Consider the following 922,746-nt stretch of genomic DNA (forward strand, 5'->3'; position numbering starts at 1 on the left):
TGCGATCAAATACGTAGCAGACGGCGAAGAAGGCAAGAAGTATCTGGATGCGCTGAAGCTTCCGGGTGCGCAGCTGGAGATCGTGCCGGCCTACAACTTGGATACGCCGAAGCCTTATTCCGACTTTAAACAATGGAACTTCCTTGTCGTGAACAAAAATTCGAAGCATCCGGAGAAAGTGCTTGCGCTGTCCGACTGGTTATCCGTGAAAGAGAATCATGACCTGCTTGAGCTTGGTATTGAAGGAAATCATTGGAAAGCCGTCGGCGACGATCAGTACGAAATCGTAGAAGGTAGCGGCTATTCTTTCCCCGGATATGTGCTGACTTGGAGACCGACGCTTGTTCGGACTTCCGTTACCATGATGCCGGATGATAAGAAATGGTTCGATTATGCGCGTGATGCAAACAACTTTACGGCATCTCCTTATGATGGTTTTGTAGCCAACACAGATTCCATTAAGACCGAGCTTGCCAAAGCGACACCGATCGAAACCGATATTCTGAAGCCGCTCGGACTCGGCGTGCTGGATTCCTCGAAAGGATTTGCATCTGCCGTCGATGCGGCCAAAGAAGCAGGAGGACAAGTCATCGTTGACGAATTGAATAAGCAATATGCAGCGTTTACAGCAGGGAAGTAAGGGGAGCCAGTAGGGAAGGCGGGGCATTGTCCCGCCTTTTCTGTTTACAAGCAGTATAAGGTGGACAGTCGTTCCATCTAGCACAAGAACTCTCGAGAGGGGCTTGTTAAATGAGCAGTCGTATATCGCTTAGCGGCAGTGAATGGACAGTGACCGGATGGAATCGCAACCAGTGGAAGCTTGGCATGAGCATGGAGCTGGGCTTTAGCATCAATCCGATGCTCCCGGCCATAAAGGCTAAGGTTCCAGGGGCAGTGCAAAGTGATTTAATCGCGTCTGGCTGGCTGCCCGATCCAAACGAAGGCTTGCGCAGTATGGAGCAGGAGTGGGTGAACCATCGGGATTGGGTGTATGAGCGAAGGTTCGAGGTGCCGGATGGCTGGATGCAGGACCGCTGCGAATTGGTGTTTGAAGGATTGGATTATAGGGGACTCATCTATCTAAACGGCGAGGAAATTGCAGAATTTGAAGGGATGTTTCTTCCGGTAACGATCGATGTTGCGGCTAAGCTGCGTGTAGGGGCGGGAAATGAGAACAGGCTTCAGCTTGTATTCCTGCCGAGTCCTGAGGTGGATGGGCAGATCGGATACTCGAATGAGATCAGCAAGGTGAAGTCTCGCTTCAATTACGGCTGGGACTGGTGCCCGCGCATCGTGCCTGTTGGGATATGGAAGGATGTAAGTTTGCGGACTTACTCTGCGCTGAAGCTGATTGATTGCTATCCGAAGGCTGTTCCGGCCGAGGATGGCGACGGCGGTACGGTGTTGTATAGTGTGGAAGCTGAGATTTGGCGGCCCGGAAGCTACATGCTGGCTTATGAATTAGTCGATGCAGAGGGCGATATCGTAATTAGGGAAAAGAATACCTGTGAGCTCCGTCGCGGCGGAATACATCGAATAGAGCATGAAATGTCCCTTGAAGCTGTTCGCCGCTGGTGGCCTAATGGCTATGGGGATCAGCCGCTCTATCAGGCGAGAGTCACCGTTTATGATGCGGAGGATCGAGTATGTGCCGCAGATGGGAAGACGGTTGCTTTTCGCACGCTTCGGTTTGTTCAGAACGAGGACTCCCCTACGGATGCACTGCCTTATACGCTGCTGGTGAACGGTATGCGGGTATTCTTGAATGGCGTGAACTGGGTGCCGATTTCACCGTACTTCGGCGGCGTAACGAGCGAAGATTATGCGCATTACCTGGGTCGTTTTAAGGCGATGAACGTAAATGTACTCCGCGTATGGGGCGGCGCGATTACGGAGAAGGAAGATTTCTATGCGTACTGTGACCGGAATGGGCTGCTCGTCTGGCAGGAGTTTCTGCAGTCCTCAAGCGGGCTGAATAATTGTCCGCCGGATAATGCTGCTTTTCTGAAAGAACTGGCGCGCGTGTCGCGGGCGGCCGTCTTCGAGAAGCGCTCGCATCCAAGTCTGATGGCATGGTGCGGCGGCAATGAGCTGATGTGGGAGAATTTCTCTCCGGTCGATGAGAGACATGGGAATATTGCGATGCTGAAGAAGCTGGTAGAAGAGCTGGATCCCGGTCGTCCGTTCTTCCCGTCTAGTGCGTCCGGCCCGAGATTCGGCGCAACCGAAGAGGAGTTCGGCAAAGGGCTTCATCATGATGTTCATGGTCCGTGGTTGTATCTGGGAGAGGAGAATCACTACCGATTCTTTAATCACAATGACAGCTTGGTGCAGACGGAGACAGGAACGCCGGGAACCTCAAGGGTGGAGCGGATTCGCGGGTTAGCTGATCGCATGTCCCCATGGCCGCCGACGAAGGAGAACGCCTATTGGCTGCATCGCGGCGCATGGTGGATTCAGTGGGAGCAGCTCTCCGATATGTTTGGTCCTTGGGACAAGGAGCGGGATGAGCTGGAGCAGTACTGTCAGGCTAGCCGGTATTTGCAGCTGGAATCGCTGCGGTACATGGCGGAGGCGACACGTAGGAGAGAGCCCAGATCCTCGGGCTTCATTATTTGGATGGGCAATGAACCGTTCGCAAATAATTCCAATACCTCCATGCTTGAATATGACGGGATGCCAAAGCCGGTTTACTATGCAATGAAGAAAGTGTTTGGCGGCTTGCATGTATCTGCGCAGTATGATTGCCTTTCATACCGTGCTGGCGAATCGTTTGGCGGCGAGATTTTCCTGCATGCGGATCGTGCGGATCAGCAGTCGGTGCCATTTGCAGTGGAAGCACAACTGGTGCGGGCAGACGGACCGGTACTTGAGAGCCAACGCTTCTTGGTTTCAGTCGGGCGTGTGAACGATTATATTGGCAAGCTGGAATGGCAAGTAGAGGATGTGCCGGGTTCTGTGCTGATCTTGCGTTTGGCTGTATGCGACGAGCATAATCAGCAGATTGCAACGAATGAGTACCTGTTTACCGTGAACGCTGCTTGTCCGCTTGAGCCGCTCAGGAGACTGCCTTCGGCAGATGTTCGCGTTCGTCAAGGCGACCTTCCGGAACAGCTCATTTTGGTCAATCGCTCAGAGTTTGCCGCAGTTGGCGTGTATTTGATTCAGCGGGATGCCGGACAGCTTATTCATCTGGATCGCAATTATTTGACTTTGCTTCCGGGGGAACAACTTACCGTTACTTCGATGAATGGTCCGGTGACGCCGGAGCAGTTCTATGTAGAGGGAATGAATTTGGGTTGACGACGAATTTATGCGGAATGAACAAGGATGGCCCTGGGTCATCCTTGTTTGCTGTCTCTTAGGATTCAATCATCCCCGCATCTCGGACGTTGATGACGACGTTAACTTTGACGGGAACTGTAGGATAGACGGTTTTCCAATCGAGACGTTTCCAAGCTTCATATGGCATGCTGTTTCGCACGGCGATGCCGAAACCTAAACTGTCGGTGCCAAGCGATTGCAGCCGGTTAACGATGATCTGTAATTCTTCATGCAATGCCTTCGACATATCTTGCTCCAGCTGCGTGAAGGGGGTATCTTTGTCCAAATGCTGTTTGCCTTCATATTCGAGGATAACGCCGCTAACTCGGACGTTTACCGTAACCTCGTGCGAGGAACCGACTTTATTAACGGAGATCGAGCGTTTCGTAATCAATTGAGAGAGCATGGCCCTTTCTTGTATGCCCGTTACGCTATTGGAAAATTTAATGAGCAGCTCACCGTTCTTCACGTTTCTGAGCAGCACGAAGAACGGGACAGCCTCGTCGGAAGCCATCTTTCCCTTATAGCTATCTCCACTAAACAGTGCGATCCCATCAATTTCTACATAGTCTTTCTCCTGTGCAATGAGCGGCAGGATCGGATCGATGCCGTCATCGTAATAATCGCGCACAAATTCGTATAGGCCGCCGGGAGGCACTTCGTTTATTTTACTTTTCTGCTCGACGAGAGCGCTGATATGATCGCTAATCGAGGGGATGCCAGGGTATGGATAAGTTAGTAAATGAACAGAGTTCCCATTTGCAACGACGATACGGATCTTCTCACCAACCGAATAATCCCGACGATAGGAATCCAAGTATGTCCATATGCCGGTTGCAGCTAGTTCATTGCCGAAAATCAAGTTTTGCAGTTGGCCGGAGACGAGTATTTGGCTTGTTTTCAGTGAAAGCTTGCGGCGTGCTTCCTTTGTAGACTCCGATTCTGTTTGCAAATTGGTTACTTGTATCTGTCCCCCGAGGCCAATACGGGGTATTGCAATGGCAACCGAGATTTTGTGACCTTTCGAATTGCCATCCTCTTGTTTCACCGCATCGATAGCAGCGCTGGTTACCATTCCCAAGTCCTCAAGCTTTTGTTCTTTGATACATCCGGTTAACAGGAGGAGCAGAAGCAATATAAAACCTCGTTTATACATGTTTTCGACGCCCCTTACAATGATGAATATATAGGAGTACAAGCAGCAATGCCGGCAGAAGGAACGCGACCCCGATTTCTGTAATTCCCATATAGTGAAGCAATCGTTCTGTTTTCTGTAAATCACCGCGATTCCACGTCACGGAAATCGCAGCGAGAAGTGCAAATGCCAGATAAGGAATAAGTCTTTTCTTTGCACTTGCCACCATGGTTTTGACCAGTTCAATTGCCGCCCAAAGATACATGGTCGTAATAATAAGTGCCCGCAGCAAAAAGAGATTGAAGATGAAATCATCGACGCGCTGCACGAACGGGAAGCGGATAAACGATAATGTATTTAAGGACGGATAGGCAAGCTGTTTCAACTGTTCAAAGCTATAGAAGCTGAAGGTCAGGAGGGCAATAAAACAATAAACCAGCGTCACAACTAGGTTTCCGATTTGAAAACCAGTCATTAAGCGGGTCTTTTTGCCTGAATAGGGAAACAGCAATAGACTTAATTCATAGCCTAGAAATGCAAAATAGATGTTGAGTATACCCCGTAAGGTAAGCCCCGCATCTTTGAACATATAAGGTGTGAAGCGAGCAAAGCTGAATTGATTGAGTAACGTTTCTGGTACCAAAATAAGCTGCCAGAACACACAAACAAAGAAAATCACGGAAGCCGTGGCGATACCGATGATGCCTTTGCTAAGCATCAATAGAACTAGAGCTCCGAGCAGGATGTATAAGTAGAGAGGGTTTATCGTCGGAAACGACGTGGAACGCAAGATAAGTAAATACTGCTTGCTGATCAGGACGCCTAACACGGTCCATTGCAGGGTAAGCAAACTGAAGAGCGGAACCGCAATGCCGGAAGGCAGTACGCGTCTTGCGATCTTATAAATACTGACACCTTTGCCGTACCGATAGACTAAAGCAATCAGCCATAGATTTAGGGATGCGATCGCACCGAATCCGAACAGGGCCAGCCACCCATTATAGCCAAATTCTTCGGCGAGAAGGCGCGGCATTTCGAACGAAATAATGCCGTACTGCAACGTAATGGCCAGGATAATGACTTGAGAAAAGGTTAGTTTCGCATTCATATGGAACTCCTAGCTTAAGGGCGATTTGACGTGCTTTCTGGCTTTATCTATCCATTGCACCGGCGCGCGTACGATTATATCGAGCCAATTGCCGGGGGACATGTACGCACCGGCACCGCCGAAGGCATTTTTACCGGACAGCTGGATGACGAACAATGCGAGCCCGATAACGAATCCGAAGTTGCCAAGCAAACCGGCCAGTACGATGATGCCAAACCGAAACAGCCGAATCGCCGAGCTCATGGAATAGCTCGGAATGACGAAGGAGGCAATTGCGGAAATCGAAACGGAAATAATGAGAATGTTGCTTGTTATCCCTGCTTGTACGGCAGCTTGGCCAATGACGATTCCTCCGACGGTACCGATGGTTGTCCCGACCTTGGTTGGCAGACGGGCTCCTGCTTCTCGCAGCAGCTCGATGGTGAATTCCATAATAATGGCTTCCATTAAAGGCGTAAACGGAACCTTGTTACGAGACTCCATCAAGTTATTTAGCAGCGAAGGGGGAATCATCTCGTAGTGATAGGTGACAACAGTAACGTAGAACGCCGTAAAGCCCAGCGTAATAAACAATGCGATATACCGCAGAAGCCGTATAGCGGAAGAGACAAGCCAAGACATATAGTAATCGTCCGTTGAGGAGAAAAATTCATAGAAGGTAGCCGGTGCGCTGAATGCGACCTGGCTTCCGTCCAGCAGGCCGACTAATTTGCCTTTAGCAAGCTTACTTACAGCTACGTCCGGACGTACGGTTGTTAGAAACTGCGGGAAAACCGTGAAAGGTCTTGGATCCAAATATTGCGTGAGCGTATTCGTATCAAGTACGGTATCGGTATGAATGCCGCGCAGTTTCGCGCACATCAGCTGCACATCATCGGGATCGGCTGCGCCTTCGAGATAGAGCAGCGACATTGTGGAGCCGGACTTGCTACCGAGCTTGAAGGAGAGCGATTTTAACCGAGCGTCTTGCAGTCGTCTGCGGATAAGGGATAAATTGGTGCTTAGCGATTCCGTGAACGAATCCTGCGGTCCGCTGATGACGGTTTCTGTATCCGATGACGTAATAGAGCGGGTATCCGGCGAATAAGAGTCGTACAAGTAAGCTAGCCCGCCGTAGTAAATGGCAACTTGCCCGCCAAGTATGCCTTGCGTTACCTGCTCCGAAGTAGCGGCTTGAACATATTGGCTTTGCGTAAGCTTCTCTTTGATTACAGCTTCGTGGTTGTCAACTGCACCGAACGGTTCCAGCACATCTTTGCGCAGTTGTTCTTTTCCCGTCAGATGAGCGAAATAAATCAGATCTATGGCATGAAGGGGAAACTTCTGATGCACGAGGTCCGCACAATGATCGAGCGCTTGAAGCGTACGACTAAGCAGTTCCGGTTCCGTTTTCTTCCCAGCATCCTTCACAACGAATTCCACACTTTCTTCGTATCCTATAATGGCTTCGCTTTAGTATGAAGATCGGCTGGGATTTTTATGCAAATAGAAGGGTCAGCACTGTATTAGGTAGGATTAGCTGCAACGGTTCGTTGGCTGATTATAGCCGCTTCGTGGTAGACTAGGATAAAACGGGTAAATGAAGGAGTCTCTTCAGCATGAAAATCATGAAATACATCCTTTCCGTTATTATTCTGGCAGCTTGTGCTGCAGTGGGCGTCATCTATGCGTCTTCCTCGTCCTCCCAGCCCGCTACCGTGAAGGATATCGAAGCGGAATGGGCTTTTACGCAGGATGGCGGACAGCCGGATCAACTGCTTATAGGCGTGATCAATGACGCAGAAACCTCTCTTGATATCGCGATCTACAGCTTGACGAAACCGGACATCGTCGATGCGATCAAGAAGGCTAAGAAACGCGGAGTTAACGTTCGGATCATCACCGACAAGACGCAGTCAGGCGGCAAAGCACAGAAGGAAGCGCTCAAGCTGCTCGGCAGCGCGGGCATTCCGATGAAGGTCAACAAGCACAGCGGGTTGATGCATTTGAAAATGACGATTGCCGATGGCGCAATAGCGACGACAGGTTCGTTCAATTATTCGAAATCGGCAAGCACCGACAACGATGAAGTGCTGATGGTGCTTCGAAACAGCGAGGTTGCACAGTCCTTCGCAGCGCAATTTCAAGAGATGTGGGAGGACACGGGTGGGTTTCAAGCGATAACGCCGATTATCGCGGAGGATGCACTTGAAGTTACATCTCCGTTAGACGAAGCAGAGAATTCCGCCGTTACTCAAGATGCAAAATCAGCATCAGACAAGACCGTTGTTTATCGGAGCTGCGCTGCCGTCAAGGAAGCCGGCAAAGCCCCGCTGCGCAAAGGCGATCCCGGCTACAGTACGAAGCTTGACGGAGATCGCGACGGCATTGCTTGTGAGAAATAGATCGGAGAGAGCCCGCCTCGTTGCGGGCTTTTTTGATGCTTTTTTCCTCGACATAACTCGACAATATTTATGCTTTCGCTTAGAGGATTTGCCCGAACGAATGTCGAATAAATGCTAAAAGAAGGATAAATATGTTTACGACTTACAGCTGGGGAGTTGACTGCCAATGAGAACCATTCTTCACAAAAGAATCAAGCTCCATATGTTAAACAGCAGACTCCGTATGCTAGGTGTCGTTTTCGTACTCATCGTTGGTGTTTTCTGTACAGCTATCTTCTCCTACTTCGAGCAGGATCATCAAGAACGCGATATTCATAATCAATTGGAACAAACGATTCGACTGCAGCAGCAGTATATTGATAAATGGATGTCCGACCGCATGTCGGAAATGAGTATGATCGCCAGCCTGTCTGCTGTGAAGAAATGGGAGCTTACTGAAATTGCTTCTGTTCTTAACTTATCCCAGAGCAAACATGCAGAATTTAAAGCGATGGGTTTGATCGATAATGAAGGCTACAGCGCTTTATCGAAGAGTGATTTGAATGTGAAGGACCGTCCTTATTTTATCGCAGCACAGCAAGGCCAAGAGTCCATATCAGATGTGATTGTATCAAGGAAGGATGGCAAGCGGATCATCGTGTTCGCTGCTCCTGTACTAGACGCGAATCAACAGTTCATTGGCGTTGTCGCGGGTACGGTTGATCTCACGACAATCGAGCATTTAATGAAGCAATTCGTGTACGGCAAGAGTGGACAAACCTATCTGGTCGATTCGGATGATCAATTAATTACGGGCGCAGGCGCAGGAACGGTTGAATTCGATTCGAAGGCGATTGATTCTGCCATCGTAGACAGGGCAAAGACGAGCAGCAAGTCCAAGTCAGCTTATACGAACTACCGTGGTGAAACCGTCTATGGTGCGTACACTTATGCGAATAACGGCAGATGGCTGGTAATTGGTGAAGCGGCCAAGGCAGATGTATTTGCTTCGCTCTATACCGAACTCAAATATACGAGTCTATTTATTCTAATCGCGATGGCGGCAGCGGTGTTCATCATGTTTCGAACGGCCAGGAAGATTACAGATCCGCTGAACCATTTGCTAACAGGCGTGAAACAGATCAAAGAAGGCGGATACCATTACCGCATCGAACCGGAAGTATTCAGAAACGCAACGCTGGAGTTTCAGCAGCTGTGCAAATTGTATAACTCCATGTCGGATACGATTTTGGAACAGATCGGGGCTCTCAGTACGGAACGAAACTTTGTCTCTTCGATCATCGAGACGGCTGCTTCTCTTGTTGTCGTCATCGATCCGGATGGTCATATCATTCGGTTTAATCAAAGCTGTGAACAAATTACAGGTCATGACTCTCAAGAGGTTCAGGGGCGTTCGATCTTTGATTTTCTGGTTCCGATTGAAGAACAGTCGGCTGTCCGCGTGCATTTCTATAACCTGATAAGTGCGAACGGGAAGATTCGTCATGAGAATCATTGGCGGACACGGACCGGAGAGCTTCGGCTGATTGCTTGGTCCAATACGATTCTGAAAGGGCAGCAGGGCGAGCGTGATTCGATTATAAGCATCGGCATTGATGTTACGGAGCAGCGTTCGGTTGAGCAGGCAATGATTGAGAATGAAGAACGGATTCGATTGCTGGTCGGGTCGATGGACGAAGTGGTGTCTACCTTTGATAGGGAGTTGAAGCTCACGGGCATATACGGCAGATCGATGGATTCGATTATCCATGATCCGCATGCATTCTATTCCGGCAAAACCATTCATGAGCTGCTCAATGCCGACAACGCATGTCTCCATGAAGAAGCTCAGCAGAAAGCGCTGCTTGAGAGACACACCGTGCTCGACTGGTCGATCAGCTCGCCAACAGGTTCTACCTATCATCAAACCTCGTACTCGCCTTTACGTGATAACGGCGGCCAGGTGAAAGGTGTCGTCTCCGTCAGCCGAGAAGTTACGCAGCTGAAGCTAGCAGAAGAAGCGTTCAAGGTGACTCAGACCCGCTTGAATAATATTTTGGAAAGTATTACAGATGCTTTTATAGCACTGAACAATGACTGGACGTTTTCTTACGTTAATAGTGAAGCTGAGCGAATTCTTGGCAAGAATCGCGAGAACATTATGGGCAGACTGCTGTGGGACTGTTTCCCTAAGATCATCGGAACTGCCATATTCAGCTCGTATCGCGAAGCGATGGAGAAGCAGCAGCCCATCTTTACGGAGGAATATCTTCCGTTCTTGCAAGCGTGGTATGGGGTGCATATTTATCCGTCTAAGGATGGACTCTCTATCTACTTCCAGAATGTGACCCAGCGTAAAGAACTCGAGCATGCGGCAAAAGAGAGCGAATCGCGACTAAGCACCATTATCGAAACCGTCCCGAATGCGATTGTCGTCGTGGATGGATCCGGTCAAATTACGATGGCCAACCAGATGGCTGAGGATATTTTCGGACTAGATAAAGATGCGATACTCAGTCGGACTTACGCGGATGATGCTTGGGTGTTGTACGACTATAGCGGAAATCTGATGCCGAAGGTGGATTATCCGGTTGCACATGTGTTTCGCACGGGGCAAGTCGTATCCAATTCCGAATTCGTGTATAAACGGGCCGACGAGTCCACGGTCATCGTATCCTGTAATGCTGCGCCGGTTCTGGACAGTCGCGGGCAGATTACAAGCGTGCTGGTTTCGTTGTCGGATATCACCAGCCGAATTGCCGTGGAATCCAAGCTTCAACTGGCTAACGAGGAGCTGAAGAAGCTGTCTTCCATGGATGGGTTGACAGGCGTGTACAACCGCAGATATTTCAATGAGCAGCTGCGTGTGGAGTGGGAGAAACATGTGGTTGATCGAGCGCCATTGTCGCTCATTATGCTGGATATCGATTTCTTCAAAAGCTACAATGACACTTACGGTCATCAAGGCGGCGATATGTGCCTCAAGACAGTCGCATCCGAAATTCGGGATGCGCTCCTGATACCGGATTCCTTCATCGCTCGTTACGGCGGCGAAGAGTTCGGCATTGTGCTTCCGAATACAACGAAACAAGAGGCGGCCGAATTGGCGGAGCTCGTGAGGGTACGCGTGGAGAATAACCGCATCCCTCACAGCAAGTCGACCGTGAGCAGTTATCTGACAATCAGTTTGGGAGCAGCGACGTTGATCCCAACTTTCGAACAAGATCAAGAGATGCTTGTGGCCTACGCCGACAAATGCCTCTACGAAGCGAAGAAGACACGTAACCGCGTCGCGGTTTATGAACAATTGGAAGCATCCATGTCTGAAGGATGATCGGTTGAACAAAGAAAGCCCGGGTTCGGGCTTTTTTTGTTTTCTGAAGGGGGCGGCAGGTGGTATAGCTGTTACGAGTTATGGGGTGCATCAGACTACGACGGACCAGGTTTTGCAACAGATTTCGAGCGCTTCGGAAGCTAAATGAAGCATAACATCCCTAGGTCGTATTGGTTTGGTCAACTGAAGCGCAAACCGAAGTACATCCTTTTCGTCGGCTGGGAGTAACTCCGGTGAATTCGGACGAATCAAGTAAGGTCCGATGACCAGCTGCAGCAGCATACGGCAGACATCTGGACGTTTCTGTACATCGTCGAATGAAAAGTGGATCATTTTCCAGCCCATTCCTGTGAGATAAGTATCTCGATTGAGAGAATAGCTGAAACTATCCCGATCCATATCTTTAATATGACTTTGATAACCGTCGCATTCTAAGCCAAAACGTCCGTAAGGCGGGAGGAACGCGAAGTCAAGAAACTGAGACTTGCGGTTCCAATCATGAATTTCATATTCCGGATGCAAGTGATCGAAGCTGCCGAAGAGCGGCCACCAAACATTTTGCAGCAATAGTTTTTCCGCATATTGATGCCCTCTTAATAATCTCCCTCTACGCTCACCAGATCGTCTGGACAGATGTCGTTCCAGAAACAGTGCATGCTCTTCTTCAAAGTCTGGCATGTTAACCACCTATTCCTTTCTATTTCCATAATAAAATAAAAAAAGAACGCCCCATCGCCGCACTCGGCTAAATAGGACGTTCTTCGTCTAGGGAAATTATAGCACATGACAGCTGGCAAGAGGAATGAGTGATTTAATACAGTCATTGTCTCTCGCAAGCAGTCTCGCAAGCAGTCAAAAGTTGCAGTTTCTGCAACACTTAGCTCACCGTGAAGGAGTTTCGAAGCGAATGTTGTAAAAAATGCAACAATAATAATGGAATGTAACCTCTAGAGGGGAATAGATAGAAAAATGTTGTATTTTCTGCAACCAATAGTAGTTTTCAGCTACTTTAGCGTATTATTGTTGCAGTTTATGCAACAATCTGAGGTTGATGCGAAAGCTGGTGCCCCGAGCTCGCATAATCACAACTCGCGGTTCTTATACGCTCGTGGATTCATACCATACCGTTTGCGAAATTGGCCGGCGAAGTGGTTGTAGTTCTGGAAGCCGACATCGAGCGCGACTTCGGAGGCTTGACGGTCGGTATGCTCCAACAGGAGGGCAGCCTGGCGGATGCGCATGTCGTTAAGTGAGTCAACGATGGATGACCCTGTGGATTCCTTATATAAGTGGGACAATCGTGATGGCGATAGACCGACTGCCCGAGCTAGCTCATCGATTCGAATGGGATCCTGCATACGCGAGGAGAGCAAATGTTGGATCTCATCTATACGGGGATCCACTTTCTTGGATAACCGCTGAGCCAGCAGCAGCAGGATTTCGCGCATCGTACTCTCGCATAATTCGTTCCAGTACAAGCTGCGCTCGATGGAATCGGAGATCAGCCGATTGAATGCTTGATGGATGCGAGTCCTTGCCACGTTGCTATCGATCGCATGAATAAGCAGCCTCTCGCTTGGGAGCAGACTAGTCTCCATGAACCGCGGCGTGAAATGTGCCCATACGAAATTCCAGTTGCTTCCTTTACGCGTGCCATATTGGTGCGGTACACCGGGATGCATCAAAGTAACATCGCCCGTCTGGCAGAATCGTTCCTCTCCATCAATCAGAAAATAACCTTCGCCTGCAATCGTATAGGTGATGAGCCAATCCCCCATCCCTTCCGACCGTTTAATGGAGTAGTTGTCAGGCTGTTGAAAATGGTTGGCGATAACCATATTTCCGCCTTGTTCCCTGATGTAGGAAGGCAATTCGGGTCCCTTTGTGCTCATGTCCGGCTCACTCCTCTGACACTCATTATAGCAGGATAGTAGGAATTATTAGCAACATTCTTACTTCTGCATAACCGCAAAATTCTCTACAATTAAGATACAGTGATGGACTGTCATCATCTACTTATTAGGGGGAAGAAGAATGTCAGAAGCTTTGCGAGTTCTCACGCCGGAACAAAAGCAGCAATTCGATAAGGAAGGTTATCTCATTGTGAAGGGGTTGTTCGCGCCTTCACATCTTTCTGAAATTGTAGAGACCTTCGATACCATGAGTCACGAGACGATTCCGGGTTATTTTGAGCCTAACCTTGAGCCGAATGTTACCGATCCGCTGCAGCGTTTTCCGCGTGTCATGCATCCGCATCGTTACAACGATACAGCGATGAAATATATGCTTCATCAACCGGTTATGGAAGTGCTGGCAGATCTATACGGCGAAGAGGCGTATGCAGCACAAAGTATGTTTTACTACAAGCCGCCGGGCTCCAGAGGCCAGGCGCTTCATCAAGATAATTTCTATTTGCAGGTCGAACCCGGCAACTGCATTGCCGCATGGACGGCAGTCGATGATGCCTATGAAGACAATGGCGGCCTGCTAGTTGTTCCGAAGACGCATGCACATGAAATTTCATGTCCGGATCAGGCGGATACGAATGAATCCTTTACGACCCACTACGTGAAACCGCCCAAAGACGGTGTTGTCATGCCGGTCATCATGGAGAAGGGCGACGTGCTATTCTTTAACGGCAATTTGATCCACGGCTCCTATCGGAACAAGACGAAGGACCAGTTCCGTCGTGCATTCATTTGCCATTATGCGAATTCTTCCGCAAGCCGGATTAATGTGCATTACAACCCGCTCTATAAAGCAGATGGAACGAAGGTCGAGCTGGAAGGAAATCCGGATGGCGGTCCGTGCGGCGTGGAAATGGGAGAATTTACGTATCATTAAATGAGCTGATAATGCGAGCCGCAGCACCGGATGGTGATGCGGCTTGTATGGATTGCCGAAGATATGCATAGTTTATCGGTGAAGATGCGAAGCGGATGGATGGCGAACCGAGCGATAATAGATCCATAGATCATATCGCTAAGGAGGCATTACAATGTCCAATATCGCAAACGGTCGATTGACACAAGCAGAAGTGGATTTTTACAATACAAATGGGTACTCGCTGTATAAGAACCAAGTATTCGGTGCGGAGAAACAAGCAGAATTATCCGCTATCTTCGAAGAACAATGGGAGCTGGTAGGACGTCGTCTGAACAGTGAGCTCGACACGCCGCATTTCCGCGACGAGCGTCTCTTGAAGTTTCTGCTAAGTGATGAAGTGCTTGATTTGGTAGAACCTATCCTTGGACCGAACATCGGTCTGTGGTCGAGTCACTTTATCTGTAAGGAGCCGCTTATCGGCAAACAGACACCTTGGCATGAAGATTCCGCGTATTGGAAAGGCCGTCTGAGCCGCTATGACAAAATCGCTACCGTATGGCTCGCGATTGACCGCAGCTGGAAAGAGAATGGCTGCATGCGCGTTATTCCGGGTACACACAGCAACGGTTTCTCCGATTACGAAGACATCGATACCGATGACAGCATCTTCACAACGCAGATCAAGAACATTGACGAATCCAAAGCCGTTTACTTCGAGCTTGAGCCGGGACAATGCTCGATTCACGATTCGCGGATCATTCACGGCGCAACACCGAATCCAAGCCCGTTCCGCCGTTGCGGATACACCATGCGTTACTTCTCGACCGAAGCTCGCGTCATTCCGGAGAAGAACCCGAACTTCAAGATTTGGCTTGCTCGCGGCAAAGATATCGCAGGAAGCGACTTCGTTAACGTATAATACGGATAACGGTTTAAATACCATACGAACAACAACAACAGGCGAAAGGTAGAGTGGGATGACCGTCTATAAAGGCCCAGAACGATTATTAAACGACAGTTATATGACTTTGTCTGCTCCCTTCCGCCTCTTCAAGCATTCCATTGACGGATTGATCGATACGCATTGGCATGAGTTTTTTGAAATGGGCTTTGTCGTATCGGGAAGCGGTACGCATGTGCTGAATGGCGTGCCTACTCGGCTTACGAGAGGCTCGGCTTTCCTACTGACCCCAGCGGATTTTCACAGCTTAAAGTCCGATCCGGGAGAGACACTCCAGCTGTACGATTTTATTTTCAAAGAACAATTCATCCGTGAACCGCTCTTCGAGCTGTTGTTCGGTCCGAATACGGAGCATACGTACTGGTATGTCGGTGAAGAAATTGATGCGATTGAGCGGGAGTATGAACGCATTTGGGATGAGACGCTGAACTGGCAAGCGGGCAGCGATTTGCTGATTCAAGGCAGCGTAGAGCGCTTGCTCATTGACCTGTCACGCAAATGCAAAGGAACTCAGCCGACGCAGACTGCTACGCCTGACCCTATGCAGCCGGTTCAATCATCCGTGCGCAAAGCGCTGATTTATATCCAGCATCATTTCCGCGAGGCTATCCCGCTCGAGGAAGTGGCGTCCTATTGCGGATTGTCCGCTAATTATTTTAGCGAATGCTTCCGTAAAGGGACAGGCTCCACTTTCCAAAGCTACGTTCAGGAGCTAAGGCTGCAATTTGCCAAGTCGCTGCTTAAGACCACACAGCTGCCTGTCACGGAAATTTGCTTCGCTTCCGGCTTTAATACGCTGCCGCATTTTGAACGTGCCTTTAAGAAACGGTTCAGCTTGCCGCCAAGACTATTCCGGAAACAATAATATAATAGCTCGGTATCACCCGGTCCGGCTCTCGCCCCCCAGCAGAGCTTGGCCGGTTTTTTGCAATTATCGGAAGTTAGTGGCAACTAGAGTGAAATCGCTATTTGCGCGTGGAATCGGTATACTGATAGAAATGGGTTAAAGAGAATCATAGAACGATGAAATCGTGGAGAAGCTCCATGCGGGGGAGGCATTATGGCAGTCAGATTGACCATTATTTTATCCATATTTCTAGGCTTGCAGGTTTACATTGGATGGCATTTGCAGTTATTTATTTCAGTAGCAGGCGGGAATGTACCGGGGGGGTTGTTTTGGCCGGTATTTGGTATTATCGCATTCTCTTATATCCTCGCGAGGCTGCTTCGCAAAGCGTTACCCGGATTTATGGGAGAAGGTCTGAAATGGATCGGTTCCTATTGGATTGCAGTGATGCAATACAGTGTTCAGTTGCTCCCCTTCGCCGATTTGGCTGCATGGGGACTTCGCGCAGCTTCATTCTCGAATAGAGATTCGATTCTCATAACCGGTGGGGCAGTGATTGTGATTGTTTTGGTCATTCTGGCAGTGGGCTCTTTCCACGCATGGAGTCCGATTGTTCGGCGTTATGAGGTTACAATTCCGAAGGAGGCAGGGAATGGACAACCGCTTCATATTGCTGTTGCTTCGGACCTTCATCTCGGGTCGACAGTACGCGGAAGGCATTTGCAGCGTCTTGTGGATCAAGCGAATGCGCTAAAGCCGGATATTATGCTGCTGCCCGGCGATGTGCTGGATGATGCTGTAGAGCCGTTCGTTAAACATAAATATGGACGCAAACTGGCGGAAATCAAAACCCGATACGGCATATTCGCTATTCTGGGCAATCATGAGAATTATGGCGGCGGCGTGCCCGTCTATGTCAAAGAAATGAAGGATGTTGGCATCCCGGTGCTGCTTGATGAAGCGCAGCTCATTGACAATCGATTCTACCTTATCGGGCGCAAGGATAAATCCGATCATAATCGAAAGCCTGTGGCAGAGCTGATAGAGGGATTGGATCACGCATTGCCGGTTATTGTTATGGATCATCAGCCAAGCTCAATCGGTGATCTAGCCAAAACAGGAGTAGTAGACCTCTCTGTGCATGGACATACGCATCGTGGTCAGATGGCACCGAACCATTTGGTGACCAGACGGATTTTTGAGCTGGATTACGGTTATTTGCTTAAAGGTCAGCTGCATGCATTTGTTTCTTCGGGTTTCGGAACGTGGGGGCCGCCAATTCGAATTGGCAGTCGGAGCGAGATTTTATCGATCAAGGTGAATTTCGAGAGTCCCGGCAATGACAACAAATAGCTGTTGGTTGAGGCTCAAATGCGGCGTATAATCGAGATATAATCTATGAATCCGAGGAGCCAGCCATCTATGGAACTTGAACTCATAACGCCGATGCCGGCGCCTCCAGCGAGAGAGAGCTTCTTGAAGAGACTTGCGAGTTGGCTGCTGGATCGGGCTAAACATACCTTTTCTTATGACACTACAATTTGGCGGTACGCGCTAGTTGGCGTTTGGATCGTTTGCAGTACATTGCTTATTATTGCAGCACTCGGGATGCCGACAGGGATTGGCGTCCTCTTCGACTGCGTGCTTATCGTACTGCTCGGCGTCATCGTTATAGGCGCAGCAGGTGTGATAGGCGCTTATTTGCTGACACTTTGCTATGTACCGGTTCCGCGACTGACGCTGGCCGTGTTCGCGGCTACGGGTACGATCATGTATAAGATCTGTGATGAAGCGGATATCGGGGATCCGTTATCCATTATTATGAGTGTCAGCTTTGCCTTGATCGGCGTGTTAGGCGGACTGTTTATCGGTATGCTTGCAAGCCGCCGGATCGCGGTGCTGGTGAAAGTAACGTTGGTTATTGCCATTACGCTGGCCGGATTGACCTTCGATAAGTGGCCGATGAATGTACAGTCTGCTGCACTGCCTGTAACTGCCTTGCCAGCTGACGATTCAGGTTCACCTAATGCCGGATTAGAACTGCTGCAGGCCGACAATCCGGCGGAGACCGGACTTTACCGTGTCCGTAGTTTCACCTATGGCAGCGGGAATGATACACATCGCGACGAATTCGGCTCAGGCGTTGATCTGACATCGCAATCCGTAGATGCATCCCCATATATCAAACGCTGGAATTGGCTGCGCCATTTCTTCTGGGGATTCGATCAGCAAGAGCTGCCCCTGAATGGCCGCGTATGGATGCCTGAGGAGAAGGGGAATTATCCGCTCGTACTCATCGTTCACGGTAATCATCTGATGGAGCAATTCTCGGATGGCGGATATGAATATCTCGGTGAAATGCTTGCGAGCAGAGGATTTATCGCAGTCTCGGTTGATGAGAATTTTCTGAATTACTCCTTCTGGGGCAATATTCCAAACAATGATATGAAGGTTCGGGCATGGATTCTGCTCAAGCACCTGCAGCAAATTGCGACGTTTAGCGAGCAGAAGGATAATCCGTTCTATCAAGCGGTTAACTTGCAGCAAGTGGCGCTAATCGGACATTCCAGGGGCGGACAGGCCGTTGCCATGGCGGCTGACCGCAACAAGTGGTTTAAGGATGATAAAACGTTGGCCAGCATGAAGAACATCAACATTCAGGCCGTTGTTGGCGTAGCGCCGACAGATACGAATGTGGATAAGATGAAGGCTGAGTTGAAGGATAAATATTATCTGTCCCTGCAGGGAGCGAGTGACGGTGACGTGGACACCTTTAACGGCGAACGACAATATATTCGAACATCGTTCTCTCCTGGTTCGGATCGCTTCAAGGCGACGCTCTATATCGGGGAGGCAAACCACAGCCGGTTTAATACGGACTGGGGAACGATGGACGACAGCCTGCCCGGCGGCCTGCTGCTGCGCAGAAGCGGGATGATTCCGGCAGAAGATCAGCGAGAAATCGCCAAAGTCTATATTAGCTCTTTTCTGGAAGCAGCGCTGTATGGGAAGAAGGAATATGAGCCGCTGTTCAGCGATTATCGCACAGGATTAGAGTGGCTTCCGCAAGCGACGTATATCAATCGATACGAAGACAGCAGCTTCTTACCGCTCGCTCGAATGGATGAAGACTATGACAAGTCCAAGATGAGCGGTGGAGTGAAGGCCAAAGCGGACAATCTGCAGTGGTCCGAAGAAGGGGCAGAGGATCGAGACGGTAATAAGAAAGGCTCCCGCGGCGTCGTGCTTCAGTGGAAAGAAGAGGACGGAAGCTTTACGCTTGAGCTGCCGGATACAGTCGGGGAGCAGGTCGGTGAAGCGGGTGAGGACAAGCAGCTTATCTTCTCCATGACGAATCTGGAGCAAGACTTGACGGATGGAGATGAAGGTCTCGATATCCCGCTTCCTGACATCGATGTCGAGCTGAAGAGCGAGGATGGCGCAACGGTTCGCCTGCCGCTGGATGAATTCAAGCCGTTTACACCGCTGCCTTATACGATATTTACGCGGTTTCCTTGGCTCGAGAAGACGATTAAGAACGGCAAATACAAAGTGCCTACCGAAGCGGTATTTCAGACGTACAATTTGCCATTCGAACGCTTCGAGGAAGCGAATCCGGATTTCGACCCTGAGGAGCTGACGCAAGTTACTTTCTATTTCACGAGCGATCAAGGGAAAGTGATGATGGATGATATCGGGATCAGCGATGAAGTGTCGGTTGAGTAAGGAAAAGGTCATCCCGTACATCTACTGGGTGACCTCAGGCTGTCGAGATAGTCTCGACAGCCACTTCTTCGTCGATACAACATGAACAAAAAACTTTAACGGTTGTCAGCGTGGCTATTTCATGAAAATGAGCCCCTTAGAACGGCTAACGGTTGTGACAGACGCTATCTGCAGTAAAATGGTCGATTCCTAGTGGAAAACGTGCAAATAAGTTCGCTGGCAACCGTTAGAAAAAATAATGGGTAGATTAATGCCGATTAACCACTCTCACAACCGTTAAAGTTGGAATGCGGCAAAGCATGTGCGTCATCGCTCGCGAAAGTACGGAACATAAAGCAGATTGCCCCTCGCCCCTCGTGACAACAAAAGGTCACCCAGTACCTACCGGGTGACCTTTTGTTATCTAACCCTAATCCTAAGAGCTAAAACCAATCTGATCCACCTGGTAGTACGCATTCCAAATCGAAGTAGAATTGGCGCTGTACCAGATTTTGATTTTGTCGATGCTGCCTTTGTATGCCCAGCCGCTGAGATCCATCGAATACTTGTTCCAAGTATCGGGCGTCATTGTCGCTTTCCCTTCTATAATGTTGCCGCCGCTGTAAATCCGAACGGTCACATTATACTGCGTGGCCCCTGGGCAAGCTCCATATGAATCTAAAGCAAATTGGAACTTAGGTGTGCTCGTCACATTGATAGGCGAAGAGAACACTTTCGTGATGCCTTTCTCTGCCCGAGCTCCGCCTTCACCATCGCCGGTCGTCGCGTTGTTGAGGTTAATCTCGAAAGCTTTTGAACCGCTAAACGGAGTACCCGGGCTGTTGGCGAAGCTGGATACGGTTGCCGCCGATTGTGAATATTCGGAGATGGCCCAGCCATCGGCAGAGGATTCGAAGGTAGACACGTTAGCAGTCGGCGTGATTGAACCCACAGACGAGAGCGTACCGACTGCAGGAGGCGTCCGATCGGCCAGCAAGGAGGCGTTGTAGCCCGGGATAACAGTAGCCCAGTCCGTAATGCCGATAATCGCTTTTGCAAAATCGGTTACCGTCGCAGAATCACTCGTATCGATCTTCTGGAACACATTGTAGATGTACTTCTGATCCTTCGGCGCATATAACACCGATTTGGCCGTATCTCGTGTCCATAATCCGAGGTTCAAGCCGCCTTCGCCGCCATGGTCGACATGGCGATGCAGAATGAAGGAGTCGATGCCGCCAAGGAATTTCGCTTTGTAGTAGGAGTAGGCGTAAGCGGCAGCTTGCGTTTTCTGATCCGCCAATGAGTTGCTGAGGGAGTGGAAGCCTTGCTCGGACAAAATAATTCTCCGCTTATTCCCGCCATACAAATAGTTCGCCGCTCCGATGTAATTGGTCAACACTTGCAGGTTCTTGAAGTTGATTCGAACGGAGTCTGAACTGTTCGTCACGCTCGTATCGTTCCAGATCGTCGGATCGAACAAATCCTCCGGATAAGGATGGTACGCGATATTCCAAGGGATGTTCCCCTCCGCAGTAATTCGTTTATTGAATTCATCCATGATCCCTTTGCCTTTGTAAGTGCGAAGTGCATCAGATCCAACGCTTCCGTTCCAGAAATGATCGAGGGAGATGTAGGTTCTGGCATTGGAATAGTACTTCTTCACTGCAGTCTCCGCAATACGATAAGCCCGGGCGTACTGCTCTACGAAGTCTTGCAGCTGCTTGTTGCCCATGTCGTACCAATAGGCTTGGGAGTTAACTTCGTTCCCGACGATATAGTTAACAGCTCTGCCGTATAACTCGTCACTTCTGGTATATCGGCTCGCGAGGAACTCGGCGCCTGCTTTCCAATATCGGACGCCATCCGCATTGGTCGTATTGATTGCCGCGACAGTGCCGCCGGCATAATCGGGATGAAGGAGCTTCGAGTTAATCGTCCCCGCTGCGTTGTACATGATGAGAATGAGGCTGACGATGACATCATCATCCGACAATGTCTTGATGTCATGGTCAAGCCCATTAATGTAAGATTGCTTGAAATAATAAGTAGTGCCGTCCATCACGAACGGAATGGCACCTGTTGCGTTGTCTAGGAACAGCTCGTTAAAAGACACGTTCAGTGCCGCATGGCTGATGCCAAGCTTCTGCGCGTCATCGACCGTTTGCACCTGCAGTCCTTTGATCGAGCTTGCCGTTGGAAAAGCAAAGGTGTTGACGGAGGCTGTCTGCTGCGTGACATAAGTAGGACTGGCTACGAGTTTCTTGGTGGTGTGGTTGATGACGACGAACTTGGAGTAGGCTTTGTCGCGGGAGGAGGCATATCGTGCGGTGGAAAGTGAAAAGCTGGCAACCCCGCCGCTTGGCGTTACGGTTTGTGTGGCATCAGCCGTGTAAGTTGTATTGATATTGTATTGTTCGTAGGTCTGGAGCTCGATGAGGTCAAGTTGAACGGAGGAAGCGGTGTTGTAGGTTCCGGCAGCTGTGATCTGCGTAGAACTAGCGGATAGTGAACTTATGGAGCCCGGATAAGCAGCAGGGTAAGCAGAGAAGCCGATATTATCCAGCTGATGTTTGCCGGTCCAAGCGGATGTGTAGGTTACAGAGCGGTAGGCAACTTCGATTTTCGAAATGCTCGTTCGATAGGCCCAATCACTGAGGTCGACGCTGAGCTCATTCCAGGTGTCACCGGCGATGGCTTGCGTGGAGACTAAGGTTTGAGTGCCGCTAGTGAACGTAATCCTTACTTCAAACTGAGTATGCGATGGATTAATGCCGTAGGTGTTGAAAGCGCCGTGGAAGTACGGAGTTGCGGATACGTTGATGGCAGGGGAGAAGTTCTTGTAGGTCGATCGCCACGTCGTTCCCGCTGCGGATGCGGTTGTCAGCTCGCCCATACGGTTGCCGCCGTATGGTGTTTGCGGACCATTCAGGCTGCTTGTTACATTCGATAACCCGGTGACGTTACTGCCCCATTGCCAGCCATCGGTCCCGGATTCGAAGCTTCCGATATCCGTCTGCAGCACGGCCGCCTCGGCCGTCTTGGGACCCGGAATGAACGGAATAAGAACCGCCAAGCAAGTCATCCAAATCATCCAACGTTTAACTCTCTTCATAATTAACCTCCTTTATAGGTATACTTACATATACTAATATATACTTTAAAGGAGGGGTTTTCAATGATGAATTCAACGATTTGAAGAGTTTATTCAAGATATAACGAAGGTTTGATAAAAGTATACTTTGGCGATAATCGACGGTTTTTCGCAGCATCCAGCAGCAAATGTTGATTTGCGCAAGTCTCGAGAGCCGTTGGTTGGCCTTTCCCACATGAATAAAGTCTAACGGTTGTCAGGGTGGCTATTTCATGAGAATCAGCCTGTTTGAAACTCTAACGGTTGTGGCAGACGTTATTTGCAGCAAATGGGGCGGTTCCTAGTGGAAAACGTTCAATAAGCTCAGTGGCAACCGTTAGAAATGAAAATGGATGAATTTATGCTAAATAAGCGCTGTCACAACCGTAAGCATCGGCAATGCGACAAACGCATGCGCTCAACGAGGAGGAACAGCACATTATCCGTTCCGGAAGCCCAAAAAGCCGACGCTGTAACCAACGTCGGCTTCTCGCGCGCACGGTCGCCATGTTACTATGGCAAACTCTAATCCTGTTTCCTCACGGACCGCCGCACAATTAGCTCCGCCGGCAGCATGACCCGCTTCCACGGTGGCGCACTGCTGCGCTCTTGAATACGCTCAATAAGCATCTGCATCCCAAGAAAACCGAATTGATAAGCTTGCTGCGCAGCCACGGTGATGAACGGATCCATTTCGGAGTTCAATCCGAAATCATCGAAGCAGACAACCGATATATCCTCCGGTATGCGCAGTCCCCTGGCGCGCAGCAGCCGAATGAGGACGACTGCAAGGACATTGTTGCCCGCCATAATGGCAGTGGGCATCGATTCACCGGCCTTACTGTCTATCCATTGCCCCATGGCCTCGACATCCAGATGCGGTCCGAAGGTTGTTTCATGGACATCCTGTTCGCGCAGCGTCAGATCGTTCAGCTTTATCGCTTCTTGAAAACCTTGCAACCGGAGCCGAGCGCTCGAGATGGAAGGGGAACCGTTCACGAGTGCGATACGACGATGACCTTGCTCCACCAGATGTTCTACCAACGAACGGGCTCCATCCCTGCTGTCGCCGAGCACGATATCGCAGGCGATGCCGGGAACCTCGCGATCTAGAAGAACGAACGGCACATTGTGCTTGCGCAGCTGCTCCAAGTGAGGGAGCGATGGATCGCCTGTCGGCGCAAGTAATGCCCCATCTACCCGTGTTGTCAGAATGGTGTTGATATAGTCCCCTTCCTTATCCATGCTCTCGTCGCTGTTGCCAAACAGCAGGCGGTAACCGTGTTTGCGCGCAGCATCTTCTGCGCCGCGTGCGAGCGTCGTATAGAAGGGGTTCATAATATCCGTTATGAGCAGAAACAAGATGCGGGTTTGTTGCAATACGAGGCTTCTCGCCATTTGATTAGGCACATACCCCAGCTCTTCCATCACCTTCTTCACCTTCAAACGGGTTTTCTCGCTGATCTTGCCAGTGTTATTGATAACTCTCGAAACAGTCATCGCCGACACATTCGCTTGTGCCGCAATATCATAGATTGTAACCATGCTGGACGTACTCCTTATCGACAAATCATGCACTAATAGTATACAAGAAACGGATTGACAGCAAGCGGTTTCATTGTTATTTTTATGTTATCGGTAACATTATTTATCATTCATGGACAATGGAGGGGTTAGCTGTGGCAGATATCCGCACTCGATTTGAATCCTCATTTCCCAAGATCGGGATTAGACCCGCAATTGACGGCAGACGCAAAGGGATCCGCGAGTCGCTTGAAGAGCAAACGATGGAGATGGCGAGATCGGTAGCAAGACTATTCTCGGAGAATCTGCGCTACCCGAACGGGGAACCGGTGGAATGCGTAATTGCAGATACATGTATCGGCGGTGTGGCGGAAGCTGCGGCTTGCGGCACCAAGTTTGCACGTGAGAATGTCGGGGTTTCCATCACGGTAACACCTTGCTGGTGTTATGGCACGGAAACCATCGATTTGGACCCCTCGATTCCGAAAGCGGTTTGGGGCTTTAATGGGACAGAGCGTCCAGGTGCGGTATATCTCGCAGCCGTGTTGTCCGGTTACGCACAGAAAGGACTCCCCGCGTTCGGCATTTACGGCAATGAAGTGCAAGATACCGGCGATACCTCGATTCCTTCAGATGTACGCGATAAATTGCTCGGATTTGCGCGTGCAGGACTTGTAGTTGCTTACATGAAAGGAAAGACCTATCTGTCGATGGGCTCGGTTTCCATGGGGATTGCAGGCTCCATCGTCAACGATGCGTTCTTCCAGGAATATCTCGGCATGCGTACCGACTATGTGGATATGACAGAGTTTGTCCGCCGCATGGAGCAAGGCATCTATGATCCTGCCGAATACGAGCAAGCGCTGGAATGGGTGAAGAAGAACTGCGTGGAAGGCCCGGACAACAATCCGGATTCCATCCGAACTACCCGTGAACAGAAGGATAAGGATTGGGAAACGGTTGTCAAAATGACGCAGATTACCCGTGACCTCATGGTCGGCAATCCGCGCCTCGATGAGCTCGGGTATGGCGAGGAAGCGCTTGGACATAATGCGATTGTTTCAGGATTCCAAGGGCAGCGGGCGTGGACGGACCACTTCCCGAATGGTGATTTCATGGAGGCAATCCTGAATTCCTCCTTCGACTGGAACGGCATCAGGGCACCTTACATCGTCGCTACAGAGAATGACAGCTTGAACGGCGCAGTGATGCTGTTCGGAACCCTCCTCACGAATACGGCTCAAATCTTCGCCGATGTGCGTACATTCTGGAGTCCGGATTCCGTTGAACGCGTGACAGGCCACCGTCTGGAAGGCCATGCCGAGAACGGCATTCTGCATCTGATTAATTCCGGACCGGCAACGCTTGACGGTACGGGGCAGCAAGAACGAGGCGGCAAGCCGGTGATGAAGCCTTTCTGGGAAATCAGCGAGGAGGAAGCACAGCGCTGCTTGGATGCAACCTCATGGCGTCCGGCTTCCTTGGAATACTTCAGAGGCGGCGGCTATTCGTCGGATTATTTGACTCGCGGCGGCATGCCGATGACGATGTCCCGCATCAATCTGGTGAAGGGGATCGGACCGGTTCTCCAAATCGCCGAAGGATATTCCGTAGACCTGCCTGAGCATGTGCATGATACGCTCGACAAACGGACGGACCCGACGTGGCCGACAACTTGGTTTGCACCATCCTTGACAGGCAAAGGCGCGTTCCGCAGCGTTTACGACGTGATGGACAACTGGGGCGCAAACCATGGCTCTATCAGCTATGGCCATATCGGCGCGGACCTGATTACACTTGCTTCCATGCTCCGTATTCCGGTCAATATGCACAATGTGCCTGAAGAGAACATATTCCGTCCGCGCGCTTGGTCGCTGTTTGGTACGGACAATCCGGAGAGCGCGGACTACCGTGCTTGCAACAATTTCGGAGCGCTATACAAATAAGACATCCACTACCCTACCTTAGGAGGATCACTCATGCTACACGGAATCCCTAACATCATCTCACCTGAATTGCTCAAGATCTTAATGGAAATGGGACACGGCGACGAAATCGTCATCGGGGACGGCAACTACCCTGCAGCCAGCAACGCACAGCGCTTGGTACGCTGTGACGGCCATAATGTGCCGGAAGTGCTGAACGCTATTCTGCAGTTGTTCCCGCTCGATCAATACGTCGAGAAGCCGGTGACGCTCATGCAGGTGGTGCCGGGCGACAAAGCGGAAACGCCGATCTGGGGTACCTTCGAAACCATCATTCGTGAGCGCACAGGTAAAAGCGAGACGTTCGAAATGATCGAACGCTTCGAGTTCTACGATCGCGCGCGCAAAGCCTATGCGATCGTTGCTACAAGCGAAAGTGCCTTATATGCCAATCTCATTCTCAAGAAAGGCGTTATCGCCTAGCTTGCCTGAACCAACCGATCGCCCCGATGTTTAATCGGCGGCGGTCGGTTTTTTTGTGCGCAATTTGGTAAAACTATGCCGAAATGGAAGGAGGCTCCGATACCACATGAAGGAGAAATCACTCGGCTTCTGGCCGGTATTCATGATGCTGACCTTATCGGTCGGGCTTTCATCTCATGTTATCCTGCTGCCTACGGTGCTTGAAGTTTCCAGCAGGGATGCATGGATGTGCGGCATTATCGCTTTCGTTGTTCTCGTACCATGGGCAACGGTTTTCATTACCGGAACGATGAAGCGAACCAAACAAATTAATTTACGGAAATGGCTGCGAACGCGATTATCCCCATTCGGAGCGTGGGTACTTATTTCGCCCGTTATTCTCCTTCTCCTGCATACCAGTTTTCAATCGTTTCTTCAAACGACCTCTTGGACTTCCTCCACGTATTTACCGGAAACGCCGCAGCTTGTCGTGATGATTTGTTTCATGACACTCATTGGTTTTGCGGTTTGGAACGGATTGCGAGCCATTGCCTACATGTCGTGCTTGCTGCTGCCGGGAGTCGTCATTCTGGGCGATTTTGTCATGAGCGTCAATATGCCGAACAAGAACTATGCGCTCCTGCTTCCGATGGTGGAGAAGGGGTGGGGTGCTCCGCTGCACGGAGCCGTTTACGCCGCCAGCTGCTTGATGGAACTGTTCATGCTGTTGTTTCTTCAACATTTCTTCAGCGGCGTCATGAAGAATTGGCAGCTGCTCCTGCAGCTTGGCTTTATTATGCTGCTCATGCTTGGTCCCTCTATAGGTGCCATTACCGAGTTTGGCCCTGAAGAAGCAGATAAACTGCTTTACCCCGCATTCGCGCAGTGGAGGCTTGTATCTATAGGGAAGTATGTCGAGCATGTGGATTTCTTCGCGATTTATCAGTGGATTTCCGGGGCATTCGTACGGATCTCGCTTGGTATGGCACTTGTAATAGAGTTAATCCCGCTGCGTAAGCCGAAGGCTCGGTTGACCTTCATAGTAACGTTAATTTTGATCTATATCGTGCTCGGCAAAATCCTCTTAGGACATTTAAACGCCGCACAGTCGATCATCCAGCTTACTTTTATCATGGATATTGGCATTGCTGTATTCGTGACCACGGGGTTATGGTTGTTATCGTTCAAAGGAGTTCCTAAGGAGGGCGGCCTTGATGAAAACCCAAAACAACCAGCTGAAGCAGGAGCGGCAAATAACCTCTGAATGGCTGGTTGAGGCAATCAGCAGCTGCGGAGATGTGGAAATCCACCATTTGCAGCGCGAGCTGGGCATGACCGGGGAGCCCGAACATTTTACAATGATGTATTCCGGCGGGTTGATTGATACTCATCTTTTGCAGGACCTGCTGGGCTCAGACGGAAGCCGCCTGCAATTAGATCCGGAGAAGAGCCCGCTAATCATGAAATTAGAACCGGGCCCGGAGGGAATGAAGCTGTTCGATCGTTTGTTCTCCGGACACGTGATTATTTGGAAGCAGGAAAGCGGACAATTCTATGCCATCAATTGTTCGCATCAGCCTGGACGAAGCCCGGAAGAGTCCACGCTGGAATTGTCGGTGAAGGGACCACGCGATGGGTTCGTCGAAGAGATCGTAACTAATTTGGCACTGATTCGCAAACGACTGCGCACACCGAAGATGCATGTAGAGTGGTTCACCATAGGAACGGAGACGCAGACGAAAATTTGTTTGCTATCCATGCAAGGCGTCACTTCGCAGAGCGTCATTAATGAGGCCAGAACGAGATTGAAGGGAATTCATATCGCCGCCTTGCATGGAGCCGGAGAGCTGGAAGATATTATCTCAGACCGATCCATCGCGCTCGTGCCGCTTATCGAATACGTAGGCAGACCGGACTTCGTCGTCCAGTCCTTGATGAACGGACGCGTGGCTATTCTTGTGGATGGCAGCCCGGCAGCATTGATCGCCCCGGTTAATGTTTCCTTATTGGTCAAATCCCCGGAGGATGCGTATCAGCCGTTCTACTTCGTCGCCTTTGAAAGAACATTGCGATTTATCAGCTTTTTCATAGCCGGCACGCTTCCCGGCTTCTGGCTGGGATTGCTTGCCTTCAATAATGATCAAATACCGTTTGCGCTGCTTGCCACGGTAACGATGTCCAGAATTGGATTGCCTCTCAGTCCGCAGATGGAGTTGATTATGATGATGCTGATGTTTGAAATGTTCCGTGAAGCCGGTGTACGACTGCCGAGGGCGGTCGGTCAGACGGTTACGGTTGTTGGAGGGCTCATTGTGGGTGATGCTGCCATACGAGCTGGTTTAACGTCACCAACCATGCTGGTCATTACAGCTGTAACGGCCGTTTCGACGTTTACGCTCGTAAACCAATCACTGAACGGGTCAGTCACCGTCATTCGTTTTTATATCATTGTGGCCTCCGCGTTTCTGGGGCTGTTCGGTTTCTTTATTTCGCTGTTTTCGGTGATGCTCTATTATTGCACGCTGGAGTCGTTTGGGATGCCGTTCATGAAGCCGATTGCCCCTTTCCAGTTTAAGAAGATGCTCTCCGCGATCTGGCAGTTGCCTTGGAAATACCGCGCCAAGCGAAATCTGCCATGACTAGGCTAAGCAAGGCGCTGCTGCAGTTGCTGTCAACGCTGTTGCTGACCTGCATGCTGAGCGGTTGCGGAGACACGACCGATCTAAGCGCGCAAGCTTTTGTCACGGCAATGGGAATTGATTATCAGGATGGGCAGTATGTGGTACATGTGCAAACGCTGGACTTCTCTTCGATAGCAAAGTCAGAGAGTCCCAAATCCATGAAGCCTTCCGTTTGGGTAGGAGTTGGCCGCGGGAAGAGTGTCCACACCGCAACCAATCAAATTGCCATATCAACGCAAAGCACGCTTAATTTCGAGCAAGTGAAAGTCGTTATCGTTCGTGAACCGGCGATGGTTAAGATGAATGAGATCTTGGATGCCGTGAATCGCGTTCGCGTCACCAGATATACCTCATGGATCTTTGGAACGCGAGGCGACATGATGGAATTGCTGACCTCGAGTGCTTTCTTTAATCTGTCTCAGTTGTACAGCCTTATGTACAGTCCTCAGACTCAGGCGAAACAGAGCAGTTCCGTGCCTCCGGTTACGATGCAGACTTTCGTTGCGGATTATAACGAGAAGGCGGTTACGGCACTGCTGCCCAGCATCGGTGTGACGCAGGATACTTGGCACGAGAATGCTAAACCGATAACCGTGCAGGAGCTCGATGGCGTGTTTGCGTTCAAAGGCAAGAAGAAGCCGCTCTACTTGCCCTTAAAGCAATCGTTAGGTGTTCGGTGGTCGAGTAATAGTTTTAAACGAGCCATTTATGCGGTGCAGAACAAAGGGGATGGCACTGACGTCGTTACGATCAGGAAAATGAAAGTGAAGAAAAAAGTAAAGATGATGAATGGGCGACCGACGTTCGAGCTGCAGGTAAAAGCAAAAGGTGAATTGAGTGAAATGGGCAATTCGCTGTCGATTCCGCAGCTTGAAGGACAGATTCGCGAGATCATCCGGGCTGAGATTAAGCAGACTTATTTGGCCGGAGTTAAACAAGGCGCAGACCTGCTGAATTTAGAGGAGGTGCTGTATCGGTACCATCTCCGTCAGTGGAAGAAGACAGCGTCAGCCGAGAGTTGGCATCCAGGCGAGGCAGATCTCAAGGTGAGTGTAGCTTTCAAAATCGTGCATGCAGGCGTTTTTGAGATGAAGTAGGCGTAAGGGGGGAGTTAGAATCCTACATTCATCCATATGACGGCTAAAAGCATCCATGTAGTACGGGATCATAAGGCCCTATACTGGTAGACGACTACGGTTTAGTCGTTTCGAACGAACTCTAAGGAGAGTCGTTTATTCCATATTGGGGAGAGCTGCATATGTCGATTATTTTCAATTCCGCTACCAATCTCTTTCACCTTCAGACCCGCTCCATGAGTTATATTTTCCAAGCGTTGGAAGGATTCCCGACACATCTCTATTGGGGTCGCAAGCTCAATAATCCGGATGCTTCGCGCCTATTGCAGCGCATGGAACGGTGTTCGTTTAGTCCGAATCCAATTCCGGAGGATCGTACAATTTCACTCGATACACTACCGCAGGAATATCCCTTCTATGGTTCAAGCGATCTGAGAAACCCGGCCTACGCGGTGCAGCTTGCCAACGGGACAACCGTAACGGAGCTGCTCTATGTCTCGCATCGCATCGTAAACGGCAAACCGGCGCTTGAAGGTCTGCCTGCTGTTTACGCGGAATCGGCTGATGAAGCACAGACGCTGATCGTCACATTGGCGGACAAGCTTGCAGGGCTTACGGTAGCGCTATCCTATACGGTCTTTGAAGCGTTTGATGCGGTCATACGCTCGGCTCGTATTGTGAATGACAGCCAATCTGTAATGCAGTTGACCAGAGCGCTGAGTGTTAGCGTCGATCTGCCGCATGATGGATTCGAGCTTCTGCAGCTCTCCGGCACTTGGGCACGTGAGCGTTATATTCATAAACGCGCGCTGACGCCCGGCGTTCAGGCTATCGAGAGCCGCCGCGGATCAAGCAGCCATGCCAACAATCCGTTCTTCGCGCTTCTTGGCGAAGGGGCGACCGAGGATCAGGGGGACGTGTATGGTTTCAGTCTGGTTTACAGCGGCAGCTTCACGGCTGGCGTCGAGGTGGATCAATACCACACGGCACGCGCTTATATGGGGATTAATCCGTTCGATTTCTCCTGGCGGCTCGAGCCGGGCGAAGCGTTCCAGACACCGGAGGCTGTTATGGTCTTCTCCTCGGCCGGACTTGGCACGATGTCCCACACGTATCACGAGTTGTACCGTACGCGGCTGTGCCGCGGTGCTTTCCGCGATGCGATAAGACCTATCCTGGTCAACAATTGGGAAGCAACGTACTTTAAGTTTAATGCCGACAAGATCGAATCCATTGCGAAAGCAGGCAGCGAGCTCGGACTTGAACTGTTCGTGCTGGATGACGGCTGGTTTGGCAAGCGCGATAGTGACAATTGTTCGCTCGGAGATTGGATCGTCGATCCGAAGAAGCTTCCGCAGGGCTTGGAAGATTTGGCTGAGCGGGTACGCAGCCACGGTCTGCAATTCGGTCTGTGGTTTGAGCCGGAGATGGTCTCGCCGGACAGCGATCTTTATCGTGCGCATCCTGACTGGTGTTTGCACGTGCCTGGGCGTCGCCGCTCTGAGGGAAGAAAGCAGCTCATTCTCGATCTCTCACGCGCGGATGTTCAAGCTTACATTATTGAGGCAATCGGCTCGATCCTGAAGAGCGCGCCGATTACGTATGTGAAATGGGATATGAACCGCAATATGTCGGAGATCGGCTCGGCGTTGCTGCCGGCGGAACGCCAGCGTGAAACGGCACACCGTTACATGCTTGGGCTGTATAACGTACTGGAACAAATTACGACCGCATTCCCGCATGTTTTGTTCGAGAGCTGCTCCGGCGGTGGAGGCCGCTTCGATCCCGGGATGCTGTACTATATGCCGCAAATATGGACAAGCGACAACTCCGATGCGATCAGCAGGCTGAAGATTCAATACGGCACCAGCATCGTTTACCCGATCAGCTCGATGGGCGCCCACGTATCGGCATCTCCTAATCATCAGGTTGGCCGTGTAACACCGCTGAAGACGCGCGGGGATGTGGCGATGTCCGGCAATTTCGGCTATGAGCTTGATTTGACTGCATTTACGGAAGCGGAGAAGGAAGAGGTCAAACGCCAAGTTGAGCTGGTGAAGGAAGTTCGTGAGCTGGTGCAATACGGTACCTTCTACAGGCTGCTAAGCCCATTTGAGGGCAATGAGACGGCTTGGATGTTCGTGTCGCCGGATCAGCGGGAAGTGCTGGTCGTCCATGTTGTCGAGCTTAATGAGCCGAACGCGCCGCTTAGCAGACTGAAGCTCAAAGGACTGCGCAGTGACTATAGCTATGAATGGATCGGAACGGACGAGGTGGTAGGCGGCGACGAGCTGATGTATGCCGGTGTAGCCAAATCCATCCCGCATAGCGATTATTTCAGCACGGTCTATCGATTCGCGGCACGAGAATAGATTCCATGAAGATCTACTGCTATCCTCCAAAACATATACAAACGATATACGTTTCTAGGGCTATTTGACGGACAACCTCATATTCTCCTGCATATGATAGATTTGTAAGCGCAATACGAAGGGAGAGTGAGGTTGTGCCGCATACGATCGTCTGCACCATCACAGCTTTGTTTGGATCACTTGTAACCTTCTCTTTCGGAATGTGGCCGGAATCCTTAACGCTCCTTCTCGTTGCGATGGGAACGGATTATATCACAGGTATAACGGCTGCTATTAAGGAGAAGAAACTAAACAGTTCCATAGGTTCATGGGGGATTGCCAGAAAAGGCATTATGCTTGTTGTCATACTGCTGGCGCACCGCATTGACATCTTACTGGAGCTTAGCAGCATTGCAATGGGCGGAGCCATATACTTCTATTTGGCGAATGAACTAATTTCGATTACCGAAAATCTAGGAAGAATCGGCGTTCCCATGCCGGACCGCCTTCGTCAACTTATAGAAGTGCTCAAGAACAAAAAGTAAAGTATAGCTCGCTTGTTTTGAGGCCATCCTGTTTGGGATGGTCTTTTTTTTCTTATCCGAACACCGCCTACACGTCTTGCAACTTCAAATTGCACTTGTTATAATGAGAACAAATGTTCTTATGCGCAGTGCTTGGAGGGGTCAGTATGGCTGTAGATATGGCGGGGTCTTCAACGCCCGTTCAGATCGGCAAGGAGCTGGAATTAGTGAAACGCTACGTGCTGCTTGGTATCGTGAATCAAATTCTCGACCATGATATTCGAATCATTGGCGCGACTGCTACGAAGCTGCCGAGGCTTTACGAATCGATGATTAGAGGGCTCCAAGATCGGGTGCTGCTTGAGCTGGCTGCCATGCGCAGACAGTTTCGGGACAGCGGCATCGGCGTTGACAAGGAGAAGCGGAGCACGGCAGGACTCTGTGCAGAATACAGCTGCATGGGCTACCGGCATTCGTTCTCTATGCCATGGACCTTCGTGAAGGCTGAATCCGAGCGGCTGCTGAAGAGCTACTTGACGAGGTGACGTTCATCATTTTGTCAAAAAGCCGAAAAAAGTTTATTTACAGAAGCGGTTTAAGGTTGAGAAGAACGGACGATCTTATGTAATATAGGGAGTAGACATTTGATGAAAAGGGGAGCAAGAAGCAATGCATAAGTGGATTATGTTCATCGTTTTCGCAGCAGCTTCGGTTTTGGGCGTATACTTGCTGACGACTCAGCTTCCGGGTAAGCCGGTTGACGAGGCAGCGTCATTGCCGCCGGGCGTTACATTATTGAAAGTGGAAGCCTCATCTGACTTCGTATTCGACAAAGAAGAGTACAAAGTTAAAGCAGGCGATAAAGTAAAACTCAAATTGATCAATAAGAGCGGCGTGCACGGTCTTGCCATTCCTGATCTGGGTATTGATCTTCAAGGCGACAAGATGGAGCAAGAAGTGGTATTCGATAAACCGGGTAAATACGAGATGCACTGTGCCGTTGCTTGCGGAACAGGCCATCTAGAGATGAAGTCCGTTCTAATCGTTGAATAACAAGCAAAAAGGAGCCCGCAAACGGCTCCTTTTTTATCATTATCACTCCATTAGTCATACGAGCGGCGACGGCCTCTGCGGCTTCTGGCAACCGCGTAATCGCAGATGAAGCCGAGCAGTGCCCAGCTGGCAATCGTTAGCACATACATCAAGTACACATTGACCTCATGAATGTCCACGATCATGTCTGTAATCCAAGCCGGAACGCTGAACATGAAGAACACCAGATTATGTGGATCGTAGCCTGTCGAGTTATAAAGGCATAAAGCGACGCCGATAAGCGTTGCGACAATCGTTACCGGATAGCGCATGCGTTGAATCTCCTTTACTGGAAGATTGACCTTGGGTTATTATGTGACAAAAGGATGTTCAGCATCCAACAAACATTGTCGAAGGAGCGAACTTATTATGATAACGCATATCGTATTGTTCAAATTGAAGGACGGCAGCCCGGAGAGCGTTGCGCGCACCGTTCAAGTGCTTAAGAATATGGAAGGCAAGATCGATGAGCTGCTATCCATTGAAGTAGGGACTGACGTTCTGCACTCGGAACGTTCGTATGACATCGCGCTGATTACGAAATTCGAATCCATGGACACGCTGGCGGCTTATCAGGTTCATCCGGTACATAAAGAAGTTATTGCGCATATAACGGAGGTTCGCGAAGCATCCGTATCTGTAGATTTCGAGAGCTAAGAAAAGGGTAAAGGGCGATTTAAATCATGGGTGACGTATTTGAAATGATGACTTACCTGATCGTCGTGATCATCAGTGCGATTGTCATGACGGTCTGGCTGAAACGCAAAGCACGCAAGAACAAGAGGTAATAACGGAACAGGGGTTTTGCAGGTATGTATTATGTAAACCGCGAGCAGCTGGCTGTGCGGCTGTCCGTCATCCCGGAAGTCACAATTGCGCTAACGCAGCTTGAGAAGAATTGGGATGGCAGCTTGCTGCAAGGTCTTGCTCAGGAGCGTGCATTGCATTTGGCGATCGAAACTGTCACAGATATAGGAAGCTATCTGATTGACGGATTTATTATGCGCGATGCGAGCAGCTATGAAGACATTGTTGCGATTATTGAAGGAGAGCGCGTGTATCCGGCAGAGCTGCAGGAAACGCTGCTTGAGCTTGTTCGGCTGCGCAAACCGCTCGTTCAAGATTATTTTGAATGGAACCGGGCCGAGCTTCATCCCTTAACGACGCAGCTGCCGGCAACGTTAATCGCATTTAAATCCGCTGTTGAAGCGTACCTCGTCCAAGAGCTGGGCAGCTAGCTGCCGGAGGCTGTTGTCGATTTACGAATCAGCGAAAATGCGTTACAATGACGACATTAGAACGCGCTGTAGTGCCGAAGGTGGTGAGGGAATGAAACAGGATGGAACTCCGACGAATATGCAGAAGGAGCCGCTATTCAGGCTGGAAGGTTCCACAAGGCAGACCGTGCTCACGCTGCTCAAGACCAATGGACAGATGAATGCCGGTGAGCTCGCGAAGCATCTGCAAATTACGGAAATGGCTGTGCGACGCCATCTTGGCACGCTTGAGCGGGACGGTCTTATTGCGCCGACCATTGTGCGTCAGGCAATGGGGCGACCGACCCATATGTTCAGCCTAACGGAGCAAGCGGAGCTGTTATTCCCGAAGAACTACCATGTTCTCGCACTGGACTTGCTGGAAGAGCTGGAGGATGATCCGGAGACGGCCATTATCGTTGACCGGTTGTTTGAAGGCCGTAAACGCAAGCTGATCGAACGCTATGCTTATCGCATGGATGGGAAGTCGCTGGAGGAGAAAGTAACCGAGCTTGCTTCGATCCAGAACGAGGGCGGTTACATGGTATCACTCGAGAACGACGAGAACGGACTTGTGATGCACGAATACAATTGTCCCATTGCACAGGTGGCCAATCGCTATCAGCAGGCCTGCCAATGTGAGCTGTCATTATTTCAACAGCTGCTTGGAACGGACGTGGAACGAACGGAATGCTTGGCTAAAGGCGGCGGCAAGTGCAGCTACCGAATTGCAGGTTTATAAGCATAAAGAGGTATTAGGAGATGGTCCTAATGCCTCTTTTTTTTGCGAGTGTTGTGTCAAAACAAGCCCATGCTGGGTATTATGTCAGTAAGTAAATGGGCAATAGCCCGCAAGGCAGTACGTTAGGAGGTGTCCGCTCATGGATCGAATATGGCTTGAGGGAGCAGCGGTTGCTGCTTTCATCGCATTGGTAATTGGGATTTTGCTCTGGCTGCGATCAGCGGATCGCAAGCTGGGGAAGCTAATTCAAACAGCTGAAGCGATGGAGCAGTATACGCAGCATGCGGCAGCTCAGGTGACTGCGCTGATGGATCCGGTGACCGCAACTGTCAGAACCGTGCAGAAGCAGCTGGACGGCATGTCCAAAGTGGCAGAAGCAACGAAACGAATTGGCGATGCAGCGAATCAATTGTCTTTTACCGTGAACCGCGTTTCCACAGACCTGAACGAAACGGTTGAACGACATGCTGCAAGGTCAGGCGAGAAAGTGAAGCATGGTATCACAGAAGCGCTTGATTGGGCTGAGGTCAGTTATGCGGTGTGGCAGTTTTGGCAGAACAAACGGAAAGATAGCCGATCCTCTGCATGCTCGAGCTATAACCAAGGGCAGGATACTACTAACTAATTATACAGTCGCTATGCTGCTGCGCGAACCAAAGCAGCGCAAGCCGCTGTACCAAAGGAGTGTATTGAAGATGGCAAAAGTCAGTGGAAAGAAAAGTTTCTTAGTTGGTGCGATTGCAGGTGGCGTAATCGGTTCCGTAACCGCTCTGTTGCTTGCACCTAAATCAGGCCGTGAACTTCGTAAAGATATCGCAGACGGAACACAGGTTGTTACCGAGAATACCGTTCGTATTGCCGGCCAAGTAGGCGAATCGTCAACCCGTATCGCGAAACAAGTGGGCAGCGGCGTAACGGTAGCTGCAAGCAAAGCGAAAGAAACAGCAAGCACTGTTCTGGACAATGTTCGCAGCTGGCGCCAAGCCGGCAAAGAAGAAGTAGAAGAAGTGATGGATGACGCCGGCGAGCTCGTGCACGAAGCAGGAGAAGCGGTTCAAGATAAAGTGGAAGAACTGACTCAAGAGAGCAAAGAAGAGCTTCAAACGATCAGTTAATCAATCGCATTACATTGTGAATGAACAAAAAGGCTTCGCTGCATGAGTTATGCGCGAAGCCTTTTTGTTGCCTGCATCCTATTTGAAATTTCGAGCATGCAGCCGGTACTCGGACGGCGAGTAACCGAATGTTTTGCGGAACTGCTTGGAGAAATAGAGAGCATCCGTGTAGCCGACAGAAGAAGCGACATGGTCGATCGACAGGTGATACTGGCCATTGAGCAGCTCCTTCGCTCGCTCCATCCGTACCTTGAGCAGAAATTGCATCGGTGACACGCCTGTCACTTGCTTGAACATCTTGGATAAATGCGTGCGATGATAGCCTAAGCTTCGCGATAAATCCTCGATCGAAATTTGCTGTGCATATTGATAAGACAGCCACCGAACCGCCTGTTTAATCTGCCTGTCAATGTCTGAAACGATAGCAATGGAATTAAAGGCCAGATTGCCTGCATTCAATAGTCCAAGCTCCTTCAGGAAGATGCGCAGCAGCCCGTTTGCTTCCAAATCGGCGAGTTCGGGAAACGGAGTGGACTCCAGCGTACCTCGAATTTTGCGATATAGCGCTGCAAGCGGACGAACATCGTCCGTATGAACGATGGGTCGTGATGGGGAGAAACCAAGCGTCAGCAGCAGATGCTCAGAGATATGTCCTTTGAAGGCAACCCACATATAATGCCAGGGTTCTTTCTCATCGGCTCTATAGGTAAACAGCTCATCCGGAAAAATAATAAAGGTATCGCCTTTCACGCACGAATAGCGGACCCCGTTGATTTCGAAGGTTCCACGGCCCGATAGCACGGTGTGCACGAGGTAATAGTTATGAACGGCTGGTCCAATGAAATGACCGGCAACCGGCTTGCCTTCCCCGCTGAAGAGCAGCGACAATTCACCTTGAGCCGGCTGAGTATTGTTGTAGTCTGTAAATTTATGATGATCTAATGTGCGGTGCAGGCTAGACTGCTTGTTGCCTGTATTCGGCATTTTTAAGGCCCCAATCCTCATCAATTCAGTAGGATAATTGTAGATCAAAAAACTACAAATGTACATATAAAACATGCTTTTTTTCCTACTCAATCCGCTATTCCCTGCACTATAGTAGAGAATAGAAGAAGACATTAATCCGCTTACATGGCGGACCATTTTCAAGGAGGATACAATGCCGAAAATTACTTTTATTGGTGCAGGAAGCACTGTGTTTGCAAAAAACGTACTGGGTGATGTATTGCACACACCAGCACTCCAAGGATTCGAAATCGCATTGTTTGACATTAACCTAGAACGCTTGTCCGACTCCGAAACGATGCTCAATCATATCAAGAATACGTGCGGAAGCACTTCCACTATTAAAGCGTACACGGATCGCAAGGAAGCACTTCGCGGTGCCAAATATGTCGTAAATGCCATTCAAGTTGGCGGCTACGATCCTTGTACGATTACAGACTTCGAAATTCCGAAGAAATACGGCTTGCGTCAAACGATCGCGGACACTGTAGGCATCGGCGGTATTTTCCGTAACCTGCGTACAATTCCGGTAATGCTGGATTTTGCTAAGGATATGCAAGAAGTATGTCCGGACGCGTTGTTCCTGAACTACACGAATCCGATGGCGGTACTGACCAACGTGATGAACACGTACGGCGGCATCAATACGGTAGGTCTCTGCCATAGCGTTCAAGTTTGCGTAGATCACCTCTTCGATAACCTCGGCATGGATATGACGGGCGTAAAGTCCAAAATCGCCGGTATCAACCACATGGCTTGGCTGCTTGAAGTATCCAAGGACGGCGTAGACCTGTATCCGGAAATCAAGCGCCGCGCTCGCGAGAAACAGAACGAGAAGCACTGGGATATGGTGCGTTTCGAAATGATGCTCAACTTCGGTTACTACATTACCGAATCGTCCGAGCACAACGCCGAGTACCACCCGTACTTCATCAAGCGCAATTATCCGGAGCTGATCGAGCGCTTCAATATTCCACTCGATGAGTACCCGCGCCGCTGCATCGAGCAAATCGGCAACTGGAAGAAGCTGAAGGAAGAGCTGGTAAGCAATCCGGAGCTGAAGCATAAACGTACGCATGAGTATGCATCGTACATCTTCGAAGCGATCGAAACGAACGTTCCGTTCAAAATCGGCGGTAACGTCATGAATACAGGCCTGATCACCAACTTGCCGAAAGAAGCTTGCGTAGAAGTTTCCTGCCTCGTTGACCGCAATGGCGTAACGCCGACATTCGTTGGCGATCTGCCGCCGCAATGCGCTGCGCTTAACCGCACGAATATCAATACGCAGCTGCTCACAATCGAAGCTGCAATGACAGGCAAACGCGAGCATATCTACCATGCTGCGATGCTTGATCCGCACACAAGTGCAGAGCTGTCGATGGATGATATCAAAGCAATGTGCGATGACCTGATCGTAGCGCATGGCGACTGGCTTCCAGCTTACAAATAAGTCGAAACCATAGATAAAGCCGCTCCGGCTGCTCGAGCAGATTTAGATGCTCTGGCAGTTGGGACGGCTTTTTCTTCTTTTTCCGGAAGCGCGCCAAGCATGTTGAGGTTTGTTGAACCTTGTCTGGAATTGCGCTAAGATGTAGGTACCTTTTCTTCATCGTATTCATATTCTATTGAAGTCCAGCCAAAACGTTCAAGAAAGCGGTGTGTCTGTGCAACAACCGATCGCAATATTGGATTCTGGTGTAGGCGGTTTGACAGTCGTCAAAGAAGTCATGCGCCAGCTTCCCCGGGAAAAAATCATGTATTTCGGCGATACCGCTCGTACTCCGTACGGTCCGCGGCCAGCTGAAGAGGTGACTCGGTTTACTAGGCAAATCGTTGATTATTTAATCCAATATCGCCCGAAAATGATTGTTATCGCCTGTAACACGGCAACGGCAGTCGCGCTTGAAGATATCCGCTCCCGTGTCGCGATTCCGGTAGTCGGTGTGATTTATCCCGGCGCTCGCGCGGCGAACGGTCGTACGCAAACAGGGATTGTCGGTGTCATCGGTACGGAAGGGACGATTCGCAGCAGCGCCTACGAACTTGCGCTGAAGCAGCTATCTCCGAACATTGAAGTCATCAGCCTCGCTTGTCCGCGTTTTGTTCCGCTTGTCGAACAGGGTAATTTTCGCTCGAAGGAAACACAAGAAGTGGTGGAATCGTCACTGGCTCCGCTGAAGAAACGCGATATTGACACGTTAATCTTAGGGTGTACCCACTACCCCTATTTATCGGATACGATCGCTTCCGTAATGGGCAGTGATGTGACACTCATCAATTCGGCAGATGAAACCGCTCGCGAAATCAGCACGATTCTGCATGACCGCAATCGTTTGACGCGTGATGGTAATATTCCCGTGCATCAATTCTTCTGCAGCGGAGACCCGCGCATGTTTAGGAAGATTGCCCAACAATGGTTAGGTGAGCAAATCGAACTAACGCCTGTCGTGTGGCAGGTGCCCAATATCGTATAGATGTTCCGTGAGCAAACCGGAGCCGCCTCCCTCAGTCGTATATGACAGGGGTGGCTCTTTTCTGTGTTTTGGCATGCGGGGCAGCGAAGCGGCATAGCATGTGACTAGACCTATTCAGAGGTGATCACATGCTGCATCCTTATGTTGTTCAGACCGGTGATACGCTGCTGCGAATTGCCCGCAGCTTCAGCATTAATCCTGAAGCTCTGTTAGCCGCCAATCCGCGGCTTCTTGCCGGCGAACGATTGAAGCCGGGGCTGCTGCTTGCTGTACCCGCACAGCCAACCTTTACTTATCGGGTAAACGCTGGCGATACGCTGCTGCGTATTGCAGCTCTTTTTGCTGTTTCCACACATGCACTGATTGCGGTGAACAGTCATATCGATCTCACCCAGTTACAGCTGGGCCAGCTCATTTGCATTCCGGTCGGGGGTTCCGGTCGCATCGTAAATGGAAGCGCTGAGTATGGCGCGAGGGAGCTGATGACAGATATCGAACTGCTTCAGGACAGCTATCCGTTTCTGCTGTGCAGACGAATCGGGCAGAGCGTTATGGGCAAACCGATTACCGCGCTCAGTCTCGGGGAAGGACCGTCCAAAGTGCATATCAATGCAGGCATGCATGCTAACGAATGGATTACAACGCCACTGTTAATGACATTCGCGGAGGATTTGGCACAGGCGGCAGCGACTGGGACTCGGATTTGCGGCGCTGATATTAGGTCGTTGTTGCGTAAGGTGACACTGTGGCTCGTGCCGCTGGTTAATCCCGATGGGGCAGAGCTCGTCCAAGAAGGCATGAGTGAGGAACATCCCTTTTACCATGAGCTGCTGGACTGGAATAACGGTTCAACAAGGTTCTCAAAGTGGAAGGCGAACATCCGCGGCGTAGATTTGAATGATCAATTCCCGGCTTTCTGGGATGTTGAAGCAGAGCGGCGCGACGTGGCAGGTCCCGGTCCGCGGGATTACCCGGGGCTCAAGCCGTTATCGGAGCCGGAGGCACAGGCGCTTGCTGCTTTTACCGAGGAGGAGCAATTTGACCTTGTCGTTGCGCTGCATACGCAGGGACAGGAGATTTATTGGAACTACCGCGGCTATGAACCGCCGGAATCGGAGCTGATTGCTGCGAAACTAGCCAAAGCCAGCGGCTATAAAGCGGTGAAGCTGTCAGGAAGCGACGCCGGGTATAAGGATTGGTTTATCCAGGACTACCGGAAGCCGGGTTATACCGTGGAGGTCGGATATGGGGTTAATCCTTTGCCGATATCATCGTTTCACGAGCTGTACGACGAGATAAAACCACTGCTCCTGACTGCTTTGGAGGCGGTCATTCCGGATATGCTATAATAGACGGAAGAAGGAGGCGGTTCCCATGAGGAAATTGCTTTCGCTCCGCCACTGGCGGACGGTGTTTGTCCGAATCTACCGCTTGCTGATCGCAAGGGAAGTTCGGCTGATGGACAAGCTGCTCTATGTTATTCCGGTACTGCTGTACTGGGTAATGCCGGATGTGTTGCCATTTCTGCCTATCGATGATATCGCGGTAACGATGATTGCCGCTGAATGGTACACGCGCTATATGGAACGCAAATACAGCAATCGATTGAGATAGCGGTTGAACAATGCTCCTCGTTTCTTTACAATAGGAGAGATGAAGAAAGAAGGAACGCCGGATATCCATGTTACGGCTGCATCCATAAATAAGGAGATGAATCGACGATGAATTGCAAAATTACCCGTAACGCTGCGAAAGTGCTTCGCGAAGAAGTGGACAACCCTGAGAACGAAGGCAAGTTTTTGCGTATTTTCATTACGCAATCGCACGGTGATCATGCCCACTACGGTATGAAGATGGACGATGCTACGGACAATGACGAAATCATTGAGACAGATAAAGATATCAAGGTTGTTCTGGAGAAAGGTGTAGAACTGCTGGATGGTGTCAGAATCGATTACTTCTATGTACCTCAAGAGGGCTTCATGATTTCCAACCCGACTAAAGGCAACCACGGCGACCATTAATTCGTAAACGGTTAGGGAGAGAAACATGGCTAACGATATTCTGATTTGCGATAAATGCAAACATATGCGTACGAAATCCATGCTGCCGAAACTCGAGCAGATGGCACCTGGCACGGAAATCAAAGTCGCGTGTAAATCTTACTGCGGACCATGCTCGAGATTTGCTTTCGTCTTCATTAACGGCCGCTATATTACGGCGCCGACCGAGGATGAAGTCATCGAGAAGGCACGCAAATATGTAAAGAAATAAAGTGGAGAACCCCCGGAAGGCTTCGATGTGAAGCTTGCCGGGGGTTCTTCTTGCGATTGCGCTGGTTATCGATCGAACATCGACTTGACAAGGTCATGCTCGATCACGAGATCCGATGCTTCAAGCTCAAGCCGACCGGCCGCTGCTCCTGCGGTGCAGGCGGTAGGGTCAGTGACCTCTTCGCCTGTAGAGAAGGCGTAGCACTTGCTGTGCTGAGGCAGCCCGTCCTCAGCCGGCAGATAGAGGACGGCTCCGTCCGTGAATGCTCCGTTTCGGAACACAATCCGTTTCTGATGCTGCTGCTTATCAGGCTGCGCAGTAATAAGCGGTGTTCCGATCATCGTTTGGTCAGCGCTGGAGATTCCGAGAAGATGGAGCACCGTTGGCGTAATATCCACCTGCCCGCCTACCTGCTCGTACGTACCGGCCCTCTCGTCATTGGGCAAATGCATGACGAAAGGAATTCCTTTCAGAATCCGGAATTGTTCGGTCTCGTTTAAAGGATGACCGAGGAAAGCTTCGAAGGGCTCCCGTTCCCGGATGGAATTATCGTGGTCGCCGTAGAACATGAAGAGCGATTGATCCCATAATCCGGTTGCCTTGAGCTCTTCAACCAAGCTGCCAATCGCAGCATCCACATAATGAACCGCCTCCAGATAATCGCCGAACATGGTGTTCTTGAAGGCGCCGACATCCAGGTTCTGCGCGGATTTCGGCAGTTGGTAGGGATGATGGCTGGAGAGCGAAATGAGGAAGGAGTAGAAAGGCTGCTTCTCGTTCACCATTCGATCGACGGATTGTTTAAAGAAGGATTTGTCTCCTAAGGACCATCCGATAGGCTCATCGATGTGGTACGAATTCTTGCTAAAGAAGGTATCGTATCCTAAGCGGTCGTACATCATATTGCGGTTCCAGAAGCCTCCGTCATAAGCGTGAAAGACGTTGGTGGTATAGCCATGGTCTTTCAACGTTTGCGGCATGCTGTCGTAGTCATGCTGTGCATAACGGATGAAGACGGAGCCGGAAGGCAGCGGCTGCAGCGACACGTTGGCAGCCAGATCGGCATCCGAGGTGCGTCCTTGTGCGGTTTGGTGATAGAAATTGCTGAAGTAGATGGATGATCCGATCAGCTTATTGATGTTCGGCGTGACCTCGACGCCATTAATCCGCTGGTTAATGACGAAGCTTTGAAAAGCTTCCAGTTGAAGCAGGATGACATTCTTCCCTTTGTATTTGCCGAACAGAGCATCGGATTCGAGCGCTTTGCGCTGTGCTGCACGAGTTTCAAACCATTGTTTCGCTTGGGCGATTTGCTCGGGAGTGACAGTGCTGTCTTGAAACCAGTGCTCATTCGCATACCGATACAGATCATAGCCATGGAAGCCGAGGACGCCGGTCACATTGTAGAGGGATAGATTCCACCAATTGCCCGTGAATAGCTCGGCTGCCCAGGTTTGTTTGGCATTATGCACCGGCACATAGACGAGCGTGAAGCCCATAATGAACAAGGCAATTCCGGCGGTCAAACGAAGAATGGCGATTCTGAGCCGTTTCGGCTTAAGGTAAGACATCTGTACGCGGGTTCTTCGGTTTCTGCTGCGTATCCGGAAGATAGTGAACACGGCAAGTGGAAGCAACAGCAGCCAGTCGGCAAAAAACCACAGGTCTACGACGTTCAGCAGGGAACCGATGCTTTCCCCCAGCGCTCCAACCTGTCCGGCCTGCAAGAGCACCGGTACCGAGATGAGATCCTGAAAGTAGCGGAAGTAGATAAGATCGGCGTAGACGATGACTGTCAGGATGATGTTTAGCATAATGAGCGCGATTCTTCTTCCTTGTGGCGGCAGCCATAAGGTCCAGAAGGAGATTAAGGCCAGTGTTCCGGCTGCGGTCATCCAATCATCACGGTTCATAGCCATGTTCGGCACATGGATAAGCCGGTCGAACAACATGGCCTTAACGAGCATGAGTCCGATGAAGAGCAGCGGCTCCAGCGCGAGAAGGAGGGGAATAGCATAAAACGACGTCCGTTGCCGGCGCCGTTTTATGCTTCGAGAAGGTATAGGCATCGATCAAGTTTTCCTTTCGCAGCAGCTTACGATTTGGAAGGGCTGTCCGTTTTGTTGCGCGGAGGGAGCGGTCCAAAATACTGATAATACGTACATTCAATGCGGCCGTTGAACAGCTTCCGTTTCTTGTCCGCTTTGCGGCCGATCGTATCTTCAAACGTGCGAGACTGCGTTAATGCGAACATCGACCAAGTCGGGATATAGAGGGAGCTTAGTCCGAGCTGTCTGATCGCTTTCTCTGCTTCATCCTCGTCGCCAAGTCTTGTTCCATAAGGCGGGTTAGTGATGATGCAGCCGTAGTCGCCTTCCGGCTTCACACGGGAAACCGCCATTTGCTGCAGCTTTATTTCCTTCGCGAAGCCGGCTTTCTTCACGGCAGCCTCAGCGATTTCGAGTGCGCGCGGGTCGAGGTCGGAGCCCGTAATGTGAAGCGGGACGTTATCCTTCACGGAATCGAATGCTTCCTCGCGTGCTTGCTCCCAGAGCTCCTCAGGGATGATAGACCAGCCTTCGCTGTTAAATGTGCGACGAAGTCCCGGTGCGATGTTCCAGCCGATCATCGCGGCTTCAATCGGAATCGTGCCGGATCCGCAGAACGGATCATACAGCGGTCGTTCAGGGCGCCATCTGCTGAGGAGTATCATTGCTGCTGCCATCGTTTCTTTGAGCGGCGCTTCCGTTACCAGCTTGCGGTAACCGCGCTTATGCAACCCGGGGCCGGTCGTATCCAGTGTCAGCATCGCCACGTCATTCAGCAGCCAGACTTCGATGACATAACGCTGTCCGTTGTCCTCGTGGAACCACTCTGTGCCATAGACAGACTTCATTTTCTCCACGATTGCTTTCTTCACGATACTTTGGCAGGCGGGCACGCTGGTCAGCTGTGACTTATGCGAGCGCCCTTCCACCGGAAATTCAGCATCCTCGGGAATCCAATCCGGCCAATTGACCGCTTTGGTGCCTTCGAATAATTCTTCAAACGTTCTGGCGGGAAACTCCGCCATCTTGATCAATACGCGATCAGAGGTGCGGAGCCATAGATTGGCGCGGCAAATATCAGCCAGACCACCCGTAAAAATAACGCGTCCGTTCTCCACTCTCTGATCGGTGTAGCCAAGATCCATCAATTCGCGTGCGACGACTGCCTCAAGCCCCATAGGAGCCGTTGCAATCAACTGCAGTTTGTCCATTCGTGTATCACTCCGCCTAAGCATCATATAAGGAAACTTATACTTTCTTATCTTTCATAAAAATCATACAATCAAGTATAGGTCATCCAAGGGATTAATTACAAACATTACATTCTTTATTATGGAGAGGAGCAGGAAACGATGTCGACGGAACAGTACGTAGAACGGCTGCTTGGGGAAGATGCGGATTTGGCTCGGGTGCATCAGACGATCCAGCAATTAGGTATGCCGGAGATTTCGATTGCAGCCGGTTATGGTCGTCTGCTTACGATGTTAGTGCGCATGTCCGGTGCGAAGAATGTACTTGAGATCGGCGCGCTTGGCGGTTACAGCGGGATTTGCCTTGCAAGAGGCTTAACCGATGGCGGACGATTGACTTCGCTTGAGCTGCTGCAGAACTATGCGGATGTAGCGCGCGGTAGCTTGGAAGCAGCAGGTCTTGGCGATCGCGTGGAATACCGAGTCGGAGACGCAAAGGAGAGTTTGGCTGTGCTCGCAGAAGAAGGCCGCAAATTTGACTTCTTCTTCATCGACGCGGACAAAGAGAGCTACCCGCTCTATCTGGAGTGGGCGATCAAGCTCGCGAACCCTGGCGCGGTGATCACGGGAGACAACGCGCTGCTGCACGGAAGAACGATTGATCCCGAGAAGAACGGTCCATCGGTTCTCGCGATGCGCGAGTTCAATGAATCGATGGTCAGCGACGAGCGGCTCATTGGCACGCTGCTGCCGGCGTACGACGGCCTCGCTGTTGCGGTTGTGAAGTAAACTTGTTGAAGCAGCTGAGCATGAAGATGCTCAGCTGCTTTTTTTTTTAGTGCGGGGATGCTCTAACGAACCGTAGAGGTCTTATGAGCTCGAAATTCGAGGCATCGAGAATCTAACGAACCGTAGAGGTCTTATTGTGGGAAATTCGGCTCCAAACCCTCCCACAACCGTAGAATAAGACCTCCGTGGTTCGTTAGAATTTTATGAGAGCTATTTTGGATCAAATAAGCCCCGTACGGTTCGTTAGAGTTTCGCGGTAAGCAGACGGGGAGATAAACCTGCGTGATAATGACGGGCGCGACTACCGCTTTGCTTCACTAGGTATCGCTCGCTTGGATACAAGTGTCTGCCTGACCCAGACGGCATTGATCACAAACAGCGCCGAAGAGATGAGAAACACGCCGCGTATTCCCGTCCAGCCCGAGATGATGCCGCCGACGATCGGGCCAATCATGTTGCCGAGCGACAGCATGCTGCTGTTAATGCTGAACGCGCGGCTTTCCATGCCATCCGGGGTAAACCGGCGGACGAGCGAATTGACCGATGGAATGAGCCCGCCTAAGAAGCAGCCTTGCAGCAATCGGAACAGCAGGAGCTGCCACACCGAATCGGCAAAAGCCTGCGGAATGAACATCATCGCCGCTCCGATCAGCGAGATGCCGAGTATGCGCTCTTGGCCAATTCGGTCACTCAGCCTTCCAAGTAAAGGCGAGGCGACCATGTTAGAAAGGCCAGCCGCGGAGCCGACGAATCCGGCCCAGAATGCCAGATTCACGACTGTACCGTGCAAATCCTGCACATAGAGCGGCATGAGAGGCATCGGTCCGATAATCGCGAACTGCAGCAGGAACGTAACGGCGAAGAGCGACATCAGCTGCGGCACGCGTGAGAGCCGGCGGAAGCCGTCCATGACCGACAGGTTCGGACGGGCGGCCGCTTCCTGTCGATTGAAGCTCTCTCGAACGATGAAATAAGCCAATAGGGAAGCTAAGAACAGCAAGCTTCCGGTTAAATAGAATATCGGTCGATACCCGACGGCATCCGCGAGCAATCCGCCGATGAACGGCCCCAGAATGCTGCCCGCAATTCCGCCGGACTGCAGCGTCCCCATTGCGAAGCCCATCCGTTCCTTGGGCGTCGAAACCGAGATGAGCGAGACAGCCGCCGGATTGAAGCCGGAGATGGTGCCATTGACCATTCGCAGCAGCAGCAAATGCCATGGGGATGTGGCAAAGCCCATCAGGATCATAACGATGGCCATGCCGAAGCCGGAACGGAGCAGCATCATTTTGCGCCCGTAGCGGTCTGATAGTTTTCCCCACAACGGTTGAAAGAGGAAGGCGGTCACGAAGTTGCCCGCAAAAATCACGCCGGCCCATGTCGCGATTTCATGCTTATTGGTTAATCCAATGCGTTCCGACTGCAAATAAAGCGACATAAAAGGGATAATCATCGTCATTCCGCCCATGACGAGAAATTGACCGAACCAGAGGACGGCCAGATTTTTCTTCCACTGTTCCATTTCGATTCTCCAATCACAAGACTCAGATTTGACACGCTGTAAACATCGTAACGACAGTATAACATAGCCGAAACCTAACATTGTCATATGTTTGTCAATGATAGCAGGGGACGGGCGGTTGTTACACTTGGGCAAAAAGGGCATAATGGAAACGTAGGGAAAACGATAGAAATGGGGAACTTCAATGAGCTACAACGACCTATTCCTCCGCGCGTGCAGAGGAGAACAAGTCGATCGCTTACCCGTCTGGTATATGCGACAAGCGGGACGTTACGATCCCGATTACCGTAAAATAAAAGAAAATTACTCGCTGCTCGAAATTTGCAAGAGACCGGAATTGGCTGCAGAGGTTACGATGATGCCAATAAAGAAACTCGGTGTGGATGCAGCGATCTTGTATTCCGATATTATGAATCCGGTCGCGTCGATCGGCATCGATTTTGACATTGTGGCTAATGTTGGCCCGGTCATAGCGAATCCGATCCGCTCGGCAGCGGATGTTGCTAAGCTTAAGCCGATCGATGTGGAAGGCGATTTGTCCCACGTATTAGAGACGATTCGCATCTTGGACCGCGAGCTTGATGTACCGCTTATTACGTTCGCGGGTGCACCATTTACGATTGCAAGCTACTTGATTGAAGGCCGTCCATCGAAGTCGTACATTCGAACAAAGTCGCTGATGTACTCAGAACCGGCAGTTTGGTTCCAACTGATGGATAAACTAGGTGACATGGTTATTGCTTATCTTCGGGCGCATGTAAACGCAGGCGGCAAGGCGTTCCAACTGTTCGACAGCTGGGTTGGCGCGCTTGCTCCGCATGATTTCAAGACGTTTGTATTGCCGACCATTGAACGGATTTTCAGCGAGCTTTCGGACCTGCCGCAGCCAAAAATTTATTTCCCGGGCGTAGCGTCCGGCGAGCTGCTTCCTACCCTAAAGAATGTTAAAGCTGATGTCATCGGCTTAGACTGGCGCGTGCCGATTGCAGAAGGTCGTCGTAGACTTGGCGGTTCTTTCGCTGTACAAGGGAATCTTGATCCGTATGTACTCACCGCACCAATGGAAGTCATCAAAGAACATGCGAAAGCCATCATTGACGAAGGCATCAAGCAGCCGGGTTTTGTATTCAACCTAGGTCACGGCTTGTTCCCGGAAGCATCACTCGACAAGCTGCGTGAGCTTACCGAGTTTGTTCATGATTACTCCGCTGAAGCAATGAAGGCGTTAGGCGGTAAGCAGGAGGAGCTTCTCCATGGCTAAAGGTAAAATTGGCGTACTTGTTATGTCTTACGGAACGCCGGAGAGCATGGACGGGATTGAAGAATATTACACGCATATCCGCAGAGGTCATGCGCCGACACCGGAACAGTTGGCTGAACTGAGCAGCCGTTACGAAGCAATTGTCGGCGGCGTGTTCCCGCTGCGTGAGAATACAAACCGTCAAGTGGCAGGCCTGCAGGCCGCTCTTGACGCTGCAGCACCAGGCCGCTATAGCTGCTATCAAGGCTTGAAGCATGCTCGCCCTTATATCGAAGACGGCGTTTCGGCAATGGCTGCAGATGGCATTAAGCATGCGGTAGGCATTGTGCTGGCGCCGCACTACTCCACGATGAGCGTCGGCAGTTATATGAAACGTGCGCAAGAGAAGGCGGAAGAGCTGGGCATTCAATTTGCAACGGTAGAAAGCTATCATACGCATCCGAAGCTGGTTGAAGCGCTCGTGACGCGCGTTAAAGCGGCACGTGAAGCCCTTCAAGACGCTCAGCCTGTACAAGTACTCTTCAGCGCGCACAGTTTGCCGGTCAAAATTCGCGAGATGGATGATCCTTACGAGCAGCAGCTGCTAGAGACATCCAAACTTGTAGCGGATGGAGCGGGTGTAACGGACTGGCAGTTTACATGGCAGAGCGCGGGCCGTACCCGTGAGCCGTGGCTTGGGCCGGACATCCTCGAAACGATGAAGGAAACCGCGGCGGCTGGCTATAAAGGCGTGCTGGTTGCTCCGATCGGTTTCGTATCCGAGCATTTGGAAGTGCTGTATGATGTTGATATTGAAGCGCAAGCAGAAGCCCGCGAACTCGGCATTAAACTGCAGCGTATCGAGATGCTGGGCACAGATCCGCTCTATATGGAAACATTGGCCGATTCCGTTCAAGACGCAGCAAGAGCGGAATTCGTTTAGCAGATAGCGTTACTACAGAGGAGATGACTCGCATGCGGGGGAACGGTAAGCTTGATCGCTTCGTCGTTATCGGAGGCGGTATCAGCGGACTCAGCTCCGCTTTTTATTTGCTCAAGGAAGCGAAGCAGCGCGGCCGGGAAGCGGTCATTACGCTCGTGGATCCATCGGAGAGAATCGGCGGCAAAATCAACACGCTTCGGCGTGACGGCTTCGTTATTGAGCGCGGTCCGGATTCCTTCCTGGCACGCAAGACGCCGATTATTGATTTGGCCTATGATCTTGGCATCGAGCATGAATTGACCGGCACCAACCCGGCTGCCAAGAAAACATATATCCTTCATCATGGCAAGCTGCATGCGATGCCTCCGGGTCTCGTACTTGGAATACCAACGGAAATTGCACCTTTTGCCAAGACGAGCCTGCTGACATGGAAAGGCAAGCTTCGCGCCGCGATGGATTTCATACTGCCGGCAAGCAAAGAAACAGGCGACGAATCCATCGGAGACTTCCTGTCTCGTCGATTGGGAAGCGAAGTCATGGAGCGGGTTGCGGAGCCGCTGCTCGCGGGTATTTATGCCGGAGAGCTGCGGAATTTGAGCCTGGCGGCGACATTTCCTCAGTTTCGAGATGCTGAACGTAAGCATGGCAGCTTGATTAGAGGGATGCGCGCCAATAAGCGGAAGGCTGCTTCAGCAGCGCCAAGTGTGAGCAGAGTGCCTGCAGCCGTCAAGAACAGCATGTTCCTGACGTTTAAAGGCGGTCTAACCACGATGCTGGAAGCGCTGGATTCTGCCCTGTCCAATGTGGAGCGGCGAATGGGACGGAAGGCAGTCGCTTTCCGCCAAAATGATCCCGATGAGTATGGTGAAGATTCAGCGCCGTATGAAGTACTGCTGAGCGACGGTGAGATTCTGGAGGCAGATGGCATCGTAATTACAGCGCCTGCTTATGATGCCGCAGATTTACTGGAGCCGCACATGAACGTTGATGCGCTTCGTGACATTCGTTACGTATCGGTAGCTAACGTCGTCATGGCTTTCGATAAAGCCTCGCTAGGCGTGAATTTTGATGGATCAGGGTTCGTCGTCCCTCGTTCAGAGGGAACTACGATTACAGCTTGTACATGGACATCGGCCAAATGGCTGCATTCCAGCCCAAGCAATAAAGTGCTGCTGCGCTGCTATGTCGGTCGCGCCGGCGATGAAGCGGTTGTTGATTTACCGGACGATGTCCTAAGAGAAGCCGTTCGGAGCGACATTCGACTGGTGATGGGGATCACGGCAGAGCCGCTGTTCACTGAAATTACCCGCCTGCATCGTTCCATGCCGCAATATCCGGTCGGCCATCTTCAGAAGACCGCGCAGCTTCGTACGAAGCTGCGTGCAGAGATGCCCGGTGTATGGTTAACCGGTGCTGCATTCGATGGTGTCGGGCTGCCGGACTGCATCCGCCAAGGGAAGGAAGCCGCCTCCGGCGTCTATAAGTCGCTGCTCGGCGAGTATAAATAAGTCACGCCGAATACGGCTTGACGATCTTAAGCAAACGTCTAAATAAGAGAGAGTGTCGACATTGTCGGCACTCTCTTTTTGTACGCTTCGATACAGGCTTCGGATTAATTTGGGAAAAGAGGAAATGATAAGCACAACTATCGTTAAGGTGTGAAGCGTACGATGCGTCAAAGAAAGCTCTCGGTTTTACAAGTCGTTCTTCTCCTTCTTACTACCACAGTGATAACGAATCAAAATATTATCGTTCCGCTGCTTCTGGACTCTGCCGGAAGAGATGCGTGGTTTAGCGTCCTTTTGGCCTTTGTCCCGGGTATTCTCTTGTTAGGCGTAATGAAACATATTATGACTACGACCGGACAAGAAGCCATCATTCCGTGGGTAAAACGTAAATTCGGTGCTTTCGCGAGTACACTTCTGGGTTTGATCCTTTTCCTTTATTTATTCTCGAGTTGTGTCATTGCATTAAAGGATACGACCAATTGGGTTGATGTGACGTTTCTGCCGGAGACGCCGGGTTTCGTAATCGCCGCCGCATTGACCGTCATATGTTTTTTTGCCGCTTATGCCGGACTTTGGTCCATCACGGTTTGCGCTGGTATTTTGCTGCCATTTGTCTTTGTATTCGAAGGCTTCATGGTCACCGCGAATATTCAATTCAAAAATTTTCATTATATTACGCCGATGTTGGCGAACGGATTTTCGCCCCTATCAGATGGACTTATTTATTCAACCAATGGGGTTCTTGAGATCCTGCTTCTCCTCTTGATTCAGCAGCACTTAAAGGAGAAGGTGCGCTATAGCTCATTAATGATTCTGTTGATTATCACCGTTGGCATGATCCTCGGTCCTCTGCTGGAATCCATCGTGGATTTCGGACCCGCTGAAGCATCCAGACAGCGATTTCCTACCTTTGAACAGTGGGGTCTAGTCACCTTGGGCAAAAATGTCGCTCATTTAGATTTCTTATCGATCTTCGAATGGCTAAGCGGCTCTTTTATCCGAATCTCCTTATGTATGTATGTGATGGTTGAGCTCCTTCAACTGAAGAAGTCTGCCATTCGCAAACTGATCCTTTATATCATTACGATCATTATGTTCATCGTTCCGCTGCTGCCGATAAGCGATGCATTGTTCGTATGGTTTTTGCGTGAGTTCTATTATTCAGTGTTATTGCTCCTTATTGTGGGCGTTTTGTCGATATTGTTCCTGTTCTCGATAATCGTACGCGTGAAGGAAAGGGTGAGTCCGAGTTAATGACGGCTGTTCCAGACCACAAATCTATCGAAGAAACATTACGAGCATTGTTCAATCGAAGCTCGGATGTCATCTTCCAGCGTGTTCGTTTATTGAGCGAAGATGTAAGTTGGGAAGTGCTGTTGATTCACTGCGAGGGGTTATCGGACAGCAAACGGATCGATCAAATCGTGATGCCGCAGCTTGAGAAGCTAACGGCGGATCAAGTGAAAGAAGGCAAGATCGGAAACTTATCCTTCCAGCCACTGGAAAATAACGCGCAGGCCATTGTTGATGCAGTATTCTCGGGCAAACTCCTGCTATTGTTCGATACCAACAGCTCCTTATTTATGCTTGATATCTCCAATCCTCCTCAGCGCCAGCCGGAGGAATCCAATACGGAAGTATCGGTAAAAGGTCCGAGGGACGGTTTCACGGAACAGATTTCTACGAATATCGCCCTTATCCGTAAACGGCTTCGTACGGAATCGTTGTGCTGCGAGAGTTATGTGATTGGCCGAAGGTCTCGGACGAAGGTGGCACTTCTCTATGAAGACGATATTATGAATCCGGCTATTATTGAGATGGCGCGCCAGCGGATACAACGCATAGATGTGGATGCGCTGGTCAGCAGCGAGGAGCTTGCCGAGGCGATTTCGGATTCGCCATTTGGCTTGTTCCCCTTGGTCGATTATATCGGACGTCCGGATTTTGCGGTGGAGGCATTGCTGCGGGGAAGATTCATCGTCATCGTGGATGGCACACCAATGGTATTAATTGCTCCGACTACGCTGTCATCGCTGCTTAAGACGCCTGAAGATATTCATGCCTCCTATCTATATGTAGCCTTCGAATCTCTGCTGAGGTATATAGGACTGTTCTTGGGAATTTTTGTTCCCGGTTTTTATATAGCACTGACTACGTTTCACATGGATCAAATCCCGATTACGACCTTGGCAAGCGTAATCAACGTTCGAAGAGGCCTGCCGATTCCGGCGCCTTTGGAAGCTTTCCTCATGCAAATCACGTTTGAATTGTTTCGCGAAGCGGGCATCAGACTTCCGAAAGGGGTCGGACAAACGGTAACCGTCGTGGGAGGACTGTTTATCGGACAAGCTGCTATCGAGGCAGGCTTGACCTCTCCGGCTATGCTGGTCGTTACCGCGATGTCGATGGTCGCTACCTATACATTAGTCAATCAATCGCTTGGCGGGCTCGTTACAGCGCTGCGATTATTTGTTTTAGGTTGCGCTGCATTTTTGGGCATGTATGGTTTTTTTCTGGGGATGTTCGCGATTCTTTTGTATCTATCAACGCTCGAATCCTTTGGCGTCCCGTATTTGGCACCTATGTCGCCGCCAGTATTTAAAGATTTGCTTATGGCTGTCATGACCAAACCGAGAGTGCTTAACCGCACAAGGCCCCTCATTTACAGGACTGGAGACCGCGTTAGAAAGGAGAAAAGAAATTGAACAGATTGGTCGGAGTTCTGTGTATGACCCTATGTGCCGGTATAATGCTTACAGGATGTTGGGATGTGAAGACGATCTCCGACTATAATTTCGTAACCGCACTCGGTATTGATTATGCGGACGGCAAATATAAGATTTACACGGAATTAATGGATTTCGGTTCGATTAGCAATCAAGATGAGGGCGGAGATGGCGGGAGTGAACGGGCGACGGTCTGGGTAGGCAGGAGTGAAGGAGAGACGCTGTATGCAGCGATAAATGAATTATATAAAACGGGGCAGCAAAGCTTGTACTGGGATCATTTGATGGCGATTGTTTTAAGCAAGCGCGTGCTGCAGAAAGACATTAACCGATTTATTGATTCCATTCCCCGCTTTCCGCAGATCCGGTATAATTCATGGATTTTCGGGACGAATGAGTCTATTGATGAGGTATTTAAGCATTCCACTTTTTTTAACTTTTCTCCCATCTCCAATCTATTACACAATCCATTGGTGCTTCATAAGCAATTGTCGGTTATCGCACCGATTCGCCTCAATAAAGTGTTGGCCAACTTAGGGGAGCCCGGAGAAACGGATCTTATTCCTACATTAAGCATGGATACGAAGGGTTGGGAGGATAAAGATAAGCCGCAGCCTGTATTATTCATGAACGGTGCATTTGCATTAAATAACGGCAAAGCGCAGCATAGCTTCACCGAAAAACAATTAAATGGCGTGAAGTGGATCCAGCCGCAGATGAAACGAGCCGTTATCCCCGTGGTACGGAATCATAAATCATTCGGAATGGTGACGCTATTCAATCCGAAGAAGAAAATCCATATTACCGTTGAGGCCGATAAACCGGTATTTGTGATGGATTTGATGTTTACGGGTATTATAGAGGAAATATTGGATGATTCACCGGTCGAGCTCATTAGGGAAAACGCCGAAATGGGAATACGTAACGAAGTGCTAAACACCTTTAAGATCGGGATCGCAAAACATGTAGATCTGTATGGCTTGGAGCAACTCTTATATCGGAATAAAAATAAAGAGTGGAAAAGGCTTAGAGCATCGGGTGTCAATAGAGAACTGATGTTGACGGAGGATTCATTGAAGAGGGTGAACGTTCACGTGAATATTCTCCATTCCGGAATGAATGACATGAAGCCGCATTAGAATGACAGGGTAAAAGAAGAAGTTTACAGCATCACCGATTATGGTCGGTGCGCGGTAAGCTTCTTCTTTCTTTGTGCGGTATCGGGTGCGCTTAATCGATCGGGGGTCCGACTCTCCCCTCACGCTCCGCCTGCTTTCGGTGAGCGACACGGCTGCTTGCTGCAGCGGCTATTGCACCCACGATATCATCGAGGAACGTGTGGCACTGTGCATCTTCTTTATCGTTCAGATGCTTCAGTATGCCTGGCTTTAATTTATCGACGTAACCGAAATTCGTAAATCCGATACTTCCGTAAACGTTCACGATGGACAGGGCGAGAATTTCATCACACCCGTAGAGGCCCTCGTCATTTTCTATCATTTCTTGAAGCGGCGACAGCAGCTTGCCTTCCTCAGCAAGCAGATCCAGCTGGATGCCGGTCAAGATGGCGTTCTGTACCTCGCGCTTCGTTAGCACAGCTTCTACATACATTTCGCATTCCTGCATCGTGAGCTCCGGATAATAATCCTTCTGCAGAAACAGAACCAGCTCTGCGATTTGCGGCACCTCGACACCGCGTTTAGTGAGCCATTCCCGCGTCGCTTCTGCGATTTTCGTACTATTTAGGCGGTAATCACTGGACTTCGTCATCGCTACACCCCTTGTCTCAAAATGGTGGACAAAACTGGTCTAATTGATTTGGAGGGCTCGTATATATAGTACTACAAAAGCAGAACTTGTACCAAAGCAATCGAATTATTCAAATAGGGAGGAAAATGAACAATGACTTACAATCGACTGTTTCGCCGGGCTGCGCTCGCGGGAGTGCTTGCTTTGCCCATTTTGACGACCGGCTGCGGATTATTCTCACAGCCTGCCAGTGAATCGATCGATCCACCGCAAAACAGCACTCAAAACGTGGACGCCGACATTAATCCCGGACAAACTGTAACCGAGGGCGATCAATCGCAGATGACGCTGTACCTGAAGGACCGCAACGGCTTGCTGGCACCGGTCACGGTATTGGCAACGCTCGGCCCGGATGAGAAGCTGGGTCAGAAGGCGCTTGAGATGATGGTGGAAGGCGGCGCGTACGAAAGCGAAATTCCGGATGGTTTCGAAGCAGTGCTGCCGAAAGGGACAACTGTGAAGGGGCTGAGTCTCGTTCCGGATCAGAAGCTTGCCGTTGTTGACTTCTCCAAATCGTTTACCGATTACAATGTATCGGACGAGCGTAAGATCGTCGAAGCGATTACTTGGACGCTGACAAGCCTAGAAGGCGTGCAGAATGTCGAAATCGATCTAGAGGGGCAGAAGCTGAGCGAAATGCCGCAGGATGGATTGCCGATCGACGATCAGTTGACTCGCGCGGTGGGTATTAACCTTGAAGCAGCCGATAATGTGGACTACAGCCAATCGACGCCGGTTACGATCTACTTCTCCGCAATAACACCGGATAACGTGCAATACTATGTCCCTGTAACAAGACTCGTGACGCGCTCGAACAACAAAGCGAAAACAGCAATCGAGCAGTTAATCAGCGGCCCGCTTAACGATCTGCCTCTGAAGGCCGTTATGACGCCGGATGTACTGGTCAAGAATGTCACGAAGAAGAATGATGTCGTGACCGTCGAGCTGCAGGATGACAGCTACCAGCAAGGTCAGCAAGAGCCGGCCGAAATGCTGCAGGCCGTCGTACTCGCTCTGACCGAGAATACGGGAATGAGTAAGGTTCAGATCAAGCTCAATGGCAAAACAGACTTCGTGGATACGAACAACCAGACCTACAGCGAGCCGGTCAGCCGACCTGAGCATGTGAACGCCTTTAAATCGTAATCAAGCTGCTTGATTAGAAGACCTGCCGTGATGCGCCAATGGCGTGCGCGGCAGGTCTTTTTGTTTTGAAGCGGGAGTATGCCTGGGGATCTACATGGGAGCGAAGTAGGAGGGGGCGGCGGATGAAGCGTACCAGGAGGTCTACATGGGAGCGAAATCGGCGAAGTGAGCTTATGTAGCGTACCAGGAGGTCTACATGGGAGCGAATTCGGCGAAATGAGCCAAAGTAGCGTACCAGGAGGTCTACATGGGAGCGAGATGTGTAGCACTACGAACTACACATGCGGCGTCATCGCCGAATTCTCGCAGATGTGTGGCACTACGAACTACACATGCGGCGTCATCGCCGAATTCTCGCAGATGTGTGGCATACGAACCACACATGCGGCGTCATCGCCTTATTTCCGCAGATGTGTAGCTCTACGAGCCACACATCTTGGGCAAGTATACAACATTTACAAATTGGGTATTATAATAAAAATAGTACCTTGACAGTCAAGGTAGTGTGCTGTATGATGTGAATATGAGAGGTGATCAAATGAGCGAGAACAAAATTACATCAGATCTCCTGCGGGGACATACAGATACGATGATTTTACGGCTCTTGTCCGAATCGGATCGTTATGGGTACGAAATCGTCAAGCTGATTGCCGAGCGTTCAGGCGGCGAATATGAATTGAAAGAAGCGACGATGTACTCCAGTGTCCGGAGGCTTGAGACGGACGGCGATATCGAGTGGTACTGGGGCGATGAATCGCAAGGTGGAAGACGCAAATATTTTCGAATTACCGAGAAGGGTAAAGACACCTACGTTCACAACAAAAGCAATTGGCAGTATGCGCAGCGCGTACTAGAAAACTTATTATAAGGAGAGATGATCTATGAATTCGAAATTAACGAGCTACCTAAACGGTGTATTTACACCCTATGAAGGCGTGAAGAGCGTCGGTGAATTAAAGGCTGATCTGCACGCTGATCTACAAGAACGGTATAACGAGCTTAGAGCAGAAGGGAAAGACGAAGAAACGGCATACAAGTTGACGATTGAGAGCATTGGCGACATCGAGCAAACGATTCTGGAAGTTTCCAACCTCTCCCGCTCGCTCGAACGGCAGCTGCTGACGAACTTTAGCGCGAGCAATCTGGTTGACAGCGATTTTGCAGGCGTTACGGCGCGTAAAGGACAATTTAATGCCAGCGCGTTACGCGGCTCCGACTTTGCAGGAGCAGACTTGACCGGCAGCACGTTTAAGAGCAGCGACGTACGCGAAGCTAATTTTGACGGCGCGAATCTAACCGACTGCAACTTCTCTACGCTTGACCTTACGAATGCAAGCTTCAATAAGTCGATTCTTGTACGAACCAACTTCAGCAAGTCCGGACTGGACGGCGTCAAATTCACCGGAGTTAGAATGATCGATGTCACGTTATCGATGGCCGATCTCAGGAAAACAGTTTTTGAAGGCTGCGTATTTGATGGGGTTGATTTCAAGTACACGGATATGAGCAGGATGCGTTTTGACGGGCAAACGTTTATCGGTGTTAAGTTTGACAAAGGGGCATTAACGGAAACGTCCTTCAGAGGTGCTACATTCAAAAATGTTTCATTCCAGCCGGGGTTTGTTCTCACGAATAAGTACTATAAAATGATCAAAACCATCTGCTTTGACGGTGCAACGATGGATAAGCTAACCTTCGCTGCGCTCAAAGGAATGGGAGCCGATTTGTCCAAAGTTTCGGTTAACTAAGGAGGGGAATTGGATGCAAAACCATGCCATCCAGGTAAAGGGACTGCAGAAATCTTATAAGCAGCTTCAAGTTCTGAAAGGCGTTGATTTCGCGGTGGAGAAGGGCAGTATCTTTGCGCTGCTCGGTTCCAACGGCGCAGGCAAAACAACAGTTGTCAAAATCCTCACTACGCTGCTTAAACAAGACAGCGGGACCGCCACCATAAACGGCCACGATGTTGGCTCCAAACCTGACCATGTGCGGCAGGCAATCAGTCTAACCGGGCAATTCGCAGCGGTAGACGAAATATTGACCGGAAGAGAAAACATAATTATGATCGCCAAGCTAAGGTACCTCCCGAATCCGCGTCAGGTAGCGGAAGATTTGCTCAAGCGCTTCGGCTTAACGGAGGCAGCCGACCGCAAAGTGTCCACGTATTCGGGCGGCATGCGCCGCAGACTTGACATTTCCTTGAGCCTTGTGGGGAAACCTCAAATCATCTTTCTTGACGAGCCGACTACGGGGCTTGACCCTGAGGCGCGCATCGAGGTTTGGAAAATTGTGAAGGATCTTGCAAACAGCGGAACTACTGTATTCCTCACTACGCAGTATTTGGAGGAAGCGGAACAGCTTGCTGATCAAATCGCCATTTTGCATGAAGGTAAAATTATCGCCAGCGGAACGCTAGCGGAGCTGAAGAGACTGTTCCCGTCGGCGAAAGTGGAGTACGTGGAGAAACAGCCCTCATTGGAAGAGATCTTTCTGAACATTATCGGTAATAAGGAGGGAGCATAAATGGAAACGGTAAAGAAACATTTCTTCAGCGATCTGAGCGTGATGCTGGGACGCTCCATGCGCCATATTTCTCGCAGTTTGGACACCATCATATCCGTCACGATCACACCGATTGCACTCATGCTGTTATTCGTCTACGTGTTTGGCGGTGCGATTCAAACCGGAGCCGATAATTATGTCAATTACCTGCTGCCCGGCATTCTGCTCATCGCGATTGCAAGCGGGATAGCCTACACGTCTTACCGCCTGTTTATTGATGTACAGCGAGGTATATTCGAGCGGTTTCACTCCATGCCGATTTCGCGTTCTACTCTGCTTTGGGGTCATGTTTTAACTTCGTTGGTATCCAACGCCATATCGCTTGTAGTCATCGTCCTCGTAGCATTAATCATGGGCTTTCGTTCCTCGGCCGGGATACTCGACTGGCTTGCCGTAGCCGGCATACTAGCACTGTTTACGCTAGCCTTAACTTGGGTCGCAGCCATTGCCGGACTATCCGCTAAATCGGTAGATGGTGCCAGCGCCTTCTCCTACCCGATCATCTTCCTGCCATTCATCAGTTCCGCATTCGTGCCGACAGAAACGATGCCCAAAGCCGTTCGCGTGTTTGCCGAGAACCAACCCGTAACCTCGATCGTATCGGCCATTCGCGCTTTGTTATCCGGACAGCCGGTAGGGAATGACATCTGGACCGCGCTTGCATGGTGCGTTGGCATTCTGCTCGTCGCCTACTTCTTTGCGATGAAGGTGTATAGAAGCCGGTTTTAAATCGGTTGAATCACAATCATCTGATGAACATAAGCTGCCGGCACCTACCGGCAGCTTATTCTGTTTTGTGAACTCATTCTGTATGCCTCCGGATGATCTGTTCCGGGGACGGGTGCTTTTCGAGCGCCATTTTGGTAAAATGGGTTAGATTGCGCTTGCGCCAAGAGATGGCACATGAAATTGCTGCAGAAAGATGGAGGCTATACATAATGAGAATAGATGGACGTCAGGCAAACGAGCTGCGGCCGGTTACAATTACGATGAATCCTAATAAATATGCTGAGGGCTCCGTGCTGATTGAATTCGGCGATACGAAAGTGCTCTGCACGGCTTCGATCGAAGAACGCGTTCCGCCATTCATGAAAGGACAAGGCAAAGGGTGGATCAACGCGGAATATTCCATGCTGCCCCGCGCCACACAAGTCCGAAATCAACGTGAATCGGCTAGAGGGAAGCTGACGGGCCGCACGATGGAAATCCAGCGTTTGATCGGCCGCGCACTGCGTTCGGTTGTCGATTTACATGCGCTTGGTGAGCGTACGATTACGCTGGATTGCGATGTTCTTCAAGCAGATGGCGGTACACGTACAACGTCGATCACAGGGGCGTTCGTAGCTCTGGCGCTGGCTGTACATAAGATAAACAGCAATCATGAGTTTGCCAAATACCCGCTGACCGATTATCTTGCATCGGTTAGTGTGGGCGTGATCGGCGATCGCACGCTGCTTGACCTTAATTATGAAGAGGATTCCAAAGCAAAGGTAGACATGAATGTGGTCATGACCGGAGCGGGTAAATTCGTCGAAGTGCAAGGAACAGGCGAGGAGTCCCCGTTCTCGCGTGAGGAGTTGAACGAGCTTCTGGCTAGCGCTGAAGAAGGGATCGCGAGCTTGATTGCCAAACAGCGTGATGCGCTTGGTTTAATGGGCAGTCGGATCGGAAATCCCAAAGCATGAAGCAGGGCGATACAGTAGTCGTAGCGACCAGAAATGCCGGTAAGGTGCGTGAGTTTGCTCATGCTTTCGGCAAGCTTGGCATGCAGGTCGTCAGCATGTTCGATTACCCGAATCTGCCGGATGTGGTAGAGGACGGAGCGACGTTCGCGGAGAATGCACGCAAGAAAGCGAAGACGGTTGCCGAAGCGCTGGGACTGCCCGTGCTTGCCGACGATTCCGGTCTTCAAGTAGCGCGGCTTGGCGGTGAACCCGGTGTATACTCCGCACGGTATTCCGGCGAAGGTGCGACAGATGCTCGCAATAACGAGAAGCTCTTGCGGGAGCTGGCTCGCATCACAGCCGATGATTCGAGACTTGAGCGGCTTGCGGATGGAACGACGCTGCTAAGCGAAGCGAATTTCATTTGCACGTTGGCCTTATATGATCCGGCCACAGAGACCTTTATTGAAAGTGAAGGCTTGGTTAACGGATCTATTATGGACCGTCCCAGAGGGAATGGCGGCTTTGGGTATGATCCATTGTTTTATTTGAAATCGCAATCCAAAGGCATGGCGGAGCTGACGACAGAAGAGAAGCAGGCAATCAGCCACCGCGGCACTGCACTCGCTGAACTGCTGAAGAAGATTGCAGCAGTGAGCGAATAGCAGCGGCGAGACCTATCATTCACGGCTTAAAGAGTTCGCAAATTTGCGAACTCTTTTTTTTTATTGGCTTTTATCAGGTAAGAGGTAAATTATCTTTCTTTGCAGAATAACTGATTAAACTTCTGAGGCGTGTACGGGAACCTTATTCACGGTTAAAGGGGGATCGGGTTATGTCCATTCAAGAAGAGCTGCCTCCGGCAGTATCCCGGAGCATTGAACAGCTGGAGCGTCATTATTTTGTAGGCAGAAAACACGAGATCCGATTATTCCGCAGAAGATTGAAGGAGAGATCGCCGAAAGGCCGCATTTTGAATGTCCACGGAACAGGCGGCGCGGGCAAAAGCTTCCTTCTCGCTGAATATCGCCGGCTTGCTGAACGAGCAGATGCCAGGTTCGTCCTTATGGACTGCCGCACGATGCCGCGAAACCCCGGTGAATTCTGTCTCTACCTGCACCGTCTGATCGAGCCGAGTTCACGGAAAGCGCGCCGACGTTCGACGGATCCGAGTCTGCAGAAGGACAACTGCATGAAGGCGATCAGGGAGGCGGCGGCCAAGCAGAAGCTGATTCTCGCATTCGACACCTTCGAGGAGATCGGCGAGCTGGAACATTGGATGCGCGAATTTATCGCCGGTACGGATCCGGCGGTGCTCGTTATTATTTCCGGTCGATTCCCATTACGCGGTGAGTGGCAGTCTTCACCGGCTTGGAATCAATTGATTGAAAGGCTTCCGATCACAGAGCTGAATTACGAAGACATTCGCAACTACCTCAAACGGTTAGATCATGAGCTGCAGGAAGAGGCGATTCATTACATCTGGTCCATGTCGAAGGGGCATCCGTTGACGCTTTCCCTGCTTGCATCTGCTCTTCATTCGAGTCGGCAGCAGCAGACGAATTTTGTGGATGAGGATGTTTTCGACCAGGTTGTAGATATTTGGCTCAAGGAAGTGCCGGATTCCCCGATGAGGGAGCTGGTTGAAGCCGTAGCGGTGCTGCGTCATTTCAATCAGGATCTGATTACGTTCGCACTGCAGCGTGAGGTGTCGGCTTCGCAGTTTAAAGCCTTAATAAATTACTCCTTCGTGCAGCGATCGGGGCATGGCTGGCTGCTCCATGATTTGCTTCGTGATGCCATACATAGACAGATGCGACTGCGCGCTCCCGATTATTGCGACAGGCTCTGGAAGAGATGCATTCGCTACTACTATCAAACACTTAAGCGATCCAACGATCCTCTAACAAGGGAAACCGAAGATTGGTTTTATTACCTCGGCGATCAGCTCATCCGATCGTTGTTCTACCATCAGCCTTCTTCTTATAGTTTGGAAGAGCTGAGCCCTGCCAATTGGACAGATGCAGTAACTTATATGGAGAATCGCTATATCACGGCCAAGACGACCAAGATATCGCTCCTGCATCCGGAAACCCGAGAGAAGACGGAGTTTCTGCTCACCAAGCAGCACAGTCTTTACGGACTCAAGCATATTCATTTGGAAGAACTGTATCAGCTTGACCCTTCTATCGTGAAGCTTGTTCGCAAAGCTAACGGTACAATAATCGGCTTGACCGCTATCGTTCCAATCAACTCGCAAACCCTCGATTATTTATGTACCAAGCCGCTTTCAGCCGCATTTTTCTCCGGACTTCCCGAGAGTTCTCTTCGCAAATTAAGAGTCGAATCCCCATTCATGGCAGGCTACTTCGTCAAGACGCTGGATGCTTATGATTACGCTGATCCTGTCATGATGCAAGCCTCAGGACTTATTCTCATCAATCATTTAATCTCATCGGGTTATGTAGTGGCATCACCGCCTCCACTGCCGATTTCCAGGGCGATCTTCGAGAGCTTGGGCTGCGAGCGAGATACGGAGCCGGTCATCCATCATGATTATGATGAGGATGCGCCTGCACCGGTGTTTGTTGTCGACTTGCGAGGACATAAACGGCAGGCCTACTTAGATCGCATGGCCGCATTATCCGGCATTTCAGATCGATCGACGGAAGAAACGATTGATGTAAACCTGCTGACGAGCCGGGAGAAGGAAGTGCTGTCTCTGCTTATGGACGGCCGATCTAATCTTGAAATAGCAGCGAAGCTGTACCTCAGCGAGACGACGGTGAAGAAACATCTCTCCCATATTTACGAGAAGCTTGAGGTCAGGAACCGTAAACAGCTGATGAGCAAGGCGGGCCGTATGATTTCCACTTAGAGGTTGCCGCTGTTGCCGCATATACTACCTTCGGACAATATCCTTCCACTTACAATCCCATATAAAATGATGGTGAATATGGCATTTATTTTATGGATGGTTCGGGGAGGGAATGGAATGAAGAAGAAGAAACTCGTGGCGCTGCTGGCAGCCACAGCGATGTTTTCTGCAGCAGGAGGCGCATACGCCACAACGAATGTGACCACGATCAAAGCGGTGCTGAACGGGGATCTGAAGTTTTCGAAGGATGGTGGAAACTGGCGGCCGACAGATGAGAATGGAAACCAAGCGCTGCCCATTACATACAAGGGCACTACGTATTTGCCTCTTCGTGTGCTGGCGAACAGCTTCCAGCTTCCCGTTAAGTATGATCCGAAATCCAAAACGATCCAAATCGGATCATCTGTTCCGGGTTTGACGTTCTATTCCTCGCAGGTCAAGACGCAGCATGATGGCGCGGAGTTCATTGATGTGATCGACAAGAATCAGCTCGTATTCGGCGGCCAAACGTATAAAGGTGCATTTGCATTCCGAAGCAGCTATAGTCCGAGCTTTAATGTGAAGATGGATTTTGGTTCGATGTACAATAAACTGCATTTGATGCTGGTCGGCAAAGATGATCTGACGGTCAGAGTTTATAACAGCAAGAAGCAGCAGCTCACAGAAGATATCCATCTTGTGAAGGACCAGGTTACGGAAGTGGATATTGATTTGCAAGGCAGCGATGGCATCATGGTCTACGGCTTCGGAGGCAATGTTAATCAGATCATTGGACCCTTCATATACATCTTAAAAGACAGCTATGTGTCCAACGGCAAATAGCGTGCAGTGGGATGAGGAGTGGTGGATGTGATGGTATTTCGGTTTTCTTTTGGCAAGAGGCTGGCTTTCTTGATTTTGTCTGTGATGCTTGTGTTTGTTGTGATTCCTCCTTCTCGTGCACATGCAACTGTGAAGGTGCTTGCGTTTGAACTCGAGACAAGTGGATTGCCCTATTTGCTCGCTGGAGAAAAGGTGTTTTTTAGTTTCGGTGATGACCGGGCGCTCGGTACCAGTCTGGAATATGCCAAAATTTCTTACTCAGCGGACAACGGGCTGAATTGGAAACCTGTTCTGGATCTGGACGTAGATGACCCCGGATTCGGGACGTATGGCACCTTTAGCTTGCCGGAGGAACCAGGTCTTACTTCGGCTCAAATCATGTTAGAAACGTATTACTCTCCGCTGATCGGCTCGAACAGTTACAACCGAGACATATTAGGTCCCTTTAAGATCAGGCAGGCTGGCGGGATTAGCGATTTCACAGCGATTTCGCATACGAATGGTTCTGTTACCTTGTCCTGGTCGGATAACACAAACATGGAGTCGTATTATCAGATCAAACGCGTCGGAGGAAAAGGGAAGGAGAAAATCTTCTATGTCCGCGATACGATGGATCGTACCGGCAACTTGACGTATGTGGATAAAGAGACGAGCTCGGATACGGTGTATGTCTATTCCGTTCTGCCGGTCATCGACCAATTCGAGCTTCCCGATTTCTTGAAGCCCGGCGATAAAAGCCTTATTGTGAAAACAAAAAAATTCACGGTGGGGTTGCTCCTGGATGACGACTTAATTACAGGCTCACTCAACCCGAACATTAAACTTCCTGACATTACTATAGGAGGAGGCGGAACGACGACACCGACGCCGCCGGCGATACCTGCTGACCCGGGACCGCCAGTAACGCCGACTTCGCCTCCGACAGAAGAGATGCTGGAGAAACTCGCGTCAGGTGCCAGCGAGTGGGCGAAACACGATGTGAAAGATGCGATTAAGCTCAATTTGACAACGGACGCCGTGTTAAGTCGGTACAAGGATCCGATTACGCGCGAGGAATTCGCAAGCATTGCCGTGAAGCTGTACGAATCCTTGAGCGGTAAGAAAGCGGACCCGATTAGCCCGAATCCGTTCACCGATACGACGAACGAGGATGTGCTGAAGGCGAACAAAATGGGCATCGTATTTGGCTCGACGTTAACGGAGTTCTCGCCGCATGCGACGATTACGAGGCAGGAAATGTGCGTGATGCTCCTTAGGGCGATTAAAGCGGCTAAACCCTCCGGCAAATACGATACCAGTGTCAAAACGACATTCGCAGACGAGGGCAAAATTGCAGCCTGGGCCAAAAACTCCGTGCACTTCGCAGCTAATGCAGGCGTTATGGGAGGCGTAGGCGGCGGGCGCATCGATCCCCTTGGCAAGACAACAAGGGAGCAGGCGATTATCTTAATCAGGCGCGCGTATTTGGCGTTTAGTAAGAGCTGATTGTCGGATACATCAGGTCAGGTGATGATAGACCGTCTATTACCGAGTTTCGGTAAGGGCGGTCTATTGGCATGTCCAATAGGAAGAGCATAATGAAAGGCTGTCTCAAAAGTCGAATTGCAACCTTTGGAGACAGCCTCATATTTAGATGATTAGCGAATGACCACTTTGTATTCCCTCAGCCACATATCTAATTGCAGCAGGTAAGCGAACAGCTGCGGTCCGGACATTAACTGACCGAACCATGGCAAGTTGCTGCTTGCTGCTTCGGATTCGGCAAGCTCGCGGATCTTCTTCACATTAATGAGCTGCAGCAGCGGGGAGGTGCCTTCATGAATGATCTCCAGTACCTGCTTGCGCACCGCATTGAGGTAGTTCGGGTTATGCGTTTTCGGATAAGGACTTTTCTTCCGATAGAGCACATCATGAGGCAATACGCCTTCCAGCGCCATGCGGAGAATCCCTTTCTCCCGGTCTCCCGCAGTTTTGATCTCCCATGGAATGTTGTATACATACTCCACGAGTCTGTGATCGCAATAGGGGACGCGTACCTCAAGGCCAACTGCCATACTCATCCGGTCTTTACGGTCAAGTAATGTCGGCATGAACCTTGTAATGTTCAAATACGACATCTGACGCATTTTGCGAGCTGCGGCATCTTCGCCGGCTAGATGAGGCACCTCGGCAATCGCATCCGAATAACGGTCTCCAAGATATTCTAGCGGCCTAATCCAAGCAGCGACGTCCTGCGAGAGCAGATCGGCACGCATGCCTGCTGCAAGCGACCAAGGGAACGTGCCGGCATTCAGCGCTTCTTCGCGGTGGAACCATGGATAACCGCCGAAGATTTCATCCGCCGCTTCACCGGATATCGCAACGGTCGCTTCCTTCTTGATTTCGCGGCAGAAGAGCAGCAGGGACGAGTCGACATCCGCCATCCCCGGCATATCACGGGCGTGCATGGCTTCACGCAATGACGCAACAAGCTCAGGCGTATCAAAAACCATCGAATGATGAATCGTGCCCAGATGATTGGTCATCCGTTCGATCCAAGGCGCATCGGCATTCGGCTGGAACGCATGGGCTTTAAAATGTTTATCGTTATCTACGTAATCGACGGAGAAGGTATGAACGACACCTTGCCCCGTTTCATTGTAGTAATTAACCGCAAGTGATGTAAGTGCACTGGAGTCCAATCCGCCTGAGAGCAGCGTACACAGCGGTACATCGGAGACCAGCTGACGTTCCACCGTATCTTTGAGCAGATCACCGACTGTTTTGGCCGTCTCCTGCACCGTTTCGGTATGAGGCTTGCTTTCTAATTTCCAATAAGTACGGACACTTAACCCGGAGCGGTTATAGATGGCGCAGTGTCCCGGCAGCAGCTCACCGAGATCCCGGTAAACGCCGACCCCCGGCGTACGCGCAGGTCCGACGATGAAGATTTCGGCCAAACCTTCCGGTCCAACCTCCGGTTTGACGGAAGGATGTGCGAGCAGCGCCTTCGGCTCCGATCCGAATACGAATCGTCCAAGCTGTTTCGCATAGAAGAACGGTTTGACACCAAGTCTGTCTCTGGCGATGAACAGCTGCTGTTCCTTGGAATCCCATAAGGCAAAAGCAAAGATACCGTTAAACTTCTCTACGCATGATGGGCCCCATTCCATGTAGGCAACGAGCAATACCTCCGTGTCGCAAGTTGTTGTAAACCGTCTGCCCCGGCTTTCGAGCTCGCGCTTCAGCTCCGGTGCATTATACAGCTCTCCGTTATAAACAAGAACATACGCATCGTCATCAGACGTACGAACCATCGGTTGCGCACCGTTCGCAGGATCGATAACGGATAGTCTCCGGTGGCCTAGCGCACAATGCGGCGAGATCCAGGTTCCCGATGCATCCGGGCCGCGGTTAGCCAGCGTTCCGGTCATTTTCTCGAGGGTAACGGATTGTTTAGTCAGGTCATCGGTCCAGTCGATCCAGCCCGTGAATCCACACATGGTGCTCATTCCTTTCTCTTAGAGCTTCAAACAGCGATACTATGATGGTTATGCGAAAAATATGGATAAAATGTCTGTCCGTGGGGGGATGCTAGAGCAATGAAGGAGGGTGCTTTCGATATGGTCAATGATCACGATGAGTCATTTTACGCACGCAAACCTTATTATGTGTCCGTACAGGCAGGCTCAATATTAGAGGATCCAGAAGCAACTGCGTTTGAGTTTGCCATCACCGCAAATGAAGAAGAATTAAACCGTTTGCAAGAGTTGTTTGAAGAATATGCGACTATGGATGAAGCGCAAGTCGGTGAATATGCCGCCACGCCGTTTAGTTCGGCGAGTGATAAGCAAATGAATGCAGGTGTCGATGAGATTCTTCTCGATGTCTACCGGCTATTATATGAGCTGGGCACGGCAGAGACGAAGAATCATATTGCCACGATGGGGTTGTTTCCAGAGGGGAGTCTGAGATGATCGTGACGGATGCACGCGTTAGACGCGCGGTGAGAAGCGAAGGGAATCCCAGCTGTGAAGTTGAAGTTCATACCGATGACGCGGGCACGCCTGAACTGCTCGCTTATTTTGGAGCTTCGCGAGATAACGATTACGATATGATCGCGGTCGTGAAGAACGATGCCAAGACGGAAATCGATTGGTACGACAACAATATGCATAACGCCTTTACCAACGTCACGGACGAGTTGTTCGACACGCCGACGATGAAGACGGATTGGGGGGAGCGGGAGTCGTTCAAGGAACAGGTGCTGTCGTTCCCGGGGATTCGAGCGGAAATCGGAAGATTAGTGGACTGGTCTTAATGCTGCTGCGCTGTAAAATGCTGCCTCTTTCACATGTACCCATGGTACAATGTAAGCATAATTGACAAACCATATCATGTAGTCCAAGTGAGTGAGGGAGGCGAGGCAGCCTTATGGGAACCACCTTGGTACGAAATGCAACCATTGTCACCATGAATAAACAGGACGAAATTATAGTTGGCGATGTACTGTTCAAAGACGATGTCATTGTCGCTGTAGGCGGTCAGATTACGAGCGGCTATGATGCTGCCGCGACGACGGTCGTTGAAGCCAAAGGAAGGCTGCTGCTGCCGGGTTTCGTACAAACGCATATTCATTTGTGTCAGACGTTATTTCGCGGCCGTGCAGACGATATGGCGCTCATGGACTGGCTTCGGACGAGGGTTTGGCCGCTTGAAGCGGCGCATGACGAGGAATCGGTTTATTACTCCGCGATGCTTGGCATCGGAGAATTATTGCGCAGCGGCACAACGACGATACTCGATATGGAGACGGTGAGCCATACCGATTTTGCTTTCCAGGCTATCGCAAGCAGCGGAATTCGTGCGATCTCGGGTAAAGTGATGATGGATGCAGGCGGTGATGTGCCGCTTGGTTTGCAGGAAGATACGAAACGTTCGGTTGAAGAGAGCACGGCACTGCTCGAGAAATGGCATGGCTATGACAATGGCCGAATCGGATACGCCTACTGCCCGCGTTTCGTTGTCTCCTGTTCGGAAGAGCTGCTGAAAGAGGTGCGGGATTTATCGTTCCACTATCAGGTGCTCGTCCACACGCATGCGGCAGAGAATCGCGAAGAAATCGAGTTGGTTATGCGCCAGCGCGGTATGCGCAACATCGTGTATTTGGATCATATCGGGCTGACTTCGCCGCGACTTGTCCTTGCACATTGTATTTGGCTGGACGATGAGGAGAAGGATATTCTCAGACGCACCGGAACGAAAATGACCCATTGCCCAGGCTCCAATCTTAAGCTGTCATCCGGGATCGCCCCGGTACCTGAACTATTGGAGCAGGGGATTGGCATGGGGATTGGTGCCGATGGCGCACCTTGCAACAATACGCTGGATATGTTTCAGGAGATGCGCTTAACGGCGCTGCTGCATAAGGTGCGTTGCGGCCCTGAGTCTATGAATGCACGAACGGTGCTGCGTATGGCAACAATGGGCGGGGCCGAGGCGCTTGGACTTGATCATCTGATCGGCAGTATTGAACCAGGCAAGAAAGCAGATCTCGTGCTGCTGGATTTGAATGATTATCATACCTTTCCATCCTATGATGCGGACCCGTATTCACGAATCGTCTATGCGGCTTCAAGGGGCAACGTGTCCGATGTGTGGGTGGACGGCAAGATGGTTGTGGAGCGTGGCAAAGTAAGAACAATCGATAAACGAACGGTGCTCCGCGAAGCGGACCGATCCATAGCGCGACTGTTGAAACGAATTTGAGCGAAGTAAAGGCCGACCACTGAGTTAACTCGAGAGAGATAACTTAGCGGTCGGCCTTTGTTTGTAGTGATATCGCTTATCCGTTCACAATCTCCCCGCCATTCACGTGGAGAACTTGTCCGCTCATGTACGAGGAGTCCTCGCAAGCGAGATAGACGTAGGCAGGTGCGAGCTCTTCAGGTTGTCCCGCACGTTTCATGGGTGTGTCGGAACCGAACTTGGCAACGGTCTTCTCATCGAACGTCGATGGAATGAGCGGCGTCCATATTGGCCCCGGTGCTACGGCGTTAACGCGAATGCCTTGAGCTGCGAGATTCATCGCGAGGGAGCGAGTGAAAGCAACCTGAGCTCCTTTGGTGGAGGAGTAGTCCAGCAAATTCGCGCTGCCATGATAAGCCGTGATCGAAGTTGTGTTAATGATGGTCGCGCCTTGGGATAGATGCGGCAAAGCGGCTTGAGTCAGATAGAACATGCCGAAAACATTGGTTTTGAACGTTCGTTCAAGCTGTTGCGGCGTAATGAGCTCCAGCGAATCCTTCGGGTGTTGTTCTGCGGCATTGTTCACGACAATATCAAGGGCTCCCAATTGCGAGGTCGTATCATAGATGACCTTCTTGCAAAACTCGGGATCCCCGATATCACCGGCGATGGCCAAGCATTTCCGACCTAATCCTTGGATTAATCGTTGTATTTCAGTGGCGTCGCCGTCTTCGTCCAAATAGACAATCGAAATATCTGCGCCTTCCTTGGCATACATGAGCGCGACGGCTCGGCCGATCCCGCTGTCTCCTCCGGTAATTACGGCAACCTTACCCGATAGTTTACCTGCCGCCTTATAGGCGGGTGCTTCAAACTGCGGGCGAGGGGTCATCTCGCTTTCAAGCCCGGGCTGTCGATTCTGATGCTGCGGCGGGAATGACGTTGGTCTTTGTGAAGCTTGCTGGTTGGATGTCATATCGTATAAACCACTCCTTTCCAAGGAGTAGTCTGCGTCATTACAGCAGCGTTGATTCGGCTTTCTGCTTGCCTGCCGAGACATCCAGCAAGTAATCGGTGAATTGATGCAGCTGATGCAGCAGCACACCGTTCTGCTGATCCAGCAGTTTAACCGCGTTTCCGCTGACAAGGCCTTCGCGGGATAACATCGCCGTTTGCTTCAAGTACAGCGCGCCGCCATCTGGGAAGACGCCGAATGTGCCGAGTGGAAGCTGGATGTTGAGGATGCTAATCGCTTTGAGCAGCTCCATCTCATGTTCTTTCGACGTTTGAGAAGCCAGCACGGCGAACGATTGGAAGAGATACACGCCTTCCTGATTCAGCTCCTGCAAGCCCGGCAGGAAGCTCATCTCTAAGTCGATGGTTGCTTCGCGTTCACCGATCTCGGTAAAACGGATGATGAGGGACGTGTAAGGCGCTTCATCCGTGGGTTCCATTAATTGGGAAGCGATATCAATATTCTCGTAGAAACGAAGCGTTCTCTTCAAGTAATCGATACTGATCACGTCTTCTTGCAAGGACATGCGGTTCAGTCTCCTTTGTTAGGTGTGCAGTTTCTTTGCAATCATTTCTTTTGTCGGTTTCTGTTTGGGGCTGTCAACTTTGAGCCCGATGCTCTCGATAATGGCTTTGCTGTCCGCATCGTCGCCGCGTACACCGGATTCGAACAGCATGCCTGCCAGATCCGTCACGATCTGGGCATAACACTGACCTACGCTGTTAAAGCCTTTCTCTTCAATGAGCTGCTGCCTGACTTTATCTTTGCCTGTTTTCTCGTTCTCAGGCTTCTTCATCGCTTCATCGACCTTAAGGACACGATCGACGAACGCTTCTTTCCGTTTGTATTTCTTATAAAATTTCACGATCGCCGCAACGCCGCCAAGAATCGCAGCAAGTGCGATCAGGATCGGGCCGGCAGGGGAGGCCGCTGCGATTAAGAGAGCAGCGCCGCCTGCGACCATAAGCGCTCCTTTGACGGCAGTCGCTTTGTTCTTGTCTTTGTTCATTTCCTGCGTCGAACCGCCAAGGTTCGCTGCATGTCCGAGATCTGTGGCGCGCGCATCGCTGCCTTCCTTCATCTTGTCTTCCATCTCATGCAGGCTCTTGGCATTCTTCTTATTCTCTCTGTAGCCGGCTACACCGCTGACCATATAGGCCGCGCCGCCGACAATGCCTGCCGCGCCGGCAGCGACGGTTGCTCCGGCGTTGAGCCCCATGCCCGCAACGGTACGTACACTGTTCACGGTACCTGCGCTGAAACGGGCCAGATCGGCCGCACCTGCGCCGCCTTCGCCTACGACTTGCTGTGCTTTGCCGGTATTGCTTAACGATTCGTCGTAGTTTTCAGTGGCATTGTAGATTTGCGAGATCGAAGCGAGTCCGCTAAGCGCTCCTGCCGCAGGAGCGATGCCTTCCGCAACGGGCAATGCAGCCTTCGCTCCCAGTCCTGCGCTAATGGTAGCGGAACCTCCCGCGCCGCCGGTAGAAGCGGAAGTGCCTATTGCGGCATATCCGAGATAATCTTTGTCCGTGTCCGCATTGTAGTTTTTCGTATCGGTTTTGTTGGCATCTCTGGCGAACACTGAAAATTTATCCCAATCGACCGATTTACTAATGATACCTGTGACCATCGTTTTCTTGACGGTATCGAGGTCGACGAAACGTTTGCTGGCGCCGTTCATCGCCCGAATCGCAGACATTTTCTGTTCCGGTGTCAGGGCGTCGAAGTATGCGAAAAGAGCAGATTTCTTCTCTTTGGTAGACTGTTCTTTCAGCCAGCTGTATACCTCACTGTACCCTGCTTTCCCCCTTAAATTGGCAGGAATAGGCGGTGGAGTGAAGGCTGCCGGAGCGGCAGCCGCAGCTAGACCTGACGGAGCGGCAGGGGCTGGCGGAGCCGCCGGTGCGCTTGCCGTTACAGCCGGAGCAGAAACCGGAGCAGCGGCTGCCTCTTGCGCTTGCTGCTCCGGTGCGGCAGCGGCAGGTGCTTGGGAAGGAGCCTGCGTTGCCGGAACGGTAGAAGATGCCGGACTGTTCACGCGGTCAGGTCTTCCCATCCGAGCCGCACCGGTTTGACGCATTATTGTACCTTTACCTGATTGCATCATCTGCAGCACAGCTTGATTACCGGATGCGCGCTGCATCTGCAGCAGCTTTCCGGGTTCCGATTCGTTTTCCCGGCTGCCCGCTGACGAGGGGGATGTTTTGCTGCTCTGCTCGGCACTATCACGCTGAATGGGTGAAGCAGTTTTACGCGTATGGCGATTTGAATCGGCAAATGAGCTCATTTCGACAGCCTCCGACATTGAAAGTCATTATTCGCTAGAATGATAGACTAATAGTACCACATTTTGAGAGAAATCATGGGAATAATTGCGATAAGCGTTCGTGGCTTTGTTACTAATTCAAGAGGTGCCGAGCTGGCCGGAGACGAATTGAAATCAAAAAAGCCTCCCGGAAATGTGCCGAAGCACAAATCATCAGGAGGCTGTCAGTGTTGATGTAGTGTCTGAAACGCTTGGTTAAATGGCGTCCCAGGAGGGATTCGAACCCCCGACAACACGCTTAGAAGGCGTGTGCTCTATCCAACTGAGCTACTGGGACACGTAAGAAGTAGTATATCACGGAGTGTTCCGGTAGTGCAACTACTTTTTTTGAAAAGGTTGTTCTGCATTATGTTATAAGCGGGTGAAGGGAATCGAACCCTCGCCTCAAGCTTGGGAAGCTGGCGTTCTGCCATTGAACTACACCCGCACAGAAAAAACAAAGTAGACAAATAATAGCACAGGCTAAAATGGAAATCAACAGCTGAGAGTGATATAATCAAACTCTAACTGTACATAATACGCATTTCTGCAGGCAGTTTGATTGATAAGGCGGTGATTCTATTACAACCTCGGACCCCTCGCAGGGTGATAACAGAGAGAACGTATATTTGTTTCCGAATATGCTGGATCAATATCAGAACCAACTGACGCGCATGCTTGAATCCGAACAATATGGAGAAGCTAAAGGACTGCTTCGTTTCTTGCTGAATTGCCAGGGCGAAGAGAAGCGTCACTACGAAGAATGGACCAATTTATTATCATGGCTTGATGTTGCTTTTCCGGGCTATGGTGACTCGAACGACAGCATACATACAGACTCATCCGAACCGGAAGGCGATGAGGAGTCGCTTCGCCAAGGAGCACTGAGTTCCGTTGAACACGATGAAGCTTACGTGCAGCAGGTGCTTTATATTATGCAGCATCATCCCGTTGCCGATCAGCAAATTTTGGCACTGGAGCGGGCTGCTTATATCAAACATCCAAGTGTCGACGAAGCCATCATCACATGGCTGACGAGAACGGATTTGCATCCTGCCTTGCAATTCAAGGCGCTGCAATCGTTGAAGAAGCGCGGTGTAACCGGAGCAATCAGGCTGGATCGACTTGGGGAGCAGGTGGATCTCGAGATCGAAGCGACTCCGCTTTCGATGGATGATTTTCCGCAAGTGGTTACAAGGGTCGTTGAACGGGTAGAATCGGTAACAGAAGTACAGGAAGCCACGCTGCCCCATTTTGCACGAGAGTTGTGGAAAGAATGCTTGCAATGCTTGTATGGCACGACGGCATACAGTCGGCTGTTATCTGATGACGATGAGACCGTAGATTGTTATTCTGCTGCACTCCATCAAGTGCTTGAGTTGTCACTTTATGGCAGAGCAGATGACGACGATGTGCGGGAAACTTACGGGATTACGGATGCTCTTCGGTTCCGTTATGAGCAGGCTTGCAGGTCGTTACGGCAGATCGCGCAATTAAAATTGGACGGTGATGGCGGCTAGTCTTGATATTAACGCAAATCTTGATTATAATAGAATGGTTTATTACGGGTAAGATCTGACGCAGAAGCGTTATTTAATTTGGAGGGGAAAGCATAACATGACAGCAACTTGGGAAAAAATAGACAAGAATCTTGTCTCCATCAACGTAGAGGTTGAGGCAGGACAAGTTAATGAAGCGATCGACAAGGCATTTAAGAAGGTCGTTCAGAAGGTAAACGTACCTGGATTCCGTAAAGGTAAAGTACCACGGGGTATGTTTGAGAAGCGTTTCGGCGTTGAAAGCTTGTATCAAGACGCGATCGACATTTTGCTTCCTGACACGTATGCAGCGGCACTGAAAGAAACTGGTGTCATTCCGGTTGATCGTCCTGACATCGATGTTCAGCAATTTGCGAAAGACCAATCGTTCAAGTATGTTGCGAAAGTAACAGTTAAGCCTGAAGTTGAGCTTGGCGAGTACAAAGGCATCGAAATTCCTTCCGCTGAAGCAGTCGTTTCGGAAGAAGAAATCACAGCTGAATTGACTCGTTTGCAACAACGCCACGCTGAATTGAACGTGATCGAAGAAGGCGCAGCTGAGAACGGCGATACTGCAGTAATCGACTTTGACGGTTATGTTGACGGTGTAGCATTCGAAGGCGGCAAGAGCGAGCGTCATTCCCTTGAGCTTGGTTCAGGCGCATTCATTCCCGGCTTTGAAGATCAAGTTATCGGCATGGCAACTGGCGACTTCAAGGATATCGAAATTACATTCCCTGAGGAATACCATGCAGAACACCTTGCTGGCAAGCCTGCAGTATTCAAAGTGAAACTTCACGAAATCAAACGTAAGAGCCTTCCGGCGCTTGACGATGAGTTCGCGAAAGACGTAAGCGAGTTCGATACTCTTGAAGAGTACAAGCAAGACCTGGCAGCGAAACTTGCTGACAGAAAAGCAAAGGAAAACGAAGCAGCTCGTGAAACAGCTGTCGTTGAGAAAGCAGCTGACGCTGCAGTAATTGAAATTCCTGAATCCATGATCGATTCCGAAACTTCGTTCATGCTTCGCGATTTCGAGAACCGTCTTCGTTCGCAAGGCATGAACTTGGATCTGTACTACCAGTTCTCCGGCCAAGACGAAGCAGCTCTTCGCACTCAAATGCACGCTGACGCGATCAAACGCGTTCGCAACAACCTTGTTCTTGAGCAAATCGCGAAGAACGAAGGCATCACCGTAGGTGAAGAAGATCTGAACGAAGAGCTTGAGAAACTTTCGAAGCAATACAGCCGTACGGTTGAAGAGCTTCGTTCGATTTTCACAGCTAACGGCAACTTGGAAAACATCCAAGAGGATCTTGTTCTACGCAAAACAATCAAGTTCTTGCTTGACAACAGCACAACAGCTCCAGTAGTTGCATAAGAAATGAAACGATAAGGCACGTATTTACGTGCCTTATTTTATCCTCATCACCGCCCCACGGCAGGTGGTAGGAAACCGAAACATACATATGTATTTACCCGTATCGTATAATGTAATAGTCAGAAAAATGACATTACAACTTGAACATGTTAAAATAAGAACGGATTAGAAGAAACAGCTTTCGGCGTTAACCGCTGGCGAGGTGATTTCTTCAAAAAGTCGATTACGAAAGAAGGTTGATCGCATGAATCTGGTGCCTATGGTCGTTGAACAAACGAATCGGGGAGAACGTTCTTACGACATCTACTCCCGCTTATTGAAGGATCGGATTATTTTTCTGGGAAGTGCGATCGACGACGATGTTGCCAACGCCGTCATTGCGCAGCTGCTTTTCCTTGCAGCCGATGACCCGGAGAAGGACATTCATCTGTACATTAACTCGCCCGGCGGTTCAGTTACCGCTGGTATGGGTATTTATGATACGATGCAGTTTATCAAGCCGGACGTATCTACGATCTGCGTAGGCTTGGCTGCCAGCATGGGTTCGCTTCTGCTTACGGCAGGGGCTAAAGGCAAGCGTTTCTCACTGCCAAACAGTGAAGTGATGATTCACCAGCCTCTTGGAGGCGTGCGTGGTCAAGCTTCGGATATTAAGATTCACGCAGATTGGATTCTGAAGACCAAACAGAAGCTTAACCAAATTTTAGTGGATCGTACAGGTCAGCCTTATGACAGAATCGACCGCGATACGGATCGTGACTATTTCATGAGTGCTGAAGAGGCGTTGAACTACGGTCTGATCGATAAGGTCGTAACATCTCTGTAGTTTGCGCGAATCAACAAGAAGGGGTGAAAACTCATGTTCAAATTTAACGACGAGAAGGGCCAGTTGAAATGTTCGTTCTGCGGCAAATCGCAAGATCAAGTGCGCAAGCTCGTAGCCGGACCTGGCGTCTATATATGCGATGAATGTATCGAACTATGCACGGAGATCGTTGAAGAAGAGCTCGGTCACGAAGAAGAGCTGGATCTGAAAGATATTCCGAAGCCGCGCGATATTCGCAACATTCTGGATCAATACGTTATTGGTCAGGAACAAGCGAAGAAGTCGCTTTCCGTAGCGGTATACAACCACTACAAACGCGTCAACTCGCAGAATAAACTTGAAGATGTAGAACTGCAGAAGAGTAACATTCTGCTTGTTGGTCCTACAGGCTCAGGCAAAACACTGCTTGCTCAAACGATGGCCAAAATTTTGAACGTTCCGTTCGCAATCGCGGATGCGACTTCCCTTACGGAAGCCGGCTATGTCGGTGAAGACGTTGAGAATATTTTGCTCAAATTGATTCAAGCAGCAGATTACGATGTAGAGAAAGCCGAACGCGGCATCATCTATATCGATGAAATTGATAAAGTAGCGCGCAAATCCGAGAATCCGTCGATTACACGCGACGTTTCCGGTGAAGGCGTACAGCAAGCGCTCCTCAAGATTCTTGAAGGCACAGTTGCTTCCGTACCACCGCAAGGCGGCCGTAAGCATCCGCACCAAGAATTTATTCAAATCGATACCACGAACATCTTGTTCATTTGCGGCGGAGCATTTGACGGCCTTGAGTCGTTGATCAAACGCCGGATTGGCAAGAAAGTTATCGGATTTAACGCTGCCGGAGACGGTCAGAAGGATCTGAAACCGGGTGAATATTTGTCGATGGTACTTCCGGAAGACTTGCTCAAATTCGGTCTCATTCCGGAGTTTGTCGGCCGTTTGCCTGTCATCTCGACACTAGAGCCGCTTGACGAAGGCGCGCTTGTCCGTATCCTCTCCGAGCCGAAGAATGCGCTCGTGAAGCAGTATCAGAAGCTGCTTGAGATGGACAATGTGAAGCTTGAGTTCGAAGCTGCGGCACTTGATGCCATCGCGAAAGAAGCGATTAAGCGTAATACAGGTGCACGGGGATTAAGGGCGATTATTGAAGGGCTGATGCTCGACGTGATGTACGAAGTACCTTCACGTGACGATGTAAGCAGCTGCCTGATCACAGAGAAGGTCGTTCAAGACCGGATCATGCCGGAGCTTGTTTCCAAGAAGGGCAAGAAGAAGGAAGAAAGCGCCTGATCCAATAAATAACACCTCAAATGCTTCCACCCCTGCGGCGCGGCAACACGAACCGCAGGGGTGGACTTTGACGTTCATGGGAGAGGTTACCTGATGTATTTGCGCAAAGATACAGTGCCGGTCAAAGTCGGTCCGTTGACAATTGGCGGAAGTGATGAAGTAATTATTCAAAGTATGTGCACAACCAAAACAGCGGATGTTGAAGCAACCGTTGCCGAAATCCTGCGTCTTGAAGAAGCAGGCTGTCAGGTTGTCCGGGTTACCGTCAACAACAAGGAAGCTGCCGAGGCAATCAAAGAAATCAAGAAAAGAATTCATATTCCGCTTGTCGCAGATATTCACTTCGACTACCGCCTTGCACTTGCGGCGATTGAGAATGGCGTAGATAAAGTCCGGATCAATCCGGGCAATATCGGGCGCCGCGAGAAAGTAGAAGCCGTCGTAAAGGCATGTAAAGAGAAGAATATTCCCATTCGAATCGGTGTAAATGCCGGCTCTTTGGAGAACCACTTGCTTGAGAAATATGGTTATCCAACTCCGGAAGCTATGGTGGAGAGCGCACTTTTTCATATCGGAATTCTTGAAGAATTGGATTTCCACGACATTATCGTATCGCTTAAAGCTTCTGATGTGCCGATGGCGATTGAAGCCTACCGCATGGCAGCTGAAGTGATCCGTTATCCGCTTCACCTCGGTATTACGGAAGCCGGAACGCTTCATACAGGGACGATTAAGAGTTCGGCCGGGATTGGTGCGCTGCTTGCTATGGGCATTGGTAATACCGTTCGGATCAGTCTTAGCGCGGACCCGGTAGAAGAAGTGAAAGTGGCGCGTGAATTGCTGAAGACCTTCGGTCTGATTACGAATGCTGCGACACTTGTTTCTTGCCCGACATGTGGAAGACTGGATATCGACTTGTTCTCTATAGCCAATGAGGTGGAGGACTACATCAGCAAAATCAAGGTGCCAATCAAGGTTTCCGTTCTTGGCTGCGCAGTTAACGGTCCGGGTGAAGCGCGTGAGGCGGATATCGGGATTGCAGGCGCGAGAGGCGAAGGCATGCTCTTCCGTTACGGAGAGATGATTCGCAAAGTGCCTGAGGCAGATCTGCTCTCAGAGCTGAAGAAGGAAATTGACGAGATTGTGCGCGTATTTGAAGAGACAGGCGAAATTCCGGGACGTAAGCATCAGCCCGGACCCCATGTAACCACATAGGAAAGCCATTCAAACTTTACGTATTCATAGCGATTATTCCATCCGGCCGGGGGCAATACTGAACAGTATGAGCCCCGTAAAGCCGGATTTTTTTGTTTGAAGAAAAACGGCATAAGCCGTTTCTTTTCTTTTCAGCCTGAGAAGGATCGAAACCGCACGCGCCGCTAGTCTTCTTAAGAGAGGAGTAATTGCTATGAGTTTAAGTTTGATTTTGATGTTGATCCAGGTGTTTTTCGCTATCGTGATTGGTCTGTACTTCTGGAATTTGCTGCGCAATCAGAAAACGAATCGAACGGCTGTCGACCGGGAGTCCCGTAAAGAAATGGATAAATTGCGCAAGCTGCGCTCCGTTTCGCTAACGAAGCCGCTGTCCGAGAAAACACGCCCGCAAACGATTAATGATATTGTGGGGCAACGGGACGGTCTGAGAGCGCTCAAAGCGGCGTTGTGCAGTGCGAACCCGCAGCATGTCATTATTTACGGCCCTCCGGGTGTTGGTAAAACCGCTGCCGCACGGGTTGTACTGGAGGAAGCGAAGAAGAACCCGACCTCGCCGTTCTTGCAGGATGCGAAATTTACGGAGATCGATGCCACAACGGCTCGTTTCGACGAGCGCGGAATTGCGGATCCGCTCATTGGATCTGTGCATGATCCGATCTATCAAGGGGCAGGCGCAATGGGGGTCGCAGGTATTCCTCAGCCGAAGCCCGGGGCCGTAACCAAGGCGCATGGCGGGATGCTGTTTATTGATGAAATAGGTGAATTGCATCCGATTCAGATGAATAAGTTGTTAAAAGTACTGGAAGATCGCAAGGTGTATCTCGAAAGTGCTTATTACAACTCAGAGGATAACAATATCCCGATGTATATCCATGATATCTTCCAAAATGGTTTGCCCGCTGATTTCCGGCTTGTAGGCGCTACGACGCGTTCACCGCAGGAGCTGCCTCCGGCGCTTCGCTCACGCTGCATGGAGATTTATTTCCGCCCGCTGCTTCCGGATGAAATATCGCAAATTGCAGTAAATGCGCTGAAGAAGATCGGCTTGCCGCCTTCTCAAGAAGCCATTGATGTTGTAACGCGTTATGCAACGAATGGCCGCGAAGCCGTGAACGTGATCCAACTTGCCGCTGGACTTGCGCTTTCGGAGAAACGCGATACGATTTCGGCCTCTGATATTGAATGGGTCGTCAATAGCAGTCAAATTCCGCCGCGTCCTGACCGCAAAGTGCCGTCAGCGCCACAAGTCGGCTTCGTGAACGGACTGGCCGTATACGGACCGAATATGGGAACGCTGCTTGAGATCGAGGTAAGCGCAATTGGAGCAAGAGCCGGCAAAGGTGTGTATACCATCACAGGTGTTGTAGACGAGGAAGAACTGGGCGGCGGAAGCAGCAGAACGCTCAGACGCAAAAGCATGGCCAAAGGCTCCATCGAGAACGTGCTTACTGTACTTAGAAGAATGGGCATGAAACCGGAAAATTACGATTTACACATTAACTTCCCCGGTGGGACGCCGATTGACGGGCCGTCTGCCGGTGTTGCAATGGCAACAGCAATTGCATCTGCCATTAAAGGGGAGCCCATCAGCAATAAGCTTGCTATGACCGGTGAGGTGGGTATTCACGGAAATGTGAAGCCTGTCGGCGGCGTGCTTGCCAAAGTAGAGGCGGCCTTCCAAGCCGGGGCAGATACCGTATTGATCCCGAGAGAGAACTGGCAGGCGATCTTCGCTGATTTGCAAGGTGTGCAGGTTATTCCTGTCGAGCATGTGGATGAGGTATTCCGCCACGTGTTTGGCGCAGAAGATACCCAAATGCAGTCTGCTTCTCAGGCACCTGCAGCCGACGTATTTATCGCAACCGGACTGCCCTATTTGCAGGCGGATTCCGTTGAGTGATAAAATGGATGAAAGCCCTAAGACTTAAGGCCGAGGGAATCGGTTACGAAAGATCTGTGAGGAAGCTTCAAAGACGGAGGTGCTGGAATGGGACCTGCTAAATGGAAAGGTCGTCGTATGCCCCTGCTGCCGCTTCGGGGGCTGCTTGTATACCCCAGCATGGTGCTGCATCTGGATGTAGGCAGGGAGAAATCAGTGCGAGCCCTGGATCGCGCAATGCTGGACGACCATATGATTTTGCTATGTTCGCAATCGGAAGTGAATATTGAAGAGCCGTCGCAGGAAGACATCTACCGGGTCGGCACGGCTGCAAGAGTCAGACAGATGCTCAAGCTGCCAAACGGTACAATCCGCGTACTGGTGGAAGGCGTTGTCCGTGCCGAAATTGTAGATTATTTGCCGAATGATGACTACTACGAGGTCACGATTAAAGAGCTGCCGGAGGCGGAATCGACAGATCCGGAGATTGATGCACTCATGCGGACGGTACTCAACCAGTTCGAGCATTACATCAATTTGTCGAAGAAAGTGACGCCGGAGACGCTGGCGGCTGTCTCGGATATTGATGAGCCGGGCAGACTTGCCGACGTGATTTCCAGCCATCTGTCGCTCAAGATCAAGGATAAGCAAGATATTCTTGAAACGATTGATGTGCGGGATCGGCTCGAGCGCCTGCTCGATATTTTGAATAACGAGCGAGAAGTGCTGGAGCTGGAACGCAAGATCAGTCAGCGTGTGAAGAAGCAGATGGAGAAAACACAGAAGGAATACTATTTGCGCGAGCAAATGAAAGCCATCCAGAAGGAGCTCGGCGAGAAAGAAGGCCGTGCAGGCGAAGTGGAAGAGCTTCGTGCTCAGATGGCGGACTCCGGTATTCCGGATAAAGTGAAAGAGAAGGTCGAGAAGGAAATCGACCGTCTGGAGAAGATGCCATCGACTTCTGCCGAAGGCGGTGTCATCCGCAATTATATTGATTGGCTCCTTTCCTTACCTTGGAACAAGCTGACGGAAGATGATCTGAACGTGGCGAAAGCGGAAGGGATCCTCAACGAGGATCATTACGGACTCGAGAAGCCGAAGGAACGTGTGCTGGAATACTTAGCGGTACAGCAGCTCGTGAAGAAGCTGAAAGGCCCGATTCTCTGCTTGGTTGGCCCTCCGGGTGTTGGTAAAACCTCCATGGCTCGGTCTATCGCGAAGTCGCTTGGCAGACAGTTCGTACGTATTTCGCTTGGCGGCGTACGCGACGAAGCTGAAATTCGCGGTCATCGCCGTACATACGTAGGCGCGATGCCGGGCCGTATCATTCAAGGCATGAAGTCGGCGGGATCGCTCAATCCGGTGTTCTTGCTAGATGAAATCGATAAGATGGCAATGGATTTCCGCGGCGATCCTGCTTCGGCACTGCTTGAAGTACTTGATCCCGAACAGAACAATACGTTCAGCGATCATTTTATCGAAGTGCCGTTCGATCTCTCCAATGTCATGTTCGTGACGACGGCCAATGCGATTCACAACATTCCAAGGCCCTTGCTCGATCGGATGGAAGTGCTGTACATTCCCGGCTACACGGAGCTTGAGAAGCTGCAAATTGCCAATCGTTATCTGCTTCCGAAGCAGAAACGGGAGCATGGCTTACTTGAAGAGCAAGTGGATCTCGGAGAAGACGGCTTGCTTCAAATCATTCGCGAGTACACAAGAGAATCCGGTGTGCGTAATCTGGAGCAGCAAATTGCGGCGATGTGCCGGAAAGCTGCGAAAGCCATCGTGACGGATGAGAATGTAACTCCGATTGTAGTCGACTCTGCGAGGATAAAAGAGTGGCTCGGACCGTCCAAGTTCCGGTACGGTATGGCCGAGGTCGAGAATCAGATCGGCGCCGTTACAGGCCTTGCTTGGACCGAGGTTGGCGGCGATACGCTCGTAATTGAGGTAACGGTGCTGCCGGGCAGTGGGAAGCTCACACTGACTGGTAAGCTCGGCGATGTCATGAAGGAATCTGCGCAGGCAGCCTTCAGCTATACGCGTTCCCGTGCGAATGAGTTCGGTATTGACCCGCAATTCCATGAGAAGAATGATATCCATATCCATATTCCTGAAGGTGCGATTCCGAAGGACGGACCGTCTGCAGGCATTACGATGGCGACGGCACTTATTTCTGCTCTAACCAATCGTCAGGTGGATAAAGAAGTAGCGATGACCGGAGAGATAACGCTTCGCGGCCGCGTTCTGCCGATTGGCGGTCTCAAGGAGAAATCGCTCGCAGCGCACCGGGCGGGCATCAAGAAGGTGCTGATTCCCAAAGACAATGAGCGTGACTTGCGTGACATACCAGACAGCGTCAGAGCCGATTTGGAGTTCGTTCCGGTCAGTTCGATGGATGAGGTTATCAAACACGCGCTCGTGAAGGTGGAGGCAGCAGCACCGGTACAGACGCATTAAGAAAGCAGGTTGCTTAAACGTGAAGATTATGAATGTAGAATTTGTTATATCCGCCGTAAGGCCGGATCAATATCCAGTAGATGCCTTGCCAGAGTTCGCTCTGGCAGGGCGTTCTAATGTCGGCAAATCATCACTCATCAACAAGATGATTATGCGCAAAGGGTTAGCCAGAACGAGCTCGCAGCCGGGCAAGACGCAGCAGCTAAACTATTACCGCGTGAACAACGAAGTGTATTTGGTCGATTTCCCCGGCTACGGCTATGCCAAAGTATCGAAAGTACAGCGTGCACAGTTCGGCACGATGATTGAAACCTTCCTCAGCGACCGCGAGCCGCTGCATATGGTTTTCCTTATTGTCGATATCCGTCACGAGCCATCCGTAGATGACTGCCTGATGTACGACTGGCTGAAGCATTATGAAATTCCGGTTTGCGTCGTGACAACGAAGGCGGATAAGATTCCGAAGAGCAAGTGGGACAAGCACGTGAAGATGGTGAAGAAGAAGCTGGGCTTCCAGACGGGAGATTACCATGTTCTCTTCTCTTCCGAGACAGGTCTCGGCCGCGATGAGCTTTGGGCAATCATAAATCAATCGATAGCGGAAACAAGCGAAGAAGCGGAAGAAACGGAAGAAGTTTCAATCGAAAAGTGAGGATAACGTATAAAAGCAACGACTCTTCGTAAAATCTCCTTGATTATTCAGAAATATGCGTGAATATCGCGAATGGGCGGCAGGAATAAACCGCTTCGATCGGGTATAATATAGGTAAGCAACTGATTTACAAACGCGTTACTTTATAGAATTGAGGAGATTTTTATGGCTCAGCGGATAGCCACGGAGTATGTCAATGCTTCTCTGCAATTAACGGCTGAAGAGATGGCGGGATTTGTCCGGTTTTTTGAAGACCAGCATATTAAGCAGCAGGTGCGGGTACTGGAGAACGGCAATCACGAGATGGTTCTCGAGGACGACGCAGGACGAGAAGAAGTCCGCCTTACTTTCGAACGTAAGCAAGATTTGTACGTATGCGCACTTTCGTGCCGTATCGTACATCCGAGACTTACGAACGCAATGCGCAAAGCGGTATCGCTGTTCCGCGGAGATGCAGTCGTCAATCGCATTTATCCACATTATACGATGATCTATCATTATGCTGAAGGAACTGTTCGCAAAATTGTCGAAATCAAGAACAATGAGTCGAGAGTGATCTTTGAATTCAAAGATACGATCGGTCAGCTTGAAGCGACTTTCCGCGTGAACGATATCGAGAACGAAATTGAAATCGTGCAAGGCGCGATTAATCAATTGCTCGATTTACGCAACCAATGCAGTGATCGCGGGCAAATATCGCTTATCGATCAACGTCTGGCACAGCATGCAAGAGCGCTGTTCTTGATGGAGGCGTAAGCAAAACCGTAGAGAATCATTCTTCTAAAGCCGCTCATATGCGGCTTTTTTTATTTGTGTTAAATTTGTAGAGGGCCATCACCAGCTCATCAATTCGCACATACGTTGTTTACTGGAGTTTACAGCATGTTGTCAACTTAATTCTGCCCAAAAAAAACTGTTGCATTTCTGAGCGATAGATGTTATTTTTATTTTCGTTGCAATGAATAGGAACCAGGATTCACTCAGGACATGGTAATGTTGCGAGAGGAAAGTCCCTCGGGCAGTGAATGACGTAGGTCCTAGCGGATGAAATTACAAAACATTTTATTCCTAGGAAGGGGGAACCGAGAGATGGAATACTCAACTTTCGGAAGACACGTTGCTGTTGACACTTGGGGTGTGGATTTTGACCTGCTCAACAACGCGGAATTTTTACAAGCCCAAATGGTAGAGGCTGCGGAAGCATGCGGCGCTACAGTACTCTCAGTTCAAGCGAAACAATTTGAGCCACAAGGCGCAACAGTGCTCGTACTGCTGTCAGAAAGTCATCTTTCCATTCACACGTATCCTGAGAGAGGCTTCGCTGCTCTTGATTGCTATACATGTGGAGAAACAGTCGATCCGCAATTGGCGATTGACTACATGATGTCTGTTTTGAAACCAAAAGTAACACATGCTAAGAAGCTAGTTCGCGGTATGGGTGAATTGCAAGTCGTGGAAGCGGATATGAAGCAAGTTGAACTTGTGTAGCATTTTCATATGACTAAAGAGGGGCCATGGAGAAATCCGTGGTCTTTTTTGATGCTATAAACCAAGCCGCGCGTTTTCAAACAATTTTCATATTTGCAGGGGTACATCATGACTAACTGTGCTATACTAAATGATGAAAAAATGATTAGTGAAGGGCAGGTGAACGCGCATGCACATTATAGTCGTCGGTCTTAATTATCGCACAGCACCGGTTGAAGTGAGGGAAGGTTTTACATTTTCCGAACGAGATCTGCCTGAGGCACTTGAGCAGTTGAAGCAAACGAAGAGCATTATGGAAGGTGTCATTGTTGCGACCTGTAACCGCACTGAATTGTATGCTGTTGTTGACCGTCCGACGTTGTGCGGACATTATATACGCAGTTTCATGGAGAAATGGTTTAATACGCCGAGACAGCAGTTTACCTCGGATCTATATATGTATGAGGATGAGAAGGCGATTGACCATCTGTTCCGTGTCACTTGTGGACTAGATTCTATGGTCATTGGCGAGACGCAGATTCTGGGTCAAGTCAAGAATGCATTCCTACTTGCGCAGCAGCAGAAAACTACAGGCACCTTGTTTAATACGATATTTAAACAAGCTGTAACGCTTGCGAAGAAGGCACATTCGGATACAGCTATCGGTGAAGCCGCGGTTTCAGTCAGCTACGCAGCTGTAGAGCTGGGTAAACGGATCTTCGGACAATTTAACGGCAAGACGGTCATGATCGTCGGCGCCGGCAAGATGAGTGAATTAACCGCTAAGCATTTGTACGCGAACGGTGTGGAACGGGTGTTTGTCGTCAATCGGACCTATGACCGTGCCGTGCAGCTGGCAGATAAATTTAACGGAACTCCGCTGTCAATGGCAGATGCGATTTCACGTTTGCATGAAGCGGATATCGTTATCAGCTCGACCGGTTCAGATGGCTATGTACTTGGTCGTGAGCAGGTTGCAGCAGCCATGCAGAAACGTAAATCCCGTCCGCTCTTTATGATTGATATTGCCGTGCCGCGTGATCTTGATCCTGCTATCGCATCGGTTAAGAACGTGTTCCTGTACGATATCGATGATCTGGAAGGCATCGTGGAAAGCAACATGGACCAGCGCCGTACGGAGGCTGCTAAGATTGAAACGATGATTGCATCTGAGCTGGATGTGTACCGCGGATGGTACAAAACATTAGGCGTTGCACCGCTGATTCGTGCGCTGCAGGATAAAGCGACTGACATCCATGCGGAAACGATGGACAGCTTGGCGAACAAGCTCCCTGATTTAAGCGAGCGCGAGCTTAAAGTCATCCACAAGCTGACGAAGAGCATCGTCAACCAAATGATGCATGATCCGATTCTGCGCATTAAAGAAATGGCAGGAGAGAAGCATGCTGACGAGGCAATGGATATGTTCGTGAAACTATTCGCCTTGGAAGACACGCTTGAACAAACGAAGAACAACGCAGAGCAGCGTAATCCGGCTGGGGTTAAAGAAGTCCCATCGAGCGGAGATGCAAAGCCGGTACTTAAAGGTACAATTGCGGCAATTACTACCTAGAATTCTGCGAATAAGCAGGATTCTAGGTTACCAGATAACTTGTTCAAAGTTTGCGGAGGCCATCTATGGTTACACAAAATTGGTTTTATGATGGAATGCTGTATATCTATGCCCTGAGCCTTCTGTTTTACTTCTCTGATTTCGTTGATCGAAATCGGCAAGCGAAACAAGTGGGAACAGGGCTGCTTATTTTCGTCTGGGTGCTGCAAACAGGCTTTATCGTGAATCGCATCATCTCGCATCTGGACATGACCAACATCTCGTTGTTTGAATATTTGCTCGTTTTCTCTTGGCTGCTTATCACGGTTTCACTTGTGATGAGCCGTTTTTTTAGGATGGAGTTTATCGTCTTCTTCGTGAATGTGATCGGGTTCGCAGTACTAACCGTCAATTTGTTCGGCATCGGCTCAGGCGCATCCCTGGAGAGATGGGAATTGGCGCAGAACATGCTGGTCGTTCATATCATTCTGATGATCCTGGCGTATGCGGCGCTGACAATCAGCGGTATTTTCTCAGGGATGTATATGTTCCTGTTTGCTCGTCTCAAAGGCAAGCAGTGGACTAAGAGCATGCAGAGAATGCCGAGTTTGGATGTAGCGGATCGCTTCATGTTCAGGGCTGCTCTGATCGGCACGCCGCTGCTGACCTTATCGCTCGCTGTGGCTGTCACTTCGATTCTCGTAGAAGGCCGCTATGGACTTTTACTTGATTTGAAGGTTATTTCATCTTTTATAGCTTTGTCGATTTACATCTGGAATTTGTTAGGACACCGCTGGTTTGACGGTTCAGGCTGGAAGTTCGCACGGCTGAATTTGATCAGCTACGGCGTCATGCTGCTCAATGTATTGATGAATCAAGCGTCTAATTTTCACGGCTGGTCTTAAGGGGAGCCAAGGAGTTGGTTGCAATCGAGAAGACCTATTATCCAATGATGGTGAATCTTCAGGGAAAGCGCTGTGTCGTGGTTGGAGGCGGCTCCGTTGCCGAACGTAAAGTGCAAGGACTGCTGAATGGAGGAGCGGATCGTGTAGAGGTCATTGCATCCGCTGCTTCATCTGCGCTTCAAGAGCTTGCCGGTGCAGGGTCTATCCAGCTAGTGCAAAGGGAATACAGGGAAGGGGATCTCCCAGGAGCGATGCTTGTTATTGCTGCGACGAACTATCGTCAGGTGAATAAAGAAATCGCAGCTTTAGGGGACCGACTCGGTATATTCGTAAATGTTGCCGATCTTGGCGAAGAAGGCAGCTTCGTTACACCATCAACTGTAAGACGCGGTGAATTGCTCTTAGCTGTAACGACAGGTGGGGCGAGCCCTGCTCTGGCAGCAATAATGAAGCGGCGGCTTGCCAAGCAATTTAACGCATGTTTAGGAGATTACGTCGAAGGGCTTCGATTGCTGCGAGCGCGAGTGCTGTCGAGCGGCTTGAACCCGGAGCTTAGAACTACTCTATTGCGACTGGCTGCAGAAGAGGTTGCACAACAAGCAGAACGAACCGATGGACGAGTTACCTATACAGAGAATCAGATCGACGAATGGATGAGCAGGCTGCTTCAAGCGGCTGAGAGGAGCAAATAATGATGTCCCACAACTATGAAGAACCCCGTGTCATTGTAGTCGGTACACGGCAGAGCGCACTTGCTTTGACGCAAACCGGTCAAGTTATAGATCAGCTTAAAGCACTTAGTGAGCAGCATGGACTGCCGTTTACGTTCGAAATTCGCAAAATCTTGACCAAGGGCGATCGTATTCTGGATGTGACCTTATCCAAGGTCGGCGGGAAAGGTCTGTTCGTTAAAGAGATCGAGCAGGCATTGTTTGATAAAGAGATTGATTTAGCCGTACATAGTATGAAGGATATGCCCTATGAGCTCCCGGAGGGATTAATGAATGGCGCGGTTCCTAAGCGGGTTGACCCGAGGGATTGTATCATTACGTCGAATGGTTATACATTCTCGGACTTGCCTAAAGGGGCAAAGGTTGGGACAAGCAGCCTGCGTCGTTCAAGCCAGCTGAAGAACGCTCGTCCGGATCTGCAGATCGAATCCATTCGGGGCAATATTGATTCCAGAATCAAGAAGCTGGAGAGCGAAGGTTTCGACGCGATCGTACTGGCAGCAGCAGGGCTTCACCGTATGAGCTGGGAGGAGAAAATCTCATCCTATCTGCCAGAAGATCTGTGCGTGCCTGCCGTCGGTCAAGGTGCCCTTGGCATCGAATGCAGAACGGATGATGCAGAGGTTCGTCACCTGCTGTCCCTTCTTAATGATCCGCTCACAGCACTTACCGTATCCGCAGAACGCAGTTTCCTCGGAGCTCTTAACGGAGGCTGTCAGATTCCGATTGGAGCACATGCCACAATTGTGGAGACAGCTGAGAATGGTGAAACTTGTCTGCTCGAGCTGACGGGAATTGTCGGTTCTCCGGATGGCGGTATTTTGCTCAAAGAAACGTTACGTGGACAAGATCCGGTAGCATTGGGATTACAAACTGCAGAAGCACTCAAAGCAAGAGGAGCAGATCGTATTTTAGCAGAAGTAAGGGGATGAACGTTTTGCTGAAGGGGAAGAGCAAAGGGAAAGTCTACTTGGTTGGTGCCGGACCCGGCGATCCAAAGCTGATTACACTGCGTGGAAAAGAATGCATAAGCAAATGCGATGTCGTTGTTTATGATCGCCTGGCCAGTCCGAGACTGCTTCGGTATTTAAAGCCGGGGGCTGAGAAAGTATACGTGGGAAAGCTGCCGGATCGGCACACCATGAAACAAGAAGACATTAATCAGCTGCTTGTGGATCTGGCGCTCGAGGGTAAGATCGTGACCCGTCTGAAAGGCGGCGATCCCACTATCTTCGGACGTGTCGGTGAAGAGGCTGAGTTGCTGTATCACAATAACGTCGAGTTCGAAATCGTGCCAGGCATCACCTCAGCCATTGCGGTACCGGCTTATGCGGGAATCCCTGTGACCCATCGTGATTTGGCGTCCTCCTTATCGATTATTACCGGGCACGAAAGTCCGGATAAGCTCGATCAATCCATCCATTGGGACAAAGTTACTCTTGCTACGGGGACACTTGTTTTCTTGATGGGAGTTGCGAAGATCGGGTATATAGCAGAACAGCTTATCAAGAATGGCAAGCCTGCAGAGACTCCTGTTGCTCTGATTCGCTGGGGAACAAGGGTAGAGCAAAGAACGGTTACGGGCACGCTGGAAACGATTGAGGAAATCGTCAAAGCGGCCAACTTCCAGCCTCCGGCAGTCATTGTCGTCGGTGATGTGGTCAAACAGCGAGAAAAGCTGCAGTGGTATGAACGTAAGCCGCTGTTTGGAACGCGTGTACTGATTACAAGGGCAAGAGCGCAAAGCAGCGATTTGGCGGAACAGATTGAGGAGCTCGGCGGTGAGCCATGCGAGTTCCCTGTCATTGAGACTCGTGAGCCTACGGAAACAGCTATTGTGGACACGGTTCACAACGCACTGAATGAAGCAGAGCAATTCGACTGGATTATGTTTACGAGTGTGAATGGTGTAGACTATTTCTTCAACTGGTTAAGCAAGCTGCGTATTGATATCAGACGGTTCCACAAGGCACGTATCGCCGCTGTTGGACCTAAGACAGCCGAAGCGCTGGAGAAACGCGGATTATTCGTTGATGTGCTGCCTGTGAAGTTCCAGGCCGATGATTTATTGGATAGCTTGTCGGAACACTTAGTAGCCGGTCAACGCGTACTGCTGCCAAGAGGTGACCTCGCGCGTGAAGTTCTTCCGCGAGAGCTGAAGGCAAAGGGGTTAACTCCTGTTGAAATCGATGTTTATGAAACGGTACTGGCGGATAACCAGGATGAAGAGACGCTTGAGCTGCTTCAGAAACGAAGCGTTCATGTCATTACGTTTGCCAGCTCCTCTACCGTTACCAACCTATTCGAAGTATTGCGTCGCATGGGGGTCGATGATCCTCTTGAGCTGTTGCAAGGAATAGATATCGCCTGCATCGGCCCGGTTACGGCGAAGACGGCTGAAGAAGCCGGACTGAAAGTTACCATACAGCCGCAGGATGCAACCATTGACGGACTTATTGATGCTATAGCCGAGTCGCGGCTTGTGCATCGCAATTAAGAAGGAGGCTTTCCGATTATGGCATTTCCAATTACAAGAAACCGCAGACTGCGCTCATCAGGCGCACTGCGATCGCTGGTGCGCGAAACGCATTTGTCAGTAGACGACTTCATATATCCGTTATTTGTTACACATGGCACTGGTGTGAAGGAAGAGATTTCTTCGATGCCGGGCGTTTATCATCTGTCCCTTGACCTGCTCCGGCAGGAAGTGGCTGCGGTCGTTGAATCAGGCGTCAAAGCCGTGCTGCTCTTCGGCGTTCCGGATTCGAAAGATGCTGTCGGTTCCTCCGCGTACGATCCGAACGGGATCGTTCAACAAGCAACCAGAGCCATTAAAGAATGGGCACCTCAGCTTCTGGTTGTAGCAGATACGTGTTTGTGCCAATTCACGGACCACGGCCATTGCGGCATGATTCATCATGATGCCCATACCGGCAATGCTTTTATTGACAATGATTCTTCGCTGGAGTTGTTAGTGAAAACAGCCGTTTCCCAAGCACAAGCAGGTGCAGATATTATCGCGCCATCCAACATGATGGACGGATTTGTCGGAGCGATTCGCGAAGGATTGGATGCGGCGGGCTACGATATGGTGCCGATTATGTCCTACTCGGTTAAATATGCTTCGGCTTTCTACGGGCCGTTCCGTGAAGCTGCTCATTCCACTCCGCAATTCGGTGACCGCAAGACGTATCAAATGGACCCGGCAAACGCGCGTGAAGCGCTGCGTGAGGCTGAGGCGGACATTATCGAAGGGGCAGACTTCCTTATGGTGAAGCCTGCGCTTGCCTACATGGATGTCATTCGGATGCTGAAAGAGCATTTTGACCTGCCGATTGCAGCGTACAACGTGAGTGCTGAATATTCCATGGTTAAAGCGGCTGCGGCGAACGGTTGGATCGATGAGCGTGCAGTTGTTCTCGAGACATTAACAGGTATGAAGCGCGCAGGTGCCGATCTGATCATTACTTACCATGCTTTGGATGCAGCACGCTGGCTGCGGGGCGAAGCGTAAGCCATATAAAAAGCCTGAACGGTGTTAACCGTTCAGGCGAGCCAAGTCGAGCTTGTATTCGTTTAGGCCAAACGTTAATATTCTGCGATCCTCAAGGTCTCTAAGCACTTGAGAAAGTGCCAGCTTGGCTACACCGGCCATTTGAGCGAGTTCATCGTAGTTGAGCGGCATTTTGATCGTGATGATGTTTCCTGCTCGTGTGCCATGTCGATTAGCCATCAGAATGACATTCTTCAGCACGCGAGTCCGCGAATCCACAAAGGTAAGATCGTAGACATGCTGATTGGTGTCACGCAGTCTGCGGCAAAGCTCCGTCATAATATGGCGCGTAATCTCGAATTGCTCGCGAAGCAGGGCATGAAAGTCATTGGCGGAGATCACAAGCAGTGTCGAGCCTTCCAGCGTTTGAGCAGATGCTGAGCGGGGACGACCGTCGAGCAGCGACAGCTCGCCGAAGCTTTGACCCGATTGAATCAGCGATAATACTTTCTCGTCACCGGAAGAACTGCGCGTATAAATCTTAATGGAGCCTTTAAGCAAAATATAAAAGGCTGCCCCAGGATCTTTCTCTTGAAAGAGCACAGTGTTAGGCGTGAATGTTTGTTTTTGAGCAATCAACAGTATTCGCTGCAGCTGATCTTCGTTTAAATTTTCAAATAGCTGTACTTGCTTAAGCAAATCAATCACTATGACCAGCCTCTCCCTCTGAACTGCACAACAGTTATAACCTGATAATCTCTTAGCAGTTTACCATACGAAAGTCACATTTTAACAGGCAGGTGCGAGAAATGAGCGAAAAGAATCATATTAGAGCGGATGAACGCTCCAAAGAAGCTTTTGCACGCGCGAAAAAAGTCATTCCGGGCGGCGTGAACTCTCCGGTTCGGGCCTTCAAGTCCGTCGGCTTAAATCCGGTCTATATGGACCGTGGCGAAGGCTACAGAGTCTATGATATCGACGGAAACAGCTATATCGATTATGTAGCATCTTGGGGACCGCTTATTATGGGTCATGCCCATCCGGACGTAATCGAAGCCATTAAGAAAACGGCTGAGAAAGGCACCAGCTTCGGCGCTCCGACTGAAATCGAGACGTTAATGGCGGAGCTCGTCTGCGAGCGTGTACCATCCGTAGAAATCGTACGTATGGTCAATTCCGGTACAGAAGCGACAATGAGTGCGCTTCGCTTGGCTCGCGGTTACACGAAACGCAGCAAAATCCTGAAATTCGAAGGCTCCTATCACGGACATGCCGACAGCTTGCTAATTAAAGCAGGTTCAGGCGTAGCGACGCTTGGCTTGCCCGACAGCCCCGGCGTACCGGAGAGCGTAGCTTCTCATACGCTAACGGTACCTTACAACGACCTTGCTTCAGTGAAACTGGCATTTGAAAGCTTCGGCGAAGAGATTGCTTGCATCATCGTTGAGCCGGTTGCCGGCAATATGGGCGTTGTTCCTCCGCTTCCCGGCTTCCTGCAAGGGCTGCGCGAGGTTACCGAGCAGTACGGCAGCCTGCTGATCTTCGACGAGGTTATGACCGGCTTCCGCGTTCACATGAACTGTGCACAAGGCTTATACGGCATAACGCCGGATCTCACTTGCCTTGGCAAAGTAATCGGCGGAGGCTTGCCGGTAGGCGCATACGGCGGTAAACGCGAGATTATGGAAATGATGGCGCCAAGCGGTCCGATCTATCAAGCAGGAACGCTCTCCGGCAATCCGCTTGCGATGGCGGCGGGCTTCACAACGCTTAGTCTACTGACTCCGCAAACCTATGAGCACATGGAGCGGATGGCGGTTCGTTTGCAGCGCGGCTTTGAAGCCAACGCAGCGAAACACGGTATTCCAAGCACGATTAACCGCGTCGGATCGATGGTTTGTCCGTTCTTTACAGAGCAGCATGTCATCAATTACGATACGGCCAAGACTTCTGATCTGGAGCGCTTTAAAGTTTATTTTGCAGCCATGCTGGATCTTGGCATCAGCATTGCACCTTCGCAATTTGAAGGGATGTTCGTCTCCGGCATTCACGATGAAGCAGCCATTGATGCGACCATTGCGGCGCATGATGAGGCGTTTCGTCGCTTGTAATAAGCGTATTGTAGGAGCTGAGCTATAATGGGACAATCGATGAGCTATGAACGCAGCGGGGAGTGGCTGAAGCTGCCTTCGGAAACGCTGGCAAGCTTCGCTGCTTCCACGCAAGCTGTTCGAGTAATAGAGGCCGGGAGCCATCCGCATCATGTGCGGCAGTGGCTGCTGGCCCTTGGTTTATTTCCGGAGAAATGGCTGAACCGGCTGTTCTCTGTTGGCGGCATTCAGATGGAGGGGAGCAGCATTCTGCTGCGCACCTTTATTGCTGCGGATGCAGGCAGTGATGCGATCTTCCGTATGCTCTCGCAAGGAGATGCAGCATCAAGTGCTTCTCTTCATGCCGGCGTGCTCTTCTATGATGATTGGTGCCTTGTGATGGATAAGCCTGCTGGGATGCCCGTACATCCTTCTGCACCGGGTCAGCGGGGAACGCTGGACGAAGAGGCGGCGCGCACAGGACAGCTTCGCGGGGATGGTTTGCCTGCCAAGCATATCCATCGACTGGACGATGATACGGCAGGTCCGGTTCTTTACGCGAGAAATGAGTTGGCCCAGCTGCGGCTGGACGAGGCGATGCGAGAGAAAACCATCGGCAGGCAATATGTTGCTTTGGTGCAAGGCGTATTGAAACGGAATCGGGGCATCATTAACGAGCCGATAGGCAAAGATCGTCATCATAATGGACGTCGGAGAGTTTCGCCGGGTGGTGAGCACGCGATTACTCATTATGAAACCATTGAAGCATACAAAGGCTCTTCACTTGTCCGAGTATGGCTGGAAACCGGGCGGACGCATCAAATTCGCGTACATATGAGTCATCTGGGACATCCGCTTGTTGGGGATACGCTCTATGGCGGCTCAGACAGCAAGCTTCGTCATCAGGCTCTTCGAGGAGAACAGCTGACATTTCGACATCCCTGGACGAATGAGGAGACGGTTTTGTCCGCAACCGAGCCGGATTGGTTTACGGAGGTCCGCGAGCGGTACGCTTCTCTGTGAAAATCGTAGTCATGCCTACCCACCCCTTGCCATATAGATAAATAGGGAAGAAAGCTGTAACCAAGCTTCTTGACAAGGGGAAAGGAGGACGACAAGCGTGCCCAGTCCGTCTAGTGGTTTGCGATTTGACATCTATGAACGTGTGCATTTGCCCGAAGAGGTAGCGGCGATCGATGAGCTTGACGAGATCGAGCTTGTGCCGAGAATCGGGATTGTTCAGCAAGACGAGCAGGTTTTATTAAAAGGCCATTTGCTCCTTACAGGCGTTTATCGCGCACAGAATGAGCCTTTAGCCGAACAATCTCTGGAGCATTGGATTCCTGTCGAAATTACGCTGCCTTTGAATCGTATTCATCGATTGGATGACATTTCCGTTGAGATCGATAACTTTGACGTGGATTTGCTCTCCACTCGAACACTCAACATTACGGGGGTTCTCTCGTTATTAGGCATCGAAATCGAGCAATCAGAGCCCGCCGAATCCTGGCAGCGTGAAGAACCCATTACAGTCGTTCATTCTAGGGAAACCGAGGAAGCGCCGCGATTCACACAATATGATTACGAGCAGCAGCGTTTAGCGGCAGAATATGAACGGCAAGCCGTAGAGGAAGCAGCTCTGCGCGAGGCGGCCGAGAACGAGGCCATCGCAGCAAGAGCATCGGCTTGGGCGAGGGAGCAGGAGAGACAGGAAGCGCTGAATCGTGAAGCTCATGCTGCCTTATTTCAAGTTCCGATCGCCGAGCCTACTGTGTATGAACCGAGCCAGATAGCGGTCAATGCCGGTGCGTCTGAACAGCAGGAGGCTTTCATTCCTGCTGCAGCTGCTGAGCGTGATCCCCAGGTTCGCCCGCAAGCACAAGAAGTCCAGCAGTACGGCGACGTCTCTGTTTCTGAGGCAGAAGCCTCCCGCAAGGAGATGCGCGTCGCACTCGCAAGCAAGCAAGCCGAGGATGAGGCCGAGCAGCAGTCTGCCGGCGGAGTCGGGTTCAGGGCGCTGCTGCAATCGAGCCGCAGAGAACAGGAAGCCAGAGCCGCTGCCGAGCAAGTTGCAGAAGCGAAGGCTGCGGAAGCCCGCAAATCGAGCGGTGACGAGATAGAGTGGAAGAACTTGTTCTATGGAAGAGCAAGCGATGAACAATCGTTCCGGAAGCTGCGTATCTGCATCGTACAGCGAGAAGAGACGCTTGATGCCATAGCAGGACGCTACCAGCTGCAAGCCCGTGAGATCGCGCTTTACAACCGACTCTCTGATCAAAGCGTCAGTGAGGGACAGGTGCTCTATATTCCATAGTCCAACATGATGACGCAGGACTCGATCGTTATTCTTAATTGAGAAGCCCCTTTAGGAATGACCTTACACGGTCCCTGGAGGGGCTTTTTGCCAGTTGTGGATAGCTCGAATTAGGCCGCTATCCTGCTGGGATTGACGTATACAAATAATAACGTGTATGATAGAAAAAATAGGGTAATACTTTTATTATAATGAACGTTGATGGGGAAGATTGGCAGGAATACCTTCAGAGAGCAGAACCGCTGCGCTGAGAGGTTCTGTAGGATATGAACTGCGATTTGTCGCCCCGGAGTTGCTGGATGAGCGGAGTGTATTTTCTTCGTAAGTACCGGCCGGCTGCAGCCGTTATCTGTTTAAAGTTGTCGAGCCAGCTGCGTCATGCACGGTTCGGAACAAAGGTGGTACCGCGGAAGCTAAACCTTTCGTCCTTTGAATTAAGGGCGAGAGGTTTATTTTTTTTCGTTAATTAGGCGTATTAGAATCCTTAAATGGATTAGAAATACAGTGGAGGTAGGATAAGCTGATGACACAAAAACAAGCAACGACTGAAATGCCGACAACGTACGATCCGAAGACGGCAGAAGCGAAATGGTATCCTTATTGGATGGAAGGCAAGTTTTTTGAAGCGGGCAAGCGCCCTTCGGCAGAGCCGTATACAATCGTGATTCCGCCGCCAAACGTAACAGGCATGCTTCATATCGGTCATGCGCTCGATTTTACGCTGCAGGATATTCTGATTCGTACGAAAAGGATGCAGGGCTATGATGCGCTATGGCTTCCGGGCAGTGACCATGCCGGTATCGCTACTCAAACGAAAGTAGAACAGAAGCTGCGCGAGGAAGGTCAATCTCGTTATGACCTTGGTCGCGAGAAGTTTCTCGAGAAGGTATGGGATTGGAAGGCGCTTTATAACGAAACCATTCGCGAGCAATGGGCCAAAATGGGATTCTCTCTCGATTATTCGCGCGAGCGTTTCACACTGGACGAAGGTTTGTCGCAGGCGGTACGTGAAGTATTCGTTCGCCTCTACGAGAAGGGCCTTATTTACCGCGGTAAGAAAATCATTAACTGGGATCCGGCTGCCCGTACGGCGCTATCGGATATCGAGGTTGAGCATAAAGAAGTAAACGGTCATCTGTACCACCTGCAATACCCATTGAAGAACGGTTCCGGCTTCATTACGGTTGCTACAACGCGTCCGGAGACGATGCTTGGCGATACAGCGGTTGCGGTACATCCGGAGGATGAGCGCTATAAGCACCTGATCGGTGAAATGATTGTTCTGCCGATTATCGGCAGAGAAATTCCGATCATTGCGGATGAATACGTTGAGAAAGAGTTTGGTTCCGGCGCGGTTAAGATTACGCCGGCTCACGATCCGAATGACTTTGAAGTAGGTCTGCGTCACGACCTGCCGCAAATCGTTGTGATGGATGAGAGCGGTACGATGAATGCCGAAGCAGGTCCTTATAATGGAATGGACCGTGCAGATTGCCGCAAGAAGATCGTGGCCGATATGCAGGAGAGTGGCGTTTGCATCAAAATCGAAGATCACGTGCACCAAGTCGGACACAGCGAGCGCAGCGGCGCCGTAGTGGAGCCTTACTTGTCGACACAATGGTTTGTTGACATGAAGCCGCTAGCGGAAGCTGCGATTAACGCGCAGCAGTCCGGTAAAGGCGTAAACTTCGTTCCGGATCGCTTCGAGAAAATTTACCTGCAATGGATCGAGAACGTACGCGACTGGTGTATTTCCCGCCAGCTGTGGTGGGGTCACCGCATTCCGGCTTGGTACTGCGACTCCTGCGGCGCCATGCATGTTGCCCGTGAAGATCAAAGCGCATGCTCCGCTTGCGGAAACGAATCGCTTCGTCAAGACGAGGACGTACTCGATACGTGGTTCAGCTCAGCGTTATGGCCATTCTCGACGTTAGGCTGGCCGGAGGAAACGAATGATCTGAAACGTTTCTACCCAACAGACGTACTGGTTACTGGCTATGACATTATCTACTTCTGGGTTGCTCGTATGATCTTTACCGCGCTTGAGTTTACAGACGAAATTCCGTTTAAAGACGTATTGATGCACGGCCTTGTTCGCGATGAGAACGGGAAGAAGATGTCGAAGTCCCTTGGTAATGGCGTTGATCCTCTTGATGTCATTGAGAAATACGGCGCGGATGCGATGCGTTATATGATTTCGACCAGCAGCACGCCGGGACAGGATTTGCGTTTCCGCTGGGAACGTGTTGAGCAAGCGCGTAACTTCGCGAACAAGATCTGGAACGCGTCCCGTTTTGCGCTTATGAACCTAGAAGGCGTAACAGCCGCGGATATTGATATTAACGTGAAGCTTGGCACAGCAGACCGCTGGATTCTGCACCGTCTGAATGCAGCAGTTGCTGATGTTACTCGCTTGATTGACAGCTATGATTTCGGCGAAACCGGCCGTGTCCTCTATAACTTCATTTGGGATGATCTCTGCGACTGGTACATTGAGTTCGCGAAGCTGAACCTGAATGGTCAAGATGCACATGCCAAACGCGCGACGCAATCGGTGCTTGCTTACGTGCTTGATCGCACGCAGCGCCTGATTCATCCGTTCATGCCGTTTATCAGCGAGGAAATATGGCAACACTTGCCGCATGAAGGCGAGACCATTACACTTGCGCAGTGGCCGGTATACGATAAAGCGCTTGAAGCGCCTGAGGCAGTTGCCGAGATGGAGCTGCTTATGGATATGATCCGTGCGGTTCGGAATATCCGTGCCGAGGTTAATGTCCCTATGAGCAAGAAGGTCGAGCTTCAAATCAAACCGTCCAGTGAGAGCGAAGCGGCGATCCTGGCCCGTAATGAAGAGTTCATTATTCGTTTCTGCGGCACGTCGAAGCTAACCATTAGCCTAGAACTGGCTGCACCGGATAAAGCAATGACGGCGATCGTGACCGGAGCCCAAATGTATCTGCCGCTGGCAGGCCTAATTGATATCGAGCAAGAAATTGCCCGTCTTGAGAAAGAAATTGCTCACTTGACTAATGAAGTGGAGCGGGTAGAGAAGAAGCTCGGCAATGAAGGTTTCGTTGCGAAAGCTCCTGCTAAGGTGATCGAGGAAGAGCGTGCCAAAATGGCTGATTATGCGGAAAAACGTGATATGGTGAAAGCGCGGATTGCCGAGCTCAGAGGCTAATTCGGACCGCCGGGAAGAAGGAATAGAACGATGACAGAACAACAGAAGATTACTACTGAGTCGGATACGGCGGCATCGGCATCACTCAGCAGCTATGAAGAAGCAAGAAACTGGATCGAAGGACTCGTTGCCTTCGGTATCCGCCCAGGTATGGAGAGAATCGAGAAGCTGATGGAGCTTTCGGGTCATCCGGAGCGTCGACTCAAATTTATTCATGTCGCCGGGACGAACGGCAAAGGCTCTGTCTGCGCCTATTTAACAAGCGTCCTGATTCGCTGCGGGTATGATGTGGGGACGTTCACGTCCCCTTATATCACGAAATTCACGAATCGCTTCCAGTACAATGGAACAGATATTCCGGAAGAAACACTGTTGCTGCTCGCCAACAGGCTGAAGCCTTTGGTTGAAGAGATCGCAGCGACAGAGCTCGGTTCGCCATCGATGTTTGAAGTCTCGACCGCACTGGCGATTCTGTACTACGGAACCGTATCCTATCCGGACTTTGTCGTGTGGGAGACGGGTCTTGGCGGCCGCTTGGACGTGACGAACATCGTAACTCCGCTAGTTTCGGTTATTACAAATGTCGGTCATGACCATATGGACATACTCGGCGATACGATTGAGGCTGTGACAAGAGAGAAGGCCGGCATTATTAAAGCCGGAGTTCCAGTCGTTAGTGCAGTCAGCCAGCCGGAAGCAGCAGCGATCATTACGGACACGGCTAAAGCGAAGAACAGCTCTCTCTATATGCTTGGAGATAGGTTCACGATTGAGCCGCTTCATGTGGAGGAGAATGAACAAACCTTCCGTTTTGAAGGCATGTTCCGTTCGATTGAGCCGCTTACGATTACGCTGAACGGTGTACATCAGCAGTCGAATGCCGCTGTTGCGGTCATGACGCTTGAAGTAATGAGACAATACTACGCGCTCATGCTGGAAGATGAAGATCTAAGAGAAGGGCTTCGCACAGCCGCATGGCCCGGACGGCTTGAAATGATCGGTACATCGCCGCGGCTTCTAATCGATGGTGCACATAATCCGGAAGGTGCGCAAATGCTTGCGGAATCTCTTAAAAGTACGTACCGGTATGATAAACTTCACCTTATGATGGGTATGCTCGCGAACAAGAATCATCGTGACACATTGCGGCATATACTACCTCTAGTGGATACGCTTGTCGTGACCGAGCCGGATTTTCGCAAAGCATTGCCGGCGCAAGAGCTGGCAGCGCTTGTTCAGGAATTACGGGAGACAATCGGCCGTTCCTTCGAACTCATCATCGAACCGAATTGGAAGCTTGCACTTGAGCGGCTGCAATCGCTCTCGAATGCGGATGATTTGGCAGTCGTTACAGGAACACTCTATCTGATTGCCGATGTCCGCTCCCAATTGCTCTATAATAAGGATTCTGAAAAAGGTTGGTGAACCGTCTTTGAATACGGCAGAACACGTACATTTCATCGGAATTGGCGGTTACGGCATGAGCGCAATCGCGCGCGTTATGCTGGAGATGGGCTATAAAGTGACCGGCTCTGATGTTGCTCGGCAAGAACTTACAGAGAAGCTTGCTGCCAATGGAGCCCGCATTTACATCGGTCATGAGCCGGAGCATGTCAAAGGAGCGGATCTGGTCGTTTATTCGACGGCGCTGTCTCGCGACAATGTGGAACGCAGAGCGGCTGAAGAGCTGAACATTCCGATTTTGCACCGCGCTCAGATGCTTGCAAGATTGATGAATAACGGCAAAGGCGTTGCAGTTGCTGGGGCACATGGCAAAACGACGACATCTTCTATGATCGCGCTGGTCATGGAGAACTGCAAACTCGATCCCACGTACATCATCGGGGGCGAGATCGTCAATGTCGGCACAAATGCTAAAGCAGGCAAAGGCGAGTATGTCGTGGCGGAAGCAGATGAGAGTGACGGGTCGTTCTTGCAGTACCATCCCACAATCGCAATCGTAACGAACATTGAACCGGATCATCTCGAAAACTATGACGGTGATTTCAATAAATTGAAAGCGGCTTACGTGCAGTTTCTAAGCCAAGTGAAGGATGGCGGAAGCGCAATTGTATGCGCGGACGACACGAACATGCAAGTGATGCTCCCAGAGCTGATCGCTGGCCCGCTAGGCATTGAAGGTGTGCTGACGTACGGCATCGACCATGAGGCAATCTACCGCGCTCAGAATATCACCCTGGGCGATCGCAAAGCATCCTTCGATATGACACGTCATGGCGAACTGCTCGGTCGAATCGAGCTGTCTGTTCCGGGGCGTCATAATGTTTACAATGCGATGGCTACAGTCATTACTTGTCTGGAAGCCGGTGTTTCTTTCGAAGCTATTGCGGAGGCTATTGTTGATTTCCGCGGGGCGAAACGCAGATTCCAAGTGCTAGGCGAAGTGAATGACATTCTGGTCATTGACGATTACGCGCATCATCCGACGGAGATTGAGGCTACAATCAGTGCAGCCAAGTCAACCGGCAAACGAATTATCGCTGTTTTTCAGCCGCAGCGTTACACGAGAACCTTCTTCTTGCTTGATCAGTTCAGCCGTGCTTTCACGGAGGCGGATGAGGTGCTGATCACGGACATTTATTCTCCGGCCGGGGAGCAGCAGATCGAAGGCGTAAACTCGAAGAAACTCGTAGAGCTTATCATTAAGAATAGCAATGCCAACACAACCTACTATCCTACGAAGGATGAAGTGCTGGCTGTTCTGACTGAGCAAGTGCAGCCGGGTGATCTCGTGATTACGATGGGTGCAGGCGATATTTGGAAGGTAGCGGATTCGCTTGCGAAGACGCTGCGGGCCAGAGCATAATAGAAATGCAGAACCCCCACTTGAATGAAAGTGGGGGTTCTTTATGTGCGGGTTTGTTTACGATCTATGTTAAAACGACGACCGCCCCTCCTATTCTTCAGCATCTTTTCCTTGCAGCTTCTTTAAATAATCGTCTAATTGATCGAATCTCTCTTCCCATGTACGGCGAAAGGAACTTAACCAATCGTCGAGCTCCCGGAGAGGTTTCGTCCCGAGCTTATAGATCCGCTTGTTGGCGACGGGTTGAACCTCGACGAGGCCGGCATCCAAGAGGACGCGCAAATGCTTGGACACTTGCGGCTGATGTAGGCCAAGACGTTCGGCAATTTCACCAACTGTTTGCGGTCCGTCACGCAAGAGCTCGACGATACGTAACCGATTAGGCTCGGCAAGAGCACTCATAGTGGAATTCATAAACTGAATATACCTTAAGAGGAATATACCGGTCAAGGAATGCAAACCATCTGAAATTGTGCCTTGGCGAGAGGGGGTCATATTCCTCTTAACTTTTTCATAGACTCTTACTAGAGTATGTGGACAAGGAGAGAATGCGATGAGTGCAAAAGGACGCATTACGTACCGATTCGATCGGCAGAGCGGAGCACGAGAAGAACAGAAACCGGAACAGAAGCAGGAATTGAGGAATTCCGCGAATGTCATCCCTTTCTTCCAAGAGGAAATGAAATTCACGTCCGAAATAGGATCATGGAACAGCCCTTTTCAAAATGATGCTCATGCCTTAGAGCAGCTTATTCGCGATGCAGACGGTCAGAAAACACGGAAGCCGACCCCGAACGAGCCGGTAAGGGCGATGAAGAATGATAATCCATTATATGATGCTGCGCAGGAGCAGCTGCCACCGCATATCGAACAGTCAGAAGCGATTCTGCTTGGCGATGAATATGAGGAGCCGCGGAAACGGGTCCAAGCAAATCCGAATGTGATTGATATGTATCCGATTCTAGGTGAGGAAGTGGAAGAGTCCGAACGTCGACGGAGTGAGCTGCAAACGCATGCCCGCACCTCGTTCGGCTCCTATATGGGCGGCTCGAATCAAAGGCCAACCAAGGGGCCGTCATGGTTTAAAGTGTTTGCTTCTGTAACAGGGGCGATCGCGACAGGCGCGCTGTTCGGATACTTTGTGTTGGCGTTGTTCACGGGGAACGGTTCGTTTGGATCGGATAGCTCCGTCAATCAGCCGGGTGCTTCCGTAAGCGGGGCCATTACTGACGGGGCAGGAACAACCGATAATCCAAGCGGCAGCCCTGCATCAGGCGGCAAGGTCAATGAATCATCCTCTTCAGGTGCTGCGAATAGCAGCGGCGCAGTCGATGACGGAAATGGCTCAACAGCAGCACAGTCGATGATCAAAGTAAACATTCCGGAGAGTTCCTATTATATGCTTCAATACGGTGTATTCAGCAACAAAGAAGGACTGAATGCCGCGGTGGATGAGCTTGCCGCTAAAGGGTTGGCAGCTGCGCCTCTTACAACTCAAGAGGACTATCGGGTCTACGTAGGAATGTCGCCTGATCGTGACGAAGCGCAAATGCTTGGACATTTACTGACGAATATGGACGTATATGTCAAGCAAATCGATCTTCCTGCGGTGAGCAGCATCGCTTTCAAAGGCGAGGCTTCTGCAGTGGAAGGTTTCTTCGAGCAAACGAGCGAGCTGATCGCAAGCTTAGATCGCCTTACGGTAGAACGGCTAAGCGGCACAACGAACGAAGCGGGAGACTGGAAAGAGCTGCACCAGCAGTGGATCAATTCGGCTAATGCGCTTGCAGCGGGATTAACCGATAAAGTAAACAAGTCGTCGCTTCAGAAATTGACACAATTGATTAACTCGGCTGCTGTGGCTGCTGAGGAATATACGAAGAAACCATCGGATGCTTACCTATGGGATATGCAGGCTTCTTTGATGAAAGCTGTGTTTGCGGAGAAAGCCTGGTTTGAATCGATGGATGCATTGTAAAGCGTTCCCGTGGCGCGTATAATAAAGTATACGTGTCAAAATATGGCGAGGGACGTTGGAAGATGAAGAAAAACTTCTGGGTTTTGCTGCTTTTCATACTGATTGGACTGCTCACGGGCGCACTTGTCTCCCGCTGGTTGTCTCAGGTGCCGGGACTGGCTTTCCTAACCAAAACGTCACCTGTCGTATGGTCACCGGCTGCGGATTTACTCGTTCTGAGCTATTCGTTTACGCTGCGGATTGAGATTAGTCTCCTAAGCATTATTGGACTGATCGCCGCAATATGGATCTACCGCAAGCTATAGGGAACCGACACAATGCGTTAAGGAGCGCTGCATCCATGAGAGTACCCCTTCCTACAAGTTCATCGCACGTTCGCCGGCTTGTGCTGGCTTCATCATCTCCTCGCCGGCGGGAATTGGTCGCAGCTCTTGACCTTTCCTTGCCGGTTCTCATTTTGTCAAGCGATACCGATGAAAGTACCCCAACACATTGGCTGCCGGCTCAAATTGTCGAGCAGCTTGGCCTGCGTAAAGCACGTGCATCTGCAGAGATGCTGCAAGATGAAGATGCTTCCCATTCACTCGTAATCGGCGCGGATACCATCGTCGTACTGGATGGACAAGTTCTGGGTAAGCCAGTGGACGAGCATGATGCGATCCGTATGCTGACCGAGCTGCAGGGCAAGGAGCATGAAGTTTATACAGGAATTGCTCTTGTTGAAACGTCTTCAGGAAGAGAGCTGGTTCATCATCGCGTGACGCGGGTAATGATGAAATCTATGAATAATGATCAAATCAAACGTTATGTCGCATCCGGCGAGCCCATGGACAAGGCCGGCAGTTATGGTATACAGGGACTTGGCGCAACACTTGTTGACCGCATCGACGGCTGCTATTTTAACGTGGTAGGACTTTCTCTATCTCTGCTGTCGGACATGCTGGCTGAATTTCAGATCGAGGTTATTTGACCGAGCATAGCAGACCACGGGAGGCAGGGAACAGAAGATGGAATCGCAACGAGAACCCTACGTACTGAAGGATATTCCAACCACGGAGAGGCCAAGAGAGCGGATGATGACCGCTGGGGCTGAAGCATTGAGCCATGCAGAGCTGCTCGCGATCTTAATACGTACCGGCACCAAGCGGGAATCCGCTGTCCTGCTCGCATCCCGTATCCTCGGTCAATGCGGCAGTCTGCGCGGACTTGTTGATATGAGTGTTGCCGAGATGACCAAGATTCGCGGAATCGGCCCAGCGAAGGCCGTTCAGCTGCGGGCGGGCATCGAGCTTGGCCGCCGCATTGCCAGAAGCCAGCACGGAGAGCTGCCGACCATTCGAAAGCCTGCAGATGCGGCAAGCCTCCTAATGGAGGAGCTTCGCTATCTGAAACAGGAACATTTCATCTGTTTGTTTTTAAATACCAAGAATCAGGTTATTTTAAAAGAAACGTTGTCGATCGGAACACTGAATGCGACACTGGTGCATCCGCGGGAAGTATTTCGGGCCGCGATTAAATGCAGCAGTGCCGCTCTCATTTGTATACATAACCATCCTAGCGGCGATCCCACGCCAAGCTCGGAAGACATAGCGCTGACACAGCGCCTCATAGAAGCCGGAGAGCTTGTCGGAATTGATGTACTCGATCATTTGGTAATAGGTGACAATCGCTTTATAAGTTTGAAGGAGCAAGGTCACATGTAATATAATAAGAAGTATTGTCTTAAGAAAGAAAGGAAGATTAAACATGTTTGGTGGATTCACAAAAGATTTAGGTATTGACCTTGGTACAGCGAATACGCTGGTATATGTGAAAGGCAAAGGCATCGTAGTAAGAGAGCCTTCCGTAGTTGCTATACGTACAGATACGAAAACAATTGAAGCTGTAGGTGAACATGCCAAGAAGATGATTGGCCGTACACCCGGCAATATTCGCGCGATTCGTCCGATGAAGGACGGCGTTATTGCGGACTTTGAAACAACTTCAACGATGATTAAATATTTCATCCGACAAGCACAGAAGCAGCGTTCCCTGTTTCCTCGTCATCCGAACGTCATGGTGTGTGTACCGTCAGGCATTACAGCGGTAGAACAACGTGCGGTTAAAGACGCGACGGTTCAAGCAGGCGCCCGCGAAGCGTTCACGATCGAAGAGCCGTTCGCAGCAGCTATTGGTGCTGATCTTCCGGTATGGGAGCCGACCGGCAGTATGGTCGTTGATATCGGCGGCGGTACGACAGAGGTAGCCGTTATTTCGCTCGGCGGTATCGTAACCAGCCGTTCGATCCGTATCGCAGGTGACGAGATGGACGAAGCCATTATGCAATACATTAAGCGTATGTACAATTTAATGATCGGTGAGCGTACAGCGGAGCAACTCAAAATGGAGATCGGCTCTGCACTGTCCTTGGACCGTCAGGAAACGATTGAAATTCGCGGCCGTGACCTCGTGTCCGGTTTGCCTAAGACATTGCCGATCTCGTCGGAGGAAATTTGCGATGCGCTGTCCGATACGGTTAATGCCATTGTCGATGCAGTTAAGGTTACGCTTGAGAAATGTCCGCCGGAATTGTCTGCGGATATTATGGACCGCGGCATCGTACTGACAGGCGGCGGCGCGCTGCTGAAGAACCTGGACAAGCTGCTTTCCCGCGAAACGGGTATGCCTGTCATCGTGGCAGAGAATCCGCTGGATTGTGTTGCAATCGGTACCGGCCGCGCGCTGGACAATATTGAGCTGTTCAAAACACGTGGAGGCCCGGTTTCTCGTTCCAAGCGATAAGATCCGGAAGCTTCTTGGGGAAAACGGATACGCGACGCTGATTGGTTTGAACGAGCCTTCGGGTCGTTAGGCAATCAGCGCAAAATGGGCGGGTGAAGAGAAGTTGTTTAATTGGATGCGTAATAAGCGGATGTTTGTATTAATGATCGTGTTTATCTTATTCGTTGCTGTCATGGGCTTCTCCATCGGCGATCGGAAGAAGCTGACATGGCCGGAAAACTTCTCGCTCGATTCCACGGCATTCGTGCAGGAATGGCTGTACCGACCAGCCGGTTATGTGGCTGAGCTGTTCAAGGATCTATCCAACCTGCACGCGATTTACAAGGAGAACGAGGAGCTCCGCATTGCAGCCGCTGCCTATGCAAGAGACAGCATTAAGTACAATTTTGTTGAAGCCAAGAACAAAGAGCTGCAGGAAATGCTGAACTTTACGGAGCGCCAGAAGCAGCTGTATAACTATAAATATTTGATCGCCCAGGTAGTTGCCGTTGGCAACGATCCTTACTCGGAAACGATCCGCATTAATTTGGGCTCCAAAGACGGCATCAAGATAAACATGGTTGTCGTTACGGACAAGGGTCTTGTCGGCCTTGTCAACCGCGTAGATCCGTTCTTCTCCTCGGTAATGCCGATTACGAAGTTAAGTGAGACTTCACCGGATACGAAGGCCATCGCCGCTACGGTGCTTGGCAAAGAGAAAGATTCTTTCGGGATTGTGGATAACTATCATTCGGACACAGGCAAGTTGTCGATGTCCAAAATATCCGAGCATGATCCGCTTACTAAAGGCGATACCATCATTACTTCCGGCCAAGGCAATGTATTCCCGCGAGGGATGGTTATCGGTACGGTCGATTCCAGCCAAGTCGGTGACTTCGGTTTGACTTACACGGCAACCATTACGCCGGCAGCGGATTTTGACCATTTGACGGAAGTATTTGTCGTACAATTGCCAGAGACTGGAGAGAACGCAGAATGAGTATGCAGCGTATCGTTGCCGTCATTCTGCTGTTCTTCCTTGTCGAAGGTACATGGTTCTACTGGCTGCTGCCTGATAGCATGGTCGGACGGATCATTCCTCATTTCACGCTAGCGTTTGTACTCTTTGCCGGTATGTATCGAGGCAGACATACGGCGCTTATCCTTGGATTGGCGTTTGGACTCCTGCAGGATTTAGCCTTCTATGGTCGGATTCTCGGGGTTCACTCATTCTCTATGGGACTGGTTGGTTACATGACCGGTTTTCTTCTGGAGCGCAAAAGAAGCACCTTGCTGATGGCGCTGCTCATGATCTGCATGTCCACACTTGCCTACGATACCATTGTCTATTTCATCTATCGTGTGTTCCGATTGACGGATCAGACGTTTGAATGGGCAGTTTCCCATCACATCGTTCCGAGCGTTTTTCTTCAAATCCTATTTGCGTTAGTGATTTATGTGCCCGCAAGGCGATGGTTTGAACGAACCGGCAGCAATGCCAAGTCGGAAGAAGAAGAAGAATAGCGAAAGTCAGGCAGGAAAATACGCATCCGTGAAAGAATCGTATAGAGAAGGGGTGAAGACGAGCGTGGCCGAGAAGCAGCATATAACGATCAAAGGCGTCAAGGACGGGTTGATTTTCCTTCTTGACGACACATGTGATTTTTCCGCATTGCTGGATGAGCTGCAATTTAAATTGGAAAAGTCGCACCAACAGCTGCTGACAGGTCCCATTGTTCACGTTCAAGTGAAGCTCGGCACCCGGCAAGTGAATGAGGAAGACAAGGAACAAATTCGAACAGCCATTCGGAATCAGGGCAATTTGCTTGTGCAGTCCATTGAAAGTGAACCTAAGCCGGAGCCGATTGTAGAAGACGGAAACAATTTAAAGGTATTGACGGGAATAATTCGATCAGGCCAGACACTTGAGCATGACGGGAACCTGCTGTTGATGGGGGATTTGAACCCGGGCGGCTCTCTTCTTTGCACGGGTGATATTTATGTGCTTGGCGCTCTTCGAGGCTTGGCGCATGCCGGCTGCAAAGGGAAAGAAGATTCGATTATCGCGGCATCGCTCTTAAGGCCGACACAGCTTCGGATCAGTGAAGTAATCAGTCGACCGCCGGATGAATGGATGACCGGTGATGCAACGATGGAATTTGCGTACTTAAGCGAAGGCGTCATGAAAATCGACAAAATGACACAGCTGCAGCGGCTGCGAAAGCTGCCGGTCGTGTTTAGAGCCTAGCTGTCGCAGCGATAGCGGGGAAATTATTTTGCAGCAGGTCTGTATAGAAGCAGTACCAATGGCTGGAGCGGGGAGAGTTGAGTCATGGGAGAAGCGATCGTAATCACATCGGGTAAAGGCGGCGTTGGCAAGACGACGACCTCAGCTAATATTGGAACGGCGCTTGCATTATTGGGGAAAAAGGTTTGCATGGTCGACACCGACATCGGCCTGCGCAATTTAGATGTCGTCATGGGGCTGGAGAACCGGATTATTTATGACTTGATCGATGTAGCGGAAGGACGCTGCCGTCTGAATCAAGCACTTGTGAAGGATAAACGGTTCGAGGAGCTCTATATGCTTCCGGCTGCCCAGACGAAGGATAAATCAGATGTGACACCGGAACAAGTTCGCGATATGATTCTAGAACTGAAGAAAGACTTTGATTTTGTCATCATCGATTGCCCTGCGGGCATCGAGCAAGGCTTCCGTAACGCAGTGGCAGGTGCTGACCGTGCTATCGTTGTGACTACCCCGGAGAATGCGGCTGTTCGCGATGCTGACCGTGTTATTGGTTTGCTGGAGCAGATTCATGTGCCTGCAAGACTGGTCATCAACCGCATTCGTGCTAACATGGTACGCAGCGGAGAGATGCTCGACATCGATGAAATCTGCCAGGTGCTCGCTATCGATTTGCTGGGTATCGTACCGGACGACGAGAAGGTTATTCGCTCGGCGAATGCTGGCGAACCTACCGTGATGGATCCTTCCTCGCGTGCCGCGATTGCTTACCGGAATATTTCGCGCCGCATGCTAGGCGATATGGTACCGCTGATGCCGCTTGAAGAAAAATCAGGCGTCATTAAACGGTTCCGCAAGTTTCTTGGAATAGGATGATTGCTAGGTGCTGAACAAACTGAAGAAGGTTGACCTTGGCATGCTGATCATTCTGCTTGCATTCATGGTAGTCAGTACGATGCTGGTACATAGCGCGACTTACGGGAATCCTGATTACGCTAATTACGACGTGAAAACGGTCATATTTTACGGTTTGGGATTTTTCGTAGCGTTGGTAGCCACTTTGTTCGATTACCGGGTGTTACTCAAAGCATGGATGTTTCTTTACGGCCTGGGGATTGTATTGCTTGTCGTAGTTTACTTCACTGCCGTTGAAATTAACGGTGCCAAGAGCTGGTTCGAGCTGCCCGGCGGGCTCCAGTTTCAGCCTGCTGAGATGGTGAAGATCATTCTGATCATAACCGTCGCCTACCTCATGGGCAGAAGGAATGGCGATGCGCTTCGGGTCCGTCAGGACTTGCTCGTCATTGCGTTCTTTTCTTTTGTCCCCTTCGCTCTTGTCATGATTCAACCGGATCTGGGTAATGCCATCATCTATCTCGTTATCGTCCTTGGCATGCTGTGGATCGGGAATGTTAAATATACGCATGTTCTGCTTGGTCTGGGCATTACAGTAGGTTCGCTTATTCTATTCATGTTTCTGTTCAACACGTATAACAAGCAAATCCACGACTATTTGCAAGATCATCAGAAGACGCACTGGTACGAACGCATTAACGGATTCATAAATCCCGAAACAGCCTCCGAGAAAGAAGTCTACCAAGCCCAGAAGGCGAAGATAGCGATCGGCTCAGGGGGATTAACGGGCGATGGTTATATGAAAGGCGAGTCGAAGAACCGCAAGTTTATTCCTTATCCGTATTCGGATGCGATCTTTGTCGTTATCGGTGAGGAATTCGGGTTTCAAGGAGCCGCCGTCGTGCTTATGCTCTATTTCTTATTGATCTACCGCATGATTATCATTGCATTTCAGTGTTATGACTTGAAGGGCTCCTTCATCGTAATCGGTATTGTCTCGATGTACGTCTTTCAAGTCTTCCAGAACATTGGCATGATGATCGGGCTTATGCCGATAACGGGGATTACGCTGCCATTCATCAGCTATGGCGGTACCTCATTGCTGCTCAATATGCTTTGTATCGGTCTTGTATTCAGCGTCAAGGCGCATCAAGAGAAATACGAAATGGCCACTTAGCCGTCCAAGCAATCCGCTTGGCGGCTTTTTGCTGTTTACAGAGGTGTTACAACATAACTAGTCCCACATGCTCATATATATTAGCGATTAGAGATGGAGGGATTAGTATGGATACGAGAAAAAGTATCCGCGAGCGCAGACAAGAGCGTATCCGCCGGATCATGGAACATAACAACAATACACTTCCGCTAAAGCAGGCCATGCAGCAGCCTCAAGCTCAATTGTTACCTTTGCCATCCCCAACTGAAATGCCCAATCCCTCAGCGAAGACAGCTAACTCTCCACGTACTCAGCGTGATATGGAAGATGACCCGGAGCGTTTGTGGAAAGCGAATCCGAATCCGTGGGAAAGCGCGGGTTGGCGGATTGCGCCACTGCCAAGCAAAGATGTGAAGGCGAGTAAGCAAGGCGGGCCGGAATCGCCGCCACCGCGTGATTATCGATTCATCGTCAGAGGACTGTTCATCCAAACCGCGATTGCCGGTGCTTTATTCATCATTGTATTTGCTCTCTTCAAGCTGGATGTGCCTGCTGCCAAACAAGGTCAGCAAGTGGTAACGTCCGCGCTAACGGATGAAATGAACTTCGATGCTGCTGCGAAATTGTACAAGGATTGGTTTGCCGGTGCACCGTCCTTCATTCCCTTGTTCGGCGACCATCGCGGTGAGGAGTCCGAACTAGCTGAAGGCGCTGTTGATCTCCCGATCGTGTCTCCCCTTCAGTCCGGGACCGTGGTCAGAACGTTTGCGGAAACACTAAGCGGGATCGAACTGGCCGGTGAGCCAGGTCAAGAGATCGTTGCAGCGGAGACGGGCCGGGTGCTCGTCGTATCCAATGATGATGAATTGGGTGAAACGGTTGTTGTGCAGCATGCCAACGACCGAGTATCGATCTACGGTCATCTGGGCTTGGTGCGGGTAGCCGTGAACGATTGGATTGAAGCTGGGAAAACGATAGGTAAGCTGCCGGTAGCGGAGGAAGGCCAGCAAAGCCTGTTGTATTTCGCTGTTAAGGATAAAGGCCAGTACGTCGACCCGGCGGACGTCGTACCGATTGATTAAACTTGCCGGTATCCGCTGGTCCGTTCATCCGCTCTTCGTGCTGGTCATGCTCGCCTCCGTTGTGACCGGTTATTTTGTTGAACTGCTGACTTTATTCGCGATTGTTCTGGTTCACGAGCTCGGTCACGTCATGATGGCAAAAGGATTCGGCTGGAGAATACGAGAAGTGAAGCTGCTGCCGTTTGGAGGCGTAGCGGAGGTCGAAGAGGGCAGCGGCGTACCGGCTAAAGAAGAAGCCATCGTCGCAATTGCCGGGCCGCTCCAAAATGTATGGATGGCTGCCGTTGCCTGGCTATTAGGCCAGCTCGGGATATGGAGCCATGAATGGGCGGACTATGTGTGGCAAGCTAACGTCATGATTGGATTATTTAATTTGCTGCCGATTCTGCCGCTGGATGGCGGGAAGCTGATGCAAGCGGCGCTTAGCCGCGCGCTTACTTTCTATGGGACGCTTGTCTGGGGTGGACGAATCAGCTTGCTCTTTAGCGTCTTGATGCTGCTTTATGCCTTTGTCCCAGCCCTGGTGGAGAGAAATGCCGTCCATATTCATATGAATTTGTTCGCGGTCGGGTTGTTTCTGCTGCTTACAAATTGGACAGCCTATCGGAATATCCCCTATTTGTTTCTGCGGTTCTTAACGACAAGAGCGATGGCATCGTCGCGAATAGTGGCCAAAGGGGTATGGGCGCTGCCCATTATTATTCCGAAGGGATATACGGTTCAAAGCACATTACAGCTGTTCAAACGGGACAGCTATCATCTAATCGTCATTATGGAAGAAAAAGGAGATGTCCTCGGTGTAGTGCCGGAGCAGCGAATTGTGAACGGATTTCTTGCCGACGGGAAGGCTGACCGTGCAGTCTTGGAGCTTTTCATGTAATATAAGTATCAGTGAAGACCGACTGGACAGGAGGTCGCAAGATGAGAAGAATGCTGGTACACAAGCAGAAGGATTGGCTGCAAATTGCCGTAGTGGACAATAACCGTCTATACGAATTTTATATGGAAAAAAACGAAGACGCCGGTCAATTAGTGGGCAGCGTCTACAAAGGCAAGGTCATTAATGTGCTTCCCGGCATGCAGGCCGCTTTCGTTGATATTGGGCTGACGAAGAACGCATTTCTGTATATTGACGATGTGCTGCACCCGCACCTGGAAAGGCAGAGTAAGGAAAAGCCGCAAATTAATCAATTGCTTACAGCCGGACAAGAGCTGATTGTTCAAGTGATGAAGGAGCCGCTCGGCGGTAAAGGAGCCCGTGTCACGACGCATTATTCGCTGCCTGGCAGATTTCTGGTTTATATGCCTGCTGCCGATTACATAGGCGTCTCTAAGAAAGTAATTGGTGAAGCGGAGCGTGCCCGAATGCGCGGCATCGGCGAGCAGATCCGATTGCCCGGCGAGGGCGTCATTATGCGCACCGCAGCGATCGGCGAGTGCAGTGATTCGCTTCAGCATGATGTGCAGTTCTTGCGGGAGCTGTGGCAAGGCATCGAAGCGCGAGGCAAGTCATCATCCGCGCCGGCACTGCTCCATCGCGAAGCGGATCTAGTTCATCGACTGGTGCGTGATCTGCTCACTGTGGAGATGGACGAGCTGTGGATCGATGATCGTACAGCCTATCTCCAAACCGAGGCGCTTATGAAGCAAATGGCACCGGCCATGCTGCCAAGGCTGAGGCATTTTGAGAAGCAGGGTCAAGCAGGGCTGTTTCAACATTACCGCATCAATGAGCAGCTGCATGAAGCGTTCGAACGGCGTGTTCGCTTAGGCTGCGGCGGGGATTTGGTCTGGGATCAAACGGAAGCACTGACGGTAATCGACGTAAACACCGGTAAATTCGTTGGAACGAGCAATTTGGAAGACACCGTATTCCGCACGAATCTGGAAGCGGCGGAGCAGATTGCCCGCTTGCTGCGGATCCGCGATGTCGGCGGCATCATCATCGTGGATTTTATCGACATGGAGAAAGAAGAGCATCGGGACGAAGTGATGCAGCTGCTTGAGCGGCTTGTTCGCGCAGATCGAACCAAATGCCAGGTTGTCGGCTGGACAAGGCTTGGTTTGCTCGAAATTACGCGCAAGAAGGTCCGGGAGCAAACAACATCGCCAATCCTATAGATGACCTAATCTTCATCTCTTCATCTTCGCAGCAGTCATAATTCGTACATGTGAATGATTTAATAAAAAGTAATTGCCATTGGGCATTTGGATGTGCTATTATGTTATGGTGTCTGCAGAGGATAACTGATCTGCAGTCAAATACCGCGCAGAACAGGTTTCTAAGCTCGACCTTCTGAGGTCGGCACCTGCATCAGGCGAGTCTTCGATATAAGGAGGTGCAACATATGTTTGCGATTATTGAAACTGGTGGAAAACAGTACAAGGTTCAAGAGGGCGACGTTCTATTTCTTGAGAAGCTGAATGCTTTTGAAGGTGAAGAGGTAACGTTTGACCGCGTCTTGGCTGTATCTAAAGGCGACGAGCTAGTAACTGGCGCTCCGGTTGTTTCCGGCGCTACTGTAACAGCTAAAGTCGAAAAACACGGCAGAGGTCAAAAAATCATCGTTTATAAATACAAAGCGAAGAAAAACTACCGCCGTAAGCAAGGTCACCGTCAGCCGTACTCCAAAGTAACGATTGGCAAAATCCAAGCTTAAGAGGTTAAATTATGATTACGGTCACCATTGAACGGCAATCCGCCGTTAATAAACGGATCGTAGCGTTTGCAATAGAAGGACATGCCAAGTTTGCGAAGCCGGGCAAAGATATTGTCTGTGCTGGTGTATCGGCCGTCTCGGTCGGTACAGTGAACGCGATTGAGGAGTTGGCGGGACTAGCTCTCCCTGCTTCCATGAAGAGCGGCTGGCTCCGATCAGATATTCCGGTAACGAAAGATGCCAGCTCTAACGAGAAGGCGCAGCTGCTGCTGGAAGGTATGATCGTTATGCTGAATTCGATTGCAGCCTCGTACGGGAAGTATGTTGATATTCGTCAACAATTTCGGGAATAAAGGAGGGAACATCCATGTTGAAACTGAATCTTCAGCTTTTCGCTTCGAAGAAAGGTGTAGGTTCCACGAAGAACGGACGTGACAGCCAATCCAAACGTCTTGGCGCTAAACGCGCTGACGGTCAAACGGTAACTGCTGGCAGCATTCTAGTTCGTCAACGCGGAACGAAAGTTCACCCGGGCAACAATGTTGGCATCGGTAAAGACGACACGCTATTCGCGAAAGTGGAAGGCGTTGTGAAATATGAGCGTTGGGGACGCGATCGTAAGAAAGTCAGCGTTTACCCAGTTACACTTGCTCCGGTAGCGGCAGCAGAATAGTGAAAGATCCCTGGTCTGCATGCAGACCGGGGTTTTCTTTTTTTATGAACAAAGCGATATGCAAAGATGATCTTTCTACTTTCTCGTGATATACTGTTTAAGGCTAGGAAAGAACAGGAAAGTAGGCTCGGCTCATGAATCGCATCGGAATGACCAAACATTTTGCGGCTGCATCCCTTTTGGCTCCTGCTGCTGCTGTTTTCATTTGGCCGGCGGAACTCTGGCTGCTGGCTGTGTTTATAGTCTGGCTGGTCTTTGTAGCTGTATTCTGGGTTCATACGGAACGCAGGGAACAAGAATTGCGTATGGCTAGGGCTGCTTCTGCGATGCAGCAAGCATCCATTCGAACGCTTAATCATCATCGCCATGATTGGATGAATGATTTGCAGGTCATATACGGATACATTCGAATGGGTAAAGCGGATAAGACCGTTCAGTACGTGGAACAGATAAGAGAACGGATGTTAACGGAGAGCAAGATCGCGAAGCTCGGAATTCCGTCGCTTGTCTTGTTTATACAGTCGTTTCGCACGATATCGCACTCATTGGTAATTGATGTGGAGATTGACGGTGATGTGAATTTGGCGGAGCTGCCTCTTGACGGTGAGCTTGCTGCGGAATCGATCGTCGGCATTATCAATGCCTATCGATTCGCCATCAGACCCGGCACAGGTGATGCTGATCGGCTCATCGTACGGATTTCGCGGGACGAGCAGCAGCTAAGTGTATCTTTCCACTGTGAAGGAATCATTAAAGAGATGGATGATTGGAAGATGAAATGCAAGCGGGCGCTTGATAATTCACCGCTTAAGCTGGCGGAGAACGGCCTGCAATCAGCAAGTGTCATGCTGCAAGCGCAGCTTGGGAAATAAACGGAGGCTAGGACATGTTTGTCGACAAAGCAAAGATATTCGTAAAAGGCGGCGACGGAGGAAACGGAATCGTTTCGTATCGCCGGGAGAAATACGTACCGAACGGCGGACCGGCCGGCGGTGACGGAGGAAGAGGCGGCGACGTTATTTTCCGCGTGGATGAAGGGCTTCGTACCCTGATGGATTTCCGCTACCAGCGGCATTTTAAAGGCGAAAAAGGCGAGCGCGGCAAAGTGAAATCGATGCACGGCGCTAACGCGGAGCATATGGTTGTACGTATCCCGCCGGGAACGGTCATCATCGATGATGAATCCGGAGGGATCATTGCGGATATGACGCAGCACGGCTCGGAGATTATTGTAGCCAAAGGCGGACGCGGTGGACGCGGCAATTGCCGTTTCGCTACTGCAGCCAATCCGGCTCCGGATTTCTGCGAGAACGGTGAGGAAGGTCAAGAGCGCACGATTACGCTCGAGCTTAAAGTCATGGCGGATATTGGCCTTGTCGGCTTCCCGAGCGTAGGGAAATCGACGCTGTTGTCCGTTGTATCGGCTGCAACACCGAAGATTGGTGCCTATCACTTTACAACGCTCTCGCCTAATCTTGGCGTAGTTGCTGTTGGTGACGGACGCAGCTTCGTTATGGCGGATCTTCCGGGTCTCATCGAAGGCGCAAGTGAAGGCGTCGGTCTAGGCCATGATTTTCTGCGGCATGTTGAACGTACAAGAATTATTTTGCACATTCTCGACATGTCGGGGTCAGAGGGGCGCGATCCTTTCGACGACTGGGTGAAAATCAACCAAGAACTCGAGATGTACAATCCGATCCTGGCAGAACGCCCGCAAATTATCGTGGCGAACAAGATGGATATGCCGGATGCAGAGGAGCAGCTTGCATTGTTCCGCGAACAGCTTGAAGCAAGCGGCGATGCCGAGAAGCATCAACTGGTTGCGATGTCCTCGCTCACGAAGCAAGGGGTTCAAGAACTGCTGTATAAGGCTGCCGATTTGCTGGCAACCGTTCCGGATACCCGCTTGATCGAGGAAGTGAAGGATGTAGCGGAGCGTAAAGTGTACACGCTGGAGCAAGAAGAAGATCGTTCCTTCAAAGTGGGCAAGGAAAACGAAGGTTTCTTCGTGGAAAGTGCCACGATCGAGAAGTTCATGAAGCGTGTTAACCTCAACAATTCCTACGATGCGATTATGCGATTTGCTCGGACGATGCGTAAGATGGGCGTTGACGCGGAGCTGCGTAAGATCGGTGCCAAGGACGGCGATATCGTCCGTATCGGCGATTATTCGTTCGAGTTCTTCGAGGGCAGCGATTTCTCCTATCATGAATAAGTAATGTAAACTGCTGCGGCGGTGTCTGTGCACAAAGGTGCAGACATGCTGCAGCAGTTTTTTGTTCATTCTAAGGTTAAAATAGGTATAATGAGAATGTTGTGTTTATCGATTGCCTATTGCCGCTTTCGTCATTATTCGATATAATGTCCTCTATGGAAGAACAAATGTCTCTTGAGGGAGGACGGCAAGTGGAGGAACGATATTTTGTCGTCCGTGAGGACATGTTGCCGGAAGCGATCGTGAAGACGATCCAAGTGAAAGAGATGCTCCGGCGCGGCGAAGCCGCCACCGTTCATGAAGCGACGGAACGGGTGGGCTTAAGTCGAAGCGCCTTCTACAAATATAAAGACGGCGTCTATACCCAGAATCAATTGAAACGGGAAGCGATCGTAACCATTTCCATGGATCTCGACCATCGGTCCGGCGTCCTCTCGAAAGTGCTTGGCCTTGTAGCCGGCACGGAAGGAAATGTACTTACGATTCACCAAACCATCCCGCTGCAAGGACTTGCCAATGTCATTATTTCCGTTGATACTTCCATGATGAACGGAGCGCTGTCTGAGTTGATCGACGGCATCCGCAAGCATGACGGTGTACGCAAAGCAGCGATCATTGGGCAAGGATAGAGAATTTGAGAGTTGAATTGGAGGATATCAGAATAATGAAGCCGATCAGAGTAGGTTTGCTAGGGCTGGGAACAGTCGGTACAGGCGTGGTGCGCATCGTAGAAGGACATCAATCCGATTTGGAAAGCCAAGTGGGTTCCCCGATCGTCATTGAGAAAGTACTCGTGCAAAATAAAAATAAAGACCGTTCCATCAGCGTTTCTCCGGAGAAGCTGACAGAGGACGTTTGGGAAATCATCTATAATCCGGATATCGACGTTATCGTTGAAGTGATGGGCGGCATTGAATTAACGAAGAACTATATTCTTGAAGCATTGTCCCGCGGCAAACATATCGTGACAGCGAACAAAGATCTGATGGCCTTGCACGGACCGGAGATTTTGGCTAAAGCCCAAGAGAATGGCTGTGACGTGATGTATGAGGCGAGTGTTGCCGGCGGTATCCCCATCATTCGTACACTTGTAGAGGGCTTCTCGTCCGACCGCATTACGAAGATTATGGGTATCGTAAACGGTACTACGAACTATATCCTGACGAAAATGAGCAAAGAAGGCGCAGCTTACGGCGATGTGCTGAAGGAAGCGCAGGATCTTGGTTACGCCGAGTCCGATCCGACATCGGATGTTGAAGGTTTGGATGCTGCTCGTAAAATGACGATCCTTGCGACACTAGGCTTCCGCGCTAACGTAGCACTGGAAGATGTGGATGTTAAGGGTATTTCCTCGATCACAAAGGAAGATATTCTCTACGCGAAGCGCCTCGGCTATGAAGTAAAGCTGCTTGGTATCGCCGAGCGCCAGGACGACTATATCAGTGTCAGCGTGCAACCAACGATGGTCAAGCTAACTCACCCGATCGCATCTGTTAACGGCGTATTCAATGCTGTTTATGTATATGGCGAAGCAGTAGGCGAAACGATGTTCTACGGAGCAGGCGCAGGTGAGCTGCCGACGGCCACTTCCGTAGTAGCGGATCTTGTCGCTGTCGTGAAGAACCTGAAGCTTGGCGTGAACGGCAAACAAGAGAAGCTCGCTTATAAAGTGAAGAAACTCAAAACCGACGAGCAGATCGCTTCGAAATATTTTATGCTGCTCCATGTGGATGACCGTGCAGGTGTTCTTGCCCGCATTACGCAAGCTTTTGCCGAGTACGAAGTGAGCCTCGAGTCTGTGCTTCAACAGCCTAACCCGAGCATCCCGGAAGCGGAAATCATCATCATTACGCATGATGCCAACAAAGCAGCTGCGAAGAAAGTGCTTCAAGCACTGGAAGGCATGGAAGTCGTGAAAGCTATTAAGAGTGTGTACCGCGTAGAAGGCTAAATATTATTTCACATAAAGGAGTCCTATTTCCCATGAGATATCTAGGCTTGCTCGAGACGTATAAAGAATTTCTACCAGTCAACGAAAACACACCGATGCTGACACTACAAGAAGGCAACACGCCTCTTGTACGCGCAGAGAACTTGTCCAAGGAGCTTGGCTTGAACCTGTTCTTCAAATATGAAGGCTTGAACCCGACCGGCTCCTTCAAAGACCGCGGCATGGTTATGGCGGTTGCGAAGGCAATGGAAGAAGGAAGCACAACTATTATGTGTGCGTCTACAGGCAACACTTCGGCAGCGGCAGCTGCTTATGCAGCACGTGGTGGTCTGAACTGTATCGTTCTTATCCCTAATAACAATATCGCGCTTGGCAAGCTGGCTCAGGCGATTATCTACGGCGCCAAAGTTATCGCAATCAACGGCAACTTCGACCGCGCGCTCGAAATTGTTCGCGAAATTACGGCAAAGCACCCGATTACACTCGTGAATTCTGTTAATCCTTATCGGATTGAAGGCCAGAAGACAGCTGCATTTGAAGTAGTGGACCAGCTGGGCGGCGTAGCGCCTGACTACTTGGCGATTCCGGTTGGAAACGCGGGCAATATCTCGGCGTACTGGAAAGGCTTCAAGGAGCTTCACGCACATGGTAAAATCTCTTCGCTGCCGAAGATGGTCGGCTTCGAAGCAGAAGGCGCAATGGCAATCGTGAAGGGCGAGCCTATTGCTGAGCCTGAAACAATCGCAACTGCGATTCGTATCGGTAACCCTGCAAGCTGGAAAACAGCTGTAGCTGCCGCTGAAGAATCCCAAGGCCAAATTAACTACGTGACAGATGAAGAGATTCTGGATGCGTACAAGCTGATTGCACGCCGCGAAGGTATCTTTGCAGAACCTGCATCTGCAGCATCGATTGCCGGTGTTCTTAAGCTGAAGCGCGAAGGCGCGTTTAAAGGCGGCGAAACGGTAGTTTGCGTATTGACAGGCCACGGCTTGAAGGATCCTAACATCGCCATTAAGAGTGTACAAGCCGAGCCTATCGTCGTAGAAGACAACGAAGAAGCGGTTATGAACGCGATCCGTCAGCTTGAGGGTGCGGCAAAATGATGAACCGCCGGGTAATGGTAAAGGTCCCGGCCAGCACGGCGAATCTCGGTCCGGGTTTTGACACACTGGGAATGGCGTTGTCGCTCTTTATTTGGATTGAGATGTCGATTCCCGGTGAGAGTGTCACGTCATTTGATCTGCATGGCGAAGGGACGGAAGGGATTCCGACCGATAAATCTAATTTAATCTATACCGTAGCGCAGCAGGTATTCGAGGCTTCAGGCGTCCAAGTACCGGACCTGCACGTCTCGATGTACAGCGATATTCCGCTGACGCGCGGACTAGGGAGCAGCGCATCCGCTATTATCGCCGCTCTGGTTGCCGCCAATGCGCTGATCGGAAGCCCGCTTAGCGAGGACAGGCTGTTCCAGATGGCCAGCGAGCTTGAGGGCCATCCGGATAATGTCAGTGCTTCGCTGTTCGGCGGCATCGTCGTTTCGGCTTGGGACGGCCAGCGTGCGGAGAAGGTCCGGATCGAGCCGCATGCCGATCTGGAGGTGCTTGTTGCTATCCCGTCGTTCGAGCTGTCAACGGAGAAAGCAAGGCATGCGCTGCCGACGCAAATCTCGATGAAGGATGCCGTCTTCAACGTGGGATGCAGCTCGTTGCTGGTCGCGGCACTGGCAAGCGGCAGCTTGGAGCTGATTCGGTTTGCGATGCGCGATCGGCTTCATCAGCCATACCGCGCTCCGATGGTGCCGGGCATGACAGAAATCTTAGAGCAAGCACCGGATCGCGGTGCGCTTGGTGTCGCCTTAAGCGGGGCGGGACCGACGCTTCTGACGCTTGTTGACCGGAACAGTCCGCGCAAGGCGGAGCTGGAAGCTTTTCTCGGTGCAACCCTTGGTAAACATGGTATTCAAGCACAGACGATGTGGCTGAAGCCATGTGCGGGAGGTCCGGAGATCACGGTGAGCAGCAAGCAGCAGGAGCAATCATTCATGGAACGGATTAAAGGAGAAGTCAGGGCATGATTAGCGTAGCATGTTTGACAAAAGGCTCAACGTCTGACGAAGCAGCACGGTACTTATTAAACGGTCATGGTGCCGATATTCACTATTCCTATCATCGTATGATTGCGGATGTGTTTCTTTCCACCGCGGAAGGCAAGACAACCTACTCTATAATCCCAATTGAGAATACAATCGACGGTTCGGTTGGTCTGCATACCGATTGGATCGTAGATGAAGTAAACCTGCCGATTCAAGCGGAGTGGGTGTATCCCTCCATCCAGAACTTGATTGGCAATGCGCAAGAGCTGGCTGTCGACGGCGAGCTTGCCTATGACAGAATCGTTAAGGTTCTCAGTCATCCGGTTGCGATGGCGCAGTGTACCCAATATCTGAAGAAACATATCCCGCATGCAGAGCTTGAGCATGTCGGCAGTACTTCGGAAGCTGTGCGTATTGTGCGTGATAATCCCGGACGCGGCTGGGCAGCTATCGGACAAGTGTCGGCGGCAGCTGATAATGAACTCGCCGTACTGGAGACAGCGGTAACTGACCATGACAACAACTTCACTCGGTTCTTGTTGGTAGGGACTGAGCCGTTTACACTTCGTGACTCACAGACCCATAAGACGAGTATCCTCATTACGATGCCGGAGGATTATCCGGGTGCGCTGCATCAGGTGCTCTCTGCGTTCTCTTGGCGCCGAATCAATCTTTCGCGGATTGAATCCCGTCCGACGAAGAAGCAGCTCGGCAATTATTATTTCTTGATCGACATCGAAATGTCGCTGGATACGGTACTGCTGCCGTCTGCAATTGCTGAAATCGAAGCGATTGGCTGTCAGGTCCGAGTGCTGGGGAGTTATCCGAGTTTCAAATATACAGCCTCCGAATAGCTGTGATCCGTCCTGAAAGTTAAAGCTCTGCCTCTTGTAATGGAGGTAGGGCTTTAACTTTTTTTTGTAAGGATGGGTGACACTCGCCTATCTCATGCATAGGATGTAGGGATTGATAACGGGCGTTTACCACGTCTGCCCAAGGCGTACAAACGTGACAGGAGGTTTTTGACGGGTGAAAATTCATATTGTCAAAAAAGGCGATACACTATACCTCATTGCCCAGAAGTATAATGTTTCGCAGGAAGAAATCATTAAACTGAATCCTGCTATCACCAATCCGGATATGATTGACATCGGAATGAAGATCAAAGTACCTGCTTCTCAAACGGGAAATATGGACTTTATGCACCAGCATGTTGTACAGCAGGGTGATACATTGTGGAAGCTCTCCAAGGCATGGGGAATCCCGCTCAGTGACATGATTAAAGCTAATCCGCAGCTGAAGAATCCAAACGTGCTGCTGACAGGCGAAGTCGTAAATATACCTAAGCCAGGCGCATCACATCCTATGCATGAGACGCATATGCAAAGTGGCAACGAGAACTCAGGAGCAGGGCATCATCCGCTTCACCCTTCATCGGTGATGCAAGGCGTTCAAGGCTTGATGGGCAAAATGTCGACTGCGCCTTCGTTACTCGGCGGTAAGAAAGCGACGGGCCAAAAACCGAGCACAATGCCGGTTCCAACGCCTATGCCGGTACCGGAGCAAATCGCGCCGACACCGATGCCGGAGCCGGCTCCAATGCCGATGCCATTACCGGAAATCATGCCTGTAGCAGAGAAGAAATATCCGGTATACAATTCCTATGAGCAGCATGTTGATTTATTCAAACAATACGGCGTGCCGGCTACTGAGGTAATGTCGCTATATGATATGCCGAAAATGCCGGAAGCGGTATCTCCGGCGTCAATGGGCGGCGGCTATGGGCAGCCGACAGCCGTATCTCCGGCGTCGATAGGAAGCGGCTACGGCTATCCGTCAGCGGTATCTCCTTCATCGATGGGAGGCGGCTATGGCTATCCGTCAGCGGTATCCCCTGCATCGATGGGAGGCGGCTATGGGCAGCCGTCAGCGGTATCCCCTGCATCGATGGGAGGCGGCTATGGGCAGCCGTCGGCGGTATCCCCTGCATCGATGGGAGGCGGCTATGGCTATCCATCTGCTGTTAGTCCTGCAGAAGACATGGAGTGGTGTCCGCCGGTAACATTGCCATGGGGAGCACCAAGCAACGGTTGGGGTCCTCAGGCAGTATCCCCTGCTGAGATGGGTCCGCAAGGCGGCTATGGTTACCACGATCCGTCGATGGTTTCCCCGGCTAACATGGGTCCGCAAGGCGGCTACGGCTACTATGATCCGTCGATGGTCTCTCCTGCTGAAATGGGTCCGCAAGGCGGCTATGGTTACCACGATCCGTCGATGGTATCCCCGGCTAACATGGGTCCGCAAGGCGGCTACGGCTACCACGATCCGTCGATGGTATCCCCGGCTAACGTGGGTCCGCAAGGCGGCTACGGCTACCACGATCCGTCGATGGTATCCCCGGCTAACATGGGTCCGCAAGGCGGCTACGGCTACTATGATCCGTCGATGGTCTCTCCGGCTAACATGGGTCCGCAAGGCGGCTACGGCTACTATGATCCGTCAATGGTCTCTCCGGCTAATATGGGTCCGCAAGGCGGTTACGGTTACATGGGCGGCGGTCAAATGGCGCCTGTCGTAGCCGGAGCTTCAACAGGCAAAAAAAATTGCAACTGCGGCTGCCATGAGAAACGTGAGGATGAAGCGGACCAGTTTGAGGAAGAGAATGCTCTGAGTGCAGCCCCGAGCAAATCAGCCCCTCCGCGTAAAACAGCCAAAAAGGTTGTCGTTCGCCAAACACGCACAGTAAAACCAAAACGCCGCGGAAGTTTACCGTGGATTAATCGTTAATTGCTAGTTGGAAATAACCCCGGCTATCCTTCTTTGCATGGATTTCATGCATGCGAGGATGCCGGGGTTATTTTTGTGCATAATTCTCCAACAGAGGTGAGAGACTAACAAAAAAGGTAAAAAGGGGAGTTCCCGATGATGGAATTCAGCCTCTGGAAGAAAATCAAAAAAAGGTTGCTGCGGAATCGACGGCCAATGTGGCAATTAGGCTGCCTGCTTGCCGTGACTTTCGTATCGCTTACAAGCATTCAATCTGTACAAGCTATGCCGCAGATGAATCCACCTTCCACCGGAGCAGGAACAAGAAGCGTTATCGAAGTGCTGGCATCACCTTCAGAGCAGGTGACCGTCAAGCTTCACCGTATTTTCTTATGCGGTGAGGAGATGAGTACGCTGGGGCAGATGACATCGAAAGAAACGCTTCGTTTACTCAAGGAGCATCCGGAATGGACGGCTGTGCTTGATACAGAGTCAGCTGTCGTAATGGAGCAGCGAATTGATGACCTGTCGGAATCCTGCAAGCATAACGGCTATATCAGTATGGATAAGGCAGGCAACTTAACGTTATTCGACGGCTCGCCGAAGAAAGAAAAGGTGCTGAGGACCTTTTTCCAACTGGATGTCAACTACATGGAGAGCAGTTTGCCGAAGGAACGGATCGAGGAGCTCGTGAACGGGATTCGGATCACCGACAAAGACGAGTATAACAGTGTGTTGTCCACATTCAGTGATTATGCCGTCGATCGGTCCGAGAAAGTCATGAAACGAGACTTCTAGCCGGTCGGTTCCTACCAGCCCAGCTTCATATTCGAATCGCAGAGAGACGGACGCACGCAGCGTTCGTCTTTTATTTTGTTAAGGAGGAGCGTACCCAAAAGACAAAACGCGTGTTCTCATCGTGCCTATCATTTGCTATAATAGATGGAAGCCAATTTTTGATCATACTATTTTTTGGCATGGGGAGAGAAGAGGCTTGCGTGTTTTAGGGATTGATCCAGGGATTGCAATCGTTGGATTTGGTTTCATTGACAAAATCGGGAGTAAACTCGTTCCCGTCCAATACGGCTGTATTCAAACCGAAGCGCATACCCCTCAAGAGGAGCGGCTCAAGCAGGTCTACGAATCTACTTGTGCGCTGATGGATCGCTATAAACCGGATACCGTCGCCGTAGAGAAGCTGTTTTTCAATAAAAACGTGACGACGGCTTTTTCAGTTGGTCAAGCACGTGGTGTTATGATTTTGGCAGCGGCTCAGCGGGGTTTGCCTGTAACGGAATATACACCTTTGCAGGTGAAGCAGGCGGTTGTCGGGTATGGTAAAGCGGAGAAGCGTCAGGTGCAGGAGATGGTACGCATGTTCCTGAAGCTGAGCGCAATACCTAAGCCGGATGACGTTGCCGATGCGCTTGCGGTGGCCATTTGCCACGCCCATTCTTCCGTTCTGACGGATAAAATAAACGGGGTGAACCGGTAATGATCGATTATGTACGAGGACGCGTCGTCCATTTGGATACAGAGTTTGTTGTCGTAGATGTACGAGATATCGGCTATCGGGTGTTTACGCCGAATCCGTACGCTTTTGCCAAGAGTGATGAAGCTGTGACGATTTATACGCATCATCATGTTCGGGAAGACGCGACGCTGCTCTTTGGTTTCGCAACCCGCGAGGAACAGGCGATGTTCCGCAAGCTTCTTGAAGTGTCAGGTATTGGACCGCGCGTCGCGCTGGGAATTCTGGCAGGCGGCAAACCGGAGACGATTGCGGCTGCAATCCAGCAGGAGAATTTAACGTTTCTGACCAAGCTGCCAGGCATCGGCAAGAAGACGGCGCAGCGGATGGTTCTGGACTTGAAGGATAAGCTTGATGCTATTCCGGGCGGCTTCAGCTTCGCAGCGGCAGGAATTGTACTGGACGATGGAGCTGACAACGGAACCTTGTTCGGCGGCAATACGAACTGGAAGGAAGCGCGCGAAGCCCTTACAACGCTCGGATATACGGCGGCTGAGTTGGATCGCGCATGGCAGGGCATGAAGGATGCTACGCCAGAGGATGAATCTGTGGATGCACTGATGAAACGGGCGCTGCAGCAATTGTTTAAAGGCTAGCAGAGAGGGGTAAGCGTGAATGGACGATCGGATTATTTCCGCCAACCTCATGATGGAAGATCAAGCGGTGGAGCTGAGTTTACGCCCTCGCTATTTGGCCGAGTACATCGGTCAAACTCAAGTGAAAGAGAATCTGAAAGTATTCATTGAGGCGGCAAAGCTGCGCAAAGAAGCGCTCGATCATGTATTGCTCTACGGTCCTCCGGGACTTGGCAAAACAACGTTATCGAATATCATCGCCAACGAGCTTGGTGTTAATTTACGAACCACGAGCGGTCCTGCGATTGAGCGGCCAGGCGATCTCGCCGCGCTTCTTACGAATTTGCAGGAAGGCGATGTTCTGTTTATTGATGAAATTCACCGTCTTCATCGCACGGTGGAGGAAGTGCTTTATCCGGCAATGGAGGATTTTGCGCTCGACATTATGATCGGCAAAGGCCCTAGTGCGCGCTCGGTTCGATTGGAGCTGCCGCCGTTCACGCTGATTGGCGCTACGACGCGAGCGGGTTTATTGTCCGCGCCGCTGCGTGACCGCTTCGGAGTAGTGAGCCGGCTGGAGTTCTACACGGTGGATGAGCTTGCCTTTATCGTGACTCGGGCAGCCGAAATTCTCGGCGTAAGCGTTATTGGAGAAGCGGCGCAAGAAATTGCCATGCGCTCCCGCGGGACGCCGCGGATTGCGAACCGACTGCTGAAGCGGGTTCGGGATTTTGCGCAAGTGCGCAATGACGGCATTGTTACACATGACCTGGCCCAGTCGGCGCTTGGTCTGATTCAAGTGGATCCGCTTGGTCTTGACAGCATCGATCACAAAATGCTCCGTGCCATGATTTCCATCTATCGCGGCGGTCCTGTCGGGCTCGATACGATAGCGGCAACGATCGGTGAAGAAAGTCAAACGATTGAAGATGTTTACGAGCCCTATTTGATGCAGATCGGTTTCCTCCAGCGCACGCCGCGCGGTCGTATGGTAACGCCGCTTGCCTACCGGCATTTAGGCCTTCCTGTGCCGCAGCAGCCCGGCGCTGACGCCGATCAAGGTGAGGGAGGCAGCTCCGTATAATGGCCAAGAAAGAACGCAGTACGGATGAGAGCAAACGTGAGAAGCTTATTGTCTTGTATGATGGTACCTGCAACTTATGTCTGGGCAGTGTTCGTAAGTTGAAGGAGCTGCAGTCGTCAGCCGTGCTGCGATTCATTCCGGTTCAGTCGTTAGACGAAACCTACGAAACAATTCCGGGTCTGGCATCGTTAAATACAGAGACATTGCTAACGAAGATGCATGTCGTTGAAGCAGATGGGACGCTGCATGCGGGAGCCGCTGGCGTCATTCGAATTATGCGGACGGTCAGAGGCCTAAGGTGGCTGGCTTGGCTGTACCGTGTTCCAGGTCTGGGACTCGCTGCAGATGGAATCTACCGAGTGATTGCCGCGAAACGTTATGACTGGTTCGGCCGGACCGATGACAGCTGTCATGAAGGAGTCTGTGCGTTACCCAAAAAAGATTAATGGTAAGGGGGAATGGATGTTTTGCCGATGAAAGGCATAAACGTCGTTCATGCGAACGAGTCCATAGAGCCGGCAGTGAAGCGATCAAGGCTGCCGAAGACGATGCGAACATTTACGCTGCTGTTGACCGGAGTTGTAGGCCTCTCGGTTTGGACATCTGTGCCATCAAGCGGTGCGGCGGTGCCTAAACTCGATAATATTCGTGTAGCTATCTTCCTGAATACAAGTAAGTACAAGCTCGATACGGCTGCAGCCACTTTCAGCTCTGCTGCTGCGCTGCAAGTAGGCGTTCGTCAGCCTTCCGGCGTTGTCCCGATGTTTCAGACGGCAAACGGCGAAACGGCCAGATTTACGCTGGACGACTACAAGCCATTACTGCTTGAGACAACCGATTATATGACGGCACTGGCCGCCTATAAACGGCTCAAGGCAATGGGGGCAGCAGGTTTCATGACAGCAGCCAGCGACTCTCGCGGTAAGGTTTATCAAATCGAAGAAGGTTCTTATGCCACTGCTGCAGAAGCGAAAGCTGCCGGCGACCGGTGGTTGAAGGATGCAACGCTGGCTGGTTATGCCGGCAAATCAAGTAAAGCAGAGCTGATCGGTCCGCTTCATTTGGATACCGGTTTGGTCTATGCCTCCAAGGATGAAGCTCTGAAAGCAGCGCAGTCTCTCGGCGCAAGCGGAGTAGAGGCTTATGCCGCTATGAAACAGACCGGAATGGATGCAGGCGTGTTTACCGTCGTGGTCGGCTCAGAGAGCGATCAGACGGCGCTTGGTCAGGTTAAAGCCCAGGCGCAGAAGGTGAATGGTGCTTTGTCGCTGCAGCAGACGGATGCGACCTCCGCTTATTTTGTTATTCGGGATGATTATACGACGGCTGATTCTGCTTCCAAACCGCCGGTTTCGCTTTATTCAGTGCCAACTACCGGAGCGAAACTATGGCTTTCGACTTCCGCTCCTTCAGGGATTAAGCTGATGGAACGTTATAATCGGAGCTATCGCGGGCAGTTTGAAGTAAGCGGATTAAACAACAAGCTTGCTGTCATTAATGAATTACCATTCGAGCAGTATCTGTATGCGGTCGTCGGCGCAGAGATGCCGTCATCTTGGCCCGCGGAAGCATTGAAGTCGCAGGCGGTTGCGGCACGTACATATGCAATCTATCAGGGATTTGGGTTTCAAGTTGCGCATGTGGTAGATACAACGCTCAGTCAAGCCTACGGAGGCCTCGGTTCCGAGAAGCCGTCCACGATTGCAGCAGTAGATGCGACTAACGGCGAAGTGGCCATGTTCAACGGCAAGGTCATCGAGGCTGTATTCTCTTCAAGTGCCGGCGGCGTTACAGCCGATTCTAGTGAGATATGGGGCAATAGCATCACTTATTTGAAGAGTGCGCAGAGTCCGGATTCCTCCTCAGAGAAAGGGCTTTTTCAGTGGTACCGGATCGCCCTTTCGAATGGATCAGTAGGCTACATGCGTGAGGATTTGCTGGATGTTACCGACCAGAAATCAAAGGTCGGACAACCTCTTCTGCGCGTGAATACCGATGGAGCGAAGCTGCGTCCAATACCGCTTATTCAAGACAATGTGCCTGTCGTGGATCAGGCTAACCGCGGAACGATGGCTGTCCAATTGGAGAAAGTGCCGCAATCCAATGAGATGTCATGGGTACGAGGCACGTATACGGCTGCAGAGATACTGGCATTCACGAACGGTAAGCTGCAGAAACCTATCTCAGGCAAGATCGCGACGCTGGAAGTCAGTCAGAGCGGTCCGTCGGGGCGTCCTACTGAGCTGTTAGTGAATGGACAGAAGATGCAGGTCAAATATCCGGATGTTTATCGCGCTGCATTCGGAGGATTGCCAAGTACCTTGTTCCAAATCGATGAAACAGCCAGAATGACCATAGCAGGCGGAGATCAAGCCGTACGTGAACGTCCGACTATATCCGATAATGGTACGATGTATCTCATCGGTGGAGATGGACAAACGCAAGAATTGAAAGATCGCAATGTCTTCATCCTGAATGGCGATGGCAAAGTGCGAGCGGCAACGAAAGATCCCGGTTTCCGATTCGTCGGTTCCGGCAATGGACATGGCGTAGGCTTGTCTCAATACGGAGCGCGCGGGTTGGCAGAGCTTGGGTATGACTATAAATATATAATGCAATACTATTACAAAGACGTGACGATCGTTAAGGAATGAGAACCAGTCGATGAATGTAAATGAATTTGATTTTGAATTACCGGAGTATCTGATTGCACAAACTCCGCTTACAGACCGCACGTCCTCCCGGCTGTTGACGCTTAATCGCGAGTCGGGCGCAGTGGAGCATCATACGTTTACGAAGCTGGCCGAGCTGCTTCAGCCGGGAGACACCTTAATCCTCAACGACACTCGTGTCATGCCGGCACGATTGATGGGGATTAAGTCCGATACAGGCGCTAAAGTCGAGCTGCTGCTGCTCAAGCAGCTCGAAGGGGATCGATGGGATACGCTGGCGAAGCCCGGCAAACGGTTAAAGGTTGGCGCTCAGCTTTCTTTCGGTGATGATGGTATCGGTCAGCCGCTGCTGCGAGCAACCGTGGTAGGGGAAGGTGAAATGGGCGGTCGCGAGATCGAGTTTCATTATGAAGGGATCTTCCCTGAGCTGCTGGATCGACTCGGAGAAATGCCTTTGCCGCCTTATATTAAAGAACGTCTTGGCGATCGCGAGCGTTATCAAACCGTGTATGCCAAGCATGAAGGATCAGCTGCGGCACCTACAGCTGGATTGCATTTTACAAGACCGTTTCTCGATCAGTTGATGGCTAAAGGCGTACATATCGGATATATTACGCTTCATGTCGGCCTTGGTACGTTCAGGCCGATGTCAGTGGATACAATCGAGGAGCACACCATGCACTCGGAATATTACGAATTAAGCGAAGAAACAGCAGCCATGCTTCGCTCCGCGAAGGAACGAGGCGGCAGAATTGTTGCCGTTGGCACAACATCTGCACGAACTCTTGAAACCGTTGCGGCTCGGTTTACGTATGAGGGTATACAGGCTTGCAGCGGCTGGACAGATATTTTTATTTTCCCAGGCTACGAGTTCAAGCTGGTTAATGCGCTGCTCACGAATTTTCACCTGCCGAAGTCAACGCTGGTGATGCTCGTCAGTGCATTAGCCGGACGGACGGCAGTTATGAATGCGTACAAGGAAGCGATTGAACAAGAATATCGGTTCTTCAGTTTCGGAGACGCAATGTTTATTTACTAGGACAGAAAGAGGAAGTGCACGAGTGGCAATCACATATGAGTTAATTAAGACTTGCAAGCAATCAGGGGCGCGTCTCGGACGCGTACATACGCCTCACGGAATTATCGAAACACCTGCATTCATGCCGGTAGGCACGCAAGCTACGGTCAAGACGATCAGCCCGGAAGAGCTGAAGACGATGGATGCTCATATTATTCTGAGCAACACCTATCATCTGTTTATCCGGCCCGGACATGAAATCGTCCGCAAAGCAGGCGGTCTGCATAAATTCATGAATTGGGATCGCCCGATTCTGACGGACAGCGGCGGATTCCAAGTATTCAGCTTAAGCAACATGCGTAAGATCAAAGAAGAAGGCGTAGAATTCCGCAGTCATCTCAGCGGCGACAAACTGTTCTTGTCTCCGGAAGTGGCGATGGAAATCCAAAATGCGCTCGGCTCGGACATTATGATGGCATTCGATGAATGTGCGCCATACCCAGCCGACTATGATTATGTCAAGAAATCGTTGGAGCGTACTACTCGCTGGGCAGAGCGTTGTTTGGCTGCTCATGCTCGTCCGCAGGATCAAGGATTGTTCGCGATTGTGCAAGGCGGCATGTACGAAGACTTGCGCCGTCAGAGCGCGGCAGAGTTGACTTCCATGGATTTCCCGGGGTATGCTATTGGAGGATTAAGCGTCGGAGAACCGAAGAATCTCATGTACAATGTACTTGATTGTACGGTTCCGCTGCTGCCATCTTACAAACCCCGCTACTTAATGGGCGTAGGTTCGCCTGATGCCCTGCTCGAAGGCTCTATTCGCGGAATCGATATGTTCGATTGCGTGCTGCCTACTCGAATTGCTCGTAACGGTACAACGATGACGAGCTCCGGTCGACTGGTGATTCGCAATGCGAAATTTACCGAGGACTTCGGTCCGCTGGATCCGGAATGCAGCTGCTATACCTGTACGAATTACTCCCGTGCGTACTTGCGTCACCTGATCAAGGCTGACGAGACGTTCGGAATTCGATTGACTACCATTCACAATTTGCACTTCCTTCTAGAGATGATGCGGGGCGTGAGACAAGCAATCATGGAAGACAGATTACTTGACTTCCGTGATGACTTCTTCAATAAGTACGGCTTGCACGAGAACAATAAAGGATTTTAAGGAAAGGGGTGAACTAATATGGGATCAGCAGCATCTTTACTCCCGTTTGTACTTATGTTTGCGGTATTTTATTTCCTTCTGATTCGTCCGCAGCAGCGTAAATCCAAGCAACGCAACTCGATGCTCGGCTCGCTGAAGAAAGGCGATAAAATCGTAACGATCGGCGGTATGCACGGAACGATCATGGAAATCTCGGATGATGTCGTTGTCCTTCGTGTCAACGATGCAACGAAGATTACATTCGACCGCAGCGCGATTAACACGATTACAACAAGCGCCGCAGTATCTGCAGCACCATCTGCGCCTGTAGTAGAGAAGAAAGAAGATCAAGCAGAGAATATTAAAGCTTAATCCAACTAGTAAAAAGAAGTCGGAACGAATGTGGACGAAGAGTCCTATTCGTTTCGGCTTCTTTTTGTTAGCTTCATGGCATAAGTCGGAACTCGCTCATAATTTCCAGCATTTGCGCGCATAATGAACGTACATGCCAGGCGCCGATGGAGGTGGAGAATAATGGGCAATTGGATGGAGATCACGTGGCGGACGTTAATGGCTGTTGTCTTCTTGCTCTTGATGACGAAGCTGCTAGGGAAACGCCAAGTTACCGAGTTGTCCGTATTTGAATATATTACAGGCATCACTATAGGTAACTTGGCGGGGTATATTTCATTGGATACGGATGAGAAATGGTACTTAGGTTTCTTGTCTTTAGGTGTCTGGGTATCGGTGTCACTCGGCATCGAGATGCTACAATTAAAGAGCAAGAGAGTCCGAAACTGGATTGACGGGACTCCGACCGTATTGATTCAGAAGGGTAAAATACTAGAGAAGAACTTAAAGAAAGAGCGCCTGACAACCGATGAACTGTTGCAGCAGCTTCGAATGAAAGATATATTCAAAGCGGCTGACGTCGAGTTTGCGATCATGGAGGCGAGCGGGGCGATTAATGTGCTCCTCAAGACTGAGAATTTACCAGTTACCCCGAAGCAGCTCGGCATTAAAGTGACACCTGAGCGAGAGCCGATCGCAGTCATCATGGATGGTGTCGTGCTGGTGGATCCACTTCAAGTGAGAGGGTTTAACGAGGCTTGGTTGGTCAAAGAGCTCAAGAAATCGGATCTTCGCGTTCAGGATGTGTTTCTGGCTCAATTGGATGATTTCGGGACGCTGACAATCGATCTGTACGATGACAAGGTCAAGCAGCCTAAGAGCCAGCATCAAGCGACACTGCTTGCGGCATTGAAGAAATGTGAAGCGGACATGGAGATGTACGGGCTGCTGTCGGCAGACGAAACCGAGAAACAGAAGTATGCTGCCTGCTCCAAGCAGCTCCAGCATTTAATTGACGAGGTCAGGCCGCTTATTTATCAATAAACAAGAAGAGACCGCCGGTTCAGAACATCATGAACCGGCGGTCTCTATTTTGTTTATTTTGCATCCTCGCGCAAATAAGTAATATTCGCCGGGGTAATGGAACCATTGCGGCGACCACGGCGGAGCGATAGGTTCATCGCACTTAGACGCATGCCCATCGTGGAAGCAAATGTAGCAAGCACCAGTCCACCACACATGTCAATCAACCAGTGAATCCCCAGATAGAAGATCGCAAAGATAATGATTACGGCACAGATGCAGCAGAACCATGCCCATCGTCTGATGCCGGAGCGTACGGCCAATATCGCGAGCGTAACCGATATCGACGTATGCAAGCTTGGGAAGCAGTTATCAAGGCCCGATAATGCACGATACTGATTCTCGAAATCCGGGAATACGTTCAACATGAGGAATGAAACGTTCGTCGGATCATGATACCAGACCTCGTTGACCGGCAAGAACAAGTAGAACGGGATCGCGACTAAGTAGTTAATCATAATCGCGTAACATAGAGCATAAAACATTCGTTTGTTTTTGCTGCGTTTGGAATAAATTCCGATGGATGCAATAAGCATCGCTTGAAAGACAACCACATACATGAAAGCCAGAAAAACAGTCAAATAACGATTCGCAAACATATGTTGAAGATTGGCGACGAAGTTTCCTTCGATCGATTGGAAGAACGTTGCGAAATCATAAGTATAGGTCATATGATGTTCGATGCGCATCTCAAGCTTGTTGATGAACAGAATCAACATTAAAGCGCCGAAATGCAGCATATATTTGCGGTTTAGTACCATCTCTCTGAGAAACAATCCACCAACCTTGAACGGGTTCGTTGCAGCTCCATACCAGATCAGAAGCGTCACCGTAATGGCCGAATAGATCGCGACCGTCGTCATGTTGTCAAACAAAGTCATGATACGTTATTTCCTCCTAAAAGCACCTTCATTATTTCAGCTCGATCTAGTATATCACAAACTATACCTAAGTGAGACCATTTCCAAAAGTGTTCACAAACGGGACAAGCTGTCAGGACCGTTTGGTGTTCACGCCAATCATGCCTCCAAATGCGCCGCAAAGCAAGGTTTCGATGAGCATTGTGAACGTTCTGCCACTAATGCCGGTGTTTGTAGAAAGAAAGCTGACAAGCAGAATCAACAGGCCGTAGGCGATGCCGAGCATGCCGCCGTAATACCATCCGCGCATCCCGGATCTTCTGCCGGATACGAAACCGCCTGCAAGTGATGAGCAGCCATGCACGATCAAACTGTAAAGCGGCAGCTGCGTTTCCTGCATGCTCCCCCACCTCAACATTGTTGAGAGCAGAATAGCCCCTAATGCAAGCCAAATGGATGCATACAAAATGCCAGCGAGCATCGGTGAAGCCATGTGTACCTTAGGAACATTTTTCATGGCGTTGATTGGTTTCATATCGCTATCCCTCCAATTATTTGCGCTCGTGTTCACGATTATTACAAGATATGGTCAAGCTGATCAGAATAGTACAAGTTGGCCATTAGCAGCAGGCATTCCGCGTGATTACCAAATATTCGAACATCGTCATTTCGTATGATGTACTTTGCATCAGGTGACAATAGTTGTACTTTGTGCTGGCATGAATCACTACAGCCGGCAGCGATAAAACAGCCAGATGCGAATGCGGGGCAGTACCAACCAACCTCGCACAACATCCAAGGAGGGCGGCTCATGTGGAATACTTGACACTGATGTTCCGGACGCTTCTCATCTACTTTATCGTGTTTCTCATTATGCGGCTTATGGGGAAGAGGGAAATCGGCAAGCTGTCTGTTTTTGACCTGGTCATTTCCGTCATGATTGCCGAGATTGCCGTATTCGTTATTGAGGATACGCAGCGTCCGCTACTGGATGGAATATTACCAATGGTGTTTCTGCTCGTCATTCAGATTGTCATTGCCGTCATTTCGTTGAAAAACCGGAAGCTGCGCATCTTGTTCGATGGTGAACCGGTTGTACTCGTGGAGCGCGGCAAGCTCAATCGTGAAGCGATGCGAAAGCAACGATATAATTTAGATGATTTGATGCTGCAGTTTAGGGAGAACAAAACGAATATCGCTGACGTCGAGTTTGCCATATTGGAGACGACGGGCAAACTATCCATTATTCAGAAGGATCGGCATGAGCATCGCCAACCGGGGGCATCAGGTGAACATGGCGGGCAAGGACAAGGACAAGGACAAGGGAATGATTCCCATTTCCCCAAGCCGTTTCCTAAAAATTACCGATTTGAAACGCTGCCCGTTCCACTCATCATGGATGGCGAAATTCAGAAAACGAATTTGGAGCAGCTCGGCAAAGACCGTTTCTGGTTGAATAATCAGCTGCGGCAGCGCGGAGTTACTGATGTGAAGCAAGTATTCTTACTCACGATTGATCATCGTGGCAAAATCTTTCTCGATGCAAGGCGGGGGAGAAATCCACATAAGTAAACGACAAACACCGGCTTGTACAAGCCGGTGTTTTATTAGGATTTGAACCATCTGCCGAGAAGGGGAATGCGCTCCGCGTCATAGCGGTCAATAATGCGCATCATTACCATTAGAATGAGATAGACGATGATGCCGGCTGTGCAGGCTGCAAACAAGTTATGCCACAAGGCAGGCAATGCTTGCAGGTTCATCACCCATAACGAAGCAGCACCCATGATGCACATTGCGGCTCCGACTTTAAGGAAATCAAGTACGTTCATGCTGAAACCTACGGAGCGAACAACGGCGATCCAGTGCAATGCCGTGACAAGTACGATATTGACATTGATAGCAATGATGGCTCCGTAGATCCCAAGGGACGGATCAGATGCCAGCTCAACAATGAGTACCAGCTTTACAACGGCCCCGATAAAGGTGTTCATGAGAGCGGTAGTAGGTTTATCGAGAGCCTGCAGCGCTGCTTGAAGAGGAGCCTGTAAGTAAATGAATAAGCCGACAGGGGCCAACCATTGCAGCATGGGGGCGATCTCAACATGATTATAGAGGATACGGCACAGCGGCTCCGCGAACAGAAGCATCACCACTACGAACGGAGCTCCTGTAACAAGGGAGAGGCGCATGGATTGATGGAGACGTTTATGGATCGTTGCGCGGTCACCTTTGGCAGCCGCTTCTGAGAGTGAAGGAACAAGTGAAACGGCAAGGGAGTAAGTGAGTGCTGTGGGAAGAAGCAGGATAGGGACGATCATCCCTTGCAGTGCGCCATATTGTGAAGTTGCCATTCCGACAGCGATCCCTGCCGCGAGCAAAGCTCGTGCAGTCAAAATGGATTCCATTAGATAAGATAAGGATCCGATCATTCGGCTGCCTGTTACCGGTACAGAGAGACTGATCAATCGTCGCATGACCGGGACACGACGTTTATGAAACGGGATGTGGAATTGAGGTTTGACAGAAGCATGCGTAGTATCCAGTGATGAGAGCTCAGCTACAGGATTCTCTCTAATAATAGCGAGCTTCGCTCGTTTACGATCACTCGCATATTGCCAGAGCAGCACAACAAGCCCTCCGATTTCACCCACGACCACGCCGAGCATCGCTCCTGCCGCTCCCCATGCTAGTCCATATGGCAGCAGCCACTTCGCGAATAACAGGGCAAATACAATGCGAATCACGGTCTCGAGCGTCTGCGAAAGTGCAGTTGGAATCATGTTTTGCTTCCCTTGAAAATAACCCCGATATACCGAGGAGATCCCAATGATGAGCAGAAGCGGAGTCATCATGAGGAAGGTCTGATAAACGCGCGGATCAGTCATCAGCCGCGTCGTAATCCATGGCGTGAGCCAAACAAATAAGCCGGTAAGCAGGAGTGACAGCAGCACCGTAAGTGCCATCGCTGAACGGAATATCTGTTTAACCCGCTTAGAATCGCCCTTGGATTCCGCTTCAGCTATCCATTTGGCAACGGCCAATGGAATTCCGCCGGTAATCAAGGTGAGCAGGACGATCAGAAACGGGTAACCGAGCTGGTACAAACCTACTCCCTCAGCACCGATAATGCGGGGAAGCGCAATACGCGGTACAAAGGCTAGGATTCGATTCACAATGCCTGCAAGCAGCAGAATTAATGCGCCTTTAATAAAAGATTGCTTGGTCACAGTCGGTTCCTCTCCCTTTACGTTCGATCCCTTTCCTTCACTTCCCTTACCAGCAAGACCTGTCCTGTTCTATCCTTATGCTTATGCGCAGCATGTCCGAATCCATGTCATTTTTTCAAATGCGGTTACGAGAAGCAGGAAAGCGGTAAGCGGGCAGCGAATGAATATAGGATAAAGGGCATAGTAACGTGAGGAGGTCGTGAGTATGACGGGCGAATTAGTACCATTAACGAATGAAGAATGGATCGCGACCATCGAACATTTATGTGATAGCAAAGCTGAAGAATTTCGTTTGATCGGCTACGAGCATGTAACTGGGAATGATATATGGCAGTGTGTGAAGGACCGGTATACCAAAACAGGCGAACCGGCCATGCATCAGGTCGTCAACGATATTTTGTCGCTGAAAGTGACAAAATTTATGAACTTTTTGACGGTAAGTGCCTATAAAGGGACCCATTTTTAACGAGTGGGCTCTTTTTTTTGACTCGTTTTTGAGGCATCGCTATAATAGGAATGTTGACACAAGAGAATTTAAGGGGGAACTGAGGGTATTATGAATCGTCTGTTAGCATTCGTACTCATCGTCGTGCTATCTGCCGGCGTAGTAGCGGGAACAAGCTCTTGGCTTTTCAACGACGTGAAACTAGGACTTGATTTGAAAGGCGGATTTGAAATCCTGTATGAAGCTCAGCCTATTGAGGCTGGCGGTAAAGTGACGAAGGAGTCTCTGATTGAGACGGCCAAGAGCCTTGAGGCACGTGCCAATGCAACAGGTGTAGCAGAGCCGGAAGTCACGACAGAAGGCAGCAATCGGATTCGCGTCAAGATTGCCGGAGTTTCTGACGAGAACAAAGTAAGGGATGTCCTCAAGAAACCTGCAGAACTGACATTCCGCAGTGCGCGCGGATGCGCCGCTGATAAAGGATACTGTAGAGTCGAGCTTACAGGCATCGACTTCAAACAGAACGGAGCTTCCGTTCATCAAACGAACCTGAATGCTTATGAAATTGCAATTAAGCTGAAGAGCGCTAGTAAGTTCGCTGAAGTAACACGCGAAATTGCTAAGCTGAGCCCGAACAACCAGCTCGCCATCTATTTGGATGAGACGGAGTTGTCTGCGCCAAATGTTGCGGCTGAAATTAACCAAAACGAAGCGGTTATTACGGGTAATTACACGCGTGAAGAAGCGAATGACCTTAAAAATACAATCAACTTAGGTGCGTTGCCGCTTAAGCTGACCGAGAAATACACACAAAGTGTCGGTGCTACACTAGGTAAATTGTCCCTGAAAGAGACGGTTGTTGCCGGTGCTATCGGTACTGTGCTGATTTTGCTCTTCATGATGTTGTTCTATCGGTTGCCTGGCCTTATTGCGAGCTTCTGTATCATCGTATACATTTGGCTCCTATTGCTCGGCTTCAACTTGATTGATGCCACGCTGACATTGCCGGGTATCGCAGCCTTCATTCTCGGAATCGGGATGGCGGTTGACGCCAATATCATTATGGCGGAGCGGATTAAAGAAGAAATGCGCAGCGGCAAGAGCATTCTGTCTTCACAGAAAGCAGGCTCCAAACATTCGTTCCGCACCATTATCGATGCGCATGTTACGACTACAATCGCTGCACTCGTGCTATTCTTTATCGGTGTAGGTTCCGTTAAAGGTTTTGCGGTAATCCTGCTTCTAAGTATCATCATCAGTGTATTGACGAACGTGTTCTTCTCTCGCCTGCTCCTTACTTTGATTATCCGCAGCGGCATTGTGAAGAAGAAATCTTACTTCGGTGTCAAGGAGAGTGAAGTACGTGCGCTTTAGTGGATTTGCAGAGATTTCGGATCGTAAGTTCGATTTCGTGAAGAAGGCTCGATACTTCTTCATTTTCTCGATTATTATTACAGTCCTTGGTGTCATCACGCTTGGCATCCATGGCTTGAATTATGGCGTCGACTTCCGTGCCGGCTCCAGCGTTGATATTGCCGTGAAGAAGGATTTGACGGGTCAGAAAGAAGAGATTGAGAAGTATCTAAAGGAAAATGAATTTGGTGAGCCTGGTTTAACGGTCGGTACAAGCCGTGTCACGCTTCGTTTCGACGATGTACTGACAGATGCGAAGGAGAAGGCGTTGAAGGCAGGCTTTGCCGAGAAATTCGACAAGGATGCTTCCGCCGAGGTGAATACGGTAGACGTTGAAATCGCCAAAGAGCTTCAGACGAATGCGCTGTATGCGATCCTCGTAGCAAGTATCGGGATTGTTATCTATGTCAGTATTCGGTTTGAGTGGCGGTTCGCGATTGCAGCGATCGTAGCTTTGCTGCATGATGCCTTTATCGTAATCAGCTTGTTCTCGATTTTTAAGCTCGAAGTGAATCTCCCATTCATCGTGGCGATCTTGACCATCATCGGTTACTCCATCAACGATACGATCGTAATATTTGACCGGATTCGAGAGAATCTGCGGTTCGCTAAACTCAAGAATGCAGCGGATATCGCCAAGCTGGTGAATGAGAGTATCTGGCAGACGTTGACGCGTTCCATTAATACGGTTATGACCGTAGTCGTGGCTGCGCTTTGCCTGCTTATCTTCGGCAGCGAGTCTATCAGACTGTTCTCACTGGCAATCTTGTTTGGTCTAATAAGCGGAGCGTATTCGTCCATCTTTATTGCGAGTCAGCTGTGGCTTGTCATGAAGAAGAAACAAAAACCAAAAGCAGCAGTCAAGTCTCCGGCTGCATCGTAGTATGATAAGTAGAGGGTGACCGAACCAGGCTCATCCACGTGCACACAACCTAAGCGAGTATGCTTGAACAGGAGGCGTCCATGACAGCGACCCAACGTTATGCCAAAGCCGAGTCTGCCGCATGGACCGGACTTATAGGTAACGTCTGTATAGCAGTAATTAAAGGCGGAATCGGCATGTTGGCAGGCAGCAAAGCGTTAATGGCTGATGCTTGCCGCTCCGCTTCGGATGCAGCGGCCTCATTCGTCTCCTTAACAGGTGTTCGTCGATGCAGGCAGCTGGGATCACCACATGCGCCTGTGCCGGCTACCAGAGGGCGAACGGAGGCAGCTACCGGCGTATTGGCATCCATTCTGCTTATGATTCTAGGTCTGGAAATTGGCATCTCGGCCATCAAATCCATCGCAGACGGTGTTGACGAAGCACCAGGCTGGCTGGCAGTCCTTGTCGTATTTCTTGCATTTATTCTGAAAGAGGTTCGCTTCCCAATCAAGGAACGGGGAGCGGACTTATATGCTTCACTTGCGGCGCTTGTAGGAACAGGCGGTGCGATGCTGGGCAAGCCGCTTGGCATGCCTGTTATGTATTACCTGGATCCGGCGGCATCGCTCATCATCGTAGTAATTGTATTCTCCAGCGGGTACCGAGTCGCTTCCGCTTCCGTCATGCGCAGTCGATTCCTGGAAGTCGAGCCGGCAGATATGTCGGAGCTTAAGGCAGTTGTGCTTCGTATGGAAGGCGTAATCGGTGTCGAGGTGCTTCGCGCCAGAGAGCATGGTCATTACGCGGTTGCTGATGTGGTCATCAGCGTCAATCCACGCATTTCGGTGCTGGAAGGCAATGAGATCGCGAAACGCGTGAAATACTTTCTGATGAAGCGGTTCAGTCATATGACGGAAGTTACCGTACATGTAGAACCGTATGATCCGGGATATCCGTACAAAACAAATCATGATCCAAGTCAGGAACAACTACCGACGCTACTGCAATAGCAGCAGCGTTGATTTTTTTTGAGAAAAGAGGTGTCAGCCAATTGATGCAATCCAAAACACGCTGGAGTCTCGCTTCGTTTGATTTGGAGGGAGAGGCGCGTGCAGCCGGTTTAGCACGCAGCTTGTCCCTTTCTCCGCTTGTCGCGAGACTGCTGGTTCAGCGCGGCTACGACCGGGTTGAATCAGCGCGTCAGTTTTTGAACGGGGGCATCGAATGTCTGCATGATCCTTTTCTGCTAAAGGGCATGAATGAAGCCGTTACGCGAATACGAGCGGCTGTCCAGCGCGGCGAACGGGTGCGGATTTATGGCGATTATGATTGTGATGGCGTCTCGTCGACCACACTCATGTCCTACCTCTTCACGCGGCTGGAACTGAATTTCGATTATTATATTCCCCACCGAACGTTGGAGGGGTATGGACTCAATAAAGCTGCGCTTCGCGCCGCTGCCGATATCGGCATTACACTTATCGTGACCGTCGATACCGGTATTAGTGCAGTAGAAGAAATTGCCTATGCGAATGAGCTTGGGATTGATATTGTGGTCACCGACCACCATGAGCCGCCGCATCAGCTTCCGGAAGCCTACGCAATCGTTAACCCGAAGCAGGAGGATTGCGGATATCCGTTCAAAGGACTGGCTGGTGTCGGAGTTGCGTTTAAACTTGCGCAGGCGCTGCTGGACGAGCCACCGATTGAATGGACAGATGTAGTCGCGCTCGGCACAATTGCCGACCTTATGCCGCTTAAGGATGAGAATCGCGTACTTGTCAGACTGGGTCTGGAGCAGCTTCGTCAAACCGAGAAACCGGGCTTCCGAGCACTGGCCGAGGTCGGAGGCATCGAGCTGGCATCACTGGTATCGTCGAATGTGGCATTTGGGATGGCGCCGCGGATCAATGCAGCGGGCAGACTAGAGCATGCACAGCAGGCTGTGGCACTGCTTACCTCAACCGATCATGAATCCGCAGCAGCGAGTGCAATCAGCTTGGATGCGTTAAACCGTCAAAGGCAGCTCATTGTAGAGACGATCGTGCAAGAAGCGCAGGAAATGTGGACGGCTAAATGTAAAGCTGCCGCAGAAGCAGGCGTTCCGGAGCCTTCTGTTATCGTGCTTGCAAGTGAAGGTTGGAACGTTGGTGTTGTCGGCATCGTAGCATCCAAGTTTATTGAAAAATACTATAAACCGACACTGATTCTCGGAATCGACACCGTGACGGGCAAAAGCAAAGGCTCTGCTCGTTCCATTGAAGGCTATGATCTGCATGCGGCATTAACCGAATGTGATGCATTGCTGGATCATTACGGGGGCCATCAAGCTGCGGCCGGGATGACCTTGCACCGTGACAACCTGGAAGCCTTTGAAGCGCAGCTCGGTGCTCTTGCTGACAGCTGGCTAACGGAGGAAGACTGGATTCCCAAAACAATGATCGACCTGAGCTGCAAAATGGAAGATGCAACATTGCGCGTTAGAGAGCAACTCGCTCACTTGGAACCATTCGGTATCGGCAATGAAGCACCGAAGCTGCTTCTCACAGGCGTTACACTTGCCGATCGCAAAGCGATGGGGAAAGAGAGCAAGCATTTGAAGCTGTCGATCAGCGGACAAGGTAAAATGCTCGATGCGATCTGCTTCGGCAGCGGGCATCTCACTGAGCATCTCTCGCATGGCGCTTCCATCGAGCTGGTTGGGGAGCTTTCGGTTAACGAGTGGAACGGTCAGCGAAAAGCGCAGTTTATGGTGAACGATTTGCGAGTACCGCATATTCAAATCTTCGATAAACGTGGGGATGCCGGCAGTGAATCGCTTTCTTCACTTAAGAAACAACTTGCTGCAGGCAGTTACAGAGTACCGATTGTACTGGTTCCAAGTGAAGCTTGGCTCGAAGCTGCGGCTCAAACTTCGCAGGAAGCAAGGGCAGATGTCTCATTCATGACTTATGATGCATTTGTGCAGCAGCAGAAGATCTCATGCTCTCACTTATTCGTATTTGGCCGTCCTCCATCCGCTGAGAAACTATCTTATGTCCTTGCAGCTTGTGAAGGCCTGGAAGCCGTCCATCTTCATTACGACACAAACCTTGCAAGGCCGTCGTTCCCAACCCGGGAGCAGTTCGGAGACATGTATAAATTGTTGCGTCGTGAATGCCCGCTTGATGAAGAGGGCATAAGTAAACAATTGGTAACTAAGCTAAGCGGAACCGGTGAATCGACGATTACGTTCATGTTGAAGGTGTTTACGGAATTGGAATTTATTCACACGGAAGAGGGGCAAGTAAAGCTTAGCCCTGTCACGGTTAAGAGAGAGCTATCGCATTCGGCGGAATATCGCGATGCGCAGCGTGCTGCAGAATGGAACGAAATCATCAGCGCACCGATTAAACGGTTGACCGATTGGATTATCAAAGAAGTTCAGAACTCATTATTACACCTAAATGAAGGAGTCGTTATTTCATGAATTACAAAGACTACATCCGCATCATTCAAGACTACCCACAGCCGGGAATCCGCTTCAAGGACATCACAACACTGACCAACAACGGACCTGTCTACGCACATGCAATTGATGCTATTCGTCAAGCAGTGGCCGACAAACAAATCGATTTGGTTGCTGGACCGGAAGCCCGCGGTTTCATCATCGGTGCGCCACTCGCTGTAACACTTGGAGCTGGTTTTGTCCCCATTCGTAAGAGCGGCAAGCTGCCGGGCGAAGTAATCGAAGCCAGCTACGATTTGGAGTACGGCAATGACAAACTTGCCATTCACACGGATGCGATCAAACCGGGTCAACGCGTGCTGATCGCAGACGACCTTCTTGCTACAGGCGGTACGATTGCAACTACGATCAACCTTATTCGCCAGCTAGGCGGCGAAGTGGTCGGAGCCGCATTCTTGATTGAGCTCGGTTACCTAGATGGCCGCAAGAAGCTTGATGGAATCGACATTTTCTCACTAATGAAGTATTAATCGCTGCTGCACACCATGGCGCCGGACTCGGAAGGGGAATCCTTCTGTGGTCCGGCGTTCTCTATACCTGCCTATATGGCTGCATAGCGAGAGGTTGACGGAAAGGCTTTGAAACAGGCATAATAATAGGAAAACTCGGGCGTCATCACTTTAATTGATTTGGGAAGCAAAACGCGAGGCAGCGTGCTTTTCCGGAAAGGGACATTCATGGGCATAGAGCAGTTACTCGACAAAGCATCGACCTATATGAAGGAGCAAGATTTGACACGGATTAAAGAAGCGTACGAATTTGCCGATCAAGCTCATCACGGGCAGGTGCGTAAATCGGGAGAGCCGTATATTTTACACCCTGTCGCCGTAGCTGAAATTCTCGTCAACATGCAGATGGACGTGTTGTCGATTATCGCTGCGCTCCTTCATGACGTCGTTGAAGACACAACTGTCCCGCTTGAAGAGGTCAGAACCCGTTTCGGTGAAGCTTGCGCGGCTGTCGTAGACGGACTCACGAAGCTGGAGAAGATTCAATTCCGCTCCAAGGAAGAGCAACAGAACGAGAATTACCGCAAGATGTTCGTTGCGATGGCACAGGACATGCGGGTTATCCTCATCAAGCTGGCTGACCGGCTTCATAATATGCGGACGCTGAAATATCAATCCGAGGAAGCGCAGCGGCGTATCGCGTACGAGACGCTGGAAATTTTCTGTCCGATCGCTCACCGGCTAGGGATCTCGGCCATCAAGTGGGAGATGGAGGATATTGCGCTTCGTTATTTGAATCCGCAGCAATACTATCGCATCGCCAATCTCATGAAGAAGAAACGTGCGGAGCGGGAGCAATACATCGCAGATGTCATTACCCGAATCACGGAGAAGCTTGAGGATATGGGGATCGAAGGCGACATTTCCGGTCGTCCGAAGCATCTATACAGCATTTATAAGAAGATGACCGCACGCAGCAAGCAGTTCACAGAAATTTACGATCTGCTGGCGATTCGGATCATCGTTGACAATATTAAAGACTGTTACGCAACGCTTGGTATCATTCATACGTTATGGAAACCGATGCCCGGCCGTTTCAAAGATTATATTGCGATGCCCAAGGCGAACATGTACCAGTCCCTCCATACGACGGTCATCGGACCTACCGGTGAGCCGACAGAAGTGCAGATTCGGACATGGGATATGCATCGTACGTCTGAATTCGGGATCGCTGCCCACTGGGCATACAAAGAAGGCGGCGTCGTACCAGGTGGTTCGTTCGAGGAGAAAATGACCTTGTTCCGCGAAATCATCGAGCTTCAGCATGAAGCCAGCGATGCTTCCGAATTTGTCGAATCGCTGAAGATGGACTTTTTCTCTGATCTTGTATTTGTGTTTACGCCCAAAGGGGAAGTATTCGAGCTCCCGGCTGGCGCGGTGCCGCTTGATTTTGCCTACAGAATTCATACCGAGGTTGGGAATCGTACCATCGGCTCCAAGGTTAACGGCCGAATCGTTCCGCTCGATTATAAGCTGAAGACCGGCGATATCGTTGAGATCTTGACCTCGAAGCATTCGTACGGCCCAAGCCAGGACTGGATCAAGATTGCACAATCGTCTCATGCGCGCAGCAAAATCAAGCAGTGGTTTAAGAAAGAAAGACGCGAAGAGAACGTTGTAAAAGGCCGTGACAACATTGAGCGCGAGCTCAAACGTCTGGGTCTTGAAGCGTCGAGCTTCATGTCTGATTCACAGCTGCAGGAAGCGGCTTATAAATTTACGTTTAACGATATCGACGATATGCTGTCTGCTGTTGGATTTGGCGGGATTACCGCTGCACAGATCGTGACGAAGCTGACAGAGAAAATGCGCAAGGAAGCCGAAGAGGCGAATCAGATCGAGCTTACGAACGAGATGAAGGAGATGAAATCCTCTCCGTCGCTTCGCAAAACCCGTCCGACGCATGGCGTGTCTGTCAAAGGGGTAGACAATCTGCTTGTCCGGTTCGCACGCTGTTGTAACCCGGTACCGGGCGATGCCATTGTCGGTTACATTACACGCGGACGCGGTGTATCGGTCCATCGTTTGGATTGTTTGAATGTGAGCCCAAATGCGGATGGTGAAGAGGCTGCTCGCGTAATCGAGGTGGATTGGGAACAATCCGTTGAGGCGAACTACAGCGTTGATATCGAAATTACCGGTCATGATCGTCCGGGATTGCTCAACGAAGTGCTGCAAGCCGTGTCGGAGAGCAAAACGAATATTTCCGCCGTCTCCGGACGTTCGGACAAGAACAAACTCGCCATGATCCATATGACGGTTCTGATTCGTAATATCGAGCATTTACAGTCCGTGGTGGAACGTATTAAACGGGTGAAAGATATTTATTCCGTGCAGCGGATTATGCAATAACAGAAGCTATTGATCTTGTTTCAGCAGGGAGAGTTCGTTCGGTTATGAAAGTAGTTGTTCAACGCAGCAAACAGGCGTCCGTTACCGTAGATGGGGAAACGGTCGGTTCGATCGATATGGGATTGATGCTGCTCGTAGGCATTACCCATGAGGATGATGAATCCGATATCCGCTGGATGGCGGAGAAGATTGCGGGCTTACGTATATTTGAGGACGAAGAAGGTAAAATGAATCATTCCGTCAAAGACGTAGGCGGGGCGATTCTTTCGGTATCGCAGTTTACTCTATATGGCGACTGCCGAAAGGGTAGACGACCGAATTTCATGGCTGCTGCACGACCGGAACAAGCAGAAGCTCTATATGACGCATTCAATAAGCAGCTCCAATTAGGTGGACTAGCTGTGGAAACCGGCAAATTTGGTGCGATGATGGATGTCGCATTGACCAACTGGGGACCGGTTACCTTGATTATTGACAGTAAAGCTTAAGCCAAGACTCTCTTGGTTGGAGTGTTAGAATAGGTTCGAACGGGAACACTAGCCTTAGAAGTGCACAGCTCTATTCGTGCACGACAACGGTGGAGGGATTCTCGTTATGCATCAGTCTCGCAAGGAGCAGAGTGTCGAACGGATTTCGCGGAGGCTGCTTCATGCGGATCGCCGCGAAGCGCTGATTTTCGCAGAAATGGAAGAAAATATTGAAGCATCCGCTGACTTTGGCGGCTTCGCTGCAACGCCTAGGCGTTCTCCGGTTGGCGAGCATATGTAGCTGAACAGGAAGGACGGGCCGCTTCCTTGTCGAAGCGCCCCGTCCTTTGCTGTCCGAAATGGAAAGAAACATAAGAAATCGCTTTATTTTTTGTAACTAAACTGTAATGTGTTTAAAATGATTCTCTAACAAAGCTGGGCTATAATGAACCTCGACCCCCTTTTTTGAATATATTACTTTGATGGACCTACAACTTGTTTGTAGGTCCTTTTTCTTTTGCTGGGCTGGCTGACCCCCTAAATCCCCCTAGAAGGGGGACCCCAAGGGACCCGTCCCTCTGGACACCCGGAATTGGAATAACGTCGGAGTTACAGAGTACCGCTCGCGAGTATCAATTGGTGCGCAGGATCGCTTTCGTCCCATACGGGACACGCTTAACTTTTGGCGGGGTTTATCGACCTGGTGTCCCTCACGGGACCATCATAACGTTGCCGCCTCAGAGGCGCATGTGATCAGGTATGTGCTTAGGCTCGCTTTCGTCCCATACGGGACACGCTTTACTTTCGGCGCGGAAGGGACGGGATGGTTACCAGGTGCTCGCGGCTTTGCCAATCGCACGGTAACCTGGAGGCCCGCTCGTAGCCCGCGGGGAAGTTAGTTTTGGTCACTGCGTGACCTAACAGCGAAGAGCAGGATCGAGACGGCCGCTATCGCGACCTTAGAGCAAGATCGTGTGCGAAAAGCGAAGAGCAGGTATGCAGCGGCGTGGAGTGGGCATAATGGAGTGGAAATGATTGTGTGTTAATCTATTGACACATGGTGATGTGAACGATACAATAAAGGTTATATTATGTCGATCCGTTGAAGGGACCGATTCGTTCTACCCGCACCGATTCAGAGAGGGATTCCATGGCTGGAAGAATCCTTGGCGTGCTTGAGCGGACAGACTTCCCAGAGGACATGCGGTGAACCTGCAGGCTATATGCTTGCTCATTAGCTGTATTGCGTAGTCGGGCGTTAACCGATTGAAGCGAATCAATTGCATTGATTCGGAATGTGGGTGGTACCACGGTAGCTTTGTATCTAACAAGCTCTCGTCCCTTTGCCTTTTTTGAGGCGGAGGACGAGGGCTTTTTTTGATGATTATCCTGGATAGCATCACTTTTTAGGGGGAATGGACATGGGCTTTCAGAAGCCTCCGGGCACGCAGGACTTTTTGCCGGGCTCGGTAGAGAAATGGCAGTTTGTCGAGAGCAAAGCGCGTGAGATTTGCCGTCGCTTTAACTTCCGTGAGATCCGCACGCCAATGTTTGAAATGACGGAGCTGTATAAGCGCGGTGTCGGTGAAACGACGGATATCGTGGAGAAAGAAATGTACACGTTCACCGACCGTGGTAATCGCAGTCTAACGCTGCGTCCGGAAGGTACGGCAGGCGCTGTTCGTGCGTATGTCGAGAACAAGCTGTATGGCGAGCCTGACCTGACGAAGCTGTATTATATCGGGCCAATGTTCCGTTATGAGCGTCAGCAAGCAGGGCGTTACCGTCAGTTTCACCAATTCGGCATCGAAGCGCTTGGTGCTGTAGATGCTGCGCTGGATGCGGAAGTCATTGCACTGGGTTATACCTTCTACGCCGAAGTGGGATTGAAGGACGTTCGCGTTGAAATCAATTCCGTAGGTACACCGGCTGTTCGTGCAGTATTCCGCGAGAAGCTGCTTGGTTTCTTAGAGCCAATGCGCGAGATCCTGTGTAAGGATTGCCAATCGCGTATGGATCGTAACCCGCTGCGCGTGCTGGATTGCAAGACAGATCAGCATCGTTTTGAAGAAGCGCCTTCCATTCTGGATAGCCTGGACGAGGAGTGCCGCACGCACTTCGAAGCGCTGCAAACGCATCTGACGGGAATGAATATTCCGTACTACATCAATCCGCGTCTTGTGCGCGGTCTTGATTATTACACGCACACGGCATTTGAGTACAAAGCTGAAGGTATCGGAGCTATCGATACCATTGGCGGCGGCGGCCGGTACAACGGCCTTGTAGCCGATATCGGCGGACCGGATCAACCGGGCGTTGGCCTTGGGCTTGGTCTGGAGCGTACGGTTATGCTGCTTGACAGTCAAGGCGTACAGCTCGATAACCTGCATCAGGTTGATGTGTACATGGTAGGACTTGGCGAGGCGGCTGATCGCGAAGTGACGCGTCTGCTGCACGGTCTGAGAATGCGCGGCATCTCAGCGGAGCGGGATTATCAAGGTCGTAAAATGAAGGCGCAAATGAAGTCTGCTGACCGCCTTCAAGTTCGTTTCACAGCCATTCTCGGCGACGACGAACTGGGCCGCGGTGAAATCATGCTGAAGAACATGACGACCGGCGAACAGCAATCGGTTGCGCTTGATCAGCTTGCTGATGAAATTTTGAAATAAGGCATTGCCCTATAATCCCATTATAAAAGGAGCCTCTAACCTATCATGATGTTGAAAACTCATTCTTGTGGAACACTGACGAAAGCGGAAGTAGGACAAACGGTTACATTGAACGGCTGGGTACAACGCCGCCGCGACCTTGGCGGAGTATTGTTTATCGACCTGCGCGACCGTACCGGTATCGTACAAATCGTATTCAACCCTGATTTCTCGGGCGACGCACTTGCAATTGCAGACCGTGCTCGTAATGAATTCGTGCTTGCCGTTCGCGGCCAAGTGGTCGAACGTGATGCCGAGACGGTAAACAAAAACATCTCGACAGGTGAAATTGAAATCCGCGTGACGGAAATCGAAATCATGAATGCTGCGAAGACGCCTCCGTTCCCAATCGAGGATGGTGTTGAAGTCGATGAGTCGCTTCGTCTGAAATATCGTTACCTGGACCTGCGTCGCCCTGAAATGCAGAAGACGCTTCTTCTTCGCTCCAAAGCGGCAAAAGTGTTCCGCGACTACTTGGACGGTCAAGGCTTTATCGACGTTGAAACACCGATCTTGACGAAGAGCACACCGGAAGGCGCACGTGACTACTTGGTTCCAAGCCGTGTTCATCCGGGCGAATTCTTCGCGCTGCCGCAATCGCCGCAAATTTTCAAACAGCTTCTTATGGTTAGTGGCCTAGAGCGCTACTACCAAATCGCGCGCTGCTTCCGCGATGAGGATCTTCGTGCAGACCGTCAGCCGGAGTTCACGCAAGTCGACATCGAGACTTCCTTCTTGTCGCAGGATCAACTGCTGAACCTGATGGAAGAGCTTGTCGTTAAATTGTTCCGTGAAACCGTTGGCGTTGAAATTCCTACGCCATTCCAACGTATTACGCATGCAGATGCGATGAACAAATACGGCTCCGATAAGCCAGACCTGCGTTTTGGCATGGAGATGGAAGACATTACAGATATCGTAGCCAGCAGTGACGTGAAAGTATTTGCATCCGTCAGCGCAAGCGGCGGCGTCGTTAAGGTGCTGAACGCGAAGGGCTGTGCAAGCTGGAGCCGTAAAGAGCTTGATGATCTGCAACCGTTCGCAGCGCGTTACGGCGGTAAGGGTTTGGCTTGGGTGACAGTGAAGGAAGGCGAATGGCGCGGTCCGATCGTGAAATTCTTCAAGCCTGAAGAAATCGCGGCGATGACGGAGCGTCTTGGCGTAGAAGAAGGCGATTTGCTGCTGTTCTCTGCGGACAAGAAGAAAGTCGTTGCGGATGTACTGGGCAATCTGCGTCTGAAGATCGGTAAACAGCTTGGTTTGATCGATGAGTCCAAATTCAAGCTGGAGTGGGTTGTTGACTTCCCGCTGCTCGGCTACGATGAAGAAGCGAAACGTTATGTAGCGGAACACCATCCGTTCACACGTCCAAACGAAGAAGATCTACCGCTGTTCGAAACAGATCCGGGCGCTATCCGCGCACAAGCATACGACCTTGTTCTTAACGGCTACGAGGTTGGCGGCGGTTCGATGCGGATCTACAAACGTGACGTTCAAGAGCTTATGTTCAAAGCACTTGGCTTCTCCCTTGAAGAGGCGCATGAGAAATTTGGCTTCCTGCTCGATGCTTTCGATTACGGAACGCCTCCGCACGGCGGCTTTGCATTCGGATTTGACCGCCTTGTGATGCTGCTGGCCGGACGCACGAATCTTCGTGAAACGATCGCGTTCCCTAAAACAGCAAGTGCAACAGACCTGCTCAGCGATGCGCCATCCGAAGTGGACATCTCTCAGCTGCAACAGTTGCATATCCGTACCATTCAAAAGCCTGCAAAACAGCCTGAGGCTGCAGCAGCCGGTGCTTCCGCACAGCAAACTAACTAATCCAACAACCGGCTTTCGTCCGCGTGTAGCGGCGAGAGCCGGATTCTTTATGTTTATAGAGCAGGAACAAATTTAAGCCAAGAGGTGTATTTCCATTATGCTGCACCAATTTTCACGAACGGAGCTCGCCATCGGTCCAGAAGGTCTGGAGCTGATGAAGGGCAGCACGGTTGCGGTGCTCGGTATCGGCGGTGTCGGTGCGATTGCCGCAGAAGCACTTGCACGGACAGGCGTTGGCCGCATTATACTCATCGACAAAGATGTGGTGGATATTACGAACATTAACCGCCAGGTTCATGCGCTCACAACGACGGTCGGCCAGCCCAAAGCAGACCTCATGCGCGATCGCATTAAGCTGATCAATCCGGAATGCGATGCCATTTCGCTGCGGATGTTTTACACGGAAGAAACGTATGAGAAGCTTTTCGAATATCCGCTGGATTACGTTGTGGATGCTTCGGATACGATAGCCTACAAGATCCATCTGATCAAACAATGTTTGGAGCGCCAAATCCCGATCATCTCCAGTATGGGGGCAGCGAACAAAATGGATCCGACTAGGTTCCAGGTAGCGGATATTTCCAAAACCTCGATGGATCCGATTGCACGCGTCGTTCGCCAGAAATTGCGCAAAGATGGCATCAAGAAGGGCGTTAAGGTTGTATTCTCGACGGAAGAGCCGATGAAGCCCCGTGAGGATGTCACGCAGCGTATCGTGCCTGAGAATGCGCCTGAAATTCGCAAGGCACAGCAGCCGCCGGCCAGCAATGCTTTTGTCCCTCCGGTTGCGGGACTAATTATGGTGAGTGTAGTGGTGAAAGACTTGCTCGCTAAAGGAGGTATTTCCTAGATGAATGCGGAACTCGTTAACAAATTACGTCTATCGCTCGATATGCGCATTGCGGTACTGGAAGCGCCTGCTCCTTCTTATGAGGAAGAGCTGGGTGTTGAGGATCACGAGGCTTTTGATGAAATGGACAGCGGTACCTATGATTTTGTCATGCTGTTCGCAAAGGACATTGCAAGCTTGAATGAACATGCACCTAAGGCGCTTAAAGCGGTCAAGAAAGAAGGTCTACTCTGGATTTGCTACCCGAAAGGAACGGCCAAAATTCGGACAGACATTAACCGCGACCGCGGCTGGAAAGTCGTCAAGGAAGAAGGCTGGGAAGGCGTATCACTTGTGTCTGTCGATGAGACTTGGTCAGCTATGCGCTTCCGTCCTGTAGGTATGGTGCAAACCTCAGCGAGAGCTAGCCGTGCTGCTGATATCGGCCGTACGACGACTACTGCAGTGAAAGAACTGGTTATTCCGGATGACGTCACGGAAGCACTTGCGACAAAGCCTGAAGCAGCAGCGTTCTTCGCAGAGCTTGCTCCTTCGCATCGCAAAGAGTACATTCGCTGGATCAATGAAGCAAAGCAAGAAGTGACACGTACGAAACGCATTAATGAAATGGCGGAAAAGCTGGAAAAACAGTTGAAACGCCCATCGGATAAATAATAATCAGAAGCCCGAATCTGCAGGTAGATCCTGAAGATTCGGGCTTTTTTTGCGCGGAGTTTTGTCCTAGTCAACAAAAGTTGCCTTTGACAAACTTTTTTGTATGTGTACAATGTAATTAGGCAACAACAGTTTCAGTCCTGCATATGTGTAAGTGATATACGACATATTAGTGTTTACATGAGGTGAGAACAATGAGTGAACAATCGACTCCGCTGGCAGCTGAGAAAGGCTGGCGAAATCAAAGAACGTCGAATACACTTCCTGAAGTGTACCGTTCCATGAAGATTCCGAAGAACGGTTCGTGGTTTCGCAAATTTCTAGCTTTTGCCGGACCGGGCTACCTCGTAGCCGTCGGCTACATGGATCCGGGCAATTGGGCGACCGACCTAGCGGGCGGCTCAAAGTTCGGCTATACGCTCTTATCCGTCATTTTATTATCCAATCTAATGGCGATTCTGCTTCAAGCACTTGCCGGGAAGCTTGGCATCGTCACAGGACGCGACCTGGCGCAAGCGTGTAAGGACCATTACAGCAAACCTGTCGCAATGTCGCTTTGGGTGCTCTGTGAGCTTGCAATAGCTGCTTGTGATCTTGCAGAGGTTATCGGAACTGCGATCGCTCTGAATTTATTGTTTGGCATACCGCTTATAGCAGGGGTCATAATAACGGTACTGGATGTACTGCTCATACTACTGCTGCAGAATAAGGGTTTCCGATATATAGAAGCGCTTGTAATCGTGCTGATCGTCACCATCGGCGGCTGTTTCCTGGTTGAAATCTTCTGGTCGCAGCCACAAGTCGGCGAAGTCATGAAGGGTTTTATTCCAAGCTCGGAGATTGTAACGAACCCAGCGATGCTCTACATCGCGATTGGCATACTAGGCGCGACAGTCATGCCGCATAACCTGTACTTGCACTCATCTATCGTACAGACGCGTCAATTCGAACAGACGGAGCTTGGTAAACGCCAAGCGATTAAATATTCGACTTGGGATTCCACAATTGCATTATTCTTCGCATTATTCATTAATGCAGCTATTCTCATTATTGCTGCGGCTAGCTTCTATGCGGCAGGTCATACCGAGATCGCGGAGATTGGCGAAGCTTATCACCTGCTGGCACCGATGCTGGGAACAACGGCGGCAAGTGTATTGTTCGGGGTAGCGCTGCTCGCAGCCGGCCAGAATTCCACCTTGACCGGCACGCTCGCAGGTCAGATCGTCATGGAAGGTTTTCTGAACATTCGACTGGCTCCATGGCTGAGACGATTGATTACGCGGCTCATTGCAATCATCCCGGCCGTTATCGTAACTTGGCTGTACGGTGCAAGCGGAACAGCGCAGCTGCTTATTCTGAGTCAAGTCATCTTGTCGCTGCAGCTCTCATTTGCGGTCATCCCACTTGTTAAATTCACAAGCGACAAACAGAAGATGGGTAAGTTTGCTAACCCGCTTTGGCTCAAAATACTCGCGTGGTTTGTTGCCATCGTCATTGCCGGATTGAACATCTATTTGCTCTTCCAGACGTTTTTTGGCTAATCATCGCTAACCGATTCAGAAGACCTTCTCCGTACAGGGGAAGGTCTTCTTGCGTATAACAGCTGCGCACCTTGATAGCGAACGTTTGTGCTAGTGTGCTATGATAGGCAGGAAAGGAATGGGTGAGCGATGGATTTATTTACCTATCAGAATGAGGAACAAGCACCGCGAGCGAAGCTGCTTGCAGATCGTATGCGCCCTCAAACGATTGAAGAATATATAGGCCAGTCCGATATTGTCGGACCCGGCAAGCTGCTTCGACGCGCGATTGAAGCGGATCAAATTACATCCATTCTGCTGTATGGCCCCCCAGGCTGCGGCAAAACGACCCTGGCACATATCATTTCGAAACGCACGCAAGGGGAGTTTGTGAAGCTGAATGCCGTGGATGCGTCCGTCAAAGACGTACGGGAAGTAATCGAGCAGGCAAGGATCACCAAGTCGATGTATGGCCGCAAAACAATACTGTTCTTAGACGAGGTGCATCGCTTCAACTCGGCAAGACAGGACGCGCTGCTGCCGGCAGTGGAGCAGGGGATCATTATCTTCATAGGGGCTACTACGGAGAATCCATTTCATTATGTGAATGGAGCGCTCCTATCTCGATCAACGCTGTTTCAGCTGGAATCGCTGACGCGCGAGGATGCACTCACTGCAATGCGCCGTGCACTGGCAGACCGAGATCGTGGACTTGGATTCATGGATTTAACTGTCGAGGATGAAGCACTGCAGCACATGGCCTCGATGGCAGGCGGAGATATTCGCCGCGCGCTGAATGCGCTTGAGCTGGCAGCCGTGACGACGCCGTCTCAACCGGATGGCTCGGTTATTGTAACGTTGGCAGTGGCGGAGGAGTCCATCCGTAAGCCGATCATTCGCGCAGATGAATCGACACAATACGACGTCTTGTCTGCTTTCCATAAGAGTGTTCGGGGATCCAGCGATGCTGCTTTATTCTGGTTTCTGTATGCGGTCGAGAAGCTGGGCATGGATCCGATGACATTCATACGGCGGCTGATCGTGGCTTGCAGCGAGGATATCGGGCTTGCGAATCCGCAGGCGATGGTTCAAGCGGTGACGGCCATGGATGCGTATCATAAGATTGGCTGGCCGGAAGCGAAATACAATATTACACAGGCGATTCTGTTTGCTGTGGAAAGTCCGAAGTCCAATGCCGCGGCTGTCGCGATCGGTAACGCGATGAATGCTATCGAGCAGCTTGGAGCAGCCGAAGTACCGCATCACTTGAGAGACACACACTACAGCGGTGCTGCACGTCTTGGGCATGTTGGTTATAAGTATCCGCATGATTACCCTGGCCACTATGTGAAACAGGTGTATTTGCCTGAACGGATAGCGAAGAAAACGTTCTACCATGCCACCAATCAGGGGATGGAGGACAAGATTCGACAAAATCAGGAGCGGCGGAAATGACCAAAATAACAGCTGAATCCTCAAAAACGTAAGCAGGAGCTAGAAAATAGCGCATAAAGGCCGACCTTTATGGAATAAACATAACTAGAACCGCGAATACGGGCCAGAAGGTGGGATGACGGCATTTGACGTAAAGTTGCTTCATCGACTACTCTAGTATTATAACGTTTCTTTATAATTTTAAGTCCCAGAAGGAGGTGCACCTGTTCGTCGCAATTGCGGCAAACAGGGAATCGTTGAGTAGTGACCCGTTACCCATATTTTTGAACTTACTTTTAATCGTTTTTCTCGTTTTTTTGAATGGTTTTTTCGTAGCTGCGGAATTTGCCATGGTGAAAGTAAGAAGCAGCCGGATTGATTCACTGGCGCTGGACGGCAATCGCCGTGCCCATTTTGCATCCAGACTAACTAGTAATTTGGATGCGTATCTATCGGCCTGTCAGCTTGGAATTACGTTGGCATCACTTGGTCTTGGTTGGGTCGGTGAGCCTGCCATTGCAGCGATGCTTGAGCCTTTGTTGGAGAAGTTCCATTTTAGCCCAGTGGCCATTCATACGGTTGCCTTTATTATTGCATTTACAATCATTACGGTGTTACACATTGTACTTGGAGAATTGGCCCCCAAAACGTTTGCGATTCGCAAAGCTGAGACGGTAACATTATGGACGGCTATGCCGCTCATAGGTTTTCACAAAATCATGTATCCGTTTATCTATCTGCTTAATGGTACAGCCAACTGGTTGCTTAAGCGCGTTGGTATTGAGCCTGCGGCAGAACATGAATCCGCCCACACCGAAGAAGAAATTCGCATCCTGATGAAAGAAAGTCATAAATCCGGACTAATTGATAATACGGAGCTAACGCTTGTCGATAATATATTTGATTTTGCCGAAACCCATGCGCGGGAGATTATGATTCCACGTACCGAAATGATATGCTTATATGCCAATCTGTCGTTCGACGAGAACCAGGCCATTGCGCTTAAAGAAATGCATACTCGTTATCCGGTTTGCGACGGCGACAAGGACAATATCATCGGATTTGTCCACATTAAAGACTTACTTAAAGTAACACATCAAGGCTTGCCGGATATTCGCACGATTACACGTCCAATGACTACAGTGCCTGATTCCATGCAAATCAGCAACCTGCTTAAGCTGATGCAGAAGAAGAAGACCCAAATCGCCATTCTTATCGATGAATATGGCGGAACGTCCGGACTTGTAACGCTTGAGGATATCATGGAAGAAATCGTCGGTGAAATTCAGGATGAATTTGATGAAGAACGCCCCGATATCGAGCCAAGAGATGACCAATCCCATTCGATCAACGGCATGATGCTGATTGAAGAGGTAAACAGCTACTTCGGATTGGAAATCGAAAGCGACGATTACGATACGATCGGCGGCTGGTTCTACGCACAAATCGAGAATCCTCCGTCTAAAGGCCAACGTGTCGTGCATCCGGACGGCTTTGAGTTTGTGATTGAGGAGACCGACCACTTACGGATATCCAGAATCATCATCCGCAAGCAAGGAAGCCGAATCGAAGAAGAAAGTATCGAATTGCAAGCAGAAACCGGCTAACCGCCATTATACGCATAATAGGCTGCCCCAAAAGTGCAAGATGACTTTGGGGCAGCTTTTGTTTGATTTCATAAAAAAGAAGCATCTCCGAAATCAACAGATCGGAGATGCTTCTTCATGTAGATGCGAACTTATTTATTCACGATATCAATTGTACCGCCGCCCAGACATACATCACCGTCGTAGAAGACTACGGCTTGCCCAGGAGTAATAGCTTTCTGCGGTTTCTCGAACATAACATCGCCAGTTGTGCCATCTTCGCGCAGCGTCAATGTGACGGCTTGGTCTGCTTGTCTGTAGCGGAACTTCGCCGTAACCGTAAGTGAGCCTTCCGGTTTAAGCGGTGAAATCCAATTGATTCCGGTTGCGGTCAAGCTTGTGGAATACAAGCTTGCATGCTGATCGCCTTGCACGACATACAGAATGTTTTCTTTGAGATCTTTGTCAGCGACGAACCACGGCTCGCCATTGCCGGAGCCGCCGATGCCAAGCCCTTGCCGCTGCCCAAGTGTGTAATACATTAGTCCATCGTGACGGCCTTTCGTTTCACCTGATTCAATGTCAATCATCGGACCGGGCTGAGCAGGAAGGTAGCCGCTCAAGAATTCCTTGAAATTGCGTTCACCGATAAAGCAGACGCCTGTGCTGTCTTTCTTCTTAGCCGTATGAAGACCGAATTCTTCGGCAATTCTTCTAACCTCCGGCTTCGGAAGATGACCGATGGGGAACATCGCTTTGGCCAGCTGATCCTGACGAAGCGCGTGCAGGAAGTAGGTCTGGTCTTTATTGGAGTCTACTCCTCTGAGCAGTTTAGCTTCTCCGTCAGCTGTCCGCTCCAAGCGAGCATAATGGCCGGTAGCCAAATAATCAGCGCCAAGTTCCATCGCTTTCTGTAGGAAGTCGCCGAATTTGATCTCGCGGTTGCACATGACATCCGGATTTGGCGTACGACCATTACGGTATTCATCGAGGAAATAAGCAAACACCTTATCGAAATAAGCTTTCTCGAAATTTACCGTATAATAAGGAATGCCGATTTGGTCACAGACGCGGCGAACATCTTCCGCATCTTCTTCAGCCGTGCAATGGCCGAACTCGTCGGTATCATCCCAGTTTTTCATGAAAATGCCTATGACATCATAACCCTGCTGTTTGAGCAGCAATGCGGTAACGGACGAATCCACACCGCCGGACATGCCAACAACGACTCGAATAGAAGAATTGCTCATCTTAATACCACCGCCTTGATAGTTCAAAGTCGCTTGCGGAGGATCATTTCCACCGTGCGACCGATTCAATTCATCTATTGTAGCATAGATTGCGTATGATTTTCATGAAAGTGTCATCGTTTTTTCAACAAATTCTGTTTCCATTATGTTAACATAGATATGATATGGGAATACCATGAATTGTAATCCATGATCGCTCCAGCATTTAAAATAAGATACAGTTTAGCCCGGGAAGAGGTGTCGTAGTTGAAAATTTCAACCAAAGGCCGGTACGGTCTAACCATTATGATGGAGCTCGCAGGTAAGTTCGGAGAAGGTCCAACATCATTGAAGAGCATCGCAGAGCGGAATCATCTATCAGAGCATTACCTCGAGCAGCTTATTGCACCGCTACGCAATGCGGGTCTGGTTAAGAGTATTCGCGGCGCTTACGGCGGTTACATTTTGTCGAAGGAACCGCAGGAAATCACGTCAGGTGATGTCATTCGTATCCTGGAAGGGCCGATTTCTCCTGTCGATTTCACGGAAGAGGATGACCCGGCCAAGCGGAATTTGTGGCTCAGAATTCGTGACAGCATTGCTGAAGTGCTTGATTCGACAACGCTCGCTGATCTCGTAACGTATAAAGAAGAGGAGCCTCAGGACTCCTACATGTTCTATATTTAAGGATGATTGTATAATGGATCGAATTTACTATGATCATGCAGCAACTTCACCTATGCATCCCGAAGCAGCGAAAGCGATGCTTGAGGTTATGACCGGTACTCCCGGCAATGCTTCAAGTACGCATAGTTTCGGTCGTGCGGCAAGGCAGCTCGTGAACCGTTCGCGCGATATCATTGCGCACGGGATCGGCTGCACGGCCGCTGAGCTGGTCTTTACCGGCGGTGGAACAGAAAGTGACAATACAGCGCTCATTGGCGCTGCCAGAGCTGCCCGCAAACAAGGCAAGTCCCATATCATTACGTCCGCAACGGAACATCAAGCGGTGCTCCAATCCTGCAAGGCGTTACAGCGCGAAGGATTTCGCGTGACGATTCTGCCGGTAGATGAGCATGGCCTAGTGAGTGTGTCGGATGTAGAACAAGCGATCGAAGCTGATACGGCGCTTATTAGCGTCATGTATGTCAACAATGAGACCGGTACGATTCAACCGATTGCACAGATCGGTGAACTCGCCCGGTCTCGTGGTGTGCTTGTACATGTTGATGCCGTACAAGCGTTAGGCATCATTCCTATCGATTTGCGTAAGCTTCCGGTTGACCTCATGAGCTTCTCGGCTCACAAGATTAACGGTCCGCAAGGCATTGGTGCTTTATATATCCGTAAAGGCACGACTGTGGAACCGCTCCTAAGCGGTGGCTCGCAAGAGCGCAAACGGCGCGCAGGGACCGAAAACATCGCCGGCATTGTCGGATTCGGCAAAGCGTTTGAACTTTCTGTGAATTCGATGTTAGAACGGAAACTTTTCTTGGACAAACTTCGTTATACTTGGATAGAGCGGTTGCGTGAGATTACAGGTGCAGATCGACTTATCGTCAACGGCCATGCCGAACACTATGCTCCTCATATTCTGAATGTGAGCTTTGTAGGAATAAGCACAGAGTCGATGTTGATGAATCTGGATTTGGCCGGGATAGCGGCATCCGGAGGGTCTGCTTGTACATCAGGAGCCATCGAACCCTCGTATGTGCTTATAGCGATGAATGTTTCGGAAGAAAGACAAGCTTCCGCTGTACGTTTCAGCTTTGGTTTGGGAAATACTATGGAGGAACTCGAACTGGCCGCCAAGAAAGTTGCAACTTTTATGGAGCGCGTTCGTACTAATGCCTAGGAGGCTCTGCCATCGATGTTGCGTTTACAGCATTTGATTGGTCTTCCTGTCATCGAAATGAGTGCCGGCAAGCAAGTCGGACATGTGAAGGATGCATGGTTTGATGAGCATTGGCAGCTTGGCGGAATCATATTGGACGCCGGCAGACGGTTTCTGACTGCGATGAAATCAGTGATCTGGAAGGAAGTAATGGTTTGCGGTGAGGATGCGGTCATTATTATGAATGAAGCGTCCGTCCGGAAGACCAAACAAGCCGAAATTCAGCGCTCTTTTCATACCGGATCGATCCGATTGAAGGATTTACCCGTCATTACGGTGGATGGAGAACAACTTGGTCGTGTATCTGATGTTTATTTTGACGAGATACAGGGTACACAAATAGTAGGATATGAGCTGACTGACGGATTTATCGCGGATATTATGGAAGGGCGCAAGTGGCTTCCTGCTCCACGGCAAGCTGATGAGGTTATGCTTGGTGAAAATGTAATCATAGTACCGGCCGGAAGTGAGGCTTTCCTCTCACCGGTCGCAGTTTCTGAGTCGGATATAGGGAGAAATGTATGATGAAATGCCCAAATTGTAGTTCGAAGGATATCGGAAAGATCGGATCACACCAGTATTACTGCTGGGGCTGCTTCATTGAATTGACAGTTAACGGTGACAAGATGTCGGTCTATCAAGTAGAAGAAGACGGTACATTAAGCTCACTGGATGATCTGTTTTTTGAAGACGAAATGCCGCAGGTTCATGCAAACTAAGCGGAGTAAAAGAGGCGACCTTGCCCAAGGTCGCCTCTTTTATGTTTTCAGGCGTAGCGGAATAAACGGAAGGATGAATTGAACAACTTGTACATATACTGACAGTAAAGGGTATCGCGAGTCGAGGGGGAGTGAAGCCGTGGAACGGTTTACGAACAACCGTCTGTTTACATGGCTTGTCTATCTCATTTTGGGATTGACGGCTCTATATCTATTGCTGCTGATAAAACCGATCATCATCCACATTTACGTTTTTTTGCGTGCTGTTCTGGCACCGTTTCTGATTGCGATGATCATATCGTATGTGCTCAATCCGATAGTCAGCCTTCTGAATGAACGCAAAGTGCCTCGTACGATTGCGGTACTGCTTATATATGCTGTTTTCTGCGCGTCGCTTACGGTTGTGCTTGTGAACGCCATTCCGATGTTTATGGATCAGCTCAAGGAACTGAATCGGCATATGCCGGATATCACGATGCAGGCGCGGAGTATGGTCAACGACCTGAACAACTCCTCCTTTCTCCCGGAGAGCATCCGATCAGGAATAGAGAAGTCGCTGTATAAGCTGGAGAAGCAGGGATCTGATGCGATTTTTGCTTTCATCAACAATATCGGTGAAATGATTAATGTGATTTTTATCGCGTTTATTATCCCGTTTCTGGCGTTCTACATCTTAAAGGATTTCGAGGTGTTTGAACGGACGCTGCTTACCTATGTGCCTAAACCACATCGGAAGCATGCGGTTCGATTGCTCAAGGATATCGATCATGCGCTTGGCAGCTATATACGGGGACAATTTCTCGTTTGTGTCATTGTCGGTACACTGGCTTATGTCGGCTATTTGATCATCGGCATTCCGTATCCGCTTCTTCTGGCAAGCGTTGTTGCGGTTACGAACATTATTCCCTATCTTGGACCGTTCTTCGGCGCAGCACCTGCGCTTATCGTGGCTTCTACTGTGTCGATCAAAATGATGCTGCTCGTGGCAATCGTGAACACCCTCTGCCAAATTCTCGAGGGGAACATCATCTCGCCGCAGGTGGTGGGAAGAACGCTGCATATGCATCCGTTATCGATCATTTTCGCCCTGTTGGTTGGCGGGGAGCTGGCGGGTATCGTCGGGATGATATTGGCTGTGCCGATCTTTGCCGCGGTGAAGGTCATCGTGCAGCATATCTTCGCGTATTATGTTAGGCGAAAGACGATTTGACAGACCATGCCAATAGTCGCTATACTTATGACAATTACGCCTGACTATCAATAAAAACGTTGATGAAACCGTAGTAGGTCATAGACCGCCAAGCAGAGAAAGAATTCCTTCGCGTATGCCGATTGGGCCCGCGTTGGCTGAGAGAATTCTAGGGGTGAAGGATGACTGAAGGCTGGTTTCGGAGTGTGAATGAACTTCACCGGATCAGACCCGTTAACGTCTGTCTAAGGAGATCGTTTATGCTGCTCATTCTTGGCGGCTAGGGCGATAACCAGGGTGGTACCGCGAATGATTCGTCCCTGTTTTTTGGGGGCGTTTTTTTGTTTTTATTCTATAATTGGAGGCTGAACCGTGATGAAAGCAAGTGAAATCCGTTCCAAGTGGCTTGCATTTTTTGAGAGCAAAGGGCACAAGATTGAGCCCAGCGCTTCATTAGTTCCTCATAATGACCCTTCCTTGCTATGGATTAATGCAGGGATGGCACCGCTGAAGTCCTATTTTGACGGTCGCGTTATTCCGGACAATCCGCGGATTACGAACTCACAGAAGTGTATCCGTACGAATGATATTGAGAATGTCGGCAAAACGCGTCGTCACCAAACGATGTTTGAAATGCTGGGCAACTTCTCGATTGGCGATTACTTCAAAGAAGAAGCAATCACGTGGGCATGGGAGTTTCTGACCAGTAAAGAGTGGATCGGTTTCGATCCGGAGCGACTTTCCGTCACGGTTTACCCTGAAGATGAAGAAGCGTTCCGTTTCTGGAATGAGAAAATCGGTCTTCCGGAGAAGCGCATTTATCGTCTGCAAGATAACTTCTGGGACATCGGCGAAGGCCCTTGCGGTCCTTGTACCGAGATTTTCTATGACCGAGGCGAAGCTTTCGGCGATCTGAATGATCCGGAATGCTGGCCAGGCGGAGAAAACGAACGTTTCCTGGAAGTATGGAACCTTGTATTTTCGCAATATAATCATAATAAAGACGGCAGCTATACTCCGCTTCCGAATAAAAACATCGATACAGGCGCAGGTCTGGAGCGAATCACGTCGATTCTGCAAAACGTAGACTCCAACTTCGATACGGATCTGTTCCGTCCGATCATCGACAGGACCAGTCAAATCGCAAACGTAACGTACCATACGAATGCGGATACGGACATCGCCCTGAAAGTCATTGCCGATCATATCCGTACAGTAGCGTTCGCTGTTGGCGATGGCGTAATGCCTTCAAATGAAGGACGCGGTTATGTCATCCGCCGTTTGCTTCGCCGCGCAGTGCGCTACGGCAAAACACTCGGTGTGGATCGTCCGTTCCTGCATGATCTGGTGAAAGTAGTTGGCGACATTATGGGCGGCCACTATCCGGAGGTTGTCGAGAAACGCGAGTTTATCGAGAAGGTGATCCGTACAGAGGAAGAACGTTTCCACGAAACGCTTTCTGACGGATTGGCACTGCTGGGTGAGCTTGTGAAGACGGCAAAGGCCGGCGGTCAAACGCTGATCAGCGGTCCAGATGCGTTCAAGCTTTACGATACGTACGGCTTCCCGTTCGATCTGACGGAAGACTATGCCGCTGAACACGGCATGACTGTGGACCGTGACGGCTTCGATGCATCGATGGAAGAGCAGCGTACACGCGCACGTGCAGCTCGTCAGGACACCGGCGGCATGAATGTGCAAGGCGGACCGCTTGCTGACTTCACTGTGAAATCGGAATTTGTGGGCTATCAGGATCTGACGCTCGAAGGCGCTAAGGTGATTGCGATCGTGAGTGGCGATGCTCTTGTGAATTCAGCTGTTGAAGGCAGCCAAGTGCTTGTTATCTTGGATCGTACAACGTTCTACGCAGAGAGCGGCGGTCAAGTAGGCGATAGCGGTACGATTACGGGCCAAGGCTTCACGCTTACAGTCGAGAATGTCACCAAAGCTCCTCATGGACAGTCGGTGCATCATGCAGTTGTAGCAAGCGGTACCGTATCTGTCGGTGATCAGGTTCAAGCGGCTGTTTCGACGCAAACGCGCGAGGATACGATCAAGAACCATACGGCAACGCATTTGCTGCACCGTGCGCTCAAAGATGTGCTCGGCGAGCATGTTAATCAAGCGGGTTCCCTAGTAGAACCGGATCGTCTTCGTTTTGACTTCTCGCATTTTGGCAGCATCAGCCAAGAGGAGCTTACGGAGATCGAACGCCGCGTCAATCAACAGATTTGGCTGGGCACGACGCTCCAAATCGATTACAAATCGCTTGCCGAGGCGAAAGAGATGGGCGCTATGGCACTATTCGGCGAGAAATACGGCGATGTCGTGCGTGTCGTTCGCGTAGGGGAGTACAGCCTTGAGTTATGTGGAGGCTGCCATGTTACAAGCACCGCGCAAATCGGTTTGTTCAAGCTGGTGAGCGAGAGCGGTATTGGTTCAGGCGTACGTCGTATTGAGGCTGTAACAGGCCGTAATGCATACCTGTACATGGAGAGTCAGCTTGATCTGTTGAAGCAAGCAGCTGCGCAGTTGAAGACAAACCTCGCAGATGTGCCTAAACGCATCGAAGCGCTGCACGGTCAAGTGAAAGAGCTGACGCGCGACAATGAGTCGCTGCAAAGCAAGCTGAGCCGTATCGAAGCGGGTTCCTTGGAATCAAAGGCAAAGGTAGTAGGCGACGTCACGCTGCTTGCTGCAGAAGTTAATGCTCCTTCGATGGATGCGCTCCGCGGTATCGTGGATGAGCTCAAAACGAAGCTGGGCAATGCGGTAATCGTGCTTGGCGCTGTTGCAGAAGACAAGGTAAACCTTGTTGTGGCTGTTTCGCCAGAGCTCGTGAAGAAGGGCTTCCATGCCGGCAAAATCATTAAAGAAGCAGCCGCGGCGTGCGGCGGCGGCGGCGGCGGACGGCCGGATATGGCCCAAGCCGGAGGAAAAGATCCTTCTAAATTGGGTGAAGCGCTCCAAATTGCCGAAGAACTGGTTCTATCACAATCAAGTGTGATATGATAAGAGTATTAAACGGCTGTTAAGCGGCTTGGAAAGTGAGGTGCTGGCGATGAATTCGATGGACAAGACAATGAAATTCGACGTGAAGGCGGAAGGGCTTCAAGCTTCCTCGAGGGAAATTATGCTGTCTGTATACGATGCGCTGCTCGAGAAGGACTATAACCCGATTAACCAGATCGTGGGTTATCTATTGTCCGGAGATCCCGCATACATTCCACGGCATAACAATGCTAGAAGTTTAATTCGCAGGAAAGAGCGAGACGAGCTAATTGAAGAACTGGTCCGTTCCTACCTGAGTCAGCACAGCAAATAATTACCTTCAAGGAAATGAGGCAATCTGTCGTATGCGTCTTATGGGATTGGATTACGGTGACCGCAGAATCGGCGTTGCCGTCAGTGATGCATTCCGCTGGACCGCGCAAGGTTTAGGCGTCGTTGAGAAACGCCGCGATAACAGCGAAGACGAAGCCATTGCCAAGCTTATGGTTGAACACGAAGTATCCGAGATTGTAGTCGGTTTACCGAAGAACATGAATGGCACCATCGGGCCGCGTGGCGAAATTTGCATCGCATTCGCACAACATTTACAGCAAAAGCTAAATGTACCCGTACACCTTTGGGACGAACGACTAACGACGGTTGCCGCAGAGCGTACATTGCTCGAGGCTGACGTTAGCCGTAAGAAGCGAAAGTTAGTGGTGGACAAAATGGCGGCAGCGCTAATTTTGCAAAATTATCTCGATTCTAAAACGAAAAGGTGAGGGTAACGATGACAAAGGACGACATGCAGTTTGAAGAGCCGGAAATCATCTACATTCCGGATGAAGACGGCAACGAAGAAGAATTCGAGGTAGTCATGAAGTTCGAGGTAGACGGCTCTGATCAGAAATATATGATGGTGGTTCCGCTCAACGTGGATTCCGAAGACGAGCAAGATGAAGACTCCGATGAAGTCTACGCTTTCCGTTATGAAGAAGACGGCGATGATTTGAAACTGTATACCATTGAGGATGAAGAAGAGTGGAACATGGTGGAAGAAACCTTTAACACACTTCTTGCCGAAATCGACGATAACGACTAGGACTCGTGAATCTGTTGGATTCATATGATGTCCATAGTCGAAGGGAGAGCTTAAAGCGTGTCTGAAATAAAACGTATTTCCGTCCTGAAGGACATCTACGGTACGGAAGTGGATCTCATTGGAGAAGAAGGCGCTACGGAACCATTCCAAATTATCGCCGAATTCCAAATGGGAGACCAATCCTATGCCGGTTTGCAATCGCATGACATGCAGAAAGAAGACGAAATCGCATTCTTCCGCATAACATTCAAGGATGGCGCCGAGCCGGAGCTGGAATCCATTGAAAGCGATGAAGAGTGGGAGCTTGTTTCTGAAGCTTATGACGATTTGTTGTTCGAAGGCGAAGATCAGCCTTAACATGCACCTCTAGCTTTAAACAGGGCGGCAAGAGCCCGGTTTTACTTATAGGAGTTCGGAAGGGGCGGCGCCGGGTCGCCCTTTTTCCGCGCTGATATAGAAATGGAGGATAGGTCGCTTGAGAAGAGCAGAGCATCAGAATTCAGAAGATTTGCCGAATGAGGGAGCCATGCGGCCCTCCGGACCAAGACGCGGACGCATTACATTCTGGGTTATTGTGTCGATACTCAGCTTAATGCTTATTACTGCGGGAAGTCTTTATCTCTACATATGGAATGGCTTGCGGCCTGCTTCGTCAGGCGATGTTGTTCAAGTAGAGCTGAAGAAAGGGACATCTCCATTTCGATTTGCTGAAGTGCTCGAAGATCAAGGGGTTATTCGCAATGCATTTATTTTTAAATATTACTTGCGCTACAAGAACGAAGGACCGCGTTTTCAAGCCGGTGTGTACGAGCTGTCACCGGGGATGGATAAGGATTCCATTATTGCAAAATTAAATGCCGGAGAGACGTTAAAGGAAGAAACCATGCGTTTCACGATACCGGAAGGGTTTACGGTTGAGCAAATAGCGGAAACACTAGATAAAGCAGGTTATGCGAAGAAAGCGGATTTCATGGCGCTTGCAGATAAGGATCAAGTGTGGAGCGACGTGGATGCAGTGAAGAATATTCCGAAGAATCCTGACCTTCGTCATCGTTTAGAAGGATATTTATTCCCGGACACGTATGAGCTTGCGACTGCAAGCAAACCGGAGGATATCATTAAACGTCTGCTTCAAGAGCTGGATCATAAGCTGGACACGCTTCCCGAGAATTGGGAGGATTCGCTTGCAGCTAATAAGATTGATTTTCATGGTATGATGACCATCGCTTCGCTCGTCGAGCGTGAGGTTGTCGTGGATGAAGAACGTCCAATCGTTGCAGGCATTATCTACAACCGACTGAAGAAAGGCATGCCGCTTCAAATTGATGCGACCGTGCAATATTTGCTTGATAAACAGAAAGAACGGCTGCTTGTTGACGATTTGCAAGTGGACAGCCCTTACAATACGTACAAAGTTAATGGTCTCCCTCCTGGGCCAATCGCATCTCCGAGCTTGAAATCGATCGAAGCTGCGCTTTTCCCGAAAGAGACGGAATACTATTTCTATGTGACGAAGAAAGATGGCAGCCACGAGCATCTGTTTGCGGAAACGCTCAAGGAGCATAACCGTAACATCGAGAAGAGCAATCAAACGGCTGGACAATAGGAGGATTTACAATGGCAACAAAACCGGAGCTGCTCGTTGATGCGGGTTCTCTTGCTGATATGAAGCGGCTCATTGCTGCGGGTGCGGATGCATTCCTTCTGGGTGAATCCCGTTACGGCATGCGCTTGCCGGGTGAATTTGACCTGGCACTTATGGCGGAAGCAGTAAAGCTTGCCCATTCCCATCAAGTTTCCGTATATGCAGCAGTCAATAACTTAATGGATAATGAAACCGTCGACGCTTTGCCGGGCTACATTCGTAGTTTGGCTGAAGCGGGTGTAGACGGCTTAGTGTTCGGCGATCCAGCAGTTTTGATGGTTGCGCGCGTTGAAGCGCCAAACATGAAGCTGCACTGGAACGCGGAGATGACTTCGACGAACTATGCGACAGCGAATTATTGGGGACGACGCGGCGCAACAAGGTTCGTTCTGGCACGTGAGCTTAATATGGATCAAGTTATCGATGTGAAAACCAATACGACGCTTGAAGTACAGGTACAGGTGCATGGTTTAACGAACATTTATCATTCCAAGCGTCCGCTTGTTCAAAATTATTTCCAGCATCAGACGAAGGATGGAGAAACAAAGGAGGTTCCGGTTCACGGCAAGCGGGAAGATGGCTTGTATTTAGTGGAAACGGAGCGGCCGGATGAACGTTTCCCGATCTATGAGGATGCTGGCGGGACCCATATTATGAGCTCTGATGATCTATGCATGATTGAGAACTTACATGAGCTAATGGAAGTTAATATCGATAGCTTTCGGATTGAAGGGCTGTTAAAATCAATGGAGTACAATGAAACGGTCGTTAAAGCGTATCGTGCTGCAATTGATGCCTATTGCGAGGATCCGGAAGGTTATGCCTTCAACGAAGAATGGTTGGATAGCATTGTGAATGTACAGGATCCGTCCCGTGAGCTTTCGTACGGATTTTTCTATAAGGAACAAGTATATTAATTGTCACCTAAAGAAGTTGTGGAGGTGAAGCAGGTGACCACAAAAACATCCCCCCGCTTTACGGGGAAAAGAAATCGTCTAGATAAACCGGAGCTGCTTGCCCCGGCAGGTAATTTGGAGAAACTAAAGTTTGCGGTCCATTATGGCGCAGATGCGGTCTATATTGGCGGGCAGAAGTACGGCCTTCGTTCCAATGCCGATAACTTCACTTTTGCTGAGATGAAGGAAGGCGTGGAGTTCGCGGAACGTTATGGCGCCAAAGTGTTTGTTGCAACCAACATTTATGCCCATAATGAAGATATTGGCGGCCTGGAAGAGTACTTGCGTGAGCTCGAAGCAGCCGGAATTGCTGCGATTATTGCTGCTGATCCGATCATTATCGAGACGGCGCAACGGGTAGCTCCTAAGCTCGAGGTTCACTTGAGCACGCAGCAGTCGACACTGAATTGGCAGGCTGTACAGTTCTGGAAAGAAGAGGGATTGCCGCGTGTCGTGTTAGGCCGCGAGACGAGCCTCGAAGAAATTTCGCAAATTAAAGCACATGTCGATATTGAGATTGAAGCGTTCATTCATGGCGCAATGTGTTCTTCCTTCTCAGGTCGCTGCGTGCTTTCGAACCATTTCACGGACCGGGATTCGAACCGCGGCGGCTGCTGCCAGTCGTGCCGCTGGAAGTATGATATCTACGAAGATGACCTGCAAATGGTCGGTCCTGAAGCGGATAAATTTACGATGGGCTCCAAAGACTTATGTATGATCGAGCACATTCCGGACCTAATCGAGGTTGGCGTAGACAGCTTCAAGATTGAAGGCCGGATGAAGAGCTTGCATTACGTAGCAACAGTCGTCAATGCTTATCGTCAAGCGATTGATTCCTATATGGCGGATCCGGACAATTATGAGCTGAAACAAGTGTGGCAGGATGACATTCAGAAGGCGGCTAACCGTCCGGTTAATACGGGGTTCTTCTACGATACTCCGGGTCCTGAGGACCATATCTACGGGCCGGAAGATAAAGCAGCTCCCTATGATTTTGCCGGTGTTGTCATCTCTTATGATGAGACAACCGGACTTGCTGTTGTTCAGCAGCGGAATCATTTCAAGCCGGGTCAAGTCGTGGAATTTTTCGGACCTAACGGTACCTTCTTCACACAAACTGTCGGCGAAATCATGGACGAGAGCGGTAATGTACTGGATGCCGCAAGACATCCGCTGCAGCACATTGTACTGAAGACGGAGCATCCGGTGAAAGCGATGGATATGATGCGTAAACGTATTCGTTAATAAGCAATTGGACCCAAATAATCCTAATCGAGCGATCGATTGGGATTATTTTTTTTGAGAAAATATTCCCTAATTCCCTAACATTACGGTGATGTTAAGCCGATATTAAGCTTATTGCGTGTATTTTGTCGATAAATGGATTAGCGTGACGTAGGCATTTAGCATCTAGTGTAAGTCAACAGACACATACCCACACAAACGCACCAGCTCCACACACGGAAATTATCCTCAGATTAGGTGGTGTCATGAAGTGAAATTGAAGTTGAACTCGAAGAAAGATAAGCTGAAAACGCAAACAGAAGGTGAAGGTAGCGGGGCGAATGTGAAAGCCTTATATTCTTCCTCCATAAATGGGATCAAGAATGTCAAGCTGACGAATCCGATAAAGTCAGTCGGTCTCATGTTATTCCTAATTATCTTCAGCGCGATTCTTGTCTGCGTACTTGTAGTCGGATTATTCTCCTACTCGACCTCCAAGAGCATCATTAAGAAGAAAGTTGCGGATTCCAGCGCGGTGGCGATTGCACAATCCAAAGGCAAGCTTGATTTGATGTTTAAGAACTATGAGGCTCTATCCATGCAAATTCTGCTCGACAAGACGGTTCAAGATAATCTGATGAAATACGATCAAACGACAGACGATTATGAGCGTTTCGATGTAATGAAGAAGTTAAGTGACTCCATTCAATCCTACATACTCGGCAACTCTACCATTGTCGGAGCTGCAATTATCCCGATGAGCGGTGATTCGGCATCTGTAACTGTCGGATCTTCAAGCATCAGTACGGAAGATGCAAAGGATACGGCGTGGATGAAGACGATCGCAGACGGCGGCGGTAAGTTGATGTGGCTGCCCGCTCAAGTGAAAGGCTACAGCGGCAGTGCATCGGAGCCAACGATTGCGATGGGCCGCGTTATGAAGAACACGGTAACGAATGAAGGCAAATTCATTATGATCGTTGAGATCTATTTGAAAGAGTTCTCCAAGCAGCTTGAAGATCTGAAGCTCGGAGACAATAGCGATATTACGATTGTTGATAACGCGAATAATTTAGTTTTCACCAAAGATCTGGCACTAATCGGGAAACCATCCCCGATTACGCTATCTTCCAAAGAGAAGTCAGGATCAACAACAGAGACAATTGCAGGCGGTGAAGAAGTTCTTGCCATCTACAACCAATTCTCAACGGTGGATTGGAAGCTGGTCGGATCGGTTCCGGTAGATGAGCTTGTAAAGGACGCGAAGCAAATCCGCAATGCAACTTATATTATTGCAGGGATTGCAGCGTTGCTGGCAATCGGCATCGGATTGCTCGTCATTCGCATGGTTGCCTTGCCGCTTGTTAGCTTGCGCAATCTGATGAACGAAGGCGAACGCGGCAACTTGACTGTACGTTCGACGATTAATAAGAAAGACGAGATCGGTCAACTGGCGCAAAGCTTCAACCAGATGATGACGCAAATTACCGTACTCGTCGCCCAAACGAATCAATCTGCGCAGGACGTGCTGGCAACAGCCGGCGAGCTGTCCGACGCTTCGAAGAAAACTGCCGTATCTGCGCGTGAAATCGCAGTTGCTACGGAAGAGATCGCTAACGGCGCTACGAGCCTTGCGATGGAAGCGGAGAAAGGCAGCGACCTTACTTCTGAGATCAGCCAACAGATGCAGCAGGTTATGAATGCAAATCAAGATATGGGCCAAGCAGCCAGCGAAGTAGAGAAAGCCAGCCGCCAAGGTACGGCCTATATGAACAGCTTGATCGAGAAAACAGGAATGACAGAAGAAATGACACGTTCAATGGTAGAGAAGGTTGATCGTCTCAAAGAAAGCACGCGTTCGATTCGTAAAATTCTAGATGTACTCAATAATATGACGAAACAAACGAACATTTTGTCTCTGAATGCAACAATTGAGGCTGCTCGTGCAGGTGCGGCTGGTAAAGGTTTCATGGTTGTGGCGGATGAAATTCGTAAATTGGCGGATCAATCCCGTCAGTCCATCGATGTCGTTGGTCAGATTACTGAGACCATCCAGAAGGAAATCGACGAAACCGTTCACGTCTTGTCTGATGCTTATCCGATTTTCCAAGAGCAAATTCAATCGGTTAAAGAAGCAAATCAAATCTTCTTGACCGTTCAAGGTCAAATGGGCGATTTCGTTGGCAGCTTAAGCTCGGTTACGGATTCCATCAGCATGCTGGAGCGTTCGCAAGTGGTCCTCTCCGAAGCGATGGGTAATGTCAGTGCAGTAGCCGAAGAGTCATCCGCTACTTCCGAGGAAGTGGCATCGCTGAGCAATGAGCAAAACAGCATTAGCGAAGGGCTTGTTCGACTGTCCGATAAACTTGAGACGGTATCAACGGGGCTCAAAGAAACGCTTAGTCGTTTCCGTACGTAAGGAAAGAGCAAAGGCTGACATCATGGATGTCAGCCTTTTACATGGGCATAACAAGAAAGAGGCGGGGATGCATCCCCGCCTCTTTACGATTTCAACCTGTTATTAATCTCGGCTTTGCGTAAAGATCATAATGTACTTGACCAGCTCAAGCAATGAAATCAATGCTGCCGCCACGTACGTCAATGCTGCAGCATTAAGGACTTTCGCTACCCCGCGTTCTTCTTCGTTCGTAATGAAACCTTCGGAGATCATGATTTCACGAGCACGACTACTTGCATTAAACTCTACAGGCAGTGTAACGAGCTGGAAGGCAACCGCACAAGAGAAGAACAAGATGCCAATTCCAATCAATCCAGTGGCTTGAAACAGAAAACCGGCGATTAACAAGAAAGGCGCCACACCGGAGGCGAAGTTAACGACTGGGAAAATTTTGTGGCGCAGCGTCAGCATCGGGTAATGCACACTATGCTGAATCGCATGGCCGACCTCGTGACAGGCTACAGAAACCGCTGAGATTGAATTCTCGTAGTAAACCGGCTCTGACAACCTTACAATGCGGTGAATCGGGTCGTAATGGTCAGAAAGCGTTCCTGGAACCGGTTCAACCGGTACATCATGTAGTCCATTGCGATCGAGCATCATCCTAGCGGCTTGATAACCAGTAAGACCGCTGTTGATCGGAACCTCTGACCAGCGATTAAATGTACCGCGAACTCTGAATTGTGCCCATAACGATAATAGGAAGGCGATGATGATTAGAAAATCCATTGGGTGAAAAAACATAATAGTTCCCTCCATTAGTGTTGAAATCCTACATTAAGCCGCCTTTGTTAATGAGTAGCATTAAGGCTTCAACGCATGCAGCTGTTTGGGGCGCAAGCCGTTTAAACACCTGCTTGGCCTGCTGAGGCTTCAATTGGTTTAGGACTGGTTCAATCTCCTGTACTTCGCGTTGCAGCTGTTCTAGATGAAGCTGGAGATCCATCAGCCTGCCTGACACTTGATCCTCAGTAGAAACTTTGCGCCAGCCTGCCAAATTAGCCTTGATTTCATCGAGCGTATATTTGTCTTTCTTCAACTGTACTATACGTTTGAGCCGATTCAAGGTTTCATCGCTATAGAGACGATAATTTTTGGCTGATCGCCGTTCGGGTTCGATCAGACCCATTGATGTGTAGAAATCGATTGTACGTGGACTTACGCCGGCTAACTTCGATAATTCACCAATCCGGTGCAGCGCATGGTCGGACAATGGAATCACCTCTCTCTTTAAACGGGTATAGGCGTTATTCTTCTAGTACCTATGATACAGAATCTATAACCATACAGTCAAACGTAATGCTTTGACGAAATATGTAAGTATAAAACCTAACATGAGACTTAGCTACTAGAAAGGAATTTCGTAATTTATAGGAAGAGTGTGACATAGAATAGGATAGAAAAACGTTCAAAACGCGAAGGATGAAGCGGTAAAAAGGCCGTTTCGGTGTTAAAATTGTGAAAAAACTTAACATTCGAATCGTTCGAAGAAGCGAATGTTAGATTTTTTTCGAGAAAATGAAAAAACTGTATTGTCAAAAGTGGTACTTCTGACTATAATGACATTAAGTCTTTCCTAGCATGTCAAGAAACATTACATTAGGGAGTGGTCGTAGTGGTCAAAAAGTTGATTTTGTCTTTAGGTGCTCTTATGTTGTTATTTCCAGCAATGGCTTTCGCAGACGACCCGTCTGCAGGAACACTGAACATGGGGTTGAACTCGATTTGGGTTCTAGTCGCAGCAGTGTTGGTAATCTTGATGCAAGGTGGATTTATTCTTCTTGAATCCGGTTCGACACGCATGAAGAATGCCGGGCATATTGCCGGTAAAACAATCTTCACATTGGGACTTTGTACCTTGGTTTACTGGGCTGTAGGTTATGCTTTTGCTTTCGGTGCAGATAACGCTGAGAATTCAATCAGTAAATTTATCGGATGGGGCAGCTACTTATTCGCTCCTGCAGTATCGGCAGCAGAAGGCGAAGCACTTCCTTCGACAATCTTCTTCGTATTCCAATTAGCTTTCGCAGCAGTATCACTTTCCATCGCATGGGGCGGTTTCGCAGAACGCGCTAAGCTATCTGCATACCTCGTCTTTACCGTATTGTTTACAGCACTTATCTATCCTGTTATTTCCCACTGGATCTGGAGCCCAACTGGCTGGTTGTTCGCTGAAGGCGCGCAAGACTATGCCGGCTCCACAGTTGTTCATTTAACCGGTGCTCTTGCAGCCTTTGCGGCAACCGTACTTCTGAAGCCGCGTATCGGCCGCTTCAATAAAGACGGCTCGGCAAATGAAATTCTAGGTCATAACCAAGTATTTGGAGCTTTGTCCGTACTTATACTATGGGTTGGCTGGTTCGGCTTTAACGCAGGTAGTGCTCTTGGTGTAGGCGACGGGTTCTTCGGTTACGTTGCATTCAACACGCAACTCGGCGCAGCGGGCGGCGCAGTAGCAGCACTTCTGATCTCCTGGCTTGTAAACGGCAAAGCAGATATCCCTACAACGTTGAATGGTGCTCTTGCCGGTCTTGTTGCTATCACTGCAAGCTGTGCGTTCGTAGATCCTTGGGCAGCTGTAGTAATCGGTTTACTTGCAGGCGTACTCGTATTCTTCAGCGCTAAGTTCTTCGAGAAAATCAAAGTCGACGATCCAATCTATGCACTTTCTGTTCACGGTGCAGCAGGGGTTTGGGGTACATTGGCGAATGGTATCTTTGCAACAGATGAACTGGCAACGAAGCTTAACGTTGGTAAAGGCGGTATTATCGACACAGGCAACTGGCATCAAATGTGGGTACAGCTTGAATCCGTACTCGTTTGCGGCGGCTACGTCCTCCTCGTTTCCTTCGTATTGCTTGGAATCATGAAAGTAGTTATGGGTCTTCGCGTTACGGAAGAGCAAGAGATTATCGGTCTTGACCTTTCCGAGCATGGTACTTTCGGTTACCCGGAGCAAATGAAAAAAGCACAACAAAACATGTAAGCAGCAAAAGCAGCCTTAAAAAGTTGTTCGATATACTGACATAGGGGTGAGCACAGCATGAGCGATCCGGTTCGTGCGAAGCTGCTTACACGCATCGGGACTACCGATGATGTGGTGACGCTGCGCGGCTTGCGGGATCAAATCCACGAGCGAATGGAAGCTCTGCATATGAAGCAGCCGATTGAACAATTTAATACGGATCTGAATGAGGTACATGATGCGTTAATTCGTCGGGCGATCTCATTATCAGAAGCGCAAATGGCACGGCTGGGGCACGGTTCCCCACCCGTGCCATACGCGTATTTATTGTTCGGCAGCGGAGGCAGGGCGGAACAAACGCTGTCAAGCGACCAAGACAGCGGCATGATTTACGACGATCCGGAGGAAGAGTCGAAGCGTGAGCGAGTAACGGCTTATTTTCATATCTTCGCCGAAACGATTGTCGATATGCTTCAGAAGCTCGGTTATCCGCCATGTGAAGGAGAGGTAATCAGCTCTAATCCGATCTGGTGCCAATCACTCTCGCAGTGGAAAGCGAAGTTAGACGGTTGGTTTGATGATCCGGATTGGGAGTGTGTCAGGTATCTTCTCATCATTGCTGACAGCCGAATCATTTATGGTCAGAACCAGCTGCTTACAGCGATGAAGGATCATTATTATTCCGATATGTTAAATCACCGTGTTATCGTTCATCACATGCTTAATAATACGATGCGTCATAAGGTGTTGATAGGCGTATTCGGTCAGCTGCTTAAAGAACAATACGGCACAGACGCCGGCAGCTTGGATCTGAAATACGGTGCTTATATCCCAATGGTGAATGCGATGCGATTGTTAAGCATTCAAGCAGGCGTACGAGAAACGTCGACACTTGCGCGGATAAACCGGTTGCGTCAACTAGCCGTCTTAACCGAAGAAGACTGTGTCATGTATTCCGGAATATTTCGTTTGTTCATGCGTCTTCGGCTGATGAGTACGGAGAAACGGGAAGATGGGCTTTACACGAACAATGGGAAGCTGCCGCAAGTGAAGCTGACAAAGGAATTAATCGATGAGCTGAAATCCGGACTCAAGGGAGTTAAGAAGCTGCAACGCTTCGTTCATAAGCAGACGGCGGGTAGGCTCTAGGGCAGCGGAGGGAGAACCATGAAGGAGCAAAAAAGTGTAGGCAGGATGTGGCATTTATACAAAATGGGCGGAATTACACCGGCGATTGCTTCGATGATGGGCGCTCAAAACGCACAGCAAATGGCCTTTATCCGTTCGATGTCAAAGGAGCAGCGCAAGGAATCGATTATGGATCAGCCGCTGCAAGATATGGAGGTCGTTGTCTTTGATCTGGAGACGACCGGATTCTATCCGACGAACGGGGATGAGATCCTATCGGTTGGCGCTGTGCTCGTGAAAGGAGATCAGCTTGTAGAAGGCGGAACATTCTACAGCTTGGTTAATCCTAAACGAAAAGTGCCCAAGCATATCACGGAGTTAACCGGAATTACGAATGAAATGGCCCAGGATGCGCCGGATTTGATGCAGGTGCTTCATGATTTCATGGAATTCGTCGGTAAAAGATTGCTAATCGCGCACGCCAGCGGTCATGACAAGCAGTTTCTGAATGCGGCGCTATGGCGCACTTCGAAAGTCAATCTGACGCATCGCGTGCTTGATACGATGCTGGTCGCGAAATGGCTGGAGCCCAATCGGCTCACGTATAACTTAGACGATATGCTGACATTAAGCGGGATTGAGATCACGCAGCGACATCATGCGCTGGAGGATTCCCTTATGACAGCGAAGCTGTGGGTACATTATTTGCAGCAAATGCATAATCGAAATGTAATTACGCTTGAGGACTTATATGCTTATCTTAGTCAGCATTAATGGGGTGAAGCGGCCGTTCTCTGCCCAATAGGGCTGGATGAGCGGCTTGTCCACCTGTTGAAGCGAAACAATCCAATAGTTTATGCCCGATTCCGTCGCGTGGAGACCATTCCAATCTGCAGTGCTTGGAATCGGCATGGACGATGGATGGGAGTGAAAGTAGCCGACAAGCGATTGTCGGTTTTTTTGCATGCTGAAATAGGCTTGAATCCACTCCTCGGGATCGAATGCGAACCGATTGAGCGGCTGTTGCGATCGATTACGTATGGCCTGGATACCTGTTACGGTTACTTCAGGCTGCTGTGCTTGCCTGGATGTGTCGGTGCCGGTCAGTATCCCGCATGCCTCTTCTGGAAATGCTCTGAGGCAGATTTCCACGAGGGATTGATAGGCATCGGATGTAATTGTCACTTTGTTCATATTCACAATGCCTCTTTCGTTTCGAAGGTCATTGTTCCATTATACTACGCATCACCAGCTGTCTTCGGGGGATGAACAAAGAAAATAATAATGAGCAAGGCACCAAATGAGAGAACCGCGACAACACTGTACAACAGTGTATCGGAACGTTTGGCCATCCAGCCGAATAAAGGAGGTCCGAAGGCGACACCGAAGAAACGCAAGCTGCTGTAGAGGGAGGTGACCATACCCCGATGCTCGCGATCTACGGAGCCGGTAATGAGCGTATTCAGGCAGGGAAGCAATAGTCCGGTGCCGGCGCTGCTGAGCGCTGCGAAGCCGATTAACGCATACACACTGTTGTGGATGAAAGCAGCCGCAGCCAATGCCAAGCCCATCACGGATAAGCCGATGATCATGAGCCGGCGCATGAGTGCGCCGTTGTTTTTGATTTTGCGTCCGGTCAAGTAAGCTGTAATAACTAGGAATAGGAGCGGGATCGCGAGAACGCCCCCCTTAGCTACACCGTCAATATTGTAAGGAGCTTCTTCAAGGACATCAGATAACCGGAACAGGACTCCGAACAGAATAAAGAGCCCCAGTGAACCGGAAACGAATGCGGAGATGAGCCAGCGCCCCTTCTCCTTGAAGACCTTTGCGATGCCCGCAATATACTGCTTAACCGGTGTTTTCTCTTTATTTTCTTTGGGCGGTTCTTTGATTAAGAACATCATGGCGAAGAATGACCCTGCACAGAATAATGGAAAGGCAAACAAAGGGGCATACCAAGCCATTAAGGCGAGCAGCGAACCGATGATCGGGCTTACGACCTTACCTGCGCCGTTCGAAGCTTCTATGAGCCCTAATGCTTCACTTTCACTGCCGTCCTTGTACATGTCACCTACAAGTGCCATTGCGATTGGGGAAGTGCCGGCAGCACCGATTCCTTGAAGCGCGCGTGCCGCAATAAGCAGCCAATAGGCATGCATAACTGCTCCGATGCCTGCCACTATCCCTGCTATTCCATAGAGAGCGAGAGAAGGCAGAATGACGGCTTTACGCGTGAAACGATCCGATAAGTATCCGGAGATCGGGATGATGAGGCCGGCTGCCACCGAAAACAACGTAATGACAAGACTTGCTTGAAATCCTGAAATGCCAAGCTCCTTCTCCATATCCGGCAAGATCGGGACGAGCATGGAGTTGCCTAATACGAGGACGAGCGGGACAGTTGCGAGCGCGCAGTATTGCAGCCATTTGCCCTTGCCCTGTTCACCTTGATCAGCCTTATTCTTGCTGCCGCCGCTCGAACCGCTTGTGCGCAGCTTGCCTGGGTTCCTTGCGGCCCATCCGGATTTAGTTGCTTGTTTCATTAGAACAGCTCCCATGGCGAAATTGTGTCATCTCGACGGTAATGTTCCCACGAACTTGAGCATCCATTCCCAAGCGTGGTAACATGTAGGGAGGTTGTCCGAAACAGATATTGCATAGAAGAAAGAAGGCGCAAGGATGAAACGTTCGATCGTGCTGATCGTCATCGTGCTGGTATTGGCCGGTGCCGCAGTCTACCAAAATAGAGGAAAACATAACGAAGCGCTTGCCGCTTCCAGCGACATGCTGCCCAAGCCGGGCTATACGGCCCCCACACTTGAGCTTCCTGACTTAACAGATCAGGCAACACCTATCGGCGGTAAACGCGAGAAACTGCTTATGGTGAATTTCTGGGCTTCGTGGTGCTGGCCTTGCGAGATGGAGGCGCCTGATATGCAGGCACTTTCGGAGAAGTATGGCGATAAGCTGGAGCTCTACGGCATTAATGCAACAAGCTTGGATAAAGAGCGTCAGGCAAGAGAGTTTGTCACGGAGCAGAAGCTTAAATTCCCCATTCTGATGGATCGGGACGGCAAAGCGACTGACTTGTACAAAGTGAACACATTCCCTACGACCCTCTTGATTGACAGCAACGGAATTGTGAGAGAGCGGATAGGCGGGGTTATTTCCAAGAGCAAGTGGGAAGCGATTATCGACAAATGGATTGATGTTCAAGAAGAGCAGCATACAGGCACATAACTACTACCGCAGCGTAAAATAAAGAACGCCGTATCCGCCAATTATGGCGGATACGGCGTTCTTGCCGTTTAGTGATTAACCAATCCGAACTGTTCGCGAGGCTCATCCATGGCATTATCGATCTTGGACATATTGAGCAGTGCATAACGGATGCTGTCGACCAGCGCTTCCCAGCTCGCTTCAATTACGTTGTTCGAGACGCCGACCGTGTTCCAAGTATTCTTGAAGTCGGTGGATTCCATTAAGACACGGACTTTAGCAGCCGTTGCGTCCTTCTCATCGATGACCCGAACTTTATAGTCGGAGAGGTGGAAGTCGTTTATGCTTGGGTAGAACTGCTCCAGTGATTTGCGAAGCGCATTGTTAAGTGCATTAACCGGACCATTGCCCTCAGCCGCCATGTAGACGGTTTGATCGTCAACTTTCACTTTTACGATCGCTTCGGCATTCATTCCGTTGCCGTTTGTTTTCTCCACGATCATTTTGAGAGATTCCAGTTTGAAAATTTCTTTCATTTCGCCAAAGGCATCACGCAGCAGCAGCTCGAGCGATGCATCGGCACCTTCGAATTGGTAGCCTTGATGCTCAAGGTCTTTGATTCGTTCCATGATTTCTTTGGTCTTGTCGTTATTGGCGTTAATATCAAGTCCGAGCTCTTGAGCCTTGGAGATGATATTGCTTTGACCGGCAAGTTCAGAGACGAGTACACGCTGCTTATTGCCAACCAGTTCAGGGCGAATATGCTCGTACGTCTTAGAGTCTTTCATGATCGCGGAAACGTGAATGCCGCCTTTATGTGCGAAAGCAGCGTTACCGACGTAAGGCTGTGCAACAGGCATGTGAACATTCGCGATCTCGCTAATGTAGCGGGCTGTTTTCGTAAGGGACTGAAGTTGATCATCACTCACGCAGCGATAATTCATTTTGATTTGAAGATTCGGGATGATCGAGCACAGATTCGCGTTGCCGCAGCGTTCGCCATAACCGTTGATTGTTCCTTGCACCTGACGGGCACCAGCCTGTACAGCAGCTAAAGTGTTAGCTACGGCAAGCTCGCAGTCGTTGTGCGTATGAATACCGATCGGAGCGTTAAGCTCCATTCGGATGCGTGTAACGATATCATGTACTTCGGATGGCAATGTGCCGCCGTTCGTGTCGCAAAGCACGATCCAATCCGCGCCTGCATCTTGCGCTTTGCGCAGTACGGAGAGTGCATACTCAGGGTTATGCTTGTACCCATCGAAGAAATGCTCCGCATCGAAGATGGCTTCAACGTCATTGCGTTTAAGGAAGGCAAAGGAATCGTAAATCATTGCCAGGTTCTCTTCAAGCGTCGTCTGCAGAGCGGTATGTACATGGAAATCCCATGACTTGCCGACCAGCGTAGCAGCAGGAACACCGGACTCAACAATTCGCAGCAGGCTGCTATCTTGCTCTGCCAAAGAATTCTTGCGCCTTGTGCTGCCGAAAGCGGTGATCTTAGCACCCAGCTTCAAATGCTTGACACGTTGAAAGAACTCGATATCCTTGCTGTTGCTGCCTGGATTTCCGCCTTCAATATAATGAACGCCAAGTAAATCAAGCTTCTGGGCAATTTTTATTTTGTCGTCTGCGGAGAGGCTGATTCCTTCGCCTTGCGTGCCATCTCTCAGCGTAGTGTCGAAAATGGAGATTGTGTTTGCCATTATTTTCAGAAGCCCCCTTCACTACTAATCCTATGCGTAGTCATAATTTTTTATTATAGCATTACTTGTCCAGTGCGTAAATGTTCGGTTGCGGTCACCGAAAAGCCGCGAGTTGACTGGCTCTATCGGCAATTGTATGCTGAGGTTAGAAGCAAATTTAGCGGAATAGGAGGAAGTCAGTAATGTCCACGGATCATCAGAAACCGGCTGCCAAGAACCGTATTATTTTGCACCTAGACATGAATGCATTCTATTGCTCGGTACATGAAGCGGAAGAACCGCATCTATATAAAGGAAAGCCTACAGCAGTCGCCGGCAGTGTGGAGCTGCGCAAAGGCATTATTGTCACTTCTTCCTATGCGGCCCGCAAGCAAGGGGTGAAGACGGGGATGACGGTTCGCGAAGGCATGCGCCGCTGCCCGGATTTGATTCTCATTCGCCCTGATTTTGATCTGTACCGCACTTATTCGCGCGGGTTTATGTCGATCGCCAGGCAATATACGCCTTTAGTTGAAGCGATGTCCATCGATGAATGCTATATGGATATTACAGGTTCCTCCGCATTCGGAGAACCGCTGGAAATTGCGCATGCCATTCAGGATCGAATCCGTAATGAATGGAATCTTCCATGCTCGGTTGGTGTAGCGCCGAATAAGCTGCTGGCCAAGATGGCCTCCGATATGCAGAAGCCTAACGGGTTCACCGTGCTGCGTATTCGCGACGTTCCGAAGCTGTTGTGGGATAAACCCTGTGACTCGCTGTTCGGTATCGGCAGGAAGACGGCAGACAAACTATTGAAACTGAATATACGCACAATCGGGCAACTGGCGGAAGCCGATGAAGTCATGCTGACGAAGCATTTTGGCGTACTCGGTGCATGGATGAAGTCCGCTTCGTATGGGTATGATCATGCACAGGTTAATGCAGCCAGAGAACGAAACAAATCGGTCGGTCATACGACGACACTGCCCAAGGATGTGAAGGAACGCACGGAAGTGCATCGTATCCTGCTGAATTTGGCGGATCAAACCGGGCGCAGAATGCGCCATCAGAAGATGATGGCATCCACCGTTCAGATCGTCATCCGCAGACCGGATATGACCACTGTAAGCAGATCGATTACGCTTCCTGTACCGACAGATTCCGCTGCAGATATTCATAAAGAAGCTTGTAAACTATTCGATAAACATTGGCCGCTAGGCGAGCCTGTCAGACTACTGGGAATTACACTGCAGAATCTATCTTTGCAGGATGAAACGGCCGTTCAGCTAGACTTGTTCGAATTTGAAGAACAGCCTCGCAAGGCTGCTTTAACAAAGGCTATGGATATGCTTCGCGATAAGTTTGGCGAGGATGCCGTACTGACAGCAGGCATGCTTGGAGACGATCCTTCGGCATTAATTCGTAACAAACGAATTAGAGGGACATCCTTGCAAACTGACGAGCATATGTTATATAGTGATGAGTGAGGGTTGTTCGCTAAAAAACCACACAATCGTAAGTTTCTTGGCTTACAATTAATAGGAGGGAATACGATGTCGAAGTTTACTTGGGTTGAAAAAGATACGTGCATTGCTTGCGGAGCATGCGGGGCAACGGCACCGGACATTTACGACTACGACGATGAAGGTCTAGCAGAGGTTATTTTCGGCAGCGACGGTAACCACGGCAACACAGAAATCCCATCGGATTTATATGATGATTTGCAAGACGCGGCAGACGGCTGCCCGACGGATTCCATCAAAATCGCAGACACAGCTTTTAACAACTAATTCTGCTAAATATGAACGAAGAATAATCCCATTTCTTGTTTCGACAAGAGGTGGGATTTTTCTTGTTGTTTCGACATGTTTATATTGCCATATCTTCTGAAAGTGAACTAGAATAGAAGGAAGATTACTAGGAAAAATTTACTGATTTTTGCGGAACTAGGGGGAAAATATGCTTAGGCGAAAGTGGTTGATAACAACAGCCGTAGGGCTGCTGATCTGTTTGTTCTGGTCGTTTCTAAGCAGTTTGGGAACAGGCGGCACACTGGGGCAGGTAGAGTCCGTTTTGCAAGATAAGATCATGCAGAAAGCAGATGCGGATCGTGCGCCGAATGTGAACATCAAGCTTATCAAAATCGACCAAGCCTCGCTCGACAATTTAGGACAATTTCCATGGGATCGCGGACTCTATGCACAGCTAATCTCGATGTTAGCTGAAGCGGGTGCCAAAGCAATCGCGCTGGACGTCGTGCTGGCCGAGCCGGGGAATGATCCGGAGAGCGACAAGCTTATGGCGGAGACGATGAAGAAGTACCCCAATGTCATTTTACCTGTCGTATTTAACTTCAAGGCCAGACAAGATGAGGCCGGTGAGCTTGAGACGGAATCGATTTCCTATCCTGCCGAAACGATCGGAGCAGGGGCTGATCAATTAGGACATATCAATGTCCTGCAGGATAAAGACAGTACAGTTCGTAAGCTTACGATCGGTTTGAAGGATGATCAAGGTCATGTGATTCCGGCGTTCAGTGTAAAGTTGGCTAATTATTTGCTGGATCAAGAGCATCAGATCGTATGGAATGAGGACAAGAAAGAATGGTATCGCGGGGAGCAGCGAATTCCGGCGGACAGTCGCAACCAGATCGCCACGGAATTCTACACGGAGCCTCGTGAAGAGATGAGCCTTGCAACAGGGTATGATTCGCAATCCTTCTTCGATGTGCTGTCAGGCAATATTCCAGCTGATTACTATCAAGGTGATGTTGTTCTGATCGGACCATTCGCAGCCGGCTTGCAGGACGAATACTTTACTCCGCTCAGCACGACGCTGAAGATGTACGGGGTTGAGATTCACGCGAACATGATTCAATCGCTGGTTGCCGGTAAATTCTCGACGAAAGCAAGTCCGGTTGTGAACTACGTATTAATCATTCTGCTGACGCTCCTTTCAACACTATTGTTTGAACGGTTTACCGGTGGCAAGGCGTTTGCGGTATATGGATTGCTTGCAGTTGTGCTTATATTGGCATGGATCGAGCTCTATCAGCTGAAATCCTTATTTATTACGTTTACATACCCGTTCTTGGCCTTAACAACGGTCTTTATATGGTCCGTCGTCAATCATTATGTTGCGGAACGAAGAGAACGCAGCCGAGTCACGAATATTTTCGGCCGATTCGTACCGCGAACGGTCGTGGATGAAATGCTCGCATCCGGTGAGGAAGTGACCGTAGGCGGTCAACGCCGCGACATCAGCGTTATATTCGTCGACATTCGCGGATTTACCCCAATGTCGGAGAAGTTGGAGCCGGAGCAGGTCATTCAAGTGCTCAATGAATACTTGGATATATGCACGAAGGCCGTGTTCAACTGGAACGGTACGTTAGATAAGTTTATCGGAGACGGTGTTATGGCCATCTTCGGCGCACCGATTTCGCAACCGAACCATCCTGAGCTCGCTGTTCGTGCGGCACTGGAGATGAAGCGCCAATCGGCCGAGCTCGAGGAACGATGTCTGCGTGAGATCGGTGTTCCCGTTCGTTTCGGCGTCGGTGTAAACAGCGGCCCTGCTGTCGTCGGCAATATCGGCTCTCAGATGCTGCGACTTGACTATACGGCGATAGGGGACACCGTGAATCTGGCGGCGCGACTGGAAGCCAACGCGAAGCCGGGGCAAATTCTGATCAGTGAAGAAACACTCGCTCGGGTGAAAGGGAAGTTCATTACGCAATCCATAGGCGAAGTGAAAGTGAAGGGGAAAGAGCTGCCTGTCCTAGTTACGGAAGTGTTAGGCGAGGCTGATGAACATTCCGAATTGGTTACGACGAATAATGAAGCGATCATGAATGATCAGCTGAAAGGGAGAGTAGGAACATGATCAGCACCAACTACCGCAGGCTGCTCACGATGTTATGCTTGCTGCTCGCGCTCGGGCCGGCATCACTTTTTGCAGGTGCCGGTAAGGCTTCAGCTCAAGTGATGCGCGTAGCCATCGTAAATTCGATGAAAGGTACCGTTACGGTACTTAAATCAGGCGGAGCCAAGCCATTCGCGGCGTTCAAAAACATGAGCTTAAATGAAGGCGACCAAATTGCCACAAGTAATGATGGAAACGTGGTACTCCAGCTGGCGAGCGATGAGGCAGATAAGGATAGCGTTACGATCGGTCCAAGCTCGCAAGTTACATTTACGAAGCTCAAGGAATCCAGTGGCACCAAAACCAAAATGAGTGTGTGGGCGGGCTCGTTGTGGGTGAAAGTGAAATCCGTATCCAATGCGAATGATCAATTTGAAGTGGAAACGCCAACCTCGATCATGGGTGTGCGCGGAACGCAGTTCTTTGTCGGCGTCAATCCGAGAACGGGTTTGACGAGCGTGTTCTTGGCAGCAGGTGTTATTGAGGCGATTACAGGCGGAATTCGACTTGAGGCAGATGGAGAGACGGAGCAAGATGATACCGTCACCTTGTATCCGACTCAGCAGCTTGATGAAGCAAACACTGCGGACGGAGAAGGGCTGATGACATCCGTTTCGATTATGGATATTACAAACTTCATTAATAATGCTTATCCGGACATTATCAAAGCCATCCTTGAGGACGCAGCTAATATTCGCAAGGAGCAAGATGAAATGCTGAAGAAAGCCGAAGACAGTCTAAATGGTCCGGCGAGCAAGGATAATTTCGGGGGAACGATTAAATCAGCTGAGGATCTCCAGGCTGCGACCGATAATCTGACGAACTTGTTGTCGATTATGGCTCGTGAAGCGGTGAATCTGAAGAAGGTCGATTCGTCTGTGATCGATCAGATCAATAAAGATGCCAAAGAGAAGCTGCTGGACCTCGACACTGCCGCAGAGCTGAAGCTCTCTGAAGCGGATAAGCTGAAGCAGAAAACAGCAGAAGAGCTCAAGGAGAAGCAGAAGAAGCTCGGCGAAGCCAAAGAGAAGCAGCTTCAGGAACAGAAGGAAAAACTAGCTGAGGCCGTAAAGAAGGCAAAGGAGCAACAGGCGAAGATAGCCGAAGAGAATCGGAAGGCATTGGACGAGCTTACCAAGAAGCTGGAGCTGCTCTACTTCGAGAAGCTGACTAAGGCCGAGCAGGATAAGTTTAATGCAAGCCGCGGAGAGATCGAGAAAGCGCCGATTAAAGAGGATAACAAAGGCAGCAATAACAGCGGTATTCCAACAACAACAAATGCGCTTGCCAGCTTGAAATTCAGTCAAGCTGCATACGCTACCTCGCCGCTTATTGTTTCGGGTTCTAACGGAGCAGTCGATCTCGAACTTGAGTTTAGCGGTTTTAGCGATTCTCGCAAAATCAAAGGGTATCAGATTGAGATCCAATTTGATTCTTTAGCTGCAACTTTCAATACGAGCAGCTTTGATGGTGGTTCAACTTCGCTGAACTACCGTTCCGGTGGAGGCGGCTTCGTAGTAGAGCCTGAAGGACAGCAAGTATCAGGCGCAAATAGTGTAGACGACTTCCGGATCCTGGAAGGCGAAACCAGCAATACGTTAGTTTATACGGTGGCGAAATTCTCAGGCGATTCGGTTCAAATCATTAATGCCACATCGGTGTTGAAGCTGCCGTTCCTGGTCAGAGCGATACTGCCTGCTAATGAAGAGATTGGCCCAGATACAATGGCAACGCCGGTTCATTTCCGGATCAAGTCCATTACCGCTGTTGATGCAGCCGGTGTTCCGGTGGCAACGGTTAAAGGGCCGGAGTTAACGCTCCAAGTTAAACCCGCCAATAATTAACGTAAGGGGAAAAGCATCTCATGATCAATAAACAGAATACCGCTGCGCTAACGCTTGCCGCGGCAGTGCTGCTTGGTTCATTCAGCGGCAGCGTAAATGCTGCTTCGTCCACGGCTGATACCGTGCTTAGTAATAAACCGCTTTATGAGGTGTATACGGCAGCCGGCACGGGTGCTTCTGAATTGACAAATGGCAAATCCGCCGCTGCAGCATTTCGTGAACCGACCTCACTGCTATACGATTCCGGCGCAGATGCCTTTCTGATTGCAGATTCCCGTAATCAGAATTTGCGTGTTGTGACACCATCGCAGACTGCAACAGCAGCTGGGATATACATCGGAGATGATGAGCTTCACTCACCGATTGGAAGCTTGCTTGATGGTTCCGCGGCAGAAGCTGCATTTAATCGTCCCTCCGGTTTGGCTGAAGATGCGAGCGGTGCCGTGTATGTTGCAGATGCCGAGAACCATGCAATCCGCAAAATTACGAATGAAGGCAAAGTAATAACGATTGCAGGGAATGGAGTTATGGGTTTGGCTGATGGGAATGGTGAAGCAGCTCGCTTCTATCATCCATTGGATGTAGCCGTTACGGGCGATGGTGTCATTTATGTAGCAGATACACTGAATCATGTCATTCGTCAAATTAAAGCAGGTAAAGTGACGACATTGAACGCGGCTTCGGCACGTATTGTCGAGTATTTCCCCGGCGTAGTTGAAGGAGTCGGGGATTATGCGGACGGTCCGCTCAGTAAGGCTAAGTTCAATGAACCGAGCGGCCTTGCTTTAGATGCGAAAGGCAATTTATACGTAAGTGATACAGGCAATAATCGCATTCGTTATATTGATTTCAAAACGCAGACGGTTACAACGGTTGCAGGTGGCATAACGGGTACCGCTGTCAACTATGAAGCCAATGCCCCCTATTCATTAGGCGGGTATGCGGATGGAAAGGCAGCGAGTGCGAAGTTTCAAACACCTCGTGGTTTGACCGTTACGCCTGAGGGCGGCGTGCTTATCGCGGACTCGCTTAATCATGTTATCCGTTATTTGAATCATGGTGTGGTCACAACGGTTGCGGGTACGCCTGGCGAAGAGGGCAGAACCAGCGGAATTGCGGGAAGTGCGACGCTTAATCGGCCGACCGATGTGGTTTGGATGGGACAAGGCGCATTCGCAATTGCCGATGCTGGAAGCAACACGGTAAGAGTTGTGGTACCCTATGCGGTTCCGGAGCAAGTGAAGGCAGATGGAAGCATCCATTTGCTCTATCATCAGAACGTGCTGGACGCCGATGTGGCGCCGATCATCAAGGCTGGAACAACGTTCGTACCGCTTCGAGTGTTAACGGAGAAGCTTGGTTTCAAAGTGAAATATGCAGGCGGGTCGGCTGTTCTGGAGCTTAATGGTGTCAGCTATACGGTGAAGAGCGGTTCAGCTCAAATCATGAAGAAGCGTTCAAGCGGAGCAGCTGAAACATTGACCCTTCGCTCGGCAACATTCACGTCTGACAGCAGATTATTCTTGCCGGTCCGCTTCTTCGCGGAGGAGCTTGGACTTGATGTACAATGGTTATCCGATGCTCAGGCGGTACTGCTGCGTGATAAGAAGTTCTAGGGTAGTTACATTAAAATTTTCACAAAAAAGCTGTGCGGTGCAAACCGTACAGCTTTTTTTGCCGATATAGTAGCTACAACAGTTTGAATAACCGGAGGTTCAGTTTCATGTTCGAGGATCAGAATGATAAATCCTATTTGAAGCGCTACGTACAGAACCATCCAACTAACCGAATGGCGTGGTATCTACTAGGCAAACAATATATGGAAGAAGGCAAGGACAAGAAGGCCAACTACTGTTTTCTGCAGTCGGGCAGCGTGTATGAAGCCTATGAACGCAAGCAGCATGAGCTGGCTCATGATCCGAGCGTTATCCTGGAGCAGTGGAACAAGAAACGAAGGAATAGGCGGCTCTTGTTCCGCATCTCCGTTGCTTCCGTCCTTTTTCTTGGGATTGTACTGGCAGCACCTTTCGGCATGGCTAAAGATGAGGCAGAACAAGATCGCGGCAATGACCATGTAAATCAGGCGGCAACTACTGAGAAGGGGCTCAATGTTTCCTTCATTAAACCAGCAGGGCAGAAAACATTGGGAAATGCACTGGGTACTCTATTATCCGGCGAAGGAAGTACCTCGCAAGCAGGATTAGCGGTTATGCTGCTGCAGGACGGGAAATGGCGCAAATGGACCGGGAAGACGCGGATATTGGCTGAGGCGAAGCGGGACGGGAAAGCTGATGCTGCAGCAGTTCGACTCCTGGACGGTCAAACCTGCGATTGTCAGCCGGGAAATGCATCCGCAGCCTACAAAGCTTACGGCGAGTGGAGCCGTGAGCAAGAAATGCGCTGGACGCTGGCGAGTGCGATTACACACTATCACGAACGAACGAAATCTTGGCCTTCCGGCATGGATGATCTGACCCGCTCTTATCCGAATAATGTCCTGTCCGGAACATCACCGCAGATGAAGAAGCTATTCCCTGGGCTGCTGCAGGCAGCGAAGGAACGATCGGCCGATAAACCCGCAAGTGATGGGGCGAATTCAAGTGGAGGAAAAGCAGGAAGTGGAAGCTCCAATTCCACTTCGGCCTCGCAATCCGCGTCTTCAAGTTCCTCTGAGACGCGACTCTCCGATGAACCATTATCCATTATTGTAGATAAGGACAGTCATCAGCTTGCCGTCGTCTCCGGCGATGTTATTGTACGCAGCTATACAGTGGGTCTAGGTGGGAAGAAGACACCATCAGGTCAGTTCTTCATCAGCGAGAAAGTGAAAAATCCGAATGGTCGCGATGACAGCGAATTTGGCAGTCGGGGCATGACGCTCTCCAATACCCTTTATGCGATTCATGGTACGGATGAACCGGAAAGTATCGGGAAGGATGAGTCGCATGGCTGCGTGCGGATGAACAAGAAGGATCTGGAGGAGCTATATGATCTGGTACCGCTCGGAACTAAAGTAGAAATAAAAAGCGATGTTCTTCCCGGCGCTGCGACTCCGGCTGCTGAGCGTTTCCGCTTGAAGCCGGTGCAGGACGAGACGAACACCGCTGTTGTTTATCGCTGGTTAACCTAGTTATTATCAAGAATTAGCAGTACAGCCATCACGATGACGACAACACTGAAAATTGATCCAATCCAAACGAGCGCCTTCTTATTGATTTGTTCTTTAGGCTTGCTCTTCATAATGGGAGGTCTTTTCTTGGCTTGGCTCACGCGGATCAACCTTTCTTTTACTTTAAATGGGTTTGTACCTATATTGTAATCGTTTTCTTGCCCAGATACAACTACTCCACCGCTTGTAAATAAGAGGCTTGCACGCAGGAAAGCCGCGGCAGGCTCTTTCTTTTTCCCTTCTAACACGTTAAACTGTTCGGTAGAGCTAACACGAAGAACGGAGTGAGTTACGTTGTTGTATTCAAAATTGGCCAAGCCTTATTTCTTCCGAATGGACCCCGAGAAAGCCCATCATATGGTCATTGATGGCCTTCATACCGCAAGCCGTGTACCGGGAATACCGGCACTGATGCGTGGGATGTACGGTGTACCGGAAGCAAAGGAGCTTGAAGTCGATCTGTTTGGCCTGCATTTTGCCCATCCGATTGGACTAGCTGCAGGACTGGATAAGAATGCAAAGGCTGTCGATATGTTTGCCAATATCGGCTTCGGATTTGCAGAGGTAGGAACCGTAACACCCAAAGGGCAGATCGGCAATGATCTCCCGCGTTTGTTCCGGCTGCCTTCCGATGAAGCGCTGATTAACCGAATGGGCTTCAATAATGAAGGTGCAGCTGCGATGGCAGCAAGATTGGCACTGGATACGAACAGACGGATACCGATAGCCGTTAACATTGGCAAGAACAAAACAACACCGAATGAACTGGCTCACGAGGATTACCGTGCTTGCTTGCAAGCCTTATATACATATGGCGACTTCTTTGTCGTCAACATCAGTTCGCCGAACACTCCGGATTTACGGGCACTGCAGCATGGCGATGAATTGCGACTTCTATTATCGACCGTAATGGAAGAAATGGCTGCTCAAGCGAAGAAGAACGGCGGTACTCGCAAGGCGGTTCTGGTCAAAATAGCGCCGGATATGACGGACGAGCAGCTCGGCTATACAGTCGATACGATTAAAGCGAGCGGCGTGAACGGCATTATCGCTACAAATACGACAATTAGCCGCGATGGCCTGCAGCATTCGAATGCTAAGGAAACCGGCGGCCTAAGCGGCAAGCCGTTGAAGGACCGATCGACGGAGGTTATTCGCGAAGTATATCGACAAACCGGCGGCAAACTGCCTATTATTGGTTCAGGCGGCATCTTTACTGCTGCAGATGCATACGATAAAATTCGCGCAGGTGCAAGTCTTGTTGAAATCTATACGGCACTCATTTATCGAGGGCCGGAATTGCTGCGTGAACTTGCGGACGGGCTAAAGGATGCCTTGCGCCGAGATGGATTTAAATCAATTAATGAAGCAGTAGGAGCAGATCATCGGTCTTAGACAGGAGGCGGCCGGATGGACGGTAGAGACTGGGGACTTTTTTTGCAGCCTTACGAGCAAGCGGTAGAAGAATTAAAGGTGAAGCTGAAGACGCTGCGCACCGAACTGAAGAACAGGGAAGCTTATTCGCCGATTGAGTTTGTAACCGGTCGGGTTAAACGAATCTCCAGCATATTGGAGAAGGCGAAGCGGTTGTCGGTGCCAATGGAGAATATCGATACGGGTATTGAAGATATAGCGGGGATCCGCATTATGTGCCAATTCGTCGATGATATTCATCGTGTAGCGTCATTTATTCGGTTACGCAAAGATTTGAAGCTTGTTTATGAGAAGGATTATGTTACGAATTTCAAAGACAGCGGTTATCGAAGCTACCATATGATTGTGGAGTACCCGGTTCAAACGGCAATCGGGCTCAAGCATGTACTGGCTGAGATTCAAATACGGACGCTGGCTATGAATTTCTGGGCGACGATTGAACACTCGCTCAATTATAAATATAAAGAGAGCTTGCCGGATGAAGTGCGCGATCGTCTGAAGAAAGCTGCTGAAGCGGCATCTGTGCTGGATACGGAAATGTCGAGCATTCACAAAGAAATTCTTAACGCTCAGCGGGAGTTTGAAGAGAAATCGAATATGGTATCAAGCGTGCTTAGCGACATTCAGGAGCTCTATTTCTTCCATCGTGTTCGTGAAGCCGTGCAGTTCCAGCTGCGGTTTAACGAGCTGTGGGAGCAGGAAGACGCCTACGGTATCCGGATGCTGTCTGATGAAATTCGTACAGCGATCAATCGGGCGAAGAAAGGCGGCACGAACTAAGTGGGAACGGATCATACGTATGATGAGCGGTTCGTACACTTTGTCGTGTTGTTTAATGTAGACGAGGATTATTTTGAATGCCATGAAGTGATGGAGGAACTGTGGCTCGAGGAGGGCCGCAATGTCCTCTATCAAGGGCTTCTGCAGGCGGCAGTTGGTCTGCACCACTTCCGCAATGACAATTTCTCCGGCGCGGTAAAGCTGTTCACGCAGGCGGAGAATAAGCTTGTCCATTATCCGGACGAGCTGATGGGATTGGACTTAAAGCAGCTTCGGGCTGATATCGCAACCAGTTTGGAACCGCTTCGTACGTGGCTGGAGCAGGGGACTGCGTCTTCCGGCGAGTCACCGCCTGCCTTTTCTCCTTTCCGCCTCGTTGTGCTCGATGCTCAGCTGCGTGAACTTACGAAAGCGCTTGCGGAAATTCCGATTGAAAATCGTCTTCATGGAGAGGATTAATAAATGATTGATGTTCAAGGGTTAACGAAGGTGTACCGCGTTCACGTCAGGCAGCCCGGCTTTGCTGCATCTCTTCGAAGCTTGTGGCACAGGGAATATCGTGAGGTGCGTGCGGTTGACGGAATCGATTTTCATATCCCGGAGGGACAAATTGTTGGTTTTCTTGGGCCGAACGGGGCGGGCAAAACAACGACAATGAAGCTGCTAACAGGTCTTCTGCATCCCACTTCGGGTCAGATCAAAGTAGGCGGCTTTATTCCGTTTCAGCAGCAAAATGCGTTTAAGAAACGAGTGAGCCTCGTTATGGGGCAGAAAAGTCAGCTAATCTGGGATATTCCGGCTTCTGAGACATTTCTGATTCACAAGGAAGTCTACGACATTGCACCTGCAGATTACCGCCGGCGGATTGATTATTTTACGGAAATGCTCGATCTATCGGCGGTGATTGATAAGCCTGTACGGCAGCTGTCACTCGGGGAGAGAATGAAGTGCGAGTTAGTCGCTGCCTTGCTGCATCGGCCTGATCTGGTGTTTCTCGACGAGCCGACGATCGGACTTGATGTGAATATGCAGGAAGCGATGCGCAGGTTCATCGCTTCGTATAACCGCGAATATAAAGCAACGATTCTACTGACCAGCCACTATATGGCAGACGTCTCTGCGTTATGCGAGCGGGTGCTGGTCATTAACCACGGCAAGCTGCTCTATGATGGGGCGATTAGCAAGCTCATCGATCGGTTCTCGCCTTATAAACGGATTGCTCTCGTATTAGGTGATCCGGTAGCGGCTGAAACGGTTGAGGCGGCGGTACATAGCGGCGGTGGAAGGCTAGTATCGTATGCGTACCCGCAGCTCGAAGTGGAAGCGCCGCGAGAGGATGTAACCGGCTTATCCGCTAAGCTGCTCACCTCGCTGCCGGTTGTCGACTTGACGATCGAGGATCCTTCCCTGGAATCGGTCATCGGGATGGCCTATGCCAAAGCTGAAGACCCGCAGCGGCAGGAGCAGGTTCATCTGCCAAAGGAGATTGGTGTATGATGCTTGCGGCAGGGGCTTTCTGGCGTAAGTATGCGGTCGTCTTCAAGGCGGATTGGGCAATTATGATGGCCTATCGCAGTGAGAGTTTGATCTGGATGTTCGGTGCGTTCGTACAGCCGCTCGTAAGCTTGGCGGTATGGACATCACTTAGCGGCAGCGGCTCCATTGCCGGGTACCGGGCATCCGATTATGTGCTCTATTTCTGCGCGGTGCTGGTCGTAGACCGTCTCACGCGATCATGGGATGTCTACGAACTGGATAATGATATCCGGCAAGGCACATTCTCCGGCAAGTTGCTTCGGCCTTTTCATCCGATTCATTGGAGTATAAATGGGAATCTCGTTTACAAAGTATTTTTCGCGGCACTCATGATCCCGTCCTGGCTTGTTCTTGCCCTATTCGTTCCTTCGATGCGTACGACAGTGGGACTTGGGACGTTCGGTCTGGTGCTGCTAGCCATTGCGCTTTCATCGGCATTGCGGTTTCTGATCGGATATATGTTCGGCTTGCTCGCGTTCTGGAGCAATCGAGCAACGGCGGTATATGCCTTATATGAAGGCGTTCATCTGTTTCTATCCGGCCGAATCGCACCTCTGTCCATGTTTCCGGATTGGGTTGCTTATGCGGCCAAATACTTACCTTTTTATGTAACGGTGGCGTTCCCAGTCGATTTGCTTACAGGTCGATTGCAAGGTGAGCCGCAGCAAATCATAGTTGGATTTGCACAGCAGCTAGGCTGGCTCCTCGCATTGCTGCTCTTGTTCCGTGTCATGTGGCGGCAAGGACTTAAACGATACGGCGCGTCGGGAGGATGATGGGGACATGAGGCGAGCTTATCGATTGTTTCGGACATTCTTCCACGCGTGTCTGGCAGAAGAATTTGAGTATCGGGCTAATTTCGCGGCAAACCTAGGCTCCACCTTGTTCTCGCTCGCGATGTCGATACTGACGGTCATATTATTCTTCTACCGTTCGCCTTCGCTTGGGGGTTGGTCCTTTGATGAGGTGCTTGCACTTCTTGGCGTATTCAATGCGCTGCATGGCTTCGTGGAGCTGTTTCTACAGCCGAATATGTCGCGTCTGGTCGCGCATATTCGTCAAGGAACGCTCGACTTCGTCTTGCTGAAGCCTGTAGACAGCCAATTCTTCGTCAGCTTCAGGCATCTCGTGCTGTGGCGTTTCGCCGATATTGGTTTAGGTCTTGGATTGACCGGCTACGCCGTGTGGCGGGTAATGGGTCTTCCCAGCATTGGTGGTGTAGTGATGTTTGGTTTGTTGTTCATAGCGTCTCTTGTCATTATTTATGCACTCTGGACTGGCATGATGGTGATGTCCTTCTGGGCGGTTAAGGTCGATAATTTGGCGTTCTTGTTCGGTTCGTTATTCGAAACATCACGTTATCCAGTCAGCGTTTATAAAGGCGCGCTTCGATTGGCACTCTTGTATGTCATGCCAATCGGACTCGTGACGACGGTTCCGGCTGAGGCATTGATCGGTCGTTTCGATGCCTCACACGCAATTGGCGCGCTGCTGTTGGCAATGGTGTTTCTACTGGCAGCTCGCATGTTATGGAAGCGGGCTTTAAGGGCTTATACGAGCGCCAGCAGTTAAGGTGTATAACTTGAGAATAGTCTCCGTTTGCGGCTGATAGCCGGCGGGGACTATTTTGTTTTGTTCGGAAGCAATGTGGCAGGTATTGGTCAAGCTAGCGGCTTTATTATACAATGGGTGAAGATAAAGCATGTTGGAGGCGTAAAGGGAATGGCGAAACGGATGCGGCTGGATAAGCTGCTGGCTAATATGGGATTTGGAACGCGCAGTGAAATTAGACGAGCTGTGAAGCTTGGCAGAGTGACCGTGGATGGTGCGGTGGTGAAAGATTTTGGCTTGCAGCTTGACCCGGAGGCAGCGGTAGTTCGTTTCGATGATGAAGAAGTCATCTATCGCGAGACGATTTATGTCATGCTGCATAAACCACAAGGAGTCGTATCTGCAACCGAGGACACGCGTGACCGTACCGTTATCGATTTACTGGATCCCGATGATCGGGTTTTGCAGCCTTTTCCGGTAGGACGGCTTGATAAGGATACAGAGGGATTGCTGCTGCTGACAAACGATGGGAAGCTGGCACATGATCTGTTATCCCCTAAGAAGCATGTACCGAAGCTATATGAGGCACTAGTACACGGTGACGTGGATGCGCGTGATCAAGCGGCGTTCGCTGCCGGCGTGACGCTTGACGATGGTTATGAGACAATGCCGGCTGAGCTTGTCATCGGTGAGAAGGAAACGAAGGAAGACGGTGTATACAGCCGGATTACGCTGACTATTCATGAGGGGAAATTTCATCAGGTCAAGCGGATGTTCGAAGCCGTCGGCAAGAAGGTGGTCTATCTTCGGCGCAATGCGATGGGACCGCTGCAGCTCGATCCTGAATTGCCTCTTGGCTCCTATCGTCTGCTTACAGAAGAAGAATTATTGCAGCTGCAATCCGTCCATAAGAAGGCGGATGCATCAGAAGAATAACAAAGACAAAGAGAGGCTGACAACAGGATGGGAAAGATCAACTACGATATTATCGCACTGGATGTTGATGGAACGCTGTTAACGGACAATCATGTACTGACGCCTGCCGTGAGAGAGGCGGTTAGAGAAGCTCACGCGCGAGGCGCAGAAATCGTCTTATGCACAGGCAGGGGGCCGGCTAATGCGCTGCCTGTATTGGATGCACTTGGATTATCGGGTACGATGATTACTCATAATGGTGCTGCGACCATTGACGCGGCGCAGCGTAAAGTGCTGCATCAGTATAGCATTGACGCGTCTGAAGTCGCTCGGTTCCGCGATTATAGCTTGCAAGGCGGCCATCATTTTGACATTAATACCGCGTTTGATATGTTGGTCGAAGGAGTAAGCCCGGAGGCGGCGGAGATGTACCGAAAGTACGAAGCCAAGCCGGTCATGCGCGATCCGAAAGAACCGTTGCCGGATGGACTCGTTAAATTCACATTGTTCGGCGGCATCGAAGATCTCAATCTCATCGAGGCGGAATGGAATGGCTGGGAGCATGGGCTGCAGCATATCCGCAGCGGTGACTATTTCATTGATGTTCAGCACAAAGAAGCGAGCAAAGGAACGGCGCTGCGGAAGCTGGCCGAAGTGCGTGGTGTCGATCCAAGCCGGGTTATGGCAATTGGGAACTATTTCAACGATGTGGGCATGCTGAAGTTTGCGGGACTCGGCGTTGCGGTTGCCAATTCACCTGATGGTGTAAAGGAAGCGGCGGATGTCGTTACTTTATCGAACGAAGAAGATGGCGTTGCCGCAGCATTGCAAACGTATGCGTTCGTATAACATGAAAAACCGTCGAAGGGGTTAAGCCCTTCGACGGTTTTTGCATAACAGATTGTGGCTATATTCCTACAGGATTAGTACATAAACCCGCGGGATACGATGACCAGCAGTATGAAAAGTACCAGGATTACGCCAGCAGAAGTAAAACCTCCGTGCATACCGGACATGCAATTTCCTCCCTTAAAGGTGATTTCCGTTGCCAAATGTTGCAACTTGTGGTTGGTTTTCTTGGCACTCGGTATACAGTATTGTATGAAATCTAAGGCACAGCGATTGGACAGATGCCCGCGTTCTCTCACAATTGGGCATTTGCCGTAGGTAGAATGTCTTTGGTTTAAGACAGCCATACCAGAGACAGATGAAGGCGTTATAATGCCTATAGACGTTTGCGGAATGGTCAAGTATGCTAGGAAAATCAGGTAATAAGTGGGAATGGGAGAAAAAGGTTTAGCTACTAAGAATGAGGAGTGAACATACGATTTGAATACGATTCGTACAGAAAAGCAAGCCGATTATGGAGCAGTACGGCAGGTGAATCTAGAAGCCTTCGACCAGAGGGAATATGAAGCGAAGCTTGTGGAACGAATTCGACTGTCGGAATCGTTTATCGATTCCTTATCCCTAGTTGCCAAATCTGCGCAGGGTATTATTGGCCATGCATTATTCAGTAAAGCTTACATTGTTGTCGGTGATACGAACCATGAAGTCATCGTGCTAGCGCCGATCGCGGTTCTGCCCGCGTTTCAGAAGCAAGGTGTTGGTAAGAAACTGATCGAAGAGGGCTTAACACGCTGCCGTGAGCTTGGATACCCAGGTGTGCTTCTTATTGGACATCCGGAATATTACCCTCGTTTCGGGTTTCGGCCTGCAAGTACTTTCGGACTTGTGCTCAAGCAATTTGAAGTATCGGATGAAGTGTATATGGCAGTAGAATTAACCTATGGAGCATTACAGGTATTACAAGGTGGAGAATTGAGATATCCTGATGCTTTCTTCGAAAACTAGCAGCAACCCGGTATTCATAAACGAGGTGACTTCGCAGTGGTAACTGTAGAGACGGAAGTGCTTATCGACGCACCAATTGAGGTGTGTTTTGACTTAGCGAGAGATATCGATGTACATACCCGTACCGTATGGCAGCATACGAAGGAGAAAGCAGTCGCGGGTGTAACCAGCGGTCCGATCGGGCTAAACGAGACGGTCACCTTCGAAGCTACTCACTTCTTTGTGAGACAGCGTTTGACATCGAAGATTACGGAATTTCGAGCTCCGTATTACTTTGTGGACGAGACGCAGCGCGGCGCTTTCAAGTATTTGCGTCATGAGCATATGCTTGAATCCCAAGAAGGCAAGACGCTTATGAAAGATAGACTAACCTTTGCCGCTCCGCTTGGTCCGCTCGGCTGGGCAGTGGAACGACTCGTATTGAAACGATACATGCGTCGATTCTTGGAGGATCGGAATCTTCAGGTGAAACGTATTGCAGAAGAGCGCAAGGGGTGAACAAAATGAACTTCACGTCCGGATTTGCTGATAACGAAGGTGTACGCATTCATTATTATGATTCAATCAACCAAGCAGACCCGGATTCTGAGCCCCTGCTAATTTGCCCGGGCCTATCGGAAACGGCAGAAGAATATGCGGATTTACTCGCATTTCTGCTGCCCAGACGATGTGTTGTCCTCTCGTTCAGAGGAAGGGGAAATAGCGATACGCCGGAGAGCGGCTATCATTTAGATGAGCATGTGAGTGATATCGAAGCTGTCATACATAAGCTTGATATACAGAAATTCCATCTGTTCGGTCATTCGAGAGGTGTCTCTTATGTGCTTGGCTACGCTGCCGCTCAGAATGAACACCATATTCGTTCATTACTATTAAGCGACTATCCACCGGAGCATCGTCAAATGCCAAGCGGCTGGGCCGACGACTATATCCATAATTATTTGATCCCGTTTCAGCGAACTTCGAATATACGAACAGAAGCGGTGCTGGGCATTCAACGCGAATCCAAGTCTGTCTCCCTCGACTCTCCATCTTTATTGCCGGCACTCATTTTGCGAGGGAAATTAGAAGGATCGCTCATTAACGATTCAGATTTGCAGCGCTATCATGACAAGTTCCAGCATCTTAAAGTCGAGGGATTTCTTCGCTCGGGCCATGATCTTATGGGTACCGAGAGGGACGGTTGTTACTTGGCGATTCGTGGTTTTGTGGATGCACTAGATGCAGTAAAGGGGTAAAATAGGATGCTTACGATTAGATTCGGTAACCGTGGTGACTTGGATGAAGCTGTGAGCTGGGATCGCCATACGCCAGCGCATATCCTGTCATGGAAGCTTGATCACGAGGATATTATTATGGCAGAGCAGTTGAATGGATGTGTAGGCTACATGAAGCTGGAGCATCTATGGTCACAGTTTCCCTATATCGGTTTAATTAAAGTAAAAGAGGAGCTGCGCGGCAATGGAATCGGCATGCAAATGCTCCAATTCGCGCAAGCCCATCTCAAGCAGCAGGGAGCGGCGAAGCTTTATAGCTCTTCGCAAGCCGATGAACCCGCACCGCAAATGTGGCATCGCAAAATGGGCTTTACGGAATGCGGCATTCTGAGCGGCATCAATGATGGCGGCGTTGGCGAACTCTTTTTTGTGAAGGAGCTCTAACGACGGTGAGGGTTATGGAGGCGGTAATGTGAACGTTATTATAGTCATTTTACTCATTTTCATTGTTATCTTGTTAATTGAAATGAATAGCAAACTGCCGAAACGTCCGAAACGTGACCCGGGACAAGAAGTCTTGAAACGGGATCTGCGAGCAAGGAGAAAGCAAGAGCAAGAGGACCATAAATTATAGAGGTGATCCTATGGGCACAGCTTATTCATCCATTCTTCCCGAGCATGCCGAGTTTATCGCGAATCAGAAAATGTTCTTTGTCGGCACTGCCGCCACTGAAGGGCATGTGAATCTATCGCCCAAAGGTCATGATGCCTTTCGCATTTTGTCGCCTAATCAAGTGGCTTATTTGGACTTAACGGGAAGCGGGAACGAGACGAGTGCGCATCTGACGGCTACCGGCCGAATCACCTTTATGTTCGTAGCTTTTGAAGGAAAGCCGCTTATTCTAAGGTTATATGGCACGGGACGTGTTGTTCTTCCAAGCTCCCCGGAGTGGGAGGAGGCATCAGCGCCGTTCCAGCTCTATCCGGGCTATAGGCAAATTATCGTGGCCGATATTGATATTGTGAAAACATCGTGCGGCTTCAGCATTCCGTATTATTCCTATGAAGGCGAACGGGATTTGCTTCTTAAATGGGCGGTCAACCAAGGAGAAGAGAAGCTGGTGCAGTATCGCGCCAACAAGAACAGTACCAGCATGGATGGCTATTTGACACCGATAGGGGTGGAGCTCTCGGCAGATGAAGAGTGATAACAGGAGTATCCAAAGCGATAGTCAGCTACAAGATGAAGTCAGATTGGTTGATGCTGCGCTCGCGGAACAATTGAAGCTGATTTTGCGCGGGAACGAATCCTTGATGCGTGATCTTCAGCTCGTTTCGAGCTTGCAGCTTCCTCAAAGTTACATTGCAGCAGGTTACCTGCGTAATTTGGTTTGGGATTATCTGCATGAATATCCTTATCGGGCGACACATGACGATATTGATGTCGTCTACTTTGATCCAGAGCATCTCGATGAAGAGAAGGATCGCGAAATCGAGCGCCAATTAGTGAGCAGCACCGGTAATCCGAAATGGTCGGTCAAGAACCAAGCCAGAATGCATATTCGCAATGGTATTGAACCATATCTCTCAACTGAGGACGCGCTCATGCGCTGGCCGGAAACGGTCACTTCTATTGGCGCACAGCTGAATAATCGCGGTCAATTGGAGCTGTGCTGCCCGAATGGTTTATCCGATCTATTCAAGATGCAGGTGAGGCGAAGTCCCTATTTTGAAGATCATGCCTATTACTTGGAGCGTATTGAGCGGAAAGCATGGCGCACGCTATGGCCGAAGATAATCGTTGTAGATTGAGATAAATGGGAATCGGATGCTCAGAAGGTATGATTTTCGGTTACAATAAGAATAACTTTTAATATATACATCCAGATAGATACAGGGGTCTTACCAAATGAGCATGGTGATGAAAGGGATTATGATCGGATTATCGATTGCGGCTCCGGTTGGACCAATCGGCATCTTGTGCATGAAGAGAACGATTAATCAAGGGCGCCTGTATGGTGCGGTTGCCGGCTTGGGAGCGGCGACAGCCGATGGCATTTATGGGCTGATTGCTGCTTTCGGATTCGATGCGATTACTAGCGGGTTAGTCGCGCAGCAGATGTGGATTCGATTGATTGGCGGGTTATTTCTCTGTTATTTGGGGTATCAATCCTTACGAGCAAGTGCGGCGGATGCCAATGTGGAACCGCGAATGAGTCGCAATGCTACGGCTGCTTACATCACGACCTTCTTGCTAACCATTACGAATCCAATGACGATTTTGTCGTTCCTTGGAATTTTTGCAGGGCTCAACATCATGCAGTCTTCAACCGCGGACTCAGTAACACTTGTACTCGGGGTGTTTGCGGGCTCCATGCTTTGGTGGTTGTTGTTAAGTGCGATGATCGGCGCTATCAGACAAACGTTGAATGCTCGCGGGATGCGTGTGATTAATCGAATCTCGGCATTCATTCTACTGGCATTCGGGGTATATTCACTTTATCAGGTGTTCTCGTCGTAAGATTACGACACTTTCCATGTAAGCGAACAAAGCAACCCGAGGGATGATGGACGAATGAACAAACGAACTGTAACACTGCGGACTAAACACCTTATGCTGCGGATGATTGACGAATCCGACATGACGAAGGTCTATGATTTTGTCATGCGGAATAAAGAAGCGCTGATCCCGTGGGAACCAGCCAGAAGTGACGAATACTATACAATGGAGTTTCAGCAACAGCTTGTACAAAGCGATATGCAAAGCATTCATAACGGACAAAGCGTAAAGTTCTGGATATGCTTGAATGATCAGCCGCATGGGAATCTCATCGGGACCGTCACGCTTAACAATATCGTCAGAGGGGCATTCCAATCCTGTCACCTAGGGTATCGGATGGACATTGCGGAACGCAGTAAGGGGTATATGAAAGAAGCGCTGGCCCATACGATTTCGTATGCATGGGAAGAGTTGAATTTACACCGCATCGAGGCGAACATTATGCCGCGCAATGCCGCTTCTCTCAAAGTAGTGGAACAGCTTGGTTTCAAGCATGAAGGGCTGGCGAAGGATTACCTCCGAATAAACGGGGAATGGGAGGACCATATTCATATGGTGCTGCTTAATCCTTACTGGGAGGAGCAATAACGGTTGTGCGAGAATGCAACTTAAGGGCATTCCAGTTGCAGCGGATTTCATGGTAAAATAGATTGCGTGTCTAAGTTGGATATATAGGAAGCGAAGGTATCGTAGAAATGCTCTCACTGATGAAATCTATGCATGAACATATAGCACGCGAGCTTGCGGTTCTGAACTCTAATCCGTATTTTAATGTCATTTCCAAAGATAAAGAACAGCTGACGGTTGAAGACATTGCTGCTGAGTTGAAGGATGCCGAAGATGTCGGGGCTGAGCGATATATCATTCGCGAGCAAGGAAACGATATTGGTATTCTTGAGTTTCTCATGAACAACCCTAAGGATTCCTGCACGTGGATCGGCTTGCTAGTTATTCATGGATCATACCAAGGGCGCGGTTATGGGAATGCAGCACTGGCTCTATTCGATTCCATTATGCGCGAACGCGGCGTGACTTCACACAGGCTGGGTGTATTGGCTTCGAATGCGGCGGCTCATGCTTTCTGGCAGCGTAATGGCTGCATACAAGTCAAACCTGCAGTGCTGCCTGATGGTAAAGACATTATGATTTATGAACGAACCGTCGATTGAGATGGATAACCAAGAAATTAGAAGACGGGAGCACACATGACATGTACAGAACGGCGACGCTTTGCTTGCTGCTAAGCTTTCTTCTGCTGCTTAGTGCCTGTACAGCCAAAGACGAACCTGATAATGATCAAGGCCCGGTTACCGGAGAACCAATCGACTATCAAGAGACCGGCGCCAATCGCGTCATGAACGCCTATGAGGAATCGATGGTCGAAGCTATCAATAAGAATCGGTTTTCCTTGGTGGAAGGATTGCTGGACCCGGCCGGACCCCTCTATAAACAGCAAGAAAGTCTGGTAAGGCGACTAAGCGATAAGAATATTAAAGAAAAGCTCATTCGTTATCAAATTAAGAATATCCAGAAGATCAACGGTGAATTCAAGTTTTATATTATCGAGAAAATAGGCATCTACTATTCGGATGGCCGCTCCTCTATTAATGAGTACAATTGGATCTACACGGTCACTGAGAACATAAGCAATAAGTCGTACAAGGTTTACAGTATAGAACGATGGGAATAGAGTGCCATTCATTAGGCGGGCAGGCGACGGCTCCAACCGAGCGGTATGCCTGCCTTCCTTGCAACTAAATACGAATGAACCTACGAGGTGCAACTATCATGAGAGAACTAGCGTTTGAGAATTATACGGACCAATATTTGGAACAAGTGCGCAGGACGTACAATTATTTTGTGGAACATACAACGGTTTCGTTCGATATGCTTCCTTATTCTTCGGAGCAGATGAAACAGTTGATCGAGCCGACGGCTGATATCTACCGTTCTTATATCGTGAAACTGAATGGGCAATACGCCGGTTATGCTCTGCTCACGCAGCATAAGAAGCGACCGGCATTTCATGTAACCGCGGATGTAACGATCTATCTTGATCCGGATTATACCGGTAAAGGGATTGGCCGAGAAGCAATGGCGTTTATTGAAAGTGTTGCGAGGGAGTTGAAATTCCATTCCTTGGTAGCCCTGATCTGTACCGAGAATGACAGCAGTATGGCGTTGTTTAAGAAGTTAGGCTACGAGCAAGTCGCGTGTTATAAAGAAATTGCTTACAAATTCGACCGCTGGCTCGACTTGGCGTCCTTCCAGAAGATATTGAGATAACTCGTGTCTTGAAAATGATAGATATAGGCGGGATGTTGTATGATACTTGGCAATCGAATGAGCATCGCAGGCAGGCTGGTGTTTATAGCCGCTATCCTCTTAATAGCCGCGGGCTGCAGCGACAGATCAAAGCAGCTGGAGCTCCAGGTGGCTTCACAACAGAAGCAGCTTTCGGAATTGCAGGAATCAAACAACAAGCTCGCTGCCCGGCTGAAGGAGTCGGAAGGTGAAATTGCAGCGTTAGCGAAGGAGAAGGATCAGCTATCCGCGCAGACGAAGGAACTTACCGCGCAAGCAGAACGGCTTACCGATGAAGGTGAACAAGCAGCTTTGGTTGATAAGAGAATTCCAGCTGACGCCGTTGCGGTTCTATTCGATTTCATACATACGGTTCAATTAAAGCCGGAAGCAACAGATAAAGTATGGGGCGATTATTTTGCCGATCGCGTGAGAACCATGTGGTTTATCGAAACCATCCTATCACAACCGGAGCTCTCGTATACCAAGCTAATGTTTCAAGGAGAGACGATCTACAAGAAGCCGGGCAAAACAAATCGCATCATCATTGTGAATGCGATCAAGGCAGATGAACGAGTTCACGCCTACGTCCTGTCGAATGTGAATCAAGCCGGTTGGAAGATTGACGATGTCGATTAATGGGACGGATCTTAGGGTGAAGAAGCTGATTGGCCTTATAACTCTACTCTATTTATTGCTGCTCTTGTATTGGATGTTTATCGGCTTTGGCCGTTCAGGAACTCCGTGGTCCGGCTACCGCTACAATCTTGTTCCGATGCGTACAATAAGACTGTATTTCGATCATGCGGACTGTTTTACGCCTACCCACTGGCTCGTTAATATCGTAGGCAATGTGGCGGTGTTTGTCCCATTCGGACTTTCCATACCGTATTTATACCGTGTTCGAATTTTACGGTTAACATTGCTCAGCATCGCAGCGTTGTTCATACTTGAGCTGCTGCAGCTGCTTCTTCATCGAGGAAGCTTCGACATTGACGATATTCTGTTAAATACGGTAGGAGTGCTTGTCGGGGCGGGATTCTACAGCATGATTCGAAGGCGGGTGAATTAGCCGTGTATAAAGCGATTTTGTTCGATTTGGACCAAACCCTTCTGGACTATAACACCAGCGAATTCGAGTCGATGCAGAACACGATCATGCATCATCGGCTCTCTGAGCTTGCCGGATTTGAATGGGAACGATTCTGCAGTTTGTATGCTTCGATTAATTGGACGTATTGGATCGAGCGCATGGAGCGAAAACTTCATATCTCGCAAGTGCTGACCTATTCCTTTCGCGATACGCTCGTGCAAATGGGTCATGACGACACCATGTCGATAGATTTGGCTCAGACGTATTGGGAGTTCTTCTGCTCCAACTGTCACCTCATGGATGGAACGGTAGAACTGCTCTCCACGCTGCACGGCCGTTATCCGCTCGGTGTCATTTCTAACGGAGTTGGCGAAGCGCAGCGAAGACGGCTGCTTGCAGGCGGCCTCGCGCACTTCTTTGACCATCTGTTCATCTCGGATGAAGTGGAATGCCGTAAGCCGGAGCGGCAAATATTTGATCTGGCCATTGAAGCGCTTGGTGTGAACCGGCAGCAGGTGCTGTTTGTCGGTGATTCATTAACCGATGATTACATAGGCGCGCAGAATGCTGGCATCGATTTCTGTTACTTCAATCCCGCAAGAGGATCAGTGGATAAGGAGATCCGACCGACTTTTACCATTCATTCCTTATCTGAGCTGAATGCGCTATTAGCAGTACCAAACGAGTAGTAGAGAGAGAGGAAGAGGACAGTCATGAAATTCAGACCTTGTATTGATTTGCATCATGGCAAAGTAAAACAAATCGTCGGAGAAACGCTCGGAGCAAGCAATAAGCAGGTTGTCGAGAACTTTGTATCCGAGCATGATTCGGACTATTATGCAGCGATGTTTAAACGCGATAAGCTGACCGGCGGTCATGTAATTATGCTTGGCGGCGGCAACGAGGAAGAGGCTGTATCCGCATTGCGCGCTTATCCAGGGGGATTGCAGATCGGCGGGGGCATTCATGCTGAGAATGCAGCTCAATACTTGGAAGCAGGGGCTACTCACGTCATCGTGACCTCGTATATATTCCGAGACGGAGAGCTCGATATGAACAATTTACAGCGAATCGTCTCGGAAGTAGGCAAAGAGCGGCTGGTTATTGATTTAAGCTGCAAGAAGCGGGATGACGAATGGTTTGTCGTAACCAATCAGTGGAAGACGTTCAGCGAATTCCGCGTCAATGAAGCGCATCTTCGCGAGCTGGCGGAGTATTGCGACGAATACTTGGTCCATGCGGTAGATGTTGAAGGTAAACGTACAGGTATTTTGGCAGACTTGGCGCAGCAGCTTGCAAGCTGGGTGACCATTCCTACGACGTATGCCGGTGGAGCCAGGTCCTTTGAGGATTTGGAGCTGTTCCGTTCGCTTACTTCGGGCAAGCTTGATATTACAATCGGCAGTGCACTTGATATTTTTGGCGGTAATTTATCGTACGATGAAGTTGTAACCTTCTGCGGGAATCACTCGTAAAAGAGGTATGTTCTTACAAGTGAGGAGAGGGTGATCAAATGGGTTCGATGGATCCTTTTACGGCAGGCGATCGTATGTTCAGCTTTATGAGTATTATTTTTCCGTTGATGTTTCTACTTGTGTTTGGTTTGATCATCTACGGCGTCATTGCCTCTATTCGTCAATCGCAGCGCAATAACAAGCAGCCGATCTTGACCGTTCAAGCGAATATCGTCAATAAACGGACGAATGTGAGAAGCAGTTCAACCCATCATCACAACAACGATGGCATTATCAATCACTCATCCAGCACGAGCACGGACTACTACATTACTTTCCAAGTGGAGAGCGGCGATCGCATGGAGTTCGAAGTGAGCGGCCAAGAATCCGGTTTGCTGGCTGAAGGTGACTCTGGCAGGCTGACCTTTCAAGGTACCCGGTACCTGGGATTTCAACGCTAATACAGGCATGATGTAACGATATCAATTGATTAAGCTCGAACCTCTCATAGGAGGTTCGGGCTTTTTTGGATTCGCGGGTCGCATACTAACACTTTCCAAATAAAATCGCTGTAATATCACACAATTCAAACGACGATTAAGAACTTACCAAATATTTAGGTTCTATAATCAGGATAGTGGTCATTCGAAGGAGGTACGCAATCTTGACACAAAAGAGCATGCGTATAGGTGAACAGTTATGAAGCTGCTGGATTTCTACAAAGACCTGTTTGATGAAGCTACGAGTCGATTTGAACCTGTTTGGCAAGTCGACGAAGATTATACACATGGATTCAGATGGACCAAAGAAAATTACCCGATTCATGAGCAGTTTCGCATTACGGATATGGGGGATGAACCGCCGATTGTCATGTTCTCGGTTGCTTTGCCCGATATGTATGCCGAAACGAATGTGTTTGATGAAGTGTACCGCTACCCGACGCACAATGAGATGTCGATCGTCATCATGAACCAGAAGATTTGGGTCAATGCTTCGTTATGTACAAGTAAGATGGAGCATTCCGTATTGGGTTTTGTGCATCGTGCCAGAAGCGAGATTATGAATATATTTGATTGTGCCATATTGACAGTAGACGTCGCTCATATGAAAGAATCCGAGAGATACATTCCATAATCATCCCATAATAACCAGTAGGAGGTCCAGACGGTGTCGAATTATATCGTAGTAGGGTTGAATGAAGAGAAGTTTGCACTTCCGATCACAGCTATTCAAGAAATCATTAAGGATATGCCAGTTACTGAGATTCCGGCTGCGAGGGCGCATGTCAGAGGGGTCATTAACCTGCGAGGGACGATAGTGCCGGTCATCGGGCTACGATCCAAATTCCGTATGATGGAGAGTGCTCCTTCAGCTGCTTCGAGAATCGTAATCGTGCAAACACCGGATGGGGAACCGGTTGGACTTTATGTTGATCGTGTCGAACAAGTCGCTTTCTTCTCGGAAATATTGCCAACGCCTGACGGTATCGGCGGTGCCAACGCCGGCTATTTATCCGGGATTGGCAAAATCAACGATCAATTGGTCAGCATCCTCCACTTGCCGGCCATCCTAAATACAGGAGGTGGACTAGGATGAATGAATCTTTTGCACTGACTTATTTAGGCGTATTCCTGGATGAATTGGAAGAACAGCTGCAGGTGTTGGATGAGTCGATTCTGGAGCTTGAGAATGGCGGCAATTCACCTGAGACGATTCAAACGATCTTCCGTGCAGCGCATACCTTGAAAGGTTCATCCGCCGCAATGGGCTTCCACTCCATGAAAGAAGTGACGCATAAGGTTGAAAGTGTGTTCGAATTGCTGCGCCAGAATCGCCTTCTGGTCAGCAAGAGGTTAATCAACGTATTATTCCAATGCATCGATTACTTGAAGGCAAAGAAAGAAACGCTGCGCAAAGGAGACTTCAATGATGAACCGATCGAAACACTGGTCGAGCTGCTTGACGGCATTATGAACGACCAGCCTGAAACGGTTCAGGGAGCTCTCGGCAGTATTAACACGGGGAATGAAGTGAAGTCGCAGCTTTTCCAAGGGTGGAGTGAAACTGAAATCGCACTTCGTAACGAGAAACAAAATGAAGGTATACCATCATACGAGGTCAATATCACATTGGCTGAGCATGTGGACATGCCAACCGTGAAAGCGATGGTTATCCTGCGAAATCTCGGGGAACTGGGCGAAGTGCTTGGAACTACCCCGCCAATCGGCATGTGGGAGCAAGAGGATCTGCTGCGCTCGGAACCGATTTATTTCTTGCTTGCAACGCTGTCCTCTGAATCGGATATTATTCGTAAAGTTGAAGAGGCATCTCAAATCTCCGAATTCAGCGTGAAGTCGTTGATGGTAGAAGGTGCACAGGCTGCAATTCCGACGAAGATCGTGAATCAGCCGATTCTTAGTATAGAGCAAACTGCAGCATCTGGCGTATCCTCCACAGGTGATCAGTCGGCAGCCGGAGGCGTACAGTCTGATACCAAGGTGCAGATTCAACATACCGTACGCGTAGATGTCAACCGGTTGGAACATCTGCTCAATCTGGTTGGCGAGCTGATTATCGACAACACACGAATCAGGGAAGTGCGCAGACGGTTCGAGGAACGGTTTAAACAAGAGCCGGAGACTTTGTTATTAGGCGAAATTACGGATCATCTGGGCCGAGTGATCGCTGAGCTGCAAGAAGGCACGATGAAGACAAGAATGATGCCGATCGAGCAATTGTTTAATCGTTTCCCTCGTTTGGTGCGTGACGTAGCGGATCAATCCGGGAAAGAAGTATCGTTTGTCCTAGAAGGAAAAGAAACCGAGCTGGATCGTACATTAATTGAAGAAATCGGCGATCCGCTCATTCATATCATTCGCAATGCGATCGACCATGGCTTGGAAACGCCGGAAATACGAGAGAAGCTCGGCAAGAACCGCAAAGGGAATCTCTTGCTTCGTGCTGGTCATCAAGAGAATGCCATCGTAATCACGCTCGCGGACGACGGTCGCGGGATTGACTTGAATCGAATCAAGCAGAAAGCGATTCAGAAAGGGTTTATTTCCGAAGATGAAGCAGCTCGGCTGTCGGATAAAGAAATTATCAGTCTGATTTTCCACTCAGGCATGTCCACTGCGGAACAAGTGACAGAGCTGTCAGGGCGCGGCGTCGGCATGGATATCGTTCGTACCCATATTGAGAAACTGAACGGTATTATCAATATAGAGACAACACCGGGTGAAGGCACTGTATTTACGATCAAGCTGCCGCTTACCTTAGCAATCTCTCGTTCCTTGCTTGTACAGATGGGCAAACATACATTGGCAATTCCGTTAACGAACGTTGTGGAAACCTTCCGATTAACACCAAGTGATGTGCAGATCGTGAACGGTGAAGAAGTCTGCGTCGTTCGCGGTGAAATCTTGCCGCTCGTTCGTATGCATCGTCGCTTAGGCACCTCTGAGAATGATAGCAATGCCAAAGGGTATGCAGTCATGATTGGTCTGGCTGAGAAGCGGGTTTGCCTCTATGTGGATAAGCTGATTGCCAATCAAGAAATCGTCATGAAATCATTGGGTTCGTATTTAGGACAAGTCGCTTATGTTTCGGGTGCGACGATTCTCGGAGATGGACGAATCGCATTAATTCTCGACATCAATGCCGTCATTCGGGATTCCGGCGCTACGATAAGGAAGAGTGATAGCAGTGAACAGCAGGCTTCCGGCCGCAAGGTAAAACTAGTCACCTTTGATCTGGAGAAAGAGCACTATGCGCTGGATATTAACCGGGCGAAAGAGATCATCAAGGTACCTTCGATCCTTAGAATGGCTAATGCTCCTTCCGAGGTGCTCGGCTTGATGAATTTGCGCGGTGAGCTGTTACCGGTAATAGACATCAAAACTTGCCTGGGTATGTATCCAACTGAGCCTGATCAGCATTCTCGCATCATTATCTTGAACGAGGATGGACGCGATATCGGTATATTGGTTGATCGCGTGAAGGAAGTTCTGCATGTGCGTCATAACCAGATAGAATCAGCACCAAAGGATTTCGCGATGATATCGGAACAATATATTGGCGGCATTTGTAAAACCGATGACCAACTTGTTATCATCTTGAAACTCGATAGAATGCTGAGGTCGAGGGGCTGGGATCTAATCCATGCGTAAATTTTTGGGTCTGATGGAACGACCGGAGAAATACGGTGTATTGGTCGTTGATGATTCTGCCGTAATGCGGCGAATGATCACGATGTTAATTGAGAAAGACCCGAAATTATGGGTCATGGGCACAGCCGCAAACGGACAGGAGGCGCTCGACCAGCTGGTTGAGCTCCAGCCTGACCTAGTGACGATGGATATCGAAATGCCTGTACTGGATGGGCTTACAACCTTGAGTCAATTGATGATCCATTATCCGATCCCTGTCATCATGCTTAGCAGCTATACGGATGAAGGGTCCTCGCCTGCGCTTGCGGCACTTTCGAAAGGTGCCGCAGATTTTTTTCATAAAGATACGCTGTTTCAATTCCCTCACAATGAGCAGGTAGAGGAAGAGTTTCTGCTTCGCTGCCATGCGGCGATTGAGGCGAAACCGTTCTGGAAGAAACTTGAACAGGATGAATTGACGAATCGCGAATTCAAGCTGCTGCTGGAGTTTATGACGGGCTGTCTTGTCGGCGAGAATACGATTCATGAAGAGTTGAACCGTACGATGAGACTGATGAATGGAATTTATGCTTCAGTGACTAAGGTTGATGGACAATTTACGTTCATGGACTTCAAGGGCGAACTGCTGTACCGTTTTGGCAAATCCAGTCAATGCTTTGTCGGGCAGCCGATTGATCGCGTGTTCCAGCCTGAGAATGCCTTGAAACTGAATGAGCAGTTTCAGCGGGCTTGGGATGGGGAGCAATGCATCAGCTTTGAAATGGAATGGAAGAAAGCCTGTTTCCTGCTCGTGTTGCGGCCCTTGCGTGTTAATGGGGTCGTGAAGGAGCTTATCGGCGTTTGTTTCGAAGTGACGGACCAGAAGCGAATGGAAGAGAAGGTTCATTTCCTGCTTAATCATGACCAGCTTACAGGATTGCCTAACCGGAATCAGCTTTATGAAGAAATGGATCGTGTCAATACGCTGTATGACCGTTTTGCCGTGATGTATTTCAATTTCGATCACTTTAAGCTGATCAATGATTCGATTGGCCATCAGAAGAGTAATTCGCTGCTTCAGCTGTTCTCAAGACGTTTGAAGCGGATAACAGATGAGAATACGATGATCATTCGGGCGGGAACCGACGAATTTATTTGCATTATTGGTGATGCCTCCGCGGAAATAACCTATCAGAAGGCTCAGAATTTATTGGATACGATTCATACGCCTGTTATGCTTGACGGTCAAGAGATTCATATGACGGCAAGTATTGGAATCAGCCAATATCCCGGAGATCATAGAGACAAAGAGATGCTCATTCGTTATGCCCATATGGCAATGAATATTGCAAAGGCCGATGGCGGCAACCGTCTTCAATTCTATGAGCCGCGTTTCCATGAACAAATCCATCGCAAAATGGATATTGAGAACCGGCTTCGCAAAGCCATTGAACGCAAGGAGTTCTTGCTGCATTATCAACCTATCCTCAATGGCAGAGATCGCGTTATTACAGGCCTGGAATGTTTGATTCGCTGGCAAAGCCCGGAGCTCGGCCGGGTGTCACCGGCTGAATTCATCCCGATTGCGGAAGAAACCGGACTGATTCATTCAATTGGGGAATGGGTGCTGCTGGAAGCTTGCCGGCAGAATAAACGTTGGCAGGATGACGGTTTGCCTAAAATTCCGATTGCGGTCAACTTATCGACGCGGCAATTTAACGATGGCAAAATCATCGAACGAATTGAGAATATATTGAATGAGACCGGTTTGGAAGCGGAGTATTTGGTAATCGAGATTACAGAGAGCATGACTATGAATAAGTATCATGCCTTGACGCTCTTGCGAAATCTGAAGAAGCTGGGTGTTTCGATTGCGATCGACGATTTCGGAACAGGATACAGCTCCCTTAGCTATCTTAGTGAATTGCCGATCAACAAGCTGAAGATTGACCAATCCTTCGTTAAAGGGATGAACTTGCACAACGTAAATGCCTCTATCGTGAATACCATTATTACAATGGCGGAGAACTTAAATCTGCAGGTTATAGCTGAAGGGGTCGAAACGGAAGAGGAATGCAGGCTGTTGCTCCAATACGGCTGCATGACCATGCAAGGCTATTTGTTTGGTCATCCGATGGAATCCGGAGCTGTATCGGAGCTGCTGGCTACAGAACAGCTTGTATAGCTGCGGAAGATGTATAGATCGAACACGAGAATCCAGTAACAGCAAGTTACTGGATTCTTTGTTTTAAGGAGAACAATAGCGAATTCATCCGGTTACATGATCAGTTTATAGCCGACGCCCCATACAGTCTTAATAATGACGGGCTGCTTCGGGTTCTCTTCGATCTTCTTACGCAGATTCGTCACATGGAAATCAATAGACCGTTCATTGATGAAAGAATCGTATCCGCGAAGGCTATTCACGAGGGCCTCTCTGCTGAAGACTTTCCCGGGAGAGTGGAACATCAGACGCATAATTTCAAATTCGGAGAAAGTGGTTTCGATCATATCACCGTGTATGAGAATATGTCTGCTGTCCATATCCAGGTTAATGCGTTTGGAGGCATCGTTCGGCAGACGCTCATTGTCTGACTCTACCGGCTTAGGGGCGGTCCGGCGCAGCACGGTTTCGATGCGGGCTTTCAATTCCTGCAAACTGAAGGGCTTGCATATGAAATCATCGGCCCCTTCGGTCAACGAATGGATCTTCATAGAAATTTTCGTTTCGCTCGAAATGACGATGATGGGAATAGTCGTAAATTGTCTAAACAAAATACAGGGGTTAGCATCCTGGGTGTCTGGCAGAATCAGATCCAGCACAATGAGATCCGGCGGCTCAGACTGAAGGGAGGCAATTCCACTTGCGGCAGTCGACACCCGCGTCACGTTATAGCCTTCTTCCCTTAAATAAAGAGAGAGCATATCGCCGAAAATGATATCGTCTTCAACAATCAACAAATTCGTCAAACAATAACATCCCCTTGCACTTAAACATAGTCTTGTAATTTTCGGACAGGTTAAGTATCGTTGTAACTATCATTATATAATGTCGAATCGTGTCAGTCTATCTCCTTTCGCGTCGAATAAGAGGAGGGAATTACATGTATCAGGATTTATTGTTTAATTTTACCTTATTGGGACTGTGCGTATTCCTCATTACGCGCTTATATGTCAAACTAAAGTCGGGCTCCCGCTTGCGGCTCATAATCGTCATGGGTATATCTAACGGCTTGGCTGCTATTCTCTTAGGTCAGTTCGGCTATGACATCGGACATGGGATATCAGTCGATCTGAGGACAATTGCTATCTTCATAGCTGCTGAGCTTGGTGGACCGTTCGGAGCGATTATTACTTTTATCTCGATAATGGTGTACCGAGCCATGCATAATGCTATCTACTTTTACCACTTTACGAGTATCGGTTTCTTAATTCTCTTCATCTGCGCCGTTCTGAACCGATTTGTCGCAAATTATTGGGCACGATGGTGTCTGATGATCATATCCCCCCTTCTTTTAATCCTCACTTATAATTTGTTATTTGATGCAATCACGTTTGAATCTGAATTAATTCTCTGGTCTTGTTATGTCTTGTTAGGTGGTGCGCTTGTTGCCGCTTTCTTGCAATATCTACTGAGCTCAGATGCCTATCGGGCGGAGCTTCAAGGGGTCAAAACCGATTTATCCGAAATGCTGACCAACCAGCCCGGATTCTCTTTTAAATTAATACGCGGTAAAAACAGCTTCGTATTCTCCGTCATGGGGGGACAGCTGATGCCGCATATGGCAATGAAGCCATCCGATTTTCTTGGTAAATCGATAGAAGAAGTAACAGCGCTCTCTCAGGAAACAAACCGTTTCCTAGAGGAACGTTATATCGATGCCTGGAAGGGAAGGATGCAAAGTTATGAATTGAGCATAGAAGGCGGGATTTTCATGACACGTCTGTGTCCCGTCTATACCAATGGCGTTGTTACAAGTGTGATTGGCTCGGTCACTGATATTACTGAGCTGAAAGCCGCGCAAGATCGCATCAAGGAGAGTGAGGAGCGTTACAAGGTCATTGTAGAGTGCTCGCAGGATTGCATCGTAAGCTTGACCCCGCAAGGCGAGATTATTTCCATTAATGCAAAAGGCTTGAGCGTATTCGAATGCCAGGAAATGCCGCAGCTCAGCAATGTGCATGAGGTGCTCAACATCGAGGATTGGGCAGGGTGGGACGCGAAGTTTGCAAGCGCGCTCTCCAACTTGCAGGTAGAAGTGTTTGAGGCGACGATCAGAGTGAAAACAGGACAAACGATCGATTATTATGTCACGCTCTCACCGATTATTGGATCTGATCTAACGGTTGTCGGCCTTACGGCGACACTGCATGACCTATCCGCATTAAAGCGAAGACAAGAAGCCGATCAAGCTAATAAAGCAAAAAGCCAAATTATGGCCAAAGTGAGCCATGAAATCCGAACACCACTTAATGGAATCATTGGACTTTCACGATTGCTGCTCAATACGGAGTTGTCGTTCGTACAGAAGGATTACACGGACAAAATCATTTCTTCCTCGCATTTGCTGCTCGGATTGATTAACGATATATTGGATCTTTCCAAGCTCGAAGCGAACAAGATGATGCTGGAGCAAATCTCGTTCAATATGGACGACATGCTTTGTGAAATTACAAATACGCTCAGTGTGTTAATGGACAAGAAGCAAATTGAAATAATACTGGATACCCCAGCTGAGCTTCCTGACCTTGTGCTTGGTGATCCGCTTCGCATGAAGCAGACCCTGCTGAACTTGTGCAGCAATGCGATTAAGTTTACGGAGCTTGGGTATGTTCGCATTCGAGTGGAGCTTGAGAAGCAGACAGACAGTGCGTTGTCACTGCGTTTCCTTGTTGAGGATACCGGAATCGGCCTCTCGGAGGAGCAGATTAGCAGGCTGTTCGAACCGTTCTGGCAGGGCAATTATTTGAATCAGCACGGCGGAACCGGACTCGGCTTGTCGATTGCCTATCAGCTTGTCAGCTTGATGGGCGGTGAGCTGCAAGTTGAGAGTATGTGGGGAATCGGGAGCAAGTTTTCGTTCTCGCTGGAGTTTCCGATCGTGCAAAATTGTAACCCGGACAGCTGGGATCTAACCCTGATCGGCGGACCGCTTCATGTGCTTGTAGTCGAGGACCATGAAGTTGCGCAAGAGAGCTTGAGCCAGATGCTGGAGTCTTTCTCGTGCCTGGTCTCTGCAGCGAACAATTGGAGCAGTATGTTCAAGCAGCTGGAAGAGAAGAATGAGGTGCTTGGACCGGTATCCTGCATCGTTCTGGATATGGAAATTGACGATATGTACGGTCATTATTCTTGGGAAGAGCTAATACGCATTACTAGAAAACGAGGCATACATATCATTACATTATCGACAGCTTATGCGAGAGAAGAGCTGCTTTCGATGATGAAGGACGATTATCCCGATGACATGCTCATTAAGCCGATTAGCCGCAAGGAGCTGTTCCGCACTTTAAATTCGCTGCTGTATCCATCGCTCAAGCATCGATCAGAACTTAGTGATTCATTCATCGTAAAGAGCAAGTCGATCCATTTGCTGCTCGTTGAAGACAATTTCATTAATCAGCAGGTAGCGCGTGAAACACTGCTGATGCATGGATTTCAAGTCACCGTGGCAAGTTCCGGACATGAGGCGCTTGAGCTGCTGGAGACGACTAAGGTGGATCTGGTTCTGATGGATATTTTCATGCCGGAAATGGATGGCGTGGAGACAACGACGCAGATTCGCTGCAATGATGCATTCAAAACGATTCCAATCGTGGCTCTAACGGCTAATGTGCTCAAAGAAGATCATGAGATGTACATGGCGTCAGGTATGAACGAAGTGATACTTAAACCGCTTGATATTAACCAGCTGCTGACCGTCATTCAGAAATGGCTGCCGATGAAGAGTGCTCCTGCGGGAATTCCGCTGGATAAACTACGAGAGCGATTGGATGGCAACACAGCCATCATGAATCATGTGCTGAAGCTGTTTAAGAAGGAGTATGAACATTTTACAGGACATGCCTTAGTAGATTTGGAAGAAGGAAATATTACGAAAGTGAAGCGGGATGTACATACGTTAATCGGAGTTGCGCGCAATTTAATGGCGGATGAGCTTGCACAAGCTGCGGCGCACTTCGAGGAGGTGTTGATCGAAGACACAGCAAACTGCAAAAATCAATTGCTGGAGGTTCAACGCATATTACGCCAGACTTTAGATTCCATTCCTGAGGAAGTACAATGCTAAACAGTCAGTCAACAATAGGGGGTAATTTGGTATGAATATTCGTACGAAGCTGCTTGGGTCTTTTGCAATTGTTATTGTTCTGATGGTCACGCTTGGTTTACTTACTTATACGCATATGACTCACACCAAGTCGGCGTATACAGAGATGCTGCAGGATGGGGATATTCGATATCAGCTCAAATCATTGCAGAATACGATTACCGGAATGTCTAACGATGAGCGTGCCTTCCTATTGTCTAAAGATAAGCAGTTTGAAAGTCAAATCGCGGATAAGTACAAAGCAGTTGAAGCTTTGCTTGCGAAGATTCTCGCTAACCCGACTTTAGATGAAGAGAATAAAGAAGCCATTGAACAAATAAAAGTGATGTTTGAGAAATTCTATCAATCCAGTACGCAATCGTTGACGTTTATGAATGCGGGTAAGAGCAAGGAAGCGCTGGAGCTGCATTTGGGCGATGAACGGTCAGAGCGCAAAGACATTGAGACGATTAATGATGCGCTGCTAGCCAGCATCGATTCTGAGATGGCTGCTGATGTCATTGACCGCGATCAAGAGGAGAAAACTCAAAATCTATGGATGTTGAGTCTATTTGTAGCAACGCTGCTTGCCGCTATTATTCTGGGATTGCTGCTCACTCGCTCCATTACAAGACCGCTTAAAGTAATTAATAACCAGCTCCGTGAAATTGCCGATGGACGCGGCGATTTAAGCCGCGATCTTGAAATTCGCACGCAAGGAGAGCTGGCCGAACTGGCATCATCATTCAATCTCATGATTGCAAATTTAAGATCGATTCTTACCAGAGCAATGGGGACGGCCAAACAAGTGTCATTCTCCTCCGAGCAGCTTAGTGAGAGCGCGGAACAGACCACGCGAGCGACGGAGAATATCGTAGAGGCGACGCAGTTTATTGCCATTCGTGCAGAGCGGGAGCAGGAGCAGCTGGCATCTGCTATCCATGCCATTTCTCGCATGTCCGAGGGTATCGGCAGCGTATCGGCAGCCAATGAGGAAGTAGCCAAGCTTGCATCCGCCGCTTCCGAATCTTCGACGCAGGGGACCCATTCTATTAAAGAAGTGCTTCATGAAATGAAAGATATCCATGAGCATGTACAGGATGCTTCAGGAGTTATTTTATCGCTAGAAAAGCAGTCCCAAGAGATTGGCGGGATAACGAGCATGATCTCTGAAGTGGCTAACCGGACGAATCTGCTCGCGCTTAACGCATCGATAGAAGCGTCGCGTGCCGGGGAGCATGGCAGAGGATTTGCCGTTGTCGCACTGGAGATCCGCAAGCTGGCAGAGCAGTCGAAAGTGTCAGCACAGCAAATTACTGAACTGATCCAAGAGATATTGAGCCGCGTGAATCAGGCTGTTGTGAGCATGAACAATGTATCGAAGAAAGCAAGCAGCGGGCTTATCAAGACAACGCAGGTTAACCGGTTGTTCCAATCGATCGAGATAAGCATTGAAGCTGTATCTACGCGTGTTCAGAATACGTCTGAGACAACAAGCGAACTAGCGGAATCTAGCCGCAGTATTGTTCGCATGGCGGAGACCGTTGCTGCAGCCAGCAACGAGGTAGCAGCGTCCTGTCAGAACAATTCGGCAGCAACTGAGGAGCAGTTGGCTACGATGGAGGAGATTTCATCTGCTTCCTTGGAGCTGACGAAGCTGGCTGACGATCTGCATGCCGTTCTAAACGGATTTAAGCTTAGCTGATGCCCGGCAGAATGGAATAAACGACTGAAAGAGAGCTCTCGTAGAGAGCTCTCTTTCAGTGTAAGATAGAGGCAGAATGGTGACGAAACTGCACGAATGGAGTCGATAAAGCGCGATGAAGCTACAACCTTATACGAGCGGCTTGGAGCATTGGAGCGACGAGCTTCATAAGCTCGACCTCATGATAGCATTCAAGCTGCAATGCAAGATAGAGCTGGAGGGCGATGAGAACCCGCTGGATCCGATGCGAGGGCTGCTCATTACGGATGATGAAGTGCAGCGTTTGCTCCGGACTAATGGCAATGGTGAAGCGGGGATTATTGGGGAGCTGCCGTCGTCACTTGCAGGAATGCAAGACGAAATTACTGTGCTTAGCGAGGTTATAGCTGAACGGCTCCGCTTAGCCGAAGAAACGGCTGATGGCTGGCAGCCTGCTTTAGCGCTGCTTGTGAGGCGCTTTAACCTCAATCGATTCGAGCAAGCAGTTGTCGTTATGGCCCTTGCGCCGGAGTATAGCCGCAAATACGAGAAGCTGTACGGGTATTTGCAGGATGATGTGACAAATAAGCTGCCGACAGTTGATTTGGCACTTCGGCTGTTATGCGACAGTGAATCGGAGCGTTATTCCGCAAGGTCATCCTTCCAAGCGGATCAGCGGCTGCAGCGCTGGCTGCTCATGGCCGATGAGGGCGATGGAATATCAACGCTTGCGCGGCCGCTGCGGCTGGATGGACGTATCGTTTCATTCTTGCTTGAGGCCGAGTCGTGTGATGGCCGGCTTGAGGGGTGGGTCAATCGTTTTGAAGGTGATGTTGACCGCGAAATAGATGGTGGTGGTGAAGTCGCAGAGCTTCAACCGCTTCTTATCGGCGCATCCAAGCAAGGTGAGATGCGCCGCTTTGCGGAGCTGCATCTTGAGGCAGGCAAACCGGCCGTACTGCATTTGTATGGTGCCGGCGGATCAGGGAAGCAATTGCATGCCAAGCATTTGGCTGCCGCATTGAATCGTCCGTTGCTGCTGCTGCAAGGGGATAGCCTGGAAGCCGAGCGCCTCAAGCCGTCCATGGTTCTGCATCAATTGTTTCGTGAGGCGAAGCTGACAGATGCCATTGTCGGCATTGCCGGAGGCGATCACTTCATGGCTCCGGATGGCAAGCTGGCGATGTATCGTACTGTTATCGAGCAATGGATCCGCCGAAGCGGCGGACTGTTGCTGTGGCTTTCGCGGGAACGTGCTCATTACAGCGAATTGCCTGTGCCGAAACAGTCCGTTATCTACCAGGTGGAGCTGACGCCGCCAACGATTGAAGAGCAGCGAATGCTGTGGCGGATCTGGGGAGAGGAAAGCGCTGCAGCATCCGAATCAGCGGAAGCGATGGCGGATAAATTCAGACTCACTCCCGGGCAAATTAATCGTGCTATTCATGAGGCGAAGCGGCTTGCCGAGCATGAAGGTGCGGATTATACGGAAGAGGTGCATTTCGAGCGGGGGGCAGCTGTGCAGTTGAACCATGAACTAGAGAAGAAAGCGAAGAAGCTGAATCCGCGTTATACGTTCGAGGATCTGATCCTCCCGCATGAGCATCTCGATTTGTTGCGACAGGCTTGCAATATGATGAAGTACCGGCGCGATGTATATGGAACATGGGGATTTGACCGGAAGCTGTCCTATGGCAAAGGACTCAGTATGATGTTCGCCGGACCGCCCGGAACAGGTAAGACAATGGCAGCTGAGGTTGCAGCCAATGAACTGCGACTTGAGGCATACAAAATCGATCTCTCTCAAGTGATTAGCAAATATATCGGGGAGACCGAGAAGAACCTGCATGAAATTTTCAAGGAGGCCCAGCGAACGAATGCCATCCTATTCTTCGATGAGTCTGACGCCCTGTTTGGCAAACGATCTGAGGTAAAAGACGCACATGACAAATATGCCAACGTGGAAACCGCCTACCTGCTTCAGAAGATGGAAGAATACGAGGGTGTCTCCATACTGGCAACTAATTTCCAGCAAAACATAGATGATGCTTTCCTTAGAAGAATCAACATAGTCGTTAAGTTTCCGTTTCCGGACGCCGAGCATCGTGAGAAGCTGTGGCGTACGATGTTCCCAGCAGCGACGCCGCTTGCGAGCGATATTGATTTCGCTGCCCTGGCTGCCAGAATCGAGGTCGCAGGCGGAAATATCAAGAATATTGTGCTTACGGCAGCCTTCATGGCGGCGGCTGCAGGTCGCCCCGTCGGCATGCGAGAACTGGTCGCTTCCGCACGACAAGAACTGAAAAAAACAGGGAAAATACTTGTAAACAGTGAGTGGGACAGCTTTTTTTAATAATTGGCAGCAATCTAGCAAATTTCCGTGGTCATCCGACATTTTAAGCGATATAATAGGAAAATAGTTTGGTATATTTTGATGAACTTTGTTGAATATTGACGAATTACATATTGCCTGATTTGGCGGCTACGGAGGGATAGTTATCGGGACTTATTCCGCGATCGCAGATGCCGGTGCGTCACTGCTTAAGCTGCTGCGAGAGAATATGACACCGGAACCTGTAGCACAATCCGAACTGATCGGAATGGCATCGCCTGCAGATAAAGGCGATCTTGTTCTATCGCTCTATCTCTATCGAATTACGGAGAACAGCGAGGCTAGGCGCAACGAAATGCAAGCTCGGGGAAGCGGTATGCTGCAATTTCCTCCTATGGCAGTAGATTTGCACTATATCTTGACTCCTTATTCCAGCGCAGATTTGCAGTCTAGGACGCTTGACGAACATGTCATAATCGGACGTGCCATGCAGGTGCTGCATGATAATGCAATCGTTCGCGGGGGCTACTTGCAAGGGTCGCTGGCAGAAAGCAATGAGGAATTAAGGGTTGTCGTGGAATCGCTTCCCGTAGATATTCTGACAGGGCTTTGGAACTTCGGCGATATGCCTTATAAGATGTCACTGCCGATTCGGGTAGGACCGGTGAACGTGGACTCCACCAGATTGAAATCGACTACACGTGTCGTGGAGCGTCATATCAAGCTCGAAGAGAAAGGGTAAGGAGGGCGTTTCTTTGGGAATACACAAGACGCGCTGCTCTGTAGTGCTTCTGCTGCGGGATGCTTATACAGGTTTGAAGCCTGTTCCTTCTTCTGTTTCGCTTCAAGTGGAAGGCGCTCATTTGACCAAACCGATTGTGAAGATGGGAGAAGGGCTTTGGGTATTTACCGATTTGGTGCGGGATCCGGCAATCATCACGATTAACTCGACGATCTATAGCAAGCAGGTGCTCACGATTAATCTGGCAGAGCTTAATCCGCTTGATCCGATCGTTACGGTCTCTCTGCTTCCCGGACGTTCATATCCACTGCCTCCTGATGCCACTGTATTGACAGGGCGATTGCATAGTGCAGCAGGGAAGTCCCTTGTAGGCATTGCGGTGCGGGCCGCTCTCTGTGACGAGCGCGGCGCGAAGGCCAGACTTACTGCTGATGCATTACCCGGTTCAACCGAAATTGAAACGGCTCCGATACTCGGAAAGGTATCCGAAGGCGATCGTTATGAGATACGCAGCAGAGATGGGCAAGTAATAGAAGAATGTGAAATTGGAGGCTTCGGTGCGGATCGACGTAAAGTTAAGTTATCCAATCCGCTTCAATCCGCCGTCCCCAGAGGAAGCTTGCTGCTGCCGATAATAACCGCAATTTGTGATGCTTCAGGTGAGTTCCGTATCGTGTTTCGTCCTCCGATGGCTAGTTCGACGCTTAAGGTTGAGGTTAGCGTCAACAGTCAACGGCTCAAACATGAGAGCGTACATAACCTTCAAGCAGGACGAAATCCAATTCTAGATCCATTAATTCTTACATAGAGCAACATCTGACCTGTGTGTAGGTTCATTGATGCCGTCCAGTGCCTTAGGTGCGGGGTATCAGTTTATCTTAAATAAAGTAAAGTAAGCGGGAGGGGCATATGGCAGAATATTTGTCGCCTGGAGTGTATGTCGAAGAGTTTGAGAGTGGTGCTCAGCCGCTTGAAGGGGCAAGCACAAGCACGGCCGGATTTATTGGTCTTGCGCAACGCGGTGCCGTGGAAGGCTTGCCGCAGCTCGTAACAAGTATCGCTGAATTCCAGCGGGTGTTCGGCTCTTACTTGTCCGAGAATGCTTTCGGATCGTATCGTTTTCTAGCTTACGCAGTGGATCAGTTCTTTACGAACGGGGGCTCACGTTGTTATGTCATGCGCGTAGCACCTTCGGATGCTAAGCCAGCCAGCAACACTACACCGGAATCGGCAGTTCTTGCGCTTACGGCTAAGAACCCGGGTGCGTGGGGCAATCAGATTCGCGTCGGAATCGTTCCGTCAAGCAAAGCAAAGACACAAATTTATGAAGTGCTCGGTACGCCGGGCGAGTCGAAGCGTTACCGCGTCAAGAACAATGCTGGCTTTAACCCCGGCGATGTTGTTGCATTCGATGACGGCACAGGCAAGCAATACAATCGCATCCTCTCCTCACAAGACAACCTAATCGAGCTTGAGTCACCGCTTTCCGGAGAAGCAGATGTTGTAGACAACCAGCTGCTTCCGACTAAAGTGCTTACGACAAGCGAGTTTACGATTCATATTTTCTCCGGCGACGAAATCGAGACCTTCGAGAAGCTGTCGCTGAACGTATCCGCAGCAAACCATGTAGTCAAAATTCTGGCCCGTTCCGGTATCGTAACGGCGCAAGATTTGAGCCAAGGTACTGCAGGAGAAGCGATAGCGCCTTTCACTGTCATCAGCGGATTGCCTGAAGAAGCGGGCAAATACGACGTAATCTTCGGCGGTGGCAGCGACGGCTCCCTTGCTAATCTTAGCGCAGGCGACTTTATGGGTGAAGACCGTGGTCCTGGTAAGAGAACGGGTATTCAGGCATTCATCGATAACGACGTTGTCAGCATTATGGCTGTACCAGGTGTAACAGATCCTAACGTACAATTGGCACTCGTTGCCCATTGTGAGAATCTTGGCAGCCGCTTTGCCATTCTTGATATCCCGCGTGAGAAAACAAAAGTAGCGGACGTTATGACGCACCGGAATATCTTCGATTCCAGCTATTGTGCGATGTACAATCCTTGGCTGCAGGTGTTTGATCCGCTGGACAAACGCAATATATTCATTCCGCCATCCGGTACGGTTGCGGGGATTTACTCCCGTTCCGATCAGACGCGCGGCGTCCAGAAAGCTCCGGCCAACGAAGTGCTTCGCGGCGTAGTGGGCTTGGAAGTGCAATACAACAAAGGGGAGCAGGACATTCTGAACCCGGCTGGCGTTAACTTGATCCGTCATTTCACAGGTCAAGGCACGCGCGTATGGGGTGCACGCACCTGTTCGTCCAATGGCTTATGGAAATATGTCAACGTACGCCGCTTGTTTATTTTCTTGGAGGAATCCATCAAGAACGGCACGAACTGGGTCGTCTTTGAACCGAACAATGATCAGCTGTGGGCACGTGTACAACGGACAATTGACGCCTTCTTGACACGCGTTTGGCGTGACGGCGCTTTGCTTGGGAACAGTGCATCGGAAGCGTTCTACATTAACATTGGCCGCGAAACGATGACGCAGGATGATATCGACAACGGCCGACTTGTTTGCGTAATCGGTGTCGCACCTGTGAAACCGGCAGAGTTCGTTATATTCCGCATCACTCAGAAAACCGGCTCCGAATAGACGATTGGTTTGCGTGTACGATCCAAAGATCGGACATGCAGCATTCGTCAGTTGACGATTGGTTTGCGTGTACGATCCAAAGATTGGACATGCAGCATTCGTCAGTTATAGCAGTACGGCACTTTGAGTGAGAGCAGTTCAGATCATTTTGATGGAAGGGGATAACCATGCCAGGCGAACGCAATGATCCATACCGCAATTTTAGATTCCGAATTGAAATTGAAGGCATTCAACAAGCCGGCTTCAGCGAAGTATCCGGATTTGAAGCGTCACTTGACGTAATCGAATACCGTGAAGGCAATGAAGTCATCACTCCGCGCAAACTTCCGGGCCTAGCGAAATACGGCAATATTTCTCTTAAATGGGGCTCGACAGATTCCATGGATCTGTACGATTGGATGCAGGAGTGCATCGAAGGAACGATTGAGCGCAAAACCGTAACGATTATCGCCATCGATGAAGAAGGCGGCGACGTTGCTACTTGGCAGGTTATTGAAGCATGGCCGGTGAAATACTCCGCTCCAAGCTTTAACGGTACTGGCGCTGAAGTAGCGATTGAATTCGTGGAATTGGCGCATGAAGGCATGACACGCACAGCATAACAGCAACGCTAATACAGAAGCTTTTTGACGAGAACAAGGGATGGATGCGGGCGTATATAAGCTCCGCTCATCTCTTGTTTTCCGCTTCTGCCTCGTTCATGGTGTATCTTGGTAATTTGCAATTTGATGAAAGATAACGGAGGGAACCAAGCATGGCGTTTCAAACGGAATATGAATTTGAGCTCCCTCGGGGCTACGTAGACGATAATGGCACGCTGCACAAGCGCGGCGTCATTCGGCTTGCTACTGCAGCTGATGAAATTTTACCGATGCGCGATCCGCGCGTTCAACAAAACCCGGGTTACTTGACTGTCATTTTACTTGCTCGCGTCATCACGCGATTAGGTGATTTGAAGCATATTGATACGAAAATTATCGAGCGGCTGTTCACGGCTGATCTCGCTTACTTACAGCATGTATACCGCCAAATCAATGACATGGAAGCACCGAAGGTGCATACCGCTTGCCCGAAATGCGAGCATGATTTTGAGGTGGATGTGGATTTTTTGTCCGTAACGGAAAGCCTTTAACGGGCTATCCGATCGAGAAGTTGTATGAGGAATCTGGTTTTATCGCGTATTACTTTCACTGGCCGCATGATGACATCATGAATATGGAGCATCGGGAGCGGCGGCGATGGTGTGAGGAAATTTCGCGAATTAACCGGAAGCTGAATGACGATTCCGAGAAACCGAACGTATTTGATGTGTTTAAGAAGAGGTGACGATAGCGATTGAGTGCTGCAGCGCATGGAGTTAATGTCGTCGGAGGCGTGTTTCGTTTCTGGGTAGAGCTGGACGGGATTCTTGCAGGCGGTTTCACCGAGGTCAGCGGTTTGGAAGCTGAGGTTGAAATTGAAGAATTTCGCGAAGGCGGTCAGAACGGTTTTGTTCATAAGCTGCCTAAATCGACCCGATTCTCACCTATTATGCTAAGACGAGGCATTACAAGCTCCAGCAGTTTATGGGATTGGTATGCGGGCGTCATGGCAGGCAAAGTGGTTCGCAAGAGCGGTTCCATTATTTTGCAGCATTTGTCGGGTGAAGAGCTTTGTAGATGGAATTTCTTTGATGCCTATCCGGTGAAATGGAGTGGACCTACATTGAATGCATCGCAGAGTGATGTGGCGATTGAAACGTTGGAGCTAGTTCATAACGGGCTGAAGACCATTTATAAGAAGTAAATCGTAATGGAAGAGAGTCAGTGCGTACAGACCGGAAGGGGGCGAGCGAATGAGACGAGGACAACACGGGGGAATAGGGAAGCCGCTGCAATTGCGACAGGACGGGCCAGAGGCAAATCAGGCTTTCGGAGCTTCCATCCGTGATAAGTATCGTTTCGTACGCCGTGACCAGTGGGGACGATTACCGTTAACGCTTCGCGAGTCTGATTCCGGAGGAGAGACCCTTCCTCAATTACCGCCGACGATTCTACAGCAAATTGCTTTGAAACTGCAGCTGCTCATGCCACTCAACGTGCAATGGGAAGCGAAAGAGCGCGAATGGCTGACGCTGGCGCAGAAGATCATCCGCCAGGCTGCTGTGCAAGTTAGGCAGGAGTCTGAGCGAAAGGCGATCGCCAATCATGAAGCGAACGAACGGCTGATTACGGGTTCGATCGGGACAAGATTGGATGTTCGAACACTGGATCGTAGGTCCGAGCGAGTGCGGAAGGAAATCAGCTCCGATGGTGCTGCTGCTGCGAAGGCAGAACAAGTTAAAGCGGAGCGGACGGATGCAGGTAACGCTAAGGGAGCGAAGCAACGGAGCGAGCTGTCCAGGGAGGATGCGGCACGGACGGAGCAATTGAAGCCGGAAGAGGCGCGGGTTAAGTCGCTGCGAGCGGATGAAGCACGGACTGAGCAAGCGCAGGCGGAACTAGCGCGAACGGAGCAGGTGCAGGCAAATCTAGCGCGAACAGAGCAGTCACGTGCGGATGTGATACGGTCTGAGCGGGCGAAGTTGGATGAAGCGCGTTCGGAGCAGGCGCATGCGGATGCGAGACGGACGGAGCAATCACGATCAGAAACGACACCAGTAGAGCGTGCTGGGTCAGCGAAGGTTGAGCTTCAAGGTTCGAATCGAGCAAGAGGTGACGATAGCGTTCGCGTGTTAGCTAATCAGGTTTCGCTAGATCAGGACAATCGCGTAGCTGATTTGTTCGGTGATGTGCTGGACTGGACGGAAACGAAGCGAATGGCAGGCAGACTCCGAGCAATAGCTGCTTCACCGGTAATCGGTCAGCGCCTGGCACAGGAGGATGAAGGGAAGGCAGCTGTTCTATTGCTTCAAATCGGGTCACTGCTAAACCGATATGCCGGAATGCGTATGTCAAATGCGCCTCGAAACATCGTAACAGGAAGCCCGAGTCCTACAATGAAGTCCGAGGATGAATCCGAGGTGAAGGCTGGTAAAGTTCGAGGGCAACTGAATTGGCAGACACAGAAGCCGTTATGGCAGCGTGATGCCAGTGGCATGGTTTGGCGGATGACCTCTATCGGCGAGCACAATCAACAGCCCAATTGGATGGAAGGCGCAGTTCGCGTCTTGCTTGGGCGCATCGGAGATGCAGGATTGCCTTTAGCCGCTGCGCTGGCTGCACGTGATGAGAAAGCGAAGCAAGCACTACCTATCGTGCAAGATCGTCAACAAGCTGCTTCTAGAACTACTCGTTCAGCAGCTATACGACATCAAGATGCGCAACAATCTTCCGAATTACCGCGAGCAGAGAACACGATCGCCAGTCTACCAGCTGGTACTAGACAAGTATCTACGGATACCAACAAGACGGTGCCGAATGAGGGAATAGCCCTTTCAGAAACACTGCAGCGGCGACCGTTAGATTCTACTGCGAAGCGCGAGCAACGATTAAATCGCAAACCGGTAACGATGACACTCCGCAGAAGGTTGGGGGAATCAGTTTCCACCGACACATCCTTGACGGCTGAGAGGCTGTCTATGGTTCGCAGGTCTGTGAAGCAGTTTCATGTGACTCCTATTCAGCAATTGAATAACAATCAAACTGCTGATAGATGGGTTCATCCTGTGCTTGCAATGATACAGCGCAGAAACGCAGCAGGTTTCGATAGTCCTATCGCGCTGCCGCTGTCAGGGAAGAGAATTCAAGTTATTCAAACTGCTTCGGCCAGAACGAATTCGCTAAGAAAGAATTCGCTAAGAACGAATTCAGAACTTCACAACGCAGTTCGTCGAGAGCTTCAGACGGTTCATGGAAAACTTATCGTTTCACAAATGAGAATAATAGCTCCAACGCATATTCTACATCGTGATCGGCCTAGCAATTCCTTCTCGGTCAATCGAGATCATACAGCGTTACCGGCTGCGAAATCCGGGCCACTTGAACAGTTGACATCGAGTAGTGCTTCGACAAACGGTTCCGAAGCTAAACCTTCTAACCAAGTGATTATAGCAAAATCAAGCCGAGTAACTGAATTAGACAGATTGAATCTACCGAACAACAACAAACGACAAATATCCAGCGCTCTTCCTGCCGATGAGACACCTTCCAAACAAACAAACATAGGGCCTTCGGCAAAAGGTGCATTAACGGATGGGGCAAAATGGGGCACGATCCTGTTTGTCAATCGCCTTCGCTTATTAACCGTGACAACTCCAACAACGCCGGGGGGCGTTCGTACGGAACGGATTGTCAATCGTCTATCAGCGAACACTACGAAACCGAAATCATCACATATGGATTCAGCTCTCTCAGAGAAGCAGAACAAAACAAAGAAGTTCGATCGTAGAGACAAACAGCAGGTTGTGGATGCGCCATCCTTAGATTTCACAGGCAATAAGGAAAGTATAAGGGTACCGATTCAACCGAAAGTTGAAGCTCAGAACGATCTCGCAGAATGGGATAAGGTGCTGGAGCGAGCCCGCGGCACACTTGCCGAAAGAGTACGCAAAGCAGGTGATCAGGGATTGATGCTGGTTCAACGGAGCAGTTCTGTTGAAACGACTTCAAGGGATCTTACGCAGCCAGAAGCGAGAAACCAAACTGGCAGCAGTGCAGATAAGACGGAGTTGAAGCCTCCATCAAAGACTAGTAGAACTACTATGAATCAAGTGCAGTTCAATGATGGAAGAGAGATAAAAGCAGCATCTGCAAGGGGATCACTTGTTGAGCGCGCTCGCAACGCCGGAAACAAAAGCTTGGTACTCGTACAGCGTCGTCCTATCACACAGACAGGTGCGAACACAACTGTTATTGCGGCGAAGCAACGGCATTCACATGGCGCTTCAGTTCAACAAAGTCATATTGTTCAACCAATAGGCACTAACCAAGCATCTGTTTCGGAGCATCAAACTAAGGAACAGCAAAGAAGCGACGGACGAACGAATGCTCAAGCAATGCCGACGTCGGATTCGAATCTATCGATTTCAGACCCAGCCCTACCGCTCGTTCAACGACGAGCAATTTCACCGACTGCATCGAATGTAACTGACATAGAATCCCGATCTTTAGGGAGAATCATCTATAGATCCGGTAAGCTGATGCAACAAGCTATCATTAGGGAACAGCCTAACGGATTAAATCAACCCGGTGCAGCGAAATTCGCAGGCAGACTGGTTCAGCGCCGGCAAAGTACTCAACACGGTAAAGCAGATACCGCAGATTATGGAGCCTCACGTTCCATTCTAGTACAGCGCCGTCAAGCAGCGCCGGCTTCGATAGAATCGCATTCAACGGAAGCAGCTGCTGCCAGCAAAGCATCGCAGGTTGTCTATCAATCGAAGACAGTTACGACGCGAAGAGACGGTTCGCAGCCAAGCGGCGATGAGCTGGTACAACGTCGCGCGGCTACGCAATCTGAAGGCGATGGCGCTGCGATAATCCACGGCCGAGCTACATCACCAGCCAGCGCCGGTCGCGCACAGCAAACAATGCCAAACCAATCGGCCTCTTCTGCACCGTTGCAGCGAGCGGTCTTAACAACAACGGGGAGAATGCTTCAGCATCGCATGATTGCTCAAGCACCAAGGGTGATCGGAACGAGGTCAGCCGCGACGTCACGGATTCCGGCTTCAGAGCGGAACGCAGCTTCAACGAACCCGCCAGCGGCTGCCGCGACACTGGCAGTCACTGCAGCAACAGCAGCCAGACAAGCCGGTGTTCTCATTCAGCGACAAACGGCTGCACGAACTGAGACAGCTATGACACCGTTCAAACCTGCTAGTTTACTAGTGAATCATCAAGCAGTGCCGAAGCAAATGATGCCATCGACGCAAGCTCCGTTAACTCAGCGGCAAATGGACTCACAATTTAAGTCTGCGAAACTGCCGGCTCAGCCTACGCTTCATTATGCTGCGAAGCCTACAAATCAGGCGGAGCCGGATTTCACGAGGAGCATCTCTTCGCCGGTGATGCAGCATCATGCTTCCAAGGCTGCGGCCGCAGCCGCGGCAGCCGAAACGGTGAGGCAAAGCGTTGCTGCGATGAAGCCTCCGCCAGCGCCGACCATCGACGTGAAGCAGGTTCAGCAGATGCTGATGAATATGCCGCAGCTGCAGCCGGATGCGATCGCGGATAAAGTGTTTAAAGTTTTCGAGAAGAAAATGAAATTCGAACAGCGAAGAAGTGGTTACTAGCGATAACGGGATAGGAGGAGCGAATGCGGTATGGCACTGAAGAAAGCAAAAATCATCGTCACAAAAGGCACGGGCCAAGAGCAGCTTGAAGTGCTGTTCAATCCCGCCGAATATTCATTGGAATCGGCTAACAATTTTGCATGGCAGACCATACCGGGGCTGCAAACTCCGATTGCCCAATTTATTAGCGGCGAAGCGACTACGCTTAGCATGGACCTGTTCTTCGATACGTACGAGAAAGCAACGGATGTCCGTTTGCTTACGGCAAAGGTATCCAGGCTGCTTGATGTCGATAAAGATTTGCATGCACCTCCGAGCTGCCGATTCGTATGGGGCTCGTTGGATTTTAAAGGCGTAGTAGAACGGGTATCGCAGAAGTTTACGATGTTTCTGGATTCCGGTCTTCCTGTTCGAGCAACGCTGAACGTTACCTTTCGTGCCCTGCAAAGCATGAAGGAGCAGTATCAGAATATTCCGCGCCAGTCCGCTGACCGGACCAAGCAGAAGACGCTGAAGCAAGGGGACCAGCTCTGGATGATCGCTGCCGAGGAGTACGAGGATCCGGGTGAATGGCGGGCCATTGCGGAAGCGAACGGGATCGACAATCCAAGACAGCTGCGAACCGGCCGCAAAATTATCGTTCCGAGGTTGGACTAGCTTATGGCAGACGTAAAGTTTGATAACAGCACCTATCAATTTGACACGCTGGAGCAGAAGTACCGCAATTTTTTTGCGCCTGCTTTTGAGATTGTGATTGATGGCAACAGCATGATTCGGCAAAGTGTAGCCATTTCGTCGGTCAAAGTAAATACGACGGTAAATCAGAAGGCGGACTCCTTTCATTTTACGGTTCAGAACGCATTCGATCCGGTTCGCCGTGAATTTCAATGGATTAACAGCTTCCTGGCAGTCGGCAAGTACGTTGAGATTAAGATGGGCTACACCGATAAGCTGGAAACGGTGTTCTACGGCATTATTACGTCTGTAGATCTGGAGTATCCGTCAGACGGCAATCCGACTGTAAGCGTCTCGGGTATGGATATCTCTTTCCTCATGATGAAGGGCTCCCACTCGAACTCCTGGAAAGAGAAGAAGGACAGCGACGTGGTGAAGGTAATCGGGGCTAAATATGGCGCGAAGCTGTCTGTGGATGCAACGACAGTGATGAGGCCGATCATCGAGCAAATTCGGATGACGGATTATCAGTTTCTGAAACAGCTGGCTAAGTCGAACGATTACGATTTTTTTGTCGTGGGCAAGACGCTGTATTTTCGCGAATCGAAGAACTCCAAGACGCCGGTCATTACGCTCATGTATGGGAAAAACTTGCGCAGCTACTCCACCAGCGTTGATATATCCAATCAGGTGAGCCAAGTGATCGTCAGAGGGTTTGATCCGAAAACGTCCACGGCTATCGAAGCTAATTCCGGTCAAGTCGACATCATTGGTTCGAATTCCCGTACAGGGAAGGACATTATGCGCGCGCTTGCGGACTATACCAAGGAATATGTGTACACCAATGCAACGACGATGCAGGAAGCGCAGGATCTGGCAGATGCGATGATGAATGAACGGGCAATGGATTTGGTCACAGGCTCAGGCGAGAGTATCGGGATTCCGGAAATTCGTGCGGGCCGCTATATCAAACTGGATGGGCTTGGCGCAAAATTCAATCAACCGATGTATCTCACCGAAGTCAGCCACTCCATCTCCGCATCCGGATATACGACAAGCTTTGAGGTAGGGGGAAATGCAATATGAGTAACGGCATGTACGGCGGCGGCTCCGGCGGTTCAGGCGGTATTGAAGGGGTTATGCTTGCAGTCGTCACGAATAATAAGGACCCTGACAAAATCGGCCGCGTGAAGCTCAAATTTCCGCATCGCGAAATTACGCAAGAGACAGACTGGGTGCGCTGCCTTACCTTTATGGGGGGCAAAGACAGAGGAAGCTTGTTCGTTCCCGAAGTAAACGATGAGGTGTTGGTCGCGTTTCATATGGGCGATTTCAATCAGCCGTATGTCATCGGTTCGTTGTGGAACAAGAGCAATCCGGCACCGGCAGGCGATGAGAACAACAATATCCGCAAGATTAAATCGAAAGCGGGACATGAGTTTATTTTCGACGATACGTCCTCCAAAGAGAAAGTAACGCTGCAAACCAAGAAAGGCAGCAAGATCGAATTTACGGACAGCACCGAGGAAATCAAACTGACCGACAAAAGCGGCAAAAACAATCTCACCATCGCGGGAAGCGGCTCGGGAAAGCTGACCTTAACGAGCTCGTCCACCAAGATCGAAATATCCGGCACCGGCGATGTGACGATATCGAGTTCGAAAGAAGTCACGATTAAATCGACGCAGATCAAGATAGAAGCTAGTGCAGCACTGAACCTTAAAGGCGGCGGCACCGTCGATATCAAGTCTGACGGCATCGTCAACATTAAAGGCGCAATGGTCAAAATCAATTAGGCTGCGATAGGCAGAAGAGGGGGAAGGCGGTCATGGCATCATTTCTGGGTAGAGGCTGGAAATTTCCCATCGAAGTCGACTCCACCACGGGACGAATCAAGACGGCCGAGAAAGAAGACGATATCGCGGAGGCCATTCGCATTATACTGTGGACGAATAAAGGGGAGCGTGTCATGCGGCCTGATTTTGGCTGCGGCATTCACGAGTTCGTGTTCGAGACGACGGACGAAACGACGCTGCGATTATTGGAGACAAACATTCAAGAGGCGATCCGAATCTGGGAGCCGCGCGTACATGAGGTCGAGGTTCACGCGGAGCATGACGGTGCTGAAGCCGGCAAGCTGCTGCTCCATATTTCGTATGTCGTCCGGAGCACGAACAATCTATTCAATCAGGTCTACCCTTTCTATTTGGAGGAAGGAACGAAGTAGATGACAAAGGGTGGAGCAGGAGACCATGATGAACAATACCCGAAGCGGGGCAGGCGCGCCGCAGGCAATTGATAAGCGCGATCTGGCTGCTCTTGCCCGCTGGATGAAGGAGACAGCCCCTTTCTATACCCCGGAGTGGCGATTCTCGCCTGAAGACCCGGACCCCGGCACGGCACTATTCTATTTGGCGGCGAACATGCTGCAAGAGAATGCGAAACGGCTTAACCGGACGCCGGAGAAGAACTTTATTGCGTTCCTTAACATGCTGGAAACGAAGCTTCAGTCGGCGCGGCCTGCACGAACCCATGTTGTATTTCGAATTAATGAAGGGGCCACGGAGCCGGTATGGATTCCGCGCGGAACGCAATTAACAGCTCCATCACCAAGCGGTGGCGATGAGCTTCTCTTCGAGAGTGAGCGGGCCATGCTCGTAACGCCGGCTAAACTGACAGATGTCATAAGCATTAGTCCGGCACTAGATGCAATAACGTTATCCGCGGAATCGTATACGGAGAAGCTTGCCGAGGGAAAAGGTGAAGTGCCGCTCTTCCAGGCAGCCTACGGCATGAACCTGCAGGAGCACGCCATCTACTTCCGTGAGGATGACCTGTTCTTAGCGACCCATCCTGCGACAATCCGTGTGAATCTGTTCCATTCCGCGAAGAAGTATAAACAGCCTCAGCTGGCTGCTGCTATGGCAGATACGGAGCTGCTGGAATGGACGTATCATTCCGAAGGCGAATGGGTTCCTTTTGACGAAATTACGAGTGCGGGAAACACGGTTTCCTTACATAAAACAGTGGTTCGACCGATCGATCCGGTGGAAATCGGCGGCGTCGAAGGCCGTTATATCCGCTGCAGGCTGAAAGTGATGGATGCGAGCGCTAATCCGCTTCTGGCTCAAGACTTGGAGCTGGATCAGTTGTCGTTAACATCAGCCTTCGACCCGAACCAAGGTGTTGACGGCATTCCGCCAACGATGCTCATTCATAATGATATGGAGCTGAGCCATGACGGATTTTATCCGTTCGGTGAGCATTTTGCGCCGTATTCGACCTTTTATATCAGCAGTGAGGAAGCATTGTGCAAACGGGATGGCAGGCTTGATCTAAGCTTCAGGATGAAAACATTGCCGAGTGCCCTGCGCACGGCGCCGGACCCAGAAATTCGTTGGCGCATGATTATGCGTCGTACGGAGCTGGAGAAGAAGGATCCGCCGAAAATTCGGATTCAGCGTGTCCTATGGGAGTATTGGAACGGCAGCGGATGGGTACGAATTCCCGGAAGCGAACGTTATGAGAGCTTGTTTAGCGAGCTGCCCGAGCATGAAGACCTGAACTGCAACGTTTCCCTGCATTGCCCTCAGGATTTAGAGCAAACCTTCGTCAATGCACAGTTTGACTATTGGATTCGTGTACGTGTCGTCGCGATGGACAACATGTACGCACCGGAAATGATTTATGTCACGCCGTGGATGGATGAATTGAAGCTCCGATACCATTACGAGGACCGCACTTTCCCGGCAGCATCCGCTATCGTGTTCAATAATGCGGCAATGAGAGAAGTGACGAGAGAAGCAAGCGGCGGCGGCAAGCCGTTTCGGCCATTTGACCCCATTGATTGCAGCTATCCTGCTGTTATATTCGGATTTGATTCGCCTCCGCTAAAAGGGCCGATTACCATGCAGGTTTCGCTGCAGCCATCGAAGTGGGACGCTTCGAAGCGGCCATGGATCGAGTGGGAGGCGCTCGTTCGCGAAGGTACATCGGTACATTGGAAGCCATTATCCGTCATCGATGAGACGAACGGATTCACAGAAAGCGGACTCGTACAATTTGCAGGCCCGCCGGAGCTCCATCAGACGCTGCTCTATGGCAGAGAACGCTATTGGTTACGTGCTGTCAACCGCGACGGTTGTTATGATTTAGAGGACCAAGCGAAACCTGCTGCAAAGCGGCTGGATATGAACGCCGTTCAAGTGCTGCAGCAGCGAACGATTACCGGAGAAACGCCGGAGCGAACTCGCGGTGTCTATCGATTATCCAGATCGCCGGTCATCGCGGAGGAAGTTTGGGTCGATGAAACCGAGACGATGCCTATGCATGAATTAGAAGAGAAGCTGTCGCTGGTACCTGCTGATATCGAGGTCTTATATGACAGTGAAGGCCAAGTGCAGCGCGTATGGGTTAAATGGAGCGGGGTAGAATCGTTCCTCACTTCATCTGCAATGAATCGTCATTATGTACTCGACGGTTCTGCAGGAACCATTACCTTCGGTGAAGGAATTAGAGGTCGCGCCGTCCCAGGCGGCGGTCCGGACAGTATTCGAGTGAATTACAAAGTGACGGCAGGAGCAGAAGGCAATGTCGGGGCAGGTGAGATTACAGGATTGCTGCAATCCATCGCGTTCATAGCCGGTGCAACCAATCCAAGTGCAGCCGGTGGAGGCTGCCATACAGAGCACCTCGAGGCAGCATTGCTTCGCGGACCGCAGCGACTGAAGCATCAAGGTCGCGCCGTAACGGCTGAGGACTTCGAATGGCTGGCAAGAGAGGCGTATCCGGGGCTCGCTAAAGTGAAATGTCTGCCCAATCGGAACGTTCATCTGGAGCGCAGCCTAGGCTCGATTACATTAGTAGCATTATCGGAGCCGGGCGATTCCGGTTTCGCGCTGTTTCCCGCGTTGAAACGCCAAATCGAAGCATATTTGATCGAACGTGCTGCTAACACGGTTTCTCATCTGCCGTCGGTTCAAGTCATTGCGCCGGCATTTCTATATGTATCTGTTACGGTTTCCGTTACAGTCGAGTCGCTTGACGATGTGCTGCCTACAGAGGCAGCGTGCCAAACAAGACTTGCGCAATTTCTGGATCCAATACGAGGTAAGCTGGACGGACGAGGCTGGGAGATTGGCGAAACCTTGCATGAATCGCTCTTCTATTCCCTGCTTAAATCTGTTCGTGCAATCAAAAATATCGATAAACTCTACATCTCCATGCTGAAGGCGGAAGACGGCACAACCATCGAAATTGATCCGTCCAAGCAATCCATGTACCCGCATGCTTTACTCTGCAGCGGCACGCATACCGTGAAAGTAACAACGAGCTAATACCAGCGTGCCTTTCGGCACCGAACAAGAAAGGAGGTGCACGTCTTGCTGCCGATACCCAATTTAGATGATCGCCGCTTTCAGCAAATCGTAGAGGAAGCGCGTAAAGCAATTCCGAAGTTTATGCCGGAGTGGACGGACGAGAATGCGCATGATCCCGGCATTACGATGATTGAGCTGTTCGCATGGCTAAGCGAAATGCAGCAGTTCTATATCAATCGCGTTCCGGAGCGCAATCAACTTAAGTTTCTGAAGCTGCTCGGCGCAAAGCCGCAGCTGGCACATCGCGCGCATACGCAGGTCAGCTTCCAAGGTGCCGATCGGCCCCTCATGCTGCCGAAGGGCACGAAGCTGCAGGCACAGGATCAACCCTTCGAAACGACAGAAGCGATCCGGCTGCATCCGGCCCGAATAGATCGCATCATCGTTCGAACAGAAAAAGAAGCGAATGATTACACATCTACTAACGACCATGTCGGCGTTTCATTCTATGCTTTTGGCCCTGAAGCTCGTCAAGGCAGCAGACTGTACATCGCCTTTGACCTTGAGCTGATGCCGGGGGACGAGCTGACCATGGCGATTTCGTTATTCGACGATGGGTTGGTTCCGCTTATCCCTGTGGACGACGCAAGCAAGGCAATCGTACCCTCAGCTAAAGTATCGTGGAAGTTTTATGGGAATAACGGTACGCCTCCTGAACTCGCCGGTGCAGAGCACATTCAACAAGACAGTACGATTGGCGCTGCCGGTAGCGGTCCATCCGCGTGGATGCCGCTTGAGCTCATTCACGATGATACGGTTCAGCTCATGTACAATGGGATGATCACGTTCCGTGTACCTCATGGAATGAAACCGGTCATGGTCCATCCGGCTAATGACAGAGGACGTTATTGGTTCTGCTGCACGGTTGAGCAATCGGGCTACGAGAATCCGCCGCGGATCGAACATATTGCCTTCAATACGGTAAAAGCCGTCCAACAATATACATTTAGTGAATTGTTTCATGCTGAGTTAACCGGCGAAGAGAACAATGAAGTGATCGTTTCGTCGTACCTTGCCGCTAACGGCTGCATACGCGTACAATCCCAGCAAGGATTAGGCGGATGGAGCGATTTGTGGGAAACGACAGACTACGAGCTGCACCAGAACATAGAAACAGGTGAAGCGGTGGTCACCTTGATTGCCGGAGCGGGAAGTCCAAGCCCGGCATTTCCACAACAAAATAAGACAACCCTTCGGGTGATCGCCCAGACTGAGGCATTCCGTGAGCAGTGTATCATCGGGCAGAGCAACGGGTTGCCGAGACAGAAGTTAGTTGTCTACGATTATCCGTTGCAGAATAACCGATTTACACTCCAGATCGGGCGGAAGCTTCAAGACGGAAGCTGGCTGTGGGAGGATTGGACCGAAGTGGACAACTTAGACAACTCGACATCCACGGATCGGCATTTCCTGTTCGACGCAGCGGAGCATGAGATTCGATTCGGCGATAATGAGCGCGGAAGTGTTCCGCAAGCATGCGATGAGCCGAATATTTGGGTCATTGCCTGTTTGCTGGGAGGTGGAACTCGCGGCAACGTGAAGCCCCATCTAATTACTGAAATCGTCTCGCTAAATGAGTCAAGCGAGCAGCTTCTCGGAGCGCTTTCCGTAACGAATCATCAGTTTGCTGTAGGGGGAACGGAAGCGGAATCGCTTGAAGCCTGCATCGAACGCGTTCGTAGAGAACTCCATGAGCCGTTTCGGGCCGTTACGGCGGATGATGTCGAGCATATCGTTCGTCATACGCCAGGACTTCGGGTAGCGAGAGTTAAGGCGCTGCCGCTCTACATGAAAGGGCTAAAGGATTATCCGCGTAACCAAGCGCCGGGCCAACTGACCGTAGCGGTTGTGCCATACAGTCCGGCAGTTACGCCGACTCCGAGCATTGGATTTCTGGAGAGCGTGCAACGGCATCTGGATGAGCGAAGATTGATTACGACGGAAGTCCATGTCATTGCACCTGAATATATCGGCATCACGGTACATGCCATTATCGTCGTCGAGCCTCATTTTGTAGATGAAAGCATGCAGATCGTCATGGCGCTTAATAGGCTGTTAAGGCCGCTTGATGGCCGAGACGGTTCGAAAGGGTGGCCTTTTGGCAGAACGGTATACAAAGGAGATTTGTTCGGGCTCATGAATGAGATGAAAGGCGTCGCTTATATTCAGGAATTATGGTTAGACGCTGAAGGACATGGCTGGACCAAAACTTCCGGTGGCGATATCGAGCTTCCTCCATATGGATTGGTGTACTCCGCCGGGCATGAGATCGAACTAATCAGTAGAACGAACCTGTAAGTTGAGTTGCCTCGGAGCAGAGCAGGACATTAGGAAACGTAAGGGGGGAGACGGACTGGAGCAGGGGACGTTATTTTTCTCAATGAATAAGGAAAGTGACTGGGCTTTAAGCGGCAAGGCTAACTTGGAATGGACGGAAGCCGGGCTGCGCATCACGCAAACGCAAAAATACGGCATTCGCAGCACGCTGCATCTGAACGAATTAGACGGCATTCGCGATGTCCACGAGTTCGTTATCGGGCCTTACGGCAGACTTTATGTCCTGGATGGGGCCAGTGACGTGTGGTTATATGACTCGGAATACCATCATCACGAGAAGCTGTTTCCAAGCGGTCATGGACTGTTCGGCATCCGATCGTTGCTCGCAGTCATCGGTGATACGCTTCTTGTGGCGGATCCGGAGCGGCAGCAATGCTCGGCTTATGCAATTGGTAACTCCCAGACGTACTGGAGCTTAAGCGAATGTAACGGAGTCGAGCTCTATCCCATCGCTGCGGCTTCAGATGACCATCACTTCTATGTGGTAACACCGCTTGCGGTCCAGCGGAATCCGGAAGGGGACCTGATCGTTCCGGCAGGCACGGGTATTGGGATCGTGAAGATCGATCGGAACGGACAATGTGCAGGCATTGTAACGGAGGAGAAATGGGTTCTTCCAACGGCCGTGAAGCTGCACTATTTATACAAGCGCTTCTACGTTGCTGTATCCAAGGAGCGAAGCGTTTATGTGTTTGATAGTGAGGCGCATACGCTGCGCGGCTTCTCTCCCGAAGGGGAAATGCTCTCTCGGATGTTTCTTCCCTCCTTGAGATTTGCCGGACTGGCTGTTGATTCGATGAACCAGCTCTACATCGGCGACTCCAGACATATCGCAGATGAGGGGGAAGACGATCGGTTCGTATTGAACCTCGGCGAAACCGGGGAATTCATTACGAAGGTGCCGGGCTCCCGGGGCAAAGCAGACAAGCTGATGTTCGACGCACGCGACCGCATGTATATTCTGAACGCCGAAGAAGGTACGGTTACGGTGCTCGAGCTGCAGCCAAGGACGATGGAACGAATGGAAACCGGCGCTCTCGAAGGAATCTGTCTCACAACTGCACTAGACAGCACGGAAGCAGAAACCGTTTGGCACAAAATGGTGCTGGATGCTGACATCCCGGATGAAACGCAGCTGCGAATCTCGTACTTCTGCTCGGATCAGAAGCAGATGATCATCGGCGGCAGGTTTATGGCGATGGATGATTTCATACGTGATGAGAACCGTGACATGCTGGAGAAATCGCGAACGCTGGAGCCGTTCTGGTCGGCACCGGTAACCAATCCGAAGGACGCACTGTTCTTCGATGCCAAAGGCCGGTATATGTGGCTCAAGATCGAATGGATTGGCAGCGAGCGTAAAACGCCGTGCCTCTCCAAGCTGAGAGTTGTGTTTCCTCGCACCACCTATCTGAGTCATCTGCCAGCTGTCTATCAAGAGGATCCGACCGGTTTTACGGAACGATTCCTAGCTTTGTTCGGCACGATGTTCGATAGTATCGAGACGCAGGTTCAAGATATTCCGCGTCACTTGGACAGCGAGCTGACGGAAGGACCGTATTTGAAATGGCTGGGCAGCTGGCTTGGCATCGAGGTGGATGAGCATTGGAGCGATGAGCAGATACGCCGATTCATTCGCGAGGCGCCGCAGCTGTATCGGTACAGAGGTACCCGCCGAGGCATTGAGAAGATGGTCGAGATCTACACAGGCAGCAAGCCGTACATAGTGGAATATTTTCAATATCGCATGATGCGGGAATCCGCGGAGCTCCGCGAGCTGACCGATTTACTATACGGCATGCATCCTTGCAGCTTCTCCGTCCTCGTCACGACGGAGCAGGCGAATACAGAGAAACAGCGGCTCATGCTGGAGCGAATGCTGAATGAACATAAACCGGCGTTTACGGACGCGCATCTGATTGTGCTTCAGCCGTGGATGTACCTTGATATGCATACGTATCTGGAAGTCAATACCCTGTTATCGGAGCCGTCGCTGCTGCGAATCGATCCGAACCGTTCGATGCCAAGCGATACGATCATCGTCGATGTCGACCGCGATAGACGGCTTGATCTGCATACCCGCTTAGGCTTGGATTCAGAGATGGAATAGAGCTTGAACAGACGAATGATCCTCGACTATTTTATTAGGAGCTGATGGAGTGAAAAAAAGCAGATATTACCCGTTTGAACGGAATCGTTATTTCTATGGGAAACTGCTGACGGTTCGGGATTTCGAATCCGAGCAAAAATATGTCGGCGACAAACGCCGTCTGCTGAATCGGCTTCTTGTTGGAAGCGGGGTCGTGTCCGGCATGCATGTTGTGGCGGTGGACGACAAATCCATTACCGTGGAGATGGGCGTGGCAATCGATTATGCCGGCCGCGAAATCGTTATTCCGTCGCCGACGACGCTGAAGCTGTCGATGATCGAAGGATTCACGAACAACGAGTATAAGAAGAATGTCTATCTCTACGCGGCTTATGATGAGAAAGGGAAAGAACCGGTACATGCGATTGCTAACTCTGCGGTTCGTTCCGAGGATGTCAGCGAATATAATCGCGTATTGGAGAGCTACCGTTTGTTCATCAAGGAGGAGGCGCCGGATCCTGCATCCTTCGAGCATGTTCGTCTATCTGAGGTCATTGCGCCAATCTATCAGGATGGACAAGTTCGCATCTATCAGCGAATGTCAAAGTATGCCGGGCAGGAAGCGGTAGTCGATGTAACGCTTGTTGTTGAGAAAACGCTGCAAACACCGCGTATTTCGCTTGAGTATCAAGTGGAAGCGGACGGCTTGACGCCGGTTGGACTGGAGAACGGTTTGGTATCGTTCTCGGAGCCGGGTGACGGACAGGAAACCGAATATACATACACGTATTCCGTGAAAGCAGCAAATTGGGCGAATGGGCGTAAAGCCTCGCTTCGTATCGATAGCCAGAGCATCGTCCTCAATATTGGCGACCTGCGCGTTCCGATTGACAGTAACCCGGCACATGAAGTTGAGATTATTAGTGAACCGGTGGTTGAGCGGATGATGCGTGACTATTTTGACCGTACGCTTGATCAAGCGATTGACGGTGTTGCTGAGCAAAGCATCTGTTTGGCGAAGATCAGCTTGCTTCAGATGGGGCCGACTTATATGATCGAGGGCGTCGAGCGTGTGCCTTTTGGCGAATATGTGTATAATCCATCTTTGCTGCAGCGTGTCGGGGCGTTTGGCACGAAAGACCAACTGTCCAAGTTCTTCACTTCTTCGGAAGCGTTCACCGTGCCGTTCGGACAAGAACCACGGCTGGATGTGGACTATAATCCGGAGCGGAGCGAGTTCTCCTTCAAGCTTGGCGTTCCACAGCCGCAGCATTTGCAAGATGAGATGGCTACCGGTACGGTAACGGTGGAACTGGAGCCGAACGCCAAGAGCGGTCTGTATTTCTTCTCTCGCGGACAGAAGAACTATGTTACAGGCGAGATCGAGAGCGGGCTCGGCGAAGGTCAGCTCTATGTGATGGTCGGCCTCGAGGATAAGGATGTTAATATTACATCTGATCTGCTGCAAGCAAGCGACCAAGTGTACTATGGATCTTCCGATGTGTTCAAAGGAAGCGAATTCGAGTCGCAGCTGCCTAACGTTACATTCGGAACAGTAGTGTATCCGAGCAAAGGGACGTTCCGCATCGGGATGAAGCTGGGTCAAGCAACAGAAGCTTCGGCGATCAAGCTGCGCTGGTGGGCGTTCAAGAAGCTGCCGGGAACGGAATCGGCTGTTGTAGTCGAATCGGCAGCGACAACTGCTGCGAAGGTGATTCAATCGGGGATGAAAGAAGCGGCAGCATCGACGGATAAATAGGTTGGCCTGCTGATACCATCTGGATTTAGCTGCATTACTTAATAATCTTCGGTAAAAGAAAAAAGGCGGTGCAGAGATTAAACGCTGCGCCGCCTTTTTCTATTCGGTTACAAGCATCGATTTCGTGACACTAAGTCGAACAGGTACTTTCTCTGTTTTAAAATAAGTAAAAGTGAGGTAGAAGTCGCCAAGCGGATAAACGACGATGGATTTGTCGGAATCGATGGTTTCTTTAGAGCCTGCAATCTTCAACGCTTGGACCTGTTTTAGAAGTTCGGCAATAATGAACTTGTTCCAGAGGTTAACTTCGGCTACATAGGCCTCTTCGGGATTCGCTTCGTCCGGCTCGAGCATGAACGACAGCTGGTAAGCGGCATAGGTCATTAACGAAGGACCTGCAGGTACAGCAGCATCGCCGGCAGGAAGCGCTTCATCCACGGTCGGCTGCTCGTCAGCAGGAGGCTCTACATTAGAAGCTTTTTCTGCGGTAGTTTTCTCCGTGGTCGTCGACTTCGCGGCGGATGCTGTCTTCACCGGCTTCGATTTATCGTCCTCAGCAGCAGCCTTCGCGCTCTCATCATTCTTCTTCGTATCGCCGGTGCCAACTGCGTCTTTAGCATCACTTGCAGAAGGAGTACCTGTTGCTTCTTTATTGTCGCTTGCCTTCGAATCAGCACCAGCACCAGCATCTGATCCATCAGCACTACCTGCACTGGAATCACCGCCAACTGCGCTTGCGCCAAGCTCGCCTTCAGCAGCACCGGCACCGTCATCAGGTGGGGTTTCTTCTTCTACAGCAGGTTCCAACACCGCATCTTCAGCGACTTCACTAACAGCTGCTTCCGGCGGAGCATCAGCTTCGCCGAGTACATCCTGCAGCTTCTTACGTGTGAGGCTGATGAAACCGGCTAGGTTGATTTGGCCGCCTTGGAAGAATCCCTTGTATACCGTATTGCCATCAGTATCATTGAGCGCACCAACGCCGTCATAACGACCGTTCTTATATTTACCGGCATAGAGCACGGTTCCCGTTGCAATATCGAATGATTGTCCGTCTCCATGCTTCACGCCGCTGCTGAAACCGCCGGTGTAAGCGACCGTTCCTTTCTCGGTGAACAAGGACCCAATTCCATTGTATAAGCCGAGCTGGAAGGACCCTTTATATTTCACGACCCCATTCGGATAATATTCAGTGCCTTCTCCGGATAGTGCGCCGTTCTTAAATTCGCCTTCAACCTGCACGGTTTGGTCCGGACGCATCAGTTTCCCGGCCCCTTCGTATACATTGTTAGCCCAATTGCCGTCATAGACGACAGCGCCTTCGGTATCGTACGATTTGCCAACGCCTCCATAAGCCCCCTGCAGGAACCCGCCCGCATACAGCATGCCGCCAAGCTCGTTGTAGAGTGTACCGTTGCCCTCGAACTTACCGCCGACAAAGTCACCTTCATAATGCGTCTTTCCATCGCCGAAGAACAGAGTCCCGGGACCGCCATATTGGTCAAGTGCAAATGTTCCACGGTAGAGCAGTTTGCCGTCTTGATCGAACAGTTCACCCATACCGTTCTTGAGCCCTTTGGCAAAGTCGCCTTGATAGAGCAGCTTGCCGTCCTTGCTATACAGCTTGCCGGTACCTTCATATAATCCGGCAGCGATTCCGCCCTCGTAAAGCAGCGAACCATCGGCATTAACGATCTTGGCCGTGCCTGTGAAGGAGGCCAAGCTTGCTGCTGTCGCTTCGATCTTAGGCGTGCGTGCAAGCAGCTTGTTCAGTATCTTCGGAGGCTTGATGAAGCCGAAATAGAATATTACCAGTCCGACAAGAACAAGGATGACTACAAGCTTCTTCGCGATGTAGAAGCGGCCGAACGGAATATAATTTTTGACCGATTGTTCCGCCGGATTGAGGATGGATTTGACCCATTTACCTAGGAATACGAGCAGAAACTTAGGCAGCTGCTTCGCATACTTCATGGGGATCATGAACAGTTTCTTGAATGGTTTAATAAAAGGTTTGAGGAATTGCTCCAGCATCTTCATTAGGGCACCTGAATTGTGAACTGACCGGGCACTGTAATTTGAATCATGCCGCCCCAGTTGCACAGACATTTGGATGAATTGTTCAATGCCGGCATATTCGCGATTAAGACAGTCGGAGAGCCAGGCGCCCAAGGGGCTGCCGTGACCGGGATGCAGGGCATAGGCGTCAACGCGCCAAGCGCCGCAGCAGTAGCTGTCGCGACCTGCGGATTCGCCAGCGAGCTGCACATTCCGAAAGGCATAATATTGACCATTGGCTTATTGTCCATAATGTTGGCAATCGGCATCGCCGTCATAACCCGATTCGCGGGCAAGACATTGAGTGCGCTAGGTGCTACACCAAATGAGCACTGCAGCATAGCGCCTTGACAAACAAGCTGACCCATAAACGTTCCCCTTTGTCTGATAGACTTTCAATCATGTCTTCTGCACTATATTCTCTCTAGTTAATAGTACTATAAAGCATTTCAAAGCTTCAATAATAGATGTCGGTTTTTGGCGAAAATATGCAGTTTTTTGATGTCTCCGAACGCACTTTGTAGTAGTATGGTAATAAATCGCTATTTTTCTCTCTGAAAGGGAGCGTCCCACAGATGAACCTGCAAAGGCCAAGTAAATCCTCGAACAGAAGAAGCTATCCCCGTTTATGGTTGACTATACTTTTATGCTGTTTGATAGGATTATCGGTTTACTTGTTTCTGCACCGAAACGAGCTCACTCAGAATCCAACGAAGGATGCGACTGCACTTTCGAATTTATCGGCGATTGCGGCGGGAACCGGTGGCGATGTCTATGTCATTAGTGACGCGAAGCAGCAAATTCAAGCCATTGATCGTGACGGAAAGCTTAAGTACCGAATTAAACAATCGAGTAATAATCGCAGTAACTTCAGCGAATTGGCAGTCGACGATCAGGGCCGAGTTTATACCATCAATACGGTACTCGATCAATACGGCTTGTATGTAGAATCAGAGGAAATCGTGCGCTATACCGCAGAGGGCAAGTTCGATAAACAGCTCTTCGTGTGGAAGGGCGATCAGACAAGCAAACGAATCGGACAGCTTAGAGCACTCCAAATTAAAGCCAATCTATTAACCTTTTACATAAGCAAATCGAATGAAGTTCAGCAGAAGCAGCTTTCACTTGATAACGGGAAATGGGCTCAGCCTTTTGCTTTCAAGCTGCCGCCGAACCGTTTCCTCTCCGAGGTGTATGGAACGGAACCAGGCTCGATTTACTTCACCACCAAGCGAGGCGCAATCTACCAAGTAGCAGCGGATGGAACGAGCAAGTCGCTCTACCCGGTTGCAGGCATGGAGAAGACACGCAAGAACTTCCCGGAGCGTCTGAAGCTGGACGGCAATGGGAATATCCTCTTCATCGATCGTTCCATTAACGCGCTGACGAAGCTTACGCCAAACACAGCGAATCCGATCACGTTGCTGCTGGAAGAACCAGCACTAGCCGCCGCAGCTCCGGAAGCAGAGAGTTTGGAAATCGCAGATTATACGCTGCACGCGGATGGGAGCAGTGAGCTGCTGCTGGCAGACCGTATGATGAAACAGAGCAGCAACGGGGCAGTAACGCCGTCCTTTGCTCAGCTTCATTACAGCAATCAAGAACGAACCCAGCAATGGCTTGTCTGGGGGGCTGCGGCAGCGGGCATTCTCCTGCTTGTAGCATCGGCACGTCTCGTATACATCCATATCATGCGTCGTCGCATTTCGTTCTTCCTCAAGCAAATGGTAGCTTTTGTACCCCTTGTTACGATCTCGATGGTGCTGCTGTCCAATTCGATCTACGACGGCTTCTCCGGCAAAATGGAAGAGGAAATGAAGCGGGAGCTGTCCGTGCTCGCGCAGAGCGGCAAGTACATCATTGATGGCGACCGATTAGAGAAGCTGACCTCACCGAATGATTTCATGAACGCTGACTATCAAGAGATTAAAGAGCGGATGAATGTGCTTTTCCAGCATGATAACAGCATTGACCGCAGAGGGTTATACAGCACGGTATACAAATACGAGAATGGCAAGCTCTATATCATTGCGGATGATGACGATGGCGTTAATATGTTTAAGCCTTTTCCGTTATCGGAGGACAACCTTCCGGTCGTAGAGCAGGGACAGGTAATAAGCGGCAGCTGGGTAGATGCGAATGGGCAATGGACCTATGCGATCGCTCCCGTGTACAACTCGAAGGGCGAGATTGTCGGTATTTATGAGACAGGCCGCGATCTGAACGTCCTGCGAGCGGAGAATGCGACGATTAACCAAACGATTTTCAAAAATATCACGATCATCACGGTGCTCATCCTATTCGTGTTCATGCTATCGTCCTACTTCCTGCTAGCGTCCTTAAGGAAGCTGCGCAAGAGTGTTACAGATATCACGAATGGCAATTGGGACGCAGAAGTCCATATTCGCTCACGCGATGAGGTGGCTGACCTCGGTGAGCAGTTTAATCTCATGGTACGCCATATTCGTCAATATATCAGCGACATTACCGCATTCAGCGAGGCATCTTTCCGCTTCGTGCCACAGCAGGTATTTAAGTATTTGGGTAAAAGAGGCATTCTCGATGTGCATCTCGGTGATCAGGTTCAACAGAACATGGTTGTCATGGTGACCAAGCTTAGACAATTCTATGAAATGTCCAAGGGGCTCACGCCCAAAGAGAATTTCAATTTCATGAACTCCTTCTTAAGTCGATTTGGACCACTGGTACGCAAGGAGAACGGTCTAATCAGTAACTATCTGGGTGCCGGTTTCATGACCTTGTTCCCGAGTCGAACAGAAGATGCTATTAAAGCGGCGATTGCCATTCGTAAAGAATTACTCGTCTATAACGGTCACAGAGCCAAAGTGAATTATATTCCGGTCGAAATTGGGATTGCGATTCATAAAGGGCCGCTCATGCTCGGGATCATCGGCGAAGAGACGAAGATGGAGAGCAATGTCATTTCGGACGATGTGACGCTGACCTCGCGTTTGGAGGAGCTTTCCGAGACGCTGGGTGTTTCCATTCTTGTGACGCGATCCGCCTTGGAGTCGATGGAAGCGCCGGAACGGTTCCAATTCCGCTGGCTGGGACGCGTTCATATCGAAGGCAATCAAGATCCGATCGAGCTTTACGATGTTTATGAAGGCGATACGGAGGCACTGCGCTCTGGTAAGGACAAGACAAAGAAGCTGTTCGAGCGAGGCATTCAGCTTTACCAAGAAGGCCGCTTCTTCGACGCACGGGAAACCTTCGTTGAAGTAATCAAGTGGAACCGACTCGACAAAACAGCCAAGCTGTACTTCTATCTATGCGATGAGTATTTCCAAAGGGGCACTGCTGTCGATTGGAACGGCACGTTAGCCGTTTCATAAGGCAAAGGGAGGATTAACGAATGATGCGACAAACGATCTTTCAGGTGCGACCGCTCAAGCTGGAAGCAGAAGCAAGGGGAATCAGCTCGTTCTTTCTGTCGGATGACTCATTCGACGATGACAACCACACGCCCGGTGAAATCCAGCATTATCTGACCAACCCGCTCAATGCGCTGACATCGGATTATGAATACCGTTTTGTTCAAAATGAGCAGAACGACATCATTGGCGTTATCGGGTATTTGCAAAATGAACAACAGACCGGCGGGTACTACTTGGATTATCTCGTTGTCCATAAGAAGTACCGCAATCATGGCATCGCGTCTCTCCTGCTGACCGACATGATCGAAGTGCTGCGTTCCAGGGCAGCTCGTTACGTATTGACGTATACATGCGATACGGATGCCTACAAGCCGGTGCGCAGATTGTTTGAGCGTCAAGGGTTTACATTGGCCGGCCGTTGTCCTGATTATTATTTTGAAGGCGAAGACCGGTTAATCTACAGCTTAAAGCTGAGCAGCGTACGTTATGAGGAAATTATCGGATCATGATCACTAACAAATCCAGAAGTAAAATGGTGCTTAAACGATGAATGCAATGATACTACGATGGATCGGCGTCAAATTCGAGGATCGGCGAAAGCTGGCCATGATGGCGCCTGTTTTTTTTCTGTGCGGGATTTCGGAACTGCTGAACTATAACGGATATATGACCTTGTTTAACCAGCGCTTCGGAAGTGAATATTTGCCATATGTGTACGGAGCGGAAGCGGTTATCATGCCGCTTGAGGCTTGGTTTATGTCCTGGCTGACGAATCGTCTTACCAAACCGCAGCTCATGCGCGCGCTCTTTGCCATCATGGGCGTCATTATATGCGTTAATGCGGTCGCATTGCTGCTGTTTAACGGCTTAGATATCAGTCCGAGGGCGTACTATCCGTTTCTCTTCCTTAGTTCTAGCTTCGTTGTAAGGCAACAAACGATTCTGCTCTGGAGTCTCGCGGTAGATCTGTGTCCGACGCAGCAAGCGAAACGGCTGATGCCCGTATTTGTTTCCTCTGCCGCGCTTGGCGGTATTGCTGCAGGGGTGCTTGCACAGGTTGTGAGTAAATGGCTTGGAGCAGACGCTGTCTATATGTTAGCACCGCTGTTTCTTCTTGCTGGCGGAGTGAACTACTGGAAATCTATTGCACACTATCTTGTGCCGCTGACGCTGAAGCAAGAGCGGAGTGTCGCATCAGGTGCTGCAGAAGGCGGATTGTCGTCCGGCGATTATTTCAGACGCTCCTTCACCACGCCTTATTTGCTGGTAGCTATCGGCATTATGACGCTGATGCCAGCCTTGTATTTCTTAATGGAATATATATTTCTGAACGTTACTCGTACGATCTATAAGACGGAATCGGAGTTTGCGTCTTTCTTTGGACTAGTTACAACGCTGCTGTTTACGATTGCCTTGCTGCTCCAGCTGGTCTCGAATCGCTTAATGGCATGGCTTGGACAAAGCAATATGCTGCCTGCGATCGCCATTATATTTACTTGTGGTTTCGTGGCAGCAGCGGCTACCTTCGGCACATCGTTCATTCTCTACTCGTTGTCGATCGGGTATATGTTCCTTTACCTGTTACTCTATTATTTCGCGGAGCCTGCCAATCAGCTGTTCTTCAAGCTGCTGCCGATGCTTCAACGAGATGGATACCGCTATATCGCGCAAGGTGTTGCGGCTTCACTGGGTATTCTGATTGGTGCACTCCTGCAGTCGCTGCATGCTGAGCTTGGGTTTAGTTTAAGGCTGCTTGCCTGGGTTGGAGGAGGCGGGGCTGTACTGCTTGTGCTGCTAACCTACATCGGCAAATCCTTATATATACGCGAACTGATTCGCAGTGTTCAGACGATGTCGGATACGAGGCAGGATCTCGCGCTCGCCTTCGATGAGTATATGCGTGAGAACAAATCGCCGCTTATGCTGGATCAATTGCTGGCGAACAGCAACGACTATGCCCGCGAGGTCGCACTTGGGATGATAGGCCGAACGGGCGACGATACGTATCTTCCGAAGCTGCTGGCACTTGTAGATGATCGCAGCGCTCGTATTCGTATTGCTTCGCTAAGGGCGATGAACCTCGAGCGGGCAGAGCTCCAAGCGCTTGTCAAGGTAGCCTCTTTCCTGGAGGATCCCGACTTTGAGGTAAGAGCTGCCGGCGTCCGTTTACTAGGCAGAGCCGATCATATGCGGCATCAAGCCGTATATTTTGTCAGGCTGAAGTTGCTGGATTCGAGCCCGAAGGTTGTAGCGGAAGCGGTCAAAGCACTCTATTATTTGCAAAATGAGCAAAGTTTCGAAGCCTGTTATGAGGTCATTCAACGGTACTTGAAAGAAGGCGGGGAACAGACCGTCTATATCTGCCGGGTTATTGCCGAGCTGGAAATGTACAGTTTTCTTCCGGATGTCGAGCAGCTGCTTGGCCATACCGACCCTGCTGTCCGGGCTGAAGCCATTGCTTGTATGGGGAAGCTGCGGCATGTCGACGCTATTCCGTGGCTGCTTGAGCAGTTGGAGTGGGCAGAGCCGGCTTTATACGAAGTGACGATAGAAGCTTTCATCGCTATGGGAAGCGGGGCTGTAGTGCCGCTCAAGAATGTCTTGCAGCAAGCACAGCCGAAGGTATGGAGTGCTGCAATCCGCGCGCTTGCTGCCCTTCTGGAAGAAGCAGAATCGCAGTCCGTCTTGTTAGGCGCTGCTCTGGTGAAACTGGATGAACTTTGGAAGAGTCGCGATATTGAGGCGGCCTTGTACACGATGGAGCTGAGCACGAGAGCTGAGTTGGCACGGATGCGATTGACTGAACACAAGGCGTTCCTGCTGGATGGCGTATGGGCCGTCATGGAACGTACCGCTGAAGGTGACGTAGTGAATGCGGTTCGCAGAGCGATTGAAGATGAGGACGAGGAAGTCAGAGAGAGCGGGCTTGAAGCGTTGGCGGAAGGATCGGCGGACAAGCGGTTGACCGTCGCACTGCTCGCTTTGTTCGAAGGCTGGAGCGCTCCACATGCTGACTTGCCTTATGAACAAGCCGTTCAGGTGCTGCGGGCAGCGGCCGGTTTACAGGATATGTGGCTGCAGCTGCTCGCTTCCGATGCGCTGCAACGAGAGGAGAACGGATCATTGAGTGGACAACTGGCGTTAATGGGGATGCTGGACAAAGTCGTATTTCTGAAGCAAGTCCCGTTCTTTAGTGATCTTTCATTGGAGGAGCTTGGTTATATTGCCGGCATTGCGGTGGAAGAACAACATCCGAGCGGTACTCGTTTGGTAGCAAGCGGGGAGGTCAACAACAAGCTGGGCGTAATCGTAGACGGTTCGGTACAGCTGCTCGCATCAGGCAGGAAGAACGGCATCATTGCCGAGCTTGGTCCAAAGGATGTTTTCGGCGAAACCTCGGCCATCGATGCAACGACAGCTACAACGACGGCTCGATCTGCAGGAGAAGTTCGCATCCTGACATTGCTGGGCGATGAAATGGCCAAGCTCATTCGGCTTCATCCGGAAATTGGAATGGGCTTGCTGAAAGCCTCGCTCGCTCGCGTGCGAATGCTTGAGAATATGATCGCTCGATCAGGCTGATTGAGCAGGATATAGAACGGAACGTGAAGGGAACTTGCTGAAGTTCCCTTTTTGTTCGTTATTTATGACATTTGATCATGAGGAACGAGAAAGGTGGTTTACCTTCCATGTTCTTATGCGGCTCTACGATTTCGGAGATTTCTAACCGTCCGACATGTCCGAATTCTTGTTGAATGGAGTCCGCATCATAAAAAAACATTTTCATGCCTTCGACGATTTCGTAATAGTCTTTATCCAGCTGTTTGCCTTTTCCGAACATGGGGGCGTCCTTCGAAATCGCAGTAAAGATCATATAACCGCCGGGCTTTAGCTGATTATAGCAGTCTTGAATAAACTTGGCTCTCTCCTGTTTATTCAATAGGTGAATCAATGCATAGCTGAATATTCCGTCATAGCGCTTGTTATCAAACGGCATCTCGGTTACGGATCCATGAAAAATAGCAATATCGAGCCCTTCCTGTCGTGCCAGATCAATCGCAGTTTGGGAGATTTCAATTCCTGTTACATGAATCCCGTTGTCTATAAAAACCTTGGCGTTTCTACCATAACCGATGCCGGGTATTAATATATCTTTTACCTTGTTCGCAAGGAAAAAGTCTTTGGTTACGATTGCTGAATCTGCAGGCTCAAATCCCCACATTAGTTGATTTTGTACAAAACTTGATTCCCAAATTTCGGTCATATCCAAACTCCTTCACTATGAAAGCTGCCTTCAGGAACAGTATATCCTATGAAATGGGATTGTAGAAATTGGACACTAGAAGCGGATTGTAAAAGACAGGAGAATAAGCATAGCTTTTCAATCTGCAAGCGATTACAATGGTAGGGTGATAATTTTCTGATTATTTATTCCAGGATAAGAGGAGAGGCTGACGAATGGCAGGAAATCGTGCAGTAGTGTATGTAGAATCCGGTAAAGTTGAAGTACGGGATATTTCGTATCCTGATCTGGTTTTGCGTGACGGCCCCGGTGTTAATCCGCTTAATGTCGGCAGAAAATGTGAGCACGGCGTCATCCTTAAAGTAATTACTACTAACATATGCGGAAGTGACCAGCACATGGTGCGCGGTCGTACAACAGCACCGAGCGGTCTCGTGCTGGGTCATGAAATTACGGGTGAAGTAATTGAAGTCGGCCGCGACGTAGAGTTTATCAAGAAGGGCGATCTCGTATCCGTGCCTTTCAATATTGCCTGCGGACGCTGCCGCAACTGTAAAGAACGCAACACTAACGTATGTTCGAACGTGAATCCGGATCGTCCGGGCTCGGCTTACGGCTACGTAGATATGGGCGGCTGGGTTGGCGGCCAATCGGAATACGTTATGGTGCCTTATGCGGACTTCCAATTGCTGAAATTCCCGGACAAAGAGCGCGCTATGGAGAAAATCCTTGATCTGACAATGCTCTCTGACATCTTCCCAACTGGATACCACGGTGCTGTCAGTGCAGGCGTGAAGCCGGGCTCCACGGTTTATATCGCAGGCGCTGGTCCTGTCGGCCTTGCAGCGGCTCACTCCGCACAATTGCTTGGCGCAGCTGTTGTTATCGTGGGCGATCTGAACAGTGAGCGTCTTGCTCAAGCGAGAAGCTTCGGCTGCGAAACGGTCAATTTGCGTGAGCATGCGAATTTGGCTGAACAAATCGATCAAATTCTTGGTTCACCTGAAGTGGATTGCGCCGTTGACTGCGTAGGCTTCGAAGCGCACGGCCACGGTAAATCGCATGGTGAAGCACCGGCAACCGTACTGAACTCCATCATGGAAGTGACGCGTGCCGGCGGTAGACTGGGTATTCCGGGTTTGTATGTAACTGGCGACCCAGGCGCGGTGGATGAGGATGCTAAAATCGGCACGCTCAAAATCCGTTTCGGTCTAGGCTGGGCGAAATCCCATACATTCGTTACAGGTCAAACGCCGGTTATGCAATATAACCGCGATCTGATGACAGCGATTCTTAGCGGCAGAGCACAAATCGCGAAAGCGGTTAACGCGACATTGATCTCGCTCGATCAAGCTCCGGACGCTTACACGGCATTCGATCAAGGTGCTTCCAAGAAGTTTGTTATCGATCCGCACGGCTCTGTCCGTCGTTAATCGAAATTGAATAAGCTGCCTCAGGAGTTGATTGTGACTTTTGAGGCAGCTTTTTGTTTTGCATGGAAGGGATGCGAGCGTGAGAGTAGTGATGGCCTGCAGAATCTAGTGAATCATGACGAAAATTTTTATAGATTATGGTATATTAAGAGAAAAGCGGCTTGTTAGCGGATTCGGGGAGGCAATCTTTCAGTGAGAACTTTCGGTTCAGGCAAATCGATTCGTAAAATGGACAAAAGCACGTACGAGCAAGCTCCGGCCCAACGTGCCAAATCCAATTCGGTGGCTTCTGTGCAGCGTGCGCTGGCTAGTGGAGCGCCGCTTCAGGCATCAGACATGCATACGCTGCAGCGGTCGATCGGGAACTCGGCTGCTAAGCAGCTGACCGCAGGCAGCGGGAAGCCAATCATGGCCAAAATGACGATCAATCAGCCAACCGATGCGTACGAGCTGGAAGCGGATCAAGTCGCGTTTCGCGTGGCCAGCGACTTACAGTCCGATTCGAAGGATAGCGATTCCACTGCACAGCGGACAGAGGAGCAAGGCGAGTCGGAGGAGGAAGAGCTTCAGCTGAAGGCGGACAGCGCCGGGGCGATTCAGCGCGAGGAGCAAGGCGAGTCGGAGGAGGAAGAGCTGCAGCTGAAGGCGGACAGTGCCGGGGCGATTCAGCGCGAGGAGCAAGGCGAGTCGGAGGAAGAAGAGCTGCAGCTGAAGGCGGATAGCGCCGGGGCGATTCAGCGCGAGGAGCAAGGCGAGTCGGAGGAGGAAGAGCTGCAGCTGAAGGCTGACAGCGCCGGAGCGATTCAGCGCGAGGAGCAAGGCGAGTCGGAGGAAGAAGAGCTGCAGCTGAAGCGTGATCCGTTCTCGGTGATTCAGCGAGCAGAGGATGGCGCTCCTGCGGAAGCCAGTCCGGGAGTTGAGGAAACGATCAACGATCTTCGCGGTAAGGGACAGCCATTGCCGGATCGTCTGCGCCAGCAGCTTGAGGATTCTTTCGGAGCTGATTTCAGCAAGGTTTCGATTCACACCGATAATGCGGCGGATGATCTTGCGAAGAAGGTCGGCGCCAGAGCTTTTACAACCGGCAATGACATCTTCTTCCGTCAAGGCGAGTACAAACCGGGTACGGCAAGCGGGCTCCAACTTCTCAGCCATGAGCTTACCCATATCGTCCAACAGAACTAATCGGTTACGAAAGTGTAAAGCAAACTATTCCGCTTAGGAAAGTTTGCTTTTTTCTTGTCATATATCCGTAAGAAAGGCAATAAATAGTTACCAAACAAACCCGTGGACATGGTAAACTGATTACGGGTCAACCTAAAAGCGTCACTACACTTTGTGGGAGGTCATTCGCGATGCATAATTGCACTTTAGTTACGAAACCTGCCTTAAACATGGTCGGAATCAGCTACTGCGGTCCATATTCATCGTTTCCGGATGAAGCGATTCATCTGCAAAGCGAGTTTCTCTCCAGAAAGCATGAAATCGAAGGCGAAGTAAAGACAACCGTGCTGTACAGTCCATATTTCGGCAACGAAGTATTTGCGACGTATTGGGCATGTTTTGAAGTCCCCCATCTGAGTCAAGTGCCGGACGGCATGGTGCAGTTTACAATCCCGCAGCGCACCTACGCCATGGCAGCATGTACAAATAAACGCATCGGTGAAGGCTACGAGCAGCTATCGGCTTGGATGAACGAGGAGAAGCTGTTGAAGAGGGAAAATGCCGTATCCCTTGAAATCTTTTATATTGATGAACACTTGGAGGAGGAGCAGGTCGAACTGCTGATTCCCATTGTAGAACAATAAAGCTTCGTTCAACTGGCTGCCTGCACCGTATAAAGGAGAACTAGAATCAATCATGACAGCAGCCAAATTTTTCACCCACCCGTTAGGCATAATTGGAGCTTCCGTCAGCGCAACTTTGCTCTGGGGAAGCTCTTATCCGTTTATTAAACTGAGTTACGCAAGGCTAGGCATCGAATCGCATGACACGCTGGAACAAATTTTATTCGCAGGCTACCGCTTCACATTGGCAGGTCTGCTTATTCTGGCTTACATGCTGATACGGAAGGAGACGCTTCGTTATCAGCGGGGCAGCGGCGGCATGGTCGCGTCGATTGCGTTGTTCCAAACGGTTCTGCAGTACATTTTCTTCTATGCGGGATTATCGAAGAGCGCAGGCGTCGTAGGTGCAGTCATTGCCGGGACGATTTCATTCTTCCAAATTGCATTAGCGCATTTCCTATATAAAAATGACCGTATCAACGGAACCAAAGGCCTTGGGCTTCTAGTCGGCTTCTTGGGACTTCTTGTGCTGGGCTTATCCAAGCATGACGGAAACGGCGGGCTGCACTTCTCGTTAGGTGAAGTGCTGCTAATTGCGGCAACACTGTTTAATGCGATTGCGAATTTACTTTCCAAACGCGCTGCGGCTTCATATAGCATCCCGTACATTAACGGGTATCAAATGCTCGTCGGAGGGATTGTGCTTACCGTCATCGGAGCATGGCAGTCGGGCTTGGCACCTTTTCGTTTTGACGGAATCGCACTGCTCATGCTTCTTCATCTGGCACTCGTATCTGCGCTGGCATTCATGCTCTGGAATAATGTTATGAAATACAACAGTGTTGGCAGCGTCTCGATGTACCTATTCCTCATTCCTGTATTCGGCGTGCTGCAATCTGCCATGTTCCTTAGCGAACCGCTGTCCGCTGCAGTAATAGGCGCTTTGGCGCTCGTTTCCGCAGGGATTGTCATCGTGAACCGGCGTAAACGCGTAGTGAAGGCGGATCAAGCTTGAATAGGTTTAATGTGTGATGACTCGAACATTATGGCGAAGAGGTGATTATTACGATGTCCATTCCGATTTCGATTATAGATGCTTTTACATCCGTACCATTCCGTGGCAACCCGGCTGCCGTTTGCCTGCTTGCTGAGGCACGTGATGAGCAGTGGATGCAAGACGTGGCTGCGGAGATGAATTTGTCCGAGACTGCGTTCTTGCAGCAGAGAGAGGATGGAAGCTACGATCTCCGTTGGTTTACACCGACGGTAGAAGTGGATCTGTGCGGTCACGCCACGATGGCCAGCGCTCATTTCTTATGGGAGAATAATCATCTCCTACTAGATTGTACAGCCTCCTTCCATACACGCAGCGGTCTGCTCACCGCGGAACGGACAGAGGATGGTATTAGGCTGAATCTCCCATCAGAGCCCGCAGAGCCGATGAAAGCGCCGGAAGAACTCATACAAGGGTTAGGTTTAATTCCAAGGTATGTCGGGAAGAACCGCATGGATTATTTGGTGGAGGTCGACAGCGTCCAAACCGTGCAGACATTAAAGCCTGATTATGCAATGCTGGCAAAGGTAGAAGCAAGAGGGATTATCGTGACGAGCAAAGGAACGGGGAAGCCGGGCGATTATGATTTCGTATCACGCTGTTTCTATCCGGCATCCGGATGCAATGAGGATCCTGTTACCGGTTCGGCTCATTGCGCGCTTGCACCTTATTGGCAGCGACGCTTGCGTCAGTCTGCTTTCATGGCTTATCAGGCATCTCCAAGAGGAGGCGAGCTGTACATCGAGCTCGAGAATGATCGAGTTCTGTTGTCCGGTCAGTCGGTAACCGTAGTGAAGGGGCAGCTTACAGGTCAGTAGGTAGAAATCCCTATCTAGATACAAGCCGCAACTTGTGCTATAATTGCATATTGCAATTGCATAAAGGGGAAGGTGTGGAACGTGACTTACGAGATTCCGAAACATATCGAGCAGTTCGGCGAAGATATTCAGGAGAATCAGCTCCGATATCATAACCGACGGGTGATCGTTTCCAAGGAATTTACATTTGATAGTGCGCATCATTTGCATTTATATGAAGGCAAGTGCAAAAGCCTGCACGGCCATACTTATAAGCTTCAAACGATTATGTCCGGGAAGACCGATCATCGCGGACTGACCATCGATTTTGCCGATATGAAACGGATTGCCAAAGAGCGGGTAATCGATAAGCTCGATCATCGCTATTTGAACGAAGTGCTGCCTCCGATGAATACGACGGCAGAGAATATGGTCGTTTGGATTTATGAGCAAATCCACGATGCGCTTCTGGAGGAAGGGCATTACCCGAATATCCGCATCGAAGAGATTCGCTTATGGGAAACACCGACGAGCTATGCGGCTGTAACACGCGACATGATGGAGGCGGACGAGAATGCCGGATAAGGATACAGCGCCGACTGAGGGGCGCTCCATTCGGCTTCCGATGGTGGAAATTTTCGAAACGGTCGAAGGCGAAGGCACACGTGCCGGGTTTCCGACCGTTTTTGTACGTCTGTTTGGCTGTAATTTGCGCTGTGTTTGGTGCGATACGAAGTACAGCTATCCACCGGCAGAGGCAGAATTTACAATGACGATTGAAGATATTGTGTCCCAAGTGGAGCAGCAATATAAAGCCGAATATATTTGCATGACCGGGGGCGAGCCGCTTCTGTACGGCAGTCGTTCAGCAGCGCTGCTGCAGGCGTTATGTGATATCGAGCGGATTAAAGACGTACATGTGGAAACAAACGGGGCAATTGATCTTGCACCGTTCCTTCGGGATATCCATTCTTCGAAGGCTAGATACATTATGGATTATAAGCTTCCGGATTCGGGGGAGAATGCGGCGATGCTGCATGATAACTTCGCATTGCTGCGGGAGCAGGATGAAGTGAAATTTGTCATTGCAACGGATCGTGACTTTGATGCTGCTGTGCAAACGCTGAAGGAATATCCGACAGCTGCGCTTGCGCTCTTTAGTCCCGTGTGGGAGAGCATGCCTCCGGCTAAGCTGGTGGAGAAGCTGCTCGCTAGCGGACTAACAGGGGTGAAGCTGAACTTACAGCTGCACAAGATCATTTGGGATCCGGCTAAGAGAGGTGTGTAAGGGTTATGAAGAAAGCGGTTATTATTTTGAGCGGCGGTCTGGATAGTACGACTTGCATGGGTTATGCCAAAGAAGCAGGTTACGAACTATACCCGATCACGTTTAACTACGGACAGCGCCATATTATGGAGCTGAACAATGCGCGCGCGGTTGCTGAGTTTTACGATGTAAGCGAACGCTTCAAAATCATTGAGTTAGGTTTCTTGCGTGATTTTGGTGGAAGCGCACTGACGGATGATTCGATCGAAGTGCCGAAGATGGGAGCAGATCCGGTACCCGATGAAGTCGGCGAAATTCCGGTTACATATGTACCGGGACGTAACTTGTTGTTCTTGTCGATTGCTACGTCGTTCGCAGAGAGCGTTGGAGCTGAGGCGATCTATATTGGCGTAAATGCGCTGGATTACAGCGGATACCCGGATTGCCGTCCAGAATTCATCGCGAAGGTGGAAGAGGTTATTGCAATCGCAACTAAAGTAGGTGTGGAAGGCAAGCCGATCTCAATCGAGACGCCTCTTATACATCTAACGAAAGCCGGCATCGTAGCAGAAGGTATGCGTATGGGCGTTCCTTATAACCTGACAACGTCATGCTATAACGGAGAACCAGAGGCATGTGGCGAGTGCGACAGCTGCCGACTGCGTTTGAAGGGTTTTGCCGAAGCCGGAACAACAGATCCAATTCCTTATAAATCCTAATAAAAAGACAGTTCATGCGAGCAGGGAGAATCCTACCGCGTGAACTGTCTTCTTTTATTATGCGAAAATTCCGAGCTGAACAAGGTTAAGCCTGCTGTGAGCTTCGTTTGGCGGTATCATCCGAACTCCGTGTCCGTTGACGCATGGAGGAGTGGAGGGTCACTTTGTTCTTACCGGTCGTCTTCGATTGGTACATCGCTTCATCGGCTTGACTTACAATCTCTGCAATGGATGCGCCTTCTCGACTTGCGCTTACGCCGATGCTGATTGTGACCATCGTCTCTTTCTCTACCCGGCTGCGAATGGTTTCGGCCACGACCTCCGGCTTCACGTTAGGCGCAGCGACCAGACCGAGCAGTTCTTCACCGCCATAGCGGCCGGCCGTACCGATGCTTGCTGTTTCGTCCCTTACTATTTCTGCGACCTGTTTAAGGACGCCGTCGGCTTTATGATGTCCTTGGGTATCATTAAGTTTCTTGAAGTTGTCGATATCACAGAAAATAATCGCGATCCGTTTCGTATCCCGAAGCAGCTGCTCGGCTTTCTTAGTGAAATGGCGACGATTGTACAAGCTCGTTAAGCCGTCCGTAATCGAAGATTGAAAGGTCATCAACAACCGTTCCAGCACCCATTCGAACAAGAGCAGGAAAAGAAGCGAATAATAGATGACAGGGAGCAAGTGGCTCAGAATGACAAGCATCGGGACTTTCCCGTGAAATACATAGCCGTCTGCCAAATCAGACAGCTGATAGATGAAGTAAACGATCAGGCTGGCTGAATAGTTGAAGCGTTGATCGATGCCTCTTAAATTTAGCAAAATGATGAAGTTAAGAATGAGTCCATAAAAGTCAACCGCCAGCAGCTGTGCTTGCGCGGTACTGGTTTCAGGTGAGAGCGAAATCTGGGCACCGGTTACAAGGATCAGCCCGATAAACATGAGCAGGAAAGGCATGCCTTTCAATCTTGTGCTAGGTCCGGTATACAATTTCATGAAAACAAAGTTAATAATAATAAAGGAGAGCAGGCTGACAAATGATTGCGCTAAGTCTGAGTAATAGGAGCTCATTCGACCAGGGAAAGACAGGCCAATGAGTGCGCCGTTCTGGATAATCACAATCGGAAGCACGATTATTAGAATGAAGTAGGTACGGTTGCGTCTGTAACTCTTATAAAGCTTGACTGCCATAAACAGCATGAGAACGAGTATGGTCATTACACAAGCAGATGCAAAAATTTGTCCGGTCGTACCGGCAAGCCACTGAAGAATCGTCATGTTAAGACCACCTAAGAAGAGTGTAAACGCAGGAAGTATGTACGGCGTGAAGGGAACCTAACACTGCACTACAGAAACGTATGTTCTGTTATACTCTATATTCTAAGTAAAAGAGCCATGCAATTCAAGGCTTTTTATTATAACCGCCTCAACTCGGATCCTACTTCCCAACTAAGAAGTGGGTTATTTGGCATCTTTGTATGAATAGATTTACATATTGCCTCCGAGAGGGTATGCTGACATTTGTGCTCATGCAACGTTGTCGTACATGGAAGCATACAATGAAATATGGTAAAGTAGAGAGGCCCAATGAACGTGGATAATTGGCCTTTTACGATAGGTCGTAATCATGCAAGTTTTGATTGAGGAGGCTTTGCACATGAACATTTTGCAGGCATTGTTTTTCCCTCCGGAGCAACCGGGCGGCGTGTCCTCAATGGTTCCTTACATTCAAGAACGATTTAATAAAATCGGCTGGCCGATGGAGTTATTCTCCCTTCCGAAACGGGTTAGGGGCAAAGGCCAAGAGCCAGTTACGTTCGAAACATTCGATATTAGCAACTACGAGGGTAATCCCATTATCGATAAATATTTGCAAACCTACCGCGATTACGTTTGGTGGACGAAGCTGCGCATTCAGAAATCGTATGATCTCATTCATGCTCATCATCCTATTCCGGCGCTGGTGATGAAACAGCTTTACCCGGATACACCGCTAGTCATGACGATTCATTCCAGTTACGAACGTGAGCTGATTCTGAATGGCAAAATCATTGAAGGCGGCATGGAGCATCGTTTCTTAACCTCGATCTACAGGGAGCTTGAGCTGAAAGCGGATCGGATTCTGACGCCTTCCGAAGCATTCCGCAGCTATATGCGGCCTTATGTGAACGATGCCGATCGCATTCAGGTCATTCCGAACGGGTTTGATGAGAAACGGTTTAAACCGATTTCCCATGAGAACGAGGTCGTACAACTGATTACGGTATGTCGCCTTGTTCCTGCAAAAGGGCTGGATATTCTGCTTCATGCCTGTGCCCAGCTGAAAGCGCGCGGACAGAACTTCGTCCTTCATATTATCGGCGATGGACCAAGCAGACTTGAGCTGGAGCAGCTTGCACAGAAGTTAAACTTGTATGATGATATTATCTTCTATGGCTACATGCTGCACCCGGAAGAGTTTATGCCTTTCTTCGATGTCTTCGTACTGCCATCACGAGCGGAAGCATTCGGCTCCGTATTCGCTGAGGCAGCGTTATGCTGGTTGGCTTTGGTCGGTACGAATGTAGGCGGTATTGCCGAGCAGATCGACGATGGAATCAACGGTCTCTTGGTGGAGCCGGAGAATCCGACAGCGCTCGCGAACGCGCTTGAGAAGGTCGTATCCGATCAGGATTTCCGCTACAATATGGCCCGGGCGGCGTGGAATAAAGCGAAACGCGTGTACTCCTTACAGCGGGTAATCGCTCAATTGAAGCAAGTGTATACGGAAATAAATCCGGAAGCGGACAGGGCAGAATAGGGAGTTAGGACATGGGAGTCTCATTTCGATTTATTCATGCTGCGGATTTGCATGTCGATAGTCCTTTTCGCGGATTGACGGAGGTACCTTCCCATGTAAGGGAAGGACTTGGATCCTCGACCTTTCAGGCTGTTCGCCATTTGGTCGAGGCGGCACTGCGCGAAGCAGTTGATTTTGTAGTCATTTCCGGCGATCTCTATGATATGGCCGACAGATCGCTCCGAGCGCAACTATCGTTGCAGCGGGAGTGGCAGAAGCTGCATGCCCAAGGCGTGCGGCTATTTGTTATTCATGGCAATCATGATTCGTTATCAGGCACGCAGGCTAATTTGGAATGGCCATCTTCGGTTCATTTCTTCGGATCGGATACGGTGGAAGCTGTACCCGTATATACCAAGGAAGGCGAATTGGCTGCTCATGTGCATGGGATCTCCTATGGGACACGGGTTGTAACTGCGAATTTGGCATCACGTTACAAGCCTATAGCCGATGGTTCGTATCAAATCGCGCTGCTGCATGGCACGGTGGACGGACATGCCGGGCATGATCCCTATGCACCTTGCAGCTTGGCGGAGCTGATTGGTGCGGGCTTCCACTATTGGGCGCTCGGACATATTCATCAGCGTGCTGTGCTACATAGTTATCCGCATGTCGTATATGCCGGCAATACGCAGGGCAGACATGCCAACGAGACTGGTGCGAAGGGCTGTTATCTCGTAGACGTCAGCGATACCTTGGAGACGAAGCTGCGATTTCTTCCCTTAGACACGATAAGGTGGGAGACTTTGCGTGTATCCATCGCAGGTATTCAGTCCGAGCAGGCATTGCTTCATGCATTGGAACAAGCTGTCGCTTCGGCAGTGGCGAATGGTGAAGGCAGGTCGCTTATGATCAAGCTGCACCTTGAGGGCCGAGGCCCAATGCATCGCTTATTAACGGATGCAGTCGTAATCACGGAACTGCTGGGCGCACTAAGAGAACGAATCGGAGAGTTTGATGCGAGTTTGAACGCCGTGGCCGGCATGCAGTGGAGCTGGCTCCATAGTCTAGAAGCTGCAACAGGAGCAGAATTGGATCTGGATGCTCTGTCCGTAGAAGATAGTTTTACAGGTGAACTGATTCGAAGCAGCAACGCCGCGCAAGTGGACGAGCAAGCGATGCGGCAGCTGCTCGAAGAAGCGCTTCAATCTTTATCGAGCAATGCCAGAATTCGTAAGATGGTACGAGCCATGCAAACAGAACGAGCTGCAGGATGGTTCGAGCAAGCTAGGGAGCTTGCGGCCGGGATGTTGACGGAGGAAACAGATGGACAGATAGAGTCGTTACCCGAGCAAGAAGCAGGACAAGGAGGCGGGCGTAATTGAAGCTTCAAGGACTTCATGTAGAAGGCTTCGGGAAGCTGAGCGACCTTCACTGCAAATTTGATGCACCCGTAACCATAGTTTACGGACATAACGAGGCAGGCAAAAGCACGATGCTCGGATTCGTTCGCGCGATGCTGTTCGGTTTTGCGAATAAAGGCAATCCGGCTGAACGACAGGAGCCGGTTCATGGCGGCAGACATGGCGGCCGATTGTTCTTCGACAATCATGCAGGACAACCTTTTGTGCTGGAGCGTTACAGCAGTGCTGCGGGGAAAGTGAACCTTCGCCGGCTTGACCCGGTGGGAAGCAGCGGGAATGGTGGAATTGAGACACTCACGCAGTCGATGTGGGAGCGTTTGTTTCTGGGCGGCGTCAACGAGCGATTGTTCCGAGAGCTGTTTGCGATCTCATTATCAGAGCTGCAGGCGATCGGAATGCTGGAAGGCGATGAACTGGGCAAGCAGCTGTATCATGCAGGCTGGAATGGCGGCAGTGCGATCGCGAAGACGGAGAAGCTGTTAAATACACAGCTGGATCAATTGTATCGTCCGCGTGGAAGCACGCAGCAAATGAATAAGCTGATTAAGACGCTTGACGAACTCGATGCGCAGCTCCGTCAATCGGAGGATAGTATTGCCGTATTTAATGAGCTGAGCTCATCGCTTGCCGAGATTGAAGGTGATCAGTCTTATGTGGAAGAGCAGCTCCCTTATGTGAAGGAGAAGGAAGCGTTGTTGACAAGAGCGGTTCACTTGCGTCAGAGGTGGATCGATCGGCTTGCGCTGCTGAAAGAGCAAGAGGCTTATGGCGATGCGCCAAGGCTTGTAGCAGATGCGCGCGCGAAGACAGAGGCAATAGCGGCAGAGCTTATTCGTTTGCATGGGGAAAGACAGCACAATAAGGAACTAGCGCAGAGGCAATCGCAGCAATTGGCGTTATTGTCTTACGACGATCAGTTGATCGCAAGTGAACATGAGATTGAAGCCTTGCTGCTGTCAGCAGAGCATATTGCGGCTTCCAGGCAGAGTGCTGCTGAGCTTTCCGCAGAAATGCGCGAACACGAGGAGACGGCTAGCCGACTGATTCATCGTATCTCTCCGAACTGGACCGAAACGGAGCTACGCTCCTTCCCAAATGGAGTCGCAGATCGGGAACAGGCGAGGGTGTTCCGAGCTGCGCTTCAGGACAGCTCGAAAGTTCACGGGCATGCGGAAGCGGAGCTGCGCGCAGCCTCGCAGCTGGCTAAGGAAGCGGCCGCGCAGCTTTCTGAGGTGGATGGGGATATTGGCGTGCGGGCTCGTGGGAATTCGGCAGCAATCGAGCTGCTGCCGGATTCTCCGGAGACTCTTCGGCTTGCTGCACGACAGTTTGAGGAAGCGTGGCATGAACTGGAATTGGCGAAGCTTCGCGCTGCGCATGACGCTGCAACGACGTTGCAGCGTTCCGAAGATGAGCTGAAGCAGCGGTCGAGAGAGGGGCACTCCTCGCAGCTGCGGGTTGGAAGCGGCGCTTATTGGGCAGCCGTAGCGGTTACGGCGGCCGGCGCAGCCGTGCTTGTCGTTGTCGGCGAGCCGGTAGCGGCAGCTGTCGCTGGTGTTGCCGCAGTGGCGCTCGCGGCGCCGGGATTGATGAGGTTTGGTGGGCCGTCAGGCGGCAGCGTATCGCAAGGTAGAGACGGCGGACGCAGCCGAGCAGGACGCAGGCGCGTGCAGGAGGAGTCCTCCTTCGGGAGGAGGGATGCTTCTGACGCGCTGCGTGCCGAAGCGGAGAAGCGCGTTGTTGCTGCGGTGCAGCAGCTTGTCCGCGAGCCTGCGGGTATTCTGGCAGCGCTGCTGGCACGGGAGCAGCACGAAGCTCCTGCGATGCAGCAGGCAGAGCTGTCCGCGGCATGGCGGCAGACCGCCGCTGCAAGAGACGGCCGCGTCTTGGACGCTGCCGGTGGCGCAGCAGGCGCGGCTGCGCCAGTGCTCGCGCGGCTGCGCGCTGCGATCGACGCGCGGCAGGACGAGCTCCGCCTGCGCGCCGGCACCGCTGAGCGCCGCGGAGAACTTGCGCGCCGCCATGCGCGTCTGCGCGCGCAAGAGGACGCCGCCCTCGCCGCGGTGGACCACGCGGCCGAAGCGGCAGCAGCCATCGCGGCCAGATGGCGCGAATGGCTGACCGCGTGCGACCTGCCGGCTTCGCTCACGCCGGAAGCGGCCGCGGAAACCTTCGATCTTGCCGAGCAGGCGCTGCTGCGGCTGCAATCGTATGACCGCGCAGCAGGCAAGGCTGCGCGGCTGCAGGCGGAGGTGGCCGCCTTCGAAGACGCGGTCTTGCAGCTTAGCGCGGCATTCCCCGCGGCGGTCAATCGCGCGCATGGCGACGCGGCCGCGGCCGTCCGGATGCTGCACGCGGAAGCGAGCCGGCATGCGGCGGCAAGCAGCCGCGCCGAGGAGCTGCAAGCGCGGCTCGCGGAGCTGGAGCAGCAGGCTGCGCAGCTGGCCAAGCTCACGCTCGACTTGGAAGCGAAGCAGCAGCAGTGGTTCGCTGCCGCGCGCGTGAGCAATGAACTGGAATGGCTGGAAGCGTTGCAGCGTTCCGAGCGACTGGCGGAAATCGAAGCGGAGCGCTATCGGCTCGATGCGGAGCTTACGGCGGGTTTGACAAGTGGACAGCTCGAACAGCTGGAGACTTGGTATTCCGCTAGCGATGGCAATCAGCTGGCGCAGATGCAAGAGGAAGCGAAGCGCGAGCTTGAGCAGCTGGAGCGGCGCAGAAGCGAGCTGCTCGAGCAGAGCGGACGCAAGCGCCAGCAGCTGGAGCAGCTGCTGCAAAGCAGCGGCAGATCGCGGCTGATTATGGAGCGGGAGCAGGCAACGGCTGCGCTGGAACAGTTGATAGAGCGATATGCGGTAGGGGCGATTAGCATGACGATGATTCGCCGAACCAAACGAGTCATGGAGGAGCAGCGACAGCCGGGCGTACTTCGCGAAGCGTCGCGGATTATGTCAAGGCTATCGCAAGGAAGCTACAAACGGATTTCGATTCCGGAAGGAGAGCAAACGATCTCACTGGAAACGAAAGACGGAAGGCTGGTTGAAAGCAAACTGCTCAGCAGAGGAACTGCTGAGCAGTTATATCTGGCGATGCGACTAGCGCTCGCCGATGAGGCGGCAGCCTCAATGGAACTGCCACTATTGCTTGACGATCCACTCGTTAATTTTGATCTGATCAGGCAGACAGCGGCCGTCGAAGTGCTCGGCGAGCTGGCAGAACGACGCCAAATTGTGCTGTTTACCTGCCATGATCACATGAGAGACTTAGTACGTACCATTCTGCCGCAAGCCCAACTAATTCACTTATCTTAATCAATGAAAGGGCTCGTTGCTCTCCGCTTGCTCTGAACGCGGCTACTCCCCAGCAGGAGGCCGCTGCTTAATCAGCAGCACCAGCCAGCCAAGGCTGATCAACCCAAACAGCGGGTAGAGCGTGGAGAGGAGCGGGCCAAATCCGATTTGGCTCGCTACATAACAGGAGGCTAACGTCAGAATCGTGAGCAGGGTACGGGAGAGTTTGAGTCGTTCCTGCATTTGCAGCGTCAACCCGTACACATCGGCTATCAGAGTCGTGAAGATTTCGGCGAAAATCAAGAAGATATAGATCCACTGAATGCCATGGCCAAGCTGACGCGCGATACCGCCCATCGGAATTGCAAATTGCTGGATACCAGGCATATACACCGATAATGCGATGTGGCCGGCAAGCAGCATGAAGCCGATCCCGATGCCGCCGATCCATGAACCGTAAACGATCGTTTTGCGATCTCGCATTTCTGCGCCAAGCGGAACAAGCACGGCTTGAGCCATAGATAAATTGAAAGCGGCGTAGAGGAATGGAGAGGCCCAGATGGAGATGGGCGAATGATCGCTTGTCAGAAGCAGCCACCGATCCGAGCCCGGCGTTTTGACCGTATCGATGATGATGAGCACCGTGAAGAGCAGCATGACCGGCACGACAATCGCGTTCACGGTCAAGATCGCATTCATCCCTTTGCGCAGCAGGAAGAAGCAGCCGACCATCGTAATCAGCAGGCCGGTTTGATAGGATAAATTCCAGTTTTCCGAGAATATCGCACCGGCACCGGCAAGCATAACGGCACAAACGCCGAATAATACGATGAGCATGAAATGGCTGATCCAGCGGCCGAAACGATCGCCGAACAGCACCTTATTGACGTCCTCATAGGATTTTGCCCTGACGTCGCTTGCAATCAGCATCATTTTGGCACCGAGCCACACAAACATGATCGTGGCCATTAGAATGGTAACGGCACCCAGAACACCAAATCGAGTAAAAAATTGCAAAATCTCTTGTCCGGTTGCAAAACCTGCGCCGACTACCGTACCCATATACGTAAACGCGATTTGCATGATTTTACTCGCTCTTTTCATACGTACACATAACCTGCCTTTCATACAATACCTACTAGTAAAGGTATGTCCAATCAGGGACAGGCATGACTATTATCCTTCTTATAAGAGAAAGCGGTGGATTTACTGTTATGGCTATGGTAGTTGCCATTAGTGTTTTCTCTGCATCCCTCGTACTGATTGTATGGAAGCCAAAAGGAATTCACGAAGCAATCGTCGCCCTTCTCGGCGCCGCATTGTTATTCGTAGCCAGGCTGCTTACGCCGGAGGATGCGGCTTACATATGGGGCTTTGTCTGGAATGCGACCTTCTCCTTAATCGGCATTATGCTGTTTACGGCGCTTCTGGACGCGAATGGATTTTTTCGTTGGGCAGCACTCCATATCGTTCGAACCTTTCATCATAAGCAGCTGCGCCTGTTAATCGGATTATGCGCGCTTGCTGCGGCAATCACCGTGTTCTTCAACAATGACGGCACGATCCTGATTATGATTCCGATTGTGCTGGAAGTAACGGCATTGCTTCAACTGTCTCGCAGGAGCAGTATCGCCTTCCTGCTTGGTGTAGGTTTAATGGCAGACACAGCAAGCGCGCCGCTTATGATGAGCAATTTAACGAATATACTGACCGCGGATTTCTTTGATCTGTCCTTTGGGGAATATGCCAGAACGATGATTCTTCCGGGAATCGTCGCGATCGTGGTGACGATTGCGGTTACGGCAGGCTACTTCGGACGCAGCATTCGAGCAGAAGAAGAGAGGCCGCACGCGCCTGAATCCTTTCCTGATCCAACTTCAGCGATCGGCCATAAAGGGCTGTTCTACTTATCTTGGGTCATCATTGCGGCCATCATGGGCGGCTATCTGGTAGCGGACAAAATCGGAGTTCCGGTTGCGGCGATTGCCTTGACGGGAGCTGCAGTACAGTGGCTTGCAAGTATGGCTGTCGGACAAGGAGACGTGAAAAAGACGCTCCGCGGAGCGCCCTGGCTAATCGTCGTATTCGCCTTGTCGATGAATCTTATCGTCTACAGTATGTATCTTCATGGTGCAGTGAGCTGGTTTCCTCACGCAATCGAACCTTTGACGGAACAAGGACCATTGATCGGCATCCTCGGCTCTGGTGCGCTGTTCTCCTTGCTCAGCGCGGCAGTTAATAATTTGCCGGCTGTGCTCGTATCGTCACTTGCCATCGAACAGATGGCAGGGCCGCATTATTTGCCCTACGCCAGCTTACTCGGTACTTCCGTCGGCGCCAAGCTGACACCGATTGGTTCTCTCGCAACGCTTCTGTGGCTGCAGCTGCTGCGCAAAGGCGGCATCGATATGTCTTGGCGGGAATACGCCAAATACGGACTGCTACTGACCGTACCGATATTGTTGAGTGCACTTCTAACCTTATGGCTTATCTGGTAGTAAGAAAAGCTTCATTGAAAGTACCTTTTTCGTTTGAGGATCAAGGTCCAGTTTCAGCAATGCCCCTGTAGCCTGATAAGCGAGCACGCTTGCGGTATGCGTCGTCGGTTTTCCTAAAGCTGTAGTCACAGCGCTCTCGCTGTCACCTACACGAAGACCGCTCAAGCTGCTCGAGACATTCTTCTCGAAAACTTCTACGAACCGAACTTTCTTATCCGAACCATATCCGACGGAGAACCCGGGATATTCAATAACGGTAATCGTCTCTTTCTCATCCTTAATCGTATAGCTGTCCGTTTGTTTGCCCAGTCGTAGATCCAGAACTGTCTTTGCATCACCAATCGAGATGCCGTGGAGCTTAGGGGCTTTGGGATCCCACTTCGGCTCTTCCTTCACGGCAGCCTGCTTCGTTCCGGCTTTACCTGTGGAGGATTCTGTCTGCGCATCCGCGATTGTTGTGTCTTGAGAAGGGGGCTCTTCGAATAGAGTCTCTTGACCGTCGCCTTTTGAAACATAGGCCTTCTGAGGGCTGTCGGAATGGTCGTCAATGAGTGACCCGGATTGTTCAGCCGTTAACCGGCCTGTATTTGTAGTTTCAAGCCCTGCGACGCCAAGCGAGCAGCTTGAGAGCAGAAGAAGCATCGTGCAGGCAGCGGCGGCATAGGCGATTTGTTTGGTTGTTAAACTCGTTATCGTTCGTGTCATGCGTGTCACACCTCCTAGATGTACGTCTGGTATCCGATCCGTATCGTTGTTAAACAGTTAGACGTCGATAATGGAAAAAAGTTGCAATGATAAGCTGCTGTTTCGTTATATTTTTTGCCGATTAGTTGCGCTGTTGGTGTTCCATATGATACCTTTAACGGAAAAGATTTTTTCTGGTGGAGGGAAAGCGAATGGAACTGCTAAAAGAACGCATACTGCGTGAAGCCTCTATTCTAAATCAAGATGTACTTAAGCTGGATGCCCTGTTAAATCATCAGGTCGACCCGATCCTTACCCAAGAGATGGGTAAAGAATTTGCGCGCTTATATGCGGAAACGCCGATTACGAAAGTCATCACGGTGGAATCATCCGGCATACCGGTTGCTTTTACGACAGCCCTGGCACTTGGGGTGCCGCTCGTATTTGCTCGTCGGAAGAAAACGCTCATCGCTGATCCGGATGCCTACTGCGAACGTGTCCCGTCATTCACGAAAGGCATTGTAACGGACATTATGGTTTCCCGTCAATTTCTGACGCCGGACGATACCGTACTATTCATCGACGATATCATCGCTAACGGCGATGCAGCCCGTGGTCTCATCAAAATTATCGAGCGTTCCGGTGCAACCTTGGCAGGACTTGGCATCGTAGTGGAGAAATCATTCCAAGCGGGAGCACGTACGATTCGTGAACAAGGCATTCGTGTTGAATCGCTGGTGCGTATCGCTTCGCTGGATGGCGGAAAAATTCGTTTCGAATAGGTTCCAGATAAATTCCATGATCATCATCTTTTCGAGTTGAATGAATTGGCTTATAATGATCGTAAGTGACGGATTGGAGGCACAACATATGGGACAATTATCTGCTGATTATTTAGTAACCAAGTTGTCGGAAGCGAAGAACCATTTCGAACGTGCTCTTGATTGCAAGCATACGGATTTTGATGACTTGTATCCTTATATGATTGAGCATCCGCAGTTTTTCTGGTATAAACGGTATGTTGCATGGTCCGAACTCCTTACGATTGTGAAGCTCTCTACCGAGCTTGAGATGGATTGGAAAGAACAGTTCACAGAGAAACAAGCGGAGTATATCACTAGCCGCGTAATGTCGTCTCGGGTTCTTGATGAATGGTACGAAACGAATGATTCGAAGGAACATGTTAGCTGAGCGTAGAAACGAAACAAGTGAATGGAGAGACCTCAATGCTGGCATTCCTTGCCGTATTGAGGTTTTTTTATAGAAATGGAGCGAATGAGAATGATAACAGAAGCACAGCTGGATCAATTTCGTGTAGACGGAACACCGTTGCGCGTAGTAAGAGATGGGATAGAAGCTAATGATGTACTCGGTATTGTCGTCGCATGGGATGCCGATTCCGTCGTCATTCGCAAGCGCAGCCGCAGAGTGGTCAAACTAAGCAGAAGCTATGTCTATGAACCGGTGACGGCGCCTCGAACAGAGCTGTAAATGAGAAAAAGTTGAAACGAAATGCAGGATCATCCGTATTGGTGTAGCAAACGTTACTGGAGGTTATTCGAATGAAATGTCCTGTATGTTCAGATGTTCGTATGCGCGAGATAGAGAAGGACGGCGTTCTAATCGACGTTTGCCCGGACTGTAAAGGGGTTTGGCTGGATCGCGGGGAGCTGGACAAGCTTGTACGCGGTGTCAAAGAAGTTCGCGATGACTACGACCGCCTGGAGCGCAACGTTCAAGTCAACCCTGCTTATCCGCCGAATGAGTCCCATTACGATCAAGATCGTGATCGGCATCGCAGTCAAGGGCAGGATCACAATTATAACACCGGCAAAGGCTACAGTCAGAACGGTTATGACTCGCATGGGTATGATAAACATGGTTATGATAAATACGGCAAGCCACGCAAGAAGAAAACAATGCTTGATGTTTTCGGAGACCTGTTCGAATAAACTATAGTTAGAAATTTTCAACATTAATCCTTCATCTTGACTTCGGCTGATCCGGATGCCATAATTACAAACGTGATTGCGGTTTGTACCGCAGGAACATCTGCCAGATGCGGTCGTGGCGGAATTGGCAGACGCGCTAGATTCAGGTTCTAGTGGTGTAACAGCCGTGGAGGTTCGAGTCCTCTCGACCGCACCAATTATTTAAATCGTAAGGGTTTGGGATGCCTAGCAATGATTAGGCTGACCAGACCCTTTTTTGATTTCGTAAGACCACTTTCTTCCGGTAGAAATAACCGTTGAAGGAAGTGGTTATTTTTGATAGGAAATTCTAGCAAGGTATTGGTTCAAATTGTAAGTTACTAGGAAGCGACAAGAATATATGGGAAATCGAGGAAGATGAGAGTGTGGAACTATCTTTTTGTTTGCTTTACTTTAATATAAATGTCGTGCGGTGAGCTGTAATTTATACGATAATAGAATGAAAAGGCGTGGTAGCGCTAACATAAAAAGGGGAGGGGGGAGGTTGGATGAAGAAGTTTTCAAGCGTGTTTCGAAGCTTCCTAATTTCTTATATCGTCATATTAATTATTCCCAGCATCGCTGGATTCATTTCTTATCGCACCTCCATCTCAGTTACGGAGAAACTGTCTATCCAGAATAATGTGATACAGCTCCAGAAGAGCAAAGAGTTGTTGGAGCGGCGGATGGCCGAGGTTGAAGGCTTCACGAGACAGCTCGCCATCAATCCGGACTTAAGTATCTTGATGAACGAGAAGAGCGCAGGGGACCAAACGAATGTATACGGGATATGGAAAATGCTGCGCAGTGTGCTGACGTTCGGGCAAACCAATGATTTTCTCCAGCAGTTTTATATCTACTTGGGCAACTACAATGTCATCCTGACGCCGGGTTCTGCCTATTTCCGTCCGGAGCATTATTATGATAATTTCCGTTATACAGATCAAACGCTTGCAGAATGGAAGCAAACTGTGCTCGGGAAAACGCATCGCAGCGAAATCATGCCCCTTCGCAAATTTAATAATAAAGGTACGCCGACTGCTGTTGTTACGTACATGCAGTCTTTCCCGCTCGATAGCTTCAGCGGCTCCTCGCCTGCCGTTGCCGTCGTCATTATCGACGAGAAAACGATCGCGAATCTATTAACGGGTATTACAGACAAATACGGCGGATGGACGCAAATCAGCGATGCCAACGGCCAAACGATTGCTTCGACGGGCACCGGTTTGCCAGACATGAACGCGTTGTCCAAGGACGCTAAATTCGATCCGAATCAAACGAGTCAATTCTATGAGGATGATCTCGTCATTACGATTCACTCGGAGACGAACGGCTGGGTTTATCGTTCGGGCATCCCGAGACATGTCTTATTAGAGAACGCGAATCAGATCAAGTTCATGACATGGACGATTACCGGCATTGCATTAGCCGTAGGATTGCTGGTCGGATTATTGCTGGCTTACCGCAACAGCGTGCCGATTCATAAACTGGTGTCGGTTGTGAAGGAACAGTTCGGGAAGGTTGAGACGGCCGAGCGGAATGAATACGATTTTCTGCACGGGAATATCGCAGAAATGATCCGCAGCAGCAATCAGCTGGAGTCTGAGCTGCATCGGCAGCTTCCCCTCATTCGAGATGCCTTCTTGAAACGGTTAATTTCCGGGGAGCTGCAGACGCGGGAGGAGATTTTCGCCGCTGCTTCACAAGCGAATACCGGGATTTATGGTCATTCCGGATATGTGTGCATCCTTCACGTACAAGGCTACAGCGGGATGGACAGTGTTGAGGTACTGAATGAGCTGCATGCTGCGAGACTCATCTTAAAGCAAGCGCTTCTTGATATTGCCGGCTTTATGCTGACAACGGATTGGGGCTCAGACAGAATCGTTATCGTGTTCGCTTCCAAGGAAGCCGAGACCGGTAATGCATTAGGACGCAGCGAGATCGCCTCTCTGCTGGAACAGCTGTCTCGGCAGGCCTTTGCTGAATACCGCATTACATTTGCAGCTGCACTCGGTGATCAATTCGGCTCGGAAACGGAAGTCAGCGTTTCCTATGAACAGGCTAAACAGACCTTGGAGCATGCGCTGCACGCCGATCGCAAAGGTGTCGTGTGGTATGACGAAACGAGCATGGAGAGTGCAACTTACTATTATCCGCTTGAACTCGAGCTTCGTTTGATCGGGACGATCCGGGCAGGGGAAACCGAAGAAGCACGGCGTATCGTCCGCTCCGTGCTCTCACTCAATACCGAGCAGCGCGAGCTGTCAGTTGAGATGTGGCAGCAGCTGGTCGGAGAAGTAAAGGGGACGCTTCTAAAGCTGCTCGATCAGAAGACATTCATGGAATCCGGCATATTCGAGCAGCTGAAGGATCGGATTATTGCCATTCAAGCACACGATAAACGTACCTTCCAGACGGAAATCGAGGATATTGCCGATGCGATGTGCGCAGTAGTCGTCAGCCGCAAGAATGATAGTCATACAAGAACGGTTGAAAGTATTAAAGCTTACATTGGCGAACATTTCTCGGATGCCGAGCTGACATTATACCGCATAGCGGAGCAAGTGGAACGGCCGGAGAAATACATTTCGCAGCTGTTTAAGGAAGTAACAGGCTCCAATCTATCCGATTATTTGGAGCAGGTTCGGATGGAGCATGCCGTGACCTTACTGCGTGAGAATCGGTATACGGTTGATGAAATTTCTTCCCGTGTTGGCTATAACAGCTCTCATTCATTCCGCAGAGCTTTCAAACGCGTTACAGGTGTGTCACCAAGCTCGTACCGGCAGACAGCCGAGGGATGAAAGGAGGATTTGCTTTGAAGACGTTTGCTCAGTCAGCTTGTGCCGCTATTTCACTATGCGCACTCCTCTTAGCACTTCCTGCCTGTGATTATGTGAAGCAGCAGGGCAAGTCCGCAGATAAACCGCTCCGAATCAGTATCTTTGCGCAGCAGGATTCGGATCAGAATTTGAAAACGAATGATTTCTCGCGGTCACTGGAACAAAGGTTTAACGTCTCCTTCGACTGGAGAACGATTCGCTATGAAGGCGCCAAGGAGAAGAGACAAATATCGCTGGCGAGCGGGAATTATCCTGATGCTTATATATTGACGAGCTATATCGATCAATTCACGCAGGCTGATGTACTCCGATACGGCAAACAGGGGCTTTTCTATCCGTTGAATGATTTGATCGATCACTATGCACCGAATATTAAAGCAGCCTTCGACCAAGAGCCTGGCCTTCGCGCGCTCAATACGGCGCCGGACGGAAATATCTATGGGTTGGCCGCATTCAGCGACTGTTTTCATTGCTCCTATCCCTACAAGCTATGGCTAAACGATAAATGGCTGAAGAAGTTGAATCTGAAGATGCCGAAGACGACCGAAGAATTCCGCGTGGTGCTTAGGGCGTTCAAGAACGGCGACCCGAACGGGAATGGATTGGCCGACGAAATTCCGCTCAGCGGATCAACAGAGGATTTCGGTGTGCGCGTGCTTCCCTACTTCATGAACGGGTTTATTTATGACGATGATCGCACCTATGTAGAAGTTGCCGATGGGAAAGTCAGTCTGGCAGCGGATAAGCCTGAGTGGAGGGAGGGTCTGAAATACGTCAAATCCTTATATGATGAAGGCTTAATTGATTTAGGTGCTTTTACGCAAAATGCGGATGCCTATAAGCAGCTCGGCGAGAATGCCGGGGCGCAGATATTGGGAGCGGGGACGGCCATGCATCCGGCTATATTCGTTGACACGGGGCTTGGCAACAAACGCGGCAGCGATTATGTGCCCGTTCCGCCGCTTCAAGGGCCCTATGCTTCTTACGCCGTCTATTATCAGTCCGGCAGCACGCCGGGAGCTAAATTTGCAATTACAGATAAAGCGAGCCCCGAAGAACGCATCGCGCTCATTCGAATCGCTGATTATCTGTATACGCCTGAAGGACAGGCTGATGCGGAAATAGGCAAGGAAGGCCTTGATTGGCGACGGCCGTTCGATGGCGAACAAGCGCTTGACCCTAATATTCCGGCACAGTTCGCTAGCATTGCAGTGAAGGAGTCTGATGCTCACCATAATACGAGATGGAGCGGGATGGGCCATTTCTATATGCCGAAGTCCTACAGAAACAGCTGGGTGCAGGATATGGACATTTATTCGCCAAACGGCTACGAGAGAAGGCTTTATCAAGCAACGGAATTGTATACAGGACATGAACCTAAGGAAGTTTTTCCGATGTGGTCGATTTGGATCGACTCCTCGAATGCAGATGAAGAGAGTCTTCTGCAATCCAATATGAAACACGAGATTGATGAAAGCGCAATGGCGTTCATAACAGGCCAATTAGACCTCGAGAAGGACTGGGATGCCTACGTGAACGGACTACAAGCACTTGGCGCAAGCCGGTACGTTACGATTTTGCAGCAGGCGTACAATAGATGGATTGCACAAGAAAATACGAAATAAGTACTTTATCCGGCCGCGACTGATGCGGTCGGTTTTTTTTTGCGCCTATTTGCAAGGTGCGGCGGCTCAGATGGCCGTTTTATGGGGAAATGTCCCCCTGAATTCGGGAGATCTGTACGGTAAAAGACGAAATTGTACCTTCCTAGAGATGCCGAAAATCACCTATGATCGATCCTGTAGAAAGCGCTGTCACACATCAAGGTTCGATTCATAGGAGGGGATTGTTTTGGAGGCCGCTGGCAAACGTCTCGGCGCAAGAAGGAGTTTCGCAAGACATTGGCAATTGTATCTCGTCGTCACACCGCCGCTTTTATTCTTTATTATTTTCAAATACTATCCGATGCTGAACGCTGTATTAGCCTTCAAAGACTACTACGTAACGAAGGGCATCTGGGGAAGCCCTTGGGTGGGTTTTCACAATTTTAGAATGTTCTTCGAGAACCCGGTGTTCGGTACGATCGTGAAGAATACGCTTACGCTCAGCTTCTATCTGCTGCTTGCCGGATTTCCGGTTCCGATTGTGCTGGCGCTGATGCTAAATGAAATACGCGCTCAGAAGTTTAAGCGATTCGTGCAGCTCGTCACCTTTGCACCGTACTTTATTTCCACAGTCGTCATGGTCTCGATTATTATGCTTTTCTTAGCACCTAGGCTCGGATTTGTAAACGTATTCATGAATCACTTTGGGCTGGAATCGGTTAACTTCCTTGGTAACCCGAACATGTTCACATCCATTTATGTGTGGTCGGATATTTGGCAGACAGCCGGTTATTCCGCCGTCATCTACTTGGCGGCGCTCGCAGGGGTAGATCCAACGTTATACGAAGCTGCCAAAGTGGACGGCGCATCACGCTTCCAGAAAATCTGGAACGTTGATCTGCCGGGCATTCTGCCCACCATCTCGATTATCTTGATCCTGAATGTCGGCAACGTCATGGCAATCGGCTTCGAGAAAGTGTATTTGTTGCAAAATAAACTGAATATCGCCAGCTCAGAGATCATCGCGACATACGTGTATCAAATCGGTTTGCTGAATGCGAATTACAGCTTTGCAACGGCAGTAGGTCTATTTAATTCTGTCATCAATCTAGTCCTGTTGTTTGCAGTAAACGCAATGGCAAGACGGTTTTTGAAATCCAGCATCTGGTAATGAAGAGGTGTTTTCGTGGCTAAGGTAACCAATAAAATCAAAGAATCATCCGGCGATAAGGTGTTTCTAACCGTCGTTTACATCATCCTGGCCCTCGTGCTGGTGGCGGTGCTCTATCCTTTAATCTACATCTTCAGCAGTTCCTTCAGCAGCCCGGCTGCTGTGTCGGCGGGACGTGTCTGGTTATGGCCAGTCGACATATCGCTTAAGGGCTACGAAGCGCTGTTCAAGAATCCGCAAGTGCTGACAGGCTACGGTAACTCCTTGCTGTACACCGCGGCAGGCACATTTATCAGTGTCACACTGACGGTCATGCTGGCCTATCCGCTTTCGCGGTCAACGTTCTTCGGCCGCAACGTCATCATGATGCTCATAACGTTCACGATGCTGTTCAGCGGAGGACTGATTCCGACTTATCTGGTCGTGAAGAGCATGGGCTTGATCGACACGAGATGGGCACTCATCATTCCCAACGCGGTCTGGGTGTGGCAAGTCATCATTGCGAGGTCGTTCTTCCAGCAGTCCATACCGGCTGAGCTGGTGGAAGCAAGCGAAATCGACGGCTGCACGGACATCCGCTTCATTCGCAGTGTGGTGCTGTCCCTGTCCAAGCCCATTATTGCCGTTCTCGTCATCATGTACGCGGTCGGTCAATGGAATGCGTACTTTGATGCCCTTATTTATCTCAAAACTTCAAGTAAGTACCCGCTGCAGCTGATTCTGCGGAGTATCATCATTCAGAACAACAGCGGCAGCTCCAACATGGACGCTATGAAGCAGGTGGAGCGGCAGCAGTTGGCTGAGCTTCTGAAATATTCACTGATTGTAGTAGCCACGCTTCCGGTGCTCATTATTTATCCGTTCGTGCAGCGTTATTTTGTGCAGGGGATGCTGGTCGGGTCGGTTAAGGGCTAAATCAGATGAAGGTATTGAAAGGGGGGATGCCGGTGTAAAGCGCAACTGTTACAAGGCTGTGCTTGATCCTGATGATAGTGGTGAAGGTGAAATAATCCAAGCAGAACAACTAAAAGGGAGCGATTACACGTGTTTAAAAAGAGAATGGTAAGCTTGCTTGCAGTGGTCATGATGACCACGATGGTTATGTCGGCTTGCTCCAAAGACAACGGAAACAGTAATACGGCTTCAAACACCGAACCGACAAATGCCGCATCGACGAATACGAACGAGCCTGCTGAAACAAACACGACTACACCTGCAGAACCGGTCGACATCAAGCTGTTCGCTGTACAGGAGCAGGACATTAACCTGGAAACGAACAAGTTCACGAAATTCGTAGAAGATAAATTCAAGATCAACTTCACCTTCGAAGCCATACCAGGTGATGGCGCTAAAGAGAAACGGCAAATTTCCCTTGCGAGCGGGGACTTCCCGGATGCTTACATGCTGACTGCGTATATCGATCAATTCTCACAAGCGGATCTGATCAAATACGGTAAACAAGGCGTATTGATTCCGTTGAACGATCTGATCGATCAATATGCCCCGAACATTAAAGCAGCTCTGGACACTAACGCGGATTTCAAAGCATTCAGCGTCGCACCGGACGGCAACATCTATGGTCTTCCTGCTTATTCCCAATGTTTCCACTGTTCGTACCCGAACAAAATGTGGCTGAATACGAGCTGGCTGGAGAAGCTGAAGCTTGAAATGCCGAAAACAACGGAAGATTTCAAGAAGGTTTTGGAAGCGTTTAAAAACCAAGATCCTAACGGCAACGGCAAAAAAGACGAAGTACCGCTTAGCGGCTCGACAGAGGATTTCGGTGTTCGCGTCGTTCCTTACTTGATGGATGCATTCGTTTATGACGACGATCGCAACCACTTGTTGATGCAAGACGGTAAAGTCGGCTCTGCTGCAGTAACAAACGAATGGAAACAAGGGTTGACTTACATTAAGTCGTTGTTCGATGAAGGTTTGATCGATCCGGGTGCATTCACGCAAAATGCGGAAGCATTCAAGAAGATCGGCGAAAACGGCGATGCGCAAATTCTCGGCGCAGGCGCAGGTATGCACCCGGCTATTTTCGTAAACATCGATCACGGCAACAAAAACTCCAAAGACTACAACCCGGTTCCGCCGCTTACAGGACCGAACGGCGTTTCGCTGTCTACACATGACGGCGGCGGTGTTTCCCCTGGTGCTAAATTCGCAATCACCAGCAAAGCAAGCAAAGAAGCTCAAGTCGCTCTGATTCAGCTTGTTGATTACATGTTCTCCCCTGAAGGACAAACAAACGGCGCATCCGGTATGAAAGACATTGACTGGAGAGATCCGAAAGACGGCGAGGTTGCACTTGGCGAAGGTGTACAACCGATGGTTGCTCCGATTCCGAAAGCGGAAGGCGAAGCTCCTCGTAACGCAGGTTGGAGCGGTATGGCTCACTTCTACATGCCTAAAGAATACCGTGACAGCTACGTACAAGGCACAGACATCTACGATTCCGCGAACTACGAGCGTCGTCTGTATCAAGCGACACTTCAATACCAAGGTCATGAGCCGAAGGAATTGTTCCCGCTGTGGGCAATCTGGCTTGATCCGACTGAAGTAGACGAAGCTACGATGCTGCAAACGAACATCAAAACGTACATTGATGAGAACGCGCTGCAATTCATCACGGGTCACAAGAGCCTTGACAAGGATTGGGACAGCTACGTGAAAGGGCTTGAAGATTTGAAGCTCAATCGCTACCTGGAAATTTTGCAAAAGGCGTATGATTCCTCCACGTTCAAGAAATAAGCATAGCAAGACAACCGGGCGCATTATCCATGCATAAGCGCCCGGTTTTGTTATGCTAATTATGCAAAAGGAATGAATGATGTGATTCAGGTAAACGGAAATCAATACTGCACAGCTCGCGGGGGCTTGCCGCGTTTCAGGAAGAAACTGGCGTTGCAAGAACCCGTTACGGTTGCTTTTCTCGGCGGTTCGATAACGGAAGGCTATGGAGCTACCGATCCCGATCGTTCCAGCTGGCGAGCGCTAACGGAGCAATATTTGCAAACTGCCTATCCTTCTACGGATTGGACTTTCGTCAATGCCGGGGTTGGGGGAACGAATTCCACTCTTGGCGCACATCGATTGCAATCCCATGTCATGCTGGAGCATGACATTGACCTGCTGTTCATCGAGTTCGCAGTGAATGACAGCCAGCACAGGGAACAAACTCTAGAAGGAAAAGCGGAGACGATCCGGGGCATGGAGGGCATTGTGCTTCAATGTCGCCGATTGTCGCCGCAGACCGATATTGTGTTTCTCTATTCGGCAGACGAGAACAATCTGAGAGAGCAGGATCCGTACGTTATTGCGGCACATGAAGAGGTTGCCGCTCATTACGGTCTGCCATCCGTGTCGTTCTTCGCGAGGGTACGTGATTGGCTGTGGGCAGGCGGAGGGACATGGGAGGAGCTTGCACCGGATCGTACGCATCCGAATGATAACGGGTATGCTTTCTATGCGGATTTATTGCTGGCATTTCTGGAGGATGCTATTGAGACGGATATGGCTGAGGCTTTGACTGAGACTTTGACTGAGATTTCTTCCGGACTTCCGGCGCCTTTGCTTGTCGGCTCATATGAGCACGCTGGGATGCGGGACTTGTCCGCCGTCTACGATAAGAAACTGTTCCAGCCGCAAGGGAGACCGGATAACATGGTCAACTGGCGATATGCTGCCGATCATCTGGCATCAGATGCTCCGGAGGCGGCGTTTAGCTTCGACGTGAACGGACGTGGAGCAGGTTTGCTGCTCATATGCGGGCCGGATTCCGGCATGCTGGAATTTGCGGTCAATGGCGGTCCGTTCCAGCTCGTGAATCCGTTTGATGAGTGGTGCCCGATGTTTTGGCGGCCAGTACCTGTGCAATTGGTGCTGCGTTCGGAGGCGGAATCGATGAGGATTACGGTGCGTAATGCAGCTCAGAAGGATCAACGAAGCACCGGGACATGGCTTCGAGTGCTTGCGCTGCTCGAACATTGATTCTATTGTTAAGATTATATTGACTTCGTATTAGCTAATATGGTATTTTTATAAACGCCGCTTCGGATATATGAAGCGACAACTGCCAGATGCGGTCGTGGCGGAATTGGCAGACGCGCTAGATTCAGGTTCTAGTGGTGTAACAGCCGTGGAGGTTCGAGTCCTCTCGACCGCACCAACTTTTAACGAACAAGGGTTTCGGTAAGCTCAGTTGAGCTTACTGAGCCCTTTTTTTGTTGCCGCAAACAGAATGGAAGATATGCTTTTTCCTATTTTACTAGTTCGAAATCCATCAGATAATCAATTTGCACATACGACTTATATACCATATCCAATTGAACCTTTTGTAAATGGAGTATATCTTTATCGGCGAAACCTGTATATTTATGCCACTTTTTAGTTCTAAAATGTAAAATCTATTAAAAATTTGATAAAAAGATATATTCACTATTTACATTTTTGTAAATTAGACATAAAATGAAAACGCAACCAAATGTCAGGTTATACCTATTTGATATAATCAAGGTATACCTTCAAGTAGAGCATCCGGGGAGGAGGCAATCCATACTTTAGCAGCAGCTTGGCAAGGGTTTAGATGCAAATTCATTTTTCTAACCAAGGGGAGGACAAAACAAAATGCGTAATGGAAACAAACGTAGTTTGATGGTCTCGGCAGCAGCATTGATGGTAGCTTTTTCGGTAGCAGGATGTGGCGCTAACAACAATACGAATAACACAACGAATAACACTGCTTCTGAAGGGGCAGCAAATACAGACACGGCGGCAACGACGAACGAAACCAATGCCACGAACACAGCTGAAACTGCTCCTGTAGAGAGTGCAGGCGATCTTAAAGGCGCAACAATCAAGATTGGTCTATGGTGGGACGGCGCTGACCCGCGTCTGAAGGAAGAGAAAGACCGTGTTCCGGCAGACGACGAGCAAATCGCGTTAATCGAAGCAGCTGAGAAGAAATATAACGGCAAGATCGAATTCGTGAAGTTCGGCGATTACGGCAAATATGTAGAGAACCTGACAACGACTTCGCTTGCAGGCGATCCGTTCGCAGATGTAGTCGTACTTGAGCTGTTCTGGTCATTCCCGGGACTCGTAAACAAGAACTTCATCCTGCCGATCGACGACATGCTGGATATGAGCGACTCCAAGTACATTGCTTGGATGAAGAACGGCGGCAGCTACCAAGGCAAACAATACGGATTCATTGATTCTCCTCCTTCTCCATACGGTATTTTCTATAATAAGAAGCTGGTTCAACAGCTCGGCGTTGAAGATCCATACGAATTGCAGAAGAGCGGCGCTTGGACATGGGATAAATTCCGCGAGCTAGCTAAAGCTGCTACGAAGGACCAAGACGGCGATGGCAAAACAGACGTGTTCGGTTATATCGGGGACATGAAGGTAAGTACGGAGCAATTCGTCTATGGCAATAAAGGCTCCTTCGATAAAGACGAGAGCGGCAACATGAAGTTCTCGATGGACAGCGCAAACTCGATCCAAGGCCTTCAACTAGTAGCGGATATGTACAACGTGGATAAGTCGATCCTGCAGCCAGCTCCGAAGGACGGCAATGACAAAGCGTTTATCGCTGGTAAAAGCGTGATGTATGGCGGCTTTAGCTGGGAACTCGGCGGCTTGAAGGACAACATGAAGGATACAGAGCTTGGTTATGTCTTCTTCCCGAAAGCGCCTAACGCTTCTGATTACACGTCCTTCACACCTTACGGCAACATGTACATGGTTTCCAAATACTCCAAGAACCCTGAAATCGCTATGAAAATCATGGACGAAATCAGCTTGCACGGTAAAAACAAAGAGCTTGCGGTAGAAAGCTGGAAAAACCAATATACGCCGGATGGACTTGATACTCGCACGCAAATGTACGACAAGATCGATTACAGCGGCAGCTACATCGCCATTCCGGATGCAGACAAGCTGGTTGACGGCGTGCTGAAGGATATTACAGAAGGCAAAGTAGCACCTGCTACGGCTGTAGAGAAAATCAAAAATCAGTTTGATGCCGGTATCCAGAAGCTGCAAGCAGATTCGAAGTAACCAGCTCCAATTAGCATATTTCATGTAATTTGAACGGGACACCCTCAAATCGGCTTTGCTTTTAACAGTAAGGCGATTTGGGGGTCCGTTTTTGTGAGGGGAACTATGAGGCGATCCTATATCAAAATGATTTCGATACTCGTTATCTTATCTGCTGTCATCTATTTAGCAGCAACAACGATAGGGGGCAGCTCCGATCGAACGGCTTCCGCCGAAGATCGCCCGCTTGACAGCGCAAGCTTAATGAAGCTGTCATCTTCCTTCAAGAAGGGCAGCTACGATGAGTATTTGTCCAAGTACAAAGACACGCCTGAGCCAGCGTCAGACATCCTGATTGAAGCTGAGAGCTTTAGCAAGTTTTCGGAGATGAACGCTTCTATTGTCGAGAACTACGAAGGTGAACAAGGGAAGATGGTTCTAACGGAAGAAACAGGATCGATTTCATGGTCCGTAGATATCCAGCAAAGTGGTTTGTACCAGATCGATATGAAATATTTCACCGTGAAGGGCAAAGATTCGGACATCGAGAGAGGTCTGAGGATTGACGGGGAAACGCCATTTAATGAAGCGAGAAGTCTTGTCTTCAGTCGAATCTGGAAAGATGAGAAGGCCGTATTTGACCGCGATGATAATGGCAATGATTTGGCGCCGAAGCAGATCGAGGTGCCGACGTGGCAAGAATCGCTGTTTGAAGATGCAAGCGGGTATTATGAGCAGCCGTATCAGTTTTATTTGAGCAAAGGGAAACATGAGCTGACGCTGACCTCCAGTAAAGAACCGCTGGTCATCGATTATCTGAAATTAACCAAGCCGAGTAAGACCATTGCCTACGATGAACTAGAGATACTGTACAAGCAGAATGGCTACAAACCCGTCGAAGGCTCATTTATGAAAATTCAAGGGGAAGCCTCTTCGCTGAAATCAACGCCAATGCTCCTCCCTTACAATGACCGCTCAAGCCCGGCAGTCGAGCCTTTCCACGCATCGAAGCTGCGTAACAATGCGATGGGTGGCTGGACCTGGCGCATGCCGGGACAGTGGATAGAATGGGAAGTCGAAGTTCAGAAGGATGGGTTATATCAAATCGCCTTTAAGAACCGGCAGAACTATTTAACTGCGATGTCGGCACTGCGTACGCTTACGATTGACGGTGTACTTCCGTTTAAGGAAGCCCAAAGAATCGGTTTCGCATACGACCGTAATTGGCAGATGAAGGTGCTGGGCAAGCAGAGCGATAAACCTTACCGATTCTATATGACTGCGGGCAAACACACCATCCGGCTTGAAGTAACACTAGGCGAATTAGCGCCTGTACTGCGGACCGTAGAGAATAGTGTGTTGAACTTGAATGCAATGTATCGAAAGGTGATCAGCTTTACAGGTGTTGTGCCGGATCAGTTCCGCGATTATGCGCTGGACAAGCGTATTCCTGAGATGTCTAAAGTATTCCGCGAGGAAAGCGATCGTCTCTATGCGATTGCCCGCATGATTCAAGGTCCTGACGACGGAGGCAACGACCGTTCAGCCCTATTGAATACATTGGCCTATCAGTTGAAAGACATGGCAGATCGACCGGATACAGTACCTAGCCGAATTGATGCTTTCAAAAGCAATGTCGGGGCATTGGGTACCTGGATGCTGATGATTAATGAACAGCCGGTTGCGATCGATTATTTAATCGTTTCGGAACCCGGCGTGAAGCTCCCGAGTCCGGAAGCGACAACCTTTGCGAAGTTCAAATCAAGCCTTGCATCGTTCGCTGCTTCGTTCTACGAGAACTATGATGATTTCAGCAGTAATGACGCAGGTGATAAAGTCATCACCGTTTGGGTGACATCCGGACGCGACCAAGCGCAAATCCTGAAACGACTGGTTGATGACAACTTTACGCATGACACGGGAATTAAAGTGAACCTGAAGCTGGTTTCCGCGGATATTTTGCTTCCATCCACGGTTGCGGGTAAAGGTCCTGATGTTGCGCTGCAGGTCGGGAACGAAGTCCCGGTCAATTTTGCAACACGTAATGCACTCCAGGATTTGTCCGTATTCTCTGACTTCCAAGAGGTAACCGAACGGTTTAAGAGCAGTGTCATGGTGCCGTACGCGTATAACGAGAAGTATTATGGGCTGCCTGAGCAGCAGACGTTCCCTGTCTTGTTCTACCGGAAAGACATCATTGAAGATGAATTGCATCTGAAGGTGCCGCAAACATGGGACGATGTGTATGCTCTTATTCCGGAGCTGCAGAAGCATAACCTGCAATTCGGTTTACCACAGAGAGGGCTAAACGCGCAAGGCAATGATGTCGTCACGACGGATATCATTACGCTCCCGCCAAGTCCTACGTTTGCGATGCTGCTCTATCAGAATGATGGACAGTTCTATAAGAACAATGACAAGGCCACGGGATTGGACGAAGAAACGGCTATCGAGCAGTTCAAGAAATGGACGGATCTGTACGTGAATTACAAGCTGCCGATCCAGACTGATTTTGCGAACCGATTCCGTACCGGAGAAATGCCAATCGGCATCGTGGACTATACGATGTATAACAAGCTTTCTGTATATGCGCCGGAAATTAAAGGACTGTGGGGATTTGCTCCCGTTCCCGGAGTGAAGAAGCTCGATGGAACGATCCGTCGCGATGTCGGTACGGGAGGCACAGCGGCTGTCATGTTCGAGCATACGAAGGACAAAGAGTCAGCATGGTCCTTTATGAAATGGTGGACCGGCAAAGAGACCCAATTGGCGTTTGGCCGCGAGATGGAGGTTCGTTTAGGGACATCTGCTCGTTATCCGACCGCTAATATTGAAGCGCTGAAGATGCTTTCATGGCCTGTCCAGGATTTAAACACGCTGCTCGAACAAATGGAATGGACGCGGGGAATTCCTGAAGTGCCTGGGGGTTATTTGACCGGCCGGAACATTGATAATGCCTTCCGTCGCGTCGTAGTGCAAGGCGAAGATCCGCGTGAAACGATGGACTTCTACGTTCGATACATGAACGAAGAGATCAACGCCAGAAGAAAAGAATTCAATCTTCCCTATGAGAAGTGAGGGGATTCCCAATTAGTACGATGACGTTTAAGAAACTAAGCCATATCAAGACGGAATTACTCAAGAACAAACATGCCCTTGTCTTGATGGCCCCCTATTTTCTGATTTTCACTGTGTTTACCGTCATACCGGTATTTATGTCAGTCATTCTCAGCTTTACGTATTTCAATATGCTTGAATTTCCGCGTTTTGTAGGCTGGGACAATTATGCGCAGCTATTCGTAGCGGATGATGTGTTTCTCATTGCAGTCAAGAACACGTTCTTATTCGCCTTTATTACGGGTCCGATCAGCTATGTGGCCTGCTTCATATTCGCATGGCTGATTAATGAATTACCGCCTAAGCTGCGTGCAGTGCTGACGCTCATTCTGTACGCCCCATCCATTGCAGGCAATACCTATTTGATTTGGCAAACGCTGTTCTCCAGCGATTCTTACGGTTTCATGAACTCGTTTCTGATGAAGTGGGGCTTCATTCTGGAGCCGATTCAATGGCTGCAGGATCCGCGGTATATGCTTCCGATTCTGATGGCCGTTCAATTGTGGCTCAGCTTGGGCACATCGTTCCTTGCTTTTATCGCCGGTTTGCAGAACGTGGATCGGACCTTGTATGAAGCGGGAGCGATCGACGGAATCCGTAATCGGTGGCAGGAGCTGTGGTTTATTACGCTTCCGGCTATGCGCCCGCAATTGATGTTCGGTGCCGTCATTCAGATTACATCGGCATTTGCGGTAGCTGAAATTTCGATTTATATGATCGGATTCCCGAGTGTGGATTACGCCGCTCATACGATCGTTACGCATTTGGTCGATTATGGAACAATCCGTTTCCAGATGGGCTACGCATCGGCAATCGCGACGATATTGTTTGCGATTATGATGTTAACGAATTTAATTACGCAGAAGCTTCTCAAAAAAGTAGGTGAGTAAGTTCGATGGCATTGAAGTTCCTATTGAGAAAACGGCTTAATCGCTCCTGGTCAGTCGATATTCTGCTCTTTATTCTGCTGGCCGGTGTCGCGGCATTTATGGCGGTTCCGCTCGTGTATACGATAAACAGAGCCTTTATGCCGCTGGACGAAATCTTCGCATTCCCGCCAAGGTTTATCGTTCGGCATCCGGAGATGAAGAACTTCACGGATTTAGTCGGTATCTTCGCCGACTCTTGGGTTCCGTTCTCGCGGTATGTATTTAATACTTTCTTTATCGCGATAACGGGAACAACGGGGCACGTCATTATCGCTTCGGCAGCTGCGTATCCGCTTGCGAAAGTGAAATTCCCTTTCCGCAATGCGCTGTTCAGCCTTGTCGTGATGTCGCTTATGTTCACGCCTTACGTGACCCAGGTGCCGAACTATATGACGATCTCATGGCTTGGGATGATCAATACGTATTGGGCGATCTTGCTCCCGGCCTTTGGTTCCACACTGGGTCTTTACTTAATGAAGCAGTTTATGGAACAGATTCCGGATGCTTTAATTGAGGCTGCGAAGATCGACGGCGCGACGGAATACCGGATATTCTGGCAAATCGTCATGCCGATCGTGAAACCGGCTTGGATGACGCTCATTATCTTCTCGCTACAAAGCTTGTGGACGAACGGATCCGTAACGAGCCACAAATATATTTACAGCGAACAGCTTCGTACGGTGGATGCCGTCTTCGGACAAATTGCGAGCGGGGGAATAGCAAGAACAGGTCCGGTTGCAGCTGTAACGCTGCTCATGATGTCTGTTCCGATTGCGGTATTCATCATCACGCAAAGCAAAGTCATTCAAACGATGTCTACATCGGGGCTGAAAGAGTAAGCAGGGGGGAGCCGGATTTTGACAGCCAAAAGAAGGATCGTAACGTTAATGCTGGTTATGCTCATGCTCGGTATATGCGCTCCTGCGTCCGCTGCCTCATCGGATGGGTATAACTACTCCTACTGGGGAGAAGCGGTGCCGGCGCCGGATCCATACCGCGCTGCTGAAGTCATTTACGGTCCGGATCTGAATATCGGACCGATGGTTTCGCCGCAGGATATGTATATTTCGAGTTCGGGCACTATTTATATTGCAGATACGGGCAACAGCCGTATTCTGGTGCTGGGCAAGAAGCTGGGCGTAGAGCGCGTCATTACCGAATTTGATCATGCAGGCAAGAAAGATACATTCAATCAGCCCGAAGGGGTTTTCGCGGACGCGAAAGGGCATCTCTTCGTGGCAGATACGCAGAATCGGAGAATCATTGAGCTTTCAGCCGATGGCGAGTTTGTGCGTGAGATTAACGAGCCGAAGTCGTCGTTGATTCGTGAGGGGTTTCAATTTACTCCGATTAAACTTGTCGTAGATAAAGCTGAAAGGCTGTACTTAATCAGCCGCGGTTCTTATGAAGGGATCATGGAATTTGATTCGGATGGTGTATTCAGTGGATTTATTGGTACGAATCGAGTGAAATTCAGTCCAATGGATCTGTTCTGGAAGCGTATCTCGACTAAGAAACAACGTGATCAGATGGAGCAGTTTATACCGCTGGAGTTCAACAACATCGCCATTGACGATGACGGGTTTATGTATACGACAACAGTGGAAGAAAACTCGAACAGCCCGATTAAGAAGCTGAATCCGTCCGGTGTCGATATTTTACGGAGCAAAGGTTATTTTCCGCCTAAAGGGGATATCGGCACGATGGAAGTGGGAAGCTTCCCGGGCAGCTCGATCTTCGTCGATGTCACGCAGGATGCCGGCGGCATGTACAGTGCGCTGGATTCGAAGCGCGGACGTATTTTCTCGTATGACAAAGACGGGAATTTACTCTACATGTTCGGCGGATTAGGCGCGGAGCAAGGGAAATTCCGTACCCCTTCGGCCATTGGCTTGCAGGGCGATCGCGTCATCGTACTGGATAAGGATAACAATCGATTAACTGTTTTTGAGCCGACGCGTTATGGAAGTTTGATTCGGGATGCGGTTACTTCGCTCTATAACGGCAAAGTGGAACAATCTACTACCGCGTGGAAGCAAGTGCTGAAGCTAAACAGCAATTTCGAGGTCGCGTACATCGGTATCGGTAAATCACTGCTGAAGCAAGGCGATAACAAAGAAGCGATGACGTATTTCGAGCTTGGCAACAATCGGGAGAACTATTCGGAAGCCTTCAAGCGCTACCGAAAAGAGATCGTCATGGATCGTTTCGGCACCATTGTTGTCAGTATAGCAGCTGCAATCGGAATCATTTATGCCATGATCAAGCTTATGAGAAGAAGGGCTGCGAGCGGCTATTATAAAGAAGTCGGCCCGCTCAAGAACCCATTCTACACCATGCTGCATCCGTTTAACGGCTTCTGGGAGATGAAGTTTGAGAAACAGGGAAGAGTCAAGATTGCAGCCATCATCTTGTTTCTACTCGTGTTGCTCACCATCGTGAAGCGGCAATACAGCGGATTCGTTGTCAATTTCAACAATCCCGCCGAGCTGAACAGCATCAATGAACTGAAATACATCATACTGCCGTTCCTGCTCTGGTGTGTAGCCAACTGGTCGCTCACAACGCTCATGGATGGCGAAGGGAAATTCAAAGAAATAATAATGGCTACCGGGTACTCCTTGATGCCGCTTGTCATTATTTATTTGCCGCAAACGCTGTACAGCAGGTTCATCACGTCTGATGAGAGTTCCTTTTATTATTTGCTGGATACCGTTGCGATTGTTTGGTTCATCGCATTGCTGTTCGTTGGGACGATGACGATTCATCAATACTCGGCTGGTAAAACGGTACTAACGATGCTGCTCACGCTCGTTGTCATCGGGATCATGTTGTTCCTAGGCGTTCTGTTCTTCAGCATGCTGCAGCAGATGATCAGTTTCATTATGTCACTCTATCACGAGCTTTCGTTTAGAGTACGATGATTGCCGAGGAATCTTGTTTATTTGGAGGGGAACGGTTGTGATCAATAGAAAGCATGTCGTCATTGCTGCCCTCTGCGGATGCTTGGCAGCTGGCACTGCCATTATCAATTACGACGACGGGGACAAAGTGGCTAACGGATTGGCGGGAGACGCGTCATCGGCATTGGCATCGGCAACTTCCGGTGGGGGCAAGTCTCTTAAAGGCGAGGTTTCGATTGCCTCTATGGAGCTAGCTTCAGATACGGTGGTGCATACGATTAATACACCGGAAGAGCTGGCTGCACTTAAGCAGATGGAGCAGGTATCGGAGACGGAAACACTTGCTTTGTTCATCAATAAAGAAACAGCAGAGATTGCGGTGAAGGACAAGCGCGATGGCTATGTATGGTTCTCGAATCCAGTCGGTCATCAGAAGGATTCGCTTGCATCACCACTCTATCAATCGGAACTTTCGTCGCAGCTGCTGCTTAAGTATTATAACGAGAAGGGCCAAGTCTATCAATTCAACAGCTATGATGACAGCGTCCTTAAGAAACAGTTCGAGATTACAGCTGCGAAGAACGGCGTAACAATCGTCTACCGGTTCGGCCAAGCTTCCGGCGGCACCGATAACATTCCGACGGTGATCAGCAAAGAACGGTTCCAGAAGCTCATCTTGGACAAGCTGCCGGATGACGATGCACGAAAGCAGGTCACGTATAAGTTCCGTCTCAATCAGGAGAAGCAGGTCTACGAGGTTCGTAATTTGCAGGATAACGTGAAGCAGGAGCTTGCTGGTTATCTGACCCAGGCGGGATATACGAAGAAAGATGCTGCTCAGGATAATCAAGAGAATGGCGCTGAAGTGGAAGCTTCCGATGAACAGGCTGCATTCACGATTCCGGTTACATTCTCCTTGGACGCGAATCAATTCGTTGTCGCCATCGCTGCGAAGGATGTCCGCTACAGTCCGGACTTTCCGCTTGCCTCCGTTCAGGTGCTTAAGCATTTCGGGGCGGCAGATCATAAGAAGCAAGGCTATATTTTCGTTCCGGATGGTTCAGGTGCGTTGATTCAACTGAACAATAAGAAGTTAAGCGCAGAACCTTTCAACATGCCGGTTTATGGTGAGGATGGCACATTTGATGTGAAAGAACGGGTGGTGACCAGCTCGCCGGTGCGCTTGCCTGTGTTTGGCTTAAAGCAGAATGATCATGCTTTGCTGGGTATAATCGAGGATGGGGATGCGTTATCCAGCGTGCTCGCCGATATTAGCGGCAGACATGATAGCTATAATAGTGTCAATTCCGAGTTTCAATTTGTCGCAATGGACTATTATACGCTCAGCTCAGGGACCAAAACGAGCTCCGTTCCCATGTTCCAACAGCAGCCTTATCAAGGTGATCTTCGTATCCGATACAGCTTCCTATCCGGCAGCGCTGCCGATTACGTAGGGATGGCGGGTGTCTATCGGAATTACTTGACCGACAAGTATAAGCTGAAGAAGCTCGAAGAGAAGGCCAATGCGCCTTTCATCCTTGAGGTTGAAGGAGCGTTCCGCAAGAAGAAATCTTTCCTTGGCATCCCTTATACGGCAACGGAATCGTTAACTGCGTATGACGAGGCTGGCTCCATGCTCAAGCTGCTGAAGACGCAGGGAATCGATGATATTGCACTGCGCTATATAGGCTGGTTTAATGATGGCATCCGTCACAGTTCTCCGAAAGATATCGAGCTCGAAGGTGCTCTCGGAGGCAAGAAAGGGCTTCAACGTCTGGTCGATTACACCAAACAGAATGGGATCGATTTGTATCCGGATGTGGCATTCTTAGAGAAATATAAGGGAGCCACCGACAGCGCGGATTTGCTTGATCGCCGCAGTGCAGCCGTCTATAATTACAATCCGGTCATGTACGTGAAGGATAGCGCTTCATTCTCGCATTACAAGTTGTCCCCGAACAAGCTTCCGAATACGGTGGATGCCTTTATGGACGATTATGCGAAGCTTGGTATAAGCGGCTTATCTTTGCGGGATATGGGAAATGAAGTGAATTCTGATTTTGATCCGGATGCATCGGTCGACCGTCAGGCTGCACGGAATACGATCCTGCAGGAAACGGACAAGCTGAAGCAGCAAAGCGGCCAGCTCATGGTAAGCGGAGGCAATGCTTATACGCTTCCATATGCCAACGTCGTCGTAAATGCACCTACATCCAGCAATCGATTAAACATTACCGATGAGGATGTCATGTTCTATCAAATTGCTCTTCATGGTTATGTAGATCTGGCTGGTGCGCCGTTCAATATGGATGAGGTTCAGAATCCGCGCGTTTCGATGCTCAAAGCGCTGGAAACCGGCTCGAACATCTATTACGCCTGGTACTATAACGAAGCATCCGTTGTCAAAGATACCGCATATAACGATCTGTACGCGCTCCATTATGCGGATTGGTTCGATGAAGCAGCCCAATTATACAACGAGGCTAACCCGATATTGAAACAGGTGCGCAATCAGATTATTACCGGTCATCGGACACTTGCCAATCGAGTCGTGGAGACTACTTTCGAGAACGGCATGTCCATTATAGTGAATTACAATCAAACGGCAGTACAGGTGAACGGCATGGAGATCGGCGCCGAAAGCTACCGGTTAGGCGGTGAATGACGATGTTTAAGAAACCAATGACACTAAAACAGAAAAATGCATGGTTCGGTGTTCTGTTTGCATCGCCGCTTATGTTCGGTATGATCCTGCTGTTCATTTTGCCGCTGATTCAGTCGTTTCGTTACAGCTTAAGCTCTCTTGATATGGTCGATGGCGGCTTTGAGGTCACGTATGAAGGCTTTGATAATTATACGAGCCTGTTTACGTCCAATCCGGATTTCCCTCGAACTTTGGCGGAATCGCTCGGGAACATGGTCGTGAACGTTCCGCTCATTCTTATTTTTAGTTTGTTTGCAGCGGTGCTGCTCAATCAGAAGTTTGTCGGCCGTCCATTCGCCAGGGCGATCTTCTTCCTGCCGGTTATTCTGGCTTCCAGCGCAATCGCGAATCTGGATATCAGCAGTTTTGTCGGCGGGGGTGCGATTCCTGCAGGCAATGGAGCAGAAGGGGGATCGAATGCCCTGCAAAGCTTCGAGCTAAGTAAAATGATGATCGAATCCGGCTTATCGCCGGTCATCGTGAATTATATTACCGGGGCGGTAGATCGGATTTATGAGATTATCAGCTCATCCGGTGTGCAAATTCTTATTTTCTTAGCAGGCTTGCAGTCGATTTCTCCGTCCTTGTACGAGGCCTCCAAGATTGAAGGCGCGACAGGGTACGAGAGCTTCTGGAAAATTACGTTCCCGATGGTTACGCCGCTTATTCTAACGAACATGGTCTACTCCATAACGGATACCTTTAGCAGCAACCAGATCAATTTGTTAATATCGGAAACGGCCTTCAAAGTATTCGATTTCGGTCTTAGCGCCGCGATGTCGTGGGTGTTCTTCCTATGCGTCGGCTTGATTCTGGCCGTCTCAGTCGGTCTAATCTCACGCAAAGTGTTCTACTATGACTAAATGGGGAGGTGAGTCTATGAAATCGCCTACAGCTTACGCCGATTTGTTCGTAAGACGTTACAATCCGGTGGAGAAGACGAAAGGATTCGTATGGAGATTGATACGAGCTGTCCTCATACTCGGCTTTTGTTTCGTCATCTTGTTTCCGTTATTCTTGCGAATTTCCATTGCATTTCGCAGCAAGGCCGACATTTACGATCCGACGGTGCTCTGGATTCCAAGGCATTTTACGCTGGATAATTTCAAAATCGCCATGGAATCTGCGCATTACTTGACTTCATTCCTTAATACGCTCTACATCACGTCCAGCACAACCATCATCCAGATGGCTTCCTGTACGCTGGCTGCTTATGCGTTTGCACGACTGAAGTTTAAAGGCAGCGAGATCTTATTCGCGCTTGTCATCTTCACCATTGTGGTGCCGCCGCAAACGATCATGATTCCGCTCTACTTGACGTATCGGTACTTCGATCTATTTGGTCTCATTCACTTGTTTACAGGCAAGAAAGGACTGAATCTAATCGATACCTTCTGGCCGTTTATTATTTCGGCCGGTACGGCAATGGGACTCAAGAACGGGCTCTATATTTATATTTTCCGGCAGTTCTTTAGAGGGATTCCGAAGGAAGTCGAGGAAGCTGCATTGGTTGACGGCGCAGGGGTGCTTCGCACGTTCTCCCGCATCATGCTGCCTAACGCCATTCCAGCCATCGTAACCGTGCTTCTATTCTCATTCGTCTGGCAATGGAATGACAGCTATTACGTCAGTTTATTCCTGAAACAAGTGAAAGTGCTGTCCACGAGCCTCATGGATATGGGGGTTGGCATCAAGGAACCGGACCCTGTCTATACGTCCATGCTTCTTAATACCGGAGTACTATTGACGATCGCGCCTCTTATTGCCATGTATCTGTTTGTACAGCGGTACTTTGTAGAAAGCGTAGAGCGGACGGGGATTACGGGCTAGTCCATAATTCGTATAAAATCTGTTGGATTAGTAAGACAATAATAGATATACTGAAAAAAATAGAACTAATTAGGCTGAGGTGTGAATTCTGTGCTGAGCGATAATAAGCCGTTATACAGTCAAATACTCGGAGTTTTGCGCGAACGCATCTCTCAAGGGGAATATGTTACCGGTCAGCAGCTTCCAACGGAGCTTGAGCTAGCGGAGCAATTCGGCGTTAGCCGCATTACATCCAAACGTGCTTTGATAGAACTCGAAAGAGAAGGCCTGATCTATCGTAGAAGAGGCAGCGGCAGTTTCGTCAAGAAACAAGATGAAGCTCGCCTTGAATCGGAAGTGAGGGAGGCTTCTCCCTCCAGCCGAATCGTTTCCATGATCCTTCCTTTTGTTACCGCTCACAATACGCTTGAGCATATGCAGGGTGCGGCCAAATATGTAGAATCCAAAGGGTATTACCTAAGTATCCATAACAGTGATTGGAGCAGTGAACGAGAGCGAGAGCTGCTGCATTCGCTGCCTAAGAGAGGGACGTCAGGTATTATTCTGTACCCAGTCAGCACGCAAAAGAATTTGGATGTAGTCCACGCGCTTCATCTCAGCGAATATCCGATTGTAACGCTCGACCAATATTACAGCTTGCTGACAATGGGAAGCGCTGTATCGGATAATTATGAAGGTGGTTATCAGGCGGCATCCAAGCTGATTGAACTGGGTCATTCACGTATTGCGTTTATTTCCACGATCGGAATTCAGTATCGCAGTACGGTACGTGACCGCTTCTTCGGTTATAGTAAGGCACTAAGCGACAACGGACTACCGGTGGATATTGAGCTGATCTTGAGCGACTTGCCGCGTGAAGCAGAAGGCGTTCCGGCGACTCGGCGGGAATTCTACAAGGAATTGCTGGGGAAATTGATGAAGCTGCGCGTGACGGCGATTCAAACCGAACATGATATGGTCGCTTACGACTGTATGAAGGCGGCTATTGATCTGGGAATCAAGATCCCGGAGGAGCTGTCGATTGTAGGATTCGATAACAATGAGATGTCGCAGCAAGGCGATATTCCGATCACAACCATCGAACAGAATTACGAGGAAATCGGAAAACGTGCAGCGATGATGATTATCGATCAATTGGAGAACCATGTTATACAACGGGAACGGTCTGTTATTCCGATTAAGTGGGTATCAAGACAGTCCATCGGCCCTGGACCGGACCTGGCCGATTAAGTCCGGGTTGGTTTGGTATTCGCCTTCTTGTGAGCTTCATACTCGCAAGGAGGCTTTTTTGCGTTTAAGTTATACTCTTGTTAAAAGGATATGCCATATGTTATATCTAATATTTACACATTCGGCGTAATAACGGTATAATAAGTATGAAAATGGAAGCTATATTCGAAGAAGATATAACATAAATATAAATGGAGGCAGGATCAATGCATTTCAGCGGAGTACCGGAACCACACATGAAGAAGTATGCACCTGAGCATTACATGTGCCGAAGAGCGACTGAGCCGCTCGTACTGGATGGCAGACTGGATAAACCATTTTGGGCTGATGCGCCGTGGACGGCTGAATTTGTTGATATCGAAGGCGACCTGAGACCGAAGCCTAGCAAACGGACGAAAGTCAAAATGTTATGGGACGATGAGTACTTCTATTTCGGAGCGGAACTGGTGGAAGACCAAATTTGGGCTACGCTGACGGAGAGAGACTCCGTTATTTTCTACGATAACGATTTTGAGATTTTCATTGATCCCGACGGTGATTCGCACCAATACTATGAATTTGAAATCAATGCCCTGAACACAGTGTGGGATTTGCTGTTAGTGAAGCCATACCGTGACGGTGGACCGGCAGTCAACGCATGGGACATCGCCGGACTGAAGACCGCGGTGCACATTGACGGGGAGCTGGGCAATCCACTTGCCGCTAATCGCAGCTGGAGCATTGAAGTCGCCATGCCATGGAAGAGCCTGTTGGAATGCGCTTCCGAGGGGCGTCGTCCAACACCCGGACAATTCTGGCGTGTCAATTTCTCTCGTGTGGAATGGCAGGCTGAGGTGAAAGATGGACGATATGAGAAAGTGATTAATCCTGCAACCGGCAAGTCATACCCCGAAGACAATTGGGTATGGTCGCCGATGGGAATCGTCAATATGCATTACCCGGAATTATGGGGATATGTTGTATTTGCAGGTGAAGGAAGCGACGAACATTTTACACTGCCGCAGGACGAAACGATAAAGTGGCAGCTGCGCAAGCTGTATTATAGTCAGCGCAATCATTTTGCGGAATTCGGCGTGTTTAGCGAGGATCTGGCCATGCTTATGGGTGAGGACACATGGATGATTCAGCCTCAAATCGAAGTGACTTCGCGGCTCTTTCAAATGGCGGCGCCTTCTATGGATGGCAGCTCGACTTTCTATATTCGAGAAGATGGGAAGCTATGGAAGGAGTGAGTCGGCATGTCCTTAACAACAGCAGGTTTTTCGTTGGATGAAGAAACACTAATCACAATAGAGCGCAAGTTCAAGGAGAAGCAGCAGCTGGCAAATGCAAGGAAGAGTGAGCTGTTTAGCGTATTTGAGGAAGAACTGAGCGAAGAAGAGCGTTTAGCGCTGAAGTTTCTATATGCCTATATGCCGCTGAACGACCTGGCTGATTACGAGGGCAGCCTGTTCCTGAGCCATGTCCGCAAGACATTGGAGATTCGGGGGCAGATGCCTTGGGGCCATCGAGTGCCTGACCATCTGTTCCTTCATTTTGTTCTTCCGTATCGCGTGAACAATGAGAATATAGAGGATAGTCGAGGCATTCTGCTAGATGAGCTGTATAGTCGCGTGAAGCATCTATCCATGGAAGATGCGATCTTGGAAACGAATCATTGGTGCTATGAGAAGGCCACGTATGTCGGCAATGATCCGCGCACGGTCTCGCCATTGACACTGATTCGTACCACGTTGGGGCGATGCGGGGAAGAGTCTACGTTAGCTGTTGCGGCGCTGCGCAGCCTTTGCATTCCGGCGAGGCAGTGCTATACCCCGCGCTGGGCACATTCGGATTCAAACCATGCTTGGGTTGAAGCTTGGGCGGATGGCAGCTGGCATTTTATCGGCGCCTGTGAGCCTGAACCGAGGCTTAATGAGGGATGGTTCAGCGCACCGGCTAGAAGGGCGATGCTCATTAATACACGCGTACCTTCGAAATATCCGGGGCCGGAATCGATAACGCTCGCTCATGAATGGTACACGGAAATCAATTTACTGGATGGGTATGCACCAAGCCGCCGTATTGTTGTAAGTATACAGGATAGTGAAGGTCAGCCGGTACGAGGTGCTGTCGTATCGTTCCAAGTCTATAATTTCGCTGAATTTACACCGATCGCCAAACTAACGACGGATGCCCAAGGTGAAGTTTCACTTACGACTGGTTATGGAGATCTTCTCGTTCGTGCCGTGGATGGAGCCAGGTGGGGCGAAAGTAAACTATCGGTGTCCGAGCAGGAATATTATACGATTACAATTGATGAAGATGAGCAGCAAGACGGGATTGTCGAGTTCGATATGGTTCCTCCGCCGGAGCTGCCGGCTGATGAGGCATCAACTGTATCGGAAGAGTTGTTACAACAGCATCGTAATCGTTTGCAGCAAGGCGCAGCGATTCGTAAAAGCTTCGAGGATACGTTCGTTAGTGAGGTGCAGTCGGGCGAGATTGCTGTTGAGCTTGGACTGCCCGTAGAACGGGTATGGGATGTTCTTCGCAAGGCGCGTGGGAACAGTCATGAAATCGCTGCTTTCTTGCAGGAGCAATCGGAAACGTATGGAGAATGGCCGCTGCGTTTGCTTGAGAGCTTAAACGATAAAGATTTGACCGATACGTTCCGCCCCGCACTGATCGATCATTTGGTAAGCTCGCTGCCTTATGCAGACTCATTTGACGAAGAGTTGTTCTCGCGTTATGTGCTGCGTCCGCGTGTTTTGTTCGAGATGATCGGTCCTTATAAGCAGTTTTTTCAAGAAACACTACTCGCCGAGGAAATCGCAGACTATCGGCTGGACCCGACTAAGCTCGTAAGTGATCTGCTTGAGAAATTCGAAGTTGTCGAGGATATGACGTACTATCAGGGATCCGCAATGCCTTCCGGCAGTTATCGTCTATCGAAAGGTGATCGGATATCGCGTGACATTCTGTTCGTGGCAATTTGCCGCAGCATCGGTATTCCGGCGAGGCTTCACCCAAGTGAGCGCAAGCCGCAGTATTGGCTGAATGATGTCTGGCATGATGCTCGTTTCGAACAAGAAAACATAGCCACACCGGCTGCAGCAATCGGTGAGGTGCTTCTGAAGCGTGATCCGGGAGCTCCGGCCGAGGCGGAAGAGGCGGCGTATTTCCGTAACTTCTCGTTCGCCAGATTGGAGAACGGCTGGTATCAATCGTTATTTTATCCGCATGGTCAGACCAATGTGTATGATCAGCCGTTTGAGCTTGAAGCGGGACGTTATCGCATGACAGCCGGTACAAGACAGAAGGACGGCTCCGTGCTGGTTCGAGTGACTTATTTTACGGTATTGGAAAACAAACGTGGTGAGCTGCCACTGTCATTCCGCTATCCGAATCGTGAAGTACCTGTCATTGGGAAAGCTGATCCGGCATGGAGATTCATTCGCCAGAATGGAGACGCTGTTTCACTTGGTGAATTGGCACAGGGCAGAGGTGCAGTGCTGGCATGGATCGAGCCGGAACGAGAGCCCTCCAAGCATTTGCTTCGTGAATTAAAGGAGCTGGCCGGTGCCTATGACGCGCTAGGCATGCCTATTATTATGGCTATAGGTGAAGAAGGATGGACGGCGTCCTTTGACCCGGCTTCCTATGAAGGATTTCCTCTTGCGTTCACTTTCGTTCGTGACCGTGATGTAATCGTTCAGCAGGCAGCTCCGGCATTATTAGATTCAAGTACGGCTTCTCTGCCATTCGTAGTTGTCGTAGACAAAGGCGGCGGCATCCGGTATGTAACTGCGGGCTATAAGCTGGGTATTGGCAGTGAGGTACTTCGAGTAGGGACACAGCTAAACGATAAGAAATGAGGAGGAAATATACGTATGACAGCAACTTCTAACTACTATTCAGTAGGCTATGTCGGCGATTCATGGCTTCCCAAACTATCCCGAGAAAATGCATTAAAGCTAACTCATATCAACATCGCTTTCGCTCATGTTGTCAACGATGAAATCTCCATCGGTCATCTGAAGCATTTGGCCAGTTTGCCAACGATTAAGTCCTATAATTCTGATTTGAAGATTTTGCTGTCCGTTGGTGGATGGAGTGCAGGCGGGTTCTCCGAAGCAGCCTCTACGCCAGCGGGTAGGAAGCGGATGGCAGATACTGCTGTAGCCATTCTGGAGAACTACGCGATCGATGGCATTGATTTGGATTGGGAATACCCCTGTTACGGCGTAGCGGGGATCGCCTCGAGCCCGGCTGACAAAACCAACTTCACGCTGCTCTTGAAAGAGCTTAGAGAAGCGCTGGATCAATTAGGTGCACGAAACAACAGGCATTATATGCTGACCATCGCGGCAGGAGCTGATCAATACTACGTTGACGGAACCGAGATGGACCAAGTTCAGCGCTACTTGGACTATGTGCAATTAATGACCTACGACATGCGCGGCGGGTTCCAGACATTGACCGGCCACCATACGAATTTGTTTGCATCGACAGGTGATTTGTTCCGCATTAGCGTGGAGGCTTCAGTTCGCTTGTTCGTTGCAGCCGGTGTACCTCGGGAGAAGATCGTCATCGGCGCCGCATTCTACTCGCGGATGTGGAAGGACGTGCCGAACATCAATAACGGTTTTCTGCAAATGACCGCAGGAGCTGGCGGTTACGGACCGGATTTCACCCGTTTGGCTAACGACTATATTGAGAAGAATGGGTACACACGCCACTGGGATGATGAAGCGAAAGCTCCATTCCTATACAATGGCAATCAATTTATTTCCTACGAGGATGAAGAATCGCTTCATCACAAATGCCAATTTGTTAAGAATGAAGGACTTCGCGGGGTCATGTTCTGGGAGTACTGCTGCGATACGACGTTCCGGTTGTTGGATGCGATCGACAAAGGATTGGGAAACAATTGTGTAGCGGCAAAATAATCGCGCAGCATAATCATGTTTGACACTGCTATTCTATTCGTGGTAAAGTGTTTTTACTGCTTCAAACGATAGATTGAATCAGGAACTGCCAGATGCGGTCGTGGCGGAATTGGCAGACGCGCTAGATTCAGGTTCTAGTGGTGTAACAGCCGTGGAGGTTCGAGTCCTCTCGACCGCACCAACCTTACAACGATAACCCTTCGATGAAGATCGAAGGGTTTATTTTTTATTAGCCCCAATCACCTGGCTATTCTGACTTTATGTCGGGGGCATTTTTTAATGGCTTCTGAAGTGCGTCCGCAAACCTTCATTTAACTCACCTCACTTCTTTAATGACATGCTGATTTTATCATGCAAGCCAAGGAGAATGATGCATTGGTTATTCTAATCAGTGGCAGCAGCCGCACCGGTAAGACATTAATGGCTCAAACCTTGCTGGAGAACTATCACATTCCGTATCTGTCCATAGACCATCTGAAGATGGGGTTGTATAGAGCGAATCCGGAGTGCGGATTTACGCCTCTTGATAGCACGGAACATATCGGTGAGAAATTATGGCCGATCCTCAAAGGGATCATAATGACGAATATTGAGAACGAGCAGAACCTTATCATTGAGGGATGTTATATCTTACCTGAGTATACCAATGACTTCGAAGAAGAATATGCGGAGAAAATCGTCTCAGTATTTCTTGGTTTCTCGCGAGCGTATATTGAAGCTAGCTTTGTATCTCAAATTTTTTGGCACCAAAATGTAATTGAAGAACGAGGAGAACCCGCAGAAGAAGAGTTCATTGTTGACTACATAAACGAGCAAGACGCGTTTAGAGAGCTATGTCAGGACAGCGGTGCTGCCTACTTTGAAATTAACGAAAACTACGAGAATGAAATCGTCAAAGTTTACGACTATATAGAGTCTCAAATACAATCTATAACTGCCGGTTCCCAATGAACCCGGCAGTTTTTTTATATTCGAATCATGAAACACACACAACTCGTCCACACCAAAGCATTTTTATTTTCATAGAATAGTGTATCTCTTAGGAAAGGAGTTGATTATTCATGGCGAAAATCATTGATTATAACGTAAGTGTACCGGCAGTCGTTACGAATCAAGTGCATATTCCGGTTCCGCAAACACCTGCCAAAACCATATTGGCTGAGCTGGGTATCTTTATCCCGCATGAACACCATAACAATCGCGTTGAGCTGATTGCTACAATCGGTGCATCCGGCACTTTTAGTGTTGTAGATGTCTTGTTCCGCGTTTTCCGCGGCACGCAAGAAATCTTCTATGCCTTGCAAGGCTTTGAGGCAGGATTCGAGCATTATGGCGTGGTATCGTTTCAAGTCATCGACATCAATGTGCCAACCGGCGCGCATGGCTATTCGCTTTATGTGGAAAAGCTTAACGCGGGCGGCCAAGCTGCTGTCATTGGCCCAATCAATCTCAGCGCAACCGTCTATGCGGTTTAAGAAAATAAGTTGAGTATGCTTGAAGGACGAGGTCAACCTCGTCTTTCTTGTTTGGATTACATATATTTCCCATCATTTACAAACAATGAATGTATGTATGGACATTACCTTATGGACAAAGGAGAACTTAAAAGAGATGCATGTTAAAACTGGGCTGGCGGGTAGTATCATCATAGCCGCCGCTGTATTGCTCACTCCAATTACCGGTGCAGCAACAGCCGCTCCCGTAAACGAGAAGCAAGTAGAATTAAAGGGCCATCGTCAGGTAGCGATTGTCATCGATGATTTTGGCAACGGCATGACGGGCACTCCGGAGATGATGGAGCTTCCCGTACATTTTACCGTAGCTGTTATGCCGTTCATGCCAACAACGAAACAGGACGCAGAGTTCGCTTTCAAGAGAGGTGACGATGTTATCGTTCATATGCCGATGGAGCCGGTTCGCGGCAAGCCGGAATGGCTGGGACCTGGCGCTATTACAACAAGCATGAGCGATGCTGAAATTAGCAAACGAGTGGAGGAAGCCATTGCCGCCGTCCCGCATGCAGTGGGCATGAACAATCATATGGGCTCTAAAGTAACGGCGGATGAGCGCGTCATGCGAGCAGTGCTGTCAGTCGTAAAGAAGCACGGGATGTTCTTCTTGGACAGCAGAACAACGTACAAGACGGTGCTCCCAAAGGTGACGGCAGAGCTCGGCGTCCCGCTGTTATCCAATCAAGTTTTCTTAGACGATGTGTATACAACGAATCATATCTCTAAGCAAGTCGGCGTGCTTCGCAAGTACCTGGAGACCAATGACAGCTGCGTCATTATCGGACATGTCGGACCACCGGGTAAACTGACGGCCGCGGTGCTGAAAGACGCAATTCCGCGGCTGCAGTCAACGACCAGCTTCGTGAAGCTATCCGAGATGGTGGTGCCTTCAGCGGAGAAGGATATAATTCCGCACTCCTGATGAAATCGCCTCAGCCAGTTGAAGCTGCTTGCGGGGATCGAGCAGCATGGTCCTGTCGCCTTCGTGGCTTAGAAATCCCATTTCCACGATAACGGCAGGCTGCTTCACGACATTCAGCAAATAAAACGGCGAGCCTACACGGGGGAGTTGGTGCGTATTGTGCTTGCGATTCAGTGCATCCTGGATGCAGAATGCAAGCAGCGCACTTTCTCCCTCGTTTTGATGGAGGACGAGCGGTCCGTGCTCCGTTCTGTCCGGTGCCCAATTGACATGGATGCTGACGAGAATCTTCGTCTGGATTTCTTTGGTGAGCTGGCTGCGCTGAGACAAGTCCCGCCGATGCCGAGAACCGGAAGGATTCCAGCGGTTATCGTCGCTTAGTGCGTAGTCGGCATCGCGATTAAGGATGGCGCGGATGCCGTTAGCGCTTAGGAGCAAGTACAGCTTCTTGGCTACCGCTAAGTTAATATCCTTCTCCAGAATATCTTCATGGTGCGCACCGCCGTCGATTCCACCGTGACCAACATCGATTAGGACTTCCGCAGAAGGAAGCGCACGTTGATAACTTGGCGGTGCTTCTGCTTGCAGATGAGCATCAGCCGCAGGCGCATCCAGCGGATAAGCTGCTGCCAGTTGATTCGTCGAACTTAATGTAAACGAGCAAAGGACAACAGAACAGAACATCAGGAACAATCGAGTCCATACCCGTCGTCCAGAACGGTACTCCAGCATGCTGTACCCAACCTCCAATTCCATAATGGCTATCGTTAGCGTGGCACAGACCAAGGAAACTCATTCATGTTTGAAGTAAATGATTAACGGGGACACTGTAGGTACACTAGAAGGAATCGAAGGAGATGAAGGACATGGCTGTCGAGAAACCCGAAGAATACATTAAATTCATGACTGGCAAAATGATTGAGATCATTGATACGCCGCAGGAAGCTCGGAAGGAAAAGCGCAAAATAGCCAAAGCTACAAGAGAGCCTTGGCTGACACGCTGGTTTGGTATGGGCGGACTTGGTGTCATGCAGCTCATCCGTTCTAAGCCTCGAGAAGAAGGTTAATGACCCATTAATCGAAGAAATGGCCTTCTTGGTTTAGCAGGTCAATCGGGATATATCGGGTACCCGCGGAATCAAAAGCGACAAACAGGCTGTGATTATCCCAGTTATGGTACCCGATTGCCGGATAAACGAACAATACCGTTTCGCGGAACAACTCTGCGGTAAATCGAATTTGATTCCGCTTGTCGAGCAAGTCAGGCAGATGCTTGATTTGCTCCTGGGACAAAGGAGATTTGGTCAGCCATGGCAATCGCTCATAAGGATCGAACACTTGATTGGCTGTAGCGGCATACAGTTTCTTTAGCTGAACTGCAGTCGTCGTCTTCGCCATGCTTAATGCAGGCTTGTCCGCATTCGCGACCAGCGCCTTCGTTTGTTCTTGCCATAGTTGATCGGTAATCGGTAAAGCCTCTCCCGTCCACGCATCCAGATAATACGTTTCCTGATTGGCCGCCACATACTTCCAAACTGCAAGTACAGGCGATACGTAGAGCCGTTCCAAATGGAGCGGTTTTTTTATGGCTTCAGCGAAGGTGGTGAACAAGCCTTGTCGCACCATGGAGCTGTACAACGTATTGGGGTCAAAAGCCGGATGCATGCCGGCGCCGTATTCGCCGAGCACAAACCCGCCTTCCGCAGTTGCATGAACAATCATATAACCAACGGGCAGACGATCCAGCCGAAATGTAACTAACCAACCATGAGTACCTGGTCCAAGGGGGACGATTGCAGCGGTAGCGCGCTTCCAGGATTGAAATTGGGGCTGATCCGACAGTGCGTCCACCCAAGCTTGAACTTGCTGCTCGAGCTTGGATGCATGCTGCTCGCTGGGAGCTATTTTGAACGATAAAGCTGCTACTGAGACCTGTGTGCTTGTCAAGAGGAAAGCGGCTGCTATGGCAAAAATCGATATCCATTTTCGCATCATCTGCATCACCTGCTGCTTCCTGTAGAATGGGAAAGCCGATTCACCGTCATTGTACCTTACCTTCAGTTGAAAAGGATGTAGGAACATGTCAGGAGATTGGGACAAGCTATGTTCTATTTTTGCCGGATAAAGAGAGATCTTGTTAACCAATGCCCTGGAGATAGAAAATCCCGCAGTTAATGGCAGAAGCCGTGACGCGAGGCTCATATTGCCAGCGGATTTCTTCTTGTCTGCGTTCGAACTGTTCGCTGATTAGCTGCTTATTCTCTTCTTCCGCGGAAGCCAGAAGGGGCTCATAATAATGATTGATCGTCGCTAACTCATCTGCCAAACGTTCAGCTGCTGCCTGGGCCCACGAGTAGTCATAGGTGCGAAGCTTGCGTTCCAGTGTTTGTTCTGCGATGGTAGCTGCTTTATTAAGGGATAGCGCGTTTTTGGCGGTATGCACATTAGGCGGCAGCTTCGGGGTCATACGATGAGTCATCAGCCGATCATGAAATTGCTCGATACATTGTCCCGTTGCCAGCGACACGCCGAAGGAATGGATTTCTTCGCGCTTCATATCGCAGGCGAACTCTACTTTCATATTAACCCCAAGCCAAGCGCTGTAAGCAGTGGAGTGTAGAGGGTGGGCGCTTCGTTTCTCCGGTTCTTGGAACAAACATAGGTAGCTGCCGCCGCTGCGAGCTGACTCGAAGAGCTGATTCAATCGGCGGGAGCCATAATACAAATCCTCGCGCGGAACGCGAACATTCGTATTGAGCGTGCCGTGAATATGGCCGAAAGAGCGACTTAATGCCGCATCTGCCGCCGCATTCGCAGCGTTCGGGGCTGGGGGAGGCGGTGCTGCTGCCTGCGCCTGCTCATACTTCTGCTTATCGGTTACGAGCAGCATGGACATCGTTTCCGGATCGGCACCTGTACGGTCGACGAAGCTCCAATAGTAAGGCCGATTCGTCAGGTCACGGTCGGCCCTCGGTGAAAGCTTCACCTGAAAATGGGCAGGTGATTTCTCGTTAATCTGACAGCCCGTCGTCTCTAAATAACGCTGAACAAACTTGTGAATTTGACGTTCATTCATGGTCTCACCTCAATTGTCTGCCCAACGGCGTTCATGACTGCATTGATTGCGCCCATTTCCATAGGCTCCTCTAATTCAACCTCGTCGCGAATGCGGCTGAGTGAATTACCAAGCTCGTCGATTTGCATGCGCAGCTGATCTTGATTGCCGCCAGACTCCAGCATTAATCGGGCAAGGCGCTGTTCAAGCGTTTCGCTCTTCTCGAAACGCTCCAGAATATGATCAAGCTCCCCGATTACAAGCTCGAACAGATTGATTTTCTCATGCAGCAGACTGACGATATGCTCTTCAATGGTGCCGATCGTACAGAGGTTATAGATGCGCACGTCGCTTGTTTGCCCGAGACGATGGACTCGTCCGATCCGTTGTTCGACCCGCATCGGATTCCAAGGCAAATCGAAATTGATCATGTGATGACAGAACTGCAGGTTGATCCCTTCCCCGCCGGCCTCTGTTGCAATCAGCACCTGCGCGCGTCCGCGGAACAGGTCCATCATCCAATCCTTCTTACCGCGGTTCATCCCGCCTCGATAGGGGACAGCAACCATATTATTGGAGCGGAAATATTGCAGCAGATATTCCTGCGTTGCCCGATACTCCGTGAAAATGATTACTTTATCGTTCATCTCGCGAACGAGCTCCATCGTTTTCTCCGCTTTGGTATTGGCGGTGATGCCGCGGATAACCTCGACCAGTTCCCAAATTTTCGCTCGCAGCGGAGAGTCTTCTGCCGTCTTCTTGAACATGTTGACCAGCGTGAGGAACACGGCATCGCGACTGCTGCAAACTTCTCTTTGGAGCGTGACGAGAGAGAGGAGGCTTGACCAATCGCCTTGGCTCTCATCGACCCGATCACGCACAAATTTGGTGACGGCATCATATAGAGCCTGTTCTTCTGTGGAGAGCGAAAGCGGGATATTCTTCACGATTCGTTTGGTGAATTGAATGCCGCCGTCTCCGCGACGATTCCGAATCATGACCGAGGATAACGCTTCATGCAGCTGTTCCTCGTTCTTCGGCAGCCGCTTGTCCACGACGAAATTAGCGGCAAATTCACTCTGGCCGCCTAGTTGTCCCGGCTTGAGCAGCGTAATTAAGTTATATAACTCGTCCAAATCGTTCTGGACAGGAGTAGCCGTAAGCAAGAGGCAGTACTTCTTGCGCAGCAAATTCACGAATTGATAGTTGGTTGTTTTCTTGTTCTTCAGCTTATGCGCTTCGTCGATGATGAGGATATCGTAGTCTTGACCGAGCAGCTTCTCGCGATGGGGCTCTCGCTTCGCCGTATCCATGGAAGCTACGACAACATCATAGGCCCATGAATGGTCCTTCTTCTGCGCCACGGCAGAGATACCGAATTTACTGTTCAACTCACGCACCCATTGCAGGACGAGGGAAGCCGGAACGAGCACAAGAGCGCGCTTTACAAGCCCGCGCACCATATATTCTTTCAGCACTAAGCCGGCTTCGATGGTTTTGCCGAGTCCGACCTCATCGGCGAGAATCGCACGGCCGCTCATCTCATGCAGTACTTTTCGAGCCGTGCTGATTTGATGCGGCATCGGCTCGAAGGAAGGGAGGCTGCGCAAGCATTGCAAATCATCGAAGCTCTCAACCAGCTTCGACTGTTCGGCTTCAATAGCCAATTGGTACATCGTCCACTCGTCCCAAGGACCGTTACGGTCGACGCGTTCTTGCAATTGATGAAGCCATGTGCGATCGAATTGCAAATCTACGCTCGGGTGCAGCTTGCGTTTCACGGCAGAAGCTGAGCCCGGGCTTGAAGCGGGGCCTGAAAGATTTTCTCCGTTTACGGGATCATAGTTCGATTGCATAGGTTGGAGGAGCTCCTTTCTCTGGCCGATCGGAATGCATCGACTGACGGGCATGCAAATGGTTATCCTTCGTAGGTAGTAGTATTTCCTTGCAGCAGCGATTTCATAAGATAAAGCTTGAAAAAGGTCGAAATTTCTGGAAAACATAAAAAAGAGAAGCCATGTAACATGGCTTCTCTCTGCGAGCTGCAAATCAGAATCGTCGACTAGGATTCTTCTTTCGTGATTTTGCCGGGATTGTTAATCTTGTAGGCAACGGGATGTTTCGTTAATTTCTTGGCGACGATCTTGCATTCGAACGTAATCGTATCGCCAACAGCAAGCTCTAGTTTCTTCAGCGTATTGCTATGGCTGGACCAGGCTGCGCCTAATTCTAGGGTCGGCTCTTCAATCGACACTTCCTCGTAGATGACTACCTCGTCATCCGTATCGGAGAAATTGTTCGGAACGGTCGTAAACTCTTTAACCGTTGCTCTCATCTTCACCTTCTCCTCCGGAAGCTCCAGCTTCGGCGCTTTCTCTTTCTTCGCTTTCTTGGCAGCGGGTTTCTCCTCGGACTTCGCTGCTGTCGATTCGGCTGGCGCCTCTTCGATGGCCGAAGCAGCAGCCACCGTAGCCGTAGCCGACTCTATTGGTTGTTCCGACTCCGCTTCAACAGTTGGAGCGATAACTGCAGCAGAAGCATCTTCCGTATCGCTGCCTTCATCTTCAGTTGCTGTCGCTTGTCTTTGTCCGAAGCTTGCCGTTTGCATTTCCTTCAAGTAGGAAGGATGAATGCAGTGCTGCTTGTCGCCCAGCTCAAGGACTGCTGTCATTTTATCGACATAACCAACAATGGAGCAGACGGTATGAACGGCGTTATTTTTGTAGATAAATGTTTTCGATTTGGAGGCTTTCTCGGAGAGCAGGCCCCATTCTTTCAACTTCTGTATTTGCTCTTCTTCATTCTCGAAGGGTGTGTATGTAAGAGGTGCGATCAGTTGTGCCATCTCTTCTCCGCCTTTCTTAGTAAATGCTTGTCTCATTTTAACATTTTTTCAGCTTAGGATGAAGTAAAGAAGAGTTGAATAATTACTCATAAATATGTATATTTATACTAAATTTGATTTGGGAGAGGAGCCGCATGCCTATGAACAAAATGATAGAAGAATTGACACTGAACGCTTGGCCGTCCCTACAGACGGTCGTTTATGACGGATGGCTGCTGCGATTTGCTTATGGGTATACGAAACGATCCAATTCCGTAAGCGCACTATACGCCTGCGATAATCATCAATTAGAAGAACGAATTGCAGCTTGCGAATCGCTGTATAACGAAGCAGGTCAGGATACGATTTTCAAAATAACGCCTTTCGGTCCGCCCGAACTGGATCAAATTCTAGCGCAGCGCGGGTATGCCATTACGGACCCCTCCCGTGTTATGATAATAGAAAGTTTAGCCGACGTGCCGGCACCGGAGCTGCAAGACATCAAGATGGAAGGCTCGCTCAGCGAGACGTGGCTCCATACAATGTGCGAAATGAACCGAATAACAGGTACCAACATACGGATCGCTGCTCAAATCATAACAAGCTCGAAACAGAAGCAAGGTTATTTCACATTAGAGGTAAACGGTGAACCGGTCGCATGTGGATTAGGCGTAATCGAACGAGGGTACATCGGTTTATATGATATTGTAACCGCGGAAGCACAGCGTAATCGAGGGTATGGGGAGCAGTTGATCCGTCATATGCTCCACTTCGCGAGAGAGCAAGGTGCAGCGAAGGGGTATTTGCAAGTCGTCCAGAGCAATGCGTCAGCGAACCGTCTGTACGGGAAACTGAATTATCAAGAGAGTTATCTCTATTGGTATCGAGTGATGAAGCGGTAAGTTTTGTTAAGGTGGGATATAATGTCGATTCAATTGCGCGGGCATCATTTATTATGTTTATTAGGTTTTCGGGGGATGGGGTATTCGGCGGACTTCTCGGCGAATATGACCGTCGTCTATAACAAGCTGCGTGATGAGCCTGATTCACGAGTAGCCATTGTCAAAGGTCCGGATGACTTATGCGCGTGCTTTCCATCCGATGTGGAGCCGCATTGCCATAATGTTTCCGTTGCGAAACACGATGAGCGGATTCTGCAAAAGCTCGGGTTAGACTTTGGCATGGAACTGCTCTGGTCTGACGTTATTGAGCGGGTAAGGTCGAACGTAGTCCCAGAAGATATTAATACGTTGTGTTACACCTGCCAGTGGCGAAGCTACGGTGTCTGCGAAGCAGGAGTTCGGATAATTAAACAAGGGGAGTGGCTCCCGCCGCTTCCGACCCAATAAGACCCACCTAAGACGGTTTTTACACCGTTAGGTGGGTTTTTTCTATGTTAACGGGAGCATCGATAGAAACCGATTGGAGGCTGCGGAGAGCGGGACGCCTCGCAATGTAGCGATACCGATATAACGCTCGGGCAGCGGTGGTTGGAGCGGGATCTCGAACAGCTCACCGGAAGCAATTTCGTGCTCGATATAGTTGCGAATAACGAAGGCAAGCCCGAACCCTCGGATTGCGAATTGCAATAGAAGATCGATACTGCCAAGCTCAAGTTCGGGGTGCAGCTGGATGCCTTGTTCAGCCGCCCATTCGCTGAGGCGGCGTCTTGTGCTGCCTCCGGGCTCTAACATTAACAAGGGATACCGGTAAAGCTCATGTACGTTAAGCGGAGAAGCCGAACCCGCTAAATCCGCGTACTTCTTGCTGCCTACCAAACAATCCTGCTGAGGAAGACTCCGTTTGATATCGATTTTGGCATTGCTTGCCGGCAGATTAATAATGCCGAAATCGATCTTGCCGTCGGTTAACAGATCAATCGTTTCCGGTGTAGTCCGATTAGTGACATGGATACGCACTTGCGGAAATTGGTGATGAAACTGCTCCAAGAAAGGCATCAGATAATGCTTGCATAGCGTATCGCTCGCGCCGATTCGGATTTCTCCGCTTTCCAGGTTATGCATCTCGGCGATACGTTTCTCGCCGGATTCTATGAAGCTGAAGGCTTGCTCGATATAACGAAATAACACCTCGCCTTCCGCTGTCAATACTACGCCTTTAGCAGAGCGGAAGAATAGCTGTCCGCCGAGTGCGCCTTCCAATTGCTTTAAGATATGGCTGACTGCAGGCTGCGTAATATGCAGCTTCTCCGCCGCGCGTGATAGACTGCCTGTCTTGGCTGTCCAATAGAAGCTTCGATACCACTCCGAATTAATAGTCATTAACTCACCTAATATCTGATATAAGTAATATCAATTATTTTGATACATTCACAACCATTATAATCAAATTTGTAAGGAAGGATCAACAATTAGGAGGCGTGGCTCTATGACGGTAACGGCCATTGTAGGTGCAAATTGGGGAGATGAAGGCAAAGGAAAGCTGACGGATGTACTGGCAGCACAGTCTTCCTATGTCGTTCGATTTCAAGGAGGCAGCAACGCAGGTCATACGATCATTAACGGCTATGGGAAGTTTGCTCTACACATGCTGCCATCCGGGGTGTTTTATCCAAACGTGACGAATGTGATTGGTCCGGGTACCGCTGTTGACGTGAATATGCTTATGAGAGAAATCGAAGAGCTGCAAGTGCGCGGTGTGCCGAAGCCGAAAGTGGTCGTTTCGGAGCGGGCGCAGGTTGTGGTGCCGATACATGTCCAATTCGATGGACTCGAGGAAGATCGACTTGGCGAGCGGAGCTTTGGTTCGACCAGACGCGGAATCGCGCCTTTCTATGCGGATAAGTACGCAAAGCTTGGTATTCAAGCAGCAGAGCTGTTCGATAGGGATCGCCTCTATCGACGCTTGGAACAGATGCTCGCAGCGAAGAACGTGACACTGCAGCACTTGTATGGGCAATTGCCTGTGAAAGCCGATGATTATATCTCGGAGCTCATGGCGTATGGGGAGAAGCTTCGCCCTTATTTGGCGGATACGACAAGTCTGCTGCATGAAGCATGGATGAGAGGCGAGTCCATTCTGGTCGAAGGTCAGCTCGGTGCCCTCCGTGATCCCGATCATGGCATTTATCCGTACTCAACTTCCTCTTCTACCTTATCCGGCTTTGCTGCCGTTGGAGCTGGTATTCCTCCCTATGCGATTGGGCATGTCATTGCCGTTACCAAAGCTTACTCCAGCTGCGTTGGCGCCGGACCATTCGTGGCGGAGCTAAGCGGCGATGAAGCACATGAGCTGCGGTTACGAGGCGGAGACGCAGGCGAGTTCGGTGCGACGACCGGCCGTCCGAGACGAGTAGGCTGGTTCGACGCCGTTGCAACAAGGTACGGCTGCATGGTGCAGGGCGCAACTGAGGTTGCGCTTACCAACCTCGATGTGCTCGGTTACTTGGATCAAATTCCGATTTGCACAAGTTATCTGCTTGCGGATGGCAAGAAGATCGAACGGTTTCCCGTTACAGCCCAGCTCGAAGAGGCCAAACCGATCTGGACATCGCTGCCCGGCTGGAAGTGTTCGATATCCGAAGCAAGAACTTTCGACGAGCTGCCGCAAGAAGCGCAGGCCTATGTCCGTTTTGTAGAAGCATCGATAGGTGTTCGCGTGTCGACCGTTTCGGTTGGGCCGCGCAGAGAGCAGTTGATTCATAGATAAGCCAGCAGTTAGTTCGGCAGGCATAAGCCCGACAGAGCCAAGCGGCAGGAATACTCTTGAACGAGTCGAAATAGGTTGAGGATAGACAATGAACCATATGCGAGTAGTCGATTCTCAAATTATTGGCGGGAGTGTGTGTAGCTGTTATGCAGGAATTCACTGTATCGAGCCAGCAGAAAGCGTTCTTCGACACGTTCGGGTATTTGGTATTTCGGGGGTTAATGCAGGATCGTATCATGGAGATTACGGAAGAGTTTGATGCCGTATTTACGAAACACGGGGGAAACTTCAACGGCAAGCCGCATAATTTCAAGAAAACATCCACGATCGTCGCTTTTCTGGGCCACAGCGAGAAGCTGGCTTCGCTGCTTGATGATCCGCGCGTACACATGATTTGTTCCACGCTGCTTGGTGACGACTACAACTATCTGACGAGTGCGGGTAACAAATATGTCGGGGACACGGGCTGGCACTCCGATACTTCGATGGATAAGCGTTGGCCTGGTAATCTCAAGAGCCTCAATGTATCCTTCTACTTAGATCCGGTTACCAAAGAAACAGGTGCGCTGCGCGTCATTCCGGGCAGCCATTATATCGGTGATCAGTTTACCGAACTTCTTAAAGAGCACATTCATAAGGCGGATATGCAGGGACAGTGGGGCGTTGATCGCGCAGACCTGCCGGCTGTGCCGCTCGAGATTAGACCCGGGGACTTGCTGGTCTTCAATAACTATATGAAACATGCTGCTTTTGGCGGCGGGAATAATCGGCGTGTGCTATTGATTAATTTCTCCAGACATTATACGGAAGAGCATATGGCTGAGCTGCATGAGTATGTGAGCACATTCGCCCCTTATTGGGTGGAAGAGCTCCATGGCGAAGCCGTGCTGCGTGGTGCAAGCAGCGAGCGGTTGCGCCATCTGCGCCAAATTCAAGAGAATCAAGCACATTTGCCTGAGCTCGCCAGACAAGCGAAAGCAGCCGCAACCCAGCCATAATCGCTTCAAGCAAAACAGGCTTTTCCGACTTCCTCGGAAGAGCCTGTTTTGTGCTTCCGTACCTTGCGTTTGAATGTCATAAAGTGTAATATCTCCATTATTATGATCGATGGCAGAAGAGGGGAATGAAGAGGGACACATGGAAAGCAAAGCATCCATCGTCGCGATGTGGATCTCTCTGATCAGCAATGTGCTTCTGACTGGTATTAAGCTAATCGTCGGTATATTGTTTCAGAGTCAAGTTCTCATTGCAGACGGTATTCACAATGCCGGCGACGTTATCGCAACGGCTACGGCGTACAGCTCTATGCGCGTCTCGGGCAAACCGCCGGATGAGGATCATCCCTACGGACATGGCAAGGCCGAGGTGCTTGGAGCGGGAATTGTTGCTTTTATCCTCATTGCCGCCGCTTTATATATGGGTTATCATGCCGTACTCACGTTCTTCGAGCCGCCGACAGAAGCGCATCTCATCGCACTTGCAGCCGCAATCGTTTCCTTGATCGCCAAGCAATTTCTATATATGTACACGATGCGCATCGGGAAGGAATCGAAGAGTAAAGCCATGCTCGCTACCGCATACGACCATTTGGCCGATGTCTATGCTTCATTGGCAGCAACGGTTGGGATTGGTCTTGGCTGGTTGGGAGAGAGGATGGACATTAGCTGGCTCAGCTACGGTGATCCCGCGGCAGGGGTGATCGTATCCCTCCTCGTATTGAAGCTGGGTATCGATATGGCGCGAGAGACGGCTGATGTCCTGATGGACAAGAGTCTAAGTCCGGAGAAAATCGAGGATATAACGGAGCATTTGCGCGAAGTTCCTGAAGTGAAACGGATTGATCGATTGCGTGCAAGAGAGCATGGTCATTACGTGCTAGTGGATGCTAGGGTCGCGGTCCTCGGAACGCTTTCCATACAAGAAGGACATGATATTATTAGAACCATCAAGAAGAAATTGATGGACGCCCATCCGGAAGTAGATGAAGTGCTCGTTCATTTAAATCCATGGTATGAGGATGATCACCATTAGCTTGATTCGGTCTGGACGATAGCGTCCAGATCGTTTTTTTATTTTTTATTGCAACCTTTCTGTAGGTAGGCGCGTCTGGAGATCATGTAGGCCTACAACCACTAGAACAGAACGCGAAGGGAGAACGAAATAATGAACAAGAAGAAACTCATCATTGTAGCAACGATTGCGGGGCTACTTGGCACAACAGCAGCAGTAGAAGCATCCGGTTTTATGAAGAAAGTAAATGGATTCCTCCGCGGTGACATTGATGTTACTGTAGACGGTAAAGCAACTTCCTTGGAGCCGGTATTTATTAATGGCCAAGCCTATCTCCCAGCACGCGGCGAAGCGGCAGCGCTTGGTTACGAGCTGCACTATAACGCAAAAACGAAAGTTCTTGAACTTACTTCCAAAAATCAACCGGAGGAAGGCGAGTCGAATTTGATTAATGTGTCCGGCATTATCGAAGATGTTCGTCCTACTCAAGATGGTTCCGTACAGATCAGTGTAGTTGGCAGAGGCCAAAACAACTGGATCGTATTGACTGTCGATAAAGAAACCGTACTTACGAATCAAGAAGGCAAGCCGTTTGCTGCTAAAGATTTGAAAGCAGGCTTCGAGCTTACGGCTGAATACGGCCCAATCGTTGCAATGAGCTACCCAGGTCAATCGCATGCCGTGAAGGTTGTAGTTGGTACTGAACGCTTGGTTAAAGAAGATGTCATTCAATCCGTCGAGAAAACAAGCGAAGGCTGGCAAGTGAAATTCGGCGACGCCAAAGAAACTACACTGGTTCTTAATTCCGGTAAAGAAACAACGATCCGTGATACCGAGCGTCAACCGATTGAATGGTCGGCTTTGAAAGCTGGCATGAAAGTTCGCGCTTACTATGGTCCTGCGATGACGAAGAGCCTTCCGCCAATCAGCCCGCTTCAATTCCTGGTAGTGACAGAGCAATCTGCTGCGCTATCCCCGGCACAAGTAACTGAATATCGTGAGCTTGCTTGGAAACAGCTTTCCGATGATCAGAAGAAACATGTGGTAACGAAGAAAGACGAAGCAGAAGTTACAATCGTACCTGCTTCTGATGCAGCACTCTTCCCACAAGATGACAAGAAGAAAGCATACGAGGATTATGTAGCTAAGAAAGGCAACGTAGTTCTTGTTACTTATAAAACAGACGATGACGCGCTGCTAGGGCCGCTAACACTAGGGTTCAGCTCCGATTCCAAAGAATACTTCGGTAACCGTATTCGTAGATAGTAAGTAATAATGAAGAGGGTTGTTCTGAAGTCGCCGGAAGGTGACGGAGGGACAATCCTCTTTTTTGTCGAATAGAAGAGAGGAAGAACACGGATGAATATCCATTAGGAGGAAGTTACTGCAATGCTGCAACGGATTTGGAAGTACCGGATGCATTATTTACTCGTCATCCCGCCATTACTGCTTTGGTTGATTTTCAAAGGAATTCCATTCTTCATGATGCTGTACGGTTCATTTGTCAATTTTGTCATCTTTAAAGGGTTATACGGCAGCGACTGGGTAGGGTTGGAGAATTTCCGTAACCTGTTTAATCTGCCTGCGTTTACGTCCGTACTAAGCAACACGTTATCGATGAAGCTTGCATATACGGCAGTCGGCGGCATCTTCGCGCTCGGTGCAGCTCTCGCGCTTAGCGGCATAGGGTTCCGCAGGCTTAGAGGCGGATTAACCACCTTGTTCCTGATCCCTTACTTCATTCCATCGGCAATTATCGTCTATATTACGATGCTTACTCTATCGCAGAGCCAGTCTCCGTTCGGTATCCAATCGATGCCGCTCGCACATTCGGAGCTGTTTCCAATGACACTCGTTCTTGTAGAAGTGTTCAAAACCTGCGGCATTCCCATTCTGATCGCTCTTACGGCGATAGGTGCAAGACAAGCGGCAATGGACAACGGAAGCATTCGAGCTCGCAGCAGCTATTTGCACCGCAACGTCATCCCTGCAATGAAGGCTGTTACGGCATTCATGCTTATGCAGCTGGGATCGCTTCTGACGATGGATTCGGAGCTGCAGCGATTGCTGGTCAATCCGCTGGTAATGGAGACAGGGGATACACTGGATAGCTTTGGTTTCCGAACGGTGTTTATGAATGCCGAATACAATCTGGCCGGACCGCTAGCCCTATTTCAGTTTGTCGTTCAATTTAGTTGCTCCCTGCTTGCATACTTTCTCATTAGAGGTCTGTTCGCGCGTGAGTTGTTTCCTTCAGCTAGCGGTGCTGCTGCTATCCAATCAACCGGCAAAGGGAAAAATACCGCCGGCATCCTGATCAGTATCGTACTTTCTTCAGCCGTATTCATCCTGCTGTACTTGCTCTTCATTTATCCATTTATGCATCAATTGTCCGGCTCCGTGCCAGATCATTTGCTAAGTCCTTATCGCTATGTGCTGTATATGGTCATGGACTTGGTTGCGGTCACCGTCTTCATGATCATTACGGCGGCGCTTGCTTTCCCGCTAACCGTCACGGATTTGCCGGGAAGGGGGCTGTATAAGCTCATGCTGCTGGCATTGCTGACTATTAGCAGCTCAACGTTTCATGAATATTTGTTTTATCGGGACTTACATATGAGCAATACGATATTCCCGCTGTTTTTCACGGGGTTCTACTCGATTCTGCCTATCTTCATCTTGAAGAGCATCTTTAACCGTAAATTCGGCAATCGCAGGGAAGAGGCAGCCGCGGCGGGTCGAGGAGAGACATTTATCTTCTTCAACGTTTACATACTTTCCATCTGGAAGCCGCTTCTCGCGCTGGGAGCTCTTCATTTCGTTATGCTGTGGAGCTCGTTCACGCAGGCTTTCGTCCACTTGACGAATCCGCAGACGTTTCCGCCGCTCATGACGTTCGTTAACGCGATGAATGAGATCGGTGATGCGGGACCTGTATATTCGCAGGCTGACCTGCTGCTCGCCGGCGCCATCATATCGCTCCCGTCGTTGTTGATCCTGCTGCTCATGCGCAGATGGCTGACGGGCGAGGTCATGGTGTCGACGATGAAGAATTTGTAGCTTATGCAACGACAAAGGCGCTCCTACCTGCAGCTATTAATCTGCAGGGGAACGCCTTTTGCTGTATTCTACGTATGGAGTGTGCGATATTCCGTCGGGCTTTGCCCGGTTTCTTTGCGAAAGAATTTAGCGAAATGGTTCGTTTCCTTAAAACCGATCTGATCCGCAATTTCCTTGATGCTCTGTGTCGTGCTCGTCAGTAGGATCTTTGCTTTATCCACTCGTTTGCGACTGACGTATTTAAGCGGCGGCACTCCGAAATGCTTCTTGAAATAGGCGATAAAATAATTCGGATGCAAATGAGCCGCCTTCGCCATATCCTCGATGCGCAAATGACCGGCCATATGGCTGTCGATATATTCCTGGATGAACTGAATTCGCTTCAGATCCTCCGAGCGATGCTGCAAAATCGTAATCGGCACATGCTCCAAATACCGCGCAATAATCTCCAGCATAATCGACTTCTCACGCAGCCGTGAGATGACGGAATCGCTTTGCCGCAGGCTGACCAGCAGCTTGAACAAGGCGGTCATTTCTTCTTGATCGGCAATGCCAATGTACAGCGGAACGCCGATCCATTGGAATAAGTCAAAGGGACCGATTGAAGCCGTGAAGTGGCACCAATATTTGAGGAACGGCTTCTTCCCATTAAGAACGGAATAGGATTGTTTCGTGAAAGCAGGCATCAAGCAGATCTCGCCAGGGGATGGCAGCATCTCCTGATTGTCCACCTTCAGCCAGCCTTCTCCTTCCACAATATAATAGAACTTATTATATTCGGGCACGTAGTCCATATCGACCCACTCGGTGGTCACCTGTGTTTTGTGAGCGGTGATGACGTCGATTTGAAGTGCGCGTAAGAGATCGGTTAAGGCGTGATCTGCACGTAATATCGTCATTGGAATTCTCCCGGCTATAAGGCATTTGAATGATTTTCTCTTATCATAGAGCATTTCGAGGGTTCATGAAACCGCAATCTTAGTTTTAGCACCTTCATTCTTATTTCTAGCCATTACATCGGTGGCAGCATCCTCCTATAATCAAGTTGAAGAAGTAATCCTATAGGAGGCTCAACAGAAATGACGACTGCGCAACCCCTTTTGTTGACTGATGAACAAGTCAAATCGTTTATTACAGATGGCTTTCTTATTCTAAAAACAGATTTCCCGCGTGAATTTCACGAGCGTTTAGTAGAGCAGCTCAATAGTATTTATGATACCGAAGGCAACCCGGGCAACAACATTTTGCCGCGGATTCGCGACTTGCAGCGCGTATTTGAGAACCCGGTTATCACCGGGGCGTTGACCAGCGTGCTTGGCCCGAATTATTTGCTCCATACGCACAGACACGGACATTACAACTCCGTACCGAAGCCGGGCGGCTGGCACAAAGACAGCTACTGGGGCTACAACCGGTTGCGCAATCATCACCCATGGTGGGCAATGATTATGTACTTCCCGCAAGATACGCCTATTGAGCTTGGGCCAACAGGTGTTATGCCTGGCACGCAATATCAAGACAGCCGCACCTTTGCTTCGGATGAAACGGCAGAGGAAGCGACTGCAAACGGAGAAGCGGGGACATTTGCGCTGATCCACTATGATATTTGGCATCGTTCGACTCCGAACTTGATCGGCAAGCCGCGCTTCATGCTGAAATTCGAATTCATGCGTACGGAAGCTCCGCAATCGCCGACTTGGGACAATCAAGAGCAGTCCTGGGCTGCTGTTGCAGGAGATGAGAGCAACAATCCGATTGCCGAAGAGGTTTGGAACTGGATGTCCGGCAATACTGCGGCGCTTGCGGGCACGAAGCCAGCTGATGCTGCAGAAATTGCCAGCCTTTCAACTCGTTTGAACGGAAGCGAAGAGCAGGATGCTTTGAATGCCGCCTACGAGCTTGCGACAAGAGGCGAAGCAGGCGTTCAAGCCTTGCTAGGCGCACTTGAGCTGGAGAAGAAAGTATCCCGTATCGCTTCTTACGGATTGTCCGTAGCCGGCGAGGAAGCTGTTGAAGGATTGCTTCAAGCGCTTCGCGCTGAGAATGAAGATGTCGTTAACCATGCCATCTTCGCTTTGTCGGAGCTAAGAGGTTACGCAGATCGAGCTGTTTCTCACGTAGCGGCTCAACTGGATCACCCGTCCGCGAAAATAAGACGCACTGCAGTTGACGCCCTCGGTATGATCAGCGCGAATGCAAAGCTAGTCGTTCCCGCTCTGATCAAAGGCTTGCAGGACGAGGATACGCAAGTTCGCTTCACAGCAGGTCTGTCGCTTGTTCGAATCGGCAAAGACGCTGCAGATGCTGTTCCGGCATTGGCAGAGCAGCTGGCACACGAGAACCGTTATGTCCGCGGCCACGCACTTGAAGCGCTGCGCTATATCGGCACGCCGGAAGCGCATGAAGTGTTGATTCAAGAGCTGTTCAATACACGCTGGTGCTCGGATACAACGCCTGCGAGCACGTTCTAAACACAAATAACAATTGAGAATCCCTCTTCGGAGGGATTTTTTGTTGTCATTCAAATGAACGATAGATATTATCTATCATTTGCATAGAAACAACGATATTGATCTATTATTTTGAATCTCATAGAATGGGGCAACAGGAGCAATAACGGCTTCGGGTGGTAACACTGCAGCTTCGATGGGAGGATAAATAAATGAAACCTATAGAGATCCAGCAATCGACTCATGAATGGATGAATAATCTCACAAAGAACGATAGGGTTACCGGTTCAGAGGCTCTTATCCGAAGTTTACTGCTTGAAGGTGTGGAGTGCGTGTTTGGAATCCCGGGAGGAAGTGTCCTAAACATTTATGACGCTTTTCATGAGATGCCGCAGTTTAAGCATATTTTATCTCGTCATGAACAAGGGGCGATCCATGCTGCAGACGGCTATGCGCGTGCAACGGGTAAAGTTGGGGTTTGTTTTGCAACTTCGGGACCTGGGGCAACTAATCTGGTTACGGGGATTGCTACTGCTAATATGGACTCTGTTCCACTGGTTATTATTACTGGCAACGTCTCGACAGCTCTACTGGGTACGGATGCATTTCAGGAAGCGGATATCACAGGCATTACATTGCCAATCTCGAAGCATAACTATTTAGTTCATGATGTCAATGAACTGCCCAAGGTTATTCATGAGGCCTTCTACATTGCTTCCACTGGACGAAAAGGCCCTGTTGTGATCGATATTCCAAAGGATGTATCCAGTCAAATGATGAACTATCAACATCCGACGACAGATAAGCCTGAGGTCAGGGGATATCGTCCGGACATTCAACCGAATATGACGCAAATCGAGAAGTTGCTTGTCGCAATCGGAGAAGCCGAACGTCCTGTCATTCTGGCCGGCGGCGGCGTTATCTATTCCGATGCAGCCAAGGATTTACTTGAATTTGTCGAGAAAACCCGGATCCCCGTTACGACGACATTGCTTGGTTTAGGCGGATTTCCGAGTGCGCATGAATTATGGATGGGTATGCCCGGCATGCACGGAACTTACACAGCCAATAGAGCGTTACAAAATTGCGATCTTCTCATCAGTATTGGAGCACGTTTTGATGACAGAGTAACGATGAAAACCAGCGGATTTGCTCCTAAGGCGAGAACGATCGCACATATCGATATCGATCCGGCGGAAATTGGAAAAATCGTTGAAACGGCCATTCCTTGTATCGGCGATGTGAAATCCGTACTTCAACAGGCGAATCTTCATCATGCCAAGCCCAGCCAATCAGAAGCATGGCTGTCAGAAATTCAAGCAAACAAAAATAAGTATCCACTTCGTTACACGAATTCCGAAATCACGCTAAAACCACAATTCGTCATTGAAATGATCAGCGAAACGACCAATGGTGAAGCAGTCGTCACAACGGACGTAGGCCAGCATCAAATGTGGGCTGCTCAATTTTATCAGTTTAAGCACCCGCGTTCGTTAATTACCTCAGGTGGACTTGGCACGATGGGCTTTGGTTTACCGTCTGCGATTGGGGCACAGGTAGGTGTCCCGGACCGAGTTGTAGTTTCCGTCAATGGTGACGGCGGGTTTCAGATGTGTGCACAAGAGCTTGCGGTTTGCGCGGCTCATAACATTCCTGTGAAGATCGTCATTCTGAATAATCAGGTCCTCGGGATGATCCGGCAATGGCAAGAAATTATTTATGACAATCGCTTTAGTCATATGGATCTCTCTGGCAGTCCGGATTTCGTGAAATTGGCAGAAGCCTACGGCGTTAAAGGGCTCAGGGCATCCAATCAAGAAGAGGCTCATCGAGTATGGAACGAAGCTTTGGAAACACCGGGACCTGTTCTAATCGATTTTGTTATCAGTCAAGATGAGAATGTCTTTCCGATGGTTACCCCCGGTTCCACGATCGATGACATGATTATGGGGGATGAATCATGAAACGTCACACGATTTCTGTTCTGGTAAACAACCATCCAGGTGTTTTACAGCGAGTTGCCGGATTATTCGGACGCCGAGGCTTCAACATTGACAGTATAACGGTAGGACAATCAGAAGAAGCAGGATTATCTCGTATGATTATTTTGACATCCGGCGATGATAAAATGCTCGACCAAGTGAACAAACAGCTTAATAAACTTATTGATGTTATTCAAATTGATGACTTAACTGCTAATCCGCTGGTTGATCGCGAGCTTGCACTTATCAAAGTAAGCGCACTGTCCAAAGTGAAACCGCAGATTATTAGTATTGTTGAATCCTTTCGTGCTTCGATTGTCGATATTGGAGTAGAGAGTCTAATTGTTCAAGTTGTTGGCGAACAAGATAAAATAGCTTCTTTAATCGAGCTGCTGAAACCGTATGAAATCTTGGAGCTGACCCGTACTGGAGTGACGGCTATGAATCGTGGAGAGTGTAATCACGAGTGATACGAGACAATCAAAGACATGTAGCCTAGATGCGGTACACTACTACCGAATCTAGGCTCTTTTTCTTCCCACAAAGTTTATAGCGATCATGTACAATAGAACTAGATTGTGTGTGAGTGACGTTTATCCATAGCCGGAGGGGAAGAAGATGAGCATTGTAATCGAAGAAGCCACCATAGCTGATATGCAGGCTGCGATGGAAAACGGTGAAATCACATCCAGAGAGTTAGTTCTGATCTACATGGAGCGCATTGCTGATCATGACAAGAATGGCCTCACTATTAATTCTGTGCTTGAGCTGAATCCCGATGCCTTGTTTATCGCGGATGCACTTGACGCCGAGCGAGCGAATCGCGGGGCTAGAGGTCCGCTGCACGGCATTCCGATCCTGCTGAAGGACAACATTAACACCGGTGACAAAATGCACACAAGCGCAGGCTCACTCGCACTTGCAAGCCTCTATGCCGGTGAAGATGCTTTCATTGTAAAGCAGCTTCGTGAAGCGGGGGCAGTCATTCTGGGCAAAGCGAATATGACTGAGTTTGCGAATTTTATGACAGAAGGCATGCCCTCCGGATACAGCTCCCGAGGTGGACAAGTACTAAATGCTTATAATATTTCGACGCCTACCGGTGGATCAAGCTCAGGCTCAGGGGTTGCTGTTTCTTGTAATTTCTGCATGGCGGCAATCGGCACGGAAACATCCGGCTCCATTATTAATCCGGCCAATTTGAGTTCTACCGTTGGCATCAAGCCGACGGTTGGACTTGTTAGCCGCTCAGGTATTCTCCCGCTTTCCAATAGCCAGGACACGGCAGGCCCGATGGCACGAACCGTTACGGATGCTGTTTTGCTGCTCGATGCGTTGGTGCAGGTGGATGAGGCAGATCCGGCCATGGGCAGCAGTTTAGGGAAGCGTCAGACGGACTACGCACAGTTTCTTGAGTTAGGCGGATTGGAAGGGGCTCGCATCGGTGTTCCGCGCGATTATTATTTTGAAGAGTTAACGCCGGAGCAGTTGGACATCTTCGACCAAGCGCTTAGAACGATGCGTGAGCTCGGTGCCGAAATTATTGATCCAGCCAATATTCCGACAGCTAGGGAAATTGCCTATTCCTCAGTCATCTTGAATGAGTTCAAAGGCTCACTTCATGCGTATCTGTCCGCGCTGCCCTCGAACGCACCGGTCCGCTCCTTGGCGGAGATCATCGGGTTCAATGAAGCGCATCCCGAGGAAACGTTGAAATACGGCCAATCCTTACTGCTGCTCGCTGAAAAAAACACTTCCGGCACACTAACGGAGACACAGTATTTAAGGGATCGACTAACGGATCTCCGGCTATGCCAGGTTGAAGGCATCGATGCCGTTATGAGGGAACATCGATTGGACGCCTTGTTGTTCCCGGCGGACTTTGGCTCACGCATAACGGCCCGGGCAGGGTATCCATCCATAATTGTCCCGGCTGGCTACACCTCAGCCGGCGTCCCGTTCGGCGTTACATTCTCAGGCAAGGCTTATAGCGAACCGCGGCTGATTCAATTGGCTTATGCTTATGAGCAGCGCAGCAAGGTGCGAAAGGCGCCTTCATTGAAAAGTTATATATAGGGTTTAGGAGAGGGACTGTCTCAAACGTTCGCAAAGCGACTTTTGAGAAGGTCTCTCTTTGCGTTGTAGCAGATGATGGGGGAGCCGCGCGAAAGAGAGGTACTGGGTACCGCTCATAAGTGAGAAAATGGAGGTTTGGAGCTAAGAGAGGTACTGGGAACCGCACATGAGCGAAGAAAGGTGGAATGGAGCAAATGAGAGGTACCGGGAACCGCACATGAGCGGTAAGTAGCGTACCCAGAGGTCTACATTAGCAGGAAGTCAGGAAAATAGGAGAAAGTAGCGTACCTAGAGGTCTACATTAGCAGGAAGTCTGGAAAATGGGAGAAAGTAGCGTACCTAGAGGTCTACATTAGCTTGTGTAACGCTAGTCTTCATGATGCCAAAAAGGAGCTAAGCGCACCTAAGCCGCTCAGCTCCTTTTCATCAAACAAACTAACTCAAGTTCTGCAGTGTCGGCATGCCGTCCTGCGCGCCGAATACGGTTACGGAATAGGAGGCTGCTTTGACAGCCAGCGGCAGCGTCTGGTCAAGTGGCCAGCCGCTTGCGATGCCGAAGCAGAGCGCTGCATTAAACGAATCTCCGGCACCGGTCGTGTCTACGACTTTCACAATTGGGGCAGCCACGGTGACGATGCCATCAGCAGTGGCGCATGAAATGCCATGTTTACCGCGTGTGACAATCAAGGTTTGGTGCGGATACCGTTTCTGCCAGTCGGTCATTCGTTCGAACAGCTGCTCCTCCGAAGTGATCGACACACCGCAATACAACTCAAACTCAGTCTCGTTCGGCGTAAAATAATCCGCCAGCGCAATTTGCGCTTCCGTAAGCGGAAGGGCAGGGGCCGGGTTCAGAACCGTGCGCACGCCGGCTTCACGTGCAATCCGAAGCGCGGTCTCTACAGCAGGCATCGGGATTTCCAACTGAACGATGAGCATATCCGATTGTTGGATCAGCTCAGCATGCGCCTTGATGCTTTCAGCGCTATTGTGCCCGTTTGCGCCAGGCACGATGACGATGCAATTATCCTCTGACGTGTGCATGATGGTCGCCGTGCCTGTCGAAGCACCTTCAAGCACGGAGATGGCTTCCGTATGCACACCGAAATTCCGCATCCGTTCCATAATTTCCGATCCGAAGGCATCCTCGCCAACGGCACCGATCATCTTAACCTCTGCGCCGAGCCGTGCACAACCGACGGCCTGGTTAGCGCCTTTTCCCCCGGAAATGTAGTGGATTTCATCGCCTTGCACGGTTTCGCCAACCTTCGGCATCCGCTGCATTTTCAGAACGAGGTCCATATTCAAGCTTCCTGCTACCGATATCTTGGGCTGCTTTGCCACAATGGTCATCCTTTCCTGCGAAGCTGATGTAAGCGTTTCTATCATTTCCTGAATATAGCATGTGCTAAATTGAAGCGTCAATGCGTCGTAGTGATATTCAAACAATAAAAAAAACCTTGAGCTTAGCGCTCAAGGTTCTCTTCTATGACTCTATTCTATGATACATTATGTATATATGGTCGGGACGACACGATTTGAACATGCGACCCCCTGGTCCCAAACCAGGTGCTCTACCAAGCTGAGCTACGTCCCGCGGTAAGTGGTGCCGGCGAGAGGATTCGAACCCCCGACCTACTGATTACAAGTCAGTTGCTCTACCAACTGAGCTACACCGGCGCGCGTTTTTACCGAAACACAAGACGTATCTTACCACAGAGAAAATAATTTATGCAAGTCCCATTTTAAAAATTTTTATTAGTCCAATGAATTCGATTCTGCTCATCGATCGTGAAGCCGAACTTGGTGTAGAAATGACGGAGCCTCTCCAGATGCTCCTTATGTTCGGCAGCCTGCATACGTCCCTCGATATGACGAATATTCTCCTCCGCAGCCCGCGTTAATAACTGTTCCATCATTAATGAGCCGTAGCCTTGATTGATTTTCTCCCCCAGAATGCGAATGTATTGGAGATTCCAAGCGCACTGACCTTCAATAGAAGTGATGTACATACTGAGGTCATTCCGATGACGTTTGGTCGCAATACCTGATGCAAACACAATTCTCGCATGGATATCAAAGCCCTTATTCGGGGAGTACAGAATGGCGGAATCGCCTTGCCGCGTTTGCACAATCCGGTGTACGTAACAATTGTCGTTTGAAATGAGCTCCATCTGCCTTTGAATGCAGTTTTCGATCATCATCAGTGACCTCCCGGTTTGGATGAGCATACCTGTATGTACATATTATTGTCCATCCGAATAAGAAATGACAACCAATTGCCATATCGACGAAAGAGGCCGAATAAACTGAACTAAGAAGTAGATTGAGATGGATGAAGGGGTGGGGAAATGAGCGGCGATCAATCGGTATCCGGCACGGAGGAGCTGCTTTCGAAGGATCGGAAGTACGTATGGCATCATATTTCGCCTCATAATGACAACCCGCTGATTTTTGTTTCCGGGGATGGCTGCTGGATAACGGATGCGGAGGGCAAAAGGTATTTCGACGGCATGTCGGGACTCTGGTGCGTGAATGTCGGTCATGGCAGAGAGTCGATTGCGCGGGCTGCTTATGAGCAAATGAAGACGATTGCATACTCGCCTATGATGCAGTCTCATGTTCCGGCAATTGAGCTGGCGGAGAAGATCAACGAATGGCTGGGCAGCGATTATCGTATTTTCTATTCTAATTCCGGCTCGGACGCGAACGAAGTAGCTTTCAAGATTGCTAGGCAGCATTTTCATCAAAATGGGGAGCCGACCCGCCATAAGTTTATTGCCAGGCATCGTGCCTACCACGGAAGCTCCTTCGGTGCTCTAAGCGCAACCGGCCAAGCGCAGCGCAAGCTGAAGTACGAGCCGCTTGGTGCAGGTTTCGAGCATGTGCCGCCGCCATATTGCTATCGCTGCCCGTTTGGACAAACCCAAGGCAGCTGCAAGCTGGAATGTGCAGAAGCGATCGAGGACGCGATTAATTGGGAAGGCGCGGATTCCGTCGCAGGCGTCATTATGGAGCCGGTCATTACCGGTGGCGGCATGATCGTGCCTCCGCCTGAATATTTGCCGAAGGTACGCGAGATTTGTGATAAGTATGGCGTACTGCTCATCATGGATGAGGTCATCTGTGGATTCGGCCGATCGGGTGAGCGATTTGGTCATCACAATTACGGCGTAGTGCCGGACATCGTAACGATGGCGAAAGGACTGACCAGCGGGTATTCACCTCTCTCGGCTACGGCTGTGCGTGCGAGCTTGTACGACAGCTTTAAGACGAAGGAAGCGAACAGCCACTTCCGGCATGTGAATACATTTGGAGGCAATCAAGTATCGTGCGCGGTTGCGCTGGCGAACTTGGCGATTCTGGAAGAGGAACGGTTGGTGGAACGGTCGGCCTATTTGGGGCAAGAGCTCGGTCAGCGCCTTCAAGTCCTGCGAACGCATCCAAACGTCGGCGACATAAGATTGTTCGGCTCAGCATGTGGGATTGAGCTTGTGGAGGATCAAGCGTCGAAGCTCCCGGCAACTGCAGACAAGGTGCTCAGCGTCATCGGAGAATGCAGGCGCCGCGGTTTGCTCGTTGGGAAGAACGGCGACACCGTTCCGGGCTTCAACAACATTATTACGCTCTGCCCGCCGCTTATTACTTCGGATGAAGAGCTTGAATTTATAGCAGGAACCGTAATCGCGGCAATCGGGGCTTTAGCAACTACTCAACCAGCCGGTTGAACAAGAAAGGAGTCGAAGGAGCATGACAGCATCCGGGAGCTTGGCGATCAACAGAGAGAGACTGCATCGCAGAATCGATGAATTGGCACAAATCGGCAAGCTTGGCGATACCGGCGTATGCCGGCTCGCGCTGTCGCAAGAGGATTTGCAAGGCGTGCTGCTAGTCAAACGATGGATGGAAGAAGCCGGTTTGCAGGCACGAATCGACGCTTTCGGCAATTTATTCGGTCGGCTTGAAGGCAACGATTCCGGTAAACCGCTGCTGATGGCCGGTTCGCATATTGACTCGCAGCCCTATGGCGGACGATTCGATGGCGTCATCGGCGTGCTCGGTGCGCTGGAGGCGGTACAGACAATGACGGAGCGAGGTATTGTGCCTGAAATGCCCATCGAAATAGCTGCCTTCTGCGATGAGGAAGGCTGTCGGTTCAACAAGGGTTTGTTCGGTGTCCGGGGCATCACCGGGAAGCTGGAGGAAGGGGAGCTTGAGCGGACTGATGCTGCCGGTGTGACAAGACGCGAAGCATTGCTGGATTTCGGCGGCGACCCGGATGGATTCGAAGCGGCCCGCTATCGTGAAGGGTCAGTAGGGGCATTTCTAGAGCTGCACATAGAGCAGGGACCGGTGCTGGAAGCAATGGGGCGTCCGATCGGCATTGTAAGCGGGATCTCCGGTCCGCTCTGGCTGACGATCGAGATGACGGGTTTTGCGGGACATGCCGGTTCCGTGCCGATGCCGATGCGCAGAGACGCTCTGGTCGGGGCCGCCAGCGTCATTACGGCGCTGAATGCGCTGGCTCGCTCAGAGCCGGGGGCGCCGACAGTCGGGACCGTTGGCGCATTGCGCGTATTCCCGAACTCGCGCAACATCATTCCGGAGAAAGTAACGTTCACGATTGATCTCCGGGATATCGATATGGAGCGCCGTAGAGAGCGGGAGTCGCAGCTGTGGCGGATTCTGGAGGAAACGGCGAGCGAGCATGGTTTGACCTACACGGTGCGCGAAGATACGAACAGTGAAGCGAGATATTGCGCAGAGCGAATCAAGCAAGTGATGCGGGAAGAGGCAGCTCAGCTGCTTGATTACACGCCGCCTGAGCTGATGAGCGGTCCGTTCCATGATTCGCTTGCCATGTCGCATGTATGTGAGTATGGAATGATTTTTGTAAGGTGCAAGGACGGAATTAGCCATAATCCGCTGGAATATTCCACGCCGGAGGATATCGAGCTAGGTGTAGAGCTGCTTTATCGCACGATTGTGCGCATGTCTTCAGTCGATGGGGAAGAGGAAGGGGGATAAGCCTTGTATATTTCGGTTGAAGCGTTAAAGCGAAATTTTGCCGAAGTGAAGGCGGGGATGCGGCCGAAGGAAGCCGTCGAAGAATCCAACCGCTGTCTTTATTGCTACGACGCACCTTGCATACAGGCATGTCCGACAGGCATCAACATTCCCTCTTTCATCAAAAAAATAGCAACCGGCAACCTTACCGGCTCGGCCCGCACCATCATGGACGCCAATCCCGTTGGCGCCAGCTGCTCGCGCGTTTGCCCGACAGAAGAGCTCTGCGAAGGCGCATGCGTGCTGAATCATTCCTCCAAACCGATCCGGATCGGCGACCTGCAGCGTTATGCGACGGACTGGGCCATCAAGAACGAGCAGCAGTTATTCACTGCCGGCGCCCGCAACGGGCGTTCCGTTGCAGTCGTCGGAGGCGGGCCGGCAGGATTGTCTGCTGCGCGGGAGCTGGCCCGGTTCGGATTTGCGGTGACCGTATTTGAAGCAAAGGAGCAGGCAGGCGGGCTAAACACATATGGAATCGTGTCGTTCCGGCTGCCGCAGCCGATTGCTCTGTGGGAGGTCGAGCAAGTGCGCCGGTTAGGCGTCGATATCCGCACAAACACGGCAGTCGGTCGCGACGTCTCTGCTGAGGAGTTGCTCGCCGGATATGATGCGGTGTTACTGTCCGCAGGCATGTCGAAGGTGCCGATGCTGGGCATTCCCGGTGAAGAGCTTGCAGGCGTATATGATGCGATCGAGCTGGTTGAGTTAACCAAAGTATCGCTCACTGCAGAGCTGAGCGGCCGCAATGTCGTAGTCATCGGAGCGGGCAACACCGCAATTGATGCGGCAACCTGCTCCGTGCGAATGGGTGCATCTCGCGTGGAGATCTGTTATCGTCGCTCACAGCAAGAGATGACGGCGTACGAGTTTGAGTACGAGTTTGCCAAGAGCGACGGTGTTGCCTTTCGATGGCTGACTGCGCCGCTTCGCATTATTGGCGATGAGCAGGGTCGTGTGAAGGGGATCGCATGTATTCGCATGAAGCTTGAGGCGTCTGAGGAAGGCGGCAGGGCTCGGCCAGTAGCGATACCAGGCAGTGAGTTCACTATCGAGGCAGATGCGATTGTCAAAGCGATCGGACAGTCCAGACATGCGTCGTTGGTCGATCAGTTTGGCCTCGTGCATAAACGCGGCATCGTGACGGTCGATCCAGCTACCTATTTAACCTCGAACGATCGAATCTATGCGGCAGGCGATATTATTTTCGGCGATGGGCAAGGCGAAGCGATGGTCGTCTCGGCTGCGCAGCAAGGGAAGCTTGCTGCTTATGCGATCTATCGCCGGCTTGTGGCGGACCAGGTCTAAATTCCAAAGAGAGGCAGGGCGATCATATGGCTGATTTGCGCATTAATTTGGCTGGAATCGAATCACCGAATCCGTTCTGGCTTGCTTCCGCTCCGCCTACGAATACCGGCTATCAGGTGCAGCGTGCGTTTGAAGCAGGCTGGGGCGGAGCTGTGTGGAAGACGCTCGGCGATCCCATTATCAACACATCATCTCGGTTTGCCGCCGTTCATTTCAACGGACAACGAGTGGCAGGCTTCAACAATATCGAGCTGATTACGGATCGTCCGCTTGAAGTGAACCTGAAGGAAATCGCAGAGACGAAGAAGCTGTTCCCCGAACGGGCACTGGTCGTATCGCTCATGGTAGAGCCGAAGCGGGATAAATGGCATGAAATCGTTAAGAAGGTGGAGGCCGTCGGCGTCGACGGTCTGGAGCTGAATTTCGGCTGCCCGCATGGCATGGCCGAACGGGGGATGGGCTCAGCGTCTGGTCAGCAGCCTGACTTAGTCGAGAAGCAAACCTACTGGGCGAAGGAAGCGGCACGCACGCCGGTCATCGTGAAACTGACGCCGAATATTACCGATATTACGGCAACGGCGCTAGCTGCCGTTAGAGGCTGTGCGGATGCGATCTCGCTTATTAACACGATAAATTCGCTTGCAGGCGTCGATCTTGACACTTGGAATACGATTCCGCATGTCGGCGGAAAGGGTTCGCATGGCGGATATTGCGGTCCTGCGGTGAAGCCGATCGCGCTGAACATGGTAGCCGAATGCGCAAGGCATCCGCGTATTGATGTACCGATCTCCGGCATTGGCGGCATCTCGGATTGGCGGGATGCGGTCGAGTTTATGCTGATGGGTGCAACCGGCGTGCAGATCTGCACGGCTGCGATGCATCACGGCTTTCGAATCGTCGAGGATATGATTGATGGACTGAACAACTACCTCGACAGCAAAGGAATTGCGAGTGTCGGCGAGCTGACCGGTCGGTCTGTGGAGCGGTACACCGAGTGGGGAAACCTGGATTTGAACTATGCCGTAACGGCGAAGATTGATACCGAAGTATGCATCTCCTGCAACAAATGTTATATCGCTTGCGAGGATACGTCTCATCAATGCATCGACCGATTAACGGATGACGCGGGACGGAGTTACTTGAAGGTGCGGGAAGAGGACTGCGTCGGCTGTAATTTATGCGCGATTGTCTGTCCTGTCGAAGGTGCAATTGCAATGATCGAGCAGCCTGCAACCGGCATTTCCATGTCATGGAATGAGCGTCAGGCGGCGATTGCGATGCTTAAGCAGCAAAAGGAGGCATGAGCAGAATGGCCAAAATTATCACGAATGGGACCATTGTAACCGCCGCAGATATCAGCCGCGCAGATTTGCTAATCGAGAACGGGCTCATAACGGCAATCGGCAGCGACTTGCTTCGGTTAGCGCCTCAGGCGGAGGTTATCGACGCTGCGGGCTGCTATCTGTTTCCCGGCGGGGTTGATCCCCATACTCATCTGGATATGCCTTTCGGCGGTACGATTACAGCGGATGATTTCGAGACCGGCACGATAGCAGCAGCATATGGCGGCACGACGACGATTATCGATTTCTGCCTGACAGACAAAGGGAAGCCGCTCAGCAGCGCGATCCGCAGTTGGCATGAGAAAGCGCAAGCGAAGGCTGTCATTGATTACGGCTTTCATCTCATGATCAGTGAAATTACGGATGAGGTGTTGGAGGAATTGCCTTCCATCATCAACAACGAAGGGATCACCTCGTTCAAAGTGTTTATGGCTTATAAAAACGTCCTTCAAGCCGATGACGGCATTCTGTACCGTACTTTGCTCAGCGCGAAGGAGCACGGTGCCTTGGTTATGGTGCATGCAGAGAATGGCGATGTCATCGACTATTTGATCCGTCAGGCGTTAGCCCAAGGCCATACAGAGCCGATCTATCACGCATTGACGCGCCCTTCCGTGCTGGAGGGGGAGGCGACGGGGCGAGCTGTCCGGTTGACCGGATTAGCGGATTCGCAACTGTACGTCGTGCATGTCACATGTGAGGAAGCGGTAAAGCAAATCGCAGAGGGGCGCCTAGATGGACTGCGTGTGTGGGGGGAGACCTGCCCGCAATATTTGCTGCTCGACGTTTCGTACCTGGAGAAACCGGATTTTGAAGGGGCGAAATACGTCTGGTCGCCTCCGCTCCGCGCGAAGGAGCATCAAGCGGCATTATGGAATGCACTGAAGAACGGGCAGCTGCAGACGGTCGGTTCCGATCAATGTTCCTTTAATTTCAACGGACAGAAGGAGCTTGGCTTAGGCGATTTCAGCAAAATACCAAACGGAGGACCGATCATCGAGGACCGATTCAGCCTGCTGTATTCCGAGGGAGTCGAGAAAGGCAGACTCAGTCTCAATCAGTTCGTTGACATTATAGCGACCAGAGCTGCGAAGCTATTCGGCATCTTCCCTCAGAAAGGGACGCTTGCCGTCGGCAGCGATGCGGACATCGTCATTTTCGATCCTACAGTGAAGCGTGTTATTTCTGCCGAAACGCATCATATGAACGTCGATTACAATCCGTTCGAAGGGGTAGCTGTAACTGGCGTCCCGAATTCTGTTCTTAGCCGCGGGGAGTTTATTATCCGCAATCAGCAGTTTGTTGGCAGTCCGGGAAGCGGGCACTATCTGCGGCGCAATAAGTTCGGAAGCGAGCGCGCGAGCGAGAAAGGGTGAGTCGGCATAATGTCGGAGCACTGCGAATTTCTGGCCGAGAAGGCAGCAATTGACGGATATTTGGAGCAGGGGTATCGCATAGCAGGGGTCATCGAGGATTTAAGCGGCGACAAATTGCTGCTTGCACCGCCTGGAGAGGCTGGGAACGCCAAGCTTACGACGCTCCACCTGCGAAATGCCAATGCGCGAAAATATTGGTCCACGCTCTTACTGAACAATGGATAAGAATAACTTGCGCAGCGTCTCGGATTAATCCGGGACGTTTTCTTATTGTGAATCTTTTGTTCAAGGAATTTATTAACAGACCATCGAATTAATAATCGTACGAAATTTTTGCAATCATGAATAGCTGGAGAAGGTGATCGCAATGGGCAATATCGATAAGAGGAATCGTCTTGATGAGGAAGTTTTCACCTATCGGGTGACGAAGGACAATAAGGTGTTCATATCGTTCAAAGGAAAGCAGGTTACGTCGTTAGCTGGTAAAGAGGCCGACAAGTTCTTGTCCCGAATCAGCGGCCAGGATGTTAAAACCATTCAGCTCGTCATGGCGAAGGTGACGGGTAATTTCAAACATGGCAACGAGAAGGACAGCAAACGAGAGTAGTACCACGTTCTACGCAAGACTGACTGACTCCATAGTTTTGCATACATTTTAAAGCGGTTTCAATAAATACATTCCGGTGCCGAATTGCTTGCTTACAGGTTGGAAAAGCAAAGATTACGATATCTTGGGAGGAACTTGAGATGACAGTAAAGGTGAAAATCGGCGAATGTGAGCTGGAGATGAATGGCCCTTATTTGACGGAGCTGAGGGAATCAAACGATATCCTTGACGATGAGATCAAGCTGCGGGAAAGGCTGAAAGAAGACGGCTATCTGTTCATCAGGGATTTTCATAATCGATCCAAAGTACAGCAGGCAAGGTTGGCCTTCCTGCAGCGAATTCATGAACAAGGGAAGCTGATGCCGGGAATGCCGCTAGAAGACGGGATCATCAATGACAGTAATAAAGCCGCAGGCTTCCAAGGCAGTGAGAATCAACCGCAGGAGCTGCTTGATGTCGTGAACAGCGATTCGACGATGCAGTTCTTCGAACGTTTTCTGGGCGGCGAATGTATCACGTATGATTACAAATGGGTGCGAGCTGTCGAGACAGGCGGATTTACCGGGGCACATTATGACATTGTCTATATGGGACGCGGAACGAAGAACTTATACACGCTATGGACACCGCTTGATGACATTCCTTATGAATTAGGCGGACTGGCCATATTATTGGGCTCCCAGCACTTTGATCGCATTCGGGAAACGTATGGACAGATGGATGTGGATCGAGACCGTGTGGATGGCTGGTTTTCATCTGATCCACTCGAGCTGATTAACAAATATGGCGGACGGTGGGCGACTACGGAGTTTAGGGCTGGGGATGCGATTCTGTTCGGTATGTATACGATGCACGGCTCATTAACGAATCAAACGAACCGTTACCGATTCAGTGCCGATACGAGATATCAGCTCAAGTCGGAGCCGGTTGATGAGCGCTGGATCGGAGCCAAGCCCAAAGGCCATTATGCTTGGCATGCCGGCCCGACGGTCAGCATGGAGGATGCAAGAGCAAAATGGGGCGTATAGAATAAACGGGGGGTCTTTCGTAGTGATAACTGCGAAAGACTCTTTTCTTGTCTTGCGTTCCTATGGTAAATTAGGGGAAGGCTACGAAGGAAGGCGCTTCGCCGCCCCGATTGGCGTAAATGGCAGCAGGGACTGTAGGAAATATAAACTAACGAGAATATTTGTGAAACGAATGAATTCACTTGTCGTATTAGAGAGCATGAACGCATACGAACACCATTTTGAGGAGGAAACGAAACATGTCTGTATTTAAACGATTGCGGGACCTAACGTTATCGAACGTATATTCACTTATTGAGAAAGCTGAAGACCCGATTAAACTGACTGATCAATATATCCGCGATATGCAAGAGGATCTAGAGGATGCGGAGAAAGCTGTTGCATCCCAGATCGCAATTGAGAAACGGTTCAAGCAGTTGTACGAGGAACAAGATGCACTCGTTAAGAAACGCGAAGAGCAGGCACACACAGCCGCTTCCTTGCAGAATATCGAGCTGGCAAGACGTGCGCTGGAAGAGAAGAAAGCAGCTGAGCAGAAGCGTGATGAATACAAAGTCAGCTACGATACGAATAAAGCGTCCGCAGACAATCTTCGCTCCAAGCTGGGCGAAATGCGCGAGCAGCTGACTGAAATGAAGAACAAGCGCGAGACGCTCGTTGCTCGTTACAAAGCAGCGAAAGCACAAGCTGAGATTAACAAGTCGATGGCTGGTTTCAGCTCCGATACGGCAATGTCGGGTTTGAAGCGTATGGAAGAGAAAATGCTGCAAGCTGAAGCCCAAGCCGAAGCAAGCAATGAAATGAACAGCAAAGCCAAGTCGCTGGACGATGAGTTCGAAGCGCTCGGCAAGAATAAAGCCGTTGACGATGAGCTCGCGGCGCTGATGAAGAAATACGAGAACAAAGAATAACAGGTGGAGCTTAATCCGCAAGTGGCTGTTTAGGGAAGAACGTCTGCCGGCCGGAATCACGCACATTGCTTGATTCCAGGCCCTGCGGCGTTTTTTCTTTGCAGATGGGCTGCGGCACAATGGATGACGGAGGAATAATGGAATGACATTAAATGAGATGGTTGCGATTTTCGTTTGGACCGGGGCCGGTGCAGTACTGCTGGTTGTGCTAATGGCGGTCGATTCCTTGTTTACCCGGTATAAGGATTTGGAAGAAATCAAGAAGGGCAACGTAGCGGTGACGAGCCGTTTTGTCATGAAGCTGCTCGCGCAAGCTTATATCCTGTCGCAGTCGATTTCGACTTCGAATCATCTCGGGGAAGCGCTGCTCGTATCCGTCATTTCGTTTGTCATCTTATTGCTCGTGGAGAGTATTGTTGAATTCGTACTTCGCTCCACAACCGGACTTGACTTGAGTGAAGGCACGAAAGACAACAAGCTTTCGCATGCGCTGCTGGCGGGATCGCTCCACGTGGCAGGTGCCTTGATCATCGGTTCGTGTCTGTAATCTTGAACAATAGGGAGTTATCGTCATGAGCTTATTCAAACGAATTAAGAATATAATGGCCAAACCGGAACCGGCGAAGATGGAGAAAAGCGTCCTGACGATTGGTCCCGGGGATGTAGTCGAAGTGTCGCTTGTTACGTACCAGGTCGTTGGCAGGCTGCATAACCGCCAACGTAATCTGATTGTATTAACGCTTCAAGACGGTTCCGCGATCCAATACTTAACCATTGAAGAACGGGAGCGTACCGAGTATGCTTTGTACAATTCCATCGATGGGCGGCTCGATTCCGTTGAGGAAGTACCAACAGAAATCGAATTGGATGACCGTGTGTTCCATTTGGAGGAGCAGTATTCAGGCCTCGTTACCGCATCCGGTAAGACGCCGTTTGTGCAAGGTGGAGAGCAATACGTCTGGCAGTATCAATCTGATGATATGAAGCTGCTGCGTATTGAATGGCAGGATGGCCGATTCATGCTATATGAAGGTGAAGATGTGCTTCCGGCCGATGTTCGCGTTCTCCGCGGCAGTTAGGAGATGATGAGTGGGATGCGCAAAGCCAGTTATTTAATCAAATTATTGCTTGTTGTAACGCTCATTGTTCCTCTTCTTGCCGCTTGCGGCATGAATAAGACGATTGAAGAGAACTATCCGCTGGAGTCCGTCAACGGAAGCGGCAATGAAACGTCTTATGTGTATCGCGCAGCAGGTGTCAGTGTACCTGAAGTAGCGAAGGCGCTCATCGATGAGTCCAAGCCGCAGCAGCAATCGCCTGAGAAAACAGATCATATGTTTCTCGTCTACTCGGACCGAGTTGTCCATCTGCAGCAGGATGCAGCAAAGCCGGAAGATACATTGATCGAAGTGGATTCCAAAGAGTACGTCCGCAATAACTACAGCTCCAGTTTCTTGCAAGGCTATCTGATCGCCAGCATCTTAGGTGATTTATTCGATAACGGTCGTTATGGGAATGGCAATTATCGTGGTTATTCCGACCGAGATAAGTACAAGCCGAAGGGCGGCACTTATCATGCCCCGTCGGTTCAGGAGAAGAAAGCCGTTCCCCCGATGACAGTTAGTCGGACCGGATCGATCTTCAAACGCTCCAAGAACGCCGATACCAGCAAGGTGGGCGAAGGCGGGCTCTTCAACAAAGCTCCCCCCCAATCCGGCAAAATTACGCGCGATTCCGGCGGCAGCAAGAAGTCGAGCAGCTGGCTTACGCCGCGCAAATCCTCGAAACCGAAGACCAGAGTCGGATTCGGCAGAATTTCGAGACGACGATAAACGAAAACGAAGAGACCGGCATAAGCAGACGAAAGTGGAGCTGCTTATCCGGTCTTTTTTTTGCGTATATGGCATGATCTTACTTTAATTCGATTGCGGCATTAGGTATGATGGAGAGATCATAATGGCTGCTTGTAATAGGAAGGGGAACTGGAATGAAACGGTTGCTGTCACCGCTGAATACGGTCGTACTTACTCAATTTCTGAGCGCATTCGCGGATAATTTGAACTTTTTTCTCATCGTGGGCATGGTCAAGCGACAAGGGGTCGCCAATCCGGATATCGCCGTCAATTACATACAGATTGCGTTCCTCTGCGCTTATGTTATACTGGCTCCGGTCGTTGGCGCATTCGCTGATAAGAAGGCCAAATCGAATGTGCTGCTTCTCGGTAATGTACTGAAAGCAATCGGAATTGGGCTGCTGCTTTTCGGTCTACCGCCTGCACTGTGTTATGTGTTCGTCGGGATTGGGGCTGTTGTCTATTCGCCTGGGAAATATGGCATCCTCACGGAGCTTACCACGAATGAGAGCGAGCTGCTGCGGGCAAATGCCAAAGTCGAGGGCTCCACGATTCTGGCGATTCTGCTCGGGACAGTGGCGGGCGGGTTCCTCGCCCAGAATTCGGATCTGCCGGCTGTACTGACATGTATGGCTGTCTATCTGTTGTCGTTGTTCATGACGCTTATGATCCCGGCCAAAGCAGGAAACAGCTCCTTGCGTTACGGCAAAGAAGCCGTTCAATTTCTGCGCGACTTCTCCTTGTTGTTCCGCAATGCGCGTGCTCGGTTTTCCTTAATCGGCACCGGATCGTTCTGGCTTACGGCAGCAGTGCTCCGCATTGCGCTCATTGCTTGGTTGCCGCTTAATCTTGGAATCGAAGATACCGATCAACAGTCGATGATGATTGGCGTTACGGCGATCGGCGTCGTTTGCAGCGCGTTCCTAACACCTAGACTTGTGCCGGCAGGCAGGCTGCACCGAGCATTCTACTATGGTCTCTTTATGGTCGCTTCCGTTATGGTGGCATCGTTAACTTATGTGCTGTGGATGACGATTCTTCTTCTTTTCTTAATCGGCGTCTTCGGCGGTATCTTCGTTATTCCGCTGAATACGATGCTGCAGGAAGAAGGCAAAGCACTGATTGGATCTGGCAAGACAATTGCGGTGCAGAACTTCGTGGAGAATATTCTTACGGTCAGTGGACTTGTCATTTATTTAACGCTCAGCCAAATGGATGTTTCCGTTAACGGCTCCGTCATCGGGATTGGACTGGTGCTGCTCCTCTTTATTCTTTTCCTCGCAACCCAGCTTGGCGGCATTAAAGAAGGCGGAGAATCAGCTCCGTTAAAGCAACGACATGAGCACTAGGCACACTGCAGGGTCTTTCCTTTCCGTGGATTGGAAGGACCCTGCTTATTTACTGGCGGGAAGTCCTACCCAAGTCGAAGTATATAACTTACTGAAGAAGCACCTGCTTCTAGAGAAGCTTAAACCATACACACCGATCCTTGTAGGAACTGTACCGATCGGAATTAACATTGCATGCAGCGACTTGGACATCATCTGTGAAGTGACTGACTTTGATGCCTTTGAAGCTGCGATGAAGGCGGAGTTCGAGCGGCAGCAATGTACGATCGTTCGAAGAATCGTTGCCGGTCTTGAACGCATCAAGGTGAATTTCACGCTTGAGCATTGGCCGATTGAGATATTTGCGCAATCCATTAGGACTAGCGAACAGAACGGTTACCGGCACATGGTTGTTGAGGCACGGATGCTGGCATTGTTCGGCCATGCTTTTCAATCGGAGATCATACGTCTGAAAGAGAATGGTTTCAAAACAGAGCCGGCTTTCGCGAAGGCGCTCGAGCTTGAAGGAGATCCCTATATGAAGCTGCTGGAGCTTGCTGATTGGACAGACGAGCAGCTGCTTGCGTTAATAGTGGCTGACTAAATAAACAATTATCAAGAATCGTAGAATAGATGTATCTCCATAAGCGAATGTCTGTTAGAATATACGGACTCAACACTTTTGCTAGGAGGCCTTACCTTGTCGTCCGAACCGCTGCTCACCTTTCTGTCACCGCCGCTGCCTTACTTTATTGAATCCAACCGCGGCTCTTATGGGCCGGGCGGCGAACATCCTAACCGTCGGAATATCGGCGTTTTCGACTTGCTGTTTGTGCATAGCGGAACGTTATACATTGGCGAAGAATCGAATTCCTGGGCAATCGGTCCAGGACAAATGTTGATCTTAAGACCGGATTTATGGCATTATCCAACGAAACCATGTACAGAAGAAACCGTGTTTGATTGGGTTCATTTTCAAACTGCAGGTCCTTGGGAAGAGTTAAACGATACGAACTGCGGCACACTTCGCGGCGATTATTATTCCTACGCGATCAGACTGCCGAAGACGATGACGTTCTCCTATCCGGATGAAGCGATTTCGCTCTTCAGCAAGCTGCACGATGCGGCTATGGGTACATCGCATGCGGCGTTCTGGCAGCGACAGCAGTGGTTCCTCCATCTGCTGCAGCTATTCGATGAGGGCTGGCGCAGTGATGCGGCTAAAGCTCCGATTGCCGTAGCCGAAGAGGCAGCTGCCTACTTGAAAATGCATTTCCGCACAACCGTAACAAATGCGAAGCTTGGTGATGTGATGGGATTGCATCCGAACTATATTGCGCGCTGCATGGGCGAAGTATTCGATTGCACGCCGCAGCAGTATCTGCTTTCCTATCGGATGGATCAAGCGAAGCTGATGCTTATGAAGACCAATTGGCCGATTTCCAGAATCGCAGATGAAACCGGGTTTAAGCAAACCCCGCATTTCTCGCGTTCCTTCGCCGAGCATGTCGGGATTACGCCGCTTTCCTATCGGAAGCGCTTTACCGGCAGCAGCAGGGATAAACAAACCATGCTTGATATGCGCAATCATGCGCCTGATCGAGAGTAATAGACATGCGGCAGCCTGCCGGTCCTCGCTTGTTCGAGGGTTGGCAGGTTTTTTGGTTGAAGAGTATCAAGTTGTTTAACTTGTGTTTTGCCTGTTTACGAACCTGATATTTTCAATTAAGATAGCCAAAGACGTTTTAGTATTTGTTGCCGGATGAGGGATGGGAACGCATTGGAGAAAATAGAGAAAGCTCGTTTGAATTATGAACACGCCTTTCAGCAGGCTGCTACGCTGGAAGAGAAAAGTCCCGTGAAATTTCTGATTGCACTTTACCGGGGAAACTTCACCAACCTGCTGCTCTCGTTGTTATTTTACATCGTGAAGAGCTCGCCGATTTTTGTACTGCCGATTGTGACGGCCAACATTATCAACATTGTCAGCCAGCCCAGCGCACATTCGGAACGGGAATTATGGTTAAACTTTGCTGTTATCGTAGTTGTTATTTTGCAAAATATCCCGACGCATACTTGGTATGTCTCGTACATGAGCCGCGCCATCAGACATGTCGAAGCCGGCATACGAAGCGCACTTGTCCGCAAGCTGCAGCAGCTCTCGATTACGTATCATCGCGACCTGCAAGCAGGACGGCTTCAGTCGAAGGTGCTGCGGGACGTTGAGGCGGTCGAGCAGCTTTCCAAGCAAGTGATGCTGACGCTGATGCCTGCTCTCATTAATATTATCGTTTCCATTATCATTACGGTGCGCAACAGCTGGTCAGTATCGCTTTTCTTCGTGATGACGATTCCGGCAGCTATTCTGCTCGTGCGGATATTCCGTAAGAAAATCAGCTCGACCAATAAGGAATTCCGTAAAGAAATCGAGAAGATGTCCTCCAAAATGTCCGAGATGGTCGAGATGATTCCGGTCACGCGAGCACATGGCTTGGAAGAAGTGGAGATCGAGCGCATTGACGGGACGCTGCGCAAGCTGCAAGGGAAGGGGCTAAGGCTGGATATCGCCGAGGCGTATTTTGGTGCTTCCAACTGGGTCACGTTCCAGCTGTTCCAGGTGTTCTGCCTGCTGTTCACGGCTTTCCTTGCTTACAAAGGACAGATCGAAGTTGGCAATATCGTGATGTATCAAGGCTTCTTCAGCATGATCTTAGGCTCGGTATCTGCCTTGATTACGACCTACCCAAATATGGCCAAAGGCTTCGAGTCTATCTATTCCATTACGGAAATTCTCAACTCGCCGGAGATTGAACGTAACGATGGGAAGATCAAACTGCGCGAGATTAGCGGTGAGATTGCTTTTGAAGATATTCAGCTTGTTTATCCGGGCTCTGAGCATCATGTCTTGGAGGAAGTGACGCTGACGGTAAGAGCCGGCGAATGTATCGCCTTTGTCGGGGAGTCCGGGGCGGGGAAGTCGACTATTCTTAATCTCGTCACAGGTTTCCTGCAGCCTACAGGCGGCAAGCTGACGATCGACGGAGTGAACATCGATGATATCGATCTTCGGGAATACCGCAAATTCATTTCGGTTGTCCCGCAAACGAATATTCTGTTCTCCGGTACGATCCGCGACAATATCGTGTACGGTTTGCCGGATATTACAGATGAGCAAATTTATACTGCGATTGAAATGGCGAATTTGTCTGAGATGATCAAGCGATTGCCGAGCGGCATCCATACGAAGGTCGGCGAGCATGGCGGCAAGCTGTCCGGCGGGCAGCGTCAGCGGATTGCGATTGCACGGGCACTTATCCGTAATCCGAAAGTCATTATCTTGGATGAAGCAACGTCAGCGCTCGATAATGCGTCGGAATACCATGTGCAGAAAGCGATGCAGGAGCTGATCAAAGGCAGAACCACGTTCATCGTCGCGCATCGCTTGTCCACGATTCGCGATGCCGATCGCATCGTCGTGATGAAGCAGGGCCGAATTGCGGAGATTGGCACATTCGATGAGTTGATTGCGAGCAAAGGGGAATTTTATCATCTGAAGCAGCTTCAGATTTAAACGAAAAAAGCTGTCCCATACCGCATCCATCAAGATGGAACGCGTTCGGGACAGCTTTTTCAATTGCGTTTATTAAAGCGATAGCTCTAGAATTTGACGCACATCTGATTCGTTCAGCTTCTTGAAGTTGCCAAGCGGGCCGAAGCGCACGGCTTCTTTCGCCATTGTGTCAATATTCTCGCGGCCGATGTTGTAGTAAGCAAGTGTTGCAGGTGCGCCGATCCGTGTGAAGAAGGCGCGAGTTGCTTCAATGCCGGCCAGCGCCAGCTCCTCGTCCGACTTGTTGCCGCGTTCAATTCCCCATACGCGCTGCGCGTATTGCGTGAAACGGTCAATCCGCTCATTATATACATATTTCATCCAGTTCGGGAACACAATCGATAGTCCGGCGCCATGCGGAATGTCGTAGATGGCACTGATTTCATGCTCGATGCCATGGGAAGCCCAGTCGTTCTGCGTACCGACACTAATTAATCCGCCGTTTAGCGCCATGGTTCCGCAGAGCATAAGATTCGCGCGTGCTTCGTAATTCTCAGGGTTCTCCATTGCAATCTCCGCGTTCTCGATAACCGTTAACAGGATGGATTCGCACAGACGTTCTTGCAGCGGAGCATTAGGCGTCAGCGTAAAGTACTGCTCGAACACATGAGACATGATATCGACTGATCCGTTTACGGTTTGGTCACGCGGTACCGAGAACGTAAGCGTCGGGTCCAAAATCGAGAAGCGAGGATAGGCATACATGCTGCCAAATGCGCGTTTCTGCTTCGTCTCCCAGTTCGAAATAACGGCATTTCCGTTCATTTCGGAGCCTGTTGCCGATAAAGTCAAGATCGTGCCGATTGGGAGCGCATCGCGAATAACGGCTTTCTGCATAAAGAAATCCCAAACATCTCCATCATAGAGCGCGCCTGCTGCAATCGCTTTGGCTGCATCGAGTACGCTTCCTCCGCCGACAGCAAGCACGAGGTCTACTTTCTCGCTGCGACACAGCTCGATCCCGCGGTTAACGGAAGTTAGACGAGGGTTCGGCTCGATGCCGGACAGTTCCACGACCTTAGCGTCAATGGACTTCAACTGCGTCATGACTTCATCATATAGGCCGGTTTTCTTGATGCTGCCGGATCCATAAACGAGTAGAATCGTCTTGCCGTACGCTTCCGCCAGCTTGCCCAGTTGACTGACCGTACCGCTGCCGAAGACGATTTTCGTTGGGTTCTGAAAAGTAAATGAATTCATGTCGCACCTCCATAAGTTGGTTACACCATGCTTATCTTATCGATAGTGGAGGAGTGAAGTCAAGGCGAGGGAATGACGACCGGCAAACGGTTCGGCTTGACGCCGCGCGAGTATCGGATGAAGAAATATGGTCCTAATTCTCCCAATATATTAAGATATGAACTGTTCCTATCAGAACAGTTTTTATTTATTTTACGCCATTTTTTGACAAAAATTTTTCTTGACAAATCTAACATCTAGATAACAAAGAGTGAAATAGTGGACGAATCAAAATTTTCTGAAAATAGGATGCCAACTTTAAAAAGAGAGTGTATAATGAAATAAAAATCGCGCCTGCGTTAGTAAACATGACAATACCTTTACAAGTAGCTACACTAGGGGAGGTGCATGCCAATTATGGCTAATGCGGCTGCAATCGGTCTATCTTTGCGCGATATATACCTTTTTAACAAAGGAAATTTGTTTCATAGTTACCGAACTTTTGGTGCGCATCCGATTCGCCTCGGCGACGAAACCGGCGTACGATTCACCGTGTGGGCTCCCAATGCCAAGCATGTCCGAATTGTTGGTTCGTTTAACGATTGGAATGGGTACCAACATGAAATGGAGTTATTTGGCGAAACCGGCGTTTGGAGCTTATTTGTACCAAGTATTGGGCCGGGAACGGTATATAAGTATGAAATTCAAACCCTTGACGACGCTCTGCTGCTAAAGTCGGATCCTTATGCGTTTCAATCCGAGCTGCGGCCAAGCACGGCATCCGTTGTTGCTGAAGTATTCCATTTTAACTGGAATGATGGAGACTGGCATCAGCGTAAGCTAGAAGACAGTCCATATCACGAAGCAATGCTCACGTATGAAGTCCACCTTGGTTCATGGCGCAATTGGGGCAAGGAGCTGTTCTGGACCTACGAAGAGATGGCTGGTGCGCTCGTCGATTATGTCGTTGATATGGGTTATACCCATATCGAGCTGCTCCCCATTACGGAGCATCCGCTCGATCAATCTTGGGGGTATCAAGCGACCGGTTATTATGCGCCAACAAGCAGGTATGGGACGCCAGAGCAGCTTATGCATCTTATTGATCGCTGCCATCAGCGCGGCATCGGAGTCATCTTAGACTGGGTTCCCGGTCATTTCTGCAAGGATGATCATGGATTGCGGCAGTTTGACGGGACACCGATCTTCGAAGGAAAGAACTGGAAGCTGGCGGAGAAACCGCTGTGGGGAACACTGGCTTTCGACTTTAGCTGCACGGAAGTGCAAAGTTTTCTCATTTCTAATGCGATCTATTGGATGGACGTATTCCATATCGACGGTCTGCGAGTGGATGCCGTTGCCAGTATGATCGATCTTCATTTTGACAAACCTCCTGAGCTTTACACCTATAACGCATTTGGCGGCACGGAGAATACCGATGCCATCCGTTTTCTGAAACGATTGAACGAAACCGTTTTTCAGTATTTTCCGGATGCCTTAATGATTGCCGAGGACTCTTCTTCTTGGCCAGCCGTTACTTCACCAACTTACATGGGCGGCCTTGGCTTCAATTTCAAATGGAACATGGGTTGGATGAATGACATGCTGCGCTACATGGCGCTTGATCCGAATGATCGCATGCGACACCATAACCTCATCACCTTCTCTCTCGTATATGCATTCTCTGAAAATTTCGTATTGCCGCTTTCACACGACGAGGTCGTGCACGGAAAACATTCGCTCCTGAACAAAATGTCCGGCACCTATGAGCAGAAATTCGCACAGCTCCGCTTATTCTACGGCTATTGGATGACGCATCCGGGCAAGAAGCTGCTCTTTATGGGCGGTGAGTGGGGACAGTTCGACGAATGGAAAGATGCTGAGGCACTTGATTGGCAGCTTCTTGAATATCGTGCTCACGGGAGCATGCACCATTATGTTAAATCCCTTAATCATATATATGGCGAGCAGCCATCGCTTTGGGAGCGGGATTGCGATCCCGGCGGATTTGAATGGATTGACGTCCACAACGCCGCGCAGAGCGTCATCGTCTTCATGCGCCGCGGACATGCGAGTGGCGAGTTCATGATTGTTGTCTGTAATTTCTCCTATCATCACTACTCCGACTATCGAATCGGCGTACCTGAATCCGGTGAATACCGGATCGTTTTACACAGTGAGGCGGCAGCCTTCGGCGGTGTCTTAACGGACATTCCGGAAGTTCTATATAGCAAACCGGCACCATGGCATGGAAGGCCTTGCAACATTTCGCTTGAACTTCCACCGCTATCGATTCAATTGCTGGTACTTGCCAAGGGGTCACTTGACCGCATTGATCGCTAAACCACGCATCACTGATTGACAGCAATCATTACACCTACTGCAGCAAGCCGTTGCAGTAAAGAAGGAGAGTGTGTCCATGGGCAGAAAACGTATGGTGGCCATGCTTCTTGCCGGAGGAGAAGGAAAAAGACTCGGCGTGCTAACGAAAGATGTAGCAAAGCCAGCGGTCCATTTTGGCGGGAAGTACCGAATTATCGATTTTACTTTAAGCAACTGTGCACATTCGGGCATCGACACAATCGGCGTTCTGACGCAATATCAGCCGCTGGTCCTGAACACCTATCTCGGAATCGGCAGTCCATGGGGACTAGACCGACGCGACGGCGGAATGGCAATACTTCCTCCTTATGTCAAGCAAAAAGGCGGTATGTGGTATAAAGGCACCGCGAATGCAATCTATCAAAATATGGGGTTCATCGATCGGTACGACCCCGACTATGTATTAGTGATCTCAGGCGATCATATTTATAAGATGGATTACGAGCTCATGCTGCGAGAGCATGAGGAGCGTGGTGCCGATGTTACGATCGCGTGTATCGAAGTAGGCTGGAAGGAAGCAAGCCGCTTCGGCATTATGCATGTTGACGATGAAGGTGCCATCACTTCGTTTGAAGAGAAACCGAAAGTGCCTACCAGCAATTTGGCATCGATGGGTGTTTATATTTTCTCCTGGCCGGTCTTGCAGCAGTATTTGGTTCGCGATGAAGCGAATCGGTTGTCCGGCAATGACTTCGGCAAAGACATCATTCCGGCTATGCTGCAGGACGGCGTGAAGCTTCAGTCCTACACATTCAACGGATACTGGAAAGATGTCGGTACGCTTGAGAGTTTATGGGAAGCCAATATGGATCTGCTCTCGGAGAAACCGGCGCTTGATCTGAACGACCGCGACTGGCGGATATATTCCGTTAACCCGAATCGACCGGCTCATTATTCTGCGGCTACCGCAGACATCGTAGACTCTCTCATTACGGAGGGCTGCTTGATAGAGGGGCTTGTTCATCGATCGGTACTGTTCCATGGGGTCCAGTCCGGCCTTGACAGTCAAGTGCGCGAATCGGTCATTATGCCGAACGTAAAGATCGGCAAAGGGGCTCGTATCTATCGTGCCATTATTGGCGAAGGAGCCATCATCGGCGACGGGGTCGTGATCGGAAGTCCGGATTCAAGCTCAGTTACGGTTATTGGAAGTGATGAACTCGTTACGGCTACTCATTCGTTGCAGGAGGTAGAGCAGTCATGAACTCCAACATACTAGGTGTCATAAATCTTATCCACGAATCAGATGAACTAGAGTCCTTGACGGCAAGCCGCTGCTTGGCTACTGTTCCGTTCGGAGCGCGCTTCCGGCTTATCGATTTCACACTTTCAAGCATGGTGAATTCAGGGATTACGAAGGTTGGCGTGTTCGCGCAAACCAAATATCGTTCCCTTATCGACCATTTGGGTTCCGGCAAGCATTGGGATCTACATCATCGTCAGAGCGGGTTGTTCATCATGCCACCGGTAACGGATGACGTAAACGAAGTGCGTCGCGGCGATTTGTATCACTTCTATCAGCACCGTGATTACTTTACGCGCTCGTCGCAAGAGTACGTGCTGGTAACACGCAGTCATATGGTCTGCAACGTGGATTATGACGCCATGCTGTCTTCGCATAAAGCTAGCGGCGCGGACATTACGGTCGTTACGAAAGAGCAGACGGAGCTGTTTGGCGGTAAAGCGCGCAAACTGCAAACGGACGAGAAAGGACGCGTCACGGCGATGCAGGATCATTACGGCCGGCTGGAAAGCGATCTGATCTCGATGGAGATGTACTTGATGCGCAAGGAGCTGCTGCTTGAGCTTGTGGATACTTCGCTTGCGCAAGGACAGGATCATCTTGTCCGCCACGCGATTATGTCGCGAGTAAACGATCTCCACATTCAAAGCTACGCGTATGATGGTTATCTTGGCGTCGTAAATACATTGAACAGCTATTACAAAAACAACATGCAGCTTCTTCGTCCTGAGGTGTGGAAGAGCCTGTTCTATGAGCCGGGCCCGATCTACACCAAAGTCAAAGATGAGCCGCCGGCCCGTTATGCAGAAGGGGCGAAGACGTCGAATTCCCTCGTTGCAAACGGATGTATCATCGAAGGAACGGTAATCAACAGCATATTGTTCCGAGGCGTCCATGTACGCAAAGGTGCCGTTGTGCGCAACAGCATCATTATGCAGAACGGTATTATCGGAGAGCATAGCTTCGTGGATCATGTCATCCTCGACAAGGATGTCACCGTGGAACGCAGCCGTGAGCTGCGCGGTGCCGAAGTGTCGCCATTCCTGGCAGTTAAGCGGAAAGTCATCTAAATCCTATTGTTGTCGGCATTCGTTGCAAATCTAGAGAGATAGAAAGTTGAGTAGAGGTGAAACCATACAATGAATGTATTATTCGCTGCTTCTGAAGCGGTGCCGCTCGTGAAGACGGGCGGCCTCGCTGATGTAGCCGGCGCATTGCCGAAAGCACTGCGTTCTAAAGTCGGCGCCGATGTGCGCGTCATTCTGCCCAAGTACGATACGATTCCGGCTGCAATGGCGGAACAGTTCGAGACCATTGCCACCTTTAACGTGCGGCTGGGCTGGCGGGACCAGTACTGCGGCCTGCTCAAGGCCGAAATCGACGGCATTGTCTACTATTTGATCGATAACGAATTTTATTTCAAGCGCGGCGTGCTGTATGGATATGGCGATGATGCGGAGCGGTTCGTATTTTTCTGCTTTGCCGTGATGGAGTCGCTGTATCATATGGACTTCCGGCCTGATATTATTCATTGCCATGATTGGCAAACCGGACTCATTCCGTTCCTGCTCAAAACCAGATACAAACACGACCCGGCATGCCGGGACATCGCTTCTGTGTACACCATCCATAATTTGAGATATCAAGGGGTATTCGGGCGAGAGCTGCTGAAGGATCTGCTTGGTTCCGGGGATGAATTGTTTGGTTCGGAAGGCATTGATTTCTATGGTGCCGGCAACTGCATGATGGGTGGCTTGCGGTATGCGGACAAGCTGACGACGGTAAGCCCTACTTACGCGGAGGAAATCAAGACGGAAGCGTATGGAGAGAAGCTGGAAGGGCTGCTGCGTTACCGCTCAGAGGATTTGGTCGGAATCGTGAACGGCATCGATACGGAACTGTTTGATCCGATGAATGATCCGGCTGTGGATGTTCCTTATCGAGGATCATTACCTCGCAAACGGAAGAACAAGCTTGCGCTTCAGCGTGAGCTGGGCCTGACGGAATCGGAGTCAACGCCGTTAATCGGTATCGTATCCAGACTGGTCGATCAGAAAGGCTTTGATTTAATTGAAGCGGTACTGGAGCAGATCCTGAAGGAAGATGTTCAGTTGGTCGTGCTAGGTTCCGGTGATTGGAACTTCGAGCAAATGTTTCGCCGTGCAGAGCTGAAGAAGCCCGGGCAGGTTACGACTTGGTTTGGGTTTAACGACGGTCTGGCTCGCAGAATCTATGCCGGCAGCGATATGTACTTGATGCCTTCGCAGTTCGAGCCTTGTGGACTTAGCCAGCTTCTGGCGCTGCGTTACCGGTCTGTTCCGATTGTCCGTGAGACTGGCGGTTTGAAGGATACTGTTCAGGCGTTTAACGAGTTTACAAGCGAAGGAAACGGCTTTAGCTTTACTAACTATAACGCGCATGATCTTCTCTTTACGATACGCAGAGCGCTCGAGTTCTATCAAGATGAAGAAGTGTGGCAGCGAATCGTGGCCAATGGTGCCAAAGATGATATCAGCTGGACGCGTTCAGCGAAAGCCTATATGTCGTTATATAGTGCGATTGCGCCTAATCGAAAGGAGAGTCACCAATGGCCCGTCATCTCGTAATTGGCAATGGTAAAATACTGATTAATTTGGACCGAAACAACTACATCCGAGACATCTACTATCCTTTCGTCGGTCAACTGAATCATGTGGGCGGCCAATATTGTCGATTTGGGATATGGGCAGGGGGACAGTTTTCCTGGCTGGAAGATCCGGAATGGAAGTTTGAGCTGTCTTACGTCGAGGACTCACTTGTAACAAATGTCATCGCGCGTAACGAACGTCTCGCTGTGGAGCTGCATATGAATGACGGCATTCATCAGCGGGAATGCATCTACATCAAACGCGTAGTCGTGCGCAATCTAGGTGCAGATCCGCGTGAATTCCGGTTGTTCTTCCATCATGATCTCATGATTGACGGTTCGGAGGTAGGAGACACGGCAGCCTATTATCCGGAGAACCATACGCTTTATCACTATAAACGCTCCTCGTATTTCATGTTCAACGGCTTCTCGGATGAAGGCGGCATCATGCAATATACGACGGGGATTAAACGATTCCAATCCGCAGAAGGAACCTGGCGGGACGCTGAGGACGGAACGCTGATGGGCAACTCTATCGCGCAAGGTTCTGTTGACAGTACGATCAGCTTCCGTACGGTTGTGCCTGCAGGCGGAGAGAAGACAGTCTATTACTGGATGTCGATCGGCAAGAATTTAGAAGAAGTCAAATCTCTTAATCAATATGTTCAAGAGAGCCACCCGGAGAAATTGTTGAGCCGAATCGTGATTTATTGGAAGCATTGGCTCCACCGCGCGGAGAATAATCTGGGTGATCTGAATGAGGAAGCGGCGAACATGTTTCGCTTAAGCTTGCTGCTCGTTCGGACGCAAACCGATGAACGGGGAGCAATCGTAGCAGCGAATGACACGGATATTCTGCAATATAATCGTGACCACTATAGCTATATGTGGCCGCGTGACGGAGCATTGATTGCCGATGCGATGTCTGCTGCAGGATTCCAAAGCGTAATCGCGCCGTTCTTCCAGTTCTGCGCGCAGACGCTCTCACCGGATGGATACTTGTTTCACAAATACAATCCTGATGGAACGGTAGGCTCCAGCTGGCATCCGTATATCGTGCAGGGAAGCCGGCGCTTGCCGATTCAAGAGGACGAAACAGCGTTAGTGCTGTTTGCCCTGTGGAGGGATTACACGCGGCATCAAGTCATCGAGCTGCCCCAGTCGCTTTATAACAATTTGATTCGCAAAGGCGCAGCCTTCTTGAGTCAATATATGGAGCATAGCCTGTCACTTCCGAAGCCTAGCTATGATCTGTGGGAAGAACGTTACGGCATATGGACCTATACCGTTGCTTCCGTTTACGGCGGATTAATGGCGGCGGCCTTCTTTACAGAGCTGTTCGGGGATTACGAACGCAGCGATCATCTTCGCAATACGGCGCAATCCATCAAACACGGGATGATTACCCATCTCTGGGATGAAGAATCTGGCAGATTCGCGCGCGGCTTAATCCAGAAGGATAACCGCTGGGTGAAGGATATGACTTTGGAGAGCAGCTTATTCGGTATCTGGGAATTCGGTGTGCTGCCTGTCGAGGACGAACGCGTAATTAAGACAATGAATGCGATTCGTGATGGACTGACGATCCGTACAAGTGTCGGCGGCGTTGCGCGTTACACGAACGACTATTACTTCCAGCAGTCTGGAGATATCGAGAATGTGCCGGGTAATCCATGGATCATATGCACGCTGTGGATTGCGAACTTCGAGATCGAATCGGCGAAGCAATTAAGCGACCTGGTCCGTCCTCGCGAAACGCTCAACTGGGTAGTCGAACACGCACTATCAAGCGGTGTCCTGCCGGAGCAATTGCATCCGCTTGACGGCAGCCCGCTCTCCGTAGCGCCGCTCACATGGTCTCATGCGACTTATGTGCAGTCGGTTACGCGGTATGCAGAGAAATATGCGGAGCTCTCCGCCAAAGTATAGAACAAATGAAAACAGCAGCTATTACGGCTCATCCGCCGTAATAGCTGCTGTTTCTGATTTCTTACGGATAGGGACTTGAATCTCAAACATGACCTCGCTTGGATTATCGGTAATCGTAATGTCGACTTGCATGATTTGCAGTGCATCGCCTGTTATTTCGTATCCATCCTCTTCAAGCTTGCGGCACAGTGTATCGAGACTTTCGCTGCGATTCCACAGTTCCCCGTAATACCGAATACAAGCGAACGAACCGGCGGGGATGATAATCAAATTCTCCTTCGGAACAGAAGCAGCTCGCTTAGCCACTACGAAGATCGTAGACGGAGACTCGAATCGACGAGCCCCCAAGTCTACCTGTGACAGCAGGACGCCAAGCCTGTTGCTGGCAAGCAACGGAGCCGTTTCCGTGAGTCTGTTCTCCAATCCCAGCACGCCATAACACAGCTCCAGGTTGCTGTTTATCTTCTGATGCAGCGTAAATAGCTTCCGGCGCTCCAGTTGACGTATTGTAACGGCTGGGCTGCCTACCTCGGCAATAACTTCCCTTAGAAAAGCCAGCTTATCTCGGATATTCTCCTCGAGCGCCGTCATTTCTTTCAGCTTATGGACGAGCTCTTCGTGTTTGGCTGCTAAGATATCGGTTGAATTCTTTATATTGCGCTCATTGAAATACTGTTTCACTTCGTTCGTGTTCATTCCAAGCTGACGCAGCTCTTTAATCGTACCAAGAACCTCGTATTGAAAAATCGAATAGTACCTGTAGCCGGTATGGGGATCGACATGCTGAGGCTTAAACAGATCGATTCTGTCGTAATGACGCAGCGTCTCGGCAGAAATTCCGCGCAGCTGCGCCATTTCGCTAATAGATAGCCGTTCTTTCATGGGAAAAACACCTCTCTCACACGATCATGTTATAAAATATAACATTGCGATTGACTTTTGTGTAGCACAAAGGTTTACAATCGCTTTAAGTTAATCGAGTGGAGGGAACAAACCATGAAGAAGCGTGTATTATCGATCATTACGACATGCATGATGGCAGGTTTGCTGCTGAGCAGCTGCGCGAGCAGTAACGGCAGCGGCACGGAGAAATCCAGTGATCCGCTCAAAATCGGCCTGAATCCGTTCCCGACCTATTTTCTCTGGTATGTGGCGCAGGAGAAGGGGTTTTTCGAGAAGCGCGATGTGAATGTGGAGCTCGAATGGTTCCCTAGCTACAGCGACGGTTTGTCGGCACTGAATTCCGGCAATGTAGATGCGAACAGCCAAACCCTCAGTGACACGCTGCCACCGGTTGGCAAAGGCATTAAACTGCAAATTCCGATTATTATTGATTACTCCGACGGTGCAGATGGTTTTGTGGTCGACCCCTCGGTTAAGAGCTTTGAGGATTTGAAAGGGAAGCGAATTGCAACAGAGCTGGGCACGGTGGATCAATTCTTCATGTTGACCGTCCTCAAACAGCACGGTTTATCAGAAAAGGATATTAACTACTTCAATATGGCGATTGCGGACGCTGGCTCATCCTTCCTAGCAGGCAAAATCGACGCCGCTGTCATCTGGGAGCCATTCCTGAGCGAAACGTTAAGCTCGGGAAAGGGGAAGCTGCTCTTTTCTTCGAAAGAGACACCGGGACTCCTGATGGACACCATCGCTTTCCGCGAAAGCATCATCAAGGATCGCCCAGAGGACGTTAAGAACGTCATGGCGGCTTGGTTCGACGCCGTAAGCTTCCTCAAGGACAGTCCGGATGAGGCAATTGCCATTATGGCGAAACATGCAGAGATTACGCCGGAGGAATTTAAGATCTCCCTAGAAGGTGTGAAAGTATATGATTTGAACGATAATGTAGCCGCTCAGAAGGAAGCAGAAGCCTACACCTCCGTGAAATATAACGGCGAGCAGGTCGGTGCCTTTCTGAAGGATCTGAAATTTATCGATGAGTTACCAGATATGAGCAAGCTGTACAATCCAACATTTATCAATCAACTGGCAGACGAGAAATAGGGAGGACTAATAAATGAATATTCTAGTAACCGGCGGTATGGGTTTCTTGGGCTCCAATCTGGTTCCGATGCTGAGAGAGCGCGGCTACCGCGTCGTCAGCTACGATCGCAGAGTGAAGGATAACGGGGGAGATGAATCCCTCACCTATGTACAAGGCGATTTGCTGGATTTGCCTCTTATTCTGGAGACGATCCGCACGTATAAGATCGATCGCATCATTCATACGGCTGCCATCTCCCATCCCGTGACTGCCATCGATATTCCGTATCAGACGGTAATGACCAATGCGGTTGGCACGACGAATATTTTCGAAGCGGCCAGACTGTCCGGCATCAAACGAGTGGTTAACCTGAGCTCCGAATACGCCTACGGCAACAATGCTGAGCTAGGCACAGTGACGGAGGATGTACCGCTTCATCCGAGCGGCGTATACGGTGCTACGAAGGTGTTCACGGAGAAGTTGGCCTACGGCTATCGCAATCTGTATGGCTTAGAAATCCCGTCGTTGCGGCCGGGTTGGCTCTATGGGCCAGGACAGTTTATGCAGTGCTACATGAAGGATCTAATCGTGAATGCCATTAAGGGAGTGCCGACCTACCTGAAAGAAGGCCGCGACTACGGCTTCCAGTATGTGCACGTGAAAGATGTGGCGCAGGCATGCATCTGTGCTATGGAAGCGAAGGACATGAAGAGCTATGTATACAGCATAACGGCTGGCTATAAAACAACGTTCGGCGAGCTGATCGCCTTCGTGAAGGAGCTGTACCCGGACGCCGTGATCGAAGTCGGGGAAGGCCGATTCTCGGAGCTGGATCATTATGGCACCTTCGATATTACGAAAGCGCGCGAAGAAATCGGCTACGAGCCATCGCGGCCATTCTATGATAGTGTGCGCGAATATGCGAGCTGGCTGACGTTTAATCCTTACTAACCAAATTAGAAGAGCGAGGTGCAAGACGATGAAAACAGAGACGAAGGGTGCACCAGCATACAGCCATGCCAAATCGCTGCTCCGCGAAATGAGAGAGAGCTTGAAGGAAGGCATAATCCCAGTAGGTATCTTCAATGACCGCGAGCTGTATGAGCTTGAAATGGAGAAAATTTTTACGAAAAAATGGATCTATGTGGGCCATGAATCGGAAATTCCATCCGCAGGCGATTATGTGCTTCGTTATATCGGCGAAGATCCGTTCATCGTGAACCGTGACGAGTCCGGAGAAATTCGTGTCATGTTGGATGCCTGCGTTCATCGCGGCGTTCGAGTATGCCGGGCGGAGAAAGGGAACGCATCGCATTTTCGCTGTCCCTACCATGGATTTATTTATAAAAACAACGGTAACCTCATCGGAATGCCAGCGCAGCAGCATGCCTACAACGGGCTGAACAAGAAGGATTGGGGCATGCTTGCGGCGCGCTGCGATACGATTCACGGATTGATTTTCGCGTGTCTGGATAAGGAGACGCCGCCGCTTGAGGAATATCTTGCGGACAGCAAGTACTACCTGGATCTGCTGTTCGGGTTGCAGGATGAGGGACTCGAAGTCATTGGCGAACCTCAGCGCTGGATCGTGAATGCGAATTGGAAGGTTGCGGCGGAAAACTTCAGCGGCGACGCGTATCACCTGATCTTCCTGCACCATTCCGCGTATGAAGTGGGTTCATCGCCATTCTCCATGCTGGCGAATATGAACGGCGAGCAGATTCTTGCCGGGAACGGACATTGCGTCGACATTTCGCTCGATAAAACCGAACAGGTCATTGAGATGCCTTACTGGAATTTCCCGCAGGAAATCGTCGATACCTTCCGCTTGGATCGGCTGGAGCCGAAAGGACTTGAGATCGTTCGAGACTCCAAGGAAATGCTCGGTAATATATTTCCAAACAGCTCATTCCTGCTTATGACCGTCACGCCGGAGCGGAATTTGCCCCCTGTGCCGTTCATCAGTATGCGACAGTGGCGTCCGAAGGGCCCGGACCAAATCGAAATTTGGAACTGGTTCCTCATGTTTAAGAATACGCCGCAAGCGTTCAAAGAAGCTTCTTATCGTGCTGGTTCAGCGACATTCAGCTTGGCGGGGATTTTCGAGATGGATGATTCGATGACATGGGAGACGATTACGCAGACGGCAGGCAATCGGTTTGCGAAGAATAATTTGAAGCTCAATTTCCAAATGGGGATGAACGGGATGGGCAAGGCGAAACGAGACGAGGAATGGCCACTCCCGGGCGTCGCCTACTATCCGCGATATGGGGAAGGCAATCAGCGTTATTTCTATGAATCGTACGTGAATACGATGCTTGACGATGAAGATGAAATCTAGCATTAGGGGGAAGGAATGGGCTGTTATGGGGGAAGAAACCGTGATTGTTGAGCGTGGAACCGAGCAGTTGCTGAAGGAGGGAGAGCGTTTCCTGATACACGAGGCAGAGCTGCTGGACAACGGAAACTATGCAGATTGGATGACCCTGCTGACAAGTGATATCCGCTATCAAATTCCGATCAGGCTAACGCGGGAACGTCATGCGCCAAGCCCGTTCAGCGATCAAGCCTTTCATATGAACGAGAATCTGGCATCGATCCAAATGCGTGTGGAGCGGACATTCTCTGACTACAACTGGGCAGAGGATCCGCCGTCTCGGACCAGACATTTTCTGTCGAATTTCCGGTTGGCAGATGTTCGAGAGAGCAGTGAAGGTGCGCTGGAGATGGTCGTCATCAGCAATTTGCTGTTGTTCCGAAGTCGCTTTGACAGCCCGGCATACGATTTAGTGTCAGGTGAGCGTGAAGACACGATTCGGGCTTGCGGCAGCGCAGGGGAGTGGAAGCTGGCGAAACGGTTCGTGCGGCTGGATCATACTACGATGGGAATAAGCAGCTTAGGTATTTTCTTATAGAAGGGGGCGGCAGGATGTCGGCAGAACAAGAGATTCGGATTGCCAATGAGTTTGCCAGCGTGACGGTTCGTAAGATTAGAACGCGCAACGGAGAGCGGCTGGAGATCATATCCAATGGGCTCGGCCTGCAGGTAAGTCTGGATCCATTGTCGCTGGAGAGCTTGACTTGGCAGCATGCGGATATGTATTCTTCATTGCTTCAAACGCCGCTTGAACCGTATCCGTTTAACGCTGAAGTTCCAACGTCTGAAAAATGCGACGGCGAGGAGGAGAGTGAGTCATGTTAACCTATCAATCGGATGGCATTTCTGTTTTTCAAAGTGAGCTCTATCAGACCAACTGCTTTGTCATCGAGACGAAGGATCTAGTCTTGATCGTAGATCCGAATTATTTGCCATCGGAGCTGGCGACCATTCGGAAGCATGTGGATGCAATGAAAGGTAATCGCCCGTTGTATGTGTTCTTTACCCACTCCGATTTTGACCATATCGTCGGTTATGGTTCCTTCACAGATTGCAGCGTTATTGCGGGAACGGCATTCGCTAATCACCCGGACAAAGTGGAGCGGGTATCGGTTGTCGAGCGCTTGGACGATGAATTCTATATCAGCCGTCCATACAGCATTGCATTTCCGCATGTAGATCATGTCATCGAGCAAGATGGCGAACAGCTGGTTATCGGCGAAACCGTTCTGACCTTCCGAACGGCATACGGACATAACGGAGATGGATTGATGTGCCTTGTGGAACCAAACGGGGCACTCATTACGGGTGATTATGTGTCGGACATCGAATTTCCCTTTGTGTTTGACACCTTCGCCACATACCGGAGCACGCTGGAGAAGATTGCAGCTTATGCATGGTCAGTTCCCGGTCTGCTGTTGCTCCCCAGTCATGGCAGTGTGACGGCAGATCAAGATGAAATCTTGCATCGGGCCGAAGTTTCGGAACAATATCTGAGTCTTTGTGAAGAGCAGCTTGAGCTGGGAGAAGGAACGAGCCGATTCGAGACCTTTATGGATCTGCAAGACTATCGGTTCAAAATCGGATTCCGGAAGCGTCATGAAGCGAATATGGAACTGCTTATGAACGAGCAGAGCTTATCGCATAATCTGAAATAATCAGAAAATTATGCGAATGCCTCTTGAACTTTGTTCGGATGGACTCTATAATATGGAACACAGCAACATAGCAGGCGAAGACCAAAGACAGGATTCCCATACGTCAGGCTGCACAGAGAGAGGAGCGATTGCTGCAAGCTCCTTCAGCCCTGAGATGCGGAGTTACCCCTTTGCAGCCGTAACATTGAACCCGTCGATTCTGTGTCGCGGTTGTAAATGGCACCGATTAATCCCCGTTACCGGATGCTAAGAAGGACCCCGCGACTGATCGCGATCGGCTGGGTCGAATTAGGGTGGAACCACGAGTCTGAACGCACTCGTCCCTTGGGACATGTGCGTTTTTTTGCGTTCAATTTATCGAATGGAGGAAGACTCGTGGAAAATGGGATTAAGGTAAAGCTGCCAGACGGTGGTGTAAGGAGCTTTGAAGCAGGGGTTTCGGTAGTTGAAGTGGCACTGGCAATCAGCTCCGCGCTCGGGAAGAATGCGGTGGCAGGCAAGGTAAATGGCAGGGAGGTCGATTTAAGTTATCGGCTGGATGCGGATAGTGAGGTAGAGATCGTTACACTCGATGGTGATGCGGGAGTGGCCATTCTGCGTCACAGCACTGCACATCTGATGGCGCAAGCGATTAAGCGGATTTATGGTAATGAGGCGGTGAAGCTCGGAGTTGGCCCAGTGATCGAAGATGGGTTTTATTACGATGTCGCGATTGAGCGTCCACTCACACCTGCTGATTTGCTTGCCATCGAGAAAGAAATGGAGCGTATCGTACAGCAGAATCTACCGATCGTACGGAGAGTGGTTAGTCGTGCGGATGCGCTGGTATGGTTTGATTCGCAAGGAGAGTCATTGAAAGTGGAATTGATTCGTGGCTTACCGGACTCGGCTGAGATCTCGATCTATGAGCAAGGCGAGTTCTCGGATCTATGCCGCGGACCTCATCTGCCATTCACTGGCCGGATTAAGGCGTTTAAGCTGTTGTCGGTCGCAGGAGCATACTGGCGGGGAGATGCCGAGAATGCCGTGTTACAACGGATTTACGGCACTGCGTTTCCGAAGAAAGCGCAGCTTGACGAGCATCTGAGTATGCTTGAGGAAGCGAAGAAACGGGATCATCGAAAGTTAGGCAAAGAGCTTGGGCTGTTCATGTTCTCGGAAGAAGCGCCAGGCATGCCGTTCTATCTGCCTAAAGGAATGACAATTCGAAATGAGCTGGAGCAGTTCTCCAGGCAGCTGCAGCAGGAGCGCGATTATGACGAGGTGCGGACACCGCTTATGCTCAACCAGCGGCTATGGGAGCAATCGGGGCATTGGGACCATTACAAAGACAATATGTATTTCACTAAAGTCGATGAGACTGCCTTTGCGCTCAAGCCTATGAATTGCCCTGGTCATATGTTGATTTACAAAAACAGCCTGCACTCGTACCGCGAGCTGCCGATTCGGATCTCCGAATTCGGTCAAGTGCATCGCCATGAGTACTCCGGCGCGTTGAACGGCATGATGCGTGTACGGACTTTCTGCCAGGATGACGCCCATCTCTTCGTGAGGCCGGATCAAATCGAAGCCGAGATTGGCCGCGTTATATCGCTTATTGACGACATTTACGCCGTGTTCGGTTTCGAATATCGAATTGAGCTCTCCACTCGGCCGGAGGATTCAATGGGGGAACCGGAGCTGTGGGATCAAGCGGAAGCCGCGCTTGCGCAGGTGCTGGACAATCGCGGAATTGCATATCGCGTGAATGAAGGCGACGGCGCATTCTATGGGCCCAAGATTGATTTCCATATTCTCGATGCGCTGAAGAGAAGCTGGCAGTGCGCGACAATACAGCTTGATTTTCAAATGCCGGAGAAATTCGATCTGTCGTATATCGGGGAGGATGGTCAGAAGCATCGCCCGATCGTCATCCACAGAGCTGTCTATGGATCGATTGACCGGTTCATCGGCATCTTGACTGAGCATTATGCCGGAGCGTTCCCGATTTGGCTGGCGCCGATTCAGGTGAAGGTGATCCCGGTCTCAGGAGCTGATCAAGACTACGCGTATGAGTTGAAACGGAAGCTTGAACAATCCGGTATGCGTGTTGAAGTGGATTATCGCAGCGAGAAGCTGGGCTATAAGATTCGCGAGGCGCAGCTTGAGAAAGTACCGTATATGCTGATTCTTGGTGAAACGGAGCGCCATTCGAATACAGCAGCAGTAAGGCAGCGGGGGCATGGCGACATCGGCTCCATGCGAATAGAAGCCTTGATTGAGCGGTTGTGCGAGGAGATTGCTGCGAAGAAGTAACGCTGATGCAAACTGGCGTTGACAGTGCTTTGTCGTAAGCCTTGAGCCTTACGGAAAATTTAGCTTGACGGAGGATATGCGGGAGGCTAGTCTATTGCTGAACACCAAAGATTGGAAGGTCTCGGCTTATCTCGTGAATGGGGGTATTACGCTGTGAGTTCAATTGATGATGTACAGGAAATCTCGCTTCCCGAGCGGCATTATGTAGGAACGGCGATTACGTCTGTTTTTGCCAATCACGATCCCAAGCGGGTTGAACAGCACTTAAAGTCGTTTATTGCCCGCAGGTTCGAAATCAAGAATCTTGTGGACGCCGGCTCTTATGTTTGTCCATCGTTCGTTTGCGATCAGCTGTTCACATATTTATCCTGCATGGAGGTTCGTTCGCTGCCTGAAGTTCCTGAAGGGATGATCGGGTTTACGATTCCACCCCAGCGTTATGTGTTGGTCCGTGCCTTACAAGGTGATCCTTATGAGCTTCTTCATGCCTATATCAAGGCACAAGGCTTAAGCAACAATAAGCGGGGGATGGCAATGGAGGTTTATCAGATCCATAAGCCGCTATGGCCTTCAGAGGTGGATGTGTACGTACCATTGCTATAGCAAGTTAGGACCTGGCATGGCTGAAACGCACGGATAGCAAAAACCGGTCTTGCCCGAAGGCAAGACCGGTTTTTGGTTATTGGGAGATCGAGATCATAAAAAGCCGCCGCGAAGAACGATTACGAGCAAAATATAAAGTACAAGAATTACGCCTGCACTAGTCCAAAGGCCTGGTCCGCCACCGCAACCGACTCCTGCGCCGCCTACACCTTGCATATATCCCACTGTACATACCTCCTGAGTGGTTAATTTGTGATGTTTCATATCACATTTGTAATATATGCCTTGGAGACGGAATCGATTGGACGTTTGTACGGGGTGCATTCGTAATTACGCATTCGCCCAATGGGGAAAGCAGCGGTTGCGCAGGGTGAACAGCCTTCTACGACAGCAGCCTACCCAACATTAGCAAGGAGAAGCGGGAATAGTGCTGCCCGTTGGCATGGAACGGGCATATTGGCGGATATGTTTGACTCTGGATTCCGCGCGCATCTTCAAACCGTTGCCGATTAGCACGTTTGCCGCGCTGCTGACGGCGATGACTTCGATACAGCCGACGCTGATGGCAGGCTGCAGGTTGGTAGTCCGAATGAACGTAGGTACGTCATCGGACGCGGTTCCAAGCGGGTCCCAGCTCGGTGTCTTACGATCGAATATGGAATACGATTCGAAATAAACTTTGCCTGATTCGGCATGATCAGCCGCTCGTTGTACAGCCAGAGCACGAAGCGAAGCGTTTACTTCTGCTCGATCACCGATTTGCACGACTGATGCATTGCCTACGTTCGTTAAGTACAGTCCGCCTACCTCGGAAACCCGTACAGGGTAGTCCGACATTTCTTCGCTGTAAGCCGTAAGAACGGGGTTGCTTCTCATAATCCCATCTCTTCCAGCTTTTCGATCGTTTCTTTCTTGAACACGTCTGCTTCGCCTTCTGCGCGGCTTGCACCTTGCGGTTCGTCTAGCGGTGCAATCGGGCCGACGATAACCGACTCCGGCGGTGTATCGAACATGGAGATGAGCGTAATCTCCTCGGTATCGCCGATTTGAAGTATCGAGGCGCTCGCTACACCGGTTAATTGGATACTGCCGACAGCGAGCACATGGTTCACTACATGCATCTGCATTTGCATAGAAAGAAGGCTCCTTCTTACTAATTTTGCAATCGGGACAAATAGCTGCGAAGCGCAGCGTGGATGTCACGCGTCGTCTTCCCAATAATCGCCTCTTGGATCTGGGCATCGCTAGGCGCGTGGCTTCCTTCAGGGGATGAACTGCCGCTCTTGGCCTCATGTTCAGCGGCTTGGATATAGAATTGAATTCGGGCACTCATTTGCTTGCGAATATCCTCTATGATCAGCCTGCGGTGATAGGGATCGAGCGAGAGGCCGAGCTCAGCTTCAAGCTCACTGAGCTGCTGAGGTGCATTCTGATCCAAGTATCGATCAATCACTAAGCGGATTTCCGGATAGGGAGAAGTGGGCAATACAGAACCGGGTCCGGGTACGGGGCCGGGACCAACACTCCCGGGTTGTGCCGGGAATACGTTAGGCTTGAGATTGTTCACGGGCGGTTTGTCGGTTACCGACTTATGGCCGGGATCATTGACAACTACCGTGCTGTTCCCATTTGGCATTACAATTTGACCGATTTCTTTGATTTGTTCCTCGTTAGGAGGTGTCAGCCCGATGTTCAATGTACCATCGAGCTTCTCGACCTTTAATTGGTCGAAATGATATTGAATGGTATCGATGTGATAGCTTGGCTTTGATTCTGCGGCATCCAAACGTACATTCAGCGCCTCGAGCTGCTTGCTAAGCCGGTTGATTACAGCCTGCTGCTCGTCGAGCTGACACTGCAGCTTATGAATATGCTGGCTAAACGCGTTCCATAGTTGCCAAGGAGTAGGCGGTGTATTTGCCGGTTGCATACGCTCGTAGGCACCTCCTTGTTAATTCGGATTGGGCAGCGGAACGAAGTTCAGCGGATTCTCCGTGCTGAGCTCTTCGTTAAGCAACGGTGCCGGCTCTGTAAATCCTCCTGAATTGTACATCTGCGAGAGGGAAGAAATCGCTCCAGCCGTCCCAACCTGCAGGACGGAGGAGTTTGCTACGCTGTCTACACGAAGCTGGTGGATCGTAATGGTTTGATGAACCGTAAGCTGCATTAGATGTTCACTCCGTTAGCAACTTCATTATTCGTATTGTCTTGGACATCCGGATCACTGGTGTTCGTCGAACTGACAGCATTGTTCGAGTTGGTCAAACCGCCGGTGAGGAAGGAGCCTGAACCCGCATACGTTTTGGATGAGCTGGACGGAGAGATTTGAACAGAATCACCGAATTGAACGACAGCGCTGGATCCGACACTGATTACTTTAACGAAGCCTACAATAGCGGGCATGATGTCTCACTCTCCCTAGTCTGGTTTTCAGCGAGCATTTGTTACATCGTATGCGGCAAATGCCCAGATGTGAATTTGAAGCACATTCATCCTAACGGATGCGTTAAGACACAATCCGGCAGTAGCGCCTATGGAGCCGCCCGCATAAACTGGATGTTATAACGGCGTTAGGCGGAGGTGCGCTAGTATGTCATCGAAATCAAAGTGGGAAGAACTAGAGGATTGGATGGATGGGCAGCAGCTGCCCAAAGGATTCGATATCTTCCGCCAATCCGATTGGATCGAGAATTACGTCCGCAGTATGATGAACAAAGCATTGCCCGCAGTTTCCTCGGCACTAAATTCTGCTTCATCTAATATTGTAGAAACGAAGAGATATGTGATCGTAACGTATCCGCTCGGAGAATCGGCCGATCTCTCCGAGCTTCGTCTGGTCGTGAAGGAGGATCGCGTGAAGCTAAGCGGCATGGCCGGCAAAAGTGATGAAATCATTAAACTGCCGAAGCTTGTGCTGCCACGCTCCTGTCATGCGGAGTACGATGGCGCAGTGCTCAAGATCAAGCTGCGTAAACGTCCGTCAAGTAAACGTGTACACCATGCAACCATTCATGGGCTGTAAGAGCAGCCCGTTTACCTTATAAATGTCACGAATTTGTTCGAACTTCCTATCTTCCCCTGCTGGCTATACGGCACCGGCTTGGCTATAATGCAAGTAAAGACTTGCATAGGGAGTGTTATTCGTGACTCTGGTTGACGTTAGTGCCATTTCTGCTGCCTTGTTTATAACAGGCGCGGTGTTTATTATGCTGATATTCGGATTGCTGAGCTTCGGTATCGTGAAGATGTTCGAGCAGCGGATTCGCGCGGGCGTTTACAGCTTCGCCGGAGCGGTTGTCAGTGCGGTTTCGTTCGGCGTTATTTTGAAACAATGGTTTGTCTGATCTCGAATTAGTTGGAATAAGGGTACAAAGCAGGCTGTCTCAGCGACTTCATTACGAAGTCTGAGGCAGCCTTTTTGCGCGAAAAAGTTTGTTTGTCCAATTGGGCTCGAAAAGGCGAAAAATAGTCAATAATCCAAGTTGCCAGAACATAAGATGGAGTATAAGATAATCATATGAGAGAATATTCAGAACATTTCGTCAATGAAGCCAAACGGAGGGAGGGATTGCCGATGAACAAAAGTTATGAGGTTGAATACTGCAATTTGGAGCTGCGTTTCGACAGACGGCAAATCCAAAATCTCATTCGGGATTTAATCCAGGAGGGATATTCGCTTTATTGGAGCGAAACGGACGTCTATTTTCTCATCTCGGTACGCAGCGGTCGCAAGCTTGTGAAGCTTCGGTTTCAACGTGTCCGCAATCGTTACAAAATCGTCGGTGATTATCTAATAAAGGATGAGAAGCTGTCGGATTTATTGGAGAAGCTGATTAACGATTCCCGCGGTCATGCAGTTGTCAAACGGTTCAAAGACAGGCAAATTGTCATTGAAAGCATTATGTTTGGTGAAATCATTCGACTTGTGGAGGTGTCCGGCATGGAACATCGCATCATCTATCAGAAGAAACCATTCGTTACGGTAGAGGAAGTCATTCAGGCGTTTCAGTCGAAAAGGGCTGAGGAGCGAGCGTCAGTGCTACGGTATGAGCTTGATTATGAGCTTTCGGTCCTCCATGAAGCGATCACGGAAGGGCGAGAAGCAGACATGTCGCAGTCCAAGGAAAGACTGCAATCCCTTAGAACTGAGATGATACAGCTTGAGCTTTGAAATAACCAAGATTAAAGATAGGTAATAAACCTCCGGGATGCTAGCAAACCGGGGGTTTATTTTGTTTGTGTGGTAATATATAGGGAGGAATCGACAAATTTCTGGTGAAGAAGGTTTTCATTCCTGTTCAAAAGGAGTAAAATATGTGTATTGTATTCGCAAGCGAGGGTTCTTGCTTCGCCGTACTGTACTGTGTCTTTACTATAACAGAGAAAAGGTGTGGAGAATCATAATGTCTAAGCAGCAAATCGGCGTTATCGGTCTTGCCGTAATGGGTAAGAACCTTGCACTTAATATTGAGAGCAGAGGATTTACGGTATCGGTTTATAACCGTTCCCGCGAGAAAACAGACGATCTCTTGAAAGAATCGGCTGGCAAAAACCTTGTTGGTACTTTTACTGTCGAGGAGTTTGTAGCATCCCTTGAAGTACCTCGCAAAATTCTAATTATGGTCCAAGCTGGCGCAGGCACAGATGCAACGATTGATGCCCTCGTTCCGCTTCTGGATCAAGGCGATATTATTATTGACGGCGGCAATGCTTATTTCCCTGATACACAGCGCCGCAGCAAAGCGCTTGAAGCACAAGGTCTTCGTTTCATCGGCACTGGCGTTTCCGGCGGTGAAGAAGGCGCACTGAAAGGACCGTCCATCATGCCAGGCGGTCAAGAGTCTGCCTATAAATTGGTTGAGCCTATTCTTACAGCGATCTCCGCGAAAGTAGGCGGCGACGCTTGCTGCACATATATCGGACCAGACGGTGCCGGCCACTACGTGAAAATGGTGCATAACGGTATCGAGTATGGCGATATGCAATTGATCTGCGAAGCGTATGACTTGCTCAAACGCGTTCTTGGCGTTAGCACAGAAGAGTTGCAATCGATCTTCACGGAATGGAACAAAGGGGAGCTCGACAGCTACCTGATTGAAATTACTGCAGATATTTTCTCCAAATACGATCCGGAAACCAAACAACCTATGGTTGATGTAATCCTTGACTCCGCTGGACAGAAGGGTACCGGTAAATGGACAAGCCAAAGCGCGCTTGATCTTGGTGTGCCGCTATCCATCATTACAGAATCCGTCTTCTCCCGTTTCTTGTCTGCTCTTAAAGACGAGCGCGTAGCGGCAAGCAAATTGTTGAAAGGACCACAATCGGCTCCTTATCAAGGCGACAAAGCTGCTTTCATCGAAGCGGTTCGCAAAGCGTTGTTCGCAAGTAAAATTTGCTCCTACGCACAAGGCTTCGCACAAATGCGCGCAGCTAGCGACGAGTACGGCTGGAACCTGCGTTACGGCGATATCGCGATGATTTTCCGCGGCGGCTGCATCATCCGTGCCGGCTTCCTGCAAAACATCAAAGATGCGTATGATAAAGACGCTGGTTTGACTAACTTGCTTCTTGACGACCACTTCAAAGAAATCGTGGAATCGTACCAAGGCGCATGGCGTGAAGTAATCGCAACTGCGGTAACGCAAGGTATTCCGGTACCGGCATTCTCGAGCGCGCTGTCCTACTATGACAGCTACCGCACAGAACGTCTGCCTGCGAACCTGCTTCAAGCACAGCGCGACTACTTCGGCGCACACACGTTCAAGCGTGTGGACAAAGAAGGCTCATTCCACTTCAATTGGATTCAATCGTAAGACCCGTTATTACATCCTGTAAGCAGCTTCGCAGCCGATCGGACTCTTGACCGCATCCGCTGCGCTGCTGCTTGAGCAGGAATAACGATGCTTCCGCAAAGCTTTGAAATTTTTTTAATAAGAGTGGCTGAGGAAGACTGATTAATTCAGGCGCTTCGTCAGCCATTTTCTTTTTCATATACTCTAGGGTCCACAGCACATCTTCTCGGGAAAGCGGATAATCGGGATTATAGATTCTGGCCACGTGGTACTGGGCGGAGAAGGGCTCGGGGATTGGAGCCATATGGAGGTCACTCCTTTATGGATTTGTGGGCATCAGTACTATCAACTCTACGGAAGAAACCAATTTTTTATACCCGTTAATCTGTAATAATGATATAATCACTGGAAAATGTTTTTTGTTAACGTACAGGTTGGGATGGTGTTTTTCATTGGATAAGGAAAAACTGCTTCATCATGTCGTTCTCATCGGTTTTATGGGAACCGGCAAATCAACGGTCAGCAAGCAGCTGGCAGAGCTTCTGAAATGCGGAACGGCTGACATTGACGCCGAGATCGTCCGTCGAGAAGGTCAGGCGATTGCAGACATTTTCGCAGCGCGAGGCGAGGTGGACTTTCGGCTTGCCGAGACAGCTGCACTCTCAGAGGTACTGGGAAGTTCGGAGCCTCTGGTGATTGCGACTGGCGGAGGTGCTGTTTTGTCGGAGCGCAACCGTTCGATGATGCTTGAAAATAGCTTCGTGGTTGCTTTAACGGCGGACCCCGAACACATCATTGCCCGTGTAAGCGAAGATGCTGCACGTCCGCTGCTTCAAGGCGATGTGCGTGAACGCGTATATAGATTGCTCGAAGACCGGAAACATGCTTATGCTTTTGCACATTTGACGATTGATACGTCGAATCTCAGCGTCAGGCAAGTCGTAGAGCAAATTGAGCACGGCATCAAGATGCGTTTCTAGCACTTACATATAAAGGAGACCGACTAAAGATGGATGTACTCGTAACCCCTACACCGAAGCTGCAAGGCGAGCTTCAAGCGCTATCTTCGAAGAACTATACGACGCGTTACCTGCTTGTTGCCGCTCTTGCAGAGGGCACCAGCACCATTTATTACCCTGCACATAGTGAAGACAGTGATGCTATGCGCCGTTGCATTCGCGATCTTGGCGCAATTATTGAAGAAGATGACGAGAAAATTACGATTACAGGCTTTGGTCGCAATCCCAAGGACGTGAAAGAGCTTGATGTTGGCAATGCAGGAGCTGTGCTTCGTTTCCTCATGGCCATTACGGCCCTTGCACCTGACGTTACGTTCATTAACCGGTACCCGGATTCACTCGGCAAACGTCCTCATGATGATTTGATCGACGCGCTTGGCCAAATCGGAGTGGACGTTCAACATAATAATGGCAGACTGCCGATTACGATTCGCGGCGGCGCAGCCAAAGGCGGCAAAATTCAAGTATCCGGCAATGTGAGCTCGCAGTTCCTTAGCGCATTGCTGTTCTTGACGCCGCTGCTTGAAGAAGACAGTGAAATCGAAGTGCTGCATGACCTTAAATCCAAGGTCGTTGTGGGACAAACCCTTGAAGTTCTTGCGCAAGCAGGCATCGTAATCGAAGCAAGCGAAGACCTGATGCATTATCGCATTGCTGGCGGTCAAAGTTATGAAGCGAAGAAATACATCGTGCAAGGCGACTACCCGGGATCTGCCGCTGTGCTGGCAGCTGCTGCGGTTACGCAATCCGATGTGATCCTGCATCGCTTGGAAGAGAACAGCAAGCAAGGCGAGCGCGCCATCGTTGACGTACTGCGTATGATGGAAGTACCGCTTACGCACGAGAACGGGATCGTACATGTACAAGGGAACGGCAAGCTGAAAGCCGTTGAGTTTGATGGCGATAAAGCGACGGATGCCGTACTTGCCATGGTTGCTGCAGCGGTATTCGCAGAGGGCACTTCCCGTTTCTACGATGTTGAGAACCTGCGCTATAAAGAGTGCGACCGCATAACAGATTACTTGAACGAGCTGCGTAAAGCAGGAGCGAACGTGGAAGAGCGTCAGAGCGAGATTATCGTTCACGGTCGTCCGGAAGGCGTAGAAGGAGGCGTAGAAATTAACGCGCATTATGATCACCGCGTTATTATGGCTCTTACGGTCGTTGGTCTTCGTGCCAAGCAGCCGCTTCGTATTCGTGACGCCCATCATGTGGCAAAGTCCTACCCGATCTTCTTCGATCATTTGAAGGCACTCGGCGCGAATGTCGAATGGATTGAGTAGGAAATTGGCAGTCTAAGCTAAGGCAATGAAATGTTAGAAGGGAAGATATTCACATGGCTCATACCAATCCTTCAAGAGATGAAATCAAGTCGATTCTCGAAGCAAGCTCGGTAATTGCGGTTGTTGGATTATCTGACAAACCGGACCGTACCTCGTATATGGTTTCGGAAGCGATGCAAGCGAAAGGCTACCGCATCATTCCCGTTAACCCGGCAGGGGCGGACACGATTCTCGGTGAGAAGAATTACGCTTCGCTGAAGGAAATTCCGTTTCCGATAGACGTCGTAAACGTCTTCCGTCGCAGCGAGCATACACCTCCTGTTGCGGAAGAAGCAGTCGCAATCGGTGCTAAGACCTTATGGCTGCAGCTGGGAATTGCAAACGATGAAGCGGCGGAAATTGCGGAGCGCGGCGGTTTGCAGGTCATTATGGACCGCTGCATCAAGGTGGAAGACTCCATCTTGCTGCCGCAAGGGAAGTCCAAAGCATAGAAGAGTACGGCTCATAATCGAATGATCGAATGAAGCGGCGGACCACGGGGTCTGCCGTTTTATTTTGACAAAGGCGGTTGCAACCCTTACGATCAGGAGTAGAGGTTTTTTGGGAATGTCGTATTCAAGAGAGGGGGGAACCTATGAACATAATGGGGCATCTGCAGCAGCTTGGCCGTTCATTCATGCTTCCGACGATCGTGCTGCCGGGCGCAGCCATATTCCTAAGTTTGAGTGCATTGCCATGGGAAGCGATGGGACTTCCCAGCATCCATACGCATTTGCAAACCGCAGGGGATACGCTGTTTACGTTTCTGCCCTATTTATTTGCATTTGGCATCGCGATGGGGATGACGAGCAATGCAGGCACGGCAGGATTGGCAGCCATTGCCGGCATGTTTATTTATACCAGCATTATCAATGCAAGTCATTATGAGCTGGAACCGACCGTATTTACAGGTGTAATAATCGGGATCGTGACCAGCATCCTAAACGAACGATTCAAGTCGATAAAGTTTCCGGAATATATCCAATTCTTTGGCGGGCCGCGGTTTATTCCGCTCATTGTGAGTGTGTTCTCAACCCTATGGGCCATCGTCATGGTGCAGATCGCACCTTATATTCATAACGGTTTAATCGAGCTTGGTGAAATTATCGATTCCGGCGGCGGCTTCGGCGTGTTTCTGTTCGGTTTCGTCCTTCGAATTCTGGTAGTATTCGGGCTGCATCATCTGGTCAGCCATGTATTCTGGTTTCAGGTTGGGGGCTATAGTACTCCTGATGGTTCTGTAGTTTTCGGGGATTTGCCCCGTTTCTTCGCAGGGGATCCTACAGCCGGCGGATTTATGGCCGGCTTGTATCCGACGATGATGTTTGCGCTGCCCGCGATCGCGTTTGCGATTATTCATGAGGCGCGTGAGGATTTGAAACCGAAAATTCGCAAAACGTTTACTACCGCGGCGCTTGCTTCTTTTCTAACCGGTGTAACGGAGCCGATTGAGTTCGCGTTTCTGTTTGTAGCGCCTTATCTATTCGTTGTCCATGCGCTTCTCTCAGGCGCGATGATGTGGGTTACATACGAGCTTGGTATCAGACACGGTTTCTCGTTCTCAGCAGGAGCGATCGACTTCCTCATTAATGAGCATCTGGCTACTAGGGGCTGGCTGCTCATCCCGATCGGAATTCTGTTCGGCTTGCTCTATTATTTCTTATTCCGCTGGGCGATTCAGCGCTTCCAAATTCCAACCCCTGGGCGGGAAGAAGGTTCGCAGCTCGACGAGTGGGCAGGGGATATCCCCTATCGCGCACCGCTTATCCTGCAAGCTATCGGCGGCAAAGAAAACATCGTGCAAATGGAAGCTTGTATTACGCGTCTGCGGTTGAAGGTCTCCAGTGATAAGCTGGTTGACATCAATGCGCTCAAACATTTAGGCGCAGCAGGCGTCATTCGGCTTGGCGGGGGCAATGTTCAGATCGTATTCGGTACCTATTCCGAGCTCATACGGGAGGAAATGGACAAGGCGATACGAAGGGATATATCTAGGGTTCTGTTTTGTTCACCTGTTCAAGGGCGAATGATGCCGCTCTCCGAAGTGCCGGATCCGATTTTTGCGGGGAAGCTTGTTGGAGACGGTGTAGCGTTCATGCCGGATAAAGGCGAGCTTGTTTCACCGGTACAAGGGAAAATCATTCATGTGTATCCATCGATGCATGCCATAGGCATTCGCACGCCGGAAGGGCTTGAGGTGCTGCTGCACATTGGCATCGATACCTCCCAGATGAAAGGACATGGCTTCCATGCTGTTGTCCAAGAAGGGGATCAGGTGAAACCGGGCCAACTGCTCATTACCTTTGATATGCAGAAAATACGCAAAGGGAGCAAGTCGCTCGCAACGCCAATGGTCATTACGAACTCCGATTTGGTCAGTTCTTGGAGCTTTGCTCCGTTTAAAGGGGTTAAAAAGGGTCAGGCTTCCGTCATGTCAGTTGTGCTAAAAGAGAGAAGCGGTGGAGGGGAAACAGCGTGATTCAAGGAATTGGAGCATCATCCGGCATAGCAATCGGCAAAGCGTTCGTACTGCCGAACTGGGAATGGGATTTGCCGGAACAAAAAATCGATGTCGCTGATCTGGCGCGCGAGTTTGACCGGTTATACGAAGGCATTCGCACCTCGAAGGTCGAAATCGAGCATTTGAAGGATGAGCTGCGTGAGGTTGTCGGACCAGAGGAAACGAGCATCTTCGATGCCCATTTAGCGATATTGGATGACCCGGTCTTTATGAATGAGATTCAGGGCATCATTCAGCGTCAATATAAAGCTGCGGAAGTGGCAGTGAAAGAAGCCATTGATCATTTTGTGACGATGTTCGATCTATTGGATGATGAATATATGAAAGAACGCGCGCTGGATATCAAGGACGTAGGCAACCGTCTGCTCAAGCATCTGCTTGGCGCACCGGAAATCACGCTGCCTTCCGATACGCAGCCGTTCCTGCTCATCGCCAGAGAACTCTCGCCGTCTCAGCTTGCCCATTTGAACCCGAATCACGTGCTTGGCATCGCAACGCTGGCAGGAAGCACGACCTCGCATTCGTCCATTATGGCTAGGGCGCTTGGCGTTCCGCTCGTTGTCGGTATTGAATCTAAGCTGGAAGAGACGATCCAAACAGGCGACTTGCTAATTATCGATGGAGACCTCGGCATCGTTCATATGCATCCAGAGGAATCGTTAGTCGATCATTATACAGGCATGCAGCTTCGTCAGCGGGAGAAGAAGCAGCAGCTCAAACGGATTGTCAGCGTCAAACCGGTCACGCAGGATGGGAAGGAATTCGAGCTTAGTGCCAATATCAGCTCTCTGAAGGAGCTCGATGTCGCATTAAGCAGCGGAACGAATGGCGTAGGGTTGTTTCGTACGGAATTTCTATATATGGACCGCAACCGTCTTCCGAAGGAAGAAGAGCAGTACGAGGTGTACCGTTCTGTCGCGGAGAAGCTGGATCATAAACCGCTGATCATTCGGACGTTGGATATCGGCGGCGACAAGCAGCTGGATTATTTCGAGCTGCCGGAAGAGAGCAATCCGTTCCTGGGGTATCGGGCCATTCGGATTTGTCTCGATAAGAAGGATTTGTTCAAAACACAATTAAGAGCGATTCTTCGGGCGAGTCACTACGGAAACGTGAAGATCATGTACCCGCTTATCTCTTCTGTTGAAGAGGTTAGAGCTGCAAATGCGCTGCTGGAAGAGTGCAAAGCGGAACTAAAGGCAGAAGGGATCGGCTATGCCGACAATATCGAAGTCGGTATTATGATTGAGCTGCCCGCTGCCGTACTCATTGCGGATATCCTCGCCGAGGAAGTCGATTTCTTCAGCATCGGTACGAACGATTTGGTGCAATTCACACTCGCCGTCGATCGGATGAACGAGCAAATTTCACATCTTTATGAGCCGTATCATCCTGCGGTGCTGCGCATGCTGAAGCTAACCATCGAAGCGGCTAAACGCGCAGGCATTCACGTAGGCGTCTGCGGCGAAATGGCCGGTGATCTCCATGCACTGCCGATCTGGCTCGCACTTGATGTCGACGAGCTGAGCATGTCCGCACATGCGATATTGCCTGTTAAGGAACGGCTGCTCTCCCTGAAGCAGCAGGAATGCCGCGCAATGTTCGAACAGCTTCTCCGCTGCAGAACGAGCGATGAAATTCATAAGCTGCTTGCCGTTTCGCAGGATGCGCCAATTGCTGCTTCGCGCGAACGATCAGCCGTAACGAAGCAAGTGTAAGCTTGAACGTAGAGAAGGGCGGCAACCCTTGGGTTGCCGCCCTTCTTCTGCGCCTTAATTGATTTGGAAATGCTTAAAGCGTCCGTTCTTCTGCCGCATATGACTTAGTTGCCGCGAAGCGCGTCTACGAATGCTTTCGCGTATGGCGGCAGATCCGGCGGACGACGTGACGATACGATGTGGCCGTCTACAACTACCGGCTCATCAATCCATGTTGCGCCTGCATTCTCCATATCATCGCGAATGCCTGGCGTGGATGTTACTTTGCGGCCTTGCAGGATCTTCGCGGAGATCAGCACCCAGCCTGCGTGGCAGATCTGACCGATCGGTTTCTGCGCCGTATCCATTTCTTTCACCAGCTGCAGCACCTTCGGGTAGCGGCGGAGTTTATCCGGCGCCCAGCCTCCGGGGACTAGCAGGCCATCGATCTTGCTGCCGTCGACTTCGTCGAAGGACAGATCAGCCGTGGCCGGAACGCCGTATTTTCCAATATGAGTGCGGCCTTTCTCAGGACCTGCGAACAGGACGGTTGCACCTTCCTCGCGGACACGGTAAACGGGGTACCATAGCTCCAAATCCTCGAACTCGTCGTCGAGCAGGCAAATAATTGTTTTTCCTTGTAAGGACATCTGGTTTCCTCCTTTGGCAGTTACGTAGTGGTTTACGATTACTAGATTCATCAAGCTCTTATCCATTGTAACGAAGGTGATAGTATGAAGCAAACGACGAAGGGATGGCTTCGCTTCCTCCCGGCGGTAATTATTATGGCAACCATTTTTATGCTCTCCTCACGCACGAACGATGAGTTGAATACGTTTCTCCCTTGGTTCCAGGAGCTGTTTCCGCAGATGACCAGTTTCGATTGGGGGCATTTTATCGCTTATTTTGTGCTTGCGTTAACAGTTAGTTATGGATTTGCCCGAAGAGCAGAACGGTGGAGTTTCAAAGTGTTGATCGTGCTCCTATGTGTACTTTATGGCGTTACGGATGAATATCATCAATCGTTTGTGTCCGGAAGAACGCCTGATATCGCGGACATCCAACATGACGCGATCGGCGCTGCGCTTGCCGTCGTTATCGTAGCGCTTCCATTTGTGAATAAACGATGGCGCAGACTGGTTGCGTTATCCGAATGATGCAAAAATTACAACTCGCATAGAAGCAGGACTTTTTTCGCGAATGGTCGAATATCTTTAACGTCGAGCAGCACCTATTGAACTCTTTAAGGTGTTGCTGCTGTTTAAGAGAAGGAGTGGACCACTTTGCAAAAGCGCTGTTCTTGCGGCGACGACATGCCAATGAAGCTGCGTACCGTTATTTATTCGAATAAGGTTGAAATCGATAATGTTCCCATCTACTCCTGCAAGTCATGCAATCGCAGCGAAGTGTTTCCGGAAGTGAAACCGGATTTGACCGGTTTAATCGGCAAACTAGGCGCTCATCCCGTAAAACAGACGTTTCTGTTTAACGAATGGAATGAATGGGCAAATTTGTTAGTAGAGGCTTATCACGAGCGTAAGCTGACCGATCTCGCTATCATGCGGCGCATGACGGAAGAGAGGATCGATATGCTTCTGGATTTGTTTGCTGTGGCGCAAGCCGCGGGCGACGAAGCTTGGACTGCTGAAATACATAAGCGGCTGGCTCAATTGAGCCGTAGCATGCTGCAGTACGGAAGCCGAACCTGAAGGGAGTGAGGGAATGAAACTGCCCCCTCCGATGACAACCGAAGCGCAGTGGGAAGAAGCGTACAACGGTTCTTTCCAACAGCCTTTGCTGGTCTTTAAACATAGTACAAGCTGCTCGATCAGCAGCGGTGCTTATGACGAAGTAGCTAACTGGTTGGAAGATGCGATAACGCTTTCACTCCGGCCTGTCATGGTTTTAGTGCCGGACAATCGTCCGCTTTCAACCCTCATTTCAGAGAAACTTAGCCTCAAACACGAGTCACCACAGCTTATATTAGTGATCAACGGCAAGGTGTCCTGGCATGCATCTCACTGGCGCATTACCTACTCAACATTAGACGAGCATCTCGGTACTCATTGCGAAAAGTAATATTTTGTCGTATCATTACGGTAAAGTAATGCGGCGCGAGATAAAAATTTGAACTAATGGAGAGAAGGACTGTGACGGTAACCATTTATGATGTAGCAAGAGAAGCAGGCGTTTCCATGGCGACAGTGTCGCGGGTTGTCAATAACAATCCAAACGTCAAGCCTCAGACACGGAAGAAAGTATTTGAAGCCATCGAACGTCTTGGCTATCGTCCAAATGCTGTAGCGCGCGGCCTGGCAAGCAAGAAAACAACGACCGTAGGCGTAGTTATTCCGGATATCTCGAATGCAATCTTTGCTGAAGTAGCGCGGGGCATCGAGGATATTGCTAATATGTATCACTACAATATTATTTTGTGTAATGCCGATAAGAAGAAAGATAAAGAGATTCGCGTCATCAACACCTTGCTTGAGAAGCAGGTGGATGGTTTGCTGTTCATGGGCGGCGCTGTAACGGACGAGCATTTGCAGGCGTTCAAGACTGCTAACGTACCGATCGTGCTTTGTGCAACGACGGACGAGAACGGTACGATCCCTTCGGTTGATATCGATCACGAGGGAGCTGCGTTTGATGCGGTTCAAACGCTCATTAAGAGCGGCCATACCCGCATTGCGATGATTTGCGGTACGCTGCAGGATCCATCGAACGGTTATGCCCGTTTCCAAGGCTACAAACGTGCGCTGGAGACAGCAGGTTTGCCTTACGATGAAACACTTGTACGAATCGGCAACTATCGCTACGAATCCGGTGTAGATGCGATGAAATATTTCTTGGAGCTCGAAACCATTCCGACTGCAGTATTCTCCGCTACGGACGAAATGGCAATCGGTGCGATTCACTGCATCCAAGATGCCGGACTTAAAGTGCCGGATCAAATCTCGGTCATCAGCGTGGACAACAGCCGTATGGCGTCCATGGTTAGACCGCAGCTTACTGCTGTCGCTCAACCGATGTATGACATCGGTGCCGTTTCGATGCGCTTGCTGACGAAGCTAATGAAGAAGGAAGCCGTTGAGAACCCTAGAGTTGTGCTTCCGCACGAAATTGTGAACCGTCAGTCGGTAGGGAGTAAATAATGACAGCTTCGTATAACAGAATCGGCATCATGGGTGCCATGGTAGAAGAGATTGATCTGCTGCATAAACATGTCGAGAAGACAAACTCGTTTGTGAAAGCAGGGATTGAATATGTAGAGGGTACGCTGCACGGCCGTAAAGTCGTGTTCTGCAAATCCGGCGTAGGTAAAGTGAATGCCGCTGTATGTACACAACTGCTTATCGATGCAGGTGTTGATTGCGTCTTATTCACAGGAGTTGCAGGTGCTGTTGAGCCTAGTCTGAATGTGGGCGACATTGTCGTTTCGACATCATGCCTTCAGCATGATATGGATGTTACACCGCTCGGATTTGCTCGCGGTCAAATTCCGTTTCAAGATGTATGGGAGTTTCAAGCTGCAGCTGACCTCGTAGAACTTGCGAATGATGCTTGCGAGTCACTATTCCCAGGACGCAGCGTGAAAGGCAAAGTGCTTTCCGGCGATCAATTTATTGCCGATCGTGCTGAAGTGCAGAAGCTGCACGAAGAACTTGGCGGCGCCTGTACGGAGATGGAAGGTGCTTCTCTTGCACAGGTGTGCGTGATGAATAACATCCCGTTTGTTGTCATCCGTTCCATGTCCGACAAAGCAGATGGTTCTGCGCATGTGAATTTTGCAGAATTTACGGTACAAGCTTCGGTTAATTCGCACCGCATTATTGACGAAATGATTCAGCACATGTAAATCGTTCCCTATAGAAAGGCAGTTCCGCATGATGTCCCGCGTACGCACGGGGATGTCACATGGGACTGCCTTTTTGGTTATAACTGCGATAACGCAATCGCTATGGTCGCTTTATTGCGTGCTTCGATTTCTTGTCTGCGTGGCATAGGCTGCCAATCTTTTAAGTGGTCCAGCCAATGCGTGGGCAATGGATCGCTGCTATGCGGAGTCCATTTGTTTAGCCACTCTGCAGGAAGAGGCTCATTCGCGTCAGAATCTCGCAGGAGGGCGGCCAGCGGGTGATCGGACATCTCCAGCCAAACAAGCGCCCACGCCCGTGGAACGACGCGCCAGAGGTCATAGCCGCCGCCTCCGATTGCAATCCATCGACCGGCCGCATAGGTATGCGCTAATTGATGGATAATGGCGGGCATGGCTTGATAGATGCGCATACTGCAGTGAATATGGGAGAGGGGGTCGTAGGCATGAGCATCGCAGCCATGTTGGCTGACGATGACATCCGGTTTGAACACCTCGGCGACTTTGGCAACGGTTTCACTAAAGCAAGCAAGCCAAGACTCGTCTTCTGTATAAGGATCAACAGGAACGTTAACGCTCGTTCCGTAGCCTGCATCGATGCCTCGTTCGTGGACGAAGCCGGTGCCGGGGAAGAGAAACTTCCCGGTCTCATGGATGGAATAGGTGCACACATCGGGATCGGCATAGAAAGTCCATTGCACGCCGTCGCCATGATGGACGTCCGTATCGATATATAAGACGCGTGCGCCATACTGCTTGCGGATATGAGCGATTGCGATCGCTGCATCGTTATAGACGCAGAAGCCTGATCCCCGCTCAGGAAAAGCATGATGAAGCCCGCCCGCCATATGATAGGCGTGATCGGCTTCTCCTCGCATCACAAGGTCAGCAGCAAGGACAGAGCCGCCTACGATTGCGGCAGCAGCTTCATGCATACTCGGAAAGAAAGGCGTGTCCTCCGAGTCCAATCCATACTGAGAGGCTTGTTTGACGGCTTCAGGAGCCGGTGTAACGCGGCTTAGCTCACGTACGGCGTCAATATAGTCCGAGCGATGAACAAGCGCCAGAAGCTCGTCTGATGCTGTCTCAGAATCGATGCAATGTGAGGCTTGAATCGCGTTGACAGATTCTAGTAATTCATGCGTTAGCGTTAAGCGAATCGGGTCGAACGGGTGGTCTTTATTGAATTTATACCGTCCTGCCTCGGGATGATGTATGTACACGGATTTATCCGTCATGATGCGTCCGATCTTCCTTTCCGCCGCTTGCTGCAGCATCACTAATACATAAACCGCTGCCTGAACCGGACACGGTCGAATTGCTCGATTGAGCTGATGGGTACTTCCTTGCCGATTCTGACCATTAAACAATTCGCAGGATGGGCGCATATTTCAGGGTCATCGGTCGCTACCCACTCCATTTCGACGGATTTCATCAGCTTCTCCATCATGGCACGGTATTCCCAGACACTCAGCTTCGTGCCTTCCAGATCCCAGTGCCAATAATATTCTGTCGTATATACGATTACGTTCTCTAGTTGTTCTTGCGAGAATGCGAGCCGAATCATTCGTTTGCCAAGTCCAAGCGAACGATAATCGTCGGAAACTTCCACCGCCCCAAGCTCGATGAGATCGATCATCCCGCCTTCGGACCACCGCTCCAACTCATCCGGATAGTGAAAGGTGACATATCCGACAATAATTTCGCCATCGCGAGCGGCTATAATCCGTCCTTCCGGCAGTTCAGCTATTTCAATGAGTGCTTTCATTTGTTCTTCCGGTCTGCGAAATGCATCCAATTGCGGATGAAGCTTAAGCCGTTTCAGCGCATCTGCGGGCAAGGGTCCTTCCAGGACGATTTCTCGATCCTGATAAGGCAATTGCTGCGCTTGCATCCTTTTGCGATGTTCCAATGATGTGGGCTCCTTTCGCGTGCTATTCTACTTATAACAAAAAAATGACGGGTTGAAAAGCATGGTTGAACTAGGCTCAGCGTGATATAATATGTAAGCGTATTCCTTGGAGGGAGCCGTTACGGAGGCCGACCTCGCTAGAAAATGTTGCACAATGGGCAGGAGGATGATGAAAGAATGACTAATATGCATCAAGAACGGATTCCGGCTACGGCATCCGGCTCCAACATGACAAGCTATGATGAAACATATGGTAACTTTAGTTTTGAACAGCTTGAACAACAGTTTTCATGGTCTGAAACGGGCAAGGTCAATATGGCCTATGAAGCGATCGATCGTCATGTAGCAGCGGGACGAGGCGACAAAGTCGCTCTCTACTATAGCGATAACACTAGAGACGAATCGTATACGTTCCAAGAGCTGTCCAGCCAATCGAACCGTTTTGCTAATGTGCTTCGCGGACTCGGAATCGGGAAAGGCGAGCGGGTATTTATTTTCATGCCGCGTACGCCTGAGTTATATTTCAGTCTTCTTGGCTCCCTTAAAGTCGGTGCGGTTGTCGGCCCATTATTCGAAGCGTTTATGGAAACAGCCGTCAGAGACCGTTTGCTTGACAGCGGTGCAACCGCAATCGTGACGACACCTGCATTGCTCTCGCGAATTCCGCGCAGCGAATTGCCGGATTTGAAGCATGTCATCGTTTACGGTGACGGCGTCGAAGCAGCAGAAGGCATTGTTGATTTTAAAGAAGAGATGGCGAAGGCAGCAGATGAAGCTGAGATGGAATGGCTTGATCGTGAAGATGGCCTTTTGCTTCACTATACATCGGGCTCCACGGGCAAACCTAAAGGTATTTTCCATGTTCATAATGCGATGATTCAGCACTACTTCACAGGAAAAGTTGTATTGGATTTGCAACCGGACGATGTGTATTGGTGCACAGCCGATCCGGGCTGGGTTACAGGAACCTCTTACGGAATATTCGCACCTTGGCTTAACGGTGCTGCCAATGTCATTCGCGGTGGACGTTTCAGCCCGCAGGACTGGTATTCCACAATCCAGAAATACGGCGTTACCGTATGGTACAGCGCTCCAACGGCATTCCGCATGCTCATGGGCGCAGGGGATGATGTCGTTCAGAAATTCGACCTCTCCAGCCTGCGTCATGTCCTTAGTGTCGGTGAGCCGCTTAATCCAGAGGTTGTTCGCTGGGGGCTCAAAGTCTACAACCAGCGGATTCATGATACGTGGTGGATGACGGAAACCGGTGCGCAGCTGATTTGTAACTATCCGAGCATGGATATTAAACCAGGCTCCATGGGTAAACCGATTCCGGGCGTTCAAGCGGCGATTATCGATGACAGCGGAAACGAGCTTCCGCCTTACCGGATGGGTAACCTGGCCATTCGCACACCTTGGCCGTCGATGATGCGCAAGGTTTGGAATAACCCGGCGAAATACGAAGAGTATTTCCGTCTGCAGGGCTGGTACATTTCCGGCGATTCCGCTTATCAAGACGAAGACGGTTACTTCTGGTTCCAAGGTCGTATTGATGATGTTATCAATACAGCAGGTGAGCGAGTAGGGCCATTCGAAGTGGAGAGTAAGCTCGTTGAGCATCCGGCTGTTGCCGAAGCTGGCGTCATTGGTAAGCCGGACCCGATGCGCGGCGAAATCATTAAAGCGTTCGTTGCTCTTCGTGAAGGCTACACCGCCTCTGATGAACTGAAGGCGGATATCGCTAAGTTTGTCAAAGAAGGCTTGTCCGCTCATGCAGCGCCTCGCGAAATCGAATTCAAAGATAAACTGCCGAAGACACGCAGCGGCAAGATTATGCGCCGCGTACTGAAGGCATGGGAGCTCAATCTCCCGACAGGCGACCTGTCAACAATTGAAGACTAAGGCGTTCCATAAACAAAAGCCGCCAAGTGCATCGAATGATGCGCTTGGCGGCTTCTTTCATTATTTGATTCCGACCGGTGTGGAGGTGTTGGATTCGCCAGTCTCATTGACCGCACTGACTTGGAAGTAACCTGTGGTCATTGGAGAAACGTACTCGAATCTGGCCTCTTCCGTTGAGCCGATTTTGCGATATCTGCCATTCTCGGTCGTGCTGTAATAGACATTGTACTGCAGCACTTGCTCAGAAGTGGCATTATCTGACCAGGTTAGCTTAATTCCGATATCGGTGCTTTCAAGCTTCACATTCATCGGGACGGTCGGAGCGGCTAGGCCGCTCTCGCCGGTCGAAGTCCCCGGATCAGGAAGCAGTATGCCGCCGGTATCATCACCTGTACCTTGAACGTCACCTTGATCCGGGAAATCCGGAGTAGGTGGAAGCGGATTGCTGCCGCTGCCGGACGCTACAATGATGCTTGGGGAAGATTCTCTTCCCGCGATATCAACGGAAGTCACGTAATAGCTGAATGTTGCAGAGCCGCTGACGTAATTGACGAAACGACTTTCCTGGCCTGTCATAACCGGGCTACCTGTGTTAGTGAAAGGCCCGTCATTAATAGCGCGGTATAACCGGTAACCGACAATATCTTTCTCAGGTGCCGGAGCAAATACGATACGATATGCATTCGTCTTGCTCACGGTTTCGAGACGCACATTAGATGGAGCAGAAGGGGCCTTACCGTCTTCCACGCGCGGATCGACGATGGATGGGGCATCCTGCCCGGCATCCGGCGGCAAGTACATATCCATCGGTCTGCGGCTTTCTTCAGGAAGCTTAGCTTGTGCAGCTTCAATTTCCTGCATGAGTACATCCAGTGGTTTCTCGCGTTTGACGACCGTGAGTTCCTTAATCATATCTGCAGGTGTTGAAGGCTGCGGGATGTAGTTGACCCCGTTGAACGAGATAACGGCCATTTTGACGAGCGCGTCATCGGCGTCCTTCGGCAGGAATTTGCTGTTGAACCAATCGGTTACCAGCTTACCATTGCTCCGTGTAAGCTCTGTAGGGAGCTTACCGCTAACGCTTGATACCGTTGATTTCACAATACCCGAAGGCATGCTGAACTGCTTGGTAGGGAATAACTCAGGCCGTTCATCCGTCACTTCATTCATAATAAGCGCCCAGATGTTCTTCGCGTGATTTCTGCCGTCTTTCGATAAAGAGTAAGCTTGTTTCTCATAACCGACCCACACGCCAAGGGTGATATCCGGGGTGTAGCCCTCGAACCAAACATCGCCATAGCTTTGCGTGGAGCCTGTTTTACCGACTACTGGGATTTTGCCGTAATTTTTGAACTTCGATGCCACAGCATGGCCGGAGCCGTTCGGATCTGAAATGACTGTTTTTAGCATATCCGTCATGAGGAACGCTGTTTGCTGCGAGAAAACCCGAAGCGGCTTCGCTTCATGCTTATAGACGATATCGCCATTGGCATCGGTAATTTTGCTAATCATGTAAGCATCGTTAAAGACGCCGTCATTCGCGATTGCACCGTATGCATTCGTGAGCTCCTCAACAGAAACACCAATGCTGAGACCTCCGATTACACCGGTTTGCGCATATTCATCTTCCGGTTTAAGGGAAGTAATGCCGAGCTTTCTGGCGAATTTCCAAGCTTCCGGAATGGTCACCACTTGGTTAAACAGCTTAAGAGCCGGAAGGTTCAAGGAGCGGTTTAACGCTTCACGTGCAGTAACAAGACCATAAAACTTCTTATTGAAGTTCATCGGGATGTGGAAGCCTTTCTGTCCATCCTTAAGCACCATTGGCGCATCATCCAGTACGCTGGCAGGTTGAATTAAGCCTTTCTCGATAGCAGGCAAGTAAGCGGCAATCGGCTTCATCGTAGAACCGGGCTGCCTTGTCATCTGAGTGGCATGGTTCATCTGCTCGGTGTAGAAGTCGCGGCCTTCCAGCATCCCCAGGATGGCGCCGGTCTTATGATCGAGCATGACGGCTGCCGTTTGCTCCATGCCTTTCTCTTCGCTGTCCGGGTCGAAATTCTCTGGGTTAGTGCCTACTTTATGTATGGCATTATATACGCGCTTGTCGATTGTCGTGTAGATGTGATATCCACCGCGCAGCAGGCGCTCCCGCGCTTCTTCAATCAGCGGCGCATTTTCTTTCTTGCGGACATCCGCAATTGTCAGGTTAGGGTTCTCCTGCATGAGCAAAATTTCTGCACCCTGACGTTCTGCCTCAAGCATCAAGTAGGGGAAAGTGGAGTACGCTTTCTCCGTAGGCTTGGCTAGCGAGGCTTTAATATCAAAAGCCATTGCTTCATCGTATTGTTCCGCGCTGATTCGAGTTGTTTCAAGCATCCGCTTAAGCACCATATGCTGACGGTCGATCGAAAGGGCGAAGCCGGATTCGTTGAATTTGCCTTTGCTGGTGAAGGCCGTATAGGCCGACGGTCGCTGCGGCAATCCAGCCAAATAGGCAGATTGTGCGATGTTCAGTTGATTCAGATCCGTAATATTGAAGATCCCTTTAGCTGCTGCTTTAATACCATATAGATTATAGCCGCTGTTACCTGTACCAAACTGTACCTTGTTGAGATAAGCAGTCAGAATTTCATCCTTGGTCATAAACCGCTCGAGCCGCATGGAGAGGAAGATTTCCTTTACTTTACGACTGTCTGTCTTGTCCAAGGTGAGAAACACACGTCTGGCGAGCTGTTGTGTGAGCGTACTGCCGCCTGTTTGTGTTTCTTCGTTAAGTACTTTTTGCTTCACGGCGCGTGCAAGGCCATTGAAATCGACGCCGATATGTGAGTAGAAATTGTTGTCCTCCGTTGCAAGGACGGCATTGACGACTTGTGCAGGGATATCAGCTCTCTTAATGAGCCGGCGGTCCTCTTGTGTACGCAATTGACCGACAGGTGTTTGTCCATCATTGAAGTAGACAAAACCGGTTACGGCGTTTTCGTTCATTTTGGTTTCAATATCAGTGCGAGGGCGTACGGGTTCATCCTTGACGAAGGATGCAACGTAACCAGCGACGGTAGCTCCGGCAAACAATCCGATCAATAATCCGAAAATGAATAGCCATTTGAAGGTTACGAGCGTCACGATTCCAAAAGTCCGCCATTTGCTGTATCCTTTTGTTTTCTGTTGACGGTCTTGATTCATAAAATGATTAGCCTCCTCCGATTAACAGTGCTATTATAGCATAAATCGCCATACGGTTTGCAGTGGAGAACGCGTTTTTGTCTAAACTTATGGACAATAAGGATTCTCGTTGACTTTTACTAAACGTGTATGATATAACCTAAAACAAGAAAAGTTCATATTGAAACGTGTTGACAGGCATCAGTAGAGCTGCTGATCGACGATTTCAGAGAGCCGGTGGGTGGTGTGAACCGGTACGCGCTGCAGTTTGAATTACCGCCTCGAGCTGATCGGACGAACGAGGTCTACTTGAGTAATATTAGAGTAGCCCTGCCAGTAGTCTGTTTCCGGATAGAATCCGTTATGAAATGAAGTGAGAGCCGCCAGATTGGCGTCCGCGTCAGTCCAACTGACATCCGGCGCCGGCGACTCTAACGAGGGTGGTACCGCGAGCAAATCCTTCTCGTCCCTTGAGGACAGAAGGATTTTTTGTTATTTCGCGGAGGGAGTCGATCGTAATGGTGAAATGGGAACAACTTACGGCTGAACAGCAGCAGGAAGTAGAAAGACAAATGAACGTCATTCGCCGCGGTGTCGTTGAAATCGTACCGGAGGATGAATTGAAAGCGAAAGTAGTTGGCGCTGTTGCGACGGGCACGCCGCTGAAAGTAAAACTTGGGCTTGATCCTTCTGCACCGGATATTCACATCGGACACACGGTTGTGCTTCACAAGCTAAGACAGTTTCAGCAGCTTGGACATACGGTGCAGCTCATTATCGGTGATTTCACCGGAAGAATCGGGGATCCAACCGGGAAATCAGAGACACGTAAGCAATTGACCGAAGAAGACGTTAAGCGCAATGCGGAGACGTATAAGAAGCAAATTTTCAAGCTGCTTGATCCGGCGCAAACTACCGTTTACTACAACTCGGAGTGGCTGAGTCCGCTGCAATTTGCAGATGTTGTGACTTTGTCGGCGAAAGTAACGGTTGCGCGTATGCTCGAGCGCGATGATTTTACGAAACGCTACCAATCCGGTCAGCCGATCAGTATCCATGAGTTTTTCTACCCACTGATGCAAGGTTATGACTCCGTTGCGCTGGAAAGCGATGTTGAGCTGGGGGGGACGGATCAGAAGTTCAATCTGCTCATGGGTCGCACCCTTCAGAGGGAATATGGCAAGAGCGCACAGGCTGCTATTCTCACACCGCTTCTGGAAGGCTTGGACGGCGTGAACAAAATGAGTAAGAGCCTTGGCAATTACATCGGGATTGATGAGGAGCCGAATCAAATATACGGGAAATCGATGTCGATTCCGGATGAGCTTATGGTCAAATACTATGAGCTTGCAACAGATATGGCAGATGAAGAACTGGAAGCGCTGCGAGTTGGTCTCGAGAAGGGCAGTGTACATCCAAGAGATGCGAAGATGAAGCTTGGTCGCACGCTTGTCCGAATGTACCATGGCGAAGAGGCGGCGGAGGCAGCGGAGCAGCATTTTATCACCGTATTCCAGAAACGTGCTCTCCCTACTGATATTGAAGAAGTGCCGCTTTCAAGTCATGTCCTTGAAGAAGGCTCCATCAGCATCCTCAAGCTGCTTACGACTCTTGGGCTGCAGACATCCTCCAGTGAAGCTAAGAGAAGCGTACAGCAAGGCGCTGTGCGTATCAACGAAGTTAAGCTTGAAGACTGGTCAGCTGCCATAACACCGGAGAACGGTGACATCGTGCAAGTCGGCAAACGGAAAATTGTTAAAATCGTGCTGCAATAGCAGATCATAAAGGCTCACCTGGCGAAGCGATTTGCTGGTGAGCCTTTTCTATATTTCGACAAAGCTTGTCCGTACTGTCGTTGTCCATCGAAACTTATGGAAAGATACTGCGTAATAAATACCGAATGTTCTACTAGAATATGGTTTAATTTATAAATGAAGGGGGGAGTGCTTTGGAGAGTTTATTCATGGGCTGCCTAGTTGGCGGCATTCTTTTCGCGATTGTAAGTGTCGTTCTTGGAGATTGGCTTAGCGCTTCTCTCGACGGGATGCTTGATTTTCTGTCATTGGATGGGTATCCGATCTTGCAGCCGATGGCGATCGTCGGCGGTATTACTGTACTCGGCGGCGCCGGCCTGCTGCTGGATAGACATACTGAGCTGGGCACGGCAATCGTGCTGCTGTTATCGATTCTCTGTGCGGTTGCGTCTGCTATAGGGGTGTATTACTTCTATGTGCGTCCAATGCAGAAGACTGAGAATTCGACCGGGTATTCGATGAAGGAGCTTGCTGGTACGATTGGCGAAGTTTCCGTTCCGATTCCGGCGAAAGGGTATGGGGAAGTATTGATTCGAGTAGGCGCCGGCCTTACCAGTCATATTGCCTCGAGTCATGATGGCGTCTTGATCCCGAATGGTTCACGCGTCGTTGTGATTAACGTTGAAGGACATTCGTTAATTGTTTCACTATTAGAGCTGTAGAATTAACAACCGAGAGGGGATTTTTGCTTGATTCCAGATTACTTAGTCATTCCTGCAGTCGTTGTTGGTGTTCTTATCTTACTCGGTCTCGCATTTTGGGCGCGTTACAAAACGGTTGGGCCGGATAAAGCGATGATTGTTACCGGTACTTTCCTTGGGGGTCGTAATGCGGCCATTGACGAGACCGGACGCCGAATCAAAATCGTACGCGGCGGCGGGGCATTCATTCTTCCCGTATTCCAAAAAGCAGATTTCCTCTCGCTGCTCTCTCATAAGCTGGATGTATCGACGCCTGAAGTATATACCGAGCAAGGTGTTCCGGTCATCTGCGATGGCGTTGCCATTATTAAGATTGGCGGTACAGTAGAAGATGTTGCAACAGCAGCAGAGCAGTTCCTCGGCAAGCCGACGGAATCGCTGAAAGGCGAAGCGCAAGAAGTATTGGAAGGTCATCTTCGTGCCATACTCGGCTCGATGACCGTGGAAGAAGTGTATCGGAACCGCGATAAATTCGCACAAGAGGTACAAGGGATTGCAGCGCTTGATTTGAAGAAAATGGGTCTGCAAATCGTGTCGTTCACCATTAAGGATGTTCGCGACAAGCATGGTTATCTGGACGCGTTAGGTAAGCCGCGTATCGCAGCCGTGAAGCGAGATGCTGACATTGCGGAAGCAGAAGCCGTTCGGGATTCGCGAATTCAGAAGGCGAAAGCGGAAGAAGAAGGGCAGAAGGCTGAGCTGCTTCGAGATACGAATATCGCGGAAGCGTCCAAAGCGAAGGAACTTAAAGTAGCTTCATTCAAGAAAGAGCAGGATTCCGCTAAAGCCGAAGCCGACCAAGCTTACGCGATTCAAGAAGCGAAAGCGAAACAGCAAGTGGTTGAGGAACAAATGCAGGTTGAAATCGTTCGTAAAGAACGTGAGATTGATATCGAAGGCAAAGAAATATTGCGTCGTGAGAAACAGTACGATGCGGAAGTGAAGAAGAAGGCAGATGCTGACCGCTACGCAGTAGAACAGGCGGCTGAAGCGGACAAATCGAAGCGGATGCGTGAAGCAGATGCGGCGCAATACAAGATTGAAGCTGAAGCACGTGCGAATGCGGAGCAGAAGCGACTTGATGGTATGGCAATTGCAGATGCAGAGCGTGCCAAAGGTACTGCTGAGGCCGAGGTTATCCGGCTCCGCGGTTTGGCAGAAGCGGAAGCGAAAGAGAAGCTGGCAAGAGCGTTCGAGCTCTTCGGCGAAGCAGCCGTTCTCGATATCATTGTGAAGATGCTCCCTGAGCTGGCCGGTAAAGTGGCCGATCCGATTCGTGCCATCGACAAGTTGACGATCGTGGATACCGGACATGGAGAAGGCGCGGCACGATTAAGCAACTATGTTACCTCCTTGATGGCAACAGCGCCGGAAATGCTTAAGAGTGTCTCGGGCATCGATCTGAATGCCTTTGTGAGAGGGTTAACAAACAAATCACAGCTTTCATCTGATGCGGGAGTAGCAGCGGTATCATCGCTGCCTGAAGCACTTGTCCAAGAAGTAGCGGCAAAATTGTCCAAACCGAGCGAATAACGGAATAGGTATAAAAAAAGAGCGGTCCGAATATTCGGACCGCTCGATTTATTAACGGCTGTAGAACTCGACGATTTGTTTCTCGTCGATCTCTTGTGGAAGTTCAGCACGCTCAGGAAGACGAAGGAATTTACCTTCAAAAGCGCCATCGTTGAACTCAAGGTAGTTCGGTAGGAAGTTACGTCCTGCCAAAGCTTCTTTGATCGATTTCATTGTACGGCTGCGCTCGCGAAGACCGATAACATCGCCAAGCGAAACTGTGTAAGAAGCGATGTCGACTTTCTTACCGTTTACAGTTACGTGACCGTGGGATACAAGCTGACGAGCTCCTGCACGGGAGTTTGCGAAACCAAGACGGTAAACCAGGTTGTCCAGGCGGCTCTCAAGAAGCGCCATGAAGTTTTCACCGGCAATACCTTTTTGTTTCGAAGCTTTGTCAAACAGGTTACGGAATTGTTTTTCGTTCATACCGTACATGTGACGAAGCTTTTGTTTTTCTTGCAATTGAATACCGTAGCCGCTCATTTTCTTGCGTTGACCCGGACCGTGTTGGCCTGGCGGGAATGCGCGTTTCAATTCTTTACCTGTACCGCTTAGGGAAATGCCGAGGCGACGGCTTAGTTTAAATTTAGGGCCTGTATATCTTGACATGTGTCGTAAAACTCCTTCTTCAAATGGGATGTTTGAAATGGGTGTTTCGCCGAGTGCTGTCTACGCTGCATTGTACAAACAATGAAGTCCTGACAGGTATGTTCAGCCGCAGACCTGTTAGCGACAGTCTCTTGAGGGTGACACAAAACCGTTCCCATGTATTCAACTATAAATATTATATAAGTTGAGCGGTGAATGTCAAGCAAATCGGATTAGAAAAGTGCCAGGGAATTTCATGAATCGCAACATAAATAATTGCTGTATCGCAGGACCTACTTATCTAGTGCCAAAAGTAGTGCATTTCAATAATATTTCAAGTATAGTTGTAGAATGGTAGAGGCAAATTTCTACATGGAAATCGAATATGGAATGAGGTGATGCTGCGGTGAAATCCATCAATTCCGATTGGGTGAAGAATGCAAACAATATGGCCGACATTCGCTTGAATACGCAGCAGCCAATGTCATCCTTTCCTTCAGGTGATATCCATGATAGCAGCGATTCAACAATCATCTCCCTATTCAAGGAAAGCTTCCAACACTGGTTGGAGGAAGCACAGGCAATGCAATCGCCTTTGCTACAGCATGAGCTTGCATTATTTAGTGCTTCCGGACAAGTTATTGCACAACATGGGCAAGTGTCCGAAGAGAATATTTCGGATCGAATTGAGGTTTCGTTACTTGATCGTTCGATTGAACCGCAAAGTATTGCTAGATTAGTGCTCATTATTCGTGACAACTGTGAGGAGCTTCAATCCCTGCTGCATACGACTGCGCTATTGATTCGTCAGATGTTCTATCACCGTTTCGATGTTAGGGTCGTCCGAGATTTGCATAACAGGCAGAAGCTAAGCGAGAAGGAAGCCAGGCATCAAGATACGATGTTTAATGTGGCGAAGAGGCTGCATGATCAAAATGATGTTTCGATGGTACTCCAGGTGTTGCTGCAGGATATGGCTGAGCTGTATCCGCTCGCAGATGTGAATTTGTATTTATCGCAAGACCATGTGAATAACGATCCGCGGGTCAAACCGCTTATGCTTAGGCATAGTACGGAAGATATTTATGCCAGATCGTTTCTTTCCGGGCAGCCGATCGTCAGCTCCGAGGAGAACAACACGAAGGTAGCGATTCCAATGAGCGGCAAACAAGCCGTTTACGGAGTTCTTAGCTTAGTTATGGAAACTGCGCATTGGGAAGATGCCGAGATTCGAGCACTTGTCATGCTTGCAGATACGGCAGGCTCCGCTTTTGAGAATGCCAAGCTCTTCGAGCAATCCAATTTGTTAATCAGCGAATTGCAGCTCATTAATGAGTTAGCGAAACGACTTAATCAATCGCTTCGTCTCAATGAAGTATTCGATTTCGCGATGACGGAGCTGCTCCATATTTTCAAAGCGGATTACTGCCATTTGATTCAATTGACAACTGAAAACCCAAGTTTTCAAATTGCAGCGAGTAATTTGCCTAACGTGGTAGGAGAGAAGTGTTCCACAGATTACGGTTTCTGCGGAATCATTCATAGCACGAAAGAGCCGCTCATCATCTCTGACTACTTGGCCACGCGAGTGGTTGATTCCAATCTAATGGACGAAACAGGCTCCAGATCGCTAATTGCCGCGCCGGTCATGTCCGGTTCAGAGCTATTCGGTGTGATCATGGTCTCGGACAAGAACGCGAACTATTTCTCCTACGAGAACTACAAACTGCTGCAGGTGCTGACCACCCACATCGGTCTGGCGATTTCGAATGCATCCTTGCATGCCGAAGTGAGACGGATGGTCATTACGGATAACTTAACCGGGCTGTACGCCCGAAATTATTTGAACGAGCAGATTCAATATCGCCAGCGGAAAGACCCTTGCGGGTCACTCGTCTTGGTGGATATCGATCATTTCAAGAAAGTGAACGACACTTACGGCCATCTCATCGGAGATAGCATTCTCGTTATCGTGAGTGATGTGATTCGCTCCTGTATTCGTGACAGCGATATCGCTGCGAGATGGGGCGGTGAGGAGCTTGCCGTATATTTGCCGCAAATTAGATCGATGCAAGCTTACCGAATCGCAGAGCGGATCCGCAATATGGTGGAAGAGCATACAGAGCCGAAGGTGACCGTATCCTGCGGATTATCGGAGTGGACGTTCGAGGAAGAGAAAATCAGCGTCGAATCTTTATTTAATCGGGCAGATATGGCATTGTATGAGGCGAAGAAGAATGGGCGTAATCGCATCATGATCGGATAGCAGCATTTTATAGGTGAAACGGCGGCAGCTTTAATGGCTGCCGTTTTTTTGTTGTTTCGTTACATAAAGACACGCGATGCAACAGACGCTAAGTGAGATAGGCAGAACGGGCTGGGCTGGAGGCGAAACGAATGAAAATATTGAAATGGTCGACCTGTTGTTTAATCATGCTTACGGTAATCGGCTGCAATTCAGCAGCAGACAATAAATCGCCGGGAGAGCTGCTTTCCTTATCCGTATCAGGCTTGTCAGGCGTTGACAGGTATGCTTTTACAGGTGATACGGGTATCGGTCTTACCGGCATATCACCGCTAAAGGCGATGACGTTTCAAGGGACGGTTGAGAATCATAACAATGTTAAGGTGAAGGCAAACAATCCGGATTCGCTTGGCAGCTCGATTCATCCCCTTGAGTATCTCAGACAGGTGGAAAACAATGCTCAGTCTACGGAATTAGTGCCCTCAGAATCCGGAAATCGAACCGCGGTATTACGCATTACTTCTAACGAGGCGAAAGCGAAGGAGACATGGGTACAAACACTTCGAGAAGAATTTAGCGTCCTTGAGAAGAAAGTGCCTGCGGCTTCGGCATCCAAGAATACGATGCAGAGCAAACGCGCATCAGAATCTGAAGGCTCGCTTGAGAGAGAGTGGAATGAAGAGCTCAGCCGTTCCAAAGCACAGCTCGAAGCAATGTTGTCCACACTTCGTGTGCAATCCAGCTGTCGAATGATCATCGACCGGAAGAAACTGCTGCCTCTGCAAGTAGAGGAGAAAACGACGCTGCAGTACAAAGCGGAAGGACAGGATCGGAAGGAGTTACGAGTTACAAAGATTGTCTTTACGCGACTGGGAGGCGGCCAATTGTAGCTTCGTGCATCAGCGCTTAATAAATGGTAGGATAGGTAATGAATTTATTAATTGGAGGTTATTAAACAATGCGTGATCCTCGTATGCAGAAGCTTGCAGCAAATTTAGTGGGATACTCCATCGATGTACAACCCGGAGAAAACGTCCTTATCGATATGATTGGATCGGAGCGAGAGCTTGCGAAATGCATCATCGAAGAAGTGGCCAAGAAAGGCGGACGTCCCTTCGTTGAGACCAGTGACCGTTCCGTACTGCGTTCCATGCTGATGAATGCAACGGAAGAGCAAATTAAACTGTGGGCCTCGTTCGACTTGAAGCGGATGGAGGCGATGGATGGTTACATAGCGATTCGTGCAGGTGAGAACATTAACTCCCTAGCCGATGTGCCTAGCGACAAAATGAATCTGTATGAAAAATATTACCGTCATCCGATTCACTCCGAGCAGCGTGTGAAGCATACAAAGTGGGTTGTTCTGCGTTATCCGAACGATTCCATGGCACAATTGGCTAACATGAGCACCGAAGCGTTCGAGGACTTCTATTTTAATGTGTGTAATCTTGATTATGCGAAAATGGATAAGGCGATGGACCCGCTCGAAGAGCTGATGAAGAAAACCGACCGCGTTCGGATCGTCTCCCCCGGAACGGATCTGACGTTCTCGATTAAAGGAATCGGTGCAGAGAAATGTTCCGGTCAGAAGAACATTCCGGATGGTGAAGTGTTCAGCTGTCCGATTCGTGAATCCGTTCAAGGTTCGATCACGTACAACTCGCCATCGGTTTATTCCGGTACTACGTTCGAGAACATTAAATTTACGTTCAAAGATGGCAAAATCGTCGAGGCGACAAGCAATAACACCGAGAAGCTGAATGAGATTCTGGATATGGATGAAGGTGCCCGTTACATCGGCGAATTCAGCCTTGGCTTTAACCCGTACATCCTGCATCCGATGAAAGATATATTGTTCGATGAGAAAATCGCAGGCAGCCTGCACTTTACACCGGGGCAAGCTTACGAGGAAACCGATAACGGCAACCGTTCCGCTGTTCACTGGGATCTTGTCCTTATTCAAAGACCGGAGTACGGAGGCGGGGAAGTGTATTTCGATGATCGTTTGATCCGCAAGGATGGACTTTTTGTCATTCCTGAACTCGAAGGCCTGAATCCGGAGAACTTAAAGTAAAATTACCTTGAAGGAATACAAGAATCGGGTTATGATGAATGAAGCTACCGAAAGTAACTAAATTATGGAGGGATTCCCATGTCCAATAACGCGGCAATCGTAGATATTTCCCAAACGGCTAACAAATTCCAATCGTCCATTGTACTCCAAGCTGAGAATAAATACATTGACGTTAAGAGCATCCTCGGTCTATTCACGACATTGGTCGGCGGACATTCCTATGATCTCCACGTCCACGGTGCTGACGCTGATGAAGCGAAAGCGGCACTGGCAGCAGTATTCGAGAAACATAATCTTAAAGTAAATGTAGTTGAATAGCAGTTCATCATCATCATAAGAAGCGCCTCGCCGAGATATCGGTGAGGCGCTTCTTGTTTTGACCTTGTACATTCCGTTGTTTTCGACTAATATAAAGAATAGATAAATGGATTAGTATCACGCATTAAGGAGGAGTACGATGTCTTCATCCGATGTTCTTATTCATCTGCATCAAAAAGCGCTCAATCTCCTTCACGAGGATGCCACTAAAATCGAAAAGTTGATCGAAGTGCAAATGGAAAATTTGGCGACGAGAAAATGTCCGCTTTATGAAGAAGTATTGGACACTCAAATATACGGCTTTTCCAGAGAAATCGATTTTGCGATTCGTGCAGGACTTGTCGGTGAATCTGTCGGCAAAGAAATCATTAACAAATTAGAAAGAAATTTAGCGCAGCTGTATGAAGCGTTAAACGGGTAGCCGCGATTTATCGCAGCTGCTCTTTTTTTATGGCAACACAAAAGACGCTCCGTCAACTGACGGAGCGTCTTTTGTGTAAGCTAGACGAGGTAGAAGGAAATACCCAGTATGATGTAAACGATCAAGAGCAATGCGCCTTCATACCAATTCGTCTGCCCGTCCTTCGAGATGGACTTGGCAATAAAGACGGACACGGCAATCGCTGTAAGCTCGATTGGCGTGAACACGATATCCATCGTAGGTCCAAACAGCGTACTGACCAGGATCAGAACCGGGGCAACAAACAAGGCGATCTGCAAACTGCTGCCGACTGCAATTTCTACTGCGGCGCCGATTTTGTTCTTCATTGCGAGCATGACGGCTGCACTATGTTCTGCTGCGTTACCTACGATCGCTATCAGGAAGGCACCCACAAACACTTCAGAGAAGCCGAAATCAGCTGTAAACGTATGTAAGGTGCTGACGAGCCATTCGCTGACGAAAGCCGTCATAACGGTCGCTAGGATGAGGAAGAGGACGGACATGTTTTTGGACCAAGCGGCTTCTTCGCCGTGATCAGGTGTCGTTTCTTCGACATCCTCAAGAATGTCCTTATGCGTGATCATGGAGAAAATGAGCCAAAGCACATAAGCGACAATAAGAATAATCGCGATCGTTATGCTGAGGAATTTGGTGTTCTCCACTGAGAAATGCTGATTAGTGATAAAGATAGCAGGAATGGCAAGCGCGATGACAGCCAAGATCATAAGGGAAGAGTTGTGGCTGGCAAGCTGCACGTTGAATTTCTGTTCTTTGTACTTTAAGCCGCCGAGCAGAACGCTGGCACCTAGTACGAGTAGAAGGTTACCGATAATGGAACCGGTGATGCTGGCTTTTACCATATCGAATAGGCCTTCGCGAACAAGGAAGATGGCAATAATCAATTCCGCCGCATTTCCGAAGGTAGCATTCAGAAATCCGCCAAGCCGCTGACCGGCATAGTGAGCGACGCTCTCGGTAGCTTTTCCCAGAAAGCCGGCTACAAACAAGATCGCGACCGCTGAAATAATGAATTCAATGGTCGTGCCGAAATGGGCATAATGACTAATTCCGCTGAGTACAAACAACCCGATAAGCAATGTAAAAAACAATTTCTGGTTCACAGTCAAGGCACCTCGTTCGTCAATTGGTAATATTGGAAATCTGTTAACACTATAGCTGAAAACAGCGAATGTGTAAACTTGGTAATCGACAATATTCTAAGAAGATTGACAATTTTACAGGAAGCGTTTATTCGTTATTCTCGCGTAAAGCCGGAGGAATATTCATCGCGGTTATTTTGCGACTCTGATTAATACGTACACGATTCAGAAACATGCAATCAACAAAGTAATTGCCTTGCTTCGGATGTGCCATTCCATTACAATGGAAACATAAGGTGAACGAGGAGTGAGTGGCATGACAGAAGAACTTCAAACCGGCATCATACGTATATCAGACGACGTGGTCGCCACCATCGCGGGACTGGCTGCACTTGAGACTCCGGGCATTGCTGCTATGTCGGGAGGTATTTCCGAAGGGCTGGCGAAACGCCTAAGCGGGAAGAACGCACAAAAAGGCGTATCGGTCGAAGTCGGCCAGCTGGAAGCCGCGATCGATTTAAGAATTATCGTGAAATACGGTATTCCGATTCAAGAGGTTTGCCGTCAACTGCAGGAGAATGTCCGCGAAACGGTTGCGAACATGACAGGACTTCATGTCGTTGAAGTGAACATCAAGGTTGAAGGTGTTGCCTTCAAGGAAGAAGAAGTCGAGGAGCTTGCGAGGCTGAAATAAGGACTAGGAACAAGAAAGGCATGCCCCACTGGGCATGCCTTTCTTGTTTTATCGACTGCGCTGTAGCGGTGGCTTGTCAGGCTTATTGTACTCTCGTGAGATACTCAGCAGTATACCCATGCTAAGCAACGAAACAATGAGCGATGAGCCTCCATGACTGACAAACGGCAGCGTTACACCTGTTATCGGAATTGCGCCTGTCACACCGCCGATGTTGACGAGTGTCTGAACGGCGAATAAACCGACGATGCCGACCCCCACGATGGTACCATAGCTATCCGGACATCGAACAGCAACGAGTAACCCTCGCCAGAGGAAAAATAAATAGAAGAGCAAGAAGAGCAGACTTCCGATAAAGCCGAATTCTTCGGCGATGATGGAGAAGATAAAGTCGCTGTAAGGATAAGGCAGATATTTGAGCTTCTGTACGCTGTGTCCGAAGCCTGCGCCGGTAATGCCGCCGTGCCCAAGCGCCTGCAGAGAGCGCGATAAGTGAAAGGTGCTGTCCTGTTCATCCGACAACGGGTCCATAAACGCCGTGAAGCGATTGATTCGGTACTGCCAGTCATCATGATCATTCATAATGGAGATACTGGCCCAGGATGCGACAAGAGAACCAATAATAATGCCAGCGAGAAATAATTGCTTCAAGTTCGCTCCGCCGGCAACGATGATAATGATAGAGCATGCACTGATAACGATGCAAGCACCTAAATCGGGCTGCATCATGATGATTAAGCATATGATTCCGATAATGGTGAAAACCGGGAAAAGCCCTTTTTTGAAATCTCTAAACTTCTCGCCTTTCTTGGCAATCAGTGAGCCTAAATAAAGGATGAGACCCAGCTTGACGAATTCGGTAGGCTGAATGCCGATCGGTCCAATATAGAGCCAGCTTTGAGCACCGTTTAATTCTTTGCCGATGAAAGGGACCAGAATGAGCGTAATCATAACGGGGATGAAGTAGAGGATGAAGCCTTTTTTGAATACGGCATAGGGGATGTTCATAACTACGAACATCGAGATCGTACCTAACACGGCCCACATCAGCTGTCGCTTCGTATAATACAAAGCGTCAAAATTCGAAGTCTTCGAAATAACAGCCGTGTTGGAGCTTGCACTGAACACCATAACAAGACCAAAGCCGACTAACAGCAGCGTAAGTACCAGAAGCAAGAAATCCGGCCTGCCGCGCAGGCCGATTGTCTTTGTTTTCGTTGTTTGTGGCTTCATAGCCAGCTAGGCAAGCAATTTCTTCAATTCTTGCAGACGCTGAGTTGCCGCATTCAGAATCGGCTGTGGTACAGGCGATTCATAGTCTAGACCATGCGGGAACGTAGCTCGTCCGATATAAACGGATTCCACTTGCAGCACAGCGTGAGAGGATTCCAGCTTACCTTCAATTGCGCGGACATTGAAGCGCAGGAAGTATTCTTCACGATTTGTGCGGTCTTCCAGCTTCAGATCGTACGTAGCGCGGTAATATTCCCATTGCCAGCGAACAAAGCCGAGCTTCTCCGCTGACTCGTCAAGGTGCGCGAGTTCACTAGTCATGCCGTTCAGGCCTGTATTCTCAATAATCATAGGGTGATCCTCCTTCAAGCTACAGAACAGGTTTTCTTCTTATTCATGATAGTATTTTTCATGGGCCAGTGCAAGCCTAACTCCCGTGGCCGCAAGGCGCAAAAAGTGACATATTTACGAAAAATGTTGCCTGAAATCGCCAAAAAACAAATTTCAGTTCACTCTCTCATTCTGGTACAATAGGGGATAAGTCAATTGTGAGCGAGGGGGTTTGTAAGCGTGAGTATAACAAACAAGATGGAGGCACAGCTGCAAACTGTCTATCCGAATATGGTTCAGTGGCGCAGGTATTTGCATCAGCATCCGGAGATATCTTTTCATGAGAAGGAAACTTCTCGATGGATTGAGCAGCAGCTAGCAGAACTGGGCTGCGAAGTGAAGACGAGAGTCGGCGGTGGTTATGGACTGGTCGCTTCTATTCATGGCGATAAGCCAGGGCCGGTTATCGCACTTCGAACCGATATCGATGCACTACCCATCCAAGACGAGAAACTGACTGAGTACGCTTCGCAAGTACCCGGTGTTATGCATGCATGCGGTCATGACGCGCATACGGCAACGATGCTTGCCATTGCCCGCTTCTATAGTGAAAATAAAGAACATTTTGCAGGAGAGAGAAGATTGATCTTCCAGCCTGCGGAAGAGGTGTCTCCGGGCGGTGCAATGGGGATGATTGCCGGCGGGGCGCTCGAAGGCGTCGATGCGATCTATGGCGTACATCTATGGACACCGCTTCCTTATGGCCTGGCCGCAACGAAACCGGGGCCGTTCATGGCGGCGCCGGATGAAATTTATATCGATATCGCAGGCAAAGGCGGACATGGCGGATTACCGCATGAAACCGTCGATGCCGTGTTGGTCGCATCGGCCATTGTGCAAGCCATTCAGTCGATCGTAAGCCGAAATGTGAACCCGCTTGATCCTGCCGTTGTTTCGATCGGTTCCATTCATGCAGGCTCGACGGCCAATGTCATTGCGGAACGATGCCGGATGACAGGGACAGTACGTACATTCACCGATGAGGTCAGATCGTTTATTCAGGACAGGCTGAGAACGATCGTAACGCAGACTGCGGCAATGTATGGCGCTACAGCAGAGCTGGAGTACCGAGATGGATATCCTCCGGTAGTCAATGATGCGGTAGAAGCAGCGAGATTCTTCAAGGTGGCACCTGAGGTATTTGGCGCCGAAGGCGTACAGGAATCCGCTCTAATTATGGCCGGGGAAGACTTCACCTATTATTTGCGCGAAGTTCCGGGCTGTTTCATGTTTGTAGGCGCTGGGAATGAAGCTTGCGGAGCTACCTATCCGCATCACCATCCGAAGTTTGATTTGGACGAACGCGCTATGCTGAATGCAGCGAAGCTCATGATTGCTATGGCGGAGGATTTTGCGGAACAAGCCTCAGTTTAATTCATAAAAAGTCACCAAACGGCAAACCTATTGTTGAAATCCATGCATACGTCGAACGTGTTCGTGCGATTCATCAAGGAGGGAACTGCAATCGTGACGCGACTAGTAAAGGAATTAATGTCTACCGACTGTGTGACAGCGACACTGCTGGATAATGTTTATGAGCTTGCGGTATTGATGAAGGATCATGATATCGGCTTTGTCCCCATCGTGGATGGGAAGAAATTGATCGGTGTTGTGACGGACCGCGACTTGGTCGTTCGTGGCTACGCCGAGAAACATTCCGGTTCCACAGCAGTAGAAGAGGTGATCACGAAGGATGTCGTGACGATCGATGCCAAGACGACGGTGGATGAAGCGGGCAAGCTGATGGCTTCTCATCAAATTCGCCGTCTGCCGGTAGTCGAGGATGGGAATTTGATCGGAATTGTTGCAATTGGAGACTTAGCGATTCGAGAGATATACGTCGATGAGGCTGGAGATGCGCTCAGCAGCATATCGCAAGAGATGCACAGCGAGCAGCAAACGATCATCCATTAATGTACATGTCAGAAGAAGCGATTTGGCGCGTAACCGCCGAATCGCTTTTTTGCATGCATAATCCTGCCGGAAACTTTCAATACTGAGGGAAGAAACATTAGGCGACATGCATGCCAAATGCGCGAGTCAAGGAGATGATGGGATGTATAAACGCGAGCTTCGCCCCTTATGTGTCCAGGCTGACTTTACGGTGCTTCTTGATGAACGGCATCAGGATGCGGAAGCAGCCAGGGAGCAGCTGAGCCGGTTTGCCGATCTGGTGAAACGGCCCGGACATCTACATACGTACCGGATCACACCGATGTCGCTCTGGAACGCTGCTTCCACAGGGATGACACCTCAGGACATGATTCAAGTACTCGCCGAACATAGCTGCTACGAGATTCCGCTTCAAGTGACAAGCGGGATTCGAAAATTGGCAGATCGATATGGCAAGCTAATGCTGCAGCAAACCGCAGAGGGGGAGCTCCTCCTGCTTGGTGAAGAGGAATTACTGAAGCTGCTTAGCGCCAATAAGACAATCGCTGCATTTCTGCTGCCTGCAGGCAGCGAAGAGAAGAGAGAAGTCCGACTCGAAGCCAGAGGACTGCTTAAGCAGGAACTCATTCGATTAGGCTATCCGGTTATCGACTTAGCGGGATATCGGCATGGTGAAGCGCTCGAATTGGAGATACGGGAGAAAGCCGCGAGCGGCAAATCGTTTCAATTACGCGATTATCAGGAGCGGGCCGTGAATCTCTTCTATCGCGAAGGTCAAGCTGACGGCGGTAGCGGAGTTCTGGTCCTGCCATGCGGCGCGGGCAAGACGATAATCGGTATTGCGGCACTTGCACGACTACGCTGCGACACGTTAATTCTGACGTCGAACGTGACTTCGGTTAACCAATGGAAAGCGGAGCTCATCGATAAAACGACATTAACCGATCAGGAAATCGGAACGTATGCCGCAGCTGCCAAAGAAGTGCGTCCCGTAACCATTGCGACCTATCAAATTCTGACCAGCCGCCGGCGAAAAGGCGATGAATACAACAATATGAGACTGTTTGGGGAGCGGAACTGGGGGCTGATCATCTATGATGAGGTTCATTTGCTCCCGGCACCGGTATTCCGCATGACAGCCGACCTCCAGGCGACGCGGCGTCTGGGCTTGACGGCGACTCTCGTACGTGAGGATGGTCATGAGGAAGATGTTTTCTCGTTAATCGGTCCGAAGCGCTTCGACCTTCCTTGGAAGACGCTGGAGTCTCGTCAATGGATTGCATCGTTAGCTTGCACTGAAATCAGGTTGCCGCTGGCTGATGAGGATGTCGAACGCTATGTTGCGGCTGCTGAGAGGGAGAAAGTGAGAATAGCAGGCGAAAACGCGGACAAAATCAAAGTTGTACGTGAGCTGCTGCAGTTCCATAAAGGGAAGCCGGCGCTCGTTATCGGTCAATATTTGACGCAATTGCATCTTCTTGCCGAGGCGTTAGAAGCGCCTGTCCTAACCGGCGAGCTGCCGCATGAGGAGCGGGCTGCGCTTTATGATGCATTCAAGGCCGGTCAAATTCCGGTGCTTGTCGTCTCTAAGGTGGCGAACTTCGCCGTGGATCTGCCTGATGCCGCGGTGGCGATTCAAGTATCGGGAAGTTATGGCTCACGCCAAGAGGAAGCGCAGCGAATCGGGCGAATTCTCCGTCCGAAACGCGGGGATAACCAAGCCTGGTTCTACACGATTGTTTCCCAGGGAACCAAGGAAACAGACTACGCAAGCAGAAGACAGCTCTTCCTGCTTGAACAAGGCTACCGATATGCACTTAAAGAATGGTCTGATATGGAACCGTTCATGCAATCAAATGGGGAGCAGTCGATTGTGGGTCTTCGGGAGGCCGCGCTGTGAAGGTACAAGAGATCGTGGATCGACTGTCTGGGACGCAAATCGAGGAAATCAAAGCTTGTCCGGTTTGGCGCTTCAATGAGACTCAAACATGGCCGGATGTCATGTCGAGTCGTGCTGGCTCTGAATTAGCATGGTCGGCATTATCGAAGCAGGCTGCGATTGCATTAGAGGTTGTTCTCTGCGCATTTGGTCCGTTGCTGTTTAGCGAGGAGCAGCTGCTCCTCGCTGCTCGTTCAGGCGTAGCGGGATCAGAATTGCGCTGGGGTCTGCTTCAGCTCATGGAAGCCGGAATCGTCTTTGCAGTTCGCAAGGGCTGGGGAGAGAAACAGTTTCTGCTGCCAAGTGATTTGTATCTCACCTGGTACGACGCGATGATCGGCATTCAGCATAAACGCAGGTTCGATATCATGCCTGTCCCGAATGAGATTGATTCGCGGCATATCGTTTCCATGGATGAGAACGGCTATACGCCGCCTCTAAGCCTCCAATGCTTGCATGTAATGGCGGAGCTGGTTAACACCGGCATGAAACGAACATCCAAAGGCGTTCTAACGAAGCGTACGATCTTAAAATGCACGGATCAGCTTGCTGTGGACAGCAGTCATCTGAATGCAATTGCGGAACTATCACTTGCTGCACTGGGAGAACCTTATCCGCTGCAGCTGGCTTTTTTCCTCGATATCGCATATGAAAATCAGTGGCTGTATGAGCTGCAGGGCACTTACGCCATTCAAGAAGACATGTGGAACAGTTGGCTTGGTTGCGATCCATTGCGTCGCGAGACTGAGCTGCTTACACAGATCATCCGAATTTTCTTGGAGAGAAGCCCAGCTGCAGCATCAGGGATCGCTTCGCTTTGCATGCTGCCTTCCCATCGGTGGTTTCGGATCGCGGATCTGGATGCGCAGCACATACTCCGTCAAGATTCCCTCTCAAAGCGTCAGCCTTCAGCTATTACTGCATGGTGCAGTTTGTTATGCGCGTTAGGGTGGATGGAAGCCGCGATCGACGAGCAGGGAAGCCATGTAATTCGTTGGCTCATACCGCCTAACACCTTGATGAATGGTGACGCCTCCTTTGAGGGAAAAGCCGGACAAGAGGGGCTGCTGCAAATTACGCCCGATGGCGATGTCTTTGTTCCCGGTGATTGCTCGTATCATACGATCTGGCAGCTTGAAAGGCTGGTGACGCGGAAACGCACCGACCATATGGCTGTGTATCGACTGGATTCTCGCAGCTTTAAACAAGATCGACTGCTTCAAGCGACCAAGGAAAGGGTAATTGATTTCTTGGAGACCGCGTCAGGGGAAGCGCTGCCTGAAACCGTTCAGGCCATTATAGTCCAAGCATTCACAGCAATTTCTGAGCTTCCAGCGAACAGCACGATCGAACAAGCCATTCCATTGCAATTAAACGAATACATAGAACCACTGCCGCTTATTCAGAATGGCAATGTCGTACAGACTTATGAACTGTTAACCGAAAGACAGCCTCTGAAAGCCATGTTCGTTGGCATTGAGGATGTTCCCTCGATGTGGCTGAAGCAGTTCAGAGCCTATCACAGCTCCACAAGAAGGGAACTGATGGAACTGGCGTTAAGCTGGCGAACTCCGGTTAAACTAAGCTGTGAAGGCGCTGTAAAGCCGTTTGTTCCCGAACGTATCGTGGATGAGGATGGCAGGTGGAGTGTGATGGGACATTTTGTCCTTGAGGAGAGTTATGCTCCCGCTAAACTAATGCCCGAGATGTGGCAGGAAATGATGCTCGTTCTCCCAACGGAAATTGGTAGTTTTTAGCGCCGGGATACAGCCTTCCTCTACCTTTTTCGGTGATTGATATGGTATGATAACAATTAGGCGCAAGCCAAGTGTTCATAAAGGGGCGGATATCATGCAAACAATGCCATTATCAGACCCTATAGAGCTTGAAATGAATGATCATTCCTCGCTTGATATGGGACAGCTGTTATTAAACGCCTACGAAATTGGCGATATGGTAAACCAATCGGTTGAAGTGGCCGAATATGCATATTGGAAGACAGTAGTAGATCAAGATGAGCAGGTACACCAGCTCGTCAAGCAATTCGACAAAGCGAAAGAACAATTTGTCGATTGCGAGCGGTTCGGACGTTTTCATCCGGATTTCAATGCTGCTAAAGATAAAGTGGAAGCGATTCAGCGGCAATTGAATGAGATTGAATGCGTCAGCCGATTCAAGGCTGCCGAGCAGCAGGTGGATGATCTGCTGCACGATATTGCGAAGCAAATCGCAAGCTCGGTTTCGGAGACGATCAAGGTTCCGAGCAATGATCCGCTGCCTAAGGGCGGCGGCAGCTGTGGCAGCGGCGGATCTTGCAGCTGCAGCAGCGGGGGCTGCGGATAAGCAAAGAGAGAGAAACGGGGGAGCTTGCATGTTTTCGGAACGCGTCGGATATATTGTATGGGTCAGTGATCTAAAGGCTGCCCGTTCGCTGGAGAAATACGGCACAGTGCATTACATGTCCCGGAAGATGCACTATGTTGTTATGTACATGAACGCAGATCGCGCTGACGAGGTAGTTCGCAACATGGGGCGCCTGCCGTTCGTGAAGCGGATCGAACGTTCGTACCGCAATGAAATTAAGACCGAATATACACAAGGCGTGCCGGATAAGACACGATTCTATAGTTTGTAAGAATAAGAAGCCCCAACTGTTACTGTAGTTGGGGCTTTTTCCTATATTTTTAACAGACATAAAATTACATTTTTGGGGAGACTTTATTTTAATATTGAAAAATGTGACAGGCATGCTACAATTAAATGGAAAGTACATATAGATCATAAGGCCTACTGCCGGGGAGGAGGGGTGGATCGCAATGAAAGACAAGATGACGGATAGATGGAACACCTACGAATCGTTCCACGTCGTACTTGGAGACAAGAAAGTGGCTGATATCGTCATCACGAACCATGCCAAGAGTCGTTGGTCAGATCGCGTTGAGAGCGCCAAGACCGGCTTTGAAGATATTGCAGACTATATGTGGCAATGCTTGAAACAAGGGAGAATTGAGCCTTACTATCGAAATGAGCAGGATGTGTACCTGATCGATGACGATCTCGTTTTCGTTGCCGAATTTGCGGTACTTGAGAAAGAAACCGATTTGACAGGGAACCCGTTGCACAAGATGATTCTAGTCACGTTTCTCGGTCGAATGTCTGAGACTATTGAACTACGTGACTTGAAGTCCTATTACTCTTGGCTCAGGCATTCCAGAAGAATGACATTAATTAAAAATAGTAGGAAACGGAAATAATATTTCTCAATTATAGAAAAAGCATGAGTGTTCGCACTCATGCTTTTTAATTTGAGCGCGAGTTTTCGCCGCAGTTTCATGTATAATGAGTGGTAACAGAAAGGAAGGGATGCCCTTCATGGCGCTCAATTTTCATCAACTCCATATTTTCTATACCGTTGCAGAACGCGGGAGCTTCTCTGCGGCTGCGCAAGCACTGCATATGACACAGCCCGCCGTAACGATGCAGGTGCAGTCGCTCGAAGATTACTTCGGCACGAAACTCCTTCAACGTTCCACGAAGCGAATCGAATTGACGGAAGCAGGGCGTGCCCTAATGCCTTACGCTCAGCGCAGTATTGATTTGATTCGCGATACGGACGTCCAAATGTCCAAATTTACGACGCAGCTTAAAGGCAGGCTGCAGCTTGGAGCGAGCTTAACGATCGGCGAATATATTTTGCCGCGTCTGCTTGGTCCGTTCGGACAGGAATACCCGCATATCTCCATTAGCATGAAAGTAATGAACACGGCGCAGCTCATGGAAGAGATCGTCAATCACCAGCTGAATTTCGGCTTGATTGAAGCGCCTGTCAATCATCCGGACATGCATATGGAAGCCGTGATGAGCGATGAACTTCAGCTTATCGTTGGCAAGTCGCACCCTCTGGCGACTGCAGAAATCGTCGATCTGGAGGAAGTGATGAGCTTTCCGTTCGTCCTGCGCGAGCAAGGCTCGGGTACTCGTCTCGTCATGGAAGAGCAGCTCAGAGTGAAGAACATGGATCTCTCTGAAATGAAAATTGTCATGGAGCTTGGAAGTACAGGTGCTGTGAAATCCGCCGTGGAAGCAGGGCTTGGCATTTCCTTTGTATCGAGCTCTTCCATTAAACATGAAGTTGCCTTAGGTTTAATCAAGACGATTCCAATTCGGGATGTCCGATTTAAACGGCAATTTTATTCCATTTTCTTGAAGTCGGCGCTGCTGCCGATATCTGCGGTGACCTTTCTCAGCTTCTTGAGAGAAAGAGATTTAAATCAATGGCTGTGATGAGCCAGCGTGCAGATTTGCATACGCATACAACGGCTTCCGACGGCATGCAGCGGCCGGCGGATAATGTTGAGCTGGCCAAGGCTCGCGGCCTTGGTGCGATTGCGATCACAGACCATGACACGGTAGATGGACTGTCAGAAGCGCTTGAAGCGGGAGAGCGGCTTGGAATTACAGTTGTGCCGGGTGTAGAAATAAGTACTGTAGCCGAAGGTCGCGACATACATATACTGGGATATTACATTAACTGGGATACACCCGCTTGGAAAATGAAATTAGCATCGCTTGGCGATACTCGAGATCAGCGAAATCATATGATTATTGCGAAGTTATGTGAACTCGGTCTCTCCATATCGATGGAAGAGGTCATGGAAGCGGCACGTGCGCAAGGGAAGGATAGCGGCTCGATCGGTCGTCCTCATATCGCGGCAGTGCTGGTAGACAAAGCCTATGTGAGCTCTATGCAGGAGGCTTTCGACCGGTACCTCGCGGAAGATGGCGCAGCTTATGTTAATCCGCCAAGGGTGCATCCTTTTGAAGCATTGGAATGGATCCGAGAAGCCGGCGGTACGAGTGTGATCGCACATCCCGGAATTTATGCTAATGACGTGCTCGTAGAGTCGATCATTAAGCAGGGGGCAAAGGGAATCGAGGTCTATCATCCGGATCATTCAGCAGAAGATGAAGAACGCTATCTAAAGCTGGCAGCTCGATATCATTTGATCGTTACCGGAGGTTCCGATTTTCACGGCGAACGCCATGGAGTCGTATTTCACGGCGAGATGGGAAGCAAGACTGCCCCGATGGACGTACTGAGTCAACTCAATCCTTCACGGAGGTAGATGCCATGATTGACGGGCTTTACACAATCAAAGAAGTCTCCTTGCTGACTGGGCTGTCCACACAGCTCATCAGGAAGTGGGAGAAGCGATACGAGGCGGTGAGTCCGCTGCGTATGCCTAACGGCTATCGCGGTTACACGACGCACGATATTGGAATCATTCGTTGGTTGAAATCCCGTGTAGAAGAAGGCAGGCCAATTGGTATGGCGGTTGCTGAGCGGAAGCGGCTTAAGAGCAACTTGGAGGAGTCAAGGGAATTCTTCGACATAAATGCTGAGTTGTACTCGGCAGGTCCGGTCGATATTCTGATGCACTACTTGGAGAAAGTTGATCTGCACGGCGCTGATCAGGTGTATCGACAAGTGAGAGAGCTTCATTCCATGGAACAGCTGCTTTCACAAGTGATTAAGCCAGCGCTGCTTGAGCTCGGCGGACGGTTCGAGCGCGGCGAATTATATGACTGTAAGGAATGCTTCTGCAGTCAATATATCCGTGAAGTTGTCATGACCAGCCGGATTGGCAGGGAATAAGAAAAGGGGTTATCAGAACCATGCCGGCGAGATTGCGGCAGGTGAGATAACCCCTTTATGATTTTCCGGAAGTTTACGCCTTGATATGGGAAGGCAGTTCTTTCAGGCGCTGTTCATCTGGCGTAATGAACAATGTTTTCTGATGATCGTAGATCACGTACCCCGGCTTGGCTCCGCTTGGCTTCTTCACATGGCGAATCAGCGTATAATCGACAGGCACGGAGCTGGAAGACTTGGCTTGGCTGAAATGAGCGGCAAGCATAGCGGCTTCTTCCAGAGTTTGATCATTGAAGCCGGTTCCGCGAATGACGACATGGGAACCCGGGATATCCTTGGTATGCAGCCAAGTGTCATTCGGAGCCGCTGTCTTATTCGTTAAGAAATCATTCTGAGTGTTATTCTTACCCACATAGATGGCCACACCTTCGGATGATGTATAGCATAGCAGCGCCGGCTGCTTCGGTTTCTTCTTCTTCGCACCGCGTTTCTCGCGAGCGCGCATATATCCTTGTTCAGCCAGCTCGTCACGAATTTCATCGATATCTGACAACGAAGCACTTTCGAGCTGCTGAAGCAGCGAGGCCAAGTATTGAATTTCCTCGCGAGTGCGCTGCATCTGTTCGGCAACGATAGTAAGGCTGTTGCGATACTTCGTATATTTCTTGAAATATCGCTGTGCATTCTGAGATGGTGTGAGCTGCGGATCAAGCTGAATCGTGATCATCGGCTGCTCTTCTTCGTAGTAGTTGACGGTTTCTATGAAGCTGTCCCCACGCTTCAAAGTATGCAGATTTGTCGTCAGCAGCTCGCCGAGAATACGGAGATGATCCGCCTCGCTCGCTTCCCGCAGCGTTTCCTCCAGCTTATCCAGCTTCTTCTCATTCTTGTTGCGCTCATTCTGGAGGAACCGGATGAGATCCGAAACACGCTGCTTCACAGTATCTCGAAGCGCTTTATCGCCATAGAAGGCTTCCAGCAAGATGCTTACGGATGCAAATGAAGTCGATTCGCCAGTAATGTGAGTTAGTGCTGTTACGGAGAAAGAAGCTTTGCCATTGCCAGGCAAGGTGACTAGCTGCGGCTCATACCGATGCTCAGCGAATTGCTGCATCATCTCGTGGAATGACGGCCAGAGCAGCCGTGCCATACGCTTCACATCTTCGCTTGAATCATAGACACGATCCGTATTGCTGTTTGCCGCGCGGTAGACAAGCTCCTTGGCAAGCAATGGACTGATCCCGCTAAATGCCGCGACCAGCAGCTTATCCGGCGTCAGCGAGCTTGCCGGAAGCGGCTTAGGCGTTGTACCGAAGTGGATGCTATCCTCGTCAGGAACAGGCGGGTTAAGCAATGAATTTGCCGCAGTAACCAACGAATTGGTGAATCGCTCAGCATCCGTAACAGACAGCGGATCATCTTTCCCTTGTTCAGGCGGCGCTACATAGGTAGTGCCGGGCATGATGACACGGAAGCTGCTGATTGCAGGCGTGACATGATGGATGCCATCATGAATCGTCTCCGAAGCGACATCCAGCAGAATGATATTGCTATGACGCCCCATCAGTTCAATGACGATTCGTTTATAGAACATGTCGCCAAGCTCGTCCCGCTGACGGATATCGAGATGGATAATTCGCTCGTTTCCGACCTGGCGTACCGCTTCAATGACACCGCCTTCGCAATATTTGCGAAGCAGCATGCAGAACATCGGCGCTTCCATCGGATTGATATAAGTCTGCTCGGTCCAGTGGACGCGCGGATAGGTCGGGTTTGCGGATAACAGCAGTTTGCCCTGCGCACCATTGCCTCGAATTTGCAAGACAAGGTCATGTGAAGTGGGCTGATGTATTTTATAAATGCGCGCACCGATTAAGGTTTGCAGGTCATGTGTGACGGCGCGAGTAACGATTCCATCTAATGCCATGATGCTCTTTATCCCCTTTGTTTCTGTTTCATTTCACTATCATGCCATATTCGAGACAAAAACTTAAGTCCCAAGCTGGGATATTTTGCAGTTTGTCCGAATACATTTAGGCCATATAGGCTGTCCGTCAGGCGGCAAGTAACAGGAGGGAGGGCGGGGCATGGAACAAGGTAAGTGGCATCAACTGGAAACAAGCGAGCTTGCTGAGGCGCTTCAAGCTTCTTTGGATACCGGTCTTGCACCAAGTGTAGCAGCGGAACGTTTGCGTGAAGTCGGTCGAAATGAGCTGACGGAGGGGAAGAAGGTTCCTCCGATTATGCTGTTCCTCGGTCAGTTCAAAGATTTTATGGTGCTTGTGCTTATGGGGGCAACATTGATTTCCGGTTTGCTCGGCGAATATTTGGATGCCATCACGATCGTGGCCATTATCGTCATCAATGCGATACTGGGATTCGTGCAAGAATTTCGAGCGGAGAAATCACTGCGTGCACTAAAAGCATTGTCCGCACCGCTGGCCAAGACATTGCGTGGAGGCGAGTCAGTAGTTGTTCCTGCAAGCGAATTAGTACCGGGTGACCTCGTAGAGCTGGAAAGCGGAGATCGTATTCCTGCTGACATTCGCTTCATTGAGGCGAACAGCTGTTATGCGGAGGAGTCTGCGCTGACAGGCGAATCCGTTCCGGTTAACAAGCACTGTGTTGTGATCCGGGAAGAGGAGATTCCGCTTGGAGACATGCGCAACATTGGGTTTATGGGGACGATGATTACCCGCGGAACGGCAAAGGGGATTGTAGTTCGTACCGGTATGAATACCGAGATGGGCAAAATCGCAAACCTCATTCAGCAGACCGAAACCATGGAAACACCGCTGCAGCATCGTCTTGAGCAGCTCGGCAAAATTCTCATCGTTGTTGCACTGGCGTTAACTGTAATGGTGGTAGTTGCAGGTATCTTGCACGGACAACCTGCTTATGAGATGTTTCTTGCGGGAGTCAGTTTGGCTGTAGCCGCAATCCCGGAAGGTCTGCCAGCCATCGTAACCATTGCACTCGCACTTGGTGTTCAGCGAATGATCAAACGCCGAGCCATTGTACGTAAGCTGCCTTCCGTGGAGACACTCGGCTGCGCTTCGGTTATTTGTTCGGACAAGACAGGTACTCTTACGCAGAACAAAATGACCGTGACGAAGCTGTGGATCGGCGGTCAAGGGTTGGATGTTACCGGGGACGGCTACGAGCCGACCGGTTCCTGCTTCGAAGGCGGCAAAGCAGTCGATATTAAGCAGCACCAGCCGCTGCGCAGGCTGCTGCAAATTGCGGCACTGTGCAACAACGCATCCGTTACTCGTATCGATGACGAGCAGGATGCTAAGCGCAAGAAATCCAAGACGACATTCGTTCAAGATGAGTGGGTGCTGAAAGGCGATCCGACAGAAGGGGCATTGACTGTCCTTGCCGGTAAGCTGGGCGTCACCTTGAAGTCGCTTGAAGGACTGTATCAGCGGGTCAAAGAATTTCCGTTTGACTCGGAACGTAAGCGGATGTCCGTGCTCGTCACCCACCAAGGCGGCCGCCTTGTATGTACCAAAGGAGCGCCTGACGTTCTGATGGAGCAATGTTCATATATTCTATGGGACGGTAAAGTCGTTCCGTTTACAGCTACCTTGAAGCAAAAAGTGAACAATGCCAGTGAAGACATGGCGCAATCGGCGCTGCGAGTCTTGGGTTTCGCCTACCGGGATTTAAGATCGCACGACGCAGCCGAAGATGAAGCCGATGTGGAAAATCAATTGATCTTCGTAGGTCTCTCCGGCATGATCGATCCGCCGCGACGTGAAGTTCGCGAATCGATTGCGAACTGCCGCCGTGCCGGAATTAAAACCGTGATGATCACAGGCGATCATCAGCTTACCGCAGAAGCGATCGCGGGTCAGCTTGGCATTATGCCAAGAGGTGGCATCGCGATCAGCGGGCAGCAATTGAACGGGATGAGCGAAGAGCAGCTGGATCGCCTGATCGATAACATCTACGTGTATGCGAGGGTGTCGCCGGAGCATAAGCTTCGTATCGTTAAGGCGCTGCAGCGCAAGGGCCACGTCGTTGCCATGACGGGCGATGGTGTCAACGATGCACCTGCCATTAAAGCGGCGGATATCGGAATTGCGATGGGCATCACCGGAACGGACGTTTCCAAGGAAGCATCGTCGCTTGTGCTAAGCGATGATAATTTCAGCAGCATCGTGGCTGCTATCGAAGAAGGACGCAGCATCTACGAGAATATCCGTAAATTTATCCGCTATTTGCTGGCATCCAACGTAGGCGAGATTTTGACGATGTTCTTGGCCATGATGGCAGGTCTGCCGCTTCCGCTCGTGCCGATTCAAATTCTCTGGGTCAATCTGGTTACAGACGGATTACCGGCGATGGCTCTTGGCGTCGACCAAGCCGAGAAGGATCTCATGCAGCAGAAACCGCGTTCGGCGAAGGAAAGTATATTTGCTCGCAGGCTGGGCTGGAAAATTATTAGTCGAGGCATTCTGATCGGCGTATGTACGCTGGCCGCCTTCTGGGTGACACTCCGAACGGCGCCTAACGATCCGAATAATCTCATTCATGCACAAACCGTAGCTTTTGCCACACTCGTTATGGCACAGCTCATTCATGTATTTGACTGCCGCAGCTCTCGTTCGATCTTCCACCGTAATATTTTGCAAAATAAATACTTGCTGTTCGCGGTGCTGTCGTCTGTTCTGCTGATGCTTGGCGTGCTCTATATTGAAGCGCTGCAGCCGATTTTCAAGACCGTACCACTTGGTTTCCGAGATTGGTGCTTAGTCCTTGTAGCAGCGGGCATTCCGACTTTCATGATGGGGATCGGAAGCGTGCTCGGCACAACCGAGAAGAAGAAAAAATCAAATTGGCCGCTTAGCGGGCCGAAATCAGTGACTAGATAAGGGATGGAAACCGGTGGTTACGCGCTGCCGGTTTCTTTTTGCATGAGATTAACCTTCACCTTAGGTTATAGTTTATAGTAGGTGCAGGAGGCGGAGCATGAAAATCAACGACTTGGCGAAAAGACTGAATATCACACAGCGAGCTATACGATTATACGAATCAAAAGGGCTTCTGAAGCCCGAGCGCGGACAAGAGAACGGCTACCGCTATTACTCGGAGAGTGAAGCGTGGCGATTGCAAACGATCTCGTCCCTGCGTGAGCTCGGACTTAGTATTGAACAGATAAAGGCTCTAATGACGAAGCTGGATCAAGGGGATTCTGCTACCGTTCACCACTATCTCGAATTGCAGCGCATGGCGCTTACCGCTAAGTGGGTGGAGTGGAAATTTGCGATCGGTATGCTTGATGAGCTGATCGCGAGGTTCGAACAGAAGCAACAGTTGGACGTGGAAGATCTGTTTCAATTGACTGGCGAGTTAAAGCAGATTCAGTACAGCCAATCTACTTGGATGGATACGTGGAACTTCGATCAGCTCGCAGCGGTCTATGATCGCTCGGAAGCTATGCTTTCGACAGGAGCTGTATTGTCCCAAGCAGAATATGAAACGGCGCTCGATTTCATTGTACAGTGGGTGTCGCCGAAGTCAGGTGAGCAGGGGCTCGATATCGGAACCGGAACAGGCAATCTTGCAGGCAAACTACTGGCGCTTGGAGCGACCATGTCGGCATTGGACCAATCCAAAGAAATGCTGGCCAAATGCAGAGCAAGATTTCCTTCTATGAGCGCCAAACTTGGGAATGCACTGGCACTCCCGTTCTTGGACAAGCAGTTCACTCTTGTTGTGTCGGCATTCGCGCTGCATCATTTGAATGCTCAACAGCAGCTGCTTGCGCTTGATCAAATGGATCGTGTTCTGGCGCCGGGCGGCAGGATTTGTATTGCAGGTCTGATGTTTGAGGGCGAATGGAGTAGTTCAAGTTTGAGGCCGCCGGATACCACGAGACATCCTACGAATCGGCAGGAGCTGCTTGAGTGGTTTAGGACTCATGACTATATCACCGTTTCGCATGCGGTGAATCTTTGGATTCATGTCGTCTATGCGGTACGCAAACATTGATTTGACCTTCACCTTGCGTCAGCCCTTAAGCTTGCGTGGAAAGCCAATATAGGAGGGAAACGCATGCCAGATCATGATCAAATTTATCAAAGTGAAGCGGAACGTTATGAGCAGTTGGTTTCGTTCGAGGATGTCAATCACAATTTGCTGCATATCATCAAACGAATCGTACCAGCATTAACCGAGGCAGCAGTTCTGGATATCGGTGCAGGAACAGGCCGGTTAACGACGATGCTCGCTCCGATTGTCGCATCCATTACCGCAACCGACGCTTCCGGCGCGATGCTCGAGGTGGCTTCAAGCAAGTTATCGTCTCTTGGATTAACGAATTGGCAGACTGCGGTTGCTCGGCATGATGAGATACCTCTGGGCGATAGTAGTGTTGACCTTGTAACTGCAGGCTGGACCATCTGTTATTCTACGAGCAGTAACGTCGAGGGCTGGAGGTCGAATTTGTCCGTCATCATGGATGAAATCAGAAGGATGATGAAACCCGGCGGTACATGTATCATCTTCGAAAACTTCGGCACCGGCTCTTCGGTTCCGAACCCGCCGGACTTCTTAACGGCCTATTACGCAGCTCTTGAGAACGAATTCGGCTTCGAACACGAGGCGATCCGCACCGATTATCATTTCGAGACTGTCGAGGCTGCCGTCTCCATCACGAACTTCTTCTTCGGCGACTGGCTCAGCACACAAGTGCAGGTAAGCAACAGTCCGGTGGTCGAAGAGTGGACCGGTGTGTGGTGGAAGAGGTTTGAGTAGTTAGGCGTAACAAAAGCCGGATTGTGAGGTGCTAATGTAGCGACTTTGAGTCTGTAGAGAAACCCACGTTCACCATAACGTCGGGTTTCTTTGTAGTTCTTGGTATTGCGTCGGGGCTGTGGTGGTGGTGGCGGTGTGGTGCTTGTTGCGCACGACAGTCGAATTGTAACGGTTGTGACAGTGGCTATTTCGAATAAAATGCCCATTGTTATTGTCTAACGGTTGCCAAAGAGCTTAATTGGGCTTTTTCTAGTCGAAATCAACCCATTTATCGTAAATAGCCACTGTCACACCCTTTAGCATTTGAAAACCCGAATTTTTCCTGAAATAGGCTCGCTGGCAACCGTTAGAATTTACTTAGACTGACTGCCAAGACTCTCTTGCATCCTCGGAGTCGCTTAAAAGAGACTTCTTGTTTCATTTTGTTGCCGCAGGCAACCCGCCATGAAACAGGCGGACCCAAGATTGCCAGGCCGCGCAGAGGCCGCCCGGCAATCCCCTCAAACCAACTTCTCCGCCAAGAACCAGGCGGCCAACAGATTGCCTGGGCAGCGAAGCGGCACACTGGCAATCCCCGCCCTTCCCAGCGCCAAAAGTAAAGCGTGTCCCGAATGGGACGAAAGCGACCCCAGCACGCACCGGATCTAATGCGTCTCTAAGGCGGACCACGTTACGATGGTCCCGTAGGGACATCAGGTAGATAGTAAGCTCCAAAAGTAAAGGCGTGTCCCGAATGGGACGAAAGCGAGGATGAGCACGTATGAACTCGGGAGCGCTTCTCTGATGCACAAACGTTATTCATTTTCCGGGTGTCCAGAGGGCGGGAGTCCTCGGGGTCCCCCTTTCTAAGGGGGATTTAGGGGGATGGCCGTTTAGTACAACAAAGTGATGCAATAATGCAAAGATTAAGGTACACTAAATAAATTATAATGAATCCAGAGATTTCAATCATCGAGTTCGATCGGACAAAGGGAGTGCAAGTAGATGAATTTTACGAAGATGCATGGACTGGGCAATGACTTTATCGTTGTCGAAGGAGAACCGAAATTACCGGATAACGCAGCCGAGCTCGCGGTACAGCTTTGCAATCGCTTTTTCGGCGTTGGTGCCGACGGACTTGTTTATATTTTACCTTCAGAGAATGCCGATTTCCGGATGCGCATCATGAACTCCGACGGCTCCGAAGCAGAGCAATGCGGCAATGCCATTCGCTGCGTAGCGAAATATGTATTCGATAACGGTTTAACAGATAAAGAAACGCTGACCATTGAAACGCTGGGTGCGGGCGTGCAAGAAGTGCAACTGACAGTCGAGAACGGCAAAGCCGTACTGGTACGAGTTAATATGGGACAACCGATTCTCGAAGGGCTGAAAGTGCCGACGACAATCGATGCCAATCCGGTCATTAACCAATCGATCGAAGTGGATGGACGCGAGTTCAAATTTACAGCAGTATCGATGGGCAATCCGCACTGTGTTATCTATGTAGAGGATGCGGTTAACTTTGATCTTGCAGCATGGGGGCCGAAGCTTGAAGTACATCCGATGTTCCCTCGCAAAATCAATGTGGAGTTCGTAACGGTTCGTTCGAAAGACTTCACCGATATGCGGGTATGGGAACGCGGCGCAGGACCTACTCTTGCATGTGGAACCGGAGCATGCGCAACAGTAGTTGCTTCCGTGTTGAACGGGTATACAGATCGCACAGCAACGGTGTCGCTGAAAGGCGGAGACTTGCTGATCGAGTGGAATGAAGAGAACAATTATGTTTATATGACAGGACCGGCGGCAGAAGTATTCCGTGGTACAATCTAAGGAATCACAGGATAGCATGAAGGAGTTTTGAAAATGAAACCGGATTTACGGGAAGCGCTACAAGCGCGCATCTTGACCGGGGACGGCGCGATGGGAACCTATCTCTATGGGATGGGGTTCCCTGTCGGCGTTTCATACGAAGAATTTAATGTCTTGCGTCCAGAGGTCATCGCAGATGTGCACCGTCGTTATTATGAAGCGGGGGCACGGGTCATCGAGACGAATACGTTCTCGGCGAATCTGGCTAGCCTCTCGCATTATGGATTGGATCATGAAGTCGAGGCGATCAATCGAGCGGGTGTTCAGCTTGCGCGTGACGCAGTGGGCAGCGATGCCTATGTAGTCGGAGCTGTCGGTTCGATCCGAGCAGGCAAACGCAAGAATATCGCGGCCATGCAGCTGGAGCAGCTATTTCATCAGCAAATGGATGCGCTTCTGAATGCTGGCGTTGACGGCATTTTGCTAGAGACATTCTATGATCTTGAGGAAGCATTGCTCGCGCTTCGCGTCGCTCGCAAGCTCACGGATGTTCCGGTCATTTGCCAATTTGCGGTGGAGAAAGAAGCGGTTACGCAAGACGGTCATCCGCTTGCCATCGCGTTCAACAACTTGAAGCAAGAAGGCGCAGATGTGGTGGGCTTTAACTGCAGAAGCGGCCCGAACGGCATTATGCGTGCAATCGATTCAATCGTCGGCGATATCGTCTTGCCGCTCTCCATTTTTCCGAATGCGGGAATTCCGGATTATGTGGATGGCAAATATATGTTCTCGGCGACGCCGGAATATTTTGCACAATCGGCTCGCAAATTCGCAGATCGAGGCGCTCGGATTATTGGCGGCTGCTGCGGAACTACACCGGAGCATATCGCGGCTATTGCGAAGTCGCTGGAAGGGTACGCGCCGCAACCGTTTGAGCCTGAGGCTCAGCAACAGAAGCAGCCGGTTCAGCTGGAACGTATCGCCTTGGAACCGGCGCCGCAACCCGTATCGGAACCAACGATCGTGGATTTGGTCAAAGAGCGCCACACGGTAATCGTAGAGCTTGATCCGCCGAGAGACCTCAACATTCAGAAGTTTATGGATGGTGCCAGAGCGCTCAAGGAAATCAAAGCGGATGCCGTGACCATGGCAGACAACTCGCTGGCTGTCACGCGGATGAGCAATATTGCACTCGCGTCGCTCGTTCAGCATCAAGTGGGAATTCGCCCGCTTGTTCACATCGCATGTCGCGATCGTAATTTGATCGGTACACAGTCGCATATGATGGGTCTTGATGCGCTTGGCATCGACCATGTCTTAGCCGTGACCGGCGATCCAGCTCGTTTCGGTGATTTGCCGGATTCCAGCTCCGTTTACGATCTGACTTCATTCGAGATGATCCGTATGATCAATCAGTTGAATGAAGGCATCGCATTCTCGGGCAAAGCGCTCAAGCAGAAAGCGAATTTCATTACAGGCGCTGCCTTTAATCCAAACGTCAAATATCTGGATAAGGCTATTGCGCGTCTCGAGAAGAAAATAGATTCCGGTGCAGATTACATCATGACGCAGCCGGTTTATGATAAAGAGCTGATCGTCCGCATGGCGGAAGCGACGAAACATTTGACCGTCCCGATCTTCATTGGCATCATGCCGCTTGCGAGTGGTCGCAACGCCGAATATTTGCACAATGAGGTTCCTGGTATTCAGCTATCTGATGATGTGCGCAGACGGATGGCCGGTTTGGAAGGCGAAGAAGGACGAGCGGAAGGTGTTCGGATCGCGGAGGAATTACTGGATACCGCATTGGAATATTTCAAAGGCATCTATCTGATCACGCCGTTTATGTTCTATGAGATGACGGTGCAGCTGACAGATTATGTCTGGAGAAAAACGAGTGAAAAAGCGGGTTAAGCCCGTTTCTTCTTGTGTTTATGCAATAACACTTGTTCGTATTGTAAAAATGAATTAGAATAGTCATTGGATGCACTTGCCATGCCGCTTCGGATGCGATAGAATAGGGGACCTGACTATCGCTTCAAATCTTGTAAGCAATCAGCTGGCCGAACGTATGCTCCGGACATTTTTCGTCAAGAATAATGCAATATTCTGTCATCAAACTTAAAGGTTCCGGCAGAAGATTCGACTCCATCATTCTTGCGCTTATCTATACATCGTGTTCAATTGCATGATCATGCACGGGAGATACCGGAGGGGAACAGAAATGGCCATTAAGCTCATTAATATCGGTTTCGGAAATATCGTTTCCGCCAATCGAATTATCTCGATTGTAAGCCCGGAATCGGCGCCGATTAAACGGATTATCCAAGAAGCTCGCGACCGTCATATGCTGATTGATGCTACATATGGACGCCGCACACGCGCTGTTATTATTACGGACAGCGATCACGTTATTCTGTCGGCCGTACAACCGGAGACGGTTGCTCATCGGTTGTCGACTAAGGATGACGATCACGACGAATAGTGACGGGGAGTAATATGAACAGAGGATTGTTAATTGTATTATCCGGCCCATCGGGCGTAGGCAAGGGAACGGTTTGTTCCGAACTTCGGCATAAGCAGAGTGACCTCATTTATTCCGTTTCGGCAACCACACGCTCTCCCCGTCAAGGTGAGATCGACGGCATTAATTATTTTTTTAAATCAAGAGAACAGTTCCAAGACATGATTGCGAAGGATGCCCTTCTGGAGCATGCGGAATATGTCGGTAATTACTACGGCACACCGCGTGATTTTGTTGAGCGTACACTTGCTTCGGGCAAAGATATCATTCTTGAAATTGAAGTGCAAGGCGCGTTAAAAGTAAAAGAGAAGTTTCCGCAAGGTGTCTTTATTTTCTTGGTGCCGCCTTCTCTTGATGTGCTCAAGCAGCGCATTACCGGACGGGGAACTGAGAATGCCGATATTATTGACCATCGCATGTCAGTAGCGGTGGAAGAAATGAATCTTATTCATTATTACGATTATGCAGTCGTGAATGATCAGATTGACGCTGCGTGTCATCGCATACAGAGCATCATCGTAGCAGAGCATTGCCGTCGTGACCGATTTATCGCAGAGCTTGAGGAAGTGAAAGAAGCTTCCGAGAAAGCCTAGCATGAGTGAGGTGAAGGAACGTTGTTATATCCATCGATTGATGAAATGATGAAGAAGGTCGACAGCAAGTATTCCTTGGTTGTCGCTGCATCGCGTCGCGCAAGGATGCTTCGTGACGGAAGCAAAACAGAAATTCGTTCCCCAAGATCCCATAAGTATGTGGGAATTGCCCTCGAAGAAATCTACCAAGATATTCTTGTAGTGGAGAGCACGCTGAACAAGAAGGACTAAGAAATTCATGAAGCACAACGATAACAACCCTAGCGGTTGTTATTTTTTTAACATTTTAGAATGGTTCAATCCATGATGCTACAGCGTAAGAGGAGTGATCATAGGTGCTGAAAGGGAAAACAATTGTACTAGGCATCTCCGGCGGAATCGCAGCCTATAAGGCGGCGACCGTGTGCAGCAGATTGGTGCAAGCAGGTGCGAATGTACGTGTTATCATGACGGAATCGGCAACGAAGTTCATTGCGCCGCTCACCTTGCAAACACTGTCGCGTCATACCGTATATACGGATACGTTTGACGAATTCGATCCGTCGGTTGTCGCGCATATCAATGTGGCGGACAGTGCGGATTTGGTTGTGATCGCGCCGGCCACTGCCAACATATTAGCGAAAATGGCGCATGGCATCGGTGATGACATGCTGAGCACGACGCTTCTGGCCACGACAGCGCCGATTCTTATCGCGCCTGCCATGAACGTCCATATGTACGATCATCCGGCTGTTGCGCATAACATGGCGCTGCTCGCGGAACGCGGAGCACGCTTCGTGGAGCCTGGCACCGGATTACTCGCATGCGGCTATGTTGGCAAAGGTCGTTTGGCGGAGCCGGAAGAAATCGTACAGGCTGTGAAGCAGTGGTTCGAGCAGAGCCAGGATCTAGCGGGTAAGCGAGTAATCGTTACGGCAGGCGGAACCGTGGAACGACTGGATCCTGTGCGTTTCCTAACCAACGACTCTTCCGGCAAAATGGGCTTTGCTCTTGCGAAAGCAGCAGCGAATCGTGGAGCGAACGTCACGCTTATTGCAGCTCGTACAAGCGCAGAGCCTATACAAGGCGTAAACATCGTACATGTTGAGTCTGCCGAGGACATGCTGCAAGCAGTACTGGAACGATATGACACTGCAGATTTGGTGATTAAAGCAGCGGCAGTCGCGGATTATCGGCCCGTTGTACGTGCGAATCGCAAAATCAAGAAAAGCGAAGAGAAGCTCGTCATCGAGCTGGAGCGAACGACTGACATCCTGAAGACGCTTGGCGAGAAGAAGAAGCATCAATTTCTGGTTGGCTTCGCTGCCGAAACCGATCAAGTGGCGCATTATGCAATGGATAAGCTGGTTCGCAAGCATTGCGATCTCATTGTTGCAAACGATGTATCGCAAGAAGGCGCAGGCTTCAACGTCGATACGAATATTGTGCAGCTGTTTGGCGAAGAAGGGCTTGTGGAGGCGATGCCGATGCTTCGCAAACGAGAAGTGGCAGACCGGTTAATGAGCATCATTACACAGCGGATGCAAGCCAAGTCAGCAGCGGCCAAGGGGGCCGCGGAATGATTGCCAAAGTCATCGTAGATGTGCCGAGCCGTGCGACGGATCGGCCTTTTGACTATACGATACCCATGGGACTGCTTGGCTGGGTGGAGATCGGCAGTCGAGTAGGTGTTCCATTCGGAGGACGCGTTCTGCAAGGATTCGTAATAGGGCTCGCTGATTATGCGGATGTAGACGTTAACAAGCTGAAGCCGATTGCCGAACTACTGGATCACATCCCGCCTCTTTCGCCTGATTTGGTCGAGCTGGCACAATGGATCAGCGAGAAGTATTTCTGCCCGCTTACAACTGCACTACAAGTGATGATTCCTGCAGCGCTCAAAGGGAAAGCCGACTCCGTCGTGACGATAACAGAAGAGGAACAGGAGTATACTTGGCTTCAGCCAGGTGTTGGAGAAGCGCCGTGGCTCGCGTTTATACGAGCGAGCGGCGGACCGGTTCGGATGGCGGCTTTACAGGAACGTTTTCCGGAGGATGCAATTGCAATCAAGCAGGCAATTAAGCAAGGGATTTTGACGGAGCAGGTTTCAATTAAGGATCGGTTGTCCGTTCGTAAAGTGCTGACGATCTACCCGCCTGATAACGAAGCGTTGGCTCAAGAAGCGTTACTGAATTATTCTGCTCGCGCCGCCAAACAACAAGAAGTTCTTCGCTATATGCTGGAAAACCGTGAGCCGATTACAATGACTGCGCTTGTTGAGACCTTGTCGACGACATCGAGCACGATCCGCGCAGTTGCAGATAAAGGCTTGATTACGCTCCGCGAAGTCGAACAGCAGCGTGATCCTTACGCAGGACGCAACTTCAAACGGACTGAACCGCTTCCGTTAACGGAAGGACAGCAGGCCGTTTATGAAGAAATCGCGGAAGCGCTGGATGAAGAAGCATCTCGTGTATTTCTGCTCCATGGTGTAACAGGCAGCGGGAAAACAGAAGTGTATCTGCAAACGATCGAGCGCTGCTTACAATACGAGCGGCAGGCTATCGTGCTCGTTCCGGAAATCGCCCTCACACCGCAGATGGTGGAGCGGTTCAAAGGACGTTTCGGCGATTTGGTCGCCGTCTTACATAGCCGCCTATCCAACGGTGAGCGTTACGACGAATGGCGGAAGATTCGCGAAGGTCGCGCCCAAGTTGCGGTCGGGGCAAGATCGGCCGTATTCGCTCCGTTCCAGCGAGTAGGCTTAATTATCATAGACGAAGAACATGAGTCTTCCTATAAACAAGAGGAAAGTCCGAAGTATCATGCGCGAGATGTTGCGGTGAGACGAGCCAGGCAGCATGGCGCTGCTGTCGTACTGGGATCGGCAACGCCTTCACTGGAAAGCTTTGCTGCTGCTTCAAGAATACTCGCAGCAACTTCGGCTTCGGCTTCATCCACTTCAGAAGATGCAGCTAAATCAAGCGGAGCCGCGCTTCTGCCTATGCCGCAGCGGGTCGGCAATCGTCCGATGCCTAAGGTTCATCTCATCGATATGCGAGACGAACTCAAAGCAGGCAATCGCTCCATGTTCAGTCGCCAACTCCATGAAGCGCTTCTTGATCGGCTGGAGAAAGGCGAACAGTCGGTGCTGCTGCTGAATCGGCGCGGCTATTCAACCTTCGTCATGTGCCGCTCATGCGGATATACGGCGCAATGCCCGCACTGCGATATTTCGCTCACCTTCCATCAGAAGTCGCGCGTCATGCGCTGTCACTATTGCGGTCATGCCGAACAAGCGCCTGAGAAATGCCCGACTTGCGAAAGCGAGCATATTCGATTCTTCGGAACAGGCACGCAGCGGGTGGAAGAGGAGCTGGCTAAGCTGTTTCCAGGCATTCGCGTCATTCGGATGGATGTGGATACGACAACCGAGAAAGGCTCGCACGAGAAATGGCTGACTATGTTCGGCGAGCGTAAGGCAGATGTGCTGCTCGGTACTCAAATGGTAGCCAAAGGGCTTGATTTTCCATACGTTACCTTGGTAGGCGTTATTGCCGCAGATACATCACTTCACTTGCCTGATTTCCGCGCTGCGGAGAAAACGTTCCAGCTGTTGACGCAGGTTGCGGGCCGGGCTGGGCGGCATGAGCTGCTTGGCGAAGTCGTCGTGCAGACCTACAATCCGGAGCATTATGCGATCGTTTCGGCCCAGCATCATGATTATGCCGCATTCGTGCAGGAGGAGCTGAAGCATCGACGCTTCATGTCGTACCCGCCGTTCTGCAGGCTTATTGTAGTGACCTTATCGGATGAGCAGCTGGCGCTTCTCATTACGGCAGGAGATAAACTTGCATCCACGCTTCGACAGCTGGCTTACGAGTCCGGTGTGAAAGGCTGGATCGATAGTGACGGCAGCCGTTTTATTGATATATTAGGGCCTGTTGCCTCTCCCATTCCGCGCATGAAAGATCGCTATCGTTTTCAATGTATGATAAAATATCGTGGAAACGTCGGGGCTATCGATCTGTTAAAGCAGGCAATCAGCATGATTTCGGGACCCCAGGGTCAACCGCCGGTGCAGATTAGCGTTGACGTAGATCCGCAAGTGATATTATAAGTAGAATTTTTATTATAGGAGGTCATAAGATGGCTATTCGACTGATTGTTCAAGATCCGGATCCGGTATTGCGCGAGCGCGCGGTAGAGGTAACCAAATTTAATGCGAATTTGCATAAATTGCTCCGCGACATGGCGGAGACGATGTACGACGCAGACGGAGTAGGTCTGGCTGCACCGCAGGTAGGCATTTCCAAACGCGTCATTGTCGTCGATGTTGGCGATGATCATGGTTTGATTGAAATGGTAAACCCTGAGATTATCGAGGCTGAAGGCGAACAGCTCGGACCAGAGGGCTGCCTAAGTATTGCCAAAATCAGCGGTGATGTTAACCGTGCACAACGCATTAAACTAAAAGGGCAGGACCGTAACGGCGTAACGTTTGAGATGGAAGCGGCTGATTTTTTGGCGCGCGCTTTTCAGCATGAGGTCGACCATTTGAATGGCGTACTATTTACGGATATTGCGGTATCGATCTACGATACGGCGAGCCGTCCTCCCCGGAATGAGAGTGAATAGATGCGAATCGTATTTATGGGAACGCCAGCGTTTGCCGTTCCATCTTTAGAGGCTATTCTTGCCGCAGGACATACCGTAGAGCTGGTGGTCACACAGCCTGATCGCCCGAAAGGCCGCAAAAAAACGTTGACGCCGCCTCCGGTTAAGGAAGCGGCTCTTCTTCGCGGCCTTCTAGTTGCACAACCGGAACGTCTGCGCGGATCCGATACCGTACAGCAAATTGCCGAGCTGCAGCCGGACCTTATTGTCACTGCCGCTTACGGACAGATTTTGCCGAAAGCGGTGCTGGAAGTTCCGCGTCTAGGCTGCATTAATGTTCACGGCTCCTTGCTTCCGCGTTATCGCGGCGGTGCTCCGATCCAGCGCTCCATTATCAATGGCGAGAGCGTTACAGGCGTGACCATTATGTATATGGCTGAAGGTTTGGATACAGGTGACATGATCAGTGTAGTCGAGGTGCAGATTGCAGATGATGATACTTCAGGTACGCTGTTCGAGAAGCTAACGGATGCAGGCGCGAAGCTGCTCGCAGAAACATTGCCAGCAATTGAAGCCGGTACAGCGAACCGAATCGTGCAAAATCATGATGAAGCTACATACGCGCCAAACCTGTCTCGGGAGGATGAGCGGATCGACTGGAGCCGCAAGGCAAGTCAGATCTATAATCAGGTTCGCGGCCTATCCCCGATGGCAGGCGGTTTTACGATATGGAATGGTGAGCCGTTTAAGGTATGGGGCTGCCGAGTAGTCACTCACAGCAACAATGAACAAGCGGCGCCCGGAACGGTAACGAAACTGTCTGAAGAAGGCATCCTTGTACAAACAGGCGAGGGGTCACTCTTATTGACGAATATTCAACCTGCTGGGAAGAAAGCGATGGATGCCGTGGAATGGCTGAAAGGTGCCAGACTTGAAGCAGGCACAGTGTTCGGCGGTGGCGAAGAATGAGCGGCGGACCGAACAATCGCAGCAAAGGGACCGGAGGCGCAGCGACCGGGCAAGGCAGGAGCGGTAAGAAACCAAACGGCGCCGCGAGTGGTGTGAAACAGCAGCCAAGGCGCAAAACAGCACGCGAGGTTGCTCTCGATACGCTGGTGAAGGTGGCTGAAGCGGGAGCGTACAGCAACTTGCAGCTCAATCGTGCGCTGCAGGATGCACAACTGTCACGGCAAGATGCCGGTCTTGCAACAGAGCTGGTATATGGCACGATACAACATCAGCGTCTGCTGGATGACAGGCTGAACATTCTCGTAACGAAAGGCTTCAACAAGCTGACGCCTTGGGTACTGGTATTGCTGCGCATGAGCGCATACCAATTGCTTCTGCTTGATCGGATACCGGCGCATGCCGCAGTGAACGAGGCGGTCTCCATTGCGAAGCGCCGAGGTCATAGCGGAATTTCGGGGATGGTTAACGGCGTGCTGCGTAATTTGGAGCGCAGCTTGGCCGAGCTGAAAGAACCTATTGAGCATGCGAATCCGATCAAACGGATCGGAATCACGCATTCGTACCCGGATTGGCTCGTTAAGCGCTGGATCGACAGCTACGGCGAGGCTGTAGCGGAGCAAATTTGCGCATCCGGCAATGAGCCGCCGCACAGCAGCTTGCGCGTGAATCCATTGCGGTTATCTCGTGAGAAAGCTATCAGCCTACTCACAGACAATGGGTTGGACGTTGTTGCTTCGAAGCTTGCTGATGCAGCAGTCATCGTTAACGGAGGCGGTAATCTCGCTCAGTCAGAGGGGTATCAGTCCGGACTATGGACACTCCAAGACGAGAGCTCCATGCTAGTTGCGGAAGTGTGTGCGCCGGCGCCGGGTATGAAAGTGCTGGATTGCTGCGCGGCTCCCGGAGGGAAGACGACGCATCTGGCCGAGCTGATGGAGGATCGTGGGCTAGTGTACGCGAACGACGTTCATCCGCACAAGAAGCAGCTGATTGAAGAGCAAGCCGCGCGCCTCGGTCTGAACGCCATTGAAGCGATTACCGGTGATGCGCTGGAGCTAGCTTCGCGATTCGAGCCGCAGAGCTTTGATCTAGTGCTGCTAGATGCACCTTGCTCAGGTTTCGGTGTGATTAGACGCAAGCCTGAAATCAAATGGACGAAGAGTGAAGCTGATGTTCACGCGATTGCAGACTTGCAGACTAATCTGCTGCAAGTGGCGGCCAAGCTTGTCAAGCCGGGCGGTACGCTGGTCTACAGTACATGTACGATTGAACGTGAAGAGAATGAGGGGCAGATCGAGAAGTTTCTGGCAAGTCAGCCCGATTACAAACTCGATGCTGACTGGTCAGCACATATCCTGCAGCCGCTTAAAGAAGGTCAAGTTATCGATGAGAGCTTTGGCGGCATGGTTCAGCTGCTGCCGCAGCAATTTGGCAGCGACGGATTCTTCATTGCCCGTTTGAAGCGGGTTCACTAAGCAGTTTCAAACCCTCCAAACGCTCATGACAGCATCAAGTGGCCTGTTATGGGCGTTTGTGGTAAAATAATCAGGGGCACTCTTATCAAGAGGGCTCAGCACATATTTTGATAAAAGAAACAGGTGTAAAATCGATGAAACCGTTCATCTACGACTATACGTTAGATCAATTGCAAGATTGGATGAAAGAGAATGGCGAGCCCGCTTTCCGTGGCACGCAGCTGTTTGAGTGGCTTTATGTGAAACGGGTGAACAGTTTTGAAGAGATGAGCAATCTCTCGAAGGGGCTTCGCCAGAAGCTGGAGGAGCAATTTGCATTCGTTACGTTGACTGAGATTACGAAATTCGAATCCAAAGACGGTACGGTGAAGTTCCTCTTCGGTTTGCATGACAATCATGCAATCGAAACGGTAATTATGCGTCACAACTATGGAAACAGCATCTGTGTGACGACGCAGGTCGGTTGCCGAATCGGCTGCACATTCTGTGCATCCACGCTTGGCGGTCTGAAACGTAACCTTACAGCCGGCGAGATCGTGGCGCAAGTGGTCGTGGCACAGCAAATGCTTGATGCGACGAATGAACGTGTATCCAGCATCGTCATCATGGGTTCAGGTGAACCGTTTGAGAACTATGATCCAACAATGACGTTCCTTCGTAACATGATCCATGAGAAAGGGCTGAATATCGGCCAGCGTCACATTACAGTTTCGACAAGCGGCATCGTGCCAAGCATGTATAAATTCGCCGAAGAGAACACGCAGATCAATCTGGCGATTTCCATTCATGCGCCTAACGACAAGCTCCGTTCGAAGCTGATGCCGGTTAACCGCCGCTACCCATTCGAAGAAGTAATGGAAGCTTGCCGCTACTACATTGCGAAGACAGGGCGCCGGATTACGTTTGAGTATGCCTTGATCGGCAGTGTGAATGACCAAAGCGAGCATGCGCAAGAACTGGCAGACGTACTGAAAGGCATGCTTTGCCACGTGAATTTGATTCCGGTCAATCACGTGCCGGAACGTGACTATGTGCGTACCCCGCGCGAGCAGATTTTCGAGTTCCACCGCATTCTGGAGAAGAACAATATCAATGCCACCATCCGCAGAGAACAAGGTCATGACATTGCAGCAGCTTGCGGACAACTACGTGCTAAACATATGGAGTCTACGGCGGGGTGATGAGTTGTGAAGATCGCTTATCGGAGCGATGTTGGGCGTATTCGATCAATTAATGAAGACACGGCTTGGTCGGACTCTTATGAGTTCGGCCTGACCGTGGCAATAGTTGCCGATGGCATGGGCGGTCACAAGGCAGGTGAAGTGGCAAGCCAATTGGCGGTGGATACCTTCCGAGAGGCGCTTCAGAATGTTAATTCTGGGCTGTCTTTGGAGGAGCGTAAGCTGCTGATGAGCCAGGCTATTCTGCAAGCGAACGAAGTTGTTTTTGACATGGCGTCCAACAACGAGCAATTTCATAATATGGGAACAACAATCGTTGCCGCACTTATACAAGACGATAACGGAGTCATCGGTCATATCGGCGACAGCCGGGTTTATAAATGGAGAGAAGGCGTCATGACTCAGCTGACTGAGGATCATACGCTTGTTCAAGAATTGGTTAAATCGGGTCAAATCACGCTTGAAGAAGCGGCGGTCCATCCGAGAAGAAATGTAATTACACGTGCACTCGGCACTGATGAAGAGGTTGAAGTAGATATCATTTGCACTTCCTGGCGAGCCGGAGATTTGCTTATGTTATGCAGCGACGGTCTGACGACAATGGCGAGTACTTCAGCAATTATGGAGACTTTAGGGCAGGATGATCTCACCTTGGATCAAAAAGCAGATCGGCTCGTACAACTGGCGCTGGAAGCCGGCGGAGACGACAATATTACAGTAGTGCTGCTGCATCATGCCGAAGACACAGAGCTCGAGGGGTGATCGACATGATAGGACATGAATTAGGCGGAAGATATGAAATTATTACACGCATCGGCGGAGGCGGCATGGCGCTTGTATATAAAGCCCATGATATCCTGCTCAATCGTCATGTTGCGGTTAAAGTGCTGCGTCAACAATTCGTTCATGATGAAGAATTTATTCGTCGTTTCAGACGCGAGGCGCAATCGGCAGCCTCTCTTTCGCATTCCAATGTCGTAAGCATCTATGATGTCGGACAAGAAGACGATACGCACTACATCGTGATGGAATATGTCGAAGGCAACAATTTAAACGAAATTATTAAAGAACGTGCGCCGTTGCAAACCGAGGAAGCGGTTCGGATTGCGATTCAAATTTGCGATGCACTTGAGCACGCGCATTATAATCAAATCATTCATCGTGACATCAAACCACATAATATACTTATCGGCAAGAATGGCCGCGTGAAAGTAACCGACTTTGGTATTGCGCGCGCGGTAACCTCTTCGACAATTACCCAAACAGGTTCTGTGGTGGGCTCTGTTCATTATTTCTCACCGGAACATGCGAAGGGTGTCGTAACCGGCGAGAAGTCCGACTTGTATTCGCTTGGTATCGTGCTATACCAGATGGTGACTGGGAAGCTGCCTTTCTTGGGTGAAAGCCCGATCAGCGTAGCGCTGAAGCATTTGCAAGAAACATTCGCCGAGCCCAAAACACTGAACCCGTACATACCGCAAAGTGTAGAGAATGTGATTTTGCGAGCGATGCGGAAGAATCCGGCTGAACGTTATGCGTCTGCCAAGGAGATGCTCAGCGATCTGGAAACTTGTTTGCAGCCAGAGCGATTGAAAGAACCGAAGATTACATTCGCAAATTCCGATTTTGACGAGACGCGTGTCATGCCTGCGATTCGCGGCAGCATTGCCGATAAGATGACGGATACGATATCGAGTGTGAGAACCGAACAGAGTGGCGGCACACCGGCTGAGAAAGCGAAGATATCCGCAGATCAGTCGGATCAGGATCGTTGGAATTCGAATGGTCTGGAAGAATTGCCGCGCAAACGCAAATGGGTCAAGCCTGTCGTGACGGTTGCTTCAACCTTGATTATTATTGCTCTTGTTTACTGGGGAGCCATGACTGTTCTGAGTTGGTTTGATATTGAAGAGGTCGATGTGCCGTATGTGGTCAATATGACGGAGACTGAAGCCCGCACAACGCTCGAAGGTGCTGGACTTAAAGTGGAAGAGCCCTCGATTTATACCGATAAAGAAGGGGTTCCGAAGGACGTTGTATACGAGCAGTCGAAACCGAATCAACGGGTGAAGGTAGGCTCATTCATTAAGCTGTACGTCAGCAAAGGGCCGAAACTGGCGACAGCCGGAGATTATGCCGGGAAGTCCTATGAGGATACGGTAGCAGCGCTGGTTGCGCTTGGCGTAGCCCAAGACAGTATTACCAAGGATGAAACTTTCAGTGATGAGACGCCGGGCACTGTATTGGAACAGAGCCCAGAAGTTGGTGCTGAATTTGATCCGAAGACGGTTAAATTTAATTTAACGGTCAGCCAAGGGAAAGAAACATTCCCAATGCCGAATCTGATTAATAAGTCGGAGAAGGATGCGATCGCGCTTCTGAAGTCAAAAGGTCTTAAGATTAACGAGGCCGACATCGTGCGCGAACCAAGCTACAAAGAGAAAGGAACTGTAATCGCACAGTACCCTTTCGATCCTGAGGCTCCGGTATCCGAGGGAGCTGATATTACGCTTACGGTAAGCTCCGGATTACCAGAGGAAGCAATCGAATACACCTTCAATATCGTCATTTCGCCGGCAGTGGCTGGCAAAACGAGCGAGATCCGTATTACATATACGGATGCACGCGGTGAGAATATTGAATGGGGTAAACGGAAAATTAAAGATACGCAGTCCTTCCCGGTTAAGGTCGTGCTTGATCCAAACACGGAAGCGATGGTTACCATTTATCGAGATAATCAATTTACCGATACCTTCTCCAAAACGTATGAAGATGTAAAATCGGGTGAAACTGGAGCGCCGGAAACGGTCCCAGGCACCGAAACGCCGCCTGAAGATCAGCCGGCGCAAACTGAGGAGAATCCTACCGATGGCAATACGACCACAAACGAGACCGACCAATAGCAAGTCCGATCTAACAGGAAGAATTGTCAAAGCATTGAGCGGTTATTATTATGTAAGACCGCTCGATGCTTCCTCCGATGTGGAGCCGATTCAGTGCAGGGCGCGCGGCATCTTCAAGAAACGCGGCGAATCGCCGCTTGTCGGTGATGTCGTTGAATACGAAGAGACGGAGAACGGCGAGGGAGCCGTTAATCGAATCCTGCCGCGCAGCTCAGAGCTGATTCGACCGCCTGTTGTTAATATTGATCTTGCTGTACTGGTTTTCTCGGTGACGGAGCCAGTGCTGAATTTGCAGCTTCTGGATAAGTTTCTTGTTCATATCGAGCATGCCGGCATCCAAGCGGTGCTTTGTCTCAGCAAGCAGGATCTCGCCGAGGATGGCGAGGATTCAGAAGAAGCACGCAGTGCCATGAACGATGTGCTTCGTATCTATCGGCCGATCGGTTATGAGGTGCTTGTGACGAGCTCAAGGCAAGGTGATGGCACTCCGGCACTGGCAGAGCGTCTACAAGGCCATCTGGCGGTGTTCGCCGGTCAATCAGGCGTGGGGAAGTCCTCGCTGCTTAATGCGCTCGTACCGGGCCTCACGCTCGAGACAAACGCAATCAGCAATCGCCTTGGACGTGGTAAACATACTACTCGTCATGTAGAGCTTGTCGATATCGGCGGGGGATATGTTGCGGATACACCTGGGTTTAGTCAACTGGATTTTGCCGAGCTTGGCATTGAAGAATTAGGTACTTGTTTCAGAGAAATGCACGAGCTTTCTTCGGGATGCAAATTCCGAGGCTGTACACATATTCATGAACCTGAATGTGCGGTGCTGGAAGCGCTGGGGCGCGGTGAAATCGCACCTAGCCGCCACAGCAATTACGTGCTGTTCATGGAGGAAATGAAAGAGAAAAAGCGGAGGTACTGAAATGTCTATCATAGCACCATCGATACTGTCGGCTAATTTTGCGACACTTGCAGAAGAAATCAAAGACGTGGAGCGTGCCGGAGCGGATTGGATTCATATTGATGTCATGGACGGCCATTTCGTCCCAACACTAACGTTCGGACCACTAGTCATTAGTGCCGTACGGCCAGCCACTAAGCTTGTTTTTGATGTGCATTTGATGATCGAGCGTCCGGAGCTGCATATCGCCTCTTACGTAGCTGCAGGAGCGGACCGGATTACGATACATGCCGAGGCATGCGTTCATCTGCACCGCGTTATTCACCAAATCAAAGAAGCCGGATTGCCTGTCGGTGTTGCGCTGAATCCGGCAACGCCGATTAACGTGCTGGAGAATGTGCTGGACGATTTGGATATGGTGCTGATTATGACCGTAAACCCGGGCTTCGGGGGGCAGCAGTTCATTCCTCAATCGCTGCAGAAGATCCGTCAGCTGCGAGCACTGCTTGAATCTCGAGGGCTTGGAGACATGCTGATCCAGGTCGATGGCGGCGTTAATGCAACGACTGCTAAGCTTGTCAGAGAAGCAGGCGCTGACGTGTTTGTAGCCGGCAATGCCATATTCACTGAACAGGATCGCGGAGCGGCTATTTCAGCACTGCGTTAGGAGGACTAAAGATGCCCGATTGGTTGAAGAAAGGCCTGCTATGTACGCTCTTTAGTCTTGGCTGCGGACTGATGCTGGCGATATTTCCGAATGTAAAGACCGGCGTCAATTTTCTTTTCTCCATTCTTGCTCTTGTTATTGCAATCTTCTATTTTAAGCGGTTTACATCATTGCGATCGCGGATCGTATTTGGTGTGATGTCGCTGCTGTTCTTTCTTATCTTTACCATAGTGATTGCCGTTGTGCTTTACGCTAGGGCGCATCCAATGACTACTACCTAGCAGCCGGAGGATGACTTCGGGTTTGGAATAGGACGATCATAGATCGCATAGGATGGTTACATGAACGAACGTTCTTGTAGCCTTTTTTATTTGTGTAATTAAGGCTGAGAGGACCGTTACGGATGTTTATTCAGCAGACGAAGAACGTTTTGCTCACGCACACGACGCAAAACTCTTAGGAGGGGTGGAGCATGAAATTTTACACGATCAAGCTGCCGAAGTTTTTGGGTGGCTTCGTGAAGGCGATTCTGAATACGTTCCAGAAGAACTAGCGGCTGTGAATGCTGCCTTGAAGCCAAAACAAAGGAACGGTTCGACATGCAGCATCCTGAGCACAGCGCACAGCAATCGGTCCCTCCTGTGCCTAGACATGCAAAAAAGCACCTGATTGAATCAGGTGCTTTTTGTCCATGGCTTAATGCCGTTATACACGTGTTACTTTGCCGGCTTTGAGAGCACGAGTGCTGACGTAAACGCGTTTTGGTTTACCGTTAACAAGAATTCTAACTTTTTGAACGTTAACGCCCCAAGTGCGGCGAGTTTTGTTGTTAGCGTGCGAAACATGATTGCCTACCCCTGGGCCTTTGCCCGTAATGGCACATTTGCGAGACATGGAATACACCTCCCTTGAAGATTCACTGCAAATAAACAGACTCCAATATAATAACATAACAAATCACATTCATCAAGCATTTCAAGTTTCATACTCTAAGGTATATAAAGCGCTTAAAATGCAGAAAATGGTCGTAAAATGGGCATTGGGCTTCAAAATCGTCATTATTTATAGTACAATGTTGTTTAGTCCATAATAATAACGGTGAAGGAGTGGTTTTCCATGCCCCTGCAGATTAATTCGGATTTAGGCAATGTATTCATAACCGACCATGTTATCTCCGTTCTTGCCGGCTCAGCGGCACTGGATTGTTATGGACTGGTAGGGATGGCTTCAAGAAAGCAGCTGAAAGACGGAATTGCTGAGCTGCTTGGTCGAGATAATTTATCGCGCGGTGTTGAAGTCCACCGAGAGAACGACTACTTACACATTGATCTGTACATCATCGTTAGCTACGGCACAAAAATTTCCGAGGTCGCACATAACATTCAGTCGAAAGTGAAATATGTGATGAACGAGGTCATCGGCGTCAAGGTAGACGTCATCAATATTTTTGTCCAAGGCGTACGGGTATCTCGGTAGGAAGGGGTAATACGTTTGATTAAACGCTTTATTAACGGCTCAGACTTTACAAGTATGGTACTGAGCGGAGCGGAAAGTTTGCAAAGAAATGTTGAGCGCATTAATGCGCTGAATGTGTTCCCGGTTCCGGACGGTGATACCGGGACGAATATGAATTTAACGATGACGTCAGGAAAACGCGAGCTTCAGAGCAAATCCTCCCCAGCAATAGGCAAAGTTGCGGAAGCGCTTTCTAAAGGGTTGCTTATGGGTGCACGCGGGAATTCCGGCGTTATTTTGTCACAGTTATTCAGGGGGTTCGCCAAAAGTATCGTCAACTTGGAGCAAATCGATCCGATTCAGTTTGCTGCTGCACTTCAGAACGGAGTTGACATGGCTTATAAGGCTGTCGTCAAGCCGGTTGAAGGGACGATTCTAACCGTTGCGAAAGACACGGCTAGACATGCGGTGTCGATCGCAAAGCGCACAACAGATATGACAGAGATGATGCGCGAGGTTGTTACCAAATCGAATGAATCGCTAGCACGTACACCTGATTTACTTCCGGTACTTAAACAAGTAGGCGTAGTGGATTCCGGCGGTCAGGGACTTGTTTGTATCTATGAGGGTTTCCTGCGTGCACTAACTGAAAACATGGGCAGTGTGGATGAAAGTCATAATGGTTCGGAAGCAGCATCACCTGAGCTGTTCCCGGCAATGAAGGCCGTGCCTGCACCATCAGTCCCACGTTCTAACCAAGTGCTTTCCAGTGCACAATCTCGCTTGGAAACAGAGAATATTGAATTTTTATACGATATGGAATTTTTCATTAATCGGAAGCTGGCAGGCCGTCAGACGCTGCGCTTCGATGAAGCTTTGTTCAAAGGCATGCTTAGCAGAGATGGAGATTCGATCCTTGTCATTGCGGACGATGAAATCATTAAAGTTCATGTTCATACGCGCAAGCCGGGAGATGTGCTGAACTACGCGCTGCCTTACGGTGAGCTGACTGAAATTCATATTCTTAACATGCGTGAGCAGCATCGTGAGCTTCTTCATGAAGAAGCCTCGCATCTGAACAGCAGCACGACATCCGCCCCTGCAGTTCACGAAGATCCCCTGAAGGAAACGACGATTGTAGAGGAAGCAGCGCTTGGGCTAGCTGTTTCGGAAGTGTTGACAGGCACGCCTGCAGCGTCCATCACAGCGGAATCGGCTCATGAGTGGGCAGCATTCGGCATCATTGCAGTGGCCATGGGCGAAGGGATCGCATCGATCTTCATGGATAACAACGTGGATATCGTGCTTTCCGGCGGACAATCGATGAATCCATCGACAGAGGATTTCGTCAATGCGATTGAATCACTGTCGGCTGAACATATTTATCTGCTGCCGAATAACGGCAATATCATCTTGGCTGCGCAGCAAGCCGCAGAGCTGTGTGAACGAAATGTAACCGTCATACAAACGAAGAATATTCCGCAAGGTCTTGCGGCTGTTCTGGTCTTCAAGGAAGACGGAACTGCTGAAGAGAACACGGAAGCGATGAGCGAGGCTGCGAAGCAAGTACGTTCGGGTCAAGTCACGAATGCTGTACGGAATACTTCGATTGACGGCATTACCATCCATGAAGGCGATTATATCGGCATCTTGGAAAAGTCCATTGTGACCGCTTCCCCAAGCTTGCAAGAAACTTGCCGGGAGCTGCTTGCCAGAATGCTGGAAGACGGCGGCGAGCTTGTTACGATCCTTACAGGAGAGCAAGCAGATGCGGCTGTAACTGCGGAATTCGTACAATGGGCAGCCGATACCTTTGCACATGCCGAGCTCGAAGTACACGAAGGCGGACAACCGCTTTATCCATATCTATTTGCAGTGGAATAGGGGGTGCTGGGATGGGTGCAATCAAGATCATAACGGACAGTACGGCGGATATTCCAAAGCGTGTCCGTGAGCAGCATAATATCGAGATGGTACCGCTTAAGGTGCTCTTCGGCGAGGACACGTATCTCGATGCAGTCACCATCACGAACAATCAATTTTATGAGCGATTGGCCAAAGCGGATCTGCTGCCAACCACTTCACAGCCCTCACCGGTAGAGTTCATGGAAGCCTACGAGCGCGTGCTCGGTACAGGAAAGGACACCTCTATCATCTCCATTCATTTGTCCTCTGCACTAAGCGGCACTTATCAATCGGCGGTTCTGGGCTCTAACTTACTTGAAGTTTCCGGCGATATTACGGTGATCGATTCCAAATCCGCGTCGTATGGCATTGGGATGCTGGCTGTTAAAGCGGCTGAGATGGCCGCTGCGGGTGAAACCAAAGAAGCCATTGTGACCAAAGTGGAAAATATGATTCAAGATCGTCGCATGTATTTCTTGCTGGACACACTCGAGTATTTGCAGAAAGGTGGCCGAATTGGCAAAGCAGCAGCTTTGTTTGGTTCGATCCTCAACATAAAGCCAATCTTGACGATTGACAGCGAAGGCGAAGTAATGGCAGTAGATAAGGTGCGCGGGACGAAGAAAGCGATGCAGCGCATTATCGATCTGTTTAAGAAAGACTTCGGCAATGATCCAATTGAAATGACAGTCGGGTGGACACATAAGAACGAGCTGGCGCTTGAGCTTGCAGCTCTGGCGCAAGGACAGCTGAACATACGCAGCATCAGGCAAACAGAGATCGGTTCTGTTATTGGAACACATGCCGGTCCCGGTGCTGCTGCATTGTTTATTACGCGGGTGTGAGGTAATGGGGATGAAGCTGGATCAAATAACGGTCCGGCAAATGAAAGGCGTGAGTGCTCAGAAAGAATTAGAGCTTCACGCCTTTGGCGTTCATACGATCGCGGATTTGCTGGATTATTTTCCTTTTCGATATGAAGACTATCGCATTCGGAGCTTAGGGGAAACGAAGGATGGGGAGAAAGCGACCGTTGAAGGCAAGATTATGGGCAATCCGCTCTTGCAGCGGCTCGGCCGTGCTAAGACTCGCTTAACCTGTAAAATAGTTATCGACGGCATATTAGTGACGGCCGTGTGGTTTAATCGACATTTTCTACAGGATCAGCTGGTTCCTGGTCGGGATATCGTGCTGACGGGCAAGTGGGAGCAGCAGCGGCTGCAAATTACGGTATCGGAGTCCGAGTTCCCTGATAAAGGCGCTTCGCGCTCAGGCACTCTCCAGTCGGTATACTCCGTTGGCGGCAGTGTGACACAGCCATGGATACGCAAAATCATGGCACAAGCGCTGCTCCAATATGGGACGATGGTGGAAGAGATTCTGCCTGTAGAATTGATGGACAAGCATGGCCTCATGCTGCGCAGAGATGCGGTGAAGCAAATTCATCAGCCCGAGGATATAGCGCAAGGGCAGGCGGCTCGTCGCAGACTCGTCTACGAGGAGCTGTTCTTGTTCCAGTTAAAGCTGCAGGCGTACCGTACGATTAATCGTAAACGAATGGATGGTGTCGCCCATGTGGTTGATGCGGAATCGATACGGGTTTTCGTGCGGACACTGCCCTTTGAGCTGACAGATTCACAGAAGAAGGTTGTTAACGAAATCTTGATTGATATGCGTCATCCCTCCTGTATGAACCGCTTGCTGCAAGGAGATGTTGGATCCGGTAAGACTGTCGTAGCGGCTATCGCGCTGTTTGCCGCCTACAAAGCAGGTCACCAAGGGGCACTAATGGTACCGACGGAGATATTAGCGGAGCAGCACTACCGTTCCTTACAGAAGCTTCTAGGCGGTGTTGGGCTGCAGGTAGCGCTGCTGACAGGCAGCTTGACGGAGAAGAAACGGCGGGATGTACTGGCAGGGCTGCAAATGGGGCTGATTGATGTGATCGTGGGTACGCAGGCGATTATTCAGGAAGGCGTTAATTTCCGCAGTCTGGGTTTAGTTGTAACGGATGAGCAGCACCGATTTGGCGTTAACCAGCGAAGTGTACTGCGCCGCAAAGGGATGAATCCGGATGTACTGACGATGACAGCGACACCGATCCCCAGAACGCTTGCCATTACGGCGTTCGGCGACCTTGATGTATCTACGCTGCGGGAACGTCCGCAGGGTCGTAAGCCGATCCAGACAAATTGGGTGAAGCATAATATGCTGGAACGCGTGCTTGGATTTATTCGGCGTGAGGTGGAGGCAGGGCGTCAGTGTTATTTTATATGCCCGCTCATCGAGGAATCGGAGAAGCTGGATGTGCAGAATGCGATAGATTTGCATATTCAAATCCAGCAAGCATTCCCAGATCTGAAGATAGGCTTGCTGCACGGACGACTCACTACCTCGGACAAAGATGAAGTCATGCGCGCATTCAGCGAGAATGAAGTACATGTGCTTGTAGCAACCACCGTCGTCGAAGTCGGGGTCGACGTGCCGAACGCTACTCTGATGGTCATTATGGATGCGGAGCGGTTTGGCTTGTCCCAGCTCCACCAGCTGCGCGGGCGCGTTGGACGTGGCGGACATCAATCCTACTGTGTCTTAATAGCTGATCCGAAGTCGGAGATCGGTCGTGAACGGATGAAAATCATGACGGAGACGGATGATGGCTTCGAGGTATCGAGACGGGATTTGGAGCTGAGGGGACCCGGGGATTTCTTCGGCACGAAGCAAAGCGGTGTACCGGACTTTAAGCTTGCCGATATGGCGGCCGACTTTGCCGTGCTCGAGGAAGCCAGGGACGATGCGGCCGACATTACGGCAAAGCCGGATTTCTGGACGGAAGCGGCTTATGCCAGAGTACGTGACTTGTTGAAGAAAGATCAACTTTTTCAAGGGGAACTCTTGGACTAGTTTTGAAAGTGGCTGTCTCAGCATATAGTACAACGAATGGCTTTAATAAGCCGACGGAGGTGCTAGCCCTAAGATGAGCTACACGAAATATGGTATCCGGCCTGAGTTGGTCGAGCGTGTGAAATTGAAGATGAAGAATCCGGTCGTGAAGGATCGTATGAAGATGCTGTTAAATGGTGTTTCCAAATATGATTTACAGGATCGCACGAAAGTAAAGAAGCTGGTGAAGACGTCAGCCGGCATCTTGCAAGAGTCCCTTACGGAGCAGCAAGAAGAGCAATTGATTGCATTCATACTTGGTCAGAAAATCGATCCTTCAAACACGATCCACCTTATCAAACTATGGGCTATGTTCCGCTGATCCTTGGATCGGCGGATTTTTTTTGCTCTCATCCAGCGCGTTCAGATGGGAGCGATACACGACGCATCATCATTCGCAACACTGCCGACTGTTTTGCCAACCGGATAGGCCTCAAGCAGCTCAGATGGAAACGGGGAGAGCAGCGCATTAAGCTGCTGTTGATCTTGCATCGAACGGTCAAGCCACATCGCTTCATGCTCTTCATGGAGGATAACCGGCATCCGGTTATGGATTGGAGCCATCAGCTCATTAGGCGTCGTTGTCAGAATGGTACAGGTACTCAGTTTAATCCCATCCGGGGAAATCCAAGTATCATATAACCCGGCCATACTAAAGAGCTTGCGGTCGCGCTTCACAATGCGCATCGGCTGCTTGTCCTTCTCATCCTGTCGCCATTCATAGAAGCCATCGGCCGGTATGATGCAGCGTTTGCGGCGAATAAGCTGCTTGAAGGCAGGTTTCTCCCAGACCGTTTCGGCGCGTGCATTGAGCATTTTGTTGCCAACTTTCGGACTGTCTGCCCAGGAAGGGACAAGCCCCCATTTGAGCTCACCTAGCCGGTTTTGCGTGCCGTCACCAACGATGGCGAATACCATTTGACCAGGGGCAACATTATATTTGGGCTGATGATAAGGCACATTCGTGGAAGAAATCCAATAACGTAACATTAGCTCTTCCAAAGATACTGTAATGGTATAACGTCCACACATCGTCTGCTAACCTCCTGCACCTATTCGTCCTATTCTCTTCAGTATACTACGGGCGGCTAATTGATTGTAGAGAAGCCCATACTAATTGTATACCCGTGGACAAGAAGAAACGGATGTCGCCCCATAAAGAAAGGAGTGGCGAAGCGCATGGAGCATCAAAGCAGCAATAACCATTCTGTAATGAAGCGTATCATACTTGGCTTGCGAAGTTTGCCTGCACGCATTGTTGCTTATGTAGCGGCAAAGCGGCGTGCGAAAGAGGCTTCCTCGAAGTTGGCTCAGCACGCAATTCCAATGGAGCTCAAGCAAGAATTGGTCCGAGAGCTGCGAGTGGGTTGGAAGTTACACGGTGAACAGCGAGCAGAATCGCCTACTGAGCCCTTATCTGAGTTATATAACGAACAGGAACGTGCATGGATTCATCGGATTCGCCATGAGACGGAGATTGCTAATCAGAATAACGTGACTCGCACGGAGGCGTACCGCGCGGTTTATTTTCGCAGTCCTGAGCTGCATTGGGCGCTGCTGGCCCATGTGGTTTCCCGCAATGGCGGCTGGAATATGACTGACTTGCAGGGGGAGCTGCTGCCGCGGCTGCTTGATCGCGCCTATCGCAAGCAGACATTTCTTCTCCTGGAACGTGCGAACGCTATGATTTTTCAAGATGCTTATCCTCAGCTGTTACTTTACGAGGCATCGCGGAAGGAAGGGCGTGAGCTCTTCTCGTTATTGCCTGCCTTTGGCGTGTCAGGTTTCATGCGTCCGGTTTGGTCGCAGTTCTGGCGCCGCAAAGATGCAGCCATTCTGACCACGGCACTAATTGTGAATGAGCAGCATGTCATTGAAGCTCCTCTTGTTCGCAGTACCTACTTCAAGGAGCATGTCTTACGCAAGCCAGCATTCCTATTGCAGACGCCACTCCAAACCAATGCTGTATTTATGCCCTATGGCGCGCCGAACGAAGGAGCTATGAAACTTGCGGGGCTGGTGATTGAGAATTTCCGCAACATCAAGGAGAGAATTGAATTCGGGAAGCGATTGTATGCCATTCTATATGGCGTTCCGGAGGTGCATCGCGGTGTACTGGCATTCGTTCGAGCCGTGCATCATACCGGCTCAAGAGCCGATTATGCGCCGCATTTATTTACGAAGCAATTGCGATCCCAATCGACGAGAAGTTACGTAGAGAAGCTGGATGGCTGTAAACTGAAGCGTAGGGCAAAGAAATTTGCCAGTCCGGAGCTGACTGCAGCCTGGCAGGATGTACCCGTAGAGATAGGCAGCCGTGAAGATTGGTTTCAGGAAACAAGCGAGGTGGAAAGATACTTCGAACAGCTGCCGTTGCCAGAGGTGTTTGTTATTTCCGAAGAGCACTGTCGCGCGATTAATAAGATCGAGTTAGCCGTGCTGGCTGCCCAGCAGCTGAAGTCGAGCTCGGTATCAGACAAAAGGCGATAGAGTTAAGCTGCATGCAGCTTGACTCTATCGCCTTTTTCATCGTGCTGCGAAGACTAACCTTTGCGGTGCAGCAATTCCCAGCGGTACACGTATTCGAACAGAAATTCGAACGCTTCAAGATGGCGTTTCGCTTCAAAAGCGTTCGCGCCCCAAGCGTAAATACCGTGCTTCCGCAGCATGATACCGGGAATGCGTGGATCAAGTCGTTCCGTAACTTCCGGTACGATGCTCGGGATATGCGTGAAGTTGGACACGATCGGGATATCAATATGGGCATCATCTTCCCAAATATTGAATGCTTTTATAAGCTCAACACCGTCAACCGGGATCGATTTACGCTCCCAGAAGAGCTCGGAGACGATGCTGTTATAGACGGAATGGATGTGGAAAATAGCGCCGCAGCCCGTTTGACGGTAGATTTCACAGTGGATCAACGTCTCAGCCGAAGGTTTGAGTCGAGTGGGCTCGCTCGGTTTGCCTGTTTGATCGACGAACAGGAAATCCTCCGGTGTCGACAGCGACTTATCCTTGCCGCTTGCGGTAATGGCAAAGTTGAAATCCTCCGGCGAGTAGTCGCCTACTCGAATCGAAAGATTGCCGCTCGTTCCCGGGAACCAGCCGCGGGAAGCGAAGAGGCTCTTAACTTCAGTTAGTTCTGCAAGCACGCGCTGCTTGTCTTCTAATGCGATCTGTGCAAATGACATCGTTAAGTTGTCGCCTCCTGCAATTTCAATACGTCGATGACGTCGTGGAACGTCTTGAACTCGTGATAGGAAAGTCCGAGCTCTTTGCATTTCTGCGTCAAATGCGAGCGGGCGAATACCACATCAGCAAGCTTCGCTCCTTCAAAATCCGTCACGCTGTCGCCGATAAGAATGCGCTCATATTGACCTTTAGGGAAGCGGCGAATAATTGTTGTTTTGCACATGCCGCAATCTGTCTTGCATTCGCCTTCACAGGGGTGAGGCCATGTAATCTCGATTTGATCGCCTGAGAAATCACTGCCGTTGCAATAGATGTGATTCTCCGGAATGTTAAACTGCGCAAGAAGCGGGTAAACGAAGAAGTCGATGCCGCCGCTCGTGACGTAGAATTCGATATCGTGATCTTTGCAATATTGCAGCAAATCGGCAAAACCGGCACGGATGGCAGCGTTGGAAATGGCATAGTCGACCACTTCTCGTTTCATCGAGGAAGGCAGCAGTTGGAACAACTCGCCAACTCCTTGACGAATCGTCTTGCGTTGTCCGACGATGTCGTTTACGATCGCTTCCCAGCCAGGCGGATTGAAATGTTTGATAATGGCAACGATGTTATCGTTCTCTGTAATGGTGCCGTCAAAATCGCAAAAGATAACGCGCTGCGGGGATCTGGATGACATGTTATTGTTCATGCTCATTATTCCTTGTACCCCCAGCTGTCAATCGCAGCTTGAAGCGCTTCGTTACCGGGCTTCGCAGCTGCTTCAGGCAGTGAGATGCCTGCTCTTGCGGCTTCAATCGCCATGCGGAACGCTTGTCCGCCAGCTGCTGTTCCCATCGGATGTCCGTGGATGCCTCCGCCTGCATTGACGACGACATCGGTGCCGAAGTCGCGCAGAATAAGCGGGACCAGTCCGGGATGGATGCCCGCAGAAGGGACTGGGAAGCTTGGTGCTACCGGCAGGGCCGGGTCGATCAATGCCGCTTGCACGGCCAAGTTCTCTTCGCGCGGCATGACGACAGAGCCGTACGGCGAAGGGAATAGAACAAGATCCGCTCCGGCTAGTCTCATCAGCTTGCCCAGCAGCAAAGGTGCGGCGATGCCGTAGTGCACGGAAGGGTACAAGGCGCCAGCCATTGCAGGGTGAGCCGCAATCGGTACCGAAATTTCCGGATCGCTGCTTAGCTCATGCAACACGTCGTATCCATACGCGAGCACGTTGAACAGAAGTGCATTCGCGCCTGCGCTGATTGCCTTCTTCGCTTGGGAAGCAAGCTTAGAAGTCGGGCCGGTCAAGTTCACGGCATACAGCAGTTTCTGGCCGGTAACCTGTTCAGCTTCACGTGCAGCTTCCATGCATGCTTCTACACGTTTCTCCAGAGGCGTAAGCGGGTTCTCGAATAGGATCTCATCATCCTTGATGAGGTCTACGCCGCCCAGCGCTTGCTGATAGAACTGCTCACGCAGGTTAGGCAGATCATGACCGATAACGGATTTGAAGATACTCATTAATAGTGGACGCTCGTTAGCCCCTAGCAGTTTACGTACACCTTCGATACCGAATTTCGGTCCGGGAAATGCAGAAACAAAGCTGCTTGAGAAATCGAGATCAAGCAGTTTGATTTTGCCATCCATGGACAGCTTTCCGAATACCGTAACGAGCAGGGCAGGGAGGTCACGGCTGAAATTCACATCCGGATAGGCAATGCGCAGATCGGCATAACGCTCTCCCGGAGCGGAGCCTTCATGAACGTCTACGGAGATGACGCGGCCCAGATGTTTCTCCATCTCGGCTTTACGCGCTTCCGGCAGATCCGTCCAGCTTCCGACCGTCAGGCCGACAGCTATTCCTTGTGCTTTCTTATGAAAATCTGCTTTGTCATCGTAACAACGATAAGTTGCTATACATACGGCTTGCTCACTCATGATGTCGCTTTCCTTTCAATCTCTGCTCCCATTTCCGCAGCACGCTCCGCAGCACGTGCAATCGCACTAATGACCGCTTGCGAGAAATGGTTAGCATCTAGTTTCTCAATTGCAGCTTGTGTCGTGCCGTTAGGAGAGGTCACTTTGCGGCGCAGATCAGCCGGGTTCTCCCCAGTAGCTTTCACCATATGTGCGGCTCCTAGTACGGTTTGAACAGTCAGCTCTCGTGCGGCTTCCTCAGTTAAGCCAAGCTGGCTGCCTGCTGCAATCATAGCTTCCATTAGGTAGTACACGTAGGCAGGTCCGCTTCCTGACAACCCTGTAACAACCTCAAGCAGTTGTTCTTCCACAACCGCCGTTAAGCCAACCGCTTGAAACATCGTCTCGGCAAGGTCACGCTGATTGCCCGTAACGGAAGCAGAGAAGCTGACTCCGGTAGCTCCAAGTCCGATCGTGCTCGACGTATTCGGCATTGTACGTACAATCGGCATCGGTTTGCCGAGCAATGTTTCCAACGTGCGAATGGTCATGCCTGCAATAACCGAGATGATTAGTTGACCCGGATGCAGAAGATCTCGCACTTGAAGGATGGCTTCGGCAGCATCCTTCGGTTTCATCATAAGAAATACAATATCTGCTTCCTGCAGCATGACGGATTTCTCCGCTTCCAGAGAGGAAGTATTCACGCCGTACCTAGACGTGAGCTCTTCCATACGTGCGGCGTTTTGCCGATTCATCATGCTGATCTGACCCGGCTCGGTCAGGCCGCGGTCAAGCAGTCCGCGAACCATCGCTTCGGCAATGGAGCCTGCACCATAGAAACACATTTTAAGCGATCCGATTGCGATCGAAACACTAGAAGATGAAAGTAACGTCATGATCGTGAATCCTCCTGTTCTATCCGCGGATTTGTCCGCTGCCGTAAATGCGGAATTTGGTTGATGTCAGTGCGGGCAGACCCATTGGTCCTCTGGCATGGAGCTTCTGCGTACTGATGCCGATTTCGGCACCGTAGCCAAATTCGAAGCCATCCGTAAAACGAGTGGAAGCGTTATGGTAGACCGCAGCCGCATCGATCTGCTGCAAGAACTGATCAGCGTGCTCTTGATTCTCGGTGACGATACATTCCGAATGCATCGTGCCGTATTTGCTAATATGCTGCATGGCTTCATCTATGCCGGAAACGATATGAATATTCATAATGTAATCATTATATTCCGTTGCATAATCCGATTCGGTTACAGCATTAGCCTCAGGGACGATGGCAAGTGTCCGTTCACAACCGCGGAGCTCGACATTAGCTGCAAGGAAGCGGTCAGCCAGTTCACGAAGATGGCGTTCGGCGAAAGCTTCATGGACGAGCAGCGTCTCCATAGAGTTGCATACAGAAGGGCGCTGAACCTTAGCATTGAAGGCGATATCCGACGCCATCGCAGGCTTCGCGCTGTCGTCCAAGTAAGTATGACAAACGCCGGCGCCTGTTTCAATGACGGGAACAGTCGCATTTTCAACAACATTTCGAATTAATGATGCGCCGCCGCGAGGGATCACGACGTCAAGCAGCCCATTTAACTTCAGCATTTCGTCAACGGATGCACGCGATGGGTCCTCAATCAGTTGGAGGGCTTCAGCAGGCATGGAAGTGGAGGCAAGAGCGCCCTGCAGCACTTCGACGATGCGGCGGTTGGATTCCAGCGCAGCAGATCCACCGCGAAGGACGACGGAGTTGCCCGTCTTAAGGCATAGTCCGGCTGCATCGACCGTTACGTTGGGACGAGCTTCATAGATCATTCCGATAACGCCGAGCGGAACAGAGATTTTGTCGACACGCAGTCCGTTAGGACGTTCAAAGGATTCCAAAGTAAGACCTACAGGATCGTTCAGTTGCACGACTTGGCGAAGTCCTTCGGCGATATCTTCGACACGTGCCGATGTAAGCGTCAGTCTGTCAAGCAGCGATTCGCTCGTTCCGTTTGCGCGTCCGCGTTCAATGTCGATTCGGTTCGCTTGAATAATTGAATCTTGATGACGGATCAAGGCATTTGCCATTTCGAGAAGGGCTTCATTCTTCTGATTCGTCGTTAATCGGTTCATAATACCCGCTGCTTGTTTGGCAAGGACCGCTTTCTCCCGTACTTCGCTCATATGGTCTCTCTCCCTCATAAGTCCTGTCGTCTAAGATCTAAGTGTGACCCACTCATCACGGTGGATGACTTCTATTCGAGTTACTTCAACACGTCTGCGAACTTCTTCCGTACTTAAGCCGGCAACGGCTTGCACCTGCCAAGCTGCATAGTTCACGACGCCACGGCCAAGCGATTGCTGCTGTTCATTATACACTTCAACGACATCGCCGGGATGAAAATCACCTTCAATGGTTCGAATGCCGGCAGGCAGCAGGCTTTTGCCGCCTTCGAGCAACGCTCGTTCTGCACCGGGATCGACGAAGATGCGGCCTTGCGGCATGGAATGGAAGCCAAGCCATTGTTTCTTTGTCGTCAGATTGTGCTGGCTCGTTTCGAAATACGTCCCTTTGCCGATTCCGGATACGGCGAGATTCAAATCGCCGGGCTCCACGACACGGCCGATAAATACCGGAACACCGCCGCGCATCGCGATACGTGCTGCTTCAATCTTCGAACGCATCCCGCCGGTTCCGACAGCTGATCCTGCTCCGCCGGCGACGCGCAGAATGTCATCGGAAATTTGCTCGACACGATCGTAACGAACGGCATTCGGGTTCTTGCGCGGATCTTCCGTATACAGGCCATCCATATCGGTCAAAATAATGAGCCGCTTCGCTTTCACAAGATTGCCGACAAGCGCGGATAACGTATCGTTCTCGCTGAACTTCAATTCATCTGTTGCTACGGTGTCGTTCTCGTTCACGATCGGAAGCATGCGCCGGTGGAGCAGCTCTTCAATGGTCATCAGTGCATTCTGAATCCGTTTGCGATTGGAGAAATCCGCTCGAGTAAGCAGAATTTGAGCAACGCCAATGCCGCCATTGTTGCCGTAGGATGCGAAGGCTTCCTGATACGCTTGCATGAGCAGGGCTTGACCGACGGCCGCGGCCGCTTGTTTCTCGTGGACGAGCTTCGGACGGGTATGATAGCCGATTTTCTTGAATCCGGCGGCGATGGCACCGGAGGTGACGAGCAGTACTTGGTAGCCTGCTTCATGGAGGGCAGCGAGCTCATGCGCGAAGAAGGCGATTCGTTCCCGATTAATGCCGCCTTCATCGGAGGTTAAGGAGCTGCTGCCGATTTTGACTACAATGGTATCTGTCATATGTCTCCCCAAACCTTTCCTAGAAAATAAAAAAACTCTCATCCTTGTATATACATTCTTGTATATACAAAGGACGAAAGTTTAACTTCCGCGGTACCACCTTTATTAACGGCTATGTTTGGCATGCCGTTCCGCTTTCTTAGACCTGATAACAGCAGGTCGCTGTCCGACTCATCGCCGGCCGTTCCGGGGAAGGTTTCTGCAGCAATAACGGTAAATTCTCACAGCGAACGAATTTACTCTCTGTCGCATTGCGGAGTGCATACTTGGCCCCATCAAGACGTTAATGGTTTTTAATTAAAGAGAATCATACCATGTTCTGCCTGGTACTGTAAAGCAAAGAAAAGCCCATAAAGACGGGCTTTATGGGCGCAGTGAAAAATATTATTAGATTATTCGAACAGACCCAGTTTGCCGATGCGGTGAATCGCTTCTTGCAGCCGTTCTTCAGAGGCAAGCAGTCCAAGTCGCACATAATTATCACCATGCGTGCCGAACCCGACTCCCGGCGCGAGTACGACATCGGCTTTCTCCAAAACGAGATCAGAGAAGGAAGAGGAGGTATAGCCTTTAGGCACAGGCAGCCAGCAGAAGAAAGAACCGCTTGGCTTCGCAGCCTTCCAGCCAATCTCGTCCATCGCGCCGAATAGGGCGTTTCGTCTGCTCTCATAAGCAGCAGCAAGATCGGTCACGCATTGCTGCGGGCCGGTAAGCGCAGCAGCTGCAGCAGCTTGAATACCGCCGAACAAACTGCAATAGTAATGATCTTGAATGAGATTGATCAATGAAATGATTTCGGGATTACCAAGGGCAAAGCCGACACGCCAGCCGGCCATATTGTAAGTCTTGGACAGCGTATAGAATTCAACGCCGACTTCTTTAGCTCCAGGTGTTTGCAAGAAGCTAACAGGTTGTTTGCCGTCAAACCCAATTGCGCCATAAGCAAAATCACTCGCAACGACGATGCCATGTTTGGCAGCGAATTCCACGGTTTGTTTGTAAAATTCCGGATCAGCTGTTGCCCCGGTCGGATTGTTCGGATAATTGATGAACATAAGTTTCGCTTTATCCGCAATAGCCGGAGATACCGCACTGTAATCCGGTAGAAAAGCATTGTCAGCCGTCAGCGGCATATATTCCATCTTGCCGCCCGCAAGTGCAACCCCGGACCAGTAATCCGGATAGCCGGGATCAGGCACGAGGCAGATATCGCCGGGATTCAGCAAACATTGGCTAATTTCGATCAGACCTGTTTTGCCGCCGAACAAGATGGCAACTTCTTTCTCCGGATCGAGGTCGACGCCATAGTCTTCTTTATACCGCTGTGCAACCGCTTGTTTGAGAAAAGGATATCCGCTGAAAGGCGGATAACGATGATACATCGGGTTCGGAGCTGCCTCTTGAAGTGCGGCTACGATATGAGGCGGTGTAGGCTGATCCGGATTGCCCTGCCCCAAATTGATGACATCGCGGCCTTTGGCTGCTTGCGCGTTGGCTTTGCGGACAAGTCCGGCAAAGAATTGTGCCGGCAAACCGGTCATCCGGTCTGCCGGATTGATTTGAACTGTTTTTATTCCATCCATAGTTATCACTCCACCGTTAATCTAACCCTAAATGTAGCATAATGTTGGAATGAGTGTCGAGCGCCTGGTTTCTTAACGGCGAGGTGGAGTGAACCTTGCGTGTTGCTGGGCAAACCTCTTACAGATCCATCGCTTTGAGGAATGGTTTGATATTGGCTTTGAATTGAAGCAGATACGGCTTGCGGTTCTCGTCGAAAATAAGCAGCAGCTGCGGTTTCTTCGGACAATAGAACAGGAACACATCCTGTGTCATGACCTGCAGTGCTCCTGCTTTCACAGCAGTCGGTTGATCAAGCGGGATACGGAACACATAACCGCATTTGTCTTCTGCCTGCAGTCTTGGCGACATGCCGGTAACGGAATTCAGCCATGACTTCGCGTAACCTTGAAACTCGGCATTGTTCGGGACGCTCTTCACAACCTTGCCCGCAACGACATCGAAAGCCTGCACTGGCCGCTGCGTGGTATCGTGGTCATCCAGTGCCCCGGCGCTGACGACAGCAGGAAGAACCAGAAACAAAAGCAGTGCAAGGGCAGATACAATTTTTGTACTCCATCTTCTCATTTACGCAGTCTCCTTAATCGGTACAGGATGGTTTCCTCCTTACGGTGCCCATCTTGACAGCGAAGCATGAGACGATATGATTAGGTAAAACTGAGCAATTCAGGAGGCAATCGAATGAGTGAGAGGAAATTAAAGCTTGCGATCGTGCAAATGCACGTTGATGCGGGATATCCCGAGGCGAATTTTGCAAGGCTGGAGGAAAGGCTGAACGAAGCCGTTCAAGGCCCGGTTAAGCCTGACTTGATCATGTTCCCGGAGATGTGGAATACCGGTTACGCACTTGAGCAGATCGAACAGATTGCGGATCAAGATGGAGAGCGCACAAAGGCGCTTCTGTCAGCTTTTGCCCGCGAACACCAAGTTCAAATTATTGGAGGTTCCATTGCGGAGAAACGTGATGGCGGCGTTTATAATACGATCTATGCGTTCAATGAGAACGGTGAAGTAGTATCGGACTATTCCAAAATTCATTTGTTCCGTCTCATGGATGAAGAAAAGCATCTGAAAGCAGGGGAGAAGCTCGGAACGCTCGAAGTGGCAGGTTCGGAAGCAGGCATGATGATTTGCTACGACATCCGGTTCCCGGAGCTCGCGCGCAAGCTAGCGCTTGGCGGTGCTAAAGTCTTGTTCGTTCCGGCCCAGTGGCCTAACCCGAGATTGCATCATTGGCGGACCCTGTTAACAGCCAGAGCCATCGAGAATCAAATGTTTGTTATCGCATGCAATCGCTGTGGAACGAGCGGAACGAGTTCATTCTTCGGGCATTCCTTAATCATTGATCCATGGGGCGAAATTGTGGCAGAAGCTGGAGAAGACGAAGTCATCATGAGAGCGGAAATCGATCTGGACCTCGTAGACGCCGTCCGCGCCAAGATTCCGGTATTCGAAGACCGCCGTCCTTCACTTTATTAATGTAGCTTTCATCGTTTCAATAAAAGCCTCGGCCGCTCTCGACAGATAGCGGCCTTTACGGCTTGCAATGACGAGTGTACGGATCGGTGTGGGAGCAGAAAGCGGCAAATAGACAGGCGTTCGCTCATCGTCTCTATCCCTTATCAGCATCTTTGGCACGAATGTGATTCCCATTCCAGCGGCAACGAGAGATTGGATGGTTTCGATATTCGTACTCTCAAATACGATGCGCGGCTCGAAGCCTGCTTGTTCGCACAGCTCCATTACATTTTGCCGGAAGCCCTGGCCTTTCTTCAATACGATAAAAGGTTCGGCACTTAAGTTTTCGATGTGAATCGGTTCATTAATCTTTGCAAGAGGATGATCAGGCGGAACTGCGAGCACGATTTCCTCTTCTATAATTGGAACCCACTCCAGTGACGGCTCGAATAGAGGCAGTGCAAGTAAGCTGAGGTCGGTTTGGCCGCTTGCGGTTAATTGCTCCAGCTTGGATGGTGTATCTTCGACAAGGACAACTTCGATTTCGGGATACCTTTTATTGAAGATAGGCAGCACGGTTGGCAGGACGTGAGAGCCGGTAATGGATAAACTGCCCACAACGAGCTTTCCTTTGCGCATATGAGCAAGGTCGTCGAGTTCCTGTTTCAATTGTTCGATATTGTCCAAAATATTTTGCGCTTTATCAACAAATACCGCGCCTGCATGCGTAAGCTCAACGGAGTTTGTGGTTCGGCGGAATAAGAGCACGCCGATTTCCTTCTCCAGCTTCGACAGCTGCTGGCTGAGCGACGGTTGAGCTATATGCAGTTTCTCCGCTGCGCGCGAGAAATTCTTCTCTTTGGCAATTTGGATGACGTATTGCAGCTGGCGAAATTCCATGATTGACCACTCCAGAACCAAGTTTTTACATGATTTATCTTCATAGGCCGTACCTATTGCTGTTATAGATATTATATCTTAGATCAATGAAGAAAGAAATGTTATGATGGCTACATTGAATTATTGCTACGAGCAAATGAACTTATGAGGTGAATATAATGACGAAAAGAACGATGTTTGAGAAAATTTGGGATAATCACGTCATTCATTCGGATGCAGGTAAACCGAGCGTAATCTATATCGATTTGCAGCTTGTCCATGAAGTAACTTCTCCGCAAGCGTTTGAAGGCCTTCGTATGTCAGGTCGTAAAGTACGCCGTCCGGACCTTACTTTCGCAACGATGGACCACAACGTACCAACGAAAGATCGTTTCAACATTACGGATCCAATTTCGAAGCAGCAAATTGATACACTGACTCAGAACTGTAAGGACTTCGGCGTTACCTTGTTCGACCTCGACAGCATCGACCAAGGTGTCGTTCACGTTATGGGACCAGAGCTTGGCCTGACGCATCCCGGTAAAACAATCGTTTGCGGCGACAGCCATACTTCCACGCACGGCGCTTTCGGAGCTCTTGCTTTCGGTATCGGTACTTCCGAGGTTGAGCATGTTCTTGCAACGCAGTGCTTGCAGCAATCCAAAGCCAAAACAATGGAAATTCGTTACACAGGCAGCCGCAAACCCGGCGTAACCGCTAAAGATATGATTCTTGGCGTTATTGCCAAATACGGTACGGATTTCGGTACCGGTTATGTAATGGAGTTCACGGGCGAAGCTATCCGTACCCTGTCCATGGAAGAGCGTATGACGGTTTGTAACATGTCCATCGAAGCAGGCGCGCGCGCTGGCTTGATCGCTCCTGACGAAACTACTTTCAATTACCTGCGCGGCCGTGAATACGCACCGCAAGGCGAAGCGTTTGATCGTGCAATTGCAGTTTGGGCTGAGCTTGCGACAGATGAAGGCGCTGAGTTCGATACCGTTCTTGAATTCGACGTAGATTCCTTGATCCCGCAAGTAACTTGGGGTACAAGCCCGGGTATGGGTACTGACATTACGAAGAACGTACCGGTACCTGCCGAGCTTCCAACTGAGAACGAGCGTAAAGCAGCTGAGAAAGCACTTGAATATATGGGACTTACTCCTGGTACGCCAATGAGTGAGATCGACATCGACTACGTCTTTATCGGTTCTTGCACCAATGGTCGGATCGAAGATTTGCGCGCCGCTGCTGAAATTGCCAAAGGCTATAAAGTAAGCGACCGCGTTACAGCGATTGTTGTTCCGGGTTCGGGCCGCGTTAAGATCCAGGCTGAGAAAGAAGGCCTTGATGTGATCTTCACTGAAGCAGGCTTCGAATGGCGTGACGCAGGCTGCTCCATGTGTCTTGCGATGAACCCAGACGTTCTGCAACCGGGTCAACGCTGCGCATCGACATCCAACCGTAACTTCGAAGGCCGTCAAGGCCGCGGCGGACGTACACACTTGGTTTCCCCGGCAATGGCCGCAGCTGCTGCGATCATGGGTAAATTCACAGACGTTCGTGACTGGAAAATCAAATCCGAAGTATTGAACTAGTAACACTGCAATTGAATCGCCCAAAATATGGGGATATCGATTGCATTAGCAAGAGAGACGAGAGGAGTTAACGATCATGGAAGAATTTAAACAGCTAACGGGTCTTGTTGCCCCGGTAGATCGTGTTAACGTAGATACAGATGCAATCATTCCTAAACAATTTCTGAAGCGCATTGAGCGCAGCGGTTTCGGCCAGTTCTTGTTCTTCGAATGGCGCTGGGATGAGCAAGGTAACGTAATTGATACGTTCAGCCTTAACCAACCTCGTTACCAAGGTTCGGAAGTTCTGATTTCCCGCGCTAACTTTGGCTGCGGCTCATCCCGTGAGCATGCGCCTTGGGCGATTCTCGATTATGGCTTTAAAGTCGTTATCGCGCCTTCGTTCGCAGATATCTTCTATAACAACTGCTTCAAGAACGGCATTCTTCCAATCCGTTTGAGTGAAGAGCAAGTTGAAGACTTGTTCCAACGCACGACGAAGACGGAAGGCTACAAGCTGAATGTTGACTTGGAAAACAAGACGTTGACAGATGATGCCGGACTGCACATCGACTTCGACCTCGATGAGCACCGCCGCCAATTCCTGCTTCAAGGGCTTGATGATATCGGCCTTACGCTTCAGCACGAAGACAAAATCTCCGCGTACGAAGCAAGCCGCGTCGCATTTTAAATTAAACATGGCCGCCCCAATCATCGTTTGATGATTAGGGCGGCTTTTTTTTGTTGTAGGTCGATTTCGCTGTCAGCGCGGGGCTGAGAGCCGGGAAATGGAACTCTCAGCGGTGAATATTATCTACTTCATACTAGATAGTTACATTTTTCCTGAATACGCAACTTTTTCTGACAAACTGCGTCTAATCATTGTCTACAGTTATCGTCGAATTAAGGCTGCTGAGAGACGAAATAAATCGTTTTAGAGGTGAAGGATGAAGAAGTTTGTGTCCGCTGTGTTGCTGTTGTCGCTCTTGATCTCTTTGTTCCCCAGTCTCGTGGGAGCAGCGGAAGCACCAAAGCTTTATCTGAATGGAAAACAGCTTCAAAGTGCTGCTGAGCCCCGCATTGTTGGCGATTCGACACTCGTTCCAATTCGAACGGTGACGGAAGGGCTTGGTTTTGATGTGGCATGGGAGAAGCCGAATGTAACCATCTCCAACGGCGAAACAAACATGGTTCTGACAATTGGCGGTAAGAATGCCATAGTGAACGACCGGGAAGTCTCTCTAGACGCGCCAGCTCTCAATACAGACGGCTCTACGTTGGTGCCGCTGCGTTTTATCAGTGAGCAATTCGGGTTAAGTGTATATTGGGACAAGCCATCCCGCTCTGTACATCTCTTTCAGCAAACCGTAGTGACTCCGCCGGTTGTAACGCCACCGGTCGTAGATCCGCCAACCGAAACGCCGGACCCGGGAACGGATCCAGGAAACGGTGAAGGGCCGGTCGTAGATCCACCGTCAGATACTTCTGCAAGTCTCAAATCAATCGAGTATAATGGTTTAGGCAGTATTTACCTATCCTATGAAGGCGATTTCAAAGATGTCAAAACAGAGGTGCTGCATAACCCAGAGCGTGTTGTCATCGACCTGCCTTATATGAACTTTAATTCTGCTTTTACGCCTGCCTTCACGCAGCTGAACAGTTCCACAAAGCTTGGCGAATTATTGATCGATTCGCATCCGACACTTCAGAAGGTGCGGTACTCCTATTATTCGGACAAGCCGGATACGGTTAGGGTGGTTCTGGACCTACTAGCGCCTACCAATGTCCAGACCGTCAAAGAAGATCAATCCATTCGTATTGATGTTTTGGAGCAAACCGGTCCACCGCCTGTTACTCCGCCGGTAACGCCGGGGGATAAGGTTTATAAAGTAGTGCTCGATGCAGGTCACGGCGCGAAAGATCCCGGTGCGCTTAGCGTGAACGGACGGCAGGAGAAGGAATACAACCTTGCCATTACGTTAAAGGTAAAAGCGCTTCTTGATCAAGAAGCGAAGATCAAGCCGTATCTTACACGTTCCAACGATACTTTCGTGGAGCTTGATGATCGCGCTGCTTTTGCAAACAATCTAAAAGCTGACCTGTTTATCTCGTTCCATGCAAACAAGACGGAAAGTGCAACGGTTTCGGGCTCAGAGACGTATTACTCACGCGGGGACAGTATCGCTTTGGCGAAGGTCTTGCACAAGTATCTGGTTCAAGGGACAGGCTTCAAGGATCGTGGCGTAAGACAAGCGGATTTCAGAGTAATTAAGAAGACGACGATGCCAGCCGTATTGCTGGAAGCGGGTTATCTCTCTAACAGTGGAGACACTTCCGTACTCTTCAATGATGCGAAACAGAACAAGATTGCTGCGGAAATCGTAGCGGGCATTAAAGAATATTTAAAACTAAGCTAGGAGAATGCCGATGAAACGTCATATTACTACTTCATTATTATCGGTAATCGTTGCAGCCGCACTTATCGTACCGCTTAGCGCTTGCGGCAATCGTGCAGAACCGCTGACGCAAGGCGGAGCGGTTCAAGAACAGCCGGCAGATGGAACTAACAATACTTCGAATGAACAAGATCAGGAACAGGAAACTAATAATGTTCAAACGGAGCCAGCTCAGCCGGATGAACCTGCACTTGTTAAAGAGCAGATAGCCGTTTTCTATACGGACGACGAAATGATGGAGCTCCATGAGCAGAAGTCGGATATCGAGTATGCGGATCCGAAGGACAAGTTGAAAGTGATGTTTACTGCACTCCAGAAGGATGGAGTAAAGGGCGAAGCGTCGTTATGGAAACATGCCGAGCTGCTGAGCGCGAAACAAGACGGAGGAGCCGTCACGCTTGACCTTCATTTGCCTGATGAAGCTAGATTAGGCGCGCCAGGCGAAATGCTTGCTATTCAAGCACTGACACGCACCTATTTCCAGCTGCAGGATGTTACGTCCATCGATCTATTGGTTGATGGTGAAGCAGTCGATAGTTTAATGGGCCATGAAGAAATCGACCATCCCATTACTAAACCATAAGGAGGAGCTCACAGAATATGCCGCAGCAGAAGAAATGGGTTAAAGTGGTTTCATCGATGTTGGTTTTCTCAGTACTTACAGGGTTTTCTGCAGTAGGCGGTTCGTTAGCGTATGCGGACACAGCTTCGACTTCAAGGTTCAGCGATGTACCTGCCGGCCACTGGGCAGAGAAGCATATTGCTAAGCTCGCCACACAAGGGATCGTCAAAGGAACGAACGGGGCTTTCAAACCGGCTGATAACGTGTCGCAGCAGGAAGCGATCGCACTTGCCATCCGTTTTATCGGTAAAGAGCAAGAGGTTAAGGTGGATGATGCCATCGTCTTCCCGGATACGTTTGAGGTCAGCACTTATTTTAAACCCTATATCATTCTTGCTTTTCAAGAAGGTTTGCTAGACCAAAAGGCAGAATTCGAACTTGCAGAAGCGAATCCCAGCTCTGCGTGGGGAACACAGAAAGCAACGCGTGAATGGATTACGAAACTGATCGTGAAAGCGATTGGCAAGCAGAAGGAAGCCGAGGCGCTTGCGAATGATACGATTAGCTTCTCCGATGGAAGCAAGGTAGGGGCGGGTTACAAGGGTTATGTGAATGCTGCCGTATCCTTGCAGTTGATCAAAGGGATTACAGCAGATCGTTTTGATCCCAAAGGGTTCATTACTCGCGCGTCAATTGCTACCATCTTCAGCAGAGCAGAAACGCAATTCCCGGTTACTTACACGGGTCAGCAAACCGCTGTGATGACTAGCATAGATGCAACTTCGGTTCATCTCTTTCAGAATGACAAAGAATCGGCGATTGAGATGACGCCTGATACTTACGTGTACCGCTTCGATTCCGAGAAACCTTCAAAGGTGGCGGATCTTGAAGCAAATACGAAACTGCTCGTGATCTCGAGCGGGAATAAAGCACTTTACGTCGAGCAGCTTGATGCCGCTAAGCAGGTAGAGAAGCTTAAAGGGACCGTGGATCGCGTCCTGGTTAACGATAGTAAGATCTGGGTATGGATCAATGATGAGCCCGTTGCCATCACGTATAACAGCGCAACCGTTGTGACAGATGGAGCCGGTGCAGTCATTAAACCGAGCGCACTTGCGAAAGACAGCGAAGTGGAGATTACGCGCGATACATACAGAACGAAACCACAAGCGCTCTCCATTAAAGTGCAATCGGCACCGATTAACAATAATGCGCAAGGTACAATCAGCGCGGTTGATACGGCTGCGTCAGCTGTAACTGTGAAAGACAGTGTAACCGGAACTGAGTACAAATTTAATGTCTCGCCTCAAGTGGATGTAATCTGGCAGGGACAGATTTTGGACGGCGGATTGTCTCAGCTTCGCGTTGGCGATGCGATTTCGTACGAAGTAAAGAATTCGTTGGTGACCAAAATCACGATTACACAAACGTCGGCTAAGCTAATTCGTGGAGAATTCTATTCTGCGAGCAGTGACGGCAAGACGATCCAGTATGTCAAAAATGCCGGAACTGCGCAAAGCGCCTTGGAAGCGAAGTTCGTATCCATTCTGGTCGATGTAACCATCGATGGTCTGACGGGTACTACCATTGCTGACCTCGTTAAAGGGGATATCCTGGATATCTCGCTGAATTCGAACGATCAGGTTGTTGCGATTAAAGTAGTAAATCGTAATGTAACGTTGATGATTGGCGCAACGGTTCGAAACTATGAAACGGACACGAGGATCTTGGATTTTAAAGATAAAGACGGTAATCCGATGTCGGTTTACTTGACGGATAAAACAAGGATCGATCTAAATGGATCAACTGTTGCTGTTAGTGCTGCAGGATCGCTTCTGGCCAAGAACAGGAAGTTGACGATCGGAGTAACCGATAATAAAGCTGTCCTCATTCAATTCGTATACAAATACAGCGGAACCGTGACAGCCATTAATACAAGCCAAGTTTCGATCACGCAGAGCAACGGAGCTATCATCACATTGCCGCTGGAGCTGCCGAATTCCATTGAAATAGCAGGTAAAACATCTTCTACGATTGCAGATGTCAAAGTAGGCGATACCGTTACAGGACTGTTAAATGCGAATCAAGATAAAGTGATCACGCTGCAGGTGCATACGTCCTTGCAAACGAGCGTATTCGCGGCTGAGGTTGCAGGCAAACGTTTGAAGGTGAAAACAACAGACGGTTCAATCCTGGATTTGAATGCGTCTGCGATGGAGTTTTACAATGAACGCGGCGATAAGGTCACACTGGCTGATCTGAAGTCAGGTCAAACCGGCAATGTTCAATATGTCGGCTCGAGTCCCGTTTCGTTTAAACTTGTTAAAGTCACCTATGGCAAGCTTACGGGAGTAAATACGGGTTCCATGACGATCGTTGATAATACCGGAGTTGTTTCTAGCGTAACGCTAGGCGATTCTTATACCGTTGTGAAGAACGGACTGACAGGCAGCTCGTCTGCAGTTCTTCAAATCGGAGACCGCGTTGAAGTGAAGAAGGATGCTAAAGACCGCGTCGTCGTTACGGTAAACAGCGGTATTAGCAAGAAGTTCTGGAAGTATAACGCTGCTACTGGCGAGCTATCTGTTAAGCGAGCTACTCTTACAGAGCTGAACACGTATACCGTAACGTCGTCTACGAAAATTACCCAAGGCGACCAGCAAATTTCGATCGCTCTATTGAAAGACGGCGATGCGCTTCTGCTGTATTTCTACCAGAACGTATTGGTCGAAATCGCGAAGGTGTAAGCACGGCATGAATGACAGATGTCCCGGTGAAATCTGCCGGGACATTTTTATTTTGCAATTCTGTGAAATCCTGCACAAATTCAGTCATTTAAGGGTCATTTGCGGTTGATTAATGCGACAATATTCGCTACACTTTGAATCGATGGTTCAATTAGGAGTGAGAGATCGGTTGAAGGCGAAAGAGAAAATGGATCATTTTTTGGGTGTGGTCGGTGAGATGTTCCCTGACGCACATTGCGAGCTCCATCACCGCAATCCGTTCGAACTAACGATCGCAGTTCTGTTGTCTGCGCAGTGCACGGATGAAACAGTCAACAAAGTAACGGCGGATTTGTTCCAAAAGTATCAGACACCGGCTGATTATTTGGCTGTTCCATTGGATGAGCTTGAGCACGACATCCGGCGGATTGGACTGTTTCGCAACAAGGCTTTGTTTATCCAGAAACTATGCCGGATGCTCTTAGATGACTATGGCGGAGAAATACCGCAGCAGCATGAGGAACTGACGAAATTGCCTGGCGTAGGCCGAAAAACCGCAAATGTCGTGGTATCCAATGCATTTGGGGTACCGGCAATTGCAGTGGATACGCATGTGGAGCGTGTATCCAAGAGGCTTGGTTTTGCCAAGGCTGATGATAGCGTGCTTGAAGTCGAGAAGAAATTGATGAAGCTGGTTCCGCGAGCATTGTGGACCGAGACGCATCATCGATTGATTTTCTTCGGGCGATACCATTGCAAGGCTCAGAATCCGAATTGTCCGGTTTGTCCGATGCTAGATGAATGCAAAGAAGGCAAACAGCGTATGAAACCTGCTCTAAACCGAAAGGCTAAGTAATAAGACGTTTCACCCAAAACATAATGGATAAGGATGATTCCACATGAAATGCATTTCCGTATACACGAAAGACTTCGCTTTATTCTCTGATATCTATGAGCAAATCATGGAGTCCCCACCGCAAGAAAACGAAGAAATTATCATTGAAGGCGTGACAGTAAGCGGAGCAGGCGACGTACCGGATCAATATATTGAACGTATGAGAGTTAAGCCTGAGTGTGTTGTCATGAAGGAGAAAGAACGCAACATTACGATTCTTCAGCATGGTGAAGTTTTTGAGATTTGTGTGCCTGAAGTACAATTGGTATAACATCTCGTACGTTCAAGTTCGTTTGAACGAGTAGGAAACAGGGAGAGAGAGAAATGAGCCAAACGATTGAAAAAGCTGCTCATTCGCTGGACACCTCGCTTGGAGAAATATCGCCGATCATGGCAGCCGCCGGGGATGCGCAAGACGCAGCGCGGCTGCTTGAACTGCGGGATAAGCTGGGGAACGGTAAGTTGACCGTAGCCTTCTGCGGACATTTCTCAGCGGGGAAATCTACTCTCGTCAATCGGCTTTGCGGCACGCAATTACTGCCGTCAAGTCCGATACCGACGAGCGCGAATGTCGTCAGCATTGTGAACGGGGAAGCGAAAGCGACCATTAAGAAGCTGGTGAACGGGCAAGAGCAAACGATAGAGGTGCCTGTAAACGAAGTCAATGAGTACTGCAAAGACGGCGAAACCGTATTGTCGATTTCCTTGTCCTATCCGATCCCGCGTCTGGGCACGCATACTGTGCTGCTTGACACCCCGGGTATTGATTCCACTGACGACGCGCACCGGATGGCGACCGAATCGGCGCTTCATTTGGCGGACGTCGTTTTTTATGTAATGGACTACAATCACGTGCAATCCGAAATCAATTTCACGTTTGCCAAACAACTCAAGGAGTGGGGCAAGCCGTTATATTTGATCGTGAATCAAATCGATAAGCATCGCGAGAGCGAACTAACTTTTGAAGCGTATAAACAAAGTGTTGACGAGGCGTTCGGGAACTGGCATTTGGAACCGAGCGGGATCGTCTATTTGTCGTTGCGTGAGCCGAATCATCGGCATTCAGAGTGGGCTGCGCTCGAAGGATTGTTCGAATCGCTTGCCGATATTCGGGTGCCGCTGGCACTATGCAGCGTAGATGCGTCCGCTCGTTATGTCGTTCGGATGCATGGGAAAGCGATGGATGAGTTGGCCGAGCCTGAGCGTGAACGTCTGCTTGATGAAGCAGGAGGCGAAGGGGAAGCAGAGCGAGTTCGTGAGGAGATCGCCGGACTTGAGGAGCAGCTGCGCGTTCATGCGGCTGAGGCTGAGAGCTTGCGGGTGAAGACGCGTCTGGATGTGCAAAGCATCCTCGATAATGCGAATATTACGCCGGCGGCAACGCGGGATCTGGCGCAATCCTTTCTGGAGAGCCGCAAGACCGGGTTTAAAGCCGGGCTTCTGTTCGCCGGTGCGAAGACTGCTGCTGAGCAAGAGCGCCGGCTTCAAGCCTTCTTCAATGATTTGGCTGACCTCGTGCAGGCCGGCATCGAATGGCATGTCATCGATCTGCTGAGACGGACGGCAGATCGTTTGGGCTGGCGGGATGAGGCCCTCGAGAAGCAGTTGAAGGATACGTTCGGCGGGTTATTAACGCCTGATCTGTTGATCTCCCTCGTAAACCCAGGGGCTGTCATGGGGAACGAGTATACGATGACATACAGCCGCGAGCTTGCAGCGGCTGCGAAGGGGTTGTTCCGCAAGAGCGCGATGCCTCTCATCGACGCGCTCAGCGACCGCGCAGCAGCGGCGGGCGAAGCGGCCGCTGCGCCGCTGCGCGCGCGGCTTAGCGCGCTCGCGCTGCAAGCCGGCGCGCTAGCGCAGCTGGCCGCGCTGCAGGCGCGCGCGGCCGCGCATCTCGCGCGGCTGGCGGCGCTGCTGCCGCCGGCGCCGCCGCGCCCGGCGCTGCCGAAGCCGGCTGCGCTCGGCAGCGGGGCGCACAGCGCCCCCGGCGCCGTGCCGGCGCCGCCGGCTGCGCCTAGCGCCGGCAGCGGCGCGCCCGCGCCTGCGGCAGCAGCCGCAGGGCACGCTGCCGCAATCAGCGCAACCCCGGAAGCGCCGGCACATCCCGGCGCTTCCCAAGACGCGCTCGCGCCGCAGCGCCAAGCAGCGGAGCGGCTGAGCAAAGCAGCCGCTCTGCTGGCGCCGCATGCGTCGCTCGCCCAGGCCGTGCACGGCATGCGCGAGAAGGCGGAGCGCCTTCGCAGCAGCCGGTTCACGATCGCGCTGTTCGGTGCGTTCAGCGCGGGCAAATCCTCGCTCGCCAACGCCCTGCTCGGCGAGGCAGTGCTGCCCGTGTCGCCGAATCCGACGACGGCTGCGGTCAACCGCATCGTGCCGCCAACCGCGGAGCATCCGCACGGTACGGCTACGGTGCTGATGAAGTCGCGCGAAGCGATGATGGACGATTTGCGTTATTCGCTTAACTTACTGGGTGAAGACGCACAATCGCTAAGCGACGATGCGCTGCTGCAAACCATTCATAAACTAACTCCGGATGCCGTACATGCCGGCGGACGCCCGCATTACAGCTTCTTGAAAGCTGCTGCCAAAGGCTGGGCTGCCCATGAGGCTCACTTAGGCCAGCGTTTGGCTGTAAGCGGCGAGGAATTCCAGCTGTATGTCGCCGAAGAGTCGCGGTCCTGTTTTGTCAGCGAAATCGAGCTGCATCACAGCAATCCGTTGACGGCGCAAGGCATTGTGCTTGTGGATACGCCGGGAGCGGACTCGGTCAATGCAAGGCATACAGGCGTAGCCTTCAATTATATTAAGAACGCGGACGCGATTCTGTTTGTCACCTATTATAATCATGCTTTCTCGCAGGCCGATCGTCAGTTTCTGCTGCAGCTTGGCCGCGTGAAGGATCAATTCGAGCTCGATAAAATGTTCTTCATCGTCAATGCAGCCGATCTGGCGGCGGACGAAGAGGAGCGAGACGGCGTTCTTGCGCATGTGGAACGGAACCTGCAGCAGCACGGTATTCGATTCCCGCGCATGTTCCCGGTCTCCAGCCTTCAGGCTCTGGATGGGAAACGCACGAACAATCAGGCACTGATAGAACAGTCCGGCATTGGCGCGTTTGAAGCCTCTTTCTTAAGCTTCACGAGCGGCGATCTCGGCGCCTTGGCCGTTACGGCGGCGGAGCAAGAGCTTGCTCGCGCCCGCAGCACGATTGCGAACTGGCTCGAAGCGGCATCCGGAGATGCGCTTAGCCGCGAACAGGCAAAGGCTGATATTATCGCGCATACAGCGCGTGCTCGCAGCGTTGTTGATGAACTGAACGAACCCCAGGCGAACGCGAAGCTGCAGCAAGAGCTGAAGGAGCTGCTCTTCTACGTGCTGCAGCGTGTGCAGCTCCGTTTCGGCGACCATTATAACTTCGCGTTCAATCCATCGTCTCTGCAAGACGATGGACGCGATCTGCGTAAAGCGATGTGGACATCCTGGCTGGAGCTGCAGCGTTTGCTGCAGATCGAGCTTGCACAGGAGCTTGAAGCCACTTCGCTTCGTCTGGATAACATGCTGGGCAAACTCGCTGTGAAGAAGTTCACGGAGGTTGCCGCAGAAGCCGGCGCACAGCTTCAAGGCTTCGAAGCGTCCGACTTCAAACCGGTGCAGCCGGAGAGCCCGGAGGCGCAGCCTCCGTGGCAAGCGAAGGAAATCGATGCGAAGCTGCTCTGGAGCAAGTTCAAGTCACCGCGTTATTTCTTCGAAGGCGATGGCAAAGCTGCGCTGCGCAGCGAACTGGAAACCCAGCTGACGGCGCCGATGCAGCGCTGGCTGCAGGCTGCTGAAGAAGCGTGGAGCATCCGCTACACAGAACTTTGGAATCAAGTGATGGTGCATGGTGCGGATACACTCCGCAAGGACTTGGATGCCTTCAGCGAAGGGAAGCTCGCCTCCTTGTCTGATCATGCAGACGTAGAAGAACTGCGCAGTGTTCATACTGCATTGGTTGCCATTTAAATCCATTGCAAGAAGAAAAGAAGCTTATCCAGCGCTCCATTTGAGGCGGATAAGCTTCTTTATTTTGTGAAAATGAAATCATGCAAAAACAGAGGCAAATGTGCAAAAACGGAGCAATATGCGCATGTTGGCAATGATTTACGACGATATCGGAGAATACCCCCCAAACTTTACCCGAGATGGAAGAGGAAGCGAATATTGTCAACTATATGCCCCAGCACTCTGTTTGCCGTACGGAACTCATGCTGTTAATATTCATTCATATTCATAAAAAGATTCATAAAATTGCAACAGGGAGTGGGTTACCCATTGGACGTCTTCAGGCAACTTAAACCGTATTACTGGGTCGAACGCAGAAATTTGTTTGCTTCGATCGCCTTCTTGATCTGCGCTACCGCGCTCGGATTGGTTTATCCTAATTTACTTCGAGTGCTGATCGACAAAGTCATCGTTCCCAAAACATTTGAGTGGGTGCCCGCATTATCGCTCGCTGTCGTCGGGGTCGTTACCTTAAAGGGTGGTCTTCAGTTTCTACACGGACTCTTCGGCGGTCGCCTGGGAAACCGCGTCGCTTTCAGACTTCGTAATGCCTGCTACACGAAATTGCAATCGCTGTCGTTTCAGTATTACGACACAGCCAAAACCGGCGACTTGATGTCGAGGCTGACCGCAGATTTGGAAGCGGTTCGAAATTTCATCGCATTCGGTTTTGCGCAAATTTTCAACATGTTTCTCATGATTATCTTCGGCGCTGCGATGATGTTCTCCATTCACTGGCAGCTCACGCTGATCACGCTTGTGACCATGCCTGTTCTGGTCATTGTGGCACTCCGATTCGAGAAAGTCATTCATCCGGCATTTAGAGAAATGCGCCAAGCCATGAGCCATTTGACAACTGCGGTTCAAGAGAACATCACAGGTGTTCGTACCGTTAAATCATTTGCCCGCGAATCGTTCGAAATGGATAAATTCTCGACACGCAGTGCGGCTTACAAACAAAACCAAATTGCCGCATCCGGCTTGTGGGGAAAGTTCTTCCCTGTCATGGAGCTGCTTGCAAGCGTATGTGCCGTTATTCTGCTTGTTGCCGGCGGTACGCTCGTTATCCGGGGTTCGATTACGCTCGGTGAGATGGTTGCCTTCTTCAGTATGCTCTGGTATATCATCAACCCGATGTGGGCTATGGGCTTCCTGATCAATAACTACACGCAGTCCAAAGCTTCCGGTGAACGGTTGCTGGAGCTGCTCAACGAGTATGTACATGTGAAAGATGCCGAATCTCCGACAATCTTGGACGAGAGCAAAATCGAAGGTCACGTGCAATTTCATAACGTAACATTTAATTATGCGGATAAAGCACCTGCGTTGACCCAGGTGAACATTGATGCGAAACCGGGCATGGTCATTGGGATGCTCGGCGGAACGGGTTCCGGTAAGTCAACGGTCATTCAGCTGCTCATGCGTGCTTATAACATTAAGATGGGCTCCATTACGCTCGATGGCGAAGATATTCGCAACATTTCCATTGAAAGCCTTCGTTCCCAAATCGCGACCGTATTTCAAGAGACGTTCCTCTTCTCTTGCTCGATACGCGACAACATCGCATACGCGATTAAAGATGTCACGATGGATCAAATCATTGAAGCCGCGAAGCTGGCAAAAGCGCATGATTTCATCATGGAGCTTCCCGAAGGGTATGACACGATCGTCGGTGAGCGCGGCATGGGACTCTCAGGCGGTCAGAAACAGCGGATTGCCATTGCTCGGGCGCTGATCAAGAACCCGCGTATACTCATTCTCGACGATGCTACAAGCGCCGTAGACATGGAAACCGAACATGAAATTCAAGCCGGCTTCAGCGAGCTGATGGCGGGTAGAACAACCTTTATTATTGCACATCGAATTTCTTCTCTCCGTCATGCGGATGAAATTCTGGTTTTCGACAATGGTCATGTGGTACAGCGCGGGCAGCATGAGCAATTAGTCGCTGAGGCCGGCCCGTATCAGGACACGTATAACATCCAATATGCAGACCGTCCCAGTACCGCCACAGTCGAATTAGCAGCAGAAAGAAGGGTCGCACAGTGAGTGAGGAGCAGCAGCAACAGAAAGGGCAGCCGCGAGGCAGTCATGAGCGTTTCATCTACAAGGACGACGATGCGATTGAGAAACCGTTCAACTGGTCTCAAATTACCCGTTTGTTCTCTTATATGAAACCGTATCGGAAACAATTATTGCCTGTCATTATCGTCATGATGGTGCTCGGGACGCTCACACGTCTGGCCATTCCCGCGATCATCATCATGGCGATCGATGAAGCGATCCAGCCGAAGGACGGTGGGGATCCAAGTCTCAGCAAGCTCTACATGTACGCGGGGATGATGCTGACCCTCTATATTATTCAATGGGCAGCTAACACGTACCGGATTAAGTACACGAATGTAATCGGCCAGCAAGTCATTTATGATTTGCGTGAGGATCTCTTTAAACACATTCAGAAGCTTTCATTTCGTTTCTTCGATAAACGCCCGGCAGGCTCCGTTCTCGTGCGTATTACGAATGACGTAAATGCGCTGCAGGATTTGTTTACGAACGGCGTAGTCAACTTGTTGATGGATTGCGTGCAGCTCGTCGGGATCGTCATCATTTTGCTGGCATGGAACTTCAAGCTAGGCATTGCCATCATGATTACGGTACCGCTCATGTTCGTTGTTTCCACGGCGCTGCGCAAACGGATTCGTTACGCTTGGCAGGATGTACGGATGAAGCAGTCGCGAATCAATGCGCATTTGAACGAAAGTATTCAAGGCATGCGCGTAACACAAGCGTATACGCAGGAGAAATCCAATTTCAGCTTCTTCACGAACATCAATAACACGAATATTAAAGCCTGGAACAGAGCTTCTGCTCTTAACCAAGCATTCGGCCCGATTATCGAAGTCACATCCGCGATCGGTACGCTGATTCTCTTCTGGTATGGCTCGCATCTCATTCAAGTCGGTGCGATTACGGTCGGGGTGCTGGTTGGTTTTGCCAACTACGTCGGAAACTTCTGGGAGCCGATTAACAGGCTGGGTCAAATGTACGCACAGCTGCTGATCGCCATGGCATCCTCAGAGCGGATCTTCGAGTTTATCGACGAGAAGCCGACCGTCGGCGAGGAAGAGAACGCAGGCGCTTTGCCACGTATCCGCGGAGATGTGTCATTCGACAACATTATCTTCGAATACGAGAAAGGCCGTCCTGCGCTTCGCGGCATTTCACTCGACGTAACAGCCGGGCAAACGATCGCGCTTGTCGGACATACAGGATCAGGCAAGAGTACAATAATGAACCTGCTCTGCCGCTTCTATGATCCGGTGCAAGGCGCCGTACGAGTCGATGGCATCGATATTCGGGGCGTCAGTATTGAGAGCTTGCGTTCGCAGGTTGGGGTCGTGCTGCAGGATACGTTTATTTTCTCCGGTACGATTCGCGAGAATATCCGTTTCGGCCGATTGAACGCCACTGACGATGAAATTGTGAAAGCTGCTACGGCCGTCGATGCTCATGATTTCATCATGAGTTTGCCAGATGGTTATGACACGGAAGTGCAAGAGCGCGGTAACAGCCTATCGATGGGACAACGCCAGCTGCTGTCCTTTGCCAGAGCATTGCTGGCAGATCCACGCGTCTTGATTCTGGATGAAGCGACTGCAAGCATTGATACCGAGACCGAGCTCAAAATTCAAGAGGCGCTCAAGAAACTATTGCAAGGCCGTACTTCCTTCATCGTAGCGCATCGTTTATCCACGATTCGTAATGCGGACCGTATCGTCGTTCTGGATCATGGTCAAATCGTAGAGCAAGGCAGCCATGACGAACTAATTCGTCACAAAGGCACTTATAATGGTTTGATTGAAGCACAGTATCGTTTTTTATCGGCATAATTCTTGATTTTTCGCCAAAGAACCTCCACAATGGAAGAAAACATTTCTTCCAGGAGGTTCTTTTTCTATATGTATGGATCACCGCTTTCATCTACGGCTCGTAAAATTATGCTGCTCGGTTCAGGCGAGCTTGGCAAAGAAGTAATCATCGAAGCACAGCGCCTTGGCGTAGAAACGATCGCTGTCGATCGTTATGAGAACGCTCCGGCGATGCAGGTAGCTCATCGTTCTTATGTCATCGATATGCTGGATCCCGCAGCACTTCGCGCATTGATTGAGAAGGAGAAGCCGGATCTGCTCGTACCGGAGATTGAAGCGATCGCGACTTCCGCTCTGGTGGAGCTGGAGAAGGAAGGCTACCGCGTTATCCCTACCGCACGCGCAGCGCTTCTGACGATGGATCGCGAAGGCATTCGTCGTTTGGCAGCGGAAACACTGAGTCTGCCTACAGCGCCATATCGCTTCGCGGATACGCTGGACGAGCTTAAAGCTGCTGTTGCAGAATTGGGTACGCCTTGCGTCATTAAACCGATTATGAGCTCATCCGGCAAAGGGCAAAGCGTCTGCAAAACAGAAGGGGATGCTGAAGCTTGCTGGAACTATGCAATGGAAGGCGGACGCGCGAAGAAAACGCGTGTCATCGTCGAAGGATTTATCCATTTTGAATCGGAGATTACGCTGTTAACGGTTCGTTCGGCATCGGGCACGTCGTTCTGCGCGCCGATCGGACATGTACAGAAGGACGGCGATTACATCGAGTCCTGGCAGCCGCATGAGATGTCGGCTCAACAAATCGAAGAAGCCGAAGCTATTGCGCGTGCAGTAACCGAGGAGCTTGGCGGCTACGGCATCTACGGCGTCGAGCTGTTCCTAACGAAGGATGGCGTACTGTTCAGCGAGGTTTCACCTCGTCCGCATGACACGGGCATGGTTACGATGGTTACGCAGGATCTCTCCGAATTTGCGCTTCACGCAAGAGCGATTCTGGGGTTCCCGATTCCATCCATCCGTCTACTGACGCCTGGTGCATCGTATACGCTCAAAGCAGATCGCGATTCGGAGCAATTCCAAATCGGCGGTCTTGAGCAAGCGCTGAGTGTACCGAATACGCAGGTTCGTGTGTTTGGCAAACCGGTTACGAAACCGGGCCGCCGCATGGCTGTTGCCCTCAGCTCTGCTGACGACTGCATAAAGGCGCGTGAGTTAGCTAAACAAGCGGCACAATCCCTTACGATCAACTACGAATAAATCGTGCGATAGACACGCCGAGTATGCCGAAACTATTGCCAGCAGATTCCTTCCAAGGGCTGCTGGCAGAGCATACCGGCTTTTTTTGTACCTGCCGCAATTGGAGGAATTTGCAAATTACAGCTGAAAGCATTACTTTAAAAAAGAATATTAATTTACCGTTAAGGGTTCGATATAGGTAGAAGGAGCGTTATTAACATGAGAAGTGCATCTTCCGGCGTGTTATGGACAACGATCGGTATTTCAGCTCTGATCTCGACATTGCTGTTGATCGGCGGGTTTGGCTATGCGGTGAAGGATATGCTGTATCCGCAAGCAGAAGCTTACACAGGGGAGCAGGGGAAGCCGGCGCAGCCGGAGTCAAGCAACCTTGGCAGCAGCAAGGCCATCAACATTACCGCGATTGGCGATTCGCTCACGAAGGGGACGGGCGATGCTACAGGAGAAGGTTATGTCAAGCAAGTCGTAACGCTGCTTAAGAAGAAATATCCGCTGATTCCTGTCAAATTGAACAACAATTTGTCTATAAACGGCTTGAGGGCCGATCAACTCGCGCATTTGCTTAGTACGGACAAGGGGTATCGCTATTCTTTGCAGCAAGCTAATCTCATTGTTTTCACTATCGGAGGAAATGACTTATTCCAAATCGCAAACGGTCAATCAGCCGGTGACGTGACGGGAGATATTAGTCTGGATACGCTGAAGAAGGAGCTGCCCAAAGGCATCGACCGATTGTCGAAAGTGATCAAGCTGCTGCACGAAATCAATCCTAACGCGCAAGTGGTGTACACAGGCCTATATAACCCATTTTATAATATTACGGACCTTAGAGACGGCAGTCTGGAAGTTCAGAAGTGGAACGAGGAAGCCTATTCGATTCTGCACAACTATCCGAACATGACTTTGGTGCCTTCATTCGATATGTTTGAACGGTCCATTGATATTTATCTGTCGAGCGATCATTTTCATCCCAACCACGAAGGCTACGCACAAATTGCGGCACGTATCGTGCAGTCGCTGAAATAGGAGACCTGTCTGATGAGCGTACAAACCATTCCGGAAACAGAAGTCGTCCTCTCCGTTAAAGATGTGAAGAAGCGGATTGGCGGTAAAATGATCATAAAAAACGTCTCTTTTGAAGTGAAAAACGGTGAAATCTTCGGCTTTCTTGGTCCCAACGGATCAGGTAAAACAACTACGATTCGTATGCTTGTCGGACTGATTAAGCAAACCTCAGGCGAGATCCTGATTTGTGGCAGCAATGTGCAGCGTGATCCGGAGAGAGCGCTCAGCCATATCGGCTGTATCGTAGAGAACCCAGAGGTTTACGCCTATATGACCGGCTGGGAGAACTTAGAGCATTTTGCCCGTATGCAGCGTGGGATTGGACAAGAACGCATTGCTGAGGTTGTCGCTATCGTCGGCTTGCAGCAGCGCATTCACGATAAAGTGAAGACGTATTCGCTTGGCATGCGTCAGCGTCTTGGCATTGCACAAGCGCTGCTTGGCAGACCGAAGCTGCTCATCCTGGATGAACCGACGAATGGTCTCGATCCGAAAGGGATTAAAGAGCTTCGTGAGTTTGTTCGTATGCTCGCGGATCAGGGGATGAGCTTGTTTATTTCAAGCCATTTGTTAAGCGAAATTCAGCTGATGTGCGACCGTGTTGCGATTATCAGTCACGGTGAAGTGCTTGCAGTTGGCTCCGTTGACGAGCTTGTGAATCAGACCGGCAGCTATGTCGTCTGGCAATTCGATGATACAGAAGCGGGCAGGAAGCTGCTTGCAGCAGAGACTAATATCCGATTAATTGGTGATGGCGAGCATCGAATCGATGAAAGCATATTGGCAGGATTGAAAGATGCCATCATCACCTCTATGGGGGCTGAATCTATTTCGGCTATTGTTGAGAAAGCCGTACATGCCGGTATTGGCATCGTGTCGGTACAGAAGATCGCGCCAACGCTGGAAGAACTATTTTTGCAAATGACGGAAGGTGAGAGCATTGGATAGACTGCTGCCGCTCATTCAGAATGAGACGCTCAAGATATGGAAGAAGAAGCGTTTCTACGTAGTTGTACTTGTTCTGCTCGTACTCATTCCCATCTTTACCTATGCCCAAATGAAAATTGCGGAAACCAATCGCAAAAACTTCGCCGATTGGCGGAATCAGCTTGTTCAGCAGATCAATGAGTATCAAAATATGCTCTCAAGCGAACGCATTCCGGAAGAGTGGAAGCGTAACCGCCGAATTGCCGTTCAACAGCTTCAGTATTATTTGGATCACGATGTAAATCCTAACTCACCTAACGGTGTAACGTTTACTCGAAGCTTTATGTCGAATGCCGTAACGCTCTTTTATCCACTGCTGGTGCTTGCCATCGCCTCTGACCTCGTGTCCGGCGAACGTTCGACAGGAACCATAAAGATGCTTCTCACAAGACCTGTAAGGCGTTGGAAAATTTTACTGAGCAAGCTCATCGCTTTAACGTTCTATGTTTCATTAACCGTTGTGGTCAGCGCCATTCTCTGTTATCTTATATCAGGCGCGGTATTCGGGTATTCCGGCTGGCAAATACCGGTGTTTACAGGATTTGTCATCCAAGGCTCTACAATGGAGAGCTCGTATGTACATGCCGTTCCACAGTGGCTGTTCGTGCTCATGGAGGGCGGACTGATCTGGGTCTCATCTATGACCGTTGCCATTCTGGCGCTCATGGTATCTGTTCTTGTGCGAAGCACGGCGGCGAGTATCGTGACGATGATGGCGGCTGTCATCGCAGGTACGATCTTGTCGAGTATGTCATCATCATGGGAAAGCGCCAAATATGTTTTCGCGGTCAATTTGCAGCTAACGGATTATTTAGCAGGCTCCCCGCCGCCAATTCAAGGCATGACACTTTCATTTTCCTTGATTATCCTCGCGATTTGGTCGGCAATCGGACTTATCGTTTCATTCGGTGTCTTTACGAAACAGGACATCATGAATTAGAATAGCTTGAAGTGAGCGAATCGGCTTGAATGGAAAAAGAATGCAAGGAAGCGCAATTAATTTTATTAGGAGGACCCTATGACTGAGCAGTTAAATCTTGCGGGCGAAGCGAATTTGGGTGCCGACAGCTATGGTGCAGACGACATCCAGGTGCTGGAAGGGCTGACCGCTGTTCGGAAACGGCCCGGGATGTATATCGGCAGCACGAGCACTTCGGGCTTGCATCACCTTGTCTGGGAAATCGTCGACAACGCGGTTGACGAGCATCTGGCAAAGTTCTGCTCTGCCATCGACGTAACGATCCATAATGATGGGTCGATTACTGTAAAGGACAATGGCCGCGGTATTCCTACCGGCATGCATAAGACCGGTATTCCCACGCCTCAGGTTGTCTTTACGATCTTGCATGCGGGCGGTAAGTTCGGCGGCGGCGGATATAAGAAATCCGGCGGTTTGCATGGCGTTGGCGCATCCGTAACGAATGCGTTGTCGGAGTGGCTTGAAGTGGAAATTTACCGCGATGGTAAAATACATAAGCAGCGCTTCGAGTATTGGATCGATGATGCGGGCAAAGAGCATGTCGGAGAACCCGTAACAGGACTCGTCGTAACCGGGAATACGAATCGTACAGGCACGAAGGTAACTTTTAAGCCGGATTCACGTGTTTTCCACGGTAATATTTCAATTAATTATGATACGCTTTCGGAGCGTCTGCAGGAGATCGCGTTCCTGAACTCCGGGTTGAAGGTAACGGTAAAGGACGATCGCAGCGGCAAACAAGACCAATTTCATTATGAAGGCGGCGCGCGTCAGTTTGTTCAGTTTCTGAATGAAGACAAAACGGTGCTGCATGATGTCGTTCACTTTGCTGGTGAACGTGATGAAATTGAAGTTGAGGTGGCTTTGCAATACAACGACGGCTACACCGAAACATTGGCCTCGTTCGTAAACTCAATCCCAACACGCGGCGGCGGTACGCATGAGACCGGATTCCGAACCGCGTATACACGTGTAATGAACGATTATGCGCGCAAGAACGCAATGATCAAGGAGAAAGATAAGAACCTCGACGGCAATGACCTGCGCGAAGGCATGATGGCGGTCATTAACATCAAAATGTCCGAAGTTGAATTTGTGGGTCAAACGAAGGATCAGCTCGGCAGCTCTTCGGCCAGAAGTGTTGTAGATGCGATCGTCTCTGACAAAATGCAGGTTTTCTTGGAGGAAAATCCGCAAGTTGCGCAAATGCTGTTGAAGAAAGCGGTTCAGGCATCCAGAGCCCGCGAGGCTGCACGTAAAGCGCGTGACGAAATCCGCAGCGGCAAGAAGAAGAGCGAAAGCTCCAATCTTGGCGGCAAGCTGACGCCGGCACAATCGAAGGATGTTACTCGTACGGAGCTGTTTATCGTAGAAGGTGACTCCGCAGGCGGTTCCGCGAAGCAAGGCCGTGACTCCAAGTTTCAAGCGATTCTTCCGCTCAAGGGAAAACCGATGAATCCGGAGAAGGCGAAGCTGCTCGATATTCTTAAAAACGACGAATACAAGGCGGTTATCGCGGCGATCGGCGCAGGCATTGGACCTGAATTCGACGCGGAATCGTGTAATTATAGCAAAATCATCATTATGACGGATGCGGATACGGACGGCGCGCATATTCAAGTGCTGCTCCTGACGTTCTTCTACCGCTATATGAAGCCTTTGATTGACTTGGGCCGCGTCTTTATTGCGCAGCCGCCGCTTTATAAGATTACGCGTAAATCCGGTAAGCTTGAGACCGTTCGGTACGCTTGGTCAGATGAGCAGCTCCAGAATTATTTGAAGGAGTTCGGCAAGAACTTTGAGCTGCAGCGTTATAAAGGACTCGGCGAGATGAACCCCGACCAGTTGTGGGAAACGACGATGAATTCAGAGACGCGTACGCTGCTGCAAGTTCAAATTGAAGATGCAGCTAAGGCGGAACGCCGCGTATCCACGCTCATGGGCGACAAAGTAGATCCGCGTAAACGCTGGATCGTTGAGAATGTTGATTTTACCGAATATGTTGAATAACAGTTGAGGAGAGTTTCGGCATGAGTATCCTGGAACAGTTTTTGCCGGCGTATCTTGAGGAGGTCGTGGGTGACCGCTTCGGGCGCTATTCCAAATACATCATTCAGGACCGCGCCATTCCCGATGTTCGAGACGGATTGAAACCGGTGCAGCGGCGTATTTTGTACGCGATGTATGATGCAGGCAACACGCCTGACAAAGGGTATCGCAAATCGGCCAAGACGGTCGGTGATGTAATGGGTAATTATCATCCGCACGGCGATTCCTCCATCTATGAAGGTATGGTCCGTATGGCACAGCCCTGGAAAATGGGGCATATGCTCATTGATGGCCATGGGAACTGGGGCTCGATCGATGATGACCCGGCGGCAGCAATGCGTTATACCGAAGCACGTCTATCGCCGATTGCGATGGAGCTGCTTCGTGATATCGAGAAACGAACGGTCTTATTCAAAGACAATTTCGATAATACGACGAAAGAGCCGGTTGTGCTGCCATCGCGGTATCCCAACCTGCTCGTTAATGGGGTTAGCGGGATTTCCTCCGGTTTCGCGACGGAAATTCCGCCGCATAATTTGCGTGAAGTGATCGACGCTTGTAATGCCGTAATGGACAACCCGGACATCGAGCTTGCACAGCTGATGGATATTGTGAAGGGTCCCGATTTCCCTACAGGCGGACTCATCATGGGTGAGGACGGTATCCGCGATGCTTACTTGAGCGGGAAGGGCCGGATTTATCACCGCTCCAAATCGATGATCGAAGACATGAAGGGCGGACGCCAACAGATCGTCATTACGGAAATTCCGTATCAGGTCGTCAAGTCGCGCCTTGTTACGGCAATGGAGAACATTCGGATCGAGAAGAAGGTCGAAGGCATCGCCGAGGTTCGTGATGAAAGCGGTCGTAACGGGCTTCGCATTGTCGTCGAGCTGAAGAAGGATGCGGATGCGCAAGGAATATTGGCGTATTTGCTGAAGAAAACAGATCTTCAGGTCGCCTACAACTTCAACATGGTTGCGATTGTGAACAAAACGCCGAAACAGCTCGGTCTGAAGGATATGCTGACCGCGTACATCGCGCATCAGAGAGAAGTGGTAACCGAGCGTTCCAAGTACGAGCTTGAGAAAGCGGAAGACCGCGCACATGTACTGGAAGGTTTGGCGAAGGCGCTTAACCTGCTGGATGAAATCATCGCAACGATTAAAGCGTCCAAGAATCGGCAGGATGCACAGCAGAACTTGGTGGCGAAGTTTACGTTCTCAGAGCGCCAAGCAGATGCGATTCTGACGCTCCAATTATACCGTCTAACGAATCTGGAGATTACTTCGATTGAGAAAGAATTGAAGGATATTCAGAAGAAAATTACGTATTTGCGTTCGATTCTAGACAGCGAGAAGAAGCTGCGCTCTGTAATCAAAGAAGAGCTGATGGAAATTCGCGAGAAATACGGCATCGACCGTCGCTCCGGCATTCAAGGTGAAGTGGAAGAGCTGAAGGTTAACCTTGAGGTAATCGTCGCTGCTGAAGATGTACTGGTTACACTTAGCCAAGACGGTTATATCAAGCGGACTTCGAAGCTATCGTTCACTCGTTCCGGCGGCGAGCTCGGAAGCGCAGGCGTTAAGGAAGGCGACGTTATTCGCACGCTGCTTGATGTGAATACAATTGATCAGCTGCTTCTGTTCACGCGCAAAGGGATGTATTATCAACTGCCTGTCCATCAAATTCCGGAGTTTAAGTGGAAGGATACGGGGACTGCGGTCGTTAACGTCGTGCCGATGCCGAAGGACGACAGCATCATTAGCGTCATTCCTGTGAAGGACTTTGAAGTGCCGGATCGTACGCTGGTCTTCGTCACGAAACGAGGACAAGTGAAACGGACGGAGCTGAAGGAATATAAATCATCGCGTTCCACTGCCATCGCGGCTGTGAAGCTGGCTGATGGTGATGATGTATTGCGTGTTTCGCTCAGCGACAACAGCAAGGAGCTGCTGCTCATTACGAAGAACGGCATGAGTATCCGTTTCCCTGAGAGTGAAGTGAATCCGATGGGCCGCGTAGCTGCCGGTGTTCGAGGCATTACCGTTCGTGATGGCGATGAAATTGTCGCTGCAGAGTGGGTGTCTGGTGACGAAGGCGAAGTGCTTGTCCTCACGGAGCTTGGTTACGGCAAACGTTCCTTGCTGCTTGATTATCCGATTCAAGGTCGAGGCGGCAAAGGCGTCGCAACCTTCGAGTTTAAAGAAGGCGCTCGTGTCCGCTCGAATGGTGTCGGTCTCATCGGCGGTCTTCACTGCAAGGAAGCACGTGACCTGGTGCTGCTATCGGCAGCCGGCACCAATCAGATCGTTTCGACAGAGAAAGCGCCGATTGATGATCGGAAATCGACTGGCCGCGCGGTAACAGCGGTCGATAAGAAGGATGTATTGACGACGTTCTTTGTTCGCGCCGATCTGTAATGCTCAATCAAATGGCTGGTGGGGAGAATCACGTCGCTCCATCATTTCTACAATAAGCTCAAGCACGACCCACAATGGGGCTGGTTCATCAAGCCGATCAACCCATTGTGGGTCTTTTTGTATGCCGATTTGCGATAGTTTACGTACAAGTTCGAGCTTGCGCTCCTCCATAGTGCGGATCACGCTCCATTCCTAATTTCGAGCCGGTACAACAGCCTATACCACCAATGTATGTCTAATCCTGTCAAATGGTTCTCTTTTGTAGCGATTAGTCAGACAAAATATTAACTGCATTAACCTTATATTCGACATTTCGGCATGGTATAATAAGGTATAAGATAAAATCGGACAGAAGGCGGGTGATGGTCATCGTTTCTGCGGAATTTGCCCGGTTGTGGATGAAGATGACGAAGGAATGGAAGTCGCATCTGGAGGAAGAACTGGCTCCCGGATTAACGGAAGGACAATTGAGTGTATTGGAGCTGCTGCTGGTGCATCAACCGATGAAACCCTCGGATTTGCTCGGATACTTGGAAACGACACCCGCTGCTATAACGACGCTGCTTGACCGAATGGAGCGCGGCGGCCTCGTCGTGCGTAACCGTGATGAGAGTGATCGACGTATCGTTTGGGTGACCGTGACCGACAAAGGTCAAGTCGAAGCTGCACGCGGTATCGCCATTCGTGATGCGTACATCAGTGAAGCGCTTGACCGGATCTCGTCCCATAATCAACAGCTGCTGGTTTATCTGCTTGGCAAGGTAGCCAATTCTTAGGTTGTACATATGCGATCAAACAAGCAAGGCCTGAGAGGGCTTCTGCAATAGAAAAAGGCCTGTGCATCAGTATGTTCCGACGTGGAACTGCTGTGTACAGGCCTTTTGATTATGCGGTGCAACATTTTCAATCATACATCAGTTATTAATTGTATCTATTGTAGTTCTTAAACCTTAGTCAAATAGAAAAGTGGCTGTCCCGGAAATTCCGGTTCAGCCACTACTTGAAAGTCTATTGGTTTAGTCCGTCAGTTACCTGGAACGGCTTGCCTGACATGGATTTGAGTCTTTTCATGAGCTGGTTGTACATCTGTTTGAGTGTCGAGTAATCCGCTCCTGAGAGATCCTTAAGCGACTTGGAGGCAATAACCTGCTGCAGCGGAACCACATTATAGTTGGTCACGCCTTTGCTGGTAACCCGGTGCACCCAAGTAGGCAGGGCCTCGACATTCTGAATCGACGTTTTACCTGTGGGACCGTCTTTGTGAATGTTGACTTTGAAGACGACACCATAATCCTTTGAATCGCCGCGTTGATTCGAAATGAAATTACCCATGGAATAAATAATGAGTCCTTTTCTGACGGAGCCGCCGGGTTCAGCCGATTCAACAATCTCATAGGGCTGAACAACATGCGGGTGCGAGCCGGCAATGATGTCGGCACCGGCTGCGATCAGCTTGCGTGCCAGATTCTTCTGAACGTCATTCGGTTGCGTCTGATATTCAATGCCGAAATGCAGCACGACCGTAATGAAGTCAGCGCCGGCCGTGCGCAGCTTCTCGATGTCGCTGATGATCTTCGCTTCATCGATCAAAGATACGGCGTACGGCTGATCTTTGGGTAGTGGAATGCCGTTCGTACCGTATGTGTAAGCGAGCAGCCCCATTGCGATGCCTTTGCGCTTTGCAATAACAATTCGGTCGGCTTCCGCCCGCGAGCGTGCCGTGCCTTTCGTTTCGAAGCCAAGCTCATCCAGCTTCTTAAGCGTCAGTGAGATACCTTTGGCACCGCGATCGAGAGCATGATTGTTAGCTGTCGTAACGGTTGTGAAGCCGGCATACTTGAGCGCATCCCCAAGCTCGGTCGGCGCATTGAAGCGTGGATAACCGGAATAACCGAGCGACTTGCCGGCAATCGGTGTTTCGAGATTGGCTAGTGTCCAATCGCCTTGCTCGAGAATCGGCTTCATCGGCTTAAAGAAATGCTCGAAATTGTATTTCTTCGTTTTCTCGTTATAGGCACCGGGAAGCTGCGGCATATGCATCATAATGTCACCGACGGCGATCCAAAGCGCATCAACCGACTTCTCAGGGGCTGGAGGCGTGCTCTCAGCGTCTTGATTATCAGGTTGGGATAAATTGCCGTCATCATTTGGCGATTGATTAGCGGTATCCCCAGCGTTGTCTGGTGCCTGGTCGGGTTTGGTTTCGGATGCCGGCGGTTCCACTTTCGGAGGAGGCTCCTGCACCGTTTCCGGTTGATTCTCAGGATCAGGCTCCAAGTGCGGACCGCTCCCGCAGCTGCTTAGCAAGAGCAGGGCGAGGACGAGTAGGCTGAGCAGCCCTAATTTGTGTCTATACATAGGCCTACATTCCTTCCAGCGGCAGAATTGAACGTGCCCGGATGAAATCGTCATCGCGAAACCGGCTCCACGGCTCCGTCTTCGGAGGCAAGGCATGAATGGTTAGCCATTCTTTCGTTACGGGATGCGCTACTCCTATGGATGTCGACCATAATGCTATATCTTGTTCGCCTTGAACGGCAGGAGCGCCGTATTTGCGATCATAGACGAGCGGACAGCCGATTTCAGCCATCTGGGCTCTAATCTGATGCGAGCGGCCTGTCAGCAGCTTCACGGCGATAAGAGAGAGTCCGCCTTGTTTGGCGACAACCGCATAATCCAGAATGGCTTCTTTGGACTCCGGAACCTGCTTCTGATGAACGGTCACGATGTTTCTGCCGGCATCTTTACGCAGGTAATGACGCAATCGGCCATTGGCCGCCGCAGGGGAGCCATGAACAACGGCTACATACAGCTTATCGAATGAGCGGCTGCGAACAGACTCTGACAGGCGGGAAGCTGCTTTGGATGTCTTCGCAAACAGCATGGCGCCGCCTACGGGACGATCCAAACGATGTACAAGTCCGACATACACATTGCCCGGTTTCTGATAACGAGCTTTAAGGTCGTCCTTCAGCAGTGTAACCATATCCATTTCGCCCGTTTCATCGGCCTGTGATAACATTCCCGGAGGTTTAATGACGGCAAGCAGATGGTTGTCCTCATACAGCACAGGCAGAAGCGGGGCCGGCACTGTAATTGGGTCATTCCCCATCTTACTTACCCTCCCAACGTCCCAAGATACCGCATGGCAGTGTAAGCCCGGATGCGGAAATAGGGATGCCGATCTCGCCGCAGTGGATGGAGCCGGTATGTTTACGGCCAACCGTCATATGCAGCATATTGTGAAGAACTGTTGGCGACAGTCCTGTGGTATACGAATTCACTAGCACGAACAGAGGATTCTCTGTAAGTATCGTCGTGCAGAACTCAAGAAACGGATAGAGATTCTGCTCCAGCTTCCAGGTTTCGCCGTTTGGTCCGCGTCCGTAGGAAGGCGGATCCATAATGATGGCGTCGTACTTACTGCCGCGGCGCTGCTCGCGCTGCACAAATTTGAATACATCATCGGTTATGTATCGAACAGGAGCTGTGCTGAGACCGGATAGCTCGGCATTTTCCTTGGCCCACTGCACCATTCCTTTAGCGGCATCGACATGGCACACTTCCGCGCCGGCTGCAGCTGCTGCCACAGTAGCTCCGCCTGTATAAGCAAACAAGTTCAGCACGCGGATAGGACGACCGGCTTTACGGATCTTATCCATCATCCAGGTCCAGTTGACAGCCTGCTCCGGGAATAGTCCGGTATGCTTGAAGCTAGTCGGTTTAATATGAAACTTTAGCTCGCCGTACGAGATGGACCAGCGTTCCGGCATTTTCGTGCGGAATTCCCATTCTCCGCCGCCTGAGGAGCTTCGGTGATAGTGGCCATCTGCTGTCTTCCACAATCCGGATTCATTCGCGATCGGCCAAATCACTTGTGGGTCTGGTCTGCGCAGCACGTAACCGCCCCAGCGCTCAAGCTTCTCACCATTGCCGGTATCGAGTAGTTCGTAATCTTTCCATAAATCAGCGTTGTACATGTGTGTTGTAACCTTCCTTGGCGTTGAATTTGTAGCCTACTCCCCGAACGGTGACGATGTAGATCGGGTTAGCAGGGTCGGGCTCGATTTTCTTGCGCAAATTGCTGACATGAACCATTAATGTGCGAGTATCGCCCATACTATCATGTCCCCAAACGATCGTGTACAGATCATCGAGTGCAAAAGCGCGGTTCGGTGTTTTGGCTAAGCGGACAAGAAGCTCGAACTCCTTAGCCGATAGGAAGACTTCTTTGCTGCCCAGATGAACGGTCCGTGCAGGCAAATCAATTCGTAAACCTTCGTATTCCAGCACTTCGCCTACAGCGCGGTCAATCGAATATTGACCGATCACAGATTGGCGGCGCAGGTGTGCTTTAACACGAGCGACAAGCTGACTTGGACTGAAAGGCTTGGTCATATAATCATCGCCGCCTACCGTAAGTCCATGTATAATGTCAGTATCATCGCTCTTACAGCTTATGAACAATATGGGAACGTTGGAAATCGCTCGGATGTGCTTGCACACTTCGAAACCATCCAGATTCTTGAGTGAGATGTCCAGCAGGATCATATCCGGCTTTAGCCCGGCTGCGAGCAGGACGGCATCTTCACCGTTGTCTGTCGTATGTACTTCAAAACCTTCTCGTTCCATATATAAAGTAATCAGCTCGGTAATATCGGCTTCATCGTCAACGACAAGAATTTTGCTACCATTCATCTCCATCTTCCCCCTCTTCCTAGGCTATTATAGCGAATGGAGGGAGGGGTGAGCAATCAACGATTTTCCGGGAGGCTGCTATGATTCGCCGATTATTCCGAACTTTTATCCTCATTTTGTTCCCCATGCTCCTGCTCGCAGGCTGCAGTGCCCCGAGCGGCGGGGAGAATCCTGCTGCGAAGCAAGGTGTGCTAGATCTTAGAAATTGGTCGTTTGACCGTGATGGCGAGCTCCCGTTGACCGGGGAGTGGACGTTCTTCAGCGGGGAACTGCTGACCCCAGAGCTTGCGATAAGAGACAACGGCAAGTATGTAACGGTGCCGCGTTCCTGGAACAGCTATCCGGGAAACAGCGGGATTAAGAATGGACAAGGTTATGCTACATATAAATTATCTGTACTCATCCAACCTACGGATCGCGTGCTGGCTGTACGCGTACCGAATATTTTCAGCAGCTATAGGTTCTGGATCGACGGTAAGCTGCTTGCCGAGCAAGGCATAGTCGGGACTAGCAGAAGCACTTCGAAAGCGCAGCAATTCCCGCGGATTGTATCCTTTCATGCAGATGGCAAGCAGCAGCTTGATTTTGTCGTGCAGGTGTCCAACTTCCAGCATCGCAAAGGGGGCATTTGGGTTCCCTTCAAGATGGGCAACAGCGATGCGCTCGTGGCGAATCAGATGAAAGCATCTGTCCAGGAGATCCTCATTCTGGGCAGTCTATTAATCATCGGGATTTATCACATCGGTCTGTATGCTTTCCGCAGGCAGGAGCAATTTACGATTCATTTTGGCTTGCTATGCTTATTCATTGCCGCAAGAGCAGGCGTAACCGGTGAAAATTATATTTTACAGCTGATTCCGCTCTCCTGGGAGATTGGAATGAAGATCGAATATATCGCATTCTCACTAAGCGCACTAGCCGGTTATTTGTACGTCTACCGGTTATTTCCGATGGACGCCTCCAAGCGCGTCATCCCATTCGTAATCGGGATCGGTACCTCCTTGGTCGGATTCGTGCTGTTCACCCCGGCAATCGTGTACACCAAGCAGATCTCATTGTTTCAAATCTTCGTCGTAGCGGTGAGCATCTATACGTTGATCGTTCTAATTACGGCTAAAGTTCGTAAGCGGATCGGCTCTGCTTTTGTACTTACAGGGGTAGCGGTGTTCGTAGTAACGGTGCTTAATGACATGCTGTTCTACAACGAATGGTTTCTATATGCACAGCTTATACCGCTGGGATTGTTCTTCTTCATGCTGATGCAGTCTTTTATTATTTCAAAAAGATTCTCAAGCGCCATGTATCGAGCAGAGCATGTCTCAAGTGAGCTGAGAGAGCTGAATGCACATTTGGAGGAGCGGATTGAAGAGCGGACGATGGAGCTGAGTGCGGCGAATGAATCGCTGGAGCAAACGAATCGAGTCTTGCATCGATCAGAATCGTCCAGAAGGCATTTGATGACGAATATTTCGCATGATTTGCGCACGCCGATTACCCTTCTGCAAGGGTACTTGGAAGCTTTTCAAGATGGAGTTGTCAAAACGGAGGAGCAGCAGCAGCGCTACTTGCGCATGATGCTTGGGAAGGTCGGCGGACTTAACAGGTTGATTCACGATTTGTTCGAGCTGACGAAGCTGGAGGCTGGACAGACGAGGTTCGACTTTGCGAATGTTCCGCTTGGTCACTGGATTCAACAGCTGCATGATCTTTACGAAATCGATGTCATAAGCAGCGGTATGCGGTTCAGATGCGATTTTCACAGTGCGCACTCCGAGCAGGAGGGACATGCCCATGAAATGGAACAACAGAACCGCATCATGCTGCGCCTGGATTTGCCGAGAATGGATCAAGTGATTGCGAATGTCATTTACAATGCGATCAAACATACGGAGAAGGGGGGCGAGATAGCGCTTTCTTTTTTCTTCGATGAGACAGCAAACCGGACCATCGTAACGGTTAGCGATACAGGCAGCGGAATTGAGGAAGAGCATTTGCCCTTTATTTTCGACCGGTTCTACAAGAAAGAGATTTCCAGGAACTCAGCAGAAGGCGGCAGCGGCTTGGGGCTCGCGATTGCCAAAGAAATTGTTGAAGCACATGGCGGCACAATCGGTGCTGTCAGTACCTTGGATAAAGGGACAATGATCTGGTTCGCGCTGCCTGCAACCCTACGAAGCGTTAGTCAGCTTGCCTGATAACCGCCATCATTCGATCGATGGATTGCTTTCGGCGTTCCTGATCCATGCCGTTTAGAATACGGATAATTTCGATCGCTTCTGGAGTTACAGGCGTTTCCGGTCTTGCAGCCTCTCCGCCGATAATGTAGTCCAGAGTAACGTTAAACAGAATCGCAAGCTTCTTTAACGTTTCGTAGACCGGCTGGCGGTTGTTAATTTCGTAATGACTGTAAGCAGAACGGGTAATGCCAATCTGTCTCGCGACTTCTTCTTGTGAAATATGCTTTCGAAGTCGCAGTTCCCTTAATCGATCTCCCATCGTCATAGTTTCTAGCTCCTTACTCAATCTTCACATCTAGTACTAGTGAAAAAGCTACACTTCGGCCCCACTAATAGTAATTTATGATACAAAGTGTATCAGTGTCAAGTGTTAAGTATAGAATCGTTAATAATTAAGTATTGAAAACCGATCTGAGGGAGCGTACAATGAGGTTGTTGGTGGTTGTACGTACAAGTTATTGGCTGTACATATTCGGATATTTAACTTGAATTAGGCTTAAAGATCTGAATGCGGACTGATATTCTGCTTGATTTTGCTATCATGTTCGTACAAGTTGATTTCATTCAGGATCCTGAGGAGGAGTATTCACGTGATACAAGTTAAACGTTATCAATTCTGGTTTGTTACCGGCAGTCAGCATCTCTACGGTCCGGAAACGCTGCTTGAGGTTGCCGATCATTCCCGCATTATCGCTGAGGGGTTGGATCGCGATGAAGCGATTACTTATGAAGTTGTGTTTAAACCTGTACTGACCACTCCCGAAGAAATTTATAGCTTGTGCGCTGCAGCTAATGCAGATGAGCAATGCGCGGGTCTGATCACATGGATGCATACCTTCTCTCCCGCGAAGATGTGGATCGCCGGTTTATCCGAGCTTCGCAAGCCGCTGCTGCACCTGCACACTCAGTTTAACCGCGATATCCCATGGGATACCATTGATATGGATTTTATGAACTTGAATCAATCCGCGCACGGTGATCGCGAATATGGATTTATCGGTGCTCGAATGGGGATTGCCCGCAAAGTTGTTGTTGGGTATTGGGAAGATACTGAGGTGCGCGGTCGGATCGCCGGCTGGATGCGCACAGCGGTTGCTTTTACAGAAGGCCGTTCCCTCAAAGTAGCACGTTTCGGCGACAACATGCGCCAAGTTGCTGTAACGGAAGGCGACAAAGTAGAAGCTCAAATTAAGTTCGGCTGGTCGATTAACGGCTACGGAATCGGCGATTTGGCAGCGTGCATTGCGCAAGTGACGGAAGAGCAGCTGAACACGCTGACTGACGAATACGAAGCGACATACGAAATTACTCCGGAGACTCGTTCCAACGCCGACAAATGGGAATCGATTCGGGAACAGGCACGCATTGAGCTTGGGATGAAAGCATTCCTGCAAGAGGGCGGCTTCACCGCGTTTACGACAACGTTCGAGGATTTGCACGGTATGAAGCAGCTGCCAGGGCTGGCCGTACAGCGCTTGATGGAGGCAGGTTATGGCTTCGGTGGTGAAGGCGACTGGAAGACGGCAGCACTGACACGCGTAATGAAGACGATTGCGGGCAATAAAGGGACTTCCTTTATGGAGGATTATACCTATCATCTCGAGCCGGGCAATGAACTCATTCTTGGCGCGCATATGCTCGAAATTTGCCCGACGATCGCTGAGGGCAAGCCTCGCCTTGAGGTTCACCCGCTTGGCATAGGCGGCAAAGCTGATCCAGCACGCATGACCTTCAACGGTCGCAGCGGCCAAGCCGTGAATGCATCGCTTATTGATGTCGGCAATCGTTTCCGCCTTATTGTGAACATTGTCGATGCCGTAGCAACGCCGCATGATATGCCGAATCTTCCGGTTGCGCGAGTGTTATGGAAGCCGCAGCCATCGCTTAAAGATTCCGCAGAAGCGTGGATCCGTGCAGGCGGTGCACATCATACGGTCTTCTCGTACGAGGTTACGGCTGAGCAGTTGGTGGACTGGGCAGAGATGACAGGCATTGAGTGTGTCATCATCGACAACTCGACGAATCCGCTGGCTTTCCGCAATGAACTTCGTTTGAATGATATGTACTGGCGTTTGCAGCGTTAATCGAACTTATTGAGCTACTTGGGACTTTCCGTCGCACGATTGCGTGTGAACGGAATAGTCCCTTTTATTGTCGCGAGAGTCATGTGGCAGGCAGTGCGCTGCTTCCAAATTTGCTGCGATAATTCGCAAGCGCGAGGAGCGGCCATACGAGCGGGTAGCTCTCATATTGCGTATAGATATAACCTGGTAAACCTGCCCCGGTTGGATACTTCCGCGGGAGCGAGTCCTCCGAATCCAATGCGCGAAGCAGGAAATCGCATGCTCGCTCCATGGCAGGTGAAGGTTGCACGCTTACCGCGATAAGTGCATCGAGCGCCCATGCGGTTTGCGATAGTGTCGAATAGGAGAGCGGGACGAATCGCTTCACATGATCACTTCGACAAGATTCTCCAAAGCCGCCATCCGGGTGTTGGATCCGAAGTAACCATTCTTCGGCATTGCGAATCTGAGGATGGTTCGGCGACTCGCCGGCAGCGATCAAACCGGTGAGAGCGGCCCAAGTGCCATAGATGTAACAGACGCCCCAGCGGCCGTACCATGAGCCGTCTGTCTGCTGTGCACGATACAGCCAATCTGCAGCTCGGCGGATGAAGTGGCTGTGACTGGTTGTCAGCCCTGTATGCTTGCCCAAATATTCAAGCGTTCTGCCGGTCAGATCCGGCGTAGACGGATCTGTTGCAGCATCCTCTGCTCCGTCTAGCGGCACCCAGCTGATTAAACGACTGTTCACATTTCGCTCGAAAGCAGCCCAGCCACCGTCGGAATTTTGCATGGACAGGAGCCATTGCAGACCGTGTTCACGAGCTTGCCGGTAAGGTGCGGAATGTGCGAGTCCTTCAATTGCGCGCAAAGCTGCAGTGGTGTCATCGAGATCCGGATTCATCGTATTCGATTCGGAGAAGCCCCAGCCTCCGGGCAGCGGATGTTCCACATTCAGCTTCCAGTCGCCAAGCTTGGTATGCTGATGCTTCAATAAATAATTCCCGGCGGATCCAATGCTCGTATGGTTCGTGTTAACGCCTGCATCTTGGAGTGTGTGGCTGATTAATGCGGTATCCCATACGGTTGAGGTCGTGTTCTGCGTCGTTAGAAGGTTAGTATCGTCGCGAATCAGCAGTGATTCGAGCCCTGAAACTGCATTCATAATGAGGGGATGTCGGATGTCGTATTCCAACGCACGCAGCGCATGAATCATAAGAATGGTCGCGCTGGCGTAGCAGTACAACGTGCCGTCCGGCTCAATGCGATTCTGCATATATTGCAGCGCACGAGCCGTGCCTTGCTTGTTAAGGGCTGTAAGCGGCGACAGTCCTGTGATGGAGGGGATTCGCATATTGATATGCTGCTGCCAACTGTTCTGCTGCGCGAGCAGCTGTTGAAGCGACAGATCTCCATGATGGGAGCGAAGAGGTTCGATGTGTGGCAAGGTGAATGCAGGCTTGGCAGAACCGAGCAGCAGCATGGGGGCCATGTGAACACGGGCATAACCGGAGAATTGATAGAAGTGCAGCGGTGCGCTCGGGGGCAGCAGCAGAAGGGAAAGCGGAACCGGGAACCAGCGCGGCCATTCGTATTGACCGACAATCGCGAGCAGGAACTTGGTCAGTAGGCTGTCGATGCGGGAGAGCCCTCCGAGCTCGGAGATCCGATCGCGAGCCTGCTTCATAGGAGAATGGGAAGGTGATAGACCGGCGAATTGTAAGGCAAAATAACACTCTGCCGTCGCGGCGAGATTGCCGCCTTCTTCGTCTGGATATACACGCCAAGCGCCGTCTGCGCCTTGCTTGGCTAATATTCGCTCACATAAGGAAGCGACTAAGGCCGGCTTCTGAATACCTGCACTAGTAAGAAGCATGACTGCAGCAGCGTCAGTGGTTGTTCCACTATCAATAAAACCAAGCCGCCAACTGCCATCTTGGCTTTGTTTGCGGAGCAACAGGTGAACCAGTCGATCAATCCCGCGATTAATACGCTGATCCATGAGAGTCACCTCCATCTGAAACTTGTTCAAAGAATGCAAGCATTTTCGCGTAATCTTGCACGTTCTTAGGAAACAATCGTCAAATAAATGGACAAGAGGCGCTGAACTCTTTATTATGGAAATGAAAATAATTCTCAATGATCGCAATTCGGTTCGTTCGTCATTCGTGTAAAGGTGGTTTATTTGAAGTGGACGTTCATTCTTCCTCACAGTCACAGCAACCGGTCATTCATTCCCGGCCACTCGCTGCCTTGTTTATTCTGATTTTCGGAACTCTTGCACTTGTATTGACTGCGGCCATCTCGATTTGTGTCGGTGCTGCAGACACATCGTTATCGACCGTATGGGATGCGCTCTTTCACTTCAATACGGATTTGACACAACACCAAATCATCAGAGAGCTTCGGATTCCACGCGTGCTCGCAGCTGCGCTGACAGGAGCGGCCTTTGCCGCAGCCGGTGCGATTATGCAGGGAATGACGCGCAACCCGCTGGCAGATTCAGGCTTGCTAGGCATTAATGCAGGCGCAGGGGTTATGCTTGCTGTCTGCTTTGCGTTCTTTCCGGGCATGTCATTCGTGAATCTTATGTTCTTTTCTTTCCTCGGCGCTGCCGCGGCTGCAGGACTTGTGTTTGGGACAGGAGCGTTTGTCAAAGGCGGTCTTACGCCGGTGCGGTTAGTTCTTGCAGGTGCTGCCGTAACGGCATTGCTGCTCGCCATAAGCGACGCTATCGCCATTCATTATCAAGTAGGTCGGGAGCTGGCCTTCTGGCTCGCAGGCGGAATGGCAGGTGTGGAATGGGCGCAAATTCGGATTATTTGGCCTTGGGTGCTCGGCAGCATAATCGTTGCGGTCATGATTTCGCGTTCGATTACACTGTTAAGTCTCGGTGAAGATATTGCAATTGGACTCGGACAACGCACAGGGCTGATTAAGCTAATCGGTACGATTCTGGTGCTAATCCTGGCGGGAGCTTCAGTCAGCGTCGTAGGGGCTGTCGGATTCGTTGGACTCATTATTCCGCATATTGCACGATATTTGGTTGGCGTTGATTACCGCTGGATCATTCCATGCTCTTCCGTTCTGGGGGCGCTGCTGCTCATCGTTGCCGACATCGGTGCCCGGATGTTCAATCCGTATTCCGAAACGCCTCTAGGCGCGCTAATTGCCGTTATTGGAGTTCCGTTCTTCCTCTACTTAGCCATTAATGAAAGGAGGGAGCTGTAATGGATGCCTATACAGTCACTCCTGCAGAGAAGGCGCGGAAGAAGCGGGCTTACACAGTTATGGGATGGATAGGCGGTCTCATTCTCATTATATTCCTTATTAGCATGAGTACGGGCACACTGAGGCTCTCGCCGAGTGAGATGATCCATACTCTATTCGGATCCGGAACGGCTAAACAGGAGCTGATCCTGTATCAGTTCCGTCTGCCTCGGATCGTCATGTCACTGCTGATCGGCGCCGGTTTCGCGGTGTCCGGCTGTATCTTGCAAGGAGTTACGCGAAATGCGCTGGCCGATCCCGGCATCCTCGGCATAAACGCCGGAGCGGGACTGATCGTCATTCTGTATATATCCGTAACACCGATAAACCATGCCATATTTCTGCTGCCTCTTCTTGCTATGATTGGAGCAGGAGCGACAGCAACGCTCATCTATAGTCTCTCTTATCGACGTCATCACGGCATTTCGACCATTCGACTGCTGCTCGTCGGAATCGCGGTAGCTGCCGGAATTTCAGCATTCATGCTCGTACTGACGCTGAAGCTCAATCCCGATCAATTCAAGTTCGTGCAGGTATGGCTGGCAGGCAGCATGCTGGGGATGGATTGGCGTTTCGTCCTGGCGTTATTGCCTTGGATCGTCGTGCTGCTGCCTTTCGTCCATTGCAAGGCGCGTGTGCTGGACGTGCTGAATCTAGGGGATCAAACTGCTTCCGGACTGGGTACTGCACTTAACCGCGAACGGTTGTATCTGTACGGGGCAGCCGTCGCACTGGCCGCTTCCTGCGTAGCGGTTGGCGGTGGAATCGCCTTCGTTGGGTTAATCGGACCTCATCTGGCTCGTAGACTTGTCGGGCCGCAGCATGCCTATTTATTGCCGGCTTCGGCGATTACCGGAGCGTTGCTGCTCATCATTTCAGATACGCTCGCTCGTATGTACGATGTGCCAACCGGAATCGTGGTTGCTATTATCGGGGCGCCGTATTTTCTCTATTTGCTAACAAGGTCAAGATAATGTTATTTCTACCAAGAAGAACAGAGAAGGGGGAGTCAGTTCATTATGCTTAAACGATTTATGTCCTACTATCAGCCTTATAAGAGGCTGTTCTATCTTGATTTCTTCTGCGCCATTTTCGCTGGGTTTCTGGAGCTTGGATTCCCCGTTGCAGTCAATCAATTCGTGGATAAGCTGCTTCCGGGCAAGGATTGGGGGCTTATCACATGGGCATGCATCGCATTGCTCGCGATTTATGCTTTGAATGCACTGCTCAATTACGTCGTTACTTACTGGGGACATATGCTTGGAATAAATATTGAAACGGATATGCGTCGCAAGCTGTTCGATCATATTCAGAAGCTCTCATTTCGATTCTTCGATAACAATAAGACAGGTCACTTAATGTCTCGCCTCACCAATGACTTGATGGAAATCGGCGAGATGGCGCATCACGGGCCGGAAGATTTGTTTATAGCTGTAATGACGCTGGTTGGCGCATTCACGCTTATGATGTTCATCAACTGGAAGCTGGCACTGCTGACGTTTGTCCTTGTGCCGCTTATGATTTGGCTCGCGATCTTCTTCAGCAAGAAGATGACCAAAGCGTTCCATCAGCTCTTCAGCGACATCGCGGACTTTAATGCACGTGTCGAAGATAATGTCGGCGGCATGCGTGTCGTTCAATCCTTCGCGAACGAAGAGTTCGAGAAAGAGCAATTCCAAGTGAACAATCTTCGCTTCCGTCTCACCAAGCTGCTGAGTTATAAGATTATGGCAGCTAACATCTCGATTAGTTATGTGCTGAAGCGTTTCGTTACGCTGTTTGTTATGATTTGCGGGACTTGGTTCGTCATTCAGCAAGAGTTGACGATCGGTGAGTTTGTCGGGTTCTTATTGCTGGCAAACGTGTTTATTGGACCGATTGAGAAAATCAATCAAGTCATCGAGAGTTATCCGAAAGGCTTCGCTGGTTTCAGAAGGTACGTCGAGCTGCTTGAGACCGATCCAGAGGTCGCGGATCGACCTAACGCTATCGTTGTAGAGAACCTGCGCGGCAACATTGCGTTCAAAGATGTCAGCTTCGGCTACGAAAATGAATCTAAAGTGCTCGAGCATATTAACTTAACGATCCAAGAAGGGGAGACGGTAGCGTTCGTCGGACCTTCCGGAGCCGGCAAGACAACGTTATGCAGCTTGCTGCCGCGGTTCTATGATGTTGATGCAGGAGGCATAACGATCGACGGACGCGATATCCGCGATATGAAGCTGAATTCGCTGCGCAAAGGAATCGGCATCGTCCAGCAGGATGTATTCCTGTTCTCGGGTACGATTCGCGATAACATCAAATACGGCAAGATGGACGGGACTGACGCCGAGTTGATGCAAGCTGCGAAGAGAGCACAGCTTGAAGCGTTCATTCTGTCCTTACCGGATGGATTGGACACCATTGTCGGCGAGCGAGGCGTGAAGCTGTCCGGCGGCCAGAAGCAGCGTGTGGCAATTGCGCGGATGTTCCTCAAGAATCCGCCTATTCTTATTCTCGATGAAGCGACTTCAGCGCTGGATACGGAGACGGAGTCCGCGATTCAGCAGTCTCTTGCAGAGCTGTCGCAAGGACGTACGACGCTGGTCATTGCGCATCGTTTGGCTACGATCAAGAATGCTGACCGTATCGTCGTTGTCACGGAGGATGGCGTATCGGAACAGGGCAAGCACGAAGAGCTTCTTGAAGCCGGCGGCCATTACAGCAGACTTCACTATGCACAATTTCAAACGACATAAATGAGCGATGACACTTGAACGGCTGCCCGTAGTTGGAGGCTGTTCAGGTGTTTTTTTGCATCTGCTAATCAGGCACTGTTATAATTGGTATCGGTATTAGGGGAGAGGAATTGCCGAATTACCGATACATAAAGGAGTCGATAACATGAAATCATTCCAACATCGTCTGGAGCAATACGCGGCACTTGCCGTAGAGGTCGGCGTTAACGTTCAGCCCGGTCAGAAGCTCTGTATTATTTCGCAAATCGCAGCAGCTGAGTTCGTCAGAGAAGTGGCGAAACGTGCCTATGAAATAGGAGCAAGCTATGTACATGTCGATTGGAGCGACGAGTTAATTACACGTACGCGCCTGGAGAAATCGCCGGAAGAGGGACTTTCCTATTATCCGGAATGGCATGCGAAGGGACGAGTGGCATTGGCGGAAGAAGGAGCGGCTTTTCTCTGGGTCGTTGCCGAGAACCCGGATCTGCTAAACGGAGTCGATGCTTCACGGATTGGTCTTGCAACCAAATCGCAGCAAGCTGCGCTGCAGCCATTCCGTAAGTTTACGCTTAGCAATGAAGTCTCATGGTCGATCGTCGCTGTACCTACGCTGGAATGGGCGGAGAAGGTATTCCCGGCACTTCCTGCCACGGAGCGCGTCGATGCCCTGTGGGAAGCGATCTTCGCAGCAACGCGGGTGGATGCGGCAGATCCGGTTCAATCTTGGCGCGAGCATGCTGACAATCTGCGCTCCAAGGCAGGCCGGCTGAACGAGCGCAGATACCAAGAACTGCGTTATCGCGGTTCGGCGGGAACCGATGTGACGATCGGACTTCCCGAAGGTCATATTTGGGTTAGCGCAGGGACACGCAACGAACAGGGGACAACCTTTATTCCGAACATGCCAACGGAGGAAGTATTCACTTCGCCGCTGCGAACAAGCGTGAACGGAACGGTAGTCAGCAGCAAGCCGCTTAGCTATAACGGCAATCTGATTGACAACTTCTCGATTACCTTCACGGAAGGACGAATCACGGCCTATCAAGCTGAGGTTGGTTACGAGGCACTCAAAGGGCTGGTTGAAACGGATGAAGGCTCACACTATCTGGGAGAGATTGCGTTGGTACCTTACCGTTCGCCGATTTCGGATACGAACCTGACGTTCTACAACACCTTGTTTGATGAGAATGCAGCCTGTCACTTGGCGATCGGCTTCGCGTTCCCGTTCTGCGTGGAAGGCGGCTTGTCGATGAGCAAGGAGGAGCTTGCCGAGCGCGGCTTGAATCACAGCTTAACGCATGTTGATTTCATGATCGGTACTGAGGATCTGGATATCGACGGCGTTCTACAGGACGGTACTTCGGAACCGCTGTTCCGCAGCGGCAACTGGGCATTCTAGAAGCCCGGATTGCGGATCAAATGATTCGAGTGATACTATTCCAGTCAAACTCTTCAGCTTCTCCCGGCCCCCGCGGCGCTAACGAACCACAGCGGTCTTATTTTGAAGAAATGGACACTTTCAAAATTCTAACGAACCACAGGGGTCTTATTTCGTGAAATTGTGCGGAATGCACGGGTTATGGAGCAAATAAGGCCTGTAGGGTTCGTTAGAATTCCAGAGGGGGGTTTTTGGAACAAATAAGGCCTCTACGGTTCGTTAGAAGTCTAGGGATCAAAAATGCACAGCTGTTGTTCGATTTTCTCACGGTGAAAGTCGCTCCCCGGTCCTAAGCAGGCTCGCGACCAGTAACTTTGCAGCACCTCTAATCATGCTACTCCAATCAACTTCTCCCAGCCTCACTGTTGAAAATATTGCCAGTTATGCAACATTTCAGTGGTTAAAGAGGGCTCGCAAAGTAAATGATGCGCTATTTGCAACATTTTAGCCGCAACAAACTGTTTAGCTGCGATACCCCTGAGAAATGTTGCAGTTTGGTCAACATAAAGCTGTTTTTGCCCTTAAGGAGGGGTAAAATGATGCCTCGTCTGCAACATTTAGCCGACTCAAGCAGATCCACTCTGACAATAACAAAAAGCTGCCTCAAAGTCGCTTAGACTTGAGACAGCTTCGATAAAACTAGCTATAAAACTTCTCGTACAAGCAGAACCCGCTGGGCGAGGTTCCTTTGTACGCGTAGCCTAGACCGCTGTAGAAGGCGTTCAGCTTCTCGTTGTTTGCGATGCAGTCGAGTCGGATGCGATCCTTCCCTGGGAACGATATGCCTTCCTCGGCCCATCGAACAATATCAGCCCCGAGGCCTTGTCCGGCATATTCGCGGTTGATCGCCAAGCGGTGCAGGTAAACGATCGATTCGTGACCTTCCTTGCCCCATAAGCCAAGATCCCAGTCGCCGGGAACTTGCATAAGCAGGACGATGCCGGCCAGAACCTCGCCATCCTTGAAGAGGAACAGTTCCCCTTTGTCGATATGACCGGTTACGTTATGGTGATCGTCGCCGTTCAATAAGGCGCTCCACTGCTTAGAGCCTGTGCTCTTCAGCCAAGTCGCTGTGCCGACGAGCAGCTCCATAACGGCAGGGGCATCGGCTGCCACAGCTTGGGATACTTGAATACGTGCGTTGACTTGATTATTTTTCATGAGGTGTGAGGGCATAGGTCATTCTCCGTTTTATGTTTTTGAACATTATAGCATCCTATGCCTTAAGCGATCAAACGGGAGGGCGTCTGGCGTAGAAATACATACTGAGCGGCCACCAGATGACAGCGAATATGGGATAGATTGCCCAAATATCCTCCGGTGACGTAACGGCATTCAGGATAACGAATAAAGCGCTGGTAAGGAGCGAGGCGCATAAGGCAAACTCAAACCACTTGCGATCGCGGCTGAAGTAAATGGACATCGGCCACCAAATCGCAGCGTAAGCAGGGAAGATGATCCATGGAAACTGAGGCGACAGCAGCAAATTCAGCGCGCCGTACGATATGATGATGCAGAAGCTGCCGATAAGTGCCATCTGAAGTGTAGCCGCGAAGCGGCCGGCATACATGATGATCGGCCACCAAATAATGGCGAAGGCCGGATACAAGAACCACGGATGACCAGGACTTTGTGCAATATTCTCCACGATGAGGTACAAGATAATCAATAAGCTGGTTACGGCCGAGTAGGCTTTGATCCTGCCGGAAGCGGCGAAATACATGGCAATCGGCCATTGAATAATGGCGAAAGCGGGGTGAATAACCCACAGATAGCCGGGGGAAGTCAGATGGTTGACGAGAATAAGAAATGCAATGCTCATCAGACTGCCCATCACGGCAAAAGCGACGCGGGGACTTGTCATCTCACGACCTCCTTATTTCCAGCCGAGCCACTTGTAGAACATGACAAGCGGCCACCAAGCTACACCGAATGTAGGATATACAAACCAAATCGTGCCAGGTGTGTAATACATGTTGATGAACACCATGAGGGCGACGATCAGGCCGCTTCCCCAGAGCGAGAAACCCAAATGCAGTCCATATTGCTTTCGTGCTGAAACGGGGTCTTGGCTGCTCGCGCCGAATTCCAATTTGATATCAGAGATATCGCCGAACTCCACGATGGCTTTATTGATCGCATCTTCCTCGGATTTGCCGCGGCGCATCAAATCATATACTTTTTCCTCTAAATTCTGCGTGATTTCCTCTTGCATCGATTGCTTCTGTTCGCTGTCCGGAATATCAAAAAACCATTCCTCTACATGTGCGCTAATCTTCTTCATCCTACAATCCCTCCATGAAAATATTGACGATCTCTTTGATTTCAATCCATTCCTCAACCGTTTCCTTCAAATAAGCTTTGCCGAGCTTCGTAATCTTGTAATAACGCCGCTTGCTGCCGTGCGATATGTCGCCAACGTACGATTCAATCAGCTCTTTGCGCTCAAGCCTTTGGAATACCGCATACAGTGTGGCTTCCTTGATTTGAAATCGATCCCCGGTCCGCAAACTGATTTCTTTGGAAATCTCGTAGCCATAGCGGTCTTCTTCATAAATCAGCCGCAAAATGATCGCATCGAGATGTCCGCGAATGATATCACTTCGAATCATGTGTGGTCCTCCTGTACAAAAAAAATAGATCTGTCATTTACTCTGCCACATAGTGCTCTATCTGACATAGTTCTATCTGATGGAGTAAATTTATCACAGATTACTCTATGTGTCAAAGTAATAATTATTTGACCTCCATAGCACAGAAAAAAGCGTCCTCTCGGACGCTCTTACATCACTTAGAAATTTAAATAAAGCATACCGAATTATGTGATTAAAGTTACGGTTTAATGAAATAAAAAAATGGTACGATCGGTCTTGCTTTTCTCATTTTGTTGCATGTATGTATCTCAAAATCATGAAGGATAGAAGAAGGTGAAGTTATGGTCGATTTTGAATGGTACAGAAGTTTTATCGCCATTTTTAAACACAATTCGGTTACAGAGGCCGCGAAGACCCGGATTATGACACAGCCGGCGTTAAGCCAGCACCTTGCTTCTCTGGAAGCTGAAGTTGGTGAACCATTGTTCACTCGAACCGCAAGAAAGATCGCTCCTACTGAACGTGGCAAGCAGTTATACTCTCATCTTGTCCCCCTAATCGAAGCTTTAGAGGACAAGACAATGGGATTGAAATTGAATCTGTCTGCAACTATGGAGGTTATTAGGATCGGTTCAACGCATGAGTTGTTCACTGAGAAAATTATATCCCGGTTATCGTTGCCGAAATTAAGCACGATTACGTACTTTGGGCGAAGCCGACCATTTATTGAAGCTTCTCAAAGAAGATCTTGTAGATATTATATTAACCACTAAAAAAAATTTGACACCGGGTATTGAGTATGTACGACTTATGGAGGAAAGCTTTGTCATTGTAGCTCCATTCGAAACAATTGTTCCTGAATTCAAATTCTTGAAGGATATGGAATTATGGCTTTCGGAACAACAATGGATAAGCTATGGACTCGAGCTTCCGATTATTAGCAGGTACTGGAGAGACTTTTTTAAGTCGAGGCCAAGGATTGAACCCGTCCATGTTATCCCGAGTCTACATTTAATCTTAAGAGCTATTGAGGGAGGAGCTGGATTCAGTTTACTCCCGACCTATATGCTCAACCATCACAAATTAGCAGAACCCCGATGGCGAATGCTGTTCGAGCATATGAATGTACGCAACGAATTGTTTATCGGATTCAAATCCAAGCATAAACACGTACTTGTTATTAATGATTTCATCGAGAGAATTAGCGAGGCAACCAATGAGAAAATTTTATGACCACAAATTGTAGAAATTAAATACTTCCTTGTAATTTAGGGATAAAACATACCTAATTCGTAAATGACTATTGCAAATCATACTAATTGAATATTTTTCTTTTGAGAAACACCAACTTATAAAGTAACTAATATCACGGAATATCTACTTTCCATTATGTTATCATTGCTCGAGTAATAATGAAGGAGCTGAGATAGATTGATTCAGTCTGGGTGTTTGTCGCAAATCCTATCCGCATTCCCAAGCATGGCAGACATAACGGAAGAGGATTGGAATCAGGATGGTATTAGTGTCATTCAAATGGAACCGAATGCCATTATAGAAGAGGGGCAATTATTGGATTATATCTATCTGGTATTAGAGGGCACTGTAAGAATGTTTAAAATAAGTTCCAGTGGTCGAGAAATCACATTGTATAGAATTCATGATGGTGAATGTTGTCCTTTGATGATTTCATGTATTTTAGGCGGCACTAAGTTTGAGGCTTCAGCATGCGTAGAGATTCCTGTGGTTTCTCTAAAGATACAAGCGAATATTTTTCGCGAGTGGATGGAGCGTTATTCGATTTTAAGACAGTTTATTTTTCAATTATTAGCCAAACGTATTGTGCTTTTTGGAAGCCTGCTAGACAGCGCGTACTTCAAGTCCGTTCGAGGAAGAGTTGCGGATTTCCTAATCGAGTTGTCTGAGCAAAAAGGTAAAGCTGACAGTTTACAAATTACACATGACTGCTTATCAATAGAATTAGGCACAGTACGTGAGGTAATTAGCCGAACCTTGAAGTCTCTTGAGAGGGAGGATATTATCAAACTATCTCGAGGAAGAATAACGATTTTAAATAGAATGGCGCTCGAAAGTGAATTATAGAACCCTTAAAGGATTGAATGACGAAAAGTAGTTTGATCCATGGAGATTTGCATAGCGTGACCAAATAAAGGAGTAGAGATAAGGGCATGAGCTTGGTATTTTACCGGGTTCAGCTTTTTTTTTGGACAATTTCGGGCTGGTTACAGAAGTGTGAATCCTCAAGTCACTATAAGCATAAACTCAATAAAGTCGCTTACGAGAGGATGTTTATCGTGATGCCATATTCTTCGTGGAATAATCAAATTCCAAATCCGTATCCATTCCTACCACAAGGGCATTATTACAACCCTTATTTTGGAGCTGGACATTTATGGTGGGGTATCCGCAAGATGGAAGAGGAAACTATCTGATACCTGCACGTCAGCAGCTTACTTTTGTACTGGTGCATGGTTCCTGGGCTGACGCGCATTTCTGGGATGGCGTAGCCGCCGTACTGCGAAGTCAAGGACACATTGTTTATACGCCTGAATACGCAGGACATGGAATCAATAGCAATAAAAATGTTACGCATGCGATGATAACAAAATCAGTTGTTGATTATATAAAACAGATGCAATTACAAGATTTTATCCTCGTTGGGCACAGCTTTGGCGGATCCGTTATCCAAAAAGTCGCCGAACAGGTGCCCGAACGGATCAAGCGGTTAGTATTCTGGGATGCTTTCGTATTAAAGGACGGAGAATCTGTGATTGATGAAATTCCACCCGAAACAGTGCAGGGTTTTGAACAACTCAGAGCGATGTCAGCTGACGATACGATTATGCTTCCATTCGATATATTTCGGTCATTGTTTGTAAATACGGCAACAACGGAGGACGCAAAACTCTTTTATACAAGTGTCCTACCGGAGCCCGCTAAACCACTTTTTGAGAAACTGGATCTAAAAACGTTCTATACGCTGCAAATCCCCAAAAGCTATGTATATTTCTATCAGGATAACGTATTGCCGCAAGGGGAAGGTTACGGATGGAATCCCCACATGTCAACACGACTCGGTTTGTTCCGCCTTATCGTTGGTGATGGGGACCACTTTACATATACACGTACAAGACCAGCCTATTTAGCACAAAAAATATTCGAAGCAAGCAGGGATTAATTTCAACGCTCCAGAAACCAGCCGTTTTGAAAAAACGTAGGTTTCTCTACAGTCTGAAACTCTTGTCCAATTGGACAAGAGTTGGTTTATTATGTTTTGTTTTGTTTCAAGCGATTGTATTAGTCATTTTTTAATAGGTAATTCGGACGAACATACATGCGTTTGAAGCCTGCACGAAGATAATTGCAATAAGATTTGAAATTGTTTTCTTCCCCCTCTGCCGGCTGAACGGTCTCAACGGTGAACCCCGTAACGCCAGCCAAGATTGCATCGGTCAATCTTCTATGGATTAGAGCATACTGTGCGCCTCTTCCGCGATGGTCGGATAGCGTTGCATCACAACCCAACCAAGCCCAGCCGTCCTTAATGAACATGGCTCCGCTTGCAACCGGAGTATCTCCGTCGTATGCAGCGTATGCCTTCCAATTAGGCCGTCCTGCCAAAGCGGACATGAAAGGAGCAATCGTTTCCGGTGCGCAGAAACCCATTTGTACTGTCTTGCCAAAGTCTTCCGCATTATCGGCTCCGACGAGCCGGACCTCAAGCGATGTTGGAAGCGGATGTAGTTCTGCAGGCGATCCGTCACGGTAAAACTTTGCCCAGCCATGACCGCTCTTGACAAGTCCTTTGCTCTCCAGCAGATCTTGGAAAGAATCCGGAGAGGCAGTAGGAGCTACTTGAAGCGAGAAACTCGCGATTGCATGCTCCTGCATCCAAGCAATAGCTTCTTCGAGAATCGTCTCCGTAATCGGTTCTTCAATGCCCAAACCAATAACGCGATTAAATTCGGTGATGGGAATCGTTTTATCTGCGATCCCAAGGCTTGTTCCAAAATGAATATACGACAGGTTCGAGCTAGCGGCATAATCTTCAGGAGCGGCAAGGAACATATCGTTCCATGCATCGCGGTCTACGGTTTGAAGGTGAAAGTCGTTTCCATTTCGAAGGATTGTTGACATGGATGTTACGACCGAATCCGAAGATATCAGCCTTGTATTGCTGCTGGCTCTTCTTCACGGATTTTTCAATGGATGTGGTGAGTTGAGAAGACAGAAGTTTATTCAAGAGCTTAATATTATGCGGCTCACTAAAGTCAAGCTTGCTACCGTTCTCGATAAGCTCGCAGTTACTTTGAATAGACACGTGCATATTTATCGTATTTTCTTTAAGTTCAGGTTTGAGACTGTGTTTGGAAGACAGGATTTGTACGCTAACATTGCCATCTCCTTGTGGAACGTACACGGTAAGAAACGAATTCGACATGTTTTTTGTGACCCAGTTCAAAGCACGAGTTTCTTCATCGTTAAAAAAGCCGATTAACTTCAAATTCTTAAATATGCCTACACCAAATAACTTAATGTGCGGTTCCTTCGAAGATGAGGGAGAAGCCCCCTTTGACCCTTGTGTATGAATAACCTGGAATGCCCCCATAACAGGTTCGATTCCCTCAGTGGAAGCAATTGCATTAAAGTTCAAGATTGTCGTTGCCCTGCCTGATGGTTGCTTGTGCAGATTTTGAAATTGATCCGCAGGGATAGATTCAAGCGCTACCGGATAATTAAGAAGTTCCATGGCCTTTACTCCTTTGGCCACGAACACCATGTTTCTCGTCCTCATGTCCACTTCGCGTACATAGCTATCAAAAACTTTTTCCAAACCGTGCCTTGCCATTTCTTCGCCAATGATAATGACTCTCCGATGCGAATAGTAGAGCTTTAAATGGACTTTTTCCTGCAATTTTTGGCGCGCATCGGCAAGGGTTTTTCCTTCTGCAGCGATGACGAAAAAAGACTTTGGATCACCGCTGCTTCCGCTCGATTGCAAAGGCGTCGGAATCGCGATTTGAATGCTTTGCGTCAACGTTCCGTCCTTATTGAAATCCAGTCCGCTTGCAGTAACGATCGCCAAACCTTTCACTTCTCTTCGATCCCAGCATCCGGTAATCACCACCAAACTCGCGATAATCGAAGCGACGATGGCGTTTCTAAGTCTCATGGAGAACCCTCCGACTTGACAGGATCGAATCGATGCATAATAGAACGGTTGGAATCAGGTTTGCGGCAATGAAACTTGCTATAGGGAAGGAATAAAAGTAGAACTGCAAGATCACATCCATCCCAGGTGCTTTTTCCATGATCCATATTGTGCCGATAAAAACAAGCAGAAGCACAGGCAGTGTAATGGCCCGCTGATTCTTAACTTTGCTTATCCGACTAACACAGAGACAAGTAACAAAGAGAAATATGGCTAACTTAAGAAAACCAAAGGAGACCCATATTGGAAAAAAAACAGGGTCGAGCCTTTCTAACACGTCCCCTAAACTGATGTAGCGGATCAGTGCTCCATAAGGAAAAGTAAATTTGGATACGAGCGGGCCTTCAATAAGCGTGCAAATCAGTACGGTCTTGAGCATGAGGATTGTGATGATCATGGTTGAATAAAGGGATGCCTTGCGAGCATGTCGGGGTTGATTCATAAAAGGGATTAAGAATGCAATAAGAATGATCTCGCCTTGCCAACCACTGGGTACAGAAGCCCCTTTTATAATCGGAAGTAGTCCATTTTCTGCGACAGGCAGAAGATTCATACGATCCCAGTCACGAATCGAAATGAAAAAAATGATGAAAGCAATCAAGATCACGATCGGAAAAATAATCTCGCCGCATCGGCCGATGACTCCAATTCCGCACCAAGCAGCAATACCACAAACGATGAAAAGCATAAGTAAAGGTACGACATGTGGAGTTAGTTGGTGGGAAATCACGGCGATGAGATCGGTAATCACTTTTGAAATGGCAGATGTATATACAAAGAGAAAGCAGAAGTAATAGGCTCCAACGAATGCACTGAACCACTTTCCCAAAATGCTTCTGCTGTACTCAATAATCGTCATGTTGGGGTACCTTGCAGCTAGCGTAGTCGAAACGAATACGCACCAAATGCTTGTAATTGGGGCAATCAAAACGGACAACCATGCATCTTGCTTTGCATAATGCGCAGGGAAGGCTGCAATGTTGAATACCTCTGTCCCCAGAACAGCAACGCTAATAATAATGACAAATTGCCACTGTGTGAGCTTCTCTGCTTTAATCATCCGTACCTCCGCGTTCAATTAGTCGTTCTGATTGCTCGAATCGGGCTGTTTTCTCGGTGGAATCCTTAATCGGTTCTGCCCAGCAGCAGTTTCGGGACGCAAGTTCATCTTGAACCATGGTTTCCGGACGAATACATCCTTTAATCCGTCCAGGGATAGCGGTGCGACTGGATAGAGGTACGGTACGCCAAAGGAACGCAACGCAGCCAAGTGGATCATGATCGCGATAATGCCGATCATTAATCCGTAGAAACCCATGAAACCTGCCAGCAATAGCAGAGGGAATCGGAGCAGTCGGAAGGCAAGTCCAAAATTATAACGGGGAATAATGTACGATGCAATTCCTGTCGTAGCCACTACGATAACCACTGGAGCTGATATAAAACCAGCCTGAACAGCAGCTTGTCCGATGACGATACCGCCGACGATGGTGACTGCAGAACCAACGCCTTTGGGAAGCCGTAACCCGGCTTCGCGTAAAGCTTCAAATGTTATTTCCATCAGAAGCGTTTCAATAATGGCAGGGAATGGAGACATCTTTTGCGAAGAAGCAATGCTTAACAGCAGGCTTGTTGGCAGTATGGGATGATCATAACTGACTAACGAAACATATAGGGAAGGTAGAAATAAGGAAACAGCCGTAAATAGGATGCGAAGCCAGCGAAGAGGCGTCGCAGCGATCGATCGTTCATAATAATCTTCGCTTGCTTGCAAGCCAGTCCAGAAGGTCATCGGAACCACCAGAGCGATAGGCGTACCGTCGGTCAAAATGGCTACTTTGCCTTCAAGAAGGCTACCGATTACCACATCGGGTCTCTCGGTGTTCTGAACTTGCGGAAAAGGAGAGTAGGGGGTATCTGTAATAAACTCTTCGATATATCCGGATTCCAACACACCATCGATTTCGATTTGACCAAGACGGTTACGAACATCTTGGAGTAAATCCTCTTTCGCGATATCTTTTAAGTAAGCGATTACGACATCAGTCTGCGAGAGAGTGCCGATCGATAGGGTTTCCATTTTTAAACTGGAGGTCCGAAGTCTAACTCGCAATAATCCTGTGTTGGTTTGCAGACACTCCACGAATCCCTCGCGTGGTCCGCGTATAACCGGCTCAGATTGGGGGTCTTCAATTCCTCTTCTTTCCGACCCTTTCACGGCTACTGCAATACCATAATCCACTTCGTCAAAAAGAAAAACGATGTCGCCTTTCAAGACGCTGTCTTCGATCTCGCATAGGAGTGTTACCTTCTTGGTTTTGCTAACGGGGAGAAAGCTTGCTTGTATGACTTGTTCGATGCCATTCGACTTTACAAGTTCCGGAGAGAGGCTCATGAACTCCTTGAGGATCACATCCTCTAGATGGCTCGTATCGGATAGACCGGAAATGTATAACGCGAGCATTTCGATCTGCATTGGCATTGAAGAGGAATGGAACACGACATCGGAACAATCCTTGAAGATGGCTTTTAGCAATTGCTCATTAATAGAGATGCTAGGCTCTAACGGAATTTTCATTGTATGGTGCTCCTTTTAGCCTCATGATAAAAAAAGAATGTAGAAATGTAATTTGAATAATTTATCCTGAATTATCCTTTTTATGCATATTTAGCATGTTGACAAAAAAACAAAAGCGTCCCAATGGACGCTCTACATCGCTGTTATTTCACTTGTTTACTTAGCCAAACGCTGCTCAGACCGCTTGTCGTCCCATTGTCCGGCCGCGGCCCTTTCTGAATGTTTTTGCTGCGATTCACCGCGTTCTGGCCGCCTTGGTTGGCGTTAAACCCTACGTCTTTGTTGATTTGCCCGCCGCTCTGGGCCTTCTGGATCCAGGTAAAACGGCGACGATCGTTGTGAATCGAGATGTTGTAGTTGTAGGTGATGTTTATAATTGTCGTACCTTTGCGCAATCTAACCATCATTCATCCTCCCATCCTATTAGTACACTATATGAATCTATGGGGGAGGGGATTATGTTAGTGTCAGGTAGACGGATGCATCAATTTTAGGACAGAAAAAAAGGGACAGCCGTCAAAGGCTTGTCCCGTTTCTTTATCGAAGTTATAGTCCTTGGTTGAACTGCCATGTGATGCCGAATTTATCCGTTGTGACGCCATACAGCTTCGTCCAGAACGTTTCTTGAAGCGGCATGCTGTTTGATCCGCCTTCGCTTAGTTTCCCATAAATACGTCTGAGTTCGTCAGCGTCATCTGAAACGATTGCAAGACTAATGTTGTTCCCCATCGTAAAAGGCATACCCGGGAACGTATCCGAGAACATGAGGTTGCTTCCAAGTACAGTCATGCGGGCATGCATGATGCCATTCTCCATGCCGGGAGGCAGTGGATATTCCGGATTCGGCGGGATTTCACCAAATGTCGTCAAATTCGTAATTTCAGTATTGAAGACTTCCGCGTAAAATTCAATGACTTCACGGGTATTTCCTTGAAAATTCAGGTAAGCATCAACTGACATTCCATTCACTCCTTCAGTGGTTTGGATGAAGAAATTTGGTCTTCATTGCCATATTGTATCATTTACCGTTGGATTAGAAAACATGAGTATAGCCGATCATTTATTGACCTTGGATGATGCGGTTTGGCGAGGAACTGTGCAGAATAGGTGAATCGTGATAGAATTACGTGAAAATCGCTAATGACTTAGGAGAAAATATGAAAAAGCCTATTTTCTTTACCTTATTCGTGGGCATCTGCCTGGTTGCGTTGACAATTACTTTATATTTGATGTTATATCGTAACGACGATCTCGGGATGTCGGGCAATATGGAGAGTGCGGGCAACCAGACTTCCCCGCATATTGTCATCATTTCACAGGAGCAGGGCAGCTACGTGATGAACGAAATTCAGAAAGGCGCCCGTTCAGCAGCGGCAGGTCACGGCATGCTGATTGACTTCTGGGGGGTATACCGCTCGAACGTCGAAGAGCTCATTAAGCAGGTTGATATTGCAATCGCTTCCAAAGTAGATGGCATTATCATTGAAGGCGTGGATCGACCCGATTTCGTGCAGATCGTCAATAAGGCGACGTTTCGCGGCATTCCTGTCGTCATGATTAATTCCGATGCGCCGGGTAGTCTGAGGAAAACCTACGTCGGTTCGGATCATTACCAGGAAGGCATCGTGATGGGCAAACATATCGCGGAAGCATTGAACGGGCAAGGGACTGTCGGTGTCATTACGAACATGGAGAGCTCGGACACGGACAAGCTGCGGCAGAAGGGTTTGCGTGAGGTGTTGGCTCAATACAATGGAATTCAGCTCGTGTATGCATCAAAGGATAACGAGCATGTGCAGGCTAATGCACAAACCAATGATATTCTGAATCATTATCCGAAGGTGAATGCTTTCATCGGACTGCCGACCGACTCGGGGAAAAGCATCGTGCAGGCCGGCGAATCTCGCTCACGTATGCATGAATATGAAGTATTCATGTTCGACAATTCACCGCAAACGGTCAAATTGATCCAAGAAGGACTGATTGAATCCGGTCTGTCCCAGCATTATGAGGAAATGGGGCAGATGAGCGTCGATTTGATGAAACGCTGGCTGGACAGCGAGCAGCTTCCGCTGAACAAGCGCTATTTTACGCCGATTAGTGTTGTAGCCTCTTCCGGGGAAGGAGGCGGTGCGAAGTGAATACGATTCGCAACAAAATGCTGCTGCTGTCTATTCTCATTTGGATCATCATGGCTGTCATCTGGTTGTCTATGAGTTTGTTTAATCAGCGGACGGTAGAGAAATATAACGAGATTTTGCAGCGCTATCTGTTGATGAACCAAGCCTCGGAGCAAAGCCAGCAGGCACTTACTTCTCTCAACAACTACAGGATATCGCTCTCCCAAGAGAGTCTGGAGCAGTATTTCGACGATAATAATGAGCTGCAGCACACCAAATCGGAGCTCAATTGGCTGCGCAACGCGAACAATGCGATGCTGCTCGATAACTTTCAGCATATGCTGGAGAGCCAGTCCGAGGCGATGGGGCTGGTCGTCCGGTTTCAGAAAGACAACAACGAGGATGAGGTAGCGAAGAAGTTCGATGAGGCATCGAGCATTTCCAAATATATCTCGGAAGCGACCCTGACGCTGATCAGCGGGGAACAGAAGACCTATGATGCCTTTTATCGCAAAATTATTAAGCGCAGTGATGATTTGCTCAAGATGGGCTTCTGGACGCTCGCGCTTGTATCGCTCATGCTGCTCATCTTCTCCTTCCGGTTCGTGAACAGCGTGACGCAGCCGATTCTGAAACTAACGCAGTCAGCGAGGGAGCTTTCGCGGGGCAATTTCCACAAGCCCATTGAAATCAATAACAATGATGACATGTCGTTCCTAGCCAAAACGTTAGACACGATGCGTCTGAATATCGGCAATCTGTTCGATGAAATTCAAAGTAAGGCGCAGCTGGAATATGATCTTCACAAGCATAAGCTGATGCTGAAGGAGAGTGAGCTGAAGAGCCTGCAGAGCCAGATCAATCCTCATTTTCTATTCAATACGCTTAATATGCTCTCGAAGGAGGCTTATCTCGCCGGCGCAGACAAAACAAGCGAGTTAATCAGCTCGGTTGCCGGGATGCTTCGCTACAATTTACGCCGGATGGACAGCAGAGTGACGCTTGGAGACGAGGTCGAGGTGCTGGAAGAATATTTGGCGATTCAGAAAGCAAGATTCGGTGATCGGCTGAAGGTTGTCCGGGAGATTGAAGAAGCGGGGCTCGATATCGATGTGCCGATTCTCATTCTACAGCCGCTTGCGGAGAATGTATTTATCTATGCGATTGAACCGTCTGAAGACGGCGGCACGTTAACGCTTCGCGTGAAGAGTCATGAGGAGCATGTCACGGTCGAGGTGTCCGATACAGGTCAAGGCATGGACGCTGAGCAGATTGAACGGCTTCTGGCGGATACGGATAATTCCATTTATAAGGGTCATTCCACCGGAATTGGAATTCGGAATGTGCTGCATAGGCTGCAGCTGTTCTATGGAGTTGAAGAGATTATACACATTGACTCGAAGATCGGAGAAGGAACATGCATTACGTTAACGCTTCCGAGGAAGCCCAAGCTATGATACGGATATTGATTGTTGATGATGAGCCGATCGAGCGTATGGCTCTCCAGCGGATCATCGAAACAACCTTCACAGAGGTCGAAATTGTCGGACAGGCTTCCAATGGACGCGAAGCGATCGAATCGGCGGAGCTGCTTAAGCCGGATCTGATTACGATGGATATCAAGATGCCCGGCATTAACGGGCTTCAAGCGATTGAACGCATTAAGACGTTTAACGATACGGTGAAGTTCATTGTCGTTACGGCATTCGACACGTTCGAGTTCGCCAGATCGGCGCTGCAAATGGGGGTAAGCGATTATTTGCTTAAACCCAGTAAGACGACGGTTATTCAAGAAACGATCGGGAAAGTCGTTCATGACATCTTGAGCAACCGGATGGAATCCGAGCATCGGCGTATGGATTCGGAGCGTCTGCGCAGAATGCTTCCTATCGTGGAGGCGGATATTGTTTCACAGCTGCTGTTTGACGATGCTCCGTCTGTGCATCTGAGTGAGATGATTCATTTATTGGGTCTGCCCGCGACGAAAGGCGGCTTCGTCATTAATTTGCTGCTCTCGGAGTCGACACATGAAGGCCGCCCTGAGCACGGCCGACATGAAGAGCTGGAAGGACTGCACGCCGTCATCGTGAAGCAATTAGCCGATTGGAACGTTCATTGCTGGATCGGCAAAATTACCGGTAATCAAATTCCAATCATTCTATTCATGGAAGGCGAGCAGTCCTACCGCAGCTACGCTGTTGTCATGGGCCGGAAACTCGTGCAGGCAGCCTTGCGTCATAGCGGGTATGAGCCTTTTGCCGGAATCGGCGGATTGTACAGAGAATTGAAGGAATTGCGCAAATCGTATCATGAGTCGATGCTGGCATCGGTTGATCTATCGTTGCCTGCGCGGTTCTGCTTATTTGAGGATCTTCCTCGTCATGACAGCAAGTCGATCAGCCGATTGACGATGGATTTGGAGAAAAATGTGCTGGAAGACGTTCGCCGAGGTCATTTTGAGGCTGCGGCCGATCTGGTCAGGCAGATGATTGATGTGTACGAAGGAGCGGGAGAGCGTGTCGCCATCGCGCAGCAGCGTGTGTTTGAAGTCTTGGTCATCGTCAGTCGGATGCTGCAGGAAATGGGTGTTGCTATTCAAAAGCTATATTACCAAGGTCAAACGACGAATTATGTGCAGCTTCGCGCAGAGACGCGAGTGCTCATTACGAGCATTGCGGAAGCGGCGGCACGGAACAACGGTGATTTGGAGACGGGCCTTCTTCTCAAGCTGAAGCATTACATTAAGGAACACGCCCATGAAGACTTGTCACTGGAACGGTTGGCAGCTGTCGTGGACAGGAACCCTTTCTATGTGAGCAAGCTGTTCAAGGAACAGTTTGGCATGAATTATATTGACTATTTGACCGAGTGCCGCATGGAGGCCGCCAAGCAATTGATGCTGGAGTCGGAGATGAGCCTGAAGGAAATTACGTTCGAAATCGGATACAATGATCCCAATTATTTCAGCCGCGTCTTCAAGAAGATCGTGGGACATTCACCGACAGATTATCGCAAACAGCTGCTGCGTCCGGTAGACAAAAAGCAGCTGTAGGAGATCGTGGAAAGGGAGGTTAACCGTGAGGCATCGCCATCGAGTTCCAAATAGTAATCGAATGCAAGTGAAGCTGCTGCTGAGCTTAATGGGAGTTATTGTACTGCTGTCTGCCTGCTCACTTGGCGGAACCGGTGCAGGTGTACGAGCGGGGACCGAGGAAACTCCGACCAAACAAGTCAGTGATGCGCAGGTGGTCATTGGCTTGTCCCTCGATACGTTAGAGGAAGAACGTTGGAAGAAGGATCGGGATTTGTTCAAAGCTGCTGTTGAAGGTCTCAGTGCCGAGGTGGATGTCCAAGCGGCCAATGGCGACGACGCCAAACAAATTGCCCAAGCGGAGAATATGATCTCGCGCGGCGTGGATGTTCTCGTTGTCGTACCTCATAATGCGGAAGCCGGAGCAGCCATTGTCGCAAAAGCCCATCAAGCGGGCATACAAGTGATCTCATATGATCGGTTGATCTTAAATGCCAATGTCGATCTCTATATTTCCTTTGATAACGAGAAGGCCGGCGAGCTTCAGGCGAGAGCCATTGTGTCTAAGGTACCCAAAGGGAACTACGTGCTGATTGAAGGGGCAGATACGGATAACAATGCTCATATGTTCAAGAAAGGCCAGATGAAAGTGCTTAAGCCTTTCGTGGATCGAGGAGACATTCGAATTGTCTATGATCAATTCACGAAGGAGTGGATCCCTGCCAATGCCAGAGCGAATATGGAAGAGGCGCTGAAAGCCAATCATAATGACATCGATGCCGTTATTGCAGCTAACGACGGTACGGCAGGCGGAGTCATAGCAGCACTTGCCGCTCATCAAATGGCTAGCAGAATCCCTGTTTCCGGGATGGATGCCGAGCTCGCGGCCGCGCAGCGAATCGTGGAAGGTACGCAAACGATGACGGTCTATAAGCCGATTCCGAAGCTTGCGGAAGCTGCAGCAGACTTAGCTGTACGGATGGCGAAGGGCGAGAAGGTGAGCACGGACAAGACCGTTTTCAACAAGAAAATCGATGTGCCGGCCATCTTGCTTGAACCGATCGCAGTCGATCGAATGAACATGGATGCAACGATTATTGCCGATGGCTTCCACCAGCGGGCAGATATTTATCGGACAGAGTAAGCAGTAGAAGCGGAAGATCAGTGATTGAGCTGATCTTCCGCTTTTTTGTTTGCCCGATAAGCAGTGCAAATCAAAATAGTGCAGATGGTATGAAAAAAGTGCTATAAGTTAGCGCTTTCAAGGTGAATATCCGATGCTATAGTTGGTTTTGTAAACGCTTTAGTATATCGAGAGGGGAAAACAATCATGAAAAAAGGCTTCAAATCAATCGCGTTAGTAATGGTCATTATGTTGCTTGCAACAATCGTCGCTGCTTGCGGCGACAGCAAAAAGGTAAGTGTAGGTATCGTATTGCCGACTAAGGATGAGCCGCGTTGGGTGCAGGATGAAACGCGCTTTAAAGCAGCACTGGACGGCACGGATTATTCAACGGAAATTTTGTTCAGCCAAGGCTCTTCAGCCAAAGAGAAAGAGAACGTAGAGACGCTGATCAATAAAGGCATCCAAGTCCTTATTATCTGTCCGCAAGACGGCGATGCTGCAGCATCTGCAGTTGAAGCTGCTAAAGAAGCCGGCGTTAAAGTGATCTCCTATGATCGCCTCATTACTAAAACAGATGCAGTTGACTACTACGTAACATTCGATAGCGTAGCGGTTGGTAAAGCACAAGCGCAATACCTGGTCGACCATGCCAAAGGAAACGGCGAGCCGCTTTACTTGTACGCTGGCGCTGCTTCCGACAACAACGCATTCTTGTTCTTCCAAGGTGCTTGGGAAGTGCTGCAGCCTAAGATCGCTGACGGTACATTCAAAGTAGCAAACTCGAGTGAAGCTGAAGGCTTGAAGGATACAGCTGAACTATCCCGTGATCAACTGAGCAAAATCATTGGTCAAGTAACAACGAACTGGGATGCAAACGAAGCGAAGAACAAAGCCCAAACCCATTTGACTGCAGCAGCAGCTGACATGAAAGGCGACGTGGCGATCTTGGCACCAAATGATGGTACGGCTCGTTCGATCGCTGACGTATTCGGTTCTGATAAAGCGGTTACAAGCTTCGTGGTTACAGGTCAAGATGCGGAGCAAGCTTCTGTTCAATACGTGATTGACGGCAAACAATCGATGACCGTATTCAAAGATGTTCGTAACTTGGTTAAAGACGCAATGGGTATGGCGGTATCCATCTTGGATGGCAATACTCCTGATACAACAGGTTCGTACAACAATGGCAAGATCGATGTACCGGCCAAACAAACGGACGTAATCGTAGTCGACAAAGCAAACGTGAAAGAAAAGCTAATCGATTCCGACTATTACAAAGCAGCAGATTTCCAAGGGCTGTAAGCACGGCAGATAACCAGCAGGTAATGCGGAATAGTGATAGCACCGTCTATCACTATTCCTTGCTTGTAAGCCTTGTTTGGGTAAGGAGCGACTGACATGAGTGAATTCATATTAGAGATGAACGGGATTTCCAAGGAGTTTACAGGCGTTAAGGCACTTTCGAATGTAAGCTTTAAAGTTAAAAAGGGCGAGATCCATTGCTTGATCGGAGAGAACGGTGCAGGCAAGTCGACGCTGATGAAAGTGTTAAGCGGAGTTTACCCATATGGCACTTATCAAGGCGATATCGTCTATAACGGCGGCGTCCAAAGCTTCTCGAAAATCAGTGACAGCGTAAAAGCGGGTATTGCCATCATCTATCAGGAGCTGGCTCTATTCCCGGATTTGACGGTGTACGAGAATATTTTTGCAGGAAATGAAGTGAAGAATGGCGCGTTCGTAGATTGGAATCAAACGATTGTCAAAGCCAAAGAAATGCTGCAGAAGGTGAAGCTGAACGTAAACCCTGAGGTCTTGATTAAAGACTTGGGCGTCGGGAAGCAGCAGCTTGTCGAGATTGCCAAAGCATTAAGCAAAGAAGTGAAGCTGCTCATTCTGGATGAGCCTACGGCTGCACTGAATGAGGACGACAGTGAGAATCTGCTGCAATTGTTGCGTGAACTGAAGAATCAAGGGATTACATGCATTATGATTTCACACAAGCTCAAAGAAGTCATTGCAATCGCAGATAAGGCAACAGTGCTGCGCGATGGGAAAACGATTTGTACGCTCGATGCATCCAAAGGCGAAATTACCGAAAGCATCATTATTAAGAACATGGTTGGTCGTGAGATCGACGATATTTATCCGAAGCGGGCTGACAAGACATTCGGAGAATCGATATTGGAGCTCCGAGATTGGTCTGCCTATGATCCGAAGCTGGGTCGAAGCGTTGTGAAGAACGTTCATTTGCACGTTAAAAAAGGAGAAATCGTCGGCATTGCCGGCTTGATGGGCTCCGGACGAACGGAATTGGCACAAAGCATTTTCGGTAACCCGAAGTCGTATAAATTGCAGGGCGAGATGGTTCTGGATGGCAAACCATGCGTATTCAAGCATCCGCAGGATGCCATTACCGCAGGTATCGCTTATGTGACGGAAGACCGTAAGGGTGATGGTCTCTTCCTGATTCAAGATATTAAGAGCAACCTAACAGCTGCGAATCTTCATGAGATATCATCACGCGGATTTATAAACAGCAATGAAGAAGTGAATATCTCGAATAGCTACAAGCAGTCGTTAAATATTAAAGCCCCTTCCATTGAGCAAATCGTCGGCAACTTAAGCGGCGGCAATCAACAGAAGGTATCACTGGGCAAATGGCTGTTTGTCGGTCCGAAATTGCTCATTCTGGATGAACCGACTCGAGGAATCGATGTCGGCGCCAAATTTGAAATTTATACCATCATGAACAAGCTGATCAGTGAGGGAATGAGCATTATTATGATTTCATCCGAGCTCGGTGAGATATTGGGAATGAGTGACCGCATCTACATCATGGCAGAAGGCCGCATGAAGGGCGAGCTGTCCATAGAAGAAGCCGATCAGGAAAAAATCATGCATTTTGCAACGCAATAGGGGGAAGACTTGTGAATTTCTATAACGAAGCAAAGTCGTTAATTAAAGTAAATATTCGTGAATATGGCATGTATATCGCCTTGTTCGTCATCATGCTCACATTCTCTATCATGACAGACGGTTTATTCATGTCATCACGGAATATCAGCAATTTGCTTGATGCAACGGGCTATATCGCAGTTCTTGCTGTAGGGATGACACTTGTTATCGTCATTCGGCACATTGATCTGTCTGTTGGATTTGCAGCAGGATTTCTCGGCGCAATCGCAGCGATTTTCTTAACGCAGCTTGGGGTACCCTTCTATCTGACCATTCCGATCATCCTCGTACTCGGAATTGTAGTCGGACTGTTTAACGGATTCCTGGTTGCACAAATCGGCATTCCTTCCTTCGTTGCTTCCTTGGCGGGCATGTTGATTTTCAGAGGCGCACTGCTTAACGTAACCGAGAAAACAGGGACCATTATTATCAAAGATGAGCATTTTAACGCAATCGGGAACGGATTTATCCCTTCCATTGTGAAGATTAACGGACTAAACCTGCTTTCCTTAATCTTCGGCCTATGTATTATCCTGCTTTACATTGTGATGGAAGTGTCGAAGCGCAGAAACAAACTGAAGTACAATTTTGAAGTCACCTCCAAGAACATCTTCATGGTGAAGCTCGTATTCGTATCTGCCATTATTGCTTATATCACATGGATCATCGCAGGCTATAACGGCTTCTCCTGGACGGTCATCATTATGCTGCTCGTCGTTGTGATCTATCAAATTCTGACGTCCAAAACCGTGCTCGGCCGCCATATCTATGCGGTTGGCAGCAACCCGGAGGCCGCGCATTTGAGCGGGATCAGCGTGAAGAAGATTACGTATATCGTATTCGGCTCGATGGGGATGCTCTCGGCGCTCTCCGGTATCTTGTTCACAGCACGCTTGCAATCCGCTACGACAACAGCAGGTACACTGTTCGAGCTTGACGCGATTGCTGCTGCTTATGTCGGCGGCGTATCCGCAGCAGGCGGGGTCGGTAAAGTGACGGGCTCCATCATTGGAGCGATTGTTATGGCTTCCCTATCAAGCGGTATGAATTTGCTTGGCGTCGGTATTTCGTATCAATATATGATTCGCGGAGCCGTATTGGCAGCTGCCGTTATATTCGATGTGATGACGCGTAAGAAGAGATCCTAGTCAGAAGAGCCGCTTGATCCGCGAATAGCGTGGATCAGGCGGTTTTTTGCTATTGCCCTGAGGCAACGCATTATCTGCTCTTGATAAGCAGTGAAATGGCTTCTTCCACAAGCTTGCTTGTATCGCCGCCGCTTTCATTTTCTTCTCTTATGCACTGCTCCAGGTTCTTAGCTACAACATAAGCGATTGCTTTATCGGCAGCACTCCGGACAGCCGAGATTTGGGCGACTACGTCCTTACAATGCTGGCCTTCTTCCATCATATTTAAGACGCCGCGAATTTGGCCTTCCATTCGCCGCAGTCGTTTCTTCAAATCGTCGTCATAAGTAGTCATGTTCATTCAGCTCCCATTGCCGCCTAGAGCGGATATAGGATTGATTATGGCTGATTTCGTCTTATTTCTCAATATAGCGGACTGTGCTGTGGTAAAGTCTAGGAGATAGAATTTACCCGCGAGGTGATAATATGACAATCTCTGCAGTTTATCAGCAAACCAATTATACAGTTCGTTTCGAATGGGGATATGAAGGTGTTCGTGCACTAGCTCCTGTCTCGGACCTTGTTGTCATCATAGACGTTCTTTCTTTTACGACTTGTGTAGATATCGTTCTCAGCCGCGAAGGTGTTGTCTTCCCCTATCGATTCAAGGATGCCTCAGCAGCAGATTATGCTCGTGATAAGCAAGCTTTACTTGCGGGCAAACGCGGCGAACCGATATCGTTATCACCGGCTAGATTAGCGCTTCTTGAAGCAAACAGCCGAATTGTGCTGCCTTCGCCTAATGGCGCGACATGCTCGTTTATCGCTAAAGACAGCCAGTGTGAAGTCATTGCCGCTTGTCTGCGAAATGCGAGTGCAGTTGCGCAGTATATACGGGAGCGAGGCGGTATTGTAACGGTTATCGCCGCCGGAGAGCGTTGGAGTGACGGGAGTCTGCGGCCTAGTTTCGAAGACATGCTGGCAGCCGGCGCGATTCTGAGTCGACTCGGTGCATTCGAATTATCACCTGAAGCGAAGAGCGCGGCAGCTGTATTCGAAGCATGCAAAGGTGAGCTAACGCAGATGGTTGCGTCCTGCAGCTCAGGTCAAGAATTGATTGCAATCGGATATGAGGATGATATTCAGCTGGCGACCGAGTTTGATTCAAGCTTGATCATTCCTGTACTAGATAAACACGGCGCATTCGTTAATCGATCAACATCCATCCATACATAAATAGATGAAAGCATCCTGCATTATCGTGCACCGATAGTCGGATTACACTGCACACGTTCTGTTACTTTATAGAAGTAGGAGGGAGGAACCCATGAATTTGCTGGCAGACATGAATCGTGCCATCGCCTATATGGAGGACAATCTGGCGGAGGAGATTGATTTCAAAGAAGTCGCAAGGTTGGCGATGTGCTCTGAATTTCATTTTAAACGGATGTTTTCATTCCTTTCAGGCGTGTCGTTGTCGGAGTACATTCGTCGCAGGCGCCTTACTCTTGCAGCATTCGAGCTGCAAAGCAGCAGCAATGAAACGACGAAAATCATCGATATTGCCGTGAAATACGGGTACAACTCGCCGGATGCATTCACAAGAGCATTCCAAGGCTTGCATGGCCTAACGCCGACGGAAGCAAGAAGCAAAGGTCAAACGTTACAAGCTTTTCCGAGAATGACGTTTCAATTAACGATTAGAGGAGGAGATAAAATGATTTTCCGTATCGAAGAGAAAGAAGCTTTCCGAATAATAGGGGTAATGAAACGGGTCCCGATCCTATTCAACGGTGTTAACCCCGAAATTGCAGCCATGGCGGGGAGCTTAACGGAAGAGAAAATCAAGAAGCTCAAGAGTCTGTCTAATATCTCGCCTAAGGGGATGCTTAGTGCTTCCACGAACTTCTCCGAAGGGCGTATGGAGGAGAAAGGGGAGCTCGATCACTATATCGGCGTTGCTACAACGCTCGAATGTCCGGAAGATATGGAGAAGCTGGAAGTGGCGCCAACTACATGGGCCGCATTCGAAGCAGTGGGACCGTTTCCGGAAACGCTGCAAAATGTATGGGGACGGATCTATTCCGAATGGTTTCCGTCATCCAGCTACGAGCAAGCACAAGGCCCAGAGCTGGTGTGGCACGAGAGTAAAGATATGACGTCGCCGACCTATAGAAGCGAAATATGGATTCCGGTGCAGAAGAGACAATAACTTGAAATGTCAAGGCGGATAGCAAACAAGCTATTCGCCTTTCTTGTATTGTTCAACCCATCAAACGGTGCAACTTTTGTCTGCGTGTTCACGTACTATGTGCATGTAAAAAAATAGGTATAAGGAGGTGGAGCAGTTGTATATTCCCAAACATTTTCAGGTGACGGACATTCCGGCGATGGTGTCGTTCATTAAAGCGCATAGCTTTGGCACATTATTCTCGCAGACGGATGGAGTACCCTACGCGACACATTTGCCTTTTCTAATCGAGCAAGATGACAGCGGTCAATATTATCTGCTTGGACATATGGCCAAGACCAATCCTCATTGGACTTACATAGATGGCCAAGTATTGGTTGTTTTTCAAGGCCCTCATACTTATATTTCTCCGACCTGGTATCAAGAAGGGAATACCGTTCCCACTTGGAATTATACAGCTGTTCATGCGTACGGCGAGTATATACCTGTAACTCTTCAAGATGAGCTTGCCGGAATTTTGAACCGAACAATCAGCACCTACGAAGCTTCTATGGAAACACCGTGGACAACAGATACTCGTTCCTCATTTAATGAGCAGCTCATGAACATGATCGTCGGATTCAAGCTAAGAATCACAAGCTTCGAAGGGAAATGGAAATTAAGTCAAAATCATTCCACGGAACGAAGGACGAAAGTGATCCAAGGATTGAGAAAATCATCGGATGTAAACGCGAATCAGATCGCGGACATGATGGAGCAAAGGTTGTAAGTACTTAGCCTCAACACTAGAAATGGAGCGTGGAGCTGTTGCAAAATCAATCGCGTACCTTTGAACCCTCGGAAATCGCATCATGGTTTGGGCCTTATAACGTACAATTGCATGATAAACCTTATCCGTTCTATAGCTATTTGCTCGAGCAAGAACCGGTTCGATATCTGGAATGGCACAATATGTGGGTGGTTTCCCGCTACGAGGATGTCAACCGTGTTCTGAAAGATCCGCTGTTTGTCCGAGAGAACCGAAACGCGATGCCGCAGCACCAGCGAGAAGAACAGCCGCCGCAGTCGCAGAATACGCCATGGGAGCCGGTAAATAACCTCTTGGATAACTGGATGCTGCTTCGCGATGCACCGACACATACAAGATTGCGCGGGCTTGTCAGCCACTCCTTCACACCCCGATCGATGGAGAGGCTGAAGCAGAATATCCGCTCCATTGCGGAGCATCTTGCCGAGCAGATGGCAGAAGAGACTCAGCCTGACCTCATTCAATCCTTCGCATTTCCATTGCCGGTTATCGTCATTGCCGAGATGCTTGGCGTACCACCGGAAGACCGGGAGATGTTTAAGGAATGGTCGCATACCTTTGCCAGAATACTCGAAGGCGGCGGTGATCAAACGCCTGATTTCGCAGAACAAGCCGTGCGGGCTGCCGTCGAAATTACAGCGTATTTCCGCAGCTTAATTGCGGAACGTACGGTTTCCCCGCGTGAAGATATGATTAGCGATTTACTGGCCGCTAAAGAACAAGCAGATGCGCTAACCGAGCAGGAGCTTATCGCTACATGCGTGCTGCTACTGGTAGCCGGTCATGAGACGACGGTGAATCTGATTGGAAATACAGTGCTTGCTTTGTTGAACCACCCTGAACAATATGCGCGTTTACTCGAAAATCCCGGTCTTATTCCTTCCGCGGTTGAGGAAGGATTGCGATATGAAAGTCCGGTGCAGATGACTTCACGCCTTGCATCTGTCGATTATGAGCTTGGAGGCCAGACGATTCGTCAAGGGCAGGTGGTACAAGTGATGCTTGGTGCGGCAAACCGCGATCCTGCCCAGTTTACGAATCCGAATCAATTCGATATCGGGCGTACGCCGAATCGACATTTGGCATTCGCTTCCGGCGCTCATTTCTGCTTAGGTGCACCGCTTGCTCGACTGGAAGGTGAAATCGCGCTAACTGCGCTGTTGAAACACTTTCCGCAAATGCGCTTCGCGGATGCCGCCCCAAATTGGCGTCATAATGTTCTGTTCCGCGGCATGGGGTCCATGCATGTTCGCTGAGGTGTCAACAGGCTTAACCAAACAAGAGAAGAAAAATAATCCGATTCCGGGATAGAAGCTGCCCGGACTTCCCATTCTAAGTATACAGTCGTTTATTTCCGCGCCGGAGGCGTTACACTTAGGGGGAGCCCAATTGCCATTAACATCAGAGCAGCGCATTACGCTTCATGGCTTTAACAACTTAACCAAGTCGTTAAGCTTCAATATGTACGATATCTGTTTTACCAAAACGAAAGAAGAGCGCGAATCGTATATCGCTTACATAGACCAGCAATACAATGCGGATCGACTGACCTCGATATTGAAGACGGTAGCCGAAATTATAGGAGCACACGTGCTGAATGTAGCTAAGCAGGATTACGAGCCGCAAGGGGCAAGCGTGACGATGCTCGTATCGGAAGGTCCGCTCGAGCAAGCGACTCACGAATCATTCGAGGAATCGCCCGGACCCGTTCCCAGTGGCGTTGCCATGCATCTGAATACGAGCCATATCACCGTGCATACGTATCCCGAATATCATCCGGATGAAGGAATCAGTACGTTCCGGGCCGATATAGACGTCTCTACCTGCGGTGAAATTTCACCTCTTAAAGCGCTGAACTATCTCATTCGCTCCTTTGATACCGACATTATGATTATCGATTACAGAGTGAGGGGATTTACGCGGGATATCAACGGGTACAAGCTGTTTATCGACCATGAAATCAGCTCGATTCAAAGCTATATTCCGGCTGAAATTCAAGATTTGTATCAGATGATTGATGTGAATGTGTATCAGGAAAATATCTTTCACACGAAATGCAAGCTGCGGGAGTTTGATTTGAACAATTATTTGTTCGGATACACGAAAGACACACTCAGCAAGGAAGAGCAGCTGGAGATTGAGAAGAGCGTAAAGTGGGAAATGGACGAAATTTTCTACGGGAAGAATATGGTGTTTGCATAAAGAGGTTCAAAGAGACTTGTCACAACAGTGGCAAGTTTCTTTGATTATTTGCATTTCAACCAAAAAATGTATAGGTCAGTAAGGGAACGGAAGTCGGTTAATAGATGAGGTCGAAGAACGGGGCTTGTCACTCATGTGGCAGGCTTTTTTAGTACCTGTTAATCGCCAATTTTGGTGAAATGCGGGCTTGAGTACAAGCGATGAACGGAGATGACCATCTACTGGTACTAGTGCAGCTAAGAAATGTAGAGATAGTAGACTTTGAGGGTATATGGAACGGAGGGGCATAAGTCATGCCAAATGGTAACTCGAAATCAGGCGACGTATTTCTGGAAAGCTCGCTCCGCCGACATTGTTCTTGTTCAGGCTCATCTATGCTGAGCTGCGACGGTCTCTCGAAAGGAGGAGGCGGGCAATGCTGCCCAGTTTGTCCGCCCGGAGCAACGGGAGCGACGGGAGCTACGGGAGCAACGGATGCAACGGGAGCGACGGGAGCAACGGGTGCAACGGGAGCGACGGGAGCGACGGGAGCGACGGGGGCTTCGGGAGCAACGGGAGCGACGGGAGCTACGGGAGCAACGGGTGCAACGGGGGCGACGGGAGCAACGGGAGTGACTGGAGCAACGGGAGCAACGGGGGCGACAGGAGCGACGGGAGCGACGGGAGCAACGGGAGCGACGGGGGCAACGGGAGCGACGGGAGCGACGGGAGCGACGGGAGCAACGGGGGCGACGGGAGCAACGGGAGTGACTGGAGCAACGGGAGCAACGGGGGCGACGGGAGCTACGGGAGTGACAGGGGCGACAGGGCCGACAGGGGCGACGGGAGCGACGGGGGCGACGGGGGCGACGGGAGCGACGGGAGCGACGGGAGCGACGGGAGCAACGGGTGCGACAGGGGCGACGGGAGCAACGGGAGCGACAGGGGCGACAGGGCCGACAGGGGCGACGGGAGCTACGGGGGCGACGGGGGCGACGGGAGCGACGGGAGCGACGGGAGCAACGGGGGCGACGGGAGCAACGGGAGCGACAGGGCCGAATTTTGCAGCGACAGGTTTTTCTGCGTTCTTAGCCACGCTTACTATTGCTGCAAGTACCCAGCTAACGAACTGGTCAGTCGCTAGTCCATATTACGGGAATGCGGCCTTTAATCCGGTAACAGGTAATTTTACGGTACCGGTAACAGGTAGATATGCGATCAAAGCGACTATCAACTATATAACAACTGCTGCAATTTCCGTGACACTTGGCGCCGGAATCAATCCTTTTTTTGCCGTGCAGCGTACCGCGCCAACGGCGACCAATTTAGTAAGTGGCCTACTACCCGTACTCAATGTGAATGTTGTGCTGCTGCTGACTTTAAGAGCTGTGCTCGGAAACGGGGAAATCACATTGGCCGGTGATGTTGCGCTGACAGCCGGAGATGTAGTGGGGTTATTTTACAATTCCGATGGTTTGACGATATCAATCAATATAGGAAGCGGGGCCACTCGAGGCGTTGTTTGGTCGATGTTTGAGCTGACCTAATCAAAGTGGAAATAAAATCCTATTAACAATGGCAATGCGTGATGAGCAGGCATTTAATAACAGAAAGCATCGTGATTATAGGTTTCTGAAAGAGGGGGAGGAAGCTGAAAAAGACATTATGTCGCAAGAAGCGACCCTCCTGCGTACCTAGAAAAAATAGCGCACCACATATGAAGTGTGGACACAAGCACAGACGAATCTGTCGATCTCATCCAACGCCGCTTTGTCCGCCAACAACAAACAATATCATCCTTCCGCAGCCGCCTTATATTCATCCGCCGGATCCGCCGAAGAAGCCCAAGACGTCTTATAGGTTTGATAAAGAATGCTGCGGCAATCTATTACTTCAAGGGGAACAGCCCAAGTTTCAACTGTGGGAGCTGAATGTGTCCTCCACGCAGACATTAACCCAAATCAGCATTTTCTCAAATGAAAAAAGTACGCAAGCTTTGGAGATCGACATTGTGGGGGGAGATACGAGGCATTTGATTGTGCCCCCGGGAAGCACGGTTAATTATATCGGGCAATCGGTCATTTCCGTTCGTGTCCCTTCACAAGGCAGCGATTCAACCTATATCGAGGGAAAATATGTAATCTCAACTACGCTAACCCTGCAAAGTTGACATCGGTACCATCCATAAAAAGAGGCGGCTTTCTACTCTGAGTAGAGAGCCGCCTTCACTTGGTTTAGAGGTTGTATCGAATGGTAATGCAAAATTCACCTTGCGCCGCCGCTGTTGCCGTTAAGTTGATCGTATCGAAGCGGCCGACTGTAAAGGACGTACTGCTGCCTGCAGGTATAATAATAGTTTGAATCGTAGCTGCATTTCGGATAAAGGTGACCGTGATCGTTCCCGTACTGGATTCGATTTTGACATATCCCGTGCCTGTAATGATCTGAGATAGATTATCCGCATATACGGTCTGTGTACCGGCAGCCGTAAACTGCCAATTCGTACACACTTTATCTTGCACCATGACTTTGTCTGAACAACAACTAAGTGCCGAATTACACATTATATGTCCCTCCTCTGGATGGATGGATTCTCTAAATGGCATAACGAGTGGTAATACAGAATTCGCCTTGGTAAGTACCAGCGGACGCGCCGGGTAATGTTAATCGGATTGAACTGAAGCGGCGGTAAGTAAAAGCTAAACTCATGCCGGGAGAAAGGGTGAGGGGAGTAACCATTGGAGCGCCTGCGCTGTTAAGTACATCCACAACGATGTCATCTGCGCCGACATCATATTGGATATAGCCCGTTCCCACCAAATTTTGATTGATATTGTTTACGTAGACGATAAGCAATACGTCGGTTGCAACGACGGTACCGCTCCATGGAGTACATACTTTGTCTTGCACATATTCGTTATTCGTACAGCAGGTCAAAGCAGTAGCAGAGTTATCACATGCCATAGTTAGAACCCTCCGATCCATATTTCTAACTAGTTAATGCATGTTTGCAACTGCTCGCTTGGACATTTGTCTTAGCAACTTCTAATATATGGTTTTTAAAACTTTAATTAGAGCATAAAAAAAGACCCCTGATATCAAGCGTCTTCACGCTTCTATCAGGGGTCTTCGTCGATTAATTCATTACCGCGGACATATGAGCTTCCGTGATGGACCAATGCGAGGCAGTCCAATACTTCGCTTTATCCTTGATTAGAATCACTTGAGGGGATTCATGTTTAACCGAAGTATCTTCGGCAATTTGGTTCGACACCGGACGGGATTCAATGACTTTGACAAGAACAAAGTCTGTATCAGCCGAAGCCGCTTCGTTATTCTTCAAGTAATTCGAGAACTCCGTGTACGCATTCGCGCTAACCGGACATGTCGTACTGTGTTTGAATACGACCAAAGGACGAGAGCCGGATGCTTCAAATGCCGCATTCCATTCATCGAGGGATTGAATTTCTTTTAGATTAGACATACAGCAATCTCCTAACTGATTTGAAGTGATGTTACGAACGATAACTTCAATCTATAATACCATAATGAAATACCGAAATACTACTTGACCGATTGCCGTTACTTCATTTGGAGCAGCATCGTCCATAGATCTGCTTGCTCATAGCCGAGACGCCAAGCGGCAACGCCGGCTAAATCGTATTCCTTCGCAATGTTGACGCGTGCTTTCACGGTGTCGGCAGTTTCTGCCCAGAATACATGCGTGTACCCGTCTTGTCCCGCATAAGTGTATTTCCATTGTCCGGCAGTGGCGTCAAACGTGCGAGTAGCCCCTTGTTCCGCAATGATGCGAGGCAGTTCGCTCATGAAGATGGCTTTGTTGTCCACCAGCTTGCCCGCAGCATCAACACGCCATTCTCGCACATAGAAGGGAATCCCAAGCATCAGCTTGCTGCGGGGGACACCGTAGGCTAGAAATTGCTTCACGCCTTGCTCCACCCAAGCCAGTTCAGCAACGGACCCGGCTTCGTCGCTTCCCTTCCAGTGCTGGTCATAGGCCATAATCATGATCATATCCACGATTTCGGCAAGTGCACGCTGATCGTAAGCGGTCTTGGCATCCCAGCTTACGTCACCTCTGGGGAGATCGATCGATACTGTTAATCCGGCTTTGTGCGCAGCGCTTGTAAACGTACGAACGAATTCGGTATATAAGTCACGATCTTTTCCGGCCATGCCTTCAAAATCGATATTCACACCATCGACATCAAGTGCCGTAAGCTTACTGACGAGGTTCGTGATGAACGTATTCATCGCTGTCGCATTCCGAAGAAACGCGCTTGTCAGCACAGCATCGAACTGATTGCTTACGAGCGGAGTCAGTTTGATGCCGGAGGCCTTCATCGATTGCACGAGTGCCGGATCCGAAGTGTCCGTAAAGGTTCCATCTGCACCCGAAAGCTCAAACCAAGATGGAGAATCGATATCAAGTCCTTGCGTTTTGCTGACTTGATCCATCACCGTCGATGTACGGGATGTACCGTTCCACCCCAGAAGCTGAAGCGACTTCTTATTGTTCCAGATCGCTCGAAGATCTGTTGTCATAACGGTGGACCCGGCGTACGTATTGGCAAAGTCCACTGCACCTTTACGAGTATGGAACGAGCGCAGCTTCTGGTCACCTTGATAAACAGTCAGATAAGGAACATTCGTCCACCAAGTAAGCCCGTTCTTCACGACAGATGCTCCGGACAAGGATTTGGCATATTGAATCGCACTTTGAATGCTATAGTACGAGGCCACCACCGGGCCGGATTGGACGACCGTGAACGTTGGGATATTGGTATGTATAATTAGACCTGTTGCGCTATTTACGACACTGCTGCCAGGTACTTTGTATGAAGCACGGATCGCATCCAGCAAGAAGCTGTATGCGGGCGCGCCATCTTGAACGCTGTCCGTTACAATGCTGTATGTCAGCGGGGCTTTACGTTGAACGGCTTTCTGTGCATCAGTCAGGTTATCCCAAACCCACTGATTAGTTGCCAGCTCCATAATATGCATGTTGCCGTAAGCTTTAGCAGCTTTCTTCGCATCAGCAAGGGTCACGAACGACCAGTTCGCCAGCGTTTTATCACCTTGATACATTTGATAGTTAGGATAATTGCTTTGAATGAATCCAGGCTTCTCCAAGTCGCGGATTTGCGCGAAACGGACTTTACTTGCAAAAAGCTGGGCTTCAGCCAACGTACGGAATTCCCGGCCGTTCGAACTTACGCCGTTCTCATACACTTTATACTTCGGAAGGTTGTCCCAAACCCATTCGCGGTTCGCGATCTTTTCAACATGTGTGTACGTAAATTGCTTAGCGTAAGCAACTGCACTGCTCTCAGCAGCAAATTCCTTCATGGCAGCATCGTTGTGGTAGACACGATATTTAGTCGTATTGTCCGTGGTTGCAACAGCAGCATCGCTACTGGTCGTTGATATCGTCGACAAAATAGCTTGAACAACTAATACAGCCGCGATAATAAACGTCCATTTGTTACGAATAACCATCTCCTGATATAACACTCCTCTCTGAATCTACTCTATTAGACGTAGAATAGGGGAGGAGGTTGCGAAGAAAATGACATTTTCCGATATTTACAAGCAAAAAACGGGATCGGCGCATCCGCGCCAATCCCGCTTCGAGTTAGTCCTCAATATCTGCCCAAAACTCTTCATCCGCATCCAGTGTAATCTGGGAACGGAATTTCCGCAGCTGATATTGCTTTAACAAATATTGCTCAATGGCTTCCAGCAAATTCGCTTCCACCAAGTATTGACTGCGACCTTGAACCCAAACCTCCGCAGTGTATCCGTATTCCTCGTCCCATGACAGCTGTGCTTCAACATCCGTCGGAGAGACGCCTCTACGATCTGCCATGTGGAGGCAAATAGCGTTTATAATCTCATCCGTGTAAATTCTCATAACTTAGTAGGGTCTCCGCTGATCGGGATGCGAAGGTTTGCGGCGATTCTTGAAGTAATGGAATATACCCCGAATCGCGACAATGACAATATAGATTGCAATCACATTAATGATTAATCCGAACATGTCGCCGAGGAATCCGAGATTGCCGAACATGCCGCCGAACAATAGACCGGCAAGTCCACCGATCATAAGCCCTTTCATAAAGCTGCCGCCGCTGAAGAAACCGCGTTTGCCTGTTGTTGCTGCCCCTGCTTTTGTCGATCCGCTTGTCCCGCTAGTGCTTTTGTTTACATTGTCAGCAGGCTTGGATGGGGTTGACGTGTAGCTCTTCTTCGGTGAAGAAAATTTGCCTCTCGGCTTAGCATCAACCGCTCCAGCGCTGAACGCGAAAAAAAGCGCGAAAGCCATCAGCAATAATAAACCCTTTTTCATCTGTAAGTCTCCTCCTGATATGCTGCAAGAACAGCTGATATTGCCAATCAGTACAATTACGTCTAATATAATCAAAGGTTTCAGTTTTCATTCTCTTTTTGCGAATGATTTTACGGAAATGGGGGATATGGGTGCAATCGAAGCAATATCCGGCGGCATATGAGTCGTTTTTGGTCGAGTTTCATGCGACACGGGATTATTTTGAATGCCATGAATTGCTCGAGGAATATTGGAAGGCGCATGCAGGGGACCCGCTCGGTTCGATCTGGGTAGGGCTCATTCAGATTGCAGTCGGTTCCTATCATCATAGACGGCACAATACCCGAGGGGCGCTCAAGATCATGCGTCAAGCTGAGCTGCGGCTGGATGCGAAGCTGCTGAACGAAGTCGGGCTAGACGGCGAGCAACTGATTGCGATGATAGCGGAGAGAATCGAGGCTATCGAGGATTCTTTGCCATTTACAGATATGAATTTGCCGATTGTTGATCCGGAATTGCACGCTCGAAGCGTAGTGGCAGCGGAGCGGGAAGGGTATGTCTGGGGGGCGCCGAGCCGAATGGATGAAGCGCTCATTAATCGCCATACGCTTCGCGATCGAAGCGATGTCATTGCCGCACGCGCTGCCGCAGCGAAGGAGAAGAAGCGGTAGGCAGCCTACAGAAAAAGCTTAGCGATCAAGTTCTGCACAGGATGCGGCAGGCTTGTCAGCTAAGCTTTTTTCGATTACTAATGATTTATTCGGCAGAAGTCTCATAACCGTTAACAACCAGATCCAGCTTGCCGGTCTCCGGATGAATAATCAAGCCATGCACCGGAGTTTGAGCCGGGAGTAGTGGATGATTCTTAATGATGCCAACACTGCGTTCCACGCTGTCTTGCACGTTGTCGAAGCCGGTCAGCCAGCGCTCCAGGTGCATGCCCGAGTTGCGAAGCGTACGGATGGTTTCTTCAGAAACACCGCCTTCGAGCATATGCGAAATGACCACTTCCGGATTGAGTCCTGTCATCCCGCATTCGTGATGTCCAATCACAACGACCTCATCAGCCCCAAGCTCATATACGGCAACGAGAATACTCCGCATAATGTTTCCGAATGGCTGCGTCACGATGGCGCCGGCGTTCTTAATAATCTTCGCGTCGCCGTTGCGCAGATTAAGCGCCTTCGGCAGCATCTCGGTAAGTCTAGTGTCCATACACGTTACGATGACCATCTTCTTCTGTGGGAATTTATCGGTCAAATATTTCTCATACTCACCGTTGGCAACAAATTGTTCATTAAAGGCTAGAATGTCATTGAGTCTATTCATTCGTTTCCCTCCATCCAATTATAAGAACAAGGCTTTCTCTATTTAGTAAATCGTCTTACACTTTCATGAACCGCAAGTTGGCGGTATAAATCTGGCTGTCGCTCTTCAAGCTGAACGAATGGCGCGCTTCATTATAGTCAATCTTAAGGTTTGGCTCGAAGAACACCTCGTAACGGGGTTCGTACCATACGGAATAGGGAGTTCCGCTGCCTAATCGATCGTCCGGGTGCGCATGCTCAAGAAGCTGCAAGGTCGGTACGCCGCTGACAACGCAGCCGCAGCCTTCCGTGTCGTAAAGCAATTTAAGATGTTTACTGCCGCCTTGCATATAAGGAGACAATTGCTCGATCGCAGATGAAGTAAATGAAAATTGCATGTCAAAACTCCTTCCATAGAGGTTGCGTGCAAAGCCAGGATTAGGTTGATTATACGGTTTGCAAAAAGTATGATCAAGTAGTAGCGGCTAAACGTTATGGAAAGGTGATGACAGTTTGATGACAAATAGCACGAAAGAATTGGAATTGTTTGTAGAACGGATTGGACTAATTAAAAGTTACGAGGAGTCAATTGCCCTGCTCTCTTGGGATTTACGTACCGGCGCGCCGCGTAAAGGAATGGATGTTCGTTCGCAATCGATCGGTAATTTGTCCGGTCAAATGTTCAAGCTTGCTACTGCTCCGGAGCTCGGCGAATGGCTGACAGCACTGGAAGAGCCGAGTACTTATGAAGGATTGAATGAGGTTCATAAGCGTCTGGTAACGGAAACCCGTAAGGATTATGATCGCAGCGTGAAGATTCCGCCTAAGATGTATCAAGATTATGTGGTGCTGACCTCGCAGGCGGAAACCTTCTGGGAAGAAGCCAAAGCGAACAACGACTACGCGTCGTTCGAGCCCTATCTGGATAAGATCATTACATACACGAATCAATTCATCGACCTTTGGGGCGTGAAAGGTACACGCTACGACACGCTTCTGGATATGTATGAGCCGGGAATGACCACGGAAGAACTGGACCATGTGTTCGGGGGTCTCCGCGAGAAGCTGGTACCGCTCGCTGCTGCCATCGCTGCATCGCCGCATCAACCGGAAACGGGTTTCTTGAAGCAGACGTACGCGAAGGATGCGCAGAAGAAATTCAGCACCTTTATTTTGAATCAAATGGGCTTTGACTTCAACGGCGGCAGACTTGACGAAAGCGCGCATCCATTCGCGACCGGGCTAAATCCCGGTGACGTTCGGATTACGACGCGTTATCTCAAAGATGATGTGACCAGCGCGTTGTTCGGCACGATCCATGAAGGCGGCCATGCCTTATATGAACAAAATATTCGTCAAGACCTGGTCGGTACGACACTGTGCACAGGCACGTCGATGGGCATCCACGAATCGCAATCCCGCTTCTGGGAAAATGTAATCGGCCGCAGCTTAAACTTCTGGAGCCGGTATTATGGAGACTTGCAGGAGCATTTCCCGAATCAGCTTGACGTGCCGATGGAAGATTTCTACCGCGCAACGAATGTCGTGCAGCCGTCTCTCATACGGATTGAAGCGGATGAACTGACCTACAACCTGCATATTATCATTCGTTATGAGATGGAGAAGCTGATCTTTAATGAAGGTGTGAAAGCATCCGAGCTTCCAAAGCTATGGAATGAGAAATATAAAGAATATCTGGGCATTGAACCGCCATCGGATGCAGAAGGAGTTCTTCAGGATGTGCACTGGTCCGGCGGAGCATTCGGTTATTTCCCATCCTATTCCCTTGGCAACATGTATGCTGCTCAAATGACGGAAACATTGGAGCGCGAAATGCCGGATTTCTGGGAAAATGTCGCGAAAGGCAATTTGCATCCGATAAAAGAGTGGCTCACCGATAAAGTGTATCAGTATGGCAAGCTGAGAACACCGTCTGAGCTGATCAACGACATAACAGGTAAGCCGCTTGATCCGGATTACTTGGTTCGTTATTTGGAGAAGAAATACACGGCTATCTATAAACTGTAGGATAGAGGCCGCTGCTTGCGAGTAATCGCAGGTGGCGGTCTTTTGCATGTCAAGCGGCGCTACTCCGACTCAGCAGATTCTCTGGCCATGAGCTGCTCTAATTTCCTCTCGGTCATGGAGTCAGGCGCCGGGGTATAGATGCTGCATCGTAAATCGGTTTCACCGTGAACCTGTAGGGAAGTTAGTTGGAACAGCATCTTGCCTGCCTTAGCATGACGGAATTCGATCAGTACCTCCGGAGCGGCACTTACTTGGCTTTTCTCCCATAACGCGGCAAAGTCGGATTGTGTCTGCTTCATTCGGCTTAGGAAATGCTCGTACCATTCATCATCTACGTACTGTCCGTAATAAGCGCGAAAGATAGCCAGAAATCCGCTGACGAAATGCTCCCAATTACCTGCCAGCCGTCTAAATTCCTGGCGTTCAAACAAGAGTGCAATCATATTGCGCTCAGTGGGAGGAAGCTGTTCGAAGTTCATAAAGACATGGGAGGCTGCCTCGTTCCATCCGACGATCTGACAATGCCGATCCGAGATAATGGTAGGGCAGCTGCGTAGCTCCTGCAGGATGCGGCGCAGCGAGGGGCTGATTTGGACAGTTTCCTCCAGCACGCTGCTTAGCCCTGTCCCGCTTTCGAGAGCCAAGGCATATAAATATTTTCGTTCATCGGAAGTTAGACGCAGTGCTGTCGATATGGCGTCTAGTACAGACATGGACACTTTAATATCGCGACCTTGCTCAAGCCAGGTGTACCAGGTATGACTGACTCCCGCTAGCTGCGCGACTTCTTCTCTGCGAAGGCCCGGCGTCCTTCTGCGTCCGCCTGCGGGTAATCCTACCGCTTCCGGAGATAGTGATGTTCGCTTCGATTTGAGAAATGTCGATAGCGCCTGTAGTCGAGATCGATGGTTCAATAGTTCCGCACCTCCTTCTAAGACCTGATACTAATAGTATGGTGTTTATTATACTAGGATAAACGACAACTTGTAATAGGATAATAAATATGACACCATAGCATCACAAGAGAGAATTTGAAGGAGGTAGTTGTACGATGGAACGAGTAGTTGTAACCGGTATGGGGATTATATCGCCGCTGGGTTCTGATATTGATACGTATTGGCAGGCATTGATTAAAGGGCAGTCAGGTATTAGGCCGATCGATCGGTTTGACGTTACTCGCCATAAAGCGAAGATTGCCGGTACTGTGGTAGATTTTGATGCGGAGGAACTGTTCGGTCGCAAGGAAGCAAGGCGCATGGATCGATTCTGTCAGTTCGCTCTGGCAGCTGCAGATCAGGCGTGGGCGGATGCCGGACTGCAGAAGGATGAGGTTGATGCGGAACGCATTGGCGTCTACGTGGGTTCGGGAATTGGCGGGATCGAAACCCTGCTTCAGCAGGATGCCGTATTGCAAGAGCGCGGACCGGAACGCGTGAGCCCAACACTTGTGCCGATGATGATATCGAACATGGCAGCAGCCATGATCAGTATCCGTTATGGGACACATGGTCCGACGCTCTCGCCGGTGACCGCCTGTTCCATTGGCAATACTGCAATCGGCGAAGCGTTTAGGCTGATCAGAAGCGGAGCTGCGGATATTGTAATTGCAGGTGGCTCAGAAGCGGCTATTACGGAAATTTCATTAGCCAGCTTCGGCAACGCGACATCGTTGTCTACACGCAACGATGAGCCGGACAAAGCAAGCCGGCCGTTCGATCAGGGACGTGACGGCTTCGTAATGGCAGAAGGCGCGGGGATCGTGATTTTGGAATCGGAATCCCATGCGAAGCAGCGAAATGCGCGTATTCATGCGGAGATTATCGGTTATGGCGCAAGCTCAGATGCCTATCATATGGTAGCCACCCATCCGGAAGGGTACGGACCTTATCTGGCCATGAAGGCTGCGCTTCGCGAAGCTGCTGTCGATCCTAATCAAGTGGATGTCATTTTTGCGCATGCAACGAGCACATCTATCGGGGATTTATCCGAGACGATTGCAATTAAGCGGGTTTTTGGTGAGAAAGCCAGCCACATTCCGATAACAGCGATTAAATCGATGACAGGTCATATGCTTGGCGCTGCAGGCGGCGCTCAAGCGATTGCCTTGATGAAGAGTATTCAGGAAGGTATCATTCCGCCGACGATCAACCAAGAGAATTCAGATCCGGAGTGCGACCTGGATTATGTACCGAATCATGCAAGGCAGGCTGAACTGCAAATTGGCGTGAGTAACTCGTTTGGTTTTGGCGGACATAATGCCGTTGTTGTATTCAAAGCGTATAGTTGACTCGCCTCTTACGAGAGGGGTACGATAGTGTCAAAATAAGTTAGCGGCTATCGGCTAAGGAGCAATTATGGGAATCCGCGTTATCAAAACAGCTATAGCGGCGCTTGCCGCACTGTATACGGCACATTATCTCGGTCTAAACCCGCCGCTGTCTGCGGGCTTACTCGCCATTCTCGGCGTAGAAGTCACCAGGATGAAAGGGTTACGAAGCGCTTTTGACCGATTCATGGCATCCGTGCTCGGATTGTTCTTTGCTTCATTATTATTTATGCTGCTCGGGTTCCACCTCTGGACGATCTCGATCTTCGTGCTGTTTGCTTTCCCTATCTTGTCACGGTTTCATCTCAAGGACGGTATCGTAACGAGTGCGGTCATTGTCTTCCACGTCTATGCCAAGGAAGAAGTTACGACTGCATTGATCGGCAACGAAATCATGCTGCTGTTAACGGGCCTGGGCTGGGCAACCGTCATTAATTTTCTCTATATGCCGAAGGAAGAGCATAAACTGGTTGAGCTTCGGCACGTGACGGAGGAGAAGTTCGGCCGAATCTTTCAAACGATGGCAGCGACACTTCGCACGCCGTCCCTTGTGTGGAATGGAGAAGAGCTGCTCGAAGCGGCGCAGGCGATTGAGGAAGGCATCCGGCGTTCGGAGATCGCCCGCGAGAATCGAGTTTGGGGACAAGGAAGTGCGTACAGCCGCTATTGGCCGAATTATTTTGACATGCGTCAGCAGCAGCTGGACTCCATCAGTTTGATGTTAACGCAATTGGCGCTAGTCTATGAATCATTGCCGCAGGGCGAGCTTGTCGCAGAGCTGTTCGAGCATTTGGCAGACGATGTGAAATCCGAAGTTTATGAGGGGAAAGTCGATGAGATGCGATTGCAACTGGAATCCCGCTTCCCTTCTATGCCGCTTCCCGTAACCCGCGATGAATTCGAAATGCGAGCGGCGCTGCTGCATGTGGTGCATGAGCTCCAGCGCTATCTCTCGATCGCAAAACGGCTCAAAAAACAAAAAAACAGCCTGAAGGCTGCGGCGCGCGAAGCAAACGTTTAATGGAATTCTGCTAATAATATGAATTAGCCTATAAAATTTGTACATGTCAAAAAGAAATAGTCACCCTAGACGAATGTCCTGCATACACTTTAATTGAATGATTGTATGGAGGAGGTTAGATCGATGGCTTATGCAGATAAACAGCTTAAGGCTAGAGAAATTATTACCAAAGCTGTCTGCGGCAAAGGTCGTAAGTTTTCCACAGTAACTCATAACGTTACGCCGCCTCATCACCCAACTAGCATCTTGGGCGCTTGGATTATTAATCACCAATATGAGGCGGTCCGTTCCGGAGACGGGATCGAAGTTATCGGTACTTACGATGTCAACATCTGGTATTCTTACAACAAAAACTCGCAGACTGACGTAGCGAAAGAAACATTATCCTACGTCGAGCATGTGCCGCTCTCCTATCTCGATCCGAAGCACCGGGCTTCGACCGAGGAAGTATCTGCGGAGTCGACGCAAGAGCCTAATTGTATCGAAGCTAACATTTCGTCCAGCGGGAACAGCGTCGTTATTCGCGTGGAGCGCGAGTTTGCGGTCGTTCTGGTGGCTGAAACGAAGGTGTGGGTAGCTACTTTGCCGGGCGGTTCGGATGACGGCAAAGATTACGATTACGGTGATGATGGTGACTTTGAAGATTTGGATCCGGAGCTGCTCGACGACGAACTGTAATTTTAGCGGGTTACAGTTAGGTTAATGTATCGTATGCGAGAGCGGGGAAAGATTCGAGGGCGAGAGCCCTCTTTTTTTTCGATAAATATGGGAATACGCGTGTTTATTGCAAAAGAGAGCGATCGGAGTTGGCGGCGATGGCTGGCAGGGTATGGATGAGCAGTGGTGCGGAATGGGTACCTTTCGGCGGAATCTCGGAAAGGGATGGCGGTCCGGATGCCGGGGACGCCGTCCTTGTGGGGCGCAATGGGATAGGCTTGGCTGACGGATGGCGCGAATTGGCCAAGCAGCCGTTTGTCATCAATGCCGGCGCTGCGGCTTTCTCGGTCTGGGACGAGGAGGAGGTGCGCAGGCGGCTCGTTCGTGCAGGCGCTGCGACGTGGCCAGAGGAGTCGGGAGAGAATCGAGTCGCGAGTTATGATGTGTCGTTGTTCCAGCTGCTCCCTATCGCGGTGGAGCGGAGGCGAAAGCGAATTGGTGGCCAGGCTGAGGTGCTGCCGGGTGCATCGAACAAGGAGATCCTACCGGAGGACTCACGTTACAAACCTTTCGTTCGATTAGCCGTTCGTGCGCTCTATGCTTGCGGCTTGGATAATGGGATCGTCGAGCTTGCTGAGGGGGAGCAGGGGCGGTGTTTTGTCGCACGTATCATGCTTCCGTCGTTGGCGGACTATAGTAAGGGACGTTGGAAGGAAGCGGTGCTGCGACTACAGGCTGAGCTTGTGGCGGGAACAACTGCTTCATCATCCATTCTGATTGGGGCTGATCCGGAGTTTCTGCTGCTTGATGGGGATGGCAGAGTGGTTTCGGCGGCCCGTTACCTGGAAGGCGGTCATGGAGCGGGCTGTGATGCCGTCGTGGTGCGAGGGCAGATTCGGTACCCGATCGCCGAGCTCCGGCCGGCACCGGCTGTAACGCCGGATGAGCTTGCGCGAAACATCCGCAAGCTGCTGCAGCAAGCCTCGCAGCGAATCCCGAGCGAACCGCCGCTTCGCTGGGCGGCAGGTGGGATGCCTGCCGAAGGGTTTGCGTTAGGCGGCCACATCCACCTAAGCGGTGTTTCCTTGACGGGAAGGCTGCTGCGACTGTTGGACAGCTATATCGCGTTCCCGTTAGCGATGATCGAGTCCTGGGCGGAGCAGGCGCGCCGTCCGAAATACGGCTTTCTTGGCGATTTCCGACTTCAGCCGCATGGCGGATTCGAGTATCGCACGCTGCCGAGCTGGCTTGTTTCGCCGCTTGCTGCGAAGGCAGCTTTTGCCCTGGCGCTGCTTTGCGCGCGTGAAACAAACACGCTCAGCTACTGTCCAGCGGAAGAGGAGCGGTATGTTGCCGCTTATTACGTTGGTGACAGCGAGGAGCTGCGCGGCTGTCTGGATCAGTTAGCCTCGTCGATGGCCTCGACGAGCTCCTATCGTGAACTGGCTCAGTGGATCGAACCGCTGTTCCTTGCGATTCGCGAGGGGAAGAAGTGGGACCCGGAGGCGGATCTGCGCATGAAGTGGCGTATACCCGTCGGGAATGGGGAGGACAGATCTCCAGCTAATCATGCGAACCGCTCGGTGCGGACGATTGAGTAAGGCGATGGTATAGATGTGTTGCTCAAGGAGCAACACAATCCCTCGAAAGGTGTGCCAGCGGCGAATGAGTAGCTCAAGGAGCAATAATGTGTAGAGTAGACTAAGGCGCTCCAACCGGAGTGCTTTTTCTGTTATAATGAAGGTCTGTTTGTTCATAGCACGCAAATCTACGTAAATTCATATAGGAGGGGCCGCATGACTGCATATACCCCGATGATTCAGCAATATTTGGGCATCAAGGAAGGCGCGAAGGACGCGATTCTGTTTTTCCGTCTGGGCGATTTTTATGAAATGTTCTTTGACGATGCGATCAACGCATCTAGGGAACTGGAGATTACGCTAACCGGCCGTGAGGGCGGGGGCGACAAGAAAATTCCGATGTGCGGCATACCCTATCATTCCGCTGAGGGATACATAGCCCGATTAATCGAGAAAGGCTTCAAAGTTGCGATTTGCGAACAGGTGGAAGACCCATCCGCTGCCAAAGGTGTCGTGCGCCGTGAGATTATCCGCGTCGTAACACCGGGTACGGTGATGGAATCGAAGTCACTGGCGGATAAAGCGAACAACTTCATCGTAGCCGTCTCAGAGATTGGCGGCGCATTCGGCGTTGCCGCTTGTGATTTAACGACTGGCGAGCTTTATGTTACATCGTTCTCTGCTGCGCAAGAAGCGTTGACGGATGAAGTGAACGTGTACCATCCTTCTGAAATCGTCGGCGACGCGGGAGCGATGGAGCAGCTTCGCTTGGCAGCAGCGGTTTGGAACCGTCCGGTTCTCTTCACGGAGAGAACGCCGATGGATACGGATCGACTCGCGCAGCAATTCAGTCAACTGACGCTGGATTCGCTGGCCCCTGCCAGACATCGCGCAGTCAGCTTGCTGACCGGATATCTGGACGAGACGCAGAAGCGCTCGCTGGGTCACGTCAGACGGATCTCCGTCTATGAGCCGAACCAATATATGATTCTTGATCCGTTTACGAGACGCAACCTGGAGCTGGTTGAAACGGTTCGCGACCGTAATAAGAAAGGCTCGCTTCTATGGCTGCTGGATCGTACGCGCACCTCGATGGGCGCTAGGCTTCTGAGAAGGTGGATCGATAAACCGCTTCTGTCGAAGTCGACGATTGATGAGCGGCTTGAAGCGGTGGACAGGCTGTATGGCAATTTTATTTTGCGTGACGAGCTGCGCCGTGAATTGAATGAAATCTATGACTTGGAGCGTCTAGTGGGGCGGGTAGCGTACGGAAGTGCCAACGGTCGTGATCTGAATGCATTGAAGTCATCCCTGCAGCATGTGCCTGCCATTGCAGCGCTCTGTGCGGAGTCAGACTCTGAGACTTTACGCAAGCTGGTGAAGGACGTCGATCACTGCGCGGATCTGGCCGAGATGATTGAGACGGTCATCGTGGAAGAGCCGCCTGTTTCCGTACGCGAAGGCGGATTAATCCGAGCCGGATACGACAGCTACTTGGACGAGCTTCGCGAAGCGAGCGTGAACGGCAAGAAATGGCTGGCAGAGCTGGAACGCAGAGAGCGTGAGGCGACCGGAATTAAGTCACTGAAGATCGGCTACAACAAAGTATTCGGTTATTACTTAGAAGTGTCCAAAGCGAACATTGGCAGTCTTCCTGAAGGCCGTTATGAACGCAAACAGACGCTAACGAACGCAGAGCGCTACGTAACACCGGAGCTGAAGGAGAAAGAAACACTGATCCTCGAAGCTGAAGATAAAATGGTTGACCTGGAGTATGCCAAATTTGTTGAGCTCCGCGATCATCTGAGCGCTCATTTGCACCGTCTTCAGAAGCTCGCAGAAGTGCTGGCTGCCCTTGATGTGTTCCAATCCTTGGCTACCGTCAGCGGCGAGCAGCGTTATGTGAAGCCGAATGTGACGGAAGGGTATGATTTTGTCGTGCAGGAAGGTCGTCATCCCGTTGTCGAAGCGGTCATGGACGCAGCGTTCATTGCGAATGATACATCGCTTGCTAAGGGTGTAGATAAAGCCTCCATGCTGCTCATTACCGGACCGAATATGGCTGGAAAAAGCACGTATATGCGCCAAGTTGCCTTGGTCAGCATCATGGCTCAAATCGGCTGCTTCGTACCGGCGAAATTCGCGGAGGTCCCGCTTATTGATCGCATCTTCACGCGTATCGGCGCAGCAGACGATCTGATCGGCGGCCAAAGTACGTTCATGGTGGAGATGAAGGACATCCAAATCATGACGGAGAAAGCAACGGCTCAAAGTCTAGTCATTATCGATGAGCTGGGGCGCGGAACATCGACTGGAGAAGGGATGGCAATCGCGCAAGCGGTCATTGAGTTCGTCCATCATGAAGTCGGCTGTAAAGCACTTGTCTCGACGCATTTTCATGAATTGGCTCATCTGGGAGATACGCTTCCGCGTTTGGCGAATGCCTGCATGGCTGTTCAGGAAACCGGCGACAATGTCACTTTCCTGCGCAAGTTGGTCCCCGGAGCGGCCGGAAGCAGCTATGGCATTTATTGCGCGCAGCTGGCAGGCTTGCCAGGCAGCATAATCGAGCGAGCGTATTCCTTACTGGAGCTGCACACGGATCAAGAAAACCTGGCTGCTGCCGCCGCTGCGGTTAAGCTTCCTTATGTCGCAGAGGCTGCCGCAGCATACGCAGCGCCTTCTGAAGAGGCAGAAGTGGTTCCCGCAGCAGTGGAATTGCCTCGCAACGTTGAACCTGTTCATGTTCCCGAACCTGCAGCAACGGTTGGAGTCGTGCAACTCTCCATATTTGAAGAAACGGCTCCAAGCGCAGGCAAGCAGCGCAAAGGTAATACCCGCGCAGAACAGCTGGCTGAGCAGCTGCGGAAGCTGGACCTGTTTAATTTAACGCCGATGCAAGCGATGCAATGGCTGAATGATATGAAGCTCAAGCTAAACGACGAGCAATGATAGCTCAGGAGGTGTATGGTCGAGATGAGCAAAATCCGTATTTTGGACGAGCAATTAGCCAACCAAATCGCCGCAGGCGAAGTGGTGGAGCGGCCATCGTCCGTTGTTAAGGAACTCGTGGAGAATGCGGTTGACGCAGGCAGCAGTGCCATCGATATCGTAATCGAAGAAGGTGGACTAACCCTTGTGCGCGTGACAGATAACGGTTCCGGCATTGAGGGCGATGATATAGAGACGGCGTTCTACAGACACGCAACGAGTAAAATTTCCTCCAGTAAAGATTTGTTCCGCATCGCAAGCCTGGGCTTCCGCGGCGAAGCGCTTCCGAGTATTGCCGCCGTAGCCCGCGTTGAATGTGTGTCATCACCGGAGAAAACCGGACTTGGCCGCCGTCTGGTTATCGAAGGGGGCAGCATTACTGCGAATGAAGAAGCGAATGCGCCGCAAGGAACGGATATCAGCGTGCGCGAGCTGTTTTATAATACACCTGCCAGGCTTAAGTATATGAAGACGATCCAAACGGAGATCGGTCACATCGCGGATTACGTGAACCGCTTAGCTCTCGCACATCCGGGAGTTGCTTTTACCTTAAAGCATAACGGAGGGTTGCTGCTTCGCACGCTTGGAAGCGGTGATCGTTTGCAAGCTTTCGCGGCGATTTATGGTACGGCGACGGCCAAGGCGATGCTGCCGGTTTCCGGCGAACATCCGGATTATGAGCTGCAGGGGTATATTTCTAAGCCCGAGCAGACGAGATCGAACCGCAACGGGATAACGATCGTCGTGAATGGCAGGTATATCAAGAGCTTCGTAATTAATCAAGCGATTATGCAAGCCTATCACACGCTGCTTCCGATTAACCGATTTCCTATGGTTGTGCTCGAGCTCGGCATGCATCCGAGCTTGCTGGATGTCAACGTTCATCCTTCCAAGATGGAAGTGCGATTCAGCAAAGAAGCCGAATTGCGTGAGTTCATTGAGGAAGCCGTCAAACGCGCGCTCGGCAAGCAGCGGCATATTCCAGGTCCGGCTGCGACAACGGAACGCTCAAAGCCGTTATTTGTCCAGGATCGTATCTCCTTCCATCAACCGGATGATACGTTCCAGAAGGCAGCACCGCCAGCAGCGCCTCTAACTGCCACGCCAAGCGGTCTGTCGGTTTCCGCAGCAGAAATCGCGGCAGCACTTCAAATTGCCGAAGAAGCGATTGCGAGCAGCAATCCGAGTGATCCCAAGGGTGCAGCGACACAACAACCGCAAGCGCGGCAGTCGTATCAGACTTCGACCTTGTCGGATAAGGCGCAGTCGATGGGGATCGGCAGCTCTCGCAGTCAAGAGAGCCGCAGTTATTCCCCGGATTGGCAAGCAGGAGTCAATCGAACTGCTGCCATTCCTAAGGATGCGACCGAGCGTCTCTACGCGCCACCAAGCGCGCAGGGGGCGATCGCACGGGAATCCGGGCTGGACTACGCGCCGAACAGCGCAGAGAGCCAAACTTCAGAGCAAAGCAATGCGTCTGCTTTGACCGCCGCTGCCGTGGATGCGCTTGAGTCTGACTCTGCGCAAGGCAGCGCAGCAAGCGACTTCACCGGTGCGCGTGCCGTCGCTACAAGCTATGCGGCTGAATCTCAGCCAGCGCGTGATCCTGCAACGCCTTCGTTCCCTGAGCTCTATTGGATCGGCCAGCTTCACGGCACGTATATCATCGCTCAGAACGAAGAAGGACTCTTCTTGATTGATCAGCATGCGGCGCATGAACGAATCAATTACGAGTATTTCTTTGAGAAATTCAGCAGGCCGGAGCAGGCAAGTCAACAGCTGCTCGTGCCGCTGACAATGGAGTTCACCCAAGCGGAGGCTGTTGCCTTGAAGGGTAAGCTGCATTACATGCAGGAGGCCGGCGTCGAGCTTGAACCGTTCGGGGCGCATACGTTCCTGGTTCGCTCCTATCCGGAGTGGCTGCCTGAAGGCGAAGAACACAATGTCATCGAAGAAATGGCAGAGTGGCTGATCGGCGAACGCGGATCTATCGATATTGGCAAGATGCGTGAGAAATCTGCCATCATGTGCTCCTGCAAAGCATCGATTAAAGCTAATGATAGATTGACGCGTGAGGAAGGCGAAGGATTGTTGCATAGACTTGCGGCATGTATCCAGCCTTACACCTGTCCACACGGCCGGCCGATTGTCGTTCATATGACCACCTATCAGCTGGAGAAGATGTTTAAGCGGGTGATGTCATGATCGTAACGACGCCGCACAAGCCTACACCTGATCAGGCCGCCTATGCAGCCGGGCTGGCAGAAGAGCTTGGAGGGCGCTATGTCCCTCGCAAACAAGACTCGCTTAGCCTGCTCAGAACGAAATATGGCGACAATCGCCTGCTTGTTGCAGACGACCGGGGACTGCGCTATTATGAGGAATCGGAAGAACCGCTGTATTTTCATCCCAGCATGGCTTATGTACGTGTGAAACGGATGCGCAAAGGCGAATCAGATCCGCTTATCTCGCTAACCGGCTGTCAGCCTGGCGATCATGTTGTTGATTGTACGGCTGGTCTCGGCTCAGATGCACTGGTGTTTGCCTATGCGGTTGGCGAGGAAGGCCGCGTAACGGCGATTGAAAGCGAACGGATGTTATACACTGTCGTTCGTGAAGGGCTGAAGACTTACGAGACCGATCACGCGGACGTGAACGCAGCGCTGCGTCGAATTGAAATGCGCAATACGAACCATCTCGACTATCTGGCCGCATTGCCGGATAAGAGCGTGGATATCGTTTACTTTGACCCGATGTTCCGCAAGCCGATGCACGATTCATCAGCGTTACAGCCCTTGCGAGGACTCGCCAACAACGATGCGCTTCAAGAAGAATCGGTCCGTCAGGCCACCCGTGTAGCCCGCAAAATGGTTGTCCTCAAGGAGCACCAAGGCAGCGAAGAATTTCGGCGGCTGGGCTTTGAAAGGCGGCATATGAATAAAATAGCTTACGGAGTGATTCTGCCAACATGAGCTCAGCGACAACACATACAGAGAGCAACAAGCCAAAGCTGCTTGTGCTGATCGGCCCGACAGCAGTCGGTAAAACAAGATTAAGCCTGGAGCTCGCCAAAGCTTTCAATGCCGAAATCATTTCCGGCGACTCCATTCAAGTGTATAAAGGAATGGACATCGGTACTGCCAAAATCAAACCTGAGGAGCGGGAGGGCATTCCGCATCACTTGATCGATATTTGCGAGCCGACCCATTCCTTCTCGGTCGCGGAATTTCAAGAGCGCTGCGCGGCGCTTATTCCGGAGATTGAGAGCCGGGGCAAGCTGCCTTTTATCGTAGGCGGTACAGGCCTTTATGTGGAATCAGTCGCCTATGGCTATGATTTTGCCGAAGTAGGCTCTGATGATGCCTATCGGGAAGAGCAGCGCCTCTATGCGCTTTCGCATGGGGCAGAAGCGCTCCATGAACGGCTTCGCGCCGTCGACCCGGAGGCAGCGGATCGGCTGCATCCCAACGACCAACGCCGCGTCATTCGCGCGTTAGAAGTGCATCATTTGACAGGTACGACGGTTTCGCAGCAGCTGGAAGGACAGAAAAAGACTTCCCCGTTCGAACTCTGTATTATTGGACTTACAATGGACCGTGCGAAGCTGTATGCAAGGATCAACGAGCGAGTGGATGCCATGATGGATGAAGGGCTTGTCGACGAGGTGAAGAGGCTGCTGGATGACGGTGTTCCGGCTAATGCCGTCTCGATGCACGGACTTGGCTATAAGGAAATTGTCCTTTATTTAGAAGGTCATCTCACGCTTGAAGAAGCCGTTGAACTGCTGAAACGCGATACAAGACGTTTTGCCAAAAGACAGCTTTCTTGGTTCCGGCATATGAACGATATCCATTGGGTTGATACCGATGAAAATTTTCACAAGAATTTGCAAGCAATTTATGGTATAATAGCAGGAAAGTTTAAGATCGATATTGAATATACTTTTAACCAACCTTTTGACGATGGGGGTAACGCGCAATGAACAAATCAATCAACATTCAGGATACATTTCTGAATCAACTCCGCAAAGACAGCGTGCCGGTAACCGTTTATTTGACGAACGGCTTTCAAATCCGCGGTGTCATCAAAGCATTCGACAACTTCACGATCGTCATTGACAGCGAAGGCCGTCAGCAAATGGTGTACAAGCATGCGATCTCGACCTTTACCCCGCAGCGCAATGTTTCGCTCATGCAGGTTCAAGACAACGAAGCGTAACTTCCGGAGCGCATGTTTTGAAACCTTTTCAGAACATGTAACGTTTAATTGGATAGCGGCACGACAGAGCAACCCTTGCGACGTGCAGGGTTGTTCTTTTTTTTGGCGGGCAGGAAAGCACGTGATGAAGATGTTTCAAACCTCCTGTTGCCGTTTACACATATAGGGTATAAATAGAGAGAGTGCACAATTAGGTGTGAGAGAACTGGAGGGGACCTGAGCTTATGGCTGATGGACCACGCAGCACGAGGAACAAGAAGGTAGAGAAGAAAGGCAAGAAAACCAACAAAAAACGTAAATGGGCCGTCTGGCTGTTTTTTACCGGAGCGGTTGCCATAGTATGCGGCATCATCGGTTATTTGTTGATTATTTTGAACGGCGAACGGATTCTGGCCGAGAACCAGGATAAATTCATATTGCCGGAGTCTTCGACGATTTATGATGCGAAGGGCAAAGAAGTGACCAAGCTGTCTCAGGCCGGCGGAAATCGCGAAACGGTGGAGTTTGCCGAAATTCCATTGCTCATGAGAGAAGCCGTAATTGCGACAGAGGACCGCCGCTTCGAGGAACATTCCGGGATTGACCTTTATTCAATCGGAAGAGCGGTTGTCAAAGATATCGTAGCTCGCAGTGCAGTAGAGGGCGGCAGTACAATTACCCAGCAGCTCGCGAAGAATTTGTTCCTGACCCAGGACAAAACCTTCTTCCGTAAGGCGACGGAAGCCTCCATAGCCGTTGCATTGGAGCATAAGAAGACCAAAGACGAGATCATTACGATGTACTTGAACCGGATTTACTTCGGTAAAGGTGCTTATGGGATTAAAGAAGCAGCAAGCTTTTACTTTGATACGGAGCTTAAAGATCTGAAGCTATGGCAAATGGCGACTTTAGCGGCAATTCCGAAGGCACCGGGCAATTATAACCCGATTAATAATCCGATTAATTCGCAAGAGAGACGATCGGTAGTTCTGCAGCTTATGTTTGACCAGGGTTATATTACGCAGGCTGAGATGGATGAAGCGAAAGCCGTTGAGTATAAGCGTCCGGCAAATCAAACAAGTACGACGGACGATTCCAACCTTACTTTCATTGATTACGTCGTCGATGAAGCGGTAGAGAAAAGCGGTTTAACCGAAGAAGAACTGCGGGTTGGCGGTTATAAAATCTATACGACGCTGAATACGCAAGCCCAGTCGGTTATGGCGCGTGAATTTGAAGATGACGACAACTTCGAGAAGAGTGTCGACGACAAGCAGGAGCAAGGTGCAATGATCATCGTAGATCACCGAAACGGTGAGATTCAAGGGATGATCGGCGGCCGCGACTATGTGAACAAAGGATTGAATCGGGTGGTTCAGCCACGCCAGCCGGGTTCGGCCTTTAAGCCGATCACGGTATACGGACCGGCGATTGAGAGCGGCGATTGGTTCCCTTGGTCGATTCTGCAGGATGTGAAAACGTGCTACGGCTCGTACTGCCCGTCCGATTCGAACAAAGTGAAATACATCGGTCCTGTCCCCATGCGGCAGTCGTTGAAAGAGTCCCGCAACGCCTCAGCTGTATGGCTGTTAAATGAACTCGGCGTGAAAACCGGACTGAAGTTCGCGGACAAAATGGGCTTCGAGCTCGACAGCTCCAAAGACCGCAACCTAGCAATCGGTCTTGGCGGATTAACTAATGGGGTTACTCCTTTTGATATGGCAAGAGCGTACAGCGCTTTTGCTAATGAAGGCAAATCGGTAGATCCTCATGCTTTGATCAAAATCACCGATAAAAACGAGGAGGTTCTTTACCAATATGACGCTCCTCAACCTGAACAGCTGATGAGTCCGAAAACAGCTTACTACATGACAGATATGATGCAGGCTGTAACCGAGAAGGGCGGTACCGGTACGGCAGCACGTATTGATCGTCCGGTAGCAGGTAAAACAGGTACAACGCAGCATGGTATTCCGGGCTTGAGAACAGGTAATAATCGCGATGCCTGGTTCGCCGGTTATACCGCTGAATGGACAGCGGTTGTTTGGATGGGCTATGATATTACGGACAAGAATCATATGATCAAGAAGAGCAGTGCGCAATCCGCCGCCATGTTCGGTAAAGTCATGAAAGATGCCATTAAAGGTGTCAAGAAAGACAGTTTCGCTAAACCTTCCGATGTACAAGAAGAGAAACCGCCGGTTGGCATTACGAATTTCAACGCGATCTATGATGAGGCTGCTGCGTTTGTGAAGCTGTCGTGGTCGCCAATTGAAGGGGAAGGCGTTCAGTATCACGTGTATCGGAAGGAAGCGAGTGAGAAGGAATTTACGAAACTGCTTGATTCCTTAGAGCCGGCTGTTGATGATATGACCGTTGCACCTGGGATGAGTTATACCTATTATGTGACGGCTTACGACGCGAACAAAAATATGGAAGGGAAACCTTCCGATCAATTGACCGTGGAAATTCCGGAAACGGAAATTACACCGCCGCCAACGGATGAGCCAGGCGGAGAAATTCCACCGGGTGACGGCAATGAAACGCCTCCCGGCGATGGAGAGCCAGGCGATGGCACAACTCCGCCGGGTGATGGGAATAACGGTGGTGAAACGCCGGGCAATGGCGGAGAAACCCCTGGAAATGGCGGAGAAACGCCGGGTAACGGTGGTCAGCCGACCGATCCAGGGAATGGCAATACGCCTGGGAACGGAACAGGCGACTCCGGCAATACGCCGGGAGGCGATGGTTCCGTTCCGGCCGATGGCCAGCCTGATCCGGGAGCAGGAGACTCGAATGGCAACGGGAACGGGACGACTAACTCGCCCCCTCCCACAGCGCCATAACTGAACTAAGCAGCTAAGTCATCGACACAGATGCTGACTACCATTACGCAACGCTTGGAGGATTTTCAGATTATGATGAACCGGACTGCACTCGTATTCATCCTATCAGCCATGTTAATTGTTACGGCTGGATGTGGAGCCAAAACCAACAACTCGGTTCAAGAGAACCAAGGTACACCTACAGAATCAGTAGATAACAACACTACAGGCGGTGCTGCAAACGAGGAAGAATCGCCGAAGTCCTGGTCGGAGATGCCTGCTATGGCGATCGACAAGGAGAAGGCCTACAACGCCACATTCAAGACAAACAAAGGTGAGTTCACTATTGAGCTGTTTGCAAAGGATGCACCCCAAACCGTTAACAGCTTTGTATTCCTCTCTAAAGAGAAATTCTATGATGGCGTTAAATTTCATCGGATCATCAAGGATTTCATGATTCAAGGCGGAGATCCGCTGGGTAACGGAACAGGCGGTCCCGGCTATACGATCCCGGATGAGTTTAATAACGGACATAAGTTCGAGGCAGGCATTCTTGCCATGGCGAATACAGGGCAGCCCGAGAGCGGCGGCAGCCAGTTCTTTATTTGCACCGGTACCGGCGCTGATTTCCTGAACACGCAGCCTAATTATACGATCTTCGGTAAGGTTACGAAGGGGATGGATATCGTTACGGCAATTGCGAATACGCCGGTTGGACCTGGTAATGGCGAACCGACGGACAGCAAGCCGACAGAGGATGTAACGATCGAATCTGTCAGCATTTCGGAGAAATAAGCAAGTCCCACATGGAGAGCAGCCGCGCTGTTCTCCTTATTTTTATACTCGGACAAGGAGGGCTTGGTTTATTTTCCCGGGTCGCTGGAGATAGACGGTAAGTTGTGGTAAGCTTTTTTTAATGAGGTAATTCTACCCTGCTGCATGAGTATTTGACAGGAACCAGTCGTGCAGTTGTATGCGTTCTGCGCCGCAACTTAAGGGCGCGATCCTAACGGAAAGGTCGTTCCGTATGAAACGAAAATTTTCTGACCGAGCCAATTGGCGCCGCATCCTGCGTAGAAGCTATACGTGCCTCGCGATGGACGCAGACGAGTTTAAAGGACTTGTGACGTTCTACCGCATTCACGAATTGCGCGAACCGCTTTGGAAAGAATACAATGGGCGGAAATTATGCCTGGCTGACCGCGGATATTTGTGGATGCAGCATTTCCCTCGCGGTGAACACTTTGTCGTAACGACGATGTTCGATGATAAGAACCGGGTCGTTCAATGGTATATCGATATTTGCAAGACACAAGGTCTGACGGATCAACAGGTGCCTTGGTTCGATGATTTGTATCTGGATGTTGTCGTGCTTCCGAGCGGCGAGGTATTCCTTCTGGATGAAGATGAACTGGAGGAAGCCGTGAGTCAAGGAACGGTGACGAACAAAGATGCCGCGCTCGCACGCAAGACAGCGGGCCGACTCTTGTCCACGATACGTAACGGACGGTTCCGTTATTTCACACTTAGTCTGAAACATCGAAAGGCACTTGCCCAGAACGGTGAGCTAAGTGAATCATGAAGCAAACGGTCATTTCTAAACGACCCCATAAGCGCAGTGCGCGCAGACGGACGAACAAATTCTTCCTCCTGTTGCGAATCTGCGCTTGGGTCATGGCCCTAGGGGCATTCTGGTGTGCTTATCTGCTGTGGGTCATTAACAGCTATGAGATGCCTAAGCCTGTCCCCAAAGCGGATGCTGCTATCATTCTGGGTGCAGCGTTATGGTCTGATCAGCCAAGCCCCGGACTGCGTGAGCGGTTAGATTTGGGCCTTCAATTGTACAAGCAGGGCAACGTCAAGTATTTCATTCTGTCCGGCGGACATGATCATAATGGGTCAACGCTTTCAGAAGCAGAAGGGATGCGGAATTACTTGGTGTCCAAAGGGGTTCCGGCTGAACGGCTGGTGCTGGAGGAAGACTCCCGAAGCACCTACGAGAATTTATTGTTCAGCAAGCCTTTGGCGATGAAGCGGGGCTGGACGAGTCTGCTGGTTTTATCGCATGATTTTCACGCTCCGAGAGCTGCTGATATCGCTTCCTATCTGAACTACCCTGCAGAAACGACTGCAATTGGTCTGAAGTCTCAAGTCTTGTCTATTGCGTTCAATCAATCTCGTGAAGTGCTGGCATTTACGAAGTGGAAAATGGATGAATTGCTGCTTCGAATGGGCGTCCAACTGCCGAATTCGTTCTGATGTAGAGCGGAGCGCGGCTCCCTTTGAAAACTGTTAATATGGCTGAAATCACTAGAATACAATGGATTATACGTGCAGCTTATGCCGATGATTCAGCGAAGGATAGGTGATGAAGCAGATGGACGAACGAGTTGTATCAACAGGAGGGAACGGCAGCGGCAGACCTTCGCGGCAGATCAATGTGGTGCTGCGAAGCAGTGAGCCTTTTGCATCCACAAGCAGCTCGGCGCAAGCGCTGGAGAGTGAACCGGTAGCGGTTGCCAAACCGTTATCCGCCAATGATCCGTTTCTCGAAATCGGGCGTGAGCTTGATTCGATGGTGGGTCTTGATAATGTAAAGCTGCTTATTTATGAAATCTATGCGCTGCTGCAGATTACCCGGATGCGTTCAGATGCCGGACTGACAAGCGGCTCGCATGTGTATCATATGATTTTCACAGGAAATCCGGGTACCGGCAAAACTTCGATTGCGAGAATCGTTGCCAAGCTGTTTAACAAGATGGGCGTGCTCTCTAAAGGGCATATGATCGAGGTAGAGCGGGCGGATCTCGTCGGGGAATATATCGGGCATACGGCGCAGAAAACACGTGATTTGGTGCGCAAGGCGCTGGGCGGCGTGTTATTTGTGGACGAAGCGTACAGCTTGGCTCGAGGCGGGGAGAAGGATTTTGGAAAAGAAGCGATCGATACGTTGGTCAAAGCGATGGAGGATCATCGGAACCAATTTGTGTTGATTTTGGCCGGATATCCACTTGAGATCGAGCATTTCCTCTTAACCAACCCCGGACTTCCGTCGCGGTTTCCGATTCAGATCGATTTCCCGGATTATTCGATTGATCAGCTGATTCAAATTGCGGAGCTGATGGCGAAGGATCGGGACTATACACTCATGCCGCAGTCTGTATTTAAGCTGCGTCAGCATTTAATGCAAGAGAAAACGATGACTATGTTTGCGTTCAGCAATGCACGCTATGTGCGTAACGTGATCGAGAAGGCGTTTCGGCACCAAGCGGTGCGTTTATTGAATCAGTATCCTACAGGGTCACCGGGGAAACAAGAGCTGATGGCGGTTCGTCCGGAAGATTTAAAGTGGGAAAAGTAACAGGCACGTATGAAGGAGTGGCAATCAACCTATGCGTCAATCTACGTATGATACCGATACGGATTTACAAGACCGAGCGATACTTGTCAGCTTGGTGACACCGAATATTAAACGGGGCTCAAGCGATCCTGAGCTTTCTCTGCAGGAGCTTGTGAGCTTGGCCGAAACAGCAGGCGTGGAAGTGCTCTCGTCGATAACGCAGAACAAAGAGAAAGTCGATACAAAGTGGTTTATCGGTAAAGGCAAAGTCGAGGAACTAAGGGCAATGTCGGAGGAGCTGGGTGCAACAACGGCCATCTTCGATCAGGAGCTGTCCGGCGCACAGGTTCGTAACCTGGAGGAAGCGCTGGATTTGAAAATCATCGACCGGACGCAGCTGATCCTCGATATCTTCGCTCAGCGAGCAAAGACGCGTGAAGGGATCATTCAAGTTGAGCTTGCTCAGCTTAGCTATTTGCTTCCGCGACTTTCCGGCCACGGCAAGAATCTGTCGCGGCTTGGCGGCGGTATCGGGACGCGAGGTCCCGGTGAATCCAAGCTTGAAACCGATCGCCGTCATATCCGGGATCGGATCACCGATCTGAAGAACGTGTTGGATGAGGTCGTGAAGCACCGTACGCTGCACCGTGAGCGCAGACGGAAGTCCGGCGTGCAGCAGGTTGCTTTAGTAGGCTATACGAATGCAGGTAAATCAACGCTATTGCGAGAATTGACGCAAGCCGACGTATATGTTGAGAACCAATTATTCGCTACGCTGGATCCTACATCCCGGAACTTAGAGCTTCCGAGCGGCAAAGAAGTGGTGCTGACGGATACGGTAGGATTTATTCAGAATCTTCCGCATGACTTGGTTGCGGCTTTCCGGGCAACACTGGAAGAGGTATGCGAAGCGGATTTGGTGCTTCATGTCATTGACAGTGCATCTGAAATGCGCGAGGAGCAAATCTCCGTCGTGAACAACATCATGCGTGACCTTGGCGCTGACGGCAAACCGACGATTATGGTCTATAACAAGATCGATATGTGCCTAGGCGACGATCATCAGTTCATTCGTGCAGGCGGACAAGATACGCTCGTCATGAGCGCGTTCAATAAAGATGATTTGCAGCGACTGCTGCAGACGGTTCAAGATAAGCTCAGCGGAGATACGCGTGTGTTCAAGCTGCCGGCCGATCGTGGCGATCTGATCGCGTTAGCTTACCGCACAGGCGACGTCATTGAGCAAGCTGTCGATGGGGACATTATTAAGCTGACCGTAGAACTGAACAAGCAAGATTTCGAAGTGCACGGGCACCGTCTTGCAGCTTATGCGGAACAAGTATAACAACTCGATAAAGATGAGATACATGAGGAGAGACAGAGGAAAGTGAAACAGCAAGAGAGTGAAAATTGGTTAGAGTTAACGAAGTGGGCGGAGGCTGCAGAGATGCAGGCCGCCCCTGTTTTTCGTTCAATCGATGGCATCAGTGAGCGCAATCAGTGGAAGGTTATTGATGCTTTCCAGAAGCACCGCGTCAGCGATTATCATTTCAACGGGTCGACGGGATATGGCTATAACGATCGTGGACGCGAAGTACTGGACTTGGTATATGCGGACGTTATGGGCGCGGAGGCGGCGCTTGTCAGGCCTCATTTCGTATCCGGTACCCATACGATCAGCTGCGCCTTATTTGGGCTTCTTCGTCCGGGGGACGAGCTGTTATACATAACGGGGAAACCGTATGATACGCTGCATAAAGTCATTGGTAAACCCGGTGATGGGAAAGGCTCCCTACAGGATTTCGGCATCGGCTACGGGGAGGTCGCTCCATTAGGGGATGGCTCGATCGACTGGGAGACGGTCGCGGCACGCATGACAGAGCGGACTAAAGTCATTGGCATTCAGCGCTCGCGCGGATATGACTGGCGTGCATCATACACGGTTGCTGAAATCGGAGAAATGGTTAAGCAGGTGAAGGCATTAAAGCCTGACGTGTACGTCTTCGTGGACAACTGTTACGGCGAGTTTACCGAAGAGCTGGAACCGACGGAAGTCGGCGTTGATTTAATGGCCGGCTCGCTGATCAAGAACCCGGGCGGCGGTATTGCCCCGACCGGCGGATACGTTGCCGGCACGAAGAAAGCTGTAGAGCTGACGGCGTACAGACTAACAGCACCGGGAATCGGCGGCGAGGTTGGAGCCACGCTCGGGACGCTTCGTGCGATGTACCAAGGCTTGTTCTTGGCACCTCATTTGGTCGGACAAGCGCTCAAGGGCAGCGTCTTCGGCGCGGCCATGTTCGAGATGCTCGGCTTCGAGAGCAATCCGCGTTACGATGCGCCGCGAACGGACTTGATCCAAGCGATTCGCTTCGATCGAGCGGAACAGCTAATTGCCTTTGTACAAGGTGTGCAGAAAGCATCGGCGGTCGATGCTCATGTGGTACCGGAACCGTGGGATATGCCCGGGTACGAGCATCCTGTGATAATGGCTGCGGGAACCTTCATGCAGGGGGGCAGTTTGGAATTGTCAGCCGACGCTCCGATCCGGGAACCGTACATCGCTTATATGCAAGGCGGACTTACTTACGCGCATGTCAAATACGGTGTTCTGAATGCATTAACGGTACTTGCTGAACGCGAGTTGGTTGTAATTAAACCTTACACGACTTGACACGTTTTTGGCAGAGCGGTACAATGGTAGCATATATCAGAAACTGGAAGGTTGATGCGACATGGGTGACGAAATACGCAGAAATATGGCGCTTTTTCCGATCGGCATCGTCATGAAGTTGACCGACTTGACCGCGAGGCAAATCCGTTACTACGAGCAGCATGAACTTATCGTTCCCGCTCGTACGTCTGGGAACCAGCGGCTGTTCTCGTTCAACGATGTGGAGAGGCTGCTAGAGATTAAATCGTTAATCGAGAAGGGCGTTAACATTGCGGGTATTAAGCAAGTAATGAACCCTGTATCCAAGGAATCCGAAGACGCGACCGTCGTCAGCGAGCTGTCGGAAGTGAAGCGTCGCGAGCTCTCCGATGCCCAATTGCATCGATTGCTTAAGCAGCAGTTGCTAGAGAAGAGACCTGGCAAAGCATCTATGATTCAAGGCCAGCTGTCCCGTTTCTATAACAAAAAGTAATTCAAACCAATTAGCCTTTAAGGAGATGATTCTGTGAGCTACAACAAAGATGACATCAGACGTATTTGCAAAGAACAGAATGTCCGGTTTATTCGACTTCAGTTCACCGATTTGCTGGGAACGATCAAGAACGTCGAAATTCCGGTAAGTCAGCTGGAAAAGGCACTCGATAACAAAATGATGTTCGACGGCTCGTCCATCGAAGGTTATGTGCGGATTGAAGAGTCCGACATGTACCTCTATCCGGACCTGGATACATGGGTTGTATTCCCATGGGTTGCAGAAGATCGTATTGCCCGTCTGATCTGTGATGTATATATGCCTGACGGTACACCATTTGCCGGCGATCCGCGCGGCATTCTGAAGCGCGTTCTGAAAGAAGCGGACGAGCTTGGCTTTACTGCGATGAACGTTGGACCAGAACCGGAATTTTTCCTATTCAAAACAGATGAGAAGGGCAATCCGACTACAGAGCTTAACGACCAAGGCGGATACTTCGACCTTGCGCCGATGGATCTGGGGGAAAACTGCCGCCGTGAAATAGTATTGACGCTGGAAGAAATGGGCTTTGAAATCGAAGCTTCTCACCATGAGGTGGCTCCGGGTCAGCACGAAATCGACTTCAAATATGCGGATGCGATCAAAGCAGCCGATCAAATCCAGACGTTCAAGCTGGTTGTCAAAACGATTGCACGCCAGCACGGACTGCATGCTTCGTTTATGCCGAAGCCGCTCTTCGGTGTCAATGGTTCCGGTATGCACTGTCACCAATCGTTGTTCAAGGGCAATGTGAATGCGTTCTACGATGAGAGCGACAAGCTGGGCCTTAGCCAAACGGCTCGTTATTACATGGCTGGCATGCTGAACCATGCACGTGCTTTCTCAGCGATTACGAACCCTACCGTAAATTCGTACAAGCGTCTGGTTCCTGGCTATGAAGCCCCTTGCTATGTGGCTTGGTCTGCAAGCAACCGCAGTCCGATGATCCGTATCCCGGCTTCGCGCGGTCTCAGCACGCGTATCGAAGTTCGTAGTCCAGATCCAGCAGCTAATCCATACCTGGCGCTTGCAGTTATGCTTAAAGCAGGTCTTGATGGTATCCGCAACAAAACTCCGCTGCCGGCTCCGACTGACCGTAATATCTACGTGATGACGGATGAGGAGCGTATCGAAGAGGGCATCCCTACCTTGCCGGATGACCTGAAAGAAGCATTGACTGAGCTGCTTCGCAGCGAAGTTATTTGTGAAGCGCTTGGCGATCACGCGCTTGCCCATTTCTATGAGCTTAAAGAAATCGAGTGGGATATGTACCGCACGCAAATCCACGAGTGGGAACGCGATCAGTACTTGACGCTCTACTAGAACCGAAGAAACCCTTGATGCCGTATGGTATCAAGGGTTTTTTGTGTCTTCGAGTATTAGTGCTTCCGCACTTGTACCTCTGCTTTCGCATACGATGCCACAATAGCCATTCGATTCATGAAGGAGGCAGCGTATGTGAAGAAGCAAGCGGCGACAAAAGCGGAGAAACCGTTTCGACTAACTGGAGCGATATTATCCCATGTAGCAGTAACGATGGTGCCATTCTTAAGGAAGATCGTACTGAACTATTCCTATGCCCTGAAATGGTCCAAGGCTATTCGCGGAGCGGATTTAGATACCTTATCCGCTCTATTTAGGTCGGTTGTGCCTTCTGCTAAATTAAATGGGTTCTCTACGAATGCCATAGGTTACTTCTTTGATTTTGAGTTCCCTGAACCGATCCTTCAATATTCCATCGGAACGACGATTCCACCCGGAACGACGCAATTCACATTCTCAACCCCGATTCATCGAGCTATTGCAAGAGCAATTCTGCCTTTCTATAAAGCGCTTCGTTCCTCTTCAACATACGCAGCTGCTGTTGCGGCTGCCGTGAACAATAATAATCGAACACGATTGGCAGCCTTGATTCGACGAAAAGTAACAGCATGCGCGCTTAAATCGATAACAATTGATTTCTCCGGCATAGCCTTAAGCTTCAAATACAAGAGCAGTAAATTCACCTATCGTCATTTGTTATTCCGCGAAATCGTAGGTTAGCTGACATAATGGAGGTACATCGGCGTTGCGTGGCGGGTGACAGAAAAAGGGGCAATTCCTAACGCTGCTGCAGCGAGAAGAAATGCCCCTTATCATTTGTTGATTAGTGGATGTCGCGGAAAAGTCCGATGACTTTGCCGAGAATGGAGACGTTACGCAGTCGGATCGGTTCCATCGTGGAATTCTCCGGCTGCAGACGGATATGATCCTTCTCTTTATAGAAGGTCTTAACAGTTGCTTCGTCTTCTTCTGTCATCGCAACGACGATATCGCCGTTGGAAGCGGTTTGCTGTTGGCGGACAATGACGTAATCGCCGTTATGAATGCCTGCTTCGATCATACTTTCACCGACAACGTTCAGGATGAATACATTGTGGTCGCCAACCCTGTCAGCCGGAAGGGGGAAGTAATCCTCGATGTTCTCTGTTGCAGTAATCGGTACACCGGCAGTTACCTTACCTACCACAGGAACCTTAGCAATGGAGAGCGGGAATGGAATCTCGTTGTCTTCGCCGTCCAAGATCTCAATTGCGCGAGGTTTAGTTGGGTCACGGCGAATAAGGCCTTTCTTCTCCAGGCGATCAAGATGGCCATGGACTGTAGAACTGGAAGCGAGTCCGACCGCTTCACCGATCTCGCGAACGGAAGGCGGATAACCTTTCTCGCGAACTTCCGTCTTAATGAATTCTAGTATCGCCTGCTGGCGGTTTGAAAGTTTCGACACCGGAATCACTCCAAAGTTTCATTTGTGTCAAATTATAACACAGAACCGGAGTTCGTACAAACATAAGTTCGAGAAACACAGGTTCGCATATTTTTACGAACAAATGTTCCAAAAACGCTTGACCACAAACAAACGTTCGTGTTATTCTTGGTTTATCAAATAGAACAAACGTTTGGGGTGCTGGAGAATGATGACAACGATGTCCACTTACTCTTCTAATTATAAAGGTGAAGCTCGCAATACACGGAATACTCGCGCTGTGAAGCGTACTTGGCAAGAGAGAAGAACAGAACGCCTATTAATGAGACTAGCCGTAGCAACACTGTTCTTCGTACTGCTGTTCACAGGACTCTCACTGATGACAAGCCAAGCGAACAGTGAATATCCTGCAGCGCCAACTGCTTCGGAACAGATTGTAGTTGTTGGCTCAGGTGACACACTATGGAACATCGCTAGCAGTATTCGTAAGGAAGGCGAAGATATTCGTCATGTTGTTTTTAACTTGAAACAACGGAACAACTTAACCTCCAGCTCGCTGCAAGCCGGACAATCCTTAATTATCCCTGTTGAATAACTGGGCTCGCCGAAACAGCTTCAATAGAATCAATACATACTTACAAGAATGATCCATAGGAATCTACATTCAGAAGCCTGAGTCTCTATTGCTCAGGCTTTTTTCATTTCTGGCGGCATATCGTAATTATAAGGTGCACCCGAGGTGGAAAGAGGATGGAGAAGACAAGTGAAAACAAGCCTCAGAGAGGGCCATTTCGCCTTGACAATGGGCAATTAAAAATGTCAAAGTAAAGAATGACATGTTGGCCGAATCAGGGAAGGAGCTTATTTGAAATGGAAAAGATTATCGCCCGTATTAATGAACTATCCAGAAAGAACAAAACCGTAGGGTTGTCGCCGGAGGAACTGGTCGAACGCGACGAGCTTCGCCGTCTATACCTTGAGAATTTCAAGAATAACTTCCGGAATCAACTCGATACCATTAAATATGTGGAAGATGAAGAGAACGGGGAAGATACGATCAAGCATTAGCAGCAGTCTATTTGAAGGAGGACATGTAGCATGCAATATCGTTTACTTGGCCGAAGCGGTTTAGCCGTATCGGAGCTTTGCTTAGGTACAATGACGTTCGGTAATACGACAAGCGAGACGGATTCCATAGAGATGATGAATCGTTTCTTCGAGAAAGGCGGCAATTTCCTTGATACTGCGAACGTGTATGTATCCGGCCGCTCTGAAGAGATTGTAGGTAAAGCGATCAAAGATCGACGTTCAGAAGTTGTGCTCGCAACGAAAGTGAGATTCGCGACTGCGAATCACCCAAACGGCGTCGGTGTTTCAAGAAAGCATATTATGGATGCCGTCGAAGCAAGCTTGAAGAGACTTGATACCGACTATATCGACCTCTATCAAGTGCATGTGTGGGATCACGCAACACCGATTGAAGAGACGCTTCGCGCTCTTGATGATCTGGTTACTTCAGGAAAAGTTCGTTATATCGGCTGTTCCAATTTCTTCGCCTGGCAGCTTATGAAGTCGTTGTCCACCAGCGATTGGAATCGTTATGTCCGATTCATCTCCATTCAACCGCAATACAGCTTAGTCAGTCGTGAAATGGACCGCGAAATGTTATCCTTATGCTTGGAAGAGAATGTAGGAATTATCCCATGGGCACCGCTAGGCGGAGGCTTTCTGACAGGCAGATATACGCAAGAAGAGCCTGTAAGTGGAAGATTAACGTCCAAGCAAGGCGAGAGCTCCTGGGCAGTTCGTGCTAACGAGGGTAATTTCGCAGTGCTTGACGCTGTGCTAAGCGCAGCAAAGGAACTAGATCGTACACCTGCCCAAGTTGCGCTGACCTGGCTGCTGCAACGCAAAGGGATTACGTCTCCAATCTTTGGGGCAAGCACATTGGAACAGTTTGAAGATAACATGGGTGCGATCGGTTGGACGATGCCGGATTCCGTATGGAACAAGCTGGATGAAGTAAGCGCATTGCCAAGCGAGTATCCGAACCGATTTATTGCGAAATTCGCCAGACCGATCTAACTTAGAGTAAGACGATTACAGCGTGTTGAAGATTATGAAGGAGGAACACCCTTGTCAAGATCGTGGGAACGTAAAGTACAGAAGAATCAAGCAGAAATTAACAAACAACGTAAGAAGCATGGAAAGGCGCCGCTCATGGCTGCCAAATCAAGTGCAGAGAAGCTCGACACTTTTAAAGGAAGAAGCTATTTGATGCCGGCATTCCTGCTGTTGTTCATCCTTTTCTATGTAATCGTGACTGTTACTGCGGATACGTACAAGCAGACTGGCAATATGTTCTGGCTGACTGTAGGTTGTTATGTCATCCTAGCTTTGCTATTCACGCTGCGCCGCCCGTATCTATCGGTTGGCAGTGACTATATCCGCTCCCGCCGGTTCACAGGCGATCGCTCGATCAATGTAAACAACATTAAAGCCATCTCCTCTCAGAAGGGCTACATTGTTGTTGAGCAGCATAAAGGCGGAAATTGGGTGTTCTCGCGCGTCATTAACCGTTTCCCAACGGATCAAATGTCGGAACGCCTGCGGACGTTCTCCGCTCAACATGGTATTTCGTTTACTGAAAAATAATACGGAAGTGGAGTGCAGACACGATTATGGCTAAACAAGCAGTATTATTTGATCTCGACGATACACTATTATGGGATGATCGAAGCGTACAGGAAGCATTCGATGCGACCTGTCTAACCGCTGCAGCACAAACCGGAGTGGATGCGAAAGCGCTGGAAGACGCGGTACGCCGTGAAGCTCGCGCACTCTATGAATCCTATGAAACGTTCCCATTCACCAAGATGATCGGAATCAATCCGTTTGAGGGGCTGTGGGCGAACTTTCTGGAAGGGGAACAAGAAGAGTTCCGCAAGCTTCAGCAGCTCGCTCCGGCCTATCGCCGCGAAGCTTGGACACGTGGCCTGAAGGCGCTCGGCGTGGACAACGCAGAGCTCGGAGCTCAGCTCGCTGAACAGTTCCCGGCTGAACGTCGCAGTCGTCCCTATGTATATGAAGAGACGTTTGCAATCTTGGATCAGCTCAAAGGCAAGTACAAGCTCCTGCTGCTGACGAACGGATCGCCTGATCTTCAGCGTGAGAAGCTGGCTGGCGTTCCGGCGATCGTGCCTTATTTTGATCATATTATTATTTCCGGTGAATTTGGCCAAGGCAAACCTGCTGCTGCGATCTTCCATCATGCCCTAGAGCGTCTCGGCGTTGAGCCAAACCATGGCATTATGGTAGGGGACAAGCTCACAACGGATATTCTGGGAGCCAATACAATTGGCATGACATCCGTTTGGATTAATCGCCACGGCATGACGCGTTCAGATGAAATTATTCCTTCGCATGAAATCAAACATCTGGAAGAATTGCTGCCTTTGCTTCTGTAACTCGGGGGCAAGGAGCATTGATAAAACCACAACAAAGAAGACCCGTCCGAGGACGGGTCTTCTTATTTCGAAACAGGTTATTAGGCGAAAGTAGGATCTTCGATATTTTGGGCAACCCAGCCGTCCTTCTCGATGAAGAGGCGAACAGCGATGATTTCGCGGTTATCCATCAGCGTGAAGAAATGTGCTTTGTTCTCCGGAACAGATATGACATCGCCGGCCTCCAGCTCAACGTCGAAATATCCGGTTTCCTCGTCACCTTTAATGATGAAGATGCCGCGTCCGGACACGATGCCGCGAATTTCATCTTCGGTATGGATGTGGATTTGCTCAAACTTCTTCAGCAATTCCTCGATGTTCGGGGTCGCATCAGACAGAGAAATGACATCCCAAATTTTGTAGCCGCGACGCGCTGCAAGGTCACGGATTTCATCGTCGTAAGTGCTGAGGATCGTTTGCTTCTCTTCATCATTCAATACAAATTTGTTATGAAGTTCAGTTGGAAGCTTGCTTGCATCCCAGTGCTCATAAAGCACTTCTTGCTTCTCTAGAAAGGCGCGGACGTTCTCTTCGCCGGAGATGCGCTCATCCGTGCTGCGAATTCGAATTTCTGCCATCGTTTAATCCCTCTTTTCACAAAAATCGTAATTCCGATCAGAATAATTATAGAACAAAACGAATGACCTGAAAAGGTTCTTTGCACGCGCGGTGAATTCTGGTAGAGTATAGGGAAATGATTTTTGCTGAATCGACCACGCCTTGCTAGGGTAAAGGCAGTGAGTTGGATTATCGGAAGGGAAGTGCATCTTTTGACGAAACCGACAATGCAGGATATGCTCGCACAACGAATTCTCATCCTCGATGGGGCTATGGGTACGATGATTCAACAGGCGGATCTGGGGCCGGAGGATTTTGGCGGCGAAGAACTGGACGGCTGTAATGAAATGCTCGTACTGACACGTCCCGATGTTATTCAAGGCATCCATGAAGATTATTTAGCTGCAGGTGCAGACATTCTTGAAACCAATACGTTCGGCGCGACGAGCGTCGTTCTTGCTGAATATGATATTCCGGAGAAAGCAAGAGAGATCAATCTTGCTGCGGCATCTCTTGCGCGTGCTGCTGCAGATAAATACTCCACGCCGGACAAGCCGCGTTATGTAGCCGGAGCACTTGGACCTACTACGAAGACGCTGTCCGTAACAGGCGGCGTTACGTTTGATCAGCTGGTCGAGAGCTATTACGAGCAAGCCCTCGCCCTAATTGAAGGCGGCGTCGACGCCATGCTTCTGGAAACCTCACAAGATACACTGAACGTAAAAGCCGGCACAATCGGTATTCATAAAGCTTTCGAAGAAACAGGCATTACGCTTCCACTCATGATCTCCGGTACAATCGAGCCGATGGGCACGACATTAGCCGGACAAAATATTGAATCTTTCTATATCTCGCTTGAGCATATGAATCCAATCTCGATTGGGCTTAACTGCGCGACAGGACCGGAGTTTATGCGTGACCATATCCGTTCACTCTCGGCAATCTCGCATGCTGCAGTCAGCTGTTATCCGAATGCCGGCTTGCCGGATGAGAATGGGAATTATCACGAATCGCCGGAATCGCTGGCGAGGAAAATCGCTGATTTTGCCGAGCATGGCTGGATAAATATCGCTGGCGGCTGCTGCGGAACAACGCCGGATCATATCCGTGCTATGGCTGAAACCTTGGCAAATTACGCACCGCGTACGAAACCGGGGGAGCATCCGCCGGCGGTTTCCGGTATCGAGACGGTTTATATTGAAGAAGATAACCGTCCCATAATGATCGGCGAGCGTACGAATATTTCCGGCTCACGTAAATTTAAACGCCTCATTAAAGAAGAGAAGTATGATGAAGCGTCCGAAATAGCCCGTGCACAAGTAAAGGGCGGCGCACATGTTATTGATATAAACTTGCAGGATACGGATATAGATGAAGCGCATGCAGTGCATCATTTTCTGCCTGAAGTTGTAAAGAAGATTAAAGTACCGCTCATGCTTGATTCCACCTATGATCATATCATTGAGCTCGGCTTGAAGTATTCCCAAGGGAAAGCGATCATCAACTCCATTAACCTGGAGGATGGCGAATCCAAGTTCGAGAAAATTCTCCCGCTCATACATCGCTATGGGGCAGCGGTTGTTTGTATTCTTATCGATGAGCGTGGACAAGCGGTTTCACGCGAAGCGAAGATGGAAGTGGCTACTCGTTCGTACGAGCTGCTTACTGAGAAATATGGCATGAATCCGGAAGATATTATTTTCGACCCGAACATGTTCCCTGTTGGATCCGGTGACCCGCAGTACATCGGTTCTGCAGTTGAGACCATTGAAGGCATTAAGATGATTAAAGCGAAGTATCCGAAGGCGAAGACGATTCTCGGCTTAAGTAACATCTCGTTCGGATTGCCGGATGCGGGCCGTGAAGTGCTCAACTCTGTTTATCTGTATCACACGACGAAGGCCGGACTTGATTATGCAATCGTGAATACGGAGAAACTGGAGCGGTATGCATCCATTCCGGAAGAAGAGCGCCGTCTTGCTGAAGAATTGATTTATAATACGAACGATGAGACTTTGGCGGCGTTCGTTGCAGCCTTCCGTGAGAAGAAAGTTGTAAAGAAAGAGAAGATTTCCACGTTGACGCTGGAGGAGCGCCTTGCTTCTTATGTTGTCGAAGGTACGAAGGAAGGACTCTATCCGGATCTTGATGAAGCGCTGAAGAAGTATGCACCGCTTGAAATCATCAACGGCGCGCTGATGAGAGGGATGGAGGAAGTCGGTCGGCTGTTCAATGGAAATGAGCTGATCGTGGCTGAGGTGCTGCAGAGCGCCGAAGTAATGAAAGCTTCTGTTACGTATCTGGAGCCGTTCATGGAAAAGAATGAAACAGCCGTTAAAGGTAAAATCATACTGGCAACCGTTAAAGGCGACGTCCATGATATCGGTAAAAATCTGGTCGAAATCATCTTATCCAACAATGGCTACAAAATTATTAATCTAGGCATTAAAGTGCCGCCTGAACAAATTATTGAAGCCTACCGCAAAGAGCCGGTTGATGCGATTGGCCTCTCGGGTCTACTCGTCAAATCGGCGCAGCAGATGATATTGACCGCGCAGGATTTGCGCAGTGCAGGCATTGACGCTCCGATTCTGGTAGGAGGCGCGGCACTCACTCGTAAATTCACGAAGCATCGGATCGGACCGGAATATGACGGGTTGGTACTGTATGCGAAGGATGCTATGGATGGTCTGGACATCGCCAACAAGCTGATGGACAAACAACATCGCCTTGTCTACGAGGAGGAGATGGCTGCGCTCAAAGCTTCCGGCTACTTGGAAGAAGTGGAGAAGAAGCCTCTGCCTGAGCTGACTCGAGCCGTGCAATCGAATGTGTCCAAGGATGCGCCGGTTTATATTCCGCCGGATACAGAGCGTCATGTTCTTCGTAACGTCCCGATTCCACACATCGTGCCTTATATTAATATGCAGATGCTGCTTGGCCATCATTTGGGCTTAAAGGGCAACGTGGATACGCTTCTTGCTGAAGGCAATGAGAAAGCCGTGAATTTGAAGGAAACGGTTGACGGACTGCTTGCCGATGCTGCCAAAGGATTACTGAAGGCTAACGGCATGTACCGTTTCTTCCCAGCACAATCGTCGGGCAACGATATTATTATTTATGATCCGAGTCAGCCCGGTGTCGAGATCAAACGTTTCACGTTCCCTCGTCAGCAAGTTGAGCCGTATCTCTGCTTGGCAGATTTCTTGAAATCGGTGGAGAGCGGCGAGATGGATTACGTCGGCTTCCTCGTTGTAACAGCGGGCGAAGGCGTAAGAGAGAAAGCAACTGAACTGAAAGACAACGGAGACTACTTGCGCTCCCATGCCTTGCAGTCTGTTGCACTTGAAGTTGCGGAAGCAATGGCCGAACGTGTCCATCATTTGATGCGCGATACTTGGGGTTTCCCGGATCATCCGGAAATGACGATGAAACAGCGCCATGGTGCTCGTTATCAAGGTATTCGGGTTTCGTTTGGTTATCCGGCTTGTCCGAATCTGGAAGACCAACAGCCGCTGTTTGAGCTGATGAAACCTGAGGATATCGGCGTACAATTGACGGAAGGTTTCATGATGGAGCCGGAAGCATCCGTATCCGCGATGGTATTCGCCCATCCGGAAGCGCAGTATTTCAACGTAGAGAAGGCGTAACGGATAGCATAGGTACCCTCCGAACTTGCAGTGTTAAGCTGCAGCTTTGGAGGGTATTGTTATAGATAGCATATGGATTGCGATTGGAGGGAGCATGCACATGCAGCTCACGTTTCTCGGTACAAGCGCAGGAAGACCAACGAAAACTCGCAATGTGACTTCCATTGCATTCTGTCTTCCTGAACCGCATTGCGGGTTCTGGCTGTTCGATACCGGCGAAGGCACGCAGCATCGGCTGCTGCACGGCGGATTGAAGCTTAATAAATTGGAACGAATTTTTATTACCCATTTGCATGGTGATCATCTCTATGGATTGCCCGGCCTGCTAAGCAGTCGGACGTATTTTGAAGGGGCAGGTCCGCTTCAGATCTATGGTCCGGCCGGATTAAGAGAATATTTGAACGTGATCTTCCAACATAGCGGGGTTCATCTCGGTTATGAGCTCGAAGTTATAGAGGTCACTGCAGGCGAGGTAGCAGCGGATGATCGTTTCGTAGTTGAGGCAGCAGAGCTGGAGCATCGATTGCCATGCTTCGGTTACCGCATCACCGAGCGTCCGCAGCAAGGACAGCTTCATTTGGCGCGGCTTGCTGAGATCGGTGTTCGGCCAGGTCCGCTATACGGGAAGCTCAAACGCGGTGAATCCATTACACTTGAGGATGGCCGTACCATTTCCTCGGCAGATGTTGTAGGTCCGCAACTGCCGGGGCGGATTGTCACCATTCTCGGGGATACAACGCCATGCGATAATGCGATTCGACTGGCCGAAGGTGCCGATTTGCTCGTGCATGAAGCGACCTTTGCAGGCGGAATGGAGGAGAAAGCGGCTGCATACGGCCATTCTACGATTCGTCAAGCCGCAGAGATTGCGGCTGCAGCAGGGGTTAAGCGATTGGTGGTCACACACTTCAGCTCGCGATTCGACGATGAAGCCGTAGCGGAGCTGGTGGCGGATGCCCGGACGATTTTCCCGCATACTGACGCAGCGTACGATTATGCAGAATTCCAAGTGAAGCGTTCCATATAGAACAACCCTTGGCGACTAATGGAGATCGTCCAGAAGCCGTCCGATCGCAGGCTGCGAGAGGGCGGCTACTGTCGTTTGTTAAAAATAGGGCTTTTTTTATTTTAACCCGAGCGGTTATAATGAGGGGAACAGTCGTTCTATCACGGGGGTTATAATTATGCTGCGCAAGAAGAATTTATCTGATCTCATACAGGAATTACGAGCAAACGAGAATGTCATCAACTGGCACGAAGTTGAACCGATAGAAGCTAGAACAAGGCCGATGCCCGAGAGCGTAGATCCAAGAATTAAAGCGGCTTTAGGTAAACGAGGAATCGAAGAGTTATACAGTCATCAGTACACCGCTTACGAAACCATTCGTAAAGGCGAGAACATGGTCGCTGTAACCCCGACGGCATCGGGTAAAACGCTTTGCTATAATCTCCCCGTATTGCAGTCGATCGCCGAGGACGACGCAAGCCGCGCGTTATATTTGTTCCCTACGAAAGCGCTGGCGCAGGATCAGAAGAGTGAATTGAACGAAATCATTGCAGAAATGGGAGTCGACATCAAAAGTTTTACCTATGACGGAGACACTTCTCCGGAAATTCGGCAAATTGTTAAGAACGTCGGTCATATTGTCATTACGAATCCGGATATGCTGCATTCCGCTATTCTTCCGCATCATACGAAATGGATCAGCTTATTTAGCAATCTCAAATATATCGTCATCGACGAATTGCATACTTATCGAGGCGTCTTCGGCAGTCATGTATCCAATGTCATTCGCCGGTTGCGGAGAATCTGTAAGTTTTATGGCAGTGACCCGATCTTCATCTGTACGTCGGCGACGATCGCGAACCCGAAGGAGCTGGCTGAACAACTTACAGGTCAACCCATGCGATTGGTTGACGATAACGGCGCCCCGAGGGGAAGAAAACATTTTGTGTTCTATAATCCTCCTATCATCAATAAGCCTTTAAATCTTCGCAAAAGTGCAACCGTAGAGGTAAACCAATTAGCTAAACAATTCCTGGCCAATAAAGTGCAGACGATCGTGTTTGCGCGCAGCCGAGTCCGAGTAGAACTCATTCTAAGTCATTTGCAGGAGCTAGTGAAGAACGAACTAGGCGCCAAATCCATTCGGGGCTATCGAGGCGGCTACCTGCCCAATCAGCGCCGCGAAATTGAACGAGGGTTAAGGAACGGTGAAATCGTTGGCGTAGTCAGTACGAATGCACTTGAGCTTGGCGTGGATATCGGGCAGTTGCAGGTGTGCATTATGTCTGGGTATCCCGGAAGCGTCGCCAGTACTTGGCAGCAGGCAGGTCGGGCCGGTAGACGTCATGGCGAGGCTTTGGTAGTGATGGTAGCAAGCAATACACCAATCGACCAATATGTCGTGCAGAATCCGGAGTATTTCTTTGAACGTTCCCCGGAATCGGCACGCATTAACCCGGAGAATCTATTGATTCTGGTCGACCATTTGCGATGTGCGGCCTACGAGCTTCCACTCAAATTGGGGGAAGAATTCGGTCCGCTGGAAATTACTGATATTCTTGAATATTTAGTAGAAGAGAGAGTTCTTACGCAAGCCGGAGGGGCATTCTACTGGGCGAATCAGTCCTTCCCTGCCCATGAAGTGAGCCTGCGCTCCGCAGCGCAAGAAAATGTAGTCATTATCGACCAATCCGAACGAGGAAATGTTAAAATTATTGGCGAGATGGACCGATTCAGCGCCATGACACTCTTGCATGATGAAGCGATTTATTTGCATGAAGGCGTGCAGTTCCAAGTAGAGAAGCTGGATTGGGAACACAAGAAGGCCTATGTGCGGGAAGTCGACGTAGAGTATTATACGGACGCTAATCTGGCGGTTAAATTAAAGGTCTTGTCCATCGATTTATCGAAGAAAAGACGGATGTCATCCATTCATTACGGCGACGCGGCCGTTAATGTCATGGCTACGATGTACAAAAAAATCCGTTTATCGAGTTTCGAGAATATCGGATACGGCCCAATCAAGCTTCCGGAAGAAGAATTGCATACCAGCGCCACCTGGGTAGAGATTAGCGAGGTCGACCCTTCGATCGAAACCAAAACGCTGGAACAGCTGCTAATGGGCATATCGAATGTCATCCGGCATATTGTGCCGGTTCATGTCATGTGCGACCGAAGCGATATCCATGTCGTTTCACAGATCAGGGCTGAACATTCGCAGCTGCCGACAATATTTATCTATGATCATTATCCCGGCGGGATAGGGTTAGCGGAAGACGTATATAAGCGTTTCGATGATATCAAAGCAGCAGCGAAGAATCTCATTCAGAAATGCCCATGTGAAGCGGGCTGTCCTTCCTGTATCGGCTCGGAAATCGTAGGCATGAATGCGAAGAGCAAATCGCTGTTCATCTTGGAGGGATTATGAGCGGGCTACGGGATCGACTGCTGCGATTGAAGAACGCGCAAGTTGCTCAAGAAGAACGACTTGCCGGTATGGTTACTTTGGCGGAATCGTCTGTTATTGCTGAGGGTGAAGAAGCATCTGTCTTACATGACGGTGAACAGGCTCATGCAGCATCTGTCGGTGCTGTCCCATCAGCAGCGGCCGATGATGACACGTTATCTTCGGAGTGGGATGAGCTCGGTGTGCGCATTGTGCAATCGACGGAAGGCGCATTTCTTGTACGGGAAAGCCGCTATCCTCTGACGCATAAGCACGGTATTCATGAGCTGATCGAGCTCTCCGAAGCTCAGATCAATCTCGATGCTTTTCGCAAACCCGATTCCGCTGACCTTGGCTATACGAATCTGTTGTTTCTTGATTTAGAAACCACCGGGCTTGGAGTCGGAGCGGGCAATGTCCCTTTCATGGTAGGGCTTGCTTATTTGCAGGATGACGTGTTCATTGTCGAGCAAATGCTTATCCGTCATCCGGCGGAGGAACGGGCGATGATCGGATATCTGTGTAACCTGCTGCCCAGCTTCACTCACTTAGTAACTTACAATGGTCGGACTTTCGATTGGCCTGTCTTATTCAATCGTTTTATACTAAACGGCTTCCGCAATTTCAAATGGGAGCCAATCCATATCGATTTATTGCATCCTTCCCGAGCTGTCTGGCGGAACACGCTGGTATCCTGTCGGTTAAGTCATGTGGAAGAAGAACGACTTGGCATTACCAGACATGACGATGTACCGGGTTCACTCGCACCGGCTATCTATTTTCAATATTTAGCGGACAGAAAGCCTGAGCCGCTGCTGGGCGTATTTCAACACAATGAAATCGATATGCTCTCTCTTGCTGCGCTCGCAATCCGTTTCGGCCACTTGCTTGGCGGAAGAATAGGAACAGGAACGGTTCAGATGCCGGAAGAAGCGGAGGAGCTGCTGCGAACAGGGCTATGGCTGGAGAAAATGGGAAAATCAGTCCTGGCTGAGCCGCTGTATGCGGCTGCAGCCCAACATCCCCGTCCAACGCTCAAAGGCTTGTGTTTACTGGCGGAACGAGACAAGAAATGTGGAAATTGGCAGCGTGCTGTGTTATTGTGGCAGAAGGCTGTAGATGAAGCAGCACATGCTGCTTGGCCGGATTATGAAGCGCATATTGAGCTTGCGATGTATTATGAGCACAAGACGAAGCAGCTGGCTGAAGCGCTAGAGCTGGCTGAAACAGCATTTGCGATCGCGCAGCGGCGCCTTACAGGTGTGCGGCTTAAGGGGAATCGGCGAACTGAGCTCGATGTGCTTCGTAAACGGATTGACCGTCTACGCATGAAGATAAACAAAATAACAGAAGCAACGTAGAAGGAGTGGACATTCATGAGCGTCAATTCGCTACGCGGTCTGCTCATAGATTTGGACGGAACGATGTATCATGGCGGCATTATGATTCCGGGAGCGGATGCGCTCATTGCGGAGCTGCGCCGGCTAGACATTCAATTCTTATTCGTAACGAACAATTCTTCCGCTACGCCGGAGGCTTTCGCTGCTCGGCTTAGTGCGATGGGAATCCAGACGAATCCATCTGAGGTATGTACTTCGGCGCAAGGTGCTGCGGCCTACATCGCAGAGCGGCAACCGGGTGCACGAGTACATGTCATTGGAGAGCATGGATTGCGAACAGCTCTGCAGGATGCCGGCTTGCAGCTGGTAGAAGAAGAGCCGGATATCGTCGTGCAAGGCATTGATAAGCAGCTTACTTACGATAAAGTGGCCAAAGCGGTCACTTATATCCGCAGCGGGGCAAGCTATATTTTGACGAATCCGGATTTGCTAGTGCCTGCTGAACATGGCTTAGTTCCGGGGGCGGGATCTATTGGTGCGATGCTTCGGGCAGCATCCGGTGTCGAACCTATTGTAATAGGAAAACCATCGGCAATCTTAATGGACTTTGCACTGAAACGGCTGGGACTTCAAGCATCCGAGACGTGGATGATCGGTGACAATCCAGCTACGGATATCGCAGCGGCGCAAGCCGTAGATTGTCCGTCGATCCTTGTTTTAACAGGGCTTGCAACAGGCGACAATTATAAGGAACTGCTTGCGGCAGCCGGCTGTGAACCAACGGTCATTATTGATAATTTACATACATTGCAGCAGTTTATAGGCGATCAGCTGGCAAGTGGGCAGCAGAGCCGTTAGGAAGGAAGAAGCACGATGCCGGAATGGCCGGAAATGGAACATTATCGCAAGATGCTGGCGGAGCGAATCTCCGGTCAGCCCATTATGAATGTGCAGGTTACGCGTCAGAAATCGATTAACGTTCCTGTTGAAACCTTCGAGCAGGAGCTAATCGGAAGAACCGTTTGGTTCGTGGAGCATCGCGGCAAAATGTTGATTCTACACCTGGATAACGGAAAACGGCTGCTGCTGCATCTAATGCTGGGCGGTATGATTCGTTATGAAACACGGGGCATTGATCCAGAGCAGCGCACGGAACGCACTGTGCAGGTTATGATCGGTTTCCCGCAAGGGGAGCTGTGCTTTATCGGATTGCGCCTTGGTTATATCCATCTGCTGACGGTGAAGGAAACAATCGCTCGTTTGGCCGATCTTGGACCGGAGCCGTTCGACAAATGGCTGACGCTAGAGAAATTCAAGGAGCGTTTCAAGGGACGCAGAGGATCGCTGAAGACAGCCCTTGTCGAGCAGAGGGTTATCGCGGGCATAGGAAATTGTTATGCAGACGAAATTGCTTTCGAAGCGAGAGTTCGCCCGGATGCGAAGCTATCTGCGCTTGCGCCGGAATCGTGGGAGCGTATTTATAACGCGATGCACAAGGTGCTGCAATCGGCATTAGCGCATGGCGGTTATATGGAGATGCCCTTTACGAATGAGGACACCGTTACCGGCGGTTATAACAACCATTGCCTGGTTTACGACCGCGGCGGAGAGCCTTGTTTAAACTGCGGTGGAACGATTGTGCAAGAAGAAATCAACTCGCGCAAGATGTTCTATTGCCCGGTTTGCCAGAAGGATAGGTAGACGCCGATGCGGACCGGATTTCATGTTTCCACCAAAGGCGGTTACAGGGAAGCGGCAAGGCGAGCGGCAGCGAATGGAGCTGTCGCTTATCAATATTTTCCGAAAAATCCGCGAAGTCTTTCCGTTAAAGACATCGATTACAGAGAAGCGAAGCAGTGTGCAGTCTTCTGTGAGGAGCGCGGGATTGTTTCCATTGCACATTCCCCTTATCCGACGAATATTGCGTCAGAAGATGCAGAGCATCGCGCGAGAACGGTGGAATCTCTGCTGAATGATCTCGCTATTGCCGAAGCTTGCGGTTCATTGGGGGTCGTGGTGCATTTTGGCGTCTATAAAGGGCCGGATCCACTTGAGGGCTACCGCAATGCAGTAGTTACGTTAAGTACGGTTACATCTCAATGGGCCGGTAAAGCGAAGCTGCTCATAGAGAATCAAGCTGGCGATCATACTTTCATGGGGACTACGATGGAAGAGCTGGCTCAAATTCGCAGCCTGTGCGTAGACCCGCACAAGATCGGATTCTGCCTAGATACATGCCATCTCTTCGCCAGTGGAGTTTGGGATGGAAGCCCTGACGCTGCATGGATGGACAAAGCGCAAGAGCTCGGTGTGATTTCAGAGCTGACTGCTATTCATCTGAATGATTCCGTCTATCCAAGCGGGGATAAGAGAGACCGTCATGCGAGAATCGGTGAAGGTTATATTGGCGAGGCCGGCTTGAAATGGCTGCTGCGTCATACCATGCTGAAGCAGGTGCCATTCGTGCTGGAAACTCCATCCGGGGAAGATGGTACGCACCGAGAACAGATGGAGCTGATCCAGCGGTTAGGAGGGGAGAGCGAAGCATGATTAACGTATATTTAGACGATTATCGGCCATGTCCGGAAGGTTTCGTTCTTGCGAAGACGGCTTCTGAATGCATCCTTCTGCTGCAGCATGAGGATGTGGATATCCTCTCGCTCGACTTTGAGCTTGGCTGGGGGCAGCCGAGTGGCCTTGCCGTTGCAGAATATATCGTATCCAGTGGACGATATCCGCGCACCTGCTACTTTCATACGTCCAGTCTTGCAGGCAGAATGCAAATGGTCCATTTGATAACCCAGCATGCACCGATAAACATCCAAATCCATAATGGTCCAATGCCTGCGGTGAGCAGATAGCGCTGACCTGCTTCATGTGAACTTCTGGGAGGGAAAACCGTGAACATGATTACATTGCAAGATATCACATTCCGCCGTGAAGAAAGACAAATCCTTGATGGCGTTAATCTTCAAATCAACAAAGGGGAGCACTGGGTTATTCTGGGCCGAAACGGCTGCGGAAAAACAACGCTGCTGGAGATGATGACCGGCTACCAGTTCCCTTCTTCCGGAACGGTTGACGTGCTCGGCAATCGCTTCGGAGAATGCGATGTGCGGGAGATTCGTAAGCAAGTCGGTTATATTAGCCAGGCGGTCATGGAGAAACTGACGCTGCGAGATCCGGTTTGGGAGGTTATCGCGACCGGGGAGTACGCGTTTCTGCGTTTCTACCAGACCATCGATGAAGAGGTGCGTCAGAAAGCGCTGCGTCACTTAGATGAAGTGGGCTTGCTGTATACGGCAGATCAAACATTGGCTACGCTCTCTCAAGGTGAGCGGAAGAAGGTGCTTCTCGCACGTGCGCTGATGTCCAATCCGAAGCTGCTTATTATGGACGAGCCTTGTGCAGGTTTAGACTTGTACGAGCGTGAGAAGCTGCTGCTTGATTTAAACAGACTGGCTGAGCGTGACATTACCGTTGTGTACGTGACACATCATATGGAAGAAATCATACCGCTATTTACTCATGTGGCATTAGTGCAGGACGGACGCATCGTAGCTGCGGGTCCGAAGAAGGAAGTGCTTAGTCCGGAATGGCTAAGCCGCGCGTACGACTGGCCGGTGGCCGTAGAATGGGCCGATGACCGGCCATGGATTCGAGCATTATCAGGAGGCAAACAGTAGTGAGTCATTGGATTGGAACAGCTAATCATGGTTTTGCGTCGCTTGCAATGGAAGAGCTTCGTAGGCAAATTAATGGCATTAAATTTACGCAGCTTATCGCAGGCGAAGTATTCAAGATGGAGGTTCCGTTAAGCAGAGAAGAGATGCTGGATCTTATCCAGACGAACGAATCGATTTTCTTAAGACATATACAGCCGATTGACCGCGCATTGCCGATTCATGGTAATGCCGATGATTTGCATGCACTCTCGGAGCTAATCCGCAGTGCAAGAATGCGCTGTGAGGAAGGGACGACAGCGATCCATCTCAGACGGATGGATGGAACGCCATTCATCTACTCTGCTGCCGATACAAAGGCCGTGTTAGATGCAGTGATTATGGAGCTGGGCGGAGAAACGACCATGCAGTCGCCTGATCAAATTTTCTCCATCTTCGCAGCATCCGAGGAGCTGTATGTAGGGTGGGGGACTCCAGCCGAGCAGTTGTCGGATTGGCCGGGCGGTGCTGTCCGGTTTCAACGTGAGGAAGGTCAGATTTCGCGTGCGAAGTTCAAGCTGCTGGAGGCGGAACGGGCTTTCAAGGTCTACTTCGAAACGTTCCGTGAAGCGCTTGATATCGGCGCCGCACCGGGCGGATGGACACATCTGCTGCTGGAGCGCGGACTGCGCGTGACGGCGATTGACCCTGCAGAGCTGCATCCAACACTGTCCGCATACCCGCGTCTTACGAAAATGAAGAAGAATGCGTCGGATGTTAACTTCCCGTCGAATACGTTCGACTTGCTCGTCTGTGATATGAGCTGGAGCCCGATGCAGATGGCTAAGCTTGTGTTAGAGAAAACCGATGCGCTGACAGATGGAGCAACTGCAATCATCACGATTAAGCTGATGCATAAGAAGCCGCTGCAGACGATTCGAGACGTGATCGCGAAGCTGGAATCGGCCTTTGAGCTGAAGAAAGCGAAGCAATTGTTCCACAATCGCGATGAAATTACGTTATACTTAGTGAAACGGTAGAAGATACGATTTAGTCGGGAAAGCATCCCGAATGAGCAGACCATGTCTGTGCATTCGAGATGTTTTTTTGCATTTGGGAGGGTAGTGGATGAGCACAGCTAATGAAAATCAGGATTTGCTTAAGGATGGCATTATCATTGGAGGTAGGTATCGCATTGCCGGATTAATTGGGAGAGGCGGAATGGGTGAGGTGTACGCGGCAGAGGATCTGCGCTTGCATGGGAAGCTCCGTGCGCTTAAGGTCGCTTCAATCCATAAGCTCGGAGGTGTAAACGGGGCAGAAGAGGCGGAACTTCTGATGCGTTTGAACCATCCCCATTTGCCTTTGATTGTGGATTATTTTCCACTGGTCGAGGAGTTGGACTGTGAAGTTGTGGTTATGGATTACATCGATGGAAATACACTTCAAGCTTACCTGACATCTCGCGGCGGTGATATTCGTTTTACAGACACCCTTGCAATCGGAAGTCAGCTGTGCGAGGCACTGCACTATCTGCACAGCCAGCATCCTCCGATTATTCATCGAGACTTGAAGCCGACGAATGTGATGATCGATCGTGGCGGTTTTGTGCGGTTAATCGACTTTGGCATTGCCAGGGAATTTAAGCCGGGACAAGCACAGGATACGGTTATGCTGGGAACGCCGGGATTCGCAGCCCCTGAGCAGGAAGGAGAGTACCAGAGTGACGCGCGGACGGATGTATTTGGCTTAGGAGCCTTGCTATACTACTTGCTTAGCGGAGGCAATCGCTACATAACAACAGACGGAACTGCCCCACCGAGGCTCAATACTTTACCTTATCATTTGCCCATCAAGATGACCGAAGTGATATACCGTATGCTCGATCCAAATCCGGTATGCAGATATAGCTCCATGATGGAAGCCAAGCTTGCTCTTGAAGCTTGTTTGGGCAACGAGCCCGTTCCATCACATCAGTTAAGTGGTCAAACTGTTCCTATTCAGTCAAATTATCGACGATCAATCATGGTTGCTTCACTGTCACCGGGCGCAGGTGCGACCTTCGCAACTATTACGCTGGCACATTTACTCGAGCAGCGGGGCATCTCATGTACAGCGATCGAACATCCGGAGCTCGAACCGGAATGGCATGCTTTATTGTACACGCCGGAAGTACAAAAGCGGCTTCGCTCGAAATCTCAGCAAGCGTGGCAAAGCAAATATCGATCCTTTCATTCACCATCCGGGCATACGAAATGGCATGCACTGGAGCCTGACAAACGCCATTCTGCAGATGCGGAACCTACACTTAAATATCGGCTGCTATCAGAATCATCGAACTCTTCTGTAGTTCTAACCGATATTTCCGGCAAATGGACCAACTCCTCTGAATTAACGCTGGAATTGACGCAACGCGATGAATTGATATTCGTTGTTGATCCATCTCCATTCAAATGGACGCCGCAGCGATTGCAGAAGGCCGAACGTATTTGTTTTGAACGCTCGAAGGCTGGGCTTAGGACCTATTGGGTCGCAAACAAAGATATATCATTTCGCAATCGGAGTGAATGGTTGGCCGCTATTCCGGAGAAACCTGCGTGTTCCGTGCCTCTGCTTCCGGCAGATCAGTTGGCCGAACTGCTATGGTCAGGCAAGTGGGCAACCTCCAACAAAAATTGGCTAAGCCTTCTGGAACGCGCCTTTCAGCCTATTTTGCAAGAAATAGTTGCGAACTCTCGGCACATTCCATCACATCCTGTGATACAATGAGTTGCGAGCGTCGCAAGTAAGGCGCTTAATTATCATTGGAAAGCGAGCTTGAACATGAGTTTATTGACGATAGAGGAATTATCCCATAGCTTCGGCGACCGCACTTTATTCAGGAATGTATCCTTCCGGCTGCTCGCCGGCGAACGTGTCGGATTGGTTGGTGCGAACGGAACGGGCAAGTCGACACTGATGAATATTTTGACAGGCAAATTGCTAAAAGACGAGGGCAAGGTAGAATGGACGCCTCGCGTAAGATATGGTTATCTGGATCAGCATACGAAGCTCTTACCAGGCAAGACTATCCGTGATGTGCTGAAAGATGCGTTTCTTCCTTTGCTGGAACTGGAGCGGGAGCTCAATGATATCGCGGGCCAAATGGCAGATGTCGATTCCGATCAGCTTGAAGTACTGCTCGTTCGTATGGGCGAAATTCAAGAGGAGCTTGAAATCGGAGACTTCTACTTGCTGGATGTGAAGGTCGACGAGATGGCGAATGGGCTTGGCCTCAGTGTCATCGGACTTGATCGTGATGTCGCATCGCTAAGCGGTGGACAGCGTACGAAGGTACTACTAGCGAAGCTGCTGCTGGAGAAACCGATGGTGCTGCTGCTCGATGAGCCGACGAACTACTTGGATGAAGAGCATATTACATGGCTGTCTCACTACTTGAAGAACTATCCATATGCCTTTATTCTTATTTCGCATGATACGGGCTTTATGAACGAAGTCGTAAATGTCATTTATCATTTGGAGTTCACGAAGCTCACACGTTATGCGGCGAATTACGAGAAGTTCTTAACGATGGCGGACATGAACAAAGCGCAGCATATCGATGCGTATGAGAAACAGAAGGAATATATCAAGAAGCAGGAAGAATTTATTCAGAAGAATAAAGCGCGTGCTTCGACCAGCGGCCGGGCGAAGAGCCGTGAGAAACAACTTGATAAGATTGACCGAATTGAGAAACCGGAGGAGGCTGCTAAGCCGACCTTTGTATTCAAAGAAGCGCGTGCAAGCGGCAAGACTGTTTTCGAGGCTACAGGGCTTACGATCGGATACGGAAAACCGCTGATTCCGCCAATGAATATGCTTGTGGAGCGGGGAGATAAGATTGCGATTGTCGGTAGTAACGGCGTAGGTAAATCGACCTTGCTGAAGACGATTCTAGGCAAAATCGATGCGCTTGACGGCACGATCTACCGCGGTGACTATCTGTTCCCTGCTTATTTCGAGCAAGAGGTGAAAGCGCCGAATTTAACGCCGCTGGATGATGTGTGGAACGAGTTTTCCAGCATGAATCAGCATGAAGTACGCGCTGCCTTAGCACGCTGCGGCTTGAAGAATGAGCATATCACGCGCGCGCTGAACCAGCTCAGCGGCGGCGAGCAGGCGAAGGTTCGTCTGTGTAAGCTGCTCATGCGTGAAAGCAACTGGGTTGCGTTCGATGAGCCGACCAACCATCTGGATATCCACGCGAAAGCAGAACTTAAACGTGCGCTCGCGTCCTACAAAGGAACCATTATCCTGGTTTCCCACGAACCTGATTTCTACGAGGATTGGGTAACGAAGGTATGGGATGTTGAACAATGGTCGCTGCAGCATGCCATGAACTAGAAGGTAGAGAGCAAGGCCGCCAAGCGTTAGGTTTGGCGGCTTTGCTGCTTGCAATGGCGCATTTGCTTCTTTATGATAGTGGGAACGGGCTAGTCCTGATTAAGTCTATAACAAAGTGGGTGTACAGCGAGAATGAATGAACGCATTCTTGTCATCGAAGATGAGGACGGCATTGCACGGGTTCTTCAGCTTGAGCTGGAGCATGAAGGTTATTCGGTCGGTCGTGCCGCAGACGGCAGGAGCGGACTTGAACAAGTCAACAACGGCGAATGGGATATGCTCCTGCTCGACGTGATGCTCCCTGAGCTAAACGGAATTGAAGTGCTGCGCAGACTGCGGCAATCCGGCAATCAAATCCCGATTATTCTATTAACGGCACGTGACACGATCCCGGACAAGGTAAGCGGTTTCGAGCATGGCGCCAATGACTATATTACCAAACCGTTCGCGATGGAAGAGCTGCTGGCGCGCGTTCGCAATTTGCTCCGTATCTTCCAGCAGCAGCCGAAGGAGACGGAGAGTCCGGATGTGCTGAAGGCAGCCGATCTGTCGATTGAGCTGCGCACGCGCAAAGTATTCCGTAAGGATCTCGCGATTGAGCTCACTCCGCGTGAATTCGAGCTGCTTGTTTATCTGGCTGAGCATCGCAATGAAGAGAAGTCACGAGAAGATATTTTGTCCGAGGTATGGGGCTACGATTTCATAGGCGAAACGAATTTGGTGGATGTATACATCCGTTATTTGCGCCAGAAAATCGATAAAGGGTACCGCCATAAACTCATCCACACGGTTCGCGGTGTCGGCTATATGCTCAAGGAGCCGGATGCATGACGCTGCGCAGACGATTTACGTTTTTTACGATTTTTTGGCTTATCTTTATATTGATCCTGTTTAACATCTTCGTTTATTTATTTGTGATAAAAATCACGATTCGCAGTGAGGACCAACTGCTGACGAATAAAGTAAACATACTGCTCGAGGATCCCCGAATTGTTGACCCCACGCAGCTGGCCAATGGCGAGCTGTTGCGGGATTTCTATAACATCAGCGAGCTTATTCGTATCGTCGATCGAAGCGGCAGAACGGTGAATTCACAAGGCTCCGACTCCGAGTTGCTTGCGTTGAAGTCGGAATTCTCGGGTCAGCATGATACGGGGATGTTCTTCCTTGAAGGTCGACGTGTGCTGTATATGAAGGTACCGCTCTTCCATGACGGTCAAGTGATCGGTACGCTCGAGCTCTACCGTAAGCTGACGCTGCTCGACAGCTACTTGCAGGTTCTGGTTATTGCGCTGACCATCACCAGCATCGGGGCGATCTTGTTCGCGATCTTCGGCACCTATTGGTTTACTTCGAGATTAACGTCACCGATTCAGCACATGGTGCAGACGATGAGAGAGATTGACCGCAGCGGGAAGCTGCGACAGATCGAGCTTGCCCAGCGCGATCAATCTGCTGAATTACTTCAACTTGCGCGCGCCTTTAATCAGATGATCGACAGGCTGGATCGCACATTCGAGCGGCAGAAGCAGTTCGTCGCCGATGCATCGCATGAACTTAGAACACCGGTAACGGTTATTACCAGCTATGCAGGCATGCTGAAGAGATGGGGACGAGATGACGTCAACATCCGTGATGAGGCAATTGAAGCAATCAGCAAGGAATCGCAGCGATTGCAAAATTTGACCAAATCGATGCTTCAGCTTGCGCAAGCCGAGCAAGAAGATTGGCTTAATTTGGAAAACTTCAATCTCGTTCAGCTGACGGATGAAACTGCGGATATGCTGCACATCACATTCCAGCGCATGATTCGCGTACATACAGGCAAACAAGATGTTCGGATGATCGGAGACAAGGACAAAATCAGGCAGCTGCTTGTCATCCTCATTGACAATGCGATCAAATACAGCAAGGAACCGATCGATGTTACGCTTGGCACTAATAAAGGCGTCATTCGGATTTCGGTCTCGGACAAAGGAATGGGCATTCCCGAGGACGAAATTCCTCATTTGTTCGAGCGCTTCTACCGCGTAGACAGCGCCAGAAGCCGATCCACAGGCGGCGCCGGACTTGGATTGTCCATCGCCAAGCGGATTGTTGATTTGCATGAAGGTCAAATCGATGTATTCAGCAAGCCTGAACAAGGTACAACCATCTCGATTGCGCTGCCATTGCGCAAATAAATATTCAAAAGCTAACAAAGGCGGGGAGAACTATGGGGAGTTTGCGTGTTTGCGCTGTCCAGTACAAGCTGGCGGATATCGAACGCTTCGAACAGTTTGCCGATCAAGTTCGGCACTATGTTCGTAATGCATCTGAATACGGAGTTCAATTTATTCTGTTTCCGGAGTTTTTCACGACACAATTGCTCTCGATCGGAGACGATGAGGGACGACCATTGTCGATTGAAAGACTGCCTGAATTTACGGAACAATACGTCGATTTGTTTAAGTCACTTGCAGCTGAATATCAAGTGCACATCGTTGGCGGCACTCATGTCATTGATGCCGGAGGCGGCAAGCTGAACAATGCTGCGCATCTGTTCTACCCAAGCGGCCGTGTGGAGCAGCAGGCAAAACTTCATATGACGCCGACCGAACGCGAGGAATGGAACATGTCGCATGGCGAATCCTTGCGCGTATTTGATACAGAGTATGGCACAATTGCGATGCTTACTTGTTACGATATCGAATTTCCGGAAGTGGTCCGGATGGCCAGTGCGAAAGGGGCGGACATTATTTTCTGTCCTTCCTGCACCGATGATCGGCATGGATTCTACCGGGTGCGTTACTGCTGTCATGCAAGAGCAGTTGAGAACCAGGTTTATATTGTGACGACAGGTACGGTAGGGTCACTACGCAAGGTTGATTTTATGAGAGCTAATTATGGTCAAGCTGCAGTCATCTCGCCAAACGACATTCCATTCCCTCCTGCCGGCATCATGACAGAAGGTGTCATTAATGATGATATGCTTGTTGTCGCCGACCTCAATGTTCAGCTGCTTCATGATGTACGTGCTGCCGGATCGGTTACGACTTGGCGTGATCGCCGCACGGATTTATACTGTGATTGGTCTTAATCGCGGGCATTATTACCTGAGGAAGGGGACAACAAGCGATGCGTAAAGGGCTGATTGTCTACCTTATGGGCAAACCAATCGAGATTGTGATTCGCAATTACAGCTTCTCTGATATAGAGGGGATGATTGCCATTCAACGAGAATCCTTTCCGCCTCCGTTTCCCTCCGAACTTTGGTGGAATGAGGCGCAGCTCCGAGAGCACATCATCAGGTTTCCGGAAGGTGCGCTATGTGCGGAAATGGATGGCAGATTGATCGGGTCTATGACGGGACTTCTTGTAAGCGAGAAGCTGCTGGAAGGCATACATACCTGGGAGGCTGTCACGGACAGCGGCTACATTCGCAATCACGACCCGGATGGCACCACGTTATATGTTGTTGATTTGTGCGTTATTCCGGAAATGCGTAAAGCCGGTATCGGTAAATGGCTCATGCAAAGCATGTACGAGGTCGTCATTCATCTCCGGTTAAGGAGACTGCTTGGCGGCGGTCGGATGCCTGGCTATCATCGGTATTCGGATACCGTATCTGCCGAAGATTACTTAACAGGAGTTACTACGGGCTTGTACAATGATCCCGTGATCTCGTTTCTGTTGCGATGCGGTCGTCTGCCTGTCGGCGTTGCCCAGCACTATCTGGAGGATGAAGAATCCTGCGGATACGCCGCACTCATGGAGTGGAAGAATCCATTTATATCCGAATAGAGAGGAAGTTATAAGTCATGGACTACATACGCATTCAATCAATCGACAATCCATTATTTAAGAGCATGCATGATTTGATGAAAACGATTTTTCCGAAGGAAGAAGTGCTCGCCTTTGAGAAATGGGCTGGACCACTTGAAGATCCCAGCATTCATGTCTATGTAGCGGTTCACGATGGAGAGGTTGTCGGAACTACGGAATATCGGTACTATCCCGGTATGCAAGTCGCGATGACGGACTTTACAATTGTCGGTCGTCCGGGGCTGGGCGTAGGTCGGTTTCTGATGCGCAACCGCTCACGTGATTTAGAACGTTTGGCACAGCAAAGCGGAACCGAGCCGATAGGCATGTTTGCGGAAATTTACAACCCAACGGTTGCGGAATATGAATTCGGCGGCGTCTATCCGATGAATCCGTTTGTACGTCGCGAAGTGCTGTCGCATATCGGCTATATGCGGATTGACTTCCCTTATGTACATCCATCTTGGGAAGAGGATGGTGCGGCTGTAGGGGGGCTTGATCTATGTTTCTTGCCTCAGGACGAGAACCGTACTGAGCTAGAAGCATCGCTTGTGGTGGCGTTCTTAACGGAATACTATTCGGCTCTGCCTAATAAACCGGATGAATGGTATGCCATGGTCGAAGGCTTGAAGGGTCAATCCAAGCTTGCACTGAAACCACTGTAGAGAGGCAGTGCTTCATCAACGCAGGCAGGAATGGGGGAAGCGATTTTGGCGACGACAATCACCTTCTGGGGAACAGGTGATGCAATGGGCGTACCTCGCGTCTATTGTTCATGTGAGGTTTGTGAAGAAGCGAGATCCGGCGCTGTGAACCGCAGATTGCGTTCACTCGTTCATCTCGCCGATGAAGAGTTTGGAACGATGCTGATTGATTGCGGCCCGGATTGGCGCAGTCAGATGGAAACGGCAGGTCTCAAACGGATCGATACGGTTATGATTACGCATGCTCATTTCGATCATATCGCAGGGCTCCCGGAATGGGCGGATCTATGCAGATGGCTCGGATGCAAAGGGAAAGCTTATGCGATGCCTGATGTTATTGACGAGATATTGACCCGCTTTCCGTGGCTGAGGTCTCATATTGAATTTCATCCAATCACGGGACCGCTTCAATTCGGCGGCTGGGAAGTGCGGACATGGAAAGTGAACCATGGCAAGAATGGCTATGCTTACGCGTTCCGATTCACGCATGCCGAGCGTGGAAAGTCATTCGCCTATTGCTCAGATTCCATTGCGCTTGAGGGCGAAGAGCTGGTGCCGCTCGCAGAGTTAGATCTCCTTATTCTTGGGACGAGCTTCTATCAGGAGCCATATCCATTCGAGACGCGTTCCGTCTATGATGTTACAGAAGCGCTGGTGTTACTCGAAGAGCTAAAGCCGGTAAGAACAATGTTTACGCATATGTCGCATGATATTGATCTACGTCGAGACTATGGATTGCCTGCTGGTGTTACATTTGCGCATGCAGGGCTTACCGTCATCGTCTAGGCGATTGCCGCTTGACTTGGTCGAAGTGATGACGCTATTATTAAGTTAACTTTAAGCAGTAAGGGGAAATTTTGATGCGGGTTATGGTTCTTAACTTCTAAATTGGATATTATCCGGCGCCTGAAGCGCGGCCGGATCCACGGCTTTTGTACGATATACAAGTGGACTTTCTCCTGTTGGAGTAGGTTTATATGGTTATATCTCACGAAGGCGTGGAACCAATGAGTTAAGAACATGACAATTTCCCGCCTCCTACTGGACGGTAAATTCGCGTGCTCTTTCGAGCACGCCTTTTTTCGTTCTACGGGCAGTCCGCATTCCGCTAGCCGGAAGAGGGTTTTCTCGTCGAATCGAAGAGGGAGTTTACCGAGAAGTCCATGAACAGGGATGGGATGCGTATGCGTTCTGTCCCTGTTTTGTTGTATGTAAATATAAACATCGAAAAGGATGGGTAACCAAATGAATAACGCATCAATGACGAAATTGGAATTCGATAAAATCAAAGCCATGCTGCTCACATATACCGTTTCTGAAGCCGGAAGAGCCCTTACCGAACGGCATGAACCAAGCGCAGAACCCGGCCGAGTGAAAGCGTGGCTTGGTGAAACGGAGGAAGCGGCGGCACTGCTGGCAACCGGTGCAAGCGTTCCGATTTCGGCAATGGAGGGCATGGAAGTATTCATGGCACTGCTGGGAAAGGGGAAAATCTACAGCGAGCAGGAGCTCGGCAATTTGGCTGTTTGGCTCACCTCAATCGGACAAATGAAACGATATATGGACAGTAAACGATTGACTGCACCGACAATCAGCAGTTATGCCGATTCGATGTACGATTGTCCTGAGCTTGTGAAGGAACTGCAGCGCTGCATCAGGCATGGCTCGCTGACTGATCAAGCGTCTCCGGCTTTGGCTGACATTCGCAGGCATCTCGCAGCCGCAGAAGAGCGAATTGAGCGCAAGCTGAATCAACTGCTGGGGAAATACAAGAATGCGCTGCAGGATCAATTAGTCAGCAAGCGAAACGGTCATTATGTGATCCCTGTGAAGAGGGATCTGCGCAGGCAGGTGCCGGGTACAGTCTGGGATGAGTCTGCAAGCGGTCAGACGTTGTTCGTTGAACCGGTCGACGTGGCCGATCTGCAGGCGGAATGGCAAATGTGGAAGAGTGAGGAGGAACGCGAGCGAACATTGATTCTCTCGCAGCTCTCAGATCTGGCGGAGGAGCAGAGTGACTCGCTAAGGTGGAATATGGAGGCGATGGCATCGTTTGATTTTATATTTGCCAGAGCGAAGCTGTCCCGCACCTATAACGGCATTAAAGCTGCGATTGTAGACAAACCATATGTGAAACTAATTGGCGCCAAACATCCGCTGTTAGGCGGCAAAGCAGTACCGCTTACGATTGAAATCGGCGGCGAATGGCGTCAGCTCATCATTACCGGGCCTAATACCGGCGGCAAAACCGTCGCACTTAAGACTATTGGTTTATTCGCCTTAATGGTACAGTCCGGGCTGCTTATCCCTGCTGAGGCCGGTACGGAGCTGGGGTTATTCCAGTCTATTATGGCGGATGTCGGTGATGGCCAAAGCATCGAGCAATCGTTAAGCACATTCTCCGCGCACATGGAATGTCTCAGCGACATGCTTCGCAGAGCGAATGGTCGCTCGCTAATTCTGCTGGATGAGCTGGCAGCCGGCACAGATCCGGGCGAAGGAATTGCGTTGTCCATAGCGGTTCTGGAGGAGCTTCTGAAGCGCGGCTCGCTCGTGGCCGCCACGACACATTTTAACGAGATTAAACGATTTGCCTCCGTCATGAAGGGGTGCACGAATGCACGTATGGCTTTCGATGCCGATACGCTGCAGCCGGTCTACAAGCTTGAAATCGGAGAAGCAGGGGACAGTTATGCTTTTGCAATTGCCAGGAGATTTGGTTTGCCTGAGAGTGTGATTAAACGTGCAGAGGAGCGCGTTGTTGCAGCCAAATCTGCACATTCCACGCAACAGTATCAGACGTTGAATGCTGCGGAGTTTGATTCCAAGTCTGCGTTACGATGGGATGACGAGCTGAAGCGGGCCGTTGGTAAAGAAGATACGAAAGCTCAAGTTAAGAGAAATGAGGAAGCTGCGAATGAAGCAGGCGCCAAGAAACCTTTCGTAGTCGGGGATTGTGTCTGGATTTATCCACTCAAACGGACGGGAATCGTATTCCAACCTGCGAATGAGCGTGGCGATGTGGTTGTGCAGGTTCAGAAGAATAAGATGACCTTCAACCGCAAGAGGCTGTCTCTCTATATTCCGAGTACGCAGCTGTACCCGGAATTGGAAGAGGGCTATGATATGGATATCGTGTTCGAATCGAAGGAGAACCGTAAAACGCGCAAGCTGATGGGGCGCAAATATGTCCCGGGACTATCCATCATCATACCGCCGGATGAGCCAAAAGCTTGATTGTGGCGAAAGAGCATGATAAGGTGGCTTTTCATTCCATGATAGTCACCTTTAGTCCCGGCTTTGTATAACGAGCAGCAGCCCTTGCTTGATGGAAATTTGACCTTCCTCGCTTAACAGTTTGTTGCTAATGCCGAGTGATTGTCCGATTTCGAGTTCAGCCTCATGCAGCGGGTACTGAAAACCAGTCAGCGTAATGCCTGTCACACGTTCGGATAACGGCAATAAGGATACGTAAGTGTAGCTGCTGTTAAACAGCTTTGTCTGATCTGCGGTAAGCTGTATACAGTTGTGTTCGTCTACAATCGAGGCGGCAATACCTTGCTGCTGCGCCATTCGGAGCAGGTGAACATTCGCCAGCGAGTGGTCGAACCTTGTTCCGAGAGCACCTAGCATGACGATTTGCTGCGGCCGCTTAGACAGCGCCAGACGCCAAGCGAGCTCCGTATCGGTGTAATCCTTATCAATTGGATCGTAATCATGTGTTTCGCCGCTGTTCGCGCGGATGTATTCCAATTGGGCCGGTGTAACGGAATCGAAATCGCCAAGCGCAACATGCGGCCGCAAGCCATGCTCGACTAGAAATAATGCGCCGGCATCCGCTCCGATCAGTACATCGTCAGTGGTGAGGAGATCAAGGGCCCACGGGCCAAGGCGTCCGCCTGTAAAAATAACTATTCGTTTAGGAATCATTTGAAGTCCTGCCTTTGCCATTAGTCTGGTTCATTCGAGAACCAGAAGCGTTTTACGACAGTATACTTCCCATGAGAATCATTGACCAGCCGAAATACGGACGAAATGAAAAATGTAACGCTTGTAGATTCGACGTGCCGCGGCTAAAATGAGTAAGGATCATATTGAGCGGAGACACGCGGAGGCATCAAGCAATGAATCTACAGATGGACATGGACATTTTTACCGTATTCAGCATTATCGGAACGATTGCATTTGCGGTCAGCGGCGCAATTGTAGCAATGGAAGAAGAGTATGATATTTTGGGCGTGTATGTGCTCGGACTGGTTACTGCATTTGGCGGCGGTGTAATCCGTAACCTATTGATCAATGTGCCGATTACGACGATATGGACGCAGGGCATGCTGTTGAAGACGGCCGTAATCGCAATGACGATCGCGTTCGTCATGCCGGTCAAGTGGATTAACCGATGGAAGAAAAGCGAAGCTTTCTTCGATGCGATCGGGTTATCCGCGTTTGCGATTCAAGGGGCGCTGTATGCAACGGGCAAGTACCCGCTAAGTGCGGTTATGGTTGCAGCCATGCTGACCGGAATTGGCGGTGGAATGATTCGCGACGTGCTGGCGGGTCGAAAGCCTCTGGTGCTGCGCGATGAGATTTATGCGGTCTGGGCGCTCGCCGCAGGCGCTGCGATTGGCTTGGGATTCTTCGAATCCCCTGTGGAATTATTGATATTATTCGTCATCGTCATTATTTTCAGAATGCTATCCGTACATTACAATTGGCGGCTGCCGAGGCGATCCTTGAAATACGCGCTCGCGCAGTCGGTCCATTCGGATAAAGAGCGCGCTGAAGCTGCCAAGATTGAGCAAGAAAAAGGAGAAGGATCATGATTAGCGTATTATTTGTTTGTCTGGGAAATATTTGCCGGTCGCCGATGGCCGAAGCGGTGCTGAGGCATCAACTGAAGGCGCGTGAGTTGGAGGACCGGATCAAAGTCGATTCCGCCGGAACGGGAGATTGGCATCTCGGCAAGCCGCCGCATGAAGGTACGCGCGGGCTGCTGGAGCGTTACGGAATTTCGTACGAGGGAATGCGAGCTAGACAAGTGCTTATTGACGACTATCAGACCTTCGACTATATCATTTGCATGGACAGTGCCAATGAGCGAGATGTTCATGCGCTCTTCGGGAGCCGTTCCGATCTACATGCCAAAGTATTCAAATTCATGGATTTGCTGCCCGATGAATCGAGCAAAGATGTGCCTGACCCGTATTACACAGGCAATTTCGATGAGGTCTACGGCCTTGTATTGAGAGGCTGCGAGAATCTTCTGGAGCGAATTCGTCACGAACATCAACTGTAAAATAAAGAAAGACCGCATGCCATTGAAAAGATGGGATGCGGTCTTTTTGCATAGGAGGAGTCAATCAGGCTTCCGGATGTAAGAACGTTCTCAGCGCATCCGGAATGTGCTGCTGCCAGAAGCCCCACACATGATCGCCATCATGCTCGCTGTAATGGGTTGTGGCGCCTTGTGCTTCAAGAATTGCTTTCATCTCACGGTTAATCGCGACAAAATCATATACGCCGCTGTCTGATTTAAACGCCGTTTCTTGCAACCCTACGATCATGAATAGTTCGAGCTTGTTCAGATCGGAAGCATTCCGAGCAATCTCTCGTGAAGCGGGATAAAACGCCCCGGACAAGGAAATAACTTGATGGAACAATTCGGGGTAGGTGAGCGCAATGTGAAGGCTGACGGATCCGCCTAAGGAATCGCCGGCAAGGATCCGAGCGCCTGCGTCTCGTCTGGCTGCGTACTTGGACTCAATGTATGGAATCAGTTCTTCGCCGATGAAGCTGACATAGCCGTGATGCCGATCTCCATTAGGCGCATATTCGGCCGTGCGCAGCTTAATGTCGACATCGATTCCGACAATGATGAAAGGCTCAATGCCTTCGTCCAGAATGAGTTGGTTGGCAATCGTCGCAATACGGCCAAAATTGAAAAATTGCTCACCGTCTTGGCAATAGACGACCGGGTAGCTGAGCAATTCATTGTAGCCAGGTGGTAAATATACCCGTAGATCACGGGAGCCTTCCGGCAGCAACCGACTGGTAATGACATCCTTTACAATCGTTCTTTTCAAATAACGAGGATCGGTCATGAATAAAAACTCCTTTGTCCTTGCATGGTTTGGACGTGTTGTGGGTAAACAAAAGGGAGGAAACAAATGAAGCTTTTGCTAGAAATATGCCCTGTTGTACTATACTGTACTACTAGTTCAATAGTTCTGTTACATATACAATTTGGCAGGCTAATAGATCAAATGTTGCAAAATACAACGGTTTATTGTGCTTTATGCTTTGACCATTTTGGTTAAACAGGTTTATAATCATTCTATAACAGGGATACTCGTTTTTTCAAATATTCAACTGAGGTGAACAATATGAGCAAGCTGCCTTACGAAGTTCAGACGGAGCCTGTAACTCCACTTTCCGTTTTGTCTCCTGAAGGGGAAATTGTTAACGAAGCGCTTATGCCGAATTTGTCGGATGAGCAATTGAAAGAAATTATGTATCGTATGGTTTTCACACGCACATGGGATGAGCGTGCCGTAAACTTGGGCAGACAAGGCCGTCTTGGCTTCTATGCACCTGTTTCGGGTCAAGAAGCTTCCATGATCGGAAGCGAATATGCACTAAACAAAGACGATTTTGTCTGCCCGGGCTACCGCGACATGCCGCAAATCGTATGGCACGGATTGCCGCTGTATCAAGCATTCCTATACTCCCGTGGTCATCAGCACGGTGGTCAAATCCCTGCGGACGTTCATGTTCTTATGCCGCAAATCATTATCGGCGCTCAAATTCTTCATGCTACCGGCGTTGCAATGGCATTTAAGAAAAAAGGCGAGAAGCGCGTAGCGATCACTTATACAGGTGATGGCGGTTCTTCTGAGGGCGACTTCTACGAAGGCATGAACTTTGCCGGCGCATTCAAGCTCCCTGTCATTTATGTTGTTCAAAACAACGGTTATGCGATCACAACACCGTACGCGAAGCAAACGGCTGCATTGTCGGTTGCACACAAAGCAATTGCTGCCGGTATTCGCGGCGTGCAAGTTGACGGTATGGATGTACTTGCTGTTATCAAAGCAGTATCCGACGCTGCAGAGCGCGGCCGTAACGGCGAAGGCGCTACGCTGATCGAGATGCTGACATACCGTTTCCGTCCGCATTCCATGGCGGATGATACGACGAAATACCGTACGAAGGATGAAGAGGGCGAATGGAGCCTGAAAGATCCAATCACTCGTTTCGCGAAATTCCTTGAGAAGAAGGGTCTGTGGTCGGATGAAGATACAGCCCGCGTGAAAGAGGAAGCGAAAGCGACTGTAAACGAGCATATCAAGAAAGCAGAAGCAACAGAGAAAATGACTGTGAACGGACTGATTGATTCCATGTTCGAGCACACACCTGCTCACCTGGAAGCGCAAAAAGCCGATTTCCAATAAATGGGATGACTATCGAAGTTAGCTAAGGAGGAACTCGCGACAATGGCTCAAATGAATATGAAAGAAGCGATCCGCGACGCAATGCGTGTGGAGCTTAAGAATGACCCGAACGTATACATTTTCGGTGAAGACGTTGGTAAGGTTGGCGGCGTTTTCCGTGCGACAGAAGGACTTCAAGGCGAATTCGGCGAAGACCGCGTATTCGATACACCGCTTGCTGAATCTGCGATTGCAGGTATGGCAGTAGGGATGGGGCTTCAAGGCTTCCGCCCTGTAGCAGAAATTCAATTCGTAGGGTTTATCTATGAAGCCATGGATCAAATGTTTATCCAAGCAGCGCGTATGCGTTACCGCTCGGGTGGACGCTATAACTCGCCAATCGTATTCCGTACGCCATTTGGCGGCGGCGTTAAGGCAGCTGAGCTTCACACCGATTCCCTTGAAGGCTTGGCGATTCAAACGCCTGGTATTAAAGTAATCGTGCCTTCCAACCCTTATGATGCAAAAGGCCTTCTTGTTGCGGCTATCCGCGACAATGACCCTGTATTCTTCATGGAGCATTTGAACCTATACCATGCTTTCCGTCAAGATGTGCCTGAAGAGGCGTACACGGTTGAGATCGGTAAAGCCAATGTTGTTCGTGAAGGTTCCGATGTCACGATCATCGCTTACGGTCTTATGGTTCATACAGCTGTTAAGGCTGCTGAAGAGCTTGAGAAGAGCGGCGTTAAAGCGGAGGTTATCGATCTTCGTACACTGCTTCCGCTTGATATCGAAACCATCGTTGCTTCGATCAAGAAAACAAACCGTGCAATCGTTGTACAAGAAGCACAGAAAACTTCCGGTGCAGCTGCGGAAATCATTGCTCAAATCAACGAGAACGCAATCCTTCATCTGGAAGCACCGGTACTTCGCGTAGCGGGTCCGGATACGGTTTACCCGTTCGCACAAGTGGAAGACGCATGGCTGCCAAGCCCTGCTCGCATCATTAAAGCAGTTAACCAAGTGCTGAACTTTTAATAGATAAACCCACCATAGAGCAGGTTGTGAAGACTGAGAAGGAGGTCACGGGACGTGGCAAAATTCGAGTATCGTTTCCCGGAGCTGGGCGAAGGCTTGCATGAAGGCGAAATCGTCAAAATGCATATTACGCCAGGCGCTACAGTAACGGATGAAGATATCATCATGGAAGTACAGAATGACAAGGCAATCGTAGAAGTTCCTTGTCCTGTAAATGGTAAAGTGCTTGAAGTGCTCGTAAAGGACGGACAGGTTTGCCATGTTGGCGATATCGTCGCGATCATTGATGCAGAAGGCGAAGTGCCTGAGCAAGCAGCACCAGCCGGCGACAGCCACAGTGCACCGGCACCTGCGGAAGCACCAGCACCAGTAGCAGCACCGGCACCAACAACTGCAGCGGCTCCGGCGCCAGCAGCACCAGCACCAGCATCGGCTCCAGTTAAAGCAGCTGGTGGTTTGGTTCTGGCAACGCCTAGCGTGCGTAAATTCGCTCGCGAACAAGCCGTTGATCTGTCCGGCGTAGCAGGCTCTGGCAAGAACGGCCGCATCACGCGCGAGGACGTTACTGCAATTGCTGCAGGCGGCGGCACGGCGGCACAAGCAGCTCCGGCAGCTCAAGAAGATGCAGCCGTTGCATCGGCATCGGCTGATTCGAAACCAGCTGCACAAGCGGCAGTCGTTATCGGCGACCGTGCTGAAGAGCGCGTACCATTCAAAGGCATTCGCAAAGTAATTGCGAACGCGATGGTTAAATCGGTCTACACAGCACCTCACGTTACGCTGATGGATGAAGTGGATGTTACTGCACTAGTTGAGCTTCGTACGAAAGCCAAGCCGATCGCAGAGAAGAAAGGCGTTAAGCTGACTTACCTGCCATTCATCGTGAAGGCTCTTGTTGCGGCTTGCCGTCAGTTCCCGATCATGAACGCGACGCTTGATGAAGAGAAACAAGAGATCGTGTACAAGAAATACTACAATATCGGTATTGCTACCGATACAGATAACGGTTTGATCGTTCCGGTGATCCAGGATGCTGACCGTAAGAACGTTTGGATGGTTGCAGATGCGATCAAAGATCTGGCTACTCGCGGTCGTGACGGTAAGCTTACAGCTACCGAACTGAGAGGCAGCACGATCAGCATTACTAACATTGGTTCCGCAGGCGGCATGTTCTTTACACCGGTTATCAACTTCCCTGAAGTTGCTATTCTTGGTACAGGCCGTATTTCCGAGAAACCGGTTGTGAAGAACGGCGAAATCGTAGCTGCATCGGTTATGGCACTTTCCCTAAGTTTTGACCACCGTCTCATTGATGGGGCAACAGCGCAAAACTTCATGAACTACATTAAACAGCTGCTGGCTGATCCGCAATTACTTGTAATGGAGGTTTAAAACCATGGTAGTAGGAGATGCATCACTCGATATTGATTTGCTAGTCATTGGAGCAGGCCCTGGCGGCTATGTAGCGGCAATTCGCGCTGCGCAGCTTGGCCAAAGTGTGCTTGTTGTAGATAAACAATATGTAGGCGGCGTATGCTTGAACGTCGGCTGTATCCCGTCCAAGGCGCTGATCTCGGCGTCCCACCAATATGAATCCATCTCTCACGCTTCTTCCTTCGGTATCACGGCTTCCGATGTGAAAGTGGAGTGGAGCAAAGTTCAAGAGTTCAAGAACGGCGTAGTTAAGAAATTGACCGGCGGCGTTGGCCAACTGTTGAAAGCTAACAAAATTCAATTCTTCAGCGGCGAAGTGATGTTCATCAGCGATACGGAAGCACGTGTATTCAATGAGCAAGAAGCTCCGCGCTACCGTTTCAAGAACTGCATCATTGCAACAGGTTCCCGTCCAATCGAGCTGAAGGCATTCCCTTACGGCGGCCGTATCGTTTCTTCGACAGAAGCATTGTCCTTGCCTGAAATTCCGAAGAGCCTCGTTGTTATCGGCGGCGGCTACATCGGCATCGAGCTTGGTCAAATGTATGCTCGTTTCGGTACGAAGGTTACGGTAATCGAAGGTTCCGATTCGATTCTTCCCGGCTTTGACAGCGACATGTCTTCTCTCGTAGCGAAGAAGCTTAAAGGCACCAAAACAGATATCGTAACAGGTGCTCAAGCGAAGAGTGCCGTACAAACAGACAACGATGTAACCGTTACGTACACAGTGGGTGGCGAAGACAAACAAGTTACAGCAGATTACTTGCTTGTAACGGTTGGACGCCGTCCAAATACAGATGGTGAGCTTGGCCTTGATATGATCGATGTGAAGATGACCGATCGTGGTATGATCGAAGTCGACGAGCAATGCCGTACAAGCATTCCACACATCTTCGCAATTGGCGATATTATCGCAGGACCTGCGCTTGCGCATAAAGCGATGTATGAAGGCCGCGTTGCTGCAGAAGTCATTGCCGGTCAACCAAGCAAAATCGATTACAAGTGCATTCCGCTTGTGGTATTCTCCGATCCTGAGTTGTCTAGCGTAGGCTACAGCGAGAAGGAAGCTAAGGATAAAGGCCACAATGTGAAGGTCGGCAAATTCCCGTTCAACATCAACGGACGTGCATTGTCCCTTGGCGTAAACGAAGGTTTTGTCAAAGTAATCGCAGATGCGGATAACGGTCTCTTACTTGGTGCCCAAATCGCCGGTATTGAAGCTTCCAACATGATCGCAGAGCTAGGACTTGCAATCGAAATGGGCGCCACGCTTGAAGATATCGCTCTGACGATCCATGCACATCCAACGCTTGGCGAAATCGTTCTGGATGCGGTTGAAGTGGCGCTTGGACATCCGATTCACGCAATTGCCAAATAACAAGCTAATCTATATATAACCAAGGCTTACAGGAATTCAAGAGGTCACGCCGCAGTTGTTCTGCAGCTGGGCCTCTTTCTTCTTTAGTATTTAGCCAAGGAGGCAGCCTGCAATGACGAACGAAGTGATGAAGAAAACAACGGACGAATCGAGATCAACGATGATGCAGCTGATCTTCCCGTCGGATACGAATTACCACGGAACGATGTTCGGCGGCAAAGTAATGGAATACATGGATAAGATCGCGGCGATAACAAGCATGCGCCATGCGCGGGGGCCGGTCGTAACCGCATCGACAGATAGTTTGGATTTCGTTGCACCGATTAAAGTAGGCGATATGATCGACGTAGAAGCTTTTGTAACATGGACTCGTAAAAGCTCTATGGAAATCTATGTGAAGGTCCAAACCGAGCATGTCTACACGGGGGAGCGCAAAACAGCGGTCACCGCCTTCTTCACCTTTGTTGCGCTCGATGGGCAAGGCAAGCCGACCCCTGTTCCAGGCATCATTCCGCAGAATGAAGAAGAACAGGCGCTTCATCTGTCCGCACCGGATCGATACGAACTAAGAATGCAGCGAAAACAGGACAGACAGAAGAGCCTTTAAATGGTACACTAATAGGAAGCGGTTTTTGTCGAAAGATGGAGAGGGGTTAACGGACGTTGAAGGCTTATTTGGATTTGCTTCAGGATGTCTTGGATAACGGGGTTGTTAAAGAGGATCGTACAGGAACAGGAACGAGATCCGTGTTCGGTCGTCAGCTTCGATTCGACTTGAATCAAGGTTTCCCGCTGGTCACGACGAAACGGATGCATGTGAAATCCATTATTCATGAACTGCTCTGGTTCCTTAAGGGCGATACGAACGTTCGTTACCTGCAAGAGAATGGCGTTCGGATTTGGAATGAGTGGGCAGATGAGAACGGCGATCTGGGTCCTGTTTACGGGTCGCAGTGGCGGGCGTGGGAGACACCAGACGGTCGTCGCATCGATCAAATTGCTGCTGTAATAGAATCGATCAAGCATAATCCGGATTCCAGGCGCCATATTGTCAGTGCATGGAATGTAGCCGAAATCGAGAATATGAAGCTTCCACCTTGCCATTTTGTATTCCAATTCTACGTGGCTAACGGAAAACTCTCTTGTATGCTGACGATGCGTTCCTCCGATACATTCTTGGGTTTGCCGTTTAATATTGCGCAATACGCGCTGCTTACGCATATGATTGCCCAGCAATGCGATCTTGGAGTTGGGGATTTTATTTATTCAGGCGCGGATGTTCATATCTATAGCAATCATATCGAGCAGGTTAAGCTTCAATTGACTCGTGAAACGCTGCCGCTGCCGAAGCTTATCATTAAGCGAAAGCCGGAATCGATTCTCGATTATGTGTATGATGATTTCGAAATTGCCGATTATCAGCATCATCCAACGATTAAAGCTGAAGTCGCGATATAGGGGAGGGGGCCGATTATGACTATTGCAATGATTGCCGCAATGGCGCGCAACCGTGTGATCGGGATCGACAACGGCATGCCATGGAGTTTGCCGGCAGAAATGGCCCATTTTCGCCGTTCTACAGCTGGCAAGACCGTTGTGATGGGGCGTAAGACCTTCGAATCGCTTAGCGGTCCGCTCAAGAATCGTCGTAATGTAATCCTGACTCGCAGCAGGGATTACAAGCCGGATGGCTGTGAGATTGCTCATTCCGTTGAAGACGTGTTGACTCAGTATGGCGGTAATGAAGGCGAAGAGCTTGTTATCATGGGCGGCGCAGAGATATATTCACTGTTTATGCCCTATGCGGACAAGCTGTGGTTAACGGAAGTCGAAGCTGATGTGGCAGGGGACGCGCATTTTCCAACCTTCCGGATAAATGAGTGGACCGTGCAGGATAGGGAGCATTTCTCGAAGGATGAGAAGAACGCCTATGATTTTACAATCGTTACATATGTCAGGAACGCTCGTTAGAGTAATCACTATTTGTTTGGCAAAAGCCTAACATTATGTGATAAAGTGCAAATGATTGTACGGAAAATCCATTTATTGCGTTAAGCCAAGTTGCTAAGATATTGTAAATAGTTATCAGGTTTTATATGGTAAAGTTTGATATTGAATTCAATGTCGATTCCCGATATAGTTTTAGAGAGATAACGAACATTCGGTAATGGGAAAATGGATGGAGGAAAAGCGATCATGTCTACACCTACTGGATTTATGGACTACAAACGCGAACTGCCTGCTGACCGCGATCCGCTGGAACGGATTAAGGATTGGGATGAATTTCATAAGCATTTCAGTGAAGATCAGCTAAGAACGCAAGGCGCGCGCTGCATGGATTGCGGTACGCCTTACTGCCATACAGGCATCGAGCTTCCGGGAGGCGCATCGGGCTGCCCGGTGAACAACCTTATTCCGGAATGGAATAACCTCATCTATCGTGGGCTTTGGCGCGAAGCGCTTGATCGTTTGCACAAAACGAACAATTTCCCGGAATTCACCGGCCGTGTTTGCCCGGCTCCGTGTGAAGGTTCTTGTACGGTTGGCCTGATCGGCGATGCGGTTACGATCAAAACAATCGAGCAGTCCATTATCGATAAAGGCTTCGAAGAAGGCTGGGTCGTTCCACAGCCCCCGCTTATGCGTACAGGCAAGAAGGTTGCCGTTGTAGGTTCCGGTCCTGCCGGAATGGCTACCGCAGCACAGCTTAACAAAGCGGGCCATACTGTAACGGTTTATGAGCGTGCAGATCGTATCGGCGGCTTGCTCACTTACGGTATTCCAACTATGAAGCTCGATAAGAAAGTGGTTCAGCGTCGTGTGGATCTGATGGAAGCAGAAGGCATTAACTTCGTAACGAATGCTGAGGTTGGCACAAACGTACCGGCTGAACAGCTGATGAATGAATTTGATGCGATTGTCCTTTGCGGCGGTGCTACTAAGGCTCGCGAGGTTGACATCGAAGGCCGCGACTTGAACGGCGTTCACTTGGCAATGGATTATTTGAACGGTACAATCAAGAGCTACCTGGATTCCAACTTGGAAGACGGTAATTATATTTCGGCTAAAGATAAGGATGTTATCGTTATCGGCGGCGGCGACACAGGTACTGACTGTGTGGCAACGGCACTACGCCACGGTTGTAAATCGGTAACGCAATTCGGTACGGTTGGCAAAGCACCACTGGTACGTGATCAAGAGAAGAACCCATGGCCGCAATTCCCTAACGTGTACACGCTTGACTACGCACAAGAGGAAGCTCGCGCGTTATATGGTGAAGACCCTCGTGCATTCTCCGTACTGACGAAGAAATTCGTAGGTGACGAGAATGGCAACTTGAAAGAATTGCACACCGTGCAAATCCAGCGTACTGTGGATGAAACAGGACGCAGAATCTATACGGAAATCCCAGGTACGGAGAAAGTTTGGCCAGCTGATCTGGTTATGATCGCGGTCGGCTTCGAAGGTCCTGAGAACACGCTGATTCAGAAGCTTGGACTTGAACAAGACCGTCGTTCGAATGTAAAAGCCGAATATGGCAAATACAAAACGAGCGTCGATAAAGTATTCGCTGCAGGCGATATGCGCCGTGGACAAAGCTTGGTTGTTTGGGCAATCAACGAAGGCCGCGAGGCTGCGCGTGAAGTGGACCGTTATTTGATGGGAACAACGATGCTTCCTTAATGAACGAAGGAACTCGGAATGCAAAGCGCCTACGGGCGCTTTTATTTCGTTTTACGAAGGAGTGGAATGAAGAAGATGATACAATACGGTTCCGAGCAGATTACTCAGCTGCGATTTATGACATTCATTCCTCGCATAGAACGACGTGACGATCAATGGATTGATCTTGAGCTGCGCATGATCGTGGATCAAACAACGCCTGTCCCTGACGGGCTAGTTGATTTAACGGCATTAGTTATATGTACGCACAGCGGCGTAATTGCTCAGATCGTACCTCTGGATGAGGGCTGCGATTGCGAGTTTCAATTCACCTCTGATGAGAAGGAACAGATAAGAACGTATATTGAATCTGCAGAAATTCAAGCACGGATTGCAAATCTCTCTATCGGCGGTTAAGGTAAGATGTGGTAAAATGAGCTGTAGGTTATCGTTTCTTGGTGGGAGGAGATTCGATTGCGCACCACAGCTGCAGGTGTTCTAACGCCGACGGATATTCATAAAATCAGACATTATGTCCAGCATAAGTACGGTGACTTGCCTAGCGACCGCCGAGCCGAAATCGTTGCGGATGCGATGCAGCGTATCGTCCTGCGACAATTACCTGATTTTCCACAAGCTCATAAGATGAGCGTTTCGACCGAGTTGCTGCGGAGCATTGCGGTTCGGAAGCAAGTTCCTGTTCATGAGAAGCATATTTTTGAAGCATGCCTGAGGCTCGATTATCGTGATCCTCAGCTTTTCCATGCCTTGCACGAGTGGGTAGAGCAGCGACTTGGCGTGACGATCGAGTCTGAAGTGTTCAAAGGCATCGTTGAAGAAGGCATTCATATTGCGAACTCTCCTCATATGCAAGTGGAAGCTTGGGATGCAGTGGTCGGCACTGTGGCAGGCTATTATCGCGCGCCGGATCGGATGGCAGAGATTATCACGCTTCCTGGCAGCCGTAATGGCCGTATTGGCAGCAGAAGCAAGCCGAGTACGTATATGTTCCTTACGGTGGCGCTAAGCGTGTCGACGTTGTTCTACGGCTGGTGGACCCTACATCCGCCAACTGCTCCTGCAGAGCTCCCTAAGACAGGACAACCTATGGTTGTGAGCCGCCCGGTTTCCCAGCCGCCGCCCGATGTGATCGTGCAGAAGTATAAGAATGAACTTCCCAATGAGCTGAGGTATGTGGAAATTAATAAAGAACGGCTTGTGCGGTATTTGGCGGGGAAATCGTCGTTGCTTGCCGAGGAACCGTATCTCAGTACCATCGTTAATGCGGCTAAGGAGCATGATATCCATCCGCTATTGCTGTTTGCGATAACCGGACAAGAACAGGCTTTTGTACCGAAGACGCACAAAGATGCGAAGAAGATCGCCAACAATCCGTTTAATGTGTTTCACAGCTGGAAAGAGTTTAATACAACAATCAGCGAATCTGCGAAGATCGCGAGCAATACGATTGTACATAAAAGTCAAGGAAGACCTGATGATATCGACGCACTCACTTGGATCAATACGAAATATGCCGAAGACGTCAATTGGTCGAAAGGCGTTCGGACGATTTTGGAAGCGATGAAACGTCAGATTATGTCGGTTAACGAACGGTAAAGAGGCGATTGCTTGAAAACATTGATTATCGCAGAGAAACCCGATATGGGTCGGACAATCGCCGCAGTCGTGGAGCCGAAGGCGCAGAACAAACGCGCTTATTTGGAAGGCGAGCACTACATTATTACGTGGGCGATCGGCCATTTGGTCAGTCTCGCAGAGCCGGATCAGTACGACCCCAAGTATAAGAGATGGAATGAAGCGGATTTGCCCATCATTCCGGATCGCTTTAAGCTTTGGCCGAATGCGCGGACGAAGGATCAGCTTGCTACAATCGGCGAGCTGTCGAAGCGCTGTGACCGGCTTGTTAACGCATGCGATGCCGGGCGTGAAGGTCAGCTTATCTTCCATCTGATCCGGCAATATTTGAAAATGCCGCAGCCGACAGATCGGCTGTGGATTTCCGATTTGACGCCGGAGACGATTCGGCGCGGGTTTGATGGGCTGCGCAGCGATCAGGAGTATGATGATTTGACACGTGCGGCGAAGGCGCGAAGTGAAGCGGATTGGCTGGTTGGCATGAATGCTTCGCGGGCATTTACCATCCGCCACAAAACGCTGCTGTCGGTCGGACGCGTACAAACACCTGTATTAGCGCTGCTCTACGATCGGCATAAAGAAATTACGGCTTTTGACAGTGAGACGTTTTTCGTCGTTCAAGCTTCATTCAGTCAGGGAGACTTTACTTATAAAGGCGTCTGGCAGGGAGACCGGATAACGAAACGCGAGCAAGCTGAAGCGCTGGCCGCGAAGGTATCCGGAAAACCGGCTAAGATTATCAGCTATACGGTGACCGAATCGAAGGAATATCCATTTCGGCTATACGATCTAACACTGCTGCAGCGCGAAGCGAACGGCAGATATGGATATCCGGCGAAGAAAACGCTCGACATCGCGCAATCGCTCTATGAGAAACACAAAGTGATTACGTATCCGCGGACAAGCTCCAACTATGTGACGGAAGAGAACCTCCCCATAATGGGGAATGTTCTTAACATGCTTAAACAAACGTCTTACGGAGATCTTGCTAATGGTGCGGATCGCAGCAGAGTGCATAAGGGCAACAAAGCCGTCTGTAATCCGGCTAAGGTCGAGGATCACCATGCGATCCTGCCGACGCCTAAGCGTCCCGGCACCTTAAGCACGGAAGAGCAGCACATTTACGATATGATCGTTCGACGATTCCTCTCTCATTACTATCCTCCTGCCGTCTATAACAATCATGAAGTGTTGACAGAGGTAGAAGAGGAGCAGTTCCGCACGCGCGCCAAGGAACAGCTGGATGCGGGATGGCGCGTCGTGTTAGGCGATCAGGATGACGGCAACGCGAGCAAAGCAAAGAGCAAGTCGAAGAAGAAATCCGATGATGCGACGGACGATCAAGAGGATGATCTGGTTGAAACCGATCGTCCGTTCTCGGTAGATGCCGATGCAGCAGTCCATTGTGACAGCGCAGATGCACTGGAGAAGGCGACGAAACCGCCGAAGCCGTATACGGAAGGCACGCTGCTCAAAGCGATGGAGAGTGCCGGCAAAGCGATTGAGGATGAAGAGCTTCGAGATGCGATGAAGCAGACGGGGCTGGGTACACCGGCAACTCGTGCGGCGACGATCGAGAGGCTCAAGTATGTCGGTTATATTAAGCCTACAGGCAAGCGGCTCGATATCACGACGAAGGGCTGCGCAGCAATCGAGCTCATTCGCGGCGCCGGTGTAGAACTGCTCGCTTCGCCGGAAATGACAGGCAGGTGGGAGCAGCGCCTCCATCAGATCTCGAAGGGCGAAGCATCGGATGAGCAGTTCATTGCGAAGGTGAAGCAGTTTGCCGAGATGATTGTCGGCAAAGTGAAGCATCAACGCCAAGCGGATGCGAGCCTATTCGAGGAGCCGGGGCAAGCGGGCGGAGAAGCTAAAGGCAGAGGCAAGGGGGCGAAAGCTTCTGGTTCTGGCGAGAAGAGCACAAGGGCTTCTTCGAAGGGGAAGACGGCGAAGTCTACGGAGACTGGGTCGAGCTCGGGGTCAACTGCTAGGAACACAGCTGCATCTCGCTCGAAGTCGGCAAGCACTTCAACGACTGGAAGCGGCAGCTCCCAAACCCGTGCTGCTGCAGCGACACGTACTGCAGCATCTCCGGAACCGTCAGCAAGCATGCCGAAGGTGATTGCATCTTGTCCACGGCCGGGCTGCGGCGGTGAGCTTGTGGAAGGTAAACGCGGCTATGGCTGTTTGCGATTTAGGGAAGGCTGTACATTCGTCATCTGGAAAGAACAGCAGGGACGCCTGGTAACGGCAACGATGGCGAAGGCGCTGGCGGTGAGCGGCGCGACGCGTTCTTCCGCGTTTAAGCGGGAAGACGGTACCAGCGAATCCGGCAAACTAACCTTAACGAATACGACAACCGGAGCAGTAGAATTTGTACCTGCTCCGTAAGAACGAACAAGAGGCTTGTCCGCACAGGAGTGGTAATCGCTCCTGTGCGGGACAAGCCTCTTGTTGTTGGTTAGTTAGGACCGCGCTGGTTCAGGTAAGTATGAATACTTGTCGGAACATCCCTTAGCTGGTCTAAGGTGAAGAATGCGCCTTTCGGCTCCACATCAATGCCGACAATATTGTACGCCCATTCGGAATCCGTCTTCATGTGAATAGCGTGTATGCCCGAAGTAAGTGCGGGTATTACGTCAGTACGGATGGAGTTGCCGATCATCCAAGTCGACTTGCGATCGAATTTGCCTTCGCGCAGAATGTTCTCCATCGCTTCGACATTCTTCATTGAACGCACATAGATGCGTGGACCAAAATACCGCTCCAGCTGCATCTCCTTGATTTTGCGTTGTTGAATTAACATTTCTCCACCGGTGTACAGGTGCAGCTCATGCCCCTTTGAGGCCAGTTCGTCCAGCGTCTCTTCCATGAACGGATAAGGCTCAACCTCATGTTCATAAACACTTCTTCCTAGTTTCCACAGCATGTCTACCTCTACAGGGGATAGTGCTCTGCCCAGTAGATCGGAGAAATGCTGATAAGTTCCGATAAAGGATTGTGGGAAGTGATCGCTCTTAAAGCCGGATACATGTACGCCGGCAATGTCGATTTCGGTTTGCTTGTCACGAATTTCTTGAGCCGAAATTCCATAACCTCTGAACCAGTCTGACATGAGATCTGTAAATTGATCAATGACGAAGTAGAAATACTTGTTGCAGTAAATTAGCGTATCATCGAGATCGAATAAAATACTTTGTTTCATCTTAGGCACGGCTCCTTCCCAGATGATTTCGCTGTGTAGATTCAATCTACCGCATCTTGGGATTCGCCGTCAAATCGAATAGTACTGGGAAGATTTACAAATACTGTAGGTGGAGGTGAATGATGTATGCCAACAAATCGGAACAGCAATAAGAAAAACCATGGCAGTGAATCAGAAGGGAGAGATTATTCTTCCTCATTAAAGAAGCTGGAGAAACTTGCGAGCAGACCCTCCAGCTTAAACGGCATTAACAAACAGCTGCCTTAATATATACGGCAGGGCAGGGACAGGGAACAGTCTCTATATGCACAGCAGTCAGAAATCAAAGGGAAACTGCGAACACATATAGAGACTGTGAGATGTTAAGCATACTTATTTAATTTAGCAGTAAGATCCTGCTTAATATAAGCGATTCTCTTGCGAACATAGAAATCATAGCTTGCCCCTTTCAATTCGCGGGGGCTAATAACCTCTTCAGCACTGTTGTCGATAATGGTCAAAGAGCCGTTGGAATAAAACTTAAAAGTTAGATCCCGGAAAGGTCGATGCGTTTCAATAAATCGATAGTTTTCACAGTTATTCATGATGGTTAGCCTCCTCACAATTGGCGGGAATTTAGAACGTGTGTTCTTGTTTTTATTATAGCAAACATTTGTTCGTATGGAAACTATTATTTTTTTAACTTAAACTAGATTAATAGCTTACATAGAACTCTGCGAATTCAACAGCAAATGCATTCATAAAGGAGCGCCACTCATGATAAAAGTCGATCAATTATCCAAACAAATTCCGGGCGGGCCGAAGGTGCTATCCGGGATCAGCTTTAACATAGAGCCCGGTGAATTCATCGCCATCAAGGGGGCAAGCGGAAGCGGGAAGTCCATGCTTCTCCGATGCTTGGCAATGAGAGAGTCGTGGAGCGGCGGAACCTACATCGTGGACGGCGTCGACATTCTCAAAAAAGGTCTGCTTGGCAAAATGAAAATCCGCCGTGAAATCGCGTATTTGGAAGAGAAGCCAACTTTAATCGGCAAGCGTACCGCGCTTAAGAACGTGCTCATCGGCACATCGCATCAAACACCGATCTGGCGGCGAGTGACAGGCATGATTCGCAGCGATGACTACATGGGTGCCATGGATATGATCGAGAAGATGGGGCTGCTCGAGAAGGCGCATCAGAAGGGCGACAAGCTGAGCGGCGGGGAGAAGCAGCGTATTGCGATGGCACGCGCTTTGGTCCACGGTGCCAAGACGCTGCTTACTGATGAACCGGTATCCGGCTTGGATCCGCATGCGGCAGAGCAAGTGCTGGCCGATTTGAAGAAGATGTGCCAGACGCAAGGGATCTCGGTAGTTGCGGTCATGCATCAAGGCGACTGGGCAGAACGTTTCGCCGATCGGATTATCGGCTTGAATAACGGGAAGATCGTGCTGGATATTAAGGGAAGAAGAATGACGGAGCGGGAGAAAATGCTGCTGTGAGTACTTCCGTCAATTACGAGCTGCGGCCAATCGACCAAACTGAGCTGGATGCCGCCCATAAGCTGGAGCTCGCTTGTTATTCTGTTGAAGCTGCGGCAACGAGGGAATCTTTTACGTTCAGACAACAGCATTTCCCGGGCTATTTCTGGTCGGCTTGGCAGAACAACGAGCTTATCGGGCTCTCCTGCGGTGTTCGCACAGATGAAAGCAGCTGTGAGAGTGATGCGGTGAAGAGTGCGCACAGTGCCGAAACCGGTGGAAACCACCTCGTTATCCTGTCCGTCGCAGTCGCTCCCGAGCATCGATTCAACGGCATCGGAACTGCGCTTATGAGAGCGCTTATACGACAAGCCGAATCCGATCAGCTCGCTTCGATCGTTCTCATGTGTGAACAACATTTGATCGCTTTCTATGAAGGTCTCGGGTTCGAATACGCAGCCGTTTCGGCATCCACGCACGGGGGCATTGAATGGCATGAGATGAGAAGAGTCATCTAAATAGGAAGCGGCATACAATGGAGCATTAACCTAGAATAGGCAGGTGTTCCATCATGGCATTTCAGTTTCCGGCCGTTATTCATGCCTCCCGCGTCACGTTCCCGAAAGCCGAGCTATGGGTTCCGGTCGTAAGCGGACTTCACAACACAGCGGCACGCAATTCAATTAACGGAAAAATACGCAGAACGGTAAGCGAGCTTGTGCAAAATCAAGGCTCTCTTGAGGATCCGCGCGCCGATATGCAAGGGTATTTCGAGATCAAGACGAACGAGAAGGACATTCTAAGCTTATCGTTGTTTAATTACGCCTTTACAGGCGGGGCTCATGGGCTAACGCTTCAGGAGTCGCTTACGTTCGATACAGGCACAGGCAAGTCATACACGCTGTCGGAGCTTTTCAAACCAGGCAGTAATTATGTCGGCAGGCTGTCAGATATCATCAAGGCTCAAATCGATGAGAGACAAATCGCCACTTTAGAGCCGTTCAACGCCATTCGGCCGGATCAACCGTTCTATATCGCAGATCGCGCGCTTGTCATCTATTTTGCGTTGTATGAGCTTACTCCTTATGCATTCGGGTTTCCGTACTTTCCGATTTCCGTCTATGACCTAAGCGATATCATTAATCCGAACGGTCCACTTGGCCGTATGGATGTGAACAATTAACTGTACTAGAGGAGATCCTTATGATTTATGTTCTCATATTGCTGCCAATATGCTTTATTCTGACTTTCACATTGATCAGACGAAGACAGCACGAGAATAATAAACCCGTCATTGACTGCGACCATCAAAGCCAAAAGCACCATTTCAATACTCAGCAAGCTTCAGCAGAGCGTAAACGGACAGTCGATGAAGAGACGGATACAAGTGATAACTTGGCGAATTTCAGTATTCTCATCATTGACGACCAAGCGGCAATCCGTATGCTGCTGCGAGAATTGTTCGAGCTTGAAGGTTTGACTGTCTATGAGGCGATCAATGGCGCTGCTGCGATTGATACCGTTCGTTCAACGGAGATTGACTTCATATTGCTTGATCTGAAGATGCCGGATATGGACGGAATAGAAGCGCTGCAAGGGATTCGTCAATGGAACGAACATGTGCAGGTCGCGATGATAACTGCATTCGGAGATCCGCTCAAAATGGAGGCAGCCAAACAGCTGGGCGTGCAATCGTTTTTCACCAAGCCGTTTGATATCGAGCAAGTAAAGTGTCATGTGTTGAACAGCTTGAGGAAATAGGATTGAAAAGTTGAGCATAACCCATCTCCAATCGAATAATCATGCAAGGTCCAATCCGTTCTGGCAGCTACAATGCAGGCGGATTTTTTAGTTGTGCTGTTGGGATTGTCTCGCTCATAGAGTCAAGTATGGGGGTGGAGACATTGTTTTTGCTGTGGGCAGGTTGTTTGATTTTCGTATGCGCATGTGGTCTCTCCCTATTCCTCGCACGGACGGCGGAACGCGGCGCTAAGCGGTCCTTGCACCAATCCTTGCATCACTACTCGCCCTATGTGCGATATATGCAGGATAAGCATGATCTGAACGGAATCGGATTCGCACAGCAGCTTACTCGGCATATCGGCGGTTTATCTTTGTTTGGGCTGTCCTTTACATCCTTATCGTTTATCGGCGGAGCGGTCCTGTTTATGGGTCCTGCCTTAGCTGCAGGCGGCCCTGCGGTAATCGGCATCGGTTGGCCAATCCTCACCTGCTTCGGCATCGTAACGGCAAGCTCGCTTGCGGCACTTGCTTCTGCCGTTCCTACTGCAGGCGGCTGCTATCATTGGGCGTTATCGGCCGGCGGACGACGAATGGGCTTATGGTCGGGCTGGCTGCATTTTCTAGGCACGATCTTCATGCTGGTAACGACGAATCTGCTTCTGGCAGATTGGATCTATAACGTGATGGAGCAGCGGTTGGGGTATGCAGGCGGCGGGGAGTTGTATTATGTGCTCCTAATTGTGCTGTTTCTCACGCAAGCTCTTCTGAATATAAGAGGGGTTCACTCCTTGGGTAAAATCGCGGGCATTTCTAGCGGACTGCAGCTGTTGTTATGGTTTACAATCATTCTTTTCTTCGTTGCTGCAGCATGGCCGGCTAGCTATCCGTTTCAAATGTTGGCTGGTAATGACCCAATCGCAGGCGCTACTGTCGGCGATAGTCAACCAGTGATGGTAATCGGGATGCTCATGCTGCAGCGGCTCTTTCTGGGCAGCGACTTTGCAGGGCAGATGGCAGAAGAAACGAGGGACCCTCGTATTATCGTTCCGTGGTCAATCTTCTTCTCATCGGTAATGCTTGGTTTATTCGGATTTATATTATTCGTGCTTCTGTTTATGTGGTTTCCGGTTGGGAGTGAGGGGCTGACCTCCTATTCGGACATAAGTGCTTGGTTCGTCACTCTATGGACCAAATGGGGAGCGCTAAGCAACGCGATCCTACTGCTGCTTATCGTTTCGTTTGTGTGGATGAATGGGAATGCTTCAATGGCAGCAGCTTCACGTACGTTATTTGCTATGGCGAGAGATGAAGCCGCGCCTTACTCAGGCAGACTTTCGGCCGTTTCAGTGCTCTATCGAACGCCACTTCGTGCGGTGCTTGCCGTATCTATAGGTGCAGGCGTATTCTCATTGGTGCTCAAATCGTTGTCTGCAGGCGCAATGACTCCGCAACACACTCTTCTACAGCTGATCTTATTAAGTGTAGGAGCGCTGCATATTGCACTGGCATTACCCATTGGAGCTAAGCTGTATGGGGAAATAACGAATAGGAATCTTGCGAAGCTTAAGGGGCCGTGGAATCTCGGTGCGTATGGGATGTATGTGGATGCGATCGCGCTCAGCTGGCTTTCGATAAGTGCAGCTGCCGCATTCGCATTTATGGATTCTGTCCTCCTTCTCTACTTGGCTTTCGCAGTGTTGATCGGCGGCTTACTAATCGAGTGGAAATACCGCGCATTGCTGAAGAAGCTGCCGTTCAAGGTTGTTGGCTCCATTCGGTTCAGCCGAAGGTCCATCGATGAATGTATCAGAATTGAAAGAAAATTCCCGCAACATTAGAAATCAACCTTCGATCTTATAAAATACAGCCAAGAGCATGGGGAAATAATAAACCTGTCATCGGAAAATATTTCCCCAAATGCTCGTGAATATTTCCCGGGGAAGCGCATGAAACAACACGAAAAGTGCGCTTTCGACACGTTCTGTAACAAGCTGATCGAATAGGGGAAAACATGTCAAAATCGCTACTGTTAACGGCATTAAAGATTGCTTGGCTTCCATATTTCGGCGTATAATTCGTTGTAATATACCGTAGTTGATGAAGGAGGAGCAGGGATGGAGCTAGGAACACTGATCTCGATTAATACGGGTCTGCCGGAAACCGTACAATTCGGGAAGAAAGATATAAGCACGGGCATCAATAAGGAACCGATCGGAACACAGCCTATTTATCTCACTCGTACCGGGCTGAACGGTGATGGGCAAGGTGATCTTGTTTTTCATGGCGGAGCAGATAAAGCCGTTTGCGTGTATCCGGCCGAACATTTCCCTTATTGGAAAGACCGCTGGCAGCGCGAGGTTCTCCCAGGTGCTTTTGGCGAAAATTTCACCGTATCCGCACTGACGGAGCTTGAAGTGCGTATCGGAGATATTTGGAGCGTAGGCGATACCGTGGTCCAAGTCAGCCAGCCGAGACAGCCCTGCTACAAGCTCGGGATGAAGCATCAATTGCCTGAGCTTGCATATGAGGTGCAGATGAACGGTTATACCGGGTTCTACTTGCGCGTGCTTACTGAAGGTCATGTAAAGCTGGGGGACAAGCTGCTACTGACGAGCAGGCATCCGGCTGCGATTACGATTGCAGAAGCGAACCGAGTGATGCATATCGATAAACAGGACAAGGCAGGTATGCTTGCATTGCTTGCCATTGCGGAGCTGTCGGCGAGTTGGCAGCAAACACTTACCGGCAGGCTGGAGAAACTGAAGGCCGAATAACGGGGTTTGCGACAGGCGAAGAAATAAGATGTAACAGCAGCGGGGATTGGGAAGGTAACCAACGGGAGGCAGCAGCTGACATGGGTCAAATCAATGAGGGCGAATTTGCCGAATACTTGAATGCATATCGGCTTGATCCGAATCGGAAGCTCGTACAAGAAGAGAGCGGAATGAACAATACGACTCGCATGGTTTACTCCGGTGCAGAGAAGTTCGTGCTCCGTATATACGAGAACCACCGTGACGAAGCGCTTATTCGTACTGAGCATGCGATTCTGGATGAGCTTCAGAGACAGAAGCTATCCTTTGAAGTGCCTCTGCCGGTACATAATCACTTAAACAGTACGATTACAATCGGCTCGAATGGCAAGCTGGCGGCATTATATCGGTTTATTAACGGGAATAGGCCGACGCCAGAGCTCGATTCACATCTGCTTGAATTAGGTAATGCGGCTGGAGAGCTCTCACAGGCATTGGCGCAATCTGTAAATTGGGAAATAGGTCCCCAATATAAACCTTACTACGAGCTGGAAGAAACACATGGCTCCATGTCGACAGAAGTTCTAATGGGGCTGAGTGAGCGCTCAGAATGCCTCTTAAACAGCAGAGAGAGGCTGAAGGGACTTCTGTATGAACGAGAACAATTAACGGTGTTAAAAGATCGGATAAAGAGCTTGCCGCAGCAATGGATTCATGGTGATATTGTATTCACCAACGCAGTAGCAGAAGGTGAACGGATAAAGGGTCTGCTGGACTTTGAATTTTGCGCGATCGATGTAAGAGTGATGGAGCTGGCTGTTGCATTAGCCGAGTTTCCAAGTGAAGACCATGTAGAAGCCATCAGGCGCATACAGTTATTTTGCAGCGGCTATGGTAGGGCGGCGAAGCTGACGGAGGAAGAAGTGCTGATGCTGCCTGCGTTAGTTAAGCTTCGGATGATCGATGTTTGGCTTCATTTTGCCGGCAGGTTATACGAGGGATTGGATTCAGACGAAGTCTGGCGTGATCAGATCGAACGCGCTGCATTCGTTTGTCATTGGGTCGATAGCTGGCATGAAGAGCTAATGAAGGTGTTCCGTCGTCAGTTGAATTAAACTGCAAGGACATGTAAGGCCGATCTATCTCCGCTGTGGAGAATGATCGGCCTTGTTTTATTCATATAGATAACATGAACATGTGCAATTTCGGTGGACCGGAAGCATTCATGCTGAAGCAAGGCGGGGAGGCATGCATATGAAGAGTACGGCAGAGCTGCTGGGTTACGGACCGAGTGATCGCTTGTTAATTATTAATGCGGATGATTACGGCTTGTGTCACTCGAGCAATAAAGGAATTCAGAAGCTTCTTGAAGGCGGGATTGTTTCATCCTCTACGATTATGATGCCTTGCGCCTGGGCAAGAGAAGCTGCAGTATGGAGTGCAAGCCATTCGCTCTTGGATGTCGGCGTCCATTTCACCCTGACAAGTGAATGGGATTTGATGAAGTGGGGACCGGTTTACCGCGGCGGATCAACGGAATCGCTAGTGACGGGTGAAGGGTATTTTCATCGGGATTCCAAATCGTTCGAGCGCAGAGCTGATGGGGAGCAGGTGAAGCAGGAGCTAATCGCTCAAGTGGAGATGGCGCTGCAGATGGGCGTTAACGTGACTCACGCGGATAACCATATGGGAAGCTTATATGGATTGCAGACGGGCAGACATTTGCTGGCGGAAGTGTTTGATGTGTGTGCAGGATATGGGCTGCCTTTCCGACTTCCTCGGTTCCTGCAGCTGGAATCGGGTGCGCCGGCGCCTCCGGAGCTGGCCTTGCAGGCGCTTAAACATGCTGCTGAAGCTGATCGACGCGGAGTCGTCGTGCTGGACTATCTCGTAGCGCTGCCGTTTCATTCAAAGCCGGGTGAAACGTATGCACAGTTCAAGTCGCAAATGATTGCATTGCTGAAACGGTTAAAGCCTGGCGTATCCGAACTGATCCTGCACCCGGCGCTTGTAACTGACGAGCTGACCGCGTTTCACTCGGAGCCGCTAAAGCGCGGGATGGAAATGGATATTTTTCGTGATAAAGAAGTACAAGAAGTGATGCATTACGAGGGAATCAAACAAATCGGCTGGAAGGAATTGCGTCACTATCAACGTCGTAATTCGAGGCCATAATTCGAGCATGCAAGGCTGTCCATGTCGGAAATGAACAGCTGCTGTGCTAGCTTTGTTTATTGAAATCGGACAAGCTGTACTAGAACAGCATAGCGGACATTCGCCTGTATTACTGTTTGAACACTCCTGTTTTGGAAATAAACGCTATTCGCCACTTCCTCGTGGTGATATACTGATAGTTGTGAATTATATAAGTATTCAGTTAATTCGGAGGGAGTGGAGCAAGTGGCGGTACTTCCAAAACAGAATGATCTTGGATTCTTTGAAATTCGATTGGAATCAATAGGCGGATTGGGCGCTAACTTGGCCGGAAAGATGTTAGCTGAAGCAGGCGTAGTTGGAAGCGGTTTCAATGGGGTCAGTTTCTCCTCTTACGGATCAGAGAAGAAGGGCTCGCCGGTAAAGGCGCACATTCGTTTCTGTGATATGGAGACGAATATCCGCGATACTACACCGGTAGAGCGCCCTCATATCGTTGGGGTGTTTCACGAGAATATGTCTAAGACCGTGAATGTCATCAGTGGGATTTATGAAGACAGCGTGGTGTTAGTCAATTCTAGTAAAACAACCGATGAATTGAAGCAGAAAATGAACTTGTCCGCTGGTACACTTGCTGTTGTTGATGCTACAAGCATTTCGCTCGAGGAGAACAATCGCGTGAACATGGCGATGCTTGGGGGTCTATTCCGACTCTGCACCTTCCTGGATTTTGAGCATATGAAAGGAATAATCCGAAAGTCGCTGGAGAAGAAATATCCGCAGGCTGTCGAGCCGGCACTGAGAACGTTTCAGCGCGGATATGATGAAGTGAAGTTCCAGACGTATGCGCTTGCCGAAGGCGAGAGCATGCCGCAGCCAACTCGGTGGGATGTTCCATCGCTCGGCTACGAGACGCAGCCGATGGGCGGGATGATCATCAATCCCGGGAACAGCGTGCTGAAGGATATCAGTATTTCAAGACAAGGCATGATGCCGCATTTTGACGATGAGAAATGTATCCATTGCGCAGCTTGCGACACCGCGTGTCCGGACTTCTGCTTCGTATGGGAGGAACAGCCGGATAAGAAGGGCCGACCGCAAATGTTTCTGCAGGGGATCGATTATCAATATTGCAAGGGTTGCTTGAAATGCGTTGTGGCTTGTCCGACCGAAGCGCTCGCTTCTGAACGTGAGACGGACGGTTACGGCGAACAAAACCGAGTGCCACATAAGTTCGATTGGGCAAAAGCGAATTAAAGTCGTGTAGGTTTGCACGGAAGAGAGGAGCGATAACATGGCCATTGAAATCAACAAAGAAGTGAGCAGAGGTAAAGTAGAGCAGCGTATGGTCTATGAGTCAGGTAACGAGATGGCTGCGTATGCCGCGCATCAAATCAATTATCACGTTATGGGGTACTTTCCGATTTCACCTTCTACCGAGGTTGCCCAGTTTCTCGATCTGATGAAAGCGAACGGGCAGCATGACATTAAACTGATTCCCGCGGACGGCGAGCACGGCTCTGCAGGGATTTGCTATGGCGCGTCCGCAGCCGGGGGCCGCGTTTTTAATGCAACCAGCTCCAATGGATATTTATATATGCTGGAGCAAATGCCGGTTCAATCCGGCACGCGCTTCCCGATGGTGATGAATCTCGTCTGCCGTTCCGTCTCCGGACCGCTCGATATTCACGGTGACCACTCCGATTTGTATTTCGCGCTGAATACCGGATGGCCGATCTTGATGTGCCGCGATCCGCAAGCCGTATACGACATGAACATTATTGCGCTCAAGCTGGCTGAAGATCCGCAGGTGCGCCTGCCTGTTCTTGTCGCTTCCGATGGCTACTTTACTTCGCATCAGAAACGCCGCGTCCAAACTTTTGCACATCGCGCCGATGTACATGCTTTCGTTGGCGAACATTCCCCGGAAGGCTTCAAACATGTGCTCGACCGCAACAATCCGGTTACCGTCGGTCCTTACATGAATGAACCGGATTATATCAACAACTGCTACCAGCAGTCGGTGGCCATGTACAACGCGGGAGAAGTATTCGATCGCATCCGCACAGAGTATGCCGAATTGACCGGCCGCGACTATCCGATTCTCGATCAGTACCGGATGGACGATGCTGAAGTCGCGGTATTCCTGATGAATTCTGCATCCGAAATCATCAAGGATGTCGTGGATCAGCTGCGCGCGAAAGGGATCAAAGCAGGCTCCATCGCGCCGAATATCATTCGTCCATTCCCTGCCAAAGAAATCGCCGAGGCGCTGCGCGGTGTCAAAGCCGTAACGATCGGTGACCGCGCGGACTCCTATGGCGGTCATGGCGGCAACATGACGAACGAAATTAAAGCGGCGCTGTTTACGCAAGGCGTTCGGGATACGCTCGTCATCAGTCGGATTTATGGTCTGGGCGGCAAAGATTTCTACGCCGAAGACGGGCATCACCTGTTTGAGCTGGCGATTGAAGCAGCGCAATCGGGCAAAGTCGAAGTTCCGTTCGATTACTGGGGCCATACACCGGGCGATCCGGAGAAAGCACCGAAGCGTGTGCTGGAGCCGCTTAAGTATGAGGACCTGAAGACCGGACTGATTACGGTTGACCGCGATGAGGCTACCGGCAAGCTGAAGGTTAAAGTTCCACCGGTTCGCCAGCTGACGAAGAAGCCGAAACGGCTTGCGCCGGGTCATGGAGCTTGTCCGGGCTGCGGCATCTTCTCCGGCTTGGAGCTGTTCTTCAAGGGCATCGAAGGCGATATTGTCGCCCTCTACCAAACCGGCTGCGCGATGGTTGTTACGACCGGATTCCCGTACTCTTCGCATAAAGCAACCTATATTCATAACTTGTTCCAGAATGGTGCTGCAACGCTGTCCGGTGTGGTTGAGATGTTCTGGGAACGCAAACGCCGCGGCGAACTTGAACAATATGGCTTGAAGGATGATTTCACCTTCGTCATGATTACAGGCGACGGCGGGATGGACATCGGTATGGGGCCGGCAATCGGAAGCGCGCTGCGTAACCATAAGATGATCATTCTCGAGTACGATAACGAGGGTTATATGAATACCGGCGCGCAGATGTCGTATTCAACACCGCTTGGTCATCGTACTTCAACTTCCAACGTAGGCAAACATCAAGGCGGCAAGCTGTTCCATCATAAGGATACGGCGCAAATTATGGCGGCAACCAATATTTCGTATGTGTTTACAGGCTCGGAATCGCTGCCTCAGGATTTGCTCCGTAAAGCGGCCAAGGCGCAATATTATGCGCAGAATGTCGGCCTTGTGTATGGGAAAATTCTCATTTCTTGTCCGCTGAACTGGCTCTCGGAGGAGAAAATCGGTCAGACCTTAATCGACGAAGCGGTGAACACCTGTTTCTTCCCGATGTATGAGGTTGAAGAAGGCGTCACGACGATTACGTATAACCCGGAAGAGAAGGGCAAACGGATCCCGCTTGGCGACTGGCTGAAGAATATGGGGAAAACCAAACATATGACGCGTCCGGAATATGCCGAAGCGCTCAAAGCGTTCGAGGATGAAGTGGAACGCCGCTGGCTTCGCTTGAAAGCGAAACACGAGAATATGTACTTGTAGCATCTGTGAAGGCGCGGCGGCGAATAAGCGGCCGCGCCTTTCATTATGACCCACACTATGCCCGTTAGAAGGAGAGCTGAAGCACAATGCCCATCGTATTGCGTCATCGCATAACCGGAGAGATCGCATGTGGAATGTTGAGAAATGTGTATGATTTTGCATACTATGGCGCTCTCTGGTGGGAGGATATTGATGTGGCTGAACAGCTGGCTGAACATGCCCTGATGGAGAGGGATTTCGCCCAACCCTACTCAGAATGGGAGCTTCTTGAAGTGAAGGAAGAGCGGTTGAAGCTGTTTAATGTGAAGCTGAACAACAATTCGACCAGAAGAATAGTGCTGGAGCAAGATGGGACTATCAGGCTGCTGAAGTCATAGCGTACGTGTAGGAGGGTAAGAGGCGAATGAATGTGACGGATCAATCCTATTTTCAACAGATCAAGGGGCTGGGCTCCGATGTGGAAATAGAAGCGTTCGGCCTGACGCTCAGAACGGAAGGTTTCACTGCAATAAGACGATTTCTGGATGACTTTAGGCAGTATTTGCGTACATTTACCGATGAGGAAGTGGGGTTTGCGTTAGAACTGCTGCGACGCGGTCAACTGGCAGTACCCGAGCCCGGCCGGACAAGCCCTTCATGGACGTACGTTTGGCGTGAGTTCGCAGGCATTATTCGGACCAAGCGGCATGTATTCGAATCCATACCGGAGGACCAGCGAAGCGGGGAGTGGCAGGTGCTGCTCGATAATCCGTTTAGCAATCAGAACATTACCGTATATCCGGCATTAACCTTCATCGAAGCCGTCTATATGTTTGCGTATTTCCGAACGGAACTGCTTCATAATGAATATATCCGGCTGCAGAAGATTGCGACAGTGATGACCTTCCAAGGCATCGATAAGGACGGAGTGCAGCCGATCGTGAGTCTATAAGAATACCAAAGAGGCTTTGAATCTTCCGAATGCGCGATTGCTCGATTCGGGATACAAAGCCTCTTTAAGTTGTCTTAACTCGCCGCGATGGTGTCTATAGCATTAGAGCACCGGTACGTACGAGATGTGCGGCGATCTTCCGCCCATGGAACCGACCGGATTCGATAAAGATTTCATTGGCTTCCCGCCGAGAAGCGACAACGCCGGCCAAATAAATACCCGGTACATTGCTCTCCATCGTTTCGTCGTTAAAGGTCGGATAACCTTCTTCCTCCATCGTTACGCCGAAGGAGGCAAGGAATGCGCGATCCGGATGGAAACCGGTCAAGGCCAGCACGAAGTCGTTCGGCAGCTCGTCAACACCGCCTTCACTTTCGATCGTGACGCTTCGCGAATGGATGGCAACAACGCGGGAAGCGAATCGCATCTGGATACGGCCTTTCGAGACGAGGCTCTCGAAGATCGGACGAACCCATGGCTTGATGCTCGAAGAATAGTGTTCGCCACGGTACACGACGGTTACCTTCGCGCCAACTCGCTCCAGCTCCAGAGCCGCATCGATCGCCGAATTGCTGCCGCCGATGATGGCGACCTGCATGCCCGTATACGGATGGGCTTCTCGGAAGAAATGTGTCACTTTATCGGACTTCTCGCCGGGAATACCAAGCTCATTGGGGTGATCGAAGTATCCGGTTGCGATAATGACGGCTTTGGCGCGATACGTGTTTAACTCGCCATGACGATTCGAACTCTCCAGCACGAAGTTGCCATCCTGCTGCGGATGAATCGACGTGACAGCCTCATAGGCATGTATGCGCACCTCACGCCGCAGAGCTACGCTGCGGTAGTAGTTGAGCGCTTCAATGCGAGAAGGCTTCTCGTTGGCTGTCGTGAACGGAATGCCGGCGATTTCGAGCAGCTCCGGGGAGCTGAAGAAGTGCATATAGGTTGGGTATTGCGATATCGAATGAACGACATTGCGCTTCTCGATCATGAGCGGATCGATGCCTATTGCCTGCAATTCAATAGCTGCGGCTAGTCCGCATGGACCGGCGCCGACGATGATTACTTGTTCGTTATGCATAAGTTCGGGATCAACTCCAATACACATTTAACATTAGGGCAGGGACCAGTCTTATTTTAGCACAGCTTCCAAACAGTTGCTTCCTGTAAAACAAGCATTTAGCTCTGTGTACGTGAAAGGTTATGTTGTATAATAAGCTAACACTTATCAAAGAGAGTTTGACTGAAGTCAAACTCCCTATCACAAGGGGGAGATAGAATGCGACGGCGATTTGTCATTGAAGCCGTAATGGTAGCAACCTATGGTCATTTGCTCGTACCAAGCCGGCCGGTCGATTTTGTCTTGCCTTATTCGACAATTATGGAACTCTACGATATGCAAGCAGGCACAGACCCTGTGATGGATGATCCCGAGGACGATGCGCATGTGAAAGCCAAAATCGGAGAGCTTATCGCATTCTTCGAGGACCCGTTCAACAAGAAGAAGATCGAGCGTGCGCTTCAGATGCCTTGGCGCCAGAGTTCGCCTCTGCTGCTCGATGATAGGATTCAATTTACCATCGTGCATGCGGTGGATAACGCGCACTACGGCGAATATTTTGACCCGATTGAGACCGAGCTGCTGTTAACTTCGATCAAGCTGAGCGTGCCTTTGCTGTCGGATCAATTCGAATTTCAAGATAAGCTTCTGGAGGCTGAGGTGCCTGTCCAGGTGTACGATATAGAGGATTTTGAATTCGCGGTGGAACAAGGAATTACGGCTGCGGATTTCGAGCCTACGAGCGATTTGTAGCCTGTTGTTTAAGGAAGCATGACCTCGAATAGGTCATTTTAGACCATTTTAGGTTGAAAATAAAATTCTCGAGAGCCTCTTGCGCACTGCCGGAAGTGATGTTAAGATTTGGTTGTTCCAATTAACGGAAAACGATGAAAGGAGGGCGATGGATATGGTAAACATTTTTATTGATGTGCGCAATGAAGCGTTTTATCGAGTCCATCGGCCCGACTTCTTTCACAGACTGCAGCCTTAAATAGCTGTGTACCCGTCTGTGTATAAGGAGATCTTGAGCCATGCGGCTCGGGGTCTCCTTTTTTGTTGCCGTCAAGGAAGCTGCGCATGTTCTGTTTAAAGGGGGAATACATCAATGAAAAATTTGGTTCGCTTATTGCGTTATTTGCGCCCGAGCACGAGCTGGGTCGTCATCTCGCTTGTGATGATGGTGCTCGGAACTGCGATCGATCTGATCGCGCCATGGATGCTGAAGCTGATCTTCGACGAAGGGATCGCCAATAGCAATGTGAAGCTGATTCTTGCATTGATATTAGGTCTGGCAGGCATTCAAGTCGTGAAAAGTATCGCCATGTTCATCCAAGGCCGAGCGCAAGAGCTTGTCGGGCAGAATGTCGTCTATACGCTTAGGGAGCAGCTCTATAATCATCTTCAGCGGTTGTCCTTCAGCTATTACGATAAAGCCCAGACCGGACAGCTGATGTCGCGCATGACAGGGGATATCGAATCCGTGAAGAACTTCATCGGTTTCGGCGCGATGGCGATGTTCACCGGGGTGATGACCTTTGTCGGTACGATCGTCTTCATGGCGTTCATAGAGTGGCGGGTTACGCTGCTCTGTATGGCTAGCGTTCCGCTGCTGCTGCTGGCGCTTTATCAGTTTAACAAAAGGGTTGGTCCGGCTTGGGGTCAGATTAGAGAGCAAATGGGTAAGCTGACGACAACCTTGCAAGAGAATATCTCAGGAATTCGTGTTGTTAAAGCATTCGCTCGTGAGCATGTTGAACAATCCAAGTTCGAGGAACGCAACGATCAGAATTTCGAAACGAATATGGACCGGGCGAAGCTTGAGGCCAAATCATTCCCACTCATGAACTTCTATGGAGGTCTCGTCTTTCTGACAATGGTGTGGGTCGGGGCGTATTTCGTGGCCAAAGGGCACATGACACTGGGTACATTCATGGCGTTCCAGTGGTACACATGGGGAATTATCTGGCCGCTTAACATGCTCGGCTGGCAAATCAACATTATGCAGCAGGCAATCAAAGCTGCGCCACGCGTGTTTGAAGTGCTGGATACTCCGGTAGATATCAGCTCGGAGACAGGCGCTAAGGCGGATACGGATCGCATAGAAGGGAATGTCAGCTTTGAAGGCGTCTCCTTCCACTTCGCCGATCAAGATCCGGAGCAAGACGCCGGTATTCTGGAGGATATCTCGCTTGGCGTGAAGCAGGGGGAAGTCGTCGCCGTGCTTGGCGCAACGGGCTCCGGCAAGAGCAGCTTGATCGCGCTGATGTCGCGATTCTACGATGTCAGCCAAGGTCGACTGTTGATTGACGGCGTCGATGTCCGTGACTATGAGCTTGAAGGACTCCGCCGCAAAATCGGTATCGTACCGCAGGAAACGTTCCTGTTCTCCGCGACAATTCGGGAGAACATCGCATATGGCTTGCCGGAAGCGACGCAGGAGCAGATTGAATGGGCATCACGCAAAGCTCAGATTCATGCCTTTATCGACACCTTGCCGCATGGCTATGACACGATCATCGGCGAACGTGGGGTCGGGCTGTCCGGCGGGCAGCGTCAGCGTGTCGCACTGGCACGCGCGATTCTAATGGATCCGCCGATTCTTGTGCTGGATGAAGCAACGGCAAGCGTCGATACGGCTACGGAATCCGCGATTCACGAGGAGCTGCTGGAGGTCATGAAGGGACGCACGACGTTCATCATCGCGCAGCGACTATCCTCTGTGAAACGGGCAGATCGCATAGTCGTGCTTGACGGAGGCAAGATCGTGCAGCAGGGAACGCATAAAGAGCTGTTCGAGCAGGAAGGGTTCTTCCGGAATCTGTTCCAGATGCAAGAGGCTGCCGCAGCCAGATAATCGTTCAATTAATGGCATGAAAAATATGATTAACGCCATAAAGGAGGGAAACCTCTATGAGTCAAGTCGAATGGGATTCCGACGAAGATTTAGAAGAGAAGCCGTTTAACCGGGAGTACATGAAGCGATTGTTCCGCTATGTACTCCCTTATCGCAAAGTCCTTACCATCGTCCTCATTATTGTCCTATTCAATATGGGTCTCAGTCTCGCAGAGCCACTGCTGCTAAGATACATCATTGACGAAGGGATCTTGAAACAAGATTTCTTCTTGATTAATATGGTCGGTCTAACGCTGCTGGGGATTAGGGTAGCGGGGTGGCTGTTTGGCTACCTGCACACCAGATTCATCAACTTTACCGGGCAACGGATTTTGTTTGATCTGCGTCAGCAGCTGTTCAATCATTTGCAATCCTTATCGTTCCGCTTCTTCGATGGCAGACCTGCCGGGAAAATCATGTCCCGCATCACGAATGATACGAACTCAATCGGTGAGCTCATTAATGGTGGATTGATTACACTTGTCATGGAGTTTACACATCTAATCGGGATCGTAGTCATTCTGCTCTGGATGGACTGGAAGCTGGCATTATTATCCTTCATTACTTTGCCGCTGCTGTACTTGGTTTTCGGCCAAATGCAATCCAAAATCGAAGGCTCCTGGTCGCGTTCACGCAAAACGATGTCCGCGATCAACGGCAATTTGAATGAGACGCTTCAAGGCATTCGCGTCATTCAAGCGTTCTCTCGCCAATCCGAGAACAACAAGAGGTTTGAGAAGCTGAATGCACGCAACAAGAATGCGTTCATGCGGGCTGTGACGCTGGAATCCATCGTCTTCCCATCCGTTGAGATGATCGGGATGATCGGAACCTGCGTCGTGTTATGGTTCGGTGCGCAAGCTGTTATGGATAAAGAGTTGACACTGGGCTTTATTATGGCCTTCATCAATTACTTGTGGCGTTTCTGGGGACCGCTTAGCGCGCTATCCAAAGTGTATAGCCAGGTGCTGTCCGCAATGGCTTCGGCTGAGCGCATCTTCGAGATTCTGGATTCGGAGCCGGAAGTGAAGGATCGCGCCAATGCGAAGTCGATGAAGACGATCCAGGGCGAGGTTATATTCGAGAATGTAGCATTTCGCTATGAAGCGGATAAACCGGACGTGCTCAAGGATATTAATCTTCATATTAAGCCGGGTCAGCGTGTTGCGCTTGTGGGTCCGACCGGTGCAGGGAAGAGTACGATCGTCAATCTGCTCATGCGTTTCTATGATACAACCGGAGGCCGGATACTGATCGATGGTCAAGAGGTCAAGGATGTTACATTGGAATCGCTGCGACGTCAGATGGGCATCGTGCTGCAGGATTCCTTCATCTTCTCCGGAACCATAGAAGAGAATCTGCGCTACGGCAACGAGGATGCATCCGATGAGGCGCTGCGCCGCGCAGCCGAGAATGTACGCATCGACAAGTTTGTCTCCCAATATGCAGACGGCTATCAGACACAGGTGGAGGAACGCGGTTCGAAACTGTCCGTCGGTCAGCGCCAGCTGCTTGCCTTCGGGCGGGTGCTGCTGTCAGATCCGCGCATTCTGATTCTGGATGAGGCTACCTCGAGTGTAGATACAGAGACGGAGCAGCACATTCAAGCCGCGCTTCACACGATGCTCGAAGGTCGTACGGCATTTATTATCGCGCATAGGTTATCTACGATCCGCGATGCCGATATCATTCTCGTCGTCAAGGATGGCCGTATTTCCGAGCAAGGCTCACATGATGAACTAATGAGTCAAAACGGCCTCTATAAGAAACTTTATATGACGCAATTCGAGATGCAGCAATCGCTTGCGATGCAAACGGGGGCTTAAGATTCGCATGGACGGCAGCTCCCTTACTCTGGGGGCTGCTCTTTCTTTCGCGCTAGATAGGCTTTGAATTGCGAGAATAGACCAAAGTTCACGTTTCGCGCAGTTCCCACATGGGTAAACTATATAAATGAATTGACATTCACCCGCAAATTTAATAAGCTTACAAGGAATTTTCAAATCTACAAAACAGGAGATTGATTATGAAATTCAATATGAAAATTAAAGATTTTGCAGCTGCAGACATTAATGTAGCAGATGGACTATATCATTTTGTCGTTACGATGTCCGATAACACGCAATGCCGATTGATCTTCACGAAGAAACCGGATTGGAAGCTGATTGGCGTTAACCGTCTTCTTACGGTTCCTTGCCCAATCTGCAGAAGAGATTACTATTGCAACTGCATGACTAAGTATGTAGAAGCATTTGAGCGTGAAGTGCTCGACAAAGAGCTTATTTCTTCCGTTCTGTAATTTTCAAGCAGTCATTGATGACTGCCCCTTGCATCGTGAGTATGGCTCTGCTATACTAACGAGCAATAAGCACACAGGCCGATGATGAGCATCCAACTCGGAGGCGTTGCGTACAGAGTTTGAGGGCAATCCGTTGCCGTTCCAGGCTCTCCAAGCATTCCGGTACCGCACCGTTATCGGCGGATCTGAGAGAGTCGATCATGCGATTGACTAATTTGGGTGGCACCGCGAGCGCGTTCTTCGTCCCATTGTTATGGGACAAAAGGAACGCGTATTTTTGTTTGTCCCAGCGACAATAGGAATCAAAGGGAGTGCTAACCATGTTAAACATCACAGTGATCAGACAGCAAGCGAAGGCGTATCAACAAGTCGCAGATTGGAAGAAGATTTCGATATCGATTGAAGAGCTCCTCGCGGTGGATGACCGCAGGCGGGAGCTGCTTCAATTAACGGAAACGCTTCGTGCGGAAAGAAACAGACGCTCGAAGGCGATTGAGCAGCTGATGCTGGAAGGCCGTAAGGAAGAAGCGGCACCGTTGAAACTGGAAACGACGGAGCTGCTGCAGCAGCTTAAGCAAACGGAGGCGCAGTATCGGCAGACGATGTTCCGATACGAGGATCTTATGCTGCGCGTCCCTAATCTGACGTCGGCGGATACTCCGGTAGGCGCCAGCGATGAGGACAATGTTGAGCTGCGTAGAGTTGGGGACATTCCCGACTTTGCGACATTCCTGCCACAAAGCCATGTGGAAATCGGGCAACGACTGGGGATGGTGGATTTTGCGCGCGGGGTAAAGATCGGCGGTACCCGGCAATATGTACTGGCCAATTACGGGCTGCAATTACATCGGGCTGTTCAACAGCTTGCACTCGACATGCTGATGGATAAAGGGTTTGAGCTGATGGATGTGCCTGCTATGGTGAAGGAGGAATCGCTAGTTTCGTCGGGCTATTTTCCGGCCAATCGGGATCAGACCTTCGGCATCCAAGGCGAGGATAAGTGGCTGATCGGGACGTCGGAGGTGCCGCTTATCTCGTATTACAGCGGGGAACTCGTGGATCTCACTACCCCGAAGCGGCTTGGGGCTGTCAGCCCCTGTTATCGCAGCGAGGTTGGATCGGCAGGCCGCGATGTACAAGGTCTCTACCGTGTTCATCAATTTGCGAAAGTGGAGCAGGTTGTGTTGTGTGAAGCGAATCTTCCGCTGGCGTTATCGCTGCTGGAGCAAATGACAGCGATGAGCGAGGAGCTGCTGCAGCTTCTCGAGCTGCCGTATCGAGTGGTTGCGGTGTGCGCCGGCGACATGTCGCAGAAGAATTATAAGCAGTACGATATCGAGACTTGGATGCCGAGCCGCGGCAGCTATGGGGAGACGCATTCGGCTTCGCTGCTGCTGGACTTTCAGGCGCGGCGCTCGAATATCCGCTATATGGATGAGAACGGCAATCCGCAATACGCGTACACGCTAAACAATACGATGGTCGCCACGCCGCGAATTCTCATTCCGCTTCTCGAGAATCATCAGCGCGAGGATGGTTCGATTAATATCCCGCTGGTACTTCGTCCCTACATGAGAGGACGCTCGGAGCTTCGCTAGTCATCTTCAATCGGGTCTAGCCTCTCTACTAGAATGGGGGTATACTTGAGAGGATGTACTTCCATTCGCTGGAAAACGAGAGGAGCAGGCAGGATGAGTTTAAGTAAAATCAGTCAAACGGCAGATCGAATTCGTTCCAATGTCAGTAAAGTCATCGTAGGGAAAGAAGATATCGTCGACAAATTAATTATCGCCATTCTAACATCCGGCCATGTGCTGCTGGAGGACGTACCGGGGACAGGGAAGACGCTGCTCGCTAAAGCACTTGCCAAGTCGATAGACGGCGCGTTCAAACGGATTCAATTTACGCCGGATTTGCTCCCGTCTGACCTGACGGGCATTCACTTCTATAATCAGAAAGTCGGGGAATTCGAGTTTCGTCCAGGTCCGCTCTTCGCGAACATCGTGCTGGCAGATGAAATTAACCGAGCGACACCCCGTACGCAGTCCAGCTTGCTGGAGTGTATGGAAGAGCGGCAGGTAAGCATCGATGGAACGACGCATACGCTTGGTCGTCCGTTTCTTGTCATTGCGACGCAGAATCCAATCGAGCAGCAGGGTACGTTTCCGCTGCCGGAGGCACAGCTTGACCGCTTCCTCTTCAAGATTAAGATGGGCTACCCGACGACGGAGGAAGGCATCTCCATTATGAAGCGGTTTATGGCGGATAGCCCGCTGGAGCAGCTGGAGCCGGTTATCGGCGCGGAAGAAATCGAGGCGGCCAAGGGGCTGTATACGAGCATTCAAGTGAGCGAGGAGCTGCTTGGCTATATGCTTGCGATCGTAGAAGCGACCCGGGTACATCCGGATGCGGCTCTCGGCGCAAGCCCGCGAAGCAGTCAGGCGCTGCTGCGTGCCTGCCAAGCGCATGCGGCTATCAAGGGCAGAGACTATGTTCTCCCGGATGATGTGAAAGCTATGGCAGTACCGGTGCTGGCACATCGTATCGCCCTGCGAAGCGTGCAGCGGATGCGTCCTGAAGCAGCGGAGCAGGTTATCGGCAGTATTCTTGCATCCGTCTCGGTGCCAGCGGATTCACCGCTTGTCGGCAGGACTTAAGGAAGTCGGCCGAGGAGGGAGATGAAGGATGGGCATTCATTGGTATATTCTAAGCGCGCTATTCGTCATCGTGGTGCAACGGTATCTTTTCCGCTACTTCGGGATGAAAGGCGTGACATACTCGCGTACGTTCAGTGTGGCGACTTGCTTTGAAGGTGACCGCATTGAGATGGTGGAGCGGTTAGCGAATCGTAAATTTGTGCCTGTGCCATGGCTTCGGGTTGAATCCTTGCTGCACACCGGATTGAAATTCGAAAGCGATACCAATTTCGCAGTCAGCCACGGACAGTTCTATCAGAATCATCGCAGCTTATTCAGCCTTATGGGCAATAAACAGTTGAAGCGACGCCATACGGTTCTGGCGGCATCGAGGGGCTGTTACCGGCTGACCAGCGCTTCGCTGACGTTTGGCGATCTGTTCGGGATGTTCAGCTCGTGGCGGTCAGTGCCGCTTGAAGTGGAACTGCTCGTGTACCCGCAGCCTGCTGATCGTTCGCTGATCCAGCTTCCTTCTAGGAGCTGGCAAGGGGATATCGCGGTGCGCAGATGGATCGTGGAAGATCCCTTCTACATCAGCGGGGTCCGGGAGTACCGTCCGGGCGATTCTTTCAAAATGATCAATTGGAGCGCGACTGCGCGCACGGGTTCGATGCAGGTCCACCGCCGCGACTATACGGCGGATTACCGACTTATCGTTCTGCTCAATGTTGAGGATCATGCCGGGATGTGGGAAGCGGTGAATAACCCGGCTCTCATAGAGGAAGGTATTCGTTATGCGGCAGCGATTCTTCAGTACGCAACGGAGCAAGGCGTGGAAACGGCCTTTGTGAGCAATGGCCATGAGCTTGATCATCCGGAAACGGTGATGAAGGTGGAGCGAGGAAGCGGAAGCGAGCACTTGACGCATTTGTACGGTCAGCTCGCGAAGCTTGTTATCGTGCGTACGCAGCCTTTCGATGCGATGGTGGAGCAGCTCAGGTCCGAGTGGGAGGAACGCTGCGATGTTGTCATCATTTCAGCTTTCATGAGCGATCCTATAGAACGAGAAATGGCAAAGCTTCGCAATGACGGCCATTCTGTTGATTGGCTGCCGATTGCGGGAGTGGAGGTCGCTGCCGGATGAGTGTTTCGACTACGAAAGGGAACGTGATGCGGGCCATCTTCTCGTTATTCGGTTCAGGCTTGATCGAATTATTGTTGTTCATGCCGATTTACCTCGCTGTTTATGTATGGAAACCGCAATTTGAAGTACCTTTGCCTGCTATGATGCTTCTGCTGCTCGCTGGTTATATGGTCGGTTGCGGCCTCAACTTACTGGTTAAGTTTGCGCATTCGTTTGGCAGAAGCGTACTTGCTGCAATCCTTGCGGCCGTAAGTTGTTTCTTGCTGTTCGGTTTGACAGTGGACGCGATTGTTCCGTTTCTGTATGTGACAGCTGCGCTGTTCCGGGGTTCGGCTTACGCGGTCACGCATCCGTTATTGCGTCATTTGCCGCGAACGTATGTGATGGGAACATCGTTTTATTTTGCCGGATCGGTCGTGTATCAGTTTAAAGAGGGCTTCGACGACTATGATACCTTCTATCTGATAGCAGGATTGCTGACGCTGGGTTTGACGCTGTTTCAGGCGAATCGCAGTACGGTTAGCCGAGAAACGTTGTCCGGAGAAGCCAAGCCGAACGTAGACTATACGGTGCGCAGGCATAATCGGTACTTCGTCGGTGTTGCAGCAGCGGTATCCGTGCTGATTGTGCTCAGTTACCAGCTGCAGGCGATGTTTGGTGCTCTTGGTCGAGAGGTCAAGGATCTCCTCGGAGGTTTGTTGAGCGGAAGCGGGGACAAATCCTCTACTCCGCCAACAGGAGCAGAAACTCAGCAAATGCCTGAAATGCCGCCGATCGATGGTGCATCGAAGGGGCTGCCGCTTTGGGTAGAGATCATATTGTACGGTATCGCGGCTATCATGGTTGGATTCGTGCTCTGGCTTGCGCTTCGCAAGCTGAAGGAACTGCCGCAGTGGTTGAAGCTGCTCCGCAGTAAACTCGCACAGCTGTTCAGCAGGGATGCGGCACGGACGACTAGCGGCTATGTCGATGAAGTCGAGCGAATCCGAAGTACCGGCAATCGGTTCACCTCGTGGCGCAATCGTTCCAAAGAGCAGAAGCTGAAGTGGAAGGATCTTACGAATAACGAAGCGCGTGTTCGTTACTTGTATCGCCGCTGGGTGGGCAGCTTCGTGAAGAAGGGCTATTCGTTTAAGCCGCATCTGACGCCGAATGAAATTGGCGCGGATCTGAGCAAAGACAATGGTGCTGTTGAAGCGAATCCGCTGCTTGCCGCTTATCATAGCGTGCGCTATGGAAAACAACCTATTTCGAATGAAATGGTGGAGGAGCTCGTCAGTCTTGACGGTGGACTAAAGCGCTGATTGGTACGAAATGACATAATCACGCCGATGAGGGGGCAATCTAAAGCGGAATAAGGATTCCGCACAGGAGGCTCACACGATGGAGATGCAAGGTCAATCGAACTTGAACAGTCAACAGCTTAGCTACGAGCAGTTCCAAGAGCAGATCAAGCAAAGACAGCAGCAAGAGCAGCTGCAGGCGCAGCAGGCGCTGCGCAATGCAGGGCTGGACCCGAAATCACAACAGGTTCAGCAGGTCGTTCAGGAGCTGTACAACATTGAGCGAGAGTTGAAGCTTGCCGAGAATCAGCTGCAAATGCAAATGGATGCGCAGAAACGTCAAATTCAGCTCATTCAACAGAAAATTCAGCAAGCGATGGCGCAAGTGAAGAGTTCGCTTGGTTCGCAGCCGAACCCTTATATGCAATAACAATCGAATAAGCCCATTAAAACCTTCTTGCTGCAACGTCTGGGACGTGCAGCGAGGAGGTTTTTTTAGCATATAATATGTAAATTAACATTACATTAAACACTTGAATAAATGGATCATGCATTCTATTATGTTATATAACATAACATTTAAGGCGCGGTGGTGTTTCCTTTCGTGAAACCTATATGTTAGGTTTAGGGGGTGGCGGCGGTGGATATGACTCCAATATTAGTCGAACTGGCAGATCATCGAATCGAAGAGTCGGCTGTTCTGGCCACGATTATTCGGGTGAGTGGTCATTCTTACCGCAAAGAAGGAGCGGCCATGCTGTTTCTCGCTAACGGCAGGAGGATCGGGAGTTTAAGTCCGGGCTGTCTGGAAGATGATCTGCATGCGAGGGTCGAGGATGTGCTGGTGAGTGGTTTGCCTGTCACGGTTAGTTACAATCTGAGATCCGATGAGGATGCGATATGGGGAGAAACCGTTGGCTGCGGCGGTGAAATAACGGTTCTGCTCGAGTCTGTGCATGACGGACTGCTGCGATTGCTCAGAGAAGCGGGACGTCGATTGCAGAAGGGGCAAACGATTGCATTCAGCAGACGGTGGGATGGCGTGCGATTTGAGTTCACGCTGGTTGATGATGATGCCGTTGTAATTGGCAGTGACTATATAGTAGTTCCCTTCGAGACGGATGCCTGGCAGCATGGACGGAGCATCGTCTGCACTTGGGAGCCGAAGCCGCGGCTTATTCTATTCGGGGATGGCCAAGATGCTGCGGCAATTGCCAAGGTAGCCGTAGGAATTGGTTTTCGCGTCGTCATCGCTGATTGGCGTGAACGCGATTATGAAGGTGAGCGCGGGAATAACACTAATCCTTGTATGGATGTGGCGTTTGTAATGGGGACTCCTCATGAGATAACAGATCAACTACAACTCGGAATCAAAGACTATCTGATCGTGTGCAGCCATCAAATGCGCCAAGATCGTGAGATGCTTAGTCGGTCAATTCCTCTAGGGCTGCGCTATATTGGACTTTTGGGTTCGAGTTCGAGGGCGGCGAAGCTGCTTGAAGGGTTAGATCGAAGTGCGAATTTGTATGCGCCAATGGGGCTGCCGATCCGTGCAGAAGGCCCGGAGGAAATTGCAATTAGTGTAGCGGCACAGTTGATTGAGGTACGTGCTTCTGCACGGCTTGCCGGCAAAAGAAGTGGAGAGGGGGCGAAACTAGGATGAAGATAGGCAGTATTTATCTCGCGGCAGGTTCGAGCAAACGGATGGGGGAGGCGAAGCTGTCGCTCGAATTAGCCTCTGGTATCACAATGGGAAGTCGAGGTTTACAGGAACTGCGCAGCTGCGGGTTTCACCCGCTGACGGTAGTTGTACGGCCGGATGATCCGCTCTTATGGCTCTATGACCGCAGAGAACGACTCGGTGTGCTGCCTAAATATCGCATAACGCCTTGTAAAGAAGCGCACGGCGGAATGTCGCATTCCATCCGAAGCGGAATTCAAGCGCTGCAGCCGGAGAATCCGGATGCCGTGTTAATTGCGCTTGCGGATCAACCGTTTGTTAACGCGACACTGCTTAAACGACTTGTTTCGGTGTTTCAAGAAGATCCGTCAGTAGATTACGTGGCCAGTGGATATGGGGATATAGCGGGTCCGCCGGTGATTTTCAACAAATCGATGTTCCCGCTGCTGTGCGAGCTAGAGGGGGACGCGGGAGCGAGGAAGCTGCTGAAATCGCCGGATTATCGGGGGAAAGTGGTTCGCTATGCGGCGGAATGGGCTTTCATTGATATTGATACGAAAGAACAGCTGGAGAAAGCGAAGTTGATTTGGTCTCAGATGCAGTTGAAAGCAAAGTGATGTGTAAGTTATGTTTATGTAATATAAGTTGACGTATTAGTGACACCGACTTATAGTGGAATTACGTCCCAGGCAGAACCTGGGATGAATATAGATAGGTTTGGGGAGGAACGGTATGAAACTTCGTAACCGGGCAATGACGTTTGGTTTGACTGCCATTCTTGCTTTTGTCATGGTGCTGACCGGCTGCAGCAGCAAGAACAACGAAGATAAGACATCAACCTCTACTAACGCGTCTAAGACAGAAGATTCGGATTCAAACACTTCGACAAGCGCGAACACGACAACTACGGAAACAGAAACTAAAGCTCCTCGTGTCGCGTTTGTTTACATCGGACCGCCGGGGGATGGCGGCTGGACGTTTCAACATGATCAAGGGCGTAAGTATATGGAGGAGCAGACAGGCATTAAAGCTGACACGGTAGAGAATGTACCGGAGAGTGCGGACGCGGAGCGAATCATTACGGAGCTGGCGCAGAATCACGATATTATCTTCACAACAAGCTTCGGTTACATGGATTACACCTTGAACGTGGCGAAGAAATTCCCGAAGGTCATCTTCGAACATACGGCTGGTTACAAAACAGCTGACAACATGGGTACTTATTTCGGTAAAAACTTCGAAGCCAGTTATCTGGCAGGCATTGCGGCGGGTAAAGTGACGAAGAAGAATCATCTCGGATATGTAGGCGCTTTTCCGATTCCGGAAGTTATTTATAATATCAACGCGTTTGCGTTAGGAGCTCTGAGCGTGAACCCGGACATTAAGGTCGATGTCGTATGGTCCAACACTTGGTTTGACCCGAATACGGAGCGCCAAGCAGCGATTAGTTTGCTGGACAAAGGTGCGGATGTATTGATGGCCTATCAAGATTCACCAGCTACCGTTCAAGCGGCGGCTGAACGCGGTGCGTTCGCAGGAGGCAACGACTCGGATATGAGCAAATATGCACCGGATGCGTATTTGACCAACCCCGTCTGGAACTGGGGTCCGTATTACACGAGTATCGTGAAAGCCGTACAGGACGGAACGTGGAAGAACGAACAATTTATGGGCTCGATGGCAGATGGGATGGTCGATCTCGCGCCGCTTGGGGCGAAGGTTCCGGATGACGTAAAGAAGCTGGTCGAGGAAGCGAAGGCGAAGGTTCTGGACGGATCGCTGCAAGTGTTTACCGGTCCGATTGTTGATGCAAGCGGAACAGAGAAGCTGAAAGCCGGCGAAACGATGAGCTTGGATACCATCCTGACCATGGACTGGTTCGTCAAAGGAGTCGAAGGTACGATTCCGAAGTAATTGTATCGTCAATCGTCGGGAGGCGGTTCAGCATGCAAGGAAGCTTCTCTGTTGAAATGCGAGGCATTGTGAAGCGCTTCGGAAGCGTGATCGCGAGCGACGAGGTGGACTTTCGGGCGAGCGCAGGCGAAATTCACGCGCTGCTAGGGGAAAACGGGGCTGGCAAGAGCACCCTGATGTGCATGCTCTCAGGTGTGTACCAGCCGACCGGCGGCGCCATCTATCTGCGCGGCGTGCAGGTGAAAATTCGTTCGCCGAAGGATGCCTTGAAGCAAGGTATCGGGATGGTTTTTCAGAACTTCCGACTTGTTCCGACATTGACGGCTGCCGAGAACATTGTGCTCGGCGAGCAATCCTCCATCTGGCGAGGTACCGGGTGGTTGAAGAAGAAGCAGGAAGAGATTGAAGCCATCGCGACAAGGTTTGGCCTCGCGATCCATGTCGATCGTCCGATCTGGCAGCTCTCCGTAGGTGAGCAGCAGCGCGTTGAAATTATGAAAACCTTATATCGCGGAGCGGATATCATCGTCTTGGATGAGCCGACATCCGTACTCACGCCGGGCGAGGCGGAGCTCCTCTTTCAGACGCTCGAAGCGATGAGGAAGGAAGGCAAGACCGTCATTATGACGACGCATAAGCTGGGTGAAGTGATGCAAGCCTCCGATCGAATCTCCGTCATGCGCAAAGGCAAGATGGTCGTCACGATGGAAACAAACGAAACGAATGAACGAGATTTAGCGAAGCTGATGGTTGGTAAAGCGATCAACGAAATGCCGCACAGCTCAGCCATGAATGTGCGCGGGGAGCTGCTGCTCTCCGCGCAAGAGCTTGAAGTGATAGCCGATCACGGCCGCGTGGCGTGCAAGGAGCTGACGCTTCAAGTACACGAAGGAGAAATCGTCGGTATCGCCGGAGTCGCAGGCAATGGACAGAAAGAACTGGCTGAAGTGCTGACGGGACTTCGCCATCCGACTCGAGGCTCTATCCGTATGGCAGGCAAGGATATGCGTTCCGCTTCCGTGAGAGACTTCATCGAGGCCGGTATTGCGCATATTCCCGAGAACAGGATGCGCAGCGGGTTGGCCGGAAGCTTGGGGGCTACGGATAATCTGTTATTGAAGTCCTATCGTTCCGGTAAACGGACGAGTCTTGGATTTCTGCGGATGAAACGCAATCTGGCTTGGTCGCAGCAGCTTATCGAGCAATTCGATGTAAGAACGCCTGATGTGGATACGCCCGTCAGTCAGCTCTCCGGCGGCAATCAGCAGAAGCTCCTATTCGCGCGTGAAATCCATCAGTCACCGAAGCTGATGATTGCCGTTCATCCGACACAAGGCTTGGATGTAGGGGCTGCAAGCAGTGTGCACCGGTTGTTGTTTCAGCTTCGCGATTCAGGTGGAAGTGTACTTCTGATCTCAGAGGACCTTGATGAGGTGCTTCGTCTGTCTGACCGTATTCTTGTCATAAGCCGAGGAGCCATTGTTGGGGAAATGAAGCGGGAGGAAGCTACGCGGGAGCGAATCGGTCTTTATATGGCAGGAGTCTCAGATGAGAGCGGTGAAGGGGAGGAAGTGATATGAACGACCATCCCGTTGCCGATCTTACAATGCCGCCGCAGGTTGAAGCAAAGCGCAGGTTTCCTCTCCGGCTCGTAGTGGAACCGGGAGGAGATTCCGTCCGGAATCCGTGGTGGATCGTCCTTTTTTCCATCCTTCTGGCACTGATCGTGTGCGGCATCTTCATTGCCATGAATGGGATGAACCCGCTCATCGTATATAAGAAGATGGTGACCGGTGCGTTTGGCACCTCGTATGGCCTATCGGAAACGCTTGTTAAAGCAATACCGCTCCTCCTATGCGGGATCGGCGTTTCCATCGCTTATCGGATCTCCTTCTGGAACATTGGAGCAGAAGGGCAGTTTGCTACAGGAGCTATTGCGGCAACTGCAGTCACGGTTTATTTTCCGACATTGCCAATGTACGTCTCTATCCCTTTAATGGCCCTGTTCGGCATACTTGCCGGTGGAATATGGGGCTTACTCACGGCTCTGCCGCGCATTTACTTTCGTGTCAACGAGCTGATTACCTCATTGATGCTGAATTATGTTGCTCTGCTTGCACTGGATTACGTGGTATTCGGCCCTTGGCGTGATCCGGAAGGCTTCAACTTCCCCGGCACACCAATGTTCACCGCCGCACAGACATTGCCCGTATTCGGCAGCACACGACTCCATGCCGGACTCATTATCGGACTTATCGCAGTGGCGCTGTACGCCATTACCATTCGGTATACGAAATGGGGGTATGAGCTTCGAGTGATCGGTGCAAACCCGGAAGCGGCCAGAAATGCGGGAATTCCGCTGAGCAAACATATCTTGCTTGTCATGCTGATTAGCGGCGGCTTAGCCGGCATTGCCGGGATGAGCGAGGTGTCAGGCGTTACGCATCGACTGATGTACGGAATCTCACCGGGATACGGGTATACAGCGATTATCGTGGCATGGCTCGCTAAGCTGAACCCGCTCGGCTTGGTGGTATCGTCCGTATTATTCGGCGGGTTGATCGTCGGCGGCTACAGCGTTCAAACCATCGGCCTGCCATCATCGATTTCGAATATGCTGCAAGGCGCAATCTTGTTTTTTCTCATAGCGGGGGGCTTCATTGGCCGATTGCGGCTGCGACGAAACGTGTAACGGGGGAGTGCCATGCCTATGGATACCATCATACAGCTGATACAGGTCGCCATTTCCTCCGGTACGCCGCTCTTGATTGCAGCGCTTGGAGGAATTCTGATTGAACGCTCCGGCATCATTCAGTTAGGAGCGGAAGGATTGATGCTGCTCGGCGCTGTGATGGCAGGGCTGACCTATTTGCATACCGCAAATCTGGCACTCACCATGCTGGCCGTCATCGGAATTAGCGCTATTCTTGGTTTGCTGCATGCGGCTTTTACGATTTCGCTGCGAACGAACCAAATCGTGACCGGGCTTGCGCTGACGTTATTCGGTTCAGGACTAAGTGCTTATCTGGGCAAAGGAATCAGCGGTATTCCCATTGCTCATGCCGTCCCTGTGATTCGGTTGACTTGGCTTATGCAAATGCCGGTGATCGGTGATCTGTTTGCCCGCTTGGATTTGGTTACATGGCTTAGTTTCCTGCTTGTTATCGCGATGCATGTGTATATCTATCGAACCTCTTGGGGGTTGCATCTGCGCGCGATGGGCGACAGTCCGGCGACAGCGGATGTGATGGGGATCCGAGTCTATGCATTCCGCTACGGTTGTGTGATTGCGGGCTCGATGCTGATCGGGATTGCCGGCGCCGACCTGCTGCTTGTGTATACCCCGACCTGGACGGAGGGGATGACGGCCGGACGAGGCTGGATCGCCGTTGCGCTCATTATCTTTGCCAGATGGAACCCTATTCGTGCGTTATTCTGCGCGTATTTCTTCGGCTTGCTTAGTACAATCGGCTTTAGACTGCAGCTCATTGGCGTTGAAATCCCCTCTTATTTTCTGAAAATGATCCCGTATCTCGTCACCATTCTCGTTCTTATGGCTTTGGGCTGGCGTAACCGCAACAAACCGTCCGGTGCGCCTGAAGCGCTCGGCATACCTTATTATCGGGAACAACGATTCTGATTCGATTGTTCGTTTGGGTAAGGAGGTGATCGAACGATGAGCATTACCGACAATGAGGGCTCCCAAGACGGTCCTTCGGTCTGGCATCCGATAGACGCGGTGGAAGCTTGGCGATTGAAGCAGAGCTATGGCGATGAAGCGACGTATATCTCCGGCGGCACTTGGCTCTCCGCGCAGTGGGAGAATGGAGCAGCCAAACCGCGGCATCTGATTGATCTAAGCTGTATCCCCGGGATGAAAGGGATCACCGTCAGCTCGAAGGAAACCACAATCGGCGCGTTAACCGCTCTAACGACGCTTCGGCGAGACCCGTTTCTAGGCGAGCATTACAAGAGCATCGTCCATGCAGTGACCGGCATTGCCGCGCCATCGATCCGGAATGCGGCAACAATCGGGGGAAATATCGCTTGCAGGACAGGAGATATCCTCCCGGCGCTAATGATCAGTGAAGCTGAGCTGCTCTGGCATGATGGACGTAGTGTGCAGCGTGAACCGCTTATCCAGTGGCTCGAGCGTGTAAGCGAAGGGACTTCGCCGCAGGGCCGTATATTGACGCAGGTGAAGCTGCAGCTGCCGGATACGAACCCGCTTGTGCGGAGAATGGAAGTCTATCAGAAGATTGGCAGACGCGAGGCGTTTACTCCATCCGTCGTAACGGCAGCTTATACCAGCGACATCGATATTACTAGCGGGGAGATCGGCCGAATCCGGATCGCCGTTGGCGGGGGACAGACCGTTCCGCATCGTCTGTACGGCGCAGAGAAGCTGCTGCTCAATGCCCTGATGAGCCCCGAGCTGATGGATAAGCTGTATGAGCAAGTTGTGCTGGAGGCGCAGCCCAAAGGCGATGCATTCGTATCCGCGGCGTATCGTAAACGAACGGCTGCCGGGCTTATCTCAGCGTTAATGTGGCAGCAATGGCAGAGCGCAGGAATGATGGGAGGGCGATGAACATGCTGCTTAACCGAAGCTCCGGCAAGGAGCGGTGGCGAGTCAGGCCTGACGGTCCTGGCAAAGTGACAGGCAAGCTTGCATATCTCACGGATCGGACAGCGCCGGGCATGCTGTTTGGACGCGTGCTTCGCAGCCCTTATCCGCATGCGCGTATTCTAGCCATTCGTACGGATCATGCAAAGGAGCTGCCTGGCGTGCATGCCGTGCTGACGCATGCGGATATCCCGGGTTTGAATGGGTACGGCATTGCGATTCAAGATCAACCTGTCTTGTGCTGGGATAGAGTCCGCTATGTCGGCGATGCGGTTGCTTGTGTTGCGGCTGAGTCTGCGCTGCTTGCAGAACAGGCTTTGGCTTTGATCGAGGTCGACTATGAAGAGCTGCCGATTATGGACAGTCCTTCGAAGGCGATGGCGGCAGATGCGGTGAAGCTGCACCCGAAGGGGAATATTTTGCATCAAACCGAGTTTGCTTGCGGAGATATCGGGGAAGGCTTCGCGAGCTGCGTTCACATCGTGGAGGAGACCTACATTTCGCCGCGTCAGATGCATACGTACATGGAAACCGAAGGCGGCTTATTCGTTCCGGAAGCGGATGGACGGTTGACGGTTCATTCCCCGACCCAGCATGGGTTTATGGATCGCTTGCAGCTCTCGCGCATTACGGCGCTGCCGGAGGCGGCCATCCGCATCTTGTCCAGTCCGATCGGCGGTTCCTTCGGCGGCAAGGATGAGCTGAACGTTCAGCCCTATGGCGCTTTGCTTGCACTTAAGACGAATCGGCCGATTAAAATTCACAATTCGAGGCAAGAGTCAGTCAGAGCCGGACTTAAACGGCATCCGATGACGATTACGATGAAAACAGGCATTGATGGGAATGGCAGCATCTTGGCTCATCAAGTATCAATAACTGCGGATACCGGGCCTTATGCGACGCTTGGGGCGGAAGTGCTTCATTTTGCAACCGAGCATGTGATTGGGCCTTACCGATATGGAGCACTCGATGTTCAAAGTGTCTCCGTTTACACCAACAATGGGATGTCCGGCGAGTTTCGCGGATTTGGCGGCAATCAGGCGATATTTGCGCTGGAAGGTCAGATGGATCGTCTGGCGGAAGCGTGCGGGATGGAGCCTTGGGCATTCCGGCTGCACAATTTGCGTAAACCGGATGATCCGGGACCGTTCGGTCATCCGATCGCACCAACAAACGGTGCCAGACAGGTATGGGATGCGGTAGCGACTTCACCATTGTGGCAGGAAAAGCAACGGGTGCAGCGGCTTACTCCGTCGGAACCATGGCTTCATGCCGGCATCGGAGCGGCGTTCATCATGCATGGGGCAGGGCTTGGAGCCGGCATACCCGACCCAGCAGGCGGCAGGCTGGTGCTCACCGGAGATGGTGTTATTGAAGCGCAATTCGGCTACGAAGAATGCGGGCAAGGGCTGCTAGCTTCCCTTGAGTTGATGCTGATGGAACAGTTCGGCTTTGCGGCGACAGATCTGCGCCTCATTATAGGCGACACGGATGCGGTACCGAACAGCGGCTCGACGACCGCCTCCAGAGCGACAACGATGATGTGGAAATCGCTGCAGCAGCTGCGGTCTCCTTTTATAAGTGAACTTCTCGGCGCAGCGGCTGAACTATTATCTCTTTCCGAGGATGGGCTGCGCGTTGGCGAAGGTGGTATCTGGAGCAAAGGCGAAGCGGGCGAAGGTAGCGGTATTCTATTGCTGAGTTACAAAGCGCTGGCGGATGGCGCGGTCGGACGGGAAATTCGCGCCGAGACGAAGTTTGCGTTCCCTGTCACGACTTTTCCACGGTCAGGAGCCCATTATCTGTACACATTTGCTGCGGTGGTCGTGAAGGTGGAGGTTAATACGCTGACAGGCTGTGTTCACGTACTAGAGCAATACCATGCTGTAGCAGCCGGTCCGGTCGTGAATCCGCAAGGATATCTGGGGCAAATCGAAGGCGGCAGCATCATGGCGCTCGGTTACGCGTTGACTGAAGAAGCGCTCATGCACGAAGGTCGTTATTTGACGACTAACCTCGATAACTATTTCATTCCGACGATCAAGGATGCTAACGGAATTGTTCATGTCGAAGCGATCGAGGAGCTGCCTGAAGGCGATGATTACGGTCCGCGAGGAGTCGGGGAAATCGGTTCGGTTGGCGTCGCGCCTGCAATACTGGCAGCCGTGAATGATGCAACCGGAAAGCGATTGAATAAGCTGCCAATCGATCCATTGGAACTGCTGGAGCGGCCGACTTTCACGGTGAAGGCGGTGATGGACCTATGAAAAATGAATCCGAGCTTCAGCAGTGGTCCTCGCCTTCTCCGTTAAGCTGCACCGTTAATGGCGAAGAAATACAGTTGAACGTACCCGAGTGTAAACGATTGTTGGCTATTCTTCGAGAAGACTTAGAGCTCTCCGGTACGAAAATATCCTGCGAAATCGGGCGCTGCGGCGCATGCATGGTGATGGTGGACGGCAAAGCGGTCAACGCCTGCCTGACGATGGCGTACCAATGCAGCGGGAAGGCAATTACGACGATAGAAGGTATTGCCGATCGCGAAGGGCTGCATCCTGTCCAGCAAGCTTTTCTCGATGAAGGCGGCTATCAATGCGGGTACTGCACGCCAGGCATGATAGTTTCGGTAACCGCATTGCTGCTGGAACAGCCGAACCCGACGCTTGAAGAGGTCGAGGAGGCGCTGTCCGGCAACTTATGCCGGTGTACGGGCTATGGGGGAATTATCCGTGCGGTGCACCGGGTGATTGAACAAGGGAGGGATCAGCCATGAATGAGAAGGAACGGCATTTGTATTATTTGCGCAAAAGCATTGAGGTGTCCAAGCAGGCCTTGGCTTCGGGCAATACGCCGTTTGGCGCGATCTTGGTCGATCCGTCCGGCACGATTGTTCTGGAGCAGGGCAATGTGGAGGTGACGACAGGCAGCTGTGCCGGTCATGCGGAGACGACGCTCATGGTGAACGCCTCTCGAACATTTTCCAAGCGGCAGCTCTGGCAGTTCACGCTTTACACTTCCGTTGAGCCCTGTGCCATGTGCGCAGGTGCGATCTATTGGGGGAACGTGGGGACGGTCGTATATGGCATGTCGGAGAAAAGACTGATGGAGCTGACCGGAGAAGATGAACGGAATTTAACGTTGAATTTGCCCTGCAGAGACGTGTTTGCCTGCGGTCGCAAGCCGATCGAAGTCATGGGACCATTTCCGGAAATCGATGCGGAGACGGCTGCCGTACATGCGGGGTACTGGACATGAGCATAAGTTTATGGCAGCTGAATACGCTCAGTAAAGAGATGTTTGTGGGTCAAATCGGAGGTGTGTTTGAGCACTCGCCTTGGATTGCGGAGAAGGCTTGGGAAGCAAGGCCTTTTCATTCCGTGAATGAGCTGCATGAAGCGATGCTGGCCGTAGTGCGGCAAGCGCCCGAAGATCAGGTGACGGAGCTGCTTCGCGCGCATCCGGATTTGGCAACTCGAATGACGATGACATCTTACTCCTCTTCCGAGCAGCAAGGGGCAGGACTAAATGAGCTGTCTCCGGACGAGTATAAGCGATTTGCGCAGCTTAATGCGGCTTACACCACGCAATTCGGGTTTCCTTTCATCATGGCGGTACGCGGAAGAACGAAAGCCGATTTATTAGCGGCCATGCAAGAGAGGCTGCAGCATTCTGTCGTACAGGAGCGCAGACAAGCACTGCTCGAAATTCAGCGGATCACCCAGCTGCGTCTAATTGATTTAATCGAAGAATAAGTCTTGAGGTGAAAGGATGATGCATGATGAAGCTTCGTGATGGACGGACGCTTTATTATGGCAAAGGCGATGTGTTGACCTATCGAACCTATGCGGCTCCGCTTGTTGTAGCGCCGATTCCGGAATCACCTTATTGTGGCGAATCCAATATTATTTTTGCGCATAATGTGACGTTCTCCGTCAGCAGCGAGGTGCTGTTGAGCTCGTTTAGCGAAGGGGACAATACGCAGGTTGTGGCTACCGACTCGATGAAGAATTTCATACTCCGACATGCTGCTGTTTATGACGGTTGTACGACCGAAGGCTTCTTAGCCTTTGTAGCAGAAGCCTTCCTCGCTCAATACCCGCACGTTACGGATATTGAAATTGCTGCGGATCGCATTCCCTTTCAGACCATTCAGGTTGGCGGAAGTGGAGATGCTGGATTTAACGAGAGTGAATTGGTGTTTCGTCGATCTCATAACGAGCATTCACATGCTTCTCTGAAGATGAACTGTGAGGCTGATGCACGAGCGGTCATTGTCGATCATTCCAGCGGTATAGCGGATTTGCAGCTTATCAAAGTGAGCGGAAGCTCGTTCTACGGATTCATTCGTGATGAATATACGACGTTGCCCGAGAGCTATGATCGGCCTTTATTTATTTTCTTGAATCTACATTGGCGATATTCGAAGGTTACGGATGCGTTGGACGGGAATGGTCGTGCGTATGTAGCAGCGGAGCAAGTCCGTGATTTGGCTCAATATGCGTTCCACTCGATCCAGTCTCCATCTATTCAATATCTAGTCTGTCAAATAGGCTTACAGCTGTTAACGAGGTTCCCGCAATTGGAGGAGGTTAGCTTCGAATCCAACAACCGCACATGGGAAACGATCGTCGATCGTGATCCGGTTACTGGAGCAGGTGTGTATACGGAGCCGAGGCCTCCATTTGGGTTCCAAGGGTTCTCGCTGAGCAGAGCGGATTTGGAGCGTGAGGATTTTCTGAAGGCGCTGGCTGCTAATCCTTCAGCGAAGTCGGTTTCGTCGCCATGATGGGACAATTAACCACGCATGTACTGGACATGTCGCAGGGAAAGCCGGCAGCCGGGATGAACATTCAACTATGGGTTCATTCCTCGCTTGGCAAACCGCCGCAGTTGATCAAAGAGGTTCAAACGAATGCCGATGGACGTGTGGATGCGCCGTTGTTAGGCCGAGGCGAATTGCACATAGGCGAGTATGAACTCATATTCGATGTTGGGGGCTATTTCGGCGGGGACATACGGTTTCTGACTCTTGTTCCTGTTCGCTTCCTCGTCGAGGATTCGAGCTCCAACTATCATATTCCGTTGCTAGTCGCTCCAGGCGGTTACAGCACATATAGAGGAAGTTAAACTGGCAGGATTTTGCAAAATGGCTTGCGCGATGGTAGAGTGTAGAGTACCTACATACGTGCAAGGAGTGAGCATCGATGACAGATCATCAGGCGGTCCAAGTCCATCCCTTCTACAAACATGCTGAAGAGGCGTTCAAGCTGCTTCCGGAAGCAACGGAGAGTTTAGCGAAGCTGAGAACGGCGTTTGAAGCCGCGAACGAAGAGTTTCTGGCGATTGAGCTTAAACATATGCTGGCGAGGCTGGAAGAGCTGCGTGTCTTGTTCGCAGATGGTCCGACAGGTTAGATGGTAGAGAAAGAGCTAAGCGGCTTGTTGCGCTTGGCTCTTTTTGTTAGTGGTCAGCCTGAGACCAGCGAGGGCTTGCCGGCAATTTGCTTACGAGAAATTATTGTAACGAACCGTACAGGTCTTATTTGATTGGAAAATAGAGATTTGAAATTCTAACGAATCCTACAGGTCTTATTTGGCCATAAACTCAAGTGTTTCTAACTTTTTCTCCCGAATAAGACCTCTACGTTTCGTTAGAGCAGCCAGAGGAATGACGAGCAGTAAATCGTCAACTTGTGATTGTCACCCAGACACCTTCATTCATAACTTATGGATAAAGGAAGGTGATGAGAGCATGCGCGTCATTATTACGATGGCATGTACGGAATGCGGGACACGCAACTACATGACGACCAAGAGCAAGAAAAACAATCCGCAGCGACTCGAGCTTCGCAAGTATTGCCCGACGCATAAGAAGGTAACGCTGCATAGAGAAACCAGATAGACAGCAGACGATCCGCGGTTTCATGAACTGCGGATTTTTTCTGCCCGATTCCGTATCTAGGAAGTATCTAGGATTGCCCAACTTGCAAGCGGATCGCTTGTCCGTCGAATAAGGTGGTGTAACGCGAGAGGAGTGGGTGAATGAATGAGAATCACAATTGCGGCTGTCGGGGATTTGCTGATGAAGAGGAAGATGATCGCCTCGGCCCAGCGAGAAGGCGGATTCGCACCGATCTTTGCCAAAGTGAAGCCCTATCTGCGGAATTCCCATTTCACGATAGGTAATTTGGAGACGACCTTCTCCGGTCCCAGCTTCCGCTCCGAGCGTGGAAAACTGTTGTTCAGCTCCCCGGACAAATTTGCGGCTACCCTGCGAAGCTTGGGCTTCAATGTCTTAGGCACAGCCAACAACCATTGTATGGACGGGAAAGTCTCCGGTTTGAAGCGGACATTAAACATCCTCGATCGTAACGGGCTGCGACATACGGGGACGAATCGCTCAGCCTCAGAATCACGCAAGAAACTGATTGTTCATGTGAAGGGAATTCGCATCGGCATTCTGGCGTATACCAAAGGAACGAATGGGATATCCGTGCCTCAGACGTGGATGGTCAACCGGTTAAACCGGAACAAAATGATTGCGGACGTGCGCAGTTTGAAGCGTAGAACGGATTTAATCATCGTCTGCCTCCATTTTGGCAAAGAATTTCGAGCTTACCCCGACCGCGGACAAATCCGGCTCATGCAGCTGTTATTTCGAAATGGTGTACATGTCGTGTTGGGCGCGCATCCTCATGTGCTGCATCCGATAAAGATGTTTAAGATGAAGGATCGCGATGGACAAATACGAAACCGGGTTGCTGCATCGTCACTCGGTAACTTCGTATCCACCGAACTCCCCCAGCACAAAGCCAGGCTGAGAGGCGCAATCCTGCTGTTAACCATAACGAAAAATGCGAAAGGCGTGACAGATGTGGTGAGGATGTCACGTGTGAGAACGCGAATTATACAGCAGGTTGGGAAAAATAACGTTTATCGAGTGGTGCCGGGGAGTCAGGAATAGGGGAACATGGTAATCCGTCAATAATCGTGCAGCAATTGGCAGATACAATTGCGGTCTTCATCAATTATTACTGCGGGTCGCGGGAGAACCTAATCAGCAGTAGTAAAGAAGGAGAGGACGCACATGTCTGCACGAACACAATCGGGACCAGTACCGAATAAAGATGACGACTTCTCATTTAAAGCCATTCTTCCGCCGCTTATGGCTATTATCGTAGGGATGATCATGGTCATACTCGACAGCACGGTCGTCAATAATGCCATTCCGCATCTGGTGGATTATTTCGATACCGATCTGAAGACGATTCAGTGGACAGTTACAGGATATACGCTTGCTTTGTCCGCTGTCATTCCGCTTGCCGGTTGGCTGACAGATAAATTCGGCTCCAAGCAGATCTTTCTGCTGACGATTACGTTATTCACGATTGGTTCGCTCTTATGCGGAATTGCGCAAAGCCCGGAACAACTGATCATTTACCGTGTTATTCAAGGGCTGGGGGGAGGTATGGTATCTCCGATTGGGATGGCGATGGTGTTCAAGCTTGCGCCTCCGGAACGACGCGGTTCAATTATGGGCGTATTAGGCATTCCGATGCTGATGGCGCCGGCTTTTGGCCCAGTCTTGTCCGGATGGTTGGTGGATTCGGTCAGCTGGCATTGGATCTTTATTATCAATTTGCCAATAGGCATCATTGCATTCATCCTCGGAGTGAAATACTTGCCTAAGTCTGATCGTCATCAAGCACCGCATCTGGACGTTATCGGCATGTTCCTTGCTCCGATCGCGTTTACGATGCTTGCCTTTGGTGTGAGTGAAGGAGGAACAAGCTGGTCTTCAACGGCTACGATTACGGGACTGACAGTCGGCGGAGCTGCATTGATCGCCTTTATATTCGTGGAGCTGAGACAGGAGCAGCCGCTGCTGGAATTGAAAGTGTTCAAATCTTCGGACTTTACCCGCGGTATCATCTTAACTTGGATTGTACAGCTGGCGTTGTTTGGTGCTATGTTGATTGTCCCGCTTTACCTGCAAAGCGTGAAACATTATACAGCACTTGAAACCGGCTGGATTCTGATGCCGCAAGCGCTTTGCGCAGGCATCGGCATGCCGATCAGCGGACGGCTGTTTGATAAAATCGGGGCCAGACCGCTTGCTTTCTGCGGTTTGACCGTAGTATCCTGCGCATTGTTTATTTTATCCGGCGTTTCGGTAGACACCAGCCTGTGGCTTATTATCGTATCCATCTGCATGATGGGACTCGGAATGGGCTTCTCCATGATGCCGCTGAATACCCATGTTCTGAACTCGGCACCACGTCGATTGGTCAGCCGTGTAACGCCGCTTACAACAGCCGCGCAGCAAGTTGTCGTCTCGTTCGCGGTTGCTGGCCTTACCGGGTATCTGACTTCGCAAATTACTTCCCACGCAGCAGGCGGGGCGGAAGATGCAAATCCCCTGTCCGCGGTGGTGGCGGGTTATGGAGATACTTTCTTTCTCTCCGCATGTATTGCATCCGCAGGTGTTGTCCTTTCGCTGATCCTTCGGAAGCCTAGATTGAAGGAAGAAGATAAAGTAAGCACCGGAGACGAAGCGGATGCGGCAATGATGATGGGTCACTAGCCGTACTTCCGCTATGTTGATCGGGAGTAACCCAAAGTTATGAGGGATGAAGATGAGGATCGAATGGTTGGAGGCCTTCCAGCAGACGGCGGAAACGAAGAGCTTGACGAAGGCCAGCGAAGGCTTACATATCAGTCAGCCGGCTTTAAGCAAGCAAATTCGCAATTTGGAGGATGAATTAGGGGCACAATTATTGCTGCGTTCAACCGTCGGCGTAACGTTAACGGCAGCCGGCCAGATTTTGCTTGAACGAAGCAAACGTATCCTTAATGAAGTGAACGCCTTGCGACGCGAGATTGCGCTTAGTCAAGACGAAGGGAAGGTCGTCCTCACAATTGGTTCGTGGCCGAGTATCGCGACGATTTACTTGCCCGGTCGAATAGCAGGCAATCAACAGGCACAAACAAAATTGGAGATTAAGGTACGGGTGTTTTATAGTTTTCATGACCTGTTAACCAATGTGGAAAATGGAACGATCGATGCCGCTTTTTTTGATGACAGAGGTGTTAAGCACTCCTTCAACACGACGCCAGTGTTTACGGAGCGGTTCTTCTTGTTTGTTCATGTCAACCACCCGCTATATGGCAACAAAGAAGAAGTGCTGTTTGATGAGATTCAGAATGAATCGTTTGTGATGCTGCCGGAAGGCTGCGATGTCAGGATGTTAGTCGAGAAGGAATTTACGCAAAGAGGGAAAGAGCTGAATATCGCAATCGAGATCGAACTGGGACAAAGCGTCCTTGGTTTCGTGCACGCCAACCTGGGGATTGCCATTTTACCTGAAATCTTCATTATTCAGAAGAAGGATACGAAAAAAGCCGTTCCGATTTCGGACTTTGGAACGACGCGTCAAATCTCAGTCATTACACGCGAAGAATCCGTCAGCAGACAGCTGTTAGATTTCATATAGTCGCATACGTCATAACGATTGGTTATGTCAGACCTAACATAAACGAAGTACAATTGACCATTTTGTAATGGTACGATTGTGTAGCTTTATCGTCGTCTTTCTCACATTCCTATTAAGTAAATCAACGCCACTTCTGCCGAGAAGCAGTTGAGGGTATAAAGGAGCATGCGGAACCATGTACAATTTGTTTAATGATTTTCATATCAAAGGCATGGCACTGAAAAATCGAGTCGTCATGCCTCCGATGTGCCAATATGCCGTCCGAAATAATGATGGTATCGCCACGGAATGGCATTACGTGCACTATGTAAGCCGGGCGATCGGCGGAGCGGGGCTTGTTATTATCAAAATGACCGATATCGAGCCGGACGGCCGCATCACGGATTTCGATTTAGGCTTGTGGTCCGACGAGCAAATCGGTCCGCTCAAACGCATTGTTGACGCATGTCATGAATACGGTGCGAAAGTAGGCATCCAAATCGCTCACGCCGGACGTAAAGCCGAGCATGCGGAAGTTCCCGTCGCTCCATCGGCAATTCCCTTCGACGAGAAATCCAAAACGCCGAGGGCATTGACGACGGATGAAACAAAGACAATGATAGATAAATTCTGTTTGACCGCCGAACGAGCGATCAAAGCCGGCGTAGACACCATCGAGATTCACGGTGCTCACGGCTATCTGATTCACCAATTCCAATCCGCCTTCACGAATAAACGTACCGATGAGTACGGCAAGGATTTGACGCTGTTCGGTTGCGAAGTCATCCATGCAGTCAAAAGTGTAATGCCGGAGACTATGCCGCTTATCATGCGCGATTCGGCCAGAGAATACGTGGATGGCGGCTATGGCCTTGATGAAAGCATTGCATTCTCTAAAGCGTACCGCGACGCCGGCGTGGATATGTTCCATGTGAGCTCCGGAGGCGAAGGACCTATTCTTGCGCATGGCAGACCGGGAACGCATGTTGCTTACCAAGTACCGATGGCCAGAGCGATCAAGAATGCCTTGGATGTGCCGGTTATCGCCGTCGGCAGACTGGACGAGCCATCGCTCGCTAACTCTGTCATCGGCAATGAAGACGCGGATCTCGTAGCTGTCGGAAGAGGCATGCTGCGAAATCCATACTGGACGCTTGAGGCAGCTGCCGTTCTTGGCAAAGAAACGTCGATCCCCGGTGTATATGGCATGGGTTTTAAAGGTTTAAAATAAGTTACTGAAGATACAGGATGCAACCGAGCCTGCATAATCTACCAGCACGAGATAGTGATATGTCTCGCGCCATTTACTCTAGCATCTCATAGGATAGAGGAATGGAAGAGTAGAGGAGGCGTCCCCTTTGCCGATCTTGGACACCGGGCTGCTGATTAATCGAGAACGAAGACGAACGGAAAGCCTTAGAATTACGGTCATGAATCGCGGAAGACAGCAAGCATCGGCAGGCATTCAAGTGTATACGATTGCAACCGAAGCGGCAGCTTCAATGGATTCGAAACTGGTAAACAGTGATCAAGTAGGAGGGGGGTACGGGAAGCTTGTGATGCGCAGGCTGGCTATCGTAGAGCTTCAGCCTGTTGGTTATTCAAGCGGCACGTTCACGGTCCAGCATGAGGTCAGAGAACTGGATCAATTTGGCGTTAGTATTACGGCGAACGGTCTTGCGGCCGGTGAAGTGTTTGCTACGATGGCGGAGGTTGATGACCAAGGAGAGGTGATCGCCCAGCATAACTTGCAGGTCATGTCCTCGCTGATGGATGAGATGATGCACGCTTACGTAGCCAATCATACCGGTCACACCGTAACCGTAATTCAGACGGCAACGAATACGAGAGTGGCAACGATCCCGTTCCCGGTTGGAAGCAGTCCGCGTCAGCTGGACTTTACCCCGAATGGGCGAGAAGTGTTAGTGACCTGCCAAGGGGATAAAACGGTCAAAATCATCAATACGCTCACGCATACCATCGCAGGAGAAATCACGTTCCCGGTAGGTGCAGTGCCGCTTGCGGTTGCCGTATCGCGCAATAGCGGCAAAGCTTACGTGACGACGATGGTAGAGGACTACATCGTCGTCATTGATACGGAAACCCGTTCGCTTATTAAGCTGATTTCGCTGCCTTCGGGCAGTGATCCGGTTGCGGTGGCAATCGCGCCTGATGGACAGAAGGCTTATTGCTGCTTAATTAACAAAGGCTGCATCGCGGTCGTAGATACGATCACCCATACTATTGTGTCCACGATCAAGCTGCCTCATGGGGCCAAGCCATCCGCGATCGCGTTTACCCCAGACGGTGAAATCGCCTATGTAACCGATGTGCAATTTGAACGAGTATATGCGATTCGGACTTCTACGTTCACCATTACGGCTACAATCAAGCTGGATACGGGCAATGATCCGCAGAAGCTTGTTATTACGCCGGATGGTGCATTAGCTTATGTGGCGAGCCGTGGTGGCGACGAGATCGTGGTCATCAATCTGTCGCGAAATGAAATTCTAACTCGTATCGAGCTGCCGGCAGGGAGCAATACGAGTGATATCGCGATTACTGCAGATGGTTTGAAGGTATATGTGACGATACTAACCTTTGGTTATGTTGCGGTAATTGAGGTTGCCAGTCAACTGCCGATTGCGATTCTGCCAACGGGCAGTTTCCCGTCCGGTGTTGCGATATCGCCGATTCTGCTGGATTGACCAAACAAAGCCGCGGTAGGAATGAGCATAAGAGCTCAATCCTTCCGCGGCTTTGTTGTCTTTATTCCAGCGGCAGCCATGCAAGCACACGCTGAATGTGCTCGTCCCAATAGCCCCATTCATGCTCGCCTGGCCCTTCTTCATAGGTAAGGGGCAGTCCAAGCATCTCGGCATGTTCACGGAACCGCACGTTGTGGCTGTATAAGAAATCCTCGGTTCCGCAGCATTGATAGAGCTTCGGAATCGGTTTGCCGGATGCAGCAAGCTTCTCCGCAGCCAGGAACAAATTGTTGGGCAGCTCATCGACCTTTTCCTGTGAGCCAAAAATCAAGTTATAATCAAGGGAGACACGATCGTTTAAGTCACTCAAGTCAAGCGCGCCTGACAAGCTGGCCGCAGCCGCGAAGGACTCCGGTTTATTCAGAGCGAGCTTAAATGCGCCATAACCACCCATAGACAAGCCTGCAACGAAATTATCTTCTCTGCGGTCCGACAGCGGGAAGAAGGAACGGGCAATGGCAGGAAGCTCCTCGCTAATAAAAGTCCAATAATTGCCTCCTAAGGCCATATTCGTATAGAAGCTGCGGTGTACGGATGGCATAACAACAGCGATGCCAAGCGCGGCTACGTAACGCTCAATTGACGTTCGTCTAAGCCAAATCGTGTGGTCATCCGATAAGCCGTGAAGCAGGAATAAAGTCTTATGTTTCGTCTGGCCGGCATGAGATGCCATTCCGATCTGTGAAGGAGCAACCTGTGGTAATATAACGTTCATCGACATGGACAAGCCAAGCACTTCCGAATAGAAATCACATTGAATAAGAGCCATACCGTTCAATACCTCCGGATTATTCGCATTTGTAAGGATTGGACAAGCTATTCTTATTTTACATGCCGGCATTCCATTCAGCCAGTCAGAAAGGAACTAAATACATATGGACTTACTTACGCCTGCGTCATCCAATAGGGCTAAACTCGATACGGATGAATTACGAAATCATCTGGAAACTTGGAAAATAAACGATGTCGTCATCCTGCGGGGCGGCGAGCTGCTATGGGAGTGGCATGACAAGAATGCGGACCGAGTCAGCGCGATCTACTCCTGTACGAAGAGTATTCTCTCTGCCTTAATCGGCATCGCCATAGAGCATGGCCATATTAACAGCATTGACGAGCCGATTGCCGACTACTTTCCCGCGCTTGCAGCAACTGATGATCGACGCAAACGTTCCATTCGAATCAAGCATCTGCTATCCATGACGTCCGGACTGGATTGGCCGGATTTCGATAAGCCGTATTGGAAAATGAAGCGTGCGGACGATTGGATATCTTTCATTCTCTCGCAGCCAATGGCGCATGAACCAGGAGAAGCTTTTGCCTATAATTCCGGAGGTTCTCATTTATTATCTGCCATTCTGACGAAAGCAACAGGAGCATCAACCTATGCCTACGCTGAGGAGCATTTATTTCAGAAGCTGGGTTTTCGTAAACCGAGATGGAACAGTCACGATGGCATTTACGAAGGTGGAGCGGGACTGCATATGACGTCCAGAGATATGGCGAATTTCGGTCAGCTGTACTTGCAGGGCGGGCTATGGGAGGGGGAGCAGGTTATTCCACGGAGCTGGGTCGAAACTTCAACCACGGTTCATCATAAAGGACTGGCTCATTTTGAGCCTCCGATATTCGGCGAATACGGGTACCATTGGTGGATATCGACAGAGGCGCATAATGGTGTGGTAGACTACTGCTTCGCCAAGGGCTACGGGGGACAATATATTTTCATCGTACCGTCTTACGATCTCGTTGCTGCTATTCGTAAAGAGCCTGAGGGCAAGAGCAGCGCGGTGGCAGCCAAACAAATTCTGTTCCAGCATATCCTTCCGTTCTGTTCATAATCTGTTCAAAAACCGCTGATATGCTTAACGCGTACTACAGAATAGATACGCAGAGGAAGGAACTGATTGCAATGAAAGACCAGGCACAACCAAGCGGCGGCTGGAAACCGCTGCTGCGATTGATCGGACAAACAAGACCGTCTAAAGGACTACTTATTACAGCCATATCGATGAGTTTAATCGGGACATTAATTTCGCTTATCATACCGTTGTTTACGAAAAATCTCGTGGACGGCTTCTCGATCAGCAATCTCAGCTGGCAGCAAATAACGCTGTTCGGCGGTATTTTTGTCCTACAAGCTCTAGCCAGCGGGTTCTCGATGTATATGCTGAATGCGATAGGGCAGCGCATCGTGGCCAACTTGCGCGACAGGCTGTGGAAGAAGCTGCTGAAGCTGCCGATTCCGTTCTATGACAATCATCGTACAGGTGAGACGATTAGCCGAATGACCAATGACACCGGCGTCGTGAAGCAGCTGATCTCTGAGAATTTAACGAATTTCTTAACGGGGATTATCTCGGTGATCGGATCGGTTGCCGTATTGTTCTATATGGATTGGCAAATGACCGCAGTCATGCTCGGCGTTATTCCGATTGCTGCCGTATTCCTGGTCCCGCTGGGACGTCAAATGTATATCGTTTCGAAAGGATTGCAAGAAGAAACCGCATCGTTCACGACTACGCTGACACAGGTTCTCTCTGAAGTCAGACTTGTGAAGTCCATGAATGCCGAGAAACGCGAATACACGGCAGGCAGCACGAGAATCAGCAGTCTGTTCAGCTTCGGCTTGAAAGAAGCGCGAATTCAAGCGATGATTGCACCGCTCATGTTTTTCGTTATGATGATGCTGCTTGTGGTCATTATCGGTTACGGCGGTGTGCGGGTGTCCTCAGGTGCCTTATCGGCAGGCGAACTCGTTGCCTTTATTCTGTACCTCATTCAAATTGTCATGCCGATGACGCAAATCACTTCATTCTTCACGCAGTTTAAGAAAACAGTCGGTGCGACGGAACGGATCATTACGATATTGGAAGCGCCGGAAGAAGATCACGAGGGGGGCAAGCCGGTTGATCGTACAGATCAAGCGATATCCGTTAATGATCTCAGCTTCAATTATGCGAATGGCGAGCCGGTGCTGGCTGAGCTGAATTTCCGCGTGGAGCCGGGTACGGTTACGGCAATCGTGGGACCTAGCGGTGGCGGGAAAACAACCCTGTTCTCTCTGCTGGAACGGTATTATGAGCCGACAGGCGGTTCAATCAAGCTTGGTAAGGAATCCATCGACAACTACAACTTGAGGTCTTGGAGAAGTCAGTTCGGGTATGTGTCGCAGGAAAGTCCATTGATTGCAGGCACGATCCGAGACAATTTGTGTTATGGCATGGATCATGAAGTCAGCGAAGCTTCAATTGTTCATGCAGCGGAAATGGCTTATGCCCATACATTCATCAGCGAGCTGCCGAATGGTTATGATACGGAAGTCGGCGAACGCGGCATCAAGCTTTCCGGTGGTCAGCGTCAGCGTATTGCCATTGCCAGAGCGCTGCTTCGTGATCCGAAGATCCTGATGCTGGACGAAGCGACATCAAGTCTTGACAGTAAATCCGAGGTTGTTGTTCAAGAAGCGCTGAAGAATTTAATGGCGGGGCGAACGACGCTGGTCATTGCACACCGGTTATCAACGGTTGTAGATGCCGATCAAATTCTGTTCATTGAGAAAGGGAAGCTGACCGGAAGCGGGACGCATGATGAGCTTCTTGAATCTCATCCGTTATACTTGGAATTTGCCACGCAGCAGCTTCGTTTAAATGAACGAGAAACCGTAGAATTAGAGTAGTCAGCGTGGACGAGCACGTGTATAGTAAACTGTGGTAATTTTAAAACAGGTATAGGTCTGAGGAGGAACATGAAATGCAAACGAAGTTTCTGAAAGCATTGTGGGGAATGGAAGGCACATATCGGGATATGTTTACCCGGATTAAAGCAGCAGGTTTTGACGGTGTTGAAACACCGATGCCTGAGGCCGATCAAGAGAATGAATTCAAGGAACTGCTGGAAGAGTTCAAATTTGACTTTATCCCGCAAATCTTCACAGGCGGCGCTGATCATGCAGCAAGCTTCGCTGAGCAAGTGGAGCGCGCGGTTTCGTTTAAACCGCTCTTCGTAAACTCCCATAGCGCACGTGATCATATGACATTCGAGCAGCAAGTTAACTTCTTCGAACAAGCGCTTGCAGTAGAACGTGCAACCGGCCTTGCGGTTGGTCATGAAACGCACCGTCAACGTGCGATGTTCACGCCATGGACAACGGCTCGTTTGCTTGAAGCGCTCCCTGAGCTCAAAATCACAGCAGACTTCAGCCACTGGACTTGCGTTTGTGAGTCGCATCTGGAAGATAACAGAGCGGATATCGAGCTTGCGATTTCCCGTACGCTTCATATTCATGCGCGTGTAGGATATGCGGAAGGACCGCAAGTACCGGATCCATCGGCACCGGAATACGCTTACGAAGTGTCATTGTTCGAAGGCTGGTGGAAAGAAATGATCCAAAGCCGTGCGGCACAAGGACATGCTGTTTCCACGGTCGTGCCTGAATTCGGACCTCCGGGCTACATGCACACACTTCCACACACGAACCAACCGGTTGCAGATCTGTGGGAAGTGAACGATTGGATCTACAAACGTTTCCGTGAGAACGTGAAGATCTGGTAAGCGTAAAAAAAAATTGCAATTTCCATTCTCAATGATAATTATTATCACTGTTGGCTATACTACGGTATAGAAGGACAGGACGAGCCGCCTTCTGGTCGAGGCGGCTCGTTGTTGTTTCATCAGGAATTATTACACAATCGGAACATTCAGCTAGATTTTCGGTTCAAAGGTTTTGCAATCTGTCTCTTCGGAATTGTTTGCTTGTTTCCCGCGGTTACTCACCACATAAATGGAAGAAGCGTTGCAATGGTTGCCTGCAGCCCAATACTTGCAGGAGTTAACTTCGCAAAGTACATCTTTCGCCATCTGAACTCACCTCCGTTCTCATTTAGGATGGTCGTTTTGGCATGCCTTTTATACGCTGTTGCAGAAGTTTATTGCCTGTATAGCTGTGAAGCGGCTATGATAGGGAGCAAATAGATGGCAAGGGCGACGATGACGATGATGCGAAAGAGTATCCTGTGGATGCTGTATAGTGTGGTAACGGGAATTGCGGTGGGCTCGGCTGCTGCTTTATTTCTAGCCGGACTCGAATATGCAACTTATCTTCAGAATTCCTTTTCTTGGCTGATGCTGCTTCTGCCTGTTGCCGGAGCAGGGATGAGCTGCTTATTTGTGAAATATGGAGCGAATACCGCAAAGGGTAATAATCTCATTATTGAACAAATACGCAGGCGCGATGATCATCTCCATCTCTATGAACGAGTCCCAATTCGGATGGCTCCACTCATCCTGCTGGGTACATGGATCACGCATTTATTCGGCGGATCAGCCGGCCGAGAAGGAACGGCTGTTCAGATGGGCGGCAGCCTTGCCGATTGGTTTGGAAGGACATTTCAAGCTGATGCAGCAGGCAGAAGAATCCTGCTGTTAGGTGGCATAAGTGCCGGATTCGGTGCTGTATTCGGGACGCCATGGGCTGGTGCGGTCTTTGCGCTTGAAGTTGTAATTAGGGGCAGGAAGCTTGCCTATAACGCGATCTTGCCATGCCTCGTTGCAGCATTCGTAGCGAATTATACGACACTGGCCTGGGGGATTCACCATATCAAGTACAGTATGGGGAGTGATATTCCTTCACTTAGCTGGGTTGTATTGCTGAAGGTGTTGATTGCATCGATCTTGTTCGGATGGATGAGCCTGATCTTCACGGCCGCGATTCAATTCGTTAAGCGAATCTCCTCGAAGCATATTCCACTAGGCTGGATTAGAGCTTTCGTCGGAGGATTGCTCATCATTGGATTAGTCTTAGGAGCCGGTACACGAGAGTATCTGGGGTTAAGCTTACCGCTTCTTGTGCAATCGTTTCAGGAGCAGGTGCCGGGTGCAGCATTCCTATGGAAAACTTTGTTTACAGTTATTACGTTAGGCACGGGTTACCTTGGAGGAGAAGTTACTCCGCTGTTTGTCATTGGAGCCGCGCTCGGCAATGCGCTCGCGCCGCTTCTGCATGTAAGTGTTGCCTTTCTAGCCGGGCTTGGGTTAATTGCGGTATTCAGCGGAGCTGCCAACGCACCGCTTGCTTGCGCCGTTCTTGGTATAGAGCTGTTCGGTACTTCCGGAGCCGGCTATATGCTTCTGGCATGCCTCGTCAGTTATATGTTCTCCGGACATAACGGCATCTACAGCTCGCAATTAATCGGCGTCGCCAAGCCGCGCTATTATATTAAAGTGCCCGGTCTAAGCATGCTGCATTCGAAACGAGAAAAGGGAAGAAACGCTCAGCGGTGAGCGTTTCTTCCCTTTTAAGTTAACCTGCTTCTAGGATACGCGGCGTGCTGTAGCGTAGTGATCGCTCCACCAACCGGAATTGATGCTCGAGATCATGACGCCCGGCTTACCGTAGGTGTGAATCATTTTGCCGTTGCCGATGTAGATGCCGACATGGTGAATCGGTTTATAGAAGAAAACCAAATCGCCTGGCTTCAAGTTGCTTTTGCTTACATAAGAACCGACTTTGGATTGGCTCTTAGACGTACGCGGAAGCGTTGTACCATACTTCTTAAATACGTATTTGGTAAAAGAAGAGCAATCAAAGTAACGTGTTGTCGAAGTGGAAACGCCATATTTATAAGGTGTACCGAGATATTTTTTGGCTGTGCTGATAACGCTGCTTGCTTTCGAAGCTGAAGTTGCATGAGCCGGAGTAGCCTGTAATGCCACTGTACCGCCTGTAAGTAAAGTGAAGCTCAATGTGATGCTCATTACAAGTTTGCTGATTTTTGTTTTCATGTTGAATTCCCCCTGTGATGTTCATCTAAGTAGTTTTAAATGCCTTTGCCTTGGGACAAACGACCTAGGAACATCATAGCACATAAAAAAATCCCAACATTTACTTGGAAAGCGGATTCACAAGGAATGACAAGGGTTTCAGCCGAAGTATGAGAAATGCATTAGAAATTCTTCATCGAACGAATATTGACAGACGCCGCGGAATACTATCATGGAATGATGGGGTGACAAAGGGGCGTTTGATTGATGAATTACTTCTATATCGGCAGTATTGTTGGGGTTGCAGGCATGTCCGTCTGGTCGATCATTCGTACATATTTAAGAAGTCAGTTCATTAGCTGTATGGCCGGCATGATGATTGCAATGACGATTGGGATGATGACCAGCGTCACTGTAGGTACAATTGCAGGGGTCATGTATCCTAAGGATTTAACCTTCCCTACAGCGGCCTCGGTGCTGGTTGGGCTTGTCTGCGGTTACTTGGCAGGGAAGCCTGTCAGTACGATGGCAGCGCTTGACGGCATGCTCGCAGGGATTATGGGAGGCATGATGGGTGCCATGCTTGGCGTCATGATGGGCACTCATGCCGTGATGATGGTGATGTTCGTCGATGTGCTGTATCTGTTCGTTCATCTGGTTGTTCTGCAGCTGATTCGGGAAGAATCACAGGAAGTGAACATAGAAGCGCAGGAAAGCAGTAAACAGACGTCGCTGCTGCATCCGCTCGTATTCGGGCTTGGCATATTCGTGCTTGCAGCCGTGTTTCTGTATCAAGGTTAAGCGAACGCAGCGCAGCGAAGAGGCGGGAGAGTGAAGTTGTATACCCCCTGGAGGTATGATATAGTGAAAGATAGGAAAAGGGGGATGTGGGATGAACCATACCGAGCACGAGCATTGCAACGATCAAGCCGGTTCTGTCCGGCGCAGTGCGCATGCCGATGAAATCAAGAACAGCTTAATTACGCGATTGAACCGAATAGAGGGTCAAATTCGCGGTTTGAAAGGGCTCATTGAGAAGGATACGTATTGCGATGATGTGCTCAATCAGATTGCCGCTGCTCAGTCGGCCTTAAATGGGGTCGGGAAGCTGCTGCTGGAGCATCACATGAATAGCTGCGTTATCGAACGCATCCAGCAGGGAGATCATGATGTCGTTAAGGAACTGCTGGTGACCATGAACAAGCTGATGAAATAACAGACCGACAGACCGGAAGAGCAGGCTGTGCGGTCTTTTTTACACCACTTGTAATACCCCCATGGGGTATGATAAGATGATGTTGAGAACATACCCTCCAGAGGTATATGGAAGGGAGAGAGGAACCTATCGTGGCGACACAGAAGACTACTCTGCAGATCAGCGGCATGACATGTGCCTCTTGCGCAGCTCGAATCGAGAAGGGGCTATCGAGACTTGAAGGTGTCACGAGTGCCAGCGTGAATTTGACGATGGAAACCGCTCGTGTGGAATATAATGAAGCTGTCATCGCCGTAGGCGACGTGATGAGCAAAGTGGATCAGCTTGGGTTTCATGCTGAGCTACATAAAGAGATGTCGCAGCTCGGCGAACAACGCGTAGCGGGTTTGAAGCAGCTGAAGCTTCGGTTACTTGTTTCGGCGCTGCTCTCTTTGCCGCTGCTGTTAGCTATGGCAGATCATTTCGCTTTTGCATCATTTCTTCACATTCCGGGCTGGTTAATGAATCCTTGGCTGCAGCTCGCTTTGGCTACACCGGTTCAATTTGTAATCGGAGCTCCGTTCTATATAGGCGCTTATAAGGCATTACGCGGAAGAAGCGCCAATATGGATGTGTTAGTGGCGATCGGAACATCTGCGGCTTATTTCTATAGTTTGGTCGAGACGCTGGCATCCCTGGGGGATAGCATGCATAGTGTTGAACTGTATTATGAAACGAGTGCGCTGCTCATCACCTTCCTGCTGCTCGGGAAGTTACTCGAAGCGCTGGCGAAAGGTCGTTCCTCACAAGCGATTAGTGCTTTAATTGGTCTGGCACCTAAGCAAGCCGTCGTCATAAGAGAAGGAATCGAGGTTCGCCTGCCGATTGAAGAGGTGCAGCCCGGTGATTTAGTCGCCGTGAAGCCGGGGGAGAAGATCCCCGTCGATGGCGTTGTGCTGGAAGGCAGCTCATCCGTGGATGAATCGATGCTAACCGGAGAGAGTTTCCCTGTTCACAAGCAAGCGGATGATCCGCTTATCGGGGCAACGATTAACGGAAACGGAGCTCTTGTCATGAGAGCCACGAAGGTGGGCAAAGAAACCGTACTGGCTTCCATTATCCGTATCGTGGAGGAAGCGCAAGGCTCGAAGGCGCCAATCCAGCGAATTGCGGATGTTATCTCCGGCATATTCGTCCCAATTGTGATCGGAATCGCTGCAGTGACGTTCCTCGTATGGTACTTTGCGCTCGAGCCCGGTGCATTCCCGGAGGCGCTGCGCAAAGCGATTGCTGTGCTTGTTATTGCCTGCCCTTGTGCACTTGGTCTCGCTACGCCAACCTCAATAATGGCCGGGTCAGGTCGGGCTGCTGAGCTGGGCATCTTGTTCAAAGGCGGAGAGCACCTTGAGCGAGCGCATCTCATTGACGCTGTGCTGCTCGACAAGACGGGAACCGTTACTGAAGGGAAACCGAAGCTGACGGGTTATCAGGTTGAGGCGGGGTTTCAAGAAGAAGAGCTGCTTCGATTGGTTCTTACAGCAGAGAGCAGCTCGGAGCATCCGCTTGGCGAAGCCATTGTCGCAGGTCTTCTTGAGCGGGGGACCGAGAAGGCAGCGGCCATCGAAACGTTCACGGCGATACCCGGCTTCGGGATCGAGGCGCGTATCGAAGGGAAGGGACTGCTTGTCGGCACTCGGCGCCTGCTAGCGCAGCATAGCGTCGAGGTTGCGGATCAATCGCAGGTTAGAGAGCTGGAGAATGCCGGTAATACCGTTGTACTCGCAGCTGTAGATGGCGTGTACGCAGGTTACCTCGCGGTTGCCGATCGGATCAAACCGACATCTCGCGCGGCGGTCGAGGCGCTGCAAGCACTTGGTTTGGAAGTTGTATTGATCACAGGGGACAACGCTTCAACAGCGCGGGCAATCGCGGAACAAGCAGGGATCGGTACCGTCCTTGCCGAAGTTTTACCGGAAGGTAAGGCAGAGGAAGTGAAGAAGCTTCAAGCGCGCGGACTTAAAGTAGCGATGATTGGCGATGGCATCAATGATGCACCGGCACTCGCTACCGCTGATATCGGCATGGCCATGGGAACAGGTACAGACGTTGCCATAGAGGCTGCGGATATTACGCTGATGCGCGGCGATTTAAGCAGCATTCCCGAAGCAATCGCGCTTAGCCGCAAAACCATGAGCAACATCAAGCAGAATTTATTCTGGGCGCTTGCCTATAATGCAGTCGGGATCCCGATTGCCGCAGCCGGCTGGCTCGCCCCATGGGTGGCAGGGGCTGCGATGGCACTGAGCTCTGTTTCCGTCGTACTCAGCGCCTTAAGACTTCAACGATTCCGCAAATAACTTTGATTAGAGGAGCGATTTCGAATGACAACTACCATTCAAGTGAAGGGCATGTCCTGCCAGCATTGCGTGAACAGCATCGAGGGAGCACTGAAGAAGAACGGCGTAGCGGCAAAGGTTGATTTGCCCGGCAACCGGGTTACGGTCGATTATGAAGAGAAATCGATCTCTCTGGACCGCATCAAAACGTTGATTGAAGATCAAGGATTCGATGTCGTGTAAGCACATGTGGCAATTCTTTCATCAAGGCTAATCCACGAGATGGATTAGCCTTTTTGAGTGAAAACATGTTATGATAACGGTTTGAATGTTGTTTGAAATTGAGTAGTGCTGGAGGCTTTGAAACTGGTGAACAAGTACCCTTTTGACTTTGACCCGAAAGAATCCTTCGTCCAGCAAGCCAGTGATTGGATTGCGGATGTGTTCTATGAACGGCTTCCTGAGGCCGGATTTGAACTCCGAGATGAGCAAATTTATATGGCTTTTCAGCTGGAACGGGCTTATAGCGAGAAACAAACGATTTTTGCAGAGGCTGGCGTAGGGACGGGGAAAACGTTCGTCTATTTGCTTTATGCCATTAACTATGCAAGATATACGCGCAAACCGGCCATCATTGCCTGCGCGGATGAATCGCTTATCGAGCAGCTGGTGAAGCCGGAAGGCGATATCGCGAAGCTGGCACGATATCTGGATTTGACGATTGATGCGCGGCTGGGCAAATCGATGGATCAATATATTTGCTTGAATAAGCTTGAAGATGCAAGAGGCGGCTTCACGGATACGGAAATTTATCGGGATATGCATGCGGCATTGCCTGAGTTCGTCCATAATCCGGGCACGATGCAAGCCTTCTACCCCTATGGCAATCGCAAAGATTACCCGAATCTGACCGACGATCAGTGGAAAGCGGTTGGCTGGGACGTATTCCAGGACTGCCTGGTTTGTTCTCGGAGACATCGCTGCGGCCAGACGCTCTCGCGCGAGCATTACCGCAAAGCAGCTGACATTATCATCTGCTCGCATGACTTCTACATGGAGCATGTGTGGACGTATGAGGCGCGTAAGCGCGAAGGACAGCTGCCGCTTCTGCCTGAACATAGCTCTGTCGTATTTGACGAAGGCCATCTGCTGGAGACTGCGGCTCAGAAGGCGCTCACCTATAAGCTGAAGCACAATGTGTTTGAATCTATCATCACGCGGCTGCTTCAAGGAGAGATCCGCGAGACGCTTGCTGTCACGATTGATGAAGCCATCGAACAAAGCGAGCATCTCTTCCGATTGCTGAATTCCAGCAGCCGCTCCGTTGCAGCGTCGGATCGACGTGAAGTGATCATGTCAGATCGGTTGTTGAAGGAAGTAACCCGTTTCGGGGCGGTGCTTGCAGCGATTGAAGAAGAGCTTGTCTTCGAGAGCGGCATGTTTACGATTGATGCCTATCAGCTCACCATCGTGGAGGAGCATATCGAGATGCTGCAGCTGGCGCTCAACTTATTCAAGAAACCAAGCGGTTTGATTACTTGGATCGAAGAAGAGCAGGACGGCATTACGCTTGTCATTATGCCGAAGCTGGTGAAGGAGATTCTCGAGGAGCGCGTTTTCTCGAAGCACATGCCGATCGTGTTCTCCTCTGCGACGATGTCCGTCAATGATTCGTTTGATTATATTGCAGACAATCTTGGAATCCAGAAGGCGTTATCCTTCTCGGTAGCGTCGCCATATGATTATGAGACGCAAATGAGTGCGGCGGTTGCGCCGATTAGCAGCCAAGCTGACAAATTGAAGCTTGCGCTGCGAAGACTGCAGCAATCAGAAGGACGAGCGCTTATCTTGTTCCCGTCCAAGGAGGAGCTGCTGCAGTTCAGAACAGATATCGTTTCGATTCCCGATTTCGATGCTTTCCGGTTTCTGTTTGAAGGGACCGCTGAGATCAGTCATCTCATCGAGACGTTCCAACACGATGAAGCCAGTGTTCTATGTGCGGTTACGTTATGGGAAGGGCTTGATATTCCGGGTCCGTCGCTGTCTCATGTGCTGATGTGGTCGCTTCCTTATCCACCGCATGATCCTGTCTTCACAGCCAAACGCAAAGATGCCGAACTTCCATTCGAAACGGTGGACATGCCTCATATGCTGCTTCGATTGAAGCAAGGTTTGGGCCGATTGATTCGTGGTCGTGAGGATAGCGGGATGATCACGATAATGGGCGAAGAACTGGCGGATGCACGCGTAATGGAGCAAGTAGAGCGCATTCTTCCGGCAGGCGTTAAGCCGGAGACGCTAAGCGTTTGAATGAATTGACATCTAGTAAATCGATCTCTACAATTTAACTAGAATAGGCTCATAGAAAAGGATGGGGAGCAAATGTCGCAGCCAATGAAGAAATCCACGTATAAGAGTCAACGCAAAGCCGAGCAAGAGAAGCTGGAGAAGCAGCGCAAGTTTATGAAGAAGCTGATGTGGGGTACAGGTATCGTTGTTATTCTGGGTATTATTGCAGCCCTGATATTCACACCGAAGGCTGATCCGACCGCGTTTGATTATGAACAGCTGCCTATTCTGGGCAAAGCAGATGCGCCGGTGAAGATCGTCGAATTCGGCGATTACAAATGCCCATCCTGCCAAGTGTTCAGTCAGCAAATTAAACCGCAGATCGAGAAGGACTACGTGGAGTCGGGCAAAGTTGCATTCTACTTCATGAACTTCCCGTTCATCGGTGAGGATTCAACGACAGCCGCACTGGCCGCTCAGTCCGTGTATCATCAGAATAATGACGCTTTTTGGAAATATTTCGATATCCTTTATAAGAACCAGCAAGACGAGCATACTCTCTGGGCAACGCCTGAATATTTGGTTCAGCTAGCTAAAGATAACGCGATCGATGTCGATTTGGATTTGCTGAAGAAAGATATCGAAGAAGGCACGTATGCGTCCGAGGTCAGCAAGCATAAATCCAAAGCAATCGCCGCTAACGTAAACTCCACGCCGACTCTGTTTATTAACGGAGAAGAATTTACAGGTCAATTCGGTGACTATCCCGGTATTAAGAAAGCCATCGATGACGCGCTGGCCGGCGGGGACAAATGATCCAAACGTCGAAGAGCCTTGGGTTCTTTAGCAAATACGCGCTCTATTTGGCGTGGATCGTGTCGATCGTCGCAACGGGCAGCAGTCTGTATTTAAGCGAAATCATGCACTTTATTCCATGCAATTTATGCTGGTATCAACGAATATTCATGTATCCGCTTGTCGTACTCCTCGGAATAGCGAGTTACCGCAATGACCGGAGGCTGATCCCCTATATTTGGCCGCTTTCATTAATTGGCGGGTTGATCGCCTTGTATCATTATGCGGAACAGCAAATTCCGGCACTGGCCAAAATGCTTCCTTGTACAGTCGGCGTTCCGTGCAGCGAAGATTACCTTGATTGGTTTGGCGGTTATGTCACCATTCCATTCCTGGCTTTGATCGCTTTCGCCCTGATTACGATGCTGATGCTGAATGCGCGCGGCACGGCTGAAGAAGCCAAAGAGGATTCCGAGCAAGACGAGTCGGATGAAGAGCTGGGTGAACGTTCCACCTTATAATAAGAGTAGAAGTCCTTCGGGACTTCTTTTTTTTGTGAAATTAGGAGCTAATTTACTTGCATTATGCGGTTGTGAGTATGCATTTTCTCAGTCAACGGGGAATCCGGCTTTGAAATATGAACATTCCAAGGACTTTTGCCTGTTCATTTGTCCCAACTATGATGTTTCTGCTATCATGTATGGATGGAAGTACAAAGGGTTAATTAATTAAATAAGCGCATCTAAATAGTTGGAGGTAGCCTGTAATGACAGCAGAGAATAATAGTCAGAAGTCGCCATGGGAACTCTATTACGGCCCGAATTTAGGGTATATCGAGGAAATGTATGAAAAGTTCCTGATAAACCCTGAAACGGTTGAGCCAGCATTCAGAGATTCTTTTGCGAAGTGGGGACCGCCGCCGTCCACATCGGCGAAGGGCATTGTGAACGTGAATCCACCACTCGCATCCGGCGTTTCGGGCTCTGATAGCATCAAATCGATTGATCCTGCGTTCTTGAAGAAAATCGTCGACGCTGGCAAGCTTGTAAGGAACATCCGTACTTACGGCCATCTGGCAGCCGACAACGATCCGCTCGGTTTATCTGCCGCATCGGATACACAGCTGCTTGAGCCCGTGACATTCAAACTGTCATCGGAAGATCTGGAATCGATTCCTGCTTCTCTCATCTGGGAGGAAGCACCGGAGACGATTCGGACAGGTGCCCAAGCTATTGCTCATTTGAAAGAAGTTTACACGAAGTCATTCGGCTTCGAATTCGGTCATATTCATGCTGAAGATGAGCGCATTTGGCTGCAACGCCAAGCTGAAATTGGCATGGCAAGCAAACCGATGAGTGCCAAAGAACGAATCGCTTTGTTTGCACGGTTAGTTGATGTCGAGCAATTCGAGACTTTCCTGCATCGCTCGTTCGTAGGACAGAAGCGTTTCTCCATCGAAGGAACGGATACACTTGTGCCGATGCTGGACGAGATTGTCCGTGAGCTCGCGCATGACGGCGCTCGTCACATTCTTATGGGGATGGCGCACCGTGGACGTTTGAACGTACTGACACATGTTCTCGGCAAACCATACACAGCTATTTTCGCTGAATTCCATCATTCGCCAAACAAAGAGAAGGATTTGTTGCCATCCGAAGGCGCGATGGGTATTAATATCGGCTGGACAGGCGACGTGAAATATCACTTAGGCGCGCATCGTTCGCTTAAAGAGAATGAAACCGTTGAAACACGTATCTCGCTGTCAAACAACCCGAGTCACTTGGAATACGTAAATCCGATTGTTGAAGGCTATACACGTGCAGCGCAAGATGATCGCAGCAAAGCCGGCTATCCGAAGCCTGATTTCGGCAGCGCAGCAGCGATTCTGATGCATGGTGACGCGGCGTTCGCAGGTGAAGGTATCGTGGCTGAGACGCTAAACTTCAAGAAGCTTGCAGGTTATGAGAACGGCGGAACGATTCATATCATCGTAAACAATAAACTCGGCTTCACGACCGAGAGCAGGGATTCGCGTTCCACGCATTATGCGAGTGACCTTGCAAAGGGATATGAAATCCCAATCGTACATGTTAGCGCCGACGATCCGGAGGCGTGTATTGCTGCGGTTCGGATGGCCTGTGAATACCGTCAGAAGTTCCACAAAGACTTCCTGATCGACATGGTCGGCTATCGCCGTTACGGTCACAACGAGACGGACGATCCGGAAACAACGCAACCGCTTGTTTATCAGAAGCTTCGCAACCACCCGGTTGTCGGCCGAATTTACAGTGAAAAGCTGAAAGAGAAAGGGCTTCTGTCTGAGGATCAAGTCACCGCCATTAGACAAGCAAGTCTTGCGAAGCTGCAAGCCGCTCTAGATGAGGTTAAGTCGAGCGATAAGTCTTTCAAGCAGCCTAAGATCGACGATACGAGCAAACGTCGCAAGAAAGAAGTCATTACTTCCGTTCCGCTGAAGAAGCTCAGTGCCATTAACGAAGAGCTGCTTAAATGGCCGGATGGTTTCAAGGTGCACGAGAAGCTTGAACGTATTCTGATGCGCCGTGCAAATGCTCTGGATAAGGGCAGCAAAGTGGATTGGGGCTTGGCAGAAACGCTTGCCTTTGCAACCATCCTATCCGACGGTACGCCAATTCGTTTGAGCGGACAAGATTCGGAGCGCGCAACCTTTGCATTCCGTAACATCGTGCTGCATGACTATGAATCGAATGCAACGTTCTCGCCGCTTCACAAGCTGCCTCAAGCCAATGCTTCCTTCGCGGTGCATAACAGTCCGTTAGCTGAAGCTTCTGTACTTGGGTTTGATTATGGATATAACGTGTTCTCTCCGGAAACACTTGTTATCTGGGAAGCACAATACGGAGACTTTGCCAACTGTGCGCAAGTTATTATCGACCAGTTCATCACGGCTGGCCGTGTGAAATGGTCGCAGAAGTCCGGTCTGATCATGCTGCTGCCTCATGGCTATGAAGGTCAAGGTCCGGAGCATTCCAGTGCGAGGCTTGAGCGTTTCTTGCTTTTGGCAGCGGAAGATAACCTGACTATCGTAAACCTGACGTCAGCGTCGCAATACTTCCATTTGCTTCGTCGTCAAGCTGCGATTATCAATACGGACGAAGCGCGTCCGCTCATCGTGATGTCGCCTAAGAGCTTGATCCGAAACCCAAGCGTCGCTTCGGATCCGGTTGAATTCAGCAATGGCTCGTTCAGACTAGTGCTGGAACAGCCAGGTCTTGGCAAGCAACCGGCGCAAGTAGAGCGACTGATTTTCTGTACAGGTAAAGTGGCTATCGATCTGGAAGCTGCGTTAGAGCTTAAAGACGGTCAAGCAGCGGATACATGGAACTGGGTTCATATCGTTCGCGTGGAGCAGCTGTATCCGTTCCCGAAATCCGATATCGAGCAAATCATTAACCGTTATCCGAATGTGAAAGAAGTGCTGTGGGTTCAAGAGGAGCCGCAAAACATGGGTGCATGGAACTATGTCGAGCCGCGGATCCGCGCGCGTGTAACACCTAATACAACCGTTCGTTATATCGGTCGTCCGAAACGGTCGAGCCCGGCAAGCGGATTCCAATACGTACACAACATGGAGCAGCAACGTATCGTATCCGTTGCGCTGAATCGCAGTACTCTAACAACGACGACTAAAGGGGAGAACAGCCATGAGTGAAATTAAAGTACCCGAAATGGGCGAATCGATCGTAGAAGGCACGATCTCTAAATGGCATGTTAAAGCAGGTGACAGCGTTAATGTAGGCGATGTGCTTGCTGAGCTGGAAACGGATAAAGTTAACATCGAAATCAGTGCGGAGCAAGCCGGCGTTGTCGAGCAGCTTCTTCGCGGCGAAGGGGAAACCGTAGCGGTAGGCGAGACGATCGGCTCGATCGGAAGCGGCTCCGGTGCAGCGGCTTCTCAGCCAATGTCGCCTAGCAGCGACCCTGCAGCAGCACCAGCTCCTGTAGCGCCTGCAACGACTCCTGCAGCGCCAGTGGCTGCTCCTACACCTGCAGTAGCGCCTTCTCCGGTTGCTTCCGATGCGAATGCAGCTGTGTTCGCCGCTACGCCTGCAGCACGCAAGCTGGCAAGAGAGCGCGGCATTGACCTTACGCAAGTGCAAGCGCAAGATCCGATGGGCCGTATCCGTCAAGAGGATATTCAAGCTCATAACACAGCGGCGAAAGCTCCGGCAGCAGCGCCTAGCGTACAAGCAGCGCCTGCGCCGTCTGCTCCTGCAGCGGAGCCGGGCAAACCGGCTGAACGCCGTAAGATGTCCCGTCGCCGGATTACGATCGCGAAACGCCTTGTAGAAGCGCAGCAAACCGCTGCAATGTTGACAACGTTCAACGAAGTCGACATGACGGCGATTCTTGAGGTTAGGAAACGCCGGAAGGACGCATTCAAAGAGAAGCATGACATCGGTCTTGGCTTCATGTCCTTCTTCACGAAAGCTGTAATCGGCGCGCTGAAAGCATTCCCGCTGCTGAATGCAGAAATCCAAGGGGATGAGATCCTTGTGAAGCAGTACTACGATATCGGTATCGCAGTATCTGCCAAAGAAGGTCTTGTTGTTCCGGTCGTGCGTGAAGCGGATCGTCTGAGCTTCGCTCAAATCGAGAAGCAAATTGCTGATCTTGCCGGTAAAGCACGTGCCAATACATTGGCACTGAATGATCTGCAAGGCGGCACATTCACGATTACAAACGGCGGCGTATTCGGTTCGCTGTTGTCCACGCCAATTCTTAATGCACCGCAAGTCGGTATTCTCGGAATGCACAAAATCCAAATTCGTCCTATGGCGATTGACGATGTGCGCATGGAGAACCGTCCGATGATGTATATTGCGCTTTCGTACGATCACCGTATCGTCGATGGCTCCGAAGCGGTTCGCTTCCTCGTTACCGTGAAGCAATTGCTTGAAGATCCAGAATCATTGCTGCTTGAGGGCTAGTTCTTCCGGCGGACAAACATCAACCTCACTTTCTGACGTTAGGGCATCTATCCCTGAACGTCAGCTTGTGAGGTTTTTTATTTGCTATTGGTACACATTCTACATAGAATGATGGTAAGACAGCGAGAAACGGAGGCGAATGCAGATGAACGTACGCAAAATGCGGTTATTTGATTTCGGGAACATCCACTCCAGCGAGGATCGGGATGAGTATGAGAAAGACTATGCCAGATTGATTCAATCCCCGGCATTTCGTCGCCTGCAAGGCAAATCACAAGTATTCGGAGCAGGCTCCGGTGACTACTATCGAACACGGCTGACACATTCGCTTGAAGTGTCGCAAATCGCCCGAGAAGTGGCTCGTAAGCTCGGGAAGAGTTATTCGTTCCTGGCGAACAAAGAACATCCGGGACTGATGCTCGATCCGGAGGTAGTGGAATGCGCATCGCTTGCGCATGACTTGGGGCATCCTCCTTTCGGCCATAAAGGGGAAGAAGTGCTCAATGAACTGCTCATGGAAGAGTGCGGACTTAAATACGAAGGCAACGCTCAGAATTACAGGATCCTAATGTTTCTGGAGAAGCGTGCAGGAAGTGACAGCGGGCTCGATCTGACAGCTGCGGTACTGCTCGCCATTAATAAATACCCGTTCTGCCTCGATGATCCCGGTCGATTAAAAGGTGTCTATAGCATGGAATGGGAAGGGATCAGCGCGCTGCGAACCGCTTGGGGGATGCCTGACGGCTGTGCGACGCTTGAGGCGCAGCTCATGGATCTGTGTGACGATATTGCTTACTCGACGCATGATATAGAGGATGGAATTCGGGCAGGGAAGATTCAGATGAATCCCAGCTTGTTCGAGGATGATCGTCTCGTTGCGAACGTCATGCAGGAAATCATCAACGATCCCGGCAATGCAGTGATGCACTGGGAGCAAGTCGATATGAAGCTCATGGTGAAGCAGGCGCTGCATCATTATTTGGAGCAGTGGGAAAGCATCTACGTGGAATGCGGCAGGGAGCCGTCGCGCACGCGCAGAGAGATGAAAGCGCGGTGGGTGAGGAAGTTTGTCAGCGGAGTAGGGATCATTGACGATCCGGCAACAGGCTGGAAACGAGTTACCTTCGTTCGCGACGGGGTGCAGGACTTAGAGCTGCTCCGTACGATGGAGATCTTGAAGAAACTGGCATGGGTCATGCTGATCAAGGATTTCCGCGTGCAGCGGCTTCATAAACGCAGTGAGATCATCATTAAACGTTTATGGGACAGCTTCAAAGTGCAGGACTCGGGGCGTCTCATCATACCGCCGGATTGGCTGGAGAGCTACGAGCGCCTCAAGGACGTGTGGTCATGGGAGCGGATGGTGTCCGATTATATCGCGGGAATGACGGATGCCTATGCGGAGAAGGTGTATACCGAGTTTTACGGAAGTGCGTCTACGACCAAAGGCGGCTTACTGTACGATAGGGATTAAATGGGAAGGAGGCTGCCCGGGTGCAGCCTCTTTTTTGATGTGGTAGGTAAAGCCGAAAAAAAGCTGCCCCAGAAGCCGGTACTCGCACTTTTGGGACAGCCCATATTAGTAGAATAGCTTATCGGTTCCAATAATTGTATTGCCATCATCAATACTGCCATCATCTGTGTTGCCGCCGTCTGTATTATCGCCGCCATTATCCGTATTACCGGAATTGTCATTAGCAATGACATGACGAGCTGTTACGAATGTCTTGTCCCAAGAGCTGCCGGAGAATTTAGATACCGTTACCCCGACACCGACACGGTAGGTTTGGAGCAGTTTGTCATCACCAATGTAAAGGCTTACGTGATTAATGACGCCATCTCGATTGGTATCGGAGAACACAAGATCCCCTGGCTGCAGTTGATCCTTCGTTACTTTCGTGCCGACTTTAGCCTGTTGTCTAGACGTACGCGGCAAATCGATGCCATGCTGTTTAAAAATATATTGAACAAAAGAGGAGCAGTCGAATACAGAAGTAGTTGTCGTTTTGGCAGCGTATTTGTAATCGACGCCTAGATATTGTTTGCCTGTTGCAATGATGTCATCCACAGTAGAAGCATTTGCGCTTGCGCTCGTTTTCGTAGTCGTGCTCGTCGCTGCATGCGTAGTAGTTGGTGTGAGAAGCATGCTTCCGCCGCCAATTGCGATAGATAACACTAATGTAAGGTTCAGTAGTTTTTTAATAAAGCGTTTACGAGTTATTGTGTTAGTCATGATGAATTCCTCCTGCACTGAAATGTAGTAGGATACAGGCCGCTGTGATTGCCTAAAAACACTATAACACAGCATTTCGAACCACTACTTTCCAATGAGTCGAAGAAACTATGGCGTATATAGAGTGAACCCGATTATGAGAAAATGATTAGAAAATTCTAATGTGATACACCTTGACTTACAGCATTATTTCTTCCGAAGCTCCAGCATGCCGGTAGCCATTAGTTTCACTTTGACATCAAGCTCAATCCCCGGTACTTCCTCGTTTACGGCAAGTCCCTTGCGATACCAGACTTCGTTTAAGGAGTAGATATCCGTCGATCTTTTCTTGCCTACTTCATAGGTTTTCATGATTTCGTCGTATAAGCTCTTCTCGAGCATTTTATTCATCTCATGTAGTGAGAAAGCCTTCTGCTGCTCCCGAAGACCGGCGTCCATATTAATGGTTACTTTGACGATTCGTTTACCATCCTTATATGCGGCTCGTTTCTTCACCTTAAGGCTCTTGAACGTAGCCGTTCCAATGAAAGCACCTTGATCGTCCTTGATGGGAAGCATACCGCGCTTGGTGTTCTTCCGTAACCATTTCACACCTGTAGCCTCTTCGCGGCTGAATCGAGCTTCGCTCTTTCCGTTCTTGAGCGCGACAAGCCCATCCACGATTGGCAATGTGAATCCTTTTCCTCCTTTCTTCCAATTGTTCGAGAGCTTTACATGGTCAACCAAAGTTATCTCGTACGGTTCTCTTGTAGACCGGATCAACTTCTGATACTGGATGGGTTCAAAAGAAGACTGAAGCTGCTTAAATAACAGATTCGGCTGATAGTACAGCGTGGCAACATAGGAGCTGCCGGTGATGGGCATGGTGCTCAGAATCTCTGCAAGATCCTCATTCGTCGCGAACACCCAAGGTGTATAACGTTGATCGCGAGTTCGCATCAATTCATCATGAATATCGAATATTCCCCTGGCAAGAATTCGATCGCTGAAGATGAACGCTTTATTCTGCGTCCAATCCATTCGCATTTGACTTTCTTTCTGCAGATCGAATATCGCCATCCCGATGCTCTCGCCTTCGCCTTTGCCGATCACGACGGGTTTAGCGCTTTGGCCGCCGCCTTCTTGCTTGGCCATTGTGCTGAGGTCATTGATTTGCGCATAAATCTTATAATTGCCGTCGACGTAATCAACCCCGATTACGGTAACGAAGTTGAAATATTGAATGTTCTTCACATCCCAGCAGCCGCACAGCAATAACAGGATGCAGCTGATCACAATGGCCTTTCCGGTTCGTTTCATGGGCTATCGTCCTTCATCCTTGTATCGTCCTGCAAATGGAGGTTCTGCGGCCGTTTATTCATGAGTTTGGCCGGTTTCTTCAGTATGGCTCCTACAAGATCCGGCCATGATGGCGGTGAAATCGGAGAAAGGTACGGAATCCCGAACGATTTGAGATCGGACAGATAGGCGACGACGAAGAAAATCGACATGAAGAACCCGAACATGCCAAGAATAGAGGAAATAATCATGATGACGATGCGAACAATGGATACGATGCCGCTAAGCGTCGGGTTTACGAGCGTGTAGCCGGCAATCACGGTAGTTGCTGCCACGACGGTTACCGTCGGAGACGTGATTCCGGCGCGAATAGCGGCATCACCCACGATGATGCCGCCTACGACGGTAACGGTTGGCCCTACCGATTTGGGCAGCCGTTGTCCGGCTTCTTTGAACAATTCAAACAATACGAGCACGACGATCGCCTCGAATGGAACGGTAAGCGGAAGGCCGATCCGATTCGAGGCGATTGTCGCTAATAAGGGCAATGGCACCTGCTCGAAATTAAAGCCGATCAGCGCAATGTAGAAAGCGGGCAGAAACAGTGCCAAGTACCAGCCGCAAAACCGGATTAACCGCTGAAAAGAACTGATTACCGCCCGGAAATAGCCATCTTCCGGAGAGTTTATGAGCGATGTAAGCGTAATGGGGGCGATAATGGCCAGCGGCGAATTGTCCAGCAGGATCACGAAACGGCCGCTCATGAGGCATTCCGCGGCAAAATCGGGGCGTCCGGTGTTATCGATTAAGGGGATAACCGAGTACGAACGGTCCGAAATCGCTTCCTCGAGCTGTGAGCTTGTGACAAGCGCGTCGATTTGGATTTTCTGCAATCTGCGTCTTGCTTCATTAACAGCCCCTTTATTCGCGATATCCTGGATGTAGAGAAGATTTATTGCGGTCTGGCTTCGAACACCGATTGCAAAGGCTTCGACTTTGAGTGTCGGCGTAGCCAAACGTTTGCGGATTAATGCCAAATTCGTCTGGATACTCTCGGTAAATCCGTCGCGTGCGCCTTTCGTAGACGTCTCCGTGACGGACTCTTCCGTCGTTCTTTGAGGAGGATCAGCGACGTATTGCACATAACAACGAGCGGTTTTCAAGTCGAACAGGAACAATTCCCCGTTAAATACATAAGAGGAGAGCTCGGTCTTCCATTGTGATGTTAGTGTAACGGGATGCTGCCGCCAAAGTTCTTCGCTATAGGTACTGATTTCGTTGATTTGTTCACGGTTCGACAGCCCTTTGCAGAATACGAATAGAAAGGAGTCGTTCATTTCGAAAGTAATATCGCCGCACCCCTCGAATAAGAGCCGGATATCGCTTTCGCTTAGGTTAGCCATTACGCTGCACCTCCTTCTTGTTCTTTCCGACCCGGATGCAAATTAAGACCACGATGCTCACGACACCGCAAAATAAGATGGAGCTTGAATAATAATGTCTCACTTGAGCGTGGAAATTCACATCCGAGAGTCTAGTTAGATTGACTACAAGGAGAACTGCCGAGATCAAAAGGAGCAGAATCTCGGGATGCTTCCACTTCTTCACCCACAGCGAGTGAATGATGTAAATTCCCAATGAAATGCGGATAAACGCGCCGGCCAGCCATTGATAAATGGACAAAAAGTCCGTCTGGCTCAGCATGCTTCCAATGGCTGCCATCCGCCACTGCTCGTAGGCCGGGTATCGCAGCAGTGTAGCTTCGAATGGCCCGAACATGGCGATTACGCCAGTCAATGGCCCGAATGTCAGTTCAATTAACATGAGAACGACGAGACTGATATTCAGGCGCGACAGCTTTCCTTTTACTTCGTCTTTCAGGAATAGCACGAGGAAGATCTCTGTTACACCGGAAGTCGTATACCAAGCGCCTTTCGTGATTGATTGTGCCGAATTTTTGAGGATGGGAAATAAATAATTGTAGTCCTTATATTGAAAGTTGACCGTCATGACGTAGAAACCGGCGGCAATGATCCATGGGAGCAGGATACCGTTTGTAATGGCGATGGCCGCCAGCCCTTTTCTTGCCGTGAAGTAACTGATACCAATGAGACAAAGGCCGACGACCCATTGCGGCGTATAGGTTAAGTAAGACGAGTTGGACCACATGATCGTATCCCGTATACTGATGCTTGCTTGTGTCAGGAAATATACAGTGAACAGCAGGGTGAACATCAGCCATACAAACGTAGGCGCTTTCTCCAGCATCCAGGTGGATAACGAAGCAGGGATTTTTCTGTAGATATAGACATACAGCAAGCCAAGAAGTAAGGAGGGGATGATGGCCGCCAAGACAGAGATCCATGCATCGCGATTCGCCGTATCCAGCAAGATGGGGATCAAGATGACGTGGTTGGAGATTCCGATAAATGTAACCAGCAAGGTGGACAATTGGAAAGGGGTAATTTTATCGTTCAATTCCATGCTCCTCCTTTCATTGGCATGTAGTTAAAGTTACCAATTTGGCAAATTTTATGTATTTACGGCATTCTCAAGCATTATGGATCAGGTTTGGCCTGAAGAATGTTGCCTTATACTGTGGAAGCGTATAATGAAGATAACGAATGAACGGGCATTTAAATAGGGCGGATTACTTTTGACCCAGGAGGCTATAGGGATGGAAAACGAAGCGAATACTAACGTTAAGTGCGCCATTGAGCGGCTCGGGAAAGTGGTTGCCGTAGATGAGAAGGTTCTTGCCATCGAGGTGAACGGTAAGGTACTGCAGCTGCCCCGCGAGAAGGCAGTCACGGCTGTCGTGGCCGGCGATGTGCTGCGCTGGGACGGAATGAAATGGGTACGAGCGCAGCGGGATGAAGAAGCCGCGGAGACAATAATGAGAGAAGCTTAATCCCCTTTGCACCCTAATCGGAGGGGGCTGCTGCGAATCGTTAAGTAAGGGGTGATTAGATTTATGGAAGTTTTAGAATCGAAACGCTGTTTGTTCTGTGATGAGCTTGTGAAAGTGAAACGAAAAGGCGGCAATGAATGGTACATTGACTGTATGTGCGCGCCGGGCGGATCTTACGGGCTGCGGGAAGACAGCTACGAGCCATATCGACTATTGACCTACTCGGAGAAACGGAATTTGTTCCCGATCCTATCGGCTTATATTCGGGAACAGACGGATTGTGATGAGAAGGTCATTCTCACGTATGAGGCTCGGGAAACCATCCTGCAATCTCCGCAAATTCCGATTACAACCGAAGAGAAGGGGAATCGACTTCTCCGATATTTGCACCGACATACCAAGGGTCCCGGTGAAGCGGTTGTTATTAATCAGTTCTCGCAAAGCTATAATTTGACATATTCCTTGAATCTGCAAGAGCTTGTGTTTATTACGGAGAAACTGAAAGAAGACGGCTATATTGAGCGCATCGGCTCAACGTTCAAGCTGACGGAGAAAGGCTGGGTGGAGGCGGCTAACACCGCGAGCGGCAAAGCCTTGAAGCCTTGTTACGTTCAGCTTAGCCGCAATGATGAGAGCATAAGCAGAGATTGGCTGGAGGCGGTATTCCCGAGGTTGATTCAGCTTGGGTATGCACCGAAGTTTCTGGAAGAGGATCTCTCGCTGAGATTGGATCCTAAACCGATTGAAACGATGCTGCAAGAGGTGAGCAACTGCAATCTTCTGGTGGTGGATGTGACGGAACCGACCGCGGAGCTGTGGCTTCGTGCGGGGTATGCGATAGGCAATGAGATCCAGATTATTTGGACAAGTCAAGTGGCCGATCAAACGCTGCCGCAAGGAGTCAGACCACTCGTTTGGCAAGATGCGGAGGAGTTGGTCAGAGTGCTGCAGAAGGTATTGACGAAGGAATAATGGCTTATTTAGGGGTTGCTCGGAGCGGTGTTCATAGGCTATAATCATTTTATACAATTTAATTAAATGCAATATACTGTGAACTCAATTCAGGAGGGACCTACCAATGAGCATTTATGATTTCACCGTCAATACCATTACAGGCGAAGAGCAGTCGCTGTCCGCATATAGAGGCAAGACGCTTCTCATCGTCAACACGGCAAGCGCCTGTGGACTTACCCCTCATTATAAAGGGCTGCAGCAGATCTATGAAGCTCATAAGGACGAGAATTTGGTCGTACTTGGTTTCCCGTGTAATCAATTTGCAGGTCAAGAGCCAGGGTCGGACGAGGAGATCGCAAGCTTCTGCGAGCTCAATTACGGCGTAACTTTCCCGATGTTTGCGAAAATTAACGTGATTGGCGAAGATGCTCATCCGTTATATAAATATCTTGTGGATGCAGCGCCTGCCCCATACCATACCGGTACAATCGAGTGGAATTTCGTGAAATTCCTGATTGATCAAGAGGGTAACGTTGTGAAGCAATATCCGGCATCGACGGATCCGGCAGCAATTGAGCCTGATCTTCGCAGCTTGATCAATAATGGCAGCCTGGGAGCGGCGCCAAATACGGTTAACGATTAACTGTATCTTATTTTAGAGACGTGTATATGCGCTTCTATTTCGCTGAAAGCACCCCTTAAGGGGTGCTTTTTGATTTCTCGATCGAGAAGGATTTGTTTCTCTGCAGGATTAGCTTGAAGGCGTCTTGTTTGCGATAGGCTTGATACAGTACTCCGATGATAAGCCAGATCAGTCCCATTATCAGCGCATCCTTGCTCAGCAGGAGGAATAGGTAGCCGATGACACATGCGCCTGTAGCCGGCAGAACCAAGTAAGCTAACGTTCCTGAGACAGAACGCTTACGTTCCTTCACGTAGTAGTGGCAGATGACAGCTATGTTGACAAAGAAGAAGGCGGTCAGTGCACCGAAATTCACGAATTTGATCGCCGTATCCAGCCGAATGACTAAAGCTAACATAGAGACCATGCCGACAATTAGAATATTGACCGCAGGCGTCTTAAGCTTGGGGTGTACATAGGCGAATATGCGCTCCGGAAGGATCGATTCACGTCCCATTGCGAGCAGCAGCCGTGACACGCTTGAAACGGAAGAGATTCCTTGCGTAAAGATTGCAAATAAGAGCACAATGATGAATACCGATCCAAGCATGGCTCCGCCGACCATCTTCACAATTTCGAGCCCGGCCGAATCGATGTCAGCGAAAGGGATTGGATTTGGGAACGTCAGCTGAGTCAAATAAGACGGTACAACATATAAAACGATCGCGATCCCAATAATAATGGCGATGGCTCTGGGGATGGTTTTGCTTGCGTTCTTCGTTTCTTCCGACATTGTCGTAATGGAATCGAATCCGAGAAAGGAGAAGCAGATCATCGAAGCGCCTGTCAGTATTGTGGTGAAAGGAATCTCGTGTTGGAGGAGTGGCGCAAGCGGATCGCTTATGGAAGATAAGTTGCGGTAGAGTAAGATGCAAAACAATGCGATGAAGCCCATTTGAATGAGGACGAACCATTTACTCAGATTGGCTGAGAATGATGCGCCGCGCAGGTTCACTAGTGTAATTAACAAATTGATGCCGATCATCCATAAGTAGGATGGAATAGCCGGGAATTGTGCATGCATATAGATTCCGAACGTTAAGCATGCGATAATAGGTGAGAAGAGGTAATCCAGCAGCAATGCCCACCCGACAAGGAAACCGAGATAGGGATGGATAGATTTCTTCACATAGGAGTAGGCAGAACCGGAGCTCGAATGTGCCTTGGACATATGACCGTAGCTATAAGCGGTAAACATGATGGCGACAAAAGCGGTCAAATACGCTTGGGTTAACATCCCGGCAGAGGATTCGTAAGCAATGCCATAAATCGAGAAATAGATCATCGGTGTCATCCAAGCGAGGCCGAGGAACACGATTTGAAATAACGATAATGTTGGCGTTAGTTTGACTTGTACGTTCATGTGCAGCACCCTTCCGTCATCCCTCGTGTAACCATCTCATCTCTCAGGATGGATGGCTGAAAATAAAAAAAAACGCGGAAGGTATCCCTAAATGAGATCCTCCCGGGCTTTTATCCCTCCGTGAACACAGCAACGGCTGTGCGTTCTCTCTCGGTCCAGTCCAGCATGCCGGAATGTCTGCTGCGGAACCCTAGAGAACGTATGGCATATTTAGTTACGTTGTTTTGTTAGATAATATAACATAACCTACCTGGTCGTCAATTGAAAATTTAATGGCGTGCGAACTAGCTTCGTTCAGGCAGCAAGAGAAAGGATGCTTTTAAATTGTCTATGAATGAAGAGGAAAAGCCGAAGTTAATCCCAACGAAGATTTGGAAGTGTAAGAACGCGGATTGTAAAGCGTGGGTTCGCGAGGAGTTTGCCGAGGCCGGTGATCAGGCATGTCCGATCTGCAAAGGACCGATGCATCGCAGTATGAGGCATTTGCCTAAAGTTCAAAATAAAGTCAAATCCCAACCGCGAAAGAAGAAGAACGAATTTGACTTGTAGCCGCCAATTGGCGGCTTTTTTATATGTTCTTGAAGGAGGAGCGGCGGCGTTAGTAAAGGGTCCGCCAGAGGTAGAAGGTAGCATAAGCTTTCCAGTCGCCCCAGGTTGAGGAGAGCTGTTTGATTTCCGCAATGGAAGGTTTGTCCGGCCGCTGCATAAGATGTTTCAGCGCGTTGTGAAGCCCTGCATCCTCGATCGGGAAAGCTCCGGGCATGCGTAAACAGCGCATGAGCACATAGTTAGCCGTCCAGGGTCCGATACCGCGGATGCGGGTTAGTGCTTTCTCGATGGCGGACCAGTCTTCAAGTGCCAGGAGTTGTTCTTTGGACAATCGGCCTTCGACAATTTCTGTGGCGGTTCCGATTAGGTACTCGGATTTGCGGCCCGTGAACTGCATGTCCGTCAGATCGGAAACCTGCATAGCGGCGATCGTCTCAGGTGTAGGGAAGGTAAAGTAACATCGGCCATTCCATTCCAGTGATGAACCGAAACGCTCCACGAATCGTCTCTTGAGCGTATAGGCAAAGGTTAAATTAATTTGCTGGCCCATGATCCCCCAGCTGAGCGCTTCGAACAAGTCGTCGATGCCGACAACTCGCAGTCCATGGAACTGATTAACGGTGCCCCGAAGCAGATCGTCCTGCTCAGCCAGTTCATAGAAAGGCAGCAAATCGCGTTCGCAATCGAACCATTCCCATACATAGCGGGCAGCTGATTCTCGCAGCTCCTGGGAAGGCTCTTCGTCCAATGCGGGAAACGCGATGCTTAGTGTATCGTTCATCTCCGGTGTGATTCTTATAAGTACGGGATTGCTCGCAGTTGGAATAAGCCGCAGAACAGCATGATCCTCAACATAGAATAAGCATTCATTACTGGATCGTTTCAAATAATCAATGATATGGGCACTGCTGAACGGGGCAGGGGGATGAATCGTAATGGCATGCATGTCTCGTCTGAGGCCTCCTTTGATTTCAGGTACATTACTAGTTGTATCATACTTGGGTGGTTGTTCGCTTTCGTAATCTTGCGTTCTCATGCGGCAAAGCTTACATCGGCCCCATAAAGAGGTTATACTTCTTCTCATGGAGGTGAAGGTGCATGCCAATGATGACGAGTGAAATGTGGCTGGCGATTGCAAGCTGCGATGCTTCCTACGATGGTCAGTTTTACTACGGTGTGAGTTCGACCGGAATTTTCTGCAGGCCCTCCTGCAAATCGAGAACGCCGAATCCGAAGCATGTGCACATCTTCTTGCATGCCGAAGCTGCGCTTGCGAGTGATTATCGGCCGTGTAAGCGGTGCAAGCCGGAAGGAAGGCGGCTTCCGGAGGAAGAATGGGTGGAGTCGATTGCAGTGGTGATCCATGAGCGTTATGAAGAGCCGCTTACTTTGTCCAAACTAGCGGAGCTGGCGCATGTCAGTCCTTATCATATACAGCGAACGTTTAAGCGAATAAAAGGGATGTCTCCTGCTTCGTATTTGCTGCAGGTTCGAGTGGAAGCGGCGAAGGAGCTGCTGTTGTCCGCGTCCGAGTGTACGATTAGTGAAATTGGAGCGCGAGCGGGCTTTCCGAATGCGGCGCATTTTGCAACTGTCTTTCAGAAGGAAACAGGCAGCTCGCCGTCGGCCTATCGGATGCTGGCTGCTGCTGCGAATGAGAGTGGGAAGGATTAAGGGAGGATGGGGAACATGAAAGCTTTGTATTGGACGGAGACTGACGATGCGTCATGGCAGTTAATTCTGGTTGCGACCGATGAAGGGTTAAGTTATGTCAGCTCGCCTGCTGCTTCATTGGATGAGGTTGCTGAATGGTGCGCGAAACATTATCCCGGCTATACGTTAACGAGAGATGATCGGCGATTAGGGGAATATAGAGGGCAGCTTCTTGATTATTTGAATGGGGAGCTGACAAGTTTTCGACTGCCCTTGCATGTGAAAGGGACAGCTTTTCAGCAGATGGTCTGGCAAGCGTTGGAGCAAATCCCCCATGGGCAGACCTGCTCCTATTCCGATATCGCAGAGCGGATAGGCAAAGCGAGTGCGGTTCGAGCGGTTGGTACTGCAATCGGAGCGAATCCGGTGCTTATTGTTGTGCCCTGTCACCGCGTTATCGGGAAGAACGGTGCGTTAACCGGTTTCCGTGGCGGGATGGATGCGAAGGAGAAGCTGCTCCGTCTGGAAGGTGTTATACTAACACATGAGGCATAACTTGAGGAAATTGAAGGGATGAGGCAATGATTTCGATTACAGAATTTTCGGTGGACAAAATTAAAGACCCGTTCGGCATTCTTACGGGGGATCGGTACGAATTTAGATTGGATGTGGACTTGCCAGAGGATGACGAGCTGTTCGCCCAGAATGGCGTTTATATCCGCGTCATTTATAAAGTGGATGGCGAAACTTCGAGCATTGTGAAGTATGAGCTGTACGAGAGCATTAACGATCGGTATATGGATGCGGAGCTGGAAGAAGAGGAAGAGCAGCTTATTGATAGTTTTTGTAAAGCGCATTTCTCGGAAGCCGAAGAATAGAATAAGGGAAACTGCTTAGAATTCAGCGAGCATGTGTAATAGTTTGTACGGCAAGCACTAGCGGGCCGAAACAAGTGATTAAGGCGGTGTATGACATGACAGTTCATTATCTGCTCAATTGCTACAACAATCAAATTTTGGTGAAGCAAGTAGAAGGTGATGAAGAGCTATTTAATGTCAACATTCAGAGCAACAACAATCCACTCAGTTTCGGTAATACGTTATATTCAGCCCAAACCAAAGAACATGCCATTCGAATTGCCAATCAGCTGTGCGCGTTCTACTCCATGGCGCGAGTCAACGGCTACTATCTGGATGGCAAGTGGTTCCGCAGCGAGAACAAGTCCGACATCTCCGCGGAGCACGTACTCCGGCAGGAGCGGACGAAGGACGAAATGCACGCCATGCTGACGAGTGAGTGATCGTGGATGACTGAAGGCGGCCGATTGGCTGCCTTTTTTGTTGCAGCTGCACGTCCTCTTGAGGGAGAAAGAAGATGGGGACGAGTGACTTGTCTGCATGCCGACAGACAAACAAAAAAGCCGAACGGGATCTTGCTCCGTTCAGCTCTTATTAACGATGCGCGCATAGCGCTCTTCGCGCTGGGGGGCTGTGAGTTTCGGGCAACTGTAGCACATGACGCCGTCTTCGCGGCAGTAGTACATGCAGCAGCCGGAACGAATCATGATTTTGCTGCCGAGCTGGTAGGGGCTGTCGACATACCTAGGCGTATGCGCGAAGGGATTGCGTTTGCTGCCGAACAGACTGGGATCGAGCTGTTCCGTCAGCACCTTGCAATCATGAGCGAAGCGCTTTCGAACTTCTTCAGAGGTTTCTTTTGCCTCGAAAGTGGTTATCATGTTAGCCAGCATGCTGCCGAATTGCGTCCATATAGCCGCAGGCTTAAGGTTGCCGGCAGAAGCGACGGCACTTAGCATCGGTTCCACTGCGGTTCGAAAATCCACCTCAAGTGCATCTCGGACGAACGTTTCGCGGTCAGCGTTATCCGGTATCTCCGTGTAGCTGAGTTCATGCAGCTTATAGCCGAACAAATGATAAGTTCCGAAATCTTCCATTTGAAACGTAAGTTTATCAATCGCTAAGTCAATCAGCACGTTATAGTGAGACAACAAGAGCAGTCTTGCTGCCCATAGATGGAATAAAGAGCCGCCGATATAAGAAGCTGCCAGCTCTGAGCCGGTAGCGCGTACTGTCAAACTTGCGATCTCGATCGCCCGTTGAATCGCATCAGCTCCCCGTAGAAAATCGGTCGCAGGCATCTCGAAGGACGGGTTTGCAGCGCCTGTTGGCGACACGCGCAAGTAGTACTTATCGAATGGGGAGAAATCGATGACGGGTTTGTTCATCATCATTGGCGCGGACTCCTTTGATAATATTTCTCAATGGCATGATTAGCAATTATAAGTTGTGCTTGCCCGATGTGTCAATGACAATACGGCGTTTCCAATGTCCTTAAGTGGACAGCTTTTGCATCGGCGATTTATAATGGAGGGTATGTTCTTGCACCGCAACCTATATTGATCGTATGAACGGGGCCAAATCGGGATGAAAAAGTTCAAGAAATTCTATATCGAAATTACGAGTGTTTGCAATCTGGCCTGCTCGTTCTGTCCGCAGACGAAACGTCAGGCAAATTTCATTAAGGTCGAAGACTTCACGAAAATATTAGATGAAATTAAACCGCATACGGACTATATCTACTTCCATCTAAAGGGCGAACCGCTGCTGCATCCGAAAATCGATCAGCTGCTCGACATCAGTCATGAGCGCGGCTTCAAGGTGAATATTACATCAAACGGAACGCTGCTGCACAAAGCCAAACACAAGATCATGGGCAAACCAGCACTTCGTCAAATGAACTTCTCGCTGCACAGCTTTGACGGACATGAAGGTTCGGTTGATAAAGAAGGTTATATCGGCAGCGTGCTGTCGTTCGTGAAAGAGGCTGTTGCGACATCGGACATGCTGGTTTCGCTTCGATTGTGGAATTTGGCTGAAGACAATGAGGTCAATGTCGAGGTAAACCGTAATCATGAGATTTTAGAGCAGATTGAAGAGGCGTTTGCGTTGGATTTCCGCATTCAAGAGAAATTCACGCGCGGGAACGGGATTAAGATCGCGGACCGTGTTTATTTGAATCACGAGGTGGAGTTCAAGTGGCCGGATCTGAAGGAGCCGGAAGACGATGGCAAAGGCTTCTGCCATGCGCTTCGCAATCAAGCAGGCATTCTGGTTGACGGTACAGTAGTGCCTTGCTGCTTAGACGGCGAGGGTGTTATCAATCTTGGCAACATTCATCAGACAGCATTCTCAGAAATTATTGAAGGCGATCGTGCGAACCGGCTATATGACGGTTTTTCGCGCAGGGAAGCCGTTGAAGAGCTTTGCCGGAAGTGCGGCTTTAGGCAGCGGTTCAGCTAATAAGAAAGAAGGTACAGAAAGTCGATATGAATCATTTTCCAATTCGTCAACGGAGCTCGCTGCATTCTCTGAATCGGGAGAAGAATGCGAGAATTCCGTTATTCTATATGGCTATTGCACTATTCCTTGCCAAAATGCTGCTGCTGCGCTATTTCTTATTTGACAATATTGATTTGTCACATATTATCGCAGACATCGGCGCTATCTTGGTTATTCTTAGCGTCGTGGAATTGGTTACGCCAAGCAAGCTCCGGACTGCCGTTTATGGCGCGGTGAATCTCATTTATTCCTTCGCTCTGTTCTCGTCTGCTGTTTATTTCGAGCATTTCGGGAACGTTCCAACCTACACGGCGCTATACGAGTTGCATCAGGTGACGAAGATCGGATCAAGCGTTGAATCGACGATCCAATTGAACCATTTCTTGTTTTTTGCCGATTTGGTGATTGGTTTGGCGCTTTGGATCATCGCGGCAGTGAGAGGTTCGCGCCTCCGACGCCGTTCGTGGAGCGGTTACGGCAGATATGGCAGACCGGTGGTAACGCCAATTTACCGTGTCGTGATGACGGCTATTCTAATCGTTAGTTTCGCGCTTTCGGCGCGCGTTATTCAAGTCGGCATGCCAATCGATAACGAGCTGGTCGAGGCAGAGCAGGAAGGTTTCTTGAATTATCAAATATCAGCAGCGATTAAAGCGGCTCAAGATAACAGTGTGGCGGCTGTTGGGAATATCGACGAAATTACGAAGGAAGCAAGCGAACTTCAAGCAAGCTATCCTTACAAAGATGTGGCTAGCGGCGTTCCGGCGGCATATTTCGGCTCCGAGAAAGGCAAGAATCTGATCATCATCCAGATGGAGGCCTTTCAGAACTTTCCGATTCATCTCTCCGTAGGCGGTCAAGAGCTGACGCCTGTGCTGAACAAGCTGGCAGATGAAAGCTTCTATTTCCCGCATGTGTTCCAACAGATCGGGCAGGGGAACACCTCAGATGCCGAGTTCATGTCCAACACGTCCATCTATCCGACCGCGAAGATTGCGATGTCAACCGGGTATGGGGATCGGGACATTCCCAGCCTGCCGAAATTGCTGGACAAGAACGGCTATGTCTCAAGTACGTTTCATGTCAATGATGTGACGTTCTGGGACCGCAATAAACTGTATGCGGCGCTTGGATTTGATCATTATTTTGACAAGCCTTATTACAAGAATGATCATTACAACAGCTTCGGAGCCTCGGATGAGGAGCTATACCGCGTTGGAGTAGAGAAGCTGCAAGAAGTGAGCGGCGGCAGCAAGCCGTATTATGGACAGTTTATTACCGTTTCGAATCACTTCCCGTTCGAAGTTCCGCTGGATCGCATGAAAATGCAGCTGCCGGAGAAGCTGAAAGGCACACAGCTGGGCAATTATTTGCTGGGTGTGAACTACACGGATTATGCAATCGGAACGTTGATCGATAAGCTCAAAGCAGCAGGGCAATGGGATAATACCGTTCTGGTGCTGTACGGAGACCACTTTGGGCTCCAGCCGGACGAGAACGATCCTGCGTTTGTGAACCAAGCGCTTGGAATCAAATACGACCCGCAGGTCAGTCGGTTTAATATCCCGCTTATCATCCACGCGCCGGGCCAGCAAGGTAAAGTTGTCGATCATGTAGGCGGTCAGCTGGATATTCTGCCGACAGTCGCCAATTTGCTCGGCGTGTCGCTGAAGAATGAACAGTTTACGGCTTTCGGCCATGATCTGCTCAATGTGGACCGGAATGTGTTTGGAACGCGGTACTACCTCCCGACAGGCTCATTCTACAACAATGACATCTTGTTCGTGCCGGGCAAAGGCTTCGAGGATGGCAAAGCGGTAAACATTCGAACGCTTGAGCCGGTGACGAATCTTGCTCCTTACCGAAGTGACTATGACTATGTGATGCAGCTCATGGATGTATCCGATCGTTATGTTAAATCGCTTCCTCAGCGTCATTAATACGTTGAAAATAAGCCTCTCCTATGTGCGTCTAATGTATGTAGGGGAGGTTTTTTTGTCGTTGTTTGTATTGCCTAACGAACGTTAATGTAATAATACCTTACATAAGGATTGACACTTTGCAGAAATCGCCCCTATAATACGAATCAATAGCAGGTTTTAACAATTGAATATCGGTTCTCATGTTAGCTATTGGGAACAACTAACCATCTAGGGTTCCGTTGCATGATTGATTCGTTCATGTAGGTCTGGTCCGAGAGATGGTGTGCAGCAGCGCTGCATAACACGGAAGGATAAAAGCCTGGGAGAAACCAATCTCTCGGGCTTTTTATATTTAAATCATTTTCGAGGGGGACTATTCAATGACGACAGGCTTATGGACCACAACCTTTGGGGCAGGCGATAAATGGTCAGGGAGAATTAGCAAAGGGAGGTTGCTTCGTTTTACGGCCTTGCAGGATAACGCTAATTTGTCGGTAATGATGTTCCACGCTGATGATTTGACAGAGCGCTACAATATGCCGGATACGCTGAAAGCCCAATATACGGCACACCTGACTCATGGAAATATTCTGATGAGTGATAATGGCCGCGCAATGGCAAGCTTCGTCGATGATGAGCTTGGCTGGCATGATACGATAACCGGCTTTACGACTCGCACATCCACAGACAGCAAGTTTGGACTGACGCAATACCAGCTGCTTCGGAATGAGTGGCTCCGCAGCGGCTATGAGAATTTTGCGGTTGAGCTCGTTCGCAACGGTTTAGGTGTACGGGATATGGGACCGGTCGTTAATTTGTTCTCGAAAGTGAGCTGCGATAGCGTAGGCCAATTAACTTACGATGCCGCACATTGCAAAAAAGGCGCAGCGGTAACGCTGCGCACTGAGATGGATATTCTCCTCGTTATCTCGAATACGCCGAACCCGCTGAATCCGAGTGCCAATTATCCGACAGCCGCAGTTCAGCTTGAGGTATTCGCAGCTCCGGCTGTCGATCTGGAAACGGACTATTGCTGCAACTTTAGATCCGAGAATCGGCGAGCATTCGAGAATACGGCGGAGTACTACTTGCTCGCAGGTCGTTAATGACAAGAAACGCTTGATGGATATACGCAATGACTACATTTGAGGGGGAACTACGATGACTACTACTGCTTTTAACCGATACGAAAGCATGCTGCAACCGGAATCGGCGATTATAGATGAAATTGTATTGGCAGGGGATGGCTGGATGAAAGAGCTACAGCCGGGTCAAGTCCTGCGGATCGTGGATTTGGAAGGGAACCAAGCGGCGGATACGTTGTTCTACGATGCTGATAATCCGGAAGATCATTATAGTGCGGTTGCGACCATTACGGGGCAAGGAAACATTTACTTAACTACAGGCTCGGTGCTTCGTGCCGAATCCGGTAAGGAACTGCTCAAGATCGTCGCAGATACTTGCGGCAGACATGATACGGTCGGCGGCTCCTGTTCCGCTCAGAGTAATACCGTGCGTTATGCGCACGAGAAGCTTCACATGCACAACTGCCGCGATACGTTCATGCTGCAGCTGGCCCAACATGAAGGCGGCTATACGAAACGAGATTTGGCCCCTAATGTGAACTTCTTCATGAATGTACCCGTGTCAGAGGATGGCGGGCTGCGATTTGCGGATGGAGTATCTGCACCCGGTTGTTATGTAGAGCTCGAATCGATCTGCCGCACGATGGTGTTAATCAGCAATTGCCCGCAATTAAACAATCCATGTAATGCTTATAACCCAACTCCGATTCGGGTGTTGATCTGGAATCCATAGAGAGAAATAGAGTCATTCAGGGAGGGAAACACCATGGCCATGTTCACTAAAGTTCTCATCGCGAATCGCGGTGCAATTGCCGTTCGAATCGAGCGCACGCTTCGCAAGCTAGGCATTCAATCCGTTGCCGTCTATACACAAGCAGATCAAGACAGCCTTCATGTCGATGGCGCAGATGAAGCGGTACTGATCGGAACGGGTCCTGCAAAAGAAAGCTACCTGGATGTGGATCGGATTCTCCAAACCGCTATCGATACAGGTGCGCAGGCGATTCATCCGGGATATGGTTTCTTGAGCGAAAATGCTGCATTCGCACGTGCCTGCCGCGAACGCGGCATCGTATTCATCGGACCTACTCCGGAGCAGATGGAGATGTTCGGTCTGAAACATTCCGCTCGTGAAATCGCGGAGCGCGCAGGTGTACCGATGCTGCCCGGAACGTCGCTCATCTCGGAGCTGGACGAAGCGCTGGCGCAGGCGGAAGTGATCGGGTATCCCGTCATTCTGAAGAGCACAGCAGGCGGCGGCGGAATCGGCATGCGGGTTTGCGCGGACGAGAGTGCGCTTGCTGCTGCTTTCGACGGTGTCCGATACTTGGCGGAGACGAACTTTAAGAACGGCGGCATTTTTCTAGAGAAATATATCGCAAGAGCCCGCCACGTTGAAGTTCAAATCTTCGGCAACGGCTTTGGTGAAGTCGTGACCTTGGGCGAACGCGACTGCTCGATTCAGCGTCGTAATCAGAAGGTGATCGAAGAAAGTCCGGCACCGAATTTGCCAGAGCATTTACGTCAAGAAATGTTCGCTTCCTCGAAGCGACTTGCAGCAGAAGTAGGCTACCGCAGTGCGGGAACGATTGAATATTTGTACGATCCGGAATCATGCGCCTTTTATTTCCTGGAAGTGAATACCCGGCTGCAAGTGGAGCATGGTGTAACCGAAGAAGTGCTTGGCCTTGATCTCGTGGAATGGATGGTACGTGAAGCCGCGAATGAACTGACCGGACTGGAGTCTATGATCAAACCGGCTGTCGGCCATAGCATACAGGCGCGCATCTATGCAGAGGATTGCCTGCAGCAATTCCGTCCGAGCGCCGGTAAGCTGGATCAAGTGAAATTCACAGAACATGCACGCATTGAGTCCTGGGTACGTGACGGCATAACGGTAACCACGCTATACGATCCGATGCTGGCCAAGATCATCGTTCACGGCGACAATCGGATGGATGCCATTGCGAAGCTGATTCAAGCCATCGATGAGACGCGTCTCTATGGGGTCACGACGAATTTACAGTATGTCAAAGCGCTGCTTAGTCATGAAGATTGCTTGAGCGGCAACGTGTACACCCAACTACTGAATACGTTTGAGCCTGCTGAGCTGGCTATTGAAGTCCTAGATGGAGGCGTTCAAACGACCGTGCAGGATTGGCCGGGTAGAACAGGGTACTGGGATGTCGGCGTTCCGCCATGCGGTCCGATGGATCCGCTGTCGTTCCGCATGGGAAACAAGCTGCTTGGCAATGCGGATGACGCAGCAGGCCTTGAGCTGACACTTCGCGGCGGTGCTTATAAGTTCCGTGATGAGATGTGGATTTGTTTGACCGGTGCCGATATGGAAGCGGTGCTGGATGAGGTGGCTGTGCCTTTGTATCAGCCGATTCATGCTCGCAAAGGTCAAGTGCTCAGCTACGGCGAAGCCAAAACAGGCATGAGAGGTTATTTGCTGGTTGCCGGCGGGTTCGATATGCCGCGCATCCTCGGCAGCTCCGCTACATTCACGCTTGGCAATTTCGGCGGACATGGCGGGCGGGCACTTCGCGCAGGGGATGTGCTTGGTGTCAATCGGAGCGTTGGGCAGCAGGTTCCGCCGTCTGGAGCAGTCGTGCAGCTGCAAGAGTGGGATCTGCCGACGATGAGTCGCACTTGGACGATCGGCGTTATTCCCGGGCCGCATTGTACACCGGAATATTTACAGCCTACTTACCTTAAAGAGCTTGCGGAAACAAGCTTCGAGGTGCATTTTAACAGCTCGCGGACGGGCGTAAGACTTATTGGGCCTGCGCCGCATTGGGCAAGGGAGGATGGAGGTCAAGCCGGCCTGCATCCATCCAATATCCATGACAACGCGTATGCGGTTGGTACACTGGATTTGACGGGGGATATGCCGATTCTGCTTGGGCCGGACGGTCCCAGCTTGGGCGGATTCGTCTGTCCGGTGACGACAGCGTCCGCGGAATTCTGGAAGCTGGGCCAACTGCATCCCGGTGACCGCGTTCGATTCCAATTGCTGTCGCTGGATGAGGCGGACCGGCTGCGCAAGGAACAAGAAGGAAATCTGGAAGCGATCGGGCAAGGGGACTGGGATCAGCTCGTACCGCTTGGCTTACCGCAAGCTGATTACGAGTTGACTGAGAAGCCGGAATATCCGTTATTGAAGCAAGAATCGGCCAATCGCAGATTCCCGATTACGATTCGCTGCAGCGGGGATGAGAATATTCTGGTGGAGTACGGTGAAATGGAGCTGGACTTGCTGCTTCGTTTCCAAGTCCATGCGCTAATGCAGGCCATTCGGGAAACAGGCGTGATTCCGGTGCAGGATTTGACGCCGGGCATTCGCTCGCTTCAAGTTCATATTGATCCGAAGCAGACGAACGTGAGAGAAGCGGCTGAACGCATTCTTGAATTGGATTCCGGCCTGCCGCCGCTTGAAACGATTGAGGTTCCTTCGCGAATTGTACGTTTGCCGCTCTCGTGGGATGATCCGGCAACGCAGCTGGCCATTGAGCGATACCAACAAAATGTACGTCCGGATGCACCTTGGTGTCCGAGCAACTTGGAATTTATTCGTCGTATTAATGGCCTCGGCGATTTGGATGAAGTGTTTAAAGTCGTACATGAGGCTAATTATCTGGTGCTGGGCCTTGGCGATGTTTATCTTGGTGCGCCGGTTGCGACACCGATCGATCCGCGCCATCGTCTCGTCACTACCAAATACAATCCGGCTCGTACATGGACACCGGAGAATGCGGTCGGTATCGGCGGCGCCTACATGTGTGTATACGGCATGGAAGGTCCGGGCGGCTATCAGTTCGTAGGCCGTACGATTCAAATGTGGAACTTGAACCGCCAAACCGAGAGTTTCCAGGCGGGTAAACCGTGGCTGCTTCGCTTCTTTGACCAAATCCAGTTCTACCCTGTAACGGCGGATGAGCTTCTGCGTCTTCGTGAAGACTTCACGCGAGGAAGGTTCGAGGCGGATATTACGGAAACGACGTTCAAGCTTAGCGATTACCTGGCATTCCTGGGTGAAATCAAGGAGAGCACGGAAGCATTCCAATCGATGCAGCAAGCAGCCTTTCAAGCGGAGCGTGAAAACTGGAAAGCACTTGGACTCGCCGAATTTATTTCGGAGCAGGATGGTGGTAAAGAATCGCCTGAGGATGAGCTGCCTGAGGGTACGATCGCGGTTCGCTGCACGATGCCGGGAAGTGTATGGAAGGTGCTTGTGACCCCCGGTCAAGAGGTGAAGAAAGGCGAAACGCTGATCATCGAGGAGAGCATGAAGATGGAATTTACCCAAACCGCACCCTGCGACGGGTTTGTCTCCTCGATCTTCGTGAAACCGGGTGATGAAGTGCACACGGGTCAACTGATTGTCGGGCTCGTGAAGGAGAGGGAAAGAGAGGCGCTGAGCATATGACCACGATCGAATGGCCAAATGAACTGACCTTGCAATGGCTCAGAGAACAATATACCGCCAAGCTTCTGCAGCCTGTTGATGTGATTGCGGAGATCATCCGCCGAGCTGAAGCGGATGCGGAGATGAACATATGGATTACACCGCCGTCCATGGCGGTCATACAGCCTTATCTGGAGCGGTTGAAGACACTTACTCCGGGGAGCTCGCCTCTCTGGGGGATCCCCTTTGCTGTCAAAGACAATATTGATGTAGCCGGTATACCGACAACAGCCGCTTGTGCGGAATTTAGCTATACACCTACAGCCAGCGCAGTGGTTGTACAGCGACTCATCAATGCCGGGGCCATCCCCATTGGCAAAACCAATCTGGATCAGTTCGCCACCGGCCTTGTCGGGACGCGAAGCCCTTATGGGGAAACGCAAAATGCGCTGCGAAGCGAGCTGATCAGCGGCGGTTCCAGCTCCGGCTCTGCAGTGTCAGTAGCGCGCGGGCAAGCCGTGTTCGCACTTGGTACGGATACAGCCGGCTCCGGGCGCGTTCCGGCTGCGCTGAATGGTTTGGTCGGCTTTAAACCGAGCTTGGGCGCTTGGCCAACGAAAGGTGTTGTTCCGGCCTGTGCGAGCCTGGACTGCGTTACTGTCTTCGCGCATAACCTTGACGATGCGCTGGCAGTTGACTTGTTTGCCCGCGGCTTGGAAGAAACAGACCCGTGGTCGCGCTCGATTGCGCATCCATCGGCGGGCGATTTGCTTCCGGCCGCTGCATGTTTACCTGCTGAGACACCGACCTTTTACGGACCGTTCGCGGATCAATATGAGCGTGCATGGATGAAGTCGGTAGATGTAATTGAAGCGATGGGCTTGCCTGTTGTCTACGTAGAGCTCGACCTGTTCGCGGAAGCTGCGGCTATTCTATACGGCGGACCTTGGGTAGCGGAGCGATGGGCGGATCTGGGTCCATTCATCGAAAGCCGTCCCGGAACAGCGTTTCCTGTAACGGAGCAGGTGCTTCGTACCGGCGCATCGACGGATTATACCGCGGCAGCGGTTTTCCAAGCTGCGCATAAGCTGCAAGCTTTCAAGCTGGAAGCGAAGCAGCTGTTGAAGGACGCGGTTCTGTTCTTGCCGACATGCGGCGGGACATGGACGCGCGATGAGGTGCGAGCGAATCCGATCAGCACGAACAGCGATATGGGACGTTATACGAATCATTGCAATTTACTTGATCTGTGCGCCGTTGCGGTTCAGGCCGGAGAAGCGGATACGGATTTGCCGTTCGGCGTGACCTTGTTCGCCACTGCGGAGAATGAATCGCTGATATGCAGTACAGCAAAACGGTTTATCTCCGCGTTTAGCGGCGAAGAGCCTGCAGTTGATGCTCAACCATCTGCTCCACAAGTAGCGGTTGAAGCTCCGGCAACGACACTGGTCGCGGTATGTGGTCTGCATATGCGAGGATTCCCGCTAGAGAAGCAGATGATTGCTTGCGGCGCCACATTTGTTCGAGAGGCCGAAAGTGCGTCGAAATATCGCCTTGTGAAACTGCCGACTACTCCCGCGAAGCCGGGAATGATTAAGCAGAAGCACGGCGGTTCATCCGTTACGCTCGAAATCTGGGAGATGCCGGTAGCTTCCTTCGGAGGCTTCACAGCGTCTATTCCAGCACCGCTTGGCATCGGCAAGGTTGAGCTGAGCGATGGAACCGAAGTACCCGGGTTTATTTGCGAAGCCTATGCAGAGATTGGCGCAGAAGATATTACTGCGTATGGCTCATGGCGCAACGCCGTGCTGCAATAGCAGTCTGCCCCGATCCCCACGATAACTGCTCCTTATACAAGCCGAGTTTTCCTGATAAGGGGACCGGCTTGTATTTTTTTGTCTTGATGCTCAAAGCGGCAGTAGAAGGGTAGTCAGAAGGGGGAGTATAATAGGAGGAATGAGATCGGAGTGAAGACATGTGTTTAAGAAAATAGGAATTACACTAATCGTACTGCTTGTACTCGTTATTGCTTCCGGAGTCGGTGCGGTTATGTATGTGAAGCCATCAGAGAAATTGGATCTGAAATTCAATGAAGTACCGCTCATGGAACGGGCGTTAACGATGATTAAGAATCTGAGGACGTCGTTCGTGCTTTCGGAGGCGGACATTGATAATATCGGTAAAGCGGCGATTCGGCTGAAACCGGAGTACCAGCCCGGTGTCCTTATTACCGGGGCCAGATTTACTTTGGAGGGGGAGCGTTTGGTTGCGCATTTAAACCTGAAGCTGAAGGATCGATTGCCGGTTGGGATCGTGATCTACTACAAGCTGGAGTGGAACAATCCGAATCTGGTTGCGAAGGTTGATGAAGCGAAGCTGCGCGGGATTACGTTGTCTACGGGGTATTTTGACGATATCGTCATTCCGCTAGGGTCAGAGCTGCCGGAGCTCCTGCACATTAAAGGCATTGTGATCGACAAGGGAAATGTGGTCGTGAGCATAAGAAAGCCGACGCTGCGCGAGCTTCGCGTTCTGATTGAACAGAAGGTGAAGCGGCAGGCCGGCTGATGGAAGAGCTTATTCGTGCGGCATTAGCGGAGTTTCGGAAGAAGCGGACGTAGGATGGCGATCAAGAAAGTTGCAGCAATGGCTTTGACCATGTCGCCGAATAAGAATGGATAGCAGCCGTTTACCATCGCTTTGGCGAACGAGTAATTGGCCTTATAGGCAAGCCAAGGCACGCCGCCGACATAAGCAAGCACTACGCTAAACAGCACTAGGCTGATGAACAGCATCACATATTGGCTGCGATTAAGTTTCTTCGTTCGTGCGAAGATACGGTCGCTTGCCAGACCAATTAATAAGGCCGATAGCGGGAACATCCATATGTATCCGCCTGTTGCACCGAATACTACGCCTAAGCCGCCGTTTCCGTGGAGAAGCGGTAGACCGCACGCGGTAAGGATGACGACGATGGCGATACTCCAAAAACCGAATCGGGCTCCAAGCAGACCGCCGGCTAACATGATGGCGAAGGTTTGCAGTGTGATCGGAACCGTTGTAAAGCCGAGCGGAATGCTTACGTAACCAAAAGCGATGAAGAGTGCGGCGAATAGGGCCGTAAATACGATACCTCGAATCCAATAGGTCGCTCCGGATTGCCCGCTGTCCGAAATAGGAGCGAGTACAGCAGAAGATGAGTTGTTTGCGTTTGAATTGGAACTTGAAGTCGTTTCCATTGAAAATGCTCCTCTCTAATGTTAACCTTGTTATCGAGTAATGGTTAACAATTGAAATCATAACATGGGTTAATCCGTTTGGGAAGAGGGATTTTCATGAGTCATTCTATTAACGATGATCGTTTGATCTTGAAGGATGTTTCTATAGATCGGCTGCTCGATAATGGGGATAGCAGCCCGCGTTTACACCAAATTAATCTGGCGCTCTCTCCCGGAGAATGGTTGAATGTAGCCGGAGTGAATGGGAGCGGGAAATCCTCGCTGGCAAGGTTGCTGGCAGGGTTAACAATTGAAGGCGTGCAAGGGTCATGGAGCCGTGGATTCGCCGGAAATAAGCCTTCGCCTTATGTGATGCAGCAGCCGGATGCACAGCTATTCGCCGAAACTCCGCGTGAGGAAATTCGATTTGCGCTGGAATGGCGCGGCATGCCTCCCCATGAAATTATGCGGCAAACAGAAGAAATACTCACCTTTACCGGACTTTCAGCAGTAGGGGATGCTCCTTGGAGCCGTCTGTCCGGCGGTCAGAGACAGCTGGCTGCCGTTGCCGCCGCTTCAGCCGGCGAGACGTCGCTACTCGTATTCGATGAAGCGACATCTATGCTGGATGAGCAATCCATGGTACTGGTCCATGATTTAGCGAAGAAGCTTCATCAGCGCGGCACTGCTATTGTCTGGGTTACTCAGCGTTTGCAGGAGATTGAATCCGCTGCGCGAATCGTGGCTATGATGGATGGCAGCATTGTTTTTGACGGAAAGGGCGGGGAGTTCTTGTATGGGGCAGCTGACCATGTCGAGTTCGGTCCGACGCCATGCCAAATCTGCGGACTTCGTTTACCCTACTTATCTGCTTTAGCGCTTGAGCTGGGAAGACTCGGGAAGCTTGCGCCTCCCTATCCGGAAACGATGGAAGAATGGAATCAGGCGCTTGCACGAATCGGGGCGGTGCCACGATGACCTTACATATTGTCGGTTTGAAGCAGGTGTCTTCAGGGGTACATAATGAGATGGCCGTCGTTCAAGAGCAGGAATTGCGACTGGAACAAGGATCGATCACGATCCTCATTGGCGCCAATGGCGTCGGCAAAACCAGATTCATGGAAACGATCGCCGGACTTACGAAGTCGGAGGGCGTCACGGTTTCATATGGCATGAATTCGTTGTGGACGGAGCGGCGCTCGCGCTTAGGACGGAAGAGCGCGGTACGCAATCCTCAAGCGATGCTCTGTTATAGTTATTCTTGCCAATCGCCGGAAGAACAATTGTTTGCAAGAACGGTCCGCGAAGAGCTGCACTATGTGATGCGTCCTTATCACCTCGATGACGAAGAGCGCAAACGCAGAGCGAGTGAGGCGCTTACGGCTGTAGGATGGGATGAGACGTGGCTGGATCGTGATCCATACTTTATGAGCGGAGGCGAGCGGAGGCGGACGGCATTAGCCTGTTTATTCGCGCCTCCGTCTTCGTGGCTGCTGCTTGATGAACCGACCGCCGGGCTGGATGCTGCCGGACATGAGCAGCTAGGTGAGCAGCTCAAACAGCAAGCAGCAGAGGGCAAAGGCGTGCTCCTCATCTCACATGAAAGTGACTGGGCGCTGCAGCTCGCTACTGCAGTAATCATTATGCACACGAATGGGAGTGTGCAGCATTGCAGCAGGGATGAGCTGCTCGTCAATCCCCATTGGCTGGAGCATGCCGGCATGGAAATTCCGGCGTGGCTGCGTGTAGCCCATCAATTAGCATGCTTAGGTGTGCCGCATAAGCAAGTTTGGCAGCCTGCCGCATTGGCGCAAGAAGCAGCTCAAATCGTGAAGTCGAACGTCAAGATACTTCGGCCAAGCAAGCCGTTGACTGTGCGTGACAACCGAGCGCCGTTCTTGTTGCGAGATTCGGACCGACATCCATCGCCATTATCCTTATTCGATCCCAGATCGGTTTGGCTTACTTATATTCTTATTTCTGCCGCGATCCTATTCCAATCTACCTGGTCTGGTCTAGGGGCCATGGCACTTGTCGTTGCTGCCGCCATACATCTCGGTAAAATTCCTCTGCGACGCTGGCGAAGCGCGATTATGGCATTAACTGTCTTCACGTTCTCAGTCGCGCTCATCGCCGGACTCGGACCGCAGGAAGGAGGCGGCTTCTGGAGCACGGACGCAGCGCTCGTATCGCTGCAATCCCTTCTTCGGCCGCTGCTTGCGATGCTGCTTGGTTTCGGGTTGCCGCTAGCGGTTACCCCGCTGCGGCTTCGCAGATCATTGGAACAACTATTCTCAGCAATCGGGAAAGTACCGCTTTGGGGGACGAAGTTGATCTTAACGATTACGCTGCTCCTTCGATTCATACCGGTTCTATTATCAGAATGGGAGCGTTTCGCGCGTATCGCAACGGCAAGAGGGAAACAAACGGAACGCGCTGCGCGGGGATCGCTTAAGCGGCTGAAGGAAACGTCGATCCCTTTCATGCTGGCTTTGTTCCGACTGGGTGAACAGGTTTCCGATGCGCTCGAGAGCAGAGGCGTTGGCAAAGAGCGGCAGCCGACGCTGCTCATAACCGAGCACTGGAAAGGTCGTGACACGGTTCTGGCAGCGGCAGGTGCCGCCATTCTGGTCATTTTCTGGATGTGGCAATAGGCATTTGGCTCCGAATCGGCTATGATAGAACAAGTGTTAACTTTTGAAAGGAGTGTCTGGCAAGCTATGACTGAACCGCTTCATCCTCAGCTCGATCGAGCTTACATTCACCGCCTGCTAGAGCTACTGCTGACAACACCGAGCCCTAGCGGATTTTGCATGACGATCATGCGCATTATTCAAGAAGAAGCAGCCAAATTGGGTTACGCGCTAGAGCTGACCCCTAAAGGCAACGGCATTATTACGATACCAGGTTCCGACCCGCAAGATAACGAGGTTATCGCCATTACAGCCCATGTCGATACATTAGGTGCAATGGTAAGGTCCATTAAACCGTCCGGTACGCTCCGATTTACACCAATCGGCGGCTATTCCATGCATACGGTAGAGAGCGAATACTGTCTCATTCACACGCGGGATGGCCGCACGTACGATGGCACGGTGCTGACGACGAAACCATCTGTTCACGTGTTTTCCGATGTTCGTGATTTGAAACGCGATGAAGCCAACATGGAAATTCGAATCGACGAACTTGTGAAGAATAAGGAAGATGTACAGAAGCTGGGCATCGCCCCCGGTGATTTCATTAGCTGGGATGCGCGCACGCGATTCTTCCCTAACGGTCTGATTAAGTCACGACACTTGGATGACAAAGCGAGCGTAGCCGCCGTATTCGGTCTGCTGGAATGGTTGAAGCGCGAAGGCAAGTCTCCGCTTCGTACAGTCAAGATCATCATTTCGACTTATGAAGAAGTAGGTCACGGCAGCTCGAATATTCCGGCGGACATTACGGAAATGATCGCCGTAGATATGGGTGCGATCGGCGATGATCTCTCGACAACCGAACGCGACGTGTCCATTTGCGCGAAGGATTCTTCGGGACCGTATGATTATCTCATGACTTCGAAGCTCATCGAGCTTGCCGGTCGTGAGAACATCCCCTATGCAATCGATATTTATCCGCATTATGGCTCCGATGCTTCGGCTGCGCTGCGCGGCGGAAGCAATATTAAAGCAGCCTTAATCGGGCCAGGCGTACATGCCTCACATAGTATGGAACGAACGCATAGCGATGCAGTACTGAACACTGCGGCACTGCTGTTAGCTTATTTATTGGAGCCTCGCTCATAATTAGAGGATGCAATAGGAAAAATTACGAGTAGACAATTCGGAAACGAACATTATATGATGAATGATGGGTGAATTGACAATGACAACGAATGATGTATCCAATCAAAATGATACGCAAGAGCAAGCTGCAGGTATTCCTGAAGAAGAGGTTCAACGTTTGATTCAAGCGCTTCACGAGAACGCGCTTAGAGCGCTTCGGTTTAAGTTCGAAGAAGATCAGGTTGACGGACAAGTATTGAACCATGAAGTGTATGGGCCGATCTTCACATACAAAATCGAAGTGAAAGACGGAGACAAGTATGCATGCGGCTTCTTCATGCGCGAGCTGCTGCACACGTTCCAGAACAATGAAGATCCGGCGCTCTGGATGTCGTCGTTCTTCCTGGACCTGATGGATGCGGGCGGCGAGCGATTGCTTCCAATGCCTCCGCAATCCGAGGATGAGGCGAAAGCGCTGATCGACAACATTATCGTGCCTTACTGCGCGAAGGCCATTCGCGAAGAATTCCCGGACGAGCAGGTTCACGTGGATCTGGACTTGAACGAACAGCATGGTGCGGTGCTTGAAGCAGGCTTTACGTCCATCTCCGATGGCAACAACGTTTGTGCATTGCCGCTGCACATGCTGATTGCGCATCACTTGCTGAATCGTGATCCGGCTGAACCGATTATCCAGGGCTTGTACCGTATTCGCGAAGAACACGGCTTGGAGTAGTTGTTGATTGTAATCACAAGGCTGTCTCAATCGTGCATTTATGCGCTGTTGAGGCAGCTTTTTGTTTGGGTTTGAGATAGTTGGTATGCTTTGGATGACATCAATAAATAAGGCCTGCCTTTCCGTCAACATGGATGACGGCAAAGCAGGCCTTATTTAAGCGCTGAGCGCTTCGTTCTTGACTTCGTCGACTGCGTGGGTTTGTTTCTCGGCTCGCATATATAGGATGAGTCCGGCGATGACAAAGGCCCCTCCGATGAGCTGGAAACCGGTGACCATCTCACGGAAGAGCAGCATGCCGAGCAAGCTGGCACCAACCGGCTCTGCGAGCACGGACATGGAAATCGTGGTCGGCTTCACGTATTTCAGCAGCCAGTTAAAGATCATGTGACCAAAGACGGTCGGGACGATCGCAAGCAGCAGGAATACAATCCATTCTCGGTCTGCGTAACCTGACATCGGCGTGCTGGTTGCCACATTATAGATGGCGAAGCACGCCGTTGTGACGCCAAATACGATGAAGCTATAGAGGAACGAAGAGACACGTTTCAAAATTTGTTTGGCGATCAGCATGTTTACGGCAACGGCTAGTGCCCCGAAGAAAGACAAGCTGTCCCCGAAGAACGCGCGTTGAGATAGTGTGATATCGCCTGAACCGATGCTAATCGCCCCAATCAAAGCGACCATCATGCCGATTACCGCGAACTTACGCGGTCTATCCTTGAACAATAGAAAGGCGCCGACCATGACGAACACAGGCTCGAGTGCCAATATAATGGTGGAGCTTGCAATAGAGGTATACGTCAGCGATGCCATCCAGAGCAGGAAGTGGAGGGCGAGGAAGAAGCCCGCTGCCAAGAGCAATAGCCAATCTCTTCGCGAGATCGCCTTCATGCCGGGAAGCTGCTTCATCCCGAACGGCAGCATAAGGATAAACGTGAAGAGCATCCGGTACATGCCTTGAACGGAAACAGGCGCATTGGAGTACCTCACGAAGATAGGTGCAAACGAGATGGCCAGCATTCCGACAATCAGGGGGAACACGGGAGAAATAGACATTTTGGAGGATAGCGAAATTTTCACAGTGCGGTTTCCTTCTTTCCGGCTCCGTAATTATGCGCGAAGCGACCATTCTCATTATGCACACAAAGGCTTGTCCTCGCAAGGGAAAGAGACTATTTGGCATCTGTATATCGGGTGCTGCCTGGACATCGTAAGGAACAACAGCGTATTCGGAATTCGTCAAAATGTGTTCATTTATCCGAGCGTCGCAAGGCATGTGTAGATGATATGATTTGGATAAGAATCGGCAGTATAGGATAGAACATAAAGGGGAGACTGGAAATGGGTGTTCCGACAGGAGTATGGATTTCAGCTGCAATTATCGCGATCATTGTGACGTGGATGACAATATGGGTGACCAATAAAGCCTACTCCAGACGCTGGGAAGATCACAATGTAGAGAATGAACAAGGGAAGAAAAACAACTAGATTTGACATGAGAACAATGACCATTCTATAATTAAAGCGAAACCATTTGGTTTCGCTTTTTTGATGCTAACAGGTGCGAAAGCATGGAAGCAGATGAACTTGTATCGAATCGGTTCCGCCATTCGGATAATGATCTTACTTCAAGAGGAGAATGAGTAGATGGAGACACACGAAGCATTGCCGGATATTGTTCAAACAGGGATTTTCAAAGCGCCAATCGAGAAGGTGTGGGCGGCAATTTCAACAGCTGAAGGTCTTTCGGTTTGGTTCATGCCAAACAATTTGCAAGCGGTCGTCGGGCAAGAATTCACGATCGATGCCGGTCCGTTCGGGATGCAGCCTTGCGTTGTGAAGGAAGTGGACGAGCCGAACCGTATTTCTTTTGCATGGGGCAAGGATTGGGTTCTTACGATCACACTTCAAACTGTAGGCGACAATCAAACCGAGTGTACACTTATTCACTCCGGTTGGAAAGCCGATTATGTCAACGAATTGGGAATGCCTCACGCGGTCGTACGCACGCAGATGCAAGGTGGCTGGGTGGGTATCCATCAAGCTCTCGGCAAGTATGTAGAGGCTTAATATGGCACTTCCATCAGCGAAGCATGATGTGTTTCAGGCCATTGCCGATCCAACAAGGCGTGAGGTATTGAAGCTGCTGGTCGATCGGGAAATGCCGGTGACTGCGATTACGGGACATTTTCCGATGACACGTACTGCGGTATCGAAGCATCTCCGAATTCTTGCAGAGGCCGGCCTTGTTAAGGAGCGTAAAGTCGGACGTGAAACGCGTTACCGACTGGAAACGCAGCCGCTGCAGGAACTCAAGAATTGGCTCAATTATTATGAACGCTTCTGGGAGAATAAAATGTCAGCCCTTCAGCGTTTTGTTGAGTCTGACTGAATTTGTACATCAAGAGTGGCTGAACCGGCGAAAACCGGTGCAGTCACTTTTTTGTTGCATCCATGTCGGCGTACCCGCTTCCGAGAAAGCGCTTTTTCTGATACGCTAAATTGGAAAGGGGGTCTATCCAAATTGATCCATCATCCATCGACCGCAAACGACATAGCACAAGGTAGCGCATCTGCTTCCATCCAGTACATTGGACAAGTCGGTGTCATCATTCGTCGCAACGGGTTTCATGTGGCTATTGATCCGTATTTAACGGACTCTGTCGACCGTTTAACCGACTTTCCGGCAGGCTATTGGACACGCAGCTATGCACCGCCTGTGCATCCTTCTGACCTGAACGATCTCGATCTTGTTCTCCTCACTCATGAGCATCAGGACCATCTTGATCCGGAAACATTGGCGATCATTGCAGATGCTTCGCCTACTTGCAAGTTTGCAGGACCGCTTGCTTGCCAGACCCTATTAGCCGATATCGGAATTGCTCCGGATCGACTTGTCGCTATGAAATACGGTACACCTTTGCAAGCTGAACCAGAGCTTAACATTCATCCAATTGCCGCTTGGCATGAAGAGCGAGAAGTGGATGCGGACGGTTGGGACCGTTATTTAGGATACATTCTGCAATGGGGTGATTTGACCATCTATCACGCCGGAGACACAGTGGTGCAAGAAGAGTTGATCGAGATGCTGCATCCGTATCGGATCGACATTGGCATGCTGCCAATTAACGGTCGGGATATGTTCCGTAATCGGTTAGGCGTTGTCGGCAATATGAATGCGTTTGAGGCAGCGGCTTTCGCAGCAGAATTGCGGATGAACGTCGTTATCCCGCTCCACTACGACCTCTATCCCAATAATAGCGAAGGCATTGCGGGTTTTGTGGATGCGCTGCTCGGTAAGTATCGCGGGCAGAAGTTTCAGCTGTTTCAGCCGGGGGAAACGCGATTCTTTTAACAGCTTCAGTTCGGGATGAATCCGTTTACAAGTCGTGAAGGAAATCGGAAGCCGAATACCGAATGAAGAGGACAGATAGGTTTACAAAAATACCAAAGTAAAGATTGGGTCAAAAAGAGCATCAGCCTGCTAGTTATAACGTATATTGGTGGTACTAGCCAAATTAATTTGGGGTAGTTTGTTCATTCGGTGCAAAGCATCCATTTGCCTTCGAAACGACTTGAGGGGGAGACGTTGATGGAGAAAGGACCGATTCTGATTCTGACCGGCGATTATGGTTCCGGGCATATTCAGGCAGCACATGCGCTCCGCAGAGCACTGGCTGCACTTCATCCTGAAATTAAAGTAGAGATCATGGATTACATGGCGGAGGCTCATCCTAGGGTTCATCCGATCAGCAAATATGTTTATTTGAATGGTGTGCAAACGTTTCCCAAGACCTACGGTTACTTCTATGGCAAAACACGTCATCATAATCGGTTGACGAGCAGCTTGAAGTTCATGCAGGCACTGGGACTTGGGAAATTTCTGACGATGCTGCAAACGGTCAAGCCTTCAGTCGTGGTATCTACCTTTCCGCTTGCTGCCGGCGCGATGTCTTTTATGAAAGATAACGGGCTTTACGCTGTTCCGACGGTCACGGTAATTACGGATTTTACAGATCACAGCTATTGGTTATATCCGGAGACGGACTATTACGTCGTGGGCTCCATTGAGGTTGCGCATAGCTTGTCCAAAGTTGGCGTTGAACCGGAGCGAATTTCAGTGACGGGCATTCCGATTCGTCCTGAGTATAACGGGGCTTATGATAAAACAGCTATTTTGGCGGAAATCGGGCTTGAACCAGCGCGCCCGACGGTCCTTGTTATGGGCGGCGGCAATGGTTTGATGGGGCAGGAGATTGGGGAAGCGTTATGCTTGTCTCTGGCTCGCAATGAACTCAACGCTCAAATGATCTTTGTTTGCGGGCATAATGACAAACTCAGACTTCAGCTGACAAGGCTGAAATTCGCGCATAAGCTGCCGATCGTCGTTACGGGCTTTACGGACCGGGTACCGGAGCTGATGGCAGCCTCTGATCTGCTTCTTACCAAATCCGGGGGACTTACATCTTCTGAGGCGCTCGCAGTCGGCTTGCCCATGCTGATCTTTAAGCCGCTTCCCGGGCAAGAGATCGATAATGCGAACTTCTTGCGCAGCTGCGGCGCGGCGATACACATCGAGGATGAGGCAGATCTACTGGCTACCATGCGTATGCTGCTGAAATCACCGGCTCGTTTAGCTACGATGAGGATGCAGGCGAAGAAAGCGAGCAAGCCATATTCCGCTGAAGCGGCTGCAGGGCTGGTCGCGGAGCTTATTGCACAATCGAATAAACAAACGGTGTAACTTGAATGGGGATGGCGCGATTTGATTCATGCCGCTCCGTATGTTAGAACAGTAATGTTGGAGTAGAAAAGGAAACTGGAGGCGAAACGTAACATGAGCATGCAATATCGCAGACTTGGTAAAACCGATTTGAACGTATCGGTTATCGGAATCGGCACGTGGCAATTTGGCGGTGAATGGGGACAGTCGTTTACACAAGCTGAAGCGGACGCGATTCTGGATCGCGGCGCAGAGCTTGGGATCAACCTCATCGATACAGCGGAATGTTATGGCGATCATTTATCCGAATCCCTTATCGGTGATTATTTATCCCGCCGCAAACGGGAAGATTGGATTGTTGCGACGAAATTCGGTCATCATTTCCATGAACGTTTCACGCGTACAGATGATTTCTCGGCGGCAGACGTCATTAGACAGCTTGATGCATCACTGTCCGCATTGCAGACAGATTACGTAGATTTGTACCAATTCCATTCCGGTCCGGATGTCGTCTTCGATAATGACGAGCTGTGGACCGTGTTGGACAAGCAGGTACAAGCCGGCAAAATCAGACACCTCGGCACGTCGATCGGCAGCAACCGTAACGTGCATCAGGTAGATGCGTCCACTCAGGTCGGCTCTAAGGTAATACAAGTGGTTTATAATCGCCTTGACCAAGCGCCGGAAGAGGAAGTATTCCCATCCTGCTTGAGACAGGACCTCGGCGTTCTGGCACGCGTACCACTTGCGAGCGGATATCTCAGCGGCAAGTACAAGCCGGATGCCGTCTTCGATGTCACGGATGTGCGTCATCGCCACGACCGCGAGAGTACGGTGCAGAAGCTGCAGGAAGTGCAGCGCATTGCGACTGAAGAAGTGCCGGCAGGCGTCGATATGGCGGCATGGGCGCTCGCATGGTGCCTAAAGAACCCGGCAGTGACTGCCGTAATTCCAGGCTGCAAGAGCCCGGCGCAGGTCGATTCCAACGCAAGCGTCGTCGCGCTGTTGGAGTCCGGCCATCCGCAGGATGTACGGGTGTAGAGTTTGTAGCCTTAGGGCTGAACAGGGGCTGAACAAGGGGTTCCTGTTCAGCCTTTTTTTGCGTGGGGCTGGAAAGCCGGCAGCGTGATCGCTGTTTAGCAAGAGGGCGTCTGAGAGTTCGAAGTTCGGACTCTCGGCAAGAAAAACAGTTCATATCGGCGCTGAGCGTTCCGAAAATGAACTCTCAGTGGTGGCCTCGCCTCGCTCTGATCGCAACCATAACCACTGCCAAGCCTCGAGAGTCGGAAAACCCGACTCTCGGTCGTAAAATCACTGAAAAATGATGCTGAGAGTCGGAAAATCCGCCTCTCAGCGGCCTAAAGGATCTTTTGTACATTTAAGCGTGCAATGTCGTAGGAATGAAATGGTTAGTTTTAGTGCGATAAGCGGCATTTTCGCTTACGGCGGTTGGAAGTGGCTGGTTTAGGAGGTTTGAGCGGTATATCCGATTAAAGTCAGAGGAAAGTGCTAGTTTGGCGCGGATTGTACGAATTTTGCGTGATTTAAGCCACATATCCGCTTAAGCGGTCAAGAAGTGGCTAGTTAGGAGTGATAAGCGGATAGCCGAGAATGCCAGCTGATGGTGGTAGGATGCTGCTGCGGAATCAGGATGGTTAGAGTGCTGAAAACTCTGCCACAGTATTGCTTTCCCATGCTAAACTAGTCATAACGATTAGCTCAATCATATGGAGGCTTGGGATGTACAAGTATACGATTTGTTTTATCGAACAAGGAGATAAGCTGCTTCTGTTGAATCGGGATCGACCTCCTGCGATGGGGCTGTGGAACGGCGTAGGCGGGAAGCTTGAAGCGGGGGAGGCGCCGCTTGCAGGTGTGGAACGGGAAGTTATTGAAGAGACGGGACTGCATCTCACGAACTTCCGGTATTGCGGAATCGTGACATGGCACGTGGATCACGTAGATTTCGGTGGAATGTATGTGTTCCGTGTATCGGTACCGGAGCATATCAAACTTAGCACTCCGCTTCGAATTGATGAAGGTTTGTTGGAGTGGAAGGAAAAGTCGTGGGTGCTGAACAAAGGTAATCCCGGCGTAGGCGTCATCATACCTAAATACTTACCAGCAGTCTTGACTGAAGCAACATGCTTCGAGCATCGATGCGTCATCGACAATAATCAATTAACCGCCTATGAAGCTGTACAGATATCTTCAAAAGTCGACGATGCGCTTCAGGCTATGCACTAAGCTCACAACCATCAAAAAAGCTGAGATACGGCTAACCGTGTCTCAGCTTTTTTGATGGTTCTATTGGCTTATCAGCGCCAATCAGGATCGTTAAGCTGACAAGCGTAACGAAGATTGTAGCGCCCATATCGGATAAGATGGCGATCCATAAGGTCAGCCAACCCGGAATGGTTAGCAGCAACGCGATTAACTTCAGGCCAAGCGCGAATGAAATGTTGAAGTAAATGACACGGTTCATTCGTTTGGCAACTCTTATCGCATCAGGCAGTTTTCCAAGGTGATCCTGCATCAGTACAATGTCTGCGGTCTCAACGGCGCTGTCCGTCCCTTTGCCCATCGCGATGCCTAGAGTAGCGAAGGCTAATGCAGGTGCATCATTAATGCCATCTCCAATCATCGCGACACGGCCATCTCCAGCGAGCTCTTTGATTTGGGTTACTTTATCCTCTGGCAGCAGTTCTGCGCGGTACTCCGTTACTCCGATGTGCTGTGCTACTTTCTTAGCGGAGATGGCGTGATCGCCGGTCAGCATCACGGTGCGTTTAATCCCAAGGCGATGCAGCGCATTAATGACTGCGGCGCTCTCTTCGCGTATCTCATCGGCAATCCCGAATATACCGAGCACGCTCGAAGCATCTGCAACGAGCACGACCGTCAGTCCGCGATCTTTGAGCTCTGTTAATTGTTCACGTACTTCCTGTTGGATAAACAGATGTGCGAGCGTATGTTCATTGCCGAGCCAGTAGGTTTGGCCCGCGATAACAGCTTTTACCCCACGACCAGGTAATGTCTCGATCTCTTCAGCGCTTAACAGTTCAGCTTCAAGATCGGTGACAGCTTTCATAATTGCTTTGGCTAACGGATGTGATGAACTGCGTTCAATCGTTCCGGCAATCGTTAAGAAACGTTCCTCGTCATAGACGATTGTTTCCTCAACGACAGGAAATCCTTTGGTGAGTGTACCGGTCTTATCGAACGCTAGGATGGTGATTTTGCCGAGCTGCTCTAGGTATACGCCTCCTTTTACGAGTATCCCGTTACGAGCATTTCTGGTTATACCCGAGATGATCGCAATGGGCGAGGAGAGTATCAGCGCGCACGGACAACCGACGATTAGTACGGCCAAACCTTGATACAGCCATTTGCTCCAGGAGCCATCCAAGAAGAGGGGCGGCAGCAATATGACAATAGCAGCAATGATCATAATGATCGGCGTATAGATGCGAGAGAAGCGGTTGATGAACAGCTCCGTCGGTGTCTTGGTTTCTTGCGCTTCGGCGACCAAATGCAAAATCTTCGCAAGCGACGAGTCATTGTATGCTTTCTCGATTTCGATATGAAGCACACCTTCGTTATTTAGGCTGCCGCCGAAAACCTGATCCCCGATTGTTTTATCTACAGGAAGGGATTCACCGGTAATGGCCGCCTCACTGACAGAGCTTCGGCCGCTGGCAACTTTACCGTCGGATGGGATTTGAGAGCCCGGTTTCACAATGACGAGATCACCCGGACGAAGGGAAGCGATAGGTACAAGCTTCTCGGTGCCATTGACCAGCATCAAAGCTTCCTTAGGAGCCGAATCAAGCAATGCGGACATCGACCGGCGCGCCTTCTCCATGCCGATCCCTTCCAGCCATTCATTGATACCAAATAACAGTGAAACGAAGGCAGCTTCTTTCCATTCTTGGATGCCAATCGCGCCAATCAGCGCTATGGTCATTAACGTGTCAATATTGAACCTAAGTTTGAGTAAGTTACGGAGACCTCGCATGAACGTGGTGTAGCCGCTCAAAACAATCGATATGAGATAAATCGCAACGATGAGTCCGGAAATCCAATGCTCCTGTGCAAAAAATGCTACGCCATACAGCACCGCCGCTGCAAGGAGGCCTTTGTTTTCAAGTAAACTGCCACCATGAGCGTGAGAGTGATCGTGGTCGTGATCGTGATTGTGGTGACTATCAGGTCCGTGACTATGGGCGTGATGATGACCTTTGTGCTCTTGTGATTCGCCGCGATCATGATCTGGATGGTGCTCATGGCCAGCTACTTTTTCATGCCCATGTTCGTGCTCGTGCTCATGCCCATGTTCGTGCCTGTGCTTATGCTCGTGCTCGTGCTCGTGCTCATGCTCATGCTCATGCTCATGCCTATGCTCCGCATGCTTCTCGCCAACCTCTTGCACGATAAAAGCTCGCTCTTCCTTAAGCAGCTTCTCCACAGCTTGAAGAGAAACGAGAGGAGGGAGTTTGAGTTTGCCCGATGTATAGCTCAGAGAGGCTTCATTACCATGCTCAAGCTTACGAATCTGTCGTTCGAGCTCTAATGTACAACTAACACATGAGAGTCCTTTTACACGATATTCATTCATGGAGTCAACCCTCTCTGCACCGTCGATTTATGGGATCTTGCCTTTAGAATAGGTTGAACCTGACGGGCTGTCAAACCGATCATCCGTAGCTTTTGTCAGATCCCACAAAATAATAATTGAAGTAGAGCCTTTCCAGATGGTACGTTAGTAGCAGATGTAGGCTTCGAGCGTAACGGGAGGTCATTTGCTGACATGGCACACAACAGCATTAAGCGCATTAGCGCATTGCTTCTTCTCATACAAGTTTTCTGTTTTGCTGTTCCAGTCTATGCAGAAGAGGCTGTACAGGCTGAGCCCAACTTAGCCTCTGAATCGGCTATTCTTATGGACGCTCAAACCGGAACCGTGTTGTTTAGCAAGAACGCCGAGAAACAGCAGTTTCCGGCAAGTATTACGAAGATCGTAACAGGCATTGTCGCTTTAGAGTATGAAAGCGTTTTATCAAACTTGGTGACCGTGTCGAAGGAAGCTCGGGGCGAAGAGGGAACGCGCATTTATCTGGCTGAAGGCGAGCAGGTATCTCTGGAAAGGCTGCTCTATGGCATGCTCATGAATTCCGGCAATGATGCGGCTACGGCGATTGCTGAATATATAGATGGGTCCAAGGCCAAATTCGCAGAACGCATGAATGCATTTGTCAAAGAAAAAGCCGGCGCGGAGCACACCAATTTCGTCAATCCGAGCGGCCTGCCGGACGAAGCGCAGGTTACAACAGCCCTTGATATGGCTCGAATCAGCAGATATGCGATGCAGAACGAGATGTTCCGCACAATCGTCGCGACAAAACGAATGCCTTGGGCAGGTAAAGAGTGGACCTCATCGCTCATTAACCACAACCAAATGCTCAAAGATTATGAAGGTACGACGGGAATCAAGAACGGGTATACCGAAGCATCCGGCTTCACGCTTGTCACTTCGGCGAAACGTAACGGTATGGAGCTGATCGGCGTTATTCTGAAATCCCCTTCCAAAACAGCCGTCTATAAAGATATGACCAGTTTGCTCGATTATGGCTTTGCGCATTTTGAACTGAGGCAGCTGATTACAGCCAATGAATCCTATCCGTTCACAAGCAGCTCACCCGCCGAATTCGTAGCTGCTGAACCGATGTGGGCAGTTCTCCCCAAAGGAGAAACACCTGCAATTACCGTAACCTCCCAAGGAAATGTTTTGGTACAAAGCTCGATTGGGACGGTAGATGCTGGTACAATGGAACCAGTCAAGCCTGAACTTCCAGTGTCCGTTGCTTCTGTTACGCCTAGCCCGGAAGAAGATGTGAAGATAGCGGCAGACGTACAAAGCGGCGAGCCACCCGGAAGTACGAAGCTGACGATTCTTGTCATATGGCTGTCATTGCTTGTGTACCTGGCGGTGCTTGCCTATCTGCGGCTTAAACGTCAGAAACAGGAGCGAACAAAAGGGTTGTAGGTAGAAATAGGCATGAATTGATTCTTATTGAACAAAGAGGTAAAAGCGGGCCGGACGGCGTATATATAACATGTAACCGTATCCAAAATGAGGAGATGGAAGCGATGAGGATAATGGTAGAACAATCGGCCGCACGCTGGTATATCAGAGAAATGGAATTGTCGGATGGCGATCAATTGCGTATTTTCGTTCGTTTAGGTGGCAGCGGCAGTGTTCAACCAGGCTATTCACTCGGCATTATGAAGGATGAACCAAGAGAACCGGGGCTTCATCAGGTTGTGGAAGGCATTACGTTCTTTATGGAATCGGATAATTTGTGGTATCTGGAGGATCGTGAGTTGCAGATTCGGTTTAACGAGCAAGAGGATGACATCTGGATGGACCTCGTGTAATAGTTGAACAATACCGTAGAGTAGAAGGGCTTGCCTCCGTGCTTGCCCTTCTTTGCGTTCCCCTCTATAATGAGTCATTATGGCTTGACAAAGGCGGATTATCGCATGGATTTTAAGAAATATAAGACCTTCCAAGTAGTTGCGGATACCCTTAATCTTACAAAAGCAGCCCAGCTGCTCGGCTACACACAGCCGACCATTACGTTGCAGCTGCAATCGCTCGAGAGCGAGCTTGGCGTAACTCTGCTGAATCGTGTCGGGAAGAAGACGTATCTTACCCCTTCAGGTAAGCTTGTTAAGCATTACGTCGATCAGACGTTCGCGCTGATGGACGAGATGGAAGCGGAGCTTCGCAAACTGGATAACCCGCACGGCTTACTGACCGTAGCAGCGCCTGAATTTTATTGTACGCAGTATCTATCGCTTATCATCCATTCCTATATTTCGCAAAATCCGAAGGTGAAGCTGCAGCTGTTCTCGTGCGACAGCAATGATGCCATGAAGAAGGTTGCCACGAACGAAGCGGATCTTGCCATTATCGCTGGTCCCTGCGATTCCCAGCAGATGGAGCTTATGCCGCTGGGTAAAGAAGATCTCGTACTCGTCACGACCAAAGAACTGTTCGAGAAACACGATACGCGCACACTGCTCGAAACGTATCCGTTTATTACATACAAATCCGGATCTAATATTCAGCGGCTCGTGAACGAATGCTTGCAGGAGTACGGCTTCACCCCTGATAAATATATCGAATGCGTCACCGACGAAACGATCAAACGCACCGTGCTTTATCATACCGGTACCGCATTACTCGGCTCTGCACTCGTCGAAGACGAACTGCGCAAAGGCACGCTAGCCGAAATCCACCGCTTTCCCGGCAAAATCGAAACCTCCATGGTCATCCTCAAGAAACGGATCACCGAACAAAACATCCAATCCTTCTCCGAAATCGTTCAGCGAATCTGGAAAGAGTGGGACTAATAGATCTTACCCCAAAACCTTCAATCCAAAGTCATAAATGGATTGAAGGTTTTTCGCTTCAAAAAGTTGCACGGACGAGACGAAGTCGCACAGAAGAGGGGATGGGTGTGGGGGAGTGGAGAAGCGCCAGCGTCCGTATTTGTACTCGAATAATATCCGCAGGGTATGGTTCAAATTAATTCGAGTACAAGAAACGGTCGGAACCCCCCACGCCAAGTCCCCTCCAACGCGCCGAAGCAACTCCGTGCATAATAATACATAGGTTTTCTCAATTGTAATCATTAAGGATTTCAATTTTTTCAATAAAAATCGCTATGCTACAATGGACATACTTGAAGATATGGAAGGAGTGCAGCAGATGAACGCGGTGAAAAACAACAACATTTCCATTATCGGTGTGCCGCTGCAATATGGTGCAGATCGCAAAGGTGTCGACTTGGGCCCGGATGCGATTCGAGGCGCGAATCTTCATGAACGGTTGAAAGCGCTGGGCTTTAACATTGAGGATCTCGGCGATCTTAGCGTACAACGCAAGCTTGAAGCACCTAAACAAGGGGAGAAATTGAAGCACTTGAGCGAAATCGTACGCGTCAACACGGAGCTGTGCGAGCAAGTTTCCGCTGAAATGGGTAAAGGCCAATTCCCGCTCGTTCTTGGCGGTGATCATAGCATCGCGATTGGAACCATTAAAGGCGTCCTGCAGCATGTGAAACGGCTAGGCGTCATTTGGTTTGATGCCCATACGGACGTGAATACACAAGAAACGACGAGTTCCGGTAATATCCATGGCATGTCCTTGGCAGCCGTACTCGGTTACGGGCATCCTGATCTTGTAAGCATTGGCGGTATCGAGACGAAGCTCCATCCGGAGAACGTTGTCATTATCGGTGCGCGGTCGATCGATCCGGGTGAGCGTGCTTTTCTGAAGGAGAAAGGAATTCGCGTCTTCACGATGCACGACATTGACCGCAATGGGATGAAGCAGGTCATGGAAGAGGCTATGGAGATCGTGACGAACGGCACAGACGGCGTCCACCTAAGTTTGGACCTTGACGGCATGGATCCGTTTGAAGCGCCTGGCGTTGGTACGCCGGTGTCAGGCGGGATGTCGTATAGAGAGAGCCATTTTGCGATGGAGCTGCTCTTCGAACGGAATATTCTGGTGTCTGCGGAATTCGTTGAAGTGAATCCGATGCTGGATCAGCATAATAAGACGGCAATGGCTGCAGTGGAATTGATCGGATCGGTGTTTGGCGAACGTATTCTATAACCGCATATGCTGTAAGAGACATCGTAAGGGAGAGTGCCAGTATGGGTACCGTGACTAATCGCATTATCGAACAAACGGAGCGCTTCGGCGCCCCGAACTATCATCCGCTGCCGATTGTGATTTCGAAGGCAGAGGGCGTATGGGTGGAAGATCCGGAAGGCAATAAGTTTATGGATATGCTGAGCGCGTATTCGGCACTGAATCATGGACACCGTCATCCCCGCATCATTGCGGCGCTCAAGGAACAAGCAGACAAAGTGACGCTTACTTCGCGCGCGTTCCATAACGACCAGCTTGGCGAGTTCTACGAGAAGCTGACTGCGCTAACCGGCAAGAGCATGATTCTGCCGATGAATACAGGCGCGGAAGCAGTTGAGACAGCGCTTAAAGCGGTTCGTCGCTGGGCGTACAGCGTGAAAAAGGTACCTGCAGATCAAGCGGAAATTATCGTGTGTGAAGGCAATTTCCACGGACGGACCATTACGGTCACGTCATTCTCTTCCTCGGAGGAATATAAGGAAGGGTTCGGACCTTTTACACCGGGCTTTACAATCATTCCTTACGGCGATCTCGATGCACTGCGAGCAGCAATTACGCCGAACACGGCAGCGTTTCTGGTTGAGCCGATTCAAGGTGAGGCCGGTATTATAATACCTTCGGAAGGTTTCCTAAAGGCTGCTGCAGATCTTTGCAAGGAGAACAATGTGCTCCTCGTGGCGGACGAAATCCAGACGGGATTTGGCCGTACCGGCGAGTTGTTTGCATGCGACTGGGAATCCGTTATCCCTGATATGTACATTATGGGTAAAGCGCTTGGCGGCGGAGTGTTCCCGATCTCGGCGGTTGCGGCAAACGAAGAAATTCTCGGAGTATTCAGCCCAGGTTCTCACGGCTCGACCTTCGGCGGAAACCCGCTCGGCTGCGCGGTAGCGATCGCTGCGCTGGACGTGCTTCAGGATGAAGAGCTGGTGAAACGCTCGAATGAGCTGGGTGCTTATTTCCTGGAGCAGCTTCGTCAGATTGCGAATCCGGTTATTAAAGAAGTACGCGGACGCGGTCTGTTTATCGGTCTGGAGCTGCACGGTGAAGCTCGGCCTTATTGCGAGAAGCTGAAGGAGCTGGGTCTATTGTGCAAAGAAACGCATGAAACGACCATTCGCTTCGCGCCTCCGCTTACGATTACGAAAGATCAGCTGGATTGGGCGATCACGCGCATCAAACAGCTTTTCTAAACCGGCGGATGCCGGCAATTAGCACGTAAACGACGAGTAGGATGGTGGCCACGATGGCAGAACTGAACCAAGCAGGGAACAAGAAGAAACTGAGTCTGATTGCGGTGCCTTTCGGACTCGGAGCGGGACGTCCGGGTACTGAAGAAGGACCGGAAAGCATGATGCAGGTCGGATTATTGCGTCAGCTTCGCAAAACAGCCTACGAAATCACGGGCGATTACAAAGTGAAGTGTCCACAGAAGCCGACAGCGGCGTCAGCCAAGGACTCAAGCCTCAAGCATCTGCATGAAGTGAAGGAAATGAGCAGGCAAGTAGCAGATATCGTCGCTCAGGAAGTGAGCAAAGGCAGCATTCCGCTCGTGCTTGGCGGAGACCACAGCGTAACGATTGGAGCATTGGCAGGTCTTGCGAAGGAAATCGCAAGCGTTGGTGTCATCTACTTCGATGCGCATGCAGGACTCAACACGGAAGAGAACACGCCGACAGGCAAGATGGGCGGGATGTCACTTGCCGTCGCGCTTGGCAAAGCTAAGCTTACACTTGCCGACATTACGAGCGGCGTATCCGCGACTGCGATTAAGAAACAAAATGTAGTCCTCATCGGAGTCCGTGAAGTAGAACCGGAAGAGCGCGCACTCATTCTGTCCGAAGGGATCACAGTGTTCACGATGCATGAGATTGATCGGATGGGCATTGAGAAGGTGATTGCTAAGGCAGTTGAAATTGCGGGACAAGGCACGGACGGCATCCATGTAAGCTTCTCCGCAGACTGCCTCGATCCGATGGAAGCACCTGGAGTCGGCATGCAAGTTCCGGGTGGATTGACTTATCGTGAAGCTCATTTTGCCTGTGAGCTGCTTGCAGAATCGAATCGCATTATCTCCATTGACGTCGTTGAAGTGAACGGCATGATGGATGAAAGCCGCCGCACAGCTCGCCTTGCTATTGGACTTATCGCTTCCTTACTCGGTAAACGAATTATTTGATGCAAGCGAAGAAAAGCCGTTACGACAACGATCCCCGGATCGCTCGCAACGGCTTTTCTCATTATTCCAGACCGAATTCCTTCATCTTGTTGTACAGCGTCCCGCGGGATACGCCGAGCAGCTTAGCCGCGGCGCTCTTATTGCCGGCGGTCTTGGCCAGCGCATCGTGAATGAGCAGCTGTTCTTCTTCGTTGGTGCTGCCCGCCTTTAATCGTTTCTCGCCATCGGTAGTAACGGAGTCGGTTTCCTTGCGGGTATGAGCCAAACTTGGCTGTCTTGCTTGGAGTGCTGCGGGCAAGTGCTCTAATGTAAGGGTGTCTTCATCGCTTAGTATGATGCAGCGTTCAATGACATTGCGCAGCTCAAGGATGTTGCCCGGCCAGTCATAGTTAGCAAAAGCGAGCATCACTTCCGGTGACAGCGTAGGCAGCGGCTTCTGATAATGCAGGGAGAACTGCTTCAAGTACATCTGCAGCATCGCCGGAATATCTTCCGGCCGCTCCCGCAGCGGCGGGATGGAGAGAGAGACGACATTCAGCGCATAATACAAATCGGACCGGAAAAGCTGCCCCGCTACTTTAGCCGCCAAATCAGTCGTCGATGCCGCAATAATTCGCGTTCGCAGGGCAATCGGTTTGCTGCCTCCGGTGCGGGTAATCGTTTGCTGCGAAATGTAATGGTACAGCTTTGCTTGCAGCTCTAGGGATAGACGGTCGATTTCATTAATGAATAAGGTTCCGTCCTTAGCTTGCTCCAGTTTGCCGGCTTCCCCGGCTTCCGCACCGCTGAAAGCCCCGCCTTGGAAACCGAAGAGCTCGGTTTCGAGCAGGCCCATCGGGACGATGCCGCAATTCACGGACAGAAACGCGTGATCGGCACGCGGTCCGGAATTATGAATAATTTGAGCAAGCTGTTCCTTACCTACGCCGCTTTCACCGATCAACAGAACAGGGGTGTCAGTAGCTGCGACCTTATTCGCCCACTGCATGACTTTGCCGATGGCAGGCCCTTTGCCTTTCATGAGGGAGTACAGTTCCGTATCAGCCGATTTCTGCAGATGCGAGAAGGTATGCGCGGAGCTCAATTGTTCATTAAGTCTAACGAGCTGCGTAATTTCCTGCTCGGCTGCGATGCCGCCAATAATCACGCCTTGAGAATCGCGAATGGGAGCGGCATTAATTAGAACATGTGTATCTTCGCGCGGCCGATGATAGGTGTTGCGAATCATTCTGCCTTCGTCGAGTATTTTCAATACCATAAGGGTTTCGGTTTCGAAATGTTCGCCGATGCGCCTTCCGAGAATGTCGGCTTTGGGTAAGTTATAGATTTCTTCGGCGACCGGGTTCCAGCAGATGACCTCGCCGCTTCGATCGACGACCGTAACGGCTTCCGTAACCGTCTCTGAGAGCGTATTGAAATAAGCTTCCCAGCGCTGCTGCTCGGAGTGGAGATGACGGATTAGATCGGGCAAATGAATATAGCCCAGAATTGTACCGTTTGCTTCGCGAAGAAGAACCGGACGATTCGTCGACAAGGGGAATAAGTTAAAGTTGTCATTCGCTACGTCGCAGAGGGCAGAACGGAACCACGGGTTCTCGCCGAACAGCTCCGGTGCTGAAGCGTGATTGCTGAGAAGTCCACTCTCCAAGAGAGCCAGGTCTTCGGGAATGACCAAGACAGCTTGTTTGATGTCTTCCTTAATAGCAAGAATGACGGCTTTGTTTTCTCTTAAGGGTTGCAGCAGTTGTTCCACTGTCGCTGCGCCAGGCAGAAACATCACTTGATTGTTCAATGGTAGTTGTTCAATTTTGAACATAACAGCCCTCGCTATGGCGTAAGATGACTCAAATTTACCATACTTTGTCGAACTTATTCAACCGAATTGCCCTCAGAGAAGGTTGTACAGTTGTTCAAAACATTGGATGAACACTTTTATTGAACAAATACTGTTCAAAACATCAATTCGAGTGTATAATTCTCTGTAGTGAAATGAACAACTTTGTGCAACTCAACAGGGGGGACTTGATCGCATGGAAATGATGCTTCGAAATATGTTTCAAGCATTGGGCAAGAGCCGATCTGCCAACCGTTTAGCTAAGAAATATGGTCTTCGCTTTGGCGCAGCCCGTTTCGTTGCAGGCGAGACGATTAAACAGTCGATCGATGCCGTACGTAAACTCAATGATGATGGTCGTATTGCGACGCTGGATCATTTGGGTGAATTTGTGTTTAGCGAAGAAGAGGCACGTGAGTCCGCTGATATGTGTATTCAGACACTTGATGCGATCGCAAGCTCCGGTGTTACTTCCAATCTGTCGCTGAAGATGACCTCGCTAGGTCTGGATATCAGCCGCGAGCTTTGCACGAGCAACATGAGACGGATTTTGACTCGTGCTCGGATGCATAATAATTTTGTCCGCATTGACATGGAAGATTACGCGCATTGCCAAGTTTCGCTCGATATTTATGAGGAGCTTCGCAAGGAATTCGACAATGTCGGCATTGTTATTCAAGCGTATTTGTACCGGACCGAGCAAGATATTCAGAATCTGAATGCGCTTGGCGCGAATTTGCGTCTCGTGAAGGGTGCATACAAGGAATCGCCTGATGTGGCGTTCCCAGAGAAGAAAGATGTGGATGATAACCTGAAACGGATTATCCAGCAGCATATGAAGAACGGCAATTACACCGCAGTTGCCAGCCATGATCCGGCCATTATTGATTTTACGAAAGCATTCGTTCAAGTGGAAGGCATCTCGAAGGAGCGCTTCGAGTTCCAGATGCTGTATGGGATCTGCGAGGATCTTCAGAAGCAGCTCGTGCAAGAAGGCTACCGTGTTCGTGTGTATGTGCCTTATGGCGTCGATTGGTTCGGTTATTTCATGCGCCGCCTGGCTGAGCGTCCGGCCAATGTTTGGTTCGTTCTCAAGAACATGTTTAAGTAAATAATAACCTTACGACTACATTAGACCCGTATCCGGGAGAGGAGCCTGACCATGATGAAGACATTTACAGAAGTGAAACCATATGCGAACGAGCCGTTTACGAACTTTGCACTTGAAGAGAATAAGCAAGCCATGCAAACGGCAATTGCCAAGGTGAAATCTGAATTGGGTCGTCATTATCCGCTTACGATCGGCGGCGAGAAGATCGAGACGGAAGCTAAAATCACGTCGATCAACCCCGGTAATATAGACGAAGTAATCGGTTATGTGAGCAAAGCGGATCAGAAGCTTGCTGAACAAGCGATGCAAGCCGCATTGACTACATTCGAAACATGGAAGAAAGTACCTGCCCGCGAACGCGCCGAGTACTTATTCAAAGCAGCGCATCTGATGCGTGAGCGCAAGCATGAATTCTCTGCAACGATGATTCTTGAGTCCGGCAAAAACTATGTAGAAGCTGATGTGGATACAGCAGAAGCAATCGACTTCCTGGAGTTCTACGGACGCGAGATGATTCGCTTGAGCAACACGAACGAAACGCAGCCGCTTACGAAGATTCCGGGCGAAGATAACCAAATCACATACATTCCGCTTGGCGTTGGTGTTGTTATTCCACCATGGAACTTCCCGCTTGCGATCTGCGCGGGTATGACGACAGCAGCTGTTGTTTCGGGTAACACAGTGCTGCTTAAACCGGCATCCACAACGCCGGTTATCGCGCATAAATTCTTTGCTCTTATGGAAGAAGTAGGATTGCCGGCAGGCGTAATCAACTTCATTCCGGGCAGCGGCGCTGAAGTGGGCGACTACTTGACGACGCATCCGAAAACGCGTTTCATCAGCTTCACAGGCTCCAAAGAAGTCGGTCTTCGGATCAATAAGCTGGCAGCTGATACCGTTCCGGGTCAAATCTGGATCAAACGCGTCATCGCTGAAATGGGCGGCAAAGACGGTATCGTGGTCGACGAAACGGCAGATCTGGAAGCAGCGGCAGCAGCAATCGTTGCGTCTGCATTTGGTTTCCAAGGACAGAAGTGTTCGGCCGGCTCGCGTGCGGTTATCGTGGAATCGGTTTACGATCAAGTGGCTGAACGAGTTGTTGAATTGACGAAGAAGCTGAAGTGGGGTCTGCAAGAGCATGATTTTGCAGCAGGTCCGGTTATTGATCAAACGTCCTACGACCGTATTCTTGATTATATCGAAGTGGGTAAACAAGAAGGCACGCTGCTTGTTGGCGGCGATAAAGCAGAAGGCAACGGCTACTACATCCAACCAACTGTGTTCGGCGATGTAGGCGGCAAAGCGCGAATCATGCAAGAAGAGATCTTCGGGCCGGTACTTGCGCTTGCTAAAGCGAAAGACTGGCAGGAAGCGATCGCGATGTACAACGATACGGAGTTTGGTTTGACAGGATCTTACTTCTCAACAGACGAAGATCGAATTGCTGAAGCTCTGGAAACGGTACATTGCGGTAACCTCTATATCAACCGTAAGTGCACGGGCGCACTTGTAGGTGTTCATCCATTCGGCGGTTTCAATATGTCCGGTACGGATTCCAAAGCAGGCGGCTATGATTATCTGCTGCTCTTCACACAAGCTAAACTGACTTCCCGCAAAATCTAATGAACTTTGCGGCCCTCTATTGCGAATGGCTTGGAGGGCCGTTCTCTATTTATTCGCGCCAACGCCAAGCCATCATTCCATCTATCTTCACATCCACCTGAGGGGGCCCTATACAAATGAATAAGGTCAAAGAAAATGTAGACGTACTTGCAAGAACGCAGCAAGTCATTGAAACGGCTTTAACTAAGCTTGGATATGAGAGCGCTTTCTACGAACTGCTTAAGGAGCCGCTGCGTCAGCTAACCGTTCGCATCCCAGTGAAGATGGATGATGGCAAGGTGAAAGTGTTTACTGGCTACCGGGCGCAGCATAATGATGCGGTTGGTCCGACTAAGGGCGGTGTTCGTTTCCACCCGGATGTTACGCAGGAGGAAGTGAAAGCGCTGTCGATGTGGATGAGCATCAAGTGCGGCATTACGAATTTGCCGTATGGCGGCGGCAAAGGCGGCATTCAATGTGATCCGCGTACGATGTCCTTCGGTGAATTGGAACGACTTAGTCGGGGTTATGTTAGAGCGATCAGTCAGGTTGTTGGACCGACGAAGGATATCCCTGCGCCGGATGTATTTACGAATTCGCAGATTATGGCGTGGATGATGGACGAGTACAGCCGCATCCGTGAGTTTGATTCCCCTGGATTCATTACCGGGAAACCGCTTGTCCTTGGCGGCTCGATCGGCCGTGAGTCGTCGACAGCGCTCGGCGTGAGCATCGTCATGTATGAAGCGGCTAAAGTGCTTGGAATCGAGATTCGGAAGGCTCGCGTCATCATCCAAGGCTTCGGTAATGCCGGAAGCTATTTGGCGAAATTTCTGCATGATGCCGGTGCAACGATCGTCGGTATCTCGGATGCGGCCGGTGCGCTCTACAATCCGGAGGGCCTTGATATCGACCATCTGATGGACCGCCGCGATTCATTCGGCTGTGTCACCAATCTATTCCCGAATCGCATTACGAATCAGGAATTATTGATTCAAGATTGCGATATCCTAATTCCGGCGGCAATCGAGAATCAAATTACGGAAGACAATGCACATCTCATTAAAGCGAAACTGCTTGTAGAAGCGGCAAATGGGCCAACGACCCATATGGCTACTCAGATTTTGACCGAACGCGGCATCATGATTGTTCCTGACGTATTGGCAAGCGCAGGCGGCGTGGTTGTATCGTATTTCGAATGGGTACAAAATAATCAGGGATACTATTGGACAGAGGAAGAAGTTAATGATCGTCTGAAGAAGATTCTTGTGGATGCGTTCAATAATGTGTACCGCACTTCCCAAGAGAAGAAGACAGATATGAGGCTGTCCGCCTATATGGTAGGATTAAAGCGAGTAGCAGAAGCCGTAAGATGGAGAGGTTGGGTCTAAGATGGCACAAACTAGCATTATTTTCAGGTTGGAGCTCGATCATAAGAAAGTTACCTTCGGCGATGTAGCCGCAACCATCAGCAAGGCGGGCGGGGATATTACGTCGATTGACGTTATCCGCCCGGGTCATGACACGTCAACACGTGATATAACTGTCGATCTCTCGGATAAAAATGAATCGGTCATGGTGGATGCGCTGCGTGGACTGGACGGCATCACCGTTATCAACGTGTCGGACCGTACGTTCTTAGTTCACTTGGGCGGGAAAATCACCATTCAACCGACGCTGCCCATCAAGAATCGCGATGATCTATCGAAGGTATATACGCCGGGAGTGGCGCGTGTTTGTACGGCAATTGCCGAGAATCCGCAGAAAGCCTATTCGCTTACGATCAAACGAAATACGGTAGCTGTCGTCACGGACGGAACTGCCGTACTAGGTCTCGGTGATATCGGCCCCTATGCCGCGGCACCTGTAATGGAAGGGAAAGCGATGCTGTTCAAGCAGCTCGCAGGCGTTGATGCGTTCCCGATCTGTCTGGATACGAAGGATACGGAGGAGCTCATTCGGACAATTAAAGTGATGAGTCCCATCTTCGGGGGCATCAATCTGGAGGATATCAGTTCTCCGCGCTGCTTCGAAATCGAAAACAGGCTCGCCGATGAGCTGGATATTCCGGTCTTCCATGACGATCAGCACGGTACAGCCGTTGTCGTCATTGCAGGATTGCTGAACGCGCTTAAGGTAGTAGGCAAACGGATCGAGAATATTCGCGTTGTCGTGAACGGCATTGGCGCGGCAGGCGTTTCGATCTGCAAAATGCTGCTGCAAGCCGGTGTGAAGCGGCTCGTCCCGGTTGACCGTGACGGTGCCATTATTCGCGGCGGATCATACGAGCATCACCCGATGTGGCAATGGCTCTCGGAGCAGCCGCAGGTGGAAACCAATAGCGGCCCGTTGAAGGAAGTCATCGCTGGTGCCGACGTATTCATCGGGGTATCACGTGCGCGCGTGCTTGGTGAGGAAGATGTGAAACGAATGGCGCCGGGGAGCATCGTGTTCGCGATGGCTAATCCGGAGCCGGAGATCACGCCGGAAGAGGCGCTTCCGCATGTGGCGGTATTTGCAACGGGCCGAAGTGATTATCCGAATCAAATCAACAATGTGCTCGTATTCCCCGGATTGTTCCGCGGAGCGCTCGATTGCAGGGCAAGAAGAATCAATGAACCGATGAAGCTGGCGGCGGCAAGAGCGATCGCATCGGTCGTTTCGAGCAGCGAGCTCAATGAGCACTACATAATTCCGAGTATTTTCAACGAGCAGGTCGTGATCCAGGTTCGCAAAGCGGTCATCGAAGCGGCCATTCTGACGAATGTCGCAAGACGAACGCCGCCGGAATATCGGTAAACGGGAGAGGGAGAGGGACGTTCTGACTCATAAACAGTTAGCTTCATCATGCTTCAACAAAGTTTGGGATCTGCTTAGTAAGGAAGAACGAACGGAGCGGGAGAGCGAAGAGATGGTGCATCTGTGCCACAGCTCATTCTGGCATTGGACGCAGGTTGAGGAGCATACACCAACGAATCTATCTGTCGGCTACTGGCAGCTGGCTCGCGTTTACGCGGTTATCGGACAGGGTAGTCAGGCGCTGGATTACGCTAACAAATGCCTGAAAGTCAGCGCCGAAGCAGAACTGGATGCCTTCTACATGGCTTATGGTTTTGAAGCGGCTGCGCGGGCTTACTCGGTACTCGGTGATTCGTCGCAAAAGGATGAGGCGTTAGCGCAAGCGAATGATTATGTGGAACATATTACAGATGCGGAAAGCAAGAGCTGGGTAGCTGCTGATCTTGCCACGATTTAGTGCTTGGCTGCACCAGGGCAATTTGTTAGCGTTGTCAGGCTCATGGTGAGATTGTGCGATCGTTTTGTAAAATAAAGAGCTCTTGAATGGAATCATTCAAGAGCTCTTTTGCAATATCTATTCGAATTATAGCTGATTCAGTTAGTTCAAGCCGGCTTTAGTCAAACCAAATGCAGTATCAGCCGAGCCAGGCACATATTTAAATGCGATGTTGATGCGATTCCAGGCATTGATAGCCATAACTGAGTAGGTCAGATCAGAAAGCTCTTTCTCCGAAAATTGCTCGCGAACGCGATTATACACCTCGTCAGAAACACCATGCTCAGGAAGCTTAGTCAGAATTTCAGTCCATGCCAGCGCTGCGCGTTCACGCGGCGAGAACAACGTGGATTCTCTCCAAATGGACAAGTGATACAGACGAAGCTCTCTTTCGCCATTGATCTTTGCTTGCTTGGCATGCATGTCAAGGCAGAAGCCGCAACCATTCATTTGGGATGCACGGATATGAACGAGATCGAGAATGGACTCTTCGATGGCGCTTGTTTTCTCGGCATTGCTTAGATTCATCAATTGCTTGAAAAATTCCGGTGATTGCTGCATGTAATTTATACGTTGACTCATAGTCGTTAATTCCTCGCTTTACTGGTTTTGTAAGTTCGGTTTAGTATGTCTCAACCGCTCTTCGAACATATAACGAGGCTGCATTATTTTCTGTGACAAGGATCGGAATTGAAATTCGACATACATATTAACATGCATGAAGGAAAAGCTAAGTACCAAATGAATGCTATAGAATTTGAAAACCTGCCCAAATAGCTTGTCACAATTTGCATCTGTATCTCGTTATATGTAATGGCCTTTTTCTGTGCTTTAAGAAGGTAAGGATTATGAATGGAAGTGTTAGGATGCAGGAATTGTATGAGCAGTACAAGGGATTGCTGTTTAAACTCGCCTATCAGCTGACCGGCTCCGTTTCCGATGCTGAGGATGCTGTGCAGGATGTATTTATGAAGGTATATGAAATTCCACCGGAGAAGCTGACACAGCCCAAAGCTTATTTATGCAAAATGGTTACGAATCGCTGTAGGGATTTACAGAAATCCGCTCGCAAGAAGCGAGAACAATATTTTGGAGAATGGCTGCCGGAGCCGTTAGTCAGTTCTTATGATGATGGAATGGAATCGGTTGCCCGTGATGAGCTCTTATCCTATGCCATGATTGTTATGCTTGAACGGTTAGCTCCCACGGAACGCATTGTGTTCGTATTACGCGAGGCACTTGGGTTTGAGTTTCCTCAAATTGCGGAGTTGGTGGAGAAGAGCGAAGTGAATTGCCGCAAAGTTCTTAGCCGCGCAAGGGCGAAGATGGGGATTTCCTCCGAAGAGCTCGTTCAACCCGAGGCAGCTAATGATAAATGGGCACATGGCTTCATAGCAGCGCTTAAACAAGGGAACCTCAATGAAATCCTGTCCATGCTCGATCAGAATGTTGTGCTTGTCTCAGACGGAGGAGGCAAGGTTTCTGCGGTCGTCAAACCGGTTGCATCAAGAGATATTGTGGCTAAGTTTCTCAGTAAACCGCTTCATAAGGCGTTTGAAGGATCGATTGTTGAGGTGGCTGGGCTAAACGGGCAGCCAGCGATTATTCTTCGTTCAGATGAAGGAATCCATACCGTGGTGATGCTCCATGTTGAAGGGGATGTCATCCGAAATTTATATGTACTGAGGAATCCCGACAAGCTTCAGCATTTAGCCGTGTAGAAGTAACAATAAAGCAGGGCGTATCGTTTAACATCGGTACGTCCTGTTTTTACGTTCTACGGTTCTGTCTTATGCTGCCGATCATCCAGAATATTAACGGAATGCCTAGGAAAGCGGAGGGGTAGAAGTACCGGATCAGAAATGTATTCCTGGTTGTATTCGCAAATTGAATGTGGTGCGTGCTATAAATAACAATTCCCAGTAGAATGAAGGTCAACACACATGTAATTAGCTTCCAATTCTTGAAACCGGTCCATTCCGATAATCCAAAACTAAGGATGAACATCGCAATCGATAACTTAATAAATGCGCCAAACAACCATAAAGGAATAAAGAAAGCGTCGATATTTTGCACGAAATTGAGGATGTAGACAAACTTTGTAAGGGAATATACAGGAATCACGAGCTGAGCGGCTAAGAAGGGTCCTGTAACCGATAGCACGACAAGTGTTGTTAATAACCCCCAGAACATGGAGACAGTTGTGCCCCAGAGAATGGCCCGTGAGGCGGTTCGTTTGTTCTCCGCGAAGTAGAACAACATCAGGATAATAGAGGGATCGACCATGTAATTGCACGATAGCAGTGCGCCGTTCAGAATGTGATGCCACCCGGAGTCGGCATAGATGGGGAGAATACGGTTTAAATTCATTTCCTGAGGATTCAGAAACAGGATGGCGAAATAAATAAAGACAAAGATCGGACCAATGATCTCTGCGCAACGGCTAATCGCGGTAAGCCCGCCTTTGCAAACGACACAAGCAATGAGAAACAATAGACAAATTAATATGACGATCATCGGTGTGTTATGGAGCATGACTAAGTTTTGAAATTCAACCGTACCTTCTACGACAGAAGACATCTGCATGAACCAAAGGGAAAAGTAAACGGTGACGATTATTTTACCTAACACGGTACCAAACAGATCTTTAACGAAATGAACTACCGATTTGTCTTTATGCTGTTTACATACACGGAGAATCACCCAGGTTTCGGTCATCATGATCATGGTGCCTAATAGAATGGATATCCAACTATCCTGAAGTGATTCCTCTGCAGCTAAACGGATAGGAAGGTAGGAGAACATAATAATGGATGAAATACTGATCAACCAGAACATCTGATAGCTGCTTACTTTCATTCCTTATTGCCCCACCTTTCCTCCGTTAATCGAGCGGTGCACCAGTCACGCCTGTTGACCGAAGCTGAATATTCGCTTGAATGTTAACGTCGATTTTCTTGAAGTTATGATCCCAATCCGCTCTCTGTGTTTTCCACCAGTAGGGGTGTTTGCGATGCAGATACTCTCCAATTCCGATTACATCAGGTCCAAAGTGTTGGATTTTCCCCATCGTTTGCTGCAGTTCCATCTGTATTTGCTCATTCAGATAGCGCTGAAGGGCGACCATATTCTCTGACCTCGACATATCGAGAGACGTTGAATTTTCGAGTAGATACGCTTGCGCCTTGACCGTTAGCACAACGTGCGTGGGATCATTACCGGAGTGAATTCGTCGTTTCTGATGGGTTAATCGAAAGGATAAGACGCCTTTACCATTCTTCGACGGAATTGTAATACCGCCGTTACTGCCTTTCCCAATCATCCAGATTGCCAGAGTGCCTTCACCCGCGTTCAGAAATCCTTTAATCTTCAGCTTCTTGTCCATAACGGCGAAGCCCGCAACGGCAGCTATTGGCGTCTTCTTCTTGCTGTTTAATTCTACTTCTTGGATCTGGAGGTAGGGGATAATCGGACGAGTACCCTCTGCCAGACTCTCGATTACGATCTGTCTCGACGTAAACTCGTCTAACCCGTTGATCTGCATTTCCTTCCCGGCAGCAACGCTCGAATTATATTCCATGGGATGCTTGAGCTTTAGAAATTCCTTCGCGCTGCTCCCTCGTACGATAACAATGGTATCCCTTAAATTGTTTGCCGGATCTCTGCCCAGCTTATCGAATAGCTTGTTTAATTCGTGTTTCGCGAAGAACTCTTCACCTACAGCAATTAAGATTCGGTGACTTGTCATCAATCTGCGAGATATTTTACCTTGGATCTTCTGACTGGCGTCGAATACATTTCTGCCTGTAGCCGATACGACGATATAGTTATCCTCTCCGCCAGATCCGCCGCCTTTATTGGATCCGTTTAGCTGAGAGGGGATTACGATCTGATCACTGATCTCAATATTATCCCCTTCGGCATGATCAACCGCCGTCCCCAAGATAATGGCTAACTGATTAGGTTCGATAAAATCTGTACAGCCGGAAAGCGACAGCAGCAGGATGGCAGCGACACACAAGAGCAGTGTAAACCGAACCATCATGGAGTCCCTTTCTTATTTCGTCCATTTTTCATCCAGAATGGGTATCGAATGATCAGATCTCTTATTCGTTTGCGATCGAAAGGGGCGACCGGACTTAAGTATGGCGTTCCGAAGGATTCTAGCATGACCATATGGATCAACAAGAAAATAATGCCGAAAGCGAAACCTACGAAGCCAAGTGCGCCGGAAATAAACAGCATCATGTAGCGAATGATACGAAAAGGAAGGGTAGCGCTATATCTGGGAATCGTATAAGCGGCGATCCCCGTTAAGGAAATGACAATGATGATCGGCGTAGAGATGATGCCGGCTTCAACGGCAGCTTGTCCGACAACCAGTGCTCCGATGATACTGACTACAGGGCCAAGCTGATTGGGAAGATGTACGCCGGCTTCTTGCAAGCCATCGAAAATAAACATCATAATGAAGACTTCGATTACGGTTGGAAAAGGAGAGGTTTCCCGGGCAGTCGCAATTCCGATCATAAGATTGCTTGGAATCATCTCCGGATGGAAAGTCGAGAGTGAGACATAGATGGCAGGTAAAGCAAATGAGATGAAGGTCATGATATATCTAACCATTCGGGTTAGGATGATAAAGACGAATCGCTCGAAATAGTCATCCGCGGATTGGAGACCTGACCAGAACGTGATGGGAAGGATAAGAGCGAAGGGAGTTCCGTTCGTGAGAAGCGCGACCTTCCCATCTAATAAACTTGCGGTTACGATATCCGGGCGTTCAGTATTCTGAACTTGCGGGAAGAGGGAGAAGGAATTATTCTCGATCCATTCTTCGATATAGGCAGAATCGATGACGCCGTTAATCTCGATCTTCGCAAGCTTTGCTCTCACTTCTGCCAAAACCTTCTCGGACGCTAAGCCTTGCACGTAAGTGAGGACGACTTCGGTTTGGGTGTACTTCCCGATCGTGAACGATTCCATCTTCAACTGCGGGTGAATGATCCTGCGCCGAATTAATGAAGTATTCGTACGGATATTCTCAACAAAACCTTCCTTGGAACCACGCAAGGTGGACTCCTTCTGTGGTTCTTGAATGCTTCGCATCTCATATTCTTGAACCTGAGCAAGGAGTGCTGATGCTTCGCCATCTACCAGAATTGCTAGACTGCCATGCAAAATATGTTGAACGAGATCTTCCATGGATTCATCCGTCTTGATGTTCGCCAAAGGAAGCCATTCTCGTTCGAGCATAGCTGCCAGTGATTGGATTCGTTCTATGCCATGCGGCAAACCGCTGAAGATAAGCGGCTTCAGCACATTATTTTCGATGCTTTGCACATTAGCCATGCCATCCAAATAAGCGAGTAAAAGCAAAGTATCATCTTTCAATGTGAATCGACGAAAAACAATATCCGAACAAAGATCGAATCGATCTCTCAGGTAAGCTTCATTCGCTTCAACGCTGCTGCTAATGGCAACCATAGATGATCCCCCAGTAGATAAAGTATACTCGGTGAATATTATGAGCAAAGCAGGTTGCAGCTATGCAGATTCTGGTAAACCAACGCAGGCAGCGTTGGTTTTTTCTTGGAAAAAAGATCTATAATTATTTGAAGAAATAAATGATATAATCAACGAGCAGTAGAATCGTTTCAATTTAATTTATATAGTTAAGGATGAATGGATATGAAAACCCGGTCACCGGTGCGAAAATCAGATTCGGCTGTTAAGATTTCGATTATTTATGTGTTAATCGGCAGTCTCTGGATTATCCTGTCCGATAAAATAATAGATATGCTGCATTGGTCAGATGCCATCTCGGTCAATTTAACGAAGGGTATCTTCTACGTGTTAAGCACTGCCTTGATTCTTTACTTCTGGGTAAAAGGAGTGAAGAAGGCACTAACCGAGAGCGAAGAACGTTATGGCGCTATCGTCGAACATTCTCCGGAGCCGGTTGCCGTTCACCGAGACGGTAAGATCGTGTTTATTAATCCTGCAGGAGCCAAAGTAGTAGGCGCTGCAAGTCCGGAAGACGTCATTGGTCATCCTATCGTTAATTTTATCCATCCCGACTTCATTGATAGGGTTCATGAACGTGTTCGACAAGTGATGGTCGAGGGAAGATCGACGGAGCCCGTTGAGCAGAAAATTATACGCCTTGATGGACAAGTTATTGATGTAGAAGTAAGATCAGTGCCCATCAAGTACCAAGGCAAATCGGCTGTGCAGCTTCTATGTAAAGATATTACCGAGCGCAAGCTAGCCGAACGTAAGCTGGAAGAGAAAGAGCAAGCCTATAAGTCGCTTGTTGATCATAATCCGGATGCGATCTTTACCGTAAATCTTGAGGGCTGTTTGTCGAATGTAAATCCGGCTACCATCAAGATTACAGGTTATCCGCTTGAAGAGCTTCTCCACCAAGATTTCAAGCAGTTCATTATAGAAGATGACCGGGAGAAGACATGTGTTTTATTTAAGGAAGCTTTACGCGGTGAATCCACTAGCATTGAAATCGCGATTCGCCATAAATCCGGTCATCCAATCGATTTGAATTTGAAAATGGTTCCGATTATCATTCATGATAAAATTGAAGGTGTGTACGGCATTGCTAAAGACATTACCAAAAGGAAACGGACGGAAGAATTATTGATCAAATCCGAAAAGCTGTCCGTAGTCGGTCAGCTTGCCGCAGGAGTAGCGCATGAGATTCGAAATCCATTAACATCGCTTCGCGGATTTGTTCAATTGTTCCAAGCTAAAGAAGATATGAATCAAGAGTATTTACAAATTATGTTATCGGAATTGGATCGCATCAATGATATCGTCAGCGAATTTCTCGTCATCGCCAAACCTCAAGCTCTGAGCTTTGAAGTTAGAGATGTACGGCAAATTTACTACGAGGTGATCTCGCTTCTCGAAACGCAAGCAACACTCAGCAATGTACAAATTCATGCTGAAATCGCCGATGACATTCCGATGATCAGCTGTCAGCAAAATCAATTAAAACAGGTTTTTATCAACATTCTCAAAAATGCGATTGAGTCCATGACAAGCGGAGGCAGCATCCTCATTCAGATGAAAGTCGTGGATCATCAAATTATGGTCCGCTTCATAGATAACGGCTGCGGTATCTCGGAAGAGCGATTGTTGATGTTAGGCGAACCTTTCTACACGACGAAGGAGAAAGGGACAGGACTCGGACTCATGGTATGTCATAAAATCATTGAAGCACATGGAGGAACTCTCCATATTGCAAGCCGGCTTAATGAAGGAACAACGGTTGATTTGATCCTGCCTATTGAAGAGAGTGGAGTCCTGCAAGAAGCATAGAAGATTGTAAGGAATATGGAAGATCCGCGAAGCTCGCGGGTCTTTTTTTGTTGTGAGCAAGAGGGGAATTTAGTCATATGGCGAAAATAGACAACAGGAGGGGATCACCTTGGTAACCGAGAATCAAATTAGAAGTTATGCGCTATCCTTACCTGAAACGGACGAAGTCGACCATTGGGGCAAGCCGTCTTTTCGCGTGAAAAATAAAATATTTGCCGTCATTCAGCCTGATGGAGTGTCATTGCTTGTGAAAATAACGGCAGACGATCGAGCAGCCTACACGACAATGGATCCTGCCGTTTATCAGGTTCCTCCGAAATACGCGACACTGAATTATGTCATCATTCAACTGGAACTCGTGGATCCGAATGAACTGAAGCGTTTGATCTTCAAGGCGTGGAGCCTGGTTGCTCCGAAACGTGTCGTAAAGTCATTTGTTACTTAGGCAGTGATTGGATAGGGAGGGATATGGGATGGCTAAGGTTCATGTCATGCTTTGGTTTGATACGGAAGACTATATTACCAAAGAGTCCGAAGATGCATTATTAGCGGTAGTGCACATGTTAAATAAGCGCAGCACGAAGGGAATATTCAAGATTGTCGGTGAGAAAGCACGTAAATTGGAGCGAAACAACCGGCTTGATATTATTGAGCAGCTCGCACAACATGAAATCGGCTATCATACAGATTGGCATAGCGTTCATCCTACGGTCAGCGAATATTTGGAGAGTTTCGGATTTGCAGATGGTGCAGAGGAATTTGACTTGCGAGAACGGTCGGGGCTAGAGGATGTAACGCGAATTACGGGACAAACAAGCAAGTGTTATGGCCAAGCGGGTTACTCATGGGCACCACAAACGTTCCCCGTACTACGAAAGTGGGGAATACCGGTTTATTTGGACGTACATGATCAAATTACGCTGGATCATAAACCGTTTTGGTACGGCGGATTGCTCAATCTCACCGATATGAAGGGCATTATGCGAATGGACTTAAAGGCGGATGGTCTGGAGGAGGGCAAGGCATTATTCGACCGGCTGTATGATGAGCTCTCTATACAAGATCAAGAAACCTTCATTAGCATTTATTATCATCCATGTGAATTTGCATGTACGGGTTTCTGGGATGGCGTAAATTTCAATAAAGGCCACAACACGCCGCCTGATCAGTGGCAGCCGGCTCCACTCAGACTTGCAGGAGAGATGGAGCGCTATATCGAGATGTTGGGTGAATTTATCGATTATACGCGTACAAAATCCAATGTGAACTATATCACTTCGACAGAAGCGCTCGATATGGAGAAGTCCAATCGGAATCCATTGCATCCTTATGATGTCCGGGCCATTGCGGCGGGACTCTCGAATGAGTTGAACTATACCGTTTATCGGGATTACTCTTTGTCTGCTTCTGAATTACACGCTTTATTTTGTCGGTATCTGCTTGGACAAGAATTAATCCCTGAGCTTATCTACGGCCCGGAAAATGAAGCTCAGAGTGATCTATCCGAAGCTGTTCCCGTTGCGGACATTAAGAAAGTGATCGCCGAGGAATATCCCAAACTATTGGAATACAAGCAGATGCCGGATTATTTCACAGTAGCCGGGTACCGCATTAATCCCGTTGACCTTACCTGTACGTTGGCAAGCGTTATCGCTAATGGTTATCGGGATGAAGATCGCATTGCGATCGTTTCCGGAGTGTTGAAGTCGAAGGAGCATGCCGGAACAGATGAGAATTGGGGGCCGCAGTGGAGTCCGTTTCCTCCTGATCTGAAAGTGCCAAATCTCATTCGCTTAGCTCAGCTTCAGACGTGGACATTGAAACCGGCATTATTCTAATGCAAACGGGCCATTGTATAGGGAGGTAGAGATTGCGGTGATTGACGAATTTACAATACCTTAACAATTTTCAAGGTTACTTCCTGTAACCTTTTTCAATTCATGCTCGTCTACCTTATCTGAAAGCCAATATACTCCATGAGGTGAACGAAAATGAAAAAAACATTCAAAATGATCACATTAACTGCTGCAGCAGCGACTATGGTATTTACTTTTGCAAGCCAAAGCTTCGCAGCAACTTCCGGTTTCACGGATTTAGGCAATAGCACAGCGAAGAATGAGATTATTTCCTTGCAGCAGCGCGGCCTGATCAAAGGGATTTCGGCCGATCAATTTGCACCGCATGGTACAATGACAGCGGCTCAAGGCGTTCAGCTCATCGTGAATGCACTGAATTTGAACCTGGATCTGGTTCGATTCTTTAAAGAACCGAAAGCGACTGATTATTTCGTGAATGCAAACGATAAAGCTTGGTACGCAGACGCGCTGATCATTGCTGCAGTCAACGGCCTTGATCTGCCGAAGGATCTGAATCCGAACAAACAATTAACGCGTGAGGAATTCACTCATGAGCTGATCCACGCGATTGAAGTAACAGGAAAATTGCCAATGATCAAACCGGTTGTCGTAGATATCGCGGACCAAGATCAAATTAACATCGACTTCTCCGGATCAATCACGCGGGCACTTAACTACGGCGTCATTAAACTTGGCGAAGACGGCAAGGTGAATCCGAAGGTTATCATTACGCGTTCGGAAGCAGCCGTCGAAATCTACAATGCACTGGCTTACATGAAGGCTCACGCAGCGCCGATCGATGCAAACAGCAAAGTATCCATCAAGCAAGGTAACGAAATGATCGGTGATGCAATCGGAGTAACACCATCCCTGAGTGAGGATGCCGACTCCAGCGCAGCATTTACGCGAGAAGCATTTATTACGCAGCTCGTCAAAGCGGTAGAAGAAGCAGGCAAGCTGCCCTTGATTAATGTTGTGGTTACTGATATTAAGGATGCGGATCAAATCGACGTTATCAATTCCGGTGCAATTCAGCGCTCACTCAGCTATGGCATTGTGAAACTGAGCAGCGATGGCAGCTTCAATCCGAAGAGCGAAATTACATACGGAGAAGCAACTGAAGCGATCAATAATGCTGTTGCTTACTTGAAAGCTCGTCCGGATACTTCTGCGAAATAAAATTCAATCTACACTGACTGCCGGACGATTGCCCGGTGGTCTTTTTTTTATTGCAACTTTTTCCACTTCAATGCGTTAAATAAACATCCACCGAGATGGGGGACAGAGGAAGATCAAAGGAGGATTCGCTGTAAGCTGCCATGGAGAACATTATCGTACAACAAGCGGAACGATTAGCAGTCGAATATTTGCAAGAACAAGTGATATCTTCTTACCAGATCTTAGGCAAAGGGTTAATAAACCAAGTCTGTGTAGTCGAGACAGCAACTCATAAAGTCGTAGTCCGCATGAATGAGTCGTCCCTTTATCCCATCTACCTCAAAGAACAATGGTGCATGGAGCAAGCTGCTTCGGTTGGCGTTCCCGGTCCGGACGTGTTGGCCATCGGAATTGCCGGAGAATACGCATATATGATTCTATCTTTCGTCGAAGGCGACAATGGGTTAGACAGCTTGGCTCATAAACCGGAAGTTTGGCGGCAGCTAGGAACATATGTCAAACGTATCCATGCAATTGATGTGAAGGGCTTCGGAGATGAGCTTTTTGACCCCATTGCCGGTGAATTCAAATCACCTCCTCACCCAGGGTCTGATGGCAGCTGGCAGGGGTATGTGCAATATAATATTAACAGTTTGACAGAGAATGACCGGTTAATTGATCTTGGCGTCATCTCGCAGGCAGAATCGGTGAGAGTAAGAGAGATATTCGAGTTAGTGAAGAGAACCGCATATCGATTCGGCTTAAACCACGGTGATCTTTCGTTGAAGAATATGATAATCAATTCAAAAGGACAAGTTCGATTGCTGGATTGGGGCGGCGCAGAGGTTCATGTCGTACCTGATGGAGACATTATTCAAGTTATGCAAGGGATAATGATAGGCGACGGTCCGAATGCCGAAGAATTTGATGCTTTTCTTGAAGGGTATGGGCAAAGGGTAGAAGACCTCGCTAATCTGAAGCAGTTGATGCTGCTTAGAGCATTCGATAAGCTCAGGTGGGCAATAGATCGAAGTCCGGAGCATATCGAATCCTTTGCCGCCTATGCGAGGAAAGTGGTGGAATTGAACCTGGAATCATGATTCATGCGCGAATTATTAGGGTCACTTGGTATACTTGAAGACACAGAAAAAGCCTTCCGACACGCAGTCGTTGCGTATCCGAGGGCTTATTGTTTTTCATCGGCGTAATGAAATGTCTTTATTTCTGAACTTCAGACGGTTGATGTGCCATCTCGGAATAGGTTTTATGACAAACCATATTGGATATACGTGGGATGACGATCGTTTCGCCTACTTTCAATTGGTTCGGATTCGTATGCTGAGGGTTCGCTTCCTCTAAGATTGGCATCGGGATGTTATATTTGTGGCCGATAGAGGCGAATGTGTCCCCCGCTTGAACTTGGTGCTGTGCGAAAACCATGTCATCCGATTGACCGTCTCGAAAGAACGGGAAGAAAAATGGCGAGAAGGAGAAAAATGGAAACAAGAAACGTCCTGGGAAGAACGGATGGGGAAACGGGCGGAAGAACGGGCGACGGCCGAATCCACCACCAAATCCGCCTCCAGGGAAAAATCCACGATTCATTAGGTAACCTCCGTGATGTTGGAATAGTCATTTGACTATATAGAATATCCGTTAAGGCTTGGAATCGTTACAGGGAATATGGAAAAATATTGTTTTCATTAGGGCAGGAATCGTTTACGGGCTCTAGAAATGTTGTAATATAACGCAAATAGAGGTGTTTAGATGAAGATAGAAATCGTTCAAACAAATGCAATTGCATCTTATGTTGGAGTAAGGGCAAGCAGTCTCATGACGAATTTAGGGGATGCTGTTAGTCGGGCGCTGCAAGAGGTCGTAGAGAGAAGCAACGAAATTTCGAATATCAGAAATCGTGAAGTGACTTATGGAATCACGCCTCCGAATTATAAAGGGAACGACGGTCTTCTTGATGTCTACTGTTGTTATGAAGTGGAACCTCTGGCTAATGTACCTCACGGCATGGTTCATCTTCACCTCTTACCACGGTTGTATTCGGTTACCTACTATCGAGGGGCTGCCAGCAAGCTCGTTACTGCCTACGATTTCACATCGCAATGGCTTGCCGAGAATGGATATGAGTATGACGATGTATCGTATTATTTGGAGCGATACGATGAGAAGACAATGCGTGAAACAGATGATGAACGAAATGAAATCGCGATTTATTGCCCAATCAAGAAGAAAGCAATGGAATAGGAATAGCTTGTAAATAGGCTTAGAAATCCGCGCGAAATCGCGGATTTTTTGTTGCTTGCACAATCTCCAGTAATTACAAACGAATGAATATCGTTTGAACCACCTGAAATTCGATTCTCTCTGCGAACTACTATCTGAGGCAGGGCAGGATAGGAAGAGGTTGGGAGAAGGATATGAAACCGAGAAGCAAAGAGAGATCGACAGTACAACTGTCGTGGAGAAAGATAGGATTCGCAATAATACTGACAGCTATCGTGGTTGTTGCTTTAGGCTGGGCCACCTTCGGCGTGTTGGTTAACAAACAAGATATTACTTTGCTGGCAAAGCCGCTTCCGGCAGCGACGATTATTTATGATCAGGATGACAAAGAAGCGAGCCGAATATCGCTCAATACCATTGAACCGGTCAAATTCGAGCAATTGCCGAAACATCTCGTTGACGCGGTAGTTGCGGTTGAAGATAAGCGCTTCTTCGAGCATGACGGGACTGACCTGTGGGGGATAGGTCGTGCTCTGATGACCAACCTAACGAGTGGACAGACGGTACAGGGAGCGAGTACGATCACACAGCAGCTGGCTAAGAATGTCTTTCTGACTCATGATCGAACGTGGGGAAGGAAATGGAACGAAGTACTCTTATCCAAGAAAATCGAAGGACAATACGATAAGCAGCACATTATAGAGATGTACCTCAACCAAATCTATTTTGGCGAAGGGGCTTGGGGAATTAAACGCGCGGCAGAGACTTACTTCAGCAAGAAGGTTGAGAACCTGACGCTTTCAGAGTCGGCGCTTCTTGCGGGCATCATCAGAGCGCCTTCGGCGCTTTCGCCGTTCAAGCATCTCGATAAGGCTATAGAACGCCGTAACACTGCACTTCAGCTCATGAAGGATCAAGGGAAGATTAGTCAAACTACGTTTGATAAGACTGTCCGTGAGCCAATTAAACTCGGAAGCTCCAAGCCAAACCGAGGTGAAGGTATCAAGTACCCGTATTATGTGGATCAAATCATTCGAGAAGCGTCCGCCTTGTACGGGTTAACCGAGAATGAAATCCTGCACGGAGGTCTACGGATACATACGGCGTTGGATACGAAAATGCAGCAGGCTGCAGAACAGGTTTATTCCAAGAACTCAGTGTTTCCGAATAGCGTTGCTGACCAGCTTATTCAAAGTGGTACGGTATTGGTCGATCCGCGTGATGGCGGAATTAGGGCACTCGTTGGCGGAAGAGGGCAGCAGCCCTTCCGTGGATTTAACCGTGCCGTGCAGCTGAAGCGACAGCCCGGTTCCACGATGAAGCCGATTTCCGTTTATACGCCGGCTTTCGAACAAGGCTATCGTCCTGAAGATACGCTGCTTGACGAGCCGGTCGCTTTCGGTGGATATGAACCGAAGAATGCCGGAGGAGGCTACCACGGAGAAGTATCAATTTACGAAGCGATCGTAAATTCCTACAATATTCCAGCTGTGCGGTTATTGAATGAGATGGGAATTGACGCCGGGATGGAAGCAGCGGAGCGCTTCGGGATCGAGCTTAAGGAAGAGGACAGAACTCTTGGCCTCGCACTAGGTGGATTACAAGAAGGCGTTTCGCCGCTAACGATGGCTGAAGCTTTCGGAGTATTCGCCAACGACGGAGTTCGCATGCCTGCGCACTCGATTATTAGCATTGAATCCGCAGACGGAGAAGTGCTGGCGGAAGCAGCTGAGGATTCCGGTGTACAGACAACGGATTCTTCCGTTGCACGTACGATGACGGCAATGCTTGAAGGTGTCGTACAGGAAGGAACGGGGGAGGCAGCGGCACTTGCAGGTCGCCCCGTCGCCGGTAAATCAGGCACAACGGAAATGCCGGGAACCGGGGGCGAAGGGATTAAAGACAACTGGTTTGTCGGCTATACCCCGCAGTTGGTCGGTGCCGTATGGCTTGGATACGATCATACGGATGCGCAGCATTATCTAACAACCACTTCAAAGGCCGCCGCGGCTGTATTCCGGGAGCTGATGAGCGAGGCACTGAAAGGCGAACCGGTCCTTGCCTTTCCGAAAGCGCCGGGTGGCGCAGTGAAGAAGCCCGGTAAACCCCCGAAAGCTGACAAGGGAGACAAGGGAAATAAGCCAGGTGATAAGGGAGATAAGGGTCCGGGACATAAAGGTCCAGATAAAGGTCCAAAGAAAGACCACGGTAAGAAAGACGAGGAGCGCCCCCCGAAGGGACACGACAAACATGGTGGTCCGAGAGATAGAGATTGAGTAGGTTCATGTTCATTTCCAAACAAAGAAACCGTCCCAATAGGGAAGAGCACTGCGTTCGTTGAGCTTGAAAGGGAAGTCAGAAGCATAGAGAAAGGGGCTATCCTGCGTCATCATCGATGACGCATGGGATAGCCCCTTCTCGTCGCGCGAGTAGATTGGTTAGTTCAGCCTCTGAGAGTTCGTTTACTGAATTCTCAGCTTCATTTCTGCGCGCTTTCGGCGGTGAGAGTTCGACTATCGTATTCTCCCTCTCTCCCTCACGCGCGGGTCAGTGATTTAATGTTTAAGAGTAGGGTTATTCGACTTTTGCGCAACATTAAGACAGAATCGATCAATTGGAACGGAAAATGTTGCATTCTCTGCAGCAATGTTACTCGGCCAAATTTAGGAGCTAAGTCATAAGCGCACTTTCGTTAAACTCCTATACATGCACATCATGAGCTAATAATTGCTGCGCCACAATATAGCCCGATCCGCCGTTTATGCCATGTCCCGGCCATGTGGCTGCGCCAAGCATGTACAGATTCGGAATCGCTGTTTGATGGCTGGGTTGGGATGGGAGCGGGCGGAACAAGTAGCTTTGTGCGAAATCATGGGAACCGCCGTAAGGGTCGCCGGGTCCGGAATTCGGATTAAAGCGAGCGATCGTATCCGGCGTTACGACGGATTTGCCGATAATGGCGTCCGGAATGTTCGGAATATGCTTGCCGACGACGCCTATTACGCGTTCCGTGAATCGTTCGGTAAGCTCATTCGTCCACGATCCGTCACCAATGTCTATCAGTCCGGCAGCATCGCCGCGGGGTCGACAAGGAACTTCCAGAACTTGAAGCCGCATAATGGCTTTGCCGGCCGGAGCGCGGGAAGGATCAAGGTTCGTTGAGCAATCTACCGTGAAAGTCGGTTTGGCCGGGAGCAGATCAGCCATCCCTTGTGCAATGGCTTGGGTGAAGCCGTCGAGTCCATCAGTTAAGTGAGGCTGGCCTACGCGATCAAATCGCCCATCCGGCCACTTCGGCGCTTCGCTGAGGGCGAGATGGATCTGAACGCAGCCTCTTCCATAGCGGAATCGCTGTGCTTCAGCGCGGATCTCAGGGTTGACTTCAGTATCTGACAACAGCGACATGAACAGCTGGTCCGGTCCGGTAGAGGCGACAACCGCATGCTTCGCGTGAAACTCTTCGCCATTGGCTGTGCGAACGCCGACAGCTTTACCATGCTTAACGATAATCTTCTTGACCATCGTTCCTGTCATGATCTTGCCGCCTTGATCCTGCACTAAACGAGATAATGCCCGTGCAAGCTGCTCGCTTCCTCCTGCAGGTATTGGCATTCCGCCGCCCATTAGCGCCATCGAGGTGAGTGGCACCCAGATCCCGCTGCCGATTTCGTCAGGTGTTCGTCCTAAATGTGTGACCCAAGAAGCCAACATGGAACGCATGACCGGCGACTTGAATTCGCTAACGACATTCCGGGCTGTCGAGAAGAGGGAAGGAGCGAATGTAGTTAAGCTTTTGCCCCCGACTCGTTTGTCATAAAGCAGCTTATGTATAATCTCGGTAGCCTGCTGGCTGGATAAGTCTAAGTTGAATAACTCGAATACATCTCCGGCATAAGGTGTAAACGCTTCGAACATACGGCCAAGCACGGCCCCATCGCCGGGAGCCAGACGATCGGCTTCGAGCGCAAGCTCTTCGGCTGACCGTGCGAAGACTGCCGTTTCCCCGCTCTCCATAGAAACACCGGTGGGCAGATCCGTATTCACGTAATGCAAGCCCCGCGCTTCGAGTTCTTTTCTGAAATCCGCATAAGCAGGGCCGGTCAAGAAAAGTGGGTGAGCAGCGGAATATACATCATGCTTAAACCCCGGCAATGTCAGTTCTTCCGTACGCAAAAATCCGCCCGGGCGATCGTTCTTCTCCATTAATAGGACGCTTCTTCCCGCGCGCGTCAAATAAGCGGCCGCAATCAGTGCGTTATGGCCACTGCCAATCATGATGACATCATACTTGTTCAATGACGATTCCCCTCCAAGACAAGACTAAGTGCCAGTTCCAGTTTAACGCATGAGGCGTAGCGAGAAGTGGCGGTTAGTGTCGATAAATCCAAATTTTACCTAAAATTTATATGTACTTATAATTTAGGCGATCATATCTTTTAGAGCCGGTTATATAAAATCCAAAAGACCTATTTAAAACAGGCCTTTTGGCGATTACTTCATTCATCTAGCCGACGAGAGAGGTTATTATTGACCGCGCCAAACCCACCAGCCGTTACTGTTATTCTGCCAACCGTTATTGCCGCGAGATCCATTGCAGCCACGAGAACCTTGGGTACCTTGCGTACCTTGCGTACCTTGGCTGCCGCGTTTACAGTTGCAGCCACTAGAACCTTGGTTACGACGCGAATCTTGAGCGCCTTGCGTACCTTGGTTACCGCGATTGCAGTTGCAGTTACGCGAACCTTGGTTACCATTACGAGAACCGTTACAACCACATGCCATATCTATCAACTCCTTCATCATGGGATGTTAATAATATATGTATTGAATCTATCAATTGTTATAGTTGTATGCCCATTTACTAGACTAAGGACGACTAAAAAAAATCGAAAACCATGCAGCGAATCGCAAACGAAGACCGTCTAATAGGGTGGAGGTGGTTATTCAGTGAAGCCGGCCGGCAAACAGAACAAAGAACAATTCTCGAAAGAACCTGCAGAAGCGCTTGAGCAGCTAATGGATCGTTACGGTGCAATCGTAATGCGCACCGCGTATTTCTATACAGGTGATCGCCATCTTGCAGAGGATATCAGTCAAGAAGTGTTTCTGCGCAGCTTTCGCAAATGGACATCGTTTCGTGGTGACAGCAGCATGAAGACCTGGTTGACGACAATTACCATTAATGTTTGTAGAGACAAAATGGGGGTTCGAATGTTTACAGAGCAGCCCACCGACCCGAGCCAGATGGAGCGAGGTCATACAATCAGTGCCCAGGATGAGGCTCTTGAACGACTAAAGAAAAGCGAAGTACTCCAATATTTGCTTCGTTTGCCAATCCCTTATCAAGAGGCTCTGTATTTGTACTATTATCTGGACCTCAGTACGAAGGAGATCGCGGATGCGACTTCTTCGCCGGAAGGAACGATACGAAACAGACTTCACCGGGCACGTGAAGCGTTAGCTAGCTTGATCGATAAGGAGGAACTGACAGATGACAGAAACAGATAATCGATTACGCCAACACTTACGGGAAGAAGCAGATGAAATACTCTTCAATGACATGGAATTGAGCAATCGAATGAAACAGAAGATCCGGCAGGAAGCAGCTGCTCAGAAGACGAAGCGTAGGTTCTTGCTCCCGAAAGCATGGACGTTGGGATTCACAGCGGCAATTATGATCATCGCTGTGTTCTTGATCCTTCAACAGCAGAATCCGGGCACGAATACGGCCGAGGATACGCCGCCAACCAACCAAGGAGCCAGTGGCTCGCAGCTGTCTCAATTGATCACAACACCAGTAAGCACAGTAGAAGAAGCTATAGCATCCTTCGGACCAAATCTGCGAGTGCCGAATGACGTACCGGATGGTTATTCACTTACAGAGATCATAACGGTAGGGATGAAGGATGAACCGGTGAGAGATGTGATCTTCACGTATTCGTCAGGCCAGAAGAGCATTACGTACGCTGTGAGCCGCATGAAAGCCGTATTTCCTGTAGATCTGTTCAAAGCGACGCAAGTAAGCGGAAGTGACGGGTTTGTATTTGAACAACCAGAGCTCGTTGAGCTGTATTGGCTTGTCGACGATATTCAGTACTCCATTACCGGTCCGTTGTCAGGCGAAGAAGCGATGAAGATCGCTGAATCGGTAAAATAATAACATGGGCTGCCTCAACACGGAGGCAGCCCTGTTTTACCTTCAGTTCATTTGTCCGAATTGACGAGTAAGGCTGCCGACTTACGGTGGCCTTTTTTGATAAACATTTTCAAATAACTGGGCGGATTTCAAATTATATACTAAAATATAGGAACTGCATGTCGATCTGTCCGTATCAGATATCAGGTATTGTTATCGAAGTTCGCTTTAACTAACAGGAGGAGGCGAGTTCATTGCATTTATATTTCAGGGATAATTTCTTCAATTCCGGTGTAACGGAAATTCTGAATGAACAGGAAGAGAACGTAGGTCATCTGGATTTGAAGAGCGCTTTTGGCTCTGCGATCGAAGTGTACGGGCAGAATGATCAGCTGCTGTGTGCCGGAAGCTTTCCTTTCTTCTCCGGCAAATGGGAGGTTAGTGAAGCAAACGGGGAGCAGTTAGGTGTACTCAGAAGCCGATTTACTTTCTTTTCTAAGAAATTCACCTACGAAACAGAAGGGCGAGGCAGCTACGAGATCATTTCTCCGGCATTCTCCAAGGAATATGATATTAACGATGAATCCGGCGCTTTGATCGCCCGTTTTGAGCAAGTTAACGGATGGTTCTCTTCAGGTGCTTTCCAACTGACCAACCAAAGCGAATATCTGGACTCCTATGAACTTGTAGCCGTAATTATGGGCATGCATGCGATTCAGAAGAAACAACGGGCGGCAAGCAGTGCGAACACGTAAGAAACGAACATAAAATTGCACATGAATTGAAAAATATGGTAAGGTAATTTTTAGGTGGAAAAGCCTGACCCTTTTCAAAGGAGGAACCTCAGCATGATGAAATGTACGATTAGCTCCCTGCAAAGTTTGAACTATAAACAACGGCGGTTGTTTGTATGGAGCCAGCAATAGATTTCCGCCATGATTTCTAGAATAAGAAACGTTTATAGTTTAGACTTTGCTCCCTTAAACTTTCACTACATTTAAGGAGCAGAGCGATCATGAAATATGTAAACGCGGATATTGTTTTTCCTGAAGCATTACTCAAAGAAATACAGAAGTATGTCCATGGAGGCATGGTCTATGTCCCGACCCCAGACGGATTTCGTAAGAAATGGGGCGAGAATTCAGGGATTAGAAGGCAGCTCAGCCATCGGAACGATGAGATCCGTCATAAGTTCACCAATGGTCTGTCGATTGAGCAATTATCCGATCTCTATTGTCTTTCCTTTGATAGCATTAAGAAAATCATTTATTCAAAAAAATAGGTTGCGAACGGGCTGCATTGGATATTTCATCTGATGCGGCTTTTGTGTTGTCCGGATAATCGGCTGCCTGGAAAAACTTATTCTTTACTGATCGTTCTCGAAATGATAAGATCACATGGAGCAAAGGCGAGATGATCAAATTTCATTCTGATGATTCGGGAATGACCGTTCCCAAAAAAACAGCTAATCGGGAGGTTATATAAATGAGTAAATCAATTACAAGCTATGCACCGCTCGAACAGCTGTCGGCAACAACCGAGAAGAAAACACTGACCAACGAGCATTTCGTTACGTTCATGCTTGGTTTTACAGTCGTATTGGTCATCATGAACACGATGATGTTCAACCTGGCACTTCCTAAGGTCGCTGAACAATTTTCACTTGCGACTTCAACTGCGTCATGGATCGTTACGGGCTATTCGATCGTATTTGCCATATCTTCGATTACCTACAGCAGGCTGTCCGACATTTTACCGATCCGCGCTTTGTTTATTGTGGCATTGCTTTCCATTGGGGGTGGTTCCCTATTAGGTCTGTTTAGCGATGGATTCGGTATGTTGCTTGTGGCTAGACTCATTCAAGCATCGGGGGCCGGTGCAATACCTTCGCTCGGCATCGTGCTTTTAACCAGATACATTCCATTGTCCCGCCGCGGCAGAGCGATGTCGATCATGCTGGCTGCTACTTCTCTTGGTCTGGGACTTGGTCCTGTAATCGGCGGGTCTGTCGTGCAATATTTGGGCTGGCATTTCCTCTTCGTCATTACAGGCATTACGCTGCTGCTTATTCCGATTTTTCTGCGTATGCTGCCTACTGAGAAAGCTGCAGGTGGAACATTTGACGTGCTCGGTGCATTACTCATCGGGATTGGCACGACATCACTGTTGTTATTCCTAACATCGAAGAGCTTGTTAGCACTCGGCGTCGGCATACTTGCAATCTTGTTGTTTGTATTGCGAATTCGCACGGCCAAGAATCCATTCGTTCTGCCGGTATTGTTCAGTAATAAATCTTATTTGGCATTAGCGTCTGTTGCTATAGCAGCTTATATGGTCAGCTTCAGCTTCCTGTTCCTTGCGCCGCAAATGCTGTCTCACCTGTACGGTTTGACACCCGGAGCATCCGGATTAGTATTGTTCCCTGGTGCGCTGCTGGCTATGCTTGTTTCGAACCGAGTAGGTCGCATCATTGACCGCTATGGCAATGCGGCGTTAATACGCTACATTCCTTGGATGCTTCTCCTTTCTGTTGTATTACTTGCGTTATTTGCTACCCATTCTTATTACGCCCTAGGTGCGATCTTCTTATTAACAAGCATAAGCTTCACAGCGATTTCCAGTTCTGTTTCTAACGAGATGTCACGATTGCTGCCTAAAGAGCTAGTCGGCTCCGGCATGGGACTATTTCAATTAATGCAATTTATAAGCGGTGGATTCAGTGTCGCACTTTCGGCAAGTGCGCTTGCTTGGCAGCATGATATACCTCAAGTAAGAGCGTTCGATAATCTGATCTGGGGTATGGTTGTTGTTGCGATGCTTTCCATTGCCAGTGCAATGGTATACCGTTGGTACAAGAAGAGAACTACGATAACCGAAATGAACACCGGAAATGAATAAATATGGATTGGATCATGTCCAAAGCAGCTGACCTGTAATTCTCAGGTTCAGTTGCTTTTTTATTACCTGTTTATGGCCGTATCCTCCGCAGAAACAGCATATTTTTGCCGAATAATGGGAAGATAGATATATCTAATTATTCATTGAGGAGGCTTATTCAGTGAAGAGGTTTAGGAAGGGGGTACCAAGTCAGCCCGCGTATCCTACTATTCCGGAGGATTACTCAGTAGCTGAAGAGTGCGCCAGTCTAACTTCGGATTTAGAGCAAAATGAATTGATCTTCAAACGTATCTTCGACAGAGATTCCGATATCGTATTTCGTACTGTCCATTCAGCAGGCCAGAAACAATGGATTGTCATTTTCTTCGCCTGTTCAGTAGAGGAAGAAATGATCGATAAGCATATTCTGCAGCCATTGATCGCCAGAAATAATCAACACGAACAGAGTCATGTCCAAGCAGAAGCTTTGGATGATCTCTTTATAACTGCAGCGAAAACGTATGTAACCTCCAGCGTTACTGAAATTGTAAATCACTTATTGGACAGCCATGCGATCGTACTTACCAGAGCGGATATTCATGCAGTGATGATTAAGGTGAAAGGCGCCAAACAGCGCAGTCTGGAGGAGCCTTCTTCTGAGCCGGTTATTCGAGGGCCGAGAGATGGATTCATCGAGAGTATATCCACGAACATCGGATTACTGCGAAGCAGGTTGAAAACTTCACGGCTCAAAATGGAGTCTCTTTCGATCGGAGAGCTAACGCAAACTACAGTAGTTATGAGTTATATCGATGGTATTGCGGATAAATCTGTTGTAGAGGAAGTTCGAAATCGGATATCGCGAATCAAGATCGACGGGGTCCTCGATTCTGCGTACATTGAAGAGTATATCGAGGATTCACCCTATTCTCTGTTCCCTCTAGTACATAGTACAGAACGTCCGGATGTGGTTGCGGCTGAGTTGCTGGAAGGGAAAATTGCCATCCTTGTGGACACGAGTCCGTTTGTATTAATCGTTCCCATGACATTCTGGACCGGGATGCAAGCGAGCGAGGATTATTATGTTCGTTGGCCGATTGCGACCTTTGTGCGTTGGATACGATTAATTTTTATCTTCATCGCCATATTTGCGCCTCCGCTTTATGTCGCGGTAACAACCTTCCATCAAGAAATGATTCCGACGAATCTCGTCCTGAGCATAGCTGCCTCAAGAGAATCTGTTCCATTCCCGGCTCTGATCGAAGCGTTCTTGATGGAAGTCATATTCGAGGCATTGCGCGAGGCAGGAATTCGTTTGCCGAAACAGATCGGACAAGCCGTAAGCATTGTAGGCGCACTCGTCATCGGTCAATCTGCCGTACAGGCGGGTATTATTTCGGCCCCGGTCGTTATTATCGTATCGATAACCGGCATTGCGGCTTTTACGATTCCACGATACAGCTTTGCAAACGGAATCCGATTGCTCCGATTTCCAATTTTGTTCTTGGCGGGTACTCTTGGGCTTTACGGAATAGTACTGGGATTTCTCGGTATCTTATTGCATGTTACATCACTTCGATCGTTTGGCGTTCCGTATTTTACACCGATTGCACCGCTTACCTTCAGTAATCTGAAGGATGTTCTTATCCGGGCGCCAATCTGGGCGAGGACCCAGCGTCCACTTGCAACAGGAAAGAGCAATCCGGTTCGTCAGCCCGAGGATCAGCAACCAAGCCCGTCCCGAGGGACACAGCCACCCGAAAGTAATGAACCGACTTGAAGTAACGGAGAAAGGGACATGAACTTGACAATGAAACCTATCCTATGCATCGGTCTGTTAATCATCGTATTAACCACAAGCGGCTGTTGGGACCGGACGGAAATCAATGACCTTGCATTCATCTTGGGTACGGCGTTTGACGTAACTGAGGATGGCGAGACGTTACTTTCCTTACAGATCGCAATCCCCTCTTCCGGTATGGGGGGAAGCGGTCAGCAAGAAAAGTTTTTTGTTCTGTCTGCGACAGGGAAGAACGCGAATGAAGCATTCCAGAAGCTTCAAAATCAGAGCTCTCGCAGATTATTCACATCTCATCGCAGCGTTATCTTTATAAGCGAAGCATTCGGCAAACAGGGAATTAACGATGTGCTCGATGTTTTCACGCACGATCCACGCCAACGATTGAAAACTTACATCATGGTAGTACGAGGGGGAGAAGGACAAGAAGTTCTGCGTACGAAATACCCCTTTGAACAAGTGCCGACAGAAGCAGTCAAGGAAATGGAAGCTTTGGGAGGGAATTTATCGGCAACGCTTCGAGATTTCTTCATAGAAGCCACAAGTGAAGGAATCAACCCTGTTACGGGGGTGATAGAGGAAGATGTGCATTCCACCTCTCTCAAAGGAAGCACAAACAAACTATTCAGCCTGATGGGCTCAGCCGTATTTAAGGATTTAAAGGTAGTCGGTTTTCTGGACCAAGAAGAAACCAACGGATTATTGTGGGCTACCGATCGAATGAAGAAAGGAAGAGTCACTGCTTATCTTCCTCAATATGGAGGGTCGGTAGGGGTTATTATTGACCATTCGAAGCGGAAAATCATTTCGCAAGTCAACGGGGATACAATTAAAGTCAAGATTCAGGTCCATGGACAAGCGAGTTTAGTCGAGAATAATACTCACTTGGATGTAAGCAGACCGAACAACCTTATGCTAATTCAGAAAGCCATGGAGAAATCGATTGAATTGGAAATCCGTAAAGTACTGGATAAAGTCCAAACGAAGTATAAGGTCGACAGTATTGGCATCGGACAAGACATCTACCGAAACGATCCAAAGGCATGGAAACAGCTGAAGAATCAATGGGATCGCAAATACCCCGAGGTAGAAGTTTCTATTGGTGCTAGCCTGAGCATTAACGGAGCCGGGATGGCAGGCGCTCCTCTGCAATTGAAAGAAAAGGAGGTCATTAAATGATCGTGCAAATAGCGGGGTATGTTCTTCTAGTGTCAGTATGGGCTATTGTGAAGGTGAAAGTTCTGCGAAGTCAACATAAAGTCAAAGAAGCCGTGATATACGGCAGTATACTCGGCATTTCCGCTATAGTGGGTTCCCTCTTACTGGCACGGATTAATCTGCCGAGCTTCACGGAACCGGCCAGAATGATCTTCGAACCGATCACGAAAATACTGCTACAGCAGTGATTGCCGATTACTTCTTCGGATGGAGTCAATTGTTAGTAATAACAATGGCAAGAAGCTGTGGTTGAAGAAGGCCAACAGCGGGAACGTGAAGGCGAGATAGTTCATCAGCTCTGACCCGTTCTTGAAGATCCACACAGAGCCAACTAGAGCCATCAAGGATACCGGTAAGACGATTTCGCGATAATTTCGAATTCCGAAAAGATGACACACACAAAGGCACAAGATAAATAAACAAATGGCTACTTTAACGAAACATCCCATCACCCAAATGGATACAGCAACTGCCTCCAGACGTTCAAGAGATCCCGTGATGCCGATATATTGAATGACACTCAAGAAGGAATAGGTAAGTTTGCCTGTCAGGGGTCCCAGTACCGTAATTGTAAGTAATACGATGGCTACTATAATAAGAAAAATGGTGCTAAACGCGATTAAAGAAACTTTGCGTGCTTTATGAGGTTGATTCAAATAAGGATAGAGCCAACCTAATATGAATAGCTGATTCATAAACCCGCCAGCCGGACTAACAGCTCCTTGCAGTACAGGGATGATGCCGTCGCCTAATATTGGCTTTAATTGGTTGAAATCGCCTATGCTCGCAGCCAAGATCAATAGAGGCAGCAAAGAAGCCAAGATGATAATACTGATGAGCTCATTGCATCTGGCGATCACTTCAATACCGGTAATGACAGCTATCGCACATAGGATCAAGAAGGTCAGACTTCCGACGATATGCGGGCTTTGCGGTAATAACAGCGTACTTACAAAACCTACGTGCTGCATTGTAATCGTTGTTATCGATATAAACCAATAGTAGATGTAATTGATTCCGAGCAAAGCGCCAAACCATTTGCCAACGATTTTGGAACTATACTGGGTAATCGTTAATCCTGGATAACGTTTTCCAAGCGTGATCATTACCCAAACAGAAAGTAATCCGGTTAAGCTGGCAGGGAAGAAGGACATCCATGAATTTTGTTTGCCGAACATGTCCATGATTCCGGGGACCGTCAAGATGATCGTAGAAATGACAAATGTGATCAGTAAAAAGCCGAGCTGGGTTGCTGTGATTTGTTCTCTTGTTTGCACGGTCATATGCTCATCTTCTCCTTACTGACGATAGTTGTTCCAAGTATTTACAAGGAAAGAATGAGATATACAAGTCATAGTAACAATGCGAATGGAGAACGATAAGTAATAGCACCTGAAATTTCCGACTTGATTTATTATCTACTAGAAGGTAGAATAAGCGCATGAGCAAAAACACAAACACAGCAGAAGCCATTTTGGATGCCGCTGAATCCATGGTGATGGAATCCGGCTTTAACGGATTCAGTTACGCACACATCGCCGAGAAAGTTGGAATACGTACCGCAAGTATTCATTACCATTATCCAAGTAAGGAGGACCTGGGAGAAGCGCTAATTAAGCGATATCGAGAAAACTTCAATGCTTTCATCGCAAAGGTCGATGTAGAATCGCTGAACAGTTATGACAAGCTGGTCAAGTTCATTGAACTGTATCGCAGTGGTCCGGCTGACAATTTTCGTACCTGTCTAGGCGTGATGTTATCAACTGATCTAACCTCGTTATCTGATCGAGCACGAGATGGGGTTGCGGAATTTTTTGCAATCAACTTGGATTGGTTATCGCAGGTATTGGAGAATGGACGCCAAGACGGAAGCCTTCGATTCGAAACCGGCGCTGTAATGGAAGCTCATAAACTTTTCGCCGCATTACAAGGAGCACAATTATTGGCTAGAAGCTTCAAGGATATGCAGAGATACGATACGGTTGCTGAAGGAATAATATCCGCTTTGAAGTAAGAATTAGAGCGGATTTTCTTTAGAGTATGATCTACCTATTAATAGGTCGTAGATAATATAGACCTCGATAGGGCAATATAAATTTCAAGAGGAGGAATCACCAATATGTTGTACGAATTGCGTATTTATCACATCATGCCGGGCAAAATGCAAGCGATCCAAGCTCGTTTCAGAGATCACGTGATTGAGCTATTCAGTAAACATGGCATGAAAATTACGCATTTCTGGGAAGATGCCGATGCAGATAACAACCAGCTGTATTATATTGTGGAGCATGAGAATATGGAGCAGCGGAATATTAATTATGAGCAGTTTCGTAATGACCCCGAATGGCTTGAACTGAGACGTGTTACAGAGGCGGACGGTGCGTTGGTAGAGAAGCAAGAAAGTATATATATGAAGAATGTCGCTTATTTCGAGAATAAATAAAGCAACGAAATGCTTGATATTTCCATTGATTTTCTATCTACTAAAAGGTAGAATGAGCACATGAAGAAAAACAACACGCATTGCTGAAGAGTTAGTACAACGTAATGAAGAAGGTTCAAGCAATCAAAAAAACTACCTTTTAATAGGTCAAAGGAGATTAACAAATGAACATGCAAGGTAAAACAGTCATCATCACAGGTGGAAGCAGCGGGATTGGTAAGGCAGTAGCGATGGAATATGTGAAACGTGGGGCGAATGTAGTCATTAACGGACGCCGAGAGGACACACTAGTTACGGCTGCGCAAGAAATTGATCCTACGGGCACACAGGTTGCGGCAGTAGCCGGCGATATCTCTGATCCTCTAGTCGCTGATCGTTTGGTCGCAGCAGCACTGAATAAATTCGGACGTGTGGATACATTGGTCAACAACGCAGGGATCTTCCTTGCAAAACCATTTACGGAATACACGGATGAGGATTTTGCAAATGTGGTGTCGATCAATATGGGCGGATTCTTCCAAATTACACGGCGTGTAGCAGCTGAAATGTTGAAGACACGTAGTGGCCATATCGTGAGCATTACGACGAGCCTTGTAGATCAACCGATCGCCGGCGTACCTTCGATCTTAGCTTCACTTACCAAAGGCGGCTTAAACTCTGCTACGAAGTCACTCGCAATTGAATATGCCGATAAGGGAATTCGTGTGAATGCAGTAGCACCAGGCATTATCAAAACACCAATGCATCCAGAAGAAACGCATGATTTCTTGAATAAGCTGCATCCAATGGGCCATATGGGGGAATCAAGCGACATCGTGGATGCAATCCTTTACTTGGATTCCGCACAATTCGTAACCGGGGAAATCCTACATGTGGATGGCGGGCAGAATGCAGGCCGTTGATTGAATGGAAGTCAAGTAATCAGGAATTATGATGTGACTTTATTAAACAAAACCAAAACAAAAACCAATACGAATGGAGATTATAAACATGAAAACACTAGTTATTATTACACATCCAACTATGGAACAATCCCGAGTGAACCGTACATGGCGTGAAGAATTGCAAAAGCACAGCGAAATCACAATTCATGAATTGTATAAGGCTTACCCAGACGAGAATATCGATGTTGCGAAGGAACAAGCGCTGATCGAAGCACATGACCGCATTATTTTCCAATATCCGTTGTTCTGGTACAGCACACCTACGCTATTGAAAAGATGGTTTGATACTGTCTTGCAATATGGCTGGGCATTTGGACCGGATGGCACCAAAACAGCAGGGAAAGAAATTGGCGTTGCCATCTCAACCTATGGTTCTGAAGCATCGTATCAACATGACGGCTCCAATCGCTACACACTTGAAGAAATCTTACGCCCAGTCGATGCACTTGCAGGCTTTATCGGCGCGACGTATTTGCCACACTTTGCACTAAGTGATGTGTCCAATCTATCCGATGAACGATTAGCGCAAAGCACGGTCGATTACATTCAACATATCAAAACGGTTCAACCCGTTAAACAAGCGGTGGCAGCAAAGTGAACAATGTAATCATAGATGTATATTTCGATACGATATGCCCATGGTGCCGCATGGGAACAACGAGTCTGCTGACAGCAATAGAGCAATTGCCTGAAGACACGAAAGCAACTGTTCGCTGGCATGCGTTTCAGCTTAACCCGGATATCCGACCTGAAGGTGAAGATTATCGCAAAGTGATGATGGGGCGATTAGGCGGAACTGCACAATTCGAAGCAAGAATGAAGCAGTACAACACAACAGGTGCGCTGTTTGGCCTTAACTATAATATGGATCTTGTGAAATATACACCGAACACTGTTAAATCCCATCAGTTAGTTGCGATTACGCCTGAGCATCTGCAAGTGCAACTGATTGAAGCGCTGTATACGGCTTATTTCGAAGAAGGCATAGACATCGGGAATGTGGATGAGCTTGTTCGCATCGCACTCGCCTCGAAGGTAACAGATGATGCCGACGAGTTAAAGAAACGACTGGTGAGCGGCGAAGGCATCGAGAAGGTTGAAGCCGGACAACGTAATGCTCAGAAACTAGGCGTTAGAGGAGTTCCTTACTTTATCATTAACGAGAAGATTAGTCTCTCCGGACTGAAGTCTCCTGATGAATTTATTGATGTCATTAAACAAACAATCTCTTAAGGGGGTGCATGATCATGCCAATCGTAACGATCCAAGTAACTAAAGAAGGTACAACGCCAGATCGGCAGTCCATTACGGCTGAGGAGAAAGCAGCTCTGATAAAAGGGGCAAGTGAGCTAATGCTGAACGTGCTTCATAAGCCTTTCGAAGCGACCTTCGTTGTCATTGAAGAGGTTGACACCGACAATTGGGGCTGGGGTGGACTACCTGCTCTAGAGTACCGTCAGCAGCTGGCTGACAAGAAAAAGTAATTCATCATAAACGTTCAGAATTGCAAACCCGGTGCCGAGCAAGCACTGGGTTTGCTGCGTTTATATACGGACGATTCCTCATCCAATAAACGGGTTACCAGCAGAAAGCAAGGATGGAGTGTCTTGATCAAGGAGAAACCATAGATGTAGCTTCTTTTCTTGAAGTTCAATAAACTTCTGGAGGTTGTGAATCCGTGAAAAAAGCAATCGCAAGTACAGCCGTGTGTGTCACTTTGTCTGCCATGCTTGCTTTTCCTGCCATGGCCAATACTTCATCAATGAGCACTGTGGATACGAACCGAAGCCATTCAAGTATGTATGGAAACGGTAATTTTAACGGGACACCAGGTGCTACCGGCACTCCGGATGTATATGGTATTCCGGGTACGCCAAGATCATCTATGGACATGAATATGAACAATACGAACAGATCGAGGAGCTATAGCGGTAACTATGGCAGCAGCTATGGCAACAACAATGGCATTACGACTCCATACCGAACAATGACGAACAAAACCATCTCCGGTGGCGCTGGGCTGACTAACGCTAATAACTTTCGGGCCACCGCAGCAAACACGAATGATAATGATTTCGATTGGGGATGGCTTGGGTTGCTTGGGCTGCTCGGTCTAGCCGGCTTACGCAGTCGTTCAGGAGAGCGTGACCGAACTTAATATGTGATGGCTTGTATAAAAAGGCTACCTAGCGGTAGCCTTTTTTTTGCGATTTTAGATAACCGTAGGACTAAGACCTGAAATAATGTTAAGTTCCGGGAGACTAAAGCTCTGATCTTCAACTAAGTTGCCGAATTCATTAATTCCGGTAACTGTCAGCAAGGCATCGGTCAAGGATAGACTGACCTGAACTTCATAAGCAACATTACCTGCAATAAAAAACTCGCGGACATCAAAAGAATCTGCAGGTACGACATACGAAGTAAGATAACCGGTATAGAATACGCTGGAATCGACGGAAGCGTAAATTTCAATCATCACTGTAACGGGGCTTTGTAGATTTAAATTTCTTGTACTTACGACGATATTAGAAGCGGCTGTACCAAAATCTCTTGTATTCGTTACTATTCCCGTAGAATATGAAGGCATAATAGTTCACTCCTTTTTTAATAAGACATGCTCTATTCTATGAAAATCGACATTATTGGTTACAAATACTGGAAAGTAATGAAATTGAAGCTTTAATTGGCAGCTTATTTTCACATTAAGAATAAGTAAACTATTCAGACAAGAGAACCCCATGTGATGAAGTCTGATCTATAGTTCGATATAACCTTGTCATGAGAAGTAACTTGTTCAAAATTGAAAGACCGGACAACTTGCCAATCAGGTTCTAAGAAATTAGTCCATATGACCCGATCCGAAAGAATCATAATTTAATTCATTATGAATGATTATTGATAATCCTTATTACTAAAAATATTATTCTTATTAGCAAACGTTCCTTATTTTGTCAATATCTATTTTTGAAAAAAGAGCCATTTTACGATTACTACATATCCCGATAACTTTATTTTTACATAACGGGTCTAAGATAAGTCACACATGTTACTAGCGACAGTCTACAGCTCACTGTTCGATAACCTAACATCAAATTGACTAATCATGGAACGGGGAGTGTAATTCAAAGTGGGTAAGAAGAAGCTCGTCAAGCCGATCATCGGCGCACTGACGACGGCAAGTTTATTGTTGGGGCTCATGACACCGTATGGGTCAGGAATTGTTCGTGCTGAAGGGGCCGGAGCCGGATTTGATTTCACGAAGGTGCCGAAACTGTTGATTACGGAGCTTGTGCCAGATAGCTCGAACGTAACTGGAACCGTGTCTGGAGATTCCGTGGATGGCTATGAATTTATTGAGATCTATAACAATTCCAATTTACCTGTCACTTTTTTCGACAACTACACCATTAATTATCATTACTTAAATAGTAAAAACGAGATTGTAGATACGAACTGGGGGCTACTCAACGCAGCGGACAAGCCTGTTATCCCAGCAAAAGGATCAATCGTTTTCTGGGTTACGACTAAAGACAATCAGAATCTAACAGCTGCACAATTCAATGGGATTTATAAAACCGATCTCGTAGAAGGAACAAGTTTGTTTCGTTTGACTACGGATGGCGGGATGATCAACACTGCACCGCGAGATCTAATCATTAGAGATAAGAGTGGGAACTCCATTGTTACGGCTTCCTACCAAAATGATGATCAAACCGTGAGGGACAAAGGGATTTTCTACTCTTATCCTACGGATGGTAGTTCAATCATGTCTATGGTTAAAGACGGATCCTATGCTGCTGGCGTCCATGCGGCTACGCCGGGCACAGTCGAAAGCATGTTCATGCCGACGCAGGCTTCGGATGAACAGCCAACTGCCCCGCAGCCTGCGATTGGGATCGGTCACACACCGGTTACTGATGCCTACGAAGGCACTGATATAGCCCTAAGCGCATCGGTAACCGCGACGAACGGTGCAGAACTAACCAAGGCTACGGCGAAGCTCTTCTATAAATTGGATTCGGAGAGTACGTTTACTTCCGTTCCTATGACGCTGAATGCGGGTAACTCCACATCGGAGCTTTCCGTTTTCGAAGGTTCCATTCCGAAGGAGCAGCTGCTGAAGAGCAAGCTGGAATATTATATTGAGGCAACCGACGGCACGACGACCAAAGACACGGTGCCGTATACGGTGAACGTTCACCTCAACGTGCCGCAGCCTGCCATTGTCATCGAACATACGCCTGTGAAGGACGGCATCGACGACAGCGATATGGAGATGATCGCTTCGGTGTCCGCGGCGAACGGCGCAGACCTGGCCAAGGCTGCGGCAAGCATCTACTACAAGCTGGATTCGGAGACGACCTACACGGCAGTTCCGATGACGCTGAACCCGGGCAGATCTGCAACGGATCATTCTGCATTCGAAGGCGCAATTCCGAAGGCTAGACTGACGCAGAAGAAGCTCCAATACTATATTGAAGCAACGGACGGTACGACGAAGAAAGACACGGACGTCTATACAGTGGATGTTCGTTCGAGTCTGAACTACAACTACGTTCCTTCGATTCTTATCACAGAATTGAACCCTAATTCAACCAATGTAACAGTGAGTGGATCAGCGTTCGATGGATACGAGTTCATCGAAGTGTACAACAACGCAGATCGTACGATTAATTTAAAAAATTATAAGCTCATGTATGTGTACACGAATCAAACCAAGGAAACGCAGTGGCCGACAGGCGATATCTCAATCCCGTCCCAGAAATCCGTGGTTTTGTGGATTGCCAACGGCTCCAACGACAATTTGTCCGCTGCCGAGTTTAACGCGCATTTTGGCTCGAACCTGACGCTGAACAAGGATTTGTTCAAAATCGACAGCGCAGGCATGGAGAACGACGGCGCTCGCAGTCTTGTTTTCCGCAATGCCTTAAACAAGGACATTGTGTCCGCACATTATGAAGGGCAAGTAAGCGCGATCGAGGACAAGCCGCTCTTCTACAAATATCCCGATGATGGCACGCTTGCGATGCTGCTGGATTCCGCAGGTACGCAGGCCGCAACACCCGGCGCAGTCGCTGCGAATCAAGTGCCTAAGATGCCGGCTTCGGTTCCGGAAGAAGGCGAGAACGAGAAACCGGTGATTACCCATACGCCGGTCACTTCCGCCGAGACGAATGTGAACCTGAAAATTATCGCTCAAATCACGAATAAGGAAAGCGATGACGGCAAGGTCGATCCTGTGACGGCAACGGTATATTACAAAACCTCCTCACAAGCTAAATTCACGGCAGCTAAGATGTCCGTAACGACAGGACATACATATTTGGCTGACATTCCGCGCCAAGATCTGATCGAAGCGTCGCTGCAATACTATATTGTAGTGAAAGACACCGTGAACACGGTGACGACGGATACGAACACAGTGAAGGTCAATGTACCGGCATTTGAACCATCCAAGGTACCGCCACTGCTCGTAACGGAGCTGATGCCGAACAGTGTTGGCACCGGCGGCGACCAATACGAATATATCGAGCTATATAACAACACGGATAAAGATATGAACTTAAAAGATTACAAGCTATATTACCGCTACACCGATTCCGGTCCGGATGCCGATCTCGTTTGGCCGACGGATAATGAGAACATGACAATTGGAGCCGGCAAGACGATTGTTTTCTGGATTATTAACAGCGCCGCTAAGAATTTGACAGTATCCGACTTTAATAACACCTATAAGACGAACCTGATTGAGAATGAAACCATATTCAAAATGTATTCTGACGGCATGTCCAACTCGGGTAAACGAGGCGCTGTCATCGGGACCAACACGCATGTTGACTTATCCGCTGCGTATTATGACGGTACAGCAGCACCTACAGGCAATCCGCCAAATGATGAAACTAAAGAGGGCAAGGCCATCGTGTATAAATATCCGGTTAACGGAAGCACAACGATGATTAAGGTAAGTTCCGGAATTGCTGCGCCTACGCCGGGCAGCGTGCCTGCAGATCTTCTGCCGGATGTGCCTGTAATCACTAAAGATGACACGGTCCCTCCAACCATTACAGACATCAATGGCATTACGACAATCGATCAATCCAAGAACTTGGCTATCAAAGGCGATGCTCTGGACGATCAGGGCATCAAGTCGGTTAAGCTCTATTACAAATCAAACACAGATTCGAAATTCGCAAGCCGTTATTTGTATCGAGATTATAACGATTTCATGTATCATTTTACACTCTACTCACCTGATCTAATTGGCAAAACTTCGATTCAATATTACTATGTCGTCTCTGATGGTCAGCATGAAGTGACCTCGGATACGTATACGGTAGCTATCACTGGCGGCGAAGAACATACGCCGTTACGTTTGAACCTGAAGGACGGCGATATCATCGGCGGAACGAAGGTCGTGAAAGGTACGGCGGAGCAGGCAGGGCCGGATACGCTGAAGCTGAGTATCGATGACAAGGAACTGACTGCGGGCACTTACAGTGCACTGGAGAAAGACGCTTACTTTGCGTTCGATGCTAATTCGGTCAACTATTACTTCAAGAATGGCGTTACGATGGGGAACGACATCCTGAGCATCTTCATGGATCCCATCAACTCCTATCAAACCTTGAGTGTTCCGATTCCAACGGAGCGCCTGAAACTAGGCAAGAATGTGATCTCCATTCGTGCAGGAACGAAGTCTTCCCCGTATGACGATCGTCCGACGGAAAACAAGGATGACTTCACGGTGAAGAATGTCAGATTGGTATTTACAGATGGAACACTCGTCAAAGATCCAAACTACACCAATCCATCGACAGAACTTAAAGTGGGCGACAGTGCAGATAAGAAGCCTGTGTACGATTTCACCTTTACGCTTAACGCTTCGGATTTAAGATCAAAAGCGTATGATTTCAATACGTCAGAGCTATCCGATGGCCCCCATCGTGTAGAGGTCAGCAGCGCGGAATTCGGCCAAGTGAAAGCGGACATCAAGGTCGACAACACAGCGCCTGTTATCGTGCCGACGGTCGAGAACGGGAAGACATACCGCGGTGCATTTACGCTTGGTGCCGAAATTACGGATGCCATTGCAGGGGTGAAAACGACTGAGGCTAAACTTGATGGCACAACAATCACGCTGCCATTAGCTACTTCGTCCTCGAAGCTTAGCCCGGGCAAGCATGTATTTTCGATTAAAGCAGAAGACAACGTCGGCAACATTACCGAAGAGAATTTGTCTTTTGAAGTGCCCAACGAGAACCCGGCCAAGCCACAGCTTGTAACGCCTGGCATGGACCAAACAGGCGCACCAAACCTGTCCGTTAAGGTTCAAGATCCGACGGAAGATAAGATGAACGTAAGCTTCTATCAGGGCTATCTGTTCGACAGCCTGCACAAAAGCGGGTTCTCTGCGTACAAGAACGCATCCGAAGTTGAACCGCCTAAGATGCTTAAACCTGAAGGGGAAACGGCGCTTAATCAAGGTGAATATGACTTGATCGGCAAAGCGGACGGACAATATTTAAGCAATGATTCCGACGAGAAATTCCCGTACCATCGATTCGAAGTGAAGCTGGATCCGACTGTGAAAGATACGGATAAAGTGGAAATCGATTGGCAGGGCAAGTCGCTTGAAGGCCGCAAAGTTAGCATGTATGCGTGGAGCCCAGTTGAAGCGAACTGGAAGAAGCTTGACGAGAAGCTTGCAGGTAATGAAGATTTCAGCTTGAAGGCTGAAGTACTGGCAGGAGACTTCTCTGTCAATAAAACCATTCACGTGATCGTGCAGGATGAGCTGCCGGCCAAAGTGGACGATTATGACTTCAGCTTTGTCTGGATGTCGGATACGCAATACTACTCCGAGAGCTATCCGGAAATTTATGAAGGCAACGTGAAGTGGATCGTCGATAACAAGGATAAGATGAAGATTAAGTACGTCATCCACACCGGCGATATCGTCGATGAAGCGGATAAGAAATACCAGTGGGATGAAGCGAGCAAGGATATGAAGGTCCTTGAGGATGGTAACGTACCTTACGGCGTACTTGCAGGGAATCATGACGTGTCGCACCAATATGCCGACTATTCGACGTTCTACAAGTATTTCGGCGAGGAGCGCTTCAAGAAGCAGCCGACTTATGGCGGTTCGCATCAGAACAACCGTGGTCACTATGACTTGATTTCGGCAGGCGGTAACGACTTCATCATTATTTATATGGGCTGGGATATCCGAGACGAAGACATTCAGTGGATGGACGATGTCGTTAAAGCGTACCCGGACCGTAAGGCGATTCTGGATTTCCATGAGTATCTGCTCGTGTCCGACACACGTGCGCCGATTGCGGAGAAAATCCATGAGCGCGTGGTCGTGCCGAACAAGAACGTTATTGCCGTACTTTGCGGGCATTATCATGATGCTCAGCAACTGAATACGGAAATTGACGATGACGGCGATGGCATTACAGATCGCACCGTTTACCAATTGCTAGCCGATTATCAAGGTGCGGAGAAAGGCGGCCTTGGTTACATCCGCCTGCTCCAGTTCGACGTGAAGAGCAACAAGATTCATGTGAAGACGTACTCGCCATATTTGGATGATTACAACTATTACGATCCGGGGACTTATCCAGGCAAAGATGAGTTCGATCTGGATGTCGACTTGCAGCCGATGCACAAACAGGTTGCGACAGACTATTTCGGCGTAAAGGTGTATACGGATAAATTGATCGGAAAGAACAACGACGTTGTCAGCGATACAACAACGGCTGTCAAATGGAGCGGTCTTCAGGTTGGCAACTACTATCAATGGTATGTAGTAGCCGAGGATGCGAATAGCGGATTTACGCGTTCCGATATTTGGGGATTCACGACAACTAGTAGCGGAAACAGCGGTAACGGCGGCGATGGTGGCAACGGCGGTAATGGCGGCAATGGCGGTAATGGCGGTAATGGCGACACAGGAACGCCTCCAGGGAAACCGACAGAGCCAGGCAAGCCAGCTCCTCCTGCTACAATACCGTTCAAGGACGTGGACAAGCATTACGACTGGGCTAAGGATGCAATCGGTACATTGGTTGGCGAAGGGATCATTAACGGTACCTCCGCGACGACATTTGAGCCAGCCAAGAACATGTCGAGAGCCGACTTTATGGTCATGCTGGTCAAACTGCTGGATCTCAAATCAACAGGCAGCAACAGCAACAATTTCACCGATGTTAAAGCGACGGATTACTATTATGAATCGCTCGCCATTATGAAAAAGCTTGGCATTGCCACTGGCGTAGGCGACAATAAGTTTAATCCGAAGGCGAACATCTCGAGACAAGAAATGATGTTGCTTCTGCAGCGTGCGCTGCAAGTGACCGGTAAGCTAAAGTTGAGCGGCTCTGATGCGGATCTTGAAGGTTTCAAGGATACGTCGAAGCTGGCTAAGTACGCGAAGGACGCTGCGGCGGCCATGGTTAATGCAGGCATTGTTAAAGGTAACGATGACGCGCTAAACCCAACGGGCAAAGCGACAAGGGCTGAAACCGCGCAGATGATCTACCGCGTTTACCTGTTGATGCAGGAGCAAGGAAGCCACTAATTTTGTAATCAGCGAGACGCTCTGTTCATGCATCGTCGTTTCGCCTATAAAGATGGAAGGAGCCGTTCGAGGTCACCGCAGGTGTGATCTTGGACGGCTTTTTTTTGTTTATTATTTTCGAATCAAAGGTAATACTAAAGCTGCTAGTACCTGTGATGGAGCGATGCAAATGACCCCAAAATATACATGTCCTTGCTGCGGGTATCAAACTTTGGACGAACCGCCGACAGGTACATTTGAAATTTGTCACATTTGTTTCTGGGAAGATGACAGCGTTCAGTATTACGACCCCGATTATGAAGGCGGCGCAAATGAGGTTTCATTAAAGCAAGCGCAGAAGAATTACTTGGAATTCGGCGCATGCGAAGAACGGTACAAACAATTTGTCAGTAAGCCCACACAAGCCGATATCTGTGATCCTAACTGGAGACCTTATTAGCTATGTCTAATTATTGAAATCGCGCGTTAACAGTTGATGCTAGATTGGCATTGCATAGTTGGATCAGAGACCTGCCCGGACTAGAAACGGCAGGTTATTTGCGTGCAATATCCAGTCAGTGGCATGTTGACAGTTAGATATCCTAATATTATAATAAATTGTGTTAGGATAATTAAGTATAGGACAACTAGTTTAGGCTGCAGAACAAGAACACACTATAAGAAAGGAGCAATTCATGTGAACATCCAAGTATTAGGTCCTCAATTTCAAGGGAAAGAGGAGTTTGACGGCGGTGCAATTCATGCTCAGAAGCCGCTTGGTTTCTCAGGTCAAGGTGCTGTTACCGTCAGATTGGGTCCTCTATTCTACTGGGCTTGGGGACATGCGGAGAAAGCCGGAGGCATCGGGTTCCATCCTCACCAGGGCTTTGAGATCCTCTCTTATGGAATTCGAGGCAAAGGTCTACACAGAGATACACTCGGTACTGAAAGCTACTTGGAAGCCGGAGATATTCAGCTCATGCAAGCCGGTTCAGGTCTTCAGCATGCCGAAAGCGTTGATGCCGGATTCGAGAGCTTTCAAATTTGGCTTGAGCCTTATCTGAATGATGCAGTAAAACGCAAGCCTACGTACGAGCTGTTTAAACACGAACGGTTTCCGCAGTCGAATCAAGATGGCGTAAATATAAAGACGATACTGGGAAATGGTTCGCCGATCCACCAGCTGGTGGCAGATGCGCGGATGTTTGACGTTGAGATTGAGCCTGGAGCGAACTATATTCACCCTATCGTACCGAATAGGACGCTTGGAGCATTGGCGATTCGAGGTGCAGGTGGTTCAATCTTGTCAGCTGGGCAAGATACCGCGACATTTGAGAACAAAGACTTTGTTATTGTCCAAAGTGAACAAGAGGGAGAAGTCAGCATTCGCACGGATGGAGAGAAACTTCGCATATTTCTGATTGAAGTTCCGACCGAAGTCGAATATCCTTTGTATAAGAAAGCAAGATAAGGTGGTTACGCAATGGTTGAACCTAATGCTGATGGAACGACTCTGGATTTAAGGCTGATACGCGTCATGAGAAACATGGTGAACACGCTGTTTGGGAGTTTAGAGCGCGACATCACCAGCTATGGTCTCAATATAGAAACCTTCCAAATTCTCGAGTTTCTATACAATAAGGGTCCACATCCGATTCAGAAGATAAGCGATACCTTCTCCATTCCAAGCGGAAGTATCACTTATGTGGTTGATAAATTGGAGAAGAAGGGATACGTGGAGCGGCTTCCGATTCCCGGTGATCGACGTAAAACGAATGCCGCATTGACGAATGAAGGACGCAGTTATTTTGATACGATTTTCCCTAAGCATGTGCAGACGATTACTGACAATTTGTCCTTTGTAACGGATGAGGAGAAGCAGCAGCTGATCGAACTGTTTAAGAAAATTGGCTTTGGCATTAAAGATAGGCAAGACAACGAAACGAACCCTAAATCATAAACAATACGGAGGTACTTATTATGTTGAAAATCGCGATTATTCTTGGAAGCACACGTCCCGGCCGCAATGGTGAAGCAGTAGCACGATGGGTAACAGACATCGCAAACAAACGCACGGATGCATCATTCGAGCTTGTCGATCTTGCGGATTTCAATTTGCCGCTATTGGATGAACCGATTCCTGCATCCATGGGACAATACAGCAAGCCGCATACAATTGCTTGGTCAGAGAAAATTTCTTCCTTTGACGGCTATGTATTCGTTACACCTGAGTATAATCACGCTACTTCCGGCGCTCTCAAGAATGCCATTGATTTTCTCTTCCACGAGTGGAAAGATAAAGCAGCAGGCTTCGTAGGTTACGGCGGCAGCGGCGGCGCCCGTGCAATCGAGAATCTCCGCTTGATCGTTGGCGAGCTTCACATAGCTGACGTACGTGCTCAGGTTGGACTTTCCCTCATTACTGATTTTGAGAACTATAGTGTATTCAAACCAGGTGCTCATCAAGAGCCTGCGGTTAACACGATGCTTGACCAAGTAATCGCTTGGAGCGGCGCGTTGAAAACATTGCGTTAAGTCGATTTCAAAGTCGATTTCGAAGTCAAATTCGATGAATCAAGCCGCGTCAGATCTATTCTGATGCGGCTTTTTACTGTTTCCGGACATTGCGGCAGGAGTATGCGCGACAATAGAGAAGTAGTACCGGATAATCATACAAATTCACATGTAAAGGATTGTGATATCCGCATGCATCAAGTTGGTACAATCATTCAGCAAGGTCCTCAGCCTTGGGCGATCATTCAACAGGAGAATGGGGTAGGCAGCATTACATTAACCGGGGTGTGGGCTGCTCCCGAAGGTGTACCATTCAAGACTGCGCAAGTGCTTGCTCGGGTAGTTAGCGAGGAGGATGCAAGAGAAGTTATTGCATGGCAGCCGGCTACGATGTTTTCCGCGGAGCAAGGATGGGAAATCACGTTACACTCCATTGCTCAGGGAGGGCTTTATCGTATCGAAACCAGCTTACAGCTTGATGATAATCCTGCTTTAGAATGGGCAACTCGTGGCGATATGATCCATCATATCGGCGTCGGCGATCTCTGGGTTATAGCAGGACAGAGTAACGCAGCCGGTTACGGCAAAGGGCCGTTCCAAGATCCACCGCAGCTTGGCATCCATTTGCTCCGCAATAATGGACATTGGGATTTGGCCTCGCATCCGTTTAATGAATCGACAGCATCGATACATATGGAGAATCGAGAAGGGGCTAATCCCGGTCATTCTCCGTTTCTGGCATTTGGCAAGCTGCTGCAGAAGGAGCTGCGCATTCCTATAGGATTGGTCCAAACCGCTCTGGGCGGCTCTCCGCTCAAAGCCTGGAACCCGGACGAGGATGGCGTTCTTCATCGCAATATGATGAACATCATTCAATCGGTCGGCGGCAAAGTACGCGGTATACTCTGGTATCAAGGGTGCTCCGATTGCTCGCCTGCGGATTCGGTTACCTATCTGGAGCGGTTTGAACATACCGTTCAGCAGTGGCGCCGTGAATTAAATAATGCCAGCCTACCGGTTCTGACGGTTCAGCTTAATCGTTGTACGGATGCTGCAACGGAAGAAGGCGATCGTTCCTGGGGGCGCGTTCGTGAAGCACAGCGTCAAGCTGCACTGGATATCCCTCAAGTGTATGTCATTCCTGCGCTGGATTGTCCGTTATCCGACGGCATTCATAACAGCCCTGCAGGGAATATGATCATTGGGGAACGAATGGGCAAGCAGGCCTTGGCTCATGTTTACGAGACTACATCGTTAAATGCGAAAGCACCGTGTCTTACTTCTGCAACCTTTATCGATAAGCAGGACAAGCCTCGTATTCGGTTGCAATTCGCCAACGTAGCCGGTTACTTGCTTGCGATTGGGCCGGTTTCACAGGTTTTCACGGTGGAGGATGTGAATGGCCAGATTCATGTGAGCAGTTGGGAAATAACGGCTCGTAATGAGATTACACTGAATCTAGACAGAGCAGCAGAGGGTGAAACCGTCGTACATGCCGCTCATGAAATGAATCCGTCGAGCTTCCTGCCTTTGGATTCCGGTACCTATATGCCGCTTCTTGCTTTTTATAGCCGGAAGGTAAATGAATAGGATGAAATGAAGGACGCTGCCAACTTGGCAGCGTTTTTTCATGATCGTTCATAAAATGGAAGAACGAAGCTCATACTACCGGAAAGTTCTAGAATGAGACGCTCTCGAACGAAAGAAATCAGTTTTATCAAAAGGAAGAAGACAATGACAGAAGCTAATTATGAAAAGACACTTGCGGAATTCGGGGATAGTTTTGACCTTGTTCATCGTTCTTTTCATCAGGATCGAATTCGTATTATTTATTTAAATTCATTAGTTGATTCCCAGTCGTTAGAGTGGGAAATCCTGTCTCCCTTAAGAGAAGTGTCGTTCAATATTTATGAACAGTCGACAAAGCAGTCACTGTTTCAACGAGTAGTTGATCAAGAGGCAGTCATACAAGGATTATTAGACGGTAATGTGACTTTGTTCGCCGAGGGGCAAACTTATTTAATCAATGTGCCTGGATACGAGGAGCGTGCTATCTCACAATCTGAAAGAGAAGCCGTAATAAATGGGCCGCATGACTCCTTTAATGAAGTATTAAAAACGAATGTATCCTTAATTAGAAGAAGAATCAGAAGTCCTCGTTTAAAAATGATTACATTATCTGTCGGGGAAATTTCAAAAACGAAAGTTCTTATCATTTATCTTGAGGGTATTGCCAAAATGGACATGGTGGATCATCTGAAAGAAAGGATTCAAGCCATAAAAGTGGACTCCATAACGGATTCCAATTGTTTGATTCAGAAGTTAGATCATCATCAAAACTCGCCATTTCCTCAATTTTATACGACGGAGAGGCCAGATATCGCTGTGACCAAACTATATGGCGGTAAGATTATTGGACTTGTCGATGACAGTCCCAATATTATTTGTATGCCTTCCAGTTTTTTTGATTTTTTTGATTCACCGGATGACAATTATCAGCATTGGACGATAGGGACAGCAGTTAAGCTGCTGCGATACTTAGCTTTATTTATTACAATCATACTTACAGCTTTTTATGTCTCGATATGTACGTATCATTACGAAATGATTCCTCAATCCCTACTACAAAGCCTTATGCAGTCTAGAAGCAGGGTGCCATTTCCGCCTTTTATTGAAGCTCTCTTCTTAGAAGTAGTCATTGAACTGCTAAGGGAGGCGGGTGCGAGACTGCCTACAAAGATTGGTCAAACCATTGGAATCGTCGGTGGTATCGTAATCGGCCAAGCAGCTGTTGAAGCGGGGATTACCAGCAATATCTTAATTATTGTTGTAGCCGTATCGGCAATTGCTTCTTTTATCGTACCAAGTTATGGGATGAGTGCCTCCATTCGACTCGTTCGATTTTTCTTTATCATCATGGCAGGGTTGCTGGGCAATATTGGAATCTTCTTTGCGTTAGGGATAATAACGATCCACTTAATTGGATTATCAAACTTCTCCTCACCTTATATTAAGGCGATTTCTCCTACCTATTTCAAACAATGGATGGAAGATGTCATCATAAGGCCGTTTTATAGAAACAAATGAGGGGTAACAACCTACATTCTTGGATGCAAGCAGGGGAAAATACGAGGAAAATGGTGATAACTGTGAAAGAACGACTCCAGCCATTTCAACTGTCTATCTTAATCTATACGGTACAAAATGGACTTGCCTTGTATACCTTGCCTCAAATAGCGGCCCAATATTTTGGAACAAACGGATGGTTAAGTATCATATTCATATTCTTTCTCGTGAATGTGAATCTGTTAATGATCGCTATCATTTATAAGCTGGGAAAAGGACAATCCATTTTCCAAATCATTGAGGCGACAGTACCCAAATGGGTAATGATGCCCATTTATTTGGTTATGATTTGTGTTTGGGTCGGATTGGCGAGCATGATTATGAGGGAATATATCTTCATTATCAAGATATTTTTTTATCCGGCACTACCAGCCGTTTATTTTGTCATTTTCTTTACGCTGCTGAGTTTTCAATTGTTAACAGGTGGAATTCACCATATTACGAAGGCATTAGTTGTTCTCACTTGCTTCGTCATTCCGATGATTTTTTTACTTCTTTACTTGATCCCGGAATTTGAATTTGCCCGTTTCACCCCTTTTTACTTTAAAGGAGGAACAGACTTTTTCAAGGGGGCACTTCATGTTTATTCCATTTATCTAGGTGTTGAAGTTTCCATGCTCTTCTTCCCTATGGTAGATAAAAAATGGACGAAGTCGCTTTTTATTGGGAATTTCCTTTCGATGTTCGTTTATTTGATTGTCACCTTTATGAGCTTTGGCTTCTTTAGCTTCGATCAAATCTTAAACGATCTCTATCCCATTATGACATTGTTTGAATATACAGAAGTTTCTTTCCTTTCACGGGCCGAGAATCTTTGCTTTTGTGTTTTTGCTTTCAAGGTACTGGCAACATCGGTTATTTATTACTGGGGGGCGCAGCAAACCCTTAGAAATATAGCTAAAAAGGTAAAACCTAATTTGTGGATAATCGGCATATTGACAACGGGATTCATTCTCGCGCTAATTCCGGATTCGATCGGCCATGTAGACAAGTGGTTAAATTGGTTGAGCAATTGCGCGATTATTATTGCGTGGGTAATCCCACTATTCGTGTTAGGCATCCTTTTCATACAAATGCTTAAAAACCAGATGAAAAGAGAGACCGAATATGCCCAATAAAATGATACTATTCTTCGTAATATGTTGTTTCTTAACGGGTTGTGAAGAAAGCAATGTGATTGAAAAGTTAGCAGTGCTCGAAGCCGGTGCTTACGATTTGACGGAAAGCAAGGAGAACCCCATTGCAACAACCGTTCTGTTCCCCACCGTTACGAGAGAAGGAAAGTTTGATACCATGACTCTTACCGCTAATGGTAAATCCATTCATGACACCTTCGTAAAAGTTCAAAATCTAACCAATCTCAAGATCGTTGGAGGGCAAGGGACGATTCTATTTGGGGAGGAACTAGCTAAAAAAGGACTAATACATGTTGTCAAATCATTGAAAAGGGATCCGGAAATCGGAACTCGCGTTAAATTCGCCCTTGTAGAGGGAAAAGCAGGAAAACTTCTTGAAACTGATTTCCCCTCCATCGAGGATAATGCAGAATTTATTTATATGTTCTTGGAGAGAGCAAGCAAACAAGACAAAGTTCTTGTAACGAATCAATATCACTTCTTAAGGGATTATTACGACGATGGGATAGATCCGGTGCTTCCCGTGTTTACCTATGAAGGCGAGACCATTGGATTAAAAGGATTGGGTGCTTTTAAAGAAGATCGATATGTTGCACTCCTTACTTCAACTGAAACACAACTCCTTAATTATTTAATCGGAGACATCCATAATGGCAGATTGATGATCAATTTGACTAATGCATCGCCAGGAGACAATGTTCAGCTTTCAATAAGTAACATTAATGCTGAGAATGATAAAAAAATAAACACAAAAAATATGCAGGCCGAAGTCATGTTGAATTTAAAAGGAAGCGTCCTCGAATACACAGGTACGATGGATATAAGCAAAGAAAAGTACCATAAACAATTGGAAACACAAATTGAACAATACTTAGTAACCAATTCGGAAAAGTTGATCGCCAAATTACAAAAATATCAAACAGACCCCATAGGAATAGGAAAGGTGGTACGTAATCATTTATCCTATGAAAGATGGCACGCGATGAACTGGAAAATGATTTACTCCAAGATGCCGATTAAAGTAAAAGTAAAAGTGGAACTGGTTAATTCCGGAAAATCGAAATAATTAATCCGCGAAAGCGGATTTTTTTGTATCCTCATATGGGTTTATAAGCAGCTAATTGATGTTACAATAGAGGTGGAAAAAAGAGGTGTACCTACTAAATGAAGAGCATGAGGTGGCGCTTGAATATGAATCCCGTCGAACAGAAGTCTTTGTCTGCGGAATTAGAAATAGTGTTGAAAGCGGTTGCGGACCGCATGGTTCCGGAAGATGCATGGCCATCAGCAACCCAAGCAGGTGTACTTACATCCTTAGAGCGACATTATAACGAGGATCCTGATACATGGCTGAAACTGGTGGAGCCGGGCATTCTGGCACTGCAAGCAGAAGCATTAGCCCGCTTTAGTCGTTCGTTTGCTGAGCTGTCGGCAGCAGAAAGTGACCTTCTGTTGACTGCAGTCCAGCTGGGACAAGTTCAGGATTGGCCGGTTTCATCGAAGCGATTATTCGATACGTTATTAACGCTAGTCATTGAGGGGTATTATGGAAGTCCCGAAGCAGGCGGGAATCGCGCCGGCAAGTCATGGGACATGATCGGATTTCGTCCGGGTCCTGTTTCAGGCGCTCAAGTACCAGCCCAGGAAACTGATTTGCCACAACGTTCCATTGACGAGCTGCGAGATCAATATGATGTCATCGTGATAGGAGCCGGAGCCGGCGGATCCGTAGCTGCAGGCGTGCTGGCCGAATCCGGACTTCACGTACTCGTCGTCGAGCGTGGAAGCTGGCTGCGTTATGATCAGGTTGGGCGCGATCACTTGCGAAATCACCGTTTGAGCAAATACGGACATAATACCGGTCCGGCGCTTGTTGGCAACCCGCGGACGATTCTGTTGCCTAACGGACAGGAGCGAATTACGGTTCCACACGAAGGGGAGTACCACAATAACGCGATGACTGTAGGCGGCGGAACTAGGGTCTATGGCGCACAAGCGTGGCGGTTTCATCCGGAAGACTTCCGCATGGCGACACGTTATGGCATTCCGGACGGAAGCTCGTTAAGCGACTGGCCGATCACCTATCAAGACCTCGAACCGTATTATGAACGCGCCGAATGGGAAGTGGGTGTCTCCGGTGATGGCAATGCCTTCCCGGGTCGAGGGAAACGAGAGCGTTCCTACCCGATGTCGGCGATGCCTAGAACGATAGAAGGCGACCGTTTAGCCCAAGCGGCCGTGAAGCTGGGATGGGATGCAGGTCCCGTGCCGCTGCTTATCAATTCGGTTGAACGCGATGGACGACCGGCTTGCGGGCAATGTGGTCAGTGTGTAGGTTTCGCATGTCCAACGAACAGCAAGAACGGCGGACATAATACGATGATGGTGAGAGCCACTTTACCTGGGAATAAGTGCGACCTCATCTGCGATACGATTGTGGAGCGAATTGAAACAGAAGGTGGAAAACGAGCGACTGGCGTTCATCTCATCCACGAGCGTAAGGATGGTTCGATTCAGCGCCGATCTATTCGCGCCGGGCATGTAGTGGTCGCTGCCGGAGCAATCGAGAGCGCTAGACTTCTGCTTCAATCCGCAAATGAGGCCGAACCGAATGGGATTGGCAATCGGTTCGGTCAAGTAGGCAGACACCTGCAGGGGCATGTTTATGCCGGAGCTTACGGTATATTTGATGAGCAAATTCAGGACGGCAATGGTCCGGGCGTGAGCATCGCGACCTTCCGATTCGAACATAGCGATGAAGCAGGTGTCATCGGAGGAGGGCTGCTAGCCAACGAGTTCATACGTCTGCCCCTCATTCACTGGAATCGCGCGCTTGCTCCGGATGCAGCTCGTTGGGGGAGTGCGGGCAAGGAAACGATGCGCGAGACGTTTCTGCGCACCAGTCAAATTCAAGGCCCGATTCAAGAAATTCCGACAGCTGATTCAAGAGTTCGCTTATCGCCTACGGTGAAAGATCGCTTCGGTCTTCCCGTTGTTCAGCTATCCGGAGGTGTTCATCCGGAGTCTCTTCGCGCATCGGTTATGCTGGCCGAGCAAGCAGAGAAGTGGCTTTGGGCTGCGGGAGCGCGACAAGTGTGGCGAACACGTGCCGGAAACGGGCTAAGCGGCGGACAGCATCAGTCCGGAACGCTGCGTATGGGGAATGACCCTGCAACATCCGTCACCGATCCGATGGGCAGAGTACATGGGTATGATAATCTGTGGGTGAGCGACGGTTCCGTGCATGTGACTAACGGCGGCGTCAATCCGGTGCTGACCATACTTGCGCTTGCCTTCCGCACTGCGGATAATCTGGTGAATCAAGCCTGATTAGGTGTGCAATGAATACTTTCTATTCGTTTCTTATCTATGCATATCCATTTCCTATCGATATAGTTATGGCTAGTAATAGGAAATAAGCTGGATAAATAGGAGGTAGCTATGAATACAAATTCAGTTAAAATTAGCAGGCTGCATGAAATGCTGACCGAATATGTTGAACATGAACAGTTCCCGGGTCTATCTGTCGGAATCGTGTATGACCACAACCTAAGCTTTGCCGGTGAATATGGAACGGCTAATAAAGGGACGGGTGCCCCCGTGCTTCATGATACCTTATTTCATCAAGCTTCTGTATCCAAAACCTTCGTAGCTACAGGCATCATGCAGCTTGTTGAACAAGGGAAAATAGATTTGGATTCGCCGATCTTGGCGTATCTACCCTACTTTAAACTGGATGACGAGCGATACAGGACGGTTACAGTCAGGCAGCTGATGAACCACACCTCCGGGATGCCGGATGAGAATGATTACGCGTGGGACCGGCCGGAATACGATGAGCAAAGCCTCGAAAGATATGTAAGAAGTAGTAGTCATCTTAAGCTGCAAAGCGATCCAGGCGATAAGTTCGCTTACAGTAATATTGGCTATGAGATACTGGGCGACCTTATCGCAAAAGTCAGCGGGTTGAGCTTCGAGCACTATATGAATGCAGCCATTCTGGAACCGATCGGAATGCGTTCCAGTTCCTTTCTGAAGCAGGAAGTAGAAACGCAGCTGGCCGCGCCGCATGTGCTCGGATCTTCCCCTGGTTACGGTGGTTATGTCAGCGATGTGTTTCCATACAACAGGGCACATGCACCAAGCTCCACGTTGTATACCAGCGCAGAAGATATGTGCCGCTATCTGCAGATGCACTTAAACCAAGGAGCTGCAGGCAATGGATATTCCGCGTTGCAGTCCGGAAGCCATGCTGAAATGTGGAAGCCTCATGCTGAAACGGGCTATGATCCTAAGAAATCGCATATCGGTCTGGGCTGGTTTATGGGAGATTACAAGGGCTCACGTATTCTCTCCCATTCCGGTTGGGATACGGGGTTCCTAACCCATTTGTTCATTCTTCCGGATGATCATATCGCTATAGCCGTTATGGCCAACAGCGATTATGTTTGGCTGGACAACGTGTCCTTCTCCATACTGGATCAATTGCTGGGGTTAAGAGACATGTCCCATATTAAGCGATCTCTTGCTCATAAAGTTGCCTCTCTGGCTGTATCTGATGGTGTGGAGGCAGCAATGGAAGAGTATCATCGTATCATGATTGCGGACTCGGAAAGCTACTATTTAGCCGATTATGAATTTGTGGGTATTACGGAAGCGTTAGCTCGCAGCAATCAAGAACAAGATGCTATGATTCGTATCTTATCCTGCGGCGCAGCCATAGCTCCTGAAAGCAGCGCCATATCAAGCCGGTTGCAGGAAATTCGAGCAAACACGATATCTCAATAAGAAGAGGCCGCTCTCAAAAGTGTGCAAGACGACTTTTGAGGCGGCCTCTTTTTTGGGTTAACGAAGAGACCTAAGCCCCGCGCGAACCTCTTCGGAGAACAGCAGCGGCACTTCCCAAGCAGCGAAATGTCCGCCGCGGTCAACTCTGTTATAGTAGATAAGTTCAGGGTAAGCCTGCCGGGTCCAGCTCTTGGGCGCTTCATACAGCTCAAACGGAAAGACTGTCACGGCTGCGGGGATTTGGACTCCCTTTACGACGAAGAAGGAGAACGTGTTCTCCCAATAGAGCCGGGCTGCTGAAATGGCTGTTTTCGTCAACCAATAGAGCGTAGCGTTATCGAGAATATTATCTCTGGTAAGACCTTCCGGATGTCCATCGAATGCCTTAATCATCAGCTCCAGGCTGCAAGCATCGTGGTCCATTAAGAAAGCTGCCAAGCCTATGGGCGAATCCACCAGTCCGGTCAGCGTCTGCGGGCGTGTACCCATCATTGAAGCGTAGCCGAGATGTCTGTAAACGAAAGCCAATTGCTCGCAGGCACGCATCTCTTCCGGCGTTAGATTGGGGGGAAGCGGATTGCCTTTCATGAGTGCGGTATCAATGTGAGGTGGAACCGTGCCCGGCATATTGGAATGAATACCGATTAGTCCCGGCGGTTTCATAACGGCCATGAAATCTGTAATGATCGCTCCCCAATCGCCGCCTTGCGCCACATACTTCGAATACCCGAGTCGATTCATGAGTTCGGTCCAGGCACTTGCAATGCGTTCAGGACCCCAACCGGTAGTAGTCGGTTTACCTGAGAAGCCATAGCCGGGCATAGATGGAACGACCAAATGGAAGGCATCCGAAGCTTTCGCTCCATACGCGGTAGGATTGGTTAACGGATCGATTACTTTGAGCAGCTCGATGATGGAGCCCGACCAACCATGCGTGATAATCATCGGCAAAGCATCTTCGTGCTTAGATCGAATATGCATGAAATGGATGTCCAGCCCATCGATCTCTGTCAAGAACTGAGGGATATTGTTGAGCGTAGCCTCGCACTTGCGCCAATCATATTCGGTTGCCCAATATTCCGCGACTTTCTGCATGGTTGCAAGCGGAACACCTTGCGATTGGTTCGATACCGTTTCCTTCTCCGGCCATCTTGTAGCGATAATGCGATTACGCAATTCAGTAAGCTCTGATTCCGGAAAATGAATCTGAAACGGCCCTCGGATGGCTTTCTTATCTGCCATTTGTGCTGCATGTTGTTGGCTTACGTTTCCTTGTGCCATGGTATGTTCTCCTTTAGAAAAGGCTTAAATGAACGCAGGGGGTAAGTCTACGTGGATGAAAATGAATCCTTATACTTTATTCAAGTCTCTGCCCATTCGGACCAACCGAATCAACAACATCTCTTATGGGGTTCCTTTTTGATTATCATTGACTTTATGTCCGGAAGAGGCAATAATGTGACTAAATTGTCAGTGTTGTCAGAGGTGGAATGAATGAGTAAGAAACAGGATATCATGACGGCTACGCTCGAATTAATTCATGAAGAGGGACTGCAATCATTCACCTTCTCCAAGATTTTCAAGCGTGCAAACGTCGGTTCCGGCACGATCTATAACTATTTTGCGAATAAAGAAGAGCTCGTGAACGCCGTGTATAAAGAGGCACGCATGCATATGGGGGAATATTTGCTCCATGGCTATAATCCTGGAGCGAGCCTGTATGAACGGTTTAAATGCCTTCAGTTTAATCGACTCCAATTCGGCGTTGATTTCCCCAAGGAATTTTTGTTTATCGACAGCTTCTCTTACTCACCGTATATCTCACCGGAGCTGCGTAATATGGACGATGCTCATCATTCCCGAGAAGTCGTTCATTCCTTAATTGTGGAAGGGCAGAAGCAGGGGATTATCAGAGAGATGGATTCACACCTGTGCCATCAGCTCATCCACGGGATCATTTCGTCCATCCTGAAAGGGTACTATGTACAGAAATATCCGCTGAATGAACAACAGGTGCAGCAAATTCTTGAGGCGTCATGGAAAGCCATCCTTGTGTAAAAGTCTTTTGGGCCATTATGGTCTCAAGGGGCTTTTTTATTTGTGGTCATGGAATAATCATTCCGATAACAAGAAAATATTGGTTGGAATATACATTCCGAAACGTGTTGACTTGAGTTAGAGATGAGACTATACTGATCGCATTGGAACGAACATTCCAAATCACTCACATCATTGGGGAGGCACAATCATATGTCTAAAGTTTGGCTTATTACAGGAAGCTCAAGAGGTTTCGGCCGCAGTCTCGCAGAAGCGGTTTTGGCTAGTGGAGATCAACTCATTGCAACGGCTCGAAATCCCGAACAGCTCACTGATCTTGCTGAACGTTATGGCAGATAGATTCGTACGGTTCAACTGGATGTCACTCGGTTTGATCAGGCAGAAGCCGCGGTGAAGGCCGCTTTCGATACATTCGGACGGTTAGACGTACTTGTCAATAATGCAGGATACGGCAATGTCTCCTCCATTGAAGAAACTTCGATGGATGACTTCCGCGCTCAAGTAGAAACGAACCTTTGGGGCACAATTAATGTAACGAAAGCTGCGCTGCCACTGCTGCGCGAGCAAGGTCACGGTCACATTGTTCAGTTCTCGTCCATCGGCGGTCGCACAGGTGCACCCGGTCTTGCACCGTACCAATTGGCCAAATGGGCAGTTGAAGGTTTCTCTGAGGTCCTTGCCAAAGAAACGGAATCGCTAGGCTTGAAGGTCACTTTAATCGAACCCGGCGGTTTCCGTACCGACTGGGCCGGTTCATCCATGCAGCACATCGAACCGCGTGTTGAGTACCGGGACACCGTCGGTGGTCTGCTCAAGCACCTGCGCAACACAACCGGCCAAGAGAATGGCGATCCGGATAAAGCTGCGCAAGCCATCATCACAATCGTCAATGAAGAGAATCCGCCTCTTCGTTTGCTGCTTGGCAGCGATGCAGTCGAGATCGCAAATGCAGTGGATGAAGGGAAATTAGCCGAAACAAAACGCTGGGAGATGCTAAGTCGCTCGACAGATTTTGAAGCCAGGGAATTGAGCCGAGAAGTTACTCGCATGTACGAGGAAATTGGTGATTAATACATTAATTCATTCATTACACTCAAGGAGGCAGCAGTATGACTCAAATTACGATGAATAATCCGATTCTTACTTTCATCAATGTATTCACAGTGGACCCCGCGAATCAGGATCGTCTGGTTGAGCTGCTTACAAGCGCAACAGATGTCTCCGTTCGTTACGCGAAAGGGTTCATCTCTTCGAGTCTTCATCGCAGCTTGGATGGGACTAAAGTGACGATGTATGCGCAGTGGAGAAGCGAAGAGGAATATAACGCGATGCGAAGTGATCCTAAACCACTTCCGTATCTGCAAGAAGCATTAACGATAGCTAAGTTTGAGCCCGGGATGTATGAAGTGGTTCGAACATTCGAGCCAGCCTGAGAATAACCGACAAGTTAATCTGAGCCCTTTGCGACCTAGAGTCCGAAGGGCTCTCTTTATTAAGTCAGCGGGATTGGGAGAATATCGGTTTGCAATCATGGAAAATATAACGAAATATATGCTCGGATAGGGGGGAAGCCAGCTTGGAAGTGTTTATCGTCGTACTTGTGTTACTCGTCCTTATTGGTGTGTCGAATGTGATTTACCGGTTCGTGCCATTCGTGCCGGTACCGCTCATCCAGATCGTGCTCGGCGGCTTCATTACTGTGCTCCCGATCGGCATTCATCTACAGCTGGAGCCGGAGCTGTTCTTTATCTTGTTCATCGCCCCGCTGCTGTACAATGATGGCAGACATACACCGCGAGAAGAGCTCTGGCGACTGCGTGCTCCGATACTGCTGCTTTCCGTAGGGCTGGTATTCGCTACCGTATTCGTAGTCGGCTATACGATTCACTGGATGATACCGACAATTCCGCTGGTCGCAGCCTTTGCTCTGGCAGCCATTCTGTCACCGACGGATGCGATTGCGGTGAGCGCACTCGCTGGGCGAATCCACCTGCCGAAGAGTCTTATGCGACTCCTCGAAGGCGAAGCGTTAATGAACGACGCTTCCGGCTTAGTTGCGTTCAAATTTGCGATCGCGGCAGCGGTAACCGGCATTTTCTCGCTGCAGAAAGCCGCTTTCAGCTTTCTTCTTATCTCGATCGGCGGACTTCTAGTGGGGGCCATGCTCGCTGTAATTATTGCAGGTATACGGCAATTACTGCGACGCAATGGGCTGGATGATGAAACGATGCACATGCTGCTGCAGCTGCTGACGCCTTTTGTCCTTTATTTATGTGCCGAGGAAGTCGGTGTTTCGGGCATCTTAGCAGCGGTCGCCGGCGGGATTGTGCATGCCATTGAGAAAGATAAAGTGGAGTGCGACATCGGGAAACTGAAATCCGTTTCCACCAGTACATGGTCCGTTTATTTGTTTATCCTGAACGGCCTCGTATTTGTCATTCTGGGGACGCAAATTCCTGACGTGACCTCAGTCATCTTCAAAGATCCGGGCTTTAATAACATTGTCGTTATCGGTTATGCCGTGGCTATCTTTGTGCTGCTGCTCGCGCTCCGATTTGTGTGGACGCTGCTCTTTACGCAGGGCTGGCGGATATTCGGCTCCTACAGTAAAGAAGCATCGAGCTTCAAAGCACTCATCATGACAACCATCTCTGGCGTGCGCGGTGCCGTCACGCTAGCCGGCGCCTTCTCCATTCCGCTGTTTCTGAGCAGCGGGGAGCTGTTTCCGGAACGAAACCTCATGATTTTTCTCGCCGCCTGTGTCATTCTGTTGTCCCTCCTAACAGCCAGTATCTTGCTGCCACTAATTGCGAAGAAACGTGTCTTGTCGGACGAAACAGCGTTGGCCTTAGAGGAGAACGAATGGCATGTTCACATCCTGCAAGCCGCTGTGCGCCAACTGCAGCAGGAGAGTAATGAAGGGAACGAGGAAGCGGTGGATGCCGTCATTGAGGAGTACAACCAAATGATTGGGCAGCTTGGATCGAAAGACAGCCAATATAAACGGATATCTCGTTTAAATCAAGACGAAATTGCACTGCGGATCGAAGCATTGGAGATCGAACGGGACTATATCCAGGAGCGCCTCGAGAAGGGCACAATAACGAAAAGCCATGCGGAATTCTATAACAAAATGCTTGATCAAGTAGAAATTATTTTGGCGAATCGGCTGCACTTGTGGTTGTTGGTGTTCAAAAGGCTGCTCGGCCGATTGAAAGAGCTGATCACCGGCGCACCGCATTCAGGGCGAAGGGCATTAACGGAGCAAGACCTTGAATCGCTGCGGGGACTCCGTATCGAGTGCGGACAAGTGGTAATCAATCAGATTGGGCCGTTATGCGCACCGGAGAGTGCGAATGATCCGACAGAATGCGTTGTTGCCTATTATAAGCAGCTCGTCAATCGACTTCGATCGTTTCAGCTTCACAGTAAACGCAAGAAAGAAGCCTTCGATGAAACACGAAAGGAGCTTCACTGGATTGCGGTTCAGGCGGAGAGGTACGAGGTGCAGAATCTATATGAGCAGGGGAAAATCGATCGTGGATTGGTATCCGAACTGCGCCGCATCATACGGGACCGCGAAGCCTCCATGTACGAACAGATTGAGCTGGGTTGATCCTCTTCTTACAGAGGTAATCTACGGTATGATTGTGCTAAACTACTAGTAGAAACTTTTGTGATAATGAGGGGTAATATGTATAGCATTATGCTGGTTGAAGACGATGAGAAAATTAGACGGATTGTCGGGGATACGTTGGTAAAGTGGCAATATCAAGTGGTCGAAGTGACCGAATTTGAGCAGGTGTTAGCCGAGTTTAAGCGGTCAGAACCTCATCTTGTGCTGTTAGATATTAATTTGCCCGTCTTGGATGGTTACTATTGGTGTCAGCAGATACGCTCGGTTTCCAAGGTGCCGATTATGTTTCTGTCATCTCGCAATCAGAATATGGATGTTGTCATGGCGATCAATATGGGCGGGGATGATTTTATCCAGAAGCCATTCGAATTGGATATTCTGGTTGCCAAGATCGGCGCGCTTATTCGAAGGAAATATACGTATCAGGAAGATGAAAGTCCTACATTCATCCATCGGGGATTGAAATTAAATGTTACGAATTCAACGATAGAATTTCGAGGAAACATCATGGAGTTAAGCCGGAATGAATTCATCCTTCTACAGTTCATGATGCGACATATCGGCAAAATCGTTTCCCGCGAGGACTTGATGCAAGCACTGTGGAATGAAGAACAGTTCGTCGATGATAACACCTTAACGGTCAACGTGAACAGACTGCGCAAGAAAATCGCGGAGCTGGAATTGGAATCGTTTATCGCAACCCGCAAGGGAATGGGGTACTTGATCGAATGAGCTTCCTGCGTTTTCTATCCTACGAGAAACCTTACATTTATCTGTACATAGCTGGTTCCATGATTACGGCCGCGGTTATCTTGACCGATAACAGTGGCGGGAGCGTGGCATGGGGGACATTCTTCTATGCGTTCACCTTAACTTCGCTTGTATTACTTGGATTCTTAATGGTTCGCTACCAACAAAACTTGCGCGTGATGCGTCAAATGAGCAGCGGCGATGCTGACAGCTTATCTTTGGAGGGCGAGGTCACAAGGCAGTACTTGCATGAGCTGAAGATCCAACATATCCGCGAAATGAATCGGCTGCATGATCGGCAAAATGAGCATTATGATTTCATCGTCTCTTGGTTTCATGAGATAAAAACGCCAATTGCCGTTCTGCGTTTACTTCAGCAAACGGAAATGGATGCCAATAGTCTAAGAGAAGAACTTGCGAAGATTGAGCATTACATTGATCAAGCGCTTTATTACGCCAAGCTGGATAGTTTTAATCAGGATTACGATATTAAGAACTGTGACTTGCTGCAAATTGCGAAGGATATCGTAAAAACGCATTCGAAAACCTTTATTTCTAAGAAAATCCGTATGGACATGCAGGCAGAATCGATAGACGTTCAAAGTGATCCCAAATGGCTGCAGTTCATCGTCAATCAGATCCTGACAAACAGCTTGAAGTACACGGGGCATGGCGGACAGATCACGATTACTTCCGTGGAAACTCCGCTGGAGCGGCAATTGCTCATTCGGGACAGCGGGATTGGCATCAGCCCGCAAGACCTTCCACGCATCTTTAATCGTGGTTTTACCGGAGAAACAGGACGCAGGTACACGAAATCTACAGGCATGGGCTTATATTTGGCGCAGCAATTATCCAATAAACTTGGCCATTATATCACGTGCAGCTCTGAGGTCGGGGTATCCACCCAATTTATCATCCATTTCCCGAAGGATGAAGATCCCTATCTGTTGATCCGGCAACAACAAACGCAATGAACGGTCAGTAATCCAGGCTCCCGAAGTCGTCATGATGGACGACTCTGGGAGCCTGCATTTGATTAGTTCATTGCGTTTGTTGGATTCACTATTTTGTAGTAAACACTCGCAGAGGATAAATAAAACAGGGCATAGATGGCCACATACAGAAACAGAACCGCGGTGATAATCGAAGTGATCTGCGGGTAATCCTTGACTTCCTCCATCGTCGGATAAATCAACAGAAACCAACTGTGCAGCAAACCAAGCAGAATTGGAGGCAGGAATACAAACAGCAGCTGTTTACGAATAACCTTCTTCATTTCATGGTCATCGACGCCGAGCTTACGTAAGATCGAATATTGCCTCAGTTCTTCCGTGGCTTCCCGCAATTGCTTAAAGTAGATGATGCTTCCCAGTGCAAATAACGCGATGACCGCAAGGAATGCGGCAGAGAATAGCAGGAGAGATGAAGTTTCAGTATCAATCGTATAGAGATCGACAAATGCAGCGTAATACGATCCAGGTGTTGCCGTAACCAGATCATGGACTTGATGAGATAACGCAGTGGAATTTCGGGCGTCCTTGATTTGATAGATGTCGAACGAGCTAACGGCTGCTCCCGGTTTTAACCCTTCGAATGTTTCATCGGAAATGACCAGGATGGAAGGAAATGAGCCAACGTCCCCTTTGGAGTCGGTAGCCTTGCTGAGAAACGTATAGTTCTTCTTCTCAGCGAGCCGCAATGTCATCTCTTCCTTAAGTTTTACTGTGAATTCAGGCTGCTTGCCTACGGTAAACGTGATGGGTTGCGCTCCGACAGGCAGAAGGACTACTGCTTCTTGACCTTGCAAATTCACCTGTTGTTTATCCCCGCGCATGCTGACGATGTCATTGAATTGCGATTCCGCGAACAGCAGAATTCCTTCCTCAGCTGCATCTCGATTTCCAAAGGCAATGGTGCTGTCAGAAACCGGCACAGCAGATAGTCCATTAATTCTTTCATGGTGTGTAATGGGATGTTCGTTCTCCATTAATTGTTCAATTTGCTTTTGTTTGTCTGCATCTTGTGACGTAAACGCGATGTGGTTCGGAAACTCTTTCCCAGCTGATAAGATTTGCACGGTATAGTTTATCGAAACGAAACCAACCAAGAAAATGATTAACGCACTAAACAAGGAAATGAACGTTAGCATCAAGGTATTTCCGCGAATGGAGAATCGCAGCGAGGAAATCCATAACATTTTGTTACCATCCAAGTAGTTATTCCGCTTGCTCATCTTATCCAAGATCCAACCGAAAAACTGTCGGAAAAATAAATAGGTCCCGCCGATTATTCCGACCGTTACCGCAAACATACTCACCATGGTGTAGTCTTGCCAAACAACCGAGCTTCCGTCGCGACTGATGAGAAAGAAAGCTATTCCTAACAAGAGTACGGAACTTATTGCAAGCGATGCGGAGAATGGAACGGGCTTGTCCTTCTTGGCTTTGGCATGGAATAACTCCACCAATTGGACTCGGCGAACAGTAAGGTAGCTTTGTACACAAATAATGAGAATGATGACCGCGAAGAGCAGAATCGTTGACCTTATCGCCTCAATCGGGAAGGCAAAGGAGATTACTTCGTCGTAATGCATCAAATTCATCAATAACATGCCAAAGAACTTGGAAAGCAATCCGCCGACCAAAATCCCGCTGACGATAGAGATCGCGCTGAGAATGACAGTCTCGAGAAACACCATCCCTACAATATGCCGCTCACTCATGCCATACAGCAAATACATCCCAAATTCCTTCTTGCGCTGCTTCATAAAGAACGAGTTCGCATAGAGGATGAAGAAAATAATGAAGAAGAATACGACTACCGATGCGATGGAGACGCCAAGTTGAAAATTATCTTTATTTGCGATAGCGGTCAGAATATCATCGTTATACATAAGAGACGAGAATGTGAAATAGATGATGACCCCGATGAGCATGGAAATGAAGTAAATCGAATAGAGTCGAAAGCTTCGTTTCATATTGCGCCAAGATAGATCGAGCAAGCTCATCGTCGTTCGCCTCCTATGGCGCTTTGAACGGTCAGGATGCGATCGAAGAACTGTTTCTCGGATTGTTCGCCTTTAAACATTTCATTGACAATTTTCCCATCTCGGATAAAGATGACGCGCTGGCAATAACTAGCCGCATAAGCGTCGTGGGTAATCAAAAGTACCGTTGTTCTAAAAGAGTGATTAAGCAGTTGAATTTGTTCGAGCAGCTGAGTAGCGGATCGAGAGTCAAGGGAGCCGGTCGGCTCGTCCGCGAATACAATCGCAGGATTCGTAATGATTGCCCGTGCAGCTGCGGTGCGCTGCTTCTGACCGCCGGAGATTTCAGAAGGGTATTGCTGCAAGATCGATTCTAAGTTTAAGGCAGCTATTATTCTCGCTAATCGCTGCTCCATTTCCGCGACCGGTGTTTTCTGCAGAGAGAGCGGAAGCAGAATATTTTCTTTCACCGTTAACGTGTCCAGCAGGTTGTAATCTTGGAAGATAAAACCCATTCGTTTCTGCCGGAAATCGCGTAACGCTTTCTTCTTCATATCGAGCAGCGAGCTTCCCTCGATCCAAACATCCCCGCCATTAAAGCTGTCAATCGTGGAGAGCGTGTTTAATAATGTCGTTTTGCCAGAGCCGGATGGCCCCATAATGGCAGTGAATTCTCCTTGTTCAATCGTCAGATCAATACTTTTTAAGACTTGTACATTTCCATACGACTTCGATAAGTTCTTGGTTTGTATAATGTTCCCCATGGATGTCATCCTCCTTCACCACACCACTATACCGACTAATTTGCCCTTCAACCATCGAATTAACAACATCTAAAGTGACATTTTTGTCATATAGAGCGGTGATTGTGAACATCCTGCTTGGGCGGTCTTCCATACATCCTGGCGTATTCCCGGCTGAATTGGGAAGGACTCTCGTAACCGACGCGGAATGCCGCATCAGCAGCCTGCATGGATTCTGTCAGCATGAGCCGCCGTGCTTCCTGCAAACGAACCGTTTTCTGATATTGCAGGGGACTCATCGCCGTAATCCTTTTAAAATGTTTATGAAACGCCGATGTGCTCATGTTCACAGACTTGGCAAGCTGCTCGACCACAATCATCTGATCGAATTGCCGGTTAATGATTTGGATCGCACGTGCGATGTTGTTCGCATGGCCGCCGGTAACGGCAAATTGGTAGAGGCGTGCACCTTGCTCGCCTTGAAGGACACGATACAAGATTTCGCGGATGACGAGTGGAGCAAGAATCGAAATATCTTCAGGCTCATTAAGCAGCCGCATGAGTCGCACAATGGATTCGAGTAATGCGGGAGAGGTTCGGCCTACAGTGATCCCGCGACTGAGTTCGGCGGGAACTTGCACGGGGCGATGCATTTCTTTTACGATTTCCAGGATCATATCGGTGTCGAAGCTTAACTTTAAGCTTAAATAGGGGGTGTCGGACGAAGCTTCAATAATTCTCCCTACAATCGGCAATTCAACGGAAGTGATCAGGTAATTCGATGAATCGTACCGGTAGGTTTCGTCAGCCAGTGTGCCAGTCTTTGCCCCTTGTGCTACGACGCAAATGGATGGTTTATAGACCGCTTCCAGCGGTTCAGACAAATGAGTCGCATGCATGAGCTGCAAAGAAGGCACTGCCGTCGGATGGGTACCGCTGAGCGGAGCATGTTGGTGTATCAATCGTGCCAATTGCTGCAAAGCTTGCTCTAAGCGGAGGGCTTCATTTAGTGGATCCATGCGTTTGCGTTCCTTCCCGGAGACGAAGTAATGTACTCCTTATCATAGCGAACTTGAAGAGAATTAGGCAAGAATTGTACAGGTATGATCTAACGGCATCTAACTAACCATGACTATAATAAACTTACAAGCCGAACACTGCAGAATAGTTATAGGTTAATTCCAAAGGATAAGGAGAGATCAGATATGAGTTTGAATGGCAAAGTAGCGATCGTCACAGGAGCTTCACGGGGGATTGGACGTCAATTGGCGATCCAACTGGCACAAGCAGGAGCGAAGGTGGTCGTCAATTATTCCTCGAATCAAGGGAAAGCGGACGAGGTTGTAACGACGATCGAACAGTTCGGCGGCGAAGCGACTGCAATTCGCGCCGATGTGAGCAAAGTGAGCGAAGTCGAAGCGTTATTCTCAGCTACGATTGCTCGTTTCGGGCGCGTAGACATTCTGGTCAATAATGCCGGAATCATGGAATGCACAGCTATCGCGGATGTGACAGAAGAGATGTTTGATCGGCAATTCGCCATTAATGTGAAAGGGACTTACTTCGCTTGCCAACAAGCGATGAAGCATATGTCGAAAGGCGGGACAATCATCAATTTCTCTACTTCCGTCATCGGTGCTATGCTCCCCACTTATAGCGTTTATGCCGCAACCAAAGGGGCGGTTGAGCAAATCACTCGCCAATTGGCGAAGGAATTTGCGCCGAAGGATATCGTTATCAATTGCATTGCACCGGGACAGATTGCGACCGAGTTGTTCTTGAACGGCAAATCACCGGAACTGATTGATTCATTCAGCCGTATGATTGCCTTTGGCCGTCTTGGCGAACCTGAGGACATCGCGAATGCGGTTGATCTGCTAGTCAGCGATAAAGCGCGTTGGATTACGGGGCAGACGATTCGCGTGAACGGCGGGTTTAATTGAAAATGAAACGAAGCACGCGGTCATCCGTTATAATATAAATAATAATACGGAGGTGCTTCAGATGGATTTTCTGAAAGGGATCGGGAAACTGGCGGGCGATGTGACAGGCAGAGTAATCGGAGGAACGGTACGGGTCGCCGGAGAACTTGTCCATAGCGACTATATTAAAGAAATCGGCAATGATGTGGAGCGAGTAACTTCCAAAACAGGTGAACTGGCGGGTCAAGCAGCAAGCGGCGTATGGGATGTAGGCGCAGGCTTGGTAACAGCCGATAAGCAACGGGCGCAAACAGGACTTAACGATCTTGGAGATGCGGCAACAACAACGGTGAGAGGTGCGGGACAAGGCATCCAATACGTGGTCGAAAGCGGGATCGAAGTGGTGGCCGGCATCAAAGAAAACGATAAGGAATTAATCAAAGACGGCGTCAAGAAGCTTGGAAAAGCAGCCGCAATTACGGTGCTTGCCGTAGGCGTCATCGATCTGGCGGATGGGCCGGATGGATCAGGTTCGTCGAGTACAGTTTAAGGTAGTTTGAATGCTGAGAGTTCGATTTTCGAACTCTCAGCATTTTTTTTATAGGACAGAAGGAGACGGTTGACATGGAGCTAATGATGAATTATATTAAAGACAACATTAATCGTCGATATATATTATCTACAATTAATGCAGCGAGAAAAGTGGACTCAAAGGGGGATATTCCGCTAATAGTCATGGAAATATTATAGGTCAGGGACTAATTAATGAGCGGCATTTCAGGCAGCCTTTGAACGAATCATGAATACAAACTAACAGAAGAGGTGTATAGATATGGAATTGAGATTAAACTACATGAAGGCTCGCCCCGAGTCGTTACAGGCGTTGTTGAAATTGGAAGGATATGTGAAGAACAGCGGCCTTGATCACCACTTGTGGGAATTGATCAAAATTCGCGCCTCTCAAATTAACGGCTGTGCATACTGTTTGGACATGCATACGAAGGATGCACGTGCTATGGGGGAAACGGAGCAGCGATTGTATCTGCTGAATGCATGGAAGGAAGCACCGTTCTATACGGATGAAGAGCGGGCCGCACTGGCGTTAACTGAAGCGGTGACCCAAATTTCAGAGGGCGGCGTATCACAGGAATTGTATGAGCAAGTCCGCAATTATTTCGATGAGGGCCAATTCGTCGATTTGATTATGGCGATTAATGCCATTAACTGTTGGAATCGAATGGCGATCTCAACGGGGATGATACCCGGCGAATATCAACCGGCCGTACGCAAATAGTATTTTTACGCAGTCTATCACTGTACATCGTGGATGTATGGCGATAGACTGTTGTTTATTATACACTTATAAGAGGTGGGTACATGAGCTACAACATACTGCTATTTGATTTAGACGACACATTGTTAGACTTCGGCGCCAATGAAACCGAATCGTTAACCCAATTGTTTGGGCACCACGGATACACGTTCTCAGATGAGTTATTTGGCGTGTATAATTCCGTCAACAAACAATTATGGGCGGATTATGAGCATGGAACGATCGGTTTAGATGCGGTGCTTAACTCGAGATTCTCCGAAACGATGTTGAAGCTTGGCGAAGTTGTGGATGGCCCTGAATGGGAGAAGATGTATAGAGAGCTGCTTGGTACCGGAAATCAGCTGCATATCGAAGGTGCACTGGAAGTCATTCAAAGTCTATCTGGATCCCATCGACTGTTCGTTGTTACGAATGGCATTACCCAAACGCAGATTAAGCGATTGAAGATTTCGGGATTGTATGATTTCTTTGAAGCTGTTTTCGATTCACAAAGCATCGGCTACTCCAAGCCGTCTATCGCCTTCTTCGAATACGTGATGAATCATATTAAGGATTTCAATAAAAGAGAAGCATTGATTATCGGGGATTCATTAAGTACCGACATTAAAGGCGGCATTCTGTCCGGAATTGATACGTGTTGGATCAACCGTAGATCACAAAGCAGCCCCGCAGATATCCAAAGTACTTATACGATTACGACTTTAGTTGAACTTTTTGCGATTTGCCCGCCTAACCAAACAAAATAAGAAGAAGTTGGTGCTTAATCGATGTCACAAGCAGAGCAAGAGAAAATCTCCTTTTCCAGTTTCATGCTGGATCCCAAATTCGCTGAATTTAACAATATTGCGCATGAGAAGCAGCCGCAGATGAATGCCATTATCGAGGCTTGGGACAACCACACTTTAGTGACCAATATCACGAAGTTAAATCGCGAATTGCTCCGTCGTGATGCGCACGGTGTTCAAGAAACGCCATTTGCAGAGACCAATGAGGAATTGCATTTGATGCTGTATTCGTTAACCATGTACCTTAAGGATCGCTTGGAATAGTCCTGCCGGATTTTGCATTGTCAGCTCTCGCCATTAGTTTGGCGGGGGCTTTTTGGCGTTTATTTGGTATCAGCAATCAGGATTGTACATGATTTCGAATAATGTATAAGCTCTCGTTTCGGGAGGAGGGGTCATTTTCAGTTATTGTACACTAACTACTGATTTGATCCGTGCTGTAGCATGTTAGATGGATAGATTGGAATTCGCTTCCACAATTTCGGGCAAGAAGGAGGTCAGGTGTTCATCCAATAAATGACTTGAGAATCTGTAGCTGTAGCTGAAATCACCGTAACTAACCCAATGAAGGAGAGAAGTGAAGAATGAAAGTGAAGCCGTCTAAGAAAGCTGTCATTCGCTTGTTCTTGTCTGCCATTATGGTAACGTCTGCTATTCCTTTGAGCAATGTCGCTGCAGGTCCTGTCGCATCAACGACTCTGTCCGCCATCGATTTCGGGGCAAACGGGGCAGATAATCTCGATGATAAAGCTGCGATTCAATCGGCTATTGATGCAGCAGCACCGGGGGATACGGTACTGCTTCCGAAAGGCACGTATTATTTGGCGGGTACAGTTAAAGGGAAATCAGGCGTCGCGATCCGTGGAGAGGATCGCAACAGCACGATCGTGAAATATACGGACAACCCCGAAACGTATATGTTTTATATGCTGAACGTATCCGGAGCATCGATCAAGAATATGACGCTTGATGGAAACAACAGCACAGTAGCGATGTCAGCGGCCGTATCCGAGGGCGGCGGCGGAAACGAGATGAGCGGACTAATAGTCAAGGATTTCGCCGCTGTAGATGGCTTCGGTCCTCATGCGCTTTACGTCGTCGGATCTCAGAACGTTCGCATCACGAACAACAATGTCACGAACATCGGCGTAGGCTCGATCTGGGGGGCTGCCGTTCGCGCAGGCTGGGATTCCAAGAACGTGATCGTTGAAAATAACGTCATCGCGAATACCGGACGAGGAGGTATCCTCATTAATGACGGAAGCTCCGGCGCGATTGTTAGATCCAATACAATCACCGGATCAGGCTTGAAGGAACATGGCCTATCCATTGAGCTTCATACGAATTCGGACAATGCCATCATTGAGGATAATCATGTGGATTTCTGGATCAGTGCCGTACGCTCGAAGAATATCGCCGTGCGCCGGAATGTGGTGCAGCCAACCGACGGCAGAGTCGGTTCAATCGGACTGGAAATCATGGCGGAGAACGCCGTAACGACGGACAATCTGGTAGACGGCGGCCAGCAAGTAGGGATTCAGCAATCTCCGGGAACAGGACATCAATTGTGGAGCTACAATGTGGTGAAAAACATGGTCATGTGGGGCATGCAGCTGCAAGGTGCAGGCTCAGGAGAGACCGAGCAATATCAATATTTCTATAAGAACAGCTTTATCAATACGCAGCTCGGCAATCCGAAAGCTGCTTATCCCGGCTATGAGGGAAATGGCGTTCGGATTCACGGCAATTCTCAGAACCTATCGTTCGACAGCAACCTTATCGCAAACAACGGTCGCAAGGCGATTGAGATTACGGAAGCAGCAGGCGTGGATCGGCTAAGCTTTACGAATAACATTATTTCTGGCAATAAAGGCGTGACGATGGATCCCTATCCGACAGCTGCGCAGCACTTGGAATGGTCGGGCAATCTTGTCTTCCTTAACGGCAGCAATGCACAGCCGAAGTCGCGCGGGTTAACGAATGCGAAGCCGGTGGCAAACTTTACGAATCCTGTACTGGTACGTGCAGGTGCGCCGGTTACGTTCGTCAGCACCTCGACAGATAATGGGGCGATCGCTACCTATCTATGGGATTTCGGGGCAGGGCTGCCAAGCGCATCAGCTAAGCCGACGTATGTCTATGACAAACCCGGTATTTACCGCGTGACTCTTGTCGTATGGGATAATGAAGGGCGTTCGAACGTGAAGGAGAAGATCATTCTGGTTAGTCCGGGGCTGCCTGACACGAAGAAACCAAACATGCCTACGAATTTGGTTTCACCCTCGCAGACCGATGAGACAATTGATTTGATTTGGAACCCTGCATCTGACAATGTAGGCGTCGTCGGATACGAAGTCTATCGCGATGGGGCACTTGTGGGCACTACTGCACCGGGTGAATTAGCCTTCACGCTTACGGGGCTGTCGCCAATCACGACGTATAGTATAACGCTGCGAGCACGTGATGCTGCAGGCAATGTTTCAGATGTCAGCGCTGCGCTCAGCGTGACGACTGAACTTCCGGATTCGCAGCCGCCAACCGCGCCGGCTGCGCTAACAGCTGCATCCGTAACCGGCACCAGCGCAAGCTTAACTTGGACGGCGTCAACGGATAACAAGGCGGTTACAGGTTACGAGGTTTACAGGAACGGCAACCTAGTCGGTACGACTACAGGGGCAACGGCAACTTCGTTTACGGCATCAGGCCTTATTCCGGGTACCGCAAGCACTTTCACTGTAAAAGCAAAAGACGCAGCGGGAAATAGCTCGGGTGCAAGTAACGAAATCAATGCCGTATTGGCACCGCCTACTACGCCGACTGTATTCCTCAGCGACTATTCATGGGATTACGGCGTCGCAGGTTGGGGCAATATCCAGCGTGATAAATCATCGGATGGCAAACCAATTACCCTAAACGATGTCGTCTATGCGAAAGGTTTGGGTACGCATGCCGAATCGACGATCGTGTACACGCTCGGAGGCGAATATGCCAAATTCCAAGCGAGTGTTGGCGTCGACGACGAGACTTATGGTAATGGCGGTGTAAGCTTCCAAGTTTGGCTGGATGGCATACTGGCATTCGACAGTGGATTCATGAACGCAACAGCAGCGACGCAAAATATTGATCTGGCTATCGAAGGCATAAATGAGCTGAAGCTAGTCGTCACCAATGGCGGCAACGGCAGCGATTGGGATCATGCGGATTGGGGAGATGCACGCATCCTCTATCCAACCGGTGAATAAGGCATATGAATACGGAGACCGATCCTTGTGATCGGTCTCTTTCTTCGGAGCTGCAGGCAGACTATGAATAAGTCCAAAAAACGTAGGATTGTCCATTGGTGTGCGTGCGTCAGATAACTATACTTTTATTCAATTCCTACAATATGGAAGACTATGATTTCTATTCATAACGATGGGGGAGTAGTTGCGATGTCCGATATTAAAATAACGCATGTCGAAACGATATTGTTATCCAGAATGCATGAACCTGATAGGCAATGGATGACTTCGACTTTCCGGACCATCAAAGCAGAAGCAGCTATCGTGGTCATTCGAACCGATGCTGGTATTACGGGGATTGGTGAAGCCTGCGCATATGGAGTACCCGGAAAGATCAGCGATATGGTTAGAAGAGTCGCCCCTCTGCTAGTAGGCAGCGACCCAAGGGATCCATCCATCGTGCTGCACCCGAATGGGCAATCCTGGGCTTATGATTGCGCGATTTCAGGCATGGATTGTGCGCTATGGGACATTCGCGGGAAACTAGCCGGCAAAGCGGTTTCGCAGCTGTTGTCGCCAAATCCGCTTAGCAAAGTGCAGTTGTATGCTTCCGGCGGTTGCAGCTACGATTGGAGAGAGGGACCGGAGCAGCTCATAGAGGAAGCATTATCTTATATCGCCGAGGGCTACGAGGTCTTCAAATTCAGAGTGGGCACACACTGGGCTTGGGATGGCGTAACCGTAGATCGGATGCTCGGTCTTATTCAGGAGTTGTCCCAGGAAGTGAACGGCCGGATGGAGCTTGCGATTGACGGTAATCAGCGTCTAACGGAAGAGCTTGCGCTCGCTCTTGGCAAAGGACTTGATCGGATAGGCGGATTCCGATGGTTCGAGGAACCAATTCCGCAGAAGGACGTTGAAGGGTATGCGAGGCTGAACGCAGCCTTGAGTGTACCGGTAACCGGAGGAGAACAGTACACGACGATAGAGCAGTTCATTCCCTATATGGAGCGTCAAGCGTATTCGATTATTCAGCAGGATGCAGGGATATGCGGGATTACCGCAGCTATGTCGATTGCTCAGTTCGGCATGCAGTACGGTGTTCCGACAATTCCACATAACTGGCATAACGGCGTCATGACGATGGCGAATGCGCATCTGGTTGCTGCACTTCCGAATCCGATTCTAGTGGAATTGTGCCGCATTCAGGGACCGTTGCAATGGGGACTTGTGCAGGAAAGCCCAGTCATTAAGGACGGATGGCTTGAGCTGCCGGACAAGCCGGGACTCGGCGTTGAACTGGCTGAAGATGCGTTGGAACGGTTCCCATTTGTTGAAGGAAACTATTACGTGTCCGTGGATAGATAGATGCTCCAGTTCAATCTGGAACATTGATAATTAACTGCATTAATTATATATTCATCCACGTCGGAAATCATCTGACGTGGTTTTTTTTACATGAATCGCTCTATTTCATCGATTTTCTTTGATTGTCGACATAAAAGCACGCAGACTTTGGTCTCATTGTTAAATGGAATTATTATCCTTATAATGTCATTACCGATTTGTGAAAGCGCAACCATTAAAACCCAATTTATTAATCAAACAGCTGTGTTACTACCCTTTAGGAGGGATGCCGATGATGAAATGGATTAAAGTTCGCTCACTCAAATACAAAGTCATACTTGTGTTTATCATCATCTCGTTCCTATTGGTCATCCTACAGGCAGGTTTCTTCCAGCATTGGATTAGCGGGATTATTCTGCGGCAGTCAGAAGCCAATTTACAAGAAACGGTCCGGCAAATTGGAAAGCAGGTTGATCTGCAATATAAGCAAATCGATGCCAATGCCCGTGTTATTCGCAACAACCAAGTGTTAAAGAACTATCTGAAGGATTTGAACCGGCACACGATCAACTATCAAATCGCGAAATACCAAATTGCAAGGCAAATTGTTAGACTGCCTAATTTGGAGATGATCGAGAACATCTACATCTTCCCGGTTGGCTACGCGCCAATGAACTTATTTTATTCCGATGCGATATTCGAAGCGGACAAGCTTACCGAACAATTAATGACAACAGATCGCCCGAGCAGCTCGGAGGATGTCATCTGGACGGTGCAGCCGCAGACGCATCTCATTACAATGATGATGCTCATATATGACGGGGAAGAGCTGCTCGGTCTGCTCCGAGTGGATTTAAATGAGAAATTTCACGATCAATTGGACGATGTGCGATTGGGAGAAGAGGGAAGTGTGTTCCTGATTAAGGATAAGACCATCATGTTCGCCACAGACAGGAGGCTCGTTCATCAATCGGAATCCAGTTTAGCGCAGCAGCTCGATTCAGGTACCCAAGTCACCTCGACATTGAATTACCAGGGGTGGAAACTGATTGGGGTCGTGCCAAACAAAGAAATCCTTAACCAAGTCAACCAGGTGAATAAAGTGTTACTGCTTATGGAATTGATCGTTTTTGCATTCATCTTCTTATTTGCGCTGGTCATTCTTCGTATGATTCTAAGACCGCTGAAACAGATCATGAGAGGGATGGAGAGCATTGAGCAAGGGAAGCTGGATGTCATAGTCAGCAGGGAAGGAAATGACGAATTCAGCGTCATTATCAGGCATTTCAACCATATGGCCGAACGGGTAAACCGGTTAATCAAGACCGTGTACTACCAGCAGCTAACCTATCGTAAAGCCGAAGTGATCAATCTGCAGTCGAAGTTGAATCCCCATTTTCTATATAACACGCTGGACATGATTTATTGGATGACGGTGGTCAAGGATGAGGAAGAAATCGGCGAAGCGATTATTTCGTTGTCCACTATTCTGCGATACTCGATCTCACATCAGAATGAATTTGTCACTGTCTCGGAAGATATGGAGCAGCTGGAAAATTACTTGAAAATTCAACGGATGCGCTTCGAAGACAAGCTGTCTTATGTGTTTCATATAGATCCTGCGATAGCGGATATTAAGATTCCGAAGCTGCTCGTTCAACCGTTAGTGGAGAACGCGATTAAATATGCTTTCCAGCAAATGATGCTTGGCGGCATTATTATCATTCGAGGTTATGTCCAGGGCGATGACTTGTATCTTGTCGTGGAGGACAACGGGATCGGCATGCCTGCAGAGAAAGTCGAAGCTTTGCTTACGTCATTCGAGAAGAAGAGCTTAAGCGGCGGTCTCGGCATTCAATTAGTCAGGCAGCGTATTACTTATATCTACGGGGAAGAGTTTGGATTGTCCATTCGGAGCGAAACCGGCCGCGGAACAGCGATCACACTAAAGCTGTGTATAGATGCTGGAATTCCTCAAGAGGAGCTATGGAAGGATGAAGCCATGCATGCCTAACTCATATGCAGGAAGGGGAGGTCTGCTTTGAAAATCGTACTCGTCGATGATGAAAAGTCGGTTCTCAAAGGATTGCAGCATATTTTCGCCAAACACTGTACAGGGCATGAAATCGTCGGTACGGCGCAAAGTGCGGAGGAAGCGCTGCATGTACTACAGGTTACGGAGGCCGATATTGTCATTACGGATGTTATGATGCCGGGGAAGAACGGGATTGAGCTTACACGTGAGCTCAGCAAGCTGTATCCCTATCTATACATCGTTATATTGAGCGGTCACGCGGAATTCGAATATGTTCGGGAAGCGATGCGATGTGGTGCAATCGATTACCTATTGAAGCCCTGCCATTATCAGACGGTCATTGACCTCTTGGATAAGATTAAAGACAAAGCGGCAGAGAAAGAAATGCAGAATGCGATATCCTCGCACAAGCAGCTGCTCGAGAACGTAATCAGAGGAATCGTTGAGCTTCCTGGAAACTGGGCCGTACAACATGAATTGCTGCTGGCCGTCTTCTCCGGACATGAACCGATCGACGCTAGAATGGAGGAGCATATCACCTATCAATTGCTGCATGGGAACCTCGAGCGAGATGCATTGGAAACGGTAATCTATGAGGGGAAATGCGTTGTTCTTTACAGAGGCGCCGTAGATCGAGCAATCTTCAAGCAGCTGCTCAATGAGTGCCGGCTGGCTATGCGCAAACAGAACCGAACTGCTGTTGCCGCCGTTCAACGCGTTAATGGTGATTCGGAATCGATTGAGCAGGCCTATGAAACTTGCTTGAGATATTGCGAGTTTCTGGCGTTTAATGAGTACTCTGCCGTTATGGATGAAGAGATGTACAATCAACAGTTGAAGGAGCTGGTGCCATTTGCTGTCAGTGATTACTTCTCCGGTAGTAAGTTTGGCAAATATTATGCCTTGGCGGATGCCAAGAAACTGCGTCACTATATCGAAACGATCCTGCAGCAGCTGCATCATGTTCACAGTAGATTTGAGCCGGTTCGGTTGAAGCGAGAATTGCTGAGTGAGCTGATTTATTTGGAGCATGTGCTTAAAGAGCATGGGGTGGAACCATTCTTCGGTCACCAAATCGATTATGTACAGGATATGAAGGGCATCCGCAATCTCAAAGAGCTGCTTGGTTGGTTAAAGAGCTATTTGATGTCTGCGATCATGTGCATGAATGACGAGAATCACAATCCGCACTACATTCAGACCGCCATCCGTTATATCGAGATGAATTATATGAAAGATTTAACGTTGAAAGAGGTGGCTGATGCCGTCTATCTGAATGCCTGGTATTTCAGCTCCCAATTTAAGAAGTATACCCGTGTCACGTTCAGCGAATATATCAATCTCATCCGCATTCGAATCGCCAAGGAGTTTCTCAGGCAGAAGGACTTGAAGGTCTATCAGGTGGCGGAGATGGTCGGCTTTCAAGATGCAGCTTACTTCAGTACCGTGTTTAAGGGAATCGAACATATGAGTCCGAAAGAATTCCAACAATCTTTCCTAATGTCCAATGATTCTTAACGAAATCCAAGGTTTTTCAAATTAATGATTCCTTCTACTCGCTATACTCTGATTATCCCAATAGAAGGAGGAGTGTTCATTGCGAATCATGAAAAGGCTTACAGTGCTGTTCGTTCTCACGGCACTGATCATCACGGCTTGTAATAACGACAATGACAAGAGCAACTCTACTTCAGGCACGAACAAGAATAATACGGCTGTAGGAACGGACGGCAACAAAGATTCGGGGGATTCCAAATCAGACGGCAAGATGACGGATGTCGGTACGCCGAGAAGCGAAACGTTAATCGTCGATATCTTAGGCGGTCGCAGCCCCGATCCGGATCGGTATAATCCATATGTACCGGGAGCCGTTGCCATGGATGCCGGCGTGCATCAGCTCATGTTCTCGAACTTATGGGAAATCGATACGCAGAAGGGGACGCAGATCCCGGATTTGGCTGCCACGTTCCCAGAGCCGCTGGACGGAACCAATACGAAGTTTTCGTTTAAAATCCAGGAAGGCTTGACCTGGTCAGACGGCAAACCATTCACTGCGCATGATGTGGAATTTACAGCAACGATGATTACCGGCGCGAAGGAGCTCGGTTACAACGGCTACTTCACGAATCTAATCAAGAGCATGAAGGCGACAGACGATTACACGATTGAGGTCGAAACCGTTAATCCGGAAACCAGATTGGCACAGAAGCTCGGCGTCGTTATTTGGGGCAACAGCTTCAGAGTCATGCCAAAGCATATTTGGGAGAAAGAGGACCCGGAAACGTTCAAGTTCTCGAATCCGATCGGCGTTGGTCCGTACAAGCTGAAGGATCGCGATCCTCAAGGAAACTGGTTCCTCTGGGAGAAGCGCGAGGACTGGCAGAAGAGCGATATCGGCAAGCTCGTCGGCGAGCCCGGCCCGAAATTCATCTTGTTCAAGTTCTTCGGACCGGAGGAGAAACGGATTATCGCGATGATCCAGCATGATATGGATATCCTGCAGGATATTACGCCAGAAAGCTGGGATGTGCTAAGGCAGAAGAACGAATATGCGAAAGCTTGGTATGAAGACTTCCCGTATGCAACGATGGATGATCCGTGCGAGCGGGGGATGTCCTTTAACACGGCAAAGGAGCCATACAACAATCCGGATGTTCGATGGGCACTTACTCTGATGACGGATATCAAGAACGTCTCGATGGCAACCTTCGGAGGCATGCTGCGGGTTTCTCCGATTCAACTGCCACCGATCAAGGTGCTTCAGGATACTTATCATAAGCCGATGCTCGGATGGCTGAAGGATTTTGCGTTAGAAGACGGCTACAAACCATTCGACGACAGCTATGCGTCAGGCATTGTCGATATGTTGAAGCAGCAAGGCGTTGAAGGTTTGCCTACGGATAATAGCGCGATCAATGATACTTTCGGCGTTGGCTGGTGGAAGTTCGATCCGGCTGAAGCGGCGAAGCTGCTGGAGAAGAGTGGATTTAAGAAAGACGGCGACAAATGGCTCATGCCAAACGGTAAACCTTGGACAATGACCATCAATGCACCGGCGAACTTTGAAGTCCAGTCGATGCGATTGGCCTTTGCGGTGGCGGATTCTTGGCGTAAACAGGGCATTGACGTGAATGTGCAGCAAATGGAAGGCGCTTCCTTCTGGGACAGTGAATCGACAGGTGCGTTCCAAATCGGCTCATACTGGCCGGCATGCGGATTGCTGCCGGATACGACGGCTAATATGACCGGCTGGCATAAGCAGTACATTGTGCCGATCGGTGAGCAAGCACCAGGTAACCGCAACCGGTGGGCAAATGACCGTGTGAGCACCTTGTTGGATGAGCTCGACAGCTTGCCTAGCGATGATCCGAAGGTAATCCAGAACATTACGGAAATCAACAAAGAATTCGTTAAAGGCATGCCGTTCATTCCGATGTTCGGTACCTCCAAATTCGTTCCGGTGGATACGTATTATTGGGATGGATTCCAAACTTCGGAGAATGCGTTCGAGGGTCCATGGTGGTGGTGGTCGCAGTTTAAGTTCTACACCCCTCACTTGAAGCCGACAGGCAGATAACGCTGAATCCTAATTCGAATACATACCGGGCTGCAGAGGTCCGGTATGTATTTTTCAAACTAGTCATGCAGGCGGGGAGATGCTGCTTTATGGGATTTTACAAGTTTCTGCTGTCCAAAGTGATTTCCTTTGTGCTCGTCGTATTCATCGGCATCACGACCGTATTCTTCGTGCCCCGGTTCATGCCATCGGATCCGGTGGAAGCGATGATCGGCAAGATGACGGCGAACCAGGCGTTCATGGAACCGGATGCGATCATTACCTTGCGCGAAACCTTGAACGAATCCTTCGGACTCGAAGGCTCGATGTGGGATCAATATTTGGGGTTTGTGAAGCGGGTTATCATTACGCAGGATTTCGGCCCGTCACTGGCCAGTTACCCGAATCCGGTCAATGAATTAATCGCGAAAGCTCTGCCTTGGACGATGGGATTGCTGTTAATCTCGACGATCATTGCATGGCTGATCGGCAATATTGTCGGCTTACTTGCCGGCTTCCTCAAAGATAAATCGTACTCCAAAGCGATGGAGGCCATTTCCATCATGATCTATCCGATACCCTACTATATATTGGCGCTGATTCTGATCATGCTGCTGTCGTATATTTATCCGATTTTTCCGCTATCGGCCACCTTTCAAGGAGATGGGTTCTCATGGGCGCATATCAAGAGCATCGTTTATAATTCCATCTTGCCCGCGTTCTCCATGATTCTTGTAGGAACAGGCTGGTGGGTGATTAGTATGAAGACCTTGTCTGCCGGGATCGCCGAAGAAGATTATGTTCAATTTGCCAGACTTAAGGGCTTAAGCGAACGCAAGATTATGACCAAATACGTGCTGCCGAATGCAGCGCTTCCGCAGGTTACGATGCTGGCATTGCAGATCGGAACGATCTTCAATGGGGCGTTAATTACGGAAATCCTGTTCGGTTATCCGGGGATCGGGACCCTCATTTATACCGGTATTCTACAGGCTGACTATAACCTGATCATGGGGACGATTACGCTTTCGATCATCGCGGTGGCAGCGGCTACCTTTATCGTGGATTTCTTATATCCGTTCCTGGATCCCCGGGTTCGTTATAAATAAGTGTGCTTCGGAGGTGAGTGACAGGTGAAGCATTGGAATTTTCGTTTAAAGCTGGGTGTTTCGATGCTGGGTATCTTCATTATTCTCGGCTTCATCGTTCCTTTCTTCTACCAGGGTAATCCGATCGAATGGGGAACGTATCTGAAGAATCTCAAGCCGAGTAAGGACCATCTCTTCGGCACGACGAACCTGGGTCAAGACACGTTCTGGCTGCTGGCCAAATCCATCCAAAACTCGTTCATTATCGGTATCATCGTTGCCTTCTTCGCTACGCTGATCGGCGTTCTGCTCGGGCTTTGGGCCGGATTTAAAGGTGGATTTATCGATCGGCTGATTACCATCATGACTGACTCCTTCATCGTCATTCCTTCGCTCCCCATTCTGATCCTGCTCGGAAGTCTCATGCAGGGCAAGGCATCGCTCTTCATGATTTCGTTCGTGCTCATCATCTTTAACTGGCCCTGGCCGGCGCGGCAGCTCCGCTCCATGGCGTTATCGCTCAGTGAACGCGACTTTATCAGTACGGCCATCTTCTCCGGACAGAACACGCTTAAGATCATCGTCAAAGAAATCTTTCCTTTTGTTGCAGGATGGTCCGTTGCTAATTTTGTCAATACGATCCTCGTGGCCATCGGCTCCGAATCTGGATTGGCGGTGATCGGAATGTCCAGCAATGAGAAGGCTACGCTCGGCACGATGATTTATTGGGCGAACCAGCATCAGGCCATGCTGGCTGAGCGCTGGTGGTGGATCGGTTCTCCGGTTGTTGCCATCGCCTTAATCTTCATTGCGCTATTCTTGGTTATGACGGGCTATCAGCAATATTCTGCGCTAAGGAGAGGGAAGTAAGATGCTGAAGCTAAATCAGGTTAGTGCGCAATATAACATGTTGAACGGTTATGTGAAGGCTGTCGATAAAGTCGATTTCGAGGTTCGCAGAAATGAGATATTCGGCATAGCGGGCGAATCCGGCTGCGGAAAATCGACGCTTCTTAAGGTGATGTACGATTTAATCCAATATCCGCTTGAAATCGCATCAGGTTCAGTAGAAGTGCACACTTCGGACAGGAAAGGTGTGCCTGTTATCTATCGCAACGGCGAGATCCATAAGAGCTGGTGGAAAGACATCTCTTACGTGCCGCAAGGCGCGATGCATGTCATGAATCCGGTCACCAGAGTGAAAAATCAATTCTTCGACACCATCAGCAAGTTCCATGGCGTGAAGAATAAGAGAACGCTGGAGCATGAAATAACGGCGTATTTGAAGGAACTGGAGCTGCCGCCGGAAGTGCTCAAAGCGTATCCCCATCAACTAAGCGGCGGTATGAGGCAGCGGGTGTTGATTGCACTTGCGACATTCCTGCATCCAAGTATTGTCCTAGCAGATGAGCCAACGACGGCGCTGGATGTTGTCGTGCAAAGAGGAATACTCACCATGCTTTCACAGGTACAGAAGAAGCTGATGAACTCCATGGTCATTGTGTCTCATGACATGGGTGTGCATTATCAGATTACCAATCGAATGGGCATTATGTATGCCGGCCAGATGATTGAAATCGGTCCGACGGACCGGATATTTAATGAACCTAAACATCCCTACACCAAAATGTTAATAAATGCACTTCCGCGAATCGGAGATAACAGCCAGAAGGAAGGCATACCGGGAACGCCGCCAAGCTTGAAGAATCCGCCTGCCGGCTGCCGCTTTGCCGCGAGGTGTCCGCATGTGATGGAGGCCTGCCGAGTAGTAGAACCAGAGCGGGTGAATGTAGGCGAGGGTCATTATGCGAGCTGCCATTTGCTCAACTAGGCGGAGTCATATCGAAGTTTGTTCATGCTCATGTGAAGCAACTGCTAAGAAGGAGGTGTTGGATTGGCTGCAAACATTCTGGAAATCCATGGTCTCTCTATGCATTACAAAATCGGCGGTATGCTGCTTGGGACCAAAATTACAGCGGTAGATCACATCGATTTAACCCTGCCGGGGGATAAACCGCAAATCATGAGTATCGTCGGTGAATCCGGTTGTGGGAAGACGACACTCGCGAAGATGATCTTGCGCCTGCTAGAGCCGTCTTTCGGCGAGGTTGTCATTGATGGCACGCCGCTGTCTTTCTATGCCAAACGAAAGAACAAGAAGGCTTTTCTGAAGACGGTACAACCTATCTTTCAAAACCCGTTCTCTACGTTCAGCAGCCGGAAGACGGTGGATACCTATCTCTACGAAACGGCGCTTAACCTGGATGTGGCCGCAACTAAACAGGAAGCCAAGGGCATTATTACGGAGGTTCTGAAATCCGTTGGACTTGATTTGGCCAATGTGGCCGGCAAATATCCGAATCAGTTCTCCGGCGGAGAGCTGCAGCGGATATCGATCGCGCGGGCGCTTATTCCGAAGCCCAGACTTATCGTTGCGGACGAACCGGTTGCTATGATAGATGCATCCCTGCGGATGAACGTGGTGAACCTCTTCATGAAGCTGAAGGATGAATATAACGTCAACTTTATCTACATTACGCATGATCTATCCACGGCTTATTATGTCAGCGATTATATTGCGACGATGTACCGAGGGAATTTAATCGAATATGGCAAAGCCAAAGAAATACTAAACCATCCTGCACATCCCTATACGGAGCTGCTGCTGGAGTCCATCCCGCGGGTCGGGAAGAAATGGAATGAAGACATGAAGCTTCCTGATCTGGAAAGCAAAGAATATGGCCTTCATGGTTGCAAGTTCGCCGCACGATGCGTGTATGCCCAAGAAATTTGCCGTTCAACCAAACCGGGCATGCTTCAATTGACTGCGAATCATCAAGTGCTTTGTTTCAAGCACAGCGGTTATCAGATCGCGGCAGCGGAAGCAAGAATAGGCGTTCACGCAGCTGCAAGCCATAATTCGGATCTTAGTTTGTAAATTTGATAGGGAGGTCGTTCACATGCTGCAAAATCAAGGATTAGGATTCGGTTTATCCACGGCACCGCTTATGAGCAATGCGAAGACGCGTTCAATCAGCGCTGAGAATCCGAGGGGGGAAGTCGGTGCAGGCGGGAAGGAAGCCAGTAATTTAGGCGTTGGACGGAAGGGCAGACCGTGTATTACGCTCCAGCAGGGGGAAACGGTCACGTTGATGGAAGTGGACGGGCCGGGCGTGATCCAGCATTTCTGGATCACGGTTACGGACCGGACGGATAAAGGCTACTTCGTGCTGCGAGACTTGGTTATCCGGATGTACTGGGATGACGAGGCGGAGCCTTCGGTCGAAGTGCCGCTAGGGGACTTCTTCTGCAACGGTTTCGGTGCGCGGAGTATCGTGAATTCGCTGCCGATTGTCGTAAATCCGACAGGAGGCATGAACTGTTATTTTCCGATGCCATTCCGCAGCAAAGCCAAGATTACGATAGAGAACCAGCATGCGCGCGAAATCGGCGGGTTTTTCTATCAATTTAGCTATACGCTAGTCGATGAGATTCCGGAGGAAGCCGGGTATTTCCATGCACAGTGGAGACGGGAGAATATTACGACCGCGGCGCAGGATTTCACGATCTTGGATAACGTGAAAGGGAAGGGACATTACGTCGGTACATACTTGGCTTGGGCAGCTCTGGAGCGGTACTGGTGGGGAGAAGGCGAGATCAAGTTTTATATGGACGGCGATGAAGAGTGGCCGACTATATGCGGCACGGGGACAGAAGATTATTTCGGAGGCGCTTGGTGCTTCTACGAGAAACGAGAGGGGACAATTGTTGAAGTTCCCTATAATACGCCTTATCTCGGTTATCCCTATTATTCGAAGACGGATACGACGCGCAGCGACATCTTCGGGGAAGACAGCGTGCCGATGCATGGCTTATACCGTTGGCATCTGATGGACCCGATCCGCTTCGAGAACGAGCTGAAGGTGACGATTCAACAAATGGGACATAACAGTCGCGCTTTGTTCGAGAGAACGGATGATGTGTCATCGGTAGCTTACTGGTATCAAGCGGAGCCGCATGCTGCGTTCCCGGCACTTCAGCCTGTCGAAATGCGCTGGCCAAGGTAAGATGATGCTATTAAATAGTCCGGAATGAAAGGCTGCCTTGGCAGTCTTTCTATTTATTCTGATGTAGAAGGGCGGAACCGACCATGGATGCGTTGGTTGATAACAAGAGAATTCCGGGAGGAACTAAGCGATTAAGGGCCATGGAGAAAAAGAAGCAGAAGGAACGCAAACGTTGGATCTTCTTCTGCATCTGTTTCGCAGCTATTGCAGCAATCGTTATAGCGGTTATATTCGCGCCTAAGCCAAAACCGGTTGCATTCGATTATCAGCAGCTTCCCAGGCTTGGTTCGGCCGATGCGCCGATCAAAATCGTCGAGTTCGGTGACTTTAAGTGCCCGGCCTGCCGCTTTTTCAGTCAAGAAATGAAGCCAAGGCTGGTACAGGACTACATTGATAAAGGAACAGTCGCGCTATATTTCATGAATCATACGATTATCGGACCGGATTCATTTGCAGCCGCTATGGCGGGTCAATCCATTTATCATCAAAATGCTAATGAATTTTGGAAATACTACGATGCGATCTATAAGAACCAAGGGGATGAACAGGTTGCTTGGGCAACTCCGGATGTTCTCGTTGAACTGGCGAAGAACGCACAGCTTCAAGTCGATTACGAGAAGTTAAGGCAAGATATTGACACCGAGGCATATGCCGACGAGGTGATTGCCCATAATGCGAAGGCTGAGGAGCTGATTTCGGCTACGCCGACGCTATTTATTAATGGGATTAAATATGTAAACTTCGCGGATTATGACAAACTTAAGAGAGCGATTGCCAAGGCCGGGTAGGTCTTAACTTATGGCGGATTTTTAATTATAATAAAGGATAAAGATGTTTAGGCAGCCTGTACGACTACTATACCAATATAAGGACGTGCTATGGAATGAATGTGGACTCCGTCATGCAGGAGCTTGAAGCAATCGGCAAGGAACGCAGCAAGAAAATGTACATGTCCAATGGAGCGCAAGAACCGTTGTTCGGAGCGACTACAGGCGAAATGAAGCCTATTGCCAAGAAGATCAAAATTAATCAACCTCTGGCGGAGCAGCTGTACGCAACGGGGAATTATGATGCTATGTACTTTGCCGGCGTAATTGCGGATCCTAAAGGGATGACTGCAGCCGATTATGACCGATGGATGGATTCGGCTTATTTCTTTATGTTGTCCGATTACGTGGTAGCCGTAACTTTGGCGGAATCGGATATAGCGCAGGAAGTAGCCGATAACTGGATTGCCAGCGGGGAAGAGCTGCGTATGTCTGGCGGCTGGAGCTGTTACTGCTGGCTGCTCGGCAATCGAAAAGACAGTGAGTTTTCCGAAAGAAAGCTTGCCAATATGCTTGATCTAGTAGCCGATACGATCCACGATGCTCCCGAACGCACGAAATTCGCGATGAATAATTTCATAACCACCGTAGCGGTGTCTTATAGCTCTCTCCACGATAAGGCTGTCGAGATTGCAAAAGCCGTTGGTCCGGTAGAAGTCAACAAACACAAGGCGAAGAGCAAGTTAATATCCGCATTGGATAATATTCAGAAGGCCATTGATCGAGGGCAGATTGGTTTCAAACGTAAGTATGTCCGGTGTTAATAAACAAAACGGCAGCAATCATTGCGATTGGCTGCCGTTTATAGTTGTTGCCATAAGGAGGAAACTCGATTGAAAAGGGATTTCTATCACTATTTGATCGTACAGTATTTAATTGTGTTTGTTCCCCCTGCGGTAGCCGCGATTCTGTTTGATTTTAACGACAATTTCAATACTTATTTAGAAAAGTACATTGGCTATACGGTAGGATTAACGGGGTTAATTACTATGGGTCTTTTATCCATGTTTCTGAAAAATTATGTTATTATGTCGATCATCTTCTTGATGATAAAATGGATTGTATTCTATCCGCTGTTTATGATGATGTATTTCGCTCTCAGACGAGTTAAATGGTTACCAATTTTGATAAGTTCGCTGCTTGGTGTATGGGGCGTGATCTTCGGTGCATTCATTATGATTGCAGCGATGCAGTGAAAATTCTTTAACGATCTGATGTTTAGAGCGCCTCGCCAAAGTAAATCGTGTGTCCCTGATCGTCCTCGATGATGAACTCCTTAGTACTCCAATCCGTTACATGCACATCCTTAGTCAATAGGATCCCTCGAGCCTTCAGTTCCTCGGCCAAGGCAGCGGCATCTTCCGTTTGCAGGTAGAGCGTGAAATGGTCACCATCGCGTGTATAAGGGATAGAAGGGTCCTGTTCACAGACAAACTTGAGGTGAAAGATTTGGTTACCTGCACGAATGCCGGCGTAGAAGTCTTCGTAGCGAAATGCGAGTTCCAAGCCTAATTGCGTCGTGTAAAACTGTATGGAGCTTTCAAGATTCATCGTTCGCAGCTGCGGGATAACGCCTGAGATTTTCATGAATTCTCCTCCTACCAGAGTGTGAGTTCCTAATTATACCATTTTTATTAGCGAGAATCGAAGGTTAACGTCATTAAATTTAAGGAAATGTAATTGTATATTAACGTTGGGAGCGATTTGTTTGGAAGTCAACTATCACATCGAAGATCGTGTGCTCGCAGCGACGCTTGATAGAGAATACGGGATACAAGTCGAAAGCATTCACTTCATTCCTATGGGGGATTCCGCTTACTCTTACCGGGTGAATTGCAGCAATGATGATCGTTATTATCTGAAATTATTTGATCTTAACAATGACAGACAAAGAATGAGTATGGAACGTTTTCACAGTTACTTACCATTAACGTGGAACTTGTTTCATCAAGGGCTTTTTCAAAATATCACCTATCCCATTAAGAATCGGAGCGGCGAATTTTCAACAATAAGTAATGAGATCACGCTCGTATTATTTAATTATATTCAAGGGGAATCCTTGGCAGAGGCATACCCTTTCTCCGGAGAGATTCTTGAACGCATTGCCGCATCCGTAGCTGCCATTCATTCGATTACTCCATCTATAGACAAGACTACGGTTGCGGCAGAGACCTATGATATTTCTTTTGACCGTGATCTTGAAAAGTGTATTTCGTTGTTCGAAAGCACACTGACTTTTGACAATCCCAGTAAACAAGCGCTGCGTGAGCATGTTTTACCGAAGAAAGAGCAAATTCTTGTCCTATTGAATCTCGTTCGTAAACTTCGTTTGGCGGCAATGTCGGAAACCCATGAGTTCAAGTTATGTCACGGCGATGTTTGGGGTGGCAATCTCATTCGTCATGGCCAAGCGTTGTATGTGATAGATTGGGAATCCGCAATTATGGCGCCGATAGAATTCGATTTGATTGGTTATATCGGGGAGGAGTTCGATGTTTTCTTCCCCGCTTATGAGAAGCATATAGGCAAATCTGTGGCCATAAATCCGGATTTATTGCGATTTTACTCCTACCGTCACCATCTTCGGAATTTAACCAATTGGTTCATGAATATTCTATATCGAAACACCGAAGACGCTCAGAACGAGAATGATCTGGAGATGATTCTCTATCACTGCATGAATCGTTGGGATCGCATTGAGCCTATGGTTAAGGAAGTGGAAGCTAATCTTCGGAGGAGGAGCAGCGGAATACAATGAACATGTCAGAGCTTAAGCGACTTATCATTTCAATCGAGATTAAGGCTTTAGAGAAAACCATAGTGGATGGATTGTAGAAGTGAAAATAACCTAATAGAGGTGAACGGATGGTAATCGTTTTAATTTTTATTTTGCCCGTGATTCTAATTCTCTTCTTAATCAATATTGATGCGAATGTGAAGAAACAATTACTGAATGATGAACGCATAATAGAAAGACTCGACATCTTAATTAATACTCAAAAGGAGAAGGACAAGAATAATTCGGAATAATCCAAAATTTGGGCTTTATATGTGTTTCGCGTCCATACCGAGTGTTTGGAACCTATTTGTTGGGGTACTAATCCTTTACCTGATAGCAGCGATAAGGATGAATAGAAGCGGCTACCGCCACACGATCGGATAGTGCGGATCATTCTGGATAGGATTGACAATAGAGAAAACGGCACATACAATATGAATGAACGATTCATTCTTAGAGGTGAGCCATGGCAGACGAACGACTGCGCAGCATTTATTTTCATGCGGGACGACTATTTAATACCAAGCGTTATGCGAATACGAAGGTATCGGAGATTGCAGAAGCGGCCGGTGTCGCAACGGGTACGATCTACAACCTGTTTACAAGCAAGAAGGCCATTCTTACTTTTGTCATACGCGCGTCATTGGAGAAAGATTATCTCGATAGCGAAATCGCATTGCCCGTCGAAGAGGCTGACATGAAACATCTGTATAGCCTTTGCGAGAAATTAAATGACAGGGTATTCGGCGAAGTTTTGCGAATTACCAACGTTGATGGGACAATCATCAAGAGCTTCACGCAGATGGTAGCCGACATCTTCGATATGAGTGCGGATATTCTTCTAGCAACCGGTAATATCGAGACGAACGCGAGTATTCTTCGCGAGCTGGCGAACTCTTTTTTTCCTGCAAGGGATCAGTTCTTCCGCGTATTCGAAACTAACCTCATGACCTTTATGGAAGCAGGAGAGATTCGGAAGTTGGATTACCCGCGCGTCCACGTGCAAAGCATCAACGATATTTTGACATGGTGGGCTATGAACGCGAATATTGCCATGCCTGAAATTTCGGTACCGCGCGCTGCAGCCCGGGAAATCGCGGTTGACCTCGTGGCACGAGCCTACTCCACTCCAAACAAATGAACGGGCAGCATTTCAATCGGCACGCTTCGGCGTGCTTTATTAAATGAATAAAAATGAATGAACCATTCATTCACGGAGAAATGGAGATGGAGAAATGAATGTAAGGTATGTAAAGTCAAAGCAAGAAACCCATCAACAGGAGACACCTCCGGGCTCATTGCAAGTCATGCTCCGCTACTTCACAGTCAACAAGAAATACACGCCTATTCTCGTATCCACGATCCTTTTCTCTCTTCTCACATCGGCAGTGCTAAGTCTGATGACGCAAAGCTTCCACGCCATTATTGATCAATTCGGTACAACGGGTACGATCGTAAACATGCAAACTGCTGTCCTGCTGCTCGCACTTGTTGTGTTTATACCCTCGCAATATCTGCAGCAATATCTAGGTATGAAATACAGCGAGCAGTGCGACCGCAATCTTCGCAATACCAATTTTGCCATCGTATCCGGAATCGACAAGCAGCTGCTGGATGGTCTTAATAGCGGGGATATTCTATCACGTGCCAACAGCGATCTCATCCAAATCAACGAATCGCTGCAGAACTATTTCTCGGTGAAACTGCCGCAGCAGATCATCGGTATTGTAGCGCTTGCGGCCTCACTGTACATCAGCTGGCAACTAACATTATTCTCGCTTGCTGTCGTACCGGTCATCGCGTTCTTACAAGTCCGAATCTCGGCACCGCTAATTCGTTTCGTCCAGCAGCGGCAGCAAGCAGCCGGTGAAGCACTCTCCGTTGCGAATCACTTGATGGGCGGCTACGAAATAGCGAAGATGTATAAACTTGGTGACTTACTGCGTCAACGTTATGAAGAAGCGGTAGACCGAGCCGCCGACAGCGGAATTCAAGCCAATCGCGCGACAATCTTGCTCTCTCCGTTAAGTCAGGTCTTATTATTTCTCCCCCAAATCATCATCTGCGGCTTCGGTGTATACCTGGCAAGCGCCCATCAAATTACTTCCGGCAGTGTCATGTCTGTCATTATCTTAAGTGTCTTCATAGGAAATCCAATCGGTGATTTGTCATCCGTTTTGTCCGCCTTCAAAACCGCGAGGGGCTGCGCAACTCGCGTTTTCGAATTATGGGATCTGACAAGAGAGCCAGCAGGGGGGACGGCAAAGGTTCCGGTTAACCAAGTGATTCGATTCTCCGATGTTTGGTTCTCGTATGAGGGTCAGTCGTCGCCCGTTCTAAGAGGTGTTTCATTCAACGTAAAACGGGGTGAGCATATCGCGCTCGTCGGCACAAGCGGCTCGGGAAAATCAACCGCGCTCAAACTGCTCATGGCGTTGTACCGCAAGGATGAGGGAGAGATCGATATATTCGGTCATGCTGTGGAAGAATGGGCAACGGATGCACTCCGCGAGCACATCTCCTATGTAGGTCAGGATACGTATTTGTTTGCCGGGACGCTATGGGATAACGTTGCATTGGGCAATCCGAGCGCAAGCGATGCACAGATACAAGCGGCGATTGACGCCGCGCTGCTTCAAGATATCGATTTGAAGCGAGAAATCGGCGAACGCGGGATGCGTCTATCCGGAGGACAACGGCAGCGGGTATCGATCGCTCGTGCGATGTTGAAAGATGCTCCGCTGCTCTTGCTTGACGAACCCACCTCAGCGCTGGATACGCATAGTGAAGCTTTGGTGTCGGAAGGACTTCGTCGGCTTATGCATGGACGTACCACGATCATCATTGCGCACAGATTGTCTGCCCTTCGCCATATTGACCGAGTTCTATGCCTACATGACGGTCAGATCATGGAAAGTGGTACACATGAACAACTGATGGCGTTGCAAGGCGTTTATCATCGATTCTACAAGTCCCAGGAGGCGGATAATCATGAATACTGCGATTGACAGTATCCGGCATACCGTTCGAATGATGATCTGGTCGTGGCAATTCATAAAAACGTGGCAAAGGAGCTATATCGGATGTTCTTTGATCAGTGTGTTGCAGAACGCATGGATGTCGATTACCTCTGCCTATTTAATCGGTCAAACGACGGCACACGCCGCAACAGGCAATTTTGCTGCTATGGTACAAACGATTGGAGTAGTCGCAGCAAGCGTAATGCTGGGCATTATCGTCATGACGGCAGTAAATTATAAAGCCGCTGCCATTAAAGTCCTTGGCCTTGCGCAGATTCGTAAGGCATTATTCGCGAAGTTGACCGCTATACCGGCAGCAAAAGCGGATTCGCAGTTATCCGGCGACATGTCTACTCGCTTAAGCATGGATGCGGAGCGTACAGCCGATTTCTTCGGTTCGATGATGACGGGAGATCGCAGTTTAGCCGCCATTCCGGTCAGTATCCTCATTTCAACCGTCATCTGTATCGTTTCGCAACCCATTATAGGTATCCTTAACCTCGTATTTGGACTGATTAGCATCTACGCGAACCTTGCTTGCATCCGCAGAGAGTATAAGTGGCTTACCCAAAAAATGGGGATCTTGTCTACGCTCTCGCAGCGAATGCTGGATCTGATTTCGGGATTAGTTGTTGTACGTATGTTTGGTCTTACAGCGCTTTTGCAGGCGAAGTATGAGGAAGATTCCTCAACCGTCTATTCCCATGCCTTGCGCGGAGCTCGATATAATGCCTTGCGATCATCATCAAGTTCTGCCATACAGTGGGGCGCGATTATCGTCACTCTCGTCGCGGGTAGTCTATTTGTTTACAAAGGAGTGACAGACTTAGGTACTATTGTGTTCATCGTGTTATTACAGTCACAAATCAACAATGATGTGCTGTTAATGACCAACTCTTACCGTCAGCTTCAATATGCAACGATCTCCGCGGCACGCGTTAAGGAGGTTATTGATCTTCCGGATGAGCGAATGCGTGAACAATCCGTAGACCCGGATCTATTGGCGGCGAATGCAATCGAAATGCAAGGCGTGTCCGTAACCTACGAAAGCGAGCTGCCCGTTATTAAGCAATTGACTTTGCAAGTACGAAACGGAGAGAAGCTTGCCATTGTTGGCGGCAGCGGCGGAGGGAAGACGACATTGATTAAGTACATCATGGAGCTTGTGGAAGCCGATGTCGGTTCCATTCGAATATATGGTCATCCGCGAGAGCGGTATTCACAAGAAACCGTAAGAGCGCTGGTTGCCTATGTCCCGCAGAACAGTTATCTATTCGCCGGCACAATTCGAGACAATATTGCTTGGGGTATTCCCACTGCTTCAGACGAAGAAGTATGGAAAGCAGTAAGTCAAGCGGGATTACGGGAACTCATTGATCGGTTGCCCGAAGGGCTGAATACGGGTGTAGGTGAACACGGCTCGCAATTATCCGGCGGACAGCGCCAGCGAATCGCAATTGCGCGTGCAATGCTCAAGAATGCCCCGTTATTGGTACTGGACGAAGCTACATCCGCGTTGGATGGCGAGTCAGAAGAGCTCATTCAACAAGCGTTGGATCGACTCATGAAAGGGCGAACGGCAATTGTGATCGCACATCGGCTATCAACCATTCGAGATGCTGATCGAATCATTGTCATGGAGAACGGGGAAGTGGTCGAAGAAGGGAAACATGCACATTTACTGGTCCATTCGCGGCGGTATGCACAGCTCTACCGACTGCAATATGCCTAAATCCAGCATCTAGAATCGTCAACTTGTGATGGGATAGGAGGAAAATGGAAATGAAAATGGAATATGTTCCAGTAAGAACGTATTATCGCAAACTAAGGAGGATTATGTATGAAAATCAGTATTTGTTCGTTCAGTTTTCACAGATTGCTCGCGGCGGGGAAACAGGATATTTTCCAATATATTAAAGATTGCAAAGAACTCGGGTGTACGCAGCTTGATCCTTGGAATGCTCATCTGGCTGAGTTGAATCAAGGTGAGGATGCGCTGCATGCCGGTGCCAACCCAGACCAATCTCAGCATCTGACGGCTGTGGACGATGAATTTCTGGAACGCGTAAAGCATGCAGCCGAAGAAGCCGGGTTGCCGTTTGGGTGTATCGCCGTTGACGGAGCTCATATTTATGAAGAGTCCGAGGAAGCTCGGGCCAGCAATCGTCATCGGGCTTATCGGTGGATCGAAATTGCCGAGAAGCTTGGTGCTTCCCACATTCGTATCGACTCCGGCGGACCGCAGCAATGGACGGACGAAGTATTTGACATTGTTGTTGAAGGTTATCAGGATATCATTGAACGTGCCCAGAAAGCCGGTATCCAGGTCATTGTGGAGAATCACTGGGGGCCAACCGTAGATCCGGATAATACGGTCAAACTATTGGAAGCGGTTCCCGGATTGGGATTGCTGCTGGATTCATGGAATTGGGCACATGGGAAGCAGGCTGAAGGCTGGTTGAAGTGCGCGAAATACGCAACGGTTACGCATATCAAATCCTTCCATTTCACAGAAGACGGGCAGGAGCTGACTCAGAACGTACCTTCTTTCTGTAAATTACTGCAAGACAATGGGTTTAAGGGTACTTGGGGGGTTGAGAGCGTACCTGCAGACGGTAATGAAATCGAAGGCGCTCGTAAGACCATTCAGTTGATCCAACGCTCTGTTCGATAAACATTTCTCTAAGGTTAATTTATTCAAACATGATTGGAGTTTGAGAGGAGAGGTAGTTTTTGCAGAATACGATAGCTGTTGAATTGGTTGAAGTAGCTCCTTTTAAGGCTTTGGCAGTCCGGACGGGGATGACGGAAGACAAGAGCGGAACTCGGACAGCATGGAGCGCGTTAACAGAGCAGGTTTCTCTACATGATGCGAGGCTCTCTATTGGGCCTAAAGCGTACGTATTCATTCCACAGGAGCAATGGAACCAGCAAGTCGACACGCTCTGGGTTGGTTTGTCGGTGGATGAATTCGGTGATGTTCCTGATAGCATAGAGGCTTTAGAAGTTTCCGGAGGCCTCTGCGTCAGTGCTCGCGTGAGCGGGAATGAGACACATATGTGGAGCGTATATGATGCGGTTTTTGCTTGGCTGGAACAGTCTCCTGACTATGAACTCGATTCAAGCGAAGGCGTACTCGGCATGGAGACTGTTCCTTTTGAACCGTTTAATGCTCTCACAGTACCTTACTCGGAAATTGAAACGTTCAACTTCACGATGCTGTATCCGGTACGGAGAAAGTTTAATATTTAATCACATTAATTACTAAAATCTATTACAAATCAGTCATGTATATGTTTATAGGCGGACTCCATCTAGCTCAGGGAGTCCGTCTTAGGTTAGCAGGTATAAAGATATTGATAAGCTTGGTTAACAGCCGGAAATGGTCCCATTCTATTAGCACAACTAAAAGCTCATTACCTATATCCGAGAAGAAGAATCTTTTCCCGCAGCCATACGTTGCGAGCAAATCCGAAAAGATCTTAAAAATCTCGATACTCATCCAGTCGTCTTGCAAGGTAAGCGAATAACGATGTTTTGTTCCATTAACGTTAAAGGCGATCCAGCACTCTCCGGTTTCAAAATCCACGTAATCCTGAAGATCAGTAACCCTTATGTACGGTGCAACCATTTCAGCAATACGCATCATTTTCAGTACATAATCCCCATGATCCTCAATACATTCACGATCGAAGCACCATACGTCATTACTCAGGTAGGAGTCAGTCATGCCGTCTTCTTCCTCTCCCATAAACACTAAGAGGTGGATATAGGGGTGTTCTTCATATTTTGTGATTTCGTTGAAATCCAATCGTTTCTTATAGTCAACATTTGGTTTCAGCGAAATGCCTAATTCCCTTAGACGTAATAGTTGCTCTTCGACTGTAAGGCGAACTACAGGAGGCTTTTTGGCAGCCAATCTCTTAATGCGATTAAATAATCCATACATATTCTGGTATCCCTCCTAGCCTAACTATAGTTTAAGAAGCATTAGTATGTAAAAGGAAGATTGAATTTACTCACGAATAGTTTCTATTGAAGCAAAGGATGGAGAAGGAGCGGGTAGACGATGAATGAACGAAGACCCAACATCATTATTTTCAATCCGGACCAATGGCGGGGCAAGGACGTAGGCTGCCTTGGCAATCCGGTTGTTCGAACGCCGCATACCGATGCGCTTGCCGAGGAGGGAGTTGCATTCTCCCAATGTTTTGTCCAGAACACGGTATGCACGCCGAGCCGTTGTTCATTCATGACCGGCTGGTATCCCCATGTAAGGGGGCATCGTACCATGCATCATATGCTGTCGCCGGAGGAGCCTTTTCTGCTTCAAGAGCTCAAGGATGCCGGGTACACGGTGTGGTGGGGCGGCAAAAATGACGTCGTTCGAGTGGAGCATCAATCGGAAGTTTGCGATGTTCGTGTGAAGCCGGAAGATGTTAGTTATGACCGCGTCGCTCCTTCCCCTATGGAACAGGACGATCCGCTGTATTACACGCATTATCGGGGTAAAGTGGCGGAACATGAGATTGTTAGCAACGATGATGCGCTCGTTCAGGCTGCCATCGATTTTCTGCAAAGCGGCCCTCAGGAACCGTTCTGCATTTGTCTTACTTTGCATGATCCTCACGTGCCTTTTCAAGTAGAGGAGCCTTATTATTCGATGTATGATCGCGAGCAGCTACCGCCGCTGATTCCATTGCCGCCAGAGGGGACCAAGACGAGACATCTGGATGAAATTCGAACTCGCATGAATTTGGACGGTCTATGCGAAGCAGACTTCAAGGAAATCCTCGCCGTTTATTACGGCATGATTACCAAAACGGACGCAGCACTTGGCAGGCTGACGGATGCACTTAAGCAAACCGAGAACTGGGATGACACGGCAGTTTTTGTGTTTAGCGACCACGGAGAATACGCAGGGGATTACCGGATGGTTGAAAAAACGCAAGTGACGTTCGAGGATGACCTGACTCGCGTACCGCTTGTCATCAAGTATCCTGCTTCGATACCGGTTCCGAGCAGAACGGTGCCGGTGGATGCACTCGTGGAACTGATCGACTTCTATGCAACGGTGGCGGAGCTCGCTAAGCTTCCGAAGCGGCACACTCATTTCGGAAAATCACTGATTCCTATTAGCACAGGTACAACAGCCGAGCACCGGGAGCATGTCTTCTGTGAGGGGGGCGCATTGATAGAGGAGCCGCATACGCATGAACCCAAACCTGCTCCGTCACATGTGTATTGGCCGCGAGTAAGTGTGCAGTCCGACTATATCGAACAGCATGGCAAAGCAGTCATGATTCGCTCCAAGTCGTGGAAGCTTGTCCGCCGGTTGTATGAGAGAGATGAGCTATATCATCTAGCAGCAGATCCTGATGAGCTGCACAATGTCATTGACGACAAGGACTTCACGAACATTAGGTTGCAAATGACAGAACGAATCGCAGATTGGTACTTGGCGACAGGGGATGTCGTGCCTTATAAGCTAAATCCACGTTCTGCGAGGGAGATCGTGCCGGAATATGTATGACATTCCTCCATGTCCCAATCTCTTAATAAAATGGGACAAGCAACCATTTCCGCCTTTCACTCGTCTAACTATGTAATCCCGGATCGGATTACATGCCGATCCATTACGATGGTAAGGAGTGGTAAGGTATGAAACAACAACTTGCAGCTGCGTTAGTAGCGACTACGGTTATGGCCGGCACATTATTCGCGCTGCCGGGCACAGAGCAGGCTCATGCGAATGCAGCCGCTGCAGCCATTCAAATTGAAGTATTGGGGAAGGCCGCCTCGTCGGATGCAGCACCAATTGTCGACAAAGGTCGAGTGCTCGTACCGCTGCGCGCGGTTAGTGAAGCATTTGGCGCAATTGTAGAATGGAATGCCAAGACGAATACAGCTGTCGTTCGTAAATGGGGCGTAACGGTCCGTTTCACGACGTTTAGCAATGTTGCAGTGGTCGAACGAAATCAGCCCGGCGGTGTGAACAAAGTGACGGAACGGATTGATGCACCTATGAAGCTGCATGGCAATCGTGCCTATGTACCGCTTCGTTACTTGGCTGCCCAATTCGGATATTCCTCCGATTGGCATGACCGGACCGTGTTCATTTCATCGTATATCGGCAAGAAGAAACACGATACGCTGAATCATGGCACCTTGGCCGAAGCTCGTCAGGTTGCGGTAGGGCTCAGCTACAGTCCGCAGTATGCGTCCAAACCTTTGATTGCCGAGAACGTCGGCGAGGCGGACGGTTCAACGATGCTGTTTCGGGAAGGGGAAGCATTGCGATTCATCCGCATCGATGGGAATCTTGCACAACAGATGGAAATCAAAGACGACCAAGCTGTTGTCACTTGGGCCGGTAGATTAGCCGGGCCGATCGAGGATCAGCTTCGTCTCTTTATGAAGGGAAAATGGACGAACAGCGTCGGCACAGCACCGAAACCGAGCGGCGATTTCATCTATTATAACAGCGGCATATTCGGTGAAACAGGATGGACCGAATACGGGGTGGTGAATGCCGAAGGAGCGTTCACGCAGACGGGCTACAAGCATTATGGGTTTGGTGAGGTGGATACCGAGACTGGAACGCTGGAAATCGCCAAGCCGGGCGAGAAGCGCACAGACACGGTTGGCCAAACAACTAACTAAAGATTTCAACGTCAGTAAGGAGCAGATCAAATCGATCTGCTCCTTACTGACGTTGAAATCATACCACCTTGCTTAATGAGTGATGGACGTACATAGTAGTCGCAGGGCACTCTGTTGACTTGATACCAAATGATATCCTATAATAAACACGTCACCAAATGGTGTCCAATACCACAGTCAACAAATTAGGAGAGGGTGTTGTGAGCGAGAACAACCAGTTGCGGGATACGTTTGACGCGATTGCTGATCCAACCCGACGCCAATTGATTCGACTGTTGGCAGAGGCAGAGGAATTGCCGCTCTACGAATTGACGGCGCAGTTCCAAATGGGCCGAACTGCGGTATCCAAGCATTTGACCATTCTTAAAGAAGCCGGACTCGTACTTGACCGGAAAGTCGGCAGAGAAACGCGCTTTCGATTAAACGCCGAGCCACTCCGGGAAATTCAGAACTGGGTTTCTTTCTACAGTAAATTTTGGAACACGAATCTAATTCGTTTGCAGCATCTATTAGAGGAGGAAGAAGAATGAGTTTCACATTAAATCTAGACTATCAATATACAGCAACTATCGAGAAGGTATGGAGCGCTCTAACCGATCCAACTAAACTTGCAAAGTGGGTCATGGAGAATGATTTCCAGCCCGTTGTGGGTCATCGTTTCCAATTTCGTCAGAAACCGACTGAATATTGGGATGGAATCGTGGAAGGTGAAGTGCTTATCGTAGATGAGCCAAGCACGTTGTCCTATACTTGGGGAACCGGGTCGGAGAAACACACGGTTACTTGGACGCTGCAGGACCTGGGGGAGGGCAAGGTTAACCTTCATCTTGAACAAACGGGAATCTCCAATGAACAAGCCTACAATGGCGCTAAGTACGGCTGGGGTGCAATGCTCGGTCAGCTAGTTAAGCTGTTTGAACAGTAAATCGTAAAGAGAACCCTTCGTAAACCCGAAACGACATAAACCGGCTGCATATTGCATGAAGCCGGTTTATGTCTGCTTCGGTCAATGAACATGACCGGGAGGAGTATGAACATGAACGAATCAAATCAAGAGTATATCGTCATCTCAGGCGCCAGGGAGAACAATCTCAAGAACGTCTCCTTGCGAATTCCGAAGCGTAAAATCACGATCTTCACAGGGGTATCCGGATCTGGTAAATCATCGATCGTCTTCGATACGATCGCTGCAGAATCGACGCGTCTGCTGAATGAGAATTTCAGCATGTTCGTGCGGACCTTCCTGCCTAAGGTTCCGCAGCCTGAAGCTGACGCCATCGAGAACCTGAGCATGGCTGTAATTGTAGACCAGAAGCGGCTGGGCGGCGGCTCTCATTCCACTATGGGCACGATAACCGACATTTCGCCCATTCTCCGGCTTCTCTTCTCGCGGGCGGGACAGCCTTATGTTGGGCCTGCGAATATGTTCTCGTTTAATGATCCGCAAGGCATGTGTCCCGAGTGTAACGGGATCGGCCGCAGCATGATCGTGAATATGAGCAAAGCGTTGGATATGTCGAAATCGCTAAACGAAGGAGCGATTATGCTTCCGGATTACAAAGTGGATGGCTGGGAAATAAACATGATTCAACAGTCGGGGTCATTTGATGTCGACAAGAAGCTGAGCGAGTATTCGGATGAGGAATTGGAACTGCTCCTTTACGCGAAGGCGCGTAAAGTCGAAATGGATTTCGCCGGGAAAGCGATGAATATTACGGTGGAAGGCGTCATCGAGAAATTTACGAATAAGTACATTAAGCAAGATGTGAAGACAAAGTCCGAGCGTACGCAGAAAACCGTTGCGCCGTACATCATCGAAGGCACCTGCTCCGGCTGCCACGGTGCGAGACTTAGTCAAGCCGCGCTTAGCTGCAGAATTAACTCCTATAATATTGCAGAGTTGTCCGCCATGGAAGTCGGGCAGCTTATCCGAGTCGTTCGGGAAATTGAGGATCCTGTAGCCGCTCCGGTAATCAAATCACTGACCGAACGGCTTCAACATCTCGTCGATATCGGACTTGATTACTTGACGCTGGACCGCGAGACGGATACATTGTCCGGAGGCGAATCGCAGCGCGTCAAAATGGTCAAGCATCTGAGCGGCAGCCTTGTCGATGTCACCTATATCTTCGATGAGCCAAGTGTTGGTCTGCACCCCCGCGACGTTCATCGGTTAAATGAATTGCTTCAGAAGCTGCGCGACAAAGGAAATACCGTCATTGTCGTCGAACATGATCCCGATGTCATCAAGGTGGCAGATCACATCGTCGACGTTGGGCCTAATGCAGGCAGTCGCGGCGGGAACATCGTGTTCGAGGGCAGCTATGTGGGCTTGCTGGAGTCTGGTACGCTGACAGGTAACCATATGAAGCGGCCGCTCCAATTGAAGCAGAGTTGCAGACAACCTTCCGGCAAGCTGTCCGTTCAGAACGCGACGCTGCATAACTTGAATAACGTAAGCGTAGATATTCCAACCGGTATTCTGACTGTTGTTACAGGTGTCGCCGGCTCGGGCAAGAGTACACTGATTAACGACGTTTTCCTAAGTCAGCATTCCGATGCGATCGTTATCGATCAGTCGGCGATCGGTGTTTCGTCACGATCGAATCCAGCGACCTACACAGGCATAATGGATGATGTGCGTAAGGCATTTGCTTCCGCGAATAAAGTCAATCAGGGCTTGTTTAGCTTTAATTCCAAAGGTGCTTGCGAGAACTGCCAAGGGCAGGGCGTTGTGTCAATCGACCTTTCTTTCCTGGACAGCGTGGATCTGCCTTGCGAGGTTTGCGGAGGCAGACGGTTCAAGGAAGAGGTGCTTGAATATAAGTATAACGGCAAATCGATTGCAGATGTGCTGGAGATGACCGTGGAGCAGGCGCTGGAATTTTTCGAACTCAAAGAAGTCGTCCGCAAACTGCAGGCAATGAGTGATGTAGGGCTTACCTACATTACTCTGGGACAACCGATGAGTACGCTATCCGGCGGGGAATGCCAGCGAATCAAGCTGGCAAGCGAACTGCATAAGAAGGGCAGTATCTACGTGATGGACGAGCCGACGACCGGACTGCATATGTCCGATATCGCTCATCTTCTGGCGATCATGAATCGCCTCGTGGATGCCGGTAATACGGTGATCGTGATCGAGCATAACCTTGAAGTGATCAGCCAAGCCGATTGGATCATCGATATGGGGCCGGACGGAGGCAGCAGAGGCGGTCAGCTGGTGTTCGAGGGAACACCTACTCAGATTACGCATGCGGAGCCGTCCATTACGGGCAAATACTTGCAGTAATCGAGCGATTCTCGATTGAGATTGACCCCATTCACGCGAAAAAACAACTATACCCGTTCTTTCACTTGTCTGCACGCTTCCGGATATGCGTTAATATAGATGTCGGGCCCGACAAAATCTTCATGAAAGGAGCTGATTCAGTTGAACAAGCACACGGAGGTGGCTTTCGCCTAAAGCGAAGGTCACCATAAAGAGGGAGGCCTTCCGGCCTCCCTTTTCTTACAAGAAGAAGAAGACGGATTGAGACGTCTTCACTTATAATGAGTATGAAAGCACGATTATCATGAACGATCGTGTTTTTTCCATATTAATGAGAGGGGGAAGGAAACGTGAACAAATCGCATTCAGATGGCGTTGCAATGGCCGAACCGATTAAGGAGGTTTACGTTGAATTACAAGAACGGAAGAGATGTGCTTCCCCCTAGACTGTTGGAGGAGCTCCAGAGCTATATTCAAGGCGAGCTGATCTACATTCCGAAGCAGCAGAACGAGCGCGCCGCTTGGGGTGAGAAGAGTGGATCACGCGTCATCATCGGACAGCGTAACGAGGAGATCTACCAGCGCTACTCGAACGGTAGTACCGTACAAGAACTTGAACGACAGTATCACCTGTCCGGAGATAGCATTCGCAAAATCATCATCAAACTGCGCAGCGCTTCCGCTTTCCCTCTGGATGAGGGAGACGTTATTGAAGCGGCTACCGCGTATGAAGCGATACAAGCAGGTAAACATTGAAGGAAACAAACAAGCTGACATCGGTTGATCCCGATGTCAGCTTGTTTTCTTTACCTATACGATTAGTAAACTTCCAGTTCGAACAAGGAGTACCCATACTGCGTATTGCGCTCAGTACCGTGAACTTTGACAAAACGAGCCTCGGCAGGAGCGATGAAGATGTTGTCGATACCGCCGTCACCTTTAGCCGTAGTATAAACAGTGGTCCAGCTCTCACCGTCTTGCGATACTTCGATGGTGTAAGCTTTCGCGGAGGCATTCTCCCAATTCAAGAGTACGCGGCTGATCGTATTCGTTGCGCCAAGGTCGACGCTGATCCATTGTGGATCGCTGAATGCCGATTCCCAGCGAGTGCCTTTGTTTCCATCAACAGCACGCTTGCCGCCTTGAAGTGCACCTTCTGAAGTAGCGGTGTTCTTGTTAAGCGCAAGGTTCAACCCCGCTGTAAGGGGCTGTACCACGGAAACTGACGCGTATCCCAGTGATTGAACCGTTACTACATAAGGATTTGCTTCCGTGAACAATTCCGCATGAAGTGTGATTTGGCCGGCAGTTACCGTGTACTGATCCTCACGAAGAGCAGCGCCGTTCAGCTCAACTGTGTTCATTGCGGTTCTCCAAGCTGCGTCATCCGTAAACGTGATGTCGATCGGTTTACCGAGTGTGTTATCTGTCGTGTCTGCCGTCAAAGCAGGACCCGCAAGCGGAGCCTTGTCACCGGCATAAACCTCGAATTCCCATAATGAGAAGCCATATGGAGAGCCACGTTTGATTCCGTTCATCTTCACGAATTTGGCTTGGACAGGAGCAAATGAGATATCATCGATACCGCCATTGCCATTGTCCGTGTTGTATACAGTCGTCCATGTTTCTCCATCTAAGGAGACATCAATGGTGTATGCTTTACCGAAAGCATTCTCCCAGTTCAGTACGACACGATTAATCGTTTTCGCTGATCCGAGGTTGATGCTCATCCATTGATTGTCGGCAAATGCCGATTCCCAGCGGCGATCCAAGCGACCGTCAACGGCATCAGCGCTTGAGCGGTGATACTCCGGTGAAGAAGCTGTTTCTTTACCGAACGCGAGGTTCAGCGGGTTTGGATTCGAACCTGGGTCCGGATTGGGGTTCGTATCTGGATTTCCAGGCTGATCTTTGGCAGTGACATTTTGTTGAACAGATGCTTCTGTGTAATCTTTCGCTTGAACCGAGATCAAATATGACTTGGCTGACTTAAACAAGGAAGCGTCAAAAGAAAGTTGACCCGCATTCACTTGATAAGAAGAAGCATTAATCGTTGTGCCGTCGATCTTGACGGTTTCGATCGCGTTTCTCCATGCTGCATCGTCGCCAAAAGTAACTTCGATTGGCTGTCCAACTACAGTGTTGGTTGTATCGGCCGACAGCTCCGGTGCACTCGGCAGACCGTTACCGCTACCGTACACTTCAAGCTCCCACAACGAGTAACCATAATTAGTTGTCCGTTCTGTGCCGTTTACTTTAACGTAACGCGCAGAGATAGGGGAGAAGCCGATATCGTTGACGCCGGGCTTTCCGGTAGTTGTGGTATAAATCGTTTGCCAAACCTTGTTATCCGTGGAGACTTCCACCGTGTAGCTCTTACCGGCTGCATTCTCCCAGTTCAGAAGAACGCGGCTGATGATGTCTTCCTCTCCGAGATCGACCGTGATGGATTGCGGGTCGCTTGAGTCGGACTCCCATCTCGTTGCTTTGTTTCCATCCACCGCATAGCTGCTCGCTTGATTCGGCGTGGACGAGGTAAACGTCGGTTTGCGCAGGGCAAGGTTAACGTTCGAGCTGGTTACAATCGGCTGCTGAATGCTGGTCATGACGAAACCATTCGATTCGACCGCAATGTTGTAGTTGCCGGCAGCAGGGAATAGGGAGCCGTCCAGCGTAAGCTTGCCAGGCGCAACTTCGTATTGTGCGGCGGAAACAGGCTTTCCGTTAACCTTCACGGTCTGAATCGCTGTTCTCCAATCTGCAACATCTTCGAAACCAATCTCAATCGGCTGACCCGCACGGTTCAGCGTCGAATCGGCAATCAGATCCGGAGCATCCAAGCTGCCGGCAGGGGTTCCGAATACTTCCAGTTCCCATAGGGAGTAACCGTAGTTCGTCGTACGCTCTGTACCTTCAACTTTGACGAACCGCGCATTTACGGCAGGGAACGTGATATCATCGATACCTTCATGACCGCGGGTAGTCGTGTAGACAGGCGTCCACTGTTTACCGTCTGTTGATACGAGCACCTTGTAGCTCTTACCAGCCGCATTTTCCCAGTTCAAGCGAACATGGCTGATGCGATATTCGGACTTCAGGTTCACGGCAACAAACTGCGGATCGCTGAATGCGGATTCCCAGCGCGTATCCAATTTGCCGTCAACCGCGTAAGAGCCCGGGTTATTCGGTTTGTCCGACGTGAACGTAGGCTTGTTCAGAGCCAGGTTAACAGTCGAATTCGTGATGACAACTTGCTGTACGCCAGTGTCTGGATAATCGGTTGCCTTCACCACGATCGAATAGCTGCCTTCAATCGGGAACAAAGTGCTGTCCAGGGTGATTTTGCCGGCTTGTACGATGTAGTCCGATGGGTCTAGCGCTGCACCATTCACTTGAACGGAGTTAATGGATTCGCGCCACTTGAGACGATCGGCAAAAGTCAGCTCAATCGGCTGCTTGATCATATTGCTCGTCTTGTCGGATGCAAGCACAGGAGCTGCGTTCGCGTCCAAATCCGTCACTTTCGTCGGATCGACTTTAACAAGGGATTTCGGACCGACTTTCGCCGAACCCGTTATACCTGCAGTATTATGGAAGGTTACCGTAATGGCTTTGTTGGTTGGGTTCCATACCTCAGCCGTGTAAGTGATCCCTTTCTTATAAACGGAGGCGCCCGTCCAGCCGCTCGCCCAAATGTCTTCCGTGCGAGTACCAAGCGTTGCCATGTTGTGAACGAACCAATAGGTGTTGAAGATTTCGTTCTTCTGCGTGTTCTCTACCGTAAACTTATCGAGCACCGCTTGCGGATTGCTCAATGCTTCGATCGGCCATACGATATGCTGCCACGCATCTTCAGGACCTTTGTTATCCTTCACCATACCGTTGTACAAATCTGCAGCTTTGGTTGGATCAAAACCATAGCTCGTTAAATATTCGCCGGTTGGCAGCCAGTGGATACCGTAAACATTGACCGGATTTCCGCTGAAGAAGGTACCGAAGTTATAGGCACTTCCGTATACTTGACCTACTGATTTGTGAGCGAACTCCGGCAGCCAGTTGTCGTTATCATAGTTGAACCAGTATTGCTCGACAGCCTTCAGCTCCGTTGTGAAGCCATAGATGGAGATATCGCGAGTAGCTTTGTCTCCGGACAGTAAGCTCCACATATATTCGCCTACCCAGCCGAACAGGGACTCGCCGGCAGCCTCCTGATTGTTCCCGTTGTTGTTGTCTCCATAACCGCCGGCCCATGAATGGCCTTCGTAAGGATCAAAGTTGCGGAGGAACGGATAGAGTGGATCTTCCTTGGACGGATTGGCATAATCCCGAATAAGGTGCTCAACCATGCCGCCATAATTGTCCTTGAAGTCTTGATCGTAAGTCGCGAGCACGGCAGAAGCGAAGACGTAGTAACCATAGGTAAAATGATGGTCCGTCAGGCCTGTATTGGCGCCGAATTCACTGTTCTTGTAATACATCGTGCCCCAAGTCGGATCGTAATACATGAAGTAATCCGGCTCGCCTTTGGTATACGTGTACCAATCCGTTAAGATCGTTCTCAGTCGGGAGAGGAATACTTCTTTGTACGCTTGGTCTCCGATTTGATCGGCGATAAGTACGCCCATTGCCAGCGGATGAAGTACTTTGCCTTGCCAGTAAGCATCACCGGACATGATGTTCTTGGAAGTCGATTCATCTAGGTAGCTTAACTGCTCCAGCAGCGCCTCCCGGGAATACGAAGCATCTCCCGGCTCCGTGAATTGCGGAACAATTCCGTTAAACTGATCCTTTGTCGTGAACGAATTGCCTTCATGAAGCTTCAGCGTTCCGCGAATGGATGGATAAGAGAGAGGAGTCAGGGCCGAAGTGGTTTGCTTCCATTGGTGCGGGAGCAAGGCCATCAAGGTCGTTGGTTCCATATCCGAACGTTTCTGATCGATCTCCGCATTGAAGGTTGTAACTACTTCTGAGGTATTCTCCTCGAAGCTTGGCGTTACGATCGTATTCGTAACGAACGCGTAACCATGCTTATAGAAGTAGTTCAAGTCGCTTGCGGCAGGCATCGATGCTACGGACAAGTAGTTTTGTCCGCTTCCCAGACGAATCTTCACTTTGTTGCCGACTTTCATGAAGACAGAGCCTTCCGGCGCGAATACACCATAGTTACGGGTTACTTTATTCGCTTGCGGAGAGCCGTCGACATTCGTCACAGCGAAACCGATATGATCCGCTGTCAACGCAGCACCTTCAGCTGCGAGAACCGCATTGCCATTGTCATCATAGAAGCGGGTGGACACTGGGAAATACAACTCCGATGTCGTCGGGTCGCTGAATTCCGAATACAAATACGGCGAGCCTTTGACGAATGTCGTTGTCATTTTCGGTGTATCATTGTCGCTCAATGCTACAGTCGCGGACCAATCCCCATAACCTGTAATCTTGTTCTTGACGTTGGTGGTGCTGATGTTGCCGGCATGCAGGTAAAAGTCCGGTCCGCCATCAGCCGCTTGCGAGTTGCCTGTATCATTCACCCAACCCGCGCCTGGATTCAAGATTCCGAGACCGAGCGTGGAGTACTTGGATTTCAGAGGAAGCGTAATCAAACTGTCACTGAAATTCTTGATTAAAACCGATTGCCACCAATCATTCGATGGAATTGGGGCATTCAGTTCATCCGACTTGTTCATCGGCGGACGGGGCTGCGGCATATCGATATCGCTTGTTAGATAACTGCCTTTACCGACATTAACCGTCGAAGAAGTAGGAAGAGCGGGAATCGTATATGCCGGCTTCGGATCTCCGTTCACGTAGTCGTAAACGCTGAAATTGAATAAGGAGTAGCCATAGCTGGTCGTGCGGCTAATCCCTTTCATTCTTACATAACGGCCGCTTGCATAGACCGGCGTATCCATCCAGCCATCTTGCCCGTTCATTTCACGGTATATGGTTGTCCAATTGGCAGCATCATCGGACACCTGGAGATCGTAGATGCGTCCCGCTGCATTTTCCCAGTTAAGGCGGATGCGGCCAATATCATGTACACGGCCAAGGTCGACATAAATCCACTCATTGCTCGTATGAGCGGAGGACCATCTGGTCGTCACATCACCATCGTTGGCATTCTCCGGCGGCATAGCCGGTTTATCTTTGTCTGCTTTCTCATAAGAGGAAGCCGTGACTGGTTTATTCTTCGCCACATCCTCACCGAGTACGACAGGAATCGGATTCGTTCCACCTGTGCCATAAACCTCAAATTCAAAAAGCGATACGCCATAACCGCCGCTGCGCTCGAGCGATAGCATACGGACATATCGTCCCTGACCGGATAGGCTGATGGTATCGGTTCCGCCGTCGCCTTTGGCATCCGCATAGATGTCTTTCCACTCTGTTTCGTCGTCGGACACTTGAATCTTGTACGACTTGGAGTAGGCATTCTCCCAACGGATGACGGCCTTGTCGATCTCGGCATGGGCGCCAAGGTCTACATAGATCCACTGTGGATCCGCGCTGAACGCACTGCCCCAACGAGAATCCAAGCTGCCGTCAACTGCTTTCTCAGGCGTTAAGCCGCCTTCAGTTGAAGAAGCATATGCCGCTCCTCCATAGGTAAGAAGGTGCGAAGCCTCAGCTCCCTTAGCACTGGCTGCTGCAACGATGGATCCGTTCCAGGAACCGAGAAGCAAGGAGAGGGTGAGCACTGACTTGGTTGTCAGGGGCATCTTCCTACGAACCTTTCTTGCAAAAGAACTCATTCCACCAATTCCTCCTCTTATTGCGCCTCATGGGCTCGTTGAATGACATTTCTCGACAGATGAGAAATATCCAAATCCCGGAAATAGAATGGGATTTTTTTCAGCGCAATTATATCCCGTGTCGAATTTGGTTCACAATGAGCGTCACAGCCTACTCCGGAGATGCAAATAGGGCTATGTGCTTATGGGTACAGGAGTGGATCACGTTTAATAGACCTAATTTAATTGTCAAATTATAGAAAACCGTTCGTTGATCATGTTAACTTTTAAGGCGATTAGGAATAGCATTTAAAGTCAATACGTATTGTTATCACTCTCCGAGACGCTGTGGGTCTACGGACCTTAATGCCGTATTGCCTATGCAATAGGTCATAATAAACAATTTTAAGAAATCTTAATATAGTTTCCTGACAATAATTAGTCAAAACATCCTGTATTGGTGAATTCAAGAGACATTTGTAATAGGGTGAATTTCATAGTTCCAGACCATGCTCGAATCGAAATTTACGCTTCTTTCTCATAAAATCGTTCCACCTCCATAAGCTATTATTTGGGTAATGGAAGCGTTGTCAAAATGGATAGGAGAGGTGAATTAACGAGGATGAAAAAGGGTGAGCGTGTCAGAGTGATTTGGCTTATTATTGTGGCAATGGTGGTTACGTTAACCGTGACTATCGTTCCGACAGAAAGGAGTTACGCCGCGACGCAGGCTACATATTACGTCAATCCGTCAGGTGGCAGCGACAGCAATAATGGGTTGACGACAGGAACGGCGTTCGCAACGATTACGAAGGCAAGGGATGTCATTCGGTCGATTAACGGCAGCATGACGGGGGATATTTATGTTTATTTGATGAACGGCACATATCCGCTCAGCAGTACATTAACGTTCGGTACTTCCGATTCCGGGACTAACGGTTACCAAATCATCTACAAGAACTATACAGGTGCAACCCCTATTGTAAGCGGCGGCGTTGATCTGACAACCGGATGGACACTTCATGATGCAGGCCAGAACATTTACAAGAAAACAGGGGTCAATTGGAACTTCAGGCAGCTTTATGTGAATGACTCGCGAGGTGTCAAGGCGCGAAAACCAAATTTGACGGACGAAGCAACGGGTGGGCCTTACTTAAACGCTACGAACAGCTCTTATCCGTATACAGTAAATGCGGCAGATATCGGTTCATGGGCAAACGGCGGTACGGCCGAAATGGTCGTTGTAGGCCATTGGAGCCAGCATCGCGGAAGAATCGCAAGTTATGCCGGGAACACCGTCTCGTTCAAATCTCCGGAGAGCGGCTTTGCTTATAATCACCATAAACAAGGCTCGTCGCCTTATTTCTTCGAGAATGCTTATGAGCTGCTGGACGCGGCAGGCGAGTGGTTCTTGGATACGGCTGCCTCGACGCTCTACTATAAGCCTCGCAGCGGCGAGACTATGAATACGACAACGGTCTTTGCACCGAAAGTAGAGACGTTGGTTCAATTTCAAGGCAGCAGCGGAACAAGTAAAGTGCACGATATTCAATTTGTGGGCATTACATTCAAATATAGCAACTGGTTGGCGCCCAGCTCCTATGGCTACGTAGATTCGCAAGCCGGGTTCCGGTATCAATCGATTGGCGGCGGTTCCAATTCAGAAATTCGGAATACGGCTAGATATTCCTCGGCTTTGGGCATGGTGCAGCTGAAATATGCGAGCACGATCACGCTGGAATCTAACGCTTTTCAATTCGCCGGCGGATGGGGCATCATGGGGAACGAGGGAACCGATCATACGCTGATTAAGAGCAATTCGTTCTATAAGAATGCCGGTGGAGGCATAGCACTTGGTGTCGCCGGCGATCAGTGGGATGAACAGACGGCTATGGACGGTCAGAGCGCCTACGATTCGATCCTGGATAATACCATTGATTCTGTCGGACTTGATTATGCGGATATGGTCGGGATCGGTGCGATGGTCCCGAATAACATGACCATTGGTCGTAATGAAGTCAAGAATCTGCCTTATACGGGGATTACGATCGGGTGGAACTGGCAGGATTATGAGCATGGCATGACGGATAATATCGTTTTCGGCAATAACATCCATCATGTGGTTCAACTTCTCGATGACGGCGGCGGGATCTATACACTGGGCAAAATGGTCGGGTTCACCCGATTTGATGCCAACTACATCCATGATCTATCCGGTTCGGCCTATAACGGTGGATATCCGATTTCGGCAATCTATTTCGACAACGGAAGTGCGTACAAAACAGCGGAGAGAAACGTCATCAACAACGCACCGCAAACGATATTTGCCAGCAACCCGCCTAATCATGATAATTTGATACAGAACAATTACAGCAACTCGCCGTGGGGAAATTGGAGCGGCAGCAACGTGTTCCAGAGCAATACGACTGTCAGTAATCAAAGCTGGCCGCAAGGTGCAATAGACATCATGAACGCGGTTGGCCCGGGAGGATCAGCCCAGAAACCGACACCTCCTACAGCACCGCCTCCAGGTCCAGTCGTATTCAGTGATAACTTTAACGATAATACAATTGGGGCTTCATGGACGACATATGGCGGAGCATGGAGCGAAACATCGCAGACGCTGAAGCAAACCTCAACGGCAAACGGCGATCCGCGCAAAGCGATCGTGAGCAATGGTGGTCTCGCCACTTCTACTGATTATACGATTACCGCTAAGGTTCGGGTCGACAACTGGACGGACGGCGATTATGCACGCGCTGGAGTGGGACTTTTCACAGGATCTTCTGACGGCAAAGGGTATAATCTCGTATTCCATCAGAATCATAGCACGATCCAGTGGCTGAATGACGAAATCGCATGGGGCACAAGCTACCCCTTCACTTGGAGCAACAATACCTGGTATTGGTTTAAAATGAGCGCCTCCAATGGGACGTTGTACGGAAAAGTATGGCAGGACGGTACAAGCGAGCCGGCGAGCTGGATGTATACGCAGTCTTGGAGCGGCAGAACGGGGTATCCTTCCCTGAACGGAGGCAGTACGAATACCGGAGGTTCCACGGCTTCCTTCGACGATGTTACGGTAGAAGGACCTGCGAGCACGAACAAGGCATTGAACAAAACAGTTAACGCCTACTATATTGATGGCAGCACCGCAGCGCTTCAACCGGGCGACTCTGTGGTTTATGCGACGGACGGCAATACGTCTACGAAGACACAAGCTACGAATCAATGGCGGTGGATGCTGCGCTTGGATCTTGGCGCGTCTACCAGCATCAATCGCATCAAGGTCATAATGCCGGTTACAGCATATGCGACTGCATTCGATATTCAGACTTCGACGGATGGAACCTCCTATACAACCGTCAAATCCGTAACGGGATTCGGTGGAGGGGCAAGTGACAACACCATAACGGCCACAACCGCAAGGTATGTTCGCGTTGTCGCGATCACACCGAATGGTCCGGGTCAGACGGGGGGGCAGATGGCGATATCTGAGGTTGAAGTGTATTAGCTGCTGAGTCAGCCGCGAGAGTCTAAGGTGAGACTCTCGCGGCTTCTTTGTGCGAGTACAAAGCCAGCGTAGCTACATTGACAGAATATGTTGTCTGACTTATAGTTGTCTAAACAACTATAATGGAGAAGAGGACTTCAGTATGTCGACCGAATCACGCAAGATGCCTTTTGGATTCATGATGGGCTTAACGTATCGGAAGTTAGCCGCATTATTTCAACAACGACTAAGCGCTTATGGGATTACGCCTGAGCAATGGTCTGCACTGAATCAAATTGATTGCGCGCAAGGACTTATCCAACGAGAAATTGCCCAGCGTATAGGCAAGGACAAACCTTCGATGACGCGGATTTTGGATCACTTGGAGAAGAAGGGACTCATTTATAAGAAGGCCGGCGATCGGGACCGTCGCTCGTTTCTCGTATACAGCACGGAGCTCGGACGTGAGATTATTCGCGTGACTACACCAATTGAAGAAAGTATTACGGCAGAGGTCAAAGCGTGCCTTTCGGAAGAAGAGCATGACAACATGATTGAGCTCCTGCAGCGGGTACAGCTGCACATCGAAGGGAAGCTTAGACATACAGACTGATAAATGTAGAGTGTAGATACGAATGATATCGTTATGTATAAGATCGGAGATGAAACAAAATTGCAGCATGAGCAAGAACAACCATCGAAAACGCCATTATGGACACGACCATTTATCGCTTTGACCCTATGTTTCTTTCTGTTATTTCTAAGTTTGCAGATGCTCCTGTCCTCCTTTCCGGCCTATGTAAAAGCTGAATTTCACGCCGGCAACGTCCAGACCAGCCTTGTGACATCCGTATTCGCGCTGGCAGCTATCGTATCCCGTTTCGCTACAGCTTCACTTATGCAGCGCATTTCGCGGATGAAGCTGCTGCTCGTGGGACTTAGTATCGCCGCGGTAACGACAGCACTCTATTCGGCAGCCGGAACTTTCGCTGCTTTATTGACGCTGCGCATCGGTTACGGGATCGGCTTCGGGATGGCAAGCACAATCCTGCCGACGCTTGTTTCCCGTATTATCCCACTTCGCCGAATGGGTGAGGGCATCGGTTATTTCGGCCTGTCAACGAGTCTGGCTTTGTCAATCGGACCGGCAATCGGGCTGAATGTGATGAAACAAGCCGGATTCACGTCATTGACGTTGATCGGATTGGTTACATCTGTAGTGATTTTCCCGGTCTTGTGGCTGTCGCGTTCGAATCGGGAACAACAAGTTCCTGTGGAGCAATCGGTACCGGCTCAGAAAACAGCTCTGCCGAAAGTGGCCGGCAAGGTTAAATTCAATCGAAAACTGTTATTCCCTGCGATGTTGAATGTTTTTCTCGCCATAACGTACAGCGGTCTGCTTAGTTTTCTCGCCTTGTTCGGTGATTATGTTCATATCGAACAAGTTGGATTATTCTTCATGTTTAATGTCATTACCATCATTCTCGTTCGACCATTCTCGGGGCGAATCTTCGACCGATTCGGACATACATCCGTGCTCATTCCTGCGGGGCTGTTCGTTACGGCAAGTATGGCTGTGCTGGCGAATACACATACTATGCCGATGCTAATCGTGTCCGCGCTGCTTTACGGTGTCGGATTCGGCGCCATTCAGCCAACAATTCAAGCTTGGATGCTGCGCACCTCGAAGCCGGAGCAGTACGGCATGGCGAACAGCATGTTCTACAATTCAACGGATTTCGGCGTCGCGTTCGGTTCGATCCTGCTTGGCGCGATCTCGTCGGTAAGCAACTACTCGGTGATGTACGGATACTCCGCAGTTGTTATGGCTATATTCGTTGTTCTCGGAGCACTGCAGCATGTCGTGGCAACTAGACGCGGAAGTAAAAGCAAGCGTGTCGCGACCGGCTCCTAACCGATTGCAGATAAATTAACTATAAAGAAGACTGCCGCGAGGCAGTCTTTTTGTGTCCAGCCCAGTAGAATGTGCTGTTTGGCTTATATCCGCCACATTCGATTAGCTCTAACGGTTGTCAGAGTGGCTATTTCAAGAAATAGATGCCATTTAATAATCTAACGGTTGTGAGCATAGTTATTTGGTGCAAATTGGTCGATTTCTTTCGGAAATTATCCAAATAAGCTCTGTGGCAACCGTTAGAAAATAAAAACGGGCTTTTTAGGCCATATAACCACTATCACAACCGTTAGAGGTCGGAAGATGGATCTTCTAACGGCACGAACGGATTTATTGATCGGGCTGTACGGAACTCAGTGGTTTGCGCTGCGAGAAGAGGCTGCGAATCAAATACAGAATAAAGAGCAGCGGCACATACGCATAGATGAAATAAAATCCGAGCTCAACCACATGTCTGCCTAGCCATTCGATCCTAACACGATCGTTGAATGGAAGAGAGGCCGAGAAAATCGCGATTAGGATCACGTATATGGTCCAACTCGGTTTAAGATTCATTACCCGTTTGATAATGCGCGTACAGCTCCAAACGCAGAGACTTAGCATCGGGATAATCAACATCAGCCAGATACAGATAAATATAAATTCAACCCTGGCGAGAAGCGAGAACTCAATTACTTTAACCATCACTAAGGTTGGCCAGTACGTATGCTTTAATAATCCTTGACTGAAATACATAAGGGTTACAAACATCAGAATGGAGTACTTGATAGTGCAATATAACAAACCAAGATGCGCCCATTTGACGTTTTTCTCGGGAGCTTTAATAAATGGAAAGTATAACAGTATCGTTTCAAAGCCCATAAACATGATGCCTGAGAATTTGGAAGAGGAGATCAGTTCTTTAATGGAGTGATTAAAGATAGGCATTACATTGTACAAATGACCGTATTTGATATTGAAGTACAATAACAAAGGCAGCAGCGTCGAGAAGAATACCCCAAAGAGGCAGTAGCCGGCAATGACGCGAAACCCGCCGGAAACGGCATAATAAATAGCCACGATGAGGATGAGAGCCAGAATCCACGTTTTAACATCAGGAAACATCCAAATGTGAATGATTTCGATATAACCTCGAAAGACAATTAACGCCAATAGAAAATAGTAGCCCACCATGACTAAGGAAACCGCATTCCCTAGGAGCTTGCCAAAAAGGATACGATGCAAGTCGATGAGATCCTTGGCCGGACTGCCAAGCATCTTAAAGATCATCCAAATGATGACATGTAGAGTTAATCCCATGATGAGCACCGAGATCCAAGCATCGTTACCGGCTACATCTACAATTAAATGTTGAAACCCTAAGACACCAGCCCCGAGCAAGGAAGCATGGAAAAGGAAAAATAAAAAAAAGCCGGAAACCATATCGTTTTCCTTTACCAAGTGCCGCACTAATGTCCAACTCCCAAAGATAATATTTTAACTTCAGTCTGTACATCGAATTTGAGGTTAGGGTAAACTTGGGCCGCGAATGTAGGCTCATTCCAATTCCGCTCGCGAGATCGTTGAAGAGTGCCTATCCCGATGGGATCAACATGATTCTTCTGGAAATATTCTAGCAAAGCCCTGATTTCGGCAGATAGGTGATGTTCGATTTGTTGCGTTAAAGCCTTCATGTCATTGCTGTTTTCAAAAACGTTTAAGGGAACGGGATAATCTCCGAGGTCTAGATCGAGTTTAAGCGATATAACAGCTCTTTCATTCTTTACGTTTATTTTGTGTTTGGAACTAATGATCTTAAAGGTAATTTGTTTGTTTTGATCGTTTTTGAAGTCATAGGTACTAGATTGGAGGCCGACATCATCGTCTTTGAGAAGTTTAATGAACAAGCCTGCTTTAATTGGCTGTATAAGCTTTAATTTATCCCCCTGGAAAACACCTACACCCGTCAATTGGAGAATGCCTCTGGGACCTTTAACCACAATAGGCAAGAAAACATCTTGTCCCTCCCCAAAGTATTGATCCAGAAAGATATGACCATTGGTGAAAGGCAAGCTTCCGGTATCCATGTTCTGTTTGAGCAGATTGGATAGGTAGACAGGTGGAAATCGTAACGTTTCATCTAAGATCTCGCTGGCTTGATTCGTTGTTATAACAAGTGTAGATCGGTTACTGATATGGGGATCTCGCACAAGGGTGTTGGCAATCTCTGTAATGCCTCTTCTTGCGATTTGATCACTAATTACGATTGTTCGCAATTGACCGATTGCAATGGGGTGATCCGATTGTGAAGTGAAGGATGTGAGCACCTCATTAAAGGAATGAACCTCCCCTTCGAGTAGAAACAATTTCACTTTCTTATCATACGCACAATACGTACCGCTAATTTTGTATACCTCTCCTTGTAAATCGTAACCGATACTTTCAATGAGCTTAATCCGATCAATAATCTGCTCTTTTGCGCATCCGGTAAGTAAGAAGCACAAGACAAGGAGAAGGACATATTTTCTCATAGCTGCTATTTCCCTTACTTCGTTATTTATTCGTTATTGTAGTCATTGCGTTTAGGTTTAGGCGTTGGCACCGTAAATCTTTGGCGCTGGAGAGGCCGCAAATAACTTGGTCGATACTTGACCACGCTTAACGATGACCGAATAAAACTGTCGGCAAAATCTCGGTATCGAAACGGGAATGCAGGAGCTAAGTAAGGCATACCCAAAGATTTTAATCGCAGCAAGTGACCTAAGAGTAAGACGATTCCAATTGCAATGCCGAAACCACCCCAAGCCGCAGCCAAGAACATCAATGGAAATCGCAGAAATCGGATCGTGTTTGCCATTTTGAATATGGGTGTTGCAAATGAAGGAAGGGCAGAGAGAGCAACGATGATGATCAAGATGTTGCTGGTGAGCGCGGCTTGAACGGCTGCCGTACCAAGTACAATACCGCCGACAATGCCAAGCGTTTGTCCGACTTTGGTAGGCAATCTAACCCCGGCTTCACGCAGCATATCCACAGTGAATTCCAAAAGCAGCACTTCAATAATCGGTGCAAACGGGACGTTCGTTCTAGATTCAATAATCGGGCCTAATAAAGATTGCGGGATAACAGAATAATGATAGGTAAGCAAGGCAACATAGAGGGGCGAGGCAAGAATGGAGAAAGCAACTCCCAAATACCTTAAACACCGGAAGAAAGAAGCTAATATCCATGGCAGGTAATAATCTTCAGGCGAAGCGAAAAAATCAAACACCGTGCTTGGTCCAGATATGACATAGGGAGATCCACTGCTTAATATGGCCACTTGGCCGTTAAGGACATTAAATTTGGCACGATCAACACGTTCCGAAGACATAAACAATGGGAAAGGTGAATTGGGGTTATCTGCAATGATTTGATCCAGAATCGAGCTGTCAAATAAGACATCAACATCAAGTTCCTTAATTCTTTGTCTAACCGTATCAACAAGCTGAGGATTGCAGATTCCTTCTAAATAAACAATCGTTACTCTTGATTGTGAAATCGAACCTAAGATTTGTTCCTCAAACCGCAGTTTATCTGTAATAAGCTCTTTGCGAAGCAAATTGAGGTTTGTGTCGATATCTTCAACAAAGCCGACTTTCGGTCCGATTACGCTGTATTCGTTATCCGCCTCATTGTTTCCCCGATATCCGCGTTTCTGATCCAGGATGTTAATTAAGAGGCCTTGATTAAGATCAGGTTCCAGTTGAACGAAAATAAAGCCTTTAATCAAATGTTGGGTAATCTCGTCTAAATTAGACGATAACTTGATATTTTCCAGCGGAATCATTTGTTGCAGCGTATCAAGACCGGTAATGCAAGTTTCCGAGATTTGAATCCGGTGTAAGATCTCATGGTTAATAAGTTCTAGGTCTACAATGGCCTGCAAGTAGGTAAAATGAATCCGTTTATCATGGACGCTATGTACAGATTGCACAAAATCATTCGATTTGATGGTGGCTTTGAGCACCTCGTTTACGCTCTCTGGGATATAGGATCACGCCTTTCCGATAACATTCCTCCTTATTATGAGCCTCGGTCAGGTTTGCTATTCCCATTGAATGACAGGACAACGAGTAAGAATAAAAGCCCAAAGGCTTAGGGGCCAAGGGATTTTATTCGGCGTATACTTGATTCTTCTCAAATAAGTGTTTGACCTGATCTGCCATAAATTGCGAGGAATGCGGCATTCGCTGACGTATCCACCACTCTACAATGCCTATGAAAGCAGAGGCCAAGAACTGCGCTTTCAATTCCTTGTCGATCACGGGTAAATTGTCCGGCTGCTCCATCTTATCCATCAGACTGACAGCGATAAAACGAAGCAACCGGTCGCGGAAGAGGAAAACTCGTTCATTGGAAAACGTAGTAAAGAAAAACGAGAAATGGTCTTGTAAATAATCAAAAACCGGTTTGGGCTCTTGAACCATTCCGCGGCTAGACGTACTGACTTCCCGATTCTTGCAGCGCGAGATCAATTCGTTGATATGATCCTCCATGCATGTATCCAGAAGATCGTACTTGTCCGTGTAGTGCAGATATACAGTACCGCGGTTCACATTAGCCCGCTCCGCGATCTCATTGATGGTGATTTGTTCAAATTCTTTCTCCGCATAAAGCTCCAGAAACGACTTCATTATGGATTGCTTGGTTCGGAGAATGCGGCGGTCGGTTTTTACTTCATTATCCACTACTTCCGTTACCTCCTTGAGATAATCAACAATGCTGAGCGCACTGTTGAATATGAAACAATTGCGAATCAATCAACCATTGAGTAAACAGGGTTACTGTCTATAATAGTAATCAACGGCCGTTAAATATTCAACACGCGTTCAATAACGCGTCATAAGAAGGAGCATATACAAATGGAAAACATACACAATAAAGTGATCATCATAACGGGAGCTTCAAGCGGAATAGGCGAAGCAACAGCAAAATTGTTGGCGCAAAATGGCGCAAAGGTCGTTCTTGCTGCCAGACGAGAGGAACGTCTTCAAGCTATTGTTAATGACATTAAACAAAGTGGCGGCGAAGCGGTTTCCGTACGAGCTGATGTCGTTTCTTCTGAAGATATGCAGAAGTTGGCTGCATTTACTATAAGTGAATATGGCCGTATTGACGTGTTGGTGAATAATGCAGGTGTCATGCCGAGTTCCAGGCTGCATGAACTGAGAGTCGACGAATGGGATCAAATGATCGATGTGAATATTAAAGGTGTATTGTACGGAATTGCAGCGGTTCTTCCTACTATGCGGGAGCAGCAGGCCGGTCATATCATTAACTTATCCTCTACATCCGGGTATCAGGTGTCCCCGACATCTGCCGTCTATGCGGCTACTAAGTTCGCAGTCAGAGCTATTTCCGAAGGATTGCGGCTTGAAGAGTCAGCGACTTCGCGTATTCGATCAACAGTGATTGCTCCGGGTCTGACCAACACCGAGCTTTTTGACACGATTACGAGTCCGGAAGTGCAGATGCTTGCCAATCAAATCAGCGACAAAGGGATTTCTCCTGACCGTATTGCCAGAGCGATCGCATTTGCCATTAACGAACCGGATGACACATTAATCAGCGAAATTATGGTGAGGCCGACTGCCATGTAAGGAGAAGCGTGTTTGGACGAAACCTTGGGATCAAGCTCTGTCACTTAGAGGTGACAAGTGCTTGGTCCTATTTTGCTTGATCATATTGCCAGGACACCTGAACTTCTGCTAAGATGACTAAACATATTAAATTGATTTAATAAGTTGTTCCAACTATAGAGATGAGAGGCTTGATCATGGATGACGAATATGTTTAAGACGCCAAGCGAAATCAAAGAACCATTAATTTCTCGCATCCGAGCTGGACTTATCATGATGGGAAGCGCGACGAAAGCGGAGCTCAGTCAGCGATTAGGAATCAGCTTTCCGACAATCAGCAAGTTTCTGGTCCAGATGGAGAACGATGGAGAAGTCCTGTTTACAGGCAATGATGATTCCAGTGGTGGCAGACCGGCGAAGCGGTACACTTACGATCCGGAATACATGCTCGGGCTAGCTATCTTTATCGAGAAGAACGAGACGAATTATTCCATATTCAATTGTGTCGGGGAGATCAAGGAGCAGGGGATTAAGCCAAGCGTTTTACAACAAGATGCGCTGCAGCTTGGTGATCTTATTGAGGGACTGATTGAGAAATATCCGAAGCTGCGTTCCATCGCAATCGGAGTCCCCGGGGCCGTTGACAACCTGGGGAAAATCATCTTTATCCCGCCTTATGAGCATTTCCTTGATTATGATCTGAAAGAGGAATTCGAATCCCGCTTCCAAATCCCGGTCGTCGTGGAGAACGATATGAATGCATCGGTGCTTGGGTATGCGTCGAACTTCGAGATCGAGAACGAATCGCTTGTTTATCTGTATTTCGGTCAGTACGGGCCGGGCTCGGGCATCATGATCAATGGTGATGTCGTACGAGGCAGCACGTTCTTCTCGGGCGAGATTTCTTTCGTTCCTCTCTATGATCGTCAATCCTTCGGTCAGTCGCTGAGGCTCGAAGAGAGCAATGAAGAGGTTGTTTTGGCTGCAGACAAACAGATCGATGCCTTAGCTCGTTTAATTGCGACATTCACGGCCATTCTGAACCCTCGGGCAGTCGTATTTTGCAATGATGAGGTAGACGAAGCATTCCTGGCAAAGCTCGGTAAGCTCAGCTCGACCTATATTCCGCAGAAACATTTGCCAACGCTTGTGATAAGCGATAGAAATCAGGATTATTTAGCAGGCTTGCAGCAATTGGCGTTAAATGTGATGATTACGGATTGCTGCTAGAGAGGATGACGATATGGCTTCTATTTTTATAATCATTATCTATCTGGCATTTATTAGTCTGGGCATACCGGATTCCCTGCTTGGATCTGCGTGGCCTGTAATCGGACCGGATATGGGGGCATCCTTCGGATTCGCGGGGATCTTGTCCATGGTTATAGCCGGGGGAACCATCCTATCCAGTCTTGTAAGCGGGAGCTTGGTTCAGCGAGTAGGGACGGGGAGAATCACACTAATCAGCTGCTGCCTGACTGCAGGAGCACTGCTTGGTTTCGCTTCGGCACCTTCGTTGATCTGGCTTGTCTTGCTAGCCATTCCGCTTGGATTAGGCGGAGGTGCCATTGATGCGGCCCTTAATCATTATGTAGCAGAGAATTATAAGGCTCATCATATGAACTGGCTGCACTGTTTCTGGGGGCTAGGGGCAACTATCGGACCTATTATGATGTCTTATTATATTGCCGAACACGATTCCTGGCGAGATGGTTACACTGCGGTATCGATCATACAGTTCACCCTCGCAATCGTATTGTTCGTTACGCTCCCCCTATGGAATCGTGTCGCTGCAAGTATAGATAACGAACCTCAATCGGGTACGATTCAAGAAGAGCGGGTCGGAACGGAGCTTTTCGACAATACCGCCAATTCCAAGACGAAAATTCTGCAGATCAGAGGCGTTAAACAGACGCTGATCGCTTTCTTGTTCTACTGTGGGGTTGAAGCTACGATAGGCTTATGGGGAGCCAGCTATCTGGTAGGGGCAAGGGATATGACAGCCGAGACCGCGGCCGGTTGGGTTTCTTTGTACTATGGCGGCATAACCTTGGGAAGGCTGATAACCGGGTTTATTACGATGAAGGTGAGCAATAAGGTGTTAATCCGGAGCGGTCAGATCATGGCCGTTGCTGGCGGGCTCATGCTGCTGCTTCCGTCACCATTCTTCTTGGTTGGACTTATTCTAATTGGGCTCGGCCTCGCTCCTATTTATCCCGGCTTGCTTCATGAAACGCCTGCGCGGTTTGGACGGGTACATTCCGCGAAGCTGATCGGATATCAGATGGCAGTCGCGTATACGGGAACAACGCTACTCCCACCTCTGTTTGGCATCATTGCTACGCAGACGAGCATCGTTTTATTTCCTGTTATTGTGCTGGCTTTTCTTGTTATCATGATGATAAGCGCTGAGAGAGTAAACAAGCTGTTGAGAGGAGCCGCTTCATATGTTCGATGACTCGAATAAAGGCACACTAGCAATTCCTTATACGGTCAGAGCATCATACCCCGTCCGTGCCGGAAATGTGCTTCGCCCGCTAATCGATGGGGAACCTGCATTCCGCCGGGTTTGCGAAGCAATGGAGCAGGCCAAACACAGCGTTTGGGTAACGGTAACGTTCATGTGGGCGACATGTAACATGCCGGATGGAAGAGGCACGCCTCTCGACGTCCTTAATCGTGCGGCTGAGCGAGGGATCGACGTACGCATCATCTTCTGGCGTCCCGATTCCCGAACGGAACATTTGAAAACGAATGCTTTCTGGGGAGCGTCCGAACATGTGGATCGGTTAAGGGAGCGGAATTCGTCTGTTAGCATCCGCTGGGATCAAGCAGAACCGGGATTTTGTCAGCATCAGAAGAGTTGGCTTATCGATGCGGGCACGGAAACGGAGACCGCGTTTCTCGGAGGGATCAATCTTAATCCCAACTCTGTGGTCGCACCGGGCCATCGTGGTGTCACAGGTCAGAACCATGATGTGTATATCGAGCTTACGGGTCCTTCCGTGGTCGATGTCCATCATAATTTCGTGCAGCGGTGGAACGAAGCAAGTGATCGGGACTTGCCGGATGGGCGATGGGGTGCAGGCAGCGAATATGATCTCCCGTTTCCCAATAAAGTACCTCAGCATAGAGGAAATACCCTTGTCCAAATCCAACGAACGATACATAACGGCCGATATGTGGATGGGCATGCGACTCCTCTTGGTTCCGACTATCCGATTGAAGCAGGCGAACGATCGAATTTCGAGCAGTATTGTGCGGCAATCAATGCGGCACGCAGCTCGATCTATATAGAGAATCAGTCTGTGTCCGTACAGGAGATTATCGATTGCCTGCATCAGGCTCTGCTGCGCGGCGTGGAGATTGTTGTCGTTGTGCCGGCGGAAGATGACAAGATTCCGGAATGTTTGGCCAATCTAGCTGCATTCGATCATTTCACATTGGCAGGCATCGCCGGATTAGGTGACAACGGTAAGCGCAACCCCGTTTGGGTTCATTCGAAGCTAATGCTTGTCGACGGAGAGTGGGGCACTGTTGGCTCATGCAACTTGCATCAATATTCACTGTTTGGCAATTGTGAAATGAACGCCGCTTTCTGGGACAGCAAGGCGACGCGCAATCTGCTGGATCGATTAATTCATGAACATCTTGATCAAGACGTGTCCGGGCTAGATGATCGCGCTGCATTGCAGCTCTTCGGTGTAATTGCCAGAAGTAATCGTAGACTCTTTGATAGTGGCGATAGCAGCTGGCAAGGTCTCGCATTTCATCTAGTTCCCTAAACTACAGCAAGATTCGATACCTATGATGCTTGGTCCTTATCGAACTGATCCCCTCAGGATCAGTTTTTTGTTTTCCCTGATTAAAGGAAATGGGGAGGATTGTGGGATCAACGTGATGAATACCTACAGGATGATAGCCAAGTTGGGAGTTATTGGAACTGAGCTTGCTTATCAAATCGTAACGAGAAGCCGCCGAGTCGGCACTGGAGGATTCTATGAATATTTCGGGTATTCAATCGGATTGGAAAGTGGAACGAATCGAATTCACCAAGTTAACGGGAGAACGAGCGAGAAGTGCGGGGGCCAATGGCAGAATCGGCATTCATGGCAAAACGTGCTCGGTGGACATCGCCAGAATTACCATTGATGGACAAACAGGCTATGGTAGTTCGATTCATATCACACCGGAATGGGCAGAAACCATAATAGGACGCCGATTGGTTGACTTATTCGACGATCGGGGAAGACTGAGGGAAGAATATCGGCTTCAATTGGAATATCCCCTTCTGGATTGGTTGGGGCATAGACTCGGAAAGCCGGTATATGACTTGGTAGCTGGCACACATTTCGAGAGGGGAGTTCCCCTGATCGTTCCTTGCTACGATACTTCGCTTTATTTCGATGACTTGCATTTGCCCGATGAGAGCTCCGCAGTTGCGTTGATGCAAGAACAAGCGAAACAAGGGTATGACAAAGGTCACCGTCACTTCAAAATAAAAGTCGGCCGAGGCGGGCGTCATATGCCACTCTGGGAAGGGACGAAACGAGATATCGCGATTGTGCAAGGGATCTCGGAAGTGGCAGGTCCTACGGGTAAGATCATGATCGATGCGAATAATGCCTATAACTTGAACTTAACCAAAGAGGTATTGGCAGCGCTCTCCGACGTGAATCTATATTGGCTGGAAGAAGCGTTTCATGAAGATGATGCGTTGTATGAAGATCTGAAGGACTGGCTCCGTAAACGTGGACAGCAAGTACTGATCGCAGACGGAGAAGGGCTCGCTTCACCTCATCTTGTTGATTGGGCGATTCGTGGCCGTCTCGATGTGCTGCAATACGATATTATCTGGCCCGGCTTCACGCATTGGCTGGAATTAGGCCAGAAGTTAGATGCACACGGTTTGCGGTCTGCGCCACATTGTTACGGCAATGCCTATGGCATCTACGTGTCCGGACATTTATCAGCCGGGGTGCGCAACTTTGAATTTGTCGAGTACGACGACATTACAATTGAAGGAATGGATGTATCCGGGTATCGTGTTGACAATGGAGAGATGCATATTCCGGCTTCATCAGGTTTTGGAATCGTCTTCGACGATGAACTTGTGTCTAGCCTTGTTAAACGTTCCGGGTGGTCCAAGTAAACCGCTAACTACAGAAGGAGTAACCAGCTTTGAAACGTAAAATTATTTTGGACCTAGCAGTTACTTTAGATGGATTTATAGAAGGGGCAAATGGGGAAGTTGATTGGTGCATAATGGACCCTGAGATGGGCTTTACGGATTTCTTAAATCAAATCGATACGATTTTTTATGGTAGAAAAAGTTACGATTTATGGGGCCAGTATGCGCCGGAGAATGAACAAAGTGAAGCTGATAAAGCGATGTGGGAGCTTGTCCATAGCAAAGAGAAATATGTGTTTTCTAAGACACAGTCTCGTACTGACAACAAAGCAACTTACATTAACAGCAATATTCTTGAAGAGGTTAACAAATTAAAGAATCAGCCCGGCAAAGACATCTGGCTGTATGGAGGAGCTAGTCTAATTACGACTTTTATCCATTCTGGTCTTGTCGATGAGTTTAGATTATCCGTTCACCCTGTTGTATTGGGAGCAGGTACTCCGATGTTTAATGAGATTAAGCAAAGGTTGAACCTAAAATTAGTGCGTACAAGGACGTTCTCATCCGGGGTTGTGCAATTAGTCTATATTCTCGAAGTGTAGGCGTCTGTACCCGAACCATTTGATCCCCTCCAAACACCCAATCCAATGCACGAGCCGGGACATAACATACAAGGTACGTTAAACCCAGGAGGTGCATTTCATTGTCCGGTCATGTAGGTGGAGCTTTTACTAGCGCGGGAGTTATTCTGGTGCTATTTATCCTTTTAGTCATTGTAATCTGTGGTTGCATGGGAAGTGGCTTAGGAGGATATGGTGGCGGTCCTTCATACCCAGTTGTTGGCGGAGTAAACAAAGGGTATTAATAAATATTCACATATCGTTACGAGAAGGTGTCCCAGTCATTCATAATGACTGTTGGACGCCTTTTTGGCGTCTGGTAGTAAATTAACCGATCTACACATTTGGGACATATGTCCTTTTCAGAATCATCCGCTCGGCGTTAAATAAGGAGAGCATGATGGTTGAGGAGGAAGGTAAGGGATGAAAGGAATACTACTCGCTGTATTAGGCGGCATATTTATAACCCTGCAAAGTACAGCAAATGCAGTGATCGGGGATCAGATTGGAACATGGCAGGCTGCAGCTCTTACGCAAGGAACAGGGTTTGCGGCGGCTATGCTCATTGTATGGCTAACAGGAGATCGATCGTGGAGGAATCTAAAACGAGTGAAGCTGCATTATCGTTTCGGCGGAGCGCTTGCAGCCTTCATTATATATAGCAATATTACAGCATTCCACCACAATGGAGCTGCGGTCACGGTGTCGGCGATGTTAATAGCTCAGATTCTCGCGACGCTCGGGATGGAGAAGGCCGGATGGTTCGGAAATCTGGAGCTTCGCCTGCGAACACCGCAATGGATCGGCATTATGCTCATGATAACAGGCATCTTATGTTTATCCTTCTAAGCGGCCAGACTAGCTAATAGGAAGAGGTGCGGGAATGAAGGAATTGGATGCTGATCATATCGAAAACTACCTTACTCACTATGCGCTCGACAGGGTTTTCCCGAATGCGTTGAGACAGCATTTGGTGTTGTACCGGTTTGATCCAGAGGAAGCCCTTTGTAAACAGGGCGAGGTACCGGAACATATATTTATGCTCGTTCACGGAAAAGTAAAGGTGTATACGACGTCAACGGAAGGGAATACATTGCTGCTTGGCTTTACTACACCGCTTGATGTCCTTGGAGAAATTGAATGTCTGAGCGGGAAGAACATTCTCAATACGGTAACGGCTGTAACGACGGTGGAGGCGATCGGCTTTCATATACGCTGGCTTCCACTCTACCGGGAAGAAGTAGCGTTCCTGCAGTTCATGTTGAAAATGATTTCGGAGAAATTTTATACCAAATCGGAAGCGCTGAGTTTTAATCTGCTCTATCCGGTCGAAATTCGGCTTGCCAGTTACTTGCTCTCGGTGTCGACACCGTTAAATCCTAAGGTCAGTACGGCGAATTTAAGAGATATGGCGAACCTGATCGGAACCAGCTATCGTCATCTGAATCGGGTCATTCTGAACTTCTGTCGCCTGCAGCTGCTGGAGCGAAGTCGCGGGAAGCTGGTGATTAGAGATCGATTAGGACTCGAAGCCGCGGCCGGACGAAATATATACGAGAATGGTGATCGGAGGGAATGATTTTGTTTGTAGGCATTTTATTAGCATTAATAGCGGGGATGCTTGTCAGCGTGCAAACCTTGTTCAATAACAAAGTGAGTGCTGCTGTTTACTCTCATACGACTACTGCGCTTGTGCTGGGGATGGGATTTATGGCATCGGTTGGCATGGGTTTGGCGGTTGAAGGCGCGGAATTTCTGCACTGGCACGCGATGCCGAGCTGGTTCTGGTTCAGCGGGTTAATCGGAATCGGCGTTGTCACTTGCGTCGTCAAGGGCGTTAACCTTATTGGCCCAAGCGCTGCGACTGCGATCGTAATGGCTTCACAAATGGTTTGCGCGGTATGGTGGGACTCTGCGGGATGGTTCGGACTAGAGGAAGTACCTTTCACTTGGCAACAAGCAATCGGCATTACTGCACTGATTGCCGGACTTATTTTATTCAAATTCAACCCTAATTTTTCCATGCATCGTTTCTCTTCCTTTAAGAGATAGTGTTAATTAGGAGGAAGAAGACATGCTGAAAGGTAAGGGAATTCATCGATTGTTCCTGATTGGTATCGCCTTATTGATGTTGTTTAGCGATACCGAGCAGGCTTGTGCACGAACAGGAGAGCTATCTTCTGTTCAGCTAGTCGTCAAATCATCGCCGGATGCAGCCTTGGTATCCACGATGTTAATTGATTCTGAGAAGTGGGTCGACGCGATTACAGAAGGCATAACCCTACAAGCTGCATATGTCCCGATTTCAGATACATACTTAATGGTTGATGATAAAAGCTACAGTATTGACCAGTCCTACCACTTGTACGACGTAGAGAACTCGAGGACAATTCAACTTCGAGGAGATATGCAACGATTGCTTAAAGCCCAAATCATGGAACTGAAATTAAAGCATTATGGTCAATTGTTATCGTGGCCCGAAGCCAAGCAAATCATCACGATGAAAGCGATATTCACCGTCGTTGATCTGGAAACCGGGCTGCGGTTTGAGGTTCAGCGAAGAGCGGGAAGTACGCATGCTGACGTTCAGCCGTTAACGAAGCATGACACAGCCATGATGAAGCAGATTTATCAAGGAAAATGGAGCTGGAGAAGAAGGGCCATTCTTGTATTGAAAGACGACCAAGCGATTGCCGCTTCCATGCACGGCATGCCGCATGGGGGAGATGGTATCCCGGATAACGACTTTAACGGGCATTTCTGCATTCATTTCCTGGGGAGCAGCACGCACAAAACCGGGAGCGTCGATCCCGATCACCAGACGATGGTTCATAAAGCAGCCGGCAAGCTCCAACAATATGTGCAGCAAACTTCGCCAAAGGACGTTGTGGAGCTGTACTTTATCGCGATCAATCAGCGGGATCCCGAAGTCATGACGATGCTTTTCCCGTACCGCAACCATGAGCAATTGGAGCGCTTGAAGCAGGTGGCAGCCGGCATTATTGCCATCCGTAGAGAGTCTGATTACGCGAATATCGAAACTTCTGATCTGCTCGCGATCGATTTACCGGTCAGAGCGGTGATTTACCGGGATGGATTTCGTAAAACGGAGAAATCGTTTGTATTTCAAATGCGCAGAACAACGGTCTGGCAAGCTTGGAAAATCGATTATGTGGAGAACGCCTTATGAAGTGGCTCTTAATGACAAGTATAGTGTGCATGCTCCAGCCGAGCGGAAGCACAAGCACGGAGCATTTATCCGTGTCACTTCGGGGGCAGTCTTCCGTCGTCATCTACCGCGATGATTATGCATCACCAGGTTTCACGATGGTGGATTTGGACAAGTTGGACCAACTAATTAAGAAGCTGGATCGGCAAAGCTATGAGTCATCTCGAAACGCAGTGATTAATGATCGAGGGGGAATTACGCCTGAACAGTATGGACATCGCCTCGATAAGAAGCTGTTTACCGAGAAATTTTATGCGTTCTTCTATGGTACCGGTACATTCGCATTCGATGCACCGCTTGCCACCGTCTATCCGCGAGTTGACCGCGAGCTGCTCGCGGATATTAAGCAAAAGCCAATCGGCCAGTATGCTACTTATTACAACAGCCGTAACAAGAACCGTTCGCATAACATCGTACTGGCGGCAAAAGCGATAAACAATACAGTCATTTTCCCAGGGGAGACGTTTTCTTTCAACAAAGTCGTTGGCAGGCGAACGAGAGAAAAGGGATATCTGGAAGCACCGGTCATCGTCAGAGGCGAATTATCGGAAGGCATCGGCGGCGGGATTTGCCAGGTCTCATCCACGCTGTTTAATGCAACTGACCGCGCCGGACTGCATATCGTCCAGCGCTACTCGCACAGCCGAAACGTACCGTATGTAAGGCCGGGGCGCGATGCGACGGTCAGCTGGGACGGCCCTGATTTTGCTTTCCAGAATCGCTATAACCAGCCGATCCTTATTCGTGCTCAGGCGGTTCCGGGCAAATTATTCGTGGCCGTCTATTCCTCCGAAGTCATCGAGTTCAAACCGCGCAGCGTGCCCGGCATGTCTTTCGGACATCTGCCGGAGGAAATCTCAGCATCCGCAGAAGAGAAGGAATGGCTTGATCCGTATATGGACTGGATTCGATGATGCTGATGCTGTAATTCATAATAACCGGAGGACTCTCAAGGTATGAGAGTTCTCCGGTTATTTGTGTAGGTGTTTAACCTACGCTCATCCGCAACTTTCTATGGGAATTTCCGTCAAATATATGTAAGAAAATAGAAAATTAGTCGGGATGTGGCTGTACTCAAGGAATGGATCTTACTTTCGCTAGGCTTAGTATTACTGGGTAGTCCGCTGCTAACGAATACGCATGCGAATGCTTCACCTGCGTTGTCTGATTAATTGATAGAGAGGGGCAATTTATCCATGACTGATTATACAGAAAGTAACCGCGCACATTGGAACGCACGTACTGCAGTCAATGCCATAAGAAACGATGTAGAGGGATTCAAAGAAGGCAAAACCTCCTTAGGTCCAATTGAACTCGAGGAGCTAGGCGACGTGTCGGGGAAGTCGTTGCTGCATCTCCAATGTCACTTTGGTTTGGATACGCTGTCCTGGGCACGTCTTGGTGCGCAGGTTACCGGGGTGGACTTCTCCGAGGATGCGATATCACTCGCAGAGCGTTTAACTGAGGAAACAGGGCTTGATGCACGGTTTCTCTGCACGGACATCTACGAGTTGCCTCAAATACTCAACGAACAATTTGATATCGTATATACAACTGGAGGCGTATTGTTTTGGCTATCTGATCTGGATAGGTGGGCGAAGATCGTAGCTCAGTTTCTTAAACCTGGCGGCGTCTTTTACCTGCAGGAGGAGCATCCGTTTCTCAATGTCTATGATGACTCTCCCGGTGTGACGGATTTACGCACCGTTTACCCTTACTTTCATACGGAGCAACCTATTCAGATCGAGGGTCTCATGCCATACTCTGACCCAGCGGTAAACCAGAGGAGCGTCGAATTTGTCTGGAGCTTCAGTTTCAGTGATATTCTAAACGCATTAATCGCCGCTGGACTGCGTTTGGATTATCTGCATGAGTTCTCTCACAGTTCGAACAAACGATTCCCGTTCATGTCGCAGGGCGGAGACGGGGGGTGGCGATGGAACGACTCCGACAACCATATTCCTCTCACGTTCTCAGTGCAGGCCACCAAGGGATAATGGAGATCCAATGAATAATCGAGGAAGTTCATAACAATATTATAGATTGCAGGAAAGAACGACTACAGGAGGGGAATGAAATTAATTACCAAGCATCAAAGGGTATTCTTGACAAGAAGGTTGTGCTTATCACAGGTACCGGGGGAGGCATGGGGCGCGTCGCTTCAATGGTTTTTGCGCGAGAAGGTGCAAAGGTGGTCGGATGCGATATCCAGACCGAAGCCAATAACGAGACGGTCGAGATGGTACGTCAAGCCGGCGGAGAGATGACGGGCATCGCACCGATCAATCTTACTGAACCTGAACAAGTGCAACGCCTCGTCGAGGATGCCGTGGCCGCATATGGCGGGCTCGACGTGGTATACAACAACGCGGCCATGCAGCGTTTCGGGCCAATGCCTGAGTTCTCAATCGAAGATTGGCGAACGACCATAACCGGCGAGCTTGACATCCCTTTCTTCGTATCCAAGTTTGCATGGCCACACTTGGTCCGGCGAGGTGGCGGCGTCATCATTAATGTGGGGTCCGTTGCCGGTATGATCGCCGGTGAGACTCCTCCGATGGTCGCGCATTGTGCAGCGAAAGCAGGCGTCATCGGTTTGACACGACAGTTAGCTCTCGAAGGCGCAAAGCATGGAATCCGCGCAGTAACCATTAGCTCCGGGCCTGTCTTGACCCCAGCGAGTGATCGCGACCTTGGAGACAATCAAGCAGCTCGCGACGCAATTACTAGCAAAACGCTCCTGAAGCGCTTCGGTCAACCTGAGGAGATCGTCGAGCTCGCTGCCTTTCTCGCGTCTGACCGAGCGGCTTACATAACAGGTGCCAATTACGCGGTCGACGGCGGCGCGTCCGCTTGGTAAGCTAGCTGACAGCGTCCCAAAGTTCAAACCATGATGGCTGCCAGTTGGAGCTCCCTTAGAAGTAAACAGGTGAAAGATGAACAACCTGTTGCTGTCTGGGGAGCTTTTTTATATTCACCCAGGATGATCTATCATAGATATAAACTATCATAGTCATAGTTAAGACTACATTGATCTATGAGGAAGCATTCCGTTATAGTGGGTTCAAAGTGATTCATAACCAATGAGAATATGCGGAATAGTAAGCATGAAAATGTAGAAAGAAGGCCGTAAATATGGAGTTAAGACAGTTGGAGTACTTCATTGCAACCTGTGAGGAATTACACTTTACCAAAGCTTCCGTCAAGCTGGGGATCACCCAGCCTTCTTTAAGTCATCAAATCAAAGCACTCGAAGACGAGATTGGCGTCCCGTTATTCGACCGAATCGGCAAGAAAATTGCGATCACCGATGCCGGGATGATTCTGTATAAGCAGAGCAAGCTAGCATTCGGCAATCTAGCCAATGCCAAAGAACAAATTCAAGAGCTGCAGCAAATTGAGCGAGGCACTTTATCAATCGGTGCACTTCCAGGCGAGCTAAACCAATTAGTCTCGAACTTATTGCTTGATTTCCATCGCGAATATCCCAAGGTTCGACTCAAAATCTTCGGTGTCGAGGATGTGGTACACCGCATCTTGCAGAACGAATTGGATTTGTCAATTACGATTCTGCCGGTCGAGGACGAACGCGTGCAAGCCATCCCCCTGTACAGCGAGAAATTTTATTTTGTTGCAACAGCGCAGCATCCTTATGCGGGCCGTACAGCAATTGATTTTGACGAAATTCTGAATGTGCCGATTGTGATGTTTCCGGAAACCCATCGATGCCGCCAGCTCGTTGATATGACATGCACCATCGCTGGATTAAAGCTGAATCCCTTGATCGAAACGACAACCATTGAATCGTTATTCGGACTCGTTCGTTCGGGTGCAGGCGGCACGGTATTATCGAAGACGTTGCTTGAAATGTACAATTACGATGATTTACTCGCTATTCCGGTTCAGAAACCTACCTTGTGCAGAGAGGTAGGAGTCGTGTATCTCCGCGATAAATATATGGGGAAAGCTGCGCGTGGATTTATTGAACTGTTGACTTCACATATAAAGAGTCTGAAGCAAGACAAGCTAATGGAGGGCTGTGACAGTGAGGAATCATCATAGTTACAATCTATCATTATCATAGAAACAACGATATTGATCTATCATTTCGAATTTCATACAATGAGGCAACAGGATAGTTAGTCACATGAAACGAAGGAAGTGATGATCACTCATGCAAACCATGACTGACGTACCGCAGCAAAAAGGCATCGGTTCAGTTCAATTTTTACCTGTTAGTTTATTCGCGTCAGTTATGGGCATTTCAGGTCTGTCATTGGCTTGGAGACAAGCAAGTAAGCTCTTTGGCAGCTCTCTGGTTATTGCGGATAGCATTGGCATTGTTGCTATTCTACTATTTGTCGCATTAAGTACAGGATATCTCTCGAAATGGATCTTGTATCCGCATAAGGTTAAAGCTGAATTCATGCATCCGGTATCCGGGAATTTCTTCGGAACGATCACAATATCCTTGTTGTTGCTGTCCACTGTTATTGGCAATTTTAGTCAAGCAGGCGGGCAGGTCATTTGGATTATCGGCACGATATTGACGTTAGCACTTTGCGTTGTCATCGTTGCGCGTTTATTGAACGGGAATCACGAGCATGGTCATGTTGTTCCGCCTTGGTTGATTCCGGGGGTAGGAACGATTGATATTGCAGTTGCCGGCGGGACGATGCCTTTCCCATGGGCATATGAAATTAATCTGTTGTCACTTGCAATTGGCGGATTTGTCGCTTTGATATTCCTGACTTTGATCTTATCCAGATTAATTCATCATGCTCCACTGCCAGCAGGGTTAGTGCCTTCCATGATTATCATGATTGCGCCGTTTGAGGTCGGATTTCTGGGCTATACAAACATCCAACAGAAGATTGATCCGTTTGCCTCTATATTGTTTTACTTTGGTCTATTCTTATTCATTGTCTTATTCTTCAAAGTGTTTCGAAAGTCGAACCCTTTTAGCGCTTCTTGGTGGGCAATTAGTTTTCCGATAGCTGCTCTGAGCAATGCGGCTTTGAAATATGCCTTATTTGTAGATTCCTGGCTGTTAATTGGCATCTCTGCAGTTGTATTGGCGTTTCTAAGCATAGTATTGATTGTTCTGTTTATCCGAACGATCAACCTGTTATTTAATGGGAATCTGCTTAAGGGATAGTTTCACTACAACAAGAAAGGATGGATAACGATGCTGTGGACTACACTTCAATTTGATGTCGAATTTGATAATGCGATGCTCTTCGGTCAATATGTGATGGTCGTAAGCGATAAGAAAACCTCAGGTGGGGGATTATTAGAAGGGTATGATGAGAATAACGTCCGGATAAATGGCAAGTCGTATTCTCGAACGCAAGCTACGTTCATTCAGATGCCTCCTCCTGAGATGCAAATTGATTTTGCACAGGAATCTTAATAAATAAGCGATAGGCCGGCTTCGGAGAGGAGAAGAACCATGTCTTGGAATATAATGAAATCCAGAGGATTTGTATCGGCTTATTTATTAATCATTGTTATGCTGGTAGGATCTGTATGTCTTCAGCAAAGGGATATTCTGTTCCCGGAAATTGCCGGGATGGCCATGGGTGTCATGGTATTACCGGTGCCGCATTGGATCAAGAAGCCTGTCCATTTGTGGTTGTCCCCGACACTGGGTGCCTTTATTGGAACTTCGATGAATCATTTATCAATGTCCCCTCTTATGAAAATTTGGTTAGGACTTGTCCTAATTGTCATACTCATGCATGTATTTCGCATCAATTTCGGACCCACTATACCTGCTGCATTGCTACCGATTTATCTGGGTCTTACTGATTATACATTTGCGATTTCAACTGCTGTCTTCACGTTTGTCATCATGCTAGCTGCTTGGAGAATGAGCAAACCGGACAAGCAGTCCAGCGTGCCGATCAAGTTTCGTAAGAAGACAGATACGATACTAATAACCTTGATATTAGCCATTTGGATTGGCATGGCATTTGCTACAAATCTTGAAGTTTTAGTGGTTCCGCCAGTTTTTGCTCTTATTTTCGAGCAGTTCCATGCGAAGGATTTTTCTTGGAAATTGATTCCACAGCGTTTAGCGGTACTAACGATTACGGCTGCGCTTGCTGTTGTCCTCTATCACTTGTTGGATGGCTCGATCATCTGGGTTGGGGTCATTAATGTGTTGATTACTTTCATTCTTTGTAAACTTTTCAAAGCTCCTGTACCTGTAGCGTTTGGAGTCTCGTTGATGCCGCTTATCGTACCGGCTTGGGGTTCATGGTGGTTCCCGGTTGGTGTCTTTGTCACAACGGGTACATTGATGTGTATTTCTGCAGCCTATCGGCAACTCAGAAGAAGATCGGACTAGAGGTATCAAGCGATGAACGACTCCATTGTTCGTAAAATAACGAAAAGTTCCAAACGAAAATCGTTATATCATTTCACGAGAGTCCGAAATTTGCCATCAATTGCGCATTTGAATGCTTTGTATTCGCCGAATGAAGTTGATCCCACCCTATCAGACGGACGACGGATCGCGAGAAGAGAAATTCAATATCACGGGCATACGTTGGTAGCCAATGCTCATCTTCGAATTTCGGAGCAAATGATGGATCCCGGAACAACGCTGCATCAATTTTACCACCATCTGGATCGGCATGTTTTCCTATGGCCGACGCATAGGGATTGCCTGAAAATGCTGGAGATGTATGCCAGAAGAGAACCGGAAGAAGCTTTTGCCGTCTTACAATTGGATGCTTATCTGCTCCTTCATGACTTCTACTATGCCGTTAAGCTGTCGAAGTACGATTCAGGGAGCTCGCCTCGGTATCCTAACCGCTGCTCCTATAAGAAAAGTTTGCGAATGTTTCTGCCGGCAGACCAATTCGAGGGATTTCGTGCACACGATGTTCCGATCAAGCCTTCCGAGATCCGGGAGGTCCTTGTGGAAGGGGCAGTAACGAATTTGACCCGATATTTACAGGCGATCTATTGTAAGGACGTTTCGGATATTAAAGGGGACTGGGGGAAGTATGCCCAGCCCCTCAACAATTTTATGAACTGATTGCAATTCATTAGCTCATTCTATAGATCGACGAAATCATACATGCTATTGTCTTCATAGTAGGATTTGTTTACTAGTGTGAAGGTGGTGGCTGATCATGTTAACCATATTGCCGGCGAATGAAGCGTCATGGGAAGACTTAGAGCTTGTACTTGGCCCAGTCAAATGTCACTCTGTGCGCTGCTATTGCCAACGATTCAAGATTCCTTCATCCCAGTGGAACCTGATAGACGATGATGAACGCGCTTATCTGCTGCGAATCCAGTCGGAGTGTGAGAACCCGAAATCCGGTACAACCAGTGGGCTTGTTGCTTACTTCGACAAGGAGCCTGTAGGAAGGTGTGCGATCGAGCCGCGAATGGCATTTCCGAACCTGTTAAACAGCCGAATGCCTTGGACGGGACGAAACGAGGATAAGAACAATGAAGGGGTTTGGGCTATTACTTGCTTCATTGTTCGCACAGGCTATCGCAAGCGGGGGATCACTTATGAGCTGACACGAGCAGCCGTACAATTCGCAAAGCAGAGAGGCGCTCATGCTGTAGAGGGTTACGCAATGATTACCACACCGGATAAAGAAATTACTTGGGGTGAACTCCATGTCGGCAGTCGGAATGTCTTCGAGGCTGCAGGTTTCAAAGAGCTGACTAGACCAAGCAAGCGCCGTGTTGTCATGCGAATTGACTTATAGTTAAACGACTTTCAAGAAGCGATATTCGGCATTGCCCATATGATCTTACAGGGACACCCTCCAATTGGACGGGTGTTCTTCTTGTCTTGCAATGGCAATCGAACATTTCAAGCTTTACTAGTGAAATGACTCAATCGTTCTTCCTCTTAACTGTATACCCTAGTAAGGATGGAAATTAGAAGTTTCCATGGTATAGGAGGATGGAGGAGCGATGAAAATTATCGTAAACGTTAGAGAGATAAAGGAATTTTTCGATGGACTTGCTCGTCTGCTGATACCAAACGCAGCACGGCCGCCTGCAGTGGAATCTGGCGTATTCGATGCTTCAAATACGTTCATAGCTGAAATCCGTCAGGCCGTTCGAGAGGAATTGGCTTCTGCCCTGCTTGAAGAGCGCGGTAATGTCGGCTCTACCGGCTTTAACAAGCTTGGACGAGTGATTGAGCCATTCATTGGCAAATCGGCTGAACTGTTAACGCCAGCCGGTACAGTCGAAGGGACAATCATGAAGGTTGGCGACGAATTTCTAGTCGTACGAGAACATGGAGGGACAAGTGTAATCGTTCCGCTGGAACAGCTGGTCACCTTTCAACTAGTTGGAAAGCAGGTGGAACGATGATGATGGAAGAGCTGCAATCGCTCGTGAACAAAGAGGTACAGGTCGCCAGTGTGTTGGAGACGATCAGCGGGACGCTTGTGTCCGTTGATGCCGTATCAGTGACGCTCCGCACATCGGAGCTTTTCGGTTATGAGAGCGGCAGCTATGCGATCATACAGCTGCGCTTCATTTCTTATATTCGGCTGTTATAACCATTGTGGAGAATGAGGGAGGAGAGGCAAGTGTCTTTTCAACGTGTGCCGGGACTCGTAAGTATTGTCACTACCGTTTATAACAAAGTTCCGTATTTGACGGATTGCTTGACGAGCCTGCTGAATCAGACCTATTCGAATTGGGAGCTCATTCTTATTGATGATGCATCCGCTGACGGGTCTTATGAATTTGTGATGAATTGGCTTAACAACAATGAGCCATCATTACGGGATGGCAAGGGGATTTGTACGCTGCGGCTCCCGCGTAATATTGGCTATGCAGGCGCCGTAACGGTTGGTATGTATTTGGCCAAAGGTGAGTTTATCGCCATCCAGGATGCAGATGATCTATCCCATCCGGACCGTCTTGCAAAGCAAGTCCGTTATATGAAAAACAATCCGCAAATCGATCTGCTCGGAACGAACTACGAGGTATTCCAGGATGGTCAGCCAGAGCGCCGTATGCCGGTGTATTGGCTGAAATATGGCGAGCAAATCGGGAAGGTCTATGCGAAAGGCGGCCATTGCATCTGCCATGGAACAGCGATGTTACGTGGATCCGTGTTCGATGAATTAGGCGGACATACAAGGCGTATTGAAGGCGCCGAGGACTATGAGTTTATAGCGAAAATAATCAAGCCGGGAGCAAGGAACGTGGACAATATGCGGGAGGTGCTGTATTACTACCGCAAGCATTCCTTGCAGCGTTCACGCAAGTATTTCGGCAAATCGCAGTCGGAGCATGGCGACTATGAGGCATAATCGTCGTCGGATTCGATTGTTAATGGTGATGGACAGTCTAGCAGTTGGCGGCACGGAAACCTATGTGCTTAGCCTGGTGAAGGCTTTTCCATCGCTCGGCGTCATACCTGTATATGCCGGCGGAACCGGCGTGATGTATGAAACCTTTGCACGTGCAGGGTGCCCAATCCATCGCGTAGAGCTTAAGGCGGAGCAACTGTTGGATCCGGAGCGGCAGGAGCAGGCAAAGCATGCACTCACGCAAATTATGCGGAGCCGAAAGATTGAAGTGGTGCATATTCACCAAACGCCGTCAGGCTTGTTTGCAGCGGAAGCGGCAAGAAAACTGGGTATCCCGGTCGTGTTCACGGTACACGGCGCTTATTATCCACCGGATCAGCTTCAGCTGATGAAGGCTGCGGGATGCACCTTCGTTTGTGTGAGTCTTCCGGTACAAGCTTATCTGGAGCGTCAGGGTATTTCGTCACAGCTGATCGCGAACGGAATTGATTTTGACCAGTATCGCTCTGAATCTTCAGCCGCACTGCGAGCCAGTCTTCGCATTCCGGAAGGCGAGAAAATTGTGGTTTACGCATCTCGTCTGGCGTGGGACAAGGCAACGGTATGCGGCATGCTTGTACGTGCTGCACGGACACTGCGCTTAGCCGAGGCTATGCCCCTGCATGTCGTTATAGCGGGTTCAGGTAATCAAGCGGCTGCCATAGCTGAACTGGCCGAAATGGTGAACCTCGAATGCAACGCGCCTTTCGTCCAGCTGGTAGGTAGCCAAATGCAAATGCGTGATTACTACAATTTAGGCGATCTTGTCGTCGGAACCGGACGCGTTGCTCTTGAGGCTATGGCTTGTGGCAAGCCTGTGCTGGCTATTGGCAATCATGGATATTTTGGCTTCGTGGAAGAGCCTGTGTTTGCCGAAGCGTGGCACTATTACTTCGGCGATCATGACTCCAAGGAGCGTCCCTCCGAACAGCGAATCGGAGATGCGATCAGCGAGATATTCGCCTCCGCTGACAAGATGGAGGAAATGGGGCGACAAGGGCAGGCATGGGCGAGGTCGAACTTTCAAATCCGCGACAAGGCGCATCAGATGACGCAGCTGTACAATTCCTTGCTTCGGTGATTTATGGGGATGGAGTGAACATGACGAATGAGGAAAGTGTTGTATTTAGGGTGGATTGGCTTCAACAACCTTGGAGATGAGTGGATGTGGGAAATGTTCCGAGATATGGCGGCGTCTCATCTTAGGGCGGAAGAGCACGTTGTTATACCTTCTCTCCCACATGTGGAATGGAAGAAAGTAAGCCAGTACGATACGATCGTTCTCGGCGGGGGATCGCTGGTCATCCCAGGGTACATCGATCTGGTGTATGAGGGCCTCGAGCTCGGGAAGACTACCGTAATCTGGGGCAGCGGCCATGACCGGCTTCATAAATGGGTACCCTCGCAGGATACAGAGCTGAAGCCGGAGCCAATCGATGAAACGAAACAGTATCGCCAGAGGCTGAAGGCCGTTATGGAGCAAAGTGTCTATTGCGGGATTCGAGGACCATGGACTAGAGAATATATCGAATCGCTAGGTGCGTTATCGCATAATATTACGATCAGCGGGGACTCCGCAATGCTGATGAATGCGCTGAATCCGGTGACGGTGCCGGAACCAGTCGGAAGCGTACAACAACAGCATCGCACGATCGGCATCAATTGGGGCACCTCCTATAACCGGATTTACGGCGGCGACGAGGTACAAGTGGAGGACGCGCTTGCACAAGCATGCCGCTCCTTGCTGGCACTCGGATACAACCTTCATCTGTATTCGGTTTGGGGGCCAGACCAAGAAGCATTGGCAAGGCTGTACAGCAAGCTTGGTCAAAATGAGCGCGTTACGTATGATCCCAAGTTATATGCTGCAGGGGATTACGTGCAGTTGCTTAGCGGATTCGAAGCGACGATTAACCTCAAGCTGCATGCCAATCTGTTATCGGCGGCAGCGAACGTCCCGTTCGTGTGTATCGGTTACCGATTCAAGAGCTTCGATCTGATGCATGGCCTAGACTTAGCCGATTGGATTATTCCTACGGATGATGTGCAACTAGCGGATAAACTGACGGAAAAAGTCCAGGCTGCAGCAGCTTGGCGAGACGGCTATATCAGCAAGCTTGAGCGGGGACGCAAGACTGCTTATCAATCGCTCGTTACACCTTTCAGAGAAGGATTATTCTAACGGGAAGAGATTGTCCGAGTGAAAGGGGACAGTCTCTTTTTTCGTGGGGAAGGGCTTATTTGCTTGAACGCACAGTCATTATTATAAATGGATAAGCTTCGCACAAAATGTATAAAATAACCCAGTCAAAAGGAGGTGTTAATATGGTTACATTGGAAAAGAAATTGTACACGGCTACAGTAAATGTTGAAGGTGGAAGAGAAGGCAAAGCGGTTTCCAGCGATGGCAATCTTAATTTGGACTTGAGATATCCAAAGGAATTAGGAGGCCCCGGTGACGGAGTCAATCCAGAGCAGCTGTTCGCTGCAGGATTCGCCGCTTGCTTCGAAGGCGCGATGGGGACGATCATTCGCAAAAAAGGCGTTAAAACGGAAGGGATCTCCATCGTTTCAAATGTTACGCTCGGTAAGGATGCAAACGACGGCTATGTACTTGCCGTTCATTTCGACATTACGGTAAAAGGCATAGATATTAGTGTGGCTCAGGAAATCGTCGATGAGGCTCATAAGGTTTGCCCTTATGCCAGAGCTACGCAAGGCAATATCGAAGTTATCTCGCATGTGATTGGCTGACTTTAGCTTATAAGAACAGAAAGCGGCGGGCCTCTATGGTCCGCCGCTTTGTGCTTTACGTCTTACATCCTAGAATTGCTGTTGATTGCTGCCGTATCCCATCGTGGATTGCGGACTCGACGAAAATCCGTGACGATTAATAACCGGTCCTTGGTTTGAGAAACCGGCATTATCCAGCACAGGCGTATTACTTGCATGGCTTACATACTGTGTTGCGCCATAACCATTGTTAGCGTTCGCGCCGTAGCCGCCTTGGTTTTGCATGTTTTGTGCTTGATAGCCGCCAAAGTGAGCAATCACGGGTTGCGATTGATTCATGTAGTTCGTCGATGCTTGGTATGGCTGCGGTTGTGGAGTGTTATGGGCTTGGTAGCCGCCAAAATGCGAGATGACCGGTTGTTGTGATTCCGAGTAGTTAGAGCTGCCGCCAACATGAGAAAGCACCGGCTGCGATTGGTTCATGTAGTTATAGTTTGTCGAAGCTTGGTAAGGCTGCGATTGGTGTGTATGTTGCGCTTGATAGCCGCCGAAATGCGAAATGACCGGTTGTTGTGATTCCGAGTAGTTAGAGCTGCCGCCAAAATGCGAAAGCACCGGCTGCGAGTAGTTGTTAGCAGAGAACGAATTCATCGAGGAAGACTGGCCATATCCGTTGTTTTGTGCCGAGTATCCGAGCTGGGAAATCACCGGACCAACGTTGGATTGCGCGGAAATCGAGCCTGGTTGTCTTGCATTGTCTTGGTAGTGAGATTGCACATAACCCGAGGGTTGGTACGAGTTCGATTGTTGACTAATCCCAGACATGTTTCCGTTATAGCCCTGCAGTCCGAATTGGTTCATTAAAGTGTTGTCCTCCTAGAATTCGTGGATTTGGCTCAAGAAAGTTAAATTACGTGCTTCAGCCCTCTAAAGCCTCCTATAGTGTTTCAGAATCGGTTTGTTTTTATGATTGTTAGGAAATGGAAAGTTGTTCTTACGTTTATTACGGTCATTGTACCGTTCCACAGGTTAAAAGGTGCACTTTGAAGGGTTGACCGAACAAGGCATCTGGAAGAAAAATGAAATAGAGCAGTTGGAAGCACAACCTGCGAAAATTAGGAAGGAGGGAATATTGATACCTTTTCTAAGAACGTTTTCATGTTTGCAGCCCAGTCATTCGAATTTAGGAGGAGATTGAATGAGGACAGGTAAAGCAACGAGAACAACGAGAACCGGTTTATCGGTATTATTAAGTTTGATTCTGGCATTTGGCGGTTTGTTAGCACTGCCGGTCAGCGTGTCTGCGGCGACAACGATTTCCAATATTACGCTGAATACGACGACTCCAGCCATGTATGACAAATTTGAGATCAAATTTGATCTTAGCGCGACATATTCGAATCCATTTAACCCTGATGAGGTTGATGCCAGAGCTTATGTGACTACACCTTCGGGTCAGACGGAGATGGTACCTGCATTCTATCTATCTAATTCTTCTCCCAAATGGGCAATTCGTTATGCACCACGTCAAACAGGGACGCACTCTGTCTACTTGAAGGTGGCGGATGGCAACGGCACAGGGCAGTCATCAAACTATACGTTTACAGCCGGAGGTCCGGGGAATAACAGAGGTTTCATGGGGATTAGCGGGAATCGTTTCATCGACAGTGCGGGCAAACAGCTGACATTGATTGGTACGAATTACGCATGGGGAGCTCCGAGTGAGATTTTGGCCGCTATGCCTCAGTATAGTGCTGCTAAGATGAATCTGATGCGTGTATGGTACAGCGTCTGGTGGGGGAACTATGCGCCAGAATGGGGACCGACCGTAACAACGCAAAATGGAATTACAATGAGCTATGACGGCGTTGGCAAATATCAATTGGAGAATCAAGCGCGGCTGGATACATTGATGGATACGGCATCAGCCAATGGCATTTATGTGATGCTTACGATGAACAGCTTCGGTGATTTCTACTACGATTGGCCGCAGAACGCTTATAATACGGCCAACGGCGGACCGTCCTCTTGGTCGGAAAACAACACGGATTTCTGGACGAATGCAACTACCATTGCCTATCAGAAGAAATTGCTGCGCTATGTTTTTGCCAGATGGGGCTACAGTCGCGGGCTTGGCATGATGGAGTACTGGAATGAATCGGACAATCGCGTCGATACGAATGCAACAACACGAGCATCGTGGCATGCTTCCGTGGATAATTACTGGAAAAGCCTCGATTTCTACGATCGTCCGACGACGACAAGCTTTGCTTGGAAGGATCATCAAGAATTCAATCAATCGACCTGGGAAACGTTGACGACCATGGATACAACGAACTTCCACTTATACGAAAGCACCCCGGCTGTAATAGATAAATGGGAAACCGAATTGAAGCATTTCCTTGCTGACTTCGGGAATCGCCCTGCATTTGTTGGGGAGTATGGCATCAGCGGCGGCGGTGAAGATCCGAATGACGCTTCGGTTCAGCGTTATGTGCATGATGGCCTGTGGGCACCGATCTTCCGAGCCGGAGCTGCGGGCGGAAATTTATTCTGGGAATTCGCAGGGGCGGCAGGCTTTAATGTTCCGGCCAATATCAAAGCATTACACACGGCACTTGCGAACTTCGTGCAGCCCGAGGAAGCATATCTCGTCACGATGCCTTTCACGGATTACGGCGCACAATCCAACCAAACTAAAGTTGGCGGGTACAAAAATGCCGATCGTGCACTGCTCTGGATCAATGATACGACGGCCAACTATACTGTGGGCAGTCCGAGAACGGTGAGCAGTATGTCGTTTTCACTGTCGGGTATGAACAATGGGACGTATGATGTCACTTACTTTAACACCGTCACAGGTACGAATGTGTCGACAACGACAGCGACGGCTACCGGCGGCAGCCTGACATTCTCGTCTATCCCGTCCTTTACTCGTGATATCGCAGTGAAAGCAATACGTCAAGGCAGCGGAACTGCGGATACGCAGGCACCGACTTCACCGACGGGTGTGACTTCGCCTTCGAAGACGAGTACGACCGTTTCCTTGTCTTGGAGTGCTTCAACCGATAACGTTGGCGTTACAGGTTATGATGTCTATCGCGGTAGTACGCTCATCGGATCAACAGTCGGTGCAGGTGCTACATCCTTCACGGCGACGGGTCTGACAGCCAATACGGCATACAGTTTCACGGTAAAAGCGAAGGATGCTGCCGGCAATATCTCCTCGGCCAGCAATGCTCTGAATGTCACCACGAACGCACCGGATACACAAGCGCCAACCACTCCTACAGGTTTGTCTTCGCCATCAAAGTCGGATGTTACTGTCAGCTTGCAGTGGACGGCTTCGACCGACAACGTAGGCGTCACCGCCTATGATGTCTATCGCGGCAACACGCTTGCAGGTTCAACAAGCGGTACGGCAACCAGTTTTACCGATACAGGTTTAACTGCTTCGACAGCTTACACCTACACAGTGAAGGCTCGGGATGCGGCAGGGAATATTTCGGCCGCAAGCAGCTTGGTCAATGTGACGACGCTTGCTCCGATCCCGACTAATATGCTGCTTAATCCGGGTTTTGAACAGGACGATGGTAACGGAAAGCCGAACTTGTGGACCATGGAGCAAAACTACTACGTTTTCCGAGATACGAGCGTGAAACGAAGCGGCTCTGCATCGATGAAAGTAACCGGTACGTCCGGCCCATGGTTCGGCATCTATCAAGATGTGAACGCGCTGGCAGGTACAGCCTATACGTTCGACGGATACGTCAATATGGCATCCAATACGACAACAAGCCTAGACGTTAAGCTGCAATTCTTGAACAGCTCCAATGCCCTGATCTCCGAGTCAACCGTGGCATCGTATGCAAGCGGGGCGACTACCTCCGGTTTCGTTAATATACATGGTTCGTATACTGCACCTTCAGGCACAGTTAAAGTTCGCGTGTACACGTATATGAAAGACATGCGAGGAACGATTTATTTTGACGACTTCAACTTGACCGGTGGCAGCGGTGGCGGAGGAACGGACACACAAGCGCCAACGGCACCTGCGGGCTTAACGTCGCCGTCGAAGACCAGCTCGAGTGTCTCGTTATCATGGACGGCATCAACGGACAATGTCGGTGTCGCGGGTTATGATGTTTATCGCGGCAGCGCCTTGGCAGGCTCGACAACCGGGGCGACAACGTTCACGGACAGCGCTCTGTCAGCGAACTCGTCGTACAGCTACACGGTGAAAGCGAAGGATGCAGCAGGCAATGTATCCGCCGCAAGCAGTGCGCTGAATGTAACGACAAATGCCGCGCCGGATACGCAAGCGCCAACGGCACCGGCGGGCTTAACGTCGCCGTCGAAGACCAGCTCGAGTGTCTCGCTATCATGGACGGCATCAACGGACAATGTCGGTGTCACGGGTTATGATGTTTATCGAGGCAGCACCTTGGCAGGTTCGACAACCGGAGCGACAACGTTCACGGATAGCGGTCTGACAGCGAACACGTCGTACAGCTACACGGTGAAAGCGAAGGATGCAGCAGGCAATGTATCCTCCGCAAGCAGCTCATTGAATGTAACGACGAATGCCACAAGTGGAACGAATCTGCTTGTGAACGCCGGCTTCGAAACCGACAACGGCTCAGGCAAACCGGCAACATGGACGATCGAGCAGGATTACTACGCTTCGCTGAATACATCGGTCAAGAGATCCGGCTCATCGTCTCTGAGGATTGACGGTACTACGGGGCCGTGGTTTGGTTGGTATCAGGATGTGAATGCGATAGCCGGAACAGCCTATACGTTCGACGGCTACGTCAATGTGGCTTCCAATAACAACAGTACGCTTCAAATTAAGGTGCAATTCATTGATGCAAGCGGAACGGTACTAGCAGATAACGTTGCTGCTGCGTATACGGGAACGGCGACGACCTCCGGTTTTGTTCATGTGCATGGGACATATACTGCGCCTGCAGGCACATGGAAAGTTCGAGTATACACGTATTTCAAAGACATGCGGGGCACGTTTTATTTTGACGATTACTCACTCACTTAATAGGGTATGAAAAGCAACTGCCCGAAGCCTGACTTCGGGCAGTTGTTCTTCTGGCAGAATAATAAGGCGCAAACCTTACTCCTCCTGGTTAAGCTTTCACTTTTACGTTAATAAGTGGTATGATCTCTGATAAACAATTATCCGAGGTGGGATAACATGGATATTACGATCCGAGAGTCAAAGAGAGTAGCTGCAGAACGAGCGGCGGCGTACATACAAGCCGGTATGATTGTTGGATTAGGCACGGGGTCCACTGCCTATTGGGCGATTCAGAAGATCGGCAAGGAAGTCAAAGATGGACTAAGCATTCAAGCGGTTGCGACTTCCATTGAATCGGAGAATTTAGCAAAGGAATTAGGAATTCCGATTCTTTCTATTGCCGAAGTCGATTCCATTGATCTGACAATTGATGGAGCTGACGAGGTCGACGATGGCTGGAATCTTATTAAAGGTGGTGGCGGTGCGCTGCTGCGCGAGAAGATTATAGCTTCAGCCAGTAAGGAACTAATCATTATTGTTGATGAAAGTAAACAAGTAAGCCAGCTGGGTAAATTTCCTTTGCCGGTTGAGATCGTTCAATTCGGATATGAGCTAACCCGGAAACGATTGGGTAAGCTTGGTTGCGTTCCACAGCTGCGGATGAGCGAAGATAAACCTTTTATTACCGATAACGGGAATTATATTGTGGATTGTCAATTTGAGACTATCGTCCAACCCCACGAGCTGCATACCACGATTAATATGATACCCGGTGTTGTAGATAATGGCCTGTTTATAAAGCTTGCAACGAAAGTGATCGTTGGATACAACGATGGATCGGTGAATGAACTATGATTTATAGCTTTATTGTTTAAATAAAAAAGTTCTTGTCAGAAACCAATGACAAGAACTTTTATTGTTTAACCAAACGCTAGTCGATTTCAGCAAAACGTATGCATACAGGCTTGGATACGTGAAGCTCGCTGCCGGTTGGTAGCAGCTTGCCCGATTCGGCATCGCGGCTGAACGTCACGATATGGTTGCCATCGCGATTCGCCACAAGTGCGTACCGTCCGTCCGGCGACAGCGCGAAATTTCGCGGGTGTCCGCCAAGCGTAGGTGCATATTCAATCGGTTCAATCCGGCCGTCGGCCGGGTTGACGCGGAAGACGGCCAGGCTGTCATGCCCGCGATTGGAGCCGTATAAGAACTTTCCATCCGGCGACAGGTGAATGTCCGCACAAGCATTGTCGCCTGTGAACGATTCCGGCAGCGTGGAAATGGTCTGAACGACGCTGAGTCGTCCTATAGCGGCATCGTACGAATAGACCGTGATCGTGCTGTTTAATTCATTGATCCCGTAGCCAAATGGCAGCTCCGGATGAAAGACGAAATGACGCGGTCCCGATCCGGGCGTGATGGATTGCTGACTGCGAAGGAGCATGCGCGTATTTGGTAAATCCAATTCATAGACAAACAAGGTATCAAGGCCGAGATCGGATACGACAGCATAACGGCCAGCGTTATCTACGATAACCGAATGGGCTCTGGCCTGTGTTTGTGCCGGATGAACGCTGGAACCTTCATGCTGGTGCATGTCGATTGTCTGACCGATCCGTCCATCCTCGAGAATGGGCGAGAGGCTGATCATGCCGCCATGATAGCTCGCTGTCATAGCAAATCGACGCGTCGCATCAAGTGAAATATGGCATGTTGTAGCTGGAAGCGTAATTTCTTCGTTGACGCGAAGCATGCTCCCATCGGTAGGGTCGAACCGGTATGCGGCAGCTGATCCGCATTTTCGGCCATCCGAATCCTTGCCTTCCATGATCGTATAGAGCATACGATTCGTACCGTTAGGTACGAGGAATGTCGGATTTTGCAGGCCATCCGCTTGACCAATCAACGTTAGAGCGCCAGTTTCTTTGTCATATGTGCAAGCGTAAATGCCGGGTTCGTTCGCGTTTGCATAAGAGCCGATAAAAGCAAATGTCGATGCCATAGTCAAGCAAACCTCCATGTCTTGGAAAATAATCGTTCTAAGCTGACATTTTACCATTATTCGCGGGAAAAGGCACTCGCGGAACGTTTTAAGCTACACCCGATGTGTTTTCCGGTAAAAGGAGGGGGTCATGCCGCGCTTTTGCCGGAATACACGACTTAAATAAAAGCCGTTTTCGTACCCGCACCGGGAAGCGATTTTGTCGATGCTGAGTTCAGTTTCCTCAAGCAGCCGACAAGCTCGGGAGAGCCGTAGTTCCGTTACGAACTCAGATGGCGTAACTCCATAAGCGGTGCGGAAGCGACGGGTCAGCTGAACCGGTGAAAGCTTCAGTGAATGCGCCAGGTTCCGCATGTTTAGTGGTGCGTAAGCATGGGCAGTCATGAGCTGATGCGCCTGCTGAAGCTCCGGGGGAATGTCAGTATGGTCAGGATTCAGATCATTTCCACGCTCCAACGCCACCAGTCGCAGCAGGTCGTTCAATAAATGCTGCTTATTCGCTTGTGCGATCTGGTTCCGTTCCGGAGCTAGTTTTTTTAAATAAAGCAAATCGGACAGCAAACGTACTTCATCTGCTATGCTGATTTTCCCTCTTAACTGGAGCTCCTCCCCGAACTCAGATTCTGGAATCCTTACTGTATCCGTATTAGAAGCGGTATCTATATCCATATCCATATCCATATCCGTATTGGCCACGGGTTCCTCTTCCCAATTGAAATGGAGAAAGTGAAAGTTAAGTGTGCTGATCGTCCGTCGATGAAACCAAGTATTCGGCGGACAGATCACCAAGTCACCGAAACCAGCTTCCCCCTCATGATCATTGATCGAGAATACAAATTTGCCTTCTTGCGCGGCGAACATCGTCCAGTATGGATAAATATCACGGTCGAGCGCAAAACGTTCTTTGCGTTCCCAATAGACATGTGAAACTAACTTTGCATAATAATCGAATTTCATCCGCGCTTCCACCTTTGATGTACTATTGAAATAAAGTATATCAATTCTCGTAATACAATGCATGTTATTTAAAATGAGGATCTTATAAGATGAAATTAAAGATATTCATTTTCGAATAAGGAGTGCATGGGATATGAGAAATGAGGTCGTGGCGACGGAGATAACGGTTATCGGCGGCGGACTGGCGGGGGTATGTGCGGCTATCGCCGCAGCTCGGCAGGGAAGAACGGTTTCGCTGGTTCAAAACAGGCCCGTGCTTGGCGGTAATTCCAGCAGCGAGGTGAGGGTATGGGTTTGTGGCGCAACTGCGCACGGAAACCATCGCTATGCAAGGGAGACCGGTATTATGGGCGAGCTGTTCATTGAGAACCAGTACCGTAACATGGATGGAAACCCGTATTTTTGGGATTTGGTCGTCATGGAGAAGGTACGGGCCGAGCCCAATATCCGCTTATTTCTCAACACGGATGTGCATGAAGTAGAGGCCAGCGGTGACGAGGACGACAGGAAGATTCATTCCGTAACGGGCTGGATGATGGGATCAGAACGAAAGATTCGCTTTGAAAGCGATGTGTTTCTGGATTGCTCGGGTGACGGACTGGTTGGCTTTCTGGCTGGAGCTAAGTATCGCGTCGGCCGTGAGTCGAAGGAAGAATACAACGAGGATTGGGCGCCTGAAGTGGCAGACGACATTACACTCGGCAGCACGCTTCTGTTCTATACCAAGGATGCGGGCCATCCTGTGAAGTACATCCCGCCTACTTTTGCCAAAGACATTACGCAAACGACGATTCCGATGAAACGCGTCATTCGCAGCGGCGATTACGGTTGTGCCTATTGGTGGATTGAATGGGGCGGAGAGTCCGACACCGTTCATGATAACGAACTGATTCGTGACGAGCTGTGGGCAGCTATTTATGGCATTTGGGACTATATCAAGAACTCAGGCCAGTTTGATGCCGATAACATGACGCTGGAATGGGTCGGCTCTATCCCAGGAAAACGGGAGTATCGCCGATTTGTCGGCGATCATGTACTCAATCAGAACGATATCGTGGCGCAGCGTGAATTCGAAGACCGCATTGCTTTTGGAGGCTGGTCCATCGATCTGCATCCGCCGCAAGGGATGTATTCGACGGAAAGCGGATCTAAGCACCTTCATACGGACGGCATCTATCATATTCCGTTTCGCTCGCTGTATTCCGTGAACGTCAATAACCTCCTCATGGCCGGCCGCGATATCAGTGCCTCGCATGTCGCGTTCGGGACGACGCGCGTAATGGCAACTTGTGCTGTCATCGGTGAAGCCGCGGGTACCGGGGCCGCATTATGCGTAGAGAAGGGAATTTCACCACGCGAACTGCATAATAGCCATCTGCGCGAATTGCAGCAAACGATGCTCAAGCAGGATGCCTCGATCATCGGCTTGCGCAACGAAGATCCGAACGATCTGGCGCTTCGAGCGACCGTCAAAGCATCGAGTACGTTGACGAGACTTGCGGTGGAAACGCCGGTAGAAGCTTATCCCCTTAAGTCAGATATCGGCTTACTGCTGCCAGCAGATCCGGACATTGACGGCATTGAGGTGTTGGTAGATGCTGCAGAAGCAGCGACGCTTACAGTCGAGCTTTGGAATACGGGTCGTGGCGAGAATTACGTCCCGCATACGCTGCAGACTTCTACATCTGCGCAAGTTAGCAAAGGTGATAGGCAATGGGTAAAGCTGCATTTGCAATGGAAACCGGCTGCACCACAAAATGCCTTTCTCATCATTAAAGCCGTCGAGCCTATTTCGGTGCACTTGTCCAATCAGCTACAAACGGGAGTGCTTACATTTATCAATGGAGCGAAGCCAGCTGTCTCCACAGATCTCGAGAACCATCAGCGATCGCAGCCAGTCATGCAATGGAGCATGAATCCGTTTGTGCGCAAACCACTCTGTTTCCGTCTGTTATCCGGGACAAATGCATTCTCCCCTGAGAGAGCTGTCGATGGTTTCGCTCGTCCGTTTGCAGGTCCTCATCTGTGGTCGTCCGTCGCCATGGGGGAAAACTCGTCAGAGTGGTTGGAGCTGAGTTGGGAGAAGCACGTGAATGTTCGTTCGGTCCACGTTACGTTCAATGACGACGTTAACGAGGACTTGATCAACCTCCACCATCACCGTACCCCGTTTGCAATCATGCCGGAGCTGATTCAAAATTATGCCGTTGAGGTCTACGCGAACGGCAAATGGACGGCTGTGGCTGAAGGACAAAACAATCATCAACGCAAGCGTATTCATTCACTGGATGAGGCTGTAACCGCAGATAGGATCCGTATCGTGGCTTATTCAACTAACGGAAGCCGGCGTGCCGAAATTGTCGAAGTCAGGGTGTACGAATAGGTTATAGGCGATACAAGAAGAGTAAAGGGAGCAATTAGCCGAGTTCGGCATTGCTCCCTTTGTCATCCTTTAACGCAATTGAGCCGGTTCCCAGTTCATAATATAATCGGCAACTTCTTTATAGCCCTTCTCGGCAATAATCCAATGAGACCGTTTGGGGAACTCTACAAAATGTGTAGTGGCTCCGGATTGTTGATTATAGAGCTGAAAGTTCTTCTGTACCATGGCAGCAGGCACGATATGATCTTCCTCACCTGCAATGATCAGGAGCGGCCCTCGCTTGCCGTTCTTGAAGTTTACCGTTAGCGGGCTCCCGGAATTGAAGGAAGCAAATGCGCTTTGGAAAAAGATCCTGCTTGTTTCGGGGACGGCATAGTTGAATGCTTCTTTTTGCTCTTTTAAAGACAATGTATTTACGAAAGCAAATTGGAATTGCTCGAACGATAACTTCACGGTTTTTCGCCAAGGCTTGAGAAGGATGGACGCTACTGACTTGGATGCCGTCTTATAAGCGCCAGGGTTGATTCCTTTAGTAGCAGCAGGGTCAATTGCGATGCCGGCAGCTCCTAAGTTGCGGTCCATAAGAATCTGAGTGATTAAACCACCGAAGGAATGTCCAATAAGGATAGGTTTCTCCGGCAATGCCTGAATAATTCGCACATAATGGTCAACGACTTCCTTCAGGCCAAGCTTGTTAAGCGCTTTGGAAGGATTATTCCGAAGTTCATCGATACTCCGTTCATGGTGCGGCCATGCGGGAGCGATCGTCTCATATCCTTGCTCGATAAAGTAGTTACGCATTGGTGACCAGCTATCCGGTGTCATAAAAGCACCGTGAATAAATAGAATAACCGGTTTCTTCGTTTGTTTTGAATTGGCCTGCATAGCAACGTTGTTCATGTATGATTGCCCCTTTCGTCTAATGAAGTTGTTGGTTGATAGGTATGATAATAACAGGGCTGCATGAAACGATCCGTAACTTTGTCACATAACGATAAACAACTCAAAAAACCACCTCAAAGAGGTGGTTAATTAGTTATCGGATATGCTGAAAACCGCACGGGATCCGAGGCTTATGGTCGGTATCCAGGGCACATTTATGCCAAATAACGACTGTGGCAACCGTTAGAGTTGAAGTCGCTACAATTCGATATAGCTTTCGAGGGCGCTTCGATCAGTAATGATGATTTTCCCTCTCGAGAGTTTAATGATTTCTTCCTTCTCAAGTAACTTTAACGACCTGCTGATTACTTCGCGGGCCGATCCCAGCTCAACAGATATGATGTCATGCGTAATATGCAGAGTATCGGAATTACCGGCTTTCTCCGCCATTTGAATAAGAAATTCGGCAATTCTACCACGGATGGATTTGAAATGGATGCTGTCCAGAAGATTGGACATGATGACTATTCGATTGGCGAAGGATTTAAAGATAAAACGACGGAATGACTTATATCGATCTGTCCAGTCTCGAAAGATCTCAGCAGGAATCGCCAGCACTAAACCTGTTGTTTCTACGCAAGCGGAAGCTTCATATTCACCTTCGCCTAGAATACTTGTGGTCATTAAAGGACAGCATTCTCCGCTATGAATTCTATATAAAGTGATTTCCCGACCCCCGGCGCTTATTTTATACATTCTGACTGTACCCTCTAGAATCATCATTGCATACTCTAGGATTTGTCCTTCTTCAATAATATAATTAGGCTCCATTTGCAGCACTGTGATGCCATCCTGATTCCAATCCTGTTCAGTGATCTCTGCTAAGCTTGGGAATAATGAAATTATTAGAGATAAATGTTCGGATACAATCAAGCGTGTCACCCCCGTAAGAACTTCGAATGTACTAAGGAATAAAGATCCTGACTGTTGTACCTTCGCCAGGGCGGGAGTGCAGTGTGATCCCGTATTGTTGGCCGTAATAAAGCTTCAAACGCTCGTCCACGTTATTGATGCCGACACCGCCTAATTTGGGCAAGGACAGAGTGGACTCCTCCTTGATGGCCTTCGCGCGGATGTCGGGATCGAAACCAACGCCATCATCTTTTACGACGAATTGCACGTTCCCATCGTCGCTCGGCAGGCATGTAACAAGCAAAAGTCCTGGACCTTCTTTTTCCCGGATGCCATGATAGATGGCGTTCTCTACAAGAGGCTGCAAAATAATCTTCGGAATGACTTTGGCAGACAAATCCGGATCGAAATGAAGTTGATAATTCAGTTTATCTCCATAACGTTCCTTCTGAATGAATAAATATTGGGCGACGTGGTTCATTTCATTCTCCACCGTCGTGAATTCGCTGCCACCGCTTAAGGAAAGCTGAAAGAATCTGGCCAGCGCCTTTGTCGTTGAGATGACGCGCTCACTCTCATTAAATTCTGCCATCCATACGATTGTATCCAATGTATTGTATAGAAAATGTGGATTAATCTGACTATGCAGCACGCTCAATTCGTACCTGTGCAGTGTCTTTTCCTTCGTTTCGATGTCTTGCATCAGCCGGCGCATCTCCGTTACCATCGAATTGAAATGCTGCGCAAGCCCCTGTACCTCCGTTGCACCTGTTTCTGACACACTGACTTCCAGCGTTCCCGACTTTACCTTTTGCATCGCCTGCTCGAGACGACGAATCGGTCTGGTGATGCTTTTGGCTAAGAAAGGGGATACAAGTATGATGAGCAGCAGCAAGCCCAGTCCCACTAAGAAGAACGAGCGGAGCAGTTGATTCCGCACTTGCTGAAGACCGTCTAGAGAGCTGACGCCAACGAGTGTCCAATCGGAATTTCGCAGCTTCGTTTGATTGACCCAGCGGTTGTCCGACGGTTGATAGCCCTGCTTGGACATGCTGATCATCCGTAATTGATCCTGCTTGGCAGTGTCCGTGAAGTAAGAGGGATCATTGTGATACACGATGCCGCCATTGCTGTTAATGATAAAAGCAAACCCTGTACGGCCCAGATCCAAGTCGTTCATATAATTTTCGATGCCTTTGTACTCAATATCAAGCAGCACGACACCGAGATTACGATGATTTGCATCCCTGATTTCTTGACTCATGGAGATGACCCAGTTATTCTTGTCCATCGAAAACTTCTGCATGCGCGCGGAAGTAAGTACCGGGTTCGTGCTGTTGATCGCGGCAACATACCAGGGTTCATTCATCATATTGGAAGAACGAATCATGTTTAATTTGGTCTCATTGGACAGCACATAACCATCCTTGCCGATGACAACGACGGATTTGATGTTAGGATCGGATAAGAGGGCAAGATGGATGAGCTGGAGCTCGACCTGTTCACCTTCCTTGGTCGGGGAAGAGAGCGTTTGAATCGTTTGAGGATTCTGAGCCAGCATGGTTGTCAACACTTTCAACCGGTCGATATACATCTCCACTAAACTGCCGCTCTTAGAAATCGCCGAATTGGCAGATTGGATCGACTCGTTCATGACCGCGCGGGATATTCCGACATATAGCACAGTGCCGATTATTCCGATCGTGAACACGCTGATCAGCATATAAATCCACGAAATTCGGAATTGCAGAGAACGGGGAATCAGTTTCACGAGTGTTTGATCCTTTCCCGATATTGAATGGGGGAGAGCCCGAATTTCTTCTTGAATGCGGCGCTATAATAGTTCGGGTTATCGAAGCCTAATGAGGTGGAGATCTCATAAATCTTCATGTCCGAAGTGAGAAGCTGCAGCTTGGAGCGCTCTAAGCGAATACCCAATAAGTAATCCTGGAAGGATACATTAAACAGTCGCTTAAATAAAACACTCATATAACCAGCGCTAAACCCGACCTGATTCGCCAAAGCAGCAAGCGAGAAATCCGGGTTTGCCACATTATCTTCAATGATTTGAGTAATTGATGCCTTATGCCCCGAATCGTCCGGCAATTGAAGTGTCGATTTGTACTCGCTGACAACCTGCTGAAGTTCGGACAACTGCTGTTCTTGTTGAAGCTTCTCGACTAATTTGCGCAGCACTTCATACACGTCGGTTCTGGAGACCGGCTTGAGCACGTAATCGTCTACGCCGATTTTGAGCGCGGTAACCGCATATTCGTAATAATCATAGCCTGTAATGACGGCGATCTTCGCTGCAGGCTTGATTTCCTTCGCTTTGCGTGCGAACTCTAAGCCATTCATCTTCGGAATATTAATATCCAGCAGTACAAGATCGGGACGATGGGCGAGGAAGAGCTTAAGCCCTTCTTCGCCATTATCCGCTTCTATGATTTCCGTAATATTGAACTCCTCAAAAGGCAGCAGTCGTTTGATTCCGTTCCTTACTAATTCTTCGTCTTCGACGATTAGCAGCTTATACATCGATTCAATCCCCTTGAACTTGTTATTCGACTGTGGAACGGAGGTAGCCGTAGCCATCCTTCTCCATATCGTCTAGCGGAACAAATCGGATGGAAGCACTGTCGATGCAATATCGTTTCCCGGTAGATGCCTTAGGACCGTCGTCGAATACATGCCCCAGATGGATATTGCCGACCCGGCTCCTCACTTCTGTACGTACCATATTATAACTCTTGTCTTCGTGGTAGGTCACTACATCCGGATCGAGCGGCTTCGTGAAGCTAGGCCATCCGCAGCCTGCATCATATTTGTCGCGGCTCGAGAATAAGGGTTCTCCCGTAGTCACATCAACATAGATGCCCGCGTCAAAGGTATTCCAATATTCATTGGAGTAAGCTGCCTCCGTTTCGTCTAGAACGGCTACTTTGTACTGAATATCCGTTAATGTCTGTTTGAGTTGCTCGTTGCTGGGCCGGGAGTATAAGGATGGATCGACTTTGACCGGCTCATCTAGAATCGTAAGATCGACATGGCAGTAACCATCCGGATTTTTCTCCAAATAATCTTGATGATAGTCTTCCGCCAAATAGTAATTAGTTAAAGGCTTTACCTCGGTTACGATCTTCTTCGTGTATTTCTTCTGTTCCTTCGCTACAACCGCGTTAATGACGGACAGATCGCTATCGTGGCTATAATAAATCCCCGTTCTGTAATTGATGCCCACATCGTTCCCTTGTTTATTCACGCTGGTCGGATTAATGACCTTAAAGAAATCGGTCAGCAGATCGGATAGCGGAAGGCGATCCGGATCATACTTCACCTCGGCTGTTTCCGCGTAACCACGGTCACCTTGAACAACATCTTCATAAGTCGGATTGTTCCCTGTCCCATTGGCATACCCGACGGTTACATCTTGAACACCGTAAATACGCGATATATAAGCTTCAATTCCCCAGAAACAGCCGCCGGCCAAATAAATCGTTTGCAGCTTGCTTTGCGAATAGTCAACCTTATCGTTCGGGTTCGGCGAACGCGTCGTAGTTGGTTCTGTAGAGGCGTCTGTGATGGCGCCTAGAGATTCGCCTGTTGTATTGGTGGGTATTTGGCTTCCGCAAGCCGTTACAACTAACAATAAGAGCAAGGATACTGCGCTTATTAATCTTTTCAAAACAATCCCTCCCGGCTAAGAATACAGTTTGCGACTAAGAAATTAATTTGAACGTGCTGGTGATCACATCATTCGAGTTTTGTCCCGGTGCCTTCTTGACCAGAATTCCGTCTGATCCAATGTAAAGGGAGGTCGGGTAGCCGCGTACTCCGAATTCCTTGGCCCATTTGCCGCCTTCATCCAACAGGACGGTTACATGGTTAGCCGTGTTTTCCGCTTGCAAGCCCTTGAACCACTCTGTAAAATCACTCGCGGATTGCTCGCCGTTGTAATCCGGACTAACGATCGTAATCACCTTGAAGTCATTCGTTTGACCCGCTAATGTGTTCAATTCGTCCATGCCTGCGAGACAGATCGGGCACCAAGAAGCCCAATATTTCACATAGACCTTCTGGCCGGCTAGACCGGCTAGCGTGACTTGATTCCCATCGAGATCTTTCAGATCAAATTTCGGTGCGGCTGAGCCTTTGTTTATCGCGGTCGATGCTGATTGGTCAGCATTCGTATTGCCGCAAGCTGCCAGCAGAAACAGCAGGATGAACAGGGGAATGACATGCAGCGACCTGGTTGTTGGTTTCATTATGATAAACCTCCTTGTATGGCAACTCTTGAGCGACGATTAACTAAACCACGCCGTAATCATATTCAGCTTGTTCGTCATAAGCAGAATTCCCATGACGATAAGCAGCAGGCCGGATACGACTTTCAGCTTCGGCAGATGCTTATTGAAGGCACGTAATCGTCCGATTAACAGATCCGAGAACAGGGAAAGGATAATAAACGGAATCGATAAACCAAGTGCGTACACGAGCATGTAACCTCCGCCTTGAAGGGCGGACCCTTCGCTGGCCGATAAACTGAGCACCGCCGCGAGAATAGGGCCAATACATGGCGTCCAGCCAAAGCTGAATGTGAAGCCAAGCAGGAAAGCGGAAGCGAAGCCCATTTGTCCTCTCCATGCTACAGCGAGCTTCTTCTCACGCTGCAAGAAGAGTAACGTAATGATCCCCGTCTGGAATACTCCGAATACAATCACGATGATCCCGCATACATGTGTGAACCAACTGGTATTAATGACATGCCCAAGACTTCCCGCTCCGAAACCAAGCAGCACGAACACGAAGGATATCCCGAGCGTGAAAAATAAGGTATTCCCAATTAGGGATGGATGGAAACGCAGCCTTCCGATCCGGACAACTTTCGTTGCACTTCCCGGTGCAGTGCCGCCGAGATTGGCTAAATACACGGGCAGCATAGGCAGTATGCAGGGAGAGAAGAAGGATAATATTCCGGCGACAAACACGCTGCCAATGAACACTTGCAAATTCAACACCGGGACCACCTCCTTGTTGGTACCATTGTACGAGTTTCAAATCTGAAAAGGTATACACTCTGATGATGAGAATCTGTGAAATGATCATGTATATAATCGAAGGCGATTCTTGCTAAACAAGCGAACAGAAAATTATAGGCACTCGTGTTATATCGACAGACTTTTCAGTTGTAAAGTGAAATATTGGAAAAGCATTAATGATGCTGCACCTGTTCAGTAGTTGCCTATTAATGACTGCTAATCCGCGGTGTGACAGCGGAATAAGGAGGGAAACGAGATGAGATTCGGACTTACCGCGTATGGCACGGTATTTCATATGGGGCTGCATGCCGGGTCTAATCGGGTCCGTATTACGGCTCGAGACCAAATCGACATGGCTGAAGCGTATGGCCTTCAAGGCGTTGAAATTCCGTTAGACGTGCTTTCACAGAGCGACCCAGGAGAAGTTGCAACTTATGCCGGTAAGAAAGGTATGTTCGTGAATGTCGCCACTGGGGGCTTCGAACCCACGTCACTCATGAAAGCGCTTCACCTATCGAAGATGGCGGGCGCGCTTACGCTTCGTACCGTTGTAGGCGGGGCTAAGATCGGCGGTGATCGCCGTCATATGGCAGGAAGCTGGCAGCCTTTTCTGAAGCAGGTCTTGAGTGCGTTTCAAGAAGCCGTGGAAGTCGCCGAAACGATCGGCGTCAACCTGACGGTGGAGAACCATCAGGATTTGGCATCCGAGGAATTACTATGGCTCTGTGACACGATTGACTCCGAGCGTTTCGGCATTACGCTGGACACCGGCAATCCGCTTGCGACAGCCGAGCATCCCGCAGACTTCTTCCGAAGCGTGGCGCCGTATGTCAAGAACGCACACTTGAAGGATTATAAGATTTACGGGTCGGATGAGGGATACAGGCTCGTGCGCTGTCCGATCGGACAAGGCGTCATTGATTTTCCGGACCTCTTTGCGCTGTTGAGCGAACGGAACCCGGACGTAACGATGTCCGTGGAACACGGTGCGCTGGAAGCCCGGCTTGTGCGAGTGCTTCGGGAGGATTATTGGACCGAGTACCCGCCCCGCACGGCGAGGCAGCTATCCAGGCTGCTGCGTTTCGTTGAAGATCGGGCCAGACAGAAGGGCGATTGGAGAACGCCATTCGAGCAGGCTCAGTCGCCGGATGATATTGCCAAGTACGAGTTGGAAGAGATGGACGTCGCGATGGCATACCTCTCCAAACATATCCGCGAGCATGAGAAACGCTCTGAATCTGCAATCAAATAGGAGGGATCCCTATGCATGCGACAGGATTTCAAGGGAGAAATGCGTTGGTTACCGGTTCCAGCCGAGGACTTGGCAAGCAATACGCGCTCGACTTAGCCCGTGCCGGCGCTAATGTGATCATCCATGACATTCGGGACAGCTCAGCGGCTGAATTCAATGAAGCGGCGTCAGGCCATGCGGTTGCCGAAGAAATCAGACAGCTGGGTGTCAAGTCGGCATTCTTTGCGGCTGATCTGGCGGACCCGCAGCAAGCGGAACGACTGATTGCAAGCACAATTAACGAGCTGGGCTCTTTGGATATTCTCGTGAATAACGCAGGTGGCGATATCGGCTTAAACAATCCTCGCCCGGATCCGAATGATGCGCTGGATATATCCATCGACGATATTCGTTCGGTTGTTGAACGCAATCTGTTATCCACGATGTATACCTGTAAGTTTGCAGGTACTTATATGCGGAACAGAAGATCCGGCAAAATCGTGAATGTGGGCTCCATTGCAGGGCATGTTCCGGTAACGAACGGAATTATTTATGCGGCAGCCAAAACGGGTATATCTTCTTATACGAGAAGCTTGGCGGAGCAATTGCGTCCGTACGATGTGAATGTGAACTGCATTTCTCCCGCTCCAACCTATACCGGCAGATTCCTTGCAACGCGGACTGTGCATAGCGAAGAAGGGAGATCGCGCTTACAGCGCATCGCTCAGCCCGAGGATATGTCTAATATTGTCCTGTTTCTATGTGGTTCTGCATCGGATGCCTTGTCCGGCGAAACGATCGTATGCTGGAAATAATGAAGCTGAGGGTGAAATTGAACGATGACCGAAGCAATCCGTTTTATCATGGGGTCAGAGAAGCCGAGCAACTACAACATCTTTACGCACGCAGCCGGTCCGGAGGGCAAGCTGCCGCTCACTTCCGAGATGCTGATGAATCTTCCGAGCGGGGATCTATTCGGCATGAGCCAAAATGTCGGCATGGGTTGGAAACCGGAGCGGCTTCTCGGCAAGCAAGTTCTTATTCTTAGCACGCAGGGTGGCGTCCGGGGCGAAGACGGCACACCTATCGCTCTTGGCTATCATACCGGTCATTGGGAAGTCGGTCTTCTCGTCAAAGAAGCGGCACTTGAAGTGTCCGCACTCGGCGGAGTTCCTTTTGCCGCGTATGTCAGCGATCCCTGCGACGGACGTTCGCAAGGGACTACCGGAATGTTCGACTCGCTGCCTTACCGTAACGATGCGGCTATGGTGTACCGGCGGTTGATCCGGTCGCTTCCGACTAGGAGCGGCGTAATTGGGATAGGAACCTGTGACAAAGGACTGCCCGCCATGATGATTGCCTTAGCCGCAATGCACGATCTACCCGCGATCATAGTTCCGGGCGGCGTCACGCTGCCTCCGACAGCCGGTGAAGATGCGGCTAAAATCCAAACCATGGGGACACGTTTCGCGCATGGACAAATTTCGCTCGACGAAGCGGCCGATCTCGGCTGCCGGGTATGCGCTACGCCGGGAGGCGGCTGCCAGTTTCTCGGCACCGCCGCCTCAGCTCAAGTTGTCGCCGAAGCGCTTGGCATGTCACTCATGCATTCGGCACTCGCGCCTTCCGGCCAGCCGATATGGAGCGATATGGCCCGTCAATCCGCGAGGGCCGTTCAATGGATGCATGCGAACGGAATGACCATGCGTGATATATTGACGGATGCTGCCTTTGAGAATGCTATGGCTGTTCATGCGGCCTTCGGCGGATCCACGAATTTGCTGCTGCATATTCCGGCTATCGCCTATGCGGCTTCATGCCGTATGCCCGATGTTGCGGATTGGACACGCGTGAACAAGGCAGTTCCGCGTCTTGTGAGCGTGCTGCCGAACGGACCTGAATATCATCCTACTATTCGTGTGTTTATGGCCGGAGGTGTCCCGGAGGTCATGCTGCATCTTCGTAAACTCGGTCTGCTCCAATTGAAAGTAAAGACCGTCTCAGGCGAGTCCCTTGATGCTCTCTTGGATTGGTGGGAGGATTCCGAGCGGCGCCATAACGTACGCAAACGGCTGCAAGAAATCGACGGCATTGACCCGGATCAGGTGATTATGAACCCGCAACGAGCTTCAAGCAGGGGACTGACATCGACGGTAACTTTTCCAATCGGCAATCTTGCTCCTGAAGGATCCGTCATTAAGTCCACTTCTATCGATCCAGACGTTGTCGGCGAAGACGGCGTGTACCGCCATGTCGGTCAGGCAAAGGTGTTTACATCCGAGAAAGAAGCCGTAAAGGCGATCAAGCTCGGTCAGATTCATGCAGGCGATGTAATCGTGCTAATGGGCGGTGGTCCATCCGGAACGGGGATGGAGGAGACCTACCAATTAACATCCGCATTAAAGCATCTTCCGTTCGGCAAACGTGTGACATTACTCACGGATGCTCGTTTCTCCGGTGTTTCAACCGGGGCTTGCATCGGACACATTAGTCCCGAAGCATTGGCCGGAGGGCCGCTGGGCAAAGTGCGAAACGGCGATTGGATTGATGTTTGCATTGATCGCAATAAGTTGGAAGGCAGCATTCATTTCATAGGTCAGGGCGAAGAGCGTTTCAGCCCGGAGGCCGGTGCTGTCGTATTGGCTGCTCGCCCTCTTCATCCAAACCTTGCTCCAAACCCATCATTGCCGGACGATACCCGGCTATGGGCGGCGCTTCAGGCTGCAAGCGGAGGTACCTGGAGGGGAAGCATTTATGATGTGGATCGAATTGTCGAAACATTGCAAGCGGGAATGGAAGCATTGCGATTAACCAGAGCTAAGCAAGAGACCGGAGGCTGAATATTCATGGGTAAACCTCGTCTGGAAGGCAAAGTGATCGTAGTAACAGGCGGAACGAGAGGAATCGGCAAAGGAATCGCTCGCATGTGCGCGGCTGAAGGTGCTTCAGTGGTGATTACCGGGAGGAACGAGCAGGATGGAAGTCAGGTTGTCTCCCAGATGGTTGAGGAATTCGGCACGAAAGCGCTGTTTATCCGGAAGGATATTAGCAGCGAGGCGGCTTGCCGCGAATTGATCGAGGAAACCGTCGCATATTTCGGACGCATCGATGGCCTGGTCAATAATGCGGGAATTTTCCCGAGAAGTACGATACTGGAAACGACGGAGGAGCTATTCGATTCGATCTTCGCTGTCAACGTGAAAGGAGCTTTCTTCTGCTCGAAATATGCCATATCGGAGATGCAGAAGACAGGCGGCGGTTCAATCGTTCAAATCGGTTCCACGAACGGATTTCGTGGCTCGCAGGATCTTGTCGCGTATGCATGCTCAAAAGGCGCACTGCGGACGCTTAACCGCAATATCGGGGTCCATTATGCCAGGGATGGCATTCGCTCGAACTGGGTGACCGTTGGCTGGGTCGCATCCGAAGGGGAAGTGGAGCTGCATGCGAAAATGGGCTATTCGGTCGATCAGCTCAACGAATGGGCGGCAACCCGCGTACCCAGCGGGCGCATGCAGACGACGGAGGATATGGCCTATGGCGTGGTTTATCTGCTATCGGACGAATCCAATCAGGTAACCGGAACGGAGCTCTCCATTGCCGGCGGCCTCGGTATTTAACTAAATGCTGTAGAACAATAGGTAGGCAGCCGACGAAGTGTTCGGCTGCCTACTGGCGTTAATTGTATAGAGGCTCAATAATTTCAATGACCGTTCGACACCAAGGCCATGCCGATAGGAGCGTTTTCGAATGTCATCGAGAACAGCTCTTGCTCTGAGATTTGTAATGGTTTAGACACGGGAGGTGCTAAATCCTTTCAGTGTCGACGACAATCGGGGAGAAGCCTCTTTTTTTATGAATATTTAAGTATTTCACTTACTTAATCTTTAAATGTTTTCTTTAACCTAGTGAAAGAGAGATTAGGAGGAGGAAACAAGAAATGAGAAACTGGCTTTTTATGCTTGCAGTGTTAGTGTTGCTGGGGACAATCTACGTGCGATTCCAATCCGATGGAGAGACCAAACTACCGGTTGAACAAACTGCGCAAGGGGGGGACTCGAATGAAACACCAATCTCGCATACCTCGGATAATAGCCCGCCGATCAACGAATTGACGTTCCAAGTCGAGCTTGACCAGGTACATAAGGGAAACCTGCTTCTCGTGAATGAGGAAATTGCTGTACCCCCTAACCGTGCAGACGCCAAAGCGGTTAACTTATTTAAGCATAAGGAGTTGTTGGATGGATTTGGTTTACTGGACAACACGATTAGGTTATCACCTGAGCTGACTAAAAAGTTCACTACGATGATCAAGCACGCCGCCTCTGACAAAGTCAAAAACTTTCTGATTAGCAGCGGTTACCGCAGTGACGAGGAGCAGCAAGCGCTTTACGATCAGCTGGGTCCGGAAATTGCAGCGGTTCCGGGACATAGCGAGCATAGCTTGGGACTTGCGTTAGACATCGGTTCGACTACAGCGCAGATGAAAGACGCTCCTGAAGGGATATGGCTGAAGCAGAATGCGTGGAAATACGGGTTCATCGTTCGGTATCCGGAAGATAAAACGGAAATTACAGGCGTCATTCATGAGCCTTGGCATTTTCGGTACGTCGGGCTTCCGCACAGCGCAATCATGCAAGAAAATCATTGGGCGTTCGAAGAATATCTGGAACACTTGAAAGAACGCAAATCGATAACAACCGTCGTAGAGGGAAAAACATATATCGTTTATTATTTTCCGGTAGCTTCGAACACGACGCTTCACGTGCCCGTGATCGGCAACTACGAAATATCAGGCAACAATACAGACGGCGTTATCGTGACCGTATTCGATATCGTGAACTAGAGCAAAAGCTCGAGAAATCAAGCTTTTTTTATTTGGCAGGGAAATGTCTAGAAATTATTGTTAAATAGTTACGGTAGTTATGCTGAAACCTTTTGAATAATCATTGCGTCTAGAACGTACATCCCGGTAGAAAGGAAGAATATAATTGATGAATAGAAAATCTATCATGTTGTCTAGTCTTGTTTTCGCAACTGTCATTTCGACAGGCATTGCGCCATTCGCACAAGGAGCAGAAAGTAAGCCGACTAATGCTGCTGCTTCTTCTGCTGTAACCTTCAAAATTAATGATGTTAATTATAGCAATAACACAGGTAAGCATAGTCTTCCGGCAGCACCTTTCATTGCAAATGGAAGTACGATGGTTCCGGTTAGAGCAGCTGCTGATTCTCTTGGTGCATCAATCGGCTGGAATGACAAGAATCAGATGATCACATTGTCAGGAGAAGGCTTTGGCGCGATTACATTCACAATGAATTCTACCTATGCGGTGAATGCGAAGGGAGAGAAAATCAAGCTTCCTGAGCAAGTCCGCCAGACAAAAGGCACTGTGTTCGTTCCTGCGCGTTCGCTCGCTGCACTTATGGGCGTCCGTCTACAATGGGAACCCGCAGCACACAAGATTACGCTAACCAACCAGAAGCAAACCCCAATCCGTATAGACTTCAATTATCAATTTACTAAGGATATGGAAGGATGGAAGGGGGGCTTTGCCGATATGCCGGTTGATTATGATAAAGAGATTTATGAACTGGATTATGCCCATAAATTGCTTCCCATCGACAAGAATACGGCTAATTATGGCTTGAAGCTCTCGGGACATAATCGCAGCGATGATTTGTTTATGTATCTATCCAAAGGAATCAGCGGCTTCAAAGCCAATACTTCGTATCAAGTTAATTTGAAGTTTGCCATGTACACGGAGGCGGGCGGAGGAATGAGCGGTATTGGCGGCTCTCCTGCTGAATCTGTATTTCTGAAGGCCGGTATTCTGGCGAACGAACCTTTATCGGTTCAAACCTCTTCTCCGGGATCGGAATATTACCGAATGAACGTGGACATCGGCAGCCAAGGAGCCGGTGGCAAAGATGTTAAAGTAATTGGCAATGCTGCTAAGCCTGATGCTAGGAAGGATGGCTATCAACGCGTTGAGTTTGATTACAGCGCCAAGGTGACGGCTAACGCCAAGGGCGAAATTTATATTCTTATCGGAGCGGATTCAGGATTCGAAGGATTGACTACCCTTTACTTTGATGATGTTAAAGTAACCGCTCAAGCTTCTTAGTCTGATACCTTTATACAAACTTTACGGCAGCCGGCTAACATATCCGGCTGCCGTTTGCTCATTATGGGAGAATCAAGATTCATTCTATAGCCCGAAAGAGTCATCTCAAGAGAACGCTGACATGGTACAATTGTTAGGACCTCATTCTCAAGAAGGAGATACATAGATGAATAAATATTTGGCATTATGCTTCATACTGTTCGCGGTTCTCATACTCCCGCAAACCGTATCAGCCCATACGGATTTGAAAGATTCAACCCCGGCAAGCGGAGAGACAGTAGCCGCTCTACTTAGTGAGATCACATTATCTTTTGCAACTGAGATTGAACCTGTAGTCGTCCTTCAGGTTACGGATGCTTCGAATAATGAAATTCCTCTCAAGGCTGAAGCCGGGAAGAATAATGTAACAGGTGTATTCGATGCCCCTCTGACGGACGGAACCTACAAGGTCAATTGGCGAATTATTGGGGAAGACGGACACAATATTAAAGGCGAATATTCGTTCACGGTCGCATTGCCGGCAGAATCTGCTCCGGTTCAAGGCAATACGGCGACACCTGAGATTGCGCCTGATTCAGGTACCGCAGGAACCACGAACTCGCAAGTGAATACGCAAACGGAACCAAATGAATCATCTGAAATTACAAACACGTCAGAGAGTGTCAATTCGTCGAATGCTGCCACGCAAACCGCAGAGAATGCTTTACCTGAAGAAGGTATACAAGCAGCTGCCAATGATCAGAGCAACAAGAACAAAACCGTGACGGTTGTAGTTGCGGTAGGATGCCTTGTCTTGTTATTTTTCTTGTTTAGAGCTGTTATGAAAAAATAAACGCGTAGCCTGCCGGTAGAATAATTGACGAAGGTGTAATCGGCTAGTTACGAATAAGAACAGACAGGAGTCAGATACGATGATTAAAGGTGTCGGAGGCATATTTTGGAGAACCAACAATCTTGAGGCTGTGAAAAAATGGTACGGCGATGTGCTGAAGCTTGACATATCGGAATGGAATGGGACGATGATAAAGCCTGAATCAGCCAATGAAACGATCTTGTCTTTCTTTACCGCAGAAGACCATTATTTTCCGACCGAACAACAAGTGATGTTGAATTTCCAAGTACATAGTCTAGACGAGACTCTTGCGCATCTTGCACATCTTGGTGTACCTCTTGCCAAGAAACCAGAGAGCAGCGAATATGGAAAGTTCGTATGGATTGCAGATCCTGAGGGCCGACTGATTGAGCTTTGGGAGAACTAATTAGGCTTGACCACTTGGTTCAAGTCCGAAAGGCGATGGTTAAGGTAAAGGAAACGGGGGGATTCAACCCCCAGAACGAAGAGGTGAATGACGATGAATGTTATCATGATTATCGTTGGTGTCACGGTATTCTTGCTTGTAGCCGTCCTAATCATTCGCATGAACCGCTGGAAAACCGTTCTGACCGCACCGGGCAATCAAGCGGAGGAAATACAAGATAAGCATGCCTATTTACACGGACGCGGTATCCGCTCCCGCATCCGCGAGCTGGAAGGTTCGTCGGCTTCTACCGGCATAGTCGCCGGCACGATGCACACAAGAGGGCATGTTCCAGCCATGAAATTGCAGGTCCATAAGGATGATGTCCAGCGGGCCAAGGAAGCGTTAATGGATTATACGCATGTGCTTCATACCTCACATTCTCCATTAGTATAGAACAGCAGGCAGATTTGAAATGAACTTCCTTACAAAATGGTTGAGCCACGTTGGCTCAGCCATTTTGCGTTGTACCATCTTTCCATAAAATTCATGCTAATCTCAAATGCGGTTGACACTGCGCAAACAGTTCTGTTCTACCATTGAAGGATGGTTTCTACCCTGGCCGGGAGGTGGTTGAGAGATGGCGGTGCTTCGAAGGCTTGCGCCGACGGCACTCAAGCTCGCGCTTGCGGGAATCATCGTCTTCTTCGTCTTGCGGAACGTGCCGCTGAAGCTCGCTGACATCGAGTCGTTCTTGGCGCATGCAAGCTTGCGATTTTATTCGTCCATGGCCGTATTTGCATTCTTCCTCATGCTGCAAGCAGGTATCTGGGTGTTGATCGTGAACGCGGCAGGCGAGGAATCCGGCAAGCAAAGGAACGGCGTCAAATTGCCGCTGCTGGACGGATTGCGGATCTTCATCGACTCGCAGTTCGGTAAATACCTCCCCGGCGGTTTCTGGAATTATGCGGGACGTGTCGTACTTGCTTCGCGTGCAGGTGTACCGATGAACGCGCAGCTCGCTGCCATTATCTATGAGAACGTGCTTCTCGTATCCGCGGCGCTATGCTACGCACTGATTCTGCTGGTTAGCTTAGACATTGCTCCGGCTGTATGCATATTCGGCGTGCTATTGCTGTTTGCGTTGGCATACGTCTATTACGACAAAGGATCGGCGGCGATTCGTACGCTGTTCGTTCAAGTATCACGGTGGAAGCTTCTGAGGCGAATCTTTGCTCGGCTGTCGCGACTACGTGGAACGGAATCAATCGCGGGAACTGAAGAAGCGGGGTTGTCGAGGAACCGTTTTTTTGGCTGCTTAGCGTGTTTCCTCGGTAGTCATTTCATTATGGGTATAGCATTTTGGATGCTGACAAACAGCTTCGAGCGAGGGCATATCGGCTTGTGGTACGCCGCTGGTACCTTTGCGACATCTTGGCTGCTCGGCTTGTTTAGTCCTCTGCCTGGCGGGCTTGGGGTACGCGAAGGTTTCCTGGTGTATTTCTTATCGCTCAAGCTTGGCGCCGAAACGGCGTTATATATATCCGTGATCGCCCGCTTATGGAACATCATGGCGGAGGTGCTGTTCTGGGCGGTAGTGAGAGCGATCGGCTATTTGACGAGAAAGGTGAGGACCTATGACGAAGCGTAGAAAAATCGTTCTCGTAACGGGCGTGTTTCCGCCGGGCATTGGCGGCATGCAGAACTATTACTATAACTTGTCCATGCATAGCAAGCACAAGATGACCGTTGTCGCACCTGAATATCCGGGGAGCGACACGTTCGATCAAGAGCTTCCTTTCCGAATTCATCGCGGTTCGTTCTTGCAAGAGGAGCGAGTCAACCTAACCAGCTGGGGGCGTTTGTTCCGCCAGGTACGCAGGACGCTGCGCAGCGAAGAACCGGACGTGACGTTGTACGGGTACGTGCTAATCGGATTTATCGGTCTGCTGTTCCGGGTATTCGGCGGACGTCGCTACGTTATTTCCACACATGGGATGGATATGCTCATGTTTCGGCGATTTGTGGGATTGAACGCGATCGTGAAGCTGATCTTGCGCAACGCTGACGGCGTATTGACGAACAGTCAGTTTACGAAGAAGCTGGTGGAAGACTATGGCGTCGACCCGCGGCGAATTGGCATCGTTAACCCCGGAGTCGAGCGCGTGTTCGAGAAACAGCCCATCGATCATGATCTCGTGAGCGAGCATGGACTTGAAGGGAAATACGTGCTGTTATCGGTCGGACGTTTGGTTACTCGCAAAGGCCATGATCGAGTGATTCAAGCCATGCCGTCCATACTGGAACGTATGCCAAACGCGGTGTACCTGATCGTCGGCGACGGTCCGGATCGTCAACGGCTGGAACAGCTTGCTCAGTCGTATGGGGTTGCGGACGAAGTACTGTTCGCGGGCAGCGTGAGCGGAAGCGAGCGTCTAAATGCGTATTACAATCTGTCGCACCAATTCATTATGGTTAGCCGAGAGCTGGAGAAGGGTGATGCGGAAGGCTTCGGAATCGTATATTTGGAGGCGGCTTCGGCGGGCCTGCCGGTCATCGCCGGTCGTTCCGGCGGCGCGTCGGAGGCGGTGCTGGACGGTGTGACCGGGCTGCTCGTCGATCCGCAATCAACGGATGAAATCGCCGAGCGCGTCGTTCGTCTGGCGAAGGATACCAAGCTTCGTGAACGATTGGTGCGTGACGGCTACAACAGAGCCAAGTCGGAGTTCCAACACGAGGTGCTGGGCGAGAAGTTTGATCGCTACATCGTAAGGATTTGTGCGCTCCCCGCACCATCAATGGCGCGTATACGGTTGATGAGAGAGTCCGCTCGGGAGAATGCAAGGTAGGAAAGTTTCTGCGGAGTCACAAGTAAAGGAGTTGTTTGTTTAATGGCAAACAACTCCTTTTGTGCGATCATGACAATATTGCGTTACCTTCGTCACCTTTTACCAATTTGCGGTATTTCATTGGCGTAACGCCATAGAAGGAATGGAACTTTCGATAGAAAAAGGTTAAATTGTTATATCCGATTGCTTTGGAAATCTTCTCAACGGTTAGATCCGTTAATTTTAACTGCAACGCCGCATGTTTGAATTTGTGCTCTTGTACGAAGGAAGAGAAGGTTTTCCCGGTCACACTCTTGATGATCCGGCCTAAATGCTCTGCTGAATATCCAAAGTGCTCGGCTGCTTGGTCTAATGTTAGGTTTAGATAGTTTTGATTGAGGTAGGCCAGTAAGTCAGTAATGGATATATTCGATCGTCTGACTTCTTTGTTCAAGAATAATTCGTAACGATCACTCTCTATTAGTCTGGTAAACAGAATCGTCAGATAGGCTTTGACAATCTCGGGGTTTGCTTGTTTGCTTTCGAATGATTCGCATAATAGGTTCTGAATCGTTTGTTTGATCTGCCAATTGTCTGATGTATGGAATAACAGAAAGTTCTTCTCTCTGGAAGTATCGGTAATGATCGAAGCAATGGTCTTGCCGAGGATGTTGTCGCCAAGAATGTTGTAAATGAACGAATCGTCAAAAAACTCATTCTTCGCCAAGAAGTTGATTAGGATATCATTCTCGCCTACTTTGTCGATGGAATGCTCCACATTTTTATTGAGGATAATCAAGTCCCCTTCATTGAATTCAAACCGTTCTCCTTGAATCTCTTGGTAGAAGGTGCCGCTGTAAACGTAATTCATTTCAAAGAGGTTATGGGTGTGCTTGACCATTTGGACAAACCTGGTGTGCCTGGAGATGGAGAAGATTTCCCCTGTGACATGTAATCGGAGCACATCACCCTCTAAGGTGTAGTGATACGCGGATGGGTGGGTCATGGACATGGACGGAGTGGTCGTACCGCGTGAAAGAATCCGATTTCTAATCGTTTCATCGGAGAGATCCTGGTCCCTTAGATGCATCTCCAAATCCGTTAATTCAACTAACATGCGATCCAATTCTTCAACATTCATAAAACCGCCTCCCACGTCCCTAGTATATCAGTTTTGGTTAGTCAATACGTCGACTATCGATATTGGTGTATGGGTTAATATGGGTTAGAATATCCGCAAAGGTTAGTCAATTGGTCAACTACATCTTCATAGGGGGAATTATTGTGAGCTGCAGCGTTATGGAAGATGAGATTCTGATGTTTTCTAACCAGATCGTCAGGAGCATTGTCGATGAGGTGCTGACGGAGGGGAGAAAGGTGATCCGCATTCATACAGCCTGGCAGCTGCAGCATGGTGAAATCCTGCTTTACGAATATTCGTCCATAAACATTCCGACCAGCAATTTCACACTTCTGGACAGCTTGGAAGATTATAATCGGATCTGTGAACAAATTCACTGGGTAAAGTGAAAGTTCTAAAAGATTAATTAGGCTAAATAATGTTATACTGACCATAGAAAATACTTCATCCAAAGCGTGGTGCTTATCGTGGCAGTAGAGCAAATTCGAATCGGTACGATCGTCGGCGGCAGAGACGCTGTACGGGTGATTCCCCAAATCGCGCAGCATGGTTTCGAATCTTACAGCCTTTCGTTTGGGCAATCTACAAGCGGCATAGAGCTTAAAGAAACAGCAAAGCAAATCGAAGATCTCGCGGCACAGCACAACTTCGTTATCTCATCAGTTGGTGTATACGGAAATCCACTGACAGGTGAAGGTGACAATGCAGACACGCTAGCCAGCTGGGAACGATTGATTGATCACGCACATCTATTCGGAACGGACATCGTTGCCGGCTTTACAGGGAGGCTGACCGGATTATCCATCGAGGCTTCGATTCCCAAATATGCGGAGGTATTCGGTGAGCTTTCTCGCAGAGCGGACGGGAAAGGTGTTCGGATTGCGTTTGAGAATTGCGTAATGGGCGGTACATGGAATTCAGGCGATTGGAACATCGCACTGAATCCGAGTGCATGGGAGTTGATGTTTAATGCGATTCCATCGGATAACATCGGCCTGCAATGGGAGCCCGCACATCAAATGGATTCTTTAGTCGACCCGATTCCGCAGCTTCGCAAATGGGTGGACAAGGTGTTTCATGTTCACGGCAAAGACGCTACAATAGCTTGGGATATCGTTAGAGAGTATGGCCTTCGCGGGCCAAAGCGATTTGTTTGGGATCGAACGCCGGGTTTCGGCGATACGAATTGGTCGGATATTATTACCATTCTTATGCAGGCGAGCTACAAAGGAACGATCGATATCGAGGGCTGGCATGACCCCGTTTATAAGGATGAACTGGAGATGACCGGACAAGTCCATGCCTTGCATTACTTAAAACGATGCCGAGGCGGAGCTTTCGTTCCGAACCCGTCAGCTGACGGCTATAAGTAGATAAGTAGACGTATACGATCAAATTTCAGAGGATAACGATATAATCCGTATGAAGCCCGCGATAATGCGGGCTTATTTCTCGTGATAATAGATCGTCGAGGAGCACGATATTCTAGCATTTGAATATGATGCTACTAGGATCCATTTTGAGATTAATAGCATGAACTAAAGAATAAGAAGGGAGACGATCGCATGAATGAAGAACCACGCAAACCACAATCTTGGTGGCAGACGCTGCCGGGGATCATGACAGCAGTGGCGGGAATTATTACGGCTGTAACTGGATTGGTCATCGCGCTAACCCAGGCTGGTGTCTTCTCAAGCGATGTGAAGCCTGTCTCTCCCTCAACCGAGATGAGGTCTGTAAATTCATCTGCTCAGACCTATGAGACTTCAACGGATGACGAGAAAGAAGTAGTCGGTCAGCTGGAGCAGAAATTGAAGGATGTCAACATCGAGTTAGGCCCAACCGCTGCAGACGTATTGAAAGTACGTGGCTACTTTGCAAGCACAAACCCGGCATACCGCCTGCTAGCCGACGGCTGCCTTCAGCTTATGGGGGATTTACGTTTGAAAGAAACAGGCTATCTAGATGTGATTGATGATCAATATACAAGGCTGGTAGGCCAAGCAAATTACGTTTCTGCTGACGGTAAATTGGATTTGGACAAATTGAAGCAAGCAATCCTTAACGCACACAATGAGATCCGCGGAACGAAGGCGACATCTTTCGAACATATTGTGGAGTCTCGTTAGCAACAAAGAAACGGCAGCCTATGTAGGTGCTGCCGTTTTTGTTGCGTGGACATTTGTCGACGATCAATCTTCCGATACTGCTGTAAAATTAACGCTTTCCGGACCGACCCTTGTAACACCTACAAGAGTTGCTTGGATAAATACAGTGTACGCGACATTTGCAGTATTCGGGGCATTGAAGTCCGATCCTGAGAAGGATATGATTTGCGGCCCCAGTACATTCGTATTTAAATTTTGTAAAGCCGAAAAAACTGATATTCCCGAGGTTGTTAAACCTCTAATCACCGTTACCAGAATGTTGGTACTAGAAGGTGATGGACCGATCTTGTCACAACGCTCTCACCTACCGCGATTACTTTATTAATACATATGCAGCATGGATTACATAGGATTGGACAAACAACTTGAATAGGTTAGACAAAAGTTGATTAACCGCATCAATTCGATTAACATATCCCCTATACATCACTCAAACGGAGGTAATGACAATATGGAAATCAGAAGAATTGGCTCACAACCTTCAGGCAAAGGCTCGTCCGATTATTTTACCGGTACGGTTCGCATCGATCCCTTGATTGAGGCAGCTGATCCGGCGCGTGTAGTTGCAGCCAGCGTTACGTTTGAGCCGGGAGCTCGGACAGCATGGCATACGCATCCGCTGGGACAAACGTTGATTATTACAGCAGGCAAAGGAAGGGTACAACGATGGGGAGGCCAAATCGAGGAGATTTGTCCCGGTGACGTGGTTTGGTTTCCGCCTGGGGAGAAACATTGGCACGGCGCTTCACCAATGACGGCGATGACTCATATCGCGATTCAAGAACGATTGGACGGTAAAGCGGTCGATTGGTTAGAGGAAGTCAGTGATGATCAGTATTCGACTGTCTGGTAACAGAAGACGAGAAATGGCGCCACAGTTATGAAACCTGTGACGCCTTTTTTTGTTTTTAGGTGCCCCTCCTTAGGTAGTCATTTCTTATTTAAACGCTATGGCTAAGGAATGACGATGTCGGAGTATCCGGCAAATATGGTTTGAGATCCAGGCGCCGTGCTCATCCAAGTTGCAATATAGCCGCCGGGAGGGACGCTCGTGATCGTGATATAATCGCCGATTGTGGAAACCGGGGTAGGGCCGATCTGCCCCGCATTCGGGTTGAAGGAGACGTTCGTGATTCTTGTATTCGTAAACGTTTGCGCTCCATTAATGGAGCGCGCCACAAACACGTCGAGATTGAAGCCATCTACCTGATTGCTGTAATACACGATATTGACTACGCCGGTTAATGGGTCCACGTCGATGAAAGGGAAGAAGTTCTGCGAACCAGCCGGAGCTCCGGTAATGCTGACCGGTGCCGACCACGTCATCCCTTCATTGGTTGATTTCGCGAGGAAGATGTCCGCGTAGCCTTCACGGTTATCCTGCCACACCGCATACACCGCACCGGTATTAGGACCGAGGGATCGATCACAGGAAATGCTTGGATATGTCAGTACCCTAAAACCATAGCCGGGTACCGGAAGCACCAACGGAACCGGGTCGACGACAGAGACGATGATAGGCGGACCGAAGGTCGTACCTCCGTCTAGCGAACGCCGAACGTAATAGCGATCATTTGGCGCATTTACCGTAATCCAAGACGCATAAACAATCCCCGTTACATCTACCGTTACAGCAGGTCTCCGCACTTTATCTGTGACGCTGGAGAGCAGAATAGGAGTATCCCAGGTCAAGCCGCCATCTCTCGAACGGTCTAAGAAAGCCGTAATATTGCCTCCGTTAGCTACATTGAACTGATTCGCCCTGACTACATAAACATTGCCCAAGTAGGGGCTCGATTGTCCGTTATCGGCGATTAGAAAGGTTTCGTCATTATTTATGTACGTTCCGTAGCCAGGAGCGACTAGGATCGGATTGCTGAAGGTTGTGCCATTATCGTTAGAAATATAGACATATGTCGATCCGAATTGATGGCCGGGGAAGACATGAGCACTGACGATAAAGGTGCTTGGAAATTTGTAAGCCACCGACGCGCATTCCGCTCCGGTAAATATTCCAGGCGGAAGCGGAAGCAAGGAGGTGGTCCAGGTATCACCTCCGTTCAACGAACGATAGAGGCCTACTTTAGGAGACTCCCCGTCCGTATGATCAGTTGCAGTAGCCAGCACGATGCCGGGAATGAGAAGATTAACCGCGATGCTTGGCTCAAATTTCGGCAGAATTCCGGTTGTCACTTGGAAATTAAAATTTGTCATTTGACCTCCGCCTTTTACATACGTTTGACACATTTTATTTTGTTCAAACTCGTCCTATTCCATTAGAACTGCTCAGAACCTGGTATACAACGAAAGACTAAGACTTACGCCATACTAATATATATCCAGTATATGAGTTGGATCATGATGCAATAATGAAGGGGGTGAAGCGCATGGAAATCATACATACGATGCCTTTTTTCATCCGAACGGATGATAAGGATTATGACTTGAAGTTGATGGAAACTTGTTTTGAAAGCCTGAGTTATTCGAAGAACGTTCGTGTTGTCATCTATAATCAAGGCTGCTTAGTGGAGCAAGAGATTGAGAAGCTGCTGGCATCCTATTCCTTGAAAGTTATCATTCTGGGAGAAGGCAAGAATGTAGGAATCCCCAAAGCCAGACAAAGTTGTTTTGAATATATTTGGGCGAACTTCCCTGAAGTTCCATTCATCTCGGAAATTCATCCCGACATGATTTTCCCGCCGAACTGGCATGAACCATTGTTGAGCTATTTGGAAAACTCAAACGATCCGATGATTTCTCCATGCATATTAACGGAAAGTGGACATTTACATCCTTATCACAACCAGAAACATCCGGTGCTGCTGGCTGAGGGATTTAATCTGGAGAACGTGCTCATGATTTTGAAGGAGATCAGCGATCAATTACATTCGACGGAACCGCAAGAAGGATTCGTACACCCCGTCATACATAAATCAAGTGCACTGCGTCATATTGGCGGATACGATCATCGGTTTCTACCAGGCAAGCAGGGCTATGAGGACGATAGCTTGCTTATTGGATACGCCTACTATATGGGTACTTTATCTAACTGGCGGCCAAAGTGCTTGCCATCATCATGGGTCTACCATGCGGCCTTGGCACAGCGGATGTCTCTTGGGGATCGAGAAGAAGATTTCCAGAAAAATTTGAATGGCTTGTTTCAACAATATGGGGCATACGGATTGAAAGAATTAGCTAGGATACATGGGGAAACGTCGACAGGATATTTTCAAACTCTGTACAATAATCAGGTACGGTAGATGGATAATGAAAGAACGGCAGCCGGGAATGGCTGCCGTTTCTATGAGTTCGAGGACTTGAGCACCGAGAGCCAATCATTGACCGCTCAAACGAATTTGATTGATGGCTTGTGCCAGGATATCCATCGTTCTATTCGATTCCGCCAATGTATTAGCCGTGCCGCCGACTTCGATTAATGCGCTGGTAGGAGAGTAGTTCTGATTATACCACCCGTTGCCGACGCTATTATCTTTATAGTAGATTCCTCTGGATAGACCAGGGTAATTAGCCGTGATCAACGCTTGTATTTTCTTGGCGAAGGCATCATTCTGCTTCCAATTCGGATTCTCCAGCCCAATAACGAAATATAATTTGGCGTAATTCGATCCGCGAATATGGACTGTCGTCTCGCTTCTGGGACTCGTATCACGATGAATATCAAATAAATATTTGATTTGCGGATGCAGAGATAATTGATTCATGATCGATTTCTCCGAGTAAACATAGGATTTTCCGTAATTAAATTGGCTTCCATAGATCGATGCGTAGTCATATGAAGTATGATAAACCTCAGCGCCAAGCGCTTGCAGCACGCCGGTCAGTCGTGCCCCTAACATAGCGACATTGGTTGTCGCATTGTATGCGAAATCGGGGTTCGTTACGCCGGGCAATTCAGGGATCCACGATTCCCGATTATGCGATTGATAAATATAAATGGCCGACTTCAACCCCGGGTTTGTCGTTGTCTTCGCTTCATAACGAATGACCAGCTTAGACGGGTCGCCTGAGTTTTCAATTTGAACGTTCACATGTTGTTTTAAATCCGCTACGACTTGAATGGTCGATGTATCCGCTTCCTTCATTCGATAATGAATAGCTGAAACATAAGGGTCGCTCGGAGAAATGTTCGACACTTCACCCCACGCATTCTCGGCTGGCTCGCTTATTGTCCCATTAAACGTTACACCCGGCAGATCGATGACCATACGATCCGGGTCAGTTGACGTGGAGACGATAGGAGAGAAGTTCCCGCTAGTTCCGATTGTTAAACGATGATTGGCAAATTGAATGGATTCAAGTGAAGGATATTGATCCGGAGGGATTGCAGGTACGTTCGGATCGGTGGCAGGATCGCTGCCGGATACATCGCTATTCGTTCTCCATAAACGAACAGCGTAAGCAGACGCGTCCCACTTCACGAGAAGACCCAGGTTCTCGGCGACGAAACGAATCGGAAGCAGCGTTACGCCATTAATGACAATTGGCGGCTGCTCCAGACGCAGCATTTTTCCATCCTGAATCGCATAGGTACCGTTAATCGGTAGTACGATTGTCGTCTTATCGCCTTCAAGAGTTGCAATCTGGCTCTTCTTATTCCATGTAACGTTTACACCTAAACCATCCGCAATGACGCGAATCGGTACCATCGTGGTCTGATTGACCATGCGTGGAGCAACGGCCGAACTTAGCTGGTGTCCTTCAAGAAACAATTTAATCGTTGCAGGTGCCGCATAAGAAGCCGTAGGAGTAAAAGAGAGCAGTAACAAAAGCGAAAACGATGCAATAATCGATCTTTTCATCTTACACCTCTAATCTAGTTGTCAATTCTAGCAGCCTTAAAAAAACGATAGCCTCTTAAAAATAAGAAACTTTCGCCATTTTCTCAATGCTATAATTTTGGTAATAAGTGTACAGACGGCTTGCAAGTGCTTGAATAGATTGTAATACCTATAGAAAAGAGGTGATGATTGATGGCTGTAAAATCAAAGATGACCAAGAACAGCGCTAAGCAATGGATAGGTCAACCGGTGTATATCGAATTAGTGGACGGCAGCTCTTATTGGGGTATGGTCACAGATGCAAAGAGTGGACAACTGATTTTGTCCGGCCAGAGAAGTCCTCGGAAAACAAAGCTGATCACGACCAAACGTGGAAGTAAAGCAACGGTTTCCAGTTTTATTCCCGGACTGATGGGATCCTTAGTTGGGGGCGGTTCGATGTTTGGCGGGGGTATCTTTTCCGGTGCAGGGGGCTTCGGCGGAGGAAGCATTGCAAGCGGATTAGGCGGAGGCTTTGGTAACTTTGGAAGCTTTGAAAGTATGATGGGCTTGATGGGGAATATGGGCAAAACATTCCCAATGATGAAGATGGGCTACGGGATGATCAAATCCATTATGCCGATTATGAAAATGTTTAAGGTTTAAGGTTAGCGAACTTGTGAAACATTGAGAATGGCACCCACAAAGGTGCCATTCTCTGCATGTTATAGTTGTCCGTTATAATCATTTCTGCGCAGGGGTAACTTATCAGGGAGGAGCTGCATTTCCGGCTCGACCACGCTACGCAGGAGGTTACTTAATCATGAATCGAATATTACGAAATACGCAAGCCGTATTGCTAGCCAGCCTATTACTGATGACCGGACTTACCGAAGCTGCTCAGGCCAACGCCAATGAAGCTGCAAAGCCGATGCGCCAAATGAGCGCGTCAGACGCGGCAATGGCGAAGAAGGTACTGAACAGCTTCTATAAGCCTGCGCTGAATGGCAGGTTTCCCGGCTCGGTGAACGGGGTGAAAGTCGGGGTAAGTACCAGAAAGAACGTGCTTGGCATCATCGGCCAGCCAGACAAAACGCGAACGGATGCGGACGGGTTCGACATGTATTCTGCCGAGATGGGGCACCCCGGATATGCCGTCGCTTATAAACTGAATAAAGTTCGAGAAATCCGGTACTTCGGGACCAATGTCGAACGAGAGACAAATATCGGCGGGATAACGAAACGTATGCTCTTCGCAGCTTGGGGTGCACCTTCCGCATCGGTCAAGATTCGCAATGGCTCCTTGGTGCAACAGAAGATCACTTACAACCGCGGACCCTATAAACTGGCGTTTATATTCAATTCCGGCACGAATCTCGATCACATTAACCTGCTTAAACGTTAATGAGGTCCGTACAACGATCGATGAACCGCCTCCATACGAGGCGGTTTTTTGTGCTTAAGATTCTTCTTGAACCTGTGGTAAAATGAAACCAGCCCATCATCGTGACTGTAGCATAGACTTGTACTGCTGTCTCACAGAACATCGGAGGATACTATGTCTTGGAGTAAATTGAAACAACAACTGGAGAGTTTTCTTTGTCCTGCATTAATAGGCAGGGTCGAATACCGTGCAACAAGCTACCGTTATACACCTGATAAAGCAGGTCATTGTTATATTGCGGTAGATAAGAAGAATGTGCTCAACATGAATGATTTAACTACATTAATTAAGTGGTATCAGACAGAGCAGGAAATTAAGAATGATTCCGCTATTCAAATTCCGATTCATAAAGAAGAAATTGAAGCGGTCAGGAACGATACCAAGGGTCTGGTTCCGGAAGAGCGTCTGCAAGTAATTGCAAGAGGCAGAAGAATATCCGAGCTTGCCAAAGAGCTTCTGTCAGCTCAGTCAACTTTAAGCAAATCAAACTTTACCGTAGAAGCTACTAAGTTCCTAGCCCGATCTATAGAGGAAAGCATGGAGAGCAATGATATCTTATTAAATATTCTTGCTCTGGTGGATAGACGAGTCGGAAAGAAGCGGATACTAAACATGAGCGAGACAATAAAGTTAAAGCATCCAAGCGTGCAATATTTTTATGAACTCCGCCTTAGTACGCTATAAAGGTGTTTTAAGAATAATTTTATGATTACCCTCGCTCCTATTTAATAACTTTTCCTTATCATTAGTGAATGATAAGGAGGATGGGAAATGGATAAAAAAATCGGGACTAATTTGATCATTCACGGGCTGTTTGTTTTATATATGTATGCTTTAATCAAAATCATTTTGTTTAAGTTCGGCTCAATCGACGTGACATGGCTTGGGACGCAGCTGAAAGAGAGTTTAACAAACCCTGCCCATTTAAGCGATCGTTTGAAGAGCGGGAATTTGATTCCCTTTAAGGAAATCGCCACAGCAATTCATGTACAATCGAGTCATAGTCTTATGAACTTGTATGGGAATATCGTGATCTTCATTCCATTCGGGTTTTTTATCGGTTTGATGTCCCTAAGCAAAGGCTCAACAATCTCCGGCGCTATCTTGAAATCATTCGGTTTAAGCTTATGCTTGGAGAGCGCACAGATCTTGTTCGCAATCGGACGGTTTGATGTCGATGATCTCATTCTAAATGCAAGCGGCGGCTTGCTTGGCTACGTAGCCTTGCAATTATTCGTATGGTTCATGGGAGCAATTCCGATACGACGCGAAATAGAATTAAAGGAGTAATTGCAGATGTCGAATTATATCGCAGACATTAAGATACCCGATAGTAAGCTGGCCGTTGAAGCAGCAGAATTATTGCGTGAGCATGGCGATGATCTCCTGTGGAATCATTCGAACCGAGTATTTCTGTTTGCAGCGATGAATGGGAACCAGAAACAGATTAAATACGATCCTGAATTGTTATATATCAGTTCACTATTCCATGATATTGGTCTCACCCCCGCATTTCGAAGCGATAACAAGCGGTTTGAGGTTGATGGGGCAAATGCAGCCCGTGATTTCCTTAGAAGTCGCGGTTTGCCGGAAGATTACATTCGACTGGTGTGGGATGCGGTTGCTCTTCATACTACCATTGGAATCGTGGAATATAAGGAAGCGGAAGCGGCCCTTATGAATTTTGGCGTCGGATATGATGTGGTGGGGAAGAACTTCGATCTAATTTCAACCGAAATGCGGCAGCAAGTCGTTGATGCTTTTCCACGGAACAATTTCAAGCACCAGATATTGCATGCCTTTATAGAGGGCTTCAAACACAAGCCGGAAACGACGTATGGCACCATTAATGCCGACGTTTGCGAAATGCTTCTTCCGGGATATAAGCGACCTAATTTCTGCCATAGTGTCCTACATTCCAGATGGGAAGAGTAGAACTTCCATTCATCGATTAAAGCTTGAGAAATCAAGCTTTTTTGGCATGGAGGGGAATTGATCATGGATGGATAGTCATCAACTCTCGCGCATGCTCGTACACTGTAATAATAAGCTTGTACGATGACTAATCGCTGCGGAGGGATAACGATGAGAATAACGTCCGGCGGATTCGAAGCCGTGTATTATGGCCGAGTACTCGCTTACGATATGAATCCGATCGAAATTGTGTTGTCGGAAGAGAATGATCCGCTGACCTTCGTGTTCTGCATTGAAACGGAATCGGAACGAGATGACTTCATGACGGATATCAGGCTGGTCCGTTACAATGAAGTTCGCATTGCCTGCGTGAATTTTCCGAGGGGGAAGCCGATCGGCAATCAAGATATGATCCAGCTCGGCGTGTTGAACAACCGGAAGCTATCGTTGCGTTACGAAGTGACCATTAATTACGATACGACGTCCTGGGCACTGGCCTTCACGTTCTTCTCGGGCGAGGGGGTTGGGCCGGCATGAACAAACTCGAAATTCAAGATCCGCGGGTAGCCAGTAAGATCATCGCGGCGAACGCGGAGAATGATAAGCGCAAGGCGGAGCTTGGATTCCTTGGGAAATTCTTCGGTTCAGGCGAAAATGTGCGCCTGTATATCGTCGGTACGATCACGCTCGGTGTACTTCTCATCGCCCTGGTTTATACGCTAATCCCTGACCAATATCGTTCACCCGACTTCGGCTTGAAGGAAATGTGGACGCTAGTGGTACTTCCGGTCGAATCGACGATTATCGGTTATTTGATCGGATCGAGGACGAAGGAAACCGGAGGTTAGGTTCGTTCATCATACCTGTTAATTAAACTCCGTACGGCAGCACGTATGGATAGAAAGGGCCATCCCGTTCAGGATGGTCCTTTCTTGTAGACTGTAACACATCCGCTTCACCTACAATATGATGAGTCTAGAAATCTAAAGAGGTGAGCCGATGGGAGTCGTAAAAGCCAGGAAGCAGGACATTGATATGCTGGCAAGGTTGCTTCGAGCTGAAGCTGAGACCGAAGGCGAGATGGGCATGCTCCTTGTTGGAAATGTTGGCATTAACCGTATACGAGCGAATTGCTCCGATTTTAAAGATCTCCGAACAATTCCCCAAATGATCAACCAAGCGCATGCCTTCGAGGCGCTGCAGCATGGTTTGTACTATCAAGGCGCAAGAGAGAGGGAACGTCGTCTGGCACAACGGGCTGTGAATGGGGAACGAAATTGGCCGGGCAAATTCTCACTGTGGTATTTCCGTCCAGGTTCGTTCGACAATCCAGGACCCTGTCCGCCAACTTGGTATAATCAGCCGTTCGCAGGACGATGGAAGAAGCACTGTTTTTATGAACCGACCGGGCAAGAGTGTGAGAATATATACAATACTTTTTAACGGCAGTATAAAGTTAATGCAGCCCAAAATGGCAGCCGGTATATAGCGGCTGCCATTTTGGGTTGTATTTTTGAAATACCTGAAACAACATTCGTATAGGTAATAGGTTAAGAGGGCATCATTTGATCAAAACCTAGAGTGGAGAAGATACCATGAATGCCATAGAAGTATCAGCAGAAACAGTGGAAACATCGTTTATTGATGCGAAAGGAATTCGATTCGCATACCGGACATTCGGCAAACCATCCGAAGTGCCGCTCGTGTTCTGCCAACGTTTTAGAGGTACGATGGATGACTGGGACCCGGCCCTCGTAAATGCTTTGGCGGAAGAACGTACGGTCATCCTCTTTGATAGTGCGGGGATCGGATTGACATCGGGAGAAGTTGCAGAATCATTCTTTGAAACAGGGGAATATGCAATCACTTTTATTGAAGCGCTGGGTCTTAAACAAGTGGATCTCATCGGTTTCTCTATGGGGGGTTACATTGCGCAGGTAGTGACAGTGGCTCGCCCTGATTTGATCCGTCGTTTAATCTTGGCAGGTACAGGCGGCGGGACCGGGGAAGGTACGCAATCTGGCAAGCCTGAAGTATTCAAAGTTGCTTTTAAGCCGGTGAACGAGCCGGAAGATTTCCTTTACTTGTTCTTCGAACCTACGGAAACAAGCAGAGCGTCAGGATTACAGTACCTAGATCGGCTCGCTAATCGAAGACAAGACGACCGTGCGCCACTAGTTAAGGCTGAGTCGGTTCAAGCGCAGATAAAATCATCTGTGGCATGGGGGAAGGATTCGACTTTTGACAGACTCGGGGAGATTAAGCAGCCCGTGCTTGTAGCTAATGGAAGTCATGACATCATGATTCCGACTATCAATTCTTATCTTGTTTCCCAACGCATCCCGAATGCACAATTGATTATTTATCCGGATTCAGGTCATGGGTTTTTGTTCCAATACGCAGATTTATTTGCCGAACATATTCATTTGTTTTTGAACAGAGCTTAATGAAGAATTTGTCGGTGATAATTTAGCAACCATGTGAACTCGCCAAAACGAGTTCTTTTTTTTGAAATCCTACAAACTTTTTTTGCAACAAGCGAACAGAATATGACCTATGACGAAGCTTCCAGCACGAAGGCGGCTTCGTTACTTTTACGGACCGTTGTGCATCAATCTGCACGGCTTATGCGATGTTAATCGCCCGCGCTGCCAATACAGCGACAATTACTAATGAAATGCAGGATTGGACCATCATTAGGAGTTTGGCTCTACTCGACAAAACCATCGTATCCGTCGGACTGAATGCGGTGTTCGTGTTAAAAGCGAGATATAAGTAGTCCAGAAACATGGGGATCCATGCCGTCCATCCTGTGATTTCAAAGGTCATCTGCGGGAATAAAAAATCAGGACGTTCGCTATTTCCACTGTGCCTCTTCACCGGACCGCCACGGTCGATTTCCCAATACCAGACGGCGAATACGCCAATGTTGCATATCCATAGCAAAGCGGCGCTGCCGATCAGATCAGCCGCGGTAGTACTATGATTAAACAAAGCATATAGCAGAAACACCAAACTGGTAACCAGTCCCAATGTAATCATGCCAGCTAAACCTAGCCCAAGTATCCGTGTCCACGCATGATGACCTCTCAGGACACTGACGGTCATCGGTACAAGCAGCATAGAGAGGATAAGAATCACGATCCAACTCGGGATTACGTTTAATTTCTCGGAGATGAGACTAAGCAGTAGCCCGATGATAACCACCGCCACGGAAGAAGCGGAACGGGGTATGCGAATATGGTGGTGCTGTTCCGATGAGCGGGTTTGCTTCTTCGGCAAGGGATTCACCTCGTTTCGAATTCGTCTAAATCTGATTATTTATATAATAGCATATAGCTGAGTTCAACTATCGGGACACAACTGTTCAAGGATATCAACAATGAATATGTGCGTTAACTTGACCGAAACGCTTTGCAATCGTCATCGAATCGGTTAAGGTGGAGTTATCTGAGAGGAAAAGGGGACTTTACTCATGGCAGAACAACGGATTGTGAAATGGGGCATTATGGGTCCGGGAGGCATCTCGGACAACTTCGCTACGGAGTTACCGCACGCACCAGGCGCAGAGCTCGTCGCCGTCGCGGGACGCTCGCTCGACAAGGCGCAAGCATTCGCCGAGAAATTCGGCATCCAGCGCGCTTATGGCAGCTGCGAGGAGCTCGCGGCTGATCCAGACGTCGAGATCGTCTACGTTGGCACGCTTCATCCGATCCACAAAGAGAATGCACTGACACTGCTGCGCGGAGGCAAGTCCGTGCTCTGCGAGAAGCCGTTCACGATCAACGCTGCCGAGGCTAGGGAGATTGCGAACCTGGCGCAGCAGAAGGGTCTATTCCTAATGGAAGCGATGTGGACGCGGTATCTACCTACGATCGTCAAGGTGCGGGAGTGGCTGGACAGCGGCGCAATCGGCGAAGTGCGCATCGTGAAGGCCGAGTTCGGCTTTGACGCAGGCTGGAATCCCGAAGGGCGGCTGCTGAACAAGGAAAAGGGCGGCGGCACACTGCTCGACGCCGGAATTTATCCGGTTTCGTTCGCGTCGATGGTGTACGGCGGAGAGCAACCTTCCAAGATCTCGAGCTCCGTCCTGATTGGCGAGACAGGCGTGGATGAGCAGTTCTCGCTGCTGTTCGAATACGGCGGCGGCCGCACCGCCAGCCTGCACAGTTCGGTACGACTCTCCATGACCAACGAGGCTGTCATCTATGGCACGAAGGGGCGGATAGAAATTCCGAGATTCCTATTCGCCAAGGCCGCGACGCTGCATGTGAACGGCGAGGAGCCGGTCGTCTTCAAGCAAGAGCTCGAACCGTCCGGCCACTTCTATCAAGCGATCGAGGCGATGGAGTGCCTGCGCGAGGGCCGCAAGGAGAGCGAAGCCTTGACTGTCGACGAGACTGTGCGCATTATGGAGACGCTTGACCGGATCCGTGAGCCATGGGGACTTAAGTATCCGAGCGAAGCGTGATTCAAGGGCAAAGATCAGATAGGAATTTCAGAACTGTAATGGCATTATCATGGAGAAGTCGGCAAACGCCGGCTTCTTTTTTTTATGACTATGTTAAATTCTAATGTTGATAATGAACCAAAAGAAAACCACCTTAGTAAAAGTGGCGACTGAAGAACTTAGGTTTTCAAGCGATCTTAGCGATTCGATTTTTTTGTTTTTGAGACATTGCTCTCTATCTGCCCAAATAATGACGTGTAAGGAGTACAACACATTCGCTACTTTCTAGTCTCAAATGGCATATGACGTGTACTTCGTACAATTCATACGTTTCTTTAGAGTGAATATAGCAGGTTATCCGTATTTCAAATGCATTTTATACACGTAAATCTATCTTTTTCTCGTAAGGCTTCGGTTTGTCGTGTAGTTTGTACAACTCAAGGAGGAAGTTGATTAAAACTTATATACACCACTGGATCTGGATAACCGAATTTGCTTGGAATATTCAATGATCAACATTAGGAAATAATATAGCCTTTATATAAAATCAGACCGCAGATGTGTATCTCTAATTCTCGTAAAGCTATTAAAAGTAAACGAAAGGCAGTGAAATACAATATATACCACCAATAGATTGTGTTACCTTATACGCACCGGGCTCGTCAGCGAAAGTGAGCGTGGCCAGCATTAATTATCGCAGTAAGCCCCATTACAAACAGGAAGGAGGGATATTCGAAGATTTCCGGCCGGGATCTACAGTACATGAACTTGGAACAAGTACGTTGTTTTCAAGATCGCTGAGTATGTAACCACTTATCCCAGAATAGTTAGCCCGGTCTATTTACGCAGAGTCAACGAAAGAAGGGCGCTTTGCCCGACAACACTTGGGACCACCATTTGTATAAGGGGGAAAATTGATGAAACGAAGGCTAGTGGCAATTATGATTATTGCAATCATGATGTTGACGAGCATCCCAATCTCGGCTAATGCGGGCACTGCGGCAGGGATCGACGTGTCCGTGACTGCGGATAAATCAACCGTGGAACCGGGCGATACGGTAACCTATACGGTCACCGCCTCCAATAACGGCAGCAAAGGTACCTACAACAATATAAGCATTGTCGCGGGAGAGCATACCTGGGACATCAAACAGATCAAGAAAGACAAGTATCAAACCTTTACTTTTATTGCCACCTATAACGAGCCGGGAGAATACACGCTTATAGGCAAAGCGAAGGACAAAAAAGGCGGCCTGATCTCCCAGTCCGGACCACTGACCATTATAGTGGCGAATGCAGTCACTGACGACGGATGGATCACCATAGGCGACACGGAGGTCGTCGGCGTGGAAAAATCCTGGCTGGGCACAAAAGGTGAGGATACAACACCCGGCAACCCGTATCTGCTGTTCCGCGGTTACGACTCTTATAAGGACTTCACGACGTTTGAGCAGATCAGCGCAGCGAGTCCGTCCGGTTTCTGGCCCATACTTAGCCAAGCGGACAAGCTGATCCCGAACGGCAATACCGACAAGGTCTGGAGATCGGGAGCAGGAGGAGCATGGGACACGAACAGAGTCCTTGAGATTGAGCTTAAACAGCGACATGATCTCGAGGAGATATGGTTCTTTGACGGCGGAGAGTACCGCCCCTCGGCTTATTGGAACTTTACGGATCCGGACAACCCTGTTCCCGACGTCCCGAACGATCCTCAAGGCGTGGGCAGCAAGTGGGAGGTCATCGGCGGGTCTATCAATGTGTACGGTTATCTGGAAGACGCGGAGAGGTACGAGCTCCTGTTCTCCTATGATATGAACAACGATGACAGCTGGGTGCAGGTAGACCTCAGCGATCTCAGCAATTTCGCCAACCATACCAACCTAACCTACGAGGAAATTAAGAGAGTCTCGAAAATCAAAATCGAAAAGGTGAGCGAGGATAAATACCACTGGTGGGAAGGCGCTGACGTATACAGAAACTTCGACACCGACGTGAATCTTTCGAGCTTTGTCATGGTCGGCAAGCCAATCACCCGCAGCAAGGTGGCGGCGGTGCAGAGGTCTTGGCTGGGCAACGACGGCAAGGCTGAGGGCGACGGATCACCTTACCTGCTGTTCGACGGATACGAGAAATACAAGGACTTCACGACATTTGAGCAGATCAGCGCAGAGAGTCCAGCTGGCTACAAGCCCGTGCTCAGCGACGAAGAGAAAGCGCTTCCAACTAACGACAGCGTATGGAGAACGGGCGAGGGCGGCAGCAACAAGCTAGAGATCGCACTCAATCAGAAGCATACGCTTCAGGAGATGTGGTTCTTTGACGGCGCGGAGTACGGCGCCACATCAGACGCCATAGCGGACCAGCCGAGCGAGTGGCAGGTCGCCGGGGGTTCTGTCAAGGTGTCCGCCTATGTGGATGACCATTATGTGGAGCTGTTCACCTATGCGATGAACAACGACGACAGCTGGGTCCGAATGGACCTCGCCAACCCCGCCAGCTTCGGCGGCGGCTACAACTACAATGATATAAAGAACGCCACGAAACTCAAAATCGAAAAGCTGAGCGGCGGTACGTACAAATACGTTAACTTCGCGGACGATATCATTACGGTCGACCGCGACGTCAACCTTTCCGAGTTCGTTATTCTCGGCCTGCCGCTTGAGCCGCTGATCGCGGATACCGGGAAGAGGGAAATAGTCCCAGTAGACTGGGAAAAAGAACCTCAGACAGTGCCCGATTTTAATATTGACTTCGGTACGTCTGTCGGCACCAACAGCTTCTTTAATGACCCCGACCTTGGTGGCAACGTCGTCCCGGTCAGCGGAACGACAAGAGAATACCACACTTGGGCTTGGACGGAATACATGGTCGGAAACGACTTAGGCGCCGGCGACAACGATCCGCGTTTGATCGACGATCCGGAGAAGCCGCTGGTGGCGTTTGTCAACACCTGGGGAGCTTTTGACGCTTTCTACAGAAACATGAAGGCCGCCGGCGCTTTGGTATATCTGTGCCTGCAGAATCTGCATGTGGGAGACGCCGATAGAACGGATCCCGCGTACAACATGCCCAATTATCAGGGCGATGGGGACGTAGAAAATCCCAATTCCTATCTGGGCCACGCCATGAGCTTATGGCAGCATGTGGCTAGATATGGAAGTGCTAAGAGCACGGAGGAAGGTGGCACCATCGATCCGGATCTGGTGCACGTCGCCCCCGGCACCTCCAAGGAAATCGGGTTAAACCTGATCGAGACTTATGAGAACGGCAATGAATTAAACCTTAAGGGCGTGAGCGGCTATGAGTTCGCGGCCATGACCAGCGCGGACTACGACGGCCACATGAACTCTATGAAGGCGTGGATACACGATACGGATATTGATGTTAAATCCCGGAGCGGGAATTACATCTACACTGAGGAAGCCACCGGCAAGCCTTACTCCGGCGTGGGCATCAAGAATGCCGACCCGAACGCCAAGCTGTCCATAGCAGGCGTAGGCGGCCTCGACCTCAAGTTCTTGGAAGAGATGACAGAGTGGTTCCTGACCTACAGAACCGCGGACGATTACCTGGATATCAACTATTTCTCCGAGGGGAGTTCGTACTTCAGGAAACACGATACCGAGAAGAATAAAGCCTACACCAGAGAGCAAGCCCTGTTGGGAGAGGAAAATCCCGAGGAACCGGCAAACTTCCTATACAGGTTCGAGCAGTTCCCGGTAGACGTACTGAACGTCCACCACTACACCCCTGACTCCAAAGACGTCGCGAACGGCAGGGCGATCGGCGGTGTGGCGCCGGAGGAAGACCAGTGGACCAACCAGACGTGGAACCAAGACGTTCCTCTTGAGTACGGCATGAAATGGGTCATGAATCTTCGTGCTTTGTATTATCCTAACGCCGAGGTGTGGCTTTCCGAGCTGGGCTGGGACAGCGCTCAAGGAACGGCGACCACCGCCAAAGCGAATCAATCTTATTATCCCGGCGTCAATGCCGAACTCGAATTGAATCCGGATCTTTATCCGAGCTTCCCAGGCAGGAACAATCCGGAAACCTTGCAAAACGTAGTCGGCGGTTTTGAGATTCAAGGCCGCTGGATGGTTAGGGAATTCCTGCTCCTGTCGTCTTGGGGCGTGGATCGTGCCCAGCAGTTCATGCTGCGCGGTTCAGGAACGGGTACCGCCGGTAAATTCAATACCAGCGGGTATCTGGATACTCAAGACGTGCTGGGCGAGGGTCCGAACGCCAAGAAACCCGCATGGTACTATGTAACGGCCATGCGTAACTGGTTAGGTGATATGCGCTTCGAGAAGGAAGTGGAGACCCCCGCCTATACAAAGAAAGTAGAAGAGTGGGATACAGCGGGCAATGCCTTCACCAATAACAATACGACGCCCGAAAACGCGCTGAACGTCCTTCAGTTCGGCTTCGAGGACGAGAACGCCGGGAAAGACGAGGAAGACATGAATAACAGCAAGGGCTACGCGCTCTGGCTGGGCACTTCCAAGGGGGATGTTGACGGCAACTATGTCGATTATGAGCTTGATCTGTCCGAAATACCTCTAGCGGATATCGAGGACGTTACGCTGGTCGAGCTGGTGCGCAATAGTGAGACTGGTTCCACTACTTCCATCAAGTCTCAGCTATCTGACGGAAAGTTGACCGTAAGAGTCACCGAAAAGCCGGTGTTCGTCATGGTGAACACGGGTGATAATCCGGAGCCTTCGGCGCACAACGTTTCGATCGGTCAGATGGCAAACGGAAACATCACATCTAACAAAGCTCAGGCGATAGAGGGCGAGCTGGTCACCCTCACTGTTGCTCCGAACCCCGAATACCAGCTGCAGCTTGGCTCGCTCAAGGTCAACGGCAGTGCAGCTGGCCTGACCAGTCTCGGCAATAATAATTACCTGTTCGCCATGCCAGGCGAGGACGTCACCGTGACGGTTTCGTTCGTCGAGATAGAGGCCAACGATGAATACGCTGTCTTGTATGACGAGAACTTCGACGCCAGAGTCAATGTCGGCGGAGGAGCATGGGCCGGCGACAGAGCAGCGATTGTCGTCCGTCCACTAGGTGACGAAGGCGACAAGGCGGTTGAAATTACGCAGGGCGCCGGCAATAACCTGTATCAACTCCCCGGGATCTCTTTTGAATCTGGCGTCAACTATACCCTTGAGTATGACTTTAGGGGTGACGGCGGAATCGACGGAACCAGTTTTTATTTGAACGACAGCCAAAGGCTATTCGACGGCGATGCCCCGGTGGACGGCATGATGAATGTACGTTCGGCTAGCACCTGGAGCGCGAAGACTTATACCCAGAACGAGTGGCACCATTTCAAATTGCAGTTCAGACATGACGGCGTGAAATGGTCGTTCACGCTCTACATCGACAATATCCTTATGGCTAACGGACCCGTCGCTAGTGCTACCGCTACCGGGAGCCAAACGGTGAAATTGAAGAACGGCTACCTTAGCGATGAAGGCGGTAAAGCGTACTATGACAACTTCTTCCTCTACCGGGGTCAAGAAGAGGTCGTGAAGACGCCGCACAGCATCACGGTACCAGGTGAGATCGCCGGAGGTTCGGTCACCGCGGGCAAGGCAACGGCTACCGAAGGCGAAACGTTCACCATGACCATCGCCCCGGACGACGGCTATACGCTGTCTTGGCTCAAGATTAACGGCGTGGAGCAGACGATAGCCAGCGGCAGCCACGTACTCCTCATGCCCGATGAGGACGTCGTCGTAACGGCCGCGTTCGAGGAGCTTGAAGTTCAATACGCAATCCTGTATGAAGAAAACTATGATTCGCGTAACGCCCCTGGTGAGGTTGTCGGATGGGCCGGCACAGGCAGCGCGATTGTCGCCGCTCCGGGCGGGGCGGGGGGCAAGGCGCTAGAGATCACTCAAACCGACGGCAACAGCTTGTATCAATTTCCCGCGATCACGTTTGAGCCCGGGATCGATTACACCTTGGAATATGACTTTATGGGCAGCGGCACGAGCACCGGGAACGCTCTCTATCTCGGATGGAGCGAGAGATTCTATGACAGCGACGGCGGCAGCGATTTAAGCAAGTTGCAACTGCGCATGTGGCAGAGCTGGATCGCAAAGTCGTATACGAAAGACGTGTGGCACCATTTCAAAGCGGAGTTCAAGCACAACGGCGCGAAGTGGAGAGTAAAACTCTTCCTGGATGGCGTGCTCGTAGACGATAACGAGGTAAACGGCGCGGTTTCTCTCAATCAGCAGCTGATGTTGAAAGTCGGCGGGGCCGGCGGTAAAAACTACTTTGACAACGTCGAGCTCTACCAAGGCCATAAGTCGGGTGTCGAGTACACGGTCACGGTACCCGGTGTGATTACCGGAGGCTCGGTCACTGCGGACAAGGAAACCTCGGCCGAGGGCGATACCGTCACGCTGACCATAGCGCCGGAGGCTGGCTTCAGACTTAAAACACTTACAGCCACGCAAGGCGGATATGGCATGGAAGTCGCGTTACCGCCTGCAGGCAGCAACAAATTCACATTATTAATGCCAGCCGGAAATGTAACCGTAACAGCTGCTTTTGAGAGTGCTAACACTGCTCTGCTTGTGGAAAATTTTGACGCGTACAGCGCTCCTGGCGAGGTTGCCGGATGGGCCGGCACCGGCAGCGCGATTGTCCCTGCTCCGGGCGGAGTGGGCGGCAAAGCGCTTGAGATTACTCAAACTGACGCCAATAGTATGTATCAATTCCCCGCGATTACGCTGGAACCGAATGTTAGCTACACCCTGGAATATGACTTTATGGGCAGCGGCGTAACCACCGGAAACGCTCTCTATCTCGGTTGGAGCGCGAGGTTCTATGACAGCGACGGCCCGGCGCAGGGCAGTGATTTGAATCTGCGTTCGTGGAACACTTGGGGCAATAAGTACTATACCAAAGATGCGTGGCATCATTTCAAAGTGGAGTTTACCCACAACGGCACGAAATGGAACTTTACGCTCTATCTGGACAACGTCTCTGTAGCTGCCGGTCTCTGCGATGCGTATGTTACCGGAAGTGTACAGCTGATGTTAAAGGTCGGCGCGACTGCCGCCGGCGGCAAAGGGTACTTTGACAACATCGTGTTCTACTAAGGCGAAACTTCAAGTCAGACAAGACCGTAAAGGTTAACATTCACCTGAATAAATAATGCGGGCTTGCGTTCATCGGGAGGTTTCGTCCCGCGAATACGCAAGCCCGTGTTACGTTTCATTCGGTTGCATCGCGTTCATTCTCGATGTCGAACCATCTAGTACCCGTAAAGAGGTTATGAAAAGACAGCGATTCTATAAATATTACTATAAGGTTCGGTTGTTCAGTGGTTTTATAATAGTTACATACGGCAAAGCCAGTGTAACTTGCAGTTAGGGAAGGAAGGCTGGAATGCCATGTTATTGAAACAATAGGTTAGCCGGGAGGTAGAAGCAAGATGGAGCATCAGTTGCACCACGGCTTGGAGCGAGATTTAAGTTGGGCGGATGAGGCTTGGAGCCAGGCGGAAGCAAAAATCGGCCGGAGTGCCCGAACGATTGGAGCCGCCTTTCCGAACGGGACGACACACGGACGTTACGTCAGGGGGCCGGTGCACGACTGGGTCGCCGGCTTCTGGCCGGGGTTGCTGTGGCTTATGTACCGCGAGAACGGAGATGAGGAGCTGCGACGCGTCGCCGAACTGTGCGAGCGGCAGCTCGCGGAGACGCTGCAGACCTACGACTTGCTGCATCATGACGTCGGCTTCATGTTCAGCTTGAGCAGCGTTGCCCAGCATAAAATAGCCGAAGCGTCAGGACGCGGGGGAGATGAGGACGCCAAGCGGCATGCGCTCATCGCGGCTAACCTTCTTGCCGGACGGTACAATCCGCAGGGCGAGTTCATCCGCGCCTGGCCGAATTGGGACGAAGAGGATCATACCGGCTGGGCGATCATTGATTGTCTGATGAATTTGCCGCTGCTGCACTGGGCCGGAGGCGAGATCAAGGATCCGCGGTACAAGCACATCGCGATCCGGCATGCCGATTCCGTTCTGCGCGACTTTATTCGTTCAGACGATTCGGTCTGCCATATTGTCCGCTACGATCCGGAGACCGGGGCGCCGATCGAGTCGCTGGCCGGGCAAGGCTACGCGGCGGATTCCGCTTGGGCGCGCGGAGCTTCCTGGGCGCTATACGGCTTCGCGCTCAGCTATCGGTACACGGGCGAAGCCCGGTATCGTGAGGCCGCGCTGCGGGTTGCTCGGTTCTTTGTCTCACGGTTGCCGGAAGACGCCGTCCCGTACTGGGACTTCTTCCTGCCGGAAGCAGGTCAGGAGTCGATGCCGAGAGATTCATCCGCGGCGGCGATCGCGGCGTCCGGTCTGTTGGAACTGGCCGAGCTGCTGAAAGCGGACGGAGGAATGGGAATCGAAGACGCCGATTGGTGCCAGACATCAGCCGAGCGGATCGTCCAGTCGCTGTGCAACCGCTATGCGGAATGGGGCGACGAGCATGAAGGCCTACTGAGGCATGCAACCGGTTACTACTCGCGAGGTGTTTATGTCGATGAATCTCTAATATATGGCGATTATTTCTTCGTAGAAGCGCTTGCGAAGCTGCGGGGACATAAGGAGTTATTCTGGTAAGCGACGATATGGGAGAGTGCGCAAGGAAGAAACCGAGAGGATGAGAGAGATGGGGCTGAGAGATCCAATGCTGCGTAATTGCACGATCGAAGTGAGTGCGGGAGGTTCACTAAGCGACTATCCTGGCTTTACGTCGATGGCCATTCAGTTGGCTGTAGATGAAGCGACCAGCCAGGGCGGAGGCATCGTGCGGTTGGATCAAGGCGTTTATGACGTGTACGGACCTATTCGCCTGACGGATCGGGTCACGCTGGCCGGGGCCGGTCCAGAGACGATTCTGCGTAAGACGGACGGTTTCAAGAGCCCTTTCGTCGTCGACGCCGACTATGGGGAGTTGCGCGTGGAAGTGTCGGATGCCAGCGGCTTCCGCGCCGGAATGGGACTACAAATTTTCGACGAGTCGCAGAAATGGGGCTGGGACGAGAGCACGGCAATCATTACAGCAGCGGAAGGTAATGTGCTGCGCTTCGATCGGCATCTTGAGCGCGATTACCGTGCGGACGACGGTGGCATGGCGACAAACGCCTGCTCGATCATCGAAGCGGTGGACGTCGAGCAGGTCCGCGTGCGTGACCTTGCGATCGATGGCAACAAGACGGCCAACGAGCCGATCGGAGGCTGCCGAGCAGGCGGGATCTATCTGAAGAAGGCGCGCGACTGCATGATCGAGCGCGTCTTCGTGAGCGACTTCAATGGCGATGGAATTAGTTGGCAGATTACCGAGAATATCTCGGTGCTGCACTGCGACGTACGCGGCTGCACAGGATCGGGGCTGCATCCCGGCGCCGGCTCGCATTCCTCGCGCGTCAAGGATAATACTTGCATGGACAACGGCACGGCGGGGCTGTTCATCTGCTGGCGCGTCCAGTTCGGCGAGTTCGAGCGCAACGTGCTGGAACATAACGCCGTGTCGGGCATCTCTATCGGACATAAGGACTCCGATAACCGGTTCGCCGACAACGTCATTCGCGGCAACGGGAATGGCGGCGTCTATTTTCGCCCGGAGAACGCGTCCAACGGGGCGAACCGCAACAAGTGGCTCCGCAACGTGATCGAGGACAACGACGGATTCGGATTTCTCGTGAATGCCGGTTCCGTCGACAATGAACTGAAGGATAATCTTATCCGCGATACGGGAACAGGCCGGCAGGCGGGGGACGTTTGGCTGGCGGATGGCGCAGATCGCTTCCTGGCGTATCGAGAATAGGCTTGAGAGACCGTGCGAAGGAGTCATTGGAACATGGCAAATAGAAGAATCGAATCTACCATCTCGTATGTGGAGCGGATGCTTGAAGGCACCGATTACCGCAGCATTGCATCTTTGGATGAAAATTGGCGCTTCCACGCGGGAGACGTTCCGGGCGCGCAAGCAGCCGGCTATGACGACTCGGCTTGGCGAATGGTGCAGCTTCCGCACGATGATTCGGCGGAATCGAATTTCGACGCCGCTTATCCGGCGAACGGGTACGTTCGCTCGGGCGTCTTGTGGTACCGATTGCCGTTTGCTTCTCCGCAACAGCATGCCGGCGGAAAACGTTACCTGATGTTCGACGGAGCTGCGATGAACGCCGAGGTGTGGGTGAACGGTCACTGCCTCGGAACCCATCCCTATGCATTTACGCCATTCTGGCATGATCTTACGCCTTATCTTCGTCCCGCGGGGGAGCAGAATGTCCTTGCGGTCAAACTGGATGCTTCTCTGCAGCCGTTCGGCAGATCCTATCTAGGAAACGGGCTGTTCCGCCGCGTGCAGTTGATCGTCACTGCGCCTTTGCACATTGACGTATGGGGCGTGGTCGCTAGAACGGAATCCATCGACTCAGAAGGCGCCTCAATCTCAGTCGCAACGAACATCTCCGTAGGGCGTTATCCCGAGACGAAGTGGAACGCGTTCGTCTGGCAAGGGAAGGGAATGAAGGACAATAACGAAATCAGCAAAAACGGCCGACTGCGAACGGCGATCCTTGATCCGGAAGGTCGCGAGGTGGCCGTAGCCGAGGCGGAGACGAACGTGCCGCAGTTCGGCAAACATCGGTTCGAGCAGCGGCTGCGCGTGCCCAAACCCGAACTTTGGAGTCCGGACCAGCCGAACCTGTACCGGGTCCGCTCCGTGCTGTTCGTCGAGGACGAGCCGGCGGACGACGTGATAACCCCGCTCGGCATTCGTACGTTATCGTTTTCCGCCGAGGGCTTCGAACTGAACGGAATGGAGACGATAATCAAAGGCGTCTGCTTGCACCAGGATGCAGCGATTTTCGGCGGCGCGGTTCAGACGCGTACTTGGGCGAGCAGGCTGTCCATGCTGAAGGAAGCCGGATGTAACGCAGTTCGCACGTCGCATCACCCGTTCCCGGCGGAATTTTATCATACATGCGATTTTCTCGGAATGATGGTCATGGATGAAGCGTTCGACGAATGGCGGTTAGGCTGGGACCGCGGCTATTCGGACTCGCCGTACGGCAAGAACACGTACGGGTATTCACTCTACTTCGACCAATGGTACGAGACCGACCTTCGTGCGATGGTTAAGCGAGACCGCAACCATCCGAGCGTAATCATGTGGAGCGTGGGCAACGAGATTCCGGATCTCTATTTCGACGAAGGAATCCCCATCTTGCGCAGATTGGTCGAGATTTGCAAGGAGGAGGACGACACCCGGCCCGTTACCGTATGCGCGGAAGGCAATCATCTGCTGAGCTTGCGAGAAGGGATCATGGATTTGGTGGACGTACCGGGATATAACTATGTCGCCAGCCGTGAAGGAGATGCTTACTACGAACGCCTTCACGCCGAGCGTCCGGACCTGGCGCTGCTCGGTTCAGAGACTGAATTCGAGCCGGAGCACTGGAAGCGCATTATGCAGCATCGCTACGTCATCGGTCAGTTCTTGTGGGTCGGCATCGATTATTTGGGAGAAGGCGCCGACGTGCTCGGCGAAGACTCCGCTTTGGGCAATACGTTCGATATCTCGGCACTCGCAGGAGGTCGCCGCGGCTGGGCGTTCGGGCTTATCGATTCGGTTGGCTCGGCGCGAGGAGAGTACCATTACCGCCGAAGCATTTGGAGCGATGAGCCGTTCGTTCGGCTTGCCGTCAAGCAACCCGTTCCCGCAACCGGTGAAGCGTTAGCCTACATGAATGCGCAGTGTCATTGGAACTGGAACGAAGGCGAGCGCAAGACGGTATATGTCTTCACCAACTGCGACGAGGCGGAACTGTTCCTGAACGGACGCTCGCTCGGGGTATTGGCGAAGGATAAGGAAGGTTACCGCGCGATTGAGCTGGAAGTCGATTATGTTCCCGGAACACTCGTTGCAGTCGGTCTGAGCGAAGGGCAGCGCATATGCGAGGACCGACTGGTCACAGCAGGAGGCGCGGTATCACTGGAACTGAGCTGCGACGCCGAACGATTGACCCCGGACGGAAAGGACTTCGCGGAGCTGCGTATCCTTGTCGTCGACAAGGAAGGGCACCTAGTGCCTGACGCCGCACATTCGATTTCCGTCACGGTACAAGGCAGCGGCAACCTGCTCGGCATTTACTCGGCGGACGCGACGAGCAGCGAGAGCTACCGTTCCGCGAGCTGCCGTGCCTACCGCGGAATCGCCGCCGCCGTCGTGCAGGCGGGGCGGGAGCCGGGAGCGATTGTCATTGAGGCATCGGCACCGGGGCTCTCTGCCGCGAGCTGGACGTTGCCTTGCGTCAAGCCGGATTAGACTGCGTGCATGCCGTGAACCGCATAGCAAGGAGAGAGGCACCCGCTCGGGTGCCTTTCTCCAATACGCGATATGAAATGGGAGGATAAGGTGAAACAATTACCGGATGTTCAAATCGCTGCAGAGCAGATGTTGTTTGGTTGGAAAACCGATATAGACCAGGCCGTACTTGAACGGGACGGTCGCATTGTGTGGCAAGGAAGTCTTCTCCCTTCTTTTGAGTTGGCGGATGAAAACGGATTGACTATTTATACGGATGCAATTGCCTCGAATGTGTCTGCGCTTTCGGATTCTCGTTATGAGATCGCACTTGAATTCGGAGAGTTCGGAAGAGGCTCCCTTCAGGTCATTACCGAAGCATGGGGAATCCGTTTTGCCGGCCTGGAAGCGGCATGGCATCAGCCGACTTCTATCGTAGCACTCTATTTTGGAACTAAACGAATGACGGACATGCAACGCAGGGCCGCGCCATCGTTGACTAAGCCATTCTGGCCGAACTGGAAGGCGGAAGGGTACTGTCTGCCGTGCGCAGGTACGAATCCGACGCGGAGCTTTTGGCGTTTTTTTGATATGGGCGATGCCCTGCTGCCTCTGGGCAGCTTTGGCGATGCGATGGGTACGTCTTATGCGGCTGCTTACCCGAGGCCGCTATATGCTGCGGCAATGGGAGGCGGTGACGGATGGATGTCGTTCGGACCCGGAGAGATCCCTGATGCGGCACTATCGTTACAGTTAAAGTCCGCCACCGCTTGTATGCAGTATTTATACAGAGAGGATTTGTGGGAAACACCTGACCTGCACAATCGAAGATGGAGCGAACCGCTCAGACTTACCTGGGGTGTGAATGGATTCGATGCCTACGACCGGCTATATCAAACCTTTCCGGTCAACGGCCCTAAATCGCCCGTTCATGCCAAATCGTTTGTATGCACATGGGGCGATTTTAAGGAAGGGCAGTTTAATCTGAGGGCCATTACAGAACGAATTTCTGGGTCGGCTCCTGCCGATATGATCGTACTCGACGAATATTGGGAGACTTGCGACAGCAGCGGAATTCCGGACTATAACCGGTTTCCGGAGTTTGATCGAGATATTGCACACATGCAGGCAGAAGGCTTCGAAATTGCAGTATGGCAGTCTATCGGCTGGATTGACCAGCCTGAGGCGTTCGGTCTGACCGATAGGGATTTGCTCTGCGGAGCGGACGGGAAGCCGAGGCTCTGGCGCTGGTCAGGCGATCCGATATACGGCCAGTCTTATCATTATTGCTTGGATCCCAGCTCGGAGCGGACCAGGTCGTTTCTATCGGAACGGACCAGGTCGATCGTGAGCCGGTTGAATCCCGTAGCGTTGAAGTTGGACTTCGGCTATGGCTTGCCGGGACCGGACGTAAGCGTGCCGCGTCGACCGGAATTCCGGGGAGAACGACTTTGCACGGAACTGCTCAAGATCATCACGGACGCGGCTAAGGAAGCAAAGCCGGATATCACGATTATTTATTATGGGCTGCATCCGCTGCTTCACGATTATTTCGACGTGATCAATATCGATGATCTGGGAGATGCCGGAGACAGCGCTGAATACGAGGCTCTCGGGCACAATCAGCGCTGCATGTGGTCGGCACTCGCGGCGCGCCGCGGCATGTTGATCAATACGTCGACAGGCTATTATTGGGACACGTTGGAGCGGATTTTGCTCAACACAGCCGTTGTCGGCACCAACGGTTTGACGCTCGGAGCTACCGATCGTACCGGCAAGGCGATGACCGTCTCGCAGCGGCTTCGCTGGCGTGCGCTCGACAAGTGGCGCAGGCGCGGAAGCGGATGGACGCCATTATGGCTAGACGCCGATTTCGGAGATGTGAGCCGCGAGCCGGTCATCAGGTCATGGGGACGGATGGAGTCGCATACGGGGCGAGATAGGATAACTGCTCTCGCATTACAACATCAGTCAGGAGACGACAAGACTTTTCCGCAAGTGTCTGGAATCCGATTCACGGGAGACTGGGCGCTTATCGCTCAAGACGATGAGGATATCTTACATTGCTCTAAGCTGGCCTGTATCCCATTTGCGCCTGGTACGCTTACCATAGAGGGACCTTTCGAAGCCGTTATTGAATTTCGTCATACCGATAAGGGCGATGAGGGAGAAACGACAAAGGTTTTGACTTCCGATCCTATCGGAAAAGTGACACTATGCATATGCGATGATGACCTGAATGAGATCGTCGGCGTTCTGTTAATAAGAAAACAAATGTCATAATCGGTAGGGGCTGACCAATGGGCAGCCCCTTTGTCATGTAAGAAAATGGAGATTTATAGGTCGTATTCCTGTCGAAAGCGCTTTATAATTAGGAGGCAGGATTACGATTGTTCGACTTCGGAGAGGAGAAACCGGTGATGGATGAGAATCGCAAGTGGCAAGCCAAATGGAGACGATCGGATAAGGACTCTTCGTGCGGCGAGGACAAGCTGACATTCGCAAGGGTCGGCTCGAAATGAAGATTATCAGGAAACAACAATTGAGAATGACGATATTTCCCAAGTTGATCATTGCTTTCCTGCTAGTGGTCGCTCCGATCTACGGCATCGGTCTTGGAATGAACCAGCTGGGCGAGAAGAGCGTCCGCGAGGAACTGTCGAAATCGCTCAAGTCGAAGGTCGATTTCTACCTGAGCTCTCTCGAGGTCGAAAATGAGCGGATGATAGGGCTGCTGCAGCAATACGCGCTTGACAAAGATATCCAGCACGCTACATTTATCAGCAGTACGATGACGATCGGCGTATGGACGGAAACGGTGCAGCGCATCCAGGAAAAGCTGCAGCTGATCAAGAACTCGAGCCTCTACATCAAGACCGTAAACGCTCATATTCTGACGCTGAAGCGAACGATATCGAGCGACGAAACGATCAGTGACACGATTAATCCCGATTATGAGGCTGTCGCTACCGTATCCAAACTCCGAGGCGTCGGCAACTACTTCTGGAAGGACAGGCTGTTCATGGCGATCGCCTATCCCGGCTCCGATCTGCCGAATATGAAGGAAACATTCGCGCTCTCGATCGAGATCAACCAGGAGATGATGAAGCAGTCGCTGCATAACTTCTCCGACTACAAGAATGCGGGCGCGATGCTGGTTAATCCGGAGAACGGCTGGATCTTGGGCAACCAATCGGACGAAGAAATCACGAAAGAACTTTCGGATTACTTGAAAAACCTTCCCGAGGGCAGCCCCGACGAAGACTATAAGCAAATCTCGGCGGGAAACAGTTCTTATTTTGTCGCCTATAAGCGCTCGACTACGTTCGGCTACTACTTAGTCGCCTACGTACCGGCGGCCGAAATGCTCGGACCGATCGACAAATACCGAATGCTGCTATTGCTGCTGTCGTTCGTCTCGTTAGTCTTTATCGTCGCTTACTCTTACTGGTTATATCAGCTCATTCGCAAGCCTCTGCATCGGATGATCACCGGATTCCGTAAGGTGGAGGCGGGGATGTTGGAGCCGATCCCGCTGCCGAAGACACGCGATGAGTTCCTCTACTTGTTCCAAAGGTTCAATATGATGACGGACAATTTGAAGGTGCTGATTCATGAAGTGTACGAGCAGAAGCTGCGCGCCCAGACATCGGAGCTGAAGCAATTGCAGTCGCAGATCAATCCGCACTTCTTGTACAACACTTATTTTATTCTATACCGCTTGGCGAAGATGAACGATAATGACAGCGTCATCCAGTTCAGCCAGCACCTCGGCGAATACTTTCAGTATATTACTCGCAACGGCTCCGATGATGTGCCGCTCGAAGCGGAAATTAAACACTCTCGCACCTATGTGGAAATTCAGAATATTCGCTTCGCCAAGAGCCGCATTGCCGTTGAATTCGGTGAACTGCCCGCAGGTTGCGGCGAGATGCGCGTACCGCGGCTCATCCTGCAGCCATTCATCGAGAATGCGTACCAATACGGGCTCGAAACCAAACGCAGGGACGGCAGAATCGCCGTGACGATGATCGAACAGGATGGTAAATTACTCATGTCGGTCGAGGATAACGGAGAGAAGCTGACGAACGCCGACCTACAGTCGATCGAAGCGAATCTAGTAAATCAGGGAGCGGATATGGAGTACACCGGCATGCTGAACGTTCACCGACGCTTGATCATACGGTTCGGCAGCGAGTACGGCGTTTCCGTCGCCCGCGGCGAAATGGGCGGCATGAAAGCGACGCTGAGGCTGCCGATGCCCCAGTCCTTGGGCAAAGCCACAGAACCCTTAGAAACGAATGACGAGAGAGGAGAGTGACAGCATGTACCGTCTGTTGATCGTAGACGATGAACCGATCATCGTCGAAGGTTTAAGTGAGTTAATCTTGCAGTCGGAGTATCCTTTGGAGGTCTATCAGGCTTTCGATGGCATGGAAGCGATTGCAATCGCGAGGAAGCTGCGCATCGACATTCTTCTGACGGATATCGAAATGCCGGAGATGAACGGCATCGAGCTGCAGAAGGAGGTGCTGCGTCTCTGGCCGCGCTGCAAGTCGATTTTTCTGACCGGCTATAACGAGTTCGACTACATCCAGTCATCGATTCGCGGGGGAGCGATCGATTACGTCCTGAAGACGGAAGGAGACGATCCCATCATCTCCTCGGTCGAGAAGGCCATTCGCGTCATTGCCGAGGAAGTAACCTACGAAGGGCTGATCGAGAGCGCTCGTTCGTCGCTTAAGCTGGCCCTGCCGGCGCTGCGCAAGGAGTATTTGACCGGTTTGCTTGAAGGGGAAGCCTCGTCGTTCGGCGTACGGAAAGAGCGTTTCGCGCAGTTCGAAGTGCCGCTCGACCCGGAATTACCGGTCGTCATGGCCGTTGGCCGGATCGACCGATGGCGCGAGGATGCGACGGGGGGCGATAAAGTGCTGTTCGCCTATTCGATCAATAACATCTTCGATGAATTTTTCGCGCATGAATTCGAATTGACGTACTTTAGAGGCGATCACGAACGACTGATCTGGCTGTTGCAGCCGAAGGCGGAGTCGGGGTATCGTCAGGCGATTGTCGGTGAACCCCAGCTGCACGCAGGCTCCGTCGCGGATTCCAATCCGGAAGCTGCCCTACACGCTTACTTGCTTGGGATGCTCGAATCCGTGCAAACGGCTTGCAGTAATTACTTGAAGCTCGCTTGCTCGTTCGTTGTCTCCAGCGAACCGTTCGAATGGGACGCGCTCGCCTCCAAATACGAGCGGCTGTCGCAATTGTTCGGCCGCGGGCTAGGACTCGGCAGCCAGATGTTGCTGTCGGACGACCGGGCGAAGTCAAGCGGAGATGAGGAAGCGCGAAGCAAGGTCAAGCGAATCCGGCTGCTCGACCAATACTTGATGCAGAAGGAACGGGCGAAATTCGAGCAGCTGTTCGACGGGATTTCGGAAGCCGTAAGCGAGTCGGAGACGCTGGAGTCAGGTTTGCCGCTCGAGGTTTTCTACGAGCTCGCGGCGATCTTCATCCCGCATTTGAATCGGTTCGAGGCGCTTGGCGCAGTCGACGGACAGGCTATCTCGGGCAAATTGTTCTCAATCCGAGAGCATCGATCATGGGGAGAAGCTTCCGACTTTTTCCGCGAGCTGGCAGATATGTTGTTTGAACGTATGGATGGCGGAAACGAGCAAGAGACGAGCGAAGTCGTTGATCAGATTCATCGGTACGTGGAGAAGAATATCGATGGTGATCTGACGCTGAACCGTCTGGCCGAGCACGTCTTCTTGACGCCCTTTTACCTCTCCAGATTGTATAAACAGAAGACTGGACATAACATCAGCGACTACACCGCGAGGATTAGAATCGATAAAGCGAAGCGGCTGCTCGGCGAGAGCACGCTTAAGATTCATGAGGTCGGCATGCGGATCGGGTACGATTCGGCATCCTATTTCACCCGTTTTTTCAAAAAAGCAACGTTGCTGACCCCTCAGGAATACCGCGATTCGCTGAAGTAGATATAAAAGGATAAGGAATGTAATCGCTTTATTATATTCTTGGCGTCTTGCTGACTGCATAATAAAAGCGTACCACATATTGATGCAGGATATAGGGGAGGAAAGCAGCTGATGTCGACAAATACGAAAGCGAAAGTAAAAGGCTCGGCAATAATTTCATTACTGCTTATCATGACTGCCGTAACAGCATGCAGCGACAACAACAAAGACAACACAGCTTCTAATGCCAACAGTTCGACTAACACAAGTACAAGTACTAATGCAAGTAAAAATGAAAGCGAAAATGCAAGTGGAAATGCAGACGCAAGCCAAGCAGCAACCACACCGGACGGCCCGACCGGCAAATACAATCCGCCGATCGAAGTCACGACGGTCCGCGCAGTCAATTCGGCCGCAGAATTGCCGCCAGGCGATTCGCTCGACTCCAACATTTGGATCAAGACGTTCCAAGAAGATCTTGGCATTAATCTGAAGAACGTCTGGAAAGTAAATGATGCGCAGTATCAGAACAAGATTGCCGTAACGATGGCATCCGGCGATATGCCGGACTTTATGGAAGTCGACGCACAGCAGTTCCAGATTCTCGTAGAAGCCGGCACTATTGCAGATTTGACCGATGCCTTTAACACATACGCTTCCGATCTGACGAAGGGCTCGATGGAAGCAAACAACAGCGTGAGGCTCAAGGCGGCAACAACGAAGGACGGCAAACTCATGGGTATTCCGTCAGACGGCGGAGATATCACGGATACCCAACTCATCTATATTCGCAAAGACTGGCTGGCCAATGTGGGGCTTGAAGCGCCGAAGACGATGGAAGATGTCATCAATATCGCCTTGGCGTTCACGAAGAACGATCCGGACAAGAACGGCAAGAACGATACGTACGGATTAAGCCTCGACTTAAACTTATTCAATGGTTGGTCCGGTCTTGACGGCTTCTTCAACGGTTACCATGCGTATCCGTTTAATCCGACCAAGGGATCGGCTACGAATCTGAACTTTATGGTAGGCGCGGACGGCAAGGCACAGTGGGCCGACACGCAACCGGAAGTGAAGACCGCTCTCGGTAAGCTGGCCGACCTCTTCAAGCAAGGAGCGATCTATCCGGAATTTAGCGTCATCGACGGCATGAAGTCCGCAGAACTCGTCACATCCGGCAAAGTCGGCATGTCGTTCGGCGCGTTCTGGGTGCCGACATGGCCGATCAATAATATGTACAAAGATCTTGGCGCGGATTGGGGCATCTATCCGCTCGTATCGTCCGACGATAAGCCTGCGCTCTCGCAGAGCATGACCGGATTACCTTCGCACTTCTATGTCGTAAGCAAGAAGGCCGAGCATCCGGAAGCTCCGATCTTGATGTTGAATACGTATATTGAAAAGCTCTACGGACATTTCGACAAAAATTACCACACGGTTACGGTAGGCGACAAAAACTATGGCGTCTTCGGTCTTTCACCGGTCCGCGGAGGCTCACCGGGCAACAATCCGAAGGCAGCTATCGCGGTTCAAGCTGCTAAGCAATCCGGCGACACGTCGGCATTGAACGACGAACAGAAGCAATATTACGATCAGGTGGCCAAATTCGAAGCCGGCGACAAGGACATGTGGGCTGCGAATAAACTTTGGACAACTGACGGGGTTTTCAGCCTCCTGGGCAAGTATAGCGACAATAACCTGGTCTTCCAATCGGCGTATGTAGGCAATCCGACAACGACGATGATCGCCAAAGGTCCTTCGCTTCGCGACGAAGAAGTTAAGATGATCACCTCAATCATCATGGGCTCCAAGCCGCTTGATTACTTCGACGAGTGGGCGGCCAACTGGCTGAAATCAGGCGGTCAGGAGATTCTCGACGAAGTCAACGCAAGCGGTCAGGTTCGATAAGACTTAAGAGGGGGGTAGGGGCTAACCGCTAGCCGCTATCCCTTCTTTGTATCATGGCAGGAGGGGAATCGATTGAGCCGCAGAAATTGGGGATTGGAATGGCCGCTGCATCTGATGCTGGTTCCGGGTCTGATTATTGCGCTGATATTCAGCTATGGCCCGATGGTCGGCCTCGTCATCGCATTCGAGAATTTTATACCGGTTAAAGGGATCTTTCACTCTGAGTGGGTCGGATTCGAACATTTCAAGTATATCTATCACTTGTCCGAAACAAGGGATGTTCTAAGGAATACGGTATTCATCGCATTCATGAAAATCGTCGGAGGCTTGTTCGCGCCGCTTATCACCGCGCTTCTACTGAACGAAATCAGGATCAAGTACTTCAAGCGCACCGTCCAAACGATCGTCTACATGCCGCACTTCCTATCTTGGGTCATTATGGCGGGCATCTTGCTGGATGTGCTCTCTCCGACATCCGGGATCGTGAATCAATTCATTTCGTGGCTGGGTTTCGATAAAGTGTTCTTCCTCGGTAACGATAAATGGTTCCCTTACGTGCTGGCGGGAACCGACGTATTGAAGGAATTCGGTTTCGGAACGATTGTCTACTTGGCTGCCATTACCGCAGTAAATCCGTCGCTGTACGAAGCCGCCGTCCTGGATGGGGCTAACCGTTGGAAACAAACGCTTAACGTAACGATTCCCGCGATCATTCCGATCACGATATTGCTTACAACACTCGCGCTCGGCAACGTTCTGAACGCCGGCTTTGACCAAGTCTTCAACCTGTACAGCCCATCCGTCTATTCAACCGGCGACATTCTCGACACTTACGTTTACCGGATCGGACTGGCCAGTGCCCAATATGGAGTGGCGACCGCCATCGGACTGTTCAAGTCGGTAATCTCGCTCATCCTCATTTCGTTGTCTTATTTCGCGGCCTACCGTTTCGCAAATTATCGTATCTTCTGATAAGTCGCAAGGAGGATTGTTATGATTCAACCCTACTCATGGAGTCGCAAGGTGTTCGTAGGTTTCAACTATACGATGCTTGCGGTCTTGTCTCTAATATGTCTTCTGCCTTTGATTAACGTCTTCTCCGTTTCCTTAAGCTCGGCCGCCGCGATCGAAGCGGGCAAAGTTACCTTATGGCCGGTCGATTTCACTACGAAGGCGTACGAGTTTGTTGCGAAGAAGCATGAGTTTCTGATCTCGATGGGGATATCGACAAAGCGCGTGGCACTTGGCGTCTCCATTAACATGCTGTTAACGTTGCTTACGGCCTATCCGCTGTCCAAGGAAGCGGCGAACTTGAAGTTCCGGACGGGATACGCCTGGTTCTTCGTCTTCACGATGTTATTCTCCGGCGGATTAATTCCATCTTATATGGTTGTCCGTAATCTGCATCTGCTGGACAGTGTCTGGGCACTTGTGCTCCCTGGGGCGCTTCCGGTATTCAATGTCATTCTAATGCTCAACTTCTTCAGAGGTTTACCGAAGGAGCTGTCGGAGTCTGCGTACATCGACGGCGCCGGACATTGGCAGACGCTCTGGCGCATTATCGTGCCGCTCTCGATGCCGTCTATTGCTACGGTAACATTGTTCGCGATCGTCATGCACTGGAACGAATGGTTCAATGGGCTCATCTATATGAACGATCCGATCCACTATCCACTTGCCAGCTACTTACAGACCATTGTCGTCCGGATGGATATGTCCTCCATATCTGACCCCTCGATGATTCTATTATTATCGCAGTTGAACGATCGCTCGGTGCGCGCGGCCCAAATTTTCCTCGGCATGGTGCCGGTACTGTGCGTCTATCCGTTCCTGCAGCGGTACTTCATGAGCGGCATCACGCTTGGAAGTGTCAAGGAGTAAGGCATTGCCCGCTAAGCCGTCCTTTTCTTCGGAGTAGGGCGGTTTTCTTTGATTCTTATTAGAACTGGGAGGAGATCAAACGATGTTATATGAACGATATGGTTCGGCGCGGCTTGAGGAGCTTGGCTTCGGAGAAGGGCCTTACGCGCCGTTCCCGAAGGCGGAGGACCGCGAATCCTGGGGATCGATCTCTGCTGAGAAAAGAGAGAGTTGGCTGCGGCATGCGGACCGTTATGCGGATTATGGGTGGCCGGCACTTAAGGTATCGGACTATCGCGCCTATTGGACGAGCGGCGACTTGTCGCGCCTAAGTCTCGCCTATTTTGAACGGAGAAGCGTGCTCGGCATTCTCGTCATCGCTGAATGCATGGAAGGTGAAGGCAAATACGTTGATCAAATTTTAAACGGGATCTTCGCCATCTGCGAGGAGACGACTTGGGTGCCCCCGGGCCATCGCAGCCACTGGAAGGAATTCGATAAGCAAGAGAGCATCCCTGGCAGTAAAGAATACGGAGTCGAGCTGTCATCTGCGGAAACGGCACGGCTGCTCCTATGGACCCGCTATTTGCTTGGAAGCAAGTTCGACGCAATCAGCCCGCGAATTAACGAGCGCATCGTCCGGGAGACGAAGGAGCGTGTGCTGATTCCTTACCTTGAGCACGACGATTACTGGTGGCAGGGGTTCACTCCCGGCGAGCGGATCAACAACTGGAATCCGTGGTGCAACGGCCCGGTGCTGGCTGGATTCCTGCTCATCGAGGAAGACCCGAAGGTCAGAAGCGCGGGAATTGCCAAAGTGATGAGAAGCCTCGACGCGTTCATTGCGACTTATCCGGCAGACGGCTGCTGTGACGAAGGACCGTCTTATTGGAGTGCGTCGGGGGGCGGTTTATATGAATGTTTGGAAATGCTGTCTCTGGCATCACAAGGACGTTTCGATATATTCGGGGAACAGATCGTGAAGGATATTGGCGCTTATATGCCCAAAGTACACATTCATGGCGAATATTACGTCGCTTTCGCCGATTGCGATGCAAAGGCGAATCCGGCAGGCGGTGGTGTATATCGCTACGGCGTTAGCGCGGGGGATGAGTCGCTCGTCCGTCTGGGCGCCAGCTTGCCGCCGAGCGGCGATGCAAGCACGCGAATTTGGTTCAACTTATACGGCTATGCACGGGATTTGTTCATCGAGAAAGAGAGGCTCGCGCAAGAATCGAAGGCGCCTTATTTGCGGGACGCCTGGTTCAGCGTTACCCAAGTAATGACCGCAAGGGAGCATGAAGGCACCGAGCAAGGCTTGTACGTCGCGGCCAAAGGCGGCAACAATGTGGAAGCGCATAACCATAATGACGTCGGCGGTTTCCTCGTGTTCGCCGATGGCTATCCGCTGCTCGTAGATCTAGGCACTGAGGAATACAAGGCGCAGACGTTCAGCGATCGGCGCTATGAACTATGGTATCTGCAATCGCAGTACCATAACCTGCCAACGGTGCGCGGGGTTCTGCAGCAAGACGGCGGGCGGTACAAGGCCCACTATGCGGAATATTCGCAGCAAGGCGGCCGCTCCGAGCTTCGAATGGACATCGCAGGCGCGTATCCGGAGGAAGCAGGCATTGCGGCTTGGGAGCGTACGGTTCGACTGGATCGAGACGGCGTCCCCGCTGTGACAGTCGGTGATGTATTTACCATGAAGGACGGCGCTCCGTCGGAAATGTTCCATTCGTTGATTACTCCGAGCGAGCCTATAATCGGGGGCGAGGGCAACGACAGGATTCTGCTGACTTACGCGCCCGGCAAGCAGGCGGTCATCCGTTACGACGCCGAGCATCTTCGTGTGCGAATCGAGAAAATCGATTACATGGATAGCCGACTGAGAAGAAACTGGGGCGACCACATGTATCGCATCTTGCTGGAGGAACGGCAGCCGGTCGCTGCCGGCGAGAGAACGATCACCGTTACGCTGGGTCGCGGCTGAGGAAGAATTATTGACGATAAACGACAGCAAGGCTGCCAGGATTAATGACTGGCAGCCTTGCTGTGTTAATGGGAGTATAATTTGCAGCGTAATTTAACCAGCAAATTGATTAATAAGAGACTGCCCAAGTGAGCAGTCTCTAAATCGTTACTTTTTGATTGTTTTTATTATTTCCAGTGCTTTGTTATAAACGAATCTTTCCCATCTGGCTAGTAAGCCGGTACCATTCTCGCCGCTTGCAATTTGAGCAGCGTGTCGTTTATGAAACTCTGCAACTCGTTGATTATGCTTGTTATTAGCCGTATTGAAACGTTCGTGGCGAAGGTGTGTTTTGGCGTTCATAGATAATCCCTTCTTCCATTTTTATTTGATCATACCATACAGGACAAGACAGCTACAACAAGATGGTTGTAACGGAGAACACTAGTACAACGACGTTAGTTGTTGTTGTATATTAGGTGCATACAGTCATTTTAGACTTCGTTTATAAGGCTGCACTGTTTATTCATTTCCTGAGCAGTCACGACGGGGAATGATAGTTAAAAGATGACGAGGTGATTATTAAATGCTGCACGTATTGGAGAAAAAGGACTACTCCCGCTTACGGCCTATGCTCGCAGCTGGATTTCAATTTCCGGAAGTTGAAGCGGTTGTTGATACCATCAATAGTGGATGGATCGTGACTGACGATCCGAATCATCCGGCTTCAGCTTTGCTATGGGCGGAAGGGCTTGGAGGGTTTTTTCTGCTTGGCGAGGAAACCAATGTGCCATTTCTACATGCGTTGGACCACTATATTGATTTCCAGCTTGTGGACAGCAGATTTGAAGTGGCAGGCATGCATGACGGATGGAATGGCGTAATTGAGCGGCAATTTGCCCGCAGGAACTTAAAGAAATCAACCCAACTGATCTATAAATGGCATGAGCAGAGCGAGAATCGAAAAACCCTCATTGAATTTCCGCAGCCGTTCGTTCAAGTGGAACGTTTGACTAGCGATTGGCTAGGTTCTAGCCGGATGAATAACCTTGATTTCGTGAAGTCGGAACTGCTCGGTTTCTGGGGGAGTCTTGATCAGTTCATAGAGCATGGCGTTGCCTATTGTGCACTGCAGGAGAACAGGATTGCAAGCTTTTGCTACTCTGGATTTGTGGCCGGACAAACGCATACACTCGGCGTTAAAACATTGGAGCCTTTCCGGCAGCAGGGGCTGGCTTACTGGACTGCACAAGCATGCATTCGGGAACTAAGAAACAGGAAGCTGTCTCCGTATTGGGACTGTTCGTCTGGAAACGAAGCTTCCGGGAGACTTGCTGAGAAACTGGGTTTTCATAAGACGGAGGAATACAATCTTTATTCCATTGAGAGATGTTCACAGATCGGAGCGTCTTGATCAGTCAATCTTACTTGCTATTGATCCCAACTATTATGGATTTGAGGAGTGTTTTCTTTTGATAAGAGTGAATGTAGCTTCCGCATTAATTTACGATGATTCAAATAAACAAATATTATTGGTTTTGAATAAAAAAGAGGACTCTTCGTACTGGAGTTTTCCAGGGGGTGCCGTTGAAGCAGATGAAACATTGGAACAAGCTGTAAAACGCGAAACTAAAGAAGAGTCGGGTTATGAAATAGAAATTACCGGACTTTACTCAGTCAGGGAAGCGTTATTTACAGAAAGGGGGCACCATGCATTACTATTTACGTTTTTGGCAAAAATCGTGGGTGGCGAAATGAAAATCTCAGACCCGGATGACG

Annotated in this window: 825 protein-coding genes, 7 tRNA genes, 2 pseudogenes, 2 riboswitches and 1 other annotated feature (2 of these 837 running past the window's edge); of the genes and pseudogenes, 672 read left to right on the forward strand and 162 right to left on the reverse strand. The window is 49.7% G+C overall.

Annotation, left to right across the window (positions count from 1 at the left end):
* Positions 1–640: the 3' portion of an extracellular solute-binding protein gene (locus tag AC0YNS_RS06065; RefSeq protein WP_475780151.1), read on the forward strand. It extends 941 nt beyond the left edge of the window; the window shows 640 of its 1,581 coding nt (coding positions 942–1,581); its start codon lies off the left edge, out of view; its stop codon occupies positions 638–640.
* Between the two features lie 110 nt (positions 641–750).
* Positions 751–3,303, forward strand: coding sequence for a glycoside hydrolase family 2 protein (locus AC0YNS_RS06070; RefSeq protein ID WP_475780152.1), 2,553 nt, complete (start codon positions 751–753; stop codon positions 3,301–3,303).
* 58 nt (positions 3,304–3,361) lie between these two features.
* On the opposite strand, the gene AC0YNS_RS06075 is transcribed toward AC0YNS_RS06070, so the two are convergent.
* The 3 genes from AC0YNS_RS06075 to AC0YNS_RS06085 are packed head-to-tail and all read right to left on the reverse strand — an operon-like array spanning position 3,362 to position 6,989.
* Positions 3,362–4,480, reverse strand: coding sequence for a Ger(x)C family spore germination protein (locus AC0YNS_RS06075; RefSeq protein ID WP_475780153.1), 1,119 nt, complete (start codon positions 4,478–4,480; stop codon positions 3,362–3,364).
* Positions 4,473–5,567 (reverse strand): GerAB/ArcD/ProY family transporter, encoded by a 1,095-nt coding sequence (locus AC0YNS_RS06080; RefSeq protein ID WP_475780154.1) that lies wholly within the window; start codon positions 5,565–5,567, stop codon positions 4,473–4,475. The genes AC0YNS_RS06075 and AC0YNS_RS06080 overlap by 8 nt, the downstream gene beginning before the upstream one ends.
* 9 nt (positions 5,568–5,576) lie before the next feature.
* Entirely contained in the window at positions 5,577–6,989 is a 1,413-nt protein-coding gene (locus tag AC0YNS_RS06085) for a spore germination protein (RefSeq protein WP_475780155.1), read from the reverse strand.
* A gap of 176 nt (positions 6,990–7,165) precedes the next feature.
* On the opposite strand from AC0YNS_RS06085, the gene AC0YNS_RS06090 reads away from it, so the two are divergent.
* Both AC0YNS_RS06090 and AC0YNS_RS06095 read left to right on the forward strand, forming a co-directional pair.
* Positions 7,166–7,951: a phospholipase D-like domain-containing protein gene (locus tag AC0YNS_RS06090; protein ID WP_475780156.1), complete on the forward strand. Its 786-nt coding sequence runs from the start codon at positions 7,166–7,168 to the stop codon at positions 7,949–7,951.
* A gap of 166 nt (positions 7,952–8,117) precedes the next feature.
* Positions 8,118–11,264 carry a PAS domain S-box protein gene (locus AC0YNS_RS06095; protein WP_475780157.1) on the forward strand — a complete coding sequence of 1,049 codons (3,147 nt, stop codon included), beginning with the start codon at positions 8,118–8,120 and terminating at the stop codon, positions 11,262–11,264.
* Positions 11,265–11,354: 90 nt separating this feature from the next.
* Here AC0YNS_RS06095 and AC0YNS_RS06100 read toward each other — a convergent pair whose 3' ends face one another.
* The gene (locus tag AC0YNS_RS06100; protein ID WP_475780158.1) at positions 11,355–11,942 is read right to left on the reverse strand and encodes a PDDEXK family nuclease; all 588 of its coding nucleotides are present in this window, start codon (positions 11,940–11,942) and stop codon (positions 11,355–11,357) included.
* Between the two features lie 404 nt (positions 11,943–12,346).
* A complete protein-coding gene (locus AC0YNS_RS06105; protein WP_475780159.1) occupies positions 12,347–13,156 on the reverse strand; it encodes a helix-turn-helix domain-containing protein in 810 nt (269 codons plus the stop codon).
* Positions 13,157–13,298: 142 nt separating this feature from the next.
* Between AC0YNS_RS06105 and AC0YNS_RS06110 the strand changes: the two genes are divergently transcribed.
* The 5 genes from AC0YNS_RS06110 (at position 13,299) to AC0YNS_RS06130 (ending at position 19,624) form a co-directional block, all read left to right on the forward strand.
* Positions 13,299–14,108, forward strand: coding sequence for a phytanoyl-CoA dioxygenase family protein (locus AC0YNS_RS06110; protein WP_475780160.1), 810 nt, complete (start codon positions 13,299–13,301; stop codon positions 14,106–14,108).
* Positions 14,109–14,262: 154 nt separating this feature from the next.
* Entirely contained in the window at positions 14,263–15,009 is a 747-nt protein-coding gene (locus tag AC0YNS_RS06115; RefSeq protein ID WP_475780161.1) for a phytanoyl-CoA dioxygenase family protein, read from the forward strand.
* A 58-nt stretch (positions 15,010–15,067) separates the two neighbouring features.
* Positions 15,068–15,916, forward strand: a complete 849-nt coding sequence (locus tag AC0YNS_RS06120) for a helix-turn-helix domain-containing protein (protein ID WP_475780162.1) — start codon at positions 15,068–15,070, stop codon at positions 15,914–15,916.
* A 195-nt stretch (positions 15,917–16,111) separates the two neighbouring features.
* Positions 16,112–17,251 (forward strand): metallophosphoesterase, encoded by a 1,140-nt coding sequence (locus tag AC0YNS_RS06125; protein WP_475780163.1) that lies wholly within the window; start codon positions 16,112–16,114, stop codon positions 17,249–17,251.
* A 69-nt stretch (positions 17,252–17,320) separates the two neighbouring features.
* Positions 17,321–19,624: an alpha/beta hydrolase gene (locus AC0YNS_RS06130; RefSeq protein WP_475780164.1), complete on the forward strand. Its 2,304-nt coding sequence runs from the start codon at positions 17,321–17,323 to the stop codon at positions 19,622–19,624.
* 415 nt (positions 19,625–20,039) lie between these two features.
* Here the strand turns inward: AC0YNS_RS06130 and AC0YNS_RS06135 are convergent, their stop codons facing one another.
* A complete protein-coding gene (locus tag AC0YNS_RS06135; protein ID WP_475780165.1) occupies positions 20,040–22,718 on the reverse strand; it encodes a DUF5722 domain-containing protein in 2,679 nt (892 codons plus the stop codon).
* 543 nt (positions 22,719–23,261) lie between these two features.
* On the reverse strand, positions 23,262–24,281 hold the full coding sequence (locus AC0YNS_RS06140) for a LacI family DNA-binding transcriptional regulator (protein ID WP_475780166.1): 1,020 nt from the start codon (positions 24,279–24,281) through the stop codon (positions 23,262–23,264).
* 119 nt (positions 24,282–24,400) lie between these two features.
* Here AC0YNS_RS06140 and AC0YNS_RS06145 point away from each other — a divergent pair, with 119 nt between their 5' ends.
* From AC0YNS_RS06145 to AC0YNS_RS06185, 9 genes are all read left to right on the forward strand, one after another.
* Positions 24,401–26,206, forward strand: coding sequence for an L-fucose isomerase (locus AC0YNS_RS06145; protein ID WP_475780167.1), 1,806 nt, complete (start codon positions 24,401–24,403; stop codon positions 26,204–26,206).
* A gap of 33 nt (positions 26,207–26,239) precedes the next feature.
* Positions 26,240–26,668: an RbsD/FucU family protein gene (locus AC0YNS_RS06150; RefSeq protein WP_090982927.1), complete on the forward strand. Its 429-nt coding sequence runs from the start codon at positions 26,240–26,242 to the stop codon at positions 26,666–26,668.
* Between the two features lie 106 nt (positions 26,669–26,774).
* A complete protein-coding gene (locus tag AC0YNS_RS06155) occupies positions 26,775–27,911 on the forward strand; it encodes a GerAB/ArcD/ProY family transporter (protein ID WP_475780168.1) in 1,137 nt (378 codons plus the stop codon).
* Positions 27,862–29,286, forward strand: coding sequence for a spore germination protein (locus AC0YNS_RS06160; protein ID WP_475780169.1), 1,425 nt, complete (start codon positions 27,862–27,864; stop codon positions 29,284–29,286). The genes AC0YNS_RS06155 and AC0YNS_RS06160 overlap by 50 nt, the downstream gene beginning before the upstream one ends.
* A complete protein-coding gene (locus AC0YNS_RS06165; protein WP_475780170.1) occupies positions 29,283–30,425 on the forward strand; it encodes a Ger(x)C family spore germination protein in 1,143 nt (380 codons plus the stop codon). Before AC0YNS_RS06160 ends, AC0YNS_RS06165 begins: the two co-directional genes overlap by 4 nt.
* Positions 30,426–30,586: 161 nt before the next feature.
* Positions 30,587–32,776, forward strand: a complete 2,190-nt coding sequence (locus AC0YNS_RS06170) for an alpha-galactosidase (protein ID WP_475780171.1) — start codon at positions 30,587–30,589, stop codon at positions 32,774–32,776.
* A 134-nt stretch (positions 32,777–32,910) separates the two neighbouring features.
* On the forward strand, positions 32,911–33,300 hold the full coding sequence (locus tag AC0YNS_RS06175; protein WP_091214630.1) for a phage holin family protein: 390 nt from the start codon (positions 32,911–32,913) through the stop codon (positions 33,298–33,300).
* Between the two features lie 146 nt (positions 33,301–33,446).
* A complete protein-coding gene (locus AC0YNS_RS06180) occupies positions 33,447–33,824 on the forward strand; it encodes a YhjD family protein (RefSeq protein ID WP_090982939.1) in 378 nt (125 codons plus the stop codon).
* A gap of 124 nt (positions 33,825–33,948) precedes the next feature.
* The gene (locus AC0YNS_RS06185) at positions 33,949–34,332 is read left to right on the forward strand and encodes a cupredoxin domain-containing protein (RefSeq protein ID WP_090982941.1); all 384 of its coding nucleotides are present in this window, start codon (positions 33,949–33,951) and stop codon (positions 34,330–34,332) included.
* 50 nt (positions 34,333–34,382) lie between these two features.
* Here AC0YNS_RS06185 and AC0YNS_RS06190 read toward each other — a convergent pair whose 3' ends face one another.
* Positions 34,383–34,643, reverse strand: coding sequence for a hypothetical protein (locus tag AC0YNS_RS06190; RefSeq protein ID WP_475780172.1), 261 nt, complete (start codon positions 34,641–34,643; stop codon positions 34,383–34,385).
* Between the two features lie 97 nt (positions 34,644–34,740).
* Between AC0YNS_RS06190 and AC0YNS_RS06195 the strand changes: the two genes are divergently transcribed.
* From AC0YNS_RS06195 to AC0YNS_RS06215, 5 genes are all read left to right on the forward strand, one after another.
* Positions 34,741–35,028 carry a Dabb family protein gene (locus tag AC0YNS_RS06195; protein WP_475780173.1) on the forward strand — a complete coding sequence of 96 codons (288 nt, stop codon included), beginning with the start codon at positions 34,741–34,743 and terminating at the stop codon, positions 35,026–35,028.
* A 155-nt stretch (positions 35,029–35,183) separates the two neighbouring features.
* On the forward strand, positions 35,184–35,609 hold the full coding sequence (locus AC0YNS_RS06200) for a DUF86 domain-containing protein (protein WP_475780174.1): 426 nt from the start codon (positions 35,184–35,186) through the stop codon (positions 35,607–35,609).
* A 91-nt stretch (positions 35,610–35,700) separates the two neighbouring features.
* The gene (locus AC0YNS_RS06205; RefSeq protein ID WP_475780175.1) at positions 35,701–36,369 is read left to right on the forward strand and encodes a helix-turn-helix transcriptional regulator; all 669 of its coding nucleotides are present in this window, start codon (positions 35,701–35,703) and stop codon (positions 36,367–36,369) included.
* A 139-nt stretch (positions 36,370–36,508) separates the two neighbouring features.
* Entirely contained in the window at positions 36,509–36,994 is a 486-nt protein-coding gene (locus AC0YNS_RS06210; RefSeq protein WP_475780176.1) for a hypothetical protein, read from the forward strand.
* Between the two features lie 70 nt (positions 36,995–37,064).
* Positions 37,065–37,484: a YtxH domain-containing protein gene (locus AC0YNS_RS06215; RefSeq protein ID WP_475780177.1), complete on the forward strand. Its 420-nt coding sequence runs from the start codon at positions 37,065–37,067 to the stop codon at positions 37,482–37,484.
* Between the two features lie 78 nt (positions 37,485–37,562).
* Here AC0YNS_RS06215 and AC0YNS_RS06220 read toward each other — a convergent pair whose 3' ends face one another.
* Positions 37,563–38,468, reverse strand: a complete 906-nt coding sequence (locus AC0YNS_RS06220) for an AraC family transcriptional regulator (protein ID WP_475780178.1) — start codon at positions 38,466–38,468, stop codon at positions 37,563–37,565.
* 175 nt (positions 38,469–38,643) lie between these two features.
* On the opposite strand from AC0YNS_RS06220, the gene melA reads away from it, so the two are divergent.
* From melA to AC0YNS_RS06250, 6 genes are all read left to right on the forward strand, one after another.
* Positions 38,644–39,942: an alpha-galactosidase gene (gene melA / locus AC0YNS_RS06225; RefSeq protein WP_475780179.1), complete on the forward strand. Its 1,299-nt coding sequence runs from the start codon at positions 38,644–38,646 to the stop codon at positions 39,940–39,942.
* 214 nt (positions 39,943–40,156) lie between these two features.
* On the forward strand, positions 40,157–40,966 hold the full coding sequence (racE, locus tag AC0YNS_RS06230; protein WP_475780180.1) for a glutamate racemase: 810 nt from the start codon (positions 40,157–40,159) through the stop codon (positions 40,964–40,966).
* A gap of 128 nt (positions 40,967–41,094) precedes the next feature.
* Positions 41,095–42,315 (forward strand): M14 family zinc carboxypeptidase, encoded by a 1,221-nt coding sequence (locus AC0YNS_RS06235; protein ID WP_475780181.1) that lies wholly within the window; start codon positions 41,095–41,097, stop codon positions 42,313–42,315.
* Between the two features lie 25 nt (positions 42,316–42,340).
* Complete coding sequence (locus AC0YNS_RS06240) at positions 42,341–42,580, forward strand: hypothetical protein (protein ID WP_090982957.1); 240 nt, start codon at positions 42,341–42,343, stop codon at positions 42,578–42,580.
* Between the two features lie 107 nt (positions 42,581–42,687).
* Positions 42,688–42,990, forward strand: a complete 303-nt coding sequence (locus tag AC0YNS_RS06245; protein WP_475780182.1) for an iron-sulfur cluster assembly accessory protein — start codon at positions 42,688–42,690, stop codon at positions 42,988–42,990.
* A 25-nt stretch (positions 42,991–43,015) separates the two neighbouring features.
* A complete protein-coding gene (locus AC0YNS_RS06250; RefSeq protein ID WP_090982961.1) occupies positions 43,016–43,240 on the forward strand; it encodes a YuzB family protein in 225 nt (74 codons plus the stop codon).
* Positions 43,241–43,305: 65 nt separating this feature from the next.
* Here the strand turns inward: AC0YNS_RS06250 and AC0YNS_RS06255 are convergent, their stop codons facing one another.
* Both AC0YNS_RS06255 and AC0YNS_RS06260 read right to left on the reverse strand, forming a co-directional pair.
* Entirely contained in the window at positions 43,306–45,309 is a 2,004-nt protein-coding gene (locus AC0YNS_RS06255; RefSeq protein ID WP_475780183.1) for an LTA synthase family protein, read from the reverse strand.
* A 26-nt stretch (positions 45,310–45,335) separates the two neighbouring features.
* Entirely contained in the window at positions 45,336–46,499 is a 1,164-nt protein-coding gene (locus AC0YNS_RS06260; protein WP_475780184.1) for a THUMP domain-containing class I SAM-dependent RNA methyltransferase, read from the reverse strand.
* 141 nt (positions 46,500–46,640) lie between these two features.
* Here AC0YNS_RS06260 and AC0YNS_RS06265 point away from each other — a divergent pair, with 141 nt between their 5' ends.
* Complete coding sequence (locus AC0YNS_RS06265) at positions 46,641–47,267, forward strand: O-methyltransferase (protein WP_475780185.1); 627 nt, start codon at positions 46,641–46,643, stop codon at positions 47,265–47,267.
* 301 nt (positions 47,268–47,568) lie between these two features.
* Here the strand turns inward: AC0YNS_RS06265 and AC0YNS_RS06270 are convergent, their stop codons facing one another.
* A complete protein-coding gene (locus AC0YNS_RS06270; RefSeq protein ID WP_475780186.1) occupies positions 47,569–48,789 on the reverse strand; it encodes an MFS transporter in 1,221 nt (406 codons plus the stop codon).
* Positions 48,790–48,973: 184 nt separating this feature from the next.
* Between AC0YNS_RS06270 and hemE the strand changes: the two genes are divergently transcribed.
* The 6 genes from hemE (at position 48,974) to AC0YNS_RS06300 (ending at position 56,345) form a co-directional block, all read left to right on the forward strand.
* Entirely contained in the window at positions 48,974–50,050 is a 1,077-nt protein-coding gene (hemE, locus tag AC0YNS_RS06275; RefSeq protein WP_475780187.1) for a uroporphyrinogen decarboxylase, read from the forward strand.
* On the forward strand, positions 50,043–50,972 hold the full coding sequence (hemH, locus tag AC0YNS_RS06280) for a ferrochelatase (RefSeq protein ID WP_475780188.1): 930 nt from the start codon (positions 50,043–50,045) through the stop codon (positions 50,970–50,972). The genes hemE and hemH overlap by 8 nt, the downstream gene beginning before the upstream one ends.
* Before the next feature lie 32 nt (positions 50,973–51,004).
* Positions 51,005–52,480 (forward strand): protoporphyrinogen oxidase, encoded by a 1,476-nt coding sequence (gene hemG / locus AC0YNS_RS06285; protein ID WP_475780189.1) that lies wholly within the window; start codon positions 51,005–51,007, stop codon positions 52,478–52,480.
* A 162-nt stretch (positions 52,481–52,642) separates the two neighbouring features.
* The gene (locus AC0YNS_RS06290; RefSeq protein ID WP_475780190.1) at positions 52,643–53,734 is read left to right on the forward strand and encodes an endospore germination permease; all 1,092 of its coding nucleotides are present in this window, start codon (positions 52,643–52,645) and stop codon (positions 53,732–53,734) included.
* A complete protein-coding gene (locus tag AC0YNS_RS06295) occupies positions 53,734–55,185 on the forward strand; it encodes a spore germination protein (protein WP_475780191.1) in 1,452 nt (483 codons plus the stop codon). The genes AC0YNS_RS06290 and AC0YNS_RS06295 overlap by 1 nt, the downstream gene beginning before the upstream one ends.
* A 23-nt stretch (positions 55,186–55,208) precedes the next feature.
* On the forward strand, positions 55,209–56,345 hold the full coding sequence (locus tag AC0YNS_RS06300; RefSeq protein ID WP_475780988.1) for a Ger(x)C family spore germination protein: 1,137 nt from the start codon (positions 55,209–55,211) through the stop codon (positions 56,343–56,345).
* Between the two features lie 91 nt (positions 56,346–56,436).
* Here the strand turns inward: AC0YNS_RS06300 and AC0YNS_RS06305 are convergent, their stop codons facing one another.
* Positions 56,437–56,976 carry a phosphatidylglycerophosphatase A family protein gene (locus tag AC0YNS_RS06305; RefSeq protein ID WP_475780192.1) on the reverse strand — a complete coding sequence of 180 codons (540 nt, stop codon included), beginning with the start codon at positions 56,974–56,976 and terminating at the stop codon, positions 56,437–56,439.
* Positions 56,977–57,108: 132 nt separating this feature from the next.
* Between AC0YNS_RS06305 and AC0YNS_RS06310 the strand changes: the two genes are divergently transcribed.
* The 10 genes from AC0YNS_RS06310 (at position 57,109) to AC0YNS_RS06355 (ending at position 67,572) form a co-directional block, all read left to right on the forward strand.
* Positions 57,109–58,161: a GerMN domain-containing protein gene (locus AC0YNS_RS06310; RefSeq protein ID WP_475780193.1), complete on the forward strand. Its 1,053-nt coding sequence runs from the start codon at positions 57,109–57,111 to the stop codon at positions 58,159–58,161.
* 538 nt (positions 58,162–58,699) lie between these two features.
* Positions 58,700–59,029, forward strand: coding sequence for a PadR family transcriptional regulator (locus AC0YNS_RS06315; protein ID WP_475780194.1), 330 nt, complete (start codon positions 58,700–58,702; stop codon positions 59,027–59,029).
* 13 nt (positions 59,030–59,042) lie between these two features.
* Entirely contained in the window at positions 59,043–59,909 is an 867-nt protein-coding gene (locus AC0YNS_RS06320; RefSeq protein WP_475780195.1) for a pentapeptide repeat-containing protein, read from the forward strand.
* Between the two features lie 13 nt (positions 59,910–59,922).
* The gene (locus tag AC0YNS_RS06325) at positions 59,923–60,684 is read left to right on the forward strand and encodes an ABC transporter ATP-binding protein (protein ID WP_475780196.1); all 762 of its coding nucleotides are present in this window, start codon (positions 59,923–59,925) and stop codon (positions 60,682–60,684) included.
* The gene (locus AC0YNS_RS06330) at positions 60,685–61,452 is read left to right on the forward strand and encodes an ABC transporter permease (RefSeq protein WP_475780197.1); all 768 of its coding nucleotides are present in this window, start codon (positions 60,685–60,687) and stop codon (positions 61,450–61,452) included.
* Positions 61,453–61,661: 209 nt separating this feature from the next.
* A complete protein-coding gene (gene rph / locus AC0YNS_RS06335) occupies positions 61,662–62,408 on the forward strand; it encodes a ribonuclease PH (RefSeq protein ID WP_475780198.1) in 747 nt (248 codons plus the stop codon).
* Positions 62,405–63,052 (forward strand): XTP/dITP diphosphatase, encoded by a 648-nt coding sequence (locus tag AC0YNS_RS06340; protein ID WP_475780199.1) that lies wholly within the window; start codon positions 62,405–62,407, stop codon positions 63,050–63,052. The genes rph and AC0YNS_RS06340 overlap by 4 nt, the downstream gene beginning before the upstream one ends.
* A 170-nt stretch (positions 63,053–63,222) precedes the next feature.
* Positions 63,223–65,265 (forward strand): LuxR C-terminal-related transcriptional regulator, encoded by a 2,043-nt coding sequence (locus tag AC0YNS_RS06345; RefSeq protein ID WP_475780200.1) that lies wholly within the window; start codon positions 63,223–63,225, stop codon positions 65,263–65,265.
* Between the two features lie 117 nt (positions 65,266–65,382).
* The gene (locus AC0YNS_RS06350) at positions 65,383–66,087 is read left to right on the forward strand and encodes a stalk domain-containing protein (protein ID WP_475780201.1); all 705 of its coding nucleotides are present in this window, start codon (positions 65,383–65,385) and stop codon (positions 66,085–66,087) included.
* Positions 66,088–66,117: 30 nt separating this feature from the next.
* On the forward strand, positions 66,118–67,572 hold the full coding sequence (locus tag AC0YNS_RS06355; protein WP_475780989.1) for an S-layer homology domain-containing protein: 1,455 nt from the start codon (positions 66,118–66,120) through the stop codon (positions 67,570–67,572).
* Between the two features lie 152 nt (positions 67,573–67,724).
* Here AC0YNS_RS06355 and asnB read toward each other — a convergent pair whose 3' ends face one another.
* Complete coding sequence (asnB, locus tag AC0YNS_RS06360; protein WP_475780990.1) at positions 67,725–69,569, reverse strand: asparagine synthase (glutamine-hydrolyzing); 1,845 nt, start codon at positions 69,567–69,569, stop codon at positions 67,725–67,727.
* A 99-nt stretch (positions 69,570–69,668) separates the two neighbouring features.
* On the opposite strand from asnB, the gene AC0YNS_RS06365 reads away from it, so the two are divergent.
* The 3 genes from AC0YNS_RS06365 to AC0YNS_RS06375 all read left to right on the forward strand — a co-directional run bounded on the left by AC0YNS_RS06365 (position 69,669) and on the right by AC0YNS_RS06375 (position 71,835).
* Positions 69,669–70,043: a hypothetical protein gene (locus AC0YNS_RS06365; RefSeq protein ID WP_475780202.1), complete on the forward strand. Its 375-nt coding sequence runs from the start codon at positions 69,669–69,671 to the stop codon at positions 70,041–70,043.
* The gene (locus AC0YNS_RS06370; RefSeq protein ID WP_475780203.1) at positions 70,040–70,387 is read left to right on the forward strand and encodes a hypothetical protein; all 348 of its coding nucleotides are present in this window, start codon (positions 70,040–70,042) and stop codon (positions 70,385–70,387) included. The genes AC0YNS_RS06365 and AC0YNS_RS06370 overlap by 4 nt, the downstream gene beginning before the upstream one ends.
* Positions 70,388–70,500: 113 nt before the next feature.
* The gene (locus AC0YNS_RS06375) at positions 70,501–71,835 is read left to right on the forward strand and encodes a 5'-deoxyadenosine deaminase (protein ID WP_475780204.1); all 1,335 of its coding nucleotides are present in this window, start codon (positions 70,501–70,503) and stop codon (positions 71,833–71,835) included.
* Between the two features lie 76 nt (positions 71,836–71,911).
* On the opposite strand, the gene AC0YNS_RS06380 is transcribed toward AC0YNS_RS06375, so the two are convergent.
* From AC0YNS_RS06380 to AC0YNS_RS06400, 5 genes are all read right to left on the reverse strand, one after another.
* Positions 71,912–72,790 carry an SDR family oxidoreductase gene (locus AC0YNS_RS06380; RefSeq protein WP_475780205.1) on the reverse strand — a complete coding sequence of 293 codons (879 nt, stop codon included), beginning with the start codon at positions 72,788–72,790 and terminating at the stop codon, positions 71,912–71,914.
* Between the two features lie 40 nt (positions 72,791–72,830).
* Positions 72,831–73,355, reverse strand: coding sequence for a hypothetical protein (locus tag AC0YNS_RS06385; RefSeq protein ID WP_475780206.1), 525 nt, complete (start codon positions 73,353–73,355; stop codon positions 72,831–72,833).
* Between the two features lie 18 nt (positions 73,356–73,373).
* Positions 73,374–75,119, reverse strand: a complete 1,746-nt coding sequence (locus tag AC0YNS_RS06390; RefSeq protein WP_475780207.1) for a hypothetical protein — start codon at positions 75,117–75,119, stop codon at positions 73,374–73,376.
* A gap of 239 nt (positions 75,120–75,358) precedes the next feature.
* A tRNA-Arg gene (locus AC0YNS_RS06395) sits at positions 75,359–75,435 on the reverse strand.
* 79 nt (positions 75,436–75,514) lie between these two features.
* A tRNA-Gly gene (locus tag AC0YNS_RS06400) sits at positions 75,515–75,585 on the reverse strand.
* Positions 75,586–75,766: 181 nt separating this feature from the next.
* Here AC0YNS_RS06400 and AC0YNS_RS06405 point away from each other — a divergent pair.
* The 16 genes from AC0YNS_RS06405 (at position 75,767) to hemB (ending at position 94,550) form a co-directional block, all read left to right on the forward strand.
* Positions 75,767–76,657, forward strand: a complete 891-nt coding sequence (locus AC0YNS_RS06405) for a hypothetical protein (RefSeq protein ID WP_475780208.1) — start codon at positions 75,767–75,769, stop codon at positions 76,655–76,657.
* A gap of 97 nt (positions 76,658–76,754) precedes the next feature.
* Positions 76,755–78,056 carry a trigger factor gene (gene tig / locus AC0YNS_RS06410; protein ID WP_475780209.1) on the forward strand — a complete coding sequence of 434 codons (1,302 nt, stop codon included), beginning with the start codon at positions 76,755–76,757 and terminating at the stop codon, positions 78,054–78,056.
* 244 nt (positions 78,057–78,300) lie between these two features.
* Positions 78,301–78,882, forward strand: a complete 582-nt coding sequence (gene clpP / locus AC0YNS_RS06415; RefSeq protein ID WP_090983012.1) for an ATP-dependent Clp endopeptidase proteolytic subunit ClpP — start codon at positions 78,301–78,303, stop codon at positions 78,880–78,882.
* A 33-nt stretch (positions 78,883–78,915) separates the two neighbouring features.
* Positions 78,916–80,172 carry an ATP-dependent protease ATP-binding subunit ClpX gene (gene clpX, locus AC0YNS_RS06420; protein ID WP_091214734.1) on the forward strand — a complete coding sequence of 419 codons (1,257 nt, stop codon included), beginning with the start codon at positions 78,916–78,918 and terminating at the stop codon, positions 80,170–80,172.
* Positions 80,173–80,265: 93 nt separating this feature from the next.
* On the forward strand, positions 80,266–81,387 hold the full coding sequence (ispG, locus tag AC0YNS_RS06425) for a flavodoxin-dependent (E)-4-hydroxy-3-methylbut-2-enyl-diphosphate synthase (RefSeq protein WP_475780210.1): 1,122 nt from the start codon (positions 80,266–80,268) through the stop codon (positions 81,385–81,387).
* A gap of 193 nt (positions 81,388–81,580) precedes the next feature.
* Positions 81,581–83,287, forward strand: coding sequence for an ATP-dependent protease LonB (gene lonB / locus AC0YNS_RS06430; protein WP_475780211.1), 1,707 nt, complete (start codon positions 81,581–81,583; stop codon positions 83,285–83,287).
* 87 nt (positions 83,288–83,374) lie between these two features.
* Positions 83,375–85,729 (forward strand): endopeptidase La, encoded by a 2,355-nt coding sequence (gene lon, locus AC0YNS_RS06435; RefSeq protein WP_475780212.1) that lies wholly within the window; start codon positions 83,375–83,377, stop codon positions 85,727–85,729.
* A gap of 19 nt (positions 85,730–85,748) precedes the next feature.
* Positions 85,749–86,381: a ribosome biogenesis GTP-binding protein YihA/YsxC gene (gene yihA / locus AC0YNS_RS06440; RefSeq protein ID WP_475780213.1), complete on the forward strand. Its 633-nt coding sequence runs from the start codon at positions 85,749–85,751 to the stop codon at positions 86,379–86,381.
* A 165-nt stretch (positions 86,382–86,546) separates the two neighbouring features.
* On the forward strand, positions 86,547–87,137 hold the full coding sequence (locus AC0YNS_RS06445) for a non-ribosomal peptide synthetase module (protein WP_475780214.1): 591 nt from the start codon (positions 86,547–86,549) through the stop codon (positions 87,135–87,137).
* 333 nt (positions 87,138–87,470) lie between these two features.
* Positions 87,471–87,869, forward strand: coding sequence for an adenosylmethionine decarboxylase (gene speD / locus AC0YNS_RS06450; protein WP_090983026.1), 399 nt, complete (start codon positions 87,471–87,473; stop codon positions 87,867–87,869).
* A gap of 169 nt (positions 87,870–88,038) precedes the next feature.
* Complete coding sequence (gene hemA, locus AC0YNS_RS06455; protein ID WP_475780215.1) at positions 88,039–89,421, forward strand: glutamyl-tRNA reductase; 1,383 nt, start codon at positions 88,039–88,041, stop codon at positions 89,419–89,421.
* A gap of 65 nt (positions 89,422–89,486) precedes the next feature.
* On the forward strand, positions 89,487–90,305 hold the full coding sequence (locus tag AC0YNS_RS06460) for a cytochrome C assembly family protein (RefSeq protein ID WP_475780216.1): 819 nt from the start codon (positions 89,487–89,489) through the stop codon (positions 90,303–90,305).
* A 14-nt stretch (positions 90,306–90,319) separates the two neighbouring features.
* Complete coding sequence (locus tag AC0YNS_RS06465) at positions 90,320–90,997, forward strand: precorrin-2 dehydrogenase/sirohydrochlorin ferrochelatase family protein (protein ID WP_475780217.1); 678 nt, start codon at positions 90,320–90,322, stop codon at positions 90,995–90,997.
* Positions 90,997–91,968 carry a hydroxymethylbilane synthase gene (gene hemC, locus AC0YNS_RS06470; RefSeq protein WP_475780218.1) on the forward strand — a complete coding sequence of 324 codons (972 nt, stop codon included), beginning with the start codon at positions 90,997–90,999 and terminating at the stop codon, positions 91,966–91,968. Before AC0YNS_RS06465 ends, hemC begins: the two co-directional genes overlap by 1 nt.
* Positions 91,965–93,533, forward strand: a complete 1,569-nt coding sequence (gene cobA / locus AC0YNS_RS06475; protein WP_475780219.1) for a uroporphyrinogen-III C-methyltransferase — start codon at positions 91,965–91,967, stop codon at positions 93,531–93,533. The genes hemC and cobA overlap by 4 nt, the downstream gene beginning before the upstream one ends.
* 18 nt (positions 93,534–93,551) lie before the next feature.
* Entirely contained in the window at positions 93,552–94,550 is a 999-nt protein-coding gene (gene hemB / locus AC0YNS_RS06480; RefSeq protein WP_475780220.1) for a porphobilinogen synthase, read from the forward strand.
* Positions 94,551–94,574: 24 nt separating this feature from the next.
* Here hemB and AC0YNS_RS06485 read toward each other — a convergent pair whose 3' ends face one another.
* A complete protein-coding gene (locus AC0YNS_RS06485; protein ID WP_475780221.1) occupies positions 94,575–95,237 on the reverse strand; it encodes a Crp/Fnr family transcriptional regulator in 663 nt (220 codons plus the stop codon).
* Between the two features lie 101 nt (positions 95,238–95,338).
* On the opposite strand from AC0YNS_RS06485, the gene hemL reads away from it, so the two are divergent.
* The 6 genes from hemL to murC all read left to right on the forward strand — a co-directional run bounded on the left by hemL (position 95,339) and on the right by murC (position 104,944).
* Entirely contained in the window at positions 95,339–96,640 is a 1,302-nt protein-coding gene (gene hemL / locus AC0YNS_RS06490) for a glutamate-1-semialdehyde 2,1-aminomutase (RefSeq protein WP_475780222.1), read from the forward strand.
* A 27-nt stretch (positions 96,641–96,667) separates the two neighbouring features.
* Positions 96,668–97,642 (forward strand): RluA family pseudouridine synthase, encoded by a 975-nt coding sequence (locus tag AC0YNS_RS06495; protein WP_475780223.1) that lies wholly within the window; start codon positions 96,668–96,670, stop codon positions 97,640–97,642.
* Between the two features lie 97 nt (positions 97,643–97,739).
* Positions 97,740–98,933: a LysM peptidoglycan-binding domain-containing protein gene (locus AC0YNS_RS06500; protein ID WP_475780224.1), complete on the forward strand. Its 1,194-nt coding sequence runs from the start codon at positions 97,740–97,742 to the stop codon at positions 98,931–98,933.
* A gap of 523 nt (positions 98,934–99,456) precedes the next feature.
* Positions 99,457–102,117, forward strand: coding sequence for a valine--tRNA ligase (locus AC0YNS_RS06505; RefSeq protein ID WP_475780225.1), 2,661 nt, complete (start codon positions 99,457–99,459; stop codon positions 102,115–102,117).
* Between the two features lie 30 nt (positions 102,118–102,147).
* Complete coding sequence (locus AC0YNS_RS06510) at positions 102,148–103,542, forward strand: bifunctional folylpolyglutamate synthase/dihydrofolate synthase (protein WP_475780226.1); 1,395 nt, start codon at positions 102,148–102,150, stop codon at positions 103,540–103,542.
* Positions 103,543–103,549: 7 nt separating this feature from the next.
* Positions 103,550–104,944: a UDP-N-acetylmuramate--L-alanine ligase gene (gene murC, locus AC0YNS_RS06515; RefSeq protein ID WP_475780227.1), complete on the forward strand. Its 1,395-nt coding sequence runs from the start codon at positions 103,550–103,552 to the stop codon at positions 104,942–104,944.
* 90 nt (positions 104,945–105,034) lie between these two features.
* Here the strand turns inward: murC and AC0YNS_RS06520 are convergent, their stop codons facing one another.
* A complete protein-coding gene (locus AC0YNS_RS06520) occupies positions 105,035–105,358 on the reverse strand; it encodes an ArsR/SmtB family transcription factor (protein WP_475780228.1) in 324 nt (107 codons plus the stop codon).
* A gap of 139 nt (positions 105,359–105,497) precedes the next feature.
* On the opposite strand from AC0YNS_RS06520, the gene AC0YNS_RS06525 reads away from it, so the two are divergent.
* The 34 genes from AC0YNS_RS06525 to AC0YNS_RS06690 all read left to right on the forward strand — a co-directional run bounded on the left by AC0YNS_RS06525 (position 105,498) and on the right by AC0YNS_RS06690 (position 136,817).
* Positions 105,498–106,922 (forward strand): SPOR domain-containing protein, encoded by a 1,425-nt coding sequence (locus AC0YNS_RS06525; RefSeq protein WP_475780229.1) that lies wholly within the window; start codon positions 105,498–105,500, stop codon positions 106,920–106,922.
* 62 nt (positions 106,923–106,984) lie between these two features.
* Entirely contained in the window at positions 106,985–107,227 is a 243-nt protein-coding gene (locus AC0YNS_RS06530; RefSeq protein ID WP_090983051.1) for a DUF4321 domain-containing protein, read from the forward strand.
* Positions 107,228–107,262: 35 nt separating this feature from the next.
* Positions 107,263–107,892 (forward strand): Maf family protein, encoded by a 630-nt coding sequence (locus AC0YNS_RS06535; protein WP_475780230.1) that lies wholly within the window; start codon positions 107,263–107,265, stop codon positions 107,890–107,892.
* A gap of 37 nt (positions 107,893–107,929) precedes the next feature.
* Positions 107,930–108,625, forward strand: a complete 696-nt coding sequence (gene radC, locus AC0YNS_RS06540) for a RadC family protein (protein WP_475780231.1) — start codon at positions 107,930–107,932, stop codon at positions 108,623–108,625.
* Between the two features lie 43 nt (positions 108,626–108,668).
* Positions 108,669–109,703, forward strand: coding sequence for a rod shape-determining protein (locus AC0YNS_RS06545; RefSeq protein WP_090983057.1), 1,035 nt, complete (start codon positions 108,669–108,671; stop codon positions 109,701–109,703).
* A gap of 103 nt (positions 109,704–109,806) precedes the next feature.
* Positions 109,807–110,682 carry a rod shape-determining protein MreC gene (mreC, locus tag AC0YNS_RS06550; protein WP_475780232.1) on the forward strand — a complete coding sequence of 292 codons (876 nt, stop codon included), beginning with the start codon at positions 109,807–109,809 and terminating at the stop codon, positions 110,680–110,682.
* Entirely contained in the window at positions 110,679–111,206 is a 528-nt protein-coding gene (mreD, locus tag AC0YNS_RS06555) for a rod shape-determining protein MreD (protein WP_475780233.1), read from the forward strand. The genes mreC and mreD overlap by 4 nt, the downstream gene beginning before the upstream one ends.
* A gap of 64 nt (positions 111,207–111,270) precedes the next feature.
* On the forward strand, positions 111,271–111,930 hold the full coding sequence (locus AC0YNS_RS06560) for a septum site-determining protein MinC (protein ID WP_475780991.1): 660 nt from the start codon (positions 111,271–111,273) through the stop codon (positions 111,928–111,930).
* 84 nt (positions 111,931–112,014) lie between these two features.
* Positions 112,015–112,806: a septum site-determining protein MinD gene (minD, locus tag AC0YNS_RS06565; RefSeq protein ID WP_090983065.1), complete on the forward strand. Its 792-nt coding sequence runs from the start codon at positions 112,015–112,017 to the stop codon at positions 112,804–112,806.
* A 7-nt stretch (positions 112,807–112,813) separates the two neighbouring features.
* Positions 112,814–113,962 carry an FtsW/RodA/SpoVE family cell cycle protein gene (locus AC0YNS_RS06570; RefSeq protein WP_475780234.1) on the forward strand — a complete coding sequence of 383 codons (1,149 nt, stop codon included), beginning with the start codon at positions 112,814–112,816 and terminating at the stop codon, positions 113,960–113,962.
* A gap of 107 nt (positions 113,963–114,069) precedes the next feature.
* Positions 114,070–115,023 (forward strand): peptidoglycan DD-metalloendopeptidase family protein, encoded by a 954-nt coding sequence (locus tag AC0YNS_RS06575; protein ID WP_475780235.1) that lies wholly within the window; start codon positions 114,070–114,072, stop codon positions 115,021–115,023.
* Positions 115,016–115,903, forward strand: a complete 888-nt coding sequence (locus AC0YNS_RS06580) for a M50 family metallopeptidase (protein WP_475780236.1) — start codon at positions 115,016–115,018, stop codon at positions 115,901–115,903. Before AC0YNS_RS06575 ends, AC0YNS_RS06580 begins: the two co-directional genes overlap by 8 nt.
* A gap of 41 nt (positions 115,904–115,944) precedes the next feature.
* Complete coding sequence (locus tag AC0YNS_RS06585; protein ID WP_475780237.1) at positions 115,945–117,144, forward strand: Rne/Rng family ribonuclease; 1,200 nt, start codon at positions 115,945–115,947, stop codon at positions 117,142–117,144.
* A gap of 227 nt (positions 117,145–117,371) precedes the next feature.
* Entirely contained in the window at positions 117,372–117,683 is a 312-nt protein-coding gene (gene rplU / locus AC0YNS_RS06590) for a 50S ribosomal protein L21 (RefSeq protein ID WP_091214815.1), read from the forward strand.
* A gap of 11 nt (positions 117,684–117,694) precedes the next feature.
* Positions 117,695–118,036 (forward strand): ribosomal-processing cysteine protease Prp, encoded by a 342-nt coding sequence (locus tag AC0YNS_RS06595; RefSeq protein ID WP_475780238.1) that lies wholly within the window; start codon positions 117,695–117,697, stop codon positions 118,034–118,036.
* A gap of 14 nt (positions 118,037–118,050) precedes the next feature.
* On the forward strand, positions 118,051–118,356 hold the full coding sequence (rpmA, locus tag AC0YNS_RS06600; protein WP_090983078.1) for a 50S ribosomal protein L27: 306 nt from the start codon (positions 118,051–118,053) through the stop codon (positions 118,354–118,356).
* Between the two features lie 134 nt (positions 118,357–118,490).
* Positions 118,491–119,228 (forward strand): Spo0B domain-containing protein, encoded by a 738-nt coding sequence (locus tag AC0YNS_RS06605; RefSeq protein ID WP_475780239.1) that lies wholly within the window; start codon positions 118,491–118,493, stop codon positions 119,226–119,228.
* A 14-nt stretch (positions 119,229–119,242) separates the two neighbouring features.
* Positions 119,243–120,571 (forward strand): GTPase ObgE, encoded by a 1,329-nt coding sequence (obgE, locus tag AC0YNS_RS06610; RefSeq protein WP_475780240.1) that lies wholly within the window; start codon positions 119,243–119,245, stop codon positions 120,569–120,571.
* A 191-nt stretch (positions 120,572–120,762) separates the two neighbouring features.
* The gene (locus AC0YNS_RS06615; protein ID WP_475780241.1) at positions 120,763–121,200 is read left to right on the forward strand and encodes an ACT domain-containing protein; all 438 of its coding nucleotides are present in this window, start codon (positions 120,763–120,765) and stop codon (positions 121,198–121,200) included.
* A 35-nt stretch (positions 121,201–121,235) separates the two neighbouring features.
* Positions 121,236–122,522 carry a homoserine dehydrogenase gene (locus AC0YNS_RS06620; RefSeq protein ID WP_475780242.1) on the forward strand — a complete coding sequence of 429 codons (1,287 nt, stop codon included), beginning with the start codon at positions 121,236–121,238 and terminating at the stop codon, positions 122,520–122,522.
* Between the two features lie 32 nt (positions 122,523–122,554).
* Positions 122,555–123,628 (forward strand): threonine synthase, encoded by a 1,074-nt coding sequence (thrC, locus tag AC0YNS_RS06625; RefSeq protein WP_475780243.1) that lies wholly within the window; start codon positions 122,555–122,557, stop codon positions 123,626–123,628.
* Entirely contained in the window at positions 123,625–124,602 is a 978-nt protein-coding gene (thrB, locus tag AC0YNS_RS06630; protein ID WP_475780244.1) for a homoserine kinase, read from the forward strand. Before thrC ends, thrB begins: the two co-directional genes overlap by 4 nt.
* Positions 124,599–125,474, forward strand: a complete 876-nt coding sequence (pheA, locus tag AC0YNS_RS06635; protein WP_475780245.1) for a prephenate dehydratase — start codon at positions 124,599–124,601, stop codon at positions 125,472–125,474. The genes thrB and pheA overlap by 4 nt, the downstream gene beginning before the upstream one ends.
* Before the next feature lie 175 nt (positions 125,475–125,649).
* Positions 125,650–127,407, forward strand: coding sequence for a LysM peptidoglycan-binding domain-containing protein (locus AC0YNS_RS06640; RefSeq protein ID WP_475780246.1), 1,758 nt, complete (start codon positions 125,650–125,652; stop codon positions 127,405–127,407).
* A 135-nt stretch (positions 127,408–127,542) separates the two neighbouring features.
* Entirely contained in the window at positions 127,543–128,184 is a 642-nt protein-coding gene (locus AC0YNS_RS06645) for a BofC C-terminal domain-containing protein (protein WP_475780247.1), read from the forward strand.
* 196 nt (positions 128,185–128,380) lie between these two features.
* A complete protein-coding gene (gene ruvC / locus AC0YNS_RS06650; RefSeq protein ID WP_475780248.1) occupies positions 128,381–128,881 on the forward strand; it encodes a crossover junction endodeoxyribonuclease RuvC in 501 nt (166 codons plus the stop codon).
* A complete protein-coding gene (ruvA, locus tag AC0YNS_RS06655) occupies positions 128,881–129,513 on the forward strand; it encodes a Holliday junction branch migration protein RuvA (RefSeq protein WP_475780249.1) in 633 nt (210 codons plus the stop codon). Before ruvC ends, ruvA begins: the two co-directional genes overlap by 1 nt.
* 19 nt (positions 129,514–129,532) lie before the next feature.
* On the forward strand, positions 129,533–130,576 hold the full coding sequence (gene ruvB, locus AC0YNS_RS06660; protein ID WP_475780250.1) for a Holliday junction branch migration DNA helicase RuvB: 1,044 nt from the start codon (positions 129,533–129,535) through the stop codon (positions 130,574–130,576).
* Positions 130,576–131,022 (forward strand): thiol-disulfide oxidoreductase DCC family protein, encoded by a 447-nt coding sequence (locus tag AC0YNS_RS06665; protein WP_090983104.1) that lies wholly within the window; start codon positions 130,576–130,578, stop codon positions 131,020–131,022. The genes ruvB and AC0YNS_RS06665 overlap by 1 nt, the downstream gene beginning before the upstream one ends.
* Before the next feature lie 27 nt (positions 131,023–131,049).
* Positions 131,050–133,230: a SpoIID/LytB domain-containing protein gene (locus tag AC0YNS_RS06670; RefSeq protein WP_475780251.1), complete on the forward strand. Its 2,181-nt coding sequence runs from the start codon at positions 131,050–131,052 to the stop codon at positions 133,228–133,230.
* 10 nt (positions 133,231–133,240) lie between these two features.
* Positions 133,241–134,287, forward strand: coding sequence for a tRNA preQ1(34) S-adenosylmethionine ribosyltransferase-isomerase QueA (queA, locus tag AC0YNS_RS06675; RefSeq protein ID WP_475780252.1), 1,047 nt, complete (start codon positions 133,241–133,243; stop codon positions 134,285–134,287).
* A 22-nt stretch (positions 134,288–134,309) separates the two neighbouring features.
* Positions 134,310–135,443, forward strand: a complete 1,134-nt coding sequence (tgt, locus tag AC0YNS_RS06680; protein WP_475780253.1) for a tRNA guanosine(34) transglycosylase Tgt — start codon at positions 134,310–134,312, stop codon at positions 135,441–135,443.
* Between the two features lie 18 nt (positions 135,444–135,461).
* On the forward strand, positions 135,462–135,794 hold the full coding sequence (gene yajC, locus AC0YNS_RS06685) for a preprotein translocase subunit YajC (RefSeq protein WP_475780254.1): 333 nt from the start codon (positions 135,462–135,464) through the stop codon (positions 135,792–135,794).
* Positions 135,795–135,956: 162 nt separating this feature from the next.
* Positions 135,957–136,817, forward strand: coding sequence for a DUF421 domain-containing protein (locus AC0YNS_RS06690; protein ID WP_475780255.1), 861 nt, complete (start codon positions 135,957–135,959; stop codon positions 136,815–136,817).
* 53 nt (positions 136,818–136,870) lie between these two features.
* Here the strand turns inward: AC0YNS_RS06690 and AC0YNS_RS06695 are convergent, their stop codons facing one another.
* Both AC0YNS_RS06695 and AC0YNS_RS06700 read right to left on the reverse strand, forming a co-directional pair.
* Positions 136,871–137,737, reverse strand: a complete 867-nt coding sequence (locus tag AC0YNS_RS06695) for a phosphatase PAP2 family protein (RefSeq protein WP_475780256.1) — start codon at positions 137,735–137,737, stop codon at positions 136,871–136,873.
* Positions 137,738–137,849: 112 nt separating this feature from the next.
* Positions 137,850–138,251 carry a TIGR04086 family membrane protein gene (locus AC0YNS_RS06700; RefSeq protein ID WP_475780257.1) on the reverse strand — a complete coding sequence of 134 codons (402 nt, stop codon included), beginning with the start codon at positions 138,249–138,251 and terminating at the stop codon, positions 137,850–137,852.
* Between the two features lie 278 nt (positions 138,252–138,529).
* On the opposite strand from AC0YNS_RS06700, the gene AC0YNS_RS06705 reads away from it, so the two are divergent.
* The gene (locus AC0YNS_RS06705; RefSeq protein ID WP_475780258.1) at positions 138,530–139,288 is read left to right on the forward strand and encodes a YetF domain-containing protein; all 759 of its coding nucleotides are present in this window, start codon (positions 138,530–138,532) and stop codon (positions 139,286–139,288) included.
* Between the two features lie 35 nt (positions 139,289–139,323).
* Here AC0YNS_RS06705 and AC0YNS_RS06710 read toward each other — a convergent pair whose 3' ends face one another.
* Positions 139,324–140,946: a putative polysaccharide biosynthesis protein gene (locus AC0YNS_RS06710; protein WP_475780259.1), complete on the reverse strand. Its 1,623-nt coding sequence runs from the start codon at positions 140,944–140,946 to the stop codon at positions 139,324–139,326.
* Between the two features lie 205 nt (positions 140,947–141,151).
* On the opposite strand from AC0YNS_RS06710, the gene AC0YNS_RS06715 reads away from it, so the two are divergent.
* From AC0YNS_RS06715 to AC0YNS_RS06790, 16 genes are all read left to right on the forward strand, one after another.
* Entirely contained in the window at positions 141,152–141,412 is a 261-nt protein-coding gene (locus tag AC0YNS_RS06715) for a post-transcriptional regulator (RefSeq protein WP_475780260.1), read from the forward strand.
* Between the two features lie 90 nt (positions 141,413–141,502).
* Positions 141,503–142,765, forward strand: a complete 1,263-nt coding sequence (secD, locus tag AC0YNS_RS06720) for a protein translocase subunit SecD (protein WP_475780261.1) — start codon at positions 141,503–141,505, stop codon at positions 142,763–142,765.
* Entirely contained in the window at positions 142,755–143,687 is a 933-nt protein-coding gene (gene secF, locus AC0YNS_RS06725; protein ID WP_475780262.1) for a protein translocase subunit SecF, read from the forward strand. The genes secD and secF overlap by 11 nt, the downstream gene beginning before the upstream one ends.
* A gap of 80 nt (positions 143,688–143,767) precedes the next feature.
* Positions 143,768–144,679, forward strand: coding sequence for a cation diffusion facilitator family transporter (locus AC0YNS_RS06730; protein ID WP_475780263.1), 912 nt, complete (start codon positions 143,768–143,770; stop codon positions 144,677–144,679).
* A gap of 44 nt (positions 144,680–144,723) precedes the next feature.
* Positions 144,724–147,138, forward strand: a complete 2,415-nt coding sequence (gene recJ, locus AC0YNS_RS06735; protein WP_475780992.1) for a single-stranded-DNA-specific exonuclease RecJ — start codon at positions 144,724–144,726, stop codon at positions 147,136–147,138.
* A complete protein-coding gene (locus AC0YNS_RS06740) occupies positions 147,135–147,647 on the forward strand; it encodes an adenine phosphoribosyltransferase (RefSeq protein ID WP_475780264.1) in 513 nt (170 codons plus the stop codon). The genes recJ and AC0YNS_RS06740 overlap by 4 nt, the downstream gene beginning before the upstream one ends.
* A gap of 207 nt (positions 147,648–147,854) precedes the next feature.
* Positions 147,855–150,038 carry a RelA/SpoT family protein gene (locus AC0YNS_RS06745; RefSeq protein ID WP_475780265.1) on the forward strand — a complete coding sequence of 728 codons (2,184 nt, stop codon included), beginning with the start codon at positions 147,855–147,857 and terminating at the stop codon, positions 150,036–150,038.
* A gap of 44 nt (positions 150,039–150,082) precedes the next feature.
* On the forward strand, positions 150,083–150,526 hold the full coding sequence (gene dtd, locus AC0YNS_RS06750; RefSeq protein ID WP_475780266.1) for a D-aminoacyl-tRNA deacylase: 444 nt from the start codon (positions 150,083–150,085) through the stop codon (positions 150,524–150,526).
* Between the two features lie 106 nt (positions 150,527–150,632).
* Positions 150,633–150,806, forward strand: a complete 174-nt coding sequence (locus AC0YNS_RS06755; RefSeq protein ID WP_177186732.1) for a hypothetical protein — start codon at positions 150,633–150,635, stop codon at positions 150,804–150,806.
* Positions 150,807–151,926: 1,120 nt separating this feature from the next.
* A complete protein-coding gene (hisS, locus tag AC0YNS_RS06760; protein ID WP_475780267.1) occupies positions 151,927–153,174 on the forward strand; it encodes a histidine--tRNA ligase in 1,248 nt (415 codons plus the stop codon).
* Positions 153,175–153,219: 45 nt separating this feature from the next.
* Positions 153,220–155,037 (forward strand): aspartate--tRNA ligase, encoded by a 1,818-nt coding sequence (gene aspS / locus AC0YNS_RS06765; RefSeq protein WP_475780268.1) that lies wholly within the window; start codon positions 153,220–153,222, stop codon positions 155,035–155,037.
* 97 nt (positions 155,038–155,134) lie between these two features.
* Complete coding sequence (locus tag AC0YNS_RS06770) at positions 155,135–155,887, forward strand: tRNA threonylcarbamoyladenosine dehydratase (RefSeq protein ID WP_475780269.1); 753 nt, start codon at positions 155,135–155,137, stop codon at positions 155,885–155,887.
* Positions 155,888–156,541 (forward strand): YdeI/OmpD-associated family protein, encoded by a 654-nt coding sequence (locus AC0YNS_RS06775; protein ID WP_475780270.1) that lies wholly within the window; start codon positions 155,888–155,890, stop codon positions 156,539–156,541.
* 194 nt (positions 156,542–156,735) lie between these two features.
* A complete protein-coding gene (locus tag AC0YNS_RS06780) occupies positions 156,736–158,082 on the forward strand; it encodes an Nramp family divalent metal transporter (protein WP_475780271.1) in 1,347 nt (448 codons plus the stop codon).
* Positions 158,083–158,211: 129 nt separating this feature from the next.
* On the forward strand, positions 158,212–159,516 hold the full coding sequence (locus AC0YNS_RS06785; RefSeq protein WP_475780272.1) for a replication-associated recombination protein A: 1,305 nt from the start codon (positions 158,212–158,214) through the stop codon (positions 159,514–159,516).
* 236 nt (positions 159,517–159,752) lie between these two features.
* Entirely contained in the window at positions 159,753–161,102 is a 1,350-nt protein-coding gene (locus AC0YNS_RS06790) for a hemolysin family protein (protein WP_475780273.1), read from the forward strand.
* A 131-nt stretch (positions 161,103–161,233) separates the two neighbouring features.
* On the opposite strand, the gene mnmA is transcribed toward AC0YNS_RS06790, so the two are convergent.
* Entirely contained in the window at positions 161,234–162,331 is a 1,098-nt protein-coding gene (gene mnmA / locus AC0YNS_RS06795; protein ID WP_475780274.1) for a tRNA 2-thiouridine(34) synthase MnmA, read from the reverse strand.
* Between the two features lie 246 nt (positions 162,332–162,577).
* Between mnmA and cymR the strand changes: the two genes are divergently transcribed.
* From cymR to AC0YNS_RS06865, 14 genes are all read left to right on the forward strand, one after another.
* On the forward strand, positions 162,578–162,997 hold the full coding sequence (gene cymR, locus AC0YNS_RS06800; RefSeq protein WP_090983150.1) for a cysteine metabolism transcriptional regulator CymR: 420 nt from the start codon (positions 162,578–162,580) through the stop codon (positions 162,995–162,997).
* A 13-nt stretch (positions 162,998–163,010) separates the two neighbouring features.
* Positions 163,011–164,165, forward strand: a complete 1,155-nt coding sequence (locus AC0YNS_RS06805) for a cysteine desulfurase family protein (protein ID WP_475780275.1) — start codon at positions 163,011–163,013, stop codon at positions 164,163–164,165.
* A gap of 15 nt (positions 164,166–164,180) precedes the next feature.
* Positions 164,181–164,729 carry a PRC-barrel domain-containing protein gene (locus AC0YNS_RS06810; protein ID WP_475780276.1) on the forward strand — a complete coding sequence of 183 codons (549 nt, stop codon included), beginning with the start codon at positions 164,181–164,183 and terminating at the stop codon, positions 164,727–164,729.
* A complete protein-coding gene (locus AC0YNS_RS06815; RefSeq protein WP_090983156.1) occupies positions 164,726–164,923 on the forward strand; it encodes a hypothetical protein in 198 nt (65 codons plus the stop codon). The genes AC0YNS_RS06810 and AC0YNS_RS06815 overlap by 4 nt, the downstream gene beginning before the upstream one ends.
* A 139-nt stretch (positions 164,924–165,062) precedes the next feature.
* The gene (locus AC0YNS_RS06820) at positions 165,063–166,133 is read left to right on the forward strand and encodes an AI-2E family transporter (protein ID WP_475780277.1); all 1,071 of its coding nucleotides are present in this window, start codon (positions 165,063–165,065) and stop codon (positions 166,131–166,133) included.
* 354 nt (positions 166,134–166,487) lie between these two features.
* Positions 166,488–169,124 (forward strand): alanine--tRNA ligase, encoded by a 2,637-nt coding sequence (alaS, locus tag AC0YNS_RS06825; protein WP_475780993.1) that lies wholly within the window; start codon positions 166,488–166,490, stop codon positions 169,122–169,124.
* Between the two features lie 49 nt (positions 169,125–169,173).
* Positions 169,174–169,437 carry an IreB family regulatory phosphoprotein gene (locus AC0YNS_RS06830; RefSeq protein WP_090983162.1) on the forward strand — a complete coding sequence of 88 codons (264 nt, stop codon included), beginning with the start codon at positions 169,174–169,176 and terminating at the stop codon, positions 169,435–169,437.
* Positions 169,438–169,468: 31 nt separating this feature from the next.
* On the forward strand, positions 169,469–169,885 hold the full coding sequence (ruvX, locus tag AC0YNS_RS06835; RefSeq protein ID WP_475780278.1) for a Holliday junction resolvase RuvX: 417 nt from the start codon (positions 169,469–169,471) through the stop codon (positions 169,883–169,885).
* A gap of 8 nt (positions 169,886–169,893) precedes the next feature.
* Positions 169,894–170,205, forward strand: a complete 312-nt coding sequence (locus tag AC0YNS_RS06840; RefSeq protein WP_475780279.1) for a DUF1292 domain-containing protein — start codon at positions 169,894–169,896, stop codon at positions 170,203–170,205.
* Positions 170,206–170,262: 57 nt separating this feature from the next.
* Positions 170,263–170,562, forward strand: coding sequence for a DUF1292 domain-containing protein (locus tag AC0YNS_RS06845; protein WP_475780280.1), 300 nt, complete (start codon positions 170,263–170,265; stop codon positions 170,560–170,562).
* 118 nt (positions 170,563–170,680) lie between these two features.
* A complete protein-coding gene (gene mltG / locus AC0YNS_RS06850) occupies positions 170,681–171,811 on the forward strand; it encodes an endolytic transglycosylase MltG (RefSeq protein WP_475780281.1) in 1,131 nt (376 codons plus the stop codon).
* 11 nt (positions 171,812–171,822) lie between these two features.
* Positions 171,823–172,767 (forward strand): peptidase U32 family protein, encoded by a 945-nt coding sequence (locus AC0YNS_RS06855; RefSeq protein WP_475780282.1) that lies wholly within the window; start codon positions 171,823–171,825, stop codon positions 172,765–172,767.
* Positions 172,768–172,800: 33 nt separating this feature from the next.
* Entirely contained in the window at positions 172,801–174,051 is a 1,251-nt protein-coding gene (locus AC0YNS_RS06860) for a peptidase U32 family protein (RefSeq protein ID WP_475780283.1), read from the forward strand.
* A gap of 400 nt (positions 174,052–174,451) precedes the next feature.
* Positions 174,452–176,449 carry a methyl-accepting chemotaxis protein gene (locus tag AC0YNS_RS06865; protein WP_475780994.1) on the forward strand — a complete coding sequence of 666 codons (1,998 nt, stop codon included), beginning with the start codon at positions 174,452–174,454 and terminating at the stop codon, positions 176,447–176,449.
* A 102-nt stretch (positions 176,450–176,551) separates the two neighbouring features.
* On the opposite strand, the gene AC0YNS_RS06870 is transcribed toward AC0YNS_RS06865, so the two are convergent.
* Both AC0YNS_RS06870 and AC0YNS_RS06875 read right to left on the reverse strand, forming a co-directional pair.
* Positions 176,552–177,232: a zinc metallopeptidase gene (locus AC0YNS_RS06870; RefSeq protein WP_475780284.1), complete on the reverse strand. Its 681-nt coding sequence runs from the start codon at positions 177,230–177,232 to the stop codon at positions 176,552–176,554.
* 28 nt (positions 177,233–177,260) lie between these two features.
* On the reverse strand, positions 177,261–177,701 hold the full coding sequence (locus AC0YNS_RS06875) for a MerR family transcriptional regulator (protein ID WP_475780285.1): 441 nt from the start codon (positions 177,699–177,701) through the stop codon (positions 177,261–177,263).
* A 402-nt stretch (positions 177,702–178,103) separates the two neighbouring features.
* Between AC0YNS_RS06875 and AC0YNS_RS06880 the strand changes: the two genes are divergently transcribed.
* Genes AC0YNS_RS06880 through AC0YNS_RS06890 form a run of 3 tightly spaced genes read left to right on the forward strand, consistent with a single transcriptional unit; the run spans position 178,104 to position 181,355 of the window.
* Complete coding sequence (locus AC0YNS_RS06880) at positions 178,104–179,474, forward strand: ammonium transporter (RefSeq protein ID WP_475780286.1); 1,371 nt, start codon at positions 178,104–178,106, stop codon at positions 179,472–179,474.
* Between the two features lie 57 nt (positions 179,475–179,531).
* Positions 179,532–180,602, forward strand: coding sequence for a DUF294 nucleotidyltransferase-like domain-containing protein (locus AC0YNS_RS06885; RefSeq protein WP_475780287.1), 1,071 nt, complete (start codon positions 179,532–179,534; stop codon positions 180,600–180,602).
* Between the two features lie 18 nt (positions 180,603–180,620).
* The gene (locus AC0YNS_RS06890; protein WP_475780288.1) at positions 180,621–181,355 is read left to right on the forward strand and encodes an exonuclease domain-containing protein; all 735 of its coding nucleotides are present in this window, start codon (positions 180,621–180,623) and stop codon (positions 181,353–181,355) included.
* Here AC0YNS_RS06890 and AC0YNS_RS06895 read toward each other — a convergent pair.
* Together AC0YNS_RS06895 and AC0YNS_RS06900 are read right to left on the reverse strand one after the other, a co-directional pair.
* Positions 181,329–181,775 (reverse strand): M67 family metallopeptidase, encoded by a 447-nt coding sequence (locus AC0YNS_RS06895; RefSeq protein WP_475780289.1) that lies wholly within the window; start codon positions 181,773–181,775, stop codon positions 181,329–181,331. The two genes, AC0YNS_RS06890 and AC0YNS_RS06895, sit on opposite strands and share 27 nt — an antisense overlap.
* Positions 181,776–181,819: 44 nt before the next feature.
* Positions 181,820–183,127 carry an MFS transporter gene (locus AC0YNS_RS06900; RefSeq protein WP_475780290.1) on the reverse strand — a complete coding sequence of 436 codons (1,308 nt, stop codon included), beginning with the start codon at positions 183,125–183,127 and terminating at the stop codon, positions 181,820–181,822.
* Positions 183,128–183,263: 136 nt separating this feature from the next.
* Between AC0YNS_RS06900 and AC0YNS_RS06905 the strand changes: the two genes are divergently transcribed.
* Positions 183,264–183,824 (forward strand): TlpA family protein disulfide reductase, encoded by a 561-nt coding sequence (locus AC0YNS_RS06905; protein WP_475780291.1) that lies wholly within the window; start codon positions 183,264–183,266, stop codon positions 183,822–183,824.
* Between the two features lie 68 nt (positions 183,825–183,892).
* On the opposite strand, the gene cimA is transcribed toward AC0YNS_RS06905, so the two are convergent.
* Entirely contained in the window at positions 183,893–185,509 is a 1,617-nt protein-coding gene (gene cimA, locus AC0YNS_RS06910; RefSeq protein WP_475780292.1) for a citramalate synthase, read from the reverse strand.
* A 182-nt stretch (positions 185,510–185,691) separates the two neighbouring features.
* Here cimA and AC0YNS_RS06915 point away from each other — a divergent pair, with 182 nt between their 5' ends.
* From AC0YNS_RS06915 to AC0YNS_RS06940, 6 genes are all read left to right on the forward strand, one after another.
* Positions 185,692–186,978, forward strand: a complete 1,287-nt coding sequence (locus AC0YNS_RS06915) for a DNA polymerase IV (protein WP_475780293.1) — start codon at positions 185,692–185,694, stop codon at positions 186,976–186,978.
* Positions 186,979–187,044: 66 nt separating this feature from the next.
* Positions 187,045–187,281: a ferredoxin gene (locus tag AC0YNS_RS06920; RefSeq protein WP_090572928.1), complete on the forward strand. Its 237-nt coding sequence runs from the start codon at positions 187,045–187,047 to the stop codon at positions 187,279–187,281.
* Between the two features lie 169 nt (positions 187,282–187,450).
* Positions 187,451–189,376: a CHASE2 domain-containing protein gene (locus AC0YNS_RS06925; RefSeq protein WP_475780294.1), complete on the forward strand. Its 1,926-nt coding sequence runs from the start codon at positions 187,451–187,453 to the stop codon at positions 189,374–189,376.
* Positions 189,373–191,259 (forward strand): FecR family protein, encoded by a 1,887-nt coding sequence (locus AC0YNS_RS06930; RefSeq protein ID WP_475780295.1) that lies wholly within the window; start codon positions 189,373–189,375, stop codon positions 191,257–191,259. The genes AC0YNS_RS06925 and AC0YNS_RS06930 overlap by 4 nt, the downstream gene beginning before the upstream one ends.
* A 20-nt stretch (positions 191,260–191,279) precedes the next feature.
* Complete coding sequence (locus AC0YNS_RS06935) at positions 191,280–192,875, forward strand: NHL domain-containing protein (protein WP_475780296.1); 1,596 nt, start codon at positions 191,280–191,282, stop codon at positions 192,873–192,875.
* Positions 192,876–192,982: 107 nt separating this feature from the next.
* Entirely contained in the window at positions 192,983–194,389 is a 1,407-nt protein-coding gene (locus AC0YNS_RS06940; RefSeq protein WP_475780297.1) for a L,D-transpeptidase, read from the forward strand.
* Here AC0YNS_RS06940 and AC0YNS_RS06945 read toward each other — a convergent pair.
* Positions 194,386–194,745 carry a hypothetical protein gene (locus AC0YNS_RS06945; RefSeq protein WP_475780298.1) on the reverse strand — a complete coding sequence of 120 codons (360 nt, stop codon included), beginning with the start codon at positions 194,743–194,745 and terminating at the stop codon, positions 194,386–194,388. The genes AC0YNS_RS06940 and AC0YNS_RS06945 overlap by 4 nt on opposite strands.
* Between AC0YNS_RS06945 and AC0YNS_RS06950 the strand changes: the two genes are divergently transcribed.
* The 8 genes from AC0YNS_RS06950 to AC0YNS_RS06985 all read left to right on the forward strand — a co-directional run bounded on the left by AC0YNS_RS06950 (position 194,723) and on the right by AC0YNS_RS06985 (position 201,493).
* The gene (locus AC0YNS_RS06950) at positions 194,723–195,823 is read left to right on the forward strand and encodes a quinone-dependent dihydroorotate dehydrogenase (protein ID WP_475780299.1); all 1,101 of its coding nucleotides are present in this window, start codon (positions 194,723–194,725) and stop codon (positions 195,821–195,823) included. The genes AC0YNS_RS06945 and AC0YNS_RS06950 overlap by 23 nt on opposite strands.
* Before the next feature lie 15 nt (positions 195,824–195,838).
* A complete protein-coding gene (gene yjbM, locus AC0YNS_RS06955) occupies positions 195,839–196,642 on the forward strand; it encodes a GTP diphosphokinase (RefSeq protein ID WP_475780300.1) in 804 nt (267 codons plus the stop codon).
* Positions 196,643–197,101 (forward strand): DUF309 domain-containing protein, encoded by a 459-nt coding sequence (locus tag AC0YNS_RS06960; RefSeq protein ID WP_475780301.1) that lies wholly within the window; start codon positions 196,643–196,645, stop codon positions 197,099–197,101. It abuts the gene before it with no gap.
* 3 nt (positions 197,102–197,104) lie between these two features.
* Positions 197,105–198,139 (forward strand): ABC transporter ATP-binding protein, encoded by a 1,035-nt coding sequence (locus AC0YNS_RS06965; protein WP_475780302.1) that lies wholly within the window; start codon positions 197,105–197,107, stop codon positions 198,137–198,139.
* Positions 198,136–198,954 carry an ABC transporter permease gene (locus tag AC0YNS_RS06970; RefSeq protein ID WP_475780303.1) on the forward strand — a complete coding sequence of 273 codons (819 nt, stop codon included), beginning with the start codon at positions 198,136–198,138 and terminating at the stop codon, positions 198,952–198,954. The genes AC0YNS_RS06965 and AC0YNS_RS06970 overlap by 4 nt, the downstream gene beginning before the upstream one ends.
* 7 nt (positions 198,955–198,961) lie before the next feature.
* Positions 198,962–199,750 (forward strand): ABC transporter permease, encoded by a 789-nt coding sequence (locus AC0YNS_RS06975; RefSeq protein WP_475780304.1) that lies wholly within the window; start codon positions 198,962–198,964, stop codon positions 199,748–199,750.
* A gap of 150 nt (positions 199,751–199,900) precedes the next feature.
* On the forward strand, positions 199,901–200,665 hold the full coding sequence (locus AC0YNS_RS06980) for a pseudouridine synthase (RefSeq protein WP_475780305.1): 765 nt from the start codon (positions 199,901–199,903) through the stop codon (positions 200,663–200,665).
* 27 nt (positions 200,666–200,692) lie between these two features.
* Complete coding sequence (locus AC0YNS_RS06985; protein ID WP_475780306.1) at positions 200,693–201,493, forward strand: Cof-type HAD-IIB family hydrolase; 801 nt, start codon at positions 200,693–200,695, stop codon at positions 201,491–201,493.
* Positions 201,494–201,567: 74 nt separating this feature from the next.
* On the opposite strand, the gene AC0YNS_RS06990 is transcribed toward AC0YNS_RS06985, so the two are convergent.
* The gene (locus AC0YNS_RS06990; RefSeq protein ID WP_090977881.1) at positions 201,568–201,660 is read right to left on the reverse strand and encodes a sporulation protein YjcZ; all 93 of its coding nucleotides are present in this window, start codon (positions 201,658–201,660) and stop codon (positions 201,568–201,570) included.
* Positions 201,661–201,973: 313 nt separating this feature from the next.
* Between AC0YNS_RS06990 and AC0YNS_RS06995 the strand changes: the two genes are divergently transcribed.
* The 21 genes from AC0YNS_RS06995 to AC0YNS_RS07095 all read left to right on the forward strand — a co-directional run bounded on the left by AC0YNS_RS06995 (position 201,974) and on the right by AC0YNS_RS07095 (position 217,459).
* Positions 201,974–202,498, forward strand: coding sequence for a GNAT family N-acetyltransferase (locus tag AC0YNS_RS06995; protein ID WP_475780307.1), 525 nt, complete (start codon positions 201,974–201,976; stop codon positions 202,496–202,498).
* A 36-nt stretch (positions 202,499–202,534) separates the two neighbouring features.
* On the forward strand, positions 202,535–202,996 hold the full coding sequence (locus tag AC0YNS_RS07000; RefSeq protein ID WP_475780308.1) for an SRPBCC family protein: 462 nt from the start codon (positions 202,535–202,537) through the stop codon (positions 202,994–202,996).
* Between the two features lie 5 nt (positions 202,997–203,001).
* A complete protein-coding gene (locus tag AC0YNS_RS07005; RefSeq protein ID WP_475780995.1) occupies positions 203,002–203,736 on the forward strand; it encodes an alpha/beta fold hydrolase in 735 nt (244 codons plus the stop codon).
* A gap of 6 nt (positions 203,737–203,742) precedes the next feature.
* Positions 203,743–204,159, forward strand: coding sequence for a GNAT family N-acetyltransferase (locus AC0YNS_RS07010; RefSeq protein ID WP_475780309.1), 417 nt, complete (start codon positions 203,743–203,745; stop codon positions 204,157–204,159).
* 28 nt (positions 204,160–204,187) lie between these two features.
* Positions 204,188–204,349 carry a hypothetical protein gene (locus AC0YNS_RS07015; protein WP_475780310.1) on the forward strand — a complete coding sequence of 54 codons (162 nt, stop codon included), beginning with the start codon at positions 204,188–204,190 and terminating at the stop codon, positions 204,347–204,349.
* Positions 204,350–204,359: 10 nt separating this feature from the next.
* Complete coding sequence (locus AC0YNS_RS07020) at positions 204,360–204,923, forward strand: pyridoxamine 5'-phosphate oxidase family protein (protein WP_475780311.1); 564 nt, start codon at positions 204,360–204,362, stop codon at positions 204,921–204,923.
* On the forward strand, positions 204,913–205,527 hold the full coding sequence (locus tag AC0YNS_RS07025; RefSeq protein ID WP_475780312.1) for a nucleotidyltransferase family protein: 615 nt from the start codon (positions 204,913–204,915) through the stop codon (positions 205,525–205,527). The genes AC0YNS_RS07020 and AC0YNS_RS07025 overlap by 11 nt, the downstream gene beginning before the upstream one ends.
* A 97-nt stretch (positions 205,528–205,624) precedes the next feature.
* A complete protein-coding gene (locus AC0YNS_RS07030) occupies positions 205,625–206,236 on the forward strand; it encodes a LysE family translocator (RefSeq protein WP_475780313.1) in 612 nt (203 codons plus the stop codon).
* A 54-nt stretch (positions 206,237–206,290) separates the two neighbouring features.
* Complete coding sequence (locus AC0YNS_RS07035) at positions 206,291–206,863, forward strand: GNAT family N-acetyltransferase (RefSeq protein ID WP_475780314.1); 573 nt, start codon at positions 206,291–206,293, stop codon at positions 206,861–206,863.
* A 128-nt stretch (positions 206,864–206,991) separates the two neighbouring features.
* A complete protein-coding gene (locus AC0YNS_RS07040) occupies positions 206,992–207,444 on the forward strand; it encodes a GNAT family N-acetyltransferase (RefSeq protein WP_475780315.1) in 453 nt (150 codons plus the stop codon).
* A gap of 41 nt (positions 207,445–207,485) precedes the next feature.
* Positions 207,486–207,965 carry a TcaA NTF2-like domain-containing protein gene (locus AC0YNS_RS07045; protein ID WP_475780316.1) on the forward strand — a complete coding sequence of 160 codons (480 nt, stop codon included), beginning with the start codon at positions 207,486–207,488 and terminating at the stop codon, positions 207,963–207,965.
* Positions 207,966–208,063: 98 nt separating this feature from the next.
* On the forward strand, positions 208,064–208,561 hold the full coding sequence (locus AC0YNS_RS07050; RefSeq protein WP_475780317.1) for an N-acetyltransferase family protein: 498 nt from the start codon (positions 208,064–208,066) through the stop codon (positions 208,559–208,561).
* Between the two features lie 39 nt (positions 208,562–208,600).
* On the forward strand, positions 208,601–209,218 hold the full coding sequence (locus AC0YNS_RS07055) for a hypothetical protein (RefSeq protein ID WP_475780318.1): 618 nt from the start codon (positions 208,601–208,603) through the stop codon (positions 209,216–209,218).
* Positions 209,208–209,651, forward strand: coding sequence for a VanZ family protein (locus tag AC0YNS_RS07060; protein WP_475780319.1), 444 nt, complete (start codon positions 209,208–209,210; stop codon positions 209,649–209,651). The genes AC0YNS_RS07055 and AC0YNS_RS07060 overlap by 11 nt, the downstream gene beginning before the upstream one ends.
* A gap of 2 nt (positions 209,652–209,653) precedes the next feature.
* Entirely contained in the window at positions 209,654–210,361 is a 708-nt protein-coding gene (locus AC0YNS_RS07065) for a YjjG family noncanonical pyrimidine nucleotidase (protein WP_475780320.1), read from the forward strand.
* Positions 210,362–210,385: 24 nt separating this feature from the next.
* Positions 210,386–211,147, forward strand: coding sequence for a phosphoribosylformimino-5-aminoimidazole carboxamide ribotide isomerase (hisA, locus tag AC0YNS_RS07070; protein WP_475780321.1), 762 nt, complete (start codon positions 210,386–210,388; stop codon positions 211,145–211,147).
* 38 nt (positions 211,148–211,185) lie between these two features.
* Positions 211,186–211,587 carry a DUF2500 domain-containing protein gene (locus AC0YNS_RS07075; RefSeq protein ID WP_475780322.1) on the forward strand — a complete coding sequence of 134 codons (402 nt, stop codon included), beginning with the start codon at positions 211,186–211,188 and terminating at the stop codon, positions 211,585–211,587.
* A 238-nt stretch (positions 211,588–211,825) separates the two neighbouring features.
* Positions 211,826–212,260, forward strand: a complete 435-nt coding sequence (locus tag AC0YNS_RS07080; RefSeq protein WP_475780323.1) for a hypothetical protein — start codon at positions 211,826–211,828, stop codon at positions 212,258–212,260.
* A 33-nt stretch (positions 212,261–212,293) separates the two neighbouring features.
* Positions 212,294–212,722 carry a chemotaxis protein CheW gene (locus AC0YNS_RS07085; RefSeq protein ID WP_091215065.1) on the forward strand — a complete coding sequence of 143 codons (429 nt, stop codon included), beginning with the start codon at positions 212,294–212,296 and terminating at the stop codon, positions 212,720–212,722.
* The gene (locus AC0YNS_RS07090; protein WP_475780324.1) at positions 212,719–215,295 is read left to right on the forward strand and encodes a chemotaxis protein CheW; all 2,577 of its coding nucleotides are present in this window, start codon (positions 212,719–212,721) and stop codon (positions 215,293–215,295) included. The genes AC0YNS_RS07085 and AC0YNS_RS07090 overlap by 4 nt, the downstream gene beginning before the upstream one ends.
* The gene (locus AC0YNS_RS07095) at positions 215,288–217,459 is read left to right on the forward strand and encodes an EAL domain-containing protein (protein ID WP_475780325.1); all 2,172 of its coding nucleotides are present in this window, start codon (positions 215,288–215,290) and stop codon (positions 217,457–217,459) included. The genes AC0YNS_RS07090 and AC0YNS_RS07095 overlap by 8 nt, the downstream gene beginning before the upstream one ends.
* Positions 217,460–217,551: 92 nt before the next feature.
* Here AC0YNS_RS07095 and AC0YNS_RS07100 read toward each other — a convergent pair whose 3' ends face one another.
* Positions 217,552–218,244 carry a response regulator transcription factor gene (locus AC0YNS_RS07100; protein WP_475780326.1) on the reverse strand — a complete coding sequence of 231 codons (693 nt, stop codon included), beginning with the start codon at positions 218,242–218,244 and terminating at the stop codon, positions 217,552–217,554.
* Positions 218,245–218,378: 134 nt separating this feature from the next.
* Between AC0YNS_RS07100 and AC0YNS_RS07105 the strand changes: the two genes are divergently transcribed.
* The 19 genes from AC0YNS_RS07105 to AC0YNS_RS07195 all read left to right on the forward strand — a co-directional run bounded on the left by AC0YNS_RS07105 (position 218,379) and on the right by AC0YNS_RS07195 (position 247,444).
* A complete protein-coding gene (locus AC0YNS_RS07105; protein WP_475780327.1) occupies positions 218,379–221,564 on the forward strand; it encodes a response regulator in 3,186 nt (1,061 codons plus the stop codon).
* 31 nt (positions 221,565–221,595) lie between these two features.
* Positions 221,596–223,287, forward strand: coding sequence for a methyl-accepting chemotaxis protein (locus AC0YNS_RS07110; RefSeq protein WP_475780328.1), 1,692 nt, complete (start codon positions 221,596–221,598; stop codon positions 223,285–223,287).
* Positions 223,288–223,402: 115 nt separating this feature from the next.
* The gene (locus tag AC0YNS_RS07115; RefSeq protein ID WP_475780329.1) at positions 223,403–225,619 is read left to right on the forward strand and encodes an AAA family ATPase; all 2,217 of its coding nucleotides are present in this window, start codon (positions 223,403–223,405) and stop codon (positions 225,617–225,619) included.
* Positions 225,620–225,803: 184 nt separating this feature from the next.
* On the forward strand, positions 225,804–226,340 hold the full coding sequence (locus AC0YNS_RS07120) for a Pvc16 family protein (protein ID WP_475780996.1): 537 nt from the start codon (positions 225,804–225,806) through the stop codon (positions 226,338–226,340).
* Between the two features lie 13 nt (positions 226,341–226,353).
* A complete protein-coding gene (locus AC0YNS_RS07125) occupies positions 226,354–227,148 on the forward strand; it encodes a hypothetical protein (protein ID WP_475780330.1) in 795 nt (264 codons plus the stop codon).
* A gap of 101 nt (positions 227,149–227,249) precedes the next feature.
* Positions 227,250–228,992, forward strand: a complete 1,743-nt coding sequence (locus AC0YNS_RS07130) for a phage tail sheath family protein (protein ID WP_475780331.1) — start codon at positions 227,250–227,252, stop codon at positions 228,990–228,992.
* A gap of 167 nt (positions 228,993–229,159) precedes the next feature.
* Complete coding sequence (locus AC0YNS_RS07135; RefSeq protein WP_090977937.1) at positions 229,160–229,594, forward strand: phage tail protein; 435 nt, start codon at positions 229,160–229,162, stop codon at positions 229,592–229,594.
* A 152-nt stretch (positions 229,595–229,746) separates the two neighbouring features.
* Positions 229,747–230,124 carry a hypothetical protein gene (locus tag AC0YNS_RS07140; protein WP_090977939.1) on the forward strand — a complete coding sequence of 126 codons (378 nt, stop codon included), beginning with the start codon at positions 229,747–229,749 and terminating at the stop codon, positions 230,122–230,124.
* 20 nt (positions 230,125–230,144) lie between these two features.
* Positions 230,145–230,318, forward strand: coding sequence for a DUF6760 family protein (locus tag AC0YNS_RS07145; protein ID WP_256256138.1), 174 nt, complete (start codon positions 230,145–230,147; stop codon positions 230,316–230,318).
* 9 nt (positions 230,319–230,327) lie between these two features.
* Positions 230,328–230,777, forward strand: a complete 450-nt coding sequence (locus tag AC0YNS_RS07150; protein WP_090977943.1) for a phage tail protein — start codon at positions 230,328–230,330, stop codon at positions 230,775–230,777.
* 49 nt (positions 230,778–230,826) lie between these two features.
* The gene (locus AC0YNS_RS07155) at positions 230,827–235,206 is read left to right on the forward strand and encodes a hypothetical protein (protein ID WP_475780332.1); all 4,380 of its coding nucleotides are present in this window, start codon (positions 230,827–230,829) and stop codon (positions 235,204–235,206) included.
* 30 nt (positions 235,207–235,236) lie between these two features.
* On the forward strand, positions 235,237–235,863 hold the full coding sequence (locus tag AC0YNS_RS07160; RefSeq protein WP_090977947.1) for a CIS tube protein: 627 nt from the start codon (positions 235,237–235,239) through the stop codon (positions 235,861–235,863).
* Between the two features lie 3 nt (positions 235,864–235,866).
* A complete protein-coding gene (locus tag AC0YNS_RS07165; protein WP_475780333.1) occupies positions 235,867–236,967 on the forward strand; it encodes a phage late control D family protein in 1,101 nt (366 codons plus the stop codon).
* On the forward strand, positions 236,964–237,677 hold the full coding sequence (locus AC0YNS_RS07170; protein WP_475780334.1) for a phage baseplate assembly protein V: 714 nt from the start codon (positions 236,964–236,966) through the stop codon (positions 237,675–237,677). The genes AC0YNS_RS07165 and AC0YNS_RS07170 overlap by 4 nt, the downstream gene beginning before the upstream one ends.
* Positions 237,678–237,709: 32 nt before the next feature.
* Complete coding sequence (locus AC0YNS_RS07175; RefSeq protein ID WP_090977953.1) at positions 237,710–238,108, forward strand: GPW/gp25 family protein; 399 nt, start codon at positions 237,710–237,712, stop codon at positions 238,106–238,108.
* 25 nt (positions 238,109–238,133) lie between these two features.
* Positions 238,134–241,217: a baseplate J/gp47 family protein gene (locus tag AC0YNS_RS07180; RefSeq protein WP_475780335.1), complete on the forward strand. Its 3,084-nt coding sequence runs from the start codon at positions 238,134–238,136 to the stop codon at positions 241,215–241,217.
* 45 nt (positions 241,218–241,262) lie between these two features.
* Positions 241,263–243,557: a putative baseplate assembly protein gene (locus AC0YNS_RS07185; protein WP_475780336.1), complete on the forward strand. Its 2,295-nt coding sequence runs from the start codon at positions 241,263–241,265 to the stop codon at positions 243,555–243,557.
* A gap of 82 nt (positions 243,558–243,639) precedes the next feature.
* Positions 243,640–245,706, forward strand: coding sequence for a phage tail protein (locus tag AC0YNS_RS07190; protein ID WP_475780337.1), 2,067 nt, complete (start codon positions 243,640–243,642; stop codon positions 245,704–245,706).
* A gap of 49 nt (positions 245,707–245,755) precedes the next feature.
* The gene (locus AC0YNS_RS07195) at positions 245,756–247,444 is read left to right on the forward strand and encodes a hypothetical protein (protein ID WP_475780338.1); all 1,689 of its coding nucleotides are present in this window, start codon (positions 245,756–245,758) and stop codon (positions 247,442–247,444) included.
* Between the two features lie 99 nt (positions 247,445–247,543).
* Here AC0YNS_RS07195 and AC0YNS_RS07200 read toward each other — a convergent pair whose 3' ends face one another.
* Both AC0YNS_RS07200 and AC0YNS_RS07205 read right to left on the reverse strand, forming a co-directional pair.
* Positions 247,544–249,478 (reverse strand): MORN repeat-containing protein, encoded by a 1,935-nt coding sequence (locus AC0YNS_RS07200; RefSeq protein ID WP_475780339.1) that lies wholly within the window; start codon positions 249,476–249,478, stop codon positions 247,544–247,546.
* 5 nt (positions 249,479–249,483) lie between these two features.
* Entirely contained in the window at positions 249,484–249,870 is a 387-nt protein-coding gene (locus AC0YNS_RS07205) for a DUF4280 domain-containing protein (RefSeq protein ID WP_475780340.1), read from the reverse strand.
* A 306-nt stretch (positions 249,871–250,176) separates the two neighbouring features.
* On the opposite strand from AC0YNS_RS07205, the gene AC0YNS_RS07210 reads away from it, so the two are divergent.
* From AC0YNS_RS07210 to AC0YNS_RS07220, 3 genes are read left to right on the forward strand one after another with little or no spacing between them, the layout of a single operon-like run.
* Positions 250,177–252,858 (forward strand): adenylate/guanylate cyclase domain-containing protein, encoded by a 2,682-nt coding sequence (locus AC0YNS_RS07210; protein WP_475780341.1) that lies wholly within the window; start codon positions 250,177–250,179, stop codon positions 252,856–252,858.
* A 20-nt stretch (positions 252,859–252,878) separates the two neighbouring features.
* Positions 252,879–253,409 (forward strand): GNAT family N-acetyltransferase, encoded by a 531-nt coding sequence (locus AC0YNS_RS07215; RefSeq protein ID WP_475780342.1) that lies wholly within the window; start codon positions 252,879–252,881, stop codon positions 253,407–253,409.
* Between the two features lie 37 nt (positions 253,410–253,446).
* Positions 253,447–256,482 (forward strand): HEAT repeat domain-containing protein, encoded by a 3,036-nt coding sequence (locus AC0YNS_RS07220; RefSeq protein WP_475780343.1) that lies wholly within the window; start codon positions 253,447–253,449, stop codon positions 256,480–256,482.
* Between the two features lie 58 nt (positions 256,483–256,540).
* Here the strand turns inward: AC0YNS_RS07220 and AC0YNS_RS07225 are convergent, their stop codons facing one another.
* Positions 256,541–257,164, reverse strand: coding sequence for a class I SAM-dependent methyltransferase (locus AC0YNS_RS07225; protein WP_475780344.1), 624 nt, complete (start codon positions 257,162–257,164; stop codon positions 256,541–256,543).
* A gap of 194 nt (positions 257,165–257,358) precedes the next feature.
* Between AC0YNS_RS07225 and fdhA the strand changes: the two genes are divergently transcribed.
* From fdhA to queC, 8 genes are all read left to right on the forward strand, one after another.
* The gene (gene fdhA, locus AC0YNS_RS07230; protein WP_475780345.1) at positions 257,359–258,576 is read left to right on the forward strand and encodes a formaldehyde dehydrogenase, glutathione-independent; all 1,218 of its coding nucleotides are present in this window, start codon (positions 257,359–257,361) and stop codon (positions 258,574–258,576) included.
* A gap of 192 nt (positions 258,577–258,768) precedes the next feature.
* The gene (locus AC0YNS_RS07235) at positions 258,769–259,761 is read left to right on the forward strand and encodes an eCIS core domain-containing protein (RefSeq protein ID WP_475780346.1); all 993 of its coding nucleotides are present in this window, start codon (positions 258,769–258,771) and stop codon (positions 259,759–259,761) included.
* 170 nt (positions 259,762–259,931) lie between these two features.
* A complete protein-coding gene (locus AC0YNS_RS07240; protein ID WP_090977979.1) occupies positions 259,932–260,384 on the forward strand; it encodes a GyrI-like domain-containing protein in 453 nt (150 codons plus the stop codon).
* Between the two features lie 52 nt (positions 260,385–260,436).
* Positions 260,437–261,378 carry a DMT family transporter gene (locus AC0YNS_RS07245; RefSeq protein ID WP_475780347.1) on the forward strand — a complete coding sequence of 314 codons (942 nt, stop codon included), beginning with the start codon at positions 260,437–260,439 and terminating at the stop codon, positions 261,376–261,378.
* Positions 261,379–261,431: 53 nt separating this feature from the next.
* Positions 261,432–262,235, forward strand: coding sequence for a PhzF family phenazine biosynthesis protein (locus AC0YNS_RS07250; protein ID WP_475780348.1), 804 nt, complete (start codon positions 261,432–261,434; stop codon positions 262,233–262,235).
* 81 nt (positions 262,236–262,316) lie between these two features.
* Positions 262,317–262,799 (forward strand): 6-carboxytetrahydropterin synthase QueD, encoded by a 483-nt coding sequence (queD, locus tag AC0YNS_RS07255; protein ID WP_475780349.1) that lies wholly within the window; start codon positions 262,317–262,319, stop codon positions 262,797–262,799.
* Positions 262,789–263,502, forward strand: a complete 714-nt coding sequence (locus AC0YNS_RS07260; protein WP_475780350.1) for a 7-carboxy-7-deazaguanine synthase QueE — start codon at positions 262,789–262,791, stop codon at positions 263,500–263,502. The genes queD and AC0YNS_RS07260 overlap by 11 nt, the downstream gene beginning before the upstream one ends.
* 5 nt (positions 263,503–263,507) lie before the next feature.
* Entirely contained in the window at positions 263,508–264,200 is a 693-nt protein-coding gene (gene queC, locus AC0YNS_RS07265; RefSeq protein WP_475780351.1) for a 7-cyano-7-deazaguanine synthase QueC, read from the forward strand.
* An 85-nt stretch (positions 264,201–264,285) separates the two neighbouring features.
* On the opposite strand, the gene AC0YNS_RS07270 is transcribed toward queC, so the two are convergent.
* A complete protein-coding gene (locus tag AC0YNS_RS07270; protein ID WP_475780352.1) occupies positions 264,286–265,473 on the reverse strand; it encodes a GGDEF domain-containing protein in 1,188 nt (395 codons plus the stop codon).
* 379 nt (positions 265,474–265,852) lie between these two features.
* On the opposite strand from AC0YNS_RS07270, the gene AC0YNS_RS07275 reads away from it, so the two are divergent.
* The 3 genes from AC0YNS_RS07275 to AC0YNS_RS07285 are packed head-to-tail and all read left to right on the forward strand — an operon-like array spanning position 265,853 to position 271,709.
* Complete coding sequence (locus AC0YNS_RS07275) at positions 265,853–266,995, forward strand: glycosyltransferase family 4 protein (protein WP_475780353.1); 1,143 nt, start codon at positions 265,853–265,855, stop codon at positions 266,993–266,995.
* Between the two features lie 11 nt (positions 266,996–267,006).
* On the forward strand, positions 267,007–268,359 hold the full coding sequence (locus AC0YNS_RS07280) for a metallophosphoesterase family protein (RefSeq protein ID WP_475780354.1): 1,353 nt from the start codon (positions 267,007–267,009) through the stop codon (positions 268,357–268,359).
* Positions 268,356–271,709 (forward strand): AAA family ATPase, encoded by a 3,354-nt coding sequence (locus tag AC0YNS_RS07285; RefSeq protein WP_475780355.1) that lies wholly within the window; start codon positions 268,356–268,358, stop codon positions 271,707–271,709. Before AC0YNS_RS07280 ends, AC0YNS_RS07285 begins: the two co-directional genes overlap by 4 nt.
* A 42-nt stretch (positions 271,710–271,751) precedes the next feature.
* Here the strand turns inward: AC0YNS_RS07285 and AC0YNS_RS07290 are convergent, their stop codons facing one another.
* Complete coding sequence (locus tag AC0YNS_RS07290; protein ID WP_475780356.1) at positions 271,752–272,792, reverse strand: YkvI family membrane protein; 1,041 nt, start codon at positions 272,790–272,792, stop codon at positions 271,752–271,754.
* 110 nt (positions 272,793–272,902) lie between these two features.
* On the opposite strand from AC0YNS_RS07290, the gene AC0YNS_RS07295 reads away from it, so the two are divergent.
* Positions 272,903–274,186, forward strand: coding sequence for an ArsB/NhaD family transporter (locus AC0YNS_RS07295; RefSeq protein WP_475780357.1), 1,284 nt, complete (start codon positions 272,903–272,905; stop codon positions 274,184–274,186).
* Here AC0YNS_RS07295 and AC0YNS_RS07300 read toward each other — a convergent pair.
* Complete coding sequence (locus AC0YNS_RS07300) at positions 274,169–274,891, reverse strand: hypothetical protein (protein ID WP_475780358.1); 723 nt, start codon at positions 274,889–274,891, stop codon at positions 274,169–274,171. The genes AC0YNS_RS07295 and AC0YNS_RS07300 overlap by 18 nt on opposite strands.
* 191 nt (positions 274,892–275,082) lie before the next feature.
* Here AC0YNS_RS07300 and AC0YNS_RS07305 point away from each other — a divergent pair, with 191 nt between their 5' ends.
* The 28 genes from AC0YNS_RS07305 (at position 275,083) to AC0YNS_RS07440 (ending at position 308,586) form a co-directional block, all read left to right on the forward strand.
* Positions 275,083–275,652 (forward strand): xanthine phosphoribosyltransferase, encoded by a 570-nt coding sequence (locus AC0YNS_RS07305; protein WP_090978007.1) that lies wholly within the window; start codon positions 275,083–275,085, stop codon positions 275,650–275,652.
* An 88-nt stretch (positions 275,653–275,740) separates the two neighbouring features.
* The gene (locus tag AC0YNS_RS07310) at positions 275,741–276,061 is read left to right on the forward strand and encodes a hypothetical protein (RefSeq protein ID WP_090978009.1); all 321 of its coding nucleotides are present in this window, start codon (positions 275,741–275,743) and stop codon (positions 276,059–276,061) included.
* Positions 276,062–276,151: 90 nt separating this feature from the next.
* Positions 276,152–276,361 carry a hypothetical protein gene (locus AC0YNS_RS07315; RefSeq protein ID WP_475780359.1) on the forward strand — a complete coding sequence of 70 codons (210 nt, stop codon included), beginning with the start codon at positions 276,152–276,154 and terminating at the stop codon, positions 276,359–276,361.
* A 71-nt stretch (positions 276,362–276,432) separates the two neighbouring features.
* The gene (locus tag AC0YNS_RS07320; RefSeq protein ID WP_475780360.1) at positions 276,433–276,822 is read left to right on the forward strand and encodes a TFIIB-type zinc ribbon-containing protein; all 390 of its coding nucleotides are present in this window, start codon (positions 276,433–276,435) and stop codon (positions 276,820–276,822) included.
* A gap of 109 nt (positions 276,823–276,931) precedes the next feature.
* Positions 276,932–277,018: transfer RNA gene (locus AC0YNS_RS07325), tRNA-Leu, on the forward strand.
* 331 nt (positions 277,019–277,349) lie between these two features.
* Entirely contained in the window at positions 277,350–279,647 is a 2,298-nt protein-coding gene (locus tag AC0YNS_RS07330; protein ID WP_475780361.1) for a helix-turn-helix domain-containing protein, read from the forward strand.
* Positions 279,648–279,661: 14 nt separating this feature from the next.
* Positions 279,662–281,311, forward strand: a complete 1,650-nt coding sequence (locus AC0YNS_RS07335; RefSeq protein WP_475780362.1) for an extracellular solute-binding protein — start codon at positions 279,662–279,664, stop codon at positions 281,309–281,311.
* Positions 281,312–281,537: 226 nt separating this feature from the next.
* Entirely contained in the window at positions 281,538–282,461 is a 924-nt protein-coding gene (locus AC0YNS_RS07340) for an ABC transporter permease (RefSeq protein WP_475780363.1), read from the forward strand.
* 15 nt (positions 282,462–282,476) lie between these two features.
* Positions 282,477–283,376 (forward strand): carbohydrate ABC transporter permease, encoded by a 900-nt coding sequence (locus tag AC0YNS_RS07345; RefSeq protein WP_475780364.1) that lies wholly within the window; start codon positions 282,477–282,479, stop codon positions 283,374–283,376.
* A gap of 144 nt (positions 283,377–283,520) precedes the next feature.
* Entirely contained in the window at positions 283,521–285,218 is a 1,698-nt protein-coding gene (locus tag AC0YNS_RS07350; RefSeq protein WP_475780997.1) for an extracellular solute-binding protein, read from the forward strand.
* A 153-nt stretch (positions 285,219–285,371) separates the two neighbouring features.
* Entirely contained in the window at positions 285,372–286,457 is a 1,086-nt protein-coding gene (locus AC0YNS_RS07355) for an SGNH/GDSL hydrolase family protein (protein ID WP_475780365.1), read from the forward strand.
* A 91-nt stretch (positions 286,458–286,548) separates the two neighbouring features.
* Positions 286,549–286,635: transfer RNA gene (locus AC0YNS_RS07360), tRNA-Leu, on the forward strand.
* Positions 286,636–287,093: 458 nt separating this feature from the next.
* Positions 287,094–288,530 carry an ABC transporter substrate-binding protein gene (locus AC0YNS_RS07365; RefSeq protein WP_475780366.1) on the forward strand — a complete coding sequence of 479 codons (1,437 nt, stop codon included), beginning with the start codon at positions 287,094–287,096 and terminating at the stop codon, positions 288,528–288,530.
* A 105-nt stretch (positions 288,531–288,635) separates the two neighbouring features.
* Entirely contained in the window at positions 288,636–291,587 is a 2,952-nt protein-coding gene (locus AC0YNS_RS07370) for an extracellular solute-binding protein (RefSeq protein WP_475780367.1), read from the forward strand.
* Between the two features lie 20 nt (positions 291,588–291,607).
* Complete coding sequence (locus tag AC0YNS_RS07375) at positions 291,608–292,516, forward strand: carbohydrate ABC transporter permease (protein WP_475780368.1); 909 nt, start codon at positions 291,608–291,610, stop codon at positions 292,514–292,516.
* Positions 292,517–292,521: 5 nt separating this feature from the next.
* A complete protein-coding gene (locus AC0YNS_RS07380; RefSeq protein ID WP_091215166.1) occupies positions 292,522–293,394 on the forward strand; it encodes a carbohydrate ABC transporter permease in 873 nt (290 codons plus the stop codon).
* Positions 293,395–293,412: 18 nt separating this feature from the next.
* On the forward strand, positions 293,413–295,479 hold the full coding sequence (locus AC0YNS_RS07385; RefSeq protein WP_475780369.1) for a YIP1 family protein: 2,067 nt from the start codon (positions 293,413–293,415) through the stop codon (positions 295,477–295,479).
* Between the two features lie 37 nt (positions 295,480–295,516).
* A complete protein-coding gene (locus tag AC0YNS_RS07390; protein WP_475780370.1) occupies positions 295,517–298,123 on the forward strand; it encodes a DUF5696 domain-containing protein in 2,607 nt (868 codons plus the stop codon).
* Between the two features lie 2 nt (positions 298,124–298,125).
* The gene (locus AC0YNS_RS07395; protein ID WP_475780371.1) at positions 298,126–299,025 is read left to right on the forward strand and encodes a carbohydrate ABC transporter permease; all 900 of its coding nucleotides are present in this window, start codon (positions 298,126–298,128) and stop codon (positions 299,023–299,025) included.
* Positions 299,026–299,041: 16 nt separating this feature from the next.
* Complete coding sequence (locus AC0YNS_RS07400; RefSeq protein WP_090978036.1) at positions 299,042–299,992, forward strand: carbohydrate ABC transporter permease; 951 nt, start codon at positions 299,042–299,044, stop codon at positions 299,990–299,992.
* 90 nt (positions 299,993–300,082) lie between these two features.
* Positions 300,083–301,222 (forward strand): GntR family transcriptional regulator, encoded by a 1,140-nt coding sequence (locus AC0YNS_RS07405; RefSeq protein WP_475780372.1) that lies wholly within the window; start codon positions 300,083–300,085, stop codon positions 301,220–301,222.
* Positions 301,223–301,428: 206 nt separating this feature from the next.
* Complete coding sequence (locus tag AC0YNS_RS07410) at positions 301,429–302,454, forward strand: carbohydrate-binding family 9-like protein (protein WP_475780373.1); 1,026 nt, start codon at positions 301,429–301,431, stop codon at positions 302,452–302,454.
* 6 nt (positions 302,455–302,460) lie between these two features.
* Positions 302,461–305,079: a transglutaminase domain-containing protein gene (locus tag AC0YNS_RS07415; protein WP_475780374.1), complete on the forward strand. Its 2,619-nt coding sequence runs from the start codon at positions 302,461–302,463 to the stop codon at positions 305,077–305,079.
* 15 nt (positions 305,080–305,094) lie between these two features.
* Positions 305,095–306,153, forward strand: coding sequence for a glycoside hydrolase family 18 protein (locus AC0YNS_RS07420; RefSeq protein ID WP_475780375.1), 1,059 nt, complete (start codon positions 305,095–305,097; stop codon positions 306,151–306,153).
* A 94-nt stretch (positions 306,154–306,247) separates the two neighbouring features.
* Positions 306,248–306,334 (forward strand) — tRNA-Leu (locus tag AC0YNS_RS07425).
* A gap of 194 nt (positions 306,335–306,528) precedes the next feature.
* Positions 306,529–307,104 (forward strand): P-loop nucleotide/nucleoside kinase family protein, encoded by a 576-nt coding sequence (locus AC0YNS_RS07430; RefSeq protein ID WP_475780376.1) that lies wholly within the window; start codon positions 306,529–306,531, stop codon positions 307,102–307,104.
* Between the two features lie 110 nt (positions 307,105–307,214).
* Positions 307,215–307,628: an exosporium protein C gene (locus AC0YNS_RS07435; protein WP_475780377.1), complete on the forward strand. Its 414-nt coding sequence runs from the start codon at positions 307,215–307,217 to the stop codon at positions 307,626–307,628.
* A gap of 136 nt (positions 307,629–307,764) precedes the next feature.
* On the forward strand, positions 307,765–308,586 hold the full coding sequence (locus AC0YNS_RS07440; protein ID WP_475780378.1) for a divergent polysaccharide deacetylase family protein: 822 nt from the start codon (positions 307,765–307,767) through the stop codon (positions 308,584–308,586).
* Here AC0YNS_RS07440 and AC0YNS_RS07445 read toward each other — a convergent pair.
* Complete coding sequence (locus AC0YNS_RS07445; protein ID WP_475780379.1) at positions 308,554–309,318, reverse strand: N-acetylmuramoyl-L-alanine amidase family protein; 765 nt, start codon at positions 309,316–309,318, stop codon at positions 308,554–308,556. The two genes, AC0YNS_RS07440 and AC0YNS_RS07445, sit on opposite strands and share 33 nt — an antisense overlap.
* Before the next feature lie 134 nt (positions 309,319–309,452).
* Between AC0YNS_RS07445 and AC0YNS_RS07450 the strand changes: the two genes are divergently transcribed.
* Complete coding sequence (locus tag AC0YNS_RS07450; protein WP_475780380.1) at positions 309,453–309,653, forward strand: YqzE family protein; 201 nt, start codon at positions 309,453–309,455, stop codon at positions 309,651–309,653.
* A 7-nt stretch (positions 309,654–309,660) separates the two neighbouring features.
* Here the strand turns inward: AC0YNS_RS07450 and AC0YNS_RS07455 are convergent, their stop codons facing one another.
* From AC0YNS_RS07455 to AC0YNS_RS07470, 4 genes are all read right to left on the reverse strand, one after another.
* Positions 309,661–310,581 carry a hypothetical protein gene (locus tag AC0YNS_RS07455; protein ID WP_475780381.1) on the reverse strand — a complete coding sequence of 307 codons (921 nt, stop codon included), beginning with the start codon at positions 310,579–310,581 and terminating at the stop codon, positions 309,661–309,663.
* Between the two features lie 142 nt (positions 310,582–310,723).
* Positions 310,724–311,662, reverse strand: a complete 939-nt coding sequence (locus AC0YNS_RS07460; RefSeq protein ID WP_475780382.1) for a YqhG family protein — start codon at positions 311,660–311,662, stop codon at positions 310,724–310,726.
* Positions 311,659–313,497 carry a DEAD/DEAH box helicase gene (locus tag AC0YNS_RS07465; RefSeq protein WP_475780383.1) on the reverse strand — a complete coding sequence of 613 codons (1,839 nt, stop codon included), beginning with the start codon at positions 313,495–313,497 and terminating at the stop codon, positions 311,659–311,661. The genes AC0YNS_RS07460 and AC0YNS_RS07465 overlap by 4 nt, the downstream gene beginning before the upstream one ends.
* 206 nt (positions 313,498–313,703) lie before the next feature.
* Complete coding sequence (locus AC0YNS_RS07470; RefSeq protein ID WP_475780384.1) at positions 313,704–314,486, reverse strand: hypothetical protein; 783 nt, start codon at positions 314,484–314,486, stop codon at positions 313,704–313,706.
* A gap of 140 nt (positions 314,487–314,626) precedes the next feature.
* On the opposite strand from AC0YNS_RS07470, the gene AC0YNS_RS07475 reads away from it, so the two are divergent.
* On the forward strand, positions 314,627–315,367 hold the full coding sequence (locus AC0YNS_RS07475) for a GNAT family N-acetyltransferase (protein WP_475780385.1): 741 nt from the start codon (positions 314,627–314,629) through the stop codon (positions 315,365–315,367).
* A gap of 21 nt (positions 315,368–315,388) precedes the next feature.
* Entirely contained in the window at positions 315,389–315,814 is a 426-nt protein-coding gene (locus tag AC0YNS_RS07480; RefSeq protein ID WP_475780386.1) for a DUF1284 domain-containing protein, read from the forward strand.
* A 42-nt stretch (positions 315,815–315,856) separates the two neighbouring features.
* Here AC0YNS_RS07480 and AC0YNS_RS07485 read toward each other — a convergent pair whose 3' ends face one another.
* The gene (locus AC0YNS_RS07485) at positions 315,857–316,747 is read right to left on the reverse strand and encodes a LysR family transcriptional regulator (RefSeq protein ID WP_475780387.1); all 891 of its coding nucleotides are present in this window, start codon (positions 316,745–316,747) and stop codon (positions 315,857–315,859) included.
* 106 nt (positions 316,748–316,853) lie between these two features.
* Between AC0YNS_RS07485 and AC0YNS_RS07490 the strand changes: the two genes are divergently transcribed.
* The 5 genes from AC0YNS_RS07490 (at position 316,854) to AC0YNS_RS07510 (ending at position 323,204) form a co-directional block, all read left to right on the forward strand.
* Entirely contained in the window at positions 316,854–318,134 is a 1,281-nt protein-coding gene (locus AC0YNS_RS07490; protein ID WP_475780388.1) for an adenylosuccinate synthase, read from the forward strand.
* Between the two features lie 146 nt (positions 318,135–318,280).
* The gene (locus tag AC0YNS_RS07495) at positions 318,281–319,132 is read left to right on the forward strand and encodes a phytanoyl-CoA dioxygenase family protein (RefSeq protein ID WP_475780389.1); all 852 of its coding nucleotides are present in this window, start codon (positions 318,281–318,283) and stop codon (positions 319,130–319,132) included.
* A 139-nt stretch (positions 319,133–319,271) separates the two neighbouring features.
* Positions 319,272–320,165: a cation diffusion facilitator family transporter gene (locus tag AC0YNS_RS07500; protein WP_475780390.1), complete on the forward strand. Its 894-nt coding sequence runs from the start codon at positions 319,272–319,274 to the stop codon at positions 320,163–320,165.
* Between the two features lie 132 nt (positions 320,166–320,297).
* Positions 320,298–321,410: a hypothetical protein gene (locus AC0YNS_RS07505; protein ID WP_475780391.1), complete on the forward strand. Its 1,113-nt coding sequence runs from the start codon at positions 320,298–320,300 to the stop codon at positions 321,408–321,410.
* Between the two features lie 123 nt (positions 321,411–321,533).
* Positions 321,534–323,204, forward strand: coding sequence for a hypothetical protein (locus tag AC0YNS_RS07510; RefSeq protein WP_475780392.1), 1,671 nt, complete (start codon positions 321,534–321,536; stop codon positions 323,202–323,204).
* A 68-nt stretch (positions 323,205–323,272) separates the two neighbouring features.
* On the opposite strand, the gene AC0YNS_RS07515 is transcribed toward AC0YNS_RS07510, so the two are convergent.
* Entirely contained in the window at positions 323,273–324,103 is an 831-nt protein-coding gene (locus AC0YNS_RS07515; RefSeq protein WP_475780393.1) for a helix-turn-helix domain-containing protein, read from the reverse strand.
* 180 nt (positions 324,104–324,283) lie between these two features.
* Between AC0YNS_RS07515 and AC0YNS_RS07520 the strand changes: the two genes are divergently transcribed.
* The 4 genes from AC0YNS_RS07520 to AC0YNS_RS07535 all read left to right on the forward strand — a co-directional run bounded on the left by AC0YNS_RS07520 (position 324,284) and on the right by AC0YNS_RS07535 (position 329,712).
* A complete protein-coding gene (locus tag AC0YNS_RS07520; RefSeq protein ID WP_475780394.1) occupies positions 324,284–325,675 on the forward strand; it encodes a HEAT repeat domain-containing protein in 1,392 nt (463 codons plus the stop codon).
* Between the two features lie 191 nt (positions 325,676–325,866).
* Positions 325,867–327,618, forward strand: coding sequence for a biosynthetic-type acetolactate synthase large subunit (gene ilvB / locus AC0YNS_RS07525; RefSeq protein ID WP_475780395.1), 1,752 nt, complete (start codon positions 325,867–325,869; stop codon positions 327,616–327,618).
* The gene (gene ilvN, locus AC0YNS_RS07530) at positions 327,615–328,106 is read left to right on the forward strand and encodes an acetolactate synthase small subunit (RefSeq protein ID WP_475780396.1); all 492 of its coding nucleotides are present in this window, start codon (positions 327,615–327,617) and stop codon (positions 328,104–328,106) included. Before ilvB ends, ilvN begins: the two co-directional genes overlap by 4 nt.
* Before the next feature lie 148 nt (positions 328,107–328,254).
* Entirely contained in the window at positions 328,255–329,712 is a 1,458-nt protein-coding gene (locus AC0YNS_RS07535) for an amidase family protein (protein WP_475780397.1), read from the forward strand.
* 435 nt (positions 329,713–330,147) lie between these two features.
* Here AC0YNS_RS07535 and rbsK read toward each other — a convergent pair whose 3' ends face one another.
* The 4 genes from rbsK to AC0YNS_RS07555 all read right to left on the reverse strand — a co-directional run bounded on the left by rbsK (position 330,148) and on the right by AC0YNS_RS07555 (position 331,916).
* Positions 330,148–331,056 carry a ribokinase gene (gene rbsK / locus AC0YNS_RS07540; RefSeq protein WP_475780398.1) on the reverse strand — a complete coding sequence of 303 codons (909 nt, stop codon included), beginning with the start codon at positions 331,054–331,056 and terminating at the stop codon, positions 330,148–330,150.
* 176 nt (positions 331,057–331,232) lie between these two features.
* A tRNA-Pro gene (locus AC0YNS_RS07545) sits at positions 331,233–331,309 on the reverse strand.
* A 7-nt stretch (positions 331,310–331,316) separates the two neighbouring features.
* Positions 331,317–331,392: transfer RNA gene (locus tag AC0YNS_RS07550), tRNA-Thr, on the reverse strand.
* 65 nt (positions 331,393–331,457) lie between these two features.
* On the reverse strand, positions 331,458–331,916 hold the full coding sequence (locus tag AC0YNS_RS07555) for an N-acetyltransferase (protein WP_475780399.1): 459 nt from the start codon (positions 331,914–331,916) through the stop codon (positions 331,458–331,460).
* Positions 331,917–332,063: 147 nt separating this feature from the next.
* Between AC0YNS_RS07555 and AC0YNS_RS07560 the strand changes: the two genes are divergently transcribed.
* From AC0YNS_RS07560 to AC0YNS_RS07635, 16 genes are all read left to right on the forward strand, one after another.
* Entirely contained in the window at positions 332,064–333,440 is a 1,377-nt protein-coding gene (locus AC0YNS_RS07560) for an aminotransferase (protein ID WP_475780400.1), read from the forward strand.
* 22 nt (positions 333,441–333,462) lie between these two features.
* A complete protein-coding gene (locus tag AC0YNS_RS07565; RefSeq protein ID WP_475780401.1) occupies positions 333,463–334,740 on the forward strand; it encodes a M20 family metallo-hydrolase in 1,278 nt (425 codons plus the stop codon).
* 3 nt (positions 334,741–334,743) lie between these two features.
* Complete coding sequence (locus AC0YNS_RS07570; protein ID WP_475780402.1) at positions 334,744–336,087, forward strand: NAD(P)-dependent oxidoreductase; 1,344 nt, start codon at positions 334,744–334,746, stop codon at positions 336,085–336,087.
* A 26-nt stretch (positions 336,088–336,113) separates the two neighbouring features.
* A complete protein-coding gene (gene preA, locus AC0YNS_RS07575; protein ID WP_475780403.1) occupies positions 336,114–337,391 on the forward strand; it encodes an NAD-dependent dihydropyrimidine dehydrogenase subunit PreA in 1,278 nt (425 codons plus the stop codon).
* Between the two features lie 5 nt (positions 337,392–337,396).
* On the forward strand, positions 337,397–338,806 hold the full coding sequence (gene hydA / locus AC0YNS_RS07580) for a dihydropyrimidinase (protein ID WP_475780404.1): 1,410 nt from the start codon (positions 337,397–337,399) through the stop codon (positions 338,804–338,806).
* 9 nt (positions 338,807–338,815) lie between these two features.
* The gene (locus AC0YNS_RS07585) at positions 338,816–339,031 is read left to right on the forward strand and encodes a hypothetical protein (protein ID WP_475780405.1); all 216 of its coding nucleotides are present in this window, start codon (positions 338,816–338,818) and stop codon (positions 339,029–339,031) included.
* 142 nt (positions 339,032–339,173) lie between these two features.
* Positions 339,174–339,413 (forward strand): hypothetical protein, encoded by a 240-nt coding sequence (locus AC0YNS_RS07590; protein ID WP_475780406.1) that lies wholly within the window; start codon positions 339,174–339,176, stop codon positions 339,411–339,413.
* Positions 339,414–339,553: 140 nt separating this feature from the next.
* Positions 339,554–340,441, forward strand: coding sequence for a phytanoyl-CoA dioxygenase family protein (locus tag AC0YNS_RS07595; RefSeq protein ID WP_475780407.1), 888 nt, complete (start codon positions 339,554–339,556; stop codon positions 340,439–340,441).
* A 239-nt stretch (positions 340,442–340,680) separates the two neighbouring features.
* Positions 340,681–341,352 (forward strand): PspA/IM30 family protein, encoded by a 672-nt coding sequence (locus AC0YNS_RS07600; RefSeq protein ID WP_475780408.1) that lies wholly within the window; start codon positions 340,681–340,683, stop codon positions 341,350–341,352.
* Between the two features lie 142 nt (positions 341,353–341,494).
* Positions 341,495–341,899 carry a DUF350 domain-containing protein gene (locus AC0YNS_RS07605; RefSeq protein ID WP_475780409.1) on the forward strand — a complete coding sequence of 135 codons (405 nt, stop codon included), beginning with the start codon at positions 341,495–341,497 and terminating at the stop codon, positions 341,897–341,899.
* Positions 341,900–341,924: 25 nt separating this feature from the next.
* Entirely contained in the window at positions 341,925–342,431 is a 507-nt protein-coding gene (locus tag AC0YNS_RS07610; protein ID WP_475780410.1) for a DUF4178 domain-containing protein, read from the forward strand.
* A gap of 15 nt (positions 342,432–342,446) precedes the next feature.
* Positions 342,447–343,184 carry a DUF4247 domain-containing protein gene (locus AC0YNS_RS07615; RefSeq protein WP_475780411.1) on the forward strand — a complete coding sequence of 246 codons (738 nt, stop codon included), beginning with the start codon at positions 342,447–342,449 and terminating at the stop codon, positions 343,182–343,184.
* Positions 343,185–343,339: 155 nt separating this feature from the next.
* Positions 343,340–344,554 carry a lysophospholipid transporter LplT gene (gene lplT / locus AC0YNS_RS07620; protein ID WP_475780412.1) on the forward strand — a complete coding sequence of 405 codons (1,215 nt, stop codon included), beginning with the start codon at positions 343,340–343,342 and terminating at the stop codon, positions 344,552–344,554.
* Positions 344,555–344,579: 25 nt separating this feature from the next.
* Positions 344,580–345,137, forward strand: a complete 558-nt coding sequence (locus AC0YNS_RS07625) for a DUF4269 domain-containing protein (RefSeq protein WP_475780413.1) — start codon at positions 344,580–344,582, stop codon at positions 345,135–345,137.
* A 96-nt stretch (positions 345,138–345,233) separates the two neighbouring features.
* Positions 345,234–346,142, forward strand: a complete 909-nt coding sequence (locus AC0YNS_RS07630; RefSeq protein WP_475780414.1) for a helix-turn-helix transcriptional regulator — start codon at positions 345,234–345,236, stop codon at positions 346,140–346,142.
* Between the two features lie 171 nt (positions 346,143–346,313).
* Positions 346,314–348,104 (forward strand): ABC transporter ATP-binding protein, encoded by a 1,791-nt coding sequence (locus AC0YNS_RS07635; RefSeq protein WP_475780415.1) that lies wholly within the window; start codon positions 346,314–346,316, stop codon positions 348,102–348,104.
* Between the two features lie 72 nt (positions 348,105–348,176).
* On the opposite strand, the gene AC0YNS_RS07640 is transcribed toward AC0YNS_RS07635, so the two are convergent.
* Positions 348,177–349,343, reverse strand: coding sequence for an iron-containing alcohol dehydrogenase (locus tag AC0YNS_RS07640; protein ID WP_475780416.1), 1,167 nt, complete (start codon positions 349,341–349,343; stop codon positions 348,177–348,179).
* A gap of 396 nt (positions 349,344–349,739) precedes the next feature.
* Between AC0YNS_RS07640 and glgB the strand changes: the two genes are divergently transcribed.
* From glgB to AC0YNS_RS07665, 5 genes are all read left to right on the forward strand, one after another.
* Entirely contained in the window at positions 349,740–351,665 is a 1,926-nt protein-coding gene (glgB, locus tag AC0YNS_RS07645; RefSeq protein ID WP_475780417.1) for a 1,4-alpha-glucan branching protein GlgB, read from the forward strand.
* A gap of 76 nt (positions 351,666–351,741) precedes the next feature.
* Positions 351,742–352,908: a glucose-1-phosphate adenylyltransferase gene (locus AC0YNS_RS07650; protein ID WP_475780418.1), complete on the forward strand. Its 1,167-nt coding sequence runs from the start codon at positions 351,742–351,744 to the stop codon at positions 352,906–352,908.
* Complete coding sequence (glgD, locus tag AC0YNS_RS07655) at positions 352,905–354,017, forward strand: glucose-1-phosphate adenylyltransferase subunit GlgD (protein ID WP_475780419.1); 1,113 nt, start codon at positions 352,905–352,907, stop codon at positions 354,015–354,017. The genes AC0YNS_RS07650 and glgD overlap by 4 nt, the downstream gene beginning before the upstream one ends.
* A gap of 69 nt (positions 354,018–354,086) precedes the next feature.
* Positions 354,087–355,553, forward strand: a complete 1,467-nt coding sequence (glgA, locus tag AC0YNS_RS07660) for a glycogen synthase GlgA (RefSeq protein ID WP_475780420.1) — start codon at positions 354,087–354,089, stop codon at positions 355,551–355,553.
* Complete coding sequence (locus AC0YNS_RS07665; RefSeq protein WP_475780421.1) at positions 355,535–357,502, forward strand: glycoside hydrolase family 15 protein; 1,968 nt, start codon at positions 355,535–355,537, stop codon at positions 357,500–357,502. Before glgA ends, AC0YNS_RS07665 begins: the two co-directional genes overlap by 19 nt.
* Before the next feature lie 21 nt (positions 357,503–357,523).
* Here the strand turns inward: AC0YNS_RS07665 and AC0YNS_RS07670 are convergent, their stop codons facing one another.
* Positions 357,524–358,384: a MerR family transcriptional regulator gene (locus AC0YNS_RS07670; RefSeq protein ID WP_475780422.1), complete on the reverse strand. Its 861-nt coding sequence runs from the start codon at positions 358,382–358,384 to the stop codon at positions 357,524–357,526.
* A gap of 114 nt (positions 358,385–358,498) precedes the next feature.
* Here AC0YNS_RS07670 and AC0YNS_RS07675 point away from each other — a divergent pair, with 114 nt between their 5' ends.
* From AC0YNS_RS07675 to AC0YNS_RS07710, 8 genes are all read left to right on the forward strand, one after another.
* Positions 358,499–359,509, forward strand: a complete 1,011-nt coding sequence (locus AC0YNS_RS07675) for an ABC transporter substrate-binding protein (protein ID WP_475780423.1) — start codon at positions 358,499–358,501, stop codon at positions 359,507–359,509.
* A gap of 13 nt (positions 359,510–359,522) precedes the next feature.
* Positions 359,523–360,440, forward strand: coding sequence for an NAD-dependent epimerase/dehydratase family protein (locus tag AC0YNS_RS07680; protein ID WP_475780424.1), 918 nt, complete (start codon positions 359,523–359,525; stop codon positions 360,438–360,440).
* Between the two features lie 28 nt (positions 360,441–360,468).
* On the forward strand, positions 360,469–361,830 hold the full coding sequence (locus tag AC0YNS_RS07685) for an aromatic ring-hydroxylating oxygenase subunit alpha (RefSeq protein WP_475780425.1): 1,362 nt from the start codon (positions 360,469–360,471) through the stop codon (positions 361,828–361,830).
* Positions 361,814–362,404, forward strand: coding sequence for an aromatic-ring-hydroxylating dioxygenase subunit beta (locus AC0YNS_RS07690; protein ID WP_475780426.1), 591 nt, complete (start codon positions 361,814–361,816; stop codon positions 362,402–362,404). Before AC0YNS_RS07685 ends, AC0YNS_RS07690 begins: the two co-directional genes overlap by 17 nt.
* 14 nt (positions 362,405–362,418) lie before the next feature.
* The gene (locus AC0YNS_RS07695; protein ID WP_475780427.1) at positions 362,419–362,691 is read left to right on the forward strand and encodes a dihydrodiol dehydrogenase; all 273 of its coding nucleotides are present in this window, start codon (positions 362,419–362,421) and stop codon (positions 362,689–362,691) included.
* Positions 362,685–363,524, forward strand: coding sequence for an MBL fold metallo-hydrolase (locus tag AC0YNS_RS07700; protein ID WP_475780428.1), 840 nt, complete (start codon positions 362,685–362,687; stop codon positions 363,522–363,524). Before AC0YNS_RS07695 ends, AC0YNS_RS07700 begins: the two co-directional genes overlap by 7 nt.
* A 375-nt stretch (positions 363,525–363,899) precedes the next feature.
* The gene (gene thrS / locus AC0YNS_RS07705; RefSeq protein ID WP_475780429.1) at positions 363,900–365,819 is read left to right on the forward strand and encodes a threonine--tRNA ligase; all 1,920 of its coding nucleotides are present in this window, start codon (positions 363,900–363,902) and stop codon (positions 365,817–365,819) included.
* 153 nt (positions 365,820–365,972) lie between these two features.
* Positions 365,973–366,422: a GyrI-like domain-containing protein gene (locus AC0YNS_RS07710; protein WP_475780430.1), complete on the forward strand. Its 450-nt coding sequence runs from the start codon at positions 365,973–365,975 to the stop codon at positions 366,420–366,422.
* 93 nt (positions 366,423–366,515) lie between these two features.
* On the opposite strand, the gene AC0YNS_RS07715 is transcribed toward AC0YNS_RS07710, so the two are convergent.
* The 6 genes from AC0YNS_RS07715 to AC0YNS_RS07740 all read right to left on the reverse strand — a co-directional run bounded on the left by AC0YNS_RS07715 (position 366,516) and on the right by AC0YNS_RS07740 (position 368,825).
* On the reverse strand, positions 366,516–366,647 hold the full coding sequence (locus tag AC0YNS_RS07715; protein ID WP_218147095.1) for a YjcZ family sporulation protein: 132 nt from the start codon (positions 366,645–366,647) through the stop codon (positions 366,516–366,518).
* A gap of 180 nt (positions 366,648–366,827) precedes the next feature.
* Complete coding sequence (locus AC0YNS_RS07720) at positions 366,828–367,298, reverse strand: spore germination protein GerPE (protein ID WP_475780431.1); 471 nt, start codon at positions 367,296–367,298, stop codon at positions 366,828–366,830.
* Positions 367,295–367,555, reverse strand: coding sequence for a hypothetical protein (locus AC0YNS_RS07725; protein WP_475780432.1), 261 nt, complete (start codon positions 367,553–367,555; stop codon positions 367,295–367,297). The genes AC0YNS_RS07720 and AC0YNS_RS07725 overlap by 4 nt, the downstream gene beginning before the upstream one ends.
* Positions 367,556–367,575: 20 nt before the next feature.
* Positions 367,576–368,352, reverse strand: a complete 777-nt coding sequence (gene gerPC, locus AC0YNS_RS07730) for a spore germination protein GerPC (RefSeq protein ID WP_475780433.1) — start codon at positions 368,350–368,352, stop codon at positions 367,576–367,578.
* 21 nt (positions 368,353–368,373) lie between these two features.
* Positions 368,374–368,589: a spore germination protein GerPB gene (locus AC0YNS_RS07735; RefSeq protein WP_475780434.1), complete on the reverse strand. Its 216-nt coding sequence runs from the start codon at positions 368,587–368,589 to the stop codon at positions 368,374–368,376.
* Entirely contained in the window at positions 368,589–368,825 is a 237-nt protein-coding gene (locus AC0YNS_RS07740) for a spore germination protein (protein ID WP_090978156.1), read from the reverse strand. The genes AC0YNS_RS07735 and AC0YNS_RS07740 overlap by 1 nt, the downstream gene beginning before the upstream one ends.
* A gap of 187 nt (positions 368,826–369,012) precedes the next feature.
* On the opposite strand from AC0YNS_RS07740, the gene AC0YNS_RS07745 reads away from it, so the two are divergent.
* From AC0YNS_RS07745 to gndA, 4 genes are all read left to right on the forward strand, one after another.
* The gene (locus AC0YNS_RS07745; RefSeq protein ID WP_475780435.1) at positions 369,013–369,444 is read left to right on the forward strand and encodes an Hsp20/alpha crystallin family protein; all 432 of its coding nucleotides are present in this window, start codon (positions 369,013–369,015) and stop codon (positions 369,442–369,444) included.
* A gap of 121 nt (positions 369,445–369,565) precedes the next feature.
* Positions 369,566–369,766 carry a hypothetical protein gene (locus AC0YNS_RS07750; protein ID WP_090978158.1) on the forward strand — a complete coding sequence of 67 codons (201 nt, stop codon included), beginning with the start codon at positions 369,566–369,568 and terminating at the stop codon, positions 369,764–369,766.
* Positions 369,767–369,996: 230 nt separating this feature from the next.
* Positions 369,997–370,593: a hypothetical protein gene (locus AC0YNS_RS07755; protein ID WP_090978159.1), complete on the forward strand. Its 597-nt coding sequence runs from the start codon at positions 369,997–369,999 to the stop codon at positions 370,591–370,593.
* A gap of 232 nt (positions 370,594–370,825) precedes the next feature.
* Positions 370,826–372,238 carry an NADP-dependent phosphogluconate dehydrogenase gene (gene gndA, locus AC0YNS_RS07760; RefSeq protein ID WP_475780436.1) on the forward strand — a complete coding sequence of 471 codons (1,413 nt, stop codon included), beginning with the start codon at positions 370,826–370,828 and terminating at the stop codon, positions 372,236–372,238.
* Here the strand turns inward: gndA and AC0YNS_RS07765 are convergent.
* Positions 372,219–372,521, reverse strand: coding sequence for a hypothetical protein (locus AC0YNS_RS07765; RefSeq protein WP_475780437.1), 303 nt, complete (start codon positions 372,519–372,521; stop codon positions 372,219–372,221). The genes gndA and AC0YNS_RS07765 overlap by 20 nt on opposite strands.
* A gap of 148 nt (positions 372,522–372,669) precedes the next feature.
* Between AC0YNS_RS07765 and AC0YNS_RS07770 the strand changes: the two genes are divergently transcribed.
* From AC0YNS_RS07770 to ptsP, 5 genes are all read left to right on the forward strand, one after another.
* Positions 372,670–373,197 (forward strand): shikimate kinase, encoded by a 528-nt coding sequence (locus AC0YNS_RS07770; protein WP_475780438.1) that lies wholly within the window; start codon positions 372,670–372,672, stop codon positions 373,195–373,197.
* Positions 373,198–373,226: 29 nt separating this feature from the next.
* On the forward strand, positions 373,227–374,519 hold the full coding sequence (gene aroA, locus AC0YNS_RS07775) for a 3-phosphoshikimate 1-carboxyvinyltransferase (protein ID WP_475780439.1): 1,293 nt from the start codon (positions 373,227–373,229) through the stop codon (positions 374,517–374,519).
* 53 nt (positions 374,520–374,572) lie between these two features.
* On the forward strand, positions 374,573–375,010 hold the full coding sequence (locus AC0YNS_RS07780; protein WP_475780440.1) for a CoA-binding protein: 438 nt from the start codon (positions 374,573–374,575) through the stop codon (positions 375,008–375,010).
* A 143-nt stretch (positions 375,011–375,153) separates the two neighbouring features.
* Complete coding sequence (locus AC0YNS_RS07785; protein WP_475780441.1) at positions 375,154–377,037, forward strand: glucose PTS transporter subunit IIA; 1,884 nt, start codon at positions 375,154–375,156, stop codon at positions 377,035–377,037.
* Positions 377,034–378,797 carry a phosphoenolpyruvate--protein phosphotransferase gene (gene ptsP, locus AC0YNS_RS07790; RefSeq protein WP_475780442.1) on the forward strand — a complete coding sequence of 588 codons (1,764 nt, stop codon included), beginning with the start codon at positions 377,034–377,036 and terminating at the stop codon, positions 378,795–378,797. Before AC0YNS_RS07785 ends, ptsP begins: the two co-directional genes overlap by 4 nt.
* Positions 378,798–378,901: 104 nt before the next feature.
* Here ptsP and AC0YNS_RS07795 read toward each other — a convergent pair whose 3' ends face one another.
* A complete protein-coding gene (locus AC0YNS_RS07795) occupies positions 378,902–379,426 on the reverse strand; it encodes a type 1 glutamine amidotransferase domain-containing protein (RefSeq protein WP_091215368.1) in 525 nt (174 codons plus the stop codon).
* Between the two features lie 84 nt (positions 379,427–379,510).
* Between AC0YNS_RS07795 and AC0YNS_RS07800 the strand changes: the two genes are divergently transcribed.
* From AC0YNS_RS07800 to AC0YNS_RS07820, 5 genes are all read left to right on the forward strand, one after another.
* Positions 379,511–379,933, forward strand: coding sequence for a VanZ family protein (locus tag AC0YNS_RS07800; protein ID WP_475780443.1), 423 nt, complete (start codon positions 379,511–379,513; stop codon positions 379,931–379,933).
* A 126-nt stretch (positions 379,934–380,059) separates the two neighbouring features.
* Entirely contained in the window at positions 380,060–380,485 is a 426-nt protein-coding gene (locus AC0YNS_RS07805; protein ID WP_090978177.1) for a hypothetical protein, read from the forward strand.
* Positions 380,486–380,498: 13 nt separating this feature from the next.
* Positions 380,499–380,855 (forward strand): bacillithiol system redox-active protein YtxJ, encoded by a 357-nt coding sequence (gene ytxJ / locus AC0YNS_RS07810; protein ID WP_475780444.1) that lies wholly within the window; start codon positions 380,499–380,501, stop codon positions 380,853–380,855.
* A gap of 71 nt (positions 380,856–380,926) precedes the next feature.
* Positions 380,927–381,931 carry a catabolite control protein A gene (ccpA, locus tag AC0YNS_RS07815; protein ID WP_475780445.1) on the forward strand — a complete coding sequence of 335 codons (1,005 nt, stop codon included), beginning with the start codon at positions 380,927–380,929 and terminating at the stop codon, positions 381,929–381,931.
* Positions 381,931–382,635 carry a 5'-methylthioadenosine/adenosylhomocysteine nucleosidase gene (locus tag AC0YNS_RS07820; RefSeq protein ID WP_475780446.1) on the forward strand — a complete coding sequence of 235 codons (705 nt, stop codon included), beginning with the start codon at positions 381,931–381,933 and terminating at the stop codon, positions 382,633–382,635. The genes ccpA and AC0YNS_RS07820 overlap by 1 nt, the downstream gene beginning before the upstream one ends.
* Before the next feature lie 77 nt (positions 382,636–382,712).
* Here AC0YNS_RS07820 and AC0YNS_RS07825 read toward each other — a convergent pair whose 3' ends face one another.
* Positions 382,713–383,891, reverse strand: a complete 1,179-nt coding sequence (locus tag AC0YNS_RS07825; protein ID WP_475780447.1) for an acetoin utilization protein AcuC — start codon at positions 383,889–383,891, stop codon at positions 382,713–382,715.
* Positions 383,892–383,932: 41 nt separating this feature from the next.
* Complete coding sequence (locus AC0YNS_RS07830) at positions 383,933–384,565, reverse strand: GNAT family N-acetyltransferase (RefSeq protein ID WP_475780448.1); 633 nt, start codon at positions 384,563–384,565, stop codon at positions 383,933–383,935.
* Between the two features lie 177 nt (positions 384,566–384,742).
* Between AC0YNS_RS07830 and acsA the strand changes: the two genes are divergently transcribed.
* Positions 384,743–386,467: an acetate--CoA ligase gene (gene acsA, locus AC0YNS_RS07835; protein ID WP_475780449.1), complete on the forward strand. Its 1,725-nt coding sequence runs from the start codon at positions 384,743–384,745 to the stop codon at positions 386,465–386,467.
* A gap of 60 nt (positions 386,468–386,527) precedes the next feature.
* Here acsA and AC0YNS_RS07840 read toward each other — a convergent pair whose 3' ends face one another.
* Positions 386,528–389,656, reverse strand: coding sequence for a transglycosylase domain-containing protein (locus tag AC0YNS_RS07840; RefSeq protein WP_475780450.1), 3,129 nt, complete (start codon positions 389,654–389,656; stop codon positions 386,528–386,530).
* 161 nt (positions 389,657–389,817) lie between these two features.
* Positions 389,818–390,109, forward strand: a binding site (T-box leader).
* Positions 390,110–390,156: 47 nt separating this feature from the next.
* On the opposite strand from AC0YNS_RS07840, the gene tyrS reads away from it, so the two are divergent.
* The 3 genes from tyrS (at position 390,157) to AC0YNS_RS07855 (ending at position 393,683) form a co-directional block, all read left to right on the forward strand.
* On the forward strand, positions 390,157–391,410 hold the full coding sequence (gene tyrS / locus AC0YNS_RS07845) for a tyrosine--tRNA ligase (RefSeq protein ID WP_475780998.1): 1,254 nt from the start codon (positions 390,157–390,159) through the stop codon (positions 391,408–391,410).
* Between the two features lie 173 nt (positions 391,411–391,583).
* Complete coding sequence (locus AC0YNS_RS07850) at positions 391,584–392,111, forward strand: NfeD family protein (RefSeq protein WP_475780451.1); 528 nt, start codon at positions 391,584–391,586, stop codon at positions 392,109–392,111.
* Between the two features lie 30 nt (positions 392,112–392,141).
* Complete coding sequence (locus AC0YNS_RS07855; protein WP_475780999.1) at positions 392,142–393,683, forward strand: flotillin family protein; 1,542 nt, start codon at positions 392,142–392,144, stop codon at positions 393,681–393,683.
* Between the two features lie 51 nt (positions 393,684–393,734).
* Here AC0YNS_RS07855 and rpsD read toward each other — a convergent pair whose 3' ends face one another.
* A complete protein-coding gene (rpsD, locus tag AC0YNS_RS07860; protein WP_475780452.1) occupies positions 393,735–394,334 on the reverse strand; it encodes a 30S ribosomal protein S4 in 600 nt (199 codons plus the stop codon).
* Positions 394,335–394,719: 385 nt separating this feature from the next.
* Here rpsD and AC0YNS_RS07865 point away from each other — a divergent pair, with 385 nt between their 5' ends.
* From AC0YNS_RS07865 to AC0YNS_RS07885, 5 genes are all read left to right on the forward strand, one after another.
* Positions 394,720–396,579: a sensor domain-containing diguanylate cyclase gene (locus AC0YNS_RS07865; RefSeq protein WP_475780453.1), complete on the forward strand. Its 1,860-nt coding sequence runs from the start codon at positions 394,720–394,722 to the stop codon at positions 396,577–396,579.
* Positions 396,580–396,710: 131 nt separating this feature from the next.
* Positions 396,711–397,448: a hypothetical protein gene (locus AC0YNS_RS07870; protein ID WP_475780454.1), complete on the forward strand. Its 738-nt coding sequence runs from the start codon at positions 396,711–396,713 to the stop codon at positions 397,446–397,448.
* A gap of 68 nt (positions 397,449–397,516) precedes the next feature.
* Complete coding sequence (locus tag AC0YNS_RS07875) at positions 397,517–398,632, forward strand: aminopeptidase (protein WP_475780455.1); 1,116 nt, start codon at positions 397,517–397,519, stop codon at positions 398,630–398,632.
* Between the two features lie 78 nt (positions 398,633–398,710).
* The gene (locus tag AC0YNS_RS07880; protein ID WP_475780456.1) at positions 398,711–398,950 is read left to right on the forward strand and encodes an HPr family phosphocarrier protein; all 240 of its coding nucleotides are present in this window, start codon (positions 398,711–398,713) and stop codon (positions 398,948–398,950) included.
* A gap of 139 nt (positions 398,951–399,089) precedes the next feature.
* The gene (locus tag AC0YNS_RS07885; RefSeq protein ID WP_475780457.1) at positions 399,090–399,371 is read left to right on the forward strand and encodes an Fpa/YlaN family protein; all 282 of its coding nucleotides are present in this window, start codon (positions 399,090–399,092) and stop codon (positions 399,369–399,371) included.
* An 80-nt stretch (positions 399,372–399,451) separates the two neighbouring features.
* Here AC0YNS_RS07885 and cax read toward each other — a convergent pair whose 3' ends face one another.
* Positions 399,452–400,513, reverse strand: a complete 1,062-nt coding sequence (gene cax, locus AC0YNS_RS07890) for a calcium/proton exchanger (RefSeq protein WP_475780458.1) — start codon at positions 400,511–400,513, stop codon at positions 399,452–399,454.
* Between the two features lie 295 nt (positions 400,514–400,808).
* Between cax and AC0YNS_RS07895 the strand changes: the two genes are divergently transcribed.
* Entirely contained in the window at positions 400,809–401,186 is a 378-nt protein-coding gene (locus AC0YNS_RS07895; RefSeq protein ID WP_090978210.1) for an Asp23/Gls24 family envelope stress response protein, read from the forward strand.
* 48 nt (positions 401,187–401,234) lie between these two features.
* Here the strand turns inward: AC0YNS_RS07895 and ftsW are convergent, their stop codons facing one another.
* Positions 401,235–402,419, reverse strand: a complete 1,185-nt coding sequence (gene ftsW / locus AC0YNS_RS07900; RefSeq protein ID WP_475780459.1) for a putative lipid II flippase FtsW — start codon at positions 402,417–402,419, stop codon at positions 401,235–401,237.
* A 6-nt stretch (positions 402,420–402,425) separates the two neighbouring features.
* On the reverse strand, positions 402,426–402,770 hold the full coding sequence (locus AC0YNS_RS07905) for a YugN family protein (RefSeq protein ID WP_090978214.1): 345 nt from the start codon (positions 402,768–402,770) through the stop codon (positions 402,426–402,428).
* A 219-nt stretch (positions 402,771–402,989) separates the two neighbouring features.
* On the opposite strand from AC0YNS_RS07905, the gene AC0YNS_RS07910 reads away from it, so the two are divergent.
* The 10 genes from AC0YNS_RS07910 to AC0YNS_RS07955 all read left to right on the forward strand — a co-directional run bounded on the left by AC0YNS_RS07910 (position 402,990) and on the right by AC0YNS_RS07955 (position 412,297).
* The gene (locus AC0YNS_RS07910; RefSeq protein ID WP_475780460.1) at positions 402,990–404,183 is read left to right on the forward strand and encodes an amidohydrolase; all 1,194 of its coding nucleotides are present in this window, start codon (positions 402,990–402,992) and stop codon (positions 404,181–404,183) included.
* A gap of 93 nt (positions 404,184–404,276) precedes the next feature.
* Positions 404,277–404,723 (forward strand): CBS domain-containing protein, encoded by a 447-nt coding sequence (locus AC0YNS_RS07915; protein ID WP_475780461.1) that lies wholly within the window; start codon positions 404,277–404,279, stop codon positions 404,721–404,723.
* 142 nt (positions 404,724–404,865) lie between these two features.
* Positions 404,866–406,602, forward strand: coding sequence for a DNA repair helicase XPB (locus tag AC0YNS_RS07920; protein WP_475780462.1), 1,737 nt, complete (start codon positions 404,866–404,868; stop codon positions 406,600–406,602).
* Complete coding sequence (locus AC0YNS_RS07925; protein WP_475780463.1) at positions 406,599–408,398, forward strand: hypothetical protein; 1,800 nt, start codon at positions 406,599–406,601, stop codon at positions 408,396–408,398. Before AC0YNS_RS07920 ends, AC0YNS_RS07925 begins: the two co-directional genes overlap by 4 nt.
* Positions 408,399–408,492: 94 nt before the next feature.
* Positions 408,493–408,984 (forward strand): YlbF/YmcA family competence regulator, encoded by a 492-nt coding sequence (locus tag AC0YNS_RS07930; protein WP_475780464.1) that lies wholly within the window; start codon positions 408,493–408,495, stop codon positions 408,982–408,984.
* A gap of 28 nt (positions 408,985–409,012) precedes the next feature.
* The gene (locus AC0YNS_RS07935; RefSeq protein WP_090635781.1) at positions 409,013–409,276 is read left to right on the forward strand and encodes a YlbG family protein; all 264 of its coding nucleotides are present in this window, start codon (positions 409,013–409,015) and stop codon (positions 409,274–409,276) included.
* Between the two features lie 181 nt (positions 409,277–409,457).
* Entirely contained in the window at positions 409,458–409,895 is a 438-nt protein-coding gene (locus AC0YNS_RS07940) for a hypothetical protein (protein WP_475780465.1), read from the forward strand.
* A 118-nt stretch (positions 409,896–410,013) separates the two neighbouring features.
* Complete coding sequence (locus tag AC0YNS_RS07945) at positions 410,014–410,925, forward strand: selenium metabolism-associated LysR family transcriptional regulator (protein WP_475780466.1); 912 nt, start codon at positions 410,014–410,016, stop codon at positions 410,923–410,925.
* Positions 410,916–411,767: a PHP domain-containing protein gene (locus tag AC0YNS_RS07950; protein WP_475780467.1), complete on the forward strand. Its 852-nt coding sequence runs from the start codon at positions 410,916–410,918 to the stop codon at positions 411,765–411,767. Before AC0YNS_RS07945 ends, AC0YNS_RS07950 begins: the two co-directional genes overlap by 10 nt.
* Positions 411,768–411,772: 5 nt before the next feature.
* Positions 411,773–412,297: a MerR family transcriptional regulator gene (locus tag AC0YNS_RS07955; protein ID WP_475780468.1), complete on the forward strand. Its 525-nt coding sequence runs from the start codon at positions 411,773–411,775 to the stop codon at positions 412,295–412,297.
* A 73-nt stretch (positions 412,298–412,370) separates the two neighbouring features.
* Here AC0YNS_RS07955 and AC0YNS_RS07960 read toward each other — a convergent pair whose 3' ends face one another.
* Positions 412,371–414,221, reverse strand: coding sequence for an Rqc2 family fibronectin-binding protein (locus AC0YNS_RS07960; protein ID WP_475780469.1), 1,851 nt, complete (start codon positions 414,219–414,221; stop codon positions 412,371–412,373).
* Positions 414,222–414,381: 160 nt separating this feature from the next.
* On the opposite strand from AC0YNS_RS07960, the gene AC0YNS_RS07965 reads away from it, so the two are divergent.
* The 20 genes from AC0YNS_RS07965 (at position 414,382) to spoVM (ending at position 437,212) form a co-directional block, all read left to right on the forward strand.
* Entirely contained in the window at positions 414,382–417,174 is a 2,793-nt protein-coding gene (locus AC0YNS_RS07965; RefSeq protein ID WP_475780470.1) for a calcium-translocating P-type ATPase, SERCA-type, read from the forward strand.
* A 97-nt stretch (positions 417,175–417,271) separates the two neighbouring features.
* Complete coding sequence (locus tag AC0YNS_RS07970) at positions 417,272–418,294, forward strand: MerR family transcriptional regulator (RefSeq protein WP_475780471.1); 1,023 nt, start codon at positions 417,272–417,274, stop codon at positions 418,292–418,294.
* A 63-nt stretch (positions 418,295–418,357) separates the two neighbouring features.
* Positions 418,358–419,059 (forward strand): class I SAM-dependent methyltransferase, encoded by a 702-nt coding sequence (locus AC0YNS_RS07975; protein WP_475780472.1) that lies wholly within the window; start codon positions 418,358–418,360, stop codon positions 419,057–419,059.
* A 984-nt stretch (positions 419,060–420,043) separates the two neighbouring features.
* Entirely contained in the window at positions 420,044–420,874 is an 831-nt protein-coding gene (gene dapF / locus AC0YNS_RS07980; RefSeq protein ID WP_475780473.1) for a diaminopimelate epimerase, read from the forward strand.
* A 33-nt stretch (positions 420,875–420,907) separates the two neighbouring features.
* Positions 420,908–422,767 (forward strand): bifunctional homocysteine S-methyltransferase/methylenetetrahydrofolate reductase, encoded by a 1,860-nt coding sequence (locus AC0YNS_RS07985; protein ID WP_475780474.1) that lies wholly within the window; start codon positions 420,908–420,910, stop codon positions 422,765–422,767.
* A gap of 310 nt (positions 422,768–423,077) precedes the next feature.
* A complete protein-coding gene (gene remA, locus AC0YNS_RS07990; RefSeq protein WP_020615370.1) occupies positions 423,078–423,338 on the forward strand; it encodes an extracellular matrix/biofilm regulator RemA in 261 nt (86 codons plus the stop codon).
* Between the two features lie 14 nt (positions 423,339–423,352).
* Complete coding sequence (gene gmk, locus AC0YNS_RS07995) at positions 423,353–423,970, forward strand: guanylate kinase (protein ID WP_475780475.1); 618 nt, start codon at positions 423,353–423,355, stop codon at positions 423,968–423,970.
* A 21-nt stretch (positions 423,971–423,991) separates the two neighbouring features.
* Positions 423,992–424,201 (forward strand): DNA-directed RNA polymerase subunit omega, encoded by a 210-nt coding sequence (gene rpoZ / locus AC0YNS_RS08000; protein ID WP_090978245.1) that lies wholly within the window; start codon positions 423,992–423,994, stop codon positions 424,199–424,201.
* A gap of 104 nt (positions 424,202–424,305) precedes the next feature.
* Complete coding sequence (gene coaBC / locus AC0YNS_RS08005; protein ID WP_475780476.1) at positions 424,306–425,532, forward strand: bifunctional phosphopantothenoylcysteine decarboxylase/phosphopantothenate--cysteine ligase CoaBC; 1,227 nt, start codon at positions 424,306–424,308, stop codon at positions 425,530–425,532.
* Positions 425,529–428,069 carry a primosomal protein N' gene (priA, locus tag AC0YNS_RS08010; RefSeq protein ID WP_475780477.1) on the forward strand — a complete coding sequence of 847 codons (2,541 nt, stop codon included), beginning with the start codon at positions 425,529–425,531 and terminating at the stop codon, positions 428,067–428,069. The genes coaBC and priA overlap by 4 nt, the downstream gene beginning before the upstream one ends.
* Before the next feature lie 29 nt (positions 428,070–428,098).
* Positions 428,099–428,587 (forward strand): peptide deformylase, encoded by a 489-nt coding sequence (gene def / locus AC0YNS_RS08015; RefSeq protein ID WP_475780478.1) that lies wholly within the window; start codon positions 428,099–428,101, stop codon positions 428,585–428,587.
* Positions 428,588–429,535, forward strand: coding sequence for a methionyl-tRNA formyltransferase (gene fmt / locus AC0YNS_RS08020; RefSeq protein WP_475780479.1), 948 nt, complete (start codon positions 428,588–428,590; stop codon positions 429,533–429,535).
* Positions 429,532–431,010, forward strand: coding sequence for a 16S rRNA (cytosine(967)-C(5))-methyltransferase RsmB (gene rsmB / locus AC0YNS_RS08025; RefSeq protein WP_475780480.1), 1,479 nt, complete (start codon positions 429,532–429,534; stop codon positions 431,008–431,010). Before fmt ends, rsmB begins: the two co-directional genes overlap by 4 nt.
* Before the next feature lie 134 nt (positions 431,011–431,144).
* Positions 431,145–432,191 carry a dual-specificity RNA methyltransferase RlmN gene (rlmN, locus tag AC0YNS_RS08030; RefSeq protein WP_475780481.1) on the forward strand — a complete coding sequence of 349 codons (1,047 nt, stop codon included), beginning with the start codon at positions 431,145–431,147 and terminating at the stop codon, positions 432,189–432,191.
* A 6-nt stretch (positions 432,192–432,197) separates the two neighbouring features.
* Positions 432,198–432,953 (forward strand): Stp1/IreP family PP2C-type Ser/Thr phosphatase, encoded by a 756-nt coding sequence (locus AC0YNS_RS08035; RefSeq protein WP_475780482.1) that lies wholly within the window; start codon positions 432,198–432,200, stop codon positions 432,951–432,953.
* Between the two features lie 5 nt (positions 432,954–432,958).
* On the forward strand, positions 432,959–435,094 hold the full coding sequence (gene pknB, locus AC0YNS_RS08040) for a Stk1 family PASTA domain-containing Ser/Thr kinase (RefSeq protein ID WP_475780483.1): 2,136 nt from the start codon (positions 432,959–432,961) through the stop codon (positions 435,092–435,094).
* The gene (gene rsgA, locus AC0YNS_RS08045) at positions 435,060–436,013 is read left to right on the forward strand and encodes a ribosome small subunit-dependent GTPase A (RefSeq protein WP_475780484.1); all 954 of its coding nucleotides are present in this window, start codon (positions 435,060–435,062) and stop codon (positions 436,011–436,013) included. The genes pknB and rsgA overlap by 35 nt, the downstream gene beginning before the upstream one ends.
* Position 436,014: 1 nt before the next feature.
* Positions 436,015–436,659: a ribulose-phosphate 3-epimerase gene (gene rpe / locus AC0YNS_RS08050; RefSeq protein ID WP_475780485.1), complete on the forward strand. Its 645-nt coding sequence runs from the start codon at positions 436,015–436,017 to the stop codon at positions 436,657–436,659.
* Between the two features lie 11 nt (positions 436,660–436,670).
* The gene (locus tag AC0YNS_RS08055) at positions 436,671–436,940 is read left to right on the forward strand and encodes a hypothetical protein (RefSeq protein ID WP_475780486.1); all 270 of its coding nucleotides are present in this window, start codon (positions 436,671–436,673) and stop codon (positions 436,938–436,940) included.
* A 191-nt stretch (positions 436,941–437,131) separates the two neighbouring features.
* The gene (spoVM, locus tag AC0YNS_RS08060) at positions 437,132–437,212 is read left to right on the forward strand and encodes a stage V sporulation protein SpoVM (RefSeq protein ID WP_010345573.1); all 81 of its coding nucleotides are present in this window, start codon (positions 437,132–437,134) and stop codon (positions 437,210–437,212) included.
* A gap of 152 nt (positions 437,213–437,364) precedes the next feature.
* Here spoVM and rpmB read toward each other — a convergent pair whose 3' ends face one another.
* Complete coding sequence (gene rpmB, locus AC0YNS_RS08065; protein WP_090978267.1) at positions 437,365–437,553, reverse strand: 50S ribosomal protein L28; 189 nt, start codon at positions 437,551–437,553, stop codon at positions 437,365–437,367.
* A gap of 222 nt (positions 437,554–437,775) precedes the next feature.
* Between rpmB and AC0YNS_RS08070 the strand changes: the two genes are divergently transcribed.
* The 5 genes from AC0YNS_RS08070 to AC0YNS_RS08090 all read left to right on the forward strand — a co-directional run bounded on the left by AC0YNS_RS08070 (position 437,776) and on the right by AC0YNS_RS08090 (position 443,284).
* Positions 437,776–438,135, forward strand: coding sequence for an Asp23/Gls24 family envelope stress response protein (locus tag AC0YNS_RS08070; RefSeq protein ID WP_090978269.1), 360 nt, complete (start codon positions 437,776–437,778; stop codon positions 438,133–438,135).
* A gap of 54 nt (positions 438,136–438,189) precedes the next feature.
* On the forward strand, positions 438,190–439,998 hold the full coding sequence (locus tag AC0YNS_RS08075) for a DAK2 domain-containing protein (RefSeq protein WP_475781000.1): 1,809 nt from the start codon (positions 438,190–438,192) through the stop codon (positions 439,996–439,998).
* A gap of 11 nt (positions 439,999–440,009) precedes the next feature.
* Positions 440,010–440,864 carry a DegV family protein gene (locus tag AC0YNS_RS08080; RefSeq protein WP_475780487.1) on the forward strand — a complete coding sequence of 285 codons (855 nt, stop codon included), beginning with the start codon at positions 440,010–440,012 and terminating at the stop codon, positions 440,862–440,864.
* 10 nt (positions 440,865–440,874) lie between these two features.
* The gene (gene recG / locus AC0YNS_RS08085) at positions 440,875–442,923 is read left to right on the forward strand and encodes an ATP-dependent DNA helicase RecG (protein WP_475780488.1); all 2,049 of its coding nucleotides are present in this window, start codon (positions 440,875–440,877) and stop codon (positions 442,921–442,923) included.
* 73 nt (positions 442,924–442,996) lie between these two features.
* Positions 442,997–443,284 carry a stage VI sporulation protein F gene (locus AC0YNS_RS08090; protein WP_475780489.1) on the forward strand — a complete coding sequence of 96 codons (288 nt, stop codon included), beginning with the start codon at positions 442,997–442,999 and terminating at the stop codon, positions 443,282–443,284.
* A gap of 41 nt (positions 443,285–443,325) precedes the next feature.
* On the opposite strand, the gene AC0YNS_RS08095 is transcribed toward AC0YNS_RS08090, so the two are convergent.
* Positions 443,326–443,994, reverse strand: a complete 669-nt coding sequence (locus tag AC0YNS_RS08095; RefSeq protein ID WP_475780490.1) for an SOS response-associated peptidase — start codon at positions 443,992–443,994, stop codon at positions 443,326–443,328.
* Between the two features lie 147 nt (positions 443,995–444,141).
* Here AC0YNS_RS08095 and AC0YNS_RS08100 point away from each other — a divergent pair, with 147 nt between their 5' ends.
* Positions 444,142–445,452, forward strand: a complete 1,311-nt coding sequence (locus AC0YNS_RS08100; RefSeq protein ID WP_475780491.1) for a DUF2515 family protein — start codon at positions 444,142–444,144, stop codon at positions 445,450–445,452.
* A gap of 53 nt (positions 445,453–445,505) precedes the next feature.
* On the opposite strand, the gene mtnB is transcribed toward AC0YNS_RS08100, so the two are convergent.
* The 8 genes from mtnB to AC0YNS_RS08140 all read right to left on the reverse strand — a co-directional run bounded on the left by mtnB (position 445,506) and on the right by AC0YNS_RS08140 (position 453,519).
* Entirely contained in the window at positions 445,506–446,156 is a 651-nt protein-coding gene (mtnB, locus tag AC0YNS_RS08105; RefSeq protein WP_475780492.1) for a methylthioribulose 1-phosphate dehydratase, read from the reverse strand.
* Positions 446,157–446,158: 2 nt separating this feature from the next.
* Complete coding sequence (locus AC0YNS_RS08110) at positions 446,159–446,851, reverse strand: 2-hydroxy-3-keto-5-methylthiopentenyl-1-phosphate phosphatase (RefSeq protein WP_475780493.1); 693 nt, start codon at positions 446,849–446,851, stop codon at positions 446,159–446,161.
* Positions 446,851–448,080, reverse strand: coding sequence for a 2,3-diketo-5-methylthiopentyl-1-phosphate enolase (locus tag AC0YNS_RS08115; RefSeq protein ID WP_475780494.1), 1,230 nt, complete (start codon positions 448,078–448,080; stop codon positions 446,851–446,853). Before AC0YNS_RS08115 ends, AC0YNS_RS08110 begins: the two co-directional genes overlap by 1 nt.
* Entirely contained in the window at positions 448,077–448,958 is an 882-nt protein-coding gene (proC, locus tag AC0YNS_RS08120; protein ID WP_475780495.1) for a pyrroline-5-carboxylate reductase, read from the reverse strand. Before proC ends, AC0YNS_RS08115 begins: the two co-directional genes overlap by 4 nt.
* A gap of 19 nt (positions 448,959–448,977) precedes the next feature.
* Positions 448,978–450,225: a glutamate-5-semialdehyde dehydrogenase gene (locus tag AC0YNS_RS08125; protein WP_475780496.1), complete on the reverse strand. Its 1,248-nt coding sequence runs from the start codon at positions 450,223–450,225 to the stop codon at positions 448,978–448,980.
* A gap of 30 nt (positions 450,226–450,255) precedes the next feature.
* A complete protein-coding gene (proB, locus tag AC0YNS_RS08130) occupies positions 450,256–451,371 on the reverse strand; it encodes a glutamate 5-kinase (RefSeq protein WP_475780497.1) in 1,116 nt (371 codons plus the stop codon).
* A 392-nt stretch (positions 451,372–451,763) separates the two neighbouring features.
* Entirely contained in the window at positions 451,764–452,954 is a 1,191-nt protein-coding gene (locus AC0YNS_RS08135) for an aminotransferase class I/II-fold pyridoxal phosphate-dependent enzyme (protein ID WP_475780498.1), read from the reverse strand.
* 118 nt (positions 452,955–453,072) lie between these two features.
* Positions 453,073–453,519: a hypothetical protein gene (locus AC0YNS_RS08140; RefSeq protein ID WP_475780499.1), complete on the reverse strand. Its 447-nt coding sequence runs from the start codon at positions 453,517–453,519 to the stop codon at positions 453,073–453,075.
* A 114-nt stretch (positions 453,520–453,633) separates the two neighbouring features.
* Here AC0YNS_RS08140 and AC0YNS_RS08145 point away from each other — a divergent pair, with 114 nt between their 5' ends.
* A complete protein-coding gene (locus tag AC0YNS_RS08145) occupies positions 453,634–454,431 on the forward strand; it encodes a carbon-nitrogen family hydrolase (protein WP_475780500.1) in 798 nt (265 codons plus the stop codon).
* Here AC0YNS_RS08145 and AC0YNS_RS08150 read toward each other — a convergent pair.
* Positions 454,420–455,310 (reverse strand): LysR family transcriptional regulator, encoded by an 891-nt coding sequence (locus AC0YNS_RS08150; RefSeq protein ID WP_475780501.1) that lies wholly within the window; start codon positions 455,308–455,310, stop codon positions 454,420–454,422. The genes AC0YNS_RS08145 and AC0YNS_RS08150 overlap by 12 nt on opposite strands.
* Positions 455,311–455,468: 158 nt before the next feature.
* Between AC0YNS_RS08150 and leuC the strand changes: the two genes are divergently transcribed.
* From leuC to gyrA, 16 genes are all read left to right on the forward strand, one after another.
* Positions 455,469–456,890: a 3-isopropylmalate dehydratase large subunit gene (gene leuC / locus AC0YNS_RS08155; RefSeq protein WP_475780502.1), complete on the forward strand. Its 1,422-nt coding sequence runs from the start codon at positions 455,469–455,471 to the stop codon at positions 456,888–456,890.
* 76 nt (positions 456,891–456,966) lie between these two features.
* The gene (leuD, locus tag AC0YNS_RS08160) at positions 456,967–457,560 is read left to right on the forward strand and encodes a 3-isopropylmalate dehydratase small subunit (RefSeq protein ID WP_475780503.1); all 594 of its coding nucleotides are present in this window, start codon (positions 456,967–456,969) and stop codon (positions 457,558–457,560) included.
* 256 nt (positions 457,561–457,816) lie between these two features.
* Positions 457,817–459,286, forward strand: coding sequence for an N-acetylmuramoyl-L-alanine amidase (locus AC0YNS_RS08165; RefSeq protein WP_475780504.1), 1,470 nt, complete (start codon positions 457,817–457,819; stop codon positions 459,284–459,286).
* 10 nt (positions 459,287–459,296) lie between these two features.
* Positions 459,297–459,908, forward strand: coding sequence for a GerMN domain-containing protein (locus AC0YNS_RS08170; protein ID WP_475780505.1), 612 nt, complete (start codon positions 459,297–459,299; stop codon positions 459,906–459,908).
* A gap of 17 nt (positions 459,909–459,925) precedes the next feature.
* The gene (locus tag AC0YNS_RS08175) at positions 459,926–462,634 is read left to right on the forward strand and encodes an S-layer homology domain-containing protein (protein WP_475780506.1); all 2,709 of its coding nucleotides are present in this window, start codon (positions 459,926–459,928) and stop codon (positions 462,632–462,634) included.
* A gap of 187 nt (positions 462,635–462,821) precedes the next feature.
* Positions 462,822–463,469, forward strand: a complete 648-nt coding sequence (gene nth, locus AC0YNS_RS08180) for an endonuclease III (protein WP_475780507.1) — start codon at positions 462,822–462,824, stop codon at positions 463,467–463,469.
* A gap of 43 nt (positions 463,470–463,512) precedes the next feature.
* Positions 463,513–463,779, forward strand: coding sequence for an NAD/NADP transhydrogenase alpha subunit (locus AC0YNS_RS08185; protein ID WP_475780508.1), 267 nt, complete (start codon positions 463,513–463,515; stop codon positions 463,777–463,779).
* Positions 463,780–463,832: 53 nt separating this feature from the next.
* Positions 463,833–467,513 (forward strand): dynamin family protein, encoded by a 3,681-nt coding sequence (locus AC0YNS_RS08190; RefSeq protein WP_475780509.1) that lies wholly within the window; start codon positions 463,833–463,835, stop codon positions 467,511–467,513.
* A gap of 309 nt (positions 467,514–467,822) precedes the next feature.
* Complete coding sequence (locus tag AC0YNS_RS08195; protein ID WP_475780510.1) at positions 467,823–469,601, forward strand: ABC transporter ATP-binding protein; 1,779 nt, start codon at positions 467,823–467,825, stop codon at positions 469,599–469,601.
* A complete protein-coding gene (locus AC0YNS_RS08200) occupies positions 469,598–471,442 on the forward strand; it encodes an ABC transporter ATP-binding protein (RefSeq protein ID WP_475780511.1) in 1,845 nt (614 codons plus the stop codon). The genes AC0YNS_RS08195 and AC0YNS_RS08200 overlap by 4 nt, the downstream gene beginning before the upstream one ends.
* A gap of 69 nt (positions 471,443–471,511) precedes the next feature.
* Entirely contained in the window at positions 471,512–472,690 is a 1,179-nt protein-coding gene (gene purT / locus AC0YNS_RS08205) for a formate-dependent phosphoribosylglycinamide formyltransferase (RefSeq protein ID WP_475780512.1), read from the forward strand.
* Positions 472,691–472,888: 198 nt separating this feature from the next.
* Complete coding sequence (locus AC0YNS_RS08210; RefSeq protein WP_475780513.1) at positions 472,889–473,716, forward strand: GDSL-type esterase/lipase family protein; 828 nt, start codon at positions 472,889–472,891, stop codon at positions 473,714–473,716.
* 12 nt (positions 473,717–473,728) lie between these two features.
* Positions 473,729–474,703, forward strand: a complete 975-nt coding sequence (locus AC0YNS_RS08215) for an ABC transporter ATP-binding protein (RefSeq protein ID WP_475780514.1) — start codon at positions 473,729–473,731, stop codon at positions 474,701–474,703.
* Positions 474,696–475,682 carry an ABC transporter permease gene (locus AC0YNS_RS08220; RefSeq protein WP_475780515.1) on the forward strand — a complete coding sequence of 329 codons (987 nt, stop codon included), beginning with the start codon at positions 474,696–474,698 and terminating at the stop codon, positions 475,680–475,682. Before AC0YNS_RS08215 ends, AC0YNS_RS08220 begins: the two co-directional genes overlap by 8 nt.
* Positions 475,683–475,760: 78 nt before the next feature.
* Entirely contained in the window at positions 475,761–477,731 is a 1,971-nt protein-coding gene (gene parE, locus AC0YNS_RS08225; protein ID WP_475780516.1) for a DNA topoisomerase IV subunit B, read from the forward strand.
* A gap of 20 nt (positions 477,732–477,751) precedes the next feature.
* On the forward strand, positions 477,752–480,193 hold the full coding sequence (gyrA, locus tag AC0YNS_RS08230; RefSeq protein ID WP_475780517.1) for a DNA gyrase subunit A: 2,442 nt from the start codon (positions 477,752–477,754) through the stop codon (positions 480,191–480,193).
* Positions 480,194–480,196: 3 nt separating this feature from the next.
* On the opposite strand, the gene AC0YNS_RS08235 is transcribed toward gyrA, so the two are convergent.
* On the reverse strand, positions 480,197–480,364 hold the full coding sequence (locus tag AC0YNS_RS08235) for a hypothetical protein (protein WP_177245690.1): 168 nt from the start codon (positions 480,362–480,364) through the stop codon (positions 480,197–480,199).
* Between the two features lie 197 nt (positions 480,365–480,561).
* Between AC0YNS_RS08235 and AC0YNS_RS08240 the strand changes: the two genes are divergently transcribed.
* Positions 480,562–480,969: a MarR family winged helix-turn-helix transcriptional regulator gene (locus AC0YNS_RS08240; RefSeq protein ID WP_090978484.1), complete on the forward strand. Its 408-nt coding sequence runs from the start codon at positions 480,562–480,564 to the stop codon at positions 480,967–480,969.
* 232 nt (positions 480,970–481,201) lie between these two features.
* On the opposite strand, the gene AC0YNS_RS08245 is transcribed toward AC0YNS_RS08240, so the two are convergent.
* The 4 genes from AC0YNS_RS08245 to AC0YNS_RS08260 are packed head-to-tail and all read right to left on the reverse strand — an operon-like array spanning position 481,202 to position 484,891.
* A complete protein-coding gene (locus AC0YNS_RS08245; protein WP_475780518.1) occupies positions 481,202–482,551 on the reverse strand; it encodes a CapA family protein in 1,350 nt (449 codons plus the stop codon).
* A gap of 4 nt (positions 482,552–482,555) precedes the next feature.
* Positions 482,556–483,305: an RluA family pseudouridine synthase gene (locus tag AC0YNS_RS08250; protein ID WP_475780519.1), complete on the reverse strand. Its 750-nt coding sequence runs from the start codon at positions 483,303–483,305 to the stop codon at positions 482,556–482,558.
* A gap of 1 nt (position 483,306) precedes the next feature.
* Complete coding sequence (locus AC0YNS_RS08255) at positions 483,307–484,173, reverse strand: class I SAM-dependent methyltransferase (protein ID WP_475780520.1); 867 nt, start codon at positions 484,171–484,173, stop codon at positions 483,307–483,309.
* Positions 484,160–484,891 carry a response regulator gene (locus tag AC0YNS_RS08260; protein WP_475780521.1) on the reverse strand — a complete coding sequence of 244 codons (732 nt, stop codon included), beginning with the start codon at positions 484,889–484,891 and terminating at the stop codon, positions 484,160–484,162. The genes AC0YNS_RS08255 and AC0YNS_RS08260 overlap by 14 nt, the downstream gene beginning before the upstream one ends.
* A gap of 80 nt (positions 484,892–484,971) precedes the next feature.
* On the opposite strand from AC0YNS_RS08260, the gene AC0YNS_RS08265 reads away from it, so the two are divergent.
* Positions 484,972–487,086 carry a sensor histidine kinase gene (locus AC0YNS_RS08265; protein ID WP_475780522.1) on the forward strand — a complete coding sequence of 705 codons (2,115 nt, stop codon included), beginning with the start codon at positions 484,972–484,974 and terminating at the stop codon, positions 487,084–487,086.
* Here AC0YNS_RS08265 and AC0YNS_RS08270 read toward each other — a convergent pair.
* The gene (locus AC0YNS_RS08270) at positions 487,070–487,393 is read right to left on the reverse strand and encodes a helix-turn-helix domain-containing protein (RefSeq protein ID WP_475780523.1); all 324 of its coding nucleotides are present in this window, start codon (positions 487,391–487,393) and stop codon (positions 487,070–487,072) included. The two genes, AC0YNS_RS08265 and AC0YNS_RS08270, sit on opposite strands and share 17 nt — an antisense overlap.
* 328 nt (positions 487,394–487,721) lie before the next feature.
* On the opposite strand from AC0YNS_RS08270, the gene araA reads away from it, so the two are divergent.
* Positions 487,722–489,212, forward strand: a complete 1,491-nt coding sequence (gene araA, locus AC0YNS_RS08275; protein WP_475781001.1) for an L-arabinose isomerase — start codon at positions 487,722–487,724, stop codon at positions 489,210–489,212.
* Between the two features lie 79 nt (positions 489,213–489,291).
* Here the strand turns inward: araA and AC0YNS_RS08280 are convergent, their stop codons facing one another.
* A complete protein-coding gene (locus AC0YNS_RS08280; protein ID WP_475780524.1) occupies positions 489,292–491,193 on the reverse strand; it encodes a terpene cyclase/mutase family protein in 1,902 nt (633 codons plus the stop codon).
* 188 nt (positions 491,194–491,381) lie between these two features.
* Between AC0YNS_RS08280 and AC0YNS_RS08285 the strand changes: the two genes are divergently transcribed.
* The 4 genes from AC0YNS_RS08285 (at position 491,382) to AC0YNS_RS08300 (ending at position 496,580) form a co-directional block, all read left to right on the forward strand.
* Complete coding sequence (locus AC0YNS_RS08285) at positions 491,382–492,422, forward strand: FecCD family ABC transporter permease (RefSeq protein ID WP_475780525.1); 1,041 nt, start codon at positions 491,382–491,384, stop codon at positions 492,420–492,422.
* Positions 492,422–493,435 carry a FecCD family ABC transporter permease gene (locus AC0YNS_RS08290; RefSeq protein WP_475780526.1) on the forward strand — a complete coding sequence of 338 codons (1,014 nt, stop codon included), beginning with the start codon at positions 492,422–492,424 and terminating at the stop codon, positions 493,433–493,435. The genes AC0YNS_RS08285 and AC0YNS_RS08290 overlap by 1 nt, the downstream gene beginning before the upstream one ends.
* 45 nt (positions 493,436–493,480) lie before the next feature.
* The gene (locus tag AC0YNS_RS08295) at positions 493,481–495,199 is read left to right on the forward strand and encodes an ABC transporter ATP-binding protein (RefSeq protein ID WP_475780527.1); all 1,719 of its coding nucleotides are present in this window, start codon (positions 493,481–493,483) and stop codon (positions 495,197–495,199) included.
* A gap of 145 nt (positions 495,200–495,344) precedes the next feature.
* Entirely contained in the window at positions 495,345–496,580 is a 1,236-nt protein-coding gene (locus AC0YNS_RS08300) for an aminopeptidase (protein WP_475780528.1), read from the forward strand.
* A 678-nt stretch (positions 496,581–497,258) separates the two neighbouring features.
* Here AC0YNS_RS08300 and AC0YNS_RS08305 read toward each other — a convergent pair.
* Genes AC0YNS_RS08305 through AC0YNS_RS08320 form a run of 4 tightly spaced genes read right to left on the reverse strand, consistent with a single transcriptional unit; the run spans position 497,259 to position 499,231 of the window.
* A complete protein-coding gene (locus AC0YNS_RS08305; protein ID WP_475780529.1) occupies positions 497,259–497,795 on the reverse strand; it encodes a GNAT family N-acetyltransferase in 537 nt (178 codons plus the stop codon).
* A gap of 55 nt (positions 497,796–497,850) precedes the next feature.
* Positions 497,851–498,483 (reverse strand): hypothetical protein, encoded by a 633-nt coding sequence (locus AC0YNS_RS08310; RefSeq protein WP_475780530.1) that lies wholly within the window; start codon positions 498,481–498,483, stop codon positions 497,851–497,853.
* Between the two features lie 12 nt (positions 498,484–498,495).
* A complete protein-coding gene (locus AC0YNS_RS08315; RefSeq protein WP_475780531.1) occupies positions 498,496–498,903 on the reverse strand; it encodes a permease prefix domain 1-containing protein in 408 nt (135 codons plus the stop codon).
* Between the two features lies 1 nt (position 498,904).
* Positions 498,905–499,231, reverse strand: coding sequence for a PadR family transcriptional regulator (locus AC0YNS_RS08320; protein ID WP_475780532.1), 327 nt, complete (start codon positions 499,229–499,231; stop codon positions 498,905–498,907).
* A gap of 323 nt (positions 499,232–499,554) precedes the next feature.
* On the opposite strand from AC0YNS_RS08320, the gene AC0YNS_RS08325 reads away from it, so the two are divergent.
* From AC0YNS_RS08325 to AC0YNS_RS08340, 4 genes are all read left to right on the forward strand, one after another.
* Entirely contained in the window at positions 499,555–499,986 is a 432-nt protein-coding gene (locus tag AC0YNS_RS08325; RefSeq protein ID WP_475780533.1) for a LysR family transcriptional regulator, read from the forward strand.
* The gene (locus tag AC0YNS_RS08330) at positions 499,940–500,446 is read left to right on the forward strand and encodes a substrate-binding domain-containing protein (RefSeq protein ID WP_475780534.1); all 507 of its coding nucleotides are present in this window, start codon (positions 499,940–499,942) and stop codon (positions 500,444–500,446) included. The genes AC0YNS_RS08325 and AC0YNS_RS08330 overlap by 47 nt, the downstream gene beginning before the upstream one ends.
* A gap of 198 nt (positions 500,447–500,644) precedes the next feature.
* Positions 500,645–501,313 carry a Crp/Fnr family transcriptional regulator gene (locus AC0YNS_RS08335; protein ID WP_475780535.1) on the forward strand — a complete coding sequence of 223 codons (669 nt, stop codon included), beginning with the start codon at positions 500,645–500,647 and terminating at the stop codon, positions 501,311–501,313.
* A 310-nt stretch (positions 501,314–501,623) separates the two neighbouring features.
* Positions 501,624–502,409, forward strand: a complete 786-nt coding sequence (locus AC0YNS_RS08340) for an alpha/beta fold hydrolase (protein ID WP_475780536.1) — start codon at positions 501,624–501,626, stop codon at positions 502,407–502,409.
* 119 nt (positions 502,410–502,528) lie between these two features.
* Here the strand turns inward: AC0YNS_RS08340 and AC0YNS_RS08345 are convergent, their stop codons facing one another.
* The 6 genes from AC0YNS_RS08345 to AC0YNS_RS08370 all read right to left on the reverse strand — a co-directional run bounded on the left by AC0YNS_RS08345 (position 502,529) and on the right by AC0YNS_RS08370 (position 507,981).
* The gene (locus tag AC0YNS_RS08345) at positions 502,529–503,299 is read right to left on the reverse strand and encodes a GNAT family N-acetyltransferase (protein WP_475780537.1); all 771 of its coding nucleotides are present in this window, start codon (positions 503,297–503,299) and stop codon (positions 502,529–502,531) included.
* Positions 503,280–504,404 (reverse strand): Ger(x)C family spore germination protein, encoded by a 1,125-nt coding sequence (locus AC0YNS_RS08350; protein WP_475780538.1) that lies wholly within the window; start codon positions 504,402–504,404, stop codon positions 503,280–503,282. Before AC0YNS_RS08350 ends, AC0YNS_RS08345 begins: the two co-directional genes overlap by 20 nt.
* Positions 504,394–505,503 carry a GerAB/ArcD/ProY family transporter gene (locus AC0YNS_RS08355; protein WP_475780539.1) on the reverse strand — a complete coding sequence of 370 codons (1,110 nt, stop codon included), beginning with the start codon at positions 505,501–505,503 and terminating at the stop codon, positions 504,394–504,396. The genes AC0YNS_RS08350 and AC0YNS_RS08355 overlap by 11 nt, the downstream gene beginning before the upstream one ends.
* Before the next feature lie 18 nt (positions 505,504–505,521).
* Positions 505,522–507,021, reverse strand: coding sequence for a spore germination protein (locus AC0YNS_RS08360; RefSeq protein WP_475780540.1), 1,500 nt, complete (start codon positions 507,019–507,021; stop codon positions 505,522–505,524).
* A gap of 143 nt (positions 507,022–507,164) precedes the next feature.
* Positions 507,165–507,428 carry a hypothetical protein gene (locus AC0YNS_RS08365; protein ID WP_475780541.1) on the reverse strand — a complete coding sequence of 88 codons (264 nt, stop codon included), beginning with the start codon at positions 507,426–507,428 and terminating at the stop codon, positions 507,165–507,167.
* A 139-nt stretch (positions 507,429–507,567) separates the two neighbouring features.
* Positions 507,568–507,981 (reverse strand): VOC family protein, encoded by a 414-nt coding sequence (locus AC0YNS_RS08370; protein ID WP_475780542.1) that lies wholly within the window; start codon positions 507,979–507,981, stop codon positions 507,568–507,570.
* Between the two features lie 197 nt (positions 507,982–508,178).
* Between AC0YNS_RS08370 and AC0YNS_RS08375 the strand changes: the two genes are divergently transcribed.
* The 7 genes from AC0YNS_RS08375 to AC0YNS_RS08405 all read left to right on the forward strand — a co-directional run bounded on the left by AC0YNS_RS08375 (position 508,179) and on the right by AC0YNS_RS08405 (position 517,404).
* Positions 508,179–509,162, forward strand: a complete 984-nt coding sequence (locus AC0YNS_RS08375; protein ID WP_475780543.1) for a substrate-binding domain-containing protein — start codon at positions 508,179–508,181, stop codon at positions 509,160–509,162.
* Positions 509,159–510,598 (forward strand): sensor histidine kinase, encoded by a 1,440-nt coding sequence (locus AC0YNS_RS08380; protein WP_475780544.1) that lies wholly within the window; start codon positions 509,159–509,161, stop codon positions 510,596–510,598. Before AC0YNS_RS08375 ends, AC0YNS_RS08380 begins: the two co-directional genes overlap by 4 nt.
* Positions 510,559–512,193, forward strand: a complete 1,635-nt coding sequence (locus tag AC0YNS_RS08385; protein WP_475780545.1) for a response regulator — start codon at positions 510,559–510,561, stop codon at positions 512,191–512,193. Before AC0YNS_RS08380 ends, AC0YNS_RS08385 begins: the two co-directional genes overlap by 40 nt.
* Before the next feature lie 61 nt (positions 512,194–512,254).
* The gene (gene xylF / locus AC0YNS_RS08390) at positions 512,255–513,316 is read left to right on the forward strand and encodes a D-xylose ABC transporter substrate-binding protein (RefSeq protein ID WP_475781002.1); all 1,062 of its coding nucleotides are present in this window, start codon (positions 512,255–512,257) and stop codon (positions 513,314–513,316) included.
* 186 nt (positions 513,317–513,502) lie between these two features.
* Entirely contained in the window at positions 513,503–514,600 is a 1,098-nt protein-coding gene (locus AC0YNS_RS08395; RefSeq protein WP_475780546.1) for a sugar ABC transporter substrate-binding protein, read from the forward strand.
* 96 nt (positions 514,601–514,696) lie between these two features.
* The gene (locus AC0YNS_RS08400) at positions 514,697–516,217 is read left to right on the forward strand and encodes an ATP-binding cassette domain-containing protein (RefSeq protein WP_475780547.1); all 1,521 of its coding nucleotides are present in this window, start codon (positions 514,697–514,699) and stop codon (positions 516,215–516,217) included.
* Positions 516,218–516,228: 11 nt separating this feature from the next.
* A complete protein-coding gene (locus tag AC0YNS_RS08405; protein WP_475780548.1) occupies positions 516,229–517,404 on the forward strand; it encodes a sugar ABC transporter permease in 1,176 nt (391 codons plus the stop codon).
* 70 nt (positions 517,405–517,474) lie between these two features.
* Here the strand turns inward: AC0YNS_RS08405 and AC0YNS_RS08410 are convergent, their stop codons facing one another.
* The gene (locus tag AC0YNS_RS08410; RefSeq protein ID WP_475780549.1) at positions 517,475–517,738 is read right to left on the reverse strand and encodes a metal-sensitive transcriptional regulator; all 264 of its coding nucleotides are present in this window, start codon (positions 517,736–517,738) and stop codon (positions 517,475–517,477) included.
* A 131-nt stretch (positions 517,739–517,869) separates the two neighbouring features.
* Here AC0YNS_RS08410 and AC0YNS_RS08415 point away from each other — a divergent pair, with 131 nt between their 5' ends.
* The 7 genes from AC0YNS_RS08415 to AC0YNS_RS08445 all read left to right on the forward strand — a co-directional run bounded on the left by AC0YNS_RS08415 (position 517,870) and on the right by AC0YNS_RS08445 (position 524,733).
* The gene (locus tag AC0YNS_RS08415) at positions 517,870–518,619 is read left to right on the forward strand and encodes a 2-phosphosulfolactate phosphatase (RefSeq protein WP_475780550.1); all 750 of its coding nucleotides are present in this window, start codon (positions 517,870–517,872) and stop codon (positions 518,617–518,619) included.
* A 91-nt stretch (positions 518,620–518,710) separates the two neighbouring features.
* Positions 518,711–519,595 (forward strand): AraC family transcriptional regulator, encoded by an 885-nt coding sequence (locus AC0YNS_RS08420; protein WP_475780551.1) that lies wholly within the window; start codon positions 518,711–518,713, stop codon positions 519,593–519,595.
* A 136-nt stretch (positions 519,596–519,731) separates the two neighbouring features.
* A complete protein-coding gene (locus AC0YNS_RS08425) occupies positions 519,732–520,343 on the forward strand; it encodes an FMN-binding negative transcriptional regulator (RefSeq protein ID WP_475780552.1) in 612 nt (203 codons plus the stop codon).
* A gap of 38 nt (positions 520,344–520,381) precedes the next feature.
* Positions 520,382–521,638: a cytochrome P450 gene (locus AC0YNS_RS08430; protein ID WP_475780553.1), complete on the forward strand. Its 1,257-nt coding sequence runs from the start codon at positions 520,382–520,384 to the stop codon at positions 521,636–521,638.
* A gap of 133 nt (positions 521,639–521,771) precedes the next feature.
* The gene (gene speD / locus AC0YNS_RS08435) at positions 521,772–522,584 is read left to right on the forward strand and encodes an adenosylmethionine decarboxylase (protein ID WP_475780554.1); all 813 of its coding nucleotides are present in this window, start codon (positions 521,772–521,774) and stop codon (positions 522,582–522,584) included.
* 293 nt (positions 522,585–522,877) lie between these two features.
* A complete protein-coding gene (locus AC0YNS_RS08440) occupies positions 522,878–524,110 on the forward strand; it encodes a hypothetical protein (protein ID WP_475780555.1) in 1,233 nt (410 codons plus the stop codon).
* 170 nt (positions 524,111–524,280) lie between these two features.
* On the forward strand, positions 524,281–524,733 hold the full coding sequence (locus tag AC0YNS_RS08445) for an S-Ena type endospore appendage (RefSeq protein ID WP_475780556.1): 453 nt from the start codon (positions 524,281–524,283) through the stop codon (positions 524,731–524,733).
* A 64-nt stretch (positions 524,734–524,797) separates the two neighbouring features.
* On the opposite strand, the gene AC0YNS_RS08450 is transcribed toward AC0YNS_RS08445, so the two are convergent.
* From AC0YNS_RS08450 to AC0YNS_RS08475, 6 genes are all read right to left on the reverse strand, one after another.
* Positions 524,798–525,127, reverse strand: coding sequence for a DUF3992 domain-containing protein (locus AC0YNS_RS08450; protein ID WP_475780557.1), 330 nt, complete (start codon positions 525,125–525,127; stop codon positions 524,798–524,800).
* A gap of 31 nt (positions 525,128–525,158) precedes the next feature.
* Positions 525,159–525,527, reverse strand: coding sequence for a DUF3992 domain-containing protein (locus tag AC0YNS_RS08455; protein ID WP_475780558.1), 369 nt, complete (start codon positions 525,525–525,527; stop codon positions 525,159–525,161).
* A gap of 172 nt (positions 525,528–525,699) precedes the next feature.
* Positions 525,700–526,047 carry a bacillithiol system redox-active protein YtxJ gene (ytxJ, locus tag AC0YNS_RS08460; RefSeq protein WP_475780559.1) on the reverse strand — a complete coding sequence of 116 codons (348 nt, stop codon included), beginning with the start codon at positions 526,045–526,047 and terminating at the stop codon, positions 525,700–525,702.
* Between the two features lie 98 nt (positions 526,048–526,145).
* Positions 526,146–528,083, reverse strand: coding sequence for a glycosyl hydrolase family 18 protein (locus AC0YNS_RS08465; protein ID WP_475780560.1), 1,938 nt, complete (start codon positions 528,081–528,083; stop codon positions 526,146–526,148).
* Positions 528,084–528,219: 136 nt separating this feature from the next.
* Entirely contained in the window at positions 528,220–528,498 is a 279-nt protein-coding gene (locus tag AC0YNS_RS08470) for a YxcD family protein (RefSeq protein ID WP_090978405.1), read from the reverse strand.
* A gap of 3 nt (positions 528,499–528,501) precedes the next feature.
* The gene (locus AC0YNS_RS08475; protein ID WP_475780561.1) at positions 528,502–528,933 is read right to left on the reverse strand and encodes a hypothetical protein; all 432 of its coding nucleotides are present in this window, start codon (positions 528,931–528,933) and stop codon (positions 528,502–528,504) included.
* A 131-nt stretch (positions 528,934–529,064) separates the two neighbouring features.
* Between AC0YNS_RS08475 and AC0YNS_RS08480 the strand changes: the two genes are divergently transcribed.
* Positions 529,065–529,583, forward strand: a complete 519-nt coding sequence (locus AC0YNS_RS08480; RefSeq protein WP_475780562.1) for a DUF309 domain-containing protein — start codon at positions 529,065–529,067, stop codon at positions 529,581–529,583.
* 85 nt (positions 529,584–529,668) lie between these two features.
* On the opposite strand, the gene AC0YNS_RS08485 is transcribed toward AC0YNS_RS08480, so the two are convergent.
* On the reverse strand, positions 529,669–530,241 hold the full coding sequence (locus AC0YNS_RS08485; protein WP_475780563.1) for a beta-class carbonic anhydrase: 573 nt from the start codon (positions 530,239–530,241) through the stop codon (positions 529,669–529,671).
* A gap of 55 nt (positions 530,242–530,296) precedes the next feature.
* The gene (locus tag AC0YNS_RS08490) at positions 530,297–530,617 is read right to left on the reverse strand and encodes an iron-sulfur cluster biosynthesis family protein (RefSeq protein ID WP_475780564.1); all 321 of its coding nucleotides are present in this window, start codon (positions 530,615–530,617) and stop codon (positions 530,297–530,299) included.
* A 118-nt stretch (positions 530,618–530,735) separates the two neighbouring features.
* Here AC0YNS_RS08490 and AC0YNS_RS08495 point away from each other — a divergent pair, with 118 nt between their 5' ends.
* Positions 530,736–532,247, forward strand: a complete 1,512-nt coding sequence (locus AC0YNS_RS08495) for a carboxypeptidase M32 (protein WP_475780565.1) — start codon at positions 530,736–530,738, stop codon at positions 532,245–532,247.
* A gap of 59 nt (positions 532,248–532,306) precedes the next feature.
* Here AC0YNS_RS08495 and AC0YNS_RS08500 read toward each other — a convergent pair whose 3' ends face one another.
* Entirely contained in the window at positions 532,307–533,161 is an 855-nt protein-coding gene (locus tag AC0YNS_RS08500) for a helix-turn-helix transcriptional regulator (RefSeq protein WP_475780566.1), read from the reverse strand.
* Positions 533,162–533,298: 137 nt separating this feature from the next.
* Here AC0YNS_RS08500 and fabF point away from each other — a divergent pair, with 137 nt between their 5' ends.
* The 19 genes from fabF (at position 533,299) to AC0YNS_RS08595 (ending at position 556,412) form a co-directional block, all read left to right on the forward strand.
* Positions 533,299–534,534, forward strand: a complete 1,236-nt coding sequence (gene fabF, locus AC0YNS_RS08505; RefSeq protein WP_475780567.1) for a beta-ketoacyl-ACP synthase II — start codon at positions 533,299–533,301, stop codon at positions 534,532–534,534.
* Between the two features lie 67 nt (positions 534,535–534,601).
* On the forward strand, positions 534,602–535,594 hold the full coding sequence (locus tag AC0YNS_RS08510; protein ID WP_475780568.1) for an aromatic acid exporter family protein: 993 nt from the start codon (positions 534,602–534,604) through the stop codon (positions 535,592–535,594).
* A 123-nt stretch (positions 535,595–535,717) separates the two neighbouring features.
* Positions 535,718–536,272 carry an outer spore coat protein CotE gene (locus AC0YNS_RS08515; protein WP_090978422.1) on the forward strand — a complete coding sequence of 185 codons (555 nt, stop codon included), beginning with the start codon at positions 535,718–535,720 and terminating at the stop codon, positions 536,270–536,272.
* Between the two features lie 137 nt (positions 536,273–536,409).
* Positions 536,410–537,852, forward strand: a complete 1,443-nt coding sequence (locus AC0YNS_RS08520; protein WP_475780569.1) for a putative amidoligase domain-containing protein — start codon at positions 536,410–536,412, stop codon at positions 537,850–537,852.
* A 195-nt stretch (positions 537,853–538,047) separates the two neighbouring features.
* Positions 538,048–540,783, forward strand: a complete 2,736-nt coding sequence (mutS, locus tag AC0YNS_RS08525; protein WP_475780570.1) for a DNA mismatch repair protein MutS — start codon at positions 538,048–538,050, stop codon at positions 540,781–540,783.
* 24 nt (positions 540,784–540,807) lie between these two features.
* Positions 540,808–543,027 carry a DNA mismatch repair endonuclease MutL gene (mutL, locus tag AC0YNS_RS08530; protein WP_475780571.1) on the forward strand — a complete coding sequence of 740 codons (2,220 nt, stop codon included), beginning with the start codon at positions 540,808–540,810 and terminating at the stop codon, positions 543,025–543,027.
* Positions 543,024–543,794 (forward strand): class I SAM-dependent methyltransferase, encoded by a 771-nt coding sequence (locus tag AC0YNS_RS08535; RefSeq protein WP_475780572.1) that lies wholly within the window; start codon positions 543,024–543,026, stop codon positions 543,792–543,794. Before mutL ends, AC0YNS_RS08535 begins: the two co-directional genes overlap by 4 nt.
* Positions 543,791–544,804, forward strand: coding sequence for a tRNA (adenosine(37)-N6)-dimethylallyltransferase MiaA (gene miaA / locus AC0YNS_RS08540; protein ID WP_475780573.1), 1,014 nt, complete (start codon positions 543,791–543,793; stop codon positions 544,802–544,804). The genes AC0YNS_RS08535 and miaA overlap by 4 nt, the downstream gene beginning before the upstream one ends.
* Positions 544,801–545,040: an RNA chaperone Hfq gene (gene hfq, locus AC0YNS_RS08545; protein WP_090635997.1), complete on the forward strand. Its 240-nt coding sequence runs from the start codon at positions 544,801–544,803 to the stop codon at positions 545,038–545,040. Before miaA ends, hfq begins: the two co-directional genes overlap by 4 nt.
* 224 nt (positions 545,041–545,264) lie before the next feature.
* Complete coding sequence (locus AC0YNS_RS08550; protein WP_475780574.1) at positions 545,265–547,865, forward strand: transglycosylase domain-containing protein; 2,601 nt, start codon at positions 545,265–545,267, stop codon at positions 547,863–547,865.
* A gap of 75 nt (positions 547,866–547,940) precedes the next feature.
* Complete coding sequence (locus AC0YNS_RS08555; protein ID WP_475781003.1) at positions 547,941–548,639, forward strand: peptidylprolyl isomerase; 699 nt, start codon at positions 547,941–547,943, stop codon at positions 548,637–548,639.
* Positions 548,640–548,871: 232 nt separating this feature from the next.
* Positions 548,872–549,426 carry a ribonuclease FAU-1 family protein gene (locus AC0YNS_RS08560; protein ID WP_090985338.1) on the forward strand — a complete coding sequence of 185 codons (555 nt, stop codon included), beginning with the start codon at positions 548,872–548,874 and terminating at the stop codon, positions 549,424–549,426.
* Complete coding sequence (locus AC0YNS_RS08565) at positions 549,423–550,103, forward strand: YdcF family protein (RefSeq protein WP_475780575.1); 681 nt, start codon at positions 549,423–549,425, stop codon at positions 550,101–550,103. The genes AC0YNS_RS08560 and AC0YNS_RS08565 overlap by 4 nt, the downstream gene beginning before the upstream one ends.
* A gap of 118 nt (positions 550,104–550,221) precedes the next feature.
* A complete protein-coding gene (locus AC0YNS_RS08570) occupies positions 550,222–551,205 on the forward strand; it encodes an AAA family ATPase (RefSeq protein ID WP_475780576.1) in 984 nt (327 codons plus the stop codon).
* Between the two features lie 31 nt (positions 551,206–551,236).
* Entirely contained in the window at positions 551,237–552,529 is a 1,293-nt protein-coding gene (hflX, locus tag AC0YNS_RS08575) for a GTPase HflX (protein WP_475780577.1), read from the forward strand.
* Between the two features lie 42 nt (positions 552,530–552,571).
* Positions 552,572–553,858: a methionine gamma-lyase family protein gene (locus AC0YNS_RS08580; RefSeq protein WP_475780578.1), complete on the forward strand. Its 1,287-nt coding sequence runs from the start codon at positions 552,572–552,574 to the stop codon at positions 553,856–553,858.
* 61 nt (positions 553,859–553,919) lie between these two features.
* Positions 553,920–554,330: a MerR family transcriptional regulator gene (locus tag AC0YNS_RS08585; protein WP_090985346.1), complete on the forward strand. Its 411-nt coding sequence runs from the start codon at positions 553,920–553,922 to the stop codon at positions 554,328–554,330.
* A gap of 33 nt (positions 554,331–554,363) precedes the next feature.
* Positions 554,364–555,692, forward strand: a complete 1,329-nt coding sequence (glnA, locus tag AC0YNS_RS08590) for a type I glutamate--ammonia ligase (protein WP_475780579.1) — start codon at positions 554,364–554,366, stop codon at positions 555,690–555,692.
* 135 nt (positions 555,693–555,827) lie between these two features.
* Positions 555,828–556,412, forward strand: a complete 585-nt coding sequence (locus AC0YNS_RS08595; RefSeq protein WP_475780580.1) for a hypothetical protein — start codon at positions 555,828–555,830, stop codon at positions 556,410–556,412.
* Between the two features lie 103 nt (positions 556,413–556,515).
* Here AC0YNS_RS08595 and lexA read toward each other — a convergent pair whose 3' ends face one another.
* The gene (lexA, locus tag AC0YNS_RS08600) at positions 556,516–557,136 is read right to left on the reverse strand and encodes a transcriptional repressor LexA (RefSeq protein WP_475780581.1); all 621 of its coding nucleotides are present in this window, start codon (positions 557,134–557,136) and stop codon (positions 556,516–556,518) included.
* Between the two features lie 187 nt (positions 557,137–557,323).
* Between lexA and AC0YNS_RS08605 the strand changes: the two genes are divergently transcribed.
* The 5 genes from AC0YNS_RS08605 (at position 557,324) to AC0YNS_RS08625 (ending at position 560,582) form a co-directional block, all read left to right on the forward strand.
* On the forward strand, positions 557,324–557,710 hold the full coding sequence (locus tag AC0YNS_RS08605; RefSeq protein ID WP_475780582.1) for a LysM peptidoglycan-binding domain-containing protein: 387 nt from the start codon (positions 557,324–557,326) through the stop codon (positions 557,708–557,710).
* A gap of 275 nt (positions 557,711–557,985) precedes the next feature.
* Positions 557,986–558,183: a DUF896 domain-containing protein gene (locus AC0YNS_RS08610; protein ID WP_475780583.1), complete on the forward strand. Its 198-nt coding sequence runs from the start codon at positions 557,986–557,988 to the stop codon at positions 558,181–558,183.
* Between the two features lie 30 nt (positions 558,184–558,213).
* Positions 558,214–559,200 carry an aldo/keto reductase gene (locus AC0YNS_RS08615; RefSeq protein ID WP_475780584.1) on the forward strand — a complete coding sequence of 329 codons (987 nt, stop codon included), beginning with the start codon at positions 558,214–558,216 and terminating at the stop codon, positions 559,198–559,200.
* A gap of 51 nt (positions 559,201–559,251) precedes the next feature.
* Complete coding sequence (locus tag AC0YNS_RS08620) at positions 559,252–559,770, forward strand: hypothetical protein (protein ID WP_475780585.1); 519 nt, start codon at positions 559,252–559,254, stop codon at positions 559,768–559,770.
* A gap of 26 nt (positions 559,771–559,796) precedes the next feature.
* Positions 559,797–560,582: an HAD family hydrolase gene (locus AC0YNS_RS08625; RefSeq protein WP_475780586.1), complete on the forward strand. Its 786-nt coding sequence runs from the start codon at positions 559,797–559,799 to the stop codon at positions 560,580–560,582.
* A gap of 80 nt (positions 560,583–560,662) precedes the next feature.
* Here AC0YNS_RS08625 and AC0YNS_RS08630 read toward each other — a convergent pair whose 3' ends face one another.
* Positions 560,663–561,199 carry a 1,2-dihydroxy-3-keto-5-methylthiopentene dioxygenase gene (locus AC0YNS_RS08630; RefSeq protein WP_475780587.1) on the reverse strand — a complete coding sequence of 179 codons (537 nt, stop codon included), beginning with the start codon at positions 561,197–561,199 and terminating at the stop codon, positions 560,663–560,665.
* 192 nt (positions 561,200–561,391) lie between these two features.
* Here AC0YNS_RS08630 and metH point away from each other — a divergent pair, with 192 nt between their 5' ends.
* The 19 genes from metH (at position 561,392) to AC0YNS_RS08725 (ending at position 585,411) form a co-directional block, all read left to right on the forward strand.
* Entirely contained in the window at positions 561,392–564,829 is a 3,438-nt protein-coding gene (gene metH / locus AC0YNS_RS08635; RefSeq protein WP_475780588.1) for a methionine synthase, read from the forward strand.
* Positions 564,830–564,929: 100 nt separating this feature from the next.
* Complete coding sequence (gene rnz, locus AC0YNS_RS08640) at positions 564,930–565,856, forward strand: ribonuclease Z (protein WP_475780589.1); 927 nt, start codon at positions 564,930–564,932, stop codon at positions 565,854–565,856.
* A gap of 160 nt (positions 565,857–566,016) precedes the next feature.
* Complete coding sequence (locus AC0YNS_RS08645; RefSeq protein ID WP_475781004.1) at positions 566,017–568,263, forward strand: DEAD/DEAH box helicase; 2,247 nt, start codon at positions 566,017–566,019, stop codon at positions 568,261–568,263.
* On the forward strand, positions 568,260–569,642 hold the full coding sequence (locus AC0YNS_RS08650; protein WP_475780590.1) for a ribonuclease H-like domain-containing protein: 1,383 nt from the start codon (positions 568,260–568,262) through the stop codon (positions 569,640–569,642). Before AC0YNS_RS08645 ends, AC0YNS_RS08650 begins: the two co-directional genes overlap by 4 nt.
* 15 nt (positions 569,643–569,657) lie before the next feature.
* On the forward strand, positions 569,658–570,479 hold the full coding sequence (locus tag AC0YNS_RS08655; RefSeq protein WP_475780591.1) for a TIGR01457 family HAD-type hydrolase: 822 nt from the start codon (positions 569,658–569,660) through the stop codon (positions 570,477–570,479).
* Between the two features lie 15 nt (positions 570,480–570,494).
* Positions 570,495–571,322, forward strand: a complete 828-nt coding sequence (locus AC0YNS_RS08660) for an Fpg/Nei family DNA glycosylase (protein ID WP_475780592.1) — start codon at positions 570,495–570,497, stop codon at positions 571,320–571,322.
* A gap of 6 nt (positions 571,323–571,328) precedes the next feature.
* Positions 571,329–572,171 (forward strand): deoxyribonuclease IV, encoded by an 843-nt coding sequence (locus AC0YNS_RS08665; protein WP_475780593.1) that lies wholly within the window; start codon positions 571,329–571,331, stop codon positions 572,169–572,171.
* Positions 572,168–572,482 (forward strand): cyclic-phosphate processing receiver domain-containing protein, encoded by a 315-nt coding sequence (locus AC0YNS_RS08670; protein WP_475780594.1) that lies wholly within the window; start codon positions 572,168–572,170, stop codon positions 572,480–572,482. Before AC0YNS_RS08665 ends, AC0YNS_RS08670 begins: the two co-directional genes overlap by 4 nt.
* Before the next feature lie 45 nt (positions 572,483–572,527).
* Positions 572,528–573,307, forward strand: a complete 780-nt coding sequence (locus AC0YNS_RS08675) for an ABC transporter ATP-binding protein (RefSeq protein WP_475781005.1) — start codon at positions 572,528–572,530, stop codon at positions 573,305–573,307.
* Positions 573,307–574,323 carry an SAM-dependent methyltransferase gene (locus AC0YNS_RS08680; RefSeq protein WP_475780595.1) on the forward strand — a complete coding sequence of 339 codons (1,017 nt, stop codon included), beginning with the start codon at positions 573,307–573,309 and terminating at the stop codon, positions 574,321–574,323. Before AC0YNS_RS08675 ends, AC0YNS_RS08680 begins: the two co-directional genes overlap by 1 nt.
* Positions 574,324–574,411: 88 nt before the next feature.
* Positions 574,412–576,052 (forward strand): serine/threonine protein kinase, encoded by a 1,641-nt coding sequence (locus tag AC0YNS_RS08685; RefSeq protein WP_475780596.1) that lies wholly within the window; start codon positions 574,412–574,414, stop codon positions 576,050–576,052.
* 54 nt (positions 576,053–576,106) lie between these two features.
* The gene (locus tag AC0YNS_RS08690) at positions 576,107–577,666 is read left to right on the forward strand and encodes an ABC-F family ATP-binding cassette domain-containing protein (RefSeq protein WP_475780597.1); all 1,560 of its coding nucleotides are present in this window, start codon (positions 576,107–576,109) and stop codon (positions 577,664–577,666) included.
* Positions 577,667–577,798: 132 nt separating this feature from the next.
* Positions 577,799–578,497: a response regulator transcription factor gene (locus tag AC0YNS_RS08695; RefSeq protein WP_090985382.1), complete on the forward strand. Its 699-nt coding sequence runs from the start codon at positions 577,799–577,801 to the stop codon at positions 578,495–578,497.
* Positions 578,494–579,849: a HAMP domain-containing sensor histidine kinase gene (locus AC0YNS_RS08700; RefSeq protein ID WP_475780598.1), complete on the forward strand. Its 1,356-nt coding sequence runs from the start codon at positions 578,494–578,496 to the stop codon at positions 579,847–579,849. Before AC0YNS_RS08695 ends, AC0YNS_RS08700 begins: the two co-directional genes overlap by 4 nt.
* Positions 579,850–579,881: 32 nt before the next feature.
* Positions 579,882–580,745: a carbon-nitrogen hydrolase family protein gene (locus tag AC0YNS_RS08705; protein ID WP_475780599.1), complete on the forward strand. Its 864-nt coding sequence runs from the start codon at positions 579,882–579,884 to the stop codon at positions 580,743–580,745.
* A gap of 38 nt (positions 580,746–580,783) precedes the next feature.
* Positions 580,784–581,449 (forward strand): GNAT family N-acetyltransferase, encoded by a 666-nt coding sequence (locus AC0YNS_RS08710; RefSeq protein WP_475780600.1) that lies wholly within the window; start codon positions 580,784–580,786, stop codon positions 581,447–581,449.
* A gap of 17 nt (positions 581,450–581,466) precedes the next feature.
* Positions 581,467–582,135 carry a GNAT family N-acetyltransferase gene (locus tag AC0YNS_RS08715; protein ID WP_475780601.1) on the forward strand — a complete coding sequence of 223 codons (669 nt, stop codon included), beginning with the start codon at positions 581,467–581,469 and terminating at the stop codon, positions 582,133–582,135.
* 30 nt (positions 582,136–582,165) lie between these two features.
* Positions 582,166–582,960 (forward strand): MBL fold metallo-hydrolase, encoded by a 795-nt coding sequence (locus AC0YNS_RS08720; protein ID WP_475780602.1) that lies wholly within the window; start codon positions 582,166–582,168, stop codon positions 582,958–582,960.
* A gap of 459 nt (positions 582,961–583,419) precedes the next feature.
* The gene (locus AC0YNS_RS08725; protein ID WP_475780603.1) at positions 583,420–585,411 is read left to right on the forward strand and encodes an endonuclease MutS2; all 1,992 of its coding nucleotides are present in this window, start codon (positions 583,420–583,422) and stop codon (positions 585,409–585,411) included.
* Between the two features lie 51 nt (positions 585,412–585,462).
* Here AC0YNS_RS08725 and AC0YNS_RS08730 read toward each other — a convergent pair whose 3' ends face one another.
* On the reverse strand, positions 585,463–586,104 hold the full coding sequence (locus AC0YNS_RS08730) for a thiamine diphosphokinase (RefSeq protein WP_475780604.1): 642 nt from the start codon (positions 586,102–586,104) through the stop codon (positions 585,463–585,465).
* Between the two features lie 212 nt (positions 586,105–586,316).
* On the opposite strand from AC0YNS_RS08730, the gene AC0YNS_RS08735 reads away from it, so the two are divergent.
* The gene (locus AC0YNS_RS08735; protein WP_475781006.1) at positions 586,317–586,997 is read left to right on the forward strand and encodes a trimeric intracellular cation channel family protein; all 681 of its coding nucleotides are present in this window, start codon (positions 586,317–586,319) and stop codon (positions 586,995–586,997) included.
* Positions 586,994–587,470 (forward strand): low molecular weight protein-tyrosine-phosphatase, encoded by a 477-nt coding sequence (locus AC0YNS_RS08740; protein WP_475780605.1) that lies wholly within the window; start codon positions 586,994–586,996, stop codon positions 587,468–587,470. The genes AC0YNS_RS08735 and AC0YNS_RS08740 overlap by 4 nt, the downstream gene beginning before the upstream one ends.
* Before the next feature lie 64 nt (positions 587,471–587,534).
* On the opposite strand, the gene AC0YNS_RS08745 is transcribed toward AC0YNS_RS08740, so the two are convergent.
* A complete protein-coding gene (locus AC0YNS_RS08745; RefSeq protein ID WP_475780606.1) occupies positions 587,535–588,275 on the reverse strand; it encodes an alpha/beta hydrolase in 741 nt (246 codons plus the stop codon).
* 282 nt (positions 588,276–588,557) lie between these two features.
* On the opposite strand from AC0YNS_RS08745, the gene pdhA reads away from it, so the two are divergent.
* From pdhA to AC0YNS_RS08800, 11 genes are all read left to right on the forward strand, one after another.
* Complete coding sequence (gene pdhA, locus AC0YNS_RS08750; protein ID WP_090985401.1) at positions 588,558–589,625, forward strand: pyruvate dehydrogenase (acetyl-transferring) E1 component subunit alpha; 1,068 nt, start codon at positions 588,558–588,560, stop codon at positions 589,623–589,625.
* 42 nt (positions 589,626–589,667) lie between these two features.
* Positions 589,668–590,645 (forward strand): alpha-ketoacid dehydrogenase subunit beta, encoded by a 978-nt coding sequence (locus tag AC0YNS_RS08755; RefSeq protein ID WP_090985403.1) that lies wholly within the window; start codon positions 589,668–589,670, stop codon positions 590,643–590,645.
* Between the two features lie 54 nt (positions 590,646–590,699).
* On the forward strand, positions 590,700–592,037 hold the full coding sequence (locus AC0YNS_RS08760; RefSeq protein ID WP_475780607.1) for a dihydrolipoamide acetyltransferase family protein: 1,338 nt from the start codon (positions 590,700–590,702) through the stop codon (positions 592,035–592,037).
* Positions 592,038–592,041: 4 nt separating this feature from the next.
* Entirely contained in the window at positions 592,042–593,457 is a 1,416-nt protein-coding gene (gene lpdA / locus AC0YNS_RS08765; protein ID WP_090985406.1) for a dihydrolipoyl dehydrogenase, read from the forward strand.
* 112 nt (positions 593,458–593,569) lie between these two features.
* Entirely contained in the window at positions 593,570–594,064 is a 495-nt protein-coding gene (locus AC0YNS_RS08770; RefSeq protein ID WP_475780608.1) for an acyl-CoA thioesterase, read from the forward strand.
* Between the two features lie 56 nt (positions 594,065–594,120).
* Entirely contained in the window at positions 594,121–594,915 is a 795-nt protein-coding gene (gene thyA, locus AC0YNS_RS08775; RefSeq protein WP_475780609.1) for a thymidylate synthase, read from the forward strand.
* A 15-nt stretch (positions 594,916–594,930) separates the two neighbouring features.
* Entirely contained in the window at positions 594,931–595,428 is a 498-nt protein-coding gene (locus tag AC0YNS_RS08780; RefSeq protein ID WP_475780610.1) for a dihydrofolate reductase, read from the forward strand.
* A 225-nt stretch (positions 595,429–595,653) separates the two neighbouring features.
* On the forward strand, positions 595,654–597,141 hold the full coding sequence (locus AC0YNS_RS08785) for a glutamate synthase subunit beta (protein ID WP_475780611.1): 1,488 nt from the start codon (positions 595,654–595,656) through the stop codon (positions 597,139–597,141).
* A gap of 66 nt (positions 597,142–597,207) precedes the next feature.
* Positions 597,208–597,537: a hypothetical protein gene (locus tag AC0YNS_RS08790; protein ID WP_475780612.1), complete on the forward strand. Its 330-nt coding sequence runs from the start codon at positions 597,208–597,210 to the stop codon at positions 597,535–597,537.
* 57 nt (positions 597,538–597,594) lie between these two features.
* Positions 597,595–598,737, forward strand: coding sequence for a hypothetical protein (locus tag AC0YNS_RS08795; protein ID WP_475780613.1), 1,143 nt, complete (start codon positions 597,595–597,597; stop codon positions 598,735–598,737).
* Between the two features lie 12 nt (positions 598,738–598,749).
* On the forward strand, positions 598,750–601,167 hold the full coding sequence (locus AC0YNS_RS08800; protein ID WP_475780614.1) for a DNA topoisomerase 3: 2,418 nt from the start codon (positions 598,750–598,752) through the stop codon (positions 601,165–601,167).
* A gap of 70 nt (positions 601,168–601,237) precedes the next feature.
* Here AC0YNS_RS08800 and AC0YNS_RS08805 read toward each other — a convergent pair whose 3' ends face one another.
* A complete protein-coding gene (locus AC0YNS_RS08805) occupies positions 601,238–601,981 on the reverse strand; it encodes an HAD family hydrolase (protein WP_475780615.1) in 744 nt (247 codons plus the stop codon).
* Between the two features lie 126 nt (positions 601,982–602,107).
* Between AC0YNS_RS08805 and AC0YNS_RS08810 the strand changes: the two genes are divergently transcribed.
* A complete protein-coding gene (locus AC0YNS_RS08810; RefSeq protein WP_475780616.1) occupies positions 602,108–602,248 on the forward strand; it encodes a hypothetical protein in 141 nt (46 codons plus the stop codon).
* 95 nt (positions 602,249–602,343) lie between these two features.
* Here the strand turns inward: AC0YNS_RS08810 and AC0YNS_RS08815 are convergent, their stop codons facing one another.
* Positions 602,344–602,565 (reverse strand): hypothetical protein, encoded by a 222-nt coding sequence (locus AC0YNS_RS08815; protein ID WP_090985426.1) that lies wholly within the window; start codon positions 602,563–602,565, stop codon positions 602,344–602,346.
* 172 nt (positions 602,566–602,737) lie between these two features.
* Between AC0YNS_RS08815 and AC0YNS_RS08820 the strand changes: the two genes are divergently transcribed.
* The 12 genes from AC0YNS_RS08820 (at position 602,738) to AC0YNS_RS08875 (ending at position 614,624) form a co-directional block, all read left to right on the forward strand.
* Entirely contained in the window at positions 602,738–603,463 is a 726-nt protein-coding gene (locus AC0YNS_RS08820; RefSeq protein ID WP_475780617.1) for a phosphonate ABC transporter ATP-binding protein, read from the forward strand.
* Positions 603,460–603,960: a GNAT family N-acetyltransferase gene (locus AC0YNS_RS08825; protein ID WP_475780618.1), complete on the forward strand. Its 501-nt coding sequence runs from the start codon at positions 603,460–603,462 to the stop codon at positions 603,958–603,960. The genes AC0YNS_RS08820 and AC0YNS_RS08825 overlap by 4 nt, the downstream gene beginning before the upstream one ends.
* A gap of 53 nt (positions 603,961–604,013) precedes the next feature.
* Positions 604,014–604,625, forward strand: coding sequence for a DUF3298 and DUF4163 domain-containing protein (locus AC0YNS_RS08830; protein ID WP_475780619.1), 612 nt, complete (start codon positions 604,014–604,016; stop codon positions 604,623–604,625).
* 20 nt (positions 604,626–604,645) lie between these two features.
* The gene (locus tag AC0YNS_RS08835; RefSeq protein WP_475780620.1) at positions 604,646–605,203 is read left to right on the forward strand and encodes a response regulator; all 558 of its coding nucleotides are present in this window, start codon (positions 604,646–604,648) and stop codon (positions 605,201–605,203) included.
* A gap of 143 nt (positions 605,204–605,346) precedes the next feature.
* Positions 605,347–607,023 carry an amino acid permease gene (locus AC0YNS_RS08840; RefSeq protein WP_475780621.1) on the forward strand — a complete coding sequence of 559 codons (1,677 nt, stop codon included), beginning with the start codon at positions 605,347–605,349 and terminating at the stop codon, positions 607,021–607,023.
* Positions 607,024–607,299: 276 nt separating this feature from the next.
* A complete protein-coding gene (locus AC0YNS_RS08845) occupies positions 607,300–607,959 on the forward strand; it encodes an MOSC domain-containing protein (protein WP_475780622.1) in 660 nt (219 codons plus the stop codon).
* Entirely contained in the window at positions 607,911–609,053 is a 1,143-nt protein-coding gene (locus AC0YNS_RS08850; RefSeq protein WP_475780623.1) for a phosphotransferase, read from the forward strand. Before AC0YNS_RS08845 ends, AC0YNS_RS08850 begins: the two co-directional genes overlap by 49 nt.
* Before the next feature lie 139 nt (positions 609,054–609,192).
* A complete protein-coding gene (locus AC0YNS_RS08855; protein ID WP_475780624.1) occupies positions 609,193–610,113 on the forward strand; it encodes a polysaccharide deacetylase family protein in 921 nt (306 codons plus the stop codon).
* Between the two features lie 225 nt (positions 610,114–610,338).
* Entirely contained in the window at positions 610,339–611,349 is a 1,011-nt protein-coding gene (locus tag AC0YNS_RS08860) for a 2-oxoacid:acceptor oxidoreductase family protein (protein ID WP_475780625.1), read from the forward strand.
* 37 nt (positions 611,350–611,386) lie between these two features.
* On the forward strand, positions 611,387–613,693 hold the full coding sequence (locus AC0YNS_RS08865; protein WP_475780626.1) for a thiamine pyrophosphate-dependent enzyme: 2,307 nt from the start codon (positions 611,387–611,389) through the stop codon (positions 613,691–613,693).
* Between the two features lie 86 nt (positions 613,694–613,779).
* Positions 613,780–614,070 carry a hypothetical protein gene (locus AC0YNS_RS08870; RefSeq protein ID WP_475780627.1) on the forward strand — a complete coding sequence of 97 codons (291 nt, stop codon included), beginning with the start codon at positions 613,780–613,782 and terminating at the stop codon, positions 614,068–614,070.
* Between the two features lie 26 nt (positions 614,071–614,096).
* A complete protein-coding gene (locus tag AC0YNS_RS08875; RefSeq protein WP_475780628.1) occupies positions 614,097–614,624 on the forward strand; it encodes a hypothetical protein in 528 nt (175 codons plus the stop codon).
* Between the two features lie 94 nt (positions 614,625–614,718).
* On the opposite strand, the gene AC0YNS_RS08880 is transcribed toward AC0YNS_RS08875, so the two are convergent.
* The gene (locus tag AC0YNS_RS08880) at positions 614,719–615,708 is read right to left on the reverse strand and encodes a YpdA family putative bacillithiol disulfide reductase (RefSeq protein ID WP_475780629.1); all 990 of its coding nucleotides are present in this window, start codon (positions 615,706–615,708) and stop codon (positions 614,719–614,721) included.
* Between the two features lie 198 nt (positions 615,709–615,906).
* Here AC0YNS_RS08880 and AC0YNS_RS08885 point away from each other — a divergent pair, with 198 nt between their 5' ends.
* The 29 genes and pseudogenes from AC0YNS_RS08885 to AC0YNS_RS09025 all read left to right on the forward strand — a co-directional run bounded on the left by AC0YNS_RS08885 (position 615,907) and on the right by AC0YNS_RS09025 (position 646,344).
* On the forward strand, positions 615,907–616,440 hold the full coding sequence (locus AC0YNS_RS08885) for an ADP-heptose synthase (RefSeq protein ID WP_090985453.1): 534 nt from the start codon (positions 615,907–615,909) through the stop codon (positions 616,438–616,440).
* A gap of 352 nt (positions 616,441–616,792) precedes the next feature.
* Positions 616,793–618,541, forward strand: coding sequence for an ABC transporter ATP-binding protein (locus AC0YNS_RS08890; RefSeq protein WP_475780630.1), 1,749 nt, complete (start codon positions 616,793–616,795; stop codon positions 618,539–618,541).
* A gap of 56 nt (positions 618,542–618,597) precedes the next feature.
* Positions 618,598–620,406, forward strand: coding sequence for an ABC transporter ATP-binding protein (locus tag AC0YNS_RS08895; protein WP_475780631.1), 1,809 nt, complete (start codon positions 618,598–618,600; stop codon positions 620,404–620,406).
* A 200-nt stretch (positions 620,407–620,606) separates the two neighbouring features.
* Positions 620,607–620,879: a hypothetical protein gene (locus AC0YNS_RS08900; RefSeq protein WP_210658353.1), complete on the forward strand. Its 273-nt coding sequence runs from the start codon at positions 620,607–620,609 to the stop codon at positions 620,877–620,879.
* Positions 620,880–621,199: 320 nt separating this feature from the next.
* Positions 621,200–622,477 carry a serine--tRNA ligase gene (serS, locus tag AC0YNS_RS08905; protein WP_475780632.1) on the forward strand — a complete coding sequence of 426 codons (1,278 nt, stop codon included), beginning with the start codon at positions 621,200–621,202 and terminating at the stop codon, positions 622,475–622,477.
* A 93-nt stretch (positions 622,478–622,570) separates the two neighbouring features.
* Positions 622,571–623,536 carry an AAA family ATPase gene (locus AC0YNS_RS08910; protein ID WP_475780633.1) on the forward strand — a complete coding sequence of 322 codons (966 nt, stop codon included), beginning with the start codon at positions 622,571–622,573 and terminating at the stop codon, positions 623,534–623,536.
* A 28-nt stretch (positions 623,537–623,564) separates the two neighbouring features.
* Positions 623,565–624,659 (forward strand): DUF58 domain-containing protein, encoded by a 1,095-nt coding sequence (locus AC0YNS_RS08915; RefSeq protein ID WP_475780634.1) that lies wholly within the window; start codon positions 623,565–623,567, stop codon positions 624,657–624,659.
* On the forward strand, positions 624,656–625,963 hold the full coding sequence (locus tag AC0YNS_RS08920) for a DUF4129 domain-containing protein (protein ID WP_475780635.1): 1,308 nt from the start codon (positions 624,656–624,658) through the stop codon (positions 625,961–625,963). The genes AC0YNS_RS08915 and AC0YNS_RS08920 overlap by 4 nt, the downstream gene beginning before the upstream one ends.
* A 79-nt stretch (positions 625,964–626,042) precedes the next feature.
* Positions 626,043–626,372, forward strand: coding sequence for a hypothetical protein (locus tag AC0YNS_RS08925; protein WP_475780636.1), 330 nt, complete (start codon positions 626,043–626,045; stop codon positions 626,370–626,372).
* Between the two features lie 216 nt (positions 626,373–626,588).
* Positions 626,589–627,605 (forward strand): XdhC family protein, encoded by a 1,017-nt coding sequence (locus AC0YNS_RS08930; protein ID WP_475781007.1) that lies wholly within the window; start codon positions 626,589–626,591, stop codon positions 627,603–627,605.
* Entirely contained in the window at positions 627,602–628,240 is a 639-nt protein-coding gene (locus AC0YNS_RS08935) for a nucleotidyltransferase family protein (protein ID WP_475780637.1), read from the forward strand. Before AC0YNS_RS08930 ends, AC0YNS_RS08935 begins: the two co-directional genes overlap by 4 nt.
* Positions 628,241–628,355: 115 nt before the next feature.
* Positions 628,356–629,537, forward strand: a complete 1,182-nt coding sequence (locus AC0YNS_RS08940; RefSeq protein WP_475780638.1) for a BMP family ABC transporter substrate-binding protein — start codon at positions 628,356–628,358, stop codon at positions 629,535–629,537.
* Between the two features lie 32 nt (positions 629,538–629,569).
* The gene (locus AC0YNS_RS08945) at positions 629,570–631,117 is read left to right on the forward strand and encodes an ABC transporter ATP-binding protein (protein WP_475780639.1); all 1,548 of its coding nucleotides are present in this window, start codon (positions 629,570–629,572) and stop codon (positions 631,115–631,117) included.
* Complete coding sequence (locus AC0YNS_RS08950) at positions 631,114–632,229, forward strand: ABC transporter permease (RefSeq protein ID WP_475780640.1); 1,116 nt, start codon at positions 631,114–631,116, stop codon at positions 632,227–632,229. Before AC0YNS_RS08945 ends, AC0YNS_RS08950 begins: the two co-directional genes overlap by 4 nt.
* Before the next feature lie 18 nt (positions 632,230–632,247).
* Complete coding sequence (locus tag AC0YNS_RS08955; protein ID WP_475780641.1) at positions 632,248–633,177, forward strand: ABC transporter permease; 930 nt, start codon at positions 632,248–632,250, stop codon at positions 633,175–633,177.
* A 36-nt stretch (positions 633,178–633,213) separates the two neighbouring features.
* Positions 633,214–634,128 (forward strand): FAD binding domain-containing protein, encoded by a 915-nt coding sequence (locus AC0YNS_RS08960; RefSeq protein WP_475780642.1) that lies wholly within the window; start codon positions 633,214–633,216, stop codon positions 634,126–634,128.
* A 2-nt stretch (positions 634,129–634,130) separates the two neighbouring features.
* Positions 634,131–636,431, forward strand: a complete 2,301-nt coding sequence (gene pucD / locus AC0YNS_RS08965) for a xanthine dehydrogenase subunit D (RefSeq protein ID WP_475780643.1) — start codon at positions 634,131–634,133, stop codon at positions 636,429–636,431.
* Positions 636,428–636,937, forward strand: a complete 510-nt coding sequence (locus tag AC0YNS_RS08970) for a (2Fe-2S)-binding protein (RefSeq protein WP_475780644.1) — start codon at positions 636,428–636,430, stop codon at positions 636,935–636,937. The genes pucD and AC0YNS_RS08970 overlap by 4 nt, the downstream gene beginning before the upstream one ends.
* Positions 636,934–637,419: a nucleoside deaminase gene (locus tag AC0YNS_RS08975; RefSeq protein ID WP_475780645.1), complete on the forward strand. Its 486-nt coding sequence runs from the start codon at positions 636,934–636,936 to the stop codon at positions 637,417–637,419. Before AC0YNS_RS08970 ends, AC0YNS_RS08975 begins: the two co-directional genes overlap by 4 nt.
* A complete protein-coding gene (uraD, locus tag AC0YNS_RS08980) occupies positions 637,416–637,916 on the forward strand; it encodes a 2-oxo-4-hydroxy-4-carboxy-5-ureidoimidazoline decarboxylase (protein WP_475780646.1) in 501 nt (166 codons plus the stop codon). Before AC0YNS_RS08975 ends, uraD begins: the two co-directional genes overlap by 4 nt.
* A gap of 23 nt (positions 637,917–637,939) precedes the next feature.
* Positions 637,940–638,950, forward strand: a complete 1,011-nt coding sequence (pucL, locus tag AC0YNS_RS08985) for a factor-independent urate hydroxylase (RefSeq protein ID WP_475780647.1) — start codon at positions 637,940–637,942, stop codon at positions 638,948–638,950.
* Positions 638,947–639,291: a hydroxyisourate hydrolase gene (gene uraH / locus AC0YNS_RS08990; protein ID WP_475780648.1), complete on the forward strand. Its 345-nt coding sequence runs from the start codon at positions 638,947–638,949 to the stop codon at positions 639,289–639,291. Before pucL ends, uraH begins: the two co-directional genes overlap by 4 nt.
* Before the next feature lie 77 nt (positions 639,292–639,368).
* Entirely contained in the window at positions 639,369–639,578 is a 210-nt protein-coding gene (locus AC0YNS_RS08995) for a hypothetical protein (RefSeq protein WP_475780649.1), read from the forward strand.
* Between the two features lie 337 nt (positions 639,579–639,915).
* A complete protein-coding gene (gene rpmG, locus AC0YNS_RS09000) occupies positions 639,916–640,065 on the forward strand; it encodes a 50S ribosomal protein L33 (protein ID WP_090983819.1) in 150 nt (49 codons plus the stop codon).
* A 144-nt stretch (positions 640,066–640,209) separates the two neighbouring features.
* Positions 640,210–641,127 (forward strand): CapA family protein, encoded by a 918-nt coding sequence (locus AC0YNS_RS09005; RefSeq protein WP_475780650.1) that lies wholly within the window; start codon positions 640,210–640,212, stop codon positions 641,125–641,127.
* A gap of 120 nt (positions 641,128–641,247) precedes the next feature.
* Positions 641,248–642,747, forward strand: a pseudogene (locus AC0YNS_RS09010) (DHA2 family efflux MFS transporter permease subunit); the annotation flags it as partial.
* A gap of 52 nt (positions 642,748–642,799) precedes the next feature.
* Positions 642,800–643,657, forward strand: coding sequence for a LysR family transcriptional regulator (locus AC0YNS_RS09015; protein WP_475780651.1), 858 nt, complete (start codon positions 642,800–642,802; stop codon positions 643,655–643,657).
* A 175-nt stretch (positions 643,658–643,832) separates the two neighbouring features.
* The gene (locus AC0YNS_RS09020; RefSeq protein ID WP_475780652.1) at positions 643,833–644,867 is read left to right on the forward strand and encodes an NADH:flavin oxidoreductase/NADH oxidase; all 1,035 of its coding nucleotides are present in this window, start codon (positions 643,833–643,835) and stop codon (positions 644,865–644,867) included.
* A 127-nt stretch (positions 644,868–644,994) separates the two neighbouring features.
* A complete protein-coding gene (locus tag AC0YNS_RS09025; RefSeq protein WP_475780653.1) occupies positions 644,995–646,344 on the forward strand; it encodes a beta-propeller fold lactonase family protein in 1,350 nt (449 codons plus the stop codon).
* Positions 646,345–646,405: 61 nt separating this feature from the next.
* On the opposite strand, the gene AC0YNS_RS09030 is transcribed toward AC0YNS_RS09025, so the two are convergent.
* Positions 646,406–647,173: an alpha/beta hydrolase gene (locus tag AC0YNS_RS09030; RefSeq protein WP_475780654.1), complete on the reverse strand. Its 768-nt coding sequence runs from the start codon at positions 647,171–647,173 to the stop codon at positions 646,406–646,408.
* 106 nt (positions 647,174–647,279) lie between these two features.
* On the opposite strand from AC0YNS_RS09030, the gene AC0YNS_RS09035 reads away from it, so the two are divergent.
* From AC0YNS_RS09035 to AC0YNS_RS09045, 3 genes are all read left to right on the forward strand, one after another.
* The gene (locus AC0YNS_RS09035; protein ID WP_475780655.1) at positions 647,280–648,242 is read left to right on the forward strand and encodes a serine hydrolase domain-containing protein; all 963 of its coding nucleotides are present in this window, start codon (positions 647,280–647,282) and stop codon (positions 648,240–648,242) included.
* Positions 648,243–648,307: 65 nt separating this feature from the next.
* Complete coding sequence (locus AC0YNS_RS09040; protein ID WP_475781008.1) at positions 648,308–650,080, forward strand: ABC transporter ATP-binding protein; 1,773 nt, start codon at positions 648,308–648,310, stop codon at positions 650,078–650,080.
* 74 nt (positions 650,081–650,154) lie between these two features.
* Complete coding sequence (locus tag AC0YNS_RS09045) at positions 650,155–650,955, forward strand: sugar phosphate isomerase/epimerase family protein (RefSeq protein WP_475780656.1); 801 nt, start codon at positions 650,155–650,157, stop codon at positions 650,953–650,955.
* Between the two features lie 150 nt (positions 650,956–651,105).
* Here AC0YNS_RS09045 and AC0YNS_RS09050 read toward each other — a convergent pair whose 3' ends face one another.
* Positions 651,106–651,261, reverse strand: a complete 156-nt coding sequence (locus tag AC0YNS_RS09050; RefSeq protein ID WP_475780657.1) for a DUF1540 domain-containing protein — start codon at positions 651,259–651,261, stop codon at positions 651,106–651,108.
* A gap of 114 nt (positions 651,262–651,375) precedes the next feature.
* Here AC0YNS_RS09050 and AC0YNS_RS09055 point away from each other — a divergent pair, with 114 nt between their 5' ends.
* Positions 651,376–652,683: a chloride channel protein gene (locus tag AC0YNS_RS09055; protein ID WP_475780658.1), complete on the forward strand. Its 1,308-nt coding sequence runs from the start codon at positions 651,376–651,378 to the stop codon at positions 652,681–652,683.
* 30 nt (positions 652,684–652,713) lie between these two features.
* On the opposite strand, the gene AC0YNS_RS09060 is transcribed toward AC0YNS_RS09055, so the two are convergent.
* Complete coding sequence (locus tag AC0YNS_RS09060; protein ID WP_475780659.1) at positions 652,714–653,184, reverse strand: C40 family peptidase; 471 nt, start codon at positions 653,182–653,184, stop codon at positions 652,714–652,716.
* A 246-nt stretch (positions 653,185–653,430) separates the two neighbouring features.
* On the opposite strand from AC0YNS_RS09060, the gene AC0YNS_RS09065 reads away from it, so the two are divergent.
* The 10 genes from AC0YNS_RS09065 (at position 653,431) to AC0YNS_RS09110 (ending at position 666,222) form a co-directional block, all read left to right on the forward strand.
* A complete protein-coding gene (locus tag AC0YNS_RS09065) occupies positions 653,431–653,964 on the forward strand; it encodes a hypothetical protein (RefSeq protein ID WP_475780660.1) in 534 nt (177 codons plus the stop codon).
* A gap of 91 nt (positions 653,965–654,055) precedes the next feature.
* A complete protein-coding gene (locus AC0YNS_RS09070; protein WP_475780661.1) occupies positions 654,056–654,379 on the forward strand; it encodes a metal-sensitive transcriptional regulator in 324 nt (107 codons plus the stop codon).
* Positions 654,380–654,486: 107 nt separating this feature from the next.
* The gene (locus AC0YNS_RS09075) at positions 654,487–656,715 is read left to right on the forward strand and encodes a heavy metal translocating P-type ATPase (RefSeq protein WP_475780662.1); all 2,229 of its coding nucleotides are present in this window, start codon (positions 654,487–654,489) and stop codon (positions 656,713–656,715) included.
* A 24-nt stretch (positions 656,716–656,739) separates the two neighbouring features.
* The gene (locus AC0YNS_RS09080) at positions 656,740–656,937 is read left to right on the forward strand and encodes a cation transporter (RefSeq protein WP_475780663.1); all 198 of its coding nucleotides are present in this window, start codon (positions 656,740–656,742) and stop codon (positions 656,935–656,937) included.
* 126 nt (positions 656,938–657,063) lie between these two features.
* Positions 657,064–659,004, forward strand: coding sequence for an ATP-dependent DNA helicase (locus AC0YNS_RS09085; RefSeq protein WP_475780664.1), 1,941 nt, complete (start codon positions 657,064–657,066; stop codon positions 659,002–659,004).
* Positions 659,005–659,076: 72 nt separating this feature from the next.
* Positions 659,077–659,799 carry a DsbA family protein gene (locus AC0YNS_RS09090; RefSeq protein WP_475780665.1) on the forward strand — a complete coding sequence of 241 codons (723 nt, stop codon included), beginning with the start codon at positions 659,077–659,079 and terminating at the stop codon, positions 659,797–659,799.
* Complete coding sequence (locus tag AC0YNS_RS09095) at positions 659,796–660,299, forward strand: disulfide oxidoreductase (protein WP_475780666.1); 504 nt, start codon at positions 659,796–659,798, stop codon at positions 660,297–660,299. Before AC0YNS_RS09090 ends, AC0YNS_RS09095 begins: the two co-directional genes overlap by 4 nt.
* A 245-nt stretch (positions 660,300–660,544) precedes the next feature.
* On the forward strand, positions 660,545–663,469 hold the full coding sequence (locus AC0YNS_RS09100; RefSeq protein ID WP_475780667.1) for a 2-oxoglutarate dehydrogenase E1 component: 2,925 nt from the start codon (positions 660,545–660,547) through the stop codon (positions 663,467–663,469).
* Positions 663,462–664,748 (forward strand): 2-oxoglutarate dehydrogenase complex dihydrolipoyllysine-residue succinyltransferase, encoded by a 1,287-nt coding sequence (gene odhB, locus AC0YNS_RS09105; protein ID WP_475780668.1) that lies wholly within the window; start codon positions 663,462–663,464, stop codon positions 664,746–664,748. The genes AC0YNS_RS09100 and odhB overlap by 8 nt, the downstream gene beginning before the upstream one ends.
* 145 nt (positions 664,749–664,893) lie before the next feature.
* Complete coding sequence (locus AC0YNS_RS09110) at positions 664,894–666,222, forward strand: deoxyguanosinetriphosphate triphosphohydrolase family protein (protein WP_475780669.1); 1,329 nt, start codon at positions 664,894–664,896, stop codon at positions 666,220–666,222.
* A 105-nt stretch (positions 666,223–666,327) separates the two neighbouring features.
* Here the strand turns inward: AC0YNS_RS09110 and AC0YNS_RS09115 are convergent, their stop codons facing one another.
* From AC0YNS_RS09115 to AC0YNS_RS09130, 4 genes are all read right to left on the reverse strand, one after another.
* A complete protein-coding gene (locus AC0YNS_RS09115; RefSeq protein ID WP_475780670.1) occupies positions 666,328–666,981 on the reverse strand; it encodes a C40 family peptidase in 654 nt (217 codons plus the stop codon).
* Positions 666,982–667,167: 186 nt separating this feature from the next.
* Complete coding sequence (locus tag AC0YNS_RS09120; protein ID WP_475780671.1) at positions 667,168–668,280, reverse strand: Ger(x)C family spore germination protein; 1,113 nt, start codon at positions 668,278–668,280, stop codon at positions 667,168–667,170.
* Positions 668,277–669,662, reverse strand: a complete 1,386-nt coding sequence (locus tag AC0YNS_RS09125) for a spore germination protein (RefSeq protein WP_475780672.1) — start codon at positions 669,660–669,662, stop codon at positions 668,277–668,279. The genes AC0YNS_RS09120 and AC0YNS_RS09125 overlap by 4 nt, the downstream gene beginning before the upstream one ends.
* Entirely contained in the window at positions 669,655–670,737 is a 1,083-nt protein-coding gene (locus tag AC0YNS_RS09130; protein WP_475780673.1) for a GerAB/ArcD/ProY family transporter, read from the reverse strand. Before AC0YNS_RS09130 ends, AC0YNS_RS09125 begins: the two co-directional genes overlap by 8 nt.
* Before the next feature lie 199 nt (positions 670,738–670,936).
* On the opposite strand from AC0YNS_RS09130, the gene AC0YNS_RS09135 reads away from it, so the two are divergent.
* The 3 genes from AC0YNS_RS09135 (at position 670,937) to AC0YNS_RS09145 (ending at position 672,767) form a co-directional block, all read left to right on the forward strand.
* Entirely contained in the window at positions 670,937–671,170 is a 234-nt protein-coding gene (locus tag AC0YNS_RS09135) for a hypothetical protein (protein ID WP_475780674.1), read from the forward strand.
* Positions 671,171–671,233: 63 nt separating this feature from the next.
* Entirely contained in the window at positions 671,234–672,142 is a 909-nt protein-coding gene (locus AC0YNS_RS09140) for a hypothetical protein (protein ID WP_475780675.1), read from the forward strand.
* A gap of 106 nt (positions 672,143–672,248) precedes the next feature.
* Positions 672,249–672,767 carry a glutathione peroxidase gene (locus AC0YNS_RS09145; RefSeq protein WP_475780676.1) on the forward strand — a complete coding sequence of 173 codons (519 nt, stop codon included), beginning with the start codon at positions 672,249–672,251 and terminating at the stop codon, positions 672,765–672,767.
* Positions 672,768–672,822: 55 nt separating this feature from the next.
* Here the strand turns inward: AC0YNS_RS09145 and AC0YNS_RS09150 are convergent, their stop codons facing one another.
* A complete protein-coding gene (locus AC0YNS_RS09150) occupies positions 672,823–674,169 on the reverse strand; it encodes an APC family permease (RefSeq protein WP_475780677.1) in 1,347 nt (448 codons plus the stop codon).
* Positions 674,170–674,266: 97 nt separating this feature from the next.
* Positions 674,267–674,374: riboswitch (guanidine-I (ykkC/yxkD leader) on the reverse strand.
* A 125-nt stretch (positions 674,375–674,499) separates the two neighbouring features.
* Between AC0YNS_RS09150 and AC0YNS_RS09155 the strand changes: the two genes are divergently transcribed.
* Complete coding sequence (locus AC0YNS_RS09155) at positions 674,500–674,718, forward strand: cold-inducible protein YdjO-related protein (protein WP_475781009.1); 219 nt, start codon at positions 674,500–674,502, stop codon at positions 674,716–674,718.
* Between the two features lie 49 nt (positions 674,719–674,767).
* On the opposite strand, the gene AC0YNS_RS09160 is transcribed toward AC0YNS_RS09155, so the two are convergent.
* A complete protein-coding gene (locus tag AC0YNS_RS09160; protein ID WP_475780678.1) occupies positions 674,768–675,664 on the reverse strand; it encodes a DNA-3-methyladenine glycosylase family protein in 897 nt (298 codons plus the stop codon).
* A gap of 152 nt (positions 675,665–675,816) precedes the next feature.
* Between AC0YNS_RS09160 and AC0YNS_RS09165 the strand changes: the two genes are divergently transcribed.
* The 4 genes from AC0YNS_RS09165 (at position 675,817) to AC0YNS_RS09180 (ending at position 677,671) form a co-directional block, all read left to right on the forward strand.
* A complete protein-coding gene (locus AC0YNS_RS09165) occupies positions 675,817–676,392 on the forward strand; it encodes a bifunctional transcriptional activator/DNA repair enzyme AdaA (protein WP_475780679.1) in 576 nt (191 codons plus the stop codon).
* 15 nt (positions 676,393–676,407) lie between these two features.
* On the forward strand, positions 676,408–676,926 hold the full coding sequence (locus AC0YNS_RS09170; protein ID WP_475780680.1) for a methylated-DNA--[protein]-cysteine S-methyltransferase: 519 nt from the start codon (positions 676,408–676,410) through the stop codon (positions 676,924–676,926).
* Positions 676,927–676,952: 26 nt separating this feature from the next.
* The gene (locus AC0YNS_RS09175; protein ID WP_475780681.1) at positions 676,953–677,249 is read left to right on the forward strand and encodes a DUF6509 family protein; all 297 of its coding nucleotides are present in this window, start codon (positions 676,953–676,955) and stop codon (positions 677,247–677,249) included.
* A gap of 95 nt (positions 677,250–677,344) precedes the next feature.
* Positions 677,345–677,671 carry a hypothetical protein gene (locus tag AC0YNS_RS09180; protein ID WP_475780682.1) on the forward strand — a complete coding sequence of 109 codons (327 nt, stop codon included), beginning with the start codon at positions 677,345–677,347 and terminating at the stop codon, positions 677,669–677,671.
* A 141-nt stretch (positions 677,672–677,812) separates the two neighbouring features.
* On the opposite strand, the gene AC0YNS_RS09185 is transcribed toward AC0YNS_RS09180, so the two are convergent.
* Complete coding sequence (locus AC0YNS_RS09185; RefSeq protein WP_475780683.1) at positions 677,813–678,622, reverse strand: hypothetical protein; 810 nt, start codon at positions 678,620–678,622, stop codon at positions 677,813–677,815.
* 193 nt (positions 678,623–678,815) lie between these two features.
* On the opposite strand from AC0YNS_RS09185, the gene AC0YNS_RS09190 reads away from it, so the two are divergent.
* From AC0YNS_RS09190 to AC0YNS_RS09220, 7 genes are all read left to right on the forward strand, one after another.
* Positions 678,816–679,691 carry a radical SAM/SPASM domain-containing protein gene (locus AC0YNS_RS09190; protein ID WP_475780684.1) on the forward strand — a complete coding sequence of 292 codons (876 nt, stop codon included), beginning with the start codon at positions 678,816–678,818 and terminating at the stop codon, positions 679,689–679,691.
* 26 nt (positions 679,692–679,717) lie between these two features.
* Entirely contained in the window at positions 679,718–681,670 is a 1,953-nt protein-coding gene (locus tag AC0YNS_RS09195) for an LTA synthase family protein (RefSeq protein ID WP_475780685.1), read from the forward strand.
* A gap of 199 nt (positions 681,671–681,869) precedes the next feature.
* Positions 681,870–681,980: riboswitch (guanidine-I (ykkC/yxkD leader) on the forward strand.
* A gap of 52 nt (positions 681,981–682,032) precedes the next feature.
* Complete coding sequence (locus AC0YNS_RS09200; protein ID WP_475780686.1) at positions 682,033–682,758, forward strand: urea amidolyase associated protein UAAP1; 726 nt, start codon at positions 682,033–682,035, stop codon at positions 682,756–682,758.
* Positions 682,759–682,813: 55 nt separating this feature from the next.
* Positions 682,814–683,470: an urea amidolyase associated protein UAAP2 gene (locus tag AC0YNS_RS09205; protein WP_475780687.1), complete on the forward strand. Its 657-nt coding sequence runs from the start codon at positions 682,814–682,816 to the stop codon at positions 683,468–683,470.
* 39 nt (positions 683,471–683,509) lie between these two features.
* The gene (gene uca, locus AC0YNS_RS09210; RefSeq protein WP_475781010.1) at positions 683,510–687,169 is read left to right on the forward strand and encodes an urea carboxylase; all 3,660 of its coding nucleotides are present in this window, start codon (positions 683,510–683,512) and stop codon (positions 687,167–687,169) included.
* Positions 687,166–688,965: an allophanate hydrolase gene (atzF, locus tag AC0YNS_RS09215; protein ID WP_475780688.1), complete on the forward strand. Its 1,800-nt coding sequence runs from the start codon at positions 687,166–687,168 to the stop codon at positions 688,963–688,965. Before uca ends, atzF begins: the two co-directional genes overlap by 4 nt.
* 160 nt (positions 688,966–689,125) lie before the next feature.
* Positions 689,126–689,716, forward strand: coding sequence for a hypothetical protein (locus AC0YNS_RS09220; RefSeq protein ID WP_475780689.1), 591 nt, complete (start codon positions 689,126–689,128; stop codon positions 689,714–689,716).
* 23 nt (positions 689,717–689,739) lie between these two features.
* On the opposite strand, the gene AC0YNS_RS09225 is transcribed toward AC0YNS_RS09220, so the two are convergent.
* On the reverse strand, positions 689,740–690,387 hold the full coding sequence (locus tag AC0YNS_RS09225; RefSeq protein WP_475780690.1) for a biotin transporter BioY: 648 nt from the start codon (positions 690,385–690,387) through the stop codon (positions 689,740–689,742).
* 96 nt (positions 690,388–690,483) lie between these two features.
* Here AC0YNS_RS09225 and AC0YNS_RS09230 point away from each other — a divergent pair, with 96 nt between their 5' ends.
* The 4 genes from AC0YNS_RS09230 (at position 690,484) to AC0YNS_RS09245 (ending at position 694,866) form a co-directional block, all read left to right on the forward strand.
* Complete coding sequence (locus AC0YNS_RS09230; protein WP_475780691.1) at positions 690,484–691,344, forward strand: energy-coupling factor ABC transporter ATP-binding protein; 861 nt, start codon at positions 690,484–690,486, stop codon at positions 691,342–691,344.
* On the forward strand, positions 691,341–693,020 hold the full coding sequence (locus AC0YNS_RS09235) for an ATP-binding cassette domain-containing protein (protein WP_475780692.1): 1,680 nt from the start codon (positions 691,341–691,343) through the stop codon (positions 693,018–693,020). The genes AC0YNS_RS09230 and AC0YNS_RS09235 overlap by 4 nt, the downstream gene beginning before the upstream one ends.
* A 66-nt stretch (positions 693,021–693,086) precedes the next feature.
* Positions 693,087–694,151 (forward strand): M42 family metallopeptidase, encoded by a 1,065-nt coding sequence (locus AC0YNS_RS09240; RefSeq protein WP_475780693.1) that lies wholly within the window; start codon positions 693,087–693,089, stop codon positions 694,149–694,151.
* 79 nt (positions 694,152–694,230) lie between these two features.
* Positions 694,231–694,866: a hypothetical protein gene (locus AC0YNS_RS09245; RefSeq protein WP_475780694.1), complete on the forward strand. Its 636-nt coding sequence runs from the start codon at positions 694,231–694,233 to the stop codon at positions 694,864–694,866.
* A 156-nt stretch (positions 694,867–695,022) separates the two neighbouring features.
* Here AC0YNS_RS09245 and AC0YNS_RS09250 read toward each other — a convergent pair whose 3' ends face one another.
* On the reverse strand, positions 695,023–695,949 hold the full coding sequence (locus AC0YNS_RS09250) for a DMT family transporter (protein ID WP_475780695.1): 927 nt from the start codon (positions 695,947–695,949) through the stop codon (positions 695,023–695,025).
* Between the two features lie 261 nt (positions 695,950–696,210).
* Here AC0YNS_RS09250 and AC0YNS_RS09255 point away from each other — a divergent pair, with 261 nt between their 5' ends.
* The 7 genes from AC0YNS_RS09255 (at position 696,211) to AC0YNS_RS09285 (ending at position 701,839) form a co-directional block, all read left to right on the forward strand.
* Positions 696,211–696,357, forward strand: a complete 147-nt coding sequence (locus tag AC0YNS_RS09255) for a hypothetical protein (RefSeq protein ID WP_475780696.1) — start codon at positions 696,211–696,213, stop codon at positions 696,355–696,357.
* Positions 696,358–696,516: 159 nt separating this feature from the next.
* Complete coding sequence (locus tag AC0YNS_RS09260) at positions 696,517–696,939, forward strand: SRPBCC family protein (RefSeq protein ID WP_475780697.1); 423 nt, start codon at positions 696,517–696,519, stop codon at positions 696,937–696,939.
* Between the two features lies 1 nt (position 696,940).
* Positions 696,941–697,261 (forward strand): ArsR/SmtB family transcription factor, encoded by a 321-nt coding sequence (locus tag AC0YNS_RS09265; protein WP_475780698.1) that lies wholly within the window; start codon positions 696,941–696,943, stop codon positions 697,259–697,261.
* Positions 697,262–697,393: 132 nt separating this feature from the next.
* Positions 697,394–698,224 carry an MBL fold metallo-hydrolase gene (locus AC0YNS_RS09270; RefSeq protein ID WP_475780699.1) on the forward strand — a complete coding sequence of 277 codons (831 nt, stop codon included), beginning with the start codon at positions 697,394–697,396 and terminating at the stop codon, positions 698,222–698,224.
* Positions 698,225–698,461: 237 nt separating this feature from the next.
* A complete protein-coding gene (locus AC0YNS_RS09275; protein WP_475780700.1) occupies positions 698,462–699,613 on the forward strand; it encodes an MGDG synthase family glycosyltransferase in 1,152 nt (383 codons plus the stop codon).
* Positions 699,614–699,712: 99 nt separating this feature from the next.
* Positions 699,713–700,633, forward strand: coding sequence for an aldo/keto reductase (locus AC0YNS_RS09280; protein WP_475781011.1), 921 nt, complete (start codon positions 699,713–699,715; stop codon positions 700,631–700,633).
* 699 nt (positions 700,634–701,332) lie between these two features.
* On the forward strand, positions 701,333–701,839 hold the full coding sequence (locus AC0YNS_RS09285) for an NUDIX hydrolase (RefSeq protein ID WP_475780701.1): 507 nt from the start codon (positions 701,333–701,335) through the stop codon (positions 701,837–701,839).
* 31 nt (positions 701,840–701,870) lie between these two features.
* Here the strand turns inward: AC0YNS_RS09285 and AC0YNS_RS09290 are convergent, their stop codons facing one another.
* Positions 701,871–704,210 (reverse strand): heavy metal translocating P-type ATPase, encoded by a 2,340-nt coding sequence (locus tag AC0YNS_RS09290; protein WP_475780702.1) that lies wholly within the window; start codon positions 704,208–704,210, stop codon positions 701,871–701,873.
* Between the two features lie 192 nt (positions 704,211–704,402).
* Between AC0YNS_RS09290 and AC0YNS_RS09295 the strand changes: the two genes are divergently transcribed.
* The 6 genes from AC0YNS_RS09295 (at position 704,403) to rocF (AC0YNS_RS09320) (ending at position 710,499) form a co-directional block, all read left to right on the forward strand.
* Positions 704,403–705,638 (forward strand): D-alanyl-D-alanine carboxypeptidase family protein, encoded by a 1,236-nt coding sequence (locus AC0YNS_RS09295; RefSeq protein ID WP_475780703.1) that lies wholly within the window; start codon positions 704,403–704,405, stop codon positions 705,636–705,638.
* A gap of 104 nt (positions 705,639–705,742) precedes the next feature.
* Positions 705,743–706,030 (forward strand): HesB/YadR/YfhF family protein, encoded by a 288-nt coding sequence (locus AC0YNS_RS09300; protein ID WP_090983714.1) that lies wholly within the window; start codon positions 705,743–705,745, stop codon positions 706,028–706,030.
* A 105-nt stretch (positions 706,031–706,135) separates the two neighbouring features.
* Positions 706,136–707,011 (forward strand): LysR family transcriptional regulator, encoded by an 876-nt coding sequence (locus tag AC0YNS_RS09305; protein ID WP_090983712.1) that lies wholly within the window; start codon positions 706,136–706,138, stop codon positions 707,009–707,011.
* A 358-nt stretch (positions 707,012–707,369) separates the two neighbouring features.
* Positions 707,370–708,281: an arginase gene (gene rocF, locus AC0YNS_RS09310; protein ID WP_475780704.1), complete on the forward strand. Its 912-nt coding sequence runs from the start codon at positions 707,370–707,372 to the stop codon at positions 708,279–708,281.
* A 41-nt stretch (positions 708,282–708,322) separates the two neighbouring features.
* The gene (locus AC0YNS_RS09315; protein WP_475780705.1) at positions 708,323–709,513 is read left to right on the forward strand and encodes an ornithine--oxo-acid transaminase; all 1,191 of its coding nucleotides are present in this window, start codon (positions 708,323–708,325) and stop codon (positions 709,511–709,513) included.
* Positions 709,514–709,566: 53 nt separating this feature from the next.
* Positions 709,567–710,499 carry an arginase gene (rocF, locus tag AC0YNS_RS09320; RefSeq protein ID WP_475780706.1) on the forward strand — a complete coding sequence of 311 codons (933 nt, stop codon included), beginning with the start codon at positions 709,567–709,569 and terminating at the stop codon, positions 710,497–710,499.
* A gap of 61 nt (positions 710,500–710,560) precedes the next feature.
* Here rocF (AC0YNS_RS09320) and AC0YNS_RS09325 read toward each other — a convergent pair whose 3' ends face one another.
* The gene (locus tag AC0YNS_RS09325; RefSeq protein ID WP_475780707.1) at positions 710,561–712,315 is read right to left on the reverse strand and encodes a sigma-54 interaction domain-containing protein; all 1,755 of its coding nucleotides are present in this window, start codon (positions 712,313–712,315) and stop codon (positions 710,561–710,563) included.
* Positions 712,316–712,529: 214 nt separating this feature from the next.
* On the opposite strand from AC0YNS_RS09325, the gene AC0YNS_RS09330 reads away from it, so the two are divergent.
* The 5 genes from AC0YNS_RS09330 to AC0YNS_RS09350 all read left to right on the forward strand — a co-directional run bounded on the left by AC0YNS_RS09330 (position 712,530) and on the right by AC0YNS_RS09350 (position 718,302).
* The gene (locus AC0YNS_RS09330) at positions 712,530–713,444 is read left to right on the forward strand and encodes a proline dehydrogenase family protein (RefSeq protein WP_475780708.1); all 915 of its coding nucleotides are present in this window, start codon (positions 712,530–712,532) and stop codon (positions 713,442–713,444) included.
* Positions 713,445–713,498: 54 nt separating this feature from the next.
* A complete protein-coding gene (gene pruA, locus AC0YNS_RS09335) occupies positions 713,499–715,067 on the forward strand; it encodes an L-glutamate gamma-semialdehyde dehydrogenase (protein ID WP_475781012.1) in 1,569 nt (522 codons plus the stop codon).
* A 116-nt stretch (positions 715,068–715,183) separates the two neighbouring features.
* On the forward strand, positions 715,184–716,437 hold the full coding sequence (locus AC0YNS_RS09340) for a Glu/Leu/Phe/Val family dehydrogenase (protein ID WP_475780709.1): 1,254 nt from the start codon (positions 715,184–715,186) through the stop codon (positions 716,435–716,437).
* Position 716,438: 1 nt separating this feature from the next.
* A complete protein-coding gene (locus tag AC0YNS_RS09345; protein ID WP_475780710.1) occupies positions 716,439–717,845 on the forward strand; it encodes an NAD-dependent malic enzyme in 1,407 nt (468 codons plus the stop codon).
* Positions 717,811–718,302 carry a hypothetical protein gene (locus tag AC0YNS_RS09350; RefSeq protein WP_475780711.1) on the forward strand — a complete coding sequence of 164 codons (492 nt, stop codon included), beginning with the start codon at positions 717,811–717,813 and terminating at the stop codon, positions 718,300–718,302. Before AC0YNS_RS09345 ends, AC0YNS_RS09350 begins: the two co-directional genes overlap by 35 nt.
* A gap of 141 nt (positions 718,303–718,443) precedes the next feature.
* Here the strand turns inward: AC0YNS_RS09350 and AC0YNS_RS09355 are convergent, their stop codons facing one another.
* Positions 718,444–718,923, reverse strand: coding sequence for a carboxymuconolactone decarboxylase family protein (locus tag AC0YNS_RS09355; RefSeq protein ID WP_475780712.1), 480 nt, complete (start codon positions 718,921–718,923; stop codon positions 718,444–718,446).
* A gap of 284 nt (positions 718,924–719,207) precedes the next feature.
* Between AC0YNS_RS09355 and sigJ the strand changes: the two genes are divergently transcribed.
* A complete protein-coding gene (gene sigJ, locus AC0YNS_RS09360) occupies positions 719,208–720,062 on the forward strand; it encodes an RNA polymerase sigma factor SigJ (RefSeq protein WP_475781013.1) in 855 nt (284 codons plus the stop codon).
* A 49-nt stretch (positions 720,063–720,111) separates the two neighbouring features.
* On the opposite strand, the gene AC0YNS_RS09365 is transcribed toward sigJ, so the two are convergent.
* Genes AC0YNS_RS09365 through AC0YNS_RS09375 form a run of 3 tightly spaced genes read right to left on the reverse strand, consistent with a single transcriptional unit; the run spans position 720,112 to position 723,828 of the window.
* Positions 720,112–721,200, reverse strand: a complete 1,089-nt coding sequence (locus AC0YNS_RS09365) for a GerAB/ArcD/ProY family transporter (protein ID WP_475780713.1) — start codon at positions 721,198–721,200, stop codon at positions 720,112–720,114.
* Positions 721,201–721,225: 25 nt separating this feature from the next.
* The gene (locus tag AC0YNS_RS09370; RefSeq protein ID WP_475780714.1) at positions 721,226–722,386 is read right to left on the reverse strand and encodes a Ger(x)C family spore germination protein; all 1,161 of its coding nucleotides are present in this window, start codon (positions 722,384–722,386) and stop codon (positions 721,226–721,228) included.
* Positions 722,383–723,828 (reverse strand): spore germination protein, encoded by a 1,446-nt coding sequence (locus tag AC0YNS_RS09375; RefSeq protein ID WP_475780715.1) that lies wholly within the window; start codon positions 723,826–723,828, stop codon positions 722,383–722,385. Before AC0YNS_RS09375 ends, AC0YNS_RS09370 begins: the two co-directional genes overlap by 4 nt.
* A 204-nt stretch (positions 723,829–724,032) precedes the next feature.
* Here AC0YNS_RS09375 and AC0YNS_RS09380 point away from each other — a divergent pair, with 204 nt between their 5' ends.
* From AC0YNS_RS09380 to AC0YNS_RS09400, 5 genes are all read left to right on the forward strand, one after another.
* The gene (locus AC0YNS_RS09380; protein WP_475780716.1) at positions 724,033–725,679 is read left to right on the forward strand and encodes a PAS domain-containing sensor histidine kinase; all 1,647 of its coding nucleotides are present in this window, start codon (positions 724,033–724,035) and stop codon (positions 725,677–725,679) included.
* A gap of 109 nt (positions 725,680–725,788) precedes the next feature.
* The gene (locus AC0YNS_RS09385) at positions 725,789–726,124 is read left to right on the forward strand and encodes an MmcQ/YjbR family DNA-binding protein (protein ID WP_475780717.1); all 336 of its coding nucleotides are present in this window, start codon (positions 725,789–725,791) and stop codon (positions 726,122–726,124) included.
* A gap of 28 nt (positions 726,125–726,152) precedes the next feature.
* A complete protein-coding gene (locus AC0YNS_RS09390; protein WP_475780718.1) occupies positions 726,153–727,517 on the forward strand; it encodes a hypothetical protein in 1,365 nt (454 codons plus the stop codon).
* A gap of 153 nt (positions 727,518–727,670) precedes the next feature.
* Entirely contained in the window at positions 727,671–728,714 is a 1,044-nt protein-coding gene (locus AC0YNS_RS09395) for an S-layer homology domain-containing protein (RefSeq protein ID WP_475780719.1), read from the forward strand.
* Between the two features lie 140 nt (positions 728,715–728,854).
* Positions 728,855–729,793, forward strand: coding sequence for a phosphotransferase family protein (locus AC0YNS_RS09400; protein ID WP_475780720.1), 939 nt, complete (start codon positions 728,855–728,857; stop codon positions 729,791–729,793).
* 118 nt (positions 729,794–729,911) lie between these two features.
* Here AC0YNS_RS09400 and AC0YNS_RS09405 read toward each other — a convergent pair whose 3' ends face one another.
* Positions 729,912–730,298 (reverse strand): LysM peptidoglycan-binding domain-containing protein, encoded by a 387-nt coding sequence (locus AC0YNS_RS09405; RefSeq protein WP_475780721.1) that lies wholly within the window; start codon positions 730,296–730,298, stop codon positions 729,912–729,914.
* Positions 730,299–730,460: 162 nt separating this feature from the next.
* On the opposite strand from AC0YNS_RS09405, the gene AC0YNS_RS09410 reads away from it, so the two are divergent.
* Both AC0YNS_RS09410 and AC0YNS_RS09415 read left to right on the forward strand, forming a co-directional pair.
* A complete protein-coding gene (locus AC0YNS_RS09410) occupies positions 730,461–730,952 on the forward strand; it encodes a GyrI-like domain-containing protein (RefSeq protein WP_475780722.1) in 492 nt (163 codons plus the stop codon).
* 173 nt (positions 730,953–731,125) lie between these two features.
* On the forward strand, positions 731,126–733,207 hold the full coding sequence (locus AC0YNS_RS09415; RefSeq protein ID WP_475780723.1) for a transglycosylase domain-containing protein: 2,082 nt from the start codon (positions 731,126–731,128) through the stop codon (positions 733,205–733,207).
* 424 nt (positions 733,208–733,631) lie between these two features.
* Here the strand turns inward: AC0YNS_RS09415 and AC0YNS_RS09420 are convergent, their stop codons facing one another.
* Both AC0YNS_RS09420 and AC0YNS_RS09425 read right to left on the reverse strand, forming a co-directional pair.
* Positions 733,632–735,227, reverse strand: coding sequence for a phytoene desaturase family protein (locus AC0YNS_RS09420; protein ID WP_475780724.1), 1,596 nt, complete (start codon positions 735,225–735,227; stop codon positions 733,632–733,634).
* A gap of 200 nt (positions 735,228–735,427) precedes the next feature.
* Positions 735,428–735,685 (reverse strand): hypothetical protein, encoded by a 258-nt coding sequence (locus tag AC0YNS_RS09425; protein WP_475780725.1) that lies wholly within the window; start codon positions 735,683–735,685, stop codon positions 735,428–735,430.
* A gap of 193 nt (positions 735,686–735,878) precedes the next feature.
* On the opposite strand from AC0YNS_RS09425, the gene AC0YNS_RS09430 reads away from it, so the two are divergent.
* From AC0YNS_RS09430 to AC0YNS_RS09465, 8 genes are all read left to right on the forward strand, one after another.
* Entirely contained in the window at positions 735,879–736,439 is a 561-nt protein-coding gene (locus AC0YNS_RS09430; RefSeq protein ID WP_475780726.1) for an RNA polymerase sigma factor, read from the forward strand.
* Complete coding sequence (locus AC0YNS_RS09435; protein ID WP_475780727.1) at positions 736,423–737,088, forward strand: DUF4367 domain-containing protein; 666 nt, start codon at positions 736,423–736,425, stop codon at positions 737,086–737,088. The genes AC0YNS_RS09430 and AC0YNS_RS09435 overlap by 17 nt, the downstream gene beginning before the upstream one ends.
* Before the next feature lie 233 nt (positions 737,089–737,321).
* Positions 737,322–737,822 (forward strand): LURP-one-related/scramblase family protein, encoded by a 501-nt coding sequence (locus tag AC0YNS_RS09440; protein WP_475780728.1) that lies wholly within the window; start codon positions 737,322–737,324, stop codon positions 737,820–737,822.
* A gap of 260 nt (positions 737,823–738,082) precedes the next feature.
* Positions 738,083–738,349: a CD3324 family protein gene (locus AC0YNS_RS09445; protein WP_475780729.1), complete on the forward strand. Its 267-nt coding sequence runs from the start codon at positions 738,083–738,085 to the stop codon at positions 738,347–738,349.
* Between the two features lie 203 nt (positions 738,350–738,552).
* The gene (locus AC0YNS_RS09450; RefSeq protein WP_475780730.1) at positions 738,553–739,965 is read left to right on the forward strand and encodes an MFS transporter; all 1,413 of its coding nucleotides are present in this window, start codon (positions 738,553–738,555) and stop codon (positions 739,963–739,965) included.
* A 160-nt stretch (positions 739,966–740,125) separates the two neighbouring features.
* Positions 740,126–741,724 carry a spore germination protein gene (locus tag AC0YNS_RS09455; RefSeq protein ID WP_475780731.1) on the forward strand — a complete coding sequence of 533 codons (1,599 nt, stop codon included), beginning with the start codon at positions 740,126–740,128 and terminating at the stop codon, positions 741,722–741,724.
* An 18-nt stretch (positions 741,725–741,742) separates the two neighbouring features.
* Positions 741,743–742,921 (forward strand): Ger(x)C family spore germination protein, encoded by a 1,179-nt coding sequence (locus AC0YNS_RS09460; protein ID WP_475780732.1) that lies wholly within the window; start codon positions 741,743–741,745, stop codon positions 742,919–742,921.
* Positions 742,918–743,148: a hypothetical protein gene (locus tag AC0YNS_RS09465; protein WP_475780733.1), complete on the forward strand. Its 231-nt coding sequence runs from the start codon at positions 742,918–742,920 to the stop codon at positions 743,146–743,148. Before AC0YNS_RS09460 ends, AC0YNS_RS09465 begins: the two co-directional genes overlap by 4 nt.
* Here AC0YNS_RS09465 and AC0YNS_RS09470 read toward each other — a convergent pair.
* Positions 743,137–744,243 (reverse strand): GerAB/ArcD/ProY family transporter, encoded by a 1,107-nt coding sequence (locus tag AC0YNS_RS09470; protein ID WP_475780734.1) that lies wholly within the window; start codon positions 744,241–744,243, stop codon positions 743,137–743,139. The genes AC0YNS_RS09465 and AC0YNS_RS09470 overlap by 12 nt on opposite strands.
* A gap of 158 nt (positions 744,244–744,401) precedes the next feature.
* Here AC0YNS_RS09470 and AC0YNS_RS09475 point away from each other — a divergent pair, with 158 nt between their 5' ends.
* From AC0YNS_RS09475 to AC0YNS_RS09505, 7 genes are all read left to right on the forward strand, one after another.
* Positions 744,402–744,974 carry a TetR/AcrR family transcriptional regulator gene (locus tag AC0YNS_RS09475; RefSeq protein ID WP_475780735.1) on the forward strand — a complete coding sequence of 191 codons (573 nt, stop codon included), beginning with the start codon at positions 744,402–744,404 and terminating at the stop codon, positions 744,972–744,974.
* 105 nt (positions 744,975–745,079) lie between these two features.
* Positions 745,080–745,403, forward strand: coding sequence for an NIPSNAP family protein (locus AC0YNS_RS09480; protein WP_475780736.1), 324 nt, complete (start codon positions 745,080–745,082; stop codon positions 745,401–745,403).
* A 164-nt stretch (positions 745,404–745,567) separates the two neighbouring features.
* On the forward strand, positions 745,568–746,305 hold the full coding sequence (locus tag AC0YNS_RS09485) for an SDR family NAD(P)-dependent oxidoreductase (RefSeq protein WP_475780737.1): 738 nt from the start codon (positions 745,568–745,570) through the stop codon (positions 746,303–746,305).
* 88 nt (positions 746,306–746,393) lie between these two features.
* The gene (locus tag AC0YNS_RS09490; RefSeq protein ID WP_475780738.1) at positions 746,394–746,945 is read left to right on the forward strand and encodes an NAD(P)H-dependent oxidoreductase; all 552 of its coding nucleotides are present in this window, start codon (positions 746,394–746,396) and stop codon (positions 746,943–746,945) included.
* Entirely contained in the window at positions 746,942–747,580 is a 639-nt protein-coding gene (locus tag AC0YNS_RS09495; protein WP_475780739.1) for a DsbA family oxidoreductase, read from the forward strand. The genes AC0YNS_RS09490 and AC0YNS_RS09495 overlap by 4 nt, the downstream gene beginning before the upstream one ends.
* 14 nt (positions 747,581–747,594) lie before the next feature.
* A complete protein-coding gene (locus tag AC0YNS_RS09500) occupies positions 747,595–747,831 on the forward strand; it encodes a tautomerase family protein (protein ID WP_475780740.1) in 237 nt (78 codons plus the stop codon).
* 194 nt (positions 747,832–748,025) lie between these two features.
* Positions 748,026–748,505: a WGxxGxxG family protein gene (locus tag AC0YNS_RS09505; RefSeq protein WP_475780741.1), complete on the forward strand. Its 480-nt coding sequence runs from the start codon at positions 748,026–748,028 to the stop codon at positions 748,503–748,505.
* 54 nt (positions 748,506–748,559) lie between these two features.
* Here AC0YNS_RS09505 and AC0YNS_RS09510 read toward each other — a convergent pair whose 3' ends face one another.
* Positions 748,560–748,934: a hypothetical protein gene (locus tag AC0YNS_RS09510; RefSeq protein ID WP_475780742.1), complete on the reverse strand. Its 375-nt coding sequence runs from the start codon at positions 748,932–748,934 to the stop codon at positions 748,560–748,562.
* A 540-nt stretch (positions 748,935–749,474) separates the two neighbouring features.
* On the opposite strand from AC0YNS_RS09510, the gene AC0YNS_RS09515 reads away from it, so the two are divergent.
* The 11 genes from AC0YNS_RS09515 (at position 749,475) to AC0YNS_RS09565 (ending at position 767,476) form a co-directional block, all read left to right on the forward strand.
* A complete protein-coding gene (locus tag AC0YNS_RS09515) occupies positions 749,475–755,933 on the forward strand; it encodes an S-layer homology domain-containing protein (protein ID WP_475780743.1) in 6,459 nt (2,152 codons plus the stop codon).
* A gap of 169 nt (positions 755,934–756,102) precedes the next feature.
* The gene (locus tag AC0YNS_RS09520) at positions 756,103–756,372 is read left to right on the forward strand and encodes a CPCC family cysteine-rich protein (RefSeq protein ID WP_475780744.1); all 270 of its coding nucleotides are present in this window, start codon (positions 756,103–756,105) and stop codon (positions 756,370–756,372) included.
* 237 nt (positions 756,373–756,609) lie between these two features.
* Positions 756,610–757,383, forward strand: a complete 774-nt coding sequence (locus AC0YNS_RS09525) for a pirin family protein (protein WP_475780745.1) — start codon at positions 756,610–756,612, stop codon at positions 757,381–757,383.
* Positions 757,384–757,395: 12 nt separating this feature from the next.
* Complete coding sequence (locus AC0YNS_RS09530; RefSeq protein ID WP_475780746.1) at positions 757,396–757,872, forward strand: MarR family winged helix-turn-helix transcriptional regulator; 477 nt, start codon at positions 757,396–757,398, stop codon at positions 757,870–757,872.
* A 20-nt stretch (positions 757,873–757,892) separates the two neighbouring features.
* Positions 757,893–758,447, forward strand: a complete 555-nt coding sequence (locus AC0YNS_RS09535) for an NADPH-dependent FMN reductase (protein WP_475780747.1) — start codon at positions 757,893–757,895, stop codon at positions 758,445–758,447.
* 171 nt (positions 758,448–758,618) lie between these two features.
* Complete coding sequence (locus AC0YNS_RS09540) at positions 758,619–760,016, forward strand: sialate O-acetylesterase (protein ID WP_475780748.1); 1,398 nt, start codon at positions 758,619–758,621, stop codon at positions 760,014–760,016.
* A gap of 144 nt (positions 760,017–760,160) precedes the next feature.
* Positions 760,161–761,513: a spore germination protein gene (locus AC0YNS_RS09545; protein WP_475780749.1), complete on the forward strand. Its 1,353-nt coding sequence runs from the start codon at positions 760,161–760,163 to the stop codon at positions 761,511–761,513.
* Positions 761,514–761,575: 62 nt separating this feature from the next.
* Positions 761,576–762,670, forward strand: a complete 1,095-nt coding sequence (locus AC0YNS_RS09550) for a GerAB/ArcD/ProY family transporter (protein WP_475780750.1) — start codon at positions 761,576–761,578, stop codon at positions 762,668–762,670.
* Positions 762,660–763,754, forward strand: a complete 1,095-nt coding sequence (locus AC0YNS_RS09555; RefSeq protein WP_475780751.1) for a Ger(x)C family spore germination protein — start codon at positions 762,660–762,662, stop codon at positions 763,752–763,754. Before AC0YNS_RS09550 ends, AC0YNS_RS09555 begins: the two co-directional genes overlap by 11 nt.
* A 125-nt stretch (positions 763,755–763,879) precedes the next feature.
* A complete protein-coding gene (locus AC0YNS_RS09560) occupies positions 763,880–766,018 on the forward strand; it encodes a GMC family oxidoreductase (protein WP_475780752.1) in 2,139 nt (712 codons plus the stop codon).
* A gap of 111 nt (positions 766,019–766,129) precedes the next feature.
* Positions 766,130–767,476: a serine hydrolase domain-containing protein gene (locus AC0YNS_RS09565; RefSeq protein WP_475780753.1), complete on the forward strand. Its 1,347-nt coding sequence runs from the start codon at positions 766,130–766,132 to the stop codon at positions 767,474–767,476.
* 57 nt (positions 767,477–767,533) lie between these two features.
* Here the strand turns inward: AC0YNS_RS09565 and AC0YNS_RS09570 are convergent, their stop codons facing one another.
* Positions 767,534–768,757, reverse strand: a complete 1,224-nt coding sequence (locus AC0YNS_RS09570) for an epoxide hydrolase family protein (RefSeq protein ID WP_475780754.1) — start codon at positions 768,755–768,757, stop codon at positions 767,534–767,536.
* 213 nt (positions 768,758–768,970) lie between these two features.
* Here AC0YNS_RS09570 and AC0YNS_RS09575 point away from each other — a divergent pair, with 213 nt between their 5' ends.
* The 6 genes and pseudogenes from AC0YNS_RS09575 to AC0YNS_RS09600 all read left to right on the forward strand — a co-directional run bounded on the left by AC0YNS_RS09575 (position 768,971) and on the right by AC0YNS_RS09600 (position 774,898).
* Positions 768,971–769,534: a TetR/AcrR family transcriptional regulator gene (locus AC0YNS_RS09575; RefSeq protein ID WP_475780755.1), complete on the forward strand. Its 564-nt coding sequence runs from the start codon at positions 768,971–768,973 to the stop codon at positions 769,532–769,534.
* 192 nt (positions 769,535–769,726) lie between these two features.
* Positions 769,727–770,605, forward strand: a pseudogene (locus AC0YNS_RS09580) (oxidoreductase).
* Positions 770,606–770,643: 38 nt separating this feature from the next.
* Positions 770,644–770,967, forward strand: coding sequence for an antibiotic biosynthesis monooxygenase family protein (locus tag AC0YNS_RS09585; RefSeq protein ID WP_475780756.1), 324 nt, complete (start codon positions 770,644–770,646; stop codon positions 770,965–770,967).
* Positions 770,968–771,116: 149 nt separating this feature from the next.
* Positions 771,117–773,150 carry a Na+/H+ antiporter gene (locus AC0YNS_RS09590; protein ID WP_475781014.1) on the forward strand — a complete coding sequence of 678 codons (2,034 nt, stop codon included), beginning with the start codon at positions 771,117–771,119 and terminating at the stop codon, positions 773,148–773,150.
* A gap of 78 nt (positions 773,151–773,228) precedes the next feature.
* Positions 773,229–773,903, forward strand: coding sequence for a response regulator transcription factor (locus tag AC0YNS_RS09595; protein ID WP_475780757.1), 675 nt, complete (start codon positions 773,229–773,231; stop codon positions 773,901–773,903).
* Positions 773,900–774,898 (forward strand): sensor histidine kinase, encoded by a 999-nt coding sequence (locus AC0YNS_RS09600; protein WP_475780758.1) that lies wholly within the window; start codon positions 773,900–773,902, stop codon positions 774,896–774,898. Before AC0YNS_RS09595 ends, AC0YNS_RS09600 begins: the two co-directional genes overlap by 4 nt.
* A gap of 62 nt (positions 774,899–774,960) precedes the next feature.
* Here AC0YNS_RS09600 and AC0YNS_RS09605 read toward each other — a convergent pair whose 3' ends face one another.
* From AC0YNS_RS09605 to AC0YNS_RS09615, 3 genes are all read right to left on the reverse strand, one after another.
* Complete coding sequence (locus AC0YNS_RS09605) at positions 774,961–776,931, reverse strand: ABC transporter permease (protein ID WP_475780759.1); 1,971 nt, start codon at positions 776,929–776,931, stop codon at positions 774,961–774,963.
* Positions 776,928–777,674: an ABC transporter ATP-binding protein gene (locus tag AC0YNS_RS09610; RefSeq protein ID WP_475780760.1), complete on the reverse strand. Its 747-nt coding sequence runs from the start codon at positions 777,672–777,674 to the stop codon at positions 776,928–776,930. The genes AC0YNS_RS09605 and AC0YNS_RS09610 overlap by 4 nt, the downstream gene beginning before the upstream one ends.
* Positions 777,675–777,760: 86 nt before the next feature.
* A complete protein-coding gene (locus tag AC0YNS_RS09615; RefSeq protein ID WP_475780761.1) occupies positions 777,761–778,672 on the reverse strand; it encodes an AraC family transcriptional regulator in 912 nt (303 codons plus the stop codon).
* A 186-nt stretch (positions 778,673–778,858) separates the two neighbouring features.
* On the opposite strand from AC0YNS_RS09615, the gene AC0YNS_RS09620 reads away from it, so the two are divergent.
* The 18 genes from AC0YNS_RS09620 (at position 778,859) to AC0YNS_RS09705 (ending at position 799,030) form a co-directional block, all read left to right on the forward strand.
* Positions 778,859–779,596: an SDR family oxidoreductase gene (locus AC0YNS_RS09620; RefSeq protein ID WP_475780762.1), complete on the forward strand. Its 738-nt coding sequence runs from the start codon at positions 778,859–778,861 to the stop codon at positions 779,594–779,596.
* A 61-nt stretch (positions 779,597–779,657) separates the two neighbouring features.
* Positions 779,658–780,125, forward strand: a complete 468-nt coding sequence (locus AC0YNS_RS09625; RefSeq protein ID WP_475780763.1) for a hypothetical protein — start codon at positions 779,658–779,660, stop codon at positions 780,123–780,125.
* A 282-nt stretch (positions 780,126–780,407) separates the two neighbouring features.
* The gene (locus AC0YNS_RS09630) at positions 780,408–780,869 is read left to right on the forward strand and encodes a carboxymuconolactone decarboxylase family protein (RefSeq protein ID WP_475780764.1); all 462 of its coding nucleotides are present in this window, start codon (positions 780,408–780,410) and stop codon (positions 780,867–780,869) included.
* Between the two features lie 83 nt (positions 780,870–780,952).
* The gene (locus AC0YNS_RS09635) at positions 780,953–781,654 is read left to right on the forward strand and encodes a YjjG family noncanonical pyrimidine nucleotidase (RefSeq protein ID WP_475780765.1); all 702 of its coding nucleotides are present in this window, start codon (positions 780,953–780,955) and stop codon (positions 781,652–781,654) included.
* Positions 781,655–781,675: 21 nt separating this feature from the next.
* On the forward strand, positions 781,676–781,957 hold the full coding sequence (locus AC0YNS_RS09640) for a hypothetical protein (RefSeq protein ID WP_475780766.1): 282 nt from the start codon (positions 781,676–781,678) through the stop codon (positions 781,955–781,957).
* 320 nt (positions 781,958–782,277) lie between these two features.
* Entirely contained in the window at positions 782,278–784,935 is a 2,658-nt protein-coding gene (locus AC0YNS_RS09645; protein ID WP_475780767.1) for an NPCBM/NEW2 domain-containing protein, read from the forward strand.
* A 189-nt stretch (positions 784,936–785,124) separates the two neighbouring features.
* On the forward strand, positions 785,125–786,282 hold the full coding sequence (locus tag AC0YNS_RS09650) for a mandelate racemase/muconate lactonizing enzyme family protein (RefSeq protein WP_475780768.1): 1,158 nt from the start codon (positions 785,125–785,127) through the stop codon (positions 786,280–786,282).
* Between the two features lie 271 nt (positions 786,283–786,553).
* Positions 786,554–788,275, forward strand: coding sequence for a cache domain-containing sensor histidine kinase (locus AC0YNS_RS09655; RefSeq protein WP_475780769.1), 1,722 nt, complete (start codon positions 786,554–786,556; stop codon positions 788,273–788,275).
* Positions 788,276–788,302: 27 nt separating this feature from the next.
* The gene (locus tag AC0YNS_RS09660) at positions 788,303–789,814 is read left to right on the forward strand and encodes a response regulator (protein ID WP_475780770.1); all 1,512 of its coding nucleotides are present in this window, start codon (positions 788,303–788,305) and stop codon (positions 789,812–789,814) included.
* A gap of 88 nt (positions 789,815–789,902) precedes the next feature.
* Positions 789,903–791,873: an ABC transporter substrate-binding protein gene (locus tag AC0YNS_RS09665; protein WP_475781015.1), complete on the forward strand. Its 1,971-nt coding sequence runs from the start codon at positions 789,903–789,905 to the stop codon at positions 791,871–791,873.
* An 89-nt stretch (positions 791,874–791,962) separates the two neighbouring features.
* Positions 791,963–792,961: an ABC transporter permease gene (locus tag AC0YNS_RS09670; protein WP_475780771.1), complete on the forward strand. Its 999-nt coding sequence runs from the start codon at positions 791,963–791,965 to the stop codon at positions 792,959–792,961.
* A 24-nt stretch (positions 792,962–792,985) separates the two neighbouring features.
* On the forward strand, positions 792,986–793,810 hold the full coding sequence (locus AC0YNS_RS09675) for an ABC transporter permease (protein ID WP_218147126.1): 825 nt from the start codon (positions 792,986–792,988) through the stop codon (positions 793,808–793,810).
* 1 nt (position 793,811) lies between these two features.
* Positions 793,812–794,771, forward strand: coding sequence for an ABC transporter ATP-binding protein (locus AC0YNS_RS09680; protein ID WP_475780772.1), 960 nt, complete (start codon positions 793,812–793,814; stop codon positions 794,769–794,771).
* A 63-nt stretch (positions 794,772–794,834) separates the two neighbouring features.
* Positions 794,835–795,878, forward strand: coding sequence for an ABC transporter ATP-binding protein (locus AC0YNS_RS09685; RefSeq protein ID WP_475780773.1), 1,044 nt, complete (start codon positions 794,835–794,837; stop codon positions 795,876–795,878).
* Between the two features lie 22 nt (positions 795,879–795,900).
* Positions 795,901–797,007 (forward strand): glycoside hydrolase family 172 protein, encoded by a 1,107-nt coding sequence (locus tag AC0YNS_RS09690; protein ID WP_475780774.1) that lies wholly within the window; start codon positions 795,901–795,903, stop codon positions 797,005–797,007.
* An 83-nt stretch (positions 797,008–797,090) separates the two neighbouring features.
* Positions 797,091–797,795 carry a DsbA family protein gene (locus AC0YNS_RS09695; protein ID WP_475780775.1) on the forward strand — a complete coding sequence of 235 codons (705 nt, stop codon included), beginning with the start codon at positions 797,091–797,093 and terminating at the stop codon, positions 797,793–797,795.
* 95 nt (positions 797,796–797,890) lie between these two features.
* Positions 797,891–798,598, forward strand: a complete 708-nt coding sequence (locus AC0YNS_RS09700; protein WP_475780776.1) for a DNA alkylation repair protein — start codon at positions 797,891–797,893, stop codon at positions 798,596–798,598.
* Positions 798,599–798,667: 69 nt separating this feature from the next.
* Positions 798,668–799,030 carry a hypothetical protein gene (locus AC0YNS_RS09705; protein WP_475780777.1) on the forward strand — a complete coding sequence of 121 codons (363 nt, stop codon included), beginning with the start codon at positions 798,668–798,670 and terminating at the stop codon, positions 799,028–799,030.
* A 22-nt stretch (positions 799,031–799,052) separates the two neighbouring features.
* On the opposite strand, the gene AC0YNS_RS09710 is transcribed toward AC0YNS_RS09705, so the two are convergent.
* On the reverse strand, positions 799,053–799,421 hold the full coding sequence (locus tag AC0YNS_RS09710; protein WP_475780778.1) for a VOC family protein: 369 nt from the start codon (positions 799,419–799,421) through the stop codon (positions 799,053–799,055).
* Positions 799,422–799,542: 121 nt separating this feature from the next.
* Between AC0YNS_RS09710 and AC0YNS_RS09715 the strand changes: the two genes are divergently transcribed.
* The 6 genes from AC0YNS_RS09715 to AC0YNS_RS09740 all read left to right on the forward strand — a co-directional run bounded on the left by AC0YNS_RS09715 (position 799,543) and on the right by AC0YNS_RS09740 (position 806,885).
* Positions 799,543–800,592 carry a phosphotransferase gene (locus AC0YNS_RS09715; RefSeq protein WP_475780779.1) on the forward strand — a complete coding sequence of 350 codons (1,050 nt, stop codon included), beginning with the start codon at positions 799,543–799,545 and terminating at the stop codon, positions 800,590–800,592.
* Positions 800,593–801,079: 487 nt separating this feature from the next.
* A complete protein-coding gene (locus AC0YNS_RS09720) occupies positions 801,080–801,754 on the forward strand; it encodes a TetR/AcrR family transcriptional regulator (protein ID WP_475780780.1) in 675 nt (224 codons plus the stop codon).
* A gap of 94 nt (positions 801,755–801,848) precedes the next feature.
* Positions 801,849–803,621 carry an ABC transporter ATP-binding protein gene (locus AC0YNS_RS09725; RefSeq protein WP_475780781.1) on the forward strand — a complete coding sequence of 591 codons (1,773 nt, stop codon included), beginning with the start codon at positions 801,849–801,851 and terminating at the stop codon, positions 803,619–803,621.
* On the forward strand, positions 803,605–805,365 hold the full coding sequence (locus tag AC0YNS_RS09730) for an ABC transporter ATP-binding protein (protein ID WP_475780782.1): 1,761 nt from the start codon (positions 803,605–803,607) through the stop codon (positions 805,363–805,365). Before AC0YNS_RS09725 ends, AC0YNS_RS09730 begins: the two co-directional genes overlap by 17 nt.
* A gap of 108 nt (positions 805,366–805,473) precedes the next feature.
* A complete protein-coding gene (locus AC0YNS_RS09735; protein WP_475780783.1) occupies positions 805,474–806,307 on the forward strand; it encodes a sugar phosphate isomerase/epimerase family protein in 834 nt (277 codons plus the stop codon).
* 59 nt (positions 806,308–806,366) lie between these two features.
* Positions 806,367–806,885 (forward strand): GyrI-like domain-containing protein, encoded by a 519-nt coding sequence (locus tag AC0YNS_RS09740; protein WP_475780784.1) that lies wholly within the window; start codon positions 806,367–806,369, stop codon positions 806,883–806,885.
* 67 nt (positions 806,886–806,952) lie between these two features.
* Here AC0YNS_RS09740 and AC0YNS_RS09745 read toward each other — a convergent pair whose 3' ends face one another.
* On the reverse strand, positions 806,953–807,582 hold the full coding sequence (locus AC0YNS_RS09745; RefSeq protein WP_475780785.1) for a hypothetical protein: 630 nt from the start codon (positions 807,580–807,582) through the stop codon (positions 806,953–806,955).
* Between the two features lie 120 nt (positions 807,583–807,702).
* Here AC0YNS_RS09745 and AC0YNS_RS09750 point away from each other — a divergent pair, with 120 nt between their 5' ends.
* From AC0YNS_RS09750 to AC0YNS_RS09775, 6 genes are all read left to right on the forward strand, one after another.
* On the forward strand, positions 807,703–809,166 hold the full coding sequence (locus AC0YNS_RS09750) for a sulfatase family protein (RefSeq protein WP_475780786.1): 1,464 nt from the start codon (positions 807,703–807,705) through the stop codon (positions 809,164–809,166).
* Between the two features lie 128 nt (positions 809,167–809,294).
* Positions 809,295–810,296: a copper amine oxidase N-terminal domain-containing protein gene (locus AC0YNS_RS09755; RefSeq protein WP_475780787.1), complete on the forward strand. Its 1,002-nt coding sequence runs from the start codon at positions 809,295–809,297 to the stop codon at positions 810,294–810,296.
* 200 nt (positions 810,297–810,496) lie between these two features.
* A complete protein-coding gene (locus tag AC0YNS_RS09760; RefSeq protein ID WP_475780788.1) occupies positions 810,497–810,826 on the forward strand; it encodes an ArsR/SmtB family transcription factor in 330 nt (109 codons plus the stop codon).
* The gene (locus tag AC0YNS_RS09765) at positions 810,823–811,221 is read left to right on the forward strand and encodes an SRPBCC family protein (protein ID WP_475780789.1); all 399 of its coding nucleotides are present in this window, start codon (positions 810,823–810,825) and stop codon (positions 811,219–811,221) included. Before AC0YNS_RS09760 ends, AC0YNS_RS09765 begins: the two co-directional genes overlap by 4 nt.
* Positions 811,222–811,332: 111 nt before the next feature.
* Entirely contained in the window at positions 811,333–813,588 is a 2,256-nt protein-coding gene (locus AC0YNS_RS09770; RefSeq protein WP_475780790.1) for an ATP-binding cassette domain-containing protein, read from the forward strand.
* 387 nt (positions 813,589–813,975) lie between these two features.
* A complete protein-coding gene (locus AC0YNS_RS09775; protein ID WP_475780791.1) occupies positions 813,976–814,323 on the forward strand; it encodes a CD3324 family protein in 348 nt (115 codons plus the stop codon).
* Between the two features lie 62 nt (positions 814,324–814,385).
* Here AC0YNS_RS09775 and AC0YNS_RS09780 read toward each other — a convergent pair whose 3' ends face one another.
* On the reverse strand, positions 814,386–820,319 hold the full coding sequence (locus AC0YNS_RS09780; RefSeq protein WP_475780792.1) for a discoidin domain-containing protein: 5,934 nt from the start codon (positions 820,317–820,319) through the stop codon (positions 814,386–814,388).
* A gap of 601 nt (positions 820,320–820,920) precedes the next feature.
* Here AC0YNS_RS09780 and AC0YNS_RS09785 point away from each other — a divergent pair.
* The 3 genes from AC0YNS_RS09785 (at position 820,921) to AC0YNS_RS09795 (ending at position 825,706) form a co-directional block, all read left to right on the forward strand.
* Entirely contained in the window at positions 820,921–823,812 is a 2,892-nt protein-coding gene (locus AC0YNS_RS09785; RefSeq protein ID WP_475780793.1) for a discoidin domain-containing protein, read from the forward strand.
* A gap of 142 nt (positions 823,813–823,954) precedes the next feature.
* Positions 823,955–824,404: a MarR family winged helix-turn-helix transcriptional regulator gene (locus AC0YNS_RS09790; RefSeq protein WP_475780794.1), complete on the forward strand. Its 450-nt coding sequence runs from the start codon at positions 823,955–823,957 to the stop codon at positions 824,402–824,404.
* 33 nt (positions 824,405–824,437) lie between these two features.
* Entirely contained in the window at positions 824,438–825,706 is a 1,269-nt protein-coding gene (locus AC0YNS_RS09795) for an MFS transporter (protein ID WP_475780795.1), read from the forward strand.
* A gap of 330 nt (positions 825,707–826,036) precedes the next feature.
* Here AC0YNS_RS09795 and AC0YNS_RS09800 read toward each other — a convergent pair whose 3' ends face one another.
* From AC0YNS_RS09800 to AC0YNS_RS09815, 4 genes are all read right to left on the reverse strand, one after another.
* Complete coding sequence (locus tag AC0YNS_RS09800) at positions 826,037–827,155, reverse strand: GerAB/ArcD/ProY family transporter (protein WP_475780796.1); 1,119 nt, start codon at positions 827,153–827,155, stop codon at positions 826,037–826,039.
* Entirely contained in the window at positions 827,155–828,216 is a 1,062-nt protein-coding gene (locus tag AC0YNS_RS09805) for a Ger(x)C family spore germination protein (RefSeq protein ID WP_475780797.1), read from the reverse strand. The genes AC0YNS_RS09800 and AC0YNS_RS09805 overlap by 1 nt, the downstream gene beginning before the upstream one ends.
* Before the next feature lie 26 nt (positions 828,217–828,242).
* Positions 828,243–829,694 (reverse strand): spore germination protein, encoded by a 1,452-nt coding sequence (locus AC0YNS_RS09810; protein ID WP_475780798.1) that lies wholly within the window; start codon positions 829,692–829,694, stop codon positions 828,243–828,245.
* A 145-nt stretch (positions 829,695–829,839) separates the two neighbouring features.
* Positions 829,840–830,415, reverse strand: coding sequence for a TetR/AcrR family transcriptional regulator (locus tag AC0YNS_RS09815; protein WP_475780799.1), 576 nt, complete (start codon positions 830,413–830,415; stop codon positions 829,840–829,842).
* Between the two features lie 174 nt (positions 830,416–830,589).
* Between AC0YNS_RS09815 and AC0YNS_RS09820 the strand changes: the two genes are divergently transcribed.
* The 25 genes from AC0YNS_RS09820 to AC0YNS_RS09940 all read left to right on the forward strand — a co-directional run bounded on the left by AC0YNS_RS09820 (position 830,590) and on the right by AC0YNS_RS09940 (position 852,390).
* Positions 830,590–831,327: an SDR family oxidoreductase gene (locus AC0YNS_RS09820; protein ID WP_475780800.1), complete on the forward strand. Its 738-nt coding sequence runs from the start codon at positions 830,590–830,592 to the stop codon at positions 831,325–831,327.
* Between the two features lie 180 nt (positions 831,328–831,507).
* Complete coding sequence (locus AC0YNS_RS09825; protein WP_475780801.1) at positions 831,508–832,536, forward strand: ROK family transcriptional regulator; 1,029 nt, start codon at positions 831,508–831,510, stop codon at positions 832,534–832,536.
* 13 nt (positions 832,537–832,549) lie between these two features.
* On the forward strand, positions 832,550–833,764 hold the full coding sequence (locus AC0YNS_RS09830) for an MFS transporter (protein WP_475780802.1): 1,215 nt from the start codon (positions 832,550–832,552) through the stop codon (positions 833,762–833,764).
* Positions 833,754–835,091 carry a phospholipase D-like domain-containing protein gene (locus AC0YNS_RS09835; protein WP_475780803.1) on the forward strand — a complete coding sequence of 446 codons (1,338 nt, stop codon included), beginning with the start codon at positions 833,754–833,756 and terminating at the stop codon, positions 835,089–835,091. The genes AC0YNS_RS09830 and AC0YNS_RS09835 overlap by 11 nt, the downstream gene beginning before the upstream one ends.
* Before the next feature lie 215 nt (positions 835,092–835,306).
* Positions 835,307–836,458: an enolase C-terminal domain-like protein gene (locus AC0YNS_RS09840; protein ID WP_475780804.1), complete on the forward strand. Its 1,152-nt coding sequence runs from the start codon at positions 835,307–835,309 to the stop codon at positions 836,456–836,458.
* 29 nt (positions 836,459–836,487) lie between these two features.
* The gene (locus tag AC0YNS_RS09845) at positions 836,488–837,039 is read left to right on the forward strand and encodes a dihydrofolate reductase family protein (RefSeq protein WP_475780805.1); all 552 of its coding nucleotides are present in this window, start codon (positions 836,488–836,490) and stop codon (positions 837,037–837,039) included.
* 441 nt (positions 837,040–837,480) lie between these two features.
* Positions 837,481–837,906, forward strand: a complete 426-nt coding sequence (locus tag AC0YNS_RS09850) for a DMT family transporter (RefSeq protein WP_475780806.1) — start codon at positions 837,481–837,483, stop codon at positions 837,904–837,906.
* Between the two features lie 34 nt (positions 837,907–837,940).
* Complete coding sequence (locus tag AC0YNS_RS09855; RefSeq protein ID WP_475780807.1) at positions 837,941–838,636, forward strand: Crp/Fnr family transcriptional regulator; 696 nt, start codon at positions 837,941–837,943, stop codon at positions 838,634–838,636.
* Positions 838,633–839,109, forward strand: a complete 477-nt coding sequence (locus AC0YNS_RS09860) for a DMT family transporter (protein WP_475780808.1) — start codon at positions 838,633–838,635, stop codon at positions 839,107–839,109. Before AC0YNS_RS09855 ends, AC0YNS_RS09860 begins: the two co-directional genes overlap by 4 nt.
* 22 nt (positions 839,110–839,131) lie before the next feature.
* Positions 839,132–840,247 carry a hypothetical protein gene (locus AC0YNS_RS09865; RefSeq protein WP_475780809.1) on the forward strand — a complete coding sequence of 372 codons (1,116 nt, stop codon included), beginning with the start codon at positions 839,132–839,134 and terminating at the stop codon, positions 840,245–840,247.
* Positions 840,244–841,200: a VanW family protein gene (locus tag AC0YNS_RS09870; RefSeq protein ID WP_475780810.1), complete on the forward strand. Its 957-nt coding sequence runs from the start codon at positions 840,244–840,246 to the stop codon at positions 841,198–841,200. Before AC0YNS_RS09865 ends, AC0YNS_RS09870 begins: the two co-directional genes overlap by 4 nt.
* Before the next feature lie 282 nt (positions 841,201–841,482).
* Positions 841,483–842,283, forward strand: coding sequence for a class I SAM-dependent methyltransferase (locus AC0YNS_RS09875; protein ID WP_475780811.1), 801 nt, complete (start codon positions 841,483–841,485; stop codon positions 842,281–842,283).
* A 122-nt stretch (positions 842,284–842,405) separates the two neighbouring features.
* Entirely contained in the window at positions 842,406–843,146 is a 741-nt protein-coding gene (locus tag AC0YNS_RS09880) for an SDR family NAD(P)-dependent oxidoreductase (protein ID WP_475780812.1), read from the forward strand.
* Between the two features lie 275 nt (positions 843,147–843,421).
* Positions 843,422–844,348 (forward strand): LysR family transcriptional regulator, encoded by a 927-nt coding sequence (locus tag AC0YNS_RS09885; protein ID WP_475780813.1) that lies wholly within the window; start codon positions 843,422–843,424, stop codon positions 844,346–844,348.
* 112 nt (positions 844,349–844,460) lie between these two features.
* A complete protein-coding gene (locus AC0YNS_RS09890) occupies positions 844,461–845,444 on the forward strand; it encodes an SLAC1 anion channel family protein (RefSeq protein WP_475780814.1) in 984 nt (327 codons plus the stop codon).
* Between the two features lie 30 nt (positions 845,445–845,474).
* Positions 845,475–845,699 (forward strand): hypothetical protein, encoded by a 225-nt coding sequence (locus tag AC0YNS_RS09895; RefSeq protein WP_475780815.1) that lies wholly within the window; start codon positions 845,475–845,477, stop codon positions 845,697–845,699.
* Between the two features lie 39 nt (positions 845,700–845,738).
* On the forward strand, positions 845,739–846,638 hold the full coding sequence (locus AC0YNS_RS09900) for a hypothetical protein (RefSeq protein WP_475780816.1): 900 nt from the start codon (positions 845,739–845,741) through the stop codon (positions 846,636–846,638).
* Between the two features lie 12 nt (positions 846,639–846,650).
* On the forward strand, positions 846,651–847,334 hold the full coding sequence (locus AC0YNS_RS09905) for a DUF7002 family protein (RefSeq protein WP_475780817.1): 684 nt from the start codon (positions 846,651–846,653) through the stop codon (positions 847,332–847,334).
* Between the two features lie 97 nt (positions 847,335–847,431).
* A complete protein-coding gene (locus AC0YNS_RS09910) occupies positions 847,432–848,025 on the forward strand; it encodes a GNAT family N-acetyltransferase (RefSeq protein WP_475780818.1) in 594 nt (197 codons plus the stop codon).
* Positions 848,026–848,236: 211 nt separating this feature from the next.
* Entirely contained in the window at positions 848,237–848,644 is a 408-nt protein-coding gene (locus AC0YNS_RS09915; RefSeq protein WP_475780819.1) for a hypothetical protein, read from the forward strand.
* Positions 848,641–848,835: a hypothetical protein gene (locus AC0YNS_RS09920; RefSeq protein WP_475780820.1), complete on the forward strand. Its 195-nt coding sequence runs from the start codon at positions 848,641–848,643 to the stop codon at positions 848,833–848,835. The genes AC0YNS_RS09915 and AC0YNS_RS09920 overlap by 4 nt, the downstream gene beginning before the upstream one ends.
* A gap of 30 nt (positions 848,836–848,865) precedes the next feature.
* Complete coding sequence (locus AC0YNS_RS09925; RefSeq protein WP_475780821.1) at positions 848,866–849,597, forward strand: glycosyltransferase family 2 protein; 732 nt, start codon at positions 848,866–848,868, stop codon at positions 849,595–849,597.
* Positions 849,587–850,717 (forward strand): glycosyltransferase, encoded by a 1,131-nt coding sequence (locus AC0YNS_RS09930; RefSeq protein WP_475780822.1) that lies wholly within the window; start codon positions 849,587–849,589, stop codon positions 850,715–850,717. The genes AC0YNS_RS09925 and AC0YNS_RS09930 overlap by 11 nt, the downstream gene beginning before the upstream one ends.
* A 27-nt stretch (positions 850,718–850,744) precedes the next feature.
* Positions 850,745–851,818 carry a polysaccharide pyruvyl transferase family protein gene (locus tag AC0YNS_RS09935; RefSeq protein WP_475780823.1) on the forward strand — a complete coding sequence of 358 codons (1,074 nt, stop codon included), beginning with the start codon at positions 850,745–850,747 and terminating at the stop codon, positions 851,816–851,818.
* A 143-nt stretch (positions 851,819–851,961) separates the two neighbouring features.
* Positions 851,962–852,390 (forward strand): organic hydroperoxide resistance protein, encoded by a 429-nt coding sequence (locus AC0YNS_RS09940; protein WP_475780824.1) that lies wholly within the window; start codon positions 851,962–851,964, stop codon positions 852,388–852,390.
* Positions 852,391–852,459: 69 nt separating this feature from the next.
* On the opposite strand, the gene AC0YNS_RS09945 is transcribed toward AC0YNS_RS09940, so the two are convergent.
* Entirely contained in the window at positions 852,460–853,230 is a 771-nt protein-coding gene (locus AC0YNS_RS09945) for a hypothetical protein (RefSeq protein ID WP_475780825.1), read from the reverse strand.
* A 337-nt stretch (positions 853,231–853,567) separates the two neighbouring features.
* Here AC0YNS_RS09945 and AC0YNS_RS09950 point away from each other — a divergent pair, with 337 nt between their 5' ends.
* Together AC0YNS_RS09950 and rpiA are read left to right on the forward strand one after the other, a co-directional pair.
* Complete coding sequence (locus AC0YNS_RS09950; protein ID WP_475780826.1) at positions 853,568–857,422, forward strand: fibronectin type III domain-containing protein; 3,855 nt, start codon at positions 853,568–853,570, stop codon at positions 857,420–857,422.
* 156 nt (positions 857,423–857,578) lie between these two features.
* Complete coding sequence (gene rpiA, locus AC0YNS_RS09955; protein ID WP_475780827.1) at positions 857,579–858,256, forward strand: ribose-5-phosphate isomerase RpiA; 678 nt, start codon at positions 857,579–857,581, stop codon at positions 858,254–858,256.
* A gap of 76 nt (positions 858,257–858,332) precedes the next feature.
* On the opposite strand, the gene AC0YNS_RS09960 is transcribed toward rpiA, so the two are convergent.
* Complete coding sequence (locus tag AC0YNS_RS09960) at positions 858,333–859,403, reverse strand: lactonase family protein (RefSeq protein WP_475780828.1); 1,071 nt, start codon at positions 859,401–859,403, stop codon at positions 858,333–858,335.
* A 93-nt stretch (positions 859,404–859,496) separates the two neighbouring features.
* On the reverse strand, positions 859,497–860,360 hold the full coding sequence (locus tag AC0YNS_RS09965; RefSeq protein ID WP_475780829.1) for a helix-turn-helix domain-containing protein: 864 nt from the start codon (positions 860,358–860,360) through the stop codon (positions 859,497–859,499).
* A gap of 133 nt (positions 860,361–860,493) precedes the next feature.
* Here AC0YNS_RS09965 and AC0YNS_RS09970 point away from each other — a divergent pair, with 133 nt between their 5' ends.
* Entirely contained in the window at positions 860,494–862,743 is a 2,250-nt protein-coding gene (locus AC0YNS_RS09970) for an FAD-dependent oxidoreductase (protein WP_475780830.1), read from the forward strand.
* Between the two features lie 69 nt (positions 862,744–862,812).
* Here the strand turns inward: AC0YNS_RS09970 and AC0YNS_RS09975 are convergent, their stop codons facing one another.
* From AC0YNS_RS09975 to AC0YNS_RS10005, 7 genes are all read right to left on the reverse strand, one after another.
* Positions 862,813–863,643 (reverse strand): alpha/beta hydrolase, encoded by an 831-nt coding sequence (locus AC0YNS_RS09975; protein WP_475780831.1) that lies wholly within the window; start codon positions 863,641–863,643, stop codon positions 862,813–862,815.
* 240 nt (positions 863,644–863,883) lie between these two features.
* Positions 863,884–864,558, reverse strand: a complete 675-nt coding sequence (locus AC0YNS_RS09980; RefSeq protein ID WP_475780832.1) for a Crp/Fnr family transcriptional regulator — start codon at positions 864,556–864,558, stop codon at positions 863,884–863,886.
* Positions 864,559–864,589: 31 nt separating this feature from the next.
* The gene (locus AC0YNS_RS09985; RefSeq protein ID WP_475780833.1) at positions 864,590–866,308 is read right to left on the reverse strand and encodes a sensor histidine kinase; all 1,719 of its coding nucleotides are present in this window, start codon (positions 866,306–866,308) and stop codon (positions 864,590–864,592) included.
* On the reverse strand, positions 866,305–867,075 hold the full coding sequence (locus tag AC0YNS_RS09990; RefSeq protein WP_475780834.1) for a response regulator transcription factor: 771 nt from the start codon (positions 867,073–867,075) through the stop codon (positions 866,305–866,307). The genes AC0YNS_RS09985 and AC0YNS_RS09990 overlap by 4 nt, the downstream gene beginning before the upstream one ends.
* Positions 867,076–867,097: 22 nt before the next feature.
* Complete coding sequence (msrB, locus tag AC0YNS_RS09995) at positions 867,098–868,222, reverse strand: peptide-methionine (R)-S-oxide reductase MsrB (protein ID WP_475780835.1); 1,125 nt, start codon at positions 868,220–868,222, stop codon at positions 867,098–867,100.
* A 34-nt stretch (positions 868,223–868,256) separates the two neighbouring features.
* The gene (locus tag AC0YNS_RS10000; RefSeq protein ID WP_475780836.1) at positions 868,257–868,802 is read right to left on the reverse strand and encodes a TlpA family protein disulfide reductase; all 546 of its coding nucleotides are present in this window, start codon (positions 868,800–868,802) and stop codon (positions 868,257–868,259) included.
* 39 nt (positions 868,803–868,841) lie between these two features.
* Complete coding sequence (locus AC0YNS_RS10005; protein ID WP_475780837.1) at positions 868,842–869,555, reverse strand: cytochrome c biogenesis CcdA family protein; 714 nt, start codon at positions 869,553–869,555, stop codon at positions 868,842–868,844.
* 277 nt (positions 869,556–869,832) lie between these two features.
* Between AC0YNS_RS10005 and AC0YNS_RS10010 the strand changes: the two genes are divergently transcribed.
* The 11 genes from AC0YNS_RS10010 to AC0YNS_RS10060 all read left to right on the forward strand — a co-directional run bounded on the left by AC0YNS_RS10010 (position 869,833) and on the right by AC0YNS_RS10060 (position 881,022).
* Entirely contained in the window at positions 869,833–870,828 is a 996-nt protein-coding gene (locus AC0YNS_RS10010) for a sugar phosphate isomerase/epimerase family protein (RefSeq protein WP_475780838.1), read from the forward strand.
* 11 nt (positions 870,829–870,839) lie between these two features.
* A complete protein-coding gene (locus AC0YNS_RS10015; RefSeq protein ID WP_475780839.1) occupies positions 870,840–871,622 on the forward strand; it encodes an SDR family NAD(P)-dependent oxidoreductase in 783 nt (260 codons plus the stop codon).
* Positions 871,623–871,646: 24 nt separating this feature from the next.
* Positions 871,647–873,647, forward strand: coding sequence for a YjhG/YagF family D-xylonate dehydratase (locus AC0YNS_RS10020; RefSeq protein WP_475780840.1), 2,001 nt, complete (start codon positions 871,647–871,649; stop codon positions 873,645–873,647).
* Positions 873,648–873,653: 6 nt separating this feature from the next.
* Entirely contained in the window at positions 873,654–874,427 is a 774-nt protein-coding gene (locus AC0YNS_RS10025) for an SDR family NAD(P)-dependent oxidoreductase (RefSeq protein WP_475780841.1), read from the forward strand.
* A 320-nt stretch (positions 874,428–874,747) separates the two neighbouring features.
* Positions 874,748–875,653, forward strand: a complete 906-nt coding sequence (locus tag AC0YNS_RS10030; protein ID WP_475780842.1) for a M15 family metallopeptidase — start codon at positions 874,748–874,750, stop codon at positions 875,651–875,653.
* Between the two features lie 148 nt (positions 875,654–875,801).
* A complete protein-coding gene (locus tag AC0YNS_RS10035; RefSeq protein ID WP_475780843.1) occupies positions 875,802–876,935 on the forward strand; it encodes a copper amine oxidase N-terminal domain-containing protein in 1,134 nt (377 codons plus the stop codon).
* Between the two features lie 166 nt (positions 876,936–877,101).
* Entirely contained in the window at positions 877,102–877,767 is a 666-nt protein-coding gene (locus tag AC0YNS_RS10040) for a copper resistance CopC family protein (RefSeq protein WP_475780844.1), read from the forward strand.
* Positions 877,768–877,846: 79 nt separating this feature from the next.
* Positions 877,847–878,194, forward strand: a complete 348-nt coding sequence (locus AC0YNS_RS10045; RefSeq protein ID WP_475780845.1) for a VOC family protein — start codon at positions 877,847–877,849, stop codon at positions 878,192–878,194.
* Positions 878,195–878,287: 93 nt separating this feature from the next.
* Entirely contained in the window at positions 878,288–878,629 is a 342-nt protein-coding gene (locus AC0YNS_RS10050) for a hypothetical protein (protein ID WP_475780846.1), read from the forward strand.
* A 184-nt stretch (positions 878,630–878,813) separates the two neighbouring features.
* Positions 878,814–879,824: a lysylphosphatidylglycerol synthase domain-containing protein gene (locus AC0YNS_RS10055; RefSeq protein WP_475780847.1), complete on the forward strand. Its 1,011-nt coding sequence runs from the start codon at positions 878,814–878,816 to the stop codon at positions 879,822–879,824.
* Positions 879,811–881,022 (forward strand): glycosyltransferase family 4 protein, encoded by a 1,212-nt coding sequence (locus AC0YNS_RS10060; RefSeq protein ID WP_475780848.1) that lies wholly within the window; start codon positions 879,811–879,813, stop codon positions 881,020–881,022. The genes AC0YNS_RS10055 and AC0YNS_RS10060 overlap by 14 nt, the downstream gene beginning before the upstream one ends.
* Positions 881,023–881,089: 67 nt before the next feature.
* Here the strand turns inward: AC0YNS_RS10060 and AC0YNS_RS10065 are convergent, their stop codons facing one another.
* The gene (locus AC0YNS_RS10065) at positions 881,090–882,142 is read right to left on the reverse strand and encodes an AraC family transcriptional regulator (protein ID WP_475780849.1); all 1,053 of its coding nucleotides are present in this window, start codon (positions 882,140–882,142) and stop codon (positions 881,090–881,092) included.
* A 143-nt stretch (positions 882,143–882,285) separates the two neighbouring features.
* On the opposite strand from AC0YNS_RS10065, the gene AC0YNS_RS10070 reads away from it, so the two are divergent.
* From AC0YNS_RS10070 to AC0YNS_RS10085, 4 genes are all read left to right on the forward strand, one after another.
* Positions 882,286–882,531 carry a hypothetical protein gene (locus AC0YNS_RS10070; protein ID WP_475780850.1) on the forward strand — a complete coding sequence of 82 codons (246 nt, stop codon included), beginning with the start codon at positions 882,286–882,288 and terminating at the stop codon, positions 882,529–882,531.
* A 78-nt stretch (positions 882,532–882,609) separates the two neighbouring features.
* On the forward strand, positions 882,610–883,515 hold the full coding sequence (locus AC0YNS_RS10075; RefSeq protein ID WP_475780851.1) for a sugar phosphate isomerase/epimerase family protein: 906 nt from the start codon (positions 882,610–882,612) through the stop codon (positions 883,513–883,515).
* Between the two features lie 192 nt (positions 883,516–883,707).
* Positions 883,708–884,271 (forward strand): hypothetical protein, encoded by a 564-nt coding sequence (locus AC0YNS_RS10080; protein WP_475780852.1) that lies wholly within the window; start codon positions 883,708–883,710, stop codon positions 884,269–884,271.
* A 490-nt stretch (positions 884,272–884,761) separates the two neighbouring features.
* Positions 884,762–885,163, forward strand: coding sequence for a (R)-mandelonitrile lyase (locus AC0YNS_RS10085; RefSeq protein ID WP_475780853.1), 402 nt, complete (start codon positions 884,762–884,764; stop codon positions 885,161–885,163).
* A 101-nt stretch (positions 885,164–885,264) separates the two neighbouring features.
* Here AC0YNS_RS10085 and AC0YNS_RS10090 read toward each other — a convergent pair whose 3' ends face one another.
* Complete coding sequence (locus AC0YNS_RS10090) at positions 885,265–886,524, reverse strand: sialidase family protein (protein WP_475780854.1); 1,260 nt, start codon at positions 886,522–886,524, stop codon at positions 885,265–885,267.
* Positions 886,525–886,697: 173 nt separating this feature from the next.
* On the opposite strand from AC0YNS_RS10090, the gene AC0YNS_RS10095 reads away from it, so the two are divergent.
* A complete protein-coding gene (locus tag AC0YNS_RS10095; RefSeq protein WP_475780855.1) occupies positions 886,698–887,570 on the forward strand; it encodes a hypothetical protein in 873 nt (290 codons plus the stop codon).
* Between the two features lie 75 nt (positions 887,571–887,645).
* On the opposite strand, the gene spoIIP is transcribed toward AC0YNS_RS10095, so the two are convergent.
* Positions 887,646–889,130 carry a stage II sporulation protein P gene (gene spoIIP / locus AC0YNS_RS10100; RefSeq protein WP_475780856.1) on the reverse strand — a complete coding sequence of 495 codons (1,485 nt, stop codon included), beginning with the start codon at positions 889,128–889,130 and terminating at the stop codon, positions 887,646–887,648.
* A gap of 171 nt (positions 889,131–889,301) precedes the next feature.
* On the opposite strand from spoIIP, the gene AC0YNS_RS10105 reads away from it, so the two are divergent.
* The 9 genes from AC0YNS_RS10105 to AC0YNS_RS10145 all read left to right on the forward strand — a co-directional run bounded on the left by AC0YNS_RS10105 (position 889,302) and on the right by AC0YNS_RS10145 (position 894,893).
* Positions 889,302–889,754 carry a hypothetical protein gene (locus AC0YNS_RS10105; RefSeq protein ID WP_475780857.1) on the forward strand — a complete coding sequence of 151 codons (453 nt, stop codon included), beginning with the start codon at positions 889,302–889,304 and terminating at the stop codon, positions 889,752–889,754.
* Positions 889,755–889,911: 157 nt separating this feature from the next.
* A complete protein-coding gene (locus tag AC0YNS_RS10110) occupies positions 889,912–890,493 on the forward strand; it encodes a YjgB family protein (RefSeq protein WP_475780858.1) in 582 nt (193 codons plus the stop codon).
* A 153-nt stretch (positions 890,494–890,646) separates the two neighbouring features.
* Positions 890,647–891,216 (forward strand): SF0329 family protein, encoded by a 570-nt coding sequence (locus AC0YNS_RS10115; RefSeq protein WP_475780859.1) that lies wholly within the window; start codon positions 890,647–890,649, stop codon positions 891,214–891,216.
* Positions 891,217–891,303: 87 nt separating this feature from the next.
* Positions 891,304–891,822, forward strand: a complete 519-nt coding sequence (locus tag AC0YNS_RS10120; protein WP_475780860.1) for a VanZ family protein — start codon at positions 891,304–891,306, stop codon at positions 891,820–891,822.
* 6 nt (positions 891,823–891,828) lie between these two features.
* A complete protein-coding gene (locus AC0YNS_RS10125; RefSeq protein WP_475780861.1) occupies positions 891,829–892,467 on the forward strand; it encodes an HD domain-containing protein in 639 nt (212 codons plus the stop codon).
* Between the two features lie 150 nt (positions 892,468–892,617).
* Positions 892,618–892,983, forward strand: a complete 366-nt coding sequence (locus tag AC0YNS_RS10130) for a DUF6864 domain-containing function (protein ID WP_475780862.1) — start codon at positions 892,618–892,620, stop codon at positions 892,981–892,983.
* The gene (locus AC0YNS_RS10135; protein WP_090975354.1) at positions 892,980–893,294 is read left to right on the forward strand and encodes a hypothetical protein; all 315 of its coding nucleotides are present in this window, start codon (positions 892,980–892,982) and stop codon (positions 893,292–893,294) included. Before AC0YNS_RS10130 ends, AC0YNS_RS10135 begins: the two co-directional genes overlap by 4 nt.
* Positions 893,295–893,445: 151 nt before the next feature.
* On the forward strand, positions 893,446–893,889 hold the full coding sequence (locus AC0YNS_RS10140; RefSeq protein ID WP_475780863.1) for a cell wall hydrolase: 444 nt from the start codon (positions 893,446–893,448) through the stop codon (positions 893,887–893,889).
* Positions 893,890–894,041: 152 nt separating this feature from the next.
* The gene (locus AC0YNS_RS10145) at positions 894,042–894,893 is read left to right on the forward strand and encodes an alpha/beta fold hydrolase (RefSeq protein ID WP_475780864.1); all 852 of its coding nucleotides are present in this window, start codon (positions 894,042–894,044) and stop codon (positions 894,891–894,893) included.
* A gap of 178 nt (positions 894,894–895,071) precedes the next feature.
* Here the strand turns inward: AC0YNS_RS10145 and AC0YNS_RS10150 are convergent, their stop codons facing one another.
* Positions 895,072–895,728: a DUF1345 domain-containing protein gene (locus AC0YNS_RS10150; protein ID WP_475780865.1), complete on the reverse strand. Its 657-nt coding sequence runs from the start codon at positions 895,726–895,728 to the stop codon at positions 895,072–895,074.
* A gap of 193 nt (positions 895,729–895,921) precedes the next feature.
* Here AC0YNS_RS10150 and AC0YNS_RS10155 point away from each other — a divergent pair, with 193 nt between their 5' ends.
* The 13 genes from AC0YNS_RS10155 to AC0YNS_RS10215 all read left to right on the forward strand — a co-directional run bounded on the left by AC0YNS_RS10155 (position 895,922) and on the right by AC0YNS_RS10215 (position 920,988).
* Positions 895,922–896,917 (forward strand): Gfo/Idh/MocA family protein, encoded by a 996-nt coding sequence (locus tag AC0YNS_RS10155; RefSeq protein ID WP_475780866.1) that lies wholly within the window; start codon positions 895,922–895,924, stop codon positions 896,915–896,917.
* Positions 896,918–897,813: 896 nt separating this feature from the next.
* Complete coding sequence (locus AC0YNS_RS10160; protein WP_475780867.1) at positions 897,814–904,023, forward strand: InlB B-repeat-containing protein; 6,210 nt, start codon at positions 897,814–897,816, stop codon at positions 904,021–904,023.
* Between the two features lie 335 nt (positions 904,024–904,358).
* Positions 904,359–905,546 carry a glycoside hydrolase family 88 protein gene (locus AC0YNS_RS10165; RefSeq protein WP_475780868.1) on the forward strand — a complete coding sequence of 396 codons (1,188 nt, stop codon included), beginning with the start codon at positions 904,359–904,361 and terminating at the stop codon, positions 905,544–905,546.
* A 49-nt stretch (positions 905,547–905,595) separates the two neighbouring features.
* Positions 905,596–906,753 (forward strand): right-handed parallel beta-helix repeat-containing protein, encoded by a 1,158-nt coding sequence (locus AC0YNS_RS10170; protein WP_475780869.1) that lies wholly within the window; start codon positions 905,596–905,598, stop codon positions 906,751–906,753.
* Positions 906,754–906,786: 33 nt separating this feature from the next.
* Positions 906,787–909,261 carry a glycoside hydrolase family 2 TIM barrel-domain containing protein gene (locus tag AC0YNS_RS10175; RefSeq protein WP_475780870.1) on the forward strand — a complete coding sequence of 825 codons (2,475 nt, stop codon included), beginning with the start codon at positions 906,787–906,789 and terminating at the stop codon, positions 909,259–909,261.
* A 90-nt stretch (positions 909,262–909,351) separates the two neighbouring features.
* Positions 909,352–911,523: a hypothetical protein gene (locus AC0YNS_RS10180; RefSeq protein ID WP_475780871.1), complete on the forward strand. Its 2,172-nt coding sequence runs from the start codon at positions 909,352–909,354 to the stop codon at positions 911,521–911,523.
* Positions 911,524–911,630: 107 nt separating this feature from the next.
* Positions 911,631–911,762, forward strand: coding sequence for a hypothetical protein (locus tag AC0YNS_RS10185; RefSeq protein WP_475780872.1), 132 nt, complete (start codon positions 911,631–911,633; stop codon positions 911,760–911,762).
* Complete coding sequence (locus AC0YNS_RS10190) at positions 911,759–913,561, forward strand: sensor histidine kinase (protein WP_475780873.1); 1,803 nt, start codon at positions 911,759–911,761, stop codon at positions 913,559–913,561. The genes AC0YNS_RS10185 and AC0YNS_RS10190 overlap by 4 nt, the downstream gene beginning before the upstream one ends.
* A 4-nt stretch (positions 913,562–913,565) precedes the next feature.
* Complete coding sequence (locus AC0YNS_RS10195) at positions 913,566–915,242, forward strand: response regulator (RefSeq protein WP_475780874.1); 1,677 nt, start codon at positions 913,566–913,568, stop codon at positions 915,240–915,242.
* Positions 915,243–915,353: 111 nt separating this feature from the next.
* On the forward strand, positions 915,354–917,132 hold the full coding sequence (locus AC0YNS_RS10200; protein WP_475780875.1) for a type 2 periplasmic-binding domain-containing protein: 1,779 nt from the start codon (positions 915,354–915,356) through the stop codon (positions 917,130–917,132).
* Positions 917,133–917,204: 72 nt separating this feature from the next.
* The gene (locus AC0YNS_RS10205) at positions 917,205–918,104 is read left to right on the forward strand and encodes an ABC transporter permease (protein WP_475780876.1); all 900 of its coding nucleotides are present in this window, start codon (positions 917,205–917,207) and stop codon (positions 918,102–918,104) included.
* Positions 918,105–918,125: 21 nt separating this feature from the next.
* Positions 918,126–919,013 (forward strand): carbohydrate ABC transporter permease, encoded by an 888-nt coding sequence (locus AC0YNS_RS10210; RefSeq protein WP_475780877.1) that lies wholly within the window; start codon positions 918,126–918,128, stop codon positions 919,011–919,013.
* Between the two features lie 82 nt (positions 919,014–919,095).
* Positions 919,096–920,988 (forward strand): heparinase II/III domain-containing protein, encoded by a 1,893-nt coding sequence (locus AC0YNS_RS10215; protein WP_475780878.1) that lies wholly within the window; start codon positions 919,096–919,098, stop codon positions 920,986–920,988.
* Positions 920,989–921,135: 147 nt separating this feature from the next.
* Here the strand turns inward: AC0YNS_RS10215 and AC0YNS_RS10220 are convergent, their stop codons facing one another.
* Complete coding sequence (locus AC0YNS_RS10220) at positions 921,136–921,330, reverse strand: hypothetical protein (protein WP_475780879.1); 195 nt, start codon at positions 921,328–921,330, stop codon at positions 921,136–921,138.
* A 223-nt stretch (positions 921,331–921,553) separates the two neighbouring features.
* Between AC0YNS_RS10220 and AC0YNS_RS10225 the strand changes: the two genes are divergently transcribed.
* Positions 921,554–922,381, forward strand: a complete 828-nt coding sequence (locus AC0YNS_RS10225; protein ID WP_475780880.1) for a GNAT family N-acetyltransferase — start codon at positions 921,554–921,556, stop codon at positions 922,379–922,381.
* Positions 922,382–922,448: 67 nt separating this feature from the next.
* Positions 922,449–922,746 carry the 5' portion of an NUDIX hydrolase gene (locus AC0YNS_RS10230; protein ID WP_475781016.1) on the forward strand. It continues 131 nt past the right edge of the window, so 298 of the gene's 429 nt are visible here — the first part of the coding sequence; its start codon is at positions 922,449–922,451; its stop codon lies beyond the right edge, outside the window.

It is taken from the genome of Paenibacillus sp. J22FR21, from assembly GCF_056269135.1.

Coding starts and splice junctions, on each gene's coding strand:
- AC0YNS_RS09030 (WP_475780654.1), bottom strand. CDS start 647,173: ATGGCTCTTATTCAATGTGATTTCTATTCGGAAGTGCTTGGCTTGTCC.
- AC0YNS_RS08115 (WP_475780494.1), bottom strand. CDS start 448,080: ATGAGTGAGCAAGCCGTATGTATAGCAACTTATCGTTGTTACGATGAC.
- AC0YNS_RS08865 (WP_475780626.1), top strand. CDS start 611,387: ATGGCCATTGAAATCAACAAAGAAGTGAGCAGAGGTAAAGTAGAGCAG.
- AC0YNS_RS09470 (WP_475780734.1), bottom strand. CDS start 744,243: ATGACCGTGCAAACAAGAGAACAAATCACAGCAACCCAGCTCGGCTTT.
- AC0YNS_RS06270 (WP_475780186.1), bottom strand. CDS start 48,789: ATGGAACAGTGGAAGAAAAATCTGGCCGTCCTCTGGTTCGGTCAATTT.
- AC0YNS_RS09480 (WP_475780736.1), top strand. CDS start 745,080: ATGTTGTACGAATTGCGTATTTATCACATCATGCCGGGCAAAATGCAA.
- thrB (WP_475780244.1), top strand. CDS start 123,625: ATGATGAACCGCCGGGTAATGGTAAAGGTCCCGGCCAGCACGGCGAAT.
- AC0YNS_RS10190 (WP_475780873.1), top strand. CDS start 911,759: ATGAAGATTATCAGGAAACAACAATTGAGAATGACGATATTTCCCAAG.
- AC0YNS_RS07965 (WP_475780470.1), top strand. CDS start 414,382: ATGGAACAAGGTAAGTGGCATCAACTGGAAACAAGCGAGCTTGCTGAG.
- AC0YNS_RS06150 (WP_090982927.1), top strand. CDS start 26,240: ATGCTACACGGAATCCCTAACATCATCTCACCTGAATTGCTCAAGATC.
- AC0YNS_RS06220 (WP_475780178.1), bottom strand. CDS start 38,468: ATGCCGAATACAGGCAACAAGCAGTCTAGCCTGCACCGCACATTAGAT.
- AC0YNS_RS07735 (WP_475780434.1), bottom strand. CDS start 368,589: ATGCAGCTTACGGTTCATCAAACCATTACGATCCACCAGCTTCGTGTA.
- AC0YNS_RS09100 (WP_475780667.1), top strand. CDS start 660,545: ATGACAGCAGAGAATAATAGTCAGAAGTCGCCATGGGAACTCTATTAC.
- AC0YNS_RS07225 (WP_475780344.1), bottom strand. CDS start 257,164: ATGACCGAAATTTGGGAATCAAGTTTTGTACAAAATCAACTAATGTGG.
- AC0YNS_RS09460 (WP_475780732.1), top strand. CDS start 741,743: ATGAACTTGACAATGAAACCTATCCTATGCATCGGTCTGTTAATCATC.
- AC0YNS_RS08305 (WP_475780529.1), bottom strand. CDS start 497,795: ATGCCCTCACACCTCATGAAAAATAATCAAGTCAACGCACGTATTCAA.
- AC0YNS_RS08135 (WP_475780498.1), bottom strand. CDS start 452,954: ATGGATGGAATAAAAACAGTTCAAATCAATCCGGCAGACCGGATGACC.
- lon (WP_475780212.1), top strand. CDS start 83,375: ATGGGACCTGCTAAATGGAAAGGTCGTCGTATGCCCCTGCTGCCGCTT.
- AC0YNS_RS07010 (WP_475780309.1), top strand. CDS start 203,743: ATGCTTACGATTAGATTCGGTAACCGTGGTGACTTGGATGAAGCTGTG.
- AC0YNS_RS09605 (WP_475780759.1), bottom strand. CDS start 776,931: ATGAGCTTGCTCGATCTATCTTGGCGCAATATGAAACGAAGCTTTCGA.
- AC0YNS_RS08975 (WP_475780645.1), top strand. CDS start 636,934: ATGAATGAGAAGGAACGGCATTTGTATTATTTGCGCAAAAGCATTGAG.
- AC0YNS_RS10020 (WP_475780840.1), top strand. CDS start 871,647: ATGACCGAAGCAATCCGTTTTATCATGGGGTCAGAGAAGCCGAGCAAC.
- hfq (WP_090635997.1), top strand. CDS start 544,801: ATGAACAAATCAATCAACATTCAGGATACATTTCTGAATCAACTCCGC.
- purT (WP_475780512.1), top strand. CDS start 471,512: ATGTATGGATCACCGCTTTCATCTACGGCTCGTAAAATTATGCTGCTC.
- AC0YNS_RS07485 (WP_475780387.1), bottom strand. CDS start 316,747: ATGACTATTAATTCGGAGTGGTATCGAAGCTTCTATTGGACAGCCAAG.
- AC0YNS_RS07190 (WP_475780337.1), top strand. CDS start 243,640: ATGAATAAGGAAAGTGACTGGGCTTTAAGCGGCAAGGCTAACTTGGAA.
- AC0YNS_RS09890 (WP_475780814.1), top strand. CDS start 844,461: ATGCAAACCATGACTGACGTACCGCAGCAAAAAGGCATCGGTTCAGTT.
- AC0YNS_RS08970 (WP_475780644.1), top strand. CDS start 636,428: ATGAAAAATGAATCCGAGCTTCAGCAGTGGTCCTCGCCTTCTCCGTTA.
- AC0YNS_RS09205 (WP_475780687.1), top strand. CDS start 682,814: ATGACTACTACTGCTTTTAACCGATACGAAAGCATGCTGCAACCGGAA.
- AC0YNS_RS06200 (WP_475780174.1), top strand. CDS start 35,184: ATGTATTATGTAAACCGCGAGCAGCTGGCTGTGCGGCTGTCCGTCATC.
- AC0YNS_RS08610 (WP_475780583.1), top strand. CDS start 557,986: ATGGAAAAGATTATCGCCCGTATTAATGAACTATCCAGAAAGAACAAA.
- AC0YNS_RS09140 (WP_475780675.1), top strand. CDS start 671,234: ATGGAAGTTTTAGAATCGAAACGCTGTTTGTTCTGTGATGAGCTTGTG.
- AC0YNS_RS08895 (WP_475780631.1), top strand. CDS start 618,598: ATGAGTCAAGTCGAATGGGATTCCGACGAAGATTTAGAAGAGAAGCCG.
- AC0YNS_RS07875 (WP_475780455.1), top strand. CDS start 397,517: ATGCGTGATCCTCGTATGCAGAAGCTTGCAGCAAATTTAGTGGGATAC.
- AC0YNS_RS08140 (WP_475780499.1), bottom strand. CDS start 453,519: ATGAGAAGATGGAGTACAAAAATTGTATCTGCCCTTGCACTGCTTTTG.
- AC0YNS_RS06460 (WP_475780216.1), top strand. CDS start 89,487: ATGGTTACACAAAATTGGTTTTATGATGGAATGCTGTATATCTATGCC.
- AC0YNS_RS06265 (WP_475780185.1), top strand. CDS start 46,641: ATGTCGACGGAACAGTACGTAGAACGGCTGCTTGGGGAAGATGCGGAT.
- AC0YNS_RS06545 (WP_090983057.1), top strand. CDS start 108,669: ATGTTTGGTGGATTCACAAAAGATTTAGGTATTGACCTTGGTACAGCG.
- AC0YNS_RS09150 (WP_475780677.1), bottom strand. CDS start 674,169: ATGAACGTACAAGTCAAACTAACGCCAACATTATCGTTATTTCAAATC.
- AC0YNS_RS09965 (WP_475780829.1), bottom strand. CDS start 860,360: ATGAAATTCGATTATTATGCAAAGTTAGTTTCACATGTCTATTGGGAA.
- AC0YNS_RS09870 (WP_475780810.1), top strand. CDS start 840,244: ATGAAGTGGCTCTTAATGACAAGTATAGTGTGCATGCTCCAGCCGAGC.
- AC0YNS_RS06180 (WP_090982939.1), top strand. CDS start 33,447: ATGGCTGTAGATATGGCGGGGTCTTCAACGCCCGTTCAGATCGGCAAG.
- AC0YNS_RS07170 (WP_475780334.1), top strand. CDS start 236,964: ATGAGTAACGGCATGTACGGCGGCGGCTCCGGCGGTTCAGGCGGTATT.
- AC0YNS_RS09860 (WP_475780808.1), top strand. CDS start 838,633: ATGATTTTGTTTGTAGGCATTTTATTAGCATTAATAGCGGGGATGCTT.
- asnB (WP_475780990.1), bottom strand. CDS start 69,569: ATGTGTGGATTCACGGGCTGGATCGACTGGACCGATGACCTGACTAAA.
- AC0YNS_RS09865 (WP_475780809.1), top strand. CDS start 839,132: ATGCTGAAAGGTAAGGGAATTCATCGATTGTTCCTGATTGGTATCGCC.
- pucD (WP_475780643.1), top strand. CDS start 634,131: ATGCTGCTTAACCGAAGCTCCGGCAAGGAGCGGTGGCGAGTCAGGCCT.
- AC0YNS_RS07745 (WP_475780435.1), top strand. CDS start 369,013: ATGTCATCGAAATCAAAGTGGGAAGAACTAGAGGATTGGATGGATGGG.
- AC0YNS_RS06755 (WP_177186732.1), top strand. CDS start 150,633: ATGCATCAGTCTCGCAAGGAGCAGAGTGTCGAACGGATTTCGCGGAGG.
- AC0YNS_RS07025 (WP_475780312.1), top strand. CDS start 204,913: ATGAAGAGTGATAACAGGAGTATCCAAAGCGATAGTCAGCTACAAGAT.
- AC0YNS_RS09555 (WP_475780751.1), top strand. CDS start 762,660: ATGCCCAATAAAATGATACTATTCTTCGTAATATGTTGTTTCTTAACG.
- AC0YNS_RS07970 (WP_475780471.1), top strand. CDS start 417,272: ATGAAAATCAACGACTTGGCGAAAAGACTGAATATCACACAGCGAGCT.
- AC0YNS_RS08725 (WP_475780603.1), top strand. CDS start 583,420: ATGAATAACGCATCAATGACGAAATTGGAATTCGATAAAATCAAAGCC.
- thrC (WP_475780243.1), top strand. CDS start 122,555: ATGAGATATCTAGGCTTGCTCGAGACGTATAAAGAATTTCTACCAGTC.
- AC0YNS_RS06130 (WP_475780164.1), top strand. CDS start 17,321: ATGGAACTTGAACTCATAACGCCGATGCCGGCGCCTCCAGCGAGAGAG.
- AC0YNS_RS08210 (WP_475780513.1), top strand. CDS start 472,889: ATGAGAAGTGCATCTTCCGGCGTGTTATGGACAACGATCGGTATTTCA.
- uca (WP_475781010.1), top strand. CDS start 683,510: ATGTTCACTAAAGTTCTCATCGCGAATCGCGGTGCAATTGCCGTTCGA.
- fdhA (WP_475780345.1), top strand. CDS start 257,359: ATGGCAGGAAATCGTGCAGTAGTGTATGTAGAATCCGGTAAAGTTGAA.
- AC0YNS_RS09045 (WP_475780656.1), top strand. CDS start 650,155: ATGCAAACGAAGTTTCTGAAAGCATTGTGGGGAATGGAAGGCACATAT.
- AC0YNS_RS08185 (WP_475780508.1), top strand. CDS start 463,513: ATGAAATGCATTTCCGTATACACGAAAGACTTCGCTTTATTCTCTGAT.
- AC0YNS_RS06185 (WP_090982941.1), top strand. CDS start 33,949: ATGCATAAGTGGATTATGTTCATCGTTTTCGCAGCAGCTTCGGTTTTG.
- AC0YNS_RS08915 (WP_475780634.1), top strand. CDS start 623,565: ATGGGCATTCATTGGTATATTCTAAGCGCGCTATTCGTCATCGTGGTG.
- AC0YNS_RS06355 (WP_475780989.1), top strand. CDS start 66,118: ATGGTATTTCGGTTTTCTTTTGGCAAGAGGCTGGCTTTCTTGATTTTG.
- AC0YNS_RS07030 (WP_475780313.1), top strand. CDS start 205,625: ATGAGCATGGTGATGAAAGGGATTATGATCGGATTATCGATTGCGGCT.
- AC0YNS_RS08585 (WP_090985346.1), top strand. CDS start 553,920: ATGGGTGACGAAATACGCAGAAATATGGCGCTTTTTCCGATCGGCATC.
- AC0YNS_RS09380 (WP_475780716.1), top strand. CDS start 724,033: ATGAAAACCCGGTCACCGGTGCGAAAATCAGATTCGGCTGTTAAGATT.
- AC0YNS_RS07695 (WP_475780427.1), top strand. CDS start 362,419: ATGTCGGCAGAACAAGAGATTCGGATTGCCAATGAGTTTGCCAGCGTG.
- AC0YNS_RS08475 (WP_475780561.1), bottom strand. CDS start 528,933: ATGAAAAAGGGTTTATTATTGCTGATGGCTTTCGCGCTTTTTTTCGCG.
- recJ (WP_475780992.1), top strand. CDS start 144,724: ATGCAATCCAAAACACGCTGGAGTCTCGCTTCGTTTGATTTGGAGGGA.
- AC0YNS_RS07020 (WP_475780311.1), top strand. CDS start 204,360: ATGGGCACAGCTTATTCATCCATTCTTCCCGAGCATGCCGAGTTTATC.
- cobA (WP_475780219.1), top strand. CDS start 91,965: ATGAACGTTTTGCTGAAGGGGAAGAGCAAAGGGAAAGTCTACTTGGTT.
- AC0YNS_RS10105 (WP_475780857.1), top strand. CDS start 889,302: ATGGCTGTAAAATCAAAGATGACCAAGAACAGCGCTAAGCAATGGATA.
- AC0YNS_RS06775 (WP_475780270.1), top strand. CDS start 155,888: ATGAATGCGGAACTCGTTAACAAATTACGTCTATCGCTCGATATGCGC.
- AC0YNS_RS08370 (WP_475780542.1), bottom strand. CDS start 507,981: ATGTCAGTTGATGCTTACCTGAATTTTCAAGGAAATACCCGTGAAGTC.
- rocF (WP_475780704.1), top strand. CDS start 707,370: ATGAACGCGGTGAAAAACAACAACATTTCCATTATCGGTGTGCCGCTG.
- AC0YNS_RS09710 (WP_475780778.1), bottom strand. CDS start 799,421: ATGAAAATCTCAGGCGTTATCCCGCAGCTGCGAACGATGAATCTTGAA.
- AC0YNS_RS08570 (WP_475780576.1), top strand. CDS start 550,222: ATGGACGAACGAGTTGTATCAACAGGAGGGAACGGCAGCGGCAGACCT.
- AC0YNS_RS06830 (WP_090983162.1), top strand. CDS start 169,174: ATGAATTCGATGGACAAGACAATGAAATTCGACGTGAAGGCGGAAGGG.
- AC0YNS_RS08655 (WP_475780591.1), top strand. CDS start 569,658: ATGAGCGTCAATTCGCTACGCGGTCTGCTCATAGATTTGGACGGAACG.
- AC0YNS_RS06305 (WP_475780192.1), bottom strand. CDS start 56,976: ATGACGAAGTCCAGTGATTACCGCCTAAATAGTACGAAAATCGCAGAA.
- AC0YNS_RS07060 (WP_475780319.1), top strand. CDS start 209,208: ATGTCGATTAATGGGACGGATCTTAGGGTGAAGAAGCTGATTGGCCTT.
- AC0YNS_RS07600 (WP_475780408.1), top strand. CDS start 340,681: ATGTCTGTATTTAAACGATTGCGGGACCTAACGTTATCGAACGTATAT.
- secD (WP_475780261.1), top strand. CDS start 141,503: ATGAATCGTCTGTTAGCATTCGTACTCATCGTCGTGCTATCTGCCGGC.
- AC0YNS_RS08755 (WP_090985403.1), top strand. CDS start 589,668: ATGGCTCAAATGAATATGAAAGAAGCGATCCGCGACGCAATGCGTGTG.
- AC0YNS_RS08625 (WP_475780586.1), top strand. CDS start 559,797: ATGGCTAAACAAGCAGTATTATTTGATCTCGACGATACACTATTATGG.
- AC0YNS_RS09080 (WP_475780663.1), top strand. CDS start 656,740: ATGACAACTACCATTCAAGTGAAGGGCATGTCCTGCCAGCATTGCGTG.
- AC0YNS_RS09520 (WP_475780744.1), top strand. CDS start 756,103: ATGACCCCAAAATATACATGTCCTTGCTGCGGGTATCAAACTTTGGAC.
- AC0YNS_RS09315 (WP_475780705.1), top strand. CDS start 708,323: ATGGGTACCGTGACTAATCGCATTATCGAACAAACGGAGCGCTTCGGC.
- AC0YNS_RS08465 (WP_475780560.1), bottom strand. CDS start 528,083: ATGGTTATTCGTAACAAATGGACGTTTATTATCGCGGCTGTATTAGTT.
- AC0YNS_RS09195 (WP_475780685.1), top strand. CDS start 679,718: ATGAATCATTTTCCAATTCGTCAACGGAGCTCGCTGCATTCTCTGAAT.
- AC0YNS_RS10155 (WP_475780866.1), top strand. CDS start 895,922: ATGGCAGAACAACGGATTGTGAAATGGGGCATTATGGGTCCGGGAGGC.
- AC0YNS_RS07880 (WP_475780456.1), top strand. CDS start 398,711: ATGTCCAATAACGCGGCAATCGTAGATATTTCCCAAACGGCTAACAAA.
- glgD (WP_475780419.1), top strand. CDS start 352,905: ATGAACTCCAACATACTAGGTGTCATAAATCTTATCCACGAATCAGAT.
- AC0YNS_RS10200 (WP_475780875.1), top strand. CDS start 915,354: ATGTCGACAAATACGAAAGCGAAAGTAAAAGGCTCGGCAATAATTTCA.
- AC0YNS_RS06890 (WP_475780288.1), top strand. CDS start 180,621: ATGAAGGAGCAAAAAAGTGTAGGCAGGATGTGGCATTTATACAAAATG.
- AC0YNS_RS09790 (WP_475780794.1), top strand. CDS start 823,955: ATGTCGACCGAATCACGCAAGATGCCTTTTGGATTCATGATGGGCTTA.
- AC0YNS_RS08170 (WP_475780505.1), top strand. CDS start 459,297: ATGAAACGTCATATTACTACTTCATTATTATCGGTAATCGTTGCAGCC.
- AC0YNS_RS09720 (WP_475780780.1), top strand. CDS start 801,080: ATGGCAGACGAACGACTGCGCAGCATTTATTTTCATGCGGGACGACTA.
- AC0YNS_RS06695 (WP_475780256.1), bottom strand. CDS start 137,737: ATGACTTTGTTTGACAACATGACGACGGTCGCGATCTATTCGGCCATT.
- AC0YNS_RS08295 (WP_475780527.1), top strand. CDS start 493,481: ATGCTTAAACGATTTATGTCCTACTATCAGCCTTATAAGAGGCTGTTC.
- AC0YNS_RS08420 (WP_475780551.1), top strand. CDS start 518,711: ATGAATTTGCTGGCAGACATGAATCGTGCCATCGCCTATATGGAGGAC.
- AC0YNS_RS09365 (WP_475780713.1), bottom strand. CDS start 721,200: ATGAAAGTAAGCAGCTATCAGATGTTCTGGTTGATCAGTATTTCATCC.
- AC0YNS_RS08490 (WP_475780564.1), bottom strand. CDS start 530,617: ATGCAATTTTCATTTACTTCATCTGCGATCGAGCAATTGTCTCCTTAT.
- AC0YNS_RS09035 (WP_475780655.1), top strand. CDS start 647,280: ATGGACTTACTTACGCCTGCGTCATCCAATAGGGCTAAACTCGATACG.
- AC0YNS_RS06965 (WP_475780302.1), top strand. CDS start 197,105: ATGATTGATGTTCAAGGGTTAACGAAGGTGTACCGCGTTCACGTCAGG.
- AC0YNS_RS08280 (WP_475780524.1), bottom strand. CDS start 491,193: ATGGATCAGCGTATTAATCGCGGGATTGATCGACTGGTTCACCTGTTG.
- hisS (WP_475780267.1), top strand. CDS start 151,927: ATGGGCTTTCAGAAGCCTCCGGGCACGCAGGACTTTTTGCCGGGCTCG.
- AC0YNS_RS09755 (WP_475780787.1), top strand. CDS start 809,295: ATGAAACAACAACTTGCAGCTGCGTTAGTAGCGACTACGGTTATGGCC.
- rpiA (WP_475780827.1), top strand. CDS start 857,579: ATGGATATTACGATCCGAGAGTCAAAGAGAGTAGCTGCAGAACGAGCG.
- AC0YNS_RS09450 (WP_475780730.1), top strand. CDS start 738,553: ATGAGTAAATCAATTACAAGCTATGCACCGCTCGAACAGCTGTCGGCA.
- AC0YNS_RS06865 (WP_475780994.1), top strand. CDS start 174,452: ATGTTATTCCTAATTATCTTCAGCGCGATTCTTGTCTGCGTACTTGTA.
- AC0YNS_RS09645 (WP_475780767.1), top strand. CDS start 782,278: ATGAAAGTGAAGCCGTCTAAGAAAGCTGTCATTCGCTTGTTCTTGTCT.
- AC0YNS_RS08735 (WP_475781006.1), top strand. CDS start 586,317: ATGGACATTTTTACCGTATTCAGCATTATCGGAACGATTGCATTTGCG.
- AC0YNS_RS10000 (WP_475780836.1), bottom strand. CDS start 868,802: ATGAAACCAACAACCAGGTCGCTGCATGTCATTCCCCTGTTCATCCTG.
- AC0YNS_RS07050 (WP_475780317.1), top strand. CDS start 208,064: ATGAGAGAACTAGCGTTTGAGAATTATACGGACCAATATTTGGAACAA.
- AC0YNS_RS10035 (WP_475780843.1), top strand. CDS start 875,802: ATGAATAGAAAATCTATCATGTTGTCTAGTCTTGTTTTCGCAACTGTC.
- AC0YNS_RS10145 (WP_475780864.1), top strand. CDS start 894,042: ATGAATGCCATAGAAGTATCAGCAGAAACAGTGGAAACATCGTTTATT.
- hemA (WP_475780215.1), top strand. CDS start 88,039: ATGCACATTATAGTCGTCGGTCTTAATTATCGCACAGCACCGGTTGAA.
- AC0YNS_RS07160 (WP_090977947.1), top strand. CDS start 235,237: ATGGCACTGAAGAAAGCAAAAATCATCGTCACAAAAGGCACGGGCCAA.
- AC0YNS_RS09425 (WP_475780725.1), bottom strand. CDS start 735,685: ATGGTAACCAAGGTTCGCGTAACTGCAACTGCAATCGCGGTAACCAAG.
- AC0YNS_RS08945 (WP_475780639.1), top strand. CDS start 629,570: ATGCAAGGAAGCTTCTCTGTTGAAATGCGAGGCATTGTGAAGCGCTTC.
- AC0YNS_RS08875 (WP_475780628.1), top strand. CDS start 614,097: ATGAATGTGACGGATCAATCCTATTTTCAACAGATCAAGGGGCTGGGC.
- AC0YNS_RS08700 (WP_475780598.1), top strand. CDS start 578,494: ATGACGCTGCGCAGACGATTTACGTTTTTTACGATTTTTTGGCTTATC.
- leuC (WP_475780502.1), top strand. CDS start 455,469: ATGACGAAAAGAACGATGTTTGAGAAAATTTGGGATAATCACGTCATT.
- gmk (WP_475780475.1), top strand. CDS start 423,353: ATGAACAGAGGATTGTTAATTGTATTATCCGGCCCATCGGGCGTAGGC.
- AC0YNS_RS06505 (WP_475780225.1), top strand. CDS start 99,457: ATGACACAAAAACAAGCAACGACTGAAATGCCGACAACGTACGATCCG.
- AC0YNS_RS08685 (WP_475780596.1), top strand. CDS start 574,412: ATGAGCACAGCTAATGAAAATCAGGATTTGCTTAAGGATGGCATTATC.
- AC0YNS_RS09895 (WP_475780815.1), top strand. CDS start 845,475: ATGCTGTGGACTACACTTCAATTTGATGTCGAATTTGATAATGCGATG.
- AC0YNS_RS06135 (WP_475780165.1), bottom strand. CDS start 22,718: ATGAAGAGAGTTAAACGTTGGATGATTTGGATGACTTGCTTGGCGGTT.
- remA (WP_020615370.1), top strand. CDS start 423,078: ATGGCCATTAAGCTCATTAATATCGGTTTCGGAAATATCGTTTCCGCC.
- AC0YNS_RS08535 (WP_475780572.1), top strand. CDS start 543,024: ATGATCGTAACGACGCCGCACAAGCCTACACCTGATCAGGCCGCCTAT.
- AC0YNS_RS08695 (WP_090985382.1), top strand. CDS start 577,799: ATGAATGAACGCATTCTTGTCATCGAAGATGAGGACGGCATTGCACGG.
- AC0YNS_RS07110 (WP_475780328.1), top strand. CDS start 221,596: ATGAATATTCGTACGAAGCTGCTTGGGTCTTTTGCAATTGTTATTGTT.
- AC0YNS_RS07200 (WP_475780339.1), bottom strand. CDS start 249,478: ATGCTGGAGCAATTCCTCAAACCTTTTATTAAACCATTCAAGAAACTG.
- odhB (WP_475780668.1), top strand. CDS start 663,462: ATGAGTGAAATTAAAGTACCCGAAATGGGCGAATCGATCGTAGAAGGC.
- minD (WP_090983065.1), top strand. CDS start 112,015: ATGGGAGAAGCGATCGTAATCACATCGGGTAAAGGCGGCGTTGGCAAG.
- AC0YNS_RS08340 (WP_475780536.1), top strand. CDS start 501,624: ATGGTGGGGTATCCGCAAGATGGAAGAGGAAACTATCTGATACCTGCA.
- hflX (WP_475780577.1), top strand. CDS start 551,237: ATGCGTCAATCTACGTATGATACCGATACGGATTTACAAGACCGAGCG.
- AC0YNS_RS06745 (WP_475780265.1), top strand. CDS start 147,855: ATGGGCATAGAGCAGTTACTCGACAAAGCATCGACCTATATGAAGGAG.
- AC0YNS_RS07565 (WP_475780401.1), top strand. CDS start 333,463: ATGACAGCATCCGGGAGCTTGGCGATCAACAGAGAGAGACTGCATCGC.
- AC0YNS_RS06520 (WP_475780228.1), bottom strand. CDS start 105,358: ATGAATTCCACTATGAGTGCTCTTGCCGAGCCTAATCGGTTACGTATC.
- AC0YNS_RS07455 (WP_475780381.1), bottom strand. CDS start 310,581: ATGATGCGAAAATGGATATCGATTTTTGCCATAGCAGCCGCTTTCCTC.
- AC0YNS_RS09805 (WP_475780797.1), bottom strand. CDS start 828,216: ATGAGAAAATATGTCCTTCTCCTTGTCTTGTGCTTCTTACTTACCGGA.
- AC0YNS_RS07380 (WP_091215166.1), top strand. CDS start 292,522: ATGGCATTGAAGTTCCTATTGAGAAAACGGCTTAATCGCTCCTGGTCA.
- AC0YNS_RS06595 (WP_475780238.1), top strand. CDS start 117,695: ATGATTACGGTCACCATTGAACGGCAATCCGCCGTTAATAAACGGATC.
- AC0YNS_RS06385 (WP_475780206.1), bottom strand. CDS start 73,355: ATGTCCTTGCAAGAAGACGTGATCAGTATCGATTACTTGAAGAGAACG.
- AC0YNS_RS08245 (WP_475780518.1), bottom strand. CDS start 482,551: ATGTATAGACACAAATTAGGGCTGCTCAGCCTACTCGTCCTCGCCCTG.
- AC0YNS_RS09190 (WP_475780684.1), top strand. CDS start 678,816: ATGAAAAAGTTCAAGAAATTCTATATCGAAATTACGAGTGTTTGCAAT.
- AC0YNS_RS09585 (WP_475780756.1), top strand. CDS start 770,644: ATGACTCAAATTACGATGAATAATCCGATTCTTACTTTCATCAATGTA.
- AC0YNS_RS08805 (WP_475780615.1), bottom strand. CDS start 601,981: ATGAAACAAAGTATTTTATTCGATCTCGATGATACGCTAATTTACTGC.
- AC0YNS_RS06330 (WP_475780197.1), top strand. CDS start 60,685: ATGGAAACGGTAAAGAAACATTTCTTCAGCGATCTGAGCGTGATGCTG.
- AC0YNS_RS09540 (WP_475780748.1), top strand. CDS start 758,619: ATGCATCAAGTTGGTACAATCATTCAGCAAGGTCCTCAGCCTTGGGCG.
- AC0YNS_RS09405 (WP_475780721.1), bottom strand. CDS start 730,298: ATGAATCGTGGATTTTTCCCTGGAGGCGGATTTGGTGGTGGATTCGGC.
- AC0YNS_RS09050 (WP_475780657.1), bottom strand. CDS start 651,261: ATGGCGAAAGATGTACTTTGCGAAGTTAACTCCTGCAAGTATTGGGCT.
- mnmA (WP_475780274.1), bottom strand. CDS start 162,331: ATGAGCAATTCTTCTATTCGAGTCGTTGTTGGCATGTCCGGCGGTGTG.
- AC0YNS_RS09245 (WP_475780694.1), top strand. CDS start 694,231: ATGACAACGAATGATGTATCCAATCAAAATGATACGCAAGAGCAAGCT.
- AC0YNS_RS08615 (WP_475780584.1), top strand. CDS start 558,214: ATGCAATATCGTTTACTTGGCCGAAGCGGTTTAGCCGTATCGGAGCTT.
- AC0YNS_RS06245 (WP_475780182.1), top strand. CDS start 42,688: ATGAATTGCAAAATTACCCGTAACGCTGCGAAAGTGCTTCGCGAAGAA.
- AC0YNS_RS08830 (WP_475780619.1), top strand. CDS start 604,014: ATGGCATTTCAGTTTCCGGCCGTTATTCATGCCTCCCGCGTCACGTTC.
- AC0YNS_RS08145 (WP_475780500.1), top strand. CDS start 453,634: ATGAGTGAGAGGAAATTAAAGCTTGCGATCGTGCAAATGCACGTTGAT.
- AC0YNS_RS07035 (WP_475780314.1), top strand. CDS start 206,291: ATGAACAAACGAACTGTAACACTGCGGACTAAACACCTTATGCTGCGG.
- ispG (WP_475780210.1), top strand. CDS start 80,266: ATGTATTTGCGCAAAGATACAGTGCCGGTCAAAGTCGGTCCGTTGACA.
- AC0YNS_RS07585 (WP_475780405.1), top strand. CDS start 338,816: ATGTCGGAGCACTGCGAATTTCTGGCCGAGAAGGCAGCAATTGACGGA.
- AC0YNS_RS07080 (WP_475780323.1), top strand. CDS start 211,826: ATGAAGCTGCTGGATTTCTACAAAGACCTGTTTGATGAAGCTACGAGT.
- AC0YNS_RS07040 (WP_475780315.1), top strand. CDS start 206,992: ATGCATGAACATATAGCACGCGAGCTTGCGGTTCTGAACTCTAATCCG.
- AC0YNS_RS08510 (WP_475780568.1), top strand. CDS start 534,602: ATGGGAATCCGCGTTATCAAAACAGCTATAGCGGCGCTTGCCGCACTG.
- AC0YNS_RS09300 (WP_090983714.1), top strand. CDS start 705,743: ATGAGGATAATGGTAGAACAATCGGCCGCACGCTGGTATATCAGAGAA.
- AC0YNS_RS09920 (WP_475780820.1), top strand. CDS start 848,641: ATGATGATGGAAGAGCTGCAATCGCTCGTGAACAAAGAGGTACAGGTC.
- AC0YNS_RS07435 (WP_475780377.1), top strand. CDS start 307,215: ATGGCGAAAATCATTGATTATAACGTAAGTGTACCGGCAGTCGTTACG.
- AC0YNS_RS08880 (WP_475780629.1), bottom strand. CDS start 615,708: ATGCATAACGAACAAGTAATCATCGTCGGCGCCGGTCCATGCGGACTA.
- AC0YNS_RS06090 (WP_475780156.1), top strand. CDS start 7,166: ATGAAAATCATGAAATACATCCTTTCCGTTATTATTCTGGCAGCTTGT.
- uraH (WP_475780648.1), top strand. CDS start 638,947: ATGATGGGACAATTAACCACGCATGTACTGGACATGTCGCAGGGAAAG.
- AC0YNS_RS09510 (WP_475780742.1), bottom strand. CDS start 748,934: ATGCCTTCATATTCTACGGGAATAGTAACGAATACAAGAGATTTTGGT.
- hemH (WP_475780188.1), top strand. CDS start 50,043: ATGGCTAAAGGTAAAATTGGCGTACTTGTTATGTCTTACGGAACGCCG.
- AC0YNS_RS07495 (WP_475780389.1), top strand. CDS start 318,281: ATGCAGGAATTCACTGTATCGAGCCAGCAGAAAGCGTTCTTCGACACG.
- AC0YNS_RS08445 (WP_475780556.1), top strand. CDS start 524,281: ATGAAGTGTGGACACAAGCACAGACGAATCTGTCGATCTCATCCAACG.
- rplU (WP_091214815.1), top strand. CDS start 117,372: ATGTTTGCGATTATTGAAACTGGTGGAAAACAGTACAAGGTTCAAGAG.
- AC0YNS_RS09290 (WP_475780702.1), bottom strand. CDS start 704,210: ATGAATGAATATCGTGTAAAAGGACTCTCATGTGTTAGTTGTACATTA.
- AC0YNS_RS06885 (WP_475780287.1), top strand. CDS start 179,532: ATGAGCGATCCGGTTCGTGCGAAGCTGCTTACACGCATCGGGACTACC.
- AC0YNS_RS06840 (WP_475780279.1), top strand. CDS start 169,894: ATGACAAAGGACGACATGCAGTTTGAAGAGCCGGAAATCATCTACATT.
- AC0YNS_RS09500 (WP_475780740.1), top strand. CDS start 747,595: ATGCCAATCGTAACGATCCAAGTAACTAAAGAAGGTACAACGCCAGAT.
- queA (WP_475780252.1), top strand. CDS start 133,241: ATGAATGTAAATGAATTTGATTTTGAATTACCGGAGTATCTGATTGCA.
- AC0YNS_RS06315 (WP_475780194.1), top strand. CDS start 58,700: ATGAGCGAGAACAAAATTACATCAGATCTCCTGCGGGGACATACAGAT.
- AC0YNS_RS09230 (WP_475780691.1), top strand. CDS start 690,484: ATGAGTCATTCTATTAACGATGATCGTTTGATCTTGAAGGATGTTTCT.
- AC0YNS_RS06930 (WP_475780295.1), top strand. CDS start 189,373: ATGATCAGCACCAACTACCGCAGGCTGCTCACGATGTTATGCTTGCTG.
- AC0YNS_RS07740 (WP_090978156.1), bottom strand. CDS start 368,825: ATGCCCGCTATTGTAGGCTTCGTTAAAGTAATCAGTGTCGGATCCAGC.
- AC0YNS_RS07555 (WP_475780399.1), bottom strand. CDS start 331,916: ATGATGATCGAAAACTGCATTCAAAGGCAGATGGAGCTCATTTCAAAC.
- AC0YNS_RS09345 (WP_475780710.1), top strand. CDS start 716,439: ATGGCACAAACTAGCATTATTTTCAGGTTGGAGCTCGATCATAAGAAA.
- AC0YNS_RS10110 (WP_475780858.1), top strand. CDS start 889,912: ATGAATCGAATATTACGAAATACGCAAGCCGTATTGCTAGCCAGCCTA.
- AC0YNS_RS09225 (WP_475780690.1), bottom strand. CDS start 690,387: ATGGAAACGACTTCAAGTTCCAATTCAAACGCAAACAACTCATCTTCT.
- AC0YNS_RS09120 (WP_475780671.1), bottom strand. CDS start 668,280: ATGAAACGAACCGGAAAGGCCATTGTGATCAGCTGCATCCTGTTATTG.
- mtnB (WP_475780492.1), bottom strand. CDS start 446,156: ATGTCATTTGCACAGATCGCATTAGAAGACAAGCAGCGCGTGCTTGCA.
- AC0YNS_RS07950 (WP_475780467.1), top strand. CDS start 410,916: ATGGCTGTGATGAGCCAGCGTGCAGATTTGCATACGCATACAACGGCT.
- AC0YNS_RS09915 (WP_475780819.1), top strand. CDS start 848,237: ATGAAAATTATCGTAAACGTTAGAGAGATAAAGGAATTTTTCGATGGA.
- AC0YNS_RS06255 (WP_475780183.1), bottom strand. CDS start 45,309: ATGCCTATACCTTCTCGAAGCATAAAACGGCGCCGGCAACGGACGTCG.
- AC0YNS_RS07960 (WP_475780469.1), bottom strand. CDS start 414,221: ATGGCATTAGATGGAATCGTTACTCGCGCCGTCACACATGACCTGCAA.
- pheA (WP_475780245.1), top strand. CDS start 124,599: ATGATTAGCGTAGCATGTTTGACAAAAGGCTCAACGTCTGACGAAGCA.
- recG (WP_475780488.1), top strand. CDS start 440,875: ATGAAGCTGGATCAAATAACGGTCCGGCAAATGAAAGGCGTGAGTGCT.
- glgA (WP_475780420.1), top strand. CDS start 354,087: ATGAATGTATTATTCGCTGCTTCTGAAGCGGTGCCGCTCGTGAAGACG.
- AC0YNS_RS08705 (WP_475780599.1), top strand. CDS start 579,882: ATGGGGAGTTTGCGTGTTTGCGCTGTCCAGTACAAGCTGGCGGATATC.
- AC0YNS_RS08070 (WP_090978269.1), top strand. CDS start 437,776: ATGCCCCTGCAGATTAATTCGGATTTAGGCAATGTATTCATAACCGAC.
- AC0YNS_RS07615 (WP_475780411.1), top strand. CDS start 342,447: ATGCGCAAAGCCAGTTATTTAATCAAATTATTGCTTGTTGTAACGCTC.
- AC0YNS_RS06295 (WP_475780191.1), top strand. CDS start 53,734: ATGACGGCTGTTCCAGACCACAAATCTATCGAAGAAACATTACGAGCA.
- ytxJ (WP_475780559.1), bottom strand. CDS start 526,047: ATGTCTAATCTAAAAGAAATTCAATCCCTCGATGAATGGAATGCGGCA.
- AC0YNS_RS08075 (WP_475781000.1), top strand. CDS start 438,190: ATGGTACTGAGCGGAGCGGAAAGTTTGCAAAGAAATGTTGAGCGCATT.
- AC0YNS_RS07470 (WP_475780384.1), bottom strand. CDS start 314,486: ATGGCACAACTGATCGCACCTCTTACATACACACCCTTCGAGAATGAA.
- AC0YNS_RS09395 (WP_475780719.1), top strand. CDS start 727,671: ATGAAAAAAACATTCAAAATGATCACATTAACTGCTGCAGCAGCGACT.
- AC0YNS_RS07375 (WP_475780368.1), top strand. CDS start 291,608: ATGACGTTTAAGAAACTAAGCCATATCAAGACGGAATTACTCAAGAAC.
- rsgA (WP_475780484.1), top strand. CDS start 435,060: ATGGCAATACGACCACAAACGAGACCGACCAATAGCAAGTCCGATCTA.
- AC0YNS_RS09940 (WP_475780824.1), top strand. CDS start 851,962: ATGGTTACATTGGAAAAGAAATTGTACACGGCTACAGTAAATGTTGAA.
- gerPC (WP_475780433.1), bottom strand. CDS start 368,352: ATGCAACCGGCAAATACACCGCCTACTCCTTGGCAACTATGGAACGCG.
- AC0YNS_RS09830 (WP_475780802.1), top strand. CDS start 832,550: ATGGCTTCTATTTTTATAATCATTATCTATCTGGCATTTATTAGTCTG.
- AC0YNS_RS10165 (WP_475780868.1), top strand. CDS start 904,359: ATGGAGCATCAGTTGCACCACGGCTTGGAGCGAGATTTAAGTTGGGCG.
- dtd (WP_475780266.1), top strand. CDS start 150,083: ATGAAAGTAGTTGTTCAACGCAGCAAACAGGCGTCCGTTACCGTAGAT.
- AC0YNS_RS07920 (WP_475780462.1), top strand. CDS start 404,866: ATGTATAAACGCGAGCTTCGCCCCTTATGTGTCCAGGCTGACTTTACG.
- AC0YNS_RS10095 (WP_475780855.1), top strand. CDS start 886,698: ATGGAAATCATACATACGATGCCTTTTTTCATCCGAACGGATGATAAG.
- AC0YNS_RS08845 (WP_475780622.1), top strand. CDS start 607,300: ATGGAGCTAGGAACACTGATCTCGATTAATACGGGTCTGCCGGAAACC.
- rnz (WP_475780589.1), top strand. CDS start 564,930: ATGCAGCTCACGTTTCTCGGTACAAGCGCAGGAAGACCAACGAAAACT.
- leuD (WP_475780503.1), top strand. CDS start 456,967: ATGGAAGAATTTAAACAGCTAACGGGTCTTGTTGCCCCGGTAGATCGT.
- AC0YNS_RS09535 (WP_475780747.1), top strand. CDS start 757,893: ATGTTGAAAATCGCGATTATTCTTGGAAGCACACGTCCCGGCCGCAAT.
- AC0YNS_RS08325 (WP_475780533.1), top strand. CDS start 499,555: ATGGTCGATTTTGAATGGTACAGAAGTTTTATCGCCATTTTTAAACAC.
- AC0YNS_RS07610 (WP_475780410.1), top strand. CDS start 341,925: ATGAGCTTATTCAAACGAATTAAGAATATAATGGCCAAACCGGAACCG.
- yajC (WP_475780254.1), top strand. CDS start 135,462: ATGGGATCAGCAGCATCTTTACTCCCGTTTGTACTTATGTTTGCGGTA.
- serS (WP_475780632.1), top strand. CDS start 621,200: ATGTTAAACATCACAGTGATCAGACAGCAAGCGAAGGCGTATCAACAA.
- AC0YNS_RS09910 (WP_475780818.1), top strand. CDS start 847,432: ATGTTAACCATATTGCCGGCGAATGAAGCGTCATGGGAAGACTTAGAG.
- AC0YNS_RS09070 (WP_475780661.1), top strand. CDS start 654,056: ATGAACCATACCGAGCACGAGCATTGCAACGATCAAGCCGGTTCTGTC.
- AC0YNS_RS06190 (WP_475780172.1), bottom strand. CDS start 34,643: ATGCGCTATCCGGTAACGATTGTCGCAACGCTTATCGGCGTCGCTTTA.
- AC0YNS_RS06980 (WP_475780305.1), top strand. CDS start 199,901: ATGGCGAAACGGATGCGGCTGGATAAGCTGCTGGCTAATATGGGATTT.
- AC0YNS_RS06320 (WP_475780195.1), top strand. CDS start 59,043: ATGAATTCGAAATTAACGAGCTACCTAAACGGTGTATTTACACCCTAT.
- AC0YNS_RS08740 (WP_475780605.1), top strand. CDS start 586,994: ATGATTAGCGTATTATTTGTTTGTCTGGGAAATATTTGCCGGTCGCCG.
- AC0YNS_RS08560 (WP_090985338.1), top strand. CDS start 548,872: ATGAAACGAAAATTTTCTGACCGAGCCAATTGGCGCCGCATCCTGCGT.
- AC0YNS_RS06740 (WP_475780264.1), top strand. CDS start 147,135: ATGAATTACAAAGACTACATCCGCATCATTCAAGACTACCCACAGCCG.
- AC0YNS_RS07395 (WP_475780371.1), top strand. CDS start 298,126: ATGTTTAAGAAACCAATGACACTAAAACAGAAAAATGCATGGTTCGGT.
- AC0YNS_RS09060 (WP_475780659.1), bottom strand. CDS start 653,184: ATGAAAACAAAAATCAGCAAACTTGTAATGAGCATCACATTGAGCTTC.
- AC0YNS_RS07940 (WP_475780465.1), top strand. CDS start 409,458: ATGAAAGACAAGATGACGGATAGATGGAACACCTACGAATCGTTCCAC.
- AC0YNS_RS06920 (WP_090572928.1), top strand. CDS start 187,045: ATGTCGAAGTTTACTTGGGTTGAAAAAGATACGTGCATTGCTTGCGGA.
- AC0YNS_RS06095 (WP_475780157.1), top strand. CDS start 8,118: ATGAGAACCATTCTTCACAAAAGAATCAAGCTCCATATGTTAAACAGC.
- AC0YNS_RS09110 (WP_475780669.1), top strand. CDS start 664,894: ATGAACGTACGCAAAATGCGGTTATTTGATTTCGGGAACATCCACTCC.
- AC0YNS_RS09745 (WP_475780785.1), bottom strand. CDS start 807,582: ATGTATGGATTATTTAATCGCATTAAGAGATTGGCTGCCAAAAAGCCT.
- AC0YNS_RS09670 (WP_475780771.1), top strand. CDS start 791,963: ATGGGATTTTACAAGTTTCTGCTGTCCAAAGTGATTTCCTTTGTGCTC.
- AC0YNS_RS07480 (WP_475780386.1), top strand. CDS start 315,389: ATGTCGATTCAATTGCGCGGGCATCATTTATTATGTTTATTAGGTTTT.
- preA (WP_475780403.1), top strand. CDS start 336,114: ATGGCTGATTTGCGCATTAATTTGGCTGGAATCGAATCACCGAATCCG.
- AC0YNS_RS06105 (WP_475780159.1), bottom strand. CDS start 13,156: ATGAGCACAAAGGGACCCGAATTGCCTTCCTACATCAGGGAACAAGGC.
- AC0YNS_RS07975 (WP_475780472.1), top strand. CDS start 418,358: ATGCCAGATCATGATCAAATTTATCAAAGTGAAGCGGAACGTTATGAG.
- AC0YNS_RS06970 (WP_475780303.1), top strand. CDS start 198,136: ATGATGCTTGCGGCAGGGGCTTTCTGGCGTAAGTATGCGGTCGTCTTC.
- AC0YNS_RS08100 (WP_475780491.1), top strand. CDS start 444,142: ATGGAGCATCAAAGCAGCAATAACCATTCTGTAATGAAGCGTATCATA.
- AC0YNS_RS08365 (WP_475780541.1), bottom strand. CDS start 507,428: ATGATGGTTAGATTGCGCAAAGGTACGACAATTATAAACATCACCTAC.
- AC0YNS_RS07270 (WP_475780352.1), bottom strand. CDS start 265,473: ATGACGATTCTTCAGTGGCTTGCCGGTACGACCGGACAAATTTTTGCA.
- AC0YNS_RS08165 (WP_475780504.1), top strand. CDS start 457,817: ATGAAGAAGTTTGTGTCCGCTGTGTTGCTGTTGTCGCTCTTGATCTCT.
- priA (WP_475780477.1), top strand. CDS start 425,529: ATGATTGCCAAAGTCATCGTAGATGTGCCGAGCCGTGCGACGGATCGG.
- AC0YNS_RS09350 (WP_475780711.1), top strand. CDS start 717,811: ATGTCGCAAGACGAACGCCGCCGGAATATCGGTAAACGGGAGAGGGAG.
- ruvB (WP_475780250.1), top strand. CDS start 129,533: ATGGACGATCGGATTATTTCCGCCAACCTCATGATGGAAGATCAAGCG.
- AC0YNS_RS07690 (WP_475780426.1), top strand. CDS start 361,814: ATGAAGATGAAATCTAGCATTAGGGGGAAGGAATGGGCTGTTATGGGG.
- AC0YNS_RS07090 (WP_475780324.1), top strand. CDS start 212,719: ATGAATGAATCTTTTGCACTGACTTATTTAGGCGTATTCCTGGATGAA.
- AC0YNS_RS10055 (WP_475780847.1), top strand. CDS start 878,814: ATGGCGGTGCTTCGAAGGCTTGCGCCGACGGCACTCAAGCTCGCGCTT.
- AC0YNS_RS10170 (WP_475780869.1), top strand. CDS start 905,596: ATGGGGCTGAGAGATCCAATGCTGCGTAATTGCACGATCGAAGTGAGT.
- aroA (WP_475780439.1), top strand. CDS start 373,227: ATGGATGTACTCGTAACCCCTACACCGAAGCTGCAAGGCGAGCTTCAA.
- AC0YNS_RS07820 (WP_475780446.1), top strand. CDS start 381,931: ATGACAGCTTCGTATAACAGAATCGGCATCATGGGTGCCATGGTAGAA.
- AC0YNS_RS08665 (WP_475780593.1), top strand. CDS start 571,329: ATGCGGACCGGATTTCATGTTTCCACCAAAGGCGGTTACAGGGAAGCG.
- AC0YNS_RS09615 (WP_475780761.1), bottom strand. CDS start 778,672: ATGGATCCACTAAATGAAGCCCTCCGCTTAGAGCAAGCTTTGCAGCAA.
- rpmB (WP_090978267.1), bottom strand. CDS start 437,553: ATGTCTCGCAAATGTGCCATTACGGGCAAAGGCCCAGGGGTAGGCAAT.
- AC0YNS_RS09840 (WP_475780804.1), top strand. CDS start 835,307: ATGAATATTTCGGGTATTCAATCGGATTGGAAAGTGGAACGAATCGAA.
- AC0YNS_RS09855 (WP_475780807.1), top strand. CDS start 837,941: ATGAAGGAATTGGATGCTGATCATATCGAAAACTACCTTACTCACTAT.
- AC0YNS_RS07605 (WP_475780409.1), top strand. CDS start 341,495: ATGACATTAAATGAGATGGTTGCGATTTTCGTTTGGACCGGGGCCGGT.
- AC0YNS_RS10015 (WP_475780839.1), top strand. CDS start 870,840: ATGCATGCGACAGGATTTCAAGGGAGAAATGCGTTGGTTACCGGTTCC.
- AC0YNS_RS08190 (WP_475780509.1), top strand. CDS start 463,833: ATGAGCCAAACGATTGAAAAAGCTGCTCATTCGCTGGACACCTCGCTT.
- AC0YNS_RS07490 (WP_475780388.1), top strand. CDS start 316,854: ATGACGGTAACGGCCATTGTAGGTGCAAATTGGGGAGATGAAGGCAAA.
- rlmN (WP_475780481.1), top strand. CDS start 431,145: ATGAAACCGTTCATCTACGACTATACGTTAGATCAATTGCAAGATTGG.
- AC0YNS_RS08255 (WP_475780520.1), bottom strand. CDS start 484,173: ATGTACAACGCTGATTTATGGAAAGATTACGAACTACTCGATACCGGC.
- AC0YNS_RS07665 (WP_475780421.1), top strand. CDS start 355,535: ATGGCCCGTCATCTCGTAATTGGCAATGGTAAAATACTGATTAATTTG.
- AC0YNS_RS09595 (WP_475780757.1), top strand. CDS start 773,229: ATGTATAGCATTATGCTGGTTGAAGACGATGAGAAAATTAGACGGATT.
- AC0YNS_RS06070 (WP_475780152.1), top strand. CDS start 751: ATGAGCAGTCGTATATCGCTTAGCGGCAGTGAATGGACAGTGACCGGA.
- clpX (WP_091214734.1), top strand. CDS start 78,916: ATGTTCAAATTTAACGACGAGAAGGGCCAGTTGAAATGTTCGTTCTGC.
- AC0YNS_RS09160 (WP_475780678.1), bottom strand. CDS start 675,664: ATGCATGCCATTACGATTCATCCCCCTGCCCCGTTCAGCAGTGCCCAT.
- AC0YNS_RS06805 (WP_475780275.1), top strand. CDS start 163,011: ATGGATCGAATTTACTATGATCATGCAGCAACTTCACCTATGCATCCC.
- AC0YNS_RS09730 (WP_475780782.1), top strand. CDS start 803,605: ATGAATACTGCGATTGACAGTATCCGGCATACCGTTCGAATGATGATC.
- AC0YNS_RS07275 (WP_475780353.1), top strand. CDS start 265,853: ATGAACATTTTGCAGGCATTGTTTTTCCCTCCGGAGCAACCGGGCGGC.
- AC0YNS_RS06370 (WP_475780203.1), top strand. CDS start 70,040: ATGATCGTGACGGATGCACGCGTTAGACGCGCGGTGAGAAGCGAAGGG.
- AC0YNS_RS09960 (WP_475780828.1), bottom strand. CDS start 859,403: ATGGCATCGACATTTGCTTTTATCGGCTCTTATGCAAACGCGAACGAA.
- AC0YNS_RS08650 (WP_475780590.1), top strand. CDS start 568,260: ATGAGCGGGCTACGGGATCGACTGCTGCGATTGAAGAACGCGCAAGTT.
- AC0YNS_RS08785 (WP_475780611.1), top strand. CDS start 595,654: ATGTCTACACCTACTGGATTTATGGACTACAAACGCGAACTGCCTGCT.
- AC0YNS_RS09630 (WP_475780764.1), top strand. CDS start 780,408: ATGGAATTGAGATTAAACTACATGAAGGCTCGCCCCGAGTCGTTACAG.
- AC0YNS_RS08605 (WP_475780582.1), top strand. CDS start 557,324: ATGATGACAACGATGTCCACTTACTCTTCTAATTATAAAGGTGAAGCT.
- hemB (WP_475780220.1), top strand. CDS start 93,552: ATGGCATTTCCAATTACAAGAAACCGCAGACTGCGCTCATCAGGCGCA.
- AC0YNS_RS08820 (WP_475780617.1), top strand. CDS start 602,738: ATGATAAAAGTCGATCAATTATCCAAACAAATTCCGGGCGGGCCGAAG.
- AC0YNS_RS09650 (WP_475780768.1), top strand. CDS start 785,125: ATGTCCGATATTAAAATAACGCATGTCGAAACGATATTGTTATCCAGA.
- AC0YNS_RS09280 (WP_475781011.1), top strand. CDS start 699,713: ATGCAATATCGCAGACTTGGTAAAACCGATTTGAACGTATCGGTTATC.
- AC0YNS_RS07400 (WP_090978036.1), top strand. CDS start 299,042: ATGAAATCGCCTACAGCTTACGCCGATTTGTTCGTAAGACGTTACAAT.
- AC0YNS_RS06215 (WP_475780177.1), top strand. CDS start 37,065: ATGGCAAAAGTCAGTGGAAAGAAAAGTTTCTTAGTTGGTGCGATTGCA.
- AC0YNS_RS07320 (WP_475780360.1), top strand. CDS start 276,433: ATGAAATGTCCTGTATGTTCAGATGTTCGTATGCGCGAGATAGAGAAG.
- AC0YNS_RS08300 (WP_475780528.1), top strand. CDS start 495,345: ATGAAATCATTCCAACATCGTCTGGAGCAATACGCGGCACTTGCCGTA.
- AC0YNS_RS09445 (WP_475780729.1), top strand. CDS start 738,083: ATGAAATATGTAAACGCGGATATTGTTTTTCCTGAAGCATTACTCAAA.
- AC0YNS_RS09635 (WP_475780765.1), top strand. CDS start 780,953: ATGAGCTACAACATACTGCTATTTGATTTAGACGACACATTGTTAGAC.
- AC0YNS_RS06155 (WP_475780168.1), top strand. CDS start 26,775: ATGAAGGAGAAATCACTCGGCTTCTGGCCGGTATTCATGATGCTGACC.
- AC0YNS_RS09735 (WP_475780783.1), top strand. CDS start 805,474: ATGAAAATCAGTATTTGTTCGTTCAGTTTTCACAGATTGCTCGCGGCG.
- AC0YNS_RS09770 (WP_475780790.1), top strand. CDS start 811,333: ATGAACGAATCAAATCAAGAGTATATCGTCATCTCAGGCGCCAGGGAG.
- AC0YNS_RS06605 (WP_475780239.1), top strand. CDS start 118,491: ATGAATCGCATCGGAATGACCAAACATTTTGCGGCTGCATCCCTTTTG.
- glgB (WP_475780417.1), top strand. CDS start 349,740: ATGGCTAATGCGGCTGCAATCGGTCTATCTTTGCGCGATATATACCTT.
- AC0YNS_RS10065 (WP_475780849.1), bottom strand. CDS start 882,142: ATGAATGTTGAAGAATTGGATCGCATGTTAGTTGAATTAACGGATTTG.
- AC0YNS_RS10140 (WP_475780863.1), top strand. CDS start 893,446: ATGGGAGTCGTAAAAGCCAGGAAGCAGGACATTGATATGCTGGCAAGG.
- AC0YNS_RS08375 (WP_475780543.1), top strand. CDS start 508,179: ATGAAAAAGCCTATTTTCTTTACCTTATTCGTGGGCATCTGCCTGGTT.
- AC0YNS_RS09835 (WP_475780803.1), top strand. CDS start 833,754: ATGTTCGATGACTCGAATAAAGGCACACTAGCAATTCCTTATACGGTC.
- AC0YNS_RS09145 (WP_475780676.1), top strand. CDS start 672,249: ATGAGCATTTATGATTTCACCGTCAATACCATTACAGGCGAAGAGCAG.
- AC0YNS_RS09175 (WP_475780681.1), top strand. CDS start 676,953: ATGATTTCGATTACAGAATTTTCGGTGGACAAAATTAAAGACCCGTTC.
- AC0YNS_RS07905 (WP_090978214.1), bottom strand. CDS start 402,770: ATGATTATTGAGAATACAGGCCTGAACGGCATGACTAGTGAACTCGCG.
- AC0YNS_RS07365 (WP_475780366.1), top strand. CDS start 287,094: ATGCGTAATGGAAACAAACGTAGTTTGATGGTCTCGGCAGCAGCATTG.
- AC0YNS_RS08550 (WP_475780574.1), top strand. CDS start 545,265: ATGGCTGATGGACCACGCAGCACGAGGAACAAGAAGGTAGAGAAGAAA.
- clpP (WP_090983012.1), top strand. CDS start 78,301: ATGAATCTGGTGCCTATGGTCGTTGAACAAACGAATCGGGGAGAACGT.
- AC0YNS_RS06250 (WP_090982961.1), top strand. CDS start 43,016: ATGGCTAACGATATTCTGATTTGCGATAAATGCAAACATATGCGTACG.
- AC0YNS_RS10195 (WP_475780874.1), top strand. CDS start 913,566: ATGTACCGTCTGTTGATCGTAGACGATGAACCGATCATCGTCGAAGGT.
- AC0YNS_RS07780 (WP_475780440.1), top strand. CDS start 374,573: ATGGCTCATACCAATCCTTCAAGAGATGAAATCAAGTCGATTCTCGAA.
- AC0YNS_RS07005 (WP_475780995.1), top strand. CDS start 203,002: ATGAACTTCACGTCCGGATTTGCTGATAACGAAGGTGTACGCATTCAT.
- pdhA (WP_090985401.1), top strand. CDS start 588,558: ATGAGCAAGCTGCCTTACGAAGTTCAGACGGAGCCTGTAACTCCACTT.
- AC0YNS_RS10045 (WP_475780845.1), top strand. CDS start 877,847: ATGATTAAAGGTGTCGGAGGCATATTTTGGAGAACCAACAATCTTGAG.
- AC0YNS_RS06110 (WP_475780160.1), top strand. CDS start 13,299: ATGTCAGAAGCTTTGCGAGTTCTCACGCCGGAACAAAAGCAGCAATTC.
- AC0YNS_RS09330 (WP_475780708.1), top strand. CDS start 712,530: ATGGAAATGATGCTTCGAAATATGTTTCAAGCATTGGGCAAGAGCCGA.
- pucL (WP_475780647.1), top strand. CDS start 637,940: ATGATGAAGCTTCGTGATGGACGGACGCTTTATTATGGCAAAGGCGAT.
- AC0YNS_RS09065 (WP_475780660.1), top strand. CDS start 653,431: ATGAATTACTTCTATATCGGCAGTATTGTTGGGGTTGCAGGCATGTCC.
- rph (WP_475780198.1), top strand. CDS start 61,662: ATGAGAATAGATGGACGTCAGGCAAACGAGCTGCGGCCGGTTACAATT.
- AC0YNS_RS09485 (WP_475780737.1), top strand. CDS start 745,568: ATGAACATGCAAGGTAAAACAGTCATCATCACAGGTGGAAGCAGCGGG.
- AC0YNS_RS08235 (WP_177245690.1), bottom strand. CDS start 480,364: ATGGAGGAGCGCAAGCTCGAACTTGTACGTAAACTATCGCAAATCGGC.
- AC0YNS_RS06815 (WP_090983156.1), top strand. CDS start 164,726: ATGATGAAATGCCCAAATTGTAGTTCGAAGGATATCGGAAAGATCGGA.
- AC0YNS_RS06165 (WP_475780170.1), top strand. CDS start 29,283: ATGACTAGGCTAAGCAAGGCGCTGCTGCAGTTGCTGTCAACGCTGTTG.
- AC0YNS_RS06975 (WP_475780304.1), top strand. CDS start 198,962: ATGAGGCGAGCTTATCGATTGTTTCGGACATTCTTCCACGCGTGTCTG.
- AC0YNS_RS09575 (WP_475780755.1), top strand. CDS start 768,971: ATGAGTAAGAAACAGGATATCATGACGGCTACGCTCGAATTAATTCAT.
- AC0YNS_RS07640 (WP_475780416.1), bottom strand. CDS start 349,343: ATGAATTCATTTACTTTTCAGAACCCAACGAAAATCGTCTTCGGCAGC.
- AC0YNS_RS09135 (WP_475780674.1), top strand. CDS start 670,937: ATGGAAAACGAAGCGAATACTAACGTTAAGTGCGCCATTGAGCGGCTC.
- AC0YNS_RS09695 (WP_475780775.1), top strand. CDS start 797,091: ATGGATGCGTTGGTTGATAACAAGAGAATTCCGGGAGGAACTAAGCGA.
- AC0YNS_RS08995 (WP_475780649.1), top strand. CDS start 639,369: ATGACAGATCATCAGGCGGTCCAAGTCCATCCCTTCTACAAACATGCT.
- AC0YNS_RS06925 (WP_475780294.1), top strand. CDS start 187,451: ATGCTTAGGCGAAAGTGGTTGATAACAACAGCCGTAGGGCTGCTGATC.
- AC0YNS_RS07155 (WP_475780332.1), top strand. CDS start 230,827: ATGAGACGAGGACAACACGGGGGAATAGGGAAGCCGCTGCAATTGCGA.
- lpdA (WP_090985406.1), top strand. CDS start 592,042: ATGGTAGTAGGAGATGCATCACTCGATATTGATTTGCTAGTCATTGGA.
- AC0YNS_RS06445 (WP_475780214.1), top strand. CDS start 86,547: ATGGCTCAGCGGATAGCCACGGAGTATGTCAATGCTTCTCTGCAATTA.
- AC0YNS_RS07295 (WP_475780357.1), top strand. CDS start 272,903: ATGGCTATGGTAGTTGCCATTAGTGTTTTCTCTGCATCCCTCGTACTG.
- AC0YNS_RS07465 (WP_475780383.1), bottom strand. CDS start 313,497: ATGCAATCGAACTATGATCCCGTAAACGGAGAAAATCTTTCAGGCCCC.
- AC0YNS_RS08495 (WP_475780565.1), top strand. CDS start 530,736: ATGACAAATAGCACGAAAGAATTGGAATTGTTTGTAGAACGGATTGGA.
- AC0YNS_RS07075 (WP_475780322.1), top strand. CDS start 211,186: ATGGGTTCGATGGATCCTTTTACGGCAGGCGATCGTATGTTCAGCTTT.
- AC0YNS_RS07475 (WP_475780385.1), top strand. CDS start 314,627: ATGAACAAAATGATAGAAGAATTGACACTGAACGCTTGGCCGTCCCTA.
- AC0YNS_RS07955 (WP_475780468.1), top strand. CDS start 411,773: ATGATTGACGGGCTTTACACAATCAAAGAAGTCTCCTTGCTGACTGGG.
- alaS (WP_475780993.1), top strand. CDS start 166,488: ATGAAAGCAAGTGAAATCCGTTCCAAGTGGCTTGCATTTTTTGAGAGC.
- AC0YNS_RS09930 (WP_475780822.1), top strand. CDS start 849,587: ATGAGGCATAATCGTCGTCGGATTCGATTGTTAATGGTGATGGACAGT.
- AC0YNS_RS07785 (WP_475780441.1), top strand. CDS start 375,154: ATGAACATAATGGGGCATCTGCAGCAGCTTGGCCGTTCATTCATGCTT.
- AC0YNS_RS06870 (WP_475780284.1), bottom strand. CDS start 177,232: ATGTTTTTTCACCCAATGGATTTTCTAATCATCATCGCCTTCCTATTA.
- AC0YNS_RS09005 (WP_475780650.1), top strand. CDS start 640,210: ATGAGAATCACAATTGCGGCTGTCGGGGATTTGCTGATGAAGAGGAAG.
- AC0YNS_RS06990 (WP_090977881.1), bottom strand. CDS start 201,660: ATGTCCGGTATGCACGGAGGTTTTACTTCTGCTGGCGTAATCCTGGTA.
- AC0YNS_RS07505 (WP_475780391.1), top strand. CDS start 320,298: ATGAACAAGAAGAAACTCATCATTGTAGCAACGATTGCGGGGCTACTT.
- uraD (WP_475780646.1), top strand. CDS start 637,416: ATGAGCATAAGTTTATGGCAGCTGAATACGCTCAGTAAAGAGATGTTT.
- AC0YNS_RS08250 (WP_475780519.1), bottom strand. CDS start 483,305: ATGGGGAATGACCCAATTACAGTGCCGGCCCCGCTTCTGCCTGTGCTG.
- AC0YNS_RS10120 (WP_475780860.1), top strand. CDS start 891,304: ATGGATAAAAAAATCGGGACTAATTTGATCATTCACGGGCTGTTTGTT.
- AC0YNS_RS09255 (WP_475780696.1), top strand. CDS start 696,211: ATGGGTGTTCCGACAGGAGTATGGATTTCAGCTGCAATTATCGCGATC.
- hemE (WP_475780187.1), top strand. CDS start 48,974: ATGAGCTACAACGACCTATTCCTCCGCGCGTGCAGAGGAGAACAAGTC.
- AC0YNS_RS08055 (WP_475780486.1), top strand. CDS start 436,671: ATGCCCGATTGGTTGAAGAAAGGCCTGCTATGTACGCTCTTTAGTCTT.
- AC0YNS_RS06810 (WP_475780276.1), top strand. CDS start 164,181: ATGTTGCGTTTACAGCATTTGATTGGTCTTCCTGTCATCGAAATGAGT.
- AC0YNS_RS08315 (WP_475780531.1), bottom strand. CDS start 498,903: ATGAAGAAGATTAGCGCACATGTAGAGGAATGGTTTTTTGATATTCCG.
- AC0YNS_RS08485 (WP_475780563.1), bottom strand. CDS start 530,241: ATGAATAGACTCAATGACATTCTAGCCTTTAATGAACAATTTGTTGCC.
- AC0YNS_RS06525 (WP_475780229.1), top strand. CDS start 105,498: ATGAGTGCAAAAGGACGCATTACGTACCGATTCGATCGGCAGAGCGGA.
- AC0YNS_RS07130 (WP_475780331.1), top strand. CDS start 227,250: ATGGCAGAATATTTGTCGCCTGGAGTGTATGTCGAAGAGTTTGAGAGT.
- AC0YNS_RS07755 (WP_090978159.1), top strand. CDS start 369,997: ATGAACAAAAGTTATGAGGTTGAATACTGCAATTTGGAGCTGCGTTTC.
- AC0YNS_RS07895 (WP_090978210.1), top strand. CDS start 400,809: ATGACAGAAGAACTTCAAACCGGCATCATACGTATATCAGACGACGTG.
- rpe (WP_475780485.1), top strand. CDS start 436,015: ATGTCTATCATAGCACCATCGATACTGTCGGCTAATTTTGCGACACTT.
- AC0YNS_RS06310 (WP_475780193.1), top strand. CDS start 57,109: ATGACTTACAATCGACTGTTTCGCCGGGCTGCGCTCGCGGGAGTGCTT.
- AC0YNS_RS10060 (WP_475780848.1), top strand. CDS start 879,811: ATGACGAAGCGTAGAAAAATCGTTCTCGTAACGGGCGTGTTTCCGCCG.
- AC0YNS_RS09780 (WP_475780792.1), bottom strand. CDS start 820,319: ATGAGTTCTTTTGCAAGAAAGGTTCGTAGGAAGATGCCCCTGACAACC.
- AC0YNS_RS09565 (WP_475780753.1), top strand. CDS start 766,130: ATGAATACAAATTCAGTTAAAATTAGCAGGCTGCATGAAATGCTGACC.
- AC0YNS_RS08780 (WP_475780610.1), top strand. CDS start 594,931: ATGACTATTGCAATGATTGCCGCAATGGCGCGCAACCGTGTGATCGGG.
- AC0YNS_RS07720 (WP_475780431.1), bottom strand. CDS start 367,298: ATGAGAAGCAACCCCGTTCTTACGGCTTACAGCGAAGAAATGTCGGAC.
- rpmG (WP_090983819.1), top strand. CDS start 639,916: ATGCGCGTCATTATTACGATGGCATGTACGGAATGCGGGACACGCAAC.
- ytxJ (WP_475780444.1), top strand. CDS start 380,499: ATGAAACTGCCCCCTCCGATGACAACCGAAGCGCAGTGGGAAGAAGCG.
- AC0YNS_RS08125 (WP_475780496.1), bottom strand. CDS start 450,225: ATGAGCGAAGTACGGGAGAAAGCGGTCCTTGCCAAACAAGCAGCGGGT.
- AC0YNS_RS06535 (WP_475780230.1), top strand. CDS start 107,263: ATGAGAGTACCCCTTCCTACAAGTTCATCGCACGTTCGCCGGCTTGTG.
- AC0YNS_RS07520 (WP_475780394.1), top strand. CDS start 324,284: ATGACGACTGCGCAACCCCTTTTGTTGACTGATGAACAAGTCAAATCG.
- AC0YNS_RS09620 (WP_475780762.1), top strand. CDS start 778,859: ATGAGTTTGAATGGCAAAGTAGCGATCGTCACAGGAGCTTCACGGGGG.
- AC0YNS_RS10220 (WP_475780879.1), bottom strand. CDS start 921,330: ATGAACGCCAAAACACACCTTCGCCACGAACGTTTCAATACGGCTAAT.
- AC0YNS_RS07440 (WP_475780378.1), top strand. CDS start 307,765: ATGCATGTTAAAACTGGGCTGGCGGGTAGTATCATCATAGCCGCCGCT.
- AC0YNS_RS08455 (WP_475780558.1), bottom strand. CDS start 525,527: ATGGCATGTGATAACTCTGCTACTGCTTTGACCTGCTGTACGAATAAC.
- AC0YNS_RS06195 (WP_475780173.1), top strand. CDS start 34,741: ATGATAACGCATATCGTATTGTTCAAATTGAAGGACGGCAGCCCGGAG.
- rpmA (WP_090983078.1), top strand. CDS start 118,051: ATGTTGAAACTGAATCTTCAGCTTTTCGCTTCGAAGAAAGGTGTAGGT.
- AC0YNS_RS06120 (WP_475780162.1), top strand. CDS start 15,068: ATGACCGTCTATAAAGGCCCAGAACGATTATTAAACGACAGTTATATG.
- AC0YNS_RS09285 (WP_475780701.1), top strand. CDS start 701,333: ATGTACAAGTATACGATTTGTTTTATCGAACAAGGAGATAAGCTGCTT.
- ruvX (WP_475780278.1), top strand. CDS start 169,469: ATGCGTCTTATGGGATTGGATTACGGTGACCGCAGAATCGGCGTTGCC.
- AC0YNS_RS06935 (WP_475780296.1), top strand. CDS start 191,280: ATGATCAATAAACAGAATACCGCTGCGCTAACGCTTGCCGCGGCAGTG.
- AC0YNS_RS08385 (WP_475780545.1), top strand. CDS start 510,559: ATGCATTACGTTAACGCTTCCGAGGAAGCCCAAGCTATGATACGGATA.
- AC0YNS_RS10115 (WP_475780859.1), top strand. CDS start 890,647: ATGTCTTGGAGTAAATTGAAACAACAACTGGAGAGTTTTCTTTGTCCT.
- AC0YNS_RS08290 (WP_475780526.1), top strand. CDS start 492,422: ATGGATGCCTATACAGTCACTCCTGCAGAGAAGGCGCGGAAGAAGCGG.
- rpsD (WP_475780452.1), bottom strand. CDS start 394,334: ATGTCAAGATATACAGGCCCTAAATTTAAACTAAGCCGTCGCCTCGGC.
- AC0YNS_RS06075 (WP_475780153.1), bottom strand. CDS start 4,480: ATGTATAAACGAGGTTTTATATTGCTTCTGCTCCTCCTGTTAACCGGA.
- AC0YNS_RS06260 (WP_475780184.1), bottom strand. CDS start 46,499: ATGGACAAACTGCAGTTGATTGCAACGGCTCCTATGGGGCTTGAGGCA.
- AC0YNS_RS09945 (WP_475780825.1), bottom strand. CDS start 853,230: ATGAACCAATTCGGACTGCAGGGCTATAACGGAAACATGTCTGGGATT.
- proC (WP_475780495.1), bottom strand. CDS start 448,958: ATGACGTTACTTTCATCTTCTAGTGTTTCGATCGCAATCGGATCGCTT.
- AC0YNS_RS08940 (WP_475780638.1), top strand. CDS start 628,356: ATGAAACTTCGTAACCGGGCAATGACGTTTGGTTTGACTGCCATTCTT.
- AC0YNS_RS07290 (WP_475780356.1), bottom strand. CDS start 272,792: ATGAAAAGAGCGAGTAAAATCATGCAAATCGCGTTTACGTATATGGGT.
- AC0YNS_RS08870 (WP_475780627.1), top strand. CDS start 613,780: ATGCCCATCGTATTGCGTCATCGCATAACCGGAGAGATCGCATGTGGA.
- AC0YNS_RS07650 (WP_475780418.1), top strand. CDS start 351,742: ATGGGCAGAAAACGTATGGTGGCCATGCTTCTTGCCGGAGGAGAAGGA.
- AC0YNS_RS07135 (WP_090977937.1), top strand. CDS start 229,160: ATGCCAGGCGAACGCAATGATCCATACCGCAATTTTAGATTCCGAATT.
- AC0YNS_RS06730 (WP_475780263.1), top strand. CDS start 143,768: ATGACAGCGACCCAACGTTATGCCAAAGCCGAGTCTGCCGCATGGACC.
- ftsW (WP_475780459.1), bottom strand. CDS start 402,419: ATGAAGCCACAAACAACGAAAACAAAGACAATCGGCCTGCGCGGCAGG.
- AC0YNS_RS07535 (WP_475780397.1), top strand. CDS start 328,255: ATGAGCATTGTAATCGAAGAAGCCACCATAGCTGATATGCAGGCTGCG.
- mutL (WP_475780571.1), top strand. CDS start 540,808: ATGAGCAAAATCCGTATTTTGGACGAGCAATTAGCCAACCAAATCGCC.
- AC0YNS_RS08935 (WP_475780637.1), top strand. CDS start 627,602: ATGAAGATAGGCAGTATTTATCTCGCGGCAGGTTCGAGCAAACGGATG.
- AC0YNS_RS08885 (WP_090985453.1), top strand. CDS start 615,907: ATGCGACGGCGATTTGTCATTGAAGCCGTAATGGTAGCAACCTATGGT.
- AC0YNS_RS08410 (WP_475780549.1), bottom strand. CDS start 517,738: ATGACTACTTATGACGACGATTTGAAGAAACGACTGCGGCGAATGGAA.
- AC0YNS_RS08110 (WP_475780493.1), bottom strand. CDS start 446,851: ATGAGCATGAACAATAACATGTCATCCAGATCCCCGCAGCGCGTTATC.
- AC0YNS_RS07700 (WP_475780428.1), top strand. CDS start 362,685: ATGTTAACCTATCAATCGGATGGCATTTCTGTTTTTCAAAGTGAGCTC.
- AC0YNS_RS09475 (WP_475780735.1), top strand. CDS start 744,402: ATGAGCAAAAACACAAACACAGCAGAAGCCATTTTGGATGCCGCTGAA.
- AC0YNS_RS06855 (WP_475780282.1), top strand. CDS start 171,823: ATGGCAACAAAACCGGAGCTGCTCGTTGATGCGGGTTCTCTTGCTGAT.
- cimA (WP_475780292.1), bottom strand. CDS start 185,509: ATGGCAAACACAATCTCCATTTTCGACACTACGCTGAGAGATGGCACG.
- AC0YNS_RS09095 (WP_475780666.1), top strand. CDS start 659,796: ATGATCCAAACGTCGAAGAGCCTTGGGTTCTTTAGCAAATACGCGCTC.
- AC0YNS_RS09935 (WP_475780823.1), top strand. CDS start 850,745: ATGAGGAAAGTGTTGTATTTAGGGTGGATTGGCTTCAACAACCTTGGA.
- AC0YNS_RS06770 (WP_475780269.1), top strand. CDS start 155,135: ATGCTGCACCAATTTTCACGAACGGAGCTCGCCATCGGTCCAGAAGGT.
- AC0YNS_RS06665 (WP_090983104.1), top strand. CDS start 130,576: ATGGCCAAGAAAGAACGCAGTACGGATGAGAGCAAACGTGAGAAGCTT.
- AC0YNS_RS08730 (WP_475780604.1), bottom strand. CDS start 586,104: ATGATTCCTAAACGAATAGTTATTTTTACAGGCGGACGCCTTGGCCCG.
- lplT (WP_475780412.1), top strand. CDS start 343,340: ATGAAACGGTTGCTGTCACCGCTGAATACGGTCGTACTTACTCAATTT.
- hisA (WP_475780321.1), top strand. CDS start 210,386: ATGAAATTCAGACCTTGTATTGATTTGCATCATGGCAAAGTAAAACAA.
- AC0YNS_RS09610 (WP_475780760.1), bottom strand. CDS start 777,674: ATGGGGAACATTATACAAACCAAGAACTTATCGAAGTCGTATGGAAAT.
- AC0YNS_RS07045 (WP_475780316.1), top strand. CDS start 207,486: ATGTACAGAACGGCGACGCTTTGCTTGCTGCTAAGCTTTCTTCTGCTG.
- AC0YNS_RS09055 (WP_475780658.1), top strand. CDS start 651,376: ATGGCAAGGGCGACGATGACGATGATGCGAAAGAGTATCCTGTGGATG.
- gyrA (WP_475780517.1), top strand. CDS start 477,752: ATGAGTATCCTGGAACAGTTTTTGCCGGCGTATCTTGAGGAGGTCGTG.
- AC0YNS_RS09900 (WP_475780816.1), top strand. CDS start 845,739: ATGTCTTGGAATATAATGAAATCCAGAGGATTTGTATCGGCTTATTTA.
- AC0YNS_RS06380 (WP_475780205.1), bottom strand. CDS start 72,790: ATGACATCCAACCAGCAAGCTTCACAAAGACCAACGTCATTCCCGCCG.
- hemC (WP_475780218.1), top strand. CDS start 90,997: ATGATGTCCCACAACTATGAAGAACCCCGTGTCATTGTAGTCGGTACA.
- AC0YNS_RS08450 (WP_475780557.1), bottom strand. CDS start 525,127: ATGTGTAATTCGGCACTTAGTTGTTGTTCAGACAAAGTCATGGTGCAA.
- AC0YNS_RS09765 (WP_475780789.1), top strand. CDS start 810,823: ATGAGTTTCACATTAAATCTAGACTATCAATATACAGCAACTATCGAG.
- AC0YNS_RS06300 (WP_475780988.1), top strand. CDS start 55,209: ATGACCCTATGTGCCGGTATAATGCTTACAGGATGTTGGGATGTGAAG.
- AC0YNS_RS08090 (WP_475780489.1), top strand. CDS start 442,997: ATGAGCTACACGAAATATGGTATCCGGCCTGAGTTGGTCGAGCGTGTG.
- AC0YNS_RS07215 (WP_475780342.1), top strand. CDS start 252,879: ATGATGCGACAAACGATCTTTCAGGTGCGACCGCTCAAGCTGGAAGCA.
- AC0YNS_RS08400 (WP_475780547.1), top strand. CDS start 514,697: ATGAGTGAATTCATATTAGAGATGAACGGGATTTCCAAGGAGTTTACA.
- AC0YNS_RS08720 (WP_475780602.1), top strand. CDS start 582,166: ATGGGGGAAGCGATTTTGGCGACGACAATCACCTTCTGGGGAACAGGT.
- spoIIP (WP_475780856.1), bottom strand. CDS start 889,130: ATGAAAAGATCGATTATTGCATCGTTTTCGCTTTTGTTACTGCTCTCT.
- AC0YNS_RS09795 (WP_475780795.1), top strand. CDS start 824,438: ATGTATAAGATCGGAGATGAAACAAAATTGCAGCATGAGCAAGAACAA.
- AC0YNS_RS07250 (WP_475780348.1), top strand. CDS start 261,432: ATGTCCATTCCGATTTCGATTATAGATGCTTTTACATCCGTACCATTC.
- AC0YNS_RS09600 (WP_475780758.1), top strand. CDS start 773,900: ATGAGCTTCCTGCGTTTTCTATCCTACGAGAAACCTTACATTTATCTG.
- AC0YNS_RS09905 (WP_475780817.1), top strand. CDS start 846,651: ATGAACGACTCCATTGTTCGTAAAATAACGAAAAGTTCCAAACGAAAA.
- AC0YNS_RS09700 (WP_475780776.1), top strand. CDS start 797,891: ATGAATGTGGACTCCGTCATGCAGGAGCTTGAAGCAATCGGCAAGGAA.
- AC0YNS_RS07105 (WP_475780327.1), top strand. CDS start 218,379: ATGTATCAGGATTTATTGTTTAATTTTACCTTATTGGGACTGTGCGTA.
- AC0YNS_RS06115 (WP_475780161.1), top strand. CDS start 14,263: ATGTCCAATATCGCAAACGGTCGATTGACACAAGCAGAAGTGGATTTT.
- xylF (WP_475781002.1), top strand. CDS start 512,255: ATGCAAGTGAAGCTGCTGCTGAGCTTAATGGGAGTTATTGTACTGCTG.
- AC0YNS_RS08790 (WP_475780612.1), top strand. CDS start 597,208: ATGAAGAAGATGATACAATACGGTTCCGAGCAGATTACTCAGCTGCGA.
- AC0YNS_RS09375 (WP_475780715.1), bottom strand. CDS start 723,828: ATGGTTGCCATTAGCAGCAGCGTTGAAGCGAATGAAGCTTACCTGAGA.
- AC0YNS_RS07825 (WP_475780447.1), bottom strand. CDS start 383,891: ATGACGGATAAATCCGTGTACATACATCATCCCGAGGCAGGACGGTAT.
- AC0YNS_RS07685 (WP_475780425.1), top strand. CDS start 360,469: ATGAAAACAGAGACGAAGGGTGCACCAGCATACAGCCATGCCAAATCG.
- AC0YNS_RS07670 (WP_475780422.1), bottom strand. CDS start 358,384: ATGAAAGAACGGCTATCTATTAGCGAAATGGCGCAGCTGCGCGGAATT.
- AC0YNS_RS08360 (WP_475780540.1), bottom strand. CDS start 507,021: ATGAAAATTCCGTTAGAGCCTAGCATCTCTATTAATGAGCAATTGCTA.
- AC0YNS_RS09370 (WP_475780714.1), bottom strand. CDS start 722,386: ATGATGGTTCGGTTTACACTGCTCTTGTGTGTCGCTGCCATCCTGCTG.
- AC0YNS_RS09545 (WP_475780749.1), top strand. CDS start 760,161: ATGACAGAAGCTAATTATGAAAAGACACTTGCGGAATTCGGGGATAGT.
- AC0YNS_RS08630 (WP_475780587.1), bottom strand. CDS start 561,199: ATGGCAGAAATTCGAATTCGCAGCACGGATGAGCGCATCTCCGGCGAA.
- AC0YNS_RS08960 (WP_475780642.1), top strand. CDS start 633,214: ATGAGCATTACCGACAATGAGGGCTCCCAAGACGGTCCTTCGGTCTGG.
- AC0YNS_RS09825 (WP_475780801.1), top strand. CDS start 831,508: ATGACGAATATGTTTAAGACGCCAAGCGAAATCAAAGAACCATTAATT.
- AC0YNS_RS06495 (WP_475780223.1), top strand. CDS start 96,668: ATGGGACAATCGATGAGCTATGAACGCAGCGGGGAGTGGCTGAAGCTG.
- AC0YNS_RS09165 (WP_475780679.1), top strand. CDS start 675,817: ATGCCAATGATGACGAGTGAAATGTGGCTGGCGATTGCAAGCTGCGAT.
- AC0YNS_RS07930 (WP_475780464.1), top strand. CDS start 408,493: ATGCAAACAATGCCATTATCAGACCCTATAGAGCTTGAAATGAATGAT.
- AC0YNS_RS06160 (WP_475780169.1), top strand. CDS start 27,862: ATGAAAACCCAAAACAACCAGCTGAAGCAGGAGCGGCAAATAACCTCT.
- AC0YNS_RS09125 (WP_475780672.1), bottom strand. CDS start 669,662: ATGGCTAACCTAAGCGAAAGCGATATCCGGCTCTTATTCGAGGGGTGC.
- AC0YNS_RS06140 (WP_475780166.1), bottom strand. CDS start 24,281: ATGGTTACAATCTATGATATTGCGGCACAAGCGAATGTGTCGGCGATG.
- AC0YNS_RS08355 (WP_475780539.1), bottom strand. CDS start 505,503: ATGATTAAAGCAGAGAAGCTCACACAGTGGCAATTTGTCATTATTATT.
- aspS (WP_475780268.1), top strand. CDS start 153,220: ATGATGTTGAAAACTCATTCTTGTGGAACACTGACGAAAGCGGAAGTA.
- AC0YNS_RS08855 (WP_475780624.1), top strand. CDS start 609,193: ATGAAGAGTACGGCAGAGCTGCTGGGTTACGGACCGAGTGATCGCTTG.
- AC0YNS_RS09265 (WP_475780698.1), top strand. CDS start 696,941: ATGGCACTTCCATCAGCGAAGCATGATGTGTTTCAGGCCATTGCCGAT.
- AC0YNS_RS08350 (WP_475780538.1), bottom strand. CDS start 504,404: ATGAGACTTAGAAACGCCATCGTCGCTTCGATTATCGCGAGTTTGGTG.
- AC0YNS_RS09155 (WP_475781009.1), top strand. CDS start 674,500: ATGAATGAAGAGGAAAAGCCGAAGTTAATCCCAACGAAGATTTGGAAG.
- AC0YNS_RS08470 (WP_090978405.1), bottom strand. CDS start 528,498: ATGAGAATTTACACGGATGAGATTATAAACGCTATTTGCCTCCACATG.
- AC0YNS_RS07175 (WP_090977953.1), top strand. CDS start 237,710: ATGGCATCATTTCTGGGTAGAGGCTGGAAATTTCCCATCGAAGTCGAC.
- AC0YNS_RS09390 (WP_475780718.1), top strand. CDS start 726,153: ATGGCTAAGGTTCATGTCATGCTTTGGTTTGATACGGAAGACTATATT.
- AC0YNS_RS07885 (WP_475780457.1), top strand. CDS start 399,090: ATGTCTTCATCCGATGTTCTTATTCATCTGCATCAAAAAGCGCTCAAT.
- AC0YNS_RS06985 (WP_475780306.1), top strand. CDS start 200,693: ATGGGAAAGATCAACTACGATATTATCGCACTGGATGTTGATGGAACG.
- AC0YNS_RS06645 (WP_475780247.1), top strand. CDS start 127,543: ATGATGGAATTCAGCCTCTGGAAGAAAATCAAAAAAAGGTTGCTGCGG.
- def (WP_475780478.1), top strand. CDS start 428,099: ATGGCTATTCGACTGATTGTTCAAGATCCGGATCCGGTATTGCGCGAG.
- hemL (WP_475780222.1), top strand. CDS start 95,339: ATGAGCGAAAAGAATCATATTAGAGCGGATGAACGCTCCAAAGAAGCT.
- AC0YNS_RS10080 (WP_475780852.1), top strand. CDS start 883,708: ATGAATGAAGAACCACGCAAACCACAATCTTGGTGGCAGACGCTGCCG.
- AC0YNS_RS09260 (WP_475780697.1), top strand. CDS start 696,517: ATGGAGACACACGAAGCATTGCCGGATATTGTTCAAACAGGGATTTTC.
- AC0YNS_RS07305 (WP_090978007.1), top strand. CDS start 275,083: ATGGAACTGCTAAAAGAACGCATACTGCGTGAAGCCTCTATTCTAAAT.
- AC0YNS_RS07095 (WP_475780325.1), top strand. CDS start 215,288: ATGCGTAAATTTTTGGGTCTGATGGAACGACCGGAGAAATACGGTGTA.
- sigJ (WP_475781013.1), top strand. CDS start 719,208: ATGCAGGAATTGTATGAGCAGTACAAGGGATTGCTGTTTAAACTCGCC.
- AC0YNS_RS09970 (WP_475780830.1), top strand. CDS start 860,494: ATGAGAAATGAGGTCGTGGCGACGGAGATAACGGTTATCGGCGGCGGA.
- AC0YNS_RS07370 (WP_475780367.1), top strand. CDS start 288,636: ATGAGGCGATCCTATATCAAAATGATTTCGATACTCGTTATCTTATCT.
- AC0YNS_RS09275 (WP_475780700.1), top strand. CDS start 698,462: ATGGAGAAAGGACCGATTCTGATTCTGACCGGCGATTATGGTTCCGGG.
- AC0YNS_RS06375 (WP_475780204.1), top strand. CDS start 70,501: ATGGGAACCACCTTGGTACGAAATGCAACCATTGTCACCATGAATAAA.
- AC0YNS_RS06620 (WP_475780242.1), top strand. CDS start 121,236: ATGAAGCCGATCAGAGTAGGTTTGCTAGGGCTGGGAACAGTCGGTACA.
- AC0YNS_RS06785 (WP_475780272.1), top strand. CDS start 158,212: ATGGATTTATTTACCTATCAGAATGAGGAACAAGCACCGCGAGCGAAG.
- AC0YNS_RS10085 (WP_475780853.1), top strand. CDS start 884,762: ATGGAAATCAGAAGAATTGGCTCACAACCTTCAGGCAAAGGCTCGTCC.
- AC0YNS_RS08440 (WP_475780555.1), top strand. CDS start 522,878: ATGCCAAATGGTAACTCGAAATCAGGCGACGTATTTCTGGAAAGCTCG.
- AC0YNS_RS08660 (WP_475780592.1), top strand. CDS start 570,495: ATGCCGGAATGGCCGGAAATGGAACATTATCGCAAGATGCTGGCGGAG.
- AC0YNS_RS09530 (WP_475780746.1), top strand. CDS start 757,396: ATGGTTGAACCTAATGCTGATGGAACGACTCTGGATTTAAGGCTGATA.
- dapF (WP_475780473.1), top strand. CDS start 420,044: ATGAATTTTACGAAGATGCATGGACTGGGCAATGACTTTATCGTTGTC.
- AC0YNS_RS08810 (WP_475780616.1), top strand. CDS start 602,108: ATGCCAACAAATCGGAACAGCAATAAGAAAAACCATGGCAGTGAATCA.
- AC0YNS_RS06100 (WP_475780158.1), bottom strand. CDS start 11,942: ATGCCAGACTTTGAAGAAGAGCATGCACTGTTTCTGGAACGACATCTG.
- obgE (WP_475780240.1), top strand. CDS start 119,243: ATGTTTGTCGACAAAGCAAAGATATTCGTAAAAGGCGGCGACGGAGGA.
- lonB (WP_475780211.1), top strand. CDS start 81,581: ATGAGTTTAAGTTTGATTTTGATGTTGATCCAGGTGTTTTTCGCTATC.
- AC0YNS_RS06530 (WP_090983051.1), top strand. CDS start 106,985: ATGAAGAAAAACTTCTGGGTTTTGCTGCTTTTCATACTGATTGGACTG.
- AC0YNS_RS10090 (WP_475780854.1), bottom strand. CDS start 886,524: ATGACAAATTTTAATTTCCAAGTGACAACCGGAATTCTGCCGAAATTT.
- AC0YNS_RS07510 (WP_475780392.1), top strand. CDS start 321,534: ATGCTGCAACGGATTTGGAAGTACCGGATGCATTATTTACTCGTCATC.
- AC0YNS_RS07945 (WP_475780466.1), top strand. CDS start 410,014: ATGGCGCTCAATTTTCATCAACTCCATATTTTCTATACCGTTGCAGAA.
- AC0YNS_RS08955 (WP_475780641.1), top strand. CDS start 632,248: ATGGATACCATCATACAGCTGATACAGGTCGCCATTTCCTCCGGTACG.
- AC0YNS_RS09690 (WP_475780774.1), top strand. CDS start 795,901: ATGCTGCAAAATCAAGGATTAGGATTCGGTTTATCCACGGCACCGCTT.
- AC0YNS_RS08345 (WP_475780537.1), bottom strand. CDS start 503,299: ATGTTCCTTGCCGCTCCTGAAGATTATGCCGCTAGCTCGAACCTGTCG.
- AC0YNS_RS09750 (WP_475780786.1), top strand. CDS start 807,703: ATGAATGAACGAAGACCCAACATCATTATTTTCAATCCGGACCAATGG.
- AC0YNS_RS09990 (WP_475780834.1), bottom strand. CDS start 867,075: ATGTATAAGCTGCTAATCGTCGAAGACGAAGAATTAGTAAGGAACGGA.
- AC0YNS_RS10130 (WP_475780862.1), top strand. CDS start 892,618: ATGAGAATAACGTCCGGCGGATTCGAAGCCGTGTATTATGGCCGAGTA.
- AC0YNS_RS09200 (WP_475780686.1), top strand. CDS start 682,033: ATGACGACAGGCTTATGGACCACAACCTTTGGGGCAGGCGATAAATGG.
- AC0YNS_RS07350 (WP_475780997.1), top strand. CDS start 283,521: ATGGTAAGCTTGCTTGCAGTGGTCATGATGACCACGATGGTTATGTCG.
- AC0YNS_RS07310 (WP_090978009.1), top strand. CDS start 275,741: ATGGGACAATTATCTGCTGATTATTTAGTAACCAAGTTGTCGGAAGCG.
- AC0YNS_RS06895 (WP_475780289.1), bottom strand. CDS start 181,775: ATGAACAAAGTGACAATTACATCCGATGCCTATCAATCCCTCGTGGAA.
- AC0YNS_RS06940 (WP_475780297.1), top strand. CDS start 192,983: ATGTTCGAGGATCAGAATGATAAATCCTATTTGAAGCGCTACGTACAG.
- AC0YNS_RS09185 (WP_475780683.1), bottom strand. CDS start 678,622: ATGATGATGAACAAACCCGTCATCGATTTCTCCCCATTCGATAAGTAC.
- AC0YNS_RS08690 (WP_475780597.1), top strand. CDS start 576,107: ATGAGTTTATTGACGATAGAGGAATTATCCCATAGCTTCGGCGACCGC.
- AC0YNS_RS10175 (WP_475780870.1), top strand. CDS start 906,787: ATGGCAAATAGAAGAATCGAATCTACCATCTCGTATGTGGAGCGGATG.
- AC0YNS_RS09020 (WP_475780652.1), top strand. CDS start 643,833: ATGTACAATTTGTTTAATGATTTTCATATCAAAGGCATGGCACTGAAA.
- AC0YNS_RS09355 (WP_475780712.1), bottom strand. CDS start 718,923: ATGAGTCAACGTATAAATTACATGCAGCAATCACCGGAATTTTTCAAG.
- atzF (WP_475780688.1), top strand. CDS start 687,166: ATGACCACGATCGAATGGCCAAATGAACTGACCTTGCAATGGCTCAGA.
- AC0YNS_RS07460 (WP_475780382.1), bottom strand. CDS start 311,662: ATGAATGAACGTCAAATTCACAAGTTTGTTCAGCGTTATTTAGAGACG.
- AC0YNS_RS06340 (WP_475780199.1), top strand. CDS start 62,405: ATGAAGCAGGGCGATACAGTAGTCGTAGCGACCAGAAATGCCGGTAAG.
- AC0YNS_RS09410 (WP_475780722.1), top strand. CDS start 730,461: ATGAAGATAGAAATCGTTCAAACAAATGCAATTGCATCTTATGTTGGA.
- AC0YNS_RS10210 (WP_475780877.1), top strand. CDS start 918,126: ATGATTCAACCCTACTCATGGAGTCGCAAGGTGTTCGTAGGTTTCAAC.
- AC0YNS_RS09015 (WP_475780651.1), top strand. CDS start 642,800: ATGAGGATCGAATGGTTGGAGGCCTTCCAGCAGACGGCGGAAACGAAG.
- proB (WP_475780497.1), bottom strand. CDS start 451,371: ATGACAGATACCATTGTAGTCAAAATCGGCAGCAGCTCCTTAACCTCC.
- AC0YNS_RS08320 (WP_475780532.1), bottom strand. CDS start 499,231: ATGATTCGAAGTGATATCATTCGCGGACATCTCGATGCGATCATTTTG.
- speD (WP_090983026.1), top strand. CDS start 87,471: ATGGAATACTCAACTTTCGGAAGACACGTTGCTGTTGACACTTGGGGT.
- AC0YNS_RS07935 (WP_090635781.1), top strand. CDS start 409,013: ATGTTTTCGGAACGCGTCGGATATATTGTATGGGTCAGTGATCTAAAG.
- AC0YNS_RS06145 (WP_475780167.1), top strand. CDS start 24,401: ATGGAGGGGTTAGCTGTGGCAGATATCCGCACTCGATTTGAATCCTCA.
- nth (WP_475780507.1), top strand. CDS start 462,822: ATGGATCATTTTTTGGGTGTGGTCGGTGAGATGTTCCCTGACGCACAT.
- gndA (WP_475780436.1), top strand. CDS start 370,826: ATGTCTAAGCAGCAAATCGGCGTTATCGGTCTTGCCGTAATGGGTAAG.
- AC0YNS_RS09625 (WP_475780763.1), top strand. CDS start 779,658: ATGGATTTTCTGAAAGGGATCGGGAAACTGGCGGGCGATGTGACAGGC.
- AC0YNS_RS09875 (WP_475780811.1), top strand. CDS start 841,483: ATGACTGATTATACAGAAAGTAACCGCGCACATTGGAACGCACGTACT.
- AC0YNS_RS07595 (WP_475780407.1), top strand. CDS start 339,554: ATGACAGTAAAGGTGAAAATCGGCGAATGTGAGCTGGAGATGAATGGC.
- AC0YNS_RS06715 (WP_475780260.1), top strand. CDS start 141,152: ATGACGGGCGAATTAGTACCATTAACGAATGAAGAATGGATCGCGACC.
- melA (WP_475780179.1), top strand. CDS start 38,644: ATGCCGAAAATTACTTTTATTGGTGCAGGAAGCACTGTGTTTGCAAAA.
- AC0YNS_RS06905 (WP_475780291.1), top strand. CDS start 183,264: ATGAAACGTTCGATCGTGCTGATCGTCATCGTGCTGGTATTGGCCGGT.
- rocF (WP_475780706.1), top strand. CDS start 709,567: ATGGCAGAACTGAACCAAGCAGGGAACAAGAAGAAACTGAGTCTGATT.
- AC0YNS_RS09240 (WP_475780693.1), top strand. CDS start 693,087: ATGACTGAACCGCTTCATCCTCAGCTCGATCGAGCTTACATTCACCGC.
- AC0YNS_RS07165 (WP_475780333.1), top strand. CDS start 235,867: ATGGCAGACGTAAAGTTTGATAACAGCACCTATCAATTTGACACGCTG.
- AC0YNS_RS09560 (WP_475780752.1), top strand. CDS start 763,880: ATGAATCCCGTCGAACAGAAGTCTTTGTCTGCGGAATTAGAAATAGTG.
- AC0YNS_RS09785 (WP_475780793.1), top strand. CDS start 820,921: ATGAAAAAGGGTGAGCGTGTCAGAGTGATTTGGCTTATTATTGTGGCA.
- pruA (WP_475781012.1), top strand. CDS start 713,499: ATGAAGACATTTACAGAAGTGAAACCATATGCGAACGAGCCGTTTACG.
- AC0YNS_RS06205 (WP_475780175.1), top strand. CDS start 35,701: ATGAAACAGGATGGAACTCCGACGAATATGCAGAAGGAGCCGCTATTC.
- AC0YNS_RS10225 (WP_475780880.1), top strand. CDS start 921,554: ATGCTGCACGTATTGGAGAAAAAGGACTACTCCCGCTTACGGCCTATG.
- AC0YNS_RS09570 (WP_475780754.1), bottom strand. CDS start 768,757: ATGGCACAAGGAAACGTAAGCCAACAACATGCAGCACAAATGGCAGAT.
- fmt (WP_475780479.1), top strand. CDS start 428,588: ATGCGAATCGTATTTATGGGAACGCCAGCGTTTGCCGTTCCATCTTTA.
- AC0YNS_RS09075 (WP_475780662.1), top strand. CDS start 654,487: ATGGAAGGGAGAGAGGAACCTATCGTGGCGACACAGAAGACTACTCTG.
- AC0YNS_RS06575 (WP_475780235.1), top strand. CDS start 114,070: ATGGATACGAGAAAAAGTATCCGCGAGCGCAGACAAGAGCGTATCCGC.
- AC0YNS_RS08215 (WP_475780514.1), top strand. CDS start 473,729: ATGAGCGTACAAACCATTCCGGAAACAGAAGTCGTCCTCTCCGTTAAA.
- AC0YNS_RS08950 (WP_475780640.1), top strand. CDS start 631,114: ATGAACGACCATCCCGTTGCCGATCTTACAATGCCGCCGCAGGTTGAA.
- ilvB (WP_475780395.1), top strand. CDS start 325,867: ATGAAACCTATAGAGATCCAGCAATCGACTCATGAATGGATGAATAAT.
- AC0YNS_RS07415 (WP_475780374.1), top strand. CDS start 302,461: ATGTCCTTAACAACAGCAGGTTTTTCGTTGGATGAAGAAACACTAATC.
- AC0YNS_RS07115 (WP_475780329.1), top strand. CDS start 223,403: ATGAAGCTACAACCTTATACGAGCGGCTTGGAGCATTGGAGCGACGAG.
- ruvA (WP_475780249.1), top strand. CDS start 128,881: ATGATCGATTATGTACGAGGACGCGTCGTCCATTTGGATACAGAGTTT.
- AC0YNS_RS09340 (WP_475780709.1), top strand. CDS start 715,184: ATGAATAAGGTCAAAGAAAATGTAGACGTACTTGCAAGAACGCAGCAA.
- AC0YNS_RS08265 (WP_475780522.1), top strand. CDS start 484,972: ATGATTCGCCGATTATTCCGAACTTTTATCCTCATTTTGTTCCCCATG.
- AC0YNS_RS07795 (WP_091215368.1), bottom strand. CDS start 379,426: ATGTCCTTACAAGGAAAAACAATTATTTGCCTGCTCGACGACGAGTTC.
- AC0YNS_RS06900 (WP_475780290.1), bottom strand. CDS start 183,127: ATGAAACAAGCAACTAAATCCGGATGGGCCGCAAGGAACCCAGGCAAG.
- AC0YNS_RS06350 (WP_475780201.1), top strand. CDS start 65,383: ATGAAGAAGAAGAAACTCGTGGCGCTGCTGGCAGCCACAGCGATGTTT.
- AC0YNS_RS07560 (WP_475780400.1), top strand. CDS start 332,064: ATGAGCGGCGATCAATCGGTATCCGGCACGGAGGAGCTGCTTTCGAAG.
- AC0YNS_RS06325 (WP_475780196.1), top strand. CDS start 59,923: ATGCAAAACCATGCCATCCAGGTAAAGGGACTGCAGAAATCTTATAAG.
- AC0YNS_RS09115 (WP_475780670.1), bottom strand. CDS start 666,981: ATGACTAACACAATAACTCGTAAACGCTTTATTAAAAAACTACTGAAC.
- tig (WP_475780209.1), top strand. CDS start 76,755: ATGACAGCAACTTGGGAAAAAATAGACAAGAATCTTGTCTCCATCAAC.
- AC0YNS_RS08815 (WP_090985426.1), bottom strand. CDS start 602,565: ATGAATAACTGTGAAAACTATCGATTTATTGAAACGCATCGACCTTTC.
- AC0YNS_RS07800 (WP_475780443.1), top strand. CDS start 379,511: ATGAAGCAAACGACGAAGGGATGGCTTCGCTTCCTCCCGGCGGTAATT.
- AC0YNS_RS08835 (WP_475780620.1), top strand. CDS start 604,646: ATGATTTATGTTCTCATATTGCTGCCAATATGCTTTATTCTGACTTTC.
- AC0YNS_RS09090 (WP_475780665.1), top strand. CDS start 659,077: ATGTCGCAGCCAATGAAGAAATCCACGTATAAGAGTCAACGCAAAGCC.
- AC0YNS_RS08920 (WP_475780635.1), top strand. CDS start 624,656: ATGAGTGTTTCGACTACGAAAGGGAACGTGATGCGGGCCATCTTCTCG.
- AC0YNS_RS09415 (WP_475780723.1), top strand. CDS start 731,126: ATGAAACCGAGAAGCAAAGAGAGATCGACAGTACAACTGTCGTGGAGA.
- AC0YNS_RS08310 (WP_475780530.1), bottom strand. CDS start 498,483: ATGACAAGTCCCCGCGTCGCTTTTGCCGTGATGGGCAGTCTGATGAGC.
- AC0YNS_RS08520 (WP_475780569.1), top strand. CDS start 536,410: ATGGCTGGCAGGGTATGGATGAGCAGTGGTGCGGAATGGGTACCTTTC.
- AC0YNS_RS07590 (WP_475780406.1), top strand. CDS start 339,174: ATGGGCAATATCGATAAGAGGAATCGTCTTGATGAGGAAGTTTTCACC.
- AC0YNS_RS09435 (WP_475780727.1), top strand. CDS start 736,423: ATGACAGAAACAGATAATCGATTACGCCAACACTTACGGGAAGAAGCA.
- AC0YNS_RS09325 (WP_475780707.1), bottom strand. CDS start 712,315: ATGTTCAAAATTGAACAACTACCATTGAACAATCAAGTGATGTTTCTG.
- AC0YNS_RS07055 (WP_475780318.1), top strand. CDS start 208,601: ATGATACTTGGCAATCGAATGAGCATCGCAGGCAGGCTGGTGTTTATA.
- mutS (WP_475780570.1), top strand. CDS start 538,048: ATGACTGCATATACCCCGATGATTCAGCAATATTTGGGCATCAAGGAA.
- rsmB (WP_475780480.1), top strand. CDS start 429,532: ATGAGCGGCGGACCGAACAATCGCAGCAAAGGGACCGGAGGCGCAGCG.
- AC0YNS_RS07300 (WP_475780358.1), bottom strand. CDS start 274,891: ATGACACGAACGATAACGAGTTTAACAACCAAACAAATCGCCTATGCC.
- AC0YNS_RS08715 (WP_475780601.1), top strand. CDS start 581,467: ATGGACTACATACGCATTCAATCAATCGACAATCCATTATTTAAGAGC.
- AC0YNS_RS08270 (WP_475780523.1), bottom strand. CDS start 487,393: ATGACGATGGGAGATCGATTAAGGGAACTGCGACTTCGAAAGCATATT.
- AC0YNS_RS06170 (WP_475780171.1), top strand. CDS start 30,587: ATGTCGATTATTTTCAATTCCGCTACCAATCTCTTTCACCTTCAGACC.
- pknB (WP_475780483.1), top strand. CDS start 432,959: ATGATAGGACATGAATTAGGCGGAAGATATGAAATTATTACACGCATC.
- AC0YNS_RS10160 (WP_475780867.1), top strand. CDS start 897,814: ATGAAACGAAGGCTAGTGGCAATTATGATTATTGCAATCATGATGTTG.
- AC0YNS_RS07515 (WP_475780393.1), bottom strand. CDS start 324,103: ATGACGATATTACGTGCAGATCACGCCTTAACCGATCTCTTACGCGCA.
- AC0YNS_RS07410 (WP_475780373.1), top strand. CDS start 301,429: ATGCATTTCAGCGGAGTACCGGAACCACACATGAAGAAGTATGCACCT.
- AC0YNS_RS10010 (WP_475780838.1), top strand. CDS start 869,833: ATGAGATTCGGACTTACCGCGTATGGCACGGTATTTCATATGGGGCTG.
- AC0YNS_RS09490 (WP_475780738.1), top strand. CDS start 746,394: ATGAAAACACTAGTTATTATTACACATCCAACTATGGAACAATCCCGA.
- AC0YNS_RS09235 (WP_475780692.1), top strand. CDS start 691,341: ATGACCTTACATATTGTCGGTTTGAAGCAGGTGTCTTCAGGGGTACAT.
- AC0YNS_RS08670 (WP_475780594.1), top strand. CDS start 572,168: ATGATTAACGTATATTTAGACGATTATCGGCCATGTCCGGAAGGTTTC.
- AC0YNS_RS09655 (WP_475780769.1), top strand. CDS start 786,554: ATGATGAAATGGATTAAAGTTCGCTCACTCAAATACAAAGTCATACTT.
- AC0YNS_RS08095 (WP_475780490.1), bottom strand. CDS start 443,994: ATGTGTGGACGTTATACCATTACAGTATCTTTGGAAGAGCTAATGTTA.
- AC0YNS_RS09680 (WP_475780772.1), top strand. CDS start 793,812: ATGCTGAAGCTAAATCAGGTTAGTGCGCAATATAACATGTTGAACGGT.
- AC0YNS_RS09640 (WP_475780766.1), top strand. CDS start 781,676: ATGTCACAAGCAGAGCAAGAGAAAATCTCCTTTTCCAGTTTCATGCTG.
- AC0YNS_RS06290 (WP_475780190.1), top strand. CDS start 52,643: ATGCGTCAAAGAAAGCTCTCGGTTTTACAAGTCGTTCTTCTCCTTCTT.
- AC0YNS_RS08890 (WP_475780630.1), top strand. CDS start 616,793: ATGAAAAATTTGGTTCGCTTATTGCGTTATTTGCGCCCGAGCACGAGC.
- AC0YNS_RS07220 (WP_475780343.1), top strand. CDS start 253,447: ATGAATGCAATGATACTACGATGGATCGGCGTCAAATTCGAGGATCGG.
- AC0YNS_RS08395 (WP_475780546.1), top strand. CDS start 513,503: ATGAAAAAAGGCTTCAAATCAATCGCGTTAGTAATGGTCATTATGTTG.
- AC0YNS_RS08925 (WP_475780636.1), top strand. CDS start 626,043: ATGGAGATGCAAGGTCAATCGAACTTGAACAGTCAACAGCTTAGCTAC.
- AC0YNS_RS07500 (WP_475780390.1), top strand. CDS start 319,272: ATGGAAAGCAAAGCATCCATCGTCGCGATGTGGATCTCTCTGATCAGC.
- AC0YNS_RS06345 (WP_475780200.1), top strand. CDS start 63,223: ATGTCCATTCAAGAAGAGCTGCCTCCGGCAGTATCCCGGAGCATTGAA.
- hemG (WP_475780189.1), top strand. CDS start 51,005: ATGCGGGGGAACGGTAAGCTTGATCGCTTCGTCGTTATCGGAGGCGGT.
- yjbM (WP_475780300.1), top strand. CDS start 195,839: ATGGACGGTAGAGACTGGGGACTTTTTTTGCAGCCTTACGAGCAAGCG.
- AC0YNS_RS10030 (WP_475780842.1), top strand. CDS start 874,748: ATGAGAAACTGGCTTTTTATGCTTGCAGTGTTAGTGTTGCTGGGGACA.
- ilvN (WP_475780396.1), top strand. CDS start 327,615: ATGAAACGTCACACGATTTCTGTTCTGGTAAACAACCATCCAGGTGTT.
- AC0YNS_RS06670 (WP_475780251.1), top strand. CDS start 131,050: ATGAAAGGCATAAACGTCGTTCATGCGAACGAGTCCATAGAGCCGGCA.
- AC0YNS_RS08175 (WP_475780506.1), top strand. CDS start 459,926: ATGCCGCAGCAGAAGAAATGGGTTAAAGTGGTTTCATCGATGTTGGTT.
- AC0YNS_RS07205 (WP_475780340.1), bottom strand. CDS start 249,870: ATGGGTCAGCTTGTTTGTCAAGGCGCTATGCTGCAGTGCTCATTTGGT.
- AC0YNS_RS07450 (WP_475780380.1), top strand. CDS start 309,453: ATGGCTGTCGAGAAACCCGAAGAATACATTAAATTCATGACTGGCAAA.
- AC0YNS_RS08415 (WP_475780550.1), top strand. CDS start 517,870: ATGACAATCTCTGCAGTTTATCAGCAAACCAATTATACAGTTCGTTTC.
- AC0YNS_RS07675 (WP_475780423.1), top strand. CDS start 358,499: ATGAAGAAGCGTGTATTATCGATCATTACGACATGCATGATGGCAGGT.
- AC0YNS_RS08930 (WP_475781007.1), top strand. CDS start 626,589: ATGACTCCAATATTAGTCGAACTGGCAGATCATCGAATCGAAGAGTCG.
- fabF (WP_475780567.1), top strand. CDS start 533,299: ATGGAACGAGTAGTTGTAACCGGTATGGGGATTATATCGCCGCTGGGT.
- AC0YNS_RS06915 (WP_475780293.1), top strand. CDS start 185,692: ATGTCCACGGATCATCAGAAACCGGCTGCCAAGAACCGTATTATTTTG.
- AC0YNS_RS07840 (WP_475780450.1), bottom strand. CDS start 389,656: ATGAATCAAGACCGTCAACAGAAAACAAAAGGATACAGCAAATGGCGG.
- AC0YNS_RS09295 (WP_475780703.1), top strand. CDS start 704,403: ATGGCACACAACAGCATTAAGCGCATTAGCGCATTGCTTCTTCTCATA.
- AC0YNS_RS07330 (WP_475780361.1), top strand. CDS start 277,350: ATGAAGAAGTTTTCAAGCGTGTTTCGAAGCTTCCTAATTTCTTATATC.
- AC0YNS_RS07985 (WP_475780474.1), top strand. CDS start 420,908: ATGAAACCGGATTTACGGGAAGCGCTACAAGCGCGCATCTTGACCGGG.
- AC0YNS_RS06210 (WP_475780176.1), top strand. CDS start 36,509: ATGGATCGAATATGGCTTGAGGGAGCAGCGGTTGCTGCTTTCATCGCA.
- AC0YNS_RS08080 (WP_475780487.1), top strand. CDS start 440,010: ATGGGTGCAATCAAGATCATAACGGACAGTACGGCGGATATTCCAAAG.
- AC0YNS_RS08710 (WP_475780600.1), top strand. CDS start 580,784: ATGCGTAAAGGGCTGATTGTCTACCTTATGGGCAAACCAATCGAGATT.
- AC0YNS_RS07445 (WP_475780379.1), bottom strand. CDS start 309,318: ATGCTGGAGTACCGTTCTGGACGACGGGTATGGACTCGATTGTTCCTG.
- AC0YNS_RS09820 (WP_475780800.1), top strand. CDS start 830,590: ATGGAAAACATACACAATAAAGTGATCATCATAACGGGAGCTTCAAGC.
- AC0YNS_RS08770 (WP_475780608.1), top strand. CDS start 593,570: ATGACGAACGAAGTGATGAAGAAAACAACGGACGAATCGAGATCAACG.
- AC0YNS_RS07180 (WP_475780335.1), top strand. CDS start 238,134: ATGATGAACAATACCCGAAGCGGGGCAGGCGCGCCGCAGGCAATTGAT.
- AC0YNS_RS08675 (WP_475781005.1), top strand. CDS start 572,528: ATGATTACATTGCAAGATATCACATTCCGCCGTGAAGAAAGACAAATC.
- AC0YNS_RS06585 (WP_475780237.1), top strand. CDS start 115,945: ATGAGAAGAATGCTGGTACACAAGCAGAAGGATTGGCTGCAAATTGCC.
- parE (WP_475780516.1), top strand. CDS start 475,761: ATGACTGAGCAGTTAAATCTTGCGGGCGAAGCGAATTTGGGTGCCGAC.
- AC0YNS_RS08515 (WP_090978422.1), top strand. CDS start 535,718: ATGGCTTATGCAGATAAACAGCTTAAGGCTAGAGAAATTATTACCAAA.
- AC0YNS_RS08900 (WP_210658353.1), top strand. CDS start 620,607: ATGAAATTCAATATGAAAATTAAAGATTTTGCAGCTGCAGACATTAAT.
- AC0YNS_RS09850 (WP_475780806.1), top strand. CDS start 837,481: ATGAAAGGAATACTACTCGCTGTATTAGGCGGCATATTTATAACCCTG.
- AC0YNS_RS07240 (WP_090977979.1), top strand. CDS start 259,932: ATGCATAATTGCACTTTAGTTACGAAACCTGCCTTAAACATGGTCGGA.
- AC0YNS_RS09725 (WP_475780781.1), top strand. CDS start 801,849: ATGAATGTAAGGTATGTAAAGTCAAAGCAAGAAACCCATCAACAGGAG.
- queC (WP_475780351.1), top strand. CDS start 263,508: ATGAAGAAAGCGGTTATTATTTTGAGCGGCGGTCTGGATAGTACGACT.
- AC0YNS_RS10040 (WP_475780844.1), top strand. CDS start 877,102: ATGAATAAATATTTGGCATTATGCTTCATACTGTTCGCGGTTCTCATA.
- AC0YNS_RS06080 (WP_475780154.1), bottom strand. CDS start 5,567: ATGAATGCGAAACTAACCTTTTCTCAAGTCATTATCCTGGCCATTACG.
- AC0YNS_RS08745 (WP_475780606.1), bottom strand. CDS start 588,275: ATGACCGATCCTCGTTATTTGAAAAGAACGATTGTAAAGGATGTCATT.
- AC0YNS_RS06235 (WP_475780181.1), top strand. CDS start 41,095: ATGCTGCATCCTTATGTTGTTCAGACCGGTGATACGCTGCTGCGAATT.
- AC0YNS_RS10050 (WP_475780846.1), top strand. CDS start 878,288: ATGAATGTTATCATGATTATCGTTGGTGTCACGGTATTCTTGCTTGTA.
- AC0YNS_RS07420 (WP_475780375.1), top strand. CDS start 305,095: ATGACAGCAACTTCTAACTACTATTCAGTAGGCTATGTCGGCGATTCA.
- AC0YNS_RS09170 (WP_475780680.1), top strand. CDS start 676,408: ATGAAAGCTTTGTATTGGACGGAGACTGACGATGCGTCATGGCAGTTA.
- AC0YNS_RS06690 (WP_475780255.1), top strand. CDS start 135,957: ATGGGCAATTGGATGGAGATCACGTGGCGGACGTTAATGGCTGTTGTC.
- AC0YNS_RS06240 (WP_090982957.1), top strand. CDS start 42,341: ATGAGGAAATTGCTTTCGCTCCGCCACTGGCGGACGGTGTTTGTCCGA.
- AC0YNS_RS09665 (WP_475781015.1), top strand. CDS start 789,903: ATGAAAAGGCTTACAGTGCTGTTCGTTCTCACGGCACTGATCATCACG.
- miaA (WP_475780573.1), top strand. CDS start 543,791: ATGAGCTCAGCGACAACACATACAGAGAGCAACAAGCCAAAGCTGCTT.
- AC0YNS_RS07315 (WP_475780359.1), top strand. CDS start 276,152: ATGATAACAGAAGCACAGCTGGATCAATTTCGTGTAGACGGAACACCG.
- mreD (WP_475780233.1), top strand. CDS start 110,679: ATGAGTATGCAGCGTATCGTTGCCGTCATTCTGCTGTTCTTCCTTGTC.
- AC0YNS_RS07260 (WP_475780350.1), top strand. CDS start 262,789: ATGCCGGATAAGGATACAGCGCCGACTGAGGGGCGCTCCATTCGGCTT.
- radC (WP_475780231.1), top strand. CDS start 107,930: ATGGAATCGCAACGAGAACCCTACGTACTGAAGGATATTCCAACCACG.
- AC0YNS_RS08555 (WP_475781003.1), top strand. CDS start 547,941: ATGAACCGGACTGCACTCGTATTCATCCTATCAGCCATGTTAATTGTT.
- AC0YNS_RS10215 (WP_475780878.1), top strand. CDS start 919,096: ATGTTATATGAACGATATGGTTCGGCGCGGCTTGAGGAGCTTGGCTTC.
- AC0YNS_RS07765 (WP_475780437.1), bottom strand. CDS start 372,521: ATGGCTCCAATCCCCGAGCCCTTCTCCGCCCAGTACCACGTGGCCAGA.
- spoVM (WP_010345573.1), top strand. CDS start 437,132: ATGAAATTTTACACGATCAAGCTGCCGAAGTTTTTGGGTGGCTTCGTG.
- AC0YNS_RS06125 (WP_475780163.1), top strand. CDS start 16,112: ATGGCAGTCAGATTGACCATTATTTTATCCATATTTCTAGGCTTGCAG.
- AC0YNS_RS10135 (WP_090975354.1), top strand. CDS start 892,980: ATGAACAAACTCGAAATTCAAGATCCGCGGGTAGCCAGTAAGATCATC.
- AC0YNS_RS09950 (WP_475780826.1), top strand. CDS start 853,568: ATGAGGACAGGTAAAGCAACGAGAACAACGAGAACCGGTTTATCGGTA.
- AC0YNS_RS08260 (WP_475780521.1), bottom strand. CDS start 484,891: ATGAATGGTAGCAAAATTCTTGTCGTTGACGATGAAGCCGATATTACC.
- AC0YNS_RS08150 (WP_475780501.1), bottom strand. CDS start 455,310: ATGGAATTTCGCCAGCTGCAATACGTCATCCAAATTGCCAAAGAGAAG.
- AC0YNS_RS07725 (WP_475780432.1), bottom strand. CDS start 367,555: ATGCAAATGCAGATGCATGTAGTGAACCATGTGCTCGCTGTCGGCAGT.
- AC0YNS_RS08565 (WP_475780575.1), top strand. CDS start 549,423: ATGAAGCAAACGGTCATTTCTAAACGACCCCATAAGCGCAGTGCGCGC.
- AC0YNS_RS06780 (WP_475780271.1), top strand. CDS start 156,736: ATGAGTGAACAATCGACTCCGCTGGCAGCTGAGAAAGGCTGGCGAAAT.
- AC0YNS_RS09305 (WP_090983712.1), top strand. CDS start 706,136: ATGGATTTTAAGAAATATAAGACCTTCCAAGTAGTTGCGGATACCCTT.
- AC0YNS_RS10025 (WP_475780841.1), top strand. CDS start 873,654: ATGGGTAAACCTCGTCTGGAAGGCAAAGTGATCGTAGTAACAGGCGGA.
- AC0YNS_RS06365 (WP_475780202.1), top strand. CDS start 69,669: ATGAAGGAGGGTGCTTTCGATATGGTCAATGATCACGATGAGTCATTT.
- AC0YNS_RS06510 (WP_475780226.1), top strand. CDS start 102,148: ATGACAGAACAACAGAAGATTACTACTGAGTCGGATACGGCGGCATCG.
- AC0YNS_RS06390 (WP_475780207.1), bottom strand. CDS start 75,119: ATGAGCTCATTTGCCGATTCAAATCGCCATACGCGTAAAACTGCTTCA.
- AC0YNS_RS10125 (WP_475780861.1), top strand. CDS start 891,829: ATGTCGAATTATATCGCAGACATTAAGATACCCGATAGTAAGCTGGCC.
- AC0YNS_RS07680 (WP_475780424.1), top strand. CDS start 359,523: ATGAATATTCTAGTAACCGGCGGTATGGGTTTCTTGGGCTCCAATCTG.
- AC0YNS_RS07870 (WP_475780454.1), top strand. CDS start 396,711: ATGAAAATATTGAAATGGTCGACCTGTTGTTTAATCATGCTTACGGTA.
- AC0YNS_RS07245 (WP_475780347.1), top strand. CDS start 260,437: ATGACAGCAGCCAAATTTTTCACCCACCCGTTAGGCATAATTGGAGCT.
- AC0YNS_RS07280 (WP_475780354.1), top strand. CDS start 267,007: ATGGGAGTCTCATTTCGATTTATTCATGCTGCGGATTTGCATGTCGAT.
- AC0YNS_RS09975 (WP_475780831.1), bottom strand. CDS start 863,643: ATGAACAACGTTGCTATGCAGGCCAATTCAAAACAAACGAAGAAACCG.
- AC0YNS_RS09180 (WP_475780682.1), top strand. CDS start 677,345: ATGACAGTTCATTATCTGCTCAATTGCTACAACAATCAAATTTTGGTG.
- AC0YNS_RS09885 (WP_475780813.1), top strand. CDS start 843,422: ATGGAGTTAAGACAGTTGGAGTACTTCATTGCAACCTGTGAGGAATTA.
- AC0YNS_RS07140 (WP_090977939.1), top strand. CDS start 229,747: ATGGCGTTTCAAACGGAATATGAATTTGAGCTCCCTCGGGGCTACGTA.
- AC0YNS_RS09400 (WP_475780720.1), top strand. CDS start 728,855: ATGGAGAACATTATCGTACAACAAGCGGAACGATTAGCAGTCGAATAT.
- acsA (WP_475780449.1), top strand. CDS start 384,743: ATGACTAATATGCATCAAGAACGGATTCCGGCTACGGCATCCGGCTCC.
- hydA (WP_475780404.1), top strand. CDS start 337,397: ATGGCCAAAATTATCACGAATGGGACCATTGTAACCGCCGCAGATATC.
- AC0YNS_RS08910 (WP_475780633.1), top strand. CDS start 622,571: ATGAGTTTAAGTAAAATCAGTCAAACGGCAGATCGAATTCGTTCCAAT.
- AC0YNS_RS06700 (WP_475780257.1), bottom strand. CDS start 138,251: ATGAAACCAATCAACGCCATGAAAAATGTTCCTAAGGTACACATGGCT.
- AC0YNS_RS09465 (WP_475780733.1), top strand. CDS start 742,918: ATGATCGTGCAAATAGCGGGGTATGTTCTTCTAGTGTCAGTATGGGCT.